Raw genomic sequence first — 699,658 nt, forward strand, 5'->3', positions numbered from 1 at the left:
GGCTGTTCCTGAAATAAAGGATATGTCTGCGGATTTTTCACTTGATAAAATGAATGAGATCTATGTATCAGGAATGCAGTTTTATCCGGCTTCCTATACCTGTTTTGCAGATGGGGAGGAGCAGGAAAGAACGGTATCAGAGATACCGGATGGTTATGTGAAGCTGGATCAGAGTTCGGGATTTACCATTCCGCATGGAGTCGTTGGCTGCATACCAACATCGTTAAAGGTTGACCGGTATACAGGTACGGATGAGATCGTGAATGATTATCAGAATAATTCCAATTGGGAATATGTGGAAGATACAGAAAAATGTGCATACGGCACACATGCAGTCTATGCATTTCCTGTCAACAATGATAATACTGCTTTTGCGGTCATAGATTATCATTATAATATTGTAAAGTCACTGATGGGACATATGATCATTTATACATGGCTTGGGGTAGTGCTTGGAAGTGCATTGATCTCACTTCTGATCGCATATGTAATGTACAGATCCTATAAATCAGCGTATGATATGGAGCAGTACAGACGAACAACTTCAAATGCGATGGCGCATGATCTCAAAAGTCCGCTTGCCGTTATTTCTCTGTATGCCGAGAATCTGAAATCAGGAAAGAATCCGGAGAAGAACCAGTATTATATGGATGGGATATTAAATGAAGTAAAGGCAATGAATGAACAGGTTGCATCCATCCTTGATATGGCAAAGGCAGAGGATGTAAACACAGAGCTTCATAAGACTAAAGTTGATATCGGGAACATCATAAATACAGCAGCAGAGGTATATGCGGAAACAATTAAAACTAAAAATATCAGGCTTGACATTCAGGGAAGCTGCCAGATCGAAGCAGACGAGACTCTGATGTATCAGGCAGTTATGAATATGATGGATAATGCGATTAAGTATGTTACAAAGGATGGAAAGATCACAGTTCAGATGAGCGATGAGAGCCTTTCCATTCAGAATACAAGTGAGCTGATTCCGGAAGATATTTTAAGGAATATTTGGAATCCATTTGTCAAAGGGGATAACAGCAGACATGGACACAAAGGAACCGGGCTTGGCTTATCCATCGTCAAAACCATTATGGATCGCCATGGATTTACCTGTGAGATGAAAAATACAGGTGATGGTGTGGAAGTGAAGGTGGACTTCAGATAAGTTAATAATAAGGAGTGCCGGCAATGACATTACAACAGTTAAAATATGTGATAACAGTAGCGGATACTGGAACGATCACGGAAGCAGCAAATAAGCTGTATATTTCGCAGCCAAGTCTGACAAATGCGATCCATGAACTGGAAAAGGAAATGAATATCGTCATTTTCAACCGGACGAATAAGGGTATCAGTCTTTCAAAGGAAGGAGAGATATTCTTAGGATATGCAAGACAGGTTTTAGAGCAGGCGGCTATTTTAGAAGACAAATATAAGGGAAATGATGGTGGCAAGAAACAGTTCTGTGTATCAACCCAGCATTATTCATTTGCCGTTAATGCGTTTGTAGATCTGGTCAAGCAGTATGGACAGGATGAATATGATTTCAGTATACGGGAGACACAGACTTATGAGATCATCGAAGATGTAGCAAGGATGAGAAGTGAGATCGGAATCTTATTCCTGAATGATTTTAATGAAGCAGTATTGCGTAAGCTCCTGCGTTCGCATGATCTGGAATTTCATTTGCTGTTTGTAGCCAGACCGCATGTATTTATCAGCAGAAAACATCCACTTGCCGACAAGACGGTCATAACAAATGAAGAACTTGAGGACTATCCATATCTCTCATTTGAACAGGGAGAGCATAATTCCTTTTATTTTTCAGAAGAGATTTTCTCATCTTTTGAGCGGAAACGGAATATCCGTGTCCGGGACAGAGCTACGTTATTTAACCTGCTGATCGGGTTAAATGGCTATACCGTGTGCAGCGGTGTGATCGATAAGAAACTGAATGGCAGAGACATCATAGCAGTTCCTCTTGCAGATGAGAGTGATATGCGGATCGGATATATCACACATAAGAAAGGAATGATCAGCCGGCTGGGAAATACATATTTGGAGGTTCTGAAAAAATATCTGGGTCCGGAACCGCCCAGACGAAAACTGGAACATCGGGGACGCTTTAATGAACTTGGCAGAGATGGGGAAATGCTGACGGATGTTACAGATAAGATAGATGAACATATAAAGAAGCTGAAATAAAACCAAAAAGGATTTTGTTTTGATATAGTTTAAAACTATGGAAAACAGAATCCTTTTTGTATTATACAGATCTTGTTCATTGCCATATAATAAGCGGGAAATCACGGCTGGAAAATAAGCAGAGTGGTTATTATGGAAATGATTTGAATTATATGGAGGATAAAGCAATGAGTCAGTTACAGACACCATTTCGTTATGATTATGTAGGAAGCTTTCTTCGCCCTGCAAAATTAAAGAAGGCGAGAAGACAGTTTGATAAGGAAAATATCTCATACGATGAATTAAAGAAAGTAGAAGATGAAGCGATCACAGAGCTTATAACAAAGATAAAAGAATCAGGCTATCATGTTATTACAGATGGTGAATTCCGTCGTGCAACCTGGCATCTTGATTTTATGTGGGGATTTGATGGAATCGGACATACACCTACAAAGACAGGCCTTCCATTCCATGGTGAAGCAGCTATGGTTGATGATACTTATCTGGTCGGAAAAGTCGGTATATCCAAAGAGCATCCATTTGTAGAGCATTTTAAGTTCGTAAAACAGTTTGAAGATGAGAATACAGTAGCAAAACAGACAATGCCATCTCCGGCTCAGTTTCTTGCGCAGTTTACGATGCCATTCAACCGTGTGGAGACAGAGAAATACTACACATCCGATGCAGATCTGGTAAAGGATATTGTAGATGCATATGGAAAAGTGATCCAGGATCTGTACAATGCAGGATGCAGAAATATCCAGCTTGATGACTGTACCTGGGGCATGATGGCAGACAGAAGCGGACATCTTGCATATGGTACAACTGCGGAGGGATTAAAGGAAATTCAGAAGATCCATAAGGATATCAATAATCAGGTAATCGCAAATGCACCAAAGGATCTGACGATCAATACACATGTATGTCGTGGTAATTTCCATTCTACTTATGCAAACAGTGGTGCTTATGATCCTGTGGCAGATATCCTGTTTGGAGAGGAAAATGTAAATGCGTATTATCTGGAATTCGATGATGAACGTTCCGGCGGATTTGCTCCGCTTGCAAAGGTTTCCGGTGATAAGAAGGTTGTGCTTGGTCTTATTACAACGAAATCACCAAAGCTTGAAAATAAGGAAGAAGTAATTGCCCGTATAAAGGAGGCTGCAAATTATATTCCACTTGACAGATTGTATCTCAGCCCACAGTGTGGATTTGCATCCTGTGAGATCGGTAATAAGCTGACCGAGAAAGAACAGTGGGATAAGCTTCGTCTTGTAAAAGAGATTGCAGAAGAAGTGTGGTAGAGCTATAATAAAGAATGTGACAGGTCACAGTTATGGGCTGGTCGAAAAACCCAGGTCCAACCAAAAGAACAGGCGGGGGAACTCCCCGCCGTTTTTATATCACATATTTAGAAATAAAGGTATAAAATAAAATCCGCAATGTTTTGATATATTGCGGATTTTGTTTTAAAACGATATATGTTTAAACAACGCAACTGCACATAATACAATGGCAAGTGGTACATAGAGGTAACGTCCGATGGAATACCAGAGTGTGCCACGATTCTTTTTGCTGCCGCAGTTGACAGCTTCGAGCAGGTCATCCTTTTTCATGATATAGAACCATGAGACAGCACCGATGGTTGCGCCGATCGGGATAATGTAGATCGAAACAATATCCATCCAAGGTCCCCATTTGGAGATCGTCTCCATACCGATGCCACAGCCAAGGCATAACACACCGATGATGATCAGGACTGCGGTACGGCTGAGCTTCGGAAACTGGTGTAAGAGTGATTCAGCAACCGCCTCAAACATATTCTGAAGGGAACTTACACCGGCGAAGATCATTGCTATATACAGGATAATTGCAAATAACCGTCCGAGCGGAATATTCTGTAAGATGGTTGGCAGGGTAACAAAGAGAAGGCTTGGACCTGCTCCGACATCAACGCCATAAGAGAAACATGCCGGGATAATGACCAGTGCTGCGACAACGGCAGCAATCGTATCAAAGATCGCAGTATGTCTGGCAACTCCGACAACATCTTCATCCTTTGACAGATAAGCGCCATAGACGATCATGCCGCTTCCCGTAACTGACAGGGAGAAGAATGCCTGTCCCATTGCCCAGATCCAGATCATAGGATCAGCAAGCTTTGACCAGTCCGGTGTGAACATGAATTTATATCCTTCTGCTGCGCCCGGAAGCATAGCAACACGGACTGCAAGGATCAGAAAAATGATGAAGAATAACGGCATCATGATCTTATTTGTCTTTTCTATACTATGTGCACCGAAGAACAGAGTCAGAAGCGTTCCGGCTACCACGATAATGTGAAGCGGGATCACGGAGAACGGTTTGGATGAAAATGAATTAAACCAGGCTGCTGTATCTTCATGCATTAAAGTTCCAATCAGAGAATCAAGGAAGGCTTTTAAAATATACGAAACGATGATCGCATAACCGATCGCGATACATAAGGAGCCTGCAAGTGGAAGCCAGCCAAGCAGTCCACCTGCAGTACCGGCTTTTTTACCTCTTGTTTCCCATGCATATTTATAAGCACCAAGTGTTCCTGTTCCGGCTCTTCGTCCGATTGCAAATTCGGTCGGAAGTGCCACATAGCTGAATATAAAGATAAAAAGCAGGTAGATCAGCAGAAATGCGCCGCCACCATTACTTCCTAATTTATTTGGAAATCCCCAGACATTTGCCATACCAACGGCAGAACCAACAGAAGCCAGAATGAACCCCCATCTGCTTCCAAAACTTTTCGTATTTTTATTACTCATAAACTAACCCTATCTATTTCTTTATTATATAGATGATTGCATAATTCAGATTTATGCATATTAGTAACTAATGCTTACGCAATTATCTATACGTGCCATACTGTTCCAGTTTAAAGGTTTACAGTCGAAAAAGCAACAAAAATATTATTCACCTATTGACATGGTAGGTGAATAGGGATATTATCTTTGTAGCATAATTTGGAAAGAGGGAGAAATACTATGGTCATCTCGTCAAAAGGACGGTATGCATTACGCGTTATGGTTTATCTGGCGGTAAATCATGATGGCAGTTTTATACCATTAAAAGAAATATCACAACACGAAGAGCTGTCACAGAAATATCTGGAAAGTATCACCCGGATGCTGTCAAAAGCACATCTGATCGAAGCGGCAAGCGGACATGGAGGTGGCTATCGTCTGACCAGAGAACCGGAGGAATACAGTGTGGGAGAGATCCTCAAGCTGACCGAAGGGACCCTTGCACCGGTATCCTGCCTGAAGGATGATTCAGTACCGTGTGACCGGTCGGAATTATGTTATACATTACCGATCTGGCAAGGACTTGCCGATCTGATCAATAATTATTTTGATAATATGACACTTGCCGATGTGGCAGGAAAAGCCGGACAAACAGTGAAAGAATAGATGAATATACAGGAGGCACGAATATGTCAGAGAAACAGTTATTAAATGTAAAGAATTTGTATGTAGATGTAGAGGAGAAGCAGATCCTTCATGGTGTAGATCTGTCAATCGGAAAAGGTGAGACACACGTTCTCATGGGACCAAACGGAACAGGTAAATCAACACTTGGCTATGCACTCATGGGAAATCCAAGATACACTATAAAGAGCGGAGAAATCTGGTTTCAGGGTAAAAATATTACAGAGGCTCCTGTCAATGAGCGGGCGAAAGCAGGAATCTTCCTGTCCTTCCAGAATCCATTAGAGGTTCCGGGTGTGACTTTAAGTTCATTTATCAGAAATGCATTGGAGCAGAAGACAGGAAAAAGACAGCGTTTATATGATTTCAAGAAAGAGCTGGAGCGTACAATGGAGATCCTTCAGATGGATCCATCCTATGCAGAGCGTGATCTGAATGTCGGATTTTCCGGTGGTGAGAAAAAGAAGGCAGAGATCTTACAGCTCCTGATGCTGAAGCCTTCACTTGCAATCCTTGATGAGACAGATTCCGGTCTGGACGTTGATGCTGTAAGAACAGTATCTGCCGGTATCGAAGAATACCAGAAGAATTGCAAGGGCAGTCTTCTGATCATTACCCATAGTACGAAGATTCTGGAGTCCTTATCTGTTGATCATACACACGTTATGGTAGAAGGTAAGATCATACAGACCGGTGATGCATCTCTGGTAGAGGAGATCAACCGGAATGGATTTGCAAAATATGAGAAGACAGAGCAGAATCAGTAGTCTTTGAAAGGAGCATCCGATAGATATGAAAGAAAAAACATATGTAGAAGACATAGACAGAAATATATATGACTTCAAAGATGATGAAAAAGATGCTTATAAGATCAAGGCAGGACTGACGCCAGAGATTGTTGAGCAGCTTTCGAAAGAGAAACATGATCCGGCATGGATGCAGACCTTCCGTCTGGAATCCCTGCAGATCTATAATAATATGGAAGTACCGGACTGGGGACCATCGATTGAAGGTCTGAATATGGACAACATCGTAACCTATGTCAGACCAAATACAAATATGAAAGCAAAATGGTCTGATGTGCCGGAAGATATCAAGAATACATTTGAACGACTGGGCATCCCACAGGCAGAGAGAAAATCTCTTGCAGGTGTCGGAGCACAGTATGATTCCGAGCTGGTATACCACAATGTCCGTCAGGAGGTAGCTGAAAAGGGTGTTGTATATACCGATATGGAGAGTGCATTAAATGGCGAATATGCAGATATGGTAAGAAAGCATTTTATGAAGCTGGTTCGTCCCAATGACCACAAGTTCGCAGCTCTTCATGGTGCGGTATGGTCAGGCGGCTCCTTTGTATATGTACCAAAGGGTGTATCCGTAGAGATCCCATTGCAGTCCTATTTCCGTCTGAATGCACCGGGAGCCGGACAGTTTGAACATACCCTTATCATAGTGGATGAGGGCGCGGATCTTCATTTCATCGAAGGTTGTTCTGCACCAAAATATAACGTGGCAAATCTCCATGCCGGGTGCGTGGAATTATTTGTCGGTAAGAATGCAAAGCTTCGTTATTCTACGATCGAGAACTGGTCAAAGAATATGTATAACCTGAATACAAAACGTGCAGTTGTAGAAGAAGGTGGAACGATCGAATGGGTTTCCGGTTCCTTCGGATCCCACGTATCCTATCTATATCCGATGAGTATCCTTAAGGGAAAGGGCGCGAAGATGGAATTTACCGGTATCACATTTGCCGGAAAAGGACAGAATCTGGATACCGGAGCAAAGGTCGTTCACAGTGCACCGGATACCAGTTCCTACATTAATACAAGATCTATTTCAAAGGATGGAGGTATCAGTACTTTCCGTTCTTCCGTTGTAGTAGCAAAGGAAGCAGAGAATTCCAAGGCAGCAGTATCCTGTCAGTCGCTGATGCTGGATTCTATCTCAAGATCTGATACGATCCCGGCGATGGATATTCGTACCAGAAAGGCAAATGTAGGACATGAGGCACAGATCGGCAGTATCAGTGATGATGCGGTATTCTATCTGATGTCCCGTGGTATGAGCGAGGAAGATGCCAGAGCTTGTATCGTCAGTGGATTTGCGGACAACGTATCAAAGGAGCTTCCGCTAGAATATGCTTTGGAAATGAACAATCTGATCCGTCTGGAAATGAAGGGCAGTATAGGTTAGGAGGAAATGAGCAATGGACAAGAAGACGATCAATATTAATAAACTTCCATCCAAAACATGGTACTGGCTTCATATGAATGATACAAAGGTTTCATGGAATCCTGATATAGCACCATGTAAGGTGACGGTAGAGGAAGCATTTGAGGATAAAGAGACAAACAGCCTGATATCCGGGGATGCGGCAGAATTTGCCACAGTTGAGAGTGGAGCAGGAAGAGAGGCTGATCCGATCTTTGCAGATGCGCAGACAGAAAAAACAGTTCTGACTGCTTCGGACAAAGACGCAAAGGCAACGATCCGTCTGGCTGTTGATGGAACGACAGCAGCGTCGGCGGCAGGTGCATGTTATCTGACGGCAGAAGAAGGTACGGATACAACCATAATTGAGACATTTACAAAGAAAAGTGCGCAGGCAGGTTCACTGGCATACCGTACGATGATACAGGCAAAGAAAGACAGCCGTGTTCGTCTGGTACAGGTATTTATGCAGGATGAAGAACAGACTCTGTTAAATGATATCGGTTGTGTCTGCGATGAAAATGCAAAGTTCGATATCCTTCAGATCTTTATCGGAAAAGGTGATCTCTATAACGGAATCCGTACAGATCTTAAGGGTACAGGAGCAGATACACAGGTCGAGATCGGCTACCTTGGACAGAAGACACAGAAGATTGATGTGAACCTGATCATAAATCACTTCGGTAAGAAGACGAATTGTGAGATCCAGGTAGATGGAACCTTAAAGGATGCAGCAGAGAAAGTATTTCGTGGAACGATCGATTTCAAGAACGGTGCATCCGAATCCACAGGTGCAGAGACAGAAAATGTACTCCTGCTTGGTGATGATGTGATCAATAAGACAATCCCGATCATTCTCTGTGCAGAGGAGGATGTAGAAGGTTCTCACGGTGCAACGATAGGTGAACTGGATGAGGAGACATTATTTTATTTTGAATCAAGAGGCATCGACAAGGAGGCTGCGGAGGATATCATGACCCACGGCAAATTCGAGATGTTATATCGCCACATAGGAGATGAGCAGACACAGAAGCTGGTAGAAGCACAGCTTGCGGAGGTAATGGCAGATGATAGAGAAGAATTATAAAGAGGATTTTCCGTTATTACAGACAAATAAAACCATTTATATAGACAATGCAGCTACAGCACAGAAGCCGGCAGTTGTAATTGAAGCAGAGAAGCGTTTTTATGAAGAAAGCAATGCAAATCCGCTTCGTGGCTTCTATCCGCTGAGCCTTGCAGCAACAGAAGCATATGAAGATGCCAGAAAAGTTGTGCGTGATTTTATTCATGCAGATTCGGAAAAAGAAATCATCTTTACAAGAAATACAACAGAGAGTCTGAACCTTGTTGCATACAGCTATGCATGCAGTCATCTGAAAGAAGGAGATGAGATCGCAGTCAGCATCATGGAACATCACAGCAACATTCTCCCATGGCAGATGGCAGCGAGAATGACAGGTGCAACGGTCCGGTATCTGAACTGTGAGAAGGACGGTATTTTGACAGATGAGACACTTGCAGCAGGAATCAATGAGAAGACAAAGCTTGTAGCGATCGGACAGGTATCCAATGTTCTCGGTTGTGTGAATCCGATCAAGAAGATTTCAAAGCTTGCACATGCAGTCGGCGCGGTCATTGTAGTAGATGCAGCACAGAGTGCACCGCATATGCCGATCGACGTCAAAGATCTGGATGCAGATTTCCTTGCATTTTCCGGTCATAAGCTGATGGGACCGATGGGTATCGGCGTGTTATATGGAAAAGAAGCATTACTGGAAGAGATGCCGCCATTTATGACAGGTGGCGAGATGATCCAGTCCGTAACGACAGAAGGAGCGGTATGGGCTGAGCTTCCGCATAAGTTTGAGGCAGGAACTGTAAATGCAGCCGGTGCAGCCGGACTTGAAGCCGCAATTTCATATATTAATAAGATTGGATTTGAGACAATCGAGCAGAGAGAACTGGAACTGACCCGACATGCGATGGAAGGACTTGCAAAGATTCCGCATGTTCATGTGATCGGCTCAGAAGATCCTGCAAACCATACCGGTATTGTGGCATTTACGATCGACAATGTACATCCACATGATGTCAGTGAGATCATGGCAGCAGATGGTATCGATGTCCGTGCAGGGCACCATTGCGCACAGCCATTACTTACTTATCTGAAGGTGTATAATACAACAAGAGCCAGCTTTATGTTCTACAATACGATAGAAGAAGTCGATGCATTTGTAGAGAGTGTTGCAAATGTCAGAAGGAGAATGGGATATGGAGAATAGAAGTTTTTATAATGAGATTCTGACGGAACACAATATCCGTCCGGAATTCAAACATGATCTTCCGGATGCGAACATCGTACTGGAAGGTGTAAACCCGAACTGTGGGGATGATATCTGGTTGAAATTAAAAGTAGAAAACGGAATCATCGAAGACGGAGCATTTGTCGGAGACGGTTGTGCGATCTCACAGGCGTCCGCTGATATCATGCTTGGCATGATCGTCGGAAAGACCGAGGAAGAAGCGTTGAAGCTTGGAAAACTTTTCTTAAAGATGATACAGGGCGAAGCGACCGATGAAGAGATCGATGAACTGGAAGAGGCCTCCGCCTTAAAAGATATCTCCCATATGCCTGCCCGTGTAAAATGCGCAGTCCTTGGCTGGCATACCCTGGAGGAAGCATTAAAGAAATAGTGTTAACAAAAAATAATACAGGGGTCATATATAACATTGTTCCGCAAAACACTCGCGTTCTATTCTACACGTAGCGGTTCTAAACTCTTCACCTGACGGTGAATCGTTAAGTACCGACGTGTAGAAAGGTTTGCTTCACAATGTATATACGCTCCCTGTATTATTTTTTGTTAACATTCAGTTATTCACGTCGGTCTTTAGCGATAATGAAATGTATTTACTATTGAGAAGTGGAAACAAAAATGGAAGAGGGTATTACTATTATGAAGTAAGCCTGCCCACGCTGTGTAACTTCGAACTAACCTCGGCGGAAGCCTCGCTAAGTTCTCAGTTATTCGCGCTGGTGTAGGTTTGTACATATTAATATATGAAGTTAAAGCCATTAAAGTGGATATAAATAAAAGATGATAGATATTTTTGTGAAGCAAACCTATTTGAACGTCGGTTCTTAGCGATCCGCATAAGCGGGAGCTTAGTACCGTTACGTGAAAATAGAGCGAGAGCGTTTTGCGTAACAAAGAGTATCTATCATCTTTTATTTATAATGCCAAGCCGGTCTATAATACTTTCGAAAGGAAATCCTTCAGTCGAGGATTCTTCGGATTGCCAAAGAATTCTTCCGGCGTGCCGGTTTCAAGAATCTGTCCCTCATCGATGAAGAGGACTTTATTGGCAACCTCCTTTGCAAATCCCATTTCATGAGTAACCACGATCATGGTCATTCCCTCTTTTGCAAGATCCTTCATCAGGTCGAGAACTTCTCCAACCATTTCAGGATCAAGAGCAGAAGTCGGTTCATCGAATAGGATCACATCCGGATTCATAGCAAGAGCACGGATGATGGCAACTCGCTGTTTCTGACCACCGGATAAGGTAGAAGGATATACATCTGCTTTATCTTCCAGACCGATCCGTTTCAGAAGTTCTTCTGCCTTTGCTCTTGCCTCGGCAACGATCTGAGATTTACTTGTTGTAATCTCTATTTTCTCCTGCTTCTCTTTGCGGAACAGGTTCGTAAGCGGAAGCATACGATTATGACGCTTCGCTTTTTTCAGATCCTGACAACGCACCAGTACAGGAGCAAGCATGATATTCTGAATAACGGTTTTGTTGTTATACAGATTAAAATGTTGGAATACCATTCCCATATGACGACGGTGGATGTTGATATCAACCTTTGGGTCTGCAATATCGACACCATTGAAGATGATCTGACCGCCTGTTGGGTCTTCCATACAATTTAAACAGCGAAGAAATGTACTTTTACCAGAACCTGAAGGACCGATTACAACCATTATATCGCCTTTATCGATTGTGACATTGATGCCTCGTAAAACTTCATTGTCACCAAAGTGTTTTTCAAGATTAATGACGTCTATCACTCTTTCTCAGGCTCCTTTCCATAAGTTTGATACCAAGGCTGATCAGAAGCACCATCACAATGTAGATCAGTGCCATAACCAGATATGGGATCATGAATTCGTAGCTGTTACTACCAATATAGTTAAATGCTACATATAAGTCAGTAGCACCAACAAAGCTTACAACAGATGTTTCCTTGATCAAAGATATAAATTCATTTCCCAGAGTAGGAAGGATGTTTTTAACTGCCTGAGGAATCACAATCTTACGCATGGTCGTCGCAAAGCTAAGGCCCATGGCACGTCCGCCTTCCATCTGTCCGGGATCCACAGAAAGGATACCGCTTCGCATGATTTCGGAAATATAAGCACCACTGTTTAGACCAAATACAAGCATTGATACCTGTACACCGCTCATATGACCTCCTACGATAGGGAGCAGAACATAGTAAAACAGCAGTAACTGCACGACCATAGGAGTTCCACGGAAGAATCCGACATAGACGCTGCAGATTGCATCTAAAACTCGTGGCAGCCGTTTATATTTTGGAATGACGCGGACAGTTGCAATGATGGTTCCGATCAAAATACCGATGATCAGACCGATTATGGCGATGATAACGGTATTCTTCAGACCTTCAACAACCTTTACATATCCTCTGTTATCAATGAATATTTCTATGAACTTTTGTATTTTACTTGAAATGTCTCCCATGAAATATCCTTTCAATATCATTTATTTTCTTCACGCGAGAAACGCGTGATTCTTATAGCATATTTTTACTGCATAGCATTTAATGATTTTGTAATGGCAGCAGCAGGAGCTGAATCGATGATAACATAATTTAAATTTCCGTTTAATAAATCCTGAACTGCAAGTGAACCGTTCTTATAACCGGTAGATGTCATCTTAAGACCAGCGAATCCCCAGTCATCATCACCTTCGCAGTAGAACTGTCCGGTTGTACCTGTCTGGAAACCAATCTTGCTGCTTGAATCCTTAGCGTTAAGGATTGCATTTACATCATCGGCAGTCTTACATTCGTCAAATTCTGTGTTGTCTGATGGAACGATCAACTTCTGGGAAGCCTTGTAGTAAGAATCTGAGAAAGCTACATATTCTTCACGATCCGGCTTGATTGTAAGACCGGCCATAGCGATATCACATTTCTGCTGACCAACGGAGAGACATACAGCATCGAAATCCATGTTCTGGATAACCAGCTCCTTACCGAGTTTGTCAGCAAGTGCCTTAGCGATCTCCATATCGATTCCGTAGTAGTTCTCACCCTTTGTATACTCAAATGGTTCGAATGCAGCGTTTGTTGCTACAACTAACTGATCCTTGCTTGAGTCTAATGTAGCTGATTCAACAGCAACAGGCTCGCCATCACCGAAGTAGTGGTTGCAGATCTCTTCAAATGTGCCATCTGAATTCATATCTGCGATAAATGTATTAACCTCTTTTAATAAGTCAGGCTGTGTTTTGTCAACACCGAAAGCGTATTCCTCATCTGTGAGGTCAATCTCGATAACCTTAGCAGTCTTCTTATCAGAAGATTTGCTGTCGTCAGTTTTGCTTCCGCATGCTGTTAATGCAGTCATAGCCAGGGCTGCAGACATAGTAATTGCTAAAAATTTTTTAAGTTTCATTTTCATTACTTCCTTTCATTCTTTTCTGAATAAATATACCATTGTGTTTTGAAAAATGCAATTTATATATGCAAAAAAATGCTGAAAATTACAGGTTTTATGCAGGTTTTATAAATGCTTTTCGTATTTTCCGCCAATATGCATACCTTCTTTTACGACAACAAAGGCGTGTTCATCGATGTTTTTCAGTCCGCGGCGGAGATGAACACATTCATATTTGGAAAGGATCGTAACGATCATATAAGTTGTTTCTTCGGTATAACCACCACGCGCCTCCCACCAGGTTGCATCCCGGTGAAATTCGTTTACGATGTAATCAAGGATGGCTTCCGGTTCTTCTTTTGTATAGATCACAACTTCGGTATTGATGTTCTGCGTATGTGCTTTGTCAGTCATCAGAGTACTGACAGCGGAATAGATAATGCTGTATACGGCTGTCGGGATACCAAAAAGGATTGCACAGATGCCGTAGACAACAGCATTGACTGTCAAAGATACCTTTCCCACGCTGAAATTTTTGTATTTCTTGGTAAAGAACATACCGACGATATCCATACCGCCACTGGAGCCGCCGGAGCGTAAGGAGATACCGATGCCTGTACCGGCGAGAAGTCCACCCATAATGCTGGCAGTCAGGCTGTCATTGACCAGAGGTGTAGCCGGAATTGGAAATATACTTAAGAATATCGTCTGACTGATCAGGCAGACCAGTGTCCGGCTGAAGAAACTTTTGCCGATTGAGATATATGCCATGATAAATAAAGGTATATTTAAGATAAAGTTGATAATACCTGCGATATCGGTTCCTGATGCAAGCGATGGAAATACTTGGATCAGTAAGGTTCGTATGATCTGGCTGATACCAAGGACACCGCCGTTATACAGACTGGCGGGGACGATAAAGAAGTTGATTCCGGCGGCAAATAAAACCATGCCGCCGATCGCAGCAGCATTTCTCTGCCAGAGTGTTTTGTCTTTGAGATTCATATGCATGCCCTCCCTTTATTAATATTTGTACAGCTTGTGTAGATTATGAGCTTCAACCTGTTGATACTACCAATACAGGAACGCTTTTGTAAATATTTATATGTAGAGTATAAAATATTTCCGGTAAAAAAGCATCTAAAATATAAGGAAGACTTGATCATAAATTGCAGAATTACAGGTTGTGGGACGAAAGGGAATGCAGTACAATAGTGCAGGCAGTAAATATGTGTTAAGAGGATTAGAAGAATGAAAAAGATTTTATATTTTATAAAGAAGGAAACCGTTTTATCGATCGCGGTCGTACTGGCAGTGATGTCAGTATTTTTTGTAGCCCCTGACAGAGAATATATTTCATATATTGATTTCCGAACACTGGCAATCCTGTTCTGCCTTATGAGTATCGTTGCCGGTTTGAGGAATATTGGTGTGTTTGATAAATTAGCGGAACGGCTGTTAGCAAAGGTGCATGGGATCGGGGGAGTAACGGTGATCCTTATATGCCTGTGTTTCTTTATGTCGATGTTTATAACAAATGATGTATCACTTATTACATTTGTGCCGTTTACAATTATATTAATGAAGAAACGGAACCCGGATGTCGGTGGCAAATGGATGCTAAAAGTAATTGTCATGCAGACGATCGCGGCGAACCTTGGCAGTATGTTGACACCTCTTGGTAATCCTCAGAATCTGTATCTGTATGGAAAAGCAGGTATAGGTATTGCGGAGTTTTTAAAGATCATGCTACCGTATACAGTCTGTGCATTTGCTTTGTTAATTGCATGGATCGGTCTGGCATCCATGGTTCGAAAAAGAAAGTTAAGTCATGAAGAGAAGACAGAAATAAAGCAGAATAAAGGCTTAGACTCTGCTGAAGATAAAGCTTCAACGAAAAGACAGAAAGATCCGTTGGGGGCTTCCGGTTTAAAATGGGGGAAAAAGGATGCGGAATGGATTGAAAAATTTACAGCATATATTATTCTGTTTGTCATAAGTCTGCTTGCGGTTTCACATATTCTTCCGTATGGTGTGCCTTTCGCGTTAGTATTTTTATATTTGCTTCTGCGTGACCGGAAAATCCTGACACAGGTTGATTATTCTCTGTTATGTATTTTTATCGCGTTATTTATATTCATCGGTAATCTTGGACGTATCCCGGCATTCAGTCAACTGCTTTCGGATATATTGACCGGACGGGAGGTGGTCACTTCGGTAATTGCAAGTCAGGTAATGAGTAATGTTCCGGCTGCGATTCTGTTATCCGGATTTACAGACCATATCCGGGAGCTGGTGATCGGAACAAATCTCGGAGGACTTGGTACTTTGATAGCATCAATGGCAAGTCTGATCAGTTTCAAATATGTTGCGAGAGAAGACCGCTCGTTCCGTGGCAGATATTTTCTGGAATTTACAGTTGCAAATGTTATTTTCCTTTTTATAATGATGATTCTTTATCGTTTACTTTCTTAACATAATCAAGTAGAACAGCCGTGCTATGAGAGTAGTAGATATAGCGAACCAAACTGACAAAATTCTCAAGTGAGATAAAAACAGGAATATCGAACCTTTACGCAGAAGCAACAGAACTTCCGATAAATACGGGAGATACACAGTACAAGGCAGCAGTAAGGAATGATCCGAGACACAATTTTGCTAAAGAAGATAAAATAACAAAATATAGTCATTGTTTATACATGATTTTTTTGCTACAGAACAAAAAACGACAGTTCAGAACAAATAAATAGAAAATACCACTTTATCCCTTTAAACTGAAACCATCGTACGAAACAAACAACTGATGGCGCCTAAAGGGAAAGGGGAAATTCATGTTGTATGGACTTGATATTGTAGAGTGGTTAAAGAAGATATTAGGCTGGGGAAAGTAAAAATATAACATATAAAAGTGTTTGTTCGGAAAAATATGAAGCTATATTTGTATTCAACATATACATATAGAGATGACTATTTATTATAGAATAAAGGGGGGCGCAAAGTATTTGCCGGAAAGGGATGTTCTATAATAAAAAGATGCACCTAAGAGATATAGCTAAGTATAAAAAACAATATAGACTGCGGCAGTTGATGGATGCATCAACTGGAAAAATAGTTCAGGAACTCCTGAGCTATTTTTTTTGACTATTTTTGTCTAAGAATGTCGAATAACAAAGTTATTATTGTAAAAAGGAAGAAAACAATTTATTATTTTATATAACTTAAGTATGAAGGGAAAGGGGCAAAAGATGAATATCGTCATTTGTGATGATGAAAGAAAAGTAATTGAAGATGTAGGATCGATATGCAGAGAATGTTTATCTCCGGATGTCAAATTATATGGATTCCAGTCGGCGGAGAGTTTATTGAAAAATCTTGATAAGATAGAGGGGGATATTGATCTCTTTATATTAGATATAGAAATGCCGGGCAGGGATGGCTTATGGCTTAGAAAAGAGTTAGAACGATACAGGTATGGAAGCAGTATTATTTATCTGACAAGTCATGACGAGCTTGTGCAGGAAGCATTTGGAAGATATGTGATAGGATTTGTTGATAAAATCAGTTTTATGAAAAATAACAATAAACTGATTGAAAAGTTAAGGCTTTTTGAAGAAGAAATGAGTAATAGAGAAGTCCTTCATATAAAAAGTGACCAAGGTAATTTATATATTCACAAGGATAGAATTGTTATGATTACAGCGGAACATGTATATTCATATATAGAATACATGGTAGATGAAAAGATAAATGGAATTGGTGTGTTGGAAAGAAGTCTTGTTCGTAAATCATTAAAAGATTGGGAATCAGAGCTTGGGGGTAATTTCTTACGCATAAGTAAGAGTAACATTATTAATATGGAATACATCCAAAACTGCAATAAGAATATTGAGCTGCATGATGGGCGAATTATAAAAATTCCGAAGATGAATCAACTTAGATGTCAGGAAAGTTATTATAAATTTTGTGATAGAAGGATGAAGTGGAAATAAGTATGAAAATATTATTACTAAATAATTTATTGGATATTATGAAGTACATAACAATTTATTCTTTGATTTTTCATGGTAAAATTTATAAAAACAAAGCATCGGTTGTGAAGGCATTTATACTAACAGCTTTCTTGTTTATGCAAACATTTATTTTACAGAGTGGTAGTTTGATTATTTTAGTTTTTATTTCTTGTTTAATATTGTTGTGTTTGTATGAGGGAAAATACAAAAATAAAATTATTTTATTTTTGTTAACATGGATATCAGTGAATTATTTGGATACGATTTGCTACCTGTTTTTAGGTGGAGCTATAAGAGATAATGTTGTATGGTATTATTCGCATGCACCAGTAAATATAAAGTTAATTGAAAATATAGTTGCAGAATTCATAATATTATTAGTAGCATGGATATATACGAGGAATAATCATAAAAGATGGTTTGAAGCGAAACTTAATATTCGACAATGCATATTGTTGTTGGGAGCAATGCTGGGCTTATATATTGTTTTTATCACATTTATACTTTTTATGGCATATGGAGCACCAGATAAAAGAAATTTATTGAATATAATTTTAATTGCTTCTGCAATAATAACAATATCCTGCATCCTTGCCTTTTTCCTATATTCCAACCATTTGAAAAAAGAAAATGATCTGAAAACAAAGAATATTGAAGTTCAGGAAGAAAACGACGGCTTGCGGTTGGCGTTATATGCCAATATGGAAATGATGGATGATGATATGCGGCAATATCGTCATGATAATAGACATCATAGGGCGGTTCTTAAAGAATTGGCTTCTAAAGGAGACTTGGAGGAAATAAAAGATTACCTGGTACAGCTTTCAGAACAAGATGAAGATCTGAAGAAGAAAAATGTGCTATATACCGGAAATTATATGGTGGATGCCATCATAAATGGAATTATTGCGAAAGAGGCTTATTCAGATGTTAAGTTCCATTGTGAAGGTAAGTTGCCACGAAAATTAATGATTCAGGATGTTGACTTGAGCGGACTGCTTTCGAATGGTTTGGAAAACGCAGCGGAAGCCTGTTTGCATAGTAATGGTGATAAGTGCGTTCTGTTCAAAGCTGCAAGTTATGAGAACATGATTCATTTTGAGATTAAGAATACATATGACAGTACAAGATATAAAGCACTTTCAAAAGGAGATTTTGAAACAACAAAGAAGGATAGTGAATATCATGGATATGGAATAGAAAGTATGCGTCGTATTGTAAAGAAATATGATGGTAAGCTGGAGTATATCGTAGAACCGGAGTGGGTGATTACAGATATATACTTACAGCAAAAAGATGAAATATAAAAAATATGCTTAGAAACAAAAAGTCCTATGATCTGTTGCGTGATTGTGTAAGCCGGTTAGCAGACCATAGGATTCTTTTTCCTTGGTTTGTAGGTTTGTCAAACATATGTTACACAGATGCCAGATAATCCTTTAGTACCTGATTTGGAGATTTCCATCCTAATGGACGCATAGGAAAGTTGTTATAATCCCTGCGATTATACACTTTCAACTGTTTGGCAAAGTCCTCAAAAGAATAAAAAGTATGAGTTGCATAAAAACGCTCATTATCCTTTCGGTGGCTTCTTTCAACTTTCCCGTTATGTCGTGGTGTAAAGGGTCGTATAACTTTATGGCGAATCCCATGCTGCTTCAGATGCACCTGAAATAGTGTGGGTTTATCACGGTGAGTGGTAAAACGATTTGTAAATTCTGCTCCATTATCAGTTTGGATACATTGAATGGGTAACGGAAAGGCTTTCACCAGATGCTCTATAAACATAGCAGAAGAATACGTGTTGTGTTCTTCAAAAGCCTCTACGAAACGCCATCTGGAATACTCGTCAATGGCAGTATACTGAAAGAATTGTTTGCCGATGACCTTGGGGTTTTTGAGGCATGCAGAAGGAACAAATTTTACATCAACCTGTATGCGTTGTCCCGGATAATCCATCTGTTCGTAAGGCTTTGGAATATATTTAGGATTTGGCGGATGAACTGCCATAATTCCCTGCTTACGGAGAAATCTGTATAGTCCAGGGATGGAACGGGAGTAACCACGCTGCTTGAGTTTAACCCAAAAGACAACAAGACCGGCATTGGGATTGCGTCTGCGCATATCAAAGATCAGCTTGATCTCTTCAGGGGTATGTTGGTTTGGATGATGATGGGGTCTGCGAGAGCGGTCACGAAGGGACTCAATAGAACCATCATAACGTCGTTTCCAACGATAAATGTATTGACGGTTGGTTTTATATTTGATAGCAGCTTTGGTGACACCAAACCTTTCAGCGTATTTGATTAAGGATAGACGATACCGCATATCTTGTGTTATAGTAGCCATAGCAGAGAACTCCTTTTTTGTTTTTTTGTTGTGGTGACTAAAATATAACACAAAAGAAGCATCTCTGCTTTTTTTATATTCAGTTGTAACACATGTATTGTAATCCTACAACCATAGGATTCTTTTTCCTTGGTTTCTCTTGACAGGAGTAAAATATAATAGTAACATTAAAAATAAGAAATGGGTTTTCACCGTACAGTTTTATAACTCAAGCGGGCTGCTCGTTTCTTTTTTTATTGTTGTAATATCATGGAGATATTTTTTCCCATCTTCGGAGTGTTTTATTAGAAGAATGGCTGTAAATATATTGTATCTGATTAAAAGGCCGGTTTTGTCATCATAAACAGGAATTCCAAATCTGATATCGTATCGATACCAGCCGTATTTAGCGTCCTTGATATGTTTCCTTTCTTTGTTTTCTTCCCATCTCGGATTTTGAGCAATTTGTATTAGTTCAGGAATTCCTTGTGAAGCAGATGCTTTTGCTTTTTTCCTGGCGCCTTTTAAGGCGAGTCGGCTATTTGATCCGGAATATTCGGATGGAAAGTCTGGTCCGATATAAACAAACTCTGAGGTTTCTGTAATTTCATAGCAGTCGGAAATGTAATCTTTAAGATATATTTCAATTTGTTTCCAATCATCTTTTGTTAGTCCTTTAAATTTTTTATCATTAATGATAACAATTTTTCTGTTATTTTCATCTGTTATGATATTTACATTTCTATTTGAAGTCATAAGTAGATATTTTTCTCCTTTATGGATTGTATTTCATTAATTTAATTTCTGGCGCCTGTTTTGTCGACAAGGTCAGCTTACCAGAAATAAAGGAAAAAAGTTTGTAAATGTAATGAATGGTATGTCTGGATGTAATAACTTGCACTTTATAGTATTTTGCTAAAAGTATGGGTGAAAAATTATAAACTTGTTTTCCCTCTGATATCCGTTACAATCAGACTTGGAGAGATGACGGCAGAACAGATAACATGTATATTTTATAGAAGTCCGGATATGGCAGAAATGATGTATCTGGACTTTTTTGCCTCAATAATATCCCTGATATAGCACCGAAAACAGGCGGCGCTTTATTAGGTATCCGTATTTTCCCATTGAGAAAACCAACCATTTTACATATAATTGAAGCGTGGAATAAATGCAGAACAACCGTCGGATGATGGTGATAAGATATACGAAAGGAGCATAGATAAATGGAAGAAAATAAAACGTATATAGCGATTGATCTGAAATCCTTCTATGCTTCCGTAGAATGTAGAGAGCGGAACAGAGATCCCCTGACGACAAATCTGGTAGTGGCAGATCCGAGCCGGACGGAGAAAACGATCTGCCTTGCGGTATCTCCATCCCTTAAGGCATATGGAATACCGGGCAGGGCGAGACTATTTGAGGTTGTTCAGAAGGTGCGAGAAGCAAATAATATAAGAAGACGGAATATACCGGATCATCATTTTACCGGAGCATCGGATGACAGCACGAAGCTGGGGACAGATCCGACTCTTCAGCTGGATTATATTATTGCTCCGCCGCGCATGGCGCTTTATATGGAATACAGTACACGGATCTACGACATTTATTTGAAATACATTGCACCGGAGGATATCCATATTTATTCGGTGGATGAGGTATTTATGGATGTGACCGGCTATCTGAATACCTATCATATGACAGCCAGAGAGCTTGCTATGACGATGATACAGGATGTGTTAAAGACGACAGGAATCACAGCGACGGCGGGAATCGGAACCAATCTGTATCTTTGTAAGATCGCGATGGATATTGTGGCGAAGCATATCGAACCGGATAAGGATGGAGTGCGGATCGCGGAGCTGGATGAAATGTCATACCGCAGGAAGCTCTGGAGTCACAAGCCGATCACAGATTTCTGGCGTGTCGGTCAGGGCTACGCGAAGAAATTAGCCGAATATGGACTATACACGATGGGCGATGTGGCGAGATGCTCGGTCGGAAAGACAAATGAATTATATAATGAAGATTTACTGTATAAGCTATTTGGCATTAATGCAGAGCTGCTGATCGATCATGCATGGGGATATGAGCCTTGCACGATGGAGCAGATCAAGGCATATAAACCGGAGACAAATAGTATTTGCACCGGACAGGTACTGCATTGTCCGTATGATTTTGATAAGACAAGGCTGGTTGTGAAGGAAATGACCGATCTTATGGCGCTTGATCTGGTGGACAAGGGACTTGTTACGGATCAGATCGTGCTTACGATCGGATATGATATTGATAATCTGACAGATCCGGCGAGAAAGAAGAGATATAAAGGCGCTGTTACAACGGATCGTTATGGACGAAAGGTTCCGAAGCATGCGCATGGAACGATCAATCTGAAGCGGCAGACCTCATCGACGCAGATGCTTATGGATGCGGTAATGGAACTGTATGACCGGATCGTTGACAAGGATCTTTTGATCCGGAGGATCAATATTACCGCGAATAAACTGGCGGATGAACATACTGTCGCGAATGACGATGCGTATGAGCAGCTTGATTTTTTTACAGATTATGAGGCTGTAAAAAAACAAAGGGAAAAAGAGGAAGCAGATCTGGATCGGGAACGTCACATGCAGGAAGCTATGCTCAGTATTAAGAAAAAATATGGGAAAAATGCAATTCTGAAGGGGATGAACCTGCAGGAGGGAGCAACGGCGAAAGACAGAAATGCACAGATCGGCGGACATAAGGCATAAAGAGGTATATATAACATGCAGGATCAGAACAACCATAAATATGATGATATCATTCATTTGGAACACCCTGTTTCAAAGACACATCCGCAGATGTCACTCTATGACCGGGCGGCACAATTTGCGCCATTTGCAGCATTGACAGGACATGCGGCGGCGATTCGTGAGACTGCCAGACGGACAGATGAGAAACGGGTGCTCAGTGATGAAGTATTGGAAGAATTGAATGAGAAACTAAACATTATTTCAGCAAATATAGGTACAGAACAGTTAGTGGATATTACCTATTTCGTACAGGATGAGAGAAAAGCCGGAGGAGAATATGTTACGCATTCCGGTATCGTTAAGCGAATCGATCTGTACAGGAGAGCGGTGATCATGGCAGATGCAACGATCATACCGATTGAAGATATCAGTCGGATAGAAAGCGATCTGTTTTCCGGTTTGGAGTAACGTAAAAATCATATGATAATATGATAATGCCTGAAAATTACACCTTTACAGTATTTGTTAATAGATGCTATAATGGACCATATTGTGCGATTTCGGCAGTGTAGTATTCCTGAGTCTTGTGTGGAGAGTCGGGAAAAGAGAAAGGAAGGATAAAAACGTGTTTAAGATTGTTAGAACAGAAGCGTTGACAGATGCAATCTATCTTATGGACGTGGAAGCACCAAGAGTAGCAAAGAATTGTCTTCCGGGTCAGTTTGTAATCGTAAGAGGCTCAGAAGATGGAGAGAGAATTCCTCTTACAATCTGCGATTATTCAAGAGAAGCAGGCACGATCACTATTGTATTCCAGGTAGTAGGTGCAGCAACAGAGATGATGAAGAATTTAAAGGCTGGAGACAGCTTTACAGATTTTGTTGGACCGCTTGGCCGTCCGTCGGAATTAGTAGAAGAAGATTTAGAGACATTAAAGAATAAGAAGATCTTATTTGTAGCCGGTGGTGTAGGAACCGCACCTGTATATCCACAGGTAAAATGGTTACATGAGCATGGAGTAGCCGCTGATGTTATCATCGGTGGAAGATCCAAAGAGCTTATCATTCTGGAAGAGCAGATGAAGGCAGTTGCCGGAAATCTCTACATTACAACAGACGATGGTTCATATGGAAGCAAGGGCGTTGTTACAAATGAGATTCAGAAGCTTGTAGACGCAGGCAACAAATATGATGTATGCGTAGCAATCGGACCGATGATCATGATGAAGTTCGTTTGTAAGCTTACAAAAGAGCTTGAGATCCCTACAGTTGTCAGCCTGAATCCGATCATGGTAGACGGTACCGGTATGTGTGGTGCATGCCGAGTAACAGTTGGCGGCGAAGTAAAATTCGCATGTGTAGACGGACCTGAATTTGACGGACATCTTGTAAACTTCGAAGAAGCTATGGAGCGTCAGCAGATCTATAAGACACAGGAAGGCAGAGCATATCTTGCAGCCAAGGAAGGCGACACCCATCATGGTGGATGCGGACAGTGTGGAGGTGACAAATAATGGACGTTTTAAATAGAGTACCGGTTCGTGAACAGGAACCTGCGGTTCGTGCAAAGAATTTTGAAGAAGTATGTTACGGATATAATGAAGAAGAAGCAATGGCAGAAGCAGCAAGATGTATTGGCTGTAAGAATGCACAGTGTGTAAAGGGCTGTCCTGTTTCTATTGATATTCCTGGATTTATCGCTCATGTAAAGAAGGGCGAATTTGCAGAGGCATTCCAGGTGATCAGCAAATCATCAGCACTCCCTGCTGTATGTGGCCGTGTATGTCCACAGGAGACACAGTGTGAAGGTAAATGTATCAGAGGTATCAAGGGCGATCCTGTATCTATCGGTAAACTGGAGCGTTTCGTTGCTGATTGGGCAAGAGAGCATGGCATTAAGCCGGAACCGGCAGCAGAGAAGAATGGCAAGAAGGTTGCAGTTATCGGTTCCGGTCCATCCGGTCTTACCTGTGCAGGAGATCTTGCAAAGATGGGTTACGATGTAACAATCTTTGAAGCACTTCATGAGACAGGCGGCGTACTGGTTTATGGTATCCCTGAATTCCGTCTTCCAAAAGATGGCGTAGTAAAGAAAGAAATCGAAAATGTAAAATCCTTAGGTGTTAAGATTGAGACTGACGTTGTAGTCGGTAAATCTGTAACGATAGATGAATTAATGGAGGAGGAAGGCTTCTCAGCAGTATTTATCGGTTCCGGTGCAGGACTTCCTAAGTTCATGGGTATTCCGGGTGAGAATGCAAATGGTGTATTCTCAGCAAATGAGTACCTGACAAGAAGTAACCTGATGAAGGCTTACAAGGAAGGCTCTAACACACCTATCATGGTTGGTAAGAAGGTTGCCGTTGTCGGCGGTGGTAATGTAGCAATGGATGCTGCAAGAACGGCACTTCGACTTGGTGCTGAGACACATATTGTATATAGACGTAGTGAAGAAGAACTTCCTGCCAGAGTAGAAGAAGTACATCATGCAAAAGAAGAGGGAATCATTTTTGATCTCCTTACAAATCCAACTGAGATCCTTGAAGACGAAAAGGGTTGGGTTAAGGGCATGAAATGTGTCAAGATGGAACTTGGTGAGCCGGATGCATCAGGCAGAAGAAGACCGGTTGAGATTCCTGGTTCTGAGTTCGTCATGGATGTGGATGCGGTTATCATGTCACTTGGTACTTCACCAAACCCACTGATCTCATCTACAACAAAGGGACTTGATACAAATAAGTGGAAATGTATCGTTGCCGATGAGACAAACGGACAGACCACAAAGACAGGTGTATATGCCGGTGGTGATGCAGTTACCGGTGCAGCTACAGTTATCCTTGCTATGGGAGCCGGAAAGGCAGCAGCAAAGGGCATTGACGAGTACCTCAAAGGACTCAATTAATATATAGTCTTTGAAACAAAATAAAGGATGGTATTATCTATTATTCCGCAAGACGTTTAATAGTAATACCATCCATTTATTTTTGGATTTGTATACCGATTAAAAAAATGGAGTCTATTTTGAGATGCGGTATAAAGTGATAGAACTATGCTCACGAGATATTGAATATAAAATTATTAAAAATATACTGAGAAGAGGTTATGACATTGAAGGAATATATTGCAAGAGATGACGCGTTTGAATTACTGAAGAAATATAATAAAGATCCATTCCATATTCAGCATGCGCTTACAGTTGAGGCTGTTATGAAATGGTATGCAAATGAACTTGGCTATGGTGAAGATGCTGAATACTGGGGCATCGTAGGTCTGCTTCATGATATTGATTTTGAACTGTATCCGGCAGAGCATTGTCTGAAAGCACCGGAGCTGTTAAGAGATGGTGGTGTGTCAGAGGATATTATTCATGCGGTCTGTTCTCATGGTTATGGAATTACAGTGGAATGTGGTACAACCATCGATGTAGAGCCGGTTCATGAGATGGAGAAGGTTCTGTTTGCAGCAGATGAACTGACAGGCCTGATCTGGGCAGCGGCATTGATGCGTCCGTCAAAGAGTACAAAGGATATGGAACTGAAGTCACTGAAGAAGAAATATAAGAGCAAAGGATTTGCCGCAGGTTGTTCCAGAGAAGTGATTGAACGTGGTGCTGCACAGCTTAACTGGGAGCTTGAGAAGCTTCTGACTATGACATTACAGGCAATGGCAGCAACGGAGGATGAGATCAAGGCAGAGATGGAAGACCTGTAAATTCCGCTAATTTGCTAGCACTTTAGCGCATTGCAACTTAAGAAAATCCTGCTTTTTCATTAAAAAGATAAAAAAATTCATAAAAATCATATTTTTACTTGATAAATTCAAGTCTATTGTTTATAATCTTAAGTGGAAATTTTCTTAAAGAGAAAATACTACTCCAAATGAATTTCGCAGAGATGCGATTTACTTATAATTAATTTAAGGAGGATTTTAAGATGTCATACGTTGATGAAGTGCTGGAGATCGTAAAGAAGAAAAATGCTGACCAGCCAGAATTTTTACAGGCAGTAACAGAGGTTCTTGATTCACTTAGACCTTGTATCGATGCAAACGAGGAGCTCTACAGAAAGAATGCGATTCTTGAAAGAATCACAGAGCCGGACAGACAGATCATGTTCAGAGTACCTTGGGTAGATGACAATGGACAGGTTCAGGTAAACAGAGGTTTCCGTGTACAGTTTAACAATTCTATTGGACCATACAAGGGAGGATTAAGACTTCATCCTTCAGTTAATTTAGGTATTATCAAGTTCCTTGGATTTGAGCAGGTATTTAAGAATTCACTGACAACACTTCCAATCGGTGGTGGTAAAGGTGGTTCTGATTTTGATCCTAAGGGCAAATCAGATAGAGAGATCATGGCATTCTGCCAGAGCTTTATGACAGAGCTTTGCAAGTACATCGGAGCAGATGTCGATGTTCCTGCTGGTGATATCGGAACAGGCGGAAGAGAGATCGGTTTCTTATTCGGACAGTATAAGAGAATCCGTGGATCCTACGAAGGTGTTCTTACAGGTAAGGGACTTACATATGGTGGATCACTTGCTCGTACAGAAGCTACAGGATATGGTTTATTATACTTAACAAACGCATTATTAAAGGATCATGGTATTGATATCGCTGGTAAGACTTGTATCGTATCTGGTGCTGGTAACGTTGCAATCTACGCAATCCAGAAGGCACATCAGTTAGGCGCTAAGTGTGTAACATGCTCCGATTCAACAGGTTGGATTTATGATCCGGAAGGAATCGATGTTGACTTACTTAAGGAAGTTAAGGAAGTTAAGAGAGCACGTCTTACAGAGTACGCAGCAGCCAGACCAAGCGCTGAATACCATGAGAAGAAGAACGGCGAGCATGGTGTATGGAATGTTAAGGGTGATATCGCATTACCATGTGCTACTCAGAACGAGTTAGACTTAGACGATGCTAAGGCATTAGTTGCAAATGGTGTTATCTCTGTAACAGAGGGTGCTAATATGCCTACAACATTAGAGGCTACTAAGTACTTACAGGAGAATGGCGTATTATTCGTAGGTGGTAAGGCTGCTAACGCCGGTGGTGTTGCTACATCTGCACTTGAAATGAGCCAGAACTCAGAGAGACTTTCATGGACATTTGAAGAAGTTGACGGCAAGTTAAAGGGAATCATGGAGACAATCTACGCAAACATCAGCGACGCTGCTAAGCGTTACGGTGTAGAAGGCGACTATGTTGCAGGTGCTAACATTGCCGGTTTCGAAAAGGTTGTAGAAGCTATGCTTGCTCAGGGTGTTTGCTAATCAAATACCGGTCAAAATCTAACAATAATTATTATATAGTAAATGTTAATATAAGACCCCGGAATCGTGATATGCGTTTGCAAGAAAGACATTGCAGAAAAGTAATTTCTATAACGCTTTATTTCGGCATATGCAGATAAAATCTATAATGATTTTATGGAAAGTTTTTGATTGAATCTATGGAGACCTTTTCGTATAATATAGATATTGTATGCTTTTTACATAAAAAAGGAGGATCTTGATATGGGGAGAGATATTGTACTGGCAAAAATAAAAAAAGGTGGAATCACAGCGGTTGTCGGCGGAGCAGTGTTAATGCTGATTTTCGGATTGATCACAATAGGTGTGATGTCAGATAATGCAGATGACGGAATGGGTATGATCATTTTGTTTGGTTTATTTGCATTATTAGGAATTGTATTTATCATAATAGGGATTCGTAATATTGTAAGACCTGAAAAAACCGGCTATTTGAAAAATAACCCGCAGCTTTTGGAGATGGCCGACCAGTTATATTCGCATATAATATATGAAGACCAATATGTATTGATTTCCGATAAGGTGCTTGCGAATAAGAAGCAGCCGACACAGATGACCTGGCTCTGGGATGTATATCTGATCTATCTGCATACTACATCGACGAACTTTATTCCAACCGGAAGTGAATATGTAATCGAAAATCGTTTTCAAAAGAACCGTGTTGCTATTAATGTACTGGCAAGAGGGAAAAAGAGTAAACAGGAGTTGTTGAATGTACTTGCACAGGCATGTCCAAATGCGAGATTTGGATATTCTGATGAGGGGTTGGCATATCTTCAGTATATGAGAAATCAGGATCTCAGAAATATCCCGAATACACCTTATTATCAGGGAGTACCGGTGCAGATGCAGGACAATGTGCAGCAGTAATTAGAATATGCAGTAGGAAGATAAAGTATAGATAGAATGTGTAACAAAAAGCAGATAATGTGACAGCAGATCGATACTGCATAGAATAACAGCTTACATAGTGGAGACTTAAGAACAGATAGAAAGCAGGAATTGAGATGGAACGTAAACATGAATATCAGACAAAGAGCAGACAGATGATCCTTGATTATCTGATCCGGAATAAAGATCGTGCCGTTCATGTGTCGGATATTATACGGCATATGGATCAGGAAGAGTGTTCGGTAAATAAAACAACTGTATACCGATATCTGGATAAGCTGGTCGCAGAGAAGACACTGATGAAATATGTGGCTGATAAGGGCGAAAAAGCAGGATATCAGTATGTAGAACAGCCATCCAGGTGTCAGAAGCATCTACATCTGCAATGCTCCGAATGTGGAAAGGTCATCCATCTGGACTGTGATTTCATGAAAGAGATATCAGAGCACATTTTGTCTGATCATGGGTTCACACTTTGCTGCAAGGATTCCATTTTATATGGTGTCTGCGACGAATGCAGTAAGAAAGAAAAGAAACAGAAAAATAAAACCAGATAACAGGAATTTCCATGCTGAAAATTGAATATTTCTGATAATAGGAGTTGACATTGGGCAAAATAATGCTATAATCTGATAATGCAACTTGGTTGCAAATTATATTTTCAGGAATGAGATGGATAGTATGGAATTGTTATTTGATTCGTTTTCAGATGCACTGATCGATAGTGTAAAATTAATACCATTTTTATTAGTGACATATCTGCTGATGGAATGGTTGGAGCAGAGAACAGAAGAAAAGCAGAAGCAATATATGCAGTCTGCCGGTGCGTTTGGTCCGTTGGCAGGTGGAGCACTTGGAATCGTCCCACAGTGTGGATTTTCCTGTGTGGCAGCGAACCTTTACAGTGGTGGTGTGATCACAGCAGGAGTTGTGCTTGCGGTATTTATGTCAACCTCTGATGAGATGCTTCCAATCTTTATTTCGCATACAGTAAATGCCGGTACAATTATTCGTATCCTGCTTGCAAAAATGTGTATTGCGATCGTTACAGGTTATGCAGTCGATCTTGCAAATAAATATATCCGCAGAAGATATCTGGCAGGAAGAAAAACGAAGCACACAGCGTCTTCAAAAAACGATAATTCTAAAAATACAGACAGTGCAGATAAAGAAAAATATTCGAAGCATTCTGGATATTCCGTTCAGGCAACACAGACAGTCAATGCAGAATGTACACATAATTATAAAGATACTCATACACATAATGGAAAAAGTGTGCATGTGCATGATGAAAAAAATATGCATACCCACGATGAAAAAAGTACACACACACATCATGGACATATCCATTATGATGGTACGGACATAGAAGAAAAACATATCCATGATCTGTGTGAGCAGGAACACTGCAACTGTGAGGATGGAATCTGGATGTCGGCGTTAAAGCACACCTTGAAGATTACGGTATTTATTCTGGCGGTATCCTTTGTGTTAAATATTATTATCGGTATCGCAGGGGAAGATGCGATTGGAAGACTTCTTGGTGATGTACCGTTCCTTGGAGAAGCAATGGCAGCACTGATTGGACTGATACCAAACTGTGCACCGTCTGTTATCATTACAGAGCTTTATCTGGACGGAATGCTCAGTTCTGGAGCAATGATGTCAGGATTGCTTGTCAGTGCAGGCGTAGGACTTCTGGTATTGTTCCGTATGAACCGCCACAGATTAAAAGAAAACATTATGGTCGTTGGAACCTTGTATGTTACCAGTGTGTGCTGGGGATTATTGATCAATCTGTTGGGTATCACATTTTAAATAGAAAGAACAGCGAGAACAGAAAGAATGGAACAGAAAACAGCAATAGTTATCGGGGCATCAACAGGAATTGGTGCAGCAACGGCGGAAGCCCTTGCACAACAATATAAAAAAATAGCCATAACGTCATTTCGCCATCCGAAAAAGTTGAAAGAGGTTCAACAGAAGATACTTGCGCAGGGCACAGATTGTTATGCAGAGATCGGTGATGCCGGAGATTTTACATTTGTAAGACAGTTTATAGAGCATGTAATCGAACATTTTGGTAAGAAGATTGATCTGTTGGTCAATAACGCCGGAATTTCTTATGTCGGGCTGCTGACCGATATGGATGAAACGGACTGGAAAAGAATTATAGATACGAATATAACGTCAGTATTTAATACATGCCGTCAGGTTGTGCCATACATGGTGCATGCACATAAGGGACGTATTATCAACATTTCATCTGTATGGGGCAATGTCGGGGCCTCCTGTGAGGTAGCGTATTCAGCGACCAAAGGTGCGGTCAATGCATTCACAAAGGCTCTTGCGAAAGAGCTTGCACCGAGCGGTATAGCGGTGAATGCAATCGCATTTGGAGCTATCGATACTACGATGAACGGGCATCTGTCATCGGAAGAAAAAAATGCATTGGAAGAGGAAATTCCGTTTGGCAGGATGGGAACAGAGACAGAGGCTGCAGAATTTATCATAACGGTAGCAAATGCCGGCAGCTATCTGACCGGACAGATACTGACCTTTGATGGCGGCTGGCAGTAGATCGGTAAACGTTTTGCAATTTCCCCAATTCTCTATTGAAAAATTGTTCATATTGCTATAAAATAAGCTATGCAAAGTTGCGCAGATATGGGGTAGAGATTATGGGAATAAAGTTTATTAAAAAGAAAAAGGGCGAGGTTGTAGCAGCAAACGTGCCGGCAGATCTAAAGACAACAGTGGATAAAGATGGAAATGTTGAGATCGTATCAAAGAATTTTACAATGACAACGAGCCAACAGCCGAAGCGCGAGCCGGAAATAGTTGAATGGACATGCTGGGGATGTGGGCATGTAAACAGTGGAGATGTTTGTGAGGTATGCGGAAAAAAACGGGTACAGAAATAAGCAGCAGACTGTTTATCAGATTTGATAATTATATAACAGTATATATAAAAGATTCTTGTATGTATATTATATAGGAATCTTTTTTACTTTATAGGCAAGATCGCCCTATAAAGTAAAAAGTGCTCCGCTGAGGGTGCGCACTTCGCGAAGAAGTTAATTGCCTTGTAAATTTGCGTAGGTGCGAAAGACCCGCAAGTGACTCTTTATTTTTATTCGGAGAAAGTAAGAGGGGAATAAGGTTTGAAATTATAATGACAGAATTTATCAGGCAGAGAAAATAAGAAATTAGAAATGCAGGTTGAAATTTAAAAGTACGTTTGGTATACTCATTAGGTAATTTTTCAGGTGCAATAAAGGTGTACAGAAAAGTAATGATTTTGGTGCATTTGTGATGCACGGGATTGATAGTCTGTTTAACAAAAAGAACGGAACGGATATTCCGGGACAAGCATTATATTTTATAAATAAAATGGAGGCCAGAAAATGGGTAAAAAAGTATTGAGATTATTTCTGGAAACAATGCTCAGAGCCGTTGTAATCATTCTTGCAGTTGGCATTGTTGTAATAGGAGCACTGCTTATAAAGACATTAGTAAAGAATAATTCTCTGAAAGACAGTAAGAAGACGACAACAGGAAAAGAAATAGTAACAGAAGCAGAGGATGAAAATGATCCGACGTTTAATAATGGAGATGACGAGAACAGTGGATCGGACGGAGCGGATGAAACCGGTGCGGTTGCATCTACAGATGCTAAAATCCTTGTTATTAATGCAACAGGAACCAGTGGAGTTGCCGGTGCATGGAAGACCGCATTAGAGGGTAAAGGATATACTTCGGTAGAAGTTGGTACTTATAATCAGTCGGCGATCGCGACATCAAAGGTATGCGTATCCGGTTCATATGATGGAGCAGATCTTGCTGCGGAATTTTCATCACCGGAAATGTCAACCACAGATACGTTATCAGCATCCGATTTTGATGTGCCGATTGACGGATATGATATTATTGTAATCGTTGGAACAAGTGATATTAAAAACTAAACAGCAGGATGATCGGATTGCCTATCTATACAGATTGTTCATACAGACAGAGAAGCAGGTGTTATTACAGAAATGTGATGTGCCTGCTTTTTTTGTTTTAAATGTCATCATGTATAAAGAATATTTTACAGGTGCAAGGATGTTTGTGTATAACTGCTATTTATAATCAATGGTGACTATGCCGAAAAAAATCGGACATACTATATAAAAATTGTATGGAAGGCAGTTGCATGAACAAAAATCGAGAAACGATAGAAACGTATGTATTGTTAACGGTGGCGGCGTTTTTGATGTCACTGGGTGTTGTTTGGATTTTTAACAGTGAACAGATAGTTCCCGGAGGCGTGACCGGAATAGGAATTATAATAGAAAATCTGACGGAAAATATGGGAACTGGAATTCCGGTCTGGTTGACGAATTTGGTTATCAATGTTCCGTTATTTATATGGGGGTATTTTCTGCTCGATAGAAAAAGTATGGTAAGGACAGCATATACAACGGTTATTTCTACAGCATTTCTGGCAGTTATTCCTGCACTTCCGCTTGCAACGCATGACAGACTTTTGAATATGATTCTTGGCGGAGTTATATTTGGTTGCGCTTATGGTCTTATGTTTCGTCTGAATGCGTCATCCGGCGGCGTGGATCTTATGGCATTGATATTGAATCATATGAGAAACGATATTGGTGCGCCGTTATTCCTTGGGGGTATAGACATAGTGATCGTAATAGCAGGCGGAATTGCATTTGGCCTGGAAAATATGCTGTATGCTGTTATTGCAATCGTAATATCAACAAAATTATCTGATATGATCGTACAGGGAATCAGACATGGAAAACTGGTTTACATTATTTCTTCCAGATGCGATGAGATCAAATCCTGTATCATAAATGATATTGGAAGAGGTGTAACAGTATTGAAAACAAAGGGTGGTTATACGAATGAAGGGCGTGTAATGATAATTTCGGTTTTGTCAAGTAGACAATTAGTAGAATTAAAGGATAAAATAAGGACAATTGATGAAAAATCTTTTATGATTGTAGGGCAGGTAACGGAGGTTTTTGGTGAAGGTTTCACAAAATTCTCGTCTTAAATCTTCTTAAATCGATGCGAAAATCGTCAAAATGTTAGTTTTTTTGCGGTCGTATACAAAACAAACAAAACATTAAATTTTTTTTTGGGCAATAATCATATGGTTTAAAGAAGGGGAATGTTGTAAAATGACACTATGTTCAGAACGAATGAATAAATAAAACAATACTATATAATATTTACGGAGGTATTTGCAGAATGGCAAGTTTATCACTTAAGAACATCTATAAGGTATATCCTAACGGATTTAATGCTGTTAAGGATTTCAACCTTGAAATTGAAGATAAGGAGTTCATCATTTTCGTTGGACCTTCAGGATGTGGTAAGTCAACAACTCTTAGAATGATCGCAGGTCTTGAGGATATCAGCTCAGGTGAGTTATGGATCGGCGACAAGCTTGTAAATGACGTAGAGCCTAAGGATAGAGATATCGCAATGGTATTCCAGAACTACGCTCTGTATCCGCATATGTCAGTATATGACAACATGGCATTCGGACTTAAGTTAAGAAAGGCTCCGAAGGAGAAGATTGACAAGGCTGTTCATGAAGCTGCTAAGATCCTTGATATTGAACACTTACTTGACAGAAAGCCAAAGGCTTTATCAGGTGGTCAGAGACAGCGTGTGGCTATGGGTCGAGCAATCGTTCGTGAACCTAAGGTATTCCTTATGGATGAGCCACTTTCAAACCTTGATGCGAAACTTCGTGTACAGATGCGTGTTGAGATTTCCAAGTTACATCAGAGATTACAGACAACTATCATCTACGTTACACATGACCAGACAGAGGCTATGACACTTGGTACAAGAATCGTAGTTATGAAGGATGGTATTATTCAGCAGGTAGATACACCACAGAACTTATACGATAAGCCATGTAACTTATTCGTAGCCGGTTTCATGGGTATGCCACCTATGAACTTCATTGATTGTAAGGTAGTTAAGTCCGGAGCAGACATTCTCTTAATGTTTGGTTCACACTCAATTAAAGTTCCTGATAGTAAGGCTGAGAGACTTATTGCACTTGATGCAGTTGATAAGGAAGTTGTTCTTGGTATTCGTCCTGAAGATATCCATGATGAGCAGCTCTTCATCGAGTCATCACCGGAAAGCGTTATTGATGCAAGAATCAATATTTACGAAATGTTAGGTGCTGAAGTTTACTTATACTTCACAATCGATCAGTTCGATATCACAGCAAGAGTTAATGCTCGTACAACAGCTAGACCTGGCGATACAGTACAGTTTGCATTTGACTTAAGCAAGATTCATATCTTTGATAAGGAAACAGAGGAGATCTTAGTAAGCTAATAGATCATACATACTTAAATATTTATAAACAAACAGGGAAAATGCAGAAATTTCTGCATTTTCTCTTTTTTTTTTTCGCAATATGATTTAGAATAGGTACAGTAGTGTATTTTGTTATTCGTATGTTTTCCGGGAGGCTTATCCGTCAGGCAGAATGGATGGGGAAAGAATACGGAATCCGAATATAAGAATAAGGAGTGTAGAATATATGATATCGAACCAGATACTTCAGGATACGATTGATGGATTAAAGAATATTACAAGAACCGATCTGTGTGTTCTTGATACAGAAGGAAAGATTCTTGCATCTACATTTAAGGATGTAGATGACTGTGAAGAAGCAGTACTTGCGTTTGTTGATTCCCCGGCAGAGAGTCAGGCAATTCGTGATTACCAGTTCTTTAAGGTGTTTGATGATAACCAGTTAGAACATATCTTGCTTGCAAAGGGGGAGACAGATGATACTTACATGGTTGGTAAGATCGCAGCGTTCCAGATTCAGAATCTCTTAGTTGCATATAAGGAGCGTTTTGATAAGGATAACTTCATCAAAAATCTGCTGTTAGATAATCTGTTGCTTGTTGATATTTACAACAGAGCAAAGAAGCTTCACATTGATACAGATGTAAGGAGAATCGTATTTATCATTGAGACAAAGAATGAGAAGGATACAAATGCCCTTGAAACAGTTCGTAATATCTTTTCTACAAAGACAAAGGATTTTATTACCGCTGTGGATGAGAAGAACATCATTCTTGTAAAGGAAGTAAAGCAGACAGAATCCTATGATGATATGAATAAGATTGCCAAGGTTGTTGTAGATATGCTGAATACAGAGGTTATGTCTTCTGTTCATGTATCATATGGTACGATCGTAAATGAGATTAAGGAAGTATCCCGTTCTTATAAAGAAGCTAAGATGGCACTGGATGTAGGAAAGATCTTCTACGAGAACCAGAACATTATCGCATATAGTAATCTTGGAATCGGACGTCTGATCTATCAGCTTCCGCTCCCACTCTGCAAGATGTTCATTCGTGAGATTTTCGATGGCAAATCACCGGATGAGTTCGACGAAGAGACCCTTACTACTATTGATAAGTTTTTTGAGAACAGTCTGAATGTATCAGAGACCTCCAGACAGTTATATATTCACAGAAATACTCTGGTTTATCGTTTGGATAAGCTTCAGAAGAGTACCGGTCTGGATCTTCGTGTATTTGAGGATGCGATCACATTTAAGATTGCGTTAATGGTAGTTAAGTATATGAAGTATATGGAGTCATTAGACTATTAAAAGGAAGAATCTGGACTCTTTGTAATATATTGTATGCAGGATTTACACATATATTTCACATTTTACTGCTATACTTGCAAAAGCAAAGAGTGAGAAAGTACAGACGTTAAATTTGAAAGGAAACCATTATGATAGAGTTAGAGAATGTTACTATGACCTACCCAGGTGGTATGACGGCTCTGAAGAATGTTAATATTAATATAGAGAAAGGCGAATTTGTCTTTATTGTTGGTAGCAGCGGATCAGGTAAGACAACATTGATCAAGCTGTTATTAAAGGAATTAGATCCGACCTCTGGGTCTATCCGTGTAGCAGGATATAATTATAAAACTATAAAAAGAAAGAATATTCCGAAGGTCAGAAGAAAGATCGGAGTTGTATTTCAGAATTTCAGACTGTTAAAGGACAGAACCATCTATGAAAATGTTGCATTTGCACAGAGAGTTATACAGACTCCTGCGAGATACATCAGACGTAGAGTTCCGGCTATGCTGACGCTGGTAGGTCTTGCGGATAAGTATAAATCTTATCCGAAGGAGCTTTCTGGTGGAGAGCAGCAGAGAGTTGCCATGGCAAGAGCACTGGTAAACAATCCGGAAATCATCCTTGCCGATGAGCCAACCGGTAACCTGGATCCGAAGAACTCACAGGATATCATGGAACTGCTTGATGATATCAATAAGCGTGGAACAACAGTGGTTGTCGTAACTCATAATAAGGATATTGTAAATGAGATGCGAAAGAGAGTAATCACATTAAAAAAAGGTGTGGTTATCAGCGATGAAAAACAAGGTGGTTATATAGATGAAGATTAGTACATTCTTTTATATCCTGAGACAGGGATTTACGAACATCAGAAGAAATATATTGTTCTCTCTTGCATCAATCGGTACAATTATTTCATGTTTGTTCATATTTGGTATTGTATATGCAGTTGTTGTAAACTTTCAGTCAGGAATGAAGGATTTGGAGAATAATGTAACGATATCGATTTTCTTTGAAGAAGATATTCCGGACGAAACGGTTCAGTTGATCGGTGAACAGATACGAGTCCTTGATTATGTAAATACAATGGATTATATCAGTGCAGATGAAGCATTTGATAAGTTCTGTGAGCAGAATTATGATGATCCTGAGGCTGCAAAGGCAGCATTCGGAGATGATAACCCGTTAAAGAATTCTGCTTCTTATGAGGTAACGTTGAAGGATGTATCCAAACAGGCTGAGTTTGTAGCATTTGCAAAAGGTTTAGACGGAGTGCGAAATGTCAGAAGTTCTGAGGTTACAGCTGACAGTATCTCGACATTGTCCTCATTGGTAGGATATGCTTCTATCGGAATTGTGGTAATCCTGATGTTGGTATCCATCTTCCTGATCAGCAATACGATTACCATTGGCATTACAGTTCGTAAGGAAGAAATTGCAATTATGAAATTGATCGGTGCAACGAACTTCTTTGTACGTGCGCCGTTCATAATAGAAGGTATTATTATCGGAGCAGTCGGTTCTGTTATTCCGCTTTATCTGTTATATGTTATGTATCAGAAGATTCTGGAATATGTGGCAGGACGATTTGCAGTAATTACATCTGTATTCGCATTTGTAAGTAAGGAAGAATTGTTTAAAACAATGATTCCTGTTGGGCTTATTTTAGGTATAGGTGTAGGTTTATTTGGTAGTTTGATCACTACCAGAAAACATTTGAAAGTATAAGAGGAGGTCTTTATTTTGAAGAAAATTCAGATACCGTTAATGAAAAAATTCAAAAAGACGGCGCTTGTTATTGTATGTGCAGTTGCACTTGCTGCAATGCCGCCTGTATCTCGGGTTTCGGCAACGAGTATTCAGGATGCAAAGGACAGCAAGAATGAAGCGGAAGGAAATAAAAAAGAAGCTCAGGGCGTGTTGGATGGCCTTGAAGAGAAGCAGAATAAGTTGATCAGTGATGTAGAAGCACTGGATAAGCAGGTTTCAGATATTCAGACGCAGATTACTGCAAAGGAAGAAGAAGAAGATAAATTAAATACAGAGATTGATGAGACAAAGAAGAATCTTGCAGCAGCGCAGGTTGAGGAAGACAATCAGTATGCAGCAATGATGAAGCGTATTCAGTATCTCTATGAAAATGGAGAAGTTGAGTACATAGATACATTGATGTCATCCGCATCTTTTACGGATATGTTAAATAAGTCAGAATATGTAGAGCAGATCTCAAGCTATGACCAGAAGCAGTTAAATGCACTGATCGATACAAGACAGAAGATCCAAGAATATGAGACAACTCTCGAGACAGATTTGAAAGAGGTTGAATCTGTTAAAGCAGATCTGGAAACACAGAAATCAAATCTGGATGTAGCAATCAATGAGAAGAATCAGAAGATTGCTGAATATTCACAGGATATCGATGCACAGAAATCTTTGGTTGAGAAATATCAGAAAGAAATGGATGCAGCAGATGCCCAGATTGCGGAGATTCAGAGAAAACTTGCAGAACAGCAGGCTGCACAGCAGCAGAGCAGTGGCGGAAGCGGAAGTACTACACCACAGTATTATACACCGAGCGGTGGATCATTTATGTGGCCGGCTACACAGGGAAGCAGAATCAGCTCGTATTTTGGACCGAGAACATCACCTACAGCAGGTGCAAGTTCTAACCATAAGGGAATCGATATTCCATGTCCAACCGGAAGTGATGTTGTTGCATCAGCGGCCGGTACGGTTGTTATCTCGCAGTACAGTTCATCCGCAGGATATTACATTATGATCGATCATGGAAATGGTATATCTACTGTATATATGCACAATTCCCAGCTGGTAGTCGGTGTGGGTCAGACAGTAGAACAGGGACAGGTAATTGCAAAGGCAGGAAGCACCGGATATAGTACAGGTTCACATTGCCATTTTGGTGTAATGATAAACGGAACTTATGTAAATCCACTTGATTACCTGTAAAACAAGATGAAGACCGAAACCGCAGAAATGTGATCACGGTCAGAATTGTGGGATTTTACAGAATTACACATAGGATAAAACAACAGACAGATCGGGTGAAAACTGGATTTGTCTGTTGTCGTTTATAAAAGAAAATTTACAGAATACCTATAGGATTATACATAATTTATGATCTGACATATGGGTAAATGTATATTTTTAAGTTTATGAAAGGACGCTGATGCGAAAAATGCATCACTGGAGGTAACATGAGACATAATTTTAAGAGATGGATTCTCGGTGTGGTGGTTATAGCCGGATGCGCCGGAATGATGGGTTGTTCTTTTACTAAGGATAATTCAAAGAGTGGTGATCTGAATTCAGATGCCGGAAAGCGACATAATAATCTGGATTATGATGGTTCGGTCGTAGACGAAAACACGTTGGAGAAGCTTGCGAGTCTGGAAACGATTATCGATAAGTCCTATTATTTTGACACCTCAGACGAGGATATGCAGAATGGTCTGTATGCTGGCTTGATCGAGGCGTTGGATGATCCATATGCAAAATATTATACACCAGAGGAATATGCAAAACTGCAGGAAGACAGCTCCGGTGAATATGCAGGTATCGGTGTTGTCGTAAGACAGGATGAGGAAACCGGATATGCGATTGCGGTTAGCATTACAGAGGATTCACCGGCTTCCGAAGTAGACATCAAACCTGACGATCTGATCTGTAAGATTGATGATTATGAGATTCAGGAATCCGACGATCTGGACTATCTGGTTACAAAGATACGTGGAGAAGAAGGTACGGATGTTACCCTTGAAATCTATAGACCAAGTGAGAGAAAGTATCATACAGTAACCATTACCAGAAGAAAACTGGAGAACAGTACCGTTTCCTACTTTATGGCAGATGCAGATAAGAAGATTGGTTACGTCCGTGTAACACAGTTTGTAGCAAATACAAATGATTTATTCAGGGATGCTGTAGAAGATCTGAAGTCTCAGGGCATGACAGCACTGATGATCGACCTTCGTTCAGATCCGGGTGGAATGTTAACTACAGTTGTCGATATGTGCGATTATCTGCTCCCTGCCGGAAAAATCGTATATCAGGAAGATAAGAATGGAAATGTCTTATCAACTTATGAATCTACGGACGATGAGCAGCTTGATCTTCCGATGGTAGTGCTTGTAAATGGGGAGAGCGCAAGTGCATCTGAGATCATGACAGCAGCATTAAAGGAATATGGTGTTGCGACGATCATTGGCGAGAACACATATGGAAAGGGAATCGTACAGTCGGTTATTCCGCTTTCTGATGGCTCAGCAATAAAGCTTACAACTGCCAAATATTTCACTCCAAATGGAAATGACATTCATAAGAAGGGTGTAGCTCCGGATATCGAAGTGAAATTACCGGAAGATTATACGGCAGATGATTTCCAAGGCGAGAAGGATACACAGTACCAGAAAGGTCTGGAAGTATTGCGCGGGAAGGTAAAATAGAGCAGGATTAGGTGTAGAAAATAGAATAATTACATGGTATAATATGCGTAAGCATTGAGCCGTGCCAAAATAAACTCTGATGATTCGGCTGCTTGCAGACGAAAGCATTAGAGTTTATTTTGATAGGGCGAAAGCCCGACAACGAGGAAATACGAAGTATTTGCGAGTGCGCACGGCGAAAAGGAAAACCCGTGCGAGAGAGGAAATACGAAGTATTTGCGAGTGCGCACGGCGAAAAGGAAAACCCGTGCGAGAGAGGAAATACGAAGTATTTGCGAGTGCGCACGGGTAAGAAAAATAAAGGAGAAACTTTCATGAATAAGGAATTGATTATCGTACTGGACTTTGGTGGTCAGTACAATCAGCTTATTGCACGAAGGGTCAGAGAATGTAATGTCTATGCAGAAGTACATCCGTACACTATGAGCATTGACGAGATCAAGAAGATGAACCCGAAAGGCATTATTTTCACCGGTGGACCGAATAGTGTATACAAAGCTGATTCACCAAGTTACAGCAAGGAAATTTTTGAACTGGGTATTCCAATCCTTGGAATCTGTTATGGTTCACAGTTGATGGCACATGTGCTCGGCGGTAAGGTAGCAACTGCTCCGGTCAGTGAATATGGCAGAACTGAGGTAACAGTGGATAAGAATTCCATTTTGTTTAAAGATGTAAATAAATCAACAATCTGCTGGATGAGTCATACCGACTATATCGCAGAAGCACCGGAAGGATTTGTATCAACTGCAACGACTCCAAACTGTCCATTTGCGGCAATGGAAAATGCAGAGAAGAACTTGTATGCAACACAGTTCCATCCAGAGGTTATGCATACAGAAGAAGGAATGAAGATGCTTCGTGCATTTGTCATGGATGTATGTAAATGCTCCGGTGACTGGAAGATGGATTCTTTCGTTGAAGATACGATCAAGAGTCTGCGTGAGAAGATTGGAAATGGAAAAGTGCTCTGTGCATTATCCGGTGGTGTAGATTCATCGGTTGCAGCCGTTCTGTTATCCAAGGCAGTCGGCAAGCAGCTTACCTGTGTATTTGTCGATCAGGGACTTCTTCGTAAGAACGAGGGTGATGAAGTCGAAGCAGTATTTGGTCCGGATGGTCCATATGATCTGAACTTCATCCGTGTAAATGCGCAGGATCGTTTCTACCAGAAACTTGCAGGAGTTGTTGAACCGGAAGCAAAACGTAAGATCATCGGTGAAGAATTTATCCGTGTATTTGAGGAAGAAGCAAAGAAGATCGGCGCTGTCGACTTCTTGGTACAGGGAACAATTTACCCTGATGTGATCGAATCCGGTCTCGGAAAATCTGCAACGATCAAGAGTCACCACAACGTAGGCGGACTTCCGGATTATGTTGATTTCAAAGAAATTGTTGAACCGCTTCGTCTCCTGTTCAAGGACGAGGTTCGTAAAGCGGGTCGTGAGCTTGGTATCCCAGAGTATCTGGTAAGCCGTCAGCCATTCCCGGGTCCGGGTCTTGGAATCCGTATTGTTGGGGAAGTAACGGCTGAGAAGGTTAAGATTGTTCAGGATGCTGACTATATCTATCGTGAGGAGATTGCAAAAGCAGGTCTTGATAAAGGACTTGGACAGTATTTTGCAGCGCTTACCAACATGCGTTCGGTTGGTGTTATGGGTGATGAACGTACCTACGACTATGCAGTTGCACTTCGTGCCGTATGCACCAGTGATTTCATGACTGCTGACTGCGCGGATATTCCGTTTGAAGTATTGCAGAGAGTAATGACAAGAATTATTAATGAAGTGAAGGGTGTCAATCGAGTAATGTATGATCTGACGAGTAAGCCACCTGGAACGATTGAGTTTGAGTAGTAAACAGAGCTTCAGAAACAGCGAAAACAAGCCGTTTCTGGAGCTTTTTTGTTAGGGCAAGACCCTGTTTCCAGGATGAAATTTTTCGTGTTCCGAAAAATGGAATGCTGGAAACAAATAAACCACTTGCTATGCGAGTGGTTGGAAATGCTTTAGCTTACAGAAAAAATCTCCAGTGCTATAATAATGTTGGTTCGCCAACCACATTACAAGCAGAGGTATCCATATGGATATGAATAGTTTAGCACACACCAAATGGAATTGTAAGTATCACATTGTATTTGCACCAAAGTATCGTAGAAAAATAATATATGGACAGCTAAAGCGTGATTTAGGTAACTTCCATTTTAAAGAAGGTGGACAGAATTATCATTCTGTAGGTGAGGTGGATGAAATTCAAGTGATTATTCAGGATAGTGGTTCTGTAAAAGCACCTGAATATTCTCATACAGCGAATAGGTCATATGCCATTGTGCAAAATGGTAAACTTAAGCATCTTACATTTTATGATGAAACACACAGTCAGGTAGTCAGTATTGATCTGATGCATCAGCATCACGGCTTGTATTTGCTTAGGCATAACAATCACTCGGGAGATTATTAGTATTGTAAAGATAGAACATGAAATTAATGTCGAGGGAGAGCATAGACAAGAAGATGCAATTAAGAAAATAGAGTCAGAAAGCATTACAAGAATATAATACTCAAGGTTGGTTTTATCAACTGCAGAAATGGATATTACTCACATTTTTTGTAACAATGAAATTTTAGAAGAATACACATAAAGGAGAGAAGGTTTATGTCACATATTAATTTTGATTTTCTGACGGAAAGCTTTTTGTTTGGTTATGGGTTGGAGGACAATTTCAGTGCGTTAAGCGATTATGAATTAGAGAAAGAATTGAACAGATACAGAGAATATGTTATTTCAAACATGGGGGAAATTTGTAGAGAAATAATATTTGATTCAAGAAAAATTGCAGTGACCATAGAATCTTTTTCGGAACGACCAAGAGAAGAATTGTTAAAGCAGCTGGCTCTTTATGTAGATGTAGTAACTATTTCAGATCCATTATTTGAATTAACCGAGAAAAAAAGCAATTCTACTAAAGTTATGGCTGAATATTATGGAATGAATAGTGATAATACTATTGATAGAGAACAGTTGGTAGCTGCTTTAAAATATATGAAGGAAAGCACAATACTGGTTGTATGCAACTATGTAAAATATATTCCCATTTCATATCTACATGAGGCACCAATGAATGTGCCTATTACTTATGATGCAAATAACTATAGCAAGAGTCTGCCTCAACCTATAATGGACTTTCTTAAAAAGAATGTTCAAGTACATAACACAGTTAGGATGGATGGAGGTTTACGTGTTGAGTTAGACAAACCATTGACTAGAGGAACAGGATTATTCATCCATTTCCCTGATTGTGGATTTAGAAATGGAGAAATTGTTCAATATCAAGAGAGTGAAGTAGTTGATTTTGATGAAAATACAAGAAAGGCCACATTTAGGTTTTTTACACCTGACAATATTTCACAGGATACTTTTAATATTTGGTTAGATCAATCGGTAAATAAAGCATGTTTACATATGTATGATGAAACTTTTCAAGAAGTTTATTTAGCAAGTAGATTAAATACAATGTATCTAACGCAATCTACATTGAAGGCACAATTGCTGTCAAAAGAGATGGGGAAACAATCTGTTGATAGCCAGATTGCCAATATGGCTCTTCGACTTGATGTTCCAGTATTAGAGAATAGTAAAATAACTGATATTATTAGTATTCGAAATGATTATGGAGAGAGTTTTGCAAATTTTAGAACTGAACTTGGCGAAAAATTATTACATTTGTCAAATATAAAGGACAATGAACAATTAGAAAATGAATTGCAAGAAGTGACATATGCGATTAATGAAACATATATAAATCAAATAAATCGAGAAACGCGTTCGATAATCAGATCCCTTGGGATAGAAACAACGATAGCAACTGGCTCATTGCTTACAAATAGTATGATGAGTGGAAATAATATGTTAAGCTTAATTGCGGCGTCAGTAGCTGCAATTGGTGGAATAAAAGACACAGTCAAGTTATTTGGTGATGTGAGAGAGAGACCTGGATATTTTCTTTGGAAATTGAATAAAGAAAATAAGCAGAATAAAAGGTAATTGAATGATATATAAGATGTTGGTAGGTTGTGGTGATGAATACTTGGGATTTACCACTTGTAAATTAACTTCATCAGAGTCATAATACCAGTAGGAACATTGATATCCATTCGTGATACCCGAATGATACCTGAAATTTTGAAAACTGAAAATAATAAAGAGAAATAGACGAAAAGACGTTGTTTTCGGAAGCAAAAATCGACTCAAACACAGGAAATAACTTAACCTGTAGGGAGTTTGAATAACGGATTAAAATGCCGAAAACCTGTATTTATGCGTGCTTCCGGCATTTGTTTTATCAAATGGCTCTAGTTTGGCTCTATTTGTGGGCGGGATAAGGGGTCAAATGAAAAACTAAATTCCAGTTCTAACTGACTTGACCTCGTATTTTCGGTTTTGAGCAACTTTTTTGAAGATACCCTATACAAAAGTACCCTGAAAAGTGCTATAATTCGTGTTATGAAGTCTGTTTGTTTGCATGGCAAACAGACGACTGGAGCAGTTTGAGAAAAAATAAATTCCACCCGTCTAACGTCAGAAATGAAGTTGGATTTTGCGCTTCGTGGTCGCTCGGTGGTTATCTATCTGCTTCTTTTATGATTATACCGGCTGGCAAGGGTCAATCGTCTGGGGAGACAAATATCGACTTGCTGGACGGTATTTTTGTTTTATAAAGTTAATCTTGAGAATGGTAAATCTTCGTCATACTTTTCATATGCGTTATTCTTAAAGTACAGGAATTCTTCATTAAGATTTCTCCATTCTATAAAGGCTTCAAGATAACGTAATTCGTTGAGATACCGCTCATTATCATCCGTTATGTCAAGCATGTGTTCATTGAGAATTTCGTAGCGTTCTTCCAGGCGTTTATACTTCTTTTTGTACTTTTTAGCCATTGATATCACCACCTTCCGTAGACGCTTTGTTTCTTTTGGAAACGTTGTCTTCAATAAGAGAAGGCTTCAGACAGACATCGTCAGCTGGAATTCTAACCTGTCCTGCAAGAGCTGGTATCTTTGCATCAAGAAGCAGGGCAGCCAAATCAAAAGGAGTTGCGCCATTTAAGCTGTCTCTTGCGGTAGAGTTGATATGGCTGGTCATAAGATTGATGTCATCTTGTGTGTATCGATACATGCTACGACCTTTGGGAATAACATAGCGAATGTATTCATGATTCTTTTCCAAACGTCCTTTTTGATTGGAAACATAAGGGTCACAGTAGAATACATAGGTTCTGTGGGTTCCGGATTCGGTCTTTTCGATATCCCATGGATTTTTAAATTCAGAACCATTGTCCGTCAGAATTACCGGAAAATACTTCTTAAAGGTTCTGATGCCAAGAACTTCGGTAAGATCATTTATTGCTTTGATTACGCTTCTTTGGGTGCAGTCCGGCATAAGTATTACAATCATAAAACTACAGCTTCTAAAGAGTAGTGTGAGAAGGTATTTTCCTTTATCGCGTCCACCCTTGACTGTATCCATTTCAACAACATCAAGGTCCGGATGAGCCTCCATAAAACGCTCAAAATCCACATAGGTACGTTTGTTACGATATACCTGTTGAAGATTTTTGTTCTTTCTTGGTTCGGACTTTTTCTTCCGTTTTTTGTAACGGACACGGCGAGGTAAATCAATGTTTCTTGCCTGAAACACACGCTGATCCAGATAGTTGTAGAGTGTTCTTCTGCATACAGGAATCTCATCAGCATGTACTGCAAAGATATGACTTAATGGCTGTCCCTTCAAGATAAGGGGAGATATTAAATCGTTGAGTTCCTGCAATTCTTCCGGAGTCATGTTAATGCCTTTACGGGAATTATAAAGATTTTTCTCGTATTGCCTTTGGGCATAAGAAGCATCATATATTTTCTTGTCCAGAGGACAGGATTTGTAATCCTCACAGTAATTACAAACATATGGTGGTTTGTTAATTTTATCGCATTTGTAAGGCAAGAAATACGGACATACATTGGTTGGGTTACGACGATAACAGCGTTTGCAATAGAAGGAGCAGTAGCGATTATGGTAACTTTGACAATGGAGTTCACTACTTAATAAATCACAGTCTTTGTAATGTTTACAGAGATTGCATTTGTAGCTGTGTTTAGCAGGAACAGTTTTAGAGTAACGTTTTACTTCCTTTGAAATAGTAGAAGGATCTTTATGCAAGACTTCACCTATGGAAGAAAAAGTACTCTTTTGCAACAGTTCCTGTTCTATATAAGTCCTGTTGGACAGGGTTAAATGTTTTTGATTATGTTCGCTCATATGGTAATCCTTTCCAACAGACAGATAACCATATGAGATTGTAACAAAAACTATGTGCAAGAGTAAATTCCGGATTTCTGTTTTTGAGGGTAAAAAAACTGGAATTTAAAAATTCACTTTACGATGTGGAATAAGGGCAGAGGGAGATGATTCCTCTGCTGACTTATTTTACAACTTGAAAAAAGTGTTCGAGAAATCAAATAAAATGTTTTACAACGAAATTGAGATAATATATAATAAAATAGTGAAATTGTATTCCTAAAGGCACGGAGGATAATATGGCTGTATCATACAATAAATTATGGAAATTAATGATTGATAAAAAAATAAATAAGAGCCAACTGTGTAAAAAGATAAAAATTAGCAGTAGTACTATGGCTAAAATGACAAATGAAGAGATGGTTGCTATGACCGTATTAGAAAAAATATGTGCTGAATTGGAATGTGATATATCTGATATTATGGAGTTTACTGATTTAGCTGAAGTAAAGAAAAAAATCCATAAAGAGAATACAAGTCCAGATAATGGGACAGTAAATGTGAGATAATGAGGTAGAACAACCATGAATGAAAATGGATTAAATTATATTGATCTCTTTGCTGGTGCCGGTGGACTTTCAGAAGGATTTATACAAAGTGGCTATAGACCGGTTGCACATGTGGAAATGAATGAGCATGCAGCAAAAACAATAGAAACAAGAATAGCATATTATTACCTAAAAGATAATGGCAAAATTAAAAGTTATTATGATTATGAAAAAGGAAAAATAACCAGAGAACAACTTTTGGAGAAAATACCAAAAGAGGAACTTAAGACTGTAATTAATCAAGAAATGTCAGAATCCACAATTAAAGGGATTTTCAACACAATTGATGATATCAAAAGGGAAAAAGAAATTGATAAGATTGATGTAATTATAGGTGGTCCTCCCTGCCAAGCATATTCTTTGGTGGGAAGAGCACAGAGCAGTCATATGATTGTTCCAATGGAAGATGATCCAAGAAATGAATTATATAAGATGTATGTTCAATTCCTTAAGAAGTATAAGCCAAGAATGTTTGTGTTTGAGAATGTGGCGGGCATAAAGACTGCGAGAGGTGGGGTAGCATTTAAAAATCTCCAGACATATATGAAACGTGTGGGTTATGAAATTGATTATCATGAGTTGAACGCTCAGAATTTTGGAGTATTACAAAGTAGAAAAAGAGTAATTATAGTAGGTTGGCTTAAAGGTACAGGTTATGAATATCCGTCATTTGATGTGATCCATAGTAAAGCAGAAGTATGGGATTTATTGAAGGATTTACCACCATTGACTCCAGGTATTGAGGCAAGAGAACATACGATGAATGATATGCGAAGACTAAAAAAATATGTTAAAGATAATGGTATTCGCATGAAATCAGATGTATTAACAGGTCATGCTGCAAGACCACATACTGCACAGGATATTGAAATATATAAGAGAACAATAGACATGTGGTTTGAAAACGAACAGCATGAACGTTTGAAATATGATGATTTACCAGAAGATTTGAAAACACATAAAAATAGAACTTCATTTGTAGATCGATTTAAAGTTGTTGAGGGTGATATGGATCATTGTCACACAATACTTGCTCATTTATCGAAAGATGGACATTATTTCATTCATCCAGATATAGAGCAACATAGATCAATTACAGTGCGGGAAGCAGCAAGAATACAGTCGTTTCCAGATAATTATTATTTTGAAGGACCAAGGACAGCACAATTTGTTCAGGTGGGGAATGCGGTTCCGCCAATGATGGCAAAGGTAATAGCAGATAAAATAAAAGAACAATTAAGAAAATAAAATTGGAGGTTTTGCAAATGGGTATTGTTGAAAGTACATATGCTGAGTTAAAGCAACAAGAATTGAAAAATAATCCATATAGTTGTTTGCATATGGCTGATATTGACATCAATCCTCATCAGGTTGAAGCATTCACATTTGCACTATCTTCATTAAAGCTTGGTGGAGCAATTCTTGCAGATGAGGTAGGTCTTGGAAAAACTATTGAGGCTGGCTTGGTCATCAAGTATTTGCTATGCAGTGGAAAAAATAAAATACTACTTATTATGCCATCAAATCTGCGAAAGCAATGGCAAGTTGAATTAGAAGAGAAATTTGATATTGATTCATTAATTGTGGATAGTTCTAACTGGGAGGATTATCTCGCAAAGGTAAAGAGTAAACAAGCAGTAATTATTGCTTCCTACCACTTTGCCTCAAAAAGAAAAGCAGAGTTCGGAAAGATAGCTTGGGATTTTTGTGTATTTGATGAAGCACATCGGCTTAGGAATGTATATAAGAATGGTTCAAAGATGGCTAACTCATTATATGAATTAACAAAGGGAATTCCAAAGATTCTATTAACTGCGACTCCTATGCAGAATACTTTACTTGATATATATGGACTTGTTCAGTTTATCGATGATAGAGTTTTTTATAGTAAGCAGATATTTTCCGAAAGATATTTGCGAGGAGAAGATTACAATGATTTGAAGGCTTGTTTAGAACCTGTTGTGCAAAGAACTTTACGAAAAGAAGTAGCAGAGTATATCCAATTTTCAGAGCGTAAAGAAATGACAATTGATTTTGAACTATCGCCAATGGAGATAGAACTTTATGTGATGATAAATAATTATCTGAAAAAGGAAATCTTGTATGCTTTGCCCAATTCACACAGAACACTTATTACATCTGTTATTAGAAAATTGCTTGCATCATCAAGTATGGCAGTTGCAGAAACCTTCAAGGTATTAAAAGGCAGACTTGAAACTTTGAAGGAAACAACTAGAACTGAATCAGCGGATGAAAGTATTGATTTTTTCCTTAGTTTTTTTGATGATGATGAAATAGAGAAGGATGATGATAGTAAGCAGGATGAATTATACACAAGAGAAAAGGTAAATGAATTTATTCAGCATGAAATAGATGAGGTAACAGCCATTATTAATAAAGCTGAAAGTATAAAAAGAAATGCGAAGATGACAGCCTTGAAACAGGCAGTGGAGAAAGCTTTTGTATTTCAAAATGAAGCTGGCATAAAACAAAGAATTGTTGTGTTTACGGAATCTATTAGAACGCAACAATACATGTTTGAAGAATTATCTCATGCCGGATATGAAGGTCAGATACTTAAGTTTAATGGTAGTACAAATGATCCTGTTACTAAACAGATTTATAAGGCATGGAAAGCTAGAAACTATGGAAAGTATGTGGGTAGTAGAAATGTTGAATTGAAGAATGCCATCGTAGAAGCATTTAGGGATGAATACAAAATTTTGCTTGTAACAGATTCCGGTTCGGAAGGATTGAATCTTCAGTTTTGTAATACGATTATAAACTATGACCTTCCTTGGAATCCGCAGAAGATAGAGCAGCGAATTGGTCGCTGTCATCGTTATGGACAAAAGAACGATGTTGTGGTTATTAATTTGCTTAATACTCAGAATGTAGCAGATAAGAGAGTATATGAAATTCTTTCAGAAAAATTCGAGTTATTCCAAGGCGTATTTGGTGCATCAGATAAAGCTATTGGATTATTAGAAAGTGGAGCAGATTTTGAAAAAAGAGTTACACTTATTTATCAGGAATGTAAAACGACATCAGATTTTACAAAGCAATTTAAGAATTTGGAAAAGGAATTAGAAAAGAAACGAAACAAGAAAATGGATGAACTGAAATCCATATTTACATATAAGACAGAGGAACAACATAAGTTGCATTTTAATAGTATTATGGAAGAAATAGCGGAATATGATTCACAGTTTGAGTATTGGAATGGTAGAAGTAAAGAGGAAAATGGGACATGTCCAAAGTACTATGAAACTAATATAGACTTGGAAATTCCGGGAATTCAACACGGATATTTACTTGTTGGTGGTTCTTATGTTGGTGAGATTCTTGAAGATGCAGTATTTGAAATTATTGATATAACAGGGAAGATATATGGTGTTTCAGATGAGTTGGCTAGAGAGCTTTGTGAAAAATTGCAGGAGCAGTGCCTGGAAGAAAAGACACCAAATAATCAAGAAATCCTTTCATATATTGACAAAGTGGATGAATTTATGCAGCAGAAATATGCAGAATCTAAAAGAACAGTTTTGATTGCTAATCAGAAAAAATTGGATAATTGGCTACAATTAAGAAAAGAGGAATATTTGCTCAGAGTCAAGGATACATCAGAATTAGACGAGCTTAAAGAAAAATATGCAATTGAAGGCGATTTTAGACAGAAGATTGCATTAAAAAAACAAATAGAAATTTTAGAAGAACAGAAACAAAAAATGGTACGGGCATTTCATGATGAAATGTCGACATTGGAAGAAGAAGCTGTAAATATGCAGAAGCAGTTTGCAGAAGATATATTGGTAAACACACAATTGGTAACAAAGATAGTGATTAAGTTTTAGGAGGCTACCATGGAGAAAAAAGGCAAGTTAGAATTGACTTGGGTTGGTAAATATGAGGAAGAGAAACTTGAACCAAGAATATTAATTGAAGATAAATCAAAATCATATGGTGACCCGGACACAGAAAATATGTTGATTCATGGAGATAACCTTCTTGCGTTAAAAGCGTTAGAGAATAAATTTAGAGGAAGAGTAAAGTGTATATATATTGACCCACCGTATAACACGGGTAGTGCGTTTGCACAGTATGATGACAATCTTGAACATAGTATATGGTTAAGTATGATAAGGAAACGTTTACTTATACTTAAGGAATTATTATCAGAAGATGGTACTATTTGGATAAGTATAGATGATGATGAGCAGGCATATTTGAAAGTATTGTGTGATGAAATATTTATGCGTTCTAATTTCGTTAGTAATGTTATTTGGGAAAAAAAATTTTCTCCTCAAAATGATGCAAAATGGTTATCTGATTCACATGATTTTATTTTAGTCTATGCAAAAAATAAAAACCTATGGAAACCGAATTTATTGCCGAGAACTGCAGGAATGAATAGTAGATATAAAAATCCGGACAATGATCCAAGAGGACCATGGACATCAAGCGATTTTACAGCTCGAACATATAGTGGAAATACGGATTATCCAATTACAACCCCAAGTGGTAGAGTTGTAACGCCAACAAAAAGTCGTAGTTGGATTTCGTCTAAAGAAGAATTTGACAGGTTAGTGAGTGATAATAGAATTTGGTTTGGCATTAATGGTAATAATGTGCCAAGAAAAAAGACGTTTTTAAGCGAAGTTAAAAGTGGAAGTGTGCCAATGACTATCTGGAAATATGAAGATGTAGGTTCGACGCAGGATGCAAAAAAAGAAGTGAAGCAGATTAATCCTGAGGATCCATTTGCTACACCAAAACCAGAAAAGTTAATTGAACGTATTCTAGAAATTGCCACAAAGCCAGGAGATATTATCTTGGATTCTTTTTTGGGATCAGGTACAACTATTGCAGTTGCTCATAAAATGAACAGAAGGTGGATTGGAGTAGAAATTGGAGAACAAGCATATAACCAATGCAAATTAAGATTGGATAAAGTTATTGATGGAAATGATGGTCTTGATATATCTAAAAAATTAGGTTGGCAAGGTGGTGGGGGATATAAATTCTACGAACTTGCAGAACCATTACTTGTAAAGAACAAAGTTCTTCCAGTTTATCAAATAAATCCATCCTATACATGGGATATGGTATGTGAAGCTATTTGCAAGATAGAAGGATTTACCTATGAACCATCTGGGGAGTTTCAAGGACATTCATCAGAGAATCGATTCATACATATTACGGAAGAATTTGTTAATACAAAGTATGTGATGTCGATAATGAAGAACTTAGGGGATAAGCAGAGTTTACTTATCTATTGTAAGAAAAATCAAGCTGACATGATTCTTCCAGAGAATGTGGAAGTGAAAAAAATACCAAAGGATTTATTGGATAAATGTAATTTTGAAAGTGAGGTGCAGGAATAATGAGTTCAGTAGATAAAATCAAATGGGCTATGAGCCTGCGTGATCCTCAGTATGAAGCGCTACAATACTTTGATGCAATCAGTTCCAAGATTGAGTATAGAACTAGTTCAAAAGCTGAAGCAGAGAAAATAGCATCAGAGAATTGCCAAGCTCCACATACAATATCTGTAGATAAGGAATTTGATTTTCCATCATTCTGCTTTGATATGACAACCGGTATTGGTAAGCCCCGTTTAATGGGTGCATGTATTTATTATTTATACAAAACAAAAGGGTACAAACATTTCTTTATTCTGGCACCAGGAAATACGATTTACGACAAGATGCGTCGAGAGGCGGTCCCGGGACATCCAAAATACATGTTTAAGGGACTTGAAGCAGAGATGGGAAGACCCAAAGTTTATGATGGGGAAAATTATTTATCATACCCGGTAAGATATATCCAAGAGGAAATGGTGGTAGAAAAAACATCTGATATTCAGATATTTATCTTTAATATTTCAAAGATTTTTACTAGGGGAGATATCGAATTTAAATTTCACAAGTTTAATGAAAATTTGGGTGGCTCTTTTGCGGATGTGTTACGTTCGTTTGATGACTTGGTTATTTGTATGGATGAAGCGCATCGTTACTATGCCCCAGCATCAAAGAAAGCGATTAATTATCTTAATCCAGTGTTGGGATTAGAATATACTGCTACACCTAAAAGTACAAATAAGAATATTATTTATCACTACGGATTAGAGGATGGAGCTGGGAAGTTTTTGAAGATTCCGGTTGTTATGGGAAGAACAAATACAGCAGGATATTCAGTTGATGATATAGAGGAAATGAAGTTGAAAGATGGAATCAAGCTTCATGAGAGAAGAAAGTCCATCGTATATAAATATTGTATAGATAATCAATTAGAACAAGTAAAGCCAATTGTTTTGATAGCTTGTAAAGATACAACACATGCTAGAAAAATAAAAGAAAAAATAGATTCCGATGCTTTTTTTGGAGGTCGTTATGTTGGTAAGGTTATTGAAATTGACTCCAGCACAAGTGGTGCAGAGACAGAAGAAAACATTCAGAAATTACTAACCATTGAGAAAAATACCAATCCAATTGAGATTGTGCTGCATGTATATAAGCTGAAAGAAGGTTGGGATGTAAATAATCTGTTTACGATTATCCCACTTAATGCTGCAAAGAGTGATATATTGGCACTTCAAACTATTGGTAGAGGATTGAGGCTTCCTTTTGGTGAGATAACGGGTATTGAGGAATTAGATACCTTGGATATTGTTGCTCACGATCATTATCGAGAGATTGTGGATGATATCAAAAATAACCCTGTATTTAAGAAGAGAAATCTTGATGAGGAAGATATACCGAACACAAAAACAGTTATGGTAGAGCCAGCAGTTGAGAACCAGCAGATTTCATTATTTGATGAAGCGTTATGCGAAAGTAAAGTGAAATCATACCAAGATTTGAATAATGAAAATGTGGTGGAGAATCTGTTTGCTGAGTATCAGAAAGCATTTGTAAAGAAAGTAGCACCCAAGAAGTCCGAAAGTGATAGTGGACAGATGTCTATTTTTGATTATTTTGCTAACGATAATGAAAAAGAAACAAATGATGGCACAGCATCAGAGCACAAAATGACACAGACGGGCATGGGCACTGATGCAGTTGATACATCATTTACTGTACATCAGGGGGATGCTTCATTACAGATTGATTTACAGAAGTCATCTGGCAGTAAGAATGTATTGCCATATGCAAAACAAGAGTTTATCAAGAAAGTTGAAGAGTTAAAGAAAGTTGCTATCTCTGTTCCAAAGATTGGAATTAGCTATAGTTCAACAATTACATTTAAGTCTTTTACTGTTAAACGAAATATTATGGATTTTGATGTTGCGGCATCGAGAATCGAGAGATATGACGCTGTAAATGGTAAGTTGCTGCAAGTGCTGGATGCAGATGCACTTATTGTAGAAAATCCTGAGAATATGCTTGCAGTTTCTTTATTGGAGAGTATTCCGGAGTTTAGTTCTGATGATGCAGAATTTATTCTTGAGGTGGTTGATCAGTATCTCGCATTAATCGAAGGTACGGATGAAGAAAAAAAGAAGATTGTCCGTAGATATGCAACTGTTATAGTAGAGGACTTAAGAAAACAGATATATGCGTCAAAGGAAGAAAGCACTGAGTTTGTATTTAACGTTCAGAAAGACCTTATTGTATTCAAATCATTTGCGAAGAATATGAAGGAAAATGGACGACTGAATTTTAAGAAGGAAGTGCCAGATAAGAAAAATATTAAGCAATATTTGTTTGAAGGCTATAAAAAATCATATTATGCAGAGAATGCATTTGATAGTGATGATGAGAGAAGGTTGTCCGTGGTATTAGAAGAGGATTCAGAAGTTATTAGATTTATAAAGCCGCCTTTGAATCAGTTAGGACTATTTTATAAGGCAGCAAAACAGTATAATCCTGATTTCTTAGTAGAGACGGCTGATAAGAAATATATGATTGAAGTGAAGGCTGCAAATCAAACAGATAATGAAGATGTACAGGAAAAAGCAAAGGCTGCAATTAAGTGGTGCGAATGTGCATCACAGGTGGATGCGGACGGAAAGACTTGGGAGTACCGCCTAGTGCCAGGGGATAAGATTATAGTAGGTAATACATTCAAATATGTAATTGGTATGGCAATTCCTGTTGTAGTAGACGGAGAATAAACGGAGGTTGTAGATGGCTGATATAAAGGATTTTAAACATGCTATTGTTCGACAGAAGATTTTAGATGCAGTACGAAAAGACTTAATAGGACCAACATCAGATTGTGAACAATTGAATGAAGTACCAACGAGTAGTTATATTACGGGATTATTATATCCGGCTGATACAGATGTAACGGAAGATGAAAATTACAATGATGTAGAGTTTACAGAAAAGAATTTCGATGCTGATGGAGAAACTTTGGAGGCAGGAATTTTTGAAGAAGAGGAACCAGAGGATAGAGTAAAAGGTGGTTTTCAGAAGCCGTCTTCTATAGGTGTGTCTTTCTATGTCTCTGATGATGTTCAAAAGGTTAATGCTTATATTAATTGGGGAAAGTATTATGCAGAACAGGTGCAAGGTGAAGTAATAGATGAAACCTTAGAAGAAGATGCAGAGAATAAGAAAAAGAAGAAACATACCATATATATTCGTGAGCAGATGAATGATGTTGTGGAAATCGATTTTAATCTGATGGGGCGTTCGAAGCAGATTCCACTTGAGTCTAATGGAAACATCTATATTTATGTTATGAAGATGCAGTTAGACAATGGATACAAGATGGTATCGGTTTATTTGCATAATAATGATAAGTTAGATGGCGATGAAAAAGAATATGCAAAGGTAATGTTCCAAGTGGAGATGCTCATAGCAGATGATTTGATGAGTCCTATTTTTGTACCAGAATATCTCTGTAGAAAAGTTGAATTAGAGGATGAATATTATTATAAAGGCAGACCAGTTTATGCAAGAGGAAGAGGTTGTGCTGCTACTTGGGAAAAGAAAGCAGAAGAGATAAATGCAACTGCTATAAAATCATCATTTATTCCAGATTATGAAATTCCAAGTGTAAGTGCACAGATAGATGATATGCCGGAGCATGCCTTTTCGATGCTTCAGATGGGCTCACCAAGGAAAAAGTCAGAAGTTATTCAGAATCTTCGTACATTGACAGAAATGTATGGAAGTTGGATTACAGATGCATTGACAAACGACGAAGCTATGCATGATGATAAATTTAAGGCAACAGGTCAGACTATTATTGATAAATGCAATGATGCAAATCGTAGGATGAATGCTGGAATTGATTTGATTGAAAACAATGATAAGGTATATCAAGCGTTTGTATTTATGAATCAAGCAATGTATTTACAGAGAAGTATTACAGCTTTTTCAAAAGATTATGGTAATGGCATTCCTTGCAGCTTAAGAGATTATATGACTGATATGCCAGAAAAAGGAAGAAAGAAAGATCACAGTGAGTGGAGACCATTCCAGATTGCATTTGTTCTTTTGAATTTGTATGGGATTATGGATGGTGAGTCTCCGGAACGAAATATTGTTGATTTATTATACTTCCCTACTGGTGGTGGTAAGACAGAGGCATATTTAGGGCTGATTGCTTTTACTATAGCATATAGGAGACTGACAGCTTCAGATGAAACCGATTATGAGAAAGATGGTGGAGTAACAGTATTTTTAAGGTACACGCTTCGTTTACTTACAACTCAGCAGAGAGACAGACTGATGCGTCTTATTGTTGCAATGGAACAATTGCGTGAGAAGAATGAAAAATTATATGGTAAGGAAAGAATTTCAATTGGATTCTGGGTTGGAGGTAATGTTACCCCAAATAAATTTAGCGAATACAGCGATTCTGATCAATTTAAGAAGAAAGAATTTATAAGGAAGCTTACAAAGCAGATTATTAAATGCCCTTATTGTGGTAAGGAAATCACACGGGATGAATATGACATCAATGAAAAGGGAAAGTATGTCAAAATTCACTGTGCAGATAAGAATTGTATGTTTTCGTTAAAAACAGGAAGAACCATACCGGTTTATCTTGTTGATGAGGAAATTTATGCAAAGTGTCCTACTGTGATTATTTCGACTGTAGATAAATTTGCGAGACTTCCATGGTCTGAACGAGTTGGTTTGCTATTTGGCAGAACAGATAGATATTGTAGTAGATGTGGACATATTGCTATTGGAGAAAAGCATGCAGGAAGACATAATGCAGATGTCGCAGCGGGATTGGAAAGGGCTGAAACGGTTGCATGTAAACAATTCTATCCTCCTGAGCTAATTATACAGGACGAGCTTCATTTAATTACTGGTCCTCTTGGAACGATTTATGGTGGATATGAAACTGTTGTAGAAGAGATGTGCTGTATTGAGAAGAATGGAAAGAAGATTCGACCTAAGTATATTGTTTCAACAGCAACTATTAGAAATGCTGGGGAACAGATTAAGTTTCTTTATGGGAGAAATGAATTTGCACAATTTCCGCCAAGTGGCTTTGATACAAGAGATTCATTTTTTATTAAGGAAGTACCGCTTCCAACTGAAAATTTAGTTGATGCTTCAGAAGAAAAAATCAGTAGAATGATTAGTGATGGAAAAAAGCCATTTCGTCAATATGCTGGTATATGTGCGAGCGGACAATCTGTAAAAACAACGCTTATTCGTTTGTATTCGATTATTTTGCAAACAGCACTAGATATAGCAAAGAATCCGGAATATGAGGATTATATTGATCCATATTACACATTGATTGGCTACTTTAATAGTATTCGAGAATTGGGTGGTGCAGTGCGCCTTCTTGACGACGATATAGCAAGCCGTATTCGTGTTGTAAAGAATAAATATAATAGCTCAGAACAGAGATATCTCAGTTTTGAGGGAAAGAAGGAAATTACATCTCGCATACCTTCATGGGAGATTGCGCAGGTTCTTGAAAAGTTAGCAATTTCTTATGATAAAAACAAGGAGAAGCAAGGCTGTTATGATGTTGTCATTGCAACTAATATGATAGCGGTAGGTATGGATGTTGACCGTTTAGGACTTATGTCAGTTGTAGGTCAGCCAAAGCAGAACTCTGAATATATTCAGGCAACAAGCCGTGTGGGTCGACAGCATCCTGGAATTATTTTTACTGTTTATAATCCTTACAGACCAAGGGATTTGTCTAATTATGAGAATTTTGTTGGTTTCCACTCACAGATGTATAGATATGTAGAAGGAACTACAGCAACGCCATTTGCGGCTAGAGCTAGAGACAGAGTATTACATGCATTGGTAGTTTCTTTACTAAGATTACAGGTAGAGACGATGGCTGATAATGGTGGAGCATCAAACATTAATGATATTTCTGATGAACAAATCAAAGATATAAAAGACAAAATTCTTGAGCGAGTTAAGATAACTGCACCATCGTCTTATGTAGATACAGAGAAAGAAATGGATGAGTTTATCAATACTTGGAAGAACATTGCAAAAGACGAAAAGCTATATTATTTTGTTCCAGCAGTAGCTGATGATAAGAAGAGGCTACTTACATACTATGGCGAATATTATGGAGACAAAGAAAAACCAACACTAAGTTCTATGCGTGATGTTGAGCAATCATCAACAGTTTTTTATTGGGAGGGTGTCTGATGAATTTTTATAAAAAATTGGGCGAGATTCGTCCGAATCAGTTAATAACTACATATGGACCAGGCTCGATAATGGATGCTGTAAATGATTCATTGACAGTTTTAGATATAGAGTACTGGGATACTAACAATATTGGTAAAGAAATTAGAGATGCAAGATTGGCTAGTTATATGAATGTTCGACGATTCTTTATGCCAAAGACAGGTGGAAAAGAGGATATTCCAGTTGTGTCATTTCCATACTATCATGTGTGTTCAAAGGGAACATGTAAATTCTTATTTGATATGAGAGATTACTTTGATATGGACCAGTACAAAAAGAATCAAGGTGAAGTGAAATGCCCTAAGTGTGGATTTCCAGCATACCCTTCGAGATTTATAACGGTATGCGAAGATGGGCATATGGACGATTTCCCTTGGAGATGGTGGGTACATCATGGAGAAACAAGTTGTAAAGAAGATATGTACCTAAAATCAATGGGTAATACTTCATCACTTGCAGAACTCCGTGTTGAGTGTAATTGCGGTGCAAGGAGAGTTATGTCTGGAGCAATGCAGAAGGAAAAATTTGCTGGTCTATGCTGTTCAGGAAACCATCCGCATAGACCAGGAGCAGAGGCGAAAATTTGTAAGAAGAGTGTAATACCTAGCCAGCGTGGTGCATCTAATGTGTATTTTACAGTCACAAGAAATGCAATATCAATTCCACCTTGGACAAATCCTATTAATGATATCATGGGTGCACAAAGAGCAACTATTGAAACATTGGTAGAGGCTATGGGAGAAGAGGCAGGTCTTTCATTTGCTTATCAGAAGTATTTTGGAGATAAATATTCTTATGAAGACTTTATAGCTGCCTATGATAGATTAAGCCAAAATATCAAAGAGTTTACTGAACTTAAAGAAATGGAGTATGCAGCTATTACGCATCATGAGGATGTCGAGTATCAACATGATGTTAAGTATTTCAAAGCAGAAGAAGTTACTTTGAGTGAAAGTTTAAAAGAGTATATTTCTAGGATTATTAAAATACATAGATTACGTGAAGTACGAGTTTTGACAGGTTTTACAAGATTGGAAGCACCAGAACCAGAAGTGGATGAGCAGTCACATATCGTAAAATTGAAGTGCTCTTCGGGAGAAAAATGGCTTCCGGCAGTCGAAATCAATGGTGAAGGTGTATTCATTGAATTAAATAAGGAAAAAATAAACCAGTGGATGCAGATAGAGACTGTGAAATCTCGTTCTGATAAATATGAGGAATGTTATGCAGCATATTGTCAGAAAAAAGGATGGGAGAATTTTAAACCAAGAAATGCAGAGTATGTGTTGTTACATACACTTTCACATATGTTGATTAAGGAAATGTCTATGCAGTCAGGATATTCATCATCTGCATTACATGAACGCATTTATAGTAGTGAAAATATGTGTGGAATTTTAATTTACACAGGTGCGGCGGATAAGGAAGGTTCACTAGGTGGACTTGTTGAACTTGGCGGAATGAATAAGTTTTTGCCGCTTTTAAAAGGGGCACTGGAGAATGGTTTAACATGTACAACAGACCCAGAATGCTTTATGAAGAATCCGACGAGTGAGAGATTAAATGGGGCTGCCTGTCATTCTTGTACTATGATATCAGAAACTGCATGTGAAAATGGTAACCGCCTACTTGATAGAGCATTAGTAGTACCGGTACCGGAGCATGAGAAAATGGGATATTTCAGAGAATTGGTGAGAGATTTATGTGGAATACAAGTGTAAAAATTGAGTACATTGCAGGGCTGATAGTAGATGCACTTGAAAATTATTCTGTTAATGGAGAGAGTGCACAGTTTTATCGTGTGATTAAAGAACTTAGAAAACATTTTACTAATTGTTCGGAAGGGGAGATAATAGATATAATTAGCCTTTGCATGAAAATGTATTCGTCAAAGAAAATTGAACACGCAGAGCTTGTCCTTACTGCACCAGATTCATTCCGTGTGATAGCATTAAGAACCAAAGATACAATGCGTAATCTGATAGAGAATACAGAAAAGAGTCTTACTATAACTGGTTATTCAATCTCAGATTATTTTGCCGAAATGCTTGATGTTATTATTGAAAAAAGCCAGCAAGGAGTATATGTTCGTATATATGTGAATGATACAGAAAAGCAGAAGGAAGTGCTTGACAGACTGATGTCATATCGTTCGCGATTCTTACAGATATATGAATATCAAAAGCAAGAAGATGACAAGATGGCAGCATTGCATGCGAAACTTATTGTATCAGATGTAAAGAAATCACTGGTGTCGTCAGCTAATCTTTCATATCACGGAATGCAAGGAAATATTGAAATGGGATTCTTGATTGAATCCCATGACAAGGCAAAGCAGATAGAGGAGGTTATGAAGGAAATGGTAAGGATGAAGGTGTTTGGAAAACAAAAATAATTACGAAAAAGATAAATATCCGTTCCTCATATATGGGATAAAATATTTTCGTAAGTATTTATGTGATTTGCAAATTGAAATTATGGAAACTATTGTCAGTGAGTTACCTTAAAATTTCTTATACTGTGTGGGCAAAAAGAATCGTATGATTTAATGATAGGGGAAGAATTAATAGGTTGATTTACTGAATGTTGATGTGAGGAGGTCATAAAATGCAGAGTCCAATCCATGAAGGATATGAATATCAGGATTATTTTACTGTTTCAATAATTCTACAACTGATGCTTCAACAGATAGATGCTGAGCTGATTATCGATCGTAAGGATTTCAGCGGAGATAAATTTGATGATTTAAAGTTGAAGATGTCTAATGGTAACATTGAATTTCAAATTAAGTATTCTGATGATGAAAGCTCCCATAAACTTACTAAAGATGACTTGGCAAATGGCAATGGACATGATACTGCGTTGTGTGATCTTTTCGCTTCTTGGAAAATGAGAAAAGAATCCGAAAATGATACTCAAATAAAGTTATGTCTAGCGTGGAACATGCCTACTGATGATGATCCAATTACAGAGTATTTGAAGCCTATTCAAGAACAATCTCTGCCTTTTTCGGTTGCTGCATATTCGTTTGACGGTGACGTGTTTTGGCCAGCAGAAAAATTACCACCAAAAAGTTGGAGAAAGTTTAATACGGCGATTAAGTCAGGACTTATTGATAGAGAAGCCTTTTTAGCTTTTTGTAATGATCTCACGATTATTTTAGAAATGCCTAAAGCAAGTCTGGATTTAAAGAATCCTGGAGCCCTAGAAAATGTAATTATTCGGCAAACTGAGAAATTGGGGGTAGGAATATATCCAAATGATGCTCTCAACGTGGAGGATATTATTTATAAACTTGCAACGGAAGTAAAACATTCTAGAGCGATAGGAAACAGACTTTATACAAATATATTAGTGGGGCGCCTTGGATTAATAATGGATTACGGGAAATTTGATCAAAGATTTCCGGTGGATTCAACGCATCAGATTATACTTGGTGATGAAATTGAAAGGTTACACAGAGTAATTCTTGATTCAAAACGTGTCATTATTTCAGGCAACCCTGGATCTGGAAAGTCTTGGCTTGTTGATGAATACGTAGATAAACTTACGAGTGAAGATAGTAAAGTTATACATTATAATTGTTTCCAGTCTTTACAGGATACAAATAGTCTTGAGAGAATACGTGTCACTTCCTTATATGGAAATCTAGTTTCGCAGATAGTGGAACAATGCCCAGAGCTAGTTGTACATAAAAATACAATCTTTGGTGCTAATAAAGCAGAGCTTGAAAATTTGCTTTGTTTCATTGAAGAAGAATTCTATTTAGTGGTAGATGGTCTTGATCATATAGCTAGAGAATATGAGCTAAATAAAGATTTTATTTCCCACTCTGAAATTGAAATCATTTCGGAACTGTTGGAAATCGATTTTCCTGATAACTGCTATGTAATAATATCATCGCAGCCAATAAATGAAATAGAGAAGTTTAAAAGCAAGAACTACAGTGTATTTGAGATTGAGCCTTGGGGAATAGAACAAGTAAAATCCTTGATGACGACTTTTCAAATTAGTGATGATACTATTGAAGATGATGATATTTCATCAATAAGTGCATATATACTTAAGAAATCTCAGGGAAATGCTCTATACCTTAGTTATATCCTGCGCCAATTACGAAACTTAGATGAGAATAAAAAATTAATAGACGAAATACCTGACTACGATATCAGTCTCTCTAAGTATTATTCCTATTTGTATACAAAAGTTCATAATAACCGCACGGTTAATGCACTTTGTGGGGCAGATTTCTATCTTGGTTTAAATGATTTAATGGAGATTACAGGGGACGGCAAATATGTAGAACAAGATATATCGGTGCTTCATCCATTATTGATAGAAAATACACTAAGCGGTGGCTTTTCAATCTATCATGAAAGTTTCCGCCGTTTTGTTTTAGATTCATTGAAAGATAAAAAAGTGGATTTAGAGCGAAATGTCTATGGTATTCTTGCTGATTGGTTACAGAAGAAACCATTTTTTGAATTTGATAAGTCATTTTATTATCTTACTGAATTGCTATATAAAATCAAGAGAGATGCAGAAAATATTGAATTGATTGAGAAAGAATTTGTTCTTAAATCAGTATCAGAGGGTTATTCTCGAAAACGTATAAGAATGAACTTGAATTGTATTATCCGAAGTGCGGGTAGAATTAGAAATTTAGTTGCGTTGGCAACAGCAGGTGAGTTGTTGGCAATGCTCGATGATATGAACGAATTCGATAGTACTGGAGAAGAGTACTTCCAAGCAATATGTGATATAAAGGGTGCTTCTAAACTAAATCAATTAATGCAAATTGATGGAAAACCAACCTTTGATATGAATACAGGCCGAATTGCGTGTTATATTTCTTCGAAAGCGGGTATTACACCTTGGTGGGAACTGTATTTAGATACAGAGGCTAAACAGTATAAAATTGAGGAACTTAAATACTATTATAGATATTATCTTGATGAACAAGGAGTTAGTATCATTCCTAAGCTTATGGAGGCAATAGAAAAAGAAAAGGTTTCAATAAGAAACCAATGTATTGAGATTGCGTATGATGAGTTACAGGACTATATAGAATTTGATGAAATTGCTTCAATTGCGGAGGAGCAACAACTGATTAATTGGAAAAACTATCTTTCGTATATTGAGACTGGATATTATCCGCAAAGTGAAGTTTCCTTTGAGGTTACAATTGGAAACTTGGAAAAAATCAAAACATTGAGGATGCCAGGAGAAAAAGATATAATGATTTTTAAAGAATTTTCCTCACAAATATATTATTTGGCTGTAGCGGGGGATAGGAAAGTAATAGAGAAAGTCTGTGCGGATTGTAAAAATATTAACTGGTTCTATAATTGGATAATATATTCTGTCAAGATGTCAGAATTGTGTGCACACACAACACAAATGGATTCTAAAACAATCTGTGAAACAGCACTTACTAATTTGAAACTATTGCTACAGGATACGGAAGTTTTCAAAGGAGAACCACGTACTTGTGATTTGTATTTTCTACAGAATGAATTAACAAGGTCATATGAACTGGCAGTAGAGCTGATTGTCAAAAATGGAACAGTAGAGGATCTGGAGAAAGCCCTAGGGATTCTCGAACGGCTTGATGATGAAACTGGAACAAGTTTGGATCATAGTATGGGAGGTCCATTAACTGATGCTGAATTTTTGGGCTTAATATCTCGTTTTCTGACAATTGATAATTATGAGATCGTAAAACCTTATTTATTAAGAACTCAGGAGAAAATAGAAAAAAATGAGGTATATGATTGCATAGCTGCAGCAAAGTTACGCTTTGTTAGTCTTATTTCAAAGTATAATCAGTCTGAGGCTTTAGAGCATTTTGATATATGTATACATTATCTTGTTGCATATGGATATCACAAGGATATTATTCTGTTGCAAATTATGGATTCTTATAACATTTTTTTTGAAGCTGTTGCAGGAAATCCAGAAGAGGAACGTGATACAATAACAAAAATGACAATGGCTCTTTGGAATCATACTGATGGAAGAGAAACAAAGCACTTTCTAAATCGCTGGTTTGATGAATTGCTTAAGATAGACTCGAAGTATGCACTTGCATTCCTGTCAGGGCTACAAATCAAGTTCGGAAAAAGCTGGGTTGTGGAGGGTATGTTACGTTCTGCTATAAAAAAGTATAGCAATGATTTGGATTGTTTAGATATTGTAATTGAACTGATTGAGTCGCTTCCAAATGATACAAGCCCAAGAATAATTGATGCATCCACATCTGTATTCAGAACACTAGAGCAGATATACACAGGAGCAGACGATGATGAAAGATTACTAATCAAGCGCCGTATGAATGAACTTGTTATCAATGTTGTTTCAAGATTTAATATTCTTGATAGTCCTTGGCCGGACAATGATTCGTGTAAAGATGGAAGCATTAAAGAATTTTTATTAACAGTTGAGTCATCAGGATTTGATGTTTCACAGTATATAGAATATTTCCATATAAAAAAAGCCGACGATATGGAAAACAAAGAAGTTAAGAAAACAGTGGATGTTTTTGAAGCTAATCAAACACGTTTTGAAGCTTTAACTACAGAGGATGCAAAGAAATGGTTTGAAACACATGATTTAATTGAGCGAGATGTACAAGATATCTGTAGATTCCTTAGAAATTATCAGAATGATAAGGACTCTCTACTTGAGATAATGAGATTTATAATTACTGAATACGGTGGATGGAGGTATAGTAAGAAACGTAAGGATATTGTTCTACAAATCATTGAGCAGTTGGAACTTGACGATAAAGAACTGTCAGAAATTCATATGTTGATGTACCTTTATTCATATGAATGGGGAAGCTCGTTAATTGATAAGGATGAATTTCTCAATAGTATACGACTTAGTTCTGATATAGCTCGTAACATATTTTATAGTGAATTACCTGAAGTTATTATTTCACATTCGGGCAGAATTACAAAAGGTCTTTTGGATGCACTTTTTGCGGTTGGGTATGATAAGAACAGCATTATTACGATTTGGAGAAATGCATTTGATATTATGAAACTTCGTTTCCCAAATCTTGATCATTATCCTATTGATAATGTTTTGGAAGAAACAGATGAACTATTAGGACTGCGTAATTGCTTATTAATGCGGTTTATTGATGGAGGTAAGGAATCGTTTCTGGCAACGTATGCTTATTTGGCGAATGCTGCTGAAGAAGAGAATTATTCAGAATTTACAGAAGCAATAGTATTTTGTCTAGAACATTATGAACAGTATAATCTTGTGACACAAATAGCAATTGCTGATTTAGTAAGATGTTATGGATATCGTTTGAAAGATTTGAATGTTGATCGAATGATAAATGCAATTAATGCTGTTTATCCAACCAGAAATTTGCTTTTGGACGTCATATTTTCGGAATTTACAATATATAAGAGCTATCTTTTAAAGTGTGTAGATAAGCATTCACCAGATTATTTGGAACAAGAAGATATTGAGTTTTACTTAGCTGAGCAACTATATGATCTTGGAAAAGAAGAGGCTAGAGAAGGAACCGATGAATACGCTAAGAATTCAGTATATAGAGATCCAATTATGCAGGTGGTCGATACTTGTGGTATTGACTATGTAGAACTGTACAAAAGGCTACATGCATCAAGTAGATTGAATAATAAAATACGCGCTTTTGTTGGTGGGGAAAGTAAGATGCCTGAAACAAATACCGTGTACAAATCATATGTAATTCAATATGCGCTCCACGCAATCATTGAAAAAGCTTATCGTGACAGAAAACCAGAGTTGATTCCGCAGAATTTGTTTCGGTTGATACCTGACTACCAGGGGATATATAGATTATTCAAGTGCCGTGAAATTCAACCTCGAAATCATCTATATGATAAGAGTAATTCGTGTGTTCCTTTTCTTAAAAATAATGAGGAGGAATACATTCTAATCGGATGCTATGAGACAAGAACAAGAATTGATTATCATCAGGCGTCTTTTACTTTTGCATATCAAGGTATAGTAGGAGATAGTAATGAAGAGAATCAGATCCCATTCCGACGATATTTAGCTCTAGCGGTTGGAAAAGGAGAAACTTATATGATTTCAGATAATTCGGAATCTCTTATTAATATTGTTAGAACATTTGATAGAGAATTAGAAGATGCAGATTACCTGTGGCCTAGTATTTCGATTTCTAAACTTTTTAACATTCATATGGAATTTGATTTTTTGAATGGAAGATATATTGCAGTTAATCAGGATAATGATATTGTTTGTATTATGAAAAAATGGTTATCGAGTTACAAAGGTGACAGCGAATATCCAGGCAATGCAATTCCATTATATAGTGGTACCGAGTTGTATATAAAGAAAGAGTATATCGAAATGTTGGAGAAACAATTTGGAACATTGATGATGAAAACTTGCGTGGAATCATATACGCAGACTTACTGATTTGTAAGAATTGTATATTGTATATAAGATGTGCAGTGGAAATCAGCTTGATGTATGAAAGGGATGAAATTGTTTGTAAAAGTAGATAATTTGTAGGAGAAATTTATGTGAAAGATTTTTTACCAGATTAGACAAGAGTGTTTATTGGGAAAGAAGGTGTAACACGAATGACCGAAAAAGAATTTAAAGAAATATTAGATGCTGAGGAAACTGATACAGTTGAATTTAAGTCTTGGATAAATGCAAGAAATATGAAAGAAATTATTTCCCTTGCTGTTGATGAATTAATTGCATTTGCAAATACTAAGGGCGGAACAGTTTATTTTGGAGTAGAAGATAAGCCTGTTGAAGTTACTGGTTGTGATAGAAATTATGATGGTCAGCGTATTATTGAGGGAATTTATGACAGGACGGTACCACCATTATTTACAGAAATATCAGACTTCGAGTATCAAGGAAAACTTGTTATTGCAATATCAGTCAAAGCAGATGGAAAGACATATACAACTACAGATGGCAGATGCCTGAAGCGATTAGGTAAGAATTCAAAACCTGCATATCCGGATGAGTTGAGCAATGTTTATTCTTCTGCACAGAATCCGGATTTTTCTGGCAGAATTATAGGTGAGAGTACTCTGGATGACGTAAATAAGTTAGAAGTGTATAGTCTGAAGGAAAAGTTAAGAGTCAGGGATTCTAAATCCACATTACCAGATTTGGATGATATAGATTTTTTGAGAGATTTACAGCTTATAAAATATGATGGAGATGTAGAACGACTGACTATTGCAGGTCTGCTCTTTGTGGGAAAAGAAACCTCAATTCAAAGATTGTTACCGCAGGCGGAAGTTATATATTTGCATTATTCAGCTGATAATTTAGAAGAATACGATGCAAGACTTGATTTGAAGTTGCCATTAATAAGTGTCATTGACAAGCTGACAGAGAGAGTACAAGCATACAGTAAGATAGAGAACATTCAGGTAGGATTATTCAGACTTGAGGTAGAAGATTTTCCAGAGAGAGTATTTCAGGAAGCACTTCTCAATGCGTTGTCCCATAGAGACTATCAGAGCAATGCAGCAGTTTATGTAAAACAATATCCGGATCGAATTGTTATTGAAAATCCAGGAGGATTCCTTGATGGAATTACAGAGGACAATATCATAACGCATCCATCTATACCAAGAAATAAACTGATAGCAGAGACACTGCAAAATTTGAAATATGTTCAGAGAACAGGTCAGGGAGTAGATATCATCTTTAAGGACATGGTTTCAATGGGTAAGCCTTATCCAAGATACAGATCATTTAATGATGCAGTTTCTTTGACAATATTTAGTGCAATAGATAATACAGAATTTGTTAAGTTTATTACGGAAGTACAGGATAAAAATAGTAAAATTATGCCTTTGGCTGAGATGATGATATTAAGAGACTTAATGGACAACAGAAAAGAGCAGTTATCAGAGCTATCAAGGAAAGTTCAAAAATCTCTGGATGAAACAAAAAAGTCATGTAATGAGCTGGTTAGCAGAGGTCTGATTGAGATTGTAGGCAAAGAATATATGCTGACTGCTAAGGTTTATGAGGCACTAAAATCAGATGTGGAATATACAAGAGATAAAACGGTTCAGTATATCAAGGCAAAAAATATGATTTTAGAATATCTACAGACAAATGACCAGATAACATCTGCTAAGATACAGGAGATGTGCGGATTTACTAAGCAGCAGGCAAGAAGTGTCATTGATAAAATGAGGAGTGAAAATCTGATTACTTTAACAGGTAAAGGACCAGCAGCCAGGTATGTTGTGTATAAATAATTGAGTGAAAATTGAGTTTTGTTTTATAAAAAAACTCAATTTCCACTCAATTGAAATGAAATATTATGCGGCATTGTAGAGTGATTGAGGATATAATTAAGTTAAGTTTTATGATAAAACTCGATTGCAACTCATTATAAAACTTCTCCATTAAGAAAAAATATTCAAGTTGTAAAGTGATTATGGAGAGTTCAAAGAGGATTCATAATGGATAGGTGGTGTTTAATTGACAAATTCAGAAAAGTTATTGAGTTCATTTTCGGAGAATTATTTTTATAAAGAACTGGTGTATTCACAATTGAAATTTGTTCCGGATGGTGGGACAGAGATAGAATTAGCAGATTTAATAATAAATTTAGAGGATGTTATTCTAGCTATTCAGTTAAAGGAGCGGAATGAAGAGGATAGGACACAAGATAAAAATATAGAAGAAAAGTGGTTGAAAAAGAAATGTAAAAAAGCCAAGGAACAGATAAAGGACACTATTTCATATATTAAGACAGAAAAAGTCTCTTTTGTAAATGCCAGAGGTAAAAGAACAATGATTAACTCAGATGCGGAGATTGTTCCGCTTGTAGTTTTTGAAAATAAAAGTATATGTAAATATGAACATTTGCTTAGAAGTCATAGAAATGATGGCTTAACTGTTAATTGTATGTCACTAGATGACTTTAAGTATATGTGTAGGCAACTGTTGTCTCCGTTCGAAATTATTGAATATATTAAGTGGCGGAAAGAGTTCTATAATAAAAGCGGATCAATTAACTTGTTAGTTACTGAAACACATAAAGGATTTTTATTAAGTAAGCCACAGAAAAATGAGATGTTGGTGCAACAATACCTATATGAGCAATATGGAGAGGCTGTGTTGTCTGAAGATAAATTATATTACGAACTTTTTAGGCAATATGTATCAGTCTTATATGAACATATGAAGGTAGAATCGGAATTAAATGGCTGCTATGAGGTAGTAAAATTATTGGCACATTTATTTAGGGATGAGATTAAGTGCTTTGTTGAAAGAGTAGAAAAAGCACTTTTAATAGCAAAGAGTAAGAGGTTTGAAATAGTGGGGACACTACGTAATGTCAAGAAAGAGTATGCTATAGTGTTCACCGCAACAGAGCAAGGAGAACAGATTCCATCTGAAAAATTGTTGAGTGTAGTTTTTGATAAGCAAAAGGTTAATACATTATTACAGGTTATAACATATTGGATAAATGATGACGAGTATAGAATAGATTTTGTTTTGTGGTTAGATGGATATTAATACATAATGAAGAGGTGATTTGTATGCAAAAAATAGTTGATAAAATAAGTGAAAAATCTTTAAACTTTATAACTGAGTACATATCAAAGTCAGTAAAAGAATATAAAAAGATGGATTTATGGGAAAAAGCTGTAAAGAAAGCGTGCGATGCAACTGAAGGAATAGATGATTCATTTGCTGATGATATTTTAAAATCTCTTGCTATACAAAGACATTATGTATGGCTTATAAGCAACAAATCATTAGATGATATATATCGTAGTTTTATTCTTACCATGGCTATTGAATTATGTTCGTTAAATGCTGAAAAAAAACATGCAGTATCGTTAGGAATGGCAATACTAGATAATTGGTTTGAAGTGAATGGAATAGAATATCAAGATATAAGTAATCAGTTAGCAGGAGATGAAATTGTAAATATTGTAAACGATAGAGAAAAATTATATCGAGAATATTTTTTATTGTATAATGAGCCATTTGCTCAAGATACAATAAGAGTTTATTATCCTAAAAATGGCGAAAGCTGGATTAGATGGGATAAAAACTGTAGTGTAGATATAAAAGTTAATTTATCAAAAGGAACAGAATATGGTTTTTGTAGGATAGGATTTTCTTATAGTAGAATAGATAATCAGGCTTGTGAAAAGTCTCTAAAAGTAGCATATATCAAGGAAGATAAGGAAATTTATAGATTTGAACATGAGGATTTGCTTGGCATAGATGATAAAAAAATACTTTGGGTGTGGTAAAAAATGTGTATTGTAGCTGCACAATTTAATTATGTGTGCAGCTACATGAGAATATTTAATTAAATTCATTCATAGCATCAACATATCCTTGCAATCCATCTGCTTTGAGAGCAAGTTCTGCATACAGTAGAGGAGTATCCTGCGCAAGTCTGTAAAGATATACAATATCATCAGGATTATCAAGCATGACAGATGAATTATATTTCTGACAATTGATTATGAATGTTTTACTGTCATTTGCATATACAACGATGGAATCTGTGTCAGGTTCATACATGCCGAACAGATAAATAAGATTATTGCTCATTGTGAGTGCCTCCTTCCCAGAGATACTTAGCACCATCAAGCAGATCAATGATGGCAGAAAGCATATTGTTATAGCTGGTCTGCAGCTCTGTGATTTCATCGTTTGTAGGAAGATTATCGGTATTTTGCTCTTGATAGTAATTAACAAATGCCTTTTGCATTTCAAGTAATTGCAGATACAATGCATTTACAGTATGTACCAGAGAATATATAGTTTCTTTCTTACCTACAACGCAGATTCGGTTATATATGCAGGAACGGACAAAGTAATCTTTCTTCATCATACCGCTGCCAAGGATACGGGCTTCGATTTGTTTACGTTCAGAATCAGAAACTCTAAAACTAATAGTTGGGTGTTTGTGTTGGTTACTCATGGTAATGCTCCTTTCGTTTTGAATGGCAGCAGAGTGATGATTTTGAATCACTCGCAAGCCACAGTTGATTATTCACAATTAGTAGTAAAAATGTAGATTATATCAAGTCTTCAGATAAATTGATGTCTGAAATTGTGCTACTAATTTGCTACTAAAAAGTTTCAAAACGATATGAAAAGCGTAACATTTGGCGAAGCAGACATGCCTGAAATGTAGGAAATATCAGCCTTTGCTGGATGACGATAAAATATAGGGGAAGAGTTTGAATAACGGATTAAAATGCCGAAAGCCTGTATTTATGCGGGTTTCCGGCATTTGTTTTATCAAATGGCTCTAGTTTGGCTCTATTTGTTGGCGGGATAAGGGTTGCGAAAGCACTGATGGAGAAATAAAGGCATAATGGTAAGGAAAAAGTGATATATGCATCTTGGAAGCACAGCAATACTGAAAATTATAAGTTCAGCTGGAACAAAAAGTATGTTATGTACTGGAGAATTCCGGGGATCTGTGGGGAGTAATTGCGGAAAAAAAGGGAAAAGCGTATAATGCAAGAAAATAATGTTTTCACAGTGTAAAATAGAGGAGAGAACTATCATGCAGAAAATACTGATTGTAGAAGATGATACAAATATCAATAATCTGCTTCAGGAAGCATTATCCAAAGCAGGCTATTCCTGTGAGCAGGCGTTTTCCGGAACTGAGGCAAAGCTGCTTTTGAATATGCAGGAGCATAGCTATGCACTGGTGTTGCTGGATTTGATGTTGCCGGGAATTACAGGAGAAGCAGTTCTGGAGGAAATACGGAAAAAGGGAAATCTTCCGGTTATTGTTTTGACTGCGAAAGATAGCTTGGATGAAAAGGTAAAGGTTTTAACTAGTGGGGCTGATGATTATATAACGAAACCTTTTGAAATCAGAGAGGTACTGGCAAGAATTCAGGTACAGCTTCGTCATACAGAAGAAAAGGAAATAAAAGAATCTAACCTTTCGTTCAGAGAGATGGTATTGAACAAAGCTACTTTTCAGGTCAGCATTGGTGGAAAAATACTTCCTAAGATAACAAGACAGGAGTTTGCGATTTTAGAATTACTGCTCAGAAATCCGAAGCAGGTTTTCAGTAAAGAGGACATTTTTGAATATGCGTGGGACGAACCATATATGGGTGAAACAAAAACTCTGGATGTACATATAAGCAATATTCGTAAAAAGATAAAAACAGTTACATCTGAGGAATATATTGAAACAGTCTGGGGAATCGGTTATCGTCTTCATCTATAATCTTTACTCTTTTTTTACTATTTATTTGCGTTTGATTAGGATTATTCCTTTATGATAAATGCAGATAAGAAAAAGGAGATGAAAAACTTGAGCGAAATGTTATTGGAAACAAGAAACTTGACTAAGCAATATGGACACCATAAAGCTGTGGACAGTGTCAATATGCATATTAAAAAAGGTGCTATTTATGGTTTTATCGGTCGGAATGGAGCTGGGAAGACAACTTGTCTGAAGATGATCAGTGGACTTTCCAAGCCAACTTGTGGAGAAATCGAGATGTTCGGATACAAGGGAAAGGATTTGCAAAAAGTTCGATCACGGATAGGATGTCTGATTGAGGCACCGGGACTTTATGGAGATATGACTGCATATGAAAATCTGAATATCAAATGCAAGCTGTTTGGAATAAAGAAAAAAAGTTATATTGAAGAAATATTGAGAATTATCGGTCTGGAGGATGTGGGAAAGAAAAAAACAAAACATTTTTCACTTGGAATGAAACAGCGTTTGGGAATTGGTCTTGCTTTGGTTGGAGAACCAGATTTATTAGTTCTTGATGAGCCAATCAATGGATTGGATCCACAGGGTATTGCAGAGATCCGGGATACGATTCAGAGACTTCAGAAAGAGAAGAATATGACAATATGCATTTCCAGTCATATTCTTGAGGAATTATCGAAGATTGCTACTGATTATGGAATTATTCATAATGGAAGTTTATTACAGGAAATTACAAGAGAAGAATTAATAAGAAGATGCAGTGAACGGATAGAGTTGACATTGGATCATCCGAAACAGGCGATTCCGGTGATGGATTCTATGGGATTTACCAACTATCAGGTAACAGATAAAGAGCATATTCATATTTTTGAACGATTGAATGAAAGTGCAGCGTTGAATATGGAACTTGCAAAGTCAGGAATTCCGGTAAAAGGGATTTCCATAACCAGTGAAGAACTGGAAACTTATTTTCTGAATCTGACGGGAGGTGCGGATCATGCTTAATATAATAAAAATGGATTTATACCGGATGCTTAAAACCAAAAGTATGTATGTAATCTGGATCGTACTGGCAGCAATATTATTGATTACAACATCTTTATGCAAGACAGATTATGAGCTTTTGACTGAAAAGGATGCCATGAAACAGGAGCAGGTTACTGAACCTACTGTGGATAATATTAATGTGGGAATGATGGTAACGCTGCCTACGGAGCCGGGAGAAAAGGTGACGGTATATGATATCTTTTTTGCCAATTCCCAAGGAAAATTGTATGCACTGCTTTTGGTGATTTTTACTGTTCTGTTTTCAACAGCGGATATCAGTAGCGGATATATTAAGAATATAGGAGGTCAGGTTAGAAATAGAGGAACTCTGATTTTTTCCAGAGCAATTGCCTTGGCTGTCTTTACGGTACTGACAATGGCAGGTGCATTCTTATTTCAGGCAGCGGCGAATGGTATTGTTTTCGGGGAATTGGAATGGGGAAATACAAAGGCAATTTTATCTTATTTTGTGACTGAACTGGCTCTTCATTATGCACTTGTGCTGATTTGTATGGCGATTGCAATTATTTTGAAAAATAATGTAATCAGCATGGTCATTGCTGTCTGTCTTAGCATGAATGTAATGACCATTGTGTATGGGGTGATCAATAGTGCTATTCAAAAAATAGGAATTCAGAATTTCCAGATTTATAAGTATACGATAACAGGAAAATTATCACTGCTTCCTATGGATCCGAGTGGAAATGAGTGTTTGGCGGCATTTGGTGTGGCAATAGTGTTCATCGTTATGATGATATCAGTAAGCAGCGTTGTTTTTCAAAAGAGGGATATTTAACGGATGTATATCGTAATTGGGATATTAGCAGGAATTATTATCTTACAATTTATTATTATGTGGAAATACCAGCGGCAGGTGAAAGACATCTGCCGCCAATTGGCGTTTATGATGAAACATGACAGTAACATGTTGATTAACCATGAATTTGATGTGGGTGGAATAGGAAAGCTTTCTGACAAGTTGAATGAGCTTCTGGAACTGCGAAGAAAAGAGAAGCAGCATTATCAGGAGAAAGAAGCTCTGATTGCGGACACTTATACAAATCTTTCTCATGATATCCGTACACCACTGACATCTTTGGACGGATATTTCCAGCTAATGGAAGAATGTGAAAATATAGAGGATCAGAAACGTTATTTAAGCATTATCCACGAAAGAATTCATAGTCTGAATGAAATGTTGGAAGAACTTTTTATGTTTACAAAGTTAAAAAACGAATCTTACAGTTTGAAATTGACATTGTGCTGTATGAACCGGATTTTGAAAGAAACAGTTTTTTCATACTATGATGAATGGGTAAGAATGGAAATTCAGCCGGATATTCAGATTACGGAAGAACAGTTGTATATACATGGAAACAGGCAGGGACTCCGCCGTGTTATCCAGAATGTGATAAAAAATGGGCTGGATCATGGAGAAAAGAAGATTAGCATTGTGTTGGAACGTGATCAAAATCAGGCGGTGCTTAGAATCAGCAATCAGGTTACACATCCAGAACAGAATAATATAGATCAGGTATTTGAGCGATTTTATAAAGCAGATGCCGCCAGAAGTAAAACATCTACTGGATTGGGACTATCTATTGCAAAGGAGTTGGTTAGTCGGATGGATGGAGAGATTGAAGCAAAAATAGAAAAAAAAGAGTTTATTGTTGAAATGAACTTTCCGATTGGAACCGATGCTAAATAGTATTTTGCAACGTAGAGGGATAATCAATAATTTTTATTTATCCTTGCAGAAGCATTAGCTCTTATGTTAGGATACTATCTAAGGAAAGTACCCATGACAGGGCGTTAAGCGTCCGGGGGGGGACGATTGTTTAGCGCCGACCGGAGCGGAGCGTAGAGGTGGCGTCGATGACGACTTATGAGATCATTTCGATTTTCATTGGGATATTAGCATTGCTGATGTCCTTTGGTAGAGAAATATTGGAACGAAGGATGATGAAAGAACTAGACTTGTTATATACAACAAATGTGGAAGCAGATATTTAAGTAGAAATTTCACCAATGCATTAAAAAGATCAGCGTTCATCTCCGAGTATTGTTCTGTTAGTAAATGATGACAAGAGGGCAGCCAAGAGGCTGTCCTTTTTTAATGGATGAGATTTTGGTAATTCTTAAAATAATATTTAGTGAAAAAAAGTTGCATAAAAAATAATCAATGATATAATAATGATAAGTAAATAGAAAAAGTGACTTGGAGGAATGAGCCATGATTATAGAGGTAAGAGCAAAAAACTGTTATGCATTTGAGGATGATATTACATTTTCAATGAAAGCAGATATGCGAAATAAGAAATTTGGAGCCAATGTTCACAAAGAAAACAATTTTAATGTCCTTAAAACGGTAGGAATATATGGACCAAACAATGCAGGGAAAACATGTTTAATTAAGTGTATTAGGGCAATAAGAAATGTGCTTTTAAATAAGAAAAATGGACTGATGCCGAATATATTTACTGATAGTGATGTATGCGAATTAGGTGTTACATTTATGGCATCTGGAAGAAAATTTTCTTATGATTTTAAGTATGACGCAGAAAAAGAAGAATATATATATGAGTCATTTTCGGAGATATTTAAAGATAAGTACAACAACGAAAAGGAAGTTTGTTGGTTGAAAAAAGATACTGTTAGTGAAATATATGAGTGTATTGATGAATCTGTTCAGACTATGATTTCAGTTGTATCAAAGAATAATTTGTTATGCTATGTGGTAGATACAAGTAAATTCGAACATATCAATGAGATGAAGCAGATTCTTGTCGGATTTGCAGAAAAAATTGATATCATCAATATGAATAACATACCTATGCAGCACACGATTGAACTCATGAAGAATAAGAATCAGTTGCAGCAGAAGGTTGTTGGGTTCATAAAAAATGCTGACTTATACATGGATAATTTTGAATATGTGGATATGGATAGGATACAGCTGAAAACTGGTGAAGGCGTCGAAAAGCCAGATGAGAAAGTGCTAGATATTCCAGAGAACATTATGGATCAAATCAGATTGGTATCTACTTATAAGGGAGTCCATGTGCCAAGCATGATGTTTGACTCCACAGGAACAAAGAAGATTGCGGCTATTGCCAGCTATGTAATTGAAGCACTTGAACAAGGCAGGATTTTAGTCGTGGATGAGTTGGATAGCAGTATTCATTTTAAGCTTACTAGGGCGATTGTTGCTATGTTTAATAATGAATTGAATACAAGTGCACAGATGATATTTACAGTACATGATATAAATCTTATGGATTGCAAAAGAATGTTCCGGAAGGAGCAGATTTGGTTTGTTCATAAGGATGCAGACGGCGTATATGTGTATTCACTTGCAGATTTTACAGCACAGCAGGGCGTACGAGATACGACAGATGTTATGGAAAAATATCGGAAAGGTGCTCTTGGAGCATTGCCTGATCCAGAACTAATCAATTCCTTGCTTAGTATTAAAGGTGATGTAAAGGGGGATGATGCCGATGCCAAATAAGCTCCCTAAGTTCTTTGATAAGCATAAAATTTGCATTATCTGTGAAGGCAATGAGGAATATGAATATCTAAATCGGTTAAAGAATTTAAAAATGTGGAATGAGCAATATGATATCTCATTGGTTAATGCCGGTGGAAATGGGAATATTCCAGCGAGATATCAGGACCGCTATCAAAATGGAGCAGACGAACTTGTACTTGTATTCTGCGATACAGAAAAGAAACCGCATGAGCAGTATGAAGACATTAAACGTAAGATTAATGAGTTTCATGGTGTGGATAATGCTGCAGATGAAGTGATTATGTTTGGGAATCCTTGTACGATGCAGATTATATCTAAGCACTGGACCGATGAAAATCTGAAATCTCCGGCAAAACCAGTGAACGCTCCCTTGATAAAGGAATATACCGGGGTGGAGAATTACAAAGGAAGAGCAGACCAGGTTCATGAGGTTATGGAACATGTTACTGCGGAGAATTACAAAGATATGAGTCGCCGAGTGAAAGATTTGGATTCGGATGATTCTGTTACTGGTAGCAGTAATTTTGGAAAGTTCATAAAGCTGTTTGAGAGTGATGACAGTGGGTGGATTGAGAAGATTAATGAACAAATAGAGTAGTATAAGGAGAGTACGAAAGTTATATTATGAACAAAGTAAATGTGATAAAACAAAATTTGGAGTTCATAGGTAAAACGTGGATTAAGTGTATTGGTACATTTGCAAGTATATTATCGCTTTTCTTTTTGTTTTGGACTTGGGATGATATACGCATTACGTCAACACGATATAAATGTGTGATAATAATATTATTATGTGTGCTTGCGCTCATACTTGCAATTCTATGGACGTGTATTTTTAAGAGAACAAAGACAATTTGGGAAAGTCCATCTGGGAAAATAAAAGTATGTTATTCTGATATTATGAAAGATGGGTTTGACAAAAGGAACAAGGAAGAAAAGTTATTTGTAATTCCGGTTAATTCATGTTTTGACACTATTGTAGATGAAGATATATCAACATGTTCAAAGCCATTGGTATCACCTAATTCGCTACATGGAAGATGGATAAAAACAATGGTTAATAAGGGATTTACTATAGAAGAAATAGACAACAAGATACATAATTGCTTGGAAATGCAAAATTTAGTGCCCAAAAGTATTATTGCTGACGAAGATAAGGAACGTGGGAAAAGAGAAGTATATGAGTTAGGTACAGTGGCGATGATTAGGGGAAATAACAATAGTACCTTTTTGTTACTTGCAATTTCGGAATACGATAAAGATAATATCGCTCATACTTCTGTCGATGATTTAGAAATGTGCATAAAATCACTTCTTAATTTTTACGATCAACATGGTCAAGGGCATAGATTGGTAATTCCATTGATGGGAACAAACCTTTCGAGAGCAGGATTGTCACATAATGATTCACTGAGAGTAATAACATCGTTATTTCAATTGTATGGAGATAAAATACATGGAGAAGTTGATGTTGTTATATATAAAGGAGATAAAGATAAAGTAACATTAGACATATAGTAAAGGAGGAATTTAATATGTCATATCGAAATGCAAATTATAGTGCGTTTTATGTTTCGGAACCATTTAGTGAAAGTAATTTAGGGGCAAATTCAACACATGATTTTGTTTACTACAATATGCTAAGATTGTGGAGGGGATAATAGTTTTCCCTTTAATGATGCACATGATAAGACATATAATGTGCGAGATGGTAGTGATTGGGAAAAGACTCTTAAGCCTAGACTTCATACAAGACTTGACAATTCTAAGAACATTATTTTATTTTTAAGTTCCATTACTGCCAATAGTCGTGCATTGAGGGAGAAAATGAATTACGGAATAGGTACAAAAGGTTTACCGGTAATTGTAATTTATCCAGATTACGACAAGAAGTCAGATATAGTTGATAGTAATAGCGGCATAGCTAATTGCCATGTAATCACATGATAAAGATGAGAGGGATACAGTATGGGATTAAGTTCTTTGACAAGATATAATCTTTTTATGGAAAGCGGAGATTCAATAGAAAGTGATGATGGAATAGTACGCTTTAGGGATTACTTATCAGTTAAGAATATGTATTATGATTCTGCAAGACTCATACGGGGCTTTGAAGACATTATTAATAATGAGGAAAGAATGTCTCAAATGGAAGAATATCAAGGAATCTTTGATCGTAATGCAAACGAAGTCCAAGATTTATTGTTCGTGCAGAGAATAACAAATCAAATACAGCAACAAATGAGTAAAAAAATGGAAAAAGAACAGTCTTCTTCCAATTCATTTAAAATATACTTTAGATACTTGTTAAAGGCTATTGCAGATTATCAAGAAGAAGTTATAGAAACCAATTTTATTGGGCTTTCGGACAATGAGATCATTCGTACCGCGAGAAAGCAAACCTTTTTGCCATACGCATATTACGACAAGGGGTTAACTCAAGCTTTGTTTTACTATTTTTGGCTTCGCTCTGGCTTTTTATATGTTAATTGGATGTGGGATGGAGCAAATAATCACAGTTCCGCCACCAAGGAGAAATTGGAAGATGCTTTAAAAGATAGCAATCAGTTTTTGTTCCTGAGAATGACGAATAAGTGATAAAGAAGAAAAATTAGGTTTGATGAACCTGAAAATGTTATAGGGAGGAACCACACGTGAACAGAACAGGTACATATGTTGCCTTTGACGGGCAGGGATCGACAGATCCTACAGAAAGCGATATTCATTATTTTAACTTGCTGAAGGCATGGAATAAATCTGGAAGTATAGATTTTAGGTTTACTAATTCACATGAAAAAACTTATCAGGTACGTGATAGCTCATCAAAAGCAACGCTTTTTAACAGATTAGAAACTAGATTATCAGCGAGTAAGAATTTTCTTCTGATTATATCGGATAAGACAAATTATGACAGAGGAATTCTTAATTGGGAAATTGAAAAGGCCGTTGATTATTATGAGTTGCCAATCATAATAGCATATCCAGGGTATTCTAAGATTGGCGCACCTTCTGAATTGAATAGCATGTGGACAAAATCTTTGGCGGAACGAATAAAAAATGAAAGGGCACATTGTATACATATACCGTTTAAAAAAGAACCGATATTTGACGCGATTAATCAGTTTTCTGTTGTTAATTCAAAGTATCCTAAGGGAGGCGCTTTGGGGTTTTACTCAGAGGAAGCGTATAAAAGCTGGGGTATTGTTTAGCAACGTGAAAACGAGCTTCGGCTTATATGCTATTCTGGGTATAATTTGGATACAGCAGCTTTGTAACCACATTAATAAGATACAAAACCGTATCAAAATAATGCGGTTTTGAAACACAATAACAATAAAGTAACATGAAAAAGTAAACCCGAAAAAGAGTTTGAATAAGAACCACAAGTCTTGGAACCCGCTAAATAAGCAAATTCCGAGACTTTTTCTTTTGCTCTGCTACTAATTTGCGACTAATAGCAACTACTCTATTTCACATCGTTTTGTTTTTTTAGATAGCTTTTCTTTGAGGCATGTGAAAAAATGATGAAAAGGTATTTGCGATGGTATTTGTATCTTGTATAATAATTTTACAATTATATTTTTTAATTCAGCAGATGATTTTTACCGAAAAGTATGCTGCTCATTAAAAACAATGGCAAATGGGTATTTTTATATCCAGATATACAAATGATAAACAGGAGGTTTTTTATGGATAAACACATAGAAAAAGCAATGCAGTTAAGAAGTAATGCGATGTGCCCGAACTGTGCGGAAACGATAATGATGACCTATGCAGAGGAGCTTGGTTTGTCGGAGAGCCAGATGAAGGCACTTGGTACAAATTTTGGTGGAGGAATGAAGTCAGGCAGTACATGTGGAGCTGTGACAGGAGCACTGATGGTACTTGGCGCATTGGGAATCTCAGATCCTCATATCGTAGGAGAGTTCCAGAGAAAGATGAAAGAGAATCATAATGGTATGATAAATTGCTTTGATCTGTTAAGAGCAAATGCACAGGCGGGCGGTCAGAAGAAACCGCATTGTGACGGTATGATCAAAGAAGCCATTGAACTGATAGAAGAATATAGGTAATACCCTGGGAGGAGAAACATTATATGAGAGGAAAACGAGGACTTTTACTAGCCGTAGTTATTTTATTAGTATTCGGTATATTTGCATTTCAGGGAGCCGATATAGAGACTTATGCAAAAGGTACAACTTCGAAATGGACGGTAGCTACGAGTAAAAAAACTTATGCTTATACAGGAAAGAAAATTAAACCGAAAGTTACAGTGAAGTATAAGGGGAAGAAATTAAAACCGAAGAACTATAAGGTTACATATCCTAAAAAGCCCGTCAAACCGGGTAAGTACAAAATTAAAGTTACCTTAAAAGGCAAATATAAAGGTAAAAAATTAAAAGGAAGCAAAACCATAGAATATAGCATAGCGGTTCCTGCGGTAAAAGGTCTGAGTGGCACAATTAAGAGCGGTGAGTATTATGGGGATGCTTTATGCTTTAGCTGGGATGACAATTCGGCTATGAATATCGATGGATATGACATAGAAGTAAAAAATAATGGGAAAAATGGAAATAAATTAACAAAGAAGAAAATAGAAGCTTATTATAGCAACTACAATGTTGAGATTTATGAATATGGGACGACATATACATTCCACATACGTTCCTATAAGAAAATAGGCGGGAAAAAATATTATTCCAAATGGTCTAAAGTAACGAAAAAGGTACCGGTACCAGATTATCATATGACTACTAAGACAGTAAATGGGATAGAGCTTGCATACAAGCAGGACGCATTTCCATTCTTTAAATATACCGGTTATTCGAGTTATGATGGCGATGTAAAGGACAGAACTTCAAAGAATTTTGCACAGTGCTATTTTCCGATCTTTATTAAGCAGAGGCTGAAGGATAATTTTATAATTCATACAGAATATAATGAAAAATGTGGATTTAGCAGTTTTTCACATTCGCAATACATTCCGAACAGAAAAGATGTTCAGGTAGCAACAAATATATCGGTGACATATTATAATGAAATGCCGGTTGAAGATAAAATGCAGCAGGCCCTTTATAAGCAGGGCTATGTTGGATACATACTTGTAAATGCAAGCTGTCTGTTGGATAAAAAGCAATCGGTAGGTGTATATTTTGGTGATGCAAAGGTTGTAACACTGGTATCAAATGGATATTCAAAAGCCAAGGAATATGACTACAGAAAATATAGAGGATATAATCCGTTCATAGAACCTGTGTATATTTATGAAAGCGAAGTGCTTCTAAAAGATATGTTAAAAGATGTTGCTAAATGTGCACCAAACATGACAGATTATGAAACATATACGGCACTTAAATATTGGATACAAAATCACACCTATACGGAGTACTCATGCTGGGGTGCGGCAACGGTGGCAAATGCTATGATGGAGCTTGGTTATCCATACATAATACTGTCTTGTTCGTATGATGGGAAGGATGGACTTTATAACGACTACAGCCGATACTATTCTCCTGCAAGTAAAATCGCACATGATTCGGCTGGACATATGATAACATTGATTTTTATGGAGCCGGGCAAATATGTAAGGTGCGAGGTTCAGGGCTATGGATTTGGCAGTTCAGAATTTAAGTTTGATCCTACAGGATGGCAGAGACCTGTTAACAGCACATTAACTTCCGCATCAGCTGAGTTTGGGTTAAATGAATATAATACCATCGAAGAATTAATGAAGGGAGATTATTATATAGATATCAATAAATACGATCCATATGACTGGCATACATGGTCCACTCATTTAGAGTAATAGTGCAAATAGATAAAAGTACTTGCATATTTATCTGCATTTATATATAATGGAAAAACATCGAAAATAATTGAAAAGACAAGGTATATATTAGGACGAGGCTAAAAGTCTGTCCGGATATATACCTTTTTTATATTATTTTCAATGGAGGTGCTGATATGGCATACAAATTTACAGAAAAAAGAAACAACATTCAGGAACAGACCACATATGTGCTCTACATGATCGTCAGCAGTTATTTTCACAAAAGCATCTGTAATTCCCGAACATTGGAGACATCGTTGTATCTTCATTATCTGGAGATGTCGAAGAACCAGCAGGAAAATCTGGAGAAGCAGGTGATCCGAAGATCGGAACAGGATCTTGGGGAAGTCATGTCTGTGCTTTCTCAGATGAATTGTGAGGTCGTGTTTACCCACAGGGATAACCGATACTATCTCGATTTCGAGACCGGGTTCGAGACGGTGTCTGTGGTGGTGGATCAGATGGGACACTACGTCATAGATGTGTTGATGTAGGTGATACCAGAAAGGCAGTCGCCAGATGCCTGCGGAAATGCAGGGGTCTGGCGATTTGCAGTATTTATATAGTGAATGGAAATGTTTTGTAGATGACCGCTTATTTGGACATTACACTTGTTACTATTGAATCATCATTGTGAAGATCAAAGGAGATTAATTTATGAGCAAAAGAGAACCAATCAAAACTACAAAAGAAGCAATTATTTCATATTGGGCAAAGCATCAGGACGAATGCGGATTAAGTGTAGACTGGGCTGAAGCGGGTGAAAGATGTTGGAGATGCGGGTGTGAGCGTTCATTGGATCGATGCCACATTATACCGGATTCATTAGGTGGAAAAGATGAACCGGAGAATTTGGTGCTTTTGTGCAAGAGATGCCATGCAGATGGTCCGAATGTTGCAGATCCGGAGATTATGTGGGACTGGATAAGAGCCTATGGGGTTTCGTTTTATGATACATTTTGGGGATGTGAGGGAATGCGCGAATATAAATTTATATATGGGTATAAATTTCGGAGCGCATTAAGATATATTCTGGATCATTCAGAAAATGAGCTGGATGAAAGAAAAATGCAGGAATATATAAGTAAAGAAATCAAGTCCCTTGCAGACAGATCAAGTGTGCATTTTGGACAAAATTACTGGAATACAGCAACATATGCAGGAAATCTTAGAATGATAATTAAGTCATTAGCAGAAAAGCAGGGGATTAACATTAAAGAAATAGATAAAGAACTACAGCAAAATAAATCCTCATGGTGGCTGGAAGCATTTTAGAGAAAGCAGCATAGTTCCTCTAAAGAGTGGGATTTTTCCCTTTTCACCTATTTTATATATTTTACATATGCGACAAACAATGCATAGCTGGAAAAGTCCGTGTAAGTGATGCTTGAAAAATAGTCGCCAGATATCTGCAGGAATGCAGGTGTCTGGCGATTTGCATATGCTGTCAGTTTAAAAATGGTAGTATGACTATACGAAATGTGTTATAATGCAAAAGAAGTAATAAGGGGTGGGTTAGTCTAATAGCCAAATCTGGCAAGAATTACCTAAAGAAATAAATAATCTTATACTTTGCGAATAAAGGACAATTTATATTATATATTGTCGAATAAAAGTAGTGAGGCACAAATGGATACAAGAAAAGAAATGATAGTTATACAGGGTGTAATAAAAACATGCAAGGTAGCATTATGTGAATACAATAGAGAAATGTATTCCTGGAATGTTTGGTATAACGATGGAAGGTTTTCTATATATAGGTATGATGAAGTGGAAAAATTAACAAATCCCAAGGTTTTAAATCCTGTTGAATACCGCATTAGCAGGAATGGTAAGGAATTCTTTAATATAGAAGAAATCTATGTTTTTAATGGTAGAGAAGAGGAATATTGGCATATTTGTTTCAAAAAAGAAATACAAGGCGATTATTTTCGGAGAGATCTTAGCATAGATAAATCCATTTTAAGTCAGGGTAATGAAGCAAATAAATTTGAGTATATGAAGCAGATTGCAGAATTGAGTGATCTCAGAAATAATAGAACAGGTGATAAATTACTGGTAAAGAAATATGAGAAAATATCCTTCATAAGCCCATATGTAGCATTATCCCATTACTTGAATCCGGCTAATTATAAAATAAAAAAGGGAAATTATACTCCAATCTTTCCGTTTGGGTGTAATAACAGTCAGTATACAGCAGTGAAAAAGGCGATGGAGAATCAGATCAGTGTCATTCAGGGACCTCCTGGTACTGGCAAGACTCAGACAATTTTGAACATAATTGCAAATATTTTAATGGATGGAAAAACAGTTCAGATTGTTTCTGGAAATAATTCAGCTACTGAAAATGTATATGAGAAATTGAGTTTTCCAGAGTATAATATGGGATTTATTGCAGCACGATTAGGTAATTCCGAAAATAAAAAACGTTTTATAGAACAACAAAGCATTGACTATCCTGACTTTTCATCATGGAGAGTACATACGGATATTCTTGCGTTACAGAGAAAAATACACGAAGATTCTGTTAAATTAAGGACTGTATTTGATAAACAGGAAAGATTGGCTGCATTAAGACAAGAACTTTCACAGATGCTTATAGAACAGGAATATTTTAATCAATATGTACAGGAAAAGAATATCTATATAGCAAAAATAAAGTTCCGGAAAAAGATATCATCGAAAAAATGGATCGAATTATGGCAGGAGTGGCAGATGGCTGTAGAGGAAAAACAGAAAATCAGTTTATGGATTAAATTGAAGTCATTATTTATGTATGGGATAGGAGATTGGAAATTTTATAAACAGGATATCACAAATGTAATTACAATATTTCAGGTTATGTATTATTATGCAAGAAAAGAAGAATTAACAAGTGAAATATTAGAAATAGAAACCTATTTAAAAAATACGGATCAGAATTTATTAAATAATCTATGTAGTGAATCTATGTTGGTTTTAAAAAATCAGATAGCAAAAAGATATGGAAATAACACGGAACGTAGAATATTTACGGAAGATGATTTATGGAAAAATTCGGAGGAGGTATTAGCGGAATATCCTGTCGTATTGAGTACAACATTTTCAGCCAGAAACAGTCTGAATTCGAAAATAATATATGATTATCTTATTATGGATGAAGCTTCACAGGTTGATATCGCAACAGGAGTATTAGCCCTTTCGTGTGCACGGAATGTTGTAATTGTTGGAGATACGAAGCAGTTGCCTAATGTTGTCCCAAATGATATAAAAAACAGAGCAGATGCTATATTTAATAATTTTAAAATTGATGAGGGATATCGGTATACCAAGAGTTTTTTGCAATCTGTTTTAGAAATTATACCAAATGTTACACAAACGATGTTGCGTGAGCACTACAGGTGTCATCCGAAGATAATTAATTTCTGTAATCAAAAATTTTATCATGGTGAATTGTTAATTATGACAGAGGATCATGGTGAGGAAGATGTGTTGTCAGTTGTTAAAACAGTTGTAGGAAATCATGCGAGAGATCATTATAGTCAGAGACAGATTGATGTTATAAAAAATGAAATTATTCCGCAGCGTAATCTTGATTTACAGAAAACAGGCATTATAACGCCATACAGAAACCAAATGGAAGCATTGTGTAATGAAATTTTAGATACAGATATTGCAACGGTACATAAATTTCAAGGACGGGAAAAGGAGAATATAATAATTTCTACCGTTGATGATGAGATTTCAGATTTTGTTGATGATCCATATTTGCTTAATGTTGCTGTATCGCGAGCAAAAAAGAGACTGATATTAGTGGTAACAGGAAATGAACAAACACGGGAGCGTAACATAACAGATTTGGTTGCTTATATTCAATACAATAATTTTGAAGTTACAGATAGCAAAATTTATTCTATATTTGATTATTTGTACAAGCAATATACAGAAGCAAGAAAGTTATATTTGAAGAATCATCCAAAAGTGTCAAAGTACGATTCTGAAAACTTAATGTATAGTTTAATTGAGGATATTCTTGCTGAAAATAAATATGCAAGTTTGGATGTCGTTTGCCACTTCCCTTTGAATAAACTAATAAGAAGTTCAGAGTTGTTAAGTGATGAAGAAAGGCGATATGTTGCCCAGTCTGGTACGCATGTAGATTTCCTTATATATAGCAGACTTGGTAAAAAGCCGATACTTGCTATCGAAGTCGATGGATATGAATATCATCAGGCAGAATCCAAACAGGCTTTCAGAGATTCAAAGAAAAATCATATATTTGAGTTGTATAAAATTCCATTATTGCGGTTTTGTACAAATGGAAGTGGAGAAAAGCAACAGATTATTGAAAAGTTGGAAGAAGTGATGGGATAGGATTACTTTATCTTCCCCTCCACCTTCTTCATATGTCTTACATATACGATAAACAGTGCACATCCGGTAAATATCCATGAAGCCACATATACATTCAACAGCCAGTCAAATGTTGGCAGCAGGCGGAAGACCGTGCCAAGCCAGATCAGACGGAAAACAACCGTTCCTAAGATGGTGAAGATTGCAGGTTCTACCGATTTGCCCATACCACGGAGAGCGGCACTTTCAACCTCGTAAGTAGTGGTCAGACCTTCCAGTGAGCAGACATGATACATACGGATCAAAGCATAGGCAGCGACTGCTGTACTTTTTGTGTAGATTCCGACGAAAAAGTCACTCCATACGATAAAGATAACTGCGAGAATCTCTGTGAAGACAATGCCAAACAGCATGTTTAACCAGAACACTTTCTTGCAGCGTTTGATGTTTCCTGCGCCATAGTTCTGGCTGGTGAAGGTGACCGTTGCCTGTGCAAATGCATTTGCAATGTCATAGGTAAAATATTCAAAATTAAGCGCAAGAGAAGAACCTGCGATCGCAAATTTGCCAAATGAATTAATACCACTCTGGATAAAAACATTCGAGATCGAGAAAATGGTTCCCTGGATACCGGATGGAATACCGATCTGAAGGATCTTGCGCAGATATGGGCGTACAATCTTCATCCGGTTGAACCGGAATGCAAACTCATCATCTCTGCGGTAAAGATATACCATGACCATAACAGCACTGATAACATTAGAGATTACAGTGGAAATGGCAACACCGGCAACACCCAGATGAAAGCAGATGACGAGGATCAGATTCAGGATGACATTTACGATACCGGAGATGATAAGATAGAACATTGGTCGTCTGGTATCACCGAAGCTTCGCAGAATGGCAGCTCCAAAATTATAAACGGTCATAAACGGAATGCTTAAGAAATAGATGCGGATATATAACAGTGCTTCGGCAAGAACACCGGACGGTGTACCGGATAATTCCAGAATGATCCGGGCAGAGGCAAAGCCGAGGATCATAAGCCCAAGTCCGAGGATTGTGCCAAATGTCAGGATCGTATGTACCATATCGTTGATCTTGTCACGCTGTTTCTGACCGATCAGATTAGCGAGGACGGCATTTGGTCCCACAGCCAGACCGACAATCAGGTTGACAAAGATGCCGACCAGAGCCACACAGCTTCCGACTGCAGCGAGCGCATTATCTCCGGCAAATCTGCCGACAACAGCGACATCTGCGGAGTTGAATAATTGCTGTAAAATGCTGCTGAATGCAAGTGGCAGTGAAAAAAGGATCAGCTTGCCAACTAATCCCCCGTTTAACATATCCATTTCTTTTGACTTTATCGTTTTCATATCTATAATCCCAAAGTAGTATTTTCAAATAAATTTTTTCATACATTAGAAGCAGAATCTATTTAAACACTATCGACAAATGTCGTCAAGATTGGATTATAAAAAATACGTTTTTCTGTAATGTTTTTTAGTTGTGTTGTCATATAAGCGATGGAAGGTGAATAAGGAATTAAAAATACTTTGCAATATAACATTAAATATTATTAATGTGATATTAATGTCAGATTTAACATTTTTTTCAAACGTTGTGATATACTGAAACAGATATTGGCAAAGACACGGTAAAGAAACAGTAAAAATGCTTCATGCATAAGGCAGTGAAATTGGAAATGAGGACGTATGGAGAGTAAGAAAAAATGGATATTTAATATAATTTTTTTGCTTCTGATCTTTGCGGCAACTTTTTATGGTGTGTTTCATGGTAAGGATATGGGGCGGATCATCGAAATAATTAAAACTGTGAACCCGTTTTGGTTGATTCCCGGCGTTATCTGTGTAATAATCTTCATATGGGGAGAATCTATCATTATTCATTATCTGATGCATTCACTTGGTATAAAGGTAAAGAAATGGACCTGCTTTTTATTTTCATCCGTTGGCTTTTTCTTTAGCTGCATTACTCCGTCTGCATCGGGTGGTCAGCCGGCACAGGTTTACTATATGAAGAAAGAAGATATACCGATTCCGATCTCAACGATGGTATTGTTGATCATAACCATTATCTATAAGATGGTACTGGTACTGCTTGGTATTGCATTGGTGATTTTCGGGCAGGGATTTATACATCGGTATTTATCGGATGCAATCTTCTGGTTTTATCTCGGAATGGGATTAAATGTGGTGTGTGTAGCGATTATGGTTGTATTTGCATTTCATCCGAATTTTGCGAAGTCAATTATGATCAAAGGGCATATTTTGTTAGAAAGAATCCATATATTAAAACATAGAAAGTCAAGAGCAAAGAAGCTGGTTCAGTCGATGGATCAGTATCGGGGAGCTGCTGTTTATTTGCAGGAAAATAAAAAGGTGCTGATCGTTGTATTTCTTATTACGATGGTGCAGCGGTTTGCGTTGTTTGCAGCAACCTGGTTCGTATATCTTGCATTTGGATTAAAAGGAACATCAGCGTTTACCGTGATACTTCTTCAGGGCTCAATCGCGGTTGCAGTTGATATGCTGCCGCTTCCGGGCGGAATGGGAATCAGTGAGAAGATATTCCTTGATATCTTCCTTCCGGTATTTGGAAGTATGCTTCTCCTTCCGGGTATGGTATTGTCCCGTGGACTGGGGTATTATACGGAACTGATCCTCAGTGCGATATTTACGATTGTTGCAAATTTTACTATTGGAAGAAAAAAGAAAAGTGTGGTAGAGAAATGTTAGGTGTTTATGATTATACAGTAATTCTTACATATATCAGTCTGATGGTGTCCATCGGTGGTATGTTATTTTCGTTAAATGGCGACTGCCGGATGGCGCTTGTATGTCTGGCAATTTCCGGTTTGTGCGATATGTTTGACGGCAAGGTTGCACGGACAAAGAAAGATCGTACAGAGGTTGAAAAACGATTTGGAATCCAGATCGATTCTCTGGCGGATATTGTCTGCTTTGGAGTTTCACCGGCAATCCTTTGCTACCGCATGGGAATGCGTGGATTGACTGGTGTTGCGATCCTGTTATTCTATGTGCTGGCAGGCCTGATTCGTCTGGCATGGTTCAATGTTTCTGAGGAAGTCAGACAGGATGAGACAGAGGAAAAACGTAAATATTATCAGGGACTTCCGATCACATCTATGGCTGTGCTTCTGCCACTTCTGGCAGTATTTAAGCCGATGCTTGGCAAGCGGGAATTCATGCTCAGCCTTCATGCGTTGGTACTGCTGGTCGGTTTGCTGTTTATTACAAATTTCAAATTCCGTAAACCAAAGAACCGCACACTGGCGATCATCGTTGGCGTTGTAACGTTGGCTGTACTTCGGATGCTCCATATATGGTAGGAGAAGATTGGAGAAAAGAAAATGAGTATCATATATATAGATCGAAAAGGACATAAAAGACAGGGCGAGACCGGTCAGGATTGCCTGCTAGCATTTATCTACGGACATGCAGTGACAAGGTGCCTGATCCGTCCCTTTCTGTCACCGGCAGTATCCCGTATAGGTGGGGCATTTTTGGATACCCGGATTTCCGGACTGGCGGTTCCAGGGTTTGTAAAGAAGAATGGCATTGATCTGTCCTTATATGAGAAACAGACATTTGATTCATATAATGATTTTTTCACCCGAAAGATCAGAGTAGAAGAACGACCGGTTAACCCGGATGCAAATGCGCTGGTCAGCCCAAGTGATGGAAAGGTCAGTGTGTATAAGATCCATGAAAACGGACATTTTCTTATTAAACACACCGAGTATACATTGGAACAGTTGTTGAAAGATAAGAAGCTGGCTAAGCGGTATCTGGACGGATATATCTATGTGATCCGGTTGACGGTAGATGATTATCACAGGTATTGCTATGCAGCAGATGGAAGAAAATCCGAACAGCGTAAGATAGCAGGAATTCTGCATACGGTGAACCCGGTTGCAAATGCTGTCTGTCCGATCTACAAGATGAATTCCAGAGAGTATTGTCTGATAAAGACGGAGCGGTTTGGAACGCTTCTTCAGATGGAAGTCGGGGCATTGATGGTTGGTAAGATCAGTAATAATCAGCAAGGCTTGGGATTTGTTCATAAGGGTGTTGAAAAAGGACGATTTGAATTCGGCGGTTCAACGATCATTCTGCTGACACAGAAGAATGTCGTGATACCGGATCGGGATTTATTGGAACATACCGGATCAGGAATGGAAACACTGGTGAAAATGGGAGAGCAGATCGGACGATCAGCGAACCGTTTGGATGCATAATTGGATATGCAGATATATATCGAAAGAATAGTCAGGTGATCATAAATGAAACCAAGATCAGAAGCAAGTAAAAACCTATATCAGATGATGCTTGACCGGGGCTATCCGGTGGAATTCTGCGAGGTTATAACACAGAATCTGAATACAGATTTTACAGCCGGTCGTATGATCGGCTATTTGTCACATTATCAGACCCTTCCTATGGAGGAGGTCGTAGATGAGATGCTCGCGATCCTCACAGACCGCAACCGCATCATACAGAAAAAAGAACTGGAGCGTAACAACGCCAGGTGGAATGAGTATCTGGCGAATGGCATTCCTAATGACGAGGAGTAATGCCGAGATTTTATCCCTGTTTTAGCCGATTCCGCCTAATGCGATTCCAAGTATTAAAACCAGAATGCAGATAGGGCAATAGATATATTTGCAGATTGGCAGGAATTTGTCGGTTAACTTCTTTTCACGTCCAAGGTTTACCTGCTCCTCTACATATTTCTTACCGCATACCCAGAAGAACATGATTCCGGCAAGTCCTGCACCAAGCGGGCAGATATAGATGGACAGAACATCCATCCAGCCGGATACGATTCCCTGAATACAGATGGATACGATCACGCCGATTCCTGCGATCACACCACAGGATAATTTACGATTTAATCCGAGCTTTTCCTGAATCGTTGCGATCGGAGCTTCGTACAGATTGATCAGTGAGGAAAGTCCAGCAAAGAATACTGCAACAAAGAAGATCATGGCGATGATATGTCCGCCCGGCATAGATTTGAACAGGGCAGGCAGATAGATGAACATAAGTCCGGGACCACCCTGGTCTAACTGCGCACCGGTCGTTGCCATAACCGGAATGATAACGAGGGCGGCAAGTAACGCAGCGATCGTATCAAATAAAGCAACCTGTCCGGCAGCTTCCGGTATATTTTCTTCGTCCGGCAGATAAGAGCCATAGATCAGTGTCCCATTTCCGGCAACAGACAGGGAGAAAAATGCCTGGCCAAGTGCGTAGATCCATGTCTTTGGATCGGCGAGAACCTTTGGCTCGATCCGGAAGATATATTTATATCCTTCGGCAGCACCCGGCTGGCAGGCGGTATAGATCGCAAGAATGATAAACAGGATAAAGAACAGAGGCATCAGGATCTTATTTGCCTTTTCGATTCCGTTTCCGATACCAAACATCAGAATGATAATGCCGACAGCGAGTGCAATGATCTGCCACAGGTTATTGCCGAATGCAGAAGCGGTTGAGCCAAATGCGGCACCAAAGGATTCTACATTTTCCGGTGCAAGTGTTGAACCAGTAAATGCACCGATCATATATTTTAAGATCCAGCCCATTACGACAGTATAGCCGATCGCCATGGCAAGCGCGCCGAGTACCGGTATAAATCCAAGAATTTCGCCAAGCTTTCGTTTGCCCTTTGTTCCACAGGCATAGCCGAAAGCGTCGACCGGGCCGGATTTGGTAGCACGTCCGAAACTCATTTCGCCGATCACACCGGTGAATCCGATCAGGATAACGAATATGAAGTAAGGGATCAGATAAGAGCCTCCGCCATAGAGGGATACTCTGGTTGGGAACATCCAGATATTACCCATGCCGACCGCTGAGCCGATACAGGCGAGGACAAATCCCCATTTGTTGTTGAATGATTCACGTTTTTTCATCTTTTGATAACTCCTCCAAACAAATTACATACCCATATACTATACAGGAAAATGTGGGATTACGCCAGCAAACTTTTCGAAAGTTTTCGCAATGCGGCAGAAAAGAATGTTGTTATTGTCATATTACCGTAGAATTTATATAATAGGGGCATCCGAGAAAAGTATAAGGGGAGGTATGTTATGAACTGGCCAATTTGGGTTATAATAGGTTTTGCTGTAGCGGGTATATTAGTTGGATGGCTGCAGGCAAAGGTTAAAGGAATAATCGGGGAAAAGAAAGTATCGGTGGTTTTAGCGACATTACCAGATAGTGATTATATTATTTTAAATGATGTGATGCTGCCGACAGAAAAGGGAAGTACTCAGATTGATCATATTGTTGTTTCTTTATATGGAATTTTTGTAATTGAGACGAAGAATTATAAAGGATGGATTACAGGAAGTCCATATGCTGAGCAATGGACAAAAAATATGTATGGTAAAAAATATAAATTTTATAATCCAATACGACAGAATTATGGTCATATAAAAAATTTGAGCACAATATTGGGATTGTCGGAAGAAAAATTTATATCCATTGTTGCTTTTTCAGCAAATTCAACAATAAAAGTAAAAAGTAGAGATTATGTGGTTCATATCTTACAGGTGAAAAAGGTTATTAAATCATATAAAGAACCTGTTTTTACACAAGATGAAATCAAACAGTTGGCGGATCGAATAAAGACAATTAATGAAGCATCTAGCGACCTGAGAGTTGGACATGTTAAGAGAATTAAGGAAGCGCAGAATATCAGAAAAAATAATAAGGAAGTTCAGCGGATCTGTCCTAAATGTGGCGGAAAAATAGTATATAAAAGAGGAAAATATGGTAAATTTTTGGGATGCACGAATTATCCCAACTGCAGATATACAAAAGAGATGAAATGACAGGAGGAAATACATGAAGATAAGAGATATTATAGGGCAGGAGAAAGCAACATTGTCATTTGAGGTTTTTCCGCCGAAGAAGGATACAGATTTTGCAAGTGTGGAAGCTGCGGCACTTGGAATTGCGGCATTGCGGCCGAGTTATATGAGTGTTACATATGGAGCGGGTGGCAGCACAAAAGGACATACGATCAAGCTTGCAAATGAGATTCAAGAAAAATACGGAGTTCCGACGATTGCGCATCTGACCTGCGTATGCGCAAATAAAGATAGCATCCGGACAGCACTTTCTGAAATGAAAAATGCAGGGATTGAAAATATCCTGGCACTTCGTGGGGATATTCCAAAGAATTATGATGGACAGGTATTTACTGATTTTGCCCACGCATCGGAGCTGGTAAAATTAATAAAAGAGAGCGGAGACTTCTGTGTGGGCGGAGCTTGTTATCCGGAGGTTCATCCGGATTCTGCAAACAAACAGGATGATATTGCAAACCTGAAAAAGAAAGTGGAAGCGGGATGTGAATATCTGACTACACAGATGTTTTTTGATAACAATATTTTCTTTAATTTCATGTATCGTATCAGAGAAGCAGGGATTACTGTGCCGGTGATTCCGGGAATCATGCCGATCACGAAACGGGTTCAGGTGAAAAATGCCGTCAAATTATCCGGCTGCAACGTGCCGGAACGTTTCAAGAATATTGTTGACCGGTTTGGAGATACCGAAGCTGCAATGAAGCAGGCAGGTATCGCTTATGCGACTGATCAGATCATAGATCTTCTGGCAAATGGCGTAAAGCACATTCATGTATATTCCATGAACAAGCCGGAGGTGGCAGCAGGAATTCAGGCAAATCTGTCTGATATTTTGCCGGTTTAAAAGATGTACGATTTTTTGTGCATATAAAACTGTAATATAAAGCCATAAACGGATTGACTGTATAAAAAATACAGGAAATTCAAAGAAAATCGGAACTTTATAGGGCAGAACAAATGTACAGGAGGTCGGCATTATGATAAAAGGATATTTTGTAACGGAAGGTTATATGGGATATGTAGATGGAAGATACCAGCTTTTTGCGGATGAAACAGATTATATTGAATACATGGAAGAATAGTGAATGATGGCATTCCAATGATATTTGCCCCATGCCAGTATTCATCTATTATAAATGGCTCGCTGTGGTTTCTATTCCATGCACATGCCTGATTCGTAAATGCTCCTGTGCAAACTCGCCCTTTGGGCTCAAACAAGCACCCACATTTACTGGCAATGTGCATGTCATAACGAAATCCTCGCTGATGCCATGTTATAATAAATGAATATTGGCATCAGACAAATTATTCATTGGAATGCCATTTTTACATTGTTTATAAATATATAATTGTTTTATGCGAATACTAATAGTAACATGTGTAGTATATGAAAATAATAAGAATATAATTTTGAATCTGGTGAGTGCAAGATTGTAAAATTGAGAAAACAGGAAAGGATGATGATTATAGATGTGTACAGCAGCGACGTATAAAACGAAGGATTTTTATTTTGGCAGAACATTAGATTATGAATTTTCTTACGGGGATGAGATTACGGTGACACCGAGAAAGTTCCCGTTTGAGTTTCGTCATATGGGAAAGAGGGATTCTCATTATGCGATCATTGGCATGGCGCATGTGGCAGGTGAATATCCGCTTTATTATGATGCGATCAATGAAAAGGGTGTCGGTATGGCGGGACTTAATTTTGTTGGAAATGCAGTTTATCAGGCAGTAGAAGCTGGTAGGGATAATGTTGCGCAGTTTGAATTCATCCCGTGGATACTTGGACAGTGTGCGGATCTGGACGAGGTACGGGCATTGCTTGACCGGATGAATCTGGTCGGAACACCTTTCAGCGAACAGCTTCCATCGGCACAGTTACACTGGATCATAGCAGATCGAAATGCTGCGATCACAGTTGAGTGTATGGCGGATGGAATGCATATACATGAGAATCCGGTCGGAGTTCTCACGAACAATCCACCATTTGAGACACAGATGTTTTTATTGAATAATTATCAGGGCTTATCTCCGAAGCAGCCGGAAAATACTTTCGCAGAGCAGCTGCAGTTACAGTCTTACAGCAGGGGCATGGGTGCACTTGGTTTGCCGGGTGATCTGTCGTCAGCGTCACGATTTGCAAAGGTCGCATTTACAAAAATGAATTCAAAATCTGGCGACAGCGAGGCGGAGAGTATCAGCCAGTTCTTCCATATTCTTGGATCGGTTGATCAGCAGCGTGGATGCTGTGAAGTGACAGATGGCAAGTATGAGATCACGCTCTACACCTCCTGCTGTAATGCAGATAAAGGAATCTATTATTATACAACATACGAAAACCACCAGATCACAGGTGTGGATATGCACCATTGTGATCTGGATGGTTCCGAGCTTTTTAGATATCCACTGGTTCAGGGAGAACAGATCCACTGGATGAATTGACACACCTATTTGGCAGAATGTAAAATGGTGGGAGAAAAAATGTTATAGAGGCATTGCGAGGTGAAAACACAGAATGAATTATTATATCAGTGATCTGCATTTCTGCTGTGCCAGCCAGCTCGCAGGCAGCGGAAGCGGATATGACGAAAGAGAATATAAGACACTGGAAGAAATGCATGCCGATATGCTTGCCAGATGGAACCGGAAGGTGACAAACGGAGATACGGTCTATATCCTCGGCGACATCAGTAAGCGGGGAAAAAGTGAAGAATTGATCGCATTGGTTGCGCAGTTAAAAGGACATAAGATCCTTGTGCATGGGAACCATGATGATTTGTCAGATTACAGGCTCCGGCAGTTATTTGAGGAGGTTTGTAATTACAAAGAGATTACAGACAACATTCGAGGAAATGCATATAAGCTGGTGCTTTGTCATTATCCGATCCTGTTCTGGAATGGTCAGCATAGAGGGAATATTCTGTTGTATGGGCATACACACCGATCCCCGGAGGATGTGTTTTTTCAGGACTGCATAAAGCGGCTGAATGAACGCAAGGATCTTCATGAGGAAGACCAGGATTTCCTGGCGATCAATGTCGGTTGTATGCAGCCTTATATGAATTATGAGCCACAGTCATTGAAGGAACTGTTAGAAGCAAGAGGGATTGAGATTCCGGAAAAAAAGAAAAAAGGAAGGTAATTTCAGATGAAAAGTACATTAATTAAAGACACAACAAAATCAGAACGAATTGCACTTGTAAAACAGTGGGAGGAAGAAGAAGGCTGTGAGAATTCCGGTATGAATTTGATGGAATATTTCAGAGATTACATTGACGGCAAGAAAGAAATTGCAGAAGTAAATGCTGCATTTCGCACAAATTATGTAGTAGAAACACCGGAGACAGAAGAAAAGCCTATGTGTGGTATGGGCGGAAGAAGATTTTAAGTATATAATTATTATTCTTATTAAAATGATCGGAACGGCAAAAAAATGAAAAGTTGCCGCTCCGGTCATTGATAGAGATAAAATACAAAAACGCAACAGGATGGAATGAGTTTATGCAGAATGTATATAAGCAGATCGCGGACAATCTGATCGTGTGGTATCCGGAGCATGCCAGAGATCTTCCATGGAGAAAAGATAAAGAACCGTATCATGTATGGTTGTCGGAGATCATGCTGCAGCAGACGAGAGTGGAAGCAGTAAAAGAATATTACAGAACGTTTTTGCAGGAGCTTCCGACGATCGAGGCGCTGGCAGAGGTAGATGATGACCGCCTGATGAAACTTTGGGAAGGGCTTGGATATTATAACCGTGCAAGAAATCTGAAAAAGGCAGCAGGAGAAGTGGTGATAGAATGGCAGGGAAACTTCCCTGCAGAATACAATGAGATTCTGAGTCTGCCGGGAATCGGAGAATATACGGCGGGAGCGATCGGCTCGATCTGCTTTGATCTGCCAACTCCTGCGGTGGACGGAAATGTTCTCCGGGTATATACCAGAGTGATGGAAGATCCGTCAAATATCGACAAGCAGGCAGTAAAGAAGAAAATCCGGGAGGAACTTCTGCAGGTGTACCGGTATGGACATTGCGATATGCTGACACAGAGTCTGATGGAGGTTGGAGCAACAATCTGTCTGCCAAATGGTGCGCCAAAATGTGAGGTGTGTCCACTACAGGAATTGTGTAAAGCTCATAAGCATGATTCCTGGCAGCAGTATCCGGTTCGTGAAGCAAAGAAGAAACGGAAAGTGGAAGAAAAAGCGGTGCTGATGCTTCGGTATGAAGATAAGGTTGCGATACGGAAGCGGACAGAGAAAGGGTTGTTACATGGATTGTGGGAATTCCCGAATCTTCCTGGAAGCTACAGCACACAGGAGATCCTTTCGTATGTAACGTCAAAAAATCTCCACCCAAAAGAAATCTGGATGGAGACAACATATACACATATTTTTTCCCATGTAGAATGGCATATGAAAGCCTTTTATATGGAATGTATGGAACAGCAGGCGAAAGATCTTCGTTGGGTTACATTAGAAGAGCTGAAGCAGGAGATTGCGATTCCGTCAGCATTTGCACCGTTTAAAGATCTTTTAAATTCCGGTGCCTGATGACCGGGCGTTAATAAAATCCAGAAGCAAACGTTTTACCTGAGTATATTTCTTTTCCGGGATTGGGATTACAAAGCCATCGGACATTGTAAGTTTAAAACGTTCAATTGATGATGCGAAATCAGGATTGATCAAATAACTCTGGTGGCAACGCAGGAAATAATCCGGGAAGCGTTTTTCCAGAGAAAGCAGACTTTCTGTAATCTCGTAAGAATTGGAGGTTGTATGGATATTGGAGTGTCTGCCATGGGATTCTATGTACAGGATCTGATTCCGATTCAGAAAAAGCAGAGATTTATCTGTACCCTTAAACGACAAACGTTCCGAGCGGGATACGCCGGCAAGCGGCATTCCGCGGAATTTGGAATCGTAATGCACCGGATAGATGGTATCTCGTTCATCGTAAGAGATAGCATTTGAGATATGGCAGAGCCGAATCTGAGGAACTCCGTTGTTCATGATCCAGGACAGATGAATCCTCTGATTAACCCGATTCATGCTGTTATCAGGCCATATCGTATCAACCATAAAGAACATAATGATCTCAACTACCCGGTTGCTGGTCGTAGCAAGAGGGGTAATAACCAGATCATGAAGAACAAATTTTAATTCGTGCTGTTCAGACAGAAATGCGTTAACCAACGCTTTTTTTGTGCGGATCACCTGTTTTTCGGCAGGACCGATCCACAGAACATCTTCATGGCATGCATCGAGAAATGGTGTAATGTTGTTGTCATAATATTGTGTCAATACCTCACCGGAAAGAGAAACAAAATCCTGAATTGTCATGGGAAGCTCCTTTCTTTTTTTATATTTTAATCAGAACAATATAAAAATACAACCCGCAAATTGGACAGTGCGTGTATATATGATTGGATAAGAAAAGGTAAAAAAGATAAAAATAAATGAAATAAATGGCAAATACTATCCGTTTGGTTAGTGTACAAAAAGTGGTGCAGGGTGATATAATTTGACTATGATCGACAATAGATCAGTGCATTTGGGAATTTAGTATAAAGAAAAGAGCGTGAGACCGATGTGGGGATATCGGTGATGACCGGCAGATTAGGGACTGCCGGTTTTTCCTTTTTATACAGCATGATTTTTCAAAAAGTGATTTGTGAAGTAACATCCGATTAAGCGATAATTAATTCTCAATATAATAGAAACAGAATTGACATATACCCCTGTGGGGTATATATTAAATGCGACATAATGAATACGAAAGAAGGAATTGAGATGATAAAGACAACTTTAAAAATTGATGGAATGATGTGTGGTATGTGTGAAGCCCACATGAATGATGTGATCCGTAAGAATTTCAAGGTAAAAAAGGTAACTTCTTCTGCCAAGAGCGGGGAAACGGTGATCATCAGCGAGGACAATATCGATACCGAGGCTGCAAAGAAGGCAATCAAGGATATCGGTTATGAGATGCTTTCCGCAACCAGTGAGCCATATGAGAAAAAGGGCTTATTCCATTTTGGCAAGTAGCAAAAATATCGCCATCAAAATAAACTGTTTATAAGCAGTATAACATTAGACAGATATATCCACTCTGAAAATATCAATGCATTTTCTATTCGATACACATAATTCTTTTCCGGGTGGATATATTTGTCTAATGATTAAATGCATGCGTACAGGCAGTTTATTTTGATTGCGAAGTTTTTTGTAAATTTCAAAATGTATATAAAGATAGAATTTTGTCGAAAGAGATAGTATAATCAGGCTAACGCTTTTGATAGGAGATATGGAAATGTTAGTATGTGATTATATTGTAAAACAGATTGATGGAGAATATGCGCATCTGCAGAATCTGGATGGTTCCGAAGAAGATAAGCTGGTTGCAAGAGCCTTGCTGCCGAATGGGATCGCAGAGGGAACGAAGCTGCACTACGAGCTGTTACAGTATGAGATTATACAGTAAGCAGAGCTGGAGGAGAGCATAAGAATATGAACTGGAATCGAAAAGAACTGAGAAAAGGCGCGTGGAACACGGTGTTTAAGCGTGGAACGATGGCGTGGCTTGCACTGGTTGCAGTCTGCTTCATCTTTGCATTTTTAGGTGTCGATGAATTTGCACAGTCGACATTTGTAAATGGGATTGACAAGGCAATCGGACTGGATACTTCGCATGTAGCAAGTAACGTGGAAATCTTAAAAGACTATGCCGTAAATACACCGATTGTAAAGGATGTTCCGTTTATACATTCGGATTTTGTGATCGGACTGATCGATGTTGCTTCCAAGAGTCAGACATGGATCATTAAGCTGTTAGGCGCAAATGCCGCCTATCTGGAACGTAATGCCGGAGAAGTGATCATTGCACTTCTGTTATCCGCATTTATTATGATGATCGTGCATTTCTTCATTCAGAGTGCAGCTATCGTTGGAAAGAATCGGTATGCGATGGAGTGCCGGTACAGTGATAAAGTATCGATCAACCGTATGTTTGCACCATTTCATTTTAAACATTTATTGAGATTGATCTGGACAATGTTCGTATATAAGGTGGTTCTGTTTTTATGGAATCTTACGATCGTCGGTGGTATATACAAATTCTATCAGTACCGGATGATCCCGTATCTTGTTGCGGAGAATCAGACACTTAGCTGGAAAGAGGCAAAAGCTTTATCCAAAGAAATGACAAATGGATACAAATGGAAGATGTTCGTAACAGATCTGTCATGTATTCCTGTTATGCTGTTAAAGCTTGTTCCGATTGCCGGTCTGTTAGTAGCAGTACCGTTTGATGTAGAGATCGACGTGGAGATGTATTTTCATCTTAGAAAGAGAATTGACAGTGAAGCATTTGTTGAGCGTGCATTTGACGGAGCACCATACTGTAAAGGTATAGAAACTGCTGTGCCGGTATATCTCTTGCAGGATGCAGCAGTAGAAGTACCAAAGGGAATCAAAATCAAGAGTGAATACCGGCTGACAGATTTCATCTTTTTCTTCTTCTCATTCTGTTTTGTCGGCTGGGTGTGGGAGGTTATGCTCCACATCGTCAGGGATCATGAGCTCGTAAACCGTGGAACAATGTATGGACCGTGGCTTCCGATCTATGGTGTCGGGGGTGTCGTTATTATCTTCCTGTTAGACCGGTTTAAGGCAGATAAATTGAAATTATTCTTGATGTCTATGGGTATCTGTGGCGTGCTCGAATATATCGCAAGCTGGATCCTGGATTTCTTCTTTAATTCCCACTACTGGAATTATAAGAAATTCTTCATGAATTTAAATGGAAGGATCTGTCTGGTCGGCTTACTTGCATTTGGCATCGGAAGTCTGTTCGGTGTCTATATCGCGGCGCCGAAGCTCAGCCGCTTTATGCATAAGAAGAGCCGGAAAACACAGATCCTGATCTGCGCTGTCTTAAGCACAGCCTTTATCATCGACCTGATCTGTTGTGCGTTATTTGGCTTCAATGCCGGATCCGGCGTAGGTGGAACCTATAACTAAGGAAACGAATCCCCTCCGACAGATGATTATATATGTAACATTTCACCTGTATTTCTTATATGGTAGTCAGGTGTTTTCTAACTATGACATTAGCGTATTTTCGTTATGAGGTTTGCACTGGCTATCAGCATCAAGCCCATGTCTGAGTCCGTAAGGACGAGTTTGGGCGACTGCTGATAAATAAGCGTGCGAACCGAATAGAAAATAAAGCAAGTCATAGTAGAAAAATGACTAACTGCCATATAAGAAATACAGATAAAACCACATACATATTATCATCTGCCGGAGGGGTTTCTATGTTAGTGATTCTGGTCCCGCCAGTTTTTTGGGGAGACACCATATATATTTTTAAAAGCTCTTGAGAAATGCAGTTGGTTTGGATAGCCGACTGCATTTCCTATATCTGCAATTGACAATTTAGTCATTTTCAGCAGCTCTGTTGCTTTGGACATCCGATAATTTATCAGGAATTCCTGTGGCGTTTTGCCAATGGAATCATGAAATATCTTTCCCAGATAGCTGCGGTTGATGCCGCAACAGGCAGCTATATCTTCGATAGAGATGTCATAAGGAAAATTCTGCTCTACGAAGTTTATCGCTTCTTTTATATAGTAATCGCTCATTTTACCGGTTTTTATCATCTGGGTAGAGGCGGTGGAACGGGTGAGTGCATCCAGAAAAAGGTAGGAATGACCGATCAGGTGAAATGGCGGTTCGTTTGGGTGATTGGCAATATAGAGCATTTCGTTCATCATGATTTCCCGGTATTCCTTTGAGGTAGCATGATAGATGGGCTGGTCTTTTGAAAAACCGGCAATGTCCAGTGCTTCTTTTACCCGTAATCCATCAAATTCCAGCCAGGTATATTCCCATGGGTTTGTCTCATCTGCGATATAGGTGCTGATCTGTCCCGGATACAGAAGAAAGCCCTGTCCGCTTTTGATCGAATAATTTCTAGTCTCTCCTTTTTTGTCCTGTGCCATTAAAAGTCCGGTTCCGGAGATGACATAATGAAACAGATAGTGGGTTCTGGCAGCTGGACCGAACTGATGGGCCGGTGTACAGCGTTCCCATCCGTACTGATATAGTCCGAGATCTATAAATTTCTCATTTGGAAATATAGAAAAAAGGTATTCATGCATAAAAAAACCTCCCAAAATTAGAACAAATACATAATATAAACTCTACTGTTTTCTACTATATACCAAAATGCTAGATGAATGCAATAGTGAGACAAAAATAATGTATTTTGGTATAAAAATGGAATTATTACGATATTTTAACAAGCATTATGATATGTTAGAATGAAAATAACTTAAAAAAGCATATTATAAAAGAAGGGAGAAATGTATTTATGCTAAAAGGGAAAAAACTATTATTTGTACTTACAATGATGACTGGTTTCTGCTTACTGGCGGGGTGTGGCAAGAATAATAAAGACGGAAAAACAGTGATCGAACTGGTACAGTACAAGCCGGAAGCAACCTCTTATTTTGAAGAAGTTGAGGAACGGTTTAATGCCAGTCATGATGATATTGAATTGAAGATCAGTTCTCCGAACGATGCAATGACGGTGTTGAAGACCAGATTTGTTCGCGAAGATAATCCGGATATCATTGGTATTGGTGGTGACATCAATTATTCGAATTTTATTGATGCCGATATGTTGATGGATATTTCTGATTTTGATGGACTGGCAGATATAAAGGAAAATTATCTGACAATCTGTGAGAATCTGAAATTTATTCCAACAGAAGGAACATACAGTGTTCCATATGTGGCAAATGCTGCCGGTATCCTGTACAACCGGGATATGTTTGAGGAGCATGGCTGGAAGATCCCGGAAACATGGGATGAGCTTCTTGCATTATGTGATGAGATTAAAGCAGAAGGAATTCTTCCGTTTTATATGGGATACAAGGATACATGGACCTGTCTTTCTCCATGGAACAGTGCAGTAGCTTCATTGACATCTTCGACCGTATGTAAGGATGTTAATAAGGGAGAAACGACATTTTCCGATCAGTATGTTCAGGTTGCGGAAGAAATGAAAACCTTGCTTCAGTATGGAGAAGCCAATCCGGTTGCATATTCTTATAATGATGCTTGTACAGCATTTGCAAAAGGTGAGTCAGCAATGTATATGATCGGAAGCTATGCTGTACCACAGATCCAGTCAGTAAATCCGGATATCAATATTGATTCATTTGTATTCCCGGCTTCTAACAATAAGGATGACATGGTTCTGACATCCGGTGTAGACCTTCAGTTCTGCGTGATGGAAGACTGTCCGAATAAGGAAGCAGCCTATGAAGTCCTCCGTTTCCTGTTAGAGGATGAAAATGTACAGGACTATATAGACAATCAGAACGCAGTACCTTGTAAGAAAGGTGATTTCAAGCTTGCATCTATGTTAGACGGTATGCGGGAATATCTGGACAACGGAATCGTGACTGATTATCAGGATCATTTTTATCCATCTGAGATGGCAGTAGATGCATTGATTCAGACTTATCTGTTAGATGGAGATACAGAAGCGTTTTTGAAGAAATTTGATACGGAATGGAAACGGTACAATCGTGACCTGATCATAAAGGTTCGCAAATATGAGCAGGAGCATTCCGGAGAGGAGGAATAGAAATGGATACAAAAAAGACAGAAGATATGAAGTTTGCTAAAAAGAAAAAGAAAATGTCCGGGAAATCCAGAACATTTATGTTGATCACAATTCCTATCGTAGCATTGTTCTTTACATTCAACACATTGCCTTTGATTCAGGGTGCGATTTACAGCTTTACCAATTTCCGTGGGTATGGCAGCTATGAGTGGGTTGGTTTTCGAAACTATATTGATCTTTTTCATGATGCCAGAGTTGGTTCATCCTATCTGTTTACATTTAAGCTGGCTATAGTAACAACGATCATCGTAAATGCTGTCAGCCTGATCCTTGCGATGGCATTAAACAGCAAGATTCGTTTTAAGAGCGGTCTTCGTGGACTGTATTTCCTGCCAAATATCTTAGGCGGTCTGGTTGTTGGTTATATTTTTAACTATTTCTTTACTTATATTCTGCCACAGATTGCAATCATGCTCGGTTTTGAGGGAAACAGTATGCTGGCAAGTTCTAAAACGGCCTGGCTTGCGATCGCGGTAGTATGTGCATGGCAGTCGATCGCGATGAATACGATCATTTATATATCCGGTCTTCAGACAGTTCCGGAAGATGTATACGAAGCAGGATCTTTAGATGGTGCAACCGGATTTGCAAAATTCCGTTATCTGACATTCCCACTGATCCTTCCGTTTTTTACAATTAATGTAGTCCTTTGTATGAAGAACTTCCTGATGGTATTTGACCAGATCATGTCGTTGACAAAGGGTGGCCCTGCGCAGAGCACAGAATCCATTTCCTACCTGATCTACAACAATGGTATGAGTGGCGGACAGTTTGGATTCCAGAGTGCAAATGCAGTCGTGTTCTTTATAGTAATCGTAGTGATATCTGTATTACAGATGCGTTTCCTGGGTAAGAAGGAGGAACAGTTATGAAAAAATCGCAGAGACAGATCAGAAAAGAATATAAAGAAAAGGGGATTAAGACAGGAAAAGAACGATATAATATCGGGGTTACGATTCTGTTGATCCTTGGTCTTGTAACCATCCTGTTCCCATTATATATGACGGTTATGATCGCATTTAAGCAGCCGTCTGAGATGACAAATGATATCCATGGAATCTTATCTCTTCCACAGCACTGGAGTCTGAGTAATTTTAAGGAAGCTATGGAGGTAACAGATTTCTGGCATTCTCTCGGTAACAGTTTATTTATCACACTGGCAACTATCGCATTATCGATCGTAATACATTCCCTGATCGGTTATGTACTTGGACGAAGCAAGAAAAAGAATCGGATCTATAATGGAATTTATCTTTATCTTGTCAGTGGTATGTTCGTGCCATTTGCTATTTTGATGATGCCGCTTGTAAAACAGACAGCAAAAATGGGACTGGCAAATATGATTGGTGTGGTATTACTTTATACAGTATTTTATCTTCCGATGAACACAATGTTATATGCCGGATATCTGAATAATCTTCCGCTTGAACTGGAAGAGGCAGCTTGTGTTGACGGAGCCACTACATGGACGACTTACTGGAAGATCATCTTCCCGAATATGAAACCAATGCATGCAACGGTTGCGATCCTTACAGCCCTTGGCACATGGAATGACGTTATGACACCGCTTGTAATTATGTCCGGTGATCAGAATACACTTCCGCTTGCGCAGCTGAATTTCCAGACTCAGTTTGGAACAAATTACAATCTGGCCTTTGCATCTTATCTGTTAGCGTTACTTCCGATTCTGATCTTCTATATTATTTGTCAGAAACAGATCATATCAGGTGTGGCAAACGGAGCAGTAAAATAAAAGGAGACTTAATTTATGGCTATTATATATAACAAAGAGAAAAGAATATTTTCTCTCCATACGGGACATACAACTTATCAGATGATGGCCGATACACATGATTATTTGCTTCATCTGTATTACGGAAAACGCTTGGATTCGGAAATGGATTATATACTGACTTACTATGATCGAGGTTTTTCAGGAAATCCATATGATCTTGGAAACGATCGTACTTATTCCCTAGATGCACTTCCTCAGGAATTCCCTGTTCTTGGAACCGGTGATTACAGAACAACGGCAGGAAAGATCCGTGAAGCAAATGGCTGTATGGCACTTGATCTTCGCTATACAGGATATCAGATTCAGGATGGTAAGTATGATCTCCCGGGACTTCCGGCAGCACATTCTGAAGCTGCACAGACTCTGTGCATATATCTGAAGGACGAAAGAGTCGGTGTAGAGGTAACATTATTATATGGCGTATTACCTGACTGCGATGTAATAACCAGAAGTGTAAAAGTTACAAATGTCGGAAAGAATGAAATCTATCTGGAGAAGCTTTCCAGCGCATGTCTTGATCTTTTGTATGGAGATTATGATGTACTGACATTTTATGGACGGCATGCAATGGAACGGAATATGCAGCGAACACCGGTAACACATGGCAAACAGGTGATCGGAAGTAATCGTGGTACGTCCGGACATCAGTATAATCCATATATGATCCTTGCGGAACATGGCACAACAGAGACCGCCGGAGCCTGTTATGGTGTATCACTGGTGTACAGTGGAAGCTTTGAAGGAAGCGTAGAATTAGATCAGTTTGATCAGATCCGTCTGGTTATGGGTCTTCAGGAGGATTTCTTTTCCTATCAACTAAAGCCGGAGCAGACATTTTATGCCCCGGAAGCAGTTCTGTCATATTCAGCGTATGGAATGGAACAGCTATCCAATCAGATGCATCATTTGGTGAGAGAGCATATCTGTCGCGGGAAATATAAAGATCAGATCCGTCCGGTTCTTGTAAATAGCTGGGAAGCCTGTTATTTTGATTTTAATGGTGAAGCGATCGTTAATCTTGCGGAGCAGGCTGCAGCACTTGGTGTGGAGCTTCTGGTCATGGATGATGGCTGGTTTGGCACAAGAGATGATGATAATTCATCCCTTGGTGACTGGATTGTAAATGAAGATAAACTGGGCTGTTCTCTTACGGAGCTGACAAAACGGGTTCATGACAAAGGTGTTCAGTTTGGTATCTGGATAGAACCGGAGATGGTTTCAGAAAACAGTGATCTTTACAGAAAACATCCGGAGTGGGCAATTCAGGTTCCCGGTAAACATCCGGTACACGGCAGAAATCAGCTTGTACTTGATTTTGCAAATCCGGAGGTGGTGGACCATATCTATGAACAGATTGCAGCTGTCCTCAGGCAGGGCGATATCAATTATGTGAAATGGGATATGAATCGAAGCTTATGTGATATATATTCCGACAGTATGGTATGGCAGGGAAATGTAATGTATGACTATATGCTTGGTGTATATGACCTGCTGGAACGTCTGACGCAGGCATTTCCGGATATGTTATGGGAAGGCTGCTCCGGCGGTGGCGGAAGGTTTGATATGGGTATGCTGTATTATACACCACAGATATGGTGCAGTGATAATACAGATGCCGTTGACCGTATCCGTATCCAGTACGGTACATCGTTTGCTTATCCTTTATCAACGATGGGAGCCCATGTATCTGCGGTGCCGAATCATCAGACCGGCAGAGTGACGGATATGAATACCAGAGGTGTGGTTGCCATGACAGGTGCATTCGGATATGAACTGGATCTTGGAAAATTATCTGAGGAAGACAAGACGGCAGTCCGTGAACAGATCAAAACCTATCATGAAGCAGCACCGGTTATTTTAAAAGGGGATTATTACAGATTAAGTAATCCGTTTGAAGCGGAATATGGAGCATGGATGTCTGTCGATGAAGAAAAAAAACATGCAGTTGTAGGTGCTGTTTTATTAAATACACATGGTAATCATCCTGTATTTTATATTCGATTGAGAGGGCTTGCGCCGGAACGTTCTTATCGGGATAAGAAAACAGGTACTGTTTATTCAGGAGCTGCTTTGATGGAGCTCGGTATGCCGTTTACGGTAGTATCCGGTAATTATCCAAGCTATCAGATCCTGCTTGATGCAGTAGAATAAGAATAAATAGGACTCCCCGGTTTCTGTTTGCAGAGATCGGGGAGTTTGGCAAAAACAATAGAGTAAAAGATATATAAGATGATCAGAAATGAGGTGACAGACAGATGGATACGAAAGAAATTACAGTATCGGATCTGGCACAGGAACAGATCAAAAACGCGGAACGATTATTTCCGTTGATCCGGAAAAAAACAGAGGAAAGAAAAGAGAAAAAAACAGTCATATCGGTATCCGGAGGTTCTGGTGTTGGTAAGACCGGAATGGCTTTCTTACTTCAAAATATGTTTGAAAAACAGGGAAAGAAATCACTTATTATAAGCGGGGACAATTATCCGCATCGGATTCCCATGTATAATGATGCAGAACGAATTGCGAGATTTCGTATGTCCGGGTTAAATGGACTTATAACTGAAAGGCTATATACAGATGAAATAAAAGAAAAATTATTAAAGCTTCAAAAAGCCGGAAGGGATGCAGAAGAACAGGAGGACATGCAGTGGTTATCCATATATCAGAAGTATGGAGACAAGGCTCTTACAGACTATCTGGGTACGGATCAGGAACTGGATTATGAAGCTATATCGAATCTTCTCATGCAGTTTCATAGAGGAACTTCACAACTGCTGCTACGTCATATGGGAAGAACCCAGGATGATATCTGGTATGATCGCAGGGATGTATCAGATACAGATATTCTGATTCTTGAATGGACACATGGAAACAGTGCATACCTGCAGGGGGTAGATGTATCTGTTGTATTGATCAGTACGCCGGAAGAAACACTTGAAAACCGAAAGAAGAGGAATCGTGACACTGCCATTGACAGTCCATTTGTAGCCAGAGTATTAAGAATTGAGCAGAAAAAGATTAATGATGGACTGGATAGGGCAGACATCATTCAGGATATGCATGGCAGGATTTATACGGAATAGTAAGTGAACAGGAGGTTATAGAATATGAGGAAAATAGAGATAGAAGAAACCAATATGACAGATATAAATAAAATTAAAAATGGTCCAATGCTGAATCTGTATCCGGACAGTCTTGGCGGAGATCTGGAAGCTGTTGCGGATTTATTTGAAAGAGATGGATTTGCAGATGCATTTTCCTCAATGTATATACTACCGAGTATTTACCATTCTGATCTGGATCGTGGTTTTTCTGTAATCGACTATGATCTTGAGGAGACATTTCATTCTGAAAAGGCACTATTACGGTTGGGCAGACAGAATATTGATCTGAAGCTGGATTTTGTGTTAAACCATGCGTCTGTACAGTCGCCACAGTTTCAGGATCTGTTGGAGAATGGCAGTCGATCTGAATATCGTGACTTTTTTATTAACTGGAATACATTCTGGGAAAACTGTGGAGAAATGACAGAAGACGGCTATATACAACCGGAACAGAAGTATCTGGATCCGATGTTCTTCCGCAAACCGGGATTGCCTCTGTTGATGGTGAAAATGGCAGATGGCAGTCGGATTCCATACTGGAATACGTTTTATCAGGAGATTCGGGATACTGATGATTATCATACCAGATATTTAGGACAAATGGACCTCAATATTAAATCAGAAAAGGTTTGGGACTTTTACCGTGAAACCATAAAAAAACTGGCAGGTTACGGAGCGAAGATAATCCGTCTGGATGCATTTGCATATGCCCCAAAAGCCCCGGGACGCGCCAATTTCTTAAATGAACCGGAGACATGGGAATTCCTTGAACAGATCCATAAGCTTGCAAAACCATATGGAATCCGCCTTCTTCCGGAGATTCATGCCGGATATAAAGAGAAAAAGTATAAGATGATAGCAGAGAAGGGATATCTGACATATGACTTTTTCCTTCCGGGATTGATCCTGGATGCTCTTTACAGAGGCGATGGCTCTTACCTGGAGCAGTGGGCAAAGGAACAGATAAAAGAGAATATTCATACTGTGAATATGCTTGGATGCCATGATGGAATACCGGTACTGGATCTTGCCGGACTGTTGCCGGACGACAGGATTGAAGATCTGATCCGGTTGCTTGTGGATCGTGGGGGTTTTGTAAAGGATCTTCACGGTAATAAAAAGATGTATTATCAGGTAAATACGACATATTATAATGCACTTGGCGAAAATGAGCAGGCATTGTTATTAGCCAGAGCATTACAGATATTTATGCCCGGAAAACCTCAGGTCTGGTATCTGGATCTGTTTGCCGGATCTAATGATTATGAGGCAGTGAAGCGTGCAGGTGCAGGTGGACATAAAGAGATCAACCGGACGAATCTTTCACAAAAAGATATAGAGTCAGGCCTTGAAAAGGAGGTCGTAAAAAAGCAGCTTGAAATGTTGAAATTCCGGAAAGAATTTCCGGCATTTGGATTTGATGCGGAAATGACAATCCGTACAAAGCCTGCAGCGCAGATCTCTGCTCAGGCAGAAAATGCTTTGCATTTTGCAGAATTACCGGCGGACCAGATGTATAACCGTATTTATATCACCTGGAAAAAGGACGGTTATCTTGCCCGTCTGTCCGCAGACCTTAAAGCCCATACCTACCGGATTCAGGCTCTTGATCCATCCGGTAACCTGGTCTGGCAGTCGTAATGTGTAAATCCCCTCCGACAGATGGTTATACATATGGGGCTTTATCTGTATTTCCTATCTGGCAGTCAGCCATTTTTTACTATGACTTGCTATGATTTCTGTTTGCTGCATATGCCTGATTCGTAAATACTCCTGTGCCAACTCGCTCTTTGAGCTCGAACAGGCACCCGTATTTACTGGCAATATGCAGCTCACAACGCAATCTTCGCAAATGTCATAGTTAGAAAACGTCTGATGACCATATAAGAAATACAGGTAAAACGTTACGCATATAACCATCTGTCGGAGGGGATTCTCTAATTTCATAATATAAATAATGGATTCGAGTGATCCGGAAGGCTGGCACTTCCTACATATGACATTAGCGTATTTTCGTTATGAGGTTTGCACTAACTATCAGCATCAAGCCCATGTCTGAGTCCGTAAGGACGAGTTTGGGCGACTGCTGATAAATAAGCGTGCGAACCGAATAGAAAATAAAGCGGATCATATGTAGGAAGTGCCAGCCTGCCGGATCACTCGAATCCATTGTTTATACAGGCTTATTTCGCTGGAAAAAGCTTGCGGAAGATCAGACGGATAGACGGACCGCAATAAAAAAGCTGCCAGAAGAAAGCTACCGGGAAGTTTAAGAAGGTGGTCTGGAGCCACACGGCTGCAAACTGACGACCGGCATGTTTGAATAAAATAGTGGCAACAAGGCTCATGCAAGGACACATAATGCAGATGATCATGGTAGAAATTGCAAGCGTGATGATGATCGGGCGGTCATCCGGCTTCACGAAGCGGAATGCAAGAGCATGTGCAGCCTTATCTACAAACAGGAATTCAAGAAAAAAGGCAACCGGCCACATGATGATAAGCTCATGAAAGGCGGCTAAGAAAACGGAGTTTGACATTCCACCCGTGTTTAGGGAAATGTTGTAGCAGATCATGGCATAGACCATAAGAAAAGACATCATTAATGTGAAAACAATGTTTTGAAATAAAGTTTTTGGCATAAAATAAATCTCCTTTTTGATAAATAATCTGAATAAATGCAGAACCAAAACTGCAAATATCTTAAAAATAAGCACAAAAAAGACACATGTGTTGTTCGTTATCAAGTGATATGCTCATCCGTCGGCAAACGAGGTGAAATATCAGGAGCACACTTGTGTCGTTTCCAATTTTATACCAAAGCTTTTTCTTCAATTTTTACAACGTCGGTCATTATACTAAGCTTTTAGTAAAAATGCAAGTGAAAATTTCATATTCAAACTTATAAAATTTCATATGCAGGTATAAAGAATATCATAGGCGAGAACAGATAATTGTATACGCAATAATACATGGATTTGTTTGACTTATAAATGGGTAGATGCTAGTATCATAGTTATGATCATTATGTGGGAGGCAGATGGATATGAACAGTGCACAGAAGATATGTATGATTGTCGGGGTGGGTTTTGCAGGAATAGGGCTTTTTATGACATTGATCTTTTTATTTGCATTTGGTAAGCCCGGGGCATTTATATTAATTCCATTAATGTTTGTGGTACTTGGATTATGTTTTATCGTGACGATCCTTGTTATGCTCCATAACAAGAAAATGATCCGTGTACATGGTGAAAAGTATACAGCGAAGATTTATGGTTATGTAAAAAATACATCTTATATGGTAAATGGCAGATTTCCTTTAAATGTAAAGGTGCATTATTTTGATAATTATGGTATCGAGCGGGAAGTGATCCTGCCGACTTCGATCAGTGGAGGAGCGGATTCCATGTTCCCGATCGGAATGACGATCGATATCTATGAATACAATGGTAAGTACAGTTATGATCCTGCTTCTGTCCGTGGAGAACGGTTAAGAAGAGAAGAAGAGCTGATGGACAACAAGCCGATCGATCCGGAACAGCTTCACCTGATCGCAGTCCGATGTTCGAACTGCGGTGCTTCTTATAAGGCAGCAACCGGATATGCCAGCCGCTGCCCTTATTGTGGTGGTTACCAGAATGTGTGATAAAGCACTGATGTTTGCCGGAATGTGTGATGAAGCTCTGATGTTTGCTGGAACGTGTGATGAAGCTGTTGCCGGAATAGGATGATGCCGGCTGACTGTTTAGCCGCGCCCGAGGATCGCATCCATATCCTGCTCAGGAGCCGTGATCGGCTGCAGATTGTAGGTGTCAACCAGAAAACGGACAACGGTCTCTGTCATGAATGCCGGAAGGGTTGGACCGAGATAGATGTTTTTGACACCGAGGGCAAGCAGGGTTAAAAGGATGCAGACAGCCTTCTGTTCATACCATGAAAGAACGAGAGTCAGAGGAAGCTCGTTGATATCACAGCCGAAGGCTTCTGCCAGTGCAAGGGCAACCTTGATCGCACTGTAAGAATCGTTACACTGTCCCATATCTAAGATCCTAGGGATTCCATCGATCTCGCCAAGGTCAAGATCATTGAACCGGTATTTGCCACAGGCAAGTGTCAGAACGAGAGAATCCATAGGAGTCTGTTTTACAAATTCCGTATAATAATTTCTGCCCGGATGGGCACCGTCGCAGCCGCCAACCAAGAAGATGTGTTTGATATCACCATTCTTGATGGCGGCTGTAAGTTTATCTGCATGGGAGAGGACTGCGCCATGTGCAAATCCTGTTGTCAGGATATGTCCGCCATTGATACCGCTCATGCTGTGATCGTGTTCATAGCCGCCCAGCTTTAGGGCATGCTTGATGATCGGAGTAAAATCCTTTTTGCCATCCTTTGTTCCCTTGATATGCACCATTCCTTCATAGCCGACAACAGAGGTGGTGTAGATGCGATCTTCATAGCTTGGGCGTGGGGGCATCAGGCAGTTGGTTGTAAAGAGGACGGGTGCAGGGATATTTTCAAATTCCGTCTGCTGGCTTTGCCATGCAGTTCCGAAGTTGCCGGCAAGATGCTTATAGGCGGCTAATTTTGGATAGCCGTGAGCCGGAAGCATTTCGCAATGTGTATAGACATTGACACCGGTTCCTTCGGTCTGTTTTAAGAGCAGATCCAGATCGCGGAGATCATGACCGGATACAACGATGAAAGGCCCCTTGCGGATATCGGTGTGAACCTTAGTCGGCGTTGGTGTGCCGAAGGATTCGGTATTTGCCTTATCGAGCAGTTCCATGCATTGATAGTTCACTTTTCCAAATTCCATAATAAGCTCGATCCATTCTTCTACCGAGTGTTCACGGTTCACTTCACACAAGCCCTTATAGAACCAGGTTGTTACATTATCATTTTGATAGCCGAGATTCATTGCATGATGCGCATACGCCGCCATTCCCTTTAAGCCGAACAATAACGTGGAGCGGAGTGACACGATATCGTCCGTACCATCCCACAGGCTGATTACCGGTATATCATGTGGATCTTTCAATCCACAGGTCGGAGGATTGATATTTGCTGTTGATGAATTCATATCTGTATCTGAGAAATTCATATTTGCGGTTGGTGCATTTATATCTGTATCTGAGAAATTCATATTTGCGGTTGGTGAATTCGTATCTGTATCTGAGAAATTCATATTTGCGGTTGGTGAATTCGTATCTGTATCTGAGAAATTCATATTTGTAGTTGGTGCATTCATATCTGTATCTGAGAAATTCATATTTGCAGTTTGTGAATTCATATTTGTAGTCGGGAAGTTCTTATATGCGATATCTGATATGCTACATATGTCTGTAGGCATACAGCGCATGATATCTTTCTGGTTTTTCTGCACTTCTTTGATGTAATCTTTGATTGATTTATCATCAAAATTCACATTTGTAAGTGTTGTAAATAAACCATCGATCAGCAGACGATCAGCGGATTTTCGGTTGTTCAGGTATCGGGACAGAAGTTTGGGATCTGTCTCTTTTTTCTGTTGCATGGATTTCTTTGTAAGCTCGGCTGCTTCGGCAAGTCGTATCAGTTCACAGATCAATTCGTCCTGCAGATTGGATGTCGAGGGCTGCTTACCGCAGACTCCGGTATTCACACAGGCTTTATTGCCAGCTGTCTGCTGGCACTGAAAACAAAACATATTTGACATGGGATAACCTCCTGATGAAATTTTATTGATGATTGTGGAATGACTACAAATTGCTGTTCATGTATGTGCAATATATATTAATTCCGCAATTATCTTTTTAAACATATTTAGTATCGTCGGGTGTTTTCAGAATTATACAGGCAAAACCTTTCATTCAGTGTAAGTGTTATTTGAGGAAGATATCTGATAGTATAAATATTGTCAGATATGGTGGGTATGAAATTAAGAAATAAATTATGATACCCCCAGGAGCCAGGCAGCAGCGGGTATGAGAGCGAGAAAAAGAATGCGATACCTGCAGAAGCAAATGGGCGAGGGTATGAGAGTGCGAAGGAAACCATGATACCCCCAGGAGCCGGGCAGCAGCGGGTATGAGAGCGAGAAAAAGAATGCGATACCCGCAGAAGCAAACAGGCGAGGGTATGAGAGTGCGAAGGAAACCATGATACCCCCAGAAGTCGGGCAGCAGCGGGTATGAGAGCGAGAAAGCCAATGTCATACCCCCAGGAGTCGGGCGGCAGCGGGTATGAGAGCGAGAAAAAGAATGCGATACCCGCAGAAGCAAACAGGCGAGGGTATGAGAGAGCGAAGGAAACCATGATACCCCCAGGAGCCAGGCAGCAGCGGGTATGAGAGTAAGAAAAAGAATGCGATACCCGCAGAAGCAAACAGGCGAGGGTATGAGAGTGCGAAGGAAACCATGATACCCTAAGAAGTCGGACAGTAGCGGGTATGAGAGCGAGAAAAAGAATGCGATACCCGCAGAAGCAAACGGGCGAGGGTATGAGAGTGCAAAGGAAACCATGATACCCCAAGAAGTCAGACAATAGCAATTAAGAAAGTACAAGGAGGCGGCAGCATGGATGCATTATTAGAGATAGAAGATCTGAAAAAATATTATGGCAAGGAACCGAACCAGACAAAGGCTCTGAACGGAATCACATTTCAGGTGATGCCGGGCGAGTTTTTAGGAATTATGGGGAGTAGCGGTTCCGGCAAGTCAACATTATTAAACTGTATCGCAACAGTGATCCAGCCGGATAGCGGCAAGATCCGGATGAAAGGTACAGAGATCCAGAGGTTGAAGGGCAAGAAGCTGGCAGGATACCGTGGTAAGGAGATCGGATATCTGTTCCAGAATTTTGAACTGTTGGATAATCTGACCGGACGTGAGAACATCATGGTTCCGTTGTCGATTCATAACATATCGGAGGCAGAGGGCGGAAAACGTCTGGAGCAGTTAGCGGAATATCTGGAGATCACCGAGGTGCTGGATAAGTTCCCATCGCAGATGTCAGGTGGTCAGAAGCAGAGACTGGCAGCAGCCAGAGCACTGATCCTGAATCCGGGTATCATTCTGGCAGATGAACCAACCGGAGCACTTGATTCCAGAAATGCCAAAGCCTTAATGGAGAAATTAGCCGGTCTGAACCGGGATGAGAAGGCAACTGTTTTGATGGTAACGCACGATTCCAATGCAGCAAGCTATTGCAAGCGTATCCTGTTCATTCAGGATGGCGTGATCTTCCATGAATTAAGACGTGATCTGCTTGCTGAGACACAGCAGCAGTTCTATGAAAGAATCTTGCAGGTTATGGCACAGTTGGGAGGAGGCAGTGCAAATGTTCTTTAAACTGATCCGAAAAAACAGTAAACGAAGCAGAAAAGAAAACGGCTTGTTTTTCTCCTCGTTAGTAATATCCATCGTGGCATTCTATATTATCCTGTCACTTTCTTCACAGGATGTTATGGTATTTCTTAAGAAAATGGAGAGTGATGCGGTAGATCGTCTATTCCAGATCATACCTGCATTTTTTGTAATGACACTGGTGATCTTATTCTTTCTGATCTACTATGCAAGCAAATTCCAACTGGAACGAAGAAAACACGAATTTGGCGTTTACCTGATGATGGGAATGCGGAGAAGCAAACTTTTCGGGATGCTTCTTGCAGAAGATATAGGAAGCAGTCTGGCAGCACTTATAACAGGACTTCCGATCGCTGTTTTATTATCCGAACTGATCAGTCTGATCACAGCCAAATGTGTAGGACTTGGTATTGTCGGACATCAGGTAACATTTTCCATTCAGGCAATCATAATAACGGCTGTTGGATTTTTTGTGATCAAGCTGGTTGCATTCCTGATCTTAAGCGGGAAGATCGCAGGACAGGAGATTGGTGCATTATTAGTTGATACACCGGAGGGAACAAAGAAGCAGTTCCCAGCTGGCGTCTATGCGGTAAGCTTCGTCCTCGGTATTATCTGCCTGGCTGTGGCATACAGCATGGCGATCGGAGGAATATCATGGACGACACTTCGTAAGATGTCTGAGACAGTATTGATCGGTTTTGTCGGTATGCTGCTCTTATTCTATGGCATGCGGTTTTTTATCGACCGTTTGGCAAGACACAGCCATGGGGGAGCTGCCCTTCGGGTATTTAATTTCCGTCAGGTGCAGGAAAATGTCATAAGAAAATCCAGTACCTTATCGATCAGTTCCGTTCTGATCCTTGCAGCCCTCTGCTGTTTTGGAGCAGGAATTGTGATCGCATTTTCCTATGGAAATGAAAAAGGAAATACCCATATCATGGATTATACATTTGAGAATTACGAAGAAGATCAGGAACAGGGTGTGGCAAATGTAAAAAAGCTTCTGACAGACAACGGACTGGAACAGGATTTCTCCGATCTGTTTGAGGTGCAGGTCGGTCATCTTATTCCGGGTGCAAATGATGATTACGATGTATTTGATCTGTCATCAGTCATGAACCGGGTAGAACAACTGCCGGACTCAGAGGATAAAGATATTCTGCTTAACAATCTGGAATATGAGTCATATCCATATCTGATTTCTTTGAGCGGATATAATCATGTACTTGAACTTGCAGGGAAAGAACCTCTTGCATTGTCAGACGATGAGGCGGCAGTATTTAAAAGTCTGGAATTTACATCGGATAGTATGAATCAGAATATAAATGATATTCTGGCAGACCGCCCGGAGGTGGCATATCTGGATCATAAGATGTATCTGACCGGTAAGATACAGAACACACCGTTTATCACAGACCGGGCAATTACATTATCCTTTGCCCTGATCGTGCCGGATGAAGTATTTGACAAATATACATGGGACAGCACGATCTATCTGAATTGTGTGCTGGATCAGTCAAAGGTCAAGGGAGATAACCTGCTTCAGTCGGTCATGCAGATGAATGATAAACTTGCGCAGATCGATTTTGCAGCAAAAAATATTGAATATGAAAGTTATCTGAAAAATATGGGACGCCGGATGTTCTATATCGTAGCAGCAAGTTATATCACGATCTATCTGGCGATCATTTTCCTGATCATTGCAAATACTGTGATCGGGGTACAGTTCCTGATGGGACAGCAGAAATCCGGCCGCAGATATAAGACACTGATCCGGCTTGGAGCAACCTATGAACTGCTCTGCCGTTCCGCAAGAAAGCAGATCAACTGGTACTTTGGTATGCCGGTTGTCGTTGCAGGCATCAGCAGTATCTTCGGTGTGCGCGCCGTCCTTACACTGGTTTCCGGTATGATCTCAAATAGTATCCGAGATGCCATGCTGCTTGCTGCAGCTATGATTTTGCTGCTCTGTGTGGTAGAATGCATTTATATGGCATTTGTAAAACGGTCAAGCAACCGGTATCTTCTGACACTGATGGTACCGGAACGTGAGGAGTAGATTCAGAGCAGATGAAGATCAATGGCGATGGCGTGAAACCTTGACTGATAGATGAGGAGTAGATATGAAGCATATAGCAGTGGTAGAAGATGAAGATATGATGCGGGAAGAACTGGAAGCTATATTGCAGAAGGCGGGCTATCAGACCAGCGGTATCACGGATTTTGAGAATGCGGCAGCGGCTATTCTTGCGGCATCCCCGGATCTGGTGCTGCTCGATCTGAATCTGCCGGGCATGGGTGGATTCCAGATCTGCCGGGAACTGAAGCAGAAAAGCTCCATACCGGTTCTGGTTCTGACGTCGAGGGATCAACTTCAGGATGAACTGCATGCTCTGGATCTGGGCGCAGATGAATTCCTGACGAAGCCTTGCAGAAAAGAACGCCTGCTTGCCAGAGTATCCAATGTGTTGAAACGGTACGAGGGAAGAAATAACCTTTTAGAAGGAAACGGATTCCTCCTTGACCGTCAGACCTATACTTTATACATTCATAACCGATCTGTTATCCTGCCGCAGAATCAGGGAAAGATCCTTGGGATATTCTTAGAGCACGGATCGGATATCGTGACGAAAGAGGAACTCTGTATCGCCTTATGGGGGACGGCAGAATTCATCGATGAAAATGCTTTACAGGTGAATCTTACGAGACTGAAAAAGACAATGGCGAATCTTGATATGCCACAGCAGATCATTCCTGTGCGTGGCGTCGGATATCGTTTTGTCGGACAGACATCGGAGAGGTAGAGATGGAACATATATCCATAAAGGAGATCGGACAGATCATAAAACAGAATAGATTCTGGCTGGGGATCATCGGACTGCTTGATCTGCTCAGTATCCTGCTGTTATGGCTGATCGATGCACAGGCATTTTATGTGATCGCAATATCGGTGATTTTGTTCAGTCTGCTGGTATTTGTAACGGCTGTTTTCTATCTGGCAAAGAAAGATAGAAAACGGAAGAAAGCATTTGATGAATTCCTTGCAATGCCGGATTCCTATCATGAGGAACAACTGCTTCATGATGCTGAGAATCTGCAGGCGGAGATCAGAAGCTTCAGTCAGACATTACATGAACAGACGGATCAATGCGCACAGACGAAGTTACAGCTAAATGATTATGAGGAATATGTGGAAGCATGGGCGCATGAGGTAAAGACACCGCTTGCTCTGTTGACATTTATGTTGGACAATCACAGAGACGAGCTGTCAGAAGATGTGGTATGCAAGCTTGACCGGATCAACTGTCAGATGCAGAGATATATCGACCAGATGTTATACTATGCCCGTTTAAAGGGGGCGAGAAAAGATTACAGGTTTGAGTCGGTCGATACGGAAACCTGTGTAAAAGAAGTGCTGGAGGATTTCACACCACTGTTAGAAGAACAGAAGATACAGGTTTGGCTTGATATAAAAGAGAACACAGTATTTACCGATAAACGTGGCTTTGCCTTTATGCTCGGACAGTTTATCAGTAATTCGATCAAATACAGCAAAGGAGAGAATAAACAGCTCCGGATCTCCTGTATCAGAGAACATGAGAAGATTATTTTATCTGTCCGGGATAATGGCGTGGGTATCAAAGCCTGCGATCTTCCGTATGTATTTGAGAAAGGCTTTACCGGAGATTCCGGTGACAGGCGGAAGAAAGCAACCGGTATGGGACTTTACCTTGCAAAAGAAATGGCGCATGATCTAAATGTGGAGCTGGATGTGTCCTCTGATGAAGCCACAGGCGGCTGTGAGATTCGGGTGTATTTTCCAGTGGTTACTGCTTCCGATACTCTATAGATGTTACCGGATCAGTTACCGTTTTCGATACCCTCCGGGTGTGACACCATATTTCTTCTTGAAGGTTCGGTTGAAATAGGACAGGTTAAAGAAACCGCAGCTTTCTGCGATGGACAGGATGCTGTCATCGGTTGTGACAAGAAGCCTTGCTGCGATATTTAACCGGAAGTCACACAGATAGGTGGTAAAGGATACACCCATAGTATTCTTAAAAAATCGCATAAAATGGGATTCTGAGAATCCACAGTAAGAAGCAATGTCTGCAATGGGTATTGCTTCTTTGTAGTTTCGATCGATATAAGATAAGATTGCTTTGGTACGATCCAGATTCTTTGCATGATTCTTCCGATCTGAGGTCTCTGCCTTTTGCTCTGCGTGTGCATACAGGGTATAGAAGAATTCAAAATAGCAGCTTTTCAGAGCAAGCCGGTATCCCTTTGGTGTCGATGCACAGAGGGCATCTACCCGGTTCAGGCACGAGGACAGGGAATTGTATAATGGATCGTCACGGTCATAGATACTCTTTATATTTAATTCACCGGAGAGCAGGGGCAGGAAGAATTCACTGTCTAAGGTATCATGATTTCTGGATCGGAATAGATCAACGGAGAAAATGATATTTTCATATTCCATCGAATAGGAGGAATACTGAGAGATGCCGTGGATCCTTCCCGGCAGTATCAGAATGATATCTCCTTCCTCTACATAGTGCGTAGTGAAATCCAGCGTTACATTTCCTTTTCCTTTTTTTATGTAAATGATCTCCATATATGGATGCCAGTGGAGTGGAACGGCATTGAAGTCGAGCGGTATCGAGCACAGATAGGTGTTGTAAGGGAAAAGCGGATCGGCGTGTGCCTTCGTTTCCATGTAATTTTCATATTCAAGACTATTCATATATGTACCTCCCTTTCCTAACTTTGAGGTATTCTATCCTTACCAAACAGGTGGACGCTTCCGCTCGTTTCGACCTGCAACGGTACTAAGATGCCGCTGGTGCGCCATCTAAGGACCGGCGGTCTCAAATGCCACTGTTTTGGTAAGATAGAATACCTCAAAGTTGTGAATGATAGAATAGTATCATAAAATGCTCTTATTATGCAAGAAATAGCATGAAAAAGATATTAGAATACAAACCAGAACAGACATTCCGAATATACGACCTTTACCTTACCTTTACCTTTATTAAATGCAGGCGAATGGATAGCTGTTCAATAGAAAATTTAATAAAGAGGTATCAGACATGAAGAAAGCGTTAGAGCGTGGCGCAGGAATCCTCCTGCCGATCAGCAGCCTTCCATCCCCTTATGGAATCGGATCTCTGGGGAAAGAGGCATATGAATTTGTTGACAGGTTGAAGGAGGCAGGTCAGCGTTACTGGCAGGTGCTTCCGATCGGACCAACCAGCTTTGGTGACAGTCCGTATCAGTCATTTTCAGCATTTGCAGGCAATCCTTATTTTATCGATTTCGACATTCTGATTCATGAAGGTTTACTGACACAGGAGGAGGTAGATGCATATAGCTGGTACGATCAGCCGGATGACATCGATTACGCCCGCCTGTACAGACAAAGGTTTGAGGTATTGAGAAAAGCATATGGCAGATCAAAGCATGAGACATCAAAGCAGTATGCGGAATTTCTTACGGAAAATGAAAACTGGCTTCCGGATTACGCCCTTTATATGGCGGTCAAGGCAGACCATGAGAACAAAGAATGGTTAAGCTGGGAAGAACCGGTTTTAAAGAGAGAAGAAACAGCACTTCGTAAGTGCAGGGAACAGTTACACGACGAGATCGGATTCTATATGTTCCTTCAGTTCAAATTCGATGAGCAGTGGAAGGCACTCAAATCTTACGCCAACCGTCATGGTATCAGCTTGATCGGCGACATTCCAATCTATGTAGCACTGGACAGTGCAGATGTATGGGCAAATACAGAACAATTTCAGTTAGATCATGATCTACAGCCTGTGTGTGTAGCCGGTTGTCCACCGGATGCATTCTCCGATTACGGTCAGAAATGGGGCAATCCTTTATATGACTGGGATCGTATGGAGCAGGATGGGTTCTCGTGGTGGAAGAACCGGATCCGGAAATCAGCCAGTCTCTATGATGTGATCCGTATCGATCATTTCATCGGGGTTGTGCGGTATTACAACATTCCGGCAGACGGAGAGCCAAAGAACGGATTCTATCTGGAAGGACCGGGAAAGAAGCTTGTAGATGCGATCGACAGTGCCAGAGGAAATGCGAAGGTGATCGCAGAAGATCTGGGCGTCGTTGTGCCGGAGGTACAGAAGCTGGTGAAGGAATCCGGCTATCCGGGAATGAAGATCTTACAGTTTGGATTTGACGGAAATGCGGAGAATGAACATGCACCGCATAATCACGAAAAGAATTACGTTGTCTATATCGGAACACATGATAATGACACATTAAAAGGATATATCGAGAATGCATCAAAGGAAAATCTTACATTTATGATGAAATATCTGGGAGCGGCAGATGAGCAGGAGATCCCGGAGAAGATGATGCAGGTATTATATATGAGCTCTGCCGATACCGTTATCGTTCAGATGCAGGATCTGCTTGGAAAGGATAACGAAGCACGGATGAATCTTCCGTCTACGATCGGTATAAACTGGCGCTGGCGGATGAAGAAGGGTGAATTTACAGACGAGATCAGAGACAGATTAAGGGAATTAACAAGAGTATATGGAAGAAATGCTGTGAAGCAGTATTTTTGTAAGGAGGATATAATGTTAACAGAGATTTGTAAGAAAAAATATAATAAAACGATCAAAGAATGCAGCAATGAGGAGATCTATTTTGCGCTGCTTGATATGACAAAAGAATTAGCAGAGGACAAGGTTACAGAGGATGGCAAGAAAAAGGTTTACTATATATCAGCAGAGTTCCTGATCGGTAAGCTGTTATCCAACAACCTGATCAATCTTGGAATCTTTGACGAAGTAAAACAGGTGCTGGCAGAAAACGGTAAGAGCATCTATGACATCGAAGAAGTAGAGCCGGAACCATCCCTTGGAAATGGCGGACTTGGACGACTGGCAGCCTGCTTCCTTGATTCGATGGCGACACTCGGACTTCCGGGAGATGGTATCGGATTAAATTACCATATGGGTCTGTTCAAGCAGGTATTTGAGAATAACTATCAGAAGGAGACTGCGAATCCATGGATCGAGGCAGACAGCTGGCTGACAAAGACCGATGTAAGCAACACGATCCGGTTCGGAAACTGTACTGTACAGTCCAGAATGTATGACATCGATGTGACAGGCTATGAGAACCGCACAAATAAACTGCATTTGTTTGATATCGAGAGCGTGGACGAGAGTATCATGGAGCCGGATGGCATTAGCTTTGATAAGACAGATATCAAGAAGAACCTGACACTCTGTCTTTACCCGGATGACAGTGACGAAGCCGGTAACTTACTTCGTATCTATCAGCAGTATTTCATGGTTGCAAATGGCGCAAAGCTGATCCTTGCAGAGGCAAAAGAGAAAGGTTCGAATCTCCATGACCTTGCAGATTACGCAGCCATTCAGATCAATGACACACATCCATCTATGGTGATCCCTGAGTTGATCCGTTTGTTGATGGAGGAAGGTATTTCCTTTGATGAAGCAACAGAGATTGTAACCGATGTATGTGCTTACACCAATCATACGATCCTTGCAGAAGCATTGGAGAAATGGCCGGTTGCTTATCTGGAGAAGGTTGTTCCACAGCTTATGCCTGTGATCCGTATGCTGGATAAAAAGGTCAGAAACCGTTATAAGGATGAGCGTGTTTATATCATAGATGGAGATTCTCGTGTGCATATGGCACATATCGATATGCATTACAGCCATAGTGTAAATGGTGTTGCTTATCTGCATACCGAGATCCTGAAGAATTCAGAGCTGCATCCATTTTATGAGATCTATCCTGAGAAATTCAACAATAAGACAAATGGTATCACATTCAGAAGATGGTTATTACACTGCAATGAAAAGCTGGCAGCCTACATCACAGAGCTGATCGGACCGGACTACAAGAAGGATGCCGATAAGTTACAGGAGCTGGCTTCTTACTACAAGGATAAGAATGTATTAGAAGAGATCCTTGCGATCAAACAGAGCAATAAGGCAGTCTTAAAGGACTACCTGAAAGAGACACAGGGAATCGACATCAACGAGAATTCGATCTTTGATATTCAGGTCAAGAGACTGCATGAATACAAGCGTCAGCAGATGAATGCCCTCTGGGTGATCTACAAATATTTTGAGATCAAGAAGGGACACCTGCCGGAGACTCCGATCACAGTTATATTTGGAGCAAAGGCTGCGCCTGCTTATACGATCGCAAAGGACATCATTCATCTGATCCTCTGCCTGCAGGAGCTGATCGACAATGATCCTGAGGTAAGTCCGTACTTGAAAGTTGTTATGATCGAGAATTATAATGTATCAAAGGCAGCAAAGATCATTCCGGCGTGCGATATCTCAGAGCAGATCTCACTGGCATCCAAGGAAGCATCCGGAACAGGAAATATGAAGTTCATGTTAAACGGTGCGGTTACTCTGGGAACCCGTGACGGTGCAAATGTAGAGATCGGAGAACTGGTGGGCGAGGATAATATTTATTTCTTTGGTGAATCCAGTGAAGAAGTGATCGAGCACTATGCAAAGGCAGACTATGTGGCAAGAGAGTATTATGAGAAGCCGGAGATTAAGAAGCTGGTAGACTTTATCGTGAGTGATGAGCTGCTTGCGATCGGTCAGAAGGAATCACTTGCCAGACTTCATAACGAGCTGATCGTAAAAGACTGGTTTATGACACTTCTTGATGTCTGTGATTACATTCAGACAAAGGAACAGGTGCTTGCCGATTATGAAGATCGTATGGGCTGGGCTGAGAAGACTCTGGTAAATATCAGCAAGGCAGGCTTCTTCTCCTCCGATCGTACGATCGCAGAATATAATAAAGATATCTGGAAGCTGTAAAATGTGTTAAAATAAGATATATATTTCCACCATAGAAAGGCGTTGATAGATATGTACAAGATATTGATCGTAGATGATGAGAAGATAGAAAGAAACGGTATTCGGTTTCTTTTAAAAAAACTGAATCTGGAATTTGAGATTGCAGAGGCGGTAAATGGTGTGGATGCACTGGAGAAGCTGGAGAAAGAAGATTTTGATATCCTGCTTACAGATGTAAAGATGCCTTTCATGGATGGAATCGAACTGATCGACCATGTTGTGAAGGAAAAGAAAAAGCTGCGCACAGTCATATTCAGCGGATGCAATGAATTCGACTATGCAAAGAAAGCGATCCGGCTGGGTGTTGTTGATTATATTTTAAAGCCGGTTGATCCAAATGAATTCAAGAATACCCTGAATAAGGTTGTAAATGAATTGGAAGAGGCAAAGGCTTCGGACGAGCTGAAGAATAAGAGCATGGAATTCTTATATGAGCATGCGCTCTATATGCTGTTGAACGGAACGGATGTTACGAAGCTCAGACAGGAATACAGCGGATTATCGCTAGATCTGGGTAAATTCAAGAATATGCTTTTGATGGAATTCAATCATGATTTCTTCGGCAGACGTGGGGTGGATTTCAAAGAGAATGAGAACTTAAAGTCAATTGGAATCCTGCAATATCTGAACCTGAACCAGCAGCAGGAGATCTTATTCTTAGGGGATGAGATGAATATTCTCCGTAAGGCAAATGAGATCGTAAAGATCATCAAAGCCGATTATGATGCTGACTGTTACATAGCGATATCCTCTGATATCGGGGATCTGTCCGAAGTGGCAGATAAGATGGAAGAACTCGAAGTACTGATGGAGAACAAATTCTACCATCCGGAGATCCATGTATTTTATCCGAACATGGAGGGTGAGACTCCGGGTATTATCCAGTTCGATGATGACACCTTTATGAAGCAGATGAAACAGGATATCAAGATGAAGGATGTGGAAGCACTCCGGGAGCATTTCCAGAGATTCTGTGAGAAGTACAGACATAAGACAGAGTACTCCCAGATCTATATCAAGTTCCTGTTCTCGAATCTGATGAAGGATATCTACGGAAGCATCGATGAGACTGACGAAGCAGAGTTAAATAAAGACATTGAGAAATTATATATGGCGACAGATTTTCAGGTGTTGACAGAGCTTGTCGAAGAAGCAATCCGGAGACTGGAAACCTGTTTTGCAGGAAAGACACAGATGGCGCATCGGGAAGTAGAACTGGTGAAGCAGTATATTTACCGGAACTATGGAAGCGAGCTTGGAATCGATATGCTGGCGGATATGGTACATCTCGCACCGAGCTATCTAAGTACGGTATTTAAGAAGGAAACCGGACAGAATCTAAGCAAATTCATCAAGGCATACCGGATGGAACAGGCAAAGGATATGTTAGAGAACAGCATGACGAAGATCGTAGATATCAGTGTGGCGTGCGGATATCCGAATGTGTCTTACTTCTGTTCCAGCTTCCGTGAGTTCTTTGGCGTGAGTCCGCAGAAATTCAGAGAGAGCGGAGGACAGGCGGATGCATAAAGAACGGATAGATAAAAGGATAAAAAGAAGGTTCCAGAATCTGCGATTATCCGGCAAGCTGTTGGTTATTTATATACTTGCCGGTTTTTTGCCGATCATGATCACGCTGACGATCACCTACCATGAGATGAAGAAGATCCTGTGGGATCGTGAGACAATGATCCTGGAATCGTATCTGACACAGACGACGGATGCGCTTGATAATGAGTTAGAGATTTATAACAATCTTTCTAATTATATATCCTATAATCAGTCGATCGCGAAGATCTTAAGCTCGGATCAGAGTACATATCAGAATTATGAGCAGGTGGCAAGTGTCATAGATCCCCTGCTTTCTTCTATTATGTATTTTCATGATGATGTAAAGCAGGTAACGATCTACACGGATGCCTGTCAGGTGAAGCACGGCAGTACGATCGCCCCCATTACCACGCTTGAAAATGAAGAGACGAACTATGGAATAGTTGACGATAACCAGATCCACTGGATCGTGAATGCGAAGGATAAGACTGCGTATTCGTTAAACCGCATGGCTATGCTGGAGCAGAAAAAGGCGAAGGGTCTGCTCTATGTAGGGGTGGATTATGACAGCGTATTCCAGCCGTTTAATAACGAAACGGTATTTGATAATTATGGCGTTGTGATAGAGGATGCAGAAGGTAACTGCATCTTTAAAAAGAGTGTATTTACAGAAGAAAAACAGCCGTATGAATTATCAGAGGAACAGTTCTTTGCAACAGTAGGGCAGAAGGATTCCGGTTATCAGTTTATTAAGCGGGAGTCGAAGGCATCCGGCTGGAAGATCTGGATCTATAAGCCGGATCGACTGATCATTTCTTCGATTCAGCCAATCTTAATAATTGCTGCAGCAGCAATCCTGGTCAGTCTGATCGCAGCAGTCGCATGTATCCGTATAATTTCCGAGTTCATAACGAAACGTATCAGTAAGCTTCAGAAGAAAATGCGTAATCTGGAAACCGGGAATCTTGGTATGGAGATTGAGAATGACAGTACGGATGAGATCGGTGATCTGATCAATGGTTATAACAGTATGACGAAGCGTCTGGATGCAACGATCAATGAAGTATACCGAAGCAAGATCAAAGAAAAGGAATATGAGATGCGGGCGTTGCAGGCGCAGATCAATCCGCATTTCCTGTATAATTCCCTGTCTATCATTAACTGGAAAGCGTTAGAGGCAGACCAGGAGGATATCAGCCGTATCACGTTGTCGTTGTCCACCTTTTACCGGACAGCGTTAAATAAGGGAAAGAATATCCTGCTTGTCCGGGATGAGATCGCGAACATCAAAGCATATCTGGATATCCAGCTTACGATGCACGATGACAGTTTCGATGTTATCTATGATATCGATGATTCCATTTTAAAATATGAAACACTGAACCTGATCTTACAGCCGATCCTCGAGAATGCGATCCATCATGGCATAGATCTGAAACAGGATGGCAGAGGAGAGATCCGCATCAGTGGAAAAGAGGACGATAAAGATATCCGGTTTGCGGTATCCGATAATGGTGTCGGTATGACCCAAGAACAGGCGGAGCTGATACTGACTGCCGATTCGAAGGGCTATGGTGTGCGAAATGTCAATGAACGTATCAAACTGTATTATGGAGCGGAATATGCGGTTTGTATCGACAGTGAAGTTGGCAGGGGAACGACTGTCACGATCCATTTTCCAAAAGAACTGCATGCAGAAATCAAACATTCATAAAAAACCAACATGTTTCTGAAATTATTGATATATACGGTGAAACGGTTCCTTTTTATAATAATGTCATAAGGTAAAGGTACTGCAAAAGTATTAAAAAACAAACAAAAAAACATGACTTATTTAAAGGAGGAACGGTTATGAAGTTTAGAAAGTATGCAGCAATTGCACTGGCAGGAGCTATGTGCATGTCATTACTCGCAGGATGTGGAGATAAGAAGGATGATACATCTAAGGATTCCACAACAGCATCAAATGCAGAGGCAACATCAGGAGAGAGTACTGATACATCTGCAGAAGAGGAAAACATTAAAGCAACAATTACAGTATGGGGACCTGCCGAGGATCAGTCACCGGATTATGGTGAATGGCTTCAGGGAAGATGTGAAGCATTTAATAAGGAACATCCAAATTGGGATCTTTCATTTGAATATGGTACATGCAGCGAGGCAGATGCAGGAAAGACCGTAACACAGGATGTATCCGCATCAGCAGATGTATATATGTTCGCAAACGACCAGTTACAGACACTGATCGATGCAAACGCAATCTCGGAGTTAGGCGGAAGCACAGCAGACTATGTAAAGTCAACAAACTCACAGGCAGTTGTGGATTCTATCACAGTAGATGGAGGAATCTATGGTGTTCCGTTTACAACAAATACATGGTTTTTATACTATAACAAGAAAGTATATTCAGACAGCGATGTAAAGAGCCTTGATACAATGCTTGAAAAAGGAAAAGTTGCTTTTCCTCTTACAAACAGCTGGTATGATGCAGCATTCTATCTTGCAAACGGATGTACATTATTCGGTGATGGTACAGATAATGACGCAGGAATCAACTTTGGCGGAGATAATGGAAAGGCTGTTACAGATTACCTTGTAGATCTTGTAGCAAATAAGAATTTTGTAAATGATGAATCCGGTGTCGGTATTTCCGGTATGACAGATGGATCTATCGCAGCTATGTTTTCCGGTTCATGGGATTATAAGGCATTACATGATGCACTTGGTGATGATCTTGGAATCGCAGCTATGCCTACAGCCAAGATCGGCGGATCTGACAAGCAGTTACTTTCATTTGCCGGTTCAAAGGCAATCGGTGTAAATCCAAACTGTGAATATCCACAGGTAGCAGTAGCACTTGCCCTGTACCTTGGTAACGAAGAATCACAGCAGTCACATTATGAAGCAAGAAGCATTGTTCCTTGTAACACAAATCTTTTAGAGAGTGATACGGTAAAGAATGATGCATTAGTAACAGCTCAGAACGATACCTTTAACAATACATCTATGATCCAGCCATTTGTACCTAAGATGAGTAACTTCTGGACACCGGCAGAGAATTTTGGTAAGGCACTCTTAAACGGTGAAGTTACACATGATAATGCTGCTGAGCAGACAGAAGCATTCAATACATCATTGAACACAGATGTAGCAGAGTAAAAATAAACAGTTCATAAGATAGAGTGTTCCATTTCCACAGGGGTGGTGGAACACTTTATTTTATGAAAGAGACGTAAAAACGCAACATTTACTTTGAGACGGAGGTGTCAGGATGGCTGAAGCGACAGTAAGCAAAAAGAAAAAAATAAGACGAAGTGATTATCAATATACTGTTTTCAAGGCCATGAGAAATGGTGACTGGATCACCAGATTATCGTTCCTGATCATGGGATTCGGAAACATTGTCAGAAAACAGTTTGTAAAAGGTTTATCATTTCTGGTACTTGAAAGCATATTTATTTATTTCATGATAAAAAACGGTGCATCCCTTCTGACCGATTTCTTCCATCTGGGAGGAGCAGAACAGGAGAAGGTGTGGAATGATGCAAAAGGCATATTTGAATATACACAGGGTGATAATTCCCTTTTGATGTTATTATATGGAGTAGCCACGGTATTTATCATATTTGCATTTGTATGCCTCTGGGTAGTCAGTGTCGAGAGCGCATATCGTGCACAGTGCCTGCATGATGCAGGGAAGAAAGTTCCGGGATTTACAGATGATATTAAGAGTTTATTTGATAAAAACCTTCATATGTTTCTGCTTCCACTTCCGGTACTCGGGATTGTTGTCTTTACGATCTTGCCGCTCGTATTCATGATCTGTATGGCATTTACAAATTACAGTAAGCTGGATTCCCATACGGTATTGTTTAACTGGGTAGGACTGAAAAACTTTGCCAAGATTTTGAATTTTAATGACGCAGTCGGAAGTACATTCTGGTCCGTTCTCGGATGGACGCTGGTATGGGCGGTTGCTGCGACATTTACCAACTATATCTTCGGTATGATCCTTGCAATGGTCATCAATCGAAAGGGAACAAGATGTAAGAGTGTGTGGAGGTCGATCTTCATGTTATCCGCAGCCGTTCCACAGTTTGTATCCCTGCTTTTGATGCGTACGATCTTCAGTCAGAATGGTATCGTAAATACCTTATTACTGAATCATCATATCATCGACAATGCAATTCCGTTCTGGAGCAATGCAACCGTTGCCCGTATCATGGTTATCGTGATCAATATCTGGATCGGTATTCCGTTTACCATTATGCAGGTGACCGGTATCTTACAAAGTATACCGGAAGATATCTATGAGGCCGCAAAAGTGGATGGAGCCGGACCGGTGAAGATCTTCTTTAAGATCACACTTCCATATATGTTATTTGTAACAGCTCCGTATCTGATCACGACTTTTGCAGGTAATATTAATAACTTTAATGTAATCTATCTTCTGTCAAACGGAGCACCGATTCCGGTTGGAAAGACAGCAGGAAAGACCGATCTTCTGGTTACCTGGCTCTACAAGCTGACAGTTGATAATCAGTATTATAATCTGGGTGCGGTTATCGGTATCATGACATTTATCGTTCTTGCGATCGTATCTCTGATCACCTATCATAATACAACATCTTATAAAGACGAGGAGGGATTCCAGTAATGACTAAAACAGGTAAGAAAATAAATGGAAAACAGAAGCTTACACCATCGGATATCGTTGTTCATATTATACTGGTAATTCTTTCTGTGATCTGGGTAATCCCGATTCTGTGGATCGTTCTGATCAGCTTCCGTGGAGAAAAAGGACAGTATGTTTCTACATTGCTGCCAAAGGCGTATACTCTTGGCAATTACACAAAGTTATTTACAGATACCGGTATCCTGAATTTTCCGAAGATGTTCATGAATACTTTGATTATTGCGATTTTCTCCTGTATAATATCTACAGTATTTGTATTGGCGATGTCATACTGTATGTCGAGAATGCGTTTCCGACTGAGACGCCCATTTATGAATGTAGCATTGATCCTTGGTATGTTCCCGGGATTCATGGCTATGATTGCAGTTTATTATATCTTAAAGGCGATCGGACTGTCAGAAGGATCCTTGATCCGTGTTGCACTTATCCTGGTTTATTCCGGTGGTGCAGGCTTACAGTTCTATATTGCAAAAGGCTTCTTTGATACGATTCCGAAGTCGATCGAGGAAGCAGCTTATCTGGACGGAGCAACCAGATGGCAGTCGTTTACTAAGATCATTATTCCGTTAAGCCGTCCGATCATTGTATATACGGTTCTGAATTCCTTTCTTGCTCCTTGGATTGATTTCGTATTTGCAAAGGTTATCTGCCGTGCAAATAAGGATTACTATACCGTATCTATCGGACTTTGGAATATGTTAGAGAAAGAATATGTGTATCCGTGGTTCAATTCCTTTGCAGCCGGTGCGGTGCTGATCTCAATTCCGATCATCATTCTGTTCATGTTTATGCAGAAGTGTTATCGTGAGAGCTTCTCCGGTGGTGTAAAAGGTTAAGGGATCATATGATTATTTGCTTATAGTTTGGTTGAAACAGAGGAATGTATATGATTACAGGTTCGTATTTAAAAAAGATTATTTCATGTGTGCTGATTATAAATTTATTGATCTTATGTGGATGCGGTGATTCCGGGGCTACCCCCTCCACCCGGGAGAATGCAGAGACAAAAGAAGAATATGAAGCTGCGTTATATACAGCCCGCACGACACCTTACGGAAAATATCCGGAACAGCTTACCTACACACTGGGTAAGCTGTCCGGAGCAAATAATTCCAATCTCCCGGATGGCGAGACGTATGAAAATAATGCTTATACAAGGCTGTTGAATGAAAGGCTAAATGTTCAAAATCAGGATGTGTTTGAGGCTATGGATGAGCAATATACCGATAGTGTGACCATGGTGATCGCACAGAATGATCTTCCGGATGTGATGATCGTGGAGGATCTGGATGAGCTTCAGTATCTGGTGGATAATGATATGATCGCAGATCTGACAGACAGCTATAATAACTGTATGAGCGATACGATCAAGAATATATATGGAAGCTATGGTCGGGATATCCTTGATGTTGTAACCTTTGGCGGGAAGATCATGGCGATACCGGAAACGAATATCTCAGACGGACCGAATCTGATCTGGCTTCGTAAGGATTGGATGGATGCACTTGGGCTGTCCGCACCGAGAACACTCTCGGATGTAGAAGAGATTATAAGACAATTTAAAGAAAAAGATCCCGGACATAATGGGGCAGGAAATACCGTAGGGCTTGTATGTGATACCAGTCTCTGCGGCGGTTGTGGTTATAGCAGCGAATACACATTAGATATTATATTTGCTGCATATGGTGCATTTCCGAAACAGTGGATTTATGATGAGGACGGCAATGTTGTCTATGGTTCGGTTCAGCCGGAGGCGAAAGAGGCACTTGCCCATATCCATGAGTTGTATAAAGAGGGAATTCTGGATCAGGATTTTCTGATGCGGACGAGCAGTAACCTGATCGAGCTGATCGTGGATGGTCAATGCGGTTCTTTCTTTGGTCCCTGGTGGGCACCGAATAACCCGCTGATGCAGGCAGTGGAACAGAATAAAGATGCCGAGTGGCAGCCTTATCTGATCGCAACAGAGAAATCCGGACTTACCAGTTATCATACACAGAATCCTTCCGGTAAGTATATTGTAGTGCGTAAGGGTTATGAATATCCGGAGATTGCATGTAAGATTGTTAGTGTATTATTTGACTATTTGCGGTATAATGACAGAGACAATCAGGAGATTGTCGATTATTATAAAGAAAATGTAGACCCTACCGCCAGACCGTTTGCGATCAATGTAGATTATAACAATGCTTTACAGATCTGCTATGGAGAACTGAATCATGTATTTGCGGGGGACAAATCCGCAGATGATCTGAACGTACTGGAATATTCCTATTATGAGGCATGCGAATCCTATCTGAAGGATGCGGAGAATGCCAGTGCGGAAGATTGGGCGGCGTATACTTCCCGTATCACAGCCTGTAAGATCTTAAACGATGGAAGAACGAACAAAGTAGAGTCGTTATATTTTGGAGAAACGGAAACGATGGTTACAGACTGGTGGAGCCTTGAGAATCTGGAAAGTGACACCTATCTGAAGATTGTAACCGGTGAGAGTTCACTCGATGAATTTGACCGTTTTGTCGAGAACTGGTATCAGAATGGCGGTGAAACGATCACAAAAGAGGTACGGGCTGAGATAGAATAAGAAGTTTCCGATGTTTTTATACGGAGGCATATTAAGATGACAGAAAGAGAAAAAATGATAGCAGGATCCGTTTATGATCCATCTGATGATGAATTAATACGATTAAGACAGAATGCGCATCGGTTGAGTAAAGAGTATAATGACTGCTTTGAGACAGATGAGAAACGCGAGAAGATTCTGGCAGAGCTGATTCCGAATAAGGGTAAGAATGTATATCTTCAGGGACCGGTTCAGTTCGATTACGGTTGCTTTACCGAGATAGGCGAGAACAGTTATGCGAACTTTAATTTTACCTGTCTGGACTGTGCACCTGTTAAGATCGGCTGCAATGTATTTATGGGACCGAATGTTTCTCTGCTGACACCGATGCATCCGTTTCGTTTTCAGGAGCGTAACATTTATAAGAGGGAAGACGGCGTGTATACAGACCGGGAATATGCGAAGCCAATCACGATCGGAGATAACTGTTGGCTGGCAGGAAATGTAACAGTATGTGGCGGTGTAACGATCGGCAGCGGTTCTGTGATCGGAGCCGGAAGCGTGGTTACGAGAGATATCCCATCGGGAGTATTGGCTGCCGGAAATCCATGCAGAGTCATTCGCGAGATCACGGAGGAAGACCGTTTAAAGTAGAATTATATTGTTGAGAAAATGAAATGGGAGTCTGTCAATGAAAAAGTTGACAGGCTCTTTTTGAATCATTAAACTGAAAGAAGAGTAATTTTGCAAAGGAGTATGAAACATGAAAATAGGTATTTTAGGATATGGTAATCTTGGACGGGGTGTTGAGTGCGCGATCAAGCAGAATCCGGATATGGAGCTAGCAGCGGTATTTACCAGACGTGCACCGGAGACAGTATCGATATTAACAGAGGGAGCAGCTGTTTGTTCTGTAAATGATGTGGAGCAGTGGAAGGATAAGATCGATGTCATGATCCTCTGCGGCGGCAGTGCTACCGATCTGCCGGAGCAGACACCAAAGTATGCAGAGATGTTCAATGTTATAGACAGCTTCGATACACATGCAAGAATTCCGGAGCATTTTGCAAATGTAGATGCTGCCGCAAAGAAGAATGGTCATGTCGGCATCATCTCAGTAGGCTGGGATCCGGGTATGTTCTCTTTAAATCGTATGTATGCAAATGCGATCTTACCGGAAGGTCGTGATTATACATTCTGGGGAAAAGGTGTCAGCCAGGGACATTCCGATGCGATCCGTCGTGTAGAGGGTGTTAAGGATGGCAAGCAGTATACGATCCCTGTAGAAGCAGCACTGGAAGCAGTCAGAAATGGTGAGAATCCAGAACTTACAACCAGACAGAAGCACACAAGAGAGTGCTTTGTTGTATTAGAGGATGGTGCCGATCCTGTAAAAGTTGAAGAAACGATCAAGAACATGCCAAATTATTTTGCCGATTATGATACGACGGTTCACTTTATCAGTGAAGAAGAATTAAAGGCAAACCACAGTGGAATTCCTCATGGTGGATTTGTGATTCGTTCCGGTAAGACCGGCTGGAATCTGGAAAATAATCATGTGATTGAATACAGCCTGAAGCTGGATTCCAATCCAGAATTCACATCCTGTGTCATCGTGGCTTATGCAAGAGCAGCATACCGTCTGTACAAAGAAGGACAGAGCGGATGTAAGACTGTATTCGATATAGCACCGGCGTACTTAAGCGCAAAAGACGGAGCAGAGCTCCGTAAGAGCTTGTTGTAATTGCATAATTCATTAGATGGTGTCAAACATGTTGACTTTACCAATCAGGGAACGCTTCCGCTCGTTTCGTCCTGCAGCGGTACTAAGATGCCGCCTTTGCGCCATCAAGTACCGGCGGACTCAAATGTCCCTGTATTGGTAAATCAACATGCTTATACACCATCTAATGAATTGTGCCAGTACTTGTAATAAGGAGGATTTTAAGATGAGCGTTGTTTTGGATGAGATGAAGACGAGAAGAAGTATCCGGAAGTTCAAACCGGATATGGTTCCGGCAGATGTTCTGGATCAGATCATTGAAGCAGGAACATTTGCTGCAAATGGCAGAGGCTTGCAGTCTCCGATCATTATTGCGGTAACAAATAAAGAGATGCGGGATAAGATCATGGAGATGAACCGTAAGATCGGCGGCTGGGAGGAAGGCTTTGATCCGTTTTACGGAGCACCTGTTATATTGATCGTACTGGCAGATGCATCCTGTCCGACTGCTGTCTATGACGGAAGCCTGACGATGGGAAATCTGATGCTTGCCGCACATGATCTTGGAATCGGAAGCTGTTGGATCCATCGTGCAAAAGAAGGATTCGAAAGCGAAGAAGGAAAGCAGATCCTTGAAGGCCTTGGAATCACCGGCGACTATATCGGTGTCGGACATTGCGCACTTGGATTTACGGATGGAGCGTATCCTGATGTTATTCCAAGAAAGGATAACAGAGTATACTATATTCGCTAAGCAGTTATTGACATTCTGAAAAAATATGGTAGAATAGCCACGAAAACGAATGAAGTGGATTTTTCCGGATAATAAATAAGTCATCTTTTCGCCACACAGCTATAAGTGAAACCATTTATAACTGTGTGGCGTTTTTATGTAGAGAGGGAGAAATGTATGAACGAAGAATTTATGAAAGAACGACCGGTGCTGCCGCTGCTTTTGTCAATGGCACTTCCGATGATATTATCGATGTTGGTCAATTCTCTGTATAACATTGTGGACAGCTTTTTTGTAGCGAAGATCAGCGAGGATGCGATGACAGCTCTGTCGCTTGTCTTTCCGATCCAGAATTTTGTAAATGCGGTAGCCATCGGTTTTGGCGTGGGAATCAATGCGGTGATCGCGTTCTATCTCGGCGCAAAAGAACCGGACAAGGCAAATGCAGCAGCGTCAAAGGGCACTCTTCTTTCTGTTGTTCATGGTGTGATCATGACAGTAGTCTGTATTCGGATCATGCCGGGATTTCTGCGAATGTTCACATCGAATGAGATGGTTGTTCAGATGGGAATTCAGTATTCGATGATCGTATTTGCATTTTCTGTTATTATTTCCATTGATCTGTCATTTGAGAAGATTTATCAGGCAGTTGGAAGAATGGTTGTTACAATGGTCGGACTTGGCGGTGGATGCCTGATGAACATTGTATTAGATCCCCTATTGATCTTCGGTATCGGACCATTCCCGAAAATGGGAATCCGGGGCGCGGCACTTGCAACCGGACTTGGACAGGTGTTTACCCTGTTGATCTATCTGTTTGTCTATGTGTTCCGTCCGATATCCGTAAAGATCGGCAGACGATATCTGCATACGGAGGATTATCTGACAGGGAAGCTGTATGCGATCGGTATTCCGGCTATTCTTAATATGGCGCTTCCGTCCCTGCTTACAACTGCACTGAATGCGATATTAAGTACCTATTCACAGATCTATGTCGTGATCCTTGGAATCTATTATAAATTGCAGACATTTTTATATCTTCCTGCAAACGGCATGATCCAGGGTATGCGTCCGGTAATTAGCTATAATTACGGAGCAGGAGAGCATAAGCGTGTCCGCAGCATTTATAATATTACACTTACGATCATTGGTATGATCATGGTATTTGGAACAGTGATCTGTCTGATCTTTCCGGATAAATTGATCGGAATGTTCTCGGATAATCAGGCAACGATCACGGAGGGCGCGACGGCACTTCGGATCATCTGTGCCGGATTTATTGTTTCTTCGGTATCCGTGACTTCATCCGGTGCATTAGAGGGACTTGGTAAGGGTACGCCATCATTGATGATCTCCCTGCTTCGCTATGTGGTTGTCATCATTCCGGCAGCATTTGTACTCAGTCGTATCTTTGGTGTTGTCGGTGTCTGGAATGCGTTCTGGGTAGCAGAACTGATAACAGCAGTTGCCGCACTTTTCATTTACCGACAGGCAGTTAAGAGAAAAAGTTAAGATTTCATAGATTGCACAGTTGCATGAAAAAGAAGATAATAAAAGAAGAAAGAAGGATTTATATGTGGTTTGTATTTGCATTGTTGTCGTCTGTATTTGCGGCATTGACATCAATTCTTGCAAAGGTAGGTATTGACGGAGTAAATTCGAATCTTGCAACAGCGATCCGAACAGCAGTTGTGCTTGTGATGTCATGGGGCATGGTGTTCCTGACACATACACAGTCCGGAATCAGCGCGATCGGGAAGAAAAGCTGGTTGTTCCTGATTTTATCAGGACTTGCAACCGGAGCATCGTGGTTGTGTTATTATAAAGCACTTCAGATGGGAAATGCATCCAAGGTAGTACCAATCGATAAATTAAGTGTCGTTATTACATTGATTCTTGCATTTGTATTCCTGCACGAAGAATTCACGATGAAGTCGATTATTGGCTGTGTACTGATCGGACTGGGAACTTTGTTGATGGTGTTATAAATAGATTAAGATAAGAGCGCAGGCGGCACAGATAAGGTGTATATTTTAGTAGAAGTCCGGATATGGCAGAAATGCTGTATCCGGATTTTTTTATGGTTAAACTTGTTTTCCCCGCTGATATCCGTTACAATCAAACATGGAGAGACGGCGGCAATATATTAAGATATACATGTTATTCTGTTCTGTCAGGAAAGGAGATGGGACATGGATAACGAATTAATATATTCCGCTGATGCGACATATCAGAAAGCACAGTATGATGCCAGTGCCAAGCGCCTGCTAGGACAGAAGATCATATTGGCGCATATAATGATACGGGTAGTAGATGAATTTAAAGGCATGGATGCAGAGACGGTCGCTTCGCTGATCGAAGGTGAACCATATATCAGTCAGGTTCCGGTAGAACCCGGACTAACGAACAAAGAAATGGTGGATTCCGGAACCGGTGAACGGATTGTCGGCCTTAATACAGAAAGCTTCGAGATCGATGAGGGAAAGGTATATTTTGACATCATTTTCTATGTGCGGATGCGGGATGGACTGGCAAAAATGATCATCAATCTGGAAGCGCAGAAGGATGAACCGACAAAGTACTTTATCTTAAATCGAGCAATCTATTACACTGCAAGGTTGGTATCTTCCCAGAAAGAGCGGGAATTTACAGGTTCCGACTATAACGAGATCAAACAGGTGTATTCCATCTGGATCTGTATGAATATGAAAGAGAACAGCCTAAGCCATATCCATATGGTAAAAGATGATCTGCTTGGAGATCAGGACTGGAAAGGAAATCTGGATATTCCTAATATCGTGATGATTGGGCTGGCGAAGGAGATTCCACCAAAGGAAGAAAGATATGAACTGCATCGATTACTTGGAACACTATTGTCGCAGACAATGACGGCAGAACAGAAATTGAAGCTTATGAAACAGGAGTATGACATACCGGTAGACAGACACAGTATAAGGGAAGAGGTGAAGATCATGTGCAATCTGAGTGAAGGCGTAGAAGAAATGGGATATGTAAAGGGCGAAGCCGCTGGTATAGCGAAAGGAAAAATTGATATTATCCTGAAAATGCATAAAAAAGGCTACAACTTAGAGCAGATCATGGATGTAACCGAAATGAGCGAAGCTGAAATTAAGGCAATCATAGGATAAAGACATAAGCAGAACAGGTAACATGTATATTTTAGTAGAAGTCCGGATATGGCAGAGATGCTGTATCCGGACTTTTTTATAGGTAAAATTCAACTATATAAACAAAAAATGAGAAAAATTCTGTGGACTATTGACAGCCGTTTTTTTTTTTTATAATGTTTATGCTTTTTTACAGGCATCGGGGAATTATGCATACAAATGAAGAAAAAGCAACGTAACTTATGGAAATTATAGTATAAGAGAAAAGGAGAGAGATGAATGAAAATGATGCAAAAGAAGTTAAGAAGCCTGATCTATGCAGGCGTGGGATTGATTTTATGTGTATTGCTGTGTGGCGGGATCGGTATGACTGCACAGGCGGCAAAGGAAAAAACATACAATGGCTTTACCTATGAAGATCATGGATATGGAATTGTAATTACCGGTTATAAAGGGAGTAAGACGGAGCTTGTGATTCCGGAAAAGATTGCCGGAAAAAAAGTAGTACAGATAGGATACAGAGCATTTGAAAATTGTGTTGATTTAGTCAGTATAACAATACCGGAGGGTGTAACAACGATAGATATGTATGCGTTTAGTTATTGTAAAAAACTGAGCAGAGTATCATTGCCGGAGAACTTGACAAATATAGAAACATGTGCATTTGAGGGATGCAAAAGCTTAACCGGTATAACATTACCGGAGAGCCTGACACATATAGGTATCTGGGCTTTTGCTTCTTGTTATAGCTTAACAAATATTACCATACCAAAGAATATACAGAGAATAGGTAATAATGCATTTTCGTATAGTGGTTTAAAGAGTGTTATTTTAGAAGAAGGTATAACAAAAATAGATGATCAGGCATTTGAGGGATGCAAAAATTTAGTCAGTATAACAATACCGGATAGTGTAACAAGTATAGGCTACAATAATTTCACTGATTCTGTTGGGAACATAAGTCTTGGAAGTATAATTTGCAACAAAGGTTCTTTTGCATACAAATATGCAAAAGAGCGTAATATAGCAATCAAATTAATGCCTGGACCGGCGAAGAAAGGCACAACATTAACTGTTTCATCTAAGAAGCTCAAAGTAAAGGTAACCTCATCTTTCAGGAAGAATCCGACCGTTACAGTTACGAAGTTTACCGATAATAAAGCCAAGAATCTTACAATTCCATCTACTGTAAAGGTGAATGGTGTAACCTATAAAGTAACTGCAATTTCGGATAAAGCATTCAAGGGTAACAAGAAGCTGACGACAGTTGCGATCGGAAGCAATGTAACAAAGATCGGTAAAGAAGCATTCTCCGGTTGCAAGAACCTGAAGAAGATCACTGTTACGGCAGGAAAGCTGAAGACTATCGGTAAGAATGCATTTAAGGGAATTAATAAGAAAGCAACCATTACTGTGAAAGGAACAAAGAAAGCAAAGACAGCTTTAAAGAAACAGTTGAAAAAGAAATCCATCGGCTATGTAAAGACATGGAAAATTAAATAAAAAATCCTAAAAAGGATAAGCAGGAGGATGAAGGAGAAATGATACAAAAGAAGATAAGAAGCCTGATTTATACAGGCTTGTACTTAGTTCTGTGCGTATTGCTGTGCGGTGGAATCGGTAAGACTGCACAGGCGGCAGAGTCGAAAACATATAATGGTTTTATGTATGAAGAAAAAGAAAGTGAAATTACTATTACCGGTTATGTGGGGGATAAGACGGAAGTTGTAATTCCGGGGGAGATTAATGGTAAGAAGGTAACAACTATAGGAGACAGGGCATTTAATGATTGTACCGGTTTAACCAGTGTAACGATACCGGAGGGAGTAACAAGTATAGGAGATGATGCATTTTCGTTATGCGTAAAGCTGACCAGTATATCGTTACCAAAGAGTTTAACAAGTATAGGTAGTTGGGGATTTTCTGCTACCGGGCTGACCAGTATCACTATACCCGAAAATGTAAGAAGTATAGGATGTGAGGCTTTTTATGCATGTAAATTAAAAAAAGTAGTATTGCCGGAGGGAATAACAAGAATTTCCAGTAGAACATTTGCTATGTGCAGCAATTTAACCGATATAACGATACCTGATAGCGTAACAAGTATCGATGAGGGAGCATTTTGTGGCTGCGATAAGTTAGATTCTATTGTTATACCGGACAGTGTAATTGAAATTGATGTAAGAAAAAAGGGCGAGCCTTTGAACGTAAATCGGTGGCCTGCTTTTAGCAGAGGTGTTACGATTATCTGTAGTAAAAATTCCGCAGCATATAAATACGCAAAGGACAATAATTTACCAATCAAATTATTGTCCGGGAAAGAGAATCCATCAGATGATTCAAAACAGAATAATATAACTCCGGCGAAGAAAGGTACAACCCTTACCGTATCTTCCAAGAAGCTTAAAGTAAAGGTAACTTCATCTTCTAAGAAGAATCCAACTGTTACAGTGACAAAGATCACGGACAAGAAAGCCAAGAAGCTTACCATCCCGGCTACAGTAAAAGTAAAAGGTGTTACTTATAAGGTAACTGCAATATCAGATAAAGCATTTAAGGGTAACAAGAAGCTGATAACAGTTACAATCGGAAGTAACGTGACGAAGCTCGGTAAAGAAGCATTCTCCGGCTGTAAGAACCTGAAGAAGATCACAGTTACAACAGGAAAGCTGAAGACCATCAGTAAGAATGCATTCAAGGGAATTAATAAGAAAGCAACCATTACTGTGAAAGGCACAAAGAAAGCAAAGACAGCTTTAAAGAAACAGCTGAAAAAGAAATCCGTCGGATACGTAAAGACGTGGAAGATTAAATAATAGTATATCAATGCGGGATTTGTAAAAGCCGCAGAGCGATTGCAATTTATTAAAAGAGAGAAAGTGAAATATAAGATGATTTCACTTTCTCCTGACAAACGGTAAGGAGATGAATTAATATGAAACAATTTTTTAAGGCACACGCCATTTGGATTGGGCTGCTTGCAGTTCTGTTAGGATGCATGCTTTGTCCGAGTCAGGCAGATGCAAAGACGAAGACTTATCAGACACAGGACAACTATTATGGAGGCGGAAGTTGTTCTGTAGTGATCAGTAAAAATAAGGTTTACTATTCCATAACGGAGACAGGTAAAATCTTTTGCTATGATATCAAAACAAAAAAGACAAAAACAATAGCGAAAACAAATGGAAAAGGATTCTACAGATTAAAGAAAAAAGGTAATTATCTGTATGCAATTTATGACAATCACCGTGGATCTGACGGATCGGACAGATATATTGTACGCGTTTCCATTAAGAGTGGCAAAAAAACAACGCTTGCAAAAGGCGACAATTATGTATTAGCCGGAAAGAAAATTTACTATAATAAAACTAAGTTTATTAAGTCTGGATCTTACGGATACGAACAGTCGGCTGGTATATATTCAATGACACTCTCAGGAAAAAAGAAAAAGAGAGAAAAATCGGTTACTTTTAATAACCATCGTTATTCAAAAACGCCTATTAAGAATTCAAAAGGTTCTGTTGCAACCAGAGGATACAGTAAAAATGGTTATTATTTTTCAAAATCATTATGGTTTACTACATCAAAGGGAAAAGCAACAGAAATCTACAACATGTATAAGGATAAAAATGCATCCAATTATGGAAACATTGAGTATTTTACGTTGCAAGGTGATTACATTGTGTATAAAAAACATGACATATATAGCAATGCCAAGCTGGTTCTTGTAAAAACGAACGGAAAGGGTGAGAGAGTTATATATTCAGCACCTTCAGTAAGCGGCTGGTAAATCAGAGATTATCCTGAAAATGCATAAGAAAGGCTACTCCTTAGAACAGATCATGGATGTAACCGAAATGAGTAAAACTGAAATCAAGGCAATCATAGGATAAGAACATAAGCAGAACAGATAACATGTATATTTTAGTATTAAAGAATAGTTTTATAGTGAAGGCATAAGTAAGCAGGACCGGTATTATATGACGTGGTATAATACCGGCCCTTTTTGCCAGAAAATCATTGACAAAGAACCTTTTCAGGTCCTATAATTTTGCCTAGCATTTTAGTAGGTTATTTAGGAGAGATAGACATGTTAACACAGTTTTCCCGGACAGAATTATTGCTTGGTAAAGAAGCAATGGACAAATTGGCAAATTCAAAAGTAGCGGTATTCGGCGTTGGAGGCGTTGGCGGATATGTATGTGAAGCATTGGCACGAAGCGGTGTCGGTTCCTTTGATCTGATCGACGATGACAAGGTATGCCTGACAAACCTGAACCGCCAGATTATTGCCACCAGAAAGTCTGTGGGGAAATATAAAACAGATGTTATGAAAGAACGGATTCTGGACATAAATCCGGATGCTAAGGTCGAGATGCACAAATGCTTTTTCCTGCCGGAAAATGCAGATGAATTTCCATTTGACTCCTATGATTATGTTGTAGATGCAGTAGATACGGTTACGGCTAAGATTGAGCTGGTGCTCCAGTCACAGAAAAAAGGAGTGCCGATCATCAGCAGTATGGGCGCAGGAAACAAGCTGGATGGCAGTATGTTTCAGGTAGCAGATATTTATAAGACAAAGGTATGTCCGCTTGCAAAGGTTATGCGTCGGGAACTTAAGAAGCGTGGCGTGAAAAAGTTAAAGGTTGTATATTCGGAAGAACAGCCGGTAAGACCACTTGAGGATATGTCGATCAGCTGCAGAACACAGTGTATCTGCCCTCCGGGAACACAGCACAAATGTACAGAGCGGAGAGATATTCCGGGCAGTGTGGCGTTTGTACCATCTGTAGCAGGACTGATCATTGCAGGTGAAGTGGTAAAAGATTTGTGCAAAGAAGAAAGGCAGCGTGCATATGAGCATTACAATAGCGGAATTAAAGAATCGAAATAAAGACAGTTATCGGTTGATCGATATCCGGGATGCCATTGAGATCTCTCATGGGGCAGTGCCGGATGCGATTGCGGTTCCTGCGGAAGAAATAGAGACAAGCAGCGAGGTGGATAAGGACAAGCTGCTTGTTATTTTCTGTGCGAGAGGCGTAGTCAGCATCGACGTAGCGGAGCATTTGAAAGAAAAAGGATATCAGGCAGAGAGTCTGGAAGGCGGTTATGCTGCATGGCTGTTAGATGTTATGAGCAAGCCGGAGGAGCAGAACAAGGCGAAGGATGTTGAGCTGAGCCTGCGTAAGAAATTCAAGAAAAGCATCTGGTCGAAGTTCACCAAGGCGATCAACACATATGAGCTGGTGAAGCCGGGAGATAAGATCGCAGTATGTATTTCCGGTGGTAAGGATTCCATGCTGATGGCGAAATGTTTTCAGGAATTGAAGCTGCATAACAAATTTGAATTTGAAGTTAAGTTTCTGGTTATGGATCCCGGTTACAGTGAGACGAACCGGAAGGTTATAGAAGAAAATGCAAAAAGTCTGAATATCCCGATCACGATATTTGAATCGGATATATTTGAATCGGTGTTTACGGTAGAGAAGTCACCATGTTATCTGTGTGCACGAATGAGACGAGGACATCTGTATCATTTTGCACAGGAGCTTGGCTGTAATAAGATTGCACTTGGTCATCACTATGATGATGTAATTGAAACCATATTGATGGGTATGCTGTATGGTGCACAGGTACAGACGATGATGCCGAAGCTTCACAGCACGAATTTTGAAGGGATGGAACTGATCCGACCGTTATATCTGGTGCGTGAGGATGATATCAAGGCATGGAGGGACTATAATGGTCTGCATTTTATCCAGTGTGCATGCAAATTCACGGACACCTGTACGACTTGTAATAACGAGAATCGTTCGAAACGTGTTGAGATCAAGGAACTGATTCAGACTTTGAAGCAGGTAAATCCTTATGTGGAAGGGAATATTTTCAAGAGTGTGGAAAATGTAAATCTGGACACGGTTGTTGCATGGAAGCAGCACGGAGAGAAGCATCATTTTCTGGATGCATATGACAGGAAAAATATCTGTACAGAAAATGATCCAAAGGAATAATGTAACTATTTGACAATAAACAAGATAGGAAGAGGAAATACAAATGAAAAGCAGACAAATCAGAAATTCACTCCTGTTAGTTCTTACGGCATTTATTTGGGGAACCGCCTTTGTGGCACAGAGTAAAGGCGGACAGGCACTGGGACCATTTTCTTTTAATTGTATACGAAGTCTGGTTGGAAGTGTAGTATTGCTTCCGGTGATCAGGTTACTTGATAAAATTAATCCAAGTAATAAGAAGCCGAAGACAGTCGCAGAACGGAGACTGTTATGGATCGGTGGTTTGTGCTGCGGAATGGCATTGTTCTTTGCAAGCTCGGCACAGCAGCTTGGTCTGTATTATGGCACTCCGGCAGGAAAGGCCGGTTTTCTGACGGCTTGCTATATTCTGCTGGTTCCGATCCTTGGTTTGTTTTTAAAGAAAAAATGTGGTTGGAATATCTGGCTTGGAATGGTGATCACGATTGTAGGACTTTATCTTTTATGTATGACAGCGGGGGCGCTATCATTTCAGAACAGTGATCTCTTTGTATTGCTCTGTGCATTTTTGTTTGCTATACATATTCTGGTGATCGATCATTTTTCACCATTGGTTGATGGTGTACGGATGTCCTGTATCCAGTTCCTGGTTGCCGGGGTACTCAGTGCATTTCCGATGTTCTTTTCAGAGATGGGACATTCGGCAGCAGGAATAGCAGCATGGCTTCCACAGTTACAGTCATGGGATGCATGGGTTGCAATTCTGTATGCCGGTGTGATGTCGAGCGGTGTTGCTTATACCTTGCAGATTATTGCACAGAATGGACTGAATCCGACGCTGGCATCTATGATCATGAGTCTGGAATCTGTATTTTCAGTACTTGCCGGCTGGGTGATCCTTGGTGAGGTGTTGACCGCCCGCCAGCTCCTTGGCTGCCTGTTGATCTTTATTGCGATCATCTTCGCACAGATTCCTGTGGGGGAGAAGAAATCCTGACAATAAAAAAGAAACAGCCTGTACAGCATCTGGCTATGAGAAACACGCATGACTTCCTTCTTTTCGACTTATCTCCGATCTGCATGGAACGCCGGACACGATAAAATCGTTGTGCCCTCTGTTCCAGCATCGGAGCGTTGAAAATCAGTCGTCTATGCTATGGTTTCTTCATAGTCAGATGCTATACAGGCTGTTTCATTTTAATATGAAACTCGTTTGTACATTATTTCTTCTTCTTTTCTTTCAGAATCTTCTTAATGGAATATTTCTCTAACGAATCCTCAAATATCTCACGGAGTGGTCGAGCATTTTTCATAGCAAGGAAGAAATGTGATTTTTCCTTACGGAGCTCAGCTTCCTCTAACAGATGCTGTTTGAGTTCGTCAATCTTAACGACGATTTCATATTCGGCAGCCAGCTTACGTATCTTAACGATAAGGTTGAAGGAGTAAACGATATCAATCAGGAACACGCCGTAGAAGAATCCAATAAAGAATGAAAATGCAAGGTTTCTGGATAACCAGTCAAGTGCTGATAAAACATGTGGATGGATCAGCAGGTAGTAGGTCGCGCCGAGAACTGCCCAGAAGAATGAAAACAGTGGACAGATGATTCCCTGAATATTGCCCCATCGGTCTGTGTAGTCCCAGAGTTTTACATTCATTCCCTTAATGAAGATCAATCCGGTGATGTATTCGATCACGGTCATAGCGATCGCCATAAATACAAATAAAACAATCTTCTCAATGATTGGATGTTCATCCAGAAATGACAGGTTAATAGATGCTAGCATATACAAGACGCATAGTCCTGATCCATATAGCGGAAGGTAAGGACCGACCAGAAAGCCGGGATTTACCCATTTCTTTGTTGTTCGACCATTTGGAGAACAGAATCTGCGGAAGAACAATTCAATCACCCATCCGATCAGACTTCCGATAAAAAATAAAAACAATAATACAAGAGCTTTATTCATAATATTTCAACCTTTCTGATTTATATTTTTCCATAGAATTATGGCTTTTTTTTCATTGATACAAATTGTGACATATCGCGGCCATAAAGTCAATAAATTAAATGTGCTCAGGCTTTTTGTGCTGAAATAGATGGTAATCTTTCTCAATATGCGGTATACTTACTGTGCATTCTTTAACAAAAAATGAAAACATAACAGACAAAGGAGAAAATTGTCATGAATATAAAAGAGATGCAGGATGAAATAATGAGAATAAAGAAGGAAAAGGATATTTGTATTCTTGCACATGCCTACCAGAGCCATGATATCTGGGAAGTAGCTGACTATGTAGGAGATTCCTTTGGCCTTGCACAGAGAGCAGCGGAAGCACCTCAAAAGACTATGATCATGTGTGGTGTGCGTTTTATGGCAGAGACTGTAAAACTGTTATCACCGGAAAAGACAGTATACCTGCCGGAGCCGGATGCCGGATGCCCGATGGCAGACCAGATCGACTATGATCTGTTAGCTGCCCTTCGTGAAAAGAATCCGGATTATACAGTTGTGGCATATGTGAATACTACAACAGAAGTAAAGACGTTGAGTGATGTCTGTGTTACATCTTCTTCGGCAGTAAAGATCGTGAAGAATATGCCGGAAAAGGATATCTTATTTATTCCTGACTGTAATCTCGGTTCATGGGTAAAAAAGCAGGTACCGGAAAAGAATATTAAGCTGGTGTCGGGCGGCTGTCCGACACATGTCAGAGTAACCGTAAAAGATGTAGAGAAAGCAAAAGCAGCTCATCCAAATGCATTACTTCTGGTACATCCGGAATGTTTAAAGGAAGTAACGGAGCTTGCAGACTATGCCGGAAGTACAACCGGAATTATGGATTATGCAGCAAAGAGTGATGCAAAAGAATTCATTATCGGTACGGAGAACAGTATCGTGTCACACCTTCAGCTTGCACACCCGGAGAAGCGTTTCTATGCATTGTCTAAGGATTGTGTATGCCACAACATGAAGATGACGACACTTGGTGATGTCTATAACTGCGTGGTAAATGGTGAGGGCGAGAGCATTACCCTTACAGAGGAGACAATGCAGAAAGCCAGAAAGAGCATCGATGCGATGCTGCGCCTTGGCTAGAAGCCGGACGATCACTGTATTTCATATAAACAAAAATAGCAGGAAAAAATGCGAAACTTACTTTGCTTCGATTGGTTTTTATATGCACGGGATTTCGGACACGATAAAATCGTTGTGTCCTCCATCCCGGCACAAAACCATCGAAACGCAGGCGTTTTCGCAACATTTTCCTGCTATTTTGTTTATTATATAATACGGTGATCTGCCTAAGCTATTCAACAATCGATTGCGTATGCCACGGTCGCTTCCGTTATGGTTTTATCATACGATATGGTCGTGCTTTATTATATATTATTCTGGTGGTTGGAGGAGCTAAAGATAAATAGCAGGAAAAAATGCGAAACGCAGGCGTTTTCGCAACATTTTCCTGCTATTTTGTTTATTATACAATATGGTGATCTGCCCGAGAGGTCAGTTTACATAATCTGATATCTGGTATTTGCATATGCGACATATTGATATGGTCAGTTTGGATATAAAAAAAAGTTTAAAATTGAATATTTCAATATGGTCAGATAATTTTATAATAAATCCTAGCAGGTTTGTAGTGAATCTGTTCGTGATTTTGAGTAGTGATATTCAAGGATGAATATGTTACAGATAAATACACACATCAAATGAAAAAAGGAGTTACGATTATGGCAAACAGACAGTATGAATTAAACAAAGAATTGGCACAGATGTTAAAGGGTGGCGTTATCATGGATGTAACAACACCGGAGCAGGCAAAGATTGCAGAGGCAGCAGGTGCTTGTGCAGTTATGGCACTGGAGCGTATTCCTGCTGACATCAGAGCAGCAGGTGGTGTATCAAGAATGAGTGATCCTAAGATGATCAAAGGTATTCAGGATGCAGTATCTATCCCTGTTATGGCAAAGTGCCGTATCGGACATTTTGTAGAAGCTCAGCTTCTTGAAGCAATCGAGATCGATTACATTGATGAGAGTGAAGTTCTTTCACCTGCTGATGATGTATATCACATCGACAAGACAAAGTTCAAAGTACCATTTGTATGTGGTGCTAAGGATCTCGGCGAGGCACTTCGTAGAATCAATGAAGGTGCATCCATGATCCGTACAAAGGGTGAACCCGGTACAGGTGATGTTGTTCAGGCGGTAAGACATATGAGAATGATGAACAGCGAGATCGCACGTATTTCTTCTATGCGTGAAGATGAATTATATGATGCAGCAAAGGTTCTTCAGGTTCCATATGACCTTGTATTATATGTACATGAGCACAAGCGCCTTCCGGTTGTAAACTTCGCAGCAGGCGGTGTTGCTACACCGGCAGACGCAGCTCTTATGATGCAGCTTGGTGCTGAAGGCGTATTCGTTGGATCTGGTATCTTCAAGTCAGGAAATCCGGAGAAGCGTGCAAATGCCATCGTTAAGGCTGTTACAAACTTCACAGATGCAAAACTGATCGCTGAATTATCAGAGGATCTTGGTGAAGCTATGGTTGGTATCAATGAGAGCGAGATCGAACTCCTTATGGCTGAGCGTGGTAAGTAAAATATCAGACAGACAAATAGATGCGGATATCGTAATGATGGATGATCGACATAAGCGAAAGGATGAACAGACACGATGAAGATAGCAGTATTAGCGGTTCAGGGCGCATTTATCGAACACGAGAAAATGTTAGAGAGCCTTGGAGCAGAAACAATAGAACTCAGACAGAAAAGTGATCTGGAACAGGATTTTGACGGTATCGTTTTGCCGGGTGGCGAAAGCACTGTTCAGGGTAAGCTGTTAAAAGAGCTTGATATGTATGATGCATTAAAAGAAAAGATCGAACAGGGCATGCCGGTTCTTGCAACCTGTGCGGGACTGATCCTTCTTGCAGAAGAACTGTCCAATGATGATAAACGTCATTTTGCGACCCTTCCGGTCTGCGTAAAGAGAAATGCATATGGCAGACAGCTTGGAAGCTTTCATTATGATGGCGAGATCAAAGGTCTTGGAGTATATCCGATGGAATTTATCCGTGCACCATATATCGAGAGCGTAAAGCCGGGTGTTGAGGTATTAGCCGAGGTAGATGGTCACATTGTAGCGGTAAAATATCAGAACCAGATCGCACTGGCATTCCATCCGGAGCTTTCCGATGATACCCGTATTCATCAGATGTTCTTAGACATGATCAAATAAGGACAATAAAAGTAAACAATAAGATAACGGTATTTATTATTGAACAGGTTGACTGTACGATAATAAATACCGTTTTTTATTGTCCATATATAAGAACTATGTGATATCCCGCCCTGCGCCTGTCCTTATAGAAATGCCATTGCGAGGATTTCGTTATGAACTGCACATTGTTGAATTCGAGTAAGCTACACTAACCTCAAACTACGCTCACGCTTGTTTTCGCTAAGTGTACTTACATGGCACGCACTAACCTCAGACTTCGCGCTAACGCTCGTCTTCACTAAGTGCTCCGCTCAGCCGAAGGCGAGTTAGCACAGGAGTATTTACGAATTTAACATGTGCAGTGAGTAGAAAACGCAGCACGGCATTTCTATAAGGACAGGCACAGGGCGGGATGCCATAGAGTTTTTGTCTATCTATAGAATGTAAAAAACTTGCATAATGCTTTCTTCCCACATATAATATTTAATAACTATGGTATCGCAAGGTGGGTTGTGATGCCGGCAGGAATAATGTGAAGGGCGGTTTGCTATGCTGACATATGCACTGGAAAATCGAGGAACAGATACGTTATATGAATATCTGTACAAGCAGATCAAAACAGATATTTTGTCTAAGAAGCTTGTAGCAGGGGAACGTTTGCCATCGAAACGTCTGCTTGCAAAAAATCTGAATGTCAGCACGATCACCGTGGAAAATGCATACAGTCAGTTGGTTGCCGAAGGATATATTTATTCGATTCCGAAAAGCGGTTATTATGTTACGGACATTTCGGCAGATCTGATGAAGCCGTTGCCGGAGCGACCGGCGAAGCAATTTGAAAAGCCGAAAGAAAAGAAAACATATTTTGCGGATTTTGCCAGTAACTCAACGGTAGAGGATGCGTTTCCATTCAGCATCTGGTCAAAGCTTTTAAAAGAAGTGATGGCGGAAAACAGCAAAGAGCTGATGTCCAGATCACCGTCCAAGGGTGTCTATGAGCTGCGAAGCGCGGTAGCAGGCTATCTGTATCAGTTCCGTGGTATGGATGTGAAGCCGGAGCAGGTCATCATAGGAGCCGGAACAGAATATCTCTATGGTCTTATCATTCAGCTGCTTGGCTATGACAAATGTTATGCGGTCGAAGATCCGGGGTATCAGAAGATATCGAGGATCTATCAGGCACAGAATGTATGCTGCAAATTTGTGGCAATGGATGAAAATGGGATCAATATGGAGGCTCTGGAAGAATCTGGTGCAGATGTACTTCATATTTCGCCGGCGCATCATTTTCCGACCGGACTGGTAACACCTGTCAGCAGGAGATATGAATTGTTATCTTGGGCATCCAGAAAGGACAACCGCTATATCATCGAAGATGAATATGACAGTGAATTTCGACTGGTTGGCAAGCCGGTACCTACACTTGAAAGTATCGATGTGGGCGAAAAGGTCATCTATATCAACACATTTTCCAAGAGCCTTTCCTCTACGATCCGTATCAGTTATATGGTTCTTCCGGAGAGTTTGATGCGGCGATATGATGAGATGCTCAGCTTTTATGCATGTACGGTGTCAAATATCGAGCAATATACACTTGCAAGATTTATCACCGATGGTTGTCTGGAAAAACACATTAACCGCATGCGTAATTATTACAGAGAACAGCGGGATCTGGTACTTGCATGCATTAAAAAATATATGAATCCGGACAAGATTCGTATTCGCGAAGAGAATTCAGGGCTGCATTTCCTGTTGGAGATTGATACGAATTACAGTGATGAGCGGTTGCGGAATAATGCCGAAGCAAGAGATATTCACATTTCATTTCTCAGCCAGTATTATAGAAATACCGAAAATGCCAGATATCATACACTGGTCATTAATTATTCCGGTATCATGCCGGAGCATATAGAAGAAGCAGTCAGAAGATTGATTGAAAGTATCGAATAAAGAGTGTGCGGATGTTAATATAAGGAACCATATAAGGAGGAATCATATGAAGATATCGTTTGATACAATCGCAGAATCAGCGATCGAGAATTTTAAAGGGGGAGAAGGAACATTCCATGTGCATATGTTTCAGGATATGAATAACAAGATCATGAGGGGCAGACTTGTGCCTGGTTCATCAATCGGAACACATATGCATGAGACAAACAGTGAAATCATTTACGTACTTTCCGGTGTTGGAACGATGGAGTATGAGGACACCAAAGAGAAGTTGTATCCGGGCGACTGCCATTATTGTCCGCAGGGAGCGACCCACAGCCTGTCAAATGAAGGCAGCGAAGACCTCATATTCTTCGCCGTAGTACCTGAACACGAGCACTAGAGTCGTACGCTTCGCATAATCACTAATGCCTGTATATATATCTTTATTCCGCAGAACACTTTCGTTCTATCCTACTCTGTATAACTTCGAACTAACCTCGGCAAAACCTCGCTAAGGTCTCAGTTATCACGTAGCGGTACTAAACTCCTCACCTTACGGTGATTCGTTAAGGACCGACGTTCCGGATAGGTCTGCTGCATAAAATATATATACAGGCATTTATGATTATACGAAGCTGTGTGTGGCTATCCAGTATCAATTTTCAGATGGGGCATACTATTATGAAGCAAGCCTGTCCGAATGTCAGTACTTAGGTAGCGTATTTTGCTACCTTATGTACTGCTACATGAGGATAGAACGAGAGTGTCTTGCGGAATAATAGGTATGCTCCATCTGAAAATGTCACTGTACAGCCACCACCTCACACACTGTGAGGACGTTGCCGTTGATGTGGAAGCGCACGTCGAAGCCTGCGAAGGCGACGCCATATCTGCGGTCGGGATCGTGCTGGTAGCCGGGACGCGGATCTTCTGCAAGAATGCCGATCAAGGCAGGACGCTTGGCTTCCGGGATCATTGCCAGAAGCTCCGGCGGAAAGATGACATCCAGTTTTTCCGTATGAATGTGTTCGGTAAAACCGCCGGTGGCATCCGGGTGGCAGTCCGTATATGGAATATAAGGTTTGATATCATATACAGGAGTACCGTTTAAAAGATCGACACCGGAGATATGCAGGATCGGACCATAGTCATCGGTATATTCAATTCCTGTCAATTTTACAGAAGACAGACCTATATTATTTGGGCGGAACGGCGATCTGGTCGCGAATACGCCCATTCTTTTATTGCCGCCAAGTTTTGGCGGCTTTACTGTTGCACTCCAGTTCTCCCGTTTGGCTTTATGGAATTCCCACAGGATCCAGATGTGGGAGAAATCCTCCAGCCCCCGGAAGGCTTCCGGTTGCCTGTATTCCGGCAGAAAAACGACCGTTCCGGTCAGTTCATCCACCAGACCGCTCTGTCTGGGAATTCCGAATTTTTCCTGAAAATCTGTATATACATGTCCGATGATATTCATATCGTTCTTTTCTTTATCCTTTCGTAAAACGAAATTGTATCTGCTGTTCATAGTAACATGAATATTTTTTATTTTCCATAGAAACTCATAAAGTGCTTTTCTTCATAATTTTACATTTCTTCCGTTTACACAAAGTTTTTACTTTTCCTTTACTTTGGGATGGTGATGTATTTTACATAGATGCCGTATGATAATCCTGCGATCCGGAAAAGGGCGCGCGATCCGGTTTCGCAATTTACATAATTTTGAATGGATCAGAAAGATGAACGATTCTGAGTCCAGAGAGTCAATTGGAGGAAAATTAAAATGAAAAAAGGAAATAAGATTTTAGCGGTAACATTAAGTGCAGCACTTGCGGCAGGATGCCTTGCAGGATGTGGAAGTAAAGGTAGTTCAGATTCCAAGAGCGGAAGTTTTGATACATCACAGGAGATCTCAGTTGTATCCAGAGAGGAAGGCTCAGGTACAAGAGGAGCATTTGTGGAACTGACCGGTGTAGAAGAAAAGGACGCAGATGGAAATAAAGTTGATAAGACAACTACGAGTGCGATTACAGCAAACAGTACAGAAGTAGTTCTCACAACCGTTGCAGGAGACGATTATTCGATCGGTTATATTTCACTCGGAGCATTAAATGATACAGTAAAGGCAGTTAAGATCGGCGGCGTTGAAGCAACAGCAGATAATATCAACAACGGTACATACACATTATCAAGACCATTCAACATTGTAACAAAGGGTCAGGTAAGTGATGTAGCACAGGATTTTATCAACTATATTATGAGTGAAGACGGACAGAAGATCGTATCAAGTAATGGTTACATTGAGATTGCAAATTCAGGAGCATTTAAGTCTTCAGGTGCAACCGGTAAAATCGTAATTGCCGGATCATCATCTGTAACTCCTGTTATGGAGAAATTAACAGAGGCATATAAGGCAGTGAACAGTGGTGCGGATATCGAGCTTCAGGAATCTGATTCAACAACAGGTATTACAGCAGCGGCAGATGGTACATGTGATATCGGTATGGCATCCAGAGAACTGAAGGATAGCGAGACAGGTGAAGGACTTACAGCTACTGTAATCGCAATGGATGGTATCGCAGTTATTGTAAATAAGAATAACCCTGCAACTGATTTAACTACCGATCAGGTAAAATCAATCTTTACAGGAGAAGCAGCAACCTGGGCAGATGTCAAATAGTAAGGAGTGTCCTCTATGCAAAAGTTTAAAGAAATATTCATGCATATCGTATTCCTGTTAGCGGCATTTGTATCGATAGCAGCGGTTTTATTGATCTGTGTGTTCTTATTTGCAAGTGGTATTCCTGCCATGAAGGAAATCGGTCTGACTGATTTCCTCTTTGGCAAAGTCTGGAGACCGACCAATAATTATTTTGGAATCCTTCCGTTTATTCTTGGCAGTATCTACGTTACGGCCGGGGCAATCGTGATCGGCGTTCCGATCGGACTTCTGACAGCGATATTTTTATCAAAATTCTGCCCACCAAAAGCATATAAGGTCATTAAACCATTTATCAATCTGATGGCAGGAATCCCATCGGTTGTATACGGATTTTTTGGAATGTGTGTACTTGTTCCGGCAGTCAGACAGATTTTCGGAGTGAACGGAAATACAATGCTTACCGCATCTGTACTGCTTGGCATCATGATACTTCCGACGATCATCAGTGTATCTGAAACTTCGATCAGTGCTGTCCCGGATAAATATTATCAGGGTGCATTAGCACTTGGAGCGACACATGAAAGAAGTGTATTTCTTACCGTAGTACCGGCTGCAAGATCCGGTATCATGGCAGCGATCATCTTGGGCGTTGGTCGTGCGATCGGTGAGACAATGGCTGTTATCATGGTGGCGGGAAATCAGGTCCATATGCCGAAAGGATTGATGAAGGGTGTTAGAACCATGACTGCAAATATCGTAATGGAAATGGGTTATGCCCAGGATCTTCACAGAGAGGCTCTGATCGCAACAGGTGTTGTATTGTTTGTATTCATTCTGATCATTAACCTGCTGTTTTCAATTTTAAAAAGAAAGACGGTGAACTAAATGGGAAAAAGAAATTTACTTGCGGAATATAAAAGACGTCCCGGCTCACTGATCCTTCGGATACTTGTTTATCTGGCAGCAGCTTTGACGTTGGTTTGTATTGCTTTTATTTTGATCTATATTCTTGCAAAAGGAATTCCGAATCTGACACCGGATCTGTTCAAGCTGGAATATACATCGGATAATTGCTCGATGCTTCCGGCATTGGTTAATACGTTGTTTATGACATTACTGTCACTGCTGATTGCGGGACCGATCGGTATCTTCGCAGCTATTTATCTGGTGGAGTATGCAAAATCAGGAAATAAGCTGGTTGGAATTGTACGTATCACTGCAGAGACACTGACAGGTATTCCATCTATTGTATATGGTTTGTTCGGAATGATCTTATTTATGACAAAGCTTGGATGGGGATTGTCCCTGCTGTCCGGTGCGTTTACACTGGCGATCATGGTGCTTCCGGTTATCATGAGAACAACAGAAGAAGCCTTGCTGGCTGTTCCAAAGTCATACAGAGAAGGAAGCTTTGGACTTGGTGCAGGAAAACTTCGTACAGTATTTAAGGTTGTTTTACCGAGTGCTGTTCCGGGTATTTTATCCGGTGTTATCCTTGCAACCGGGCGAATTGTCGGAGAGACAGCAGCGTTGATCTATACGGCAGGCAGTGTGCCGAGAATAGCGAAGAATTTATTTTCTTCCACACGAACCTTGTCCGTACATATGTATCTTCTTTCCAAAGAGGGACTTCATACGGATCAGGCATATGCAACAGCCGTTGTTCTTCTTGTATTCGTAGTATTGATTAATTTCGCATCCGATGCAATTGCAAAGAAAATGTCGGCGAAAACAGAAAAAGACAGATAACAGATAGATATAAACGGAGATAAATTGATGAGCAATATAAAATTTGATGTAAAAAATCTGAATCTTCACTATGGTAAATTCCATGCGTTAAAAGATGTAAATATGGAAATACCGGAAAAGCAGATTACAGCATTTATCGGACCTTCCGGATGCGGTAAATCAACATTCTTAAAATGTTTAAACCGTATGAATGATCTGGTGGAAGGTTGTAACATCACGGGTGATGTGAAGTTAGATGGTGAAGATATATTTGACGGAATGGATGTAAATTTGCTAAGAAAACGGGTTGGAATGGTGTTCCAGAATCCAAATCCTTTCCCAATGAGTGTATATGACAATATAGCATATGGTCCAAGGACACATGGTATCCATAATAAAGAAAAACTGGATGAGATCGTAGAACGGTCTCTCAAGCAGGCAGCAATATGGGATGAATTAAAAGACAGACTGAAGAAATCGGCACTGGGTCTTTCCGGCGGACAGCAGCAGAGACTTTGTATCGCCAGAGCACTTGCGGTTGAACCAGAGGTCTTACTGATGGATGAACCGACATCAGCGCTTGATCCGATTTCTACGTCAAAGATCGAAGATCTTGCTATGGAGCTGAAGCATGATTATACGATTATCATGGTTACACATAATATGCAGCAGGCAACTCGTATTGCAGACAAGACAGCATTCTTCTTACTGGGTCAGGTGATCGAATTTGATGATACCGAGAAGATGTTCTCGAAACCACAGGATAAGAGAACTGAGGATTATATCACAGGAAGATTTGGTTAAAAGGAGTAAAGATAATGAGGACAAATTATGACAGACAGTTGAAAAAACTCAATGATGAAATGGTTGAGATGGGATCCATGATCGAGGGTGTGATCGAAAAGGCGATCAAAGCACTTGTAAATCAGGATGTTGATCTGGCACAGGAGGTTATCCGCAGGGATGATCAGATCGATCAGCAGGAAAAGGATATCGAGAGTCTGTGCTTTAAACTTCTTTTAATGGAGCAGCCGGTTGCAACAGATCTTCGTCAGGTTTCATCTGCGCTCAAAATGGTAACGGATATGGAACGTATCGGTGATCATGCAGCAGATATTTCCGAACTGACGATCCAGATGGCAGGCAAACCTTATGTAAAAGAATTGGAACATATTAAGGCAATGGCAAAAGAAAGCATGGTCATGTTGGTTGACAGTATAGAAGCATATGTGAATCTTGATCTTACAAAAGCAAGAAAAGTTGTTGCCCAGGATGATGTGGTAGATGATCTGTTTATAAAAGTGAAGAGTGAATTGATCAATCTGATCCACAGGAATGCAGATGCAGGGGAACAGGAAACCGATCTTTTGATGGTTGCAAAATATCTGGAGCGGATTGGCGATCATGCTACGAATATTTCAGAATGGGTCATATATTATATAACAGGAGAACACATATCCGGAAATTAAGAGTCTTATGAGATACAGGATCAGGAGGTGATTGTCATGAGATATATATGGAATATGACAGCAGATGCCGGTAAAGGAAAAAGTAAACAGCACCTGATAAAAATGTTTTTGTTATTGAACAGTATCGTCTGGGGCGTGATCGCTGTGATTGTAGCTGTCACGTTGAAAGGAATCGGGCTTATGTCATCATGGAGTATGGCAGAGAGCATTTTGGTATCGGCAGGATATGGTATTTGTCTGGTAGGACTGATTGGCGGTACCGTATGTATTTTACAAAACGACGGTCCTGACAGAACGTATCTTGAACAGAGACAGGAAGAACATTAAACGCATTCAGCGTGAAATGTAAAATAAATTTTAAAATTTTACACAGACTTTACGTAGGAATCCTTTCCTTTTTACATACCTGTTATACGATGATGTGCGAAGGTACAAATGTCTAATTTATGTAAAAAGGAAGGAATTTTTTTATGAGTATTTTTGATGTACTTGCACTGTTTGGCGGACTTGCATTGTTTTTATTTGGTATGAACGTAATGGGAGACGGTCTGACCCGTGCGGCGGGCGGTAAGATGGAACGTATCCTTGAAAAGCTGACTTCAACGCCGATCAAAGGGGTGCTGCTTGGAGCGGCTGTAACAGCGGTTATTCAGTCATCATCGGCTACAACCGTTATGGTTGTTGGCTTTGTAAATTCCGGAATTATGAAACTGCGTCAGGCGGTCGGCATTATCATGGGTGCCAATATCGGTACGACAGTTACTTCCTGGATCTTAAGTTTGTCAGGAATTCAGGGAGACAGTATCTGGATCCAGATGTTAAAGCCATCCTCATTTTCTCCGATCCTAGCGGTTATCGGTATTGCATTTCTGATGTTTTCCAAGAATGAGAAAAAACATGATATTGGCATGATCTTTTTGGGATTTACGATCCTTATGTACGGAATGGATGCAATGAGCGGTGCGGTTGCTCCTCTTGCAGATGTTCCTGAATTTGCAAATGTGCTTTTAATGTTCTCAAATCCTGTACTCGGAATGATCGTAGGAACATTATTTACAGCAATCATCCAGAGCTCATCGGCATCGGTTGGTATCTTACAGGCACTTTGCATGACAGGAGCAGTTACATATGGAACGGCACTTCCTATTATAATGGGACAGAATATCGGTACTTGTGTAACGGCATTATTATCCAGTATCGGAGCAAAGAAAAATGCGAAACGTGCAGCTTTTGTACATCTTTACTTTAATCTGATCGGAACCATTCTCTTTATGATCGTATTCTATTCGATCAATGCATTTGTAAATTTCGGTGTATTACAGGATATGGCAACCCCGGCTGGCATTGCAGTGATCCACAGTATATTTAATATTCTGACAACAATTGTATTACTTCCGTTTGGAAAGGGTCTTGAGAAGCTGGCAACTCTTACGATCCGTGAGAAGGAAGAACCTGTTGAGGAGATTGCGGAGCTTGTACCGTTAAAGCATCTGGATGCCAGATTCCTGGAGCAGCCGGCGTTTGCCGTTACCCAGAGCATGGATGTTATGAATCAGATGGCAGGGTATTCAGCTGAAGCGTTATACGATTCATTAGAGTTGATGAAGGATTATTCGGATGAGAAATGGCAACGTGTTGAGGCTTTGGAAGATATCGTAGACAAATACGAAGATGAACTTGGAACGTATCTGGCGAAGGTCAGCGGAAAAGAACTGGCAGAGGAAGACAGCAAACGTGTATCCAATGGGCTTCATTGTATCGGAGATCTGGAGCGTATCTCCGACCATGCATTAGCGATCGCAGAAATTTATGCTAAGATGCACAAGGAAGAAATGGTATTCTCAGATAAAGCAATGGCAGAATTAAATCTGTATTCAAATGCAGTTTATGAGATCATGAGCATGACCTGTAAAGCACTGAATGAAGATGATATGAAAATAGCAAAGAGGATTGAACCATTGGAGGAAGTAATTAATGGGCTGAATGCTACGATCAAAAAGCAGCATATCAAACGTCTGCAGAAGGGAAAATGTACGATCGAGCTTGGTATCGCTCTTGAAAATCTTCTGAATAATTATGAACGTGTGGCAGATCACTGTTCAAATGTGGCTGCATCACTGCTTCAGGTTAAGACAGACAGCTTTGATATGCATGAGTATCTGAACCGGGTCAAACAGGAATCAAATGTAGAGTTTCAGGCGATGTACAGCATGTATAAGGAAAAGTACAGTTTATAGTAAAGCATACGATATCATAAAGTGTAAATTACTTTGACCATATATTAGAAATATATTATTATGGATAAGAAAGAACAGAGACAGGAGGAACGGCAGATGCAGGCATTGATTTATATTGTAGAAGATGATATGAACATTCAGGAAATAGAAATGTTTGCCTTAAAGAACACGGGATATGTAACAGAAGGATTTGCAAATGCAAAGAGCTTCTTTTCCAGAATGACAGAGAAGATTCCGGATCTGATCCTACTGGATATCATGTTACCGGATCAGGATGGACTGGAGATTGTCAGAAAATTAAGAGAACGTCCGGAGACTGTGCGTGTGCCGATCATTCTTGTGACGGCAAAGACAACAGAACTTGATAAGGTAAAGGGATTGGATATCGGAGCAGATGATTATCTGACAAAGCCATTCGGCGTAATGGAGCTTATATCCAGAGTTAAAGCATTGCTTCGCAGAAGCAAGAGTATTCAGGAGGATCAGATTCTTCGACTGAAGAACGTAACCCTTGATTCCGAGAAGCGTATCGTGCATGTGAATGATATTCCGTGTGAGTTGACCTTTAAGGAATTTGAATTGTTAAAGCTGTTAATGATCAACGCCGGAATTGTACTTCGGAGAGAAGTGATCATGATGGATGTGTGGGGAACGGATTACGAAGGTGAATCCAGGACTCTTGATATGCACATCAAGACTCTGCGCCAGAAACTGGGAGATGCAGGGAATATGATCAAGACAGTTCGTAATGTCGGATATAAGATGGAATAAGAAGAAGCAGGAAAATTTTATAACAGAAGAATCTTATAACAGAAAGAACAGGTTTTTATGGAAGAACAGAAAGATAAAAAGGATAAGAAGGTCAGAAAAGACAAACGATTATCCAGCAAGATCAACAGTCGCTTTATAGCATTGACGCTGATTGCGATATTGTGTACGATGATACTTTCGACAACGGTTTATTATGATCTGTTTAAAAAGGAGATCATGCGCGATCTGGAAAATTACACACAGACCTTGAAGAGTGCAGGATTATTTGATGATATCAGTGAGCTCCGCAATGTAAGAATTAAGAATACAGAATTGCGTATTACATTAGTTGCACCGGATGGAACGGTTAAGTATGATAACATGGCAGATCCGGAGACCATGGGAAAACACAACGACAGACCGGAGATTGAGGAGGCATTTGAGAAAGGAGAAGGCGAGGATACCCGTCTTTCCCAGACGCTCAATATGAGTACATTCTACTATGCGATCCGGCTTTCAAATGGTTGTGTACTTCGTGTATCAAAGGAGACAAGCAGCATTGTCAGTGTTTTTTTGAAGGGACTTCCAAGTATGACGGTTATTATGCTGGTACTTGTGACTATCGTGGTTCTGATATCGCGATATCTGACAAAGAGTATCGTCCGTCCGATCGGACAGATGGCAAAGGATCTGGATCATGTTGACGATATTAACGCCTATAAGGAGATTCGTCCATTGATCGATACAATCCGGGAACAGCATAATGATATTATGGAGAATGCACAGATGCGACAGGAATTTACGGCAAATGTATCTCATGAGTTAAAGACACCTCTGACAGCAATCTCCGGTTATTCTGAGCTGATTGAAAACGGAATGGCGGCAGATGGTGATGTCAGACGATTTGCTACAGAGATCCATCGTAATTCAAATCGGTTGCTTACCCTCATCAATGACATCATTCGTCTGTCAGAGCTTGATGTAACAGAGAATGCACCATCTATGGAACGGATCGATCTGTGTGCGGTTGCAAGATCGAATGTGGATATGCTGATGCTATCGGCAGAAAAACATAATGTTACATTGAAGTTCTCCGGTCAGCCAAGCTATATTATGGGTAATAAGATGATGATGGAAGAACTGGTATATAATCTGACCGATAATGCGATCCGATATAATAAACCGGATGGAACTGTAGAAGTAACTGTGTATTCTTATGAGAAAGATCATTCAGTTGTCATGAAGGTGAAGGATACCGGTATCGGAATACCTGAGGAGCATCTGGGGCTGGTGTTCCAGAGATTCTACCGGGTCGATAAGAGTCGGTCGAAGTCAACCGGAGGAACCGGTCTTGGACTTGCGATCGTAAAACACATCGTAGCGCAGCATGATGCGAAGCTTGATATAACAAGTGAACCGAATGTGGGAACAGAGATAACGATTACCTTTCAGAGCAGATAAAAAGACAAGGAAAAGGAGCCTGTAAGAAGTTAGGAAACAGGCTCCTTTGATTTATAAGTATTCACACACACCGATTTAAAATTCAAGATTGTATGTTATTTACTATTCTGATATTATATTAACACACGCTATTTTAAATTTCAAGGTAAAAATGTAAGAAATGCACAATTCATTTTATTAAAAATATACAAAACTTTACCGACATAAGAAATTTTAAGGCGTGAAAAAGATGAAAATACGATTTACCACTGGTAATTTTCGGCTTTTGTTGTATATATATAGTGAACGGAAAAATGATGGGGCAATGAGTTAAACAGGTTGATTTAGACACAGATAGGAGGTTTTTAACATGTCATTAAATGATTATGTAAAAGCGCAGAAGCTTGGTGAAAAGAGATATCAGGCTGCACTTTCTAAAAATGAATATCCATATCTGCCGGTACTGGATGAACTGATCACGAATTCCGATATTGCAGGCGAAGTAAATCTTGGTTTACAGCATATTTCTCTCGATCGGGTTGTAGGTACAGCGACAAAAGGTCGTACTACAGCATTTGCAAGTAACTTCATGCCTATATTAGATGCGAATTCTGAATTCGGAAATAAATGGTCATCTCTCTGTGACTCTCATATAGAAGAAGGAATCCATGATCCGATCAAAGTATATGAATATATGAATAAATTCTATGTCATAGAGGGAAATAAGCGTGTCAGCGTACTGAAATATTTCGGTGCGGATTCTGTCCCTGCGATGGTAATCAGAAAGCTGCCGAAGCGGACAGATGAGCCGGAAAACAAGATTTATTATGAATTTGTAGATTTCCATAAGCAGACAGGAATCAACTATATATGGTTCACACAGCTTGGCGGATATGACAAATTAAGAGAATATATAGGATTGGCACCGGATGGTGAATTTACGGATGATGATCGTATGAACCTGAATTCGGCACATCTGGCATTTGATACAGCATACAGGCAGAAAAACGGCAGTGACAGTCTTCCGATCACGGTAGATGATGCTATGCTTGTATTTTTAAATGTATATGGATACAAGGCGTTACAGGATATGTCTTATGATGAGGTAAAGGAAAATCTGGATAAGGTCTGGGACGAGATCGTATTAAGTGCACAGAAGAAGAACATGACGATCGTTCCGAAGCTGGAACCGGTAGAGTCAAAGAAGAAGCTGTTCAGTATCACGCCGGTACCGAAGAAGCTTAAGATTGCATTTGTTTATGATAAAGAGCCTGAGAATTCTGTATGGATCTACAGTCATGATCTTGGAAGAATGGGCGTAGAAGGTAAATTCAAGGATCGGGTTGAGACACATACTTTTTCGAATATGGATGATAATACGAAGCTTGCAGAATGCCTGGAGCAGATCGCACAGGACAAATTCGATGTTGTATTTACAACCGGACCGGAGATGCTTCCGGAGTCATTAAAGGCTGCGATCAAATATCCGGAATTGAAGATATTAAACTGCTCGTTAAATGTATCGACCAGCCATGTCAGAACGTATTATGCGAGAATGTATGAGGCGAAGTTTATAACCGGTATTATCGCAGGTTCACTCTGTGAGGATGGCAGGATCGGCTATGTAGCTGATTATCCGATCTATGGAACGACGGCGAACATCAACGCATTTGCGATGGGAGCAAAGTTTGTGAATCCAAGAGCGAAAATCTATCTGGAGTGGTCAAAGGTCAAAGGCTCCGATCCGAAGAAACGGTTTAAGGAACTGGGCATCTCCTATGTATCCGATAAGGATATGATCACACCGCTTACGGCCTCCCGTGAATTCGGTCTGTATTCCTGCGATGGGAACGAGATATCGAATCTTGCGATGCCATTTTACAACTGGCGCGTATTCTATGAGAAGATCGTTCAGTTGATTCTGGACGGTAACTGGAAGCTGGAAGAAAAGAACGAGAAAGTAAAGGTTCTGAATTACTGGTGGGGCATGTCTGCCGGAGTGATCGATGTGATCTGTTCGAACCATCTTCCGGTTGGAACGGCGAGACTGGTAAATCTGATGAAGCGCTTGATCAAGGATGGTACGGTAAGTCCATTCTACGGCAAGCTCTATTCACAGAATGGAGTGGTTCGTGATGATGAAGATGGTGAAATGAGCCCTGAGGAGATCATGAAGATGGATTGGTTGGCAGATATTGTTGTTGGTTCGATCCCGACTCTGGATGAGCTGGTAGAAGATGCCAGAGATGTTGTTGCTTTCCAGGGAGTTAATACGCCGGAAAATCTGGAATTGAAAAAAACTACAGACATAGTATAATAAGGCTATGCGGGTCTTGTGATCCAGAGTACGAATGTAGATGAGCGGGTTTTCTTTATGGAAACAGGCGGGGTACAGTTTCGTAGAAAAGAAAAGAAAACACGGAGATACGGATATGAAGATTCTTGTTCTTGCGGATGCAGAATCAAAATACCTATGGGATTATTTTGATAAGAAAAAATTAGAAGGAATTGACCTGATCATTTCCTGCGGCGACCTGGCACCGCAGTATCTGTCGTTCCTTGCGACATTTACACATGCTCCGGTTCTGTATGTATATGGGAACCACGATACCTGTTATGCAGACACACCACCGGATGGTTGTATCTGCATCGACGATCGAATCTATGTATATAAAGGAATACGGATTCTGGGCCTTGGAGGCTGTATGGAGTATCAGTACAATGGTGCACCGCATCAGTATACCGAGAAAGCAATGGAGAAGCGCATTCGTAAGCTGGGTCGGCAGATAAGAAAACATCGTGGATTTGATATTATGATCACGCATGCCCCTGCGTATCGGATCAATGATTCCGAGGATCTTTGTCATACCGGTTTCAAGTGCTTCCGGACAATGATCGAAGACTATCATCCGCAGTATCTGGTACATGGTCATGTGCATAGTAATTATGGCAGGGATTTTGTACGGGAATCCAGATACCTGGATACCACGATCATAAATGCATTTGAAAAATATATTATAGAAATAGATGAGACTGCCTTACAGGCAGCGAAATAGTCTTGCAAGCCAGGCGAAAGTTTGATAAACTTAAGCTTGGCTTAAATACTATATTCGAAAGGAGATAGAGGTTTGGAAAAGGGAAGTGCAGAGTACGAGAAAATTTTAGATGAACTGGTTGGTTATTGCAATGATTCAGGTACGATCGATCAGAACCTCTATGTTACATATGATGTTAAGAGAGGCCTTCGTGATTCAAATGGAAAAGGTGTCTTAACAGGTCTGACAGAGATTTCAGATGTATCCGGTTTTGCAGTTCAGGATGGTGAGCTGGTGCCGGCAGATGGAAGACTCTATATTCAGGGATATAATATCGAAGATCTGGAACGTGGATTCCACGGAAGCAAGTTCGGCTTTGAGGAGACAATCTATCTGCTTTTATTCGGTGAACTGCCGACCAGAACTCAGTTTAATAAATTTAAGGAATTGATGGAGACGTTCCGGGAGCTCCCAAGAAAGTTTGCTCGTGATGTGATTTTAAAAGCACCAAGTAAGAATATGATGAATGTCTTACAGCGTTGTGTGCTTACTTTATATTCATATGATGACTGCCCGGATGACATCAGCATTCGAAATGTCCTTCGTCAAAGTATGGAACTGATTGCACAGTTTCCGCTGATCGCTGCATATGGCTATCAGGGCTATAAGCATTATTATCAGGATAAGAGTCTTATCATTCACAATCCGAAGCCGGGCCTTTCGACAGCAGAGAATTTCCTTCGCCTGATCCGTGCGGATAAGAAGTATACTGAGCTTGAAGCGCAGGTACTGGATATCTGTCTGGTGCTTCATTCAGAGCATGGTGGTGGTAACAACTCCACATTTACAACACATGTTATATCATCAACCGGAACTGATACCTATTCAACCGTTGCCGGTTCTCTTGGTTCTTTAAAAGGACCGAAGCATGGTGGTGCGAACCTGAAGGTTCAGCAGATGATGGATGACTTGAAGGCTCATGTAAAAGACTGGAGCGATGAAGCGGCGATCCGTGAATATCTTCAGGGACTGCTTGATAAGAAGGGCTTTGATCATAGCGGTCTGATCTATGGTATGGGACATGCTGTTTATACGGTGTCCGATCCAAGAGCCAAGATCCTGAAACGTTATGCTGGAAGACTTGCAGAAGAAAAAGGTATGCAGGAGGAATTCAAGCTGTACACAGATATTGAACGTATCGCCATGGAACTTCTTGCTAAGAAACGAAACTCCGTTATCTCGGCAAATGTCGATTTCTACAGTGGATTTGTATATCGTATGCTTGATATACCGATCGAACTGTTCACTCCGATCTTCGCAATCGCAAGAATTGCAGGCTGGAGTGCACATAGAATAGAAGAGCTGGTAAATGCCGGTAAGATCATCCGTCCGGCCTATAAATATGTCGGAACGCATAAGACATATCTGGATATGGACGAGAGAAACTGGTAGGATTATAGAAAATAAATACGGGGCAGGCATTATTTTTAATGTCTGTCCCGTATTTGTTTATTTACTCCATCTTCCGGCAGCACCGCATGGCAGTACCAGACCGGAGCCTGTAACCGGAAGTCCTACTTCGTCGGAGATAACATGGCCGCCGAATTTAGACTGTACCTCGGTTGATATCATATAGGTAAGAACGGCTGGTGCAAGCCCGGTCGTATAGGAATTGACCAGGAAGAAAAGCGGATCATCGCAGAGCAGCTCGCTACACAGCTTGATAAACGGATGTATCTTTTCTTCAATCTTCCAGATCTCGCCCTTTGGGCCTCTGCCGTAAGATGGCGGATCCATGATGATCGCATCATAGTGATTGCCACGGCGGATCTCACGTTCTACAAATTTTACGCAGTCATCAACGATCCAGCGGATCGGAGCATCGCCAAGTCCGGATGAGACTGCATTTTCCTTTGCCCATGTAACCATGCCCTTAGAAGCGTCAACATGAGTAACCGCAGCACCTGCTTTTGCTGCCGCACAGGTTGCACCGCCGGTGTAAGCGAAAAGATTTAATACCTTGATCTCTTTCTTTTTGGATGAACGGATCAGGTCAGAGAACCAGTCCCAGTTGGCTGCCTGTTCCGGAAACAGACCGGTGTGTTTGAAGCTGAATGGTTTCAGGTTAAAGGTCAGATCCTTATAATGAATCGACCATTGCTGCGGAAGGTTAAAGAACTCCCATTCGCCGCCGCCCTTATTGCTGCGGTGGTAGTGACCATTTAACTGCTTCCAGCGTTTATCTGTTTTGGGAGTTGACCACAGAACCTGTGGGTCCGGACGAAGGAGAATATATTTGCCCCATCGTTCCAGTTTTTCTCCATCTGAACAATCTATTACTTCATAATCCTGCCAGTGATCTGCTGTCCACATAATCGATATCCTCGTTTCGTTTGAAATGTTTATATAAAACTACTATATTATAAGGTGCGGTCATTTTCAAGTCAACGATGAAATCTGCATGGAAAGAAAATGAAATTAGGATATAAGGAAAACAAATTGACCGATATCTGCCGGGGTGATAAAATCACAGCAGTAGAGCAAAACAAAAATATATAATTGCAATAGATAATTTTTGATATGATGAATACCAAATTATTTGCTTGCGAGAATGTTGATTTTGTGAAGAACATTGCATGAGCTGTGTTTCATAAAATGATAAGTAGATACAAGACAGAAAACATGGAGAAGCATATGGATATTATAAAAGAGATCGCGGAGACACATCCACATAAGGTCGTACTGAGCAATGGAAAGGGAGAATACAAGAAGATCGTATTTGCCCGGAAGGTATTAAAGGGCAGAAATGCATATCAGCTTGAGAAATATACACAGACGCAGGTCTTTCACGAGAATATCGAAGAAGGAAGGCTGGCAGAGCATATTGCGATGCATTTTCCGGCAGAGTTTAAGCAGATGAATGCATTTTCTTTGACGACAGATTATGATGTAAAAGCAGGCAAAAAAGGAAATCTGGCAGTCAGCCGCAGACAGGCGGAGAATAAGACGATATCGGTTGGCGGTAATAATCGCAAGAAGAAATATATTCTGGATGAGGGGATGGATATTCCTGCATTCCGGGAGCTTGGAATATTTACCAAAGAAGGAAAAGTGGTTTCTTCCATGTATGATAAGTTCCGCCAGATCAACCGCTTTATCGAGATGGTAGATGATGTACTGAAGTCTTATAAAGGTGATGAGATCAATATTATTGATTTTGGATGCGGCAAATCCTATCTGACTTTCTTCTTATACTATTATATAGTAGAGATCCGTCATATGACGGCGCATATTACCGGGCTTGATCTGAAAGAACAGGTAATAAAGAATTGTAATAAGCTGGCAGAAAAATGCGGATATACGGATCTGAAGTTTGAGATCGGTGATATCAATGGATACCGGACAGACCGTAAGGTTGATATGGTAGTGACCTTGCATGCCTGTGATACGGCAACTGACTATGCGCTCTACAATGCGATCTGCTGGAACACGACATACATCTTATCTGTTCCGTGTTGCCAGCATGAGTTAAATAAACAGATCCGGTCGGAGGAGTTGTCGGCACTGACCAAGTACGGAATCATCAAGGAACGGACAGCGGCATTGATGACTGATGCGATCCGTGGATGTGTGCTGGAATATTGCGGATATAAGACGGATTTGTTGGAATTTATTGATATTGAACACTCACCTAAAAATATTTTGATCCGGGCAGTGAAGAAACCAGTATCAGAGGAAAAACGGGAACGGGCAAAAGAAGAAGCGGACCGGTTGTGCCGGACCTTTGGCATTCGCCAGACCCTGATGCAGCTTGTGATGACGGAAGAAAGGAGCCATTCATGAAACGAATTTTGATGTATGATTGTAATACAGTGGATACCGTTTATGCACCGCTTGTATGCAGAGAGATCATGATGCAGGATGATCTGATCGATCGTCTGGCATGCGGCTATGTTTCAAAGACTTCGAAAGAAGAACTGCAGAAGCAGGGATTTCGCATGGTGGGAGCAGAAGAACGAGGAAATCGTGCCAGCTGCACTTTTATAACAGAATTGGTCGCTTGTGCGTTTGATAGACAGATCGAAGGAATCGATATCGTGACCAATGATGATACGATCCTGGCGGCAGTTGTAAAGGCACAGGAGCAGGGCAAGGATATTCGGGTATTGGGCAGTGACGCACACAGCGAAGCATTTATCCGCAGATGTAATCGCTTCTGTTATATAGATATTTTGCAGGGGTATGAACCGGAGCGGTGTCTGACACCGTTATCGGAAATTATATCCGATGTCTATCGCATTATAATAGAAGAAAGAGCTTCGGGTATATGTACAGAGTTGTCAGGGCTGATACACAAGCTCACGAAGCTGCATACGGAATTTGATACCAGAAATTATGGTTATACCAGCATGGAAGAACTGATTCTGAAAAATGGAAAAGATATTCAGTTCTATAAAGATGGAGAGCGGTATTATCTGGAGATGATCGATGATCGGGAAAATGTAGAACACTTTATAACGGCGTATCTGTCAGAACGGAATAACAAGATAGATGATATGCAGGAGCTGTTTGATGCATTATCAGAAGAATTCGAACGGTTTGATACCAGAAATTATGGTTACGCATCGGATATCGCTTTTCTTTTAAGTTTCCCGAAGCTGGAAATTTATAATAACAAGGGCGTGAAGCTGAAGCAGAGCTTTAAGCTGAAATAAGAGATTGCTTTTCATTGTGTATTATAGAATGAAATAAGCGATAGCGGTTCTATTGTGCATTATATATAGAAGAAACAGATAAAATATAACAGTATGACGGATAAAAAATGCAGGGGAATATAATAAAAAATTTCTTGAAAAATATAGAAAAAATGCTTGCATTCCGCAAAAACGTGTTATATAATCAAACGTGCTGTGACATGATAGCGTTGAAACGGAGGTTGCTGTATCGCATAGATACAGGTTTTTCGTGGAGCGAATGTCAATAAAGAATTACTGACGACAAGTCACTGTACCAATAACTGTCTATCAAAAGGATAGAAACGACGTGTTGATTCTGATTTAATTCAGGATACACACGGGAGAGTGTACAGTCACCACTTGTTGTACTATTAAAAAGTGCGAAAAGGAGGCGGCTTTTTTTATGGCAAATCAGATTATGAGAATCACATTGAAGGCGTACGACCACAAACTTATCGATCAGGCTGCTGGACAGATCATCGATACTGTTAAAAAGACAGGAGCTAAAGTCAGCGGACCGGTTCCAATGCCTACAAAGGTTGAGAAGATCACAATCCTCAGAGCTGTTCATAAGTACAAAGATTCAAGAGAACAGTTCGAGCAGAGAACTCATAAGAGATTAATCGACGTAATTGCACCAACACAGAAGACAATTGATGCATTACAGAAGATCGATTTATCAGCTGGCGTATACATCGACGTAAAGATGAAATAATCAGCCACAAAAAAATTAGAAGTGAACTAATCAAATCACAAAAACAAACATAGCACGAAGCAGTGCATAAGCAGTAACCTAATGCATCCGAAGGATGTAATTTAGTATGATTGTTAAAACAATCCGCTGTGAATTAAATTAGGAGGAAAACTTAAAATGAAGAAAGCTATTTTAGCAACAAAAGTCGGAATGACTCAGATTTTCGACGAAAACGGCGTGTTAGTGCCGGTAACAGTTTTACAGGCTGGTCCATGTGTTGTAACCCAGGTAAAAACAGTTGAGAATGACGGTTATGATGCAATTCAGGTAGGATTCGGCGAAAAGAAAGAAAGAATCACAACAAAAGACGTATCAGGAAAGAAAGTAATCAGAAACCCACATGGTGCTGGTAAGGCAGAAGTTGGACATGCAAAGAAAGCAAACACAACACCTAAGACTTTCTACAGAGAGTTCAGACTTGATGACTGTGCTCAGTACGAACTTGGTGCAGAGATCAAAGCCGATGTATTTGCTGAAGGAGACAAGATCGACGTTACAGCAAAGACAAAAGGTAAGGGATATGCAGGTGGTCTTAAGAGACACGGCTTAAAGTCAGGTCCTTCAGGACATGGTTCCAAGTATCACAGACATGCAGGTTCAAACGGTTCAGCTACTACACCGGGTAGAGTATTCAAAGGTAAGAAGATGCCTGGACATATGGGTAGCGTAAGAGTTACAATCCAGAACCTTGAGGTAGTTAAGATAGATGTAGAAAATGATGTTATTTTGGTAAAGGGCGCAGTTCCGGGACCAAAGAAATCATTAGTAATGATTAAGGATACAGTAAAGACTGGCAAGTAGTCTTTAGGAAGGAGGAACGAAAATGGCATCAGTTAAGGTTTATGACATCGAAGGAAAAGAAGTTGAGACATTAGAACTCAATGATTCTGTATTCGGTGTAGAGATAAATGAACATTTAATGCATCTGGCTGTAGTTGGCCAGCAGGCAAATAGCCGTCAGGGTACACAGAGCGCAAAGACTCGTTCTGAAGTATCAGGTGGTGGAAGAAAGCCATGGAGACAGAAAGGAACAGGTCATGCAAGACAGGGTTCAACAAGATCTCCACAGTGGACAGGCGGCGGAGTTGTATTCGCACCAAAGCCAAGAGATTATTCAGTTAAGATGAATAAGAAAGAAAAGCAGCTTGCTATGAAGTCAGCACTTTCAGCAAAGCTTGCAGAAGATAAACTTGTTGTAGTTGACAAGATTGAATTAGAAGAGGTTAAGACAAGCGTATTCGCAAAGATCCTTGCAAATCTTAAAGCTCCTAAGTCATTAGTAGTAACAAAGGATAAGAACGACAAAGTTGTTCTTTCAGCAAACAACATTCCAACAGTTAAGACAACAGCTACAAACTCACTGAGTGTATATGACATTCTTAAGTATGATAAGCTTGTTCTTACAAAGGATGCTGTAGCAGCAATTGAGGAGGTGTACGCATAATGGCAGACATCAAATATTATGACGTTATACTTAAGCCTGTAATCACAGAGAAAAGTATGAATGCAATGGCAGAGAAGAAGTACACATTTCTTGTACACCCGGAAGCAACAAAGGCTCAGATCAAAGAAGCTGTAGAGAAGATGTTCGAAGGAACAGAAGTTGCTAAGGTTAACACCATGAACAATGACGGTAAGGTTAAAAGACGTGGCGTAACACTTGGAAGAACAGACAAGTACAAGAAAGCAATCGTTAAACTTACAGAAGCAAGCAAAGAGATCGAAATTTTCGAAGGACTGTAAAATAACGAAACAGATTTATACGCAAAAAAGCGTGACAATAAATTGAACCGAAAGGAGAACAAAAATGGGAATTAAGACATATAACCCATATACACCTTCCAGAAGAAATATGACCGGTCTTGATTTTTCAGAGATCACAAAATCAACACCTGAGAAATCACTCGTTGTATCAATGAGCAAGACAGCTGGTCGTAATAATCAGGGAAAGATCACAGTTAGACATCACGGCGGTGGTGAGAAACGTAAATACAGAATTATAGATTTCAAGAGAAACGATAAGGATGGAATTCCAGCAACAGTTAATGCAATCGAATATGATCCGAACAGATCAGCAAACATTGCACTTCTGTTCTATGCTGATGGCGAGAAGAGATACATCCTTGCTCCTTATAAGTTAGCAGTAGGAGATGTTCTTATGAGTGGTGCTGAAGCAGAGATCAAAGTTGGTAACTGCCTCCCACTTCAGAATATTCCGGTTGGTACATTAGTACACAACATCGAGTTATACCCAGGTAAGGGCGGACAGCTTGTTCGTTCAGCAGGTAACTCAGCACAGCTTATGGCTAAGGAAGGAAAGTATGCAACATTAAGACTTCCTTCAGGCGAAATGAGAATGGTTCCAATCATCTGCCGTGCAACAATCGGTCAGGTAGGAAACATTGAGCATGGCCTTGTTAACATTGGTAAAGCCGGACGTAAACGTCACATGGGCGTTAGACCAACAGTTCGTGGTTCTGTTATGAACCCTAATGACCATCCACATGGTGGTGGTGAAGGTAGAGCACCAATCGGTCGTTCAGGCCCTTCAACTCCATGGGGTAAGCCAGCAATGGGATTAAAGACAAGAAAGAAGAACAAGCAGTCTAATAAGATGATCGTAAGAAGAAGAGACGGCAAGAGCATTAAATAGTTAATAAGGAGGTATGACAATGGCTCGTTCATTAAAAAAAGGACCATTCGCAGATGAGCATTTACTCAAGAAGATAGATGCTATGAATGCAAGCAATAGCAAAGAAGTTGTTAAGACCTGGTCAAGACGTTCAACAATTTTCCCATCATTCGTAGGTCATACAATCGCAGTTCATGATGGAAGAAAGCATGTACCTGTATATGTTACAGAAGACATGGTTGGACATAAGCTTGGTGAGTTCGTAGTTACCAGAACCTACAGAGGCCATGGTAAAGACGAAAAGAAGGGTAGAAAATAATATTTGGAATATTTGAAAGGAGGACTAAATCATGGCTAAAGGACATAGATCCCATGATAAGAGACTCAGAAATGAGAATAAAGATACCAGACCATCAGCTAAGGTATCATATGCAAGAGTGTCAGTAACAAAGGCTTGTTTCGTATTAGATGCCATCAGAGGTAAGGATGTTCAGACTGCACTTGGTATTCTGGCATACAACCCAAGATATGGTTCAAGTGTTATAGAGAAGCTGTTAAAGTCAGCAATCGCAAATGCTGAAAACAACAATGGACTTAAGGCAGAGGACCTTTATGTAGCAGAGTGCTACGCTAACAAGGGACCTACAATGAAGAGAGTTCATCCAAGAGCCCAGGGTAGAGCATATAGAATCGAGAAGAGAACAAGTCACATCACAATCGTGCTTGACGAGAGATAGGAGGTAAATAATGGGACAGAAAGTTAATCCTCATGGTTTAAGAGTCGGCGTTATCAAAGATTGGGATTCAAGATGGTATGCTGACACAAAGAATGATGAATTTTCTAACAACCTTGTAGAAGATCATAAAATCAGAACTTATTTAAAGAAGACACTTTACAATGCAAACATCTCAAAAATTGAGATCGAGAGAGCTGCAGACAGAGTAAAGGTTGCATTATATACAGCTAAGCCTGGTGTTATCATCGGTAAGGGCGGAGCTGGAATCGAAAAGATCAAAGCAGATGCACAGAAGCTTACAGATAAGAAGCTGTTCATCGATGTAAAAGAAATCAAGAAGCCGGATGCAGACGCACAGTTAGTAGCTGAGAACATTGCAGCACAGCTTGAGAATCGTATCTCATTCAGAAAAGCAATGAAGTCATGCATGAGCAGAACAATGAAAACCGGAGCACTTGGTATCAAGGCTTCATGCTCAGGACGTCTTGGTGGTGCTGATATGGCTAGAACAGAGTTCTACAGCCAGGGAACAATTCCTCTTCAGACACTTCGTGCTGACATTGATTATGGTTTTGCTGAAGCAGACACAACATTTGGTAAAGTTGGTGTTAAGACATGGGTTTACCATGGTGAAGTACTTCCTGTAAAAGGAAATAAGGAAGGAGCGGATAAATAATGTTAATGCCTAAGAGAGTAAAGCGTCGTAAGCAGTTCAGAGGAACTATGGCTGGTAAGGCACTTAGAGGCAATAAGATTACAAACGGTCAGTATGGTTTAGTAGCACTTGAGCCTGCATGGATCAAGTCAAACCAGATCGAAGCAGCCCGTATTGCGATGACAAGATATATGAAGCGTAGTGGTAAAGTATTTATCAAGATCTTTCCTGATAAGCCAGTTACAGCTAAGCCGGCTGAAACTCGTATGGGTTCAGGTAAGGGAGCACTTGAGTACTGGGTAGCAGTTGTTAAGCCGGGCAGAGTTATGTTTGAGATTGCAGACGTACCTGAAGAAGTAGCAAAAGAAGCTTTAAGACTTGCTATGCACAAGCTTCCACTTAAGTGTAAGATCGTTTCAAAAGAAGAATTAGAGGAGGTAGCAGGCAGTGAAAACTAAGGACTATATGAACGAATTAAATGCTAAATCTGTTGATGAGCTTCAGAACGAATTAGTAGCTGCAAAGAAGGAATTATTTAACTTAAGATTCCAGAATGCTACAAATCAGTTAGAGAACACAAGCAGAATCAAAGATGTAAGAAAGAATATTGCAAGAATACAGACAGTTATAGCCCAGAAGGCTAATGCTTAATTATCTTAGAAGGAGGAATATATTGTGGAAAGAAATCTGAGAAAAACACGTGTAGGTATCGTTACAAGTGACAAGATGGACAAGACAATCGTTGTTTCTATCGTAGATAATGTTAAGCATCCTCTTTATGGAAAGATCGTAAAGAGAACTTACAAGTTAAAGGCTCATGATGAGAAGAATGAGTGCAATATTGGCGATAGAGTAAGAGTTATGGAAACAAGACCTTTATCAAAGGATAAGAGATGGAGACTTGTTGAGATTATAGAGAAGGCTAAATAAGGAGGCAAATAAAATGGTTCAGCAGGAAACAAGACTTAAAGTTGCTGATAATACTGGTGCCAAAGAGCTCCTTTGCATCAGAGTTTTAGGCGGCTCAGTAAGAAGATATGCAAATATCGGCGATATCATCGTTGCCTCTGTTAAAGACGCAACACCAGGCGGAGTTGTTAAAAAAGGTGATGTTGTTAAGGCCGTAGTAGTAAGATCAAAGAAGGGCGCTCGTCGTAAGGATGGTTCATACATCAAGTTTGATGAGAACGCAGCAGTTATTATAAAAGACGATTTAAATCCAAGAGGAACACGTATCTTTGGACCAGTTGCAAGAGAGTTAAGAGACAAGAAGTTCATGAAGATTGTCTCACTTGCACCTGAAGTATTATAAGGAGGTGTAGACCATGGCAACATTAAAGATTAAGAAAGATGATATGGTACAGGTTATTGCCGGCAAGGACAAAGGCAAAGAAGGCAAGGTCCTTCGTGTTGACAAGAAGAACGGTACTGTAGTCGTTGAAGGCGTAAATAAAGTATTTAAGCACAGCAAGCCAAGCATGGCTAACCAGGCAGGCGGAATTATCGAAATGGAAGCTCCAATGGACATCTCCAATGTAATGTATCTTTACAAAGGCAAGCCGGTAAGAGTTGGTTTTGAAGGAACAGGTAAAGATAAAGTCCGTGTTGCTAAAGTAGATGGCAAAACAGAGAAGATAGATTAATTGGAAGGAGGTCGTCTTAGTTGAGTAGACTTAGAGAAAAGTATGACGCTGAAATCAAAAGCGCCATGACTGAAAAATTTGGATATAAAAATGTAATGCAGATCCCAAAGCTTGATAAGATCGTTATTAACATGGGCGTTGGTGAAGCAAGAGAAAATGCTAAAGTTTTAGACGCAGCTATCAAGGATCTTGAAACAATCGCTGGTCAGAAGGCAGTTGTTACACGTGCGAGAAAGTCCGTTGCTAACTTCAAGTTAAGAGAAGGAATGCCTATCGGATGTAAAGTAACACTTCGTGGCGAGAAGATGTATGAGTTCTTAGATCGTCTTGTAAACCTTGCACTTCCTCGTGTACGTGACTTTAGAGGTGTTAATCCTAATGGTTTCGATGGCAGAGGTAACTATGCTTTAGGTATCAAGGAACAGCTTATTTTCCCGGAAATCGAGTACGATAAGATTGATAAAGTCAGAGGTATGGATATCATCTTTGTTACAACAGCAGAGACAGACGAAGAAGGTCGTGAACTGTTAACATTATTTGGTATGCCTTACAGCAAATAATTAAAGGAGGAAGATTCGTTATGGCTAAGACAGCAATGAAAGTTAAACAGCAGCGTAAACAGAAGTTCTCATCAAGAGAATATACACGTTGCAAGATTTGTGGACGTCCACACTCAGTATTAAAGAAATACGGAATCTGTAGAATCTGCTTCCGTGAATTAGCATACAAGGGACAGATCCCTGGCGTTAAGAAATCAAGCTGGTAAGAGATAGAAGGAGGAAGAAATATTATGTCAATGAGCGATCCAATAGCAGATATGCTTACAAGAATTCGTAATGCTAACACAGCAAAGCATGATACAGTAGAGATCCCTGCTTCAAAGATGAAAAAGGCTATTGCTGACATCCTTTTATCAGAAGGATATGTTCAGGCAGTAGACATTATCGAAGATGGTAAGTTTGAGACAATCAAAATTACATTGAAGTATGGTGTAGATAAGAACGAGAAGATCATCACAGGCCTTAAGAGAATCTCTAAGCCGGGTCTTCGTGTATATGCAAGTAAGGATGAGCTTCCAAGAGTACTTGGTGGACTCGGAACTGCAATTATTTCAACAAACAAAGGTGTACTTACTGACAAGGAAGCAAGAAAGCAGAATGTTGGTGGCGAAGTATTAGCATTTGTTTGGTAGGCATTGAGCACTTAGTGAGCACAAGCTGAAAGCGCCGTGCGAAGTTAGTGCGAAAGCCCATCCCGAGACTTAACGAATACGAGTCGAAGACGATGGATGAGTTTAGTTCGAGTGGATGTCATTAGAGCACTTAGTGAGCACAAGCTGAAAGCACCGTGCGAAGTTAGTGCGAAAGCCCATCCCGAGACTTAACGAATACGAGTCGAAGACGATGGATGAGTTTAGTTCGAGTGGATGTCATTAGAGCACTTAGTGAGCACAAGCTGAAAGCGCCGTGCGAAGTTAGTGCGAAAGCTGATAAAACATTCCTCCGGCATCATTTCCTGAAAAATACCGGAGGTTAAAGCCTGCATGGATACACTCCATGCAGCACAAATACAAATATTATAAATTTTAAGGAGGAAGGCGAAATGTCACGTATCGGAAGAATGCCTATCGCTGTACCTGCAGGAGTGACTGTAGATATCGCAGAAAATAATAAAGTGACTGTTAAAGGACCAAAGGGAACACTTGAGAGAGTTCTCCCGGCAGAAATGGATATTAAGTTAGAAGCTGATGTAATTACAGTTTCAAGACCTAATGATTTAAAGAAGATGAAGTCTTTACACGGACTTACCAGAACACTTATCCACAACATGATCGTTGGTGTTACAGAGGGTTATGTTAAGGATCTGGAAGTAAACGGTGTAGGTTATAGAGCTCAGAAGCAGGGCAATAAATTAGTTCTTGCTCTTGGTTATTCACATCCAGTTGAGATGGTTGACCCAGAAGGTATCGAAGTAAAGGTTGATGGTAACAAGATTTCAGTTGTTGGTATTGACAAGGAAAAAGTTGGTCAGTATGCAGCAGAGATCAGAGAAAAGAGAGCACCGGAACCTTACAAGGGCAAAGGTATCAAGTATGTTGACGAGACTATCAGACGTAAAGTTGGTAAGACTGGTAAGAAATAATAAAGGAGTGAGATAAGATGGTTAATAAAGAATCAAGAAGCGAAGTTCGTATTAAGAAGCATATGCGTGTTCGTAATCATTTAGCTGGAACAGCAGATAGACCACGTTTAGCAGTTTTCAGAAGTAATAATCATATGTACGCTCAGATTATTGATGATTCAGTTGGAAACACAATTGTAGCAGCATCAACAGTAGAGAAGTCAATCAAGGAAGCACTTGAGCAGACAGATAATGTAGATGCAGCAGCATACGTTGGTAAAGTCGTTGCTGAAAGAGCACTGGAAAAGGGAATCAAGACTGTTGTATTTGACAGAGGAGGATTCATCTACCAGGGTAAGGTTCAGGCATTAGCAGATGCAGCAAGAGAAGCTGGTCTAGAATTCTAAGAAGGAGGAAGAACAACATATGAAGCGTGAAATAATTGATGCTAGTAAATTAGAATTAGAAGATAAAGTAGTAGATATCAAACGTGTAACTAAGGTTGTTAAGGGCGGACGTAATTCTAGATTTGCATGTCTTGTAGTTGTTGGTGACAAAAACGGTCATGTAGGCGTAGGCGTTGGTAAGGCTGTAGAAATTCCAGAAGCTATCCGTAAGGGTAAGGAAGATGCAGCTAAGCACCTTGTTACAGTTCCTGTAAATGAAAACGGAAGTATCCCATATGATTGGAACGGAGAATTCGGTAGCGCAACAGTATTGCTTAAGTCAGCTCCAGAAGGTACCGGTATTATCGCCGGCGGTCCTGCCCGTAACGTACTTGAGCTTGCCGGATACAAGAATATCCGTACAAAATCCTTAGGATCAAACAACAAACAGAACGTAGTTCTTGCAACGATCAAAGGTCTTTCAGAGATCAAGACTCCGGAAGAAATCGCAAGACTTCGTGGAAAATCTGTTGATGAGATACTTAACTAAGGAGGTATTATAAGATGGCAGATAAGTTAAAAGTTACTTTAGTAAAATCACCAATCGGATGCGTACCAAAGCATAAGAGAACTGTAGAAGCATTAGGACTTAAGAAGGTAAACAAGTCAGTTGAACTTCCTAACAATGCTGCAACTCTTGGTATGGTTAAGCAGGTTAGTTATTTAGTAAAGGTAGAAGAGATTTAATTATATTTGAAGGAGGTGCAGGTCGTGAATTTATCAACATTAAAGCCAGCAGAAGGTTCTAAGCATAGTACTAATTTCAGAGTAGGCCGTGGTCATGGTTCAGGAAATGGTAAGACTGCAGGTAAGGGCCATAAGGGTCAGAAGGCACGTTCAGGATCACCTAGACCAGGATTTGAAGGCGGACAGATGCCTTTATATAGAAGAATCCCTAAGAGAGGATTTACATGTATCAATCACAAAGATATCGTTGCAATCAATGTTTCAGTTCTTGATCGTTTCGAGGATGGAGCAGAGGTTACAGTAGATACACTTGTTGAATGCGGTATCGTAAAGAATCCACGTGATGGAGTTAAGATTCTTGGAAATGGAGAGTTAACAAAGAAGCTTACAGTTAAGGCAAATGCTTTTTCAAAGTCAGCAGTCGAGAAGATTGAAGCTCTTGGCGGAAAAGCAGAGGTGATCTAATAATGTTTAAAACCTTTATCAATGCATTCAAAGTAAAGGAATTAAGACAGAAATTATTATACACATTCTTTGTTCTTATAGTAGTCAGGCTGGGAAGCCTGATTACTGTACCGGGAATCCGTGCTGATGCAATTAAAGAGTATCTGAGCAATGCACTTGGAGATTCTTTTAATCTGTTCAGCTCATTTACCGGAGGATCGTTCGATCAGATGTCAATATTTGCATTGAACGTAACACCATATATTACAGCTTCCATTATCATTCAGCTTCTTACCATAGCAATTCCTGCTCTGGAAGAGATGCAGAAAGATGGTGAAGACGGAAGAAAGAAAATTACAGCAATTACCCGTTTTTTAACGATCGGTCTCGCAATTCTGGAAAGTGCAGGTCTTGCGATCAATTTCGGAAGAAAAGGATTCATGGACAGCTACAATTTTTGGACAGTATTGACAATGATCGTTATCCTTACCGGTGGTAGTGCGTTTGTAATGTGGCTTGGCGAGCGTGTAACAGATCGTGGTGTGGGAAATGGTATTTCCATTATCCTGTTGATCAACATCGTATCAACCATGCCAAATGATTTCAAGAATATTTACACACAGTTCATCAAAGACAAAGATCCGGTCAGAATGTGTCTAATTGCACTTTTGGTTGTTGCAATTGTTGTATGTGTAACCATTCTTGTATGTATGCTTCAGGGAGCTGAAAGAAAGATTCCTGTACAGTATGCAAAGAAAGTTCAGGGTAGAAAGCAGATGGGAGGTCAGTCCTCCAACATTCCACTTAAGGTAAATACAGCAGGCGTTATTCCTGTAATCTTCGCTTCTTCACTGATGGCGATTCCTTCTATTATAACAAGTTTATTTGGAAAGAGTCCATCCGGTGTCGGTGCTAAGATCCTTCAGGGAATGAGCCAGTCATACTGGTTTAATGCGAACTATCCTTGGGGATTCCTTGGATTGGCAGTATATATCTTACTTGTGTTCTTCTTCGCTTATTTCTATACAGCAATTACCTTCAATCCGATGGAGATTGCAAATAATATGAAGAAGAGCGGTGGTTTTGTACCGGGTATCCGACCGGGTAAGCCAACCCAGGACTATTTAAATAAAATACTGAACTATATTATATTTATCGGAGCAGTTGGTCTTTTGATCGTTGCGATGATTCCAATGTTCTTTAACGGATTTTTCAGTGTAAATGTTTCATTCGGTGGAACATCCATCATCATCGTAGTTGGTGTTGTAATTGAAACCATGAAGAGTCTGGAATCACAGATGTTAGTAAGACATTATCAGGGATTCTTATTAGATTAATTGTAAGATAAAGATATAAAAAACACGAAAAATGGGAGTGTACACTTGTGCACTTCCTATTCGTGTATTATAGTATAAGTATCTATGGCTTGTTCATTTGGAGGACGGGCTGATAACAGGAGGGATTGCAATGAATGTATCCCGCAGGAAAATAAAAAATGGAGGTTATATATGAAGATAATTATGTTAGGTGCACCAGGCGCAGGCAAAGGTACACAGGCTAAAATGATCGCTGAGAAGTACGGAGTACCTCATATCTCAACAGGAGATATTTTCAGAGCAAACATCAAGAACGGAACAGAACTCGGAGCAAAGGCAAAAGAATATATGGATAAGGGACTTCTTGTTCCGGATGAATTAGTTGTAGATCTTGTAATCGACAGATTCAAAGCAGACGACTGCGCAAAGGGATATATCCTTGATGGATTCCCAAGAACAATTCCACAGGCAGAGGCACTTGACAAAGCATTATCAGCAATCGGTGATTCTGTAGACTATGCTATCAATGTAGAAGTACCGGATGAGAACATCGTTCGCAGAATGTCCGGAAGACGTGCATGTGTTGGCTGTGGTGCAACATATCATATTGTATATAACCCTACAAAAGTAGAAGGCAAATGTGATGTATGTTCATCCGATCTTATCTTAAGAGATGATGATCAGCCGGAAACAGTATTAAACAGACTGAAAGTATATCATGAGCAGACACAGCCATTGATCGATTTCTATGCTAAGAAGGGTATCTTAAAAGAAGTTGACGGAACAATGGATATGAATGATGTATTTGCAGCAATCGTTAAGATTTTAGGTGAATAAAATGGCAATATCTATAAAATCTGAGAGAGAAATTGAATTGATGAAAGAAGCCGGCAGAATTCTTGCTCTCACACATGAGGAGCTGAAGAAGGCGATCAAACCGGGAATCACAACCTATGCAATTGATAAACTTGGTGAAGAAGTGATCAGAAGTTATGGCTGTATTCCTTCTTTTCTGAATTATAATGGTTATCCGGCATCTATCTGTGTATCAGTGAATGAAGAAGTTGTTCATGGTATACCATCAAAGACAAGATTTCTGAAAGAGGGCGACATAGTAAGTCTTGATGCAGGAGTTATCTATAAAGGATATCACTCCGATGCAGCAAGAACTTACGGAGTAGGAAAGATTTCACCGGAAAATGAGCATCTGATTGCAGTAACTAAGCAGAGCTTTTTCGAAGCAATGAAGGTTGCTGTTCCGGGAAATCATATTCGAGATATCGGAAGGGCTGTAGAGCGGTATGTTTTAAAATTTGGATATGGAATCGTAGAAGACCTGGTTGGACATGGTGTTGGAGCAAATCTTCACGAGGATCCGGAAATACCGAATTTTGAAACAATCAAAAAAGGACCGAAGCTGAAACCGGGAATGACGATTGCAATCGAACCGATGATAACAGCAGGTGATTATGAAGTAGACTGGCTGGATGATGACTGGACGGTTGTAACCGTGGACGGGTCCAATGCAGCACACTATGAGAATACGATCCTTATTACAGAGGACAGACCGATCATCTTGTCGCAGGCAGAAGGATTGGAATTATAGAAATAAAAAATGGATTCAAAATCTCAAGGATTTTAAGGAGGATTAAAAATGTCAAAGGCAGACGTAATTGAAGTAGAAGGAACAGTAATCGAGAAGTTACCAAATGCAATGTTTCAAGTAGAGATCGAGAATGGTCATAAGGTTTTAGCACACATTAGTGGTAAGCTCAGAATGAATTATATCAAGATCCTTCCGGGTGATAAGGTAACAATTGAATTATCACCATACGACCTGACAAAGGGAAGAATTGTTTGGAGAGATAAATAAATTCTTCTATATAAAGAGGTATGTAATGAACATCCTGCAAAGATATTCCCTTTATGGGATGTGATTTATCATAATAAACCCATTAATATGAAAAAAACAGAAAATGGGACTTGCATTCTATTGTGAAAAATGATAGAATGCCTATTTGTAGCGGACTTTTTTTGAAAGGAGATTTTCTAATGAAGGTTAGAGCATCAGTAAAACCTATGTGCGATAAGTGCAAAGTTATCAAGAGAAAGGGAATCGTTAGAGTTATCTGCGAGAATCCAAAGCACAAACAGCGTCAGGGTTAATCAAAAAAAGAAACTGGGTATCCGGATGATAGCCCATCCATATGATATCTTGTTTTTTATGTATCAACACACACGGATGTGTTGTAAATTTTAAAAGCGGCTGTAGCATAATCATTATATGCTAGTAAAAATAAAAAAATAGGCAGCGAGATGGAAACATATGCATTTCACCTCAGCATTTTCATGTTGAGATATGTCGAGATCCGATATGCCGGACAGAAGAATTTTTACGGAGGTTAATTAGAATGGCTCGTATTTCAGGTGTTGATTTACCAAGAGACAAGCGTGTTGAGATTGGTCTTACTTATGTATATGGTATAGGTTTGGCATCTTCACAGCGTATCCTTAAGGAAGCAAATGTTAATCCTGACACACGTTGTAATGATTTGACTGATGATGAAGTAAGAAGAATCAGCGAAGTAATCAATGCAACACAGACTGTTGAAGGAGATTTACGTAGAGAAGTAGCGCTTAACATCAAGCGTTTACAGGAAATTGCATGCTACCGTGGTAAGCGTCATAGACAGGGACTTCCTGTTCGTGGACAGAAGACAAAGACAAACGCAAGAACACGTAAGGGACCTAAGAAGACAGTAGCAAACAAGAAGAAATAATACTGTTTTCATTTGTTCTTATATATAGTAGAAGATAAGAGATCTTCTGCACCGGGCAGAAGATAAAGTACATTTGTATAAATTTGGAAAACCATAGGAGGTTTAAGAGTTAATGGCTAAGCAAGTTACTAAAAAAGTGGCTAAGAAGCGTGTCAGAAAGAGTGTTCAGCACGGACAGGCTCATATTCAGTCATCTTTCAATAATACAATCGTTACATTAACAGACGCTGAAGGTAATGCACTTTCATGGGCAAGTGCTGGCGGTTTAGGATTCAAGGGTTCTAAGAAGTCAACACCATATGCTGCTCAGATGGCTGCTGAGACAGCTGCAAAGGCTGCTGCTCCTTACGGATTAAAGACTGTTGATGTTATGGTAAAAGGCCCAGGCTCAGGTAGAGAAGCAGCTATCCGTGCTCTCGCAGCTTGCGGTATCGATGTTGTAAGTATCAAAGACGTTACACCAGTTCCACATAATGGTTGTCGTCCACCAAAGAGAAGAAGAGTCTAATTAGGAGGTACAGAGTAAGATGGCAGTAGATAGAACCCCAGTTCTTAAGAGATGCAGATCTTTAGGCATGGAGCCAATGTATCTCGGAATTGACAAGAAATCAAATAGAAAATCAACAAGAGCAAACAGAAAAGTAAGTGAGTATGGTTTACAGCTTCGTGAAAAGCAGAAGGCTAAGTTCATTTACGGTGTATTAGAGAAGCCTTTCCGTAACCTTTACGCTAAGGCAGAGCAGCAGAAGGGCTTAACAGGTCCTAACCTTATGACATTACTTGAGTTAAGACTTGATAATGTTATCTTCAGATTAGGTTTTGCAAGAACAAGAAGAGAAGCAAGACAGATTGTAGATCACAAGCATGTACTTGTTAATGGAAAGAGTGTTAACATTCCTTCATACCAGGTAAAGGCCGGAGACAAGATCGAGATCAGAGAGAAGAGCAAATCCTTACAGAGATATAAGGATATCATTGCTGCAACAGAAGGACATTTAGTTCCAGGTTGGTTAACCGCTGACAGAGAAAACCTTTGTGGAGAAGTAGTTGAGAAGCCAAACAGAGAGCAGATCGATGTTCCTGTAAACGAGACCCTTATTGTCGAGTTATATTCCAAGTAATAAGAATAAATATGATCATCCGTACATCCATCCGGGATTTACCCGTGTGGATGTCTGGATGCAGAATATATTTATGATATTTGCAAAGTTGGAGTATACCAGTTAATTACCCATAAAGGAGGGGCTTAAATGTTTGAGTTTGAGAAACCAAAAATTGAGATAGTTGAGATTTCAGATGATAACAAGTATGGTAAGTTTGTAGTAGAGCCTTTAGAGAGAGGCTATGGTACAACCCTTGGTAATTCATTAAGAAGAATTATGCTTTCTTCATTACCTGGTACAGCAGTAACACACGTTAAGATTAAAGGTGTTTTACATGAGTTCAGTTCTATTCCCGGAGTAAAGGAAGATGTAACTGAGATCGTTATGAATATCAAGTCTTTAGTAATAAAGAACAATTCATTAACAAATGAGCCGAAGCAGGCTTATATCGATGTAGCTGGTGACTGTGTTGTCAGAGCATCTGATATTCATGTAGACGGCGATATCGAGATCATCAATCCTGATCTTGTAATTGCAAATCTTAGTGGCCCGGATGCAAGACTTGAGATGGAACTCACCATCGGCAACGGCAGAGGCTACGTTGGTTCTGATAAGAATAAAGAAGCAGATGCACCGATTGATGTCATCGCTATTGATTCTATATATACACCGGTTGAGAGAGTTAATCTTACAGTTCAGAATACTCGTGTTGGTCAGGTTACAGATTATGATAAGCTGACACTTGATGTATTTACAAATGGTGCTATCGCACCGGATGAGGCTGTCAGCCTCGCTGCAAGAGTCCTTGTAGAACATTTGAACCTGTTCGTTGATCTGTCTGAGAACGCAAAATCCGTTGATGTAATGGTTGAGAGCGTAACAGATGAGAAGGAAAAGGTTCTGGAAATGAATATTGATGAGCTTGAATTATCAGTTCGTTCATACAACTGCTTAAAGAGAGCCGGTATCAATACAGTTGAAGAATTGATCAATAAGACCCCGGAGGATATGATGAAAGTTCGTAACCTCGGTCGTAAGTCATTAGATGAAGTATTAGCTAAGCTGAAAGAATTAGGCTTATCACTGAATGACAGTGAGGAATAATACTTTTTACCACTCAAGCCGAATAATAGTAAGCACAGTGAAGACCCGCAAGGGTAAGGAGGATAAATAAAAATGGCAATGTATAGAAAACTTGGAAAAGCAAGCGCACAGAGAAATGCATTACTTCGTAACCAGGTAACACAGTTATTATACCATGGTAAGATCAGAACAACAGAAGCTAGAGCTAAGGAAGTTGTTAAGATTGCAGAGAAGCTTATCACATTAGCAGTTAAGGAAAAGGATAACTATGATGAAGTTACCGTTACCGCTAAGGTTGCTAAGAAAGATAAAGATGGTAAGAGAGTGAAGGAAGTTGTTGATGGTAAGAAAGTTACTGTATATGATGAAGTAGAAAAGACCATCAAGAAGGATCAGCCTTCAAGACTTCATGCAAGAAGAGAAATGCTTAAGGTATTATATCCGGTTGTTGAAGTTCCTACAGATGCTGCCGGAAAGAAAGCCGGTACAAAGAAAGTTGATTTAACAAGCAAGTTATTCGATGAGTACGGTACAAAGTACGCAGGACGTAAGGGTGGTTACACAAGAATCATCAAGATCGGTCAGCGTAAGGGCGATGCTGCAATGGAAGTTATTCTTGAGTTAGTATAATTATAAACATAAGGGCTGTCAGGTACATGTATGTGTATTTGGCAGCTTTTTTATTATACTAAGATGCAGACTTTATATTTGCAAAGATGTTGATTCGATGGAATTATCGTATTTGTTTAGAAACATAGGAGCGTGTACATGAGTTTTATTCAGGTGAAAAAGCTTGGACATAAATTTAATATCAAGGACAAGGATGGAAATGTTACAGGTGAAAAATGGGCTGTGAAGGATATGGATTTTGTTGCCCATAAGGGACAGATCATTGCCGTTCTTGGACGTAACGGTTCGGGAAAGTCAACATTTGCCAGACACCTGAATGGCTTATATGCACCAAATCAGGGAACGGTATGGATACAGGGAGATGCTGATGTATTAGATACGAGCCGGGAAGATGATCTGCTGGCCATCCGTCGTGCAGTCGGGATGATCTTTCAGAATCCGGACAACCAAATGGTAGGAAATACGGTTGCGGAAGATGTAGGATTTGGTTTGGAAAATCTGGGCTTTGAAGCAGAGGAGATATGGGAGCGAATCAACGAAGTACTTCGATTGACAGGGATGGAGGCATATCTGGAACGAAATGTATCACATCTAAGCGGTGGACAGAAGCAAAGACTGGCAATCGCATCTGTGATGGCCATGTCACCGGAATGTATCGTTATGGATGAAGCAACTGCCATGCTCGATCCTGTGGGAAGTAGACAGATACTTGATACCTTATATCATTTGAACCGGGAGTTTGGCATTGCGATCATTATGATCACACATCGGATGGAGGAAACGGTTCGGGCAGATCAGATCTATGTAATGGATGATGGAAATGTAGAGTTGATTGGCGCACCATATGAGATTTATCCACAGGTAGAGAAGTTAGAGCAGCTTGGTCTTGACAGTTTATTGCCATATAAGCTGTTGCATGAGTTGAAAGTAGATTATTCCGATGATAAGACATTTGTCAAAAATTTGGATGAAGACGCAAAAAGTGCGTTGGTTGATAGAAAAGAGGGGCTCTTGTCGGTAAAGGATGCTGCGGACAGGATAAAGGCATGTTTGCGTGATGAAAAATCTTTTGTAAACAGACAAGAAGCAGCAGAACATTTTAATTCGGCGCAGAAAGATATACCATCAAGTAAAAATGAGGATGGAATACATGAGGATATCCTTGATAATAGAAATAACATGGATAGAGAAGAACACAATGGTATGTTATTGGATGCCGGGATAAAAAAAGATATCTTGGTCGAGGCTGATAATCTGGAGTATTCTTATAAGGATGGTGCGGTACTGGTTCCTGCGGTAAATCAGGTGTCATTTCAGATCAGAAAAGGAGAGATCCTTGCGGTGGCAGGACAGACCGGTTCCGGGAAAAGTACGCTGTTATATATGCTAAACGGTATTTACCGTCCGATGGGGGGAACACTTAAGGTTGATGGAATTGATGTAGGAAAGACGAAGAATCTGAAAGAATTGCGGAAGAAGATTGGATTTGTGTTTCAGTATCCGGAGTATCAGTTATTTGAAAGTACGGTGTTAGCGGATGTAATGTATGGCGCATTGAACTTCGGGATGTCGAAAGCAGAAGCAGAACAGGCGGCAAGGGAAGCATTGGCACTTGTGAATATATCAGAGGAATATTTTGAATATTCTCCGTTTGACCTTTCAGGCGGACAGAAGAAGCGTGTAGCACTTGCAGGAATCCTTGCATATAAGCCGGAGATTCTTATTCTCGATGAGCCGGTTGCCGGCATGGATCCGAAATCCAAACGGGAATTATTTGCACTGATCCGCAGATTACATGAAGAACGGAATATAACTGTAATCTTTGTATCACACGACATGAAGGATGTGTATGAGATTGCAGATCGTATACTGGTTATGGGACAGGGAAAGCTGGTCTATGATGGAGCAGTAGAGCAGGCATTTGGAACGCCGGAGATTGTAGAAAAACTTGGCTTAGAGATGCCGGAAATGGCGGTGTTCAGGGAGGCATTACTGCCGGAGATAAGACTCACAGCAAGAAGCATGGCGGGCGTGATTGAGGAACTTAGTGGGCTAAAGAATATATAAGAAGAGATATAAAATTAATGAAGCTATAGAGATTGATGGTGACATTTCAAAAACATGAACACAGCATGAGAAAGTGGATAGTTATCAGATAATATAGAGGAAAGAAGCATGGTAAGAGACATTACGATCGGACAATATTATAATACCAGATCACCGATTCACGAGCTGGATGCCAGAACAAAACTGGTGCTCACGATCGTATATGCGGTTACGATCTTCTGGTGCAGGGATTTGTGGACTTTTCTTGCTGCAACAGCATTTCTTATTGTGTATGTAGCATTAAGCCGTGTCCCGTTATCTTTTATCTGCCGGGGACTTAAGGTTGTCTGGGCGTTTATATTATTTACAGCATTTTTCAGTCTGTTTAATGGTGATGGAAGGGTTCTGGTCAGCATCTGGAGATTTCATATCACGACCGGCAGCTTAAAGACGACCGGAATTGTAGTATTTCGTTTCGTATATCTGATTATTGGCTCATCGATCATGACATATACAACACTTCCGCTGGCACTTACAGCAGGTTTGGAGAAGCTGTTTGGATTCCTGAAGATCTTCCGTGTTCCGGTATCAGATATGGCCTTGATGCTTTCAATTACGCTTCGTTTTATTCCGATTCTGATGGAAGAATTGGACAAAATTATGAAAGCGCAGCTTTCGCGTGGAGCAGATTTTGAAAATGGAAATGTTTTCAAACGGATACGAAGCTATACCCAGATATTTATTCCGTTATTTGCATCTGCGATCCGACGTGCAACCGATCTGGCATATGCGATGGACGCCAGATGTTATCACGGAAGTGAATGCCGTACTAGCATGAAACCGTTGAGATATAGTAAAAAAGATGCATTTGCATATGGTCTGCTGGTGGTTTATGTGGTAGGATTAATCTTGATGAAGATATATTTATAACAGGGAACCGGGAAAATGAAACGAGTAAAATTGGTGGTAGCCTATGATGGTACAAATTATCATGGCTGGCAGGTACAGGACAATGGAATAACGATAGAGGAAGTGCTGAACCGGACGATCAGCGAACTGGTGCAGGAAGATATCAAGGTGATCGGAGCCAGCAGGACGGATGCAGGCGTACATGCCTGTGGAAATGTGGCAGTATTTGACACTGAATCCCGGATACCGGGGGATAAGTTTTCCTTTGCGTTAAATCAGCGGCTTCCGGACGATATCCGGATTCAGGAATCCTGCGAGGTGGATGCAGACTTTCATCCGAGATATGCAGATACAGTAAAAACCTATGAATATAATATATTGAACCGGCGGTTTGAAATGCCGTCAAAACGGTTATATGCGGCATTTTGCTATTATCCGATGGATATAGAGCGGATGAATCAGGCGGCGGCGTATCTGGTTGGTGAGCATGATTTTAAGAGCTTCTGTTCGGCAGGTGCACAGGTGCAGACGACGGTTCGGACGATCTATGCGGTAAATGTGACGAAAGAGGATGACATGGTTCATATCAGGATCACGGGAAATGGTTTCTTATATAATATGGTAAGGATCATTGCAGGAACTCTGATGCAGGTCGGAACCGGACTGATGGAGCCTGAACGGGTGAAGGAGATCCTGGAAGCGAGAGACCGGAGCAAGGCAGGACCGACCGCAGTTGCGAAAGGCTTGACACTGGTGGAGATCCGATATGAATAAAAGAATCGTTTGTATATGTATGAGTGTGCTTTTATGTCTGACTATTATATGTACGGACACAGGCACAGATGTACATGCCAGATATTATGAAGATAATGACAAATATATAGAACAACGTGTAGCTGACAGGATGAAGAAAATGAGCTGGGAGGAGAAGATAGCCCAGATGATCCTTGTGAAGGTTCCTGCTAAAAATGCAGTTAATATCCAGAAGCAATATCAGTTTGGCGGATATGTTTTGTTTGGGGAAGATTTTGCAAACAGTACTCCTGATACATTACGAAACAGAATTTATGGAATTCAAAAGGCGTCAAAGATTCCGATGTTGATTGCAGTGGATGAAGAAGGCGGAACTGTTGTAAGGGCATCCAGATATCGCCAGTTCCGATCCACGTCATATGCATCACCGAGAGCGGTATTTTCCGCAGGTGGATGGAATGGCATTGTAAAAGACACGAAGAATAAAGCAAAATTTCTGAAAAAGCTTGGAATCAATACAAATCTTGCACCGGTTGCCGATGTTGCATATGATTCAAGTAACTTTATTTACAATAGAAGTTTTTCTACAAATGCAGCGGATACTTCCAGATATATTAATCTTGTGGTGAATAACATGAAACAGGAGGATATGATCAGCTCATTAAAACATTTTCCGGGCTATGGAAATAATGGAGATACGCATACAAACCTGATTCATGATTACCGAAGTTATAACAGTTTTAAAAAACGTGATCTGAAGCCATTTCAGGCGGGAATCCGGTCGGGATGCGATATGATCATGGTAAGCCATAATATTGTACATTGTTTTGATTCTAAAAATCCGGCATCTATATCACCGAAGGTAAACAAATACATTAGAAATACAATGGGATTTAAAGGTGTGATCGTTACGGATTCGTTGTCGATGGCAGGAGTACGGAGCTTTACCGGAAGTGAGGGTGAGAGTGCTGTCAGAGCAGTTCAGGCAGGAGACGATCTTCTCTGCACGGAGCATTACAGAGAAACATATCAGGCATTGCTTCGGGCTTACAAGACAAAGCGGATATCGAAAAAACGGATCAATGCATCTGTCAAAAGAATTCTCATGATGAAATACCGCCGGGGTCTGAACGGAAGATTTGCGGTCAGACGCAGATAGCATATTTGAATGCGAAATGGTAGATGAATGCTGAAAAATAAAGAAAAACGCCTGAAAAAATAAAGAAAGTTTATTGACACACACGGATGAGTATTGTATAATGTCCAAATGTGTGAAGTTTAAAGATACGGTGTGAACCAATGCCCCGGTAAACAACGTATTTGAGGATATACCATATTAATATTTTAGAAAATAATTTAGGAGGTACCACGATGAAGAGCTTTATGGCAAGCCCATCAACAATAGAAAGAAAGTGGTATGTAGTTGACGCTACAGGACATACTTTAGGACGCTTATCATCAGAGATAGCAAGCATTTTAAGAGGAAAGAATAAGCCAACATTTACACCACATATCGATACAGGTGATTATGTAATAGTAGTAAACGCAGACAAGATCAAGGTTACTGGTAAGAAGATGGATCAGAAGATCTACTACAACCACTCAGATTATGTAGGCGGAATGAAAGAGACTACATTAAAAGAGAAGATGGCTAAGAAGCCAGAGGATGTTATCCGTTTAGCAGTTAAGGGAATGCTTCCAAAGGGACCACTTGGAAGAGACATGATTACAAAGCTTTATGTATACGCTGGACCTGATCATAAGCAGCAGGCTCAGAAGCCAGAAGTTTTAGAGATTAAGTACTAAGAAGGAGGATATCATCAATGGCTAAAACAACTAAGTTCTATGGAACAGGAAGAAGAAAAAGCAGTATCGCCAGAGTTTATATCGCTCCAGGTACTGGTAAGATCACAATCAACAAGAAAGATATGGACGAGTACTTCGGACTTGATACACTGAAAGTTATCGTTAAGCAGCCATTAGTTGCTACAGGTACAGATGGTAAGTTCGACGTTATGGTTAACGTAAAGGGCGGCGGCTTCACAGGTCAGGCCGGTGCTATCAGACATGGTATTTCAAGAGCATTACTTGAGGCTGATTCAGAAGAATACAGACCAATCCTCAAGAAGGCCGGATACCTTACAAGAGATCCTCGTATGAAGGAAAGAAAGAAGTACGGCTTAAAGGCAGCTCGTCGTGCTCCACAGTTCAGCAAGCGATAATTCAAAACACGATTTTTGTCCCATGGATATTGGAAAAATCCAGTATCTATGGGATTTTTTTATTTCTCAGATTCTATAAAATTGTAAGCATTTTCAACGCATGGTTGAATCCCTGCATGAAACTCACTTTTGCGGTTATTGTTTTGTACTTGCAAAGTAAACTATTATAAAATAAAAACGGAGGTATTTATATGCTTGACAGTATTAAAGTTGGAAATTTTATAATGGGAAAACGAAAGAGTCTTGGTATGACGCAACAGCAGTTGGCGGATAAGCTAAAGGTTTCTTTTCAGGCAATTTCAAAATGGGAAAATGGAACAACTTATCCCAATATTGAGATATTAAGAGATTTGGCAATTGTGTTGGATGTGTCTGTTGATGAAATCCTGGCAGGGAGTGAAAGAGATGCGGAAGGGTTATCTTACAGTAAGGCGGGAATTGATATAACCTATACTGATACCATTAAAAGAGAGATGGCAAAACATTTGGATACAAAGGATGACCGCGTTTTAAATGGTCTGGGACCATTTGCTTCTTTATATGATATAAAATTTCAGGAGATTGAAAATCCGGTTCTGGTATTAAAATCTGAAGAACCCGGATCAAAACAAAAACTCGCGATAGAGTATGGATATTCAGAATCTATTTGCCATGATATGGTCAATCACTTAGTAAATGATATTGTGGTTATGGGTGCAAAACCGTTGGCAGTACTTGACACGATTGTTTGTGGAAATGCGGAAGCGGATACAATAAAGACATTGGTTAAGGGTGTTTCAGATGCATGTAAAGAAAATGAATGTTCTCTGGTAGGTGGGGAAACTTCTATTCAGCCATTGGTTGTTGACCCGGGCGTATATGTACTTACTTCAAGTATTGCTGGAATTGTTGAACGATCAAAGGTAATCGATGGTTCCCAGATCAAAGAGGGTGATGCAGTTCTGGCAATTGCATCAAATGGCTTACATACAAATGGATATTCGTTAGTACGGTTATTGATGGACAAAATGCCGCAGATAAAACTGGATAAGATAGATGGTTTAACCTTTATAGAGCAGATTATGAAACCACATACACCATACTACAGATCAATCAAAGATTTATTTGATAAAGATGTTATACATGGCATGGCGCATATCACTGGCGGTGGTATAGAAGGAAATCTGTGCAGGATAATTCCGGAGGGACTGAGTGCAAAGATCGATCTGCCGAAAATAAAGATATTAGACATATTTAAGTATATCAGAAATAATGGGAATATCAGTGACGAAGAAATGCTGCGGACGTTTAATTGTGGTGTAGGCTTTAATATTGTGACGAATCAAAAAGATAAGGCAGCAGTAATGCATCATGTCAGTCGGTTTTATGATTGCTATGAGATAGGAGTTATAGAATCAGGAGACCGCAAAGTAAAATTTGAAAACAGGCTTAACTGGCTGTAGTTCTTGGAAAATACAAATTCATAAAAACCATAAGATTACGTTTGACTTTATTGTGATAAACTGTTACTATGTTATCGTGTTGCGCCAGGAAGGGGCAGGCATATATCTTTTTAATTATATTCAGGAGGAAATAATCATGAAAAAGTTAGTAGCACTGGTTTTAGTAGCAGTAATGGGACTTTCTATGGTTGGCTGTGGAAAGAAAGATTCATCAAATGACTCAAAGAGTGATCTGGAATACGTAAAGGAAAAGGGAACTTTTGTTGTTGGTGTTACAGATTTCGCACCAATGGATTACAAAGACGACTCAGGTAACTGGATTGGATTTGATGCAGACATGGCATCCGCATTTGCTGAGAGCATCGGCGTGAAAGCAGAATTCGTAGAGATAGACTGGGACAACAAGATTATGGAGCTTGATGGTAAGACAATCGACTGTGTATGGAACGGTATGACACTTACAGACGAGGTTACAAGCTCAATGGCATGTTCTGATGCATACTGCAACAATGCACAGGTAGTAATCGTGCCACAGGACAAGGCAGATCAGTACCAGACAGTAGACAGCATTAAGGAACTTACATTTGCTGTAGAAGCAGGAAGTGCCGGAGAAGACCAGGCAAAGGAACTTGGACTTAATTATACAGCAGTTAAGGCACAGTCAGATGCACTTATGGAAGTTGCAGCAGGAACATCTGATGCAGCAATTATCGATTCCCTTATGGCAGCAGCTATGGTAGGAGAAGGCACAGGCTATGCAAATCTTACATATACAGTAGGCCTTAACAGCGAGGAATATGGTGTAGGTTTCAGAAAAGATTCTGATCTTGCAGCAGAGCTTAACAAGTTTTTCAAAGACAGCAAGGCTGATGGATCTATGGAGAAATGTGCAGAGAAGTACAAGGTACAGGCAGCACTTACAGAGTAATTAACAGACTATAAGACGGTTATTTTGATTATTACTTAGAGAGAAAATTATTATGGATTTGTTTTTTGAACAGCTCCCAATTGTACTTGGGGCGCTTAATACAGGATTTATTCAAACTTTAAAATTGTTCTTTGTGACCTTGCTTGGTGCATTTCCACTGGGACTTTTGATAGCATTTGGCTCTATGTCAAAGTTTAAGCCACTCAGCTATCTTATGAAATTTATCGTGTGGATCGTTCGAGGCACACCTCTGATGATCCAGATGCTTATTATCTATTATTTTCCGGGACTTGTATTCCATAACCCGATTTGGGGTGGTGGCGAAGGCGGAAGATTTGTGGCAGCATCGGTATCGTTTATCGTGAATTATGCCTGCTATTTTTCAGAGATATATCGTGGAGGAATTCAGGGAATTCCTGTTGGACAGGAGGAAGCAGGTCTGGTGCTTGGTATGACTCCAAGACAGATATTCTTCAAGGTTAAGCTTCTTCAGATGATAAAGAAGATCGTACCTGCAATGTCCAACGAGATCATTACGCTGGTTAAGGATACATCACTTGCACGTATCATTGCGTTGCAGGAGATTATCTGGGCAGGACAGGCGTTCATGAAAGGTTCACAGGGAATCTCAGGTGCGATATGGCCATTGTTCTTCTGCGCATTCTATTATCTGATCTGGAATGGTGTACTTACTGTTTTACTTGGAAAATTAGAGAAGAAACTGGATTTCTTCAGATAGAGGAGGAGCTGTATGGCGATATTAGAGGTTGAACATATAAAAAAGAAGTTTGGTAAGACCGATGTACTTAAGGATATCAGCTTCTCATTAGAGCAGGGAGAGGTTCTGTCGATCATAGGATCATCAGGAAGCGGTAAAACTACATTGCTTCGCTGCCTGAATTTCCTTGAAATGCCGGATAACGGAATTATCCGTGTAAATAATGAGATCCTTCTCGATACGGATAAGCCGGAGACACTTAAGGAGTCAGAGGTTCGGAAGAAGCGGTTGCACTTTGGACTGGTGTTTCAGTCATTTAATCTGTTCCCACAGTATACAGCACTTCAGAATGTTATGCTGGCAAGAGAGCTTCTGGCAAAGGAAAGACCGGACTATAAGGCAAATAAAAAGAACATACTGGATGAGATAAGAGTACAGGGCGAAGATCTTCTGCGCCAGATGGGACTGGGAGACCGGATGAACAATTATCCACATCAGTTATCAGGCGGTCAGTGTCAGCGAGTTGCGATCGCAAGAGCACTTGCTATGCAACCGGATATCTTGTGTTTTGATGAGCCGACATCAGCTCTTGATCCTGAGCTTACCGGCGAAGTGCTGAAGGTTCTCAGAAATCTTGCAGAGAAAAAGACAACGATGATAATTGTCACTCATGAGATGGCATTTGCAAGAGACGTGGCAAGTCAGGTTATATTCATGGATGATGGATATATACTTGAGCAGGGCAGACCGGAAGAGGTATTTGACAATCCGGAACAGGAACGTACGAAGCAGTTCTTGTCATCATATTCATAATTATTTATTTGACGCACGACAAATGATTTTATATCCTATAAGAGGAATAAGATTTGTCGTGCGTTATTTTTTGTATCAAAATATTACAGGCAGGAAGTATCGCAGGGTAAAGACGATAGATAAAAGATGGGAGCGGTTATTTGTGACCGTGAATAGATGAAAATGAAAAAAATACCACACAAAAAGATCCTGATTCTGATGCTTATAATCATTATTTTGATTCCGTTTTGTCTGTATCAGAATAAGCATCTGGTAATCACTACATATACATATGAATCAGAAAAGCTTGGTGCGGATCTCGATGGATACCGGATCGTACAGATATCGGATCTGCACAATGCTGCATTTGGAAAAGAGAATAAGAAGCTGTTAGAAACCATACGAAGCTGTTCGCCGGATATCATCGTTATTACCGGGGATCTGGTGGACTCCAATCATACAAATGTGGAACATGCGGCAGCATTTGTAGAAGAAGCAGTGAAGGTCGCACCGGTATATTATGTGACCGGTAACCATGAATATTGGCTTGATCCATCGGAAAATGAACAGATGATGCAGGGGATTCTTGCTGCCGGAGCATATGATCTGGATGATGAAGCCGTCCGTATTGAGAAAGGGGATTCCTCTTTCCTGTTAGTAGGGTTAGATGATCAGCACTTAAGTGATGAGACATTAAAGAATCTGCTTCAGGAGCAGAAAAATGAATTATCCATCGTACTTGCACATGAGCCACAGTACCTTCAGAACTATGCAAATGCCGAAGCTGATCTTGTCTTGACCGGACATGCACATGGAGGACAGATCAGACTTCCATTTGTCGGGGGAATCGTTGCACCCGATCAGGGATTTTTACCGGAATACACATCAGGAAAATATAACCGCGCAGATACAGAAATGATAGTCAGCAGGGGACTTGGCAACAGCATAATTCCGGTTCGCCTGTTCAATTATCCGGAGGTTGTGTGCGTAGAGCTTAGATGTAAAAACTAACGATTTATGGAGAAACAATATGCCAAAGCTACTTGTGATTGAAGATGACAGAGAGATCAATCATCTCATCTGTGAATATATGGCGGAAACCGGACAAAGATAAAGAAATATGACGACCGGGAATACATAGAAATCATATGTGTTATCATATAATAGCTATAAGAAAAGATGGTTCAATTAGGGTGTTGGATCTTTGATAGCCTGAGGAGAATTTGTATACATGGATAAATGGTATATCATAATTTCAGGACTGTTGCTTTTACTGGCAGCAGTCCTTTTTATACGTTTGATACAATATAAAAGACAGATGCGGATATTTGCAGCCAAGCTTCAGAAACGCTTGCATGGAGGAGTGGATCAGGAGATCCATGTGGAATATTTTGATCGTGACATCGTAGCTCTTGCAAAAGCGTTAAATGATTATTCGGATCAGATCAAGGAGAGAAACCGTGCGCTGGAGCAGGACAGAACCAGACTGAAAAATGTGATCGCAGGCATTTCTCATGATTTCAGAACACCCCTTACAGCAGTAAAAGGATATCTGCAGTTGATGAAAAAAGGTGGACGCATAGACGACCGGGATATGGAATATCTGGATATCGCGATCGCAAAGACAGAGTATCTCCGTGTGTTGTCGGATGCATTTTTTGAGGTATCTTATGCAGAGGCAAAGGATGAAGCCATTGACATCAGGAATATAGATGTGGCAAGAACTTTGACAGCACTTGTGCTGGAGCAGTATGAATGGATTCAGGAGTCCGGGATTCAGGCAGCATTTGACATACCGGAAAGTGTAGTCTGGGTTCAGAGCAACGAGAAAGTGCTGAACCGGATATTTACAAATTTCTTTTCTAATGCCAGAAAATATGCGGATACCAGAATCAGCGTCTGCTTACAACAGGATGCGGACGGAGTATCCATTACATTCACGAATGACATAGAGGCTGACAATGAGATCGATATCGACCATGTATTTGACGCCTTCTACCGTGGCAATTCCCGCCGGGAGGAAGGCGCAGGACTTGGTTTATATGTTGTAAAATGCCTGGCCGATAAGCTGGGGCATGTGGTTTCAGCAGAGGTAAAAGATAAGCAGTTTTCGGTAATGCTGCGAATAAAGTGAGTTTTTATACCCTTGCAAATGAAGGCAGGATATGCTATCCTAATCGTACAATTCTATGAGTTGATATTGAAAGGATTAAGATTATGTTCTGGAAAATGACAAATCTACAACTGAAAAAAGGTTATACATGTGTTCCTTACGGGGATAGTGCGCCTTTTTTTAGAACAAGTCATATATCAGAACAATGATATAAAACGTAATAAAAAAGTACACTATCTCCTTATCCATTTAAGAAAAATAGATAAGGAGATTTTTTTATGAACACAATTAGAAAACAAATAGGATATTTATACACATCATCCGTCCTTGGAAATTTATCTTTAACAGGGGCTTGGGTGGCAATATTGGCTGCCAGAGGATATAGTTTGGTCGAAATAGGTTTTGTGGAAACGGTCTTTCATGTAACCAGCATTATTTTTGAGATACCGTCAGGAATATTTGCGGATGTATTTGGAAGAAAAAATATGTTGATTGTGAGCAGTATTTTACGAATGATTGCAAATGTTGTTATGATCGCATCAGGGAATTTGTTTACGATATGTCTGTCTATTGCACTTCATGCGATGAGTTACAATTTTTCATCAGGATCGGGAGATGCTTTAGCATATGATTCTTTAAAAATCTATGGAGAAGAATCCTATTATGCAAAATATGAATCAGATCAGTTGAGTATATACCGTTTGTGTAATGGAATATCAACTTTGTGTGCAGGATTTGCGTTATACATTGGTTATAGAGCCGCATATGGAACGGATATTTTAATGTGTCTGGTTCAGATATTTGTTTTAAATAGAATATGGGAACATAGAGAACACAGGGATCATAAGGCAAATACAATTGTCCGTGCATTGGTTGACTGCTGGTGGGAAAGTATTCAGTTTCTAAAGGATGCAAGGAGAGCAATAGTTTTGATGTTGGTAAATTCGCTGGTAGGAGCAGGGGATATTTTACTGTTATTTTTCTTACAGGCTAAGCTGCCGGAGAGTGGAATCCCAAATGCCTTGCTTGGAATGGCACTCTTTATTATGGAACTTGGAGGAATCCTTGGAGCAAGGGTGATTCTGTTGTGTGATCGTTTACGGTACAGAACAGTATTTGTATTAACCGGATTCCTTGTTCTTCTTGGTATAGCAGTGGAACATTCTGGTAATTATGTGATTATGACATTAGGTGGATTTATTGCGGCATTTAGTGATGATGCATTACAGGTAAGAACAAATACGATACTTCAGAATATGTTCCCTTCGGAACAGAGGGCAACATTGATCTCTATGGAATCTTTTACATTTTCCATGATCATGATCGTGTTGTCACCGCTTACAGGTATTCTATTTTCATGGTGGTAATTGTAACACCTGTATATTTGTCATATAAGAAATAACGCCTGTCATGTGATTTCCAACCTGTTCAAAATCTATCAAAAAACTATCTTTTTTCCCATAAAAGTGAAAAGCATGTTATAATAAACACATGATTGTTTGTATGTAAAATAATAGTTTTGTGGTGTATAGAGTAGTAAAGATGAGAGGGAGGATCACCCGTGACAGTGGATGATATCAGAGAGAGAATTAAGAAAAAAGATATAGAACTGTATGTACAGGAATTACTACAGTTTGAGAATACATTTGATGGATTCAAAAAGGCGATCGAACCTCTGGCTGAGCGGCTTAAGATCGGCAGGGTAGCGGGACATTTGCACATTGAGGCAAATATCAAATCTGTACAGGATGAAGATCGTCATGATGTATTCTATGCCGGGGATGGCTTGTATTCCGAGAAAGGCAAATATCAGAAGACATTTCAAGCGGTAGAAAACGGATATTGTGAGCTTACGGCATTCCCATATGAAAATGTAGAATGGAGCGAGGAAGAAAAAGAAGATATAGCTCTTCTCCTTGAGGTTTTATATCTTCATGTGACGAGATCCAGACTGATCCGTAAGACAAGAGAATATTCGTATTGTAATCTGATCACGATGCTCCCTAACAGTGCAGGCTTTGTCAGGATCATACAGCAGCATTTGCAGGATCAGACGATCTGTCAGTACAACGGCTTTTATTTTAACCTGAAAAGCTTTGGACTGCTCAGCTATAAGTATGGTGGTGCAGAAGGTGATCTGATGATCAAGCGTTATGCAGTCGCTGTCAGAAAATGGCTGGCAGAGGACGAGACACTGGCGCATCTGGGCGGAGATAATTTCATGGCGCTGGTCAAGAAAAGCAGAACGGCAGAGTTCCTTCATCTTCTGGAAAAGGTTGAGGTAACAGCAAAGTATATGGGACGGGTCGTTCCGGTATATATAGCGGCAGCGGCAGGTGCCTATGAGATAACGGCAAAGGACAGAGATCCCGGAAATATTATGAATGGTTTGTCGATTGCCGTCAGTTATGCCAGACAGCACAAGCTTCCGTATGCGTTTTTAACGGACAAGATGCTGGAAGAAACAGTAGATGTTCAGCGGATGGAACAGATGCTTCCTGAGGCGTTGGAGAAACGGGAATTTCAGGTGTATTATCAGCCGAAGGTTGATATCCGGACAGGTCAGATCGTAGGTACAGAGGCACTTGCAAGATGGATTCATAACGGAGAAGTGATACAACCATTTCGGTTTATTCCGACCATGGAGAGGAATGGATTTATCATTCATCTGGATCTGTATATTCTGAAGCGGGTCTGTGAGGCTATAAATGAATGGATTGAGAAAGGGTATAAGCTTGTTCCGATATCTGTGAATATATCGAGAAATGATATTTCCGGGGTTGGGCATGATCCACGGATGTTGGCGGAACGAATTATAAGGATCATAAAAGAGTATGATATTGATCCAAAGTATATCATCATAGAAGTAACAGAGACGACAGAAGCGAGTGAACAGAAGGATCTGTATGACTTTATCAAGAATATGTCAGAAGCAGGTATTGCGACATCAATTGATGACTTTGGTACAGGCTGTTCGACCTTGAGTGTTCTTCGGGATTTCCCGGTAAACGAGATTAAGATCGATCGGTCATTTATCAATCATGAGGCATTTTCAACACAGGATCAGATCATTATTAAGAGTATCATTCAGATGGCAAGACAGTTGAATCTGAATGTCATAACCGAGGGAGTTGAGACGGAGGAGCAGGCAAGATTTCTTCTGGAACTTGGCTGTAACCATGCACAGGGCTATCTGTATGATAAACCATTAGAACAGAGTGCATTTGAAAGCAGGCTGTCAGTGGGAGGATATGATCGAAAGATATAGAAGATAATGAGCATTATATATGATACAAACGGACTGGGACATTTGTATAAGGCCGGAAAGCAGTCTGAAGGTATCGGATTTCAAATAATATAAGGAGAAAACAGAAAATGGGATTTTTAACAGGTAAAACAGTTATTGTCACAGGTGGAGGACGTGCCGTATTAAGTGATGGCAGATGTGGTTCGATCGGTTACGGTATCGCTACAGCATATGCAAAAGAAGGCGCAAATGTCGTGATCACAGGACGAAATGTGAAGAAGTTGGAAGATGCAAAGGAAGAACTGGAACGCTTATATGGTATAAAGGTTCTGGCTGTTGCAGCAGATGTATCTGCCGGTGCGGATAATGAGGCAGTTGTTGCAAATGTTGTAAAGCAGACGATCGATACATTTGGCAGTATCGACGTATTGGTTAATAATGCACAGGCATCGGCATCCGGTGTTCCGCTTGCTGACCATACAACAGATCAGTTTAATCTGGCATTATATTCCGGACTGTATGCAACCTTCTATTATATGAAAGCGTGCTATCCATATCTGAAAGAGAGCAAGGGATCCGTTATCAACTTTGCATCCGGTGCAGGACTGTTCGGTAACTTTGGACAGTGTGCGTATGCAGCAGCAAAAGAAGGAATTCGTGGACTTACAAGAGTTGCAGCAACAGAATGGGCAAAGGATGGCGTAAATGTAAATATCATCTGCCCGCTTGCATGGACAGCACAGTTAGAACAGTTCAAGAATGCATATCCGGATGCATTTGACAAGAATGTTCATACACCTCCGATGGGTCATTTCGGTGATTCAGAGCTTGAGATCGGACGTGTATGTGTACAGCTTGCATCCCCTGATTTCAAATATATGACAGGAGAGACGATCACTCTGGAAGGCGGACTTGGACAGAGACCATAGTCTTAGGTATTAACGGAAAATCTTTAGATCATTCAATAAGAAAAAAATGATAATAAAACCGGAAAAAGCTACTTGACAGTGCGGAACAGTTGAAATATACTTTGAATAACGTGTTGATGAGAACAGTACTGAACGAAGAATCTACAGAGAGAGATACATTTGGTGGAAGTATCTTAGAGGAGTCATTCAGGAAGACCAGCTCTGAGCGGCCCTAATCCGGTCCGGTGATTCCGTTATCATCATGAATGAGATATTTCCACAGGAAATAAAAAGGGTGGAACCGCGATATAAGAATTATAATCGCCCCTTGTATAGATGAAAAAACGTCTGTACAGGGGCGTTTTTTGTGCAATAGACAAAGAAACAGAAGGATTCCTGTACAAATAATTATCGGACATTGTACCATTGGGTGGGATGTCAGTTCAGGTAAAAGAAAGGAAATAAGAAAATGGTAGATTTTAAAGCAGACGAGAGATTAAATACGCTCAATCATTCCTGCGCCCATGTTATGGCACAGGCCGTAAAGCATTTGTATCCACATGCAAAGTTCTGGGTTGGACCGGTTGTAAAAGAAGGTTTCTATTATGATATCGACCTTGGCGATGATGTTGTAAACGATGATGTGATCGCAGCTATCGAAAAAGAAATGAAGAAGATCTGTAAAGAGAGCAAGAAGATTTACAGACGTGAGGTTACAAAGGCAGAAGCACTTGAAATGTTCAAGGATGATTTCTACAAGCTGGATCTGATCGAAGGCTTAGAGGATGGAAATATTACAGTTTACGATCAGGGAGATTTCACAGATCTCTGTCGCGGACCACACGTTGATAACACAAAATTATGCAAGAACTTCAAGTTAGTAAAATATTCCGGTGTATACTGGAAGGGTGATGCCAAGAACCATGTAATGCAGAGAATCTATGGTGTATGCTTCCCTACAGCAGAAGAACTGGAAGAACATCTGAAGTTATTAGAGGAAGCAAAAGACCGTGACCACAGAAAGATCGGTAAAGAGATGAATCTGTTCATGTCAGATGATCTGGTTGGACGTGGACTTCCTATGTTCCTTCCAAAGGGTTATATCGTATGGCAGGAGCTTGAAAATTATATCAAGAACAAGGAAAGAAAGCTTGGCTACCGTCATGTTATGACTCCTTGTGTTGGTACGGTAAATCTTTACAAGACATCCGGTCACTGGGATCATTACAAAGACAATATGTTCCCTGCAATGGAAGTTGAGGGTGAGTCTTTCGTGCTTCGTCCAATGAACTGCCCGCATCATATGATGATCTATGCAAACAAAATGCATTCCTATAAAGATCTTCCGATCCGTATTGGCGAGATTGCACATGATTTCCGTTTCGAAGCCAGTGGTACTTTAAAGGGAATCGAGAGAGGCAGACATTTTTGTCAGAACGATGCCCATCTGTTTGTAACACCGGAGCAGATCGAATCTGAATTCAAGCAGGTTGTTGACTTGATCTTCGACACCTATAAGGATTTCAATATCACAGATTATCGTTGTGTTCTGTCCTTAAGAGATCCTGAGGATAAGGTGAAATATCATGATGACGATGAGATGTGGAATACAGCGGAGGACGCACTCCGTAAAGTATTGGATGATATCGGTATCGAATACACAGAAGAGATCGGTGAAGCAGCATTCTATGGTCCAAAGCTTGATGTAAATGTTAAGCCGGCGATCGGAAATGAATATACATTATCTACATGCCAGCTTGACTTCTGTCTTCCTGCAAAATTCAACCTGACATATATTGATAAGGATGGTACAAAGAAGACTCCTGTCGTTCTTCACAGAGCAATCCTTGGTTCCTTAGATCGTTTCATGGCATACATTCTGGAGGAGACAAAGGGAAATCTGCCACTTTGGTTAGCACCGGTACAGGCCAGAATCCTTCCTGTAAAGAATGAAGATGAGGAATTAAATGCATATGCACATGAGCTGTATGATTTCTTAGATGATAACAACATCCGTGTCGAGATCGATGAACGTGCAGAGAAGCTTGGCTATCGTGTAAGAGCTGCTCAGGTTGAGAAGGTTCCGTATCTGATCATCCTTGGTAAGAATGAGGTAAATGATAAGACTGTCAGCTACAGACTTCATGGTGAGCAGAAGACAACAACTGTTCCTATGGATGAATTTCTTGCAATGCTTCAGGATGAGATCAAGACCAAGAAGTTAAATCCTGCCGCATCCAAGTAATACAGAGTACAAATAAGGATAAGCCGTCGGAAGCAGATTTCCGGTGGCAGATCCTTCAAAATATCATCTTTCAAAATATCAGAAACCGGCACTTGATGTATGGGTAACCGCATGCTATAATGTATCAATACTTTTTGCACTGCATATCAATCTACAGTACAAACTGAGCAGGCGGTGGGATGACCACAGGGCCGGGCCACACAGGGTGGCAGCAGATAAAGAATGAATTTATGATCTGCGGGACAGTAGTTACTATTTGTTCCGCAGGTTTTTTATTATTCCGGCTACAGCCGGTCAGAGATAATTCTATTGATCTGATGGAAAGATTATTAATTGCGTTGCATAAAGTTATCTTATATATGCGGAGGTAACTATTATGGCACAAGAAAATCAGGATTCTAAGAAAAGGGCAGCGGTCGGTAAGATGACCGGTTTCATAGGGGTATTGTGTAACCTGCTGTTGGCAGGCAGCAAGCTTGTGATCGGAAAGTTGGCCGCATCTACATCAATTACTGCAGATGGATTGAACAATCTGTCGGATGCAGCAAGCTCCATTGTAACATTACTCGGATTTAAGCTGGCAGAGAAGCCGGCAGACAAAGAACATCCATACGGACATGCGAGATTTGAATATCTGGCAAGTCTGGTTGTGGCTGCTATGATCCTTGTGATCGGATTTGAATTGGCAAAGACATCGGTACTCAAGCTGATCCATCCGGCATCGATCGAATTTTCCATGCTGATGATCATTGTGCTGATCGGTTCGATCCTGGTAAAACTCTGGATGATGTTCTTTTATCGTAAGATGGGAGATAAGATTCAGTCAAATACCTTATTTGCTGCAGCCGCAGACAGCAGAAATGATGTGCTGACAACAGCTGCGGTTCTTGCCGCAACAGTTGTAGAACATATCAGCGGATGGAAAATAGATGGCCTTATGGGTGGGCTGGTATCTGTTTTTATCATTGTAAGTGGAATTTCGCTTGCAAAGGATACAATCTCTCCGCTTCTTGGAGAAGGTGCAAATACCGGTTTGCGGGAACAGCTTATTGGATATATAAGTAGCTGTCCGTTGGTACTTGGCTGCCATGACCTGTTGGTACATGATTATGGTCCGGGCAGACAGTATGCAAGTATTCATGTAGAGATCGATAAGAAGATCGATCCAATGGTGTGTCATGATGAGATTGACCGCATCGAACGGGAATGCCTGAACCGATTTGGTGTGCATATGGTCATTCATTACGATCCGGTTATCACAGATGATGCAGAGCTTGATCAGATACACCATCAGGTACTTACTATCCTGCAGCAAATAGATACAGAAATAACAATCCATGATTTCCGCGTACACACTCATGAGGGAAAGAAAGAACTTGTTTTTGATATGGTTGTTCCATCGGAATGGCAGGGGCAGGAAAAGAATATCGTGCGGGAGCTGACGGAACGGTTGCAAAAAGAAAACAAAGAGACATATTTGACAAAAATTACATTTGACCTTGAGGACAGGGCGTAGTTCATTAACAGAATAGTTTACGCTGGGTGAATATTGGAAGACAGGGAACAAATGAGACAATTATAAAGATAATGGGGAAGTATATATGTCCGGGCAGAAGAATCAAAAGGGAAAATACAGAAATTATATATTGGCCATAACAGGACTGGCAGTTTTTAATTTTTTATTTCTGGGAACGGAATATTTCTTTGATGATCGGATGGCGGAACTGGTACCTGCAGGTCGAGTCGTATGGGCACAGAGCATTATTCTTACAGTCAGTGTAGCAGGATTTCTGGTCTATCCGATTTTGAAACACTATCAGGAAAACCGACAAGGAATGGTCATGCAGATTATTTTAGGAGTGATCTGTATGTTAAGTATTTGGATGATGACAGGTAACAGATCGGAACGGAGTTTGTTGATCTGGGGTTGCGTGTTCTTTTTGTTTGCGGGTATGTATGGCAGTAAGGTGCATGATCAGGCAGCGAATATCCTGAAAAACAGCAATCATATGGCATTGATGGTTGGAACCGCTTATGCGGCAGGTCTGTTGCTTCAGTTTGTAAATAATAATCTGATCACAGACAATCGGATTCAGGTATCTATGCTACTGATATTTGTTGTGATCTTTGTAATACTTGTGGATTGTTTTAAGATAGAGGATGAGGCGGAAGTGCAGAATAATGCTTCGATCCATCCGGGACTTACCTGTGGAGCACTGGTTTGTTGTGTCCTTTTAATGACATTCATATTTGCGGCTCTGGATAACATTGTTACTTACTATCATGCAAAGGGTGCGATCGATGTAGGTGAATGGCCGAGGCTTCTGCTGGCTTTAAGTGGAATCCTTGCGGGAATTTTATTTGATCTGAAGAAACGCAGATATATGAGTCTGGTCATGTACTGTGTGACGGTCTTATCCGTGCTCTGTATCTTATTGATCGGTATAGGTGGCTCGATCCTTGCGGGACTGCTTGTGTTCTATCCGGCAGCAGGATTTTTCGTTGTGTTCTTCACAACCGGTTTTATGGAAGTATCTTATTATACGCGAGTCCCTGCATTATGGGCAGGATTCGGCAGAGCTATTAACAATATCGGAGCCGGTATCGTCGGCTTTATCTCAACCATGCTGCCGTATGCCATGTCGGTAAATGCAGATGAAAATGTAAGCGGCGAGGGATTATCTCCGATGCTTTTTGCGAGTATCGTGATCCTTATTTTATTTGTGATGATCAGTATAGCGATGTTCATTTACAGTAGTCAGCTTCGCGTGAATATCATAGAGGAACGATTTGAACGTAAGGAAGATATGGATGGGCTTACGGTGGAAGTTGCATCTGCAACAACGGGTTCTGTATTTGATTCGGTTTCAGGAAAACACGACATTGAATCGGAAAATGTGATAAAAGGGTCGGACGGTACAGACGCTGTTGATTATTTTGCCCGATTTGCAGAGAAATATCGTCTGACAGACAGAGAGCAGGAAGTGTTAAGAGAACTTCTGGAATCGGATGAAAGTGTGCAGGATATTGCAGGAAAGCTGTATATTTCAAGGACTGCGCTCTATAAACATATCTCATCGCTGAATGAAAAGACAGATACAAGGTCAAGGATCGGCTTGATCCAGTTCTATTATGCGTGGAGAAACCGATAAAGGTATAAATGCGTCTGACGATTGGAATAGGACTGGATTCAAGCCTATATGATGATCAATCCTGGAAGATGTGAGTCCTGTTAATAAAAACTTGCTTTTGAGTGGATTTATGTGACGATATTGCGGTAAAAATATAAAAAAGAACAAATGTAAACTTATAAATCGCCAGTTTATCAGATATACTTCATGGCATAGTATAACCATGAAAGGAGGAAATGGGTATGAAACATTTCAAAAAGGTATCTCTGATGCTGGCGGTTTTGTGCATGTGGGTTGGATGCGTGATGACAGCACAGGCAGCAAATGGACCAAATACAGGAGAGTATAGTGCAGCGTATATCAATATTTATGATCGGGGCGGAACGAATACAAATCATTTTGTATATGTTACAGGTTCACAAAAAGCAGAGACTGTAAAAGGGGCAGTTTATGATAAGAAGACGAATACCTTAACGCTTACGAATTATAAACACCCAATGATGTCAATCGAGGCAAATGAGATGGGGGATGACTTCAAGATCAAGCTGGTGGGTGATAACCAGATCAAGAGTCTTATTGTATGGGGCTATGGTTATGGCGGATCTGTTGAGATTCTTGGTGATGGTACTCTGACGATTAATAAGAACAAGGAAAAAAATTGTGGAATTACCATGCAGCCGGAGGGTACAAAAGCCGTTCTCAAGGTAAGCGGAAAGGCAGTTGTAGATGTCTACGCCGGAACGGATAAGATGCCGTTTTATGTAAACTCGATATCAGAGAAATATAAAAACTGTGTCGATGCAGACACAGACAAAACTTTAAAGACGGAGGCGGCATATACAGACCGGTATATTATGCATCATGTTGTATGTCTGAGTGATGAGCCTTCTGTATTTGAGGTGTACATGAAGGATGGAGATGCGAATTCTAAATATGCGATAGACATGTATGATACCAGCTATTATATCTATAAACTGATCTACTGCAAATCTTTGAATCTCTATTATGCACATGAGATCGAACATGGATATTCCGCATTTAACCCATCGAACATGGGCTATTACAAAACCTTGGAGGAGATATCAGCATATACCTATAAGAGTAAATCCTCAGGTGAGCAGGAATACATCGAAGATAAGACCGGTAAGAAATGCATATTTGAGCTTGATATTAAGAATGGTGTGATATCTTATGTAAAAAGTGACCTGATCAGCATAGGATCGATCACTGATTCAAACGGAGAAGCAGCAGACTGGTATATCGGTCAGCCTTCTTCCGACAATGTAATTCTTACACAGGATGAATGGTATAATCTCGGCAAAGAGGGAAGCGGATATACAGCATCCTATGTAAGAGAGCCGATCAAGGGATATGTGAACATATATGTATCAGGAACATCCTATCATCTGACAGCAAAGAAAACGACAGGATGCAAGCATAAGGAGCAGGCTCAGAGTGTAAAGAAGAAAGCAACCTTTAGTGCTGATGGAAAGCTTGTAACGAAATGCAAGTCCTGTGGCGAGACTTTATCTACAAAGAAGATCAATAAGATCAGCAGTGTAAAGCTTAGCAAGAGCATTTATACATATGATAAGAAAGCGAAGAAGCCAACTGTCACGGTAAAGGACAGCAAGGGTAAAAAACTGAAAAACGGTACGGACTATACAGTGACCTATGCAAGTGGAAGGAAATCGATCGGAAGCTATAAAGTCACGGTTCAGTTAAAGGGTAAGAAATATAGTGGCAAGAAGACATGGACATTTCGTATCGCACCTGCCGGAACAACGGTCAAATCCGTAAAGGCAGGAAAGGCAAAGGTTACGGTCAACTGGAAGCAGCAGACGAAGAACACCAGTGGCTATATCATTCAGTGTTCTACCAATAAGTCATTTAAAGGCTCGATCCTGACAACAGTATCTTCCAATAAGGCAAAGAGTAAACAGATTACAAAGTTAAGTACAAAGAAACAGTACTATGTGCGGATCTGTACTTATAAGAATGTGAAGAAGAATGGAAAGACAACAAAAATCTGTTCAGACTGGAGCAATGCGATGACAGTAAAAACAAAATAAATTCATGAAGCGTAAATGCGGCATGGAAGGATTCCAAAGAAGTTTGAGGTTTGGGGATCTGAAATAGACGGCTGCCGGCAGATTTTTATCTGCCGGCAGTTTTGGTGTGCCTTAATCTGATTTTAAATAAAGGTACAGAATTATTGCACGCGATTCAGAAATTATGGATTGACCGGAGATATTCAGAGTAGTAAATTGTAAAAAGCCGGAAGTAAAATATCATGGGATGAGGTATATGAAATGAATTTATTATTTACGATTAATAAGGGCTTTATGGAACATCTGGATGATTGTGTACGATCAATTATCCGTTTCCCATCAGAAGGTGGGTATGATATATATGTGATTCATTCTGATCTTGATCTGAATGATCAGAAACAGTTGGAACGATATGACAAAGATATAGAGGGGAATTCCGTAACATTTCATTTCATCGATATGAAGTATCGTAAAGATATGAATTTTCCGGAGACAGACCATTATCCGATGGAGATATATTACAGAATATATGCATCTGCATTATTACCGGAGACATTGGATCGGATCCTGTACCTTGATGCGGATATAATTGTCATTCGTTCATTGAAGGAACTGTATGAGATGGATTTTGAAGATAACTATTTTTTAGCTTGTACACATATCAGAAAGTTCTTAAATAAGATGAACCGGTTAAGACTGGGAATAGAGGAAAAGGTTCCATATATCAATACGGGCGTAATATTAATGAATCTGGATGTTTTGAGAAAAAAACAGGATTTTCACGAAGTGGGAACATTTGTGGAAGAACACAGAAAGACATTGACTTTACCGGATCAGGATATCATTGCTGCACTGTACGGTACACATATCGGTTTGATCGATACCATGCGGTATAATTTAAGTGACAGAATGATAGCATTTTATAATATGGAACCGAACCATGAGAAGATAGATAGAACATGGGTACGCGAGAATGCAGTAATCCTGCATTACTGTGGCAAACAAAAGCCATGGAATAAAAATTATGTGGGTATATTGGATGCATTTTATCATGAATTAAAAGATGAAGAAAAATTACAGGTGAAGGAATAAATTCAGGGGAAACAAAATGGAAACAAACAGTAGTTTTTACGGCACAGAAAAGATCAATAAGATTTTTTTTAAGATCGCACCGCCTGTCATGCTGGCGCAGTTGATACAGGCTCTTTATAATATAGTAGACAGTTTATTTGTCGGGAAATACTCAGAGAGCGGTCTGACGGCGTTATCGATCATTTATCCTGTTCAGCTTCTGATGATCGCACTGGCAGTTGGAACAGGCGTTGGTATCAATACAAATATTGCACATTTTCTGGGAATAAAGAGGTATAAGAAGGCAGATGAGGTAGCAGGCATCGGCTTTAGTCTGGCGATCATTATGTGGATCTTATTTGCAGTAAGCTGTTATCTGCTGATGCCTGCATATGCACGGTTGCAGACAAACTCGGATACAGTAATTGCTGATGTAATTACATACGGAAGGATTGTGTGCGTAGGCAGTATTGGATTGTTTACAGAGAGTATATGGACAAAGGTACTTCAGGCAAACGGAGATATGAAGACGCCGATGATCGCGCAGATCGCAGGGGCTATCACGAATATCGTGTTAGATCCGATTTTGATCTTTGGGCTTTTTGGTATACCAAAGCTTGGAATCGCAGGAGCTGCATTTGCAACGATCACAGGACAGGTTGTTGCGGCACTTCTTGTTATGAAGAAGGGATTTCGCCGTTCGCCGTCTATTTGCAAATATCCCGAGGATATTCGCAGGATCTATGCTCTTGGAATTCCGAATATCATCATGCAGGCAACGTATACATTTTACATATTTGGATTGAATATGATCCTTGCAGGATTTTCCGATGAGGCAGTGACAGCACTTGGATTGTATTACAAATGGCAGACATTTTTCTTTATACCACTGGGTGCTCTTCAGACCTGCATTGTACCCATCATTAGCTATAACTATGCGGCAAAGAGTATTGATCGTTGTAAACATACGATGACGGTTGCATTTATATGGGGAATTGCATTGATGTTCATCGGAACGTTATGCTTTGAATTTATTCCGGACCCTATGCTGTCTGTATTTACGAAGGACAGCGAAGTTATCCGTATCGGAGTACAGGGATTCCGATTTATTGGGATCAGTTTTATACCGATGGTAGGTGCGCAGATTTATCCGGTCTTTTTGCAGGCAACCGGCGAAGCCTTTAAGAGTTCGTTTCTAACCATTATGAGAACTGTGTTCTTATTTGTACCGCTTGGATATCTGTTTTCCAGATTCGGATTTGTGTATTTCTGGCTGACTTTCCCGGTTACGGAGGTAATCACTACTATAGTAGGATTTCTGTTTTATCGAAGCTTTTACAGGCAACATAAGATGATAGTTCACGAGTAGAACAAGTGTACATGTTTGCGAATGATCAGATGTAAAAAATATGTGAATAAAATGATAAAAGACATGCAAAAAAAAGAAATGATGCTATAATGTGCATCAAAATATATTAATACAATCAGGAGGTAAATTATCATGGATATTAAGAAAGTTGGAATATTTGCAGCAGGTTTATTGTTTGGTACGGCAGGTATCAAGGTATTATCAAGCAAGGATGCAAAGAAGGTTTACACAAACTGTACAGCAGCGGCTCTTCGTGCAAAGAAGTGTGTTATGAACACAGCTACAACCATTCAGGAAAATGTAGATGACATTTACCAGGGCGCAAAGCAGATCAATGCAGATCGTGAAGCAGAAGAAGATGTCGTTGTAGAAGATATTCCTGCTGAGACAGCAGAAGAAACTGCTGAGTGTGCATGTGAAGCTGCGGCAGAGAGTACAGAAGAAACAGAAGCATAAGAAAAAACAGATAAGAGGATGAGCTGAATTGAAATTCATAATAAAAGATAAGATGAAGGGCAGACTGCGTGTACATATGTGTCAGAATCATATGTCATATGAGGAAGCCGATATTCTCTTGTATTATCTGGAGTCATTTGAACCGGTCAGCTCGGCAAAGGTGTATGACCGGACGGCAGATGCAGTGATCTGTTATACGGGAAATCCGGATATCATTATCGACAGACTTCGCAGATTTCATTATGAAGATGTAAAAGTCCCAAATGGTTATCTGGAACGAAGCGGCAGAGAGACGAATGCGATGTATCAGGAGAAGCTGATCGATAAGGTCATCTTCCATTATGCAAGGAAATGGTTTCTTCCATACCCGATATCGGCAGCTTACACAGGTCTGATGTCTGTTAAATATATCTGGAAAGGTATTAAGACGCTGACAAAGGGCAAGATCGAAGTTCCGGTACTGGATGCAACATCCATCGGAGTATCTGTCTTACGAGGTGATATGAAGACCGCCGGTTCGATCATGTTCCTGCTTGGAATCGGTGAACTGCTTGAGGAGTGGACACATAAGAAGTCGGTCGATGATCTGGCACGTACGATGTCATTAAATGTCGGAAAAGTATGGTTAAAGACAGAGGATAACGAGATATTGGTTGATTCGGATACGATCGCGAAAGGAGATCATGTCGTTGTCAATGTCGGAACGATCATTCCGTTTGACGGAACTGTCTGTGATGGTGAAGCAATGGTAAATCAGGCATCGCTTACCGGAGAATCCGTATCCGTCAGACGTACGGCAGGAAACGTGGTATATGCCGGAACAGTGGTAGAAGAAGGCTCTCTCATAATAGAAGTAAAAGAGGTATCCGGTTCCAGCCGGTATGAGAAGATTGCGCAGATGATCGATGAGTCTGAAAAGTTGAAATCCAATTTGGAAGGCAAGGCAGAGCATCTGGCAGATCGTTTGGTGCCGTACAGCTTAGGTGGTACGATACTTACCTATCTGCTTACAAGAAATGTAACAAAAGCACTTGCGATCCTGATGGTTGATTATTCCTGTGCATTGAAGCTTGCTATGCCTGTATCGGTATTATCGGCGATCCGTGAGGCAGGAAGCCGTAAGATTACAGTTAAAGGCGGAAAGTATCTGGAAGCGGTAGCAGAAGCGGATACGATCGTATTTGATAAGACCGGAACGCTGACAAAGGCACAGCCTACAGTTGCGGGAGTAGTATCCTTTAACGGAATAAGTGAAGACGAATTGCTTCGTATTGCTGCCTGTCTGGAAGAGCATTTTCCACATTCTATGGCAAAAGCCGTAGTGGATGCGGCAAAACGAAAAAATCTGGATCATGAAGAGATGCATTCAGAAGTAAAATATATCGTAGCGCATGGAATCTCGACAACAATTGGGGATTCCAAGGCGATCATCGGCAGTTATCATTTTGTATTTGAGGACGAAAAATGTACGATACCGGAGGGGATGGAAGAAGTATTTGAGAATCTTCCGGCGGAATATTCCCACCTCTATCTGGCAATCGATAACGAGCTTGCGGCAGCAATCCTGATCGAGGATCCGTTAAGGGAAGAATCTGCAGATATTGTAGAACGGTTAAAGTCGGTTGGAATCTCCAAGGTCGTTATGATGACCGGTGACTGTGAACGGACTGCAAAGGCGATCGCAGAGCATGTCGGTGTCGATGAATATTATTCAGAGGTACTGCCGGAGGATAAGGCTGCATTTGTAGATCGAGAGAAGGCAGCAGGCAGAAAGGTTATCATGATCGGTGATGGTATCAATGATTCGCCGGCACTTTCAGCAGCAGATGCAGGCATCGCGATCAGTGATGGTGCGGAGATTGCCAGAGAGGTCGCAGATATTACAATCGATGCGGACAGTCTGGATGAGATTGTGACATTGAAGATACTTGCAAATCTCCTTATGAAACGGATTCACAGAAATTATCGTTTTATCGTAGGGTTTAATACCGGGCTGATCGTGCTTGGAGTTGCGGGTGTGATCGCACCGACAACATCTGCACTTCTGCATAATACATCAACCTTGATGATCGGATTAAACAGCATGAAAGACATGTTGCCCGAGTTATAATAGATGTGCTATACTATCTCCATGTGTTTCAGGTGCGGAAGAAAATCTGCATTTTAGACATATGGGGATATTATTATATAGAAAGAGTTATACGAATATGCCGGAATCAAATCTTACAAAGAAAGCGATTGCATTAAGTGCAAAAGAACTGACAAAAGAGAAACCATATGACAAAATATCGATCAGTGATATCGCAGACCGATGTGGAATCAAGAGACAGACATTTTACTATCATTTTCAGGACAAATACGAACTGTTGGTCTGGATCTATTTTAATGAATTATTTGCTCCTAATATGGAGGGGATATCCTTAGAGAACTGGGATGAGAAATTAGGCGCGATCCTCACACAGATGCAGGAGGAGAAAAAGTTCTATATTAACACGATCAAACATGCAGAGGATTATATTATCCAGTATATGCTTGAGGTTGCAGAACAGACCTTTGAAGAGGCAATTGATAAGTTAGACGAGAAATCTCATCTGAAAAACGAGGAACGCGGCATATTTGCCCGGTTCTTTGCATATGGGATCTGTGGGATTATCGTTGAATGGGCAAAGGGTGGTATGAAGATGGCACCGGAGAAGCTGGCTGATTATATGAGGGAGATGCTTGAGAAGTGTAAGCAGGCAGTCTATATATCCGATCATGACAGACAGTAACAGAAGCCGGACAGACCTTGGTGAACAGACAGTACAGAAAATGATAGAATTTATCAGGTGTTCAGGCTTTTTTTATACTTATTTTAGAATGCGTTTTGACATTTCCGGATAAATGTCAAAAAAATTGTCAACCCTAAAATCTTGTATAATTACAAACAAACAAAATAATCATATTCTATGAACGGAAGCAAGAAAAAGGTTTCCGTTCATTTTTTGTATTAACGAAAGGATTGATTCTATGAACAAATTTGGAAAGGCGATCGTAAAGCTTCGTGTACCGATCTTAATTATCAGTATCCTGCTTTTGATCCCGGCAGCGATTGGTTTCTTGAAAACCAGAGTAAACTATGATGTACTTTCATATTTACCAAAGGATATCGAAACCATGAAAGGTCAGGACATTCTGGCGGATGATTTCGGAACGGGTGCTTTCTCCCTGTGCCTTGTAGAAGGGATGGACGATAAAGATGTCGTCAAATTAAAAAAACAAATGGAACAGGTAGACAATGTTGATTCTGTAATCTGGTATGACTCGATTATGGATATTGCTATTCCGGATGAGATTTTACCGAAAGATATCAGAGAGGCATATCGTAATGATGATTGCACGATGATGGCAATTATCTTTAAAACAACAATGTCTTCCGATGAGACAATGGAAGCGATCACTCAGATCAGAAAGCTTGCAAGTAAGCAGTGTTTCATCAGCGGAATGTCAGCTGTTGTAACGGATACCAAGGATCTGTGTGATAAAGAGGTTCCAATCTATGTAACCATAGCAGTTATCTTATCGCTGATCGTATTATCACTGACTATGGATTCCTTCCTCGTACCGATCTTTTTCTTATTAAGTATCGGTATGGCGATTGTATATAACTTGGGAACAAATGTATTTAAAGGAGAGATCTCCTACATAACACAGGCACTTACCGCAGTCCTGCAGTTGGGTGTAACAATGGACTACTCGATCTTCCTGTGGCACAGTTATCAGGAAGAGAAAAAAGTAAATGGCAAAGAGAATAAAGAAGCTATGGCAGATGCAATTGCTTCCACCTTCTCATCTGTTATCGGTAGTTCGATCACAACAGTAGCAGGTTTCGTTGCACTGTGCTTCATGACCTTTACCTTAGGCCTTGACCTTGGTATCGTTATGGCAAAGGGTGTCGTTATCGGTGTTATCTGTTGTGTAACCGTACTCCCATCCATGATCCTGATCTTTGATAAGCCGATTGAAAAGACCTGTCACAGATCTTTACTTCCTAAGTTTGATAAGCTTAGCAAATTTATCGTGAATAAGTACTGGATCTTCCATATCTTATTCCTGATCCTTCTGGTTCCTGCGTTATATGGTTATACACATACAGATGTTTACTATAACCTCGACAGCTCATTACCGGAAGATCTTCCAAGTATTCAGGCAAACCAGAAGCTGGAAGAAGAATTCAATATGAACTCTACACATATGATCCTGCTTGACAGCAATCTGGATGAAAAGAGTATTAATAAAGTTATTTCAGAAATTAAGAATGTCAAGGGTGTTAAGACTGTACTTGGTCTGGAATCTGTAGTTGGTCCTATGATTCCACAGAGTATGATTCCACAGGATTTGAAATCCAAGCTTGACAATGGCGAATGGAAGCTGATGTTAGTCATGTCAGAATACAAAGTAGCAAGTGATGAAGTAAATACACAGTGTGATGAGATCAATACGATTCTTCACAAATATGACAGTAAGGGTATGCTGATCGGTGAAGCTCCTTGTACAAAGGATCTGATCGAGATCACAGATAAGGATTTTAACACAGTAAGTACCGTATCCATCGGTGTTATCCTGCTGATCATCTTATTCGTATTCAAATCAGTATCGCTTCCGATCATTCTGGTATGTGTAATCGAATTTGCAATCTTTATCAATATGGGTATTCCTGCATTTACAAATACAACATTACCATTCATCGCATCCATCGTTATCGGTACGATCCAGCTTGGTTCTACCGTTGACTATGCGATCCTGATGACAACAAGATATAAGAGAGAGAGAAGTAATGGCCTTGCTAAGAAAGAAGCAGTTACAGTTGCACTTCAGACATCTATGATTTCCATTATCGTAAGTGCATTAAGCTTTTTTGCCGCAACCTTCGGTGTTGGCTGTTATTCCGAGATCGATATGATCAGTTCTTTATGTACGTTGATGGCAAGAGGAGCTATCATCAGTATGTTTGTCGTCATCTTCCTGCTTCCTGCAGCGTTGATGTTATTCGATAAGCTGATCATCCATACAACAATCGGATTCAAGGGTATTACCGGCAAACAGAAAGCAGCTTATGCCGGAGCGGGAAATGTTGATCCGGCTTCGGAACAGAAAACGGCAGATGATGATTTCCTGAATGAAGACAGACCATTTGCAAAGAAGAAATCCGGAAACTTTGATAACTATGATTTTGATGACAGTTACAGTGACGATGATAAATATATAGATGTAAATAATGATTCCAATGGTCCTGCTGACCGGCAGTAGTAAATTAGGAGGTAATTAGTATGAGTTATAAAAATATGAAAGCAAGAAAAAGATTTATGGCGATCGCTCTGAGTGGTGCAATGATGTTATCCGTTACAGGCTGTGGCAGTACAGCAACAGGAGATGTACAGACATTAGAGAACCCGGAGATCATGAGTAAGAGCGATGAAGAATTGTCAGATGTACTTGAGAATTCTATCGGACTTTCCGAGAATACAGACAGTGATAAAGATGAAACCGTTTACGTTATTGCTGATGCAGCAGGTAATAAGCAGGACGTTATCGTCAGTGAGTGGTTAAAGAACACAGATGGTGAGGCAACCATTAAGGATAGCAGTAACCTGACTGATATCGAGAATGTAAAAGGCGACGAGACATTTACAGAGAATAATGGAGAACTTGTATGGAAGGCAGATGGCAATTCCATTTATTATCAGGGCAAGTCAGAGGAGCAGGTTCCTGTAGAAGTTAAGGTTACTTATTATCTGGATGATCAGGAGATCACACCGGATCAGCTGGCAGGCAAGAGCGGCAAGGTAAAGATGAGATTTGAATATGTCAATAATTCAAAGAGTGGAGATGTATATACTCCTTTCCTGATGGCAACCGGTATGATCTTATCAAATGACAAATTCTCAAATATCAAGGTTGAGAATGGTCAGGTTGTAAATGATGGAAACAACAGTATCGTTGTTGGTATGGGTATGCCCGGCCTTCAGGACAGCCTGGATCTGCAGAAGTTAGATGTTGAGATTCCGGATTACTTTGAGGTTACAGCAGACTGTACAGATTTCTCTCTGGATATGACAATGACGGTTGCTTCTACCGGATTCTTATCCAAGGACAGCGATAACAAGGATCTGAAGGGTGCTGAATCTGATATCAACGAACTGGTCGACACATACAGTGAAGGTATGAATTCTCTGGTATCAGGAATCAAGGACTACACAGATGGTGTGTCTTCTATGTCAGATGGTATCTCACGGGTAAAGACCGGTGCAGATGATCTTTACAAGGGATCTCTTACATTGGCTCAGGGCGTTGACTCAGCTACAACAGGTGCAGGTACATTAAAGGCAGCATTTGAAGGTGATAATGGTGTTTTATCAGGATCAAAGCAGATCAGTGATGGATTGGCAAAGTTAAATAAGGCAGTAAAAGGAATCAACCTTCCAACCAAGACAGAATTAAGTGACAAAGAGAAATCAGCAATCAAGACAACGATCACAAATAATATTACAAATAACCTGACAGCAAACAAAGATAAGATTGCAGCAAGCGTTGACAAGGATGCAGTTTCTGCCGAGGCACAGAAGAATGGTCAGGCAGCAGCACCATCTAAGGATGCGGTTATAAAAGAGGCACAGGCAGCAGCGCCATCTGCTTCTACAGTGGCAGCTGAAGCACAGGCAGCAGCTCCTTCAACATCAACAGTGGCATCCGAAGCATCCGGTCAGTTTGCAACCTATTTCCAGAAATTTGTATCTGCATATGCACAGATGACAGGTTCTCAGCCGGATGATGCAACACTTGCTGCATTACAGGGAGCATTTGCAACTGCATATGGTGATGTATACGGAGCAGCTTATAAGTCAGGTTACGGTACAGCTTATGGTACAGCTTATACATCAGGTTATAGTACAGCATACGGCACAGCTTATACAAATGCATTCACAACCGGCTATGGTAGCGCATATGGTACAGCTTATCAGTCAGCATATGGTACAGCTTATGTAGAAGGTTATAAGTCAGGTTATGCGACAGCATATCAGGATGGTATCTCATATGGTGCAAATCTTGTACTTGGCAAGCTGAGCTCCTTCAGTTCACAGCTTACAACCTTAAAAACAAGTGTAGGAAAGCTTGCAACAGGAGCATCCACACTGAATTCCGGATTACAGAAGGTATATTCAGGAACAAAGGATCTGTATACCGGTATGGTTAAGTTAAATGGTGGTGCAGGAAGCTTGTCCAAGGGTGCAAATACTCTGAAAGAAGGAGCAGGCACATTAAAGGATGGCGCAACAAAGCTTACAGATGCAAGTGGCGATTTAAAGGATGGCAGCAAGCAGTTATCAGATGGTACAGATAAGATCGTTGATGCAGTAAATGATGCAGAAAATGATCTGGATTCTCTGTCAGAGAAGTGTGATAAGGTCATCAAGGCCGGTGAAACTTACGAGTCCTTCGGTGGAATCTCAGATGATATGAAGGGCAGCGTTAAGTTCATCATCAAGACAGATTCGATCAGCAAGTAATTAACAAATGAAAATCGTTTGCCCTATAAAAAGCATTGGTTGGATTTTGTTTACGATTTAAGACAAAAGGATACCTTGTTAGGACATCCGCAGTAGGAAAAAAGAATATAGTTTGACATAGGGGCTCCGGTTTCGCATGTTTTTCAATGAATCAATCCTTGAATATATGCCGGAGCCCTTTTAATGTGTACTAAGTGCATTTCCGGTTTTGTATTCTGAATATGCCGCTTACTTCCTCCTGATAAAATCTCTACATGAGACGCACTTGTTTTTCTATTTGAAACACATGCCTGATGCGCACCTGCTCCGTGCTAACTCGATCTTCGATCTCAAACAAGCACCCGCAGATGCTGGCAATGTGTTTCAAATTACGAAAAACTGCGTGAGCGTCGTTATGTAGAGGTTTTATTATACGGAAGCAACGGCAATTATGTTATATGAACCGGAAATGCCGGTTGCAACATGTAAAGGCGTCAAGCAGATTTAATGTTTAGCCGAAAATACAGCGGCTGTCATAAAAAAAAGCTTGACATATATTTATATTAGATGTAACATAACGATGTTATGTGAATGACTGTTCATATGTTGAAATGGAATAGAACTGGTGGTGAGATGAGATGAAGGACGATCGGGAGACAAAAGAAAAGCTACTTGCAAGCGCAGAGCATGAATTTATGGAGAAGGGCTATCAGGGCGCATCCCTCCGTAATATCTGTAAGAATGCAGGTGTGACGACCGGCGCATTATATTTCTTCTTTAAAGATAAAGATGATATATTTGCTTCACTGGTGGCACCGGTGCTTGGAAGTATCCGTACGATGATGGAAGCACATATGCAGCAGGAGTTGCAGGAGGTAAAAGGCGAGCTTCAGGAGGGGCAGGATGATTTCAGCGATGACGTCTATGCATCCCGGCGGATCATTCATGAACTGTATCAGAACTATGACCGGGTACAGCTTCTGCTGACGAAGAGTCAGGGATCAAGTCTTGCAGGATGTATTGATGAATTTGTGGCATTTACAGAGAAGAATTACCGGATGCTGGCAGACGCACAGGCAAAGGTGTGTGGAGTTTCTGCACCGGATGATTATACGATACACTGGATGGCACATATGCAGATCGATGCATTTGTCCATTTGCTGACACATGAACCTGATGAAGAAAAAGCAGTTGCCCATCTGGGAGACATATTGAAATATCTGCTTGCCGGATGGTATGCACTGTTTCAGAGAGATGAATAGATAACAAAAAGCTATGTGAAATTTTATTTTGCATAGCTAAAAAAATGGTAACAACATAACGGTGTTATGTAAGCGCAAAAAATAACAGGAGGAAGCGAGTATGTATTTAGAGGTATCAGATGTAAAAAAAAGTTATGGAGAAGGTGGAAGCTACATACAGGTTTTAAAGGGAGTATCCCTTCAGGTAAAGCAGGGCGATATGTGTGTCATTCAGGGAACCAGTGGTTCCGGTAAGTCTACGTTATTGAACTGTATCGGTGGACTGGATACGATCGAGTCCGGTTCGATCAAGGTGGATGGAACCGAGATTGCAGGTATGAAAGCAGATGAATTATCCGATTACAGGAGAGATTATCTGGGATTTATCTTCCAGTTCTATAATCTGGTACCAAACCTTACCGTGCGGGAAAATATTCAGGTCTGTGAATATCTGACAGATCAGCCGCTTAATATGGATGAGTTGCTTGAGATACTGGGACTGACAGAGCATCAGAATAAGTTTCCGGCACAGTTGTCCGGTGGTCAGCAGCAGAGATGTGCGATCGCAAGAGCACTGATCAAAAATCCGAAGCTGCTCTTATGTGATGAACCGACCGGAGCACTCGATTCCAAGACATCAAGGGATATCCTGATCCTTCTGGAGAAGATCAATGCGACCTATGGAACGACAATGTTGATTGTAACGCATAATAATTCCATTAAGAATATGGTCGATCAGGTCGTGATCGTAAAGGATGGTCAGATTAGGAAAGATTATTACAATGAGACAAAGGTACCGGCAGCAGAATTGGAGGATTTGTAAGATGCAGAAAGTATTGAGAAAAAGGATTTGGAGAGATTTCAAAAGCAACCTTCCAAGATATCTGGCATTGTCCCTTCTGATCATACTTGCCATGTATCTGGTAGTCAGTCTGGTCGGCGCAGCAGAGACGATCATTCGCGGAAGTGAGAATGCTGACAGCAGACAGTGTGTTGAGGATGGAGATTTTTCATTGTTCGTACCGATGAAGGATGAGGAAATGGAAGATCTGGAAGCCGATGGTGTGACGATCGAGCCACAGTTCTATATGGACTATGAGATCGACGAAGATCATACGCTCCGTATCTTTGCAAACAGAGATGAGATCAATAAGATTAATCTGGTAAAAGGTACACTTGCAGAAAAGAAAAATGAGCTGGTGGTAGAACGCCAGTTTGCAGAGAAGAATAATATATCATTAGGTGATGTGCTTACATTTGGCGGACGGGAATTTACCATTACCGGAATCGGGACAACACCGGATTATGATAACGTATTAAAATCTCTGGGAGATACCGGATGCGACTGCCTGCATTTTGGTACAGGATTTGTTGCAGCTGACGTATACGATACACTTCGTGCAGAAGAAAAAAGTATAAAGTCAGAGGAATATTATTATGCATACCGGTTAAATGGTGCTATGACGGACGATGAATTAAAAGACCGTTTGGAGGATCTGGAGTTCTCATCAGGAGATGTAGAGGATCCATTTTTCCAAGAATACTGGAATCGTACGATGGGACAGAAGGACGATCTGACCGATGGTATTCAGGAGCTGTTAGATGGAGTAAAAGAGTTAAAGGACGGACTTGCTGAACTGACCGATCATAATTTAGAGTTAACAGATGCATCGGGAGAAATCTTTGAGGCTTATCTGAAGGAGGCAAATAAGACCTTAAAGAATTATGGTGTAGAAGAACTGACAAAGGATAATTTTGAGACTGTTCTGCAGACTGAGATTGATGGTGCAGACAATGCAATTCTGCGTTTCTCTTATAAAGATCTGTTGTCACAGTTAAAGGAGCTTAAGGCATTTGACGATGGAATTATAGAATATACAGACGGAACAAAAGAAGCTGAAGATGGTTCCAATGAACTGCTGGATGGTATTCAGGAGTTAAAGGATGAGACAGATGATATGATCGATGACATCTTCTCAGAGGATGCACAGAACCTTATGACTTTTGTAAAGGCAGGGGATAATGCGAGAATTCAGGCGGCTTCCGGTGATCAGGAATTATACCGGAGCGTTGGTACGATCGCAGGTGCGATCCTGTTGATACTGATCTCTTATGTATTATCAGTGTTCGTTGTACATTCGATCGATCAGGAAAGTGCCGTTATCGGTGCGTTATATGCACTTGGGGTAAAGAGAAAGAATCTGATGGCACATTATGTAACACTTCCGACTGTGATCACATTTGTTTCAGGTCTGATCGGAACACTGCTTGGATATTCAAGCCTTGGTGTGCCGATCCAGATGCAGGACTGCTACAACTATTATTCCCTTCCGGATCTGGATGTTATCTATATGCCATATCTGTTCATTTATGGAATCGTGGTTCCACCGGTTATTTCTATAATCGTTAATTCACTGGTTATCCGAAAGAGACTGTCGAAGCCGGTTCTTACAATGATCAGGAATGAGCAGAAGGTTGGTAAGGGCAAGAATATAAAGCTTGGAAATATGAGCTTCATGAATCTGTTCAAGATCCGCCAGATGCTTCGTGAGAGCCGTACCGGATTTACGGTAGTATTTGGAATGTTTGTAAGTCTTCTGCTGGCGATGATGTCACTGGAGATATATACTTACTGTGCGAATGTAAATCGTGATTATGTAAATGATACAAAGTATGAGTATATGTATACCTACAAATATCCGACAGAGGAAGTTCCGGAAGGTGGATATGAGGCATATGCAAAGACACTGAAAAAGAAAATTTACGGTTACAACTTTGACATAACAGTTATGGGACTGACAGAGAATAATCCGTTCTTTGATGTGGATCTGTCAGATTCATCCAGTAAGGTTGCGATCAGTTCTTCGATCGCTTACAAATACGGTCTGGATGTTGGTGATATTCTGACACTAAAGGATGATGAAGCAGATAAGATCTATGCATTTGAGATCGCATCTGTTGCGCAGTATGCTCCATCCTTTATAGTGTTTATGCCATATGACAAGGCACTTGAGTTATTCGACGAACCGGAGGATTATTTCAATGTTGTATTTTCCGACCATGCACTCGATGTCGAGACCGGAAGATTATATGCAACAACGACAAAGACCGATGTGAAGAAGGCTGCCGGTATCTTCTCGGATATAATGCAGGGAATGATCCTTACGATCGGAGGAGTATCTGTTCTGATCTTCATTGTTGTTATGTATCTGATGATGAAGGTTATGATAGATCGGTCTTCTTTCAACATTGCGTTGATTAAGATCTTCGGATACCGAAATAAGGAAGTGAAGAAGATGTATCTGGATGGTAATTTCTATATCATAACGATAGGGTCATTGATCTCGATTCCACTGACCAAATGGATCATGGATGTGGCTTATGAGCCTGCCTTTGTTCCGAATATTGCCTGCGGTATCGACAAGTCCTTCCCATTCTGGATGTACCTTGCCATCTTCGCAGGTATCCTGATCCTGTACTTCATCATCAACCATCTGCTGATCCGCAGAATCCGCAAGATGGTGCCTGCTGAAGTGCTGAAAAACCGCGAGTAGGAGAAAGGGTGAGAAATTGTCTCTATCAGTTACAGCTGCAAGATATATGCACTACAGAAAACATGCTCATTTTTCTATTCGAAACACATGCCTGATTCGCGTCTGTTCTGTGCAAACTCGCTCTTCGAGCTCAGACATGCACCCACAGACGCTGGCATGTGTTTCGCATGACGAAAAATAGAGCAATTGTTTTCATAGCAGTTGCATATATCCTGTAGCTGTAGCAGAAGGAAACAATTTCTCGCTATAGCTATAAGTTATATAACTTGCTGGAAATATATATGTATTTTACTTAAAATATATAATGCTACTTTGGAAATTCAATGGACTCAGTCATTATTTAGAAGAATCAGAAATTACCATTTACAGTTGTATGATGCATACTGGCAGAAGAAAATTACAGCCATCAGTTCCAACTGTATGCTATATCACTGTTCAAAAAAACAATTGCTCAGTTTGTCGTTATTTGAAACACATTGCCAGCAGTAGCGAGTGTATGTCTGAGCTCGAAGAGCGAGTTTGCACGGAGCTACTGCGAATAGGGCATGTGTTTCAAATAGAAAAACGAGCATGTTTTTTGAATAGTGGTATATAGCATACAGTTGGGACTGATGGCTGTAATTTTCCTTATAGGTATACAACTGGCAGTTGTCAGAAAAAGTGGGTCTGTGGTAAACTGGCAGTGCAGGCACATGCCTGCGGATAGTATATATCAGGAGGATATTGCATGTTATTAATAAAGAACGGCAGGGTTGTGGATCCTGTGACAAATACAGATCGGAAGCTTGATGTGCTGGTTGATGGTGCGGTGATCACAGAAGTGGAACAGCAGATAGATCCGGAAGCATGCAGGGAAAAGTATGGTACAGGTGATGTTCGCGTGATCGATGCGGAAGGTCTGGTGGTTGCACCGGGGCTGGTCGATACCCATGTACATTTCAGAGATCCGGGCTTTACTTATAAAGAGGACATCGAGACCGGAGCAGAGGCTGCCGCTTATGGCGGATTTACGACGGTTATCTGTATGGCAAATACGAAGCCGGCAGTTGATAATGTAGAGACACTTGAGTATATTCAGAGAAAAGGGGAAACGACCGGGATCCATGTGATCCAGACGGCGACCGTTACAAAGGATCTGAAGGGAAAAGAACTTGTGGATATGGAACTGCTGGCAGAACATGGTGCTGCCGGATTTACAGATGATGGTATTCCGATCATGGATGAAGAAGTCTTAACGGAGGCAATGCTTCGTGCGAAAGCGCTTGATCTGCCGATCAGTCTGCATGAAGAAGATCCTGCATTTGTAAAAGGTGCAGGTGTGAATATGGGAGCAGTATCCGAGCAGCTTGGCTATGGTGGGGCTTCCAGAACAGCAGAGGATGTCATGGTCGCAAGAGACTGTATCCTTGCCCTTCATACAGGAGCATCTGTCTGTATTCAGCATATCAGTTCCGGAAATTCCGTTGAGTTAGTAAGGCTGGCAAAGAAGCTTGGTGCGGATGTTCATGCAGAAGCAACACCACATCATTTTACACTGACAGAGGATGCAGTTCTGACCTATGGAACAATGGCAAGAATGAACCCACCGGTCAGAGAAGAAGCGGACCGGTTGAAGATCATTGAAGGTATTCAGGACGGCACGATCGATATGATCGTAACCGATCATGCACCGCACAGTGCAGAAGAAAAGGCACGTCCGATGGCACAGGCACCGAGTGGGATCACAGGCCTTGAGACATCACTGGCACTGGGAATCCGTTCACTGGTACAGCCGGGCTACATCACACTTATGAAGCTTATGGAGCTGATGAGTAAGAACCCGATGGAGTTCTACCGGATGACACCGGGCAGCATCCAGGCAGGAGCACCGGCCGATATTGTGATATTTGGAGAAAATGAAGAATGGATCGTTGAACATTTCCATTCCAAAGCCTCGAATTCACCATTTCTTGGCTGGACACTTCCGGGAAAGCTTCATTACACGATCTGCAACGGTAAGATCGTAGCAGAGAACTAGAACACAGGGGATACGGGTACATACAGGGAATCATACATTTTTTTGCACAGGAGGAAGAAGAAATGGCAAAAGAATTAAGATGGGCAGTACTTGGTACAGGTGTAATTGCAAATGAAATGGCACAGGCACTGGAACAGATGGGTAAATCCTTATATGCGGTAGGAAACCGTACCCATGAGAAGGCAGTTGCATTTGCGGAGAAATATCATGTAACAAAGGTATATGATGATTTTCATGAGATGTTTACAGATCCGGAGATCGACATTATCTATATTACAACGCCACATAATACCCACATTGAATTCCTGAGACTGGCACTTGCAAACGGCAAGCATGTATTGTGTGAGAAGTCGATCACGCTGAACAGTGATGAATTAAATGAGGCATTGCAGATTGCAGAGGAGCATCATGTGATACTGGCGGAAGCCATGACGATCTGGCATATGCCATTATATAAGAAATTATGGGAGATCGTATCATCCGGTGAACTCGGAAAGGTTCAGATGATACAGTTGAATTTCGGAAGCTATAAAGAATATGATATGAATAATCGTTTCTTTAACATCAATCTTGCCGGTGGTGCATTGCTTGATATCGGAGTATATGCACTCAGTCTGATGCGCAGCTTCATGGCAGAGACACCGGATCAGGTGATGAGTCAGGTGCGGTTCGCACCGACAGGGACGGATGAGCAGGCAAGCATCATCCTGATGAATAAAGAACAGCAGATGGCGGCTATTACGTTGTCCATGCATTCAAAGCAGCCAAAGCGTGCAATGATCAGTTGCGAAAAAGGGTATATCGAGATCATGGAATATCCAAGAGCTGATAAAGCGATTATCGTAGATGCTGCAAGCGGAGCAGTTACACCGGTAGAAGCCGGTGAAACAAAGCGTGCGCTTGAATATGAGATGCGGGATATGGAAGAAGCGGTACAGTCCGGAGATGTAAGCCGGATGCAGATGCCTTTTACCGGAGATGTCATGAATATCATGACAGACCTTCGAAAGAACTGGGGCTTAGTCTATCCGGAAGAATCAGGAAAGACGGAGTAGATCCCATTTTGATGAGGTTCCGGTCTTTCGGAAGATATTCTGTAAGTGCTTCTGGATCGTGTTCTCACTGATCCCGAGAGTGGCTGCAATCTCATCGTTATTTGCAAATGAAAAGATCAGAGACAGGATCTCTGTCTCTCGTGGAGTAAGGTCATAGCCTTTTGCAAGTGCCGGGATACGGTTTGCAAGAGCGGTATGGCCTTTCTTTTTTTCCGGATATAGGATCTGTTCATAGGTTACGTTGATATGTTTGCCAAGAGAACGGAAGAAGAACATATCATCGTCTGTAAAATCCCCATCGATCTTGGTCCGAAACAGCGTCAGGATACCGGAGAATTCTCCACTGCAGATCATGCTGTACTGTAAGGAATCGTAGACATGGAATTTCTGATAACAGTGCTGATAGAGAGAAGAGTTCAGACGGACATCATCATTTACCAGATCGCTTTCTCTTACAAGCTGGGATTCCCGTACATTGTTGATCCAGAGCAGATGATCCTCACTCATATGATCGATGTAGAGCAGTTCTGCTTCATAGAAATAATCAGGAAAGCAGACCGGAGTCGGTACGATCTCAGTTCGGTTTTCCGGATTGACGGAGATAATGCTCGCATAAGTAAATGGGATCAGCAGGCGAAGCCTTGGGAGAAATTCATCTCTCAGTGCTTCATAGGATTTACATTGGTACAGCGTATATACGATATCGTTATAGATCAGAAAGTTGTTCTTTTCCATTGTGGGTCTCCTTCGCGTGAAATGATGTTGATTTTCAGGCAGATGCCAAGACCGCTTCATTTGCGTAGCAAGCCATCCGGTTGAAAGTTATATAAATACAATTATATATTGCAAAATACTTGTTTTCAAGTATATACTACCGAAAATGATTAGCATTTACCTCAAATTAATAATTGAAAAACAGTAGGAAATTGAGATAAGCTATAAAACGAAAAAGAGATCAGAGAAAGGAAGCGTTGCGGATGAAGGATAAAAAATATGTTATAACAATTACGAGACAGTTCGGAAGCCTTGGAAGACCAATCGCAAAACTGATGGCAGAACAACTGGGAATAGAGTATTACGACAGAGATATCGTGGATCAGGCAGCCAAGCAGTTGAAGCTTCCCGCTTCTGTTGTAGACGAAGAAGAAGAAAGCGCAAAGAAGATCTTCAAGAATCCGTTTTCCAGAATGGTACTTCCGCTTGGCGGTGGCACGAACAGTACACAGGATGATATTTTCGATGCACAGCAGAATATCATACGATTTCTTGCAGAGAAAAGCTCATGTGTGATCGTTGGACGCTGCTCTGACTTTATCTTAAGTGAGATGGACAATGTGATGAATATATTCATCTATGCTCCGTACCCGGATCGTGTTGAGAATTGTGTGAATTCGATGGGACTGGAAATCGATGAAGCCCGTAAGATGATCGTAGCCGTTGATGAGGCGCGTGATTCCTATCACATGAATTATGCCGGATATAAGCCGGGAGACATCAATCATTGTGATATCCTGATCAACAGCAGTCTGCTCGGTGTAGAAGGTACTGCAAAGTATCTGGCAGAACTGGTACGTGAGAAGTTTATCAGTGATTAATAAGGATTGGATGTAATTAAAATTAAGTAGAAACTTATCATATATAATAATTGTAAATAAGTAAATGGAATTGTAAACTAAAAGCAGTTGATACGAAGGCGTATCTGTAATGTCATACGGCATTGCGGATACGCCTTTTTTCGTTTTACAGGAAAAAATACAAGACAGAAAGGAAGAATGGTTATGACACATGGCTTAGTGGCACTGTTAATAGTGCTGATCGTAATTGTCGGTTCGATACTGACACATCGCTGCGAAGAATTTATGATCGGGGGTTCTCTGGTCGGCGCGGCATTATTATTTAAAGGTTCATTTCTGACACAATGGTGTACGATGCTTCAGGAGACGATTTCGGAAAATGTCTGGATCGTTGTGGTATGCGGATTGTTCGGCAGCCTGATTGCCTTACTTCAGACAGCAAAGGGAAATTATGGTTTTTCTAAGCTGGTTTCCAAATTATGTAATTCAGAGCGAAAGACATTACTTACCACATTTATACTTGGTATATTGATCTTTGTAGATGATTATCTGAACGTTTTATCGATCGGTGCCTGTATGAAGGGTGTTTATGATAAACGTAAGATACCGAGAGAGACACTGGCGTTCATGCTGGATTCCACAGGTGCTCCGGTCTGTGTACTTCTTCCGTTTTCAACATGGGCAGTTTTCTATGCAAGCCTGTTTATTGATCAGCCGAGTGTGCAGGCATACGGATTCACCTCCGGTATGAAAGCGTACTTAAGTGCCATTCCATTCTGTTTTTATCCAATCATTATATTATTGATCGTATTTTTATTCTGTATGGGAATCATGCCAAAGCTTGGTGGTATGAAGAAAGCATATAAGCGTGTAGAGGAGACCGGAAAGGTCTACAGTGATGCCAGCAGAAAGTACAATCATGAAGACCGTGCAGGTTATGAAGAAGACGGAAATATCTGGGATTTCGTTATTCCGATGGCAGTCCTTGTAGCGATCGCCATTATCACAGGTGATCTTCTTCTGGCAGTTGTACTTGCAATCGCATGTTGTATGCTGATGTATCTTCCAAGAAAGATTATAGCTGCAAATGAGATCTTTGGTGTGATTGTAAAGGGATTTGCGGATATGCTTCCAACCCTTACCTTACTGGTACTTGCGTTCTTATTGCAGAAGGTAACAGAACAGCTTAACATGACAGATTATATAATCGATCTTGCACAGCCATTATTAACAGGCTCTCTGTTCCCGATGATCACATTTATCCTTGTTGCGGCGCTTTGTTTTGCAACCGGATCCTTCTGGGGCATGAGTGCAGTCGTTGCACCGATCGTATTCCCGCTTGGCGCAGCAATCTCCGCAAACCCGGTTCTGATCATGGCAGCAATTATCTCCGGTGGTGCATTTGGAAGCCATGCATGCTTCTACTGTGATGCAACGCTTCTGTCATCGAACAGTGCAGGTATTGATAATATGGAACATGCAGTATCCCAGTTTCCATATGTTATGATCGCAGCTATGTTGTCGATCGTTGGTTTCCTGATCTGTGGATTTATAGTTTAGAGTAAAAGGGGGCATGTGATATGGCAGAATATATTATAAAGAGCCGGGCAGTATTTGATGGTCGGGCGGATAGCTGTAAGCCGCTTGCTGTCTGGATCAAAGGTGACAGGATCAAGAAGCTCCTGCCATATGATGAGACAAATGCCGTTCCGGCGGATGTTCCGATATACGATATGGGTGACAAGCTTGTCATGCCGTCCTTTATCGATGCACATACCCATATATTTACCGGAGCGGTAGCCGCAAGTGAATATGTATGCAACATTTTGGATGTCTGCCATTCGGAACAGGAATGTGTGGAGCAGATGGCGGCATATGTAAAGGCGCATCCCGGACAGAAGCGAATCCGCGGAACTGGATGGTTTATCGGGAACTGGACGGAGGATCGTATGCCGGACAAGCGAAGTCTGGATGCATATTTCCCGGATACTCCGGTATATCTGGAATGTGCGGATGCACACAGCATGTGGCTGAATTCAGCAGCACTTGCTGAAGCCGGGATCAGACCGAATCCGAGTCTTGCAAATGGCATGATCGAGACTTACCCGGATGGAGAGCTTACCGGAATGTTGATCGAACCGGAAGCCTATGCGCCCGCCATGGAAAAGTTCATGGATTTTACGGATGAAGAAATGACAGAAATACACAGACATTTCAAACAGGTACTTGCGGAGAACGGAGTTGCAGGCTTAAGTGAGATGTTTGCAGAAGATTATACAGAAGAGACTTATAAGAAATATGAATTGCTGAAAAAGCTGGATGATGAAGAAGGGCTGTATGCAAATGTATATGTCTACACGAAGTTATTTGGCTATACCTCATTTGAAAAGTTCTTTGAGATGAAGGAAAAACTGGATTCCAGACATTTTCAGATCACCGGTTTAAAGGGGTTTATTGATGGGGTGACGGAGACTTATACCGGACTGCTCTTAGAGCCATATACAGACCGCCCGGATACCTGTGGGGAGAAACTTCCGCTCTGGCCGAGAGCGAAGATGCAGGAGGAGATCACTGCGGCAAATGAGGCAGGCATACAGGTCAGACTTCATTGTATCGCAGATGGTTCTGTGCGCATGGCGCTTGATATGTACGAGGAAGCGGAAAAAAGAACCGGAAGAAAGGATCTCAGAAATACGATCGAGCATATCGAAAATATTCATCCCGATGATATCAGGAGATTCAAGGAACTGGATGTTGTAGCATCGATGCAGCCATATCATCTGATCCTGTCCAATAATGACAAGATCGTGCGGCTTGGAAAGAAGCGGTGCAGATATGAATGGCCGATGAAAAGTATCATGAATACAGGAGCGGCATTTGCAGTCGGAACGGATTATCCGGTTGTGGGATTAGATCCATTTCAGACAATCTATGCGGCAGTGACCAGAAAGGATGCAGATGGAAGAATATCCGGTCAGAATCCGTGGGAGGTCATTGATATGGCGACAGTCTTAAAAGGATATACCTACGGAGCTGCTTACGTCTATCAGGCAGAAGACCGAACCGGTTCGATCGAAGAAGGCAAATGTGCAAACCTCATCGTGCTGGATCGGAATCTGTTTACGATCGATTCTGAGAAGATACCGGATACCAAAGTGGTATGGAATATATTTGAGGGACAGACGATATATGACAGACTGAATAATCTGGCAGGTGCGAGTGGAATATAAGCCGTTGAAAACAGACAACCGGTGGAAGATAGATTTGGCAGATGTAAGTAGAAGGTAAGCCGGAAATCAATGGCAGAAAATATAGGATAAAGAAATAAGATGTTCTGATAACAGTATATAGATATTTTGATAACAGGAGGATATGAGTATGAGAAAGGTAAAGGTAGCGGCTACCCAGATGAGCTGTAGCTGGAATAGAGAAGAAGTGTTAGACAAGGCAGAGAAGCTGGTTCGAAAGGCAGCAGCAGAAGGTGCAAATATTATCTTGTTACAGGAATTATTTGAAACTCCGTATTTCTGTCAGAAGCAGAAATTTGAATATTTTGATCTGGCAAAGCCACTTTCAGGAAATGCAGCAGTAAAACGATTTACCGAGGTTGCAAAAGAGCTTCAGGTTGTTCTGCCGATCAGCTTTTATGAAAAGGCAGGAAATACAGCATTTAATACAATAGCGATCATTGATGCAGATGGAACGATCCTTGGAACATATCGTAAGACCCATATCCCGGATGGACTTCCATATGCGGAGAAGTTTTATTTTACACCGGGAGATACCGGATTTAAGGTATGGAAGACAAAATATGCAGATATCGGCGTTGGCATCTGCTGGGATCAGTGGTTTCCGGAGGCTGCCAGAAGCATGGCACTTCTTGGCGCAGAGCTGTTATTCTATCCGACTGCGATCGGAAGCGAGCCTACATTAAATGTTGATTCCAAGTCACACTGGCAGCATGCGATGCAGGGACATGCAGCAGCCAATATTATGCCGGTGATCGCATCGAACCGTATCGGAACCGAGACGGACGATGAATCTTCAATGACATTTTACGGTTCTTCCTTTATCGCAGATCAGACCGGAACGATCGTGGAGGAGGCAGACCGTGAGACAGAATCTGTGCTTGTCCATGAATTTGATCTGGATGCGATCGCACAGATGCGTAGAGAATGGGGCGTGTTCCGTGACCGCAGACCGGAGATGTACGGAACGCTGATGCATCATTAATATGACTTTTATAGGATAGCCGTTATTTATGAATAGCTGATATTCACAAATGACAAATGATCATAAAAGCAAAAATATTTCAATGATATTTTATGTATAAGATCACGCACACAAGTTCAAGAATGAAGATTGCAGGAAGCCCAATGTAGAATTTGGGCTTCCTGATTTTATGTCGGAATAACAGCATACCAAGAACGGCACCAAAGATTCCGAATACTCCGGCAAGGATCAGGTGGGCTTCCGGGATGCGCCATTTGTGATGAATGGCTTTCCATTTGTCGATGCCATACAGGAAAAACACGATCAGATTGATCAGGATATATATACTTAAGAATAAATGATCTTTTATCAGTTCAAATAACATATGTGGTTATACTCCTTTCATCCGTACAGACTGTTTTCACAGAGAAGAAGTTCGTTCCTTCGCAGTTTCCAGTCAAGCAGATTTTCATTATATGCATTTTAAGATGATTTTTGTGGATTGTCTATATTTATATTCTTGAAGCCTGTTTGATACGGGCTTATAATGATGCATAAAATAAGAAAGAAGGACGAAAGATGAATATACAGATCAGAGAATATAAAGATTCAGACATACAGGAGATGAACCGCATCTGGAACCGTGTGGTAGATGATGGAGTTGCTTTTCCACAGGAGGATGACCTGACAGAGGAGACAGGCAGGGGATTCTTTGCAGGACAGACCTATACCGCGGTGGCAGAGGATACAGACACAGGAAAGGTGCTCGGACTTTATATCCTGCATCCAAATAATGTCGGACGCTGCGGTCATATCTGCAATGCCAGCTATGCGGTAGATGCGGATGTAAGAGGGCTTCATATCGGAGAGAAGTTGGTGTCTGACTGCCTGACGCATGCAAAGGCGCATGATTATCTGGTGCTGCAGTTTAATGCGGTGGTGGCTACGAATGTGCATGCAAGGCACCTCTATGAGAGGCTTGGATTTACGCAGCTTGGAACGATTCCGGGGGGCTTTCGCATGAAGGATGGCCATTACGAAGACATCTGCCCATATTACTTTGACCTGCGTGAACTTGGCAGATGATCGTTGTTAATTGAAAATTGATTTCAGACATGGAATGTCGGTCAGATAATATAATGCAAGACAGTAAAGATTTCTATTCGGTTCGTGCAACTGATTTGTCAGCAGTCGCCCAAACTCGTCCTTATGGACTCAAACATGGGCTTGATGCTGACGGTTAGCACAAACCTCATAACGAAATCTTCGCGATGTCTTAACATTTTATATTGCTTTTATTTTGTATCGGAACATTTAAAATATTAGCATGCTGCAATTATCTTATCTGCCAAGTCTTTATGGATCAAAGTAATATGTTTAATAAAATAAAATTTAAGAGCGAAGACAGTATGTGGCAGAAATATATAATGAAGAAAGCAGTATGTTTTCTTTACACAAGTCAATTAAAATGGTAAAATAATTAATGTGCGTAATAAGAACGATATAATTTATTTGATGTGTCAAATAAGACTTTAGAATAGAAATCAGGATAGATAATCATGTTTAAATATAGATTTTTTCAGGTGATCCTTGCGATTGCAGTTGTAATGCTGATCGTGTCGTCTGCGGTGTTTATCTCATTCCAGGGAGTGAATATCAGTGAGGCAGAGTACACATCAGAGATGACCGGACGAACATTTGAGACAGATGAAGCAGATGGTTCGGAAACTGCTCTGACGGAGTTCGAGGCGTGGCTGGAGTACAGTATCATTGCGGATGGACTGAAGGAAACCGGAAATAATGTTGATTTTGATAAAGGAAATGTGAAGCTTTACGACTATAACCTGACGCAGCTTAGACAGTTGAAGAAGGTGAAGGATGAGGCGAAACGAATGATGTTCCTGTCGGTGATCCTGCTTATCATAGGATTTCTGGCAGTAAAGAAAAGACGAATGTATGAATGTGTCGTATGGGGCGGCGTTGCAGCAAGTGTGATCGGAATGGTATCACTGATCCTGCTTGCGGTATCCGGAAGCGGCATTTTCTATGGCGTTCGTGAGATGGTATTTAAAGGCAGGTATGATGTATTTTTCTCAGGGGATGACAGACTGATCTCGCTGATCCCGGATAATCTGGGACTTCGGATGTTCCTGATCTATACAGGAGTGATACTTGCCGGACTTGTTATAACGATCATAGTACGACTGATAAGCTGGCGAAAGACACAGCCACACAAATTCTAATATATTCAGGAGGGTTATATGAACAAGAGAATCAACGATTGGATCAACTGGGTACTGTATGATGAACTGATCGCAGGTAAATTGAATGCACCAAAGCATCTGCTGGGTATTCATGAATATGGGGAAGGACAGATCATCACAGCCTATCGTCCACATGCGGTGGAAGTGAAGGTTACATCCAGAACAGGTAAAAAAGTTCATACGATGGAGAAGGTAACGGATGAGGGCTTCTATGCGATCTTTTTCCCTAAGAAGGAATTTAGCGGAACAAAATATAATCTGGTAACAACTTATGAGGATGGAACGACTGTTACGACAGCAGATCCATATGCATTTGACAGCCAGATTTCAGATTTTGATTCTTATTTATTTGCGGAAGGCAAGCACTACGAGATCTATAATAAATTTGGAGCACATCCGATGACGATCGATGGCGTAAAAGGAACTTATTTTGCGGTATGGGCTCCGGACGCGCGGAGAGTCAGCGTTGTCGGTGATTTCAATATGTGGGATGGTAATTTACATCCGATGCAGCTTCGACCAAACGGTGGAATCTATGAGCTGTTTATTCCAAATGTGCTTTCCGGTGCAGTATACAAATACCAGATTCTGACCCGTTATGATGAGGTCTTATATAAGAGTGATCCATACGGAAATCAGGCACAGATGCGTCCGGACAATGGTTCGGTTGTTGCAGATCTGACGTCCTACAAGTGGAAGGATACCGCATGGGTAAATAAGAGAAGAACCTATAGCAGAACAGATCGCATGAAGATGCCGATGACCATCTATGAGATGCATCTCGGTTCATGGAGAAAGAAAGTTGAAGACGATGACAGCGGCTTCTTCAGTTATAGAGAGTTAGCTCCGATGGTTGCGGATTATGTAAAGGATATGGGCTATACACATGTGGAGATCATGGGTATCGCAGAGTATCCGTTTGATGGTTCCTGGGGCTATCAGGTAACGAATTATTATGCACCGACATCCAGATACGGATCACCGGAAGATTTCATGTATTTTATTGACTATTTACATAGTAAGGGAATCGGTATCATCTTAGACTGGGTACCTGCACATTTCCCGAAGGATGCACACGGGCTTGGCAGATTTGATGGTATGCCGCTCTATGAGCATCCGGATCCAAGAAGAGGCGAGCATCCGGATTGGGGTACTTATATTTTCGATTATGGCAGAGCAGAGGTTGCAAACTTCCTGATTGCAAATGCACTTTTCTGGGTAGAGAAGTTCCATATCGATGCGTTACGGGTAGATGCTGTTGCATCCATGTTATATCTGGACTACGGTAAGCAGGATGGACAGTGGCTTCCAAATGAAAATGGCGGCAATGAGAACCTGGATGCAATTAAGCTGCTGCAGAATATCAATGCTATTATGGAAGAAAAGAATCCGGGAGCATTCCTGATCGCAGAGGAATCAACTGCATGGGCCGGTGTGACTGCTCCGGCATCCATGAACGGACTTGGCTTCCTGTTCAAATGGAATATGGGATGGATGAATGACTTCCTCGAGTACATGAAGATGGATCCATATTTCAGAAGCTTTAACCATAACAAGCTGACCTTCAGCTTATCCTATACATATGCAGAGAATTATGTTCTTGTCATTTCACATGATGAGGTCGTACATCTGAAATGTTCAATGATCAATAAGATGCCGGGAAGCGAACCTCAGAAATTTGCAAATCTTCGTCTGGCATATGGTTATATGTATGGTCATCCGGGCAAAAAGCTGTTATTCATGGGTCAGGAATTTGCACAGCCGCGCGAGTGGAGCGAGGCAAGAAGTCTTGACTGGTTTGTCCTTGACAATCCGTTGAATCAGGGTGTACAGCGTTGGGTAAAAGCGTTAAATAATCTGTACAATGCAAATGATGCGTTATATGCAAATGACAGCGATGTGATGGGCTTTGAGTGGATCAACTGTGACCATCCGGATAAGGGTGTGGTTTCATTTATCCGTCGAGGTTCTACACCAAGTAAGCAGTTGTTATTTATCTGCAATTTCGTGCCGGTTGAATATGATAATTATGAAGTTGGAGCACCTTGCTTCACAACATATAAAGAAGTTCTGAATTCCGATGACGTACAGTTTGGCGGAGCAGGCAGATTAAATAGTGGTAAGATTAAGGCAATCGATAAGAAGACAGAACGTATGCCTTATTCGATCAGTGTAACAGTACCGCCACTTTCTACTGTTGTTCTGGAATATGATTACACCGATGTAACACCGGAGGATATTCTGAAGAAGAAAGAGGCAGAAAAGAAAGCGGCAGCAGCAAAACGCGCGGCTGCGAAGAAAACGGCTGCGAAGAAAACTGCAACGGAAAAGAAGAATGTAGAGACGACGGAAGTTGTAAAAAAGGAGCCGGAGAAGAAGACGGCTGCGACAAAGACAAAAGAAACAGTAAGTAAGACGAATCCTGCACAGACAAAAGCGGCAGTTTCAAAGAAGACTACTAAGAAATAATAAAAAATGCTGGATCGTACTTGTGCGGTGCAGCATTTTTTGTAGGCATAAGGAGAAGACATGAAGATAGAAAAAGTAAGTACAGCGGATGCGGAGGAGCTTCTCGCCATTTATGCACCCTATGTAGAAGAAACAGCAATATCATTTGAATATGAAGTACCGTCTGTAGATGAATTCAGGAACAGGATCGAGCAGATCTCAGCAAAGTATCCATACATAAAGGCAGTCGTGGATGGGAAGATCGCAGGCTATGCATATGCAGCAGGTTTCAAAGACAGAAAGGCATATGACTGGTCAGTGGAAACAACGATATATATCCGAAAAGACTGCAGGCAGTTGGGGCTTGGCAAAGCCCTATATGAGAATCTGGAAAAACTACTGAAGGAAATGGGAATCCTGAACATGAATGCCTGTATCGCAAGTCCGGCAGCAGAGAGCGGACATCTGACGGATGACAGTTACAGATTCCATAAAAAAATGGGCTTTACGCTGGTTGGGCGTTTTCATAACAGCGGCTATAAGTTTTGTGAATGGTACGATATGATCTGGATGGAGAAGATGATCGGCGAGCACGAGAAGGATATGCCGGATGTAAGATTTGGTCAATGAAAAAGAAATTTATAAAAAACACTTGCAAAAAGATAATCCAAGCAATATAATATAGGAGAAGTGCAAAGAGGCACAGAGCGAGAAGCTCTGTGCCTCTTTAGTTTTCCAGGTATTAAGTTTTAGGAGGAAATTCAAATGAAAACAGGTACAGTAAAATGGTTTAATGCAAAAAAAGGATATGGATTTATCAGCGATGAGAATGGTGATGACATTTTTGTACATTTCTCAGCTTTAAATATGTCTGGTTTCAAAGTATTGGAGGAAGGCGACAAAGTTGAGTTCGAAGTAATTGAGGGAGAAAAAGGACCTCAGGCTGCAAATGTAACAAAGCTGTAAGCTGATACATAATGAAGATACCTCATGACAGATTATTGGTACTCAGAATTTTGAGAACCGATGATCGTCATGGGGTATTTTTTTGCGGCTTCTTGCGGAAATCATGATTATATATTAGAATAGCGGCACAGGAGAAAGAAAACATGAACAATCCAATGAAAGAATTAACAAAAAAGGAATGGATCATCTGGTTAGGATCTATTTGTATTGTATGCATATCGAACCTGCTGACAACCGATTTTGATCTGCTGACTCTGGTAGCAGCATTGGTAGGTGTAACTTCGCTGATCTTTGCAGCAAAGGGAAATGTATGGGCGCAGATCCTGATGGTGATATTCAGCATCCTTTATGGGATCATTTCCTATCGGTTCCATTACTGGGGCGAGATGATCACATACCTTGGCATGACAATGCCGATGGCGATCTGGTCTACGATCACATGGCTTAGAAATCCGTCCGGTGGAAACGGAAATGTCGTAAAGATCCAGAAGCTGAACCGGAAGCACATCATAGGGCTTATTATATCCGGCGTGATCGTAACGGCAGTATTTTATTATATTTTAGTTGTATTCGATACTCCGAATATTATATTCAGCACCATATCGATCATAACCAGTTTTCTGGCAGCAGCACTTACGATGCTCCGTTCCTCGTATTATGCAGTATGGTATGCGGCAAATGATATTGTACTGATCATTTTATGGGTGCTTGCCTCGATGGAGAACCCTGCCTATATTCCGGTCGTTGTGAATTTCGGTATCTTCTTTATCAATGATATGTATGGCTATATCAGTTGGAAGAGGCGGGAACGGATACAGCTGTAAAATGCAGAAAAAAGTGGGCTGTTGGTACTATTACTTTACACAAGAGAGTTTGTAGCTGTGGAGCTGAAGAAGTTATCGACTAATAAAAAACAGAATCCCCGCTATGGTGTGTTTTACTATTCATGAAGCAAGCCTTTTCTAACGCCGGTTCTTAGTGAGTCGCTATATGCGACGAGCTTAGCACCGTTGCGTTAGAATAGAGTGCAAACGACTTGCGGAATGAATATGTAGAACACACCATAGAGGGGATTCGTCCGTTTTCGTATGTGATTAGTTCTTCGAACAGCGGAACAGCAGATCCTCCCAACGGCGATCCACTTCCTCCTGATACTGAACGAGTAAATGCTCATTTTCAGGCTTGAATAAATGCTTGAAACGACCCTGTGTCCGTAAGAAGTCCTCGATCGGAAGCTTCTTCTTAGGAGAATAGCTTAAGATCCATTTGCCTTCGATGACTTCAAATAAAGGCCAGTAGCAGGTCTCAACCGCCAGCTTACAGATATCCATGATCTGTTCGGTAGGATAACGCCAGCCACGAGGACAAGGAGCCATAACATTTAAGAAAGCAGCACCCGGTGTGTAGATGGCTTTTTCGGATTTCTCATAGATATCACGCATGTTGCCAAGCAGAGTAGTCTGACCGACATAAGGGATATCATGAGCTGCCATAACCTGTGCCAGATCCTTACGGTTCTGCATCTTACCGTTTGACTGGGAACCGACAGGAGTGGTAGTTGTATCTGCATACATCGGAGTAGCAGAAGAACGCTGGATACCGGTATTCATGTAAGCACCGTTATCGTAGCAGACATATACCATGTCATGACCACGCTCCATAGCACCGGATAAAGACTGAAGACCGATATCGTAAGTACCGCCGTCACCGCCAAATGTTATGAATTTGTATGTTTCATCTAATTTACCCTTTTTCTTTAATACATGATAAGCAGTCTCTACACCGGAGAGGGTAGCACCTGCATTTTCAAATGCATTATGAATGTAACTGTCTTCGTAAGCAGTATATGGATACATGAAGGTGGAAACCTCCAGACATCCGGTAGCGTTACCGATAACTGCTTTGTCACCCTCATGAAGGGCACGGAGTACATTACGAACTGCGATCGTACCGCCGCAGCCTGCACACATTCTATGACCCGGAGCAAGACGCTCAGGCTTGTTCATTACTTCTTTAAAATTATATGCCATTTTGTCTTACCTCCTTACTTTCTAAGTCCAATATACTGATACTGTGGAATGGTCTTGCCCTGCTCGATCATTTCCTCTAACTGGTTAAATACATCGGTTGCTTCCACTGTTGTATAATCTCTGCCGCCAAGACCGTAGATATAGCTGACAGCCTTTGTAGAAGCTCCGATATCATACAGGTGCTCCTTGATCTCAGCGGATAAAGGACCGCCGCCTGCACGGAAGCCTTCGGAACGGTCTAAGATCGCAACTGCCTTTGTATGAGCCAGCGCCTTAGCAATTTCTTCACCTGGGAATGGACGGAAGACACGGAGCTTTAATAAGCCGACCTTCTTGCCCTGTGCGCGTAATGCATCGATTGCTTCTTTTGTCGTTCCTGCTGCGGAACCGATCATAACGATCGCATAATCAGCATCCTCTAATTTATATTCCTCAAAGAAGCCGTACTGTCTGCCTGAGATTTTTGCAAAATCATTCGCAACATCCAAGATCACCTGCTTGGCATTCTTCATAGCTTCGTTCTGATTCATTTTGGATTCCATATAGAATGGAGAAGTTGCATATGGACCGACTGCCATAGGCATCTTTGGATTCAACAGGTACTGTTCCGGATTGTATTCACCGACAAATGCTTTTACCTTGTCATCCTCTAACAGTTCGATATTCTCAACTGCGTGGCTGGTGATGAAACCATCCTGACAGATCATGATCGGAAGACGGACATCCTTGTGCTCTGCGATCCGGTAAGCCTGTACGAAATTATCATAAGCTTCCTGATTATTCTCTGCATAGATCTGGATCCATCCGGTATCTCTTGCACCCATACTGTCTGAGTGGTCGCAGTTGATGTTGATCGGGCCGGATAAAGCTCTGTTTACAAGAGCCAGTGCGATCGGCAGACGGTTGGAAGCTGCAACATAGAGCTCCTCCCACATCAGCGCCATACCGCAGGATGAGGTTGCTGTTAAGACACGGCAGCCGGCAGCACTTGCACCGATCGCAGCACTCATAGCACTGTGCTCACTCTCGACCGGAATAAACTCTGTGTCGATCTCACCATTTGAAATATATGTAGAAACAAACTGTGGAATCTCTGTAGAAGGGGTGATCGGGAATGCCGGCATGACATCCGGGTTGATCTGCTTGATCGCATAAGACACCGCTTCATTTCCTGATAAACGTTCTCTGATACCCATTTATTTGCCCTCCTTCATCGTAATAGCACCAAACTTACACTGATAAGCGCAGATACCGCAGCCCTTGCAGTGGTTCAGATCGAAGTCAAGACGTTTGCCGCCTACGACCGGGATGCAGCTGTCCGGACAGACCGGTGCACATAACAGACAGTGTACACATTTGCTCTCATCTATGACAGGAGTAGCAGTTCTCCATTCACCTGTGTTAAATGCTTTGGAAGTACCACCGCCGTACACATGGTTACCGGGGGTGATCTCTGTATATTTACTTTTCTCATGTATTCTGCTGATATCTGTTCTCATTACTTGGTTACCTCCTTAAATGCAAGCTCAAGGGCTTTCATATTTCCATCGATAACCTCAGGCTTCTTTGCAAATTTATGCTGATAGGAAAGTCTCATATCTGCAAGGAAATCATCCTGCTCCATGATACCGCTGACTGCAACGATAGCAGCAAGCATAGGAGAATTCGGGAAGTTCCTGCCGAGTGTCTGCATCGAGATCTCCCGGGCATCTAATGTATAAACTTTTCCTTTGTAGCCATTTAAATGAGGACGAACCTCATCCGGTGTCTTTGGGGTGTTAATGACGATCGCACCATCTTCTTTTAATCCGGCGGTTACATCCACGGATTCCAAGAGGGACTCGTCAACGACAACAACATACTGTGGGGTGTAGATATTGGAATGAACGCGGATCGGATCGCTGCTGATTCTGTTATAAGCAGTGATCGGTGCACCCATTCGCTCCGGACCATATTCCGGAAAACCCTGAACGTATTTTCCTGTTTTAAAAGCTACGTCTGCAAGCAGCAGAGCAGCAGTTTTGGCACCCTGGCCGCCCCGGCCATGCCATCTGATCTCAATCGTATCTTTCACTTTTTAATCTCTCCTTGTGACTATAAACGCATCGATATGTCAGAATGAATATAGAAATGATTTCCCTTATGATTTCAGACAAATAGAAGGTTTATTGAAAAAATTTCTTAATAAAACGTAGACTTTTTTATTATATCATGTATAAATAAGAAGTAAATAAAAATTTTTTTGTAAATAAGATAAGAAATTTGAACGAATAAAAAACGGAAAAGTGCAGGTAATAGGATTTTGTAATAGTGAAAAATGAGGTATAATGAATCGTATCAAGAATGTAAAAAAAGAGGAGAGAAAAATGTCAAAAGGGAAAAAAGTAAAGATCGTAATTGAGGGAATCATTCTGTTGTTTATTGTTTACTGTGTCGTTTTAAAGATGCTGCCGGTATCGACAGGAAGACTGTCAACATACGAAGAGATCAATGATGCAGTAGCAACAGCCGCTTCAAGGTATAAGAATACGGTTACGCTAAAGACAACAGGGGAACCGTATATGGATTATCAGTCGGTCCTTGACAAGTTGATGGAAAAGAATATGTATGCAGGTGGAGAATTCTATGCATTTTCTTATGTATATACGCCGGATTCAGGTGGAGAAAAAGTAGCGGTAAAGATCAATCATATGAGCCGGTTAAAAAGCTTTCTTGTATTTATCCGTTCCGGACAGATTTCGGGGAAGATAAAGGGGCTGTCAGATTACGAGAAGGTGAAAGCGGTACATGATTATATTATCTTACATAATGAATATAACCGCTCATCCGGTGGCGCATGTAATACTCTGTACAGAGGCGATTCGGCATGTAACGGATATGCGCTGGCATTTTATATCATTATGAAAAAAGCCGGAGTCCCGGTCACCTGTGAATATGGTTTTGGACTGGAATCCGAGCATCTGTGGAATCGGGTTCAGGTGGATGGACACTGGTATAATATCGATCTGACATGGGATGATCTTGGTGGACAGAATGTCGGATATGATTATTTCCTTAAATCTGATGCGGACTGGCAGGGACATGATCATGGCGGTTCCGATGCAGAAACCTCTATGGATGTGACAGGAAAGACGGCAGCGGAATATTATAGAATGTTCCCGAATTATAATGCGATCATGATCTGGTCGATCATCGGAGTGATTGCGGCAGGATTTGCATTATATATCTGGCTGCTTGACCGGAAGATGAAACGGAAGAAGTTAGAGAAAGCCCGTCTGGAAGCGCAGGAGGAAGCGCAGAGAATGGAAGAACTCCATAAGAGAATGCAGGTGGTTACAGGTGCATTTACAGATGAAGCGACCGTTCCGGCGAATGAAAATGCGGTCACGGACTATCAGACAGCACCATATACAACACAGATGGCAGAGAATGTAGATGAGACTACCATGAATCATGAACAACCTCAGACTGCGGATTCTGCTGAAAGTGCTTCACAGAATAAAGGCAGTGGTGCTCATTCAGGGTTCCGGTTGAAGCAGGATGATTAAAAATATTATAATGAAAACTTTCATCGGCATAGTTGTTCACAACTATGCCGATTTGTGTTAAAATAAACAGCGATTGACAAAATGAGAAAAAGAATCACCAACAAATTAGGAGGAAATAGAATGATTAAATTATTTGACAATGGTGCTTATCTTTTAAATGGCACAGAGCTTGTAGAAGACAATGTCGATGCAAATGCGATCCTTACACAGAAGTTAGGTACAGCTCCATCCAAGGAAGAAGCTGCAAAGAATACTATGGCATATGGTATCCTGGAGAAGCACAACACATCTGACAATATGGACAATCTTAAGATCAAATTCGATAAGATGACCTCTCATGATATAACATTTGTAGGTATTATCCAGACAGCAAGAGCTTCAGGACTGAAAGAATTCCCAATCCCTTATGTCCTTACAAACTGTCACAACTCCTTATGTGCAGTTGGTGGTACGATCAATGAGGATGACCACATGTTTGGTCTTTCCTGCGCAAAGAAATTCGGTGGTGTCTATGTTCCGCCTCATCAGGCTGTTATCCATCAGTTCGCAAGAGAAATGCTTGCAGAATGTGGCGCAATGATCCTTGGTTCCGACAGTCATACCCGTTATGGTGCGCTCGGTACAATGGCGATCGGCGAAGGCGGCGGAGAGCTTGCAAAGCAGCTCTTATGCAGAACTTACGATGTAGCTAAGCCCGGTGTAGTAGCAATCTATCTGGACGGAGAAGTTGCAAAGGGAGTAGGTCCTCAGGACGTTGCTCTTGCGATTATCGGTGCAACTTTCCAGTGCGGTTATGTTAAGAATAAGGTAATGGAATTTGTAGGACCTGGTGTTGATAAATTATCTGCTGATTTCCGTATCGGTATCGATGTAATGACAACCGAGACAACCTGTCTGTCCTCTATCTGGAAGACAGATGAGAAGATCAAGGAGTGGTATGATACACACTACAGACCGGAAGCATATAAGGAAATGAATCCGGGTTCTGTTGCTTACTATGATGGTGTTGTATATGTGGATCTGTCAAAGGTAAAACCAATGATCGCTATGCCATTCCATCCAAGCAATACATATACAATTGAAGAATTAAATGCAAACCTGATGGATATCTTAGACGACTGCGAGAAGCGCGCATTGGTTAGTCTGGACGGTAAGGTTGACTTCACATTAAAGGATAAAGTCCGTGATGGCAAGTTATATGTAGAACAGGGAATCATTGCCGGATGTGCCGGTGGTGGATTCGAGAACATCTGTCAGGCAGCGGATATCATCCGTGGAAGAAGCATCGGTGCAGATGAATTTACATTATCTGTATACCCTGCATCAACTCCTATCTATATGGAGCTTGCAAAGAACGGTGTACTGGCTGACCTGATCGAGACAGGTACGATCGTTAAGACAGCATTCTGCGGCCCTTGCTTTGGTGCCGGAGATACACCTGCAAATAATGCATTATCAATCCGTCATTCAACCAGAAACTTCCCGAACCGTGAAGGCTCCAAGATCCAGAATGGTCAGATCTCATCCGTTGCACTTATGGATGCACGTTCGATCGCAGCTACAGCAGCAAATAAGGGATACCTTACAGCAGCTACAGATCTGGATGTTGAATACAAGGGACAGAAATATTTCTTCGATAAGACCATTTATGACAGACGAGTTTACAATGGTGTCGGCAAGGCTGATCCATCTGTTGAGATCAAGTTTGGTCCGAATATCAAGGACTGGCCTGAGATGATCGCACTGACAGACAACCTGTTATTAAAGGTTGCATCTGTTATTAACGATCCTGTAACAACTACAGATGAACTTATTCCATCCGGTGAGACATCTTCCTACCGTTCAAATCCGCTTGGACTTGCTGAGTTCACTTTATCCAGAAAGGATCCTGAATATGTAGGCCGTGCAAAGGCAATTCAGGCAGTTGAGAAGAAGAGAGAAGAACTTGGATGCTTCTGCAAAGCAGATGAATCCATGAAGCCTATGATGAAAGAGATCAAAGCAAAATTTGCAGATCGTGAGATCACAGGTTCCAATACCGGTTACGGTAGTACGATCTTTGCTGTAAAGCCGGGTGATGGTTCTGCCAGAGAGCAGGCTGCTTCCTGCCAGAAGGTACTTGGCGGCTGGGCAAACATTGCCAAGGAATATGCAACAAAGCGTTACAGATCCAACCTGATCAACTGGGGTATGCTTCCATTCATCATGGAGGAAGATTTCGCATTTGATAATGATGATTATGTATTTATTCCGGGTATCCGTGAGGCTGTTCAGAATAAGGACGAGATCATCAAGGCATATGTGGTAAATAAAGACTTCAAGGAATTAGACCTGAAGCTTGGAAGCCTGACCGATGATGAGAGACAGATCATCATGGATGGCTGCCTGATCAACTACTATAAGAACAACTAAGGTATTCTAATATAATAATTTCCTTACAAGGTGAGTCCTACCTATAAGTGGAAGTTGTAAAAGCGTTGAAACCGCTGCTGGTGGTTTCACAAATATGGCTATGTCTTATGACATAGCCATATTTATATTATAAGAAGGAGAGAAACAACATGATATATATAGGAAATCATCTGTCGTCCTCCAAAGGCTTTGAGGCTATGGGAAAGGCGGCATTAAAACTTGGTGCAAATACATTTGCATTTTTCACAAGAAATCCAAGGGGCGGAAAGGCGAAAGAGATCGATCCGGCAGATGCGAAACGGTTACGTTCCCTGATGGAGGAGCATCATTTCGGAAAACTGGTCGCACATGCACCATATACAATGAACGTCTGTGCAGCAAAACCGGATATTCGGGAGTTCTCATGTAATATCTTAAAGGATGATATGGAGCGGATGGAGTATCTTCCGGGAAATTATTATAATTTCCATCCGGGCGCACATGTTGGTCAGGGAGCAGAAGAAGCCATACCGGTAATTGCCGATGCATTAAATCATGCGATCAAACCGGATCAGAGTACAGTCGTATTACTGGAAACAATGGCAGGCAAAGGCTCGGAAGTCGGAAGAAATTTTGAAGAACTGGAACGTATCATAGAGCTGGTTGACTGCGAGGATAAGATCGGGGTATGCTTTGATACCTGTCATACATGGGATGGTGGCTATGATCTTGTGGAAGATCTGGATGGTGTACTTCACACGTTTGATCAGATCATCGGACTTGACCGCTTAAAGGCTGTTCATCTAAATGACAGCATGAATGTGAGAGATTCACACAAAGACCGACATCAGAAGATTGGAGAGGGTGAGATCGGAGCAGAAGCATTAAAACGGATCGTAACGCATCCATTGCTTGCAGGCAGACCATTTATCTTAGAGACACCAAATGATGATGCAGGATATGCAAGAGAGATAGCAATGATAAAGAGCTGGGCGGATGAAAGCATGGAGTAATTGTAAGGATAACAGATAAAATAAAAACTGCCACTATCAGAATGGTTACCCAATAACGGCTTCATTCTGACAGTGGCAGTTTTTAATATTACCAATGAATCAGTTCAATCTTATTTCTCTGTTTTCACTAATTCCGATAATGAAGTTGCAAGTCCTGCAACACCCTGAATATCAGATGGAATAATGATCTTGGTTGACTTGCCGTCGGCAGCCTTTGCGAAAGCTTCCAGACTCTTGATCGTAAGAACCTGATTAGATGGAGCAGATTCATTTAAGAGACGGATACTGTCTGCATTTGCCTGCTGTACAGCGAGGATAGCCTGTGCCTGACCTTCAGCTTCACGGATCGTTGCTTCCTTCTTAGCTTCTGCGCGAAGAATCTGTGACTGCTTCTCAGCTTCTGCTTCCAGGATAACGGACTGTTTGTTACCTTCTGCAATAAGGATTGCGGATTTCTTTTCACCTTCTGCTTTCAGGATCTGTTCACGTCTTTCACGTTCTGCCTTCATCTGTTTTTCCATGGCATCCTGAATCGCTGCAGGTGGGATAATATTCTTTAGCTCAACACGGTTTACCTTGATGCCCCAAGGATCAGTTGCTTCGTCCAGGGTAGCACGCATCTTTGTGTTGATCGTCTCTCTGGATGTCAGTGTCTGGTCAAGTTCGAGATCACCGATGATGTTACGGAGAGTAGTGGCTGTCAGGTTTTCGATTGCCATGATCGGATTTTCAACACCATAGCAGAAAAGCTTTGGATCTGTGATCTGGAAGAAAACGACAGTATCGATTCTCATTGTAACGTTATCTTTCGTGATAACCGGCTGTGGAGCGAAGTCTACAACCTGTTCCTTTAAGGTAACACGACGTGCGATCTTATCGATAATAGGCATCTTCATATGAAGACCTACGGACCATGTACCGCAGTAGGTTCCCAGACGTTCGATAACGTAAGCGTGTGCCTGTGGGACGATCTTGATTGTGCTGCAGATAATAATGATAGCAATGAATACTAAGATAATTACTAGCCATGTGAGTGGTGAATCCATAATAAGTACCTCCTTTAAGTGGCGACAGATATAGTATCTGTCAAATTAAATAAATTATATTCTGCTGACAATAAGTTTTACGCCGGAAACCTCATTGATCGTGACTTCGGTTCCCTGGGGAATAATATCAGTTTCATCAGCAGCACGTGCGGTCCATTCGAGACCATTTACTTTTACCTGCCCGGTAGCCTTTAGATTATCAATGGTTTCAGATACGATCACCTGTTTGCCGACCAGACTTTCAACATTTGTTTTTTCCATATCGGATAATTTGAAATGTTTTAAAGCCACAGGCCTTGTAGTAAACAGAAGAACTAATGAAATAACTGCAAAGATCAATATCTGGATGATCAGTGATGTACCAAAGAATACAGAGATCGCAGATACCAAAGCTCCTCCCGCGAACCAGATGGTTGTAAGTCCGAGAGTAATGATTTCGATAATTATACAGACCATAAAGATAACGGACCAGATAATTAATTGACAGATTAATTCATTTTCCATAAGAACACCTCCTTTATGCCTCCCCGGTCTTAGGTAAAATATGTTTTGTGGTTTGTTAAGAACCCTTAAACATGTCACTATTTTACTATGTAACTAAAGTGTCGACAATGCTTTTTTCAAAAATATAGGGTTATTTAAGGTTCATTTTTTGAACGATTTTGGATTTGGTAAAGTCATGGTTAAATCTATTTAAAATCTATTAAAAATGGGAAATTCTATTGCCTGACTTTTTGAAACAGTATATAATTTTTTCAGGTTGTTTATAATTATATGTAAGAATAAATCCATTGATGTGTTGTTATAGGAATGGAATGAAACGACATATCTGATATTGGGTTTTGAATGTGGAAAGGGAAAGGTTATCAGACAAAATTGGGAAATGAAAGAAAAAGACGGCTGTTTAAGGCGGGAACGATCATATTTCTGGTAATTGCAGCAGCGCTTGTATTTAATAAGATATTGGAGGAGTGGACAGGCTTTCGGAAGGTATTGGATACGATAACCGGGGCGGCAGCACCGATTATAATTGGTTTTGTGATCGCTTTTTTGTTGAATCCGGTGCTTATCTTTTTTGATCGTCTGTGTCATACGATCTTGCAGGATCGGGTGATCAAAGACAAGAAAAAACTGTTTCATGTATCAAGAGCCATATCGATCATTATAACGATCATTTTGTTCCTTGGTCTGCTCACGGGTTTGATCTGGATGGTAGTGCCACAGGTCATCGACAGTATCAATCTTCTTATATCCAATATGGATAATTACTATAATAATATCATGAAGGCGATCAATACCATTTATGATAAATTCAAGAACCTTGGCGAATCCGAAGAAATGGTAATGAATGTCGTAAACACTGTATATGACCGCTTACAGAAATGGGTAAATACAGATGTTGTTCCGAATCTGGATAAGATTGTATTGAATATCAGCTCCGGTGTTGTGGGCGGATTGAAGTTCATTTATAATTTCCTGATCGGTATTGTAGCATCTATCTATGTGATGGCGAATAAGGAATATTTGGCTTCCAGAGGCAAGAAAATCGTCTATGCACTGTTTAAACTGAAAAACGCGAATATCATTCTGGATGGACTTGCAAGTGTAAATAAGATATTCAGTCAGTTTATCAATGGTAAGATCGTGGATTCGATCATAATCGGGATTATAACATTTATTTTGACAACGATCGTAGATATGCCATATGCATTGCTGATCAGTGTTATCATTGGTGTGACAAATGTAATTCCGTTTTTTGGTCCGATCATCGGTGCGATCCCATGTGTGTTTATTGTTCTGATCGCAGATCCGATCAAGAGTATCATATTGCTTATCATGATCCTGTGTATTCAGCAGTTTGATGGAAATATTTTAGGACCAAAGATCCTTGGTGATGTAACGGGACTTTCCAGCTTCTGGGTTCTGACCGCGGTTATCGTAGGTGGTGGTATCTTCGGATTCTACGGAATGCTGCTGGGTGTTCCGGTATTTGCATGTATCTACATGTATATCAATAAGACATGTACCGACAAGCTGGAAAAGAAGCATATGGTATCGGTGTCCTCGGAATTTGAGCGAATCAAACGGATCGATGAAGAAACCGGAAAGCCAATCTATCTGACAGAGGAAGAGGAGGATATCCGTTTTCATAAAAAAACTCCGGAGGAAAAAGCAGCTGCAAAGGCAGAACGTGAGGCGAAGCGACATGCGAAGAGGTTATATCAGCAGATTGAGAAAGTGATGCATGCGGAGAAAGCAGATGATCAGTTGGCAGCAACGGAGCATGGAGCTGAAAAGAAGAGCAGTGATGACGACAAAGATGATCAGATGTAGGAAACGTAGCATATTCAGAAATGACAGGGCACATATAGTGTAGCTTTATGTGATAGAATAAGCCGGCAGATATCTATGGGGTATTTTAAACACAAATACCCGGTCATAGCTCTGCCGGCATTCCGTTTGTAATGAGATAAAATGAAAGTAAAATTACTTGCTTGCTTATCATACAAATCGATTTAATTTTTCGTCATAGTTAAAGCCGGCAGATGCCAGTTTTTCGGATACTTCATTTACATTCAGATTCAGATCTGCACATAATTCATCCAGACTCGGATAAAAATCGCGAAGCTTCATATTAATAAAACTAAGGAGCATAACAGGATCTTTTGGAATATTTGAATTAGCCATAGGTGGAAAACCTCCTTTTATAAAAATCTTTTACATATTTTATTTGTAATAAGTATAAAAAACTGGTATATATATAGGGTATTGGAAACGTGTGCCATTTCCGATGTCAGTATAGCAGACGCTGGAAATATGTGCAACCGGATAGAATGGTAGCTGATCGCTTGGTAGTCGGTTACATAATAATCAGGAGAAACAATCATGCAGAATGATAATGGAAAGAAGAAAATAAAGAAGCCGTCCGGTATGAGGACAAATTTTGCTTTTCAGGCGGCAGTACTTGCAGGTGCAGGTATATTATCCCGAGTGATCGGTCTCTTATATCGGTCGCCGTTATTTCAGATTATCGGAGATGAGGGAAACGGATATTATGGTACAGCGTATGCAATCTATTCCATGATATTGATGATCGCAACTTACAGCATTCCGACGGCGGTTTCTAAGATCATTTCAGGGAAATTGGCCTTGGGAGAATACAGAAATGCGAGACGAGTATTTAAATGCGCTTTTATCTATGTAGTATCTGCCGGGTTGGTGGCAGGTATCCTGACATTTGCATTTGCACCGGTTCTGGTAAAGGAACAGCCAAATGCGATTTTAAGCTTACAGATCCTCGCACCGACAATATTTCTGTCGGGCTTTCTTGCTATTTACAGAGGCTATCTTCAGGCATATAAAACGATGATTCCGACCTCTATATCACAGATTATAGAGCAGATTGCAAATGCAGTTGTCAGCGTTCTGGCTGCCCATCTGATGTCCAGACCATTTGCACCGGGAACCTCTGAACATGCAAAATATGGTGCAGCAGGCAGTGCAATGGGAACAGGGGCAGGTGTTCTCTGTGGAATTATTTATATTCTGATCGCATATGCAGGAAGAAGAAAAGAAATCATGGAGACAGTAGAGACTGATGTTTCGTCGAATGTAGAATCATATGGAAAGTTATTCCGGCAGATCGTAATGATCGTAACACCAATCATTATTGCTGCATTTGTGTATAATATTACGACCACCGTAGATATGAAGATTTTCTACAATGTCTTAAACAGTAAAAATGTAGATCGTGTTGAATCTGCAAATTTGTACGGTATTTTTTCCGGTCAGTATATGGTGCTGATCAATCTTCCGGTATCAATTGCATCTGCGGTTGGAACAACCCTGATACCGAATATTTCGGGAGCATTTACCAAGGGTGATAAAGAGGAAACGAATCATGTATACAATCAGTCCATGAGTATCACGATGATGGTGACGATACCATGTGCTGTCGGAATCGGTGTGTTATCAGAACCGATCATCACGCTGTTGTTCCGTGGCGCGGATCCGCTGGTATTTAAGGCATTGACTGCCGGCTGCATATCTGTGGTATTTTATTCATTATCAACACTTACAAACAGTATCTTGCAGGGAATCGGAAAGGTTATGGAGCCGGTGAAGAATGCGACACTTGCATTGTTGATCCATTTAGTATTTCTTGCTGCTATTTTGAAATTTACAGATGCGAAGCTGTTCGGTCTGGTAGCGGCTACGATCCTGTATTCATTACTGGCATGTATCTTTAACCATATATCTGTATCCAAATATATGTCTACAAAGCTTGATGTGAAGAAGATCTATCTTGCTCCTGCTGTTGCGTCGATATTTATGGGAATCGTTGCATGGGGCAGTTATCAGATCTTCTACCACCTGATCCATATGAATTCAGTCAGTGTTGTTCTGGCAATCCTGCTTGCAGTTATTTTCTATGCAGCAGCTATTCTGGCAGTCGGAGGATATACGAAGGAAGAAATCCTTGCTATGCCAAAGGGAACCCTGATCCTGAAGCTTGCAGAAAAACTACATCTGGTGAGAGAGTAGAGAAAGGAACGTGTGATAATTAACTCCCAGATTATTGCACTAAAACAAAAGATGAGCAAATTTAAAAAAATGATCATGCGTATGGCAGACCGGCTTGACAGCAGCTGCGCGCTGGGTGCGATCCGACAGGGTATGATCATGATGATCCCGCTTCTTGTAGTCGGGTACCTGGCGGCGATGTTGATCAATCTACCGATTCCTGCATATCAGACGTTTATAGCGAAATTGTGTGGTGGACATGTACTGGAAATTCTGAATTTCGTATATGCCAGTGTTAATGAGTTCTTTGCTGTTTTTCTGGCAGTAACAACAACGGTCAGTTATGCCATTATGAAACGGAGAAAGCAGGAAATCTATGAAGGTACAGGAAATATTATCATTTTAGTAATTATCACACTGGCTGCTCTGGTAGGGTATTTCGGAATCCAGTACGATGATTTTTCCATTCATTCGTTAAGCAATATGCATGCATTTACGGCACTGTTTGTTGCGCTTATTTCCGGTAAGATCTATTACACAATGAAGAGCAGTCGTTTCTTCAAGGTGAAAAATCAGCGTACGAATACGGACGGTATCTATATTGAAGCAATCGAAGGAATTGCTCCGGCGGTTGTCATTATTGGATTTTTTGCGTTTTTTCGAATTTTGTTACAGGTATTATTTGGAGTAAGCGGTTTTCAGGAATTGGTTGAACGCTTTTTTGATTACCTGTTAAAGCCATTACAGAATGGACTGGGAGCAGGAGTGGTCATTATTTTTCTGACACATGCGTTATGGTTCTTTGGAATTCATGGACACAATATGTTAGACACAGTGATCAAGCAGAATTTTTCTGATATAACAGCCGGAATTTTCAGCAAGACAATGCAGGATGTATTTGTACTTCTGGGAGGAGTGGGAGCCGTTTTGTGTCTGGTGATTGCGATCCTGTTGTTTGCGAAAAAGAAGGGTGTTCGGAATCTTGCATATATGGCAGCACCGAGTTTGGTCTTCAATATCAGTGAAATTGTCTTATTTGGAGTTCCTGTGATTTTGAATCCTATTCTACTGATCCCATTTATGCTTGTACCGATGGTGAATTATCTGGTCACTTATGCTGCAATGTTCTTTGGACTTGTTCCGCACGTGATACATGAAGTTGATTGGACGACGCCTGTTATTCTGAGTGGGTATCAGGCTACCGGTTCCTGGGCAGGAGCAGTTTTGCAGATCCTGTGTCTGGCAATTGGTGTGTGTATTTATAAACCATTTATTCGTATGTATGAAGAACAGCGGGAACTGCGTCTGAAACGTGATGTCAAAAGACTGGTGGAGGAGATGCAGCGCGAGGAGCAGAACAATTCCATCTCACCATATACAAAGCGTGAAGATGAGATCGGACATATGGCCCGTATCCTGGCAGATGAACTTGTTGAAGCAATCAGACGGAAAGAATTGTTCTTAGTGTATCAGCCACAGGTGAACCGTGATGGCAGGTGCATTGGTGCAGAAGCGTTGATCCGTTGGGAGCATCCGGAATTTGGATTTATCTATCCTCCGTTGATCATACAGCTTGCCAAGGAAAAGAAGGTACTTAGTACGTTAGAGAAATTTATCTTTGATACGGCAGGTGCGGCACTGGCACAGGTAAGGGATATCGTACCGGATGATTTCAAGATGTCGGTCAATCTTACAAATGAATCTCTGGAATGGGATGGCATTGAAGCATGTATCGAAAATGTTGTACAGAAATACCAGTTTCCAAATGTACAGCTCGGACTTGAGATCACGGAGCAGGATGCACTTTCTTCGTCCATTGATATAACGAAAAAGATTGAAGCATTGAAGGCGAAAGGTCACAGATTCCTGATCGATGATTTTGGTATGGGACATACGTCGCTGGTTTATTTGCAGACGAAGTATTTTAACATTGTAAAGCTGGATGGATCTCTGACGAGAGACGTTATTCATAATGAAACGAATCGTGATATCATTGCATCAATCGTCTATCTGGGCAGATCTTTGAAATTCAAGATTATTGCTGAATATGTAGAGAATGAAGCTCAGAGAGATGAACTGAAAAAACTTGGCTGTGATGCATTCCAGGGCTATCTCTACAGCAAGCCGATTAAACTTGATGAACTTATGTCGTGGATCAAAGGGTCAGGACATGAAAGCTGAGACATAAACTAAAAAACTCCATGTCCGGTGTCTATATATCTTTATTTCGCAGAACACTTTCGTTCGATCCGGAACGTATCGGTACTAAACTCATCACCTGTTGGTGATTCGTTAAGAACCGACGTTCCGGATAGGTCTGCTTCATAAAATATATAGACACCGGGCATGGAGTTTTTCTGTTATCGTGTGGTGGCTTTGTATGCTTATGCCATCATAGATGTAAGGATCTGGTTGACCAGTTTTCCGTCAGCTTTGCCTTTAACCTTAGGCATCAGCTCTTTCATGATCTTGCCTTTGTCTTTGGCTGTTGGAGCGTCGATACCAAGACCTGCAAGAACTTCTTTGATCGTAGCAGTGATCTCTGCTTCATCCATCATCTTTGGTGCGAATTCTTCGAATACAGTGATTCTTGCCTTGCATTCATCTATAATATCGGTACGATCAGCAGGTGTTGTATCGATTGTTTCTTTTGCGAGCTTGATCTCTCTTAATACAACTTCATTTTCTTCTTCCTCTGTCAGATCAGCACGTTTGTCTATAAATTTATTTTTCAAGGCTGTAAGGAGTGCGGATAATGCGTCCTTTCTCTCTTTATCATGTGCCTTCATAGCGGCCATCATTTCGCTTCTGACTTCATCAATTTTACTCATTATATTCATACCTCCGTATAAAGTTATATATAGGTAATTGCAAAACTGTCGATGTTTTGTAATTGCTTCACATATTGTGATCGGACAGGTTTACAACCTGTCGCTCCTTATTATAGCACCGGAAAAGCGATAATTTCAATATGGCAACTGTATTTGAATTATCGGTTGCATTTGTCCGGGGGGAAGGTATAATGAGCGCATATGGGTAAATATGGCAAATAACAGGAGATGAAAGGCTATGTCACTTACTATGAAAATGACAACATTATGTTATATAGAGAAAGACGGAAAATATCTGATGCTTCATCGTACGAAGAAGGAGAAAGATATTAATAAGAATAAATGGATCGGAGTCGGCGGACATGCGGAAGAAACAGAAGGACCGGAAGACTGCCTGCTTCGGGAAGTAAAAGAAGAAACAGGACTGACACTGACATCTTATCAGTTCCGTGGCCTGATCACATTTATCAGTGATGTCTGTGAGCCGGAGCTGATGTGTCTGTTTACAGCAGATGGCTTTACCGGAAGCTTAACCGCCTGCAATGAAGGAGAACTGGAATGGGTAGATAAAAGCATCGTGCCATCTCTTCCGACCTGGACAGGAGATGCTATATTTTTGAAACTCTTATTAGAAGACGAACAACGTTTCTTCACTCTGCGGCTGGTCTATGAAGGAGATGAGCTGGTGGAACACCGACTGGAGTTTTATTAAAAGAAAACGCCAGCCGGCATTCGACTCTGTATAAGTCATGACTTTTGCAGGCACAATACAACCATTTCATAAGTCTTGACGCTGCAGTTATTTACGAACAGCTTCTTTTATTATTCGTGTGATCTGGATAATAAAGGTTGGGATAAATGCAAGCCCTAAAATGCTCAATACATTTTTAACTGTCAGGTCGGCAATCATGAATAAGCCATGCATAAATGGTGCGAGCAGGACAAAGCCAAGCAGCAGGACACCGGCGAAGAAAGCGGCGACACTCCAGAGGTTGGAGCGGATACCGATCTTTATAATAGAGGATTCGCTGCGGCATGTAAATCCGTGGAACAATCTTGCAAGCGTCAGTGTGGCAAATGCCATTGTGCTGGCAGTCAGGGCATTTACGGAATCACCCAGATAAAAGGCGACGGTTGTAACAATACCGATCAGAACACCGTAGCAAATAAGCTGGAGCGAGAAGGATTTATTGAAGATTCCTGCTTTTGGATCTCGCGGTTTGTTACGAAGTAATTTCTTATCGGATGGCTCCATACCGATGGCAAGCGCCGGAAGTGAATCGGTCAGCAGATTGATAAAGAGCAGATGAACCGGCTGGAATGGGGTATCAAGCGCCATGATGGAGCAGTAGAGAACTACCAGAATGGCTGCGAGGTTTCCGGACAAAAGGAACAGGATGGCATTCATGATATTACGGTAAACATTTCTTCCTGTCAGGACAGCTTTTATGATCGTTGCAAAATTATCATCTGCAAGGATCATAGCTGAGGCATCCTTTGATACCTCGGTTCCGGTGATTCCCATAGCGACACCGATATCTGCTTTTTTCAATGCGGGAGCATCGTTTACACCGTCACCCGTCATGGCGACAATGTGACCTTTCTTTTGCCATGCATCAACGATACGGATCTTGTTTTCCGGTGAAACTCTGGCATAGACGGAGATCTTTGGAAGGACATCTGTAAGTTCGTCATCGGTCATACGGTCGACTTCCTGACCGGTTACGGCCATATCACCATCGTGGAAGATACCGATCTGTCTGGCAATAGCGGTTGCCGTTACTTTATGATCTCCGGTTATCATGATCGGTTTGATTCCGGCGGAGATAGCATCCGCAACTGCAGCCATGGATTCTTCTCTTGGCGGATCGATCATGGATACAAGTCCGATAAAAGTATAACCATATTCAGAGGCTGCGGTCAGAACTTCCGAATCGGAACATTCTTTATAGGCAAGTGCCAGAACCCGTAAACCTTGTCTGGAAAATTGCATATTTTGTTCCAGAATTCTGTCGCGGTCGTTCTCTGTAATCGGACGGATACCATCCTCTGTGATGATTGAATCCATACGGGTAAGAAGAACATCGACTGCACCTTTTGTCAGAAGTGTAGGTACGCCGTGCAATAGGTATTTGCTGCTCATCAGTTTCCGTTCGGAGTCAAATGGAATCTCTTCCAGACGTGGCATCAGATCACGCAGAACTTCTTCTGTTACACCGACATCAAATAGTTTCGTTTTCCTTGCCATCGTAAGGAGACAGGTTTCAGTCGGATCCCCGATATCCTTGCCATCCCGGATACTGCTGTCGTTGTTTAAGATACAGTTGTACAGAAAATAACGATGTGCCGGAATATGGAGATCCAGTTGGTCGGCATTTAACAGAGTATCACAGGTATAAAGCTGCTGAACTGTCATTTTGTTCTGGGTCAGTGTACCTGTTTTATCCGAACAGATAACAGAGACACAGCCCAGACTTTCGACCGCCTTCAGATCTTTGATGATCGCCTGATCGGCAGCCATCTTTCTGGTACCCATTGCCTGAACGATCGTAACGATCGAACCGAGAGCCTCTGGAATGGCAGCGACAGCAAGGGCAACTGCGAACATCAGAGAATCCAGTATTTTCTCGCCCTGCATCAGACGGAGACCGAATACGATCAGACTGATCACCATAATGATTGTTGCCAGTTTTTTACTGAAATTATCAAGACTGATCTGAAGTGGGGTCGCTTTGGATTTTGTATTATTCATAAGGGTGGCTATCTTACCCATTTCTGTATGCATTCCGGTTGCTGTAACGAGAACATTTGCACGACCATAAGTAACAAGACTGCCGGAGAATACCATATTGATGCGGTCACCGAGAGCAACATCCTCGGTGATATCAGAGTCGTCTTTATCCACATTTGTAGACTCTCCGGTCAGAGAACTTTCATTTACCTGTAAAGAGAAATTTTCGATGATACGGCCATCAGCGACGATCATATCACCGGCTTCTAAGAGCAGGATGTCTCCCGGTACGATGTCTTTTGATGCAATCTCCTGTTTGATTCCGTCACGTAATACTTTCGCTTTTGGTGCAGATAATTCTTTTAAGGAATCAAGAGATTTTTCTGCCTTTACATATTGGATCGTACCAAGGATCGCATTCATGATAATAACCGCAAATATAACAATCGTACTTTCAATGTTGCCGGATGCCATAGAGACGATCGCGGCAGCGATCAGGATGATAACGAGCAGATCGGCAAACTGGTGAAAAAAGACAGAAGCAACGCTTTGTTTCTTTTGCTCGACCAGAGTATTTTCACCATAGGTTTGAAGTCGCTCTTTAGCATCTGTAGTGGTAAGTCCTTCCGGATTACCGCAGGTTCGGAATAATTCTTCTTTGTTCAGCTGATAGATTTCTTTCATAAGACCATGTCCTTTCTTTTGCTTTTTTTCCTGAGACAGATAATGAACAGTAGTTTTTTCAAATATGCTGCTTGTATTTTGGGAAAAATTTTGGTTGGTACATGCTGTTTTTTGTAATTGATAATAAAAAACGAGACTTTTTGTGCACAAAAAATATGCACAAAAAGTCTCGTTTTAACGTATATATCGGTTATCCGATCCCCGGCCTTTTAAGGCGTACTGACGAGAATCGGCACATGCACAGCATGAAACTACTCCCTTTTTGAATGATATATTTTTATCATGTATGAAAAGCTTAGTCAACCGTTTTTAGAAAGTTTTAACCATTTTTTTACCGGAAAATTCGATTTGAAGAACTATGCTTTGACAGAATCTTATAAAATCGATCAGAAAATATCGAAAATAAAAAAGAGGTGTGGTACAATGAGCGTAATTGTTTGGACACAGGTCTTATAGTATATTAAAGCATAAAGTACCTGTATAAAAAGAAAACATATAAGGAAGCAATCGGGAGGCACAGATATGACATTACAACAGCTTGTCTATGCTGTAAAGATAGCAGATACCAAATCCATGAATAAGGCGGCAGCAGAATTGTATGTATCCCAGCCGGCACTTTCCAGTACGATACGGGATCTGGAAGAAGAATTGAATATCGAATTATTTATCCGAACCAATCGTGGTATCGTGATCACGGCGGAGGGAGACGAGTTTTTAAGCTATGCAAGACAGATGGTAGAACTGAATCAGATGATCGAAGATCGATACATAAATAACGAAAAGAAAAAGAATAAATTTAGTGTATCCATGCAGCACTATTCATTTGCGGTAGAAGCCTTTATCGAGCTTGCAAAGGAGATCAGGCTGGATGATTTCGAACTGGCTGTGCATGAGACACGGACAAATGAAGTGATCGAGTTTGTAAGAGACTACCGGAGTGAGCTTGGAATCTTATATTTAAATGAGTTCAACCGAAAGGCTTTGCAGAAGATCTTCTCAGAAAACGGACTGGAATTCACGGAATTATTTGACTGTGATGTATTCGTGTATCTGAGCAACGAGCATCCGCTGGCAGGAAAAGAGAAGATCGCATTTGAAGAATTAAAAGATTATCCTTGCCTTTCCTTTGAACAGGGCGAACGAAATTCGTTCTATTATGCAGAAGAAGTATTCAGCACTCTGGAATACAAGCAGATCATCAAAGCAGATGACCGTGCAACAATGCTGAATCTGATGGTTGGTATGAACGGATATACCTTGTGCTCCGGTATTATCTGTGAAGAATTAAACGGTAGTGCTTACCGCGCAATTCCGCTTGACACGGAGGAGAAAATGACGATCGGCTATATCAAACGAAAAGGCATGCGGCTGAGTACCCTTGGCAGACGCTATATCGAGATACTGACCCAATACGGAACACAGGAAAATGTAAAGAAGACGGCTGAGTAAATGCTCAGCCGTTTTCTTTGTTGTGAGGTCTGAGCCTGCAGGGAGCGGGGGAAATGAAAATCAAGTAACAAGCTGGCTATAAATGATACTTATAACCAGCTCACAGAAATACATAGTACCGGAATTCTATTCCTACTGATATACTATGGTATAAATAATGCATGAACTTATGGTTTGTTCTGACAGGCTATTATGACTTGCCAATACAGGGACATTTGAGACCGCCGGTACTTGATGGTGCGAAAGCAGCATCTTAGTACCGCTGCAGGGCTCAACGAGCGGAAGCGTTCCCTGATTGGTAATGTCAGTAATAGCCTGTCAGAACAAATCATAAGTCAAAAACGCAGGCAGCAGGAAAGGATGACGGTTATTATGGATACAGGAATTGCTACAAAATGTATATATGGAAATCACAAAAAATTTGAAGGAGACAGAACGGGAGCGATCAGCTTTCCTATCTATCAGACAGCAACGTATGCGCATCCGGCAGTTGGACAGAGTACGGGGTATGATTACAGCAGACTCCAGAATCCAACCAGAGAACAGTTGGAGAAGATCGTTGCATCATTAGAAGGAGGACTGGATGCTCTCGCTTTTTCTTCCGGCATGGCAGCTATTACTACATTGATGGAGATCTTCAAACCGGGCGACCATATCATTTCGGAAGCAGATCTGTATGGCGGAAGTATCCGTTTATTTGATCATATTAATCAGAAAAATGGTATTGAGTTCAGCCGGATCAATTTTGCAGAGGAAGATCCGGAAAACTACATCAAAGAAAATACAAAAGCAATCTATATCGAGACACCGACTAATCCAATGATGAATGTTATTGATATCCGCAAGACGGCGGAACTTGCAAAGAAACATAATCTGCTGCTGATCGTGGATAATACATTTCTGTCACCGTATTTCCAGCGGCCATTTGAACTGGGAGCCGATATCATTCTGCACAGCGGAACAAAGTTCTTAAGCGGACATAACGATACGCTGGCCGGATTCATCGTGGTAAATACACCGGAGCTTTCGGAGAAATTACGATATATCATAAAGACGACAGGCGCGGGACTTGCGCCATTTGACAGCTGGCTGGTGCTTCGTGGCATCAAGACACTGCCAATCCGTATGGAGAAGGCACAGGAAAATGCACAGGCGATCGTGGAATTCCTGTTGCAGGAGAAGAAAGTAAAGAATGTCTATTATCCGGGAATACCGGGAACAAATAATTATGAGGTCTGTAAGAGCCAGGCGAGTGGATTTGGAAGCATGTTGACATTTGAAGTGGAGAGCAAGGAGCTGGCACTCCATATACTGGAATCCCTAAAGCTGATCCCATTTGCAGAAAGTCTCGGCGGCGTAGAGACCTTGATCACATATCCGACGACACAGACTCATGCGGATGTACCGGAGGAAATCCGTATAAAGAACGGTATTACAGACAGTGTTCTGCGTCTGTCGGCAGGAATCGAAGATAAGAAGGATCTGATCGCGGATCTGAAACAGGCAATTGATTCTTTTCGGGAATAAAACAGTGTAATATATGAATAATGATGAAAAAGTAATTTGCCTGAAAAATATTTTGATATGGAAATATATTTACAGCATAGGATCTGAGACATAACGGGAGGATAATTATGGAAGAAAAAAACCTGAATTTTGATGAAGTAATAGATAGAAGAAATACAGACTGTTTGAAATTTGACTTTGCAGAGAGGAGAGGAAAGCCTGCGGATGTACTTCCTCTCTGGGTTGCAGATATGGATTTTAAGACGTCGAGTCTGGTGCTGGATGCGTTGACAGAGCGTGTACAGCATGGAATTTTTGGCTATACGGAGAGTAGAGAGAGTTATTTCGAGGCGGTCAGCAAATGGATGGAAGCTCACCATGACTGGAAGGTGGAACGAAGCTGGCTGACAAAGACACCGGGTGTTGTATTTGCACTGGCGATGGCGGTCAAAGCATATTCCAAGGCAGGGGATGCCGTTCTGATCCAGCAGCCGGTCTATTATCCGTTTTCAGAAGTGATCCGTGACAATAACCGGAAGCTTGTGAGCAATGATCTTGTACTTGGGGATGATGGAAAATATCACATCGATTTTGATGATTTTGAGAAACAGATCGTTGACAATCATGTTGTGCTGTTCCTGTTGTGCAGTCCGCATAATCCGGTCAGCCGTGTATGGACGGCAGAAGAGCTTACAAAGATGGGTGATATCTGTATCAAGCATGGCGTTACAGTTGTAAGTGATGAGATACATGAGGATTTTGTTTTCGGAGACCACCAGCACACGGTATTTGCAACGATCAAGAAAGAATTCGAACAGAACTCCGTTACCTGTACTTCTCCTGCAAAGACCTTCAATCTGGCAGGACTTCAGGTGTCGAATATCTTTATTCCAAATGGAACTCTGCGCGCAGTATTTCGTAAGCAGGTGGATGCGGCGGGCTACAGCCAGTTAAATGCAATGGGACTTACCGCCTGTGAAGCAGCGTATACTCATGGCGAGACATGGTATCAGGCAATGATGAGATATGTAGAGAGTAATATCGCATTTGTGCGTGATTACCTGAAAAAGGAACTTCCACAGATCAAGCTGATCGAGCCGGAAGGAACTTATCTGCTGTGGCTGGATTTCAGGGCACTCGGAATGACAGAGAAGGAACGGGAGAACCTGATCATGAATCAGGCAAAGCTGTGGCTTGACAGCGGTGCGATCTTTGGGCAGGTAGGCGAAGGCTTTGAACGTATCAATGTGGCATGTCCGAGAGCAACGATCAAGGAGGCGCTTGACCGTCTGAAAGCAGTGATCACAGCATAACCACAGGCAAGTATGATGGTTTTGCAGAAAACATCAAAGGTGTGAATCGCAATGTAATAGCGTTAGCCGGTGTAACTGTTATAAGAGTTACAGATTGGTTCGGTTATAAGCTGTGGTTATAGCCAGTTAAAATATTTTGACTGGTTGACAAATTATGGAACTGTCACTATAATAGGCACATAACATATAAAACCTACTTTAATACTATGATAAAGAAACGCTATAAGATGTGCCGGATGAGAAAATCATTTATCCAGAGTTGGATGGTGACTGACAAACAGACATTTACCCGGAGGTTGATGCTTCCGGGTTTTATAACGACAACAAAACATACTAACCAGATAGGAAAAGGGAGAAATAGAAAAATGGCAAATATTCATTCATCAATTACAGAACTTGTAGGACATACCCCATTGGTAGAATTCGTAAATTATGAAAAAGAGTTAGGGCTGAACGCCCACCTCCTTGGTAAGCTGGAGTATTTCAATCCATCAGGAAGCGTAAAGGACCGTGCAGCTCTTAACATGATCTTAGAGGCAGAGAAATCAGGCAAGCTGAAGCCGGGCGGAACAATCCTTGATTTCACAAGCGGAAATACAGGAATTGCAACAGCAGCATTTGCAAATGCCAGAGGATATAAATATGTAGTAGTGATTCAGCCGGGAGTATCGGTAGAACGTACACTGATCTTAAAAGCATATGGTGTAGAGCTGCTTCAGGCAGCTGATGTGCCGGGCTTCCTGGAGATGCTGCAGAATGGTGGCTTAAGCATGGCGAAGCTTACCGTTATCATGAACAAATATGCAGATGAGCATGGTTACTTCTATATCGATCAGGGAACAAATCCGGATAACCCGGAAGCACACTACCGTACAACAGGACCTGAGATCTGGGAGGACACAGACGGAAAGGTTGATTATGTGGTAGCATTGGTCGGAACCGGTGGAACACTGGCTGGTCTGTCCAGATATTTCAGAGAGAAAAATTCTGATATCAAGATCATCGGTGCACAGCCGGCAGTACAGTCCAGAAAGAATGTCAATCATCCGGAAGCAAATACGATCGACGGCGTACTTGCATTTAACGATGTTCCGGCACAGAGTGTTCCGGTATTCTTCGATCCGGAGCAGGTCCCATATGATGAATGTCTGGATATCGTAGCAGAGGATGCCTATGAGACAGGAAGAAGACTGGTAAAGAGTGATGGCGTATTTCTCGGACAGTCAGCGGCGGCAGCTTTAAAGGCAGCAACGATCATAGCTGAACGTCCGGAAGCAGCAGGAAAGAATATTGCGATCATCATGGCTGACAACGCATTCAAATATCTGTCAACCAGGATGTATGCAGGGGAATAAAAGAAACGAGCGGGAGCGTCCTCTGTTTGGTAAGGTCAAGAACATATATATGTAATATAAAACATAGAACAGGAAGGAGACAACATGGCAGACTATCTTACATATGCGAAAGAAACCATGAATTTTATAAACAGCCGGAAGAAACAGGGACCGGAAGGTATCTACTGGTCTTTGCAGGATGCGGCAGAAGGAAGATCCATCTATTATGATGAGATCTGTATGTATGCCGGGGCGTCCGGAATCATCGTATTTCTTCTGGGATTATATCAGACAACGAATGATGTGAGCTATCTGCAGGAGGCAGAAGAAGCAGCCACATATATTCGTTATCGTTTTGATCATGACCGGGATCTGAAAAGAAACTTTTCAAAATATGCATTTTCCAGTGGATGGAGCGGAGCAGGCTTTGCCATGATACAGCTCTATAAGGCAACCGGAAATGAGAAATATAAAACATTTGTGGCAGATATTATTGAGTCTGCAAAGGCAGATGCAAAGCCCGGAAAAAACGGCAAAGGTTATAGCTGGACTTCATTTCCGGGTATCGTAGGAGATGCCGGAACGGTTCTGTTCTTCTTATATGCAGCAAAAACATTTGGCAGAGGGGACTGGACAGCATTTGCCGCAAAAGCAGGAGAGAATTTCCTCGAGCAGAGGCATGATGCAGGAAACGAAACCTGTTGGTATCCGGGTGTAGATCCTGTCTACTTCGGAGCAAAAGAAGATTATATCGATCCGAACTTTCCGATGGGAACCGGAGGAATAGGATTTGTATTGCTGAATCTGTACGAAGCATCCGGTAATCAGAAGTTCTTGGATGCGACAAAGGGAATCGCGGATTTCATGATCGCACAGGCGGTTAAGATGAAGGCAGGAAGCCTGATTCCACATGGTTTGCCGGATCGTAAGGATCTGTTCTATCTTGGCTATTGTCATGGCCCGGCGGGAACAAATCGTTTCTTCTATAAATTATATGAGATGACAGGAGAAGACCGGTATAAGCGGTATATCGATATGCTGACACAGGGTGTAATTGATACAGGCGCACCTGAGGTTCGGACAGAAGGCTACTGGAATACTTACAATATCTGCTGCGGAACTGCGGGCCTGTTAAATATGTATCTGGGTCTGTGGGCTGCATTTGGTGATGAGACTTATCTGAAACAGGCAAAGAGGTGCGGTAAGGTCATCACAGACGGAGCAACGATCACAGACGGTACGGAAGGAAGAGAGTGCGCATGGAGATTTGCACTTGACCGTGTCGCACCGGATGTATTAAGTACACCGATCGGTTTATTCGATGGTGCAGCAGGTATCGGAGCTGTATTGCTGCAGCTTGCTTCTGCAGAAAAGGGTCAGTTCCATGCGACAAGAATGCTGGACGATCCATTTCCGGAGAAGAACAAACTATGATAAAACGATTGAAGATTTTATATGCGTAAATAACAGTGATTATTTTACTCGGTGAATGATTTTTTCGTTTCATAATTATTCAAAAACTTACGTTGAGAGGAGACACATAAGATGAGTCAGATAAATAACAACATTGATCCTGACAGCAGGGATTATGATTTGAAATCAATAGAGCCGGATGAGCGTTTCACCCAGACAACAAAGGAATTCTGGATCACGCTTGGAACCTATCTGGTATTTATGGTGCTGATGATCGCCAACCTGTATCTGGTGGGCGGTAAGGATGTATCAAAGTACAAATACATTCTTGGATTTCCACAGTGGATTTTTAATGAGATCATTATTTTGATCGCAATGGTAGTAGCGGTTATTCTGGTTGTAACATTTGTATATCGTGACATGGATGTTACTCCAAACGGAAAATTAAAAGAAAGAAAACATAAGGAGGGCAAATAGAGATGAACTTATCTACAAATCAGAGAATTATAATCATTACTGTATTTGCCGCATATACGATTTTCCAGTTGGTATACAGTCTTGTTACCAGAAAAGCAATGGCAAATGGAAAAGGTGATTACCTGAGCAAATTCTATACCGGCGGTAGAAGCGGTGGTGTGCTTGTAACTGCCATGATGGTATCAGCCGGTGTTGCCGGTGCCGGAGTATTCATGGGTGTACCGGGTTATACATATACATTTGGTGCGACCTGGATGGTCTGCTGTTTCTGGTCCATGTGCACGAACTTCATGGTACTCGGACTGATCGGTAAGCGTGTCGGTATCGTAGCCAGAAGAACGGATTCCAAGACATTTGTTGAACTTCTGATGCACAGATATAACAACAGTAAGATCGTTGGTGCGCTTTGCGGACTGGTTATCCTGTTCTTCCTTGGCGCATTTGCCGTATCTACAATTACCGGCGGCGGAAGAATCTTCCAGATCTTAACCGGTCAGGATTATCGTATCGGACTTGCTATTTTCACTGTACTGGTTATAATCGCAGCTATCACGGGTGGTATTAAAGGCATTGCATCTGCGATTGTTTTTCAGGGAATTATCATGACAGTTTCTGTTATTATCTTATTTATCATGGGCATCAACGGAACAGATCTCAGCTATACAGAGACAATCCAGTCATTAGTTAAGAGTAATCCGGACTGGTTCGTACCTGCAAGTGTAAAGACGGTTCTTTCATTTGCATTCTTATGGGGTATCACAACCTGTACAATGCCTCATGTAACAATGACAACGCTTACTTATAAGGATACACAGACTCTGCATCGTGCGATCAAGGTTGGTGCGGTTGTAGTTGCAATCTGGCTCATTGGCTTGAATGGTCTGTGCTTCACGATCAAATATATGTTCCCGGAAGGAAGCCTTGCAACTCCTGACCTTGGTATTCCGACACTTGCAGTAAGTGTAATGCCTGCATGGGCAGCAGGTCTGGTTCTTGCCGGTGTATGTGGTGCGGTTCAGTCATCTGTTGGTGGAATGATCGTATCTCTTGCAGGAACGATCGTCAGTGATCTGTACAAGAACCTGTTCAATAAAGATGCAAAGCAGGAGACATTAAAGAAGTTAAATGTTATCAGTGTTATCGTTGTTGCACTAGTTGTTTTCTTATTTGCATGTGATCCACCGGAACTTCTGGCTTCATTGATCACTTATGCTACCGGTGGTATGACAGTAGCATTTCTTCATACTTTGCTTCTCGGACTGTTCTGGAAGCGGGCAAATGAGTATGGCGCGATCGCAGGTATCATCAGTGGTATTGGCTTATATCTCCTGATCGATATGGGCGTTCTGCCAATCTCACTTGGTTTCAATTCCTGTATCGTTGCCTGTCTGATCTCCACGATCATCATGGTGGTTGTCAGCCTTGCAACACCGAAGTGCCCATACCGCGTGATCGCCACATGGTTCGGCAAGGAGTATCCGGCAGATGCATCCATAGCAGAGTAACTTTGAAACAAAATGAACGTTGCCATTACCTATTATTTCGTAAGACGCTTTCGCTCTAATCCACGTGCAGCGGTACATAAGGTTGCAAAGTACGCAACCTAAGTACCGGCCGTGGATAAGGCTTACTACATAATAGTAATGGCAGCGTTCATTTTATTTTTTTACAGTTAACTCCCTGTGGTTCCTATGAAATTCATATCCCCTATTCGCAAATGTTCCTGTGCTAACTCGCCCTGATGGGCTAAGACAAGCACTCACATTTGCCGGCATATGCAGTTCATAACGAAATCCTCGTGAATGTCATAGTGCAGCGATCTAGTCAACAGCCAGACAGGCTATATTTGTGTTTGTATATGTGAGTTATTGCTTGATGATGCTTGATTTCTGGGTATGGCAATGGATGAGTAAGTATGATACCCGAGGTGTCTGGTTAGATGAGGGTATGGAATGGAAAATAAGCGCACGATACCCACAAGGCAGGCTAGATATGGGTATGGAATGGAAAATGAGCGCACGATACCCACAAGGCAGGCTTAGATGAGGGTATGAAATGGAAAATAAGCGCACGATACCCACAAGGCAGGCTAGATATGGGTATGGGATAGGGTATAAGCGCACGATACCCACAAGGCAGGCTAGATATGGGTATAGAATGGAAAATGAGCGCACGATACCCACAAGGCAGGCTAGATGAGGGTATTAGGAAGAATGTTGGGGGAAAATACCCGACGAAGCTAAATAAATTTGGTATGAAGACGAAAAAACAGGTGCGATACCCAATGGTAGCATATAATAGAGGGTATAAGTGTGAGAATATAGAGATTATACCCATGATTCGGGAAGCTCTTTTTCACAGGTTGACACTGTGAGGGGATAAGGCTAAAATGAGACTGGCAGGCGATGTGCCTGACTATACAGGTAAGGCTGGTAATTAAAATGAAAACCATAGTAGCGAAAGCTGATCTGGAAAACGAAGAATTATTCCGGAAGGCTTCGGATATATTAAAAAGTGGTGGACTGGTTGCATTTCCGACAGAAACCGTATATGGACTAGGTGGAGATGCGTTAAATCCAAAGGCATCCGAAAAAATTTACAGTGCCAAGGGAAGACCATCGGATAATCCGTTGATCGTACATATTGCTGATACGGCAAGTGTATGGGAGTTGGTGGCAGAGGTATCCACACAGGCACAGATGCTGATGGAAGCGTTCTGGCCGGGTCCACTGACGATCATTTTCAAAAAGAAAGACATTGTACCGCATGAGACAACCGGCGGTTTGGAAACGGTAGCGATCCGTATGCCATCACATCCGGCAGCTATGAAGCTGATCAAAGATTCAGGCGTGTATATTGCAGCACCGAGTGCAAATCTGTCCGGAAGACCATCACCGACAACAGCAGCACATGTAGAGGAAGATCTGTCCGGCAGGATTGATATGATCTTAGATGGCGGACCGGTTGGAATCGGAATTGAGTCCACGATCGTAGATGTGACAGGCGATCGTCCGACAATTTTACGTCCGGGTTATATCTCAGCGGATATGATCAAGAATATCTTAGGAGATGTCATGATCGATCCGGCACTGGAAAGCGTGGATATGAAGGTCAGACCAAAAGCTCCGGGTATGAAATACACACATTATGCACCGAAGGGAAAACTCACGATCGTAGAGGGTGAGCGGGAAAAGGTTGCCGCAAAGATTGCAGAGCTGGTTGCTTGTAAGCAGGCAGAAGGATATAAGACGGCAGTTCTGTGTGATACAGAAAATACGGATTTATATTCCTGTGAAAATGTCCTTGATGCGGGAAGCAAAAAGAATGAAATTACGGTATCTTCATCCCTGTACCGGCTGCTTCGTTTGTGTGATGATATCGGCGCAGACTATATTTACAGTGAATCCTTCCGGGAAGGTGATATGGGATATGCGATCATGAACCGACTGATCAAAGCAGCAGGACATAGAATTATATCGGTGTGATATAATGAACGCAAAATTATTTGCTCGCAAGGATGCTGATTTTGCGGAATGCATAGAATGTGCGAAGCACATGATATAATGAACGCAAAATTATTTGCTCGCAAGGATGTTGATTTTGCGGAATGCATAGAATGTGCGAAGCACATGATATAATGAATGCAAAATTATTTGCTTGCAAGGATGCTGATTTTACGGAATGCATTGAGTGAGCTATGCTCACGATATAATGAAAAAAGTTAACATAGAAAAAACGGGTTGGGTGACAACCACCCGAAAAGATTTTGAAAACAAGAAAGGCAGGACAAAGAATATGATAGCACTTGGATGTGACCATGGTGGATACGGATTAATGCAGGATGTGATCAAGCATCTGGAAGAAAGAGGACTGGAATACAAGAATTACGGATGCTACAGCGAGGAATCCGTTGATTATCCGGTATATGCAAAGAAAGTTGCACATGCAGTAGCAGACGGAGAATGTGAGCGAGGAATCCTGATCTGCGGAACAGGAATCGGAATCTCTATTACAGCAAATAAAGTACCGGGAATCCGTGCGGCACTTTGTGGCGATTGCTTCAGTGCACAGGCGACAAGAGAGCATAACGATGCCAATATCCTTGCAATGGGTGCCCGTGTAACCGGACCGGGACTGGCACTCAAGATTGTTGACACCTTCCTTGATACACCATTCTCAAATGACGAACGTCATATCAGAAGAATCAAGATGATTGAAGAGTAAGGAAAAATACTATAAACTGCATATGCCAGCAAATGTGAGTGCCGGTCTGGGCCGACAGGCGAGTTAGCACTGGAACATTTGCGGATAAGGGATATGTAATTTATAGAAGATTATAAGTAGTAAGAAAAACATCATCTATCAGGGTGGAATGTATATACTTTATGTAGCAGACCTTTTCACACGTCGGTACTTAGTGAACTGTGTAAGCAGTGAGCTTAGAACCGTTACGTGTGAAAAGGTCTGCTACATAAAGTATATATATCCTGCCCTGATAGATGATGTTTTTTGCATTGGGATTTAATGTATGTAAAATAACAACAATCATATAATAAGACCGCAGTCAGAAGACATTATCGAGGATTTCGATATGAACTGCATATACCAGCAAATGCGAGTGCTTGTTTGAGCCGACAGGCGAGTTGATACTGGTAATGTGGTAGAATAAAAATACAAAAGACCGGATGAGGGCATCTATATTTTATGTAGCAGACATTTTTACACGTCGGTACTTAGTGAACTGCGTAAGCAGTGAGCTTAGAACCGCTACGTGTAAAACAGAGCGAGAGTGTTCTGCGAAATAAAGATATAGATGCCCTCATCCGGTCTTTGTATTTTTACCTTAAAATTGTGCAAAATGACGTGAAAAATGGTTAAACTAAATTTGACAGTTTGTATTGTTTGTCAAAAATGCCTTAAAAACCAGTAAAATTTCATGATCTTTTGATGAAAAATCTATAAAAGAAGATAAATATTGCTTGAAAAGAGCACACTAACATAATAAAATATTAGCAGAGCGGCATTTCATGCCGAGATTAATAATTACGGAGGGAGAAATTATGCTACAGGAAGCCATGAAGACATTAGAAGATGCAGAAGCAAAGGCAGCCGAGATCGTAAAAGAAGCCGGTAAAAAAGCAGAAGCAATTCAGGCGGAAGCAAAGGAAAAGGCAAATGCGATGATCGTAGATGCAAATGCAGGTTCTAAAACAGATCTGGCGGCTATCGCGGTCGACCAGAAGAAACTGGAAACTGATCTTGCAGAAAAAGCTTTGAAAGAAGCATCCGACGAGATTGCTTCCTTAAAAAAACGTGCATCCGAGCGAGAGGGTGAAGCCGTAGAGCTTGTGATCAAGCAGCTATTGTAAATGCTTGAATATCAGGATGCAGAAGGGAGGTAATCATTATGGCGGTATTGGCTATAAAAAAGATTGACATATGCGCCATGAAGAAAGACAGAAAAGCCATATTGGAGAAACTCCAGTCCATGGGAGCTTTGGAGATCCGGGCCGGTGGGGATGAGACGGATGTATTTAAGAAGATCAACACAACCAGTCAGCGTTCCAAATATGAAAAACGAGTCCAGAATACCGACGAAGCTTTAGAGATCCTTGGCAGATATGCACCGGAAAAGACATCGATGCTGCAGGCACTTGCAGGCAAAGCTGATGTAGACGATTCTGTATATAAAGATATTGTTGAGAATCGGCATGATTATAATATGATCGTGCAGAAGATCCGGGAAAAGGATAAGAAGATTGGAAACTGTAAAGCAGAGATTGCCAAATGTCAACTTGCGATCGATGGACTGAAACCGTGGATCAATATGGATGTTCCGATCAATACGACCGGAACCGAACATACAGATGTGATCATGGGAAGCTTAGGACCCGGTCTTACAGAGAATATGATAGAAGAACTGGTTGCAAAAAGGCAGCCGGAGTTATCAGCTCATGAGATCACGGTGATATCTTCTGATAAAGATCAGACATGTATATTTGTGGTATGTTTGAAAACAGAGACGGAAAGACTGGAAGAAGCCTTAAGGGCAGAAGGATTTACCCGGATGTCGTATTTTTCAAAACGGACGCCGGAGAATAAGATCAAGAAATACCGACTCACGATAGAGGGGTATGAGGATGAGATCGAGGATCTGAAAAAACAGATTGCCGGATTTGCAGAAAGCAGGCAGGCACTTAAGACCTTATCCGATTATTACAAGATCAGAGCTGAGAAATATCAGGTGCTTGGAACCCTGCTTCAGTCGAACAGCACATTTATCATAACCGGTTATGTGCTGGAACGGGATGAGGAAAAGGTAAAAGAAGAACTGAATCAGAATTTCGTGTTGATGGTCGAGACCGGCGAGATACCTGAGGATGAACCGGCACCGGTACAGTTAAGTAATAAGATGCCATTTGCATCGGCAGAAGGAATCCTGGAATCCTATGGACTTCCTGCCAGAGGCGAGATGGATCCGACGACACCGATGAGTTTATTCTATGTATTCTTCTTCGGATTGATGTTATCGGATGCGGCATATGGACTTATTATATTCCTTGCATGTTTCATCCTGCTTCGGAAGTTCCCGAAGATGGGAGATGGCATGAAGAAGTCGCTGACATTATTTGAATATTGCGGTATATCGACATTGATATGGGGTATCTTGTTTGGAGGATATTTTGGAGATGTGGTAGCAGTCGTATCACGAACCTTCTTCCATCATGAGATCACGATCGCACCGGTATGGTTTGCACCGCTTGACAACCCGATGAAGATGCTGATCTTCTCCCTGTTATTTGGATTGATCCATCTGTTCGGCGGTTTGGCGTTAAAAGGTTATATGTGTTTAAAGAAGAAAGATTTTGTAGGCTTCTTCTCAGATGTTATATCCTGGTATCTGCTCATCATCGGTCTGGTACTGATGCTGATGCCAACCAGTTTATTTGCATCGATCGCACAGGTAAGCTTCCATTTTTCAGATGGACTTAAGACCTTCAGCTATGTCATTACGATCTTAGGTGCAGCGATCATCGTTGTGATGTCCGGCAGAAGTCATAAGAATCCGGTGCTCCGACTGGCACTTGGTTTGTATGACATTTACAATATCACAGGCTGGCTGTCTGATCTGTTATCTTATTCCAGACTGCTTGCACTGGGACTTGCGACCGGTGTTATCGCACAGGTTATCAACCAGATGGGAAGTATGGTAGGAGATGGAATATTGGGCGCGATCGTATTCATTCTGGTATTCATCATCGGACATACATTTAACCTTGCAATCAATATGTTAGGTGCTTATGTTCATACATGCCGACTTCAGTATGTAGAATTCTTTGGTAAGTTTTATGAGGGTGGCGGAGAAGCGTTCCATCCATTTAAAGAAAATACAAAATATATAGATATAGGGAATGCAGGCATGAAAACCTGTAAACCGGAAATTAAGGAGGAATAATCAATATGACAATGGGTACAGTTTTAGCTTTAACAGGAGCTGCATTAGCAGTTATTTTGGCAGGTATGGGATCTGCTTACGGTGTAGGTATCGCAGGTCAGGCTGCATCAGGTGTAGTAAGTGAAGATCCAAGCAAATTCGCAAAGGTTCTTATCATCCAGCTTCTTCCCGGTACACAGGGTATCTATGGACTGCTGGTAGGATTCATCGCTTTATCAAAGATTGGTATTTTAAATGGTGCTCCTGCAGAGCTTTCAACAGCGACCGGATTACTGATCCTTGCAGCATGTCTTCCAATCGCATTAGTTGGTCTTGTATCCGCTATGCATCAGGGAAAAACCGCTGTATCAGCAGTTGGTATTGTAGCAAAGAAACCGGATCAGTTCGGTAAAGCAATGCTTTTCCCTGCAATGGTAGAGACATATGCAATCCTTGCTCTGCTCGTATCAATTCTTGCAATTAATGGTGTACCGGTATAAAACAGGCGCAGATTTGAAACATGATTGAACAAGTAGTACAGGAGGATTTGTATGACAGGATTAGAGAAGATCGTTGAACAGATTCTGGAAGAAGCAAACACTCAATCCGATATGATCCTTGAAGATGCACAGAAAAAGGCAGATCAGATTATAGAAGATGCAAAGGTGGAAGCAGATAAGATCAAGGCGGGTTCAGCTGAAAAGGTCAGCCATGTAAAAGCGGACGGAATGGCAAGGGCACAATCCTCTGCCGACCTGAAGAAACGCCAGACAGTCTTAAAGGCAAAGCAGGAGATCATCAATGAAGTGATAGGTAAAGCCTATAACGGAATGATCGATATGGAAGTTGACAGATATTTCCATATGATGGAGCGTATGATCGGAAATGCAGTACAGCCGAAGAGTGGACAGATCAGCTTCTCAGCCAAAGATATGGAGCGGCTTCCGGCAGGATTTGCAAAACGGGTATCAGAGATAGCAAAAGCACATGGAGGAGATTTGACGCTCGCAGATAAAGCCAGTGATATAGACGGAGGATTTATCCTGATCTATGGCGGTATCGAGGAGAATTGTTCATTAGCTGCCATGTTCCATGCGCAGAAAGAAGAAATGGCAGACAAATTAAATTCCCTGTTATTCACATAAGGGAGGTAGAAAAATGGCAGACAAATATATATATGCTGTTGCCAGAATCCGGGCACTTGAGATGTCCCTGTTTTCACAGGCTGTGATCGAGCAGTTGATTGCCCAGAAAACATATGCGGACTGCCTTCAGTTCTTAGGTGAAAAAGGCTGGGGTGATACAGAAGCCGGAGTGCAGGATGCAGAGACCATTTTGAACAGGGAACTGGAAAAAACATGGACACTGGTCAAGGAGATGGTATCCGATCAGACAGTATTTGACGTATTGTTGATCCAGGATAGTTTCCATAATCTGAAGGCAGCGATCAAAACCGTTGTAGACGGAGAAGTTCAGGCAAATGTATTTTATGACAATGCATCTGTTTCGGGTGAAGCATTAGTCGAGATCATTAAAAATAAAGATTTCCAGTCATTACCGGAATCTATGCGGGAATGCGCATTAGAGGCATATGAGTGTCTGGTGCATACCGGAGATGGTCAGATGTGTGATGTTATCATCGACCGGGCAGCCATGCGAGCAATGCTTGCGGCAGCGGAGAAGAATGGAGATGCATTATTAAAAGAATATGCAGAGACAGTTGTGGCAGTTGCAAATATCAAGATCGCAGTCCGTTCTGTAAAGACAGAAAAAGGACTGGATTTTATGAGACGTGCGATGGAGGAATGTCAGACGCTCAATGTGGAACGGCTGATGCGGGCAGCACTTTCCGGCATGCCGGATGTGATCAAATATCTGGAAGAAACACCGTATTCCGGTGGAGCTGCGGCATTATCAGACAGTTCATCCGCATTTGAACGCTGGTGCGACAACCGGATCATAGAGGCGATCCGGCCACAGAAATATAATTCATTTACGATCGGACCACTTGTTGCTTATGTACTTGCAAGGCAGAATGAGATTAAGACAGTCAGGATCATCCTGACCGGAAAGTTAAATCATCTGCCGGATGATGCGATCAGGGAAAGGGTAAGGGAAATGTATGTATAGAATTGCAGTATTAGGTGAATATGACAGCATCTATGGCTTTGCGACTCTGGGACTTGAGACCTTCCCGGTATCCGATGCAGAACAGGGCAGTACACAGCTCAGAAGACTGGCAGAAAGTGGATATGCCGTTATCTATGTAACAGAGAGCATGGCAGAGCAGATCAAGAAAGAGATAGAGAGATATAAGACGCAGATGCTTCCGGCGATCATCCTGATTCCAGGAGTTTCCGGTAATACATCCGCGGGTATAAATGGAGTAAAGAAATCCGTAGAACAGGCAGTCGGTTCGGACATTCTGTTCAGTGAAAACTAGGAAGGAGCGTGACCAGAAAACGTGGCAACAGGTAAGATAAAAAAAGTTGCAGGACCTCTTGTTATCGCAGAGGGAATGCGTGACGCGAATATGTATGACGTTGTCAGAGTAAGTGAGAGCCGATTGATCGGCGAGATCATAGAGATGCATGGAGATCAGGCATCTGTTCAGGTTTACGAAGAGACATCAGGACTTGGACCGGGTGCACCGGTAGAGTCAACCGGAATGCCGCTGTCCGTAGAACTTGGACCGGGACTGATCAGCAGTATCTATGACGGTATCCAGAGACCTTTGGATGATATCATGAAAATCTGTGGAAATAATTTGCAGCGAGGCGTTGAAGTTCCATCATTAAAGAGAGACATCAAATGGCCATTTGTTCCATGCGTTAAGGCAGGGGACAAGGTAGAGGCTGGAGATGTGATCGGAACCGTACAGGAGACAGTTGTCGTAACTCAGAAGATCATGGTTCCATATGGTATAGAAGGAACTGTAAAAGAGATCAAGAGCGGAGATTTCACAGTAGAAGAAACTGTATGTGTGATCGAGACAGCAAAGGGTGATAAGAAACTGACACTGATGCAGAAATGGCCGGTTCGTAAGGGTCGTCCTTATGCAGAGAAGATTCCGCCGGTTATGCCGCTTATCACAGGACAGCGAGTTGTCGATGCATTCTTCCCGATCGCAAAGGGTGGTGTAGCAGCAGTTCCCGGACCATTCGGTAGTGGAAAGACCGTTATCCAGCATCAGCTTGCAAAATGGGCAGAAGCCGATATCGTTGTATACATTGGATGTGGTGAACGTGGAAACGAGATGACAGACGTATTAAACGAGTTTCCTGAACTGAAGGATCCGAAGACAGGATACTCCCTGATGGAGAGAACCGTTCTGATCGCAAATACATCGGATATGCCGGTTGCAGCCAGAGAGGCTTCTATTTACACCGGTATTACGATCGCAGAATATTTCCGTGATATGGGATATTCCGTTGCGCTGATGGCTGACTCTACTTCCAGATGGGCAGAAGCACTTCGAGAAATGTCAGGACGTTTACAGGAGATGCCCGGTGAGGAAGGTTATCCTGCATATCTAGGAAGCCGTCTGGCACAGTTCTATGAGCGTGCCGGTATGGTTAAGACACTTGGTTCGGAAGGAAGAACCGGAGCCTTATCCGTAATCGGAGCCGTATCACCTCCCGGTGGTGATATTTCAGAGCCGGTATCACAGGCAACCCTTCGTATCGTTAAGGTATTCTGGGGACTGGATTCCGCACTGGCTTATAAGAGACATTTCCCGGCGATCAACTGGCTGACCAGTTATTCGCTGTATGTAGATAACATGGGAAAATGGTTTGAGGAAAATGTCAATGAGCACTGGATGGAAGATCGTCAGAAGCTTATGACATTATTACAGGAAGAAGCAGAGCTTGACGAGATCGTTAAGATGGTTGGTATGGATGCCTTATCTGCAGGCGACCGTCTGAAGATGGAAGCAGCCAGATCTATCCGTGAGGACTTCCTGCATCAGAACTCATTCCATGAGATCGACACCTATACACCACTGGATAAGCAGTTCCGCATGATGGAACTTGTGCTGGCATTCTATGAGGAATCATCAGAGGCCTTGAAGAGTGGTGCAACTATAAAGAATATTCTGAACATGGAGGTTCGTGAGAAAATCGGACGTTTCAAATATACACATCCGGAAGATGTGGAAGCAGAATATGACAAGATCATAAAGGCACTTCATCAGGAACTGGAAGCAGCCATAGCAAAGGAGGACTAAGCACATGCCAAAAGAATATAGAACCATACAGGAAGTTGCAGGACCTCTGATGCTGGTACATGGTGTAGAAAATGTCACCTATGATGAACTTGGTGAGATCGAGCTTGCAAGTGGCGAAGTCAGACGATGCAAGGTTCTTGAGATCAATGGTGAAGATGCACTGGTACAGTTATTTGAGAATTCAACAGGTATTAACCTTTCAAACAGTAAAGTAAGATTCCTTGGACGAAGCATGGAGCTTGGCGTATCAGAAGATATGCTTGGCCGTGTATTTGACGGACTGGGAAGACCGATCGATAAAGGACCGGATATCCTTCCGGAGGAGAGAAGAGATATCAATGGTCTGCCAATGAATCCGGCAGCCAGAAATTACCCATCGGAATTTATCCAGACAGGTATCTCTGCTATTGATGGATTAAATACACTGGTAAGAGGACAGAAGCTGCCGATCTTCTCAGCATCAGGACTTCCACATTCGAAGCTAGCAGCCCAGATCGCAAGACAGGCTAAGGTACGTGGAACAGATGAACCATTCGCCGTAGTATTTGCAGCTATGGGTATCACCTTCGAAGAAGCGAACTTCTTCACGGAGAGCTTCAAGGAGACAGGCGCGATCGACAGAACTGTACTGTTCATCAACCTTGCAAATGACCCTGCGGTTGAGCGTATCGCTACCCCTCGTATGGCACTGACCGCTGCGGAATATCTTGCATTTGAAAAGAACATGCATGTATTGGTTATCCTGACGGATATCACAAACTATGCAGATGCGTTACGAGAAGTATCTGCAGCCCGAAAAGAGGTTCCGGGTCGTCGTGGATATCCCGGATACATGTATACAGACCTTGCAACCTTATATGAAAGAGCAGGAAGACAGCGTGGCAAGAACGGTAGTATCACAATGATCCCGATCCTTACCATGCCTGAGGATGATAAGACACATCCAATCCCTGACTTAACAGGATATATCACAGAGGGACAGATCATTTTAAGCCGTGAGCTTTACAGAAAGGGTGTAACACCACCGATCGATGTACTTCCATCCCTGTCACGTCTGAAGGATAAGGGTACCGGTGAGGGAAAGACAAGAGGAGATCATTCCAGCACCATGAACCAGTTATTTGCGGCATATTCCCGTGGTAAGGATGCGAAGGAGCTTATGACGATCCTTGGTGAATCAGCATTGTCGGATATCGATATTTTATATGCAAAGTTTGCAGAAGCATTTGAAAAGGAATATGTATCTCAGGGTTATGAGACAGACAGAAGTATCGAAGAAACATTAAACATCGGCTGGAAGCTGTTATCGATCCTGCCTCGAGCAGAACTGAAACGTATCGATGATAAGTGGTTAGATATGTATTATGGAAAGTAACGAGAAGCGCGTGAGTAGACTTGCAAATGGGATGCTTGAGCTTGCTCATAGCAGACGATTTGCAAGGATACGAGCATGGTTCGACAGAACCCACCGAGCCGACAGGCGAGGTGGAGCGCTTCGAGTTAATAAACGGAAGAGCGCTACGAGCCGTCAGGCGAGGTGAAGCGCTTTGAGTTAATAAACGGAAGAGCGCTACGAGCCGTTAGGCGAGGTGGAGCGCTTCGAGTTGACTTTATAAGGAGGCAAAAATGGCAGCTACACAGGTAAATCCTACCAGAATGGAATTGACTCGTTTAAAGAAGAAGCTTGTTACGGCAACCAGAGGCCATAAGTTGTTAAAAGATAAACGAGATGAGCTGATGCGGCAGTTCCTTGATATGGCAAGAGAGAATATGGCGCTTCGAGAGAAGGTTGAGGTCGGTATCAAGGCCGCCAATACGAATTTTGTCATAGCAAAAGCCGGCATGTCTGAACAGATCCTTCATACGGCACTGATGGCACCGAAACAGGAAGTCCAGCTTACCTGCAAGGATCGAAATGTTATGAGTGTAGATATTCCGGTATTTGAATATACAACAAAAAGTGCGGATGAGAATGATATCTATTCTTACGGTTTTGCATTTACCTCCGGTGATCTGGATGATGCAGTAAAGTCACTTGCTGATATTCTTCCGGATATGCTGAAACTGGCGGAGATCGAGAAATCCTGTCAGCTTCTGGCATCGGAGATCGAAAAGACCAGACGACGTGTAAATGCACTGGAGCATGTTATCATTCCTGAGACAAAGGAGGGCATCCGATATATCAGTATGAAGCTTGATGAGAATGAGCGAAGCACGCAGGTGCGACTCATGAAGGTTAAGGATATGATGCTGGAGGAAGCCCATCACTATAAAGAGCATCAATTTGAGTGATGCAGACGGACGAAAACTCCTGATATTATACATTGTTATTACGCAAAACGCTTGCGCTCTATCCTCGGTGCAACGGTACGTAAGGCAGCAAGGGACGCTGCCTAAGAACCGGCACTCGGATAGGTTTGCTACATAACAAATATAATATCAGGAGTTTTCTGCTTGTTATTATATATAAATAAGATTTTATTTGTTTCGTTCAGCAAGTTGAGCCTTTAATCTTGCAATCTCATCATTTTTTTCAGATAAGGTAGCATTAATTTTAGATACTGCTGCATTCTTTTCAGCGATGGCTTCATCCCGTTCTTTTTTCAATTCATCGATCATGTAGTTGACTGTATTCTCATCCAATTTTCGTAATGCTTCAGAAAACATGGTAACAACCTCCTCCGGGTGATACAGATACTCAGACATATCTGTGCAGATAGTTTCCATCCATGGATAGTCGGATATCAGTGCTGCAAGGTCATCCATGGTAGTTGCTGTTAACAGGGATAACCATGCGTTAAGTTCGTTGATATCTTTAGAATACTTACTTTTTCGGAAGACGTCAAGGGCAACGACATAGTATTCCTGTAGAAGACGAAGATTGATCCCGGTATCAAATGCTGTTTTTCCATGATGCAGATAAATGTCAGCCAGGTCGGCAGTCTTACATTCATTCGGGCTGTTTTCAAACATTACGATCGTATAAACGGTTTTCAGATCCTGATAGGTGAATGTACTTCCCTTTTCCCCTTTTACTCTGATAGTTTCTTAAAAAATGGATCATAGGTTCAAGGCAGACTTTTCTTCCCTTCCATGAATTCGAGAAAGCGCGATTTCCATTTGTCAGGCCAGTTCAGATATGTCCGGTAAATGGATGGATTCTTCTTTAATTCTAATAGATATTCATCGTTGGTTCGGGATGGGAAAAGCTGTTTAATATTTGTAATAGAAGACTTTGACCTGTTATATTCTGATGTGGTCATGATATTATTGTTTTTATTTTCATTGTACATAAATTTGTTTCCTCTTAATTTCCGGCGCCTTTTTTGTCGACAAGAAAGCCAAGAAACTTACCATTCCTGCAACTGTAAAAGTGAAAGGTGTTACTTATAAAGTAACTGCGGTTTCCGATAAAGTATTCAAGGGTAACAAGAAGTTGACAACAGTTACAATCGGAAGCAATGTAACGAAGATCGGTAAAGAAGCATTCTCTGGTTGCAAGAACCTGAAGAAGATCACCGTTACGGCTGGAAAGCTGAAGACCATCAGTAAGAATGCATTCAAGGGCATTAATAAGAAAGCAACCATTACTGTGAAAGGCACAAAGAAAGCAAAGATTGCTTTAAAGAAACAGTTGAAAAAGAAATCCATCGGATATGTAAAGACATGGAAGATAAAATAATAAGGAACTGAATTTATAAACTCCTTGCCTGTTATGGATATGAGAAATATATGAATCTATAGCAGGCAGGGGTTTTGTTATATTTTATATGATATGAGATACTGTATCCGGATTTTTTATGGTTAAACTTGTTTTCCCCTCGGATATCCGTTATCATCAAACATGGAGAGATGGCGGCAATATACTAAGTAAAAAAATACGCATGTTATTCTGTTCTGTCAGGAAAGGAGATGGAACATGGATAATGAATTAGTATATTCCGCTGATGCGACATATCAGAAAGTACAGTATGATGCCAGCGCCAAGCGGCTGCTTGGACAGAAGATCATACTGGCGCATATACTGATACGGGTAGTCGATGAATTTAAAGGCATGGATGCAGAGACGGTCGCTTCGCTGATCGAGGGCGAACCGTATATCAGCCAGGTTCCGGTAGAACCCGGATTAACGAACAAAGAAATGGTAGATGCCGGAACCGGTGAACGGATTGTCGGGCTGAATACAGAAAGTTCCGAGATCGATGAGGGAAAGGTGTATTTTGACATCATTTTCTATGTACGGATGCGGGACGGACTGGCAAAAATGATCATCAATCTGGAAGCGTCGCAGACAATGACGGCAGAACAAAAATTGAAGCTTATAAAACAGGAGTATGACATACCGGTAGACAGACACAGTATAAGGGAAGAGGTGAAGATCATGTGCAATCTGAGTGAAGGCGTAGAAGAAATGGGATGTGTAAAGGGCGAAGCCGCGGGAATGATTGCTGGCAGAGCAGAAGGCGAAAAAATAGGCGAGGCACGAGGCAAGGCCATTGGAAGGTCTGAAGGAAGATTAGAAGGAAAATCTGAAGAAAGAGCTGATATTATCCTGAAAATGCATAAGAAAGGCTATTCCTTAGAGCAGATCATGGATGTAACCGAAATGAGTGAAGCTGAGATTAAGGCAATCATAGAATAAAGACATAGGCAGAACAGGTAACATGTATATTTTAGTAGAAAATCCAGATATGGCAGAAATGCCGTATCTGGATTTTCTAATATAAATGTAAAACCAAGGAACAGTTTTTTATATTTATTGCTGTATTTCCAGATATTCCTCCAGGCAAATTCCTTTATCGTGGATTTCCTGTGCCACATTTTTACCAACATAGCGGTAGTGCCATGGCTCATAAGAGATCCCTGTAATATCGGATTTATCAGAAGGATAGCGGAGAATGAAACCATATTTGTAGCAGTTTGCCATGAGCCATTGCTGGGTAGCGGTGTCTCCCTGTGAATCATCCAGATTCTGGTTGCTGACAGAACAGATATCAACGGTAAGTCCGAGCTGGTGTTCGCTGGTTCCGGGATAGGCGACCCAGGTAGCGGCATAGGCTTTTGCATCATCACTGCTATAGCCCTGTTCGATATAAGAATTGTATTTATTCGTGTAGAGCTGTTCCTGCTTTTCCTGTGTCCGGTAAGACGAACAGATAAGTGGATCAAGACCTTCGGCTCTGGCATCATCCATCATAGCCTGTAAGCCATCATATGCACGGCGGTCAATGGATTGACCATTTCGGAGCTGTACCAGATCTACGCTCCAGTCAGATGGTAATGTGTGAGACATATTGACCAGAGTTAAGAGCCCATTATTTTCCGCCTCTGTAGCAGAAGCAAGTGTTTGAAGAACTGCCTGAGTATCAAGATCGGATGATTCTGAATTATTATCTGATCTCCGGGTTGAAGTTTGTACTGCCTGTGCTGACAGTTCGGTGACTTCATCGCTGCCGGTAGTGGGAGCAGATATATTTTCTGAAGACAATTTCATTTTCTTAATCTTTCCTGCGATGATTACAATCATTAATAATACTATGTAAAGGACGGCAAGTGATATGACAGTTCTTTTCTTTACCGTACTTCCGAATATATGTAACATAATGTGTCCTCCTTTGTAACTGCTGTTAAGTCTATAACTGCACTGCATAGAAAGGCACTCAAAAAAGCATAAGAAATGAATCAATTCTGCATCCTTTTTGCACGGATGACCGACTGTATTTTTTGACAGATTATGCTAATTTGTACATATCGTTTTTCGATTTATTTTCTACTGTATCTGAAATCGCAGAGATCTGCGCCCTCAGCGATCGTCTTCGTCCGGGTGAGTTTCATTTGCATCATATCCGCGAGAACATAGTCCATCCGACAGAGATATTTCGCCAGTTCAAAGCATCCTTCATCCCGACAGAGATTACAGATACCGCAGGTATGATAGTCGTAGCCAAGTTCAAAATCATCTTGAGGAGTTCCCTCAATGATATCAACGACCCAGTCATTTTCATATCGGCGCAAATGAGAATCTGCTGACCATTTCAGTCTGCCCGGCATCTTCTTTTTATCAAGATAGCTGTCGGCATTTCCAACCGCTATATGAAACAGCTTGTTGGCAGATAAGCCGTTCTTGTACAGCTCATAGCAGACTTCCGGTGACAGGGATGTCTTACGATTCAAGGCAATAAAATATGCGCCCATGCAATAGGAGCTCATAAGTCTGGATTTGCCGATGCCCTTTGCATTTTTGATAATAGATACATATTCCTGCTTGATTGCTTCTTTATCAATATCCAGTTGTTGTTTTGCTGCCTGCTTCATACAGGAGTTGTGATAGAAATATCCAAATAATTTCTGAGTGAATCCATATTCCATATCGAGATGCCTCCATATTTTTTAGTCAAATTCCAATTCGATGATCTGGCACATTTTTGATCGATCCAGATAACGGAAAACTATATTTGTAATAAAACCATAGCGCTTGTCCAGCGGACGGTAACCTGTCAGATATGGGTTGCTCACTGCAGATGAGATATGACCACTCCATTCCTTTAAAGTATGTACATCGTCTACGCTGAAGTACACATTGATATCTTTCATTTCAAAGCCCTTTAACCAGGTCTTCAGCATACTTTTCAGTCCTTTTTTCTTCGTTGCATCAAAGACCAGTTTTCCACCGATGAAATGTTCTGCCATGGCGGTAAACAGCTTTTCCACATCGGCCTTTTTAAAGTAGTAGAATACGCCGGATGCAAAGAATACGATGCCATCTTCAGGGTGGAAATCGATCTGATCGAACCAGGATATATCGTTCAGATCACAGGCAATGTTGAACTCCCGTTCATGGTTGCCGAGCAGCTCGTTCCGGATCGCAATGGTATCCGGAAAATCCAGATTGTAGCCTTTGACCTTTCCGTTATCGACCTGGTGGAATGTGGTGTCAAGGCCACAGCCGAGGTTTACAACACAGGCATTTGGGTGTGCATTCAGATAAGCACGACAGGCGCTTGCCATATCATATTGTCTGGTCGCACCCATAATGCAGCCGATATTTCCCAGCATACCTTTCATATTGTCCGGAACTGTAAAATCAATTCTATTGAAAAGCGCCTGGCAGTCATGATCCATGAAGAGATCCGGATAGAGATCCATAGCATATTTTCTTCCATACAGAGGAATCAACAGTGTTTCCTGTACGGTTCCTTTTTCAATCTTAATTTTTTCCATGTTCTGGGTCCTCCTGTTTTCTTATTCCAAGTTCCGCTTCCAGTCCGTGAAGCAGAATATTCATTGCCTCTAAAAATGCCTGTTTGCTCTCAGATGTGATTCCGTTCTTACAGTCATCATCTGCGATTAAATCGCAGACCATAGAGAATTCGGAAGATGAGAGCATGTATATCGTTTTCTCCGATAACATATTTGATGCCAGCCCGCGTCTGTATAATTCTGAATAATACTGCAGGCTGAATGGGACGCAGCGGTCGATATAGATTTTACGAAAACGGTTCAGATATGTACCTGAATCATTTTTCAGCAGCATATGAAATAACTGCATGTCACCTTCTAACAGTTCGAAGGTGCGGACCGATATTCGTGAATATAAGATCTGAATCAGCTGGTCATCAGACATGGCAGAAAAATCTATATTTAACATGGATTCTGTGAGTTGCATAAGTTTATTGCCACTTTCAGCAAAAATCTCTTCAAACATATCCTCCTTACCGGAGAAGTGCTTATAGATCGCTCCCGGGGTTATACCTGCCCGTGCTGCAATTTTTCGCATTGAAGCATCCTGATAACCATATTCCAAAAAGATTTCTCTGGCACTTGTAAGGATGGCTTCTCTTGTTGCTTTTGTACTTTCTCGGATTGTTCTCACTCCTTTTTGCTCAAATGGTAAACACTGTTTACTTTATAGCACAGATCATAAATGAAATCAAGAGAATAATGAATATAAGATTAAAACGCTGAATACAGCCAATATCTTTGTAGGATTACAATACATGTGTTACAACTGAATATAAAAAAAGCAGAGATGCTTCTTTTGTGTTATATTTTAGTCACCACAACAAAAAAACAAAAAAGGAGTTCTCTGCTATGGCTACTATAACACAAGATATGCGGTATCGTCTATCCTTAATCAAATACGCTGAAAGGTTTGGTGTCACCAAAGCTGCTATCAAATATAAAACCAACCGTCAATACATTTATCGTTGGAAACGACGTTATGATGGTTCTATTGAGTCCCTTCGTGACCGCTCTCGCAGACCCCATCATCATCCAAACCAACATACCCCTGAAGAGATCAAGCTGATCTTTGATATGCGCAGACGCAATCCCAATGCCGGTCTTGTTGTCTTTTGGGTTAAACTCAAGCAGCGTGGTTACTCCCGTTCCATCCCTGGACTATACAGATTTCTCCGTAAGCAGGGAATTATGGCAGTTCATCCGCCAAATCCTAAATATATTCCAAAGCCTTACGAACAGATGGATTATCCGGGACAACGCATACAGGTTGATGTAAAATTTGTTCCTTCTGCATGCCTCAAAAACCCCAAGGTCATCGGCAAACAATTCTTTCAGTATACTGCCATTGACGAGTATTCCAGATGGCGTTTCGTAGAGGCTTTTGAAGAACACAACACGTATTCTTCTGCTATGTTTATAGAGCATCTGGTGAAAGCCTTTCCGTTACCCATTCAATGTATCCAAACTGATAATGGAGCAGAATTTACAAATCGTTTTACCACTCACCGTGATAAACCCACACTATTTCAGGTGCATCTGAAGCAGCATGGGATTCGCCATAAAGTTATACGACCCTTTACACCACGACATAACGGGAAAGTTGAAAGAAGCCACCGAAAGGATAATGAGCGTTTTTATGCAACTCATACTTTTTATTCTTTTGAGGACTTTGCCAAACAGTTGAAAGTGTATAATCGCAGGGATTATAACAACTTTCCTATGCGTCCATTAGGATGGAAATCTCCAAATCAGGTACTAAAGGATTATCTGGCATCTGTGTAACATATGTTTGACAAACCTACAAAAACGCTGAATACAGCCAATATCTTGCACTTGCGTTATATGTAAAATTTATGTACAATATTACTGTATGTCTATTTGTAAGTTGACATAAGTCTAAATGCGTATGAAGTAATAGAAAAGTGCAGGAGAAATGAAAATGAAATTATCGATTATTTGCTATTTGTCGGATGATAAGAAATTAAATCAGACAACAGTGGAAGCACTTGAGAAAATGGCATCCTATAGTCTGGAGCATGACAATCAGGTTACAGTCGCAGGAAAGCATGTTGATAAGAAATATAATAATGGTAAAAAAGACTCGGTAACAGCTTCCTATGAGGTGGAGGTTATTTTAAATACAGATCGTGTACAGGACGATCGTTCATGGTATGAAAATGTTATTACCAGAATCGGCAATCATGCATTTACAAGTAAAGTAAATAAAGAAACGTATGTATCCGAGCAGGACGCACACCAGAAGATGGCAGAGAAGGCTTCCGGTGATTATATTATGATCATACATGCAGGTGATGATATCTCGTCGAATCTGGCAGAAGTATTTGTAAAAGGAAATGTTCACTGCTATGACATGGACACATATATGATAACAAAGGCGTTTCATGATGAGACATTTGGAGCGTTTCGTAATTATAAAAAGGTTACGGATGGAGAGGATATCAAATCCTTTTACATTATTGATCTGAAAAGTAAGTATGACTGTTTTCCATTTGGATTTGGTGGCGTGATCATCCGTGCAGAAGCATTCAAAAAGCAGTCGGTTGATCCGGCTCTTGGACTGGAGGCAGAACGGGATTTTATGCTTCGATTGATGGCGAAGACGATGAAGACATGTTTTCTGCCATATGCGACATTAACAGCGTATGAGTATGAAGAACACGATAATATATTCTATCGCGGACTGTATATGAGAGAGTGGTATTTTGAATCAGTTACTGATTTTTGGATGCCGTTTTTACAGGAAATGAAGGTGACATACGGAAGTATTCCGGTATTTATCCAGTATAATTTCATGTATTCCGTTATGGCGAGATTTAATGGAAATATGGATAACAAGAACAAGCATGTGATCGAAGAAGGCCATGGTGAAGAATATCTGGAACTGATCGGACAGGCGCTTCGTCTGATCGAAGAAAATATCATGCTGAACCGGAATAAGGTTGTAGATTGTATCACCGGTGATACGATGAAATGGGTATACGGAATCCTTCGAAACGGAAAAGATTATAAGTTTGAACGCTTCTTCCTTGCCGGAAAGATTTACTATGGAATCGGAGATACATTATTTAATTCTTTGATGAGTCTTTCCACAAATATATTGTTTATAAATTACAGAGACGGCATGTTGGAAATTGACGGTACGGTTCATCCAATCTTGTATTCGATGGTGGATGAAGTGTATTTCCGTTATAACAATAAGAAATATAAGATTCAGTACAATGAAAGATATGGTTTGACAAAGGCATTTGGTGCGGCAATCTGTAAGAGACATTCGTTTCATCTGTCAATCCCTGTCAAGGATAAATCAGAGTCTGAGTTATTCTGTGAAGCAGCGATCGGAAACCAGTTAGAGCCGATCAATATTCGCTATCCATCGCATTTCAGCCGTGTCTGCAATGCCTTTGGAAGCAGCCATTGGGTATTCGGGGATAACAGAGAATACATGATGACAGCGGAACGAAAGGGTATCATCATCCGTAAGGTCAATAAACGGCAGAAGTTTATTAAAGAACTGAAGCTGTTAAAAGATATGCTGTTGAAGAATAACTACACCAGAAAATATGCATTACTTAGAGTCCTGTATTTTATCTGCAGACCATTTATGACCGGAAAGCCGATCTGGATGTATATTGATAAAATCTATAAGGGTGGAGATTCTTCCGAATATCTGTACAAATATGCAAGTGCGCAGAATAAGAAGATCAAGCATTATTATCTGGTCGATAAAAAGAGTACGGATTATAAGCGTTTGAAAAAAGAGGGATACAAGCCACTGGTTCGTGACTCTTTAAAGCACAGACTTATATTCCTGTATGCGGATATGATGGTTATATCGAACTCAACAGTATACGCATTTAACGGATATACACTTACAAATTCATCCTACATCAGAGATTTGACGCATTTCCATGTCTGCTGTGTTCAGCATGGTATGTCAGTTCAGAAGATCGCGATCGCACAGAACAGACTTCGTGATAATACCAGATTATATTTCTGTGCATCGAAGTATGAGATCGAAAATCTGTCACGACCGGTATACGATTACGTTGGCTATGATGCATTGAAGCTGACGGGAGTGCCACGATATGATGGATTGAAGGATCGTGCAAAGAAGCAGATCATGATCAGCCCGACCTGGAGAATGCAGGCAGCGATGCCGGTTCGTACCAGTGAGAGCGAACAGCGGGATTACAATCCACTGTTCAAGGAATCAGAATATTTCAAGGTGTTTAATGCACTCATCAATGATAAGCGTCTGATCGATGCTGCCGAGAAATATGGATACCGCATCAAGTATGTTCTGCATCCAATCGTAAGCTCACAGGTAGATGACTTTGACAAGAATGATTTTGTGGATATTGTTCCGGCAGTTGGTGATATGAGTTATGAGGATATGTTCTGTGAGTCCAGTCTGATGGTAACGGACTTCTCAGGAATCCAGTTCGATTTTGCTTATATGAGAAAGCCGTTGGTATATCTGCATCATAAAGATATTCCACAGCATTATGAGGAAGGAACTTTCCATTATGATACGATGGCATTTGGGGAAATTTGCCATGATAATGATGAGCTGATCCATACATTGATCGAGTATATGCAGAACGACTGTAAGATGAAGCCGGAGTATGTAAAACGTGCCGATGACTTCTTCTATTACAGAGATCATAATAACTGTGAGAGAATCTATAAAGAGATGATAGACTATCAGGAGAAGTATGTTCTGACGGAGAATAATTAATAATATAAAAAACAGGCAGTTACAGGTATTTCGTATGGATATACATCCGGAAGAATGGATATATTTATACAGCTTGGAGCTGCCTGATTTTTGTCTGTGGTTCTTCTATATTTATGATTGTGTAAAGTATGGAAGCCGTGATAAAATGTATACTATGTATAAGTTAAAAATGAAAGGGAGTATGTGAGTATGAGAAAATGGAACAGAATTACAACTGCTCTTGCAGGGGTTGTGATTGGTCTTGGGCTGCTCGTGGCACCGGTCGGCGTACAGGCGAGTGAGGAGACCGGGACAACAACACAGACGCCTGTCAACGAGATACAGCAGACGGAACCTGATACAGCAGAGTTAGCCGCGTCAGCTGCAGTGAAGCTGGATGCGGACAAGATCGGGGAGACATCTTCGTATAATGACATGGTGTATGTACCAGAAAAGAATGGTATGTTTTTTTTGCATACGGTAGGGGAAGAAGTATACGACAATTCAAAGCAGTATGAGATCGTCTTTTATGATATGACAAATGAAACATATACAACAGTATATACCAGCAGATATTATATAGAAGATGCATATATGAATGAAGATGCCGTTTATTTTGCGACCACAGATTATAAGAGAAATACAGATGCTTCATCGGATTCATACAGCTATGCCTGTCAGGTAGAGATTGACAGTTATAATTTTAAGACAGGAGCAGAAAAACAGCAGAATTTTGATACATTTAATGTAAATGGATATTGGGCAAATCTTATATCAGCGCTCGGTGTAGATGGAGCGGGCAGATATTATATAGCAACACACGAGGATGAATTATATTTGTTCAGTCCGGATGGTAAGCTGTTGAGCCAGAAAGGCGGAGCAGAGGATATATATGAATTCCTGGGCTTCGATCAGACGAATGGAAACTTTTACTATCTGGGGCAAGAGAACTGGAGATACTGGGGCTTCGATCACAGCATGGCGAGCCTGAAAGCAGGAAAAGTGAACCGTGATAATTCCATCACGATCAAGGGTGCGAACATGATGTATCTGTATCAGTTTGGCTGGTTTACGCATAAGACACCGGTACGGATGCTGAATGGACGATATCTTGCTACATTATCTACATTTAATGGAGAGATCTGTGCACTGGTGGATTCCAATCAATATGATATCAATGATGTCACAGAGAGTTCGACCAGTATCAGCCTGATCGACAGTAGCGTATCAGTATCACCAATCAATATTGCAAATAAAAATGCTTTAAAGATGGCATTTTATACAGCTGATTCTGACTATGGCGATGATGAAAATTTTGATCTTTCCAGTATCGGACCAAGATGTGTATTAAATAGTGCCGGAACCTCTTTGATTGCAAAAACAGATAAAAAAGTACTGACAGAATATGATATTGCAACGAACAAAGAAAAGATCCGTATGCAGACTACATATCCTGTATACACGTTTTTTATGGATAAGAATAACAACTGTGTTGTGATAGAAAAAAAGGATAGTAATTATTATCTCGAAACCTTTGACTGGACATATCCGACTAGCTTTAATGTAAATGCACCTGCAAATATGAAGGTTGGAGCATCAGGTACTGTGGTCTGCAGTACAAATGGAGGATTTTCTCTGGATTACACTTATAAGAGTTCGGATCCAAAGGTTGTAAGTGTAGATCAGAAAGGAAATCTGAATGCATGGAAAAAAGGAACTGCTAAGATCACGATCAGTGCATCGCTGATCAATGTGAAGAAGACGATCACGGTCAAAGTAACAGACTCGACATTGTCAAAGAGCGGAAATGCATATAAATCGACGGGGGCGGTAGGAGCAGTATCAGCTACGATGCACCAGAGTATCAATTCAGGATATACATATGGAAATGTCCAGACGGCCTATCTGAATGCCAGAGCGGATGGAACCTTTGAACGTATAGAGTACATCCGTGGCTCTGTTATTCGTGAAGTTTATGATTCATCCTATCGGTTAAAGAGCCAGAAAAAGATTAAATGCGAACTCCCGCTATTTGGTGGATATTATAGCGGTGAGAAATACAACTATCTTGTATTTGGCCAGTCAAATCCAAAGGAGAGCAAGAAGAAGGAAGTAATCCGTGTCGTTAAATATGATAAGAACTGGAAAAGGCTTGGCAATTGTAAGATTAAGGGAGCCAATACCTATACTCCGTTTAATGCAGGCGGACTTTCGATGACGGAGACGGCTGGTAAATTATATATACATACCTGTCATACGATGTTTGCCAGTGACGACGGATATCATCATCAGGCAAACTGCACCTTTGTAGTAAATGAGAACAGCATGAAGCTGGTAGATTCGTATTATGGTGTAATGAATCTGTCAGAAGGTTATGTCAGCCATTCCTTTGCACAGCAGATTGCAACCGATGGAACCTATATTTACCGGGCAGATCTGGGGGATGCATATCCGAGAGGGATTGCACTTACAGCAACGGAGGTGAGTAAAAAGGTTGGAGAACCATCTATGTATGGAACCGTTATCTCTATACCGGGGTATGAAGGAAATAATTATACAGGTTATACATTAAATGATCTGAAGCTTGGAGATAATAATTATATTCTGACAGGAACCGGTATTAAAAGCGAAAAGACATCAGTAACGAACGTCTACATTAATGCGGGGTCCAAGACAAAATTACAAAATGATGCTACATGGATCACAAACTATACAGCCAAGGATAAGATCACAGTTATGAATCCAAAGCTTGTGAAGATCAGTGGTTCCCAGTTCCTTCTGTTATGGGAAGAAAAGAATACAAAGAAAAATACATATACGACAAAGATGGTGCTGTTAGACGAAGCCGGAAATAAAGCATCAGCAATCTGCGCATCACCACTTGCACTTGCCATGTGTGAACCGGTCGTTACAAAATCCGGTATGGTTGTATGGTATGTCACAAATAATGGTTCTCCTGTATTTGTAGAGATCAATCCATACCAGTTATCCAAGGTACAGACAAAGTCCAAGCGCGTGAAAACTTTCAAGAAGGATAATACTTTATCATTTGATAATACAGTAAAGACAGGATATCGGAAAGGTGATGTCGTGATCAAAAATAAGATGATCTATAAGATCACTTCTTCAAAGACGGTTGCCTTTGGTGGAGTAACCTCGAATTCAGTTACGACACTTTCGATTCCTAAGACCGTGAAGCTTGGTAAGAAGACCTATCAGGTAACAGCGATCGCATCTCGTGCCTGTGTAAACAGAACGAAGCTGAAAAAGGTTACAATAGGCGCAAATGTAACAAAGATCGGCAGTTATGCATTTTCCGGCTGTAAGAATCTGAAGACAGTTACGATCAAGTCGAAAAAGTTAAAAGCATCTTCAGTAGGATCGAAGGCATTTACAAAGATTCAGGCAAAGGCTACGATCAAGGTTCCGAAAGGAAAGAAGACGGTATATAAGAAGTTCCTGTTAAAAAAGGGAATTACAAAGAAGATGAAGATAAAATAGAGAGCCGGAGATTTCTGTAGTCGATGAGCTGTCAGGCATTTATATGTCTGACAGCATTTTCTTTTATGAGAAAGGAATGACCTGTAAAGTAAAAATAATACGCTAAGTATAAAAGAATATGATATTGTCCAGAATATAGAAAAAGGGTGGTGGACATGTACGTGAAAAGATCAGCGAAGATATACATGGTGCTGCTTGTCTGGATCGCAGCAGCATTGCAGTTTTTTATAAATGAGAAAATGGACATAGAAGAAGTATTTGCCGGAGTGCGGGAGGCAGATGCACAGAGGCAGATCGATGCGGATGTGAGTGCATGGGGTGTGTATCAGGTGTCTCATTCTCGTCTGGCGCCGACAGCAATAAAAAATCTCCTGTTAAATACGGCTGAATATTTTGGCTTAACTTCCGGTGAACTGACAATCACCGGACAGGATGATTCTATAACAACATTTCAAAGTAACGCGGAAAGTGAGTCCTGGAGGATCACTTTTCTTGTTGATTCTAATACCGGTCAGAGTTATCTGATCTTTCATACGGACAATATAGAAGCAGTTGACCGGATTCATACGTTTTATAATGATCTGAATATTGATGAGACAGTGAGCGTCGAAGCAGATCTTTCTTTGCAGACAGCAGAGAGTGTGATGCAGAAGAAGACACATCCGGCAGAAATGAAAAAGATATCAGATACAGACTTGTTCGAGCAGCCGTCAGGGAAGGACACATTATTAGAAAAATTGCTGGCTGAGCTTCCGGTCACAGGGCTTACGCAGACTCCGGATGGCTGGTACGGGCGGCTGAATTCCAGCGTGCATCTGAGTGATCTGGCAGTGAATAAAAATGTTCGGCTTCAGGGGACGGATTACGGTTCGGTTCATCTTCAATTCGGCGATAAGACAGATCTGGTCAGGTTGTATGCGTCGGTTCTCAGACGATGAAATTTCAGATGTAAAATTTACACAAAACCTAAGAAAAATAACACGAAATATATATTAATTTTCTCCCGGATATGTTAGAATTAGTTGATTTTTGTCTAATGATAAAAATTACAAATAACTTGAAAAGGAGAGTGTATAAATAATTGGAAAACATTATTGAGTTAAAGCATATCACAAAAAATTTTGATGATAACTTTACGGCTGTGGATGACTTTAATCTGGAGGTACAGCGTGGGGAGTTTGTAACCTTTTTAGGGCCGTCCGGTTGTGGTAAGACGACCACACTTCGAATGATAGCCGGTTTTGAGATGCCGACAGAGGGGGAGATCTTATTAAATGGTAAGGACATCAGCAAGTTACCACCAAATAAGCGCCCGATCAATACGGTATTTCAGAGATATGCATTGTTTCCACATTTAAATATTTATGACAATATTGCATTTGGTCTGAAGCTGAAAAAGCTTCCAAAGGCTGAGATTGAAAAGAAAGTAAAAAAGGCCCTTGAGATGGTAGATCTTGAGGGATTTGAAGATAGACGCGTTCAGACATTGTCCGGTGGACAGCAGCAGAGAATCGCGATCGCACGTTCACTGGTAAATGAGCCGGAGATCCTGCTGCTTGATGAGCCGCTAGGTGCGCTGGATCTGAAGATGAGAAAAGAGATGCAGCTCGAATTAAAGGGAATGCATGAGAGACTGGGAATCACCTTTATCTATGTAACCCATGATCAGGAAGAAGCGCTTACAATGTCAGATAAGATCGTTGTAATGTCAGAAGGCCGTATCCAGCAGATCGGTACGCCGGAGGATATTTACAATGAGCCGAAGAACGCATTTGTTGCCGACTTTATCGGAGAAAGCAACATTTTTAATGGAATCATGACAGACAAATTAAAGGTTCGTTTCTGCGGTGCGGAATTCGAATGTCTGGATGATGTAGAACATGGAACACAGGTGGATGTCGTAGTACGTCCGGAGGATATCCTGATCGTGCCACCGGAGCAGGGAGCAGTAAAAGGAACGGTTATCTCTGTGGTATTTAAAGGTGTTCATTATGAGATCACAGTACAGTCCGGTAAAAATGAGATCGTGATACAGTCCACAAAGTCTGCAAAGGTAGGCGACATGGTTGGACTGAATGTAGAACCGGATGGTATTCATGTTATGCCTGCGGAGAAAGCACTGAACCGCATCGAGACAGGAGTTGACAAATATTATAAGCTGGAATTCTTAGATGGTGAGCTTGAGTGTGATCTGAGTAAGATCGTTCCGTCGTCTCATTATGAGGATGGTGTATTAATGGATGCGTCCGGAGATGTCATCGATTATGAGCGGCTCAAGGTGATCTTAACGATCAAGCCGGATGATATTACGATGAGTGATGATCAGGAGGAAGGTATCATATCCGGTCATATCATTAACCTGATCTATAAAGGAGACCACTACAGCTATGTAGTCCGTACGGAGAATGAGGAAGACTTCATTGTTCACGATGAATATCTCTGGAATATGGATGACTTTGTCAGCCTTGTGATTCCAAAGGATAAGATCCACTTTGAACTTAAGAAATAACCGAAAGCAAAAGGAGACAGAGATGAGTACATTACGTTTTTCCAGAAAACAACTGTGTGTGCCATATGCATTGTTCCTGATATGCTTTGTGGTTGCACCGCTTATAGTCATTATATATTATGCATTTACAAATGGAGAGGGGCAGTTTTCGCTGGAGAACCTGACAGGATTCTTCACCAGTCCGAACACGATCGGAACCCTTGCCTACAGCTTTGCGATCGCCTGTGTATCGACGGCAGCAGCTTTGTTGCTGGCGTACCCGATCGCCTATATACTTGCCAGAAGTGAATGGAAGAAAAAGTCGATCATTGTTATGATCTTCGTTCTTCCGATGTGGATCAATTTTACGTTAAGACTGACTGCTTTAAAAGAAGTCTTGACGTTGATCGAGCATAATCTGGCATATTATCCGTTTTTGAATTCCGTGATCGGTATGGTATATGATTTTCTTCCATTTATGATCCTGCCGATCTATACAACATTGATGAAGTTAGATAACAGTCTGTTAGAAGCAGCAAATGATCTGGGTGCGAGCTCTGTTCAGACATTTTTAAAGGTGACGCTTCCGTTATCTGTTCCGGGTATCATCAGTGGTATCGTGATGGTATTCCTTCCGTCTATGACGAACTATGTTGTATTGGATATGTTGTATAACAGCACTTATGTTATGGGTAGCCTGATAGGTAGCTATTTTGCTGCATACGATTGGCACAATGGATCCATGATCGCACTGGTGCTTCTGTTGATCATATTAATCTTTACTCTCTTTACAAATAAATATGAGGGAGAAGACAACAACAGAGGAGGTGCATTGTTATAATGAAAAAAGGATTTCGGGTTGTTTTTATTATATTGATGTTGGTGATCCTCTATCTGCCGATTCTGATCCTTGCAGTTTATAGTTTTACGGATTCGGCAAATATCGGAACAATACACGGATTTTCCGTTCAGAATTATATTACGTTATTTACAAAGCCTGAGCTTGCAGATATGATCTGGGGTACGGTTCTTCTTGCGGTTGGATCTGCATTGATTGCCACTCTGCTTGGAACATTGGGTGCGATCGGTGCATTTTATTCCAAGAAACTTGCATCGGGGATCGTATCTGCGATGAATCAGGTTCCGGTTGTAAATGCAGATGTTGTAACCGGTTTTTCAATCTGTATCCTGCTGATCGTAGTATTTGGTGTCAGTAAGGAATCCTATGTGCCGCTGGTCGTTGGACATGTTGTGCTGTCTGCCCCGTTTGTCTATCTGTCAGTTGTACCGAAGCTAAAGCAGATGGATGGAAGCCTGTATGAGGCAGCTATGGATCTGGGTGCATCACCATTTACCGCACTGGTAAAAGTAGTCCTTCCACAGATCCTGCCGGGGGTGATTTCAGGATTTGCACTGGCAATTACCCTGTCATTAGACGATTATTTCATTGCAAGCTATACGAAGCCTGCGACCTTTGATACGATCAGTACTTATGTCGTAAATGCGACGAAAGGATCTCAGACAGAGATCAAGACTGCTTTATGGGCGTTATCAACAGTGATCTTCGTGATCGTTATACTGATCGTTGTTGGTATGAATATGACATCAAAGGCAAAGGCGAGAGCCGGAAAGGCAGGTGGCAGATATGAATAAGAAGAAGTTATTCAAAGGATTTGCCGGCTTCTGTGCCGGACTTATGATGCTTACACCTGCGGCTTATCTGGTACATGCGGAGGCAGATAATAATGTGCAGGATCAGACAGAAGCATCTGCCATATCAGATAATACAGGAAGTGATGCAGCAAAGACAGATGCTGCCGATGTACAGAAGTCGGATGATACGATCGTGCTTCGAGTATCCAACTGGGAAGAATATATCGACCTTGGAGAATGGGATGAGGACGAAGTAATCGACCTGGAAGATGGAACCGAGATCTTCGGTGAGAATTCCATGGTGACGGATTTTGAGAACTGGTACTATGAGACATATGGTCAGAAGGTAAAGGTGGAATATTCCTGTTTTGGAACAAATGAAGACCTTTATAACATGCTTACTCTTGGTGATAAATACGATCTGGTTTGTCCATCCGACTACATGATCATGAAGCTGATGGCAGAAGAAAAAGTAGTTCCGTTTTCGGATTCGTTTTATGACACGAGTATAGAGGAAAATTATTATGCAAAGGGAGTATCTCCATATATCAGACAGACCTTTGATGAAAATGAGATCAATGGTGAGAGCTGGAGCAAATATGCAGCCGGATATATGTGGGGTGTAACCGGTATCTTATATAATCCGGAGGAGATAACGGAGGAAGAAGCAGGTACATGGAATATCTTGGATAATCCGAAGTTTGCACGTCAGGTTACGATCAAGGATAATGTGCGTGATTCTTATTTTGCGGCACTTGGTATTTTAAAGCAGGACGAACTGACATCAGAGGAATTCACAAATGCAGATACTTATCATGATGATCTGCTTCGGGTAATGAATGATGTCAGCCCGGAAACGATACAGGAAGTACAGGATCTGCTTCAGGATATGAAGGACAATGTATATTCCTTTGAGACAGACAGTGGTAAGGCAGATATGGTATCCGGCAAGGTACTTGCAAATTATCAGTGGTCCGGTGATGCGGTTTATGCGATGGATCAGGCAGAAGAAGATGATCTTTATCTTGATTTCGCCGTGCCGAAGGAATCTACTAATCTCTGGTTTGATGGCTGGGTGATGTTAAAGGATGGTATCGATGAAGATGCCAGAAAACAACAGGTAGCAGAAAGCTTTGTGAACTTTCTTTCAAGACCGGACAATGCAGTCAGAAATATGTACTACATCGGATATACTTCTGTTATTGCAGGAGGCGAAGATGATAATACAGTATTTGATTATCTGAACTGGAATTATGGTGCGGAAGATGGAGAAGAAGATACAACAGAATATCCGCTTGGTTATTTCTTCAGTGGTGATAATTCGGATCCTGATTACATCATAACAGCTCCGGAGGAGCAGACAAGACGTCAGCTCTATGCCCAGTATCCGGACGAAGCGGCGATCGAGCGAAGTGCGATCATGCAGTACTTTGATGCAGATGCCAGCAAACGGATCAATCAGATGTGGATCAATGTCCGCTGCTATAACATTAAGGATGTAACTCCGCAGGTGTGGGTGATTGTAGTAATATTGATCCTTGCGGCAGCAGGGCTCATCGTGCATTATAAGCGTTCTCATTACCATAGTTAATAGTAAGTTGCAAGTATAGTGCCGGTGATTGACAGAAAGTTTAAAGAATAAAAATAGGAATCTTTTATGTTTTGAACACACAATCGTTAGTTTTTTATTTGACTTTTGTGGAACAAGATATGAAGGGTTCCTCTTTTTTGTGGGCGTTACCAGGTCAGTGCGAAATCAAATAATGCAAAATTATCACGGATATTTTCTGACCGGGTTGATACCGGATGACACGAATCCGAAGAAATGGACGAATGAAAGCTGTCCAAAGCATGAATAATAAGATGAAATAATTTTTCAGTGATATTTGAGGAATTTTGGGATTATAATAGATTTAAATGGCATTAATAAATAAAAAATGTTATTATAACTACATAATATATGAATAAAAATAATCAGGAACAGGAGGAAAATTTTATGACAAGACAGGAAGTTTTAATGACCTTTGCACAGGGTACTAAAAAAATATTGGAAAATAATTTCTCTAAAATTATTGTCTATGGTTCTTATGCTCGTGGTGATTATAAGGAAAATTCAGATATTGATGTTATGATATTAACCCCCTTTTCAAAAGAAGAAATAGAACAAGTCGAGAACAAAATTTTTGATCTTGCTTTTGAATTAGAATTGGAATCAGGCATTGTGATTAATCCTGTTCTGGAAAATGAGGAACATTATAAATATTGGTTGGGGGCATTGCCGTTTTTTGATAATGTAGAGAAGGAGGGGATAGTAATTGGATGAGAGACAAAAGAATTTAAGTAATTATCGAATTGCTGAAGCTGAAGATAGTTTGAAAGTAGCAGCACATTGTTTAAAAGAAGGTTTGTATAAGGATTCGATTAATCGGTCTTACTATGCTGCATTTTATGCAGTAAAAGCTATATTGGCGTTGAGTACAGTTGATTTTAAGCGTCATAAAGATGTTATGGGATACTTTAATAAAGAATATGTGGCTAAAGAAATATTTCCGCGTGAAATAGGAAGAAAGCTTGGAACGCTACAAAGAGTACGTGAAAAAAGTGATTATGATGATTTCTATATTGCGTCGCGAGAAAAAGCGGAAGAACAGTTTCAGACAGCGAAGCTGGTTATTGGTGAGGTAAAAAAATATTTGGAGGAGTAATAAAGATAATGATAATAATAGAAGCCTAGGAGAAATTTCTCCCAGGCTTCTATTTTGGATACTATAAATTATAATTCAGAATAACCATAGCTGTTTACAATAGCTTCAATGCGGTTTCCGGCCTGACACATTGGACACTGATCATGAGGATAAGTCTTGTAATCAGGGAGATCCTTTTCGGTAAACAGTGCATGTACCGGATAGCCGTCAACCTCTGTCGCAACAGAGAAGATAGCAGAGATACCTGCGATAGAACCACCGTAGTATTTGATACACTCCAGACTCTTTTTGATCGTTTTACCGGTTGTAGCAGATGCGATCAGAAGAAGCACATGCTTGCCTTCGATCATTGGCTGGAGGTTGTCACGGAAGATCAACTGACCGGAGCTGTGAACCTCAGGTGTAACAACGTAGATGGACTTGTGCTGGTTCATGGAAGTGATACCGTTCTGGCTTAAGGTTTCTGCCAGATAAGCACCGATCACTTCAGTACCATCCATGCAGACGATCGTATCAACGATAGTTGATGCTACATATTCGGTTCCCATGGATTTGGCAGCGGCAGCAGCCATAGTGCCTCTGACTTTCAGGGTTGTCATATCAATGTACTGGTTGATATGAGAATGGTTTGTAGCAAAGTGACCGTTCATCACTTTGATGTATAACTGATTGTTGTAAGAAGATGTTAATTTCATTGCGTCATGTTTCATATGTATGTACCACCCTTTCATTTAAATAACATATATAGTTGTTATACGATCTCTAAAATTGTATTTACGACCAGATCATTCTGTTCCGGATTCATGAAGCAGAAGCGGATATAAGAATTATCCAGTCCTGTGATATCTGCACAGCTTCTGATATACAATCCCTTACTCTGACAATGATCCACAACCGTCTGTGCGGAAATGTCTTTTTTCAGTAATTTGACCAGAATAAAATTCGCATCCGGCTTATAGAGCTTGATCGTCTTGCGGCTTGCCAGTGCAGAATAGACCAGATTCCGTTCCGTCTTCATCAGTGTCTGGGTTTTGCTTATATAAGAAGCATCCTTGAACATATCGATGCCGGCTGCCTCTGCAAGTGTATTGATCGCATAAGGAAATCCTGTGATCGACATTGTCTTTTTAAATACCGGATTTGATGTAATTGCATAGGCTAATCGAAGTCCGGGTACTGCAAAGAATTTGCTTGTATTTCTGAGAACGTAGAGATTGTCATATTCCTTAACCAGCGGAATAGCGGTGCAATCATCCTTATCCTGAACGAAATCCATATACTCCTCGTCAACGACCAGTGCAATATCATTTCCTGTACAGATCTTTGCGATGAATTCCAGAGATTCGCGGTCGATGACCTGTGATGTTGTTCCGTTTGGATTCGAGATAAATACCATATCAATGGATTCATTTAACGTAGAGATGAAATCCGCAATATCCAGTTCGTAGTTTTCTTCTTCGGATAACTGATAGTATGTGATATCACAGCCGTTCATTTTCAGGACCTTCTCATAGTTGTGTGCTCCCGGTGAAAGAAGAACAGCATGCTTTGGACTGTTGAATTCGATCAGGAGTTTGATAAATTCATATGAGCAGCTTCCGACAATGATATCGTCCGGATCCGCACCTGAATAGCCTGCGATACTTTCCTTTAATCTTGTATATGAGCCATCCGGGTAACGCTTCAGATCTTCGATGCTGTTAAGAATGACATTTTTGACAGAATCCGGAACCCCGAGCGGATTCATGTTCAGGTCAAATCTTACAGATTCATTCTGGGAGAGCAGATTGCTTCCAGAAAGATGTGATGTACTTTTTCCCATAAAAAATTCCTCTTTTTCCATATATAATGTTTCAAAAAACTATTTATTTTGCTATAATCAAAATATATGTTTTTATATAATTATACCGATTCGGGGATTTAATTACAAGAAAAATACATGAGTTTTAATAAAATGATTACGAAAGCAAGGAGAACCAGATGAAAGGGATCGTAGAACAGTACGCCAGAGGAGAATTCAATGTAGAAAGACCGGATATTGATATTTCCATTGCAAAGCTGGAACTGGCTGTGGAAGCCGGCTCCGTATTTCAGGGAACCTTTAAGGTGGTATCAAAAAATGATGTGCCGATCAAATTGATGGTATATGACAGCAGATACCTGTTCGATTTCAAGAGTCATACATTTGTAGGCAGACGGAATACGGTTGCCTTTTCTTTTGATGCCCGCGGAATCGAAGAAGGCAAGAGCTTCAAAGGACATATCAACATCATAACGGATGGCGGCGAATATAAGATTCCATACAGCGTGGAGGTTGTACCGCCTTATGTTCTGGTCGAAGACAAACGGATCGAGGATCTGTTTCAGTTCGCGACCTTTGCAGAGGAGCACTGGGATGTAGCAGTCCAGATCTTTGACAGCCCGGAATTCGTGCGTACCTTTTTAGGGGATGATGCGATCATAAAGGGTGTCTATGAGAGCCTGAAGAAATCGTTATCCATCAATCAGGCGATGGAAGAATTCCTTGTATATACTCATAAGAAACGTGTGCTCACCCTGACAGCAAAGCAGCGTGAGTTATTGATCGAGATGCCGGACGAGCTGGTTCGTGCAACGATCTCCGTAAATAAGAATACCTGGGGTTATACCCATACCTATATTACATCAGACAGCGATTTCCTGATCCCGGAAGCAACCAGGATCACAGGTCAGGATTTCACCGGAAATAATTATGAACTGAACTTCCTGATCGATCCGACGAAGATCCCGGAAGGAGTATCGGCAGGTTATATCCATTTTAATAATACCCTGCAGAATATCAGCGTGAAAGTCAGCATCAAGAAGCCGGAGGTTCAGCGAACCGAGCCGAAGAACCGTCATGTGAATTTCATGATCAAGAAAGGCCATGAGGCACTGGCAAAAGCATACATTGATTTCCGTACGGATAAGATGGCACTTGCTGATTACACGAAACGTTCGACAGAGGCACTGGAAACACTGGTCAAATACAGACCGGAGGATAATATCTACCGTCTGGGTCTGCTTCATATGAAGCTGTTAGAGGGCAAGACAGAATATGTAAAACAGGAATTTGTCCGTATCGATGCAGATGCCGATCTGAACGAGGCAGGCAGCATGGAGAAGTGTTATTACAGTTATCTGAAAGCACTTCTGACAAAGGATAAGGATATGATCGACAGCACGGCAAGACTTGTCCGCGGACGACTGGAACAGGAGAAGGACAAGCTGTTTTATTTCTGGCTGCTGTTATTTGTGGACTACAGTTATACAGAGGATAAATGGAATCTCTATGAGGATATCCGGAAATTATATAATGAGGGTGTAAACAGCCCGGTTATTTACTTTGAAATATGTGATATGTTCAATAAGCAGCCGCTTATGATGAAACGGATCGCACCGCTTGAGATCTCAGCTATCCGATGGGGTATGCGGCATGAGTTTGTATCCGAAGATGTCATTATGGAATTCGTAAAGACGGCTGCAAGAATGAAGCTCTTTGATATTCACGCATTCAAGATGCTGGAGAATATCTATGCAGCAAAGCATGATCGTATGACACTGGATACGATATGTGAAATTCTTCTCAGATTTAAAAAATGTGATAAAGAGTATCATGTATATTATCAGGATGCGGCAAATGCAGGAATTAAATATGTTGGTTTGTATGAGGGCTTCTTAAAGAGCATGGATAAGAAGACGTATCAGCCGATACCGGAATCCATTCTCCGTTATTTCAATTACAAGAATACGTTAGATGATGAAGAGCTGGCGTATCTCTATGCAAATGTCATCATGAATAAGGCACAGAATATGAATGTGTTCCATGAGTATATTCCGGCGATCGAGAACTTCATGGAGAAGAAGATCATCGACGGAGAAGTGAGTGATGATCTGACGGTTATCTATGAAGAATTTCTGGAGCCGGAGAGCGTGAAGCCGGAATTTGCATCAAAGTTAATTAATATCATATTCAAGCAGAAGCTGACCTGTCGGAATAAGAATATTGTATCAGTGGTTGTAACACATGAGGAACTGGAAAAGAGTGAACAGGTGGATGTGATTGATGGAGAAGCTTATGTAGAGATCGTGTCAGAATCCGCTATCATTACATTACTTGACAGTCGGGGCTGCAGATATATCAATACGGTACCATACCGGCTTGAGCCGGTTGTCGGAGAAGAAAATTATCTGGATATCTGTAAAGAGTATAATCCGAAGGATTACCGTCTGTTATTATTTGAGTATAACGATATAGACAGCTTTTCATATAAGGATGCATCCGAGATCAATCTGGCGCGTGATATCTCTAACTGTCCGAATATCAGTTATCTGATCCGGCAGAGAGCACTCCGCCATATGGTTGAGTATTATCATGAGAATTATGATGCGGACATTTTATATAAATATCTGTCACGAATTGATTTGAATTATGTGGAAGTGGAGGACGCTTCCCGGATCATTACATATTACATTTCTTTACGGATGTATGAGCAGGCATTTAACGGAATACATCGGTTTGGATATGTAGATGTGGATGTGGATGAACTGATACGGATCGCGGAATTCGGAATATCCGATAAGCGCTATGATGATGACAGGACGTTATTATCCATTTGTGTATATCTGTACCGGAGGGGGTATGCGACACAGAAGGTTCTAGCATTTTTGATCAATAACTATAATGGATCGTTAGAGGAAATGGCAGAGCTGTTTAAGGCAGTTAACACAAATTATCGTGATATTGATATGCTTGCAGAGAATATCTTGGCACAGATGATGTTTGCAGATGCTTATACAGAGGCAATCTTTGATATCTTTGCGCTTTATTACGCAGGCAGAAGCAGGGGCATGGTAGTCAAGGCATTTTTACGGTTCTGTGCATACCAGTATATTATCAAGGATCTGAAGATTCCTGCGGATATCATGGAATGTCTGTATAAAGAGGTGGAGAAGAAGAACATTACAGATGAGATTTCAGAGATGGCGCTGCTTTCTTATTTTGCAGGCTGCGGTGGACGGTTCTCGGCAGAACAGAAGGAATGGATCCGGAATACAGTTCGTCATTTTATAGACAGCAGTAAGATCCTGCCGTTCTTTAAAGAATTTGCATCCTTTGTAACGTTGCCGGATGATATGAAGTTTAAGACCTATCTGATCTTTAAGGGCGAGAGCGGCAGACAGATCTGGGTAAGCTACAGCTTCGGACAGGAAAGCAACAGTATGGCACATTACAAATCGGAGCGAATGAATGAGATCATACCGGGAATCTATATCAAGGAATTTGTTGTGTTCCACGGAGAGACGCTGTTATATTCCATTGATGGTGCGGAGAGCGGTAATTCATCCATCGTTGAGAGTGATATTTTAAAGAATACAACATGTCATAAGAAGAACAGTAATCGATTTGAGCTGATCAACAGTATGCTGATCAGTCAGGAGACAAGAAATGATCAGGAGCTGATCCAGGCGATGGATACCTATCTGAATAACACACATTTCTTTGAGGAGAATCTGATATTGTTATAAGACAGCAGAAACAGGAGGAGATAACATGACGGAACATCCATTATATCTGGGATTGGATCTGAGTCCGGAGTATACACAGTTAAGTTATTATAAGCTGGATGAAGGAGTACCGGAATCAATCTGTCACAGCGATTCCAAAGATACATATCTGCTTCCAAATATTATGTTTTATACAGATAAATATAAAGACGGAACCGGAGCAAAGGATGAATCCGGTTGGAGTGTCGGAGCGGTGGCTGCAGGAAAACGGTTCAAGGAAGATGGCGTGGTGGTTGACCGTATTTACCAGAAGACGATCATCAACGAGGACACGGAGATCTATGGAACAAGTTATAAAGCAAAAGACCTTCTGGTCAAAATGCTGCTGCTTCATATCCGGGAATTTACAAAACAGTTTGAAAGCTATGAGATCAGGCGGCTGGTAGTAACGATCGCAGATGCAGATATTCATATCATCAAGGCAGTGCAGGAGTTACAGAAAGCACTTCATCTGAGTGATGAACAGTTTGAGATTACAAGCCATATAGACAGTGGAATTTATTACATCTTTAATCAGCCGGAGTCATTAAGAAATAACAGTGTGGTGCTGTTTGATTTTAACAGCAGCGGACTTGATTATTACAGATTCGATATTACGCATAACAAATCACCGGAGATCGTAGATGTATTTCATCAGAACCTGAAAGACCGCTTGACATTTTCAGCGTTTAAGAAGGACGATGAGGAGTTGGATGAGCAGTTCGCAGCAATCTGTCAGGAGCTTCTGGCAGAGACTTATGTGTCCTCGGTGTTCCTGACCGGAATTGGCTTTGCAGATAACTGGCTGAAGGAGTCGGCGACGATCCTCTGTCAGGGAAGACGGGTATTTGTCGGTCAGAATATCTATACAAAGGGAGCCTGCTACCGGGCATTTGGCGACCGGCACAGCAAGGTGCTTGACCGTTATCTGATCCGGTCGGAATATACAGTTGGCTTTGATATAGGTATCAGTTTAAATGATGACAGCAAGACATTTGTGCCGATCACCAGAGGAGGACAGGAATGGTTCCACACAAAGGGAAAATTATATATCTTTCCGGACGAATCAAATCAGGTGGAGCTGATCTATCGCAACATATTGACAGGAGATTATGATAAGGAGCATATCGAGATCCACGGACTGCCGAAGCGTCCGCCGAAGACGACCAAGATCTCACTGGAAGCGGAATTCTACAGTGCGGAAAAGGGAGCGGTTGTTATCAGGGATGAAGGATTTGGAACGATGTTCCCGACCACAAATAAGATATATAGGAAGGAATTTGACCTGAAATGGGAAAAATAATTGTATGTAATACAAAAACTGCACAGAATCCATATACGTTCCTGAATACCAAGGTATCTGTATATTCCTACGAGGAATTGTGTTACTACCTGTATAATAATATGGTGCTGGTGGGGGAAGAAGATGTATCGGCGAGATTGTCGGCATGGATCAGAAGAGAGCTTGATCTCACAGAGCTTGCAGACAAGATCGATACATTACTTGACAAGCATGCATTTGTTCAGGATATCATGGTGGAGATCCTAGTGTATGGCGGATATTACAGCAGTGAAGAAGTACGGCAGTTTATGGCGGAATGCCAGAAGCTTCGTACGTTAAAATCATACGAAGTCGAGAAGCTGCGGGCGGATGGATATCTGCGGTACAAGCATTATATAAAAGCGGGTGCGATCTATGATGAGGTTATCTGCTATCTGGAAAAAGAAAAACAGGAGGATGAATTCCTCGGAAATGTATATCATAATAAAGCAGTTGCTCTGGCCGGAAATCTTCAGCTTGATGAAGCAAAGAGCTGTTTTATTAAGGCATATTCGTTAAATAAGAACGAGGAATCCCTGATCGAATATTTCTGTGTGCTGGCAGTTACGGTGGATACCGCGACACTTGAAAAAGAGATTAAGAAGCGGGGACTTCCTGCGAACTTCTTAGAGGATCTGATGAGTGAAGTTGGCGATTCTAAAGAAGATGTGCGGGAGCTTCCAATCTACAATAAAGTCCAGAAAGCGGTTTATAACCGACTTCATGGACATATTGAAGATTATGACAGACGTATGGATACGATCCTGTCGGAATTAAAAGACGAATTCCGGGATCAGCTTGTCTGATAAATGAAAGGTAAAGTTGTGTATGAAGTATGATGTGATTATTATCGGTGCAGGACCGGGAGGAATCTTTGCGGCATATGAACTGATGAAGAAGAAACAGGAGTATAAGATTGCTGTATTCGAGGAAGGATATACCTTAAAAAAGAGAAAATGTCCGATCGATGGCGATAAGATCAAGAATTGTATTAACTGTAAGCATTGCTCGATCATGTGTGGATTTGGCGGAGCAGGTGCATTCTCAGATGGAAAATACAATATCACAAATGATTTCGGTGGAACACTGTATGAATATATCGGTAAGCAGAAAGCTGTTGATCTGATGAAGTATGTAGATGAGATTAACATGGAAAATGGCGGCGAGGGAACAAAGCTTTATTCAACCGCCGGAACGAAGTTCAAGAAGCTTTGTCTTCAGAACAAGCTGAAGCTTTTGGATGCGTCGGTTCGCCATCTGGGAACTGATATCAACTATGTTGTTCTTCAGAATCTGTATGATCAGATGAAGGATCATATAGACTTTTATTTTGATACACCGGTTGATACAGTACAGGTTATTGATGGTGGTTATCGTATCATCTGCGATAAGGGTGAATTCGACTGTGATAAATGTATCGTATCCGTTGGACGAAGCGGAAGCAAATGGATGGAAAAGGTATGTAAGGAGCTTGAGATCCCTACAAAATCCAACCGCGTCGATATCGGAGTCCGTGTGGAGCTCCCGGCAGTTATCTTCTCACATCTGACGGATGAATTATATGAAAGCAAGATTGTATATCGTACGGAGAAATTCGAAGATAATGTCAGAACCTTCTGTATGAATCCAAATGGAATTGTGGTAAATGAGAATACGAATGGTATCATCACTGTAAACGGACACAGCTATGAGGGTGATGAGAAGAAGACAGAGAATACAAACTTTGCACTTCTGGTTTCCAAGCATTTTTCAGAACCGTTTAAAGACAGTAACGGATATGGTGAGAGTATCGCAAGATTATCTAATATGCTGGGCGGTGGTGTAATTGTACAGAGATTTGGAGATCTGGTTCGAGGCAGAAGAAGTACCGTGAAGCGTATTGAAGAAGGGCTGGTAACACCGACCTTAACGGCAACACCGGGTGATCTGAGTCTTGTTCTTCCAAAGCGTATCTTAGATGGAATCATGGAAATGATCTATGCACTGGATAAGGTAGCACCGGGAACAGCAAATGATGATACTCTGTTATATGGTGTAGAGGTTAAGTTCTACAACATGGAAGTGGAGTTGGATGAGAATCTGGAAAGCTGCCACAAGGGCTTATATGTGATCGGAGATGGCAGTGGCGTAACGCATTCGTTGTCCCATGCCTCCGCCAGCGGTGTCTATGTTGCCCGCCATATCATTGGAGAAGAATAGGATTGAATAAAAGCTGGAGCTGTCCTAATGGCATCCGCTAACATATAATATGAATCCCCCTATACATGACATTGACGGATTTTCGTTATGAACTGCACATTGCCAGTAAATACGAGTGCTTGTCTGAGCCGAAGACGAGTTAGCACAGGAGTATTTACGAATCAGGCATGTGCAGAGAATAGAAAATCCGGCACGTCATTATAGAGGGGTTCGTATTGTATGTGGACGAAGGCATTAAGACAGCTCCAGCTTTTCAATGACAAAGCCTGCATTTTCCATATGGTAGTCATTGCCACAGTAAGGGCAGATGCGCTGGCGTACGGAATCGAAGCTTGCGCCACAGGCAGGGCAGTGGACGGAAGTAATGGAGAAACCGGGCGGTTCCATGTAGGCGGTATTACGTCGGAGGGATACGTCGATACAGTCGCCCCGACGGTTTATGGCGCCATCATGTTCACTGTAGTTGATCCACCAGGTACGAAGATTCAGGCACAGTTCACTTCCCTCCATGTGGATATCATTGACAGTTAAAGCCTGCATGTAGGTCATCTCGATGATATCCTGAAAATATGGATCAAAAGAAGAACCACGATAGAAAGCAAGGTTTTCCGGGTGATCTGCCAGAACGGTCATGCGGATCAGGGAGATGATCTGGCCTTCAAATTTCTCGAAAGAAAAAACAGGATCATAAGGCGCAAATGCTCGTGAGATCTTTCCCTTTGCTGTCACATAAGACCAGAATGGAATACGTTTTCGACCGTCACGATTGAACTGCTTAATGATCAAAAGAATGGATGAAAGCATAAGTCCGGTGATGCCGCCGAAGATCAGTGTGACAAAATAGGACATGATCAGGCTGGCAGGAATCGGATTCTCCCAGTCTGAAAGAAAGGAAATAAAAGTAAATAGAAATACAACCAGAATAGTGATCCATATGGTGGAGCCTCGTTTGTTTACATTTTTCATGGAAGCATTATTCCGGATAAAATAGGTATTCGTGACACGCGGGAACAGATCCTTTATCTGGAAAACGGTGCTGCAGTATGGGCAACCCTGTGTCAGGGCAGCAACCGGATTGACAGCGCCACAGTTCGGACAGGTCATGGTCATATGATGAAGCTCTGCTTCATTTGGTGTATGCACAACCACCTCATACATGATATCATCTGATTTCCGGTCATATATGGTGCCGGATGTATTTTCAAATCGCAGATGCCGGTTGATCCTTTCGTCCATGGTATCAACGGAATACCAGACCGTGTTTCTTGTAAGATAAGAGGTGCCATTGGTGTCTTTGGCAGGCGTTGTGTAGTGGATCATTTGGATACCTTTGCGATTCAGACGTTCCTTCTGCAGGTGGAGGGCGTAGGAGGTATCACCGTCACAGCTCTTTGGTGGAAGTCCGGAATCATACCAGTGATTCAGCTCTATGGCAAAATCATCATAGATGCTTTTGTGTTTTTCCCATGCAGGTTTGTATTTCTTAAATGCGGTCACCTGTTTTATATAGCGTATCAGTAATATAACGGCAATTATGATCAGTACGATACCGATTCCAAGGAAAATAAATCTTGGTGTACGATCGATCTCGCAAGTGTATACAGAGGCAGACAGAATTCCTGCTGCCAGAACGCCGATGCTTTTTGGAAACAGAGTGGCATCCGGCAGTGAGACCGGGTGGTTTCGTTTGATATTTGATATTGGTGGGAGTATGTCCATTCTTTTTTCTCCTGTTAAAAATTGATCATTGGGTAATATGGGGGAAATTATAAGAAAATAAATGCAATGTACGATATAAAACCATTTGTCCCCATATAGGAAAAGTGTATAATGAAATATAGAAGATGTCCAGCATAAAATAAGAAAGGACCAAAGCATGAAAAAGCAGGAAATGGCAAATACATTGTTAAAAGAGAATAGAACACATGGAACGGTGCAGTATCCGGTTGCTTTGTACGAATGGAACGGAGAAAATGAGTGGCATGTGGTTCCGCATTGGCATGAGGAAATGGAATGGATCTATTTTCAAAAAGGTGATTTCCCGGTATGGATAAATACAAAGGAGTATCAGGTTCATGCACCGGCATTTATGTGCATCCATCCGGAAGAACTGCATGCATTGATCCTGGAAAAGGATGGTATAGAAAGTGCGGTTGTGTTCCCTGTTGATATCCTGTGCTTTGAACGGTATGATGCGGCGGAGGCGAAGGTGCTTGGCCCACTTGCAGAAGGAAAGCTTCGGATGCCGGTTCTGTGCCAGAGCGGGGATGCGGCATTTGAGGAATTGAGTGCCTGTTATAAAGAGATTGAACAGGTGCTTAGGCAGATGAAAGAACATGATACGAAGAAAGTGCAGCATCTGGATTCTTCAATAACGCGTGAGAACGTGGCAGGAGAACCGAAACAGAATCTACAGAAAAATATGCTCTATTTGAATATCAAGGCAAAGATGTTAGAATTGATCGCAGTTGCATATAAGTATGACCTGTTTACAAGACAGGTCAGGGAAGACAGGGAAGAATCAGGAACGGTAGAGAATCTGAAAAAGGTGCTGCAGTATATCGGGGAGCATTACGGTTCACCGATCCGCTTGTCCGAACTGGCGGAGCTGGTCAATATGAATGAACAGTATTTTTGCCGATATTTTAAGAAGAATATCGGGAAGACGATCACAGAATATATCAATGTGATCCGTGTGGAGAAAGCGGCAACGGCACTTGCAGAGACAGAGGATAAGATCATAGATATTGCATCTGCTTGTGGATTTGACAATATCGGATATTTTATCAGACGCTTTAAAAAGGAGAAGGGCATGACACCTTCCGAATATCGTAAAAAGTCAAAATAGTACAATAAAATAGTCAATTTAAAGATAGAAAACCTCTTTGTATTCCGTATACTGTAATTAAAGTGTAAAAAGAACGAGTATCTGTATCCGATGGTGGAACAGATACAGACAGTATAAAAGGAACACAGGAGGTTTTTATAATGAAAAGAAAATGGTGGCATGGTAAAGTAGCATATCAGATATATCCAAAGAGTTTTCAGGATACAAATGGAGATGGAATCGGTGATCTTCGTGGCGTGATCGATCATTTAGATTATCTGAAAAGTCTGGGAATCGATATTATCTGGTTATCTCCGATCTATCAGTCTCCATTTGTCGATCAGGGTTATGATATTTCAGATTATTATAAGATCGATGAGATCTTTGGAACGATGGAAGAATTCGATGAGTTGTTAGCAGAAGCGAAGAAGCGGGATATGTATATCATTATGGATCTTGTTATTAATCACTGTTCTGATCAGCATGAATGGTTCCAGAAAGCATTAAAAGATCCGGAGGGTAAATATGGCGATTATTTTTATTTCCGTAAGGGAAAAGACGGCAATCCGCCAAGCAATTACCGGTCTTATTTTGGTGGAAGTGCATGGGAAAAGGTAGAAGGAACGGACTATTATTATCTTCATATGTTTGCAAAGGAACAGCCGGATCTGAACTGGAACAATCCTGAGGTATTAAATGAATTATATACCATGATCAACTGGTGGCTGGATAAGGGCGTTGCGGGTTTCCGTATCGATGCGATCATCAATATCAAGAAAGATCTGAGTTTTCCGGATTATGAGCCGGACGGACCAGATGGAATGACAGGAATCTTCCATATGGTTGAGGGCGTCGATGGCGTTGGTGAACTGTTAGAGGATCTGAAGAAGCATACATTTGAAAAGTACGATGCGTTTACAGTTGCTGAAGTATTCAATATGAAGAAGGATGAGCTGGAAGAATTTATCGGTGACGACGGACATTTTTCAACGATGTTTGATTTCTCAGCGCATGAGATGACCTTTGGCGATCATGGCTGGTACGATGCGAAGAAGGTCAGATTTGATGATCTGAAAAAGGAGATCTTCCATGCACAGAAGGAATGTGAAGATGTTGGCTTCCTTGCAAATATTATAGAGAATCACGACGAGCCGAGAGGTGCGAGCCGTTATCTGCCGGATTACCTTCAGAATGAAGACGGAATCAAATTACTGGGAACGATCAGTGTTATGCTGCGTGGTATTCCGTTTATTTATCAGGGACAGGAGATCGGTATGCGTAACTGTCATATGGCTTCGATCGATGATTACAATGATATTAGTACAAAGAATGAATATGCAGTTGCAATCGATGCTGGCTGTACGGTAGAAGAAGCGATGGAAGCCTGCTATGAGAACAGCAGGGATAATGCCAGAACACCAATGCAGTGGGATGATTCTGCACAGGCAGGATTTACAACCGGAACACCATGGCTCTTTGTAAATCCAAATTATAAAGAGATCAATGTAAAAGAACAGCTTGGCAGGGAAGATTCAGTATGGTACTATTACCAGAAGCTGATCGCACTTCGTAAGTCCGAGGACTACAAAGAAGTATTTACCTATGGCAAGGTCGTTCCAATGTTTGTGGAGAAGGATGGAATATTTGCATATGCAAGAAAGACGGAAGACCAGACCGTTTACATTATAACGAATTACAGCAGAGAAGATATCACGGTTGATCTGCTGACTGCAAATGAGCAGCCGAAGCTTCACGTTTTGTTAGATAATAAGAATGACGTATGCTTAAATGGCAACCGTATACGGTTAAGCTCCGGGCAGGCAGTGATCCTGGGATAATGCTTTGAATAATTGATCAACATATAAAACCATTAAAATGATGGCGAAACAGTGCTTAAAAACCATCATTTTGATGGTTTTTATTAGTTACAAGGAAATTAATATATGATATTCTGTTAAAAAGTGGAAATAAATTAGGGGTATTATAATGGCATAGAAATGGGGTGCATATATGAGAAGAAATTACAGGGAAGGTATCGGCAGATGGCTGGCAGGAGTGCTGGTTATCAGCATGACACTTGGACAGATAACAGGCTGTCAGGTGACAGGTGGGGATCAGAATGGGGGAACAACTTCCGGGTATCTGACAGAAGAAAATACTGACAGGGCAGATGGCTCACAGACGACAACCGAAGAACCGACCACAGAAGAAGAGTGGAAATCGATCGTCTCGGGGGAATACTACAAGCAGGCAAAGGTATCCGGATATACGAATCTGTATCAACTGGATATGAAAGTAGAGGAAGATAATATTTACATCAATAAGATGTTTGCTTTTGGGGATGCCCTTGGAATCCAGTATGGCGTAGGAGAAGACGGTTATCTGGCACTATATGATCTGGCGGATCTCAGGCAGAAAGCGGTTGTAAGCTGCCCGAAGGATACATATGCATCAGATGTATTTTCAAATGGAACCGATGAGGTGGTTCTCTATGATAAAGGCAACAAAGAGCTGATCCGTTATGGATCCTTGTTGGATAATGAGTCTGTTATGCCAATCGAAAAAGGGACACCGGACAGTTATCTGATGTCAAAGGATCTCACCGGCTTCTTCTATACAAATGCAGAGGATGGACAGATCTATGAATATGATCTGCGGTCAGGGGAAGAGTCAGAGGTGTGTCCGGCATATTCAGGAGAAGGAAAAGATACAACGCTGCTAGGATATGCGGAAGAACCGGAGTATCTGGTGGTGTCGGCATATGATAATACGGCAGAACGTGTGGAGGTCAGATGTTATAGTGTGACCGGTGAAGATATAAAAGAAACCGGTGATTATGATATCGTGCAATTTGAAGGAAGTGGGGATAAGTACTACGCATCGGTATATGCGGATGGTCAGGTCTATCAGGTGTATGGAGAAACTTCCGGGGAAGAAGCGGGTATTTTGTTCCCGGATAATACAGGTGATTTTCAGGTTGGCTGCGATGTAGAACATGGTCTGGCTATGTATGGCAGTTCCAGCCAGTCGCAGGAGACGAATACACAGAAGCTGCAGTTCCGGATCTATAATGTGGATACCGGTAAATGTGAAAGCAGACTTGCAGTAACATTTCCGTTTGATGAAACAAATTATATCTATATCGATCAAGGTACTTATATAGATACATACAACTTCTTTGTATTTTCAACGAGCGGACTCACACCGGAAGTATACATATGGGATCTGAACGATGCACGCAGCATTTCCGGTGATTCCAGAGTCTACCGTTATCCATGGAGTTATCTGGATCATCCGTCTGATGAGCTGAAGCAGGAGCTGCGGCAGCAGGCAAAGGATATCGGAGATCAAAATGGTGTAGAGATACATATATTTGATGAAGTGTCGGAGTGCAGCAAGGATATCTACCGTTATGAGGCATCAGACAATGCACTTCTGACTGCTCAGTCATTGGAAGTTCTGAAGAATGAGTTGAAGAAATATCCGGATCGGATGTTGAAAAATCTGGATGATGGATATGGAAGCATATTAAAGATCTATCTGGCAGGTGCGATCATAGGAACAGATGAAACGGCACTTACAACAGCTGCCGGAGTTCAGAATACTCTGGAGAATGACACATTTCTGGTTATTGATATCAATGATCAGTCCTCCTATATCAGCACGATCCACCACGAGATCTTCCATGCGATCGAGAACCATATGAATTACACCGGCTGTTGGTTTGATGAAGGAATTTGGTCGGAGTGCAACCCGGATGGATTCGATTATGATTACGATTATATTGCAAATGAAAATAGCAATGACAATACCTATGTTGCATTTTCATCCGGTGATGCGTCAGAGATTGCATTTATTGACACCTACTCAAAAAGCTTTCCAAATGAAGACCGTGCGAGAGTATTTGAATATGCCATGACGGATCAGCAGAATGATAATGGATTCTTTAGCTATGAAAGAATACGGAAAAAGTTAAAGGTGATATCGGATCAGATGAGTGCATGTTTCCCGGAGGATGATGGAGCGACACTTATGCCGTGGGAAAGAGTATTGATGTATGAAAAATAGCAAGATTACGTTTAAAACCGCTTGACACTGGAAAGACTTCTGTTGTACTATGAGATTTAGTTTAACAGCATAAATGCAAGGAAAAAGAGGAGTACCATAAAAGAACTGCCAGAGAGGAAGATCCACAGGCTGAAAGGTCTTTCGAGGAAATTTGTGGGAAGGTAGCTTTGGAGCAGCACATCCGAAATGTTCAGTAGGATGCGCCGGGTCGTTCCCGTTACAGAATAAGATGAGTGATAAATTAAGGTGGTAACGCGTAAGATACGCCCTTTGGAACAGAGATGTTTCAAAGGGCTTTTTCTATGTAAGAAGATTGATTCTGTAAAGGAAAAACGCTCCACTAAAGATGCTATAAAAACAGAAAGGATGGAACAGATGAAAGAACTGGAAAAGACATACAATCCGGCCGACATAGAAGACAGGCTGTACAGAAAATGGGAAGATAAGAAATATTTTCATGCAGAGGTAGATCGCAGTAAGAAACCATTTACGATCGTTATGCCGCCTCCAAATGTAACCGGACAGCTTCATATGGGTCATGCCCTGGACAATACGATGCAGGATATCCTCATTCGTTTCAAAAGAATGCAGGGCTACAGTGCATTATGGCAGCCGGGTACAGACCATGCAGCGATCGCTACAGAGGTAAAGGTAACAGAGAAATTAAAGGCAGAAGGCATTGATAAGAAGGAGATCGGCAGAGAGGCTTTCTTACAGCATGCCTGGAAATGGAAAGAAGAATACGGCGGAAGAATCGTAAATCAGTTAAAGAAGCTGGGTTCATCTGCTGACTGGGACAGAGAGCGTTTTACAATGGACGAGGGATGTTCAGAAGCAGTTAAGGAAGTATTTGTTAATCTCTATGAAAAGGGATATATCTACAAAGGTTCCAGGATCATCAACTGGTGTCCTGTATGTAAGACATCCATTTCGGACGCAGAGGTAGAGCATGTAGAACAGGAAGGACATTTCTGGCATATCAATTATCCGATCGTTGGAGAAGAAGGAAGATATGTAGAGATTGCAACGACCAGACCGGAAACCCTGCTTGGTGATACAGCGGTTGCTGTAAATCCAAAGGATGAGCGTTATAAGGATATCATCGGTAAGATGCTGAAGCTTCCTTTAACAGACAGAGAGATTCCTGTTATCGCAGATGAATATGTAGATATGGAATTCGGAACAGGCTGTGTAAAGATTACACCTGCACATGATCCGAACGACTTCGAAGTAGGTAAGAGACACAATCTGGAAGAAATCAATATTTTAAACGATGATGCTACGATCAACGAGAAGGGCGGCAAATACGCAGGCATGGATCGTTATGAAGCAAGAAAAGCAATGGTAGCAGATCTGGAAAAAGAAGGTCTTCTTGTAAAGGTTGTACCACACACACATAACGTAGGAACACATGACAGATGTAAGACAACGGTAGAGCCAATGATCAAGCCACAGTGGTTTGTCCGTATGAAGGAAATGGGCCAGGCAGCTCTTGACCTGATCAAGACAGATGAGCTGGAATTTGTACCGGAGCAGTTTGATAAGACATACATCCACTGGCTTGAAAATATCCGCGACTGGTGTATCTCCCGTCAGCTTTGGTGGGGACACAGAATTCCGGCTTATTACTGTGATGAGTGTCATGAGACGATCGTTTCCAGAGAAGTTCCGACGGTATGTCCGAAATGTGGATGCACACATCTGACACAGGATGAAGATACACTGGATACATGGTTCTCATCCGCACTCTGGCCATTCTCAACACTTGGCTGGCCAAAGAAGACACCGGAATATGAATATTTCTATCCGACTGACGTACTTGTAACCGGATACGATATCATCTTCTTCTGGGTTATCCGTATGGTATTCTCAGCACTGGAGCAGACAGGAAAGAGCCCATTTAAGCATGTTCTGATCCACGGATTGGTTCGTGACGATCAGGGACGGAAGATGAGTAAGTCTCTTGGAAATGGTATCGATCCGCTTGAGGTTATTGATAAATATGGTGCAGATGCCCTTCGTCTGACATTGATCACAGGTAATGCACCGGGAAATGATATGCGTTTCTATTGGGAGCGTGTAGAGAATTCCAGAAACTTTGCAAATAAGATCTGGAACGCATCCAGATTCATTATGATGAATATGGAAAAGGCTGATTTCTCAAATGTAAAATTATCTGATCTTACGATCGCTGACCGTTGGATCTTATCCAAGGTCAATGATCTGGCAGTTGAGATGACAGATAACATGGAGAAATACGAGTTGGGTATCGCAGTTTCCAAGGTATATGACTTCATATGGGAAGAATTCTGTGACTGGTATATCGAAATGGTTAAGCCAAGACTTTACAATGATGCAGACGAGACAAAGGCAGCAGCCCTCTGGACATTAAAGACCGTTCTGATCCGGGCATTGAAATTATTACATCCATATATGCCGTTTATCACGGAGGAGATCTTCTGTAACATTCAGGATGAGGAAGAATCTATTATGATCTCTGACTGGCCTGTATATAAAGAAGAGTGGAGCTTCAAACAGGATGAAAATGCAGTTGATACGATCAAGGCTGCGGTTCGTGCGATCCGTAATCTGCGTACCGGTATGAATGTACCGCCAAGCAAGAAAGCAACTGTATATGTTGTATCTGCTAAGAGTGAGATCCGTGATATATTTGAAGCATCAAAGAATTTCTTTGCAACACTTGGATATGCAAGTGAGGTATTCATTCAGGACAGCAAGAATGGTATTGACGAGAATGCAGTATCTACCCTGATACATGATGCCGCACTCTATATTCCGCTTGCAGAGCTGGTTGATATCGACAAAGAGATCGAGCGTCTGGAGAAAGAATCCGGTCGTCTGGCCGGCGAGATCAAGCGTGCATCCGGTATGCTTGCAAATCCTAAATTTGTAGATAAAGCACCGGCTGCTAAGGTAGAAGAAGAAAAAGCCAAGCTTGCAAAATATACAGAAATGAAAGCCCAGGTTGAAGAACGTCTGGCTCAGTTAAAGAAGTAATAACAGAGACGCAAAGCTGTGTCCATACATGAATCGAAACGACAGTGTCGACAGAAATGATTCATGGTATAAATTCAAAAAGAAAGAAACAGGCTGGCTGATCCGCATATAAAAGCACTGATAATACAGATGTTTTCATATCGTATCAGACAGCCTGTCTGGTATAGGAAGATGATACAGGATATAGAACCAAAACGGTTTCATAATGAATATGCATATCGAAAACCGCCGAAGAATGATGATGTGATCCTTGCATTTTCCGAGAAACTGATCCTTGCCAAAAAGGTAGAGGATGAGCATGAGCTGGTCTGGCTCACTGTCTCGGAATATAAAAGCTATATAGGAATAAATGATACGGTCACGCAGGATGCATCATGGCAGGATAATCTGACATACCTGTTTGTGATCGATGACAGACAGTATTTTTTGTATCGACCGCAGGATCTTGTCCGGACAACAGAGCCTTATTATGCTGAAAGATCAGCGAATGGAGCAACTGATGTAAATTGGGGAGAGCGTCTGGAGATTCCGGGTTATGAATACCGGAGCATGTATAAGACCAGAAGCTGCAAGCCAAAGGCAGAAGTGCTTGCGGCGGCAACCGGATGGCATCTGTATCTGTGGTATTCGATGAACCGCTATTGTGGAGCCTGCGGAATGCCTGTGCTCCCGGATGAGAAAGAACGGATGCTCCGTTGTCCGTCCTGCGGACATCTGATCTTCCCAACAATCGCACCGGCAGTAATTGTCGGAGTGACAGATGGCAATCGCATCATTCTTACAACTTACGCTGCAAGAGAGTATAAACGATACGCCCTGATCGCCGGCTTTACGGAAATAGGTGAGACGGTAGAGGAAACGGTTCGGCGTGAGGTGATGGAGGAAGTCGGAATACCGGTTAAGAATATCCGGTATTACAAATCACAGCCGTGGGGATTTGACAGCAATCTGCTGATGGGATTCTTCTGTCAGGCAGACAGAAAAAAGTCAGATGAGCATGGACCGGAACTGACTATCGATCATGAAGAACTTGCAAGCGGTGAATGGGTAGAACGCGAGCAGATCCCGGACTATGGAGAACATCTGAGTCTGACACATGAGATGATGATGCAGTTTAAACGATATGGACAGGGTGTGTTTGATCTGAAAACAGACCGATCACTATAAAAAAATAAAGTTATAGTATTTGATATCTGAATAAAATAAAAAAAGAAAAGCATAAGGTTGAAAATAATTTCATATATTATAAAACCTGTGTTAAAAAGTAATAAAAAACGATTTGTTTCTGAAAAGCTGTTGGTTGACAAAACAAAAGCGGATGGTATAATGAGCCAAAAACCAGTTGGTAATACCAGTGTACCATACGATTTTGCAATGAGGCATTGAGAATGATCAGTGCCTCATTATTGTATCAGGATGTATTTCTGTTACAGTAAACACTTCAGGAACTGAGTAATCAGAAAAGTGAGGTATTATCAAGATGAAAGAAATTAATGCAGAGGAATTAAAAGGAAATCTGATCGAAATGATCAACAAAAAGTGGGCACTTGTAACTGCAGGAGATCATGAAAAGGCAAATACGATGACAGTAAGCTGGGGTTCCTTTGGTGAATTCTGGTCAAAGCCTGTTATAACGATTTATATCCGCCCACAGAGATATACAAAGCAGTTTATCGATGAACAGAAGGAATTTTCCGTTTGTATGCTTCCGGAAGAGTACAGAAAGGCACTGACTTATTGCGGAAGAACATCCGGTAAGGATGTAGCGGATAAATTTGCAGGAGCAGGGCTCACCCTTGATTTCTGTGGTGATGTTCCGGTTATCAAGGAGGCAGGCATTACACTCATTTGCAGAAAAATGTGCGAAGGAGATATTGATCCTGCTACCTTTGCTGATCCTGAGGAAGGAGCAAAGGTATATCCGGATAAGGATTATCACAGATACTATATCGCAGAGATTGAAAAGGTACTTGTACCGGATGAATATTAAATTAATACGGGCGTTCGCGTCCGAGAAAGAACAGTCCGGCAGCGCCGGGACCGCAGTGGGATGCGGTAATTGTACCGGCATTTAAGATGCGTACCGGATGGGTGACATTCGGAAATGTCTGTAGGACGGAGTTCTTTAACAGATAAGCAAGCTCGGGGCAGGCAGCATGGGAGATGAAGCATTTTCCATTGTAGTCTGTCCCGTTTTCTGCGTAGTATTCCATCTCAGAGATCACCTCTCTTACGGCGCGCTTCTTGCCACGGACTTTTGTATAGGCATCTGCCATTCCGTTCTGATCCAGCCGGATCAGAGGATGAATGTTCAGGATCGATGCGATATGGGAAGCAGCGCCGCTGATCCGTCCGCTATGGTGCAGAAAGGTGAGATCGGTTGTAAAAAACTGATGATGGATACAGGTACGATGCTTCATGATCCAGTCGGCAGCTGTTGCCAATGAAAGACCTTCATCCCGCATATCGGCAACGTAGTCCGTTAACAATCCATACCCTCCTGCACCGCAGAGAGAATCAATGACCTGCAGCTGCTTTCCCGGATAGTTCTTTTTTATTGCTGCCGCCGCACGATAGGCATTATTTGCCGATCCGCTTAAGGCGGAGCTGAATGTGATATGAAGCACATCACCATTCTGTATCAGTCCTTCAAAGAAATCATAATAGGAAGCTTCGTTGATCTGGGAGGTTGTAGGCAGCAGCCCTTTTTCCAACATCTTATAATACTTCGGCATCAGATCCGGATTTCGTTCCATGTTATCCTCGTATACATGTTCATGAATGATGTAAGTATAAGGAATGACCGCAATTTCCCGTTCATTCAGATAAGAATATGACAGATCCGTTGTCGATTCACACGATAAGATAAAATTTCTCATGATAAAAACCTCCAATACAATTTCCGATATATTTCCTGTATTAGTATTACCGGTGTTGATGAAAATACTCTTTGAAAAAATTGTTATTATTGCGTATTTAGTAAATGACTTACTTGCATGGTTCATTGTAATATGGTTTGATCTGACTGGATATGATAATAAGTTCCAAAATATAAGATTGCATTGGCTGGTTTTGATAATTGGAATAATACATATTATTGCAACAACGATTTGCTGCGTGTTTTTCTATAAGAAAGCGAGAACAAAGTATAAGATTCAAATTGGAAGCAAGCTGTTCGTATTCAATGAGATTATGGCATTATTGCCTTATTTGTATTTAATGTTCACTTGGATTATCATATAACTCGGAACTTACGGAGGAAAATAGTAATGGCACTGTTCCTACTGATTACATATATAGTAATTTTAATATTTCAAATAATATTATTTGTGATAACCATTCGCAAGAAAACAAAAAAACTTTGGCGAATATTGTTTTCGGCAGAACTAATTCTGCTGCTTATATCCATAGGACTGATGATTTACTATAATAATCTTCCTGGATATGGATTTATGCCAGGACTAACTTATTTGGAAGAAGTAATGTTTAGTTTTGGAGCGGTTGTTTTGTACTGTATAAGTTTCCTGATTTCTATATGCAGTTATATTGCAATTTCAAATAAACAAACTTAATTTGAGGTATTCCACTTGTGCGTTTATTTGAGTTCCTTGAATGAGCTTAAATATTATGTTAATCTTTTAAAGAAGTTGGCGTGTAGTTGAGTAGAAAGATAAATCGGAATTTGACGAGGTATTGGTAGAATGGTAGAAGTTAAATTTTATGACAATGTCGCAGATGAACTTTTGAAGTTTGCCATATTTGTTATTGTATACTAAATTTTGAAAATGCTGCATAATTTTGCGTTCAAAAAAAGACTGCACCATTTGTGTGCAGCTGCCATTGCCATATTCAGCTACCTGTTGTCAGGTGATGAATGCAAAGCTGTCATAAAGACGCTTGAAAGTAAATCTCCAGCGATTACTCCTTCCAATGGACAGCACCAGACGGCCGGCATGTTCTGTCAGATGTCCCGCAAACTGCATAAGATTACTGATCACCGTACGTATTCTTCGGCGATGTATTTTCTTCCGGCCGGGAGCATCCTTCTTTTTCAGCGATTCCTGCCCTATGATTCGAAGGATATTATATGCGATCATTGTCAGCTCTAGCACCAGTTTGTTGCTCTCAAACTTTCCCGACGGGAGTCTTCCAACATCCATGTCCGTCTTGATTTCACTGTGATACTGCTCACTTTCTCCGTGGGCATGGTAAAGATTAATGACTGTTTCGTCTGGCAGGGAAGTGTTTGTCCAGTATGTGCCCAGTTCTATATCGGGTACGATAAAATACTGCCCATATCGGTCAATGGTTCTTTCCGTGATCTCATAAATTGTGCGTATTCCGACAGTTTTCTCCTCGTTATCAGAAAGGGAATATGTCACATTCCGGAAGGTCTGTCCGATATAAACAGTTTTCCCATCACGTGGATGCTGGATATTCTGGCAGCATTCCCTGACGGATTCCAGCCATTCTTCTTTACTTTCCTGTCTGGGATTCCGTTTTATGATGAAAGACACATTGTTGTATTTATAGCTTTCTTCCATAAAGATGCCTATGTTTTCAGATGCATCGTTGCCGGAATCTAGCCGGATGAGCAGTGGTTTTTCCGTCAGCTGTCTGCACAGTTCAATGGTCTCTCTCAGGAAATCAGGAGTTTCTTTCTGGCAGTGCTGTTTCCCAATCCGCAGTTCAAGATTGACGAGGTATCCTTCTGTGCCGATATATGCCATAATTGGTGCATATCCGTCAAAACCCTTGTAGGTACGGGATACGCCTTCCTTATTGGATTTCGAATTGTCAAAGGGGGTTACATCAATATCGACAGGAACAAAGCCGTTATCCAGGGCTGTCGGCTCTATGTGCATTTCACGCAGCATGTCGACATTTGCCTGCTGGATGTCTTTGCGCAGGGAATCCCCGATCATGTCAAAACGCTGACGGAGTGTTTCGGCGGAAGGAATCGCATAGGAGATGCCTAATGCGTATTTGTAGTAGTCAGGGTCATCTATCATTTCACGGACAGCCTCATACTGGGGTTTTCCCTGACAGAGCATACCAATATAGGTGAGGAGCACGTCTCCATTTTTTATCTGTTTCTGCAGATAATCTTTTGAAATTGGAGCACGGTTGATTTTTTTAACAAAACTGCTTTTTCCAAGTATTTGCCCTACGAATACCAGACCACTGGGAGTAATGAGCCGCTCATCGCTGAATTCAATGTGTATTTTCTTCATTGCACTGCCTCCGCCTATCTTTTGATACTTTCATTATACAGGATAATGCATGATGATACAGTAAAAAAACAAAATTTTGTTTAACCTAGTGGGTGAAATAAAATGTATTGCGAAAATCAGTTTCCAGCAGGTATTATTGCTGAAAAAAAGGGATGTAACACTATGGTAAGTTTCACGGAATAAGGTGGATTTTCATTGACGCATATAACACCTTACAATATAATAAAAGCAAATATGTAGCTTATAAAGGAGGTTCCTTAATGACGAAAAAAATAACCGCAATATTCTTGGCATTGTGCATGGCAATCTCCGTTTTGCCGATGACCATTCAGGCGGCATCAAAGCCCGATATTAAAGTTGGCGACTATGTTAAAATGGGCGCGTATAACAATGCCTCAATTCTTTGGCGATGTGTAAGCATTGACAATAACGGACCGCTTATGCTTGCAGACAAAATTGTTGACACCCTTGCATATGATGCCAAAACAAATGACAACAGCAATTCAAAATCACACAGCAGAAGCTATAAGCGTGATGATTACGGTTCTAACTATTGGAAAGACAGCAATATGCGTTCTTGGTTAAATTCGACCGCAGCTGAAGGCAAAGTCGATTGGCTTTGCGGCAACCCTCCGAAAGACGGATATGTAAGCGGTGTGGGAGCGTACAACGAAAAAGCGGGTTTTCTCAACGCTTTTTCAAAATCTGAAATTGCGGCAATGAAAACCGTTACCCAGCGTTCTCTCGTTTCTCATCCCGAATACAACAAGGGCATAGTTGATGGAGACGCAAATTCGGATTTGTTATACTACACCGATATTTCGGAAGCGGTGGCAAACTACGACAGTTCATATTTTGAAACTACAACCGAAAAGGTTTTTCTTCTTGATGTAAAGCAGGCTAATGCCGTGTGGAAAAATCTCAAAGGTTATTATGTTGCGTATAATAATGACGGTATGGCTTGGCCTTATTGGCTTCGCACTCCTGTTACCGATTGCAATCACGATATGCGTTATATCAGTTCATCGGGTCAGGTCGGTCGTTATGCTCCGTGGTATTCCGATTTGGGCGTAAGACCTGCATTTTATCTCGATTCCGAATATTTTGTTACAACTTCCGGCAGCGGCTCACAAAGCAGTCCTTATATCGGCTCTGCTCCAAATAAGCAAGAGGATGATTATACAATTTCGGAACCTGCCGAGGACGCAAATCCCGATTGGAATGTCAGCACCGAGCAAAGCATTCAGCTCACCCTCGGCCCGTGGTATTCAAATGACGGAAAATATTCTAATCCTACCATCCCTGTTTATACCATCCAAAAAACACGCAGCGACACGGAAAATATGGTTGTTGTCGTTTGCGGCGAGGGATACACAAAAAGTCAGCAGGGCAAATTCATCAATGATGTCAAACGACTTTGGCAGGACGCTATGAAATATGAACCGTATCGCAGTTATGCCGACAGATTCAATGTTTACGCTCTTTGCACAGCTTCCGAATCGACTTTTGACAATGGTGGAAGCACCTTCTTTGATGTTATAGTCGACAAATATAATTCGCCTGTTATTTCTAATAATCTCCACGGAAGTCAGTGGAAAAATCATATTTTTGAGAGATGTATCGGTCCTGAATTTATCGAGAAAATTCACGATGCTCATATCAAAAAAAAGTGTGATCCAAACACAATTCCGTCCGGTTCGGAATATGAGCCTTATTATTATGTTCACGATTATATTGCTCAGTTCGCTATGGTTGTAAACACAAAATCAGATTTCGGCGGTGCTTATAATAACCGTGAATACGGCTTCCATTATTTCATTTCGCCATCAGACAGTTATCGTGCGTCAAAAACTTTTGCACACGAGTTTGGACACGGTTTGCTCGGTCTCGGTGATGAATACAGTAACGGATATTTGCTTGACGATAAGGAACTTAAATCACTCAATCTTTCCTCGGTTGAAGACCCGGAAAAGATAAAATGGCGACAGCTTTTAGGTTTTAGAAACACATATACCTGCCGCAATGCTTACGGCTCAAAAATGCTTGTTTCAAGTTATGAGTGCATAATGAGAGACACAAACTATCAATTCTGTGAGGTTTGCCGTTTGCAGGGCTTCAAGCGAATGTCTCAGCTTGTTAAGGATGTAGACCTTTATGTTGCAACTCCCGAGGTTAAGGAATATACGGGCGCTTATTCAAAGCCGTCTGATTTTACCGACCTTGAAACAAGTTCATATTATAATTACACATATAATCGCAATGACCGACTTTTGAGCGGCAACAGCAAAAGCAGATTTAATACTAATATGAACGGTAAAAAAATCGAGCTTAGAACTGTTATTCAAAACATTTCAGATAAAAATGCACGACAATTAAAATTCAAAATGTGGATTAAGCACTCCGACGGAAGCGTTGCGACCGATTCATCGGGGAATCCGCTTCAAACAGTACAAACCTTTGACATTCCTGTTTGGAATGATAAGGCAAATTTCTGGCCGCTCGGTGCTTTGGATCACATCAAAAGCGACTTTAATTCAGGCTTAAAGAGTTGCTCGCTTATTTATCAAATTCCGTCTGATGCACAGCTTAAGAGCGGCGATACCGTGGCATTTCAGGTGCTCGATGAAAACGGAAATGTGCTTGCAGACGACAATACGGAAACACAGCGCTACACAACCGTTTCAATTCAGTATAAATTTGAGGACGGCTCTGAAATTCCAAACACTGCCGGCGGAACATTTACCGTGCCATACGGCACAAAGCTTGATTTAACACCGGCAAAAACACTTTATGATTATGAATTTATAAAGGTTGACGGCTTGAATAAGCCTATTGTTTCGGACGGAACGGTTGTTACATATTATTACAAAAATAAAAACGAAGAACACACTCACAATCTGACTTTGGTTGCTGCGAAAGCTGCCACCTGCACTACTGCGGGCAATTCCGCATACTACACCTGCGATGGCTGTGACAAGTGGTTCGCAGATGCAACAGGATCGGTAGAAATTACCGATAAAACCAGTGTGAAGATTCCGGCTCCCGGACATACCGCAGGCAAAGAATGGAAGTCTGATGATACTAACCACTGGCATGAATGTTCTCGTTGCCACGACAAAAAGGACGAAGCGGCTCACGATTACGGTTCTGACAATGTTTGCGACACCTGCGGATATTACAAAACTGTACCGCACACTCACAATCTGACTTTGGTTGCTGCGAAAGCTGCCACCTGCACAGATGGCGGTAAGGAAGCATACTACAAGTGCGAAGGTTGTGGCAAGTTCTATGAAGATGTACTCGGTACAAAGGAAATAACCGACCTTGCATCTTGGGGCAATATTGCTAAGATTGCCCACACCACAAAGCAAACCGTAACAAAGGCAACCCCAACAGCAAACGGCAAGATAGTAAATTACTGTTCGGTATGTAAGAAAACTCTTTCAACGACAGTAATTCCAAAGGCATCAAGCATAAAGCTTAAAGCAACATCATTAACATATAATGGAAAGGTTAGAACACCTAAGGTTATTGTTAAGGACAGAACAGGAAAGACACTTGTTAAGAATACTGACTATACTGTGTCTTATGCAAAAGGCAGAAAGTATGTTGGCAAGTACGCAGTAAAGATTACCTTTAAGGGTAAATACAGCGGAACAAAGACGCTTTATTTCACAATCAAGCCAAAGGCAACAAGTATTTCCTCACTTAAAGCAGGTTCAAAGAAGTTTACAGTAAAGTGGAAGAAGCAGGCTACACAGACAACAGGCTATCAGGTACAGTACAGTGCCTCAAGTAAATTCAGCAAGGCTAAGACCGTAACAGTAGGCAAGAATACAACAGTATCAAAGAAAATTTCAAAGCTTTCGGGCAAGAAAAAGTATTATGTAAGAGTTCGCACCTATAAGACAGTTAAGATTAACGGCAAATCCATAAGGATTTATTCAGGCTGGTCAAAAGCTAAGACTGTTACAACAAAGAAATAAAAACTATACCGTAACCTTTGATTCTGCCGGTGGCTCTGCAGTAACGACTCAGACTATCGAAGAAGGTCAGAAGGCAACCAAACCTGCCGCTCCTACCAAGTCTGACGATACCACCAAGCCTTCGGATGATGTTCAGAATCCGCAGACCGGCGACAACAGTATGAGTGGCTGTGGATCGCTCTGCTGTTCGTCAGCGGCTTCGGAGTTGTGACAACTACTGTTTATACTAAATTAGACGAAGCAATTTCTGATGCTGTTAAAACTGGGAAAATCACTCAAGAAGAAGCGAACGCAGCTTACAAATAAATATACGAGGCTTGTCTTAAAAAAGACGAGCTCAAAATGACAATGAAACTGTCACTCTCTGGAGACACTAGGAGTGACAGTATAATCATCATAAATAAAATGAATCTTCGGCATCAACCCACATCTGCATAGTTCCATCAAGGTATAGTCTTGCATATTCAAGTGGTTCATCAATAGCAAGTGCATTTAATGCACAATCTAATCTGGGTGTTGTTTTTAAATTCTTTTCTGCTTCCCAGCAGTCAATGCGGAGCATATAGCCAGCAGAAGTATAAACATCAATGCTGTTGCGTTGTGGATTGTATTCTGCAAATATTGTTCTCATCGTATCAAATCTCCTTATCATTCAATCAATCATTTGTTACAAAAATCAGAAGCATTTCAATCAGTTCACCATGTCGTTTTTATTTTGTGTTATACTGTTTTAGAGGATTTTCTTTTCCTTGTATTTTCCCTTATCAGGGTTCATAAATCCATATGGGAAGATATAACATAAGGGAAAGTCTAAGGGAAAGATCACCTGCGACAAACTTAGTGTTTTCAAGGGATTCAGAGATATTTGATAATAAAATATAACAATTATTAAATCCCTTGGAATACATGAAATCTCAATTCCAGTTTATGAGGATAAAAGATGGAACTTAGAGAATACAAGTCAACTGACTGTGAGCAGATGGCGCAATTGTTCTACAATACGGTACATAGCATAAATGTAAAGGATTATACAGAAGAACAGTTAAATGCATGGGCAACCGGTAGCGTAGATTTACAAGAATGGAACCACTCTTTTTTAAATCATAAAACAGTGGTTGCAGTGGAGGATGATGAGGTTGTTGGATTTGGAGACATTGATCAATCTGGCTGTCTGGCTAGGCTGTATGTCCATATAAATTATCAGGGGATGGGAATTACACTTAAAAACTATGTGATGGAGAAGAAAACTTCTAGCGGCTTTTCTGATAAAAGTTCAGGAGGTAATGAATAAAGGGATTTAATATGATAAAAATTGTGTGGTCAATAAACGATATAAATAAATATCAAACAGGAAATTTGCTGGATGGTGCAGTAAAGATAGAAACACCGCAGAGTGTTGGTGAACTGATGAAAAAAGCAGTGCCAATTGCTGTAATTTTATGTGTTATCCTTTTTATTGCTATGCTTTGTAAAACGATAATATGCAAGACCGTTGTAATCTCGCCAATATTTATTCTGGTCGGATTTGCTTTCGGTTTTTTACTGTTAATAATTCATGAGTGGTTACATGGAATTGTTTATCCTAAGGAAGCAGATGTAACAATAGGCAGAATAAAAGGAAAGGCAACATTTGTTGCATTAGCATCATATCCATTGAGGCGAGATCGGTTTATATTGATGTGCCTGTTGCCATTTGTTCTTGGGTTAGTTCCATTTATATTATTTGTAATTAGTCCTGCTGAATTTAGAGTATTAAATGGATTGAATTTTGGCATGGCATGTATGGGGATGATTTCGCCATTCCCAGATGTGTTTAATGTCCTTGTCGTTCTAAGAAATTCTGAAAAAAGCGATTTAATAATGTTCTACAAGAATGATATGTATAAGATTTCTTAAATTTTTGTTTGGAAAAATGCTTAATTATTCAAGTGAAAACATATAGCAATTAATACGGGAAAGAAAAATCGGAATTTGGAGAGGTATTGTTTATGAAGATTGAATATAGAAAAGCAGATATTACGGATGCAGAATTGCTAATAGATATTTATAATTTTGCATTTTATAGTGATTATATTAAATATGGTGAATGTCCGGCGTATGGAAAGACTAAAGAGATGATGGAAAAATCTATAATAGAATATCCAAAATTTATTATTTTATATAATGGTGAACCGGTCGGTTGTGTTTCTTGTAAAAAAGTGGAAATGCGAATATATGAAGTTGGGTGTTTGTGTGTTGTCCCAGAGTTTCAAGGAAAAGGAATTGGAACGCAAGCAATTAGATTTGTAACATCACACTATAGGGATTGGGATAAAATTACCTTAGTTACACCCATAGATAAAAAGAAAAATGTAAAGTTTTATACAGAAAAATGTGGATTTAATATAGTGTCTATGGAAATGGATGGAAATGTTAAAGTAGCACGATTTGTTTTAGAAAAATGATAAGAAAGACAGCCTTGGCAGGCCGTCGTGCAGCAATTTTGTTCCATTAGAATTTTATTAACATGTTATATTGAGAAATTGATTTCGATTTAAATCGAATTAGAGGTTGTTGTTATAGTTTGCGTATGGTATTCTGAACAAAATACAACCAGAAAGGTTCAAAGAGAGTTTTATGAAGAATTATAAGGTAATTGTGCGATAGCAGTGGCTATTGCAAAAAAAATTAAATGCTATAGCCATTGCATCCTAAGGTGACAATTAGGAGGACGCATATGAGCTATGTTAATGCAGATGAAGTCTTGCCAGAAGACTTGATTAGAGAAATTCAAAAATATGTTGATGGCAAAGTTTTATATATCCCGCGCAGGAGTGAGAAAGCAATGGGCTGGGGTGAAAAGAACGGTGCCAAAAACAGGCTTGCAAAGCGAAACAAGGAGATAGTAAGTAGATTCAATTCGGGTGAAACTATCGCAGAACTTGGCAAAATGTTTTTTCTTTCAGAAAAAAGAATTCAAGGAATAATACGTGAATATGAATCCTCAAAAAATCAAGATGGAGGATTCAACAATGAATAGAGAAAACAAGCGCAAGCAATACGAAAAGGGATATTATAAGACGCATCCCTGTAACGAAACGTTTGTTTGTAAAAATTGTGGAAGAACTGTAGCTCCAGAAGGGGCAGGAAGTGACCATAGAAATCATTGCCCGAATTGTCTGTACAGTCTACATGTTGATGTTGAACCAGGAGACCGAGAGTCCGATTGCGGTGGTCATATGGAACCAGTATCAGTATGGGTAAAAATAAGGGCGAATGGGCTATTATTCACCGATGTAAGATGTGCGGAGCATTGAGTTCTAACAGAGTTGCGGCAGATGATAATCCAATGAAGCTAATGTCAATTGCAATGAAACCTATTGGCCATCCACCATTTCCGCTTGAAAGGATTGAGAAAATGACAATGCTAATGGGTGGAGAGGGATATCTTAAGTAGTTAAATTAAAACATGGGCATCTGTCATTTGGTTAACGGATGCCTTTTTGAGTTTGGAGAAAATTGCAATATAAGGAGAGAACGTGAAATGATTATAAGAAATGAAAAAACAGATGATTATAGAGTTGTAGAGGAAATGATAAAGGAGATATTTTGGAACTTGTCTGTGCCGGGATGCAATGAACATTATTTTGCCCATTTGGTTCGAAATAGTGAAGATTTTATTCCGGAATTAGATTTTGTATTAGAAGAGGATGGGAAAATAATTGGTTCTATTATTTATGTGAAGGCAAAGCTGGTTGCTATGGATGGAACAGAAAAAGAAATCTTATCTTTCGGCCCATTTACAATTCATCCCGACTATCAAAGAAAGGGCTATGGAAGAAAGCTTCTTGAACATTCATTGGAGGCAGCAAGAAAGCTGGGCTTTGACACGATAGCGATTTGGGGGAATCCAGAAAATTATGCTTGTTATGGATTTAAAAATTGTAAGCGATATAATGTGTGTATAGACAAAGATGTATACCCGGTTGCTCTTATGGTAAAAGTTCTTGACGAGGATGCTCTTGAGGGAAAAATGTGGAAATATGTTGAAAGCCCTGCACATGAGATGGATGAGAGTGGCTTTGAAGAATTTGATAGTTCTTTTGAGCAGATGGAAGAAGGCTATAAATATACACAAGAGCTGTTTTACATTTATTCAAGATCGAATGTATTACGATAGTTTGTTACAGTTAAAAAACTGGAAATTGTATGTTTGATCAATTACAGATTCTAAAAATGAATAAATCAGACATTAAGAGTAGATAACCTGGAACATGGTTATCTATTTTTAATTGCCTTTATTTTTCAAAGACAACACAAATATAACCAACAGGCAGTCTTATAACGGGACTGCCTGTTTTTTCGTGAATTTTACAAAAGAAATATATGCTCCTTGCAATCTTTACGGAAGTGTGATAGCAGGCACATGCAGGCATATCTATAATAAATACAGAAATGAAGTGAGACCACCTCAAGGAGCAGGCAGGTTCGCCTCATATGTATAAGGAGCAGGCAGCCGGAAATGAAAGAGACAGAGAAAAAAGACAAAACGATAAGGGAAACGGATGAAAAAACAGGTGAGCATCTTGTTTTATTTGTGAGAAGAAATGCAGTATATATCGCGGTTTTCCTGATCGGAGCAGCCTTTCTTCTGGCGGCAGGTTCATTTGATTGGGATCGGATCAACAGCTATACAATGTACAACAACGACAGCAGGACATTCGTAAGAGGGCGGGTAGTATCTGTCGATAATGAGCGGCTGGAGACAGATCCATATGATCATTCCAGATATCTTGGGGAACAGGAGCTTACAGTTCTGATTCTGGAAGGAGATCAGAAAGGCGACAAAGTATCGATTGATAATTATTTGTCGCAGACACATAACATCTATGTAAACGCTAATCAGAAAATAATCGTATGTGCAGATATGCCGGAGGGAGTAGCTCCCTACTACACAGTATTCAATTATGACAGGTGCCTGCCACTTGGCATCCTTGTGGTGGTATTTGCCACGGTAATGTTGTTTGTGGGAAAAGGAAAAGGCTTACGGGCATTAGCCGGTGTCGTTTTTACACTTCTTCTGGTAGTACTGTTTATGGTTCAGGCGATCTACCACGGATTTCCTCCTGTAATTGTCTCAATCCTGACCATATTAACAGGAACAGCAGTCAGCCTGTTGTTGTTAAATGGCTGCAGCAGACGGACGGCTGTATCCGCACTTGCTACTGTACTTGGAGTTGCAGTAACAGGAATTATTTTTTACATAAGTTCAAAAACCTTACATCTTACAGGATTTAACAGTGACAATGCGGAAGAACTACTGGTCATTCAGGGAGCGACAGGACTTTCGGTTCGATCACTTCTGATCGCAGGCGTTCTGGTATCTTCCCTTGGAGCCGTTATGGATGTGGCAGTTTCCCTTACGGCAGCGCTTATGGAACTGGTCGCTGTAGATCCTTCGGTAACCGCTCGACAGGTTATGAAGTCGGGATTTAATATCGGAAAAGATATGATCGGAACCATGAGCAATACGCTGATCCTTGCATTTGCGGGAACGGCACTCAATACGATGCTGGTATTAACCGCCTATGGAGTGAGCCGGACACAGTTCATATCATCGGACTACCTGGCGATCGAGCTTGCACAGGGATTGTGTGCAACGATCGGAGTGATCCTTACCGTACCGATAACGACAGGAATCTGCGCAGCAATGCGCATTTCACATAGATAAAATGAAAAGATGAAAAGAGGAAAATGAATGAAAAAACACAGACGTAAGACAACAGGAAGACTTTCTGCACTTTTGTCATTATTGTTGGTAGCAACGATGGCACAGCCCCTTTTTCAGACAAGGGCAGCAGAGAATGATGTAACAATGGATGGAAATGTAACATGGAGTTATCTGGATGATGGAAGCGACCCGGCAGGCGACAGCATAGCAGCAGGCTATGACCGGACAAGCTGGACCAAGGATGACTATGACATATCTGCATGGAAGACAGCGACAGGTCCTTTTGGAGCAAAGAAAGGAAAAATCAATGATCTGGGTGGCGGATGTACACCAAAGACATTATTAACACAGTACAAGGCAGATGGAACAACCGATATTGAAGCGTTTTTCTTCCGTACGGATGTAACGATACCGGATGCTTCTAAGGTAACGAAGATATCAGGAAGTGTGATCTATGATGATGCAGCAACCGTATATGTAAATGGTGTGAAGATTGCAGGCTTTGATGATGACAGCATAACAGGCAATCTTCAGTATGGCGGTTCCAATGCCGGCGATCCAAAGACCGGAACGATCAGTACCAGTGATCCGGCAGCACTTGCGGCAGTGAAGGATGGAAAAAATGTTATAGCAGTAGAGCTTCATCAGGGACGCTCATCCAGCTCGGATATTTATTTTGATATGCCGACTCTTACATTTGAGACGACAGTATCCGTACCGGTATATACACAGAAGAATATCTCATGGACGGTTGGTAAGGATGCGTCTGAGATCAATGTAACCTGGTATGCAGATGTTGATGGAACAGGCACACTTCTGGTTGCTAAGAATTCAGAAGTCAGTGGGAACGAGATGCCGGCAGATGCAAAGAGCTTCACGGCAAATGAAACTGCATCCAACAAATCCGGTTACTACAACTATCAGACGACAGCAACCGGACTGTCAGCTGATACGACATATGCTTATCAGTTGGTAAATGGAGAGACAAAGTCAGAGATCCGTTCCTTTACAACCGGTGGAACAGGCGCATTCTCATTTGCAGCAGCAGGTGATCCACAGATCGGTGCAAGCGGAAGTTCTGTAAACGATACAGACGGATGGGAGAAGACGCTAAAGCTGATTTCCGGCAACAGTGCATTTGACGGTGTGGACTTCCTGTTATCAGCAGGTGATCAGGTAAATACAGCATCAAATGAAGATCAGTACGACGGATATCTGGAGCATGATACTTTACTTGATCTTCCAACCGCAACAGTGGTAGGTAACCATGATTCCGGTTCTGCGGCGTACGATCAGCATTTTAACAATCCGAATGAAAGCAGCTATGGAACGACTGCAGCAGGCGGAGACTATTATTTCGTATACAATCATGTACTGTTCCTTGCACTGAACAGTAACAATACATCGACAGCCGAGCATAAGGCATTTATGGAACAGGCAATGCAGGCAACTGCAGGTCAGGATATTACATGGAAGGTGGTTGTATTCCATCACTCCATTTATTCCGTAGCAAGCCATTCTTTGGAGAGCGGCATATTGACAAGACGAGAGGAACTGGTTCCGGTATTCAAGGATCTTGATATCGATGTGGTTCTTATGGGACATGACCATGTATATTGCAGAACCTACATGATGGATGGACTTGATCCGATGACAGATGCATCGATCTATAATGATGCCGATTATTCATCGATCACAAATCCAACAGGAATCTTATATGTGACATTAAACTCTGCATCTGGTTCCAAGTTCTACACGATCAAGAATGCAAGCTTCCCATATTCCAGAGTGATGAATCAGGAAAATGTTCCAAACATTTCAAGAGTAGATGTGTCAGACAGCCAGTTTAAGGTAACAACATATAGAACCAGTGATATGAGCGTGGTTGATTCATTTGCAATCAATAAGAAGCATGTACATAATATGAAGGCAGTATCTGCCGGAGAAGCCACCTGTCTGGATGAAGGAAATATCGCATACTGGTACTGCGATGAATGCGGCAAATATTTCCGTGATGCAGACGGTGAACAGGAAATCACACTTCTTGATACAGTAGTTGCGGCAAAGGGTCATCAGTATGGCGCATGGCAGGTTGTAACAGCAGCCACAACATCTGCTACAGGAATAAAGAAGCATGAATGTACTGTTTGTGGAAAGGTAGAGACAGCCGCTATACCGGTTATACAGGAGACGACAACGGAGAATGTGACGACTGAAGAAGAAACGACAGAAAAAGTTACGACCGAGGATGCTACAACCGAGACAACTCAGAAAGCAACCACGGAGGATACAGATTCAGACAGTGATGAAGATACCACCGAGGAACATACCGGTGAGATGGAAGATACAGAATCAACAATATCTTCAGAGACTACTAAAGATACAGGTACAACCGAAGATAAGACCGGTAAAGATTCTAAGCTCGTAAAAACAGGTGATACAACCCCGATCGTTTATGTAGCAGTTCTTGCAAGCTGCGCATGCTTTGTTGGAGCTGGCTGTGTGTTCGCAAAGAGCAGAAAGAATAAACAGTAAGTGTCAGTCATACAGAAAAATATAAGAATCCCGTTTGGTGTATGCCGGGCGGGATTCTTGTGGTATAATAAACATAAAATTACTTGCTTGCATATTTTGAGAGGGAGGTATGTATGATGTGTTATACAATTGAAGAAATCAAAGATAAAACAATACCAATTGCAAAAAAACATGGCATATCTCGTATGTGTTTGTTTGGTTCTTATGCAAGAGGAGAAGCAAATGATGACAGTGATGTAGATCTTTATGTGGATAAAGGAAAGATGACGAGTTTAATAAAGTACATGGCGTTCGTGTATGATTTAGAAGATGAATTACAGTGTCATGTTGATGTCGTTACGACGGGTATAAAAGACAAGATATTTTTAGACAATATTCAAAATGAGGGGGTGGTTCTTTATGAAGAATAATGATGTAGAGATTCTTAAGAAAATAATTGGATATTGCGATGATATAGAACTGCTGAAAGAACAGATTAATAAAATCATTTAATATTGTAAGAATGAATCAAATAAAATATGGGAAAAGACTGTTGTTTGAATAATTCAAACAGCAGTTTTTTTGATTTTAAAATAGTCGAAAAAATGATAAAAATATCGTTTTTATTATATTTCTATAAATAAAAAAATATTATTATATTTATAAATTAAACAAGGACGTAACTATATAAATGAGATAAAACAAACGGATAAAATCAGGAAAAGGAGTATGATGGATATGAAGAATCAGGTAGTATTGGATTGGAATCAGTATGTAGCACTTGCAAAACAGACAGTAGCAGAAGGTTGTGTTCTGCTTGAGAATAAAGATCAGGCACTTCCGCTTGTAAAAGATGAGAAGGTGGCAGTATTTGGAAGAATCCAGAACCACTATTATAAGAGCGGAACCGGTTCAGGAGGAATGGTAAATGTATCAAAGGTCTATGGAATCGTAGATGGTCTTCGTGAGAGTGGTCAGGTCATCTTGGATGAGGAGCTGATCAGGATCTATCAGGACTGGGAAAAGACACATCCATTTAATGAAGGCGAAGGCTGGGGAAATGAACCGTGGTGTCAGGAAGAAATGGAGCTGACCGATGAGGTTGTGGAAGCAGCCGGCAAGCGATCAGAGACAGCTATCGTGATCATCGGACGTACAGCAGGCGAGGATAAGGATGCAAGTGATACAAAGGGCTCTTATCAGCTTACAGATGTGGAAGAAGATCTGCTCACAAAAGTAAGAAAGAACTTTGATAAGATGATAGTTTTATTAAATGTCGGCGGCCTGCTCGATATGAGTTTTATAGACCGTTACCAGCCGGAAGCCGTTATGTATGTATGGCAGGGCGGCATGGTCGGTGGACTTGGAACGGCAGATGTATTAACAGGAGCTGTTTCACCATCCGGTCATCTGACAGACACGATCGCATATAAAGTTGCTGATTATCCTTCTACACCATATTTTGGTGATCCGGATAAGAATTATTACAGTGAAGATATCTATGTCGGATATCGTTATTTTGAGACTTTCGCAAAGGACAGCGTCAGATATCCATTTGGATATGGTCTGTCCTACACAACATTTGAAAAGGCAGTCGTTGTATTTGCAAATGAGCCGGAGAAACAGCAGTTTACACTTCATGTAACTGTTTCAAATGTCGGTTTAAAGAAAGGAAAAGATGTTGTTCAGGTCTATGTGGAAGCTCCGCAGGGTAAGCTTGGAAAAGCAGATAAGGTTCTTGTCGGATTTGCAAAGACGAAGGAGCTTGCACCGGGTGAATCAGAAGAACTGGATATTACCGTTCCATACAGCCGCTTTGCTTCCTATGACGACTCCGGTATTACAGGACATGCTTATGCATTTGTATTAGAAGCAGGCACATATCATGTATTTGCCGGCGAAAATGTCAGAAGTGCAGAATGTGCAGGCGCGTTTGAGCTTGCAGATGATCTTGTGATCGAACAGCTTTGCTCTGCACTTGCTCCGGTAGAAGCATTTGACAGAATGAAGGCAGCAGAGACAGAGAACGGATATCAGGTCATGATGGAAGCAGCACCACAGCATGCATCAAACGAGAAGCAAAGAAGACAGGATCATCTTCCACAGGAGATCCGTCAGACGATGGGTACTCATACATTATCCGATGTGGCAGATGGTTCGATCGGAATGGATAAATTTATTTCAGAATTGACAGACGATGACCTTACTTGTATCATTCGAGGAGAAGGCATGGGAAGTTCACTTGTAACACCGGGAACGGCAGCAGCATTTGGCGGTGTATCCAAGTCACTGATCAAACGTCATGGAATCCCTTCGGTATGTTGCAGTGATGGACCGTCCGGTATGCGGTTAGACTGTGGCGTGAAAGCATTCAGTCTGCCAAACGGAACGATCATCGGATGTACATTTAATACAGAGCTTGTAAAAGAGCTTTACACCTGTACCGGTTATGAGATGATCTCACAGAGGGTTGACTGTTTACTGGGACCCGGTATGAATATTCACCGTCATCCGTTAAATGGAAGAAACTTTGAATATTTCTCGGAAGACCCATATGTGACAGGATGCTTTGCCGGTGCGGTGTTAGAAGGTCTGCATGCAGCAGGTGTAACAGGGGCAGCGAAGCATTTCTGTGCAAATAATCAGGAGATGAGACGACATTTTGCAGATCCTGTTGTATCAGAACGTGCACTTCGGGAGATCTATCTGAAAGGCTTTGAGATGATCGTAAAAAGTGGTGTCTGCGATGCGATCATGACGACATACGGACCGGTAAACGGAGTATGGACAGCCGGAAATTATGATCTCTGTACGACAATCCTCAGAGAAGAATGGGGATTTAAAGGTATCGTCATGACTGACTGGTGGGCATCCATCAATGAGCGTGGACAGGAGCCGGATAAGATTAATTTTGCGGCAATGGCACGTGCGCAGAATGATATCTATATGGTATGTCCGGATGGATCAACAAATGCCAGCGGAGACAATACAGTCGCAGCACTCGTAGATGGACGGCTGAAGCGCGCGGAGCTTCAGAGAAATGCAGCGAACATCTGTGGCTTTGTACTTGATACAGAAGCAATGCGCAGAGCAATGGGCTGCCCGACAGAGGTATCGATCATCAATCGTCCGGCGGAACCGGATGATGTTGATCTGTCAGAGGTTGAATTTGTCAGATTAGATGGCGACTATGAATTACGACTTGATACCAAGGAGTCGAAAGCCGGTGTAAATTATGTACTTCCGTTTGATGTACAAAAAAAAGGAATTTATGAGATCGAACTGATCGGAAGTTCCAATCTCTCAGAACTTGCCCAAATGCCATGTACGTTGTATTATACCAATATACCGAGCCTCAGTTTCACATTCCATGGAACAAATGGGGAAGACATGGTTATCAAAAAAGAATTTGATCTGCATACCAGATTTTCAGTTATGCGTCTGAATGTCGGTAAAAATGGTCTTCATTTAAAACAGATCAGATTCAGATATTTAAGGGAGGGCAAAATTTGGAATTAAATATTTTACTGAAGATAGCAATTATCTTTCTGTTTTTTACAGTCGTTGATATATGCGGACATTTCATCTTTAAGACAAAGAGAAATGTCCCGGAATGGCTGCTCACGATAGGGGTAGTTCTGGCTTTTGCCGGGACTACCTTTCTTGGCGTCCGGGCATATTTTACGGACGCAGATACAAATGATCAGAATATCTATATGGCGTATTGTTATATGAAAGAGGGCAATATCGATCAGGCGGCAATCCTTCTTGACGACATTGCAGGTTCTTTTGAAGAAAAAGAACTGCTCAGTGTGGCATGTGATGTCATGAACGGAGATTATATTAATGGCCATTTTAAACTTCAGGAGTTATCAGAACAAAACGGGATCAGTAAGGCAGGAAAGGCATATCTGACGGCTCTTGATGACTATTGCTCCGGGAAACTAGGAATGATCTCCGGAGGAGAAAAGGCATATACAGATTATGAATCTTATCTGTCTGATCTGGAAAAAGAAGATGGAGTTCAGGAGACTGCATGGAGTGGGGAGTCAGATGACACGGGTAATGCATTAAATGAAACACTGACGGATTCACTGACTGCCTATATCGAAGATCTTGATTTTACCAGAAAAGAACAGCGGGAGTTTGAAGAAGCGTATGAGCTTGACAATAAGATCCATGGCGTGGCAGTTGCTGATCTTACAGAGGATGATATCAGGGATCTGAAGCATACATATGGTGAGACAGAAGAAGTACTCCGGCGGGAGATCGGTTATTATGTATATCAGAATGATTTTGATAAGGCAAAGGATATAGCCTCCGAGCTGAACAAGAATTTTAAAAGCCCGGAGAATACGGTTATATATACGGATGTAATTGTCGAAGAAGTATATCGAAATACCAGAGATCAGAACTATACGGAAGACTCATTCGATATGAAGGATGATGAGATCAAGAGCCTGGTGAAGAAGGCGGAGCGCGCGAAAGAGAAGGCACAAAAGCTGATAGATGATGAAGGTTATGACGGAGCACATGCAGATGAGATAAATGAATTGCTGGAGGAAGCGGATTCCTATTATAAGGATGCAAGTTATGTACCGATCAAGCGTGCAGTTAATTATGTTCTTGTACAGGAGCCATATCGTGGAGACGATACGGGATTTTACGAACTGCAGTTGTCCAAATTGTATCTTGCAATGGATGACAGAGATACGGCAAACGAGCATCTGCATAATGTCATTGATAACAGTGCTAAGATCAGTGATTCATCATTATTAAAAGATGCAATTGATGAAGTTGTGACACAGTACAATCAGATCTCCGATGACAGTTATAATGCTGAGCTGAATGCTGCCGTTAACGATATGGTAGATAAACAGAGCAGTCAGGTTGTTCCTGTATCGGAAGAAACCATAAATGGTTCATTTAATTCGTACGTTGCAACCACATTAAAATACGATAGGATCAACATTCATATCAGCCGTATCGATACTTCGGCATATCCATCCATTCAGGCATACATTAATATCAATGGAACAAAGGACTCCAAAGAAGAACTGGCAGATCAGTTTACAAAGGAAGATTTTACGGTGATCGATACGCAGTATGAGATCACGGATTTTACACTGAACAGCGGGGCAGAGAGTGAAGCTGTCAGTATCGGTATCGTAATGGATAAGAGCGGCAGTATGGAAGGTGCGGCGATCGCAAACGCAAAGCAGGCCGCAACAGAAGCGGTAGAGCATATAACCTCAGAGAAAATGATGATTGTTTCATATGATAATGAGGCATATCTGGAGCAATCGTTGACATCCAGAAGCGGAACGCTGAAGAACTCTATAGCAGCTATTTCAGATGGTGGTGGAACCAACATATCTGCCGGTCTAAATCTTGCACTTGATAATCTGGAAGCGGAAAAAGGCAGCAGAGCAGTTATCCTGATGTCTGACGGACAGGACGGAGGTTCGGAAGAAGATATGCAGGCTGCAACTGACCGAGCAGCAAAACTTGGAATCAGTGTATATACGGTTGGATTTGGCGAATGTGATGACGCATATATGCAGGCAATCGCAGAAGTAACCGGTGGTAAATTCGTAAAGGCATCTGCATCTACGGAGCTATCGGATATCTATCTGTATCTTCAGAAATATATCGTAAATAATTACAGCATATCATATACGGTAACAAAGAATCCGGATGTAGATCCTAGATTCCTTACTGTTGATATCGCAGAATATAATGCAACAGCGACAAAGAATTATTATTTGAAAGAAGAGAATAAACCGGAGGATTCAGATGATGCAGGATTTATCCGGAAAGTAGATGAGAATACACTCGGAGTATCTTCGGTAACGCCGGGAAATGTATCTGTAAAGGATGTACAGAATGGTATCACCTTGACTGTAAATGGCGGAGGATTTTCTGATATTGCGAGTGTGACGGTTGGCAATCTGGTATTAACAGATATACAGGTAGCAGATAAAACAAGTCTTACAGGCAAATTAAATGGCGAACTGACTGCCGGTATCTATGATGTCAAAGTGAAGACAACAGATGGTCGTCTTGTTGTAGGAAAATCTCTGTTTAAGGTATTCAAAGCAGGAACAACAACCTCGATCCGACTTGGTGATATGACGATCACGGCAGATGCCATTGGTCAGACAGCAGATGATCGCCTGGCGGCCAGTGGAAATGTCATGATTAACGGATTTGTTCACAGCTCAGGTGATATGGAGATCATTGTGGACGACATGGATCCGGATCTTTCCCTTGTGGCAAATAAGACGATCAAGGTCGGTGATTCCGGTAAGGTTCAGGGAGATGGAAAACTCTATGTCAGTTACGCAGAGATGGAACAGGCCAATGGCAGCTTCGCCGGTCTTGTTATGGGAAATAAAGATTATGTAATTGGGCAAAATGGATATTATGTAACGGTCAGCGGATCTGATATATCATTTGATCAGACGATTGCCAGTCTGAATCTTTCCGTGCCGTTTATCATGGATATCGATGTTGCAGAGGTAAATCTGCACAGTAACCGGTTACAGGTAGATATTTCATCATTCCGGCTGGATGAAATTATTGATTCAACAAAGAAATCACTTCAACATAAAACCGGAGCGAATAAGGAGTCGGAGCCTGTCACGAAACGGAGCAGCTTAAAGCAGTTTGGAGCAAAAGAATTCTTTGGAGGCTTAGATGGATCCTTATCAATGGCGATCACACCGGATGGCATTCAGTTTGGTGGAGAAGTAACATTATCTGTAGATGATAAGATTAATTTTGGAACCTTTGGGATCAATGAATTGTCACTAAAATTAAATTCCCTGGATCCTGATTACGAGTATTGGAAGATTGGTGGAAAGATTGATCTGGCAACATCCATACCGGGATTCTTTGACAGTCGGATTGCCGGATTTGACGGCTCGTTTTCTTCCTATTACTGGCTGCCGGATAAAGTAACGATTGGAGCAGCATTAGATCCGGGAATAACGGTTTATAAAGTCATTGACATCAATCAGGTTGGCGGAGAATTGCAGGGTATGAGTACGATCGCCTTAAATCTGTACGAATCAGTGATCCCGGAGAAAACATATAATATTATCGGTACCGGTCTTGATAATACTTTATATAATAAGCAGGACATTATACTTGCAGGAACTGCGGGTGCAGATATCAACCTGTTTGCTTCGTTTAACGGCAATAATGCTCTGATGAAGAAGTTCAAGTCATGGGGTGAGATCGGTGAAGCAAATGGTAAGGTAGAGATTAATTTCAGTGATCCAGAATTTACAATCTCGGCTGATCTGTCACTGCTTGGATCAGAAAAGGCGAAGGCAGCAGCAAAGATAAATAAAGATGGTCTGGATGTATCTGCTTCTGTAGAACTTGGAATCTCAGGCTTTGGCTGTGAGGTAAACGGAAGTGCTGATGCAAATCTTGGTGGCAATCTGACCGGTGGATATATCAAGCTTGGTGTAAATGGTAACGTGGATATGGCACCTGCTAATGTTCATGCAAAGGGAGCATCGAAGCTTGCCGTTGACTGGGATTGGGATTTTAATAAAGCCAAGGTAACATTGAATTACAGTGGGAATAACGGCAAAGAGAAAGAAGCATCTATCTGGTATGAAGATAATGGAGAACTCTTCCTGTGGGATAAAGTTCATGCATCATCCAACTAAGGGGGTAACAGAAGCATATGAAAAGAGAGACAAGAATAGTAAGTAAAATATGTATATGGCTGTTAATGGTGACTATTGCAGTTGGCTGTCTGATACTTCCGGTTCATGCAGCGGAGACAGAGGTAACGATCGATCTGGATTATGAATATACAGAAGCAGTCTTTTATGTGACGTGGGAAAATTATGAACAGGCAGGAACTGTAACGCTGACGTCACCATCCGGTAAAGTCTACAGTAAGGATAAGACACCGGATCAGGTATACGAGTCAAATGGTGAAGCAATCGTTAATGTAGGAAAAGGAGAAGAAGGAACCTGGACAGTTAAGGTGGCAGGTGACAATATGGGAACTGTAGATGTAACAGTTGGTGAACTTCCGAATTCTTTAGTGATCAGCAAATTTGCGGTAACACAGAATACAGATGGAAGTGTAACAGCAGACTATAAGATCACAGACAGCCCGGATGAGATCTATGTAGAAATATTTGCAGATACAGACTCTGAGGGATTTGACGGAACTTGTGTTTACAGTGAATATATGGATAAGAAGGGTACTGTTTCCTTTGATCTGGACAGCCTTTCAAGTGGTGAGTATCATTTTTATATCCGTGTATCTGTGGATGGAATCTATCAGCGGGCGTACAGTGACGGATTTGTCAGCTATCAGAATCCGAATGATTCACAGAAGGTAGACGGTGTAAAAGGCGGAACCTATAACGATGGTTATTACATTTCATGGAATGCAGCAGAGGATGAAGCTTATACAGTGCTTGTATGGGACGAGGCTCATAATCTGATAAAGGAAGAAGCTGTTGGAGCGACAGATGCTTATTATGGAGATTATGCAGAAGATGCATCCAAAGTATATCTGGCAGTTGTGAGAGCAAATGAGAGCTGTATGTATGATCTGATCACTGCAGATTCTGCAGTAAAAGTATCGGCAGATGTAGCCTTTGATACGGATTCGGATATGACAAAAAACAGTTTCATAAATGCAACGGTGACATTAGATACTAACAGCACATTTGATGCATATCTGGGAGAACAGAAAATTCTGGAGGGAGAAAAAGAATCCGGCATGTATCGTGTGAATCTGGAAGATGGTGATAACACAGTTTCATTTGTAGTAACAGACGGAACAGGAAATGCGGCCGAATTTTCAAAAGATATCTATGTAGATACGATTCCACCGCAATTATCTGTATCCGAAGACATAAACGGAAAAGTAGTAACGGAAGGCAGCATCTATCTGAATGGATATACGGAAGCCGGTGCAGTTCTTACATTAAACGGAGAACCTGTTGAACTGACACAGAACTATTTTAACAAGAAGATAACGCTGTCAGGCGGTGAGAATACGATAACATTAATTGCCGAAGATGCTGTGGGAAATCAGTCGGTATATTCAGCGACAGTCACCTATGAATCAGGAAAAACAGTGAAGCGGATATTTGAATATATCGCACTTGGCGGCTTGTTTCTCGTATTGTTGATCCTTTATATCATTGTATTCGTAAAGGGCAGGAAAAGGAGGAAGCAGTCATGATCGTATATACTATTATTCAGATCCTTCTTACACTTGCAGGTGCGGGTGTGATCGGTTACAGCATCTATCTGACAATACAGGTATCAGGAGATAAACTGTTAACACTTGACAGTGAGCTTGGCTACCGTTATGCTACATCCTATCATCGGTGGCAGTTATATGCCGGAATTGCGATCGTTTCCCTGCTTATCTTATGGATCGTATATATTCTGATCGTTCGGGCATACAGGGTAAAACACAGAGAAGAACGTCTGGCGAAGAAAGCCGAGAAGAAAAATGAGAAGAAGATTGCCAGAGAACAGAAGAAGCAGAAAAAAACTACATCAGAAAATCAGCAGTCGGAAAGCGGAGAATATATACAGCCTGTAAATGCTCAGAACATGCAGCAGCTATATACACAAGGCTATTATCCGAATGCGCAAAACTATTACCCGGATGGCTATGCGGCAAATACGCAAAACTATTACCCGGATGGCTATGTGGGAAATGCGCAAAGCTATTACCCAAATGGCTACGAAACGAATGAGCAGGGCTATTATCCGAGCGGTTACGAAGCAAATACGCAAGGTTATTATCCGAATGGCTACGAGGCAAATGGGCAGGACTATTATTCGAACGGCTATAATGCGGATGAACAGGGCTATGCATCAAATTCCTATGACGTAAATACAAAGATATATGATCAGAAGGCTAATAGTCAAGATATATCATCAGATAAAGCAGATTCTCAAGAGATGAAACAGGAATGGAATGGGAAAGAGTTGTAACCAAGAATGTATTACCAAATGCAGTCGTAGTCAGCAACCTGGCCAGAGTCCTGCGGATAGTAAATAAAGAAGAAAAATAGAAAAGCGATTGTTCATATCGTAAATTAAAAAGAAAGAGACATTGCCGTTAGGTACTGTCTCTTTCTTTTTGCTTTATTCTCTAGCCTATCTCGCCATGCTTTTCATAGCTGGTGATACGGGAGATGGAATTGTTTTCGTTTACAAAGACTACCGTTGGCCTGTATTCTTTGGCTTCTTCAGGTGTCATAGAAGCATAACACATCAGAATGATATGGTCGCCTACCTGAACCTGTCTGGCAGCGGCACCATTTAAACACATAACACCTGATCCCGGTTCTCCGGCGATCGTGTATGTCTCAAAACGATTTCCATTTTCAATATCAACAATCTGCACCATTTCATATTCAAGAATTCCTGCTTCCTTTAAAAGCTCAGAGTCTACGGTGATACTGCCGACATAATTCAGTTCAGCCTGTGTAACAACTGCTCTGTGGATCTTACTTTTTAACATGGTAATATTCATTGGAATGACACCTCTTTATTCTTTCTCATCGCACATACTATAACATAAAAAGAAAAAATGCAATATAGAAATACAAGAAATTGTAGAAAAAGGATGCAAAAAGGATGCAACTATATTGCATAAAATATGTAGTGGTCATGTACATTTAATATGTCGGGAAAAATGAAAAGAAAGCTTAAGAAAGTTTAATAAAAAAATAGACCCGTATTAATGAACAAAATCGATGGTTTGTGTTAATATTTTTACAGCGCTGAAAAAATATATTAATTTTGTTTGTTAGAATGCAGGATCACAGCAGGAGGTAATTATTTTGAAAAAAATAAGAAAAGACACAGCAGGTATTAAGAAAACACAGGTAAACAGAAAGCTGCATTATAAAAAGATGGCAGCACTTGCCGTAGCAGGAGTTCTGGTTGCAGGAAGTACACTTACAGGCTGTGGAAAGAAGAATATAGATTACAGTGTAGATGGTGGATCAGGAAATGGAGGAAGCGCAGACAGTGGAAGTCTTCAGGATAAATACGGAATTCCGGAATCCTGTGATATGACACTTGAGACAGGCGACAGTGGCTTGAGCAAGCTTGCGATCGAAGCAGATGAGGTATCAGTTCCAAGTACAATGGATCTTCCAATCGTATATGCAAAGAAAAAAGAAATTTCAAATGATGCAAAAAAGCAACTTGTAGAATCGCTTCTTGAAAAAGATAAAGGTATCTATGCATTTGATTATGATAATATGACAAAAGCAGATATTCAGGAACAGATCGATCAGTACGAAAAGGAGAAGAAGAATTCTGCAGCGAATGGAGATACTTCCGGTTCAACCTGGTATGATTCCATGATCGATGGCTTAAAAGATCAGCTTCAGAAGGCTCCGGATGAATATCCGGCAGCTGATGATTATTCCGGTACTGAATTTCTGGGAGAGATCGGTGGTAGAAAATTCCTAGTTAATGTAGATGATCAGGGAGGGGCAAGCGGTTCCATGGGTCTGAAAGATCAACTGATCACTTACCGTCCAAAGGATGGTGCCAGCGGTGTATATTTTTCCACACCGGATACCGGTGATGATCTGACGGATGTTGATATGTCATCCACAAATGTATGTACATTCTCAAAAGATGAAGCACAGTCGATCGCAGATGAATTTGTAAATAAGATCGGTATGGCAGATGTAACACTGAATAAGGCACAGGATCTTTACTGGTATTATTATGGAGCAGATGGTAATACAGATTCAGTAGAGGTCGATGGATATGTATTTTCCTATACAAGATCGATCAATAATCAGCCGACAGCATCTGCCGAAGTATGGAATGTTGATAATCTTATGCAGGATGATGCCTCTGTAAGTATTCCATCAGAAAAGTGTGAAGTATACGTTGACTCAAATGGTGTTATATCTGCAAACTGGGTAAATTATTTTGAGATTACAGATAAGACGGAGAGTAAGGATCTGTTATCATTTGATGAGCTTCTAAAGAAAGCAAATACAAATATTGCGGAGTATTATACAACTTATCCAACCAGATATAAGAAGGTTGAATTCAATGACATGAAGCTTGCTTATTATCTGGAAAAGACTGATGAAGACGGAGTATTCAAATATGTGCCGGCATGGATATTGACCCAGTACGAAGATATGGCAGATGAATCAAATAATGCAGACTATCCGGATCAGATGGTGGTTTTAGATGCTACCGACGGATCAGTGATCGACCTTCTGGAACTGTCTAAGTCACTTGGAACATATCAGAATTATGATACTGATACGATTGCAAGAGATGTCTCCGATGAAGGAGATTCATCGATAACCTCTGTCGGAGATACTGATTCATCAGAGGATACAACAGATGCTTCTTCCGATACAACAGATGACACAACCGATGACACAACCGGTGACACAGCTGAAAAGTAATGAAATGACTCGGTAAATACATTTATAAATTAATCATTTACTGGATATGATCCAGAAGCTATAATAATGAGAGAAGAAAAGAGGAGGTACTTATATGCAGAACAAAAAAAATAATAAAGTGGGATTTCGTACATATCGTAAGAAAATGGCAGCTATGCTCTTGGTCGGTATGCTGGCAGTCAGCACAGCAGCAACCGGATGCGGAAAGAAAGATGTGGATTATGATGTAGACGGAAATGGAGGATCTGGAAGTGGAAGCAACGCAGACAGCGGAAGTCTTCAGGGTAAATATGGTATTCCTGAGAGCTGTGATACACAGATCGCAACAGGTGATTCCGGTATTCAGAAGATTGCCATTGATGCAGAAGAGGTGATCGTACCGGATACAGGAGATCTGTATGTTGCACCTTGCAAGAAGAAAACCACGACAAATGATGATAAGAAGCAGACAGTGGAGGCTGTATTTGATAAAGATAAGGGTATCTATGAGTATGATTATGAGAAACGTACCAAATCAGATATTCAGGAAGAAATCGACATGTATGAGAATGAAAAGAAGAAAAATAGTTCTGATACAGATATGGTATCATACTATGATACATGGATTGAGGATCTGAAGACGGAAATGCAGACTGCACCGGATGAATATCCGGCAGCCGGCGATTATTCAGGTGATGCATTTATCGGATCGATCGGAGATCAGAAATTTACAATTTCAACACCGGATGAAGATAATGGTTCTACCGGATATTCATTATATTTTACCGGAGATACCTTGACCTATCGTCCAAAGGATGGAGCAAATGGCTGCTATTCCACAACTCTTGATGATTATATGCAGTATGAAAGTGACGATGCAAGCGCTGTAGATGCAGACATGAATAAGTGTACATTCTCAGAAGATGAAGCCAGACAGATGGCAGATGATTTTCTGGCAAAGGTTGGATGCACAGATGCATCATTAAAGAAGACATCAGCACTTTGCTGGGTTTATTATGATAATGATGGCAATAATTTAGAAACTGAAGTAGATGGTTATACATTTACATATTCAAGGGCGATCAACAATCAGCCAACTGCTACTGTAAATGCATGGAATGTTGAAAATCTTCAGCAGGATAATGCTTCTATTGATATTCCGACGGAAGAATGTTCGGTTTCTATAGATTCCAATGGTATCAATGGAGCAAATTGGTGCGAATATCTGGAGGCAGACGGAGAACCACAGGCAGCAGAGATTCTCTCCTATAAAGATCTGCTTGCAAAGCTGGATGAAACGGTTCCTGAGTATTACAGCAAATATCCATCTAATTATAAGAAGATTGAGTTTAACGGAATGGAACTTACATACTACCTGAAAAAAGGCGAGAAAGATGGTGAGTTCGATTATGTACCTGCATGGATTTTGTCCCAGTATGATGAATATCAGGATTATTCAGAAAAAGACAATCCTACACAGCTGGTAGTTATAGATGCAAGAGACGGATCAGTGATCGATCTTCTGGAACTGTCCAAGTCACTTGGCACATATTATACATATGATGACACACCGACAGAAGACGGAGAAGATATCGATGATACTGATGATACTTCCTCCGAGGATAACAGTACAGAAGATACTTCCGCTGAGGACAACAGTGCAGAAGATACTTCTGAGGAATAAAACTATAAATTAAAACTGTAGATTAAAAAGGCACATCCATCGCCTTCTCTATATAATTAACATCGACATTTGTGTAGTTTCGTTATGAGACTTGCACTAGCTATCAGCACCAAGCCCATGTCTGAACCCGTCAGGGTGAGTTTGGGCGACTGCTGATAAATCAGTAAGTCCTACTAAACTCAGACTGCACCTTTGGTTTGTCTTCGCTAAGGGGACTTACATGGTACGCACTAAACTCAGGCATCGTCGTTGACTCGCCTTCGATAAGTGCTCCACACAAGCGTGCAAGTCGAATAGAAACGCAACAAGTCGTGTAATTATATAGAGAAGGCGATGGGTGTGCCTTTTTGATTATTCAGGAAATGTACAGATATGATGCAAAAATGATTGCATAGTGTGTTTTAATTAGAAAGTCGTAAGATGCCACGGATGGCACGGTGATCGATCTGCTTGAATTATCAAAGGCGGCAGGAAGCTTTTATAGTGGGGAATAAAATGGATGAAATGAAGGAGTGAAAGGCTATGAAAAACAAAAGATTTAAAAGAGAGACAGCATGGCTGGTGGTTGGTACGCTGATGGTATCGACGATGCTTGCCGGCTGTAGCAAGAAAAATGTAGATTATAATATCGATGGTAGCAGCGGAAATAAGGACAGTGGAAGCCTTCAGGATAAATATGATATTCCGCAGTCATATGATGGAAGTATTGCGGTCGGAGATTCAGGGCTTAATGATATCACCATGAAGGTCAGTGACATTTCAGTACCGGACACAGCCATAATGTATACAGAGAAATTATCCAGGAATAATACAGGACAGGAAGGCAGGAAAAAGGCAGCCGAAGCTATATTTGATAAGAGCAAGGGAATCTATGCTTACGATGAGGATAATATGACAAAGACAGATATAGAAGCTCAGATTGATTCCTGGGAGGCATATAAGAAGAATATGGGAACGGATGCAGACCATATCAAGGAGGCAAATGATGCGATCGCAGAGCTTCAGGATAAACTGGAGAAAGCACCGGATACTTATCCTGCGGCAGGTGATTATTCTGCACTTCGTTATCTGGGAACGATCGGAGATCATGAGTTTATTTTTACACCACCAAATGATGAAGATACAGATTACAGTCTTGAATTAAAAGAGGATATAATATCGTACCGGTCACCGGATGAACCGATGGATTCGATAAGGAGTGGACAGTATATAGAATTAAACAGAAGCGTAGAAAATGGTAATGCAGGAGCAGAAGAAGCACAGAAGGCGGTAAATGAATGTAAGTATTTAGAACAGGAGGCACTTGAAATAGCAGAAGCTTTTCTAAAGAATGTCGGATGTAATGATATGTCTCTTAGTTCGACATCGGCGCTCGCATGGGATTATAATGATTTTTACAGTACGGTAGAGATAAATGTCGATGGATATTATTTTACATTCAACCATATGATAAAGGATCAGTCGATCGGAGAGGGACTATATGCGTGGAATGTTGATAATTTTACACAGATACATGCTGAAGTAACCATTCCTACGGATTCCTGCACGATCGTAGTCGATGATAATGGTGTCATCGGAGCGGATTGGACAAATAATCTTTCTTCTGAGGAAGAACCGGAAGCGGCAGAGATGCTCTCGTTTAAAGAATTGATGGAGCGCGCAGATTCCTCAATCCCGGAATATTATGCAAAATACAGTACACAGTATAAAACGATTGAATATAACCGCCTGCAGCTTTGCTATTGCCTGAGACAGGGCGAGCGGGAGGGGGAATTTGAATATGTACCGGCATGGATATTTACGCAGGTTGAAGAATATACAGACGATAATGGAAATGTTGAGGGTGAGTCGAATCCGGATCAGATGGTGGTGCTTGATGCAACAGACGGTTCCTATATTGATATCGTGGAAGTATCAAAGGCCCTTGGTACATATCGGACCATGAATGTAGAAACAGAATAGCAAATAATAAACAGTATCAGAACTTTATCTGAAATATGAGGGAAAACGGGAAATTCTAAGACAGGAAAGGATGAAGATCAATATGAAAAAATCAAGGGTGAAACAAAGAAAGGGAATGGCGTTGTTATTTGCAGGCACATTAATGTTTACAGCCATAACTTCCGGCTGTGGGAAGAAGGATATCGATTATGATTCCGTGCAGCAGGAGGAAACGACACAGACAGGGCTGGATGCAAATGGCGACAGTGGAACGGTTTCTGCCGGTTATGATATACCGGAATCCTGTCATCAGATGATAGATCCGGCAGACAGTGAGCTGGAATCTATCGAGATCGCAGCAGACCGGATTCAGACATTTGATACGTCAGGTACGATCCGTGAATATGTGAAAAAGAGGAAGAGGACGCCGGAATATAAAGAAAAGGTGGTAAATGCAGTATTTGACCGGGATATTCAGCTGAGTGGTGAGAAAGCAAAGACAAAAGCTGATATAGAAAATGAACTGGATGCGGCAAAACAGGAATACGAAGATGCAAAAGCAAGAAAAGAAAACGGAGAAGCAATCTTTGAGGAGCAGTATACAGATGAGATAAAGAGACTGGAAAAAATGCTTGATGCAGCATCGGAGGATGGAGCAGCAGCTATTGATTATTCCGCTGATCTGTATAAGGGCATCTGTAATGATATAGAATTCGAGCTTGGTTTTCCATGTGCAGAATATCCGATGGCGCATTTTAAGATGACACAGAGTTTGATACAGTATCGTCCGCAGGATGGAGCCTCCGAGGTGGATATGATCCAGCTCCCGATGATGTCTGTAGAAGAATATAAGGAGCAGTCGGCGTCCATGGAAACGGAAACCGAATCATCACAAGGAAATGGACAGGACGGAACGACAGAGGAAGAAACGGAAGCCATGGTGCATGATAACAAGTGTATCTATTCAGTCGATGAAGCAAAGACGATCGCTGATGATTTTCTTTTGGATCTGGGAATCAGTGATGTTCAGGTTAAAGGTGTCAGTGATCTGATGTGGGCATATTATGATGACAGCGGCAACCCTGTCGGTGCAAGTGAATGGGATGGTTATATTTTCCTGTATGGACGGGCAGCGGGTACACAGATGGTTGCTGATTATGCATATTATGATACTGATTATCTGTCAGGGGAAGATGGTGATATAGAACTTGATCTTCCGCATGAATCCTACACGATATATGTAGATGGAAATGGAGTTATCAATGCCGGCTGGAAAGATTATCTGGAACCGACAGGACAGACAGACTCGGTCACATTACTTTCATTTGATGAAATGATACAGAAGGCAGAGAAAGCAATACCTGAATTCTATAAGAAATATAAGACCGGATACAGAGAAGTAATATTTGATCATCTGGAGCTTGGATATTGTCTGAGGCAGACTGAGGATCAGGATACATACTGTTTTGTGCCTGCATGGATATTCAGCAGGCATGAGGAAGCAGATAATGATCATGATGATCCATATACGTCTCAGCTGGTAATTTTAGATGCCGTAACGGGTGATCTCATAGATCCTGTGCCACTGTCTGAGAGCCTTAATATTACGGCAGATGAAGACTGGGGATTTATAGCTGAGAATTAAATTTTACTTGATATTCACCCATGGTTATGTGAAAATGGTAACAGGTAAAAATGGGTTACGTGTATATTAAGGAAGAAAGTATATGAGTACACAAAACAGTCTTGTTATCATAAAAGAGAAAATAGAAGGTATCATGCTCGATGATAAACGTATGAAAGCAGATGACATTGCAAAAAAGGTCTTGAAGGGCAGAAAATACGAATGCAGCACTCCTCCAAAGTGGATGCAGGATGAGTTTGAGATCACAAAGGTCGAAGAAAAGCTTGGTGTATGTTATTATGTGAAGCCAAAAGGAAAAGAGGTTAGAAATTTCTTTTTCTATATTCACGGCGGCGGGCATTGCATGGAGATCAATAGAAATCAGTGGGAATTTGTTGCATCCGTCATCGAGAAAAATGGTTACGGTGCGATTGTTCCGATCTATCCATTGACACCGGAGTTCTGTGCACAGGATACATTTGATATGCTGATCGGAGCATATCGTCATCTGACAAAGAAAATGTCAATCGACCGACTGGTAGTAGTCGGAGATTCGACCGGTGGCGGACTTGCGTTATCACTGGCAGTTCTTTCATGGAAAGAAGGTATCAGGAGACCGGATAAACTGATTCTGTTATCTCCGGCGATGGATACTGAATTTATGGATGGTAATATGGCGAACCTAATGATGGATCGAAAGAAGGAGATGCGGAAGTATTATTATCGTCCAGGAATAAAAGAATTTTTGAGAAAATACTGGATCAGGGATTTGTATCATCAAAATGAATATACCTGTCCGGTATACGCAGATCTGACTGATATCTGTGATGAGATTGCCATTTTTACGGTAGAAGATGATCTGTTAAACGGATATGCAAGATATCTGTATGATCGACTAAAGAAACAGCAGATTCGAATCCATTATTTTGAATATTTCGGGATGCCTCATGATTATATCGAGCATCCTCATATTCCTGAGTGCCGTATGATCATCAATCGTATCAGTGACAGTATTAAGGATGAAGCAAAACTCGTAAACCCGGAGATCAAGCGGGCAGTGTGGGCAAGATCCATGGTGGCGGAACGCTATCCAAAGATTTATCAGGATGATGAATCTATTAAGCTCGCAACCAAATTGAATGTTTCCCATAAGGATCTGAATGCGATGTATTCGGAATATGATCGTCTGGTTAAGATGGGAAGAATCGTAGAGATTGACAAACGGGTAAAACAGTTTATTATGAGGTATGCAGATGGGATCATTGTAAATGTCGGGGCGGAACTTGATACCATGTTTTCGCGGATGGATAACGGAAGGATCCGATGGTATAATGTTGATATGCCTGAGACAATGGAACTTCGCCGCAGAATGCTGGAGAGCAAGGATAGGGAGCAGAACATTGGAAAATCTATTTTGGATTTTACTTGGCTTGACAGTGTTAAGAAGAATCAGGGAGAAGCGATATTATTTGTATGCTGTGATGTTACGAAGTATTTTACAACAAAGAAACTACAGGCGTTTCTTGATGCTATATGGCAGCGGTTTCCGGGGGCTGAGGTTTTGTTTGATGTCAAGAATTCTGTTGGCAGAAAGCAGGCAAATCTGAAAGTATTAACAGGAAAGAAGAAAGGCTCGTTTATAAAGGTAAGTATCGATAACTGTACAAGTCTGATGTATGACTGGAATATCAAATACAGAGTGTTATATGACAGAGCGATTCTGAATAAAGAAGATATTACAGATATGTTTTCGGATGATGTGGCAAGACGATATCGCCATGCGATCAGACGAAAATATGATAAAATTATTCAATTGAGACTTGGTACAGAGCGAATCCAATTTTAAACGGCTTGTGGCAGACATGAGAGAAATAGACAGAAAAAAACAACTTGAAAAACGTATGAAATATGCGGTATGCATTATAATTGGTATTATGATCGGTATTATAGCGGGTATCTGTATAGGGGTGGAGCATAATAAGACGACAAGGTCGAAGCCTACGTTATATACAGAAGTAACTTATGGGGTGGAGCTTCCACCGGGTGAACTCGCAAATCTGATCTACGAGAATTACTGGAATTATATCAAGCAGAGTTATATCATCGTCGGTGATGATCGTGAGACCTGCCAGCTCTATAAGATCAGTAGCAAGGTAGCCAGACATAATTATGATCTGGAACGATTTCAGATGGATGATGATGGGTATATGCGTTATTCAGATGATAATATCAAGAAGGCAAAGCTGGGAATCGATGTATCCGGTCATCAGGGAACGATCGACTGGGATCAGGTAAAAGAAGCCGGTATCCAGTTTGCAATGATCCGTCTTGGTTATCGTGGATACACTCAGGGTGGATTGGCATTGGATGATAATTATGTAACGAATATAGAGACTGCACTCGAAAGCAAGATGCCGGTCGGTGTATATTTCTATACACAGGCGGTAAGCTACGAGGAAGGCGTGGAAGAGGCACAGTATGTGCTCAAGAACATTGCTGATTATAAGATCAGTTATCCGGTAGTGATCGATACGGAGAAGATGGAAGCGGACGGCGCCCGTGCCAATGATATCTCAAATGAGGAACGGACGGATGCAATCGTTGGATTCTGCGATACGATCAAGGATGCAGGATATACACCGATGATCTATGCAAACAGGAACTGGTATGCACAGAATCTGGATATGGATCGGCTGGGAGATTATCAGCTGTGGCTGGCACAATATTCCAATGTACCCGATTTCCCATATTTGTTTACCGGCTGGCAGTACACCAGCGAGGGAAGTGTGCCGGGAATCTCCGGCTCGGTGGATATCGATGTCTGGATGAAATAAAGAACTTTAATAATGTGGTTATAGTATAGAATCCATCTGCTTCACAACAATATAGAGCAGATGGATTCTTGTCTATGATAAAAGATAAAATTATAAAATTAAAACATCCATATTTTATAATACAGATAAATGCTGTATATAAAGATATGGATGTTTTTTTATGTGATAAATCGTCTTATTTAATTGTAAAGATTACGTTCTGAACCTTGCCGTTCTTTGACCAGATGGTCAGGGTATGTGTACCCTTTTTCTTAACGACTGTGTTCTTCTTAACTGCTTTGCCGTCCAGTTTCATCTTTACAAGGCTCTTGCTGTTTGATACTGTGATCTTCTTGCCGGCTTTGTATGACTTGTTGTTCTTAACGGCTGTTGTCTTTGCTGTCTTGGTTGTCTTAGCTGTAGAAGCGTAAAGATTCTTTTTCTTTGAAGCATCCTTGATCGTCCATTTTACTGCCTTTGACTTGTTGGACAGTTTACCGTTTGTTGTCTTGATCTTGGACTTCATGGTAACACTGGTCTTCATAAAGAACTGGATGTTTGACAGATCATAATTGTCGTTAGCCTGAAGCTCTGCTGCTTTGCTGGTAAGCCCTGCGATACAAGACATGTTCTTTGCGGCATTATCAGGATCAAAGGTTGCATAGAAGAAATCCTTGGTAAGACATACATTTGTATATCCGGCTTCTTCTAACAGCTTTTCAATATCTGTCATTTTTGCATTTTTTGCAGATGCTGTAAAGGTGTGGTAGGTGATGCCGTTGATTGTCTTTTTGGCATATACAGCTCCTGATCCTTTCAGTTCTTTGATGAGATCTTCTGTTGTGGTTTCACACATGGTTGCAATAGCGGATAACAGTTCATCGTCATAGCCAACCTGAATAGAGAAGTCAGCCTTAGTTGCCGATTTGACTTTTATGGTAGTTGTAGTTTCTGATGCACAACCTGTCATCATAAGACCAAAGATACAGACACATAAAGCCAGTAATAAGTGTTTCATTTTTTTGTTCATAGATACCCTCCTATAATATAATTTTGTCTACAGCCTTAGTCTATCATCCGCGATTTCTAAAGTAAAGGCAAATTCCGGATTTTGTAGCTTAATAAATCTTATCTGTGGTATAATCCTTGAAATAGATAAATAATTTCATATATCGGAAATATGAAAAAAGAGATTATTATGAATGAGCCTGCAAAGATACAGAAAATCATATAGTAGGAGGTCGTGAATTCCTTGAAGTTCTTACTGGCAGCATTAAACACAAAATATATTCATTCAAATCCGGGTATTTATTCCCTGTATTCTTATTCGGTAAAGAGACAGCCGTCTCTTGCAGAATATATCGGGATCGCAGAATATACGATCAACAATCAAAAGGGAGAGATTCTTGCAGATATCTATAAGAGAAGACCGGATGCAGTTGGATTTTCCTGTTATATATGGAATATCGAGATGATCCGTGAGATCATAAAAGAATTGAAGAAGCTCCTTCCGGATACAGATATCTGGGTCGGTGGTCCGGAAGTAACCTATGATGCTGATAAGCTTCTTGCGGAGATGCCGGAGCTTACAGGAGTTATGGTTGGAGAAGGAGAGGCAACCTTTTATGATGTGTTGAGAAGATATCTTGATATTGGAAATATTCATAATACTGGGAAGTCTTATGATATTGGGAATGCCTGTAATACTGGGAATTCCTGTGGTATTGAAAATTTCCGTGATACCGGAAATTTTCGAGATATTGACGGACTGGTGCTTCGGGAAGGAGAAGATATTATTTGTACGAAGCCAAGAGGACTTACCGATCTGTCGGAGCTTCCGTTTCTGTATTATGACTTGGACACTTTTAAAAATAAGATCATTTATTATGAGAGCAGCAGAGGCTGTCCGTTCCGGTGCAGTTATTGTCTGTCGTCGATTGACAAACGGGTTCGTTTCCGCAGTTTTGATCTGGTGAAGAAGGAACTGCAGTTTTTCCTGGATCATCAGGTAAAACAGGTAAAGTTTATAGACCGGACATTTAACTGTTCCCATGAACATGCAATGGAGATCTGGAGGTATATCAATGAACATGACAATGGGATCACAAATTTTCATTTTGAGATCGCAGCAGACATTTTAAATGAGGAAGAATTGGAGCTGGTCAACAGTCTGCGGCCGGGGGCAATACAGATGGAGATCGGAGTACAGTCGACAAATCTGCAGACGATACGGGAGATCGATCGTGTAATGGATGTTGATAAGCTGGCAAAGATCGTTGCCCGGATCCATCAGGGACATAATGTGCATGTGCATCTGGATCTGATCGCGGGGCTTCCGTATGAGGATTATGAATCATTTGCACATTCCTTTAATGATGTATATGCGATGAAGCCGGAGCAGCTTCAGTTAGGTTTTTTAAAGGTACTAAAGGGTTCGAAGATGCATGACAATGCAGAACGGTATGGCTTACAGTATACGAGCTGTCCGCCGTATGAAGTCTTATTTACAAAGTGGATATCTTATGATGAGATCCTGCGATTAAAGCAGATCGAAGAAATGGTAGAGATTTATTATAACAGCTGTCAGTTTGAGAGCACGCTGCCATTCCTGGTGGAAGAATTTGATTCGCCGTTTGATTTTTATGCGAGCCTTGCTTCTTATTATGATGAAAAGGGATATTTTATCCAGACACCGGCGAGAATCTATCGGTATCATGTACTGCTTCATTTTGCAGAAGAACACTTCCCTGAGAAGACAGAACTGATTCGGGAAATGCTGGTATTTGACTTATATCTTCGTGAGAATATGAAGACCCGGCCGGATTTCGCCCCGGAACAGGAGGGTGTGAGAGATTTGTTCCGGGACTTCTACATCCGTGAGGCCAACGACCACAGATACCTTCGGGAAGAAGACTATCATGGCTGTGACTGGAAATCTATGTCCAGAATGACACACATAGAAAAGATTTATTACAACAGAGAGACGGGAAATCGTCTGTCTGAAGTATGCTATATATTATTCGATTACAAACGCCGTGATCCGCTGACCGGGGATGCAAAGTATATGATAGTAACACCTGTCGCATCCATGTGATATAAAGTTTGGCTGCCTTATGTTGTCCGGGCTACTGTTATTCTGCGGGTGTATATGTATCCTGTCTCATGTTGTCCGGGATACTGCCGGTATACTTTGTATGTCTTGTTTTTTTCTATTCGTTGCAAATGTCTGATTCGCTCATGCTCCTGTGCCAACTCGCCTTTCAGGCTCAAACAGGCACCCGCATTCGCTGACAATTTGCATCTCATAACGAAAAAAAGCAAACGACAGTACAAAGTGTACCGGCAGTCGCCCGGACAACATGAGACAGGATACATATACACCCGCGTACCGGCAGTAGCTCAAACAACATGAGACAGGATACATATACACCCGCGTACCGGCAGTCGCCCGGACAACATGAGACAGGTTACATATACACCCGCGGAACAGCGCTGTTGACGAAGATTGGATTGATCGGAAATGTAACCGTATCACCTACCGAGATATTACATCCGGTTGTATCCACGATAACGGAGTTCATACTGATCTGACCTAACACCGGAAGCCGGTAGTCTTTAAAGCTGGCAGCCGGTGTCTTTTTATGGAAAGTGCCTTTTAATTTATAATAAATACGGATCGGAGAGAAGAAATTTGTTCGGGAATCGGTGTGGCGTTCCATTCCAAGCCCATGATAATATCCGGCGGAGATAACGGCTGTCTTTGCATTGTGTGACAGTTTAAAGCTGTGACCATAGCCAATGTTGTGACCGGCCGGCAGTTCATAGATATCGTCCACATAGGCGGACAGATTACAGACCTCACGAAAACCATAATCATTTGGAACCGCAAGTCTGCCAAGAAAAGCAGAACCGATGCGGATGGCATCTAAGTTCATGGAAGGATATTTTATCATCGAAGTTGAAGATGAGATATGACGGATGCCTACCGGGACGCCATCTTTCCGGAGAGCATCACAGAGATGGGTAAAATCCTGAAACTGTTTCTTCACATAGTATTCATTTCTGCAGGCTGCCGCATGAAAATGAGAGAAGATGCCGGTGATTTTTATATGCCTCAGTGATTGAATTGTATTGGCAATCTGTTTTTCATCTGAACATAAGAAGCCGTATCTGCCAAATCCGGTGTCAATGCAGAGATGTGCATGGACTGTCGGATGGTTCATGTAGGCGGCCGTTTCATCGATCACATGCGCACAGTCGGTACTGGTGATGCTGAGCGTGATATCGTGATCAATCGCAGTCGTGATATCTTCTGAGTTATATAATGGAGTCATCAGCAGGATATTTCCCGTGATTCCGTTTCTGCGTAAGGTGACAGCATCTGACAGTTCGGTTACACCATAGTTATCAATACCCTTTGATTGTAAGAACGATGCAAATTTTGTAAGTCCAAGCCCATAAGCGTTCCCCTTTAATACTGCTATGACCTTTGCGCCGTTTGCCAGACGTTTGATGATCCGTATATTGTTATCCAGTGCATTTGTTTTGATTGTAAGAGTTGTCATGTCCTCAAGTTCCTCCGGTTTCATGTAAGTATTTATATTATTGGTCATCTACAGACATATGGTCTGTTGTCGAAACTCGCTGCCCGGGCATGAGCGGTTGTTCATTTATTTGATGTATCTAGCATATATTTGAAATGCATCATTTTTGTATATAAACCGACACAGAAATGCAATATCTTTGAACTTTTTTTGCATCGTTTGTATGCAATCCGGAAAAGTGGATGTTGTATAAGAGAAAAATGTGATAAACTATTTATAAGTAAAAACAGGATGGAAACCGTTTATGCATACACTGATAACAGAGATTCGCGATAAACAGAATATTACAAAAGAACAGCTTCAGCTTCTGCTGGGAACAGACGATCAGGAAATGATCGAAGAATTGATGGTATGTGCCAGAACGGAAGCGCAGAAGGTATATGGAAATAAAGTCTATATGCGTGGACTGATCGAGTTCACAAATTATTGTAAAAATAACTGCATTTATTGTGGAATAAGAAGAGATAACTGCCATGTTGATCGGTACCGGCTGACCAAAGATCAGATTCTTGACTGTTGTCAGAGTGGATATCGGCTCGGTTTTCGGACATTTGTGTTACAAGGAGGCGAAGATCCGTTTTATACAGATGACCAGATCTGTGAGATCGTATCAGAGATCAAACACCAGCATCCGGACTGTGCGATCACATTGTCAATCGGAGAGAAAAGCAGGGAAGCCTATGAGCGGTATTTTGCTGCCGGGGCGGAACGTTATCTGCTTCGTCACGAGACTGCGGATAAGGCACATTATGAGAAGCTTCATCCGAGAGAAATGTCATTTGACAACCGGATCCGGTGCCTGCATGACCTGAAAGAGATCGGTTATCAGACCGGGTGTGGCTTTATGGTCGGTTCACCATATCAGACGGTCGATACGCTATATGAGGATCTCTGTCTGATCAAAGAACTGGAACCGGAAATGTGCGGAATCGGACCTTTTATTCCGCAGGCAGACACACCATTTGGAAAAGAGGCTGCCGGAACACTTGAGATGACCTTACGGCTGCTGTCAATTATCCGTCTGATCCATCCTACTGTGCTGCTTCCTGCGACAACAGCACTTGGCACGATCCATCCGCTTGGCAGGGAGAAGGGGATTCTTGCCGGGGCAAATGTTGTGATGCCGAATCTGTCACCGGTCGGTGTCAGGAAAAAATATCTGTTATATGACAATAAGATCTGCACCGGGGAAGAAGCCTCGGAGTGCTGTGGCTGTATGATGCGGAGAATGCAGGGAATCGGATACGAGGTTGTGGTTGACCGCGGCGACCATCCATCGTATGACAAGAAAAGATGAATGCATATATTGGAGGAATGCAAACACGGGAGAGGCTTTTTAGCTGAAGGTGAAAATATCTCTGTTATTGCAGATTTTATGAAAGAAAGATGTTGGAACACATTCTGATTATTAAGAACTGCATGTTTTACATTCTGCAATAAGACAGCAAATAAAATGGGCGGTTCTCTGTCATTGACTAACTATATATTGACATTAGCGAAGATTTCGTCATGCGATGCACATTGCCAGTAAATACGGGTGCCTGTCTGAGCCGAAGGCGAGTTGGAGTACATTCTGCAATACGACAGCAAATAAAATGGGCGCTATGTTATTGTCGGTTGCTAAATTTTCGTCAGCAGAATACACATTGTCAACGAATGCGGGTGCCTGTTTGAGTCCGAAGGACGAGTTGGCACAGAAGCATGAGTGAATCAGACATGTGTATTCTGGTAGAAAATTTAGTTGCGATAATACATAGCGCCCATTTTATTTGCGTTCGTACTACAGAATGTCGATGTACTCATCGGCGAGAGCCTTGTTCATACTGCGGACAGCACAGAACTTGCCGCACATACTACAGGTATCGGAGTGATCATCCTCCGGCATACGACTGTCGCGGATCGCTTTGGCTGTAGCAGGATCAAGTGCGCAGGCATACTGTGCATCCCAGTCCAGGACACGTCTGGCATCCGCCATCTTATCATCGATATCTCTGGCGCCCGGAATACCCTTTGCAATGTCGGCTGCATGAGCAGCGATCTTCGATGCGATGATACCCTGTTTTACATCATCTACATTTGGAAGTGCAAGATGCTCGGCTGGGGTAACGTAGCATAAGAAAGCAGCTCCGTTCATGGCAGCAACAGCACCACCGATCGCGCTGGTGATATGATCGTAACCGGGAGCGATATCTGTAACCAGAGGCCCGAGAACATAGAATGGGGCACCCATGCATAAGGTCTTCTGAACTTCCATATTTGCAGCGATCTGGTTAAGTGGTACATGACCGGGACCTTCCACCATAACCTGTACATTGTGTGCCCAGGCACGCTTTGTCAGCTCGCCCAGACGTACCAGTTCTTCAATCTGGCATACGTCAGTCGCATCTGCCAGACAGCCCGGACGACATGCATCTCCGAGGGAAATCGTAACATCATATTCCTCACAGATATCTAAAATCTCATCGAAATATTCATAGAACGGGTTTTCCTGACCGGTCATACTCATCCATGCAAATACAAGACTTCCGCCCCGGCTTACGATGTTCATTTTACGTTTATGTTTCTTAATCTGATCGATCGTTTTTCTTGTGATTCCACAGTGTAAGGTTACAAAGTCAACACCATCTTCTGCATGAAGACGGACAACATCGATGAAATCCTTTGCTGTCAGCTCTGCAAGATCACGTTGATAGTGGATGACACTGTCATAGATCGGAACTGTACCGATCATGGCAGGACATTCGCTTGTCAGCTTCTGACGGAATGGCTGTGTATTTCCATGACTGGACAGATCCATGATCGCCTCTGCGCCCATATTAACTGCGCTCATTACTTTTTCCATCTCAATGTTATAGTCCTTGCAGTCTCTGGATACTCCAAGGTTTACGTTGATTTTGGTACGCAGCATACTGCCGACACCTTCAGGATTCAGACAGGTGTGTTTCTTATTAGCACAGATGGCAACCTGTCCCTTTGCAACTAAATCCCTGAGCGCCTCGACAGCCATATGTTCCTTTTTCGCTACGATCTTCATCTCCGGAGTGATGATCCCTTTTCTGGCTGCGTCCATTTGTGTTGTGTAATTTTCCATATTATCCTCCTTATCACAACCAATGTTATTTTACGTGGCAGAAAGTGGTGCTCCCGATCTGCCACAGAGCAATAAAAAAAGATGCCGCAGGGCACCTCTAATACACATCCCTACGTTAGCATTACCTAAATCAGGTTCACAGGTCGAGAACTTCATTCTCCTCTCAGCCGGCTAATTTGTCAGCTCCCTGAATATATAAATATTGGAAATATTATATGCCAGAATACGACATAATTCAATGATAATTTTTCAACATAAAAGATAAATAAGGGCTTGCGTCCGATACATGAATCAGGTGCAGTACCGGAAAGTACGATCTGTCAGGATCCTTGCAAATATCAGACCGAGAGGCAGAGTAATAATGATCATGATCGCAGATGAAAGCCATGAAACAGCCTCTGTTAAAGACATGATACCAAGATTATAGAAAGCACGATAAAGGTAAAGTCCCGGAACCATGATAACGATGGACGGAACGGTCAGAGAGATTCTTGGATATCCGTTATTCCTTTTTATAACGGAGGCAAGAAGACCTGCGGTTAATGCGCCTGCAAATGCGGCAACAGCCGGAGGAGTGCTTGTATAATCGACAAGCTCCAGCCGGAGAGTATTTGCAACTGCTCCGATACAGGCAGCGGTGACAGCCATCGGAATCGAGCTGTTAAACATAATGGAGAAACCGAAGACTCCGCAGAAGCTTGTAATGATCCGCAGGATAAGCTTTGTACCTACAGCCAGATTCAAAGAGGAGAAATCCTGAGGATGAAAATGTAACAGCAATGCCATGATCCAGGCGAACATAGTGGCTACTAAAACTATGATGACAGAGTAGCTCAGACGTTCAAGCCCGGACCGAAGATCCAGTTTAGCCAGGTCAATGCCGCTTGTTATGAATGGAAATCCGGGAATGATAAACAGCATTGAGCAGATATAGCCAGCTTCATGGAGTGCAGATACGTGGAAGAAGATTTCTGCAAGGTGAAAGCAGATGGCATATGTCAGGCATGCGGCTGATATGGATACTGCTATGTTAAAGAAAAGGGTAAAATGGTGCTTGATCATTTTGGTACGGATGACATTTCCAACACCGGCTGCAATAAAAGCCAGGATCATTTCAACAGGACCGCCGCCTAATAGGAAGGTAAATGCACAGCAGGCGAGGGCTGAAGCCAGACCCAGTTTTGCAGGTGAATAAAGTGTATGAATCTTCTCAATCTGATCAAGACGCCGGTGGATTTCCTCACCCGTCAGATGGGCTTCTTCTTTTGGAAAATTATCAACGAATTGTTCCATCCGATAGAGCTTCGAGGTGTTTACACCGGTATTTGCAATGCTCAGAGACTGTGAAACGCAGTCGGTTCCATCAAAACAGTTGAATTCAATGGACATCAATCCGACATCAACGGTGCAGGTTACGCCCAGTTCTTTGGACAGGCGGTTCATGGAAGTACGAACACGCCAGGCACCTGTTCCACAGGAGAGCATAATTAACCCGACCCTTCCAATAACAGAGGCTTTTTCTATCAGCCCCGCCTTGGCGATCAGGACATTGCTATCGTTTTTTACATAATCATGCCATGGAATTTCCATATGGTTTTTTTCCATGATATCTGTATAATTACTGTTCTTTGGCATAGATGATCTCCTCCGCTTTTTCAATATGATGTTCCAGATTCGTCAGGAATAATGAATTTGGAAGGAATATGCCGATTTCATCATATCGGGAATTATTTTTCACCAGAGAATCCTGCCCGTAGAAAATGTAGGACATAGGAAGCTCCTTTTCCAGTGCGATCATAAGATCCCATACAGCAGAATATGCTTCTGCCTCTGTCTCCTTTTGCTTTACAGTATCGGGAAGCTCGCGGATCAACAGTACACCGTCACTTTTTTCCAGAATCTTCTGTTCCGGTTTCATGTCATTTGCGGCATAATCGTGACTGTATCTGTATGCGCGGGCTAGATAGATATTTTTATTGTTTCTAAGTGCCTGATAGATCTTATGAAAATGACGATATTCTTTTTCCCGGATCGAAGTTTTGTATTCAGGAAGCAACTGACCATTGTCATCTGTCATAATAACAGGATTTGTTTTGCCATCTGCGTTGAATCGATATGGGATCAGAAAGGAATTGCGCAGAAGATCAAACAGGGTATTGTTGCAGATCGCCATAAGAAATGCAGACAGATCCCGGTTATGATAGGAATTGAATAGTGCCTGTGCAAATTCTTCTGCCGGAAGTGGTGCGTCGTAAGCATCATCGTTATAGCACAGGTAATTTGCAAATGTTTCCTGTAATTTCTCACATGCCCATGGATCATTCAGGATTTTTTCAAATAAGAAATCTGCTCTTTTTTCTCGTGGAAAAATTGTAGTTTCGTTCATGCTTAACCGACTTCCTTTCTTTTTCTGTTCTGCACAATTATACTATTGGCAAAAAGATAAGTAAAAGATATAATTGATATGACAGACATAATCATTTGATATGATAAAAGAAACGGAGAAGACAGATGAATATTAACTTTGAATATTATAAAATTTTCTATTATGTGGCAAAATATCATAATTTTACAAAGGCTGCGAAGGTTCTGGAAAGTAGCCAGCCAAATGTTACAAGAGCGATGAACTGTCTGGAACAGCAGATGCACAGTACCTTATTTGTAAGAACCAACCGGGGCGTTCAGCTTACACCGGAGGGAGAAAAACTATATATGTATGTGTCGGCAGCTATGCATCAGTTATTAACGGCAGAGGATGAACTGGCGGACTATTCGGGCATGGTACATGGAAGTATATCGATCGGAGCCAGCGAGACAGCGTTAAATATATATTTGTTTGATAAATTAAGGTCGTTTCATACTGCATATCCGGGAATTCGACTGAGAATCTATAATCATTCCACGCCGGAGGCAGTAGATGCAGTAAAGAGCGGTAAGATTGATTTTGCTGTTGTGTCGACACCGGTGGAAGCAGACTCGCCTCTTGAAACCAGAATGTTGAGATCGTTTCGGGAGATTCTGATCGGTGGACAATCCTTTAAAGAGCTGCAGGGAAAGACGTTGTCTTTAAAAGAATTAAAGAATTATCCGTTGATCAGTCTTGGAAGAGAAACGATGACATTTCGATTTTATGAGCGGCTGTTTTTATCGCACGGGATAGAATTTGCACCGGATACGGAGGCTGCGACAACAGATCAGATCCTGCCGCTTGTCTGTTGTGAGCTGGGACTGGCATTTATACCGGAATCCATGGCAGGTGAGGCGCTCGAACGCGGAGAAGTAATACAGGCAGTCCTAAAGGAGAAAATTCCTGACCGGCATATCTGCATGATATATGACAGCCAGCATCCACTGAATACAGCCGCAAGATCATTTCGCAGATTATTGGAAGCAGACTGCGAAAAGGTAAACACCCTCAATCGGGGCATCGATTGAGAACAGAAAACGTCTGGTATGCAGTTATCAAGTTCAACATTCATACATTAAATATCCCACAGGCATATTTGCAGAAGATGTATGACTGTTTTGTGAGGAGGACAGCGGAGGAAGACTGTTGTATTGTTTTGCACGAAAAGGATACTCTGGGTGAGATTAATTCACTTGCATGCGATATTGTATCAGAGTATGAGACAAAAGCAGCAATGTATATGTTTGCCGTGCAGTCACGCATACAATCATTGCTAGTTGCCATAGCCAGAAAATCAGAAAAAATCAATGTTCAGAAACGGGGGAAACAGGATTTTTTGATTGTAGTCATTTTATAAGGACATATAAAAGATGGCGTGGAATCACACCAAAACAGGATAGAATGTTAAACAAAGAATCAATATAGTGGAAAAGAGGAATAAGAAATATGAAGATCAAAAGAATTGCATTGATCGGACTTGGAGCCATGGGTGTATTTTTTGCACCAAGATTATATGAAGCATTTGGAGATGATTTTTATATTATTGCAGGTGGTGAACGTAAAAAACGCCTGGAAAGTAAAGGAGTTACGATCAATGGCGTCAACTACAGATTTCCGATCGTGACACCCGAAGAACAGGGAGAGCCGGCGGACCTGATCCTGATCGGTGTAAAGGGCTATGGATTTGTGCAGGCAATAGAAGATATCCGCCATCAGGTAGGTGAACATACATTGATCCTGTCTTTGCTAAATGGTGTAGACAGTGAGGAACAGTTGATTCAGGCATTTGGCGAAGAACATGTATTATATGCATATATGAGAATGTCCATTGTTATGAAAGATGGAAAAGCAGACTTTGATCCGTACTGGGGCAAGATTCACTTCGGAGAGAAGAAAAATGATGTTCTGTCAGATCGTGTACTTGCTGTAAAAGAAGTATTTGATCATGCCGATATTCCATATGAGATCGATCCGGATATGTTAAAGGGACTCTGGTTTAAATACATGTGCAATATTGGAGAAAATATGACCTGTGCGTTGCTCGGTATCCCATTTGGATTTTTCCGTATCAGCGACAGTGCGAATTGGATCCGTGACAATGCCATGCGGGAAGTGGCTGCGATCGCGCAGAAGAAGGGAATCGATATAGGTGAAAAAGAAATAGCGGAGCAGGATGTTACAGTAAAGACGATTCCACCCGAGAACAAACCATCAACCCTGCAGGATCTGGAAGCAGAGAAGCTGACTGAGGTAGAGATGTTTGCCGGCAATGTCATAAAGATGGGAAAAGAGCTTGGCGTGCCAACTCCGATTAATGAGATGTTCTATCATGGTATCCGCGTAATGGAGGAGAAGTTTACAAAAAGATAATATTTAAATTAGCACTCAATTGTTTACAGTGCTAACAAAAGGTGCTATAAATAATATAAAGCAAGCGTAAAAATAACGAAAAGATATTTTATAATATGTGTCTCTAAATAAAATACAGAAAACGTTGGTAATGTAAAACAGATATAAAACCAGAAATATTAATAGAAATGGGGTAATTAGGATGGATAGACCAAGTATTTTTTCAGATAATTTTGAGATGATGAATGGCTTTTTTGATGATTCCTTCTGGGGCAGCCGTTCCGGACTTCGTACCATGACTACAATGGCAACTGATATATTCGAAACAAAGGACGGATATGAGATAGAGATGGATCTGCCGGGATTTCCAAAGGAGAGCATCAAGGCGGAATTAAAAGGCGGATATCTGACGATCCTTGCAAGTTATGCCGGATCAGATCATGAAGGCAGAGAGGGAAGTTATATCAAGAGGGAACGATATTCCGGTCACTATAAGAGAAGCTTTTATGTTGGTAATAAAGTCAGTGAACAGGATATTAAAGCAAGATTTGCAAATGGCGTTCTTTATGTCTATGTACCAAAATTCGACGACCAGCCGGAAGTAGAAGAAAAGAAGATTATCTCGATAGAAGGATAACGGACAAACTTCAGGGGCTGTTTATTATTATGTAGCAAGCCTGTCCGAGCGCCGGTACTTAGGTTGCGTATTTTGCAACCTTATGTACCGTTGCGTTGATAACTGAGAACTTAGCGAGGTATTGTCGAGGTTAGTTCGAAGTTATACAGAGTAGGATAGAACGAAAGTGTCTTGCGCAATAATAATAAACAGCCCCTGAAATTTGTCTGTTATTCTAAAATCCCAGATTTTCGTTTACAAGAATGACCTTGATACGGCCTTTGTGCTTGGAATAGCGGGTGGTTAAGAACTGGCAGCAGATTGTTTCCGGTGACAGACAGTTTGCACATTCTCCGGTTGTGCTGCAAGGAGTTGAAAGTCCGAAGCGCTGTGCATTGATCGGAGCTGCTTCATTTCTTGCACGGCTTAAAGCATCTTCTTCTGTTCGTACTACCTTGTTCATTCCTGTGATCACGATAACATGGGAAGGACCGTAGACAATGGCAGCCACACGATTTCCATTGCCATCGATATTTACCATTATGCCGTCTTCAGTGATCGCATTGCAGCTTGTTAAGAAGTAGTCTGCAAAGAAACACTCTTTGGAGATCCGGTCTTTTTCTTCCGGTGTTTTTGCCGTATCACGGTTCAGCTCTTTGTAGTTTCCCTCGATAACAGCATCTAAAAGTCCGGTTGCTTTTACGGTCATGGAACCGCCCCAGCCGACAGAGCTTCCTTCCGGGATCAGACTCAGTGCAAGCTCCTTAGCTTCTTCCTTTGTCTGGACATAGAAGCCTTCCATATTTCTGGCAGCCAGCTTGTTTATCATGGCTTTCGCCAGTTTGTCGTTTCTCATGTTTCTAAAAGTATCCATTTGATATACCTCCGTTTATTCAGGAAAATCCAGATTATTTTCCGCAAAGAAATTCATCACTTCAAATGCAGAAGTACAGTTCTGATTGATACATACGATCAGGGCAGCATCCTGTGGAAATTTGGGATACAATACGGCATTTCCGGAGATTGTAAGTGCACGCTGGATCTCTTTCAAATTCATTCCGGCGCATAATGTCAGAAGAACCAGCTTGTATTTTCCGGGATGTGGTTTCCTGCCGTTTAAGATCTGATAAGCATAGCCGCGGTCCAGATTGCTTCGTTTTATGACATCGGCGATCAGAAGTTCCGGGTGATCTTTAAAGAACAGATTAAAATAATCCTGCAGATTGTCACAGGACATATCATCTGCATGAGATGTTATAAAAGATTTAAAATGTATATTTGAATCATCGGTTGATAATTCATTCAGCAGATCTGTTGTTCTGGTCGTTTTCATGATCGATCCTGTATTCTTTCCCTTGATAATTTTTATCAGTACCATATAATATTTATTATACTTGTCGATAATGCAATTTCAAGATAAACAATAGGAAAATGATATGAATTTAGAAATACAAAGTCGTCTGTCCTTTTATCGCAGACTGGAAGAAGTAGAGCATAAAAAGGGAATTTCTCTGGTGCGGCATATAGAGACCGGACAGATTTATGTGGAAAAAATTCTGACGCAATATGACAAATCTATATATGATTGGCTACAGCAATCAAAACTCCCTTACGTTCCACAGATTTATGAATGTATGGAAGAGGATGGTACGTTATATCTGATCGAAGAATACATACAGGGGATCACGTTGGAAACATATATTGAACAATTTGGATGCCTGGATTTGGATGCTGCCGGCAGGGTGATCGAATATCTTTGCCGGACATTAGAAAAACTGCACAGTCATATACCGCCGATCGTACACCGGGATATCAAGCCGACAAATGTAATGCTTCAGGGAGATTTCAAAAAGGGGCAGGGAATCGTATCTGTATATCTGATCGATTTCAATACCGCAAGAGTTTTTGACGCAGAGAGAAATCGGGATACCGAGCTGATCGGTACAAGAGGATTTGCAGCACCGGAGCAATACGGTTTTTTGCAGTCAGATGCGCGGACGGATATCTATGGACTTGGCGTATTATTAAATTATATGTTGTGTGGAAAATTAATCCGGGACGGAATCTATGAAGATTATCCGGAAGTGTCACAGATAATCAGAAAAGCAACCCAGATCGATCCGGAGAAACGATATCAGACAGCAGAGGAAATGATGCAAGCTGTTTATCAGAGTATGTGTTTCGATACATATACGGATAAAGAGTCGTTGAATGATAAAACGGTTACAGTTGAAACATCTGCTATATCAGATCCTTATGAGCGTAAAGGGAAAATCCGCCCTGCATGGACTCGTTTTCTGCCGCCGGGATTTCGGGAAGGGAAAGTCCTGAATATGGTTGTTGCAGCCATTTATTATATATTTTGGATATATTTCTGTCTGACAGTAGAAGTAAAAGATCATGGAGAACCGCTCTCCGGAACTTGGTTATATGTAAATCGCTTTGTATATTTTATGATGTTTATTATTACTCCGTTTTTTTGGAATAATTATCTGGACGTTTGGAATTATTTTCCGCTTGTACGTTCACCGAAGAAGATATGGAAGCTGGTTGGATTATTTTTATATACAGTGGCATGGTTTTTCTTAGTAGTGTTTGTATTCGTTATAGTAGAAGATATATTCCGATAGTGTGCTGACAGCACACCAGCTCTTTCTGATAATTTTATAAGATAGAATATGCAGTGGTTGTAATTATATCAAAATACCCTGAATGATGACTGATGCCGGGGGATTTTAATATAATAGCAAGAACACTTATAACAGCAGAAAGAGGAGAGAATTTATTATGGAAAAGACAAAGCAACCTTTATCAACATTCAGACTCGTAGCAGGGATCATAACAATCGTGTTATCAGTCTTAGTAACATTTCAGTCCTGTGCGGCAGGATTATCAAATGCACTGGAAGAAAACGGGGAATCCGGAGGCTCTGCAGGTGTATTACTTGCAGTTTGTTTCCTTGTTGCAGGAATCGTTGGAATTGTAACCAGAAAGTCAACCGGAGCAGGCGGCGCATTCACAAGTGCAGGCTTCTACATAGTCGGCGGATTGATCGGCCTTATATGTGCAGGTTCCTATGCCGATTTGGTAATCTGGGGCGTTATCTCCGTAGCATTTGGTGTTATATTCATAATCGCAGGCGTATTAACAAAGAAGAGAAATTCTTAATTTATATAAAACACCTATAAAAAATAAGTCTATCTGGTTGTGTGGGGGGTATGACTGTATTCACCCTATATGACTTACTGCGGTTTCTGTTCTCTGCACATGTCTGATCCGTAAATACTCCTGTGCCAACTCGCCTTCGGCTCAGACAGGCACTCGTATTTACTGACAATGTGCAGCTCACAACGAAATCCTCATAAATGTCATATAGGGTGAATACAGTCATACCCCCCACACAACCGGATGGACTTATTTTTAATTATAGGAAGAAAAACTACGCATACTTCCGCCGGAAACTGGAAAAAATACTAAAAGAATATTGGAATATAGGGGATTTTAGGATATACTATAAAACAGTGTGTTTAAAAAAATACAAACAGCGATGGAGGAACTATGTTAGAGTTAAAAAACATCTCATATATTGTAAATGAGGATGGAAAAGAGAAAGCAATATTAAAAGACATTGACCTTACAGTAGACGAACATTTCGTAGCAATTACCGGACCTAACGGTGGCGGTAAATCAACACTTGCAAAGATCATAGCAGGAATCATCAGACCGACGACCGGACAGATTCTTTTAGATGGCGAAGATATTTCAGAGCTGAATATAACAGAACGTGCAAAGAAAGGAATCAGCTATGCATTTCAGCAGCCGGTTCATTTTAAAGGGCTTACCGTAAAAGATCTGGTATCTATAGCATCCGGCAAAACGATGAATGTTTCACAGATCTGTGAGATCCTTTCCGAAGTCGGTTTATGTGCAAGAGATTATGTGAACCGTGAAGTAAATGCAAGTCTTTCCGGTGGTGAGTTAAAACGTATCGAGATCGCAATGATCATTGCAAGAGGTACGAAGCTGTCATTATTTGATGAGCCGGAGGCAGGCATCGATCTGTGGAGCTTCAACAGTCTGATCAAGGTATTTGAGAAGATGCGGGAGGAGATCAACGGAACAATCCTGATCATTTCCCACCAGGAGCGAATCCTTAATATAGCAGATAAGATTGTTGTGATCGCAAATGGTCATGTTGATGCAATCGGAAGCAGAGATGCGATCATGCCAAGACTGACCGGTGAATCAGCCACCTGCAAGGTGCTGGAAGAAAAACAGAAATAAGTTGTGAGGTAACAGAACATGGATTTAATTCAGAAGAGTTTATTGCAGCAGGTAGCAGGACTTCATGATGTACCGGAGGGCGCATTTAACATTCGTGTCAACGGACAGCTTGACAGTAGAAATACAACTGCAAATATAGATATTGTAACAAAAGAGGATAAACCGGGAATCGATATCATCATTAAACCGGGAACAAAAAATGAGAGTGTGCACATCCCTGTTCTTTTGAGTAAGAGCGGTCTGCAGGATATGGTATACAATGATTTCTATATCGGAGAGGACTGCGATGTTACGATCGTAGCCGGATGTGGTATTCATAATTGTGGTGTGGATACCTCCAAGCATGACGGTATCCATACATTTTATATCGGAAAAAATGCAAAGGTAAAATACATCGAACGTCACTATGGTGAGGGAGATGGAAATGGCGAGAATATCATGAATCCTGAAACCATCGTGCATTTAGAGGAAGGCGCATCGATGGAGATGGAGACAACCCAGATCAAGGGAATTGATTCGACCGTCAGAAAGACCAGCGGTGATCTAAAGGACAACGCATCCTTAGAGATCCGCGAGAAGATAATGACACATGGGAAGCAGTATGCAAAGACTGATTTTGATGTAGATTTAAACGGAAAAGGCTGCAGTGCAAATGTAGTATCCAGATCGGTTGCAAGAGATCAGTCCAGACAGGAATTCTATTCTACGATCAATGGCAATAATGAATGTAAGGGTCACAGTGAATGTGATGCGATCATTATGGATAGTGCAAGCGTATCGGCAAGTCCGAAGCTGACGGCAAATAACATTGATGCAAACCTGATCCATGAGGCAGCGATCGGCAAGATCGCAGGCGAGCAGCTGATCAAGCTGATGACACTTGGGTTGACAGAGGCAGAAGCGGAAGAGCAGATTATCAATGGATTTTTAAAATAAAAACGTTTACAATAAATCATATAACCTATTTGACATTAAAGGTAGATAGTGATAGTTTGTAAGAGTAAAAAATACAAATCATAAAATCATAGCGAGGTATCAAAAATGCAGGAAATGAAACCGATTAAAGAGGGTAAAGTACGTGAGATTTATGATAATGGTGACAGCCTTATCATGGTAGCAACAGACCGTATCAGTTGTTTTGATGTCATTTTAAAGAATATCGTTACAAAGAAGGGTACAGTCCTGACACAGATGTCCAAATTCTGGTTCGATATGACAGAAGATATTCTTCCAAACCATATGATCTCGGTTGACGTAAAGGATATGCCTGAATTTTTCCGGCAGGAGAAATTTGACGGAAACAGTATGATGTGCAAGAAGTTGGAAATGCTCCCTGTTGAGTGTATCGTTCGTGGTTATATCACAGGAAGTGGCTGGGCAAGCTACAAAGAAAACGGTACAGTATGCGGTATCAAGCTTCCGGAAGGATTAAAAGAATCCGATAAGCTTCCGGAACCGATCTACACACCTTCCACAAAGGCAGAGATCGGAGATCATGATGAGAATATCTCATACGAGCAGAGTGTTGAATATCTGGAAAAGAGATTTCCTGGCAAGGGCGAAGAATATGGCGCAAAGCTTCGTGACTATACAATCGCTTTATATAAGAAGTGTGCAGAATATGCATTATCAAGAGGTATCATCATAGCAGATACCAAGTTCGAGTTTGGTCTGGATGAGAATGGCAATATTGTTCTCGGTGATGAGATGCTCACACCGGACAGCTCCCGTTTCTGGCCTGCTGAAGGATATGAACCGGGACATGGTCAGCCATCCTTTGATAAGCAGTTTGCGCGTGACTGGTTAAAGGCAAATCCGGATAACAACTGGGAGCTTCCTGATGAGATCGTTCAGAAGACAATTGACAAATATCTTCAGGCATATGAGCTTCTCACAGGCAAGCCTTTAAAGTAATAGGAAAGTAATAGAATAGCACTTAATTTTATTAGGCGGTGTAGGTACGAAGTATTGTATTTATACCGCCTGAATTAATTTTCTGAATATTTGACAAAATGCCTGTAAAATCTGACAATTATGGGTTGACGCTTAAAAAATGGCATGCTATAGTCAGCTCATAAGAAATACAACAGATAAAAAATTACCAGGGGTTTTATGGTGATTATAATAAAAAGATGGAATCTTATTACAATGGGGTGGTAAGATTCCATCTTATTTTTTTGCGTTGTCAGGGAGATTCTCATTATAAGAAATCTCATTCTGTAAAGCGGAAATATGTCTGGGAGCTTGTTTCAGGACAAGGCTCCTGTGTATTATCTGAATGAATTATATGTCTCTCCGGCTTTCATTGTTATACCGCGAAGCTCAGCCATTTCGCTGATGGTTACAAGCTGATAACCATTTTTGATCAGTCTCGGAATAAATGTCTTTGATGCAATAGCTGTTGATTCATGCAGATCATGAACTAAGATGACAGCACCGTCATAAGCCCCATCTACTACTCTTGTGATCGTTGTAGGAGTACTTCTTGTTTCCCAGTCTCTGGTATCGACCGACCACAGGATCATCGGAAGCCCAACATTCTTTCGTACAGTTTCGTTAATACAGCCACCGGGTGGACGCATCAGTGTAGGTGCTACACCGATTGCACGGACAATGGCGTCTGATCCTTTTTTGATCTCATCTTTGATGCCGGCTGCCGATAATTGGTTGAGCCATGCATGGTCATAAGTATGAGTACCAATCTCGCAGCCCAGGTTATATGCCCGTTTTACATAGGATGGATAAGCAGGAACACGGTTGCCGACAACGAAGAAGGTTGCAACGGCATCATATTTTTCCAGAGTATTCAGTACGATAGGAGTATAAGGAGATGGTCCATCGTCAAATGTCAGAGCTACCATTTTCTTATTTCCATCTACGGTACGGTAGATAGCACCATTTTTATCTGTGTAGTACAGACAGTTACCGATTCTGAATTTTCCGGTTTCAATCACTCCGGATGCATCGGCATAGTACCATTTGTTACCTGTCTTGAATTTTCCGGTCTGGATCACGCCTACTGCATTTGCATAGTAGGTAGAATTTCCAATCTTAAACAGTCCGGTTTTAAGGACACCTGAATTAGTTGCATAGTATGTGTTATGACCGATTTTGAATTTGCCGGTTCGTATTACGCCTTTATCAGTAGCATAGTATCTTTTGTTACCGACTTTGAATGCTCCGGTTTTGATCGCACCTTTTTCTGTTGCATAGTATAGTTTATTATTGATTTTGAACTTTCCGGTGTATACATGACCGTTTTTTTTGAAATAATACCAGTGCTTTTTTATCTTGTGTTTTCCGGTATAAGCAGCACCGCTTTTTCCGAAATACATACGGGAATTTTTCGGAGTGATCTTCCAACCGGTCTTGATAACACCGCTGGTTGTTCCGGTATAATATCGTTTGCCTGTTTTGTAATCCTTACAGAAGCCTTTTAGCATGCAGCCCTTATCTGAAAAGATATAAGTCTTTTTGTTTATTGTCTTTTTTCCGGTAACTGCGGTTCCGTTCTTTTTCAGATAATATTTATTACCTGCCTTTGTCGTGTACCAACCGTTTGTCACCATGACTCCGGTTGCAGGATTAAAGCAGTATGTATATTCCCCTATGTATTGTCTCCCCTTTAAGGATTTTCCATTTACATAATAGTGTGTACCGTCTGCTTCCTTCATAAATCCGTTTTTTACAACAGGAATTTCTTCTGCAGAATCCGGAGTGACAGGAGCTGCTTTACTGACCGATGGATGACAGAAGAGAAGTGTAGCCGAGATAAGTAACAGCGACAGAATCAGAAATCTGAATCTGTGCCATTTTTGTAAATTGCATTTCATTCGTATTCCTCCTTTTTATTCAGATACGATAAGCCGTATCTGATGCGCAAGCAACATACTAACACAAATAATTTAGCGTTTCCATAGAAAAAGTCCTTAAATATCGGTAAAAAGTGCATAACATGTTTTTGTAATGTTCTTCTAACAGAATGGTAACAGAATATCAATAAAAAGCCTATTTTAGAAAACATAAGCAGATAAAGATAATGCTGATAAAGACGCAAATACAGAAAAGATATAACTTGCATGTAAAATGTGAGATGAGTATAATTCATTATTGGATAAAAAAGAAAGCAGGAATATTGTGTTTAAACATAAGAAAAAACGGGATACAAGTACATATTTATTTTCAAATAAAGATCTGGTCAGATTATATGTGCCATTGATCATTGAACAGATGCTTGCGATGTTAGTCGGACTTGCGGATTCGATCATGGTATCTTCGGTAGGGGAATCGGCTGTTTCGGGTGTATCGCTGGTAGACAGTTGTTTTCAGTTGATCATCAACCTCTTTGCAGCACTTGCGACTGGGGGTGCGGTTACGGTCGGACAGTATCTGGGACAGAAGAATAAAGAAAAGGCGGGAGAGGCAGCTACACAGCTCATATGGTTTTCGTTGATCCTGTCGCTCGGAGTCATGACGCTAATGTATGCAGGCAAGGGATTGATCCTAAATCATGTGTTTGGTCAGATCGAAGCAGATGTATATGGTCATGCAGATACTTATATGATGATCGTAAACGCATCGATTCCGTTTCTGGCACTTTATAATGCCGGTGCGGCTATTTTCCGTTCCATCGGTAATTCTAATATATCCATGCGGGTATCTCTGATCATGAACGGGATCAATGTAGCGGGAAATGCCATTTTGATCTATGCATGCAAATGCGGAACGGAAGGCGTTGCGATTCCTACCCTGGTTTCCAGACTTGCGGCAGCGGTTATTATGATCATATTGCTGATTCCGAAGAAAAGTGCACAGGCGAAGCAGGACAGTACACGTATTTATATAAAGAAAAGTCTGCATTATCGGGCAAACTGGCATATGTTAAAAAGCATTCTGTTGGTAGGTATTCCAAACGGACTGGAAAACAGTATGTTCCAGCTTGGTAAGATCCTTGTGCTCAGCCTTGTCTCAACATTTGGCACATATGCGATCGCTGCAAATGCAGTCGGTAATGTAATTGCCGGATTCCAGTTGATGGCGGGTATGGCGGCATCCCTTGCCATGGTCACAGTAGTATCAAGATGCGTGGGAGCAGGAGATTACGAGCAGGCAAAATATTATACGATCAAAGTTCTGACCATGGCATATATATGTATCATAGTTACGGTATTGTTTACATTTGCGGTTCTTCCTCTGGTCATGAAAGCGTATGGACTATCTTACGAAGCGCAGTCTGCTGCCGAGAAGATCCTGATGCTTCATGGTATCGCGGCATCTACGATCTGGCCGGTAGCATTTACGCTTCCATGTACATTCCGTGCAGCCGGTGATGTTAAGTATAGTATGATCGTTTCCATTTGTACGATGTGGATCTGTCGTATCGTGTTCAGTTATGTGCTCGGCAAATATATGGGTATGGGTGTATTCGGTGTCTGGGTCGCTATGATCATGGATCAGTTCGTACGTGGCGTGCTGTTCATCCGGCGGTACCTGAGCGGCAGATGGATCGGCAAAAAGGTAATCTGACCGTATGCGGCATAATATGAGTAAGTTCGTAGAAAAAGTAGAATTTTTCAGATGACAGATGACTGCTTGGTATGCTATATTAGAAAAGTGTTTGTTCTATGAGAGAATTTGGAGAAGCTTCCATAGAATCTAAGAGGATAACAAATAAATCAGAAAGAGTCTGTGATATACAGACAGGGGTAAACAAAACATGGAAAAGAAACGTAATACTTTTTCCGGCTCGCTTGGATTTGTTCTGGCGGCCGCGGGAAGCGCAGTAGGACTAGGAAATATCTGGCGTTTTCCATATCTTGCAGCAAAGGATGGCGGTGGACTGTTCCTGGTTATATACCTGATCCTTGCACTGACATTTGGATATACACTTTTGGTGACAGAAGTATCAATCGGTCGGAAGACCAAGCAGAGTCCGCTTACCGCTTATAAGAAGCTGAATAAGAAATGGGGATTTCTGGGAATCATTGCCAGTCTGGTTCCGGTTATTATTTTCCCATATTACATAACGATCGGTGGCTGGGTTGTCAAATATTTCCTCGCATTTTTAACCGGTAAGGGTACAGAGGCAGCGCAGGACGGTTATTTTACAGGCTTTATTACATCAGATATCGAACCGGTCATTTTGATGTTGATATTTCTTGCCGTTACGGCATTTATCGTATTTCGTGGTGTTAATAAAGGAATTGAATCTTTTTCCAAGATCATCATGCCGTTACTGATCATTCTGGTTATAGGAATCGCAATCTTCTCCATAACGATCAAAAAGACCGGAGATGATGGGATTGTCAGAACCGGTGTAGAAGGTTTGAAATTATATCTGATTCCGAATCTGGACGGACTTACTGTGAAAAGCTTCTTTACGGTATTATTGGATGCAATGGGACAGTTATTCTTCAGTCTGTCTGTTGCCATGGGTATTATGATTGCTTATGGTTCTTATGTAAAAGATGATGCAGCTCTTAATAAATCAGTTGGACAGATTGAGATTTTTGATACGGTTGTAGCATTCCTTGCGGGCGTTATGATCATTCCTGCTGTATATGTATTCTCAGGAACAGAGGGAATGGCACAGGGTCCAAGTTTGATGTTCGTATCACTTCCGAAAGTATTTGCCCAGATGGGTAAGGCGGGAAATGTGATCGGTTGTCTGTTCTTCGCAATGGTATTATTTGCGGCATTTACCAGTGCAGTGTCTGTCATGGAAGCAATCGTGGCAAGTATCATGGATGAATTCCATACAAGCAGAACAAAGGCCGGTATTATTGAGTTGATCGTTGCGATCATTGTTGGAACGATCGTATGTCTTGGATATAACAAGCTGTACTTTGAAGTAAAGCTTCCAAACGGATCGATCGCACAGATCCTTGATATCATGGATTACATCAGTAATAACATTATGATGCCGATCGTAGCAATCGGAACCTGTATCCTGATCGGATGGATCTCCAAACCGCAGACGGTTATCGAAGAAGTGCAGAAGAACGGAGAAAAATTCAGCAGAAAAGGTCTGTATGTGGTTATGGTGAAATTCATAACACCGATCCTGTTGTTTATCCTGTTCTTAAAGTCGATAGGTTTATTGACATTTATTTAAAACTGTAAAATAAAATATAAATAATTTGTCAGCAATATTAAGTTTTCAAATGAATATTATCTAATATAGACCGATCGTCGGAAGCCGGATATTAAATCTTGCATCGACGGTCGGTTTTGCAATATGAAATATATTGAAGAATCTGTGGCAGACAGACCTCAAATGATAGAAAAATACAGATAAGAAAAAAACAGGTCATGGCATAAATAACAGTATTCCGCTATAATAAGGAAACAGAGGAGAGATGATTCATATAATAAATGGAAATAATTTATGGAGCGTGAATATATATGATATTAAGTTTAATTGTTGGTCTGGGACTGCCGCTTCTTGGAACGACGGCAGGAGCAGCCTGTGTATTTTTTATGAAGAAACAGATGAATCTGTTATTGCAGAAAGCATTGTCTGGATTTGCGGCGGGTGTTATGGTGGCTGCATCTATCTGGAGCCTGCTGATCCCGGCGATGGAGCAGTCGGAAGCAATGGGGAAGCTTGCATTTCTTCCGGCAACTATCGGTTTCTGGCTGGGAATTATATTTTTATTACTGATCGATACTCTGATGCCACATTTGCATATTGACAGTAAGGAGGCAGAGGGGGTCAAGAGCAATTTCAAACGTACGACTATGATGGTATTTGCGATCATCATACATAATATTCCGGAAGGAATGGCAGTCGGTGTTGTCTATGCCGGATGGATCAGTGGCAACACGAACATTACGTTGACGGCGGCACTTGCATTATCCATCGGTATTGCGATCCAGAATCTTCCGGAGGGAGCAATCGTGTCAATGCCGCTTTGTTCGGAAGGCTGCAGTAAACCGAAAGCATTTGGCTATGGATTCTTTTCCGGTATCGTAGAGCCGATCGCAGCTCTGCTTACGATCGCACTTTCTTCGATCATGGTGCCGGTGCTTCCGTATTTTCTGGGATTTGCGGCAGGAGCTATGCTATATGTTGTCGTTGAGGAATTGATACCGGAGATGGCAGAGGGTGAGCATACGAATCTTGGTACGATCATGTTTGCGGTAGGATTTTCATTGATGATGGTGCTTGATGTAGCACTTGGATAAGAGAACAGTCAGAACGTGAAAATGCAGGATATGGTTATTGTAAAAGGATAACTATATGCTGCATTTTTATGATTTGTATAACTATATAACTGCATTTTTATGGCAGTTGATATTTTCTGAGTGTTCCACTATACTATTATTAAGTATAGATTGAAGCATAACAAAGGTCTGCTCACGGATATATTGATTTTATAGAACACACGAGGCAGATCAGATGATTGTACAGGAAGAAGAATTATATAGCAGAAGAAAAGAGGCAGATACAAGTGTATGATGTAAAATCATTAAAAGCAGAAGAATTTATTTCAGATGAAGAGATCAGAGAGACATTGACATATGCCGATGCGAATAAAGATAACGTACATATCGTTGATGAGATCCTTGCAAAAGCCAGACTAAAAAAGGGCTTGACGCACAGAGAAGCGTCCGTGCTGCTGGCCTGTGAGATGCCGGATAAGATCCGGGAGATGTATGATCTGGCAAGGGAGATCAAGGAAGATTATTACGGGAATCGTATCGTGTTATTTGCGCCGCTGTATTTGTCCAATTATTGTGTGAATGGATGCGTTTACTGTCCATACCACAGCAAGAATAAACATATTGCAAGAAAGAAGCTGACCCAGGAGGATATTGTAAGAGAGGTTACCGCACTTCAGGATATGGGACACAAGCGTCTGGCGATCGAAGCCGGTGAAGATCCTGTGAATAATCCGATCGAATATATTCTGGAATGTATTAATACAATTTACAGTATCAAACATAAGAACGGCGCAATCCGCCGTGTCAATGTCAATATAGCAGCGACAACAGTTGAGAATTATACGAAGTTAAAGGATGCAGGCATCGGAACCTATATCCTGTTTCAGGAGACTTATCATAAGGAAAGCTATCTGAAATTACATCCGACAGGTCCGAAGCATGATTACGATTACCACACCGAAGCCATGGATCGTGCCATGGAAGGCGGTATCGATGATGTAGGACTTGGTGTACTGTTCGGACTGGAAATGTACCGGTATGAATTTGCAGGTTTACTGATGCATGCAGAGCATCTGGAAGCGGTTCATGGGGTAGGTCCGCATACGATCAGTGTTCCGAGGATCAAACGTGCAGATGATATCGACCCGGATGTATTCGATAACGGAATCAGTGACGATACATTTGCAAAGATCTGCGCACTGATCCGTATCGCAGTACCATATACAGGAATGATCATATCTACCAGAGAGAGTCAGGCAGTTCGTGAGAAAGTGTTGCCGCTTGGTGTTTCACAGATCAGCGGAGGTTCAAGAACAAGTGTAGGTGGATATGATATCCCGGAGACATCAGAAGATATCACATCGGCACAGTTTGATGTCAGTGATACAAGAACGCTGGATCAGGTTGTGAACTGGCTGATGAAGATGGATTATATACCAAGCTTCTGTACAGCATGTTACAGAGCAGGAAGGACCGGAGACCGTTTTATGGCACTCTGTAAGAATATGCAGATCTTAAACTGCTGTCATCCAAATGCCCTTATGACGCTTAAGGAATATCTGGAAGACTATGCAAGCTCTGAGACGAAGCAGATCGGTCTGAAACTGATCGAACGTGAGCTTGCGCGGATTCCGAATGAGAAGGTCAGACAGATCACAGCGGATCATATACATGATATCGCAGAAGGTCAGAGAGACTTCCGTTTTTAACAGATGATCGAAATAAGAGCTCCATACAGATAAAAGAGATTGCAGATAAATGCTGAAGCAGACAGCGTATAACAACAGGGAGGGCAGCACATGGCAGGGTTAAATGAGACACCATCCGGAAATCGACTTCATATCGGAGTATTTGGAAAGACAAACAGTGGAAAATCATCCTTTATCAACCGGTTTTCCGGGCAGAATATATCAATTGTAGCAGATGTTGCAGGAACGACGACCGATCCTGTATATAAAGCGATGGAGGTCTATCCGCTCGGCCCTTGTACACTGATCGATACAGCAGGTTTTAATGATGAAACAGAACTGGGGGGGAAACGCTTAGAGAAGACAAAGCTTGCAGCGGAAAAAACAGATATAGCGATCATATTACTTACAGATACCGATATGGACGAGGAACTTCACTGGTATGAATATTTCAGAGAAAAGAAGACTTCTGTCATATGGGTAATCGGTAAGGCAGATATCCGGAATGATACAGAGAAGATAAATGAAAAGCTGTATCAACAGACGGGACAGCATGCAGTTATAGTCAGTGTCGCGACAGGAGCCGGTATGGATCAGGTAAGAAAAGAGCTTGTGCGGAACCTGCCGGAGCAATATGGTGCTTCTTCGATCCTCGGAGAGCTGGTAACAAAGAGAGATCTGGTTATGCTGGTTATGCCGCAGGATATTCAGGCACCGAAGGGCAGACTGATCCTGCCACAGGTGCAGACACTGAGAGAATTGTTAGATAAAAAATGTCTTGTTATGAGTGTGACAACAGATCAGTATGTAGAAGCTTTATCCCATCTGACGGAAGCACCGAAGCTTATCATAACGGATTCTCAGGTATTTGCCTATGTCTATGAGCATAAGCCGGAAAACTCCATGCTGACATCCTTTTCTGTGTTATTTGCCGCATATAAGGGAGATATCGAATATTATATAGAGGGGGCAAATGCGATAGGAAAGCTGAATGGGGAATCCCATGTGCTGATTGCAGAGTGCTGTACACATGCACCGTTAAAAGAAGATATCGGACGGGAAAAGATTCCTAAGATGCTGCGGAAACGGTATGGAGAAACCATGAAGATCGATATAGTCAGCGGAACGGACTTCCCGGATGATCTGACAGGATATGATCTTATCATACAGTGCGGAGGCTGCATGTTTAACCGCAAATATATTATGTCCAGAATCGACCATGCGAAGGAACAGCAGAAACCGATGACCAATTACGGAGTAACTATCGCATATCTGACGGGGATACTTGATAAGGTTGTCGTACCTCGATTCTAAAAGAGAAATAAAATAGCAAATAAAACAGATTAGTTATAAAAAATAAGATGATAAAATACAGGAGAATAACCATGAAGCATTTAGTAAGGATTGCGTCTGTATCACCAAGAGTTCACCTTGGCAATGTTACAAAGAATTGCGAGGAGATCGAAACAGTCTATAGAACATATGCAGAACAGGTCGATGTTATTGTTACACCGGAGTTGTCGCTGACCGGATATACCTGCGGTGATCTGTTTGTGAATCGTCGTCTGATCGACAGAGCAGAAGAAGGACTGTTACAACTGGCGAAAATGACTGCAGAATACGGTAAAAAGGGTGCAGCACTTGTTGTCGGTGTGCCATATGAAGTAGACGGAGAATTATTTAACTGTGGAGCTTTTTTATGGAACGGGACAGTACTTGCGCTTACACCGAAGGTATATCTGCCGAATTACGGCGAGTTTTACGAGAAACGTTGGTTCAGTGGAAGGCGTGTAGAGAACCGGACAGTTGAGATGGCTGACGGTTCGGAAACCTTATTTGGCAATTCCATTCTGCTCGAGATGACAGATCCGAATCAGCAGGAGGAACATGTTACATTTGGTATGGAGATCTGCGAGGATCTCTGGACACCGATCGCGCCGGGAAGACTGTTGGCACTTCAGGGAGCAGAGATCTTGCTCAATCTGTCGGCATCCAATGAAGTGATCGGAAAGGAACAGTACAGAAGAACACTGACAGGAAGTATGTCATCCTCCTGTATCTGTGGATATGTCTATACATCGGCCGGAGCCTATGAATCAACCTCGGATCTGGTATTTTCCGGCCACAATCTGATGTATGAAAACGGAAAATTATTAGGCGAGATCAAGCCGTTTGAAGATGGTATACTGATCCGTGATTTTAATATGACAAAGATCCGCCATGATCGTCTGGCAAACAAATCCTTTGCGGAGTGCAAACGGAATTTTGATGCCGGAGAATACATGACGGTAACCTGCGAAAAAGTATTTGCAGAGAAAAAAGAAGTATGCGCAAGGGTGTCTATGACCCCATTTGTTCCGTCAAAGAACAGACTTGAACGATGTCGGTCGATTTTTGCGATGCAGGTTGCCGGTCTGCAGAGAAGGATAGAAGCCACGCATGCGTCCTGTATCGTTGTGGGTGTGTCGGGTGGACTGGATTCTACGTTGGCACTTCTGGTATCGGCACAGGCAGTAAAGAACCTCGGACTGCCGCCGGAGACAGTAACCGGTATCACGATGCCGGGATTTGGAACAACGAAACGGACAAAGAGCAATTCAACTACGCTTATGGAGCTGCTTGGATGTGACATCCGGGAGATCAGTATCGTAGATTCTGTCCGTCAGCATTTTGCAGATATCGGACAGGATGAAGCAGTACATGATATTACATATGAGAACTGTCAGGCGAGAGAGCGGACACAGATCCTGATGGATGTAGCGAATAAAGAGGGCGGATTTGTGATCGGAACCGGTGATTTGTCAGAACTTGCACTTGGCTGGTGTACCTATAACGGAGACCACATGAGCATGTATGCGGTGAATACCAGCATCCCGAAGACTCTGGTCCGGACTCTGGTAGATGAAGTTGGACATGATATGGATCGAAATGGATTCCCGGGAATCAAGGATGTGATTGAAGATATCATTGATACGCCTGTAAGCCCTGAACTGCTTCCGCCGAATGCTGACGGAACGATCGCACAGAAGACAGAGGATACTGTCGGATCCTATATCCTGCATGATTTCTTCTTGTATTACACATTGCGTTATGGCATGGAGCCGGAAGAGGTCTATGACCTTTGTAAAGAAGCGGTAAGACAGAGTGTAGAAGCTTTGCAAGATGGGGAAACAGAAGCATATACATTTACAGATGAAGAGATAAAGAAATGGCAGAAGGTATTCTATACCAGATTCTTCCGTCAGCAGTTCAAGCGTAACTGTATGCCGGATGGCGTAAAGGTCGGTACGGTATCGGTAAGCCCAAGAGGGGATCTGAGACTGCCGTCCGAGATAGAATTTGAGGATTTCCTTACTTTTGAATAGAACCGGAATAGAGGCAAATATGAACCGTTACAAACGATAATTAAGATTATTAAAGATTGTTTCAGAGTTGAATTATGATATAGTAGATGAAAATTGCAATCTGAAACTGATCGTACATTCATAACAGGGATATGAATGTCGGTTCATAAAAAGGAGAGAGATATGAAATTAGAATTACAGGGCATCAAAAAGAGCTTTGATGGCACAGAGATCCTGCACGGGATCAATTTCTCGGTAGAGGGTGGAAGCGCACTCGGACTGCTGGGAAGAAATGGTGCGGGTAAGACCACAACGATCCGGATCATCATGGATGTTTTCCATGCGGATGAGGGGCGGGTCTTATTAGATGGAGAACCCTTTGTCTATCAGCCGGAGCAGGTCGGATACCTGCCGGAGGAACGTGGCTTATACCCGAAACGTCTGATCAGTGAGCAGTTAGTATATCTGGCAAAGCTTCGTGGGATGAATAAGAAGCAGGCGGAAGAAAATATGAGGAAATGGCTGACCCGTCTGGATGTGATCCAATACGAGAATCGGAAGCTGGATACATTATCGAAGGGGAATCAGCAGAAGGTACAGCTTGCGGCAACATTGGTAGCTGATCCTGACATCGTGATCTTAGATGAGCCATTTTCCGGTCTGGATCCCGTGAATTCACAGATCTTAAAGGATGTTATAAATGAACTGATCGCAGACGGAAAGATCGTTATCTTCTCCAGTCATCAGATGAGCTATGTGGAAGAATTCTGTGAAGATATCGTAGTGATCAATCATGGTGAAGTGGCACTGGCAGGGAACCTTGACAAGATTAAGGAAGAATACGGAGAAGGTCACAAAGCAGTTGCGGCTGTCGGAATGGAATCGGAAGAACTGGAACAAGTTCTTCGTGATAAGTTTGCAGATCAGGTACAGGTGATCAGTCATAACAAGCATCATGTTGTGATACAGATCCTGTCGGAACAGGATGAATGGCAGGTGCTCTCCCGTTTTAAAGAGCTGGGAATCAGGCTTAGAAGTTATGGTGTCTATGAGCCTTCCCTGAATGATATATTTGTATCGGTAGTCGGAGATGAGGAGACACCGGAAGAAATAAAAGAAAAAAATAATATCGGAACTTCTTTTTCTGAATTTGAACCAAAGCAGAAAAAGGGTCTGTTTGGAAAGAGAGGTTAAGATATATGAAAAAGATTGGTACAATATTAAAGTTTGAACTGGGTAATTATTTTGGCAGTAAATCCTATCTGATTTCAACAATCTTACTGGCACTTCTTTGTGTAGGCATCATGTTCGCACCGAGAATTAAGGAATCATTTACAAGTGGAAGCCTTTCATCTGATAAAGAGACAGATGCAGAGGACGAATCGGATCAGGAGAATGAATCCGTATATGCATACTATGATGCATCCGGTATTATGGATGAAGGCTTGCTGGCGCAGGTATATCCGGATGTCAAGCTACAGAAATGTAAGGATGCAGCAGAAGTAGAGTCGCTGGTTAAAAGTGAAGATGCGGAACTTGGTTATGTAGTTTATAGTACGTCAGAATATACATATTATGTTTATAACAAAGGCGTGTTTGATGATTACACCGGTGCCTTTGACAGTTATCTGTCCATGCTTGCCAAGAAACAGTACAGTGAAGCACATGATCTGGATTTTGATGAACTTATGAGTCTTGATTATGCAGATATCCAGGCAAAAGAAGTTATCCTCGGTAAGGACAGCACAAGCAATTATTGGTATTGTTATATTCTGGTTATCGTGATCTTCATGCTGATCGTTATGTATGGAATGTCGATTGCAACCGGTGTGGCAAATGAAAAGAGCAACCGCTCGATCGAGATTCTGGTAACGACAACGAACTCCAGAGATATCTTATTCGGAAAGGTATTTGCCGGAACAGTTGCTACGTTCTTTCAGGTAGGGCTTATCATGGCAGCCCTGCTGATCTCATATAACTTTAATAAGGAATACTGGGGCGGATTTATGGGGGCCGTATTAAATATCCCATCTGATGTTCTGATCGCATTTGCGGTATTCGGTCTTGGTGGATTCCTGTTCTATGCATTTATGTATGGGGCACTGGGAGCACTGGTATCTAAGATCGAGGATCTGAACAAATCAGCCGGTACGGCGCAGATGATTGTAATGATCGTATATTTCGTTGTACTTATGAACCTGACAAATGTCGATGGCCTGGTTATCAAGATTTGCTCTTATCTTCCAATCAGTTCTTACAGTGCAATGTTTGCAAGAGTTGCGATGGGAGATGTAGCAACATGGGAAGTTGTTATATCAGCAATAATTTTATATATATCGGTGATCGGTATGGGTGTTCTGGGAGGTAAGATCTTCCGTAATTCAACACTCCGATATGGTAATCCGATTAAGCTTTCCGGAGCTGTAAAGGAATTAAGACATAAAAAATAAACTCGGTAAAATGACGAAAAATAAATGGATGATAGGGGCTTTTAATATAAAAATGCAGAAATTATATTCGACATCTTTACATTAGAAGCCCACTGTGGCATAATCACTGTTGAGAAAAACGAACGCAGTTGGTACGTTTGTGGGGTGACAGGATATTATAAAAGGTTTGATAACCTAGATTCTATTGATACAGCAGGATGTTAACTGTATTATCTGTTGCCACTGTTTTATAAAAACAGTATCCCGTGTTATTTATTTTAAATAGAAAGGTCAGAGTCCCATAATGAAAGTGATAGATTTTCATTCTCATATTCTTCCCGGTATAGATGATGGAAGTAAGAATGTAGAGACATCGATAGAGATGCTTCGCCGAAGTAAGGCAGCGGGTGTTGACATCATGATCGCAACGCCACATTTTTATGCAGATTGTGACCGTATCGAACGATTTACAGAGAAAAGGCTCGGAGCATATCAGAAGATAGAAGATCAATTGGGTAAAGACACTCCACAGATCTTACTGGGTGCGGAGGTCGCCTTTTTTGAGGGAATGGATCAGGCCGAGAAGATAGATCGGTTGACAATTAACGGTTCGAGGATTATGTTATTAGAGATGCCTTTCCGAATGTGGAGACAGAAGGATATAGATCAGGTAAGAAATCTGATCGAGGAGAGAAAGTTTTCGCTGATCATTGCGCATCTGGAACGTTTTATGAAAACGGCAGGAAATAAAGAATACATAGAAGAACTGATGTCACTTCCGGTAACGATACAGATCAATGCAGAGAGCTTATCGGACTGGAAACAGTCACATACGTTGATAAAGATGTTCAAAAGAGGACAGGCACATATTTTAGGAAGTGATTGCCACGGAATTCATCATCGTCCGCCGAATCTGATGGAGGGACGACAGATCTTGGGAAAAAAAGCAGGCGAAGCCTGTATCAGACGCTTGGATGAATATGGAGTGGATTTGCTGCAGCAGATCAAGAATGATAAAATGCAGGAATAACAGCCGAAGGATAAGATTTCAGGTGACAGAGTAATACGGAGGATATCGATTATGTCGAAAAAAGTTGCAATTATAATAAGTGTAGTTTTATTTATGATACTTATTGCATTGATTATATGTGAAAAAGCATTTCCGACAGGTGGATCTGATCTGATAAGCAGTCTGTTTTAAGGGTGGTTTGAGATGTCACGAGTGATTCACAGCAGACAGGAAAAAAGAAAATTATATAAAAAACTGATGATTACCATAGTGGCTGTTGCAGCATTCTGTATCGTATTGGCGATGGTATTTCGTGTAATTGACAGACAGAAGCTTCGGGCACAGCAGGCATATGAAACGGAGCTTGGAGTGGTCACGCTAAATGGTAAGAAATATGTTCCGAAGAAGAATATAGAGACATACCTGTTTATGGGTATAGATTCATATGATAAAGTAGAAAAGGTGACGGATTATGACGGAGGACATCAGAATGATGTACTGATCCTTATGGTTCGTGATATCAGTGCGGGAACATTTAAGACAATGGCGATTAATCGTAATACGATCACAAATGTAAAATCGCTTGATCTGGATAATTCTTATCTCGGAGAAACGGAGATGCAGATTGCATTGGCGCATTCCAGTGGCGACGGACTGGAAGCCAGTTGTGAGAATACGGTAGATGCTGTATCCGAATATCTGCACGGACAGGAAATTGATGGATATGCAGCGGTCAATATGGGTGCTATCGGTACGATCAATCATATGGCCGGTGGAGTAACGGTTACGATCGAAGATGATTTTTCCGAGATCGATCCGGATCTTAAGCAAGGTGAAACAATCTGTCTGACTGATAAACAGGCGGAAGAATTTATTCATGACAGATGGGGCGTTGCTGATGAGACAAATGAGAATCGTATGCATAGACAAGCTGTATATATGACTGAATTAAAAAGGCTCATCAAAGAAAAGTGTCAGCAGAGCAGTACCTATCCGCTAGACCTGTATGAGTCCGTTCAGGACTATATGGTTACCAGCATCAATAAAAGTAAATTTAGCAAGCTTGCGCTTCTGGTTGCAAAGGAAAAGGATGAGGGAGAAGTTTCCGTTGATGGTACAGTTGGAACGGATGAACTTGGATATGCCACATTTGAGCCGAACGAACAGAGCCTGGAAGCGGCAATAGCAGAATTGTTTTACGAAGAATACGAAGAATAAAAAGTAGTTTTACTTTTTACGGAGGAGAATATGAGTACAGAGAACAAGAGAGTATCGGAATCGGATACAGCAAAAGAAGAAAAAAACAACTATATCAGAGTTGTTCAGGCGGAAGAAGACGATAAAGAGATCGATCTGGTCGATCTTGGATATGCATTGATGGATAAGCTCCATTTTATCGTTCTCTCATTTCTGCTCGGAGCAGTTTTGTTAAATGCATGTGCTTATTTTCTGATCAAACCGACATATCAGTCTACAGCAAAGTTGTATGTTGTATCAGCGTCAGAGGATTCTGTTGTTAATCTGTCTGATTTGAATATTGGTACATCTCTTACAAAAGACTACGAAGACCTGATGCTCAGTTATCCGTTATTAGAGCAGGTAATTGCAAAGCTGGATCTTAGTTATGATTATGAACAGCTTGCAGATATGATCACATTAGAGAACCCAACGGATACCCGTGTATTGAAGATTACAGTTACCAGTACAGATCCTGAAGAAGCAATGAACATTGCAAATACACTTGCGGAAATTTCGGTTAAGTATCTGCCTGAGACTATGAGTACCAATGCACCTAATATTGCACAGGTTGCACGAATACCGGATGAGAAAGCAGGACCGAGTTACCTGAAATTCACATTGATCGGAGCTTTGCTCGGAGCATTCCTATATTGTCTGGTTATCATTATCAGATATCTGTTAGATGATACGATCCATACCGCTTCAGATATGGAGAAGTATTTTGGAATCGTTCCGCTGACCTCCATTCCTGAGAGTGATCAGTTCAATCAGGGAGATTCAGCAACAGATAAAGATAAGGCAAAATCCGGTCTGAAAGGAAGAAGCAAATGAAAAAACTCAGTATAGATTTTAATGAAATGCCATATGCAATAGAAGAAGCAATGAACCGACTTAGAATTAATATCAAATTCTGTGGGAAGAATACTAAGAAGCTTCTGATCACAAGCAGTCTTCCGAATGAGGGAAAGAGCACAATCTCCATCAATCTCTGGAAGATGATGGCAGAGGCAGGATTCCCGACCGTATTCCTGGATGTGGATCTCAGAAAGTCTGTGATCAAAGGAAGACACAATATGAAGTCTGAGTCGGAGATCAAGGATCTCGGTTATTACCTGTCGGGACAGGCCGAGTATGAAGATGTTGTATATGAGACAAATATTCCGAATGCATATATTGTTCCGTGCTGCAACCTGTTAGAGAATCCATCTGCATTATTAGAGGATGCCCGGTTTGCGGAGCTTTTAGATAAGCTGGCAGAACAATACAGATATGTTATTATAGATTCACCGCCTCTTGGAAGTGTGGCAGATGCAGCACAGGTTGCATCCCTTTGTGATGGAGCCGTTTTGGTTGTCAGAAGCGGCGAGACATCAAGAAATGTGATTCGCCAGTCCATGCAGCAGTTAGAGCAGGTGAATTGCAGATTATTGGGTGTTATACTAAACCGTGTTGAGGCATCGGGAAGAGCATATAAGAGTTATTACGGAAAGTATGGCAAGGATTATGGCTATGGCTACGGTTATGGCGAAAAAAAATATTCCGGTAAAAAGGAAAAATAAAATGAAAAGCTTGGGTGAATCAACTGGTACGTGGCATACAGTTGTTTTATCATATATGTGTTTGATTCCGACAAAGGATAGTATTTATCAACAATGGGAGAAAACACCTTTATCCAAAATGTGGTAGGAAGGAGAGATAAAACATGAAGAATTTAAAGAAACTGATCGCTATTATCATGGTGATCGCTCTGATGATTCCTTGTACAGCAATGGCTGCAACAGAGTCTCCTAGTAAGGCTTCTTTAAAGGGCAATACAACAATTGTTCTTTCAAAGAAATCCTTTACATTTAATAATAAGTCACAGAAGCCTAGTGTTAAAACAGTGACTTATAAGAACGCAGATGGCAAGACTGTAACATTAAAGGAAGGTACTGATTATACAGTTTCTTTCTCTAAGAAGAGTACAAAGAACGCAGGTACTTATAAAGTAACTATTAAAGGTACAGGTAAGTACAGTGGATCTGTAACATCTTCTTATACAATCAAGAAAGCAAAGCAGAAGAATGTAAAGGTTACAAACAAGTATAAGGCAACAAAGGCTAAGACTTTCAAGAAGAAAGGCAAATCTTACACATTCAAAGCAACAGGTGTAAAGGGAAAGGCTAAAGTTACTTATACAGCAAGCAGCAAGAAGATCAAGGTTAAGAATGGCAAGATTACATTATCAAAGGGTATCAAGAAAGGTACTTATAAGGTAACAGTTAAGGTTGCTAAGACTAAGAACTACTCAGCTTATACAAAGACAGTAACAATCAAGGTTAAATAATTTATTTAATCAAAAAAATGCTATAGCATGGGACATCCGGGCCACGAGGGTGTCCTTTTTTGTTGTTTTGATTTACATTCGGACTGAAATGTTGTATATATAGAGAGACTTATAGATAAAAATTATCAATAAGACGACAGGAGATATACATGAGTAAATACAAATTAATTGCATTCGATATGGATGGAACATTGCTGAATTCACGGAAACAGATATCAGAACATACTTTGGAAGCAATCAATCGTGCATTTGATGCAGGAAAGGAAGTGATCCTTTCAACCGGAAGATGTGTGGCAGAGCTTCGGGAATATTTTAAGCGGATTCCGAGGCTGCGTTATGTTGTCTGCTCCAGCGGCGCGATCCTGTATGATGTAAAAGAGGAAAAGATCCTGTATTCGAATTCAATCTCTATTGAACTGGCAGAAAAGATTCTGGCAGAAAGTAAAAAAGAAGATCTTATGGTGCATCTGCTTGCAATCGAATCCATAGTGCAGAAAAAGGACATACCCCAGATGGAACGCTTTGGGATGGGCGTCTATCGGCCAATGTATGAGAAGGTTACAACACAGGTCGATGATATCTATGAATATTATAAGGAACATCCATTTGAGGTCCCGAAGCTGAATCTGTATCATGCGACAACAGAAGGCAGGGAGAGAACCAGAAAGAGACTTGCCGGACTGAATCTTGTTCTTGCGGATGCAGAGAAGACCGCTTTGGAATGTTCGGCGACAGGAGTTACCAAAGGAACCGGGCTGCTCCGGCTGTGTGAGCACCTGGGTGTTGAACCTGAAGAGACGATCGCGGTCGGTGATGCAGACAACGATCTGAATATATTGGAAACTGCAGGATTAGCGATTGCGGTCGGAAATGCAAATGAACATGTAAAAGCAGTTGCTGCGGTTGTTGTCAATGACTGTGACCATGATGGATGTGCAGAAGCAATTGATAAATATTTATTATAAAGAGTTAAGAGGCGATACAAATGACGATCAAAGATTTGAAAGAGGGACAGTCCGCAACCATCTGTACAGTTGGCGGTGATGGAGCACTGAGACAGCATTTCCTTGACATGGGCGTGATACCCGGTATTGAGGTTAAACTGATCAAATATGCACCAATGGGCGATCCTCTTGAAATTCGTATTCATGATTATGAACTGACGCTCCGACTGGCGGATGCTGAGCAGATCGAGGTATCAGATAAAAAATCAGATGAAGACGAACATAGGAAAGATAACAAAAAGGATAAAGCTTTAGTAGAGCATCCGGGACTTGGCGAAGGCGGAAAATATCATGTGAAAGCAGATGAACATCCGCTGCCGAAGAATGAGATCCTGACCTTTGCTCTGGTTGGTAACCAGAACTGTGGCAAGACGACATTATTTAACCAGTTGACAGGCTCGAATCAGCATGTAGGTAATTTCCCCGGAGTAACGGTTGATCGGAAAGAGGGAATGATCAAAGGATATCCGGACACAAGAGTAACTGACCTTCCGGGTGTATATTCTCTCTCGCCGTACAGCAGCGAAGAAATTGTAACCAGACAGTTTGTATTCGATGAAAAACCAAAGGGCATAATCAATATCGTGGATGCAACCAATATTGAGAGAAATCTCTATCTGACGATGCAACTGATGGAGCTTGATATACCGATGGTGCTGGCACTGAATATGATGGATGAAGTTCGTGAGAACGGAGGATCAATCCGTATTAACCAGCTGGAAAGTATGCTTGGAATTCCGGTTATTCCAATCTCTGCGATCAAGAATCAGGGTGTAGATGAATTGATCGAACATGCAGTTCATGTCGCCAGATATCAGGAGAGACCGGGCAGACAGGATTTCTGTGATCCGGAAGATCATGGTGGTTCGGTGCACCGGTGCCTGCATGGAATCATGCATCTGATCGAAGACCATGCAGAGAATGCGGGAATCCCGGTTCGTTTTGCTGCGGCGAAGGTGGCAGAAGGGGATGCAGAGATGGAAAAATCTCTGCATCTTGAACAGAATGAGACAGAGATGATAGAACACATTGTAAGCCAGATGGAAGAAGAACGTGGAATTGATCGTGCAGCAGCAATTGCAGACATGCGGTTCGATTTTATACAGCGGATCTGCAGACAAACGGTTGTCAAACCGGCAGAGAGTAAGGAACGTATCAGAAGCCGGAGGATCGATGCGGTTCTTACGGGAAAGTATACCGCGATACCGACCTTTATATTGATCATGGGAGCGGTCTTCTTTCTGACCTTTAATGTGATCGGAGCGGTACTTCAGAATCTGCTGGGGAAAGGGATTGATTATCTGACAGCGCAGATGGATCAGCTTCTGACTGCATGGTCGGTGAACACGGTGCTTCATTCACTTGTGATCGATGGTATCTTTAAGGGAGTTGGAAGTGTGCTGAGTTTTCTTCCGATCATAGTGGTGCTGTTCTTATTTCTTTCGTTATTGGAAGACAGTGGATATATGGCTCGTGTTGCTTTCGTCATGGACAAACCACTCAGAAAGATTGGGTTATCCGGAAGAAGTATTGTGCCGATGCTGGTTGGCTTCGGCTGTACGGTTCCCGGCATTATGGCGAGCCGTACCCTTCCGTCGGAGCGTGATCGTAAGATGACGATCCTGTTGACCCCGTTTATGAGCTGTTCTGCAAAGCTTCCGATCTATGCATTCTTTGCAACAGCGTTTTTCCCAAAGTATAAAGCACTTGTTATGGTTGGGTTGTATGTTGTGGGAATACTGATAGGAATCCTTGTGGCGCTTATTATCAGAAAGACATTATTCAAGGGTGAGGCAGTTCCGTTTGTTATGGAGCTTCCAAACTACAGAATGCCGGCATTGAAAAATGTATTGCAGTTATTATGGGAAAAGGCAAAGGATTTCTTACAGCGGGCATTTACGGTTATCTTTGTGGCAACGATCGTGATCTGGTTCTTACAGAGCTTTGATTTGCACTTTAACCTGACGGCAGATTCACAGAACAGTATCCTTGCAGTTGTCGCAGGATTGATCGCACCGGTATTTGCACCGCTTGGTTTCGGAGACTGGCGGATATCGACGGCACTGATATCCGGATTTATGGCCAAGGAGAGTGTAGTATCAACATTGTCTGTGCTGACCGGAAGCATGGATGTTATCCATAAGATCCTGACACCGGCATCCGCTCTGTCATTGTTGATATTCTGTCTGCTGTATACTCCATGTGTAGCAGCCGTTTCTTCCGTAAAACGGGAACTTGGAAGCAAATGGGCACTGGTAGTTGTGGTCGGACAGTGTGTTGTTGCATGGATCATGGCGGCACTTGTCTATGCAATCTGTCTGTGTTTCTAAAACAAATATAAATTATAAAATACAGGCGTGATGATTATAAAAAAATTGTAAAAAAGTCATATCCGGTAAAGATTTTCTTTACTTTTTGATTAGGGATGGCTATAATACAAATTGGCTGTGGAAGTTGGTAGTACAAACTAACCTCCATAGAATAATACTTAGAAAGAAAAGAGGATTTGTGTACAATGAAAAATATTGATTTAAGCAAGTATGGCATTACCGGAACTACAGAGATCGTTTACAACCCTTCATATGAAACACTTTTCGAGGAAGAGACTAAATCTACTCTTGAAGGATATGAAAAAGGACAGGAAACAGAGCTTGGCGCTGTTAATGTAATGACAGGTATTTATACAGGACGTTCACCTAAAGATAAGTATATTGTTGTTGATGAGAATTCAAAGGGCACTGTATGGTGGACAACAGATGGTTACAAGAACGATAATCATCCAATGACAGAAGAGACATGGGCATCCGTTAAGGATATTGCAAAGAAGGAACTTTCAAATAAGAAATTATTTGTAGTTGATGCTTTCTGTGGAGCAAACGCTGATACTCGTATGGCTATCCGTTTTATCGTAGAAGTAGCTTGGCAGGCACATTTTGTAACAAATATGTTCATCAAGCCAACTGCTGAAGAACTTGAGAACTTCGAGCCGGATTTCGTTGTTTACAACGCATCAAAGGCTAAAGTAGAAAACTATAAAGAACTTGGTCTTAACTCAGAGACATGTGTAGCATTCAACATCACAAGCCATGAGCAGGTTATCATCAATACATGGTACGGCGGAGAGATGAAGAAGGGTATGTTCTCAATGATGAACTACTACCTTCCACTTAAGGGAATGGCAGCTATGCACTGTTCAGCAAACACAGATATGAACGGTGAGAACACAGCTATCTTCTTCGGTCTTTCAGGAACAGGTAAGACAACACTTTCAACAGATCCTAAGCGTCTCCTGATCGGTGATGATGAGCACGGCTGGGATGACAACGGCGTATTCAACTTCGAAGGTGGCTGCTACGCAAAGGTTATCGACCTTGATAAGGATTCAGAGCCAGATATCTATAATGCGATCAGAAGAGATGCTCTTCTTGAGAACGTAACAGTAGATGCAAATGGTAAGATCGACTTCACAGATAAGAGCGTTACAGAGAATACTCGTGTATCTTATCCAATCGATCATATTAAGAACATCGTTCGTCCTATTTCATCAGCTCCTGCAGCAAAGAATGTTATCTTCCTTTCAGCAGATGCATTCGGAGTACTTCCTCCGGTATCTATTCTGACACCAGAGCAGACACAGTACTACTTCCTGTCAGGCTTCACAGCTAAGCTTGCCGGTACAGAGCGTGGAATCACAGAGCCGACACCTACATTCTCAGCATGTTTCGGACAGGCATTCCTTGAGTTACATCCTACAAAGTATGCTGAAGAGCTTGTTAAGAAGATGGAGAAGAGCGGAGCTAAGGCTTATCTTGTAAATACAGGATGGAACGGAACAGGCAAGCGTATCTCAATCAAGGATACAAGAGGTATCATCGATGCTATCCTTAGCGGTGCTATCCTTTCAGCTCCTACAAAGAAGATCCCTTACTTCAACTTTGAAGTACCTACAGAGCTTCCGGGTGTTGATCCGGCAATCCTTGATCCTCGTGACACATATGCAGATGCTTCTGCATGGGAGACAAAGGCATTAGATCTTGCTGACAGATTCATCAAGAACTTTGCTAAGTATGAGAGCAACGAAGCCGGTAAGGCATTAGTTGCAGCAGGTCCTCAGAAATAATATCTGAATGATCAGAATACAATATATGTTCGTGAGATACACCTGAGACATTATAACGTCAGGATATACTTCGGACAAAGAAGAACCGGGTGTGGGTTTCACATCCGGTTTTTCTTTGAAGCAGGGCATATCGTTCTTGCTAACTATATTGTGTCTGATATTATTTGAAGAAGAACGGAGAGTTGATTGAGATGAAAGTTGGGCAGAACAGACAGGCGGAACGGCAGATGTCGGAAGCGTTTATTACCAGTGTGTTTCTGGCGTTATCCGGTGGATTTCAGGATGCCTATACATATTTTACAAGAGATGAAGTGTTTTCGAATGCGCAGACAGGAAATGTAGTGCTGATGAGTCAGCATTTTATGATGGGTGAATGGCAGGCAGGACTTCGTTATCTGTATCCATTGTTTGCATTTGCATTTGGTGTGTTTTTTGCAGAACAGGTACAGGGACGGTTCAAATACGCAAAGAAGCTTCATTGGAGACAATCCATTTTATTGATGGAGATTTTAATTTTGTTTTTTGTTGGATTTTTAACAGAAGGATGGAACATGCTGGCAACGGTATTAGTATCTTTTTCCTGTGCAATGCAGGTTCAGACATTCCGAAAAGTCAACGGACATTCTTATGCGAGTACGATGTGTATCGGAAATCTCAGAAGTGGTACAGCGGCCTTATCTGTATATTTAAGAGAAAAGAAGCCGGAGCAGTTAGAAATGTCATTATATTATTTCGGTGTGATCCTGTTCTTTGCGGTCGGAGCCGGAATCGGAGGTGTTTTGTCGGTACATCTGGGCTTCCATGCTATCTGGATATCCAGCGGATTGCTTCTTATCAGTTTCCTTCTGATGTTTAAGGATCGTCTTGAAAAAGATGTGCATGAGCTGGAGGGTGATCTGGAAGAAGATATTCAGAAACTTGGAACACAGCTCCGCGAAGAAATTAAGAAATAGATAAGAATAAAATAAAGAATATTCATTTTGTTATATTTATGAGATAATGAACGCAGAATTATTCGTTCTCAAGTGTGTTGATTATGTGGCATGCAGTAAGTATAGGATATGCAGAAAGAAATCTACAGAAAGTGAGGTGGCAACTATGCTTCAACAACAGAAGAAACAAATATGTGTGATATATTGTATCATATTGATATTAGCTGCCACCGTTTTTGGCATAGGTGATATAGAAAGTTCCAGAATGGAGCGGGGGTTTGAACAGAATAAATCTGTGCTTCGTGAAGTCCGGACGACATCAATTAATGAAATAGGAATACTTCCGACAGGAAGCGTTCTTCGTACAGTGTTTGAAACGCAGAGCCTGAAATCATTTCAATCAGAGAAAACAGTTGATCTGTGGATCCTGGTTTTACCATTTCTGTTTACCTTATCCGGGTTCGTTTGTGATACCAGAAAATGGTGGGTGAAGATTGGCACACTGGTGCATGCATCTCAATGGTATCGAAGGCTTGAGTATATACATAAAAAGGACGGAAAGAAACTCCTGACTTCTTACATTTGAAAACCGAATATGTAAGAAGAAAAGGAGAATAATAAAATGGGTATGGATATATTTGCTATTGTTTTTGGCGTTGTTGCAATCGGTCTCGGAGGATTCTTTTTCATTAATGAGACATTTATTAAAAAAGAATCGGATAGCGATAAGATATCTGCAGATGCAGAGAAGAACAGCAGAGAATCATGAGCAGTATACTATTATATGGGATATTATAAGAAACAATAGCTGAGACAAAAAGCTGTCGGAATTGGTCATTTATTAACCGGTTTTGCCTGATATAATGCAGGTGAAAAGGGAGATATATGATGGATTCCGGCAGCTTTTTTCACGTATGCAGTTATTTGCCGTAATTAACGCATTCCTGATATAAAATACTGGATTTTCTGTTTACAGTATGTTAAAATATTTGACATATATACTTAAAATCGACAAAAAATCTTGTTCGACTGGTATCAAATTCGTTGATATTTATACCGATCATCATTATTCCGCTTGCGGTCATGCTGCTGGTGAATCTGATCCATACGATCTCTTATGCAAAGAAGATTGCAAAAGAGGAAGAAGAGGCAGCCGTTCGGGAAATAGCAGAGCAGATAAAGAAAAAAGCTGTTAAGGATGAGCAGCAAAAGAATTAAGTAGCAAAAGAATTAAGCAGCAAAAAAATTAAGCAGATTATCAGTATAAGATATATATTTAAACCTGAAATAATAATAGTAAGCAGATGTAGAATGCACGGAAACAGAGGTATGAAGTTATGAAATATAAAAATTATGTATTTGATCTGTATGGAACTTTAGTCGATATTCATACAGATGAAGAAGCTCCGGCGGTATGGGAGCGATTGGCATATTTTTATAATTATTATGGAGCGGATTATACCGGAGAAGAGCTAAGAATTGCATACGATGCAATCATAAACGAGATGGAAGGTGTACTGCAGGGAGACAAACATGAGATGTATCCGGAGATACAGATTGAGAATGTATTTCGTAAATTGTTCCTCCGGAAAAATACAAAGCCGGATCATATGTTGGCAATCTACGCCGGTCAGTTTTTCCGTGTGCTGACAACGGAATACATAAGGCTGTATGATGGAGTCGGAGAATTACTTGATGAATTAAAACAGCGGGGGGCATGCTTATATTTGTTATCCAATGCACAACGGATCTTTACAGAATATGAGATGCGAGCGCTTCATATTTACGATTGTTTTGACTCCGTATATATATCTTCGGACTATTCCTGCAAGAAACCGGATGAGAAGTTTTACCGTATTATGATCAGGGATCAGGGACTGAATCCGAAAGAGACACTCATGATAGGAAATGATCCGAAATGTGATATCGAGGGTGCGGCTGCTGTGGGTTTTGACACCTGTTATATACATTCCAATATTTCACCGAAGGGGGTGGATTTTGAGACGATTAAAAGTACATTTCTGCTTCCGGAGACGAATTTGAAAAAATTAAAGCAGATTATATTGTAAACATTCAAAACAGTCAAAACATTTCTGTGTATTTTATGTAAAAACAGTCGAATGTACGAAAAGAAATACAATAAAAATGATAAGGATTGTTGAATTATAAAAAAAGATTCTGTATAATACCCTTAGAGTGTATTATATATTCACATAATATAAAATTGAAAGGAGAAAAAATTATTATGTTACAGAACCAGGAATGGGATTCATTCACAGGTAGACTCTGGAAAGAAGAATGCAATGTCAGAGACTTCATCCAGAACAACTACACAATGTACAACGGAGATGAGAGCTTCCTTGCCGGACCAACAGATGCTACTAACAAGCTCTGGGACAAGCTTCAGGCTCTTCAGAAAGCAGAAAGAGATAACGGCGGTGTATTAAAGGAGGATGCTGATGTTGTATCAAGCATCACAGCATACGGCCCTGGATATATTGATCCTGAGACAAAGGACCTTGAGCAGGTTGTTGGTCTTCAGACAGATGAACCACTTAAGAGAGCATTCATGCCTTATGGTGGTATTAAGATGGCTGAGGAAGCTCTGGAAATGTATGGTTACAAGCCAAACGAGAACTTCCACAAGATCTTCACAGATTATCACAAGACACATAACCAGGCAGTATTTGATGCCTATACACCAGAGATGAAAGCTGCACGTCATACACATATCGTAACAGGTCTTCCTGATACTTATGGACGTGGACGTATCGTAGGTGACTACAGAAGAGTTGCTCTTTACGGTATCGATCAGCTGATCGCTTGGAAAGAGGAAGATAAGGCTAACTGTGGCGATGGTAACATGTTTGATGATGTTATCCGTCAGAGAGAAGAACTTGCAGAACAGATCAGACGTCTGCAGGAGATGAAGGTTATGGCTCAGTCATATGGTTATGATATTTCTAAGCCAGCTTCAAACGCTAAGGAAGCTATCCAGTGGTTATACTTCGGATATCTTTCAGCTATCAAGACACAGAATGGTGCTGCTATGTCAGTTGGACGTGTATCAACATTCCTTGATATTTATATTGAGAGAGATATTAAGGCCGGAAAGCTTACAGAGGCTGAGGCTCAGGAGCTTATCGATCATTTCACAATGAAACTTCGTATGGTTAAGTTCGCAAGAATTAAGTCATACAACGAACTGTTCTCAGGTGACCCTGTATGGGCTACACTTGAAGTTGGTGGTATCGGTGTTGACGGACGTTCAATGGTTACAAAGAACGACTACAGATTCCTTCATACTCTTGAGAACATGGGACCAGCTCCAGAACCAAACCTTACAGTTCTTTATTCTTCAGCTCTTCAGGATGCATTCAAGAAGTATGCTGCTAAGATCTCAGTAAGAACAAGCTCAATCCAGTACGAGAATGATGATGTTATGAAGCCTATCTGGGGTGATGACTATTCAATCTGCTGCTGTGTATCAGCTACACAGACAGGTAAAGAGATGCAGTTCTTCGGAGCTCGTGCAAACCTTGCTAAGTGTCTCCTTTACGCTATCAACGGTGGTAAAGATGAGAAGTTCTTAGATAAGAAGACAGGCAAGCCAATGCAGGTTGGTCCTGAGTACGCTCCGATTACTTCAGAGTATCTTGACTATGATGAAGTTCTTGCTAAGTACAAGAAGATGCTTGACTGGTTAGCAGGACTTTATGTAAATATCCTGAACCTGATTCAGTACATGCATGATAAGTATTACTATGAGTCAGCAGAGATGGCACTTATCGATACAGATGTACGTCGTACATTTGCAACAGGTATTGCCGGATTCTCACACGTAATCGACTCACTGTCAGCTATCAAGTATGCTAAGGTTAAGGTTATTCGTAACGCAGAAACAGGTCTTGCAGAAGACTTTGAGATCGAGGGAGAATTCCCTAAATATGGTAATGATGATGACAGAGCTGATAACATCGGTGTATGGCTTCTTCATGAGTTCCTTACAGACATCAAGAAGAGACACACATATCGTAATTCAGAGCCTACAACATCTATCCTGACAATTACATCAAACGTAGTATATGGTAAGTACACAGGTAACCTTCCAGATGGAAGACGTGCTTGGACACCATTCGCACCAGGTGCTAACCCAAGTTACGGTGCAGAGACATCAGGACTTCTTGCTTCACTGAACTCAGTAGCTAAGATTCCTTATGAGTGGTCATTAGATGGTATCTCAAATACTCAGACAATGAACCCATCAGCACTCGGACATGATGAGGAAGAAAGAGCTGAAAAGCTTGTAAGCGCTATGGACGGATACTTCGATCAGGGTGCTCACCACTTAAATGTAAACGTATTCGGTAAGGATAAGCTCCTTGATGCAATGGAGAATCCGGATAAGCCAGAGTACGCTAACTTCACAATCCGTGTATCAGGATATGCTGTTAAGTTTATCTCACTTACACGTGAGCAGCAGCTCGACGTTATCAACAGAACATTCCATGACTCACTGTAAATCTTACACAGTCTGAATGTTTTAACAGATAAGTAAAAGATTGGAGTCCCGGGGAGTCTATCTCCGGGACTTTTTTACAGCATAAGGTAGACGGATTTTTATCCGTATATCATGTGCTTTGCACATTCTATGCATTTCGCAAAATCAGCATTCTTGCAAGCAAATAATTTTGCGTTCATTATATCATGTGCTTCGCACATTCTATGCATTTCGCAAAATCAGCATCCTTGCGAGCAAATAATTTTGCGTTCATTATATCATGTGCTTCGCACATTCTATGCATTCCGCAAAATCAGCATTCTTGCGAGCAAATAATTTTGCGTTCATTATATCATGTATGAAAATTGTGTATCAGAGAGAAAATAGAAAGAGGCTATGAAGCTGTGAGTGGTGGAAACAGATGCATAGTCGTGGTTGTTTAATGTGTATTTGTGTAAAATAATAGAAAGAACTTAGAGGTGGAACATGCCGGAAAAGAAACAGATTTTAGGATATATTCATTCAACAGAAAGCTTTGGAGCAGTCGATGGTCCGGGAATTCGATTTGTTGTATTTTTACAGGGATGCAAGATGAGATGCAAATATTGTCATAACCCAGAGACATGGAATCTTGTAACAGATTACAGCAGACTGTATGCTGACGATGTCAGCGATGATGAAAGAGAAGCACTTGAGAAAAAAATTGAAGAGAATACAAAACTGCTCAAAGATAAAGGTGTTAAGATCGAGGCCAGAACTCCGGAAGATCTGTTAAAGCAGGCACTTCGTTATAAGCCATACTGGAAAGGTCAGGGTGGTATCACTGTAAGCGGTGGTGAAGCATTACTTCAGATGGATTTCCTGATCGAATTTTTCAAGCTGGCAAAGGCGCAGGGTATTCATACTACGATCGATACGGCCGGAAATCCATTTACCAGAGAAGAACCATTCTTCTCAAAGTTCAATGAACTGATGAGCCTTACAGATCTTTTTCTACTTGATATCAAACAGATCCATGATGATAAGCATCGTGAATTAACAGGATTCTCAAATCAGAATATTCTGGAGCTTGCACAGTATCTGTCCGATCAGGGCAAGCATATGTGGATCAGACATGTACTTGTTCCGGGAATTACGACAGATGAGGATGATCTGAAGAAGACAAAAGAATTTATAGATACTCTTAAAACAGTGGATAAGGTAGAGGTACTTCCATATCATAAGCTGGGTATTCAGGAGTGGGAGAGACTTGGAATTCCTTATAAATTAGAGGGAATCGATCCTCCAACAGAGGAGCAGCAGAAGCTGGCAAAGAGCATTCTTGAAAAATAGGGAATGAACAAAAACATCACACGGATGGTATATATATTTTATGAAGCAGACCTGTCCGAATGTCGGTCCTTAGCGATCCGCTATTAAGCGGGAGCTTAGTACCGTTACATGAGGATAGAACGAAAGTGTTCTGCGCAATAAAGATATATATACCGTCCGTGTGATGTTTTATGTCACGAACTTATATAATAAGAATGCTCTTTGCAAGCATGTTTTTAGAGTAGGCGGAAGGTCGACTTTTGAGTGTCGATGATTCCGCCTTTTTTTAGTTTGCTGATTTCAGCGGACATGGCGGAGCGTTCTACACCGAGATAGTCTGCGAGTGCCTGACGATTGAAAGGAATAGTGAAGGTATCCGAATGATTCTGTTTTGCCTGGTCGGAGAGGTATGCCATTAATTTATCACGGGTTGTTTTCTCTGACATATAGCGTATTTTTTGATTTAACGCGAGGTTTTTCCGGGCAATTTCGTGCAGCAGATTTCGAATCAGGGTGTTGTGAAAATCACAGGAATTCGAACAGGAGGTCAGAAGGTGGTGGCAGTCCAGAAGCAGAATATCACTGTCAGTCATGGCAAAGACGCTGATCGGTACAGTAGAAAGACCTGCGCAGGAGAAGGCTTCTGCAAACAGATCACCGGGTTGTAGATTGGTCATGACGCTTCGGTGCCCATAATAATCTTCACGGATCACCTGCGCTGTTCCGGTAAGAATGATTCCGATAAAGCGTGCCGGATCGCCCTCTACGAATATGGGATTCCCTTTTTTTATATGAATATGGTTTCCGTCCAGACATGTAAGCATAGCCGGCAGATCCTGTTCATCGATGCCGGTAAACAGGCGGCAGGCTGACAGGGTATCAATATAGGATGTAAGATCGTGTTTGTTCATAAAATTTCCATTTCCTTAAATGTTGTTTTGTTGGAAATCCAACATACATTTTGAAATAAGTATATTAGAATAAGCACATAAAATCAAGAACCTGATTGACAGTTAAGTGATGAAAGTAAGCTGCGATGTATAATGTCGATCAAAGAAGCGACAGATATAACAGCAAATATCATAGAATGATCAGGTATCAGGTATTCAGGAGGAAAAACGATGATTCGCAGGATTATAGAAATTAATGAAGAAAAGTGTAACGGCTGTGGGGCATGTGCATCGGCATGCCATGAGGGCGCGATCGGGATGGTGAATGGAAAGGCAAAGCTGCTTCGTGATGATTATTGTGACGGACTGGGAGACTGTCTTCCTACCTGTCCGACCGGAGCCATTACATTTGTTGAACGTGAAGCAGCGGACTATGATGAGGCAGCGGTATTGGCGGCAAAAGCTGAGAAGACAGTAAATGGAGCAGGCAGTCCGTCAGGAGAACCACTACCATGTGGTTGTCCGGGTACGGCTATGAAGACATTTAACAGAGACCGGTATGACAAAAAGACAAGAACTTTTGAAGCAGGGAGTAAGACTGTGCAAAATGGTGAAGTATCATCTGAGCTTGTACAGCAGTTAGCATCGATGATGGGACAGCAGGAGTCAGAGCTGCGCCAGTGGCCGGTACAGATCAAGCTTGTTCCGGTGACAGCCCCTTGGTTTGATGGAGCAAAGCTGCTTGTTGCGGCGGATTGTACAGCGTATGCATATGCGAATTTCCATCGGGATTTTATTAAGGAACATATCACTTTGGTTGGCTGTCCGAAGCTTGACATGATAGATTATTCTGCAAAGCTGACAGAGATCATCCGGAATAATAATATCCGGAGCGTTACGGTTGTGAGAATGGAGGTCCCGTGTTGTGGTGGTATTGAGATGGCTGTAAAAAATGCTCTTCAGAACAGCGGCAAATTCCTTCCGTGGAATGTGGTTACAATTTCAACAGATGGAAAGATTATGTAAGTAAAATAAATGTATATTGTATTACTGTTGTTCCTGTAAGATCACGTGGGATAGAAGACACAGATTTTGCAGGAATATATGTCAGGTGATAGAAAAATAAAAGAGAAGAAGGCTTCGGGTGTCAGAAATTATAAGGTAAAGAGCGTGACCGGAAAATAATACTTGACATTTTGGTTAGAAACGTCTAACATAACATGTGTTATGATGAATGATCAGGAAAACACAATAGAGAAAATCAAACAGACAGCATTAGACGAATTCTTCATACATGGCTATAATAAAGCAAGTCTTCGAATGATCTGCAGCCGGGCAGGAGTTACAACCGGTGCAATGTATTTTTATTTTAAGAATAAAGAAGCGTTGTTCCGGGAGATTTTTGAACCACTGGTTGTGCAGTATGAAGAATTGCTTGTCAGATATATGGAGTTAGAGCTTGCAGAGCCGGAGATTGGTACGCAGTTAGATGTTCAGATGATGCGATTTATTCTGGAACACCGAAAAGAAGCGGTGGTCATTCTGGAGAAGACGCAAGGAAGCTGTTATGAAATGTATCGTTCCAAGGTAGAAGAACTGATGGAGCAGTCGATATATACATTTTATAAGAGCCGGATGGAATGTGAGCCGGATGAGAAGCTTGTAAAGATACTGGCCAAGATCCGTTTGGATGGATGTCTGGAGATTATTAAAGGAAATTATAGTATGGAAGATAGTTTGTATCTGGTTGAGAAGATTGGGATCTACTCGATGGGTGGAACAGATAAATTAATACAGAATCTAAGAGAGCCTCACAGCATGTGATATGTAGCTGTGGGGTTCTTTTTTTACAACATAACAAAAAATAACATTTGTTATGTAAATGCAGAAAAGGAGAATAAAACAATGAGTGAAGGAAAAGCAATGCAGACAGAAAATCAGAATAAGACAAAGGTCAGTGTACAGGGTGTACCGGAGACAATGCTGCAGACTTTATTTGCAAGAGCAGCAGAATCCAGAAAAGAAAATCACAATATCTATGATGAGAAAGCAATCGAGATCGTATCCCGGTTAGATTATGATTTCTCAAAGGCGGAATCCGATAAACTGATGAGCAGCGGTGTAATTGCAAGAACGATCGTACTGGATCGTCTGGTAAATGATTATCTGACCAAGCATCCGGATGCCATTGTTGTAAATATTGCCTGTGGACTGGATACCCGGTGTTACCGGATGAAGGGAAAGTATCAACGTTGGTACAATATTGATCTTCCGGAGACCATGGATATTCGAAGTCGTTTCCTTGAGGAGAATGGCCCTGTTTACCAGATCGCTAAGTCTGCAACAGATCCATCGTATACGTTGGATATCGAGTATCATGGAGAACCGGTTTTGGTGGTCATAGAAGGGCTTACGATGTATTTAACGGAGCAGGATGTGCGTAAGATGTTTGAGATTATTGATCAGACATTTACACAGGCAAAGGTTCTGGTTGAGGTAATGGCACCATTTGTTGTGAAGCATATGAAAGAGAAGTCCATAGAGGGAAGCCAGGCGAAATTCATCTGGGGTGTGAAAAGCGGAAAAGCATTTCAGAGTGTGGCACCTTCTTTCCGGAGCGAAAAAGATATCAGTCTGGTAGAAGGAATGAAGGAATTCGTTCCTGTATATAAGGTGCTTGGAAAGATTCCGGCTGTAAGGAATTTTTCAAACAAGATTCTGATACTGAATAAACGATAAGAGTTGAATTTAACAGATTTGGTAAATTGCCGGCGTTTGTGATACGCATAGGTGTTGCCATGCTGCCTCAAAAATAGTAAAATAAACTCGGATTTTGTCTGAATATTGGAGGTTTACTATGAATGAGACAGTTGTGATCAATGCATATATAGTCATATCAATTATTATTGCTGCTACAGATATATTATTAGCGGTAAAATCTTTTAAAAAGAATAAAACAACAGGTAGATTTCTGGGGTTTGCCTGTATGGGTGCGGCTATTGTAGATATTAGTTATCTGATCAGTATCATGAGTGATTCCTATATGTGCATGGCGGCTATGTCGAGTATATATTTTATAAGTATAGATTTTATGCTTGTCTCTCTTTTAATTTTCACGGTTTATTTCACAAAAGGAAAGTTTTCCGGATATGGGAAATGGATGGTAGCATTCTGCTTTTTATATTGTATATATGAATTGATCGTGTTTGCAGTTAATCCATTTATGGAAATTGCAATTGAATATAAACCACGGGATACGCTGATTGCAAAGTATAGCTATCAGATGAAGCCCTTGTATGAGCTCCATCTGATATTTTCGTATGTAATGGTGTTATTGGTGGTAGGTTTATTGATTCGGAAGATTTGCAAGATTCCGCATGAATATCGTTGGCAGTATTTAAGTGTTATCATAGGAATTCTTATTATTGTAGGGTCAAATGCGATCTTTTTATTTTTACCGGGCGAATCTGTAGTGAATTTACTGGACTATTCGATCGGAGGATACAGTGTAGTATCATTTATTATTTATTGGAGCTGCTTTGATTATTCCACACATGGGATGTTGAATAAATTGAAGACAAGTATATTTGAAAATATAGGGCAGGGCATCGTTTTGTTTGATGATGACGAGCACCTGATTCTGCATAATGAAAGAGCTGATTTTTTCCTGGGAGAAGAACTGTTGACCGGATGTAAAGATCTTCAGAGTTTTCTGGATGTATATGGATTGTCGTTTGATCCGGAATCAGATGACGACAGCTTTTCCCTGCAATGCTATGTTAAGTTGGAAACGGAAGAAAAAACATTGCGGTGTGATGTAAAGAAGCTTGAAAATAAAAACGGCCATAAGATTGGTCAGATGTTTGTATTTACAGATATCGCACTTGAGACGGATATGCTTACAGGATTTCAGAAATGGGAAAATTTCAAACAGCTTGCATTGGAAAAAAATGATCATTTTACGTTCCCGGTAGGAATTGCTGTATGCGATATTAATAGTTTGTCTGTTATCAACAGCACACTTGGGAAAAAAGCAGGGGATCAGAAGATCCGGTTGTTGTCGGAAAATATGAGAACCTGTTTTCCTGAAAGGGCATATTATGTCAGAGGAACCGAGGCACATCTTATAGCATTGTGTAGCCGAAGCAGTGAAGATGAGATGGCAGTATGTGCCGGAAAACTTAAGGAGAAGTTCGACGGAAGTATTCAGTACGCAGTCAGTGTAGTAGAAGATGAGACACACAGTATAGTTGAAAGCATTCGAAATACAACTAAAGCTATGCGTACAAAGAAATTAGTAGACAGCAAATCCATTCATTCGGATATGCTGGCATCTCTGATACGGGCACTTGAGGAATGTGACAGTGATACGGAGCATCACGTTCGCCGTACACAGATTATGGGTGCAGAGCTTGGTAAACGTATAGAGTTATCCGATATACAGCAAAGCCGCTTGTCCCTTCTCTGTCTGCTTCATGATATCGGAAAGATCGGTGTTCCAATGGAGATATTGAACAAACCGGGAAAACTTACCGATGAAGAATGGAAGATCATGCGTTCACATGTTGAAAAGGGCTATGATATTGCAAACAGTAATGTAGAATTGAAGCAGATCGCAGAGGAAATCAGACATCATCATGAAAGATGGGATGGAAAGGGCTATCCTGACGGACTGAGCAGGGAGAGTATACCTGTACTGTCACGTGTAATTGCTGTTGTTGATGCATTTGATGCGATGGTAAGTGACCGTCCATATAGAAATGGAATGCCTGTATCCGATGCACTTGAAGAATTAAAAAAATGCGCCGGAACACAATTTGATCCGTTTATTGTTTCCGAGTTTATTCAAATGATATCAGAGAATTATTCTGATACCGTAAAGGGAGTTCATAAGTTCAGGCAGGAGAAGGAAAAACCTCAACACAAACAAGTGGCAAAACCGGAGGATAACAGTACACTTCAGGAAGCATTCTGTGTACATACAGTGCAATGCAGTAGATATTTGCTGGATGGTTCATGGAATATTTTGTCTGTGGATGATAATTTCGAGAAGCTGACAGGTTATTCCGGTGAGGATGTAGAAAAAAATTCCATGAATCAGATGGATCTGATCCCTGAAGCTGATCGGACAGAATATTTGTGCCGGACAAATGCCAATCTGGCTAAGAGTACATATGTATTGCAGGAACACAGACTCCATCGAAAGGATGGAAAGGATATTTATGTCTTTTGTTATGGACGTGTCTTTTACGATTCGGCAGTTAAACAGGATCGTGCAGAGATTATTATTTCAGATGTATCGAGTACTTATTCCATGAAAATCCTGACAGATGCAGAGCAGAATAAGGCGGAAGTCAGATTGCGGAATTGGGAGAATACATATCGTACAGATTCCCTGACGGGCCTTTTGAATCATGCGGCTTTTCGGAATGATATGGAGATGAAGCTGTTATCAGGTGATTTTAATGCAATGATGATCATGATAGATGTTGATAAATTTAAGCAATATAATGATACCTATGGTCATCATAATGGTGATAAATATCTGATCTTAGTCGCCCAGACATTGCTTGCGTCTTTACGAAATGAAGATTTTGCCAGTCGTATGGGTGGGGACGAATTTGCGGTAATGATGTTCTTCAATAAGAGTGTGCCGGAGAAGGCGATCAAAGAACATGCCCAGCAGATATTTGACAAAGTAAATCTGACAGTAAAATCTGCAGAGGGAGGGACCGGCATCTCTATGGGCGCAGTCATCGCTAAGTCAGAAGTAACCTTTAACCGGTTATATGAGGAAGCAGATAATGCATTATACGAGGCGAAGGAAAGTGGAAGAGGCAGACTGGTCGTGAAGGAGCATGGGGAAAAATAATATAGTATTTATGTTTATAGATGGCATTCTAACAGGAAGTGTTAGGATGCCATAAGAAGTTTGGAGAATTTTGATGACAAAAGAGGAATGGTATAAGCAGCTATTTGAGAGACTTGGTAATTCCAAGTTCCGAAGCAGCTTTCATTTAAAGCAGAAGGATATTGATTACATAAATGAAAAAGGACTGGATACTATAAGACAGCATGCGCAGGACTTTATTGCAAAGCGGGAAGCTCCGGCGGTTATTCCAAACGATGGAAAACAGACGCCGATGAAAGGGCATCCGGTATTTATCGCACAGCATGCAACTGCAACCTGCTGCAGGGAGTGCATCCGAAAATGGCATAAGATACAGCTGGGCAGGGAATTGAGCCAGATACAGCAGGAGTATCTTGTGGATGTGATCATGACCTGGATTCAGAGAGAGATGGAGAGAAATAAGGATTAGATAGGTAAAAATAATATTTCCTTAATTGGGATAGAATATTATAAGATTATTCGCTTAATTTGTTGACTATTCCCTTAATTAACACTATTATTTAAGGAAAAGGAAGGAGAAGTAAGGGAATGCGAAACTTCAATTATTCTGCAATTAAATATCAGAAATGGGATTCAGAGATTTTAGGGTTAATTGCTGCTATTTATAAAGAAGCTGGAAAACAGGAGATGTATTTGAGGCAGCGTCCAGAAGAACTTGATAAACTTGTAGAGATTGCAAAAATACAAAGCACCGAGGCATCTAATGCTATTGAAGGCATTGTTACGACGAGTACCAGAATGCGTCAGCTTGTTGAAGAAAAGACAACACCTAAGAACCGGGATGAGCAGGAAATTGCGGGGTATCGTGATGTTCTGAATGTTATTCATGATAGCTTTGATGCGATTCCTATTACAAAAAATTATATTTTGCAACTGCACAAGATGTTATATAGTCATATGAACAATCCGCTTGCAGGGCAAACAAAGAATGTACAGAATTATATTAGTGCTACTTATCCAGATGGACATGTCGAAGTGCTGTTTACACCACTTGCTCCATTTGAAACACAGGAGGCACTCGACAGAATCTGTGAGGAATACAATCGTGTCATAGGAAATATGGAATTGGAGCCACTTATTGCTATCCCTGTTTTTATACATGACTTTCTATGTATTCATCCTTTCAATGATGGAAATGGAAGAATGAGCCGTCTGCTCACTACATTACTGCTATATCGGAGTGGATTCTATGTTGGAAAGTATGTCTCATTGGAAGCAAAGATTGCCAAGAATAAAGACCTGTACTATGAGGCTCTTGCTGCGGCTCAGCCGGGCTGGCATGATGGAACAGAAGATGTAGTGCCATTTATTAAATATTTACTTGGTACCATTCTTGCTGCCTATAAAGACTTTGAAGACAGAATGGCGTTGGTTGAAATAAAACTACCTGCACTTGAAATGGTACGGAGAGCAAGTCATAATAAAATTGGACGTTTCAATAAGCAGGATATACGGGAGCTATGCCCTACACTCAGTGACAGCTCTATTGAAGGTGCATTGCGAAAATTGGTTGCATCAGGAGAATTGAGGAAAGAAGGAAAAGGAAAAAATACCTGCTATTTTGGGGTGAGGTAGGTGTATTGCTTGGGTAAAATTGCTGGAAAAATGCTTAGATCAGAAAATTTTCCAATACGAATGGATAGTATAGTAATTGAAACAATGAAATGATACGTTATTGTTAGTTTTAACATAGAAATACTAAGGGGGAGATTTAGTTGAAAAATATAAATTCTATTCAAAATGCAATCATACAGTTGGAGGGGGGAGCCTTTCAAAAATTGTTTGATGCATATCTTTACAAAAAATATAAATTTAATAATATTCAAACTTTGGGAGTTGAAACAGGAACTAATAAAACTACAAAGGGGACACCTGACTCATATGTAGTAACTAATGATGGAAAATATATTTTAATAAACTATGGAACTGTAAGTTCAAATCCTGTAGAGAAAATACGTGCTGATATTTTATCATGTTTTGATAAATCGAAACTATCAATACCTAAGGAGAAAATAAAAAAAATAATTTGTGGTCACCGTTCTACAAATATTCATATAGAGCAATTCGATAACATTATGGAAATTATTGATGGCATCGAAATTGAACTTATTGGAATAGATACGCTTTCACATGATTTGGCATTATTTTATCCACATATTGCAAAAGATGAGCTTGGGATTTCAATTGATACAAATCAATTTTTTGAGATAGAGGATTTTGTTAAAATATATGATGTATATGGTATAAATGCGCCAATTAATTGTGATTTTCTTCATAGAGAGCTGGAACTTAATGAGACATGTACTAGTATACTTAATAACAAAGTGACCGTATTGACAGGACCATCGGGAATTGGAAAAACAAGATTGGCCATAGAAGCATGTAGACGACAAGATTCTGAAAAGATAAAAGTTTTCTGCGTCAAAAGTAATGGAAATCTTTTATATAATGATATAAGGTATTACATTTCTGATCCTGGAAGATATCTAATTTTCTTCGATGATGCTAATATGGTTGCAAGTATAGATAATGTGCTTAATACTATTTTGACATTATCAACAGATTTTGATGTTAAGATACTTATTTCCGTAAGAGATTATGCCAAAGATAGAGTGATAGAGGCTGTATCAATGTTTGTATTACCTTGTATCATTGAAATTGGAGAATTTAAGGATGATGAAATAAAAGATATTTTAAAGTCGGACTTAGGGATAGTGAATCCAGATTATCTTAAAAAGATTGCAGATATTGCAAATGGAAATATTAGACTTGCTTTTCTTGCAGGTATGCGATCAATAGATGACGGATATCAAGCAATATGTAATGCTGAGGATATTTTTAAAAATTACTATGGAAGAATTATCAATGAAGCGAAGCTGACAAAAGAAGATGTGCTTATGTTGTTTTTTATTGCTATAGCTGGACCGGTGAAAAATAATGAAAATCAACTGTATAGTGATATAAAAAATTTATATGGAGAGAAAATTATTGAGGATGATATAATTGAAAAATTGTATTCTTTGGAATTAATAGATTGGTTTAAAAACGAGATAACAAAAATTGCAGATCAAAGTTTTAGCAATTATATACTTTATTATGTTTTATTTGAGAAAAGATGGATAAGTGTAGAAAGCTTGATATCAATGGGATTTCCTACATTTCGGAATAAAATAATATATACATTGAATACTCTGTTAACAATATTCAATTCAGAAGAGTGTAAAAAATATATTAAAGAATCAATAATTGCTGCGTGGAATAATGCACCAATGGAACAGGATATGGAGTATCTTGAATCGTTTTATCGAGTTAATCCAGATAAGGCCTTATCTATTATTAAGAATTGTATAGATCAAGAATCGAACGTTGATTTTGACTTACATAGTTTTGATATTAACTCTAAAAAAAAATATCACAAAATTACAAAAAAAATAATAGAAATTTTGGGAGGTTATAAATATACAAAGAACTTTGAAGATGCAGTTGATCTTTTGATGCTGTACTATAAAAAAAGGCCAGATTTGATAATGGATTTTAATTTTGTGTTAAGTGATCGGTTATTATATGATAAATATTCATATAGAGATAGGTATAATCATGAAATGCGTTTGTTAGATAAGTTATGGGCTTATACAGGGGAGGGTGAAAACTATAATAACAGCATACTGTATTTACAGATTGCTGAATGTGCATTAAAAACAGAAGTGTCTTTTACAGAAGAGATTAGAAATAGCAGATCAGTCAATTTTGTAAGGATGACACTTCGTTATACTAAGGAATTAGCTCATATACGTACTCGTATATGGCAGAATCTAGCTATTTTACGTAAGAAAAAAGAGTATTATAATGCAATCAATAACTTCCTTTTAGAAATTCATCTTAATAGATTAGACGAAGAGGACTCTAAGAATTATTTACAGCTAGATTTTAATATAATATATGACTATATAATTGACAAGAATTCGCCTGATTTTTTTGATGCGATGGTTATTGCAAAATACAAAGAGGCAGCAGAGCAAATCGGCATAAAGCCGGATCATCGTTATATGGTTGCTGAGAGAAATACAGAGTTCAGAATTTATAGAATGCTGACCTATGAGCCTTTGACTGGTCAAACAATAGAAGAAGATGAGCGCTTACATAAAGAGTTTATTTCGAAAGAAATAGACACATATGATTTGAATGATTTTCAAAAATTATTTTGCTCTTGTAAATTTCTGGAAAAGATAGTCTATGATAGGGAACAATGGTCACTAGATTCGGGGTTAGATTATATTTTTGAAATTCTAGAAGATAAATCCGATTTATATTTGAAGGTGCTTAAAGAATATTTTGATGCAAATGCACCATTTAGGTTGAATGGATATCGCCAGGTAAAATATTTGCTTGATCATATAGGCTATGAAGCAACATATTGCTTTGTAAATGATAGTGCATTTGACAAGAGAGATATATGGATGTCATTTATTTGGGAGTGTGTGCCGGAAAAAGAAATAAATGAGAAGATTGCTAATGATTATAAAGCTTTTATAGTTAATAATTTGGCAAATGACAAGCCAATCATTACTACAGTACAGGTTATGGCTCGTTACAGTGAACAAGATAGTGAATTTAAAGCAACAGTAATAAAAGCGATATTAACTAATTCTAAACTATCGGCAAGTTTTTTAGACCATGTACGTAATAATGATACAGAGGTAGATAGGATTATTAATTTCTTTAGAAATGATATTGATGCATTGGTAAGAATTTATATGAATGCGCTAGAAAATAGTCATTATGTTGATTACAGTGGAAAACTTTTTGCAAAGATATTCGAGAAACAACCTATAGTTTGGAAGAAATATATTGATTGGGTTAAATCAAAAGATAATATGCACAGAGATGGAAATGTACGTAAAATTTTTGAATTAATATGGAGAAAAGATAAGTGGCGTGAATGTGTGGAATATGCATTTAAGATTCTTATAGATGACGACATGATCTTTTACATAAAAGAACCGGCTGTTTTATTATTTGCTAAGACATCAGATGAAATTATAATGAAACGAAAGAAATATTGGCTGTTTGAAAAGATACGGGAAAACAATTTTGAAATTGATAAATGTAAAAGATTTATAGATATGGTTGTAAATGTCTTGCCGGATTGGAAATTGGAATATATTCTTGAATTCCTAAAAGAAAACAAGAAGCTGGAAGATTTCAAGAAAATACACTTATTTCCCTCATCTTGCTCATGGTCAGGAAGCGAGATCCCATTAATTATGCAAAAAATAGACTTCCTCAAATTACTGAAGGATAATCTTAAGGGTATTGACTATATTGACCACAGAAAATATATAGAAGAATATTGTATAAATCTTGAAAAGGAAAAAGAGAAAGTAGAATTAAGAGAATATCTTATGAATGCCGATTATGCATAAAGACTTTTGAGAGCATGGAGAAAGTATGGGACTGATAAAACCTATTACAATTGGCAAGATAAAGTATGCATCAGGTTATTATAAGTTTCTATTGAAATTAGTAATAAAGTATCTAGATGGATAGTATTTGAGGACAAAGCATGTACAGCAATTGCATGATATAATGAAAAATGCACATCTCAGTCAGTAGTCTGCCCCCTTAACTAACTACGATTTGACTACTACATACTGCCCCCCAATTGCTGCATTTTGAAGTGTTTTACGAAAAGTGTAGTCATTAATAGGAAAAATACAATGCCACCAAAAACGGTAAACCAACGCAAAAATCGGCATTACAGGGTATTTGCGTGAAATAACCACTATGCTGGCATAAGTGGCTATTTGATGGAGATCGTGACAATGTGCGATAGCGAGATGAGAACAGGAGAATTTTATGATTAAAGTATTATTCATCTGCCACGGCACTCCAGTTTTATGATAATGCATATCTTCGCAGACTGGGGCAACACAGGGCAGAATATGGCAGAAAGCCTTGGAATTACTACGGTTTCGACTACTAAGGCTCATGGGCGGAATCGGGATAAAGGCAAAGGTGTTGGGAGAAATCCTTAGTAGTAACCGACTACTAAGCGATGGCACACATACAAAACTTTGAACATAAAAAGCCACAATCGTTGGGAGCAAGAACACAGGGATTGTGGCTTTTACTAACATAGCTATTGCAAGTCGGCTAAATTTGCAGTTGTGTTATTGAGATAGTGATTGAACATAAAAGTAGGTGAAAGCATACGAACCTCGACTACACCTAGACCAATATTAACATCTAAGTCTTTAAGTACATTGAATTTCACATAGCCCATTACTTTAGGATCGTTCTCGCGTTGTGGCATGAGAAAATAATTTTTTACTTCCACTGTTTGATGTTGAACCTCGCGAAGTTGCTTCAGTATGTCTTTGTATGCAATGAAATACATGTATTGTTTTGCCACATCCTCAACACCAGGTTGACCTTCAATTTTATTATCAGTCCATACAGGGCAGTAGTACTTGGCATCTAAGATATAAAAAATATAGTGATTTCTCTGCCCTGTATTTTCGAATCTTAAATAATCAGGTTTTAAAGTAGCGGTAGGAAGCCCGGTACTTCCTTTTTTATATTTTTTCCATATTGGTTGCTTTATTAGCTCAACTAAAGTCGGTGGTTTTTGTGCAAATTCCTTATTTATAACGGAGTAATCTATATTAGGCTCAATCTCTGTTACGTCAGGATGTCTGGATTTATCAGCTTTTTGACTTTTGAATACTTTTGCGCATACTTCTTCCCAAATTAAGTTGAAAGAACGAGTTCCTATAAGTTGGATTTCAGTATCACCAACAAGTATTTTACTACTCTTGAAATATAATTTCATAGCTTTTAATACCATTATCTTTCGATCATCAAATGTCTCCGATAAAGCTAAATCCAATTTTTCAAGAATATAATCAGTGTCACCAAATGAATCTATTTCATCATCTGAGATTTCAGCATACGGTAGGCTAAAAAAATCACTTAATCCAGCAGCATCTATTTCATAGGAACAGGATGTTACAACATAGGCATGCAGTCTTTTAATAAAATCGTAATCATCACATACATTGCGTTGGGTGTATAATTCGACATACAAAGGCCTGTTATCTGTGATAATAGGATATGTATCATCGATTGTTTTTTGCCACAAAATATTATCACTACCATTTATTTCTATAATAGCTTCATCTGTTTCATAAGGACCGTTCGTAGCGTAATCTTCAAGTAGAAATAACATTACAGATAAGGTGTTCGGTTTGCCGTTATCATCTTCATCAACAAATAAATTTATATCTCGAATATCCTGTTTTGTTTTTTCTCTACTATACTTTTCAATAACACGTACAACTTGTGTTAATTCTTTTTGAGGCTCATAAGTTGGAAGAGCAGTGGCGCTTCCGATATATTTGGGATAAACATATATTATTCGATTTTGGCATATGGCTATGCCCACAAAGGAAAATTTATATCTTTTAGTATTTGCAACAAGATCGCTATCATCATAATTTTCAAATTCGATATCGGCTTCATCAGGTTGTTGTTTTTTTTCGGCTTTTAAAATATTTCTACTGAGTAATTCCTTTATATAAGATTTCAAATGCCTAGAGACTTCTTCCTCTGTGGAGTAGCTTTCTTTATTGAAAAGAAACATCTCCTTAATGCTTTCGATGGAATAATACCAGTCTTCCCTTACATAAGCGGAAATAACAGACATAGTATCAACTCCTTAATTAGTGTGTTAAATCGATTCTTTTATTATTTCGTTCTGTTTCTTGATTGGCATATTCTTTAGTCCTAAAATTGTCACCAAAAATACCAAGACCTATTCGTCTAAACTCTGAGCAGACAAAAGAATATCTGTTTAGCTTTTCTTTCGGGCGAATGCCTTCAAATAGGTCTGGTCGTTTGGTCTTTGCAGCATCTTCAAATAGGTACATAAGCACTTTGTCACAGAACAATTTAATGAAATCTGCATCTTTCGTTGCAGGAGAAAAGATACTATTGCAACTCGCATCTAATATTTTTATAAAGAAAGGTCCCATTAGTTTATCTTCATGCATTCTTATTTTTTCATTTGAAAGTTTCAGATTTATTGCTCTTCTTAGAACATTCCATTCAATTGGTCCATCAGCTAAGTTGAATGTGTCATTTTGATTCTCTACAGGTGTTACATGACCTCCGCTTCCAGGAATTGGTACAATTTTAAATTCTTCATCATCTACACCAATATAATTAAATCCCCATCTACGTTTGAATGCGGTATCCATAGGAAATACACCTTGGTCAGCGCTGTTCATAGTAGCATAGATATACATATTGTTTGGAATACGCAACTCAGAGTAATCATTTGACGATCCGCCAAAAGTATCGGCCAAGTATGCTCTGACGTCTTCACTAGCATTGATCGAGTATTCACTTTTGCCGCTGTCGTCTCTATCTAAAAGTTGAAACATATCTCCAAATACGGCAGCAGCCTTTGCACGATTTATTTCTTCTATAATAAGGTAAAAATTTTCGGGTGTGTTGGTTAATCCACTTTCTAATGCTTTTTTTAATATTCTCATAAATGGACCGGGAACGAATTTATATGTAATTGTGCCACCAATTTCAATAGGTTTGTAAGTTCCAACAAATTGAGAGTAAGAATAGTCTGCAAAAAAAGTAACTCTTTCGTAATTTGTTGACGAAACGCCCAAATCATCAAGCTTTTTCTTGAAACCATAGCTTTTCCCTGTTCCAGGTGCTCCAAATGCAATTATGTTTTTTTTATCAGTATTTGTGTTTGGTTCATAGTTGAAAGCTCTTAATGCAGTTACAAAATATGGCCTCAAATCAAACATTCCAAAGTATTCTTTCATTTTTGTGGTCAAATTAGTGGTTCTATTTTTGATTCTTATGAAAGATGCCTGGAAGATGCTACAGGTATGGTCTGATTTATTACATCTTACATAGTCTTGTGGACCGTGGGTGGCGGTATAATTATCTAACCATTCGTATAGGCTTCTGATATCCATACGACCTGACATATTGTTCATATTTGTTTCAATAGAAATAATGTATTCATCTAGTGTGATATTGGACATGTATGCTACATATGTCATTGCTTTACTATAAATAGTCAAACAAAAAAAGCGTTTTCCTTCGGTGCGTGCAGTCTTAAAGGCTTCAACTGCCTTGTCTGCAAAGATTCTGATTTGTGGCTTTGATCTATCTGTGCCAGTGATAGAAACATCGGCATATGAGATGATTACATTTTCTCCGGAAGGGAGTATAATTTCATCCATATTCAAACTACTATTTCGTATAGTTCTTGTATATCCTAATTGATTGTCTATATAGTCTCTTATAATATCTGTTGAATTCATAAGCAAGCCTCCTCTAATAATTAGTGACAACAATATGAGTGGTGTCGGTATCAAAACGATTTCGGATGTTAACGGAATATCTTACTGGATATTCTGAGACAATATGTCCTGCATATAATTCTTCGGTTAATGGAGTTCTTCCAATTACCATAAGAATTCTGCAATTGACGTTTTGTATAGCAGAAGCTAGTCTCCTGTGTTCATCTTCACCGAAATTAGTTGTCATATTGCCGTAGTCGTGAAATATACAGTCATATGGTGGATCTAAAAACATAAAATCGTTTGCATTTGCTAGTGCAAATATATTTTCAAAATCAGTTTGCAATATTTGCGCATTCTGAAGTAATGTACTGTGTTGAGGTAATATGTTATTTACGCGAAAATGTTTATATCTTCCAAAAGGAACATTATATTGGCCTTGAGCATTATAACGAATCATTCCAGAGTAGGCTGTCTTATTAATGAAATAGTACAAGGTGCCATCTAAGTAAGTGGAAGGTGTTAATCCATTATACATATCACGCAATTGATAATATAAGGGCTCATTATTATTTGGCACTCTGGCTTCGGGATGTAAGGTCTTTTGCCTTGCATATACAGTTTCGTTTTGCTCATAGAGCACATGTAATTCAGTTAGTTCTTGCATTAACTGAGGATAATTGTTGGCAACTTGCTGATAAAAATTAATCAATGGATGGTTTATGTCGTTTATAATTGATTGGACTGGTTCTTGATCAAAAAAAACTGCACCTCCACCAAAGAATGGTTCAATATATGTTGTGTAGTTTTGAGGGATAAGATTTCTGAAATTTGGTATTTCACGTCTTTTTCCACCTCTATATTTAAGTAATGGCTCCATGTATTCCTCCTTACCCCCAGGGGGAGTATTATCTTTGTGACTATTCATCTTAAAGACCGATGCCCCCTCAAACACGTTTTTTCGCGAAATTGCATAGGGGGGATTCTGGTGTCTTTTAACATATTTTATATAATATCATAGCACATAATTGCATGTATCTGGCTGACATTAGATACAATAATCTATTTGCCTTTCCGCCAAATCATATAAATTAATGTGCTTTTTTCTTGATTTTTTGAGCCTTTTCAATGGCTTTTCGCTCACGATAGGCTTTTTGCTTTCGGGCATTTCGAACTTTCTGGCATTCTTCGGCATCACAAAACTCCTGTCGGTTGCTCTTTCGTATTATGAATTTACCACAGTTTCGACAACGAATCATAATGCCTTCTGGACGATTATCTGATTTCCCTTTATCTTCTGGTGCAGGGTCTTCGGAAAGCATTCTTGCAAGTGTCAGCCATGCAATATCAAATACAGAATTAATATCGGTAGAAAATTCTAATCGGTTAGTGCGGGGATCTACCTTTAATTTCATGGTAAATTCCGGAATGATGTCAATAAGAGCATTCCGCAATTCATCGTAATCGTCATATGGTGTAGTAGCAAATTCTCCGGTTGGAGGATTTTCTGCCGGATGATTTGTAATGTACTCATTATCAATTCGCATTTCTTCTATGAGGTTTCCTTTTGCATCCCCATAATCTAAGTCATCCGGTATTGCAACGATAGGATGCTTATATTTATCAAAGAAAGAGTAGCCCTCAAAGTATTTTCCTTCTTTGGATAAATCATATGCAGCTTCGTCATCGGCAATACAGATACCTTCGAGAGCAACATAAAACATGACTGCATTATATAATTTTCCGAGGTCATCTAAGAAGTTGTTAATCTCGAATGTTCCGTCTTTTTCTACCATTTCTGCATCGAAGCTATTTATATCAAACGATTCATTCAATTTAGAATAAATGAAATCAATATTATATGGATGCATATTATTTGTACACCATTCCATGATGAGCTGTGTATATGGAATTTTATTATCAAAGCTGTTTATCTGCATTGCCAGATTGCAAAGGCTGGTAAGCAGTCCCTGTCCGGAAAGAAAATCTTCTTTAGGAAATATGGGTTCATATCCGGGGCGGCAAAATGGTGTTGCACAATAATCATCGCTTTTATCAATATCAAGTTCATATTTCTTGAATCGGAAAGGGTGGTAAATCAGTTGCCCGATACCACCGATTTCTTTAAATCCTAATATATCTGTTGTTTTATCTGCTTCTGATGGAATCGTTTCATCATTCCAGTTTAATGGCATATCATACCTCATTCCAATCGTTAATTCGTAACCGTTAGCGTTACCGTCAGTTTTTGGACTTCGGTTACATTATAGCTTAAAATATTCATGAAAACAATAAAAAGTTACACAAAATGATGTAACGGATTTGTACCTTGACAATTTCATCCCGTTCTTAATGAACAAGCCTTTGTTACTGCGTGGACTGGTAGCCGCCAAGAGCGGTAGCAGAGAATAGAAGAAATGGCATCTGGCTTATGAATGATAAGACAGCACTTGCACTCAGAAAGCTGAAGGATAACGATGGCAATTATTTGTGGAATCAGGCAAATGATACAATTCTTGGCAAACAGGTTATTATTTCGGAATATATGCCGGATATCGAAACAGGTACTAAGCCGATTGCATTTGGTGACTTTTCTTATTACTGGATTGTGGGAAGAAAGCCTGTGACGGTAAGAACATTGTTGGAAAAATTTGTACTGTATGATCAGATTGGATATCTTGCATTTGAGTACCTTGATGGAAAACTTGTAAGAAATGAAGCAATCAAGGTTATCCAGATGGCAGATGCAGGGAAATAATCATAGAATTGTTTGATTTTATTTCTATCATCTTGAATGGGATATATGCCTCTTGTATGGTATTTAGCTGTATTGGGGGTTAATACCCCGTTTAAATTCGCAGTTTTTGTGCGTGAAGGGGCGGCACCGTTGCCCGGCATGAAAGGTGACAGAGATTAAGACCGCCCCTGGGGGCAAATATCACAGAATCAGAGTGAAAATGACAAAAAAGAAAAAATAGTACAAAGGAGTCAGCTGTGTGACCACCTTGTCGGAAGGAGAGATACTATGAATGCAGAAAGCAATGAAGCGCTTTCTGTTAGTGAGAAGTATATGCTCACCATCAAGGAGGCAGCAGCTTATTTTAATATTGGTATAAAGAAACTGAGAAGAATTGCAGAGGATAACCTTGGAACGGTGGCGGTGTACTGCGGAAACAGATTCCTGATCATCCGCCCGAAGTTTGAAGAATTTATTAGTGGTTCTTCAGAAATATAGTTCCTTTTATCTGCCGAAAGTAGTTGCTATTACAGGGCAGAAGAGCGAACATAGAATGACCCCGAAAACCCTTGAAAACAGCCACTTTTGGAAGAAAGGAAGTGTTTTATGGCATGACCAGATTTAGCAGAAAAGGATATTTTGAATCCTTCTGAGGCAATCGAATATTTTGTTTTGAGCCGGAGAAAATTTTATGATTTATTGAATAATACGGATGGGGAAGATTTCCTGGCATACTACGGAGAACGCAAGCTGATTCTTCGTGTAGCCTTTGAAAGGTATCTGCGTAACCATCCAGAGTTGAGGAGGCGGGTATAATGGCAAAGGCAGGAAGAGGACAGACAAGGCGGGATTCCAAACGCAGGGTTCTCAGGCCGAGAGAGCGCGTAAGGGCAGATGGAAAATATCAGTATAAGTACCATATTGATGGAAAACCACATTTTGTCTATAGTTGGAAACTGGAGCCTACGGATAAACTCCCAAAGGGCAAGAAACCATGCCTTTCCCTTCGAGAGTTGGAAAAACAGGTAAACACAGATTTAGATTTGCTTGTAAATATCGTGGACGGACAGATGACAGTATGTGAACTGGTAGACCGTTATCTGAAAACCAAAACAGGAGTAAGGCAGAGCACCAAGCAGGAATATGTTATATTGCAGAGATTACTTGCAAAGGAAGCATTCGGGAAAAAGACGATACGAAGTGTGAAAACTTCCGATGCAACGCTGTTCCTTATAAAATTGCAACAGGAAGATGGAAAAAGCTACAGTTCCATTCATACCATCCGGGGAGTGCTGCGACCAGCTTTTCAGATGGCTGTGGATGATGACATTTTGGTAAAGGATCCATTCGGATTCCAGCTTGCTGGAGTTGTGGTAAATGATTCGGTAACAAGAGAGGCTATTAGCAAAGACCAAATGAGAAAGTTTCTAAAGTTTGTCCATGACGATGTGGTGTACTGTAAATATTATGAAGTGGTTTACATACTTTTCCACACGGGAATGCGAATATCGGAATTTTGCGGTCTGACACTGAAAGATATTGATTTGGATAAGCGAATCGTTAATATCGACCATCAGCTACAGAGAACATCAGATATGAGGTATATTATAGAAACTACAAAGACGGATGCCGGAACAAGGAAACTTCCTATTACAGAGGATGTGGCGCAGATGTTTCAGGCAATCATTGAGGATAGAAACGCACCGAAAGTGGAGAAAGCCATAGATGGATATAGCGGATTTCTATTTTATGATGATAATGGAATGCCACTTGTGGCAATGCATTGGCAGCACCGATTCAACCATATGGTTGGCAGATACAATGACATCTACCGAGTGCAGATGCCAAATATTACACCTCATGTATGCCGACACACCTATTGTTCGAATATGGCAAAATCGGGAATGAATCCAAAGACATTACAATACCTCATGGGGCATTCGGATATATCGGTCACAATGAATGTGTACACACATATCGGATTCGATGATGCTGAGGAAGAATTGAAGCGAATGGAAGAGTTTAGGAAGGCGCAGGCAGAGATTGAAAAGAAAAACGATGCAAAAGCGGTATCGCAAAAAATGTTTAAGGTAGTGTAGCAATACTACATAGCAGAAACGCTCTGGTTATACTGGAGCGTTTTTTCTATGGAAAAATGATAAGGGTGGCGATATAATATATAACAATAATGTTACTAATGAAAAGAGGTATTTTGTATGGGAATTGAAACTGCTGCAGGTGTTGCTGGTAAAGCAGCGTTAGAGTTGGTTCAAAATGAAAATGTGTTAAACAAAACTGTAGGGGCTTTAGGAATGTTATTCCCCTATGCAGGTATAACAAAAAAAGCTGTTGATATGTATATTGCTGAAATTGAAAAATCGGATATGCCAATAGATGCGAAAATGTATGCCATGATGAATGCAAAAAAGCAACTTAAGCAGATGAAAAATCAGAAACAAATTGCAGAGATTGCAATGCAGAACGCTAAAGAAGGAACAAGTTTTACGAGTGATTGTGGTGTGAGTGAAGAGTGGCTAGAGCGTTTTATGGATTCGGCAGCTTATGTGTCAGATGAAAACATACAGCTTATATGGGGAAAAATTTTAAGTAATGAGTTTGATAATCCGGGAACTACTCCACCTAATATGATAAGAATATTATCAGAAATGACACCTACATATGCTAAGGCTTTTAGACAATTATGTAGCATGAGGTTTTTGATTGTTTCTATTTCTGAAAACGAGGAAATAACGGGAGCATATTGGAAGATGGCAGTTCCATATAGCGAAAATATCGAATTAATGAATGAATTGGGAATTTCTTTTCAAGTAATTAATGAGTTGGAAACACTAGGAGTGATAAAGTTTGATTCAGTTGCCGGGTATATTACAACAGGAATTAAAGATAAAAAAGTGCTTCTTTGTGTAAATGGAAAAACAATGGAAATAACCCAACACGAAAGTGAGAGTATTCCGATTGGAGATGTGATTTTGACTTCTGCAGGGGAAACACTTAAAAACATAACAACGATTGAAGAAATCGAAGGATATGATGAGGCTGTAAAAAAATATATGTGTTCTGCAGGAGTTCTATTTAGTGAAGAGGAACACTATCAAATTGTTTTAACGGGTAATAGATTTCAGGTTAAAAAGAAAGAAGTATAATTAGAGAGAGTTATATATGCGAATTTTAAGTATCAATATAAATGATTTTGGTGGGTTAGAAAATCATCTAATGGAGCATAAAAAATACAATGCTTGGGTTGGTAGAGAGTGTATTGACTGGAAATACTGGAGTGCTATAGATAAAGATGTAGTTTTCAATAAATTTCTTAATTATATTGAGGATAAGCAACCGGATGTTTTAATAGTTAATGAAATGATAGTTAGTCCACTAGAAAGAATAGATTTTATATCAAAAATAGAAGAGATGGGTTTTTCTTATTTTGATGAAACAATACCGAGCGGAAAATACTCATTTACAATGATGTTTTATAAAAATATGAAATGTACGTTATTTGCATCTCCTAACAGTGGTTATCGAGAAAATAGGTCTATTTTGTATTTTGTTGAAGGGATTTATGTAAATGGTACACATTTTCCACAGGAAAGTGATACTAAGTTTCTAAATGCTGTTGAGATGTTTTGTAAGGCGAGGAAAAATGATAAAGTAATAATTATTGGAGACTTAAATGCAAATGATGTTTCTCGAGGCAATAAACAATTGGTGGAGAGATTGAAAACATATGGATATGAGGATGTGTGGGTTCAAAAGGGAAATCCAGATGATACAGTAACTGAGGCAAAATATAGAGGAAGATTGGATTATGCAATCGCTTCAGAAGCAGTTTATGCATCTATTTCAAATATGGAAATAGATCCTATGCCGATGGATTGTGGAATGACAGACCATGCGGCAGTAATTATAGATGTGGTTTAAATGTTTTCCTTAGTAGTAAGAAACTTCCTTTTACTACTAATTTTACTACTAACAGGTAGTAATAACTTGCTAAAATCTGCTCTGATTTGCCACATTCACACATTTCAGAGCAAACCATAAAATCCCCGGAAACCCTTGCAAAACAGGGCATTTCGGGGCAAAACAAGGAGAAACAAAACTATGATTAAAGTACTTTTCGTTTGCCACGGCAACATCTGCCGTTCCCCCATGGCAGAATTCATATTAAAAGATATAGTAACAAAACGTGGTATTGCCGATCAGTTTGAGATCGCATCGGCAGCCACCAGCACAGAAGAGATTTGGAATGGTGTTGGGAATCCGGTGTATCCGCCGGCAAGAGGAGAACTTGGCAGACATGGGATAAGCTGCAAAGGTAAAAGAGCCGTGCAGCTTACAGCCTCAGATTATGATCATTACGATTATCTGATCGGTATGGATTCTATGAATATGAGGAATATTGAACGAATGACCGGACACAGACGTGGGGATAAGATCTATAAGATGCTGGAGTTTGCCGGGCGGGATGCAGATGTCAGAGATCCGTGGTACAGTGGAAATTTTCGGGAGACTTATGAAGATGTTGTAGAAGGCTGTCAGGCGTTTCTTGACTGGTTGACAATTAACAAGAAATTAAGTAATTGATTAACCCAAATTTCACTTAATTTCCGAATAATTAAGTTGGATGCAAACTTTCTTTTTGCTAAAGAACATGTTAATATACATATAATAGCAAGTTCCTGTGGGAACAGAACATGTAAAATTAGGTAAGTATTCATTGTTGGGAGAAGATATTATTATGGCATTTGAATCATGGAGAGAGATTAACAGAATAAGGAAAAATCACCGCGACGCCATATATTTTTACGCGAATCTGCAAGAGCGGTTTTACACGATTGAGGAAAATGATATTCTGCCTGATGAGTTGAATCCGGATGATAAAAATTTACTAAAAGCATTTTGCGACTGTACATGTATAGAAGAAACAGAGAAGAATAAAATGTGCAATTTGTATAGACAGATTGAGCAGGGAACAAAAGAGCCGATCAAGATGGATGATTTGGAGACATGGGTGCATCTTGAGACCAGATCAGGGAAGAAAGCTCTGATGGCAGTCCTTTGTTACCTTGAGAAAGATGAAAAAGGATTGATTCGGGAGTATGTGGGCATGATACGGATCATGCGCAAACAGGAATTAGAGAATCGGGAGATTGTGACATCGTTTAGCAATGATAAGAATCCGGCATTCTTTCTCAAGAAGATTGCGCGTTTTCAGGCAGAGCATCCGGAGCGGGAGTATGCATATATTCAGTTTGATGTCCGTAGATTTAAGTATATCAATGAGAAGTATGGCAGTGATACAGGAGATAATATTCTTCGGTATATATATGACACGCTGGATGTGATGTGTGATAAGGAACATCTGCATTGTAGATTGTCAGCGGATGTATTCCAGATCGTGACCTATTATAATTCCAGAGAAGAAATCATGGAATTTATTGATAAACTTGATGAAAAAATTCGGAGATATGGTGATATCAAGTTAAGCATTACATATGGAGTGAATATCGTACCGGGCAGCTCAACGGCATATCGCAAGCATGGAGATGAAGCAGGACTTGCCCGTGCAGAGGGTAAGCGGACGATTTTGAATAAGGTTGTATTCTATGAGGATACGCTGATGAATCATGTGAAACAGACGGGAGCGATCGAGGAAGTTGAGGAGGAGGCTCTGAGACGGGAAGAATTTCAGGTTTATCTTCAGCCAAAGTACCAGTATGACAGAAGCCATGCGAAGATCGTCGGAGCAGAGGCGCTTGTGCGCTGGATTGATGCAAATGGAAAATGCAAGTCGCCGATGGAATTTATTCCGGTATTTGAGGCAAATGGATTTATATACAAATTAGACTGTTTCATGTGGGAGATGGTATGTAAAGTTATTAGAAGATGGCTGGATACCGGAAGGCAACCACTTCCAATCTCGGTGAATGTGTCGAGAACCTATCTTCAGAAAGAAGATGTTGCTGGATATATCAAGAATCTGATCGACAAATATCAGATTCCGATGGAGCTGTTCCAGTTAGAGATCACGGAGACAACGGAGAATGCAGAATCATTGTCTTATATCAATAGTTTGAAACAGGCGGGATTTACATTGTTAATGGATGATTTCGGATCAGGTTATTCTTCCCTTTGTATGTTGAAGAATACACCATTTGACGTATTGAAGATGGATCGGCAGTTTTTGGATGAATGTTTGGACAGTAAACAGGGTGAGACGATCATTTCTCATGTGATATCCATGTCAAATGATTTGGGCTTAAGTATTATAGCAGAAGGCGTAGAGAATCGAGGAACGGCAGATTTCCTTTATGATAATGGATGTAGCGTATCTCAGGGATTTTATTTTTCCAAGCCTGTTCCGATTCCGGAGTTTGAACATATGTTGGATGAACAGCAGACAGAGCAGCAGAGGTAGATATAAGGAACGGGAGGACAAAGTACTGTTGGAACTTTTGGATGGAAGACCGGAGAATACGGAAGGAAGACTGGAGAAGGAGATTCGGGTATATGATTTTCTTGACCATCTTGGAATAGAATATAAGAGAGTCGACCATGAACCGGCATTTACGATGGAAGTATGTGAGGAGATTGATAAGATGTTGCAGGCGACAATCTGTAAGAATCTTTTCCTGTGCAATCGTCAGAAGACACAGTTTTATCTGTTGATGATGCCGGGCGACAAGCCGTTTAAAACGAAGGAGATCACTTCACAGATCGGGAGCGCAAGACTGTCATTTGCATCGGCTGAGGACATGGAGAAATATCTGGATATCGAACCGGGGGCTGTCAGTGTCATGGGACTGATGAATGATACGGAGCATCATGTACGGCTGCTGGTGGATGAAGACATATTAAAAGGCGAGTATCTTGGCTGCCACCCATGTGTGAATACATCCAGTCTGCGGATGCGCACGGCAGATGTATTCGGATCGTATCTGGATGCGGTCGGACACGATATGACAAAAGTCGTCCTGACAGGTGAAGCATAGAGCAAAGAAAAAAACAGGCCATAAGTCATATACATTCAGGGAAATGTTGTTGACCATGTGTTTGGTTTTTGCTATGTTTAGACGAGAGATTTGAAAGGAAATAAAATATGAAAGAAAATATAAAGGGACAGCCGGGAAATAGAAAACCGGATGGCAGAAAAGTCCAGTCTCCAAATAAGAAACCCAACCCCGTGGCATACGAATATACAGACGAAGAATATCGGAGATTACTTGTAAAGAAGCAGGCAGAGATGGAAAAGCTGCTTTCAGGATTTGCACCGGTCGATCCAATCGTGGGAATGGAAAATCCGTATTATTACAGGAACAAAGTATGTGCGGAATTCAGAAAACTGAAGAATGGTACGATCATCTCCGGCCGATATCAGGAGGGTACTCATAATGTCATAGAGACAAAAGGCTGCAAGATCGAAGATCAGCGGGCGGATGCGATCATTCAGGATATCACAGGGCTGTTTCGTTCATTTAAAATGATGATCTATAATGAAGACAGCGGATATGGACTGATCCGTCATGTGCTGATCCGGACAGCACATCAGACCGGACAGATCATGGTGATCATTGTGACGGCATCTCCGGTATTTCCGTCGAAGAAGAATTTTGCAAATGCACTTTTGAAGCTTCATCCGGAGATCACAACGATCGTTCAGAATATAAATATAAAGGATACGAATATGGTGTTAGGTGACCGAAATCAGGTCATCTATGGCAAAGGCTATATAGAAGATGTTCTCTGTGGCAAACGGTTTCGTCTGTCGCCGGGAAGCTTTTACCAGATCAATTCTGTTCAGACGGAGAAATTATATAACAAGGCGATCAAATATGCGGATCTGAAAAAGAAAGAGACGGTGATAGATGCATACTGCGGAATCGGAACGATCGGTATCGTTGCAAGCGACCGGGCAAAACGAGTGATTGGTGTGGAACTGAATGCAGAAGCAATCCGTGATGCGAAGATTAACAGCCGGATGAACAAGATAGAAAATATCGAGTTCTATGCAAATGATGCAGGCAGGTTTATGGTAGAACTGGCAGACGCAGATGAGCATATTGATGTTGTGTTTATGGATCCGCCTCGTTCAGGAAGCACGGAAGAATTTCTTTCTTCCGTTGTAACTTTGTCTCCGCGTAAGGTAGTTTATATTTCCTGTGGACCGGATACCCTTGCGAGAGATCTGAAGTATCTGACCACACATGGCTATCAGGTGTTAAAGATCACACCATTTGATCTCTTCCCATTTACTGAGCATACAGAGGTTGTTACGCTATTGACGAGAGACAGAGTTATTTTTAAGTAGGAGAGGAACGTTATTAAAGATGAAAGAAAAGATAAAATTATTATCCGGTGCACAACTGAAATATATAGCATTTGCTTCAATGTTGATCGATCATGTTAATAAAACATTTTTCATATATTTTAACAGCAAGGCTTTAATAGTTATGAGTGAACTGTTTGATATATTAGGCAGGATCGCATTTCCTATCTTTATTTCCCTGTTGGTGGAGGGATATTTTAAAACGAGAAATCGATGGAGATATTTGGGAACACTCCTGGTATTTGGAATTATATCAGAGGTTCCGTTTGATATGTGTACATCTAATGTATTTTTTGAACCAAACTGGAATAATATCATGTTTACGCTTGCGCTGGTGTTGGCGATGATCTGGATTATTGATGCCCTGAAAAAGAAGATGCAGACACTGCCCAAGTTCTTGTGGTATCTTGTATCTTTTATAATTGTAGCAGTAACTTGTCTGATAGCCATGAATCTGAGTCTGGATTATGATTCCCATGCGGTGTTGATCGGTTATTTTCTGTATCTTTTTCATGACAGACCGATTATTGCTATTCCGTTTAATTTTGCATCGATGTATAAGGAACCATGGGCACTTCTGGGCTTTGGCCTGATGCTTACTTATAATGGAAAGCGTGGAAAGCAGAATAAGCTTGTGAACTATTTGTTTTATCCGGTGCATCTTCTGATATTGGGAATTCTGAGAATGTGTCTTGGAATTTGACAGTAATTTGACGGCAACCGGCTGATAATCATTGAATTTTATGCCCCAATGTAGTATAATCATCGTGCTATTTTGGGGCTTTTTTGCGCCATTATACAGGTAAAGAACAAGAATACAGAGAAAAATTACCTTGTGGCATCAACTTTGAACGGCCATCTGACATAACGTAATATGGCTGAATGGTATGAGTTGTATGACCTTATAAATCAAGGTTTTAAGGAGGAATTATAACCATGAAGCTCGGCATAGTTATTTATCAGCCTTATTTTCATAATTCTATATATCCTCATAAATATCGATAAAGCCTTATAAATCAAGGGTTCTTCGGTGATTGCTAGATACATAAAATCTAGTATAAATTTATATAATTCATAAAAAAATGGTACACTAACTGGTACACCAAAAATTAACTGAGTAATGTGGATATAATAAGATTGCCCCAAGATAGGATTATAAGATAAAGACGTCAGCATAGAAAAATGCATGACGTCTTTATTTTTTATAATGAAATGTTAAATATGTTCTGTAGAAATAAGTAGTGTGTTTCGCGTATGTTCCATCAATATCTTTTGCTCATCAACAGAATATACTACATCGGCAGCTTCTGGTTTGATAGCTGCATTCTTCTTATCTTTATAGGCAAGATATGCAGCAAGGGCATTATTGATGGAATCATTTGAAAATGAGAATGAAATGCTGTCCGGTATGTAATCTCCGTTTTCGTCTTTTTTACCTGTTATGTCCATGTCAGTTTGTTCATCCAGTCTCATAAGGATAGACAGGACATCCCCTATTGTAGAGATTTCAAAAGTAAGAAATTCATTTATGCTGACACCCAGTGCGGATGCAATCTTTAATAGCTGAAAATCAAATGACAGAGGACGTCAGGCTGGAGACGTATTTGAGATGATAGCTTATATTGATATCATCGGCAATCGCTTAGATCAGATGACGCAGGAAATAAATCAGATGCGCAAGGAAATGCAGGCGATGCGTGATGAACAGGTATCAAAGAGTCTGAAAGAAGTCTTATCAGATGTGGTCGGTAAGGCACAGTCGCGATGTAATGAGATGAAACAGAAACTTCTTGAGGCGAAAAATGATATGGAGATAAAGGCTGCAGAGATTGTAGGTGACTTTAGGCAGAAGGGGAAAGAGGCTCTGAACAAGGTGGCTGACTTCCTCGGGGCAAAGGAGAAGCTGTCAGAAATCCGTGAGAAAGTACGTGAGGGAATCCGTGAGACAGACCAGACACTTGCAAGAATTGATGGATTCTCAGAAGGTATGAGAACCGCGAGTCGTCAGATCGCAGACAGCTTCCGCGCGCTTGCTGGCAGGGAGAAAAAAGATTATGTGCAGGATGATATAGCCCGTGATAACCAGACATATCTCCGTAAACCATGGGAGTGGCAGAAGAAAGTTTATACTGGGCTGGAACTTCACCTCGATGCCGCCATCGACAAAGTAGATAATCTTCGCCTCGATGTTATGGACAGACGCATGCAGGAGCTGAGAGATCGCAGGAAAGAGTCAAAGTCAGAAAATAAGGAAAACTATGGAACACCAGAAAGAGAAACATCACATCTTCCTCTAGGGCGATTAGCAGTAGTTGATGAAGAACAGCCGGTATATGGAGCTGATGCTTTTGAGGCATATATGGCAAAGCAGGATGGGAAAAAGAATATAACGGATACGATGATAAATCGGGGGCAGATGGATAAGCATAAGAGTAGATAGTGAGATAAAATTAAGTTGTTGATAGAATATGTTGCGGGACGTAGGTAAGAGATATTGCATGCGTACGATTCAATAAAAATACAGATGATTTCGCATTTTGCACAGCTAAGATCAAAAAGTTTGTTTCATACAAAGATATCAAAAAGCTGATGGCTGATCTGAAGCTTATATATGCGGCTCCAACAGAAGAAACCGCTTTAAAAGAATTAGAATTATTCAAAGATAACAATGCAGCTTAACGGCTTGAAATCAATATATTTCCCATTGGTAATACCTAAGGTTAACAAGATGACAATATATTGCTTTGATGCTATGAAAGTAATATAATAATAAAAAAATGTTTATGAAAAATGATGAGAGTATGCAATAATCGTGTTTTTGTGTCGATATATGCAGAGTAACGTAATAATGAGTAGAGAACATGAAAACAAGGATGTACAACCATGGAAGAGAACAAAAGGTGTGTGAGAATCCCAGAGGGAACATGCTGTGCGTATTGCTAATGGACTTGATATTTAATGTGTTTCATTTGTAACATATAAAATTATGAATGGACTAGGAGGATATAGTTGTTTCAAAATGGATGGAAAAACTTTCGTGAAAGAATTCACAAGAATATTGGAAAAAGTATGTAAAATCACAGGAATTTCTTATAATGACAGGATTATTATCTCGGATGATCCAGAGTGTGATGCAGATTATGGAGTTGATAAAAATGGTAATCTGGTTATTGATTGTGAGTGCACAAATTTAAAGTTATCAGAGCTCAGAGAAATTCGTTATAGAGCTAAAAGTGGTATGATTGAAGATTGTAATGGACATATTTCTTTGGTGTTCAATAATGGTATGGAATTCTATATGCACTTTGATAGTATGATAGGGTTAGGCGATCAAATTTATAGCGTCAATTTTCAAAATGGTGCATGCGACTGTAGCAACTATGTAAAAGAACTGATTCATATAAAAAATCTTGATTGGAATAGTCAGTTTATAGTATCAGATAATAAGTTGCTCTTATATATAGGCATTCAAAAAGATGTTGTTATTCCAAAAGGTATTACCGAGATTAGAGAAAGTGCATTTGCACGTACGCATATTACAAGTGTTGTGCTTCCTGAAACGCTTACATATATTGGGAACATGGCATTCAGTGAAACTAATATAGATTCCATTTGCCTACCAAAATCAATAACATATATCGGCAATGGAGCATTTAGACTTACGCCTTTGGAATCAACAAAAAATATCAAAAATTATTCAGATATTATAATTGATGACCGTGTTTGGTAAGTGAATATAGCTGATTACTAACACTGTGCTAATGATACAAGTAAATAAACTAGATGAGTATCTGGGGGGGGATAAAAGTTTCGCCACAGTTGCCATTAAAATAATAAGGGGCTGTAAAAAAAGTCCGTAGATAAAGAAGCGCCAGTTTCGGCAAATGTCGGTTCTGGCGCTTCTTTGTATGGATCTTTCTGTTACTGATCGTAAACGCTCCATAGCCAGTACCCTACCGTATTCTTAAAAAATTTGAGATAATCTTCCTAAAAAGTTGGAAAATTCGCGCGTATTTTCCAACTACGTTAAGGAGGTTGCAAATTCCGGCTCATCTGACCACGTATTCCGCTAAGAACTGATCGGTCTTTCCGGATGTAGCTGAACGTATTTCCGCTTCAGCTGATCAATAAGTTTTCAACGTGTTATAGTTCTTTCGTAGTCATCAAATGATTACGAAAGAAGGCATAACTATGCAAGACTACAACACGATTATCGGCTCCATCCAGATGCGTTTGAATGGATGCCAGACCAAGTCTGTTATGGACCGTTACAAGATTGGCTCAGGTACGTTAAATCTGATCATGAGCCGATATCATGCCAACGGGATCCCGATTGAGGAACTCCGAATGATGGCACCTAAGGAAGTTGAGGACCTTTTCTATCCGCAGAAAAATCTACAGAGGAAAGATATCCCTCTTCCAGATTTCCAGTATTACTATGACAGAATCCATACACCAGGAAGCCGCATGAACATTTCGTTCTGCTGGCTGGATTATAAAGAAAAGAATCCTGATGGTTATGAGAAGTCACAGTTTTATGAATACTTCAACCGATTCATAGCGGAAAACTATGGTGGTCAGAAAGTATCAATGGCTGTAAACCGAATCCCGGGTGAAAAGATGTATATCGACTGGGTCGGCGATCAGCCGGAACTTTTAACAGACACTGAAACAGGTGAGATTAACAAGGTTCATATTTTTGCGACCACGCTTGGAGTAAGTAGCCTAATCTATGCAGAAGCTTTTCCAAATGAGAAACTCCCATGTTTTATAGAAGGCGAGCCTGTGAAAGTTTTTCTGTAAATAGGATTTTAAGGTCTTCTATGATAAAATATAAAATCATAGGAGGCCTTATTTTATGGCAAGAGAAAAGAAACCGGTACACAAAGTACAAATGACCGAAGAAAAAAGAAACATCATTCGTCAGCTCCTTGAAGAGTATGACATTGAATCCGCGCAGGACATTCAAGATGCCTTGAAAGATCTGCTTGGCGGAACCATCAAAGAAATGATGGAAGCTGAAATGGACGATCATTTTGGATACTCCAAATCTGAACGCTCAGACAGCGACGACTACCGTAACGGCTATAAGACCAAACGGGTAAACAGTAGCTATGGAAGTATGAAAATCGAAGTTCCACAGGATCGTAAATCTACCTTTGAGCCACAAGTGGTAAAGAAACGTCAAAAAGACATTTCAGACATTGATCAAAAGATTATTTCAATGTATGCCAAAGGTATGACTACCCGGCAAATATCAGATACACTGGAGGATATCTATGGATTTGAAGCGTCAGAAGGCTTTATTTCAGATGTAACCGACAAAATCATGCCACAGATTGAAGATTGGCAGAACCGACCGCTTTCAGAAGTTTATTCGGTTCTTTACATTGATGCAATCCACTATTCTGTCCGCGATAATGGCGTTATCCGAAAACTAGCAGCCTATGTTATCCTGGGAATCAATCAGGATGGTTACAAGGAAGTTTTAACCATTGAAGTAGGGAAAAACGAAAGTTCAAAATACTGGCTTTCTGTTTTGAATGGTCTGAAAAATCGTGGGGTTAAGGATATTTTGATCATTTGTGCAGATGGACTGACAGGCATTAAAGAAGCAATCGCTACCGCCTATCCTAAAACAGAGTATCAGCGGTGCATTGTTCATCAGGTCAGAAATACCATGAAATATGTTGCAGACAAAGACCGTAAGCCGTTCTGTGCAGACCTAAAAACCATTTATCAGGCTCCAACCGAAGAAAAAGCATTGGATGCATTGGAACGAGTCACAAAAAAATGGAGCGAAAAGTATCCGAATTCCATGAAAAGCTGGAAACAAAACTGGGATGCTATTTCGCCAATTTTTAAGTTTTCTGCAGAGGTCAGAAAGGTTATATATACAACAAATGCCATCGAAAGCCTGAATGCTACCTACCGCAAACTTAATCGGCAGAGAAGTGTCTTCCCTAGCGATACTGCATTGTTAAAGGCTTTATATCTATCCACTTTTGAGGCAACCAAGAAATGATCGATGCCGCTTCGAAACTGGGGACAGGTTTATGGCGAGTTGAGCATCATGTACGAAGGACGACTGCCCGAATAAAAAATTTAAAGCTTGTTTTACAGGCGGAAATTTTCGCCTGCTCTTGACATGCTCGAATCAATACTGTTATATATAAAGCAAGGGCTGAATGCTCATTTGAGAGCCTTCAGCCCAATCATTATCATAGAAGATCACATTTACAGACTTTTATTCACACACTCTACTAATATTTTCATCTAATATTATATTTAGTTTGTGCAATAATAAATCTTCATCAATTTCACAGAAATCTTCATTTATACTTTGTTTGTAAATGCACCCACCATTACATAATGGAAATCTTTTGCATTTGGTACATTTAACCGATATTTCAGTATTTATCCATTTTTTTTCTTTTTCTCGACTTGTATAATAGATATTTCCTATAAATTCTCCATCAGAAATAGCTCTAGAACATTTCCCAACTTTCCCGTTAGTATAGATAGCATAACTATTTGGCAAATTTGCAATGCATCTTCCAGCACGTGTTGTAATTGTGTTATATACATTGTTAATCAATCCTACACCCAACATCTCATTGAACAAGGCTATCTTCAATCCATTACTTTCTGATTCAGTCTCAAAAATAGGGCTGGTATAAACTCCTACCATCTCATTTTGAACATATTTTTCACCTAAAAAATGAATGAGATTTATTACTTCATCAAAATTAGTCTTGCTATAATTAATTCGAATATTCACTATAACTTTATTAGCAGTAAGTGTATCGATGTTCTCTATAACGTGTTCAAATGAATTTAGATCGCCAAATTTTTTTACTTTCTCATAATAACAGTTCATACCATCCAAGGTAATCTGAACTACTTTCAATCTCCAATTTTTAAGACTATTAGCTATTGTCATTTGATTAAATAAATATCCATTAGTAATCATTTTAGAGTAGAAATCAATGTTATTTGAATTCAGCTTTTTACATAAATCATCAATGCCATTCGAATTTATCAATGGTTCACCACCAAAAAATTCAATAACGGTCTTTTTATTCGGAATCAGATGATTTTTAATAAAAGTTACAATATCTTCGATACAGTTAATATTGTATTTTCCTTCAACAGACTGCTGTTCAAAGCAATAATAGCATTTTGCATTACATTTCATAGTCATGTATATCTTAAATACTTGGTATTTACTATTATATATGTCTTCTTTTAGTTTATCTATTGCTTTTTGCGTTTCATCGCATTCATCATTAACCCAAAGTCCCATTTTTATAAATTCTTCTGATTTTTCAGTATCATGAGAAGTGTCACAAAAACTATTATATTCATGTTGATTTAAAATAACACATGCACATGTAAATGTATTGTATATAAGAAAATATGAGGATTTTTTGACAATATAATTGTATTTAGATAGTTTCATTCGATACCTCCATAAAAAATAGGAACTGCATGACATATGCAATCCCTATCATGGTCGAAAATTGCTGATCTAGTGAGTGACCACACCACCACAATCACCTTCATTTTCAATACAGCCAATTGACAATTCATTTTCTTTTCCTTCGGATATCACAATCATAATTAACACCTCCCACATTTACATTCATAATATATTATATCCAATCTTATGTCAAGATTGAATAGGATATTTTTTCTATATATTTGTAGGATTACAATACATGTGTTACAACTGAATATAAAAAAAGCAGAGATGCTTCTTTTGTGTTATATTTTAGTCACCACAACAAAAAAACAAAAAAGGAGTTCTCTGCTATGGCTACTATAACACAAGATATGCGGTATCGTCTATCCTTAATCAAATACGCTGAAAGGTTTGGTGTCACCAAAGCTGCTATCAAATATAAAACCAACCGTCAATACATTTATCGTTGGAAACGACGTTATGATGGTTCTATTGAGTCCCTTCGTGACCGCTCTCGCAGACCCCATCATCATCCAAACCAACATACCCCTGAAGAGATCAAGCTGATCTTTGATATGCGCAGACGCAATCCCAATGCCGGTCTTGTTGTCTTTTGGGTTAAACTCAAGCAGCGTGGTTACTCCCGTTCCATCCCTGGACTATACAGATTTCTCCGTAAGCAGGGAATTATGGCAGTTCATCCGCCAAATCCTAAATATATTCCAAAGCCTTACGAACAGATGGATTATCCGGGACAACGCATACAGGTTGATGTAAAATTTGTTCCTTCTGCATGCCTCAAAAACCCCAAGGTCATCGGCAAACAATTCTTTCAGTATACTGCCATTGACGAGTATTCCAGATGGCGTTTCGTAGAGGCTTTTGAAGAACACAACACGTATTCTTCTGCTATGTTTATAGAGCATCTGGTGAAAGCCTTTCCGTTACCCATTCAATGTATCCAAACTGATAATGGAGCAGAATTTACAAATCGTTTTACCACTCACCGTGATAAACCCACACTATTTCAGGTGCATCTGAAGCAGCATGGGATTCGCCATAAAGTTATACGACCCTTTACACCACGACATAACGGGAAAGTTGAAAGAAGCCACCGAAAGGATAATGAGCGTTTTTATGCAACTCATACTTTTTATTCTTTTGAGGACTTTGCCAAACAGTTGAAAGTGTATAATCGCAGGGATTATAACAACTTTCCTATGCGTCCATTAGGATGGAAATCTCCAAATCAGGTACTAAAGGATTATCTGGCATCTGTGTAACATATGTTTGACAAACCTACAGAATAGGATATTTTTTCTATATATTCAAATCGGACAGAAACTATGTGGATATGTGTGTTTATATACTCCTTCAAATTTATTTAGAGTTTATATGTACAACATATATATTTACAATGGAGCAACGACAAAATGAAAAATTGGGTAAATTATAAGCAAACTATTGGTTTTGGTTTACTTTTAAATTGTGTCGTTGTCTATGAAGTGCTGTACTGTTGTATGAGATATTTATTGGTTTAAGAGAATATGATATATCTGTTAGCCTTGACAAATATCCCATTATATTAAAAGAAAAAATTCTGTCAGATTCAAAAATGATTTGTAGAAGGTGCCTCATAGGTAAAACCATTTTATCTCCACCTATTATCATGCTGAGCGTAATGGGAATATTAAAAGTGGAAAAATAAAATGATATACTTTCTTCGGGGATTGATAGCAAATCAAACATGTTAGTTCTAAAATCTTCTAAGTGCTTGCCTTGAGCAAAAATATCTATTAATCTGAAATCCCCTGACATGATACAAAGTTCTTCAACAGGGAAAATGCATGTTGTATCAGAATATAGGTCGATAATATATTCTTTATCTTCAATGTATTTGGTTAATTTGGATAGACGGTAATAGTCTATATCAGATGGAGTATAATCAGTATTATTGGAAAGGTTAAGACGTGTAAACGCGTCATTTATTGCTACACAGTCATAGTATACAGGACGAGTTTCCCAAAAAGTGGGTGGTTTAATAGATTTTGTCCTATTTTTATGAATTTCATATAATCTATAGCTTTTATCGGGTAAAAAAGAAAATATTGTAAGCCAAGTTAATAATTCGGTCAAATCGCTTGTTATGAGATTATGTAAAAAAACTGTTTCAGTACGTGATGTAGAAAAATTTTTATTAACATAATTAATAAGTCCTTTTTTATTTATTGTTGCAGAATTTAACAAAAGAATCCAATTATCACGTATTTCGCTAATTATCTGTGGATTATAGTGGAGCATTATTTCAAGTTTGCTCCAGAATTTTTTCTCATAGCCAGGTGTCTTATTAATTACACGATTTACTCTAGTTGCATCCGACCACAGAGCCTGTTCATTATTAATTATTTGTCCTGTGAAAATGGCTTTGTAAAAAACTGCAGGAGTTCTGTATTCATATTGTGGAGTGTATATTATAGGTTCGTTCGTTTCGCTATTTGTAAAGATGTCTAAATATAAATTCTTTGGGGTTATATCATCCATGTTGAGTTTTCCTCCTGTTGTAAATTTACTATATATTTTCAATTTATTTCCAATATTTCTGAGTGGTAAAACAATATCAACAAATAAATTATAACATTTTTTTAAAATAAAAAAAGAAGAGATAAAAAGAAAATATTGGTAGACAACGTTATCGGCATATATAACAAGTTCTTGAATAAGAAAGAAAATGTTGAATGAAATATTCCCCATCTGATGATGATCTTTGGCGCAGATCGAAACATAGATTGCAACATTAGTTGATATGTCATGGGAGCCGGCCGGTAACCTAAAATAATATAATATTAGGAGGAAATAATATGTCAAAGCATTGGAATCCAGAGGATTATACATTAGTTAATCAGTTGTCAGATATTATTAACGGCAAGGATGTAGTGACTAGTGATGATGGAACCGTAATGAAGGGAACAGAAAATCATGTATCTGTATTTTGGCCAAGCAGTTCATCGAAAGGGCATGGACATGCGGGGTTCGATTATGATGATGATGGCAATTTGACAGGATATGATATTTACCATTCCTGAACATATTTCTACCAGAAGAGACCGATTGGTGATTGGTCGAAATCCAGTGGCTGGCTGTGACGCAGACTCCGGTTGGTCACTGGATAGTGGGAAAACATGAAGTATTTATTGACGAAAGAGCAGATATAGCTAAGGCAAATAGGTTAAGTTTGGCACTATCAATGTCTATGTAAATCAGGAGGTTTTACTTCCTTTTATAAAGTCCAAATACCATGATATCATTGATGCTTATCATCGTAGACTTGATGGAAATAAGTACTTGGAATACTCCGGCAACATATGGCTATAAACAATTCAGATAAAGACCACGGAAATATACTCTTTCTAGTAGTCATAGCTACGTGTTAATAGTCAAAAGTACACAGTATCTGAATGTATTGAACTACGATATTAAAAAGAAAGGAAACATATGATTATTAGCTTATAAATAGTCATACAAGGTGCAGTATGTCAAAGACCAAAATTGAGAGAGCTATTGAGCTTCACTATCAGAACTGTCATATTCCTGTTCTTTGTAAAAACAAGTCATATGCAGATGCGGCAACAGGCAGGAAAGTCGATCCTTTGGTTGCGAAAGAATATGGCCGGGTAATGTTCGTTTCGGATTCAATGCAGTATGTAAATCAGAAACTGGATAAACCTATTTATCATGAGTTTTTTTGGAATGAGGATAAGGTTATTCATCATAAAGTGATCAGAGCAACCAGAATCAGTAAGCATGGTATGGATTGGAAAGATGTATATCATGCCAGGTTTTTCTGTAACAATGAAAATCCGGTTTTTGAGGGAGAAGGAATACCTCAGTATTGGCTCAACAGTGATAGAGAGATATTGTTTGAAGGAACTTCCAGAGTGGTACATAATTGGTTGTATCTAAAATGTCCTGTAGTAAATGATATTGAAGAATTGAACACACGCATGGGCTATTGTGAACATATGAATGCGTGTATAAATAGTCAGACAGATATTAGGATGTTTTCTACGTGGATAGATCCTAATCATTACTGCACAGGATATTCTGAAGATTTTGTGTTCAAGCATCCTGGTACTGTGAGAGAAGACCTTAATGAGTGGATAAATGGTATATATAAGAAAAAAATAGATGCTTATCGTAAGCAGCATGGAATCAAAAAGCGCAGGTTTGGATGTGAGATAGAGTTTACCGGTATATCGAGAGATACTGCTGCAAGAGTAGTTGCGAGAACTCTTGGCACACAGAAGATCTATAAGGGCGGCGTGTATAACGAACATCATATTATTGATAGAATGAGTCGTACATGGAAGATAGTCAGAGATGCATCTATTAAGCCTTCGGTTACGGCTGACCGTCAGAATCCGAAGCTGGATCATTATAAATGTGAGCTTGTCACGCCTATTCTTGATTATGGGGATATTCAGCTCCTCGAAAAGATAACAAGTGAAATCAAGGCTAAGGGAGGGGGTGTGAATCAGTCTTGTGGAATGCATGTTCATGTGGATGTAAAAGGCATATCTGCTATTCAGCTCCGCAACATAGTTAATATTACAGCACGTAACGAAGATATGTTATGCGAAGTACTTAGGGTTAGCCCGGACAGGGTCATGAGATGGTGCCATAAGACAGAAATTGGTTTTGCCGAAGTAATTAACGATATACCAAGACGGGAAATATCTTTGGCTAAAATAATGAATATATGGTATGGAAATAGTGGTTCATCACATAATCATTATGATCGTACAAGATATCGTATTCTTAATCTTCATAGTTTCGTTGAAGGAAAAGGAATAGAATTCAGGCTTTTTAACGCAACTCTTGATGAGAAAGAGGTTAGAGCAAATATTGTATTGGCACTTGCTATTTGCTGTACGGGTTGCTATTTGAAAAGAACAAGGGGATATAATAATGCTTATAGATGTAGTCATATGAAGGCGTGTTCTTTCGAAAGAAAGGAAATGTCAAGCTTTATGAATCAGGTAGGAATAGTTGGCAATGAATTCAGCAGTGTCAGATCACAGCTGATGAAAAATATGGATGGTGGAAGGAGAGTGGCATGATATGAGTTATTATATTGCGTATGGAAGTAATCTGAACAAGGAACAGATGAAGTACCGCTGCCCCACTGCACATGTAGTGGGGAACGGATATCTTATGGACTATGAGCTTGTTTTTCGTATGTATGCGACTATTGAGAAAGCAAGCGGAGAAAAGGTTCCTATAACTGTATGGAGTATAGACAGTGAGTGTGAAAAGAGTCTGGACCGTTATGAGGGATATCCGAGACTTTATAGTAAAGAGACACTTCCAGTTACCATAAATGGTGAAATGTACAATGCGATGGCCTATATCATGAATGCGAATATTAGATCATATCAGAAACCTACGGAGTCGTACTATAGGATAGTTGTTCAGGGGTACGTGGATATGGGATTAGAACTGGAATATCTTGACAGGGGAATACTCCGGACGGAAGATGCGTTGCAGATAAATTCGGAAATGAGGTGATGCGATATGAGCGGAAATATAATACCAATTGATAAGAAAAGGTTTGAGAGAAATAACGCAATGACGTTTGAAGAAACATTATATGATGTAACAACAAATATGGATGAAAGAGCTTTTTACTTGATGAATCATACCAGCCTTGATAATGGGTGTGAACCATTAGGCGAGATTGTCAGACTTATCAATATTATAGTTACATCCGATGGTATGGCTGCTTTGGAAGTTGAGGCTGCTGGTAAGAGATGGTCGGTTGTAACTAATCGTAAACCAGAATACTTCGATGGATATGCTGGCAAGACAGTGTATATTTCAGGTCTCAAATCTATATGCAAAGATGAAAATGAAGAGAAATGGTACATTTGTTCCTGTAATGATGTGACTGACATGGAAGAAAGTCTTGTAAAGACCGACAAAATCTCGAAAGAAGAGAAGGTGAAGTTTCAGAGAAGTGTTGAGAAGTTTACTCCCGAAATACAGAAAGATCTGGGAAATAAAAAACTGGCACTAGCAGATAAAAATGCTGAAGAAGAGAAAAAGTCTGAAGTGACGATATACAAAGAGCAGGAAGAATTGGACGCACTATATAACATACTCAAAAAAGTTATGCCACTGGAGTTTCGTAATGTTTATGAAACAATAAGATGCAGACTTGATAAAAACTGCTCATCATCAGAAAAACGTAATTACCTGAAACAGATGGGGGACATATTGGACATCGACTGGGTTCGTGATGCAGATTACAAATACATAGATATAGATACTTTAAGGAAAAAGATAGAGAAGGAACATATTGGTCATCGTAAGCAGCTTGAAGAGATATATACAGAATTTGAAGCTGCTAACATATCTGGTATAGCTCCTAAAACAATATGTCTGATTGGGCATCCTGATGTAGGACTCAATCATCTTGCTGAAGTGATTGCCGGTTCTATAGGGCGGGGACATACAGTGATAAATCTGGCGGGTATACAGATGAAGGAGACCGATTCTCTTACTGGTACATCAAAGATATATGATAATGCACGGGCTGGTCTGGTATATGAGCATATCAAGGAAGCGGGAGTGAGAGGAGTCTTTGTTATAGAAGATTTTGAGCTCTATGAATCTGGAATCAGAAATACGCTCCTTCCAATAATAGAGAAAACTTCGTTTGTTGATAAGTTTGTTGAGGTGGAAATAGGCCTTGCGAATATGTTCGTGATCGTTACATGCAGTGACATCAAGGATATTCCGATGTCGTTAAGAGCCAACATGACTACGATATATTTTCAGGATGCGGAAGAGTCAGAGATCATTGAGACAATCAACAAGATTATCGTGCCGAAGTATTGCAGGGAATATGGTATTGATTTCCCGAAGAAGATTCCGGCAAAAAGCTGCAGAATACTTATATACAAGCTTGCGAACATGGATATGAATAAGCTTGACAATGTAATCCGCACCATAGTTGTCAAGACGGTGACAAAAGGAGAGACAGCCTTCCCGGATTTTTCAGTACAGAAAATCGATAATTATTATTATACAGAAGAAGATTATAAGAAACTTCATGATACTTATGTACGGAACATCACTGGTGCAGAGCACAAGTTCTTTGTCTGTTATGATGAGTATGAGGAGTGTGTACAGAAAAAGGCAATCAAGCTGTTTGAGATCCTTAACTGGGGAAATGATGAGAGCCAGAAGGAGTATGCTAGAGACGTGGTACATTATCTGGCAAATATCTTTAAAGGAGATACAGCACCCCTGGCTATCGGCTCAATAGTTGATGAACTGAATAAGACTCATTATCTTCAGAATGATCTTGGGGAGAGAATTGAAACCGCGGTTTTGTCAAAGAAATTGGAAAAAAATACAGGCAGGATGACCGTTATCGGTTTAAAGGGCAGAGCTGGAACAGGTAAAACCAGTACAGCAAAGGCGATAGCCAGAGCAACAGGAAGAAACTGTATTAAGATCAATGTAGGAGGTGCTGGAGGAGGCGAGATCATAAAGGGAACGAATAAAACAGTTCGTAATGCCGGACCTTCTATGATCATTCGGGAACTTGAAAAAAGTGGTCATGGAAGTTATTCAGATGTGATCATCTTAGATGAGGTAGATAAAGCTACACCGGATTTCTTTAATGCCTTATATGAATTTCTTGATCCGAATGAAGAGTATATATATGACCAGTACCTTGAGTGCCAGATCCCGAAAAATAACTTTATTGTTATTCTTACATTTAACGATATTACCTGTATCCCTTCACCAATCATAGATCGTATGGAGGTTGTTGAATATAGTAACTATTCAATTCAGGATAAGAAGATAATCATAACTGATTATATTCTGCCGAAGTTAAGGGAGAAGTTCTCGATTGGTGAACTGTCTATAACCGGTGACGCATTGGAACTGTATGTGAATCAGTATGATGTTCTTCCCGGTATGCGTGATGCGGAGAGAGATCTCGAATACATCCTTATGAGAATTGCAAGAAACAATAATGGTGAATTTGACGATTGTGTGGTCATTAGTAAGGAGCTTTTACGCGAGGCTCTGGGGCAGGAGAGAACAGTAGGGATGAATGATGTGCCGCCACTTGCAGTGGGAAAATGCGGATTAGCACAGGCTCTCGCTGTTACAACAAGTGGTATTGGTGTATGCACGGCAGTGGAAACAGTTGTTAATCCTTATCAGGATAAGAAAGTTGTTGTAACGGGTTTATTAGAAGGCTCCTGTCTGGAATCGGTAACACTTGCGTGTTGTTATGCTGGAAGATATATGGAGAAAGAGCTGCCCAAGCTGCATATTCATATGACGGATGCTGTAAAGAAGGATGGTCCTTCAGCAGGCTTAACAATAACGATGTCTATCCTTTCATGTCTGTTAGAAAGGCCGATTCCTGACGGTATAGCCTTTACCGGAGCTATTGATCTTTATGGAAATATAGGACCGGTAGGTGGAACATTTGAAAAGTGTATTGCTGCAGAACGATCATTGATAAAAAAAGTTATTGTTCCATCCGAGTGTTACAAAAGTCTTGTAGACAGAAACGAGCTTTGCAGGTTAAGTGTAGAGCTAGTTCCGGTAGATACGATGGCAGATGTAACTAAATATGTATGGAGCGAGGAGGTGCAGAGATGAATCCATTTATGCCATTTGACTACTTAGGGGATGTTGCTGAGTCGGCTTATAAAAAAATATATACCGGAGACGGAGCTGCATTTGGATCTTGTGTTGAAAGAATTTTATATGTACTTGATCGGCTGGTCAACGCAGATATGATCACCAATACGACAAGAAAAAGGATCAAAACATTTCTTGCAAGGGAAATTCGTCTATCTGATATTCAGGTGATTTCAAGTCATACCAATCATGTTGTTCTGCTCAATACAGAGACACATGAACAGGATTCATTTGATCTCAGAGAATACATAACATGGATCACAGAGGCACTTTGTAAAGATCCAATCATGAAGAGAAATCTTCATGGCAGAGAAAATTACGAAGGTGTTAAGAGTGTTCTTAATGATTATGGGGATGACAGACAGAAAATTCTGTCATCTGATACCTGGATTGATTTTTATATCTGCGATGAAGTGATATTTTTCACAAAGAAGGATGAAGAAAATATCCATTTGTATATACAGAAAAGAGAAAAGGATGTAACAGCTTTCCTGAGAGAACGTAATGCACTAGAGGATGCATTACTTATGGAAGAGGCACTGGCAGATGGCAGAATTTATCGCTTCGATAATGATGAATCTGTATTTGTCGAAGATATACAGGGTGGTATAATAAAGATAGAAGATGTGAAAGACGACATATGCGATTATTCATACATGCAGGGTAATATCCTCAATCAGCTGGCAGATGGCAGTCTTTTGATTCTTGAAGGCAGCAGACTTATTTGCCTGGACAAGACTGGAATCAAGAAGGTGATAGTTGATAATGCATTTATTGGGGTAACCAGCGTAGAGGGTAATGAAATTTATTGGAAAAGCAGATTTAGACGAAAGGATGTAGAGATAGGTAATAATAGAGATATCGGGAAAGTAACAAGGAAGAAGATGTTACGTTGTCTGAAGAATGACAAAGTAAGTAAAGAGATGTTATGGAAAGGTTTGCTGTTAACTCTTTATGATTTTGACCGTATGAACTTTGATGAGCATATCGGTAACCGGATCAAATTTGCCTGCTTCTTCGACAGACTGCCCATGCCATTTACTCTGAGCAGGATCATGGACAGTCTTTCAGAAGTGGAAGCGTACTGTTATGACGGGGACATTATCAAAGGCGATGGATACATAGAAGCCATGGGTTATCTTATGGATATAGATATTGATCGGTACGATGAGAATGCCACAACAACTGCATTAATTTATTTGTTGGAGAACGTAACCATAAATCCATATGAAAGAATAGCAATGCATTCCGGACATGGGATTCTTGATTGTGTAGAATTTTTCTTTGGCGTTAATGATGAAGAGAATAATAAGGGAAGTTATGATGGAGAAGATAAGGATTACCCAATGTTAGACGTCGCTGACGATGAGTTCATGAGGCTGTTGGATAAAAAAATTGCTGAACTGGATAAACAGATAGAAAAGGAGGAACGCAAGGAAAGAGAAAGTAAGAAATCGGCAGAGCAGCGTAGATCAAAAGAAACTGACAGAGTTTCAGAGACTTCTGATAAAGGAAGAAGTGCAGAGATAATCAGAATGCCGTTTGGGGATTAATTTAAAAAGATACAATCGATTTCATGTTTTCTGAACACTATTGAGTAATAGTTTATTGATTGGCTGAGTTATAAGAAAATAGAGCAAATAAATATATGGAGTGACTTTTTTGAAAGGATTATTTATGGATAAAAATACGGAGTCAGATTCTACAAATAAAAGAAAAAGAGTAATTGTACGTTGTAGGGATGGGATATCAGAACAGTTTAAGATAGACCAGTTGTATGGTGTTTTAAGTGAAGATAACGATATTCACGTAAATGGTTCTATAGAAATGGTAGGAAATAATTATGAAAACATCAAGAGAGTTAGGGTGTATGTTAATTTATGTGACAAGGAAGGAACAATACTATATGTACTAAACGGCTGGAAAAATTATCCTGCTGTTAGTGGAACATATTATTCGTTTTCGCTTTACTGCAGTACAATAGATAGATTTTTTGATGTTGACGAACTTGATTATGCAGAATTGTACTTGAGCTTTAACGAGAAGAAATCATAAAGATGCGTAGAATTACATAATAGAAAACAATATAGATACACGAAGGAGGCTGGTAACATGCGAAAACAGGGGATTAAACTCAAGGATAAATCAACACTCTCAAAGGGCGAATACTTGTTTGATCATTTTTTGTATGGGCTTATATTAGGGTCATTTGACATATATAATATACTTCCATATTTTGTGCCAATCGCAAAATATAATAATTCAATTCCAAGGTTGATTATTTGCATGTTATTGACCAGTATGTTCGGAATCCTTTTCAGTTACAATTATAATCGGAGTGGTAAAGGGGTTATTCAAGATGTTTTATTAGGTATTGGATCTTATACAGTTTTAACTATTGGGAAATACGCGTTTAGTTTCATCAGGTGGTTAGGAGTGGGACTATTTGTGATATCGCTGCTTGGAGTTGTTCGCATAATTGCTAAGAGGATAAGGAGAATAGATAGAAAAAAACAGATTATTATTTCAAGATTCCTTAGAAGCACACAGGTGGTAAGGCGCAATGCTGGAGTCTGTGCGGCGATAGTCATTATAGCGCTGCCAATAGCACTTAAATGCTTTCCAAATGATAAATTAAACGAGGATTATTATGCAAAGGTTTGTGCAGAGTATGGTCTTAATGCTGAAGATGTACAAGATGGAATTGGAATATCGGGATATGGAGGAGAACTAAGTGTTCATGAAGACTATGGAGATGAATATAGGCTCGAGGAAAATATAGATACCATAAAATGGATAAGAGATAATGATACATTTCAAACACTTGATTATGAAGAAAAGTGTGATGTTTTGAGAGCAATCTGTTATTGCGAAGGACGATATCTTGGGCTATGTAAGATAGATATCGAGTTTAAAGATATTGAAGATACATCATTGCTCGGAACATATAATCATTCAACCAAGACGATTATCATTAATTCTAAGCCGATAAAAGATGGTAGTTTGCCAGGCGGAACATCTGACGAACTCCTTATGACTATTTTACATGAATGCAGACATTGCTATCAGAATCTTGTTTCAGAAATGTATATTAATGTAACTCCGGAACAGAGAAATCTATACGTATTCAAGCAGGATGGAGTGAATGATTGGATAACAAATTTGAGTAATTATAAACCAGGGGACGAAACATTGGAAGGACAGATGGAGTATTATGAGCAGCCGATTGAAAGGGATGCCAGAATCTATGCGGAGACAGCGGCTCAGATATATTACCTAACGATTGATAGTCTTCTGAATAAACAGACAGATGACTAGATATTAGAAGAAATCAAAGAACCTGAGGATGAGATTATTACTATATATGACAATGAACCGTGAAGTATACATTATAGGAGGAGATGGACATATGATGATATTCAGGAAGAAAGAACGAGATGATATTTTAACTAACGAGCCATATGCTGCATTTATTAAAAAATTTGATAAGCTGCAAAGTGTTATAAATGAAAAGATACATATTAGAATCGACATGAATGACAATGGTAAGAAAACAGGATTTACAAGTGGATTTTACCTTGATTCTTGCTATGCACAGTGGTTTGAGTTGAAGTTTGAATTCTATGGATTGGATAACGAAGAGAGCAATCCAAACCAGCAGCTTTATGTGATGCATAGTTTGGAATATAAATTTGTAGATGATGATTATAATGATATGATGCTGGACACAGTTGCAGATATAGAGAAGAGAAATGGTTACATATATTTATCGTCATTGGTTCATGAGTGTGAAGTGAGAAGCTCAATGAACAACAAAAATACAGTAACTGTAATGTATTCGGTACTTTGTGATAAAAAAGATGCAAAGGAAGTCTGTTTACAGCTTATAAATCACGATATTGCATTGTTTACTCGTAGTTTTTAGATAACAGGAGGGTGTAGTGAAACAAAATTGGTTTTTACTAGGAGATATCCATGGCGAAGCTGCAGCCATAGAGTATTTTTATAATCATCATAGAGAAAGACTAAAGTTGGATGATTGCCAGAATAATATCATATTGTTAGGAGATGTTGGATTAAACTATTCAATAACAGGATTGGCGGATTTTTATTACAAGACATCACTATCAAAGCTGCCATTTACATATATTTGTTTGCGAGGAAATCATGAATCTAGAGTCAGTGATGTGATTAAGCGCAATCCATCGAGATGGAATCCGATAGAAAAATATGGCGGATTGGTTTATGTTGAAAATGATTTTCCGAATATCGAATATCTTGTGGATGGTCCGGCTATTTATGAATTTGCAGATTACAAGACATTGTCTTTGCCAGGAGCATACTCTGTTGACAAATGGCTCAGATTGGCAAATGGGTGGCAGTGGTTTGCTGATGAGCAGCTATCGGAAGAAGAAATGCAGTATGGAAGAATGCTGGTTAATCATGAAAAATCAGTGGATTTGGTTATTTCGCATACATGTCCTATAGAATTTGAACCGAATGACTTGTTCCTTGGCTCAATTGATCAATCTCAGGTAGATAAGACCATGGAATTGTATTTGGGTGAAATTGAAAACCAGTTGGATTATCGTAGATGGGCCTGGGGACATTATCATGCGGACAGATTGTATCCATGGAAAGATGGTAAGGAAAAACTTATGCTTTTTAATGAACATGTTGTGGATCTGTGTAAGTTCATGGAGATGGGGAAAGCAGATTATTTTGTGGATATATTGGCATAAGTCGGTAGATGCGGAGGTGAGTTTATGCCAACAAAAATTAATGTAAATGGAAAGTATCCGTGTTGTGCTAATTGGGTTGTGATGAAAAGAACACGTGATGGTGTAATAGCGAAAAACTGTCTGATTGATGAAACGATTAAGTTGTCAGACAGAGAGGCTAGATATTTGACAAGACTTAATGGAAATAGAAATCCATATAGGATGAAAGGATTTTCAGCCGATGAATGTACCAGCTACTTTAGATTCTTAAAAGAATGTATGCTAGTAAGAGAAGCAGGAAGAAGTATGCATATAGATGAGATGAAATTATATACATTGATTATTCCTAATAAGACTAGAACAAATTCGGTAATTCCTAGAATATTGAACTTTCTGTTGTGCATCTTATTCCTGCCGGTTTTTGCATATGGGCTTTACTGTATATTTGCATATGAAAATACATGGGGGATGGAAGATCTTACTATATTGAATATATTACTGGGAAGTATTGGAGGTATTTTTCTGGGAACGATATTGCACGAATCTGCACATGCTTTTTCCTGCTTAAGTGATGAAAATGGAAGAGTGTTTGAAGCTGGAGTGATGTTGAATGGAATGTTCCTTGGTGCATATGTTTTAATCGATGAATCAAAGATAAAGAGCAATACAAAAAGAGCACAGATTAATCTTGCTGGTGTGGAAATGAATTTGTTGTTAGCAGGAGTACTTATGATATTGGCAACATTTGGAAATTTCTTGAGACCATGGAAAGTAGCTCTGTTATTTGCCGCATTACAGAATGTTTTTTTAGTACTCATGAACCTGGCTTTTACTGAAGGATTAGATGGGGAACATGCTTTAAGCAGTCTATTTGGAGGTTTCGTTGTCGATGCAGCAAAAGCAAATCTTTCTGTGTTGTTTGATAGACAAAGAAGAGTCGATTATTTTGCTGTACATGGTATATGTGGGGCAGCAAATATATGTGTAAGTCTTGTAATTTTAGTTTTTCAATTTATAGTGCCGCTTGTAGTAGTTGCAGATATCAGTATATGGATAGGAGCGCTGTTTCAATGAATTTGAGATACGATATGGCAAAATTAGTAATAGGTGCAGTCAATGTAGGTATGATATTGTATTCTTCCGTATGTTCAGGATTGACATGCACATTTGGTTTATGGGGAATTGCAACTGCAGTTGGAATATTGTGTTTAGCTGTGAAAAGTGTGTCTTTCATTAAAAAGAATGAAAGTATATGGATGTTCGTTCTTGTTTTATTTGTTACGATTCCTTTTAATGTAAGACTTGCAACAGTAGCTGTTGAGGAGTGCTTTGCAGAAATCAATGTTTTTTCAAAGATATTGTATATTGTAATGGTATGTATGAGTCTGCTGTCTGCGGAAGAGATATTTATAGGGTTGTTAACGAGATTTATTTGGCCTAGACAGGATGAATCATTTATATCGGAACTTAAGAAAATTGATGAAAACATAGATCAGAATGGGTAGGAGTAATATGCTATATTTAATATCAGATATTCATGGTAATTTGTTAGAATTTAAGCAAATTTTGAAGAAGATAGAATTTGATGGAGAAAAAGATAATTTAATAATTATGGGAGATATTTTGGATCGAGGGCCGGATGGGATTGCTCTGTTGAGATATGTCAAACCATATATTTTAGATAACTCGATGGAATTGCTGCTTGGTAATCATGAGTTATTTGCCGTTATGTATCTAAACGGTGTTCTTGGCAAAAAGAATACAGATAAGGTTCTTGATGAGAGAACATGGACGGCCTTTGGAGGTGGAGACACGTTAAAGTCGATTAAAAACATGACAGCCTTTGAGAAGAAAAATTTATTATCCTTTTTGGAGCACTTGCCTATTTACTCGGAAATTAGCTCCCGATATCTAGGAAATGTAATCGTTACGCATACTGGTATTGATTGTAATAATTATGTAATGAACGCAGATGGAACAATTAATGTTAAGAGTAGTATAAAAAAGGCTTTTGAAAATAATATTTACAGTTATATGGTTGGTATGGACTTACATCAAGTCCCCAAGAAAGATAAAGAACGGTTTGATCAATTTATTATTGTGGGACATGTTCCTTGTTTCAGATTAAATAAAGATATGAGTAATAAGTTCTACAGAACAGATTACTATATGGATATTGACGCCGGAGCTGGACACATGGAACAAGGGGGAACATTGGGCTGTTATTGCGTTACTACTGATGAGGAGATATATCTTTAGCAAAGGATCAGGAGGTTGCAGGTGATGCTTCATGAAATGAGATTAAAACCAGATCCGTTCGAGGGAATAGAAGCCGGCAAGAAGAAAATTGAGTTCAGACTCTGTGATGAAAAGAGACGGCTTATCAAACCCGGAGATAAGATATTATTTACAAATACAGATACCGGACAAAACATATTGACCTATGTTGTGGATATTCATAAAGCGGATTCTTTTGTGCAATTAAAAGAAGTGCTTGTTAAAAAGAATCTGATTGAAGAAAATGATTTTGAGCCTTCAACAATGTTAAAATATTATAGCAGTGAGGAGGAGAAGGAGTATGGAGTGGTTGGAGTTGAGATTGCATTGCTGAGTGATTAATCTTAGACAGTGGTATGAGAGAAATTGAAAGGGTAACGTTGCAAATCTACGAAATAGACAGGTGAAAGGAAATGGGAAAGTGAAGTTCCTGGACAAAATATATATAATAGATATTGATGAAAAAATGATAGATAGCTTGATGAAGTATTTTCAATGGGAGACTAATGTTGAACTTTGTTGTTGCGATATAGAGAGCTTTCTGAAAGATCATATAGAAAAAATAGACGGAGTGACAAGTGCGGCAAATTCATTTGGAATAATGGATGGAGGGCTTGATAAGGCACTGGTTGATTTCTTTGGCGAACAATTACAGTCAAATGTGCAAAGGGTAATTCAGAAAGAATTTCTTGGCGAACAACCAGTAGGAACATGTTTAACTATAGATATACCGGGGTATAACAAAAAAATACTACATACACCAACGATGAGGATTCCCCAACCGATTTTAGATCCGCAAATTATATATACGGCAACTCGCAGTACACTTGTTGAAGCGATAAAAAACCAGATTTTTACAATAACGTTGCCTGCGTTTGGACATCTAACGGGTAATGTTAAATCGGAAATTGTAGCACAGTATATGAGAATGGCTTATGATGATGTAAAAAAAACACTTCAAGAGAACTCTTCTATAAATACGTGGGAGTTTGTATACGAAAATAAAAATATAGATGGGGTTTTATTTAAAAGCTATTTATTAGGTAACTCTCCCCATAATAAACAGTAAGGACTGGGGCAGATTGCCCCGGTCTCTACTATTCTATATGAAATACATCCTCAACCAGCAGGTTGAAGTATGCGGATATCCGAAGCATAAACTCAGCGGATGGAGTGCACTTTCCACGTTCAATACGGCTGATGGTTCTGGTACAGAAGCCTGTTGCAGCTGCAAGATCATCCTGAATGATGCCACGGCTTTCACGGATTTCTTTTAAGTTGTTGACAACTGCCATTTCAATCACTTCCTTGTAGTTTTCTAAGTTTGTCTTTAAATCAAAGTATAGTGGAATATATGTCCAAAATAATGTGCATGAATTTGATGGTTCGCTATTTAGATAGATAAATCTGTGGCGCTGCCGGTTTCTACGACCTTTCCAAATACATCAAAACGATCATTTTCACTGACACGGATGGGTGCATATTTTTTATTTAGTGATACAAGGAAGATACCCTCCTTGTCTTCTCGTAGTTTCTTGATATAGGCATCTCCATTCAGGGAGAAAATGCCGATTTCACCATTTTCAACAGTTTCCTGTTTGACTACCCATGCAATGTCTCCATCATGGAACTCTGGTTCCATACTGTCACCACTGATCTTTACACCGAAAGAAGTGTTTTCAGGCAGCAGAGCTTCATCTATGTTAAGAGTCCTGCTTGGACCATCTTCAAGGAAGTTTCCAGTACCAGCAGATACTGCATTTTCGTATACCGTGATGGCTCTGCGAAAAGGAATGATCTGACATACGTGCTTTTCGTATTTGCCAGAGGCATGCAAAAGGCTGATATAGTCGATTGTGACTTATATTCATTTACCCGTCAGATGAAGATTGATCATGCAACCAATATTACCAGTGAGATTACAGAATATGCATATCGGCTGTTCAAGGAGAATTACAACTGGTCAAAGACAATCAGGAGCATCGGAGTCAGGGGGGCAGATCTGGTCACGGATAAGTATTGGGAACAGATAGATCTATTTGATGACATTTCCAGACGAGAGAAAATGATGAAGGCTGATGCAGCGGTCGATGATATACGCAGGAGGTTTGGTTATTACAGTGTGCAGAGAGGACTCATGTATATGGATAGTTATCTTTCAAAAATCAATGCGAAGGAAGACCATACGGTTCATCCACATGGATACTTTGGATAAGGGCATATTGCTCTACTTAACGGTGTACAAGGTGGCTTTGACACTTTGGCATACGCGATTACTGCCAGATGGCAGGTAAAGGAGGATATTTTAAATTATGTATTATGATTTGAATGAGAAAACGACAGTTGTGTATATGTTTATTTGCAATTTTAACCGGGAACATGGGTATTCTCCGACAGTCAGAGAGATAGGAAAGCATGTAGGACTGAAATCCACATCAAGCGTTCAGGCATATCTTAAAAAACTGGAGGAATGTGGCTATAGTGCAAGACTCAAGGACTGCCCACGTACAATTAAGATTTGTTAGTGATAATTGGCAGGAGGTTGAAGCAATGAGTAATAAGGTATATGTAGATGTGCTTGCAGAATTTACCACGGATGGGATTTTGATACCGAGAAGTCTCTGCTGGAAGGACGGAACGGTTTATGAGATACAACGGGTAAACAATATGAGAAGGGCGACGAGCCTGAAAGCGGGAGGTGTTGGAATGAGGTACACATGTATGATTGATGGCAGAGAACGTCATCTATATTACGAGGATAATAATTTATGGTTTGTAGAGGGAAGAGCCTGACCTTGATGTATCATGGTCAGTTGGCTTCAAAGATCAGCATTTACCGGGGCATACGAGAGGTATGCGCGGAACTCCCGGCAAGCAAGCTTGCAAAGGTGATTCCCTTTTCCTTTTCAAGTACAAAGAGATGGTTTTTGTATTTGGAAAGGAGCTTAACTGTAGTATGAATAATAAAGATGTGATTGAGATACGCTGCAGACAATGTAAGAAGCTGATGATGAACTATCATGTGTGCGGAGATGATTCTGCGGTTGCACTTCAAGGTATAGGAGTGAAGTGTGACAGATGTAAACGTGTGATGATTCTGAAGGAATATACTGAGGGTATGTTAATTAGCCGTCTGATAGATGGCGCTTTCAGAATCTGATATGTGATAATTAAATAATAGCCCACCTGATACGGGCACATCGGAAGATGGCAGCACCAAAGACGCAGGGGAAAGCAACCAGACTGGATCTGGCTTTCTCTTAGCGTCCTTTTTTATGCAAGTGTGGCGATTCTTATTTTGAATATGAAAAACAATCCGTTTCTGGTTGCCAGAACGACGATCAGAAAGGATGTAGAAAAAGAAGAGAGAAGCAAATTCAGAAGAAAAGCAGATGATGATGGAGGTTGGACAGAGGATACAGGATATCCGTATTGAAAATGAGGTGACAGGGGCACAGCTTGGAGCCTGTCTTGGAATAAATGGGAACCAGGTGTCTCGGATTGAAACAGGAGTTGCCAGATGTTCTATTTATCAGCTTGTTTTGATATGCCAAGAGTTTGGCTGCTCCGCTGATTACCTTCTATTTGGTAAGAAGAATACTGGCATGTCCAAGGAGCAGACGGAGCTTATTACCAGATTGTATGAGAGTATACAGAATCGTCCTTGAAAGATGAAATTATGAAGAAGGTTCACTTTTGCAGGGAGTACTTTGAAAGAGCAGGTACAGTATGATAAATGCATACCAGACAGGACGCTGACTGGAATAAAAAGCGATATGAGTGCACAAATATCGGTTTCAAATTCTACAGAAAGAAGGAAAGCGATATGCGATTTACAAGAAGTAATGTGAATGAGTTTAAGAGAGAGCATGAAGTGATGGGAGTTGGCTTTATCAAGTCCAGAAAGAGTGTTGATAAGATCATGGATATGGCGGCTGATATGCTGGATAAGGCAAAGAGTGTAGAACTGCCGATTGTGGAAATTATCGTTGATGAAGGGGCTTCGGATGATATTGACCGTGCTAAGGTGACAAGCCTTTGTGAGTGGATGGAAAAGGATTATGTCAAAGTGATTTTCGTCAGGGAGATAAATGATATCACAAAGGATAGAGATGATCTGGAGGCATTTCTTCTGAAAGCTAGGGATCTGGATGTGATGGTGTATGTGCTGAACACTGGAGTTCAGGTGAAAGCAGAACCTGATAACGGAGCAGGATGTTAGAAACAGATCAGAAAGCTTCAGAACCCGTTACTGAGAATCTGATAGGTATCAGGTTTACTATCACAGATTATGGAACGATTGTGAGAGCCGGTGATGGTTCTGTGATTGGAATATATCCGACAGAGGATGAGGCATTAGAAGATGTTCGCGAACGGTGTATGGGCGTATTGAGTTCCACGAAAACTTGACACGCAGCATCACCATTTGAAGAAGATAGATTTTGAAAGAAATTTCATTATATAGGAGTACGAGATGAGAAGAAAAGGCAGAAATAAGAAACCACTGATGACAAATCCAACAAGATGTATTGTTATTTTGTCATTAGATGAGCAGCACAATGAAATAAAAGCTGAAGAGGCAGAGAACAGGCAGTTGAACAGAATCAGGGAATTTACAAAACAGAATAATCTTATCCCAGTGGCGATTGTCAGACGTGGAATAATGGGACGAGTGGTTTATAATCGCTACTTCAGTGGTGCAATAGAGTGTATGAGGCAGGGAAAGGCTGAAGTTGTTGTATGCGTAAATATGGATACAATTTATTATGGAATAGCAGATGCATATTACAGAGTTGGACTTATTAAGGAGGCAGGCTTTCGTATATTTACAGTAGATGAGAAGGAGCCGATGATGCACCTGTATATGCCACCAAAGAAGGGGGTGTTCACAGATGAAGATTAGAAGAAATATGGTGATATGGGCAGAACTAAAAAATCAGGGTAAGTGTGTGCAGACAGGAATCAGACCTTGTGTAGTTATTAGCAACAATACAGCCAATGCACATTCACCGGTATTTACTGTAATGCCTGGAACAACGCAGGATAAGAAGAAGGATTTTCCGGTACATGTGAAGGTCACAGCTAAGGATGTGAATGGAAGGCTTTACAAGGATACGTTTTTTATGGGAGAGCAGATGTGTACGATAGGAGAGCGTCAGATCATAAATGTATTTGGTGAGATAAAGGATGAGGGTGTCATTCAGCAGATCAATGAGGTCATTGTGAGGGAATTGGCGTTGGATAATGAAAATTTGAATAGGGGGGAACAGAATGTGCTTGATAACGGACAACAGTAAAGAAGTGCAGGGACAGGTGCCTATTTATCAGAAAGTAACGCTCACAATAAAAGAGGCGGCAGAATATTCCAATATAGGAATAAATAGAATTGAAAGCTTGCTTAGAGCACCAAGATGTCCGTTTGTGTTATATGTAGGAAAAAAGAAACTGGTGAAACGGAAGGAGTTTGAGAAGTTTATATCCGAGAATATTGAAATATAATAGAGCATTTTTTCGTTTACTCATGAGTAGATTGTGAACACATATGTATGGTAAATATTGAAATACAAGCCTCAATGTAGTATACTTATTCTGCTATTTTGGGGCTTCTTGTGGAAAGGAGCCAGAATGGGAAAAAGCTTAAAAGGTAAGGAACTGGGTGTCGGAATTTCTCAGCAGACGAATGGCCTTTATGTGGCTAGATTTACTGATAGATTTGGACGAAGAAAATCTAAACGTTTTAAGAAACTGCAGGAATGCAGACAATGGATAGCAGATGCAACATATATTGATGAACATAGTGATTTAGAGAATGCTACAGACATGCTTGTGGATGCGTGGTTTGAATATTGGATCGATCTAAAGAAAAAGACAGTGAGACCCAATACGGTTCGTAATTATTCCGAACGTTATGAAAGAAATATCAAGAACGTGATAGAAAATAAACTTCTTACAGAAGTGAAACCGATACATTGTCAGAAAATATTTTCAGATATGGCGGATGAAGGATATAAGACGACAACCATTTATCAGACTAGAATTGCATTGTATAACATGTTAGAGTTTGCAAAGGAAAACGAAGTTATAATAACAAATCCTTGTAAGAAATCGGTGAAGAGTGATATTGGCAAGCCATCAGATAAAAAAGAGGCTCTTACAATTGATGATCAAAGGCGTTTCCTTGCGGCAGCTAAAGGACAGAGTTATGAGTATCAGTATAGATTTGCGTTGCAGACGGGACTTAGAACAGGAGAGCTTGTTGGTCTAAAGTGGGAAGATATTAATTTTGAAAGGAAGACTCTTACAATCGAAAGATCAATGGAGTTTAGGTACAAAGTTGGTGAGTGGAGAGTTGGACCGCCTAAAAGCAAGTCTGGATACAGGACAATACCACTTACGGACGAAGCAATTTGTATTCTTAAGGCTCAAAAAGAAAAGAACAGAAAAATCAAAGTGATAGATAAAGAGTGGGCTGATACAGTGTTCCTTTGCAGAAAGGGGCAACCTGTAAAAAATAGCACTTATGATACAGCTTTATTTAAAATTTGCGATAAAGCAGGAATCAAGCGTTTTTCGATGCATGTATTAAGACATACTTTTGCAACTAGATGTATTGAAGGTGGAATGATGCCAAAAACCTTACAGAAAATATTGGGACACTCTAATATTGGTATCACTATGAATTTGTATGTTCATATAACCGAAGAAGAAAAACAAAAAGAAATAGACCTTGTGGCAGAGGCTTTGAAGGCAGGTGTTGCAATATGAAAATTCATGTATTTTCATGCGAATATAACAAGATTGGTACACTAATTGGTACACCAGCGAAATACGAAGCCTGCAAAGCCGCATAAAATCAAGGTTTTTAAGGAGGAAATATATAAAATGAAATTAGGCATAGTTGGACTTCCCAATGTTGGAAAAAGTACATTATTTAACTCTCTGACAAAAGCAGGTGCAGAATCAGCAAACTATCCATTCTGCACCATCGACCCAAATGTAGGTGTCGTTGCAGTACCGGATGAGAGGTTAGACAAGCTGACAGAGATGTATCACTCAGCAAAGACCACTCCTGCAGTTATTGAATTCGTAGATATCGCAGGACTCGTAAAGGGCGCATCCAAAGGCGAAGGCCTGGGAAACCAGTTCCTTGCAAATATCAGAGAGGTAGATGCGATCGTTCATGTTGTCAGATGCTTTGAAGATACAAATGTTATTCATGTAGATGGTTCGGTTGATCCGATCCGTGATATTGAAACGATTAATCTGGAGCTGATCTTTTCCGATATCGAAGTTCTGGATCGTAGAATAGCAAAGACGATACGAGGTGCAAGAAATGATAAGATGCTTGCAAAGGAGCTGGATTTCCAGCAGCGTATCAAAGCGCATTTGGAGGAAGGTAAGCTTGCAAAGACTCTTGAAGTAACAGATGAGGACGAACAGGGTTGGATTGAGGAATACAACCTTCTTACATGGAAACCGGTTATTTTCGCAGCAAATGTAAGCGAAGACGATGTAGCAGATGATGGAGCATCAAATGAGTATGTTCAGAAAGTAAAAGAATATGCAAAAGAATTTGATTCAGAAGTATTTGTTGTCTGTGCACAGATCGAGCAGGAGCTGGCAGAACTGGATGACGAAGAAAAGAAAATGTTTTTGGAAGACCTTGGAGTAAAAGAATCCGGTCTTGATAAGCTGATAAAGGCAAGCTATTCACTGCTTGGACTGATCAGTTATCTGACAGCCGGTGAGACAGAATCCAGGGCATGGACGATCAAGAAGGGAACAAAAGCGCCGGGAGCAGCCGGCAAGATCCATTCTGATTTTGAGCGTGGATTCATCAAGGCAGAGGTTGTAAGCTATAAAGATCTTATGGAATGTGGCAATATGGTAGCTGCCAAAGAAAAAGGTCTGGTAAGACAGGAAGGTAAAGAATATGTGGTAGAGGACGGAGATGTCATCCTCTTTAAGTTCAACGTATAATACAGCTTCCTTTAGGAGATAACAAGAAAATGGAAACTATTTCAGAATATTTTAACAGTATTATCTTTCCGCATTTGGGAATCTTCCTGAAGCATGTAGGTGATCATATATCCATTGGCAGCTTTGAAATCCGGTTTTACGGTATCATCATTATGTGTGGATTTATCCTTGCCTACTTCCTTGTGACAAATGAAGCGAAACGAACAGGGCAGGATCCGGAAATGTATCTGGACTTTATCCTGATCTTGATTATTCCGGTAATCTTAGGCGCAAGAATTTATTATATATTGTTCCGGCTGGATCAGTATATAGTGGCGGGAAATATAAAAGAAACCATCCTTGGCATGTTAAATATCAGAGGTGGCGGACTTGCGATCTATGGTGGTGTAATTGCTGGTATTATTACCGGATGCATCTTTGCGAAGAAGCGGAAGGTAAATGTGCTTCGGCTTGCCGACACAGCAGCGTTTGGTCTGCTGATCGGACAGATCCTTGGACGCTGGGGCAATTTCTTCAACAGGGAGGCGTTTGGTGCGTATACAGATTCTGTATTTGCGATGGGAATCCCTCTTGATTATTACAGACATGAAGGAACACTAAACAGTCTGATCAGCAGTGGAGTGATCTCAGATACCATGCTTGCAAATACACAGATGCTTCATGGTATGGAATGTATAACAGTACATCCTACGTTCCTGTATGAGTCACTCTGGAATCTGATGTTGCTGATCTTTCTTCTTATATATAGAAAGCATCAGAAGTTTACAGGTGAATTCGCATTTATCTATGTAGCAGGCTATGGACTTGGAAGATGTATCATTGAAGGACTTCGTACAGATTCCTTAATGATCGGCAATTCCGGTATCCGTGTATCACAGCTCCTTGGATTTGCATGCTTTTTAGTTGGTGCAGTTGTGCTCATCGTTGGCTATGTTCGCAGAGCAAAAGGGCAGTTGCAGACCATTGAAAATGAGTCTGTTCAGGCGCCTTCAGAGAATGAAAACAACTAGGCTCAATGCGGTAATTCATTGCGTGAAAAAAATATTTAAAAAAGTTGAAAAAAGTTGTTGACAGATACAACGTCTTATGATAACATATCCATTGTTGTGAGGCAAATAAATCACAACAATGGAAAATGCGCGAGTGGCTCAGCGGTGGAGCACCTCCTTGCCAAGGAGGGGGTCGCGGGTTCGATCCCCGTCTCGCGCTCTTATTTTTTAGAAGCCTTAAGATTTAAGGCTTCTTTTTTTATGGTTGATACTTTGAACCTCAATGAGCCACTGCCATTTATCAGAAAAACAGTAGCATAGACGACTGACTTTCGATGATCCGATGCTGGAACAAAGGGCTTCTTCTTAATAATCCTAAAGAAGATTTAATAATTGTTTTATTGTAGTTTCCTCCGAAATATGATATTTTCCCATCATATAAAGCATTCCCAAAGATATAGATAGAAGAAAAGTAAGTAAAAATTACGCAAAAAATGAAAAAATGAGGTAATTATTTGTAAAATTTGCGGATTGAATAAAAAGAAAGGAATGCTATAATGAAACCGATTTAATCTTATTCTGAAATTACCGGTTTATGAATAAGATAACAGGATTGCATTAAGTATTTGGTTAGTGGTTGCCGAATCACGGCAGAATGGAGTTTTAGATGAAAGACAAATTGAAGAAATTGTGTAGTACAGCTATATTCCAGTGTGTTGCGATTGCAATTGTGCTGGATATTATTTTGGAGATATTGGGAAGACACTCATTTATCAATACGATGAAATATATTGTGAATGAACCCTTGGTGTTCCTATATAACTGTTCCATTATCTTCTTTACTCTGACATTGGCACTGCTGATGCGTAAGAGAGTGTTTGGTTACGGTATTATTTCATTTGCATGGCTGCTTTGTGGTGTAACGAACTGTATTGTTTTAGGCTTTCGTATCACTCCGTTTTCAGCGATCGATATGCTGATGGCGAGAAATACGATCACCATCATTGATAAGTATTTCTCAGTATGGCAGGTTGTATTCATCGGTGTAGCGTTATTTGTTGCACTGGCAGCGGTTATCATATTGTTCTTAAAGTCCCCGACAATCCAGGGAAATATTTACAGGATCCGTACAACGGTTCTGATCGTTGCATCTTTCTGTATGGTTATGCTATTTACAAAGATTGCATTAAATGCACAGGCAATCTCGGATAACTTTGCAAATCTGGCAACAGCATACGATAAATATGGTTTTGTATATTGCTTTTCAAACAGTGTAGTGGATGTCGGAATCAGTGAGCCGTCAGATTACAGTGAAGAAAAGATGCTTGAGATCAAGGATGAACTGGATACGGTGAAAGCTTCGGGAGCAAAATTTGCAAAGAGAAAGCCAAACGTAATTGTAGTTCAGTTGGAATCCTTCATGGATCCATCACATGTAAAAGAATTATCTTTTAATATGAATCCGATTCCGAATTTCACAAAATTAAAAGAAGAATGTTCGTCAGGTTTCCTTACGATGCCTGCAATCGGAGCGGGAACGGCAAATTCGGAATTTGAGGTGCTTTCCGGATTTGATGTGGCATACTTCGGTGCCGGTGAATATCCATATAAGACGGTACTTGGAAGTACAACCTGTGAGACGATGGCGACACAGTTTAAAAAGCTTGGTTATTCTACTCATGCGATGCATAACCATGACGGTACATTCTATGACCGTTATATCGTATACAAGAATCTTGGCTTTGATACATTTACCCCTATGGAATACATGTATGACGTAGAGCATACCCAGAAAAACTGGGAAAAGGATAATGTACTGACCGGAGAGATCATGAAGACCTTGAAATCTACAGAGGACAAGGATTTTATCTTCACGGTCAGCGTTCAGGGACATGGAAGATATCCGAGTGAATTAGATTATGAGAATTATTCCTATCCGGTAAAAGTAACAGGTACGGGAAGTGAAGAACTGGACAATGAATGGACATATTATTGCAATCAGCTTCATGAGATGGATGAATTTATCAAGGATTTAATTGAAGAACTGAAGAATTATGATGAAGATGTAGTACTGGTAATGTATGGTGATCATTTACCGGGATTTGAACTGACAAATGATGATGTAGAGAATGGAAATCTGTATCAGACGGAATATTTCATATGGAGCAATATGAAGCATTTCATTGATAAAGATGAAGACATTCCGGCTTATGATCTGAGTACGAAGCTGTTTGATGTGATCGGACTTGAAAAGAGTGCCATGCAGAAGGTGCATACACTTTACAGCGAAGATGATCCTGAATACAGCGATGTAATGTGGAATGTAGAATATGATATGTTATACGGTAAGCGATATATGTATCCGGATGGCTGGCCATATGAGCCTACCGATATGCAGTATGGTGTAGAACCAATCTATATTACGGATATAAAAGAAGGCGATTATCAGAAATTGTCCGATGACCCGGAGAAAGCACCGGAGCAGCCCCATGGATATTATATCAAGGGTGAGAATTTCAATGAATGCAGTTTTGTTTGGATCAACAACGGATTCAAGAAGGAAACAATCTATATAGATCGGAATACTCTGTTTATTCCTGATATCACGTTTGACGATGGTGAGGAAGTCTATGTTGCTCAGGTTGGTGATGACAGCATTGATATCGGAAAGTCGGAAGCGTTTATTTATCAGGCTCCGGTAGCAGAAAATTAAAGATAACTGATAATTCCTCATAAAAAAGAAATTTTTTGGTAATAAATAATCTTGACATTAAATAGGTTATTTGATAGCATAGCATCATATATTTTGGATATAACAGGAGCGTTCGTTTGAATGCTCCTGTTATATCAACTTACAAATAAAAAAAAGAAAGTGAGAGAAAAAAATGGGTAAGATCATAGGCGAAGGAATTACATTTGATGACGTATTATTAGTACCTGCATATTCTGAGGTGCTTCCAAATGACGTGGATTTAACAACTAACTTAACAAAGAAAATACAGCTTCAGATTCCTCTTATGAGTGCCGGTATGGATACCGTAACAGAGCACAGAATGGCTATCGCTATGGCTCGTCAGGGTGGTATCGGTGTTATTCACAAAAATATGTCAATCGAGGAGCAGGCAGAGGAAGTAGATAAGGTTAAGCGTTCTGAGAATGGTGTAATTTCTGACCCATTTTATTTATCTCCTGAGCATACACTTGCCGATGCAAATGCACTTATGGCAAAGTTCAGAATTTCAGGTGTGCCTATCACAGAGGATGGCAAATTAGTCGGTATCATTACAAACCGTGATCTGATGTTTGAAGAAGATTATTCCAAGAAGATCAGCGAGTCAATGACTTCAGAAGGTCTGATCACAGCAAAGGAAGGCATTACATTACCGGAAGCAAAGAAGATTCTTGCAAAGGCTCGCAAAGAAAAGCTTCCGATCGTTGACGATGATTTCAGATTAAAAGGACTTATCACAATTAAGGATATCGAGAAGACGATCAAATATCCACATTCTGCTAAGGATCCACAGGGAAGACTTCTCTGTGCAGCAGCCGTTGGATGTACAGCAAATATTCTGGATCGTGTTGCTGAACTTGTATCAGCAAAGGTTGATGCGATCGTTATTGATACAGCACATGGACATTCAGCAAACGTACTTCGTACTTTCAAGATGGTAAAGGAGAAGTATCCGGATCTTCAGGTTATCGCCGGTAACGTAGCTACTAAGGCCGGTACACAGGCAATGATCGATATGGGCGTAGATGCAGTTAAGATCGGTATCGGACCTGGTTCTATCTGTACAACCCGTGTTGTTGCAGGTATCGGTGTACCACAGATCACAGCTATTATGGAAGCATATGATGCAGCTATGAATGCGGGTATTCCTGTTATCGCTGATGGTGGTATTAAGTACTCAGGAGATATCACAAAGGCAATTGCAGCAGGTGCAAATGTATGTATGATGGGTAGCTTATTTGCAGGTACAGATGAAGCTCCTGGTGACTTCGAATTATATCAGGGACGTAAGTACAAGGTATACAGAGGTATGGGTTCTATCGCAGCTATGGAGAATGGAAGCAAGGACAGATACTTCCAGGAGAATGCAAAGAAGCTTGTTCCGGAAGGTGTAGAAGGACGTGTTGCATACAAGGGTTCTGTTGAAGATACTGTATTCCAGTTGATCGGCGGACTTCGTTCCGGTATGGGATACTGTGGAGCTCACAACATTCCTGAATTACATGAGAAAGCAGAGTTTGTTAAGATCTCAGCAGCATCATTAAAAGAGAGCCATCCACATGATATTCATATCACAAAGGAAGCTCCAAACTACAGCGTAGAGTAATAACAGTATAATAGAAATATAAGTCAGAATATAGCCGGTGAGAATATGCAGATAACATATATCACTGGCTATATTTGAGTACTGAGTTTGGCGACTGCTGTGATGACATAAAAGTATAAGAAGTCTGTGTCTGCGATTATCATGATGACATATGTTTTAATAATTGGAAGGAGAATTATGATGCTCTATCTGGCACCTTTAGAGGGGATAACCGGATATATATACAGAAATGCATATCAGAAATATTTTGGAGGAATCGATCGGTATTTTACGCCTTTTATAGCTCCTGCAAAGGGGAAACCGTTCAGACATCGTGAGCTGGCGGATGTTCGCCCTGAACATAATACGGGCATAACGGTGATCCCGCAGATTCTGACGAATCATTCAGAAGGCTTTATAAAAGCGGCAAAAGCTTTAGCTGATATGGGATATGATGAGATCAATATAAACATGGGCTGTCCTTCCGGTACGGTTGTTTCAAAAGGAAAAGGTTCAGGGATGTTGGCAGATCCCGTAAAGCTGGATCATTTCCTTGAGGAGATATTTGCAGCCGATATCTGCAAAATATCGGTAAAGACCAGACTGGGAATGGAATTTGCAGATGAATTCCCGGATATTCTGGATGTATTAATGAAATATCCATTTACCGAAGTGATCATTCATCCGAGAACCAGAGAAGATTATTATGGTGGCAGCGTAGATCTTGCTATGTTCGATCTGGCAGTAGAACGATATGGAGAGCAGACAGAAAGTGTCCTTTGCTATAATGGTGATATTACCGATGCTGCCGGCTATAAAAATATTCAGGAACGATATCCACAGGTTGATAAGATCATGATCGGACGTGGAATCATAGGAAATCCGTTTCTTCCACAGGAGATTGCAGAACAGAGGTGCTGCTATAACGCAGGAATCCTTCTGGCATTCCACGATGAACTGTTTGCCGGTTATATGGAAGCAGGGCTTGGAGCGAGAAATGTCATGTTTAAGATGAAAGAGTTGTGGTCGTTTATGGAATGTCTTTTTGAAGCTCCCGACCAGCAGAAGATATTAAAAAAGATTCGCAAAGCCAACGATCCGGATACCTACAACACCGAAGTCCGGAAGCTGTTGCGGTGATGAAGAAAACAGAATAAAAATGAGAAAAAGATATTAGCATGAAGTATATCCTATAAGTTGATACTAGAAAAGGAAGCTGACAATACTATTATGGAGCAAGCCTTTTCGAATGTCGGTACTTAGTGAGCCACGAAGTGGAGAACTTTAGTACCGCTACATGAGAAATAGAGCGAAAGCGTCTTGCGTAATAATATGTATTGTCAGCTTCCTTTTTTTATAGGGCCGATTTAGAATTCATTTCCGGGGAAATGAGGGATTCCGTCAAAACCTGCCTTCAGATCGTCGTCGGTAGGAATATAATCGCTCATCTCACCATCGTTATATTTGCCATAAGCAACCATATCGAAATATCCGGTTCCGGTCAGACCAAAGACGATCGTCTTTTCTTCCCCGGTTTCTTTACATTTCAGTGCCTCGTCGATAGCAACACGGATCGCGTGGCTGCTTTCAGGAGCAGGAAGAATACCTTCCACTCTTGCAAATTGGGTTGCTGCTTCAAATACTGCTGTCTGTTCAACACTTCTGGCTTCGATGATGCCATCATGATAGAGCTGGGATACAACAGGGCTCATACCGTGATAACGAAGTCCGCCTGCATGGTTTGGTGAAGGAATGAATCCGCTTCCGAGGGTGTACATCTTTGCCAGTGGACATACCTTGCCGGTATCACAGAAATCATAGGCATAGACACCCCTTGTCAGACTTGGGCAGGATGCCGGTTCTACAGCGATGATCCGGTAGTTCTTCTCGCCACGGAGAACCTCGCCTGCAAATGGGGAGATCAGACCACCGAGGTTTGAACCGCCGCCGGCACATCCGATGATGATATCCGGTGTGATGTTATATTTGTCAAGTGCTGCTTTTGTTTCAAGACCGATAACAGTCTGGTGAAGTAATACCTGATTCAGTACACTTCCGAGTACATAACGATAGCCTTCCTGCTTGGACTCTGCTTCAACAGCTTCTGAGATGGCACAGCCAAGGCTTCCGGTTGTTCCAGGATGCTCAGCAAGGATCTTGCGGCCAACCTCTGTTGTGGTACTAGGAGATGGAGTTACGGTTGCACCGTAGGTACGCATAACTTCACGACGGAATGGCTTCTGTTCATAGGAAACCTTAACCATATATACCTGACAGTCCAGGCCAAAGTAGGAGCATGCCATAGAGAGGGCGGTTCCCCACTGACCGGCACCGGTCTCGGTTGTAACACCCTTTAACCCCTGCTGCTTAGCATAATAAGCCTGAGCGATAGCGGAGTTTAATTTGTGGCTGCCGCTTGTGTTGTTTCCTTCAAATTTGTAGTAGATCTTAGCTGGTGTCTGCAGCTTTTCTTCCAGACAGTATGCACGAACCAGTGGAGCAGGACGGTACATTTTATAGAAGTCCTGAATTTCCTGTGGAATCGGGATGTATGGGGTGGTGTCATCCAGCTCCTGCGCGATCAGTTCGTCACAGAATACAGGACGAAGATCATCGGCTGTCATTGGCTGAAGTGTTCCCGGATTTAACAGAGGTGCCGGCTTGTTCTTCATATCGGCACGTACGTTATACCACTCTTTTGGGATCTCGTTTTCACTTAAATAGATTTTGTACGGAATGTTTGCATCTTTTTTCATAATCATAACCCTCCAATGCTTGATTCATTTGTATAAATAGTTTAAGTTATCCCGGTTATCTTTGATGGGATATATAAATATGTTCCGGGGAATTTTATAATGTCATGCATTTTGCAAAATCATCATCCTTGTGGGCAAAGAATTTTGCATGGATTTGTGATAGATATTAAGACATAAAAAAACTGCCCCAGTATAAAAATGCTGGGACAGGAGATTGTTCATTAGAAACTGTTTCCTGCGGTGCCACCCGGCTTGACGTATCAGATACGCCCGCTCATTGTCTGCAAATACATACATTACAGATATCTCGTTCTTAACGGAGTATCATCTCCGGCTTACATACAGAATGCATATACAGGAATCGTACCACATCGTTCAGCTTGCCCTCGGGAGTCCATTCCATCATGGAAAACATACTGCCTTCCACCGGCGGCAGCTCTCTGGGATGTTTGTCGCATCATGTACTTACTCTCCTTCAACGGTTTAAAGCAATACTAGCATAATTGTTTTTATGTGGCAAGTATTTTTTTATGAATGGGGTTGTATTTTTAAGAAAAGTCCGTTGACAAGCCATTTTCCCTGCTATATAATTGACACATTGAAAAGGCGAAGACGGAGAGAAGTAGCGCTTTTTATCGCTCCCAGAGAGCCGGCGGTGGTGAGAATCCGGCAGAATGAATAAGCGTGAATAACACTCTAACAGCTGCAAGCTGAACCCGTGAAGAAGACATTTGCAGAGATGACCGGAAAATGCGAGATGGTTGTTCTGCGAAATGGACCTCACAGTAGTAGGTGCGCCGCAATTGTGCGTGAAACAAGGAAAGGGACTGTCAGATAAGAGACAGTAAATCAGGTGGTACCGCGGATATGAATTATGTTCGTCCTGGATGCAGGGCAGGCATAGTTCTTTTTTTATGCAACCTGTGAAATATAAAAATCAGTCAAAGGAGATAATGCAGAAAATGACCATTTCAAACATTTATCGTAACAGAACCTTAAATGAGATCAGCGAAGGCGACGTTGGCGCAGAGCTGAAGGTGGCAGGATGGATCGAGAACATCCGTGATCATGGTGGTGTATCCTTCATCGACCTGAGAGATATGTATGGTGTTCTTCAGGTAGTTATGAGAGACACTTCGTTATTAGATGGACTTACAAAAGAGGATTGTGTATCCATCTCAGGTGTGATCGAGCACAGAGATGAGGAGACATACAATCCAAAGATCCCGACAGGAACGATCGAACTGGAGGCACATTCCGTAGAAGTGCTTGGAAGAGTATACAAGCAGGTTCCGTTTGAGATCATGACATCCAAGGAGACAAGAGAAGATGTCCGACTCAAATACAGATATCTGGATCTTAGAAATAAAAAAGTAAAGGATAATATGATCTTCCGTTCACAGGTGATCAGCTTCCTTCGTCAGAAGATGACAGAGATGGGATTCTTAGAGATCCAGACACCGATTCTGTGTGCTTCATCACCGGAAGGTGCAAGAGACTATATTGTTCCATCCAGAAAATTTAAAGGCAAGTTCTATGCTCTGCCACAGGCTCCACAGCAGTACAAGCAGCTGCTGATGGTTGCAGGATTTGACAAATATTTCCAGATTGCACCATGCTTCCGTGACGAGGATGCAAGAGCAGACCGTTCACCGGGTGAGTTCTATCAGCTCGATTTTGAGATGAGCTTTGCAACACAGGAAGATGTATTTAAAGTAGGAGAGGAAGTTCTCTCAGCAACATTTGAGAAATTCGCACCGGAAGGCTCTGTTGTAACACAGGCTCCTTATCCGATCATCAGCTATAAGCAGGCAATGTTAGAATTCGGTACGGATAAGCCGGATCTTCGTAATCCGCTTCGTATCATCGATCTGACAGATTTCTTCCAGAGATGTACATTTAAGCCATTCCATGGCAAGACTGTACGTGCGATCAATGTACCGAAGAAACTGTCAAAGGGACAGCATGAGAAGCTCTTAAAGTATGCTCAGTCTATCGGTATGGGAGGTCTTGGATATCTGGAAGTTCTGGACGATATGACATACAAGGGACCAATCGATAAGTTCATTCCGGATGATATGAAGAGTGAGATCGCAGAGCTTGCAAATCTGAAAGCAGGTGATACTATCTTCTTCATTGCCGATGTAGAAGAACTGGCAGCTTCCTTTGCAGGACAGCTTCGTAATGAGATCGGTGCAAGACTTGATATGATCGAGAAGAATGCATACAGATTCTGCTATATTAACGATTTCCCTATGTACGAGTACGATAAGGAAACAAAGAAGATCATCTTTACACATAATCCGTTCTCCATGCCACAGGGTGGTCTGGAAGCTTTAAATGAGAAGAATCCGTTAGATGTTCTGGCATACCAGTATGATATCGTATGTAATGGTATCGAGCTTTCATCCGGTGCTGTCAGAAATCACGATATGCAGATCATGGTAAAAGCATTTGAGATCGCAGGATACACAGAAGAAGATCTGAAGACAAAGTTTGGAGCACTTTACAATGCATTCCAGTTCGGTGCACCACCACATGCCGGTATGGCTCCCGGTGTTGATCGTATGATCATGCTCCTTCGTAATGAAGAAAATATTCGTGAGATTATTCCGTTCCCTATGAACGGAAATGCACAGGATCTGATGTGTGGCGCCCCTGGTGAGGTTACAGAGCAGCAGCTCCGTGAGGTTCATATCAAGGTAAGACAGTAACAGAGAAAATCAGGTATTTATGTATAGATTACCGGATAGAAGATTATTTTGATATACACCCAAGATTTTATGTTAGAAAGGTGCATAAGATATGCAGGGTTCGCATAATAACCAGAAAAAGATAGCAGTTATAAATGATTACTCAGGATTTGGACGCTGTTCCATAGCAGTAGCAATGCCGATTATTTCTGTAATGAAGGTTCAGTGCTGTCCGGTTCCGACGTCGATTTTTTCCAATCATACGGGGTTTGACAGCTTCTATTATGAAGATTTTACAGATCATATGCAGAGGTATATCGATGAATGGAAGAAGCTGGATCTGCAGTTTTCCGGTGTCTGTACCGGATTCCTGGGTTCCAGTGAACAGATCAGTATAGTGGAACGGTTCCTTACGGATTTTAAAAGACCGGAGACAAAGGTGATCGTGGATCCGGTAATGGGTGACTATGGCAAACCATATCCGACCTATACAGACGAACTGTGCCAGCAGATGAAAAAGCTGGTGCGGTTTGCTGATATCCTTACTCCAAATACCACAGAGGCATGTGTTCTGACGGATACACCATATAAGGATGACTGGCATATGGATGAACTGAAAGCTATGGCGGAGAAGCTGGCAGCACAGTCAGAGAGCAGACAGGTAAAAGTTGTGATAACAGGAATCAGGCGGGGAAGCTTCCTTGCTAACTTCTGCTATGAAAATGGAAAAGTAACCGTTGTGAAGACGAAGAAGATCGGAGAGTCGCGCTCCGGTACCGGAGATGTCTTTTCGGCGATTCTTGCGGCGGATGCCGTAAATAATGTAGATTTTACAGAATCAGTTAAGAAGGCAAGTGTATTTATCAAAGAATGTATCAAACGTTCCGTTGAGATGGAGCTTCCATTGACCGATGGAGTGTGTTTTGAGGAATGTCTGTACAAGCTTGCCAGATAACAGGAGGCGAATAGTATGGAGATATTATATAAAGTTCATAATAATCTGTATGTAAATCTGACAAATAAATGCCCATGTGCATGTACATTCTGTCTCAGACAGAACATGGATCATGTTGGTGAATCAAAGAGTCTGTGGTTAGAGCGAGAACCATCAGCAGAAGAAGTGATTGCTGAATTTGCAAAATTCGATATGAGCCGGTTTAATGAGGTTGTGTTCTGTGGATTCGGAGAACCGACGGAAGCCTTTGAGGTGTTGAAGAAGGTTGCGGCATTTGTAAAGGAGACTTATCATATGCCGATACGTTTGAATACGAATGGGCTGGGAAATCTTGTAAATGGCAGAGATATCACACCGGAGATGGAAGGCCTGATCGACACGGTATCGATCAGCTTGAATACGCCGAATGCAGATCGGTATCATGAACTGGTCAGAAGTAAGTTTGGAGATAAATCCTTTGATGCGATGCTTGACTTTGCAAGAAGTTCTACAAAGTATGTAACAAATGTAGTTATGACGACTGTAGATACCACGATTACAAAAGAGGAAGAGGAAGAATGCCGGAGAATCTGTGATTCGATCGGTGCAAAATACAGAATCCGCCCATGGGAGGATTAATAAATCTGATAAGAAAAGCTCTGTATGAAAATACAGGGCTTTTCTTGTTATTCTACAAATAAAGACCGCAGGTAGCGATCAGGCTGCCTGCGGTCTTACTGTAATATTTATTATTATAACATAAATGCTTATTTATTTCCGGCATCTCTCTTAGCACGGAAACGAAGTGTAGGATCAAGGATCTTCTTACGGATACGGAAGCTCTTAGGAGTGATCTCAAGAAGCTCATCTGTATCGATGAAGTCAAGTGCCTGCTCCAGACTGAGTACCTTAGGAGGTGTCAGCTTTAATGCATCATCAGCACCGGAAGAACGGGTGTTGGTCAACTGTTTCTTCTTGCAGACATTTACTTCGATATCATCGGTACGTCCATTTTCACCGATAACCATTCCGGCATATACAGGTTCACCTGGTCCGATGAACAGTGTACCTCTTTCCTGTGCATTGAACAGACCATAAGTGATAGAAGTACCGGTCTCATATGCGATCAGAGAACCCTGTGAACGATAGTTCATATCACCCTTATATGGGAGATATTCATCAAAGATCGTATTGATAACACCATTTCCCTTTGTAGCGGTCATGAAGTCACCACGGAAACCGATCAGTCCACGGGAAGGTACAAGGAACTCCAGTCTGGTTGTACCGTTTCCGGTAGGAGCCATACCCTGAAGCTCACCCTTTCTGGAATTTAACATATTAATAACTGTTCCGGTAAATTCATCCGGAACATCGATATATGCAATCTCAAATGGTTCAAGCTTCTTACCGCGTTCGTCTGTCTTATAGATAACTTCGGCTTTGCTGACTGCAAATTCATATCCTTCACGTCTCATGTTCTCGATCAGGACGGATAAGTGAAGTTCACCACGACCGGATACCTTGAAAGCTTCTGTTGTCTCTGTTTCTTCTACACGGAGACTGACATCTGTATTTAATTCACGGAACAATCTGTCACGTAAATGTCTGGAGGTTACAAACTTTCCTTCCTTACCGGCGAAAGGAGAATCATTTACCATGAATGTCATGGAAATAGTTGGCTCTGAAATTTTCTGGAATGGGATTGGGTCCGGATTTTCAGGAGAACAGATCGTATCACCGATATTAACATCTGCAATACCGGAGATGGCTACGATCGATCCGATGTCTGCTTCATTTACTTCTACTTTATTCAGACCCTCGTAAACATAGAGCTTACCGATCTTAACCTTTAACATTCTGTCAGGGTCATGTTCATTTACAATAACAACAGGCTCATTTACAACGACCTTACCGTTGTCAACCTTGCCAACACCGATACGGCCTACATATTCATTGTAGTCGATCGTGCTGATCAGAACCTGTGTACCTGCATCCGGATCACCGGTAGGAGCAGGAATATAATCAACGATGGTATCAAACAGTGGCTTCATATCTGTACCCGGTTCATCTGGATCAAGAGAAGCAACACCTGTCTTTGCTGATGCAAATACAAATGGGCAGTCAAGCTGATCGTCATTTGCATCCAATTCGATTAGAAGCTCAAGAACTTCATCTACAACCTCTTTAGGACGAGCTTCAGGACGGTCACATTTGTTTACACATACAATAACACTGAGGTTCAGCTCCAATGCTTTCTTCAGAACGAATTTGGTCTGTGGCATGGCACCTTCGAAAGCATCAACAACAAGAATAACACCATTTACCATCTTCAGGACACGTTCTACTTCACCACCGAAATCAGCATGTCCCGGAGTGTCGATAATGTTGATCTTTGTCTTACCATAACGGACGGCAGTGTTCTTGGAAAGAATCGTGATACCACGTTCACGTTCAATATCATTTGAGTCCATGACACGTTCGGTAACTTCCTGATTATCACGGAATACACCACTCTGTTTCAAAAGTTCATCCACTAATGTTGTTTTGCCATGGTCAACATGGGCAATAATCGCAACATTTCTGATATCATCTCTGGTAATCTTCATTTTTTTCACTCTTTCTTTATGATATTAAAATTACTTACAATACAACGTTTACCATTCTAGCATACGAAAAAAAGCATTTCAATGGAAATGATAGCCGAAAATTACACCAAAATATTCGGTAAAATGCGCCGAACTGTACAAAAATATGTTATTATTAGAAAGTATGACAGGCGGGAACGGTTCCTGCTAAATAAGTGATTTGGAGAGGTATTAAAATGAATGAGAAAAAGGGCAGAGCGATCGCACTGTTACCGATCGGTGTATTTCTGGTATTGTATCTGGGACTTGGGATTATATTTGAATATGTGATGAAAATTCCGATGGGCTTTTATAATGTGCCTATCATCGTGGCATTTCTTGCAGCTATTCTGGTCGCATGTATCCAGAACCGGGAATTGGTATTTGATAAGAAGCTTGAGATTATGGCACAGGGAGTTGGGGATAAGAATATTATAACGATGCTGTTGATCTTCCTGGCAGCGGGTTCATTTGTCGGGGTAGTCGGAAGAAGCAGCGCAGAGAGTGTAGCATATTTTATGCTGACACTGATTCCGGCAAGATTTTCAGTAGCGGTTTTGTTTGTTGTTGCCTGCTTTGTATCAGTTGCTATGGGCACTTCGGTTGGAACGATCACATTGTTAACACCGATTGCTGTAGCAGTGTCGAGAGCGTCTGGCTTTGATATGGCATTTTGTGTTGCATCGGTTATGGGTGGAGCAATGTTTGGGGATAATCTTTCTTTTATCTCAGATACGACGATTGCGGCATGTAATGGACAGGGATGTGAGATGAAAGACAAATTCCGGGAGAATTTCTGGATCGCGTTTCCGGCAGCGGTTATAACGCTGATATTAATTCTTGTACTTTCATTTCAGACCGACATACGGGGTCAGGTCAGCCAGTCTTATAATCTGGTGCAGATCATACCGTATGTTCTGGTGCTGATCGGTGGAATTATAGGGCTGAATGTATTTATCGTATTACTTACGGGAATTGTATCCGGAGCATTTATTATGCTGATGTGGGGACATACTGCACCTGTTGATCTTCTGACAAATATGGGCTCCGGTGTTTCCGGAATGTTTGAAACCTGTATGGTAGCAATATTAGTAGCGGCGTTATGTGCACTGATCCGGGAATATGGCGGTTTCGATGCACTTCTCAGTTGGATACACAGGATCTTTCGAGGAAAGAAAGGCGGACAGCTCGGAATGGGGTTGCTAGTCGGAACAATGGATATTGCAACTGCAAACAATACGGTAGCAATCGTTATGGCAAATCCGATTGCCGGAGAAATGGCACAGGAATATGGAATCTCTCCGAAGAAGACTGCCTCTTTGCTTGATACCTTTTCCTGTATCTTTCAAGGGATAATCCCATATGGTGCGCAGATGTTAGTTGCAATTGCCGCGGTAGGAGAACTGGGTGATTCCATTTCTGCTTTTCAGATCATGCCGAAGCTTTTTTATCCGATGTTCTTGCTGCTGACATCACTCGTTACCATAATAAGAAGTGATAAATAATAGAGACAATTCAAGAATATAGAAAACGCTGATCTGTTTCTATACGAATTAAGTGAATTATAAAAGAGTTTATCGGCGATGTGAACATGTATACTATTATGAAGCAAGCCTGTTTTAACGCCGGTTCTTAGTGAGTCGCCATAGGCGAAGAACTTAGTACCGTTGCGTTGAAATAGAGTGCAAGCGTCTTGCGTAATAATAGGTGTGCATATTCACATTACCGATAAACTCTTTTTGTAATATTCACTCACATAGGAACAGATCAGCGTTTTCTGTTTTATTTGCCAAGTAACATATTTTCCAGTTCCTCCGGTGAGAAGGTGTAAGACGAGTTGCAGAACTGGCAGTTTACCTCGATCGGCTTATTGTCTGCGAGCAGATTTGCGATCTCTTTTTTACCGAGACTGATAACGGCCTGTGAGAAACGTTCCTTACTGCAGTTGCAGTGCCACTTCGTAGGAATGGTATCGGTAACTTCTACATTATAGCCTTCAAAGATCTGCTTCACGATATCAAGCGGTTCCATACCCTGGTCGAGGAGAGCGGTAATGGATGTGAATTCACCCAGACGTTTTTCCAGATCAGAGATCAGTTCCTCGGATGCAAATGGCATAAGCTGAATGATAAAGCCCCCGGCTTGTTTTACTGTGTTGTTCTTCTCCATCAGAACACCTAAAGCTACAGAAGTTGGAATCTGTTCTGAGGTTGCAAAATAATACGTCAGGTCTTCTGCAATCTCACCTGAAACAAGCTGGGTCTGACCGATATAAGGCTCTTTTAAACCGATATCCTTGATCACGGAGAGCACGCCCATATCAAGAGCTTTAGCGACATCCAGTTTTCCCTTATCATTTGCATGCAGGATAACCTCCGGATTGTTGACATAGCCTTTGACATTGCAGTGCGCATCAGCAGTCACTGTTAGTCCGCCGATTGGACCGCTGCACTGGATCTGGAGCGTTAGCAGATCGGAGTCATTCTTACATGCAGCCCCCATCAATGCACCTGCGGTTAGCAGACGACCGAGGGCAGCGGTAGCAACCGGACTGGTATTGTGAATACTTCTTGCTGTTTCAACGATTTCCTTTGTGGTGCCGGCAAAGAAACGAACCTGTCCATCTGCCGCCATACCTCTGATAATATAATCACTCATATGTTATTCCTCGTTCTTTCTATATATAACGTAAAATATTGCACTTTTAAGGTGCCTTTTTAAAAATAATACCTGCATTTATAAAGTGCTGATTAATAACAAAATAATGCTTGTACTTATAAAAGTAGTGCTTAATAAAAAATTGATGACTAAAATCACTACGGGCAGGAGATCAGATATATAATTTGCCTTCGTGATGTTTTTCTCTGGCTATCACATAGACACGTTCACTGTCATCGGTTGCTGGCGTGTGCGTAAATGCATCATACATGGCAAGAAGCTCCATACCTGCCTGTTCTACACAACGAATCATGTCCTCACAGGTCAGTCCGATCTGGTAATGGAATTCCTGCGTTTTTCGGTACAGGTCGTTCTCCTCTTTCAGAAACAGGCTGAGTGCAAGCTCGTTGACATTTTGTTCCTCATCATAATAATTATCCCAAATGAAGCTGACATCATCCCGATCCTCAGCAATCACTGAATCTGCAACGACATCCCGGAAATAGTGTTTGGTCTTAAAATCACAGATAAAGATACCCCCTGCTTCCAGATAATTATTTGCAAGAGAAAAAACGGTAGTGATCTGATCTGTATTTGACAGATAGTTGATGCTGTCACAGACGCATACAATGGCATTTACTGTTCCATATAATTCAAAGGAACACATATCCTGTTGGAGATACATAATGGATGAGAAACCATTCGCAATCTTTTTTTCATTTGCAATCTCCAACATATCGGAAGACACATCAATTCCGATCATATCATAGCCTGCGGCTGCAAGTCCTTCCGTGATCGTTCCCGTTCCGCAACCAAGCTCGGCAACCAGACCTTCGGTGATATTGTATTCATGGAGCAGGCTGGTGATATAAGATATCCATTCGTCATAAGGAATGTTATCCATCAGCTCATCGTATACCTGCGCGAAGCTTGTATAGGCATCCATAGAAAAACCTCATTTCATAAAATCTCAATGCCATCATTATATACATCTCAGAAAGGAAAAACAACCGTTTCTTTTGGAGCAGTTTTCTATTTGCTGCGGCAGACAGAATGTAAAAAATAAGGTTTGAGATTGAACATGGTGGGCTTTTGTGTTAATATAAATTCGGTTAGAAATCCTCATATGGAAGAAACCATATATGAAAGTGGGTAGTTTGGAATGATAAAGTTCTACAGAACAGATCATAAGGTTTTGTCAGAGATAACAGAATATGAAGACAATATGTGGGTTTGTATGACGAAACCTACAGTAGATGAGACCAAACTGATTGCAGAAGATTTTGAGATTGATCTGGCAGATGTCAGAGCTGCATTGGATGATGAGGAGAGCTCCCGTGTGGAGGTCGAAGATGGTTATACACTGATCCTTGTCGATATTCCGTCGATCGAGATGAGAAATGAACGCGAAGCATATACAACTATTCCTTTGGGTATTATCCTCGTAAAGGACATTCTGATCACGGTATGCGCGGAGGATACGCCTGTTCTGGATGCATTTATTGAGTCAAAGGTAAAGGAATTCAGTACAAAGAAACGGATGCGCTTCATGTACCAGATTTTATATAGAAACTGCATGACCTATCAGTATTATCTGCGAGTTATGGATCGCAGAAGAAATCTGATCGAGCAACGGATCCAGGATGAGACAGAGGATGCGGATCTGATTGATCTTCACGAACTGGAATCTAACCTTGTATACTTTGCAACATCACTTCGTGCAAACGGAGTTGTATTAGATAAGCTTGCAAGATACAGCAGTATCAAGCAGTATCCGGAGGATCAGGAGCTTCTGGATGATGTTATGGTCGAGAACAAACAGGCTATCGAGATGACCGGAATCTATCGAGATATCATAAGCGGTACAAGAGAACTGATGACGACGATTATCAATAACCGCCTGAACAATATCATGAAGTTCTTAGCGGCTATCACCATCGTAATGGCGATCCCGACGATCATATCCGGTATCTATGGAATGAACGTATCAGGTAAGTGGATGCCTCTCGCAGAAACCCCATACGGCTTCTACATTGTATGTGGTATCATTGTCCTGATCTGCATAATCATAGCCCTAATCCTCAAGAAAAAGAAAATGTTCAAGATGTAAAAATAAATCCGTCAAGCAAATAAGCAGCGTGTCTGTGTACAGACAACGCTGCTTATTTATTTGACGGATAAACACACATAAGCATGAAGGACGATAGTCCGGAATGCGCATGTGTGTAGCGATTTCGAAAGTTCGAAGAACGGAGAAATCGTATTATTTTTACAGGTAGAGGGAGGGTGACACATAAGCATGAAGGACGATAGTCCGGAATGCGCATGTGAGAAGCGATTTCGAAAGTTCGAAGAACGGAGAAATCGTATTATTTTTACAGGTAGAGGGAGGGTGACACATAAGCATGAAGGACGATAGTCCGGAATGCGCATGTGAGAAGCGATTTCGAAAGTTCGAAGAACGGAGAAATCGTATTATTTTTACAGGTAGAGGGAGGGTGACACATAAGCATGAAGGACGATAGTCCGGAATGCGCATGTGAGAAGCGATTTCGAAAGTTCGAAGAACGGAGAAATCGTATTATTTTTACAGGTAGAGGGAGGGTGACACATAAGCATGAAGGACGATAGTCCGGAATGCGCATGTGTGAAGCGATTTCGAAAGTTCGAAGAATGTTGACCCTCTTGCCTCATAATGCTAAACTTAACTTATTTAAAAACCAACATTCATTTCAAAGACAGAAAGTTTCTATCCTTAGAACTTATGGAACAAACCTGTTTGAATGCCGGTACTTAGCGATCCACGAAGTGGGAGCTTAGAACCGCTGCATGAAAACAGAGCGAGAGCGATTTGCGTAATAAGTTACTAAGGATAGAAACTTTCGTCTGGGAAACGTGGGAAAGGAGACAACAACGATGAAGCTGTTTCATTTGTCGGATCTGCACATTGGCAAGATCGTAAATGGATATGAGATGTGGGAAGACCAGCGCTATGTGTTTGACCAGATCCTTGCATATGTAAGAGAAGAACAGCCGGATGCCGTGATGATCGCAGGAGATATCTATGACAAAGCAGTTCCATCCGCAAAAGCAGTAACAGAATTTGATGAATTCCTGACTGAACTTGCAGACAGCGGAACGATCATCCTCATTATCAGTGGCAATCATGATTCGGCAGAACGTCTGGATTTTGCCAGCAGTATCATGAAAAAGCAGAATATATATATGAAAGGAACCTATGGTGGAGAAGCCATGAAGGTGACGATGCAGGATAAATGGGGAGATGTGAATTTTTATCTGATGCCGTTTGTAAAGCCGTCAAACGTAAAAAATACATTATCGGATTTAACAGAAGAACCGGAGAAAGAGTCAGCAGCCTTAACATATACAGAAGCCATGCAGCAGGCAGTTGCAGCCATGCAAGTTGATCCGGGGAAAAGGAATGTACTGATCGCCCATCAGAACGTAACAAATAGTGGAGTGAACCGGCGGTCGGATTCGGAGACAATATCGATCGGTGGACTGGATAATATTGACCGTACTGTATTTGATATATTTGACTATGTGGCACTTGGACATCTTCATTCTCCACAGCAGATCGGAAAGCCGGAGATTCGGTACTGTGGCACACCGGTTATCTATTCTATGTCGGAAGCCGACGATCAGAAATCTGTCACAGTGGTAGAACTTGGAGAAAAAGGAAAGCTTTCGATCCGTGAACTGCCCCTGCACCAGCTTCATGCGTGGTACAATTTTACGGGTACACTTGATGAAGCCATGAGCCGGGAAGCAAATGAAGATTATGCGAGAATTGTGCTAACGGATAAGGAAACGATCATTGATGTTCAGGCGAGACTTCGGACCGTGTATAAGAACCTGATGTCAGTAGAATTCCAGATGGCAGATGGCAGCAGACCGGAACAGGAACGGACACTTGAGGATGTGAAGAATCTTGCACCTGATGAGGCATTTGCGGATTTCTATAACAGAAAGATGAAACGGGAGCTGTCCGATGAAAATGCGGTTTATATCAGACAGTTGATCCGGGATTATTATGAACAGAGACAGGGGTGAAGATGATGCGGCCACTGGTACTTACAATGGAAGCGTTTGGAACGTATATAGAAAAAACGGAGATTGACTTTCGAAAATTTGGGAAACAGGGACTTTTTCTGATCTCGGGAGATACCGGATCGGGAAAGACAACGATATTTGACGGAATCATGTATGCCCTTTACGGAGAGACCAGCGCAGGAAGCGGGAAGAATAACACCGGACGAAACGGTGAAATGCTCCGAAGTGATTTTGCAGATCCAAAGCAGCTTACTTATGTAGAGCTGTTATTTGAAAGCGGCGGTCATGAATATAAGGTCTGGCGAAGTCCGGCGTATGAGAGACCGGGATACAAATCCATGAAGCAGGCAGAAGTGCGCTGGATGGAGGATGGACAGGAGACAGAGCTGAAAGCGGCAGATATTGATGGTAAGCGGACAGCAGGGGTGATCGGCAGGGTAAGAGAGGTGCTGGGACTTACGGCCGATCAGTTCCGACAGGTTGCGATGATCGCACAGGGAGATTTTAAGAAGCTGTTAGTTGCGGATACGAAGACCCGAAGCGATATCTTTAAGACGATATTTGATACGAAGATTTATGAATATATCCAGAACAGGATCGCACAGGACTGTAAAGAGGCAGAGGGGGTCTATACAGAGCTTGTTGCAAAGGTAGATCGTACGATAGAGGGAGTAGAGCTGCCGGATGAAACGGAGCTTTATAAAACAGGGCTTCAGGATCTGCCGGAGCATCTGGAAAATCGTCATCTGGCATTTGATGATATTCTGGAAGAGCTGCACAGCCTGAATCAGATCGAAGAAAAGCAGGCGAAAGATCTGCATCATCAGATTGAGAGTTATACACAGACCAATAACCAATATGACAACTGGTATACAGCAATCGAGAAAAATAAGAGAATCATTGGTCAGACCTATGATGGCTATGTGGCACATCTCGATGCATACAGACAGGTGAAGCAGGAATTTGTCAGTGCAGAAGCACAGAATCATAGTATGGAAGCACAGTCTACAGAACCGCTTATGCTGAGACAGGCGGAGCTTCAGAAACAGGCAGATTCTTTTGTGCGGTTAAATGAGATGGAGAAAGAACTGCTGCTTGTGGAGCAGGTATGCCATCAGGCAGGAAAGAAAAGACAGGATATTCTTGCAACAAAGAAGAAACTTCAGAAGCAGACCGAGGAGCTGGAACAGATCGTGAATCCGGGTGACACTTCACAGGTGAAGCTTGAGAAGGTTCAGACAGAAAAGAAGCAGATTGCAGAACGTATGCAGCGGTTACAGGAGCTTGAAAAAGAATGTCTGGAGATTGATCATCTGGAAATTAAGAAACAGCAGATGGTGGTTGATAATCGGAGCGCATTTGAGAAGCGGAATCAGGCAAATGCGAATTACGAGGAAGCTATCAGAAATCGGAATGATCAGATCTGTGGAGAACTGGCAGCGAACCTACAGGAGGGAACACCGTGTCCGGTCTGTGGAAGTAAGACACATCCGGAAAAGGCACATTGTGACGGAGCTGTTGTAACAGAAGAAATGGTAAAGAAGCTTCGTGCTGCATTTGATCAGGCGGATGCTTCATTCAGACGAAAAGAAAATGAACTTGGAAGCCTGAATGGTCGTCTGGAAGAAAAACGGAATCAGACAACAGCAGCGGTTATGGAGATGGCAGCCTTTACCATACCGGATCAGACAGCACAGGCTGATGTTCTGATAGATGAGGTCAGAAAACTACATGTAATCTGGGAGAAAAGGACAGAGGAAACAGAAGCCAGACTGCGGACACTTGAGAAAGAGCACAGAAGTTATCAGGAACATAAAAGGCAGCTTGGCGAGCTTCGTTTGCAGATAAAAGAACTGGAAGAAACGGAAGTGCGGGTAACAGAGGAATATCAGGAGGCAGACCGGAGTTACACGGCAAAGCAGGCAGCCGCGGCACAGATGCGACAGGAGATCCGGGGGGATGAGTCGGATATCCTGAAGCAACTGCAACAGGTGAGAAATGAGATTGCCGAGGTGAACCGGAAGAAGACAGAGGCAAGAGATACTTATAATAAACTTGCAAAGGAACTCTCTGCACTGGAAACAAATCTGAAACGTGATGCAGAAGATCAGAATATGCAATACAGACAGGAATGGCAGTTGGAGAAAGATGTTCTTTCTGCACTTGAAACGGACAGCGGAGAAATGAACACATCTGTAAATGACGAAAGTGTGATACAGAAGCTTCCTGACAGCAATCAAGAAAATGATTTTGCAGATGAACAGGAACTGGAAAAGCAGGCAGGCGGCTACGGAGAATGTTATACACATTTCTGTACGACATCAACGGTTCTGCTTGAACAGATATCCGGGCAGATAGAACGCACGATCCGGAAGAAAAACAGTGTTGCCATCAGGCATGATGCAATCGCGGAACGATTAGTTAAGAATAAGGCAGCATACAGCAAATTAAAGAAGGATTATGGAGCATATCTGAATATCTATAAGAAATACAGTAAGCTTCAGGATCTTTCACAGGCCGCACTTGGTAATTATAAGCTGGAAACCTATATACAGGAGGTCTATTTTGACCGCATTATAGACAGTGCGAATCACAGACTGCGCCAGATCGTATGCAACCAGTTTGAGCTGAAACGCGGACAGAAGACTGCAGGAAACAGAGGGCTTGATTTGTTCGTGCTGGATCATCGGACGGGAAAAGAAAGAGATGTCAAAACACTGTCCGGCGGGGAAGCATTTGTAGCATCTCTGTCTATGGCACTTGGACTTGCCGATATTGTATCTGCAAATGCGGCAGGTGTAAGAATTGATACATTATTTATCGATGAAGGCTTTGGCTCACTGGATTCTGATATTCTGGAGCAGGCATTAAATGTACTGGCTGAGTTGTCCGAGTCCGATCATCTGGTTGGTATCATATCTCATGTGGAAGAGCTGAAGCATCGTATCGACCGCCAGATCCTGGTTACTAAGGATCATCAGGGCGGCAGTCATGTGGAGATACAGGTGTAAAAAATATACCCCACTGATCATAGGAAGATATCTGCTTACAGGCATTTGTATGATCAGTGGGGCATTTTTTAATATTTTACAGGAATTCCGTTTACGGATACTTCATCTGTGATCTCGATTACGATACATTTCCGTCCATCGATCTCACGGGTCTCTACGAGATCGGCGCGGTCAGGATTGACCTTGATCACAACCTCCGGAGTCTTTACTTCAAATGATTTTGTACTGGCGATATTATTTGCATAGAGCTGTACTTTTCCCGGAGCCGGTGCAGGCAGCGTCTCTTCGGAACCTTCGGCAACCGGACGCTGGTTCACGGAAGCAGCAGCGGCGCGATCAAAGTTTGCATCAAAGGTCTGCAGTTTTTCTTCGGATACTCCCGAGGTTTCCAGAAGATTCTTTAATGAATTTCTGGATAAGGTCAGTGGCTCCGGACTATCTTTTTGTTCCTCGATCATTTCATTCAGATTCTCATGGATATTCCGGATCACTTCATAATCACAGTCCATTCCGAGTGTATCGGTGATGATCGTCTGGAACGCCTCTTTCTGATTACCGGCAGTTACAGGCATTCCCGTTCCGAGAATATAGCGGATAAATTCTTCATGGATTTCCTCCGGCTTCTTCGTATAGTAGAGGACATTATGGATATCGGCTGTCCGGTCGATAAATGCAGGGAACAGGAAACCGATATCAGGAACATCCACGATCCAGTCACGGATACGGTTGTGGAAGGTGTTCTCCGAATCAAAATAACTAAGTCCTGCCTTTGACAGATTAACATGGCAGATACAGCACATGATGTATTCGTAGATCTCATCCGAGGCATCATCCATTGTCAGTCCGTCTGTGGTCTTTCCGGGTACGTCATATATATCATGGATCAGCAGGATCAGATAGTTTCCGGTATAGTCATAATTCTCGATTACCTTATCATAGAACTGGTCGATCAGTTCATCATCCTCTAATTTGCTGTTACGCAGCTTTAACAGAAATTCCTGCGTACCGCCGTCAAATTCCGAATCTGTGGGAAACGGCATCGTGATCAGATTCTTTCCGATCGAGCCGGACAGATTTTTCTTAAAGATCTCAAAATATTTAAATGCTTCCTCCTCCGGCAGAGAGAGAAATGCTTCCTTCATTGTCGCAATTTTACGTCTGTCACCATCCACATAGCAGCCACAGATCTTATCGATCGAACAGGTAGCCTGCGCAAACTGATGCCGGATTTCCAGAACCTCTTTCTTTGTCATATGTATCAAACTCCTTTATAAAAACTTTAATAGTGCATTATGTGTTTCATGCATTCTATGCATTTAAAAAATCTAAAATAAGCCTAATAAGTGTATCACCTAAAAAAAACAAAGACAAGAATTGACATCCATAACTTTTAATATTTCACATGGTTAACAATGATATTTAGATTTGTAAAAACAAATGTGTAATAAGTATATTGCCATACCAATATACAGATAGAAGTGTGGAATGATATATTTCATGTAGCAAACCTATCCGAGTGCCGGTACTTAAGTTGCGTCTTTTGCAACTTTATGTACCGCTGCATCGAGGATAGAACGAGAGTGATTTGCGAAATGAAGATATATCATTCCACACTTCTATCGTCCCCACATCTTAATAAATCTTAAGGATATCCCAAATTGTATCTTAATGGTAGAAAGCCTTACAATGATACCGTCAAAGAAAGATATGGAAAATATCAGCGGTTTGCTGTATCCTAAAAAGGAATGCGTGGTGCGCACACGTACCCGATAAGATACAGACAACAATCATATTTTCGGACGAGGAGAAAAGAAATGTATAATATACTAATTTGCGATGATGAGAAAGATATCGTATCAGCTTTAAAGATTTACCTGAAAACATCCGGCTACAATATTTATGAAGCTTACAACGGAAAAGAAGCGTTAGAGCAGATCAAAGAGCATGACATCCATTTGGTGTTAATGGATATCATGATGCCGGAGATGGATGGGATCACAGCGATGTTAAAGATCCGCGAGGAGACGAATCTGCCGGTTATCCTTCTGACCGCAAAGAGTGAAGATACAGATAAGATCCTTGGACTGGAAGTGGGTGCAGATGATTACATTACCAAGCCGTTTAATCCGGTAGAGGTGATCGCCAGAGTGAAATCGCAGCTTCGAAGATATATGCAGCTTGGAAGCGGACAGATCAAGAAAGATGCGATCGTGATCGGGGGAATTGAGTTGAATGATAATTCCAAGCAGGTTACGGTCGATGGCAAACTGGTCAGTCTGACACCGACAGAATATGATATTTTAAGACTTCTGATGGAACATCCGGGACAGGTATTTTCACCGAGAGATATTTACAAGGAAGTCTGGAAAGAAACACCGCTCGGAGCCGAAGGTTCGGTAGCTGTCCATATCCGTCATTTGCGTGAAAAGATAGAGATTAATCCCGGAGAACCAAGATATATCAAGGTGATCTGGGGCAGAGGTTATAAGATGGAATATCAGTAAACCTCTATACAGTCTGACAGGAATGGAGAATGCGAAACATGAATAAGTTAAAAAATAACAATCCCTTTAAATTACTGATCTATACGTTATTTTTTATCACCTGCAGCGTTGGATTTATATTGGGTTATGTACTGCTTGATATGTATGAAGCCGGAATATTTCAGGGCAGATCGGAATCGGAGCTGCGGGCAGAACTGGAAGCGGATTATCAGAGCGAGATGTTGACTACCTGTGTGAATCGTGGTGCCGAGTATATTAGAAATACTCTGGATATCAGTTACAGTGATGATGAATGGGGAGACTATGAATACGATCCCGATGCTTTGCAGAAAAAGGATATGAATCATGATAATGTTGTCGATGCAAGTGATTTTCTGATGCTGTTGTCGGAAAAGGAAAATGCATTTGATAAATATGATCGTACCTATAAAGAGGATTTGGAGAAAATATATGGATATGCGAAAACAGATCTGTATGTGAGTGTTGGTGATGATTGGGATTCTTCAAAAACGGGTGAATCAAATTCCATTATGCTGGCGCAGACAGATAATCTGCCGGAAAAAGCATTAGTATATGGAGTTTTAGGAGAGAAAGCAGTTGTCAGTACGACGACCGGTATTCCTACAGGAAAGATTCTGAGATATGATACCTATAAGGAAGCACAGAGTATCGGTGTGGAAAAAGAAGGAAACAATTATAATTATGTTAACCTGCGTATGCCGGATGAAGCAGCTCTTTCCAGGTCAGAGGTGTCTGATGATTATGGAATTGATCTGAGTGATCTGGAGGGAAATACCACAGATACGGAAGCAGAGACGGAAGCCGAAACCAAGAATTCAGGAATATCGGAAGAGTCTGCAACATCAGAAGATTCAACAACAATGGAGGAGGAAATAGAGAGTTCCGGTTCATACAATACGCCGGAGGGAGTAACGATTTCTTATAATAGAAATCAGATAGCGATCACAGCAAACGGAACGACAAAGCAGTACGAGTATTATGCGGAGGATGATATGTATTATCCGATCATAAAAGATGGATATACCGTAATCGTTGGCAATTATGCAGGAGACGATATTACGATATATGCTTCCGGTAATTTATATATCGACGGCACATCTGACGTTTCTTCACGTATGAATAAGAGCCTACAGGCGATCAGCAAGGCTGCTTCGGGAAAGAACAGAATCCTGCTCTTCTTTGGACTTGATTTTGTTTTGTGTATCATATTCATGATCACAAGTATGGTATTATCCGGTAAAGACGGTGTTGTAAGAAAAACAGAAAAGGTTCCGGTTGAAATTATATTGACTGGAATAGTCGTTTTGATAAGTCTGTTGATTGCTTTTGCACAGAATATCAGTTATTCCTTATCATATGCTTATTATAGTTACAGCGGTACAGACCGGCTTCATTATTTTATTGATAGCAATATTACAGGACATGATATTGAGACTATTGTATGTCTGATCGGTTTGGGTTGTATCTGTACGGTCGGACTTTTACTGATCAACAATCTGATCGCAAGAGTCAAACAGTCGAATCTGCTTAATACATCATGGATTGTCAGACTGGGTCGCAAACTATTTGGAAAATCGGGAAAGATAACCGCATTTTTCCGGTATGTATTCAGCAAGGTTCCATTTATAATAAAAGCGTTCCTTTTGTATATCGTAATTACGATCGTTGAAATTATAGTAGCATTGCTTGTTTTTAATGCTGTATATATAAATGAAGCTGGATTTATTGTATTAATGCTGTTGAAGATCATCTGTGCAATTGCCTATATGGCATTTGTCTGTATGATGCAGGAGCTTTTCCAGGGTGGTGACAAGCTTGCAAAGGGCGAGTATGGTCATAAGGTAAATACAAGATTCATGTTTGGAAAGTTCAAAGAACATGGCGAGAATCTGAATCATATCAATGAAGGTGTCCAGCTTGCGGTAGATGACCGGATGAAAAGTGAACGGATGAAGACGGAGCTTATCACGAATGTATCGCATGATATCAAGACACCGCTTACTTCTATTATTAACTATGTCGATCTGCTTCAGAAGGAGGATATTGAAAAAGAACCTGAGGCTTCTTATATAGAAGTAATAGCAAGGCAGTCAGCAAGGTTAAAAAAACTGATCGTGGATCTTGTGGATGCTTCTAAGGCATCGACCGGAAATGTAAAGGTAGAGCTTGTAAACATGGATGCGAATATGATCGCAGAACAGGCATCCGGTGAATATATTGACAAATTGATGCAGAAGAACATCACGCTGGTAACGAATCTCGCAAAGGATCGCGCAGGGATCGAAGCAGATGGCAGACACCTCTGGAGAGTATTTGATAATCTATTAAATAATGCATTCAAATATACGATGCCGGGGACTCGGTTATATGTAAATACTTATATAACCGATGAAGATGGAAATGTGATCCGTGATCTTAAAAAGAGCATCAAAGAACCTGCGAAGGTATGTATAGAGTTCAAGAACATATCAGAAGCACCGCTGAATATTTCAAGTGATGAACTGATGGAACGCTTTGTAAGAGGTGACAGTTCCAGAAATACAGAGGGAAGCGGACTCGGCTTATCCATTACAAGAAGCCTGTGTCAGCTTCAACATGCGGATTTTAACATTGTGATCGATGGAGATCTGTTTAAGGCTGTGATTACATTTGCATACTGTAAAGAACCACAGGAAGATCAGGATGTGGATCAGACAGAAGCTGCAGAAGCCATAGATATTGAACAGTAGTCACCGGGATTCGGAAAAAACAGTTATTTGTTCACAAAATATATAAATAATTATTGACAACTAACGAATGTTAGAATATACTAACCAACATAAGAACGTAGTAGTTATATTTATTGATATAAAAATGGAGGAATAAAATGATTGTTCAGGAAATCCGTAATGACAATGTGTTTGGTTATGTAAGATATCAGGGAGAACCAAACCGGAAGGATGCAGTGATCGAGAAGCTTAGAAAACAGGGATTTCGCATTACAAAACAGAGATGCATTCTGTTAGATATTATTCTGGATGAAGACTGTTCTTCTTGTAAGGAAATATATTACAAGGCTGTCAAAAGAGATGACAGCATAGGAATCGCAACGGTATACAGAATGGTGAACACTCTGGAAGACATAGGTGTGATCAGCAGAAAGAATATGTACAAGGTTGCGTGTTTCTAAAAATGGGATCATCCCCCACCGGAATGTACACTCAGGTGTAAAAACACATACAAACATACAAACGGGACATCCACAATGGCGTGGATGTCCTTTTTTGTGTATCGTAGTTCTGTAGTTGCCCCTGCAGCCTCCTGTATAATAAGCCTGACTTGCTAAGTTTCTATTCGACTCGCACGCCGATTTGTCAGCAGTCGCCCTAACTCACCCTTATGGGTTCAAACAAGGGCTTGGTGCTGACAGCTAGTGCAAGTCTCATAAACGAAACTACGCAAATGTCAATACTTATTATACAGGAGATTGCAGGGGCAACTACGAAACTACGATGCACAAAAAATTAAGGCAGCTACAAATGTGAAATTTTCATATTTGTGGTTGCTTTTTTTAGTTAAGTAGTATAGAATTACCCTATAAGTGGAGTGAAGTGGTGGATTGGTGCCACAAAGTGGAGGAAATGAGTCGAAAGAAGGTGGAATGAGTGTCCAAGTGTTTAACAGGTGAATATGAACACAGATTAGATACCAAAGGGCGACTTATCATGCCATCCAAGCTTAGAGAGGAACTCGGCTGCACCTTCATGATCACAAAAGGTCTGGACAATTGTCTGTATGTTTATCCGAATGATGAATGGCAGCAGTTTGCGGACAAGCTGAACCAGCTCCCGATGACGAATAAGAGTGCGAGACAGTTCAAGCGTTTCTTCAACTCAGGAGCAGTAAAGTGCGAAACGGATGCACAGGGTCGAGTGATCATTCCACAGACACTTCGTACATTTGCCAATATCGAAAAAGATGTTGTCATCATAGGTAACGGAGAAAAAGCAGAAATCTGGAATAAGGAAGCATGGGATGAGATCAATAATGAAGAATCCCTGAATATGGATGAGATTGCAGACAAGCTGGACGAACTGGATTTCAGAATATAAGGACAGAAGTGGTAGTTATGGAATTTAAACATACATCGGTTTTACTGGATGAAACCATTGAAAATTTGAATATCAAACCGAATGGTGTTTATATGGATGGAACCCTTGGGGGAGCCGGACATTCGAGAGAAATAGCGAAAAGACTTGGATCGGATGGTCATCTGATCGGCATCGATCAGGATGGTGAGGCGATCGCGACAGCGAAAGAACGACTGGCAGAGTACGGTGATCGTATCACAGTCGTAAGAGATAACTATCAGAATTTTAAAAGCATACTAGACGAGCTAAATATAAGTCAGGTGGACGGGATACTGCTGGATCTCGGCGTATCTTCATATCAACTCGATAATGCGGATAGAGGATTCACATATCGGGTTGATGCTCCCCTTGATATGCGTATGGATGATCGCCAGACAAAGACTGCGAAGGATATCGTAAATGGATATACCGAGCAGGAGCTCTTTCATATACTTAAGGAATATGGCGAAGAACGATTTGCAAAAAGCATTGCATATCATATTGTGAAATATCGTGAGAATAAAGAGATAGAAACGACAGAAGAATTAAACGATATCATCCGTGGATCGATTCCCGCAAAAGTAAGAAATGCTCAGGGACATCCTTCAAAGCAGACATTTCAGGCGATTCGCATCGAATTGAATCATGAGCTTGAAGTACTGACGAATTCCATTGATGGAATGATCGACTGTTTAAAACCGGGCGGAAGATTATGTATCATCACATTCCATTCGTTAGAAGACAGGATTGTGAAAAATGCATTTCGTAAAAATGAAAACCCGTGCATTTGTCCACCGAATTTTCCGGTGTGCACATGCGGAAGAAAATCAAAAGGAAAAGTGATAACAAGAAAACCGATTCTTCCAACAGAAGAAGAAATGGAAATAAATTCAAGATCCAAAAGTGCAAAACTCAGGGTGTTTGAAAAAGGTATGAATATATAAAAGGGGTGTTTTAAAATGTCAGAAAGACGGAATCACTACTACATAGACGGAAGTACGGTTCGAAAGCTGGATTATTCAGCAGAACCGGTCAGAAGAGAATATGAACCTGTAAGGAAAACTGAGATGCCGGAACGTCATCCTGCCGGAAGAAGACCGGAGAGACAGACAGCAGCACCTGCAAGAAAGCAGATGCCACAGAGAAAGAAACAGGTAAGAACAAAACAGGCACCGGCTGTCAGACAGAGAGACAGAAGATGGGTAGATGAATTAAGGCATGGACTGTTCTTGACATTTGCGGTAATATGTGCAGTAGGATTATGTTTTATTGTACTGAAATTATCTGCAGATGTAAAAGAAAGCAAGAAAGAGGTTACAAGCCTTCAGAGCCAGCTGAATGAACAGCTGAATGCAAATGCAGAATACAGCTCAGGTCTGGACAGCATGACAGATCTGGATGAAATATATAAGATCGCTACAACAGAACTTGGTATGACATATTCAAAGCCGGGACAAACTGTTTATTATTCACAAAACAGCGATGATTATGTTGTACAGTACAAGAACATTCCTGAGACTAAATAAGCCTCAGGAAATTTTGCGTTATGCAGGAGCAGGAAGAACAGCATAACAGAAAAATATTTTATAAAGGTGGAACTATATGTCAATAAAAGGAAAACAGTTCTTAAAAAGAATGAAGACAAGACTGCTTATCATTTTTTTCGCGGCAGTAATATTCTTTGCGGTATTAGTTGCAAGAGTTATTTATATCAGTGTTGCAAAAGGTCAGGAGTATCAGGAGGAAGTGCTGGATCAGAAATCTTATGATAGTCTTGATATACCATTTGAACGGGGAGATATCGTAGACCGAAACGGAAATGTTCTTGCAACAAGCGAGAAGGTATATAATCTTATACTTGAGCCAAAAAATATTCTGCGGACAGAAGCAGGCAAGAAAGCAACAAAGGCTGCGCTGATAAAATATTTCAACATGGAAGAATCGAAGTTCGATGAGTGTATGCAGAATACGGATTCCTTTTACAGTGTCGCCATGAAGGGACTTGCTTATACAGATGTGAAAGCCTTTCAGGAATTTTGCAGTACAAAAGACGGCGCAGATGTGATCGGTGTGCGCTTTGAAGAGGAATATAAAAGAAAATATCCAAATGGCAGTCTTGCCTGCCATTTGCTTGGTTATACAGTAAGCGGAAATGTCGGACAGGGTGGAATCGAAGGCTACTATAACAGCTATCTGAATGGCGTAAACGGTAAGACCTACGGATATCTGACAAATGATAATACCGTAGAATCGGTTACGGTGCCCGCGCAGAATGGATATACAGTAGTATCGACTATCGATCTGAATATTCAGAAGATCATTGAAGATAATATAGAAGAATACATGAAAACGACCGGCGCAAAGAAGATCGGTGTTATTGCGATGGATCCGGATACAGCAGAGGTTCTCGGTATGAGTACATCTTACAGCTATGATCCGAATGAGCCGATGGATACAGATGCGCTTCGTAATATGAAAGTTACTGTTACAGAGAGTACAGAGGCTGCGACGGAAGACAGCAGTGAAGAAGGATCTTCTGAGGACACTACAGATGCAACAACGGAAGAACCGAAAGATCCGGAAAAGATCACATATGATTTTTCATCCATGACAGATGATGAATTTAAGAAGACGATCGATGATCTGACAAGTGATCAGACATATGAAGCCTTAGATGCGGTTTGGAGAAATTACTGTATCAGTGATATCTTAGAGCCGGGTTCTACATTTAAACCGTTTACGATTGCAGGAGCGATTGAAGATGGTGTGGTCAAAGACGGAGATACATTTTATTGTAAGGGTTACGAGATCGTAGCGGATGGTACAGATCCGATCTATTGTCATAACCGAACTGGTGACGGTACACTTACATTAAAGCAGGCATTAGAACAGTCCTGTAACGTGGCATTAATGCAGATTGCAAAGTCAGAAGGAAAAGAAACCTTTTCCAAGTATCAGGATATATTTAATTTTGGAAGCCAGACAGGTATCGATCTTTCCGGTGAGGGAAGCGGACTTGTATATTCGGAAGAAAATCTGAATCCGGTTGAGCTTGCTACTTCATCCTTTGGACAGGGTATCAATGTAACAATGATCCAGATGGCAGCGGCCTTTTGTTCATTGATCAACGGTGGTAATTATTATACACCTCATACGGTCAGACAGATTGTAGATGAGGATGGAAGCATCATAGAGAACAATGAACCGGAACTTGTTCGTAAGACAGTATCAAAGAGCACATCGAATCTGATGAAGCAGTATATGGCCGGCGTAGTTACTGAGGGTACCGGTTCCAGAGCAGCGGTTGAAGGCTATACGATCGGCGGTAAGACAGGTACAGCAGAAAAGATCCCGAGAAATAAGGGAAATTATGTATTATCATTTATAGGATTTTCACCTGTAGAGAATCCACAGATCATGCTCTATGTAGCAGTAGATGAGCCGGATGTAGAGAGTCAGTCTACATCAGGTGCCGGAGCACTTTTATTTCATGCAATCATGGAAGATCTGCTTCCGTATATGAATGTATATCAGAGCAGTGATGAAGATGTAACCTATAATGGTAAAGATGAACCGATCAGTTCTCCATTTGAAGGTGATGTAGAAGATTCGACAGGAGAAGCTTCTTCTACAGAAGAAAGTACAGCAGAAGACGATACCACAGAGGATGATACAACAGCGTCATCCGAGGACACAACAGAGGGTACGACAGAAGCCAAGGTTACAGATGAATAAAAATGGAAATATCCGGGACATTATCGCCGGTGGCATATTTGTCCGGGAAAAGTAATAAGATATAAGGATAAACAAACGCGGCGGTCAGCATGAAGCTATATAGTTTTAACCGACGTAAGATATATTTTATGTGTATCGCACTGGTAATGGCAGCGGTATTGCTGATGGGAAGACTCGCATATCTGATGGTTGCAAAAGCAGACTATTATGACAGCGCAGCGACACAACTTCACGAAAGAGAGCGAAGCATCAAGGCGCCGAGAGGAAAGATATATGACAGAAATGGCAACATTCTGGCTGATAACAAGGCAGTCTGTTCTGTATCTGTTATCCACAGCCAGATTGAAGATGAGGAAGAAGTTATCCGTGTCTTAAATGAACGTCTGGATAAGGCTGAAGCGGATATCCGCAAAAAGGTGAAAAAGGTTTCATCGAGAGAATTGATAGCAGCCAATATAGATAAAACAACCGGAGATGCCATAAGAGAATTGAATGTTGCCGGAATTAAGGTTGACGAGGACTATAAAAGGTATTATCCTTATGGAAGTCTTGCTTCCAAGGTCCTTGGATTCACAGGATCTGACAATCAGGGTATTGTCGGTCTTGAGGTATGGTATAATGCGATATTGGCAGGAGAAGATGGCAGCATCCGTACAGTAACGGATGCAAAAGGAATCGAATTACCAAATGTAAAGGAAACGAGAGTAAGTCCTGTACCGGGAGATAATCTGGTACTTTCAATGGACTTGACAATACAAAAATATGCAACACAGGCAGCGCTTGCTGTTATGGAAGAAAAGCAGGCAAAACGTGTGGCGATGATTATCATGAATCCGAAAAATGGCGAGATATATGCCATGGTTGATGTTCCGGAGTATGATCTGAACCATCCGTTTCAGTTAAATACAGGGATTGACGGTTATGAGAGTATGACGGAAGCGCAGAAGATGGATGCGCTGAATAATATGTGGCGTAATTTTACAGTCAGTGATACTTATGAACCGGGATCGACATTTAAGATTGTAACAGCGACGGCGGCATTGGAGGCAGGAACAGTGTCCTTATCCGATACCTTTTACTGTCCGGGATATAAGATCGTAGAGGATCGACGGATTCGATGTCATAAGACGACGGGGCATGGTTCGGAAGACTTCCGGCATGCACTGATGAATTCCTGTAATCCGGCATTTATGACGATCGGGGAACAAACAGGAGCCACGAATCTGTATCAGACCTATCAGAAGCTTGGCTTGTTTCAGAAAACCGGGATTGATCTTCCGGGTGAGGCAAATTCCATTATGCATAAGCTTTCCGATATCGGGCCGGTGGAACTGGCAACAATGTCATTCGGACAATCGATTCAGATATCACCGATCCAGTTTGTGACAGCAGCAGCTACTGTTATAAATGGTGGAAATAAGATTACACCGCATATCGGTATGAAGGTGACGGATGCAGATAATCAGGTGACAACAAATCTGGAATATCCGGTCACAGAACAGGCAGTCAGCAGTGAAACATCAGCATTGATGCGGGATCTGTTGGAATCGGTAGTAGCGGAAGGCGGTGGAAGTAAAGCCCAGGTTGAAGGCTACAGGATCGGTGGCAAGACAGCAACCAGTGAGAAATATCCCAGAGGAACGGGAAAATACATATCATCGTTCATAGGTTTTGCACCGGCGTATGATCCGCAGATAATGGCATTTGTTATGATCGATGAACCGATGGGCATATATTATGGCGGTACTATTGCAGCTCCGGTTGTACAGGAAGTTTTTTCCAATATTCTGCCATACTTGGGAATACAGAAGGAAGAATAAGAAAGTTACCTCATACATGAGGAAAAAATATAGCCGTTTCATAAAAAATGGCAGGTAAGGAGTACAAAAAATGAACTTGGATTTTTCAATTATTTTACCGATACTTATAGCATTTGGAATCAGTGTGGTGTTAAGCCCGATCGTAATTCCGTTTTTAAAGAAACTGAAATTTGGACAGTTTGTACGAGATGATGGCCCGGAAACGCATTTGAAGAAGTCAGGAACCCCGACGATGGGTGGTTTGATCATTCTGCTCAGTTTGGTGATCACCTCGTTATTTTATATGAAAGATTATCCGGATATTCTGCCGGTGTTATTTGTAACACTTGGTTTTGGATTGATTGGATTTCTCGATGACTACATTAAGGTAGTGATGAAACGTTCCATGGGGCTTCGTGCTTGGCAGAAGATGTTGGGACAGTTCGTTGTAACTACCATATTTGCATATTATATTGAGAAATATACCGAGATCAACAATGAGATCATTATTCCGTTTATCGGGAAGACAGTTGTTCTTAATAAGTGGTTTTACATCGTATTACTGTTCTTTGTAGTACTTGGAACTGTAAACGGAGCAAATTTTACAGACGGATTAGATGGCCTTGCATCATCTGTAACAGCGCTGATCGCTACATTCTTTACAGTTGTTGCAATCGGAACCGGTTCAGGACTTGCACCGATCTCCTGTGCAGCTACGGGAAGTTTATTAGGATTCCTTGTTTATAACGTATACCCGGCAAGAGTGTTCATGGGTGATACCGGCTCACTTGCGCTTGGAGGATTTGTAGCATCGATCGCATATATGCTTAAGATGCCGTTATTTATTCTGATCGTGGCATTCATTTATTTTATAGAAGTATTATCGGTTATCATTCAGGTAGTTTCATTCAAGCTGACCGGAAAACGAGTGTTCAAAATGGCACCGATCCATCATCATTTTGAGCTTTCCGGATGGCCTGAGACAAAGGTTGTATCAATATTTGCGATAGTAACAGCCGTGCTTTGTGTTGTAGGTTTACTGGCTGTTTAATACGGAGGATATGAAAAATGAATTTTAAAAATGCTTTAGTGGCAGGTACAGGTAAGAGCGGAATCAGTGCGGCAAAGCTTCTGATCGCGCACGGCGTAAAGGTTACGTTGTTTGATGAAAACGAAAAAAGAGATAAGAATGATCTGATGGAGAAGCTTTCCCGGTCGGAGCTTGTTACGATCCTTCTTGGGAAATTAACAGATGAAGTATTGAAGCAGACAGATATTATGGTTATAAGCCCCGGTATTCCGGTTGATTCTGCTTTTGTAGAAGAAGTAAAAAAAGCAGGTATTCCGGTATGGAGTGAGATTGAACTTGCATATTATTTCGGTAAAGGTAAGATCGCTGCGATCACAGGAACCAATGGCAAGACAACCACAACTGCACTTGTCGGAGAGATCGTCAAAGCATGGAATCCAAAGACTATCGTAGTCGGAAATATCGGTATCCCATATACAGAGCTTTGCGATACAACAGATGACGACAGTGCGACAGTAGCGGAGATCAGCAGCTTTCAGTTAGAAACGATCGTGGATTTTCATCCAAATGTCAGTGCTGTCTTAAATCTTACACCGGATCACCTGAATCGTCATTATACATTTGAGAATTACGGAAATGTCAAGAAATCGATTACAAAAAATCAGACAGAAGAAGATGTGGTTGTATTAAACTATGATGATGAACATACAAGAGCAATGGCAGAGGGGATTCGTCCGAGAGTTGTATATTTCAGCAGACTGGAGAAGCCTGCCGGAGGTGTATATGTAGAGGATGGTCATATCAAGATTGAAGCAAACGGAGAAAAGATTGATGTTCTTGCGTTAAAGGATCTGATCCTGCTTGGGGCACATAATGTTGAAAATGTACTTGCAGCTGTCGGTATCTCATATTATATGGGAGTGCCGGTTAATATTATTCGTGATGTTGCAGTAAGCTTTAAGGCTGTAGAGCATAGAATAGAGTATGTAAAGACTGTAGCTGGCGTGGATTATTATAATGATTCCAAGGGAACGAACCCGGATGCAGCCATCAAGGGAATTCAGGCAATGGTAAAACCAACCTATCTGATCGGTGGAGGTTATGATAAAGGCTCTACTTATGATGAGTGGATTGATGCATTTGACGGAAAAGTCAGATGCCTTGTTCTGATCGGTCAGACAGCGAAGAAGATTGCAGAGACTGCCAAAAAACACGGATTCCATAATATTGTATTTGAAGACGATCTGTTAGAAGCAGTAAAATATTGTCATGAAAATGCAAAAGATGGGGAAGCAGTTCTCCTTTCTCCGGCATGTGCAAGCTGGGGAATGTTCGACAATTATGAACAGCGAGGAAGAATGTTCAAAGAATATGTCCGCGATTTTAAGGAGTGAAATATTTGAATGACAGAAACAGGAAAACAGATACAAATGAGATAGATAGCAGAAAACAGCCGTTATGGTACAGCGGACGCTACTTCGACTATCCGCTGTTTGGAATTGTATTGGGGCTTGTCCTGTTCGGGCTGGTTATGGTATACAGTACCAGCTCATACCGGGCGGATGAATTGTATGACGACAGTACATATTTTGCAAAACGACAGCTTGTTTTTGAACTTGTTGCACTGGTTGGAATGTTTCTGGTATCCAAGATTGATTATCGCAGATATGCGAGATACTCCAAATATTTTCTGTATGTGGCAATAGCACTTCTGGTGCTGGTGTACATTATAGGAAGTGCGAGTCATGGTTCGACCAGATGGATATATATCGGAGCATTTGGCTTTCAGCCATCCGAATTTGCAAAGCTGGCACTGATCGTTTATACAGCAGATATTTGTACCAGAAAACCCCGAAGCCTGAATACGATCAAGGGACTTGCAAAGATGCTCCTGCTTCCGCTCATAACGATCGTGTTGATCGCGATCGAGAACTTGAGTACGGCGATCATCTGTTTTGGGATCGTGATGATCATTGTATTTGTAGCGAGCCCGAAGAACTGGCATTTTATATTGATGGGCGTTCTGGGAATCCTGATGTGTGTGGTATTTATCGCTACAGCAGGATACCGTGCAGATCGTATCCGTATCTGGCTTGCTCCGGAGAAATACGATGATGGATACCAGACCATGCAGTCGCTATACGCGATTGGTTCCGGTGGATTCTTTGGCAGAGGGCTTGGAAACAGTATTCAGAAGATGGGATTTATTCCGGAATCACATAATGATATGATATTTTCTGTTATATGTGAGGAACTGGGCTTATTTGGAGCTGTGCTTACGATCATAATGTTTATTTTACTGATCTACAGATGTACAGTGCTTGCTATCAATTCAGGTGATCGATTTGGAGGATTGATAGCGGTTGGGGTCATGGCACATATTGCAGTACAGGTATTGATCAATATCAGTGTTGTTACAAATACGATACCTCCGACAGGTGTGCCGCTTCCGTTTATCAGTTACGGTGGCAGTTCGATTTTCTTCCTGTTACTTGAAATGGGACTGATGTTTGCAGTTGCAAGGCAGATAAAACCGGGAAGATAGAAGATGTAGTATAGGATGAATGTAGATATGCAGAAAGAACAGAATGTGCAAAAATCTGAACAGAAGAAAAAGAAGAAAGCCGGAAAGATATTTTTGATCATTTTGGCTGCATTATTGTTGCTGTGCATGGGTGCATACATTTATGTTATAAAGTCCTATAGCCTGACGAAGATACAGGTGTCCGGAAATGTCCATTACACAAAGGATGAAGTGATCGACATTGTTACAAAAGGAAAGAAAGCAGACAATACATTATTTTTCTATATTGAAAACAAACTTCATCCGGTAGAGGATGTAACGTTTGTTGATAAGTTTCAGCTAGAGGTGATCGGTAAGCATACAGTGACTATCACAGTATATGAGAAATCCATGGCAGGCTGTGTGATTTATATGGATCAGTATATTTATTTTGATAATGACGGCCGTGTGCTTGAGACTTCGGCTGAGAAGCTTCCTGATGTGCCATGTATACAGGGACTCAAATTTGATCGTATCGTTGTAGGAGAGAAGCTCCCGGTAACCAATGATGCGATGTTTCAGGAGATTCTTACCATGACACAGTTGATTGATAAGAACGAGCTCCTGATCGATGAGATCCGGTTCAACAGTGATAACGAGATTGTCTTGTATAAGGATAAGATAAAGATTGAACTTGGAAGCGGGACCGGTCTTGAGGACAAGCTGATGAATCTGGAAAGTATTCTTGCAAAACTTGAAGGAAAAAGCGGAACATTGGACCTGACAGACTATACGGCAGGCACAGGAAATGCAATATTTAAGGAAAATAAGTAAAATTTACGATAAAAAGTTGTTGCGTTATTTATAAAAAAATCGTATTATTAAGATATTAATGCGATTATATAGATGTACACTCCTCATACTTTTGCCACGCGGATAATATTTTCGCGGAGAAGTATTTTATGACAGAATAGAAAACTGGGGGTAGGAGCGTACGTACAAGAAATAAAAGAAATATATAGAAGGAGGAAATAACCTTGCTCGAAATAAAGTCTAACGATGAGAGAACACCAGCTAGAATACTGGTAATTGGAGTGGGTGGCGCAGGTAACAATGCGGTAAACAGAATGATTGATGAAAATGTAGAGGGTGTTGAGCTGATAGCGATCAATACCGATAAGCAGGCACTTTCATTAAGCAGAGCCACAACTAAGATTCAGATTGGTGAGAAGCTGACAAAGGGACTTGGTGCAGGTGCAAAGCCTGAGATCGGTGCCAGTGCAGTTGAGGAGAATAGAGAAGAAATTGTTGATATTATAAAGGATGCCAACATGGTATTTGTAACCTGTGGTATGGGTGGTGGAACCGGAACAGGTGCTGCACCGGTTGTAGCCGAGATGGCAAGAAATCTTGGTATACTGACCGTTGGTGTAGTAACAAAGCCTTTTGGTTTTGAAGGAAAGCCACGTATGAAGAATGCGATGGATGGTATTGCAAGATTAAAAGAGAATGTGGATACCCTGATTGTTATTCCAAATGATAAGTTACTGCAGATTTGTGATAAGAGAACAAGTATTCCTGATGCGTTAAAGAAAGCAGATCAGGTTCTTCAGCAGGGTGTTCAGGGTGTAACAGATCTGATCAATAAACCGGGTCTTATCAACCTTGACTTTGCTGATATCCAGACAGTTATGAGAGATAAGGGTATTGCACATATCGGTATCGGTTCAGCAAGCGGTGAGAATAAAGCAGTTGATGCGATCAAAGAGGCTATGGATTCACCATTACTGGAGACAACCGTATCAGGTGCAACCGATATTATTGTAAACTTCTCAGGAAATATTGGCATCGTAGAAGCGTACGATGCAGTTACTTATCTTACCGAACAGGCTGGCGATGGTGTAAACATCATCTTTGGTACGGTTGATAATGATAATATGGGTGAGGAGATCAGTATCACGATTATCGCAACAGGACTTGAGAAAGCTGAGACAGCTGCGCCTGTAAGCAGATTTGCGGGAACCGCTGCTCCAAAGCTTGACAGTGTGAATACAACAGCTTCATTTAGTGAGACAAGAAAGACAACGACACCTACTTATGGTGGACAGGCACTTAGCAGTTCATCGATCAGACCTACATTCCTGTCAGAGGCTTCTTCCGCACAGACAGTAAAGCCGGTAGTTCCGAACACAACAAGAACAACGACACCGGTTGAACCACATGTCAGTGCACCGACACCAAAGCCGGCAAGACCTGCAGCACAGGCAAATGACAGTATCAGAATACCTGAGTTTTTAAAGAAAAGATAAATAGCAGAAATGCAATCAGATATATACAAATGCCATGGCGTAATAGCCATGGCATTTGTATATACCAACGGAAGGAGGTAGCAGTTTTATGAAATTTCTTGCAACAGGGAATGAGATGCAGGAGATTGATCGTAACTCGATCGATCAGATCGGAATCCCGGGAATCGTATTAATGGAGCGAGCGGCTATGGCTGTAGCAGGAGAAATTGAAAATAGATTTCCGATTGATCAGAGAAGCGGACAATGTGTAGAAACCATGGCAGATATTAAGGTTCTGATTATTGTTGAAAAGGGAAATAATGGCGGCGATGGATTGGCAGTAGCGCGGATCTTGTCAGAAAAGGGTTATCAGACGGATGTATATTGCATAGGGCAGATCCGGAAAGCAACGGAGAGCTTTGCTGTTCAGCAGAATATTTTAGAGCAGCTCGGTATAAAGCTTCTTGATGAATATCCTGATCAGAAGTATGATATTATCGTTGATGCGATATTTGGTGTAGGATTAAAACGGGATATCAGGGGTATTCATCAAAAAATTATTGAGAAGATCAATGATACTCCGGCATATGTCGTATCGATAGATATTCCATCCGGGGTGTCGGCAACTACCGGGCAGGTGATGAATGTTGCAGTAAAGGCGGATCTTACAGTAACAATGGGATTAATGAAGGTCGGAATGGTACTTTATCCGGGATGTGCTTGTTGCGGAGAAATCCTTGTAAAAGATATAGGATTTCCGGGAAAAGCAGTCGATATAGTAATGCCGGAAATATATACATACGAAGAAAAAGACTTGATGCGTCTTCCAAAAAGAGCAGAAGACGGAAATAAAGGTACATTTGGGAAAGTAGCAGTCATAGCCGGTAGTCAGGAGATATCGGGAGCAGCCTGTCTTGCGGCATCGGCAGCCTACCGGGTTGGAAGTGGTATGGTAAAGGTATATACCCATAAGGATAACAGAGTGATCGTAGGCGGATATCTACCGGAGGCATTGATGAAGACATATCAGGATGAGAAAACGGCTGTCCTCTGTGCAGAGGATGCATGTGCATGGGCAGATGTTATACTGATCGGACCGGGTATCGGAACCGGAAAAGAAGCGGAATGTATGCTTAAGACAGTGTTGGAGGATTTCAAAGGAACGATCGTTGTTGATGCCGATGGCCTTAATCTTTTATCAGCTCATAAAGATTTGCTTACGGCAGGAGAGATAAGCAGACAGACGGGAAATATATCACTTGTTATTACACCACATATAAAGGAAATGTCCAGACTGACAGGAAAGACAGTGGCTGAATTAAAAGAAGCACCGATTCGTGAGTGTAGGATATTTGCGGAAGCAGAAACACTTGTGTGTGTATTAAAAGATGCAAGAACCTGTGTCAGTGCAGGAGGTGTGCATACTTACATGAACACTTCGGGTAATGATGGCATGGCAACAGCAGGATCAGGTGATGTCCTTGCAGGAATGATCGCAGGGCTATCCGCCGGTGGAATATCTCCGGCAGAGGCAGCAAGACTTGGGGTGTATATACACGGACTGGCAGGGGATCGTGCAAAGAAACGGTATGGAAAGGCGGCTATGACCGCCGGCAGTCTGATCGATGAGATCGGTCCGGTCATGAGTTCTTATGTATAAAATATAATAGGCAGAGGCGCAGACAAATGAATAAATATAGAAGAATAGAAGCAGATATCAATCTGGATAATATCAGAGAAAATATAAAAATGATGAAGGCATGTGTGCCGGAGAGCATGAAGATGCTTGCCGTGATCAAAGCAGATGCCTATGGCCACGGAGCAGTAGAGGTTTCAAGAGCCCTTTCTGATCTGGCAGACTTTTATGCCATTGCCTGTATTGATGAGGCGGTAGAGCTTCGTCATGCAGGATGTGAGAAGCCATTGTTGATACTTGGATATACAGACCCATCAGAGTATGATGAACTGATCACATACGATGTAAGACCTGCTATGTATGATAAAGCTGAATGTGCCATTCTCTCAGATGATGCGGTAAAGAAAGGAACAAAAGCAAAGATCCATATCAAGATGGATACCGGTATGAGTCGGATCGGCTTCCAGTGTGATGATGCAGGTATCAATGATATCGTAGAGATTGCGCATATGCCGGGAATTGAGGTCGAGGGAATATTTACACATTATTCAAAGGCGGACGAATACGATAAAACAGCTGCAAATGGACAGCTTGCGTTATTCCGGTCTGTGATCGGCAGATTAGAAGAACGGGGTATATCGATTCCTGTAAAGCATATATCAAACAGCGCAGGAATCATGGAGATGGATAATGAAGGCTTTGATATGGTAAGATCCGGTATCGTAACATACGGACTATATCCATCGGATGAAGTCGATCATTCGATCGCGGCACTTAAGCCGGCAATGGAACTACTTGCCAAGGTAGTTCATGTGAAGGATGTGAAAGCAGGAACAGGTATCGGCTATGGATGGACATTTGTCGCACCGCATGATATGAGAATAGCAACCGTGTCTGCCGGTTATGCTGACGGATATCCAAGAGCACAGTCCAATATCGGACGTGTGATCATTCATGGTAAGTATGCACCAATCACCGGACGTGTCTGTATGGATCAGTTTATGATCGATGTAAGTGATATACCGGAGACGGCAGTCGGTGATACAGTTGTTCTGATCGGAAAATGCGGAGATAAAGAGATCACGGTGGAAGAAGTTGCGGAACCGGCAAACAGCTTCAACTATGAACTGATCTGTAATATCGGAAGACGTGTACCAAGAGTCTATATTAGGGATGGAAAAGAAGTCGGGGAAGTGAATTATCTACGCCGGAACTGAATATCATAGAATAGAATTGGAAATACTTTTCACAACAGAAGATATTAATAAATAAATGGAGTGAAAAGAATTGGTAATCAGAAGAGGCGATATATTTTATGCTGATTTACGACCTGTCGTTGGTTCGGAACAGGGAGGAGTCAGACCGGTACTTATCATACAGAATGAAGCGGGAAATAAACACAGTTCTACGGTGATTTGTGCAGCGATCACCAGCAAGATGAACAAGGCGAAGCTGCCTACACATGTTGAGATTGATTCCAGTCGGTATGATCTGGCAAAGGATTCGGTTGTGCTGTTGGAACAGGTGCGTACGATCGATAAACAGAGATTAAAAGAAAAAGTATGCCATATGGGAGATGACATTCTGAAAAAGGTAGATATTGCATTAAAGATCAGTCTGGATCTGTATTGATCTTTGTGGCATGGTAATTACAGACATTGTATAATCATACAGTTATACAGATTTCCATATGAATACGGATTATGCAGATTCTCATATGAAAAAATTGACGAATGTTGGAATTAATGATATATTTCCATTATATTTGCATTCGTATGGGATTAAGAATGAATGCAGAATGAAACGAACAGGAGAGGTGATTTGTAGACAGAGACTGTCTGGTATATGAAATTATTTAATAACAGAAAAGCTGATGAAGAAAAAGTTGAGGAAGAGATTATTTCCATGGTCAACGAGGGAAATGAACAGGGACTCATTCATGATGACGAAGTAGAGATGATCACAAATATTTTTGAATTCAGTGAGAAAGAAGTCCGGGATGTTATGACTCCGCGTTCCGATGTAGTTGGAATCGACAAACATACCACAATGGATGAAACGATCAAGATCATGCTGGAGAATAATTATTCCAGATATCCGGTGTTTGATGATGATCTGGACAATATAGTCGGAATCCTTTATTTTAAAGATTTTGTAAAAGCGTATCTGCAGGATAAGAACCAGACGATCGAACAGATCATGGTTGAGCCGACATTTGTGCATCCGACTAAGAATATATCGGAATTATTCAAACGGATGCAGAAAGAGAAAATCCATATGGTTATTGTGGTGGATGAGTATGGTCAGACAGAAGGCATCATAGCGATGGAAGATATTCTGGAAGAAATTGTCGGCAATATTTTTGATGAATACGACGATGATGAAGATGATATTGCACTTGCGGGTCATGGATATATCGTGGGCGGCAGAGCAGAACTGGATGAATTGTCGGAACATCTGGGAATTGAGTTTCCAGATGAGGATTTTCAGACACTGAACGGGTTTATGCTGTATGAACTGGGAAGGCTCCCTTATGAGAACGAAAAAATAGATATTACATATAAGGGATATAATTTTGAGACCATTGGGATCAAGGATAAGATGATCGATAAGGTGCGGATAACCAAGGTTGAAAATGAAAATCAGGTATGATATTATGAACCAGTTGGGCTTATAAAGCTTCAAAAAAGAAACCGATATCCGAAAATGGATATTCAAAAGATAGAATTACAGAGTTAAGGAGTAAAAAAATGTCAGGACATTCAAAATTTGCAAATATTAAACATAAGAAAGAAAAGAACGATGCTGCAAAGGGTAAGATCTTTACCATTATCGGTAAGGAAATTGCAATCGCTGTAAAAGAAGGTGGTGCAAACCCTGATAACAACAGTAAGCTTCGTGATGTAATCGCAAAGGCAAAGGCAAACAATATGCCAAACGATACGATCAAGCGTGGTATCGACAGAGCAGCAGGTGATGCAAACTCAGTAAATTATGTTGCTAATACATACGAAGGATATGGTCCGAACGGTACAGCGATCATCGTTGATACTCTTACAGATAATAAGAACAGAACGGCTGCAAATGTAAGAAACGCATTTACAAAGGGCGGCGGAAACGTAGGAACGACCGGTTGTGTATCTTATATGTTTGATAATAAAGGACAGATCATTATCGATAAAGAAGAATGTGATATGGATGCAGATGATCTTATGATGATGGCACTGGATGCCGGAGCTGAGGATTTCAGTGAAGAGGAAGACAGCTTTGAGATCATCACAACACCGGATGATTTCTCAGCAGTCAGAGAGGCTCTTGAAAAAGAGGGAATCAAGATGGCAGAAGCAGAGCTTACCATGATCCCACAGAACTATGTAGATCTGACAGATCCTGAGGTTGTAAAGAAGTTTACAAGAATTCTGGATCTCTTAGATGAAGATGATGATGTACAGGCCGTATATCACAATGCAAATCTTCCGGATGAGGAATAATTATATCGTTCATGCCATTTGTGCATGAAAGAATTTCCACAGAATCCACATGCAATTTTATGTAAGGGGGTGTGGAGATTCTACCATATATGTATGCCAGGCAGGCAGCAGGACGGCAGAAAGCCGTTTGGCAGCACGCCTGGCATATGGTATGTTAAAAACAAATGCAGAGAGCATATATACATTTTACAACAAGAGTAGGAGCGTAGAATGAAGGGAATATTAAGATATTTACGGGACTATAAAAAAGAATCGGTTCTGGCACCATTATTTAAAATGCTGGAAGCCTGTTTCGAACTGCTGATCCCGATCGTAATGGCACATATTATTGATACCGGTATTAAGAATCAGGACATGGGATATGTTCTTCGGATGTGTCTCGTTATGATTGCACTTGGTATCATCGGCCTGAGCTGTTCTCTGACAGCACAGTATTTTTCCGCAAAAGCAGCAACCGGATTCGGAACGGCACTTCGAAGTGATCTGTTCCGTCATATCACAAGTCTTTCTTATAATGAGATCGATACGATCGGAACATCGACACTGCTTACTCGAATGACCAGTGATATCAACCAGATCCAGACAGGTGTCAATCTGGTGCTCCGTTTGTTCCTACGTTCTCCGTTTATCGTATTCGGTGCGATGATCATGTCATTTACGATCGATGTCAAATCAGCCATGACCTTTGTGGTTACAATACCGGCATTGTCGATCGTTGTATTCGGAATTATGCTTGTCAGCATTCCATTGTTTAAGAAGGTACAGGCAAGACTGGATAAGGTCATGCTTCTGACCCGAGAGAATCTGGAAGGTGCCCGTGTGATCCGGGCATTTAACAGACAGCAAAAAGAGGTTGATGAATTCGATAAGTCAACCGATGATCTGATGGATATTCAGTTGTATGTCGGAAGAATCTCGGCATTCTTAAATCCTGTCACATATGTGATCATCAATCTTGCAACTGTTGCGATCATCTGGATTGCAGCCGGACAGACCGATATCGGTATCCTGTCACAAGGTAAGGTTGTTGCACTGATCAACTACATGTCACAGATCTTAGTTGAGCTTGTAAAGCTTGCCAATCTGATCATTAACATCACAAAGTCGATCGCATGTGCAAAGAGAATCAATGTTGTGTTTGATACGAAGCCATCGATCACAGAGGTTGCAGAAGGTTCTGCTTTATCAGAAGCACAGAAGGCAGCCGGACAGGATGTTCCTAAGGTGGTATTTGACAACGTAGCCTTACGGTATGGTAAAGCATCGGAAGATTCACTGACCGGTATATCCTTTACGGCAAAAGCAGGAGAAACGATCGGTATTATCGGTGGTACGGGTTCCGGTAAGAGTTCTCTGGTCAACCTGATCCCGAGATTCTATGATGCCACCGGTGGTGCGGTTAAGATCGATGGTGTGGATGTAAAGGACTATGATCTCCGTTCCCTTCGAATGAAGGTAGGTGTGGTTCCGCAGAAGGCAGTTCTGTTCCAGGGCACGATCGCCGAGAATATCCGCTGGGGTAAAAATGACGCAACGGAAGAAGAGATCAATGAGGCACTTACGATCGCACAGGCAAAAGAATTCGTTGATCAGAAAACAGATGGCATGAACTTTAAGATTACACAGGGTGGCAAGAACTTATCCGGTGGGCAGAAGCAGCGTCTTACGATCGCAAGAGCAGTTGTAAGAAAGCCTGAGATCCTGATCATGGATGACAGTGCGTCGGCACTTGACTTTGCAACAGACGCAGCTCTTCGGCGTGCGATCAAAGAGCAGACAAAGGGTATGACCGTATTTATCGTTTCCCAACGAGCATCGACGATCATGGGAGCCGATCAGATCATTGTATTAGATGATGGACAGGTTGCAGGTATCGGAACCCACGAAGAATTGTTACAGTCCTGTGAGGTATATCAGGAGATATGTCAGTCACAGTTATCGGCAAATGAAGTATCCGGTAAAAAGACTTCTGCCGGAAATGCAATGGCATAGGAAGGAGGAAGCGACGATGAGTAAAAAAGAAAAAAGTACGTCTGTCAATAAGAAAACACTTGGCAGAATATTAAAGTATATCAAACGATACAGTTTCTTAGTTGTCCTTTCCCTGATCTGTGCAGCGATATCCGTTGTTCTGACCTTATATGCACCGATCATTACCGGACATATGGTAGATAAGATCGTCGGAAAAGGAGCCGTTGATTTCGGAGCCTTAAAGACACTGGCAATCCGTTTTGTGATCGTAGTTGCGGTTACGGCAGTCTGCCAGTGGATCATGAATATATTGAATAATAAAGTTACCTATCATGTTGTAAATGATGTCCGTACATCTGCATATAAGAAGTTAGAACAGCTTCCGTTATCCTATGTGGATTCTCACACCCATGGTGATATCGTAAGCCGTGTGATCGCAGATGTAGACCAGTTTTCAGATGGTCTGCTGATGGGCTTTACACAGTTATTTACCGGTGTTATGACTATCGTTGGAACGCTTTGTTTCATGTTATCGATTAACGCTGTGATCACGGTTGCGGTTGTTGTGATCACTCCGGTTTCTCTGTTTGTTGCGGCATTTATCGCAAAGAAAACCTACCATATGTTCAGAAAGCAGGCAGAGATCAAGGGTGAGATGACATCACTTGTTAATGAGATGGTAGAAAACCAGAAGGTTGTAACAGCCTTTTCCATGGAAGAAAATGTAAATGACAGCTTTAACGAAGTAAATAAGAGATTGAATAAGGCAGGACTGGATGCGACCTTCTTCTCATCTATTACCAATCCGTGTACCCGTTTTGTAAACAGCTTAGTATATACCGGCGTTGGCATCATCGGTGCGGTCATGGCGATCAAGGGAAGAATATCCGTTGGTCAGCTTACCAGCTTTTTAAGCTATGCAAACCAGTATACAAAGCCATTTAATGAGATCTCAGGCGTCGTAACGGAGCTTCAGAATGCACTTGCATCCGCAGCCAGAGTATTTGAGCTGATCGATGAAGAACCGGAGATCGCGGAGCCTGCGGATGCCTATGTGATCGAGAAAGCAGATGGACAGGTGGATCTGTCTCATGTGGATTTCTCTTATAATAAAGATGTAGAACTGATCAAGAATCTGAATCTGAAGGTTGAACCGGGTAAGCGTGTAGCGATCGTCGGACCGACCGGATGTGGTAAGAGTACCGTTATCAATCTTTTAATGCGGTTCTATGATGTAGATGCCGGAGCCATTTCTGTAGATGACCATGATATTCGTCAGGTAACGAGAGAGAGCCTTCGTGATAACTATGGTATGGTTCTTCAGGAGACCTGGTTAAAGACCGGAACGATCAAGGAGAATATCGCATACGGAAGACCGGATGCGACGGATGAGGAGATTATAGAAGCAGCAAAACAGTCCCACGCACACAGCTTTATCAAGCGTTTGCCGGAGGGGTATGATACCATGATATCAGAGGATGGCGGCGGACTGTCACAGGGACAGAAACAGCTCTTATGTATTACCAGAGTTATGCTTGATCTGCCACCGATGCTGATCCTTGATGAAGCAACATCATCGATCGATACAAGAACCGAGATCCGGATCCAGCGTGCATTTGCGAAGATGATGAAGGGAAGAACGAGCTTTGTCGTAGCGCATCGTTTGTCAACGATCAAAGAATCTGATATTATACTGGTTATGAAGGATGGACATATCATAGAGCAGGGTAATCATGAATCACTTTTAGCACAGAAAGGATTCTATTACACCCTTTACAATTCACAGTTTGCACATTAGTAGGAACTAAAAATTTGTATTTATATAAAGGAGACAGGAAGATGAAAGTTAGTGAAAGCGGATATACAAAAGACGAATTACTTGACATAGTAGACAAATACCTCGCCGAGCAGTCCAGAAGATGGAATTTTATTGAAGAAAAGGGAGACGGCATGTATGTGTACGATGAGGAAGGGAATGAATATCTTGACTTCTTCGGCGGCATCGCAGTAAACAGTACCGGTAACTGTAACAAGAAAGTTGCGGCAGCGATCGCAGACCAGTGCCAGAATGTGATCCATGCATCCAATTACGCATATACACTTCCTATGATCCTGCTTGCAAAGAAGATTTGTGAGACGATCGGTATGGAGAAGGTTCTGTTCCAGAATTCAGGAACAGAGACAAATGAAGCAATGATCAAGATGGCAAGAAAATACGGAACCGATCATTACGGACCGGAGCATTATCATATCGTTACAGCCATTAACAGCTTCCATGGCAGAACCTATGGAGCGTTATCAGCAACCGGACAGCCGGACAATGCATGTCAGATCGGTTTCAAGCCGATGCTTCCGGGCTTCACATATGCAGAGTTCAATAATCTTGAGGATTTCAAGAGCAAATGTACCAAAGACACAGTTGCAATCATGGTAGAGCCTGTTCAGGGCGAGGGTGGTGTATATCCGGCAACGGAGGAATTCTTAAAAGGACTTCGTGCTTACTGTGACGAGACCGGCATCCTGTTGTTATTCGATGAGGTACAGACCGGATGGGGCAGATGCGGAGATACGATGGCATTTATGACCTATGGAGTGAAGCCTGATATGGTATCTATGGCAAAAGCAATCGGCGGCGGTATGCCGATCGGCGCACTTTGTACATCAGCAGAGCTTGCAAGTGCATTTACACCGGGGGCACATGGTTCTACTTATGCAGCCAATCCTGTATGCTGTGCAGCCGCACTTGCAGAGATCGATGAGATCTTAGACAATCATCTTGCAGAGAATGCAAAAGAGACAGGAGCTTATTTTGCAGAACAGCTTTATTCCCTTCCGTATGTGAAGGAAGTACGCGGACGCGGACTTCTGGTTGGCGTTGAATTCACCAAACCGATCGCAAACGAAGTAAAGCATCTGGCTGTTGAGAACAGACTGTTGATCACAGCGGTAAGACCAAATGTGATCCGTATGGCACCGCCACTGATCGTAACAAAGGAACAGTGCGATAAGGCTGTTCAGATCCTGATCAAATGTGTGTCAAAGGCAGCAGAAGAAGCAGATGCATAAGGAGGTAACAGAAGATGGGAAGAACCGCAGAAGAAATGGAAGATGTAACACTTCTCGGCAATAAGAATGTAAAATACAGCATGGACTATGCACCAGAGATGTTACAGACCTTTATCAATAAACATCAGGACAATGATTATTTTGTCAAGTTCAATTGTCCGGAATTTACCAGCTTATGTCCGATCACGGGACAGCCGGATTTTGCAACCGTATATATATCCTATGTTCCGGATGTGAAGATGGTAGAGAGCAAGTCTTTAAAATTATATTTGTTCAGTTTCAGAAATCACGGAGATTTCCATGAGGACTGCATGAACATTATCATGAAGGATCTGATCAAATTGATGGATCCGAAATATATTGAAGTCTGGGGCAAATTCACTCCGAGAGGCGGTATCTCGATCGATCCATATTGTAATTACGGAAGACCGGGAACAAAATGGGAAGAAGTTGCATGGAACAGAATGTCAAATCATGACCTGTATCCGGAAAAGATAGATAACAGATAGGCGGAATGTCAGATGAATTACAGGGAAACAGTTGAGTATATCCTAAGCATTCCACTGTTCGCACAGAAGATTGGCACAGAGAATCTTGCCAGTCTTCTTGAACGTTTAGGGAATCCGCAGGATAAGAGTAAAGTGATCCATATAGCAGGAACAAACGGTAAGGGATCAACGGCAAAGGCGCTTGCTACGATACTGATGCATGCAGGCTTTCATGTAGGATTGTTTACATCACCGCATCTTGTCTCGATCAATGAGCGGATCCGATATGATGATGAAATGATATCGGATGAAGATTTTACATGGGCGTTTGAGCAGGTGCGGAAGAAGTTCATCGTTCATCCGTCTTTCTTTGAAGTGATGTTTGCGATGGCGGCTGTTTATTATGAGAAGAAGCAGCCGGATTATGTGATTTATGAGACCGGAATGGGTGGCAGGCTGGATGCAACTAATGTCGTAAGACCGGAGCTTTGCATCATCACATCGGTAGGACTTGATCATATGGAATATCTTGGAGATACGATCGCTAAGATCGCAGGAGAGAAAGCAGGGATCATCAAACCGTCAGTTCCGGTCGTATATTTCAAGCGGGATGCGGTTTCGTCTGGAATCATAGAGACTTGTGCAAAAGAATTGGATTCTGCCGTAACAGCGGTCGAAAAATCAAACTATATAATAAATGAAATAGATGATAAAACCATTGATTTTTCATTTCATAATCGGTATTATAATTATGACCATTTGAGGATACCGAAAACGTCTCTTTATCAGGTCGAAAATACCTGCCTTGCAGTTGCATCCTTTGATATCCTGATGCAGATCAGGGATATGGAATACGAGAAAAATGCAGGTGCTGATGTCAGGATAGAGCAGGCAGTCAGAAGCGGATTGCTTGATTTTTCATGGGAAGGCAGGATGGAGGAGATTGCACCTGATCTGTTTGTAGATGGTGCGCATAATCCGGAAGCGGTCGAATGTTATTGCAGAACACTTCGGACGCTTTATACGAAGAAAAAGAAGATCCTGGTCTTTGCAGCAGTAAAGGATAAGGATTATGATACGATGATACGGGATCTGACAGAAGAACTTTCATTTGAGAAGATCATAGTTACGAGTGTGGATAATAAACGGAAAGCACCTGTTGCATTGATCGCTGACAGATTTCGAAAATACACAGGACATGCGGTGGAGGCATATGAGGATATTGCAGAAGCAATGAATGCCGCTATCCGTTATAAAGAACAGATTACAGATTCAGCAGTCTATTGTGTGGGTTCTCTTTATCTGGTTGGTGAAGTTAAACGATGGCTTTCAGGGATAAAAGAGCAATCTGCAAATATGGAGGAATATCATGATAAACTTTGATGAAGAAGTAAAAAAATTCAGACCGACTCTGGAAGTAGATCAGGCAGAAGATGCCATTTATAATAATGATCTGAAGGATATCTCGGATATTATGCAGGAGATGCTTCGTGTAGCAAAGGAAACGGAGAAATAAGATGGCAGATGTACTGAATTGTAAGCATTGTGGCGGTAAGATCCTTGTTACCGGATATTGCAGCCAGTGCGGATTAAAGAGTGAGTTTGTAAATAAAGCACTGAACACATCCAAATATTATTATAATATCGGTCTGGATAAAGCCAGAGTCCGTGATATGAGCGGTGCAGAGGAAGCATTAAAGATCTCTCTTAAATATGATAAAATGAACATTGATGCCAGAAATCTTCTGGGACTTGTATATTATGAAACCGGTGAAGTTGTTCTGGCATTAAGCCACTGGGTCATCAGTGTGAATTATTTCAGCGGACGTAATGTTGCAAAACGCTACATCAAAGAAGTAAAGGGAAATCCCCATAAGCTTGAGACGACGAATAATGCGGCGAGAAAATACAATCAGGCAGTAAACTATGCCAGACAGGGCAGTAAGGATCTTGCCTTTATCCAGCTTAGAAAAGTCTTGTCGGATAATCCGAAGTTTGTAAACGGATATTTGTTGATGGCACTTCTTCTGATCGATGATAACAAATATGATAAGGCGAGAAAAGCATTAAAACGTGTTATCAAGATCGACAGAACGAACCCGCTGGCTGTCCGTTATTTTAACGAGATGGGACATACGGATGAGGAGATCATGAGTTTTCGTGATTATCCGGATGATGATTATGACGCAGATCTTTTATTTGTGGAAGACCAGCCACGGGCATATGTAGATACTGACTCGGTTGATTATGAAGGAAAACCGGTTCCGGTTGGCAGATATAAGGATATCAATTTTTACAAATATTCACTTGCATATGTATTTGCGGGACTTCTGCTTGGACTGGCGGTTATGTGGTTCCTTATAATGCCGCAACATAGCAAGAATGCGGATAACGAGAGTCGGGATGTGAAGATCGCTTACAGTGAAGATCTGGCAGATAAAAATACCAAGATTTCGTCATTGCAGGATCAGCTTGATACGCTTACGACAAAGAATGATACATTGACAAAACAGGTGTCGGAGTATGAGAAGAAAAGTAAGGCAGAGTTAGCAGATGCAGATAAAGTATCTATGCAGCTGGCACTCAAATATTATAACGATACACAGTATGATAAAGCTATGACAGAGTTTGATAAAGTATTGGAGACCAGCCCGGATTATGATGTTGCGTTATATTACAAAGCACTTTGTTACCTTGGTACAGAGGATGAAGATAAAGCAAAGACGGCATTTGAAACCTTCCTTGATAAATGTCCGGATTCTATCTACTATACAGTTGCGGTTTCATTATCCGGCGTTAAGCCAAGTGAAGATGCGGGAGACGGGGAAAGCACTGTTGATACTACTACCGAGGGAACCACTCAAGAGGAAGGAACAACGCAAGAGACGGGAACCACAGAGCCCGGACCGGATCCTTTGAATGAGTAATAGATGTGTAAAAAAATAAATATTATAAAATACAAAAGACAAATAGGAGATAGACACGCCTGTTTGTCTTTTTTTGTGGAATTAATCATGCGATATCAGACAGTAATATATATACAAAAATACATGTATGAAAAAAGGAGGGAAATATGAATAATTATGAAAAGATTGGGGATACTATACTGATCGAACTTCCTGAGGAAGTAGACGATTATCGTGCAGCCGGATTGGTAGAAGAAACGGAAGATGCTTTTTCTGATTCCAGGGTTCGTTATGTGGTCTTTGACTTTAAGCACACAAATATGATGGACAGCTCCGGAATTGGATTTATAACCAGGCGGTTTCGTAATGTCTATGACCGAGGCGGACAGGCATTTGTCATAAACAGTAATGACAGAATGGAACGGCTGCTTACGATGTCCGGAATATTTAAGATCGTAACAAAAGCAGGAAATTTTGAGGAAGCGTATCGGACTGTACATACCTCATAGAAGAAAAGGAGAAGACGGAAATGGACAGAAATGAAATGAAAATAGAATTTGGAAGTGATCCAAGAAATGAGAGCTTTGCAAGAGTTGTTGTTGCATCATTTATGACAAGAACAAATCCGACATTAGAAGAAGTGGCAGATGTAAAAACAGCGGTATCAGAGGCTGTTACGAATTCGATCATCCATGGATATAAAGGAGAAGATGGTGTGATCGAAATTGTATCCCGTATTGCAAACAGAATCCTGTACATAGAGATCACAGATCATGGATGCGGAATCGAAGATGTTGATAAAGCTATGGAACCGATGTATACAACCGGAACAGATGGAAGATCAGGAATGGGATTTTCATTTATGGAAGCGTTTATGGATGAACTGACGGTGGAATCGGAGCCGGGAGTCGGAACAGTAGTAAAGATGACGAAAAAAATAGGGACAGGATGTGCGATGTAAATGGAAAATAATCTGGATCTTCTTTTACAGGCGAAAAATGGGGATGACCATGCAAAAGAGAAACTGATTGAACAGAATCTTGGGCTTGTATGGAGTGTAGCAAGAAGATTTACAGGACGAGGATATGACATCGAGGATTTGTTTCAGATCGGATGTATAGGACTGATCAAATGTATTGACAAGTTCAGCTTTGAGTATGATGTAAAATTTTCCACATATGCAGTACCGCTGATTCAGGGAGAAATCAGACGTTTTCTACGGGATTCCGGTGCGATCAAGGTGAGCAGAAGCCTGAAAGAAATGAATATGAAGGTAGAACAGTACAGACAGAAGATAAAGAAAGAAAAAGGTTATGAACCGGAGATTACGGAGATAGCTGCTGCGCTGTCCTTTGATGCCGGAGATATTGTAATGGCGATGGAAGCGTCGATGGAGATTGAATCTTTAGATACGCCCGGAGTCCTATCAAAGACTGAGGAATACAGTCAGGATATTGTGGATCATATTACGTTGTCACAGCTGTTGGATCGGCTTGATCCGGACGAACAGATGCTGATCAGACTTCGATATTTTGAAGACCGTACACAGACAGAGACAGGAAAGGCGCTTGGACTCAGTCAGGTTCAGGTAAGCAGGAAGGAGAAAAAAATTTTAGAGAAGCTCAAAGAATATGTATAAAATATAACAAATGCTGACATCCTATTTTCTATAGGAATATGGAATAAAGCGGGTGATGAAAAATGGCATATATGGTTTATCTGCAGCTGGCTGAAAATGTTCTTGCCGAACAGCGGAAGGTTCGGATAAAGGATGTATCAAAGGTTGTAGCGGATAATCCGGATCTGAAGAACAAAATCGAAAAGCTTGTGCTTATGAATTTTTCAACCGGTTCAAAAGGGCAACAGGTCATATCGATTCTGGATATCATTGAGGAGATCAAGAAGAATTGCGACGAGGAAGTCAGCATTACAAATCTTGGCCAGCCCAATGTGGTTGTATATTACAAAGCATTTGATCCGTCAGACCGGATCAAGCAGACATTTAAGTTTATTCTGCTCTGTCTGATCGCATTCTTTGGGGCGGGATTTTCTATCATATCTTATAATTCCGATGTAAACCTGCTTGGACAGCTTGACCTGCTGCAAAATGTATTTACCGGGGGAAGTGAGTCCGGGGCTGCGATAGGAGCCGTCTCCTATTCAATCGGGTTATTTATCGGAATCATCATATTTTTTAATCACGGAACCAATAAGAAATTCACGGATGATCCGACACCGCTTCAGGTCCAGATGCGCCAATATGAACAGGAAGTGAACCAGACGATCATAACGGATGCTACAAGAAAGAAGGATGTCCGGGATGCTGATTAGACTTATCTGTTATGCGGCTGTTGCATTTATTGGCGGTGCAGCAATATCCAGTGGATATTTTGCATTTATTTCCCTGATCGGTGTATTTCCGAAGCTTGCGGAAAAGGTAAAAGGTGACAGGCACTATATGTTGATTGAATGTCTGCTTGCCTATGGTGCAGTTGTGGGTAATGTCATTTATCTGTTTAATATCAGAATTCCGCTTTTACTTCCCGGTCTGGCATTTGTCACTTTGTTCGGCGGTATATTTACCGGCTGTCTGGTTGGAGCTCTGGCAGAAGTGTTAAATGTGTTCCCGATCATTTCAAGGCGGTTTTCCGTCAGACGGTATATTCCCTATGTGATCTATGCGGTGGCTGCAGGTAAACTTGTAGGATCGATAATAGGACTGATCTCTACCGGACTGGTCTGACAGACAAAACAAAGAAAACGTATAAAAATGAAAGAAACAGAGGTGTACGGTATGAAATATGAACCAAAAGAAAAGGAATATAATCAGTATGTAGAAACAGTAACTCCGACATCGAATTCATTCAGAAACTGTCTCTGGGCGTTTCTGGTTGGAGGACTCATCTGTACGATCGGGCAGGGTTTGTTTAACCTGTTACAGTATTTTGGATGGAATAAGAACGACAGTTCTTCCTATGTGTCTGTTATTCTTGTTTTGATCAGCGTTATCCTGACAGGGTTTAATCTTTATAAGAAGATAGCCAAATACGGTGGGGCGGGAGCGCTTGTTCCGATCACCGGTTTTGCAAATGGCGTCTGTGCCCCGGTCATAGAATTTCAGACCGAAGGTGAGGTGTTTGGAAAAGGTGTGAAATGTTTCACGATCGCAGGACCTGTTATCATGTATGGAATTTTCGTGTCATGGGGACTCGGAGTTATTTATTGGATCTGTAAACTTGCCGGCTGGGTATAACCCTGCCGGTATGTGTTTGTTCCAAAATTGTTACATATTTTTTATGAAAGAATATAGCTTTTGTGAAATATTTCTTTCCTTTGGAATCCGTATTGACATATAAAAATTCCTATGATAACTTTAACAAATGGTTGAATATATTAATGTAGGGGATTTTAACCATCAGTTTGATGCGTATATCCTCAAATGTAGTAAAATGGAGATACATCATGAAAAAAGCAAAAAGAAGTATTACTACAACGATATGTGTTATTGTTGCATTAGGTGTGTTTTATCTGATCGCATGTGCATGTATCGGAAATAAAAAATTTTTCCCGAATACAAGCATTAACGGAATTGATGTCAGCAGTATGACAGTGGCACAGGCGGCAGAGGAAGTAAAAGAGCAGTTCCGGACGGAATACAGCAATGCATCCATTGACGTAACGGTTAAGGATAAGAAATACTGTATCGTGATTGAAGATGCACTTGATCTGGATGTTACGGATGCAGTAAAAAAGGCAAATGATGAGAAGCATTCCTTCCTTGCAAGAGGATGGAATTTTGTAGCTGCCCTGTTCGGAGATCAGGAGATTCAGGCAAAACCTTCATTGAAGGATAAGAAGCTGTTATATACGGCAGTTAAGCAGTCTGAGCTTAATAAGTTAGAAGGGCTTGAAGATAAGTATTATACGGTAGAAAAAGATAAGATTATCGTAACAAAGGGTAGAGGCGGTTATGTTGTAGATACCGATGCGCTGGTTGACCGGATGGCTGAGCTGATCACGGCCGGTAACTATGCAGAGTCGATCGAATGTCCGCTTACATATGGAGATGTAGATCTTGATCTGATCTATGATGAGGTCTATGTTGAACCCACAGATGCTACACTTGATCCTGAAAATGATTATAGTGTAACAGATTCTGTAACCGGTGTCAGCTTTGATAAAGATGCAGCTGCAAAGAAATTAGAGGCAGCCAAGGATGGTGAAGAGGTCAGTATAGATCTGGTATATACAGAACCTGAATTGTCAAAGGAGACTTTACAGTCCTATCTGTTCCGTGATACCTTAAGTTCGTTCAGCACGAATGTTGGAGGGACAGAAGCGAGAAAGTCTAATGTTGCAAAGGCCGCTGAGAATTGTAATGGAACGATTCTTATGCCGGGTGAGCAGTTCTCGTTTAACAATGTTGTAGGACAGAGAACGATTGAAAATGGTTTCAGCGCAGCACCTTCTTATGTTAATGGTGAATCCGTGGATGAAGTTGGAGGAGGAATCTGTCAGGTATCGTCTACACTGTATGATGCATGTCTGTATGCGAATCTTCAGATCAACGAAAGACACTGTCATCCACATCCGTCTGCCTATGTAGATACAGGATTTGATGCAACAGTATCCTGGGGCGGTCCGGATTATAAATTTACAAATAATACTGAATATCCGATCAAGATCGTATCATCTTATGGCGGAGGTGTTGTTACCTGTGTGCTCTATGGCACAAAGTTAAAAGATTTTAAGGTGTCATTATCCAGTGAAGTTGTTGCAACATATGATTATGAGACAGAGTATGAGGACGATGATACGCTGGAAGAAGGAGAAGAAAAAGTCTCCGTAACAGGTATCACCGGACTTAAGGTTCAGACCTATCGTACCGTATATGATGAAAATGGTGAGAAGATATCATCCGAACCGGAATCCGTCAGTGTCTATGACAAACGTAACAAAGTCATTCTTCGAGGAACAAAAGAGAAAGAGACAACTGAGGAGAAGAAAGATTCCGAAAAGAAAGACGATAAGAAATCGGATAAAAAGTCAGACAAAAAGTCAGATAAAAAAGATGATACAAAAACAGACAAGTCCGACGATAAGACAACAGAAGAAACGGACAAAGCAGAATAAAATAATATATAAAAGCTTATAAAGAAAATAATATATATGGCAGAAAGAAAAAGAAGACATTTGTCTTATGTAGTGACCTTACGAGGATTTCGTTGAGAGATGCATAGTGCCAGTAAATACGGGTGCCTGTTTGAGCTCGAAGAGCGAGTTGGCACAGGAGTATTTACGAATCAGGCATATGCATCGAACAGAAACCGCAGTAAGACATTATATAAGACAAATGTCTTCTTTTTCTTTTGTTCTATACAATAGAGCTATTCATCATGCTCGATCGTCTTCACTTCCTGGTTTGTGTAAAGGTTTACATAGTGAGGACGAAGCTTCGAATAGATGATCTTCTGTTCACTGTACAGGCTGTAGTAGCCGGATAACATATAGCTGACACTGGCTCCGATAGCAAAGAGCAGAATGCCGCTTGCACCGAATAATTCAATACTGAGGACTAAAGATGCCAGTGGACAGTTTACAACGCCACAGAACAGGCATACAAGCCCCATAGCGGCTCCAAAGCCGGGATCAAGTCCGATCCAGCCACCTACGGTACAACCGACTGTAGCGCCGATAAAGAAAGAAGGAACGATCTCACCGCCACGGAAGCCACAGCCGATGGTAATACAGGTAAAGATCAGTTTGAGCAGGAAAGCTTCCGGTTTTGCTTCTCCATGAATTGCCTGCTCGATGATATTCATACCTGCTCCGTTGTAATCATTGGAACGAACTAATATAGTGAGCAGAACCACAAGGACACCACCAACGAAGATCCGTACATATTGATTTTTGAAAAATTTCTTAAAGGCTTTTCCTGTTGCCTGCATAGACAGGCAGAATAATATACTGACTATCGCAACGACAACTGCGAGGATAACAACACGAATACCGGTTGCCAGGGACATATCGGGAACCTGATTTAGTATAAAGTAAGTTGGAGTTATATGAAATTTTTCAGTGATCGCATATGCAATGGTTGCTGACAGGATACAAGGCACCAGAGCACTGTAGTAGAGAATACCGATACTGATAACCTCAACGCTGAATAAGGCAGCGGTGACCGGTGTTCCGAATAAAGCAGCAAATACAGCACTCATGCCACACAGCGTCATAATGTGCTTATCGTTATCATTCATTTTTACCAGTTTTCCGATTGACGCGCCGATGCTTCCGCCAATCTGCAAAGCAGCTCCTTCACGACCGGCGGATCCCCCGAAAAGATGAGTGATAGCGGTTGAGATAAATATTAACGGAGCCATTCGAAATGGAACATTATACTCTGAATTTCGGATTGAACCGATGACCAGATTTGTACCTTTGTCGTGCTTAAGTCCGCAGCTTCTGTATAAGAAGATGATGACCAGACCGGCAAGAGGCAGAAGATATATGATCCATGAATGACTGTCCCGATATTTTGTAACATATTCAACGCTGTAGTGGAAGGCTGTTCCGACAGCACCACAGGTTGTTCCGATTATAATAGAACATATTATCCATTTTATAAATGTTTTAATATATCGTTTTATTCGATCAATACAGTTTAACCAATATTCTTTTGTAAAAAGCATAATTAACTCCATTTCAGATTTTCTTTTAAAATCTGCATACCGGATATCTGATCTTATATGCAGTCGATAATTTGCATCTGTTTAAGATTACTCCGAAATGAAGAATTTGTCCAGCGCATATTCTGCATGTATAAATTACCTGCAAATTACAAATGAATAAATATTATTACAATGTAAAAAGAAAGGATACACATAACATGAACAGGATGATAGGAAAACAGAGTGTTAGTTTTACGGATCCCCCATATATATTGGGAGAGGCATCTGTCTGCGGACCGAAAGAAGCAGACGGACCGCTTGCGGGATATTTTGATATCGTATCGGAAGATCCGACATTTGGAAAAGATTCATGGGAAGAAGGAGAGAGCGAGATGGTAAAGCAAGCAGTGGAGCTTGCGATCAAAAAGGCAGGTAAAGAGAAATCTGATATCCGTTATCTGTTCGCAGGAGATCTGCTGGGGCAGCTGATCGCGACAACCTTCGGTGTCAAGGATATGGATATACCGATCTTTGGTTTATATGGAGCCTGTTCGACCTGCGGTGAGGGTTTATCACTTGCGGCGATGACAGTTGCGGCAGGATATGCAGATTATGCTGTCTCGGCAACCTCCAGTCATTATGGAAGTGCGGAGAAACAGTTCCGGTTTCCACTGGAATACGGAAATCAGCGTCCGTTGTCCGCGACATGGACGGTAACCGGAAGCGGAGCATTTGTAATAGGAAGTAAAAAAGATGATGATGCACCTGTATCTGTCAGGATCAAAGGAGTTACAACAGGGAAGATCGTTGATTATGGTGTAAAAGATTCCTTTAATATGGGAGCATGTATGGCCCCTGCTGCGGCAGATTTGATCTATCAGAATCTACAGGATTTTGATGTGAAACCGACATATTATGATCGGATCATTACCGGCGATCTGGGAAAGATCGGTCGGAAAATTTTGATTGATCTGCTAAAAGATAATGGTGTAGATATCAGCAGACAGCATATGGATTGTGGAATTGAGATATTTGATAATGAAGAACAGGATACACATTCAGGCGGCTCGGGATGCGGCTGTTCGGCGATCACACTTGCAGGGTATATATTAAAACAGCTTCGTGAGGGTTCATGGAAAAGGGTACTTTTCGTGCCTACGGGAGCCCTTCTGTCTACGGTCAGTTACAACGAAGGTCAGAATATACCGGGTATTGCACATGGTGTAATAATAGAAAGGGAGTAGAGATAGTATATGGATTATATAAAAGCATTTATTATTGGTGGATTGATCTGTGTTCTGGTTCAGATCCTTATGGATAATACAAAGCTGTTGCCGGGACGTATAATGGTACTTCTTGTCTGTACGGGAGCGGTTCTCGGTGCGATAGGGGTGTATGAACCATTTTTAGAATTTGCAGGCTGTGGAGCATCCGTTCCCTTATCGGGATTTGGATATAACCTCTGGAAGGGAATCAAAGAAGCGGTAGATCAGGATGGATTCATAGGGCTGTTCCGGGGAGGCTTTAAAATGGCAGCAGTGGGAACCTCCGCGGCATTGATCTTTTCCTATATAGCCTCACTGATATTTAAACCAAAGATGACGAAATAGAATTAATCCACATAAAAGAAAGAACGCTGATGTTTATCCTATTATTACGCAAGACACTTTCGTTCTATCCTCGGTGTAACGGCACATAGGACAGCAAAATACGCTGTCCTATGTGCCGACACGAGTAACTGAGACCTTAGCGAAGCAATGCTGAGGTTAGTTCGAAGTTACACAGAGTGGATAGGCTTGCTACATAACAGATAAACACCAGCGTTCTCTTTTATGTGTATTACTCTTATTCTCTATTACTCACCGTCCGAGCTTGTTTCAGGCTCTGCTGTAGGATTTGTAGTAGGTTCTGTAGTAGGCTCCGGTGTCGGAGGTTCCGTAGTAGGTTCTGTAGTAGGCTCCGGTGTCGGAGGTTCTGTGGTAGGTTCCTCTGTCGTAGGCTTGTCTTTCTTCTTGAAGACAGCCTTGATCGTATGATTTCCCTTTACCTTCGAGAATTTGTAAGAGGTTACAGCACCGACGGAGCTTCCATCTACGATTACATCTGAAATGGTATATCCCTTATCAGGTGTGATATAGAAGGTTGTTGATTTGCCCTTTTTAACGGTTGTTGTCGGTGAGATCGAACCGCCGCCTTCTGAAGATGAGGAGATCTTGTACTCTTTCTTTTCTTCCTCTGTGGTATCCTCCGTTTCTTCTTCCTCAGGATGAAGTGGACATTTTTCCTTTAAAATATTCTGATCGTATTCGAAGTCGGCATCAAGGATCTCAATCTTGCCATCGTCATCAACTGTATAATAATAAGTGGTTGTTTCTTTACATGTGTTTGTTGCAGGCTTATGAGATTCATTACAGATCACAATCTTTTTATTACCACCACATTTCTTTTTTGGAACAGTTCCCTTTGCAAAATAATCTGTAACTGTATCGCAGCCTTCTACCGGAAGAAGACCGGTATCCTTACAAACGGTTGCACGAACAATTCCATCCGGCATTTCGAATGTCTTTGAAGTATCTAAGCCTTTGACTTCTGTAATTTCATCCATGATCTTACGCCACATATTCTTATGATAGTTTCCTGCGGCAAAGTTTGTATTCACATCGAATCCTATCCAGATAGATGCGGTATAGTATGGAGTGTATCCACAGAACCATGCATCATAGTTACTGGAAGTTGTACCTGTCTTACCTGCTGTATAAAGACCACATGAAAGGTTTGCGGCAGTACCGGTACCGATCGTTACTACATCATGCATTGCACTTGTTAATAACCATGCATTCTGAGGTGAAATAACTGCGGATTCTTCCGGCTTCCGGTTATCGATCAGCAGGTTTCCGTCATGGTCATATACTTCTGTATAGAAGACAGGCTTGATATAATTACCTTCATTTGCGATCGTAGCATATGCAGCTGTGATCTCAAGATTTGTGATACCATCTGTCAGACCGCCAAGAGCGAGAGACTGGTTGATATCAGATTCAATACCGCCACTTGAATTTGTACGGCTCTTTACAAGAGTTGTAAATCCAAGCTTTAACAGATACTCGTAGGCAAGCTCCGGTGTAACATCGGTGATCGTCTTAACAGCAAGAATATTCATGGAATTCTGAATAGCCTGTCGGATCGTGCTTGGACCACGGTAGCCACTGTACCAGTTCCTGACTTCGCCGCCATTTGTATAGGTGTATGGTTCATCTTTGTATACTGTTGCAAGGCTCATACCACATCCGTCCAGTGCAGGGAGGAAAGCGGCAACGACTTTGAATGTAGAACCGGGCTGTCTGGTTGCTTCGGTTGCACGGTTAAAGGAACGATCTTCTGTCTTTTCACCACGACCACCGACGATTGCTTTTACCTGACCGGTTTCCTGATCCATCAATGTGAAGGAAATCTGTGGTTCAACGGTTACCTTATAGCTTTCGAGCTGTTCTTTGTATCCGGTCTCAGCAATCAGATGTGCTTTGTATTCATCAGCGGCAGCTCTTGCGTCATCCTCACTTGAGAAGATCAGGTCGAAAGAAGACTGTCCTTTTTCTTCCTGGAACCATGTTACCATCATGTTCTGACTGTAGTTATACTGTTCACCATTGTCATCTACGAGAGTCAGTGCATAGGAGAGCTGGTAACTGTCAGTTGGATAGTTGTCCTCATCATTTAATACAGTATCACAGATATCCTGAATCTCTGTATCCTGACAGGTATGAACTTGCAGACCGCCGGAGTAGATCATACTGTCTGCTTCTGATTTGGAATATCCCATTGCCATGAAGTCATCTTCCAGCTGGTTAATTACTTCATCGATGTAATAGGAGTTTATCTTTGTCGGTGATGATTTCTTTATGGATGATACCTTTTTGATCTCAGCATATACATCATCGGCAATTGCTGTATCATAATCTGACTGGGAGATCATGTTCAGCTCTGACATTTTATCCAGAACCATCAGACGTCTTTTTGCATTTTCTTCCGGAAATACAACCGGATCAAATTTGCTTGGGTTCTGAGGGATTGCAGCGAGAACCGCACACTCGGAGATCGTCAGGTCTTTTAACTGTTTATTAAAATAATACTGGGATGCGGTTTCTACTCCGTATCGTCCCTGACCAAGGTAGATAGTATTCAGATAGTATTCAGCGATACTTTTCTTTGGCAGGACTTTTTCAATCTCAACAGCGAGATACTGTTCCTGAACCTTACGTTCGATCTTGTCAAACATGGTTTTCTCATCCAGACCGACATTGAAGATCTGGTTCTTGATCAGCTGCTGTGTCAGAGTACTTGCACCCTGATCGAAGTCACCTGACTGAAGACCATGGGCAAATGCACGCATGATACCCTGAACGTCGATACCGTTATGTTCCCAGAAACGTTGATCTTCGATAGCGATAAATGCATTGACCAGATTTTCCGGAATATCATCATAGTAGACATATTCGCGATTTGCATCGAAGCTTGCAAGAACTTTGAGTTCCTTGCCGTCCTGATCGTACAGGGTTGTCTGATATCCTTTCGGGATCAGATCCTTTGCATTTACCTCCGGTGTATCATCCAGAATACCCTTTAGTGCACCGAAGCCGGCTCCGATACCAAGAACAATGATCGCCAGAAATAAGACAAGCATTGCCTTGAACAGAGAAACCGTCAGTTTCTTTTTATTTCGGGGTAGTTTAGAAACGAGAGCTTTCTGTTTCTTTTCCACGCCCTTTTTGCTAAAATCCATGGAAAATCCTCCTTAAATTAAGTTCGATCATAAATACAACTCATTATAGCAGAGATTTACATAATAATAAAGTATAAAATCATTTCTGAAATAAAATTAAGGCATTTTAAAAAACTGTGTGCTATACTTGTATTATATGTAAAAAATACGATATGAATAAGCATAAAAGTCAGAATAAAAAAGAAAGGAATACAGACACTATGTTTGAATCGATTGAAGATGCAGTTGCTACATGGAAAGAAGAATACTCATTTATTGAAGATGCAGTTGTAACCGGTTATGAGGGCGGCTATCCGATTGTGGATTTCACGATCGGTAAAGCCGCATGGAGCCTTGTAAAAGACAAGAGCAAATTTAAACGGATCGTCCGTTCTTCCGAGATGGAGGGAGGAATAGAGGTTGGTGTATCTACCTGTTTTAAGGATACGGCATTTGTAAAATGGAACCCACCGGTTATGACGATCTGCGGATATCCTGAGGTAATAAACCGGATAATTAAAAAGATTATGTAAGATTATGTGGAACAGGCATTGCCCCGGTGAATAGAAATATTCATTCGGGGCATTTTATATACCAGAGCATACCGGCTGAAACTACGATTTTCTGCCGGAGAGAGAATAGACAGAAATGGGGAACGGCTATGGAACGAACGATTCGGACAGACCTTGCGATAGAATTACGAGAAGATATAAAAGATCGCGGAGAATTGGATGGAATACAGATTGCGACAAAGATCCACCGGCAGGGTATCAGGACAACGACGATCAATGTAACAAATGAGAAAGGGGCAGAGACACTTGGCAAGCCTCTTGGAACTTATATTACGATCGAATGTCCGGAGATCCGGGAATTTGATGAAACGATCCATGAGCCGTTGTGCCGTGAACTATCAAATAATCTTAAAAAATTACTGGGAGATGCAAGCTCCGTTCTGGTCGTAGGTCTCGGAAACCGTGAGGTGACACCGGATTCACTCGGTCCGCTGGTTGTTGATCATCTCTTTATAACCAGACATCTGGGAATCGAGAAGATCCCTGTATCGGGCAGACAGGAATATGATATATCGGCGATCTGTCCGGGCGTTATGGCACAGACAGGAATTGAAACGGTGGAGATCATAAAAGGAATCTGTGGGAATATTAAGGTAGATGCGGTTCTTGTAATTGATGCTCTTGCGGCCAGAAGCAGTAAGCGGTTGAACAAGACTGTGCAGCTTACGGATACCGGGATCAGTCCGGGCTCCGGCGTCGGAAATAACCGGATGGAGATCAACTCAGATAATATAAAAACAAAGGTCATCGCACTTGGAGTTCCGACAGTTATATCGGTTCCGTCTATCATTGATGATTCTCTTGATGAGATCGCCGATGCATTTGATCAGATACATGGGAAGAAGCTGGTGAAAGAATTGTCCGAGCAGCAGAGATATCAGATCGCATATCATCTGGTAGAACCGGAGCTTGCGGATATGTTTGTTACTCCAAAAAATATTGATGAACTGGTAAGACGAATCAGCTTCACAATATCCGAAGCAATAAATGGTATTATTTTCAGGAAGGACTCATATACTGATAAATAATAAAAAGTAATGAGTTTATCCGGAATGAGAAACTGTCAGACAAGATGCGAAAAAAGAAGAATGCGTTATTGTTTTTTTCTGGTCATAGCCTTTTTTGCAATATGGTTTGCAAAATGTGATGATGAGACAAAGACGGATATGCTGCGACAGCTTCTGACAGGAACGATATCGTCGGATCAGAAGCCGAATATACAGCAGGAGGGAAAGCAACATGAAGAAGCATCCTGTTTTTTAGAAGATTGTTTGCAGGAATATTGCCTTGCAGGTGCATTTGTGTCCTGTGCATCAGAACAGGAGACGGATATTGCAGAGACGGACATTCGGAAGGATCTATCGAAAAATGTCATGCGGGAGAAAAGAGAAGCGACAGCATCGATAGCTGCGATGGCAGGATGTCGCAGTTATATGCAGGAAAAGCTTGCTGATTATGATTATATAAAAAATCACTTCTATGTGATCGACAGTACGACAAATGTATCCAGGGAAGAATTAAACGGGCAGGATCTTGCCTCTATGGATCTGACGATCGATACAGAGGATAAGAACTATAAGGTGCTGATCTATCATACACACGGAACGGAGAGCTTTAAAGATTCCGAGCCGGGCAAGGTTGAGGATACCGTGATCGGCGTTGGTGATTACCTGACGCAGCTTCTCGAAGAGAATTACGGGGTGGCAGTCTATCACGATACGACAGCCTACGATATGACCGGTGGGGAGCTGGATCGAAGCGCGGCATATGATTATGCAAGAGAGGGAGTTCAGAAGATTCTTACGGAATACCCGTCTATTGATGTCGTGATCGATATTCACAGAGACGGTGTAGCCGAGGATACATATCTGATCACGGAGATCGGGGGAAAAAAGACTGCGCAGATTATGTTTTTAAACGGAGTGAGCCGATTAAATAAGAACGGAGATATATCATATCTGGCAAATCCATACAAAACAGAAAATCTTGCCTTCAGTCTGCAGATGTATCTGACGGCACAGGCAAATTATGGGTCCTTTGTAAGAAAGATATTTGTTAAGGGATATCGATATAACCTGGATCTGAAGCCCCGGTCGTTATTAGTAGAGGTCGGCAGCCAGACGAATACGGTAGAAGAGGCAAAAAATGCCATGGAACCGCTGTCTGCAATTCTTTACAAAGTATTGAGCGGAAAGTGAGATTGTGTTATGATAATGAACACGAAATTATTTGCCTGCAGAAATGCATGCTTAAAATAAAAAGAGAAAAGAAATTCAGATACCGGAGGAAAACAGGATGGCTCATATAGATCAGTCAAAGATACGAAACTTTTGCATTATAGCGCATATCGATCATGGTAAATCGACACTTGCGGACAGGATTATAGAAAAGACTGGCTTATTGACTGAACGTGAGATGCAGAATCAGGTGCTTGATAATATGGATCTGGAGCGGGAACGTGGAATCACGATCAAGGCACAGTGCGTTCGTACGATCTATAAAGCACAGGATGGAGAAGAATATATCTTCAATCTGATCGATACCCCGGGGCATGTTGATTTTAATTATGAAGTATCAAGAAGTCTGGCTGCCTGCGAGGGTGCGATCCTGGTTGTGGATGCAGCACAGGGAATCGAGGCACAGACACTTGCAAATGTATATCTTGCGATCGATCACGATCTGGATGTTATGCCGGTTATCAATAAGATCGATCTTCCTTCGGCCGAACCGGAACGTGTGGTAAATGAGATTGAAGATGTGATCGGAATCGAAGCGCAGGATGCTCCGAGAATTTCGGCAAAGAATGGTATCAATATCGATCAGGTCTTAGAGCAGATCGTTACGAAGATCCCGGCACCAGCAGGAGATCCGGAAAAACCGCTTCAGGCACTTATATTTGACAGTATTTACGATTCATATAAAGGTGTTATCATATTCTGCCGTTTATTCGACGGTGTGGTAAAACGTGGGACGTCCATCCGCATGATGGCAACCGGAGCTGTTGCAGAGGTAGTAGAAGTAGGAATCTTCGGGGCTGGCAGATTCGTTCCATGTGATGAATTATCGGCAGGAATGGTAGGCTATATCACTGCCAGCTTAAAGAATGTCAGAGATACTACAGTCGGTGATACCGTTACAGATAACGACAATCCATGCGCAGAGGCGCTTCCGGGATATAAGAAGGCACAGCCTATGGTCTACTGCGGACTTTATCCGGCAGATGGAGCCAAATACCCGGATCTTCGCGATGCATTGGAGAAGCTTCAGTTAAATGATGCGTCCTTAAGCTTTGAGCCGGAGACATCGATCGCACTTGGTTTCGGTTTCCGTTGCGGTTTCCTTGGACTTCTGCATCTGGAGATCATACAGGAGCGGTTGGAGCGCGAGTTCAATCTGGATCTTGTTACGACTGCGCCGGGCGTTGTTTACCGTGTGCATACAACGGATGGCAAGATGATCGAACTGACGAATCCGTCCAATCTGCCGGATCCGTCGAATATCGAATATATGGAAGAGCCGTTTGTATCCGCGGAGATCATGGTCACTACAGAATATGTAGGTGCGATCATGCAGCTCTGTCAGGAACGCCGTGGCGTATATCAGGGAATGGAATATATGGAAGAAACCAGAGCACTGCTTCGGTATGACCTTCCGTTAAATGAGATCATCTATGATTTCTTTGATGCATTAAAATCAAGATCCAGAGGCTATGCGTCCTTTGACTATGAGATGAAGGGCTATGTGCGGAGCGAGCTTGTAAAACTTGATATCCTGATCAATAAAGAAGAGGTCGATGCGTTATCCTTCATTCTTCATCAGGATACTGCTTACGAACGCGGAAGAAAGATGTGCGAGAAGTTAAAGCAGGAGATCCCAAGACATTTATTTGAGATTCCGATCCAGGCAGCGATCGGCAACAAGGTCATTGCCAGAGAGACGGTAAGAGCAGTCAGAAAGGATGTCCTTGCAAAATGTTACGGCGGAGATATCTCCCGTAAGAAGAAGCTTCTGGAGAAACAGAAGGAAGGTAAGAAACGTATGCGTCAGATCGGAAATGTAGAGATTCCGCAGCAGGCGTTTATGAGCGTATTAAAACTTGATGAGGAATAAATATAAAAAAATTGCAGGTTGAATCAGGGCATTTAGAATGAAATAAATCAAAAATGATTTTGATATAAGCAGAAAGCAGCTTACAGAAAAAACGAGAAGGCAGGAAAAACACATGAGAAAAAAACTGAGCATTTATATACATATTCCGTTTTGTGTTAAGAAGTGTGTATATTGTGATTTCCTGTCTTTTGGTGCGGATGACCCGCAGATCAACCGGAGCGGTGCGGTCAGAAAGGCATATGTCCAGAGCATTTGCAGAGAATTATTAAGCTATAAAAGCATATCAAAGGACTATATTGTAAAAACGATATTTATAGGCGGAGGAACTCCGTCTATACTTTTACCGGGCGAGATCATGAATATATTGGCGACCCTTAGAAGCATTTTTAAAGTGGACGAAGAAGCTGAGATTACGATTGAGGTGAATCCGGGTACCCTGACTGCGATCAAAGCAGCGGAATATCTGGCGGCCGGGATCAATCGTATGAGTATCGGACTGCAGTCCGCACACAATGATGAGCTTGCCATGCTTGGCAGGATACATACATATGAACAGTTTCTGACATCCTATCAGACAGCACGTGACGCAGGCTTCAGAAATATCAATGTCGACCTGATCTCTGCGATCCCGGGGCAGACGCTTCATTCCTACCTGGATACACTAGAGCGTGTATTGAAGTGCAGACCGGAGCATATCTCTTCATATAGCCTGATCGTGGAAGATGGAACACCGCTTGCGGGGGATCAGAAACTCCTTTCAAAGCTTCCGGATGAGGAAACAGACCGTGAAATGTATGAAGCAACCGGAAAGGTACTCGAGATGTCAGGATATAAAAGGTATGAGATTTCAAATTATGCAAAGCCCGGATATGAATGCAGACATAATATCGTATACTGGACGATGGATGAATATATCGGGATCGGTATAGGTGCGGCTTCCTTTTTTAACGGAAGAAGATATTCGAATACGTCAGATATAAAACAGTATGTCGATACGATGGAGGAAGTATTTGAAAAACGCTCGATCGATGAAGCGTACCGGATACCGGAGCTGCTTTCAATCAGACATATTGATGAAACTGTAGATATTGATACATTGATGGAAGAGTATGTGATATTTGGGCTTAGAATGACCAGAGGGATCAGTGCGGCGGATTTCTATGAACGATTCGGCCATTCCTTATATGATGTTTATGGGGATATTATAAGAGGGTATGTGGCAAGCGGACATATGAAAGATGAAAAGGGGATGGTATGTTTTACCAGAAAGGGAATCGATGTAAGTAACAGGATTCTTGTAGATTTTTTACAGGATAAAGATAAATGAAATGATAGTCGGGGACAGGTTCGGATATGATAAAAGAGACGAATGAGCAGCAGACTGCTGTTATTATAGAAATAAATGAACTGAATTATACCTATCCTGGAACAGAACAGCCGTTGTGGGAGAAGAATCTGACATTTGTACTGCGAAAAGGCGAGATTGTCGGACTGGCGGGACAAAATGGAAGTGGAAAGAGCACGTTACTTCGTATGTTGGCGAGCTTTATTCCCCGGAAAAAGGGCAGCTGCTCAGGACAGATAAATGTAACAGATATATCCGGCAGAGATATGGCATGTGTGATCGACAGACCCTCTTTTTTTTCAGACCTTTCCGTGCGTGATAATATAAAAATGATGGAGCATATGAACGGAGATAAGCAGCTTACGGATGAAGCTTTGATCGATCTTTTGGGTATCCATGAATTTGACCGGATCAAAGCATCTAAGCTGTCACTTGGCAATAAACAGAAGCTTGCGCTTTGTCTTGCAATCCATAAAGAGACAAGACTGGCGTTGCTTGATGAACCGTTGAACGGGCTTGATCCGTTTACGAGAGCATCGTTTTTATCTTATCTGGAGAAACGAAGAAAACAAGGAATGGCGGTTATTCTTACCAGCCACATACCCGGAGATCTGGAACAGGTCTGTGACCGGATTATTTATCTGTAATATAAAAAACCACTCACGGGTATATTAAAAACAGGAGATAGATCCGGTTATTTCCTATTTAGAGGGAGCGTAGGCAACAGTATGAATGTTTACAGAGCAGAAGTATTTCGATATGGCAAAAGCTTTTATGGCAGAATGATCATGATTCTGGTGATTCCGTTTGCGATTCTTGTAGCAGCTTTTCTTCATTATGTAAGTGCAGGGGTAAGCAGCGACTTCCTGGCGGCAGCAGGCTTTTCAGAACAGACGATTACAGCGATCAAAGGTCAGATGGACGGAATCGCTTATATTGCATCGGCTTTTTCTGCTTCGGAGCTTCTGGTCCTTCTTATGATGTTTCCGGTTATCCTTCATATATCCGAAGACTACGAACAGAATACCATACGCTGCGAGCTGCAGAGAAGTAAAAGCAGAGCGGCCTGTTATATTGCCAGAGTGCTGGCGGCAGTTACTTATGCATGGGGGATCTTACTGGAATATATTCTGATTTCAGGGATTGCGGCTGCTTTGTTTTTTAGAAATGTCCCTGAAGCTTCAGAAGCTTCCCGGATTGGAAAAACAATGCTTGCGATAGTGCTGCAGTTTATAATGATCGGAGCCTGCACGATGTTTGCATTTATGTTGGTTTCGCTGATCAGACATTCGGTTTTGTCTATGACTGCCGCGGTCCTTTTGGTGCTGTTATTTACACCCGGAGTTCGTGTCCTTGTGGATCTGTTTAATCTGCCGGCGTGGTCGGATAACATCTGGATCGTGCAGCTTCTCGGTATGACAAGTGACCTTACATTTAACGGAACAGATGCGTTAGCTGCGATTATCATCAGTCTTTTATATGCCGTGATTTCTACAGGACTCGGTATTCATTTTTTCAAAGCTCAAAAATTATAAATTTTCTTGATTTTTTTCAAAATAAATGTTGACAAACAAGGTAGTGGGTGTTAGATTAATTTTAGTGGTTAGCACTCGGGGTATTTGAGTGCTAACAAAAATGAAAGGGATGAGCAGATGGAACTTGACGAAAGAAAAGTCAAAATTCTGAAAGCTATCGTTTCCAATTATTTAGAGACCGGAGAACCTGTAGGATCGCGGACAATTTCAAAGTATACAGATTTGAACTTAAGTTCGGCGACGATCAGGAATGAGATGTCTGATCTGGAGGACATGGGTTATATATGTCAGCCGCATACATCTGCAGGAAGAATTCCGACGGACAAAGGATATCGGTTCTATGTTGACAGCCTTATGAATGAGAAGATAGAGGCTGAGACAGAGAAGGGAAATCTTCTTGAACGAGTTGATAAAATGGAGAAGATGCTGAAGCAGGTTGCCCGGGTATTAGCGGCAAATACGAATTATGCCACACTGGTTACCACACCTCAGTATAATAATACCGTGAAGTTTATACAGCTTTCCAAGGTTGCTGAGTCAAAGCTTCTTGCGGTGATCATGGTGGATGGAAATATCGTAAAGAATAAGCTGATCGATACCACGTACGATCTGAAGAATGACGAGATTTTAAAATTCAATATTTTATTAAACACGTTCCTTCAGGGAGCTGCATTAGAAGATATTAATCTGGAACTGATACAGACGATGAAGATGCAGGCAGGTGAATATGCGGATATCTTAGAAAACATCTTTCAGGGGATCATGGAAGCTATTCATGAAGCGGATGACCTGAAGGTTTATACAAGCGGAGCGACCAACATGTTAAAGTATCCTGAATTGATGGATTCGGCAACAGCAGAAAAACTGCTTGGAACTTTTGAAGATATAGAAGACAAAGAGGAATTTGTAAAATATGTAGAAGAAGTTATCAATAAAGATAACTCTGATATAGAGATCCGAATCGGTGATGAGAATTCCAGTGAGGATCTGAAAGATTGCTCCCTTGTAACGGCAACTTATAAGATGCCGGAAGGCGCAAAAGGAACTATAGGTATCATCGGTCCGAAACGTATGGACTATAAGAAAGTCGTTACGATGTTAAAAAATCTGACCGATGAATTGGATGATATATTTAATAATAACGAATAGGGGGTCCGATAATGGCAGACACCAAGAAAGATACTAAGAAAGTAAAGACAGATGAAAAGGCAGCAGAAACAATTGTAGATGAAGTTACAGCAGAGTCAACAGATACTGCAGAAACAACAACTACAGATGTGAATGTTACAGAAACTGTGGATGTCCCTGAAGAGCAGGCGGAAGCAGCAAAACCGAAGCCGGTTGCAAAAGAGAACAGACGCGGCAGTAAGGCTTTAAGAGAAGAAAATGATAAATTGAAAGAGCGCTGTCAGGATGCAGAAGACAAATATAAACGTCTTCTTGCAGAGTGCGAGAATATCCGTCAGAGAAATGAAAAGGAGTCATCCAAAATGTATGATTTCGGAGCGAAGGATGTTCTTGGAAAATTACTTCCGGTAGTTGACAACTTTGAAAGAGCGATTGCAGCAATTCCGGAAGAGGATAAAGACAGACCGTTTGAAGCAGGAGTTGATAAAATCTACAAATCACTTATGACTTCACTGGAATCCATCGGCGTTACCCCGATGAACTGCGAGGGTGAACAGTTTGATCCGGCGTTCCACAATGCAGTAATGCATGTAGAGGATGAGAATTACGGAGAGAACGTGATCGTCGAAGAGATGCAGCGTGGTTACATGTATAAGGATCAGGTATTACGATTCAGCATGGTAAAGGTTGCAAACTAATAGTCAAATGACTATAGCATATAAATTTTATTAAATTAAGAAAACAGAATTTTATTTAGGAGGAATATAATCATGGGTAAGATAATTGGTATTGACTTAGGTACAACAAATTCATGTGTAGCAGTAATGGAAGGTGGTAAGCCTGTTGTTATTGCGAATACAGAAGGTATGAGAACTACACCATCTGTAGTAGGTTTCTTAAAGACAGGTGAGAGAGTAGTCGGTGAGCCTGCAAAACGTCAGGCAGTTACAAATGCAGATAAGACAATTTCATCCATCAAGCGTCATATGGGTACAGATTACAGAGTAGAGATCGATGGCAAGAAGTATTCACCGGAAGAGATTTCAGCTATGATTCTTCAGAAACTGAAATCCGATGCAGAAGGATATCTCGGTGAGAAGGTTACAGAGGCCGTTATCACAGTACCTGCTTACTTCTCAGATGCACAGAGACAGGCAACAAAGGATGCCGGTAAGATTGCAGGACTTGATGTAAAGCGTATCATCAACGAGCCTACAGCAGCAGCTCTTTCCTATGGCCTTGATAATGAACAGGAACAGAAGATCATGGTATACGATTTAGGTGGTGGTACATTCGATGTATCTATCATTGAGATCGGTGAAGGCGTTATTGAAGTATTGGCAACAGCCGGTGATAATAAGCTTGGTGGTGATGACTTTGATAATGCTGTTACACAGTATATGTTAGATGAATTCAAGAAGGCAGAGGGTATCGACCTTTCAGGCGATAAGATGGCTATGCAGAGATTGAAGGAAGCAGCAGAGAAGGCAAAGAAAGAGCTTTCATCTGCTATGACAACAAACATCAACCTTCCTTTCATTACAGCAAATCAGGATGGACCAAAGCATTTTGATATGAACCTGACAAGAGCAAAATTTGATGAGTTAACAGCAGATCTGGTTGACAGAACAAAGGTACCTGTTCAGACAGCACTTGAAGATGCAGGACTTACTGCAGCAGATCTTGATAAGGTATTATTAGTCGGTGGTTCTACACGTATCATCGCTGTACAGGAAGAAGTTAAGAGATTAACAGGTAAAGAGCCGTTCAAGGGTATCAACCCTGATGAGTGTGTTGCAATCGGTGCATCTATCCAGGGCGGTAAGCTTGCAGGTGATGCCGGTGCCGGTGAGATCCTTCTTCTTGATGTTACACCACTTACACTTTCTATCGAAACAATGGGTGGTATCGCAACACATCTGATCGAGAGAAACACTACAATTCCTACAAAGAAGAGCCAGATTTTCTCAACAGCACAGGATAATCAGGATGCCGTAGATATCAACGTAGTACAGGGTGAAAGACAGTTTGCAAAAGATAATAAGAGTCTTGGACGTTTCAGACTGGATGGTATCGCTCCTGCAAGAAGAGGCGTTCCTCAGATCGAAGTATCATTCGATATCGATGCGAATGGTATCGTAAATGTATCTGCTAAGGATCTCGGAACAGGAAGAGAACAGCACATTACAATTACTTCCGGTACATCACTTTCAGATGATGATATCGAGAGAGCAGTAAAAGAAGCTGCAGAATACGAAGCACAGGATAAGAAACGTAAGGAAGGCATTGAAGCAAGAAATGAAGCAGATGCACTTGCATTCCAGACAGAAAAAGCACTGAATGAAGTCGGAGATAAGCTCTCAGATGCAGATAAGTCTGCCGTACAGGCTGACTTAGACTCATTAAAGTCAACAATTGAAAGCACAGATGCAGAGAATATGACAGATCTTGATGTGGATAAGATCAAGGCTGCTAAGGATAAGCTTATGGAAAGTGCTCAGAATCTGTTTGCTAAGCTTTATGAGCAGAATGGTCCTGGAGCAAATGCAGGAACAGGTACAGGTACACCGGACTTTTCAGAGGGTGATGTAGTAGATGGAGATTTCACAGAGGTTTAAGCCTTGAAATAATATGAAATGTAGTCTATAGTAAATATCTGGCAGTAAAACGGGAAAAAGGTTTCCTGTTTTACTGTGGATATGAATGTATATCGCAGATGAAAGGTTAAAAGTTATGGCAGAAACAAAAACTGATTACTATGAGGTCCTTGGTGTAACCAAGAATGCCTCAGAGGCAGAGATAAAAAAAGCATATCGTGTCGTAGCCAAGAAATATCATCCTGATATGAACCCGGGCGATGCGGAGGCTGAAAGAAAATTTAAAGAAGCAGCGGAAGCTTATGCAGTACTTAGTGACCCGGAGAAGCGAGCAAAATATGATCAGTATGGTCATGCGGCATTTGATCCAAATGCCGGCGGCAGTGGCTTTGGTGGCTTCGGCGGCTTTGATTTTGCTGATATGGGAGATATTTTCGGAGATATTTTCGGAGATATGTTCGGTGGTGGAAGCAGACAGAGAAATTCAAACGGACCTGTAAAGGGTGCTAACATCAAGACAACGATCAGAGTTGCTTTTGAGGAAGCAATATTTGGTACACAGAAAGAACTGGATCTTCCGTTAAAGGATGAATGTGAAGTATGTAAGGGAACCGGTTCACAGCCGGGACATCAGCCGGAGGTTTGTGGCAAATGCGGCGGAAAAGGTCAGATCGTTACAACACAGCAGTCCTTGTTTGGCGTAGTAAGAAATGTATCGACTTGTCCGGACTGTGGCGGATCCGGTAAGATCATTAGATATAAATGTAGCAACTGTGCGGGAACCGGTTATGTAAAGAGCAGAAAGAAGATTCAGATCGCTGTTCCGCCTGGAGTAGATAACGGAACCAATATCCGTATCAAAGGAAAAGGTGAACCTGGATTTAATGGTGGTGAAAGAGGAGATCTTCATGTTACGATCCTTGTTGATCGTCATCCGAAGTTCCAGAGACAGGAATACAATCTTTACTCCTCCGAACCGATCTCATTCACACAGGCAGCACTGGGTGGAAATATTAAGATCCATACGATCGAGGGAGAAATTGATTACACGATTCCACCAGGAACACAGACCGATACCAAGGTTAAGCTGAAGGGAAAAGGTGTGCCAAACCTGAAGAATCCTACTCAGCGTGGTGATCATTATGTAACACTGGTTGTACAGGTTCCTGAGAAGCTGACTGCAGAACAGAAGCGTATCTTGAATGAATACGAGCAGGCAACATTGGTTGAGACCAGACCTGCAACAGATTCGGTAGGAACATCATTTTCGTTTGGAGATCACAAAAAAAGAAAGAAGAAATAGGTAAATAGATTATGAAATGGACACAAATCACGATTGAAACAACGTGTGAGGCTGTCGATTTACTCAGCGCCTTCCTCGATGAGGAAGGCGTTTTGGGTATAGAAGTCGATGACAATGTGCCTCTGACAGATGAAGAAATGGCAGCTATGTTTGTAGATCTTCTGCCGGATGAGATGCCGACGGATGACGGAACAGCAAAGGTTTCCTGCTATCTGGATGATTCCTTTGACAAGGAAGAGATAAAGACCAAGATAAAAAATGAACTGGAACGGTTATCGGAATTTATTCCGGTTGGAGCCTGCAATATCATAGAATCCGAGACGGAAGATGTGGATTGGATGAACAACTGGAAGGCATATTTTAAGCCGTTTCGTCTGTATGACAATATCGTTATCAAACCGACATGGGAGGATGCACCTTCTGATGTGACAGATGATGATATTGTGATTGATATTGATCCGGGTGCGGCGTTCGGAACCGGCTCCCATGAGACGACCAGATTATGTATCGGACAGCTGAAGAAATATATGAAAGAAGGAGATCTGGTTCTTGACTGTGGAAGCGGAAGCGGGATCCTTTCCTTTGTATGCAGTAATCTTGGCGCAAAAGAGGTTCTCGGAATCGATATTGATGAGACAGCGGTTCATGTCAGCATCGAGAACAGGGATATCAATCATATTACAGAAGATCAGGTTCGGTTTCTCTGTGGTAATGTACTCGCGGATAAAGAGCTTGTTCAGTCGATCGAACCGAAGTATGATATCGTAGTTGCAAATATTCTGGCGGATGTAATCATCCCGCTTTCCGGTGTTGTGCAGCAGTTTATGAAGGATGATGCGAAGTTTATCTGTTCCGGAATTATCAATACAAAAGAAGACGAGGTCAGACAGGCACTTCTTGACAATCACTTCAGAATAGTGGATACTGTCTCTATGAAAGACTGGATCAGTTTTGTAGCTGAGAAGGATAATTAGTCATAAAGAGACAGGATTGGGAAGATGAATCGTTTTTTTGTAGATTTTGATGGAAGGGTATTTGATAAGAGCATTGATATTACCGGTGAGGATGTCAATCATATTAAGAATGTTCTTCGTTTAAAAGTAAATGATGAGATCATAATAAGTGATGGCAGGGGTAGAGATTACCGCTGCCAGATTTCAGTTATGGATCATGAAAAAGTAGTTGCAGATATTCTGGATGTATGTGATAATTTTGCAGAACTTGAAACAGAGATTACGTTGTTTCAGGGATTTCCGAAAGCGGATAAGATGGAGTGGATCATCCAGAAAACGGTAGAGCTTGGCGTTACAAGGATCGTACCGGTCATGACGAAACGGACGGTTGTCAAGCTGGATGCAAAGAAAGCAGGAAAGAAGACGGAACGTTATCAGGCGATCGCACTTGCGGCAGCGAAGCAGTCGGGCAGAGGTGTGATCCCGGAGGTAACTGCTCCTGTAACATGGAAAGAGGCTCTTGCTATGGCAAAGGAGCTTGATATGAATATGATCCCGTATGAAGAAGCAGAAGGAGTTGCATATTCGAAAGAGGTCTTTGCATCGATCAAGGGAAAGAAAAGTCTTGGTATATTTATAGGCCCGGAAGGTGGATTTGCCGGAGAAGAAGTCGTGGCAGCGACAGACATGGGTGCGAAGATGGTTACGCTTGGACACAGGATTCTGCGTACCGAGACAGCGGGAATGGCGGTTATGTCGATCATAATGTTTGAACTGGAAGAGGATAGATAGAGATGGAAGCATATTTTGATAATGCAGCAACAACAAAAGTATTTCCGGAAGTAAAAGATCTGGTGGTAAAATTAATGGAAGAAGATTATGGTAATCCTTCCTCCCTGCATCAGAAAGGTCTGGATGCAGGACACTATATCAAGGAGACGAAAGAGATCCTTGCAAAAGAATGGAAGGTAGACAGCAAAGAGATTGTACTGACTTCCGGCGGAACGGAATCCAATAATCTTGCATTGATCGGGGCTGCGCTTGCAAATAAAAGAAGCGGAAACCGGATCATAACAACAAAGGTGGAACATGCATCGGTATCAAGTACGATGGCATTTTTGGAGAGTCTTGGATTTGAAATCATATATCTGAATGTAGATCAGCACGGAATTGTGGATTTGGAACAGCTGGAACAGGAAGTGAATGAGGATACGATTCTTGTGTCTGTTATGTATGTAAATAACGAGATCGGGACAGTAGAACCGATTCAGGAGATTGCAGAGATTATCAAAGAGAAGAATCCAAAGACGCTCTTTCATGTGGATGCGATTCAGGCATTTGGCAAATATCACATTTACCCGAAACGGATGGGGATCGATTTGATGTCCGTAAGCGGGCATAAGATACATGGACCAAAGGGAACCGGAGCGTTGTTTATCAAGAACCGTACGAAGGTGAAGCCGATCATATACGGCGGCGGACAGCAGGGCGGAATGCGATCCGGCACAGAGAATGTTCCGGGATTTGCAGGATTTGGACTGGCAACAAAGATGGTTTATGAAGATCTGGAAGCCAGAACTGTTCGTATGCGGGCGGTGAAAGACCGTCTGACCGAACGTCTAAAGACACTTCCGGATGTATATATCAATGAAGGGGAAGCACCACATATCCTAAGTGTATCATTTGTTGGTGTTCGAAGTGAAGTGATGCTGCATGCATTAGAAGAACGGGAAATCTATGTTTCTTCCGGATCGGCATGTTCGTCGAATAAACCGGCAGTCAGCCATGTATTAGCTTCGATCGGGTTACCGAAGGATCGGTTGGAATCCACGATCCGTTTCAGTTTTTCAGCAGAGAACACAGTGGAACAGGCAGACTATGCGGCGGATGTGATAGAAGAGATCCTGCCGATATATAGAAAATATGTCAGAAAAAAGTAGCGTCAAACGAATGGAAGGTTTGATTATAATAGTATAAAACAGGCGAAGAACAAATAAATAGAATGAAAATCGGAGGTTGAGAGAAGCATATGCAGTATAAGGCATTTATGATCAAATATGCCGAGATCGGTACAAAAGGTAAAAACCGGTATATATTTGAAGATATCCTTGTAAAAAACATTAATCGTAAGATCAAAAATTACGGTGATTTTTATATCCGTAAGGAACAGGGAAGAATCTTTATCGAAGCAAAATCAGACTATGATTATGAAGATGTAGTGGGTGCATTGACCAAGGTATTCGGTATCGTGGGAATCTGTCCGATCGTGGTAGAGGAAGATACATCATTTGAAGCCATCAAAGAAAAGGTGATCGAATATGTGGATAAGGCATATCGTAAGAAGAACTTTACCTTTAAAGTAAATACAAGAAGAAATGATAAGAGCTTTCCTATGACTTCGATGGAGGTCAATGCAGAGCTCGGACATTATCTGTTAGAGGCATTCCCGGATACTTCCGTTGATGTTCATGAACCGGATGAGATCATTAATGTAGAGATCCGGAAGACGGTATATATTTATTCGATCACGATTCCGGGTCCGGGAGGACTTCCTGTCGGCACAAACGGAAAGGGAATGGCATTATTATCCGGTGGAATTGACAGCCCGGTTGCAACCTATATGATCGCAAAACGCGGTGTCCAGATGGAGGCTGTATATTTCCATGCACCGCCATTTACCAGTGAGCGTGCCAAAGAAAAAGTAATTGATCTGGCATGTCTGGTTGCGGATTATGCAGGTGCGATCAAGTTGCATGTTGTAAATTTCGCAGATGTTCAGATGGCGATCTATGATAATTGCCCGCACGAGGAGCTTACGATCATTATGAAACGCTATATGATCAAGATTGCAGAAGAACTGGCAAAGAGAAATGACTGTCAGTGTACGGTGACAGGTGAGAGTATCGGGCAGGTGTCCAGCCAGACAGTATTCAGTCTTGCTGTTATCAATGATGTCAGTACATTGCCGGTGTTCCGTCCGTGTATCGGACTGGACAAGCAGGAGATTGTTGATATATCGGAAAAAATCGGAACATATGAGGCATCGATCCTTCCTTATGAGGACTGCTGTACAACATTTGTAGCAAAGCACCCGGTAACAAAACCGATATTATCTGCGATCGAGAAATCAGAAGCAAAGCTTGCCGGCATTATCGAGCCGTTATATGAAAAAGCGTTAGAGTCTGTTGAGACTGTAATGTGCAGAGCACAGAGATAAGGTGAAGCAGAGACATTATGCAACACATGCAAAATTATTTGCTTGCCAGGATGTTGATTTTGCGGAATGCAAGGAGTGAACTGTACTCATGACAGAATAACATGAAAAAAGCTTGCCACTATAAAGGCGGCAAGCTTTTTTATGCAGAATGACTGTTAAAACAGGCATTCTGTATGTATGCAAATAGTCGATTGTGATTATTCAACAACGTAAGGTTTGATTGCTGCAAGAATATCAGCAAGATCCTTTTCATCAGCGTGAATGTTCAATTCAATTGGTTTTGAAATATCAAGACTGAATATACCCATAATTGATTTTGCATCAATAACATAACGTCCTGAGATGAGATCGAATTCTGCGTCAAATTTTGCAATTTCGTTACAGAATGCTTTTACCTTATCGATTGAATTTAAAGAAACCATTAATGCTTTCATGATTACCCTCCTAAAAGTTAGATTATCCGGAGCCATAACGACCGCGGATGTTTATATATTTATAATATCTTTTGGAGAGGGAAAAGTCAATAATAAGAAAGGAAAAATAAGGAATGCTGAAGGGAAAAACAGTAGCCCCTCTGACACTGGGCTGCAAGGTAAATCAATACGAGACAGATGGCATGATCGAACTCTTAAAAGAGGCCGGAATGACGGCTGTTTCCTTCGAAGAAAAAGCAGATGTATATCTGATAAATACATGCTCTGTTACAAATATGGCAGATAAAAAATCCAGACAGATGATACACAGAGCGAAGAAACTGAATCCGGATGCAGTCGTAATAGCGGCGGGCTGTTATGTTCAGGCTGCAAAGGATAAGCTGATGGAAGATGATCGTATATCTATTATTATAGGAAACAATAAAAAGAAAGATATTGTTCGGATTCTGGAGGATTATCTGCAGGCAGGCGTGACAGATGAAGGTATGCTCGATATATCAGCGGAAAAAGAATATGAGCCTTTGACCATTAACAGTACTTTAGAGCATACACGGGCATATGTGAAGATTCAGGACGGTTGTAACCAGTTCTGCTCTTATTGCATTATTCCTTACGTCAGAGGAAGGATTCGGAGCCGGGACATCGCATCCATTATAGAAGAAGTTGAACGACTGGCGTTGACCGGAGTAAAAGAAATTGTTCTGACAGGTATCCATATCTCCTCTTATGGTAAGGATAAGGAAAATGAGGTAGGACTCGCAGATGTAATTGATGCAATCTCAAAAATCGAATCAATTAAAAGAATCCGTCTTGGTTCGCTGGAACCTAGTATTATTACAGATGAATTTATAGACCGCATTGTGGATAATGAAAAGGTGTGTCCGCATTTCCATTTAAGTCTGCAAAGTGGCTGTAATACAGTATTAAAAAGGATGAACAGGAAGTATACCTGCGAAGAATACTTTGAAAAATGTGAGATGCTTCGTAAGGCATTTGACCGCCCGGCACTGACTACGGATGTAATCGTAGGATTCCCGGGGGAGACGGAAGAAGAGTTTCGGGAGACGGTGGATTATCTGACGAAGCTTAATTTGTACGAGATGCACATATTTAAGTTCTCGCCAAGACAGGGAACGGTTGCTGCCGGAATGAAGGATCAGGTTGCGCCTGAGATTAAAAATCAAAGAAGCGATGTTCTATTGGCTTTATCCGAAAGGAACAAACAGGCATATGAAGCGTCCTTCCGGGGAGAAAATCTCGATGTTCTTGTTGAAGAAAAAGTCCGGAGAGAGGGAAAAGACGGATATCGTGGACATACGGAACGATATATGGATATTTTTGTGGAGGAAGAATGCATGCACAGGATCTGTGACCGGCAGACAGATATCATTAATCATGTGGTGAAGATTCCATACGGTGTGGGCGTGGAATGAGCAGATTGCACAGCCGGATTATGCGCAAAATGCGTTACAACATATACAAATATGCGGCTTTAGGTTGAATTTTGCATGGGTTTATATTATTATAGGGTAAGGTTTTTATGCAAAGATGCTGATGGCACTTGATAAAAGTAAGGATGTGAGTATATGAATAACAAAGAGAATACACAACATATTGCACAGCTGAAGGATAACACGATAGATGTAACACAGATCATAGGACAGGTATATGAAGCACTGACAGAAAAAGGCTATAATCCGGTCAGTCAGCTTGTCGGTTATATTATGAGCGGTGATCCTACATATATCACCAGCTATAAGAATGCAAGAAGTCTGATCATGAAAGCAGAGCGGGATGAGATCATAGAAGTTCTGTTTGAAGATTACATTAAGAATAATCTGATCAAGTAGATCGGGATCGTGTCGAAAATGATGGGGTCGGATGAAAAAAATCCCATCGAAAAAAGCTCGGATTACATGGAGAGAAGAACAGGATAAGAATATGCGGATAATTGGATTGGACTACGGAACAAAGACAGTAGGAGTTGCGGTCAGTGATGCGCTGATGATCACGGCACAGCCACTTGAAACAATAGAAAGAAAATCAGCAAACAAACTTCGACAGACACTTGCGAGAATAGAGAGTATTATTGAGGAATATCAGGCAGAACGGATCGTTCTCGGATATCCGAAGAATATGAATAATACGATTGGAGAACGTGCAGAAGCGACCGAACAGTTTAAGGAAGATCTGGAACGTAGAACAGGCCTTGAGGTTATCCTGTGGGATGAAAGACTTTCTACGGTAGAAGCAGAACGGATTTTGATGGATACCGGAGTCAGAAGAGAAAATCGGAAACAGTATGTAGACAAGATGGCCGCTGCGGTTATTTTGCAGAATTATCTTGACAGTCAGGCTCATGAAGGGCAGACCGAATAGTCGAAAGGATTAGAACAGAAATGGAAAACGACAGCATAGTATTTACAGATGAAGATGGCAATGAAGTTGCTTTTTCTGTTATGGAGCAGACGACTCTTGGCGGAGTGAATTATCTGCTTGTTACGGAAGACGGAGACGATGAAGATGATGGTTCTTTCCTGATACTGAAGGAGAATGCTTCAGACAGTGAAGGTGAGATGGCAGCATTTGACATCGTTGAAGATGACAAAGAATTAGAAGCAGTTATGAAGATATTTGAAGAGCTGCTAGAGGACGTAGATTTGGAGGTATAGAACATTGAAAAAATTGAATAGCGATGCGGTAAAGATTATTCCATTGGGCGGATTGGAACAGATTGGAATGAACATTACCGCAATAGAGTATGAGGACTCTATTATAGTCATTGACTGCGGTCTGGCATTCCCTGAGGACGATATGTTAGGAATCGATCTTGTAATACCGGATGTCACTTACCTTAAGGAAAACGCGGACAAAGTCAAAGGGCTTGTGGTTACCCATGGTCATGAAGATCATATCGGAGCCATTCCTTACATTGAGAAAGAACTCAATATGCCGATTTATGCAACAAAGCTTACGATGGGACTGATCGAGAATAAACTGAAAGAACATAATCTGATGAACAACACCAGACGTAAGGTTGTAAAATATGGACAGAATATCATTCTTGGAAAATTTCGCATAGAATTTATTAAGACAAACCATTCGATTGCTGATTCCGCAGCACTGGCGATCTATACGCCGGCAGGACTGCTTGTCCACACCGGAGATTTCAAGATTGATTATACACCGGTATTTGGAGATATGATCGATCTTCAGCGGTTTGCAGAGCTTGGCAAAAAAGGTGTTCTGGCATTGATGGCAGATTCCACAAATGCAGAACGTGAGGGCTTTACAAAGTCAGAAAAGACAGTAGGAAGAACGTTTGATAATCTGTTCAATGATAATCAGAATCATCGAATCATCATAGCTACATTTGCATCGAATGTAGACCGTGTGCAGCAGATCATCAATTCAGCATATAAGTATGGAAGAAAAGTAATCATCGAAGGAAGAAGTATGGTGAATATCATCAGTACGGCTTCCGAGCTCGGTTATATCGATATACCGGATAACACATTGATAGATATCAGTCAGATCAAGAATTATCCGGATGAGAAGCTTGTTCTGATCACGACAGGAAGTCAGGGTGAGAACATGGCGGCTCTGTCAAGAATCGCAGCGTCAATCCATAACAAGATCTCGATCATGCCGGGAGATGTGGTCATATTCAGTTCACACCCGATCCCGGGTAATGAAAAAGCAGTATTCAAGGTGATCAATGAGCTGGAAATGAAGGGCGCCCATGTAATCTTTGAAGACACACATGTATCGGGACATGCCTGCAGAGAGGAATTGAAGCTGATCTATGCGCTCACAAAACCGAAATATGCGATACCGGTACATGGTGAGTACAGGCATCTGAAACGCCACGCAGAGCTGGCACAGGAGATGGGTATTCCGAAAGAGAATATCAAGATTCTGACAACAGGAGATGTTCTGGAAGTAAGCGAAGATAAGCTTGAGGTGACCGGAAAAGTTCCGGCACAGGGAGTCTTTGTCGACGGACTTGGAGTCGGAGATGTCGGTAACATTGTTTTAAGAGACAGACAGCTTCTGTCACAGAACGGTCTGCTGATCATTGTGGTGACACTTGATAAATACAGCAATAACCTGATAGCGGGTCCGGATATTGTTTCCAGAGGATTTGTATATGTAAGAGAATCGGAGACGTTGATGGAGGACTGTCGTGCAGTAGTGGAGGAAGCATTGGAGAAATGCTTGCGTAAGAATGTTACAGACTGGGGCAAGATCAAGACGACGATCAAGGATTCCTTGAGTGAATTCCTGTGGAAACGGACGAAGAGAAGCCCGATGATCCTTCCGATCATTACAGAAGTATAAGACGCTTTGATAATTACCTCATGCATGGGTATAGGCTAAGAAGAAAAGAGGAATGAACAATGAGCGATGTTGTTGAACTCAGTAAAAAACTGAATGAAACGATAAAGGAATCGGAATTCTACAGGCACTATCTGGTGTGCCGCGAAAGATTATACGAACATCCGGATCTGCTTCGGGGGCTGAATGAGTTCAAAAAGAAGAACTCGGATATTCAGAACAATGCTTCGAATGATAATCCTTATGATGAGGTAGTTGCATTATTCGAGGAATATGATCCGATCGTTCATGACACTATTGTAAATGATTTCCTTCGGGCAGAACGAAAGCTTTGCAGGATGCTGAAAACAATGTATGATGAGATAGCTGATGGGCTGGATGTTGACATAAAGCAGTAGGATATGTTACAACAGTTACGTAGTGTCTGAAGGCACGAATGGATAAGGAGATTAAGATATGGCTATAGATGGAGCACTGACAATGAAACGAGTACTGCGATTCTCGGTCGGTTTACTTGTGAATGTATTTATCCTGTTTATATTGGTTAAGGTGTTTGCGTTCGGATTCGGCTTTGCTTATGATGTGTTTGCAAGTAACAGCTGCAAAGATAAGGCGGATACAAAGGTAGTAGCAGTTACGATACTTCCGGATTCATCGATCAAAGATGTCTGTGAGACATTAGATGATGCCGGAGTTGTAAAGAATGCATATGCACTGATGATTCGTATCAGAATCGGTTCTTATGCAGCAAAGATCCAGCCGGGAACGTATGAGATTGCTCCGAACTATACAAATGACGAGATCATAACCGTGATAACGGGTGGCAAGCTGGACGAGAAGGAGAAAAAAGCCGAAAGCAAAAAGGAAGAAAAGGCAAAAGATAAGACGTCGGACAGCACGACTGATGCCAAGTCGGAAAATGATACAACGGAGAAAAGTGAATGATAACAGATGAAAGAATTGCGTCCTTCATTAATTCATTTAACAGTGATTATGACGATGTGATAACTGCTATCAGAAAAGAAGCAGAAGAGCAGGAGGTTCCTATCATCCGTAGAGAAGCAGGCGAGTTCATCAAGCTTCTGATGATGATAAAGAAACCGGTAAATATACTGGAGATAGGAACGGCGGTCGGCTTTTCTGCTATTTTTATGAGCAGGTTTTTGCGAGAAGAAGGACATATTACAACGATAGAGAACTATCGACCGAGAATAGAAAAGGCAAAGGCCAATATAAGACTTGCACAGGCTGAAGATCGGATTACCTTATTGGAGGGGGATGCAAACGAGATCCTTCCGACATTACAGGGATCATTTGATCTGGTGTTTATGGATGCGGCAAAAGGACAGTATGGAAGCTTTTTTCAAAAAACGATCCCATTACTTGCTCCGGAAGGAATCCTGCTGTGTGATAATGTATTACAGGATGGAGACGTGCTTGAATCCAGGTTCGCGGTAACGAGAAGAAATCGGACGATTCATGCAAGAATGCGAGAATATCTGTATGAATTAAAACATGATGAACGGCTTGAAACAGCTATTTTAAATATTGGGGACGGAATGAGCCTGTCTGTACGAAAAGACGAATGCTGTAAATAATCGACATATGAATATGCGCGGTTGGTGTATGATATTACAGAATGAAAGAAGATAAATAAGAATTGAAAAGAGGATTGGATAAATGACAGATCGTAAAGTGGAACTGCTTGTTCCGGCAGGCAGTCTTGAAGTTTTAAAGGTTGCGGTAGATTATGGTGCCGATGCGGTTTATATCGGCGGACAGGCATATGGGCTTCGTGCGAAAGCAGATAATTTCTCGATTGATGAGATGAAAGAAGCAGCAGCATATGCACATGCAAAAAACGCAAAAGTGTATGTGACAGCGAATATATTTGCACATAATTATGATATCGATGGAATGAAAACATATTTTGAACAGTTAAAGGATACCGGCGTGGATGCTGTTCTGGTGTCTGATCCCGGTATCTTTACACTCGCAAAGGAAACTATGCCGGATATGGAGCTTCATATCAGTACGCAGGCAAATAACACCAATTATCTGACATATAACTTCTGGTATAAGCTTGGGGCAAAACGCGTGGTTACAGCCAGAGAACTGTCGCTTGCTGAGATCAGACAGATCAGGGATCATATTCCGGATGATATGGAGATTGAATCGTTCATGCATGGAGCTATGTGCATTTCTTATTCGGGAAGATGCCTGCTCAGTAGTTACTTTACAGGCAGAGATGCGAATCGTGGTGCGTGCACACATCCTTGCAGATGGAAGTACCACATCGTAGAAGAGACAAGACCGGGTGAGTATATGCCGGTTAATGAGGATGACAGGGGAACCTACATCTTTAACTCAAAGGATCTCTGCATGGTAGAACACATTCCCGAGATGATCGATGCGGGTATCGATAGCTTTAAGATAGAGGGCAGAATGAAGACTGCGCTATATGTTGCAACGGTTGCCAGAACATATAGAAAGGCAATCGATGATTATATGGAGTCGCCGGAGCTTTACAGGTCGAATATGGAATATTATAAATCAGAGATAGCAAAATGCACATACAGACAGTTCACAACTGGATTTTATTTCGGAAAGACAGATAGTGACTCTCAGATCTATGATAACAATACTTATATCAAGAATTATACTTATATCGGAAATGTGCAGCTGGTGACAGAAGACGGACTTGCGGTATTTGAACAGAAGAATAAGTTTTCTGTTGGAGAGATGATAGAGGCGATGGACTTTGACGGCACAAATATCTCGTGCCGGGTAGAAGAAATCTACAATGACAAGATGGAGAAAATGGAGTCTGCACCGCATCCGAAGATGCAGCTCTATGTAAGACTTGACCGCCCGGTATCAGCGGGGATGATACTCAGACGGCAGGAATAGGGAGGTCAGGTTTCGAGAGCTTTGCGAAGCTTGAGCAATGCACGTTTCTCGATCCTGGAAACATATGATCTGGAAATGCCCATTGCGGAGGCAATTTCTTTTTGAGTACATGGTGCTTCACCGGACAGACCGTAACGTCTGGACAGGAGCACCATTTCCTGTTTTGTAAGGTGGTGCAGCATACAATCCGGAAGCTGTTTCAGATTATAATCATGTACCATGGAATCAAGAATGGATGGAGTATCGGGACTGATGATATCCATCAGACTGATCTCGTTTCCTTCCTTGTCTGTGCCGATGGGTTCAAACAAGGATACTTCACGGGCGTGCTTTCGGTTCTGACGGAGAAGCATCAGAAGTTCGTTTTCAATACATCGGGATGCATAGGTGACCAGTCGTTTTCCTTTTTTTGAGTCGTAGGTGTCGATGGCTTTGATCAGTCCGATCGTGCCTGCGGATATCAGATCATCATTTTCGTGGCTCCCATTGTATTTTTTTGCAATATGGGCAACCAGCCGCATATTATATTCAATCAGAGTTTTTCTGGCCCGGGGATCGCCTTCTTTGCATAATTTCAGAAAATATGCTTCCTCTTTTGGTGAGAGAGGCTTTTTAAATGTCTGCACATCAATTTCTGCTCCAGCGATTTGTATATATTTTATGATGAAACTGTAAAGAACGTGCATATCCCAAAAAGAAAACTTGTTAAAATGTGAAAAAAATCAAAAAAAATTGACCAAAATCTGTTCAAAATGTTTAATTTTTTACCAGGGTGTGCTATAATCTCTAAATGAGTGTTCGTATATTTAAAAAGTGTAGGAGGACAGACCAGTATGCGATTAGGAATGGGCCGAAAAAAGATTAGAATTGGAGATATCCTTGTAGCAGCAGGAGCAATTACAGAGGAGCAGTTACAGGAGGCTCTGGCATATCAGAAAGAGAACGGCGGGAAGCTCGGAAATGTTCTCGTAGATCTGGGAATGATCAGTAACGAGATCCTTATTACTCTTCTAACACAGCAGTTAGGTATTGATTACATAGAATTGAAAGGTGCCAAGATCGAAGATAAAGTTATTCATATGGTACCTGAGAATATGGTTACAAAATATAAGGTTATTCCTATCGAGATCGATCCGGAAAACCCGAATATATTAAAACTTGCTATGTCTGATCCGATGGATATCAATGCGATTGATGATATCGGACTTGTAACAAATATGCAGGTAGAGCCGATGCTCGCAACGGAGGAACAGATCAATGATGCGATCGGCAAGTATTATGGAAGCTCAAAAGCGATGGAAGCGGCTGAGATGTATCGTCAGGAACAGGCGGATGCACTTGGTGGCGGAGATGAAGAAGAAACAAACGAAGATATTGATAATTCACCTATCGTTCTTCTGGTTAAGCAGATCATTGAGGGCGGTGTAAGACAGAGAGCATCCGATATCCATATCGAAGCACTGGAGAACAGCGTTCGTGTCAGATACAGAATTGATGGTGCGTTGAAGCAGGTAATGTCATATGACCTCAGTATTCTGGCAGGTATTACAGCCCGTATCAAGATCATAGGCGGAATGGATATCGCAGAGAAGAGAAAACCACAGGATGGTCGTATTACCATTTTCGTAGACAGACGAGAGTTCGATGTCCGTGTATCTATCCTTCCGACAGTATACGGTGAGAAGACGGTTATGCGACTTACTTCTAAAGACGGACTGACCAAGCCGAAGAGCGGTCTTGGACTTGATGAGGATGAGATCAAAGTATTTGATGGAATCCTGAGTAACCCACACGGAATCATCCTTGTTACAGGGCCTACCGGTTCCGGTAAATCAACTACACTGTACACATCATTAAGTGAGTTGAACAAAGAAGATGTTAATATTATCACGGTAGAAGACCCTGTCGAGGCGAATATCAACGGTATCAACCAGGTACAGGTAAATAATAAAGCAGATATGACATTCGCGGCAGCACTTAGATCTATTCTTCGTCAGGATCCGGATATCATAATGATCGGAGAAATTCGAGATGGTGAGACTGCCCAGATCGCGGTTCAGGCGGCTATCACCGGACACTTGGTTGTATCAACACTCCATACAAACTCGGCAGCATCTACGATCACTCGTCTGGAAGATATGGGTATCGAGCCTTACGTTGTAGGTGATGCGGTTGTAGGTGTTATCGCACAGCGACTGGTAAGACGTCTGTGCCCAACCTGTAAACAGCCACGACTTATAGAAGATGATGAGAGACAGGTGCTTGGCGTACCGGCTGATGAAGAAGACGTAATCATCTATGAGCCTGCAGGATGCCCGCTTTGTAATGATACCGGCTATGCAGGACGAATCGGTGTGTATGAAATGATGCCGGTTTCAAAGGCATTACAGGCAGTTATCTCGACCGGAGCGACGGCAGATAAGATTGAGAAGCAGGCATTATCAGAAGGAATGCTCACACTGAAGATGGGCGCAGCAAAGCATGTATTAAACGGTATCACATCACTTTCGGAGATGAAGAAGATCGTTTATACAACCGGTGACGAATACTAAATGATATAAAGACATTAAAATATTAAAACATTAAAACATGCAAAGACATTAATACATTCATATTAGAGTGTTCATTTGAAAAAGGGATGTTTTTAACAAAGAAATAATCCAAACAGATTTTTAACAGAGAAGAACTTACATACATAACTCTGTAAAAATAAATTGAAATTATGAAATGCAACAAGGAAAGGAAGGAAACAATATGCTGGATATGAAGGAGCTCCTGGCATTCTCGGTTGAGGCGAAGGCATCTGATGTACATATTGCAGTCGGAATACCACCAAAGCTCAGAATCAATGGACGATTGACAGAAGTTGAAGTTCCTCCGCTTACACCTGCTGATGCGGCAGAAGCGATCGGAGCAACCATGAAAGAAAGACATGTAGCGATCTTAAAGGACAGAGGTGAGGTCGATTTCTCGTTTGACTCACCGGAGACCGGACGTTTCCGTGTGAACGTATATATGGATCGCGGTAATATGGCGGCGGCTTACAGACGAGTTGAGACACAGATCCCAAGACCTGATCAGCTTGGTATTCCGAGAGAGGTTGTTGATCTCTATAAGAGAAAGAGAGGGCTTGTACTTGTAACGGGACCTACCGGTTCGGGAAAATCAACAACACTTGCTTCTATTATAAATAAAGCAAATGAAAACCTGACAGATCATATCATCACACTGGAGGACCCTATCGAGTATATCCATCATCACAACAAGGCAATCGTAAATCAGCGAGAAGTTGGTATGGATACACTCAGCTACGCAAATGCACTTCGTGCAGCACTCCGTGAAGATCCTGATATCATTCTGGTAGGAGAGATGCGAGATCTTGAGACTATTTCAACAGCGATCACTGCAGCCGAGACAGGACATTTGGTTTTCTCGACTCTGCATACGATCGGCGCGGCAAGTACGATCGACCGTATCATTGATATCTTCCCTACAAACCAGCAGCAGCAGGTACGTGTACAGCTTGCGATGGTCCTTGAAGGCGTTATATCACAGTCACTTCTGCCTACGGCAAATGGTCAGGGACGAGTAGCAGCCTTTGAAGTTATGCTTGCTTCTCCTGCTATACGGAGTCTGATCCGTGAAGCAAAGACGCATCAGATCCAGTCAACGATTCAGACAAGCAGACAGCTTGGAATGATTACGATGGATGATGCACTGTACGATCTGTTCTCTGCGGGAACTATAACCAGAGAGATGGCAATGACATATGCACAGGATCAGCAGTACCTCAGAAAGAAGATTAACGGACAGTAAAATGTATAACAGTTTTGTGCAAATCTCACAAAAAAACTGGCGGACATAAGAAAATATTGATTATGGTAGCAAATTATAGTATTATATAATCTATATGAATGAGATTTTATGCGCTTAAAGACGCATAAAGGGTGTGGTCAGATATGATCACGGAAGAAATATGATAGGGTCGGAGGAGAAACAATGGCAGTATTTAACTACAAGGTTGTTGACAAAGATGGTAAGAATAAAAAAGGTACCATCGAGGCCCCAAACAGAGATGGAGCGGAGAAAAAGCTGAAGTCGGATGGCTATTCGATCATGAGCCTGACAGAGCAGAACAATCCATTTTCAGGGGGTTTAATTAAGAAGAAAGTAAAATCACGAGACCTGGGTGTCTTTTGTAAACAGTTCTCAGCTGTTATAAAAGCGGGTGTTACGATCATTTCCGCATTGGAACTGATGGGCGACCAGATCGAGAATCCAACACTGAAGCGTGCGGTTATGGATGCGAAGACATATGTTGAAAAAGGTGGTACTCTTGCAGATGCCCTTCGAGTAAACTCAGATGTATTCCCTCCGATCATGATCAACATGGTAGCTGCCGGTGAGTTGTCCGGTAACTTAGAGGTGTGTCTGGATCGTCTGGTAGAACACTTTGAAAAGGATAATGCATTATCCAGTAAGATCAAGGGCGCGATGGTTTATCCTATCGTAGTATTTATCGTAATGATCATCGTAGTAATCGTGGTAATGATCGCGGTAATCCCGAACTTCACCAGTATGTTTGAAGACATGGGAACAAAGCTTCCTCTTGCAACAAGAATGATGGTTGCGGCAAGTAACTTCATTATTCATAAATGGTACATATTGATCATTGTTGTAGCAGCGATCGTGTTTGCCTGTAAGGCGTTCAAGAAGAGTTCGGTTGGTGAACAGTTCTTCTCGAATATCGCGATCAAGGCTCCGGTATTCGGAAACCTGACGATCAAATCAGCTTGCTCCAGATTCGCAAGAACCATGAGCACTTTGATGGCATCCGGTATCTCTATGATCGATGCTGTAGAACAGGTAGCGAAGATGATGGATAATAAGATCATACGTGATGGCCTGATGGATGCAAAGACACAGGTTGCAAAGGGTATCCCGCTTTCAAAACCATTAAAGGATATGGAGGTTCTTCCGCCGATGTTATCAGCGATGACAAAGATCGGTGAAGAGACCGGTGATATCGAGGAGATGCTCAGTAAGGTTGCCGACTACTACGATGAAGAGGTAGACGCAGCTACTAATAAATTAACGGCAGCAATGGAACCGTTGATCATGGTTATACTTGCCTGTATCGTAGGTATGATCGTAGCAGCTGTATACGGTCCTATCATGAGTATGTACGATGCAATGGATCAGTATTAATACAATAAACCAATAAACAATACATAATTTACTTACACAGTTTTACATTGATTGATTCCGGTAGAACGAGGATGCCGGTATTGATATAGTGTCATATGACACAACAACAACATAAAATAATTAAGAAAGAAAAAGGAGAGAATAATTATGAAGAAGAACAACAAAGGTTTCTCATTAGTAGAATTAATTATCGTTATTGCTATCATGGCAATCCTTGCAGGCGCACTTGCACCGGCACTTATCAAGTACATTAACAAGTCAAGAGCATCAACAGATATTTCAAATGCTGACACTATTCGTTCTGCATGTCAGACCGCAATGTCAAATGAAGAGGCTATGGCTTCACTTGGAAGTACTGCAAAAACAGCTACTGTAACTTCATGGAAAGCATCAGGAAGTTTTGGACAGGAACTTAGCGAGATTCTTGGTAGCGCATCATTAAAGGGTAAATATTACGACAAGAATTCTGAATTCAAAGTTTTAATTGATGTAGCAAACAATAAAGTTGAAGTTTATTCAGGCGGAAATACAAATAAATTACTTTCCCCACAGAACTAGGCTTTAACTGAAAACAAATATTTTATTTTAATAGTATTGAAAGGCAACAAAATTAAGCTGTTTGAAATTCCTCGTATGACATATTATAGCTAGTTGTTGCCTTTCGATAACATGAGTAAGATGTTTGTGGATTTATAGACATCACTATATCATAATGCAATGCAGAAAAGATATATGATGTCTTGGAAGCAGTCAGTAGTTTAGTGAGTGATTAAACTAATGACGGCAACCGGCTTGCATATAAGCTGGAAAACAAGTGAATGGTCGCATATGGAGGGTCAAACATAGAGACCATTTTGAGGGTGACAGGTTGTTCACCTTATAGCCTGTAAGATACAGGCGTATTCTATTTTTATTTATATGGGGTGAACAGCATGTAAGCTGGTACTCAGGCAATTAAGGGAGAATTCCCGACAAAACTACTGATTAGCGAGGGAGGCTATTTAAAATGGCGAGTAATAAAAAAGTCTTAACAATCGACATTACAAATGAAAGTATTACTATCACAGAAGTAACCGCTTCTGAGAAGAAGACTTCAACCGTACATAATGCCATCATCTTTGAGACTCCGGAAGACTCATACGAAGATGGTTTTATCAGAGACAAAGAAAGAATTGCAGAAGCAATCAGATCACAGCTTGCTGCAAACGGAATCACTAACAAGGACGCGATTTTCGTCCTTACCTCTACAAAGATCGTTAACAGAGAGGTCCTTGTGCCTTTCGTTAAGGAGAACAAAATCAAAGGAATTATTAATGCGAACTCATCAGAGTATTTCCCTGTTAATATAGAGGATTACACCGTATCCCATTCTGTATTAGAGACAGTCACTGATGAAGAAAATAACAAACAGTTAAGAGTCCTTGCTGTAGCAGCACCGACCAGTATGGTTCGTTCCTACTATGAAGTGGCAGCACTTGCGGGACTGAAAGTAGTGGCGCTCGATTACATTGGAAATGCCATGTTACAGCTGATCAAGACACAGACCAGTGAGAACATGACAACGATGGTAATCCAGTTAGGTAGTGAATCTACCGTATTAAATATTGTAAAAGGAGATATCCTTTTACTCCAGAGAACTGTACCATATGGTACCAATGTTGTAGTAAATGAAGTAATGGATGCAAAGGGCGTAGATGCAACGACAGCTATGACCTTACTTCAGAATGAACGTCTGATCACAGTTGATTTCGATGATAATGCGATCACCGGTTCATTCCGTTACCTGATCAATAACATTGGACGTGTGATGGATTTCTTTGCATCAAAAAATCCGGATAAGCCGATTGATGATGTATTCCTGACAGGCGATGGAGCACTGATCAAAGGAATCGATGGTTTATTCAAGGTACAGCTTAATGTATCAACCAGAGTTATGGATAGTTTATTCAATATCAAGTTTGACCCGAAGATTGATTTGAAGATTTATAATCCTGTATACCTTATGGTTCCTATCGGTGCGGCTTTTGCACCTATGGGATTTGTAATATCAGAAGGGGCAACAGCATCTAAGAAAGAAGGAGCTGTTGATTCTACGCCTTTTGTAGTTGCATTTCTGATTCTGGCAGTGCTCGTTGCCGGTGGTGTGACTGCGGCTTCATTTATCATGAAGAATAAGGCACAGAGTGAGCTGGATGATGTAAACCGAAAGATTGAATCAATTAAAGATATTGAAACCATTGTACAGGACTATGAGGATGCAGAGAGCATCTATGTGGATGCCATGAGCATGTACAGCTACACTAAGAATCTGAATGAGAATGTAGTAACCTTTATCAATGCTTTAGAAGAGAAGATGCCAAAGGGAACAGAAGTAACAGCGTTCAATTCAGATGCGAGCGGTGTATCCATATCCGGTACTGCAGAAAAGTATGACGATGTTGCGGGTCTTGCGATCAGCTTAAAAGAAATTGACTGTATCGATAATTCATTCATCGGAAGCATTACAGAGAATGTAGATGAGGAATCAGGCAAGACTACATATGATTTCACTGTAACCTGTATCTATGTGGATGCGAATGCATCAACAGAAGATACTACAGAGACAGATGCAACATTAGCTCAGTAAGGAGGGTACGAACATGGATGCAATGACAAAAGGACAAAGAAATTTATTATTATTTTTATTGGGTGTTGTAATATTATTCGTGCCGATTCGTTATGTGGCTATGAATAATTTTGAAGACCGGAAGAGTATCATATCCGAAAAGGACAAACAGCAGGTTTACTATAATGATCTGAAGTCAAAGGATGTAAATCGTGACCAGTATATTAAAGATACAGAGAACTATAAGAAAGAGTATCAGGCAATCCTTGATGAATTCCCATCAGAGCTCTATCAGGAGAATACAATTATGTATTTACAGGGTATCAAGGATGAATATAAGTTTGACTTCCCTTCTGTAACGATGGGAGAAGAACAGTTATTCTACACACTCGGAACCGGTGCGGTAGGTGATGCTACACTCGGAGATGGAGCAGCAGCAACCGATACGACTGCGGCTGACACAACCGTAGCTGATAGTGCTGCAGCTTCAGGAGATAATTATAACTGCTATTCAGCGAACTTCCCTGTTACCTATTCAGGTTCATACAAGGATCTTAAGGATGTCATTGATTATATTCAGAGTGGAGACTTCCGTATGACTGTTGATTCTATCAGTATCGCTTTTGATGAGGAGACAGGAAAATATACAGGTGATATGTCATTCACATCATACGCAGTAAATGGTGGAGACAGAACTACAGATCAGGTAGATGTTAATGTTCAGAACGGAAAGGATAATATCTTCGGTAACCCGACAAAGAAGTCAACAGCTACAACAACTACATCAAGCGATAATGCTCAGTAGGTAGTTATAAACCTGAAACCCGTAAACAGTTTTTAAACGGAGTGAGAAGTAGAAAATGACAAAGAAAAACAATAAAGGCTTTAGTTTGATAGAAGTAATCATTGCTGTAGCCGTATTTGCCATATTGATCGTTCCTCTTACCTCCCAGTTGATTTCCGCTGTTAATATCAATAAGAAATCAACCAAGAAACAGTATGCCATTGATAAAGCAGAACAGATCATGGAAAGCTTTAAAACTGCAGATATGAGTAGTAGTGCCATCAGTATACCTGATGGCAATTCTACAGGTAGCTATAATTTCACCTGCACAACTACAACTCCGAAAACAACGGATAATAAGATTGCCGGAGTGAAGAAGGTGAATTATACGGAGAAGACATACACATGTAATGACATATCTATAGGAGGAAATTACGCGAAGTATGGCTGTACAGTCACGGTCAGTGATCTTGCACAGCAGGTTGCTGCGATGGGGTATATCTGGGATCCGGCAACAGGAGATGCAAAAGTTGATGAAAATGGTGATTATGTTAAGATCACATCTTCAGTAGGTACTGTTCGTACACTGGATAATAAACAGGCAGCGATCATTGCCGGGGCAACTTACACAGGTGATACCGGAACCGCAGATGGAAATAATCTGGATAATCAGGCAAGTGCATATTTTAAGGATCAGAAGACAGAACTGTTAAAGAGTCATACAGTGCAGTATAATCAGATGCTTTCCAGTGATGGTGATGAATTCTGGAAGAATGATGAGTTCTCAAAGACAACGACGATTAAAGTGTCAAAGACTGCAAATAACAAATATCGTGTGCAGTGTATCGTAAAGTATGTAGATAAGACAACAATCGGCGTTATTAAGTCTGAATATGAGAACAATACAAATAACGTATATAAACCAGCCAGTGCAAATGGAGAAGGTGTAGTATATCAGAATGATTATGATAAACTGCCACCAATCTATCTGTTATATGTTCCTGCAACCAGTAATGGTATCTATGTAAATCGTGATTATGTGAATATAGATACAAATGCATTAGATGCGGATGAAAAGGCAAAGATTTATATTTTCCAGACTGTAGCAGATATTGATGATAAGTATGCAGAAATTATCAATGAAGCTTTGCAGGGCGGTGATAGCAGCAAGACACTTGATGATCTGATTTATGTAAATAATCAGCATAAGGTATCTCCATCATCTGTAAAGGTGCGTGTGAATTTTGCAGATTCAACCGGAACACTTAAGAAACCGGCAGATGAAGCAAAGATTAATACATTAGCCGGAAAGACTAAAGTATATGCGAACTTTACAGTAGATAAACCAAATTCAACTGTAAGTGTTATGGGAACAAAGGATGATACGGCGGACGATGTCTATATGTACGATCTGACTGTTCTTATGGAAGAAAAAGACAGTAATGATAAGACGACTGACAAGACGACTATATCAGGAACAAGGGGGAATTAGAAGATGCTTAAAAAATTAAAGAGCAGACTGAAGCACATGAGTAATCGTGGTTCCAGTTTTGTCCTTGTAATTGTATCTGCAACGTTTTTGAGTATTCTGGTATCCGCCCTGTTAATGGGTATGTTATTAGCATACAAACTCAGATATTACAAGATTAATTCATTGAATAACTTCTACAGTGTAGAGAAGGCAATGGATGAGATTTATGCAGGAATTGGTGCAACGACAAATGAACACTTATATTCCGCATATACAACGACTGCAGAGTTAGTTGTATATTATAAAGATGGAAAGTATACGAATCTTTCTGAGACAGAGGCAAATAATCTGTTCAAAAAGTTTTTTATGCAGGGAATTATGGATGATGATAATCTGAATAAAATCCCTACATTAGTAGCTACATTGCAGGGTTATATTACAGATCCGAATGTTACACTTGATTGTGATAATCTTCGAATTGTATATACAGATAATGCGGGAAAACACAGTTATATCAAATATGTTAAGAATTCCCTGACGGGAGATATTTCCGGACAGACAAATACGGAACCGGGATTTAATTCAGGAACTGTAGAGACGATTGCATTTAAGAACGTAGGTGTTAAGAGAACAATTACATTGACTGCTGCAACAGATAGGGAGACGATGGCTCCAGGAACGTATGAGCAGTCAATTATGACGGACTTGGTACTTAAAAAACCAGAATATAATGTTTCGTTTGATATGACAGGTATAAACAGCAATAGTTTGTATAGTTATGCATTTCTGGCAGATATGGGACTGCAGGTATCCGGAACAACTACGAATTATAACGATGCAAGTGCAACAGTTGTAAATGTTAAAGGAAATGTATACACAGCATCTGATTATTATAATAAAGATTATAATGCTGTGACTGCAACAAAAGTTACAAACAAATATAATGATAGTGTTGTAAGAAACTGGGGCGCTACAGATGAAAGCGCTAATTCTGGTATTTTTGTTGACAAAGCATCATTGACAATGAATTCAGATGTTATTGTAAATTCTGGTGCATTGACAGCATATAATGGTGCAGATATTACTCTTTCAGGTAGAAGTTCGAACCTTTCAGAGCTCTGGACCGATAATATTATCATTGATGGAGATAAAGGCGGTTCTATTACAGCGGCAGCAAACGCTTATGTATATGATGATACAGAGTTAAATGCAGAAGAATCTAATTTGACATTCTTTAAGGGTACATACTTTGGATATAGCTATTCTACAGATGATATTCGGAGCATTAAGCTTCTCGGGAATGCGGGCAAACTCCCTACAAATTACAGTTTAAAATCTCATTTTAGTGATAGTGCGATTATTGTAAATGGTAAGAAGTCCACATTGGATCTGAAGAGCTTACAATCTCTTTATATTGCGGGTAAATCATATATTGAGTTCTCAAAAGTGGCAGCTTCTTCTATCACAGATGCTAATGAGAGAAAAGAACTCGGTCTTGTTGATGCAGATGGAAATGAAAAGAATCTGGACTATGCATTTACAACATTGAAGGATTATTCAACTGGTCAGTCGCTTGATGTGAAATCCAATCAGTTGATTTTCCTGACACAGTGGGAGCCGGTTGCAGGCAGCGAGACAGTAGATTCAAATGGTTATACACATGTTAAGTTGAAGTTCCCAAATAGTTTTAACAATGATGTTAAATTAAAGGAATTATACAAAGAGTTTACTGAAAAACTGAGTAATAATGAATTGGTAGTTAATGCGATCAAACAGACGGTGTCTGGTCATGATTATTATTATCTTTATATTAAAGCGGGAGATAATAAGCAGAGTAATGTAGAAGAAGCAGAAGCTTTTGTAAAGAAGTATTATGATCTTCTGGCAGAGAATCTGGAAGAAACAAATAAGAAGATATATAACGTATCTAATTATGACAGCTTCGATGTGACATTGTTACTTCCTGTTGGTGCAGATGGCAAGGTAGATTCTTCTAAGGTTGGTTCAGGCGCGGCTGTAACGGCACAGAATAAGAATGACGGATCTTTATATATTCAGGCATCAACAAAGAGTACGATGAGTGTTGAAACGGCTTTAAAAGCAGCAGCTACATCTAAGACATTCACCATGTTGCTTGGAAATGGAGACACGACAGCAAATAATCTTGCTTATGAAAACCTTAAAACAAGTGCAGGACAGTTAACTGGATCAGATTCTGAAACAGAGGCACATAAGGTGAGTAATTTCCTTAATTACATGTATATCAACATGAAAGATCATCTGTCTGTATTAAACAATAAGGTGTTGGATGCTGAAGGTAAGGAGACCGATGAAGAGCAATCTGCATGGGCATTAGTAAAATATACAGATTATACAGAGACCAGTAATGGAAAGCAGTCTCAGAAGTACAGATACGAGCATGCACAATTCAAAAATGTAGGTGCTAATAAAGGTGATTATACAAGAACTCAGTTAGCATCAGGCGAGTATCAGTACACATATGTTGGCAAGGATGCAGATGGAAAGTATAAGGGAGATTATGTAAGAAGTGATTCGTACTCTTATAATTACAGTCTGACACCATTAAATAACTATGTTGACTTTACAAAGATTTTTGGAACGCATACACTGCCTGACGGCACTAACCATACAGCGCATAAGAATATCAGTAAAACGATTTCGTCTGATGATGGATCAGCAGATTCGATTCTTGTTATCAATGATGGAGATGTAACGCTTGATACAGCTACAGGCAATTCATTACAGGGTATTGTTATCTGCGGTGGCGATGTGAAGTTCAGTAACAAGGTAAAGTCATTCAGAGGATTGATTATAGCAGGTGGTAAGGTTATCTGTGATAGCAGCATTAGTATATCAGCAGATGTATCTTATACAGCGAGTGTGCTGAAGAAGTGCGCAGACAGCACAGATACAGATGTAAGCGTAGTTACAAGAGAAATCTTAAAGAACTATGTAAAAGAAGAAAAAGACAGTAGTGCAGAGGTGAAGAGTTCTACTTTATCTGACATCTCTTATAGTGATATTCTTGAATTCCAGAACTGGAAGAAGAATGTAGATTAGGAGGGGTGAAGATGAAGAAAAGAAACAATGCTGGATATTCTCTGGTAGAACTGATTATTGTTCTTGGAATAATAGCGGTGTTATCCGGACTGGCAGCTGTTACGATATCAGCGATATCAACTGCCCGGGCTACCTCGGCTAAAGAGTCATTCAATGAGGAATTGTCTACATTAGTAAAATTGACAAAATCTCAAAATAAAAAAGCTGCTATGTTGATTGAAAAGGTTGACGATAAATATCAGATTACATACGGAACCTTTACGGGTGATGTTACGCGTAAAGCGAATGGAGACCCTTCAGATGATTTTAAAGACAGAGCTAACTTTACTGCAGACACATCAATAGATACTATAACGCTGGATCGCGTAAAGATTATGTACGCGGCAAAATCTTCAGATACCGCAAAAGAGGTTACTGAAGTAAATGGCACAGCGGGTTTTATGATCGTTATGTTTAATAAAGCAGATGGTTCGGTTTGGTCGGGAGATGGTATTTATACTTTCAATAAGGAGCGGTCGAATGCATCAGTAGGTAAAGTAACATTAAACAAAACGACTGGTAGTCATTATACAGGATCATAAGGAGGGATGAATAGTGAAAAAAACAGAGAATAAGGGTTTCACTTTCATTGAACTGGTACTTTACATAGGTATCTTAAGTGTATTTATGGTAGCAGTTACAACCCTGATTGGATCAGTGGTTGCTTCCAATCGGAAGATGACATCCAGAAAGAAGATACAGACACAGGCTGAAGAAGCCTATGATACTATGTCTGATATGCTGATGGCAGCAACAGATGTTAAGATTTATGCAAAAGCAAAGCGAGTAGGTGAAACATCATCGAAAGAAGGCGTATATCTGGTTCCTGATGCGTCGGATTTAAGACAGGATGATGGTTCTTATAAAGAAGGAGGCGGAAACAAAACAGTGCAGGTAGCCCCTTCTTCAAATCCTGCAAGCGGATCGAATAAAAGACCTTGCTACAACATCGGTGAGTTGGATAAAGATGTAGCACTCAGTACGGTATCGACAACGGTAGGTTCAAAGACGGCGGATAAGCTTTATATTAAGCTTAATTATGCATCCGGTCTGGATTCAACAACAGGTGATAGCGAGATAACAAGTTGTACTCTATTATATGATAAGACAAACAAGAAGTTATATGCTTACAGAATGAAGGCGTCTAATTCCGGAGGCGGATCATTTATTGATTCAAGTAATGATGAGGCCTGTCTGCTTGCAAAGAATGTTGAGCAGTTTGATGTGAAGGTGAATCCGGATGAGGATAGTTTTGCAATCACCATGAAACTTCAGGATGCACAGACAGCAGCATCTTATACAGTGGATGGAGTTGTCAGCCTTAGAAATTCAAATGTGTTAAAAGCGCATTCAAACTAAAAGGAGGAAAGAATAGTGTTTAAGAATAAAAAAGTTGTTTTATCTTCCGTAGCAATCATCTTTACACTGATTGTTAGTGCGGTATTCGTCAATTTCACATTAGCTAATTCTGGAACTCCTGTAAATGAAAATAACGCAGAACTGAGTGCTGCAACAGGACTTGTAGGCTATTCGAATATTGACCTTGCGGTTATCAATTCGAACAGCGCCAGTTTAAAGGCAACAGGTGATGACAAATATCGTATTGTTCAGATCCTTCCAAAGTCTAAATCAAATGACGATATTGCGAAAGCAGATACAGATATGACTGCTAAAGTTACTGCATCAAACTATAAAGGTAATATCAAAAATGAGTCTGATTATACAAATACAACACCATTATGGAAGTATGTGTATGATGGTGAGTATTTCAGATATGCGGTATTTGATGGTTATAAGACGATTGCATCCCAGAAGATGGCAGCCGGAGCAGTGACATTAACAACGGTTACTGTTGACAATCTGAACAGTATGGATACAAATGCAAAAGCAATTTTATCTGCAGCGGATTTCATATATATCGTTGCACCGGATGAGAATGCATATGCATCAAAAGACAAAGATATAAGCGAAGCATTATATAATTGGCTTGTAAGCTATACAATGGATGACCGCCATCCGATCGTTCTTGATAAATATACACTTTGTGTAAAAGATGCAAGTTCGATAAAGGGAAATAATGATACATATCGTATGGGAACATTAGCATTCAAGTTGATTACAAAGAATCTGACAGCCCGTATAGATAATGTATTAGCAGTAGAGCCGGGATATTTCAATGTGCTTTATAAAGAAGCAAGTGATAATGATGTACCGGATCCAACCCAAAAGACAACAAAGACAATTTCAGATTTCATCCTTACAGCGGAACGTTCTGCGACAGAGGGTGGAAATGACTATATCAACAAAAACAGATATTATAAATGGTATGAAGATAATTCATTGACAGACTTCCTGAATTTCCAGACGAATCACAGTGATTCTGCATATATTAAGGTATCAAGTTCTATTGGTGGTATTACGGCTTCCAGAACAAAATGGGATTTTGATAATGCAGAAGTACTTGTTATTTCAAATGGTGAGTCATCGAGGATGTTTGATGAATTAGCAGCAAACAATGATTCCACACATATGGATGCAAGTGCCTATACTTTCAATAAGAAGACTAATACCTGGGAAGCAGAAGAAACAGCAGAGAACAGTGTATTCACAGGAGCCGCTTATGCAAGCCGTGGATACAGATATGTGCCAAGTGGTGCGAATATCTATGTTCTTCAGAGCCGTGATATCAAGAATGCTTTGACCTCAGGTGAAGGTGCTGTCTATTCAACGACCGATCTTTCAAATACCGGTTTTCAGGATGTTGCAACTAAGGAATTATCCGGAGAGGTTCGTTCATCTGTAGATCTTACCGGATCAAATGTATATCTTACTGTTACAATAGACGGAAAGACTTATCTGGTTGGTAAGAATGAGACAGAGAAGTATTCAGTTATGCTTTCATCTTTAGAAGGTGGAAACGGTTCTTTTGACAGTGCGACAAATACTTATGTGTACAATTATAATTTCTCATATCTGAATGCCGGTTCTGAATTCCAGTATGGAGTGATCATTGAGCCTGCCGGAACAGCAATTGATGAGCTTGTTGCAGCTGCAGGAAGTGGAACCGGAACAGGAACCGGAACTGGAACCGGAACTGGAACCGGAACTGGAACAGATGATACTATAGTGACGGGTGCTTATGAAGTTGGCAGCAATGGATGTAATTTCATTGTTACAAAGAATGGTGAGCAGAAATCAGCAGATTATGATTATACAAACGTTGCAGATACATATGCAGAGTTTACAAAGAAGACAACAGAATCAGATCCTGCTTATGATGCAAATTATTCATCAAACTTATCTTATGAATATACTGTTTTGGATTATTCAGAAGATTCTACAGAAGGTAGAGATAAGGCATTTAATTATGTCAATAAGTTATATCTAGATCACAAAGCGGAAGCACTTACCAAGAATTCTACAAAACAGGTGATTGACTTTACACAGTTTGATTTTATCTTTATCGAGTCGGGTGCTTATAAAGATGAGATTGGAAAAGATGCATATAAATCATTATGCGACGCTGTTGAAGGTGGTGTATATGTAATTGCCAGTGATAAAGCCGGAGATGGTGTTGGCTCTGGAGATGGTGATGATGACAATAATGGCGGAAATAAGACCATTATCAGTCCGTCAGCAAAAGCAATTGCAGATATCATTAATGCAGGTCAGTATCGTGATGGCTCTGATAATAAGTTCAAGGTTCTTGAAATTCAACCGGATTATCCGATTGATCGCGAGTTAGCAGAAACCAAGAATAAAAATTCTTCCTATTCAAAACATATGGATGGTTCAGAGATAAAGGGTGATTATTATACTGTTCCGTCAGATGTGATTGAGGGTAAGGCCAAAGAAGAACTTCAGAAGAATGTTGAGTATTATGACTTTGATCTGACAAAGGCCAAACTTGCATATGCAATAGATGGATTAAACTATGGTGATATCGAACTTACTCAGGTTTCTACGGAAGCATTGATCGGTATGAAAGATGATATCGCAACAAGTTATGATCTGGTTTATATCGGTGGTGATTATACAGCACTTGATAGAAGCGTTGAGGAAGTTTATTCTGCACATAGTGGTAATCTGAATGGTGATGCGATCAAAGCATTAGGTTATGGTTTACCGACATTCATTATGTACACACATACAGGTATGTTAGAGTATATTACAGATAATTATATGCCGGCAGATCTGGTAGGTAAGGCAGTATACATGCCTGAAAACGGTAATGATCTTACAAAGACAAAGTATGATGAACTTGTAGAATATATAGATGCCGGAAAACCGGTTATCTTCGGTGATGAACTGACATCTGTATATGAGAAGATGCAGGGTTACAATGTTAAGAACGGCGTGAATGCATTGACTCAGGTTCAGCTTCTTTCAGGTTACTGGTTTAAAGATGATGGAACGATCGAAAAGGGAAATTATTACCTGGATCCATCTTCCAGAGTGTATAAGCTTGTGAAGTATGCATATGATAAAAAAGCAGCTTCTACAAGTGTGAAAAATGTATTATGGGGATATGATCATGATGATACGCAGATGATAGATAATCAGAATGGAACGTATGGTCAGACCTTATATACGGCGAAAGAGATCGGTACAGGCGGATCTTACAAGATTCATCTGACTACGGATGTAGAGAATGAGAGCTGGTTCCAGAATGACGATCCTTCAGTGATTAAGTCTTATGCAGTCGTACCATCTGATACGATGAAGACCTCACTGAACAGTCTGATCAAGAGTTCAGCAAGCAGAGTGAGAGTAGTATTTACAAATAAACCTGCTACCTATAAGGAAGGAATTACGAGTTCTTATCTGAGAACGACCAGTCTTCCATTTGAGTTCGAGGTCAGAAGCAGTAAGTCGGATGCCACATATACATATAAGTTATATTGTGATAAAGATCGTAACATGACATTTGATTCAAGTGATTATCATACAGAGGGAACTCTTACAAAAGGAGCTGCTTCTGCAGGAATGACATCATATACTGCATCAACCACATTGGAATTGGATGAAGACTTTTTCGGATCAGCCAGCTGGTATCTGGAGATCTATGAGGGAACTGAGCTTATAGCAACCAGTTCAGGGCTTAGTAAGGTTGTGAATGAGACAGCTGATAAGAACAATATCAATGTCCTTCAGATCCAGACAATGTATGATGGCCAGACAACAGACTTCCATAATTTTAAGGATACTTTATACTTTGATATTCAGTCTCAGTGGGCACATAAGATCATGTATTACAATGGCCTTACATCAGAACCGAAACTGGGATCAGAAGTAGCATTATCACAGTACAAATCACTTGGACGTCATGAGAACCGTTTTGGAATTGTACAGTATGACCTGAGTGCCGGAGATGATAACTGGTATTCAAACCTTGCAGATACGATTACGGATGATTATAATATCAATCTTGATATGGCGGTTATCAATAAGAATAAAGCAAGTTTTACAACAGCAGATAATGCAAGCGGAACTTATAACTGCCTGGAGCAGTGGGTTGCAGATGCAGAGACACTGTCCAAAGCAGGCGGTAAAGTTGATGGAATGACTCGGCAGGATTATGCAGATGGCTTGCAGGAGAAATGGACTGCATATCAGAATGCAAAGGCTGCTGTTGAAACTCCAAAGGAAAATATTGATAAGTATCTGGAGGGTGCAATCGACCAGTTTGGAAATGATGCAACTAAGATAGATACAGCAAAGTATGGTAAATACAGACAGGGTTCACAGTCTCTGCTTGGTGCATTGAACAGATGGGTACCGGAAAGTGAGATTGTGCAGCTGTTTAACTACTGTATAAAGACCGGAGATTATTCTATGATCTTCATGAAATATTATGGAGACAAGGGAACTAATTTCAATGAGTTTGGAACATATGGAACATTATTTACGGCATATCGTGATGCAAAGGATGCAGAGCTGAATGCAAAGGATGAGTATTATAAATACTTAAGAAGATCTTATGGTAAGGACTTCCTTAAGAAGATGTATTCTATCCTGGTACTTGGTCCTTCTGCAGCATTCTCACCATATGGAGACAGCACAAGTGCTTATGTTGATATGAATGCAACGACATGTCAGTACATTAAGGATTATGTAAAAGCCGGAGGAGATTTGTTCTTCTTCCATGATACAATGTCACCATATTCAAAGAAGGCGGGTGGTGCTTATACACTTACTACAAACTTGCTTGATATGGTTGGACTGAACCGATTCCATGTGGATCTTACAAACCAGAAGAGTTCATATGCTCAGACAAATGATGGCTATGAGTATAAGTCATATAAGGATAAGTCAGATACATATTATCTGACACCATACGGATTCAATACAACAGCCGGAATATCAGGAAAGCTGAATCAGACATCGGGAATCTATGACAGCACGATTAAGACATTAAAGAATTATAATTCAAATTATAATGTAACACAGATTCCGAGTGATAAGTCTAGCTGGAATATAAGTGCATTATCAATGTCATATCTGTATTTTGCAGTGAATAAGAGTATACATGCAGAGAATAATACACCATATATTTATTCAAAGATGGATGTAAACGGTGCACTTCGTACCACAACCAATGATGGTAACAGAGATGAGTCTGCATTTGCGCAGACAGCAAAGGCTTCCAGATTAAATGAAGGTCTGGTTACCCTGTATCCGTTTGCGATAGGTTCATCCCTGAATATATCGGGTACACATCAGCAGGCATATTCACTGGATCTTGAGGCTACGAAGACAACAGTCTGGTATACACTTGCAGGATGTAATAACAATGGTAATGCAAAGACAATGTCATCTTATTATGCTGCATCACCTTATGATGGAATGGAGAGTTACTTCATTTATACAACAGCGTATGGTAACGGAGCTATCACATATTGTGGAGCCGGTCATACATCTGTAACAGGTAATGGAACAAAGAATAATGATGAGAGAAAATTGTTCATCAATGTTATTATTAACAGTGCTTTAGCATCAGTGCCTAAGCCGGATGTAACATTGTTCCAGCCGGATACAAACTTTGTGAATGAGCTTGGTAAGGATGAGTCAGCAGGCAATAATATTTATCTGATTGAAATAGCAGATAAGACAACATCGCCAAACTTTGATGCAAAAATTGATATTCCGGACGGTATCACCGTAGATCGGATCAATGTGTATTATGATCTGGATCTGAATGATCAGGATCCTAAGAAGTTAAGTCCGGTATATTCTGCTACAAAGGATAAACTGGTTTGGAGCTGGAAACGTTCGGATATCGAAAAACAGTTTGTAAAGTTTACAGATGCAGAGTTGAAAGACAGAACGGATGAAAAAATCTGGAAGTGGAAAGCGTATGATGCTATTAAATCTCATCTGACAGAAGCAGAGAAAAACGAGTTATCACAGCATGGTTACATTGCATTGACAGAAGAAGAGAAGCAGGCAAAGATGACTTGGTTAGCTACTTTTGATGGATTTGTACAGTTTGATGATGCGACAGAAAAGATTAAGGTTAGAGATCAGTATTCAAATAATAAGCTGAAACCTTCAGAAGAGTGTTTTGCACCGTATGGTGGTAATTATACTTATATTGTTGTTGAAGTTTATTATGGCGGTGAAGCTACACCAGTACAGAAGATCATCAAGATTAAAGCTGCTGATCCACTCTTCAACCTGACACAGAACAATACAAACAGTATTGTAACTGTAGATGGTATTGAAGCAGAAAAATATACATTAGCTTAATATGAGCTATTAAAAACACATATTATAATTCCAGAGGCGGGCAGCAATGCCCGCCTTTTTGCTTGTAAGACCTGAAAGAAAATGCTACTATAACAACTAGATGATTACGAAATGCTGCCATATGAAAAAACCTATGGGAATTTTACGATCATTATATGAAATTAACAGAACAGCAGGAGAAGAGACAATATGATGATAGATGGAAAAACAAGAACGCTGGGACTTCTGGGAGATCCGGTGGAGCATACAATGTCACCGCTTATACATAATACATTAAGCGAGAAGCTCGGATTAAATAATGTATATGTTCCGTTTCATACAAAAGCAGAAAATCTAGAAGCTGCAGTAAAAGGTGCGTATGCGTTAAACATTCTGGGGTTAAATGTGACAGTTCCGCATAAGAATGAGGTTATGCAATATCTGTCAGAGTTAGATGAAGGCGGACAGGCGATCGGTGCTGTTAATACACTGGTACGGACAGAAAATGGATATAAAGGTTATAATACGGATATGATGGGACTTCTTCGTGAGGTGAGATCTTATGGAGTAGAGCTTGACGGACAGGACGTTATTATATTAGGAGCAGGCGGAGCGGCGAAAGCCGTAGCTTATATGTGTGTGTCAAACGGAGCAGGACATGTATATATCTTAAATCGTACTGTAGCCAAAGCACAGGCGATCGCGGATCATATGAATGATTTCTTTGGGAATCAGAGTATGACGGCTATGAGCATTCAGGACTATCACAAGCTTCCGGAGAAAAAATATATTGTATTTCAATCGACTTCAAAAGGCTTGTATCCGCATAGTGATGAAGTAGTGATTGAAGATCCGGCATTTTATAAGCTTGTATCGGTCGGAATCGATCTGATCTATAAACCATTCTCTACCGGATTCATGTCTCTGTGCAGATACGCGGGAGCAAAGAGCTATAATGGGCTGAAGATGCTTCTGTACCAAGGCATAATTGCATATGAATTGTGGAATGATATAACGATAGATGAAGAAACAGCAGATGAGATTTATCGGAAGTTGCTTAAAAAGACACGGGATAATATCATCCTGACAGGTTTTATGGGATCCGGAAAGACAACAGTCGGAAAGCTGTTATCTGAAAGATACGGATATACCTTCATAGATACAGATCAGTATATAGAAGAAAAATGTGGTTGTACGATCGCTGAATTATTCAGTAAAAAGGGCGAAGCATATTTCAGACAGTTAGAGACAGATATACTAAAAGAACTGAACGCATCGTTAACGCATGCGGTACTTTCGACCGGCGGTGGCCTTCCGCTCCGGGAGGAGAATGCAGCAGAGCTTGCAACCCTCGGAACAGTTATTTATTTACAGATTACCCCGGAAGAGGTCATATCTCGATTATCGGGGGACAATACCCGACCTCTCTTATCAGGCGACGATCCGGAACAGAAGGTACGCGATCTCTTAACCTACCGCACCCCGTTATATGAACGCGTGGCAGATTTGACAATTCCTGCCACCGGACAATCCCCTGAGTATATTGCAGAAGAAATAATTAGCAGAATGTAAGATAAACTATGTGTTTAATTAAAAACAAAAACTATAATGTATTTCAGAAACTGTTAGGATTATACGCAATAGTTGTATGAAACAATTAAAAAATTTTGAATCAAGAATGATAGAGGGTGTAGAACTTTTATATCCCCATTCCCAGATTGGGGGTTGTGATATGTCTCTGTAATAAGCCTTTTTCAACGTCGGCCCTTAGTGAGCCGGATTTTTCGGCGAGCTTAGTGCCGTTACGTTGAAATAGAGCGCAAGAGCCTTATGAAAGAGACATATCAAGCCGCTAATCGTCCGGGAGGTCAGGAAACGCCTAAGGAATTGGTAAAAAGTAGTTGAAATATTCTGTAGAATATTATAAAATGTCACAAGAAGTTCATATCTTAAGGAGGAAAAGAAAATTATGGCAGAGATGATCTCAGCAGGTGATTTCAGAAATGGTGTTACGATTGAATTTGAAGGAAATATTTATCAGATTATAGAGTTCCAGCATGTAAAGCCTGGTAAAGGTGCTGCATTTGTAAGAACAAAGCTTAAGAATATCAAGAGTGGTGGTGTGGTAGAAAAGACATTCCGTCCAACAGAGAAGTGCGAGAAGGCTCATATCGAGAGAAAAGATATGCAGTATCTGTACAATGACGGTGATCTTTACTACTTCATGGATCCGGAGACATACGATCAGATTCCATTGAATAAAGCAGCGATCGGAGATGCATTAAAGTTCGTTAAGGAGAACGAGATCTGTAAGCTTGTTTCTCACAATGGTTCTGTATTCGGTGTAGAGCCACCATTATTTGTAGAATTACTGATCACAGAGTGCGAGCCTGGTGTAAAGGGTGATACAGCTACAGGTGCTACAAAGCCTTGTGTAGTTGAGACAGGAGCAACACTCTATGTTCCTTTATTTGTAAATGAAGGAGATACGATCAAGATCGATACACGTACAGGCGAGTATCTTTCAAGAGTTTAATTCGATCAGAATATAAGAGAGATAGTAGGAGCTGGTCATATATGATTAGGCTCCTATTACACTTTACAAACATTTTTCAGGAGGAAATGACATGGCAACAGCATATAATCATAAAGTTGTTGAGAAGAAGTGGCAGAAGGTCTGGGATGATAACAAGGCTTTTGCTGCAACAGATGATTACAGTAAACCAAAGTATTACGCATTAGTTGAGTTCCCTTATCCATCCGGACAGGGACTTCATGTTGGTCATCCAAGACCATATACAGCACTCGATATTGTAGCCAGAAAGAGAAGAATGCAGGGTTATAATGTTCTTTATCCAATGGGTTGGGATGCATTTGGACTTCCGACCGAGAATTATGCGATCAAGAACAAGATCCATCCAAAGGAAGTAACAAAGAATAACGTAGCAAGATTTAAGGCACAGCTTCATTCCCTTGGATATTCATTTGACTGGGATCGTGAGATCAATACAACAGATCCGGAATATTACAAATGGACACAGTGGATCTTCCTGAAGTTATTCAAGGCAGGTCTGGCATATAAGAAAGAAATGCCGATCAATTGGTGTACATCCTGTAAGGTTGGTCTTGCAAATGAGGAAGTTGTAAATGGTGTCTGCGAGCGTTGCGGTGCGCCGGTTGTCCGTAAGGTCAAATCCGAATGGATGTTAAAGATCACAGAATATGCAGATAAGCTGATCGAAGGGCTCGATACTGTTGATTATATTGAGCGAGTAAAAGTATCACAGAAGAACTGGATCGGACGTTCTACAGGTGCGGAAGTAGATTTCCGGATCAAAGGAAAAGAAGATAAGCTTCGTATCTACACAACCAGATGTGATACATTATTTGGAGCAACTTATATGGTTGTATCACCGGAGCATCCATTGCTTGATAAATATAAAGATGAGATCAAGAACTGGTCTGAGATCGAAAGCTACAGAGAGCAGGCTGCCAGAAAGTCCGATTTTGAGCGTTCCGAGCTTGCAAAGGATAAGACCGGTGTAGCTATCGATGGTCTGGTAGCGATCAATCCTGTAAATGAGAAGGAGATCCCAATCTGGGTATCCGATTATGTACTGATGTCATATGGAACAGGTGCGATCATGGCGGTTCCTGCACATGACGAAAGAGACTGGGAATTTGCAAAGAAATTCGACCTGCCGCTTATTCAGGTAGTAGCAAAGGACGGAGAAGAAGTAGATATCAATGAAGCAGCATTTACAGATGTTGCAACAGGTGTTCTGATTAATTCCGGCTTCTTAAATGGCTTGCAGGTAAAAGATGCAAAAGAGAAGATGATCGAGTTCCTGGAAGAAAAGGGAATTGGTAAGGCAAAGGTTAATTATAAGCTCCGTGACTGGGTATTCTCCCGTCAGAGATACTGGGGTGAGCCGATTCCGATCATTCACTGTGATAAATGTGGTTATGTCCCTCTTAACGAAAGTGAACTTCCGTTGATGCTTCCGGAGGTAGAGAGTTATATGCCGACTGATAACGGAGAATCACCGCTTGCAGCTATGACAGACTGGGTAAATGTGAAGTGTCCATGCTGTGGAGGACCTGCAAAGCGTGAGACAGATACCATGCCTCAGTGGGCCGGTTCATCATGGTATTTCTTGAGATACACGGATCCAAAGAATACAGAAGCACTGGCAAGCAAGGAAGCATTAAAATACTGGCTGCCGGTTGACTGGTACAATGGTGGTATGGAGCATACAACACTTCATCTGCTTTATTCCAGATTCTGGCACAAGTTCCTGTATGATCAGGGCGTTGTTCCTACACCGGAACCATATCAGAAGCGTACTTCCCATGGTATGATCCTTGGTGAGAATGGCGAGAAGATGAGTAAGTCCAGAGGAAATGTTGTAAATCCGGATGATATTGTAAATGCATATGGTGCAGATACATTAAGAACATACGAGATGTTCATCGGAGCCTTTGATCTTGCTGCATCATGGTCAGATGATGGTGTAAAGGGATGTCGTCGTTTCCTTGAGAGAGTATGGAAGCTGCAGGATATCGTAGTAGATGGTGATGCTTACTCTAAGGATATGGAGACAAAGATGCATCAGACGATCAAGAAGGTTTCAACTGACTTTGAGAATCTGAAGTATAATACAGCTATTGCTGCTATGATGGCACTTGTAAATGATTTCTATAAGAAGAATGCAGTAACAAAGGGCGAAATGAAGACGCTTCTTACATTATTGAACCCGGTTGCACCGCATATCACAGAGGAAATGTGGAGCATTCTTGGTTACGAAGGATATCTTTATCAGGCATCCTGGCCGACATTCGATGAGGCAAAGACAGTTGAGTCGACAGTAGAGATCGCAGTTCAGATCAATGGTAAGATGAAGGCGACTCTTGCTATCAATAAAGACGATCCAAAGGATGATGTTATTGCAAAGGCAAAAGAAGCTATCGCAGACAAGCTGACCGGTAACATCGTAAAAGAAATTTATGTACCGGGAAGAATCGTAAACATTGTGATGAAATAAATCTGTCAAGCAAATAAAAAACAACATAAGCATGTAGAGCGGATGCTCGGAATGCGCATGTTGTGGGATGATTTCGGGAGTTCGAAGAACGTAGAAATCATATTATTTCATAAATAAAAATACAAAATAAGCAGTGTGCCTGCAAGGCAGGCAAAACTGCTTATTTATATTTTACAGGAAATTGCGGAACATAGCGATCTTCCGGCGTTCGGCAGGAGAAGCCTGTTCCATCATAATATCCATGATAAGATTGGATTCCTCTTTTGAGAAAGACAGATTACGTTTTTGAAGCTCCCGGTTTAACTGCATGATCTGAGGGAGCATCTGTTCCATAGTAGCATTGTGGGAACCGTTTGCAAGCTCCAGAATAATCTGACGTTTCAGGGGCATAAGATTTTTCAGGCGGGGGTCGTTTTCAAATTGATTCATGGCAATGGATCGTCCTTTCTGTTTTATAGGATTTATTTTGATTCCGGTTATATGTATGGATAATCTATAATGACCGGTTAGATTGCAGACCGGGTGTTCGTGTCGTATTCCTGTAACAACTGCATGATGTGATCCATGGAATTGTCGCTATGTTGGGATGATGACTGATCAGTTGTACCGGTATTTTCCGTGTTTTCATGTGTGGAGGAATCGTGAATTTTCCCATCTGTTCTGTTCCCCTGTATGGATGGATTATTATTTGTATATTCTGTATCTGTGGATATAGATGTATTATCCGGTGCAGCTTGAACGGTTTGGTCATAAGCCTGGAAAATGCTTTGAAAATCCGAAAACGCAGAATCGGTCCGGCTCATATCATTCATAACCTGCATCATATTCATTGCCTGCTGCATATTTTTCATTTGATCGGCGATATCCGAAAAACCACATTGAGCTAACGATGCCAGAATATCATTCTGATTATGGAAATCGCGGTTGAAATCACACTGACGAACATAGGACTGGTTGTTGATCACACGCATGATCTGTTGGAGTTCCATCATTTTCAGATAGATAATGAGCGGCATACGCATAGGTCCGTCAACAAAGGGGAGAATTGCTTCCAGAAGAAACAGACGATCATCGGATATTAATTTGTCAAGAGGATGAGAATGTGGTATCTGTGCCATACAATGCAAGGCTCCCTTCATTTCTTCAAAAGTAAGAGACGGTTTATCCGGATGGATTTTTCAGGTATGTAATGTAGTGCTTACAATTATTATTTATGAAAGAAATGGATATATAATGCATAAAAATATGAAAAAGAAATAACAACAGAATGAGTTGTTCCCTGTCTGTTATAAAGGAACAACCGGAATTATCAGGCGATTTCGGTGATAATTCCGGCATATAGTTCTTTTTTTACAGTTTTATATCCGTACAGAGGCTTTATAGCTGTTAAGGATATAGAACTGATATAGCTTATGACAGTCGGGGGTCAGAATTTCAGGATTAGCATCCACATCCACAACCGCAGTCATTTCCGTTGCCGCATCCACCACAGCAGCAAAGGAGGATCAGGATGATCCAGATGCAGTCGCATCCATTACTTCCGCCGCCACAGCCACAGTCATTTCCAAAACCATTTCCGCAGCATGAGAAGAGAAGAAGAAGGATGATGATGCAGGAGCAGCTGCCTCCGCCGAAACCAAACATTCCGTTTTTTCCACAACCGCACTGTGTTGCTGATAAATCACTCATGGTAAATACCTCCAATTTTCTTTATGCTATAGACTATTCGGTATTGATTCAAATGTTACAAAAACAGAAAAACAATATACGAAAAAAAAAGGATATGATATAATGAACGCAAAATTATTTGCTCGCAAGAATGCTGATTTTGCGAAATGCATAGAATGTGCGAAGCATATGATATAATGAGTGCAAAATCACTTGCCTGCAAGGATGCAATAATTATCAAAAATTAATGTTAAAAAGGGGTTAACCCGGGAGGAGAGAATACATGATTTATAAGTGCATGAATTGTGGTGGAAATGTTGTGTATGATCCACAAAGCGGACATATGAAATGTATGAGCTGTGGTGGAAGTGACTGCGAACAGAGTATTCCATCCGAGACACCGATGATATGTCCTGCGTGCGGAACACAGATTACATACCGGAACGAGTACGGATCTGCCGGTAAATGTCCGGCTTGTGGGGTGCCGATCATCAGGGATGATTTTATCGTATATCCATATGGACCGGATGTAATTCTGCCATTTAAGGTGTCAAAACGAGATGCAGAAGAAAAGTTAAAACAGGAATTTGGAAAGAAGCTGTTTCTGCCATCTGATTTCCTGTCTACAAAGACACTGGAGCGGCTTCGAGGAGTCTATGTTCCGTTCTGGCTGTATGATTTTGATACAAACGTAGATTATAAAGCCGTTGGTACAAAGGTTCGTACATGGACCTCCGGTGACAGAAAATACACAGAGACATCCTATTTTGATGTCTACCGCAAACTGCATATCAAGTATAACGGTATCCCTGTTGATGCTTCGATCGAGATGCCGGATGGTATTATGGATCAGATGGAGCCATATGGTTATGATCAGCTGACTCAGCATGATAACAAATATCTGTCAGGCTTTGAGGCGGAGATATATAATTATACGCCGGATCAGTTATCGGGAAGAGCAGTAACCAAGGTAAATGATACATCAAAGAAATGGGCAGAGCAGAAAGCTTCCGGTTATACCAGCCTGACATCTGAGAATATGAACGCAAATAATAAACTGCTGGCGAACCGATTTGCATTGATGCCTGTATGGATCTATGAATATCGGTATCAGGGACAGAATTATATGTTCTATGTAAATGGTCAGACAGGTAAGTGTGTGGGTACACCACCGAGAAGCGTCAGCCGTGCGATCGGACTTACAGCAGCATTTGCTGCATCGGTAGCTGCGTGTGCTTCCGGCATAGCTATGATCCTGGAGGTGATTTAATATGAAGAAATATAAGATCACCGTTTTAGTATTATTTGTTATCGGATTTGTTCTGATGATTGGAAGTGCGCTGATCAGCAAACAGAATCTGAAGCATGATAAGAGAAGCAACACAGAATGTCTGACGGATCAGAGAGTATTTGATTATGCAGACAAACTTACATCTTCTGAAGAGAAGAGCTTGGAAGATGTCATTGCAGAATATGAAGATAAGATAGGTGCGGATATCGTAGTTGTAACGATCAACAATGAACAGGCACAGGATATGTTTGATACATATTGGTCTGATACATATTATGCCGAGTTTGAAGCAATTAAAGCAGTTGCAACGGCAATGTGTGATCAGAACCGTTTCGGTTGGGAGAACTGGGAATATGATCCTTCAAGCAATCGGAGCACAAGTGATGGCTATGTTCCGAGTGACAGTATTGTAATTGCAGCTAACTATGAGGCCGGAGATGTATGGATGAGTACATCGGGAACCAGAGTGCGTGCCCGGATCAGTGATTCAAAGGCATCATCATTAACCGAGGCCGGTGGTAAATATCTGCGTTCGGATGCCGAGAAAGGATTTACGGTCATGATCGAGAAAGCTGCTATTTGCATGAAGAGTGCAAATGGCGGAGGAATTCATGTATCACCGTTGTTTATATTTGTAGCGGTTATAGTATGTGCGGTAGTCTTCTTTATCACCAATATGTCAAAGAAGGCGGGCAAGGATACAACTACATTAAATACATATGTAAATGGAAATGTAGAGCTTCTGGATCATCGTGATATCTTCATCCGTAAAGATGTCACAAGCGTAAAAATTGAGTCGTCAAGCAGCGGTGGCAGCAGCGGTGGCGGTGGAGGCGGCAGCCATGGCGGTGGCGGCAGTCATTTCTAAGGCTTATGATGCAGAATAAACGATTAAATCTGTTTTTATTAAAAAATACAGTCATGTCGCTGCTTGGAAGTGCAGTTATAATGGCAGTTCTCACAGGCTTGATGGTACAGTTTCATCTGCTTGGAAATTTTACATTTCATACCATAAAGCAGCTATCAGATATTCCGGGATTGTATAATTCCGAAATATCGAATGTAGAGATGGCTTTTGATAAGCTTCAGTATATGGGGTATGATTACTGTATGGATGGTAAACGTGTCGGGGGATATTACTGTGCATGGATAAATGATAAATTCATGATCGTGTTGATCGATGATACGGAGACTGTTATAAGAGATTATACGGTGCAGGGACAGTTGAAGAAAGATCCGGCTACCTGTAGCTATATTTTATCCCAGTGTGCGGAAAGTGCGGGAATAAGCAAGGAGCAGCTTGAAAAGATAACATATGATTATATGATCAGCGAGATTGATTATCCGAAGACATTTTACGGAATTGTGAAGCTGGCATTTTATCTTGCACTTGCTATGATGGCATTATCGCTTGTTGAGATCGTCTGCTGTATCTTTTGTCCGTGGTATCATCCCCGGATCAGACACTTACAGGGAGTGTTTGACAGGAAGCTGGTTGTGCGTGATATAAACCGCCAGCTGCATGATGCGGTCGTATATGAGAGTCATAATTGTTATGTGACAAAGAAATATCTGATCATCAGTACGTTATTTCGAACAGACATTGTATTGTTAAGGAATATAGAAGTAATTTCAAAACATACAGAGCGTAAGGGCAGGACAGGACATAATATTTATAAGCTGATCATATCAAATGCTGCCGGAATGATATATGAGCATAATTTTAAATCTGAGAGCATCGTGGATGATATAATTCCATTGATACAGAAGAAAAACACCCGTTGATCCGGATGTGCTGTTGTACAGTGTGACAACGATTCGGATCGGACGGGTGTATTTGTTTTTAATTGATATTAAAGATCCAACTTATCCTGTTCTTCGATAACATCGAGATCCTCGGATACATCGGATAATCCCTCGTTTTCATAGAGGATAGGGCTTTCTTCTTCCGGTGCAGCGTCTTCCGATGTGGAAGGTATATCGGAGAGAAGATCGTCTACTTTGGCGGTAACATCTGATACACTTTCAGCTACAGTAGCAGCTTCAGCGTTTGTATCGGTATTATCGACAGCATCATCCAGAGAGAAATAATCGCGGTCTGCGGTTTCTTCTTTTGCAGGCATCTTTTCCTTGATCGTATGCTTAACCTTTTCTACCTTATCATCCATATCTAAAGACTGGTATACGGTAGAATTCTTGATCTTGTCCCTGAATACATAGCAAACACCGCCGATCGCAGCGATCGTAGCAGCGGCTTTGAATAATTTACCTTTTCCCATAATGCATAATCTCCTTCTATATATGATGTAAAAGTCGTTATAAATAACGTTTCCATAATTTTAATATGTATACACTTAAAAAGCAAGAAAACATTGATAAACAAAAGGGATGACAGGCAGATTTTACGAACTTTTAACATTTGCCTGATAGGATGAAGTATGCTATAGTTTTCAAAGATATACAACGTATATGAAAGATAAATGTGATGATCGGATTAAAGCTGATCAAAAGAAATTAAGAAGACAGGATCAAGGAGAGATAGAAATGACAGAGAGCAAAGGGGGACGCGGTATGGAACGTTTTAATACAGAATTGGAAGAATTAAAAAAGAAACAGAAAGAATTGGAAAGCCGTTATTCCGGCATCGGTACGATTCGTTTTCTGATGTTTTTGGTGATGGCAGGCGGATTGATCGTTGGTTTATATGATTCCAATATACCATTTCTTATAGCAGGAATTCTTGCGGTGGTGGCCTTTGTATTCTTAGTATTTAAGCATGGCAAATTAAATGAACAGCTGGAATATAACAAGGCAAAGGTAATAGTATATGAACGTTATCTGAAACGTTACGATGACAGCTGGAAAGAATTTGAAGAAGACGGATCAGAGTATCTGACCGATGAAGATCTGGTCGCAAAGGATCTGGATATTATGGGTAAAAATTCGCTCTATCAGTTTATCTGCGTAGCAGGAACGGAGGATGGCAGACAGCTGCTTGCGGAGACGCTCAGACAGCCGGAATTTGCATCAGAAGACAGAAAGAAACGACAGGATGCTGTAAGAGAACTGACAGAGAAGCATGATTTTTCAATGGGATTTGAAACCTTATGTGTGAAGTCCGGAATGGGTAAGAAAAAAAAATATTCATCTGATGAATTTGTTGCTTATTGTACCAGCGATGAACATATATCAGGAATATTTAATATACTTCGTTTCCTGCTTCCTCTTGTGACGATCGTTTTACTGATCCTTGGCATCATGGGAAAAGTAAATCTCGGATATTCCCTGATCTCATTTTTTGTTGTTTTGTTATTTGCATGGATCACTTCGGGAGTGGCAGGGCAGGCTGTTATGCCGATGATCTCATTCGGTTATGTGATCGATGATTATATTAAAATGTTTGAACAGATATCGGATGAGAATTTTGATTCAGAGCTGTTAAAGGATATAAAGAATACGATCTCAGAGGATACAGGTGCTTTAAACGCTGTAAAGAAGCTGGAGCGGATCAGTTCGGCATTTAATATCCGCTATAATCCGATCATCCATCAGGTTCTCTGCGGTCTGCTTTTATGGGATTTTCATCTGGGCTTTATGATGGATAAGTGGAGAGATCGGTATGGAAGTCAGGTGAAAGACTGGATCCATGCAATCTCAAGAATGGAAGAACTGTTATCATTTGCGGCACTCGCACGGACCAGAGATGTATCATATCCTGAGGTGACAAGACGCGATAAAGTAGAGGTAACGGCAGAGAATATGCGTCATCCGCTGATCGATCCGTCAAAGGTAGTTCCCAATGGTGCAGCATTTAAGGGCGGAACGACTATCATCACAGGATCGAATATGTCAGGTAAGACGACATTCCTGCGTACTCTTGGAATCAATCTGATCCTTGCATATGCAGGCGCACCTGTATGTGCGGAGAATATGCACGCGGATTACATGAAGATTTTTACATCGATGAGAGTAACAGATGATGTCAGTAATGGTATATCCACGTTCTATGCAGAGATCCTTCGGATCAAATCCATGGTAGAGTATAAGAAAAATGATATGCCGATGTTATGCCTGATCGATGAGATATTCAAAGGAACCAATTCGGCAGATCGTATCGTGGGAGCGTCTCAGGTTATTAAAAAGTTATCGGATGATAATTCTATGACAATCGTGTCTACCCATGATTTTGAATTATGTGACCTGAAAAATGAAGCCGGTGTGCCGGCGGTAAATTATCATTTTGAAGAATACTACGAAGGTGATCAGCTGCGATTTGATTATAAGAAGAAGGATGGCAGATGTACGACGACAAATGCAATGGCGATCCTTCATATGGCAGGACTTGATTAGTAAATACTGACAAAAACGTTTTTTGATTCATGTGATTTGAATTTTCAGCAATTATGCACAATGCTGATTTGTAGAAATTACCAAAAATTCATTGAACAGTAAAATGTTTTGTGATATAGTTATAAATATGAAAGTGATTTTATCGAAAGCATACAAAGAATAGACAAAAAAGGAGGAATAGAATATGCTACCAGCTAACATTGCATCGGACAATGATAATAATGTTCTATCCATAGCAGCATCCAATAATAAAGGATTATTGATCAGATTTTTGAATGAACAGGTTGAGGACGGATTTTATGCACTTGTTATCGATTATCTGAAAGACAGTAATTTTGATTTATCATCCATGATGGTTGATGACGAGGTAAAGGCTCAGTGTACAAAGTTATACGAGCTGGCTGAGTTTGTTGATTTTAACATTAAAGCGACCGGTCGTTATGAGATCGAAGAATGGATAGAGCCATTGTTCAAATTCATATATGGTGATATTGATCCGGCTGATATTGATGCACCTATCAGTGCAACCGGCATTTACAGATACAGTATCTGGTTGATCTACTTATATCAGACAGAGAAGTTCTCGGAGGCTATGCGCCTGATCGGGGAGCGTATCGCCCCATTACTTATCAATGTAAGCTATCAGATCTTAGAGGACGATGACAGACCTAAGAATTTTGATAAGGCGGTTATGGGATATCTGGATCTGATCAATGTTGTTATGGAGATGGGACTTCCGCTTTCAACAGCAAAGTCAGATGCATATATCAATAATTTGGAAGTACTTTTTGATTATGTAGTAGAAGACCCACATGTTGGAAATGATTACAAGATCCAGTTCAGCATTGGCTTATTTAATGCATATATCAATGATAAGAATTATGCAAAAGCATTTGAGTTCTATGGCTTGAATGCAGAATATATCCCTATTGATAATCTTGCGGTATACGAGAACTTCAAGGAACTGATCCGTAATTGTAACAGTGCACAGAGTACAAGCGTGTTGTCCAGAAGCGTTGTATCAGCTATCTCCAAGCAGGAGATCTACAATAAGAGAATTGACACCCTTCTTACAGAAGTCGCAGGCTTTATCAAGAAGGTATACAAGTATATCGAAGACGAACCTGAGATGAAGAAGAATCTTCAGACTCTCGGAACCGGTTCTCAGTTAAATGGTAAGACCAATATCTTTGAAGGATTATATGAATATAACCTCGTTTTCTATGAATGCGGTATCAAGGCTATTGTAAATCAGGATATGTCATCTCGTTCATGGGAAGAGAAGTATGAGATGCTTGAACTTCTCTATACAACATTAAACGTAGTATTTGATGGTTACAATGTATATGAGATTTCAAATAAGATAGAGCATCAGTACATTGAATTAACATGGATCAACAATTATGTGAATGCAAATCCTAACCTTCTGAAGCAGTTCTTCAGTGTAAAGGAAAAGATTAAAGCATTCAAGGTTCGTAAGAATTCAATCCTTGAAAAGAGCAAGACTAATTATGAGATCAAGAAGATGATCGATGACAGACAGAAGCATCTGTTATTCATGGCTGCCGAGGACATGGTTGTAAACGGACTTGGTGGTGGTAAGATACAGATCATCAGTTCGGGCTATGATTTGAATACTGCAAAGAGATATTTACAGGAAACTTATAATAAGATTGTTTTACCTGCAAAATATGGTCAGGAGACTCAGACTTCCGGTGGCGGATTCTTTGGAAAGAACAAAGGCTCAGCTGCAGATGCTGACCTTGCAAGATTATTACGTGATGCTTCCGTGGAAGAGATGTTATGCAAGTCCGAATGGTTATGGAATCAGCATAATGATAAGGGACTTGAGAAGCCGACTGCAGAAGAAGCTACTTATGCCGTTGCATGTCTTGTAAAAGTAATTCACAGAATGCTTGACAAGAAGGGAACTTCGAAGGCTGCAAGCTCTCCGAATAAGAAGGTAATCATTACCAAGACAGGTAAGGTTATCGAGTTATCTGATGAATCAGGTCAGTCACCTGTAAAGCAGCAGGAGTCCGGTGTGATTGAAGCAATCGATAACATCGTAGTTCTTCTGAAAGACAAGTCAGAAGAAAACGTAAAATATGTAAAGGCGTATATCGAAGATCTGTTAAATGCACTGATGAAGACAAAGTGGGACAAAGATACCATGCTGTCACAGTTTGATGCAGAAGAGCTTCGTGCAAAATCCTTCCAGGTAATCAAACGTCTGAACATGGATATGTTAGTATAATATTTATTATGCTACAAATTAATTGTGTAAATAAAAATGAGAGCTGATACTATTATTATGGAACAAGCCTACCTGAGCGTCGGTACTTAGGTTGCGTATTTTGCAACCTTATGTACCGTTACGTCGAAGGTAGAGCGAAAGCGACTTGTGTAATAATAAGTAGTATCAGCTCTCATTTTATATAGATACATATTTAGAAGGAAGCCTGCCTGATTTACCGTACAATCTGATGCTTTTTCAGGTAGGAATGTAAGATCCACTTTTCAGGAATCCGCTTCAGGATAATCTGGATCTCCTCTTTTTTATCGATTGGCTGCACTAACAGTGAAGTGATACCGGTGTTATTTGCGCCCCAGAGATCTGTAAACAACTGGTCTCCGACAAAGAGAGTATTTGTAGTATCGGTGCCGAGAAGCTGCATGGCTTTCTGGTAGCCGGAGCGTTTTGGCTTCCCGGCTTTATAGATGTACTTTACATCCAAAGGCTTGTTGAATTCCGCAACTCTTGGCTCTTTGTTGTTGGATACCAGACAGATACCAAATCCAATCTCTTTTAACCGGTGGATAAGTCTGATTGCTTCCTTTGTTGCCGGAGCATTATGGGGAACAAGGGTATTGTCAATGTCAAATAAGATGCCACGATAGCCTTTTTTATAATATTCGGCAAAGTCAATGACATAGGTTGATGTATAATATTCTGATGGATAAAATTTCTGAAACATGTTAAACTCCAATAGTATAAGATAGTGAAATTATAAATAGTGTAAAACAGATTTGTCAAGAAGTATACAGGAAGTAAATAAGAAGCAGATAATGATCAGATAAGGAATACGAGGTTAGACAGTATGCAGGAAACATATATGAGGAGAGCCATCGAATTGGCAAAAAAAGGAATCGGAGCGGTAAATCCAAATCCGCTGGTCGGAGCAGTGATCGTAAAGGATGGGCGGATTATTGGAGAGGGATATCACAGAAGATACGGAGAGCTTCATGCGGAGAGGGATGCATTTGCACATCTGACAGAGGACGCAGCGGGAGCGGAAATGTATGTGACGCTGGAGCCATGCTGCCACTATGGCAAACAGCCTCCGTGCGTGAATGCGATCATCGAGCATAAGATCAGCAGAGTCTATGTCGGATCGGATGACCCAAATGCGCTTGTATCTGGAAAGGGATATCAGATACTACGGGATGCAGGGATTGAAGTTATCACACATGTATTAAAAGAAGAATGTGACAGCCTTAATCCGGTATTTTTCCATTATATTGTAAATAAGACACCATATGTCGTAATGAAATATGCAATGACTATGGATGGTAAGATCGCAACCTACAGTGGAAAGAGTAAATGGATCACCGGCGAAGAAGCAAGAGCCCATGTGATGGAGCAGAGAAATGCACTTACAGGTATCATGGTTGGAAGCGAGACCGTGATAAAAGATGATCCGGCACTTACCTGTAGGAGAGCAGGAGGCAGAAATCCGGTCCGTATTATTTGCGACAGCAGACTTCGGATTCCTATGGATTCACAGATCGTAAGAACAGCGTCTGAAGTACCGACGATTCTTGCAACCATACAGTCAGAGGATCAGACAGATAAGAAGCAGAAGCTGATCGGGGCAGGCGTTGAGATCATCGAGACGGAGAATGTGGATGGACATGTGGATCTGCAGGAACTGATGAGACAGCTCGGCGCAAGAAACATAGACGGAATTCTGCTTGAAGGTGGCGGAACCTTAAATGAAAGTGCATTAAAAGCAGGTATCGTAAAAGAGGTCGATGTCTATATAGCACCGAAGATCTTTGGAGGAAGTGCAGGTTATACACCGGTCGGTGGTATGGGAGTAGAATCACCGGAAGAAGCCTATCCGTTTGAGCTTGGTTCCGTTCAGAGGTTTGGAGCAGACATCATGCTTCAGTATTTTCAGATAACAGCTTGACAAACATAATAAACTGTGCCAATATAACCATGTTGAAGTCTTCAGGGCGGGGTTAGTTTCCCCACCGGCGGTATACATAGTAATCTATGTGAGCCCGCGAGCCGTAAGGCATGATTTGGTGAGAATCCAAAGCCGACAGTAAAGTCTGGATGAAAGAAGAATGCAGATAACAGGTATCAGCATGCGTAGAATCTGCACCAACATTTCATAACAAACAACCCGCCGGAGACATAGTCTCCGGCTTTTTTATGTTAAGTTATATGGAAACTTAATATGTTAAAAGAAGAAATTCAGCAAGTAAGTTGTTAATTAATCAGGTTGATGTTTTTTTAAACAATCAGTTCGTTACTCCATTGATCTTGTGCAGTAAACCTTTTTTCATGTCGGTTCTTAACGAACTGCAAAGGGCAGTGAGTTTAGTACCGTTACATGAAAATAGAGCGCAAGCGTTTTGCGGAACAAGAGTCAATGGGGTGACGAAATGACTGTTTGCAAAAAAACGTCCCCGAAAAGGAGGCAGTCATGTTCACAGGCATTGTGGAAGAGACAGGCACGATAAAGAAGATAGAAAAAGGCACATCCTCCGGTCGCCTGACCATAGAGGCTGACAAGGTTCTGCAAGGAAGTAAGATCGGTGACAGCATAGCTGTCAATGGGGTATGCCTGACGATCACAGGAATGTCGGGGCATTTGTTTACGGCAGATGTGATGGCAGAGACGATAAGAAGAAGCAATCTGGGTACCTTAAGCTCCGGCAGCAAGGTGAATCTGGAGCGTGCGATGGCGGCAGATGGAAGATTTGGCGGACATATCGTATCCGGGCATATCGACGGAACCGGGGTGATCACAGATTACACCGGAGAAGAAAATGCGATCTGGGTGACAGTAACATGTGATAAAAAGCTGTTAAAGTATATCATCGAGAAGGGATCGATCACGATCGATGGAATTAGCCTGACGGTTGCTTATGTCGATGACCGCTGCTTTAAGGTTTCGATCATTCCGCATACGGCAGAGGAGACAACGCTGATCCGCAGGCAGACCGGAGCAGTGGTCAATCTGGAAAATGATGTGATCGGCAAATATGTAGATAAGCTGCTTCATTTTAAAGACAAAGAAGAACCGGATACAGGAAAAAAAGTAGATATGAATTTCCTGGCAGAGAATGGATTCTTATAAAATAAATATTCCTATGGAGGTAAAGACAGATGGAATTAAACAGCATAGAAGAAGTATTAGCAGATCTGGCAGCCGGTAAGGTTGTCGTTATGCTCGATAATGAAGACAGAGAGAACGAAGGAGATGTCATTTGCGCATCTGAATTCGCGACCACGGAGAATGTGAACTTTATGGCAAAATATGCCAGAGGCCTGATCTGTATGCCGATGGATGATTCTTATGTGGAGAAGTTAAATCTTCCGCAGATGTGCATCACAAATACAGATAATCATTGTACTGCATTTACAGTGTCGGTTGACCATGTAAGCACTACAACCGGAATCTCAGCGTATGAGCGTGGCATTACAGCCAGAAAGTTCGTAGAAGAAGATGCAAAGCCGGAGGATTTCCGCAGACCGGGTCATATGTTCCCATTACGTGCAGTTCCGGGCGGCGTGATCGAGAGAGGCGGACATACAGAGGCAACGGTCGATCTGTGCAGACTTGCAGGCTTGAAGCCATGTGGTCTGTGCTGTGAGATCATGAAGGATGACGGTACAATGGCAAGAAAGGACGATCTGCTTGCATTTGCTGAGGAGCACAACCTGAAAATCTCCACAATCGAAAAGCTGGTTCAGTACCGTAAGGAGCATGAAGTATTTGTAGAATGTGTAGCAAAGGCAAAGATGCCGACCAGATATGGTGAGTTCACGATCTATGGATATATCAATAAATTAAATGGTGAGCATCATGTAGCACTGGTAAAGGGCGATATCACCGATGGAGAGCCGGTATTATGCAGAGTTCATTCTGAATGTCTGACCGGAGATGCACTTGGTTCAGCCCGTTGTGACTGTGGCCAGCAGTATGATGCAGCGATGAAGATGATCGCAAAGGAAGGCAGAGGCGTGCTTCTGTACATGAGACAGGAAGGACGTGGAATCGGTCTGATCAATAAGATCAAAGCATATCAGTTACAGGATCAGGGCTTAGATACCGTAGAGGCAAATCTGAAGCTTGGCTTCCCTGAGGATGCAAGAGATTATACGATCGGAACACAGATCTTGGTTGACCTTGGTGTCAGAAAGATGAGACTGCTTACGAACAATCCATTAAAGGTATATGGTTTGTCAGGATACAATCTTGAGATCGTGGAACGAGTACCGATCCAGATGCAGCCGGGCAAGTTCGATGCGTTTTATCTGAAGACAAAGAAAGAAAAGATGGGACATATACTTGATCTGTAAGACGATATAATGAACGTAATAACAGGAGGATAATAAAATGAAGAAGATTGAAGGAATGATCGTAGCAAATGGTGCCAAGATCGGTATTGTAGCAGCAAGATTTAATGAATTTATCGTATCAAAACTGGTAAGCGGTGCAGAGGATGCATTATTACGTCACAGCGTAAATCCGGATGACATATCTGTTGCATGGGTTCCGGGAGCATTTGAGATTCCGGTTGTAGCTAAGAAGATGGCTATGTCAGGAAAATATGATGCAGTGATCTGCCTTGGCGCAGTTATCCGCGGAGCAACCAGCCATTATGATTATGTATGCAATGAAGTGTCCAAGGGAATTGCATCTGTTTCGCTTGAATCCGGTATCCCTGTTATGTTCGGTGTAGTAACAACGGAGAACATTGAGCAGGCAATTGAGCGTGCCGGAACAAAGGCAGGTAACAAGGGTTATGATTGTGCAATGGGCGCACTTGAGATGATCGACCTTATGAAGCAGTTATAAAAATTGCATAGCATAAAATAATGTTCAGGGTTTTATGATGCAAAAAAGGTCATAGAACCCTGAATGCATTCATACTGCGTGGAGCGCTTTTGTTCTTATGCGGTAATAACCGGAGGAAATAGACATGAATAAGACAAGAAAGATTCTTTTTTTTGATATCGACGGAACTCTGATCACGGATGATGGAAAACGATATTTTCCGGACAGTGCAAAAGAGGCAATACAAAAGGCAAGAGAGAACGGACATCTGGCATTTATCAATACGGGAAGAGTATTTTGTAATGTAACGGAAGAAATCAGAAGCGCAGGCTTTGATGGTTTTGTCTGTGGCTGCGGAACTCATATTGTGTATAATGGTGAGACATTGTTTCATCACGTTACGCCATATGATGTCTGCGCAGGTGTGATTCGGAAATGTCGTGAATATAAAATGGATGCCGTATATGAACATGCGGACAAAGTGTTTACAAGCGCTGTTTTTTCCGATAATGAGCATTTAAAAGAACTGACCAGTTATTTTAAGGCAACCAGCACCTATATGGAATATGACGATCCTGCAAACGATCATATCTTTGATAAATTTTGTGCATGGTATGATGCTGACACTCCGTATCTGGAAGTGTTTAAGACATATCTGGAAAAAGATTATATGTATATCCAGAGAGAGGGAAATTTTTGTGAGGTCGTACCAAAGGGATATACGAAGGCAACCGGTATCCGGTATCTGCTTGATTATTTTGACCTGCCATTGGAAAATGCATATGCATTTGGAGACGGAAGTAATGATGAACCGATGTTGGCATATGTGCCAAATAGTATTATAATGAAAAAAGGTCCGGAGTATCTGAAGAAGAAAGTCCGTTTCGTAACGGATGATGTCAGAGAAGACGGAATCTATAAAGCTATGAAAAAAATGGAGATTATCTAATGGACGAAGAATATTCAAAAGTAACGATGGTCGATCAGTTAGCTATCGCGGTATCCAGCCCGAAAAATTATAAGCATCTGACGAAGTTAAAAGCGAGCAAGACGGTAGGATTTATGATATTGATCGCTTTTATCCTGACCTTTATCGAGTTTGGAATCGGTGTCATTACCTTTATCATGCATGTGGGAGGGTTAAATAACCTGATTACGAATAAGGTTCCGCAGTTTGTGATCGAGGATGGTAAGCTTACGGCAGAGTCGGAGATGTCACTCGATATCGGAAATGCAACAATCTATATGAATACGGATTATGACAGGATCACACTCGATGATATCAAGACAAATGGCGTGTATATCGCATTTGGCAAAGAGAACGTAGTCATGGGAATGATAAACGGCGGACAGACGTATGAATACTCGACGATGGATCTCGACAAATTATTCTATGATGGATTTAACAATGAACAGCTTGCATCCGCAGTACCGGCGTTCTATGTTGCGATTATCATTATGTATATTGCTATGATGTTCGGAAGTGTGATCAGGATGATCTTCCTTGCACTTGTATTTTCGATCGTTGCACGGACGCTTGCGAAAGGACTTCACACAGGTTTATCTTATGGGAATGTATTCCGTGTATGTCTTTACGGACTGACCTTGCCGATGCTGCTGACATCGGTAAATACCTGTCTGGATTTTCTGATACCGTCATCTATTATGTTTGTGATCACCTTGATCCTGGCATTTTCTATGATAAACAGGGGAATCGCAAGCCATGTGGGAACAACGGCACCACCGGAGGACTGGTTATAAAGTGCTGATATAAAAGGAGGCTTTTATGGAGATTGAAAGAAAATATCTGATAAAAGAGATACCGTTTTCACTGGAAGCGTATCCATATAAGGAACTGGAGCAGGGGTATATCTCGACCAGCCCGGTGATCCGTATCCGAAAGGCAGATGAACAATATATTCTTACAGTAAAGTCGAGCGGATTACTGGAACGACAGGAATTCGAGCTTCCGATGAATGAAGCAGATTATAAACGACTGCTTGGCAAGGTTGATGGGAATCTGGTGACGAAACGCAGATATATCATCCCGCTAACGGATACAGAGGGTACAACAGGTGATAAGCAAAAGGATGCAGGACTTAAGATCGAACTGGATGTCTTTGAGGGGCTGTATCAGGGACTGATCTATGCAGAAGTCGAATTTGAGACGAAGGAAGATGCAGATAATTTCGTAGCACCGGCATGGTTTACCAGAGATGTATCGATGGATGGAGCGTATCATAACAGTGCATTAAGCAGTATGAATGAGGAACAGCGACTTGCATTTATGACAGGTGTGTCGAAACTCGGCGAATAGTATAGATAGAAATGGAGGAAGAATGATGAAAGTCAGAATGTTATTTGAAACAGGATATGAAGAAGTAGAAGCATTAACCGTTGTAGATCTGTTAAGACGTGCAAAGGTTGACTGCCTTATGGTGGCGGCAGACGATCAGGATACGGTTACAGGTTCACATGGGATCACAGTAAAGATGGATGAGAAGATCAGTGCACTTACCGATGATGCAGATATGATCGTACTTCCGGGTGGTATGCCCGGTGTGACAAATCTGATCGCAAATGAGAAGGTAAAGAATCTCGTATGCGGACAGTATGAAGCAGGAAGATATGTTGCAGCGATCTGTGCGGCACCGACTGCCTTTGGAGTCTTTGGCATCTTAAAGGATAAGGAGGCTACCTGCTATCCGGGAATGGAAGCGGGACTTCATTGTGCGAAAGTATCATATGAAAATGTAGTAACAGACGGTAAGGTGATCACAAGCCGCGGTATGGGAACAGCTATTGATTTTGGTTTGAAACTGGTTGAGATCCTGACAGATCGGGAGACAGCAGAGAAGCTGGCAGCAGCCATTGTTTACAAATAAGAATTATGGAATTTAAAGTATCGGTCAGGCATATGGTAGAATTTATATACAGATGCGGCGATATTACAAGCAGCAGTAATGGGACTCTGTCAAAGGAAGCGATGAATGCGGGAAGTAAGATGCATCGAAAGCTTCAGAAAATGGCAGGGTCTTATTATGATGCGGAAGTTCCTTTAAAGATCACGATGAAGAAGGGAATTCATGATCTGGATGTCACGATAGAGGGCAGAGCAGATGGGATCATAGATCTGAGAGGTGAAAAGAACCGAAGCAGGAAGAAGAAGGAAATCGAGCGGCAGGTGATCCGGGTAGAGGACAGATATTGGGACCGGCTGCTGCTCAAAAAAACGGAGAGCCCGGATCCGGAAGCAGTTGAGAGCCTCATGGAACCAAATGCTGCCGACGTGACCGGTCAGATGCCGGAAGCGGATGAACCTGCGGATGTTACGATCGACGAGATCAAAGGCGTGTACAGAAAACTTGCCGATATCGAAGTACCGGAAACAGTTCATGTAGCCCAGGCAATGTGCTATGCCTATATTTATGCAAAAGAACAGTCTTTGGATCGGATCAATGTACAGATCACATATGTGAATCTGGAAAGTGAAGAGGTAAAACATTTTTTTTATGTATTTTCTTTTTCATTTCTTGAGGAATGGTTTCATGATACGGTGGATGAGATGATGAAATGGATCGATCATGCCATATCACATGCAAGAATCAGAGATGCTTCGATTACAGAACTGGAATTCCCATATGAATACAGAAAAGGACAGAAGCAGATGGCTGCCTGTGTGTATAAGGCGATCGAAGGGGAGCGCAGATTGTTTGTACAGGCTCCGACCGGAATCGGTAAAACGATGGCGGCAATGTTTCCTTCCGTTAAGGCATTTGCAACCGGGCTGGTATCGAAGATTTTTTATCTGACGGCCAAGACGATCGCCGGAACCGTACCGGATCAGGCACTTACATTGCTGCGGGAACATGGATTGAAGTTTTCTTCCGTTATGCTGACTGCCAAAGAGAAGATATGTCTGAATGAGACAATGGAATGTGACGCGGAGCATTGCCCTTATGCAAAGGGACATTTTGATCGTGTCAATGCTGCATTATTTGAAATGATCACGCAGGAGGAAAGAATGGATCGGGAGGTTATCCGTTCTTATGCGGAAAAGTATCGGGTCTGTCCGTTTGAACTGGGTCTGGATGCGAGTCTGTTCGCAGATACTATCATTGGAGATTATAATTATGTATTTGATCCGAGGGTGAATCTGAAACGGTTTTTTTCTCAGACAGCATATGATACAGGACGGTATGTATTTCTGGTGGATGAAGCACACAATCTGGTGGATCGTGCATCATCCATGTACAGTGCGACTTTGTATAAAGAAGATTTCCTTGCAGTGAAAAAACTTGTAAAGCCATATAGTAAGAAGCTTGTTCGAGGTCTGGAATCCTGCAACCGGGAGCTTCTGGAATTGAAGAAGCGATGCCCGGAGCATGGATATCAGATTCTAAATGATATCGGGGTTCTGTATCTGAAGCTGCTGCAGCTTCATACGACGATGGAGACATTTTTAGAAGATTACAAACAGATCCCGGAACGTAAGGAGATACTGGAGTTTTATTTTGCACTTACGACATTTTTAAATATTGCGGATCTGATCGATGACAGCTATGTGATCTATGATGAGCTTACTTCGGATGGCAGATTTATGGTGCGGTTATATTGCGTCCATCCGGCGAATAATCTGAAGCTTTGCCTGGATAAGGGGGTATCGACTGTTTTCTTTTCGGCAACGATCCTGCCGGTAAAGTATTACATGGAGATGCTGTCCGATACGGATACCGATCAGGCTATCTATATTCCTTCTCCGTTTGATCAGAAGAAACGACAGATCATGGTCGGCGTGGATGTATCTACGAAATATACCAGACGTTCGGTAAAGGAGTATAAACGTGTGGCAGAGTATATCAGACATCTGTTTAAAGTACATCCCGGCAATTATATGGTATTTCTGCCATCCTATAAGATGCTTCGGGAGGTCTATGAGCAGATGACGGCTGAAGATTGTTCTGTTATGGAACTGCTGTGTCAGGAACAGAATATGAAAGAGGCAGACAGAGAAGCATTCCTGGAGCATTTCTCATCACAAAAGAATGTAGTCGCCTTTTGTATCATGGGTGGTATATTCTCTGAGGGAATCGATCTGACCGGGGACAGATTGATCGGATCGGTTGTAGTAGGACCGGGACTTCCGCAGGTGTGCAATGAGAGAAAGATCATGATGGATTATTTCAATACCGGAAAGAGGACGGATACAAATGCGGATTCGTCTGTTGACGGTTTTAAATATGCGTATCTGTATCCGGGTATTAATAAGGTATTCCAGTCAGCCGGGCGGGTGATCCGGACAGAAGATGATACCGGAGTGATCCTGTTATTGGACGAACGATTTGGCACCGGGGAATATAACTCGTTATTTCCGGTGGAATGGCAGGATGCGGTATTTGGAAATTTTGACCGGCTTGCTCAGAAGGTGGAGAATTTCTGGAAAAGAGAGGAAGAACCTTAATCTTTCTTCAAAATGGGAATATGTACACAAGAATACTGGAAATTCGCATATATATGTGATAAAATGGACGCAGGCTTTTTCTACTGGCCTGCATGCAGTGCATGCTTTTATATGAAATATGAAACTGTTCTGGAAAGGCAGATAGGGGAAATGAAAAATATTACAGTAAAAGATATTGTGAATGCAACAGGAGGGTTCCTGCTCTGTGGCGATGAAGATACACCGATTACAGGTCTGTGTATTGATTCAAGAAAAGCACAGGCGGGAGATTTATTTATTCCTCTGTTGGGTAATAAAGTTGACGGACATCGTTTTATTGAGCCGGCGATGGAGAGAGCTTCGGCAACTCTGACGTCAGAGCATGATAATGTCGTTATTTCGGAGAAACCATTTATCCGTGTTGATGACACGATGAAAGCGCTTCAGGCGATTGGAAAAGATATCCGCGGTCGATATGATATTCCATATATCGGAGTGACCGGAAGTGTGGGAAAGACAACGACCAGAGAGATGATCGCAGCGGCTGTCGGCACAGGCAGACATTGTTTTCAGACAAATGGAAATGAGAATTCTCAGATCGGTGTACCAATGACGCTTTCCAGAATGACAGACGGATATGATGCAGCGGTGATCGAGATGGGTATCAGTGAACCGGGACAGATGGAGATATTATCTGATATCGTAAGACCATCAATCTGTGTAGTGACAATGATCGGTGTTGCACATATAGAATTTATGAAGACGCAGGAGAACATCAGAGACGAGAAGCTTTCTATTGTGAATCATATGAAGGAGAATGGCTTATTGCTGTTAAACGGTGATGATCCGTTACTGCGGGAGATAAAAGATGATATGTCATGTCAGACACTTACTTTCGGTATCGATGAGGTCTGTGATTTTCAGGGATCCGATGTACAATGCGGAGAGCAGGGTATGGAGTTCGACTGTACGCATAATGGCGAGACAGTTCATGTTGTTATGGATGTACTGGGAAAACATAATGTAAGGAATGCACTGGCGGGAATCGCAGTTGCATATCAGCTCGGGATTCCGATGGCAACAGCCGCAAAGGCTTTCGAACATTTTGAAGGACAGAGACAGCGGATCATTCGTATGGAGAATCGATATACGATCCTTGATGATACTTATAATGCAAGCCCGGATTCGATGAAGGCAAGCATTGATGTACTCTGTGATCTGGATTGTAAAGGGAAAAAATATGCAGTCCTTGCCGACATGAATGAACTCGGAGATGACAGTGTATCTTATCACAGACAGATCGGGGAATATCTTAGAGATAAGAAGATTGATGAAGTGATCGTGGTTGGAGAAAAAGCACTTGATATCAAGAAAGCTTTAGATGAATGTGATACAAAATATGCAAAGACCTTCTCCTTTATGGATAATGAAGAGGTTGCGTTGTATCTCATGGCAATCATGAAGCCGGAGGATATTGTATTATTAAAAGGCTCCAATAGTATGAAATTAAACGAAATAGTCAAAATTCTCACTAATTAATTATACAAATTGTATAAAACGACCATAAAAGCTACCAAAGTTCATAAAATTCGGTAGCTTTTATTGTTTAATATGACTTTGTATTTTTGAAAAAAACACATGATGTGAGACAAAACGTAGAAAAACAGGCACCTATATTGAAAAAACACGGAAAATGGAGTAATATCAAATCTAGCTTGAGTAAGATATACATAAATAAAATTAGGCGTACGTAAAATGATAGAATAAGATTTAAAACGGAGGGTTTTAATTATGGCTACAAAGAAGACTGAAGATGCAAAGAAAGTTGTAACAGCAAAGGCAACCGTAGCAGGAGTTATGGCAAAGGCTGAGGCAGCAAAGAAGGCAGAAGCTGCTAAGGAAGCAAAGACAGCAGTAAAGGCTGAGCCGGTTAAGGCAGAAGTGAAAGAAGAAAAGAAGCCGGCAACAAAGAAAGCACCGGCAGCTAAGACAGTAGCAACTAAAGCTGAACCGGCAAAAACAGAAGTTAAAGCCGAAGAAAAGAAGCCTGCAGCTAAAAAGCCTGCAGCAAAGAAACCGGCAGCAGTTAAGACAACTGAGACAGTTTTCATTGAATATAACAATGGTCAGATCAATGTTTCTGACATTGTAGCAAAAGCAAAAGAAGCACTTGGCAATAAGGCAGTTAAGGAATTGAACGTATATTACCAGCCAGAAACAGGTATGGTATACTATACAGCTGATGGAGAATCAGGTTCTTACAGTCTTTAATCTATAAATAGTTTGAAGGGCAGCGTTCTTAACATAAGGATGCTGCTTTTTCTGTATAAAAGGAAAGGAAGAATGTGCATATGAAGATCGGTTTTGTCGGATGTGGCAATATGGCGACAGCTATCATAAAAGGAATTATTAAGAAGCAGATTATTGAAGAAGAAAATATCATGGCTTCGGCAAAGACAAAGACAACATTGGAACGAGTTCAGCGAGAACTGGGCATTAAGGTATCGATGGATAATTCGGAAGTCGTTAAGAACAGTGATATCGTTGTTTTGGCGGTAAAACCACAGTATTATCAGGAAGTGATCGAACAGATCAAAGATACAGTAAGCGATAACCAGATTATTATCAGTATCGCACCCGGCAAGACTCTTGCATGGTTACAGGATTGTTTTGGTAAGAATGTGAAGCTGGTACGGACGATGCCGAATACACCGGCGTTGGTAGGCGAGGGCATGACAGGTGCATGTCGGAATGAATATGTTACCGATGAAGATTATGCAACAGTTCTTCAGATCCTTGGAAGCTTTGGTGAAGTAGAGACGATACCGGAGAACCTTATGGATGTCTGTGTATCCGTCAGCGGAAGCTCTCCTGCATATATCTATATTCTTATAGAAGCAATGGCAGACGGGGCAGTAGCAGATGGAATGCCAAGAGCGCAGGCATATAAGTTCGCGGCACAGTCTGTTCTTGGAAGCGCAAAGATGGTACTTGAGACAGGAAAGCATCCTGGTGAATTAAAGGATCAGGTCTGCTCCCCGGGTGGAACGACAATGGAAGCTGTCCGCGTATTAGAAGAAAAAGGCTTCCGTTCCTCCGTGATCGAAGCAATGAAAGCCTGTGTTCGCAAAGCCCGCGGGTTATAATAATTGACTACAAACAAATCCGCTGTGCTATACCACATCTGTTATTCCGCAAAACACTTCCGTTCTAGTCCTCGTGCAGCGGTACATAAAGTTGCAAAAGACGCAACTTAAGTACCGGCCTCGGACAAGGTTTGCTTCATAACAGTGTGGCATAGTACAGCGGATTTGTTTGTATGCCGGATAGATTTTATAAGGCGGTGTCACCGTGTTCCCCGGTACGGATACGGATGACGTCGGCAACGTCATAGACGAAGATCTTGCCATCGCCTACTTTTCCGGTTGAGATCTTTTCGCATACCTTAAAGATAATGTTGTCCGCAACATCATCCTTGACGATGGTTTCAATCTTGATCTTCGGGATCAGATTGACCACATATTCACTTCCGCGGTATGTTGTTTTATAACCCTTCTGATTTCCATATCCCATAATATTTGATACTGTAGCACCGGTTGACCCGCATTCGTCCAGAATGGCTTTTACATCATCCAGTTTTTCAGAACGGACAATAATTGATAATTTCTTCATATATATAACCCTCCATTCTATACTTGTAACTGAGAATATGATACCATATTCTTTTTTTCATTTCTACAGGTAGGGCATAATGAAAGATTTTGTATATTATCTGAAGAAGAAGCAGAGGCACAAAGAGATATAAGAGCAATTACACTTAATTAAATTAACAGATGCGGATGACATGAAATTTATTTAGAAAAATTTAACTGCTTTACCGGAAATAATACTGTTTTCATATAGGTGGAATCTGTGGTATCATGTAGCAAAGTTATATGATGTAATATAGATAGCTTTTTTAGGCAGAAAACGAAAGTGTGGAGGATAAAAATGTCTGATTATAGAAATGATGATGAGAATAAAGAACTGACCGGTCAGACCATGTCTGATGATCATAAAACAGAAGACAAGCATGAGGATGAATACGAGAAATACTGTTATCTGTGCAGGAGACCGGAGAGCGTGGCCGGTAAGATGATCGATATGCCGGGTAATATACATATCTGTGCAGATTGTATGCAGAAAACCATGGATACAATGAATAATAACGGATTCGGGGGAATGCAGTTCCTGGATCTTTCGAATATGCCGAATTTTGGGAATATCGATCTTTCCAGATTTATGGGACAAACGGATATTCCGCAAAAGCAGAAGGTTAAGAAAAAAACAGAAAAGCCAAAGAAAAAAGAGGTAGAATTGTCACTTGCGACCATACCTGCACCGCATAAGATCAAGGCAATGTTAGATGAATATGTAATCGGTCAGGAATATGCCAAGAAGGTAATGTCTGTTGCGGTATATAACCATTACAAACGGGTGCTTACAGATTCTATGGACGACATCGAGATTGAAAAGTCCAATATGCTGATGGTGGGACCTACCGGTTGTGGAAAGACCTATATCGTAAAAACGATCGCGAAGCTGTTAAATGTACCACTTGCGATCACGGATGCAACGACGCTTACAGAGGCAGGTTATATCGGTGATGATGTAGAAAGTGTACTGTCCAAGCTCCTTGCGGCAGCAGATAATGATGTAGAAAAGGCTGAAAAGGGAATTGTGTTCATCGATGAGATTGATAAGATTGCAAAGAAGCAGAACAGTAACAGCCGTGATGTAAGCGGAGAATCCGTTCAGCAGGGCTTGCTGAAGATCTTAGAAGGAGCAGAGATTGAGGTCCCGGTAGGTTCGGGAAGTAAGAACGCAATGGTTCCGATGACGACGATGAATACAAAGAATATTTTATTTATCTGTGGAGGTGCGTTCCCGGCGATCGAAGATATTATTAAAGCAAGATTGAATAAGCAGTCCTCAATCGGTTTTCGTGCAGACTTAAAGGACAAGTATGATAAGGATCCTAATATCTTAAAACAGGTGACAAATGAAGATCTCCGTGAATTTGGTATGATACCTGAGTTCCTCGGACGACTTCCGGTTCTGTTCACCTTGGATGCATTGGATAAGGACATGTATATTAAAATCTTAAAAGAACCGAAAAATGCGATCTTAAAGCAGTATAAGAAGCTGTTGGCTCTCGATGAAGTTGATCTTCAGTTTGATGATTCTGCATATGAAGCAATTGCGGAAAAGGCAATGAAGAAGAATACAGGAGCAAGAGCACTCCGGGCGATCATTGAAGAATTTATGTTAGATATCATGTATCAGATCCCGAGAGATGACAGCATCGGGCGTGTGATCATAACAGGTGATTATGTAAATGGTAAAGGCAGCCCGATCATTGAGCTGCGTGGTGTAGAACCGTTGCAGATCGAAGCCTGTGCAACAGAAAATAAATAGAATGGCGTATCTTTGGGTAAGATAAAGGGAAAGGTTTGAAAAGGAGAAAGGTATGTTTAAGAAAAAAATGCTCAGATGCCGCAGGCAGATTCTGGCAGCTGCTTTATGTGTATCAATGACGTTGGCACTTTCTGCTTGTGGAGAAGACAGCGGAGAGCGTAAGCATCTCTCGGACGGTCAGGGAACAGATAGAACAACCGAGACTGTAACAACTGAGGAGGAACAGGAAGTTTTCTCAGAGAATGCAGAGAAGGTGCAGAAGGAATTTGAACAGTATCTGGATGATTATTTTAAAGATGCTGTTACAGAAGATACAATGACCTATAACTATTCTATAAAAAATGGTGCAGATTATGGAATCGAGGAGCCGGAGGTGACACTCGGTGACCCGGGCATGACCGAAGAAGGAATCAAGGAAGATAAGGCGGAATTTGATAAGTGGGTAGATGAACTGGAGAAAATTGACAGAGCATGTCTGACAGAAGACCAGAAGCTGACATACGATGTGCTTGATGAGTATTTTGACGTTGCAGCAGGTGTATATGATAATGTATATCTGTATGAACCGTTTTCTCCGATGAGAGGACTTCAGGCGAATATTGCTTCGATGTTTACCGACTATCGGTTTGATGATAAGGGTGATGTTGAACGATATATAGAATTACTGGGGCAGATCCCGGAGTATTTTCAGGAATATCTGGACTTTGAAAAAGAAAAATCTGAGAAAGGATATTTTATGAGTGATGAAGTCTGTCAGAAGGTGATCGATCAATGTCAGACTTTTATAGAGAATAAAGATGATCATTTTATGGTGACCGTATTTAACGATAATATGGATCGACTTGATTTTCTGTCTGATGAGGAAAAGACGGAATTCAAAGAGCAGAACAAAGAGGCTGTTCAGAATTCTCTTATTCCTGCTTTTGAGAATATCATAACTGTATTTACAGACCTGAAGGGAACAGGAAAGAACCGGATGGGGATCTGTAACTATGAAGGGGGTAAAGAGTATTATGAATATCTGCTGAAGACATATGCAGGGACTTCAAAGAGTGCGGATGAAGTGATCGATATGTTAGATAATGAGCTTAAGAACCTGATGACAGATATTTATCAGGTGTATTTCATGAATAAAGATGCTTATGAATATTTTGCATCCAATTATGATGATATCTTTGCAGCTACAAATGAGATGTCTGCTTCTGATATGATCGATCGGATGATGGAGGACGCATCGGAGAACTATCCGGATATCGGAACCATACATTATCAGGCAGAGCCGCTTGATAAGAGTCTGGAAACAATCATGGACGATGTATTAGCTTATTATATGGCACCTGCTATTGATGATCCGGATAACAATCTGATCCGTTACAATGGCATGCATACAGATGGTATGTGGACAACTCTGGCACATGAAGGGTATCCGGGACATATGCTTCAGAATGCATATTATATGTCTACAGATCCGGAACCGGTAAGAACCCTTATGAGTTTTCTTGGTTATAAAGAGGGCTGGGCGATGTATGCATGTTATGATTCCCTGTACTATTATCAGTATGAAGAAGAGTCATATGGAGATGCCATTGCAGATCTGTATAAATTGAATGATGAGATGAGTTATCTGATCATGGGAAGAATTGACCTCGGAGTTAATTACGAGGGATGGTCATTGGATGAGACGAAGCAGTACCTGACGGAACAGGGCATGGATGCCGGTAGTGCAGATGAGCTTTACTATACATTAGTGGGGGATCCTGCGGTATACCAGAGCTATTCAACCGGATATTATGAGTTGAAGGAACTGCGGGATTATGCTGAGGAGAAGCTCGGTGATGCATTTGATGTAAAAGAGTTCAATACGATCATTTTAGAGACCGGACCATGTCAGTATGACATATTAAAGAAGCAGATCGATAAGAAATTACAGGGAAATGTGATCTAGGAAATATATTTTTGCCTTTTTCGGAATATGTTTATTATAAAGGGAAAAAGGATCTAAAATATGATATGCGATGATGTTGCTTACCGGGAAGATTATGTGGACTATCTGATTGAATACAATGGAGAAACCGAAACGGTTCTGGATATTTATAAAGATACAGGATGTGTTAATTTTATAGATGAGCGGTTTGCCGTGTTATACCGTCCGAAACCGGATGATTATATGGAGAGTTTTTCCAGACTGGAATATACATTGTTTCCCAAGTTATACGGATTGATGGATACCAGCAGCGTAGAGGCTGTTGGAGCAGTGAATGTACAGCAGGAGAATATTTTGGGATTGACAGGTAAGAATATCATTATCGGAATCATAGATACCGGAATTGATATACAGAACCCGTTGTTTCAGAATGCGGTAGGTCAGACGAGGATTCTTGCTGCATGGGATCAGTCCGTGCCGGGAGGAGAACAGACCGGAGAGTTTCCCGGATATGGAACCGTGTATACCGGAGATGAGATAAATGAAGCGATCCGAAATGGTACTTCTGTTCTGCAGGATGAGAACGGACATGGAACTTTTCTTGCCGGAATAGCGGCCGGAGGAAAGACCGATGATTTTACAGGAGTCGCACCGGAGGCAGATTTTGTAATTGTCAAATTAAAACAGGCAAAACAGAATCTCAGAGGGCTCTATGGTGTACCGGAAGATGTAGATGCCTATCAGGAAAATGATATTATGATGGGCATCTCTTTTTTATGCAGGCAGGCAAGCATAGAACAGAAATATCTGTCGATACTGGTTGGAGTCGGTTCGAACAGTGGAAGTCATACAGGAGCATCGGCATTGGAATCCCTGATTGCAAATGTTGGTATTATGACCGGAATTGCAGTGTCTGTTGCGGGAGGAAATGAGGGCATCGCAGGGCATCATTTTCATGGTATGATACCGAGAGATCGGTTATATACGGAGATGGAGATCAATGTAACCGGGAATGACAGCTTTACCCTTGAGATATGGGGAGCGGTTCCTAATATATATTCAGTTGCTTTTGAGATTCCGGGTGGGGAATATGTGAGCCAGATTCCACCCCGATTTGATAAAAGTGAGACAATACGTCCGATCTTTGGTGGAGGTATCATCTATGTTGATTATTTTCTGGTCGAGGATCAGTCGGGAGAAGATCTGATCATGATGCGCTTCTTTGATCCGCCGAACGGTCTGTGGAGAATACGTGTCTATGGTGTGGGAGATACCGATAAATCTTTTCATGCATGGTTGCCGATCACACGATTTTTATCGGAGAATACCAGATTTGTAAGTCCATCACCGGAAACTACACTTACGAATCCTGCGACGGCAGTTATTCCTATGTGCGTATGTGCCTATGATCATTATTCAAACAGTCTTTATTTGAATGGCAGCAGGGGATATACGGCAGCAGATGATATCAAGCCTGATTTTGTCGCACCGGGAGTGGATGTCTATGGACCGGGAAAAGCACGCACATTTGTACGAAGATCCGGGACTTCGGTTGCAGCAGCCCATTGTGCCGGTTGTGCAGCATTGATCCTGCAATGGGTAAGAGATCGTGATATTACACGTTTTATTAATGGAAACCAGATCAGGAATTATTTTATACGTGGAACGATACGACCGGGAACGGATCAGGCTCCGATCGAGAATATCGTACATGAGGGAAGCGGGTATGTCTATGCGAGAGAATATCCAAATCGTGAATGGGGATATGGAATATTGAATATCTATAATACATTTGACAGACTTCGTACCTGACCGGTTATATCATGAAAATTGTATCTAAAATGTGAAAATTGTAAAAGATTTATAATTTTTAACAAAATGGTTTTACAGAATTTGAGAGGTGTATTATACTATACATGTTTGTAAAAGAAATGTATAAAAAAATTAAAAAACTTATGAAAAATTGTAATGATTTCGGAGGATTTTATGGATAAAGATCAGGAATTACTGGATCCATTTCAGGATGATTTGGATATTTCTGAAGTATTGGATGATTCGGAGGATGAGATATATGATTCCGAAGATGATCCGGAAGCTTCAGAGGAAGACGAAACAGAAGAATACGAAGAAAACGAAGAAGCCGAAGAAGACGATTCTGATTTGAATGATAAAAAAGCGAAAAGAATTCGTGCTATTCATATTGCGGTCGTTGTACTTGGTGTATTGATCGTTTGTGAATATACTTTTTTCGGAGTGTTCTTCCATAATAATAAGAAAAAGTATGAAAAGGCGCAGAAAGCAGCTTCGGTCACGGAAGCAGAGGCAGAAGAAGATACGGAAGAGAATGTAGTAACGGAAGCCCCGCTTCCTACTACAAATGTAAATGATGACCGGACAAGCACGACAGCTGAGGCAACGACAGAGAATAGAACATATGAGCCTTCGACCACCTCAACAGAGAGCCAGAGAACAGAGAATCCGACTGAGGCTCCTACGACAGCATCAACAACAGAAGAAGTAACAACTGAGAAACCTACAGAGGCACCGACGGAAGCACCTACAGAGAAGCCAACGGAGGCACCTACAGAGGCACCGACGGAAGCCCCTACAGAGAAGCCTACTGAGAAACCAACGGAGGCACCGACGGAAGCACCTACAGAGGCACCGACGGAAGCACCTACAGAGAAGCCAACGGAGGCACCGACGGAAGCACCTACGGAAGCGGCTGTTGAGAGCGTAGAATAAGCAGAATATGAGTGAGGAACTACGTTGAAAAAAAATGAGCATTTAATTACTGTAGTCTATCCCGGCTCCATAGCGGAAGAAATGGAGATTGAAACGGGAGATTATCTGCTTGCAATAAATGATAAAGAGATAAAAGATGTATTCGATTATCGATACATGATAAAAGATGAATATATAGAGGTTCTGATTCGTAAATCCTATGGAGAAGAATGGCTGCTTGAGATTGAAAAGGATTATGATGATGATCTGGGTGTGGAATTTGAAAATGGTCTTATGAGCGATTATCGATCCTGCACCAATAAATGCATGTTTTGTTTTATTGATCAGATGCCTCCGGGAATGAGGGAGACACTTTATTTTAAAGACGATGATTCCCGTCTGTCCTTTTTACAGGGAAATTATATCACACTGACAAATATGACAGATGAGGATGTTGACCGTATTATAAAGATGCAGCTTGCACCGATCAACATATCTATTCAGACGACCAATCCTGATCTGCGGTGTAAGATGCTGCATAATCGTTTTGCAGGCGACCGGTTAAAATATCTGGATCGTCTGTTTGAAGGACATGTAGAGATGAATGGCCAGATCGTTCTCTGTAAGCATGTAAATGATGGAACGGAGCTTGAACGGAGTATCAGGGATCTGGGGAAATATCTGCCTTTCATGCGCAGTGTATCTGTTGTTCCGGCAGGACTTACGAAATACAGACAGGGGCTGTATCCGTTAGAATTATTTACGAAAGAAGAAGCGGGACAGGTCATTGATCTGATCGAGAGTTATCAGAAAAAATTTTATGAGCAATATTCGCTTCATTTTATCCATGCAAGTGACGAATGGTATATAACGGCCGGGAGGGATTTCCCGGAGGCGGAACGATATGATGGGTATATCCAGCTGGAAAACGGTGTCGGAATGATGCGCTTATTCTTAGAAGAATTTGATGAAGCATATCGGGAGATGCTGGATGCACCTGATTATCAGGTCAGGAGGGAGACTTTTCATCGAACGGTCTGTATGGCAACCGGTAAATTGACCTACAGTACGATCGATAATTTTGCAAATCGTCTGATGGAGGCGTTCCCGGGACTTACGATCCGGGTGTATTGTATCAGAAATGATTTTTTTGGAGAAACGATCACTGTTTCAGGACTGATCACCGGTATCGATCTGACAACACAGTTAAAGGAGATACAGGACGCAGGTGTTGATCTTGGAGAAGCCTTGCTTATTCCGTCGAATATGCTTCGTATGGGAGAAAAGGTATTTTTAGATGATATGACGGTGGATCAGGTAGAAGAACGGCTGGGACTGCATGTGGTTCCGATCGAATCAGGCGGTGCGGATTTCATTCAGGCAGTTATTGATCCTTCGTATTCCATGGATCGAAATAATGAGACATTAGGATATATTCAGGCATTTGATGATGACGAGAATTAATGCGTTTATCCGGGTTAACAGCAATAAAAATATGACAGAGCATCTTTTTCAGGTTGACATAAATCTGAAAAAGATGCTCTTTTTGGGTAATTGTAATTTCATTCTAAAGTGGTACAATGTGAGCACTAAATTGTGATACAAAAATAATAAGAAGACGAATGGAGGATACGCATGAAACAGCTAATGATTAAACCAACGATTTACAAGTATGATACATGTAAGAAATTTGCAGAAGAATTTCATATCGAAAAAGGTGATCTTGTTATCACAAACGAATATATCTATGAGCCATTCTTCGGGAAGTTAAATCTGGAATGTGATGTTATTTATCAGGAAAAATACGGAGCCGGTGAACCGTCTGACGATATGGCAGAAGCAATCTATAAGGATATTAAGGGGGAGCATAAGCGTATTATCGCGATCGGCGGAGGAACAGTTATTGATATCTCCAAGCTGTTTGCATTAAAGTATGTGTCACCGATCTTAGACCTTTATGATGGTAAACTTCCGATAGAAAAGGACAAAGAGCTGGTGCTGGTTCCAACTACCTGTGGAACCGGGTCTGAAGTGACGAATATAGCCATTCTGGCATTAAACAGTCGTGGAACTAAAAAAGGTCTTGCGGTTGATGAAATGTATGGAGATTCGGCTGTTTTGATACCGGAGCTGTTGACAGGACTGCCGTTCCGTTTCTTTGCAACCAGCTCGATCGATGCCTTGGTACATGCGGTTGAATCAAGCTTATCACCAAAGGGCAATGAATATACCAGAATGTTCGGTTATAAGGCTATTGATATGATCCTTCATGGTTATATGGAGATTCGTGATAAGGGTCCGGATGCAAGAATTCCGTTATTAGATCGTTTCCTTGTAGCTTCTAACTACGCCGGTATTGCATTTGGAAATGCGGGATGCGCAGCAGTACATGCCTTAAGCTATCCGCTTGGAGCAACCTATCATGTGGCACACGGAGAATCTAATTATGCCATGTTTACAGGAGTTATGAAGAACTATATGGAGATCAAACAGGATGGGGAGATCGCGAAGCTTAATTCTTTTATAGCAGATATTCTTGGCTGTGATGTTGAAAATGTCTATGAGTCTCTGGAGAATTTGTTAAATATCCTGATTCCGAAGAAGGCTTTACATGAGTATGGAGTAACAGAAGAGGATCTTGTCGAATTCACAGATTCTGTAATGACGAATCAGGGGCGTCTGATGGCGAATAATTTCGTAGAGCTTGATCGTGACAGGGTTTATAAGATATACAAAGAACTTTATTGATCCGAACAAAAATAAACCAACCCTGCAGCCTGTATATTTTACGAAGCAAACCTATTCAATCGCCGGTCCTTAGTGAGACGTATTTACGTCGAACTTAGTACCGTTGCGTGAGAATCGAGCGCAAGCGTTTTGCGTAGTAAATATATACAGGCTGTAGGGTTGGTTTATTTTTGTTCGGATTTAGACATAATTCCCCGCGTTTCATCTTAGATTATGTCGAGATCATACAGAATTACTCCGTAGAGGCGAAAAGCTGTCGCAACTTGCGGAGAGTAGGATATTCCAAAGGCAGAACCAAGGTACTATAATGTTGTCCAAGGCAGAAGATCAGGAGGGACATTATGAATTATGTAAAAATAATGATGGTAAAGCGCGACAAAAGAGAAATCGAACAGTTAAGGGATATTATACAGTCAGTTGCAACGTATGAATTGGTGGGGATATGTGACAACGGACAAGATGCTGTCAGGGGAATTGCCGAAAAGAATCCGGATATTGTCATTTTAGATGAAGTCTTACCGGGAAAAGATGTACTGGAGATAGCAGAATCAGTAATACATAATAAAAATCTGAAAAATGTAAAATTTATTTTATGCGGCTCAAAGACACATAAACAATATCTGGATTTTATTTACTATAAGATCGCTGATCGTCTGATATTAAGGCTTCTCGATCTGCCATATGATGACAGAAAAGTCAGGGAAGTAATTGACGATGTTATGAAAGCAAAACGGAATGACAATTATCAGAATATGGTAGAGCCGGAGAATGACAGCACGGTTTTAGAAGCAGTCGTAACAGATATTATTCATGAGATCGGTGTTCCTGCTCATATAAAAGGATATCAGTATCTTCGGAGTGCTATATTGATGGCTGTTCAAGATATGGATATATTGAATTCCATTACAAAACAGTTATACCCATCGATTGCAGAGGAGTATGGGACAACCTCATCGCGGGTAGAGAGAGCTATCCGCCATGCGATCGAAGTTGCATGGGGCAGAGGCAGCATGGATACGATCAACGACCTGTTCGGATATACGATCAATGCAGGTAAAGGGAAGCCTACAAATTCGGAATTTATTGCACTGATTGCAGATAAGATTCGTCTGGATAATCGTCAGTTGATTCGAAAACCGGAGTATACCTTAAAAAGTATTTCCTAAAATATCCGGTTGCGTTACTATATGTCGACAAATGTCGAAAAATGGCGCAAATTTCACTTCTCAGGGGTACATGAGGTAAACCTGAGAAGTTCTTTACAAATTGGATTTTGACAAATATACTTAGAAAACAGTCGATTTTTCAAAAAAAATAGAATTAAGGGGGATTGAAGATGAACAATCAGGATATAAGTATAATCATCGCAGATGGAGATTGTGAGTTGGTTGCAAAACAGCTGCTCGCAAATACATCAAGAGTTGACATTAAAATTGTCGACAAAGTAACAGATGGAGAAAGTGCAATTGAGTCGATCAGGAAGTATCAGCCGGATGTGGTGCTGCTAGACATCTGCCTGCCGGTAATGGATGGACTCGGAGTAATGGAAACGATTCGGGATTCGGGGGATTGTCCTGAAACGTTGTTTGTGGTAATTACTTCCGTGGGCTCACAGAGACTGATCCGTTGTGCATTTGATCTGGGTGCTTCATTCTATGTTCTGAAGCCTTATAATTCAGATCAGCTTGTTGCCAGGTTAAAACAGATGCATGAAAGAAAACAGGAGATACTTGCTGAGATGTCCAATGATCTGATCTGCATCCCGAATAAAAGTATGACCGATAATGTGGCGAATAACATCGAGAGTGATGTAACAGATATCATAAGAGATATCGGGATTCCCGCCAACATCAAAGGGTATCAGTATATCCGGGAAGGAATCATAATGGCAGTAAATGATGTGAATATGTTGAATTACATTACGAAACTGTTGTATCCGAGTATTGCAAAGAAGTATAAGACCACATCATCCAGCGTAGAACGTGCGATCAGACATGCCATCGAGGTTGCATGGAATCGTGGACAGATTGATGTGATCAACGATATTTTCGGATATACGGTAAATGCGGGAAAGGGCAAACCTACTAATTCGGAATTTATCGCTTTGATCGCGGATAAGCTCCGGATCGAGTATCGGAAAAGAGCTTAATTAACCCAAAATCAGCCTCTTGTTTATTGACGTATGAAGTGAGAAATGTGTATAATAGATAAGGTGCTGAACATAATAGCAATATGCAGACAGGGCACTTGGGTGCCCTGTCTTTTACTGCGTAGGAAAAGAATGCTCCGATTTGCAGAAGGAGTATTTAAAATAGAAGGACAAGGATGAAGGTATGATAGAAACAGTAGCATCAGCAGATATGCTGATCGATGAGGTAATGCGGGTAAAAAAGAATCATCTTGCACCTGATTTTGCCACAGGAAAAGAAAAAAGATTAAGTATTGTTTCCGGTGTTCATGGAGATGAAGTAGCAGGACAGTATATCTGTTATGAGGTGATCCGCCGGATCAAAAAGGATTTTGACAAATTAAAAGGAATTGTGGATGTGTATCCGTTTATCAATCCTATGGGATTGGAAGCACAGGTAAGAGATGTACCGGTGTTTGATATTGATATGAATACATTATTTCCGGGTTCGACGGAAGGAACGGTCGGAGAATATACGGCGGCACTTGTGCTGCAGGATATTAAAGGATCGGATATCTGTGTCGATCTGCATTCCAGCAGCGTATATTTGAAAGAATTGCCCCAGGTACGGGTGAATTCGGATATTGCCGATGATATTCTTCCGTATGCTGCCAGAATGAATACGGATGTTGTATGGGTGCATCCATCCTCTACCGTTATGGAAGGAAGCCTTGCATACTCGTTAAATGAGATCGGAGTAAAGAGTATGGTCGTAGAATCAGGTGTTGCACTTATGATCGATTATGACTATGCGGATCAGATCGTTGAAGGATTATTTTCATTGATGGAATATATGGGGATCTGGGACGGCTGCGCATATAATACACATATGCCGAAGATTGCCCGAGATACGGATGTTTCTTTTGTGAATGCGGAGAGCAGTGGTATCTTTATACCAAAGGTAAAGCACTCAGGTGTAGTCGAAAAGGGAGATGTGATCGGACAGATCGTAAATGTACTGACCGGTTCTGTCGAAGAGACGATCCTGTCACCAAGAAGAGGCGTGGTATTCTCACTTCGCGCTTATCCGGTGATCGAGGAAGGCTCGCTGGTTGCCAGAATATTTGGAGGTGTGACAAATAATGCGTAAAGAGATCATATATACGATGAACACCGCCTATCGTGGAGAATATTCCATTAAAGGCTTCAGCTTCGGAACAGGAGAAAAGGCAGCATGTATCATGGGAGCTATGCGCGGAAATGAATTCCAGCAGTTATATATCTGTTCCCTGCTGTCGAAAAAATTAAGCGAACTTGAGACAAGAGGAGCAATCGTATCGGGAAAACAGATACTGTTGATCCCATCTTTAAATTACAGTTCCTTTAATGTCGGTAAAAAATACTGGATCTCTGATAATTCTGATGTGAACCGTGCTTTTCCGGGAAATCCGGAGGGACAGGCGACCAGCAGAATAGCGGCAGCGGTTATGGATCAAGTAAAAGATTATGCGTATGGAATACAGTTTGCAAGCTTTTATATGGATGGAGAATTTATCCCGCATGTCAGAATGATGGAGACGGGAAAGCAGAGTACCAGTCTGGCCAATCTGTTCGGTCTTCCTTATGTTCTGACAGCAGAACCGAGGGCATATGATAAGGCAACTTTAAATTATAACTGGCAGATCGGAGGAACAGAGGCGTTTTCTGTATATTCCGGTGTGACGGAGAAGATTGACAGTGAGAGTGCGTCACATGCGGTTTCAGCAGTACTCCGATTCCTGACCAGAATGGGAATCATCCGGTACAACTGTCATGCAGGTTATATATCGACTGTTCTTGATGAGGAGGAACTGCTGTCTGTCAAGTCGGATAAATCCGGTGGTTTTTTAAAGCGGTTTGTAAGTCCGGGAGATGAAGTGGTTCGGGGAAATATTATTGCAAATGTTATAAATCCGATGACCGGAGAGATCGCAGCCGATATTTACGCACCGACAGATGGAATTATTTTCTATGCGCAGAATGCACCGATGATCTATCAGAATTCAGTGGTATTCAAGCTTATCCGCAGACTGCACAATTAAAGATGACTGTTTTGAGGTTTATTCGGTAAACAGCAACAATTTGAAAAGAAAAGCTGAAAAAAGCTATTCAATGAATTTCAAAAGTGGTATCATAGGCGTTGTAAAACGCTTGTAATAATATGAATTCCCGGAATATGGGAAAAAACATATGATAAAAATGGAGGTTTTTATGAGCACAGTTAAGAGAGTTTATGTTGAAAAGAAGCCTGACTATGCAGTTAAGGCAAAGGAACTTCATGACGAGATCAAGAACTATCTGAATATCGATGCCGAGTATGTAAGAGTACTGGTTCGTTACGATATTGAGAATCTGTCTGAAGAAACATACAAAAAAGCACTGGTTACAGTATTTTCAGAGCCACCGATCGATATGATCTACGAGGGAGATAATCTTCCAATGGCAGATACAGATAAGGTATTTTCTGTTGAGTTCCTTCCGGGACAGTTCGATCAGAGAGCAGATTCAGCAGAACAGTGTGTTAAGCTTTTAAATGAAGATGAAGATCCTATCATAAAGACAGCCACAACATATATTTTATCCGGTAATGTAACGGATGAGCAGTTAAAAGCAGTTATGGAATACTGTATCAACCCGGTAGATTCCAGAGCCTGTGGTATGGAGATTCCTGAGACACTTGTTACCGAGTATGATGAACCGGCCGATGTTATTGTCTTTGATGGCTTTAAGGATATGGCAGAGGACAAGTTAAAGGAGTTATATGATTCCCTCGGACTTGCGATGACATTTAAGGATTTCCTTCATATCCAGAAGTATTTCAAGGGTGAAGAGAAGCGTGATCCATCTATGACAGAGATCCGTGTGCTGGATACATACTGGTCTGATCATTGCCGTCATACCACATTCTCAACAGAGCTTACAAATGTTGAATTTGATGATGGTGATTATAAGGATATGCTTGAGAAGACATTTGATGCTTACCGGACAGAGATGAAAGAAATGTACAAGGACAGAGATGATAAGTTCATCTGTCTGATGGATATCGCCCTTATGGGTATGAAGCAGTTAAAGGCAGCAGGCAAATTAGACGATATGGAAGTATCCGATGAGATCAATGCCTGCAGTATCATCGTTCCTGTAGAAGTAGACGGTGAGACAGAGGAATGGCTCGTGTTCTTCAAGAATGAGACACATAACCACCCAACTGAGATCGAACCGTTTGGTGGTGCTGCTACCTGTCTTGGTGGTGCGATCCGTGATCCGTTGTCAGGTAGAGGATATGTATATCAGGCTATGCGAGTAACCGGAGCAGCAGATCCTACAAAGTCTTTAAAGGATACTCTTCCTGGAAAGCTTCCACAGAGAAAGATCGTTACGACCGCAGCAGCAGGTTACAGCTCATATGGTAACCAGATCGGTCTTGCAACAGGACTTGTAAATGAAATATATCATCCGGATTATGTAGCAAAGAGAATGGAGATCGGAGCAGTTATGGGTGCAGCTCCAAGACGTGCGGTAAAACGTCTGAATTCTGATCCGGGAGATAAGATCATCCTTCTCGGCGGACGTACCGGTCGTGACGGTTGTGGTGGAGCAACCGGATCATCCAAGGCACATAACAGCCAGTCTCTTGAGACCTGTGGTGCAGAAGTACAGAAGGGTAATCCGCCAACAGAGAGAAAAATCCAGCGACTGTTCAGAAGAGAAGAAGTTGCTTCTATCATAAAGAAATGTAATGACTTTGGTGCCGGCGGTGTATCCGTAGCGATCGGAGAACTTGCACCTGGTCTGGTTGTAGATCTGGACAAGGTTCCAAAGAAATATGCAGGTCTGGATGGAACAGAGCTTGCTATTTCAGAATCTCAGGAGCGTATGGCTATCGTAGTAGATCCAAAGGATGTAGATACGATGCTTAAGTATGCAGATGAAGAGAATCTGGAAGCTGTTGTTGTAGCAGAAGTAACAGAAGAACCAAGACTGGTTCTGACATGGAGAGGAAAAGAGATCGTAAATATCTCCCGTGCATTCCTCGATACAAACGGTGCACATCAGGAGACAGATGTTAAGGTAGAGATTCCTGCAAAGGCAGATAATTATTTCGATTCTGTAAAAGAACCGGAAGATGTAAAGAAAGCATGGATCGACACATTGTCAGATCTGAATGTTTGCTCGCAGAAGGGGCTTGTTGAGATGTTCGACAGTTCGATCGGAGCAGGCACAGTAACGATGCCATATGGTGGAAAGTATCAGCTTACACCGACACAGACAATGATCGCAAAGCTTCCTGTTATGAAGGGTAAGACCGATACGATCACAATGATGAGTTATGGATTTGATCCATATCTGTCAAGCTGGAGCCCATATCATGGTTCCGTATATGCAGTTGTTACATCTGCAGCAAAGATCGCAGCAGCCGGTGGTGATGTATCAAAGATCCGTCTGACTTTCCAGGAGTATTTCAAGAGACTCGGAACAGATCCATACAGATGGGGTCAGCCACTTGCAGCTCTGCTTGGTGCATATGATGTTCAGGTCGGACTTGGACTTCCGTCTATCGGTGGTAAAGACAGTATGTCAGGAACCTTCAATGATATCGATGTTCCTCCGACACTTGTTTCATTCGCAGTTGATGTTGCAAGCTACATGGACGTGGTTACACCGGAGCTTAAGAAAGCAGGCAATGTGCTTGTTAAGCTTGATATAGAAAAAGATGAAAATGATATCCCTGTATACCGGAATGTACTTGCCATGTACGATCTGTTACATCAGGCAATCCTTGCAGACAAGGTAGAATCTGCTTACGCTGTAGGATTTGGTGGTATGATCGAAGCTGTCAGCAAGATGGCATTTGGTAATAAACTGGGTGTAGATATTGATACCTGTATTACAAAGAGAGAACTGGTTTCCAAGGATTATGGTTCAATTATCCTTGAAGTGAAGCCGGAGAATGTAAATACACTTGGTATTCCGGTTAAGAAAATCGGTACTGTAAATAACAGTGCAGCATTCACCTATGGTGATGTAACAGTTACAATGGATGAAGCACTTGCTGCATGGACAAAGACACTGGAGAAGGTATTTCCGACAGAGTCAGGTGTAGAACAGAAGAAGATCGAGACAGGTCTCTTTGATGCAAAGACCGTATATACAGCAAAGAATAAGGTTGCAAAGCCAAAGGTATTCATTCCTGTATTCCCGGGTACAAACTGTGAATATGATTCTGCAAAGGCATTTGAACGTGCAGGTGCAGAGGTTGAGACGATCGTATTCCGTAACATGACTGCACAGGGCATCCGTGATTCAGTAGATGCATTTACAAAGGCAATCAGCCAGTCACAGATCATCATGTTCCCGGGTGGATTCTCCGCAGGTGATGAACCGGATGGTTCCGGTAAGTTCATCGCAACAGCATTCCGTAATGCGAAGATCGCAGATGAGGTTATGAAGCTGTTACAGCAGAGAGATGGTCTTGCACTTGGTATCTGTAACGGATTCCAGGCACTGATCAAGCTCGGACTGGTTCCTTACGGTGAGATCCGTCCACAGACAGATGATTCACCTACATTGACGATCAACAGCATCGGTCGTCATCAGTCCAAGATGGTTTATACCAAGGTGGTAACAAACAAGTCCCCATGGTTAAAGGAAGCTGAGCTTGGCGGTGTATATACAATTCCAATCTCACATGGCGAGGGAAGATTTGTTGCAAGCAAGGAATGGTGTGAGAAGCTGTTTGCAAATGGTCAGGTTGCAACACAGTATGTTGATATGAATGGTAACCCGACAATGGATGAGTACTACAATGTCAATGGTTCTTACTATGCGATCGAAGGTATCACAAGCCCGGATGGTCGTGTACTTGGTAAGATGGGACATTCAGAGCGTACCGGTCGTGCGGTTGCAGTCAATATCTATGGTGACCAGAACCAGAAGATCTTTGAAAGTGGTGTAGATTACTTCAAGTAAGAGAATAGATTAAGATATTTTACAATAATCTAAAAAAGTGCATAATGCTTTTGACTGGTGTCGGTTTTGCAAATAGGCGAAGCCGACACTTCTTTTTGGGATAGGTGTTGGAAGGGGAATTTCTACGATGCGACCATCTTTCAGGTAGCTTTCAGAGAATTCCCGGACAACACTGGCGATTCCCATACCGATTGCTGCGAAGTCAAGCAGGAGATCCATGTTATTGATTTCAAGAAGCTGGTTACAGTGGAATGAATGTTCATTCAGGTAGTTATCAACATGGGTTCTGGTTACATTTGCTTCTTCTAACATCATAAGCGTAGAGTGACGGAAGATATCTCGGATATGTTCTTCAGTTAGAGATTCGGAATCCGAAACAGATTGCTGTACATTCATAAGCGGAATCAGGTTTCCTATGATAGAACCGGAAAATACCGGATAGCCGGCAGCCTTCGTCTGTGTATCGGCTGTTTCTTCGTCCGTTTCCGGATCGGCTTCCGTCTCCCGGTATGGGAAATTGTCGATATAATCACTATTTGCCACGAAAATATCATGGATGGAGCGGACATGGGAATAAGTGATATTTTTAGGCAGTTCTGTTTCACAAATCAGACCGATGTCGATTTCCTCATTTTTTAAGAGCCGGATCGTATTTTTGGTAGAGTGGCAGTCGATGCTGACCTTGATATTCGGATTATCCTTGATAAAGGGTTTCAGGTAGTCCAACAGGATATGCTTGCAGAGAGAGGTGCTGACACCGATACGGATATGACCGATTCCAAGTTCGTTATATTTTTTCAGACTTTCTTCGCCCTTTATAATGTTATCCAGAGCACGTTCGATATAATCGTACAGGATCGTCCCTTCTTCGGTCAGAGCAACTCCTCTGGAATTGCGGACGAAAAGTGCGATTCCCATATTTTCTTCCAGATTACTGATCGCCTTGCTGACAGCAGGCTGGCTGATATAGAGCTGGTTTGCGGCACGGCTGATGCTGCCGGTCTTAGCAACCATATAAAACACATTATAATAATTCAGATTATTAATCATGGCGTTCCTCCTGATAAGATTTGTATATTTAAAATTATTTAATCTGAACTTTGATTAACTTCTTTGATTTGCCAAAGCAGGGACATTTGAGTCCGCCGGTACTTGATGGTGCATATGCAGCATCTTAGTACCGTTGCAGGACGAAACGAGCGGAAGCGTTCCCTGTTTGGTAAAGTCAAAGATAGTTAAATAGAGTTCAGATTAAATATCATTATAAATATAAGTTATATAATGTATTACTATTATATATTGTAATTATACCATCCAGTGTGGTAAAATCAATAAAAATATTCAATAACAAAATGCGTGAAATAGCGACAGTTATTTACAAAATAAGATTTTGGATCAGGAGGACAAAGCACATGGGTATGACAATGACTCAGAAGATTTTAGCTGCACATGCAGGACTTGACAGCGTGGAAGCCGGACAGTTGATCGAGGCAGATTTGGACCTTGTACTTGGAAATGATGTTACAACACCTGTAGCAATTCATGAGATGGACAAATTCAATAAGAAAGAAGTATTTGATAAGAATAAGATTGCACTTGTAATGGATCACTTTACACCAAATAAGGATATCAAGAGTGCAGAGCACTGTAAATGCGTCAGAGAGTTCTCGGCAGAGAACCAGATCAAGAATTTCTTTGATGTAGGTTCTATGGGTATTGAGCACGCTCTGTTGCCGGAGCAGGGACTGATCGTTGCAGGCGAGACCTGTATTGGTGCAGATTCTCATACATGTACATATGGTGCACTTGGTGCATTTTCAACCGGTGTTGGAAGTACCGATATGGCAGCCGGTATGGTGACAGGCAAAGCATGGTTTAAAGTACCATCTGCGATCAAGTTCAATATTGTAGGAGAGAAAGCGCCTTGGGTCAGTGGTAAGGATGTTATCCTTCATATCATTGGTATGATCGGTGTGGACGGTGCATTATACAAATCAATGGAATTTGTTGGTGATGGTATTAAGAATCTGACAATGGATGATCGTTTTACTATCGCAAATATGGCGATCGAAGCAGGTGCCAAGAACGGAATCTTCCCGGTGGATGAATTAACAGAAGCATACATGAAGGAACATTCCACAAAGGCTTACAAGAAGTATGAAGCAGATGCTGATGCGGTTTATGATGAAGAGTATACGATTGATCTTTCCACACTTCGTCCAACAGTTGCATTCCCACATCTGCCGGAGAATACAAAGACAATTGATGAAGTTGGCGATATCAAGATCGATCAGGTTGTAATTGGCTCCTGTACAAATGGACGTATTTCCGATATGCGTATTGCAGCAGATATTATCAAGGGCAGACAGGTAGCACCTGGCGTTCGTGTCATCGTGATTCCCGGAACACAGGAAGTATACTTACAGTGTATCGAAGAAGGACTTATGACGATATTTGTAAAGGCTGGGGCTGTAGTTTCTACGCCTACCTGTGGACCATGTCTTGGTGGACATATGGGTGTTATGGCTGCAGGTGAGAGAGCCGTATCCACAACAAACCGTAACTTTGTAGGACGTATGGGTCATGTTGATTCAGAAGTATATCTGGCAAGCCCGGCTGTTGCAGCAGCATCAGCGATCACAGGCAAGATCAGCAGTCCGGAAGAACTTGGATTATAAAGATAACATTAGAATAGTAAGTTTGGGTTATTAATAGCGTTATATATGTTGCATCAGAGTTGTTTAGCATTACCAATCAGGGGAATACGAAGTCGCCGGTCCTTAGATGGTGCGTAGCGGCATCTTAGTACCGTTGCAGACTGAGTTAAGCGGGAGCGACCCCAGATTGGTATGCTGGAACAGCTCAATGCAGATGTGTTATATATTAATAACCCAAACTTCATAAAAAAAAAGGAGACAGACTATGAAAGCATATGGTACAGTACACAAATATGGTGACAACGTAGATACAGATGTTATTATCCCTGCAAGATATCTGAATTCATCAGATCCTGCGGAGCTTGCAAAACACTGTATGGAAGATATAGATAAGGAATTTGTAAACAACGTAAAAGCAGGAGATATTATCGTGGCAAAGAAGAACTTTGGCTGTGGTTCCTCCAGAGAGCATGCACCGATTGCGATCAAGGCATCCGGTGTAAGCTGTGTTATCGCAGATACATTTGCAAGAATTTTCTATCGTAACTCGATCAATATCGGACTTCCGATCATTGAGTGTCCGGAAGCAGCAGAAGGTATCGAGAACGGTGATGAAGTAGAGATCGATTTTGACAGTGGTATCATCTACGACAAGACAAAGGATACCCGGTATAAGGGTCAGGCATTCCCTCCATTCATGCAGGAGATCATTAAGAATGAAGGCCTGATTAACTACATTAATAACAAGTAATGCACATTTGAATAACTCTATGCTATGCAAGCGTGCTTGCATATAGCATAGGAGTTATTCAAATGTATAGTGCGCAGCACAAACCGAGCCGAGAGGCGAGGTTGCATTACTTGGTAAAGAAAAGGCATATGCCAATAACTCTATGCTATGCAAGCGTGCTTGCATATAGCATAGGAGTTATTCAAATGTGTAGTGCGCAGCACAAACCGAGCCGAAAGGCGAGGTTGCATTACTTGGTGTGCATTACTCGGTGAAAGAAAGGCAGGAATAAAAGATGAAATGTAATTTGGCAGTGATCAAGGGTGACGGTATTGGCCCTGAGATCGTAACAGAAGCAATGAAGGTTCTGGATAAAGTCGGTGAAGTATATGGTCATACATTTGATTATGAGCAGATACTGATGGGTGGATGCTCAATCGATGCAACCGGAGTACCGCTTACAGATGAGGCAGTAGCAGTAGCAAAATCAAAGGATGCCGTATTGTTAGGCTCCATTGGTGGAAATACTTCAACCTCACCATGGTATAAGCTCCCTCCAAACTTAAGACCGGAAGCAGGACTTCTTAAGATCCGTAAGGAGCTTGGTTTATTCGCGAACTTAAGACCGGCAAATCTTTATGAGGAGTTAAAGAGTGCCTGTCCGTTAAAGGAAGAGATCGCAGATCGTGGATTTGACATGATGATTATGCGTGAACTGACAGGTGGTCTGTATTTTGGAGCAAGAAGTACAGAGGAGATCGATGGTGTGTTAACTGCACATGATAATCTTGTATATAATGAAAACGAGATCCGTCGTATTGCGATCAAGGGCTTTGATATCGCAATGAAGAGAAGAAAGAAAGTTACATCTGTAGATAAGGCAAATGTTCTGGATTCCTCCAGATTATGGAGAAAGATCGTAGAAGAAGTGGCAAAGGACTATCCGGAAGTAAGCTATGAACATATGTTAGTTGATAACTGTGCAATGCAGCTTGTAAAAGATCCTGCACAGTTTGATGTTGTATTAACAGAGAATATGTTCGGTGACATCCTTTCCGATGAGGCATCCATGATCACAGGTTCGATCGGTATGCTTCCGTCTGCATCCTTAAATGAGACGAAGTTTGGTATGTATGAGCCAAGCGGCGGATCAGCACCGGATATTGCAGGACAGAACAAGGCCAATCCTATCGCAACGATCCTGTCGGCAGCTATGATGCTTCGCTTCACATTTGACTTGGATAAGGAAGCAGATGCAGTAGAGCAGGCTGTAAAACAGGTACTGGTAGATGGTTACAGAACATGTGATATTATTTCAGATGGAATGACACCGGTAAGCTGTTCTGAAATGGGAGATTTAATTGCAGAACGCATAAAATAAAGGAGAGTATAGAAGATGAAGAGTGATAATGTAAAAGTCGGAATGCAGCAGGCACCACATCGTTCCCTGTTTAATGCACTCGGTATGACAAAGGAAGAAATGGAACGTCCGCTGGTAGGTATCGTATGTTCTTACAATGAGATCGTTCCGGGACATATGAATCTGGATAAGATCGCACAGGCAGTTAAGATGGGAGTTGCCATGGCTGGTGGTACACCTGTCATGTTCCCTGCAATCGCAGTATGTGATGGTATCGCTATGGGACATATCGGTATGAAATATTCATTAGTAACCAGAGATCTGATCGCTGATTCTACAGAAGCAATGGCAACTGCACATCAGTTTGATGCACTGGTTATGATCCCAAACTGTGATAAGAATGTTCCCGGTCTGTTAATGGCTGCAGCAAGAGTAAATGTACCTACCGTATTTGTATCCGGTGGTCCTATGCTTGCAGGTCATGTAAAAGGTCATAAGACCAGTCTTTCCAGTATGTTTGAGGCTGTTGGTTCTTATTCGGCAGGCACCATGACAGCAGAAGATGTAAATGAATTTGAATGTAAGGCATGTCCTACCTGCGGTTCCTGTTCCGGTATGTATACAGCAAATTCCATGAACTGCTTAACAGAAGCACTTGGTATGGGACTTCCTGGAAACGGAACCATCCCTGCTGTATATTCTGAGCGTTTAAAGCTTGCAAAGCATGCAGGTATGGCTGTTATGGATATGTACAGAAAGAATATCAGACCAAGAGATATCATTACAAAAGAAGCAATCATCAATGCCTTAACCGTTGATATGGCACTTGGCTGTTCTACCAACTCCATGCTTCATATTCCGGCTATCGCACATGAGATCGGATTTGACTTTGATATTTCCTATGCAAATGAGATCAGTGCCAAGACACCAAACTTATGTCATCTGGCTCCTGCAGGTCCTACTTATATGGAAGATCTGAATGAAGCCGGTGGCGTATACGCTGTTATGAATGAATTAAAATCCGCAGGTCTGTTAAATGAAGACTGTATGACAGTAACCGGTAAGACGATCGGTGAAGCTGTTGACGGCGTAGCAAATAAGAATCCGGAAGTTATCCGTACACTGGATAATCCATATAGTAAGACCGGTGGTCTTGCAGTATTAAAGGGAAATCTTGCACCGGACGGTTCTGTTGTAAAGCGTTCCGCTGTTGTACCTGAGATGATGGTGCATGAAGGACCTGCAAGAGTATTTGACTGTGAAGAAGATGCGATTGCAGCGATCAAGGGCGGTAAGATCGTACCCGGTGATGTCGTTGTTATTCGTTATGAAGGACCGAAAGGAGGCCCTGGTATGCGTGAGATGTTAAATCCTACATCAGCGATCGCAGGTATGGGACTTGGATCATCAGTAGCCCTGATCACAGACGGAAGATTCTCAGGAGCCAGCCGTGGTGCATCCATCGGACATGTTTCACCGGAAGCAGCCGTTGGTGGTCCGATCGCACTGGTAGAAGAGGGAGATATCATCAAGATCGATATTAACAATACAACGATCACGTTGGATGTACCGGATGATGTGCTTGCACAGAGAAAGGCTGCATGGAAGCCAAGAACACCAAAGGTAACAACCGGTTATCTTGCGAGATATGCCGCTATGGTAACATCAGGAAACCGTGGAGCAATCTTAGAGGTACCAAAGGCTGATAAGTAGAGAGTATTAAAGGAGCAAAAGGAAAATGGCAAAGAAGATATCAGGTTCTGAGATAGTAATTGAATGTTTAAAAGAACAGGGTGTTGATATTGTGTTCGGGTATCCGGGGGGCGCGATTTTAAATGTCTATGATGCCTTATATAAGCATCAGGAAGAGATCACGCATGTACTTACATCGCATGAGCAGGGGGCAGCACATGCCGCTGACGGATATGCAAGAGCGACAGGTAAGGTCGGTGTCTGTATGGCTACATCCGGTCCCGGTGCAACAAACCTTGTAACGGGAATTGCAACTGCATATATGGATTCCGTTCCGATGGTTGCGATCACCGCAAATGTCGGAGTAAATATGCTCGGTAAAGACAGCTTTCAGGAGATTGACATTGCAGGTGTTGTAATGCCGATCACAAAGCACAGCTTTATCGTAAAAAATGTAGAAGACCTGGCACCGACGATCCGTCGTGCATTTAAGATCGCAAAGAGTGGAAGACCGGGTCCTGTTCTTGTTGATATCACAAAGGATGTTACAGCTGCAGAGACAGAGTATACATATGAAGAACCTGCAGTGATCGAACGTAAGACAGATACGATCCGGGAAGAAGACGTAAATAAAGTGATTGAGATGATCAAGGTATCCAGAAGACCATATATCATGGCAGGCGGCGGAGTGATCATTTCAGGAGCTTCCGAAGAATTAAAAGAATTTGCCGAGAAGGTAGATGCACCTGTATGTGACACACTTATGGGAAAGGGTGCATATGATGGTACAAGCGAGCGTTATACCGGCATGATCGGAATGCACGGAACCAAGGTATCGAATCTTGGAGTATCCAGATCTGATCTTGTGATCGTGGTAGGAGCACGTTTCTCCGACCGTGTAATCGGAAATGCTTCCAAGTTCGCACCAAATGCAAAGATCATCCATATTGATATCGATGCAGCCGAGATTGATAAGAATATTCCGGCAAATGCAAGCATTGTGGGTGATGCAAAAGAAGTTCTGACGATATTAAACAGTAAACTTCCAACTCAGTCAAATCGTTCCTGGATGGCAGAAATCAAGGATTTAACAGAGAAAAATCCGGTTACATACGACATGGATCACTTAAATGGACCGGCAACTATCAAAAAAATCTATGAAATTACCGAAGGAAATGCTATAATCACTACTGATGTAGGTCAGCACCAGATGTGGGCGGCACAGAATTACACTTATAAGGAGCCAAGAACCTTCCTTTCATCAGGAGGACTTGGTACTATGGGATATGGCGTCGGTGCAGCTATCGGTGCAAAATATGGCAGACCGGATAAGACTGTAGTAAATATCGCAGGAGATGGATGCTTCCGTATGAACATGAACGAGATCGCAACAGCGGCTCGTTATAAAGTACCGATCATTCAGGTGGTATTAAATAACCACGTTCTCGGAATGGTAAGACAGTGGCAGAATCTGTTCTACGGACAGCGGTATTCGAATACAGTATTAGATGATTCTGTTGATTTTGTAGCAGTATCAAAAGCACTTGGGGCAAATGCAAGTAAGATCACATCGATTGAAGAGTTTGAAACAGAGTTTAAGAAGGCATTGACAGCAGATGGTCCGACCGTACTGGATGTTATGATCGATTCCGATGATAAGGTATGGCCTATGGTAGCTCCGGGTGCTGCAATCGACACCTGTTTCACAGACAAAGATCTTGATAATTAAAAATAACAATATTAAAAAAGAAGGAGATAAAAAATGGCAAGAGTATTTAACTTTTCAGCAGGTCCATCCATGCTTCCTGAATCTGTATTAAGAGAAGCAGCAGAAGAAATGCTTGACTACAGAGGAACAGGCATGAGTGTTATGGAGATGAGTCATCGATCGAAAGCATTCGATACGATCATCAAAGAGGCAGAACAGGATCTTCGTGATATCATGGAAATCCCTGATAATTACAAAGTATTATTCTTACAGGGTGGTGCTTCCCAGCAGTTCGCTGCAATTCCTATGAACCTTATGAAGAATGGTGTAGCTGATTACATTATCACAGGTCAGTGGGCAAAGAAAGCATACGAAGAAGCTAAAAAATATGGAAAGGTAAATGCTGTTGCTTCATCAGCAGATAAGACATTCTCATATATTCCGGATTGTTCTGATCTTCCGATTGATGAGGATGCAGATTATGTATATATCTGTCATAACAATACAATCTATGGAACTACATATCACAAGCTTCCAAATACAAAGGGCAAGATCCTGGTAGCAGATATGTCATCTGACATTCTGTCCCAGCCGGTCAATGTATCTGACTATGGTATGATCTACTTTGGTGTACAGAAGAATGTAGGCCCGGCCGGTGTAGTAGTTGCTATCATCCGTGAAGATCTGATCCGTGATGACGTTATGCCATTCACACCAACCATGTTAAAGTATAAGACACAGGCAGATGCTGATTCTCTTTACAATACACCACCATGCTACGGTATCTATATCTGTGGCAAGGTATTCAAATGGGTAAAAGAGATGGGTGGCCTTGCAGCTATGAAAGAGCACAATGAGAAGAAGGCAGCAATCCTTTATAATTTCTTAGACAGCTCTAAGATGTTCAAGGGAACTGTAGTAAAAGAGGATCGTTCTTTAATGAATGTTCCGTTTGTTACAGGTGATGAAGAATTAGATGCCAAGTTCGTAAAGGCTGCAACAGAAGCCGGTTTTGTAAACCTGAAGGGACACAGAACTGTTGGTGGTATGAGAGCATCCATCTACAATGCAATGCCAATCGAGGGTGTTGAGAAGTTAGTAGAATTCATGAAGGATTTCGAAGAGAAGAATTCATAATAAAGGAGAATTTAAAATGGCAGTTAAAGTGAATTGTTTAAATCCGATCGCTGCATGTGGCATGGAGCTGTTACCGGATACATATGAAATAACGGATAATTATGCAGACGCAGATGCAGTTCTGGTAAGAAGCGCATCCATGCATGATCTGGAGCTTTCAGATAAACTCCTGTGTGTTGCAAGAGCAGGTGCAGGTGTAAATAATATTCCGCTTGATAAATGCGCAGAAAAGGGTGTTGTAGTATTCAACACACCTGGTGCAAATGCAAATGGTGTTAAGGAACTGGTTGTAGCAGGTCTGCTTCTTGCTTCCCGTGATCTGATGGGCGGATACAACTGGGTAAAGGACAATGCTTCTGATGAGAACCTTGCAAAAGCAGTTGAGAAGCAGAAGAAGCAGTATGCAGGTAATGAGATTGCCGGCAAGAAGCTCGGTGTTATCGGTCTTGGTGCGATCGGTGCCAAGGTAGCAAATATCGCAGTCAGACTTGGAATGGAAGTATATGGTTATGATCCGTTTGTATCAGTTGATGCAGCATGGGGCTTATCCAAATACATCAAACATATTACAAATGTAGAAGATATCTATAAAGAATGTGATTATATCACAATCCATGTTCCTGCACTTCCTGCAACAAAGGGAATGTTGAATGCAGATGCATTTGCAATGATGAAGGATGGTGTCAGAATCCTGAACTTTGCAAGAGATGTTCTTGTGAATGATGAAGATATCAAGGCAGCACTTGCAAGTGGCAAGGTAGCAAAATATGTAACAGATTTCCCAAATCCGGCAATCGCAGGTACAGAAAATGTAATCGCATTACCACACCTTGGTGCCTCCACAGAAGAATCTGAAGATAACTGTGCGATCATGGCATGCAAGGAGATCAAGGACTTTATGGAGAATGGTAATATCAAGAACTCCGTAAACTATCCAAATGTAAATATGGGTGTATGCGGTGACACTGCCAGAGTTACGATCTGCCATAAGAATATTCCTAACATGCTGACACAGTTTACCGGAGTATTTGCAAAGCAGGGTGGAAATGTATCAGGAATGATCAGTCAGGCAAAGGGTGAATATGCATATTCAATCCTTGATATTGATAAGGTTCCTACAGAAGACGATATCAATGCATTACTTGCAATTGATGGCGTTATCAAAGTTCGTGCGATCTAAGAAAAAAGATTAGGAGATTAGTAAAAATGAGTGATAAACTGAAAGTCGGTATTCTTGGTGCTACCGGTATGGTAGGACAGAGATTTATAGCATTATTAGAGAATCATCCATGGTTTGAGGTTGTAACAGTGGCTGCAAGCCCAAGAAGTGCCGGAAAGACATATGAAGAGGCAGTCGGCGACAGATGGAAGATGGATACTCCGATGCCGGAGGGCGTTAAGAAGCTCATCGTTCATAATGTAAATGAAGTAGAACAGGTTGCTGCAACTGTAGATTTCGTATTCAGTGCAGTTGATATGTCAAAGGAAGAGATCAAGGCGATCGAAGAAGCATATGCAAAGACAGAGACTCCTGTAGTATCCAACAACTCAGCACACCGATGGACACCGGATGTTCCTATGGTAGTACCTGAGATCAATCCGGAGCATATGAAGGTCATTGATTTCCAGAAGAAGAGACTTGGAACAACCAGAGGCTTTGTAGCAGTAAAACCAAACTGCTCCATCCAGTCTTATGCGCCGGTTCTTACAGCATGGAAAGAGTTTGAACCATATGAGGTAGTTGCTACCACATATCAGGCAATTTCAGGTGCAGGTAAGACATTTAAGGACTGGCCGGAAATGGTTGGAAATATCATTCCATATATCGGTGGAGAAGAAGAAAAGTCAGAGAAGGAACCACTTCGTATCTGGGGTAAGATCGAGGATGGTGTGATCGTTCCTGCAACAACACCGGTTATCACATGTCAGTGTATCCGTGTCCCTGTATTAAACGGACACACAGCAGCTGTATTTGTTAAGTTCAAGAAGAATCCTACAAAGGAACAGTTGATCGAAAAACTGGTATCCTATAAGGGCGTTCCTCAGGAACTTGAGCTTCCGAGCGCACCAAAGCAGTTTATCCAGTATCTGGAAGAAGACAATCGTCCACAGGTATCAATGGATGTTGACTTTGAACACGGTATGGGAATCAGCGTTGGCCGTCTTCGTGAAGACACTGTATATGACTGGAAGTTTGTTGGTTTATCCCATAATACAGTCAGAGGTGCAGCAGGTGGTGCTGTTCTTTGCGCAGAGCTGTTGAAGGCACAGGGATATATTACAAAGAAATAAATATATGATGGAAGATATCGCATAAGTAACTGTTAGCGAATAACAGAGATGTAGATATGTATCATATAAAGAAATAGAATAGGCATGGAATATGACGTTTTAGTTGTATTCCATGCCTGTTTGCATTAAAATGATAAATGAATTAAAAGAAAGGAATGGATCATTAAGTGACTTAGAGATCATATAGTGTTCCATAAATAGTATATAGTAATGCGACATTCGACGAATCACACATTTGTTGTCTGTGCTTATAAAGAGTCACCATATCTGGAAGAATGTATCCGGTCATTGGTAGCACAGACTGTAAGATCAAATATCGAAATCTATACATCAACGCCTAATGAACATATCAGAAATATTGGTGAGAAATATCATATTCCTGTATATGTAAACGAAGAAGCGGGACAGGGAATACAGGCAGACTGGAATTATGCATATAATCATGCAAAGACAGATTATGTAACTGTTGCTCATCAGGATGATGTGTATGAACCGGAGTATGTCCGCGCTTTCTTAAAATGTATAAAGACATATGATGATTGGAGCATATACTATACTGATTATACACCGATCAAGCATGGGGACAGTAGCAAGCGGGATGTAAACAGTAAAATCCGAAGGCTTCTTCGTTTTCCTGTAAAGAATCGTAGAAAGGCGAATAAAATCTGGCGGAAGAAATTAACTCTCTGTCTGGGTAATTCAATCGTATGTCCGCTTGTTACATATAACAAGAAACGACTTGGTGATACTGTGTTTACATCGGAATATGGGTTTAATCTCGACTGGGATACCTTCTACAAGCTGGCATGCCAGCCGGGAAGGTTCTTATATATGGATATGGTACTCGGTCATTACCGCGTCCATGATGGCGCCACCAGTAAGGACTTTATAGAGAACCATAACCGCGAGATCGAAGACCAGAGCATGTTCGAGAAGTTCTGGCCGAAATGGGTTGTGAAGGTGATCATGGTGTTCTACCGGCTGGCGTATAGGACGTATGATTAGCAGAAAGATAAGAGTAAGTATAATTGGAAATTATCATATAAAATCTATGAAAGTGAACATAAGAAAAGTATGAGAGATATATTATATATTGTTGTACCTTGCTATAACGAGGAAGCAGTTATTGATGAAACAACAAAAAGATTAACAGAAAAATTGAAAAATTTAATTATAACAGAGCGCATATCGGAAAAAAGCCGCATTTTATATGTAAATGATGGTTCTAAAGATAATACATGGACTATTATTGAGCGATTGTATAACGAAAACGAATTTGTTACCGGATTAACGCTATCCAGAAACAGAGGACATCAGAATGCATTGTTAGCAGGTCTGTTCGAGGCAAAAGAGTATGCGGACATGATTATATCAATGGATGCAGATTTGCAGGATGATATAGATGTTATTGATAAATTTGTAGATGAATATTATAACGGTTCTCAGATAGTTTATGGAGTTAGAAAATCCAGAAAGACGGATACTTTTTTTAAACGGACGACGGCGATAGCTTTTTATAAATTGATGCGTATGATGGGAGTTGAATTAGTTTATAATCATGCTGATTATCGATTGATGAGCAAGAGGGCAGTAGAGGAACTGGAGCAATATAAAGAAGTAAATTTATTTTTACGTGGACTTGTACCATTGATTGGCTTTAAAAGTTCTGTTGTGGAATATGACAGAGGTAAGAGATATGCAGGGGAGAGCAAATATCCTTTAAAGAAAATGATCTTTTTTGCAATAGATGGCATAACATCAACGAGTGTAAAACCTATAAGAATGATTACAGCCCTTGGATTTATAACAGCATTTATTAGTGTAATATTTTTGATTTATGTTATAATAGGACATTTAGTTGGACATACTGTATTAGGATGGACGACCATTATTGTATTAGTTTGTCTGTTTGGAGGTATGCAGATTATGTGCATTGGAATAGTTGGGGAGTATGTAGGAAAAATATATCTTGAAACGAAGAAAAGGCCGAGATATATTGTTGAGGAGAAAAAGCTAAAATAAAGACAATAAATAAAAAACACTAAGGCTTTATTAGATTAAAACCTTAGTGTTTTTGTATATATTAATTCCATATCCTTAGGACACCTGTACGGACATATGGTTCTGAGAAGTAAAAATCGTAATAGTATAGCATATAACCATTCGATGAGCAGATATTCCAGTTGTGAAATAGTTCCCTAAAATATTTTTCATGCCATGCACAGTGATAGACGCATAGTGCAAGTTGAATTGATTGTTTAGAAGAGAAAAGAAATGATCCGCCTTTGATAATGTCTGGTTCGCTTCCTTCGGCGTCGATTTTAATGAATAAATTTTCATTTTCAAGATGTTTTTCTTTTATAAAATCATCAAGGGAAATGTGTGTATCATCAGAATAGGATGAAACAAATTTTTTAATTATGACAACTTTATCTTTGTAGTTTTTGTATGTTTTTTCCAGTGCCTGAATCCATTCATTAGAGCATTCAAAAATGTATACTTTCTTTACAGCGTCGATATAATCAATAGGGAAAAAACCTTCAGCACCACCAATATCAAGAATTACACTATCTTTTTGAGGATGAAATTCTTCTGTTGTATATCGATGTGGTGATTGCGTGTCCTGCTCAAGTAGGATATTTTTAAAATAGCGTGCAGCACGGTATTTATTTGTAAATGCAGGTTTTAAATAAATATCAAAATTATGATAATTTGTAAAATATAAATTACTTGTCTTATCTTTTTTGATAGAAATATCAGAAGATTTGTATTGCTCTGTAAATTTATATGGAAATACATTTACTTTATTATCGTTTAAATATTTAGCTATTTTCATGTAGTCAGGGTTATCTTGTCTGGCTAGGTAATTGATTATTTTTTTCTTTTTTAATCGGCCGGATAATTCACATAAAATAAATTCCAAATCGTTTTGAGCTAGTTTATATGGTAATCTTTGCATAATGTATTACTCCTTTTCAAAGGTTATTTCATATACGTTAAATTCTGCACCGAAGTCAACTGCATCGGTAATAAGATTTAAGTATTTAATATTATTATCTTTAGACAAATAATTTAGATAACTATCGAGATAGAGAAGTTTTTTGTTTCCTAAGTTTAAGTTATGCAAGCGTTTATTAAGTATGATTGAACGTGTATTAACTTCATTGTAATTGTATGTAGACATATCAGAATAACTAGCACTGTCATTTGCATCTTCAGAACTATCAAGGAATTGTGTAGTATCAATAAATAAGTATGTTTTTTTCGTCTGATCAATTGACGACAATAAATTTGACTGATTAAAAAAAGATGAATTGGACATATATATAAAACTATCACATTTATATATTAATGGTGCGTATATTGTCATATGCCAACGACTTGGAGAAACAATTATTATATTTGAGTTTGTTGACAGATTTTCAATATAGTCGATATTTTTAGTTGTTGGAAAGAAATAAGAACATTGTTTTGTAGCAAGTATGATATTTATTGATAAAATTAAAGCTATAACAATTGAAAATAAGGTCATGTATATTTTTGCGTTGTGAAATAGTTTGTTAAATAATGAAAAAGTAATGTAAACAAATAAAATGCTTATTATAGGATAAACAATAAAAAGATAACGTGTAGTGAAATTGGACATTAATGATATATCAACGCGATAACTGCAGATAACAACAATAAATATAAATGTAATTATAATTGATAGTACAAACCAATTAATTTTTTTAAACAGAGAAACGATTGTTTTTTCTTTCAGAAAGGTTTTGAAACGTTTCTTCAGTTTTATGAAAAACGTTTCTTTTCTAAATAGAAAACTAAAAGAAAAGAATAAAATGATTAATACTAATAAAACTACAGGAAAATAGAGCATAATACCTTTACTGTATGGAGAGACGATGGAAAATCCAAATATATCTACAAAAACCATATATATACAGGTGAAAAAGTAGTATTTAAAAATAATCTGGTCATAATTTTCAATATCATCAGTTGTAAATGCCTTATAGGATGTGTCAGTATCATCTACAAGATCTGATGCGTCATTATTATTAGTAAAAGCTTGAGCAGTGGATGTAGTATATTTTCCCTCATCACGGAATTTGAATGTCTGAACTCCGAGCATATGATCAAGTGTAGCGGGGAAGATAGCAATAGAAAGAGCAACTCCAAGGATCATGAATCCTGCATATTTAGCCAAGACATGCCATTCCTTTTTAACCATCCAACATATACACATAATGGCAGTAAGCATAAATGCATATGGAAGGAAGAAATGATGTGTTAAGGCTCCCAGACACGTAAATATTGCTAACTTGATATAAGTTGAGATTTTTTTTCTGGAAGCGGTATCATAGTATAATTTGGCGTTATAATAAGCGAGAATAACGGCAAACATTGTAACCATAGTATACATACGGATAAATATCACCATAGACAAAGTTCCGACATTAAATGTGTTAAAAATAACACCTAATATTCCAACATATCTGGATTTGGACATGATTAATAAAAGCCTATAAAGAAATATAGACATAATAATATAGCACACAATATTAATAATAAAGCCTAATGCGGGAATGTATTGGTCAACAAAAAAAGATGATAAAAAGTGTAATGCAAAGAAGTAAAGAGGTGGGTGCATATCACAAGCCATATTATAATATACAGAACCAAATGAAAAACGTTCTCCTTTCTGAACAGTTAAATAATTTTTAAGCACTTCACCGGAAAGCCATTCATTACAGTTTTTATCATAATTATCATCATCAGATGAATATATATATGGTTCATAATAACTATTTGCAAGTCCAAAACTCCATTCTTCGTCAGAATGCGTTCCCTGTTTTTCTACAAAAAAACCATAACTAAATCTACAAATTCCAGCAAGAATAACTAAACATAATATGATATATACTGTTTTGTTAGAGTTAAAAAACTTTTTCATGTAATCCTCCTATGATAAACGAATAACATAAATTTAACATATTTGAAAAGAGAATGCTATATGTGTGTATTCGTTTTATTTAATATTTGTATTAACATTTTTCTATATAAAATAAAAATAATGAGGGCTATTGATAAAACATATAGTATAAATGCAAACATAGGTTTAAATTTTAAATAAAATAGGAAGATGACTATAGAAAGGATGATAAATAAATAACGTTTCCAGGTATATTTAATAGAATTTTTCAGTTTGTAGCATAATACAGTTTCGGAAATTACATACCAAATTATAAATGTACATAAACTGGAAAATGCAATATAGGTTATATGGGATGAGGATAAACATATAAATAAATCAAGGCAGGAACATAAAATGAGTGCAATAGAATTGATTGTTGTATATGCCCTGCTGCATTTTAATACTTTAAAGAAGTTGCAACTTACCAATAAAAGCAATGATCGGAAAATAATTGTACAATATAATATAGAAAGTATAGAGATACAATTTTTATATAAAGGCAGAAAATGTTCAATAAACATTTTCATAATATAAAAAGATGATAAAAGAAGAATAGTTACTATACACAGAATATTACTGGATATATTATAATATTTTAAATACTTTTTTGAGTCGATACGGGAAAGATACGGATAAATTAAATTTGATATTATAGAAACAATCATATATATGCCGGAAATTAGTGTAGCAGAAAAAGAGTACATTGCAAAATCTGTACTTGAATAAAAAATATTAACGAAGATACAATCAACGTTTAGTATTAGTAGTCCGATATGCTCGGATACCATAAATGCTATTCCTTTTTTTAAAAGAACAAATATATTTGCTTTTGAAGGTATTGTGTATTTGCCAAATACTAAGGTGCGATTTTGACATAACGAAAGAGTTGAACTAAACATAATAATGGCTGTTGATATAATTAAAGTATAAATATATGTTGTTTTAGAGAAAACAGCCATTGATATTATCATTAAAAGAGTCAGACAATAGTGCGATATTAATAATACCGCATCTTTGGTAAAATTTTTTGTAAATTGATTTATACTAGAAAAATAGCATCTAATATTGATTATAGGAATATTGAATGCTATAAATACAAATGTAATATATTGTTTATATGATAAGTGACTTTTTGATATAAATAAAATGGCAGACAAAAATATATAGGATAAAATTGTAATTATAATGAGTAAACGATTGTAATATCGGAAATGTTCCTCAGGTAAGGCATCAAAATTCAGACTACCATATTTGATGTAAATTCCATGAATTAATCCAAAAGATAACAGCCCAGAATAAGATGAATACAGTAAAAATGTACGATAAAGGGAATAATCATCTATATTCATTATTTTTGGAAGAAAAAGGCAGGTTAATACATTAACTAAAATTGTAGAAATGTTTGTAAGAACAACTGCAATAACATTTTTTTTATCTGAAGCTTTAATCATAATTATTTCCTTGATTATATGTATTGTTACAATTTATTTTAGCAGAAAAGACAAGAATAGCAATATAATTCTTGCTACCATCATACAATTGTGCTAAAATCAAACAGGATTGAGATAATGAGAAAATGGAGGCACACACATGAAGAAATTAATTTTAGTTACATCACCACCAGCCTGTGGAAAGACATTTATTTCCAAACAGGTGGCAAAGGCACTGCCTAATTGTGTATATCTTGATAAGGACACATTAATTGTTCTTTCAAAGCAGATCTTTGTAGTAGCTGGTGAGGAATATAACCGTTCATCCGATTTCTTCCAGAAGAATATCCGCGACTACGAATATTATTGTGTACTGGATCTTGCATTTGAAGCACTGGAATACAATGATACAGTTCTTATAAATGCACCATTCACGGATGAGATCAGAGATGATGAATATCTTGACAATCTCCGCGCAAAGCTTGCAGAAAAAGGTGCAGAGCTCTTTGTAATCTGGGTAAATACCAGAAAAGATGTCTGTCACGAAAGAATGATCAAGCGTGCATCAGACAGAGATACATGGAAGTTGGAGCACTGGGATGAGTATATCAACAGCCAGAACTTCAATCCACCGACAAATATCAAAGAACTCTTTATATTTGAGAATTCTTCCGATGAAGAGTTTAAAGCATCTATAGAAAAGGTTGTTAAGGCAATCAGAGGTTGATAGGGATTTTGAGTATTGCAACAGGAATCAGCGATGTTTTCTGTTGCAATATTTATATAGAAGAGCAGTTGATTACGAGATCTTCAGATTGATTACATTTGTATAAAATTCATATTGAAGACAGATAAACAGAAATCAGGAGGAACAGGACATGGCGGTTATCAGAAGCTTTAAAGCATTCAGACCAAGACCGGATATCTGCGACAGAGTGGCAGCATTGCCATATGATGTATATAACAGAAAAGAAGCCTGCGAGGAAGTGCGTCGGGAGCCGATGTCATTCTTAAAGGTAGATCGCGCAGAGACATCATTTGATGACAGTGTAGATACCTATGCACCGGAAGTATATAAGAAGGCTGGGGATCTTCTGCATGAGATGATGGAGGATGGCACTTATATCGAAGAAGAAAAGCCGGTTTACTACATATATGAATTGATTATGGACGGACGTCATCAGACAGGTTTAGTTGCCTGTGCATCGATCGATGACTATATGAATAACGTGATCAAGAAACATGAGAACACCAGAGAAGACAAAGAACAGGATCGTATCCGCCATGTAGAAGCCTGCGGTGCGCAGACCGGACCGATCTTCCTTGCCTATCGTTCGATTGATATCGTAAATCAGATCATTGACCGGGTAAAGTCAGGAGAGAAGCTGTATGGCTTTACTTCCCCTGATGGTATTACACATAATGTATGGATCATTAATGATGCAAATGATATCCGGACAATTCAGGATGCGTTTGCCGGTATCAATGAGATCTACATAGCAGACGGACATCATCGTTCTGCTTCCGCTGTAAAAGCAGGACTGCATATGAGAGAGAAGCATCCGGATTATACCGGAGAGGAAGAATTCAATTATTTCCTGTCGGTTCTGTTCCCGCATGATCAGTTGATGATCCTTCCGTATAATCGTGTTGTAAATGATCTGAACGGCATGACGGATGAAGAATTTTTAAAGAAGCTTGAAGATAAATTTGAAATAGAAGCCTGCAGCAAAGCTGTATCACCGGAGAAGAAGGGCAGCTTTGGTATGTATATGGATGGCAGCTGGTATAAATTAACGGTGAAGGACGGCGTGGTTCCGGAGGATGTCGTCGGTTGTCTGGATGTATCTGTGCTTCAGGAAAATGTTCTGGCACCGATGCTTGGAATCGGCGATCCGAGAACGGACAAACGGATTCAGTTTGTCGGTGGTATTCGCGGACTGTCCGAGCTGGAACGATTGGTAGACGGCGGAAAGAAGGTAGCATTTTCCATGTATCCGACATCGATCACGGAGTTATTCGATATCGCAGATGCAGGCAAACTGATGCCACCGAAGTCAACATGGTTTGAACCAAAGCTTCGAAGCGGAATCTTTATCCACAAGATAGTATAAACAGAGTACACAAGAGGAGAATGGGTTATGACAAAGAACACAGAGATTTTCGTTCTGAATCAGGATGAGGTTATGGCGATTACGGGGGCGAGACATGGGGATCCACATCATATACTGGGGATGCATGCCTGCCTGGCTGATGTATATGTAAATGCATTTCTGCCGGATGCGGCAGAGGTTTATGTAGTGGATGAAAAGGATCAGACAGAATATCCGATGCACGTGGAATACGCCGATGGATTTTTTACTGTAAAGCTTGAGAATAAAAAGCCGTTTGCATATCAGTTGAAGATTGTTCGGAAGGTATGGGATGCAGACGGAGAAGAAGCAGATGAAGCGATCCTGATAAAGGATGCATACAGCTTTTCTTATTCTGCGGATCTTGAAAAAGTAATGCAGGTGGTAAACGGAGAGGATGACATCGAATCAGGCTTCCGTATCAAAGAGTTATTTGGTGCAAGAAAGATGAACTTTGATGGCACAGAGGGCGTGGCGTTCTGTATTCAGGTTCCGGGCTGCGTCAGAGCCAGTGTGGTTGGTGATTTCAATAACTGGGACGGCAGAGTGAATCCGATGCGGAAGATTGACTACACGGATTTATTTGAGCTCTTTATTCCTTATGATATTGACCGGACCAGATACAAATTTGAAGTATTATATGAAAATGGTGCAACAGACATTTTCTCAGATCCATATGCAACGGCATTTGAACCGGTTCCGGGTAATGCGTCCTTATTTACAGAGTTAACCTATGACTGGACGGATGCCGCGTATATGGCTGACCGAAAGAAGAAGGATATCAGCATGGAACCTGTGAATATTTATGAGGTCCATATGCAGACATTTAAGACAGGTAAAGATGGAGAACGGATTTCTTACCGGACATTTGCAAAAGAGATTGCGGCCTATGCAAAGAGTATGAAATATAATTATGTCGAGCTTATGCCGATCATGGAATACGCGGAGGATGATACATGGGGATATGATACAACGGGTATCTATGCGCCGACATCCAGATTTGGAACGCCTGTGGATTTTATGGAAATGGTTGATTATCTTCATGCAAAAGGCATCGGTGTGATCCTTGATATGGTATCGGTTATGGATATTGATTGCATGACTTATTGGTTGGAGATGTATCATCTGGATGGTATCCGTCTGGATAATAAAGAGTTGATCCGTTCCTTCCGTAAGGTGACAGGAGACAGATACGCAGATGTTATGGTAGATCTTACATGGAATACCACAGGGGTTGCAAAGCTTACGGAGTATATGAAGACTGCACCGGATCGCAGAGAGAATTTTGTAGACTATGTATCTGCTGTGACCGGGTTTATTTCAGAAGATGAAGAAGTGAATGCATTATCACATGATCAGGTGGCATATGGTCAGGGCAGCTTCATAGAGAAGATGCCGGGCGGCTATGAAGACAAATATGCGGATCTTCGTACATTTTATGGCTTGAATATGTTCCTCCCAGGTAAAAAACTGATGTTTATGGGACAGGAGCTTGGAATGTTTGGCGGCTTTGATGGCTATCATGTTATTGACTGGAGTGTTCTGGAGTTTGAAGCAAATAAATATCTTCAGAAGTATGTAAAGGATCTGAATGCCTTATATCTTACAGAGCCGGCATTTTATGAAGCGGACAAGCTTCCGTTTGTATTTGCGGGAGAACAGGAGCCGCATACTGTATGCTTCACAAGAACAGACAGCAGGGGTTCTGCCTGTTATGTAGTTGCTAACTTTGGAACCTCAGATCAGAAGAACTATGTATTACAGACAGGAGCTCCGGGAACTTATAAAGAGATATTCTCCAGTGATGCTGCAAAGTATGGTGGAGAGGGAAATAACAACAAACAGCAGAAGGTGACGAAGGATGGTGATATCGAGATCGTTCTTCCGGCACTTTCAATCACAGTATTGAAGAAGGTGAAATGATTAAGTGATAGGTATAGCATTGACAGAGAATCTGGCAGATACGACTGAGTCAGCATCAGAAGCGGCATCGGAGATCGTACAGGATGCAGAACAAAAAGCGGGATTGCTCAGACAGTATATGACAGATCTGCTTGACTGGTGCATGTCAAAGGTTGGTAGTCTGGTAGTGGCAGTCATTTTTATGGTGATCGGATTTCGGGTTGTGAAATGGATCATCAAGCTGATAAAGAGAACCTTTGAGCGTTCCAATATGGATGTCAGCGTTGCCGGATTTTTACTGTCTGCCATCCGTATTCTGATGAACTTTATAATATTGATAACAGCGGCATCCATTGTCGGTTTTCAGGTTACTTCATTTGTTACATTGCTTGGAACGGCGGGTGTGACGATCGGTCTTGCGCTGCAGGGCAGCCTGTCCAATCTTGCCGGTGGTGTGTTGATCCTGATATTGAAACCATTTCATGTAGGCGACTATATCATCGAGAATAATACCAAATGTGAAGGTGAGGTTGTATCGATCGATATATTCTATACAAAGCTTAAGACGATCGATAATCGTTCCGTAGTCATACCAAATGGAAGTATATCGAATACATCACTTGTGAATGTCACTTTACATGATAAGAGGCGGGCAGAGATCAAGATAGGAGTCGGTTACGATGAAGATCTGGACAAGGTAAAGCGTGTGGTACTGGATGCGGTAAAGACAGTTCCGGGATATCTGGCGGACGAAGCTGTGGATTTCTTCATTGATGAATTTGCCGACAGCAGCATTATGATATGTGTTCGATTCTATGCGAAGATCGACCGGTACTGGGATTCCGTCTGGGCAGCCAGATGGAATATCAAAAAAGCATTTGATGAAAATGATATCGTTATTCCATACAATAAACTGGATGTCAACCTCGATTCTTGCAAAAAAACAGATAATCGAGTATAATAATCGGTTGTGATATGAAAACTAGATAATTGTGTGATATTTTATCTTATTCGTGTTTAATGACTTACCAATACAGAGGCATTTGAGGTCGCCGGTCGTCACATTTCGTACTTAGTGAGTGCTTGCACGAAATTAGTACGAAAGTGCACCCTTGTGGTGTAGATGGCGCATATAAGCGTCCTCTGATTGGTAATGTCTATTGAACGCGAATATAGTAAAATATCACACAATTATCCGTACATTTAATAGATTAGGAGTGATTTAGAAATGACAAAGATTGATATTATTTCCGGTTTCTTAGGTGCCGGAAAAACAACTCTGATCAAAAAGCTGATCGAAGAAGGCTTTAAGGGCGAGAAGCTTGTGTTGATTGAGAATGAATTTGGTGAGATCGGTATCGATGGCGGATTTTTAAAGGATGCAGGAGTACAGATCACTGAGATGAATTCCGGTTGTATCTGCTGCTCTTTAGTCGGGGATTTTGGTACAGCTTTAAAGAAGGTTATTACAGAATATGCACCGGACAGAATCATCATCGAGCCATCAGGTGTCGGTAAGCTTTCAGATGTCATCAAGGCTGTGAAAGATGTCGCAGAAGAAGTAGAAGTACAGCTTGACAGCTATACAACAGTTGCAGATGTATCGAAGTGTAAGATATACATGAAGAACTTTGGTGAATTCTTCAATAATCAGATCGAGAGTGCAAATACGATCGTATTGAGCAGGACACAGACAGCTTCTCAGGATAAGATCGAGAAGGCAGTTGCCATGATTCGCGAGCACAATGCAGAAGCTACGATCATCACAACTCCATGGGATGATATTGATGGTTCCAAGATCAAAGAAGCTATGCAGAATCATAAATCTGTTAAGGATGCTTTATTTGAGGATGAAGATGAGCATGAGCATCATCACCATCATCACGCCCATGATGACGAATGTGGTTGTGGCTGTCATGACCATGATCATGAACATCATCATCACGACCATGACGATGAATGTGGCTGTGACGATCATGACCACGATCACGAACATCATCATCACGACCATGACGATGAATGCGGCTGTGGCTGTCATGATCACGAGCATGAACATCATCACGACCATGATGATGAATGCGGTTGTGGCTGTCATGACCACGATCATCACCATCACCACCATGCGGATGAAGTGTTTACGAGCTGGGGCAAGGAGACTCCGCATAAGTTTAATGAAGATAAATTAAGAGAGACTCTGGACGAGCTTGCTAACACAGAGGAATATGGTATTATCCTTCGTGCAAAGGGTATCGTTCCAAGTGATGGTACAGACTGGTTATACTTTGATCTTGTACCGGGTGAGTATGAGATCCGTAAGGGAAATCCGGATATCACAGGTAAGTTATGTGTGATCGGAAGCAAACTGGCAGAAGACAAGCTTGCAGAGCTGTTTGAGGTATAGGAGAAAATGATGGCAAGACAACAGGAAACAGAGATTCCGGTTTATGTATTTATGGGCTTCCTTGATAGTGGTAAAACTACATTTGTGAAGGAGACATTATTAGACCGGGAATTCACCGGAGGCGCCAAGACCCTGCTTCTTGTATGCGAAGACGGTGAAGAAGAATACGATGAGAAAGACCTGAAAAAGAAAAATATTTTTCTGGAATTCATAGAAGAAGATCAGTTGAACACAGAGCACCTGTTAGATCTGCAGGACAAATATCAGCCGGAGCAGGTTATGATCGAATACAATGGTATGTGGAAGCTGGATAAGATCTTTGATATCCGTGTGCCGAAGGGATGGACCGTTGTCCAGGTATTATCCTTTGTAAATGCTGAGACATATGATGTATATCAGCAGAATATGAAAGCAACTATGATGGATCAGGTTAACAGTGCGGATATGGTAGTATTTAACCGTTGTGATGAGAATTCCAAACGTGCAGAATGGCGCAGAGGGATCAAGGCAGTCAACAGACGGGCACAGATCATCTTTGAGATGAAGGATGGTTCGATCGCACCGGATGTGAATGACGAAGAAGATCTGCCATATGATGTAAAGGCTGACGTGATCGAGCTGAACGATGAGGATTTCGGTATCTGGTATGTGGATGCCTCCGATCAGCCGGATCGTTATGTTGGTAAGAAGATCCACTTCCGTGGCATGGTATTCAAGCCGAAACAGTATGGTAAGAATGCATTTGTACCGGGACGTTTTGCTATGACTTGCTGTGTAGAGGATATTACATTTGTAGGCTTCAAATGCTATTACGATGGCTCTAAGAATCTGGTTGACAGACAGTGGGTAGATGTAACAGCAACGATCAAGAAAGAATACTATCCTGATTTTGAGGGAGATGGTCCGGTTCTCTATGCAGAGAAGGTTGTGCTGACCGGTCCGCCGGAAGAAGAGGTTGTATACTTCAGTTAAAGGAATAAAGTAAAAAGAATAAAATGCATTTGACTTTTTGAGTAGATACAAGTAGTATAAATGCAGGCGTATAAAAAGCTGCCGTCAGGCAGCTTTTTATATTCAGGTCTGACTTGCTCCCGTGGAGAGACGGCAGGGATGTCGAAAGGAGCAGATGCAGATGTACAGTAAAGTAACAAGTGGTGGAGTCCTTGGCGTAGAAGGACTTCTGATCCAGGTAGAAACAGACATTAATGATGGTTTACCAATGTTTAATATGGTAGGCTTTTTGTCTGCGTGCGTAAAAGAGGCCGGAGAACGAGTGAGAACAGCCCTTAAGAATTCCGGCTTTCAGATACCTCCTAAAAGGATTACGATCAATCTATCACCGGCAGATATCCGTAAGGAAGGAACTGCCTATGATCTTCCTATTGCCATAGGAATTATGGTATCTATGGGGATTATTCCGTCTGAAAGAACAGAAAATATTTTAATCTTAGGCGAACTGGGGCTTGACGGCAGAGTAAATGCTGTGTCAGGAATACTCCCGGTTGTTCATCATGCAGTAAAACAAGGTATCACACGCTGTCTGGTTCCTGCCGATAATGCTGAAGAAGCAGCATTGATCCGCAATATGGAGGTTATACCGATTCATACTCTATGTGAAGCGGAAGCATATCTGAATGACAGGATTGCGATCGAACCGGCGTATGTGGATGTTGAAGCCCTGCTTGATCAGGAAGAAAATGATGAGACAGGAGATTTTGCGGATATTAAAGGGCAGGAGATATTAAAACGAGGAATGGAGATTGCGGCTGCCGGTATGCATAATATACTGATGACAGGCCCTGCCGGTTCAGGGAAATCCATGATCGCCAAATGTCTGCCGACCATTCTTCCCAGACTTTCGTTTGAGGAAAGTATCGAGATAACAAAGATTTACAGTGTGGCAGGTCTTTTGAAAAAGAATCAGTCGATCATTACCGGACGCCCATTTCGTTCTCCGCATCATACGGTATCGGCCATTGCTCTTGCCGGGGGTGGAACGATCCCAAAACCGGGTGAGATCAGTCTCAGTCATAATGGGGTGTTGTTCTTGGATGAATTGCCGGAATTTAACCGGAATGCTCTCGAGGTTATGCGGCAGCCGTTAGAGGATCGGGAGGTTACGATTGCAAGGATTCATGGCAAATATGTATATCCTGCGGGCTTTATGCTGGTAGCAGCCAGAAATCCATGTCCCTGTGGTATGTATCCGGATCTGAATAAATGCACCTGTTCGTACAGACAGATCCGGCAATATAATGCAAAGATCAGCAGACCGTTATTAGATCGAATCGATATCAATGTAAACGTACAAAAAGTTGCTTACGAAGACCTTCTCGGAACGAAAAAAGCAGAGACATCAGCACAAATTCGAAAGCGTGTGCTGGCTGCACAGAAGATACAAAGGGAACGCTATAGATCAGAGAGCTTTCATTTTAATTCACAGTTAGACGGCAGACGCACACAGAAGTATATCAAGTTGGGATCGACGGAAGAGGCGATGATCCGTGATGTATTTGAGGAGACAGATCTGTCGGCGAGAGGATATAACAGAGTGCTTAAGATAGCGAGAACTATCGCGGATCTTGATGGAAGTCCCGAGATCAGGGAGATACATCTGAAAGAGGCCTTGTTTTTCCGATATCAGAATCTTCTTGAGGATGGTGAGACGGGAAGAAACAGATCTTACGGAAAGGGGGCTTTCGGATATGGATCTTGACTTACTCCATTTATGGCTTGGGATGTTCCCTGATATAACGAATATGACCATGGGAAAGATCCTTGCGTATTTTGGCGGGCTGCAGGAGCTGTGGGAAGCACCTGACCGGGAGATTCAGGGAGCTTTGACAGAGATACAGGGAAGCAAGATTTTGGAACTTCGGGATGAGAAGAAGATAATAGCATATAAAAACAGACTAAAAGAGAGAAATATTACATATATATATCCCGGACACCCTTATTTTCCGGAAGAATTACTTAACATTCCGGATTGCCCAAGGCTGTTATATGCCAGAGGCAGGGTGGAAGAGCTTGCATTAAATCGTCCGGGTATTGCTGTTGTAGGAGCCAGAAAGGCTTCCGCATATGGAAAGGAGATCGCGAGGTCATTTGTTTCTAAGCTTGCGTCATATCAGACCAATATCATCAGCGGGTTGGCTGCCGGTATTGATGGAACGGCACAGCGGGCGGCGGTAGAAATAGAAAATGGATTTACCATTGCGGTACTTGGATGCGGGATCAATATCTGTTATCCGAGAGAGAATTATGATTTGTATGAATGCATTGAAAGAAGCGGTGTGATCTTGTCGGAATATGGGCTGGATGTGGAACCGGCAAAATGGCGGTTCCCACTTAGAAACAGGATCATCAGTGGCTTGGCAAAAGGGGTTCTGGTTGTGGAAGCGCAGAAAAAAAGCGGTTCACTGATAACGGCAGATCAGGCACTTGAACAGGGACGGGAAGTATATGCGGTTCCCGGACGGATCGGAGACAGGAACAGTGAAGGCTGTAATCAACTGATTCGGCAGGGGGCAATGCTTGTAACAGATGCAGCGGATATAATAGACGAACTGGGACTCTGTAAAAAAGAAGAAATTGCACAAAAGAAAGACATGGTATGCAGGGAACAGCTTGATTTACCGGAGCAGGAGATCTTTGCCTGTTTGGGTAGGGATGTTGTATATATAGAAGACATCTGTTCGCGGGTTGATCAGCCTCCGGCACTTGTTCTGAGCACTCTGTTTGACATGGAGAAAAAGGGATATATCAGGCAGCCGATGCGTTATTATTTTACTGCTGTTTTTTCATAGAACAGGAAGCTTGATGCATTTTGATAAAGAAGGTAATAAAATATTCACTTGCATGGCAGGAAAAAATGGTGTATAGTTTGTGTCGTTTAAACGAACAGGAAAGGAAAGAGTACATGGCTAAATATCTTGTTATTGTAGAGTCTCCGGCGAAAGCCAAGACGATTAAAAAGTTTTTGGGCAGTAATTATGAAGTGATTGCGTCGAATGGTCATGTGCGTGATCTGCCTAAAAGCCAGATGGGCATTGATGTTGATAATGATTTTGAACCGAAATATATAACAATCAGAGGAAAAGGAGATATACTTGCACAGCTTCGAAAAGAAGTAAAGAAAGCTGACAAAGTGTACCTCGCAACTGACCCCGATCGTGAGGGAGAAGCAATCTCCTATCATTTATCAAAAGCACTGAAACTGGATGATAAGAAGTACAAGCGGATTACCTTCAATGAAATTACGAAAAATGCAGTAAAGAATTCAATTAAGCAGGCACGCGATATCGATATGGCACTTGTGGATGCACAGCAAGCGAGACGTGTATTGGACAGACTGGTTGGTTATAAGATCAGTCCGCTTCTCTGGGCAAAGATTAAGAGAGGTTTAAGTGCCGGACGTGTACAGTCTGTAGCATTAAAGCTGATCTGTGACAGAGAAAAAGAGATCAATGAATTTATTCCAAAGGAATACTGGACACTTTCTGCTATGCTGGCACCGGAAAAGGCCAAGAAAAGCATTGAATTCAAATACATGGGAAATGGGAGCGATAAGGAAGAAATATCTTCCAGAGCGGAACTGGATCATATCATAGAAACGATCGGAAAGCAGTCTTTTAAGATCGCATCGATCAAGGACAGTGAGCGTCATAAGAAAGCGCCACTTCCATTTACAACCAGTACGTTGCAGCAGGAAGCTTCCTCCAAGTTGAACTTTGCAACATCCAAAACGATGCGTATCGCACAACAGTTATATGAAGGTGTGGAGATCAAGGGCAGAGGTTCCATCGGTCTGATCTCTTATCTGAGAACGGATTCTACCAGAATATCAGATGAAGCGGCAGCAGCAGCCAAAGATTATATCATAAAGAATTTTGGAGAAGATTATACAGCGGGAATACCTCGGGCAGACAAACCGGGTAAGAAGATCCAGGATGCGCATGAAGCAATCCGTCCGACGGATATCACACTGTCACCGGCAGCTATCAAGGATCAGTTAAGCAGAGAACAGTTCCGTCTGTATCAGCTGATCTATAACCGCTTCCTTGCAAGCCAGATGGCAGAGGCAGTATACAGCATTAAGACCGTAAAGGCAGAAGTAGCAGGCTATCGGTTCCAGACCTCAGTATCAAAGATTGCATTTGCAGGATTTACAACGGTTTATAATGTGGACAATGAGAAGAGTGAGCATATTGCCGGCATTAAGGATCTGAATGAAGGAGATCTGTTAAAATTAGAAGATTTTGACGAGAAGCAGCATTTTACACAGCCGCCGGCAAGATATACAGAAGCACTTCTGGTAAGAACCTTAGAGGAGCTTGGCATTGGAAGACCAAGTACTTATGCACCGACGATCTCAACGATATTGAATCGTCGTTATATCACAAAAGAGAATAAGAAATTATATGTAACAGAACTGGGAGAAGCCGTTAATCAGATTATGGAACAGGCATTTCCGGTTATTATCGACGTGAATTTTACAGCGAATCTGGAGTCTCTTCTCGATAAGATCGGTGAGGGTGCTATCGAATGGAAAGTTGTAGTAAGAAACTTCTATCCAGATCTCGATGCGGCGGTTAAGAAAGCCGAGAGTGAGTTGCAGTCCATTAAGATTGAGGATGAAGTAACGGATGAGGTATGTGACGAGTGCGGACGCAATATGGTCGTTAAGTATGGTCCACACGGTAAATTCCTTGCATGTCCGGGCTTTCCTGACTGTAAATTTACGAAGCCGTTCTTTGAAAAGACAGGAGTTCCTTGTCCGAAATGTGGTGGTGACATAGTAATAAAGAAGACCAGAAAGGGCAGAAGATACTATGGATGTATCAATGCTCCTGAATGTGATTTTATGTCATGGGCGAAACCATCAAGGGAAAAATGTCCGGTATGTGGCAGTTATATGGTTGAAAAGGGTAATAAGTTACTTTGTTCAGCAGAAAACTGTGGATATTCCAGAGATAATACCGAAAAGGGAAAATAGGCATAAGTGATCGGATGAAGTTGTCCGGCCTGCCATATAAAAAAAGTTGTTTTTAAATATTAAATCTCTCGTTTGACAGGAAAGGCTATTGTTATCTCATGACCATTGTGATAGAATGTCAAATAGTGTAGATTTTTTATGCAAAAACAACTTTTTTGTATTTTACATACGGAGGAACAGAAATGAGTGTTCAATTATTAGATAAAACACGAAAAATTAACAAATTATTGCACAATAACAACTCGCATAAGGTTGTTTTTAATGATATTTGTGATGTTTTAAGTGATATTTTAAAATCAAATGTACTGGTTATCAGTAAAAAAGGTAAGGTTCTGGGAATTAAGAACCGTGAAGATATACCTGAGATCCATGAGCTGATCGAGGATAAGGTTGGTCTGCTGATCGACAGTATGCTGAATGAGAGACTTCTCCTTGTATTGTCAACAAAGGAAAATGTAAATCTGACTACGCTCGGATTTGACAGTGATAACATAGAGAAATATCAGGGACTTCTACTTCCAATCGATATAGCAGGAGAACGGCTTGGAACGTTATTTCTGTATAAGCTGGATGCACAGTATGATATTGATGATATTATTCTCGGGGAATACGGAACAACGGTTGTAGGACTTGAGATGATGCGGGCTTTAAATGAAGAAAATGCAGAAGAAGATCGTAAGATCGCAATCGTGCGTTCGGCAATCAGTACTTTATCATTTTCAGAATTACAGGCGATCAAGCACATTTTTTCGGAACTGGATGGAAAAGAAGGAATTCTTGTTGCAAGTAAGGTCGCAGACCGGGTCGGAATTACCCGTTCCGTAATCGTAAATGCACTTCGAAAGTTTGAGAGTGCGGGTGTTATTGAAGCAAGATCCTCGGGCATGAAGGGAACTTACATTAAGGTTCTGAATGATGTTGTATTTGACGAATTAAAAGCCGTATAAAATTTTGCAAAGGAGAGTAAAGAAATGATATTACCAATCATAACATTATTAGTTGGCGTAGCAGTTGTAGGTGTAAGCTTTTTTATTCTGGATAGTCATGATTTTAAAGAGGAAGATGAGATATATAATGAAAGCTCAGAAGAGTTAAAACGAAAGATTACGGAATTATGTGATTCCCTTCTTGAGCAGAGCAAGACATCATTAGACGAATACAGCGAAGATGTCCGCAAGAAGACAGAAAAGGAACTGAAGGAACAGCTTGAAAAATGGGCATCCAAGTTGTCTGAAAAGGCAAAGAAAGAAATGATCGATTATATCAATCAGAGCCTTGCGGAAGCCTATGAAGAATACAATCCTGATGCAGAAGAGAAGCCTGAAACGGTCACTTATGAAGAACTCCTTGAAATGGAAGTAAAAGAAACCGAAGAAGAGATTGCAAGAGAAAAAGAGAAACAGATAGAGAAAACGATTTCTGAAGAAAAAACGGAAACAGAACATCCTGAGAAAAATGAGAAGCCGGAAGATATCGAAGAAGAGCCGGATGAGAATTCTCTTGGAGCATTAGAGGCAAGCGAGACGGAGACAGTTATTTCCGGAGATGCGGTTGCAAATGGTGATATAACCGAGACTGTACCGGAACAGGATGTTGAAGAGAACGCGGCAGAAGATGATGCGGAGGAACCAAAGGAAGAAGTAGAGGAAGCTGTTGCAGAAGAAGCTGTTGCTGAGAAAGCCGAGGAAGAAGTGGCAGAGGAGAAATCCAATGTTGTTGCTTTTAAGAAAGCAGAAGAATCTGCTGTTGAGTCAGAGACAACCGAGACCGCAGAAGAAACGACAGTCGTAGAAGCAACCGGAACCGAGCCTGTACAGAAGCCAGAACAGCCTGCAGGAGGCAACCGCTCAAGAAAGAAGAACCGCAAGAAGAGCAGAACAAACAGAAATCAGAATCGTGTACAGGAGGCAAAGAAAGAAGCTCCTGCGCCGGAAGAGATCTGGGATGATGAGAAGAATATCGATGAAGAGGTGGCAGAGCTTTACAAGCAGGGATTTGGGATCATGGAGATTGCAAATCAGCTTGGAATCGGTGTTGGTGAAACCAAGGTGATCATTAAAAATATTGAGAATCAGAAGCAGTAAATGAAATTGTTTTATACGATAGGAGAAACGGCAGTATGAAGAAAAAATATTTTTTCAGAGGATTAGGCTTTGGACTTATCATCGGTGCGCTTGTCATGATGGTTGGTATCAAGTCCGGAAGCTTTGCAGATACAAAGAAGAATGATCCGTCAAAAGAAGATGCGGTAGGAGTTGTTGCATCGGAAGAGGCTACTGAATCAGCGAAAACGACAGAGACTGCAACGGAAACGACAAAAGAGGATGCAGCTAAGGCAACGACGGAAGTGACGACAGAAGCTACAACAGAGGCGACAAAGGAAACCACAACGGAAAATACAACCAAGGCAACCACGGAAGCCACAACCGAAAGTACAACCAAGGCAACGACAGAAGCTACAACAGAGGCTACGACAGAAGCAACTACGGAGGCTACGACAGAGACAACTACAGAAGAAAAGAAAAAGGGTGGTTCGATCACGATCAGGCCGGGTATGTATGCAGAGGCAATCTCTCAGGCATTATATGATATCGGAATGGTAGACAGTGTACAGGATTTTTATGATTATCTTGTAAGCTCCGGTAATTCCATGAAACTGATGTGTGGAACTTTCACATTCAAGGGTGATGAAACCTACGATGAGATGATCACTATTATGAGAGATGGACGATAGTTATAGCATGAATTAAAACAAAATATGAGATAATGAGCATTGCGCTGGAATGTGCTCGCACATACCAGCATAATGCGAAAAAGACATGGAACTGTTAAGTGACATGAGATTATAAAAAGAAAGTGCTTGCATGCACTTTCTTTTTGTGTTATTATCGTTTTGTGTGTGGGCTTGTATATAGCAGGCTCATAAAAATAATATACATGCTGGTTGATTCCTGAAGTGGTGCCTATAGCTCGGGTGACTCGGTGAAAGAGAGATCAGCAGAAGAATATAACCATGGAGGTAGAAAAAATGAGCGTTATTTCAATGAAACAGTTATTAGAAGCAGGTGTACATTTCGGACACCAGACAAGAAGATGGAACCCTAAGATGAAGCCATACATCTACACAGAGCGTAATGGTATCTACATCATCGACCTTCAGAAGTCAGTAGGAATGGTTGACGATGCTTACAATGCAATCGGTGACTGCGTAGCAAATGGTGGAAAGATTCTTTTCGTTGGTACAAAGAAGCAGGCTCAGGACTCAATCAAGAGTGAAGCAGAGCGTTGCGGTATGTACTATGTAAACGAGAGATGGTTAGGCGGTATGCTTACAAACTTCAGCACAATCCAGACAAGAATCGCTACTCTTAAGAAGTACGAAGCTATGGAAGCTGACGGAACATTTGATGTTCTTCCTAAGAAGGAAGTAATCCAGATCAAGAAGGAGATGGAGAAGCTTCAGAAGAACCTTGGCGGTATCAAGGAAATGAAGGAAATTCCTGACATGATCTTCGTTGTAGATCCTAAGAAGGAAAGAATCTGTATCCAGGAAGCTCATTCACTTGGAATCAAGCTTGTAGGTATTGCTGATACGAACTGTGATCCGGAAGAATTAGATTATGTTATTCCTGGTAACGATGATGCTATCAGAGCTGTAAAGCTTATCGTTTCAAAGATGGCAGATGCAGTTATCGAAGCTCAGCAGGGTGCTGATGCAACAGATGCTGAAGAAGTTGCAGATGAGGAAGCAGCAGTAGAAGAGTAATATTTTAGAATATAAATACTAGAATTTTGGAGGTTATTACGATGGCTATTACAGCAAGCATGGTAAAAGAGTTAAGAGAACTCACAGGTGCTGGTATGATGGATTGTAAGAAAGCACTTACAGAGACAAACGGTGATATGGATGCCGCTGTGGAAGTACTCAAAAAGAGTGGTGCAGCTAAGGCTGAGAAGAAAGCAGCAAGAATTGCAGCAGAAGGTATCGCTAAGGTTGCAATTGATGGTAATACAGCAGTAGTTGTTGAAGTTAACTCAGAGACAGACTTCGTTGCAAAGAATGCAATTTTCCAGGAGTTTGTACAGGCAGTTGCAGATAAGGCACTTACAGTAGATACAGAAAAGGCCGGAGATGGCGAAGACGTTGTTTCAATCCTTGATATGAAGGCTGATCTTGATGATAAGATCCTCAAGATCGGTGAGAAGATCTCCATCAGAAGATTTGAGAAGGTTACAGCAGATGTTGTTGCTTCTTATATCCATGGTGGCGGAAGAATCGGTGTTCTTGTAGCCGGTAACGGTGCTTCAGATGATGCAGCTAAGGAAGCACTTACAAACATCGCAATGCAGATCGCAGCTATGAACCCACAGTATATCTCAAGAGACGAGATCTCAGCAGATGAGCTTGCTAAGATGAAAGAGATCACAATTGACAGTGCATTAAATGATCCATTCTCACTTCCAAAGCCGGTTCTTTCCAAGTTGATCGAGAAGGCTGTAGCCGGTGTATGGAGCGCAGAAGATGTAGCTATCTACGAAGAGAAGAAGTCAAACATGAACTTCTTACCTAACTTCCTTTCAAAGGAAGCTAAGGCTCAGTTAGCAGAGATCGCTTGTGCTGATAAGGAAGAGATCTCAGGCAACAAGATCTTCTCAGGACTTGTTGAAGGACGTATCTCTAAGCAGATGAAGGAAATCTGTCTTCTTGATCAGGGATATGTTAAGGCTGAAGATGGCAAGCAGACAGTTGCAGCATACCTGAAGTCTGTAAATCCTGCTCTTAAGATCGCTAAGTTCGTTCGCTTTGAAGTTGGTGAAGGTATGGAGAAGAAGAACGAAGACTTCGCAGCAGAAGTTGCTAAGCAGATGAATGTATAATTTTATTTGTTGAATTATAATAAAGAATTTCAAGCCCTTGAAAACATTATGTTTTCAAGGGCTGTTTTACAAATACGCAAAAAAGAAGCGGAGAAGATAACGATTATGAATGATACAGGGAATAAGCAGAAAATATTAAGATTACTGGAAATTGTAGCCGGTGCATTTGGTCTGTTTGTTGCTTTGGGCTGGTCTTTCTTTGATATGCTTGTTCGTTGCAAAGGAAAAAAACGACAGAAGAAAAAGAAATGGTTTCAACTGTCTCATATAAAGAAAAATCATCCAAGAGACAAATACGAAAAGGAATATGAAGAAGGAAAACTGTGGTGTGCTGAGCAGCAGATGAAGGATTGCTTTATCAGAAGCAGAGATGGACTGTATCTGCATGCTTATTATCTTCCGACAAAAGAAGCGAAACGTTTTGTTGTGTTAAGTCATGGATATAAAGGTAGTGGCTTTGGCGATTTTGCATATACAGCACGTTTCCTTCATGAGAATGCGTGTAATTTATTGTTTATTGATCAGAGATGCTGCGGTTTGAGCGAGGGTGAATATATTACATTTGGTGCAAAAGAGCAATGGGATGTACAGCAATGGAGTTATTATATTGCTGCAAGAAACAGAGAGAAGCTCCCAATCTATCTTTATGGAGAATCCATGGGGGCTGCGGCGGTGCTTATGGCTTCAGGACATAAACTGCCGGAAGAAGTGAAAGGCTTGATTGCAGATTGTGGATTTTGCTCGATGAAGCGTCAGCTTCAGGATATCGCAGCTAACTGGTTCCATTTGGGCTGGGTAGAGCTGCTTTTGTTCCGTGTAGATCTGTTTTGCAGGATGTTTGGCCGATTTCGTATGAGTGATGCTGACACGATAGAAGCAATGAAGAAAAATAAACGTCCGGTTTTGTTTTTTCATGGGGAAGCAGATACCTATGTAGTTCCGGAGAATTCTTTATATAATTATGCATTATGCGGTGCTCCCAAAGAACTGGTCATTATACCGGAAGCACGGCATCTTTGCGCGCCATATGCAGCTCCGGAGCTTTATCGACAAAAGCTGCTTGATTTTTTTGAAAAATATGATAATTAAAATAGAATCACCGGAAGTAACAGGATCCCTCTTAAGCAGATAAGGTAAATGCCGAATCTGTTTAAGGGGGATTTTTATATCAGGATAATTCTGATCTATAGATTACTTTTAAAGTTTCGGTCAATTTCATGTAAAGTGTTTGTTAAGTTGTACAAGGGGTGGAATTCAAAAATGAAATGTGATAAGTTCACAAAAGAATAAAGAATACAGGAGGTTATCCATGATGATGAAACAGTATCCCTTAACAGCAGCACAAAAAATGCATGATGACTGGATAAAAAAATATAAAACACAGCAGGTGTCCGGTGTCAGTGTGGTGGCATCTTTAAAAGCAGAACTGGATTTCGGACTTTTAAAAAAATGTATTCAGTTGGAATATGAGAGATATGGATGTATGCGTATTCGTTTTACGAAACGTGATAAAAATGGTGATGTGAAACAATATCTTACTGAAAAAGAAACCCGTGATATTCCTTTAAAAGACTTATCAGGAATGCATATGGAAGAAGCAGACAATCTAATGCAGCAGTGGGCATATGAGACATTTGACGGAGATGATATTCCGCTTTGCGATATAGTGATGGTAAAACTGCCGGATGGATATAATGGTTTCTTCATCCATATGGATCATAGATTGATTGATTCCTGTGGACTGGTTGTGATGATCAATGATCTGATGCAGTTATATACGCATTATAAATTCAATACACCATATCCGCAGAAGTTAGCTGATTTTGAGGAAGTGCTGGTTAAAGATCTGAATCGTGCAAATAATGAAAAACGTTTTGCCAAAGATAAAAAGTTTTGGGATGATCAGCTGGATGCATGGGGGGAACCCCTTTATTCTGATATCCAGGGTTTAGATGTACTGGAAGCATCAAGAAAGTTACATAGGAATAAAACACTCAGGGCTGCCGATATAGAATTAGATCAGTTGTTTGTGGCAGTAAAGGATTATCAACTGGAGCCGGAGCCAACGAAAAACCTGATAGATTTTTGTATGAACCATCAGCTTTCAATGACAAATCTGTTGTTACTTGGTATTCGTACATATCTGTCAAAGATGAATCATGGACAGGAAGATATTACGATAGAAAACTTCATTTCAAGACGGTCTACCCATGATGAATGGACCTCTGGTGGTAGTCGGACTATTATGTTTCCATGTAGAACTGTGATTTCGGCAGATACTGATTTCCTGTCGGCAGCATATGAGATTCAGAATATGCAGAATCGGATCTATATGCACAGTAACTATGATCCGGCGTTGATCAGAGAGGAAATGCAGAAACGATATCATACACCGAAGAATACAGCCTATGAAAGCTGTTACCTTACTTATCAGCCGATGCCGGTAAAATTGGATAATCCTCATCTGGTACAAATTCCACAGCATGCAAAATGGTTTGCAAATGGTGCAGCTACAAAGAAAATGTATCTGACAGTATCTCATACAGATAATGGAGGTATGAATTTTTCATATCATTACCAGACCGCACATTTGGCAGAACATGATATGGAATTGTTATATTATTATATGATGCGGATATTGTTTAAAGGAATCGCGGAACCTGATATGAGTATCGGAGAAATCATGGAACAGGTATAAAATAAAACATATAAAGGAGAAATTATTATGACACAGGAAATGCAATTTAAGAAAATCATAGCACAGTATTGTGATGTTAAGCCGGAGGAGATGACAAACGATATGAAGTTCAGAGAAGATCTGGGCTTTAGTTCGCTTGATTTTATGTCTTTCTTGGGAGAAATCGAAGACACATTTGACATTGAACTGGAGGAAGATGACGCACTGCATGTATTCACAATTGTAGAAGCACTTGATCTGTTAGAGCGATTACAGCAGGAAACTGTATAATCAGAGAATATAAGTATATGATCGCAGTAAGTATGTGCGGAGGTATAATAAGATATGTTGATTCGTGATATTTTGGAAGAAAGCGAAAAAAAGTTTTCAGAAATAAAGGCAGTAAAATGGTTGAAGAAAAAGGAGATCCGTGATAGAAGCTACCGGGAGCTGATGGAGAATGCCAAGTCTGTCAGAAAAGGATTGTGTGAGGAAAGCTTTCAGGGAAAGCATATAGCATTGATCGGTAGTAGTTCTGTGGAATGGATAGAAGCTTATCTGGGAATTATAACAGGTCAGGCAGTAGCCGTTCCTCTTGACGCAGGACTTCCGGCAGAGGATCTGATAGATCTTCTGAATCGTTCAGATGCAGAAGCACTCTTTTTAAGTCCTAAAATTCAGACCTTGTCGGAACGGATACTGGAGGAATGTCCAAAACTGAAAAAAATCTGGATATTACAGGAAGAAAACATCGAAACAAATCAGAAAAAAGTTGCATCTGTAGCGGAATTAATGATGTCAGGTATAAACGGTACAGATGATTTTGCAGCACCGGATCCGGAAGATATTGCTACGATTATTTTTACCTCCGGAACTACAGGAAAAAGTAAAGGTGTTATGCTGACACAGAGAAATCTGGCAGAAAATGTAAAATCCGTTAATTATACTGCAGAGCCCGGAACCATAGTATTAAGCGTTTTACCGATTCATCATGCATTTTGCCTTGTTATGGATTGGCTCAAGGGTTTTTCCTTTGGAGCAACGGTATGTATCAATGATTCTCTGTTGCATATGGTAAAAAATATGGGCGTCTTTCATCCTGATATTATGCTGATGGTACCTTTGATGGTAGAAACAATCTACAAACGTCTTTCGGCAATGAACCCTTTGATCCCAAAGAAAATAGTTGCAGCCAAGGCATTTGGGGGAAAGCTGAAAACAATATTTACAGGTGGAGCACATCTGGATCCGTTTTATATTGAGAAATTTGCAGAATATGGTGTAAATATTTATGAGGGATATGGAATGTCGGAATGTTCGCCTGTTATCAGCAGCAATGTACCGGAAGATCATAAGACCGGTTCTATAGGACGACCGCTTTCCAATGTTGAAATTTCTTTTGAGGATGGCGAGATTCTGGTACGGGGCAGCAGCGTTATGAAGGGTTATTATCAGATGCCGGAAGAGACTGCTGAAGCCTTAAGAGGTGGATGGCTGCATACGGGAGATAAAGGATATCTGGATAAAGACGGATTCTTATTTATCAATGGAAGGATAAAGAATCTGATCATTCTTTCAAACGGAGAAAATATATCACCGGAGGAAATAGAAAATAAGCTGGCTCTTGGAAAACTGGTGGGAGAGGTGATTGTGACAGGAGAGAACAATGGTCTTATTGCAAGAATCTATCCCGATCAGGATGCTGTCTCGGCAAAACGGATGAACGAGGAAGCAATCAGATCAGAGCTTCAGGCATTTATCGACAGTTATAATAATACGCAGCCGACCTATCGTCGGATTACGGGGTTGGTTATTCGTAAATATCCATTTATCAAGAGTGCAACTAAGAAGATAAAAAGGCAGGAAGTTCTGATTGATGAAGCACCTTAAGACAGATAAGGAAGTATACCTGTGAGAAATGACTGTGTCAGTATCCCGGCAATGATTTCTTCGGAACTCTCAAAATTTTCTCTTGTCCATTTATGGAGAACACCCAAGGTACTGCCAATACTGCATGCGATCATATAGGAGACCTCTTCTTTGGAGTGCATGGAAGGCGTTGTTTTCCGGATGGTATCTGTTACATAGCGGTGGAACATAGTTAAAGCCTTTTCAAAGAATTCATCACCTCTCGGACTCCGGAGAATATTTGCCAGAAATGGATTCGTTTTGGTATAGTTACAAATTGTCAGAAAGAAAGATTTGCATATATCCTGATTATTTTCAGGATGAAAGTCTTCCATGAGGGTGAAAATATCCTGGATAGTTTTATCTTCAACAGCAGTTATAAGAGCTGGAATATTTTCGTAGTGGTTATAGAATGTACTGCGAACAATTCCGGCTCTTTTTATGATGTCTGTCACGGTTATTTTATCTATTTCTTTTTCTTTTAATACCAATAAAAATGCATCACAAATGGTATCTTCAATAAAGCAGTAGCGTTCATCGGATATTTCATGCAACATAGTGGTCTCCTTTCTGATGTATATTTATTTTATCACAGTTTTTATATAACCGGGTAAAAATGTAATGAAAATAGTGCCTTTTTATGTATTTATGTAAAAAAGTTTATAATATCTTTATTTCCCTTACGAAATATGGTAACATATAAAAGTAAATTCGAAAATAGAGGAAAAGCAGATGAAGTACAGATGCGTGGTTTCAGATTTGGACAGAACGATTTTAAGACGGGATGGGATTTCCCATAGAACAAAGGAAGTTCTTGAAAAACTGGCAGATAGCCACGTTATTTTTATTCCGGCAAGTGGAAGATCTGTTTATTCCATTCCAGAATGCATCCGGGAGATTCGGGGTATCCGGTATGCGATCACATCCAATGGGGCAGCAATCTATGATTTATCAGATGATCATTCAGTATATAATTTAAAATTACGACCGGAAGTACCGGAGCAGATATTTGATCTGGTTACGGATAAAGATGTATTCTTTGAATGTTTTATAGACGGTAGAGGATATACATCTGAGATATATTATGAGAATCCAATGAATTTTGGAGAGTCAGAGGATATCAGTGCTTATGTAAGAAGCACCAGAACGCCGGTGCCTGATATAAGGCAGTTTATTTTACAGCATAATACGGAGTTGGATTCGATCTCAATTGTAGGACCGACAGAGAAAAAATACCGTATTATGCATGAATTAACGCAAAATATCCATACTGTTTATGTAACATCCGGAGCGCCGCGGCTGATCGAGATATCTGATCGTCATTCCGGCAAACATAATGGGTTAAAGGAAGTTTTACGATTCCTTGGAATATCAATGGAAGAAACAATTGCTTTCGGCGATGGAGATAATGACAGTGAGATGTTAGCAGAAGCCGGACTTGGAGTTGCGGTTTTAAATGCGACAGAGCGTTGCAAGGAAGCGGCAGATCTTGTGATCGGTGATTATCTGGATGACAGTGTAGCCGATTTCTTAGAGAAAACGGTGCTGTGAGGTACATTCATAAAAAGTGTTTTGACAGCAGGTACGTTTTCTGAAAGAAACAGTGCTGTAACGGCACACAGAGTTTTGATTATAAAGCATGGCGGATATCTGTAATGAGGGGCAGGTAGACAACCAATGCTTTTAATAAGAATAAACAAAAGAAAGGAAGGGAAATATGGATAAATTTTTCCACATTTCAGAGCGCGGTTCTAATGTTCGTACAGAGATTATGGCCGGACTCACAACATTTTTTGCCATGGCATACATTGTCCTGGTAAACCCAAATCAGGTAGCAGCAGATGGTAAGGCTGGATGGCTTGTTGCAGAAGGCGCAAGCGCAGCAGAAGTAGGCAAGGTTTGGAATGCAGTATTTATCGCATCCGTTCTTGTGGCTGTTATCGGTACACTTCTTATGGCATTCCTTGCCAGAATGCCGTATGCACAGGCATGTGGTATGGGACTGAATTCATTCTTCTGTACCTCATTTGTATCCGGTGCATTCTTTGCAGGCTGCAGCGTGATTGAAGGTTATCAGTCAGGTCTTGTTATCATCCTGTTATCAGGTATCGTATTCCTGATCCTGTCTGTAACCGGACTTCGTAAGTACATTGCGACAGCCATGCCGGAATGCCTGAAGAAATCAATACCGGCCGGTATCGGTTTGTTCATCGCATTGGTTGGTTTAAAGGGTTCAGGTCTTGTACAGGCGAATAAGTATACACTGGTACAGATCTTTGATTTCCATGGAGCAATTTCAGGCGCAGAGACACCGGAAGCTGCATGGAAAGCAGTTATTCCACCGGTTGTAACTATCATCGGTATTATCCTGATCGCAGTTCTTGCAAAGTTAAATGTAAAGGGAAATATCGTAATCGGTATCATTGTTTCCACAGTTCTTTATTATGTATTTAATCTGGAGACACCATCTTTTGATGTATCCAGCATCGGTCAGTCTTTCAAAGACTTTGGCGAGATCGGTTTCCTTGGATGCTTCAAGGCGGATGCATGGAGAAATGCATTTGAAAGCCCATATGTTGGTGGCGTATTCTCAGGTATCATGCTGATCGTAGCATTCTGTCTGGTAGATATGTTTGATACGATCGGAACCTTATACGGAACCGCATCACAGGCAAATATGTTAGATGAGAATGGTGACCCGATCAACTTAGATAAGAGTATGATGTGCGACTCTATCGGTACAGCAGCAGGTGCTATTCTTGGTACATCGACATGTACAACCTTCGTTGAGTCAGCATCCGGTATCGCAGCAGGTGGAAGAACAGGTCTTGCAAGTTTAGTTACGGCAGCCTGCTTCGCAGTATGTCTGTTCTTAAGCCCGATCGCAGGTGTGATTCCAACATGTGCAACAGCTCCGGCACTGATCTTTGTAGGTGTATTAATGGCTAAGAATTTCGCTAAGATCGATATGGATGATATGCGTTCAGCAGTTCCTGCGTTCCTTACCTTCCTTATGATCCCATTAACTTACTCTATCTCAAATGGTATCGGTGTAGGATCAATCTCATATGTTTTGATCACCTTATTCACAGGTAACTACAAGAAGAAAGATATCGTTGTAACGATCATCGCTGCGTTATTCGTTGTGAAGTTTATCTTTGTTACAATGTAGGAAGGTATCTTATTTCTAATGAAATGGATTCTTATATTATCATGTAAAAGATACATTTCGTTTTCTGTTCGGTTTGCACGCTCATTAGCCAGCAGTCGCCCAGACTCGTCCTTCGGACTCAGACATGGGCTTGATGCTGGCAGCTAGTGCAAAGCCTCACAACGAAAACTGCATGAACATCTTTGTACATGATAATATAAGTAATCATTTCATAAAGAAATAAGGTATTTTATTTTTGAAACAGGCAATAATTTTTTTGTTGTTGTGCTGCCAAAGACAGAAAACGTCTGCCCTGAAAACTATGTTCTATAAGCAAACCTGTTCGAACGTCGGTCCTTAACGAGTCACCACAGGTGAGGAGTTTAGTACCGTTACGTGAGAATAGAACGCAAGTGTTTTGCGATAGAACATAGTTTTCAGGGCAGACGTTTTCGTCCGTTTAACCATAAAAAATATGCACCAGAGTGGAATCGAACCACCGCACACGGCTCCGGAGGCCGTTGCTCTATCCACTGAGCTACTGGTGCATGACTTATATATAATACAATATTTCCCTGAAATAATCAAATAGTTTCTTGTATTTCTTAATAGTTTTGGTATGTCCTTGCAAAATCAGTTTTGGAATGGTAGAATTTTGTCGATATAAAATATGAAAAGGAGCATAGGAAAATTGAGAAATAAAAAAAGCAGTTTTCTTGGTGATACATATATAAAAACCCAAAACGGAGAAATCGTGATCCGGGCAGGAATGAAAGTCGTAATCGGATGGATAGTATTTGCATTATTGTGTGTCGGTTATGTATATGCATTTTTTATCAGAGAACCAAAGGCTGAGCCGGGCGCAGATAATACTGTCGAGCTTGCGATTCCGGAAAATGCATCATATAAGAAAAGCGATGTTTCAGAGATCAATGATCTGGTGAGTAAGTATCTTACAGCAAAAGTAGCCTGTGATCAGGCAACACTTCAGTCGTTAGTTACAGATCCGACAGAATTTGATGATATGTCAGTGCTGGAAAGTTCTGCCAAATATCTGAAAGGCTTTGAAGATACGACCTGCTATCTTGCAGATGGCTATGCGGAAGGCGAGTATGTAGTGGTCGAATTGTCCTATATGGATATTGCAGATGTAGAATCAAAACCGCTTGATATTGTGACCTTCTATATTATAAAGGATAAGGATGGTTCCTATAAGATTGATAATGGGGAACTGTCAAATGCGCAGCTTTCTTATCTGAATAGCTTTAAGGCATCAAAGGATATTCAGGATATCTATGTTCATGTAAAGGAAAATACAGAATATCTGTTGGATACCGATAAGACATTCCGGGCATTTTATGATCTGATCAGCAAGCCGGCTACAACAGAGAATACTGCAGCTACACCGGAAGATGCACAGTAAATGGAAGGTGTTATCCGGTTTTATAAATAAGAGAAACGGGTTCGGTGTAATTTGGTAGATATGAAGTAATGTAAAAGTTCCGTAAAAGAATCCTTATGGTATGACAGGATTCCGGTACGGAACTTTTCTGCGTTGTTATTTATATAGAAGTTATAGGTGGAAGTGCCGTTATCTGCTTAAATGGCATTTTCTTCATTTTCAGGAGATACAATACCGATGTCGATTCCACGGGTCTGTACCGGAGTGGAGAATACGATCTGTGTTTCTGTATTTCCGAATCGCTGTAGCTGTCCGATAAAAGAATCCAGCTCCATCGTACTTGGGAAGCAGACCTTTATCAACATGGAGTAAGCACCGGTCACGCAATTACATTCCAGCACATTCGGACAAGCATCGATAAAAGGATAAAAAGTCGGTTTCTGTTTCGGATCGAGTGCCATGTGTATAAATGCGGTAATGTGATACCCCAGAGCTTCCGGATTGATGCCTGCATGGTATCCGGTGATCACACCTGCCTTTTCCAGCCGGTCGATTCTTGCGGATACCGCAGGAGAGGAGAGAAATACTTTATTTGCCAGATACTTTAAAGGGGTTCTGGCATTGTGCTGTAATAAATGTAATATTTTCTTATCGATATTATCCATATATTCACGTCCTTTATAAAATGTTATAACTTAAGCTTCTAAATTTAAATACAAAAAAAGGTGCGTTTCCGTAGAAACACACCTTTGCGTTTGCTTTATTATACGTCGGGAAAAGAGAAAAAACAAGCCCCGAAATTGAAAAGTTGTAATTGTTTACTTTTAATGGCCAGAATGGTATGATTAAAAAGATATGGTTATAAAGAAAACAGATAAAAAAGAGCGGCGAGAAAGCTGTAACAGAGAGACAGAACAGGAAGGGTCATGATATGGCAGAAGGTATTCGAATCAATAAATATCTGAGCGAAGCTGGTATTTGTTCCAGACGTGCTGCAGATGAATATATATTAAAGGGCAGGATCACAATAAATGGGAAGCCTGCGGAGATGGGACAGAAGATAGAGGCAAATGACAGGGTAATGGTTGATGGAAAGCCTGTAAGAAAGCGTGAAGAGACAGTTATTCTTGCATACAATAAACCATTGGGACTGACCTGTACGGCAAGTCATGATGATCCGGATAACATCTTCGATCATATAAAGTATCCGATCCGATTGCAGTATGTAGGAAGATTAGATAAGGATTCACAGGGATTGCTGCTTCTGACAAACGATGGAGATCTGTCAAACAGTATCCAGAAGTCAGTCAATAATCATGAGAAGGAATACCGTGTCCGCGTGAATAAGCCGATCACGGATGAATTTTTAACACAGATGGCGGCAGGTGTTCCGATTCTTGATACGGTGACAAAAAAATGTCGTCTGTATAAGATCGATAATTATTCCTTTAAGATCATAATTACACAGGGGCTGAATCGCCAGATCCGTCGAATGTGCGAATACTTTGGATACAAGGTCGTAAATCTGAAACGGCTTCGAGTGATCAATATTCGTCTGGGGAATCTGAGACCGGGTGAGTACCGCCATTTGACAAAGGAAGAAGAAACAGAACTCAGACGTTTAGTGGAACGAAAAGAAGAAGTAAAAACAAAGCGGGAAGAAGCACAGCCGGATAATAAAAATGAACAGAATGTTGTTGGAAACAAGAGGTATGTCAGTTGGAAAAGAGAGACAGGATCAAAGAATTAGTTGAAAAACTGAATGAGGCATCAAAGAAATATTATCAGGAAGATACCGAGATCATGAGCAATCTGGAATATGATGCCTTGTATGATGAACTGGTAGAACTTGAGAAAGAGACAGGAATCGTAATGTCGAACAGTCCGACGGTTCATGTCGGATATGAGATTGTAAGCGAGCTTCCGAAAGAGGTTCATGAGCATCCAATGCTTTCTCTGGATAAGACCAAGAGTGTGGAAGCACTGGCAGCATGGCTTGGCACACATCAGGGTGTGATCTCATGGAAGTTAGATGGTCTTACCGTTGTCCTTACCTATGAGAATGGTACGCTTGTAAAAGCAGTAACCAGAGGAAATGGTTTAGAGGGCGAGGTTATAACGAACAACGCAAGAGTATTTGCAAATATTCCGAAAGAGATTCCATATAAGGGTAAGTTGACGATCCGTGGAGAGGCAGTTATCAAGTATTCAGATTTTGAGAAGATAAATGAGCAGATCGCAGATGCAGATGCAAAATATAAAAACCCGAGAAACTTATGCAGCGGCTCTGTCAGACAGCTGAATAACCGAATCACAAAAGAGAGAAACGTGCATTTCTTTGCCTTTAATCTGGTGGATGGAGAAGATGTGGACTTTAAGAATTCCTTTTCCTATGAATTAGACTGGCTGGAGCAGCAAGGCTTTGATGTCGTAGAGCATTATCTGATCGATGCTGATAAGCTTCCGGAGCGTGTTGCCCAGTTTGCAGAACAGATCGAGAAGAACGATTTTCCATCGGATGGTCTGGTACTGGTGTTAGAAGATCTTGCATATGGAAAGAGTCTCGGTAGAACAGCGAAGTTCCCAAGGGACAGTATGGCATTCAAATGGGCGGATGAACAGGCAGTGACCCATCTGCAGTATGTGGAGTGGAGCCCTTCCAGAACGGGACTTATCAATCCGGTTGCGGTATTTGATCCGGTGTCCCTTGAAGGAACAACAGTCGGCCGTGCAAGTATCCATAATGTCAGTATCCTTCGGTCGTTGCAGCTTGGGATTGGAGATGAGATCTCGGTCTATAAGGCAAATATGATCATTCCGCAGATTGCCGAAAATCATACCAGAAGTGGAAATGTACCGATCCCGGAATCCTGTCCTGCCTGTGGTGGCCTGACAAAGATCGTGACGGAGGGAGAGGGTGTAGATCAGGTAGAGACCCTTTATTGTACCAATGAATTCTGCCCTGCAAAGAAGTTAAAATCATTTGCGCATTTTGTATCCAGAAATGCAATGAATATTGACGGCCTCTCAGAAGCCACGATTGATAAATTTATCGAACAGGGATATCTGGATCATTTGGATGATCTCTATCACATGAATCGTCATGAAGAAGAGATCGTTGAGTTGGAAGGCTTTGGAGAGAAGTCTTATGCGAAGCTGATCCAGGCTGTTGATACATCCAGACATACAACGATGAATCGCTTTGTCTATGGCCTTGGAATTCCGGGTGTCGGAGATGCAACAGCGAAGCTGATCTGCAAACATTTTAAAAATAACCTGGATCAGATCATGCATGCGGATGTAGAAGCATATACAGAGATTGATGGAATCGGAACAGTGATCGCGGAGGAAATTGTAAGATATTTTAAAAATCCGTCGAATTGTGCTATTATAGATAAGTTACTTCATGAATTAGAGTTTGAAGCAGAGACCGAGACTGTACCGCAGACACTTGCAGGTATTACCTTTGTAATAACCGGAAGTCTGGAGCAGTTTGCAAACCGGGATGAGATGAAGCAGTATATCGAAGACCGGGGTGGAAAGGTAGCAGGTTCCGTATCATCAAAGACCGGATATCTGGTCAATAACGATGTGACCTCTACGTCTTCAAAGAATAAAAAAGCACAGAGTCTGGGAATACCGATTATTTCAGAGACACAGTTTCTGGAACAGTTTTCCTGAGAATATAGAAACAGATAAATGGCAGTTGAAACAGAAAGGACTTGATAGAAAATGCCAATTAGAGTAGACGATGATTTACCCGTAAAGAAAATACTGGAGGATGAGAATATCTTCGTGATGGGTTCAGACAGAGCCATCCGTCAGGATATCCGTCCGCTTGATATATTGATATTAAATCTGATGCCTTTGAAGCAGGATGCAGAATTACAGCTTATGAGAAGCCTGTCAAATACACCGCTCCAGGTGAATATTTCCCTGATCCGTACGATGACATACGAATCAAAGCATGCGCCGAAGGGACATTTGGAACGGTTCTACACTGATTTTTCCAGCATCAAAGACAGAAAATGGGATGGATTCATCATCACGGGAGCACCAATCGAGAAGATGGAATTTGAAGATGTGGAATATTGGGATGAATTAAAAGAGATCATGGACTGGTCAGAGAAAAACGTAACATCCACGATCCATATCTGCTGGGGCGCGCAGGCAGGTCTGTACTATCGGTACGGGGTGCAGAAGCATGAGCTGGATAAGAAATTATCAGGAATCTATATGCATCATACCTTCCACAGAAAGACACCGCTTGTTCGTGGGTTTGATGATATCTTCTATGTACCGCATTCCAGATATACAGGTGTCGATAAAGATGAGATCGTAAAAAATCCGCATCTGGAGATCGTAGCGGAGTCCGATGAGGCAGGACCTTATCTGATCATTGGCGATGAAGGAAAGAATATTTTCGTAACAGGACATCCGGAATATGATATTCTGACGCTGGATAAAGAATATAAGCGTGACCTTGCAAAGGGGCTGAATCCCGATATTCCGGTAAATTATTATCCGGACAACGATCCGAGCAAGACACCGATCAAATCCTGGCGTTGCCATGCCAATACTTTATATGCAAATTGGCTGAATTATTATGTCTACCAGATAACCCCATATCTGTGGACAGAGAAGAAAGAAAACAAATAATATCTCCACAGCTAAAGACATTGTTATATTTTGTGATTTTCGTATTGCTTTTCGGGCAGATGGAGATTACACGGAGATTTTACATGATTATATGGAGATGAAACAGATGAAAAAACAAATGAGACTATTGCTGTGTTGCCTTATATTTGTATTGATGGCATCCGGTGTGTCATTTACCGCAGAAGCAGCAACACCAAAGAAAACGAAACTGACGCAGGACGAGGAAACACATACATTTTCAAATGCAAAGGATGGATCATTCCGGTATGATTATGCTGTAAAGTCTGATTATTACAGAGGCGTGGCGGTCGATGAGAGTACAAAGATCCGTTATATGCTGATCGATTACGGTGACAGATTATGGGCAGTTGTAGCAGATGGAGACAGTGAGTGGACCGGTTCCTATGATACTTCTTCTTATCTTGCCAATATGTCCATAAGCTTTAAGCCATCTACAACGAAGACGGTACTTCAGATCAAGAAGAATAAGACGGGAAATAAATATCTGGAAAATGGCTTTTATTATGCAGATGATTATTCGATCCTGACAACCGGATTTTCCATGGATACTTATTATATCAATGGGGCAAAGGCAAAGGGCGTAAAAGAGATCGACGGTGTTTATTACTTCTTCCAGAAGGGAAAACAGGTGACAAAGACCGGTTGGTACCAATCTGGCAAGACATATGTCTATGTATCAAAGAAGCAGGTGAAATATCGTTTTAACGGTCTCGTTTGTTATCAGTACAAGGCAAGTGGTAAGAAGCGTGTTACAAACAAGTTTCTTACGATCAATGATGTAGAGTATCGATTTGATAAAGCCGGGAATCTGGAACAGGGCTTTCAGGAAATAGCCGGAGAGTATTATTATTTTCAGGATGGACGCGCAAGAACCAACTATTATAAAAAAGTTGGAAAATACGGCTATTATTTTGGAGCGGACGGAAAAGCGGTAAGAAATACATGGGTGAAGCATAAGAAGATAGATCGCTATTTTGCGGCAAGTGGTCATAATACCAGAATCTTCTATGCGGCTGATTATACAAAGGCAGATAAAGCCGGAAGATATATGCTTTATAAGAACAAGAAATGGTCATATGCGGCAGATGGAATCCATAAGATCAATGGGGTATATTATTACTTTAAGAAGTCGAAGCTTGGAACAACGTCCTGTTGGTATGATAAGAATGACACAACCTCTTATTATATGAAGAAAGGCACGGTTCTTTACAAACGTGTTTACAAAGATAATACATATAGATTTTATCAACTGATAAATAACAAATGGAAGAAAGCAAAGAATATCTGGACTCCTGCAAAGAAAGGCGAGATTCATTATTATAATGAAGATGGAGTGCTGCAGTACAAGTATTTTACCGAAAAATATAAGACCGGTGCTTATCAGAAAACAATGTGGTGTCATAACACAGATACAAACAGATGGCAGAAAATGAAGAATATGCTCGTGTCATACAAAACAGATTATTACTATGCCGGTTTGGACGGCAGGCTGTTAACAGGGGAAGGCTGGCATACGATAGATGACTGGTCAGCAGTGTATACAGATGCTGCAGGCAAAGTGTCCAAGTATATATATTATGATGCGGAGCAGGATTGTTCTGTCTATAAGCAGGGAATATATCTGAATGAACCTGTGACCGGGCTTGTAACAGTACAGATAAATGGTAAAGATGTATACTATCTGATCGGTGAAAGCGGAACCGCAACGACCGGTAGTCAGGAGATCGGTAATTATATCTATGATTTTGATCGTTATGGAAGAGCATATACAAGACGGCTTGAGGGCACACTCTATTGGAATACCGATGAATGGATGGCACGAGTGATCAATACATATCTCGGTAAGACAAATATCCCATGTAATGTATTTGCCGATCAGGCATATGCACTTGCCGGCGGAGATAATCCTATTTTTAAGTTGGCTGTGAAATATACAGATGAGGTGACAGGTGGTATTATTCTGGATCGTATGTATACAGGAACGGAATGGGGCGGTACTGCGACGATTTCAGCTAAGCTGACACTTTCAGATGGTACGAATTGGTTAGAACCTGATTCGGTTGTACTGAATTCGAATGTAACACCATTTTCATATGATGCACTTACTCCGGGAGATATGATCATATATTATAAGGGTAAGAATAAAGAAGCCAGCCATGTATCGTTATATCTTGGTAAATTTGAAAATGCACAGGCAGTAAAGGATTATCTTGTGAAGATAGGAATATCCAAGAAGAAAGCAGAAGCTTGTGTAAAAGACTGGGGTACTTATTATGGAAATGACGGAACCTACTGGTGTATCCATGGCGGCATGGGAAAGACGAGTCAGGTGTATATCAGTAACAGCGTCTATTGCATACCAGCTTCTAACAATACAAATACATATGCAAGAAAGATTGTAAATGTTATTGATTAAAGAATATATGTAGTTTTATGTTATATTTTAGAAAAAGCATTAGATGACAGATTTGTTGATGTTGTGTATAACAGACAACATCGGAAGTCTGTATCTAATGCTTTTTATTAGATTGGAATTATAAAGTACAGACAAAAGGGGAGGGACATTTACTCCTCGGAAGATAATTCTTCCCATTGTTCATACAATGTGTTCAGCTCTTCTTCTACGGAGTTTCGTTCTTTCGTCAGATCATTTAACAGTGCAACATTTGTTGCATTTTCAGGAACCAGAAATTCTTCATCAATTTCAGCCAGATGATTTTCAAGCTGTTCGATCTTGTCTTCCAGTTTTTTCAGATCATTTGCTTTTTTACGAAGTCTTGCCTGTTCGGCTTTGTTTTCCTTCCAGGAGAGCTTTGCCTGAGATTCCGGCTGCTTTTCTTGAGAGACAGTATCAGAAACCGGTGCAAATGCCTGCTTTCCGGTGGAAGCCGGCTGGACTCTGTGACTTTCGTAGTAATCATAGTTTCCGATATAATTCGTCAACTTCTTGTCCTTTAATTCGATGATCCTTGTTGCTGTCTGATTGATAAAATATCGATCATGAGATACATAAAGGACTGTTCCCGTATAGCTTCGTATCGCTTCTTCAAGGATCTCCTTGGATGTGATATCCAGATGGTTGGTCGGCTCATCGAGAATCAGGAAGTTTGCAGATGAGAGCATCATTTTAGCAAGGGATACACGACCTTTTTCGCCACCGCTCAAGTCAGCGATCCGCTTGAATACATCCTCTCCGGTAAACAGAAAGGCGGCAAGAACATTTCTGATCCTGGTATTGGTCAGGTCAGGGTAGGCGTTGCTGATCTCGTCAAATACAGTATTGTTCATATTCAGGACCTGATGCTCCTGATCGTAGTAACCGATCTTGACACGGGAGCCTAAGATTACGGTTCCGGCATCCTTTGGAACAAGCTTGTTGATGATCTTTAAGATCGTAGTCTTACCGGTTCCGTTTCCGCCGATCAGGGCGACATGCTCACCTCGTTTGATCTCCATATTCAGATCGGAGAACAGATTATACTGTTCAAATGCTTTGGACAGTCCTTCGATCGTAAGTACATCTTCACCGCTGATAACGGATGGTTCCAGTGTCAGCCGCATCTCGCTGTTTAATTCGGTTGGCTTGTCCAGACGTTCCACACGGTCTAACATCTTTTCACGGCTTTCTGCCCGCTTGATCGATTTTTCACGGTTGAACTGCTTGAGCTTTGTAATAACTTCTTCCTGATGTCTGATATCTGCCTGCTGGTTTAAGTAGGCTTTCATCATATTTGCCCGGATCTCAGCACGTTTTTGAGAGAAGTAGGTATAGTTTCCGTTATATACGGTGCTATGACCACGATCGAGTTCTACGACCTTTGATACGATCTTATCCAGAAAATAACGGTCGTGGGAGACGAGGATCACACTTCCCTGATAGCCTGTCAGAAAGGTTTCAAGCCAGCTGATCGAATCCATATCCAGATGGTTGGTCGGCTCGTCCAAGATGATGATGTCCGGTTTTGTAAGCAGAAGTCTGCCGAGAGAGAGACGGGTTTTCTGTCCGCCCGATAAGGTATCGGTATGACGATCGAAATCTTCTTTGGAGAAGCCAAGTCCCCTTAATACTCCGGTGATCTCGCTTTCATAGGCGTATCCGTTTTTATATTCAAATTCATGGGTATAACGATTATAGGTCGAGAGAGCAGCGTTCAGTTCATTACCGGTCAGTGTTGTCATATCCTGTTCCAGTTTGCGGATCTTATCCTGAAGCTCGATCACGGGCTTCATGGCATCCTCCATCACGCCGTATACCGTATCGTCATAGAAAATATCCTGATGCTGGGAGAGGTAGCCGATCGTACGGTCTTTAGATAACACAATCTGCCCGGAGTCTGCTTCTTCTTCCTGCATAATGATCTTTAATAATGTTGTTTTGCCTGCACCATTGATACCAACAATCGCCATTTTCTCCTTATCTTCAAGATGAAAGGATACATTATCGAGAATTACGTTGGTTCCGAATGCTTTACTTATATTTTGACAATCGAGAATCATAAGATTCCTCCTACTTATTTTCTTGTATCTTGTCAGATCTCATAACATTATATCGGTGTGTCAGGAAATAAGCAATATCCAATGAAATAGATTTTTAATAAACGGGTCCGATTTTCACATAAAATTTAGAAAAAGGTTATGCCATAAAAATTGACTGACAAGGGAATAAAATGGTATCATAATAGTGTATTTTTGTGCGTTTTTTACGGGTGAAAGTTATTTGAAAAGCAGGTGGTTACATGGAACGTAATAATGAGTCTTTTGCACTGATCAGTGACAAAGATATTCAGGAATTGAATGATGTAAGAACGAAGCTGGAACAGACATTGATGACGAAGCTCAGAAATGCCGGAATCTATTTTCACAGCATGTCGAGAGTAAAGACACTGACGTCATTACAGCGTAAGTTAGATACAGGAAAATATGGCACGGGAAAAGATGATAAGAAGATACAGGATCTGATCGGTATCCGTATTAATTTATTTTATACAGAAGATATCAGGATCAGTGAAGCACTGCTCGAAGACACCTTTATGGTAGATAATTGGTCAAAGACAGCATGGGAAGAGAACCGGTTTGAAGCCCAGAAGTGCAATGGTGTATTTAAGATCCCAAGCAAATATCTGATCAATATATCCGATCAGTTGTGGGAGCAGCCGTTTGACCGGACCTTTGAGGTTCAGCTCAGAACGGTTCTGTTTGAGGGTTGGCATGAGATCGAGCATGAGATGCGGTATAAGTATAAAATGGATGAAGGCTTCGATGATAACAGAAGCAGTCTGTGGGACGGACAGGAGAAGGATGCCCGCATGATGAACAGTATTATCGCAAACCTAGAGCTGTGCGACTGGTCAATCGTGCAGATCTTCGATAATCTGGCCAGAGACCAGTATATCAAGAAAAACTGGGAAAATGCGATCCGAAGCAAATACCGGTTAAAGATTACACAGGATAAGATCAAGCCTGAGGTCCGTGCATATTTTGATGAACATCCCGAGGTGGTAGAGAAGTTCTGGGCGGTATCCAAGCAGCAGCTTGTAAATATTCTGCTGAATAAAAAATATCAGAAGGTATTGTCGCCGAATAGGGTAATCTACCTCATTAATAAAGAAGTGGTAAATGACGAATTCATATCAGCACAGCTTGACAGAGAACAGTTCGGCAGGGTGTTGAACAAGGAGATCAAGCAGGAGATCCGGCCGCTGGTATCGGATCTGGTATTTGACCAGACGATACGGATACGGGATGACGGATTTGACCGGGCAAGTGAGATCATATACGAATGGGCGTACCAGCATATCTCCCTGATATTTGGACAGATGCCAAAAAAAATGGAGTCTGTTTCTTATGAAGTGATGGGGTATAAGTTAAAGGTTGTTGCAGAGAAGGAATATTTTCTAATGGATATGCAGACGATCAGCAATGAAGAAGCCGGTATGATCTGGCATGTGGTTGCAGAACTCCGAAAAGAAAGCGATGGATTGTATCTGACCTGCCGTCATATCTGTGAGAATATCTATTCCAGAGAGCGTCGGTATAATCGACCGAAGTTTATGCGGGATATATTTAATCAGGTCGGATTCCTGGATGCGGGTGTATTTATGGATGAAGACACCGAAGCGGTTCCGATATCCGCGGGCCAACTTAAAAATCTTCTTTCGCATGATGGTAGAAGCCTTCCGGTGATCCTTGTAGATAAGCCGGAGCAGATTCCGGATTGGGCGCAGGATTTTGACGGATATACGATCAATGCAGAGGTTCTCTGTAAATCATTAGCCGGTATCTGTCATGTGTTCCTGGGAGATGAGAGCTGCATCAGCCGGATGCAGGAGATCTATGGAAATGAAAGTATTGATGGTGCAGTGTTCTACTGGGGCAGAGACGACGAAAGCCCTACGATATTTACACAGGAAGCTATCCGCAGAGCCTGTTTTGAGGAGGTAAATCACAGCGTCGATGAAGACGAGGAATACGAGAAAGCTTTCCGATATCGACTGCGAGAACTGGTCTGTCAGGAATTCCATTAAAAACCGGGTTGCAAAGATCAGAAAATGGATGTATGATTTGAGCGGAACAAATTTGAATGAAGTGGAGACAATATACAAATGGAAATCAGAGATATAAATGAAATACGGTCAGCGATTAAGTACATGGACTACAAGCCTGTAATGCTGGCAAAGTTTTATGATATTAAGAGCTTATTGTTCAAGGAGATCTTAGAGAACGAAGACTATTACAAGGTTGCCAGCATATTACCGAATCCGGGAAATGACAACAAGATTGTAAAATGTGTCAACATTCTGGATAAGAAATATATGGCAGGACGTGAAGTTGTAGACTGCACGAAGACACCGGGAGCAATACCGGCCGAAGCAGCAGAGGTTCTGAAAAGCATTCGTGCGACGGAAGATCCTGTATCCGTAAAGCTTTCCTTCGGTAAAGAAATGAAAGCTGAGGTATATATGAATATTCCAAGAGGTAACAGCCTTACGATCTCAGATATGACGATCACACCGGAGACAGAGCTCACAGTGATGAATCTGTATAATACATATTATACAGAGGGCTTTACACTTGCACTTCACTTTGATGATTTTGCAGTTGCAATCGAGCCATCTGCTTTAGACGGAATTAAGGGTCAGGGTGATGTATTTGTCTATGTGATGACGAAGAATGCCATTTATAAAGATTTTGGAAGCAGATATTTTGATGTAGCTGCGATCCTGAAATATTACAGAGGATAGAAAAAGCTGCGGAGCGAGGAGCTTTGCGGACAGAGACAAAAAGAGAGCTGGAACCGTGGTCGGCAACAGCTCTTTTTATTTACACGGGTGATGTTCCTGTGAATAAGTTTGCAAAGTGCGTTTAAGCCTGTAGTGGCTGTTATATATGGAGGAATAAATGCTTTGAAGAATAAACTTGCATTATTATCAGGCATATTGTGTATCGGGCTGGTAATTGCGTTTATCTTTTATACCGGAAAGGATAATCAGAAAAAAGAAGGGTATACGACGACCGGATTTGCCATGGGAACCGCAGTTACGGTATCGGTCTATTCGGATCAGGGCAGACAGGATGCGGATGCAGTGATTGACTGTGTAAGCAGACTGGAGCGTGAACAGATCTCATGGCGGATAGAAGGCTCAGAGGTATACCGTGTGAATCATGAATATAAGGCAGGAGAGCCTTATGAGATAAGCTATGACCTTGCATATGCGGTCTTACAGGAAAGGAAGGTAAGCGAAGCGGGGGATGATCTGCTGGCACTCACGATCCGACCGTTAGCATCCTGCTGGGGTATCGAAGACGGAAAGAAGCAAGTACCGGAGACTCAGAAGATAGAAGAAGCCTGTTCGGCAGTTGACGATTCGAAAGTGCATATCGTAGATGAACAGGGGAAAGAGCTGACACAGGTAAGTGATCTTTCAGAGAATGGAACATGGTATGTGCTGTTTGATGAAGCAGGCTTAAGCCTTGATTTCGGTGCGATGGGAAAAGGTATTGCCTGTGACCGGGTGGCAGAAAACCTTGAAGAAAATCAGGTGGAAGGCGCTTGTGTGGCAGTCGGCGGCAGCGTCTTATGCTACGGCACAAAGCCGGATGGTTCCGGTTTCCGGATCGGTATTCGAGATCCGAGAGGAACTGAAAATGATATGATGGGAACCATAGAAGTCCGGTCAGACAAGCATCCGGTCTATATATCAACATCCGGAGATTATGAGAAGTATTTTATTCAGGATGGAAAACGGTATCATCATATCTTAAATCCAAAGACCGGATACCCGGCAGACACCGGAACGATATCAGCGACAGTGATCTGTGAAAGCGGAGCATTAAGTGATGCCTTATCAACGATGTGTATTCTGCTTCCTGTGGATCAGGCACTTAAGCTTGTAAAAAGCTTTGACGCAGATGCGATTCTGATTGATGAGGATAAGAATATACATATGACAGAGCAGGCAGGAAAACAGTTCACGATAACAAATGGAGACTATAAAGTAAAATGATAAAAAAAAGAGATATCATTCTGGCACTTATGATGATCCTTTTAGGAATTGTTGGTTATGGAGTTATCCGGCTGGGTCAGAAAAAAGGCAGTCAGGTTGTTATATATGTAGATCAGAAAGAAATCGGCAGATATGATCTGGATACAGATACCACGAAAGAGATTCAGACCGCAAAAGGAACGAATACGCTGGTGATAGAGAATGGCATGGCGTATGTAACAGATGCAGACTGTCCGGATCAGGTATGTATTCGTATGGGGAAGATATCGAAGACCGGAGAGAATATTGTCTGCCTGCCGCATAAGCTGGTGATTCAGGTGGAAGGTGATGTTGGACAGGAATCAGAATATGATAATCGATAAGATCCGTTCATAGTATAGCAGGAAAGGGATAATAGAAAGAAAAGATGGGCCAGAAACAAAAAACTTCCCAAAAAAAATCTACAAATAGAAAGAGACAGAAAAAGACGCACAACAGCGCAGGAATGATAGCACAGCTTGGAATGTTTATTGCGGTTGCAATGGTGTTTTCATATATCGAATCCTTTATCCGAATCGATATCGCGGTACCGGGAATCAAGATCGGACTTGCCAATATTGTAACTATTGTAGTGCTGTGCAAGCTTGGACTTGCGGATGCGGTTTTGGTATCCGCGCTCCGTATCTTCCTGTCGTCTTTATTATTTGGCAATTTTACCGTTATGATATACAGTCTTGCCGGAGCAGCAGTCAGTATGCTGTTTATGTGGATCTCCGTTAAACTCGGATTCTTTTCAACAACGGGAACGAGTATTCTTGGAGGTGTCGGACATAATGTCGGTCAGCTTATCGTTGCATATCTGGTGATAAAGAATCAAAATATCCTGATATATGCTCCGTTTTTACTGGTCTCCGGAACGATCGCGGGAGTTCTGATCGGTCTTGCGGCAGCATTTGTCATACGGGCGGTTGGCGGTCAGATTGGCAAGTTTTAGGGTTGTTTTTGACCCTGTGAAGTATTATTATATGATTAGTTTTTCTCGATAACAGAGAATGAATTGATAAGAATAACGAGAGAAAGAGGTATGCAGATGGGTTTATTAACTTTTTCGGGTGGTATTCATCCATATGAAGGCAAAGATCTAACAAAAGACAAGCCTGTCAGAGAATATCTTCCAAAGGGAGAGTGTGTTTATCCGCTCAGTCAGCATATAGGTGCACCGGCTGTTCCGATCGTAAAGCGTGGCGACCGTGTACTGGTAGGACAGAAGATTGCAGAGGCGGGAGGATTTGTTTCGGCAAATATCCATTCTTCAATCTCAGGAACGGTAAAAATGATCGAACCGAGGATGACAAATGGCGGTAATAAAGTAAATTCAATCGTAATAGAGAATGACGGTTTATTTGAAACGATTGATTTCTCTGAGAATGTGAGAGATCTCTCTACACTCTACAGAGAAGACATCAAGGATATGATCAAGGAGGCAGGTATCGTCGGAATGGGTGGTGCAGGTTTCCCATCTCATGTAAAGTTGTCGCCGAAAAATGAAGATGATATCGAATATATCATTGTAAACGGTGCGGAGTGTGAACCGTATCTGACATCTGATTACAGAAGAATGTTAGAGGAGACAGAAAAGCTGATCCTTGGACTTCAGATCTGTGTAAATCTGTTTGATAAAGCAAAGGGAATTATCGCGATCGAAGACAATAAGCCGGAAGCGATCGCAAAGATCTCCGAGCATCTGGCTGATAACGATAAGATCGAGGTAAAGGTCTTAAAAACCAAATATCCACAGGGCGCGGAACGTCAGTTGATTTATGCAACGACAGGAAGATATGTGAATTCCAAGATGCTTCCGGCAGATGCGGGCTGTATCGTACATAATACAGATACGATCGTTTCCATCTATGAAGCGGTGATCGAGGGTAAGCCACTGTACACCAGAATCGTAACGGTTACAGGTGATGCTATCGTTAATCCATGTAATCTGCTGGTTCATAATGGTACAAGCTGTCGGGAGATCATAGAAGCAGCAGGCGGTTTTAAGGATGGCAAGCTGCCGGAGAAGATCATTGCGGGTGGACCTATGATGGGTAAAGCGATGTTCTCACTCGATGTTCCGGCAGTAAAAGGACTGTCGGCACTTCTTTGTATGACACATGATGAGGTTCAGGACTGGGAGCCATCTGCATGTATCCGTTGCGGAAGATGCGTGGATGTCTGTCCGGGAAGAATTATTCCGTCAGATCTTGCAAAATATGCAGAGCATGGCAATATAGATGCATTCTTAAAACATGATGGTATGGAATGCTGTGAGTGTGGCTGTTGTTCTTATGTATGTCCTGCCAAGAGACATCTGACACAGACAATAGCAGGAACTAGAAAGAACATTCTGGCAAGTAAGAAGAGGTAGGAGGTGGAGACATGGAAGAAACAACATTGAAGATTTCCGCATCTCCGCACGTCAGAGATCGGAAAACGACATCATCCCTGATGCTGGACGTAATCATTGCGTTACTGCCGGCGAGTGTGTTTGGTGTATATAATTTTGGAACAAAAGCATTTGTGCTGATCTTAACCTGTATAGCATCCTGTATCTTTTTTGAATGGGGTGTGGAAATGCTCCTGCACAGGAATAGTACTGTAAAAGATTTCAGTGCAGTCGTAACAGGCCTGCTTCTGGCATTGAATCTTTCACCGGAGGTTCCGGTATGGATGGCGATACTCGGAAGCGCATTTGCTATTATTATAGTGAAGCAGTTATTTGGTGGTCTGGGTCAGAACTTTATGAATCCGGCACTTGGAGCCAGATGTTTCCTGTTAATATCATTTGCGGGAAAGATGACTACATTTACATATGATGGAGTCACAACAGCGACCCCACTTGCGATATTAAAGAGTGGCGGAACAGTAGATGTATTAGATATGTTTATCGGAAGAATCGCAGGTACGATCGGTGAGACATCTGCAATCTGTCTGTTGGTCGGTGGTTTATATCTGATTATTCGTAAGGTGATCAGCCCGATCATCCCATTCGTTTATATCGGAACATTTTCTGTATTTATATTCCTGTATTCCCTTGCTTCCGGTATGGGCTTTGAGCCATTATATCTGGCAGCGCACCTTTGCGGTGGTGGTCTGATGTTAGGTGCTTTCTTTATGGCGACCGATTATGTGACCTCACCTATTACGAAGAAGGGCAAGGTTGTATTTGGTATTATCCTTGGACTCCTGACCTTCCTGTTCCGAATCTATGGCGGATCGGCAGAAGGTGTATCCTATGCGATCATTATTTCGAACCTTCTTGTTCCGTTGATCGAACGGTTTACACAACCGAAGTCATTTGGTAAGGGTGCTGAGCTTCAGAAGGAAGAAGGCGGCTCGGTAGCAGACGGTAAGAAGATGGATAAGAAGTCTATCGTGATCGCAACGGTAGCGATCCTTGTCATTACACTTGTTGCCGGCGGTGTGCTCGCATATGTACAGCAGATCACAAAGAAGCCGATCGAGCAGGCAGAACAGCAGGCAAAGGAGGACGCATACCGGGAAGTATTTACAGAGGCGGATAACTTCCGGACGGTAGATGGCTTCGACAGTGAGACTGCAGCTACATGGCTTTCGGATAAAGGCTATAAGGCAGATATAGATGAGGCAGTAATTGCCTGTGATAAAGACGGAAATGCACTTGGTTATGTATTTGTTATTACATCCCATGAGGCATATGGCGGAGATCTTCAGCTTGCCCTTGGTGTGGCAGAGGATGGAACTACAAACGGTATCTCCTTCCTGTCATTAAGTGAGACAGCAGGCCTTGGTATGCAGGCAGATACAGATGAGTTTAAATCACAGTTTGCAGGAAAAAATGTAGCACAGTTTAAATATACAAAATCCGGTGCAGCATCGGATGAGGAGATCGATGCATTAAGTGGTGCGACGATCACGACAAATGCAGTTACAAATGCAGTAAATGCAGGACTTTCCTATGCAGATTATCTGAAAGGAGGAGCAAACTAATGGGTAAATGTACAGAACGTTTATACAATGGTATCGTGAAAGAAAATCCAACCTTTGTACAGATGCTTGGTATGTGTCCGACACTTGCGGTTACATCATCAGCGATCAACGGGGCAGGTATGGGACTTTCTACGACCTGTATTCTGGTATTAAGCAATGCGTTTATCTCACTACTTCGTAAGGTGATACCGGAAAAGGTCAGAATACCATCTTATATTGTTATCATTGCTTCCTTTGTAACGGTTATTCAGTTTTTAATGCAGGCATATCTGCCGTCCTTAAATGACAGTCTTGGAATCTATATTCCACTGATCGTAGTAAACTGTATTATTCTTGGACGTGCAGAGAGTTATGCTTCTAAGAATAAAGTCCTTCCGTCAATTTTTGATGGACTTGGAATGGGACTTGGATTTACGATCGGTCTTACTCTGATCGGCATGTTCCGTGAGCTGATCGGAAAAGGTTGTGTATTTGGATTTCAGATTATCGGAGAAGGCAATCTCCTTCAGAAGACATCAGGAGCAGGAAAAGCAATCGGAGATGTGCTTGCAGCATATACGCCGATCACAATCTTTGTACTTGCACCGGGAGCATTCTTTGTACTTGCTTTTATCATCGCAACGATCAACAAGAGAAATGCGAAGAAGGCAGCAAAGGCACTTGCAAATGGAGATGAGATCCCTGTAAGCTGTAAGCCGGAAGCCTGCATGGGATGTGCAAACATCATGTGTGCCGGAAGAAAGGCTGCAATGCAGGATACTCAGGCTAATGCACAGACAAATGCCGGCAAGGCATCCGTCGCACAGACGCCGACAGCACCGGTACCACAGTCGAAAAAGGTTGTGATCCCGGATAAGATAGCAAAGAAGCCGGTAGAGCGGGAAGAAGGACAGCAGGCACAGCAGGCACAACCAGTGCAGTCGGTACCATCAGCGCAGCAACCGGTTCAGGAGATGCAGTCGGCACCGGTCGTACAGCAGACTGCTACTCAGAGTACAATGCAGCCGCAGATGGCAGCTTCATCAGAGCCTGAGATGACAGTTCCGGTATCACAGGAGCCACAGATACAGGCAGCACAACCAGCGCAGCAGCCGGTTCAGGAGAAAACAGCGTCAACTGTACAGCAGACTCCGGTTCAGGTGGCGAAAGAGATGTCTGACAGACCGAGAATCCACATCCCGGTAAATCTGAACAGAGTACCACATGCAGTTGTACTCTCAGAGACAGACAATCCGGTTTCAGAGTCAGAGAAGGCGGAAGCCGTATCGGAAGAATCCGATACGGTGGACACATCAAAGCTTGTAAGACCGGATGTTGCAAGTGCAGATCAGGTAAACAAATATCAGGAATTTGATGAAAAATCTGCAGATAAAAAGAATAAGAAAAGGGGAGGTAGAAAATAATGCATATTTTATTATTGGCAGTTGGAGCAGCCCTCGTAAATAATGTAATATTAAGCCAGTTCCTTGGACTGTGTCCTTTCCTTGGTGTATCAAAGAGTGTAAACACAGCGACCGGTATGGGCGGAGCCGTTATATTTGTTATGACGATCGCTTCAGCAGTAACGAGTATTGTTTATTATGGAATCCTTTCTCCGTTGGGATTGGATTATCTGAATACGATTGTGTTCATTCTTGTAATAGCGGCATTGGTACAGTTTGTAGAGATGTTCTTAAAGAAGAATATGAAGTCTTTATACGAGTCACTCGGAGTATACCTTCCATTGATCACAACAAACTGTGCAGTTCTTGGTATCGCACTTTCGAATGTGCAGAATGAATATACGATTTTTGAGAGTATTGTAAATGGCTTTGGTTCAGCAGTAGGTTTTGCGATCTCAATTACGATCCTTGCAGGTATCCGTGAGAAACTGGAATACAGTGATATTCCGGAAGCGTTTAAGGGTACTCCGATCGTTCTGATCACATCAGGTCTGATGGCAATAGCGTTCTTTGGCTTTGCCGGATTGATATAAGGAGGGATCGTTATGGATATTACAACAATTCTGATCGCAGTTGCAGTTGTAGCAGGCGTTGGTATTATCATTGGTGTTCTGCTTGGTGTAGCTGGTGAAAAGTTTAAAGTTCCGGTAGATGAGAAGGCAGTTATGGTGCGGGAACTTCTTCCCGGAAATAACTGTGGTGGATGCGGATATCCCGGCTGTGATGGTCTTGCAGCAGCCATTGCAAAGGGTGAGATGCCGCCATCTGCATGTCCGGTTGGAGGAACCGCCGTTGCAGAGGCAATCAGTGCAGCACTCGGCGTAGAGAATACAGCAAGCACCAAGTATGTAGCCTTTGTCAAATGCGCAGGTGACTGTGAGAAGGCAAAGGATGTTTATGATTACGTTGGACCAAAGACCTGTGTTCTTGCACAGAACAGTCCGAATAACGGACCAAAGGGCTGTACATATGGCTGTACAGGATATGGTTCCTGCAAGGCTGTTTGTGAATTCGGTGCGATTGATATTATAGATGGCATTGCAGTTGTAAATGAGGAAAAATGTAAAGCGTGCGGAAAGTGTGTAGATGTCTGTCCAAGACATCTGATCGAGCTGGTTCCGTATGATGCCCCTCATCGTGTCAGATGTAATTCAAAGGAAAAAGGAAAAGAAGTAAAGGCAGTTTGTTCAGCGGGTTGTATTGGCTGTTCACTCTGCGTCAGATCCTGTGAATTTGATGCGGTATCGGTAGATCAGAACCTCGCACATATTGATTATGATAAGTGTACCCATTGTGGCGCATGTGCCAGAAAGTGTCCGGTCAAGATCATAAGCTGATCAATGTGAGCGGATTCAGAGCCTGACTGCTGTGACTGATTCATAGGCAGATCGGTGCAACCGATAATTTATATGTCTAAATATATTCTCTGTTTCATATTATGATACGGAAGGTGGATTTTGTTGAAAAGGGAATATAGATGAGGTTTTGTGAATTAAAAGAAAAAGAAGTAATAAACTGCAAGGACTGCCAGCGACTTGGCTTTGTTGCAGATATTGAATTTGATCCCTGCTCCGGAAGAATTGAGACGATAATTGTTCCTGAGCAGGGAAAAATTTTCTGGTGCTTTGGATCTTGCGAGGAGTATCGCATTGATTTCTGTAATGTAGTAAAGATCGGGCCGGATATTATTTTAGTTGACATTCCTCCCCGAATATGTAAAAGTTAGTAGCAGAAAGAATAGAGGGGATAAAATGATGTTCCCTGATTTACGGAGGCAAAAACATGAGATGTCCATTTTGTTATGTTGATGATACAAGAGTTATAGATTCCAGACCGGCGGATGACGGCTGTTCGATCCGAAGAAGAAGACAGTGCGATGCCTGTGGCAGACGTTTCACAACGTATGAAAAGGTTGAGACGATCCCGCTTATCGTAATCAAAAAGGATAAGAACAGAGAAACCTATGACAGGAAGAAGATTGAATCCGGTATCATAAGATCCTGCCATAAAAGACCGGTATCAGCGGAACAGATATCCAAATGCATCGATGATATCGAGAACGAGATCTTTAATCTGGAAGCAAAAGAAGTAGAGAGTACGACGATCGGTGAGATCGTTATGGATAAGATCAAGGATCTGGATCAGGTAGCTTATGTAAGATTTGCTTCTGTATACAGAGAATTCAAAGATGTGAATACATTTATGAATGAGCTGAGCAAATTATTATCGACAAATACTGACAGGAAATAGACAGGAACAATCATGGTAGATTCTTATAATACAATACTGACACCGGGCACCGATGAGATCGTTGAGAAGAAATCCAGATTTATCGGTTATGCACAGCCGGTTTCTTCGGAAGAAGAAGCGTATGCATTTGTCGAAAGTGTCAAGAAGAAACATTATGATGCACGACACAACTGTCATGCATTTGCGATTGGAAAAGAGAATACCCTCTATCGTTTTTCAGATGATGGAGAACCGCAGGGAACCGCAGGAAAGCCGATATTAGAAGTGATATCGGGAAATCAGGTAACAGATATCTGCATTGTGGTTACAAGATATTTCGGTGGTACTCTGCTTGGAACCGGAGGACTTGTCCGGGCATATACAGAAGCTGCTAAGCTTGCCCTTGCAGACGCCGGCATTCACCAGGTGCAGCGCATGAAGCTTATGGATATCACCTGCTCCTATAATGATTCCGGCAAAGTACAGTATCTCTTATCAACAAATGAGATTAGTATAGAGAATACAGAATATGGTGCAGATGTAACTTTCCATACAGCAGTTCCTGTCGCCGATGTAACAATGATCGAAAAAAAGATTACGGAAGCAACAGCAGCCCGCGCTGTCATAGACGAAAAAGGCGAGAAATTCGTATAAACAGAGCTCATTCTTTTTGCGCCAATTAATTTAAAGCAAATATAAAATAAGCTTGCCTGTGACGCTATATGATTAACTATGACATTTGTATAAGTTTCGTTATGAGCCTTGCACTGGCTGTCAGCACCAAGCCCATGTTTGAACCCGAAAGGGTGAGTTTGGGCGACTGCTGACAAATATGCTGTGCGAGACGAATAGAAACGATACAACATCATAGTTAATCATATAACGTTACAGGCAAGCTTATTTTTGTTTCCCCTAAAAAAAGGTCGGCGGAAAGAGGTAGGACAGATACCGCAGGATCGGCGCATAATCCTCCAGATGCAGGAAGATCGGCGAGAAGATCAAAGTGCAGATTACAAGAACCGGAAGAGCCGATACAAACGGCTTATAATGTCGGAAGATAAGCAGACAGATAAAAGTGAACAGCAGACACAGCAGTATATATCCGAACATCTTTAACAGAAATGGCAGGATGGCTTCCGGCTGCTCATATAAGTAGAGCGTAACTACACTGACCAGCCATACCGGTGTTATATTAGCAAGAATACCGGTCAGACAGAAACGCAGTCTTTTCCGTTTGGATACTCTGTCATAGATGTGTTCATCCTGATCCTTCAGATAGACCAGCAAACCGACCAGAGAAGATAAGAACAGAAGAAAACCGGTAAATTCATGAACCGGGAACAGATCTACGCGGTCGGTTGTTCCGTGATAGGCTCCTGTATTATTGACAGATAACCGGAAGACAGAATCACTGTTCATATAATTTCTGTATTGATCTTCCAGATATGACTGGAAAGGACTCCGATAAAAGTCTTTTGTGGCAGAATTCGATTCCAGATAGTTGACGGCAATAGCCGGCGAGAAAGCATCCAACAGCCGGTCAAATAATGTTTCGGAAAAAATTGCCTGGAACATCGAAGATGGGGAAGTGTATAAGCGGATGTGGCAGTTCTTGATATCATGTATAAATGCGTCAGAAAACCCATTGTCAAACGCAAATCCACAGTCATATCGCCCGGATGCAACCTGATCCTTTAATTCCTCCATAGAACTGCATTTCTCGAAAGTAAAGCAGTCCTGATGTCCGGAGAGCTCCTGCTCCACCTGTGCCAGGTAACTGTTTGATTCTTCCATATAATATCCACAGATGAATACCGTGCTTTTTTCTTCCACCGGCAGATTTTTTATATAGAATGCCGTGAACGGAATGATCAGCAGCAACAGAAGATTGATGAATTTTTTTGAAGTCCGTTTTAACAGGATTCTGTATTGACGTAACAGCATAAGCAGTTGTCCTTTCATCGATTAATGGTAAAAACCATTACATAAGTGGTTTAACAGTTGATAATACGGGGTATGTTCAGCAAAATTCTGGATGAAGTCAGGCAGAAGTCTGACCGGAACAATACCGCCTCCGATATAAGCCAGTAAGAAAGCTGTCAAAAATAACAGCAGGCATGCCCCGGAATATCCGGTTGGCAGATACCCGATCAGCAGGATAACGAATCCGATAAACAGGATCGCGGGTATTCCGGCAAAGAATCCCGATATATGAAACTGCAAAGGGGTAAAATGACCGATCGTACCTCCGGTCATACAGCTAAAGAACAGTATCGTATAGATCATAAATAATGTGATCGTAAGTGTCAGATATTGACTGATTATAATATGCGCTCCGGTGATTCCGTGAAGCTTCAGACGAAGACGTAATGTATCAGAATTCCCTTTTATAAAAGATAAAAAGACGATTCCGCTGAAGAACAGCAGAAGCAGCAGCCCGGATACTATATAATACTGATAAGGGGTATAAGCTCCGGTAAGCTGTAAGTCTTCTCTGATATAAAGCTCTGTTCTGGATAAGACATAATCCATGTAGAGATTATCGGCATCCGTTGCGATTTGTTCTAGTGCGGTATCCGGAAGCCTCATTTGATATGCCCCCTGATAAATGATCGTAGTTGCAGCCTGTGCAGTAGCAAGCATTGATGAGGTGGATTTGAATACCTCATTTAGAGTGTAAGTATCTAAAGTACCATCCTGATTATAAATGACCGTGATCGGATTGTCCTCTCCGTATATAATGCTGTTGATGATATTATCGGGAATGATGATCAACGCCTTGATTTCGTCGTTTTCAAGCATCTGTCTGCCGTGATCTTCGGAAGCTATCTCGATGAAACGGCAGGTAGTCCGGTAGCTGTCCATTTCACTTACCATAGAATATGCCATCTTGACATAAGGAGAAGAAGCATCGGCAACCAACCCGACATTGACCGGTTCGATGGTCTGTTCATTATATAATAACCGGTTTGACAGCAGAACGACGACAGAGAGTCCGACTGCCAGAATGAGAGTGATCAGGACAAGCGGAAGAAAACGCTGTTTTATTCTTTTAAGGTCTGTTAGAAATAATCGAAAAAACATAAGAACATTCACATCCAATCTGAATCAGGCACGAAGCATGGTCGCATAATCGGTACCTTTTGCTTCCTGTAGTAAACCATCCTTTAAGATATAGATGCGATTACAGATGGAGAGCGCATCTTCTTCATGTGTTGCAACGATAATGCTGCCACCATTTCCGGTATATTCCTTCAGATAGTCCAGAATTCCTTTTTTACAGAGGAGATCTAACGCAGCAAGTGGTTCGTCCAGTAATAAAAGATCCGGCTGCTCCAGCATACAGATAGCAAGGCTCAGACGTTTCTTCATACCACCGGACATTGTACTTACCTTCTGATGGAGAAAAACATCTACACCGAGTCTTTTTAAGATAGAGAGGCTGTAGGTGCTGTTTAGCTCGGTAGATCTGCCGGAGTACCAGAGCTTCAGATTATCCAGACCGGACAGCTCCGGAATCAGTGGATTTTCCTGTGGAAGAAAGCTGACCGTTTTATCCGGTTCGTCAAAAGAATAAGTGCCATGATCCTGTCGGAGTCCGCCGGACAGAATACCAAGCAGCGTTGATTTTCCGGAACCGTTGATTCCCAGAAGTCCGATACATTCACCGGGTGCAACTTGCAGGGAGATATGATTTAGTACCATTTTCTTTTTATAATTTTTCCCGATATCATTTACAGTAAACATATTAATAATCCTCTTCAATAATCTGAAAATCCAGATAGTCGAATTCGATCGCTTCTACGAAATTATCATGATCGAAACGTGTTCTTGCGTGGAGAATAAAATCATTTTGATTTTTCTTCAGCCAGATCGGCTTTGCCAGATCAAATTCATAGCACATTTCCTCTAATGCTTTATATACCTTTTTTGTTCGTGTCAAAGATGCATCATCTATACAGACAACCGTATCCTTTACCAGGTGGTTATCCTTCATTATTTTACCCCATACTCGGAACATAAGTTAAAACCTCAATTTCTATATAATATATGTAAAAATATTGTATACCATAAAAATCATTCTGTAATCTGTCATTAAAAACTGTATTTCAATTTCCATATGAAGTCAAGCATAAATAGATGTAAGTTGTTCAAATTTTTTATACACGAAAAACACATTTCTTCTACATGGAAAACACACTTCTTACACAATTACAGATTATAGTATAACCTGTAAATAAGAAAGAGAGCAGTAAACAAAAGAAAGCTGCTGTTACATAGAAAGAAAGGATGATTGATTATGGATGAGAATTTTAGAGAAGAACAGGATTGTCAGTTCGACTCAGAAGGTCAGACACAGGAACAGACACAGACAGCTTCCGAACAGACGACTGAACAGATGAATATGCAGAATGAGAACAGCTCCTATAGACAGACCTATGGAAGCAGCAATGCATATGGACAGACCGGTTCAGGACAGAATACAAATGCATATAACCGGCAGAACTCACAGAACAGCATGTATCATGGAACTCCGGGACAGAATATGTATTTTGGCGGTGCATTTTACTCCAGTAATCAGCATGCAGGATATAACAGCCAGACCGGCTATACATCAGCTTATACGAATCCTTCAGGAAATACAGCACAGGGTACAGGTGCTTCCACGCAGAATGTGACAGGTTATTCCGAAAATGTTAATAAAGCGATGCAGAAAGCTGCTGAGAAGGAAAAGAAAAAATCAGAAAAAATGGTACGCTCAGCAAAGAAGAAAGCAGATAAAAAAGCTAAGAAAGAAATGAAGAAAACAAACGGTGGAAGAAGTACAGGAAAGAAGGTGGCAACGACTATAGCTGCGGCAGTTGTCTTCGGACTGGTTGCAGGCTGTGTCTTCCAGGGTGTCCGGTATGGCAGCGATAAGTTCTTAAAGAAAGAAAAGCAGACGGTTCAGATCGGATCAGATACAACTACAAGCTCCGCTTTGCTCGATGCAAATGCCTCCGGAAGCACCGGTGACGGCAATGTAGCAGATGTAAGTGCAACTGTAATGCCATCCATTGTATCCATAACAGGAACATATGTAACAACATATCAGTACTGGTTTGATACCTATGAGCAGGAGCAGTCAGGAGCAGGCTCAGGTATCATAATCGGAAAAGATGAAACAAACCTTTATATCCTGACGAACTATCATGTAGTAAAGAACGCAAAAGAATTATCAGCAGGATTTATAGATGGTGAATCAGCCGGTGCAGAAGTAAAAGGCTATGACGAATCAAATGATGTAGCGGTTGTAACCGTTCCGTTAAAGAAGATCAAGGACGACACATTAAGTCAGATCAAAGAGATCACGATCGGTTCATCCGAGAACTTAAGAGTCGGAGATCCATGTATCGCCATTGGTAACGCACTTGGATATGGACAGTCGGTAACAGTAGGATATATCAGTGCTCTTGACCGTGAAGTTAGTGTAGATGACGGAACTGTAAAGGTTCTTCAGACTGATGCAGCTATCAACCCTGGTAACAGTGGTGGTGCTCTTGTAAATATGAAGGGCGAACTGATCGGTATGAACACAGCGAAATATGTAGACAGCACAGTAGAAGGAATGGGCTACGCACTTCCTATATCCGATATACAGGATATCATCAACGATATTCTTGCAGGCAAGAGTACAACCAAATCAGGATCAACATATCTTGGTGTAACCGTTAAAAATATCACATCTGAATATGCAGAAGGACTGAATATGCCGGAAGGAGTATATGTATATTCGGTAAGTGAAGGATCTCCGGCAGAGAAATGCGGACTCCTTACAGGTGATATCATTGTAGGTATTGATGGAAATGATATTTCAGACAGTACAGATCTTCAAAGCCAAATAGCAAGTGGAAAGGTTGGCGATGAGATCGAGATCGAATTCTACAG

At 40.9% G+C, this 699,658-nt stretch carries 590 protein-coding genes, 2 tRNA genes, 8 pseudogenes, 2 riboswitches and 1 other annotated feature (2 of these 603 cut by a window edge); of the genes and pseudogenes, 511 read left to right on the forward strand and 89 right to left on the reverse strand.

The features are described 5' to 3' along the window. From LK416_00555 to LK416_00565, 3 genes are all read left to right on the forward strand, one after another. Window positions 1-1,168: the 3' portion of a HAMP domain-containing histidine kinase gene (locus tag LK416_00555; protein ID UEA74701.1), read on the forward strand. The gene continues 488 nt to the left of window position 1, outside the view; the window shows 1,168 of its 1,656 coding nt (coding positions 489-1,656); the start codon falls outside the window, past its left edge; its stop codon occupies window positions 1,166-1,168. Window positions 1,169-1,191: 23 nt separating this feature from the next. Beyond that, window positions 1,192-2,208 (forward strand): LysR family transcriptional regulator, encoded by a 1,017-nt coding sequence (locus LK416_00560; GenBank protein UEA74702.1) that lies wholly within the window; start codon window positions 1,192-1,194, stop codon window positions 2,206-2,208. Window positions 2,209-2,375: 167 nt separating this feature from the next. Beyond that, window positions 2,376-3,491: a 5-methyltetrahydropteroyltriglutamate--homocysteine S-methyltransferase gene (locus LK416_00565; protein UEA74703.1), complete on the forward strand. Its 1,116-nt coding sequence runs from the start codon at window positions 2,376-2,378 to the stop codon at window positions 3,489-3,491. A gap of 165 nt (window positions 3,492-3,656) precedes the next feature. Here LK416_00565 and LK416_00570 read toward each other — a convergent pair whose 3' ends face one another. Then, window positions 3,657-4,985, reverse strand: a complete 1,329-nt coding sequence (locus tag LK416_00570) for a sodium-dependent transporter (protein UEA74704.1) — start codon at window positions 4,983-4,985, stop codon at window positions 3,657-3,659. Between the two features lie 219 nt (window positions 4,986-5,204). Here LK416_00570 and LK416_00575 point away from each other — a divergent pair, with 219 nt between their 5' ends. From LK416_00575 to LK416_00600, 6 genes are read left to right on the forward strand one after another with little or no spacing between them, the layout of a single operon-like run. Next, complete coding sequence (locus LK416_00575; GenBank protein UEA74705.1) at window positions 5,205-5,630, forward strand: Rrf2 family transcriptional regulator; 426 nt, start codon at window positions 5,205-5,207, stop codon at window positions 5,628-5,630. 23 nt (window positions 5,631-5,653) lie between these two features. Continuing rightward, window positions 5,654-6,415, forward strand: a complete 762-nt coding sequence (sufC, locus tag LK416_00580; GenBank protein UEA74706.1) for a Fe-S cluster assembly ATPase SufC — start codon at window positions 5,654-5,656, stop codon at window positions 6,413-6,415. Window positions 6,416-6,440: 25 nt separating this feature from the next. Further along, entirely contained in the window at window positions 6,441-7,847 is a 1,407-nt protein-coding gene (sufB, locus tag LK416_00585) for a Fe-S cluster assembly protein SufB (GenBank protein UEA74707.1), read from the forward strand. Window positions 7,848-7,860: 13 nt separating this feature from the next. Continuing rightward, complete coding sequence (locus LK416_00590) at window positions 7,861-8,952, forward strand: SufD family Fe-S cluster assembly protein (protein ID UEA74708.1); 1,092 nt, start codon at window positions 7,861-7,863, stop codon at window positions 8,950-8,952. Beyond that, complete coding sequence (locus LK416_00595; protein UEA74709.1) at window positions 8,933-10,150, forward strand: SufS family cysteine desulfurase; 1,218 nt, start codon at window positions 8,933-8,935, stop codon at window positions 10,148-10,150. Before LK416_00590 ends, LK416_00595 begins: the two co-directional genes overlap by 20 nt. Next, window positions 10,140-10,562, forward strand: a complete 423-nt coding sequence (locus tag LK416_00600) for an SUF system NifU family Fe-S cluster assembly protein (protein ID UEA74710.1) — start codon at window positions 10,140-10,142, stop codon at window positions 10,560-10,562. The genes LK416_00595 and LK416_00600 overlap by 11 nt, the downstream gene beginning before the upstream one ends. A gap of 557 nt (window positions 10,563-11,119) precedes the next feature. On the opposite strand, the gene LK416_00605 is transcribed toward LK416_00600, so the two are convergent. The 4 genes from LK416_00605 to LK416_00620 form a co-directional block, all read right to left on the reverse strand. Continuing rightward, complete coding sequence (locus LK416_00605) at window positions 11,120-11,944, reverse strand: amino acid ABC transporter ATP-binding protein (protein UEA74711.1); 825 nt, start codon at window positions 11,942-11,944, stop codon at window positions 11,120-11,122. Next, window positions 11,928-12,638, reverse strand: coding sequence for an amino acid ABC transporter permease (locus tag LK416_00610; GenBank protein ID UEA75844.1), 711 nt, complete (start codon window positions 12,636-12,638; stop codon window positions 11,928-11,930). The genes LK416_00605 and LK416_00610 overlap by 17 nt, the downstream gene beginning before the upstream one ends. Before the next feature lie 65 nt (window positions 12,639-12,703). Next, on the reverse strand, window positions 12,704-13,576 hold the full coding sequence (locus LK416_00615; protein ID UEA74712.1) for a transporter substrate-binding domain-containing protein: 873 nt from the start codon (window positions 13,574-13,576) through the stop codon (window positions 12,704-12,706). Window positions 13,577-13,684: 108 nt separating this feature from the next. Beyond that, window positions 13,685-14,563, reverse strand: coding sequence for a YitT family protein (locus LK416_00620; protein ID UEA74713.1), 879 nt, complete (start codon window positions 14,561-14,563; stop codon window positions 13,685-13,687). 246 nt (window positions 14,564-14,809) lie between these two features. Between LK416_00620 and LK416_00625 the strand changes: the two genes are divergently transcribed. The 3 genes from LK416_00625 (at window position 14,810) to LK416_00635 (ending at window position 18,875) form a co-directional block, all read left to right on the forward strand. Next, window positions 14,810-16,033, forward strand: coding sequence for a citrate transporter (locus LK416_00625; protein UEA74714.1), 1,224 nt, complete (start codon window positions 14,810-14,812; stop codon window positions 16,031-16,033). A gap of 770 nt (window positions 16,034-16,803) precedes the next feature. Beyond that, the gene (locus tag LK416_00630) at window positions 16,804-17,547 is read left to right on the forward strand and encodes a response regulator (GenBank protein UEA74715.1); all 744 of its coding nucleotides are present in this window, start codon (window positions 16,804-16,806) and stop codon (window positions 17,545-17,547) included. A 2-nt stretch (window positions 17,548-17,549) separates the two neighbouring features. Next, window positions 17,550-18,875, forward strand: a complete 1,326-nt coding sequence (locus LK416_00635) for a GHKL domain-containing protein (protein UEA74716.1) — start codon at window positions 17,550-17,552, stop codon at window positions 18,873-18,875. Window positions 18,876-18,984: 109 nt separating this feature from the next. On the opposite strand, the gene LK416_00640 is transcribed toward LK416_00635, so the two are convergent. Both LK416_00640 and LK416_00645 read right to left on the reverse strand, forming a co-directional pair. After that, a complete protein-coding gene (locus LK416_00640; protein ID UEA74717.1) occupies window positions 18,985-19,917 on the reverse strand; it encodes a DDE-type integrase/transposase/recombinase in 933 nt (310 codons plus the stop codon). 201 nt (window positions 19,918-20,118) lie between these two features. Then, window positions 20,119-20,652: a hypothetical protein gene (locus LK416_00645; GenBank protein UEA74718.1), complete on the reverse strand. Its 534-nt coding sequence runs from the start codon at window positions 20,650-20,652 to the stop codon at window positions 20,119-20,121. 470 nt (window positions 20,653-21,122) lie between these two features. Between LK416_00645 and LK416_00650 the strand changes: the two genes are divergently transcribed. From LK416_00650 to LK416_00755, 22 genes and pseudogenes are all read left to right on the forward strand, one after another. After that, window positions 21,123-22,649, forward strand: a complete 1,527-nt coding sequence (locus LK416_00650) for a DNA methylase (GenBank protein ID UEA74719.1) — start codon at window positions 21,123-21,125, stop codon at window positions 22,647-22,649. A 15-nt stretch (window positions 22,650-22,664) separates the two neighbouring features. Next, a complete protein-coding gene (locus LK416_00655; protein UEA74720.1) occupies window positions 22,665-23,099 on the forward strand; it encodes a YolD-like family protein in 435 nt (144 codons plus the stop codon). A 157-nt stretch (window positions 23,100-23,256) separates the two neighbouring features. Next, entirely contained in the window at window positions 23,257-24,144 is an 888-nt protein-coding gene (locus tag LK416_00660; protein UEA74721.1) for a sulfide/dihydroorotate dehydrogenase-like FAD/NAD-binding protein, read from the forward strand. Beyond that, window positions 24,144-25,532 carry an NADPH-dependent glutamate synthase gene (gene gltA / locus LK416_00665; GenBank protein UEA74722.1) on the forward strand — a complete coding sequence of 463 codons (1,389 nt, stop codon included), beginning with the start codon at window positions 24,144-24,146 and terminating at the stop codon, window positions 25,530-25,532. Before LK416_00660 ends, gltA begins: the two co-directional genes overlap by 1 nt. Before the next feature lie 206 nt (window positions 25,533-25,738). Further along, entirely contained in the window at window positions 25,739-26,341 is a 603-nt protein-coding gene (locus LK416_00670; GenBank protein UEA74723.1) for a hydrolase, read from the forward strand. A 221-nt stretch (window positions 26,342-26,562) separates the two neighbouring features. Further along, window positions 26,563-27,909: an NADP-specific glutamate dehydrogenase gene (gdhA, locus tag LK416_00675; protein ID UEA74724.1), complete on the forward strand. Its 1,347-nt coding sequence runs from the start codon at window positions 26,563-26,565 to the stop codon at window positions 27,907-27,909. A 243-nt stretch (window positions 27,910-28,152) separates the two neighbouring features. After that, complete coding sequence (locus LK416_00680; protein ID UEA74725.1) at window positions 28,153-28,818, forward strand: phage holin family protein; 666 nt, start codon at window positions 28,153-28,155, stop codon at window positions 28,816-28,818. A 137-nt stretch (window positions 28,819-28,955) separates the two neighbouring features. Next, window positions 28,956-29,396: a transcriptional repressor gene (locus LK416_00685; GenBank protein UEA74726.1), complete on the forward strand. Its 441-nt coding sequence runs from the start codon at window positions 28,956-28,958 to the stop codon at window positions 29,394-29,396. 124 nt (window positions 29,397-29,520) lie between these two features. Continuing rightward, complete coding sequence (locus tag LK416_00690) at window positions 29,521-30,657, forward strand: arsenic efflux protein (GenBank protein UEA74727.1); 1,137 nt, start codon at window positions 29,521-29,523, stop codon at window positions 30,655-30,657. Between the two features lie 27 nt (window positions 30,658-30,684). Next, window positions 30,685-31,419 (forward strand): SDR family NAD(P)-dependent oxidoreductase, encoded by a 735-nt coding sequence (locus LK416_00695; protein ID UEA74728.1) that lies wholly within the window; start codon window positions 30,685-30,687, stop codon window positions 31,417-31,419. Between the two features lie 101 nt (window positions 31,420-31,520). Beyond that, window positions 31,521-31,763 (forward strand): hypothetical protein, encoded by a 243-nt coding sequence (locus LK416_00700; GenBank protein ID UEA74729.1) that lies wholly within the window; start codon window positions 31,521-31,523, stop codon window positions 31,761-31,763. Between the two features lie 483 nt (window positions 31,764-32,246). Next, complete coding sequence (locus LK416_00705) at window positions 32,247-32,804, forward strand: LytR C-terminal domain-containing protein (GenBank protein ID UEA74730.1); 558 nt, start codon at window positions 32,247-32,249, stop codon at window positions 32,802-32,804. A gap of 230 nt (window positions 32,805-33,034) precedes the next feature. Further along, window positions 33,035-33,898: a YitT family protein gene (locus LK416_00710; protein ID UEA74731.1), complete on the forward strand. Its 864-nt coding sequence runs from the start codon at window positions 33,035-33,037 to the stop codon at window positions 33,896-33,898. Between the two features lie 197 nt (window positions 33,899-34,095). After that, entirely contained in the window at window positions 34,096-35,208 is a 1,113-nt protein-coding gene (gene ugpC / locus LK416_00715; GenBank protein ID UEA74732.1) for a sn-glycerol-3-phosphate ABC transporter ATP-binding protein UgpC, read from the forward strand. Window positions 35,209-35,416: 208 nt separating this feature from the next. Continuing rightward, complete coding sequence (locus LK416_00720; GenBank protein ID UEA74733.1) at window positions 35,417-36,505, forward strand: helix-turn-helix domain-containing protein; 1,089 nt, start codon at window positions 35,417-35,419, stop codon at window positions 36,503-36,505. A gap of 128 nt (window positions 36,506-36,633) precedes the next feature. After that, on the forward strand, window positions 36,634-37,320 hold the full coding sequence (gene ftsE, locus LK416_00725) for a cell division ATP-binding protein FtsE (GenBank protein ID UEA74734.1): 687 nt from the start codon (window positions 36,634-36,636) through the stop codon (window positions 37,318-37,320). Further along, window positions 37,310-38,218 carry a permease-like cell division protein FtsX gene (gene ftsX / locus LK416_00730; protein UEA74735.1) on the forward strand — a complete coding sequence of 303 codons (909 nt, stop codon included), beginning with the start codon at window positions 37,310-37,312 and terminating at the stop codon, window positions 38,216-38,218. Before ftsE ends, ftsX begins: the two co-directional genes overlap by 11 nt. Before the next feature lie 15 nt (window positions 38,219-38,233). After that, a complete protein-coding gene (locus tag LK416_00735; protein UEA74736.1) occupies window positions 38,234-39,457 on the forward strand; it encodes a peptidoglycan DD-metalloendopeptidase family protein in 1,224 nt (407 codons plus the stop codon). A 248-nt stretch (window positions 39,458-39,705) separates the two neighbouring features. Next, on the forward strand, window positions 39,706-40,953 hold the full coding sequence (locus tag LK416_00740) for a S41 family peptidase (GenBank protein ID UEA74737.1): 1,248 nt from the start codon (window positions 39,706-39,708) through the stop codon (window positions 40,951-40,953). A gap of 314 nt (window positions 40,954-41,267) precedes the next feature. After that, entirely contained in the window at window positions 41,268-42,809 is a 1,542-nt protein-coding gene (guaA, locus tag LK416_00745) for a glutamine-hydrolyzing GMP synthase (GenBank protein UEA74738.1), read from the forward strand. Window positions 42,810-43,035: 226 nt separating this feature from the next. Then, window positions 43,036-43,146 (forward strand): annotated as a pseudogene (locus LK416_00750) (transposase). A 462-nt stretch (window positions 43,147-43,608) separates the two neighbouring features. Next, a complete protein-coding gene (locus LK416_00755) occupies window positions 43,609-44,997 on the forward strand; it encodes a hypothetical protein (protein ID UEA74739.1) in 1,389 nt (462 codons plus the stop codon). A gap of 668 nt (window positions 44,998-45,665) precedes the next feature. On the opposite strand, the gene LK416_00760 is transcribed toward LK416_00755, so the two are convergent. After that, window positions 45,666-45,893 carry a hypothetical protein gene (locus LK416_00760; protein ID UEA74740.1) on the reverse strand — a complete coding sequence of 76 codons (228 nt, stop codon included), beginning with the start codon at window positions 45,891-45,893 and terminating at the stop codon, window positions 45,666-45,668. Then, window positions 45,886-47,268 (reverse strand): IS30 family transposase, encoded by a 1,383-nt coding sequence (locus tag LK416_00765; protein ID UEA74741.1) that lies wholly within the window; start codon window positions 47,266-47,268, stop codon window positions 45,886-45,888. The genes LK416_00760 and LK416_00765 overlap by 8 nt, the downstream gene beginning before the upstream one ends. Before the next feature lie 278 nt (window positions 47,269-47,546). Between LK416_00765 and LK416_00770 the strand changes: the two genes are divergently transcribed. From LK416_00770 to LK416_00825, 12 genes are all read left to right on the forward strand, one after another. After that, entirely contained in the window at window positions 47,547-47,816 is a 270-nt protein-coding gene (locus tag LK416_00770; GenBank protein UEA74742.1) for a helix-turn-helix transcriptional regulator, read from the forward strand. Between the two features lie 15 nt (window positions 47,817-47,831). After that, window positions 47,832-49,103, forward strand: coding sequence for a DNA cytosine methyltransferase (locus LK416_00775; GenBank protein ID UEA74743.1), 1,272 nt, complete (start codon window positions 47,832-47,834; stop codon window positions 49,101-49,103). Between the two features lie 17 nt (window positions 49,104-49,120). After that, window positions 49,121-51,709, forward strand: coding sequence for a DISARM system SNF2-like helicase DrmD (drmD, locus tag LK416_00780; GenBank protein ID UEA74744.1), 2,589 nt, complete (start codon window positions 49,121-49,123; stop codon window positions 51,707-51,709). Between the two features lie 9 nt (window positions 51,710-51,718). Further along, the gene (locus LK416_00785) at window positions 51,719-53,239 is read left to right on the forward strand and encodes a site-specific DNA-methyltransferase (protein UEA74745.1); all 1,521 of its coding nucleotides are present in this window, start codon (window positions 51,719-51,721) and stop codon (window positions 53,237-53,239) included. Continuing rightward, on the forward strand, window positions 53,239-55,971 hold the full coding sequence (locus LK416_00790) for a DEAD/DEAH box helicase family protein (GenBank protein UEA74746.1): 2,733 nt from the start codon (window positions 53,239-53,241) through the stop codon (window positions 55,969-55,971). Before LK416_00785 ends, LK416_00790 begins: the two co-directional genes overlap by 1 nt. A gap of 13 nt (window positions 55,972-55,984) precedes the next feature. Beyond that, window positions 55,985-59,452 carry a DISARM system helicase DrmA gene (gene drmA, locus LK416_00795; GenBank protein ID UEA74747.1) on the forward strand — a complete coding sequence of 1,156 codons (3,468 nt, stop codon included), beginning with the start codon at window positions 55,985-55,987 and terminating at the stop codon, window positions 59,450-59,452. Further along, window positions 59,452-61,215 (forward strand): DUF1998 domain-containing protein, encoded by a 1,764-nt coding sequence (locus LK416_00800; protein ID UEA74748.1) that lies wholly within the window; start codon window positions 59,452-59,454, stop codon window positions 61,213-61,215. Before drmA ends, LK416_00800 begins: the two co-directional genes overlap by 1 nt. Then, a complete protein-coding gene (locus tag LK416_00805; protein ID UEA74749.1) occupies window positions 61,197-61,889 on the forward strand; it encodes a phospholipase D-like domain-containing protein in 693 nt (230 codons plus the stop codon). Before LK416_00800 ends, LK416_00805 begins: the two co-directional genes overlap by 19 nt. Before the next feature lie 212 nt (window positions 61,890-62,101). Then, window positions 62,102-67,942 carry an ATP-binding protein gene (locus LK416_00810; protein ID UEA74750.1) on the forward strand — a complete coding sequence of 1,947 codons (5,841 nt, stop codon included), beginning with the start codon at window positions 62,102-62,104 and terminating at the stop codon, window positions 67,940-67,942. A 167-nt stretch (window positions 67,943-68,109) separates the two neighbouring features. After that, a complete protein-coding gene (locus tag LK416_00815; GenBank protein ID UEA74751.1) occupies window positions 68,110-69,768 on the forward strand; it encodes a putative DNA binding domain-containing protein in 1,659 nt (552 codons plus the stop codon). A gap of 226 nt (window positions 69,769-69,994) precedes the next feature. After that, window positions 69,995-71,038, forward strand: a complete 1,044-nt coding sequence (locus tag LK416_00820; protein UEA74752.1) for a hypothetical protein — start codon at window positions 69,995-69,997, stop codon at window positions 71,036-71,038. Window positions 71,039-71,061: 23 nt separating this feature from the next. Beyond that, window positions 71,062-71,787, forward strand: coding sequence for a hypothetical protein (locus LK416_00825; protein ID UEA74753.1), 726 nt, complete (start codon window positions 71,062-71,064; stop codon window positions 71,785-71,787). A gap of 55 nt (window positions 71,788-71,842) precedes the next feature. Here the strand turns inward: LK416_00825 and LK416_00830 are convergent, their stop codons facing one another. Together LK416_00830 and LK416_00835 are read right to left on the reverse strand one after the other, a co-directional pair. Beyond that, window positions 71,843-72,094, reverse strand: a complete 252-nt coding sequence (locus tag LK416_00830) for a hypothetical protein (protein ID UEA74754.1) — start codon at window positions 72,092-72,094, stop codon at window positions 71,843-71,845. Continuing rightward, entirely contained in the window at window positions 72,084-72,467 is a 384-nt protein-coding gene (locus LK416_00835; GenBank protein UEA75845.1) for a hypothetical protein, read from the reverse strand. Before LK416_00835 ends, LK416_00830 begins: the two co-directional genes overlap by 11 nt. Before the next feature lie 594 nt (window positions 72,468-73,061). Between LK416_00835 and LK416_00840 the strand changes: the two genes are divergently transcribed. The 15 genes from LK416_00840 (at window position 73,062) to LK416_00910 (ending at window position 88,507) form a co-directional block, all read left to right on the forward strand. After that, a complete protein-coding gene (locus tag LK416_00840) occupies window positions 73,062-73,745 on the forward strand; it encodes a response regulator transcription factor (protein ID UEA74755.1) in 684 nt (227 codons plus the stop codon). A 51-nt stretch (window positions 73,746-73,796) separates the two neighbouring features. After that, window positions 73,797-74,750 carry an ABC transporter ATP-binding protein gene (locus LK416_00845; protein ID UEA74756.1) on the forward strand — a complete coding sequence of 318 codons (954 nt, stop codon included), beginning with the start codon at window positions 73,797-73,799 and terminating at the stop codon, window positions 74,748-74,750. Continuing rightward, window positions 74,743-75,588, forward strand: a complete 846-nt coding sequence (locus LK416_00850; GenBank protein UEA74757.1) for an ABC transporter permease — start codon at window positions 74,743-74,745, stop codon at window positions 75,586-75,588. The genes LK416_00845 and LK416_00850 overlap by 8 nt, the downstream gene beginning before the upstream one ends. Before the next feature lie 3 nt (window positions 75,589-75,591). Continuing rightward, on the forward strand, window positions 75,592-76,500 hold the full coding sequence (locus LK416_00855; GenBank protein UEA74758.1) for a HAMP domain-containing histidine kinase: 909 nt from the start codon (window positions 75,592-75,594) through the stop codon (window positions 76,498-76,500). 167 nt (window positions 76,501-76,667) lie between these two features. Continuing rightward, entirely contained in the window at window positions 76,668-76,805 is a 138-nt protein-coding gene (locus LK416_00860; protein ID UEA74759.1) for a hypothetical protein, read from the forward strand. A 280-nt stretch (window positions 76,806-77,085) separates the two neighbouring features. Beyond that, a complete protein-coding gene (locus tag LK416_00865) occupies window positions 77,086-78,303 on the forward strand; it encodes an ATP-binding protein (GenBank protein UEA74760.1) in 1,218 nt (405 codons plus the stop codon). Beyond that, complete coding sequence (locus LK416_00870; GenBank protein UEA74761.1) at window positions 78,293-78,922, forward strand: hypothetical protein; 630 nt, start codon at window positions 78,293-78,295, stop codon at window positions 78,920-78,922. Before LK416_00865 ends, LK416_00870 begins: the two co-directional genes overlap by 11 nt. A 26-nt stretch (window positions 78,923-78,948) precedes the next feature. Next, complete coding sequence (locus LK416_00875; protein ID UEA74762.1) at window positions 78,949-79,842, forward strand: DUF6430 domain-containing protein; 894 nt, start codon at window positions 78,949-78,951, stop codon at window positions 79,840-79,842. 450 nt (window positions 79,843-80,292) lie between these two features. Next, window positions 80,293-80,922 (forward strand): hypothetical protein, encoded by a 630-nt coding sequence (locus LK416_00880; protein ID UEA74763.1) that lies wholly within the window; start codon window positions 80,293-80,295, stop codon window positions 80,920-80,922. Window positions 80,923-80,978: 56 nt separating this feature from the next. After that, window positions 80,979-81,533 (forward strand): hypothetical protein, encoded by a 555-nt coding sequence (locus tag LK416_00885; protein ID UEA74764.1) that lies wholly within the window; start codon window positions 80,979-80,981, stop codon window positions 81,531-81,533. Between the two features lie 480 nt (window positions 81,534-82,013). Beyond that, the gene (locus LK416_00890; protein ID UEA74765.1) at window positions 82,014-82,397 is read left to right on the forward strand and encodes a C-GCAxxG-C-C family protein; all 384 of its coding nucleotides are present in this window, start codon (window positions 82,014-82,016) and stop codon (window positions 82,395-82,397) included. A 23-nt stretch (window positions 82,398-82,420) separates the two neighbouring features. After that, window positions 82,421-84,130 (forward strand): hypothetical protein, encoded by a 1,710-nt coding sequence (locus tag LK416_00895; protein ID UEA74766.1) that lies wholly within the window; start codon window positions 82,421-82,423, stop codon window positions 84,128-84,130. Window positions 84,131-84,288: 158 nt separating this feature from the next. Further along, window positions 84,289-84,648 carry a hypothetical protein gene (locus LK416_00900; GenBank protein ID UEA74767.1) on the forward strand — a complete coding sequence of 120 codons (360 nt, stop codon included), beginning with the start codon at window positions 84,289-84,291 and terminating at the stop codon, window positions 84,646-84,648. A 163-nt stretch (window positions 84,649-84,811) separates the two neighbouring features. Next, the gene (locus LK416_00905; GenBank protein UEA74768.1) at window positions 84,812-85,429 is read left to right on the forward strand and encodes an HNH endonuclease; all 618 of its coding nucleotides are present in this window, start codon (window positions 84,812-84,814) and stop codon (window positions 85,427-85,429) included. Window positions 85,430-85,783: 354 nt separating this feature from the next. Continuing rightward, window positions 85,784-88,507 carry an AAA domain-containing protein gene (locus LK416_00910; protein UEA74769.1) on the forward strand — a complete coding sequence of 908 codons (2,724 nt, stop codon included), beginning with the start codon at window positions 85,784-85,786 and terminating at the stop codon, window positions 88,505-88,507. Between the two features lie 2 nt (window positions 88,508-88,509). Here LK416_00910 and LK416_00915 read toward each other — a convergent pair whose 3' ends face one another. Further along, a complete protein-coding gene (locus tag LK416_00915) occupies window positions 88,510-89,865 on the reverse strand; it encodes an MATE family efflux transporter (protein UEA74770.1) in 1,356 nt (451 codons plus the stop codon). Window positions 89,866-90,204: 339 nt separating this feature from the next. On the opposite strand from LK416_00915, the gene LK416_00920 reads away from it, so the two are divergent. From LK416_00920 to LK416_00935, 4 genes are read left to right on the forward strand one after another with little or no spacing between them, the layout of a single operon-like run. Further along, complete coding sequence (locus LK416_00920; protein ID UEA74771.1) at window positions 90,205-91,248, forward strand: flippase-like domain-containing protein; 1,044 nt, start codon at window positions 90,205-90,207, stop codon at window positions 91,246-91,248. Beyond that, window positions 91,242-91,862, forward strand: coding sequence for a CDP-alcohol phosphatidyltransferase family protein (locus tag LK416_00925; GenBank protein UEA74772.1), 621 nt, complete (start codon window positions 91,242-91,244; stop codon window positions 91,860-91,862). Before LK416_00920 ends, LK416_00925 begins: the two co-directional genes overlap by 7 nt. Before the next feature lie 21 nt (window positions 91,863-91,883). Beyond that, on the forward strand, window positions 91,884-92,771 hold the full coding sequence (locus LK416_00930; protein UEA74773.1) for a phosphatidylserine decarboxylase: 888 nt from the start codon (window positions 91,884-91,886) through the stop codon (window positions 92,769-92,771). A 45-nt stretch (window positions 92,772-92,816) separates the two neighbouring features. After that, window positions 92,817-93,107 carry a hypothetical protein gene (locus tag LK416_00935; protein ID UEA74774.1) on the forward strand — a complete coding sequence of 97 codons (291 nt, stop codon included), beginning with the start codon at window positions 92,817-92,819 and terminating at the stop codon, window positions 93,105-93,107. A 21-nt stretch (window positions 93,108-93,128) separates the two neighbouring features. Here the strand turns inward: LK416_00935 and LK416_00940 are convergent, their stop codons facing one another. Then, entirely contained in the window at window positions 93,129-94,451 is a 1,323-nt protein-coding gene (locus LK416_00940) for a sodium-dependent transporter (GenBank protein ID UEA74775.1), read from the reverse strand. 180 nt (window positions 94,452-94,631) lie between these two features. Between LK416_00940 and LK416_00945 the strand changes: the two genes are divergently transcribed. The 6 genes from LK416_00945 (at window position 94,632) to mutY (ending at window position 99,974) form a co-directional block, all read left to right on the forward strand. Further along, window positions 94,632-95,378, forward strand: a complete 747-nt coding sequence (locus LK416_00945; GenBank protein ID UEA74776.1) for an NERD domain-containing protein — start codon at window positions 94,632-94,634, stop codon at window positions 95,376-95,378. A 13-nt stretch (window positions 95,379-95,391) separates the two neighbouring features. Continuing rightward, window positions 95,392-96,261 (forward strand): methylenetetrahydrofolate reductase [NAD(P)H], encoded by an 870-nt coding sequence (gene metF, locus LK416_00950; GenBank protein ID UEA74777.1) that lies wholly within the window; start codon window positions 95,392-95,394, stop codon window positions 96,259-96,261. A gap of 626 nt (window positions 96,262-96,887) precedes the next feature. Next, complete coding sequence (gene bsh / locus LK416_00955) at window positions 96,888-97,862, forward strand: choloylglycine hydrolase (GenBank protein ID UEA74778.1); 975 nt, start codon at window positions 96,888-96,890, stop codon at window positions 97,860-97,862. Between the two features lie 73 nt (window positions 97,863-97,935). Then, window positions 97,936-98,562: a metallophosphoesterase family protein gene (locus LK416_00960; GenBank protein UEA74779.1), complete on the forward strand. Its 627-nt coding sequence runs from the start codon at window positions 97,936-97,938 to the stop codon at window positions 98,560-98,562. Window positions 98,563-98,568: 6 nt separating this feature from the next. After that, complete coding sequence (locus LK416_00965; protein UEA74780.1) at window positions 98,569-98,808, forward strand: hypothetical protein; 240 nt, start codon at window positions 98,569-98,571, stop codon at window positions 98,806-98,808. Between the two features lie 113 nt (window positions 98,809-98,921). Further along, window positions 98,922-99,974, forward strand: a complete 1,053-nt coding sequence (gene mutY / locus LK416_00970) for an A/G-specific adenine glycosylase (GenBank protein ID UEA74781.1) — start codon at window positions 98,922-98,924, stop codon at window positions 99,972-99,974. Here mutY and LK416_00975 read toward each other — a convergent pair. Continuing rightward, window positions 99,957-100,763 carry a LytTR family transcriptional regulator DNA-binding domain-containing protein gene (locus LK416_00975; GenBank protein UEA74782.1) on the reverse strand — a complete coding sequence of 269 codons (807 nt, stop codon included), beginning with the start codon at window positions 100,761-100,763 and terminating at the stop codon, window positions 99,957-99,959. The genes mutY and LK416_00975 overlap by 18 nt on opposite strands. Window positions 100,764-101,213: 450 nt before the next feature. Between LK416_00975 and LK416_00980 the strand changes: the two genes are divergently transcribed. From LK416_00980 to LK416_00990, 3 genes are all read left to right on the forward strand, one after another. Continuing rightward, window positions 101,214-101,468 (forward strand): heavy-metal-associated domain-containing protein, encoded by a 255-nt coding sequence (locus LK416_00980; protein ID UEA74783.1) that lies wholly within the window; start codon window positions 101,214-101,216, stop codon window positions 101,466-101,468. Window positions 101,469-101,733: 265 nt separating this feature from the next. Beyond that, window positions 101,734-101,904, forward strand: coding sequence for a chorismate--pyruvate lyase (locus LK416_00985; GenBank protein ID UEA74784.1), 171 nt, complete (start codon window positions 101,734-101,736; stop codon window positions 101,902-101,904). A 26-nt stretch (window positions 101,905-101,930) separates the two neighbouring features. Continuing rightward, complete coding sequence (locus tag LK416_00990; protein UEA74785.1) at window positions 101,931-103,442, forward strand: DUF975 family protein; 1,512 nt, start codon at window positions 101,931-101,933, stop codon at window positions 103,440-103,442. Window positions 103,443-103,741: 299 nt separating this feature from the next. Here LK416_00990 and LK416_00995 read toward each other — a convergent pair whose 3' ends face one another. Further along, window positions 103,742-104,584 carry an AraC family transcriptional regulator gene (locus LK416_00995; protein UEA74786.1) on the reverse strand — a complete coding sequence of 281 codons (843 nt, stop codon included), beginning with the start codon at window positions 104,582-104,584 and terminating at the stop codon, window positions 103,742-103,744. A 212-nt stretch (window positions 104,585-104,796) separates the two neighbouring features. Between LK416_00995 and LK416_01000 the strand changes: the two genes are divergently transcribed. From LK416_01000 to gtfA, 6 genes are all read left to right on the forward strand, one after another. Beyond that, window positions 104,797-106,080, forward strand: a complete 1,284-nt coding sequence (locus LK416_01000) for an extracellular solute-binding protein (GenBank protein UEA74787.1) — start codon at window positions 104,797-104,799, stop codon at window positions 106,078-106,080. Window positions 106,081-106,082: 2 nt separating this feature from the next. Further along, window positions 106,083-106,991: a sugar ABC transporter permease gene (locus LK416_01005; protein UEA74788.1), complete on the forward strand. Its 909-nt coding sequence runs from the start codon at window positions 106,083-106,085 to the stop codon at window positions 106,989-106,991. Further along, on the forward strand, window positions 106,988-107,872 hold the full coding sequence (locus tag LK416_01010) for a carbohydrate ABC transporter permease (GenBank protein ID UEA74789.1): 885 nt from the start codon (window positions 106,988-106,990) through the stop codon (window positions 107,870-107,872). The genes LK416_01005 and LK416_01010 overlap by 4 nt, the downstream gene beginning before the upstream one ends. Before the next feature lie 15 nt (window positions 107,873-107,887). Beyond that, a complete protein-coding gene (locus LK416_01015) occupies window positions 107,888-110,065 on the forward strand; it encodes an alpha-galactosidase (GenBank protein ID UEA74790.1) in 2,178 nt (725 codons plus the stop codon). A gap of 104 nt (window positions 110,066-110,169) precedes the next feature. Then, entirely contained in the window at window positions 110,170-110,997 is an 828-nt protein-coding gene (locus LK416_01020; GenBank protein UEA74791.1) for a zeta toxin family protein, read from the forward strand. 24 nt (window positions 110,998-111,021) lie between these two features. Next, window positions 111,022-112,659, forward strand: coding sequence for a sucrose phosphorylase (gene gtfA, locus LK416_01025; protein ID UEA74792.1), 1,638 nt, complete (start codon window positions 111,022-111,024; stop codon window positions 112,657-112,659). A gap of 542 nt (window positions 112,660-113,201) precedes the next feature. Here gtfA and LK416_01030 read toward each other — a convergent pair. After that, window positions 113,202-113,660, reverse strand: coding sequence for a DUF2798 domain-containing protein (locus LK416_01030; protein UEA74793.1), 459 nt, complete (start codon window positions 113,658-113,660; stop codon window positions 113,202-113,204). 404 nt (window positions 113,661-114,064) lie between these two features. On the opposite strand from LK416_01030, the gene LK416_01035 reads away from it, so the two are divergent. Continuing rightward, window positions 114,065-114,664: a zinc-ribbon domain-containing protein gene (locus LK416_01035; protein UEA74794.1), complete on the forward strand. Its 600-nt coding sequence runs from the start codon at window positions 114,065-114,067 to the stop codon at window positions 114,662-114,664. Between the two features lie 99 nt (window positions 114,665-114,763). Here the strand turns inward: LK416_01035 and hcp are convergent, their stop codons facing one another. Beyond that, complete coding sequence (hcp, locus tag LK416_01040) at window positions 114,764-116,716, reverse strand: hydroxylamine reductase (GenBank protein ID UEA74795.1); 1,953 nt, start codon at window positions 116,714-116,716, stop codon at window positions 114,764-114,766. Between the two features lie 859 nt (window positions 116,717-117,575). Here hcp and LK416_01045 point away from each other — a divergent pair. The 4 genes from LK416_01045 to LK416_01060 all read left to right on the forward strand — a co-directional run bounded on the left by LK416_01045 (window position 117,576) and on the right by LK416_01060 (window position 122,217). Next, window positions 117,576-118,349: an ABC transporter ATP-binding protein gene (locus LK416_01045; GenBank protein ID UEA74796.1), complete on the forward strand. Its 774-nt coding sequence runs from the start codon at window positions 117,576-117,578 to the stop codon at window positions 118,347-118,349. Beyond that, on the forward strand, window positions 118,339-120,426 hold the full coding sequence (locus tag LK416_01050; GenBank protein ID UEA74797.1) for an ABC transporter permease: 2,088 nt from the start codon (window positions 118,339-118,341) through the stop codon (window positions 120,424-120,426). The genes LK416_01045 and LK416_01050 overlap by 11 nt, the downstream gene beginning before the upstream one ends. 64 nt (window positions 120,427-120,490) lie before the next feature. Then, entirely contained in the window at window positions 120,491-121,171 is a 681-nt protein-coding gene (locus LK416_01055; GenBank protein ID UEA74798.1) for a response regulator transcription factor, read from the forward strand. A 2-nt stretch (window positions 121,172-121,173) separates the two neighbouring features. Next, a complete protein-coding gene (locus LK416_01060; GenBank protein ID UEA74799.1) occupies window positions 121,174-122,217 on the forward strand; it encodes a sensor histidine kinase in 1,044 nt (347 codons plus the stop codon). Between the two features lie 15 nt (window positions 122,218-122,232). On the opposite strand, the gene LK416_01065 is transcribed toward LK416_01060, so the two are convergent. Beyond that, window positions 122,233-123,114 carry an AraC family transcriptional regulator gene (locus LK416_01065; protein ID UEA74800.1) on the reverse strand — a complete coding sequence of 294 codons (882 nt, stop codon included), beginning with the start codon at window positions 123,112-123,114 and terminating at the stop codon, window positions 122,233-122,235. A gap of 346 nt (window positions 123,115-123,460) precedes the next feature. Here LK416_01065 and malQ point away from each other — a divergent pair. The 21 genes and pseudogenes from malQ (at window position 123,461) to LK416_01170 (ending at window position 148,657) form a co-directional block, all read left to right on the forward strand. Next, window positions 123,461-124,942: pseudogene (gene malQ, locus LK416_01070) on the forward strand (4-alpha-glucanotransferase). Window positions 124,943-124,978: 36 nt separating this feature from the next. Further along, entirely contained in the window at window positions 124,979-127,228 is a 2,250-nt protein-coding gene (locus LK416_01075) for a glycogen/starch/alpha-glucan phosphorylase (GenBank protein ID UEA75846.1), read from the forward strand. Window positions 127,229-127,279: 51 nt separating this feature from the next. Continuing rightward, window positions 127,280-128,797, forward strand: a complete 1,518-nt coding sequence (locus tag LK416_01080; protein ID UEA74801.1) for a response regulator — start codon at window positions 127,280-127,282, stop codon at window positions 128,795-128,797. Then, entirely contained in the window at window positions 128,790-130,532 is a 1,743-nt protein-coding gene (locus tag LK416_01085) for a sensor histidine kinase (protein UEA74802.1), read from the forward strand. Before LK416_01080 ends, LK416_01085 begins: the two co-directional genes overlap by 8 nt. 137 nt (window positions 130,533-130,669) lie before the next feature. Continuing rightward, window positions 130,670-131,977: an extracellular solute-binding protein gene (locus LK416_01090; protein UEA74803.1), complete on the forward strand. Its 1,308-nt coding sequence runs from the start codon at window positions 130,670-130,672 to the stop codon at window positions 131,975-131,977. A 112-nt stretch (window positions 131,978-132,089) separates the two neighbouring features. Further along, complete coding sequence (locus LK416_01095) at window positions 132,090-133,475, forward strand: sugar ABC transporter permease (protein UEA74804.1); 1,386 nt, start codon at window positions 132,090-132,092, stop codon at window positions 133,473-133,475. Further along, the gene (locus LK416_01100; protein UEA74805.1) at window positions 133,475-134,350 is read left to right on the forward strand and encodes a sugar ABC transporter permease; all 876 of its coding nucleotides are present in this window, start codon (window positions 133,475-133,477) and stop codon (window positions 134,348-134,350) included. Before LK416_01095 ends, LK416_01100 begins: the two co-directional genes overlap by 1 nt. A gap of 50 nt (window positions 134,351-134,400) precedes the next feature. Then, complete coding sequence (locus LK416_01105; GenBank protein UEA74806.1) at window positions 134,401-136,101, forward strand: extracellular solute-binding protein; 1,701 nt, start codon at window positions 134,401-134,403, stop codon at window positions 136,099-136,101. A 36-nt stretch (window positions 136,102-136,137) separates the two neighbouring features. Beyond that, window positions 136,138-136,734 carry a sugar O-acetyltransferase gene (locus LK416_01110; protein UEA74807.1) on the forward strand — a complete coding sequence of 199 codons (597 nt, stop codon included), beginning with the start codon at window positions 136,138-136,140 and terminating at the stop codon, window positions 136,732-136,734. A 109-nt stretch (window positions 136,735-136,843) separates the two neighbouring features. Continuing rightward, a complete protein-coding gene (locus tag LK416_01115) occupies window positions 136,844-137,824 on the forward strand; it encodes a diaminopimelate dehydrogenase (protein ID UEA74808.1) in 981 nt (326 codons plus the stop codon). Between the two features lie 205 nt (window positions 137,825-138,029). Continuing rightward, complete coding sequence (locus LK416_01120) at window positions 138,030-138,557, forward strand: nitroreductase (protein UEA74809.1); 528 nt, start codon at window positions 138,030-138,032, stop codon at window positions 138,555-138,557. 156 nt (window positions 138,558-138,713) lie between these two features. After that, entirely contained in the window at window positions 138,714-140,048 is a 1,335-nt protein-coding gene (locus LK416_01125) for an MATE family efflux transporter (protein ID UEA74810.1), read from the forward strand. A gap of 62 nt (window positions 140,049-140,110) precedes the next feature. Continuing rightward, on the forward strand, window positions 140,111-140,524 hold the full coding sequence (locus LK416_01130) for an EamA family transporter (protein UEA74811.1): 414 nt from the start codon (window positions 140,111-140,113) through the stop codon (window positions 140,522-140,524). A 62-nt stretch (window positions 140,525-140,586) separates the two neighbouring features. Then, window positions 140,587-140,736: a hypothetical protein gene (locus LK416_01135; GenBank protein ID UEA74812.1), complete on the forward strand. Its 150-nt coding sequence runs from the start codon at window positions 140,587-140,589 to the stop codon at window positions 140,734-140,736. Next, entirely contained in the window at window positions 140,729-141,685 is a 957-nt protein-coding gene (locus tag LK416_01140; protein ID UEA74813.1) for an Rpn family recombination-promoting nuclease/putative transposase, read from the forward strand. Before LK416_01135 ends, LK416_01140 begins: the two co-directional genes overlap by 8 nt. Before the next feature lie 258 nt (window positions 141,686-141,943). Continuing rightward, window positions 141,944-143,167, forward strand: a complete 1,224-nt coding sequence (locus LK416_01145; protein ID UEA74814.1) for a leucine-rich repeat domain-containing protein — start codon at window positions 141,944-141,946, stop codon at window positions 143,165-143,167. A 38-nt stretch (window positions 143,168-143,205) separates the two neighbouring features. Then, window positions 143,206-144,480 (forward strand): leucine-rich repeat domain-containing protein, encoded by a 1,275-nt coding sequence (locus LK416_01150; GenBank protein ID UEA74815.1) that lies wholly within the window; start codon window positions 143,206-143,208, stop codon window positions 144,478-144,480. A 119-nt stretch (window positions 144,481-144,599) separates the two neighbouring features. Further along, window positions 144,600-145,454 (forward strand): hypothetical protein, encoded by an 855-nt coding sequence (locus tag LK416_01155; protein ID UEA74816.1) that lies wholly within the window; start codon window positions 144,600-144,602, stop codon window positions 145,452-145,454. Between the two features lie 300 nt (window positions 145,455-145,754). Next, entirely contained in the window at window positions 145,755-146,561 is an 807-nt protein-coding gene (locus tag LK416_01160; GenBank protein UEA74817.1) for a tRNA threonylcarbamoyladenosine dehydratase, read from the forward strand. After that, entirely contained in the window at window positions 146,524-147,681 is a 1,158-nt protein-coding gene (locus tag LK416_01165; GenBank protein ID UEA74818.1) for an ATPase, read from the forward strand. Before LK416_01160 ends, LK416_01165 begins: the two co-directional genes overlap by 38 nt. Before the next feature lie 43 nt (window positions 147,682-147,724). Next, window positions 147,725-148,657 carry a DMT family transporter gene (locus LK416_01170; protein ID UEA74819.1) on the forward strand — a complete coding sequence of 311 codons (933 nt, stop codon included), beginning with the start codon at window positions 147,725-147,727 and terminating at the stop codon, window positions 148,655-148,657. A 223-nt stretch (window positions 148,658-148,880) separates the two neighbouring features. Here the strand turns inward: LK416_01170 and LK416_01175 are convergent, their stop codons facing one another. After that, window positions 148,881-149,633 (reverse strand): putative ABC transporter permease, encoded by a 753-nt coding sequence (locus LK416_01175; protein ID UEA74820.1) that lies wholly within the window; start codon window positions 149,631-149,633, stop codon window positions 148,881-148,883. 216 nt (window positions 149,634-149,849) lie between these two features. On the opposite strand from LK416_01175, the gene nadA reads away from it, so the two are divergent. The 5 genes from nadA (at window position 149,850) to LK416_01200 (ending at window position 155,231) form a co-directional block, all read left to right on the forward strand. Continuing rightward, on the forward strand, window positions 149,850-150,764 hold the full coding sequence (gene nadA, locus LK416_01180; GenBank protein ID UEA74821.1) for a quinolinate synthase NadA: 915 nt from the start codon (window positions 149,850-149,852) through the stop codon (window positions 150,762-150,764). 638 nt (window positions 150,765-151,402) lie between these two features. Further along, window positions 151,403-152,278: a pyridoxal 5'-phosphate synthase lyase subunit PdxS gene (gene pdxS / locus LK416_01185; GenBank protein ID UEA74822.1), complete on the forward strand. Its 876-nt coding sequence runs from the start codon at window positions 151,403-151,405 to the stop codon at window positions 152,276-152,278. Window positions 152,279-152,353: 75 nt separating this feature from the next. After that, window positions 152,354-152,917 carry a pyridoxal 5'-phosphate synthase glutaminase subunit PdxT gene (gene pdxT, locus LK416_01190; GenBank protein UEA74823.1) on the forward strand — a complete coding sequence of 188 codons (564 nt, stop codon included), beginning with the start codon at window positions 152,354-152,356 and terminating at the stop codon, window positions 152,915-152,917. 531 nt (window positions 152,918-153,448) lie between these two features. Continuing rightward, window positions 153,449-154,849, forward strand: coding sequence for a PLP-dependent aminotransferase family protein (locus LK416_01195; protein UEA74824.1), 1,401 nt, complete (start codon window positions 153,449-153,451; stop codon window positions 154,847-154,849). A 46-nt stretch (window positions 154,850-154,895) separates the two neighbouring features. Beyond that, window positions 154,896-155,231 carry a cupin domain-containing protein gene (locus LK416_01200; GenBank protein UEA74825.1) on the forward strand — a complete coding sequence of 112 codons (336 nt, stop codon included), beginning with the start codon at window positions 154,896-154,898 and terminating at the stop codon, window positions 155,229-155,231. Window positions 155,232-155,633: 402 nt separating this feature from the next. On the opposite strand, the gene tsaA is transcribed toward LK416_01200, so the two are convergent. Beyond that, entirely contained in the window at window positions 155,634-156,308 is a 675-nt protein-coding gene (gene tsaA / locus LK416_01205) for a tRNA (N6-threonylcarbamoyladenosine(37)-N6)-methyltransferase TrmO (protein ID UEA74826.1), read from the reverse strand. Between the two features lie 306 nt (window positions 156,309-156,614). Here tsaA and LK416_01210 point away from each other — a divergent pair, with 306 nt between their 5' ends. From LK416_01210 to LK416_01265, 12 genes are all read left to right on the forward strand, one after another. Then, the gene (locus LK416_01210; GenBank protein UEA74827.1) at window positions 156,615-157,511 is read left to right on the forward strand and encodes a substrate-binding domain-containing protein; all 897 of its coding nucleotides are present in this window, start codon (window positions 156,615-156,617) and stop codon (window positions 157,509-157,511) included. A 15-nt stretch (window positions 157,512-157,526) separates the two neighbouring features. Beyond that, window positions 157,527-158,378: a phosphate ABC transporter permease subunit PstC gene (pstC, locus tag LK416_01215; protein ID UEA74828.1), complete on the forward strand. Its 852-nt coding sequence runs from the start codon at window positions 157,527-157,529 to the stop codon at window positions 158,376-158,378. Next, a complete protein-coding gene (gene pstA / locus LK416_01220; protein UEA74829.1) occupies window positions 158,379-159,242 on the forward strand; it encodes a phosphate ABC transporter permease PstA in 864 nt (287 codons plus the stop codon). 27 nt (window positions 159,243-159,269) lie between these two features. After that, on the forward strand, window positions 159,270-160,025 hold the full coding sequence (gene pstB / locus LK416_01225) for a phosphate ABC transporter ATP-binding protein PstB (protein UEA74830.1): 756 nt from the start codon (window positions 159,270-159,272) through the stop codon (window positions 160,023-160,025). 14 nt (window positions 160,026-160,039) lie between these two features. After that, window positions 160,040-160,690: a phosphate signaling complex protein PhoU gene (gene phoU, locus LK416_01230; GenBank protein ID UEA74831.1), complete on the forward strand. Its 651-nt coding sequence runs from the start codon at window positions 160,040-160,042 to the stop codon at window positions 160,688-160,690. Window positions 160,691-160,726: 36 nt separating this feature from the next. Then, window positions 160,727-161,017: a hypothetical protein gene (locus tag LK416_01235; GenBank protein UEA74832.1), complete on the forward strand. Its 291-nt coding sequence runs from the start codon at window positions 160,727-160,729 to the stop codon at window positions 161,015-161,017. Between the two features lie 143 nt (window positions 161,018-161,160). Then, window positions 161,161-162,927: a Na/Pi cotransporter family protein gene (locus LK416_01240; GenBank protein ID UEA74833.1), complete on the forward strand. Its 1,767-nt coding sequence runs from the start codon at window positions 161,161-161,163 to the stop codon at window positions 162,925-162,927. Between the two features lie 96 nt (window positions 162,928-163,023). After that, window positions 163,024-163,698, forward strand: coding sequence for a response regulator transcription factor (locus LK416_01245; GenBank protein UEA75847.1), 675 nt, complete (start codon window positions 163,024-163,026; stop codon window positions 163,696-163,698). A 57-nt stretch (window positions 163,699-163,755) separates the two neighbouring features. Next, window positions 163,756-165,138 carry a two-component sensor histidine kinase gene (locus tag LK416_01250; GenBank protein UEA74834.1) on the forward strand — a complete coding sequence of 461 codons (1,383 nt, stop codon included), beginning with the start codon at window positions 163,756-163,758 and terminating at the stop codon, window positions 165,136-165,138. A gap of 349 nt (window positions 165,139-165,487) precedes the next feature. Next, window positions 165,488-167,434 carry a BMP family ABC transporter substrate-binding protein gene (locus LK416_01255; protein ID UEA74835.1) on the forward strand — a complete coding sequence of 649 codons (1,947 nt, stop codon included), beginning with the start codon at window positions 165,488-165,490 and terminating at the stop codon, window positions 167,432-167,434. Window positions 167,435-167,549: 115 nt separating this feature from the next. Beyond that, window positions 167,550-168,173, forward strand: coding sequence for a metallophosphoesterase family protein (locus LK416_01260; protein UEA74836.1), 624 nt, complete (start codon window positions 167,550-167,552; stop codon window positions 168,171-168,173). A 72-nt stretch (window positions 168,174-168,245) separates the two neighbouring features. Next, on the forward strand, window positions 168,246-169,604 hold the full coding sequence (locus tag LK416_01265; GenBank protein UEA74837.1) for a citrate/2-methylcitrate synthase: 1,359 nt from the start codon (window positions 168,246-168,248) through the stop codon (window positions 169,602-169,604). A 57-nt stretch (window positions 169,605-169,661) separates the two neighbouring features. Here the strand turns inward: LK416_01265 and LK416_01270 are convergent, their stop codons facing one another. Next, a complete protein-coding gene (locus LK416_01270; GenBank protein UEA74838.1) occupies window positions 169,662-170,525 on the reverse strand; it encodes a class I SAM-dependent methyltransferase in 864 nt (287 codons plus the stop codon). Window positions 170,526-170,846: 321 nt separating this feature from the next. Here LK416_01270 and LK416_01275 point away from each other — a divergent pair, with 321 nt between their 5' ends. The 64 genes from LK416_01275 (at window position 170,847) to LK416_01590 (ending at window position 231,713) form a co-directional block, all read left to right on the forward strand. After that, window positions 170,847-171,995: an SAM-dependent methyltransferase gene (locus LK416_01275; protein UEA74839.1), complete on the forward strand. Its 1,149-nt coding sequence runs from the start codon at window positions 170,847-170,849 to the stop codon at window positions 171,993-171,995. Next, the gene (locus tag LK416_01280) at window positions 171,992-172,867 is read left to right on the forward strand and encodes an NYN domain-containing protein (GenBank protein UEA74840.1); all 876 of its coding nucleotides are present in this window, start codon (window positions 171,992-171,994) and stop codon (window positions 172,865-172,867) included. Before LK416_01275 ends, LK416_01280 begins: the two co-directional genes overlap by 4 nt. A 424-nt stretch (window positions 172,868-173,291) precedes the next feature. Next, window positions 173,292-173,603 (forward strand): 30S ribosomal protein S10, encoded by a 312-nt coding sequence (gene rpsJ, locus LK416_01285; GenBank protein ID UEA74841.1) that lies wholly within the window; start codon window positions 173,292-173,294, stop codon window positions 173,601-173,603. A gap of 156 nt (window positions 173,604-173,759) precedes the next feature. Beyond that, entirely contained in the window at window positions 173,760-174,443 is a 684-nt protein-coding gene (rplC, locus tag LK416_01290) for a 50S ribosomal protein L3 (protein ID UEA74842.1), read from the forward strand. A 22-nt stretch (window positions 174,444-174,465) separates the two neighbouring features. After that, window positions 174,466-175,086 (forward strand): 50S ribosomal protein L4, encoded by a 621-nt coding sequence (rplD, locus tag LK416_01295; GenBank protein ID UEA74843.1) that lies wholly within the window; start codon window positions 174,466-174,468, stop codon window positions 175,084-175,086. Next, window positions 175,086-175,385 (forward strand): 50S ribosomal protein L23, encoded by a 300-nt coding sequence (gene rplW, locus LK416_01300; GenBank protein ID UEA74844.1) that lies wholly within the window; start codon window positions 175,086-175,088, stop codon window positions 175,383-175,385. Before rplD ends, rplW begins: the two co-directional genes overlap by 1 nt. A gap of 64 nt (window positions 175,386-175,449) precedes the next feature. Next, window positions 175,450-176,295: a 50S ribosomal protein L2 gene (rplB, locus tag LK416_01305; GenBank protein UEA74845.1), complete on the forward strand. Its 846-nt coding sequence runs from the start codon at window positions 175,450-175,452 to the stop codon at window positions 176,293-176,295. Window positions 176,296-176,314: 19 nt separating this feature from the next. Next, window positions 176,315-176,593: a 30S ribosomal protein S19 gene (gene rpsS, locus LK416_01310; protein ID UEA74846.1), complete on the forward strand. Its 279-nt coding sequence runs from the start codon at window positions 176,315-176,317 to the stop codon at window positions 176,591-176,593. Between the two features lie 31 nt (window positions 176,594-176,624). Continuing rightward, entirely contained in the window at window positions 176,625-177,011 is a 387-nt protein-coding gene (gene rplV / locus LK416_01315; GenBank protein ID UEA74847.1) for a 50S ribosomal protein L22, read from the forward strand. A gap of 10 nt (window positions 177,012-177,021) precedes the next feature. Continuing rightward, the gene (rpsC, locus tag LK416_01320; protein ID UEA74848.1) at window positions 177,022-177,687 is read left to right on the forward strand and encodes a 30S ribosomal protein S3; all 666 of its coding nucleotides are present in this window, start codon (window positions 177,022-177,024) and stop codon (window positions 177,685-177,687) included. Continuing rightward, window positions 177,687-178,124: a 50S ribosomal protein L16 gene (rplP, locus tag LK416_01325; GenBank protein ID UEA74849.1), complete on the forward strand. Its 438-nt coding sequence runs from the start codon at window positions 177,687-177,689 to the stop codon at window positions 178,122-178,124. Before rpsC ends, rplP begins: the two co-directional genes overlap by 1 nt. Before the next feature lie 7 nt (window positions 178,125-178,131). Beyond that, complete coding sequence (gene rpmC / locus LK416_01330; GenBank protein UEA75848.1) at window positions 178,132-178,317, forward strand: 50S ribosomal protein L29; 186 nt, start codon at window positions 178,132-178,134, stop codon at window positions 178,315-178,317. 21 nt (window positions 178,318-178,338) lie between these two features. Next, a complete protein-coding gene (gene rpsQ / locus LK416_01335) occupies window positions 178,339-178,596 on the forward strand; it encodes a 30S ribosomal protein S17 (GenBank protein ID UEA75849.1) in 258 nt (85 codons plus the stop codon). Window positions 178,597-178,609: 13 nt separating this feature from the next. Beyond that, window positions 178,610-178,978, forward strand: coding sequence for a 50S ribosomal protein L14 (rplN, locus tag LK416_01340; GenBank protein UEA74850.1), 369 nt, complete (start codon window positions 178,610-178,612; stop codon window positions 178,976-178,978). A gap of 13 nt (window positions 178,979-178,991) precedes the next feature. Further along, entirely contained in the window at window positions 178,992-179,309 is a 318-nt protein-coding gene (gene rplX, locus LK416_01345; protein ID UEA74851.1) for a 50S ribosomal protein L24, read from the forward strand. A 20-nt stretch (window positions 179,310-179,329) separates the two neighbouring features. After that, window positions 179,330-179,869 carry a 50S ribosomal protein L5 gene (rplE, locus tag LK416_01350; protein ID UEA74852.1) on the forward strand — a complete coding sequence of 180 codons (540 nt, stop codon included), beginning with the start codon at window positions 179,330-179,332 and terminating at the stop codon, window positions 179,867-179,869. Window positions 179,870-179,889: 20 nt separating this feature from the next. Continuing rightward, on the forward strand, window positions 179,890-180,075 hold the full coding sequence (locus LK416_01355; GenBank protein ID UEA74853.1) for a type Z 30S ribosomal protein S14: 186 nt from the start codon (window positions 179,890-179,892) through the stop codon (window positions 180,073-180,075). Window positions 180,076-180,099: 24 nt separating this feature from the next. Further along, window positions 180,100-180,501: a 30S ribosomal protein S8 gene (gene rpsH, locus LK416_01360; protein ID UEA74854.1), complete on the forward strand. Its 402-nt coding sequence runs from the start codon at window positions 180,100-180,102 to the stop codon at window positions 180,499-180,501. Between the two features lie 410 nt (window positions 180,502-180,911). Next, window positions 180,912-181,451 carry a 50S ribosomal protein L6 gene (rplF, locus tag LK416_01365; protein UEA74855.1) on the forward strand — a complete coding sequence of 180 codons (540 nt, stop codon included), beginning with the start codon at window positions 180,912-180,914 and terminating at the stop codon, window positions 181,449-181,451. Window positions 181,452-181,468: 17 nt separating this feature from the next. Then, window positions 181,469-181,837 (forward strand): 50S ribosomal protein L18, encoded by a 369-nt coding sequence (rplR, locus tag LK416_01370; protein ID UEA74856.1) that lies wholly within the window; start codon window positions 181,469-181,471, stop codon window positions 181,835-181,837. A 19-nt stretch (window positions 181,838-181,856) separates the two neighbouring features. Continuing rightward, on the forward strand, window positions 181,857-182,366 hold the full coding sequence (rpsE, locus tag LK416_01375; GenBank protein UEA74857.1) for a 30S ribosomal protein S5: 510 nt from the start codon (window positions 181,857-181,859) through the stop codon (window positions 182,364-182,366). A 14-nt stretch (window positions 182,367-182,380) separates the two neighbouring features. Next, window positions 182,381-182,563 (forward strand): 50S ribosomal protein L30, encoded by a 183-nt coding sequence (gene rpmD, locus LK416_01380; GenBank protein ID UEA74858.1) that lies wholly within the window; start codon window positions 182,381-182,383, stop codon window positions 182,561-182,563. 24 nt (window positions 182,564-182,587) lie between these two features. After that, on the forward strand, window positions 182,588-183,028 hold the full coding sequence (gene rplO, locus LK416_01385) for a 50S ribosomal protein L15 (protein ID UEA74859.1): 441 nt from the start codon (window positions 182,588-182,590) through the stop codon (window positions 183,026-183,028). A gap of 2 nt (window positions 183,029-183,030) precedes the next feature. Further along, complete coding sequence (gene secY / locus LK416_01390; GenBank protein UEA74860.1) at window positions 183,031-184,344, forward strand: preprotein translocase subunit SecY; 1,314 nt, start codon at window positions 183,031-183,033, stop codon at window positions 184,342-184,344. Window positions 184,345-184,515: 171 nt separating this feature from the next. Further along, complete coding sequence (locus LK416_01395; protein ID UEA74861.1) at window positions 184,516-185,160, forward strand: adenylate kinase; 645 nt, start codon at window positions 184,516-184,518, stop codon at window positions 185,158-185,160. A gap of 1 nt (window position 185,161) precedes the next feature. Next, window positions 185,162-185,929, forward strand: a complete 768-nt coding sequence (gene map, locus LK416_01400; protein ID UEA74862.1) for a type I methionyl aminopeptidase — start codon at window positions 185,162-185,164, stop codon at window positions 185,927-185,929. 48 nt (window positions 185,930-185,977) lie between these two features. Continuing rightward, window positions 185,978-186,196 (forward strand): translation initiation factor IF-1, encoded by a 219-nt coding sequence (infA, locus tag LK416_01405; GenBank protein ID UEA74863.1) that lies wholly within the window; start codon window positions 185,978-185,980, stop codon window positions 186,194-186,196. A gap of 179 nt (window positions 186,197-186,375) precedes the next feature. Further along, window positions 186,376-186,489: a 50S ribosomal protein L36 gene (rpmJ, locus tag LK416_01410; protein UEA74864.1), complete on the forward strand. Its 114-nt coding sequence runs from the start codon at window positions 186,376-186,378 to the stop codon at window positions 186,487-186,489. A 245-nt stretch (window positions 186,490-186,734) separates the two neighbouring features. After that, window positions 186,735-187,103: a 30S ribosomal protein S13 gene (gene rpsM / locus LK416_01415; protein UEA74865.1), complete on the forward strand. Its 369-nt coding sequence runs from the start codon at window positions 186,735-186,737 to the stop codon at window positions 187,101-187,103. Between the two features lie 112 nt (window positions 187,104-187,215). Next, a complete protein-coding gene (gene rpsK / locus LK416_01420; protein ID UEA74866.1) occupies window positions 187,216-187,611 on the forward strand; it encodes a 30S ribosomal protein S11 in 396 nt (131 codons plus the stop codon). Between the two features lie 19 nt (window positions 187,612-187,630). Continuing rightward, the gene (gene rpsD / locus LK416_01425; GenBank protein UEA74867.1) at window positions 187,631-188,224 is read left to right on the forward strand and encodes a 30S ribosomal protein S4; all 594 of its coding nucleotides are present in this window, start codon (window positions 187,631-187,633) and stop codon (window positions 188,222-188,224) included. 129 nt (window positions 188,225-188,353) lie between these two features. After that, window positions 188,354-189,310, forward strand: coding sequence for a DNA-directed RNA polymerase subunit alpha (locus LK416_01430; GenBank protein UEA74868.1), 957 nt, complete (start codon window positions 188,354-188,356; stop codon window positions 189,308-189,310). 78 nt (window positions 189,311-189,388) lie between these two features. After that, complete coding sequence (locus tag LK416_01435; protein ID UEA75850.1) at window positions 189,389-189,919, forward strand: 50S ribosomal protein L17; 531 nt, start codon at window positions 189,389-189,391, stop codon at window positions 189,917-189,919. A gap of 138 nt (window positions 189,920-190,057) precedes the next feature. After that, complete coding sequence (locus LK416_01440; protein ID UEA74869.1) at window positions 190,058-191,986, forward strand: ATP-binding cassette domain-containing protein; 1,929 nt, start codon at window positions 190,058-190,060, stop codon at window positions 191,984-191,986. 108 nt (window positions 191,987-192,094) lie between these two features. Further along, on the forward strand, window positions 192,095-192,895 hold the full coding sequence (locus LK416_01445; protein ID UEA74870.1) for an energy-coupling factor transporter transmembrane protein EcfT: 801 nt from the start codon (window positions 192,095-192,097) through the stop codon (window positions 192,893-192,895). Window positions 192,896-192,910: 15 nt separating this feature from the next. Further along, the gene (truA, locus tag LK416_01450) at window positions 192,911-193,648 is read left to right on the forward strand and encodes a tRNA pseudouridine(38-40) synthase TruA (GenBank protein ID UEA74871.1); all 738 of its coding nucleotides are present in this window, start codon (window positions 192,911-192,913) and stop codon (window positions 193,646-193,648) included. Continuing rightward, window positions 193,641-194,786, forward strand: coding sequence for a glycoside hydrolase family 3 protein (locus LK416_01455; GenBank protein ID UEA74872.1), 1,146 nt, complete (start codon window positions 193,641-193,643; stop codon window positions 194,784-194,786). Before truA ends, LK416_01455 begins: the two co-directional genes overlap by 8 nt. Before the next feature lie 212 nt (window positions 194,787-194,998). Next, window positions 194,999-195,433 (forward strand): 50S ribosomal protein L13, encoded by a 435-nt coding sequence (gene rplM / locus LK416_01460; GenBank protein UEA74873.1) that lies wholly within the window; start codon window positions 194,999-195,001, stop codon window positions 195,431-195,433. A gap of 17 nt (window positions 195,434-195,450) precedes the next feature. Then, on the forward strand, window positions 195,451-195,849 hold the full coding sequence (gene rpsI, locus LK416_01465; GenBank protein UEA74874.1) for a 30S ribosomal protein S9: 399 nt from the start codon (window positions 195,451-195,453) through the stop codon (window positions 195,847-195,849). A gap of 191 nt (window positions 195,850-196,040) precedes the next feature. Continuing rightward, the gene (gene purM / locus LK416_01470; protein UEA74875.1) at window positions 196,041-197,291 is read left to right on the forward strand and encodes a phosphoribosylformylglycinamidine cyclo-ligase; all 1,251 of its coding nucleotides are present in this window, start codon (window positions 196,041-196,043) and stop codon (window positions 197,289-197,291) included. A gap of 136 nt (window positions 197,292-197,427) precedes the next feature. Next, window positions 197,428-198,219, forward strand: coding sequence for a transporter substrate-binding domain-containing protein (locus LK416_01475; GenBank protein ID UEA74876.1), 792 nt, complete (start codon window positions 197,428-197,430; stop codon window positions 198,217-198,219). A 52-nt stretch (window positions 198,220-198,271) separates the two neighbouring features. Then, complete coding sequence (locus tag LK416_01480) at window positions 198,272-198,958, forward strand: amino acid ABC transporter permease (protein UEA74877.1); 687 nt, start codon at window positions 198,272-198,274, stop codon at window positions 198,956-198,958. Window positions 198,959-198,970: 12 nt separating this feature from the next. Beyond that, window positions 198,971-199,750: an amino acid ABC transporter ATP-binding protein gene (locus LK416_01485; GenBank protein UEA74878.1), complete on the forward strand. Its 780-nt coding sequence runs from the start codon at window positions 198,971-198,973 to the stop codon at window positions 199,748-199,750. Window positions 199,751-199,912: 162 nt separating this feature from the next. Further along, window positions 199,913-200,740 (forward strand): metallophosphoesterase, encoded by an 828-nt coding sequence (locus tag LK416_01490; GenBank protein UEA74879.1) that lies wholly within the window; start codon window positions 199,913-199,915, stop codon window positions 200,738-200,740. A 220-nt stretch (window positions 200,741-200,960) separates the two neighbouring features. Then, the gene (locus LK416_01495) at window positions 200,961-201,863 is read left to right on the forward strand and encodes a HAMP domain-containing histidine kinase (GenBank protein UEA74880.1); all 903 of its coding nucleotides are present in this window, start codon (window positions 200,961-200,963) and stop codon (window positions 201,861-201,863) included. Between the two features lie 257 nt (window positions 201,864-202,120). Then, window positions 202,121-203,209, forward strand: coding sequence for an MFS transporter (locus tag LK416_01500; GenBank protein ID UEA74881.1), 1,089 nt, complete (start codon window positions 202,121-202,123; stop codon window positions 203,207-203,209). Between the two features lie 194 nt (window positions 203,210-203,403). Beyond that, window positions 203,404-205,110 carry a bifunctional diguanylate cyclase/phosphodiesterase gene (locus LK416_01505; protein UEA74882.1) on the forward strand — a complete coding sequence of 569 codons (1,707 nt, stop codon included), beginning with the start codon at window positions 203,404-203,406 and terminating at the stop codon, window positions 205,108-205,110. Window positions 205,111-205,217: 107 nt separating this feature from the next. Further along, the gene (locus LK416_01510; GenBank protein UEA74883.1) at window positions 205,218-206,018 is read left to right on the forward strand and encodes an SDR family oxidoreductase; all 801 of its coding nucleotides are present in this window, start codon (window positions 205,218-205,220) and stop codon (window positions 206,016-206,018) included. Between the two features lie 448 nt (window positions 206,019-206,466). Next, on the forward strand, window positions 206,467-208,242 hold the full coding sequence (gene thrS / locus LK416_01515; GenBank protein UEA74884.1) for a threonine--tRNA ligase: 1,776 nt from the start codon (window positions 206,467-206,469) through the stop codon (window positions 208,240-208,242). A 376-nt stretch (window positions 208,243-208,618) separates the two neighbouring features. Next, window positions 208,619-209,758, forward strand: coding sequence for a cation diffusion facilitator family transporter (locus LK416_01520; protein UEA74885.1), 1,140 nt, complete (start codon window positions 208,619-208,621; stop codon window positions 209,756-209,758). 85 nt (window positions 209,759-209,843) lie between these two features. Continuing rightward, window positions 209,844-211,394 (forward strand): helix-turn-helix transcriptional regulator, encoded by a 1,551-nt coding sequence (locus tag LK416_01525; GenBank protein ID UEA74886.1) that lies wholly within the window; start codon window positions 209,844-209,846, stop codon window positions 211,392-211,394. A 221-nt stretch (window positions 211,395-211,615) separates the two neighbouring features. After that, a complete protein-coding gene (locus LK416_01530) occupies window positions 211,616-213,445 on the forward strand; it encodes a hypothetical protein (protein UEA74887.1) in 1,830 nt (609 codons plus the stop codon). A 240-nt stretch (window positions 213,446-213,685) separates the two neighbouring features. Then, a complete protein-coding gene (locus tag LK416_01535; protein ID UEA74888.1) occupies window positions 213,686-214,516 on the forward strand; it encodes a glycosyltransferase family 8 protein in 831 nt (276 codons plus the stop codon). A gap of 16 nt (window positions 214,517-214,532) precedes the next feature. After that, complete coding sequence (locus LK416_01540; protein UEA74889.1) at window positions 214,533-215,864, forward strand: MATE family efflux transporter; 1,332 nt, start codon at window positions 214,533-214,535, stop codon at window positions 215,862-215,864. A gap of 132 nt (window positions 215,865-215,996) precedes the next feature. Beyond that, window positions 215,997-216,320, forward strand: coding sequence for a DUF6110 family protein (locus LK416_01545; GenBank protein UEA74890.1), 324 nt, complete (start codon window positions 215,997-215,999; stop codon window positions 216,318-216,320). Between the two features lie 28 nt (window positions 216,321-216,348). After that, complete coding sequence (locus LK416_01550; protein ID UEA74891.1) at window positions 216,349-218,430, forward strand: heavy metal translocating P-type ATPase; 2,082 nt, start codon at window positions 216,349-216,351, stop codon at window positions 218,428-218,430. Between the two features lie 97 nt (window positions 218,431-218,527). Continuing rightward, window positions 218,528-219,091 carry a TetR/AcrR family transcriptional regulator C-terminal domain-containing protein gene (locus LK416_01555; protein ID UEA74892.1) on the forward strand — a complete coding sequence of 188 codons (564 nt, stop codon included), beginning with the start codon at window positions 218,528-218,530 and terminating at the stop codon, window positions 219,089-219,091. 238 nt (window positions 219,092-219,329) lie between these two features. Next, a complete protein-coding gene (locus tag LK416_01560; protein UEA74893.1) occupies window positions 219,330-221,609 on the forward strand; it encodes an efflux RND transporter permease subunit in 2,280 nt (759 codons plus the stop codon). A 20-nt stretch (window positions 221,610-221,629) separates the two neighbouring features. After that, a complete protein-coding gene (locus tag LK416_01565) occupies window positions 221,630-223,867 on the forward strand; it encodes a hypothetical protein (GenBank protein UEA74894.1) in 2,238 nt (745 codons plus the stop codon). 617 nt (window positions 223,868-224,484) lie between these two features. Next, window positions 224,485-225,108 (forward strand): TetR/AcrR family transcriptional regulator, encoded by a 624-nt coding sequence (locus tag LK416_01570; GenBank protein UEA74895.1) that lies wholly within the window; start codon window positions 224,485-224,487, stop codon window positions 225,106-225,108. Between the two features lie 100 nt (window positions 225,109-225,208). After that, on the forward strand, window positions 225,209-225,910 hold the full coding sequence (locus tag LK416_01575) for an ABC transporter ATP-binding protein (GenBank protein ID UEA74896.1): 702 nt from the start codon (window positions 225,209-225,211) through the stop codon (window positions 225,908-225,910). Between the two features lies 1 nt (window position 225,911). Beyond that, the gene (locus LK416_01580; GenBank protein ID UEA74897.1) at window positions 225,912-228,641 is read left to right on the forward strand and encodes an FtsX-like permease family protein; all 2,730 of its coding nucleotides are present in this window, start codon (window positions 225,912-225,914) and stop codon (window positions 228,639-228,641) included. Between the two features lie 727 nt (window positions 228,642-229,368). Beyond that, window positions 229,369-230,658 carry a dihydroorotase gene (locus LK416_01585; GenBank protein UEA74898.1) on the forward strand — a complete coding sequence of 430 codons (1,290 nt, stop codon included), beginning with the start codon at window positions 229,369-229,371 and terminating at the stop codon, window positions 230,656-230,658. A gap of 62 nt (window positions 230,659-230,720) precedes the next feature. Then, window positions 230,721-231,713 (forward strand): Gfo/Idh/MocA family oxidoreductase, encoded by a 993-nt coding sequence (locus LK416_01590; protein ID UEA74899.1) that lies wholly within the window; start codon window positions 230,721-230,723, stop codon window positions 231,711-231,713. Here LK416_01590 and LK416_01595 read toward each other — a convergent pair. Then, window positions 231,696-232,448: a helix-turn-helix transcriptional regulator gene (locus LK416_01595; GenBank protein ID UEA74900.1), complete on the reverse strand. Its 753-nt coding sequence runs from the start codon at window positions 232,446-232,448 to the stop codon at window positions 231,696-231,698. The two genes, LK416_01590 and LK416_01595, sit on opposite strands and share 18 nt — an antisense overlap. A gap of 242 nt (window positions 232,449-232,690) precedes the next feature. Between LK416_01595 and LK416_01600 the strand changes: the two genes are divergently transcribed. The 4 genes from LK416_01600 to aguB all read left to right on the forward strand — a co-directional run bounded on the left by LK416_01600 (window position 232,691) and on the right by aguB (window position 237,520). Next, window positions 232,691-233,308, forward strand: coding sequence for a cytidylate kinase-like family protein (locus tag LK416_01600; protein ID UEA74901.1), 618 nt, complete (start codon window positions 232,691-232,693; stop codon window positions 233,306-233,308). 183 nt (window positions 233,309-233,491) lie between these two features. After that, the gene (locus tag LK416_01605) at window positions 233,492-234,847 is read left to right on the forward strand and encodes a hypothetical protein (GenBank protein ID UEA74902.1); all 1,356 of its coding nucleotides are present in this window, start codon (window positions 233,492-233,494) and stop codon (window positions 234,845-234,847) included. Window positions 234,848-234,867: 20 nt separating this feature from the next. After that, window positions 234,868-236,517 carry an amidohydrolase gene (locus tag LK416_01610; GenBank protein ID UEA74903.1) on the forward strand — a complete coding sequence of 550 codons (1,650 nt, stop codon included), beginning with the start codon at window positions 234,868-234,870 and terminating at the stop codon, window positions 236,515-236,517. A gap of 148 nt (window positions 236,518-236,665) precedes the next feature. Further along, window positions 236,666-237,520 (forward strand): N-carbamoylputrescine amidase, encoded by an 855-nt coding sequence (aguB, locus tag LK416_01615; GenBank protein ID UEA74904.1) that lies wholly within the window; start codon window positions 236,666-236,668, stop codon window positions 237,518-237,520. A 79-nt stretch (window positions 237,521-237,599) separates the two neighbouring features. Here the strand turns inward: aguB and LK416_01620 are convergent, their stop codons facing one another. Then, entirely contained in the window at window positions 237,600-237,884 is a 285-nt protein-coding gene (locus LK416_01620; protein ID UEA74905.1) for a DUF1294 domain-containing protein, read from the reverse strand. A gap of 194 nt (window positions 237,885-238,078) precedes the next feature. On the opposite strand from LK416_01620, the gene LK416_01625 reads away from it, so the two are divergent. The 6 genes from LK416_01625 to pnuC all read left to right on the forward strand — a co-directional run bounded on the left by LK416_01625 (window position 238,079) and on the right by pnuC (window position 244,001). Further along, window positions 238,079-238,585 (forward strand): GNAT family N-acetyltransferase, encoded by a 507-nt coding sequence (locus LK416_01625; protein ID UEA74906.1) that lies wholly within the window; start codon window positions 238,079-238,081, stop codon window positions 238,583-238,585. A 473-nt stretch (window positions 238,586-239,058) separates the two neighbouring features. Next, on the forward strand, window positions 239,059-239,742 hold the full coding sequence (locus LK416_01630; protein ID UEA74907.1) for a hypothetical protein: 684 nt from the start codon (window positions 239,059-239,061) through the stop codon (window positions 239,740-239,742). Between the two features lie 18 nt (window positions 239,743-239,760). Next, a complete protein-coding gene (gene glgB / locus LK416_01635) occupies window positions 239,761-242,232 on the forward strand; it encodes a 1,4-alpha-glucan branching protein GlgB (GenBank protein UEA74908.1) in 2,472 nt (823 codons plus the stop codon). Between the two features lie 60 nt (window positions 242,233-242,292). Next, a complete protein-coding gene (locus LK416_01640; GenBank protein UEA74909.1) occupies window positions 242,293-242,841 on the forward strand; it encodes an N-acetyltransferase family protein in 549 nt (182 codons plus the stop codon). Between the two features lie 135 nt (window positions 242,842-242,976). Beyond that, window positions 242,977-243,177, forward strand: a complete 201-nt coding sequence (locus LK416_01645) for a cold-shock protein (protein ID UEA74910.1) — start codon at window positions 242,977-242,979, stop codon at window positions 243,175-243,177. A 143-nt stretch (window positions 243,178-243,320) separates the two neighbouring features. Then, window positions 243,321-244,001 carry a nicotinamide riboside transporter PnuC gene (pnuC, locus tag LK416_01650; protein UEA74911.1) on the forward strand — a complete coding sequence of 227 codons (681 nt, stop codon included), beginning with the start codon at window positions 243,321-243,323 and terminating at the stop codon, window positions 243,999-244,001. A gap of 270 nt (window positions 244,002-244,271) precedes the next feature. Here the strand turns inward: pnuC and LK416_01655 are convergent, their stop codons facing one another. Genes LK416_01655 through LK416_01670 form a run of 4 tightly spaced genes read right to left on the reverse strand, consistent with a single transcriptional unit; the run spans window position 244,272 to window position 247,281 of the window. Further along, a complete protein-coding gene (locus tag LK416_01655; protein UEA74912.1) occupies window positions 244,272-245,207 on the reverse strand; it encodes a thiamine pyrophosphate-dependent enzyme in 936 nt (311 codons plus the stop codon). Between the two features lie 14 nt (window positions 245,208-245,221). Then, on the reverse strand, window positions 245,222-246,403 hold the full coding sequence (gene porA / locus LK416_01660; GenBank protein ID UEA74913.1) for a pyruvate ferredoxin oxidoreductase: 1,182 nt from the start codon (window positions 246,401-246,403) through the stop codon (window positions 245,222-245,224). Then, a complete protein-coding gene (locus LK416_01665; protein UEA74914.1) occupies window positions 246,404-246,706 on the reverse strand; it encodes a 4Fe-4S binding protein in 303 nt (100 codons plus the stop codon). Then, window positions 246,706-247,281 (reverse strand): 2-oxoacid:acceptor oxidoreductase family protein, encoded by a 576-nt coding sequence (locus LK416_01670; protein UEA74915.1) that lies wholly within the window; start codon window positions 247,279-247,281, stop codon window positions 246,706-246,708. Before LK416_01670 ends, LK416_01665 begins: the two co-directional genes overlap by 1 nt. A 292-nt stretch (window positions 247,282-247,573) precedes the next feature. Between LK416_01670 and LK416_01675 the strand changes: the two genes are divergently transcribed. The 3 genes from LK416_01675 (at window position 247,574) to LK416_01685 (ending at window position 252,159) form a co-directional block, all read left to right on the forward strand. Next, on the forward strand, window positions 247,574-248,755 hold the full coding sequence (locus LK416_01675; GenBank protein UEA74916.1) for a hypothetical protein: 1,182 nt from the start codon (window positions 247,574-247,576) through the stop codon (window positions 248,753-248,755). A 120-nt stretch (window positions 248,756-248,875) separates the two neighbouring features. Next, window positions 248,876-251,167, forward strand: coding sequence for a hydratase (locus LK416_01680; GenBank protein ID UEA74917.1), 2,292 nt, complete (start codon window positions 248,876-248,878; stop codon window positions 251,165-251,167). A 149-nt stretch (window positions 251,168-251,316) separates the two neighbouring features. After that, the gene (locus LK416_01685; protein UEA74918.1) at window positions 251,317-252,159 is read left to right on the forward strand and encodes a deoxyribonuclease IV; all 843 of its coding nucleotides are present in this window, start codon (window positions 251,317-251,319) and stop codon (window positions 252,157-252,159) included. A gap of 110 nt (window positions 252,160-252,269) precedes the next feature. On the opposite strand, the gene LK416_01690 is transcribed toward LK416_01685, so the two are convergent. Together LK416_01690 and LK416_01695 are read right to left on the reverse strand one after the other, a co-directional pair. Further along, the gene (locus tag LK416_01690) at window positions 252,270-253,205 is read right to left on the reverse strand and encodes a paraslipin (GenBank protein ID UEA74919.1); all 936 of its coding nucleotides are present in this window, start codon (window positions 253,203-253,205) and stop codon (window positions 252,270-252,272) included. Window positions 253,206-253,259: 54 nt separating this feature from the next. Then, window positions 253,260-253,709: an NfeD family protein gene (locus tag LK416_01695; protein ID UEA74920.1), complete on the reverse strand. Its 450-nt coding sequence runs from the start codon at window positions 253,707-253,709 to the stop codon at window positions 253,260-253,262. Window positions 253,710-254,051: 342 nt separating this feature from the next. Between LK416_01695 and LK416_01700 the strand changes: the two genes are divergently transcribed. Next, a complete protein-coding gene (locus tag LK416_01700; GenBank protein UEA74921.1) occupies window positions 254,052-255,539 on the forward strand; it encodes an AI-2E family transporter in 1,488 nt (495 codons plus the stop codon). A 168-nt stretch (window positions 255,540-255,707) separates the two neighbouring features. On the opposite strand, the gene LK416_01705 is transcribed toward LK416_01700, so the two are convergent. Continuing rightward, window positions 255,708-255,893: a DUF4250 domain-containing protein gene (locus LK416_01705; protein ID UEA74922.1), complete on the reverse strand. Its 186-nt coding sequence runs from the start codon at window positions 255,891-255,893 to the stop codon at window positions 255,708-255,710. A gap of 198 nt (window positions 255,894-256,091) precedes the next feature. Between LK416_01705 and LK416_01710 the strand changes: the two genes are divergently transcribed. Together LK416_01710 and LK416_01715 are read left to right on the forward strand one after the other, a co-directional pair. Continuing rightward, window positions 256,092-257,750: a polysaccharide biosynthesis protein gene (locus tag LK416_01710; protein ID UEA74923.1), complete on the forward strand. Its 1,659-nt coding sequence runs from the start codon at window positions 256,092-256,094 to the stop codon at window positions 257,748-257,750. A gap of 12 nt (window positions 257,751-257,762) precedes the next feature. Then, on the forward strand, window positions 257,763-259,910 hold the full coding sequence (locus LK416_01715; protein ID UEA74924.1) for an EAL domain-containing protein: 2,148 nt from the start codon (window positions 257,763-257,765) through the stop codon (window positions 259,908-259,910). 203 nt (window positions 259,911-260,113) lie between these two features. Here LK416_01715 and LK416_01720 read toward each other — a convergent pair whose 3' ends face one another. Further along, window positions 260,114-260,560 carry a GatB/YqeY domain-containing protein gene (locus LK416_01720; GenBank protein UEA74925.1) on the reverse strand — a complete coding sequence of 149 codons (447 nt, stop codon included), beginning with the start codon at window positions 260,558-260,560 and terminating at the stop codon, window positions 260,114-260,116. A 250-nt stretch (window positions 260,561-260,810) separates the two neighbouring features. On the opposite strand from LK416_01720, the gene LK416_01725 reads away from it, so the two are divergent. Then, complete coding sequence (locus LK416_01725; GenBank protein ID UEA75851.1) at window positions 260,811-261,272, forward strand: 8-oxo-dGTP diphosphatase; 462 nt, start codon at window positions 260,811-260,813, stop codon at window positions 261,270-261,272. 87 nt (window positions 261,273-261,359) lie between these two features. On the opposite strand, the gene LK416_01730 is transcribed toward LK416_01725, so the two are convergent. Next, window positions 261,360-263,975, reverse strand: a complete 2,616-nt coding sequence (locus LK416_01730) for a cation-translocating P-type ATPase (GenBank protein UEA74926.1) — start codon at window positions 263,973-263,975, stop codon at window positions 261,360-261,362. A 522-nt stretch (window positions 263,976-264,497) separates the two neighbouring features. Between LK416_01730 and LK416_01735 the strand changes: the two genes are divergently transcribed. The 18 genes from LK416_01735 (at window position 264,498) to LK416_01820 (ending at window position 285,422) form a co-directional block, all read left to right on the forward strand. Then, on the forward strand, window positions 264,498-265,424 hold the full coding sequence (locus tag LK416_01735; protein UEA74927.1) for a LysR family transcriptional regulator: 927 nt from the start codon (window positions 264,498-264,500) through the stop codon (window positions 265,422-265,424). Window positions 265,425-265,796: 372 nt separating this feature from the next. Further along, entirely contained in the window at window positions 265,797-266,951 is a 1,155-nt protein-coding gene (locus tag LK416_01740; protein UEA74928.1) for a PLP-dependent aspartate aminotransferase family protein, read from the forward strand. Between the two features lie 107 nt (window positions 266,952-267,058). Further along, the gene (locus tag LK416_01745; GenBank protein UEA74929.1) at window positions 267,059-268,243 is read left to right on the forward strand and encodes a pyridoxal phosphate-dependent aminotransferase; all 1,185 of its coding nucleotides are present in this window, start codon (window positions 267,059-267,061) and stop codon (window positions 268,241-268,243) included. Between the two features lie 365 nt (window positions 268,244-268,608). Continuing rightward, window positions 268,609-269,598 (forward strand): cysteine synthase family protein, encoded by a 990-nt coding sequence (locus LK416_01750; GenBank protein ID UEA74930.1) that lies wholly within the window; start codon window positions 268,609-268,611, stop codon window positions 269,596-269,598. 84 nt (window positions 269,599-269,682) lie between these two features. After that, on the forward strand, window positions 269,683-271,011 hold the full coding sequence (locus LK416_01755; protein ID UEA74931.1) for a lanthionine synthetase: 1,329 nt from the start codon (window positions 269,683-269,685) through the stop codon (window positions 271,009-271,011). Window positions 271,012-271,122: 111 nt separating this feature from the next. After that, window positions 271,123-271,467 (forward strand): YhdT family protein, encoded by a 345-nt coding sequence (locus tag LK416_01760; protein UEA74932.1) that lies wholly within the window; start codon window positions 271,123-271,125, stop codon window positions 271,465-271,467. Between the two features lie 2 nt (window positions 271,468-271,469). Next, window positions 271,470-272,972 (forward strand): hypothetical protein, encoded by a 1,503-nt coding sequence (locus tag LK416_01765; GenBank protein UEA74933.1) that lies wholly within the window; start codon window positions 271,470-271,472, stop codon window positions 272,970-272,972. A gap of 936 nt (window positions 272,973-273,908) precedes the next feature. Then, window positions 273,909-274,952: a threonylcarbamoyl-AMP synthase gene (locus tag LK416_01770; GenBank protein UEA74934.1), complete on the forward strand. Its 1,044-nt coding sequence runs from the start codon at window positions 273,909-273,911 to the stop codon at window positions 274,950-274,952. A 310-nt stretch (window positions 274,953-275,262) separates the two neighbouring features. Next, a complete protein-coding gene (gene rpiB / locus LK416_01775; GenBank protein ID UEA74935.1) occupies window positions 275,263-275,691 on the forward strand; it encodes a ribose 5-phosphate isomerase B in 429 nt (142 codons plus the stop codon). 836 nt (window positions 275,692-276,527) lie between these two features. After that, entirely contained in the window at window positions 276,528-276,836 is a 309-nt protein-coding gene (locus LK416_01780; GenBank protein UEA74936.1) for a hypothetical protein, read from the forward strand. 38 nt (window positions 276,837-276,874) lie between these two features. Continuing rightward, window positions 276,875-278,923 (forward strand): V-type ATP synthase subunit I, encoded by a 2,049-nt coding sequence (locus LK416_01785; protein ID UEA74937.1) that lies wholly within the window; start codon window positions 276,875-276,877, stop codon window positions 278,921-278,923. A gap of 5 nt (window positions 278,924-278,928) precedes the next feature. Next, window positions 278,929-279,402, forward strand: coding sequence for a V-type ATP synthase subunit K (locus LK416_01790; protein ID UEA74938.1), 474 nt, complete (start codon window positions 278,929-278,931; stop codon window positions 279,400-279,402). A 51-nt stretch (window positions 279,403-279,453) separates the two neighbouring features. Next, window positions 279,454-280,047 carry an Archaeal/vacuolar-type H+-ATPase subunit E gene (locus tag LK416_01795; GenBank protein UEA74939.1) on the forward strand — a complete coding sequence of 198 codons (594 nt, stop codon included), beginning with the start codon at window positions 279,454-279,456 and terminating at the stop codon, window positions 280,045-280,047. Window positions 280,048-280,060: 13 nt separating this feature from the next. Further along, a complete protein-coding gene (locus LK416_01800) occupies window positions 280,061-281,032 on the forward strand; it encodes a V-type ATPase subunit (GenBank protein UEA74940.1) in 972 nt (323 codons plus the stop codon). Then, window positions 281,025-281,345, forward strand: a complete 321-nt coding sequence (locus LK416_01805) for a V-type ATP synthase subunit F (protein ID UEA74941.1) — start codon at window positions 281,025-281,027, stop codon at window positions 281,343-281,345. Before LK416_01800 ends, LK416_01805 begins: the two co-directional genes overlap by 8 nt. A gap of 21 nt (window positions 281,346-281,366) precedes the next feature. Next, on the forward strand, window positions 281,367-283,130 hold the full coding sequence (locus tag LK416_01810) for a V-type ATP synthase subunit A (GenBank protein ID UEA74942.1): 1,764 nt from the start codon (window positions 281,367-281,369) through the stop codon (window positions 283,128-283,130). A 4-nt stretch (window positions 283,131-283,134) separates the two neighbouring features. Then, window positions 283,135-284,505: a V-type ATP synthase subunit B gene (locus LK416_01815; GenBank protein ID UEA74943.1), complete on the forward strand. Its 1,371-nt coding sequence runs from the start codon at window positions 283,135-283,137 to the stop codon at window positions 284,503-284,505. Between the two features lie 251 nt (window positions 284,506-284,756). After that, window positions 284,757-285,422: a V-type ATP synthase subunit D gene (locus LK416_01820; GenBank protein ID UEA74944.1), complete on the forward strand. Its 666-nt coding sequence runs from the start codon at window positions 284,757-284,759 to the stop codon at window positions 285,420-285,422. A 186-nt stretch (window positions 285,423-285,608) separates the two neighbouring features. Here LK416_01820 and LK416_01825 read toward each other — a convergent pair whose 3' ends face one another. Then, the gene (locus LK416_01825) at window positions 285,609-286,103 is read right to left on the reverse strand and encodes a hypothetical protein (GenBank protein UEA74945.1); all 495 of its coding nucleotides are present in this window, start codon (window positions 286,101-286,103) and stop codon (window positions 285,609-285,611) included. A 95-nt stretch (window positions 286,104-286,198) separates the two neighbouring features. Continuing rightward, window positions 286,199-286,423: a hypothetical protein gene (locus LK416_01830; protein UEA74946.1), complete on the reverse strand. Its 225-nt coding sequence runs from the start codon at window positions 286,421-286,423 to the stop codon at window positions 286,199-286,201. Between the two features lie 80 nt (window positions 286,424-286,503). On the opposite strand from LK416_01830, the gene LK416_01835 reads away from it, so the two are divergent. Then, on the forward strand, window positions 286,504-286,812 hold the full coding sequence (locus LK416_01835; protein UEA74947.1) for a leucine-rich repeat domain-containing protein: 309 nt from the start codon (window positions 286,504-286,506) through the stop codon (window positions 286,810-286,812). Window positions 286,813-287,049: 237 nt separating this feature from the next. Beyond that, on the forward strand, window positions 287,050-287,772 hold the full coding sequence (locus LK416_01840) for a hypothetical protein (GenBank protein UEA74948.1): 723 nt from the start codon (window positions 287,050-287,052) through the stop codon (window positions 287,770-287,772). 114 nt (window positions 287,773-287,886) lie between these two features. On the opposite strand, the gene LK416_01845 is transcribed toward LK416_01840, so the two are convergent. From LK416_01845 to LK416_01860, 4 genes are all read right to left on the reverse strand, one after another. Continuing rightward, window positions 287,887-288,732: a M15 family metallopeptidase gene (locus tag LK416_01845; GenBank protein UEA74949.1), complete on the reverse strand. Its 846-nt coding sequence runs from the start codon at window positions 288,730-288,732 to the stop codon at window positions 287,887-287,889. 161 nt (window positions 288,733-288,893) lie between these two features. Next, window positions 288,894-289,499, reverse strand: a complete 606-nt coding sequence (locus tag LK416_01850) for an L-2-amino-thiazoline-4-carboxylic acid hydrolase (GenBank protein UEA74950.1) — start codon at window positions 289,497-289,499, stop codon at window positions 288,894-288,896. A gap of 21 nt (window positions 289,500-289,520) precedes the next feature. Continuing rightward, entirely contained in the window at window positions 289,521-290,351 is an 831-nt protein-coding gene (locus LK416_01855) for a class I SAM-dependent methyltransferase (protein UEA74951.1), read from the reverse strand. Further along, window positions 290,338-291,003: a TetR/AcrR family transcriptional regulator gene (locus LK416_01860; GenBank protein UEA74952.1), complete on the reverse strand. Its 666-nt coding sequence runs from the start codon at window positions 291,001-291,003 to the stop codon at window positions 290,338-290,340. The genes LK416_01855 and LK416_01860 overlap by 14 nt, the downstream gene beginning before the upstream one ends. 218 nt (window positions 291,004-291,221) lie before the next feature. Between LK416_01860 and LK416_01865 the strand changes: the two genes are divergently transcribed. The 10 genes from LK416_01865 to LK416_01910 all read left to right on the forward strand — a co-directional run bounded on the left by LK416_01865 (window position 291,222) and on the right by LK416_01910 (window position 305,457). Next, window positions 291,222-292,154: a DDE-type integrase/transposase/recombinase gene (locus LK416_01865; GenBank protein UEA74953.1), complete on the forward strand. Its 933-nt coding sequence runs from the start codon at window positions 291,222-291,224 to the stop codon at window positions 292,152-292,154. Between the two features lie 157 nt (window positions 292,155-292,311). Beyond that, on the forward strand, window positions 292,312-295,131 hold the full coding sequence (locus LK416_01870) for a CDP-glycerol glycerophosphotransferase family protein (GenBank protein UEA74954.1): 2,820 nt from the start codon (window positions 292,312-292,314) through the stop codon (window positions 295,129-295,131). Window positions 295,132-295,320: 189 nt separating this feature from the next. Then, window positions 295,321-298,611: a leucine-rich repeat protein gene (locus tag LK416_01875; GenBank protein ID UEA74955.1), complete on the forward strand. Its 3,291-nt coding sequence runs from the start codon at window positions 295,321-295,323 to the stop codon at window positions 298,609-298,611. 155 nt (window positions 298,612-298,766) lie between these two features. Further along, window positions 298,767-299,549, forward strand: a complete 783-nt coding sequence (locus LK416_01880; GenBank protein UEA74956.1) for a hypothetical protein — start codon at window positions 298,767-298,769, stop codon at window positions 299,547-299,549. A 143-nt stretch (window positions 299,550-299,692) separates the two neighbouring features. Then, on the forward strand, window positions 299,693-301,120 hold the full coding sequence (gene potA, locus LK416_01885) for a polyamine ABC transporter ATP-binding protein (protein UEA74957.1): 1,428 nt from the start codon (window positions 299,693-299,695) through the stop codon (window positions 301,118-301,120). Window positions 301,121-301,142: 22 nt separating this feature from the next. Then, window positions 301,143-301,940 (forward strand): ABC transporter permease, encoded by a 798-nt coding sequence (locus LK416_01890; GenBank protein ID UEA74958.1) that lies wholly within the window; start codon window positions 301,143-301,145, stop codon window positions 301,938-301,940. Then, the gene (locus LK416_01895; protein UEA74959.1) at window positions 301,940-302,752 is read left to right on the forward strand and encodes an ABC transporter permease; all 813 of its coding nucleotides are present in this window, start codon (window positions 301,940-301,942) and stop codon (window positions 302,750-302,752) included. Before LK416_01890 ends, LK416_01895 begins: the two co-directional genes overlap by 1 nt. After that, the gene (locus LK416_01900) at window positions 302,745-304,343 is read left to right on the forward strand and encodes an ABC transporter substrate-binding protein (GenBank protein UEA74960.1); all 1,599 of its coding nucleotides are present in this window, start codon (window positions 302,745-302,747) and stop codon (window positions 304,341-304,343) included. Before LK416_01895 ends, LK416_01900 begins: the two co-directional genes overlap by 8 nt. A gap of 405 nt (window positions 304,344-304,748) precedes the next feature. After that, entirely contained in the window at window positions 304,749-305,075 is a 327-nt protein-coding gene (locus tag LK416_01905; GenBank protein UEA74961.1) for a nucleotidyltransferase domain-containing protein, read from the forward strand. Beyond that, window positions 305,068-305,457 carry a HEPN domain-containing protein gene (locus LK416_01910; protein ID UEA74962.1) on the forward strand — a complete coding sequence of 130 codons (390 nt, stop codon included), beginning with the start codon at window positions 305,068-305,070 and terminating at the stop codon, window positions 305,455-305,457. The genes LK416_01905 and LK416_01910 overlap by 8 nt, the downstream gene beginning before the upstream one ends. A 68-nt stretch (window positions 305,458-305,525) precedes the next feature. Here LK416_01910 and LK416_01915 read toward each other — a convergent pair whose 3' ends face one another. Further along, a complete protein-coding gene (locus LK416_01915; GenBank protein UEA74963.1) occupies window positions 305,526-306,167 on the reverse strand; it encodes an orotate phosphoribosyltransferase in 642 nt (213 codons plus the stop codon). A 41-nt stretch (window positions 306,168-306,208) separates the two neighbouring features. Continuing rightward, entirely contained in the window at window positions 306,209-307,279 is a 1,071-nt protein-coding gene (locus LK416_01920; GenBank protein ID UEA74964.1) for an aminotransferase class I/II-fold pyridoxal phosphate-dependent enzyme, read from the reverse strand. A gap of 158 nt (window positions 307,280-307,437) precedes the next feature. Between LK416_01920 and LK416_01925 the strand changes: the two genes are divergently transcribed. The 4 genes from LK416_01925 to LK416_01940 are packed head-to-tail and all read left to right on the forward strand — an operon-like array spanning window position 307,438 to window position 314,542. Then, window positions 307,438-311,004 (forward strand): DUF5717 family protein, encoded by a 3,567-nt coding sequence (locus LK416_01925; GenBank protein UEA74965.1) that lies wholly within the window; start codon window positions 307,438-307,440, stop codon window positions 311,002-311,004. A gap of 25 nt (window positions 311,005-311,029) precedes the next feature. Then, the gene (locus LK416_01930; protein ID UEA74966.1) at window positions 311,030-312,325 is read left to right on the forward strand and encodes a DUF5716 family protein; all 1,296 of its coding nucleotides are present in this window, start codon (window positions 311,030-311,032) and stop codon (window positions 312,323-312,325) included. Next, on the forward strand, window positions 312,313-313,149 hold the full coding sequence (locus LK416_01935) for a hypothetical protein (GenBank protein UEA74967.1): 837 nt from the start codon (window positions 312,313-312,315) through the stop codon (window positions 313,147-313,149). The genes LK416_01930 and LK416_01935 overlap by 13 nt, the downstream gene beginning before the upstream one ends. 22 nt (window positions 313,150-313,171) lie before the next feature. Then, on the forward strand, window positions 313,172-314,542 hold the full coding sequence (locus LK416_01940) for an FAD-dependent oxidoreductase (protein UEA74968.1): 1,371 nt from the start codon (window positions 313,172-313,174) through the stop codon (window positions 314,540-314,542). Between the two features lie 234 nt (window positions 314,543-314,776). Here LK416_01940 and LK416_01945 read toward each other — a convergent pair whose 3' ends face one another. Next, window positions 314,777-316,261, reverse strand: a complete 1,485-nt coding sequence (locus tag LK416_01945) for a zinc ribbon domain-containing protein (protein ID UEA74969.1) — start codon at window positions 316,259-316,261, stop codon at window positions 314,777-314,779. Between the two features lie 157 nt (window positions 316,262-316,418). On the opposite strand from LK416_01945, the gene LK416_01950 reads away from it, so the two are divergent. The 6 genes from LK416_01950 to LK416_01975 all read left to right on the forward strand — a co-directional run bounded on the left by LK416_01950 (window position 316,419) and on the right by LK416_01975 (window position 326,445). After that, entirely contained in the window at window positions 316,419-317,390 is a 972-nt protein-coding gene (locus tag LK416_01950; protein ID UEA74970.1) for an AraC family transcriptional regulator, read from the forward strand. 140 nt (window positions 317,391-317,530) lie between these two features. Then, window positions 317,531-319,207 carry a glucohydrolase gene (locus LK416_01955; protein ID UEA74971.1) on the forward strand — a complete coding sequence of 559 codons (1,677 nt, stop codon included), beginning with the start codon at window positions 317,531-317,533 and terminating at the stop codon, window positions 319,205-319,207. A 172-nt stretch (window positions 319,208-319,379) separates the two neighbouring features. Continuing rightward, window positions 319,380-321,437 carry a hypothetical protein gene (locus LK416_01960; protein ID UEA74972.1) on the forward strand — a complete coding sequence of 686 codons (2,058 nt, stop codon included), beginning with the start codon at window positions 319,380-319,382 and terminating at the stop codon, window positions 321,435-321,437. 69 nt (window positions 321,438-321,506) lie between these two features. Then, window positions 321,507-321,711 (forward strand) — a binding site (T-box leader). 101 nt (window positions 321,712-321,812) lie between these two features. Further along, a complete protein-coding gene (locus tag LK416_01965) occupies window positions 321,813-324,455 on the forward strand; it encodes a valine--tRNA ligase (protein UEA74973.1) in 2,643 nt (880 codons plus the stop codon). Between the two features lie 171 nt (window positions 324,456-324,626). After that, entirely contained in the window at window positions 324,627-325,622 is a 996-nt protein-coding gene (gene nudC / locus LK416_01970) for an NAD(+) diphosphatase (GenBank protein ID UEA74974.1), read from the forward strand. A gap of 313 nt (window positions 325,623-325,935) precedes the next feature. Next, complete coding sequence (locus LK416_01975) at window positions 325,936-326,445, forward strand: flavin reductase family protein (protein UEA74975.1); 510 nt, start codon at window positions 325,936-325,938, stop codon at window positions 326,443-326,445. Window position 326,446: 1 nt separating this feature from the next. Here LK416_01975 and LK416_01980 read toward each other — a convergent pair whose 3' ends face one another. Together LK416_01980 and LK416_01985 are read right to left on the reverse strand one after the other, a co-directional pair. Beyond that, window positions 326,447-327,334 (reverse strand): DegV family protein, encoded by an 888-nt coding sequence (locus LK416_01980; protein UEA74976.1) that lies wholly within the window; start codon window positions 327,332-327,334, stop codon window positions 326,447-326,449. Between the two features lie 984 nt (window positions 327,335-328,318). Continuing rightward, window positions 328,319-329,689, reverse strand: a complete 1,371-nt coding sequence (locus LK416_01985) for an IS1380-like element ISClsp2 family transposase (protein UEA74977.1) — start codon at window positions 329,687-329,689, stop codon at window positions 328,319-328,321. Window positions 329,690-329,949: 260 nt separating this feature from the next. Between LK416_01985 and LK416_01990 the strand changes: the two genes are divergently transcribed. Together LK416_01990 and LK416_01995 are read left to right on the forward strand one after the other, a co-directional pair. After that, window positions 329,950-333,675 carry a M64 family metallo-endopeptidase gene (locus LK416_01990; GenBank protein UEA74978.1) on the forward strand — a complete coding sequence of 1,242 codons (3,726 nt, stop codon included), beginning with the start codon at window positions 329,950-329,952 and terminating at the stop codon, window positions 333,673-333,675. Continuing rightward, window positions 333,656-333,886, forward strand: a complete 231-nt coding sequence (locus LK416_01995) for an InlB B-repeat-containing protein (GenBank protein UEA75852.1) — start codon at window positions 333,656-333,658, stop codon at window positions 333,884-333,886. The genes LK416_01990 and LK416_01995 overlap by 20 nt, the downstream gene beginning before the upstream one ends. A 183-nt stretch (window positions 333,887-334,069) precedes the next feature. Here the strand turns inward: LK416_01995 and LK416_02000 are convergent, their stop codons facing one another. Then, window positions 334,070-334,306, reverse strand: coding sequence for a DUF6061 family protein (locus tag LK416_02000; GenBank protein ID UEA74979.1), 237 nt, complete (start codon window positions 334,304-334,306; stop codon window positions 334,070-334,072). A gap of 309 nt (window positions 334,307-334,615) precedes the next feature. Between LK416_02000 and LK416_02005 the strand changes: the two genes are divergently transcribed. The 13 genes and pseudogenes from LK416_02005 to LK416_02065 all read left to right on the forward strand — a co-directional run bounded on the left by LK416_02005 (window position 334,616) and on the right by LK416_02065 (window position 351,895). Beyond that, window positions 334,616-334,966 (forward strand): GNAT family N-acetyltransferase, encoded by a 351-nt coding sequence (locus tag LK416_02005; GenBank protein ID UEA74980.1) that lies wholly within the window; start codon window positions 334,616-334,618, stop codon window positions 334,964-334,966. An 11-nt stretch (window positions 334,967-334,977) separates the two neighbouring features. Next, window positions 334,978-335,571, forward strand: a complete 594-nt coding sequence (locus tag LK416_02010; protein ID UEA74981.1) for a DUF3267 domain-containing protein — start codon at window positions 334,978-334,980, stop codon at window positions 335,569-335,571. Between the two features lie 92 nt (window positions 335,572-335,663). Then, on the forward strand, window positions 335,664-336,119 hold the full coding sequence (locus LK416_02015) for a GNAT family N-acetyltransferase (protein UEA74982.1): 456 nt from the start codon (window positions 335,664-335,666) through the stop codon (window positions 336,117-336,119). A gap of 272 nt (window positions 336,120-336,391) precedes the next feature. Beyond that, window positions 336,392-336,694, forward strand: coding sequence for a hypothetical protein (locus LK416_02020; GenBank protein UEA74983.1), 303 nt, complete (start codon window positions 336,392-336,394; stop codon window positions 336,692-336,694). Beyond that, window positions 336,687-337,111, forward strand: a pseudogene (locus tag LK416_02025) (RNHCP domain-containing protein). The gene LK416_02020 and the pseudogene LK416_02025 overlap by 8 nt, the downstream one beginning before the upstream one ends. Window positions 337,112-337,198: 87 nt before the next feature. Beyond that, window positions 337,199-337,834 carry an N-acetyltransferase gene (locus tag LK416_02030; GenBank protein ID UEA75853.1) on the forward strand — a complete coding sequence of 212 codons (636 nt, stop codon included), beginning with the start codon at window positions 337,199-337,201 and terminating at the stop codon, window positions 337,832-337,834. Between the two features lie 342 nt (window positions 337,835-338,176). Next, entirely contained in the window at window positions 338,177-339,385 is a 1,209-nt protein-coding gene (locus LK416_02035) for a YibE/F family protein (GenBank protein ID UEA74984.1), read from the forward strand. Window positions 339,386-339,412: 27 nt separating this feature from the next. Beyond that, window positions 339,413-341,920, forward strand: coding sequence for a metallophosphoesterase (locus LK416_02040; protein UEA74985.1), 2,508 nt, complete (start codon window positions 339,413-339,415; stop codon window positions 341,918-341,920). A gap of 113 nt (window positions 341,921-342,033) precedes the next feature. Beyond that, window positions 342,034-342,330, forward strand: a complete 297-nt coding sequence (locus LK416_02045) for a nucleotidyltransferase domain-containing protein (GenBank protein ID UEA74986.1) — start codon at window positions 342,034-342,036, stop codon at window positions 342,328-342,330. Between the two features lie 307 nt (window positions 342,331-342,637). Next, the gene (locus tag LK416_02050) at window positions 342,638-345,418 is read left to right on the forward strand and encodes a glycoside hydrolase family 3 C-terminal domain-containing protein (protein UEA74987.1); all 2,781 of its coding nucleotides are present in this window, start codon (window positions 342,638-342,640) and stop codon (window positions 345,416-345,418) included. Then, on the forward strand, window positions 345,409-349,584 hold the full coding sequence (locus LK416_02055; GenBank protein UEA74988.1) for a VWA domain-containing protein: 4,176 nt from the start codon (window positions 345,409-345,411) through the stop codon (window positions 349,582-349,584). The genes LK416_02050 and LK416_02055 overlap by 10 nt, the downstream gene beginning before the upstream one ends. A gap of 17 nt (window positions 349,585-349,601) precedes the next feature. Beyond that, window positions 349,602-351,128, forward strand: coding sequence for a hypothetical protein (locus tag LK416_02060; GenBank protein ID UEA74989.1), 1,527 nt, complete (start codon window positions 349,602-349,604; stop codon window positions 351,126-351,128). Then, entirely contained in the window at window positions 351,125-351,895 is a 771-nt protein-coding gene (locus LK416_02065; protein UEA74990.1) for a DUF4813 domain-containing protein, read from the forward strand. Before LK416_02060 ends, LK416_02065 begins: the two co-directional genes overlap by 4 nt. 160 nt (window positions 351,896-352,055) lie before the next feature. Here LK416_02065 and LK416_02070 read toward each other — a convergent pair whose 3' ends face one another. Continuing rightward, on the reverse strand, window positions 352,056-352,439 hold the full coding sequence (locus LK416_02070) for an aspartate 1-decarboxylase (protein ID UEA74991.1): 384 nt from the start codon (window positions 352,437-352,439) through the stop codon (window positions 352,056-352,058). 310 nt (window positions 352,440-352,749) lie between these two features. Here LK416_02070 and LK416_02075 point away from each other — a divergent pair, with 310 nt between their 5' ends. From LK416_02075 to LK416_02100, 6 genes are all read left to right on the forward strand, one after another. Continuing rightward, window positions 352,750-354,357: a DUF6034 family protein gene (locus tag LK416_02075; GenBank protein ID UEA74992.1), complete on the forward strand. Its 1,608-nt coding sequence runs from the start codon at window positions 352,750-352,752 to the stop codon at window positions 354,355-354,357. A 94-nt stretch (window positions 354,358-354,451) separates the two neighbouring features. Next, window positions 354,452-356,020, forward strand: coding sequence for a DUF6034 family protein (locus tag LK416_02080; protein ID UEA74993.1), 1,569 nt, complete (start codon window positions 354,452-354,454; stop codon window positions 356,018-356,020). Window positions 356,021-356,542: 522 nt separating this feature from the next. Continuing rightward, entirely contained in the window at window positions 356,543-357,982 is a 1,440-nt protein-coding gene (locus LK416_02085; GenBank protein ID UEA74994.1) for a hypothetical protein, read from the forward strand. 82 nt (window positions 357,983-358,064) lie between these two features. Then, window positions 358,065-359,606: a hypothetical protein gene (locus tag LK416_02090; GenBank protein ID UEA74995.1), complete on the forward strand. Its 1,542-nt coding sequence runs from the start codon at window positions 358,065-358,067 to the stop codon at window positions 359,604-359,606. A gap of 82 nt (window positions 359,607-359,688) precedes the next feature. Beyond that, window positions 359,689-361,431: an alpha/beta hydrolase fold domain-containing protein gene (locus LK416_02095; GenBank protein UEA74996.1), complete on the forward strand. Its 1,743-nt coding sequence runs from the start codon at window positions 359,689-359,691 to the stop codon at window positions 361,429-361,431. A gap of 16 nt (window positions 361,432-361,447) precedes the next feature. Continuing rightward, entirely contained in the window at window positions 361,448-362,419 is a 972-nt protein-coding gene (locus LK416_02100; protein ID UEA74997.1) for a glycoside hydrolase family 25 protein, read from the forward strand. A 175-nt stretch (window positions 362,420-362,594) separates the two neighbouring features. Here the strand turns inward: LK416_02100 and LK416_02105 are convergent, their stop codons facing one another. Then, on the reverse strand, window positions 362,595-363,428 hold the full coding sequence (locus LK416_02105; GenBank protein ID UEA74998.1) for a hypothetical protein: 834 nt from the start codon (window positions 363,426-363,428) through the stop codon (window positions 362,595-362,597). 222 nt (window positions 363,429-363,650) lie between these two features. Between LK416_02105 and LK416_02110 the strand changes: the two genes are divergently transcribed. After that, window positions 363,651-365,492, forward strand: coding sequence for a B12-binding domain-containing radical SAM protein (locus LK416_02110; GenBank protein UEA74999.1), 1,842 nt, complete (start codon window positions 363,651-363,653; stop codon window positions 365,490-365,492). A 373-nt stretch (window positions 365,493-365,865) separates the two neighbouring features. Here the strand turns inward: LK416_02110 and alr (LK416_02115) are convergent, their stop codons facing one another. Beyond that, entirely contained in the window at window positions 365,866-366,963 is a 1,098-nt protein-coding gene (alr, locus tag LK416_02115) for an alanine racemase (GenBank protein ID UEA75000.1), read from the reverse strand. 283 nt (window positions 366,964-367,246) lie between these two features. Here alr (LK416_02115) and hydE point away from each other — a divergent pair, with 283 nt between their 5' ends. Next, the gene (hydE, locus tag LK416_02120) at window positions 367,247-368,299 is read left to right on the forward strand and encodes a [FeFe] hydrogenase H-cluster radical SAM maturase HydE (protein UEA75001.1); all 1,053 of its coding nucleotides are present in this window, start codon (window positions 367,247-367,249) and stop codon (window positions 368,297-368,299) included. Window positions 368,300-368,782: 483 nt separating this feature from the next. Here hydE and thiC read toward each other — a convergent pair whose 3' ends face one another. From thiC to LK416_02135, 3 genes are all read right to left on the reverse strand, one after another. Beyond that, window positions 368,783-370,093, reverse strand: a complete 1,311-nt coding sequence (thiC, locus tag LK416_02125; GenBank protein UEA75002.1) for a phosphomethylpyrimidine synthase ThiC — start codon at window positions 370,091-370,093, stop codon at window positions 368,783-368,785. 90 nt (window positions 370,094-370,183) lie between these two features. After that, window positions 370,184-370,293, reverse strand: a riboswitch (TPP riboswitch). A gap of 91 nt (window positions 370,294-370,384) precedes the next feature. Next, window positions 370,385-371,728 carry a threonine/serine exporter family protein gene (locus LK416_02130; protein ID UEA75003.1) on the reverse strand — a complete coding sequence of 448 codons (1,344 nt, stop codon included), beginning with the start codon at window positions 371,726-371,728 and terminating at the stop codon, window positions 370,385-370,387. Beyond that, window positions 371,712-372,479 (reverse strand): DUF4866 domain-containing protein, encoded by a 768-nt coding sequence (locus LK416_02135; GenBank protein UEA75004.1) that lies wholly within the window; start codon window positions 372,477-372,479, stop codon window positions 371,712-371,714. Before LK416_02135 ends, LK416_02130 begins: the two co-directional genes overlap by 17 nt. 125 nt (window positions 372,480-372,604) lie before the next feature. Here LK416_02135 and LK416_02140 point away from each other — a divergent pair, with 125 nt between their 5' ends. The 4 genes from LK416_02140 (at window position 372,605) to LK416_02155 (ending at window position 375,486) form a co-directional block, all read left to right on the forward strand. Further along, window positions 372,605-373,528 carry a LysR family transcriptional regulator gene (locus tag LK416_02140; protein ID UEA75005.1) on the forward strand — a complete coding sequence of 308 codons (924 nt, stop codon included), beginning with the start codon at window positions 372,605-372,607 and terminating at the stop codon, window positions 373,526-373,528. Further along, window positions 373,525-373,857, forward strand: coding sequence for a hypothetical protein (locus tag LK416_02145; GenBank protein ID UEA75006.1), 333 nt, complete (start codon window positions 373,525-373,527; stop codon window positions 373,855-373,857). The genes LK416_02140 and LK416_02145 overlap by 4 nt, the downstream gene beginning before the upstream one ends. Before the next feature lie 89 nt (window positions 373,858-373,946). Next, window positions 373,947-374,870 carry a ketopantoate reductase family protein gene (locus LK416_02150; protein UEA75007.1) on the forward strand — a complete coding sequence of 308 codons (924 nt, stop codon included), beginning with the start codon at window positions 373,947-373,949 and terminating at the stop codon, window positions 374,868-374,870. Window positions 374,871-375,051: 181 nt separating this feature from the next. Then, complete coding sequence (locus LK416_02155; protein ID UEA75008.1) at window positions 375,052-375,486, forward strand: Hsp20/alpha crystallin family protein; 435 nt, start codon at window positions 375,052-375,054, stop codon at window positions 375,484-375,486. 214 nt (window positions 375,487-375,700) lie between these two features. On the opposite strand, the gene LK416_02160 is transcribed toward LK416_02155, so the two are convergent. After that, window positions 375,701-376,339 carry a lactate utilization protein gene (locus LK416_02160; protein ID UEA75009.1) on the reverse strand — a complete coding sequence of 213 codons (639 nt, stop codon included), beginning with the start codon at window positions 376,337-376,339 and terminating at the stop codon, window positions 375,701-375,703. A 15-nt stretch (window positions 376,340-376,354) separates the two neighbouring features. Further along, a complete protein-coding gene (locus tag LK416_02165; GenBank protein ID UEA75010.1) occupies window positions 376,355-376,843 on the reverse strand; it encodes a hypothetical protein in 489 nt (162 codons plus the stop codon). Between the two features lie 58 nt (window positions 376,844-376,901). Between LK416_02165 and LK416_02170 the strand changes: the two genes are divergently transcribed. The 5 genes from LK416_02170 (at window position 376,902) to LK416_02190 (ending at window position 381,663) form a co-directional block, all read left to right on the forward strand. Further along, entirely contained in the window at window positions 376,902-378,095 is a 1,194-nt protein-coding gene (locus LK416_02170; protein UEA75011.1) for a serine/threonine protein kinase, read from the forward strand. A 157-nt stretch (window positions 378,096-378,252) separates the two neighbouring features. Beyond that, window positions 378,253-378,633, forward strand: a complete 381-nt coding sequence (locus LK416_02175; protein UEA75012.1) for a hypothetical protein — start codon at window positions 378,253-378,255, stop codon at window positions 378,631-378,633. 390 nt (window positions 378,634-379,023) lie between these two features. Next, window positions 379,024-379,749: an ATP-binding cassette domain-containing protein gene (locus LK416_02180; protein UEA75013.1), complete on the forward strand. Its 726-nt coding sequence runs from the start codon at window positions 379,024-379,026 to the stop codon at window positions 379,747-379,749. 18 nt (window positions 379,750-379,767) lie between these two features. Next, complete coding sequence (locus LK416_02185; GenBank protein UEA75014.1) at window positions 379,768-380,685, forward strand: SufD family Fe-S cluster assembly protein; 918 nt, start codon at window positions 379,768-379,770, stop codon at window positions 380,683-380,685. Window positions 380,686-380,790: 105 nt separating this feature from the next. Beyond that, window positions 380,791-381,663 carry a phosphoribosylaminoimidazolesuccinocarboxamide synthase gene (locus LK416_02190; GenBank protein UEA75015.1) on the forward strand — a complete coding sequence of 291 codons (873 nt, stop codon included), beginning with the start codon at window positions 380,791-380,793 and terminating at the stop codon, window positions 381,661-381,663. A 356-nt stretch (window positions 381,664-382,019) separates the two neighbouring features. Here LK416_02190 and LK416_02195 read toward each other — a convergent pair whose 3' ends face one another. Beyond that, a complete protein-coding gene (locus LK416_02195; GenBank protein UEA75016.1) occupies window positions 382,020-383,582 on the reverse strand; it encodes a polysaccharide deacetylase family protein in 1,563 nt (520 codons plus the stop codon). 301 nt (window positions 383,583-383,883) lie between these two features. On the opposite strand from LK416_02195, the gene LK416_02200 reads away from it, so the two are divergent. The 23 genes from LK416_02200 (at window position 383,884) to LK416_02310 (ending at window position 411,839) form a co-directional block, all read left to right on the forward strand. Next, window positions 383,884-385,275: an MATE family efflux transporter gene (locus LK416_02200; GenBank protein ID UEA75854.1), complete on the forward strand. Its 1,392-nt coding sequence runs from the start codon at window positions 383,884-383,886 to the stop codon at window positions 385,273-385,275. Window positions 385,276-385,465: 190 nt separating this feature from the next. After that, complete coding sequence (locus tag LK416_02205; GenBank protein ID UEA75017.1) at window positions 385,466-386,863, forward strand: sodium-dependent transporter; 1,398 nt, start codon at window positions 385,466-385,468, stop codon at window positions 386,861-386,863. A 290-nt stretch (window positions 386,864-387,153) separates the two neighbouring features. After that, a complete protein-coding gene (locus LK416_02210) occupies window positions 387,154-387,936 on the forward strand; it encodes a ZIP family metal transporter (GenBank protein UEA75018.1) in 783 nt (260 codons plus the stop codon). A 266-nt stretch (window positions 387,937-388,202) separates the two neighbouring features. Next, entirely contained in the window at window positions 388,203-389,624 is a 1,422-nt protein-coding gene (gene hydG / locus LK416_02215; protein ID UEA75019.1) for a [FeFe] hydrogenase H-cluster radical SAM maturase HydG, read from the forward strand. 90 nt (window positions 389,625-389,714) lie between these two features. Next, window positions 389,715-390,917 carry a [FeFe] hydrogenase H-cluster maturation GTPase HydF gene (hydF, locus tag LK416_02220; protein ID UEA75020.1) on the forward strand — a complete coding sequence of 401 codons (1,203 nt, stop codon included), beginning with the start codon at window positions 389,715-389,717 and terminating at the stop codon, window positions 390,915-390,917. 71 nt (window positions 390,918-390,988) lie between these two features. Beyond that, window positions 390,989-392,968, forward strand: coding sequence for an NAD(+) synthase (locus tag LK416_02225; GenBank protein ID UEA75021.1), 1,980 nt, complete (start codon window positions 390,989-390,991; stop codon window positions 392,966-392,968). Window positions 392,969-393,130: 162 nt separating this feature from the next. After that, window positions 393,131-394,141: an ATP-binding cassette domain-containing protein gene (locus LK416_02230; protein ID UEA75022.1), complete on the forward strand. Its 1,011-nt coding sequence runs from the start codon at window positions 393,131-393,133 to the stop codon at window positions 394,139-394,141. A gap of 5 nt (window positions 394,142-394,146) precedes the next feature. Further along, the gene (locus LK416_02235) at window positions 394,147-395,397 is read left to right on the forward strand and encodes an ABC transporter permease (GenBank protein ID UEA75023.1); all 1,251 of its coding nucleotides are present in this window, start codon (window positions 394,147-394,149) and stop codon (window positions 395,395-395,397) included. Window positions 395,398-395,680: 283 nt separating this feature from the next. Continuing rightward, window positions 395,681-396,406 (forward strand): capsular polysaccharide biosynthesis protein, encoded by a 726-nt coding sequence (locus tag LK416_02240; GenBank protein UEA75024.1) that lies wholly within the window; start codon window positions 395,681-395,683, stop codon window positions 396,404-396,406. Between the two features lie 183 nt (window positions 396,407-396,589). Then, window positions 396,590-397,603, forward strand: coding sequence for an LCP family protein (locus LK416_02245; GenBank protein ID UEA75025.1), 1,014 nt, complete (start codon window positions 396,590-396,592; stop codon window positions 397,601-397,603). 30 nt (window positions 397,604-397,633) lie between these two features. Next, complete coding sequence (locus tag LK416_02250) at window positions 397,634-398,455, forward strand: capsular polysaccharide biosynthesis protein (protein UEA75026.1); 822 nt, start codon at window positions 397,634-397,636, stop codon at window positions 398,453-398,455. Next, on the forward strand, window positions 398,452-399,183 hold the full coding sequence (locus LK416_02255) for a CpsD/CapB family tyrosine-protein kinase (GenBank protein ID UEA75027.1): 732 nt from the start codon (window positions 398,452-398,454) through the stop codon (window positions 399,181-399,183). Before LK416_02250 ends, LK416_02255 begins: the two co-directional genes overlap by 4 nt. A 143-nt stretch (window positions 399,184-399,326) precedes the next feature. After that, the gene (locus tag LK416_02260) at window positions 399,327-399,950 is read left to right on the forward strand and encodes a hypothetical protein (protein UEA75028.1); all 624 of its coding nucleotides are present in this window, start codon (window positions 399,327-399,329) and stop codon (window positions 399,948-399,950) included. A gap of 149 nt (window positions 399,951-400,099) precedes the next feature. Then, window positions 400,100-400,915, forward strand: coding sequence for a Cof-type HAD-IIB family hydrolase (locus LK416_02265; protein UEA75029.1), 816 nt, complete (start codon window positions 400,100-400,102; stop codon window positions 400,913-400,915). A 20-nt stretch (window positions 400,916-400,935) separates the two neighbouring features. Next, complete coding sequence (feoB, locus tag LK416_02270; protein ID UEA75030.1) at window positions 400,936-403,284, forward strand: ferrous iron transport protein B; 2,349 nt, start codon at window positions 400,936-400,938, stop codon at window positions 403,282-403,284. Window positions 403,285-403,469: 185 nt separating this feature from the next. After that, complete coding sequence (gene pckA / locus LK416_02275; GenBank protein ID UEA75031.1) at window positions 403,470-405,074, forward strand: phosphoenolpyruvate carboxykinase (ATP); 1,605 nt, start codon at window positions 403,470-403,472, stop codon at window positions 405,072-405,074. Window positions 405,075-405,265: 191 nt separating this feature from the next. Next, a complete protein-coding gene (locus LK416_02280) occupies window positions 405,266-406,027 on the forward strand; it encodes a DUF1275 domain-containing protein (protein UEA75855.1) in 762 nt (253 codons plus the stop codon). Between the two features lie 145 nt (window positions 406,028-406,172). Next, window positions 406,173-406,592, forward strand: a complete 420-nt coding sequence (locus LK416_02285) for a hypothetical protein (protein UEA75032.1) — start codon at window positions 406,173-406,175, stop codon at window positions 406,590-406,592. Between the two features lie 36 nt (window positions 406,593-406,628). Next, on the forward strand, window positions 406,629-406,775 hold the full coding sequence (locus tag LK416_02290) for a hypothetical protein (protein ID UEA75033.1): 147 nt from the start codon (window positions 406,629-406,631) through the stop codon (window positions 406,773-406,775). 275 nt (window positions 406,776-407,050) lie between these two features. Beyond that, window positions 407,051-407,224, forward strand: a complete 174-nt coding sequence (locus LK416_02295; protein UEA75034.1) for a hypothetical protein — start codon at window positions 407,051-407,053, stop codon at window positions 407,222-407,224. Between the two features lie 119 nt (window positions 407,225-407,343). Next, entirely contained in the window at window positions 407,344-408,075 is a 732-nt protein-coding gene (locus LK416_02300; protein ID UEA75035.1) for an HAD family hydrolase, read from the forward strand. A 176-nt stretch (window positions 408,076-408,251) separates the two neighbouring features. After that, window positions 408,252-410,528, forward strand: a complete 2,277-nt coding sequence (pflB, locus tag LK416_02305) for a formate C-acetyltransferase (GenBank protein UEA75036.1) — start codon at window positions 408,252-408,254, stop codon at window positions 410,526-410,528. A gap of 465 nt (window positions 410,529-410,993) precedes the next feature. After that, window positions 410,994-411,839, forward strand: a complete 846-nt coding sequence (locus LK416_02310; protein ID UEA75037.1) for a radical SAM protein — start codon at window positions 410,994-410,996, stop codon at window positions 411,837-411,839. 215 nt (window positions 411,840-412,054) lie between these two features. Here the strand turns inward: LK416_02310 and LK416_02315 are convergent, their stop codons facing one another. Next, complete coding sequence (locus LK416_02315; protein ID UEA75038.1) at window positions 412,055-412,729, reverse strand: Crp/Fnr family transcriptional regulator; 675 nt, start codon at window positions 412,727-412,729, stop codon at window positions 412,055-412,057. Between the two features lie 210 nt (window positions 412,730-412,939). On the opposite strand from LK416_02315, the gene LK416_02320 reads away from it, so the two are divergent. From LK416_02320 to LK416_02350, 7 genes are all read left to right on the forward strand, one after another. After that, entirely contained in the window at window positions 412,940-413,734 is a 795-nt protein-coding gene (locus LK416_02320) for a 4Fe-4S binding protein (protein ID UEA75039.1), read from the forward strand. A gap of 201 nt (window positions 413,735-413,935) precedes the next feature. Further along, complete coding sequence (locus LK416_02325) at window positions 413,936-414,532, forward strand: TetR/AcrR family transcriptional regulator (GenBank protein UEA75040.1); 597 nt, start codon at window positions 413,936-413,938, stop codon at window positions 414,530-414,532. Window positions 414,533-414,613: 81 nt separating this feature from the next. Beyond that, window positions 414,614-415,447 carry a class I SAM-dependent methyltransferase gene (locus LK416_02330; protein ID UEA75041.1) on the forward strand — a complete coding sequence of 278 codons (834 nt, stop codon included), beginning with the start codon at window positions 414,614-414,616 and terminating at the stop codon, window positions 415,445-415,447. Between the two features lie 118 nt (window positions 415,448-415,565). Further along, window positions 415,566-418,580 (forward strand): diguanylate cyclase, encoded by a 3,015-nt coding sequence (locus tag LK416_02335; GenBank protein UEA75042.1) that lies wholly within the window; start codon window positions 415,566-415,568, stop codon window positions 418,578-418,580. Window positions 418,581-418,653: 73 nt separating this feature from the next. Continuing rightward, complete coding sequence (locus LK416_02340; GenBank protein ID UEA75043.1) at window positions 418,654-419,028, forward strand: DUF4186 domain-containing protein; 375 nt, start codon at window positions 418,654-418,656, stop codon at window positions 419,026-419,028. 119 nt (window positions 419,029-419,147) lie between these two features. Beyond that, window positions 419,148-420,194, forward strand: a complete 1,047-nt coding sequence (locus LK416_02345) for a Fic family protein (GenBank protein ID UEA75044.1) — start codon at window positions 419,148-419,150, stop codon at window positions 420,192-420,194. Between the two features lie 140 nt (window positions 420,195-420,334). Then, window positions 420,335-424,042 (forward strand): hypothetical protein, encoded by a 3,708-nt coding sequence (locus LK416_02350; GenBank protein UEA75045.1) that lies wholly within the window; start codon window positions 420,335-420,337, stop codon window positions 424,040-424,042. Between the two features lie 716 nt (window positions 424,043-424,758). Here LK416_02350 and LK416_02355 read toward each other — a convergent pair. The 4 genes from LK416_02355 to LK416_02370 form a co-directional block, all read right to left on the reverse strand. Next, window positions 424,759-426,324, reverse strand: a complete 1,566-nt coding sequence (locus LK416_02355) for an LlaJI family restriction endonuclease (protein ID UEA75046.1) — start codon at window positions 426,322-426,324, stop codon at window positions 424,759-424,761. A 16-nt stretch (window positions 426,325-426,340) separates the two neighbouring features. Further along, a complete protein-coding gene (locus tag LK416_02360) occupies window positions 426,341-427,975 on the reverse strand; it encodes an AAA family ATPase (protein ID UEA75047.1) in 1,635 nt (544 codons plus the stop codon). A gap of 13 nt (window positions 427,976-427,988) precedes the next feature. After that, entirely contained in the window at window positions 427,989-428,834 is an 846-nt protein-coding gene (locus tag LK416_02365; protein ID UEA75048.1) for a Dam family site-specific DNA-(adenine-N6)-methyltransferase, read from the reverse strand. Between the two features lie 211 nt (window positions 428,835-429,045). After that, entirely contained in the window at window positions 429,046-430,149 is a 1,104-nt protein-coding gene (locus LK416_02370) for a hypothetical protein (protein UEA75049.1), read from the reverse strand. A gap of 227 nt (window positions 430,150-430,376) precedes the next feature. On the opposite strand from LK416_02370, the gene LK416_02375 reads away from it, so the two are divergent. The 11 genes from LK416_02375 (at window position 430,377) to LK416_02425 (ending at window position 439,738) form a co-directional block, all read left to right on the forward strand. Next, the gene (locus LK416_02375) at window positions 430,377-430,712 is read left to right on the forward strand and encodes a phage major capsid protein (protein UEA75856.1); all 336 of its coding nucleotides are present in this window, start codon (window positions 430,377-430,379) and stop codon (window positions 430,710-430,712) included. A 267-nt stretch (window positions 430,713-430,979) separates the two neighbouring features. After that, the gene (locus LK416_02380; GenBank protein ID UEA75050.1) at window positions 430,980-431,189 is read left to right on the forward strand and encodes a DNA-binding protein; all 210 of its coding nucleotides are present in this window, start codon (window positions 430,980-430,982) and stop codon (window positions 431,187-431,189) included. Between the two features lie 141 nt (window positions 431,190-431,330). Next, window positions 431,331-431,507, forward strand: coding sequence for a DNA-binding protein (locus tag LK416_02385; GenBank protein ID UEA75051.1), 177 nt, complete (start codon window positions 431,331-431,333; stop codon window positions 431,505-431,507). Beyond that, window positions 431,507-432,790, forward strand: a complete 1,284-nt coding sequence (locus LK416_02390) for a tyrosine-type recombinase/integrase (GenBank protein ID UEA75052.1) — start codon at window positions 431,507-431,509, stop codon at window positions 432,788-432,790. The genes LK416_02385 and LK416_02390 overlap by 1 nt, the downstream gene beginning before the upstream one ends. Window positions 432,791-432,907: 117 nt before the next feature. Continuing rightward, entirely contained in the window at window positions 432,908-433,855 is a 948-nt protein-coding gene (locus tag LK416_02395) for a DUF2806 domain-containing protein (GenBank protein UEA75053.1), read from the forward strand. Window positions 433,856-433,871: 16 nt separating this feature from the next. Further along, window positions 433,872-434,630: an endonuclease/exonuclease/phosphatase family protein gene (locus LK416_02400; GenBank protein ID UEA75054.1), complete on the forward strand. Its 759-nt coding sequence runs from the start codon at window positions 433,872-433,874 to the stop codon at window positions 434,628-434,630. A 180-nt stretch (window positions 434,631-434,810) separates the two neighbouring features. Beyond that, entirely contained in the window at window positions 434,811-435,293 is a 483-nt protein-coding gene (locus LK416_02405) for a low molecular weight phosphotyrosine protein phosphatase (protein UEA75055.1), read from the forward strand. Between the two features lie 154 nt (window positions 435,294-435,447). Beyond that, window positions 435,448-437,127, forward strand: coding sequence for a GGDEF domain-containing phosphodiesterase (locus tag LK416_02410; GenBank protein UEA75056.1), 1,680 nt, complete (start codon window positions 435,448-435,450; stop codon window positions 437,125-437,127). A gap of 28 nt (window positions 437,128-437,155) precedes the next feature. Further along, window positions 437,156-437,701 carry a prolyl-tRNA synthetase associated domain-containing protein gene (locus LK416_02415; protein ID UEA75057.1) on the forward strand — a complete coding sequence of 182 codons (546 nt, stop codon included), beginning with the start codon at window positions 437,156-437,158 and terminating at the stop codon, window positions 437,699-437,701. A gap of 251 nt (window positions 437,702-437,952) precedes the next feature. Further along, window positions 437,953-439,017 (forward strand): 23S rRNA (uracil(1939)-C(5))-methyltransferase RlmD, encoded by a 1,065-nt coding sequence (gene rlmD / locus LK416_02420; GenBank protein ID UEA75857.1) that lies wholly within the window; start codon window positions 437,953-437,955, stop codon window positions 439,015-439,017. A gap of 19 nt (window positions 439,018-439,036) precedes the next feature. Beyond that, entirely contained in the window at window positions 439,037-439,738 is a 702-nt protein-coding gene (locus LK416_02425) for a conjugal transfer protein TraX (protein ID UEA75058.1), read from the forward strand. A 512-nt stretch (window positions 439,739-440,250) separates the two neighbouring features. On the opposite strand, the gene LK416_02430 is transcribed toward LK416_02425, so the two are convergent. Beyond that, complete coding sequence (locus LK416_02430; GenBank protein ID UEA75059.1) at window positions 440,251-440,508, reverse strand: hypothetical protein; 258 nt, start codon at window positions 440,506-440,508, stop codon at window positions 440,251-440,253. A 136-nt stretch (window positions 440,509-440,644) separates the two neighbouring features. On the opposite strand from LK416_02430, the gene LK416_02435 reads away from it, so the two are divergent. From LK416_02435 to LK416_02450, 4 genes and pseudogenes are all read left to right on the forward strand, one after another. Then, window positions 440,645-441,475, forward strand: a complete 831-nt coding sequence (locus LK416_02435; GenBank protein UEA75060.1) for a hypothetical protein — start codon at window positions 440,645-440,647, stop codon at window positions 441,473-441,475. A gap of 579 nt (window positions 441,476-442,054) precedes the next feature. Beyond that, the gene (locus tag LK416_02440; GenBank protein UEA75061.1) at window positions 442,055-442,765 is read left to right on the forward strand and encodes a leucine-rich repeat domain-containing protein; all 711 of its coding nucleotides are present in this window, start codon (window positions 442,055-442,057) and stop codon (window positions 442,763-442,765) included. A gap of 461 nt (window positions 442,766-443,226) precedes the next feature. Then, window positions 443,227-443,838, forward strand: a complete 612-nt coding sequence (locus tag LK416_02445) for a transposase (GenBank protein ID UEA75062.1) — start codon at window positions 443,227-443,229, stop codon at window positions 443,836-443,838. A 55-nt stretch (window positions 443,839-443,893) separates the two neighbouring features. Further along, a pseudogene (locus tag LK416_02450) lies at window positions 443,894-445,135 on the forward strand (IS256 family transposase). Window positions 445,136-445,282: 147 nt separating this feature from the next. Here LK416_02450 and LK416_02455 read toward each other — a convergent pair. Beyond that, a complete protein-coding gene (locus LK416_02455; protein UEA75063.1) occupies window positions 445,283-446,497 on the reverse strand; it encodes a radical SAM protein in 1,215 nt (404 codons plus the stop codon). 353 nt (window positions 446,498-446,850) lie between these two features. On the opposite strand from LK416_02455, the gene LK416_02460 reads away from it, so the two are divergent. After that, window positions 446,851-447,783, forward strand: a complete 933-nt coding sequence (locus LK416_02460; protein ID UEA75064.1) for a DDE-type integrase/transposase/recombinase — start codon at window positions 446,851-446,853, stop codon at window positions 447,781-447,783. A 178-nt stretch (window positions 447,784-447,961) separates the two neighbouring features. Here the strand turns inward: LK416_02460 and LK416_02465 are convergent, their stop codons facing one another. Beyond that, window positions 447,962-449,041, reverse strand: a complete 1,080-nt coding sequence (locus LK416_02465) for a hypothetical protein (GenBank protein UEA75065.1) — start codon at window positions 449,039-449,041, stop codon at window positions 447,962-447,964. A 317-nt stretch (window positions 449,042-449,358) separates the two neighbouring features. Here LK416_02465 and LK416_02470 point away from each other — a divergent pair, with 317 nt between their 5' ends. The 14 genes from LK416_02470 (at window position 449,359) to LK416_02535 (ending at window position 463,297) form a co-directional block, all read left to right on the forward strand. After that, the gene (locus LK416_02470) at window positions 449,359-449,583 is read left to right on the forward strand and encodes a hypothetical protein (GenBank protein ID UEA75066.1); all 225 of its coding nucleotides are present in this window, start codon (window positions 449,359-449,361) and stop codon (window positions 449,581-449,583) included. Between the two features lie 447 nt (window positions 449,584-450,030). Continuing rightward, on the forward strand, window positions 450,031-451,617 hold the full coding sequence (locus LK416_02475; protein UEA75067.1) for an amidoligase family protein: 1,587 nt from the start codon (window positions 450,031-450,033) through the stop codon (window positions 451,615-451,617). Window position 451,618: 1 nt separating this feature from the next. After that, the gene (locus LK416_02480) at window positions 451,619-452,065 is read left to right on the forward strand and encodes a gamma-glutamylcyclotransferase (protein UEA75068.1); all 447 of its coding nucleotides are present in this window, start codon (window positions 451,619-451,621) and stop codon (window positions 452,063-452,065) included. Window positions 452,066-452,071: 6 nt separating this feature from the next. Beyond that, window positions 452,072-455,188, forward strand: coding sequence for an AAA family ATPase (locus tag LK416_02485; GenBank protein UEA75069.1), 3,117 nt, complete (start codon window positions 452,072-452,074; stop codon window positions 455,186-455,188). Next, the gene (locus tag LK416_02490) at window positions 455,185-456,783 is read left to right on the forward strand and encodes a hypothetical protein (protein ID UEA75070.1); all 1,599 of its coding nucleotides are present in this window, start codon (window positions 455,185-455,187) and stop codon (window positions 456,781-456,783) included. Before LK416_02485 ends, LK416_02490 begins: the two co-directional genes overlap by 4 nt. Before the next feature lie 109 nt (window positions 456,784-456,892). Beyond that, window positions 456,893-457,285, forward strand: coding sequence for a hypothetical protein (locus LK416_02495; GenBank protein ID UEA75071.1), 393 nt, complete (start codon window positions 456,893-456,895; stop codon window positions 457,283-457,285). A 57-nt stretch (window positions 457,286-457,342) separates the two neighbouring features. Then, window positions 457,343-458,548 carry a hypothetical protein gene (locus LK416_02500; GenBank protein ID UEA75072.1) on the forward strand — a complete coding sequence of 402 codons (1,206 nt, stop codon included), beginning with the start codon at window positions 457,343-457,345 and terminating at the stop codon, window positions 458,546-458,548. A gap of 91 nt (window positions 458,549-458,639) precedes the next feature. Continuing rightward, window positions 458,640-459,155, forward strand: coding sequence for a hypothetical protein (locus tag LK416_02505; GenBank protein UEA75073.1), 516 nt, complete (start codon window positions 458,640-458,642; stop codon window positions 459,153-459,155). A gap of 16 nt (window positions 459,156-459,171) precedes the next feature. Further along, window positions 459,172-459,972, forward strand: coding sequence for a metallophosphoesterase (locus tag LK416_02510; GenBank protein UEA75074.1), 801 nt, complete (start codon window positions 459,172-459,174; stop codon window positions 459,970-459,972). A gap of 24 nt (window positions 459,973-459,996) precedes the next feature. Continuing rightward, the gene (locus LK416_02515) at window positions 459,997-461,025 is read left to right on the forward strand and encodes a hypothetical protein (protein UEA75075.1); all 1,029 of its coding nucleotides are present in this window, start codon (window positions 459,997-459,999) and stop codon (window positions 461,023-461,025) included. 14 nt (window positions 461,026-461,039) lie between these two features. Next, window positions 461,040-461,456 carry a hypothetical protein gene (locus LK416_02520; GenBank protein ID UEA75076.1) on the forward strand — a complete coding sequence of 139 codons (417 nt, stop codon included), beginning with the start codon at window positions 461,040-461,042 and terminating at the stop codon, window positions 461,454-461,456. A 7-nt stretch (window positions 461,457-461,463) separates the two neighbouring features. Next, window positions 461,464-462,210 carry a metallophosphoesterase gene (locus LK416_02525; protein UEA75077.1) on the forward strand — a complete coding sequence of 249 codons (747 nt, stop codon included), beginning with the start codon at window positions 461,464-461,466 and terminating at the stop codon, window positions 462,208-462,210. Between the two features lie 24 nt (window positions 462,211-462,234). Next, window positions 462,235-462,570 (forward strand): RNA-binding protein, encoded by a 336-nt coding sequence (locus LK416_02530; GenBank protein UEA75078.1) that lies wholly within the window; start codon window positions 462,235-462,237, stop codon window positions 462,568-462,570. A gap of 61 nt (window positions 462,571-462,631) precedes the next feature. Beyond that, the gene (locus LK416_02535) at window positions 462,632-463,297 is read left to right on the forward strand and encodes a macro domain-containing protein (GenBank protein UEA75079.1); all 666 of its coding nucleotides are present in this window, start codon (window positions 462,632-462,634) and stop codon (window positions 463,295-463,297) included. Window positions 463,298-463,325: 28 nt separating this feature from the next. Here LK416_02535 and LK416_02540 read toward each other — a convergent pair whose 3' ends face one another. Together LK416_02540 and LK416_02545 are read right to left on the reverse strand one after the other, a co-directional pair. Beyond that, window positions 463,326-463,523: a helix-turn-helix domain-containing protein gene (locus LK416_02540; GenBank protein ID UEA75080.1), complete on the reverse strand. Its 198-nt coding sequence runs from the start codon at window positions 463,521-463,523 to the stop codon at window positions 463,326-463,328. A gap of 98 nt (window positions 463,524-463,621) precedes the next feature. Next, window positions 463,622-464,065 (reverse strand): S24 family peptidase, encoded by a 444-nt coding sequence (locus LK416_02545; protein UEA75081.1) that lies wholly within the window; start codon window positions 464,063-464,065, stop codon window positions 463,622-463,624. Between the two features lie 21 nt (window positions 464,066-464,086). Here LK416_02545 and LK416_02550 point away from each other — a divergent pair. The 18 genes and pseudogenes from LK416_02550 to LK416_02635 all read left to right on the forward strand — a co-directional run bounded on the left by LK416_02550 (window position 464,087) and on the right by LK416_02635 (window position 476,653). After that, window positions 464,087-464,443, forward strand: a pseudogene (locus LK416_02550) (DNA polymerase IV). Window positions 464,444-464,540: 97 nt separating this feature from the next. After that, window positions 464,541-464,753: a helix-turn-helix domain-containing protein gene (locus LK416_02555; protein ID UEA75082.1), complete on the forward strand. Its 213-nt coding sequence runs from the start codon at window positions 464,541-464,543 to the stop codon at window positions 464,751-464,753. 25 nt (window positions 464,754-464,778) lie between these two features. Then, window positions 464,779-465,021, forward strand: a complete 243-nt coding sequence (locus tag LK416_02560) for a hypothetical protein (protein UEA75083.1) — start codon at window positions 464,779-464,781, stop codon at window positions 465,019-465,021. 163 nt (window positions 465,022-465,184) lie between these two features. Next, entirely contained in the window at window positions 465,185-465,388 is a 204-nt protein-coding gene (locus LK416_02565; protein UEA75084.1) for a hypothetical protein, read from the forward strand. A gap of 138 nt (window positions 465,389-465,526) precedes the next feature. Further along, a complete protein-coding gene (locus LK416_02570; protein ID UEA75085.1) occupies window positions 465,527-465,664 on the forward strand; it encodes a hypothetical protein in 138 nt (45 codons plus the stop codon). Further along, on the forward strand, window positions 465,621-465,896 hold the full coding sequence (locus LK416_02575; GenBank protein ID UEA75086.1) for a helix-turn-helix domain-containing protein: 276 nt from the start codon (window positions 465,621-465,623) through the stop codon (window positions 465,894-465,896). The genes LK416_02570 and LK416_02575 overlap by 44 nt, the downstream gene beginning before the upstream one ends. 158 nt (window positions 465,897-466,054) lie before the next feature. Next, window positions 466,055-466,450 carry a hypothetical protein gene (locus LK416_02580; protein UEA75087.1) on the forward strand — a complete coding sequence of 132 codons (396 nt, stop codon included), beginning with the start codon at window positions 466,055-466,057 and terminating at the stop codon, window positions 466,448-466,450. Continuing rightward, window positions 466,444-466,638, forward strand: a complete 195-nt coding sequence (locus tag LK416_02585; GenBank protein UEA75088.1) for a hypothetical protein — start codon at window positions 466,444-466,446, stop codon at window positions 466,636-466,638. The genes LK416_02580 and LK416_02585 overlap by 7 nt, the downstream gene beginning before the upstream one ends. Window positions 466,639-466,702: 64 nt before the next feature. Beyond that, window positions 466,703-467,131 (forward strand): recombinase family protein, encoded by a 429-nt coding sequence (locus LK416_02590; protein ID UEA75089.1) that lies wholly within the window; start codon window positions 466,703-466,705, stop codon window positions 467,129-467,131. After that, a complete protein-coding gene (locus LK416_02595) occupies window positions 467,121-467,525 on the forward strand; it encodes a type II toxin-antitoxin system PemK/MazF family toxin (GenBank protein UEA75090.1) in 405 nt (134 codons plus the stop codon). Before LK416_02590 ends, LK416_02595 begins: the two co-directional genes overlap by 11 nt. Further along, entirely contained in the window at window positions 467,500-467,727 is a 228-nt protein-coding gene (locus LK416_02600) for a helix-turn-helix domain-containing protein (GenBank protein ID UEA75091.1), read from the forward strand. Before LK416_02595 ends, LK416_02600 begins: the two co-directional genes overlap by 26 nt. Before the next feature lie 126 nt (window positions 467,728-467,853). Beyond that, on the forward strand, window positions 467,854-468,993 hold the full coding sequence (locus LK416_02605) for a site-specific integrase (GenBank protein UEA75092.1): 1,140 nt from the start codon (window positions 467,854-467,856) through the stop codon (window positions 468,991-468,993). A gap of 117 nt (window positions 468,994-469,110) precedes the next feature. Further along, window positions 469,111-470,208 (forward strand): redox-regulated ATPase YchF, encoded by a 1,098-nt coding sequence (ychF, locus tag LK416_02610; GenBank protein UEA75093.1) that lies wholly within the window; start codon window positions 469,111-469,113, stop codon window positions 470,206-470,208. Between the two features lie 29 nt (window positions 470,209-470,237). Beyond that, a complete protein-coding gene (gene lgt / locus LK416_02615; GenBank protein ID UEA75094.1) occupies window positions 470,238-471,218 on the forward strand; it encodes a prolipoprotein diacylglyceryl transferase in 981 nt (326 codons plus the stop codon). A gap of 127 nt (window positions 471,219-471,345) precedes the next feature. Continuing rightward, a tRNA-Gly gene (locus LK416_02620) sits at window positions 471,346-471,417 on the forward strand. A gap of 447 nt (window positions 471,418-471,864) precedes the next feature. Next, window positions 471,865-473,910 (forward strand): sulfatase-like hydrolase/transferase, encoded by a 2,046-nt coding sequence (locus LK416_02625; GenBank protein ID UEA75095.1) that lies wholly within the window; start codon window positions 471,865-471,867, stop codon window positions 473,908-473,910. A 172-nt stretch (window positions 473,911-474,082) separates the two neighbouring features. Next, the gene (gene guaB / locus LK416_02630) at window positions 474,083-475,534 is read left to right on the forward strand and encodes an IMP dehydrogenase (GenBank protein ID UEA75096.1); all 1,452 of its coding nucleotides are present in this window, start codon (window positions 474,083-474,085) and stop codon (window positions 475,532-475,534) included. Between the two features lie 177 nt (window positions 475,535-475,711). Next, window positions 475,712-476,653, forward strand: a complete 942-nt coding sequence (locus LK416_02635; GenBank protein ID UEA75097.1) for a tRNA-dihydrouridine synthase family protein — start codon at window positions 475,712-475,714, stop codon at window positions 476,651-476,653. A 227-nt stretch (window positions 476,654-476,880) separates the two neighbouring features. Here LK416_02635 and LK416_02640 read toward each other — a convergent pair whose 3' ends face one another. Then, window positions 476,881-478,269 (reverse strand): TrpB-like pyridoxal phosphate-dependent enzyme, encoded by a 1,389-nt coding sequence (locus LK416_02640; GenBank protein UEA75098.1) that lies wholly within the window; start codon window positions 478,267-478,269, stop codon window positions 476,881-476,883. Between the two features lie 962 nt (window positions 478,270-479,231). Here LK416_02640 and aspS point away from each other — a divergent pair. The 3 genes from aspS to LK416_02655 all read left to right on the forward strand — a co-directional run bounded on the left by aspS (window position 479,232) and on the right by LK416_02655 (window position 482,535). Further along, the gene (aspS, locus tag LK416_02645) at window positions 479,232-480,983 is read left to right on the forward strand and encodes an aspartate--tRNA ligase (protein UEA75099.1); all 1,752 of its coding nucleotides are present in this window, start codon (window positions 479,232-479,234) and stop codon (window positions 480,981-480,983) included. 91 nt (window positions 480,984-481,074) lie between these two features. Next, window positions 481,075-481,917: a pyridoxamine kinase gene (locus tag LK416_02650; protein ID UEA75100.1), complete on the forward strand. Its 843-nt coding sequence runs from the start codon at window positions 481,075-481,077 to the stop codon at window positions 481,915-481,917. Between the two features lie 15 nt (window positions 481,918-481,932). After that, entirely contained in the window at window positions 481,933-482,535 is a 603-nt protein-coding gene (locus LK416_02655) for a TIGR04100 family radical SAM protein (GenBank protein UEA75101.1), read from the forward strand. 128 nt (window positions 482,536-482,663) lie between these two features. On the opposite strand, the gene typA is transcribed toward LK416_02655, so the two are convergent. Beyond that, on the reverse strand, window positions 482,664-484,502 hold the full coding sequence (gene typA, locus LK416_02660; protein UEA75102.1) for a translational GTPase TypA: 1,839 nt from the start codon (window positions 484,500-484,502) through the stop codon (window positions 482,664-482,666). A gap of 215 nt (window positions 484,503-484,717) precedes the next feature. Here typA and LK416_02665 point away from each other — a divergent pair, with 215 nt between their 5' ends. Further along, a complete protein-coding gene (locus tag LK416_02665) occupies window positions 484,718-486,025 on the forward strand; it encodes a Na+/H+ antiporter NhaC family protein (GenBank protein ID UEA75103.1) in 1,308 nt (435 codons plus the stop codon). A gap of 277 nt (window positions 486,026-486,302) precedes the next feature. Here LK416_02665 and hslO read toward each other — a convergent pair whose 3' ends face one another. Further along, window positions 486,303-487,178 carry an Hsp33 family molecular chaperone HslO gene (gene hslO / locus LK416_02670; GenBank protein ID UEA75104.1) on the reverse strand — a complete coding sequence of 292 codons (876 nt, stop codon included), beginning with the start codon at window positions 487,176-487,178 and terminating at the stop codon, window positions 486,303-486,305. Window positions 487,179-487,350: 172 nt separating this feature from the next. Next, entirely contained in the window at window positions 487,351-488,124 is a 774-nt protein-coding gene (locus tag LK416_02675) for a class I SAM-dependent methyltransferase (GenBank protein UEA75105.1), read from the reverse strand. 216 nt (window positions 488,125-488,340) lie between these two features. Here LK416_02675 and LK416_02680 point away from each other — a divergent pair, with 216 nt between their 5' ends. The 3 genes from LK416_02680 (at window position 488,341) to LK416_02690 (ending at window position 494,263) form a co-directional block, all read left to right on the forward strand. Continuing rightward, on the forward strand, window positions 488,341-489,288 hold the full coding sequence (locus LK416_02680) for a magnesium transporter CorA family protein (GenBank protein UEA75106.1): 948 nt from the start codon (window positions 488,341-488,343) through the stop codon (window positions 489,286-489,288). Between the two features lie 806 nt (window positions 489,289-490,094). Then, on the forward strand, window positions 490,095-491,252 hold the full coding sequence (locus LK416_02685; GenBank protein UEA75107.1) for an exonuclease SbcCD subunit D: 1,158 nt from the start codon (window positions 490,095-490,097) through the stop codon (window positions 491,250-491,252). Window positions 491,253-491,254: 2 nt separating this feature from the next. Beyond that, window positions 491,255-494,263 (forward strand): SMC family ATPase, encoded by a 3,009-nt coding sequence (locus tag LK416_02690; protein ID UEA75108.1) that lies wholly within the window; start codon window positions 491,255-491,257, stop codon window positions 494,261-494,263. A gap of 68 nt (window positions 494,264-494,331) precedes the next feature. Here the strand turns inward: LK416_02690 and LK416_02695 are convergent, their stop codons facing one another. Beyond that, complete coding sequence (locus tag LK416_02695) at window positions 494,332-495,516, reverse strand: DUF4317 domain-containing protein (GenBank protein UEA75109.1); 1,185 nt, start codon at window positions 495,514-495,516, stop codon at window positions 494,332-494,334. A gap of 561 nt (window positions 495,517-496,077) precedes the next feature. Between LK416_02695 and LK416_02700 the strand changes: the two genes are divergently transcribed. The 32 genes and pseudogenes from LK416_02700 (at window position 496,078) to LK416_02855 (ending at window position 530,943) form a co-directional block, all read left to right on the forward strand. Beyond that, entirely contained in the window at window positions 496,078-496,767 is a 690-nt protein-coding gene (locus LK416_02700; GenBank protein UEA75110.1) for a response regulator transcription factor, read from the forward strand. A gap of 38 nt (window positions 496,768-496,805) precedes the next feature. Beyond that, a complete protein-coding gene (locus LK416_02705; GenBank protein ID UEA75111.1) occupies window positions 496,806-499,517 on the forward strand; it encodes a HAMP domain-containing histidine kinase in 2,712 nt (903 codons plus the stop codon). Window positions 499,518-499,669: 152 nt separating this feature from the next. Continuing rightward, window positions 499,670-499,951 (forward strand): annotated as a pseudogene (locus LK416_02710) (transcriptional repressor). A 481-nt stretch (window positions 499,952-500,432) separates the two neighbouring features. Beyond that, the gene (mraZ, locus tag LK416_02715) at window positions 500,433-500,879 is read left to right on the forward strand and encodes a division/cell wall cluster transcriptional repressor MraZ (protein UEA75112.1); all 447 of its coding nucleotides are present in this window, start codon (window positions 500,433-500,435) and stop codon (window positions 500,877-500,879) included. Between the two features lie 17 nt (window positions 500,880-500,896). Continuing rightward, window positions 500,897-501,841: a 16S rRNA (cytosine(1402)-N(4))-methyltransferase RsmH gene (gene rsmH / locus LK416_02720; GenBank protein UEA75113.1), complete on the forward strand. Its 945-nt coding sequence runs from the start codon at window positions 500,897-500,899 to the stop codon at window positions 501,839-501,841. Window positions 501,842-501,856: 15 nt separating this feature from the next. Further along, window positions 501,857-502,423: a hypothetical protein gene (locus LK416_02725; protein UEA75114.1), complete on the forward strand. Its 567-nt coding sequence runs from the start codon at window positions 501,857-501,859 to the stop codon at window positions 502,421-502,423. Between the two features lie 76 nt (window positions 502,424-502,499). Then, on the forward strand, window positions 502,500-504,632 hold the full coding sequence (locus tag LK416_02730; protein UEA75115.1) for a penicillin-binding protein 2: 2,133 nt from the start codon (window positions 502,500-502,502) through the stop codon (window positions 504,630-504,632). A gap of 89 nt (window positions 504,633-504,721) precedes the next feature. Then, a complete protein-coding gene (locus LK416_02735; GenBank protein ID UEA75116.1) occupies window positions 504,722-506,452 on the forward strand; it encodes a peptidoglycan glycosyltransferase in 1,731 nt (576 codons plus the stop codon). Window positions 506,453-506,528: 76 nt separating this feature from the next. Then, complete coding sequence (gene mraY, locus LK416_02740) at window positions 506,529-507,482, forward strand: phospho-N-acetylmuramoyl-pentapeptide-transferase (GenBank protein ID UEA75858.1); 954 nt, start codon at window positions 506,529-506,531, stop codon at window positions 507,480-507,482. A gap of 17 nt (window positions 507,483-507,499) precedes the next feature. Next, complete coding sequence (gene murD / locus LK416_02745; GenBank protein ID UEA75117.1) at window positions 507,500-508,855, forward strand: UDP-N-acetylmuramoyl-L-alanine--D-glutamate ligase; 1,356 nt, start codon at window positions 507,500-507,502, stop codon at window positions 508,853-508,855. Window positions 508,856-508,860: 5 nt separating this feature from the next. Next, window positions 508,861-510,006: a putative lipid II flippase FtsW gene (ftsW, locus tag LK416_02750; protein UEA75118.1), complete on the forward strand. Its 1,146-nt coding sequence runs from the start codon at window positions 508,861-508,863 to the stop codon at window positions 510,004-510,006. A gap of 27 nt (window positions 510,007-510,033) precedes the next feature. Further along, window positions 510,034-510,798, forward strand: a complete 765-nt coding sequence (locus LK416_02755; protein UEA75119.1) for a cell division protein FtsQ/DivIB — start codon at window positions 510,034-510,036, stop codon at window positions 510,796-510,798. A 203-nt stretch (window positions 510,799-511,001) separates the two neighbouring features. Next, complete coding sequence (gene ftsZ, locus LK416_02760; protein UEA75120.1) at window positions 511,002-512,273, forward strand: cell division protein FtsZ; 1,272 nt, start codon at window positions 511,002-511,004, stop codon at window positions 512,271-512,273. A gap of 88 nt (window positions 512,274-512,361) precedes the next feature. After that, window positions 512,362-513,912 carry an NAD(P)H-hydrate dehydratase gene (locus tag LK416_02765; protein ID UEA75121.1) on the forward strand — a complete coding sequence of 517 codons (1,551 nt, stop codon included), beginning with the start codon at window positions 512,362-512,364 and terminating at the stop codon, window positions 513,910-513,912. A gap of 26 nt (window positions 513,913-513,938) precedes the next feature. Further along, entirely contained in the window at window positions 513,939-515,105 is a 1,167-nt protein-coding gene (gene alr, locus LK416_02770; protein UEA75122.1) for an alanine racemase, read from the forward strand. A 70-nt stretch (window positions 515,106-515,175) separates the two neighbouring features. Further along, window positions 515,176-515,520 (forward strand): type II toxin-antitoxin system PemK/MazF family toxin, encoded by a 345-nt coding sequence (locus LK416_02775; protein UEA75123.1) that lies wholly within the window; start codon window positions 515,176-515,178, stop codon window positions 515,518-515,520. Between the two features lie 213 nt (window positions 515,521-515,733). After that, a complete protein-coding gene (locus tag LK416_02780; protein ID UEA75124.1) occupies window positions 515,734-516,540 on the forward strand; it encodes a hemolysin family protein in 807 nt (268 codons plus the stop codon). A gap of 98 nt (window positions 516,541-516,638) precedes the next feature. Next, window positions 516,639-517,379 carry a YebC/PmpR family DNA-binding transcriptional regulator gene (locus LK416_02785; GenBank protein UEA75125.1) on the forward strand — a complete coding sequence of 247 codons (741 nt, stop codon included), beginning with the start codon at window positions 516,639-516,641 and terminating at the stop codon, window positions 517,377-517,379. A 210-nt stretch (window positions 517,380-517,589) separates the two neighbouring features. Then, the gene (locus tag LK416_02790; protein ID UEA75126.1) at window positions 517,590-519,371 is read left to right on the forward strand and encodes an ABC transporter ATP-binding protein/permease; all 1,782 of its coding nucleotides are present in this window, start codon (window positions 517,590-517,592) and stop codon (window positions 519,369-519,371) included. A gap of 16 nt (window positions 519,372-519,387) precedes the next feature. Beyond that, a complete protein-coding gene (locus tag LK416_02795; GenBank protein UEA75127.1) occupies window positions 519,388-521,148 on the forward strand; it encodes an ABC transporter ATP-binding protein/permease in 1,761 nt (586 codons plus the stop codon). A gap of 41 nt (window positions 521,149-521,189) precedes the next feature. Continuing rightward, the gene (locus tag LK416_02800) at window positions 521,190-522,416 is read left to right on the forward strand and encodes an acetylornithine/succinylornithine family transaminase (protein UEA75128.1); all 1,227 of its coding nucleotides are present in this window, start codon (window positions 521,190-521,192) and stop codon (window positions 522,414-522,416) included. Between the two features lie 14 nt (window positions 522,417-522,430). Further along, entirely contained in the window at window positions 522,431-522,925 is a 495-nt protein-coding gene (gene queF / locus LK416_02805; protein ID UEA75129.1) for a preQ(1) synthase, read from the forward strand. Between the two features lie 12 nt (window positions 522,926-522,937). Further along, window positions 522,938-524,287: a bifunctional folylpolyglutamate synthase/dihydrofolate synthase gene (locus LK416_02810; GenBank protein UEA75130.1), complete on the forward strand. Its 1,350-nt coding sequence runs from the start codon at window positions 522,938-522,940 to the stop codon at window positions 524,285-524,287. Next, on the forward strand, window positions 524,274-524,420 hold the full coding sequence (locus tag LK416_02815; protein UEA75131.1) for a hypothetical protein: 147 nt from the start codon (window positions 524,274-524,276) through the stop codon (window positions 524,418-524,420). The genes LK416_02810 and LK416_02815 overlap by 14 nt, the downstream gene beginning before the upstream one ends. A gap of 1 nt (window position 524,421) precedes the next feature. After that, window positions 524,422-525,831 carry a tetratricopeptide repeat protein gene (locus LK416_02820; protein UEA75132.1) on the forward strand — a complete coding sequence of 470 codons (1,410 nt, stop codon included), beginning with the start codon at window positions 524,422-524,424 and terminating at the stop codon, window positions 525,829-525,831. A 146-nt stretch (window positions 525,832-525,977) separates the two neighbouring features. Next, entirely contained in the window at window positions 525,978-526,319 is a 342-nt protein-coding gene (locus tag LK416_02825; protein ID UEA75133.1) for an STAS domain-containing protein, read from the forward strand. A 20-nt stretch (window positions 526,320-526,339) separates the two neighbouring features. Then, window positions 526,340-526,771: an anti-sigma F factor gene (gene spoIIAB / locus LK416_02830; protein UEA75134.1), complete on the forward strand. Its 432-nt coding sequence runs from the start codon at window positions 526,340-526,342 to the stop codon at window positions 526,769-526,771. Next, entirely contained in the window at window positions 526,772-527,449 is a 678-nt protein-coding gene (locus LK416_02835; GenBank protein ID UEA75135.1) for a sigma-70 family RNA polymerase sigma factor, read from the forward strand. A gap of 62 nt (window positions 527,450-527,511) precedes the next feature. Continuing rightward, the gene (locus LK416_02840) at window positions 527,512-528,141 is read left to right on the forward strand and encodes a stage V sporulation protein AA (protein UEA75136.1); all 630 of its coding nucleotides are present in this window, start codon (window positions 527,512-527,514) and stop codon (window positions 528,139-528,141) included. Beyond that, window positions 528,131-528,553, forward strand: coding sequence for a stage V sporulation protein AB (locus LK416_02845; GenBank protein ID UEA75137.1), 423 nt, complete (start codon window positions 528,131-528,133; stop codon window positions 528,551-528,553). Before LK416_02840 ends, LK416_02845 begins: the two co-directional genes overlap by 11 nt. A gap of 51 nt (window positions 528,554-528,604) precedes the next feature. Then, window positions 528,605-529,063, forward strand: a complete 459-nt coding sequence (locus LK416_02850) for a SpoVA/SpoVAEb family sporulation membrane protein (GenBank protein UEA75138.1) — start codon at window positions 528,605-528,607, stop codon at window positions 529,061-529,063. Window positions 529,064-529,272: 209 nt separating this feature from the next. After that, window positions 529,273-530,943, forward strand: a complete 1,671-nt coding sequence (locus LK416_02855) for a VanW family protein (GenBank protein ID UEA75139.1) — start codon at window positions 529,273-529,275, stop codon at window positions 530,941-530,943. A 254-nt stretch (window positions 530,944-531,197) separates the two neighbouring features. Here the strand turns inward: LK416_02855 and LK416_02860 are convergent, their stop codons facing one another. Next, window positions 531,198-532,499: a chloride channel protein gene (locus LK416_02860; protein UEA75140.1), complete on the reverse strand. Its 1,302-nt coding sequence runs from the start codon at window positions 532,497-532,499 to the stop codon at window positions 531,198-531,200. Between the two features lie 197 nt (window positions 532,500-532,696). On the opposite strand from LK416_02860, the gene spoVAD reads away from it, so the two are divergent. Further along, a complete protein-coding gene (gene spoVAD, locus LK416_02865) occupies window positions 532,697-533,722 on the forward strand; it encodes a stage V sporulation protein AD (GenBank protein ID UEA75141.1) in 1,026 nt (341 codons plus the stop codon). A gap of 9 nt (window positions 533,723-533,731) precedes the next feature. After that, window positions 533,732-534,088: a stage V sporulation protein AE gene (gene spoVAE, locus LK416_02870; protein ID UEA75142.1), complete on the forward strand. Its 357-nt coding sequence runs from the start codon at window positions 533,732-533,734 to the stop codon at window positions 534,086-534,088. A 245-nt stretch (window positions 534,089-534,333) separates the two neighbouring features. Here spoVAE and LK416_02875 read toward each other — a convergent pair whose 3' ends face one another. After that, on the reverse strand, window positions 534,334-537,258 hold the full coding sequence (locus LK416_02875) for a PBP1A family penicillin-binding protein (protein ID UEA75143.1): 2,925 nt from the start codon (window positions 537,256-537,258) through the stop codon (window positions 534,334-534,336). Window positions 537,259-537,458: 200 nt separating this feature from the next. Here LK416_02875 and LK416_02880 point away from each other — a divergent pair, with 200 nt between their 5' ends. From LK416_02880 to thiI, 15 genes are all read left to right on the forward strand, one after another. Further along, a complete protein-coding gene (locus LK416_02880) occupies window positions 537,459-537,770 on the forward strand; it encodes a hypothetical protein (protein ID UEA75144.1) in 312 nt (103 codons plus the stop codon). Window positions 537,771-537,898: 128 nt separating this feature from the next. After that, a complete protein-coding gene (gene gpr / locus LK416_02885; protein ID UEA75145.1) occupies window positions 537,899-538,837 on the forward strand; it encodes a GPR endopeptidase in 939 nt (312 codons plus the stop codon). 24 nt (window positions 538,838-538,861) lie between these two features. After that, entirely contained in the window at window positions 538,862-540,007 is a 1,146-nt protein-coding gene (locus LK416_02890) for a stage II sporulation protein P (GenBank protein UEA75146.1), read from the forward strand. Window positions 540,008-540,104: 97 nt separating this feature from the next. Then, on the forward strand, window positions 540,105-541,919 hold the full coding sequence (lepA, locus tag LK416_02895; protein UEA75147.1) for a translation elongation factor 4: 1,815 nt from the start codon (window positions 540,105-540,107) through the stop codon (window positions 541,917-541,919). Window positions 541,920-542,031: 112 nt separating this feature from the next. Further along, window positions 542,032-543,246, forward strand: a complete 1,215-nt coding sequence (hemW, locus tag LK416_02900; protein ID UEA75148.1) for a radical SAM family heme chaperone HemW — start codon at window positions 542,032-542,034, stop codon at window positions 543,244-543,246. A 26-nt stretch (window positions 543,247-543,272) separates the two neighbouring features. After that, window positions 543,273-543,911: an ABC transporter ATP-binding protein gene (locus LK416_02905; GenBank protein UEA75149.1), complete on the forward strand. Its 639-nt coding sequence runs from the start codon at window positions 543,273-543,275 to the stop codon at window positions 543,909-543,911. 81 nt (window positions 543,912-543,992) lie between these two features. Beyond that, window positions 543,993-544,799: an ABC transporter permease gene (locus tag LK416_02910; GenBank protein ID UEA75150.1), complete on the forward strand. Its 807-nt coding sequence runs from the start codon at window positions 543,993-543,995 to the stop codon at window positions 544,797-544,799. A 117-nt stretch (window positions 544,800-544,916) separates the two neighbouring features. Next, window positions 544,917-545,948, forward strand: coding sequence for a heat-inducible transcriptional repressor HrcA (gene hrcA / locus LK416_02915; GenBank protein UEA75151.1), 1,032 nt, complete (start codon window positions 544,917-544,919; stop codon window positions 545,946-545,948). Between the two features lie 11 nt (window positions 545,949-545,959). Beyond that, window positions 545,960-546,625, forward strand: coding sequence for a nucleotide exchange factor GrpE (gene grpE, locus LK416_02920; GenBank protein ID UEA75152.1), 666 nt, complete (start codon window positions 545,960-545,962; stop codon window positions 546,623-546,625). 72 nt (window positions 546,626-546,697) lie between these two features. Then, entirely contained in the window at window positions 546,698-548,545 is a 1,848-nt protein-coding gene (gene dnaK / locus LK416_02925) for a molecular chaperone DnaK (protein ID UEA75153.1), read from the forward strand. A 115-nt stretch (window positions 548,546-548,660) separates the two neighbouring features. Continuing rightward, the gene (gene dnaJ, locus LK416_02930) at window positions 548,661-549,827 is read left to right on the forward strand and encodes a molecular chaperone DnaJ (GenBank protein UEA75154.1); all 1,167 of its coding nucleotides are present in this window, start codon (window positions 548,661-548,663) and stop codon (window positions 549,825-549,827) included. Window positions 549,828-549,838: 11 nt separating this feature from the next. Further along, complete coding sequence (gene prmA / locus LK416_02935; protein UEA75155.1) at window positions 549,839-550,801, forward strand: 50S ribosomal protein L11 methyltransferase; 963 nt, start codon at window positions 549,839-549,841, stop codon at window positions 550,799-550,801. Between the two features lie 24 nt (window positions 550,802-550,825). Further along, entirely contained in the window at window positions 550,826-551,572 is a 747-nt protein-coding gene (locus LK416_02940; GenBank protein ID UEA75156.1) for a 16S rRNA (uracil(1498)-N(3))-methyltransferase, read from the forward strand. Window positions 551,573-551,574: 2 nt separating this feature from the next. Next, window positions 551,575-552,720 (forward strand): cysteine desulfurase, encoded by a 1,146-nt coding sequence (locus LK416_02945; GenBank protein UEA75157.1) that lies wholly within the window; start codon window positions 551,575-551,577, stop codon window positions 552,718-552,720. An 89-nt stretch (window positions 552,721-552,809) separates the two neighbouring features. Further along, window positions 552,810-553,997 carry a tRNA 4-thiouridine(8) synthase ThiI gene (thiI, locus tag LK416_02950; GenBank protein ID UEA75158.1) on the forward strand — a complete coding sequence of 396 codons (1,188 nt, stop codon included), beginning with the start codon at window positions 552,810-552,812 and terminating at the stop codon, window positions 553,995-553,997. A 197-nt stretch (window positions 553,998-554,194) separates the two neighbouring features. On the opposite strand, the gene LK416_02955 is transcribed toward thiI, so the two are convergent. Further along, window positions 554,195-554,431 (reverse strand): HPr family phosphocarrier protein, encoded by a 237-nt coding sequence (locus tag LK416_02955; GenBank protein ID UEA75159.1) that lies wholly within the window; start codon window positions 554,429-554,431, stop codon window positions 554,195-554,197. Window positions 554,432-554,544: 113 nt separating this feature from the next. On the opposite strand from LK416_02955, the gene mtaB reads away from it, so the two are divergent. From mtaB to LK416_03000, 9 genes are all read left to right on the forward strand, one after another. Then, complete coding sequence (gene mtaB / locus LK416_02960) at window positions 554,545-555,864, forward strand: tRNA (N(6)-L-threonylcarbamoyladenosine(37)-C(2))-methylthiotransferase MtaB (GenBank protein UEA75160.1); 1,320 nt, start codon at window positions 554,545-554,547, stop codon at window positions 555,862-555,864. Window positions 555,865-556,017: 153 nt separating this feature from the next. Next, entirely contained in the window at window positions 556,018-556,281 is a 264-nt protein-coding gene (locus LK416_02965) for an IreB family regulatory phosphoprotein (GenBank protein UEA75161.1), read from the forward strand. A 91-nt stretch (window positions 556,282-556,372) separates the two neighbouring features. Continuing rightward, window positions 556,373-556,810: a Holliday junction resolvase RuvX gene (ruvX, locus tag LK416_02970; GenBank protein UEA75859.1), complete on the forward strand. Its 438-nt coding sequence runs from the start codon at window positions 556,373-556,375 to the stop codon at window positions 556,808-556,810. A gap of 20 nt (window positions 556,811-556,830) precedes the next feature. Then, a complete protein-coding gene (locus LK416_02975; protein UEA75162.1) occupies window positions 556,831-557,103 on the forward strand; it encodes a DUF1292 domain-containing protein in 273 nt (90 codons plus the stop codon). Between the two features lie 4 nt (window positions 557,104-557,107). After that, window positions 557,108-558,772 carry a ribonuclease J gene (locus tag LK416_02980; protein ID UEA75163.1) on the forward strand — a complete coding sequence of 555 codons (1,665 nt, stop codon included), beginning with the start codon at window positions 557,108-557,110 and terminating at the stop codon, window positions 558,770-558,772. 59 nt (window positions 558,773-558,831) lie between these two features. Continuing rightward, a complete protein-coding gene (locus LK416_02985; GenBank protein UEA75164.1) occupies window positions 558,832-559,167 on the forward strand; it encodes a YlbF family regulator in 336 nt (111 codons plus the stop codon). A gap of 58 nt (window positions 559,168-559,225) precedes the next feature. After that, a complete protein-coding gene (locus tag LK416_02990) occupies window positions 559,226-559,714 on the forward strand; it encodes an endolytic transglycosylase MltG (protein ID UEA75165.1) in 489 nt (162 codons plus the stop codon). Further along, window positions 559,711-560,367, forward strand: coding sequence for an O-methyltransferase (locus LK416_02995; protein UEA75166.1), 657 nt, complete (start codon window positions 559,711-559,713; stop codon window positions 560,365-560,367). Before LK416_02990 ends, LK416_02995 begins: the two co-directional genes overlap by 4 nt. A gap of 82 nt (window positions 560,368-560,449) precedes the next feature. Beyond that, window positions 560,450-561,679 (forward strand): U32 family peptidase, encoded by a 1,230-nt coding sequence (locus tag LK416_03000; protein UEA75167.1) that lies wholly within the window; start codon window positions 560,450-560,452, stop codon window positions 561,677-561,679. A gap of 5 nt (window positions 561,680-561,684) precedes the next feature. Here the strand turns inward: LK416_03000 and sigK are convergent, their stop codons facing one another. Then, complete coding sequence (gene sigK / locus LK416_03005; GenBank protein ID UEA75168.1) at window positions 561,685-562,365, reverse strand: RNA polymerase sporulation sigma factor SigK; 681 nt, start codon at window positions 562,363-562,365, stop codon at window positions 561,685-561,687. A 147-nt stretch (window positions 562,366-562,512) separates the two neighbouring features. Here sigK and tadA point away from each other — a divergent pair, with 147 nt between their 5' ends. The 14 genes from tadA (at window position 562,513) to leuS (ending at window position 587,640) form a co-directional block, all read left to right on the forward strand. Next, window positions 562,513-564,231 (forward strand): Flp pilus assembly complex ATPase component TadA, encoded by a 1,719-nt coding sequence (gene tadA, locus LK416_03010; GenBank protein ID UEA75169.1) that lies wholly within the window; start codon window positions 562,513-562,515, stop codon window positions 564,229-564,231. Between the two features lie 202 nt (window positions 564,232-564,433). Further along, window positions 564,434-565,495: a type IV pilus twitching motility protein PilT gene (locus tag LK416_03015; protein UEA75170.1), complete on the forward strand. Its 1,062-nt coding sequence runs from the start codon at window positions 564,434-564,436 to the stop codon at window positions 565,493-565,495. A gap of 183 nt (window positions 565,496-565,678) precedes the next feature. Beyond that, window positions 565,679-566,887 (forward strand): type II secretion system F family protein, encoded by a 1,209-nt coding sequence (locus LK416_03020; GenBank protein UEA75171.1) that lies wholly within the window; start codon window positions 565,679-565,681, stop codon window positions 566,885-566,887. A 147-nt stretch (window positions 566,888-567,034) separates the two neighbouring features. Next, window positions 567,035-567,445, forward strand: coding sequence for a prepilin-type N-terminal cleavage/methylation domain-containing protein (locus tag LK416_03025; protein UEA75172.1), 411 nt, complete (start codon window positions 567,035-567,037; stop codon window positions 567,443-567,445). A gap of 448 nt (window positions 567,446-567,893) precedes the next feature. Continuing rightward, window positions 567,894-569,513, forward strand: a complete 1,620-nt coding sequence (pilM, locus tag LK416_03030) for a type IV pilus assembly protein PilM (protein UEA75173.1) — start codon at window positions 567,894-567,896, stop codon at window positions 569,511-569,513. A gap of 13 nt (window positions 569,514-569,526) precedes the next feature. Further along, window positions 569,527-570,297: a hypothetical protein gene (locus tag LK416_03035; GenBank protein ID UEA75174.1), complete on the forward strand. Its 771-nt coding sequence runs from the start codon at window positions 569,527-569,529 to the stop codon at window positions 570,295-570,297. 55 nt (window positions 570,298-570,352) lie between these two features. Next, on the forward strand, window positions 570,353-571,768 hold the full coding sequence (locus LK416_03040; protein UEA75175.1) for a prepilin-type N-terminal cleavage/methylation domain-containing protein: 1,416 nt from the start codon (window positions 570,353-570,355) through the stop codon (window positions 571,766-571,768). A 3-nt stretch (window positions 571,769-571,771) separates the two neighbouring features. Next, complete coding sequence (locus LK416_03045) at window positions 571,772-574,828, forward strand: hypothetical protein (protein ID UEA75176.1); 3,057 nt, start codon at window positions 571,772-571,774, stop codon at window positions 574,826-574,828. Between the two features lie 11 nt (window positions 574,829-574,839). Beyond that, on the forward strand, window positions 574,840-575,409 hold the full coding sequence (locus LK416_03050; GenBank protein ID UEA75177.1) for a type II secretion system GspH family protein: 570 nt from the start codon (window positions 574,840-574,842) through the stop codon (window positions 575,407-575,409). Window positions 575,410-575,422: 13 nt separating this feature from the next. Further along, complete coding sequence (locus tag LK416_03055; GenBank protein UEA75178.1) at window positions 575,423-576,226, forward strand: prepilin-type N-terminal cleavage/methylation domain-containing protein; 804 nt, start codon at window positions 575,423-575,425, stop codon at window positions 576,224-576,226. Between the two features lie 15 nt (window positions 576,227-576,241). Continuing rightward, a complete protein-coding gene (locus LK416_03060) occupies window positions 576,242-582,616 on the forward strand; it encodes a DUF5057 domain-containing protein (protein UEA75179.1) in 6,375 nt (2,124 codons plus the stop codon). Window positions 582,617-582,805: 189 nt separating this feature from the next. Further along, a complete protein-coding gene (aroE, locus tag LK416_03065) occupies window positions 582,806-584,167 on the forward strand; it encodes a shikimate dehydrogenase (GenBank protein ID UEA75180.1) in 1,362 nt (453 codons plus the stop codon). Window positions 584,168-584,573: 406 nt separating this feature from the next. Continuing rightward, a complete protein-coding gene (gene efp / locus LK416_03070) occupies window positions 584,574-585,131 on the forward strand; it encodes an elongation factor P (protein ID UEA75860.1) in 558 nt (185 codons plus the stop codon). Between the two features lie 91 nt (window positions 585,132-585,222). Further along, complete coding sequence (gene leuS / locus LK416_03075) at window positions 585,223-587,640, forward strand: leucine--tRNA ligase (protein UEA75181.1); 2,418 nt, start codon at window positions 585,223-585,225, stop codon at window positions 587,638-587,640. Window positions 587,641-587,811: 171 nt separating this feature from the next. Here leuS and LK416_03080 read toward each other — a convergent pair whose 3' ends face one another. From LK416_03080 to LK416_03090, 3 genes are all read right to left on the reverse strand, one after another. Next, a complete protein-coding gene (locus tag LK416_03080) occupies window positions 587,812-588,069 on the reverse strand; it encodes a hypothetical protein (GenBank protein UEA75182.1) in 258 nt (85 codons plus the stop codon). A gap of 77 nt (window positions 588,070-588,146) precedes the next feature. Next, the gene (locus LK416_03085) at window positions 588,147-588,758 is read right to left on the reverse strand and encodes a hypothetical protein (GenBank protein ID UEA75183.1); all 612 of its coding nucleotides are present in this window, start codon (window positions 588,756-588,758) and stop codon (window positions 588,147-588,149) included. 322 nt (window positions 588,759-589,080) lie between these two features. Next, on the reverse strand, window positions 589,081-589,329 hold the full coding sequence (locus LK416_03090; protein ID UEA75184.1) for a chorion class high-cysteine HCB protein 13: 249 nt from the start codon (window positions 589,327-589,329) through the stop codon (window positions 589,081-589,083). Window positions 589,330-589,591: 262 nt separating this feature from the next. On the opposite strand from LK416_03090, the gene LK416_03095 reads away from it, so the two are divergent. From LK416_03095 to LK416_03105, 3 genes are read left to right on the forward strand one after another with little or no spacing between them, the layout of a single operon-like run. Continuing rightward, entirely contained in the window at window positions 589,592-590,578 is a 987-nt protein-coding gene (locus LK416_03095; GenBank protein UEA75185.1) for a hypothetical protein, read from the forward strand. Between the two features lies 1 nt (window position 590,579). After that, window positions 590,580-591,467 (forward strand): TPM domain-containing protein, encoded by an 888-nt coding sequence (locus LK416_03100; protein ID UEA75186.1) that lies wholly within the window; start codon window positions 590,580-590,582, stop codon window positions 591,465-591,467. Between the two features lie 5 nt (window positions 591,468-591,472). Continuing rightward, window positions 591,473-592,384, forward strand: coding sequence for a hypothetical protein (locus tag LK416_03105; protein UEA75187.1), 912 nt, complete (start codon window positions 591,473-591,475; stop codon window positions 592,382-592,384). A gap of 68 nt (window positions 592,385-592,452) precedes the next feature. Here LK416_03105 and LK416_03110 read toward each other — a convergent pair whose 3' ends face one another. After that, window positions 592,453-592,878 carry a hypothetical protein gene (locus LK416_03110; protein UEA75188.1) on the reverse strand — a complete coding sequence of 142 codons (426 nt, stop codon included), beginning with the start codon at window positions 592,876-592,878 and terminating at the stop codon, window positions 592,453-592,455. A 265-nt stretch (window positions 592,879-593,143) separates the two neighbouring features. Between LK416_03110 and LK416_03115 the strand changes: the two genes are divergently transcribed. Next, window positions 593,144-594,949, forward strand: coding sequence for a DNA mismatch repair protein MutS (locus LK416_03115; protein ID UEA75189.1), 1,806 nt, complete (start codon window positions 593,144-593,146; stop codon window positions 594,947-594,949). A 184-nt stretch (window positions 594,950-595,133) separates the two neighbouring features. Further along, entirely contained in the window at window positions 595,134-597,206 is a 2,073-nt protein-coding gene (locus tag LK416_03120) for a hypothetical protein (GenBank protein UEA75190.1), read from the forward strand. Between the two features lie 214 nt (window positions 597,207-597,420). Here the strand turns inward: LK416_03120 and LK416_03125 are convergent, their stop codons facing one another. Next, on the reverse strand, window positions 597,421-597,927 hold the full coding sequence (locus tag LK416_03125; protein UEA75191.1) for a YqeG family HAD IIIA-type phosphatase: 507 nt from the start codon (window positions 597,925-597,927) through the stop codon (window positions 597,421-597,423). A gap of 123 nt (window positions 597,928-598,050) precedes the next feature. On the opposite strand from LK416_03125, the gene ribD reads away from it, so the two are divergent. The 12 genes from ribD (at window position 598,051) to proC (ending at window position 610,614) form a co-directional block, all read left to right on the forward strand. After that, window positions 598,051-599,145: a bifunctional diaminohydroxyphosphoribosylaminopyrimidine deaminase/5-amino-6-(5-phosphoribosylamino)uracil reductase RibD gene (ribD, locus tag LK416_03130; protein UEA75192.1), complete on the forward strand. Its 1,095-nt coding sequence runs from the start codon at window positions 598,051-598,053 to the stop codon at window positions 599,143-599,145. 33 nt (window positions 599,146-599,178) lie between these two features. After that, window positions 599,179-599,310, forward strand: a riboswitch (FMN riboswitch). Between the two features lie 357 nt (window positions 599,311-599,667). Continuing rightward, window positions 599,668-600,324, forward strand: a complete 657-nt coding sequence (locus tag LK416_03135) for a riboflavin synthase (protein ID UEA75193.1) — start codon at window positions 599,668-599,670, stop codon at window positions 600,322-600,324. Window positions 600,325-600,353: 29 nt separating this feature from the next. Continuing rightward, the gene (locus LK416_03140; protein UEA75194.1) at window positions 600,354-601,550 is read left to right on the forward strand and encodes a bifunctional 3,4-dihydroxy-2-butanone-4-phosphate synthase/GTP cyclohydrolase II; all 1,197 of its coding nucleotides are present in this window, start codon (window positions 600,354-600,356) and stop codon (window positions 601,548-601,550) included. A gap of 37 nt (window positions 601,551-601,587) precedes the next feature. Beyond that, entirely contained in the window at window positions 601,588-602,049 is a 462-nt protein-coding gene (gene ribE, locus LK416_03145) for a 6,7-dimethyl-8-ribityllumazine synthase (protein ID UEA75195.1), read from the forward strand. 124 nt (window positions 602,050-602,173) lie between these two features. Continuing rightward, window positions 602,174-602,977: a Cof-type HAD-IIB family hydrolase gene (locus tag LK416_03150; protein UEA75196.1), complete on the forward strand. Its 804-nt coding sequence runs from the start codon at window positions 602,174-602,176 to the stop codon at window positions 602,975-602,977. Beyond that, window positions 602,977-603,789, forward strand: coding sequence for a DUF1189 domain-containing protein (locus LK416_03155; protein UEA75197.1), 813 nt, complete (start codon window positions 602,977-602,979; stop codon window positions 603,787-603,789). The genes LK416_03150 and LK416_03155 overlap by 1 nt, the downstream gene beginning before the upstream one ends. A gap of 25 nt (window positions 603,790-603,814) precedes the next feature. Continuing rightward, entirely contained in the window at window positions 603,815-604,345 is a 531-nt protein-coding gene (locus tag LK416_03160) for a CYTH domain-containing protein (protein UEA75198.1), read from the forward strand. 22 nt (window positions 604,346-604,367) lie between these two features. Then, the gene (locus LK416_03165) at window positions 604,368-604,913 is read left to right on the forward strand and encodes a DJ-1/PfpI family protein (protein UEA75199.1); all 546 of its coding nucleotides are present in this window, start codon (window positions 604,368-604,370) and stop codon (window positions 604,911-604,913) included. A 5-nt stretch (window positions 604,914-604,918) separates the two neighbouring features. Next, window positions 604,919-607,489: an ATP-dependent DNA helicase gene (locus tag LK416_03170; protein UEA75200.1), complete on the forward strand. Its 2,571-nt coding sequence runs from the start codon at window positions 604,919-604,921 to the stop codon at window positions 607,487-607,489. A gap of 150 nt (window positions 607,490-607,639) precedes the next feature. Next, on the forward strand, window positions 607,640-609,007 hold the full coding sequence (locus LK416_03175; GenBank protein UEA75201.1) for a UDP-N-acetylmuramoyl-tripeptide--D-alanyl-D-alanine ligase: 1,368 nt from the start codon (window positions 607,640-607,642) through the stop codon (window positions 609,005-609,007). 252 nt (window positions 609,008-609,259) lie between these two features. Then, on the forward strand, window positions 609,260-609,739 hold the full coding sequence (locus LK416_03180) for a DUF6465 family protein (protein UEA75202.1): 480 nt from the start codon (window positions 609,260-609,262) through the stop codon (window positions 609,737-609,739). Between the two features lie 80 nt (window positions 609,740-609,819). Then, on the forward strand, window positions 609,820-610,614 hold the full coding sequence (gene proC, locus LK416_03185) for a pyrroline-5-carboxylate reductase (GenBank protein ID UEA75203.1): 795 nt from the start codon (window positions 609,820-609,822) through the stop codon (window positions 610,612-610,614). A 187-nt stretch (window positions 610,615-610,801) separates the two neighbouring features. On the opposite strand, the gene LK416_03190 is transcribed toward proC, so the two are convergent. Next, the gene (locus tag LK416_03190) at window positions 610,802-611,140 is read right to left on the reverse strand and encodes a P-II family nitrogen regulator (protein UEA75204.1); all 339 of its coding nucleotides are present in this window, start codon (window positions 611,138-611,140) and stop codon (window positions 610,802-610,804) included. Between the two features lie 318 nt (window positions 611,141-611,458). Between LK416_03190 and clpX the strand changes: the two genes are divergently transcribed. The 11 genes from clpX to LK416_03245 all read left to right on the forward strand — a co-directional run bounded on the left by clpX (window position 611,459) and on the right by LK416_03245 (window position 628,455). Beyond that, window positions 611,459-612,925, forward strand: a complete 1,467-nt coding sequence (gene clpX, locus LK416_03195) for an ATP-dependent Clp protease ATP-binding subunit ClpX (protein ID UEA75205.1) — start codon at window positions 611,459-611,461, stop codon at window positions 612,923-612,925. A gap of 52 nt (window positions 612,926-612,977) precedes the next feature. Next, a complete protein-coding gene (locus LK416_03200; GenBank protein ID UEA75206.1) occupies window positions 612,978-614,870 on the forward strand; it encodes a DUF885 domain-containing protein in 1,893 nt (630 codons plus the stop codon). A 60-nt stretch (window positions 614,871-614,930) separates the two neighbouring features. Next, window positions 614,931-616,661, forward strand: a complete 1,731-nt coding sequence (locus LK416_03205; GenBank protein ID UEA75207.1) for a S8 family peptidase — start codon at window positions 614,931-614,933, stop codon at window positions 616,659-616,661. Window positions 616,662-616,835: 174 nt separating this feature from the next. After that, window positions 616,836-617,594: a hypothetical protein gene (locus LK416_03210; GenBank protein ID UEA75208.1), complete on the forward strand. Its 759-nt coding sequence runs from the start codon at window positions 616,836-616,838 to the stop codon at window positions 617,592-617,594. 24 nt (window positions 617,595-617,618) lie between these two features. Continuing rightward, window positions 617,619-619,037, forward strand: a complete 1,419-nt coding sequence (locus LK416_03215) for a DUF512 domain-containing protein (protein ID UEA75209.1) — start codon at window positions 617,619-617,621, stop codon at window positions 619,035-619,037. A gap of 171 nt (window positions 619,038-619,208) precedes the next feature. Beyond that, on the forward strand, window positions 619,209-620,321 hold the full coding sequence (locus LK416_03220) for a 4-hydroxybutyrate dehydrogenase (GenBank protein ID UEA75210.1): 1,113 nt from the start codon (window positions 619,209-619,211) through the stop codon (window positions 620,319-620,321). Window positions 620,322-620,662: 341 nt separating this feature from the next. Then, entirely contained in the window at window positions 620,663-621,487 is an 825-nt protein-coding gene (spo0A, locus tag LK416_03225; protein ID UEA75211.1) for a sporulation transcription factor Spo0A, read from the forward strand. Between the two features lie 170 nt (window positions 621,488-621,657). Next, on the forward strand, window positions 621,658-622,470 hold the full coding sequence (gene spo0A, locus LK416_03230; GenBank protein UEA75212.1) for a sporulation transcription factor Spo0A: 813 nt from the start codon (window positions 621,658-621,660) through the stop codon (window positions 622,468-622,470). Between the two features lie 184 nt (window positions 622,471-622,654). Continuing rightward, window positions 622,655-623,599: a M14 family metallopeptidase gene (locus LK416_03235; GenBank protein UEA75213.1), complete on the forward strand. Its 945-nt coding sequence runs from the start codon at window positions 622,655-622,657 to the stop codon at window positions 623,597-623,599. Continuing rightward, window positions 623,592-624,530 carry a M14 family metallopeptidase gene (locus tag LK416_03240; protein ID UEA75214.1) on the forward strand — a complete coding sequence of 313 codons (939 nt, stop codon included), beginning with the start codon at window positions 623,592-623,594 and terminating at the stop codon, window positions 624,528-624,530. The genes LK416_03235 and LK416_03240 overlap by 8 nt, the downstream gene beginning before the upstream one ends. Window positions 624,531-624,699: 169 nt before the next feature. After that, window positions 624,700-628,455, forward strand: coding sequence for a phosphoribosylformylglycinamidine synthase (locus tag LK416_03245; GenBank protein ID UEA75215.1), 3,756 nt, complete (start codon window positions 624,700-624,702; stop codon window positions 628,453-628,455). Between the two features lie 9 nt (window positions 628,456-628,464). Here the strand turns inward: LK416_03245 and LK416_03250 are convergent, their stop codons facing one another. Beyond that, window positions 628,465-629,505 (reverse strand): LysR family transcriptional regulator, encoded by a 1,041-nt coding sequence (locus tag LK416_03250; GenBank protein UEA75216.1) that lies wholly within the window; start codon window positions 629,503-629,505, stop codon window positions 628,465-628,467. 362 nt (window positions 629,506-629,867) lie between these two features. Between LK416_03250 and leuC the strand changes: the two genes are divergently transcribed. The 10 genes from leuC to LK416_03300 all read left to right on the forward strand — a co-directional run bounded on the left by leuC (window position 629,868) and on the right by LK416_03300 (window position 642,053). Continuing rightward, complete coding sequence (gene leuC, locus LK416_03255; protein ID UEA75217.1) at window positions 629,868-631,133, forward strand: 3-isopropylmalate dehydratase large subunit; 1,266 nt, start codon at window positions 629,868-629,870, stop codon at window positions 631,131-631,133. Between the two features lie 244 nt (window positions 631,134-631,377). Continuing rightward, complete coding sequence (gene leuD, locus LK416_03260; protein UEA75218.1) at window positions 631,378-631,863, forward strand: 3-isopropylmalate dehydratase small subunit; 486 nt, start codon at window positions 631,378-631,380, stop codon at window positions 631,861-631,863. A 274-nt stretch (window positions 631,864-632,137) separates the two neighbouring features. Further along, window positions 632,138-633,223 carry a 3-isopropylmalate dehydrogenase gene (gene leuB, locus LK416_03265; protein ID UEA75219.1) on the forward strand — a complete coding sequence of 362 codons (1,086 nt, stop codon included), beginning with the start codon at window positions 632,138-632,140 and terminating at the stop codon, window positions 633,221-633,223. Between the two features lie 15 nt (window positions 633,224-633,238). Continuing rightward, window positions 633,239-634,915 (forward strand): dihydroxy-acid dehydratase, encoded by a 1,677-nt coding sequence (gene ilvD, locus LK416_03270; GenBank protein UEA75220.1) that lies wholly within the window; start codon window positions 633,239-633,241, stop codon window positions 634,913-634,915. 25 nt (window positions 634,916-634,940) lie between these two features. Then, on the forward strand, window positions 634,941-636,623 hold the full coding sequence (ilvB, locus tag LK416_03275) for a biosynthetic-type acetolactate synthase large subunit (protein ID UEA75221.1): 1,683 nt from the start codon (window positions 634,941-634,943) through the stop codon (window positions 636,621-636,623). A gap of 33 nt (window positions 636,624-636,656) precedes the next feature. Then, window positions 636,657-637,739 carry a 3-phosphoserine/phosphohydroxythreonine transaminase gene (serC, locus tag LK416_03280; protein ID UEA75222.1) on the forward strand — a complete coding sequence of 361 codons (1,083 nt, stop codon included), beginning with the start codon at window positions 636,657-636,659 and terminating at the stop codon, window positions 637,737-637,739. A gap of 16 nt (window positions 637,740-637,755) precedes the next feature. Next, entirely contained in the window at window positions 637,756-638,919 is a 1,164-nt protein-coding gene (locus LK416_03285; protein UEA75223.1) for a phosphoglycerate dehydrogenase, read from the forward strand. Window positions 638,920-638,945: 26 nt separating this feature from the next. After that, window positions 638,946-640,031 carry an aspartate-semialdehyde dehydrogenase gene (gene asd / locus LK416_03290; protein ID UEA75224.1) on the forward strand — a complete coding sequence of 362 codons (1,086 nt, stop codon included), beginning with the start codon at window positions 638,946-638,948 and terminating at the stop codon, window positions 640,029-640,031. A gap of 210 nt (window positions 640,032-640,241) precedes the next feature. After that, window positions 640,242-641,036: a glycosyltransferase family 2 protein gene (locus LK416_03295; GenBank protein UEA75225.1), complete on the forward strand. Its 795-nt coding sequence runs from the start codon at window positions 640,242-640,244 to the stop codon at window positions 641,034-641,036. Window positions 641,037-641,105: 69 nt separating this feature from the next. Further along, window positions 641,106-642,053, forward strand: coding sequence for a glycosyltransferase family 2 protein (locus LK416_03300; protein UEA75226.1), 948 nt, complete (start codon window positions 641,106-641,108; stop codon window positions 642,051-642,053). Window positions 642,054-642,114: 61 nt separating this feature from the next. Here LK416_03300 and LK416_03305 read toward each other — a convergent pair whose 3' ends face one another. Together LK416_03305 and LK416_03310 are read right to left on the reverse strand one after the other, a co-directional pair. Then, entirely contained in the window at window positions 642,115-642,990 is an 876-nt protein-coding gene (locus LK416_03305; protein UEA75227.1) for an FkbM family methyltransferase, read from the reverse strand. Between the two features lie 6 nt (window positions 642,991-642,996). Beyond that, on the reverse strand, window positions 642,997-644,982 hold the full coding sequence (locus LK416_03310) for a hypothetical protein (protein UEA75228.1): 1,986 nt from the start codon (window positions 644,980-644,982) through the stop codon (window positions 642,997-642,999). A gap of 1,611 nt (window positions 644,983-646,593) precedes the next feature. Here LK416_03310 and LK416_03315 point away from each other — a divergent pair. The 18 genes from LK416_03315 (at window position 646,594) to LK416_03400 (ending at window position 668,308) form a co-directional block, all read left to right on the forward strand. Then, entirely contained in the window at window positions 646,594-647,160 is a 567-nt protein-coding gene (locus LK416_03315) for an ATP-binding protein (GenBank protein ID UEA75229.1), read from the forward strand. Between the two features lie 151 nt (window positions 647,161-647,311). Next, entirely contained in the window at window positions 647,312-648,547 is a 1,236-nt protein-coding gene (locus LK416_03320) for a DUF1015 family protein (protein ID UEA75230.1), read from the forward strand. 27 nt (window positions 648,548-648,574) lie between these two features. After that, window positions 648,575-650,488 (forward strand): alpha amylase C-terminal domain-containing protein, encoded by a 1,914-nt coding sequence (locus tag LK416_03325; GenBank protein ID UEA75231.1) that lies wholly within the window; start codon window positions 648,575-648,577, stop codon window positions 650,486-650,488. A 4-nt stretch (window positions 650,489-650,492) separates the two neighbouring features. After that, on the forward strand, window positions 650,493-651,428 hold the full coding sequence (locus LK416_03330) for a mechanosensitive ion channel family protein (GenBank protein ID UEA75232.1): 936 nt from the start codon (window positions 650,493-650,495) through the stop codon (window positions 651,426-651,428). Window positions 651,429-651,695: 267 nt separating this feature from the next. Continuing rightward, on the forward strand, window positions 651,696-652,868 hold the full coding sequence (locus LK416_03335) for a GTP-binding protein (GenBank protein ID UEA75233.1): 1,173 nt from the start codon (window positions 651,696-651,698) through the stop codon (window positions 652,866-652,868). 9 nt (window positions 652,869-652,877) lie between these two features. Then, complete coding sequence (locus LK416_03340) at window positions 652,878-653,840, forward strand: GTPase (GenBank protein UEA75234.1); 963 nt, start codon at window positions 652,878-652,880, stop codon at window positions 653,838-653,840. Between the two features lie 160 nt (window positions 653,841-654,000). Then, window positions 654,001-655,584, forward strand: coding sequence for a YifB family Mg chelatase-like AAA ATPase (locus LK416_03345; GenBank protein UEA75235.1), 1,584 nt, complete (start codon window positions 654,001-654,003; stop codon window positions 655,582-655,584). Continuing rightward, complete coding sequence (gene dprA, locus LK416_03350) at window positions 655,574-656,674, forward strand: DNA-processing protein DprA (protein UEA75236.1); 1,101 nt, start codon at window positions 655,574-655,576, stop codon at window positions 656,672-656,674. The genes LK416_03345 and dprA overlap by 11 nt, the downstream gene beginning before the upstream one ends. A gap of 113 nt (window positions 656,675-656,787) precedes the next feature. Further along, window positions 656,788-658,863, forward strand: coding sequence for a type I DNA topoisomerase (topA, locus tag LK416_03355; GenBank protein ID UEA75237.1), 2,076 nt, complete (start codon window positions 656,788-656,790; stop codon window positions 658,861-658,863). Between the two features lie 182 nt (window positions 658,864-659,045). After that, the gene (gene codY / locus LK416_03360) at window positions 659,046-659,810 is read left to right on the forward strand and encodes a GTP-sensing pleiotropic transcriptional regulator CodY (protein ID UEA75238.1); all 765 of its coding nucleotides are present in this window, start codon (window positions 659,046-659,048) and stop codon (window positions 659,808-659,810) included. Between the two features lie 24 nt (window positions 659,811-659,834). Next, entirely contained in the window at window positions 659,835-660,947 is a 1,113-nt protein-coding gene (locus LK416_03365) for a hypothetical protein (protein ID UEA75239.1), read from the forward strand. Window positions 660,948-660,982: 35 nt separating this feature from the next. Then, a complete protein-coding gene (locus LK416_03370; protein UEA75240.1) occupies window positions 660,983-661,597 on the forward strand; it encodes a hypothetical protein in 615 nt (204 codons plus the stop codon). A 294-nt stretch (window positions 661,598-661,891) separates the two neighbouring features. Beyond that, window positions 661,892-662,629 carry a 30S ribosomal protein S2 gene (gene rpsB / locus LK416_03375; protein ID UEA75241.1) on the forward strand — a complete coding sequence of 246 codons (738 nt, stop codon included), beginning with the start codon at window positions 661,892-661,894 and terminating at the stop codon, window positions 662,627-662,629. Window positions 662,630-662,670: 41 nt separating this feature from the next. Further along, the gene (gene tsf, locus LK416_03380; protein UEA75242.1) at window positions 662,671-663,741 is read left to right on the forward strand and encodes a translation elongation factor Ts; all 1,071 of its coding nucleotides are present in this window, start codon (window positions 662,671-662,673) and stop codon (window positions 663,739-663,741) included. A gap of 105 nt (window positions 663,742-663,846) precedes the next feature. Then, a complete protein-coding gene (locus tag LK416_03385; GenBank protein UEA75243.1) occupies window positions 663,847-664,830 on the forward strand; it encodes an alpha/beta hydrolase in 984 nt (327 codons plus the stop codon). Between the two features lie 220 nt (window positions 664,831-665,050). Continuing rightward, complete coding sequence (locus LK416_03390; protein ID UEA75244.1) at window positions 665,051-666,439, forward strand: condensation domain-containing protein; 1,389 nt, start codon at window positions 665,051-665,053, stop codon at window positions 666,437-666,439. 27 nt (window positions 666,440-666,466) lie between these two features. Then, window positions 666,467-666,709, forward strand: coding sequence for a phosphopantetheine-binding protein (locus tag LK416_03395; protein ID UEA75245.1), 243 nt, complete (start codon window positions 666,467-666,469; stop codon window positions 666,707-666,709). A gap of 54 nt (window positions 666,710-666,763) precedes the next feature. Beyond that, on the forward strand, window positions 666,764-668,308 hold the full coding sequence (locus LK416_03400; GenBank protein UEA75246.1) for an AMP-binding protein: 1,545 nt from the start codon (window positions 666,764-666,766) through the stop codon (window positions 668,306-668,308). On the opposite strand, the gene LK416_03405 is transcribed toward LK416_03400, so the two are convergent. Then, the gene (locus tag LK416_03405) at window positions 668,305-668,883 is read right to left on the reverse strand and encodes a TetR/AcrR family transcriptional regulator (protein UEA75247.1); all 579 of its coding nucleotides are present in this window, start codon (window positions 668,881-668,883) and stop codon (window positions 668,305-668,307) included. The genes LK416_03400 and LK416_03405 overlap by 4 nt on opposite strands. Before the next feature lie 175 nt (window positions 668,884-669,058). Between LK416_03405 and LK416_03410 the strand changes: the two genes are divergently transcribed. Further along, on the forward strand, window positions 669,059-669,877 hold the full coding sequence (locus LK416_03410) for an HAD family hydrolase (GenBank protein UEA75248.1): 819 nt from the start codon (window positions 669,059-669,061) through the stop codon (window positions 669,875-669,877). 166 nt (window positions 669,878-670,043) lie between these two features. Then, complete coding sequence (locus LK416_03415; protein UEA75249.1) at window positions 670,044-671,498, forward strand: NCS2 family permease; 1,455 nt, start codon at window positions 670,044-670,046, stop codon at window positions 671,496-671,498. 455 nt (window positions 671,499-671,953) lie between these two features. Here LK416_03415 and LK416_03420 read toward each other — a convergent pair. Next, window positions 671,954-672,025, reverse strand: a tRNA-Arg gene (locus LK416_03420). Between the two features lie 143 nt (window positions 672,026-672,168). Between LK416_03420 and LK416_03425 the strand changes: the two genes are divergently transcribed. Continuing rightward, window positions 672,169-672,900, forward strand: a complete 732-nt coding sequence (locus LK416_03425; GenBank protein UEA75250.1) for a hypothetical protein — start codon at window positions 672,169-672,171, stop codon at window positions 672,898-672,900. Between the two features lie 176 nt (window positions 672,901-673,076). Here LK416_03425 and LK416_03430 read toward each other — a convergent pair whose 3' ends face one another. Further along, window positions 673,077-673,544 carry an Lrp/AsnC family transcriptional regulator gene (locus tag LK416_03430; GenBank protein UEA75251.1) on the reverse strand — a complete coding sequence of 156 codons (468 nt, stop codon included), beginning with the start codon at window positions 673,542-673,544 and terminating at the stop codon, window positions 673,077-673,079. Between the two features lie 266 nt (window positions 673,545-673,810). Between LK416_03430 and LK416_03435 the strand changes: the two genes are divergently transcribed. The 4 genes from LK416_03435 (at window position 673,811) to LK416_03450 (ending at window position 679,975) form a co-directional block, all read left to right on the forward strand. Then, the gene (locus LK416_03435; protein ID UEA75252.1) at window positions 673,811-674,629 is read left to right on the forward strand and encodes a pseudouridine synthase; all 819 of its coding nucleotides are present in this window, start codon (window positions 673,811-673,813) and stop codon (window positions 674,627-674,629) included. Then, complete coding sequence (gene ligA / locus LK416_03440) at window positions 674,599-676,560, forward strand: NAD-dependent DNA ligase LigA (GenBank protein UEA75253.1); 1,962 nt, start codon at window positions 674,599-674,601, stop codon at window positions 676,558-676,560. Before LK416_03435 ends, ligA begins: the two co-directional genes overlap by 31 nt. Window positions 676,561-676,611: 51 nt before the next feature. Beyond that, window positions 676,612-677,538, forward strand: coding sequence for a homoserine O-succinyltransferase (metA, locus tag LK416_03445; protein UEA75254.1), 927 nt, complete (start codon window positions 676,612-676,614; stop codon window positions 677,536-677,538). A gap of 106 nt (window positions 677,539-677,644) precedes the next feature. Further along, complete coding sequence (locus LK416_03450) at window positions 677,645-679,975, forward strand: hypothetical protein (GenBank protein UEA75255.1); 2,331 nt, start codon at window positions 677,645-677,647, stop codon at window positions 679,973-679,975. 149 nt (window positions 679,976-680,124) lie between these two features. Here LK416_03450 and LK416_03455 read toward each other — a convergent pair whose 3' ends face one another. After that, window positions 680,125-682,056, reverse strand: coding sequence for an ABC-F family ATP-binding cassette domain-containing protein (locus LK416_03455; protein UEA75256.1), 1,932 nt, complete (start codon window positions 682,054-682,056; stop codon window positions 680,125-680,127). A 239-nt stretch (window positions 682,057-682,295) separates the two neighbouring features. On the opposite strand from LK416_03455, the gene LK416_03460 reads away from it, so the two are divergent. The 14 genes and pseudogenes from LK416_03460 to LK416_03525 all read left to right on the forward strand — a co-directional run bounded on the left by LK416_03460 (window position 682,296) and on the right by LK416_03525 (window position 694,384). Then, on the forward strand, window positions 682,296-684,083 hold the full coding sequence (locus tag LK416_03460) for a hypothetical protein (GenBank protein UEA75257.1): 1,788 nt from the start codon (window positions 682,296-682,298) through the stop codon (window positions 684,081-684,083). A gap of 78 nt (window positions 684,084-684,161) precedes the next feature. Beyond that, window positions 684,162-684,800, forward strand: coding sequence for a hypothetical protein (locus tag LK416_03465; protein ID UEA75258.1), 639 nt, complete (start codon window positions 684,162-684,164; stop codon window positions 684,798-684,800). A 162-nt stretch (window positions 684,801-684,962) separates the two neighbouring features. Next, complete coding sequence (locus LK416_03470; protein ID UEA75259.1) at window positions 684,963-686,063, forward strand: FAD:protein FMN transferase; 1,101 nt, start codon at window positions 684,963-684,965, stop codon at window positions 686,061-686,063. Then, window positions 686,060-686,425: a NusG domain II-containing protein gene (locus LK416_03475; GenBank protein UEA75260.1), complete on the forward strand. Its 366-nt coding sequence runs from the start codon at window positions 686,060-686,062 to the stop codon at window positions 686,423-686,425. Before LK416_03470 ends, LK416_03475 begins: the two co-directional genes overlap by 4 nt. A gap of 44 nt (window positions 686,426-686,469) precedes the next feature. Then, on the forward strand, window positions 686,470-687,036 hold the full coding sequence (locus tag LK416_03480) for a Gx transporter family protein (GenBank protein ID UEA75261.1): 567 nt from the start codon (window positions 686,470-686,472) through the stop codon (window positions 687,034-687,036). A gap of 96 nt (window positions 687,037-687,132) precedes the next feature. After that, window positions 687,133-688,458 carry an electron transport complex subunit RsxC gene (rsxC, locus tag LK416_03485; GenBank protein ID UEA75262.1) on the forward strand — a complete coding sequence of 442 codons (1,326 nt, stop codon included), beginning with the start codon at window positions 687,133-687,135 and terminating at the stop codon, window positions 688,456-688,458. A gap of 11 nt (window positions 688,459-688,469) precedes the next feature. Further along, a pseudogene (locus tag LK416_03490) lies at window positions 688,470-689,405 on the forward strand (RnfABCDGE type electron transport complex subunit D). Window positions 689,406-689,447: 42 nt separating this feature from the next. Beyond that, a complete protein-coding gene (locus LK416_03495) occupies window positions 689,448-690,059 on the forward strand; it encodes an RnfABCDGE type electron transport complex subunit G (GenBank protein UEA75861.1) in 612 nt (203 codons plus the stop codon). After that, window positions 690,059-690,691 (forward strand): annotated as a pseudogene (locus LK416_03500) (electron transport complex subunit E). The gene LK416_03495 and the pseudogene LK416_03500 overlap by 1 nt, the downstream one beginning before the upstream one ends. Window positions 690,692-691,458: 767 nt before the next feature. Continuing rightward, window positions 691,459-692,034, forward strand: a complete 576-nt coding sequence (locus tag LK416_03505; protein ID UEA75862.1) for an RnfABCDGE type electron transport complex subunit A — start codon at window positions 691,459-691,461, stop codon at window positions 692,032-692,034. A 12-nt stretch (window positions 692,035-692,046) separates the two neighbouring features. Next, the gene (locus tag LK416_03510; GenBank protein UEA75263.1) at window positions 692,047-692,838 is read left to right on the forward strand and encodes an RnfABCDGE type electron transport complex subunit B; all 792 of its coding nucleotides are present in this window, start codon (window positions 692,047-692,049) and stop codon (window positions 692,836-692,838) included. A 140-nt stretch (window positions 692,839-692,978) separates the two neighbouring features. Further along, window positions 692,979-693,227 carry a YlmC/YmxH family sporulation protein gene (locus tag LK416_03515; protein ID UEA75264.1) on the forward strand — a complete coding sequence of 83 codons (249 nt, stop codon included), beginning with the start codon at window positions 692,979-692,981 and terminating at the stop codon, window positions 693,225-693,227. 56 nt (window positions 693,228-693,283) lie between these two features. Further along, window positions 693,284-693,751: a transcriptional regulator NrdR gene (gene nrdR, locus LK416_03520; GenBank protein ID UEA75265.1), complete on the forward strand. Its 468-nt coding sequence runs from the start codon at window positions 693,284-693,286 to the stop codon at window positions 693,749-693,751. Between the two features lie 12 nt (window positions 693,752-693,763). Next, the gene (locus LK416_03525; protein ID UEA75266.1) at window positions 693,764-694,384 is read left to right on the forward strand and encodes a YigZ family protein; all 621 of its coding nucleotides are present in this window, start codon (window positions 693,764-693,766) and stop codon (window positions 694,382-694,384) included. 258 nt (window positions 694,385-694,642) lie between these two features. On the opposite strand, the gene LK416_03530 is transcribed toward LK416_03525, so the two are convergent. Genes LK416_03530 through LK416_03545 form a run of 4 tightly spaced genes read right to left on the reverse strand, consistent with a single transcriptional unit; the run spans window position 694,643 to window position 697,751 of the window. Further along, window positions 694,643-695,674: an ABC transporter permease gene (locus LK416_03530; GenBank protein ID UEA75267.1), complete on the reverse strand. Its 1,032-nt coding sequence runs from the start codon at window positions 695,672-695,674 to the stop codon at window positions 694,643-694,645. Between the two features lie 21 nt (window positions 695,675-695,695). Next, entirely contained in the window at window positions 695,696-696,814 is a 1,119-nt protein-coding gene (locus LK416_03535) for an ABC transporter permease (protein UEA75268.1), read from the reverse strand. Window positions 696,815-696,838: 24 nt separating this feature from the next. Continuing rightward, window positions 696,839-697,477, reverse strand: coding sequence for an ATP-binding cassette domain-containing protein (locus LK416_03540; GenBank protein UEA75269.1), 639 nt, complete (start codon window positions 697,475-697,477; stop codon window positions 696,839-696,841). Window position 697,478: 1 nt separating this feature from the next. After that, complete coding sequence (locus tag LK416_03545) at window positions 697,479-697,751, reverse strand: hypothetical protein (GenBank protein UEA75270.1); 273 nt, start codon at window positions 697,749-697,751, stop codon at window positions 697,479-697,481. Between the two features lie 279 nt (window positions 697,752-698,030). Between LK416_03545 and LK416_03550 the strand changes: the two genes are divergently transcribed. Continuing rightward, window positions 698,031-699,658, forward strand: partial view of a trypsin-like peptidase domain-containing protein gene (locus LK416_03550; protein UEA75271.1) — the 5' portion only. 82 nt of this gene lie beyond the right edge of the window; only the first 1,628 of its 1,710 coding nucleotides appear in the window; the start codon lies at window positions 698,031-698,033; its stop codon lies beyond the right edge, outside the window.

Source organism: Lachnospiraceae bacterium GAM79, from assembly GCA_020735665.1.
GTDB lineage: Bacteria > Bacillota > Clostridia > Lachnospirales > Lachnospiraceae > Coprococcus.

Excerpts from the sequence above, each read along its gene's own strand:
- LK416_00560 (UEA74702.1), top strand. The coding sequence starts at position 1,192 with ATGACATTACAACAGTTAAAATATGTGATAACAGTAGCGGATACTGGA.
- LK416_00565 (UEA74703.1), top strand. The coding sequence starts at position 2,376 with ATGAGTCAGTTACAGACACCATTTCGTTATGATTATGTAGGAAGCTTT.
- LK416_00570 (UEA74704.1), bottom strand. The coding sequence starts at position 4,985 with ATGAGTAATAAAAATACGAAAAGTTTTGGAAGCAGATGGGGGTTCATT.
- LK416_00575 (UEA74705.1), top strand. The coding sequence starts at position 5,205 with ATGGTCATCTCGTCAAAAGGACGGTATGCATTACGCGTTATGGTTTAT.
- sufC (UEA74706.1), top strand. The coding sequence starts at position 5,654 with ATGTCAGAGAAACAGTTATTAAATGTAAAGAATTTGTATGTAGATGTA.
- sufB (UEA74707.1), top strand. The coding sequence starts at position 6,441 with ATGAAAGAAAAAACATATGTAGAAGACATAGACAGAAATATATATGAC.
- LK416_00590 (UEA74708.1), top strand. The coding sequence starts at position 7,861 with ATGGACAAGAAGACGATCAATATTAATAAACTTCCATCCAAAACATGG.
- LK416_00595 (UEA74709.1), top strand. The coding sequence starts at position 8,933 with ATGATAGAGAAGAATTATAAAGAGGATTTTCCGTTATTACAGACAAAT.
- LK416_00600 (UEA74710.1), top strand. The coding sequence starts at position 10,140 with ATGGAGAATAGAAGTTTTTATAATGAGATTCTGACGGAACACAATATC.
- LK416_00610 (UEA75844.1), bottom strand. The coding sequence starts at position 12,638 with ATGGGAGACATTTCAAGTAAAATACAAAAGTTCATAGAAATATTCATT.
- LK416_00615 (UEA74712.1), bottom strand. The coding sequence starts at position 13,576 with ATGAAACTTAAAAAATTTTTAGCAATTACTATGTCTGCAGCCCTGGCT.
- LK416_00620 (UEA74713.1), bottom strand. The coding sequence starts at position 14,563 with ATGAATCTCAAAGACAAAACACTCTGGCAGAGAAATGCTGCTGCGATC.
- LK416_00625 (UEA74714.1), top strand. The coding sequence starts at position 14,810 with ATGAAAAAGATTTTATATTTTATAAAGAAGGAAACCGTTTTATCGATC.
- LK416_00630 (UEA74715.1), top strand. The coding sequence starts at position 16,804 with ATGAATATCGTCATTTGTGATGATGAAAGAAAAGTAATTGAAGATGTA.
- LK416_00635 (UEA74716.1), top strand. The coding sequence starts at position 17,550 with ATGAAAATATTATTACTAAATAATTTATTGGATATTATGAAGTACATA.
- LK416_00640 (UEA74717.1), bottom strand. The coding sequence starts at position 19,917 with ATGGCTACTATAACACAAGATATGCGGTATCGTCTATCCTTAATCAAA.
- LK416_00645 (UEA74718.1), bottom strand. The coding sequence starts at position 20,652 with ATGACTTCAAATAGAAATGTAAATATCATAACAGATGAAAATAACAGA.
- LK416_00650 (UEA74719.1), top strand. The coding sequence starts at position 21,123 with ATGGAAGAAAATAAAACGTATATAGCGATTGATCTGAAATCCTTCTAT.
- LK416_00655 (UEA74720.1), top strand. The coding sequence starts at position 22,665 with ATGCAGGATCAGAACAACCATAAATATGATGATATCATTCATTTGGAA.
- gltA (UEA74722.1), top strand. The coding sequence starts at position 24,144 with ATGGACGTTTTAAATAGAGTACCGGTTCGTGAACAGGAACCTGCGGTT.
- gdhA (UEA74724.1), top strand. The coding sequence starts at position 26,563 with ATGTCATACGTTGATGAAGTGCTGGAGATCGTAAAGAAGAAAAATGCT.
- LK416_00680 (UEA74725.1), top strand. The coding sequence starts at position 28,153 with ATGGGGAGAGATATTGTACTGGCAAAAATAAAAAAAGGTGGAATCACA.
- LK416_00685 (UEA74726.1), top strand. The coding sequence starts at position 28,956 with ATGGAACGTAAACATGAATATCAGACAAAGAGCAGACAGATGATCCTT.
- LK416_00690 (UEA74727.1), top strand. The coding sequence starts at position 29,521 with ATGGAATTGTTATTTGATTCGTTTTCAGATGCACTGATCGATAGTGTA.
- LK416_00695 (UEA74728.1), top strand. The coding sequence starts at position 30,685 with ATGGAACAGAAAACAGCAATAGTTATCGGGGCATCAACAGGAATTGGT.
- LK416_00700 (UEA74729.1), top strand. The coding sequence starts at position 31,521 with ATGGGAATAAAGTTTATTAAAAAGAAAAAGGGCGAGGTTGTAGCAGCA.
- LK416_00705 (UEA74730.1), top strand. The coding sequence starts at position 32,247 with ATGGGTAAAAAAGTATTGAGATTATTTCTGGAAACAATGCTCAGAGCC.
- LK416_00710 (UEA74731.1), top strand. The coding sequence starts at position 33,035 with ATGAACAAAAATCGAGAAACGATAGAAACGTATGTATTGTTAACGGTG.
- ugpC (UEA74732.1), top strand. The coding sequence starts at position 34,096 with ATGGCAAGTTTATCACTTAAGAACATCTATAAGGTATATCCTAACGGA.
- LK416_00720 (UEA74733.1), top strand. The coding sequence starts at position 35,417 with ATGATATCGAACCAGATACTTCAGGATACGATTGATGGATTAAAGAAT.
- ftsE (UEA74734.1), top strand. The coding sequence starts at position 36,634 with ATGATAGAGTTAGAGAATGTTACTATGACCTACCCAGGTGGTATGACG.
- ftsX (UEA74735.1), top strand. The coding sequence starts at position 37,310 with ATGAAGATTAGTACATTCTTTTATATCCTGAGACAGGGATTTACGAAC.
- LK416_00740 (UEA74737.1), top strand. The coding sequence starts at position 39,706 with ATGAGACATAATTTTAAGAGATGGATTCTCGGTGTGGTGGTTATAGCC.
- guaA (UEA74738.1), top strand. The coding sequence starts at position 41,268 with ATGAATAAGGAATTGATTATCGTACTGGACTTTGGTGGTCAGTACAAT.
- LK416_00755 (UEA74739.1), top strand. The coding sequence starts at position 43,609 with ATGTCACATATTAATTTTGATTTTCTGACGGAAAGCTTTTTGTTTGGT.
- LK416_00760 (UEA74740.1), bottom strand. The coding sequence starts at position 45,893 with ATGGCTAAAAAGTACAAAAAGAAGTATAAACGCCTGGAAGAACGCTAC.
- LK416_00765 (UEA74741.1), bottom strand. The coding sequence starts at position 47,268 with ATGAGCGAACATAATCAAAAACATTTAACCCTGTCCAACAGGACTTAT.
- LK416_00770 (UEA74742.1), top strand. The coding sequence starts at position 47,547 with ATGGCTGTATCATACAATAAATTATGGAAATTAATGATTGATAAAAAA.
- LK416_00775 (UEA74743.1), top strand. The coding sequence starts at position 47,832 with ATGAATGAAAATGGATTAAATTATATTGATCTCTTTGCTGGTGCCGGT.
- drmD (UEA74744.1), top strand. The coding sequence starts at position 49,121 with ATGGGTATTGTTGAAAGTACATATGCTGAGTTAAAGCAACAAGAATTG.
- LK416_00785 (UEA74745.1), top strand. The coding sequence starts at position 51,719 with ATGGAGAAAAAAGGCAAGTTAGAATTGACTTGGGTTGGTAAATATGAG.
- LK416_00790 (UEA74746.1), top strand. The coding sequence starts at position 53,239 with ATGAGTTCAGTAGATAAAATCAAATGGGCTATGAGCCTGCGTGATCCT.
- drmA (UEA74747.1), top strand. The coding sequence starts at position 55,985 with ATGGCTGATATAAAGGATTTTAAACATGCTATTGTTCGACAGAAGATT.
- LK416_00800 (UEA74748.1), top strand. The coding sequence starts at position 59,452 with ATGAATTTTTATAAAAAATTGGGCGAGATTCGTCCGAATCAGTTAATA.
- LK416_00805 (UEA74749.1), top strand. The coding sequence starts at position 61,197 with ATGTGGAATACAAGTGTAAAAATTGAGTACATTGCAGGGCTGATAGTA.
- LK416_00810 (UEA74750.1), top strand. The coding sequence starts at position 62,102 with ATGCAGAGTCCAATCCATGAAGGATATGAATATCAGGATTATTTTACT.
- LK416_00815 (UEA74751.1), top strand. The coding sequence starts at position 68,110 with ATGACCGAAAAAGAATTTAAAGAAATATTAGATGCTGAGGAAACTGAT.
- LK416_00825 (UEA74753.1), top strand. The coding sequence starts at position 71,062 with ATGCAAAAAATAGTTGATAAAATAAGTGAAAAATCTTTAAACTTTATA.
- LK416_00830 (UEA74754.1), bottom strand. The coding sequence starts at position 72,094 with ATGAGCAATAATCTTATTTATCTGTTCGGCATGTATGAACCTGACACA.
- LK416_00835 (UEA75845.1), bottom strand. The coding sequence starts at position 72,467 with ATGAGTAACCAACACAAACACCCAACTATTAGTTTTAGAGTTTCTGAT.
- LK416_00840 (UEA74755.1), top strand. The coding sequence starts at position 73,062 with ATGCAGAAAATACTGATTGTAGAAGATGATACAAATATCAATAATCTG.
- LK416_00845 (UEA74756.1), top strand. The coding sequence starts at position 73,797 with ATGATAAATGCAGATAAGAAAAAGGAGATGAAAAACTTGAGCGAAATG.
- LK416_00850 (UEA74757.1), top strand. The coding sequence starts at position 74,743 with ATGCTTAATATAATAAAAATGGATTTATACCGGATGCTTAAAACCAAA.
- LK416_00855 (UEA74758.1), top strand. The coding sequence starts at position 75,592 with ATGTATATCGTAATTGGGATATTAGCAGGAATTATTATCTTACAATTT.
- LK416_00860 (UEA74759.1), top strand. The coding sequence starts at position 76,668 with ATGACGACTTATGAGATCATTTCGATTTTCATTGGGATATTAGCATTG.
- LK416_00865 (UEA74760.1), top strand. The coding sequence starts at position 77,086 with ATGAAAGCAGATATGCGAAATAAGAAATTTGGAGCCAATGTTCACAAA.
- LK416_00870 (UEA74761.1), top strand. The coding sequence starts at position 78,293 with ATGCCAAATAAGCTCCCTAAGTTCTTTGATAAGCATAAAATTTGCATT.
- LK416_00875 (UEA74762.1), top strand. The coding sequence starts at position 78,949 with ATGAACAAAGTAAATGTGATAAAACAAAATTTGGAGTTCATAGGTAAA.
- LK416_00880 (UEA74763.1), top strand. The coding sequence starts at position 80,293 with ATGGGATTAAGTTCTTTGACAAGATATAATCTTTTTATGGAAAGCGGA.
- LK416_00890 (UEA74765.1), top strand. The coding sequence starts at position 82,014 with ATGGATAAACACATAGAAAAAGCAATGCAGTTAAGAAGTAATGCGATG.
- LK416_00895 (UEA74766.1), top strand. The coding sequence starts at position 82,421 with ATGAGAGGAAAACGAGGACTTTTACTAGCCGTAGTTATTTTATTAGTA.
- LK416_00900 (UEA74767.1), top strand. The coding sequence starts at position 84,289 with ATGGCATACAAATTTACAGAAAAAAGAAACAACATTCAGGAACAGACC.
- LK416_00905 (UEA74768.1), top strand. The coding sequence starts at position 84,812 with ATGAGCAAAAGAGAACCAATCAAAACTACAAAAGAAGCAATTATTTCA.
- LK416_00910 (UEA74769.1), top strand. The coding sequence starts at position 85,784 with ATGGATACAAGAAAAGAAATGATAGTTATACAGGGTGTAATAAAAACA.
- LK416_00915 (UEA74770.1), bottom strand. The coding sequence starts at position 89,865 with ATGAAAACGATAAAGTCAAAAGAAATGGATATGTTAAACGGGGGATTA.
- LK416_00920 (UEA74771.1), top strand. The coding sequence starts at position 90,205 with ATGGAGAGTAAGAAAAAATGGATATTTAATATAATTTTTTTGCTTCTG.
- LK416_00925 (UEA74772.1), top strand. The coding sequence starts at position 91,242 with ATGTTAGGTGTTTATGATTATACAGTAATTCTTACATATATCAGTCTG.
- LK416_00930 (UEA74773.1), top strand. The coding sequence starts at position 91,884 with ATGAGTATCATATATATAGATCGAAAAGGACATAAAAGACAGGGCGAG.
- LK416_00935 (UEA74774.1), top strand. The coding sequence starts at position 92,817 with ATGAAACCAAGATCAGAAGCAAGTAAAAACCTATATCAGATGATGCTT.
- LK416_00940 (UEA74775.1), bottom strand. The coding sequence starts at position 94,451 with ATGAAAAAACGTGAATCATTCAACAACAAATGGGGATTTGTCCTCGCC.
- LK416_00945 (UEA74776.1), top strand. The coding sequence starts at position 94,632 with ATGAACTGGCCAATTTGGGTTATAATAGGTTTTGCTGTAGCGGGTATA.
- metF (UEA74777.1), top strand. The coding sequence starts at position 95,392 with ATGAAGATAAGAGATATTATAGGGCAGGAGAAAGCAACATTGTCATTT.
- bsh (UEA74778.1), top strand. The coding sequence starts at position 96,888 with ATGTGTACAGCAGCGACGTATAAAACGAAGGATTTTTATTTTGGCAGA.
- LK416_00960 (UEA74779.1), top strand. The coding sequence starts at position 97,936 with ATGAATTATTATATCAGTGATCTGCATTTCTGCTGTGCCAGCCAGCTC.
- LK416_00965 (UEA74780.1), top strand. The coding sequence starts at position 98,569 with ATGAAAAGTACATTAATTAAAGACACAACAAAATCAGAACGAATTGCA.
- mutY (UEA74781.1), top strand. The coding sequence starts at position 98,922 with ATGCAGAATGTATATAAGCAGATCGCGGACAATCTGATCGTGTGGTAT.
- LK416_00975 (UEA74782.1), bottom strand. The coding sequence starts at position 100,763 with ATGACAATTCAGGATTTTGTTTCTCTTTCCGGTGAGGTATTGACACAA.
- LK416_00980 (UEA74783.1), top strand. The coding sequence starts at position 101,214 with ATGATAAAGACAACTTTAAAAATTGATGGAATGATGTGTGGTATGTGT.
- LK416_00985 (UEA74784.1), top strand. The coding sequence starts at position 101,734 with ATGTTAGTATGTGATTATATTGTAAAACAGATTGATGGAGAATATGCG.
- LK416_00990 (UEA74785.1), top strand. The coding sequence starts at position 101,931 with ATGAACTGGAATCGAAAAGAACTGAGAAAAGGCGCGTGGAACACGGTG.
- LK416_00995 (UEA74786.1), bottom strand. The coding sequence starts at position 104,584 with ATGCATGAATACCTTTTTTCTATATTTCCAAATGAGAAATTTATAGAT.
- LK416_01000 (UEA74787.1), top strand. The coding sequence starts at position 104,797 with ATGCTAAAAGGGAAAAAACTATTATTTGTACTTACAATGATGACTGGT.
- LK416_01005 (UEA74788.1), top strand. The coding sequence starts at position 106,083 with ATGGATACAAAAAAGACAGAAGATATGAAGTTTGCTAAAAAGAAAAAG.
- LK416_01010 (UEA74789.1), top strand. The coding sequence starts at position 106,988 with ATGAAAAAATCGCAGAGACAGATCAGAAAAGAATATAAAGAAAAGGGG.
- LK416_01015 (UEA74790.1), top strand. The coding sequence starts at position 107,888 with ATGGCTATTATATATAACAAAGAGAAAAGAATATTTTCTCTCCATACG.
- LK416_01020 (UEA74791.1), top strand. The coding sequence starts at position 110,170 with ATGGATACGAAAGAAATTACAGTATCGGATCTGGCACAGGAACAGATC.
- gtfA (UEA74792.1), top strand. The coding sequence starts at position 111,022 with ATGAGGAAAATAGAGATAGAAGAAACCAATATGACAGATATAAATAAA.
- LK416_01030 (UEA74793.1), bottom strand. The coding sequence starts at position 113,660 with ATGCCAAAAACTTTATTTCAAAACATTGTTTTCACATTAATGATGTCT.
- LK416_01035 (UEA74794.1), top strand. The coding sequence starts at position 114,065 with ATGAACAGTGCACAGAAGATATGTATGATTGTCGGGGTGGGTTTTGCA.
- hcp (UEA74795.1), bottom strand. The coding sequence starts at position 116,716 with ATGTCAAATATGTTTTGTTTTCAGTGCCAGCAGACAGCTGGCAATAAA.
- LK416_01045 (UEA74796.1), top strand. The coding sequence starts at position 117,576 with ATGGATGCATTATTAGAGATAGAAGATCTGAAAAAATATTATGGCAAG.
- LK416_01050 (UEA74797.1), top strand. The coding sequence starts at position 118,339 with ATGTTCTTTAAACTGATCCGAAAAAACAGTAAACGAAGCAGAAAAGAA.
- LK416_01055 (UEA74798.1), top strand. The coding sequence starts at position 120,491 with ATGAAGCATATAGCAGTGGTAGAAGATGAAGATATGATGCGGGAAGAA.
- LK416_01060 (UEA74799.1), top strand. The coding sequence starts at position 121,174 with ATGGAACATATATCCATAAAGGAGATCGGACAGATCATAAAACAGAAT.
- LK416_01065 (UEA74800.1), bottom strand. The coding sequence starts at position 123,114 with ATGAATAGTCTTGAATATGAAAATTACATGGAAACGAAGGCACACGCC.
- LK416_01075 (UEA75846.1), top strand. The coding sequence starts at position 124,979 with ATGTTAACAGAGATTTGTAAGAAAAAATATAATAAAACGATCAAAGAA.
- LK416_01080 (UEA74801.1), top strand. The coding sequence starts at position 127,280 with ATGTACAAGATATTGATCGTAGATGATGAGAAGATAGAAAGAAACGGT.
- LK416_01085 (UEA74802.1), top strand. The coding sequence starts at position 128,790 with ATGCATAAAGAACGGATAGATAAAAGGATAAAAAGAAGGTTCCAGAAT.
- LK416_01090 (UEA74803.1), top strand. The coding sequence starts at position 130,670 with ATGAAGTTTAGAAAGTATGCAGCAATTGCACTGGCAGGAGCTATGTGC.
- LK416_01095 (UEA74804.1), top strand. The coding sequence starts at position 132,090 with ATGGCTGAAGCGACAGTAAGCAAAAAGAAAAAAATAAGACGAAGTGAT.
- LK416_01100 (UEA74805.1), top strand. The coding sequence starts at position 133,475 with ATGACTAAAACAGGTAAGAAAATAAATGGAAAACAGAAGCTTACACCA.
- LK416_01105 (UEA74806.1), top strand. The coding sequence starts at position 134,401 with ATGATTACAGGTTCGTATTTAAAAAAGATTATTTCATGTGTGCTGATT.
- LK416_01110 (UEA74807.1), top strand. The coding sequence starts at position 136,138 with ATGACAGAAAGAGAAAAAATGATAGCAGGATCCGTTTATGATCCATCT.
- LK416_01115 (UEA74808.1), top strand. The coding sequence starts at position 136,844 with ATGAAAATAGGTATTTTAGGATATGGTAATCTTGGACGGGGTGTTGAG.
- LK416_01120 (UEA74809.1), top strand. The coding sequence starts at position 138,030 with ATGAGCGTTGTTTTGGATGAGATGAAGACGAGAAGAAGTATCCGGAAG.
- LK416_01125 (UEA74810.1), top strand. The coding sequence starts at position 138,714 with ATGAACGAAGAATTTATGAAAGAACGACCGGTGCTGCCGCTGCTTTTG.
- LK416_01130 (UEA74811.1), top strand. The coding sequence starts at position 140,111 with ATGTGGTTTGTATTTGCATTGTTGTCGTCTGTATTTGCGGCATTGACA.
- LK416_01135 (UEA74812.1), top strand. The coding sequence starts at position 140,587 with ATGGCAGAAATGCTGTATCCGGATTTTTTTATGGTTAAACTTGTTTTC.
- LK416_01140 (UEA74813.1), top strand. The coding sequence starts at position 140,729 with ATGGATAACGAATTAATATATTCCGCTGATGCGACATATCAGAAAGCA.
- LK416_01145 (UEA74814.1), top strand. The coding sequence starts at position 141,944 with ATGAAAATGATGCAAAAGAAGTTAAGAAGCCTGATCTATGCAGGCGTG.
- LK416_01150 (UEA74815.1), top strand. The coding sequence starts at position 143,206 with ATGATACAAAAGAAGATAAGAAGCCTGATTTATACAGGCTTGTACTTA.
- LK416_01155 (UEA74816.1), top strand. The coding sequence starts at position 144,600 with ATGAAACAATTTTTTAAGGCACACGCCATTTGGATTGGGCTGCTTGCA.
- LK416_01160 (UEA74817.1), top strand. The coding sequence starts at position 145,755 with ATGTTAACACAGTTTTCCCGGACAGAATTATTGCTTGGTAAAGAAGCA.
- LK416_01165 (UEA74818.1), top strand. The coding sequence starts at position 146,524 with ATGAGCATTACAATAGCGGAATTAAAGAATCGAAATAAAGACAGTTAT.
- LK416_01170 (UEA74819.1), top strand. The coding sequence starts at position 147,725 with ATGAAAAGCAGACAAATCAGAAATTCACTCCTGTTAGTTCTTACGGCA.
- LK416_01175 (UEA74820.1), bottom strand. The coding sequence starts at position 149,633 with ATGAATAAAGCTCTTGTATTATTGTTTTTATTTTTTATCGGAAGTCTG.
- nadA (UEA74821.1), top strand. The coding sequence starts at position 149,850 with ATGAATATAAAAGAGATGCAGGATGAAATAATGAGAATAAAGAAGGAA.
- pdxS (UEA74822.1), top strand. The coding sequence starts at position 151,403 with ATGGCAAACAGACAGTATGAATTAAACAAAGAATTGGCACAGATGTTA.
- pdxT (UEA74823.1), top strand. The coding sequence starts at position 152,354 with ATGAAGATAGCAGTATTAGCGGTTCAGGGCGCATTTATCGAACACGAG.
- LK416_01195 (UEA74824.1), top strand. The coding sequence starts at position 153,449 with ATGCTGACATATGCACTGGAAAATCGAGGAACAGATACGTTATATGAA.
- LK416_01200 (UEA74825.1), top strand. The coding sequence starts at position 154,896 with ATGAAGATATCGTTTGATACAATCGCAGAATCAGCGATCGAGAATTTT.
- tsaA (UEA74826.1), bottom strand. The coding sequence starts at position 156,308 with ATGAATATCATCGGACATGTATATACAGATTTTCAGGAAAAATTCGGA.
- LK416_01210 (UEA74827.1), top strand. The coding sequence starts at position 156,615 with ATGAAAAAAGGAAATAAGATTTTAGCGGTAACATTAAGTGCAGCACTT.
- pstC (UEA74828.1), top strand. The coding sequence starts at position 157,527 with ATGCAAAAGTTTAAAGAAATATTCATGCATATCGTATTCCTGTTAGCG.
- pstA (UEA74829.1), top strand. The coding sequence starts at position 158,379 with ATGGGAAAAAGAAATTTACTTGCGGAATATAAAAGACGTCCCGGCTCA.
- pstB (UEA74830.1), top strand. The coding sequence starts at position 159,270 with ATGAGCAATATAAAATTTGATGTAAAAAATCTGAATCTTCACTATGGT.
- phoU (UEA74831.1), top strand. The coding sequence starts at position 160,040 with ATGAGGACAAATTATGACAGACAGTTGAAAAAACTCAATGATGAAATG.
- LK416_01235 (UEA74832.1), top strand. The coding sequence starts at position 160,727 with ATGAGATATATATGGAATATGACAGCAGATGCCGGTAAAGGAAAAAGT.
- LK416_01240 (UEA74833.1), top strand. The coding sequence starts at position 161,161 with ATGAGTATTTTTGATGTACTTGCACTGTTTGGCGGACTTGCATTGTTT.
- LK416_01245 (UEA75847.1), top strand. The coding sequence starts at position 163,024 with ATGCAGGCATTGATTTATATTGTAGAAGATGATATGAACATTCAGGAA.
- LK416_01250 (UEA74834.1), top strand. The coding sequence starts at position 163,756 with ATGGAAGAACAGAAAGATAAAAAGGATAAGAAGGTCAGAAAAGACAAA.
- LK416_01255 (UEA74835.1), top strand. The coding sequence starts at position 165,488 with ATGTCATTAAATGATTATGTAAAAGCGCAGAAGCTTGGTGAAAAGAGA.
- LK416_01260 (UEA74836.1), top strand. The coding sequence starts at position 167,550 with ATGAAGATTCTTGTTCTTGCGGATGCAGAATCAAAATACCTATGGGAT.
- LK416_01270 (UEA74838.1), bottom strand. The coding sequence starts at position 170,525 with ATGTGGACAGCAGATCACTGGCAGGATTATGAAGTAATAGATTGTTCA.
- LK416_01275 (UEA74839.1), top strand. The coding sequence starts at position 170,847 with ATGGATATTATAAAAGAGATCGCGGAGACACATCCACATAAGGTCGTA.
- LK416_01280 (UEA74840.1), top strand. The coding sequence starts at position 171,992 with ATGAAACGAATTTTGATGTATGATTGTAATACAGTGGATACCGTTTAT.
- rpsJ (UEA74841.1), top strand. The coding sequence starts at position 173,292 with ATGGCAAATCAGATTATGAGAATCACATTGAAGGCGTACGACCACAAA.
- rplC (UEA74842.1), top strand. The coding sequence starts at position 173,760 with ATGAAGAAAGCTATTTTAGCAACAAAAGTCGGAATGACTCAGATTTTC.
- rplD (UEA74843.1), top strand. The coding sequence starts at position 174,466 with ATGGCATCAGTTAAGGTTTATGACATCGAAGGAAAAGAAGTTGAGACA.
- rplW (UEA74844.1), top strand. The coding sequence starts at position 175,086 with ATGGCAGACATCAAATATTATGACGTTATACTTAAGCCTGTAATCACA.
- rplB (UEA74845.1), top strand. The coding sequence starts at position 175,450 with ATGGGAATTAAGACATATAACCCATATACACCTTCCAGAAGAAATATG.
- rpsS (UEA74846.1), top strand. The coding sequence starts at position 176,315 with ATGGCTCGTTCATTAAAAAAAGGACCATTCGCAGATGAGCATTTACTC.
- rplV (UEA74847.1), top strand. The coding sequence starts at position 176,625 with ATGGCTAAAGGACATAGATCCCATGATAAGAGACTCAGAAATGAGAAT.
- rpsC (UEA74848.1), top strand. The coding sequence starts at position 177,022 with ATGGGACAGAAAGTTAATCCTCATGGTTTAAGAGTCGGCGTTATCAAA.
- rplP (UEA74849.1), top strand. The coding sequence starts at position 177,687 with ATGTTAATGCCTAAGAGAGTAAAGCGTCGTAAGCAGTTCAGAGGAACT.
- rpmC (UEA75848.1), top strand. The coding sequence starts at position 178,132 with ATGAACGAATTAAATGCTAAATCTGTTGATGAGCTTCAGAACGAATTA.
- rplN (UEA74850.1), top strand. The coding sequence starts at position 178,610 with ATGGTTCAGCAGGAAACAAGACTTAAAGTTGCTGATAATACTGGTGCC.
- rplX (UEA74851.1), top strand. The coding sequence starts at position 178,992 with ATGGCAACATTAAAGATTAAGAAAGATGATATGGTACAGGTTATTGCC.
- LK416_01355 (UEA74853.1), top strand. The coding sequence starts at position 179,890 with ATGGCTAAGACAGCAATGAAAGTTAAACAGCAGCGTAAACAGAAGTTC.
- rpsH (UEA74854.1), top strand. The coding sequence starts at position 180,100 with ATGTCAATGAGCGATCCAATAGCAGATATGCTTACAAGAATTCGTAAT.
- rplF (UEA74855.1), top strand. The coding sequence starts at position 180,912 with ATGTCACGTATCGGAAGAATGCCTATCGCTGTACCTGCAGGAGTGACT.
- rplR (UEA74856.1), top strand. The coding sequence starts at position 181,469 with ATGGTTAATAAAGAATCAAGAAGCGAAGTTCGTATTAAGAAGCATATG.
- rpsE (UEA74857.1), top strand. The coding sequence starts at position 181,857 with ATGAAGCGTGAAATAATTGATGCTAGTAAATTAGAATTAGAAGATAAA.
- rpmD (UEA74858.1), top strand. The coding sequence starts at position 182,381 with ATGGCAGATAAGTTAAAAGTTACTTTAGTAAAATCACCAATCGGATGC.
- secY (UEA74860.1), top strand. The coding sequence starts at position 183,031 with ATGTTTAAAACCTTTATCAATGCATTCAAAGTAAAGGAATTAAGACAG.
- LK416_01395 (UEA74861.1), top strand. The coding sequence starts at position 184,516 with ATGAAGATAATTATGTTAGGTGCACCAGGCGCAGGCAAAGGTACACAG.
- map (UEA74862.1), top strand. The coding sequence starts at position 185,162 with ATGGCAATATCTATAAAATCTGAGAGAGAAATTGAATTGATGAAAGAA.
- infA (UEA74863.1), top strand. The coding sequence starts at position 185,978 with ATGTCAAAGGCAGACGTAATTGAAGTAGAAGGAACAGTAATCGAGAAG.
- rpmJ (UEA74864.1), top strand. The coding sequence starts at position 186,376 with ATGAAGGTTAGAGCATCAGTAAAACCTATGTGCGATAAGTGCAAAGTT.
- rpsM (UEA74865.1), top strand. The coding sequence starts at position 186,735 with ATGGCTCGTATTTCAGGTGTTGATTTACCAAGAGACAAGCGTGTTGAG.
- rpsK (UEA74866.1), top strand. The coding sequence starts at position 187,216 with ATGGCTAAGCAAGTTACTAAAAAAGTGGCTAAGAAGCGTGTCAGAAAG.
- rpsD (UEA74867.1), top strand. The coding sequence starts at position 187,631 with ATGGCAGTAGATAGAACCCCAGTTCTTAAGAGATGCAGATCTTTAGGC.
- LK416_01430 (UEA74868.1), top strand. The coding sequence starts at position 188,354 with ATGTTTGAGTTTGAGAAACCAAAAATTGAGATAGTTGAGATTTCAGAT.
- LK416_01435 (UEA75850.1), top strand. The coding sequence starts at position 189,389 with ATGTATAGAAAACTTGGAAAAGCAAGCGCACAGAGAAATGCATTACTT.
- LK416_01440 (UEA74869.1), top strand. The coding sequence starts at position 190,058 with ATGAGTTTTATTCAGGTGAAAAAGCTTGGACATAAATTTAATATCAAG.
- LK416_01445 (UEA74870.1), top strand. The coding sequence starts at position 192,095 with ATGGTAAGAGACATTACGATCGGACAATATTATAATACCAGATCACCG.
- truA (UEA74871.1), top strand. The coding sequence starts at position 192,911 with ATGAAACGAGTAAAATTGGTGGTAGCCTATGATGGTACAAATTATCAT.
- LK416_01455 (UEA74872.1), top strand. The coding sequence starts at position 193,641 with ATGAATAAAAGAATCGTTTGTATATGTATGAGTGTGCTTTTATGTCTG.
- rplM (UEA74873.1), top strand. The coding sequence starts at position 194,999 with ATGAAGAGCTTTATGGCAAGCCCATCAACAATAGAAAGAAAGTGGTAT.
- rpsI (UEA74874.1), top strand. The coding sequence starts at position 195,451 with ATGGCTAAAACAACTAAGTTCTATGGAACAGGAAGAAGAAAAAGCAGT.
- purM (UEA74875.1), top strand. The coding sequence starts at position 196,041 with ATGCTTGACAGTATTAAAGTTGGAAATTTTATAATGGGAAAACGAAAG.
- LK416_01475 (UEA74876.1), top strand. The coding sequence starts at position 197,428 with ATGAAAAAGTTAGTAGCACTGGTTTTAGTAGCAGTAATGGGACTTTCT.
- LK416_01480 (UEA74877.1), top strand. The coding sequence starts at position 198,272 with ATGGATTTGTTTTTTGAACAGCTCCCAATTGTACTTGGGGCGCTTAAT.
- LK416_01485 (UEA74878.1), top strand. The coding sequence starts at position 198,971 with ATGGCGATATTAGAGGTTGAACATATAAAAAAGAAGTTTGGTAAGACC.
- LK416_01490 (UEA74879.1), top strand. The coding sequence starts at position 199,913 with ATGAAAAAAATACCACACAAAAAGATCCTGATTCTGATGCTTATAATC.
- LK416_01495 (UEA74880.1), top strand. The coding sequence starts at position 200,961 with ATGGATAAATGGTATATCATAATTTCAGGACTGTTGCTTTTACTGGCA.
- LK416_01500 (UEA74881.1), top strand. The coding sequence starts at position 202,121 with ATGAACACAATTAGAAAACAAATAGGATATTTATACACATCATCCGTC.
- LK416_01510 (UEA74883.1), top strand. The coding sequence starts at position 205,218 with ATGGGATTTTTAACAGGTAAAACAGTTATTGTCACAGGTGGAGGACGT.
- thrS (UEA74884.1), top strand. The coding sequence starts at position 206,467 with ATGGTAGATTTTAAAGCAGACGAGAGATTAAATACGCTCAATCATTCC.
- LK416_01520 (UEA74885.1), top strand. The coding sequence starts at position 208,619 with ATGGCACAAGAAAATCAGGATTCTAAGAAAAGGGCAGCGGTCGGTAAG.
- LK416_01525 (UEA74886.1), top strand. The coding sequence starts at position 209,844 with ATGTCCGGGCAGAAGAATCAAAAGGGAAAATACAGAAATTATATATTG.
- LK416_01530 (UEA74887.1), top strand. The coding sequence starts at position 211,616 with ATGAAACATTTCAAAAAGGTATCTCTGATGCTGGCGGTTTTGTGCATG.
- LK416_01535 (UEA74888.1), top strand. The coding sequence starts at position 213,686 with ATGAATTTATTATTTACGATTAATAAGGGCTTTATGGAACATCTGGAT.
- LK416_01540 (UEA74889.1), top strand. The coding sequence starts at position 214,533 with ATGGAAACAAACAGTAGTTTTTACGGCACAGAAAAGATCAATAAGATT.
- LK416_01545 (UEA74890.1), top strand. The coding sequence starts at position 215,997 with ATGGATATTAAGAAAGTTGGAATATTTGCAGCAGGTTTATTGTTTGGT.
- LK416_01555 (UEA74892.1), top strand. The coding sequence starts at position 218,528 with ATGCCGGAATCAAATCTTACAAAGAAAGCGATTGCATTAAGTGCAAAA.
- LK416_01560 (UEA74893.1), top strand. The coding sequence starts at position 219,330 with ATGAACAAATTTGGAAAGGCGATCGTAAAGCTTCGTGTACCGATCTTA.
- LK416_01565 (UEA74894.1), top strand. The coding sequence starts at position 221,630 with ATGAGTTATAAAAATATGAAAGCAAGAAAAAGATTTATGGCGATCGCT.
- LK416_01570 (UEA74895.1), top strand. The coding sequence starts at position 224,485 with ATGAAGGACGATCGGGAGACAAAAGAAAAGCTACTTGCAAGCGCAGAG.
- LK416_01575 (UEA74896.1), top strand. The coding sequence starts at position 225,209 with ATGTATTTAGAGGTATCAGATGTAAAAAAAAGTTATGGAGAAGGTGGA.
- LK416_01580 (UEA74897.1), top strand. The coding sequence starts at position 225,912 with ATGCAGAAAGTATTGAGAAAAAGGATTTGGAGAGATTTCAAAAGCAAC.
- LK416_01585 (UEA74898.1), top strand. The coding sequence starts at position 229,369 with ATGTTATTAATAAAGAACGGCAGGGTTGTGGATCCTGTGACAAATACA.
- LK416_01590 (UEA74899.1), top strand. The coding sequence starts at position 230,721 with ATGGCAAAAGAATTAAGATGGGCAGTACTTGGTACAGGTGTAATTGCA.
- LK416_01595 (UEA74900.1), bottom strand. The coding sequence starts at position 232,448 with ATGGAAAAGAACAACTTTCTGATCTATAACGATATCGTATATACGCTG.
- LK416_01600 (UEA74901.1), top strand. The coding sequence starts at position 232,691 with ATGAAGGATAAAAAATATGTTATAACAATTACGAGACAGTTCGGAAGC.
- LK416_01605 (UEA74902.1), top strand. The coding sequence starts at position 233,492 with ATGACACATGGCTTAGTGGCACTGTTAATAGTGCTGATCGTAATTGTC.
- LK416_01610 (UEA74903.1), top strand. The coding sequence starts at position 234,868 with ATGGCAGAATATATTATAAAGAGCCGGGCAGTATTTGATGGTCGGGCG.
- aguB (UEA74904.1), top strand. The coding sequence starts at position 236,666 with ATGAGAAAGGTAAAGGTAGCGGCTACCCAGATGAGCTGTAGCTGGAAT.
- LK416_01620 (UEA74905.1), bottom strand. The coding sequence starts at position 237,884 with ATGTTATTTGAACTGATAAAAGATCATTTATTCTTAAGTATATATATC.
- LK416_01625 (UEA74906.1), top strand. The coding sequence starts at position 238,079 with ATGAATATACAGATCAGAGAATATAAAGATTCAGACATACAGGAGATG.
- LK416_01630 (UEA74907.1), top strand. The coding sequence starts at position 239,059 with ATGTTTAAATATAGATTTTTTCAGGTGATCCTTGCGATTGCAGTTGTA.
- glgB (UEA74908.1), top strand. The coding sequence starts at position 239,761 with ATGAACAAGAGAATCAACGATTGGATCAACTGGGTACTGTATGATGAA.
- LK416_01640 (UEA74909.1), top strand. The coding sequence starts at position 242,293 with ATGAAGATAGAAAAAGTAAGTACAGCGGATGCGGAGGAGCTTCTCGCC.
- LK416_01645 (UEA74910.1), top strand. The coding sequence starts at position 242,977 with ATGAAAACAGGTACAGTAAAATGGTTTAATGCAAAAAAAGGATATGGA.
- pnuC (UEA74911.1), top strand. The coding sequence starts at position 243,321 with ATGAACAATCCAATGAAAGAATTAACAAAAAAGGAATGGATCATCTGG.
- LK416_01655 (UEA74912.1), bottom strand. The coding sequence starts at position 245,207 with ATGGCATATAATTTTAAAGAAGTAATGAACAAGCCTGAGCGTCTTGCT.
- porA (UEA74913.1), bottom strand. The coding sequence starts at position 246,403 with ATGGGTATCAGAGAACGTTTATCAGGAAATGAAGCGGTGTCTTATGCG.
- LK416_01665 (UEA74914.1), bottom strand. The coding sequence starts at position 246,706 with ATGAGAACAGATATCAGCAGAATACATGAGAAAAGTAAATATACAGAG.
- LK416_01675 (UEA74916.1), top strand. The coding sequence starts at position 247,574 with ATGTCAAAAGGGAAAAAAGTAAAGATCGTAATTGAGGGAATCATTCTG.
- LK416_01680 (UEA74917.1), top strand. The coding sequence starts at position 248,876 with ATGATTAAATTATTTGACAATGGTGCTTATCTTTTAAATGGCACAGAG.
- LK416_01685 (UEA74918.1), top strand. The coding sequence starts at position 251,317 with ATGATATATATAGGAAATCATCTGTCGTCCTCCAAAGGCTTTGAGGCT.
- LK416_01690 (UEA74919.1), bottom strand. The coding sequence starts at position 253,205 with ATGGATTCACCACTCACATGGCTAGTAATTATCTTAGTATTCATTGCT.
- LK416_01695 (UEA74920.1), bottom strand. The coding sequence starts at position 253,709 with ATGGAAAATGAATTAATCTGTCAATTAATTATCTGGTCCGTTATCTTT.
- LK416_01700 (UEA74921.1), top strand. The coding sequence starts at position 254,052 with ATGTGGAAAGGGAAAGGTTATCAGACAAAATTGGGAAATGAAAGAAAA.
- LK416_01705 (UEA74922.1), bottom strand. The coding sequence starts at position 255,893 with ATGGCTAATTCAAATATTCCAAAAGATCCTGTTATGCTCCTTAGTTTT.
- LK416_01710 (UEA74923.1), top strand. The coding sequence starts at position 256,092 with ATGCAGAATGATAATGGAAAGAAGAAAATAAAGAAGCCGTCCGGTATG.
- LK416_01720 (UEA74925.1), bottom strand. The coding sequence starts at position 260,560 with ATGAGTAAAATTGATGAAGTCAGAAGCGAAATGATGGCCGCTATGAAG.
- LK416_01725 (UEA75851.1), top strand. The coding sequence starts at position 260,811 with ATGAAAATGACAACATTATGTTATATAGAGAAAGACGGAAAATATCTG.
- LK416_01730 (UEA74926.1), bottom strand. The coding sequence starts at position 263,975 with ATGAAAGAAATCTATCAGCTGAACAAAGAAGAATTATTCCGAACCTGC.
- LK416_01735 (UEA74927.1), top strand. The coding sequence starts at position 264,498 with ATGACATTACAACAGCTTGTCTATGCTGTAAAGATAGCAGATACCAAA.
- LK416_01740 (UEA74928.1), top strand. The coding sequence starts at position 265,797 with ATGGATACAGGAATTGCTACAAAATGTATATATGGAAATCACAAAAAA.
- LK416_01745 (UEA74929.1), top strand. The coding sequence starts at position 267,059 with ATGGAAGAAAAAAACCTGAATTTTGATGAAGTAATAGATAGAAGAAAT.
- LK416_01750 (UEA74930.1), top strand. The coding sequence starts at position 268,609 with ATGGCAAATATTCATTCATCAATTACAGAACTTGTAGGACATACCCCA.
- LK416_01755 (UEA74931.1), top strand. The coding sequence starts at position 269,683 with ATGGCAGACTATCTTACATATGCGAAAGAAACCATGAATTTTATAAAC.
- LK416_01760 (UEA74932.1), top strand. The coding sequence starts at position 271,123 with ATGAGTCAGATAAATAACAACATTGATCCTGACAGCAGGGATTATGAT.
- LK416_01765 (UEA74933.1), top strand. The coding sequence starts at position 271,470 with ATGAACTTATCTACAAATCAGAGAATTATAATCATTACTGTATTTGCC.
- LK416_01770 (UEA74934.1), top strand. The coding sequence starts at position 273,909 with ATGAAAACCATAGTAGCGAAAGCTGATCTGGAAAACGAAGAATTATTC.
- rpiB (UEA74935.1), top strand. The coding sequence starts at position 275,263 with ATGATAGCACTTGGATGTGACCATGGTGGATACGGATTAATGCAGGAT.
- LK416_01780 (UEA74936.1), top strand. The coding sequence starts at position 276,528 with ATGCTACAGGAAGCCATGAAGACATTAGAAGATGCAGAAGCAAAGGCA.
- LK416_01785 (UEA74937.1), top strand. The coding sequence starts at position 276,875 with ATGGCGGTATTGGCTATAAAAAAGATTGACATATGCGCCATGAAGAAA.
- LK416_01790 (UEA74938.1), top strand. The coding sequence starts at position 278,929 with ATGACAATGGGTACAGTTTTAGCTTTAACAGGAGCTGCATTAGCAGTT.
- LK416_01795 (UEA74939.1), top strand. The coding sequence starts at position 279,454 with ATGACAGGATTAGAGAAGATCGTTGAACAGATTCTGGAAGAAGCAAAC.
- LK416_01800 (UEA74940.1), top strand. The coding sequence starts at position 280,061 with ATGGCAGACAAATATATATATGCTGTTGCCAGAATCCGGGCACTTGAG.
- LK416_01805 (UEA74941.1), top strand. The coding sequence starts at position 281,025 with ATGTATAGAATTGCAGTATTAGGTGAATATGACAGCATCTATGGCTTT.
- LK416_01815 (UEA74943.1), top strand. The coding sequence starts at position 283,135 with ATGCCAAAAGAATATAGAACCATACAGGAAGTTGCAGGACCTCTGATG.
- LK416_01820 (UEA74944.1), top strand. The coding sequence starts at position 284,757 with ATGGCAGCTACACAGGTAAATCCTACCAGAATGGAATTGACTCGTTTA.
- LK416_01825 (UEA74945.1), bottom strand. The coding sequence starts at position 286,103 with ATGTTTGAAAACAGCCCGAATGAATGTAAGACTGCCGACCTGGCTGAC.
- LK416_01830 (UEA74946.1), bottom strand. The coding sequence starts at position 286,423 with ATGTACAATGAAAATAAAAACAATAATATCATGACCACATCAGAATAT.
- LK416_01840 (UEA74948.1), top strand. The coding sequence starts at position 287,050 with ATGGATAATGAATTAGTATATTCCGCTGATGCGACATATCAGAAAGTA.
- LK416_01845 (UEA74949.1), bottom strand. The coding sequence starts at position 288,732 with ATGTTACATATATTCGGAAGTACGGTAAAGAAAAGAACTGTCATATCA.
- LK416_01850 (UEA74950.1), bottom strand. The coding sequence starts at position 289,499 with ATGGAATATGGATTCACTCAGAAATTATTTGGATATTTCTATCACAAC.
- LK416_01855 (UEA74951.1), bottom strand. The coding sequence starts at position 290,351 with ATGGAAAAAATTAAGATTGAAAAAGGAACCGTACAGGAAACACTGTTG.
- LK416_01865 (UEA74953.1), top strand. The coding sequence starts at position 291,222 with ATGGCTACTATAACACAAGATATGCGGTATCGTCTATCCTTAATCAAA.
- LK416_01870 (UEA74954.1), top strand. The coding sequence starts at position 292,312 with ATGAAATTATCGATTATTTGCTATTTGTCGGATGATAAGAAATTAAAT.
- LK416_01875 (UEA74955.1), top strand. The coding sequence starts at position 295,321 with ATGAGAAAATGGAACAGAATTACAACTGCTCTTGCAGGGGTTGTGATT.
- LK416_01880 (UEA74956.1), top strand. The coding sequence starts at position 298,767 with ATGTACGTGAAAAGATCAGCGAAGATATACATGGTGCTGCTTGTCTGG.
- LK416_01890 (UEA74958.1), top strand. The coding sequence starts at position 301,143 with ATGAGTACATTACGTTTTTCCAGAAAACAACTGTGTGTGCCATATGCA.
- LK416_01895 (UEA74959.1), top strand. The coding sequence starts at position 301,940 with ATGAAAAAAGGATTTCGGGTTGTTTTTATTATATTGATGTTGGTGATC.
- LK416_01900 (UEA74960.1), top strand. The coding sequence starts at position 302,745 with ATGAATAAGAAGAAGTTATTCAAAGGATTTGCCGGCTTCTGTGCCGGA.
- LK416_01905 (UEA74961.1), top strand. The coding sequence starts at position 304,749 with ATGACAAGACAGGAAGTTTTAATGACCTTTGCACAGGGTACTAAAAAA.
- LK416_01915 (UEA74963.1), bottom strand. The coding sequence starts at position 306,167 with ATGAAACATGACGCAATGAAATTAACATCTTCTTACAACAATCAGTTA.
- LK416_01920 (UEA74964.1), bottom strand. The coding sequence starts at position 307,279 with ATGGGAAAAAGTACATCACATCTTTCTGGAAGCAATCTGCTCTCCCAG.
- LK416_01925 (UEA74965.1), top strand. The coding sequence starts at position 307,438 with ATGAAAGGGATCGTAGAACAGTACGCCAGAGGAGAATTCAATGTAGAA.
- LK416_01930 (UEA74966.1), top strand. The coding sequence starts at position 311,030 with ATGACGGAACATCCATTATATCTGGGATTGGATCTGAGTCCGGAGTAT.
- LK416_01935 (UEA74967.1), top strand. The coding sequence starts at position 312,313 with ATGGGAAAAATAATTGTATGTAATACAAAAACTGCACAGAATCCATAT.
- LK416_01940 (UEA74968.1), top strand. The coding sequence starts at position 313,172 with ATGAAGTATGATGTGATTATTATCGGTGCAGGACCGGGAGGAATCTTT.
- LK416_01945 (UEA74969.1), bottom strand. The coding sequence starts at position 316,261 with ATGGACATACTCCCACCAATATCAAATATCAAACGAAACCACCCGGTC.
- LK416_01950 (UEA74970.1), top strand. The coding sequence starts at position 316,419 with ATGAAAAAGCAGGAAATGGCAAATACATTGTTAAAAGAGAATAGAACA.
- LK416_01955 (UEA74971.1), top strand. The coding sequence starts at position 317,531 with ATGAAAAGAAAATGGTGGCATGGTAAAGTAGCATATCAGATATATCCA.
- LK416_01960 (UEA74972.1), top strand. The coding sequence starts at position 319,380 with ATGAGAAGAAATTACAGGGAAGGTATCGGCAGATGGCTGGCAGGAGTG.
- LK416_01965 (UEA74973.1), top strand. The coding sequence starts at position 321,813 with ATGAAAGAACTGGAAAAGACATACAATCCGGCCGACATAGAAGACAGG.
- nudC (UEA74974.1), top strand. The coding sequence starts at position 324,627 with ATGATACAGGATATAGAACCAAAACGGTTTCATAATGAATATGCATAT.
- LK416_01975 (UEA74975.1), top strand. The coding sequence starts at position 325,936 with ATGAAAGAAATTAATGCAGAGGAATTAAAAGGAAATCTGATCGAAATG.
- LK416_01980 (UEA74976.1), bottom strand. The coding sequence starts at position 327,334 with ATGAGAAATTTTATCTTATCGTGTGAATCGACAACGGATCTGTCATAT.
- LK416_01985 (UEA74977.1), bottom strand. The coding sequence starts at position 329,689 with ATGAAGAAAATACACATTGAATTCAGCGATGAGCGGCTCATTACTCCC.
- LK416_01990 (UEA74978.1), top strand. The coding sequence starts at position 329,950 with ATGACGAAAAAAATAACCGCAATATTCTTGGCATTGTGCATGGCAATC.
- LK416_02000 (UEA74979.1), bottom strand. The coding sequence starts at position 334,306 with ATGAGAACAATATTTGCAGAATACAATCCACAACGCAACAGCATTGAT.
- LK416_02005 (UEA74980.1), top strand. The coding sequence starts at position 334,616 with ATGGAACTTAGAGAATACAAGTCAACTGACTGTGAGCAGATGGCGCAA.
- LK416_02010 (UEA74981.1), top strand. The coding sequence starts at position 334,978 with ATGATAAAAATTGTGTGGTCAATAAACGATATAAATAAATATCAAACA.
- LK416_02015 (UEA74982.1), top strand. The coding sequence starts at position 335,664 with ATGAAGATTGAATATAGAAAAGCAGATATTACGGATGCAGAATTGCTA.
- LK416_02020 (UEA74983.1), top strand. The coding sequence starts at position 336,392 with ATGAGCTATGTTAATGCAGATGAAGTCTTGCCAGAAGACTTGATTAGA.
- LK416_02030 (UEA75853.1), top strand. The coding sequence starts at position 337,199 with ATGATTATAAGAAATGAAAAAACAGATGATTATAGAGTTGTAGAGGAA.
- LK416_02035 (UEA74984.1), top strand. The coding sequence starts at position 338,177 with ATGAAAGAGACAGAGAAAAAAGACAAAACGATAAGGGAAACGGATGAA.
- LK416_02040 (UEA74985.1), top strand. The coding sequence starts at position 339,413 with ATGAAAAAACACAGACGTAAGACAACAGGAAGACTTTCTGCACTTTTG.
- LK416_02045 (UEA74986.1), top strand. The coding sequence starts at position 342,034 with ATGATGTGTTATACAATTGAAGAAATCAAAGATAAAACAATACCAATT.
- LK416_02050 (UEA74987.1), top strand. The coding sequence starts at position 342,638 with ATGAAGAATCAGGTAGTATTGGATTGGAATCAGTATGTAGCACTTGCA.
- LK416_02060 (UEA74989.1), top strand. The coding sequence starts at position 349,602 with ATGAAAAGAGAGACAAGAATAGTAAGTAAAATATGTATATGGCTGTTA.
- LK416_02065 (UEA74990.1), top strand. The coding sequence starts at position 351,125 with ATGATCGTATATACTATTATTCAGATCCTTCTTACACTTGCAGGTGCG.
- LK416_02070 (UEA74991.1), bottom strand. The coding sequence starts at position 352,439 with ATGAATATTACCATGTTAAAAAGTAAGATCCACAGAGCAGTTGTTACA.
- LK416_02080 (UEA74993.1), top strand. The coding sequence starts at position 354,452 with ATGCAGAACAAAAAAAATAATAAAGTGGGATTTCGTACATATCGTAAG.
- LK416_02085 (UEA74994.1), top strand. The coding sequence starts at position 356,543 with ATGAAAAACAAAAGATTTAAAAGAGAGACAGCATGGCTGGTGGTTGGT.
- LK416_02090 (UEA74995.1), top strand. The coding sequence starts at position 358,065 with ATGAAAAAATCAAGGGTGAAACAAAGAAAGGGAATGGCGTTGTTATTT.
- LK416_02095 (UEA74996.1), top strand. The coding sequence starts at position 359,689 with ATGAGTACACAAAACAGTCTTGTTATCATAAAAGAGAAAATAGAAGGT.
- LK416_02100 (UEA74997.1), top strand. The coding sequence starts at position 361,448 with ATGAGAGAAATAGACAGAAAAAAACAACTTGAAAAACGTATGAAATAT.
- LK416_02105 (UEA74998.1), bottom strand. The coding sequence starts at position 363,428 with ATGAACAAAAAAATGAAACACTTATTACTGGCTTTATGTGTCTGTATC.
- alr (UEA75000.1), bottom strand. The coding sequence starts at position 366,963 with ATGACAACTCTTACAATCAAAACAAATGCACTGGATAACAATATACGG.
- hydE (UEA75001.1), top strand. The coding sequence starts at position 367,247 with ATGCATACACTGATAACAGAGATTCGCGATAAACAGAATATTACAAAA.
- thiC (UEA75002.1), bottom strand. The coding sequence starts at position 370,093 with ATGGAAAATTACACAACACAAATGGACGCAGCCAGAAAAGGGATCATC.
- LK416_02130 (UEA75003.1), bottom strand. The coding sequence starts at position 371,728 with ATGCCAAAGAACAGTAATTATACAGATATCATGGAAAAAAACCATATG.
- LK416_02135 (UEA75004.1), bottom strand. The coding sequence starts at position 372,479 with ATGAACGAAACTACAATTTTTCCACGAGAAAAAAGAGCAGATTTCTTA.
- LK416_02140 (UEA75005.1), top strand. The coding sequence starts at position 372,605 with ATGAATATTAACTTTGAATATTATAAAATTTTCTATTATGTGGCAAAA.
- LK416_02150 (UEA75007.1), top strand. The coding sequence starts at position 373,947 with ATGAAGATCAAAAGAATTGCATTGATCGGACTTGGAGCCATGGGTGTA.
- LK416_02155 (UEA75008.1), top strand. The coding sequence starts at position 375,052 with ATGGATAGACCAAGTATTTTTTCAGATAATTTTGAGATGATGAATGGC.
- LK416_02160 (UEA75009.1), bottom strand. The coding sequence starts at position 376,339 with ATGGATACTTTTAGAAACATGAGAAACGACAAACTGGCGAAAGCCATG.
- LK416_02165 (UEA75010.1), bottom strand. The coding sequence starts at position 376,843 with ATGGTACTGATAAAAATTATCAAGGGAAAGAATACAGGATCGATCATG.
- LK416_02170 (UEA75011.1), top strand. The coding sequence starts at position 376,902 with ATGAATTTAGAAATACAAAGTCGTCTGTCCTTTTATCGCAGACTGGAA.
- LK416_02175 (UEA75012.1), top strand. The coding sequence starts at position 378,253 with ATGGAAAAGACAAAGCAACCTTTATCAACATTCAGACTCGTAGCAGGG.
- LK416_02180 (UEA75013.1), top strand. The coding sequence starts at position 379,024 with ATGTTAGAGTTAAAAAACATCTCATATATTGTAAATGAGGATGGAAAA.
- LK416_02185 (UEA75014.1), top strand. The coding sequence starts at position 379,768 with ATGGATTTAATTCAGAAGAGTTTATTGCAGCAGGTAGCAGGACTTCAT.
- LK416_02190 (UEA75015.1), top strand. The coding sequence starts at position 380,791 with ATGCAGGAAATGAAACCGATTAAAGAGGGTAAAGTACGTGAGATTTAT.
- LK416_02195 (UEA75016.1), bottom strand. The coding sequence starts at position 383,582 with ATGAAATGCAATTTACAAAAATGGCACAGATTCAGATTTCTGATTCTG.
- LK416_02205 (UEA75017.1), top strand. The coding sequence starts at position 385,466 with ATGGAAAAGAAACGTAATACTTTTTCCGGCTCGCTTGGATTTGTTCTG.
- LK416_02210 (UEA75018.1), top strand. The coding sequence starts at position 387,154 with ATGATATTAAGTTTAATTGTTGGTCTGGGACTGCCGCTTCTTGGAACG.
- hydF (UEA75020.1), top strand. The coding sequence starts at position 389,715 with ATGGCAGGGTTAAATGAGACACCATCCGGAAATCGACTTCATATCGGA.
- LK416_02225 (UEA75021.1), top strand. The coding sequence starts at position 390,989 with ATGAAGCATTTAGTAAGGATTGCGTCTGTATCACCAAGAGTTCACCTT.
- LK416_02230 (UEA75022.1), top strand. The coding sequence starts at position 393,131 with ATGAAATTAGAATTACAGGGCATCAAAAAGAGCTTTGATGGCACAGAG.
- LK416_02235 (UEA75023.1), top strand. The coding sequence starts at position 394,147 with ATGAAAAAGATTGGTACAATATTAAAGTTTGAACTGGGTAATTATTTT.
- LK416_02240 (UEA75024.1), top strand. The coding sequence starts at position 395,681 with ATGAAAGTGATAGATTTTCATTCTCATATTCTTCCCGGTATAGATGAT.
- LK416_02245 (UEA75025.1), top strand. The coding sequence starts at position 396,590 with ATGTCACGAGTGATTCACAGCAGACAGGAAAAAAGAAAATTATATAAA.
- LK416_02250 (UEA75026.1), top strand. The coding sequence starts at position 397,634 with ATGAGTACAGAGAACAAGAGAGTATCGGAATCGGATACAGCAAAAGAA.
- LK416_02255 (UEA75027.1), top strand. The coding sequence starts at position 398,452 with ATGAAAAAACTCAGTATAGATTTTAATGAAATGCCATATGCAATAGAA.
- LK416_02260 (UEA75028.1), top strand. The coding sequence starts at position 399,327 with ATGAAGAATTTAAAGAAACTGATCGCTATTATCATGGTGATCGCTCTG.
- LK416_02265 (UEA75029.1), top strand. The coding sequence starts at position 400,100 with ATGAGTAAATACAAATTAATTGCATTCGATATGGATGGAACATTGCTG.
- feoB (UEA75030.1), top strand. The coding sequence starts at position 400,936 with ATGACGATCAAAGATTTGAAAGAGGGACAGTCCGCAACCATCTGTACA.
- pckA (UEA75031.1), top strand. The coding sequence starts at position 403,470 with ATGAAAAATATTGATTTAAGCAAGTATGGCATTACCGGAACTACAGAG.
- LK416_02280 (UEA75855.1), top strand. The coding sequence starts at position 405,266 with ATGAAAGTTGGGCAGAACAGACAGGCGGAACGGCAGATGTCGGAAGCG.
- LK416_02285 (UEA75032.1), top strand. The coding sequence starts at position 406,173 with ATGCTTCAACAACAGAAGAAACAAATATGTGTGATATATTGTATCATA.
- LK416_02290 (UEA75033.1), top strand. The coding sequence starts at position 406,629 with ATGGGTATGGATATATTTGCTATTGTTTTTGGCGTTGTTGCAATCGGT.
- LK416_02300 (UEA75035.1), top strand. The coding sequence starts at position 407,344 with ATGAAATATAAAAATTATGTATTTGATCTGTATGGAACTTTAGTCGAT.
- pflB (UEA75036.1), top strand. The coding sequence starts at position 408,252 with ATGTTACAGAACCAGGAATGGGATTCATTCACAGGTAGACTCTGGAAA.
- LK416_02310 (UEA75037.1), top strand. The coding sequence starts at position 410,994 with ATGCCGGAAAAGAAACAGATTTTAGGATATATTCATTCAACAGAAAGC.
- LK416_02315 (UEA75038.1), bottom strand. The coding sequence starts at position 412,729 with ATGAACAAACACGATCTTACATCCTATATTGATACCCTGTCAGCCTGC.
- LK416_02320 (UEA75039.1), top strand. The coding sequence starts at position 412,940 with ATGATTCGCAGGATTATAGAAATTAATGAAGAAAAGTGTAACGGCTGT.
- LK416_02325 (UEA75040.1), top strand. The coding sequence starts at position 413,936 with ATGATGAATGATCAGGAAAACACAATAGAGAAAATCAAACAGACAGCA.
- LK416_02330 (UEA75041.1), top strand. The coding sequence starts at position 414,614 with ATGAGTGAAGGAAAAGCAATGCAGACAGAAAATCAGAATAAGACAAAG.
- LK416_02335 (UEA75042.1), top strand. The coding sequence starts at position 415,566 with ATGAATGAGACAGTTGTGATCAATGCATATATAGTCATATCAATTATT.
- LK416_02340 (UEA75043.1), top strand. The coding sequence starts at position 418,654 with ATGACAAAAGAGGAATGGTATAAGCAGCTATTTGAGAGACTTGGTAAT.
- LK416_02345 (UEA75044.1), top strand. The coding sequence starts at position 419,148 with ATGCGAAACTTCAATTATTCTGCAATTAAATATCAGAAATGGGATTCA.
- LK416_02355 (UEA75046.1), bottom strand. The coding sequence starts at position 426,324 with ATGTCTGTTATTTCCGCTTATGTAAGGGAAGACTGGTATTATTCCATC.
- LK416_02360 (UEA75047.1), bottom strand. The coding sequence starts at position 427,975 with ATGAATTCAACAGATATTATAAGAGACTATATAGACAATCAATTAGGA.
- LK416_02365 (UEA75048.1), bottom strand. The coding sequence starts at position 428,834 with ATGGAGCCATTACTTAAATATAGAGGTGGAAAAAGACGTGAAATACCA.
- LK416_02370 (UEA75049.1), bottom strand. The coding sequence starts at position 430,149 with ATGCCATTAAACTGGAATGATGAAACGATTCCATCAGAAGCAGATAAA.
- LK416_02380 (UEA75050.1), top strand. The coding sequence starts at position 430,980 with ATGAATGCAGAAAGCAATGAAGCGCTTTCTGTTAGTGAGAAGTATATG.
- LK416_02390 (UEA75052.1), top strand. The coding sequence starts at position 431,507 with ATGGCAAAGGCAGGAAGAGGACAGACAAGGCGGGATTCCAAACGCAGG.
- LK416_02395 (UEA75053.1), top strand. The coding sequence starts at position 432,908 with ATGGGAATTGAAACTGCTGCAGGTGTTGCTGGTAAAGCAGCGTTAGAG.
- LK416_02400 (UEA75054.1), top strand. The coding sequence starts at position 433,872 with ATGCGAATTTTAAGTATCAATATAAATGATTTTGGTGGGTTAGAAAAT.
- LK416_02405 (UEA75055.1), top strand. The coding sequence starts at position 434,811 with ATGATTAAAGTACTTTTCGTTTGCCACGGCAACATCTGCCGTTCCCCC.
- LK416_02410 (UEA75056.1), top strand. The coding sequence starts at position 435,448 with ATGGCATTTGAATCATGGAGAGAGATTAACAGAATAAGGAAAAATCAC.
- rlmD (UEA75857.1), top strand. The coding sequence starts at position 437,953 with ATGGAAAAGCTGCTTTCAGGATTTGCACCGGTCGATCCAATCGTGGGA.
- LK416_02425 (UEA75058.1), top strand. The coding sequence starts at position 439,037 with ATGAAAGAAAAGATAAAATTATTATCCGGTGCACAACTGAAATATATA.
- LK416_02430 (UEA75059.1), bottom strand. The coding sequence starts at position 440,508 with ATGAGACTGGATGAACAAACTGACATGGACATAACAGGTAAAAAAGAC.
- LK416_02435 (UEA75060.1), top strand. The coding sequence starts at position 440,645 with ATGATAGCTTATATTGATATCATCGGCAATCGCTTAGATCAGATGACG.
- LK416_02440 (UEA75061.1), top strand. The coding sequence starts at position 442,055 with ATGGATGGAAAAACTTTCGTGAAAGAATTCACAAGAATATTGGAAAAA.
- LK416_02445 (UEA75062.1), top strand. The coding sequence starts at position 443,227 with ATGCAAGACTACAACACGATTATCGGCTCCATCCAGATGCGTTTGAAT.
- LK416_02455 (UEA75063.1), bottom strand. The coding sequence starts at position 446,497 with ATGAAACTATCTAAATACAATTATATTGTCAAAAAATCCTCATATTTT.
- LK416_02460 (UEA75064.1), top strand. The coding sequence starts at position 446,851 with ATGGCTACTATAACACAAGATATGCGGTATCGTCTATCCTTAATCAAA.
- LK416_02465 (UEA75065.1), bottom strand. The coding sequence starts at position 449,041 with ATGGATGATATAACCCCAAAGAATTTATATTTAGACATCTTTACAAAT.
- LK416_02470 (UEA75066.1), top strand. The coding sequence starts at position 449,359 with ATGTCAAAGCATTGGAATCCAGAGGATTATACATTAGTTAATCAGTTG.
- LK416_02475 (UEA75067.1), top strand. The coding sequence starts at position 450,031 with ATGTCAAAGACCAAAATTGAGAGAGCTATTGAGCTTCACTATCAGAAC.
- LK416_02480 (UEA75068.1), top strand. The coding sequence starts at position 451,619 with ATGAGTTATTATATTGCGTATGGAAGTAATCTGAACAAGGAACAGATG.
- LK416_02485 (UEA75069.1), top strand. The coding sequence starts at position 452,072 with ATGAGCGGAAATATAATACCAATTGATAAGAAAAGGTTTGAGAGAAAT.
- LK416_02490 (UEA75070.1), top strand. The coding sequence starts at position 455,185 with ATGAATCCATTTATGCCATTTGACTACTTAGGGGATGTTGCTGAGTCG.
- LK416_02500 (UEA75072.1), top strand. The coding sequence starts at position 457,343 with ATGCGAAAACAGGGGATTAAACTCAAGGATAAATCAACACTCTCAAAG.
- LK416_02505 (UEA75073.1), top strand. The coding sequence starts at position 458,640 with ATGATGATATTCAGGAAGAAAGAACGAGATGATATTTTAACTAACGAG.
- LK416_02515 (UEA75075.1), top strand. The coding sequence starts at position 459,997 with ATGCCAACAAAAATTAATGTAAATGGAAAGTATCCGTGTTGTGCTAAT.
- LK416_02520 (UEA75076.1), top strand. The coding sequence starts at position 461,040 with ATGGCAAAATTAGTAATAGGTGCAGTCAATGTAGGTATGATATTGTAT.
- LK416_02525 (UEA75077.1), top strand. The coding sequence starts at position 461,464 with ATGCTATATTTAATATCAGATATTCATGGTAATTTGTTAGAATTTAAG.
- LK416_02530 (UEA75078.1), top strand. The coding sequence starts at position 462,235 with ATGCTTCATGAAATGAGATTAAAACCAGATCCGTTCGAGGGAATAGAA.
- LK416_02540 (UEA75080.1), bottom strand. The coding sequence starts at position 463,523 with ATGGCAGTTGTCAACAACTTAAAAGAAATCCGTGAAAGCCGTGGCATC.
- LK416_02555 (UEA75082.1), top strand. The coding sequence starts at position 464,541 with ATGTATTATGATTTGAATGAGAAAACGACAGTTGTGTATATGTTTATT.
- LK416_02560 (UEA75083.1), top strand. The coding sequence starts at position 464,779 with ATGAGTAATAAGGTATATGTAGATGTGCTTGCAGAATTTACCACGGAT.
- LK416_02565 (UEA75084.1), top strand. The coding sequence starts at position 465,185 with ATGAATAATAAAGATGTGATTGAGATACGCTGCAGACAATGTAAGAAG.
- LK416_02575 (UEA75086.1), top strand. The coding sequence starts at position 465,621 with ATGATGATGGAGGTTGGACAGAGGATACAGGATATCCGTATTGAAAAT.
- LK416_02580 (UEA75087.1), top strand. The coding sequence starts at position 466,055 with ATGCGATTTACAAGAAGTAATGTGAATGAGTTTAAGAGAGAGCATGAA.
- LK416_02585 (UEA75088.1), top strand. The coding sequence starts at position 466,444 with ATGTTAGAAACAGATCAGAAAGCTTCAGAACCCGTTACTGAGAATCTG.
- LK416_02590 (UEA75089.1), top strand. The coding sequence starts at position 466,703 with ATGAGAAGAAAAGGCAGAAATAAGAAACCACTGATGACAAATCCAACA.
- LK416_02595 (UEA75090.1), top strand. The coding sequence starts at position 467,121 with ATGAAGATTAGAAGAAATATGGTGATATGGGCAGAACTAAAAAATCAG.
- LK416_02600 (UEA75091.1), top strand. The coding sequence starts at position 467,500 with ATGTGCTTGATAACGGACAACAGTAAAGAAGTGCAGGGACAGGTGCCT.
- LK416_02605 (UEA75092.1), top strand. The coding sequence starts at position 467,854 with ATGGGAAAAAGCTTAAAAGGTAAGGAACTGGGTGTCGGAATTTCTCAG.
- ychF (UEA75093.1), top strand. The coding sequence starts at position 469,111 with ATGAAATTAGGCATAGTTGGACTTCCCAATGTTGGAAAAAGTACATTA.
- lgt (UEA75094.1), top strand. The coding sequence starts at position 470,238 with ATGGAAACTATTTCAGAATATTTTAACAGTATTATCTTTCCGCATTTG.
- LK416_02625 (UEA75095.1), top strand. The coding sequence starts at position 471,865 with ATGAAAGACAAATTGAAGAAATTGTGTAGTACAGCTATATTCCAGTGT.
- guaB (UEA75096.1), top strand. The coding sequence starts at position 474,083 with ATGGGTAAGATCATAGGCGAAGGAATTACATTTGATGACGTATTATTA.
- LK416_02635 (UEA75097.1), top strand. The coding sequence starts at position 475,712 with ATGATGCTCTATCTGGCACCTTTAGAGGGGATAACCGGATATATATAC.
- LK416_02640 (UEA75098.1), bottom strand. The coding sequence starts at position 478,269 with ATGAAAAAAGATGCAAACATTCCGTACAAAATCTATTTAAGTGAAAAC.
- aspS (UEA75099.1), top strand. The coding sequence starts at position 479,232 with ATGACCATTTCAAACATTTATCGTAACAGAACCTTAAATGAGATCAGC.
- LK416_02650 (UEA75100.1), top strand. The coding sequence starts at position 481,075 with ATGCAGGGTTCGCATAATAACCAGAAAAAGATAGCAGTTATAAATGAT.
- LK416_02655 (UEA75101.1), top strand. The coding sequence starts at position 481,933 with ATGGAGATATTATATAAAGTTCATAATAATCTGTATGTAAATCTGACA.
- typA (UEA75102.1), bottom strand. The coding sequence starts at position 484,502 with ATGAAGATTACCAGAGATGATATCAGAAATGTTGCGATTATTGCCCAT.
- LK416_02665 (UEA75103.1), top strand. The coding sequence starts at position 484,718 with ATGAATGAGAAAAAGGGCAGAGCGATCGCACTGTTACCGATCGGTGTA.
- hslO (UEA75104.1), bottom strand. The coding sequence starts at position 487,178 with ATGAGTGATTATATTATCAGAGGTATGGCGGCAGATGGACAGGTTCGT.
- LK416_02675 (UEA75105.1), bottom strand. The coding sequence starts at position 488,124 with ATGGATGCCTATACAAGCTTCGCGCAGGTATACGATGAGCTGATGGAT.
- LK416_02680 (UEA75106.1), top strand. The coding sequence starts at position 488,341 with ATGATAAAGTTCTACAGAACAGATCATAAGGTTTTGTCAGAGATAACA.
- LK416_02685 (UEA75107.1), top strand. The coding sequence starts at position 490,095 with ATGAAGCTGTTTCATTTGTCGGATCTGCACATTGGCAAGATCGTAAAT.
- LK416_02690 (UEA75108.1), top strand. The coding sequence starts at position 491,255 with ATGATGCGGCCACTGGTACTTACAATGGAAGCGTTTGGAACGTATATA.
- LK416_02695 (UEA75109.1), bottom strand. The coding sequence starts at position 495,516 with ATGACAAAGAAAGAGGTTCTGGAAATCCGGCATCAGTTTGCGCAGGCT.
- LK416_02700 (UEA75110.1), top strand. The coding sequence starts at position 496,078 with ATGTATAATATACTAATTTGCGATGATGAGAAAGATATCGTATCAGCT.
- LK416_02705 (UEA75111.1), top strand. The coding sequence starts at position 496,806 with ATGAATAAGTTAAAAAATAACAATCCCTTTAAATTACTGATCTATACG.
- rsmH (UEA75113.1), top strand. The coding sequence starts at position 500,897 with ATGGAATTTAAACATACATCGGTTTTACTGGATGAAACCATTGAAAAT.
- LK416_02725 (UEA75114.1), top strand. The coding sequence starts at position 501,857 with ATGTCAGAAAGACGGAATCACTACTACATAGACGGAAGTACGGTTCGA.
- LK416_02730 (UEA75115.1), top strand. The coding sequence starts at position 502,500 with ATGTCAATAAAAGGAAAACAGTTCTTAAAAAGAATGAAGACAAGACTG.
- LK416_02735 (UEA75116.1), top strand. The coding sequence starts at position 504,722 with ATGAAGCTATATAGTTTTAACCGACGTAAGATATATTTTATGTGTATC.
- murD (UEA75117.1), top strand. The coding sequence starts at position 507,500 with ATGAATTTTAAAAATGCTTTAGTGGCAGGTACAGGTAAGAGCGGAATC.
- LK416_02755 (UEA75119.1), top strand. The coding sequence starts at position 510,034 with ATGCAGAAAGAACAGAATGTGCAAAAATCTGAACAGAAGAAAAAGAAG.
- LK416_02765 (UEA75121.1), top strand. The coding sequence starts at position 512,362 with ATGAAATTTCTTGCAACAGGGAATGAGATGCAGGAGATTGATCGTAAC.
- alr (UEA75122.1), top strand. The coding sequence starts at position 513,939 with ATGAATAAATATAGAAGAATAGAAGCAGATATCAATCTGGATAATATC.
- LK416_02780 (UEA75124.1), top strand. The coding sequence starts at position 515,734 with ATGAAATTATTTAATAACAGAAAAGCTGATGAAGAAAAAGTTGAGGAA.
- LK416_02785 (UEA75125.1), top strand. The coding sequence starts at position 516,639 with ATGTCAGGACATTCAAAATTTGCAAATATTAAACATAAGAAAGAAAAG.
- LK416_02790 (UEA75126.1), top strand. The coding sequence starts at position 517,590 with ATGAAGGGAATATTAAGATATTTACGGGACTATAAAAAAGAATCGGTT.
- LK416_02795 (UEA75127.1), top strand. The coding sequence starts at position 519,388 with ATGAGTAAAAAAGAAAAAAGTACGTCTGTCAATAAGAAAACACTTGGC.
- LK416_02800 (UEA75128.1), top strand. The coding sequence starts at position 521,190 with ATGAAAGTTAGTGAAAGCGGATATACAAAAGACGAATTACTTGACATA.
- queF (UEA75129.1), top strand. The coding sequence starts at position 522,431 with ATGGGAAGAACCGCAGAAGAAATGGAAGATGTAACACTTCTCGGCAAT.
- LK416_02810 (UEA75130.1), top strand. The coding sequence starts at position 522,938 with ATGAATTACAGGGAAACAGTTGAGTATATCCTAAGCATTCCACTGTTC.
- LK416_02815 (UEA75131.1), top strand. The coding sequence starts at position 524,274 with ATGATAAACTTTGATGAAGAAGTAAAAAAATTCAGACCGACTCTGGAA.
- LK416_02820 (UEA75132.1), top strand. The coding sequence starts at position 524,422 with ATGGCAGATGTACTGAATTGTAAGCATTGTGGCGGTAAGATCCTTGTT.
- LK416_02825 (UEA75133.1), top strand. The coding sequence starts at position 525,978 with ATGAATAATTATGAAAAGATTGGGGATACTATACTGATCGAACTTCCT.
- spoIIAB (UEA75134.1), top strand. The coding sequence starts at position 526,340 with ATGGACAGAAATGAAATGAAAATAGAATTTGGAAGTGATCCAAGAAAT.
- LK416_02835 (UEA75135.1), top strand. The coding sequence starts at position 526,772 with ATGGAAAATAATCTGGATCTTCTTTTACAGGCGAAAAATGGGGATGAC.
- LK416_02840 (UEA75136.1), top strand. The coding sequence starts at position 527,512 with ATGGCATATATGGTTTATCTGCAGCTGGCTGAAAATGTTCTTGCCGAA.
- LK416_02845 (UEA75137.1), top strand. The coding sequence starts at position 528,131 with ATGCTGATTAGACTTATCTGTTATGCGGCTGTTGCATTTATTGGCGGT.
- LK416_02850 (UEA75138.1), top strand. The coding sequence starts at position 528,605 with ATGAAATATGAACCAAAAGAAAAGGAATATAATCAGTATGTAGAAACA.
- LK416_02855 (UEA75139.1), top strand. The coding sequence starts at position 529,273 with ATGAAAAAAGCAAAAAGAAGTATTACTACAACGATATGTGTTATTGTT.
- LK416_02860 (UEA75140.1), bottom strand. The coding sequence starts at position 532,499 with ATGCTTTTTACAAAAGAATATTGGTTAAACTGTATTGATCGAATAAAA.
- spoVAD (UEA75141.1), top strand. The coding sequence starts at position 532,697 with ATGAACAGGATGATAGGAAAACAGAGTGTTAGTTTTACGGATCCCCCA.
- spoVAE (UEA75142.1), top strand. The coding sequence starts at position 533,732 with ATGGATTATATAAAAGCATTTATTATTGGTGGATTGATCTGTGTTCTG.
- LK416_02875 (UEA75143.1), bottom strand. The coding sequence starts at position 537,258 with ATGGATTTTAGCAAAAAGGGCGTGGAAAAGAAACAGAAAGCTCTCGTT.
- LK416_02880 (UEA75144.1), top strand. The coding sequence starts at position 537,459 with ATGTTTGAATCGATTGAAGATGCAGTTGCTACATGGAAAGAAGAATAC.
- gpr (UEA75145.1), top strand. The coding sequence starts at position 537,899 with ATGGAACGAACGATTCGGACAGACCTTGCGATAGAATTACGAGAAGAT.
- LK416_02890 (UEA75146.1), top strand. The coding sequence starts at position 538,862 with ATGAGAAACTGTCAGACAAGATGCGAAAAAAGAAGAATGCGTTATTGT.
- lepA (UEA75147.1), top strand. The coding sequence starts at position 540,105 with ATGGCTCATATAGATCAGTCAAAGATACGAAACTTTTGCATTATAGCG.
- hemW (UEA75148.1), top strand. The coding sequence starts at position 542,032 with ATGAGAAAAAAACTGAGCATTTATATACATATTCCGTTTTGTGTTAAG.
- LK416_02905 (UEA75149.1), top strand. The coding sequence starts at position 543,273 with ATGATAAAAGAGACGAATGAGCAGCAGACTGCTGTTATTATAGAAATA.
- LK416_02910 (UEA75150.1), top strand. The coding sequence starts at position 543,993 with ATGAATGTTTACAGAGCAGAAGTATTTCGATATGGCAAAAGCTTTTAT.
- hrcA (UEA75151.1), top strand. The coding sequence starts at position 544,917 with ATGGAACTTGACGAAAGAAAAGTCAAAATTCTGAAAGCTATCGTTTCC.
- grpE (UEA75152.1), top strand. The coding sequence starts at position 545,960 with ATGGCAGACACCAAGAAAGATACTAAGAAAGTAAAGACAGATGAAAAG.
- dnaK (UEA75153.1), top strand. The coding sequence starts at position 546,698 with ATGGGTAAGATAATTGGTATTGACTTAGGTACAACAAATTCATGTGTA.
- dnaJ (UEA75154.1), top strand. The coding sequence starts at position 548,661 with ATGGCAGAAACAAAAACTGATTACTATGAGGTCCTTGGTGTAACCAAG.
- prmA (UEA75155.1), top strand. The coding sequence starts at position 549,839 with ATGAAATGGACACAAATCACGATTGAAACAACGTGTGAGGCTGTCGAT.
- LK416_02940 (UEA75156.1), top strand. The coding sequence starts at position 550,826 with ATGAATCGTTTTTTTGTAGATTTTGATGGAAGGGTATTTGATAAGAGC.
- LK416_02945 (UEA75157.1), top strand. The coding sequence starts at position 551,575 with ATGGAAGCATATTTTGATAATGCAGCAACAACAAAAGTATTTCCGGAA.
- thiI (UEA75158.1), top strand. The coding sequence starts at position 552,810 with ATGCAGTATAAGGCATTTATGATCAAATATGCCGAGATCGGTACAAAA.
- LK416_02955 (UEA75159.1), bottom strand. The coding sequence starts at position 554,431 with ATGAAAGCATTAATGGTTTCTTTAAATTCAATCGATAAGGTAAAAGCA.
- mtaB (UEA75160.1), top strand. The coding sequence starts at position 554,545 with ATGCTGAAGGGAAAAACAGTAGCCCCTCTGACACTGGGCTGCAAGGTA.
- LK416_02965 (UEA75161.1), top strand. The coding sequence starts at position 556,018 with ATGAATAACAAAGAGAATACACAACATATTGCACAGCTGAAGGATAAC.
- ruvX (UEA75859.1), top strand. The coding sequence starts at position 556,373 with ATGCGGATAATTGGATTGGACTACGGAACAAAGACAGTAGGAGTTGCG.
- LK416_02975 (UEA75162.1), top strand. The coding sequence starts at position 556,831 with ATGGAAAACGACAGCATAGTATTTACAGATGAAGATGGCAATGAAGTT.
- LK416_02985 (UEA75164.1), top strand. The coding sequence starts at position 558,832 with ATGAGCGATGTTGTTGAACTCAGTAAAAAACTGAATGAAACGATAAAG.
- LK416_02990 (UEA75165.1), top strand. The coding sequence starts at position 559,226 with ATGGCTATAGATGGAGCACTGACAATGAAACGAGTACTGCGATTCTCG.
- LK416_02995 (UEA75166.1), top strand. The coding sequence starts at position 559,711 with ATGATAACAGATGAAAGAATTGCGTCCTTCATTAATTCATTTAACAGT.
- LK416_03000 (UEA75167.1), top strand. The coding sequence starts at position 560,450 with ATGACAGATCGTAAAGTGGAACTGCTTGTTCCGGCAGGCAGTCTTGAA.
- sigK (UEA75168.1), bottom strand. The coding sequence starts at position 562,365 with ATGCACGTTCTTTACAGTTTCATCATAAAATATATACAAATCGCTGGA.
- tadA (UEA75169.1), top strand. The coding sequence starts at position 562,513 with ATGCGATTAGGAATGGGCCGAAAAAAGATTAGAATTGGAGATATCCTT.
- LK416_03015 (UEA75170.1), top strand. The coding sequence starts at position 564,434 with ATGCTGGATATGAAGGAGCTCCTGGCATTCTCGGTTGAGGCGAAGGCA.
- LK416_03020 (UEA75171.1), top strand. The coding sequence starts at position 565,679 with ATGGCAGTATTTAACTACAAGGTTGTTGACAAAGATGGTAAGAATAAA.
- LK416_03025 (UEA75172.1), top strand. The coding sequence starts at position 567,035 with ATGAAGAAGAACAACAAAGGTTTCTCATTAGTAGAATTAATTATCGTT.
- pilM (UEA75173.1), top strand. The coding sequence starts at position 567,894 with ATGGCGAGTAATAAAAAAGTCTTAACAATCGACATTACAAATGAAAGT.
- LK416_03035 (UEA75174.1), top strand. The coding sequence starts at position 569,527 with ATGGATGCAATGACAAAAGGACAAAGAAATTTATTATTATTTTTATTG.
- LK416_03040 (UEA75175.1), top strand. The coding sequence starts at position 570,353 with ATGACAAAGAAAAACAATAAAGGCTTTAGTTTGATAGAAGTAATCATT.
- LK416_03045 (UEA75176.1), top strand. The coding sequence starts at position 571,772 with ATGCTTAAAAAATTAAAGAGCAGACTGAAGCACATGAGTAATCGTGGT.
- LK416_03050 (UEA75177.1), top strand. The coding sequence starts at position 574,840 with ATGAAGAAAAGAAACAATGCTGGATATTCTCTGGTAGAACTGATTATT.
- aroE (UEA75180.1), top strand. The coding sequence starts at position 582,806 with ATGATGATAGATGGAAAAACAAGAACGCTGGGACTTCTGGGAGATCCG.
- efp (UEA75860.1), top strand. The coding sequence starts at position 584,574 with ATGATCTCAGCAGGTGATTTCAGAAATGGTGTTACGATTGAATTTGAA.
- leuS (UEA75181.1), top strand. The coding sequence starts at position 585,223 with ATGGCAACAGCATATAATCATAAAGTTGTTGAGAAGAAGTGGCAGAAG.
- LK416_03080 (UEA75182.1), bottom strand. The coding sequence starts at position 588,069 with ATGAATCAATTTGAAAACGACCCCCGCCTGAAAAATCTTATGCCCCTG.
- LK416_03085 (UEA75183.1), bottom strand. The coding sequence starts at position 588,758 with ATGGCACAGATACCACATTCTCATCCTCTTGACAAATTAATATCCGAT.
- LK416_03090 (UEA75184.1), bottom strand. The coding sequence starts at position 589,329 with ATGAGTGATTTATCAGCAACACAGTGCGGTTGTGGAAAAAACGGAATG.
- LK416_03095 (UEA75185.1), top strand. The coding sequence starts at position 589,592 with ATGATTTATAAGTGCATGAATTGTGGTGGAAATGTTGTGTATGATCCA.
- LK416_03100 (UEA75186.1), top strand. The coding sequence starts at position 590,580 with ATGAAGAAATATAAGATCACCGTTTTAGTATTATTTGTTATCGGATTT.
- LK416_03105 (UEA75187.1), top strand. The coding sequence starts at position 591,473 with ATGATGCAGAATAAACGATTAAATCTGTTTTTATTAAAAAATACAGTC.
- LK416_03110 (UEA75188.1), bottom strand. The coding sequence starts at position 592,878 with ATGGGAAAAGGTAAATTATTCAAAGCCGCTGCTACGATCGCTGCGATC.
- LK416_03115 (UEA75189.1), top strand. The coding sequence starts at position 593,144 with ATGACAGAGAGCAAAGGGGGACGCGGTATGGAACGTTTTAATACAGAA.
- LK416_03120 (UEA75190.1), top strand. The coding sequence starts at position 595,134 with ATGCTACCAGCTAACATTGCATCGGACAATGATAATAATGTTCTATCC.
- LK416_03125 (UEA75191.1), bottom strand. The coding sequence starts at position 597,927 with ATGTTTCAGAAATTTTATCCATCAGAATATTATACATCAACCTATGTC.
- ribD (UEA75192.1), top strand. The coding sequence starts at position 598,051 with ATGCAGGAAACATATATGAGGAGAGCCATCGAATTGGCAAAAAAAGGA.
- LK416_03135 (UEA75193.1), top strand. The coding sequence starts at position 599,668 with ATGTTCACAGGCATTGTGGAAGAGACAGGCACGATAAAGAAGATAGAA.
- LK416_03140 (UEA75194.1), top strand. The coding sequence starts at position 600,354 with ATGGAATTAAACAGCATAGAAGAAGTATTAGCAGATCTGGCAGCCGGT.
- ribE (UEA75195.1), top strand. The coding sequence starts at position 601,588 with ATGAAGAAGATTGAAGGAATGATCGTAGCAAATGGTGCCAAGATCGGT.
- LK416_03150 (UEA75196.1), top strand. The coding sequence starts at position 602,174 with ATGAATAAGACAAGAAAGATTCTTTTTTTTGATATCGACGGAACTCTG.
- LK416_03155 (UEA75197.1), top strand. The coding sequence starts at position 602,977 with ATGGACGAAGAATATTCAAAAGTAACGATGGTCGATCAGTTAGCTATC.
- LK416_03160 (UEA75198.1), top strand. The coding sequence starts at position 603,815 with ATGGAGATTGAAAGAAAATATCTGATAAAAGAGATACCGTTTTCACTG.
- LK416_03165 (UEA75199.1), top strand. The coding sequence starts at position 604,368 with ATGATGAAAGTCAGAATGTTATTTGAAACAGGATATGAAGAAGTAGAA.
- LK416_03170 (UEA75200.1), top strand. The coding sequence starts at position 604,919 with ATGGAATTTAAAGTATCGGTCAGGCATATGGTAGAATTTATATACAGA.
- LK416_03175 (UEA75201.1), top strand. The coding sequence starts at position 607,640 with ATGAAAAATATTACAGTAAAAGATATTGTGAATGCAACAGGAGGGTTC.
- LK416_03180 (UEA75202.1), top strand. The coding sequence starts at position 609,260 with ATGGCTACAAAGAAGACTGAAGATGCAAAGAAAGTTGTAACAGCAAAG.
- proC (UEA75203.1), top strand. The coding sequence starts at position 609,820 with ATGAAGATCGGTTTTGTCGGATGTGGCAATATGGCGACAGCTATCATA.
- LK416_03190 (UEA75204.1), bottom strand. The coding sequence starts at position 611,140 with ATGAAGAAATTATCAATTATTGTCCGTTCTGAAAAACTGGATGATGTA.
- clpX (UEA75205.1), top strand. The coding sequence starts at position 611,459 with ATGTCTGATTATAGAAATGATGATGAGAATAAAGAACTGACCGGTCAG.
- LK416_03200 (UEA75206.1), top strand. The coding sequence starts at position 612,978 with ATGTTTAAGAAAAAAATGCTCAGATGCCGCAGGCAGATTCTGGCAGCT.
- LK416_03205 (UEA75207.1), top strand. The coding sequence starts at position 614,931 with ATGATATGCGATGATGTTGCTTACCGGGAAGATTATGTGGACTATCTG.
- LK416_03210 (UEA75208.1), top strand. The coding sequence starts at position 616,836 with ATGGATAAAGATCAGGAATTACTGGATCCATTTCAGGATGATTTGGAT.
- LK416_03220 (UEA75210.1), top strand. The coding sequence starts at position 619,209 with ATGAAACAGCTAATGATTAAACCAACGATTTACAAGTATGATACATGT.
- spo0A (UEA75211.1), top strand. The coding sequence starts at position 620,663 with ATGAATTATGTAAAAATAATGATGGTAAAGCGCGACAAAAGAGAAATC.
- spo0A (UEA75212.1), top strand. The coding sequence starts at position 621,658 with ATGAACAATCAGGATATAAGTATAATCATCGCAGATGGAGATTGTGAG.
- LK416_03235 (UEA75213.1), top strand. The coding sequence starts at position 622,655 with ATGATAGAAACAGTAGCATCAGCAGATATGCTGATCGATGAGGTAATG.
- LK416_03240 (UEA75214.1), top strand. The coding sequence starts at position 623,592 with ATGCGTAAAGAGATCATATATACGATGAACACCGCCTATCGTGGAGAA.
- LK416_03245 (UEA75215.1), top strand. The coding sequence starts at position 624,700 with ATGAGCACAGTTAAGAGAGTTTATGTTGAAAAGAAGCCTGACTATGCA.
- LK416_03250 (UEA75216.1), bottom strand. The coding sequence starts at position 629,505 with ATGATTAATAATCTGAATTATTATAATGTGTTTTATATGGTTGCTAAG.
- leuC (UEA75217.1), top strand. The coding sequence starts at position 629,868 with ATGGGTATGACAATGACTCAGAAGATTTTAGCTGCACATGCAGGACTT.
- leuD (UEA75218.1), top strand. The coding sequence starts at position 631,378 with ATGAAAGCATATGGTACAGTACACAAATATGGTGACAACGTAGATACA.
- leuB (UEA75219.1), top strand. The coding sequence starts at position 632,138 with ATGAAATGTAATTTGGCAGTGATCAAGGGTGACGGTATTGGCCCTGAG.
- ilvD (UEA75220.1), top strand. The coding sequence starts at position 633,239 with ATGAAGAGTGATAATGTAAAAGTCGGAATGCAGCAGGCACCACATCGT.
- ilvB (UEA75221.1), top strand. The coding sequence starts at position 634,941 with ATGGCAAAGAAGATATCAGGTTCTGAGATAGTAATTGAATGTTTAAAA.
- serC (UEA75222.1), top strand. The coding sequence starts at position 636,657 with ATGGCAAGAGTATTTAACTTTTCAGCAGGTCCATCCATGCTTCCTGAA.
- LK416_03285 (UEA75223.1), top strand. The coding sequence starts at position 637,756 with ATGGCAGTTAAAGTGAATTGTTTAAATCCGATCGCTGCATGTGGCATG.
- asd (UEA75224.1), top strand. The coding sequence starts at position 638,946 with ATGAGTGATAAACTGAAAGTCGGTATTCTTGGTGCTACCGGTATGGTA.
- LK416_03295 (UEA75225.1), top strand. The coding sequence starts at position 640,242 with ATGCGACATTCGACGAATCACACATTTGTTGTCTGTGCTTATAAAGAG.
- LK416_03300 (UEA75226.1), top strand. The coding sequence starts at position 641,106 with ATGAGAGATATATTATATATTGTTGTACCTTGCTATAACGAGGAAGCA.
- LK416_03305 (UEA75227.1), bottom strand. The coding sequence starts at position 642,990 with ATGCAAAGATTACCATATAAACTAGCTCAAAACGATTTGGAATTTATT.
- LK416_03310 (UEA75228.1), bottom strand. The coding sequence starts at position 644,982 with ATGAAAAAGTTTTTTAACTCTAACAAAACAGTATATATCATATTATGT.
- LK416_03315 (UEA75229.1), top strand. The coding sequence starts at position 646,594 with ATGAAGAAATTAATTTTAGTTACATCACCACCAGCCTGTGGAAAGACA.
- LK416_03320 (UEA75230.1), top strand. The coding sequence starts at position 647,312 with ATGGCGGTTATCAGAAGCTTTAAAGCATTCAGACCAAGACCGGATATC.
- LK416_03325 (UEA75231.1), top strand. The coding sequence starts at position 648,575 with ATGACAAAGAACACAGAGATTTTCGTTCTGAATCAGGATGAGGTTATG.
- LK416_03335 (UEA75233.1), top strand. The coding sequence starts at position 651,696 with ATGACAAAGATTGATATTATTTCCGGTTTCTTAGGTGCCGGAAAAACA.
- LK416_03340 (UEA75234.1), top strand. The coding sequence starts at position 652,878 with ATGGCAAGACAACAGGAAACAGAGATTCCGGTTTATGTATTTATGGGC.
- LK416_03345 (UEA75235.1), top strand. The coding sequence starts at position 654,001 with ATGTACAGTAAAGTAACAAGTGGTGGAGTCCTTGGCGTAGAAGGACTT.
- dprA (UEA75236.1), top strand. The coding sequence starts at position 655,574 with ATGGATCTTGACTTACTCCATTTATGGCTTGGGATGTTCCCTGATATA.
- topA (UEA75237.1), top strand. The coding sequence starts at position 656,788 with ATGGCTAAATATCTTGTTATTGTAGAGTCTCCGGCGAAAGCCAAGACG.
- codY (UEA75238.1), top strand. The coding sequence starts at position 659,046 with ATGAGTGTTCAATTATTAGATAAAACACGAAAAATTAACAAATTATTG.
- LK416_03365 (UEA75239.1), top strand. The coding sequence starts at position 659,835 with ATGATATTACCAATCATAACATTATTAGTTGGCGTAGCAGTTGTAGGT.
- LK416_03370 (UEA75240.1), top strand. The coding sequence starts at position 660,983 with ATGAAGAAAAAATATTTTTTCAGAGGATTAGGCTTTGGACTTATCATC.
- rpsB (UEA75241.1), top strand. The coding sequence starts at position 661,892 with ATGAGCGTTATTTCAATGAAACAGTTATTAGAAGCAGGTGTACATTTC.
- tsf (UEA75242.1), top strand. The coding sequence starts at position 662,671 with ATGGCTATTACAGCAAGCATGGTAAAAGAGTTAAGAGAACTCACAGGT.
- LK416_03385 (UEA75243.1), top strand. The coding sequence starts at position 663,847 with ATGAATGATACAGGGAATAAGCAGAAAATATTAAGATTACTGGAAATT.
- LK416_03390 (UEA75244.1), top strand. The coding sequence starts at position 665,051 with ATGATGATGAAACAGTATCCCTTAACAGCAGCACAAAAAATGCATGAT.
- LK416_03395 (UEA75245.1), top strand. The coding sequence starts at position 666,467 with ATGACACAGGAAATGCAATTTAAGAAAATCATAGCACAGTATTGTGAT.
- LK416_03400 (UEA75246.1), top strand. The coding sequence starts at position 666,764 with ATGTTGATTCGTGATATTTTGGAAGAAAGCGAAAAAAAGTTTTCAGAA.
- LK416_03405 (UEA75247.1), bottom strand. The coding sequence starts at position 668,883 with ATGTTGCATGAAATATCCGATGAACGCTACTGCTTTATTGAAGATACC.
- LK416_03410 (UEA75248.1), top strand. The coding sequence starts at position 669,059 with ATGAAGTACAGATGCGTGGTTTCAGATTTGGACAGAACGATTTTAAGA.
- LK416_03415 (UEA75249.1), top strand. The coding sequence starts at position 670,044 with ATGGATAAATTTTTCCACATTTCAGAGCGCGGTTCTAATGTTCGTACA.
- LK416_03430 (UEA75251.1), bottom strand. The coding sequence starts at position 673,544 with ATGGATAATATCGATAAGAAAATATTACATTTATTACAGCACAATGCC.
- LK416_03435 (UEA75252.1), top strand. The coding sequence starts at position 673,811 with ATGGCAGAAGGTATTCGAATCAATAAATATCTGAGCGAAGCTGGTATT.
- metA (UEA75254.1), top strand. The coding sequence starts at position 676,612 with ATGCCAATTAGAGTAGACGATGATTTACCCGTAAAGAAAATACTGGAG.
- LK416_03450 (UEA75255.1), top strand. The coding sequence starts at position 677,645 with ATGAAAAAACAAATGAGACTATTGCTGTGTTGCCTTATATTTGTATTG.
- LK416_03455 (UEA75256.1), bottom strand. The coding sequence starts at position 682,056 with ATGATTCTCGATTGTCAAAATATAAGTAAAGCATTCGGAACCAACGTA.
- LK416_03460 (UEA75257.1), top strand. The coding sequence starts at position 682,296 with ATGGAACGTAATAATGAGTCTTTTGCACTGATCAGTGACAAAGATATT.
- LK416_03465 (UEA75258.1), top strand. The coding sequence starts at position 684,162 with ATGGAAATCAGAGATATAAATGAAATACGGTCAGCGATTAAGTACATG.
- LK416_03475 (UEA75260.1), top strand. The coding sequence starts at position 686,060 with ATGATAAAAAAAAGAGATATCATTCTGGCACTTATGATGATCCTTTTA.
- LK416_03480 (UEA75261.1), top strand. The coding sequence starts at position 686,470 with ATGGGCCAGAAACAAAAAACTTCCCAAAAAAAATCTACAAATAGAAAG.
- rsxC (UEA75262.1), top strand. The coding sequence starts at position 687,133 with ATGGGTTTATTAACTTTTTCGGGTGGTATTCATCCATATGAAGGCAAA.
- LK416_03495 (UEA75861.1), top strand. The coding sequence starts at position 689,448 with ATGGATAAGAAGTCTATCGTGATCGCAACGGTAGCGATCCTTGTCATT.
- LK416_03510 (UEA75263.1), top strand. The coding sequence starts at position 692,047 with ATGGATATTACAACAATTCTGATCGCAGTTGCAGTTGTAGCAGGCGTT.
- LK416_03515 (UEA75264.1), top strand. The coding sequence starts at position 692,979 with ATGAGGTTTTGTGAATTAAAAGAAAAAGAAGTAATAAACTGCAAGGAC.
- nrdR (UEA75265.1), top strand. The coding sequence starts at position 693,284 with ATGAGATGTCCATTTTGTTATGTTGATGATACAAGAGTTATAGATTCC.
- LK416_03525 (UEA75266.1), top strand. The coding sequence starts at position 693,764 with ATGGTAGATTCTTATAATACAATACTGACACCGGGCACCGATGAGATC.
- LK416_03530 (UEA75267.1), bottom strand. The coding sequence starts at position 695,674 with ATGCTGTTACGTCAATACAGAATCCTGTTAAAACGGACTTCAAAAAAA.
- LK416_03535 (UEA75268.1), bottom strand. The coding sequence starts at position 696,814 with ATGTTTTTTCGATTATTTCTAACAGACCTTAAAAGAATAAAACAGCGT.
- LK416_03540 (UEA75269.1), bottom strand. The coding sequence starts at position 697,477 with ATGTTTACTGTAAATGATATCGGGAAAAATTATAAAAAGAAAATGGTA.
- LK416_03545 (UEA75270.1), bottom strand. The coding sequence starts at position 697,751 with ATGTTCCGAGTATGGGGTAAAATAATGAAGGATAACCACCTGGTAAAG.